Annotated in this window: 801 protein-coding genes, 2 tRNA genes and 6 pseudogenes (2 of these 809 running past the window's edge); 442 read left to right on the forward strand and 367 right to left on the reverse strand. The window is 62.3% G+C overall.

Translation table 11 applies throughout. From position 1 onward, the window contains the following. On the forward strand, positions 1-1,110 hold the 3' portion of the coding sequence (locus tag FFI89_RS08490; RefSeq protein WP_138834645.1) for an amidohydrolase family protein. 171 nt of this gene lie to the left of the window's left edge; only the last 1,110 of its 1,281 coding nucleotides appear in the window; the start codon falls outside the window, past its left edge; its stop codon occupies positions 1,108-1,110. A 4-nt stretch (positions 1,111-1,114) separates the two neighbouring features. Here FFI89_RS08490 and FFI89_RS08495 read toward each other — a convergent pair whose 3' ends face one another. The 3 genes from FFI89_RS08495 to FFI89_RS08505 all read right to left on the reverse strand — a co-directional run bounded on the left by FFI89_RS08495 (position 1,115) and on the right by FFI89_RS08505 (position 3,919). Next, positions 1,115-1,993 (reverse strand): DMT family transporter, encoded by an 879-nt coding sequence (locus tag FFI89_RS08495; protein ID WP_138834647.1) that lies wholly within the window; start codon positions 1,991-1,993, stop codon positions 1,115-1,117. A 58-nt stretch (positions 1,994-2,051) separates the two neighbouring features. Next, a complete protein-coding gene (locus FFI89_RS08500; protein ID WP_138834649.1) occupies positions 2,052-3,290 on the reverse strand; it encodes a PLP-dependent aminotransferase family protein in 1,239 nt (412 codons plus the stop codon). A gap of 86 nt (positions 3,291-3,376) precedes the next feature. Beyond that, positions 3,377-3,919: a DUF3124 domain-containing protein gene (locus FFI89_RS08505; protein ID WP_138834650.1), complete on the reverse strand. Its 543-nt coding sequence runs from the start codon at positions 3,917-3,919 to the stop codon at positions 3,377-3,379. A gap of 58 nt (positions 3,920-3,977) precedes the next feature. Between FFI89_RS08505 and FFI89_RS08510 the strand changes: the two genes are divergently transcribed. Next, a complete protein-coding gene (locus FFI89_RS08510; protein ID WP_138834652.1) occupies positions 3,978-5,705 on the forward strand; it encodes a cation:proton antiporter in 1,728 nt (575 codons plus the stop codon). 106 nt (positions 5,706-5,811) lie between these two features. Here the strand turns inward: FFI89_RS08510 and FFI89_RS08515 are convergent, their stop codons facing one another. The 3 genes from FFI89_RS08515 to FFI89_RS08525 are packed head-to-tail and all read right to left on the reverse strand — an operon-like array spanning position 5,812 to position 8,835. Beyond that, positions 5,812-7,329 (reverse strand): tripartite tricarboxylate transporter permease, encoded by a 1,518-nt coding sequence (locus FFI89_RS08515; protein WP_138834654.1) that lies wholly within the window; start codon positions 7,327-7,329, stop codon positions 5,812-5,814. Between the two features lie 10 nt (positions 7,330-7,339). Beyond that, positions 7,340-7,843, reverse strand: a complete 504-nt coding sequence (locus FFI89_RS08520; protein ID WP_138834656.1) for a tripartite tricarboxylate transporter TctB family protein — start codon at positions 7,841-7,843, stop codon at positions 7,340-7,342. Beyond that, positions 7,840-8,835, reverse strand: coding sequence for a tripartite tricarboxylate transporter substrate binding protein (locus tag FFI89_RS08525; RefSeq protein WP_138834658.1), 996 nt, complete (start codon positions 8,833-8,835; stop codon positions 7,840-7,842). Before FFI89_RS08525 ends, FFI89_RS08520 begins: the two co-directional genes overlap by 4 nt. A gap of 68 nt (positions 8,836-8,903) precedes the next feature. On the opposite strand from FFI89_RS08525, the gene FFI89_RS35155 reads away from it, so the two are divergent. The 4 genes from FFI89_RS35155 (at position 8,904) to FFI89_RS08540 (ending at position 12,557) form a co-directional block, all read left to right on the forward strand. Continuing rightward, the gene (locus FFI89_RS35155) at positions 8,904-9,032 is read left to right on the forward strand and encodes a hypothetical protein (RefSeq protein ID WP_256379174.1); all 129 of its coding nucleotides are present in this window, start codon (positions 8,904-8,906) and stop codon (positions 9,030-9,032) included. Positions 9,033-9,065: 33 nt separating this feature from the next. Then, positions 9,066-10,142 carry a 3,4-dihydroxy-2-butanone-4-phosphate synthase gene (gene ribB / locus FFI89_RS08530; RefSeq protein ID WP_138834660.1) on the forward strand — a complete coding sequence of 359 codons (1,077 nt, stop codon included), beginning with the start codon at positions 9,066-9,068 and terminating at the stop codon, positions 10,140-10,142. 141 nt (positions 10,143-10,283) lie between these two features. Further along, a complete protein-coding gene (locus FFI89_RS08535) occupies positions 10,284-11,498 on the forward strand; it encodes an acyl-CoA dehydrogenase (RefSeq protein ID WP_138834662.1) in 1,215 nt (404 codons plus the stop codon). A gap of 141 nt (positions 11,499-11,639) precedes the next feature. Next, a complete protein-coding gene (locus FFI89_RS08540) occupies positions 11,640-12,557 on the forward strand; it encodes an MBL fold metallo-hydrolase (protein ID WP_138834664.1) in 918 nt (305 codons plus the stop codon). Positions 12,558-12,633: 76 nt separating this feature from the next. Here FFI89_RS08540 and FFI89_RS08545 read toward each other — a convergent pair whose 3' ends face one another. After that, complete coding sequence (locus FFI89_RS08545) at positions 12,634-13,488, reverse strand: DUF1499 domain-containing protein (RefSeq protein ID WP_138834666.1); 855 nt, start codon at positions 13,486-13,488, stop codon at positions 12,634-12,636. A 207-nt stretch (positions 13,489-13,695) separates the two neighbouring features. Next, positions 13,696-15,324, reverse strand: a complete 1,629-nt coding sequence (locus tag FFI89_RS08550) for a fatty-acid--CoA ligase (RefSeq protein ID WP_138834668.1) — start codon at positions 15,322-15,324, stop codon at positions 13,696-13,698. A 529-nt stretch (positions 15,325-15,853) separates the two neighbouring features. Here FFI89_RS08550 and FFI89_RS08555 point away from each other — a divergent pair. After that, on the forward strand, positions 15,854-16,561 hold the full coding sequence (locus tag FFI89_RS08555; RefSeq protein WP_371722503.1) for an extensin family protein: 708 nt from the start codon (positions 15,854-15,856) through the stop codon (positions 16,559-16,561). 24 nt (positions 16,562-16,585) lie between these two features. On the opposite strand, the gene FFI89_RS08560 is transcribed toward FFI89_RS08555, so the two are convergent. Then, complete coding sequence (locus tag FFI89_RS08560; protein ID WP_138834670.1) at positions 16,586-17,263, reverse strand: L,D-transpeptidase; 678 nt, start codon at positions 17,261-17,263, stop codon at positions 16,586-16,588. Here FFI89_RS08560 and FFI89_RS08565 point away from each other — a divergent pair. From FFI89_RS08565 to FFI89_RS08575, 3 genes are all read left to right on the forward strand, one after another. Next, positions 17,244-17,444, forward strand: a complete 201-nt coding sequence (locus tag FFI89_RS08565; protein WP_138834672.1) for a hypothetical protein — start codon at positions 17,244-17,246, stop codon at positions 17,442-17,444. The genes FFI89_RS08560 and FFI89_RS08565 overlap by 20 nt on opposite strands. 159 nt (positions 17,445-17,603) lie before the next feature. Further along, positions 17,604-18,581 carry a magnesium transporter CorA family protein gene (locus FFI89_RS08570; RefSeq protein ID WP_138834674.1) on the forward strand — a complete coding sequence of 326 codons (978 nt, stop codon included), beginning with the start codon at positions 17,604-17,606 and terminating at the stop codon, positions 18,579-18,581. A gap of 128 nt (positions 18,582-18,709) precedes the next feature. Then, positions 18,710-18,934: a hypothetical protein gene (locus tag FFI89_RS08575; RefSeq protein WP_138834676.1), complete on the forward strand. Its 225-nt coding sequence runs from the start codon at positions 18,710-18,712 to the stop codon at positions 18,932-18,934. Between the two features lie 149 nt (positions 18,935-19,083). Here FFI89_RS08575 and FFI89_RS08580 read toward each other — a convergent pair whose 3' ends face one another. Together FFI89_RS08580 and pdxH are read right to left on the reverse strand one after the other, a co-directional pair. After that, entirely contained in the window at positions 19,084-19,839 is a 756-nt protein-coding gene (locus FFI89_RS08580; RefSeq protein ID WP_138834678.1) for an SDR family NAD(P)-dependent oxidoreductase, read from the reverse strand. 85 nt (positions 19,840-19,924) lie between these two features. Beyond that, positions 19,925-20,566 carry a pyridoxamine 5'-phosphate oxidase gene (gene pdxH / locus FFI89_RS08585; protein ID WP_138834680.1) on the reverse strand — a complete coding sequence of 214 codons (642 nt, stop codon included), beginning with the start codon at positions 20,564-20,566 and terminating at the stop codon, positions 19,925-19,927. Between the two features lie 119 nt (positions 20,567-20,685). On the opposite strand from pdxH, the gene FFI89_RS08590 reads away from it, so the two are divergent. Together FFI89_RS08590 and FFI89_RS08595 are read left to right on the forward strand one after the other, a co-directional pair. Then, positions 20,686-21,093 carry an RT0821/Lpp0805 family surface protein gene (locus FFI89_RS08590; RefSeq protein ID WP_138834682.1) on the forward strand — a complete coding sequence of 136 codons (408 nt, stop codon included), beginning with the start codon at positions 20,686-20,688 and terminating at the stop codon, positions 21,091-21,093. Positions 21,094-21,254: 161 nt separating this feature from the next. Continuing rightward, on the forward strand, positions 21,255-22,217 hold the full coding sequence (locus FFI89_RS08595; protein ID WP_138834683.1) for a DnaJ C-terminal domain-containing protein: 963 nt from the start codon (positions 21,255-21,257) through the stop codon (positions 22,215-22,217). A 407-nt stretch (positions 22,218-22,624) separates the two neighbouring features. On the opposite strand, the gene FFI89_RS08600 is transcribed toward FFI89_RS08595, so the two are convergent. Together FFI89_RS08600 and FFI89_RS08605 are read right to left on the reverse strand one after the other, a co-directional pair. After that, the gene (locus tag FFI89_RS08600; RefSeq protein ID WP_138834685.1) at positions 22,625-23,395 is read right to left on the reverse strand and encodes an anti-sigma factor; all 771 of its coding nucleotides are present in this window, start codon (positions 23,393-23,395) and stop codon (positions 22,625-22,627) included. 108 nt (positions 23,396-23,503) lie between these two features. Next, on the reverse strand, positions 23,504-23,992 hold the full coding sequence (locus FFI89_RS08605; protein WP_074280304.1) for an RNA polymerase sigma factor: 489 nt from the start codon (positions 23,990-23,992) through the stop codon (positions 23,504-23,506). A 223-nt stretch (positions 23,993-24,215) separates the two neighbouring features. On the opposite strand from FFI89_RS08605, the gene FFI89_RS08610 reads away from it, so the two are divergent. From FFI89_RS08610 to FFI89_RS08620, 3 genes are all read left to right on the forward strand, one after another. Beyond that, on the forward strand, positions 24,216-24,815 hold the full coding sequence (locus tag FFI89_RS08610) for a histidine phosphatase family protein (protein WP_138834687.1): 600 nt from the start codon (positions 24,216-24,218) through the stop codon (positions 24,813-24,815). A 215-nt stretch (positions 24,816-25,030) separates the two neighbouring features. After that, positions 25,031-26,116, forward strand: a complete 1,086-nt coding sequence (gene aroC, locus FFI89_RS08615) for a chorismate synthase (protein WP_138834689.1) — start codon at positions 25,031-25,033, stop codon at positions 26,114-26,116. 107 nt (positions 26,117-26,223) lie between these two features. Then, positions 26,224-27,408: an adenylate/guanylate cyclase domain-containing protein gene (locus FFI89_RS08620; protein WP_138834691.1), complete on the forward strand. Its 1,185-nt coding sequence runs from the start codon at positions 26,224-26,226 to the stop codon at positions 27,406-27,408. 12 nt (positions 27,409-27,420) lie between these two features. On the opposite strand, the gene FFI89_RS08625 is transcribed toward FFI89_RS08620, so the two are convergent. The 4 genes from FFI89_RS08625 to FFI89_RS08640 form a co-directional block, all read right to left on the reverse strand. Further along, positions 27,421-28,179 carry a hypothetical protein gene (locus FFI89_RS08625; protein ID WP_210249088.1) on the reverse strand — a complete coding sequence of 253 codons (759 nt, stop codon included), beginning with the start codon at positions 28,177-28,179 and terminating at the stop codon, positions 27,421-27,423. Between the two features lie 99 nt (positions 28,180-28,278). After that, entirely contained in the window at positions 28,279-28,584 is a 306-nt protein-coding gene (gene clpS / locus FFI89_RS08630) for an ATP-dependent Clp protease adapter ClpS (RefSeq protein ID WP_138834693.1), read from the reverse strand. Between the two features lie 39 nt (positions 28,585-28,623). Continuing rightward, entirely contained in the window at positions 28,624-29,949 is a 1,326-nt protein-coding gene (locus FFI89_RS08635; protein ID WP_138834695.1) for a tetratricopeptide repeat protein, read from the reverse strand. A gap of 206 nt (positions 29,950-30,155) precedes the next feature. Continuing rightward, a complete protein-coding gene (locus tag FFI89_RS08640; RefSeq protein ID WP_138834697.1) occupies positions 30,156-31,034 on the reverse strand; it encodes a c-type cytochrome in 879 nt (292 codons plus the stop codon). 252 nt (positions 31,035-31,286) lie between these two features. On the opposite strand from FFI89_RS08640, the gene FFI89_RS08645 reads away from it, so the two are divergent. Next, on the forward strand, positions 31,287-32,198 hold the full coding sequence (locus tag FFI89_RS08645) for a DUF1194 domain-containing protein (RefSeq protein WP_138834699.1): 912 nt from the start codon (positions 31,287-31,289) through the stop codon (positions 32,196-32,198). A 154-nt stretch (positions 32,199-32,352) separates the two neighbouring features. On the opposite strand, the gene FFI89_RS08650 is transcribed toward FFI89_RS08645, so the two are convergent. The 9 genes from FFI89_RS08650 to FFI89_RS08690 form a co-directional block, all read right to left on the reverse strand. Beyond that, on the reverse strand, positions 32,353-33,600 hold the full coding sequence (locus tag FFI89_RS08650; RefSeq protein WP_138834701.1) for a class I SAM-dependent RNA methyltransferase: 1,248 nt from the start codon (positions 33,598-33,600) through the stop codon (positions 32,353-32,355). Then, a complete protein-coding gene (locus tag FFI89_RS08655; protein ID WP_138834703.1) occupies positions 33,593-34,348 on the reverse strand; it encodes a TlyA family RNA methyltransferase in 756 nt (251 codons plus the stop codon). Before FFI89_RS08655 ends, FFI89_RS08650 begins: the two co-directional genes overlap by 8 nt. A gap of 2 nt (positions 34,349-34,350) precedes the next feature. Continuing rightward, complete coding sequence (locus FFI89_RS08660) at positions 34,351-34,914, reverse strand: nucleoside 2-deoxyribosyltransferase (RefSeq protein WP_138834705.1); 564 nt, start codon at positions 34,912-34,914, stop codon at positions 34,351-34,353. A gap of 92 nt (positions 34,915-35,006) precedes the next feature. Then, a complete protein-coding gene (dxs, locus tag FFI89_RS08665) occupies positions 35,007-36,953 on the reverse strand; it encodes a 1-deoxy-D-xylulose-5-phosphate synthase (RefSeq protein WP_210249089.1) in 1,947 nt (648 codons plus the stop codon). A 327-nt stretch (positions 36,954-37,280) separates the two neighbouring features. Continuing rightward, complete coding sequence (locus FFI89_RS08670; RefSeq protein WP_138834708.1) at positions 37,281-38,579, reverse strand: hypothetical protein; 1,299 nt, start codon at positions 38,577-38,579, stop codon at positions 37,281-37,283. A 273-nt stretch (positions 38,580-38,852) separates the two neighbouring features. Further along, the gene (locus FFI89_RS08675) at positions 38,853-39,104 is read right to left on the reverse strand and encodes an exodeoxyribonuclease VII small subunit (RefSeq protein WP_138834710.1); all 252 of its coding nucleotides are present in this window, start codon (positions 39,102-39,104) and stop codon (positions 38,853-38,855) included. A gap of 74 nt (positions 39,105-39,178) precedes the next feature. Further along, on the reverse strand, positions 39,179-40,105 hold the full coding sequence (locus FFI89_RS08680) for a histone deacetylase family protein (protein WP_138834712.1): 927 nt from the start codon (positions 40,103-40,105) through the stop codon (positions 39,179-39,181). 113 nt (positions 40,106-40,218) lie between these two features. Next, entirely contained in the window at positions 40,219-41,877 is a 1,659-nt protein-coding gene (locus FFI89_RS08685) for a bifunctional UDP-sugar hydrolase/5'-nucleotidase (protein WP_138834714.1), read from the reverse strand. 132 nt (positions 41,878-42,009) lie between these two features. Beyond that, positions 42,010-42,771: a crotonase/enoyl-CoA hydratase family protein gene (locus tag FFI89_RS08690; protein ID WP_138834716.1), complete on the reverse strand. Its 762-nt coding sequence runs from the start codon at positions 42,769-42,771 to the stop codon at positions 42,010-42,012. On the opposite strand from FFI89_RS08690, the gene FFI89_RS34280 reads away from it, so the two are divergent. The 6 genes and pseudogenes from FFI89_RS34280 (at position 42,770) to FFI89_RS08715 (ending at position 49,263) form a co-directional block, all read left to right on the forward strand. After that, entirely contained in the window at positions 42,770-42,916 is a 147-nt protein-coding gene (locus FFI89_RS34280; protein WP_168212836.1) for a hypothetical protein, read from the forward strand. The two genes, FFI89_RS08690 and FFI89_RS34280, sit on opposite strands and share 2 nt — an antisense overlap. Further along, positions 42,889-43,841, forward strand: a pseudogene (locus FFI89_RS08695) (ring-cleaving dioxygenase). Before FFI89_RS34280 ends, FFI89_RS08695 begins: the two are co-directional and overlap by 28 nt. A 278-nt stretch (positions 43,842-44,119) precedes the next feature. Then, entirely contained in the window at positions 44,120-46,063 is a 1,944-nt protein-coding gene (locus FFI89_RS08700; RefSeq protein ID WP_138834718.1) for a PrkA family serine protein kinase, read from the forward strand. Positions 46,064-46,076: 13 nt separating this feature from the next. Next, positions 46,077-47,354 (forward strand): YeaH/YhbH family protein, encoded by a 1,278-nt coding sequence (locus FFI89_RS08705; RefSeq protein ID WP_138834720.1) that lies wholly within the window; start codon positions 46,077-46,079, stop codon positions 47,352-47,354. Then, positions 47,351-48,895, forward strand: coding sequence for a SpoVR family protein (locus tag FFI89_RS08710; protein ID WP_138834722.1), 1,545 nt, complete (start codon positions 47,351-47,353; stop codon positions 48,893-48,895). The genes FFI89_RS08705 and FFI89_RS08710 overlap by 4 nt, the downstream gene beginning before the upstream one ends. Before the next feature lie 158 nt (positions 48,896-49,053). Continuing rightward, entirely contained in the window at positions 49,054-49,263 is a 210-nt protein-coding gene (locus FFI89_RS08715) for a hypothetical protein (protein ID WP_074825557.1), read from the forward strand. Between the two features lie 774 nt (positions 49,264-50,037). Here the strand turns inward: FFI89_RS08715 and FFI89_RS08730 are convergent. Continuing rightward, complete coding sequence (locus FFI89_RS08730; protein ID WP_138834724.1) at positions 50,038-51,216, reverse strand: MalY/PatB family protein; 1,179 nt, start codon at positions 51,214-51,216, stop codon at positions 50,038-50,040. A gap of 48 nt (positions 51,217-51,264) precedes the next feature. After that, on the reverse strand, positions 51,265-53,046 hold the full coding sequence (locus FFI89_RS08735; RefSeq protein WP_138834725.1) for an acyl-CoA dehydrogenase: 1,782 nt from the start codon (positions 53,044-53,046) through the stop codon (positions 51,265-51,267). A gap of 282 nt (positions 53,047-53,328) precedes the next feature. Here FFI89_RS08735 and FFI89_RS08740 point away from each other — a divergent pair. Then, positions 53,329-53,403: transfer RNA gene (locus tag FFI89_RS08740), tRNA-Gln, on the forward strand. Between the two features lie 289 nt (positions 53,404-53,692). On the opposite strand, the gene FFI89_RS08745 is transcribed toward FFI89_RS08740, so the two are convergent. Continuing rightward, on the reverse strand, positions 53,693-54,433 hold the full coding sequence (locus FFI89_RS08745) for an IclR family transcriptional regulator (RefSeq protein ID WP_138834727.1): 741 nt from the start codon (positions 54,431-54,433) through the stop codon (positions 53,693-53,695). A gap of 254 nt (positions 54,434-54,687) precedes the next feature. Between FFI89_RS08745 and FFI89_RS08750 the strand changes: the two genes are divergently transcribed. From FFI89_RS08750 to FFI89_RS08765, 4 genes are all read left to right on the forward strand, one after another. Next, positions 54,688-55,533, forward strand: coding sequence for an amidohydrolase (locus FFI89_RS08750; RefSeq protein WP_138834729.1), 846 nt, complete (start codon positions 54,688-54,690; stop codon positions 55,531-55,533). Between the two features lie 16 nt (positions 55,534-55,549). Then, entirely contained in the window at positions 55,550-56,761 is a 1,212-nt protein-coding gene (locus FFI89_RS08755) for a CaiB/BaiF CoA-transferase family protein (protein WP_138834731.1), read from the forward strand. 77 nt (positions 56,762-56,838) lie between these two features. Further along, positions 56,839-58,011 carry an NADH:flavin oxidoreductase/NADH oxidase gene (locus tag FFI89_RS08760; RefSeq protein WP_138834733.1) on the forward strand — a complete coding sequence of 391 codons (1,173 nt, stop codon included), beginning with the start codon at positions 56,839-56,841 and terminating at the stop codon, positions 58,009-58,011. A gap of 75 nt (positions 58,012-58,086) precedes the next feature. Further along, positions 58,087-59,298, forward strand: coding sequence for an ABC transporter substrate-binding protein (locus tag FFI89_RS08765; RefSeq protein ID WP_138834734.1), 1,212 nt, complete (start codon positions 58,087-58,089; stop codon positions 59,296-59,298). 804 nt (positions 59,299-60,102) lie between these two features. Here the strand turns inward: FFI89_RS08765 and FFI89_RS08770 are convergent. The 6 genes from FFI89_RS08770 to FFI89_RS08795 are packed head-to-tail and all read right to left on the reverse strand — an operon-like array spanning position 60,103 to position 66,210. Next, a complete protein-coding gene (locus FFI89_RS08770) occupies positions 60,103-61,386 on the reverse strand; it encodes a GlxA family transcriptional regulator (protein ID WP_210249090.1) in 1,284 nt (427 codons plus the stop codon). A gap of 36 nt (positions 61,387-61,422) precedes the next feature. Then, on the reverse strand, positions 61,423-62,142 hold the full coding sequence (locus tag FFI89_RS08775) for an ABC transporter ATP-binding protein (protein WP_138834736.1): 720 nt from the start codon (positions 62,140-62,142) through the stop codon (positions 61,423-61,425). After that, a complete protein-coding gene (locus tag FFI89_RS08780; RefSeq protein ID WP_138834738.1) occupies positions 62,139-62,930 on the reverse strand; it encodes an ABC transporter ATP-binding protein in 792 nt (263 codons plus the stop codon). The genes FFI89_RS08775 and FFI89_RS08780 overlap by 4 nt, the downstream gene beginning before the upstream one ends. Further along, positions 62,930-64,093, reverse strand: coding sequence for a branched-chain amino acid ABC transporter permease (locus FFI89_RS08785; protein ID WP_138834740.1), 1,164 nt, complete (start codon positions 64,091-64,093; stop codon positions 62,930-62,932). The genes FFI89_RS08780 and FFI89_RS08785 overlap by 1 nt, the downstream gene beginning before the upstream one ends. Then, entirely contained in the window at positions 64,090-65,001 is a 912-nt protein-coding gene (locus FFI89_RS08790; protein ID WP_138834742.1) for a branched-chain amino acid ABC transporter permease, read from the reverse strand. Before FFI89_RS08790 ends, FFI89_RS08785 begins: the two co-directional genes overlap by 4 nt. Before the next feature lie 24 nt (positions 65,002-65,025). Further along, positions 65,026-66,210 (reverse strand): branched-chain amino acid ABC transporter substrate-binding protein, encoded by a 1,185-nt coding sequence (locus tag FFI89_RS08795; protein WP_138834743.1) that lies wholly within the window; start codon positions 66,208-66,210, stop codon positions 65,026-65,028. 267 nt (positions 66,211-66,477) lie between these two features. On the opposite strand from FFI89_RS08795, the gene FFI89_RS08800 reads away from it, so the two are divergent. From FFI89_RS08800 to glyA, 8 genes are all read left to right on the forward strand, one after another. Then, positions 66,478-67,455: a dipeptidase gene (locus tag FFI89_RS08800; protein WP_138834745.1), complete on the forward strand. Its 978-nt coding sequence runs from the start codon at positions 66,478-66,480 to the stop codon at positions 67,453-67,455. A 2-nt stretch (positions 67,456-67,457) separates the two neighbouring features. After that, positions 67,458-67,985, forward strand: a complete 528-nt coding sequence (locus tag FFI89_RS08805) for a 4-vinyl reductase (RefSeq protein WP_138834747.1) — start codon at positions 67,458-67,460, stop codon at positions 67,983-67,985. A gap of 98 nt (positions 67,986-68,083) precedes the next feature. Next, positions 68,084-69,334, forward strand: a complete 1,251-nt coding sequence (locus tag FFI89_RS08810) for a sarcosine oxidase subunit beta family protein (protein WP_138834749.1) — start codon at positions 68,084-68,086, stop codon at positions 69,332-69,334. Positions 69,335-69,352: 18 nt separating this feature from the next. Beyond that, entirely contained in the window at positions 69,353-69,655 is a 303-nt protein-coding gene (locus tag FFI89_RS08815) for a sarcosine oxidase subunit delta (protein ID WP_138834751.1), read from the forward strand. Beyond that, complete coding sequence (locus FFI89_RS08820; RefSeq protein WP_138834753.1) at positions 69,652-72,657, forward strand: sarcosine oxidase subunit alpha; 3,006 nt, start codon at positions 69,652-69,654, stop codon at positions 72,655-72,657. The genes FFI89_RS08815 and FFI89_RS08820 overlap by 4 nt, the downstream gene beginning before the upstream one ends. Continuing rightward, on the forward strand, positions 72,650-73,216 hold the full coding sequence (locus FFI89_RS08825; protein ID WP_138834754.1) for a sarcosine oxidase subunit gamma: 567 nt from the start codon (positions 72,650-72,652) through the stop codon (positions 73,214-73,216). The genes FFI89_RS08820 and FFI89_RS08825 overlap by 8 nt, the downstream gene beginning before the upstream one ends. Before the next feature lie 29 nt (positions 73,217-73,245). Further along, positions 73,246-74,619, forward strand: coding sequence for an L-serine ammonia-lyase (locus FFI89_RS08830; protein WP_138834756.1), 1,374 nt, complete (start codon positions 73,246-73,248; stop codon positions 74,617-74,619). A 10-nt stretch (positions 74,620-74,629) separates the two neighbouring features. Beyond that, on the forward strand, positions 74,630-75,934 hold the full coding sequence (gene glyA / locus FFI89_RS08835; protein ID WP_138836200.1) for a serine hydroxymethyltransferase: 1,305 nt from the start codon (positions 74,630-74,632) through the stop codon (positions 75,932-75,934). Between the two features lie 7 nt (positions 75,935-75,941). On the opposite strand, the gene FFI89_RS08840 is transcribed toward glyA, so the two are convergent. From FFI89_RS08840 to FFI89_RS08890, 12 genes and pseudogenes are all read right to left on the reverse strand, one after another. Further along, positions 75,942-76,439 carry a prolyl-tRNA synthetase associated domain-containing protein gene (locus FFI89_RS08840; RefSeq protein ID WP_138834758.1) on the reverse strand — a complete coding sequence of 166 codons (498 nt, stop codon included), beginning with the start codon at positions 76,437-76,439 and terminating at the stop codon, positions 75,942-75,944. Between the two features lie 436 nt (positions 76,440-76,875). Continuing rightward, positions 76,876-77,841, reverse strand: a complete 966-nt coding sequence (locus tag FFI89_RS35335) for a recombinase family protein (protein ID WP_371722504.1) — start codon at positions 77,839-77,841, stop codon at positions 76,876-76,878. 105 nt (positions 77,842-77,946) lie between these two features. Beyond that, a pseudogene (locus FFI89_RS35340) lies at positions 77,947-78,388 on the reverse strand (recombinase family protein); the annotation flags it as partial. Further along, positions 78,366-78,695, reverse strand: a complete 330-nt coding sequence (locus FFI89_RS08850) for a DUF2924 domain-containing protein (RefSeq protein ID WP_138836202.1) — start codon at positions 78,693-78,695, stop codon at positions 78,366-78,368. The pseudogene FFI89_RS35340 and the gene FFI89_RS08850, both read right to left, overlap by 23 nt. A gap of 81 nt (positions 78,696-78,776) precedes the next feature. Then, positions 78,777-79,145 (reverse strand): VOC family protein, encoded by a 369-nt coding sequence (locus tag FFI89_RS08855; protein ID WP_138834760.1) that lies wholly within the window; start codon positions 79,143-79,145, stop codon positions 78,777-78,779. A gap of 1,527 nt (positions 79,146-80,672) precedes the next feature. Continuing rightward, a complete protein-coding gene (locus FFI89_RS08860) occupies positions 80,673-82,001 on the reverse strand; it encodes an ISNCY family transposase (RefSeq protein WP_168212837.1) in 1,329 nt (442 codons plus the stop codon). A gap of 56 nt (positions 82,002-82,057) precedes the next feature. Next, positions 82,058-82,825 carry an enoyl-CoA hydratase/isomerase family protein gene (locus tag FFI89_RS08865; RefSeq protein WP_246669391.1) on the reverse strand — a complete coding sequence of 256 codons (768 nt, stop codon included), beginning with the start codon at positions 82,823-82,825 and terminating at the stop codon, positions 82,058-82,060. 41 nt (positions 82,826-82,866) lie between these two features. Continuing rightward, on the reverse strand, positions 82,867-84,864 hold the full coding sequence (locus tag FFI89_RS08870; RefSeq protein WP_138834762.1) for a biotin carboxylase N-terminal domain-containing protein: 1,998 nt from the start codon (positions 84,862-84,864) through the stop codon (positions 82,867-82,869). 19 nt (positions 84,865-84,883) lie between these two features. Beyond that, positions 84,884-86,491: a carboxyl transferase domain-containing protein gene (locus FFI89_RS08875; RefSeq protein ID WP_138834763.1), complete on the reverse strand. Its 1,608-nt coding sequence runs from the start codon at positions 86,489-86,491 to the stop codon at positions 84,884-84,886. A 135-nt stretch (positions 86,492-86,626) separates the two neighbouring features. Continuing rightward, positions 86,627-87,046 carry a Zn-ribbon domain-containing OB-fold protein gene (locus FFI89_RS08880; RefSeq protein WP_210249091.1) on the reverse strand — a complete coding sequence of 140 codons (420 nt, stop codon included), beginning with the start codon at positions 87,044-87,046 and terminating at the stop codon, positions 86,627-86,629. Then, positions 87,043-88,221 (reverse strand): thiolase, encoded by a 1,179-nt coding sequence (locus tag FFI89_RS08885; protein WP_144596282.1) that lies wholly within the window; start codon positions 88,219-88,221, stop codon positions 87,043-87,045. The genes FFI89_RS08880 and FFI89_RS08885 overlap by 4 nt, the downstream gene beginning before the upstream one ends. Beyond that, entirely contained in the window at positions 88,218-89,762 is a 1,545-nt protein-coding gene (locus tag FFI89_RS08890) for a class I adenylate-forming enzyme family protein (RefSeq protein ID WP_138834767.1), read from the reverse strand. The genes FFI89_RS08885 and FFI89_RS08890 overlap by 4 nt, the downstream gene beginning before the upstream one ends. 157 nt (positions 89,763-89,919) lie before the next feature. Between FFI89_RS08890 and FFI89_RS08895 the strand changes: the two genes are divergently transcribed. After that, a complete protein-coding gene (locus FFI89_RS08895) occupies positions 89,920-90,729 on the forward strand; it encodes an enoyl-CoA hydratase/isomerase family protein (protein WP_138834769.1) in 810 nt (269 codons plus the stop codon). 16 nt (positions 90,730-90,745) lie between these two features. Here the strand turns inward: FFI89_RS08895 and FFI89_RS08900 are convergent, their stop codons facing one another. Next, the gene (locus FFI89_RS08900) at positions 90,746-92,698 is read right to left on the reverse strand and encodes an AMP-binding protein (RefSeq protein ID WP_138834771.1); all 1,953 of its coding nucleotides are present in this window, start codon (positions 92,696-92,698) and stop codon (positions 90,746-90,748) included. Between the two features lie 122 nt (positions 92,699-92,820). Between FFI89_RS08900 and FFI89_RS08905 the strand changes: the two genes are divergently transcribed. Beyond that, positions 92,821-93,606 carry an enoyl-CoA hydratase/isomerase family protein gene (locus tag FFI89_RS08905; protein WP_138834773.1) on the forward strand — a complete coding sequence of 262 codons (786 nt, stop codon included), beginning with the start codon at positions 92,821-92,823 and terminating at the stop codon, positions 93,604-93,606. Positions 93,607-93,665: 59 nt separating this feature from the next. Here the strand turns inward: FFI89_RS08905 and FFI89_RS08910 are convergent, their stop codons facing one another. The 8 genes from FFI89_RS08910 to FFI89_RS08945 form a co-directional block, all read right to left on the reverse strand. After that, entirely contained in the window at positions 93,666-94,406 is a 741-nt protein-coding gene (locus tag FFI89_RS08910; RefSeq protein ID WP_138834775.1) for a TetR/AcrR family transcriptional regulator, read from the reverse strand. Between the two features lie 102 nt (positions 94,407-94,508). Further along, the gene (locus tag FFI89_RS08915; RefSeq protein WP_210249092.1) at positions 94,509-95,252 is read right to left on the reverse strand and encodes a TetR/AcrR family transcriptional regulator; all 744 of its coding nucleotides are present in this window, start codon (positions 95,250-95,252) and stop codon (positions 94,509-94,511) included. Positions 95,253-95,449: 197 nt separating this feature from the next. Then, on the reverse strand, positions 95,450-96,667 hold the full coding sequence (locus FFI89_RS08920; protein ID WP_210249093.1) for an SRPBCC family protein: 1,218 nt from the start codon (positions 96,665-96,667) through the stop codon (positions 95,450-95,452). A gap of 46 nt (positions 96,668-96,713) precedes the next feature. Next, positions 96,714-97,901, reverse strand: coding sequence for an ABC transporter substrate-binding protein (locus FFI89_RS08925; RefSeq protein WP_138834777.1), 1,188 nt, complete (start codon positions 97,899-97,901; stop codon positions 96,714-96,716). 57 nt (positions 97,902-97,958) lie between these two features. Then, positions 97,959-99,788 (reverse strand): long-chain fatty acid--CoA ligase, encoded by a 1,830-nt coding sequence (locus FFI89_RS08930; RefSeq protein ID WP_138836214.1) that lies wholly within the window; start codon positions 99,786-99,788, stop codon positions 97,959-97,961. Between the two features lie 178 nt (positions 99,789-99,966). Then, complete coding sequence (locus FFI89_RS08935; RefSeq protein WP_246669393.1) at positions 99,967-101,247, reverse strand: acetyl-CoA hydrolase/transferase family protein; 1,281 nt, start codon at positions 101,245-101,247, stop codon at positions 99,967-99,969. Next, positions 101,232-102,746, reverse strand: a complete 1,515-nt coding sequence (locus tag FFI89_RS08940) for an aldehyde dehydrogenase family protein (protein ID WP_138834779.1) — start codon at positions 102,744-102,746, stop codon at positions 101,232-101,234. The genes FFI89_RS08935 and FFI89_RS08940 overlap by 16 nt, the downstream gene beginning before the upstream one ends. Before the next feature lie 27 nt (positions 102,747-102,773). After that, a complete protein-coding gene (locus FFI89_RS08945) occupies positions 102,774-103,532 on the reverse strand; it encodes an SDR family NAD(P)-dependent oxidoreductase (RefSeq protein ID WP_138834781.1) in 759 nt (252 codons plus the stop codon). Positions 103,533-104,023: 491 nt separating this feature from the next. On the opposite strand from FFI89_RS08945, the gene FFI89_RS08950 reads away from it, so the two are divergent. The 9 genes from FFI89_RS08950 (at position 104,024) to FFI89_RS08990 (ending at position 111,846) form a co-directional block, all read left to right on the forward strand. Beyond that, the gene (locus tag FFI89_RS08950; protein ID WP_138834783.1) at positions 104,024-104,896 is read left to right on the forward strand and encodes a branched-chain amino acid ABC transporter permease; all 873 of its coding nucleotides are present in this window, start codon (positions 104,024-104,026) and stop codon (positions 104,894-104,896) included. Positions 104,897-104,899: 3 nt separating this feature from the next. Beyond that, positions 104,900-105,976, forward strand: a complete 1,077-nt coding sequence (locus FFI89_RS08955) for a branched-chain amino acid ABC transporter permease (RefSeq protein WP_138834785.1) — start codon at positions 104,900-104,902, stop codon at positions 105,974-105,976. After that, positions 105,973-106,731, forward strand: coding sequence for an ABC transporter ATP-binding protein (locus FFI89_RS08960; protein WP_138834788.1), 759 nt, complete (start codon positions 105,973-105,975; stop codon positions 106,729-106,731). The genes FFI89_RS08955 and FFI89_RS08960 overlap by 4 nt, the downstream gene beginning before the upstream one ends. 5 nt (positions 106,732-106,736) lie before the next feature. Continuing rightward, positions 106,737-107,507, forward strand: a complete 771-nt coding sequence (locus tag FFI89_RS08965; protein ID WP_138834790.1) for an ABC transporter ATP-binding protein — start codon at positions 106,737-106,739, stop codon at positions 107,505-107,507. Between the two features lie 100 nt (positions 107,508-107,607). Next, entirely contained in the window at positions 107,608-108,342 is a 735-nt protein-coding gene (locus FFI89_RS08970; protein WP_168212839.1) for an enoyl-CoA hydratase/isomerase family protein, read from the forward strand. A 12-nt stretch (positions 108,343-108,354) separates the two neighbouring features. Then, positions 108,355-109,983: a methylmalonyl-CoA mutase gene (locus FFI89_RS08975; protein ID WP_138834793.1), complete on the forward strand. Its 1,629-nt coding sequence runs from the start codon at positions 108,355-108,357 to the stop codon at positions 109,981-109,983. After that, positions 109,980-110,393 carry a cobalamin B12-binding domain-containing protein gene (locus FFI89_RS08980; RefSeq protein WP_138834795.1) on the forward strand — a complete coding sequence of 138 codons (414 nt, stop codon included), beginning with the start codon at positions 109,980-109,982 and terminating at the stop codon, positions 110,391-110,393. Before FFI89_RS08975 ends, FFI89_RS08980 begins: the two co-directional genes overlap by 4 nt. A gap of 6 nt (positions 110,394-110,399) precedes the next feature. Further along, positions 110,400-111,311 (forward strand): methylmalonyl Co-A mutase-associated GTPase MeaB, encoded by a 912-nt coding sequence (meaB, locus tag FFI89_RS08985; RefSeq protein WP_138834797.1) that lies wholly within the window; start codon positions 110,400-110,402, stop codon positions 111,309-111,311. Positions 111,312-111,387: 76 nt separating this feature from the next. Continuing rightward, positions 111,388-111,846, forward strand: coding sequence for a PaaI family thioesterase (locus FFI89_RS08990; RefSeq protein ID WP_168212840.1), 459 nt, complete (start codon positions 111,388-111,390; stop codon positions 111,844-111,846). 165 nt (positions 111,847-112,011) lie between these two features. Here FFI89_RS08990 and FFI89_RS08995 read toward each other — a convergent pair whose 3' ends face one another. Next, entirely contained in the window at positions 112,012-112,647 is a 636-nt protein-coding gene (locus FFI89_RS08995; protein WP_138834801.1) for a TetR/AcrR family transcriptional regulator, read from the reverse strand. Positions 112,648-112,822: 175 nt separating this feature from the next. On the opposite strand from FFI89_RS08995, the gene FFI89_RS09000 reads away from it, so the two are divergent. The 3 genes and pseudogenes from FFI89_RS09000 (at position 112,823) to FFI89_RS09010 (ending at position 117,356) form a co-directional block, all read left to right on the forward strand. Next, a complete protein-coding gene (locus tag FFI89_RS09000) occupies positions 112,823-114,745 on the forward strand; it encodes a class I adenylate-forming enzyme family protein (protein WP_138834803.1) in 1,923 nt (640 codons plus the stop codon). 89 nt (positions 114,746-114,834) lie between these two features. Continuing rightward, a complete protein-coding gene (locus FFI89_RS09005; protein ID WP_138834805.1) occupies positions 114,835-116,058 on the forward strand; it encodes a cytochrome P450 in 1,224 nt (407 codons plus the stop codon). A 27-nt stretch (positions 116,059-116,085) separates the two neighbouring features. Continuing rightward, positions 116,086-117,356: pseudogene (locus tag FFI89_RS09010) on the forward strand (thiolase family protein). A 487-nt stretch (positions 117,357-117,843) separates the two neighbouring features. Here FFI89_RS09010 and FFI89_RS09015 read toward each other — a convergent pair. Further along, positions 117,844-118,767, reverse strand: coding sequence for a LysR family transcriptional regulator (locus FFI89_RS09015; protein ID WP_138834807.1), 924 nt, complete (start codon positions 118,765-118,767; stop codon positions 117,844-117,846). A gap of 106 nt (positions 118,768-118,873) precedes the next feature. Here FFI89_RS09015 and FFI89_RS09020 point away from each other — a divergent pair, with 106 nt between their 5' ends. The 14 genes from FFI89_RS09020 to FFI89_RS09085 all read left to right on the forward strand — a co-directional run bounded on the left by FFI89_RS09020 (position 118,874) and on the right by FFI89_RS09085 (position 134,380). Further along, positions 118,874-119,197, forward strand: coding sequence for a Dabb family protein (locus FFI89_RS09020; RefSeq protein ID WP_138834809.1), 324 nt, complete (start codon positions 118,874-118,876; stop codon positions 119,195-119,197). Next, positions 119,194-120,273: a maleylacetate reductase gene (locus FFI89_RS09025; protein WP_138834811.1), complete on the forward strand. Its 1,080-nt coding sequence runs from the start codon at positions 119,194-119,196 to the stop codon at positions 120,271-120,273. The genes FFI89_RS09020 and FFI89_RS09025 overlap by 4 nt, the downstream gene beginning before the upstream one ends. A gap of 5 nt (positions 120,274-120,278) precedes the next feature. Next, a complete protein-coding gene (locus tag FFI89_RS09030) occupies positions 120,279-121,652 on the forward strand; it encodes an amidohydrolase family protein (protein ID WP_138834813.1) in 1,374 nt (457 codons plus the stop codon). A 20-nt stretch (positions 121,653-121,672) separates the two neighbouring features. Continuing rightward, the gene (locus FFI89_RS09035; protein ID WP_138834815.1) at positions 121,673-122,575 is read left to right on the forward strand and encodes an NAD(P)-dependent oxidoreductase; all 903 of its coding nucleotides are present in this window, start codon (positions 121,673-121,675) and stop codon (positions 122,573-122,575) included. 15 nt (positions 122,576-122,590) lie between these two features. Continuing rightward, the gene (locus FFI89_RS09040; protein ID WP_138834817.1) at positions 122,591-123,466 is read left to right on the forward strand and encodes an intradiol ring-cleavage dioxygenase; all 876 of its coding nucleotides are present in this window, start codon (positions 122,591-122,593) and stop codon (positions 123,464-123,466) included. A 69-nt stretch (positions 123,467-123,535) separates the two neighbouring features. Beyond that, positions 123,536-124,927, forward strand: a complete 1,392-nt coding sequence (locus FFI89_RS09045) for an FAD-linked oxidase C-terminal domain-containing protein (RefSeq protein WP_138834819.1) — start codon at positions 123,536-123,538, stop codon at positions 124,925-124,927. Beyond that, positions 124,924-126,462 carry a sugar ABC transporter ATP-binding protein gene (locus FFI89_RS09050; protein ID WP_246669394.1) on the forward strand — a complete coding sequence of 513 codons (1,539 nt, stop codon included), beginning with the start codon at positions 124,924-124,926 and terminating at the stop codon, positions 126,460-126,462. Before FFI89_RS09045 ends, FFI89_RS09050 begins: the two co-directional genes overlap by 4 nt. After that, positions 126,455-127,405 (forward strand): ABC transporter permease, encoded by a 951-nt coding sequence (locus FFI89_RS09055; protein ID WP_138834821.1) that lies wholly within the window; start codon positions 126,455-126,457, stop codon positions 127,403-127,405. The genes FFI89_RS09050 and FFI89_RS09055 overlap by 8 nt, the downstream gene beginning before the upstream one ends. Further along, positions 127,402-128,379: an ABC transporter permease gene (locus FFI89_RS09060; RefSeq protein ID WP_138834823.1), complete on the forward strand. Its 978-nt coding sequence runs from the start codon at positions 127,402-127,404 to the stop codon at positions 128,377-128,379. The genes FFI89_RS09055 and FFI89_RS09060 overlap by 4 nt, the downstream gene beginning before the upstream one ends. 43 nt (positions 128,380-128,422) lie before the next feature. Further along, positions 128,423-129,397 carry a sugar ABC transporter substrate-binding protein gene (locus FFI89_RS09065; protein ID WP_138834825.1) on the forward strand — a complete coding sequence of 325 codons (975 nt, stop codon included), beginning with the start codon at positions 128,423-128,425 and terminating at the stop codon, positions 129,395-129,397. A gap of 69 nt (positions 129,398-129,466) precedes the next feature. After that, positions 129,467-129,754, forward strand: coding sequence for a YciI family protein (locus FFI89_RS09070; protein WP_138834826.1), 288 nt, complete (start codon positions 129,467-129,469; stop codon positions 129,752-129,754). Between the two features lie 227 nt (positions 129,755-129,981). Next, positions 129,982-130,896 carry a LysR family transcriptional regulator gene (locus FFI89_RS09075; RefSeq protein WP_168212841.1) on the forward strand — a complete coding sequence of 305 codons (915 nt, stop codon included), beginning with the start codon at positions 129,982-129,984 and terminating at the stop codon, positions 130,894-130,896. Between the two features lie 370 nt (positions 130,897-131,266). Further along, positions 131,267-133,018 (forward strand): CocE/NonD family hydrolase, encoded by a 1,752-nt coding sequence (locus tag FFI89_RS09080; RefSeq protein WP_246669395.1) that lies wholly within the window; start codon positions 131,267-131,269, stop codon positions 133,016-133,018. Positions 133,019-133,156: 138 nt separating this feature from the next. Beyond that, positions 133,157-134,380, forward strand: coding sequence for an ABC transporter substrate-binding protein (locus FFI89_RS09085; RefSeq protein ID WP_138834830.1), 1,224 nt, complete (start codon positions 133,157-133,159; stop codon positions 134,378-134,380). Between the two features lie 421 nt (positions 134,381-134,801). Here the strand turns inward: FFI89_RS09085 and FFI89_RS09090 are convergent, their stop codons facing one another. Both FFI89_RS09090 and FFI89_RS09095 read right to left on the reverse strand, forming a co-directional pair. Beyond that, the gene (locus tag FFI89_RS09090; RefSeq protein ID WP_246669396.1) at positions 134,802-136,124 is read right to left on the reverse strand and encodes a DHA2 family efflux MFS transporter permease subunit; all 1,323 of its coding nucleotides are present in this window, start codon (positions 136,122-136,124) and stop codon (positions 134,802-134,804) included. Positions 136,125-136,497: 373 nt separating this feature from the next. Next, positions 136,498-137,304, reverse strand: a complete 807-nt coding sequence (locus tag FFI89_RS09095) for a hypothetical protein (RefSeq protein ID WP_138834834.1) — start codon at positions 137,302-137,304, stop codon at positions 136,498-136,500. An 867-nt stretch (positions 137,305-138,171) separates the two neighbouring features. On the opposite strand from FFI89_RS09095, the gene FFI89_RS09100 reads away from it, so the two are divergent. Then, positions 138,172-139,140, forward strand: a complete 969-nt coding sequence (locus FFI89_RS09100; protein WP_138834836.1) for an AraC family transcriptional regulator — start codon at positions 138,172-138,174, stop codon at positions 139,138-139,140. Positions 139,141-139,169: 29 nt separating this feature from the next. After that, entirely contained in the window at positions 139,170-140,351 is a 1,182-nt protein-coding gene (locus FFI89_RS09105) for an AraC family transcriptional regulator (RefSeq protein ID WP_138834838.1), read from the forward strand. Between the two features lie 65 nt (positions 140,352-140,416). Here FFI89_RS09105 and FFI89_RS09110 read toward each other — a convergent pair whose 3' ends face one another. Together FFI89_RS09110 and FFI89_RS09115 are read right to left on the reverse strand one after the other, a co-directional pair. Next, entirely contained in the window at positions 140,417-141,427 is a 1,011-nt protein-coding gene (locus tag FFI89_RS09110) for an ABC transporter substrate-binding protein (protein WP_138834840.1), read from the reverse strand. A 169-nt stretch (positions 141,428-141,596) separates the two neighbouring features. Beyond that, entirely contained in the window at positions 141,597-141,869 is a 273-nt protein-coding gene (locus FFI89_RS09115; protein WP_138834842.1) for a hypothetical protein, read from the reverse strand. A 1,144-nt stretch (positions 141,870-143,013) separates the two neighbouring features. Here FFI89_RS09115 and FFI89_RS34695 point away from each other — a divergent pair. The 4 genes from FFI89_RS34695 to FFI89_RS09135 all read left to right on the forward strand — a co-directional run bounded on the left by FFI89_RS34695 (position 143,014) and on the right by FFI89_RS09135 (position 145,147). After that, the gene (locus FFI89_RS34695) at positions 143,014-143,178 is read left to right on the forward strand and encodes a hypothetical protein (protein WP_210249096.1); all 165 of its coding nucleotides are present in this window, start codon (positions 143,014-143,016) and stop codon (positions 143,176-143,178) included. Between the two features lie 448 nt (positions 143,179-143,626). Further along, positions 143,627-144,106 carry a DUF992 domain-containing protein gene (locus FFI89_RS09125; protein WP_138834845.1) on the forward strand — a complete coding sequence of 160 codons (480 nt, stop codon included), beginning with the start codon at positions 143,627-143,629 and terminating at the stop codon, positions 144,104-144,106. 87 nt (positions 144,107-144,193) lie between these two features. Next, positions 144,194-144,658, forward strand: coding sequence for a cysteine rich repeat-containing protein (locus FFI89_RS09130; protein ID WP_138834847.1), 465 nt, complete (start codon positions 144,194-144,196; stop codon positions 144,656-144,658). Between the two features lie 63 nt (positions 144,659-144,721). Next, positions 144,722-145,147, forward strand: a complete 426-nt coding sequence (locus FFI89_RS09135) for a hypothetical protein (RefSeq protein WP_138834849.1) — start codon at positions 144,722-144,724, stop codon at positions 145,145-145,147. Positions 145,148-145,553: 406 nt separating this feature from the next. Here FFI89_RS09135 and FFI89_RS09140 read toward each other — a convergent pair whose 3' ends face one another. Together FFI89_RS09140 and FFI89_RS09145 are read right to left on the reverse strand one after the other, a co-directional pair. Continuing rightward, positions 145,554-145,943 (reverse strand): response regulator, encoded by a 390-nt coding sequence (locus FFI89_RS09140; RefSeq protein WP_138834850.1) that lies wholly within the window; start codon positions 145,941-145,943, stop codon positions 145,554-145,556. After that, positions 145,940-149,545, reverse strand: a complete 3,606-nt coding sequence (locus tag FFI89_RS09145; RefSeq protein WP_168212842.1) for a GAF domain-containing protein — start codon at positions 149,543-149,545, stop codon at positions 145,940-145,942. Before FFI89_RS09145 ends, FFI89_RS09140 begins: the two co-directional genes overlap by 4 nt. A 1,506-nt stretch (positions 149,546-151,051) precedes the next feature. On the opposite strand from FFI89_RS09145, the gene FFI89_RS09150 reads away from it, so the two are divergent. Then, positions 151,052-152,644 (forward strand): gamma-glutamyltransferase family protein, encoded by a 1,593-nt coding sequence (locus FFI89_RS09150; protein WP_138834852.1) that lies wholly within the window; start codon positions 151,052-151,054, stop codon positions 152,642-152,644. Between the two features lie 22 nt (positions 152,645-152,666). On the opposite strand, the gene FFI89_RS09155 is transcribed toward FFI89_RS09150, so the two are convergent. From FFI89_RS09155 to FFI89_RS09165, 3 genes are all read right to left on the reverse strand, one after another. Continuing rightward, positions 152,667-153,401: a TetR family transcriptional regulator gene (locus FFI89_RS09155; protein WP_138834854.1), complete on the reverse strand. Its 735-nt coding sequence runs from the start codon at positions 153,399-153,401 to the stop codon at positions 152,667-152,669. Between the two features lie 154 nt (positions 153,402-153,555). Continuing rightward, the gene (locus FFI89_RS09160) at positions 153,556-154,767 is read right to left on the reverse strand and encodes an amidohydrolase family protein (protein WP_138834856.1); all 1,212 of its coding nucleotides are present in this window, start codon (positions 154,765-154,767) and stop codon (positions 153,556-153,558) included. 17 nt (positions 154,768-154,784) lie between these two features. After that, positions 154,785-155,618, reverse strand: coding sequence for a polysaccharide deacetylase family protein (locus FFI89_RS09165; protein ID WP_246669489.1), 834 nt, complete (start codon positions 155,616-155,618; stop codon positions 154,785-154,787). 384 nt (positions 155,619-156,002) lie between these two features. Here FFI89_RS09165 and FFI89_RS09170 point away from each other — a divergent pair, with 384 nt between their 5' ends. The 10 genes from FFI89_RS09170 to FFI89_RS34285 all read left to right on the forward strand — a co-directional run bounded on the left by FFI89_RS09170 (position 156,003) and on the right by FFI89_RS34285 (position 166,757). Beyond that, a complete protein-coding gene (locus FFI89_RS09170; protein ID WP_246669490.1) occupies positions 156,003-157,118 on the forward strand; it encodes an ABC transporter substrate-binding protein in 1,116 nt (371 codons plus the stop codon). A gap of 40 nt (positions 157,119-157,158) precedes the next feature. Continuing rightward, a complete protein-coding gene (locus FFI89_RS09175) occupies positions 157,159-158,034 on the forward strand; it encodes a branched-chain amino acid ABC transporter permease (RefSeq protein WP_138834862.1) in 876 nt (291 codons plus the stop codon). Then, positions 158,031-160,565 (forward strand): branched-chain amino acid ABC transporter ATP-binding protein/permease, encoded by a 2,535-nt coding sequence (locus FFI89_RS09180; protein ID WP_138834864.1) that lies wholly within the window; start codon positions 158,031-158,033, stop codon positions 160,563-160,565. The genes FFI89_RS09175 and FFI89_RS09180 overlap by 4 nt, the downstream gene beginning before the upstream one ends. Positions 160,566-160,582: 17 nt before the next feature. After that, on the forward strand, positions 160,583-161,521 hold the full coding sequence (locus FFI89_RS09185; RefSeq protein ID WP_138834866.1) for a DUF2877 domain-containing protein: 939 nt from the start codon (positions 160,583-160,585) through the stop codon (positions 161,519-161,521). A 214-nt stretch (positions 161,522-161,735) separates the two neighbouring features. Next, positions 161,736-161,924, forward strand: coding sequence for a hypothetical protein (locus FFI89_RS09190; RefSeq protein WP_138834868.1), 189 nt, complete (start codon positions 161,736-161,738; stop codon positions 161,922-161,924). 10 nt (positions 161,925-161,934) lie between these two features. Then, positions 161,935-163,185: a DUF1116 domain-containing protein gene (locus FFI89_RS09195; protein WP_138834870.1), complete on the forward strand. Its 1,251-nt coding sequence runs from the start codon at positions 161,935-161,937 to the stop codon at positions 163,183-163,185. Further along, entirely contained in the window at positions 163,182-164,693 is a 1,512-nt protein-coding gene (gene fdrA, locus FFI89_RS09200; protein ID WP_138834872.1) for an acyl-CoA synthetase FdrA, read from the forward strand. The genes FFI89_RS09195 and fdrA overlap by 4 nt, the downstream gene beginning before the upstream one ends. A gap of 5 nt (positions 164,694-164,698) precedes the next feature. Continuing rightward, a complete protein-coding gene (gene arcC / locus FFI89_RS09205) occupies positions 164,699-165,658 on the forward strand; it encodes a carbamate kinase (protein WP_138834874.1) in 960 nt (319 codons plus the stop codon). A 260-nt stretch (positions 165,659-165,918) separates the two neighbouring features. After that, a complete protein-coding gene (locus tag FFI89_RS09210; RefSeq protein ID WP_210249097.1) occupies positions 165,919-166,299 on the forward strand; it encodes a hypothetical protein in 381 nt (126 codons plus the stop codon). 320 nt (positions 166,300-166,619) lie between these two features. Next, positions 166,620-166,757 carry a hypothetical protein gene (locus FFI89_RS34285; protein WP_168212843.1) on the forward strand — a complete coding sequence of 46 codons (138 nt, stop codon included), beginning with the start codon at positions 166,620-166,622 and terminating at the stop codon, positions 166,755-166,757. Positions 166,758-166,778: 21 nt separating this feature from the next. On the opposite strand, the gene FFI89_RS09220 is transcribed toward FFI89_RS34285, so the two are convergent. The 4 genes from FFI89_RS09220 to FFI89_RS09235 form a co-directional block, all read right to left on the reverse strand. Further along, entirely contained in the window at positions 166,779-167,675 is an 897-nt protein-coding gene (locus tag FFI89_RS09220) for an HlyD family secretion protein (protein ID WP_138834878.1), read from the reverse strand. A 21-nt stretch (positions 167,676-167,696) separates the two neighbouring features. After that, a complete protein-coding gene (locus FFI89_RS09225) occupies positions 167,697-167,894 on the reverse strand; it encodes a DUF1656 domain-containing protein (protein ID WP_138834880.1) in 198 nt (65 codons plus the stop codon). Continuing rightward, on the reverse strand, positions 167,891-169,978 hold the full coding sequence (locus tag FFI89_RS09230; protein WP_138834882.1) for an FUSC family protein: 2,088 nt from the start codon (positions 169,976-169,978) through the stop codon (positions 167,891-167,893). The genes FFI89_RS09225 and FFI89_RS09230 overlap by 4 nt, the downstream gene beginning before the upstream one ends. A gap of 165 nt (positions 169,979-170,143) precedes the next feature. Continuing rightward, on the reverse strand, positions 170,144-171,064 hold the full coding sequence (locus FFI89_RS09235) for a LysR family transcriptional regulator (RefSeq protein WP_138834884.1): 921 nt from the start codon (positions 171,062-171,064) through the stop codon (positions 170,144-170,146). A 161-nt stretch (positions 171,065-171,225) separates the two neighbouring features. Here FFI89_RS09235 and FFI89_RS09240 point away from each other — a divergent pair, with 161 nt between their 5' ends. The 4 genes from FFI89_RS09240 to FFI89_RS09255 all read left to right on the forward strand — a co-directional run bounded on the left by FFI89_RS09240 (position 171,226) and on the right by FFI89_RS09255 (position 176,459). Next, a complete protein-coding gene (locus FFI89_RS09240; RefSeq protein WP_138834886.1) occupies positions 171,226-172,569 on the forward strand; it encodes a DUF3100 domain-containing protein in 1,344 nt (447 codons plus the stop codon). 22 nt (positions 172,570-172,591) lie between these two features. After that, on the forward strand, positions 172,592-173,761 hold the full coding sequence (locus FFI89_RS09245) for a M20 aminoacylase family protein (RefSeq protein WP_138834888.1): 1,170 nt from the start codon (positions 172,592-172,594) through the stop codon (positions 173,759-173,761). Next, on the forward strand, positions 173,758-175,158 hold the full coding sequence (locus FFI89_RS09250; RefSeq protein WP_168213151.1) for an L-serine ammonia-lyase: 1,401 nt from the start codon (positions 173,758-173,760) through the stop codon (positions 175,156-175,158). Before FFI89_RS09245 ends, FFI89_RS09250 begins: the two co-directional genes overlap by 4 nt. Before the next feature lie 170 nt (positions 175,159-175,328). Continuing rightward, complete coding sequence (locus tag FFI89_RS09255) at positions 175,329-176,459, forward strand: AraC family transcriptional regulator (RefSeq protein WP_246669397.1); 1,131 nt, start codon at positions 175,329-175,331, stop codon at positions 176,457-176,459. 472 nt (positions 176,460-176,931) lie between these two features. Here FFI89_RS09255 and FFI89_RS09260 read toward each other — a convergent pair whose 3' ends face one another. The 4 genes from FFI89_RS09260 to FFI89_RS09275 all read right to left on the reverse strand — a co-directional run bounded on the left by FFI89_RS09260 (position 176,932) and on the right by FFI89_RS09275 (position 180,769). Next, a complete protein-coding gene (locus tag FFI89_RS09260) occupies positions 176,932-178,134 on the reverse strand; it encodes a CaiB/BaiF CoA-transferase family protein (protein WP_138834892.1) in 1,203 nt (400 codons plus the stop codon). Positions 178,135-178,233: 99 nt separating this feature from the next. Beyond that, the gene (locus FFI89_RS09265; protein WP_138834894.1) at positions 178,234-179,010 is read right to left on the reverse strand and encodes an SDR family oxidoreductase; all 777 of its coding nucleotides are present in this window, start codon (positions 179,008-179,010) and stop codon (positions 178,234-178,236) included. Next, on the reverse strand, positions 179,007-179,990 hold the full coding sequence (locus FFI89_RS09270; RefSeq protein ID WP_138834896.1) for a 3-hydroxyacyl-CoA dehydrogenase NAD-binding domain-containing protein: 984 nt from the start codon (positions 179,988-179,990) through the stop codon (positions 179,007-179,009). The genes FFI89_RS09265 and FFI89_RS09270 overlap by 4 nt, the downstream gene beginning before the upstream one ends. A 20-nt stretch (positions 179,991-180,010) precedes the next feature. After that, the gene (locus FFI89_RS09275; RefSeq protein ID WP_138834898.1) at positions 180,011-180,769 is read right to left on the reverse strand and encodes an acetoacetate decarboxylase; all 759 of its coding nucleotides are present in this window, start codon (positions 180,767-180,769) and stop codon (positions 180,011-180,013) included. A gap of 300 nt (positions 180,770-181,069) precedes the next feature. Between FFI89_RS09275 and FFI89_RS09280 the strand changes: the two genes are divergently transcribed. The 15 genes from FFI89_RS09280 to FFI89_RS09350 all read left to right on the forward strand — a co-directional run bounded on the left by FFI89_RS09280 (position 181,070) and on the right by FFI89_RS09350 (position 197,883). Next, positions 181,070-182,143: an AraC family transcriptional regulator gene (locus tag FFI89_RS09280; RefSeq protein WP_138834899.1), complete on the forward strand. Its 1,074-nt coding sequence runs from the start codon at positions 181,070-181,072 to the stop codon at positions 182,141-182,143. A 370-nt stretch (positions 182,144-182,513) separates the two neighbouring features. Then, entirely contained in the window at positions 182,514-183,551 is a 1,038-nt protein-coding gene (locus tag FFI89_RS09285) for an AraC family transcriptional regulator (RefSeq protein WP_246669398.1), read from the forward strand. Between the two features lie 268 nt (positions 183,552-183,819). After that, positions 183,820-184,623, forward strand: coding sequence for a triacylglycerol lipase (locus tag FFI89_RS09290; protein WP_138834901.1), 804 nt, complete (start codon positions 183,820-183,822; stop codon positions 184,621-184,623). 57 nt (positions 184,624-184,680) lie between these two features. Then, entirely contained in the window at positions 184,681-185,121 is a 441-nt protein-coding gene (locus tag FFI89_RS09295) for a phasin family protein (protein ID WP_246669399.1), read from the forward strand. Positions 185,122-185,184: 63 nt separating this feature from the next. After that, positions 185,185-185,952: an SDR family oxidoreductase gene (locus FFI89_RS09300; RefSeq protein WP_138834903.1), complete on the forward strand. Its 768-nt coding sequence runs from the start codon at positions 185,185-185,187 to the stop codon at positions 185,950-185,952. A 43-nt stretch (positions 185,953-185,995) separates the two neighbouring features. Then, on the forward strand, positions 185,996-187,705 hold the full coding sequence (locus FFI89_RS09305; protein WP_138834905.1) for a long-chain fatty acid--CoA ligase: 1,710 nt from the start codon (positions 185,996-185,998) through the stop codon (positions 187,703-187,705). A 90-nt stretch (positions 187,706-187,795) separates the two neighbouring features. Then, a complete protein-coding gene (locus FFI89_RS09310; RefSeq protein ID WP_138834907.1) occupies positions 187,796-189,388 on the forward strand; it encodes a wax ester/triacylglycerol synthase family O-acyltransferase in 1,593 nt (530 codons plus the stop codon). 135 nt (positions 189,389-189,523) lie between these two features. Beyond that, positions 189,524-190,870 carry an MFS transporter gene (locus tag FFI89_RS09315; protein WP_138834909.1) on the forward strand — a complete coding sequence of 449 codons (1,347 nt, stop codon included), beginning with the start codon at positions 189,524-189,526 and terminating at the stop codon, positions 190,868-190,870. 27 nt (positions 190,871-190,897) lie between these two features. After that, complete coding sequence (locus tag FFI89_RS09320; protein ID WP_138834911.1) at positions 190,898-191,461, forward strand: GNAT family N-acetyltransferase; 564 nt, start codon at positions 190,898-190,900, stop codon at positions 191,459-191,461. Between the two features lie 95 nt (positions 191,462-191,556). Continuing rightward, positions 191,557-192,153 (forward strand): adenylate kinase, encoded by a 597-nt coding sequence (locus FFI89_RS09325; protein WP_138834913.1) that lies wholly within the window; start codon positions 191,557-191,559, stop codon positions 192,151-192,153. Between the two features lie 80 nt (positions 192,154-192,233). After that, positions 192,234-193,028: an SDR family oxidoreductase gene (locus tag FFI89_RS09330; RefSeq protein WP_138834915.1), complete on the forward strand. Its 795-nt coding sequence runs from the start codon at positions 192,234-192,236 to the stop codon at positions 193,026-193,028. Positions 193,029-193,078: 50 nt separating this feature from the next. Further along, entirely contained in the window at positions 193,079-193,858 is a 780-nt protein-coding gene (locus tag FFI89_RS09335; RefSeq protein WP_138834917.1) for a triacylglycerol lipase, read from the forward strand. A 312-nt stretch (positions 193,859-194,170) separates the two neighbouring features. Beyond that, entirely contained in the window at positions 194,171-195,613 is a 1,443-nt protein-coding gene (locus FFI89_RS09340) for a sulfatase-like hydrolase/transferase (RefSeq protein ID WP_138834919.1), read from the forward strand. 20 nt (positions 195,614-195,633) lie between these two features. Further along, positions 195,634-196,941, forward strand: a complete 1,308-nt coding sequence (locus tag FFI89_RS09345) for an MFS transporter (protein WP_168212844.1) — start codon at positions 195,634-195,636, stop codon at positions 196,939-196,941. A 42-nt stretch (positions 196,942-196,983) separates the two neighbouring features. Continuing rightward, the gene (locus tag FFI89_RS09350; RefSeq protein WP_138834923.1) at positions 196,984-197,883 is read left to right on the forward strand and encodes a LysR family transcriptional regulator; all 900 of its coding nucleotides are present in this window, start codon (positions 196,984-196,986) and stop codon (positions 197,881-197,883) included. A 144-nt stretch (positions 197,884-198,027) separates the two neighbouring features. On the opposite strand, the gene FFI89_RS09355 is transcribed toward FFI89_RS09350, so the two are convergent. Both FFI89_RS09355 and FFI89_RS09360 read right to left on the reverse strand, forming a co-directional pair. Continuing rightward, positions 198,028-198,873: an HD domain-containing protein gene (locus tag FFI89_RS09355; RefSeq protein ID WP_138834925.1), complete on the reverse strand. Its 846-nt coding sequence runs from the start codon at positions 198,871-198,873 to the stop codon at positions 198,028-198,030. Positions 198,874-198,984: 111 nt separating this feature from the next. After that, positions 198,985-199,236 (reverse strand): hypothetical protein, encoded by a 252-nt coding sequence (locus FFI89_RS09360; RefSeq protein ID WP_138834927.1) that lies wholly within the window; start codon positions 199,234-199,236, stop codon positions 198,985-198,987. A gap of 858 nt (positions 199,237-200,094) precedes the next feature. Here FFI89_RS09360 and FFI89_RS09365 point away from each other — a divergent pair. From FFI89_RS09365 to FFI89_RS09390, 6 genes are all read left to right on the forward strand, one after another. After that, entirely contained in the window at positions 200,095-201,354 is a 1,260-nt protein-coding gene (locus FFI89_RS09365; protein ID WP_138834929.1) for a Rieske 2Fe-2S domain-containing protein, read from the forward strand. Then, a complete protein-coding gene (locus tag FFI89_RS09370) occupies positions 201,354-201,848 on the forward strand; it encodes an aromatic-ring-hydroxylating dioxygenase subunit beta (RefSeq protein ID WP_138834931.1) in 495 nt (164 codons plus the stop codon). The genes FFI89_RS09365 and FFI89_RS09370 overlap by 1 nt, the downstream gene beginning before the upstream one ends. A 73-nt stretch (positions 201,849-201,921) precedes the next feature. Continuing rightward, the gene (locus FFI89_RS09375) at positions 201,922-202,716 is read left to right on the forward strand and encodes an enoyl-CoA hydratase/isomerase family protein (RefSeq protein ID WP_138834933.1); all 795 of its coding nucleotides are present in this window, start codon (positions 201,922-201,924) and stop codon (positions 202,714-202,716) included. Continuing rightward, positions 202,716-203,477: an SDR family NAD(P)-dependent oxidoreductase gene (locus FFI89_RS09380; protein WP_138834935.1), complete on the forward strand. Its 762-nt coding sequence runs from the start codon at positions 202,716-202,718 to the stop codon at positions 203,475-203,477. Before FFI89_RS09375 ends, FFI89_RS09380 begins: the two co-directional genes overlap by 1 nt. Before the next feature lies 1 nt (position 203,478). Next, on the forward strand, positions 203,479-204,417 hold the full coding sequence (locus FFI89_RS09385) for an alpha/beta hydrolase (RefSeq protein WP_138834937.1): 939 nt from the start codon (positions 203,479-203,481) through the stop codon (positions 204,415-204,417). Then, entirely contained in the window at positions 204,414-205,607 is a 1,194-nt protein-coding gene (locus tag FFI89_RS09390; RefSeq protein WP_138834939.1) for an acyl-CoA dehydrogenase family protein, read from the forward strand. Before FFI89_RS09385 ends, FFI89_RS09390 begins: the two co-directional genes overlap by 4 nt. Before the next feature lie 3 nt (positions 205,608-205,610). On the opposite strand, the gene FFI89_RS09395 is transcribed toward FFI89_RS09390, so the two are convergent. The 8 genes from FFI89_RS09395 to FFI89_RS09430 are packed head-to-tail and all read right to left on the reverse strand — an operon-like array spanning position 205,611 to position 214,368. Further along, positions 205,611-206,348: an NAD(P)H-dependent oxidoreductase gene (locus tag FFI89_RS09395; RefSeq protein WP_138834941.1), complete on the reverse strand. Its 738-nt coding sequence runs from the start codon at positions 206,346-206,348 to the stop codon at positions 205,611-205,613. A gap of 11 nt (positions 206,349-206,359) precedes the next feature. Next, on the reverse strand, positions 206,360-207,520 hold the full coding sequence (locus FFI89_RS09400; protein ID WP_138834943.1) for an ABC transporter substrate-binding protein: 1,161 nt from the start codon (positions 207,518-207,520) through the stop codon (positions 206,360-206,362). Positions 207,521-207,551: 31 nt separating this feature from the next. After that, complete coding sequence (locus FFI89_RS09405) at positions 207,552-208,598, reverse strand: branched-chain amino acid ABC transporter permease (protein ID WP_138834945.1); 1,047 nt, start codon at positions 208,596-208,598, stop codon at positions 207,552-207,554. 5 nt (positions 208,599-208,603) lie between these two features. After that, entirely contained in the window at positions 208,604-209,476 is an 873-nt protein-coding gene (locus FFI89_RS09410) for a branched-chain amino acid ABC transporter permease (RefSeq protein ID WP_138834946.1), read from the reverse strand. Continuing rightward, the gene (locus FFI89_RS09415; RefSeq protein WP_138834948.1) at positions 209,476-211,410 is read right to left on the reverse strand and encodes a long-chain fatty acid--CoA ligase; all 1,935 of its coding nucleotides are present in this window, start codon (positions 211,408-211,410) and stop codon (positions 209,476-209,478) included. Before FFI89_RS09415 ends, FFI89_RS09410 begins: the two co-directional genes overlap by 1 nt. Beyond that, the gene (locus FFI89_RS09420; protein WP_138834950.1) at positions 211,410-212,204 is read right to left on the reverse strand and encodes an ABC transporter ATP-binding protein; all 795 of its coding nucleotides are present in this window, start codon (positions 212,202-212,204) and stop codon (positions 211,410-211,412) included. Before FFI89_RS09420 ends, FFI89_RS09415 begins: the two co-directional genes overlap by 1 nt. Continuing rightward, complete coding sequence (locus FFI89_RS09425; RefSeq protein ID WP_210249098.1) at positions 212,201-213,055, reverse strand: ABC transporter ATP-binding protein; 855 nt, start codon at positions 213,053-213,055, stop codon at positions 212,201-212,203. The genes FFI89_RS09420 and FFI89_RS09425 overlap by 4 nt, the downstream gene beginning before the upstream one ends. Further along, positions 213,055-214,368 carry an NAD(P)/FAD-dependent oxidoreductase gene (locus FFI89_RS09430; protein WP_138834952.1) on the reverse strand — a complete coding sequence of 438 codons (1,314 nt, stop codon included), beginning with the start codon at positions 214,366-214,368 and terminating at the stop codon, positions 213,055-213,057. The genes FFI89_RS09425 and FFI89_RS09430 overlap by 1 nt, the downstream gene beginning before the upstream one ends. A 235-nt stretch (positions 214,369-214,603) precedes the next feature. Here FFI89_RS09430 and FFI89_RS09435 point away from each other — a divergent pair, with 235 nt between their 5' ends. After that, the gene (locus FFI89_RS09435) at positions 214,604-215,239 is read left to right on the forward strand and encodes a TetR/AcrR family transcriptional regulator (RefSeq protein ID WP_138834954.1); all 636 of its coding nucleotides are present in this window, start codon (positions 214,604-214,606) and stop codon (positions 215,237-215,239) included. A 352-nt stretch (positions 215,240-215,591) separates the two neighbouring features. Then, positions 215,592-215,990, forward strand: a complete 399-nt coding sequence (locus FFI89_RS09440; protein ID WP_138834956.1) for a hypothetical protein — start codon at positions 215,592-215,594, stop codon at positions 215,988-215,990. 26 nt (positions 215,991-216,016) lie between these two features. Here FFI89_RS09440 and FFI89_RS09445 read toward each other — a convergent pair whose 3' ends face one another. From FFI89_RS09445 to FFI89_RS09460, 4 genes are all read right to left on the reverse strand, one after another. Next, positions 216,017-216,262 carry a hypothetical protein gene (locus tag FFI89_RS09445; RefSeq protein WP_138834958.1) on the reverse strand — a complete coding sequence of 82 codons (246 nt, stop codon included), beginning with the start codon at positions 216,260-216,262 and terminating at the stop codon, positions 216,017-216,019. 101 nt (positions 216,263-216,363) lie between these two features. Beyond that, complete coding sequence (locus FFI89_RS09450; protein ID WP_138834960.1) at positions 216,364-216,978, reverse strand: hypothetical protein; 615 nt, start codon at positions 216,976-216,978, stop codon at positions 216,364-216,366. A 5-nt stretch (positions 216,979-216,983) separates the two neighbouring features. Next, positions 216,984-217,616, reverse strand: coding sequence for a hypothetical protein (locus FFI89_RS09455; RefSeq protein ID WP_138834961.1), 633 nt, complete (start codon positions 217,614-217,616; stop codon positions 216,984-216,986). Further along, entirely contained in the window at positions 217,613-218,383 is a 771-nt protein-coding gene (locus tag FFI89_RS09460) for a MotA/TolQ/ExbB proton channel family protein (protein WP_138834963.1), read from the reverse strand. The genes FFI89_RS09455 and FFI89_RS09460 overlap by 4 nt, the downstream gene beginning before the upstream one ends. 282 nt (positions 218,384-218,665) lie before the next feature. On the opposite strand from FFI89_RS09460, the gene pqqA reads away from it, so the two are divergent. From pqqA to FFI89_RS09475, 3 genes are all read left to right on the forward strand, one after another. Next, complete coding sequence (gene pqqA / locus FFI89_RS09465; protein WP_074817761.1) at positions 218,666-218,746, forward strand: pyrroloquinoline quinone precursor peptide PqqA; 81 nt, start codon at positions 218,666-218,668, stop codon at positions 218,744-218,746. A 407-nt stretch (positions 218,747-219,153) separates the two neighbouring features. Beyond that, entirely contained in the window at positions 219,154-219,912 is a 759-nt protein-coding gene (locus FFI89_RS09470; RefSeq protein WP_246669400.1) for a hypothetical protein, read from the forward strand. A 161-nt stretch (positions 219,913-220,073) separates the two neighbouring features. After that, the gene (locus FFI89_RS09475; RefSeq protein ID WP_138834967.1) at positions 220,074-220,310 is read left to right on the forward strand and encodes a hypothetical protein; all 237 of its coding nucleotides are present in this window, start codon (positions 220,074-220,076) and stop codon (positions 220,308-220,310) included. 37 nt (positions 220,311-220,347) lie between these two features. On the opposite strand, the gene FFI89_RS09480 is transcribed toward FFI89_RS09475, so the two are convergent. Then, positions 220,348-220,725, reverse strand: coding sequence for a hypothetical protein (locus FFI89_RS09480; RefSeq protein ID WP_168212845.1), 378 nt, complete (start codon positions 220,723-220,725; stop codon positions 220,348-220,350). A gap of 149 nt (positions 220,726-220,874) precedes the next feature. On the opposite strand from FFI89_RS09480, the gene FFI89_RS09485 reads away from it, so the two are divergent. Beyond that, positions 220,875-221,180, forward strand: a complete 306-nt coding sequence (locus tag FFI89_RS09485) for a hypothetical protein (RefSeq protein WP_246669491.1) — start codon at positions 220,875-220,877, stop codon at positions 221,178-221,180. A gap of 44 nt (positions 221,181-221,224) precedes the next feature. On the opposite strand, the gene FFI89_RS09490 is transcribed toward FFI89_RS09485, so the two are convergent. Together FFI89_RS09490 and FFI89_RS09495 are read right to left on the reverse strand one after the other, a co-directional pair. Further along, a complete protein-coding gene (locus FFI89_RS09490) occupies positions 221,225-222,049 on the reverse strand; it encodes a quinoprotein dehydrogenase-associated SoxYZ-like carrier (protein ID WP_138834971.1) in 825 nt (274 codons plus the stop codon). A 56-nt stretch (positions 222,050-222,105) separates the two neighbouring features. After that, complete coding sequence (locus FFI89_RS09495) at positions 222,106-223,032, reverse strand: quinoprotein relay system zinc metallohydrolase 2 (protein WP_138834973.1); 927 nt, start codon at positions 223,030-223,032, stop codon at positions 222,106-222,108. A gap of 235 nt (positions 223,033-223,267) precedes the next feature. Here FFI89_RS09495 and FFI89_RS09500 point away from each other — a divergent pair, with 235 nt between their 5' ends. Both FFI89_RS09500 and FFI89_RS09505 read left to right on the forward strand, forming a co-directional pair. Next, on the forward strand, positions 223,268-224,152 hold the full coding sequence (locus FFI89_RS09500; RefSeq protein ID WP_138834975.1) for a substrate-binding domain-containing protein: 885 nt from the start codon (positions 223,268-223,270) through the stop codon (positions 224,150-224,152). Next, entirely contained in the window at positions 224,152-224,724 is a 573-nt protein-coding gene (locus tag FFI89_RS09505) for a PQQ-dependent catabolism-associated CXXCW motif protein (RefSeq protein ID WP_371722505.1), read from the forward strand. Before FFI89_RS09500 ends, FFI89_RS09505 begins: the two co-directional genes overlap by 1 nt. A gap of 19 nt (positions 224,725-224,743) precedes the next feature. Here FFI89_RS09505 and FFI89_RS09510 read toward each other — a convergent pair whose 3' ends face one another. The 7 genes from FFI89_RS09510 to FFI89_RS09540 all read right to left on the reverse strand — a co-directional run bounded on the left by FFI89_RS09510 (position 224,744) and on the right by FFI89_RS09540 (position 230,904). Beyond that, positions 224,744-225,316, reverse strand: a complete 573-nt coding sequence (locus tag FFI89_RS09510; RefSeq protein ID WP_138836235.1) for a hypothetical protein — start codon at positions 225,314-225,316, stop codon at positions 224,744-224,746. A gap of 50 nt (positions 225,317-225,366) precedes the next feature. Further along, positions 225,367-226,215 (reverse strand): ABC transporter permease, encoded by an 849-nt coding sequence (locus tag FFI89_RS09515; RefSeq protein WP_138834978.1) that lies wholly within the window; start codon positions 226,213-226,215, stop codon positions 225,367-225,369. After that, on the reverse strand, positions 226,212-227,030 hold the full coding sequence (locus FFI89_RS09520; protein WP_138834980.1) for an ABC transporter ATP-binding protein: 819 nt from the start codon (positions 227,028-227,030) through the stop codon (positions 226,212-226,214). Before FFI89_RS09520 ends, FFI89_RS09515 begins: the two co-directional genes overlap by 4 nt. Continuing rightward, positions 227,027-227,998 (reverse strand): YVTN family beta-propeller repeat protein, encoded by a 972-nt coding sequence (locus tag FFI89_RS09525; RefSeq protein WP_246669401.1) that lies wholly within the window; start codon positions 227,996-227,998, stop codon positions 227,027-227,029. The genes FFI89_RS09520 and FFI89_RS09525 overlap by 4 nt, the downstream gene beginning before the upstream one ends. Positions 227,999-228,015: 17 nt before the next feature. Next, the gene (locus FFI89_RS09530; RefSeq protein WP_138834984.1) at positions 228,016-229,197 is read right to left on the reverse strand and encodes an ABC transporter substrate-binding protein; all 1,182 of its coding nucleotides are present in this window, start codon (positions 229,195-229,197) and stop codon (positions 228,016-228,018) included. 192 nt (positions 229,198-229,389) lie between these two features. Beyond that, on the reverse strand, positions 229,390-230,235 hold the full coding sequence (gene fghA / locus FFI89_RS09535; protein WP_138834986.1) for an S-formylglutathione hydrolase: 846 nt from the start codon (positions 230,233-230,235) through the stop codon (positions 229,390-229,392). 48 nt (positions 230,236-230,283) lie between these two features. Further along, positions 230,284-230,904 (reverse strand): response regulator transcription factor, encoded by a 621-nt coding sequence (locus tag FFI89_RS09540; protein WP_138834988.1) that lies wholly within the window; start codon positions 230,902-230,904, stop codon positions 230,284-230,286. A gap of 189 nt (positions 230,905-231,093) precedes the next feature. Here FFI89_RS09540 and FFI89_RS09545 point away from each other — a divergent pair, with 189 nt between their 5' ends. After that, positions 231,094-232,464, forward strand: a complete 1,371-nt coding sequence (locus FFI89_RS09545; protein ID WP_138834990.1) for a histidine kinase — start codon at positions 231,094-231,096, stop codon at positions 232,462-232,464. A 182-nt stretch (positions 232,465-232,646) separates the two neighbouring features. After that, the gene (locus tag FFI89_RS09550) at positions 232,647-235,076 is read left to right on the forward strand and encodes a TonB-dependent receptor (RefSeq protein WP_138834992.1); all 2,430 of its coding nucleotides are present in this window, start codon (positions 232,647-232,649) and stop codon (positions 235,074-235,076) included. A gap of 24 nt (positions 235,077-235,100) precedes the next feature. Here FFI89_RS09550 and FFI89_RS09555 read toward each other — a convergent pair whose 3' ends face one another. Next, positions 235,101-236,069 (reverse strand): helix-turn-helix domain-containing protein, encoded by a 969-nt coding sequence (locus FFI89_RS09555; protein ID WP_138834994.1) that lies wholly within the window; start codon positions 236,067-236,069, stop codon positions 235,101-235,103. A 438-nt stretch (positions 236,070-236,507) separates the two neighbouring features. Here FFI89_RS09555 and xoxF5 point away from each other — a divergent pair, with 438 nt between their 5' ends. The 8 genes from xoxF5 to FFI89_RS09595 all read left to right on the forward strand — a co-directional run bounded on the left by xoxF5 (position 236,508) and on the right by FFI89_RS09595 (position 246,402). Next, positions 236,508-238,313, forward strand: coding sequence for a lanthanide-dependent methanol dehydrogenase XoxF5 (xoxF5, locus tag FFI89_RS09560; RefSeq protein ID WP_138834996.1), 1,806 nt, complete (start codon positions 236,508-236,510; stop codon positions 238,311-238,313). Between the two features lie 118 nt (positions 238,314-238,431). After that, on the forward strand, positions 238,432-238,908 hold the full coding sequence (locus tag FFI89_RS09565; RefSeq protein ID WP_138836237.1) for a c-type cytochrome, methanol metabolism-related: 477 nt from the start codon (positions 238,432-238,434) through the stop codon (positions 238,906-238,908). A gap of 65 nt (positions 238,909-238,973) precedes the next feature. After that, complete coding sequence (locus FFI89_RS09570; RefSeq protein WP_138834998.1) at positions 238,974-240,083, forward strand: S-(hydroxymethyl)glutathione dehydrogenase/class III alcohol dehydrogenase; 1,110 nt, start codon at positions 238,974-238,976, stop codon at positions 240,081-240,083. A gap of 33 nt (positions 240,084-240,116) precedes the next feature. Continuing rightward, entirely contained in the window at positions 240,117-240,680 is a 564-nt protein-coding gene (gene gfa / locus FFI89_RS09575; RefSeq protein WP_138835000.1) for an S-(hydroxymethyl)glutathione synthase, read from the forward strand. A 311-nt stretch (positions 240,681-240,991) separates the two neighbouring features. Next, complete coding sequence (locus FFI89_RS09580; protein ID WP_138835002.1) at positions 240,992-242,146, forward strand: epoxide hydrolase family protein; 1,155 nt, start codon at positions 240,992-240,994, stop codon at positions 242,144-242,146. A gap of 469 nt (positions 242,147-242,615) precedes the next feature. Next, a complete protein-coding gene (locus FFI89_RS09585) occupies positions 242,616-243,410 on the forward strand; it encodes a gluconate 2-dehydrogenase subunit 3 family protein (protein ID WP_138835004.1) in 795 nt (264 codons plus the stop codon). Then, on the forward strand, positions 243,410-245,173 hold the full coding sequence (locus tag FFI89_RS09590; protein ID WP_138835006.1) for a GMC family oxidoreductase: 1,764 nt from the start codon (positions 243,410-243,412) through the stop codon (positions 245,171-245,173). The genes FFI89_RS09585 and FFI89_RS09590 overlap by 1 nt, the downstream gene beginning before the upstream one ends. An 8-nt stretch (positions 245,174-245,181) precedes the next feature. After that, positions 245,182-246,402 (forward strand): cytochrome c, encoded by a 1,221-nt coding sequence (locus FFI89_RS09595; protein WP_210249099.1) that lies wholly within the window; start codon positions 245,182-245,184, stop codon positions 246,400-246,402. 18 nt (positions 246,403-246,420) lie between these two features. Here FFI89_RS09595 and FFI89_RS09600 read toward each other — a convergent pair whose 3' ends face one another. Next, positions 246,421-247,359 carry a GAF domain-containing protein gene (locus FFI89_RS09600; RefSeq protein WP_138835010.1) on the reverse strand — a complete coding sequence of 313 codons (939 nt, stop codon included), beginning with the start codon at positions 247,357-247,359 and terminating at the stop codon, positions 246,421-246,423. Positions 247,360-247,573: 214 nt separating this feature from the next. Then, positions 247,574-248,368, reverse strand: a complete 795-nt coding sequence (locus FFI89_RS09605; protein WP_138835012.1) for a class II aldolase/adducin family protein — start codon at positions 248,366-248,368, stop codon at positions 247,574-247,576. A 204-nt stretch (positions 248,369-248,572) separates the two neighbouring features. On the opposite strand from FFI89_RS09605, the gene FFI89_RS09610 reads away from it, so the two are divergent. Then, positions 248,573-250,060, forward strand: coding sequence for a M81 family metallopeptidase (locus FFI89_RS09610; RefSeq protein WP_138835014.1), 1,488 nt, complete (start codon positions 248,573-248,575; stop codon positions 250,058-250,060). Positions 250,061-250,195: 135 nt separating this feature from the next. Here FFI89_RS09610 and FFI89_RS09615 read toward each other — a convergent pair whose 3' ends face one another. Further along, a complete protein-coding gene (locus FFI89_RS09615; protein WP_138835016.1) occupies positions 250,196-251,101 on the reverse strand; it encodes a LysR family transcriptional regulator in 906 nt (301 codons plus the stop codon). Positions 251,102-251,248: 147 nt separating this feature from the next. On the opposite strand from FFI89_RS09615, the gene FFI89_RS09620 reads away from it, so the two are divergent. From FFI89_RS09620 to pyk, 4 genes are all read left to right on the forward strand, one after another. After that, on the forward strand, positions 251,249-252,547 hold the full coding sequence (locus FFI89_RS09620) for an MFS transporter (protein WP_138836239.1): 1,299 nt from the start codon (positions 251,249-251,251) through the stop codon (positions 252,545-252,547). A 92-nt stretch (positions 252,548-252,639) separates the two neighbouring features. Beyond that, the gene (locus FFI89_RS09625) at positions 252,640-253,716 is read left to right on the forward strand and encodes a tartrate dehydrogenase (protein WP_138835018.1); all 1,077 of its coding nucleotides are present in this window, start codon (positions 252,640-252,642) and stop codon (positions 253,714-253,716) included. 117 nt (positions 253,717-253,833) lie between these two features. Continuing rightward, complete coding sequence (locus FFI89_RS09630) at positions 253,834-255,063, forward strand: glycerate kinase (protein WP_246669402.1); 1,230 nt, start codon at positions 253,834-253,836, stop codon at positions 255,061-255,063. 38 nt (positions 255,064-255,101) lie between these two features. After that, positions 255,102-256,517, forward strand: a complete 1,416-nt coding sequence (gene pyk, locus FFI89_RS09635; protein ID WP_138835022.1) for a pyruvate kinase — start codon at positions 255,102-255,104, stop codon at positions 256,515-256,517. Positions 256,518-256,567: 50 nt separating this feature from the next. Here pyk and FFI89_RS09640 read toward each other — a convergent pair whose 3' ends face one another. The 5 genes from FFI89_RS09640 to FFI89_RS09660 form a co-directional block, all read right to left on the reverse strand. Then, positions 256,568-256,864: a hypothetical protein gene (locus FFI89_RS09640; protein ID WP_138835024.1), complete on the reverse strand. Its 297-nt coding sequence runs from the start codon at positions 256,862-256,864 to the stop codon at positions 256,568-256,570. Positions 256,865-256,918: 54 nt separating this feature from the next. Beyond that, the gene (locus FFI89_RS09645; protein ID WP_138835026.1) at positions 256,919-257,548 is read right to left on the reverse strand and encodes a 2-hydroxychromene-2-carboxylate isomerase; all 630 of its coding nucleotides are present in this window, start codon (positions 257,546-257,548) and stop codon (positions 256,919-256,921) included. A gap of 620 nt (positions 257,549-258,168) precedes the next feature. Further along, positions 258,169-260,082 carry an NAD(P)/FAD-dependent oxidoreductase gene (locus tag FFI89_RS09650; protein WP_138835028.1) on the reverse strand — a complete coding sequence of 638 codons (1,914 nt, stop codon included), beginning with the start codon at positions 260,080-260,082 and terminating at the stop codon, positions 258,169-258,171. Beyond that, positions 260,079-260,858: an SDR family NAD(P)-dependent oxidoreductase gene (locus tag FFI89_RS09655; protein WP_138835030.1), complete on the reverse strand. Its 780-nt coding sequence runs from the start codon at positions 260,856-260,858 to the stop codon at positions 260,079-260,081. The genes FFI89_RS09650 and FFI89_RS09655 overlap by 4 nt, the downstream gene beginning before the upstream one ends. Then, a complete protein-coding gene (locus FFI89_RS09660; RefSeq protein WP_138835032.1) occupies positions 260,848-261,507 on the reverse strand; it encodes a TetR/AcrR family transcriptional regulator in 660 nt (219 codons plus the stop codon). Before FFI89_RS09660 ends, FFI89_RS09655 begins: the two co-directional genes overlap by 11 nt. Positions 261,508-261,917: 410 nt before the next feature. On the opposite strand from FFI89_RS09660, the gene FFI89_RS09665 reads away from it, so the two are divergent. The 5 genes from FFI89_RS09665 to FFI89_RS09685 all read left to right on the forward strand — a co-directional run bounded on the left by FFI89_RS09665 (position 261,918) and on the right by FFI89_RS09685 (position 265,913). After that, complete coding sequence (locus tag FFI89_RS09665; protein WP_168212846.1) at positions 261,918-263,132, forward strand: CaiB/BaiF CoA-transferase family protein; 1,215 nt, start codon at positions 261,918-261,920, stop codon at positions 263,130-263,132. Further along, entirely contained in the window at positions 263,129-263,905 is a 777-nt protein-coding gene (locus FFI89_RS09670; RefSeq protein WP_138835036.1) for an enoyl-CoA hydratase/isomerase family protein, read from the forward strand. The genes FFI89_RS09665 and FFI89_RS09670 overlap by 4 nt, the downstream gene beginning before the upstream one ends. Then, positions 263,905-264,366 carry a MaoC family dehydratase gene (locus FFI89_RS09675; protein ID WP_138835037.1) on the forward strand — a complete coding sequence of 154 codons (462 nt, stop codon included), beginning with the start codon at positions 263,905-263,907 and terminating at the stop codon, positions 264,364-264,366. The genes FFI89_RS09670 and FFI89_RS09675 overlap by 1 nt, the downstream gene beginning before the upstream one ends. Next, positions 264,366-265,223 (forward strand): CoA ester lyase, encoded by an 858-nt coding sequence (locus FFI89_RS09680; protein ID WP_138835039.1) that lies wholly within the window; start codon positions 264,366-264,368, stop codon positions 265,221-265,223. The genes FFI89_RS09675 and FFI89_RS09680 overlap by 1 nt, the downstream gene beginning before the upstream one ends. 120 nt (positions 265,224-265,343) lie before the next feature. Continuing rightward, positions 265,344-265,913, forward strand: a complete 570-nt coding sequence (locus tag FFI89_RS09685) for a carboxymuconolactone decarboxylase family protein (RefSeq protein ID WP_138835042.1) — start codon at positions 265,344-265,346, stop codon at positions 265,911-265,913. A gap of 628 nt (positions 265,914-266,541) precedes the next feature. On the opposite strand, the gene FFI89_RS09690 is transcribed toward FFI89_RS09685, so the two are convergent. Further along, entirely contained in the window at positions 266,542-268,146 is a 1,605-nt protein-coding gene (locus FFI89_RS09690) for an NAD(P)/FAD-dependent oxidoreductase (protein ID WP_246669403.1), read from the reverse strand. 200 nt (positions 268,147-268,346) lie between these two features. Between FFI89_RS09690 and FFI89_RS09695 the strand changes: the two genes are divergently transcribed. The 5 genes from FFI89_RS09695 (at position 268,347) to FFI89_RS34290 (ending at position 273,070) form a co-directional block, all read left to right on the forward strand. Beyond that, on the forward strand, positions 268,347-269,573 hold the full coding sequence (locus FFI89_RS09695; protein WP_138835044.1) for a cytochrome P450: 1,227 nt from the start codon (positions 268,347-268,349) through the stop codon (positions 269,571-269,573). Between the two features lie 100 nt (positions 269,574-269,673). After that, entirely contained in the window at positions 269,674-271,275 is a 1,602-nt protein-coding gene (locus tag FFI89_RS09700) for a GMC family oxidoreductase (protein WP_138835046.1), read from the forward strand. A gap of 7 nt (positions 271,276-271,282) precedes the next feature. Next, on the forward strand, positions 271,283-271,729 hold the full coding sequence (locus FFI89_RS09705) for a hypothetical protein (RefSeq protein WP_138835048.1): 447 nt from the start codon (positions 271,283-271,285) through the stop codon (positions 271,727-271,729). Between the two features lie 85 nt (positions 271,730-271,814). Then, on the forward strand, positions 271,815-272,840 hold the full coding sequence (locus FFI89_RS09710) for a S1C family serine protease (RefSeq protein WP_138835050.1): 1,026 nt from the start codon (positions 271,815-271,817) through the stop codon (positions 272,838-272,840). A 59-nt stretch (positions 272,841-272,899) separates the two neighbouring features. Then, positions 272,900-273,070 carry a hypothetical protein gene (locus FFI89_RS34290; protein WP_168212848.1) on the forward strand — a complete coding sequence of 57 codons (171 nt, stop codon included), beginning with the start codon at positions 272,900-272,902 and terminating at the stop codon, positions 273,068-273,070. 3 nt (positions 273,071-273,073) lie between these two features. Here FFI89_RS34290 and FFI89_RS09715 read toward each other — a convergent pair whose 3' ends face one another. The 6 genes from FFI89_RS09715 to FFI89_RS09740 all read right to left on the reverse strand — a co-directional run bounded on the left by FFI89_RS09715 (position 273,074) and on the right by FFI89_RS09740 (position 282,602). After that, the gene (locus FFI89_RS09715) at positions 273,074-274,765 is read right to left on the reverse strand and encodes an AIPR family protein (RefSeq protein WP_246669492.1); all 1,692 of its coding nucleotides are present in this window, start codon (positions 274,763-274,765) and stop codon (positions 273,074-273,076) included. Between the two features lie 304 nt (positions 274,766-275,069). Beyond that, positions 275,070-275,849: an alpha/beta fold hydrolase gene (locus FFI89_RS09720; protein WP_138835054.1), complete on the reverse strand. Its 780-nt coding sequence runs from the start codon at positions 275,847-275,849 to the stop codon at positions 275,070-275,072. Positions 275,850-275,852: 3 nt separating this feature from the next. Continuing rightward, positions 275,853-277,148, reverse strand: coding sequence for an O-acetylhomoserine aminocarboxypropyltransferase (locus FFI89_RS09725; RefSeq protein ID WP_138835055.1), 1,296 nt, complete (start codon positions 277,146-277,148; stop codon positions 275,853-275,855). A gap of 45 nt (positions 277,149-277,193) precedes the next feature. After that, entirely contained in the window at positions 277,194-278,498 is a 1,305-nt protein-coding gene (gene pncB / locus FFI89_RS09730; RefSeq protein ID WP_138835057.1) for a nicotinate phosphoribosyltransferase, read from the reverse strand. Positions 278,499-278,559: 61 nt separating this feature from the next. Next, positions 278,560-282,120 carry a molybdopterin cofactor-binding domain-containing protein gene (locus FFI89_RS09735; RefSeq protein WP_138835059.1) on the reverse strand — a complete coding sequence of 1,187 codons (3,561 nt, stop codon included), beginning with the start codon at positions 282,118-282,120 and terminating at the stop codon, positions 278,560-278,562. Then, positions 282,120-282,602: a (2Fe-2S)-binding protein gene (locus FFI89_RS09740; RefSeq protein WP_138835061.1), complete on the reverse strand. Its 483-nt coding sequence runs from the start codon at positions 282,600-282,602 to the stop codon at positions 282,120-282,122. Before FFI89_RS09740 ends, FFI89_RS09735 begins: the two co-directional genes overlap by 1 nt. A gap of 287 nt (positions 282,603-282,889) precedes the next feature. On the opposite strand from FFI89_RS09740, the gene FFI89_RS09745 reads away from it, so the two are divergent. From FFI89_RS09745 to FFI89_RS09780, 8 genes are all read left to right on the forward strand, one after another. Continuing rightward, positions 282,890-284,338: a 6-hydroxynicotinate reductase gene (locus FFI89_RS09745; RefSeq protein ID WP_138835063.1), complete on the forward strand. Its 1,449-nt coding sequence runs from the start codon at positions 282,890-282,892 to the stop codon at positions 284,336-284,338. Further along, complete coding sequence (locus FFI89_RS09750) at positions 284,335-285,243, forward strand: UPF0280 family protein (protein ID WP_138835065.1); 909 nt, start codon at positions 284,335-284,337, stop codon at positions 285,241-285,243. The genes FFI89_RS09745 and FFI89_RS09750 overlap by 4 nt, the downstream gene beginning before the upstream one ends. Before the next feature lie 19 nt (positions 285,244-285,262). After that, positions 285,263-285,847: an amino acid synthesis family protein gene (locus FFI89_RS09755; RefSeq protein WP_074826004.1), complete on the forward strand. Its 585-nt coding sequence runs from the start codon at positions 285,263-285,265 to the stop codon at positions 285,845-285,847. A 25-nt stretch (positions 285,848-285,872) separates the two neighbouring features. After that, positions 285,873-287,075, forward strand: coding sequence for an ABC transporter substrate-binding protein (locus FFI89_RS09760; RefSeq protein ID WP_138835067.1), 1,203 nt, complete (start codon positions 285,873-285,875; stop codon positions 287,073-287,075). Between the two features lie 162 nt (positions 287,076-287,237). Further along, positions 287,238-289,124, forward strand: a complete 1,887-nt coding sequence (locus FFI89_RS09765; RefSeq protein ID WP_138835069.1) for an ABC transporter permease — start codon at positions 287,238-287,240, stop codon at positions 289,122-289,124. Then, entirely contained in the window at positions 289,121-289,912 is a 792-nt protein-coding gene (locus FFI89_RS09770) for an ABC transporter ATP-binding protein (protein ID WP_138835071.1), read from the forward strand. The genes FFI89_RS09765 and FFI89_RS09770 overlap by 4 nt, the downstream gene beginning before the upstream one ends. Continuing rightward, a complete protein-coding gene (locus FFI89_RS09775) occupies positions 289,909-290,613 on the forward strand; it encodes an ABC transporter ATP-binding protein (protein WP_138835073.1) in 705 nt (234 codons plus the stop codon). The genes FFI89_RS09770 and FFI89_RS09775 overlap by 4 nt, the downstream gene beginning before the upstream one ends. 29 nt (positions 290,614-290,642) lie before the next feature. After that, on the forward strand, positions 290,643-291,098 hold the full coding sequence (locus FFI89_RS09780) for a MarR family winged helix-turn-helix transcriptional regulator (protein WP_074826019.1): 456 nt from the start codon (positions 290,643-290,645) through the stop codon (positions 291,096-291,098). A 64-nt stretch (positions 291,099-291,162) separates the two neighbouring features. On the opposite strand, the gene FFI89_RS09785 is transcribed toward FFI89_RS09780, so the two are convergent. Both FFI89_RS09785 and FFI89_RS09790 read right to left on the reverse strand, forming a co-directional pair. Next, complete coding sequence (locus FFI89_RS09785) at positions 291,163-291,831, reverse strand: hypothetical protein (protein ID WP_138835075.1); 669 nt, start codon at positions 291,829-291,831, stop codon at positions 291,163-291,165. A 2-nt stretch (positions 291,832-291,833) separates the two neighbouring features. Next, entirely contained in the window at positions 291,834-293,234 is a 1,401-nt protein-coding gene (locus tag FFI89_RS09790) for a selenium-binding protein SBP56-related protein (protein WP_138835076.1), read from the reverse strand. Positions 293,235-293,665: 431 nt separating this feature from the next. Between FFI89_RS09790 and FFI89_RS09800 the strand changes: the two genes are divergently transcribed. Both FFI89_RS09800 and FFI89_RS09805 read left to right on the forward strand, forming a co-directional pair. Continuing rightward, positions 293,666-294,040: a hypothetical protein gene (locus FFI89_RS09800; RefSeq protein WP_138835080.1), complete on the forward strand. Its 375-nt coding sequence runs from the start codon at positions 293,666-293,668 to the stop codon at positions 294,038-294,040. Positions 294,041-294,087: 47 nt separating this feature from the next. Next, positions 294,088-294,945 carry a crotonase/enoyl-CoA hydratase family protein gene (locus FFI89_RS09805; protein ID WP_138835082.1) on the forward strand — a complete coding sequence of 286 codons (858 nt, stop codon included), beginning with the start codon at positions 294,088-294,090 and terminating at the stop codon, positions 294,943-294,945. A 401-nt stretch (positions 294,946-295,346) separates the two neighbouring features. Here FFI89_RS09805 and FFI89_RS09810 read toward each other — a convergent pair whose 3' ends face one another. Continuing rightward, complete coding sequence (locus FFI89_RS09810) at positions 295,347-298,682, reverse strand: adenylate/guanylate cyclase domain-containing protein (RefSeq protein WP_168212849.1); 3,336 nt, start codon at positions 298,680-298,682, stop codon at positions 295,347-295,349. Positions 298,683-299,662: 980 nt separating this feature from the next. Here FFI89_RS09810 and FFI89_RS34845 point away from each other — a divergent pair. After that, positions 299,663-299,800: pseudogene (locus FFI89_RS34845) on the forward strand (transposase); the annotation flags it as partial. Positions 299,801-299,822: 22 nt separating this feature from the next. On the opposite strand, the gene FFI89_RS09820 reads toward FFI89_RS34845, so the two are convergent. After that, entirely contained in the window at positions 299,823-301,022 is a 1,200-nt protein-coding gene (locus FFI89_RS09820; protein WP_138835086.1) for an amidohydrolase family protein, read from the reverse strand. Between the two features lie 155 nt (positions 301,023-301,177). On the opposite strand from FFI89_RS09820, the gene FFI89_RS09825 reads away from it, so the two are divergent. After that, on the forward strand, positions 301,178-301,951 hold the full coding sequence (locus tag FFI89_RS09825; protein ID WP_138835087.1) for a ferredoxin--NADP reductase: 774 nt from the start codon (positions 301,178-301,180) through the stop codon (positions 301,949-301,951). Positions 301,952-302,019: 68 nt separating this feature from the next. Here FFI89_RS09825 and soxA read toward each other — a convergent pair whose 3' ends face one another. The 8 genes from soxA to FFI89_RS09865 all read right to left on the reverse strand — a co-directional run bounded on the left by soxA (position 302,020) and on the right by FFI89_RS09865 (position 309,572). Then, entirely contained in the window at positions 302,020-302,793 is a 774-nt protein-coding gene (gene soxA, locus FFI89_RS09830) for a sulfur oxidation c-type cytochrome SoxA (RefSeq protein WP_168212850.1), read from the reverse strand. Beyond that, positions 302,790-303,110: a thiosulfate oxidation carrier complex protein SoxZ gene (gene soxZ, locus FFI89_RS09835; protein WP_138835091.1), complete on the reverse strand. Its 321-nt coding sequence runs from the start codon at positions 303,108-303,110 to the stop codon at positions 302,790-302,792. Before soxZ ends, soxA begins: the two co-directional genes overlap by 4 nt. Next, on the reverse strand, positions 303,110-303,589 hold the full coding sequence (locus tag FFI89_RS09840; RefSeq protein WP_138835093.1) for a SoxY-related AACIE arm protein: 480 nt from the start codon (positions 303,587-303,589) through the stop codon (positions 303,110-303,112). Before FFI89_RS09840 ends, soxZ begins: the two co-directional genes overlap by 1 nt. Before the next feature lie 9 nt (positions 303,590-303,598). After that, complete coding sequence (gene soxX, locus FFI89_RS09845; protein WP_246669404.1) at positions 303,599-304,054, reverse strand: sulfur oxidation c-type cytochrome SoxX; 456 nt, start codon at positions 304,052-304,054, stop codon at positions 303,599-303,601. Continuing rightward, entirely contained in the window at positions 304,047-305,321 is a 1,275-nt protein-coding gene (locus FFI89_RS09850) for an NAD(P)/FAD-dependent oxidoreductase (RefSeq protein ID WP_138835097.1), read from the reverse strand. The genes soxX and FFI89_RS09850 overlap by 8 nt, the downstream gene beginning before the upstream one ends. Before the next feature lie 55 nt (positions 305,322-305,376). Beyond that, positions 305,377-307,569 carry a molybdopterin cofactor-binding domain-containing protein gene (locus FFI89_RS09855; protein ID WP_138835099.1) on the reverse strand — a complete coding sequence of 731 codons (2,193 nt, stop codon included), beginning with the start codon at positions 307,567-307,569 and terminating at the stop codon, positions 305,377-305,379. A 10-nt stretch (positions 307,570-307,579) separates the two neighbouring features. Further along, on the reverse strand, positions 307,580-308,029 hold the full coding sequence (locus tag FFI89_RS09860; RefSeq protein ID WP_138835101.1) for a (2Fe-2S)-binding protein: 450 nt from the start codon (positions 308,027-308,029) through the stop codon (positions 307,580-307,582). 148 nt (positions 308,030-308,177) lie between these two features. After that, positions 308,178-309,572: an MFS transporter gene (locus FFI89_RS09865; RefSeq protein WP_138835103.1), complete on the reverse strand. Its 1,395-nt coding sequence runs from the start codon at positions 309,570-309,572 to the stop codon at positions 308,178-308,180. A gap of 284 nt (positions 309,573-309,856) precedes the next feature. On the opposite strand from FFI89_RS09865, the gene FFI89_RS09870 reads away from it, so the two are divergent. The 4 genes from FFI89_RS09870 to FFI89_RS09885 all read left to right on the forward strand — a co-directional run bounded on the left by FFI89_RS09870 (position 309,857) and on the right by FFI89_RS09885 (position 315,114). Next, entirely contained in the window at positions 309,857-311,626 is a 1,770-nt protein-coding gene (locus tag FFI89_RS09870; RefSeq protein ID WP_246669405.1) for an iron ABC transporter permease, read from the forward strand. A 23-nt stretch (positions 311,627-311,649) separates the two neighbouring features. Continuing rightward, the gene (locus FFI89_RS09875; RefSeq protein WP_246669406.1) at positions 311,650-312,684 is read left to right on the forward strand and encodes an ABC transporter substrate-binding protein; all 1,035 of its coding nucleotides are present in this window, start codon (positions 311,650-311,652) and stop codon (positions 312,682-312,684) included. Between the two features lie 28 nt (positions 312,685-312,712). Continuing rightward, positions 312,713-313,816: an ABC transporter ATP-binding protein gene (locus FFI89_RS09880; protein WP_138835105.1), complete on the forward strand. Its 1,104-nt coding sequence runs from the start codon at positions 312,713-312,715 to the stop codon at positions 313,814-313,816. Between the two features lie 245 nt (positions 313,817-314,061). After that, a complete protein-coding gene (locus FFI89_RS09885) occupies positions 314,062-315,114 on the forward strand; it encodes a GGDEF domain-containing protein (RefSeq protein WP_246669407.1) in 1,053 nt (350 codons plus the stop codon). A gap of 16 nt (positions 315,115-315,130) precedes the next feature. On the opposite strand, the gene FFI89_RS09890 is transcribed toward FFI89_RS09885, so the two are convergent. Both FFI89_RS09890 and FFI89_RS09895 read right to left on the reverse strand, forming a co-directional pair. Then, complete coding sequence (locus FFI89_RS09890) at positions 315,131-316,105, reverse strand: tripartite tricarboxylate transporter substrate binding protein (RefSeq protein ID WP_168212851.1); 975 nt, start codon at positions 316,103-316,105, stop codon at positions 315,131-315,133. 60 nt (positions 316,106-316,165) lie between these two features. Next, positions 316,166-316,981 carry an IclR family transcriptional regulator gene (locus FFI89_RS09895; protein WP_168212852.1) on the reverse strand — a complete coding sequence of 272 codons (816 nt, stop codon included), beginning with the start codon at positions 316,979-316,981 and terminating at the stop codon, positions 316,166-316,168. A 102-nt stretch (positions 316,982-317,083) separates the two neighbouring features. On the opposite strand from FFI89_RS09895, the gene FFI89_RS09900 reads away from it, so the two are divergent. The 3 genes from FFI89_RS09900 to FFI89_RS09910 all read left to right on the forward strand — a co-directional run bounded on the left by FFI89_RS09900 (position 317,084) and on the right by FFI89_RS09910 (position 322,206). Further along, positions 317,084-318,328 (forward strand): acyl-CoA dehydrogenase family protein, encoded by a 1,245-nt coding sequence (locus FFI89_RS09900; RefSeq protein ID WP_138835119.1) that lies wholly within the window; start codon positions 317,084-317,086, stop codon positions 318,326-318,328. Positions 318,329-318,389: 61 nt separating this feature from the next. Then, on the forward strand, positions 318,390-320,210 hold the full coding sequence (locus tag FFI89_RS09905; RefSeq protein WP_138835121.1) for an NAD(P)/FAD-dependent oxidoreductase: 1,821 nt from the start codon (positions 318,390-318,392) through the stop codon (positions 320,208-320,210). A 49-nt stretch (positions 320,211-320,259) separates the two neighbouring features. After that, complete coding sequence (locus tag FFI89_RS09910) at positions 320,260-322,206, forward strand: alkyl/aryl-sulfatase (RefSeq protein ID WP_138835123.1); 1,947 nt, start codon at positions 320,260-320,262, stop codon at positions 322,204-322,206. A 149-nt stretch (positions 322,207-322,355) separates the two neighbouring features. Here the strand turns inward: FFI89_RS09910 and FFI89_RS09915 are convergent, their stop codons facing one another. The 6 genes from FFI89_RS09915 to FFI89_RS09940 form a co-directional block, all read right to left on the reverse strand. Continuing rightward, a complete protein-coding gene (locus tag FFI89_RS09915; protein ID WP_138835125.1) occupies positions 322,356-323,060 on the reverse strand; it encodes an ABC transporter ATP-binding protein in 705 nt (234 codons plus the stop codon). Then, positions 323,053-323,802, reverse strand: coding sequence for an ABC transporter ATP-binding protein (locus FFI89_RS09920; RefSeq protein ID WP_138835127.1), 750 nt, complete (start codon positions 323,800-323,802; stop codon positions 323,053-323,055). Before FFI89_RS09920 ends, FFI89_RS09915 begins: the two co-directional genes overlap by 8 nt. 10 nt (positions 323,803-323,812) lie before the next feature. Beyond that, on the reverse strand, positions 323,813-324,793 hold the full coding sequence (locus tag FFI89_RS09925; protein WP_138835129.1) for a branched-chain amino acid ABC transporter permease: 981 nt from the start codon (positions 324,791-324,793) through the stop codon (positions 323,813-323,815). Further along, complete coding sequence (locus FFI89_RS09930) at positions 324,790-325,659, reverse strand: branched-chain amino acid ABC transporter permease (RefSeq protein WP_138835131.1); 870 nt, start codon at positions 325,657-325,659, stop codon at positions 324,790-324,792. The genes FFI89_RS09925 and FFI89_RS09930 overlap by 4 nt, the downstream gene beginning before the upstream one ends. Positions 325,660-325,674: 15 nt before the next feature. Beyond that, positions 325,675-326,928, reverse strand: coding sequence for an ABC transporter substrate-binding protein (locus FFI89_RS09935; protein WP_138835133.1), 1,254 nt, complete (start codon positions 326,926-326,928; stop codon positions 325,675-325,677). A gap of 287 nt (positions 326,929-327,215) precedes the next feature. Further along, positions 327,216-328,286: a glycosyltransferase family 4 protein gene (locus FFI89_RS09940; protein ID WP_138835135.1), complete on the reverse strand. Its 1,071-nt coding sequence runs from the start codon at positions 328,284-328,286 to the stop codon at positions 327,216-327,218. A 305-nt stretch (positions 328,287-328,591) separates the two neighbouring features. Here FFI89_RS09940 and FFI89_RS09945 point away from each other — a divergent pair, with 305 nt between their 5' ends. The 5 genes from FFI89_RS09945 (at position 328,592) to FFI89_RS09965 (ending at position 335,817) form a co-directional block, all read left to right on the forward strand. Beyond that, positions 328,592-330,355, forward strand: a complete 1,764-nt coding sequence (locus FFI89_RS09945; RefSeq protein ID WP_138835137.1) for an ABC transporter ATP-binding protein — start codon at positions 328,592-328,594, stop codon at positions 330,353-330,355. A gap of 63 nt (positions 330,356-330,418) precedes the next feature. Beyond that, positions 330,419-332,611 carry an amylo-alpha-1,6-glucosidase gene (locus FFI89_RS09950; protein ID WP_246669408.1) on the forward strand — a complete coding sequence of 731 codons (2,193 nt, stop codon included), beginning with the start codon at positions 330,419-330,421 and terminating at the stop codon, positions 332,609-332,611. A 45-nt stretch (positions 332,612-332,656) separates the two neighbouring features. Beyond that, positions 332,657-333,145, forward strand: coding sequence for a PRC-barrel domain-containing protein (locus tag FFI89_RS09955; protein ID WP_138835142.1), 489 nt, complete (start codon positions 332,657-332,659; stop codon positions 333,143-333,145). 43 nt (positions 333,146-333,188) lie between these two features. Then, entirely contained in the window at positions 333,189-334,472 is a 1,284-nt protein-coding gene (locus FFI89_RS09960) for an MFS transporter (RefSeq protein ID WP_138835144.1), read from the forward strand. A gap of 193 nt (positions 334,473-334,665) precedes the next feature. Continuing rightward, positions 334,666-335,817 (forward strand): patatin-like phospholipase family protein, encoded by a 1,152-nt coding sequence (locus FFI89_RS09965; RefSeq protein ID WP_138835146.1) that lies wholly within the window; start codon positions 334,666-334,668, stop codon positions 335,815-335,817. Positions 335,818-335,834: 17 nt separating this feature from the next. Here FFI89_RS09965 and glgA read toward each other — a convergent pair whose 3' ends face one another. Next, positions 335,835-337,250, reverse strand: coding sequence for a glycogen synthase GlgA (glgA, locus tag FFI89_RS09970; protein ID WP_138835148.1), 1,416 nt, complete (start codon positions 337,248-337,250; stop codon positions 335,835-335,837). A 190-nt stretch (positions 337,251-337,440) separates the two neighbouring features. On the opposite strand from glgA, the gene FFI89_RS09975 reads away from it, so the two are divergent. From FFI89_RS09975 to FFI89_RS10010, 8 genes are all read left to right on the forward strand, one after another. Next, positions 337,441-338,646, forward strand: a complete 1,206-nt coding sequence (locus FFI89_RS09975; RefSeq protein ID WP_138835150.1) for a CaiB/BaiF CoA-transferase family protein — start codon at positions 337,441-337,443, stop codon at positions 338,644-338,646. A 218-nt stretch (positions 338,647-338,864) separates the two neighbouring features. Further along, on the forward strand, positions 338,865-340,340 hold the full coding sequence (locus FFI89_RS09980; protein ID WP_246669409.1) for an ABC transporter substrate-binding protein: 1,476 nt from the start codon (positions 338,865-338,867) through the stop codon (positions 340,338-340,340). A 6-nt stretch (positions 340,341-340,346) separates the two neighbouring features. Continuing rightward, a complete protein-coding gene (locus FFI89_RS09985; protein WP_138835154.1) occupies positions 340,347-341,297 on the forward strand; it encodes an ABC transporter permease in 951 nt (316 codons plus the stop codon). Then, positions 341,284-342,156 carry an ABC transporter permease gene (locus FFI89_RS09990; protein ID WP_138835156.1) on the forward strand — a complete coding sequence of 291 codons (873 nt, stop codon included), beginning with the start codon at positions 341,284-341,286 and terminating at the stop codon, positions 342,154-342,156. Before FFI89_RS09985 ends, FFI89_RS09990 begins: the two co-directional genes overlap by 14 nt. Beyond that, the gene (locus FFI89_RS09995) at positions 342,153-343,148 is read left to right on the forward strand and encodes an ABC transporter ATP-binding protein (protein ID WP_138835158.1); all 996 of its coding nucleotides are present in this window, start codon (positions 342,153-342,155) and stop codon (positions 343,146-343,148) included. Before FFI89_RS09990 ends, FFI89_RS09995 begins: the two co-directional genes overlap by 4 nt. After that, a complete protein-coding gene (locus FFI89_RS10000; protein ID WP_138835160.1) occupies positions 343,145-344,116 on the forward strand; it encodes an ABC transporter ATP-binding protein in 972 nt (323 codons plus the stop codon). Before FFI89_RS09995 ends, FFI89_RS10000 begins: the two co-directional genes overlap by 4 nt. Before the next feature lie 121 nt (positions 344,117-344,237). After that, entirely contained in the window at positions 344,238-345,308 is a 1,071-nt protein-coding gene (locus tag FFI89_RS10005) for an alcohol dehydrogenase (protein WP_138835162.1), read from the forward strand. Between the two features lie 82 nt (positions 345,309-345,390). Further along, on the forward strand, positions 345,391-346,473 hold the full coding sequence (locus FFI89_RS10010; protein ID WP_138835164.1) for an isocitrate/isopropylmalate dehydrogenase family protein: 1,083 nt from the start codon (positions 345,391-345,393) through the stop codon (positions 346,471-346,473). 106 nt (positions 346,474-346,579) lie between these two features. On the opposite strand, the gene FFI89_RS10015 is transcribed toward FFI89_RS10010, so the two are convergent. Genes FFI89_RS10015 through FFI89_RS10040 form a run of 6 tightly spaced genes read right to left on the reverse strand, consistent with a single transcriptional unit; the run spans position 346,580 to position 353,300 of the window. Further along, positions 346,580-347,809 carry a CaiB/BaiF CoA-transferase family protein gene (locus FFI89_RS10015; RefSeq protein WP_138835167.1) on the reverse strand — a complete coding sequence of 410 codons (1,230 nt, stop codon included), beginning with the start codon at positions 347,807-347,809 and terminating at the stop codon, positions 346,580-346,582. Then, on the reverse strand, positions 347,802-348,878 hold the full coding sequence (locus tag FFI89_RS10020) for an ABC transporter ATP-binding protein (RefSeq protein ID WP_138835169.1): 1,077 nt from the start codon (positions 348,876-348,878) through the stop codon (positions 347,802-347,804). Before FFI89_RS10020 ends, FFI89_RS10015 begins: the two co-directional genes overlap by 8 nt. Next, the gene (locus FFI89_RS10025; protein ID WP_138835171.1) at positions 348,878-350,617 is read right to left on the reverse strand and encodes an iron ABC transporter permease; all 1,740 of its coding nucleotides are present in this window, start codon (positions 350,615-350,617) and stop codon (positions 348,878-348,880) included. Before FFI89_RS10025 ends, FFI89_RS10020 begins: the two co-directional genes overlap by 1 nt. A 13-nt stretch (positions 350,618-350,630) precedes the next feature. Further along, the gene (locus FFI89_RS10030; protein ID WP_138835173.1) at positions 350,631-351,464 is read right to left on the reverse strand and encodes an enoyl-CoA hydratase; all 834 of its coding nucleotides are present in this window, start codon (positions 351,462-351,464) and stop codon (positions 350,631-350,633) included. A 41-nt stretch (positions 351,465-351,505) separates the two neighbouring features. Then, the gene (locus FFI89_RS10035; RefSeq protein WP_210249100.1) at positions 351,506-352,237 is read right to left on the reverse strand and encodes a glutathione S-transferase family protein; all 732 of its coding nucleotides are present in this window, start codon (positions 352,235-352,237) and stop codon (positions 351,506-351,508) included. Between the two features lie 28 nt (positions 352,238-352,265). Continuing rightward, positions 352,266-353,300 (reverse strand): ABC transporter substrate-binding protein, encoded by a 1,035-nt coding sequence (locus tag FFI89_RS10040; protein ID WP_138835175.1) that lies wholly within the window; start codon positions 353,298-353,300, stop codon positions 352,266-352,268. Positions 353,301-353,428: 128 nt separating this feature from the next. On the opposite strand from FFI89_RS10040, the gene FFI89_RS10045 reads away from it, so the two are divergent. Both FFI89_RS10045 and FFI89_RS10050 read left to right on the forward strand, forming a co-directional pair. Beyond that, entirely contained in the window at positions 353,429-354,085 is a 657-nt protein-coding gene (locus FFI89_RS10045; protein WP_138835177.1) for a GntR family transcriptional regulator, read from the forward strand. A gap of 4 nt (positions 354,086-354,089) precedes the next feature. After that, a complete protein-coding gene (locus tag FFI89_RS10050; protein WP_138835179.1) occupies positions 354,090-355,070 on the forward strand; it encodes a quinone oxidoreductase in 981 nt (326 codons plus the stop codon). A gap of 65 nt (positions 355,071-355,135) precedes the next feature. On the opposite strand, the gene FFI89_RS10055 is transcribed toward FFI89_RS10050, so the two are convergent. After that, positions 355,136-356,473, reverse strand: a complete 1,338-nt coding sequence (locus FFI89_RS10055) for a murein L,D-transpeptidase (RefSeq protein ID WP_246669410.1) — start codon at positions 356,471-356,473, stop codon at positions 355,136-355,138. Positions 356,474-356,806: 333 nt separating this feature from the next. On the opposite strand from FFI89_RS10055, the gene FFI89_RS10060 reads away from it, so the two are divergent. Then, on the forward strand, positions 356,807-357,790 hold the full coding sequence (locus tag FFI89_RS10060) for a tripartite tricarboxylate transporter substrate binding protein (protein WP_138835181.1): 984 nt from the start codon (positions 356,807-356,809) through the stop codon (positions 357,788-357,790). 71 nt (positions 357,791-357,861) lie between these two features. Next, a complete protein-coding gene (locus FFI89_RS10065; RefSeq protein WP_138836252.1) occupies positions 357,862-359,529 on the forward strand; it encodes an FAD-dependent oxidoreductase in 1,668 nt (555 codons plus the stop codon). A gap of 104 nt (positions 359,530-359,633) precedes the next feature. Here FFI89_RS10065 and FFI89_RS10070 read toward each other — a convergent pair whose 3' ends face one another. From FFI89_RS10070 to FFI89_RS10085, 4 genes are all read right to left on the reverse strand, one after another. After that, entirely contained in the window at positions 359,634-360,029 is a 396-nt protein-coding gene (locus tag FFI89_RS10070; RefSeq protein ID WP_138835183.1) for a helix-turn-helix domain-containing protein, read from the reverse strand. 427 nt (positions 360,030-360,456) lie between these two features. After that, positions 360,457-361,779 carry a dicarboxylate/amino acid:cation symporter gene (locus tag FFI89_RS10075; RefSeq protein ID WP_138835185.1) on the reverse strand — a complete coding sequence of 441 codons (1,323 nt, stop codon included), beginning with the start codon at positions 361,777-361,779 and terminating at the stop codon, positions 360,457-360,459. 154 nt (positions 361,780-361,933) lie between these two features. Continuing rightward, complete coding sequence (locus FFI89_RS10080) at positions 361,934-363,442, reverse strand: sensor histidine kinase (protein WP_138835187.1); 1,509 nt, start codon at positions 363,440-363,442, stop codon at positions 361,934-361,936. A 140-nt stretch (positions 363,443-363,582) separates the two neighbouring features. Further along, complete coding sequence (locus tag FFI89_RS10085; RefSeq protein WP_138835189.1) at positions 363,583-364,857, reverse strand: serine hydrolase; 1,275 nt, start codon at positions 364,855-364,857, stop codon at positions 363,583-363,585. A gap of 151 nt (positions 364,858-365,008) precedes the next feature. Here FFI89_RS10085 and FFI89_RS10090 point away from each other — a divergent pair, with 151 nt between their 5' ends. The 8 genes from FFI89_RS10090 (at position 365,009) to FFI89_RS10125 (ending at position 374,941) form a co-directional block, all read left to right on the forward strand. Beyond that, entirely contained in the window at positions 365,009-365,923 is a 915-nt protein-coding gene (locus FFI89_RS10090) for a dioxygenase (protein ID WP_138835191.1), read from the forward strand. 354 nt (positions 365,924-366,277) lie between these two features. Beyond that, on the forward strand, positions 366,278-367,594 hold the full coding sequence (locus FFI89_RS10095; RefSeq protein WP_138835193.1) for a CmpA/NrtA family ABC transporter substrate-binding protein: 1,317 nt from the start codon (positions 366,278-366,280) through the stop codon (positions 367,592-367,594). Positions 367,595-367,657: 63 nt separating this feature from the next. Further along, positions 367,658-368,563, forward strand: a complete 906-nt coding sequence (ntrB, locus tag FFI89_RS10100; RefSeq protein WP_138835195.1) for a nitrate ABC transporter permease — start codon at positions 367,658-367,660, stop codon at positions 368,561-368,563. Between the two features lie 11 nt (positions 368,564-368,574). Then, on the forward strand, positions 368,575-369,372 hold the full coding sequence (locus FFI89_RS10105) for an ABC transporter ATP-binding protein (protein WP_138835197.1): 798 nt from the start codon (positions 368,575-368,577) through the stop codon (positions 369,370-369,372). 88 nt (positions 369,373-369,460) lie between these two features. Further along, on the forward strand, positions 369,461-369,886 hold the full coding sequence (locus FFI89_RS10110; protein WP_138835199.1) for a globin family protein: 426 nt from the start codon (positions 369,461-369,463) through the stop codon (positions 369,884-369,886). Positions 369,887-369,903: 17 nt separating this feature from the next. Continuing rightward, on the forward strand, positions 369,904-371,121 hold the full coding sequence (locus FFI89_RS10115; protein ID WP_138835201.1) for an NAD(P)/FAD-dependent oxidoreductase: 1,218 nt from the start codon (positions 369,904-369,906) through the stop codon (positions 371,119-371,121). Positions 371,122-371,134: 13 nt separating this feature from the next. Continuing rightward, positions 371,135-373,840 (forward strand): nitrate reductase, encoded by a 2,706-nt coding sequence (locus tag FFI89_RS10120; protein ID WP_138835203.1) that lies wholly within the window; start codon positions 371,135-371,137, stop codon positions 373,838-373,840. 201 nt (positions 373,841-374,041) lie between these two features. Then, on the forward strand, positions 374,042-374,941 hold the full coding sequence (locus FFI89_RS10125) for an SMP-30/gluconolactonase/LRE family protein (protein WP_246669411.1): 900 nt from the start codon (positions 374,042-374,044) through the stop codon (positions 374,939-374,941). 58 nt (positions 374,942-374,999) lie between these two features. Here the strand turns inward: FFI89_RS10125 and FFI89_RS10130 are convergent, their stop codons facing one another. After that, on the reverse strand, positions 375,000-375,929 hold the full coding sequence (locus FFI89_RS10130; RefSeq protein ID WP_138835205.1) for a response regulator: 930 nt from the start codon (positions 375,927-375,929) through the stop codon (positions 375,000-375,002). After that, on the reverse strand, positions 375,919-379,284 hold the full coding sequence (locus FFI89_RS10135; protein ID WP_138835207.1) for an ATP-binding protein: 3,366 nt from the start codon (positions 379,282-379,284) through the stop codon (positions 375,919-375,921). Before FFI89_RS10135 ends, FFI89_RS10130 begins: the two co-directional genes overlap by 11 nt. A 172-nt stretch (positions 379,285-379,456) precedes the next feature. Between FFI89_RS10135 and urtA the strand changes: the two genes are divergently transcribed. The 8 genes from urtA (at position 379,457) to FFI89_RS10175 (ending at position 387,271) form a co-directional block, all read left to right on the forward strand. Beyond that, complete coding sequence (gene urtA / locus FFI89_RS10140) at positions 379,457-380,716, forward strand: urea ABC transporter substrate-binding protein (protein ID WP_138835210.1); 1,260 nt, start codon at positions 379,457-379,459, stop codon at positions 380,714-380,716. Between the two features lie 143 nt (positions 380,717-380,859). Beyond that, on the forward strand, positions 380,860-381,786 hold the full coding sequence (urtB, locus tag FFI89_RS10145) for an urea ABC transporter permease subunit UrtB (protein WP_138835212.1): 927 nt from the start codon (positions 380,860-380,862) through the stop codon (positions 381,784-381,786). A gap of 21 nt (positions 381,787-381,807) precedes the next feature. Further along, the gene (gene urtC, locus FFI89_RS10150) at positions 381,808-382,941 is read left to right on the forward strand and encodes an urea ABC transporter permease subunit UrtC (RefSeq protein WP_138835214.1); all 1,134 of its coding nucleotides are present in this window, start codon (positions 381,808-381,810) and stop codon (positions 382,939-382,941) included. Positions 382,942-383,009: 68 nt separating this feature from the next. After that, positions 383,010-383,765, forward strand: coding sequence for an urea ABC transporter ATP-binding protein UrtD (urtD, locus tag FFI89_RS10155; protein WP_138835216.1), 756 nt, complete (start codon positions 383,010-383,012; stop codon positions 383,763-383,765). A gap of 19 nt (positions 383,766-383,784) precedes the next feature. Continuing rightward, positions 383,785-384,474 (forward strand): urea ABC transporter ATP-binding subunit UrtE, encoded by a 690-nt coding sequence (gene urtE / locus FFI89_RS10160; RefSeq protein WP_079586619.1) that lies wholly within the window; start codon positions 383,785-383,787, stop codon positions 384,472-384,474. Positions 384,475-384,499: 25 nt separating this feature from the next. Next, positions 384,500-385,729: a formamidase gene (gene fmdA / locus FFI89_RS10165; protein ID WP_138835218.1), complete on the forward strand. Its 1,230-nt coding sequence runs from the start codon at positions 384,500-384,502 to the stop codon at positions 385,727-385,729. 91 nt (positions 385,730-385,820) lie between these two features. Continuing rightward, positions 385,821-386,162 (forward strand): zinc ribbon domain-containing protein, encoded by a 342-nt coding sequence (locus FFI89_RS10170; protein WP_138835221.1) that lies wholly within the window; start codon positions 385,821-385,823, stop codon positions 386,160-386,162. Between the two features lie 68 nt (positions 386,163-386,230). Further along, positions 386,231-387,271, forward strand: coding sequence for an aliphatic amidase (locus FFI89_RS10175; RefSeq protein WP_138835223.1), 1,041 nt, complete (start codon positions 386,231-386,233; stop codon positions 387,269-387,271). Between the two features lie 93 nt (positions 387,272-387,364). Here FFI89_RS10175 and FFI89_RS10180 read toward each other — a convergent pair whose 3' ends face one another. Further along, entirely contained in the window at positions 387,365-388,624 is a 1,260-nt protein-coding gene (locus FFI89_RS10180) for an MFS transporter (protein WP_138835225.1), read from the reverse strand. 280 nt (positions 388,625-388,904) lie between these two features. On the opposite strand from FFI89_RS10180, the gene FFI89_RS10185 reads away from it, so the two are divergent. The 5 genes from FFI89_RS10185 (at position 388,905) to FFI89_RS10205 (ending at position 394,731) form a co-directional block, all read left to right on the forward strand. Further along, positions 388,905-389,927, forward strand: coding sequence for an MBL fold metallo-hydrolase (locus FFI89_RS10185; RefSeq protein ID WP_138835227.1), 1,023 nt, complete (start codon positions 388,905-388,907; stop codon positions 389,925-389,927). Between the two features lie 86 nt (positions 389,928-390,013). Next, entirely contained in the window at positions 390,014-391,327 is a 1,314-nt protein-coding gene (locus FFI89_RS10190) for an MFS transporter (protein WP_138835229.1), read from the forward strand. A gap of 101 nt (positions 391,328-391,428) precedes the next feature. Further along, entirely contained in the window at positions 391,429-392,268 is an 840-nt protein-coding gene (locus FFI89_RS10195) for an aldo/keto reductase (RefSeq protein WP_371722477.1), read from the forward strand. Between the two features lie 389 nt (positions 392,269-392,657). Next, the gene (locus FFI89_RS10200) at positions 392,658-393,533 is read left to right on the forward strand and encodes a DMT family transporter (protein WP_371722506.1); all 876 of its coding nucleotides are present in this window, start codon (positions 392,658-392,660) and stop codon (positions 393,531-393,533) included. Positions 393,534-393,648: 115 nt separating this feature from the next. Then, complete coding sequence (locus FFI89_RS10205) at positions 393,649-394,731, forward strand: zinc-binding dehydrogenase (protein WP_138835236.1); 1,083 nt, start codon at positions 393,649-393,651, stop codon at positions 394,729-394,731. Positions 394,732-395,008: 277 nt separating this feature from the next. Here FFI89_RS10205 and FFI89_RS10210 read toward each other — a convergent pair whose 3' ends face one another. Continuing rightward, positions 395,009-395,470 (reverse strand): Lrp/AsnC family transcriptional regulator, encoded by a 462-nt coding sequence (locus FFI89_RS10210; RefSeq protein ID WP_027536530.1) that lies wholly within the window; start codon positions 395,468-395,470, stop codon positions 395,009-395,011. A gap of 137 nt (positions 395,471-395,607) precedes the next feature. Between FFI89_RS10210 and FFI89_RS10215 the strand changes: the two genes are divergently transcribed. Together FFI89_RS10215 and FFI89_RS10220 are read left to right on the forward strand one after the other, a co-directional pair. Next, complete coding sequence (locus FFI89_RS10215) at positions 395,608-397,974, forward strand: transketolase (protein ID WP_138835239.1); 2,367 nt, start codon at positions 395,608-395,610, stop codon at positions 397,972-397,974. 197 nt (positions 397,975-398,171) lie between these two features. Beyond that, positions 398,172-399,602 carry an aldehyde dehydrogenase family protein gene (locus FFI89_RS10220; protein WP_138835241.1) on the forward strand — a complete coding sequence of 477 codons (1,431 nt, stop codon included), beginning with the start codon at positions 398,172-398,174 and terminating at the stop codon, positions 399,600-399,602. A 58-nt stretch (positions 399,603-399,660) separates the two neighbouring features. Here FFI89_RS10220 and FFI89_RS10225 read toward each other — a convergent pair whose 3' ends face one another. Continuing rightward, positions 399,661-400,629 (reverse strand): SMP-30/gluconolactonase/LRE family protein, encoded by a 969-nt coding sequence (locus tag FFI89_RS10225; protein WP_138835243.1) that lies wholly within the window; start codon positions 400,627-400,629, stop codon positions 399,661-399,663. A gap of 112 nt (positions 400,630-400,741) precedes the next feature. Here FFI89_RS10225 and FFI89_RS10230 point away from each other — a divergent pair, with 112 nt between their 5' ends. Further along, the gene (locus FFI89_RS10230) at positions 400,742-401,563 is read left to right on the forward strand and encodes an NAD(P)-dependent oxidoreductase (RefSeq protein ID WP_138835245.1); all 822 of its coding nucleotides are present in this window, start codon (positions 400,742-400,744) and stop codon (positions 401,561-401,563) included. A gap of 67 nt (positions 401,564-401,630) precedes the next feature. Here the strand turns inward: FFI89_RS10230 and FFI89_RS10235 are convergent, their stop codons facing one another. Next, positions 401,631-402,314 carry a GntR family transcriptional regulator gene (locus tag FFI89_RS10235; RefSeq protein WP_138835247.1) on the reverse strand — a complete coding sequence of 228 codons (684 nt, stop codon included), beginning with the start codon at positions 402,312-402,314 and terminating at the stop codon, positions 401,631-401,633. 150 nt (positions 402,315-402,464) lie between these two features. Between FFI89_RS10235 and FFI89_RS10240 the strand changes: the two genes are divergently transcribed. The 5 genes from FFI89_RS10240 to FFI89_RS10260 all read left to right on the forward strand — a co-directional run bounded on the left by FFI89_RS10240 (position 402,465) and on the right by FFI89_RS10260 (position 408,497). Further along, complete coding sequence (locus FFI89_RS10240) at positions 402,465-404,171, forward strand: IlvD/Edd family dehydratase (protein ID WP_138835250.1); 1,707 nt, start codon at positions 402,465-402,467, stop codon at positions 404,169-404,171. Between the two features lie 217 nt (positions 404,172-404,388). Beyond that, positions 404,389-405,387 (forward strand): TRAP transporter substrate-binding protein, encoded by a 999-nt coding sequence (locus FFI89_RS10245; protein WP_138835252.1) that lies wholly within the window; start codon positions 404,389-404,391, stop codon positions 405,385-405,387. Positions 405,388-405,522: 135 nt separating this feature from the next. Then, positions 405,523-406,524 carry a TRAP transporter substrate-binding protein gene (locus tag FFI89_RS10250; RefSeq protein WP_138835255.1) on the forward strand — a complete coding sequence of 334 codons (1,002 nt, stop codon included), beginning with the start codon at positions 405,523-405,525 and terminating at the stop codon, positions 406,522-406,524. A gap of 51 nt (positions 406,525-406,575) precedes the next feature. Then, the gene (locus FFI89_RS10255; RefSeq protein WP_138835258.1) at positions 406,576-407,160 is read left to right on the forward strand and encodes a TRAP transporter small permease; all 585 of its coding nucleotides are present in this window, start codon (positions 406,576-406,578) and stop codon (positions 407,158-407,160) included. Beyond that, positions 407,157-408,497: a TRAP transporter large permease gene (locus tag FFI89_RS10260; RefSeq protein WP_138835262.1), complete on the forward strand. Its 1,341-nt coding sequence runs from the start codon at positions 407,157-407,159 to the stop codon at positions 408,495-408,497. Before FFI89_RS10255 ends, FFI89_RS10260 begins: the two co-directional genes overlap by 4 nt. Positions 408,498-408,641: 144 nt before the next feature. On the opposite strand, the gene FFI89_RS10265 is transcribed toward FFI89_RS10260, so the two are convergent. Further along, a complete protein-coding gene (locus FFI89_RS10265; RefSeq protein ID WP_138835264.1) occupies positions 408,642-409,424 on the reverse strand; it encodes an enoyl-CoA hydratase/isomerase family protein in 783 nt (260 codons plus the stop codon). Positions 409,425-409,687: 263 nt separating this feature from the next. On the opposite strand from FFI89_RS10265, the gene FFI89_RS10270 reads away from it, so the two are divergent. Further along, on the forward strand, positions 409,688-410,908 hold the full coding sequence (locus tag FFI89_RS10270) for an NAD(P)/FAD-dependent oxidoreductase (protein ID WP_138835267.1): 1,221 nt from the start codon (positions 409,688-409,690) through the stop codon (positions 410,906-410,908). A gap of 20 nt (positions 410,909-410,928) precedes the next feature. Here the strand turns inward: FFI89_RS10270 and FFI89_RS10275 are convergent, their stop codons facing one another. The 3 genes from FFI89_RS10275 to FFI89_RS10285 form a co-directional block, all read right to left on the reverse strand. Beyond that, positions 410,929-412,038 carry a mandelate racemase/muconate lactonizing enzyme family protein gene (locus tag FFI89_RS10275; protein WP_138835269.1) on the reverse strand — a complete coding sequence of 370 codons (1,110 nt, stop codon included), beginning with the start codon at positions 412,036-412,038 and terminating at the stop codon, positions 410,929-410,931. 75 nt (positions 412,039-412,113) lie between these two features. Continuing rightward, on the reverse strand, positions 412,114-413,031 hold the full coding sequence (gene rbsK, locus FFI89_RS10280) for a ribokinase (RefSeq protein WP_138835271.1): 918 nt from the start codon (positions 413,029-413,031) through the stop codon (positions 412,114-412,116). Positions 413,032-413,051: 20 nt separating this feature from the next. Then, positions 413,052-413,945, reverse strand: coding sequence for a sugar kinase (locus FFI89_RS10285; RefSeq protein WP_138835274.1), 894 nt, complete (start codon positions 413,943-413,945; stop codon positions 413,052-413,054). Positions 413,946-414,167: 222 nt separating this feature from the next. Between FFI89_RS10285 and FFI89_RS10290 the strand changes: the two genes are divergently transcribed. The 11 genes from FFI89_RS10290 to FFI89_RS10340 all read left to right on the forward strand — a co-directional run bounded on the left by FFI89_RS10290 (position 414,168) and on the right by FFI89_RS10340 (position 425,659). Further along, a complete protein-coding gene (locus tag FFI89_RS10290; RefSeq protein WP_138835276.1) occupies positions 414,168-415,028 on the forward strand; it encodes a VOC family protein in 861 nt (286 codons plus the stop codon). Positions 415,029-415,225: 197 nt separating this feature from the next. Next, the gene (locus tag FFI89_RS10295; RefSeq protein ID WP_210249101.1) at positions 415,226-415,933 is read left to right on the forward strand and encodes a TetR/AcrR family transcriptional regulator; all 708 of its coding nucleotides are present in this window, start codon (positions 415,226-415,228) and stop codon (positions 415,931-415,933) included. Positions 415,934-416,961: 1,028 nt separating this feature from the next. Continuing rightward, positions 416,962-417,771 (forward strand): ABC transporter permease, encoded by an 810-nt coding sequence (locus FFI89_RS10300; RefSeq protein WP_138835278.1) that lies wholly within the window; start codon positions 416,962-416,964, stop codon positions 417,769-417,771. 133 nt (positions 417,772-417,904) lie between these two features. Further along, a complete protein-coding gene (locus FFI89_RS10305) occupies positions 417,905-418,903 on the forward strand; it encodes an ABC transporter substrate-binding protein (protein WP_138835280.1) in 999 nt (332 codons plus the stop codon). 124 nt (positions 418,904-419,027) lie between these two features. Then, complete coding sequence (locus FFI89_RS10310) at positions 419,028-419,876, forward strand: ABC transporter ATP-binding protein (RefSeq protein WP_138835283.1); 849 nt, start codon at positions 419,028-419,030, stop codon at positions 419,874-419,876. A gap of 11 nt (positions 419,877-419,887) precedes the next feature. Continuing rightward, positions 419,888-421,291, forward strand: coding sequence for a hypothetical protein (locus tag FFI89_RS10315; protein ID WP_138835285.1), 1,404 nt, complete (start codon positions 419,888-419,890; stop codon positions 421,289-421,291). After that, positions 421,288-422,439 carry a Gfo/Idh/MocA family protein gene (locus FFI89_RS10320; RefSeq protein ID WP_138835287.1) on the forward strand — a complete coding sequence of 384 codons (1,152 nt, stop codon included), beginning with the start codon at positions 421,288-421,290 and terminating at the stop codon, positions 422,437-422,439. Before FFI89_RS10315 ends, FFI89_RS10320 begins: the two co-directional genes overlap by 4 nt. Positions 422,440-422,460: 21 nt before the next feature. Continuing rightward, a complete protein-coding gene (locus FFI89_RS10325; protein WP_138835289.1) occupies positions 422,461-423,654 on the forward strand; it encodes a dihydrodipicolinate synthase family protein in 1,194 nt (397 codons plus the stop codon). Further along, the gene (locus tag FFI89_RS10330) at positions 423,654-424,517 is read left to right on the forward strand and encodes a sugar phosphate isomerase/epimerase (RefSeq protein ID WP_138835291.1); all 864 of its coding nucleotides are present in this window, start codon (positions 423,654-423,656) and stop codon (positions 424,515-424,517) included. The genes FFI89_RS10325 and FFI89_RS10330 overlap by 1 nt, the downstream gene beginning before the upstream one ends. A gap of 253 nt (positions 424,518-424,770) precedes the next feature. After that, positions 424,771-425,067, forward strand: coding sequence for a hypothetical protein (locus FFI89_RS10335; RefSeq protein WP_138835293.1), 297 nt, complete (start codon positions 424,771-424,773; stop codon positions 425,065-425,067). 211 nt (positions 425,068-425,278) lie between these two features. Then, a complete protein-coding gene (locus tag FFI89_RS10340; RefSeq protein WP_138835295.1) occupies positions 425,279-425,659 on the forward strand; it encodes a hypothetical protein in 381 nt (126 codons plus the stop codon). 198 nt (positions 425,660-425,857) lie between these two features. Here FFI89_RS10340 and FFI89_RS35160 read toward each other — a convergent pair whose 3' ends face one another. Then, complete coding sequence (locus FFI89_RS35160; protein ID WP_256379176.1) at positions 425,858-425,989, reverse strand: hypothetical protein; 132 nt, start codon at positions 425,987-425,989, stop codon at positions 425,858-425,860. A gap of 251 nt (positions 425,990-426,240) precedes the next feature. Here FFI89_RS35160 and FFI89_RS10345 point away from each other — a divergent pair, with 251 nt between their 5' ends. Continuing rightward, positions 426,241-426,432 (forward strand): hypothetical protein, encoded by a 192-nt coding sequence (locus FFI89_RS10345; protein ID WP_138835297.1) that lies wholly within the window; start codon positions 426,241-426,243, stop codon positions 426,430-426,432. A 28-nt stretch (positions 426,433-426,460) separates the two neighbouring features. Here the strand turns inward: FFI89_RS10345 and FFI89_RS10350 are convergent, their stop codons facing one another. Continuing rightward, entirely contained in the window at positions 426,461-427,681 is a 1,221-nt protein-coding gene (locus tag FFI89_RS10350; RefSeq protein WP_138835299.1) for a cytochrome P450, read from the reverse strand. A gap of 203 nt (positions 427,682-427,884) precedes the next feature. Between FFI89_RS10350 and FFI89_RS10355 the strand changes: the two genes are divergently transcribed. The 7 genes from FFI89_RS10355 to FFI89_RS10385 all read left to right on the forward strand — a co-directional run bounded on the left by FFI89_RS10355 (position 427,885) and on the right by FFI89_RS10385 (position 438,205). Beyond that, positions 427,885-428,586 (forward strand): TetR/AcrR family transcriptional regulator, encoded by a 702-nt coding sequence (locus FFI89_RS10355; RefSeq protein WP_138836258.1) that lies wholly within the window; start codon positions 427,885-427,887, stop codon positions 428,584-428,586. A gap of 1 nt (position 428,587) precedes the next feature. Next, positions 428,588-429,781 carry an efflux RND transporter periplasmic adaptor subunit gene (locus FFI89_RS10360; RefSeq protein ID WP_138835302.1) on the forward strand — a complete coding sequence of 398 codons (1,194 nt, stop codon included), beginning with the start codon at positions 428,588-428,590 and terminating at the stop codon, positions 429,779-429,781. Positions 429,782-429,894: 113 nt separating this feature from the next. Continuing rightward, positions 429,895-432,993 carry a multidrug efflux RND transporter permease subunit gene (locus tag FFI89_RS10365; protein ID WP_138835304.1) on the forward strand — a complete coding sequence of 1,033 codons (3,099 nt, stop codon included), beginning with the start codon at positions 429,895-429,897 and terminating at the stop codon, positions 432,991-432,993. A gap of 115 nt (positions 432,994-433,108) precedes the next feature. Further along, positions 433,109-435,811, forward strand: coding sequence for an ATP-binding protein (locus FFI89_RS10370; protein WP_138835306.1), 2,703 nt, complete (start codon positions 433,109-433,111; stop codon positions 435,809-435,811). Further along, positions 435,808-436,197, forward strand: coding sequence for a response regulator (locus FFI89_RS10375; protein WP_138835307.1), 390 nt, complete (start codon positions 435,808-435,810; stop codon positions 436,195-436,197). The genes FFI89_RS10370 and FFI89_RS10375 overlap by 4 nt, the downstream gene beginning before the upstream one ends. Continuing rightward, the gene (locus FFI89_RS10380) at positions 436,194-437,444 is read left to right on the forward strand and encodes an adenylate/guanylate cyclase domain-containing protein (protein ID WP_138835310.1); all 1,251 of its coding nucleotides are present in this window, start codon (positions 436,194-436,196) and stop codon (positions 437,442-437,444) included. The genes FFI89_RS10375 and FFI89_RS10380 overlap by 4 nt, the downstream gene beginning before the upstream one ends. A 17-nt stretch (positions 437,445-437,461) precedes the next feature. Beyond that, a complete protein-coding gene (locus FFI89_RS10385) occupies positions 437,462-438,205 on the forward strand; it encodes a hypothetical protein (protein ID WP_138835312.1) in 744 nt (247 codons plus the stop codon). A gap of 66 nt (positions 438,206-438,271) precedes the next feature. On the opposite strand, the gene FFI89_RS10390 is transcribed toward FFI89_RS10385, so the two are convergent. The 11 genes from FFI89_RS10390 to FFI89_RS10440 all read right to left on the reverse strand — a co-directional run bounded on the left by FFI89_RS10390 (position 438,272) and on the right by FFI89_RS10440 (position 451,043). Further along, positions 438,272-439,159, reverse strand: coding sequence for an ABC transporter permease (locus FFI89_RS10390; protein ID WP_138835314.1), 888 nt, complete (start codon positions 439,157-439,159; stop codon positions 438,272-438,274). 2 nt (positions 439,160-439,161) lie between these two features. Further along, entirely contained in the window at positions 439,162-440,103 is a 942-nt protein-coding gene (locus FFI89_RS10395; RefSeq protein WP_138835317.1) for an ABC transporter permease, read from the reverse strand. Positions 440,104-440,200: 97 nt separating this feature from the next. Beyond that, entirely contained in the window at positions 440,201-441,712 is a 1,512-nt protein-coding gene (locus FFI89_RS10400) for an ABC transporter substrate-binding protein (protein WP_138836260.1), read from the reverse strand. Positions 441,713-441,735: 23 nt separating this feature from the next. Continuing rightward, complete coding sequence (locus FFI89_RS10405) at positions 441,736-442,845, reverse strand: ABC transporter ATP-binding protein (RefSeq protein WP_138835319.1); 1,110 nt, start codon at positions 442,843-442,845, stop codon at positions 441,736-441,738. Beyond that, entirely contained in the window at positions 442,842-443,831 is a 990-nt protein-coding gene (locus FFI89_RS10410; protein ID WP_138835321.1) for an ABC transporter ATP-binding protein, read from the reverse strand. Before FFI89_RS10410 ends, FFI89_RS10405 begins: the two co-directional genes overlap by 4 nt. Beyond that, on the reverse strand, positions 443,828-444,538 hold the full coding sequence (locus FFI89_RS10415) for a DUF1028 domain-containing protein (RefSeq protein WP_138835323.1): 711 nt from the start codon (positions 444,536-444,538) through the stop codon (positions 443,828-443,830). Before FFI89_RS10415 ends, FFI89_RS10410 begins: the two co-directional genes overlap by 4 nt. A gap of 32 nt (positions 444,539-444,570) precedes the next feature. Beyond that, entirely contained in the window at positions 444,571-446,376 is a 1,806-nt protein-coding gene (locus tag FFI89_RS10420) for a gamma-glutamyltransferase family protein (RefSeq protein WP_138835326.1), read from the reverse strand. 55 nt (positions 446,377-446,431) lie between these two features. Beyond that, positions 446,432-447,454, reverse strand: coding sequence for a 2Fe-2S iron-sulfur cluster-binding protein (locus FFI89_RS10425; protein WP_246669412.1), 1,023 nt, complete (start codon positions 447,452-447,454; stop codon positions 446,432-446,434). Then, entirely contained in the window at positions 447,454-447,933 is a 480-nt protein-coding gene (locus FFI89_RS10430) for a heme-binding protein (protein WP_138835328.1), read from the reverse strand. The genes FFI89_RS10425 and FFI89_RS10430 overlap by 1 nt, the downstream gene beginning before the upstream one ends. A gap of 59 nt (positions 447,934-447,992) precedes the next feature. After that, positions 447,993-449,489 carry an aldehyde dehydrogenase family protein gene (locus tag FFI89_RS10435; RefSeq protein ID WP_138835331.1) on the reverse strand — a complete coding sequence of 499 codons (1,497 nt, stop codon included), beginning with the start codon at positions 449,487-449,489 and terminating at the stop codon, positions 447,993-447,995. A gap of 15 nt (positions 449,490-449,504) precedes the next feature. Further along, entirely contained in the window at positions 449,505-451,043 is a 1,539-nt protein-coding gene (locus tag FFI89_RS10440) for a hypothetical protein (protein WP_138835333.1), read from the reverse strand. A gap of 349 nt (positions 451,044-451,392) precedes the next feature. Between FFI89_RS10440 and FFI89_RS10445 the strand changes: the two genes are divergently transcribed. From FFI89_RS10445 to FFI89_RS10465, 5 genes are all read left to right on the forward strand, one after another. Continuing rightward, entirely contained in the window at positions 451,393-452,163 is a 771-nt protein-coding gene (locus FFI89_RS10445) for a TenA family transcriptional regulator (protein ID WP_138835335.1), read from the forward strand. A gap of 4 nt (positions 452,164-452,167) precedes the next feature. Further along, a complete protein-coding gene (locus FFI89_RS10450) occupies positions 452,168-452,527 on the forward strand; it encodes a 2Fe-2S iron-sulfur cluster-binding protein (RefSeq protein WP_138835337.1) in 360 nt (119 codons plus the stop codon). Beyond that, complete coding sequence (locus tag FFI89_RS10455; protein WP_246669413.1) at positions 452,524-452,838, forward strand: ferredoxin; 315 nt, start codon at positions 452,524-452,526, stop codon at positions 452,836-452,838. Before FFI89_RS10450 ends, FFI89_RS10455 begins: the two co-directional genes overlap by 4 nt. A gap of 16 nt (positions 452,839-452,854) precedes the next feature. Continuing rightward, positions 452,855-453,220 (forward strand): 2Fe-2S iron-sulfur cluster-binding protein, encoded by a 366-nt coding sequence (locus tag FFI89_RS10460; protein ID WP_138835339.1) that lies wholly within the window; start codon positions 452,855-452,857, stop codon positions 453,218-453,220. A 164-nt stretch (positions 453,221-453,384) separates the two neighbouring features. Further along, a complete protein-coding gene (locus FFI89_RS10465) occupies positions 453,385-454,230 on the forward strand; it encodes a GntR family transcriptional regulator (protein ID WP_138835342.1) in 846 nt (281 codons plus the stop codon). Positions 454,231-454,362: 132 nt separating this feature from the next. Here FFI89_RS10465 and FFI89_RS10470 read toward each other — a convergent pair whose 3' ends face one another. From FFI89_RS10470 to FFI89_RS10490, 5 genes are all read right to left on the reverse strand, one after another. Beyond that, complete coding sequence (locus FFI89_RS10470) at positions 454,363-455,364, reverse strand: ABC transporter ATP-binding protein (protein ID WP_138835344.1); 1,002 nt, start codon at positions 455,362-455,364, stop codon at positions 454,363-454,365. Next, positions 455,361-456,359 carry an ABC transporter ATP-binding protein gene (locus FFI89_RS10475; protein WP_138835346.1) on the reverse strand — a complete coding sequence of 333 codons (999 nt, stop codon included), beginning with the start codon at positions 456,357-456,359 and terminating at the stop codon, positions 455,361-455,363. The genes FFI89_RS10470 and FFI89_RS10475 overlap by 4 nt, the downstream gene beginning before the upstream one ends. Beyond that, complete coding sequence (locus FFI89_RS10480; RefSeq protein WP_138835349.1) at positions 456,356-457,327, reverse strand: ABC transporter permease; 972 nt, start codon at positions 457,325-457,327, stop codon at positions 456,356-456,358. Before FFI89_RS10480 ends, FFI89_RS10475 begins: the two co-directional genes overlap by 4 nt. Positions 457,328-457,337: 10 nt before the next feature. Then, positions 457,338-458,318, reverse strand: a complete 981-nt coding sequence (locus tag FFI89_RS10485) for an ABC transporter permease (protein ID WP_138835351.1) — start codon at positions 458,316-458,318, stop codon at positions 457,338-457,340. Positions 458,319-458,421: 103 nt separating this feature from the next. Then, positions 458,422-460,029, reverse strand: a complete 1,608-nt coding sequence (locus FFI89_RS10490; RefSeq protein ID WP_138835354.1) for an ABC transporter substrate-binding protein — start codon at positions 460,027-460,029, stop codon at positions 458,422-458,424. Between the two features lie 195 nt (positions 460,030-460,224). Between FFI89_RS10490 and FFI89_RS10495 the strand changes: the two genes are divergently transcribed. The 7 genes from FFI89_RS10495 (at position 460,225) to FFI89_RS10525 (ending at position 469,494) form a co-directional block, all read left to right on the forward strand. Continuing rightward, positions 460,225-461,478 (forward strand): FAD-binding oxidoreductase, encoded by a 1,254-nt coding sequence (locus tag FFI89_RS10495; RefSeq protein WP_138835356.1) that lies wholly within the window; start codon positions 460,225-460,227, stop codon positions 461,476-461,478. Positions 461,479-461,576: 98 nt separating this feature from the next. Then, positions 461,577-461,831, forward strand: coding sequence for a DUF6489 family protein (locus tag FFI89_RS10500; protein ID WP_092515979.1), 255 nt, complete (start codon positions 461,577-461,579; stop codon positions 461,829-461,831). A 65-nt stretch (positions 461,832-461,896) separates the two neighbouring features. Continuing rightward, complete coding sequence (locus FFI89_RS10505) at positions 461,897-462,631, forward strand: triacylglycerol lipase (RefSeq protein ID WP_246669493.1); 735 nt, start codon at positions 461,897-461,899, stop codon at positions 462,629-462,631. 80 nt (positions 462,632-462,711) lie between these two features. After that, entirely contained in the window at positions 462,712-464,259 is a 1,548-nt protein-coding gene (locus FFI89_RS10510; protein WP_138835360.1) for a wax ester/triacylglycerol synthase family O-acyltransferase, read from the forward strand. 9 nt (positions 464,260-464,268) lie between these two features. Beyond that, on the forward strand, positions 464,269-465,264 hold the full coding sequence (locus FFI89_RS10515) for an alpha/beta fold hydrolase (RefSeq protein WP_138836266.1): 996 nt from the start codon (positions 464,269-464,271) through the stop codon (positions 465,262-465,264). 161 nt (positions 465,265-465,425) lie between these two features. Further along, positions 465,426-468,662, forward strand: coding sequence for a bifunctional cytochrome P450/NADPH--P450 reductase (locus FFI89_RS10520; protein WP_138835362.1), 3,237 nt, complete (start codon positions 465,426-465,428; stop codon positions 468,660-468,662). Positions 468,663-468,819: 157 nt separating this feature from the next. After that, entirely contained in the window at positions 468,820-469,494 is a 675-nt protein-coding gene (locus FFI89_RS10525; RefSeq protein WP_138835364.1) for a spermidine synthase, read from the forward strand. A gap of 8 nt (positions 469,495-469,502) precedes the next feature. Here the strand turns inward: FFI89_RS10525 and FFI89_RS10530 are convergent, their stop codons facing one another. Then, complete coding sequence (locus tag FFI89_RS10530; protein ID WP_138835366.1) at positions 469,503-470,423, reverse strand: alpha/beta fold hydrolase; 921 nt, start codon at positions 470,421-470,423, stop codon at positions 469,503-469,505. Between the two features lie 255 nt (positions 470,424-470,678). Between FFI89_RS10530 and FFI89_RS10535 the strand changes: the two genes are divergently transcribed. From FFI89_RS10535 to paaX, 7 genes are all read left to right on the forward strand, one after another. Continuing rightward, entirely contained in the window at positions 470,679-471,059 is a 381-nt protein-coding gene (locus tag FFI89_RS10535) for a hypothetical protein (RefSeq protein WP_138835369.1), read from the forward strand. Further along, positions 471,056-472,138: an alpha/beta hydrolase gene (locus FFI89_RS10540; protein ID WP_138835370.1), complete on the forward strand. Its 1,083-nt coding sequence runs from the start codon at positions 471,056-471,058 to the stop codon at positions 472,136-472,138. The genes FFI89_RS10535 and FFI89_RS10540 overlap by 4 nt, the downstream gene beginning before the upstream one ends. Beyond that, positions 472,135-472,728, forward strand: coding sequence for a GNAT family N-acetyltransferase (locus tag FFI89_RS10545; protein ID WP_138835373.1), 594 nt, complete (start codon positions 472,135-472,137; stop codon positions 472,726-472,728). The genes FFI89_RS10540 and FFI89_RS10545 overlap by 4 nt, the downstream gene beginning before the upstream one ends. Positions 472,729-473,087: 359 nt before the next feature. Continuing rightward, on the forward strand, positions 473,088-473,564 hold the full coding sequence (locus FFI89_RS10550) for a phasin (RefSeq protein ID WP_138835375.1): 477 nt from the start codon (positions 473,088-473,090) through the stop codon (positions 473,562-473,564). A 205-nt stretch (positions 473,565-473,769) separates the two neighbouring features. Continuing rightward, positions 473,770-475,056, forward strand: a complete 1,287-nt coding sequence (locus tag FFI89_RS10555; protein ID WP_138835377.1) for a DUF445 domain-containing protein — start codon at positions 473,770-473,772, stop codon at positions 475,054-475,056. Positions 475,057-475,243: 187 nt separating this feature from the next. Further along, positions 475,244-476,014 carry a triacylglycerol lipase gene (locus tag FFI89_RS10560; protein ID WP_138835379.1) on the forward strand — a complete coding sequence of 257 codons (771 nt, stop codon included), beginning with the start codon at positions 475,244-475,246 and terminating at the stop codon, positions 476,012-476,014. Between the two features lie 314 nt (positions 476,015-476,328). Continuing rightward, positions 476,329-477,192 carry a phenylacetic acid degradation operon negative regulatory protein PaaX gene (gene paaX, locus FFI89_RS10565; protein ID WP_138835381.1) on the forward strand — a complete coding sequence of 288 codons (864 nt, stop codon included), beginning with the start codon at positions 476,329-476,331 and terminating at the stop codon, positions 477,190-477,192. A 351-nt stretch (positions 477,193-477,543) separates the two neighbouring features. Here the strand turns inward: paaX and FFI89_RS10575 are convergent, their stop codons facing one another. Then, a complete protein-coding gene (locus FFI89_RS10575) occupies positions 477,544-478,824 on the reverse strand; it encodes a S1C family serine protease (protein WP_138835383.1) in 1,281 nt (426 codons plus the stop codon). A gap of 390 nt (positions 478,825-479,214) precedes the next feature. On the opposite strand from FFI89_RS10575, the gene FFI89_RS10580 reads away from it, so the two are divergent. The 10 genes from FFI89_RS10580 (at position 479,215) to FFI89_RS10625 (ending at position 487,885) form a co-directional block, all read left to right on the forward strand. After that, positions 479,215-479,655 carry an ester cyclase gene (locus FFI89_RS10580; RefSeq protein WP_210249102.1) on the forward strand — a complete coding sequence of 147 codons (441 nt, stop codon included), beginning with the start codon at positions 479,215-479,217 and terminating at the stop codon, positions 479,653-479,655. Positions 479,656-479,760: 105 nt separating this feature from the next. After that, entirely contained in the window at positions 479,761-480,753 is a 993-nt protein-coding gene (gene paaA, locus FFI89_RS10585; RefSeq protein ID WP_138835387.1) for a 1,2-phenylacetyl-CoA epoxidase subunit PaaA, read from the forward strand. 22 nt (positions 480,754-480,775) lie between these two features. Next, on the forward strand, positions 480,776-481,063 hold the full coding sequence (paaB, locus tag FFI89_RS10590) for a 1,2-phenylacetyl-CoA epoxidase subunit PaaB (RefSeq protein ID WP_138835389.1): 288 nt from the start codon (positions 480,776-480,778) through the stop codon (positions 481,061-481,063). Between the two features lie 119 nt (positions 481,064-481,182). After that, a complete protein-coding gene (gene paaC, locus FFI89_RS10595) occupies positions 481,183-481,959 on the forward strand; it encodes a 1,2-phenylacetyl-CoA epoxidase subunit PaaC (protein WP_138835391.1) in 777 nt (258 codons plus the stop codon). Further along, a complete protein-coding gene (gene paaD, locus FFI89_RS10600) occupies positions 481,953-482,456 on the forward strand; it encodes a 1,2-phenylacetyl-CoA epoxidase subunit PaaD (RefSeq protein ID WP_138835393.1) in 504 nt (167 codons plus the stop codon). Before paaC ends, paaD begins: the two co-directional genes overlap by 7 nt. Positions 482,457-482,458: 2 nt before the next feature. Then, positions 482,459-483,538, forward strand: a complete 1,080-nt coding sequence (gene paaE / locus FFI89_RS10605) for a 1,2-phenylacetyl-CoA epoxidase subunit PaaE (RefSeq protein ID WP_138835395.1) — start codon at positions 482,459-482,461, stop codon at positions 483,536-483,538. Positions 483,539-483,801: 263 nt separating this feature from the next. Further along, positions 483,802-484,254, forward strand: a complete 453-nt coding sequence (gene paaI, locus FFI89_RS10610; protein ID WP_138835397.1) for a hydroxyphenylacetyl-CoA thioesterase PaaI — start codon at positions 483,802-483,804, stop codon at positions 484,252-484,254. A gap of 20 nt (positions 484,255-484,274) precedes the next feature. Beyond that, positions 484,275-485,606: a phenylacetate--CoA ligase PaaK gene (paaK, locus tag FFI89_RS10615; protein WP_138835399.1), complete on the forward strand. Its 1,332-nt coding sequence runs from the start codon at positions 484,275-484,277 to the stop codon at positions 485,604-485,606. Positions 485,607-485,644: 38 nt separating this feature from the next. Continuing rightward, the gene (locus tag FFI89_RS10620; protein WP_138835401.1) at positions 485,645-486,664 is read left to right on the forward strand and encodes a zinc-binding alcohol dehydrogenase family protein; all 1,020 of its coding nucleotides are present in this window, start codon (positions 485,645-485,647) and stop codon (positions 486,662-486,664) included. 165 nt (positions 486,665-486,829) lie between these two features. Continuing rightward, positions 486,830-487,885, forward strand: coding sequence for a YeeE/YedE family protein (locus FFI89_RS10625; protein WP_138835403.1), 1,056 nt, complete (start codon positions 486,830-486,832; stop codon positions 487,883-487,885). On the opposite strand, the gene FFI89_RS10630 is transcribed toward FFI89_RS10625, so the two are convergent. From FFI89_RS10630 to FFI89_RS10645, 4 genes are all read right to left on the reverse strand, one after another. Beyond that, the gene (locus FFI89_RS10630) at positions 487,882-489,105 is read right to left on the reverse strand and encodes a bifunctional alpha/beta hydrolase/OsmC family protein (protein WP_138835405.1); all 1,224 of its coding nucleotides are present in this window, start codon (positions 489,103-489,105) and stop codon (positions 487,882-487,884) included. The genes FFI89_RS10625 and FFI89_RS10630 overlap by 4 nt on opposite strands. Before the next feature lie 51 nt (positions 489,106-489,156). Beyond that, positions 489,157-489,822, reverse strand: coding sequence for a sulfite oxidase-like oxidoreductase (locus FFI89_RS10635; RefSeq protein WP_138835407.1), 666 nt, complete (start codon positions 489,820-489,822; stop codon positions 489,157-489,159). A gap of 11 nt (positions 489,823-489,833) precedes the next feature. Next, on the reverse strand, positions 489,834-491,156 hold the full coding sequence (locus tag FFI89_RS10640) for an MFS transporter (protein ID WP_138835409.1): 1,323 nt from the start codon (positions 491,154-491,156) through the stop codon (positions 489,834-489,836). Positions 491,157-491,365: 209 nt separating this feature from the next. Further along, entirely contained in the window at positions 491,366-492,787 is a 1,422-nt protein-coding gene (locus FFI89_RS10645; protein ID WP_138835411.1) for an amidase, read from the reverse strand. A 101-nt stretch (positions 492,788-492,888) separates the two neighbouring features. On the opposite strand from FFI89_RS10645, the gene FFI89_RS10650 reads away from it, so the two are divergent. Continuing rightward, entirely contained in the window at positions 492,889-493,737 is an 849-nt protein-coding gene (locus tag FFI89_RS10650; RefSeq protein WP_138835413.1) for an alpha/beta hydrolase, read from the forward strand. Between the two features lie 248 nt (positions 493,738-493,985). Here FFI89_RS10650 and FFI89_RS10655 read toward each other — a convergent pair whose 3' ends face one another. Next, positions 493,986-494,762 carry an SDR family oxidoreductase gene (locus FFI89_RS10655; RefSeq protein ID WP_138835415.1) on the reverse strand — a complete coding sequence of 259 codons (777 nt, stop codon included), beginning with the start codon at positions 494,760-494,762 and terminating at the stop codon, positions 493,986-493,988. A gap of 207 nt (positions 494,763-494,969) precedes the next feature. Here FFI89_RS10655 and FFI89_RS10660 point away from each other — a divergent pair, with 207 nt between their 5' ends. Further along, entirely contained in the window at positions 494,970-496,043 is a 1,074-nt protein-coding gene (locus FFI89_RS10660) for a tartrate dehydrogenase (RefSeq protein ID WP_138835417.1), read from the forward strand. 159 nt (positions 496,044-496,202) lie between these two features. Here the strand turns inward: FFI89_RS10660 and FFI89_RS10665 are convergent, their stop codons facing one another. Genes FFI89_RS10665 through FFI89_RS10675 form a run of 3 tightly spaced genes read right to left on the reverse strand, consistent with a single transcriptional unit; the run spans position 496,203 to position 499,345 of the window. Beyond that, entirely contained in the window at positions 496,203-497,111 is a 909-nt protein-coding gene (locus FFI89_RS10665) for an NAD(P)-dependent oxidoreductase (protein WP_138835419.1), read from the reverse strand. A 23-nt stretch (positions 497,112-497,134) separates the two neighbouring features. Further along, positions 497,135-498,385, reverse strand: coding sequence for a Zn-dependent hydrolase (locus tag FFI89_RS10670; RefSeq protein WP_138835421.1), 1,251 nt, complete (start codon positions 498,383-498,385; stop codon positions 497,135-497,137). Between the two features lie 42 nt (positions 498,386-498,427). Beyond that, complete coding sequence (locus FFI89_RS10675) at positions 498,428-499,345, reverse strand: LysR family transcriptional regulator (protein ID WP_138835423.1); 918 nt, start codon at positions 499,343-499,345, stop codon at positions 498,428-498,430. Between the two features lie 119 nt (positions 499,346-499,464). Between FFI89_RS10675 and FFI89_RS10680 the strand changes: the two genes are divergently transcribed. The 6 genes from FFI89_RS10680 to FFI89_RS10705 all read left to right on the forward strand — a co-directional run bounded on the left by FFI89_RS10680 (position 499,465) and on the right by FFI89_RS10705 (position 505,070). Then, entirely contained in the window at positions 499,465-500,286 is an 822-nt protein-coding gene (locus tag FFI89_RS10680; RefSeq protein ID WP_138835426.1) for a putative hydro-lyase, read from the forward strand. Between the two features lie 82 nt (positions 500,287-500,368). Further along, on the forward strand, positions 500,369-501,613 hold the full coding sequence (locus tag FFI89_RS10685; protein WP_138835429.1) for an ABC transporter substrate-binding protein: 1,245 nt from the start codon (positions 500,369-500,371) through the stop codon (positions 501,611-501,613). Positions 501,614-501,837: 224 nt separating this feature from the next. Continuing rightward, positions 501,838-502,671 carry a branched-chain amino acid ABC transporter permease gene (locus FFI89_RS10690; RefSeq protein WP_246669494.1) on the forward strand — a complete coding sequence of 278 codons (834 nt, stop codon included), beginning with the start codon at positions 501,838-501,840 and terminating at the stop codon, positions 502,669-502,671. Further along, on the forward strand, positions 502,671-503,651 hold the full coding sequence (locus FFI89_RS10695) for a branched-chain amino acid ABC transporter permease (protein WP_138835432.1): 981 nt from the start codon (positions 502,671-502,673) through the stop codon (positions 503,649-503,651). The genes FFI89_RS10690 and FFI89_RS10695 overlap by 1 nt, the downstream gene beginning before the upstream one ends. After that, positions 503,648-504,382 (forward strand): ABC transporter ATP-binding protein, encoded by a 735-nt coding sequence (locus FFI89_RS10700; protein ID WP_138835434.1) that lies wholly within the window; start codon positions 503,648-503,650, stop codon positions 504,380-504,382. Before FFI89_RS10695 ends, FFI89_RS10700 begins: the two co-directional genes overlap by 4 nt. Then, entirely contained in the window at positions 504,366-505,070 is a 705-nt protein-coding gene (locus tag FFI89_RS10705; RefSeq protein WP_138835437.1) for an ABC transporter ATP-binding protein, read from the forward strand. Before FFI89_RS10700 ends, FFI89_RS10705 begins: the two co-directional genes overlap by 17 nt. A gap of 121 nt (positions 505,071-505,191) precedes the next feature. Here the strand turns inward: FFI89_RS10705 and FFI89_RS10710 are convergent, their stop codons facing one another. Further along, a complete protein-coding gene (locus FFI89_RS10710) occupies positions 505,192-505,851 on the reverse strand; it encodes an aldolase (protein WP_138835439.1) in 660 nt (219 codons plus the stop codon). 99 nt (positions 505,852-505,950) lie between these two features. On the opposite strand from FFI89_RS10710, the gene ltnD reads away from it, so the two are divergent. The 7 genes from ltnD (at position 505,951) to FFI89_RS10745 (ending at position 517,749) form a co-directional block, all read left to right on the forward strand. Then, positions 505,951-506,865, forward strand: a complete 915-nt coding sequence (gene ltnD, locus FFI89_RS10715; RefSeq protein WP_138835442.1) for an L-threonate dehydrogenase — start codon at positions 505,951-505,953, stop codon at positions 506,863-506,865. 24 nt (positions 506,866-506,889) lie between these two features. Further along, the gene (otnI, locus tag FFI89_RS10720) at positions 506,890-507,672 is read left to right on the forward strand and encodes a 2-oxo-tetronate isomerase (RefSeq protein WP_138835444.1); all 783 of its coding nucleotides are present in this window, start codon (positions 506,890-506,892) and stop codon (positions 507,670-507,672) included. Further along, entirely contained in the window at positions 507,669-508,958 is a 1,290-nt protein-coding gene (gene otnK / locus FFI89_RS10725; protein ID WP_138835447.1) for a 3-oxo-tetronate kinase, read from the forward strand. Before otnI ends, otnK begins: the two co-directional genes overlap by 4 nt. 182 nt (positions 508,959-509,140) lie before the next feature. After that, positions 509,141-510,832 carry a methyl-accepting chemotaxis protein gene (locus tag FFI89_RS10730; RefSeq protein ID WP_138835448.1) on the forward strand — a complete coding sequence of 564 codons (1,692 nt, stop codon included), beginning with the start codon at positions 509,141-509,143 and terminating at the stop codon, positions 510,830-510,832. 231 nt (positions 510,833-511,063) lie between these two features. Continuing rightward, on the forward strand, positions 511,064-513,091 hold the full coding sequence (locus tag FFI89_RS10735) for a methyl-accepting chemotaxis protein (protein ID WP_138836268.1): 2,028 nt from the start codon (positions 511,064-511,066) through the stop codon (positions 513,089-513,091). A 289-nt stretch (positions 513,092-513,380) separates the two neighbouring features. Beyond that, the gene (locus FFI89_RS10740) at positions 513,381-516,563 is read left to right on the forward strand and encodes an efflux RND transporter permease subunit (RefSeq protein ID WP_138835449.1); all 3,183 of its coding nucleotides are present in this window, start codon (positions 513,381-513,383) and stop codon (positions 516,561-516,563) included. Further along, the gene (locus tag FFI89_RS10745) at positions 516,550-517,749 is read left to right on the forward strand and encodes an efflux RND transporter periplasmic adaptor subunit (RefSeq protein WP_138835450.1); all 1,200 of its coding nucleotides are present in this window, start codon (positions 516,550-516,552) and stop codon (positions 517,747-517,749) included. Before FFI89_RS10740 ends, FFI89_RS10745 begins: the two co-directional genes overlap by 14 nt. A 119-nt stretch (positions 517,750-517,868) precedes the next feature. On the opposite strand, the gene FFI89_RS10750 is transcribed toward FFI89_RS10745, so the two are convergent. After that, on the reverse strand, positions 517,869-519,383 hold the full coding sequence (locus FFI89_RS10750; protein WP_138836300.1) for an acetyl-CoA acetyltransferase: 1,515 nt from the start codon (positions 519,381-519,383) through the stop codon (positions 517,869-517,871). 528 nt (positions 519,384-519,911) lie between these two features. Here FFI89_RS10750 and FFI89_RS10755 point away from each other — a divergent pair. Beyond that, positions 519,912-521,570 carry an NAD(P)/FAD-dependent oxidoreductase gene (locus FFI89_RS10755; RefSeq protein WP_138836302.1) on the forward strand — a complete coding sequence of 553 codons (1,659 nt, stop codon included), beginning with the start codon at positions 519,912-519,914 and terminating at the stop codon, positions 521,568-521,570. Positions 521,571-521,688: 118 nt separating this feature from the next. Here FFI89_RS10755 and FFI89_RS10760 read toward each other — a convergent pair whose 3' ends face one another. From FFI89_RS10760 to FFI89_RS10780, 5 genes are all read right to left on the reverse strand, one after another. Then, complete coding sequence (locus FFI89_RS10760) at positions 521,689-522,384, reverse strand: ABC transporter ATP-binding protein (protein WP_138839142.1); 696 nt, start codon at positions 522,382-522,384, stop codon at positions 521,689-521,691. Beyond that, positions 522,384-523,148, reverse strand: coding sequence for an ABC transporter ATP-binding protein (locus FFI89_RS10765; protein ID WP_246669414.1), 765 nt, complete (start codon positions 523,146-523,148; stop codon positions 522,384-522,386). The genes FFI89_RS10760 and FFI89_RS10765 overlap by 1 nt, the downstream gene beginning before the upstream one ends. After that, positions 523,145-524,422, reverse strand: a complete 1,278-nt coding sequence (locus FFI89_RS10770) for a branched-chain amino acid ABC transporter permease (RefSeq protein ID WP_138836306.1) — start codon at positions 524,420-524,422, stop codon at positions 523,145-523,147. The genes FFI89_RS10765 and FFI89_RS10770 overlap by 4 nt, the downstream gene beginning before the upstream one ends. Next, positions 524,419-525,369, reverse strand: coding sequence for a branched-chain amino acid ABC transporter permease (locus FFI89_RS10775; protein ID WP_210249144.1), 951 nt, complete (start codon positions 525,367-525,369; stop codon positions 524,419-524,421). Before FFI89_RS10775 ends, FFI89_RS10770 begins: the two co-directional genes overlap by 4 nt. A gap of 64 nt (positions 525,370-525,433) precedes the next feature. Further along, the gene (locus FFI89_RS10780; protein WP_168212853.1) at positions 525,434-526,681 is read right to left on the reverse strand and encodes a branched-chain amino acid ABC transporter substrate-binding protein; all 1,248 of its coding nucleotides are present in this window, start codon (positions 526,679-526,681) and stop codon (positions 525,434-525,436) included. 209 nt (positions 526,682-526,890) lie between these two features. On the opposite strand from FFI89_RS10780, the gene yghU reads away from it, so the two are divergent. Both yghU and FFI89_RS10790 read left to right on the forward strand, forming a co-directional pair. Beyond that, positions 526,891-527,784: a glutathione-dependent disulfide-bond oxidoreductase gene (gene yghU / locus FFI89_RS10785; RefSeq protein WP_138836312.1), complete on the forward strand. Its 894-nt coding sequence runs from the start codon at positions 526,891-526,893 to the stop codon at positions 527,782-527,784. A gap of 103 nt (positions 527,785-527,887) precedes the next feature. After that, positions 527,888-528,640 carry an alpha/beta fold hydrolase gene (locus tag FFI89_RS10790; protein WP_138836315.1) on the forward strand — a complete coding sequence of 251 codons (753 nt, stop codon included), beginning with the start codon at positions 527,888-527,890 and terminating at the stop codon, positions 528,638-528,640. Here the strand turns inward: FFI89_RS10790 and FFI89_RS10795 are convergent. Both FFI89_RS10795 and FFI89_RS10800 read right to left on the reverse strand, forming a co-directional pair. After that, positions 528,637-529,257: a flavin reductase family protein gene (locus FFI89_RS10795; RefSeq protein ID WP_138836317.1), complete on the reverse strand. Its 621-nt coding sequence runs from the start codon at positions 529,255-529,257 to the stop codon at positions 528,637-528,639. The genes FFI89_RS10790 and FFI89_RS10795 overlap by 4 nt on opposite strands. Before the next feature lie 146 nt (positions 529,258-529,403). Continuing rightward, the gene (locus FFI89_RS10800; RefSeq protein WP_138836320.1) at positions 529,404-530,678 is read right to left on the reverse strand and encodes an acyl-CoA dehydrogenase family protein; all 1,275 of its coding nucleotides are present in this window, start codon (positions 530,676-530,678) and stop codon (positions 529,404-529,406) included. A 299-nt stretch (positions 530,679-530,977) separates the two neighbouring features. On the opposite strand from FFI89_RS10800, the gene FFI89_RS10805 reads away from it, so the two are divergent. Further along, positions 530,978-531,979: a nitronate monooxygenase family protein gene (locus tag FFI89_RS10805; protein WP_138836322.1), complete on the forward strand. Its 1,002-nt coding sequence runs from the start codon at positions 530,978-530,980 to the stop codon at positions 531,977-531,979. A gap of 183 nt (positions 531,980-532,162) precedes the next feature. On the opposite strand, the gene FFI89_RS10810 is transcribed toward FFI89_RS10805, so the two are convergent. Together FFI89_RS10810 and FFI89_RS10815 are read right to left on the reverse strand one after the other, a co-directional pair. Continuing rightward, a complete protein-coding gene (locus FFI89_RS10810) occupies positions 532,163-532,999 on the reverse strand; it encodes an alpha/beta hydrolase (protein ID WP_138836324.1) in 837 nt (278 codons plus the stop codon). Between the two features lie 227 nt (positions 533,000-533,226). Further along, positions 533,227-533,604 (reverse strand): VOC family protein, encoded by a 378-nt coding sequence (locus FFI89_RS10815; RefSeq protein ID WP_138836326.1) that lies wholly within the window; start codon positions 533,602-533,604, stop codon positions 533,227-533,229. Positions 533,605-533,923: 319 nt separating this feature from the next. Between FFI89_RS10815 and FFI89_RS10820 the strand changes: the two genes are divergently transcribed. Beyond that, positions 533,924-535,174: a multidrug effflux MFS transporter gene (locus FFI89_RS10820; protein ID WP_138836328.1), complete on the forward strand. Its 1,251-nt coding sequence runs from the start codon at positions 533,924-533,926 to the stop codon at positions 535,172-535,174. Here the strand turns inward: FFI89_RS10820 and FFI89_RS35345 are convergent. Together FFI89_RS35345 and FFI89_RS10825 are read right to left on the reverse strand one after the other, a co-directional pair. Next, positions 535,171-535,428: a DUF6665 family protein gene (locus FFI89_RS35345; RefSeq protein WP_371722507.1), complete on the reverse strand. Its 258-nt coding sequence runs from the start codon at positions 535,426-535,428 to the stop codon at positions 535,171-535,173. The two genes, FFI89_RS10820 and FFI89_RS35345, sit on opposite strands and share 4 nt — an antisense overlap. Before the next feature lie 87 nt (positions 535,429-535,515). Then, on the reverse strand, positions 535,516-536,295 hold the full coding sequence (locus FFI89_RS10825) for an SDR family NAD(P)-dependent oxidoreductase (protein WP_138836330.1): 780 nt from the start codon (positions 536,293-536,295) through the stop codon (positions 535,516-535,518). A gap of 192 nt (positions 536,296-536,487) precedes the next feature. On the opposite strand from FFI89_RS10825, the gene FFI89_RS10830 reads away from it, so the two are divergent. From FFI89_RS10830 to FFI89_RS10840, 3 genes are read left to right on the forward strand one after another with little or no spacing between them, the layout of a single operon-like run. Then, complete coding sequence (locus FFI89_RS10830) at positions 536,488-537,279, forward strand: enoyl-CoA hydratase/isomerase (protein ID WP_138836332.1); 792 nt, start codon at positions 536,488-536,490, stop codon at positions 537,277-537,279. 24 nt (positions 537,280-537,303) lie between these two features. Then, the gene (locus tag FFI89_RS10835; protein WP_138836334.1) at positions 537,304-538,290 is read left to right on the forward strand and encodes a phosphotransferase family protein; all 987 of its coding nucleotides are present in this window, start codon (positions 537,304-537,306) and stop codon (positions 538,288-538,290) included. A gap of 2 nt (positions 538,291-538,292) precedes the next feature. After that, positions 538,293-538,667 carry a DUF6285 domain-containing protein gene (locus tag FFI89_RS10840; RefSeq protein WP_138836336.1) on the forward strand — a complete coding sequence of 125 codons (375 nt, stop codon included), beginning with the start codon at positions 538,293-538,295 and terminating at the stop codon, positions 538,665-538,667. Between the two features lie 98 nt (positions 538,668-538,765). Here FFI89_RS10840 and FFI89_RS10845 read toward each other — a convergent pair whose 3' ends face one another. Beyond that, entirely contained in the window at positions 538,766-539,545 is a 780-nt protein-coding gene (locus FFI89_RS10845) for an enoyl-CoA hydratase-related protein (RefSeq protein WP_138836338.1), read from the reverse strand. A 222-nt stretch (positions 539,546-539,767) separates the two neighbouring features. Here FFI89_RS10845 and FFI89_RS10850 point away from each other — a divergent pair, with 222 nt between their 5' ends. Then, complete coding sequence (locus FFI89_RS10850; protein WP_138836340.1) at positions 539,768-541,042, forward strand: acyl-CoA dehydrogenase family protein; 1,275 nt, start codon at positions 539,768-539,770, stop codon at positions 541,040-541,042. 145 nt (positions 541,043-541,187) lie between these two features. Here FFI89_RS10850 and FFI89_RS10855 read toward each other — a convergent pair whose 3' ends face one another. Both FFI89_RS10855 and FFI89_RS10860 read right to left on the reverse strand, forming a co-directional pair. Continuing rightward, positions 541,188-542,765, reverse strand: a complete 1,578-nt coding sequence (locus tag FFI89_RS10855) for a fatty acid--CoA ligase (protein ID WP_138836342.1) — start codon at positions 542,763-542,765, stop codon at positions 541,188-541,190. A gap of 75 nt (positions 542,766-542,840) precedes the next feature. Then, entirely contained in the window at positions 542,841-543,716 is an 876-nt protein-coding gene (locus FFI89_RS10860; RefSeq protein WP_138836343.1) for an SDR family oxidoreductase, read from the reverse strand. Positions 543,717-543,821: 105 nt separating this feature from the next. Here FFI89_RS10860 and FFI89_RS10865 point away from each other — a divergent pair, with 105 nt between their 5' ends. From FFI89_RS10865 to ppc, 3 genes are all read left to right on the forward strand, one after another. After that, a complete protein-coding gene (locus FFI89_RS10865; protein ID WP_138836346.1) occupies positions 543,822-544,637 on the forward strand; it encodes a crotonase/enoyl-CoA hydratase family protein in 816 nt (271 codons plus the stop codon). Between the two features lie 137 nt (positions 544,638-544,774). Next, positions 544,775-546,319 (forward strand): acyl-CoA synthetase, encoded by a 1,545-nt coding sequence (locus FFI89_RS10870; RefSeq protein WP_138836348.1) that lies wholly within the window; start codon positions 544,775-544,777, stop codon positions 546,317-546,319. A 127-nt stretch (positions 546,320-546,446) separates the two neighbouring features. Next, entirely contained in the window at positions 546,447-549,233 is a 2,787-nt protein-coding gene (gene ppc / locus FFI89_RS10875; RefSeq protein ID WP_138839144.1) for a phosphoenolpyruvate carboxylase, read from the forward strand. Positions 549,234-549,311: 78 nt separating this feature from the next. Here ppc and FFI89_RS10880 read toward each other — a convergent pair whose 3' ends face one another. The 3 genes from FFI89_RS10880 to FFI89_RS10890 form a co-directional block, all read right to left on the reverse strand. Further along, a complete protein-coding gene (locus FFI89_RS10880; RefSeq protein ID WP_138836350.1) occupies positions 549,312-550,226 on the reverse strand; it encodes an SDR family oxidoreductase in 915 nt (304 codons plus the stop codon). Positions 550,227-550,353: 127 nt separating this feature from the next. Continuing rightward, positions 550,354-551,493, reverse strand: coding sequence for a thiolase (locus tag FFI89_RS10885; RefSeq protein ID WP_138836352.1), 1,140 nt, complete (start codon positions 551,491-551,493; stop codon positions 550,354-550,356). Between the two features lie 5 nt (positions 551,494-551,498). After that, a complete protein-coding gene (locus tag FFI89_RS10890) occupies positions 551,499-551,912 on the reverse strand; it encodes a Zn-ribbon domain-containing OB-fold protein (RefSeq protein WP_027538065.1) in 414 nt (137 codons plus the stop codon). Between the two features lie 222 nt (positions 551,913-552,134). Between FFI89_RS10890 and FFI89_RS10895 the strand changes: the two genes are divergently transcribed. From FFI89_RS10895 to FFI89_RS10915, 5 genes are all read left to right on the forward strand, one after another. Beyond that, positions 552,135-553,484 (forward strand): amidase, encoded by a 1,350-nt coding sequence (locus tag FFI89_RS10895; protein WP_138836354.1) that lies wholly within the window; start codon positions 552,135-552,137, stop codon positions 553,482-553,484. Further along, on the forward strand, positions 553,477-554,163 hold the full coding sequence (locus tag FFI89_RS10900) for a DUF2848 domain-containing protein (RefSeq protein ID WP_138836356.1): 687 nt from the start codon (positions 553,477-553,479) through the stop codon (positions 554,161-554,163). Before FFI89_RS10895 ends, FFI89_RS10900 begins: the two co-directional genes overlap by 8 nt. 185 nt (positions 554,164-554,348) lie before the next feature. Next, positions 554,349-555,092: a 2OG-Fe(II) oxygenase gene (locus tag FFI89_RS10905; RefSeq protein WP_138836358.1), complete on the forward strand. Its 744-nt coding sequence runs from the start codon at positions 554,349-554,351 to the stop codon at positions 555,090-555,092. A 12-nt stretch (positions 555,093-555,104) separates the two neighbouring features. Then, on the forward strand, positions 555,105-555,758 hold the full coding sequence (gene alkB, locus FFI89_RS10910; RefSeq protein WP_138836360.1) for a DNA oxidative demethylase AlkB: 654 nt from the start codon (positions 555,105-555,107) through the stop codon (positions 555,756-555,758). 257 nt (positions 555,759-556,015) lie between these two features. After that, a complete protein-coding gene (locus FFI89_RS10915) occupies positions 556,016-557,263 on the forward strand; it encodes an MFS transporter (RefSeq protein WP_138836362.1) in 1,248 nt (415 codons plus the stop codon). 89 nt (positions 557,264-557,352) lie between these two features. Here FFI89_RS10915 and FFI89_RS10920 read toward each other — a convergent pair whose 3' ends face one another. The 6 genes from FFI89_RS10920 to hpaH form a co-directional block, all read right to left on the reverse strand. Next, positions 557,353-558,981: a thiamine pyrophosphate-dependent enzyme gene (locus FFI89_RS10920; RefSeq protein ID WP_138836364.1), complete on the reverse strand. Its 1,629-nt coding sequence runs from the start codon at positions 558,979-558,981 to the stop codon at positions 557,353-557,355. Positions 558,982-559,006: 25 nt separating this feature from the next. After that, the gene (locus tag FFI89_RS10925; RefSeq protein ID WP_138836366.1) at positions 559,007-559,879 is read right to left on the reverse strand and encodes a fumarylacetoacetate hydrolase family protein; all 873 of its coding nucleotides are present in this window, start codon (positions 559,877-559,879) and stop codon (positions 559,007-559,009) included. Positions 559,880-559,891: 12 nt separating this feature from the next. After that, positions 559,892-560,875, reverse strand: a complete 984-nt coding sequence (gene hpaD, locus FFI89_RS10930; RefSeq protein WP_138836368.1) for a 3,4-dihydroxyphenylacetate 2,3-dioxygenase — start codon at positions 560,873-560,875, stop codon at positions 559,892-559,894. Between the two features lie 104 nt (positions 560,876-560,979). Continuing rightward, positions 560,980-562,518, reverse strand: a complete 1,539-nt coding sequence (hpaE, locus tag FFI89_RS10935; RefSeq protein WP_138836370.1) for a 5-carboxymethyl-2-hydroxymuconate semialdehyde dehydrogenase — start codon at positions 562,516-562,518, stop codon at positions 560,980-560,982. Beyond that, positions 562,511-562,909: a 5-carboxymethyl-2-hydroxymuconate Delta-isomerase gene (locus tag FFI89_RS10940; RefSeq protein WP_138836372.1), complete on the reverse strand. Its 399-nt coding sequence runs from the start codon at positions 562,907-562,909 to the stop codon at positions 562,511-562,513. The genes hpaE and FFI89_RS10940 overlap by 8 nt, the downstream gene beginning before the upstream one ends. A gap of 27 nt (positions 562,910-562,936) precedes the next feature. Continuing rightward, the gene (gene hpaH, locus FFI89_RS10945) at positions 562,937-563,743 is read right to left on the reverse strand and encodes a 2-oxo-hept-4-ene-1,7-dioate hydratase (RefSeq protein WP_138836374.1); all 807 of its coding nucleotides are present in this window, start codon (positions 563,741-563,743) and stop codon (positions 562,937-562,939) included. Positions 563,744-563,959: 216 nt separating this feature from the next. Between hpaH and hpaR the strand changes: the two genes are divergently transcribed. The 10 genes from hpaR to FFI89_RS10995 all read left to right on the forward strand — a co-directional run bounded on the left by hpaR (position 563,960) and on the right by FFI89_RS10995 (position 578,980). Then, positions 563,960-564,421 (forward strand): homoprotocatechuate degradation operon regulator HpaR, encoded by a 462-nt coding sequence (gene hpaR / locus FFI89_RS10950; protein ID WP_246669415.1) that lies wholly within the window; start codon positions 563,960-563,962, stop codon positions 564,419-564,421. 273 nt (positions 564,422-564,694) lie between these two features. Beyond that, positions 564,695-565,840 (forward strand): ABC transporter substrate-binding protein, encoded by a 1,146-nt coding sequence (locus FFI89_RS10955; RefSeq protein WP_138836379.1) that lies wholly within the window; start codon positions 564,695-564,697, stop codon positions 565,838-565,840. A gap of 89 nt (positions 565,841-565,929) precedes the next feature. After that, positions 565,930-566,805, forward strand: a complete 876-nt coding sequence (locus FFI89_RS10960; RefSeq protein ID WP_138836381.1) for a branched-chain amino acid ABC transporter permease — start codon at positions 565,930-565,932, stop codon at positions 566,803-566,805. Beyond that, on the forward strand, positions 566,802-568,583 hold the full coding sequence (locus tag FFI89_RS10965; RefSeq protein WP_138836383.1) for an ATP-binding cassette domain-containing protein: 1,782 nt from the start codon (positions 566,802-566,804) through the stop codon (positions 568,581-568,583). Before FFI89_RS10960 ends, FFI89_RS10965 begins: the two co-directional genes overlap by 4 nt. After that, on the forward strand, positions 568,583-569,311 hold the full coding sequence (locus FFI89_RS10970) for an ABC transporter ATP-binding protein (protein WP_138836385.1): 729 nt from the start codon (positions 568,583-568,585) through the stop codon (positions 569,309-569,311). The genes FFI89_RS10965 and FFI89_RS10970 overlap by 1 nt, the downstream gene beginning before the upstream one ends. A 203-nt stretch (positions 569,312-569,514) precedes the next feature. Further along, entirely contained in the window at positions 569,515-570,294 is a 780-nt protein-coding gene (locus FFI89_RS10975) for an HpcH/HpaI aldolase/citrate lyase family protein (protein WP_138836387.1), read from the forward strand. A gap of 181 nt (positions 570,295-570,475) precedes the next feature. Further along, positions 570,476-571,999 (forward strand): UxaA family hydrolase, encoded by a 1,524-nt coding sequence (locus tag FFI89_RS10980; protein WP_138836389.1) that lies wholly within the window; start codon positions 570,476-570,478, stop codon positions 571,997-571,999. A 158-nt stretch (positions 572,000-572,157) separates the two neighbouring features. Next, positions 572,158-575,442, forward strand: coding sequence for a DUF2126 domain-containing protein (locus FFI89_RS10985; RefSeq protein ID WP_138836392.1), 3,285 nt, complete (start codon positions 572,158-572,160; stop codon positions 575,440-575,442). A gap of 128 nt (positions 575,443-575,570) precedes the next feature. After that, positions 575,571-578,105 (forward strand): circularly permuted type 2 ATP-grasp protein, encoded by a 2,535-nt coding sequence (locus tag FFI89_RS10990; protein WP_138836393.1) that lies wholly within the window; start codon positions 575,571-575,573, stop codon positions 578,103-578,105. After that, complete coding sequence (locus FFI89_RS10995) at positions 578,102-578,980, forward strand: transglutaminase family protein (RefSeq protein ID WP_138836395.1); 879 nt, start codon at positions 578,102-578,104, stop codon at positions 578,978-578,980. Before FFI89_RS10990 ends, FFI89_RS10995 begins: the two co-directional genes overlap by 4 nt. 965 nt (positions 578,981-579,945) lie before the next feature. On the opposite strand, the gene FFI89_RS11000 is transcribed toward FFI89_RS10995, so the two are convergent. Next, positions 579,946-580,371 (reverse strand): DUF4399 domain-containing protein, encoded by a 426-nt coding sequence (locus tag FFI89_RS11000; protein WP_138836397.1) that lies wholly within the window; start codon positions 580,369-580,371, stop codon positions 579,946-579,948. Positions 580,372-580,392: 21 nt separating this feature from the next. Then, positions 580,393-581,952 (reverse strand): SUMF1/EgtB/PvdO family nonheme iron enzyme, encoded by a 1,560-nt coding sequence (locus FFI89_RS11005; protein WP_138836399.1) that lies wholly within the window; start codon positions 581,950-581,952, stop codon positions 580,393-580,395. A gap of 416 nt (positions 581,953-582,368) precedes the next feature. Here FFI89_RS11005 and FFI89_RS11010 point away from each other — a divergent pair, with 416 nt between their 5' ends. Next, positions 582,369-582,587 carry a hypothetical protein gene (locus FFI89_RS11010; RefSeq protein ID WP_138836405.1) on the forward strand — a complete coding sequence of 73 codons (219 nt, stop codon included), beginning with the start codon at positions 582,369-582,371 and terminating at the stop codon, positions 582,585-582,587. A 309-nt stretch (positions 582,588-582,896) separates the two neighbouring features. Here FFI89_RS11010 and FFI89_RS11015 read toward each other — a convergent pair whose 3' ends face one another. Continuing rightward, entirely contained in the window at positions 582,897-584,603 is a 1,707-nt protein-coding gene (locus FFI89_RS11015; RefSeq protein WP_138836406.1) for a methyl-accepting chemotaxis protein, read from the reverse strand. 340 nt (positions 584,604-584,943) lie between these two features. Here FFI89_RS11015 and FFI89_RS11020 point away from each other — a divergent pair, with 340 nt between their 5' ends. The 4 genes from FFI89_RS11020 (at position 584,944) to FFI89_RS11035 (ending at position 591,471) form a co-directional block, all read left to right on the forward strand. Then, a complete protein-coding gene (locus FFI89_RS11020; RefSeq protein WP_138836408.1) occupies positions 584,944-586,326 on the forward strand; it encodes an ethanolamine ammonia-lyase subunit EutB in 1,383 nt (460 codons plus the stop codon). Between the two features lie 149 nt (positions 586,327-586,475). Next, positions 586,476-588,065, forward strand: coding sequence for a B12-binding domain-containing radical SAM protein (locus FFI89_RS11025; RefSeq protein WP_138836410.1), 1,590 nt, complete (start codon positions 586,476-586,478; stop codon positions 588,063-588,065). A gap of 18 nt (positions 588,066-588,083) precedes the next feature. Beyond that, positions 588,084-588,860, forward strand: coding sequence for an ethanolamine ammonia-lyase subunit EutC (gene eutC / locus FFI89_RS11030; RefSeq protein WP_138836412.1), 777 nt, complete (start codon positions 588,084-588,086; stop codon positions 588,858-588,860). A 232-nt stretch (positions 588,861-589,092) separates the two neighbouring features. Continuing rightward, positions 589,093-591,471, forward strand: a complete 2,379-nt coding sequence (locus FFI89_RS11035; protein ID WP_138836414.1) for an RND family transporter — start codon at positions 589,093-589,095, stop codon at positions 591,469-591,471. A gap of 106 nt (positions 591,472-591,577) precedes the next feature. Here FFI89_RS11035 and FFI89_RS11040 read toward each other — a convergent pair whose 3' ends face one another. Next, positions 591,578-592,081, reverse strand: a complete 504-nt coding sequence (locus FFI89_RS11040) for a hypothetical protein (protein ID WP_138836416.1) — start codon at positions 592,079-592,081, stop codon at positions 591,578-591,580. A gap of 428 nt (positions 592,082-592,509) precedes the next feature. Between FFI89_RS11040 and FFI89_RS11045 the strand changes: the two genes are divergently transcribed. From FFI89_RS11045 to FFI89_RS11070, 6 genes are all read left to right on the forward strand, one after another. Continuing rightward, complete coding sequence (locus FFI89_RS11045; RefSeq protein WP_138836418.1) at positions 592,510-592,746, forward strand: hypothetical protein; 237 nt, start codon at positions 592,510-592,512, stop codon at positions 592,744-592,746. Between the two features lie 190 nt (positions 592,747-592,936). Beyond that, positions 592,937-593,815 (forward strand): squalene synthase HpnC, encoded by an 879-nt coding sequence (gene hpnC, locus FFI89_RS11050; RefSeq protein WP_138836420.1) that lies wholly within the window; start codon positions 592,937-592,939, stop codon positions 593,813-593,815. After that, positions 593,812-594,651 (forward strand): presqualene diphosphate synthase HpnD, encoded by an 840-nt coding sequence (gene hpnD / locus FFI89_RS11055; protein WP_138836422.1) that lies wholly within the window; start codon positions 593,812-593,814, stop codon positions 594,649-594,651. The genes hpnC and hpnD overlap by 4 nt, the downstream gene beginning before the upstream one ends. Continuing rightward, entirely contained in the window at positions 594,651-595,910 is a 1,260-nt protein-coding gene (gene hpnE, locus FFI89_RS11060; protein WP_138836425.1) for a hydroxysqualene dehydroxylase HpnE, read from the forward strand. Before hpnD ends, hpnE begins: the two co-directional genes overlap by 1 nt. Positions 595,911-595,969: 59 nt before the next feature. Continuing rightward, positions 595,970-597,931 (forward strand): squalene--hopene cyclase, encoded by a 1,962-nt coding sequence (gene shc / locus FFI89_RS11065; protein WP_138836427.1) that lies wholly within the window; start codon positions 595,970-595,972, stop codon positions 597,929-597,931. Further along, a complete protein-coding gene (locus tag FFI89_RS11070; protein WP_371722478.1) occupies positions 597,928-598,677 on the forward strand; it encodes a phosphorylase in 750 nt (249 codons plus the stop codon). The genes shc and FFI89_RS11070 overlap by 4 nt, the downstream gene beginning before the upstream one ends. A gap of 106 nt (positions 598,678-598,783) precedes the next feature. On the opposite strand, the gene hpnH is transcribed toward FFI89_RS11070, so the two are convergent. Both hpnH and ispH read right to left on the reverse strand, forming a co-directional pair. Continuing rightward, on the reverse strand, positions 598,784-599,944 hold the full coding sequence (hpnH, locus tag FFI89_RS11075) for an adenosyl-hopene transferase HpnH (protein WP_138836431.1): 1,161 nt from the start codon (positions 599,942-599,944) through the stop codon (positions 598,784-598,786). 40 nt (positions 599,945-599,984) lie between these two features. Continuing rightward, positions 599,985-600,911, reverse strand: a complete 927-nt coding sequence (gene ispH, locus FFI89_RS11080; protein ID WP_138836433.1) for a 4-hydroxy-3-methylbut-2-enyl diphosphate reductase — start codon at positions 600,909-600,911, stop codon at positions 599,985-599,987. Positions 600,912-601,348: 437 nt separating this feature from the next. Between ispH and FFI89_RS11085 the strand changes: the two genes are divergently transcribed. Further along, the gene (locus FFI89_RS11085) at positions 601,349-603,937 is read left to right on the forward strand and encodes an MMPL family transporter (RefSeq protein WP_138836435.1); all 2,589 of its coding nucleotides are present in this window, start codon (positions 601,349-601,351) and stop codon (positions 603,935-603,937) included. Here FFI89_RS11085 and FFI89_RS11090 read toward each other — a convergent pair. Next, positions 603,905-604,591 carry a DUF2147 domain-containing protein gene (locus FFI89_RS11090; protein ID WP_138836437.1) on the reverse strand — a complete coding sequence of 229 codons (687 nt, stop codon included), beginning with the start codon at positions 604,589-604,591 and terminating at the stop codon, positions 603,905-603,907. The two genes, FFI89_RS11085 and FFI89_RS11090, sit on opposite strands and share 33 nt — an antisense overlap. Before the next feature lie 103 nt (positions 604,592-604,694). On the opposite strand from FFI89_RS11090, the gene hpnO reads away from it, so the two are divergent. Further along, positions 604,695-606,086, forward strand: coding sequence for an aminobacteriohopanetriol synthase HpnO (hpnO, locus tag FFI89_RS11095; protein WP_138836439.1), 1,392 nt, complete (start codon positions 604,695-604,697; stop codon positions 606,084-606,086). Positions 606,087-606,227: 141 nt separating this feature from the next. Here hpnO and FFI89_RS11100 read toward each other — a convergent pair whose 3' ends face one another. From FFI89_RS11100 to FFI89_RS11140, 9 genes and pseudogenes are all read right to left on the reverse strand, one after another. After that, entirely contained in the window at positions 606,228-606,992 is a 765-nt protein-coding gene (locus FFI89_RS11100; protein ID WP_138836441.1) for an anti-sigma factor, read from the reverse strand. Continuing rightward, on the reverse strand, positions 606,989-607,549 hold the full coding sequence (locus tag FFI89_RS11105; RefSeq protein ID WP_138836443.1) for a sigma-70 family RNA polymerase sigma factor: 561 nt from the start codon (positions 607,547-607,549) through the stop codon (positions 606,989-606,991). The genes FFI89_RS11100 and FFI89_RS11105 overlap by 4 nt, the downstream gene beginning before the upstream one ends. A gap of 91 nt (positions 607,550-607,640) precedes the next feature. Continuing rightward, entirely contained in the window at positions 607,641-607,976 is a 336-nt protein-coding gene (locus FFI89_RS11110; RefSeq protein ID WP_138836445.1) for a cupredoxin family copper-binding protein, read from the reverse strand. A 15-nt stretch (positions 607,977-607,991) separates the two neighbouring features. Further along, positions 607,992-608,936 (reverse strand): metallophosphoesterase, encoded by a 945-nt coding sequence (locus FFI89_RS11115; protein WP_138836447.1) that lies wholly within the window; start codon positions 608,934-608,936, stop codon positions 607,992-607,994. A 179-nt stretch (positions 608,937-609,115) separates the two neighbouring features. After that, a pseudogene (locus tag FFI89_RS11120) lies at positions 609,116-610,060 on the reverse strand (sensor histidine kinase); the annotation flags it as partial. Between the two features lie 430 nt (positions 610,061-610,490). After that, positions 610,491-611,183, reverse strand: coding sequence for a response regulator transcription factor (locus FFI89_RS11125; protein ID WP_138836449.1), 693 nt, complete (start codon positions 611,181-611,183; stop codon positions 610,491-610,493). A 200-nt stretch (positions 611,184-611,383) separates the two neighbouring features. Continuing rightward, on the reverse strand, positions 611,384-611,863 hold the full coding sequence (locus FFI89_RS11130; RefSeq protein ID WP_168212855.1) for a hypothetical protein: 480 nt from the start codon (positions 611,861-611,863) through the stop codon (positions 611,384-611,386). A gap of 258 nt (positions 611,864-612,121) precedes the next feature. Next, a complete protein-coding gene (locus FFI89_RS11135) occupies positions 612,122-613,024 on the reverse strand; it encodes an alpha/beta fold hydrolase (RefSeq protein ID WP_138839150.1) in 903 nt (300 codons plus the stop codon). 13 nt (positions 613,025-613,037) lie between these two features. Further along, positions 613,038-614,657: a GMC family oxidoreductase gene (locus FFI89_RS11140; protein WP_138836451.1), complete on the reverse strand. Its 1,620-nt coding sequence runs from the start codon at positions 614,655-614,657 to the stop codon at positions 613,038-613,040. A gap of 327 nt (positions 614,658-614,984) precedes the next feature. Here FFI89_RS11140 and FFI89_RS11145 point away from each other — a divergent pair, with 327 nt between their 5' ends. Then, on the forward strand, positions 614,985-616,157 hold the full coding sequence (locus tag FFI89_RS11145; RefSeq protein WP_138836454.1) for a M20 aminoacylase family protein: 1,173 nt from the start codon (positions 614,985-614,987) through the stop codon (positions 616,155-616,157). A 201-nt stretch (positions 616,158-616,358) separates the two neighbouring features. On the opposite strand, the gene FFI89_RS11150 is transcribed toward FFI89_RS11145, so the two are convergent. Both FFI89_RS11150 and FFI89_RS11155 read right to left on the reverse strand, forming a co-directional pair. After that, positions 616,359-617,987 (reverse strand): inorganic phosphate transporter, encoded by a 1,629-nt coding sequence (locus tag FFI89_RS11150; RefSeq protein WP_138836456.1) that lies wholly within the window; start codon positions 617,985-617,987, stop codon positions 616,359-616,361. 382 nt (positions 617,988-618,369) lie between these two features. Further along, positions 618,370-619,029 (reverse strand): annotated as a pseudogene (locus tag FFI89_RS11155) (TIGR03915 family putative DNA repair protein); the annotation flags it as partial. A gap of 229 nt (positions 619,030-619,258) precedes the next feature. Between FFI89_RS11155 and FFI89_RS11160 the strand changes: the two are divergent. The 3 genes from FFI89_RS11160 (at position 619,259) to FFI89_RS11170 (ending at position 625,204) form a co-directional block, all read left to right on the forward strand. After that, positions 619,259-620,056 carry an ImuA family protein gene (locus FFI89_RS11160; protein ID WP_138836460.1) on the forward strand — a complete coding sequence of 266 codons (798 nt, stop codon included), beginning with the start codon at positions 619,259-619,261 and terminating at the stop codon, positions 620,054-620,056. Positions 620,057-620,240: 184 nt separating this feature from the next. Beyond that, positions 620,241-621,734, forward strand: a complete 1,494-nt coding sequence (locus tag FFI89_RS11165) for a DNA polymerase Y family protein (protein ID WP_246669417.1) — start codon at positions 620,241-620,243, stop codon at positions 621,732-621,734. Continuing rightward, complete coding sequence (locus FFI89_RS11170; protein WP_138836462.1) at positions 621,731-625,204, forward strand: error-prone DNA polymerase; 3,474 nt, start codon at positions 621,731-621,733, stop codon at positions 625,202-625,204. The genes FFI89_RS11165 and FFI89_RS11170 overlap by 4 nt, the downstream gene beginning before the upstream one ends. Before the next feature lie 345 nt (positions 625,205-625,549). Here FFI89_RS11170 and FFI89_RS11180 read toward each other — a convergent pair whose 3' ends face one another. Further along, complete coding sequence (locus FFI89_RS11180; RefSeq protein ID WP_168212857.1) at positions 625,550-625,822, reverse strand: PilZ domain-containing protein; 273 nt, start codon at positions 625,820-625,822, stop codon at positions 625,550-625,552. Between the two features lie 306 nt (positions 625,823-626,128). Beyond that, positions 626,129-627,106 (reverse strand): AraC family transcriptional regulator, encoded by a 978-nt coding sequence (locus FFI89_RS11185; protein ID WP_138836468.1) that lies wholly within the window; start codon positions 627,104-627,106, stop codon positions 626,129-626,131. 238 nt (positions 627,107-627,344) lie between these two features. Between FFI89_RS11185 and FFI89_RS11190 the strand changes: the two genes are divergently transcribed. Further along, the gene (locus FFI89_RS11190) at positions 627,345-628,007 is read left to right on the forward strand and encodes a sigma-70 family RNA polymerase sigma factor (protein WP_138836470.1); all 663 of its coding nucleotides are present in this window, start codon (positions 627,345-627,347) and stop codon (positions 628,005-628,007) included. 4 nt (positions 628,008-628,011) lie between these two features. Here FFI89_RS11190 and FFI89_RS11195 read toward each other — a convergent pair whose 3' ends face one another. Both FFI89_RS11195 and FFI89_RS11200 read right to left on the reverse strand, forming a co-directional pair. After that, positions 628,012-628,782, reverse strand: coding sequence for an SDR family NAD(P)-dependent oxidoreductase (locus tag FFI89_RS11195; RefSeq protein ID WP_138836472.1), 771 nt, complete (start codon positions 628,780-628,782; stop codon positions 628,012-628,014). Positions 628,783-628,963: 181 nt separating this feature from the next. After that, positions 628,964-629,251 carry a hypothetical protein gene (locus FFI89_RS11200; RefSeq protein ID WP_074826823.1) on the reverse strand — a complete coding sequence of 96 codons (288 nt, stop codon included), beginning with the start codon at positions 629,249-629,251 and terminating at the stop codon, positions 628,964-628,966. 155 nt (positions 629,252-629,406) lie between these two features. Between FFI89_RS11200 and FFI89_RS11205 the strand changes: the two genes are divergently transcribed. The 3 genes from FFI89_RS11205 to FFI89_RS11215 all read left to right on the forward strand — a co-directional run bounded on the left by FFI89_RS11205 (position 629,407) and on the right by FFI89_RS11215 (position 635,464). Continuing rightward, positions 629,407-630,801, forward strand: coding sequence for a CoA transferase (locus FFI89_RS11205; RefSeq protein WP_138836474.1), 1,395 nt, complete (start codon positions 629,407-629,409; stop codon positions 630,799-630,801). 256 nt (positions 630,802-631,057) lie between these two features. Continuing rightward, entirely contained in the window at positions 631,058-632,302 is a 1,245-nt protein-coding gene (locus tag FFI89_RS11210) for an efflux RND transporter periplasmic adaptor subunit (RefSeq protein ID WP_138836476.1), read from the forward strand. Positions 632,303-632,332: 30 nt separating this feature from the next. Further along, positions 632,333-635,464 carry an efflux RND transporter permease subunit gene (locus tag FFI89_RS11215; protein ID WP_138836478.1) on the forward strand — a complete coding sequence of 1,044 codons (3,132 nt, stop codon included), beginning with the start codon at positions 632,333-632,335 and terminating at the stop codon, positions 635,462-635,464. Here the strand turns inward: FFI89_RS11215 and FFI89_RS11220 are convergent. Then, positions 635,452-636,366 carry an amidohydrolase family protein gene (locus FFI89_RS11220; RefSeq protein ID WP_138836480.1) on the reverse strand — a complete coding sequence of 305 codons (915 nt, stop codon included), beginning with the start codon at positions 636,364-636,366 and terminating at the stop codon, positions 635,452-635,454. The genes FFI89_RS11215 and FFI89_RS11220 overlap by 13 nt on opposite strands. 164 nt (positions 636,367-636,530) lie before the next feature. On the opposite strand from FFI89_RS11220, the gene FFI89_RS11225 reads away from it, so the two are divergent. Beyond that, on the forward strand, positions 636,531-638,129 hold the full coding sequence (locus FFI89_RS11225; protein ID WP_138836482.1) for an FAD-binding oxidoreductase: 1,599 nt from the start codon (positions 636,531-636,533) through the stop codon (positions 638,127-638,129). A 170-nt stretch (positions 638,130-638,299) separates the two neighbouring features. Here the strand turns inward: FFI89_RS11225 and FFI89_RS11230 are convergent, their stop codons facing one another. The 5 genes from FFI89_RS11230 to FFI89_RS11250 form a co-directional block, all read right to left on the reverse strand. Further along, positions 638,300-638,659, reverse strand: a complete 360-nt coding sequence (locus FFI89_RS11230; protein WP_138836484.1) for a hypothetical protein — start codon at positions 638,657-638,659, stop codon at positions 638,300-638,302. Next, entirely contained in the window at positions 638,637-639,737 is a 1,101-nt protein-coding gene (locus tag FFI89_RS11235) for a hypothetical protein (protein WP_138836486.1), read from the reverse strand. The genes FFI89_RS11230 and FFI89_RS11235 overlap by 23 nt, the downstream gene beginning before the upstream one ends. Beyond that, positions 639,730-640,152 (reverse strand): hypothetical protein, encoded by a 423-nt coding sequence (locus tag FFI89_RS11240; RefSeq protein ID WP_138836488.1) that lies wholly within the window; start codon positions 640,150-640,152, stop codon positions 639,730-639,732. The genes FFI89_RS11235 and FFI89_RS11240 overlap by 8 nt, the downstream gene beginning before the upstream one ends. A 48-nt stretch (positions 640,153-640,200) precedes the next feature. Beyond that, complete coding sequence (locus tag FFI89_RS11245; protein WP_168212858.1) at positions 640,201-641,136, reverse strand: alpha/beta fold hydrolase; 936 nt, start codon at positions 641,134-641,136, stop codon at positions 640,201-640,203. 173 nt (positions 641,137-641,309) lie between these two features. Further along, positions 641,310-642,728: a TolC family outer membrane protein gene (locus FFI89_RS11250; RefSeq protein WP_138836492.1), complete on the reverse strand. Its 1,419-nt coding sequence runs from the start codon at positions 642,726-642,728 to the stop codon at positions 641,310-641,312. A 494-nt stretch (positions 642,729-643,222) separates the two neighbouring features. Here FFI89_RS11250 and FFI89_RS11260 point away from each other — a divergent pair, with 494 nt between their 5' ends. Next, positions 643,223-645,085, forward strand: a complete 1,863-nt coding sequence (locus FFI89_RS11260; protein WP_138836494.1) for an acetyl-CoA hydrolase/transferase C-terminal domain-containing protein — start codon at positions 643,223-643,225, stop codon at positions 645,083-645,085. A 164-nt stretch (positions 645,086-645,249) separates the two neighbouring features. On the opposite strand, the gene FFI89_RS11265 is transcribed toward FFI89_RS11260, so the two are convergent. Then, positions 645,250-646,029, reverse strand: a complete 780-nt coding sequence (locus FFI89_RS11265) for an enoyl-CoA hydratase (protein ID WP_138836496.1) — start codon at positions 646,027-646,029, stop codon at positions 645,250-645,252. Between the two features lie 109 nt (positions 646,030-646,138). Continuing rightward, positions 646,139-646,783: a hypothetical protein gene (locus tag FFI89_RS11270; protein ID WP_371722479.1), complete on the reverse strand. Its 645-nt coding sequence runs from the start codon at positions 646,781-646,783 to the stop codon at positions 646,139-646,141. Positions 646,784-647,135: 352 nt separating this feature from the next. On the opposite strand from FFI89_RS11270, the gene FFI89_RS11275 reads away from it, so the two are divergent. Together FFI89_RS11275 and FFI89_RS11280 are read left to right on the forward strand one after the other, a co-directional pair. Continuing rightward, positions 647,136-647,681, forward strand: a complete 546-nt coding sequence (locus FFI89_RS11275; protein WP_168212859.1) for a sigma-70 family RNA polymerase sigma factor — start codon at positions 647,136-647,138, stop codon at positions 647,679-647,681. A 2-nt stretch (positions 647,682-647,683) separates the two neighbouring features. Beyond that, on the forward strand, positions 647,684-648,322 hold the full coding sequence (locus FFI89_RS11280; protein WP_138836500.1) for an NrsF family protein: 639 nt from the start codon (positions 647,684-647,686) through the stop codon (positions 648,320-648,322). Positions 648,323-648,357: 35 nt separating this feature from the next. Here FFI89_RS11280 and FFI89_RS11285 read toward each other — a convergent pair whose 3' ends face one another. Beyond that, a complete protein-coding gene (locus FFI89_RS11285) occupies positions 648,358-649,464 on the reverse strand; it encodes a DUF2336 domain-containing protein (RefSeq protein ID WP_138836502.1) in 1,107 nt (368 codons plus the stop codon). A 63-nt stretch (positions 649,465-649,527) separates the two neighbouring features. Next, entirely contained in the window at positions 649,528-650,670 is a 1,143-nt protein-coding gene (locus FFI89_RS11290; protein WP_138836503.1) for a GGDEF domain-containing protein, read from the reverse strand. Between the two features lie 415 nt (positions 650,671-651,085). On the opposite strand from FFI89_RS11290, the gene FFI89_RS11295 reads away from it, so the two are divergent. From FFI89_RS11295 to FFI89_RS11310, 4 genes are all read left to right on the forward strand, one after another. After that, positions 651,086-651,655 (forward strand): sigma-70 family RNA polymerase sigma factor, encoded by a 570-nt coding sequence (locus tag FFI89_RS11295; protein ID WP_138836505.1) that lies wholly within the window; start codon positions 651,086-651,088, stop codon positions 651,653-651,655. Beyond that, positions 651,652-652,365 (forward strand): hypothetical protein, encoded by a 714-nt coding sequence (locus FFI89_RS11300; protein WP_138836506.1) that lies wholly within the window; start codon positions 651,652-651,654, stop codon positions 652,363-652,365. The genes FFI89_RS11295 and FFI89_RS11300 overlap by 4 nt, the downstream gene beginning before the upstream one ends. A gap of 50 nt (positions 652,366-652,415) precedes the next feature. After that, positions 652,416-654,188, forward strand: coding sequence for a S8 family serine peptidase (locus FFI89_RS11305; RefSeq protein WP_138836507.1), 1,773 nt, complete (start codon positions 652,416-652,418; stop codon positions 654,186-654,188). A gap of 484 nt (positions 654,189-654,672) precedes the next feature. Then, entirely contained in the window at positions 654,673-655,146 is a 474-nt protein-coding gene (locus FFI89_RS11310) for a TIGR03809 family protein (protein ID WP_138836508.1), read from the forward strand. 69 nt (positions 655,147-655,215) lie between these two features. Here FFI89_RS11310 and FFI89_RS11315 read toward each other — a convergent pair whose 3' ends face one another. From FFI89_RS11315 to FFI89_RS11365, 11 genes are all read right to left on the reverse strand, one after another. Continuing rightward, a complete protein-coding gene (locus tag FFI89_RS11315) occupies positions 655,216-656,586 on the reverse strand; it encodes a TIGR03808 family TAT-translocated repetitive protein (RefSeq protein ID WP_138836510.1) in 1,371 nt (456 codons plus the stop codon). Positions 656,587-656,721: 135 nt separating this feature from the next. Continuing rightward, entirely contained in the window at positions 656,722-657,366 is a 645-nt protein-coding gene (locus tag FFI89_RS11320; RefSeq protein ID WP_138836512.1) for a pyroglutamyl-peptidase I, read from the reverse strand. Positions 657,367-657,517: 151 nt separating this feature from the next. Further along, positions 657,518-658,504 carry a methylmalonyl Co-A mutase-associated GTPase MeaB gene (meaB, locus tag FFI89_RS11325; protein ID WP_138836514.1) on the reverse strand — a complete coding sequence of 329 codons (987 nt, stop codon included), beginning with the start codon at positions 658,502-658,504 and terminating at the stop codon, positions 657,518-657,520. 266 nt (positions 658,505-658,770) lie between these two features. Then, the gene (scpA, locus tag FFI89_RS11330; protein ID WP_138836516.1) at positions 658,771-660,927 is read right to left on the reverse strand and encodes a methylmalonyl-CoA mutase; all 2,157 of its coding nucleotides are present in this window, start codon (positions 660,925-660,927) and stop codon (positions 658,771-658,773) included. Between the two features lie 130 nt (positions 660,928-661,057). Beyond that, complete coding sequence (locus FFI89_RS11335; RefSeq protein ID WP_138836518.1) at positions 661,058-661,522, reverse strand: GFA family protein; 465 nt, start codon at positions 661,520-661,522, stop codon at positions 661,058-661,060. A gap of 2 nt (positions 661,523-661,524) precedes the next feature. Then, on the reverse strand, positions 661,525-663,390 hold the full coding sequence (locus FFI89_RS11340) for a methylmalonyl-CoA mutase subunit beta (RefSeq protein WP_138836520.1): 1,866 nt from the start codon (positions 663,388-663,390) through the stop codon (positions 661,525-661,527). 84 nt (positions 663,391-663,474) lie between these two features. Next, on the reverse strand, positions 663,475-663,966 hold the full coding sequence (folK, locus tag FFI89_RS11345; RefSeq protein WP_138836522.1) for a 2-amino-4-hydroxy-6-hydroxymethyldihydropteridine diphosphokinase: 492 nt from the start codon (positions 663,964-663,966) through the stop codon (positions 663,475-663,477). Position 663,967: 1 nt separating this feature from the next. Next, positions 663,968-664,339, reverse strand: coding sequence for a dihydroneopterin aldolase (gene folB / locus FFI89_RS11350; protein ID WP_092516134.1), 372 nt, complete (start codon positions 664,337-664,339; stop codon positions 663,968-663,970). Continuing rightward, positions 664,336-665,214, reverse strand: a complete 879-nt coding sequence (gene folP, locus FFI89_RS11355; RefSeq protein WP_138836525.1) for a dihydropteroate synthase — start codon at positions 665,212-665,214, stop codon at positions 664,336-664,338. Before folP ends, folB begins: the two co-directional genes overlap by 4 nt. 274 nt (positions 665,215-665,488) lie before the next feature. After that, positions 665,489-666,361: a GNAT family N-acetyltransferase gene (locus FFI89_RS11360; protein WP_246669418.1), complete on the reverse strand. Its 873-nt coding sequence runs from the start codon at positions 666,359-666,361 to the stop codon at positions 665,489-665,491. Positions 666,362-666,499: 138 nt separating this feature from the next. Beyond that, positions 666,500-667,876: an FAD-binding oxidoreductase gene (locus tag FFI89_RS11365; protein ID WP_138836527.1), complete on the reverse strand. Its 1,377-nt coding sequence runs from the start codon at positions 667,874-667,876 to the stop codon at positions 666,500-666,502. A gap of 107 nt (positions 667,877-667,983) precedes the next feature. On the opposite strand from FFI89_RS11365, the gene FFI89_RS11370 reads away from it, so the two are divergent. Further along, on the forward strand, positions 667,984-668,892 hold the full coding sequence (locus FFI89_RS11370) for a LysR substrate-binding domain-containing protein (RefSeq protein ID WP_138836529.1): 909 nt from the start codon (positions 667,984-667,986) through the stop codon (positions 668,890-668,892). An 81-nt stretch (positions 668,893-668,973) separates the two neighbouring features. Here the strand turns inward: FFI89_RS11370 and FFI89_RS11375 are convergent, their stop codons facing one another. Then, positions 668,974-669,381 carry a DUF4332 domain-containing protein gene (locus FFI89_RS11375; protein WP_138836531.1) on the reverse strand — a complete coding sequence of 136 codons (408 nt, stop codon included), beginning with the start codon at positions 669,379-669,381 and terminating at the stop codon, positions 668,974-668,976. A gap of 54 nt (positions 669,382-669,435) precedes the next feature. Further along, positions 669,436-669,801, reverse strand: coding sequence for a DUF2267 domain-containing protein (locus tag FFI89_RS11380; protein WP_138836533.1), 366 nt, complete (start codon positions 669,799-669,801; stop codon positions 669,436-669,438). A gap of 343 nt (positions 669,802-670,144) precedes the next feature. On the opposite strand from FFI89_RS11380, the gene FFI89_RS11385 reads away from it, so the two are divergent. The 3 genes from FFI89_RS11385 to FFI89_RS11395 are packed head-to-tail and all read left to right on the forward strand — an operon-like array spanning position 670,145 to position 674,546. After that, the gene (locus FFI89_RS11385; protein WP_138836534.1) at positions 670,145-671,767 is read left to right on the forward strand and encodes a helicase HerA-like domain-containing protein; all 1,623 of its coding nucleotides are present in this window, start codon (positions 670,145-670,147) and stop codon (positions 671,765-671,767) included. After that, positions 671,767-673,104 carry a glycosyltransferase family 87 protein gene (locus FFI89_RS11390; RefSeq protein WP_138836536.1) on the forward strand — a complete coding sequence of 446 codons (1,338 nt, stop codon included), beginning with the start codon at positions 671,767-671,769 and terminating at the stop codon, positions 673,102-673,104. The genes FFI89_RS11385 and FFI89_RS11390 overlap by 1 nt, the downstream gene beginning before the upstream one ends. 38 nt (positions 673,105-673,142) lie before the next feature. Beyond that, positions 673,143-674,546: a M20/M25/M40 family metallo-hydrolase gene (locus FFI89_RS11395; protein ID WP_138836538.1), complete on the forward strand. Its 1,404-nt coding sequence runs from the start codon at positions 673,143-673,145 to the stop codon at positions 674,544-674,546. 25 nt (positions 674,547-674,571) lie between these two features. Here the strand turns inward: FFI89_RS11395 and FFI89_RS11400 are convergent, their stop codons facing one another. Further along, a complete protein-coding gene (locus FFI89_RS11400) occupies positions 674,572-675,540 on the reverse strand; it encodes a LysR family transcriptional regulator (RefSeq protein ID WP_138836540.1) in 969 nt (322 codons plus the stop codon). 128 nt (positions 675,541-675,668) lie between these two features. On the opposite strand from FFI89_RS11400, the gene FFI89_RS11405 reads away from it, so the two are divergent. Further along, complete coding sequence (locus FFI89_RS11405; protein ID WP_138836542.1) at positions 675,669-676,388, forward strand: alpha/beta hydrolase; 720 nt, start codon at positions 675,669-675,671, stop codon at positions 676,386-676,388. A 612-nt stretch (positions 676,389-677,000) separates the two neighbouring features. On the opposite strand, the gene FFI89_RS11415 is transcribed toward FFI89_RS11405, so the two are convergent. Further along, complete coding sequence (locus tag FFI89_RS11415) at positions 677,001-677,432, reverse strand: DUF1772 domain-containing protein (protein WP_138836546.1); 432 nt, start codon at positions 677,430-677,432, stop codon at positions 677,001-677,003. Positions 677,433-677,778: 346 nt separating this feature from the next. Between FFI89_RS11415 and FFI89_RS11420 the strand changes: the two genes are divergently transcribed. Next, positions 677,779-678,009 carry a cysteine rich repeat-containing protein gene (locus FFI89_RS11420; RefSeq protein ID WP_138836547.1) on the forward strand — a complete coding sequence of 77 codons (231 nt, stop codon included), beginning with the start codon at positions 677,779-677,781 and terminating at the stop codon, positions 678,007-678,009. Between the two features lie 115 nt (positions 678,010-678,124). On the opposite strand, the gene FFI89_RS11425 is transcribed toward FFI89_RS11420, so the two are convergent. The 4 genes from FFI89_RS11425 to FFI89_RS11440 form a co-directional block, all read right to left on the reverse strand. Further along, positions 678,125-679,360: an MFS transporter gene (locus FFI89_RS11425; protein ID WP_246669419.1), complete on the reverse strand. Its 1,236-nt coding sequence runs from the start codon at positions 679,358-679,360 to the stop codon at positions 678,125-678,127. Between the two features lie 266 nt (positions 679,361-679,626). Beyond that, positions 679,627-680,727: a calcium/proton exchanger gene (cax, locus tag FFI89_RS11430; protein ID WP_138836549.1), complete on the reverse strand. Its 1,101-nt coding sequence runs from the start codon at positions 680,725-680,727 to the stop codon at positions 679,627-679,629. 201 nt (positions 680,728-680,928) lie between these two features. Then, complete coding sequence (locus FFI89_RS11435) at positions 680,929-681,690, reverse strand: IS5 family transposase (protein WP_138836551.1); 762 nt, start codon at positions 681,688-681,690, stop codon at positions 680,929-680,931. Between the two features lie 182 nt (positions 681,691-681,872). After that, positions 681,873-682,259, reverse strand: coding sequence for a cupin domain-containing protein (locus FFI89_RS11440; protein ID WP_246669420.1), 387 nt, complete (start codon positions 682,257-682,259; stop codon positions 681,873-681,875). Positions 682,260-682,452: 193 nt separating this feature from the next. Between FFI89_RS11440 and FFI89_RS11445 the strand changes: the two genes are divergently transcribed. Beyond that, positions 682,453-683,958 (forward strand): winged helix-turn-helix domain-containing protein, encoded by a 1,506-nt coding sequence (locus FFI89_RS11445; RefSeq protein WP_138836555.1) that lies wholly within the window; start codon positions 682,453-682,455, stop codon positions 683,956-683,958. A gap of 175 nt (positions 683,959-684,133) precedes the next feature. On the opposite strand, the gene FFI89_RS11450 is transcribed toward FFI89_RS11445, so the two are convergent. The 4 genes from FFI89_RS11450 to FFI89_RS11465 all read right to left on the reverse strand — a co-directional run bounded on the left by FFI89_RS11450 (position 684,134) and on the right by FFI89_RS11465 (position 689,873). Then, the gene (locus FFI89_RS11450; RefSeq protein ID WP_371722480.1) at positions 684,134-685,267 is read right to left on the reverse strand and encodes an ABC transporter substrate-binding protein; all 1,134 of its coding nucleotides are present in this window, start codon (positions 685,265-685,267) and stop codon (positions 684,134-684,136) included. A 132-nt stretch (positions 685,268-685,399) separates the two neighbouring features. Continuing rightward, positions 685,400-685,996, reverse strand: coding sequence for a L,D-transpeptidase (locus FFI89_RS11455; RefSeq protein ID WP_371722508.1), 597 nt, complete (start codon positions 685,994-685,996; stop codon positions 685,400-685,402). 1,225 nt (positions 685,997-687,221) lie between these two features. After that, positions 687,222-688,001: a class II aldolase/adducin family protein gene (locus FFI89_RS11460; protein WP_138836561.1), complete on the reverse strand. Its 780-nt coding sequence runs from the start codon at positions 687,999-688,001 to the stop codon at positions 687,222-687,224. Between the two features lie 222 nt (positions 688,002-688,223). Continuing rightward, the gene (locus FFI89_RS11465; RefSeq protein WP_138836564.1) at positions 688,224-689,873 is read right to left on the reverse strand and encodes a glycosyltransferase family 39 protein; all 1,650 of its coding nucleotides are present in this window, start codon (positions 689,871-689,873) and stop codon (positions 688,224-688,226) included. 346 nt (positions 689,874-690,219) lie between these two features. Between FFI89_RS11465 and FFI89_RS11470 the strand changes: the two genes are divergently transcribed. Both FFI89_RS11470 and FFI89_RS11475 read left to right on the forward strand, forming a co-directional pair. Further along, positions 690,220-691,095 (forward strand): DUF308 domain-containing protein, encoded by an 876-nt coding sequence (locus FFI89_RS11470; RefSeq protein WP_138836566.1) that lies wholly within the window; start codon positions 690,220-690,222, stop codon positions 691,093-691,095. 181 nt (positions 691,096-691,276) lie between these two features. Next, the gene (locus FFI89_RS11475; RefSeq protein WP_138836568.1) at positions 691,277-691,690 is read left to right on the forward strand and encodes a MucR family transcriptional regulator; all 414 of its coding nucleotides are present in this window, start codon (positions 691,277-691,279) and stop codon (positions 691,688-691,690) included. A gap of 7 nt (positions 691,691-691,697) precedes the next feature. Here the strand turns inward: FFI89_RS11475 and FFI89_RS11480 are convergent, their stop codons facing one another. Both FFI89_RS11480 and FFI89_RS11485 read right to left on the reverse strand, forming a co-directional pair. Further along, positions 691,698-692,129 (reverse strand): SufE family protein, encoded by a 432-nt coding sequence (locus FFI89_RS11480; protein WP_138836570.1) that lies wholly within the window; start codon positions 692,127-692,129, stop codon positions 691,698-691,700. Between the two features lie 91 nt (positions 692,130-692,220). After that, positions 692,221-692,613, reverse strand: a complete 393-nt coding sequence (locus FFI89_RS11485) for a DUF5330 domain-containing protein (RefSeq protein WP_138836572.1) — start codon at positions 692,611-692,613, stop codon at positions 692,221-692,223. Positions 692,614-693,034: 421 nt separating this feature from the next. Here FFI89_RS11485 and FFI89_RS11490 point away from each other — a divergent pair, with 421 nt between their 5' ends. Next, on the forward strand, positions 693,035-694,849 hold the full coding sequence (locus FFI89_RS11490; protein ID WP_138836574.1) for an ATP-binding protein: 1,815 nt from the start codon (positions 693,035-693,037) through the stop codon (positions 694,847-694,849). Next, complete coding sequence (locus tag FFI89_RS11495) at positions 694,842-695,546, forward strand: peptidoglycan-binding domain-containing protein (RefSeq protein ID WP_138836575.1); 705 nt, start codon at positions 694,842-694,844, stop codon at positions 695,544-695,546. The genes FFI89_RS11490 and FFI89_RS11495 overlap by 8 nt, the downstream gene beginning before the upstream one ends. A 47-nt stretch (positions 695,547-695,593) precedes the next feature. On the opposite strand, the gene FFI89_RS11500 is transcribed toward FFI89_RS11495, so the two are convergent. The 4 genes from FFI89_RS11500 to FFI89_RS34855 all read right to left on the reverse strand — a co-directional run bounded on the left by FFI89_RS11500 (position 695,594) and on the right by FFI89_RS34855 (position 700,863). Next, entirely contained in the window at positions 695,594-696,904 is a 1,311-nt protein-coding gene (locus FFI89_RS11500) for an HlyD family type I secretion periplasmic adaptor subunit (RefSeq protein WP_138836577.1), read from the reverse strand. Continuing rightward, the gene (locus tag FFI89_RS11505) at positions 696,901-698,670 is read right to left on the reverse strand and encodes a type I secretion system permease/ATPase (protein WP_246669421.1); all 1,770 of its coding nucleotides are present in this window, start codon (positions 698,668-698,670) and stop codon (positions 696,901-696,903) included. Before FFI89_RS11505 ends, FFI89_RS11500 begins: the two co-directional genes overlap by 4 nt. Positions 698,671-698,899: 229 nt before the next feature. After that, on the reverse strand, positions 698,900-700,570 hold the full coding sequence (locus FFI89_RS11510) for an alkaline phosphatase PhoX (protein WP_138836579.1): 1,671 nt from the start codon (positions 700,568-700,570) through the stop codon (positions 698,900-698,902). Between the two features lie 104 nt (positions 700,571-700,674). Then, entirely contained in the window at positions 700,675-700,863 is a 189-nt protein-coding gene (locus tag FFI89_RS34855) for a hypothetical protein (RefSeq protein ID WP_168212861.1), read from the reverse strand. 379 nt (positions 700,864-701,242) lie between these two features. Here FFI89_RS34855 and FFI89_RS11520 point away from each other — a divergent pair, with 379 nt between their 5' ends. After that, positions 701,243-701,587, forward strand: a complete 345-nt coding sequence (locus FFI89_RS11520; protein WP_138836581.1) for a DUF1491 family protein — start codon at positions 701,243-701,245, stop codon at positions 701,585-701,587. Between the two features lie 12 nt (positions 701,588-701,599). Here the strand turns inward: FFI89_RS11520 and FFI89_RS11525 are convergent, their stop codons facing one another. Next, positions 701,600-702,538 (reverse strand): DUF2336 domain-containing protein, encoded by a 939-nt coding sequence (locus tag FFI89_RS11525; protein WP_371722481.1) that lies wholly within the window; start codon positions 702,536-702,538, stop codon positions 701,600-701,602. Between the two features lie 277 nt (positions 702,539-702,815). Here FFI89_RS11525 and FFI89_RS11530 point away from each other — a divergent pair, with 277 nt between their 5' ends. The 3 genes from FFI89_RS11530 (at position 702,816) to modA (ending at position 705,070) form a co-directional block, all read left to right on the forward strand. Beyond that, complete coding sequence (locus FFI89_RS11530; protein WP_138836585.1) at positions 702,816-703,016, forward strand: hypothetical protein; 201 nt, start codon at positions 702,816-702,818, stop codon at positions 703,014-703,016. Between the two features lie 15 nt (positions 703,017-703,031). Beyond that, the gene (locus FFI89_RS11535) at positions 703,032-703,817 is read left to right on the forward strand and encodes a hypothetical protein (protein WP_210249103.1); all 786 of its coding nucleotides are present in this window, start codon (positions 703,032-703,034) and stop codon (positions 703,815-703,817) included. 473 nt (positions 703,818-704,290) lie between these two features. After that, complete coding sequence (gene modA / locus FFI89_RS11545; RefSeq protein ID WP_168212863.1) at positions 704,291-705,070, forward strand: molybdate ABC transporter substrate-binding protein; 780 nt, start codon at positions 704,291-704,293, stop codon at positions 705,068-705,070. Between the two features lie 94 nt (positions 705,071-705,164). On the opposite strand, the gene FFI89_RS11550 is transcribed toward modA, so the two are convergent. The 3 genes from FFI89_RS11550 to FFI89_RS11560 all read right to left on the reverse strand — a co-directional run bounded on the left by FFI89_RS11550 (position 705,165) and on the right by FFI89_RS11560 (position 708,773). Then, on the reverse strand, positions 705,165-705,782 hold the full coding sequence (locus tag FFI89_RS11550) for a DUF1254 domain-containing protein (protein WP_138836589.1): 618 nt from the start codon (positions 705,780-705,782) through the stop codon (positions 705,165-705,167). Next, positions 705,779-706,357: a DUF1214 domain-containing protein gene (locus FFI89_RS11555; RefSeq protein WP_138836591.1), complete on the reverse strand. Its 579-nt coding sequence runs from the start codon at positions 706,355-706,357 to the stop codon at positions 705,779-705,781. The genes FFI89_RS11550 and FFI89_RS11555 overlap by 4 nt, the downstream gene beginning before the upstream one ends. Positions 706,358-706,484: 127 nt before the next feature. Further along, entirely contained in the window at positions 706,485-708,773 is a 2,289-nt protein-coding gene (locus tag FFI89_RS11560) for a transglycosylase domain-containing protein (protein ID WP_138836593.1), read from the reverse strand. Positions 708,774-709,060: 287 nt separating this feature from the next. Between FFI89_RS11560 and FFI89_RS11565 the strand changes: the two genes are divergently transcribed. Continuing rightward, positions 709,061-709,576: a YcgN family cysteine cluster protein gene (locus FFI89_RS11565; RefSeq protein WP_138836594.1), complete on the forward strand. Its 516-nt coding sequence runs from the start codon at positions 709,061-709,063 to the stop codon at positions 709,574-709,576. Positions 709,577-709,769: 193 nt separating this feature from the next. After that, entirely contained in the window at positions 709,770-711,347 is a 1,578-nt protein-coding gene (locus FFI89_RS11570; RefSeq protein ID WP_138836596.1) for an MDR family MFS transporter, read from the forward strand. Between the two features lie 24 nt (positions 711,348-711,371). On the opposite strand, the gene FFI89_RS11575 is transcribed toward FFI89_RS11570, so the two are convergent. The 3 genes from FFI89_RS11575 to FFI89_RS11585 all read right to left on the reverse strand — a co-directional run bounded on the left by FFI89_RS11575 (position 711,372) and on the right by FFI89_RS11585 (position 717,760). After that, entirely contained in the window at positions 711,372-711,761 is a 390-nt protein-coding gene (locus FFI89_RS11575; protein WP_138836598.1) for a response regulator, read from the reverse strand. Next, positions 711,758-715,951 carry a GAF domain-containing protein gene (locus tag FFI89_RS11580; RefSeq protein WP_168212864.1) on the reverse strand — a complete coding sequence of 1,398 codons (4,194 nt, stop codon included), beginning with the start codon at positions 715,949-715,951 and terminating at the stop codon, positions 711,758-711,760. Before FFI89_RS11580 ends, FFI89_RS11575 begins: the two co-directional genes overlap by 4 nt. A 174-nt stretch (positions 715,952-716,125) precedes the next feature. Next, positions 716,126-717,760 (reverse strand): thiamine pyrophosphate-requiring protein, encoded by a 1,635-nt coding sequence (locus tag FFI89_RS11585; protein ID WP_138836602.1) that lies wholly within the window; start codon positions 717,758-717,760, stop codon positions 716,126-716,128. Between the two features lie 656 nt (positions 717,761-718,416). On the opposite strand from FFI89_RS11585, the gene FFI89_RS11590 reads away from it, so the two are divergent. Beyond that, complete coding sequence (locus FFI89_RS11590; RefSeq protein ID WP_138836604.1) at positions 718,417-718,581, forward strand: Flp family type IVb pilin; 165 nt, start codon at positions 718,417-718,419, stop codon at positions 718,579-718,581. A gap of 45 nt (positions 718,582-718,626) precedes the next feature. Continuing rightward, the gene (locus FFI89_RS11595) at positions 718,627-718,815 is read left to right on the forward strand and encodes a hypothetical protein (RefSeq protein WP_138836605.1); all 189 of its coding nucleotides are present in this window, start codon (positions 718,627-718,629) and stop codon (positions 718,813-718,815) included. 40 nt (positions 718,816-718,855) lie between these two features. Here the strand turns inward: FFI89_RS11595 and FFI89_RS11600 are convergent, their stop codons facing one another. Beyond that, entirely contained in the window at positions 718,856-719,845 is a 990-nt protein-coding gene (locus tag FFI89_RS11600; RefSeq protein ID WP_138836607.1) for a Ku protein, read from the reverse strand. 263 nt (positions 719,846-720,108) lie between these two features. Between FFI89_RS11600 and FFI89_RS34305 the strand changes: the two genes are divergently transcribed. From FFI89_RS34305 to FFI89_RS11665, 14 genes are all read left to right on the forward strand, one after another. Next, positions 720,109-720,261, forward strand: coding sequence for a hypothetical protein (locus tag FFI89_RS34305; protein WP_168212865.1), 153 nt, complete (start codon positions 720,109-720,111; stop codon positions 720,259-720,261). Positions 720,262-720,361: 100 nt separating this feature from the next. Next, positions 720,362-721,030 (forward strand): metallophosphoesterase, encoded by a 669-nt coding sequence (locus tag FFI89_RS11605; protein ID WP_138836609.1) that lies wholly within the window; start codon positions 720,362-720,364, stop codon positions 721,028-721,030. A gap of 173 nt (positions 721,031-721,203) precedes the next feature. Beyond that, positions 721,204-721,875, forward strand: coding sequence for a response regulator transcription factor (locus tag FFI89_RS11610; protein ID WP_138836610.1), 672 nt, complete (start codon positions 721,204-721,206; stop codon positions 721,873-721,875). 93 nt (positions 721,876-721,968) lie between these two features. Continuing rightward, positions 721,969-723,345 (forward strand): sensor histidine kinase, encoded by a 1,377-nt coding sequence (locus FFI89_RS11615; RefSeq protein ID WP_138836612.1) that lies wholly within the window; start codon positions 721,969-721,971, stop codon positions 723,343-723,345. A gap of 154 nt (positions 723,346-723,499) precedes the next feature. Beyond that, positions 723,500-724,906, forward strand: a complete 1,407-nt coding sequence (locus FFI89_RS11620) for a hypothetical protein (RefSeq protein WP_138836614.1) — start codon at positions 723,500-723,502, stop codon at positions 724,904-724,906. A gap of 149 nt (positions 724,907-725,055) precedes the next feature. After that, on the forward strand, positions 725,056-726,159 hold the full coding sequence (gene ccmI, locus FFI89_RS11625; RefSeq protein ID WP_138836616.1) for a c-type cytochrome biogenesis protein CcmI: 1,104 nt from the start codon (positions 725,056-725,058) through the stop codon (positions 726,157-726,159). 120 nt (positions 726,160-726,279) lie between these two features. After that, positions 726,280-726,768 carry a cytochrome c maturation protein CcmE gene (ccmE, locus tag FFI89_RS11630; RefSeq protein WP_138836618.1) on the forward strand — a complete coding sequence of 163 codons (489 nt, stop codon included), beginning with the start codon at positions 726,280-726,282 and terminating at the stop codon, positions 726,766-726,768. Beyond that, positions 726,765-728,747 carry a heme lyase CcmF/NrfE family subunit gene (locus FFI89_RS11635; protein WP_138836620.1) on the forward strand — a complete coding sequence of 661 codons (1,983 nt, stop codon included), beginning with the start codon at positions 726,765-726,767 and terminating at the stop codon, positions 728,745-728,747. The genes ccmE and FFI89_RS11635 overlap by 4 nt, the downstream gene beginning before the upstream one ends. Positions 728,748-728,751: 4 nt before the next feature. After that, positions 728,752-729,252: a cytochrome c-type biogenesis protein gene (locus FFI89_RS11640; RefSeq protein ID WP_138836622.1), complete on the forward strand. Its 501-nt coding sequence runs from the start codon at positions 728,752-728,754 to the stop codon at positions 729,250-729,252. A gap of 78 nt (positions 729,253-729,330) precedes the next feature. Further along, positions 729,331-729,855 (forward strand): DUF1993 family protein, encoded by a 525-nt coding sequence (locus FFI89_RS11645; RefSeq protein WP_138836624.1) that lies wholly within the window; start codon positions 729,331-729,333, stop codon positions 729,853-729,855. A gap of 309 nt (positions 729,856-730,164) precedes the next feature. Beyond that, complete coding sequence (locus tag FFI89_RS11650) at positions 730,165-731,772, forward strand: Do family serine endopeptidase (RefSeq protein ID WP_138836627.1); 1,608 nt, start codon at positions 730,165-730,167, stop codon at positions 731,770-731,772. A 274-nt stretch (positions 731,773-732,046) separates the two neighbouring features. Further along, positions 732,047-732,727, forward strand: a complete 681-nt coding sequence (locus FFI89_RS11655; protein WP_138839166.1) for a response regulator transcription factor — start codon at positions 732,047-732,049, stop codon at positions 732,725-732,727. Then, positions 732,711-734,177 (forward strand): ATP-binding protein, encoded by a 1,467-nt coding sequence (locus tag FFI89_RS11660; RefSeq protein WP_138836629.1) that lies wholly within the window; start codon positions 732,711-732,713, stop codon positions 734,175-734,177. The genes FFI89_RS11655 and FFI89_RS11660 overlap by 17 nt, the downstream gene beginning before the upstream one ends. Then, positions 734,174-737,128: a bifunctional [glutamine synthetase] adenylyltransferase/[glutamine synthetase]-adenylyl-L-tyrosine phosphorylase gene (locus FFI89_RS11665; protein ID WP_138836631.1), complete on the forward strand. Its 2,955-nt coding sequence runs from the start codon at positions 734,174-734,176 to the stop codon at positions 737,126-737,128. The genes FFI89_RS11660 and FFI89_RS11665 overlap by 4 nt, the downstream gene beginning before the upstream one ends. Positions 737,129-737,296: 168 nt before the next feature. Here FFI89_RS11665 and FFI89_RS11670 read toward each other — a convergent pair whose 3' ends face one another. Genes FFI89_RS11670 through FFI89_RS11690 form a run of 5 tightly spaced genes read right to left on the reverse strand, consistent with a single transcriptional unit; the run spans position 737,297 to position 743,287 of the window. Next, positions 737,297-737,512 carry a formate dehydrogenase subunit delta gene (locus FFI89_RS11670; protein WP_138836633.1) on the reverse strand — a complete coding sequence of 72 codons (216 nt, stop codon included), beginning with the start codon at positions 737,510-737,512 and terminating at the stop codon, positions 737,297-737,299. Then, the gene (gene fdhD, locus FFI89_RS11675; protein ID WP_138836635.1) at positions 737,499-738,356 is read right to left on the reverse strand and encodes a formate dehydrogenase accessory sulfurtransferase FdhD; all 858 of its coding nucleotides are present in this window, start codon (positions 738,354-738,356) and stop codon (positions 737,499-737,501) included. Before fdhD ends, FFI89_RS11670 begins: the two co-directional genes overlap by 14 nt. Before the next feature lie 3 nt (positions 738,357-738,359). Next, positions 738,360-741,248, reverse strand: a complete 2,889-nt coding sequence (gene fdhF / locus FFI89_RS11680; RefSeq protein WP_138836637.1) for a formate dehydrogenase subunit alpha — start codon at positions 741,246-741,248, stop codon at positions 738,360-738,362. Between the two features lie 9 nt (positions 741,249-741,257). Then, entirely contained in the window at positions 741,258-742,814 is a 1,557-nt protein-coding gene (locus FFI89_RS11685; protein WP_138836639.1) for an NADH-quinone oxidoreductase subunit NuoF, read from the reverse strand. Further along, entirely contained in the window at positions 742,811-743,287 is a 477-nt protein-coding gene (locus FFI89_RS11690) for a formate dehydrogenase subunit gamma (protein ID WP_168212866.1), read from the reverse strand. The genes FFI89_RS11685 and FFI89_RS11690 overlap by 4 nt, the downstream gene beginning before the upstream one ends. A gap of 249 nt (positions 743,288-743,536) precedes the next feature. Here FFI89_RS11690 and FFI89_RS11695 point away from each other — a divergent pair, with 249 nt between their 5' ends. Then, positions 743,537-744,427 carry a LysR family transcriptional regulator gene (locus FFI89_RS11695; RefSeq protein WP_138836642.1) on the forward strand — a complete coding sequence of 297 codons (891 nt, stop codon included), beginning with the start codon at positions 743,537-743,539 and terminating at the stop codon, positions 744,425-744,427. A 9-nt stretch (positions 744,428-744,436) separates the two neighbouring features. Here the strand turns inward: FFI89_RS11695 and FFI89_RS11700 are convergent, their stop codons facing one another. Next, positions 744,437-746,734, reverse strand: coding sequence for a PAS domain-containing sensor histidine kinase (locus tag FFI89_RS11700; protein WP_138836644.1), 2,298 nt, complete (start codon positions 746,732-746,734; stop codon positions 744,437-744,439). Positions 746,735-746,935: 201 nt separating this feature from the next. After that, a complete protein-coding gene (locus FFI89_RS11705; protein WP_138836647.1) occupies positions 746,936-748,312 on the reverse strand; it encodes a cation-efflux pump in 1,377 nt (458 codons plus the stop codon). 987 nt (positions 748,313-749,299) lie between these two features. Here FFI89_RS11705 and FFI89_RS11710 point away from each other — a divergent pair. Next, positions 749,300-750,259, forward strand: coding sequence for an IS110 family transposase (locus tag FFI89_RS11710; protein WP_138831594.1), 960 nt, complete (start codon positions 749,300-749,302; stop codon positions 750,257-750,259). Positions 750,260-750,982: 723 nt separating this feature from the next. Here the strand turns inward: FFI89_RS11710 and FFI89_RS11715 are convergent. From FFI89_RS11715 to FFI89_RS11725, 3 genes are all read right to left on the reverse strand, one after another. Continuing rightward, positions 750,983-751,450, reverse strand: coding sequence for a hypothetical protein (locus FFI89_RS11715; RefSeq protein WP_138836649.1), 468 nt, complete (start codon positions 751,448-751,450; stop codon positions 750,983-750,985). Positions 751,451-751,571: 121 nt separating this feature from the next. Next, a complete protein-coding gene (locus FFI89_RS11720) occupies positions 751,572-756,509 on the reverse strand; it encodes a hypothetical protein (protein WP_138836651.1) in 4,938 nt (1,645 codons plus the stop codon). Between the two features lie 170 nt (positions 756,510-756,679). Beyond that, positions 756,680-758,437, reverse strand: a complete 1,758-nt coding sequence (locus FFI89_RS11725) for a TOPRIM nucleotidyl transferase/hydrolase domain-containing protein (RefSeq protein ID WP_138836653.1) — start codon at positions 758,435-758,437, stop codon at positions 756,680-756,682. A 396-nt stretch (positions 758,438-758,833) separates the two neighbouring features. Here FFI89_RS11725 and FFI89_RS11730 point away from each other — a divergent pair, with 396 nt between their 5' ends. Next, positions 758,834-759,769, forward strand: a complete 936-nt coding sequence (locus tag FFI89_RS11730) for a DUF4238 domain-containing protein (RefSeq protein ID WP_138836655.1) — start codon at positions 758,834-758,836, stop codon at positions 759,767-759,769. A gap of 70 nt (positions 759,770-759,839) precedes the next feature. On the opposite strand, the gene FFI89_RS34310 is transcribed toward FFI89_RS11730, so the two are convergent. The 4 genes from FFI89_RS34310 to FFI89_RS11745 form a co-directional block, all read right to left on the reverse strand. Then, positions 759,840-759,915, reverse strand: a tRNA-Arg gene (locus FFI89_RS34310). A 253-nt stretch (positions 759,916-760,168) separates the two neighbouring features. Next, a complete protein-coding gene (locus tag FFI89_RS11735) occupies positions 760,169-761,104 on the reverse strand; it encodes a plasmid partitioning protein RepB C-terminal domain-containing protein (RefSeq protein WP_138836657.1) in 936 nt (311 codons plus the stop codon). After that, complete coding sequence (locus FFI89_RS11740) at positions 761,097-761,996, reverse strand: plasmid partitioning protein RepB C-terminal domain-containing protein (protein WP_168212867.1); 900 nt, start codon at positions 761,994-761,996, stop codon at positions 761,097-761,099. The genes FFI89_RS11735 and FFI89_RS11740 overlap by 8 nt, the downstream gene beginning before the upstream one ends. Further along, positions 761,996-763,489, reverse strand: a complete 1,494-nt coding sequence (locus FFI89_RS11745; RefSeq protein ID WP_138839170.1) for a recombinase family protein — start codon at positions 763,487-763,489, stop codon at positions 761,996-761,998. Before FFI89_RS11745 ends, FFI89_RS11740 begins: the two co-directional genes overlap by 1 nt. 195 nt (positions 763,490-763,684) lie before the next feature. On the opposite strand from FFI89_RS11745, the gene FFI89_RS11750 reads away from it, so the two are divergent. Then, positions 763,685-764,335, forward strand: a complete 651-nt coding sequence (locus tag FFI89_RS11750; RefSeq protein ID WP_138836659.1) for a DeoR family transcriptional regulator — start codon at positions 763,685-763,687, stop codon at positions 764,333-764,335. A 519-nt stretch (positions 764,336-764,854) separates the two neighbouring features. Here FFI89_RS11750 and FFI89_RS11755 read toward each other — a convergent pair. The 5 genes from FFI89_RS11755 to FFI89_RS11775 form a co-directional block, all read right to left on the reverse strand. Further along, positions 764,855-766,375 (reverse strand): recombinase family protein, encoded by a 1,521-nt coding sequence (locus FFI89_RS11755; protein WP_138836661.1) that lies wholly within the window; start codon positions 766,373-766,375, stop codon positions 764,855-764,857. Then, complete coding sequence (locus FFI89_RS11760) at positions 766,365-766,859, reverse strand: DUF2924 domain-containing protein (protein WP_138836663.1); 495 nt, start codon at positions 766,857-766,859, stop codon at positions 766,365-766,367. The genes FFI89_RS11755 and FFI89_RS11760 overlap by 11 nt, the downstream gene beginning before the upstream one ends. After that, positions 766,856-767,200, reverse strand: coding sequence for a DUF3489 domain-containing protein (locus tag FFI89_RS11765; RefSeq protein WP_138836665.1), 345 nt, complete (start codon positions 767,198-767,200; stop codon positions 766,856-766,858). Before FFI89_RS11765 ends, FFI89_RS11760 begins: the two co-directional genes overlap by 4 nt. A 93-nt stretch (positions 767,201-767,293) precedes the next feature. Further along, positions 767,294-767,515 carry a hypothetical protein gene (locus tag FFI89_RS11770; RefSeq protein ID WP_138836667.1) on the reverse strand — a complete coding sequence of 74 codons (222 nt, stop codon included), beginning with the start codon at positions 767,513-767,515 and terminating at the stop codon, positions 767,294-767,296. A gap of 136 nt (positions 767,516-767,651) precedes the next feature. Beyond that, complete coding sequence (locus tag FFI89_RS11775; protein WP_138836669.1) at positions 767,652-767,936, reverse strand: helix-turn-helix domain-containing protein; 285 nt, start codon at positions 767,934-767,936, stop codon at positions 767,652-767,654. A 412-nt stretch (positions 767,937-768,348) separates the two neighbouring features. Between FFI89_RS11775 and FFI89_RS11780 the strand changes: the two genes are divergently transcribed. Then, complete coding sequence (locus tag FFI89_RS11780) at positions 768,349-768,831, forward strand: hypothetical protein (RefSeq protein WP_138836671.1); 483 nt, start codon at positions 768,349-768,351, stop codon at positions 768,829-768,831. A gap of 15 nt (positions 768,832-768,846) precedes the next feature. Here FFI89_RS11780 and terL read toward each other — a convergent pair whose 3' ends face one another. From terL to FFI89_RS11800, 4 genes are all read right to left on the reverse strand, one after another. Further along, the gene (gene terL / locus FFI89_RS11785; RefSeq protein ID WP_138836673.1) at positions 768,847-770,241 is read right to left on the reverse strand and encodes a phage terminase large subunit; all 1,395 of its coding nucleotides are present in this window, start codon (positions 770,239-770,241) and stop codon (positions 768,847-768,849) included. Next, the gene (locus FFI89_RS11790) at positions 770,238-770,675 is read right to left on the reverse strand and encodes a DUF5681 domain-containing protein (protein WP_138836675.1); all 438 of its coding nucleotides are present in this window, start codon (positions 770,673-770,675) and stop codon (positions 770,238-770,240) included. Before FFI89_RS11790 ends, terL begins: the two co-directional genes overlap by 4 nt. Next, positions 770,662-771,993 (reverse strand): DNA methyltransferase, encoded by a 1,332-nt coding sequence (locus FFI89_RS11795; protein WP_138836677.1) that lies wholly within the window; start codon positions 771,991-771,993, stop codon positions 770,662-770,664. The genes FFI89_RS11790 and FFI89_RS11795 overlap by 14 nt, the downstream gene beginning before the upstream one ends. Before the next feature lie 557 nt (positions 771,994-772,550). After that, complete coding sequence (locus tag FFI89_RS11800) at positions 772,551-773,246, reverse strand: hypothetical protein (RefSeq protein ID WP_138836679.1); 696 nt, start codon at positions 773,244-773,246, stop codon at positions 772,551-772,553. 222 nt (positions 773,247-773,468) lie between these two features. Here FFI89_RS11800 and FFI89_RS11805 point away from each other — a divergent pair, with 222 nt between their 5' ends. Beyond that, on the forward strand, positions 773,469-774,830 hold the full coding sequence (locus FFI89_RS11805) for an IS1182 family transposase (RefSeq protein ID WP_138836681.1): 1,362 nt from the start codon (positions 773,469-773,471) through the stop codon (positions 774,828-774,830). Between the two features lie 196 nt (positions 774,831-775,026). On the opposite strand, the gene FFI89_RS11810 is transcribed toward FFI89_RS11805, so the two are convergent. From FFI89_RS11810 to FFI89_RS11830, 4 genes are all read right to left on the reverse strand, one after another. Further along, a complete protein-coding gene (locus FFI89_RS11810; protein ID WP_138836683.1) occupies positions 775,027-775,428 on the reverse strand; it encodes a hypothetical protein in 402 nt (133 codons plus the stop codon). Positions 775,429-775,666: 238 nt separating this feature from the next. Beyond that, the gene (locus FFI89_RS11815) at positions 775,667-776,098 is read right to left on the reverse strand and encodes a hypothetical protein (RefSeq protein WP_138836685.1); all 432 of its coding nucleotides are present in this window, start codon (positions 776,096-776,098) and stop codon (positions 775,667-775,669) included. Positions 776,099-776,688: 590 nt separating this feature from the next. Beyond that, on the reverse strand, positions 776,689-777,045 hold the full coding sequence (locus FFI89_RS11825) for a hypothetical protein (RefSeq protein ID WP_138836689.1): 357 nt from the start codon (positions 777,043-777,045) through the stop codon (positions 776,689-776,691). 97 nt (positions 777,046-777,142) lie between these two features. Then, positions 777,143-777,964: an SDR family oxidoreductase gene (locus FFI89_RS11830; protein WP_138839171.1), complete on the reverse strand. Its 822-nt coding sequence runs from the start codon at positions 777,962-777,964 to the stop codon at positions 777,143-777,145. Between the two features lie 116 nt (positions 777,965-778,080). Here FFI89_RS11830 and FFI89_RS11835 point away from each other — a divergent pair, with 116 nt between their 5' ends. Then, positions 778,081-779,028 carry a LysR family transcriptional regulator gene (locus FFI89_RS11835; protein ID WP_138836691.1) on the forward strand — a complete coding sequence of 316 codons (948 nt, stop codon included), beginning with the start codon at positions 778,081-778,083 and terminating at the stop codon, positions 779,026-779,028. A gap of 549 nt (positions 779,029-779,577) precedes the next feature. Here FFI89_RS11835 and FFI89_RS34315 read toward each other — a convergent pair. The 3 genes from FFI89_RS34315 to FFI89_RS11845 form a co-directional block, all read right to left on the reverse strand. Beyond that, positions 779,578-779,751: a hypothetical protein gene (locus FFI89_RS34315; protein ID WP_168212868.1), complete on the reverse strand. Its 174-nt coding sequence runs from the start codon at positions 779,749-779,751 to the stop codon at positions 779,578-779,580. Then, positions 779,744-779,956 (reverse strand): hypothetical protein, encoded by a 213-nt coding sequence (locus FFI89_RS11840; protein ID WP_138836695.1) that lies wholly within the window; start codon positions 779,954-779,956, stop codon positions 779,744-779,746. The genes FFI89_RS34315 and FFI89_RS11840 overlap by 8 nt, the downstream gene beginning before the upstream one ends. Positions 779,957-780,055: 99 nt before the next feature. Then, positions 780,056-780,814 (reverse strand): sulfite exporter TauE/SafE family protein, encoded by a 759-nt coding sequence (locus FFI89_RS11845; protein WP_138839173.1) that lies wholly within the window; start codon positions 780,812-780,814, stop codon positions 780,056-780,058. Between the two features lie 224 nt (positions 780,815-781,038). Between FFI89_RS11845 and FFI89_RS11850 the strand changes: the two genes are divergently transcribed. From FFI89_RS11850 to FFI89_RS11860, 3 genes are all read left to right on the forward strand, one after another. After that, on the forward strand, positions 781,039-782,382 hold the full coding sequence (locus FFI89_RS11850; protein ID WP_138836697.1) for a PLP-dependent aminotransferase family protein: 1,344 nt from the start codon (positions 781,039-781,041) through the stop codon (positions 782,380-782,382). 139 nt (positions 782,383-782,521) lie between these two features. Then, positions 782,522-782,752 carry a DUF3237 family protein gene (locus FFI89_RS35350; RefSeq protein WP_371722509.1) on the forward strand — a complete coding sequence of 77 codons (231 nt, stop codon included), beginning with the start codon at positions 782,522-782,524 and terminating at the stop codon, positions 782,750-782,752. 343 nt (positions 782,753-783,095) lie between these two features. Continuing rightward, a complete protein-coding gene (locus FFI89_RS11860; protein WP_168212869.1) occupies positions 783,096-783,635 on the forward strand; it encodes a MarR family winged helix-turn-helix transcriptional regulator in 540 nt (179 codons plus the stop codon). Positions 783,636-783,688: 53 nt separating this feature from the next. On the opposite strand, the gene FFI89_RS11865 is transcribed toward FFI89_RS11860, so the two are convergent. Next, positions 783,689-784,219 carry a MarR family winged helix-turn-helix transcriptional regulator gene (locus FFI89_RS11865; protein ID WP_138836703.1) on the reverse strand — a complete coding sequence of 177 codons (531 nt, stop codon included), beginning with the start codon at positions 784,217-784,219 and terminating at the stop codon, positions 783,689-783,691. Between the two features lie 302 nt (positions 784,220-784,521). On the opposite strand from FFI89_RS11865, the gene FFI89_RS11870 reads away from it, so the two are divergent. Next, positions 784,522-786,183, forward strand: a complete 1,662-nt coding sequence (locus tag FFI89_RS11870; RefSeq protein WP_138836705.1) for a porin — start codon at positions 784,522-784,524, stop codon at positions 786,181-786,183. 365 nt (positions 786,184-786,548) lie between these two features. On the opposite strand, the gene FFI89_RS11875 is transcribed toward FFI89_RS11870, so the two are convergent. Further along, positions 786,549-787,100: a TetR family transcriptional regulator gene (locus tag FFI89_RS11875; RefSeq protein ID WP_138836707.1), complete on the reverse strand. Its 552-nt coding sequence runs from the start codon at positions 787,098-787,100 to the stop codon at positions 786,549-786,551. Positions 787,101-787,172: 72 nt separating this feature from the next. Here FFI89_RS11875 and FFI89_RS11880 point away from each other — a divergent pair, with 72 nt between their 5' ends. The 3 genes from FFI89_RS11880 (at position 787,173) to FFI89_RS11890 (ending at position 789,147) form a co-directional block, all read left to right on the forward strand. Next, positions 787,173-787,409, forward strand: a complete 237-nt coding sequence (locus FFI89_RS11880; protein ID WP_138836709.1) for a DUF2798 domain-containing protein — start codon at positions 787,173-787,175, stop codon at positions 787,407-787,409. Positions 787,410-787,523: 114 nt separating this feature from the next. Then, entirely contained in the window at positions 787,524-788,693 is a 1,170-nt protein-coding gene (locus tag FFI89_RS11885; protein WP_138836711.1) for a S9 family peptidase, read from the forward strand. Positions 788,694-788,703: 10 nt separating this feature from the next. Continuing rightward, positions 788,704-789,147, forward strand: coding sequence for a hypothetical protein (locus FFI89_RS11890; protein WP_138836713.1), 444 nt, complete (start codon positions 788,704-788,706; stop codon positions 789,145-789,147). 144 nt (positions 789,148-789,291) lie between these two features. Here the strand turns inward: FFI89_RS11890 and FFI89_RS11895 are convergent, their stop codons facing one another. Then, a complete protein-coding gene (locus FFI89_RS11895) occupies positions 789,292-790,230 on the reverse strand; it encodes an SDR family NAD(P)-dependent oxidoreductase (protein ID WP_138836715.1) in 939 nt (312 codons plus the stop codon). Positions 790,231-790,525: 295 nt separating this feature from the next. Between FFI89_RS11895 and FFI89_RS11900 the strand changes: the two genes are divergently transcribed. Both FFI89_RS11900 and FFI89_RS11905 read left to right on the forward strand, forming a co-directional pair. Further along, complete coding sequence (locus FFI89_RS11900) at positions 790,526-791,698, forward strand: efflux RND transporter periplasmic adaptor subunit (RefSeq protein ID WP_138836717.1); 1,173 nt, start codon at positions 790,526-790,528, stop codon at positions 791,696-791,698. An 11-nt stretch (positions 791,699-791,709) separates the two neighbouring features. Beyond that, on the forward strand, positions 791,710-794,820 hold the full coding sequence (locus FFI89_RS11905) for a multidrug efflux RND transporter permease subunit (protein ID WP_138836719.1): 3,111 nt from the start codon (positions 791,710-791,712) through the stop codon (positions 794,818-794,820). A 506-nt stretch (positions 794,821-795,326) separates the two neighbouring features. Here the strand turns inward: FFI89_RS11905 and FFI89_RS11910 are convergent. The 4 genes from FFI89_RS11910 to FFI89_RS11925 all read right to left on the reverse strand — a co-directional run bounded on the left by FFI89_RS11910 (position 795,327) and on the right by FFI89_RS11925 (position 798,459). Continuing rightward, entirely contained in the window at positions 795,327-795,614 is a 288-nt protein-coding gene (locus FFI89_RS11910; RefSeq protein ID WP_138836721.1) for a DUF1330 domain-containing protein, read from the reverse strand. 52 nt (positions 795,615-795,666) lie between these two features. Next, the gene (locus FFI89_RS11915; RefSeq protein ID WP_210249104.1) at positions 795,667-796,587 is read right to left on the reverse strand and encodes an SDR family oxidoreductase; all 921 of its coding nucleotides are present in this window, start codon (positions 796,585-796,587) and stop codon (positions 795,667-795,669) included. 69 nt (positions 796,588-796,656) lie between these two features. Then, positions 796,657-797,499 carry an MBL fold metallo-hydrolase gene (locus FFI89_RS11920; protein ID WP_138836723.1) on the reverse strand — a complete coding sequence of 281 codons (843 nt, stop codon included), beginning with the start codon at positions 797,497-797,499 and terminating at the stop codon, positions 796,657-796,659. Positions 797,500-797,541: 42 nt separating this feature from the next. After that, positions 797,542-798,459, reverse strand: coding sequence for an alpha/beta hydrolase (locus FFI89_RS11925; RefSeq protein WP_138836725.1), 918 nt, complete (start codon positions 798,457-798,459; stop codon positions 797,542-797,544). 103 nt (positions 798,460-798,562) lie between these two features. On the opposite strand from FFI89_RS11925, the gene FFI89_RS11930 reads away from it, so the two are divergent. Next, a complete protein-coding gene (locus tag FFI89_RS11930; protein WP_138836727.1) occupies positions 798,563-799,468 on the forward strand; it encodes a LysR family transcriptional regulator in 906 nt (301 codons plus the stop codon). Positions 799,469-799,665: 197 nt separating this feature from the next. On the opposite strand, the gene FFI89_RS11935 is transcribed toward FFI89_RS11930, so the two are convergent. From FFI89_RS11935 to FFI89_RS11945, 3 genes are read right to left on the reverse strand one after another with little or no spacing between them, the layout of a single operon-like run. Beyond that, on the reverse strand, positions 799,666-800,313 hold the full coding sequence (locus FFI89_RS11935) for a VOC family protein (RefSeq protein ID WP_246669496.1): 648 nt from the start codon (positions 800,311-800,313) through the stop codon (positions 799,666-799,668). Positions 800,314-800,362: 49 nt separating this feature from the next. Beyond that, the gene (locus tag FFI89_RS11940) at positions 800,363-800,896 is read right to left on the reverse strand and encodes a hypothetical protein (RefSeq protein WP_246669423.1); all 534 of its coding nucleotides are present in this window, start codon (positions 800,894-800,896) and stop codon (positions 800,363-800,365) included. Between the two features lie 42 nt (positions 800,897-800,938). Next, complete coding sequence (locus tag FFI89_RS11945; protein WP_138836730.1) at positions 800,939-801,265, reverse strand: hypothetical protein; 327 nt, start codon at positions 801,263-801,265, stop codon at positions 800,939-800,941. Positions 801,266-801,780: 515 nt separating this feature from the next. Between FFI89_RS11945 and FFI89_RS35165 the strand changes: the two genes are divergently transcribed. The 4 genes from FFI89_RS35165 to FFI89_RS11960 all read left to right on the forward strand — a co-directional run bounded on the left by FFI89_RS35165 (position 801,781) and on the right by FFI89_RS11960 (position 804,777). Then, positions 801,781-801,915 (forward strand): hypothetical protein, encoded by a 135-nt coding sequence (locus FFI89_RS35165; RefSeq protein WP_256379177.1) that lies wholly within the window; start codon positions 801,781-801,783, stop codon positions 801,913-801,915. Positions 801,916-802,277: 362 nt separating this feature from the next. Then, positions 802,278-803,606, forward strand: a complete 1,329-nt coding sequence (locus FFI89_RS11950) for an epoxide hydrolase family protein (RefSeq protein ID WP_138836732.1) — start codon at positions 802,278-802,280, stop codon at positions 803,604-803,606. Positions 803,607-803,756: 150 nt separating this feature from the next. Further along, positions 803,757-803,942, forward strand: coding sequence for a hypothetical protein (locus tag FFI89_RS11955; protein WP_138836733.1), 186 nt, complete (start codon positions 803,757-803,759; stop codon positions 803,940-803,942). Positions 803,943-804,003: 61 nt separating this feature from the next. Then, the gene (locus FFI89_RS11960; protein ID WP_138836735.1) at positions 804,004-804,777 is read left to right on the forward strand and encodes an enoyl-CoA hydratase-related protein; all 774 of its coding nucleotides are present in this window, start codon (positions 804,004-804,006) and stop codon (positions 804,775-804,777) included. 817 nt (positions 804,778-805,594) lie between these two features. Here the strand turns inward: FFI89_RS11960 and FFI89_RS11965 are convergent. Genes FFI89_RS11965 through FFI89_RS11975 form a run of 3 tightly spaced genes read right to left on the reverse strand, consistent with a single transcriptional unit; the run spans position 805,595 to position 807,922 of the window. Continuing rightward, positions 805,595-807,097: a recombinase family protein gene (locus tag FFI89_RS11965; RefSeq protein ID WP_138836737.1), complete on the reverse strand. Its 1,503-nt coding sequence runs from the start codon at positions 807,095-807,097 to the stop codon at positions 805,595-805,597. Continuing rightward, a complete protein-coding gene (locus tag FFI89_RS11970; RefSeq protein ID WP_138836739.1) occupies positions 807,087-807,575 on the reverse strand; it encodes a DUF2924 domain-containing protein in 489 nt (162 codons plus the stop codon). Before FFI89_RS11970 ends, FFI89_RS11965 begins: the two co-directional genes overlap by 11 nt. After that, positions 807,572-807,922, reverse strand: a complete 351-nt coding sequence (locus FFI89_RS11975; protein ID WP_246669424.1) for a DUF3489 domain-containing protein — start codon at positions 807,920-807,922, stop codon at positions 807,572-807,574. The genes FFI89_RS11970 and FFI89_RS11975 overlap by 4 nt, the downstream gene beginning before the upstream one ends. A 530-nt stretch (positions 807,923-808,452) precedes the next feature. Here FFI89_RS11975 and FFI89_RS11980 point away from each other — a divergent pair. The 4 genes from FFI89_RS11980 (at position 808,453) to FFI89_RS11995 (ending at position 811,573) form a co-directional block, all read left to right on the forward strand. Next, positions 808,453-809,811 carry a DNA methyltransferase gene (locus FFI89_RS11980; protein ID WP_246669425.1) on the forward strand — a complete coding sequence of 453 codons (1,359 nt, stop codon included), beginning with the start codon at positions 808,453-808,455 and terminating at the stop codon, positions 809,809-809,811. Continuing rightward, positions 809,804-810,178 (forward strand): DUF5681 domain-containing protein, encoded by a 375-nt coding sequence (locus tag FFI89_RS11985; protein ID WP_138836743.1) that lies wholly within the window; start codon positions 809,804-809,806, stop codon positions 810,176-810,178. Before FFI89_RS11980 ends, FFI89_RS11985 begins: the two co-directional genes overlap by 8 nt. A gap of 14 nt (positions 810,179-810,192) precedes the next feature. Then, complete coding sequence (locus FFI89_RS11990; protein WP_138836745.1) at positions 810,193-810,528, forward strand: DUF5681 domain-containing protein; 336 nt, start codon at positions 810,193-810,195, stop codon at positions 810,526-810,528. Between the two features lie 409 nt (positions 810,529-810,937). Continuing rightward, positions 810,938-811,573 carry a hypothetical protein gene (locus FFI89_RS11995; protein ID WP_138836747.1) on the forward strand — a complete coding sequence of 212 codons (636 nt, stop codon included), beginning with the start codon at positions 810,938-810,940 and terminating at the stop codon, positions 811,571-811,573. A gap of 45 nt (positions 811,574-811,618) precedes the next feature. On the opposite strand, the gene FFI89_RS12000 is transcribed toward FFI89_RS11995, so the two are convergent. Together FFI89_RS12000 and FFI89_RS12005 are read right to left on the reverse strand one after the other, a co-directional pair. Further along, positions 811,619-811,993 carry a hypothetical protein gene (locus FFI89_RS12000; RefSeq protein WP_138836749.1) on the reverse strand — a complete coding sequence of 125 codons (375 nt, stop codon included), beginning with the start codon at positions 811,991-811,993 and terminating at the stop codon, positions 811,619-811,621. Between the two features lie 510 nt (positions 811,994-812,503). Continuing rightward, the gene (locus FFI89_RS12005) at positions 812,504-812,731 is read right to left on the reverse strand and encodes a hypothetical protein (RefSeq protein ID WP_138836751.1); all 228 of its coding nucleotides are present in this window, start codon (positions 812,729-812,731) and stop codon (positions 812,504-812,506) included. 291 nt (positions 812,732-813,022) lie between these two features. Between FFI89_RS12005 and FFI89_RS12010 the strand changes: the two genes are divergently transcribed. Then, a complete protein-coding gene (locus FFI89_RS12010) occupies positions 813,023-813,382 on the forward strand; it encodes a hypothetical protein (RefSeq protein WP_138846634.1) in 360 nt (119 codons plus the stop codon). Between the two features lie 38 nt (positions 813,383-813,420). Here FFI89_RS12010 and FFI89_RS12015 read toward each other — a convergent pair whose 3' ends face one another. After that, positions 813,421-813,876 carry a hypothetical protein gene (locus FFI89_RS12015; protein WP_138836755.1) on the reverse strand — a complete coding sequence of 152 codons (456 nt, stop codon included), beginning with the start codon at positions 813,874-813,876 and terminating at the stop codon, positions 813,421-813,423. Between the two features lie 230 nt (positions 813,877-814,106). Between FFI89_RS12015 and FFI89_RS12020 the strand changes: the two genes are divergently transcribed. Then, positions 814,107-814,688: a methylated-DNA--[protein]-cysteine S-methyltransferase gene (locus tag FFI89_RS12020; RefSeq protein WP_168212870.1), complete on the forward strand. Its 582-nt coding sequence runs from the start codon at positions 814,107-814,109 to the stop codon at positions 814,686-814,688. Between the two features lie 120 nt (positions 814,689-814,808). Here FFI89_RS12020 and FFI89_RS12025 read toward each other — a convergent pair whose 3' ends face one another. From FFI89_RS12025 to ada, 6 genes are all read right to left on the reverse strand, one after another. After that, complete coding sequence (locus FFI89_RS12025) at positions 814,809-815,144, reverse strand: VOC family protein (protein WP_138836759.1); 336 nt, start codon at positions 815,142-815,144, stop codon at positions 814,809-814,811. Between the two features lie 288 nt (positions 815,145-815,432). Continuing rightward, entirely contained in the window at positions 815,433-816,023 is a 591-nt protein-coding gene (locus FFI89_RS12030) for a hypothetical protein (RefSeq protein WP_138836761.1), read from the reverse strand. Positions 816,024-816,127: 104 nt separating this feature from the next. Then, positions 816,128-816,379, reverse strand: a complete 252-nt coding sequence (locus FFI89_RS12035; protein ID WP_138836763.1) for a hypothetical protein — start codon at positions 816,377-816,379, stop codon at positions 816,128-816,130. 165 nt (positions 816,380-816,544) lie between these two features. Continuing rightward, on the reverse strand, positions 816,545-817,195 hold the full coding sequence (gene alkB / locus FFI89_RS12040) for a DNA oxidative demethylase AlkB (RefSeq protein ID WP_138836765.1): 651 nt from the start codon (positions 817,193-817,195) through the stop codon (positions 816,545-816,547). Between the two features lie 6 nt (positions 817,196-817,201). Then, positions 817,202-817,951 carry a DNA-3-methyladenine glycosylase gene (locus tag FFI89_RS12045; protein ID WP_210249105.1) on the reverse strand — a complete coding sequence of 250 codons (750 nt, stop codon included), beginning with the start codon at positions 817,949-817,951 and terminating at the stop codon, positions 817,202-817,204. 8 nt (positions 817,952-817,959) lie between these two features. After that, a complete protein-coding gene (gene ada / locus FFI89_RS12050) occupies positions 817,960-819,057 on the reverse strand; it encodes a bifunctional DNA-binding transcriptional regulator/O6-methylguanine-DNA methyltransferase Ada (protein ID WP_246669426.1) in 1,098 nt (365 codons plus the stop codon). 451 nt (positions 819,058-819,508) lie between these two features. Here ada and FFI89_RS12055 point away from each other — a divergent pair, with 451 nt between their 5' ends. Together FFI89_RS12055 and FFI89_RS12060 are read left to right on the forward strand one after the other, a co-directional pair. Next, positions 819,509-820,141: a gamma-glutamylcyclotransferase gene (locus tag FFI89_RS12055; protein ID WP_210249106.1), complete on the forward strand. Its 633-nt coding sequence runs from the start codon at positions 819,509-819,511 to the stop codon at positions 820,139-820,141. A 212-nt stretch (positions 820,142-820,353) separates the two neighbouring features. Next, positions 820,354-820,905 carry a methylated-DNA--[protein]-cysteine S-methyltransferase gene (locus FFI89_RS12060; RefSeq protein WP_138836771.1) on the forward strand — a complete coding sequence of 184 codons (552 nt, stop codon included), beginning with the start codon at positions 820,354-820,356 and terminating at the stop codon, positions 820,903-820,905. A 23-nt stretch (positions 820,906-820,928) separates the two neighbouring features. Here the strand turns inward: FFI89_RS12060 and FFI89_RS12065 are convergent, their stop codons facing one another. Continuing rightward, positions 820,929-821,417 (reverse strand): CDP-alcohol phosphatidyltransferase family protein, encoded by a 489-nt coding sequence (locus FFI89_RS12065; protein WP_138836773.1) that lies wholly within the window; start codon positions 821,415-821,417, stop codon positions 820,929-820,931. 188 nt (positions 821,418-821,605) lie between these two features. Beyond that, positions 821,606-822,076: an adenylyltransferase/cytidyltransferase family protein gene (locus tag FFI89_RS12070; RefSeq protein ID WP_138836775.1), complete on the reverse strand. Its 471-nt coding sequence runs from the start codon at positions 822,074-822,076 to the stop codon at positions 821,606-821,608. A gap of 239 nt (positions 822,077-822,315) precedes the next feature. On the opposite strand from FFI89_RS12070, the gene FFI89_RS12075 reads away from it, so the two are divergent. The 3 genes from FFI89_RS12075 to FFI89_RS12085 all read left to right on the forward strand — a co-directional run bounded on the left by FFI89_RS12075 (position 822,316) and on the right by FFI89_RS12085 (position 824,356). Next, on the forward strand, positions 822,316-822,765 hold the full coding sequence (locus FFI89_RS12075) for an ester cyclase (RefSeq protein ID WP_138839183.1): 450 nt from the start codon (positions 822,316-822,318) through the stop codon (positions 822,763-822,765). Between the two features lie 281 nt (positions 822,766-823,046). Next, positions 823,047-823,580, forward strand: a complete 534-nt coding sequence (locus tag FFI89_RS12080) for a methylated-DNA--[protein]-cysteine S-methyltransferase (protein ID WP_138836778.1) — start codon at positions 823,047-823,049, stop codon at positions 823,578-823,580. Positions 823,581-823,597: 17 nt separating this feature from the next. After that, positions 823,598-824,356 carry a 2OG-Fe(II) oxygenase gene (locus FFI89_RS12085; RefSeq protein ID WP_138839185.1) on the forward strand — a complete coding sequence of 253 codons (759 nt, stop codon included), beginning with the start codon at positions 823,598-823,600 and terminating at the stop codon, positions 824,354-824,356. Positions 824,357-824,657: 301 nt separating this feature from the next. On the opposite strand, the gene FFI89_RS12090 is transcribed toward FFI89_RS12085, so the two are convergent. Next, positions 824,658-824,966, reverse strand: a complete 309-nt coding sequence (locus FFI89_RS12090) for a hypothetical protein (RefSeq protein WP_138836780.1) — start codon at positions 824,964-824,966, stop codon at positions 824,658-824,660. A gap of 628 nt (positions 824,967-825,594) precedes the next feature. On the opposite strand from FFI89_RS12090, the gene FFI89_RS12095 reads away from it, so the two are divergent. From FFI89_RS12095 to FFI89_RS12110, 4 genes are all read left to right on the forward strand, one after another. Continuing rightward, positions 825,595-826,353 (forward strand): DUF2066 domain-containing protein, encoded by a 759-nt coding sequence (locus FFI89_RS12095; RefSeq protein ID WP_246669183.1) that lies wholly within the window; start codon positions 825,595-825,597, stop codon positions 826,351-826,353. Between the two features lie 298 nt (positions 826,354-826,651). Continuing rightward, positions 826,652-827,161 carry a PaaI family thioesterase gene (locus FFI89_RS12100; protein WP_168212871.1) on the forward strand — a complete coding sequence of 170 codons (510 nt, stop codon included), beginning with the start codon at positions 826,652-826,654 and terminating at the stop codon, positions 827,159-827,161. A gap of 60 nt (positions 827,162-827,221) precedes the next feature. After that, on the forward strand, positions 827,222-828,979 hold the full coding sequence (locus tag FFI89_RS12105; protein WP_138836784.1) for an adenylate/guanylate cyclase domain-containing protein: 1,758 nt from the start codon (positions 827,222-827,224) through the stop codon (positions 828,977-828,979). Positions 828,980-829,017: 38 nt separating this feature from the next. Next, positions 829,018-830,673: a carbohydrate porin gene (locus FFI89_RS12110; RefSeq protein ID WP_138836786.1), complete on the forward strand. Its 1,656-nt coding sequence runs from the start codon at positions 829,018-829,020 to the stop codon at positions 830,671-830,673. A 121-nt stretch (positions 830,674-830,794) separates the two neighbouring features. On the opposite strand, the gene FFI89_RS12115 is transcribed toward FFI89_RS12110, so the two are convergent. Both FFI89_RS12115 and FFI89_RS12120 read right to left on the reverse strand, forming a co-directional pair. Further along, on the reverse strand, positions 830,795-832,159 hold the full coding sequence (locus FFI89_RS12115; RefSeq protein ID WP_138836788.1) for an MFS transporter: 1,365 nt from the start codon (positions 832,157-832,159) through the stop codon (positions 830,795-830,797). 276 nt (positions 832,160-832,435) lie between these two features. Further along, positions 832,436-835,291, reverse strand: coding sequence for a winged helix-turn-helix domain-containing protein (locus FFI89_RS12120; RefSeq protein ID WP_138836790.1), 2,856 nt, complete (start codon positions 835,289-835,291; stop codon positions 832,436-832,438). Positions 835,292-835,680: 389 nt separating this feature from the next. Here FFI89_RS12120 and FFI89_RS12125 point away from each other — a divergent pair, with 389 nt between their 5' ends. Then, on the forward strand, positions 835,681-838,554 hold the full coding sequence (locus FFI89_RS12125) for a PAS domain-containing protein (RefSeq protein ID WP_138836792.1): 2,874 nt from the start codon (positions 835,681-835,683) through the stop codon (positions 838,552-838,554). On the opposite strand, the gene FFI89_RS12130 is transcribed toward FFI89_RS12125, so the two are convergent. Beyond that, positions 838,549-838,953 (reverse strand): response regulator transcription factor, encoded by a 405-nt coding sequence (locus tag FFI89_RS12130; protein WP_246669428.1) that lies wholly within the window; start codon positions 838,951-838,953, stop codon positions 838,549-838,551. The genes FFI89_RS12125 and FFI89_RS12130 overlap by 6 nt on opposite strands. Before the next feature lie 219 nt (positions 838,954-839,172). Here FFI89_RS12130 and FFI89_RS12135 point away from each other — a divergent pair, with 219 nt between their 5' ends. Continuing rightward, positions 839,173-839,808, forward strand: a complete 636-nt coding sequence (locus FFI89_RS12135) for a response regulator transcription factor (protein WP_138836794.1) — start codon at positions 839,173-839,175, stop codon at positions 839,806-839,808. A 290-nt stretch (positions 839,809-840,098) separates the two neighbouring features. Continuing rightward, positions 840,099-840,737 carry a helix-turn-helix domain-containing protein gene (locus tag FFI89_RS12140; RefSeq protein ID WP_138836796.1) on the forward strand — a complete coding sequence of 213 codons (639 nt, stop codon included), beginning with the start codon at positions 840,099-840,101 and terminating at the stop codon, positions 840,735-840,737. A gap of 431 nt (positions 840,738-841,168) precedes the next feature. Here the strand turns inward: FFI89_RS12140 and FFI89_RS12145 are convergent, their stop codons facing one another. Genes FFI89_RS12145 through FFI89_RS12155 form a run of 3 tightly spaced genes read right to left on the reverse strand, consistent with a single transcriptional unit; the run spans position 841,169 to position 845,509 of the window. Beyond that, positions 841,169-842,134 carry an HlyD family secretion protein gene (locus FFI89_RS12145; protein WP_138836797.1) on the reverse strand — a complete coding sequence of 322 codons (966 nt, stop codon included), beginning with the start codon at positions 842,132-842,134 and terminating at the stop codon, positions 841,169-841,171. Next, complete coding sequence (locus tag FFI89_RS12150; protein ID WP_138836799.1) at positions 842,121-844,451, reverse strand: ABC transporter permease; 2,331 nt, start codon at positions 844,449-844,451, stop codon at positions 842,121-842,123. The genes FFI89_RS12145 and FFI89_RS12150 overlap by 14 nt, the downstream gene beginning before the upstream one ends. Further along, the gene (locus FFI89_RS12155) at positions 844,448-845,509 is read right to left on the reverse strand and encodes an HlyD family secretion protein (RefSeq protein ID WP_138836801.1); all 1,062 of its coding nucleotides are present in this window, start codon (positions 845,507-845,509) and stop codon (positions 844,448-844,450) included. The genes FFI89_RS12150 and FFI89_RS12155 overlap by 4 nt, the downstream gene beginning before the upstream one ends. A 438-nt stretch (positions 845,510-845,947) precedes the next feature. Here FFI89_RS12155 and FFI89_RS12160 point away from each other — a divergent pair, with 438 nt between their 5' ends. From FFI89_RS12160 to FFI89_RS12190, 7 genes are all read left to right on the forward strand, one after another. Beyond that, positions 845,948-846,856 (forward strand): 3-hydroxyacyl-CoA dehydrogenase, encoded by a 909-nt coding sequence (locus tag FFI89_RS12160; RefSeq protein ID WP_138836803.1) that lies wholly within the window; start codon positions 845,948-845,950, stop codon positions 846,854-846,856. Positions 846,857-846,877: 21 nt separating this feature from the next. After that, on the forward strand, positions 846,878-847,855 hold the full coding sequence (locus FFI89_RS12165; protein ID WP_138836805.1) for a 3-hydroxyacyl-CoA dehydrogenase NAD-binding domain-containing protein: 978 nt from the start codon (positions 846,878-846,880) through the stop codon (positions 847,853-847,855). 77 nt (positions 847,856-847,932) lie between these two features. Beyond that, complete coding sequence (locus tag FFI89_RS12170) at positions 847,933-849,153, forward strand: acyl-CoA dehydrogenase family protein (RefSeq protein ID WP_138836807.1); 1,221 nt, start codon at positions 847,933-847,935, stop codon at positions 849,151-849,153. 59 nt (positions 849,154-849,212) lie between these two features. Next, the gene (locus FFI89_RS12175) at positions 849,213-850,064 is read left to right on the forward strand and encodes an enoyl-CoA hydratase-related protein (protein ID WP_138836809.1); all 852 of its coding nucleotides are present in this window, start codon (positions 849,213-849,215) and stop codon (positions 850,062-850,064) included. Between the two features lie 30 nt (positions 850,065-850,094). Beyond that, positions 850,095-851,321, forward strand: coding sequence for a CaiB/BaiF CoA-transferase family protein (locus FFI89_RS12180; protein ID WP_138836811.1), 1,227 nt, complete (start codon positions 850,095-850,097; stop codon positions 851,319-851,321). A 119-nt stretch (positions 851,322-851,440) separates the two neighbouring features. Then, the gene (locus FFI89_RS12185) at positions 851,441-852,226 is read left to right on the forward strand and encodes an enoyl-CoA hydratase (RefSeq protein WP_138836813.1); all 786 of its coding nucleotides are present in this window, start codon (positions 851,441-851,443) and stop codon (positions 852,224-852,226) included. Positions 852,227-852,228: 2 nt separating this feature from the next. Beyond that, positions 852,229-852,843, forward strand: a complete 615-nt coding sequence (locus tag FFI89_RS12190; protein ID WP_138839191.1) for an NADPH-dependent FMN reductase — start codon at positions 852,229-852,231, stop codon at positions 852,841-852,843. 40 nt (positions 852,844-852,883) lie between these two features. Here the strand turns inward: FFI89_RS12190 and FFI89_RS12195 are convergent, their stop codons facing one another. The 5 genes from FFI89_RS12195 to FFI89_RS12215 form a co-directional block, all read right to left on the reverse strand. Further along, positions 852,884-853,333, reverse strand: coding sequence for a hypothetical protein (locus FFI89_RS12195; protein ID WP_138836815.1), 450 nt, complete (start codon positions 853,331-853,333; stop codon positions 852,884-852,886). 56 nt (positions 853,334-853,389) lie between these two features. Beyond that, positions 853,390-854,721 carry an NAD(P)/FAD-dependent oxidoreductase gene (locus tag FFI89_RS12200; RefSeq protein WP_138836817.1) on the reverse strand — a complete coding sequence of 444 codons (1,332 nt, stop codon included), beginning with the start codon at positions 854,719-854,721 and terminating at the stop codon, positions 853,390-853,392. A gap of 106 nt (positions 854,722-854,827) precedes the next feature. Beyond that, on the reverse strand, positions 854,828-856,090 hold the full coding sequence (locus FFI89_RS12205) for a threonine/serine exporter ThrE family protein (protein ID WP_246669429.1): 1,263 nt from the start codon (positions 856,088-856,090) through the stop codon (positions 854,828-854,830). A gap of 5 nt (positions 856,091-856,095) precedes the next feature. After that, a complete protein-coding gene (locus FFI89_RS12210) occupies positions 856,096-856,455 on the reverse strand; it encodes a hypothetical protein (RefSeq protein WP_138836821.1) in 360 nt (119 codons plus the stop codon). Then, complete coding sequence (locus FFI89_RS12215; protein ID WP_138836822.1) at positions 856,452-856,766, reverse strand: hypothetical protein; 315 nt, start codon at positions 856,764-856,766, stop codon at positions 856,452-856,454. Before FFI89_RS12215 ends, FFI89_RS12210 begins: the two co-directional genes overlap by 4 nt. Before the next feature lie 35 nt (positions 856,767-856,801). On the opposite strand from FFI89_RS12215, the gene FFI89_RS12220 reads away from it, so the two are divergent. The 10 genes from FFI89_RS12220 (at position 856,802) to FFI89_RS12265 (ending at position 870,413) form a co-directional block, all read left to right on the forward strand. Continuing rightward, positions 856,802-857,863 carry a heme o synthase gene (locus FFI89_RS12220; protein WP_138836824.1) on the forward strand — a complete coding sequence of 354 codons (1,062 nt, stop codon included), beginning with the start codon at positions 856,802-856,804 and terminating at the stop codon, positions 857,861-857,863. 1 nt (position 857,864) lies between these two features. Further along, entirely contained in the window at positions 857,865-858,743 is an 879-nt protein-coding gene (gene cyoA / locus FFI89_RS12225; protein WP_138836826.1) for a ubiquinol oxidase subunit II, read from the forward strand. Further along, the gene (gene cyoB, locus FFI89_RS12230; RefSeq protein WP_138836828.1) at positions 858,740-860,728 is read left to right on the forward strand and encodes a cytochrome o ubiquinol oxidase subunit I; all 1,989 of its coding nucleotides are present in this window, start codon (positions 858,740-858,742) and stop codon (positions 860,726-860,728) included. The genes cyoA and cyoB overlap by 4 nt, the downstream gene beginning before the upstream one ends. Continuing rightward, entirely contained in the window at positions 860,725-861,357 is a 633-nt protein-coding gene (cyoC, locus tag FFI89_RS12235) for a cytochrome o ubiquinol oxidase subunit III (RefSeq protein WP_138836830.1), read from the forward strand. The genes cyoB and cyoC overlap by 4 nt, the downstream gene beginning before the upstream one ends. After that, positions 861,354-861,749: a cytochrome o ubiquinol oxidase subunit IV gene (cyoD, locus tag FFI89_RS12240; RefSeq protein ID WP_138836832.1), complete on the forward strand. Its 396-nt coding sequence runs from the start codon at positions 861,354-861,356 to the stop codon at positions 861,747-861,749. The genes cyoC and cyoD overlap by 4 nt, the downstream gene beginning before the upstream one ends. Before the next feature lie 179 nt (positions 861,750-861,928). After that, positions 861,929-862,696, forward strand: a complete 768-nt coding sequence (locus tag FFI89_RS12245) for an acetoacetate decarboxylase family protein (protein WP_210249107.1) — start codon at positions 861,929-861,931, stop codon at positions 862,694-862,696. A 126-nt stretch (positions 862,697-862,822) separates the two neighbouring features. Then, positions 862,823-863,623 (forward strand): acetoacetate decarboxylase family protein, encoded by an 801-nt coding sequence (locus FFI89_RS12250; RefSeq protein ID WP_138836836.1) that lies wholly within the window; start codon positions 862,823-862,825, stop codon positions 863,621-863,623. Positions 863,624-863,946: 323 nt separating this feature from the next. After that, positions 863,947-864,534 carry a helix-turn-helix domain-containing protein gene (locus tag FFI89_RS12255; protein WP_138836838.1) on the forward strand — a complete coding sequence of 196 codons (588 nt, stop codon included), beginning with the start codon at positions 863,947-863,949 and terminating at the stop codon, positions 864,532-864,534. Continuing rightward, positions 864,531-867,371, forward strand: a complete 2,841-nt coding sequence (locus FFI89_RS12260; RefSeq protein ID WP_138836840.1) for a winged helix-turn-helix domain-containing protein — start codon at positions 864,531-864,533, stop codon at positions 867,369-867,371. Before FFI89_RS12255 ends, FFI89_RS12260 begins: the two co-directional genes overlap by 4 nt. A 117-nt stretch (positions 867,372-867,488) precedes the next feature. Then, positions 867,489-870,413, forward strand: coding sequence for a winged helix-turn-helix domain-containing protein (locus tag FFI89_RS12265; protein ID WP_138836842.1), 2,925 nt, complete (start codon positions 867,489-867,491; stop codon positions 870,411-870,413). Positions 870,414-870,441: 28 nt separating this feature from the next. Here FFI89_RS12265 and FFI89_RS12270 read toward each other — a convergent pair whose 3' ends face one another. Further along, positions 870,442-873,192 carry a LuxR C-terminal-related transcriptional regulator gene (locus FFI89_RS12270; protein ID WP_168212872.1) on the reverse strand — a complete coding sequence of 917 codons (2,751 nt, stop codon included), beginning with the start codon at positions 873,190-873,192 and terminating at the stop codon, positions 870,442-870,444. Positions 873,193-873,410: 218 nt separating this feature from the next. On the opposite strand from FFI89_RS12270, the gene FFI89_RS12275 reads away from it, so the two are divergent. After that, positions 873,411-876,278, forward strand: coding sequence for a winged helix-turn-helix domain-containing protein (locus tag FFI89_RS12275; protein ID WP_168212873.1), 2,868 nt, complete (start codon positions 873,411-873,413; stop codon positions 876,276-876,278). A 129-nt stretch (positions 876,279-876,407) separates the two neighbouring features. Then, the gene (locus FFI89_RS12280) at positions 876,408-878,120 is read left to right on the forward strand and encodes a thiamine pyrophosphate-dependent enzyme (RefSeq protein ID WP_138836847.1); all 1,713 of its coding nucleotides are present in this window, start codon (positions 876,408-876,410) and stop codon (positions 878,118-878,120) included. 184 nt (positions 878,121-878,304) lie between these two features. Here FFI89_RS12280 and FFI89_RS12285 read toward each other — a convergent pair whose 3' ends face one another. Both FFI89_RS12285 and FFI89_RS12290 read right to left on the reverse strand, forming a co-directional pair. Then, positions 878,305-878,778 carry a DoxX family protein gene (locus tag FFI89_RS12285; protein WP_371722482.1) on the reverse strand — a complete coding sequence of 158 codons (474 nt, stop codon included), beginning with the start codon at positions 878,776-878,778 and terminating at the stop codon, positions 878,305-878,307. Between the two features lie 124 nt (positions 878,779-878,902). After that, a complete protein-coding gene (locus FFI89_RS12290) occupies positions 878,903-879,892 on the reverse strand; it encodes a LysR family transcriptional regulator (RefSeq protein WP_138836850.1) in 990 nt (329 codons plus the stop codon). 106 nt (positions 879,893-879,998) lie between these two features. Between FFI89_RS12290 and FFI89_RS12295 the strand changes: the two genes are divergently transcribed. From FFI89_RS12295 to FFI89_RS12305, 3 genes are all read left to right on the forward strand, one after another. After that, positions 879,999-880,910 carry a pirin family protein gene (locus tag FFI89_RS12295; protein ID WP_138836852.1) on the forward strand — a complete coding sequence of 304 codons (912 nt, stop codon included), beginning with the start codon at positions 879,999-880,001 and terminating at the stop codon, positions 880,908-880,910. A 72-nt stretch (positions 880,911-880,982) separates the two neighbouring features. Next, positions 880,983-881,576, forward strand: a complete 594-nt coding sequence (locus FFI89_RS12300) for an NADPH-dependent F420 reductase (RefSeq protein WP_246669430.1) — start codon at positions 880,983-880,985, stop codon at positions 881,574-881,576. Between the two features lie 200 nt (positions 881,577-881,776). Beyond that, positions 881,777-883,687, forward strand: coding sequence for a CocE/NonD family hydrolase (locus FFI89_RS12305; RefSeq protein WP_138836856.1), 1,911 nt, complete (start codon positions 881,777-881,779; stop codon positions 883,685-883,687). 99 nt (positions 883,688-883,786) lie between these two features. Here FFI89_RS12305 and FFI89_RS12310 read toward each other — a convergent pair whose 3' ends face one another. Then, entirely contained in the window at positions 883,787-884,578 is a 792-nt protein-coding gene (locus FFI89_RS12310; protein WP_138836858.1) for a GntR family transcriptional regulator, read from the reverse strand. A gap of 359 nt (positions 884,579-884,937) precedes the next feature. Between FFI89_RS12310 and FFI89_RS12315 the strand changes: the two genes are divergently transcribed. The 15 genes from FFI89_RS12315 to FFI89_RS12385 all read left to right on the forward strand — a co-directional run bounded on the left by FFI89_RS12315 (position 884,938) and on the right by FFI89_RS12385 (position 898,816). After that, positions 884,938-886,242, forward strand: a complete 1,305-nt coding sequence (locus FFI89_RS12315; protein WP_138836860.1) for an ABC transporter substrate-binding protein — start codon at positions 884,938-884,940, stop codon at positions 886,240-886,242. A gap of 72 nt (positions 886,243-886,314) precedes the next feature. Beyond that, the gene (locus tag FFI89_RS12320; RefSeq protein ID WP_138836862.1) at positions 886,315-887,202 is read left to right on the forward strand and encodes a branched-chain amino acid ABC transporter permease; all 888 of its coding nucleotides are present in this window, start codon (positions 886,315-886,317) and stop codon (positions 887,200-887,202) included. Positions 887,203-887,206: 4 nt separating this feature from the next. Continuing rightward, positions 887,207-888,160 carry a branched-chain amino acid ABC transporter permease gene (locus FFI89_RS12325; RefSeq protein ID WP_138836864.1) on the forward strand — a complete coding sequence of 318 codons (954 nt, stop codon included), beginning with the start codon at positions 887,207-887,209 and terminating at the stop codon, positions 888,158-888,160. Then, positions 888,157-888,921, forward strand: coding sequence for an ABC transporter ATP-binding protein (locus tag FFI89_RS12330; protein ID WP_138836866.1), 765 nt, complete (start codon positions 888,157-888,159; stop codon positions 888,919-888,921). The genes FFI89_RS12325 and FFI89_RS12330 overlap by 4 nt, the downstream gene beginning before the upstream one ends. 2 nt (positions 888,922-888,923) lie before the next feature. Then, entirely contained in the window at positions 888,924-889,658 is a 735-nt protein-coding gene (locus FFI89_RS12335) for an ABC transporter ATP-binding protein (protein ID WP_138836868.1), read from the forward strand. 185 nt (positions 889,659-889,843) lie between these two features. Then, positions 889,844-892,093: a xanthine dehydrogenase family protein molybdopterin-binding subunit gene (locus tag FFI89_RS12340; RefSeq protein ID WP_210249108.1), complete on the forward strand. Its 2,250-nt coding sequence runs from the start codon at positions 889,844-889,846 to the stop codon at positions 892,091-892,093. Continuing rightward, positions 892,090-892,977, forward strand: coding sequence for a fumarylacetoacetate hydrolase family protein (locus FFI89_RS12345; protein WP_138836871.1), 888 nt, complete (start codon positions 892,090-892,092; stop codon positions 892,975-892,977). Before FFI89_RS12340 ends, FFI89_RS12345 begins: the two co-directional genes overlap by 4 nt. Positions 892,978-892,980: 3 nt before the next feature. Beyond that, positions 892,981-893,760 carry an SDR family oxidoreductase gene (locus FFI89_RS12350; protein WP_138836873.1) on the forward strand — a complete coding sequence of 260 codons (780 nt, stop codon included), beginning with the start codon at positions 892,981-892,983 and terminating at the stop codon, positions 893,758-893,760. 11 nt (positions 893,761-893,771) lie between these two features. Then, positions 893,772-894,245: a (2Fe-2S)-binding protein gene (locus tag FFI89_RS12355; RefSeq protein ID WP_138836875.1), complete on the forward strand. Its 474-nt coding sequence runs from the start codon at positions 893,772-893,774 to the stop codon at positions 894,243-894,245. Between the two features lie 15 nt (positions 894,246-894,260). After that, on the forward strand, positions 894,261-895,076 hold the full coding sequence (locus tag FFI89_RS12360; RefSeq protein ID WP_138836876.1) for a xanthine dehydrogenase family protein subunit M: 816 nt from the start codon (positions 894,261-894,263) through the stop codon (positions 895,074-895,076). 94 nt (positions 895,077-895,170) lie between these two features. Beyond that, the gene (locus tag FFI89_RS12365) at positions 895,171-895,674 is read left to right on the forward strand and encodes a nuclear transport factor 2 family protein (RefSeq protein ID WP_138836878.1); all 504 of its coding nucleotides are present in this window, start codon (positions 895,171-895,173) and stop codon (positions 895,672-895,674) included. Between the two features lie 36 nt (positions 895,675-895,710). Beyond that, positions 895,711-896,298 carry a malonic semialdehyde reductase gene (locus FFI89_RS12370; RefSeq protein WP_138836880.1) on the forward strand — a complete coding sequence of 196 codons (588 nt, stop codon included), beginning with the start codon at positions 895,711-895,713 and terminating at the stop codon, positions 896,296-896,298. Between the two features lie 17 nt (positions 896,299-896,315). Continuing rightward, entirely contained in the window at positions 896,316-897,251 is a 936-nt protein-coding gene (locus FFI89_RS12375; RefSeq protein ID WP_138836882.1) for a fumarylacetoacetate hydrolase family protein, read from the forward strand. Between the two features lie 48 nt (positions 897,252-897,299). Further along, positions 897,300-897,755, forward strand: coding sequence for a carbon monoxide dehydrogenase subunit G (locus FFI89_RS12380; protein WP_138836884.1), 456 nt, complete (start codon positions 897,300-897,302; stop codon positions 897,753-897,755). Between the two features lie 101 nt (positions 897,756-897,856). Next, a complete protein-coding gene (locus FFI89_RS12385; protein ID WP_246669431.1) occupies positions 897,857-898,816 on the forward strand; it encodes a LysR family transcriptional regulator in 960 nt (319 codons plus the stop codon). Here the strand turns inward: FFI89_RS12385 and FFI89_RS12390 are convergent. Next, positions 898,813-899,724: an MBL fold metallo-hydrolase gene (locus FFI89_RS12390; protein WP_138836888.1), complete on the reverse strand. Its 912-nt coding sequence runs from the start codon at positions 899,722-899,724 to the stop codon at positions 898,813-898,815. The genes FFI89_RS12385 and FFI89_RS12390 overlap by 4 nt on opposite strands. A gap of 346 nt (positions 899,725-900,070) precedes the next feature. Here FFI89_RS12390 and FFI89_RS12395 point away from each other — a divergent pair, with 346 nt between their 5' ends. The 9 genes from FFI89_RS12395 (at position 900,071) to FFI89_RS12430 (ending at position 906,901) form a co-directional block, all read left to right on the forward strand. Further along, the gene (locus FFI89_RS12395; protein WP_138836890.1) at positions 900,071-900,733 is read left to right on the forward strand and encodes a hydrolase; all 663 of its coding nucleotides are present in this window, start codon (positions 900,071-900,073) and stop codon (positions 900,731-900,733) included. Positions 900,734-900,988: 255 nt separating this feature from the next. Next, positions 900,989-901,588, forward strand: a complete 600-nt coding sequence (wrbA, locus tag FFI89_RS12400; protein WP_138836892.1) for an NAD(P)H:quinone oxidoreductase — start codon at positions 900,989-900,991, stop codon at positions 901,586-901,588. An 82-nt stretch (positions 901,589-901,670) separates the two neighbouring features. After that, entirely contained in the window at positions 901,671-902,444 is a 774-nt protein-coding gene (locus FFI89_RS12405; protein ID WP_138839195.1) for an SDR family NAD(P)-dependent oxidoreductase, read from the forward strand. 52 nt (positions 902,445-902,496) lie between these two features. Next, complete coding sequence (locus tag FFI89_RS12410) at positions 902,497-902,937, forward strand: ester cyclase (RefSeq protein ID WP_138836894.1); 441 nt, start codon at positions 902,497-902,499, stop codon at positions 902,935-902,937. Positions 902,938-903,003: 66 nt separating this feature from the next. Continuing rightward, positions 903,004-903,774, forward strand: coding sequence for an SDR family NAD(P)-dependent oxidoreductase (locus FFI89_RS12415; RefSeq protein WP_138836896.1), 771 nt, complete (start codon positions 903,004-903,006; stop codon positions 903,772-903,774). Between the two features lie 66 nt (positions 903,775-903,840). After that, positions 903,841-904,809: a zinc-binding alcohol dehydrogenase family protein gene (locus FFI89_RS12420; RefSeq protein WP_138836897.1), complete on the forward strand. Its 969-nt coding sequence runs from the start codon at positions 903,841-903,843 to the stop codon at positions 904,807-904,809. Positions 904,810-904,931: 122 nt separating this feature from the next. After that, the gene (locus FFI89_RS34320; RefSeq protein ID WP_168212874.1) at positions 904,932-905,099 is read left to right on the forward strand and encodes a hypothetical protein; all 168 of its coding nucleotides are present in this window, start codon (positions 904,932-904,934) and stop codon (positions 905,097-905,099) included. 321 nt (positions 905,100-905,420) lie between these two features. Then, complete coding sequence (locus FFI89_RS35355) at positions 905,421-905,783, forward strand: MFS transporter (protein ID WP_371722510.1); 363 nt, start codon at positions 905,421-905,423, stop codon at positions 905,781-905,783. Further along, positions 905,744-906,901, forward strand: a complete 1,158-nt coding sequence (locus FFI89_RS12430; protein WP_246669433.1) for a Z1 domain-containing protein — start codon at positions 905,744-905,746, stop codon at positions 906,899-906,901. Before FFI89_RS35355 ends, FFI89_RS12430 begins: the two co-directional genes overlap by 40 nt. A 51-nt stretch (positions 906,902-906,952) precedes the next feature. On the opposite strand, the gene FFI89_RS12435 is transcribed toward FFI89_RS12430, so the two are convergent. The 17 genes from FFI89_RS12435 to FFI89_RS12510 form a co-directional block, all read right to left on the reverse strand. Continuing rightward, positions 906,953-907,195 (reverse strand): hypothetical protein, encoded by a 243-nt coding sequence (locus FFI89_RS12435; protein WP_138836899.1) that lies wholly within the window; start codon positions 907,193-907,195, stop codon positions 906,953-906,955. 141 nt (positions 907,196-907,336) lie between these two features. Continuing rightward, positions 907,337-908,548 carry an MFS transporter gene (locus FFI89_RS12440; RefSeq protein WP_138836900.1) on the reverse strand — a complete coding sequence of 404 codons (1,212 nt, stop codon included), beginning with the start codon at positions 908,546-908,548 and terminating at the stop codon, positions 907,337-907,339. Next, on the reverse strand, positions 908,545-908,874 hold the full coding sequence (locus FFI89_RS12445; protein ID WP_138836901.1) for a hypothetical protein: 330 nt from the start codon (positions 908,872-908,874) through the stop codon (positions 908,545-908,547). Before FFI89_RS12445 ends, FFI89_RS12440 begins: the two co-directional genes overlap by 4 nt. Further along, positions 908,861-909,436, reverse strand: coding sequence for an isochorismatase family protein (locus tag FFI89_RS12450; protein WP_138836902.1), 576 nt, complete (start codon positions 909,434-909,436; stop codon positions 908,861-908,863). The genes FFI89_RS12445 and FFI89_RS12450 overlap by 14 nt, the downstream gene beginning before the upstream one ends. A 47-nt stretch (positions 909,437-909,483) precedes the next feature. Further along, on the reverse strand, positions 909,484-909,936 hold the full coding sequence (locus tag FFI89_RS12455; RefSeq protein WP_138836903.1) for a MarR family winged helix-turn-helix transcriptional regulator: 453 nt from the start codon (positions 909,934-909,936) through the stop codon (positions 909,484-909,486). A 99-nt stretch (positions 909,937-910,035) separates the two neighbouring features. Continuing rightward, positions 910,036-910,263, reverse strand: a complete 228-nt coding sequence (locus tag FFI89_RS12460) for a hypothetical protein (RefSeq protein WP_138836904.1) — start codon at positions 910,261-910,263, stop codon at positions 910,036-910,038. 77 nt (positions 910,264-910,340) lie between these two features. Continuing rightward, complete coding sequence (locus FFI89_RS12465) at positions 910,341-910,544, reverse strand: hypothetical protein (protein WP_138836906.1); 204 nt, start codon at positions 910,542-910,544, stop codon at positions 910,341-910,343. 302 nt (positions 910,545-910,846) lie between these two features. Beyond that, positions 910,847-911,935: a TRAP transporter substrate-binding protein gene (locus FFI89_RS12470; RefSeq protein ID WP_138836908.1), complete on the reverse strand. Its 1,089-nt coding sequence runs from the start codon at positions 911,933-911,935 to the stop codon at positions 910,847-910,849. 35 nt (positions 911,936-911,970) lie between these two features. After that, positions 911,971-912,945, reverse strand: coding sequence for a zinc-binding dehydrogenase (locus tag FFI89_RS12475; protein ID WP_138836911.1), 975 nt, complete (start codon positions 912,943-912,945; stop codon positions 911,971-911,973). A 208-nt stretch (positions 912,946-913,153) separates the two neighbouring features. Beyond that, positions 913,154-914,149, reverse strand: coding sequence for a nitronate monooxygenase family protein (locus FFI89_RS12480; protein WP_138836912.1), 996 nt, complete (start codon positions 914,147-914,149; stop codon positions 913,154-913,156). Positions 914,150-914,362: 213 nt separating this feature from the next. Beyond that, positions 914,363-914,797, reverse strand: a complete 435-nt coding sequence (locus FFI89_RS12485; protein WP_138836914.1) for a CBS domain-containing protein — start codon at positions 914,795-914,797, stop codon at positions 914,363-914,365. A 257-nt stretch (positions 914,798-915,054) separates the two neighbouring features. Further along, positions 915,055-916,371 carry an oxalate/formate MFS antiporter gene (oxlT, locus tag FFI89_RS12490; RefSeq protein WP_138836916.1) on the reverse strand — a complete coding sequence of 439 codons (1,317 nt, stop codon included), beginning with the start codon at positions 916,369-916,371 and terminating at the stop codon, positions 915,055-915,057. A gap of 248 nt (positions 916,372-916,619) precedes the next feature. After that, complete coding sequence (gene oxlT / locus FFI89_RS12495) at positions 916,620-917,909, reverse strand: oxalate/formate MFS antiporter (RefSeq protein ID WP_138836918.1); 1,290 nt, start codon at positions 917,907-917,909, stop codon at positions 916,620-916,622. 267 nt (positions 917,910-918,176) lie between these two features. Then, positions 918,177-918,314: a hypothetical protein gene (locus FFI89_RS34325; protein ID WP_168212875.1), complete on the reverse strand. Its 138-nt coding sequence runs from the start codon at positions 918,312-918,314 to the stop codon at positions 918,177-918,179. A gap of 221 nt (positions 918,315-918,535) precedes the next feature. Then, the gene (gene frc, locus FFI89_RS12500) at positions 918,536-919,813 is read right to left on the reverse strand and encodes a formyl-CoA transferase (protein ID WP_138836920.1); all 1,278 of its coding nucleotides are present in this window, start codon (positions 919,811-919,813) and stop codon (positions 918,536-918,538) included. A gap of 60 nt (positions 919,814-919,873) precedes the next feature. After that, positions 919,874-921,616, reverse strand: coding sequence for an oxalyl-CoA decarboxylase (oxc, locus tag FFI89_RS12505; RefSeq protein WP_138836922.1), 1,743 nt, complete (start codon positions 921,614-921,616; stop codon positions 919,874-919,876). 60 nt (positions 921,617-921,676) lie between these two features. Further along, entirely contained in the window at positions 921,677-922,372 is a 696-nt protein-coding gene (locus tag FFI89_RS12510) for a GntR family transcriptional regulator (protein WP_168213155.1), read from the reverse strand. 218 nt (positions 922,373-922,590) lie between these two features. Between FFI89_RS12510 and FFI89_RS12515 the strand changes: the two genes are divergently transcribed. Further along, positions 922,591-922,746, forward strand: partial view of an acetate--CoA ligase family protein gene (locus FFI89_RS12515; RefSeq protein ID WP_138836924.1) — the 5' portion only. It continues 1,974 nt past the right edge of the window; only the first 156 of its 2,130 coding nucleotides appear in the window; the start codon lies at positions 922,591-922,593; its stop codon lies off the right edge, out of view.

Genomic DNA, 922,746 nt, shown 5'->3' on the forward strand with positions numbered 1-922,746 from the left:
GGCATTCGCTGGGGCGTGATCGAAGCGATCGAGAACGAGATTCCGGCCGCCCGCATTTCGAAGAGCATCGATGCCACGGGCAAGCTGGTGACGCCGGGACTGATCGACTTGCACTGCCATGTCTATCCCTACGGTTCGGCGATCGGCATTCCTGCCGACGAGCTGGTGCAGTTTCAGGGTACCACCACGGTGGTGTCGGCGGGCGACGCCGGCGTCAACAATCTCGCCGCGCTGCGCCGCTACATCGTGGCGCAATCGCGGGCGCGGATTTACGCCTTCGTCCACATCGCCAACAACGGATTGTCGGCGTTCCCGGTTGCCGAGCTCTACAACATCGACAATGCCCAGGTCGAAGCCTGCGCCATGGCGCTCGCCGAAAATCCGGACTTCCTGATCGGCGTCAAGGTGCGGATGTCGGAGAACGTGATCTTCAAGCACGGCCTCGAGCCGCTGAAGCGCGGCATCCAGGCCTGCGAGATGTGCGGCTGGCCGGCCAAGATGATGGTGCATATCGGCGGCGTCGAGACCAAGGAATTGATGTCGCAGATCCTCGATCTGTTGCGGCCCGGCGATGTGCTGACCCATGCCTATTCCGGTTTTCCCAACAATGCCGGTGTGTTCACCAACATCGTGCAGGACGGCAAGCTGTTGCCGGCGGCGCTCGCCGCCAAGCAGCGCGGCGTCATTTTCGACGTCGGCCATGGCGGCGGCAGTTTTGACTTCACGGTGGCGGAAGTGGCGATCCCCGGCGGCTGCACGCCTGACACGATCTCGTCCGACATCCACGTCTTCTCCGGCAATTCGCCCGGCGTGCCCTACCTGCCGAATGTGATGAGCAAATTCATGACGCTGGGCTTTTCGCTGGAGCAGGTGGTGACAATGGCGACCACGGCGCCAGCGAAGATCATCAACCGCGCGCCGAAAATCGGCACGCTGCAGGTCGGTGCCCCCGGCGATGTTGCGATCATGGATCTGGTGGAAGGGCCGGTTTCGTTCGTCGATACCCGCAACAACAAGCGCGACGGCAAGGCTCTATTGAAGCCGGTACAGACCGTGATCAACGGCGTTCCGTTTGGCCGGCCCTATCAGTCGCCGTTCGCGGTGCGGTAACGGCTCAGGCCGGTTGTTTCTGCTCGCGTTGATCGCCGACGATGTCGGCGATGACGGCGCCCATCACCAGTGCGCCACCGATAAGTGCACGGGAGGATGGCGCCTCCTGGAACGCCAGCCATACCCAGAACGGCATCAGCGGCGTCTCCAGCGTGGCGATCAAAGCGGCCTGGCTGGAGGGCAGCAGCCGCGAGCCGAGCATGTACAGAGAGAGGCCCAGCGCGACCTGGAAGAACCCGAACATCGCAAAAATAAACAGGTCGTGCGCGGTGACCCCCGGGATGCCCTGAGCAAAGGGAATGCTGACGACGCTGCCGAGGATATTCGACAGCGCCGCGGCGGCGACCATCGATGTGTTCCGGTGCTGGCGGACAATGACCGTCATTGCGGCAATCGCCACCGTCATGATGCAGGCCAGCGCGAGGCCAACAATGTCGGAGCCTGGGCGCGCGCCGCCGACGATGATCGCGATACCGCACAACGCCACGATGCTCGCCAGCGTAGTCCGCAGCCGCGGAACTTCGCGTAGCCAGACCCAGGCGAGCGCGGCCGTGACGAACGGTCCGGTTGCGATGATGATCGCGACATTGGATACGCTTGTCAGTTGCAGGGATGGGATGAAGCACACCATGCCCACCGTCGACAGCGCCGCGACCAGCCAGCCGGTCCTGTCCATCTGCGTGAAATCCCGCAGGCCATTCCAGCCCTGCAGCAGCACCAGAATGGCCGCGATCATGGCGGCGCCGAACAGGCCCCGCCAGAACAGGATGGTCCAGGAGTCGAACGGCAGCAGCCGCGTGAAAAACGGCGCGGTGCTCCACGCCACGGCAGCCGCGACGACCAGGGCGATCCCCGTGCGATGCTGCGATTGCGGCCCGGTCATTCCACTAATCCTGTTGATTGCCCGGGTCTGCTACCGCTGAAACCGCCTGAGGCTATGGCTACGCGCGCTTCTCCACATTGGCGCTGCGCGCCGGCACGCCGAACTCCCTACGGCAGACCTCGGCAAGCACGGCAACGCCCTCGCGGATCTGTTCGTGCGAGGGACTGGCGAAGCACAGCCGCAGCCGGCTGCCGGAATAGGCCTTGTCGGTCGACCATTCCGGCCCAGGATTGATGGCGACGCCGGCGGCCAGCGCCGCCTGATACAGTTTCAGCGTATCGACATTGTCGGGCAGTTTGACCCACAGGAAGATGCCGCCCTTGGGGTCCTCGAATTCCGCTGCGGTCCCGAACTGTTCGTTGAGCGCCTCCATCAGCGTGTCGAGCTTGGCGCGCAGGCCGCGCGTCAGCTTCGGCACATGGGTGGCGAAATGCGGTGCGCAATATTCCGCCAGCACCATCTGCTCCAGCGCGCCGGAGCCGGCGTCGGTCTTCAGCGCCAGCATCCGCGACATCATCGCCCAGGGCGCGACGATGAAGCCGACGCGGAGCGCTGGCGCGATCGATTTGGAAAACGAGCCGATGTGAATGACGCTGTCATTCTGGCTCATGGCATAGATCGCGGGCGGCCGCTCGCCGGTCCAGACCAGATCGGCGTAGCAATCGTCCTCGAAGATTGGCACGCCGTATTGCTGCGACAGTTTCAGCATCTCCGCGCGCCGCTTCTCCGGCATGATGGTGCCGGTCGGGTTCTGCACGGTCGGAATGGTGTAGATATATTTCGGCGTGATGCCGCGGGCCTTGTGGTCGGCCAGAACAGCCGCCAGCGCGTCCATCCGCATCCCGTCGTCGTCGAGGGGAATGCCGACCGCCTTGACGCCAAGCCGCGTCAGCCGGTTGATGGCGCCCTGATAGCTCTCCTGTTCGATCAGCACGGTGTCGCCGCGCGCCAGCAAGGTCTGATTGACGAGGTCGAGCGCCTGCAGCGAGCCCGACACGATCATGATGTCGTCGGCGGCACAGCTAATGCCGGCGTCGCGCTTGAGTTTCGTCGTGAGGAATTCGCGCAGCGGACGATAGCCCTGCGGGCCACTCGCCAGACCGTAGGTCGCCAGCGTCTTGCCCTCGCGGCGGAGCACGGCATTGACCGCATCGATCAGGCCCTCGACCGGCACCTGGTCGGGATCGTTGTTGCCGCCGACGAAGCTGTATTTGGCAAGGCCCGTCCACCGCGCCGCCGGTGCCGGCAATCCGGCTGGCAACAGGGCTGCAAAATCGAAAGGTGCCGCGGTCGACATGGATGTTCACTCCCGTTTGTTTTTCGTTGAGAAGGCTGGTTGCTCCGGCCTTCCGGCTCGTATTCGTTCAAGTTCGTTTTTGCAGGCTAGTTCTTGCCGATCACCTTGATCGGGCGCCCCTGGCTGATGAAGGCATAATGCCCGGGGCCAACGCTGCCAACCATCAGCGCCTCGACCGCGGGTTCGGCGATCTCGCTGGTGGCCGCCCAGTCGACCACGAAATTGGCCCCGGTGCCGCCGCGCACGTCGGTCGCGGCGACGAAGACCTCGATGGTCGAGAACGGTTTTAGCGCGACCGGCGTCTTGAGGTAGCTCTCCACCATTTTCCCGGACGTGTCGAAATAGGCCACTCGCTTCAGCACCAGCGGCCTGGTCTCCGAGGCGTTGTGAACGCAGAGCGTCACCGAAAAATCCGCCCGCAGCTTGCCCGCGCTCATCGAGACGCTGGAATAGACCGGTACATAAAATGCCCCGGAAACGGTGAGAGTTTCCGCCGGCATGGCGGTGAGGGAACCGGCGAAATTCTGCTCGATGCTTCCCGCGGTCTGGGCTTCGGCGTCAGCGCCGTGCAGGATCGACAGGACGGCCAGAATGGTGAGAAAAGAGCCCGCTGCGCGGATGTGACACATTGCTCGTATGATCCGAGCGCGGGCGCCACTAGGTTGCGGGGAGGAAAAGTCCGGAATCATGCACGAACTCATTGGCGATATCACTCTATGCATCCTGTTCGCCTGGGTGCTCGGCCTGCTGGCCCATTTCTCCCGGCAGCCGCTGATCCTGGCCTACCTTATCGCCGGCTTTTTCATAGGTCCATTCGGCATGGGCTGGGTCAAGTCCCAGGAATCGATCGCCGTCATCTCCGAGCTCGGCCTGATCTTCATGCTCTTCATGATCGGGCTCGAAATCGACCTCAAAAAGATCGTGCGCGCCGGCAAGGTCATCCTGTTTGCGGCGGGCGGGCAGTTGATCGGCGGCTGCCTGCTCGGGACCCTGTTCTTCCTGGGAATCGGGCTGTCGATTGGGGGCGGCCATTTCGACGCGCTGTATCTCTGCGTCGCCTGCGCGCTTTCCAGCACGGTCATCATCGTCAAGGTGTTGTACGAGAAGCGCGAGCTCGACACGCTGCCCGGGCGCATCACGCTCGGCGTACTGGTGCTGCAGGACATCTTCGCGATCCTGTTCCTGGCGGTGCAGCCGAGCCTCGACAATCTGCAGGTCAGCGTAATCCTGCTGTCGGTCGGCCGGGTCGGCGTGCTGGTGGCGACCGCGCTGGTGCTGAGCCGCTATGTGCTGCCGCGGCTGTTCCACCAGATCGCGCGGCGGCCGGAACTGATCCTGCTGGGCGCGCTGGCCTGGTGTTTCCTGATCGGCGAGATCGCCGAAAGACTGCATCTGTCGCGCGAAATGGGCTCGCTGGTGGCGGGGGTTTCGCTGTCGACCTTCCCCTATGCGCTCGACGTCACCGCCAAGGTGACGACGCTGCGCGATTTCTTCATCACGCTGTTCTTTGTCGCGCTTGGCATGACCATCCCGATTCCAGGGCTTTCGGTGATCGGACTGGCGCTACTGATCGCCGCCTTCACCGTGGTCAGCCGCGTGGTGACCACGTTCACGCCGCTGTACCTGATGAAGCAGGGTCTGCGCGCCAGCCTGCTGCCGGCAATCAACCTGGCACAGATATCCGAGTTCTCGCTGGTCGTGATCCAGACCGGCGTTTCCGCAGGCCATATCAGGACCGAGACATCGAGCGCCGCATCGTTTGCCTTCGTGATCCTGGCGGTGCTGAGCACGTTCGTAATGGCGCGCAGCGATCAGGTCACGCGGGGCCTGATCGGGCCGTTGAAGCGGATCGGGCTTCGCGATCTGGACGACGGCCACGACGCCGATGCCGGCCACGAGGGCGGGCACGGCGAAGCCCGCAAAATCGTCATCCTTGGCTTCTTCCGCGCCGCCAGCGCGCTGTTGAGCGAGATCGAAAGCCATACCCCTTCGGTCCTCGAACAGATCACGGTGATCGACTTCAATCCCGTCGTGTTCCGGACCCTGTCGGATCGCGGCATGCACGTAGTCTATGGCGATATCAGCAACGTGGACACGCTGTTGCATGCGGGGGTCGGCAAGTCGGAACTGATCATCCTGAGCATACCGAACTCGCTGTTGAAGGGCGCCGACAATGAAAAACTGGTCCGGCACGTCCGTACGCTCAACCCGACCGCCAAAATCGTCGCGACCGCGGAGCTGTTGTCCGACGTCAACGATCTGTACGAGGCTGGTGCCGATTACGTGACGGTGACAAGGCTGAGCGACGCCCACCAGTTGTACAAGGTGATCGAGGCCGCGCAGGCGGGGTTGCTGGAAGACAAGCGCGCGGAAACCGATGCGTTGCTCGCCGAACGCCGCGAAGTGCTGCCGTAGAGCCTTATCGGTTCTGATTGAATCAGAACCGGGCTTCTACCCTTTTGTTTTGACGCGTTTTCTTCACGCGAACCGGGCACCACTTCGCTCGAAAACGCTATAGCGTTTACAGGCTGCTCTCCTGCGCCATCGCGTCGGCAAACGCGGCGCGGCGGCGGGCGATGAAGCCGGCGACCAGGATCGCGGCCACCAATAGCCAGACCGTGATTGCGATCGGGCTTTGGACGTAGATCCAGGGATCGCCGTCGCTGAGAAACAGCGCCTCGCGAAAGTGCTTTTCGATATTGGGCCCGAGGATCAGGCCGACCACCAGCGGCGCAAGCTGGAATTTCATCTTGTTGAAGGCGTAGCCGACGATGCCGGCGGCGAGCAGCACCCAGACGTCGAAGATGCTGTTGCGGACGCTGTAGGTACCGATCACCGACAGCACCAGCAGCAGCGGAATGAACAGGTAATGCGGAATCCGCAGCAGGCTGACCCAGACCCCGACCATCGGGATGTTCAGCGCCAGCAGCATGATGTTGCCGATATAGGCGGAGGCGATCAGGCCCCAGAAGATTTCCGGGTGCTGGGTGATCAACAGCGGTCCGGGCTGGATGCCCTGCACCAGCATCGCCGAGATCATCAGCGCTGCGATCGGCGTGAAGGGGATGCCGAGCGCGAGCAGCGGCACCAGCGAGGCGGTGGCGGCGGAATTATTGGCGGCCTCGGGACCGGCGACGCCTTCGATCGCGCCGGAGCCGATTTCATTCGCATATTTCGAGGTTGCCTTCTCCAGCCGGTAGGAGGCGAACGACGCCAGCGTCGCCGCCGGTCCCGGCACCAGGCCGAACAGAAAGCCCAGGAACGTGCCGCGCAACCACGACGGCACCGCGCGCTTCCATTCGGTGCGGGTCGGCAGCAGGTCGCGCATCTTCACCGATTCCGGCCGGTTGGCGGCATGCGCCTTGTCCTCGACCAGCAGCATCAGTTCGGCGAATCCATAGAGCCCGACCACGACCGGCACCAGCGACACCCCTTCGGCGAGGTCGGGAAGGCCGAACGTAAACCGCGTCTCGCCGGTGACGGCTTCCTGGCCGATGGTCCCCAGCATCAGCCCGAGCGTCATCGGTAGCAATGCCGAGGCCAGCGTGCCGCCTGAAATCCGCGACATCACGATCAGGCCGCCGGCGGTGAGTGCGAAGAATTCCGCCGGCCCGAACAGGATCGCGAGATTGGCCAGCGACGCCGAGAACAGCATGACGCCGACGACCGCAAGCGTGCCGCCGACAAAGGAGCCGACCGCGACGATGGTCAGCGTCGCCCCGGCGCGGCCCTTCTTGGCAAGCTGGTAGCCGTCGATCGCGGTCACGACGGAGGCGGATTCACCGGGGATGTTGAGCAGGATCGCGGTGGTCGAGCCGCCATACATCGAGCCGTAGAAGATGCCGGCCATCATGATCAGGCCCGAGGTCGGATCGAGCGAGAACGTCAGCGGCAGTATCAGTGCCACGCCGGCAACCGGCCCAAGCCCCGGCAGCACGCCGATCGCCGTGCCCGCAAACGCGCCGACAAAGGCCGCAAGCAGGTTGGCGGGCGTTGCCGCGATGTGCAGTCCGTAGAGCAGGCCCTGGAGGGGGTTCATTGTTGCACCGTCAAAACAGCCATTGCTTGAACAGGCCTGCGGGCATCTGAACCTTCAGCAGCCGGACAAAGAACAATTCGAAACTGAGCGCGATCACCACCGCATAGATCGCAAGCCGCACGACCGATCGCTTGGGGTCATCCGACAGCAGCCACATGCTCGCCAGCAGAAACAGCGCCGACGCGATCATGTTGCCGATCAGGGGCATCGCCAGGAAGTAGATCGCGAACGCCGCCAGCACCTTTAGCAACCGGCGCAGGTCGGCGCCCGCCGGCAACGAAAAGGTCGCCGGCATCGAATCGTCGGCGCCGTGCTTTTCGAGCATGACCGAAATGGCCGAGATCGCGAGCAGGAGACCGACCGCGATCGGGAAAATCGCCGCCCCCGGCTTGTGCCAGCGCCCGACCGACAGCGTCTGCCAGGCGTCGGCGACGTAACCGGCGGCCAGCAGCAGCGCGAGCAGGCCGACGAGCCGCCGCGCCCGCGGCAGCCCGAAGCTGGTTGCCGGCGTCACCTGTCGTCATCCAGGAATTTGATGACGTCGCGGAACTTGGCGTCGTAGGCGGCCAGTTCCTGCTTCATATCGTCGCCGATCTTGGGATCGGAGGTGTAGCCGTTGGCTTTCAGGAAACTCTTGAACTCGTCGCTCTCGACGATGGTCTTCGAGACCGCCGTCAGCCTCTCGAGGATCGGCTTCGGCAGGCCGTTGGGCGCAATCACGTAGTAGCCGACCGGAAAGGTGTCTTTCCACGGCGTCTCGCCGATCGGCTTGGCGTCCGGCAGCAGATCGTATTTGCCCTGCTGGAACACCGCGATCGCGCGCAGCTTGCCGGCGTCGATCTGGCCCTTCATGCCGGGCGCAAAGCCCGAGGAGCCGTCGACACGGCCGCCGAGTGCGGCCAGCGTCGCTTCGCCGCCGCCGCCGGTGAACGGCACCGTGACGATGCGTAGCCCAGCCAGCTTGTTGAGCTGCTGAATGACGATGTCGTTGATCGAGCGCAAGCCGGATACCGACACTTTCAGCTTGCGCGGATTGGCCCGCGCCTCGGTGATGAAATCGTCGAGCGTCTTCCAGCGCGAGTCTGACGGCACCGCGAGGATGACCGGCAGATCGGACAATTTGGCGATCGACTGGTAGTCATCAGCCGATTTCCAGGCCAGCCCTTTCATCTCCAGCGGCTGGTAGGCCAGCGACGAACTGGAGCCGAGCCCGATGGTGTAGCCATCCGGGGTGGCGCGGATCACGGCGCCGGTGCCGATGGTCGCGGAAGCGCCCGGCTTGTTCTCGACGATCACCTTGACCTTGAGTTGCTTCTCCAGGAGCTCGGCATACTTGCGGCTGATCGGGTCGGTCGAGCCGCCCGGCGCGTAGGGGACGTAGAAGGTGATGTCCCGGGTTGGCCACGCATCAGCGGCGCGAGTGGTGGGCGAAAGTCCCGTGACGGCTGCCAGCAGGGCGATGCCGGCCCATGCCGCCTGACGGAAATTCGATTGAAAACGCACCATGTTTCTACCCAGCGCCTGCTTCTTGTTTTTATGGCTGCGACCATGGCGATCGGGACTGGACCCCGTCAATGATTTTTCCTGTTCCGGCCCTGTCGCAGCATGGCCTTTCCGCCAGCCCCTTCCGCGACTTCCTGCCCTGCGTATTGACGCTGGCGCAGGCCTTTTTGACGCTGGCGCCGGCCTTGGAGTCCGGCTAATGCACTCCCAGCAGCAAGCGAGACCGTGAGAAAATGCCCGATACAATCCAGGAAGTTCTGCAAGCCTTTGCCAAGGGCGAACTCGTCGTCGTCACCGATGACGAAGACCGGGAGGGTGAGGGCGACTTGATCGTCGCCGCCTCACTGTGCACCGCCGAGAAGATGGCATTCATCATCCGTCATACCTCGGGCATCGTCTGTGCGCCGATCACCCAGGACGACGCCCGCCGGCTGCGGCTCGATCCGATGGTGGCGCATAACGATTCAAGCCACACCACCGCCTTCACCGTCTCGGTCGACTACAAGCCGGACGGCGGCACCGGCATCTCCGCGGACGAACGCGCCTCGTGTTGCCGTGCACTCGCCAATCCCAATGCTGGCGCCAATGATTTTGCTCGGCCCGGCCATATCTTTCCGCTGATCGCCCGCGACGGCGGCGTGCTGCTGCGCTCGGGCCATACCGAGGCCGCGGTCGACCTCTGCAAGCTCTCCGGCCTGCCGCCGGTCGGCGTCATCAGCGAGTTGATGAACGACGACGGCACCGTGATGAAGGGCGAGCAGGTCGCCAGATTCGCCGCCGCCAACAAGCTCAAGCACGTCACGATCGCTGACATGATCGCCTACCGCCAGGCGCGCGAGAAGCTGATTGAACGCGTCGCGACCTTTACGACGGACAGCCCGATCGGACCGCTGCAGGGCTATGCCTACCGCTCGCCGTTCGACGAGATCGCGCACGCTGCGTTCGTCTACAACGGTATCGGCGACGGCAAGAACGTCCTGACGCGGCTTCACAAGCCCAACATCGTCAAGGATCTCTTCACCGGACAGGCGCGCATGCAGGTCGTGCTCAACCATTTCAAGCTGGCCGGTCGCGGCGTGCTGGTTTACCTGCGCGACGGCGCCGCCGGGGTTCCCGTCGAGCCGGTGGGCGAGCAGAAATCCGCCGAAGCCGATCGCAACCGGCAGTGGCGTGAAGTCGGCGTCGGCGCGCAGATCCTGCGCGATCTCGGCATTACCTCGATCCGGCATCTGACCTCGTCGGTCCACGACTACAAGGGACTGTCGGGTTTCGGGATCGAGATCGTCTCGAATGAGAAGCTGGAAGGTTAGCTTCCGTCATTCCGGGTTCGCTTTGCGCCCTCCGGTGCGCAATTGCGCACCGGGGAATGGCGCAGGGAAAGATTTGCGATTCCCCTCATAGACCTTTAGTTTAGTGCCCAATTCCGCAAGGACGATGCGAAAGGGATTTTCATGAGCGTGCGCCCTCAGACCAAGGACAAGCCGACTGCCGCCGGTTTCCAGTGGGACGATCCGTTCCTGCTCGACGAACAGCTCACCGAAGACGAGCGCATGATCCGCGACACCGCGCGCGCCTATGCGCAGGACAAGCTGCTGCCACGCGTCACCAAGGCCTACCTAGAAGAAAAGACCGATCGCGAGATCTTCAACGAGATGGGCGAGCTCGGCTTGATCGGCATCACGCTGCCGGAAGAATATGGCTGCGCCAATGCAAGCTATGTCGCCTATGGCCTGGTGGCACGCGAGATCGAGCGCGTCGATTCCGGCTATCGCTCGATGAATTCGGTGCAGTCGTCGCTGGTGATGCACCCGATCTACGCCTATGGCGACGAGAACCAGCGCAAGAAATACCTGCCGAAACTCGCGACCGGCGAGTGGGTCGGCTGCTTCGGCCTGACCGAGCCGGATGCCGGCTCCGATCCCGGCGGCATGAAGACCCGCGCCGAGAAGGTTTCCGACGGCTACCGGCTCACCGGCAGCAAGATGTGGATCTCCAACGCGCCGATCGCCGACGTTTTCGTGATCTGGGCGAAGTCGGCCGCGCACGACAACCAGATCCGCGGCTTCATCCTTGAGAAGGGCATGAAGGGCCTGTCGGCGCCGAAGATCGGCGGCAAGCTTTCGTTGCGCGCCTCGATCACCGGCGAGATCGTGATGGATGGCGTGGTGGTGCCGGAGAGCGCGCTGTTGCCCAACGTGTCCGGCCTGAAGGGCCCGTTCGGCTGCCTCAACCGCGCCCGCTACGGCATCTCCTGGGGCGTGCTCGGCGCCGCCGAGGACTGCATGCACCGCGCCCGGCAATACACGCTCGACCGCAAGCAGTTCGGCCGGCCGCTGGCGGCGACGCAACTGGTGCAGAAGAAGCTCGCCGACATGCAAACCGAGATCGCGCTCGGGCTGCAGGCCTCGCTCCGTGTCGGCCGGCTGATGGACGAGGGCAAGATGGCCCCGGAGATGATCTCGATCGTCAAGCGCAACAATTGCGGCAAGTCGCTCGACATCGCCCGCGTGTCGCGCGACATGCACGGCGGCAACGGCATCCAGATCGAATATCATGTGATGCGCCACGCCGCGAATTTGGAAACCGTCAACACCTATGAAGGCACCCACGACGTCCATGCCCTGATCCTGGGCCGGGCGATCACCGGCATTCAGGCGTTTTCGTAAGGGTCCCTTTTGTCATTCCGGGGCGCGCCGAAGGCGCGAACCCGGAATCTCGAGCCGCATTATTCCGTTCATTCCATCACATCGAGATTCCGGGTCTGGCCCTTCGGGCCATCCCGGAATGACGTTGAAGTGAAAAAGCCCATGGCCGACAACGACGACATCCCGTTCAACCGTGACTTCCCGCTGAAGCCGGGTGTCGTCGAAGAAGCACGCCCAGGCGTGCGGCGGGTGCTGTGCGACAACCCGAGCCCGTTCACCTTCACCGGTACGGTCAGTTACATCGTCGGCAAGGGCAAGGTCGCGATCATCGATCCCGGTCCCGACGACGAGGCGCACGCGAAGGCGCTGCTGGATGCCGTGCGCGGCGAGACCGTGACGCATATTCTGGTCACCCATACCCATCGCGACCACTCGCCGAACACCGCGCGGATCAAGGCCGCCACCGGCGCGCCGGTTTACGCCGAGGGGCCGCATCGCGCCTCGCGGCCGCGCTTCGAAAGCGAGAAGCACAATCCGGAATCCGGCGCCGACCGCGACTTCAGGCCGGACATCGAGGTCAAGAACGGCGACACCATCGAAGGCGCCGGCTGGGTGCTGGAGGCGGTGGCGACGCCCGGTCACACCGCCAACCATCTGGCGTTCGCCTGGCCCGAGCGGAAGTTCAATTTCGTCGGCGACCACGTCATGGGCTGGTCGACCTCGATCGTGGCGCCGCCGGACGGATCGATGATCGACTACATGGCCTCGCTGGAACGGCTGGAGCGGCGCGCGGAGGATTTGTATTTCTCTGGCCACGGACCGGAGATCCCGGAAGGGCCGCGCTACGTGCGCTTCCTGGCCCGGCACCGCAAGGCCCGCGAAGCCTCGATCCTGCACCGTCTCGGCAAGGGCGATGCCGACATTCCGACCATGGTGCGCGCGATCTATATCGGCCTCGATCCGCGGCTGACCACCGCGGCCGGCTATTCCGTGCTGGCGCATCTGGAAGGTCTGGTTGCCCGCGGCATCGTCGCCACCGACGGCGATCCGGTGATCGGCGGAACCTATCGGATGGCTTGACTGCTCCGTCATTCCGGGGCGATGCGAAATTGCGCATCGTAGTTCATCGCTGCGCGATGCCCCGGAATGACGGCTGCTACTTCTTCACGCTCTTGGCCTGTGCCTTCGGGGTCGGCGCCGGCGTCTTCTTCACCGGCTTCAGCGCAGCCGCCTCGGCCGCCGTGTTGATATCATCGATCAGCTTGCTCACGCGCGCGGCGTTGCTGCCGAGATCGCTTTCGAAATAGCGCGACGAGGAACGGATATCGACGCGCGAATCCTCGCCGTCGGGGGTGATGCGGATCGAGACGTCCTCGCGGAAGCCCATGATCGGCGTGCGCGCCACCGCCTCGATACGGCCGATGCGGCGCGGCGGCTGCGGCGGGCGCTCGTCGATGATGAGCCATTTGCGCTTGGTGACCAGCGCGAGCGTGACGTCATAGGCGCGTTGCGGCGGGACCTCGAGCTCCACGGTCTCGATATCGGGATAGGCCAGCCGCTGCTGCTCGGCCGAATAGAGGCCGGCATAAACCGCGGAATTGGCGCCTTCGCCGCTGCGCAGCCGCGCCAGCGCCTCGAAGCGCGGCGGATCGATCGGATCGGTGGTGATGTCGTGGATCGGCGGCAGCTTGCGGTATTGCAGACCGAGATAGGCCGGGTAGGCGAGGATGACCGCGTCGATCAGGAGCGCCAGCAGGATCCGGCTCATGCCGCGCGACCCGTTCTGCCAGATCGCGGCAAATGCGGCGAGGCCGACCAGGATCGACAGAACAGCCAGCGCCAGTGCGCCGAAGAACGTCGCCAGCGCCGGCTTCATTTCGAGGAAGCCGAAGCGGACGATCAGGATCGAGACCACGACCGCGATCACGGAGAAGATGGCGAGGTTGCGCGCCCATGTGGCGAGGCTGGACACGGGCTCCGACTGGTAGGGAGCGGAAAACCTGCGAGCCATAAACAAAATCTGCCGGGTTGGTGCGTCGCCGGGCAAATGGAACCGGCCGCCGATAAGCCCGCTTGAGACCACGGACCTGCGGCAATTTCAAGGGAGATTGGATCGTCACGGCCGGGCTTGACCCGGCCATCCACGTCTTGGTCAACCCAAGGAAGTCGTGGATGCCCGGGACAAGCCCGGGCATGACGACCAACAGCTCTCCCGTTCTTACGCCGCCGCGGTCGGGAAGCTGTAGGTCTTGAACTGGTCGCGCAGCGCGGTCTTCAGGATCTTGCCTGTCGCGGTGTGCGGAATGCCCTCGACGAAGGCGACGTCGTCGGGCATCCACCATTTCGCGATCTTGCCATCCATGTATTTCAGGATGTCCTCGCGGGTGGCCTTCTGGCCGGCCTTGAGCTGGACGATCAGAAGCGGCCGCTCGTCCCATTTCGGATGATGGATGCCGATCACCGCCGCTTCCGCCACCGCGGGGTGGCCGACCGCAAGGTTTTCCAGGTCAATCGACGAAATCCATTCGCCGCCGGACTTGATGACGTCCTTGGAGCGGTCGGTGATCCGCATGTAGCCGTGCGGGTCGATGGTCGCGACGTCGCCGGTGTCGAAATAGCCTTCATCGTCGAGGATCTCGGTATCGACGCGGAAATAGGCTTTGGCGATCGCGGGGCCGGAGACCTTGAGCCGGCCGAAGGTCTTGCCGTCCCACGGCAGCTCCTTGCCGGCATCGTCGGTGATCTTCATCTGGACGCCGTAGGGCGGATAGCCCTGCGTCTGCAGGATATCGAGCCGTGCTTCCCCCTCGAGCTGGTCGAACGGCGGCTTCAGCGTGGCGAGGGTGCCGAGCGGGCTCATCTCGGTCATGCCCCAGGCGTGGCGAACCTCGACGCCCATATCGACGAACGACTTGATCATCGAGCGCGGCATCGCCGAGCCGCCGCACACCACCATGCGCAGATGCGGCAGTTTAAGGTTGTTGGCCGCCATGTGGTTGAGCAGCATCAGCCAGACGGTCGGTACGCCTGCGGTATAGGTCACCTTCTCGGTGTCCATGAGTTCATAGACCGAGGCGCCGTCGAGCTTCGGGCCGGGCATCACCAGCTTGGTGCCCATCGAGGGCGCGGAGAACGCGATGCCCCATGAGTTGGCGTGGAACAGCGGAACCACCGGCAGCATGGTGTCGGCGGCCGAGGTGCCCAGCGCATCCTTCGAGTTGGCGAGCAGCGCGTGCAGCACGTTGGAGCGGTGCGAATACAGCACGCCCTTGGGATCGCCCGTGGTGCCGGAGGTGTAGCACATCGCGGCCGCGGTATTTTCGTCAAAGTTATCCCACTCGAACTTGCCGTCGGCTTCCGCGATCCAGTCCTCATAGGCGACCGCGTTCTTCAGCGTGGTCTGCGGCATATGGGCCTTGTCGGTGAGCACGATGTAGCGCTCGACGCTCGGCAGGCTGGCGGCGATCTTTTCCAGCACCGGCACGAAGGTGATATCGACCATCACCACGCGGTCCTGCGCATGGTTGATGATCCAGGCGATCTGTTCGGGGAACAGGCGGGGATTGACGGTATGGCAGATCGCGCCGATCCCCATGATCCCGTACCAAGCTTCGAGATGACGCCAGGTGTTCCAGGCGATGGTGGCGACGCGGTCCCCGAGCTTGATGCCGTCGCGTTCGAGCCGTTGCGAGACTTTCAGGGCGCGGGCATGAATTTCGGCGTAATTGGTGCGATGAATGGGACCTTCGACCGACCGCGTGACGACCTCTTGCGTGCCGTGATACTTCGCCGCGTGTTCGATAATCCGGTGGCAAAGCAAAGGCCAGTCTTGCATCAATCCGAGCATACGCACGTCCCTCCCGATGGTTATTCGCTCCCGTATGATCCCGCCAAAGTGCTGGTGATCTGGCGTGAGATCATGGAATTGACATGAACTGTAGCGCGGAGAAAGCAAGCCGAAAATGGGCTTCTGGCGCCTTTGGCCGCAACCAGGCGGCAATGGTTACCGTTGCCGTGGCGCTGCTGCTGCTCGGCGCGCAGGCAAAGCCGGTTCACGCCGCAAGGGGCGTCCGCCCGGCGCCATGGGGCGACCTGTTCGGGGGTCCACCAAGGGGAGAGCCTAGGCGGCATGGCAACGTCCACCGCGCGGCGGTGCCGCTGCCGAGGCCGCGTCCGGCCGATGCGCCGGCGGGGCCGAGACAGGGACAAGGACAGGCCCCGCGGCCGCCGAGCCGCAGCCGCCGGCCCCCCAGGCCGGCAAGCCCACCGAGCAGGCCGCACCCGCGTCGGCGCCTTCACAGCCGCCGGCGCCGCAAGCCTCGGCCTGCCGGCAGGCGCTGACGGAAGCGATCGCCATCGCTCCCAGCATTCCCGATATCCATGGCGCCGGCGGCTGCGGTGGCGAGGATCTGGTGCGGCTCGAGGCGATCGTGCTGCCGGACCAGCGGCTTGTATCGGTGAAGCCGGCCGCGATCCTGCGGTGCGCCATGGCCGCGGAGCTGGCCGACTGGATCCGCACCGACATCGCGCCGCTCGCGGTCAGCCTCGGCAGCACGATTTCCGATCTCGACAATTTCGACTCGTTCGAATGCCGCGGCCGCAACCGGATCGTCGGCGCCCGCCTCTCCGAACATGGCCGCGCCAATGCGCTCGACGTTCGCGCGCTCAAGCTCGCCAACGGCCGCTCGATTTCGCTGACCGATCGCACGGTGCCGCGCGACGTGCGCGAGACGGTGCTGCATTCGGTCTGTGCGCGGTTCTCGACCGTGCTCGGCCCCAGCTCGGACTGGTATCATGAAGATCACATCCATCTCGACCTGATGGAACGGCGCAGCAATTACCGGATCTGTCAGTGGGACGTGCTGGATCCGCTGCCGCGGGTCGCGCCATTGTTGCCGGCGGTACGTCCCGACGACGCGCCGCCGCGCGAGGTTGCCGCCAAACCTGACACGGCCAAACCTGACGCAGCCAGACAGGAGACCGCGCCGGCGGAGGCTGCTGACGAGACCGAACCGGAGCCTGCGGCCAAGCCGGAAACAAAAAAGCCGGCAACAAAAAAGCGCCGGCAAAACCGGCGCTTTTGATCTCGCTCGAAGGGTGCGAGGCGATTACTGGACGTTGTTGCCGCCGCCCTGCAGCGCCATTTGCGAATTGAACGGTGAGTCGCCGTGCTTCGGCTCCAGCACCACCACGACCGTATTGAGGCCGACGCGGTCATAGAGATCGATGACGTCCTCGTTGGTCATGCGGATGCAGCCCGACGAAATCGATGCGCCAATGTATTCCGGCTGGTTGGTGCCGTGAATACGGAACAGCGTGTCCTTGCCGCCCGAGTAGAGATAGAGCGCGCGCGAACCCATCGGATTGTCCGGTCCGGGTGCAACGAACTTCGGCACGCCGAGACGCGAAATCTCACCCGGCGTCGGATGCCACGGCGGCCACTCGGTTTTGCTGCCGATCTTGGCAATGCCGGACCACGCCATGGCTTCTTCGCCGACGGTGATGCCGTAGCGGATCGCCTTGCCGTTGGCCTGGACCAGATAGAGGTAGTGATTGTCGGAATCGACCACGATCGAGCCCGGCGCTTCCTTGCGGTGATAGTCGACGATCGCGCGGCGGAAGGCCTCCGGAACCGGGGTCTTCACATAGGAAACCTTGGACAGCAGTTCCTTGTCGCGCGGCTTGAAATTCTGGGTATTGGTCGCTTCGTAGGTGGTGCCCTGCATGCAGCCTGACAGCATGAAGCCGGCGGCCAGGATACCCAGTGTGACTTTCAGCGACGACATGGTTCAGTTCCAATCGAAAGCCTGGCGTTCGCGGCGGCAAATCCTGCGCCCCAAACGCGACGATTCCATTAATCTCATTATCGACAAAAACCGGCAATTATTCCAGTGCTTGCGCAGCAGTTCGGCACTGCGGGAGGCTGGCTGTGGCTTTTTTGCCGCAAGTTTTGCGGTTTCTGGTTGATTTCGGGGCAGTGGTGGTGCTGTTGCCGAATCCAGGCCGCGTCGCCGCCACTTCGTCGCCATAAATGTGGGCCGGCGGTTAATGCAGCGGTCATGAAGCGCTTGCCAGAATCGCGTTTAGTGCCGCTGGGTGCGGTTGGTGCCCGTTCCGGAGTTGCTCATGTTCTCGGTGTACGTTCCCTCCGAATCTGCCCTCAAGAAGCTGCCTGTGGTCGACCCGGCCGGATTGCCGGAAAACGCCGTCTGGATCGATCTGGTGAAACCGACCTCCGCGGAGGACCGCGCCGTTGAGCGGCTGGCCGGGATCGCGGTGCCGACCCGGGAGGACATGCAGGAAATCGAGATTTCCAGCCGGCTCTATATCGAGAGCGGCGCGCGCTACATGACCGCGACGCTGATGTGCCATTCCGACACCGATATGCCGCGCACCACGGCCGTCACCTTCATCCTCTCCGGCCACCGCCTGGTCACGGTGCGATACGACGAACCGCGGCCGTTTGCGCTGGTCGAGAACAAGCTGGGGCGATCATGCGTGGCGGGCATCACCGGTGAAATGGTGATGATGGAGCTGCTCGACGCCGTGATCGACCGGTGCGCCGACATTCTGGAGCGCGCCGGCGCCGACGTCGACCAGGTTTCCCATGACATCTTCGAACCCGAACAGGAGCGCCACGGCCACGCCAAGCAATATTCGCAGATCCTGCAGGCGATCGGACGCAAGGGCGATTTGACCTCAAAGGTCCGCGAGAGTCTGGTCTCGATCGGCCGTGTCGTCACCTTCCTGTCGGCGGTGATGGAGGGCGTCAAATGGTCCAAGGACATGCGCGAGCAGCTCAAGACCATGCAGCGCGACGTCGCTTCCCTGACCGACCACGCCTCCTACCTCTCCAACAAAATCACCTTCGTGCTCGATGCCATGCTCGGCGTCGTCAATCTCGAGCAGAACAACATCATCAAGCTGTTCTCGGTGATGGCAGTGGTCTTGATGCCGCCGACGCTGATCGCCTCGATCTACGGCATGAACTTCAAGATAATGCCGGAACTCGAATGGGTGCACGGCTATCCCTACGCGCTGGTGCTGATGGTCGCCGCAGCGATCGTGCCTTACTTCCTGTTCAAGTGGAAAAAGTGGCTGTAGGGCCGCGGTTCCCGCGCTTTTTCGACATCCGAAGTCTGCCTCAATTCCACTGCTAAAATTTGAGCGGTGCGCTGAACGATTGATCGAAACTTGTCTGCGATAAGAATGCCTCAGGCCGTGAGGATACAATGGTTGAGAAACGTATAACGTCCCCCCGCAACGTCATCGATTTCGCGCGCTATCAACAGGGTCGCGCCGCTGACAAGGCGCAGGCGATCTCTATGCGACTTTGCCGTCATTGCGGCGCGGCGCTGGCGGATGGCGAGAACGAGGACGAGTGTTCCAGCGCGTTCAGGGTCGACGACGCCAGCCTGCGCTGGCAGGCCGTCCAGATCCTGCGCGGATTGATCTGAATTTCTGGAACGCGGTCCGCGTGGCTATGGCGTTTTCGAGCGAAGCATGCCCTCGGACTTGATCCCTGGGTGGACGCCGGTTCGCGTAAGGAAAACGCGTCAAGACAAAACATAGAGCCCGGTTCTGCTTCCATCAGAACCGACAAGGTCTAGACGTGCTGACCGCCGTTGATGTGGATCTCGGCGCCGTTCACGTAGGAACTGGTTTCCGTACACAGTACATAGATGATCTTTGCTACTTCGTCGGGCGTGCCGAGCCGGTGCAGCGGAATCTGTTCCTCGACAATCTTCTCGGTGCCCGGTGACAGGATCGAGGTGTCGATCTCGCCCGGCGCGATCGAATTGACGCGGACGCCGACCCGCCCGAAATCCGACGCCATTTCCCGTGTCAGCGAAGCCAGTGCCGCCTTCGAGGTCGCATAGGCCGCGCCCGCGAACGGGTGGACGCGGGAGCCCGCGATCGAGGTGACGTTCACGACCGAGCCCCTGGCGGCCTTCAATTCCTCGATCAGCCCGCGCGCCATCATGATCGGTGCGAAGAAATTCACCCGGAACACATGGCTCCATGTGTCGATGTCGGTGTCCATGGTGCCCATGCGTCCGCCGCCCGGCGCCTTCGGCGAAATCGCGGCGTTGTTGACCAGCGCATGCAGCGCACCGCCTTCAAGGCGTTCGCGTATTTCCGAGATAGCCCGCGTGGTGTCGGCGTGGTCGGCGAGGTCGACCTGGACGTGATCCTCCGGGCCTGCGTCCCATGGGCAGTTTTCCGGGAAGGGATGCCGCGAGCAGGTGATGACGCGCCAGCCGGCGGAGGAGAAGCGGATCACGGTGGCATGGCCGATGCCGCGACTGGCCCCGGTCAGGAGCATCGTGCGTCGGGGGCCATGGTTGGATGCGGAAGGCATAAAAATTTCTCTCGTTTTCCGTCATGCCCGGCAGAGCAGAAGGACGTGGATGGCCGGGATGAGCCGGGCCATGGCGGCTCAATCTCTAGGGATACAACCGCACCTTGCTCCACGGCTGCCCCGGCGCATCACGGCGAAACTCGATGCGGTCGTGCAGGCGGAACGGGCGATCGTGCCAGAATTCGAAACGGGAAGGCGTGATGCGCCAGCCGCTCCAACCCGGCGGGCGCGGCACCTCGCCAATTATGTGCTTGGCGGCGACCAGCGCTATCGCCTGCTCGAACGCAAAGCGGCTTTCCAGCGGCTGCGACTGCTTGCTGGCCCAGGCCCCGATCTGCGCCTGCTTCGGCCGCGTCGCGAAATAAGCGTCGGCTTCTTCCGCGGTCACCGGCGTCACATTGCCGCGGATGCGGACCTGACGGCGCAGCGACTTCCAGTGAAAAAGTAAAGCGGCCTTAGGATTTGCGGCGAGTTCGCGGCCTTTCTGGCTGGCGATATGGCTGTAGAACACGAAACCATCCGCGTCATAGCCCTTCATCAGCACCATCCGCACGTCGGGCAGGCCGTCGGCGTCGACGGTTGCCAGCGACATCGCGTTGGGATCGTTCGGCTCGGACTTCACCGCTTCCGCAAACCATTCGCCGAACAGCGCAAACGGTTCCTCGGCCGCGGTAAAATCACCCGATGTTAACGGTGTCGGGTGTTTGATGGAGGTTGTGTCCGTCATGTCAGGAGTCCCAGTTGCGTCCGTTCGCGTCCCAGAGCGCGTTGCTGCCCCGATGTAGGTTCGCCCTATATAGGACATGGGGACGCGTTGGCCTATCGGCGATCAGCCCGGCGGGCGCGATGGCGACGCTGATTTTGGTTGGCCTCGGCTCGGGCGGCTGCAGCATGAACCGGTCGGACTCGGCGCTGGCCAAGATGGAAGAGGGCGACGTCACCGGGGCGATCGCATCCACCAGTCTGCCGGTCCCGACCGAGAGCGATCTGGCGTTTGCCCGCACCGCCGCCTCCGACGTCCTGACCAAGGGCGACAAGGATTCCAGCCAGCCTTGGGAAAATCCGGAAACCGGGGCGCGGGGTTCGGTGACGCCGCTGGCCCAGTCCTATGCCTCCGAGGACGGCCGGACCTGCCGGGATTTCCTGGCGAGTTATGTCAACGGCCGCACCGAAAGCTGGCTGCAGGGCGCCGCCTGCAAGGCCAGCCAGGGCCGGTGGGAAATTCATACGCTAAAGCCCTGGAAGCGAGGATGAGTTGGGGTTTTGGAGTGAAGTGGCGTTTTGCGTAAAGAAAACGCGTCAAAACATGGCCTGCGGGCCGTTGCAAAAATGCAACTGAACACCCAGATGAAGCCAAGGCGGGCGAATTGCCCTAAAATCCCGAGAACCGAATTCCCTTGAAGGAGACCTGACGTATGCGCGACCCCTATGAGGTCTTGGGGGTGCCGCGGGGCGCCAGCGCTGCTGCGATCAAGAGCGCCTATCGCAAGCTCGCCAAGAAGCATCACCCGGACAGCAACAAGAACGACCCGAAGGCCGCGGAGCGTTTTTCCGAATTGAATTCGGCCAACGAGATCATCGGCGACGAGGACAAGCGCAAGCAGTTCGATCGCGGCGAAATCGACGCCGAGGGCAAGCCGCGCTTTCAGGGCTTTCCCGGCGGCGACCCGCGCGGCCGCGCCGGCGGACCGGGCGGCTTTCAGTCCCATACCTTCCGGACCGGCGGCGGTGGCCCCGGTGGCATGGGCGGCGCAGGCTTCGAGGACATCCTCAACAGCATGTTCGGCGGCGCGGCGGCCCGGGGCGGGCGCGGCGGCGGCAGAACCTTTGAATTCGATACCGGCGGGATCGGCGTCGATCTCGATCTCAACGTCGCCATGTCGGTGTCGCTGGAAGAGTCGGTCAAGGGCGGCGACAAGCGCGTCCGCCTTCCGACCGGCAAGGAGCTCAATGTCCGGATTCCCGCGGGCGTCACCCCGGGTCAACAGATCCGGCTGAAGGGCCAGGGCGAAACCGCCCCCGGCCATCCGCCGGGCGATCTCCTGATCACGATCAGCATCGCGCCGCATCCGTTCTTCAAGGTCGATGGCAACGATCTGCGGGTCGATCTGCCGATCACGCTCTATGAAGCCGTTCTCGGCGGCAAGGTCCGCGTGCCGACGCTCGGCGGCGCGGTCGAACTGTCGATCCCGAAAAACACCTCGAGCGGCCGCACCTTCCGCCTTAAGGGCAAGGGCCTGCCGAAGGCGGGGGCGACCGGGGACCTGCTCGTCACCACCAAAATCATCCTCCCCGACGGGAACGATAGCGAGCTTGAGGCATTGATGCTGAAATGGCGCGACGGCCACCCCTATAATCCGCGCAGCGATCTCGGTTGAGCGGAAGCTGATTCGCGCCAAAAAAGAACGTTGATGGCGGAGTTTCCCCCGGCAGGTTTCCTTCCGACGAAGTCCTCGAAAAGTAAGGTCATTTCCTGAAACAAGGTGTTTCCAGGAAATGAGGGGCGGCCTCGAAAGGGGGACCAGCGCGGTACCAAACCCCGATCGAGGCCGCTTGCGCCGATCGGCGGATCGAGCGCTGCTCATTTTCTCGTGATTACCCGGTGCGATAATGAGACGCACCCATGACTTGATTCCAGATTTTAAGTGTTCGAATTGGGACGTAGCGAGCCCAGGCGAACTAGCCGCCGTTTTCTCTGTCCCGTAGCTTGGATGAAGCAAAGCGCAACCCGAGATAGGTTGGCGTCATAGTCCGCTACCAGTGCTACGCTTTGCATCAGGTCCGCTCAGCCGCCGCTTTTCTCCAACTGGTCGTAGACCGCTTGCGCGATTTGCGTCAGGCGTCCGCGGTCGGTGCCGCCGCTCACCACATAACCGACGCCGCGATCGGCCCAGAACAGCGCGCTCTCGCCGCCTTGCGCCGCATATCGCATCTGCGTCGCCTCGGCTTCCGATTTCGCGGTGTAGATCGTGAAGCGTTCGCCCGACGCGCTCTCATACATCAGGAAAGACGCCGGTCCGCTCGGACCGGGCAGCAGCCGACCGCCGACCAGTTTCAGCCCGGCAGCCGTCAGTTCGGGCGCGCGTACGTCCCAGCCGCAGCGCTTGGTCAGCCATTGCTGCAGATGGGCGCGTTCGCTGCCGGGCACTTCGACGGGATGGCGGACTTCCACCACATAGAGCCGGTGCGCATCGAGCGCATCCACAGTGAAATTCTGGAATGCCGAGGGCGCAGCGGTGGCGCCGCGCGCCACCCAGCCGGCGCCGCCGCCGGCGATGAAGGCCGCCAGGGTTGCTGCGACCGCGCCATACACCCATCGGCGCGGCTGTTGCACCAGTCGTTCGATCTCGAGCCGCTTCGGCACCGCCTCGTCGGCGACCGCGTCGTAACGCGCGTGCAGCGCTTCCGCCATCGCGCGCCACGACTGCACCCGCGTGGCATCGTCGGGATGCGCCGCGAGCCACGCCTCGACATCGCCGCGGCGTTCCGCCGGCAGCTCGTTGTCGACGTAAGCGTGCAGCTCGTCTTCGGTGACGGGAATGTGGGGCTCGGTCATTGTCGTCGTCTCTGTCTATTCCGGGGCCGGTCTATTCAAGTGTCTCTCGGGGCCGTCTATTCCAGGTCGAGATTTGTTTCGAACTCTGTCCATGCATAACGCTTGCCATCATTTCACCCGTCGCAACGCCGTGCGCTCGCCTTCGAGCGAAGCCTTCACATGCGCGCGCGCCCGCGCCAGCCGCGACATCACGGTGCCGATCGGAACGCCCTGGATGTCGGCGACCTCGCGGTAGCTCAATCCTTCCAGCATCACGAGCAGCAATACCGAGCGCTGCTCTTCCACCAGCGTCGCCAGCGCGCGGGCGATGTCGCGTCCTTCCGCCTCGGTGCCGCTGGCGTCCGGATTGTTGTCGAGCAGCGGCATGAATTGCGGGCGCCGCGCCAGCGACCGGCGCCGGTTCTTGTTGAGGTTGGTCAGGATCGTGTAGAGCCAGCTCCTGACGTCGCCGCCGAGAAACAGCCGTTCCGAACGCAACGCGCGCACCAGCGTATCCTGTACCAGATCGTCGGCGATGTCGGCATCGCGCGCGAGCGCGCGTGCATAGCGGCGGAGCGCCGGTATCATGGCTTCGACACTTTGGCGAAACGCGGTCATCGTTAGACGTCACCAGATCGTTAGCTTGGTCCGGCGCGAACGCCTTACCCAACATAACACCCAATGGCTTCGTCTATTCCGGTGATCGCAACCAGCGGAAAACAGCGTTAATCCGGGGCGGATTTGGGCTGTACCGCGCAAGAGTGCTGGTGTACCTCCAGAGCTGTCGGAGGCTCTCGGAAGCGCCGGACACTTTGCTGAATAGGGAATAGCTGCACGTCCGATGCCTGCGCCCGTCATCTACTACATTCGCCATGGCGAGACGTCGTGGAACGCGGAAGGCAGGCTGCAGGGCGTGCTGGACATTCCGCTCAACGATCTCGGCCGCAGGCAGGCCGCCCAGGCCGGCAACATCCTGCTTGACCTGTTCGCGCGCGACGGGCGTGAGCAATCTTCGCTGGCGTTCGTCGCCAGTCCGCTGATCCGCGCCCGCGCCACGATGGAGCTGGTGCGCGGCGAACTGAAACTGCCGCCGGCCGGATACGCGCTCGACGACCGGCTGCGCGAGATCGGCTACGGCCAGTGGGAGGGCTCGACGCTGCCCGAAATGCAGGTCGCCGATCCCGACCTCTATGCGAAGCGCCAGACCGAAAAATGGACGGTGTCGCCGCCCGGCGGCGAGAGCTATGTCGAGGTCCAGGCCCGGATGCAGGATTGGTATGCCTCGCTGCGGGAGGACACGGTGGCGGTGGCGCATGGCGGCACCGCGCGGGCGCTGATGGTGGTGCTCGGCATCGAAACGCCGGTCAGCGCCGCCGACCTCACCATCGAGCAGGGCGCCGTCTACGTGTTTCGCGACGGCGGCTTGCAGAAGTATAGTTAACCTAGGCGCCGTCATTCCGGGGCGCCCGAAGGGCGAACCTCAGATGCGCAATAGCGCATCGGGGAATCTCGAGATTCCGGGTATGGTCCTACGGACCATCCCGGAATGACGCCCTAGCGGTTTGACCGCGTCAGGCGCCCGCGTTACCACACACCGTTTTTGTTGTATGTCAGCAATAACGTTGATTGTTTTCACAAGCGAGCGCACCGAACACCATGTCCTTCAACACCTTCGGCCATATGTTCCGGGTCACCACCTTCGGCGAGAGCCACGGGATCGCGATCGGCTGCGTGGTCGACGGCTGCCCGCCGCTGATTCCGCTGACCAACGAGGACATCCAGCTCGATCTCGATCGCCGCCGTCCCGGCCAGTCGCGCTTCACCACCCAGCGCCAGGAGGCGGACCAGGTGAAGATCCTGTCCGGCGTGATGGCGCATCCCGAGACCGGCGTGCAGGTGACGACGGGAACGCCGATCGCGCTGCTGATCGAGAACACCGATCAGCGCTCCAAGGACTATTCCGAGATCAAGGACAAGTTTCGCCCCGGCCACGCCGACTTCACCTATGAAGCCAAATACGGCCTGCGCGATTATCGCGGCGGCGGCCGTTCGTCGGCGCGCGAGACCGCGACCCGGGTCGCGGCCGGCGCCATCGCACGCAAGGTCCTGCCCGAGGTCAAGGTGCGCGGCGCGCTGGTGCAGATGGGCCCGCACAAGATCGATCGCGAGAAGTGGGACTGGGACGAGATCGCGCGCAACCCGTTCTTCTGCCCCGACAAGGACAAGGCGGCGTTCTTCGAGCAGTATCTCGACGGCATCCGCAAGAGCGGCTCCTCGATCGGCGCGGTCGTCGAAGTGGTCGCCGAAGGCGTGCCGCCCGGATTGGGCGCGCCGATCTATGCCAAGCTCGACGGCGAACTGGCTGCGGCGATGATGAGCATCAATGCCGTGAAGGGCGTCGAGATCGGCGCCGGCTTCGGCGCTGCCGAATTGTCGGGCGAGGAAAACGCCGACGAGATGCGCACCGGCAACAACGGCACGCGATTTCTGTCCAACCACGCCGGCGGCGTGCTGGGCGGCATCTCGACCGGCCAGCCGGTGGTGGTGCGCTTCGCAGTGAAGCCGACCTCGTCGATCCTGTCGCCGCGCCAGACCGTCGATCGTTCGGGCCACGACACCGACATCATGACCAAGGGCCGCCACGATCCTTGTGTCGGCATTCGCGCGGTGCCGGTCGGCGAGGCCATGATGGCCTGCGTGCTGGCGGACCATTTCCTGCGGCATCGCGGCCAGGTGGGCTGAACAAGTCGGCTGATCCTGATCAGGTCGGCCGAGCGCGCATCGCGACGCAACGTCAGGCCTCGTGTCGCCTTGACGCGCGCTGAACTTGCGCGGCAAATGCTGTTGCCATGAATCCAACGGAACTGCAGAAACTCTCCGACTGGCTGATGGACGGCGCGCCGTCTGCCGCCGGCTCGCCACGCTTGCTGGCGGAAATCGGCGAACGCCTGATTCAGGCGGGCCTGCCGCTGTGGCGCGTTGGCGTATTCGTGCGCACGCTGCATCCCGATATCTACGGCCGCAATTTCGTGTGGAAGCCCGGGTCCGAGGTCGAGGTCGGCTCGGTCGATTTCCAGATTCTGGAATCGCCGGATTTCATCTCAAGTCCCCTGATCATCGTATTCCAGCAGGGACTGGAGGTTCGGGCTCGCACGGACGATCCCTCGAGCAACCGCTTTCCGATCATCGCGGATTTGCGCGCCGAAGGCGTCACCGATTACATCGCGTTGCCGCTGCCCTTCATCGACGGCACAATCAACGCATCGAGCTGGACCACCAAGCAGCCGGGAGGCTTTACCGAGCAACAGTTGGCGGCGCTACGGAAAATCGTCAAGCCGCTGGCGCGGGTGATCGAAATCATCAGCCTGGGCCGCACCGCCGCGAGCCTGCTCGACACCTATGTCGGCAACCGCGCCGGCGAACGGATTCTCGGCGGCCAGATTCGCCGTGGCCACACCGAAACCATGAATGCCGCGATCTGGCTGTCCGATCTGCGAGGCTTCACCTCGCTGTCGGATCGCGTTCCGGCGGAGACCGTGGTCGACATTCTCAATCAGTATTTCGATTGCCAGGTCGCCGCGATCCGGGCGCATGGCGGCGAAGTGCTGAAATATATGGGCGACGGGCTGCTCGCGGTTTTCCCGATCGATGAATATGTCGGCGATTCCCAGCAGGTTTGTTCGCAGGTGCTGGAAGCCGCCCACGAGTCCCGCGCCAGCGTCGCCGACATGCAATATCAGATCGGCGATGTCGTCGAGCGCTTTCGCTTCGGCGTCGCGCTGCATGTCGGGCGAATTCTCTACGGCAATATTGGCGGCGGCAACCGGCTCGACTTCACCTGCATCGGTCCCGCCGTGAATCTTGCGGCCCGGCTGGAGAAGATCGCAAGCAACCTCCGCCGCACGGTGGTGGCATCCGAGGGCTTTGCCGGCATCTGCAGCGGTGGCTGGAGCGATCTCGGCGAATTCCCGATCGCCGGCTTTTCAAAGGCCCAACGCGTCTACGGCCTGGTCGACGAAACCTCGGCGGCCTAGTCGTTGCTCAGGCTAGCCGTCGTGGATGTAGGACTGCTTCAGGCCGCAGGTCAAGATCAGCAGCGTCACCCACAAGCGCAGCATCGCGAAGCCGAACACGAACGTGAAATAGATCAGGTTCTTGATCGTTTGACTCGACGGCGAGTTCTGCCAGAAGCTGAAAACCACGTTGCGGACCAGGCCTTGGCCGAAACTGAAGCAGAGATTGACCAGACCCAGCACCACGACCGCGCCACCGAGCCAGAACCATCGTTTCCCAAATTCGCCAACGGCCTTAAAGAACGCTATGCGGCCGCCGCATTGCTCGGCACGGACGACGATCAGCAGTGTGAGCGCGCCGATGGCGGCACTCCAGAATTTTCCGATCGCGGTAAACTGGTCGAAGGCGAGGCCATCGATCCCGGACATCATGGAAGGCGCCGAACGTCCGGAGAATGTCACGTCCACGGCAATCGTGGCCAAGATCATCAAAAGCCCGATCCGCCACAGGATCGCCAGCGAAAATCGAAACTGTTCCCTCGGCTCGAGGTCGCCGATGCTGGTTTGACCGCCACTGATCTCGATCGAGCGCTGGGCGGTTACGAGAAAGGCGTAGAGGACGCAGAAATGCGCGATGATGGTCGCAGGCAGCGCTATTCCCCAGCCGTTTCCGGCCATGAATCGCATCGCCGCGGCCAGCATCAGCCATGGCAGCCCATGGAGAAAGCGGAACGGTCCGAATGAGATATGCGGCAGTGTGGCCAGCCGCTGCTTGCGAAGCGCGATCGTCATGGTGCGATCATGCCGGCAAAGGCTGAAGCATCGGTGGGACCGGTCGATAAAATTGAAGGGAAATCCGGTTCCGGGAGGTTGGCGGCTGGCGGGTTCCCGTCATTCCTCCGGTTCGGTGGTGAACAGCAACGGATAGCCCTTGGCGCGGCCGGCGTCGGTGGCGCGCGTCGCCTTGGTCTCGGCGACGTCCTTGGTAAAGACCGCGACCACGCAGACGCCGCGCTGGTGCGCGGTGATCATGACCTTGTGGGCCTGGTCCTCGGTCATGCGGAATTCGGCCTTCAACACCGTGACGACGAATTCGCGCGGCGTGAAGTCGTCGTTGACGAGGATGACCTTGTGCAGGCGTGGCCGCTCGGTCTTGGTCTTGACCTTCGTCTTTGGCTTGGCGACGGTATCGATCATTCCAGCGCTATGTCCCGAAACAGAAAACGCCAGCAGCAATCAGCCGGCGCGGCAGTCCGCCAGACGCTGCGCCATGGCTTGATCACCGCGGCTGACGGCTATCTCGATCAGTTTACAGGCTCCGGGCCGATCGTGAAACTGGGTGTTTGCCGAGAGTTTAAGCGCGATCAGGGCTTGTATCGCGCCGGGTTCGTCCAGTTCCGCGGCCTCCGCCGCATTGTAGAGCAGGGACTTGGGGTAATCGACGCGGACCGCGGGATTGGCCGCCAGCAACTGCAGGACCTGGATGCGGGCGTCGTAGTCGTAGCCGCTGGCGAGGTCGATCAGGCGTACCGCCTCCGGGACGTTGCGGGGCACCAGTTTACCCTCGAGCGCAAGCTGCCCGAGCATGCCCTTTGCCATCCAGCTATCCGAGACGCCTTTCAGTAGCGACAACGCGCGCCTGGGGTCGGCGGGGCCGCCTTCGCCTGATATCAGCATCTGCGCCAGCGGGACGATCGCGCCGCCGGGGTCGGAACGCCGGGAATCCTCCAGCAGTTGGCGCGCGCGCACCGGATCCTGCTTGCGGATGGCGGTCGCCAGTTCGCGCTTGGCGCCGAACACATAGGCGCCGTTTGCCAGCCGTTCGAGAATGTCGAGACCGCGGGCGCGTTCCTCCGGTCTGTCCGACGCCGCCAGCAGCCGCCCCAGCGTGACCAGCAGGTTCGCCCTGGTTGTCCCTTTCGCGGGGTTGGCGACAGCACGCTCGGCCCAGTATCGCGCGGCGACGGGATCGCGCTTGACGATGTCGCCATCTTCGAGCCGCCGCACCAGCATCTGCGTGGCAAAGGGATGACTGAGCTCGGCCGCCTTGCGCAGCGCTTCTGCGGCTTCGGCGCGCGTCACCAGTTGTACCTTGTCGAGGTCGCCGCGATCCCAGGATTTGTGATGTTCGTAGATTTCGTAATTGGCTTCCGCATTGCCCTGCGCCGCGGCCTCGCGCAACAGACGGAGGGCGTCGGCCTGTTGCTCATGCGACATGTTTCGCGCCACCTGGACCTTGAGTTGCAGGTCTTCAGGGTGAGCGGCGAATGCCATGTTGCAACTCAGCCGCCGCAATTCCCAGCGGCGGTGCAGCGCGGCGTCGCCGACATATTCGGTCGGACCTTCGGCAAGGCCGACGCAGAGTTCGGCCGCATTTTCCTGCGTCAGCACAGGCTCCGGCGGCTCTGGTACGTCTTGCGCGGGCGGCGCGGCGTCAGACCACATCGGCGGCAGCAACAGCGCCGTCACGATGCCGAGCGCGGCAAGCGGGATCAGCCACAGGACAATCGTGCGTTTCCGCCGGCGGCCGTCACGTTCGGGAAGCTTTGGAGGAATAGTCATTTCCGGACCGATAGCGGCCGGGTACTGGCCACGCCCCGTCTGTCGCGGCCAGCTCGCTTTTTGTTCAAGCCTTTTTGTTCAAGCCATGGCGTTTTCAAGCGAAGCAAGCCCTCGGACTTGATCCGTGGGTGGAAGCCGGTTCGTGCCAGGAAATCCCGCCAAAACGGAAGAATAGAACTCGATTCTGATGCAATTGGAATCGGGCGCTATGGCAGCGCCGGCACGGTTCGCAGATAGGCGACGATATCGGCCAGATCGGAGCTTTTGAGACTGGCATAGTAACCATAGGCCATCGGCGGCTTCAGCGGTCGTCCGTCGCGCGCCACGCCATGGGTGACGGCGTGGCCGATTTCCGTATCGGTCCAGCCGCCGATGCCGGAGGTTGGATGCGCGGTGATGTTGGGGACGATGGTTGCCGGCGTTCCCTCCGGCGATCCGTCGCGCGGCGGGAACAGGCGGCCACCGCCGCCGAGACCGCCTCTGAAATCGGATACGCCGCGCGACCATGCCGAGTGGCATTCCATGCAATGGCCGATGGTGACGAGATAGGCCCCACGCTTCACGGGATCGGCCAGGTCAGCCTTGCTGAATCCGGCATCGGCGTCGGGATAGGCATCGCGGCGCACCGGGGCCTTGTAGACGGGATCGGAAACCCGGTTCCTGATTGCCTTGACGCTGCGCAGATAGGCGACGACGGCGTCGAGATCGTCCGGCAGCAGGGCCTTGTAGAAATTCGCCGGCATGATTGCCGCCAGCGGCACGCCGGCGAGGTGGCCATGATCGGGTCGCATTCCCTCGATCAGCGCGCGCTTGATTTCGGCGTCGCTCCAGCTTCCGATTCCGGTCTCGGTGTCCTGGGTGATGTTCGGCGCGGTGGCGATGAAGGGCGGGGTGTTGAAGGTGAGGCCGCCGGACAGGGCTAGCGCTTCGATCGGCTTGCCGTCGGCGTCGCGCGGCGTGTGGCAGTTGCCGCAGGCCATGATCGACTTGACGAGATAGGCGCCGCGTTCGGCCGGCGTTTCCGCGTAGGCGCCATTCGAGGCCGCCAGCAGCCAGGCGGCGGCCACGATACCTGTTCGAAACATGATGCTCCTCCAGCCCACCGTAGCGTTTTCGAGCGAGGTGGGTGCCGGCTCGCCTCAAGAAAACGCGTCAAAACAAAAAACTGGCGCCGATAAGGCGGCAGGCGATCTATTGCAGGCGAATCGAAGCCGGGCAACTCGTGTTCAAATTCAGGCAGGGCCGGACTAACTGGATTGTGAAGGACTGATGATATCAACCCTTTGCGCGGGCGCTTTTGCATGTCACGATTGCCAGTATTCGACGGGAGGGCAGCGATGCGCTGGTATGTCTCGATCGGGGCCGTGCTTGTGGCAGGTGTGCTCGCCGGCGGCGACGTCGCGGGTGTCGCCGCGCCCGGCCCAAACAACCAACTCCGCAACCTCTCGAGTCCTGCGTCCGTGAGCGCCGCGCCAGTGAGCCCCGAGTCAGGCCGTCGATCGGCCGACAAGGAAGCCACGCCGTCGGTCGATATCGAATTGATTCTCGCCGTCGACGTCTCCTATTCGATGGACATGGACGAACTCGCGATCCAGCGCGAGGGCTACGCCCAGGCAATCGTCTCCAAGGAGTTTCTGCAGGCGCTGAAGAGCGGCCCGAACGGCAAGATCGCAGTGACCTATTTCGAGTGGGCTGCCTCCAGCGACCAGAAGATCATCATCCCGTGGCGGGTGATCGACGGCCCCGAAACCGCCGATGCCGTCGCCAACGAAATCATGAAGACCCCGATCCGGCGGGCATCGCGCACCTCGATATCCGGCGCGATCAATTTCGCGATGCCGCTGTTCGACGAGAACCCGCATCGCGGCCTGCGCCGCGTGATCGATATTTCCGGCGATGGCCCGAACAATAACGGCGGACCCGTCGTCGCCGCCCGCGATGCCGCGCTCGAAAAGGGCATCGTCATCAACGGCCTGCCGATCATGGTCAAGGAGCCGTCCTACTCGACGATGGATATCGACAACCTCGATTTCTACTACGAGGATTGCGTCATCGGCGGCCCCGGCGCGTTCGTGGTAGCGATCAAGGACCGCGAAAAATTCAAGGAAGCGATCCGCACCAAGCTGCTGCTCGAGGTTGCCGGTCGCACCCCGGAACGCCCGGTCGTCCCCGCCGCCGCCACAGCCAAGGAGCCGCGCGTCAGCTGCCTGATCGGCGAGAAGATCTGGCAGGACCGATGGGGGCGGTAATTTAGCTGCGTAGCAACCATTAACTCCTCATGGTGAGGAGGCGCGTAGCGCCGTCTCGAACCATGTGGCCCGTGGCCATCCTTCGAGATGCCGCTTCGCGGCTCCTCAGGATGAGGACCGGGTGGGCAAAGGCGCACTTCCCACCCTACGAGTTTCACCGCCTGAATCTTGCCACCAATTCCACATGCGGCGTGTAGCGAAACTGATCCACCGGCGTGACGCCGTCGATCTTGTAGCCGCCGTCGATCAGGATTTTGGCGTCGCGCGCAAAGGTCGCGACATTGCAGGACACCGCGACCACCGTCGGGACCTTGCTGGCGGCGAGCTGGGTCGCAACCGCCTGCGCGCCCTGCCGGGGCGGGTCGAATACAACAGTGTCGTAGTCGCGCAGCTCTTGCGGCACCAGCGGCCGCCGGAACAGGTCGCGCATCTCGGCCTTGAGCGGTTTCAACCCCGACGTCGATGTCGCCGCTTTCTGCAGCGCTGCGATCGAGCTAGCGTCGTTGTCGAACGCCGCCACCCGTGATTTCGCGGCCAGCCGCAGCGCAAACGGGCCGACGCCGCAGAAGAGGTCGGCGATGTGCTTGGCGCGCTTGCAATGATCGGCGACCAGCGCGGCCAGGGTTTCCTCGCCGGCCGCGGTGGCCTGCAGGAACGATCCCGGCGGCAGCGCGACCTGTGCGGCGCCGATCGGGATCACCGGCGGCGTTCGCATCAAGACCAGTTCGCCATGGCGCGTCAGCCGCGCCAGCCGGTGTTGCTTGGCGATCTCGGAAAGGGTGGCGATCAACTTGGTCGACACCGGCCCGGAGCCGCGGACGTCGACATCCAAACCGCTCGCGGTGGCCGTGACCTGAATGTCGAGCGGCTTGCCGACACCGATCAACGGTTCGGCGATGGCCCAGGCGGCCTCGATCGCGCCGTCGAGATGCGGGTCGAGGATCGGGCAGCGGTCGATCGGGATGATGTCGTGCGAACTGGCCGCGGCGAAACCGACCTTGAGCACGTCGTGGGTTCCCATCCGCGCGTGCAGGGTGATGCGGCGGCGGCCCGCGCCATGGGCATCGACGAGGGGGGCGACCTCGCACGCGATGCCGGATTGCGCCAATGTCGTCACCACGATGTCGCGCTTCCAGGCACGATAGGGCGCCGTCTCCCAGTGTTGGATCGCGCAGCCGCCGCAAACGCCGAAATGCGGACAGAACGGCGTCACGCGTTCGGGACTGGGGCGTTCGACCGCAATCAATTGGCGGCGGTCGGGATGGTGGCCGGGGACCGGCGCCACCTCGACGGTTTCGCCGCCGAGCGTATACGGCACGTAGACGCTTTCGCCGCCTCTGGCCGTGACGCCGTCGCCGCGGTGGCCGACATGGTCGATGACGAGCCGTTCGGTGTCAGCCACGGCGCGCCCCGATGAAGAACTCGATATTGCCGTCGCCGCCCGCGATTGACGACGGGAACACCTGGATATCGGTGCAGCCGAGCGACGCCGCGAACGCCGAGATGTCGTCGCAGATTTCCTGATGCACCATCGCGTTGCGGATGATGCCGTGCTTGGAGTGTTTTCGCTCGGCTTCGAATTGCGGCTTGATCAGCGCCAGCAGCTGCGTCGGCGCCGCCGCCAGCGACAGCGCCACCGGCAGCACGGCCTTCAGGGAAATGAAACTGACGTCGATGACGACGACGTCGGGGCGCGCCGGCAGCCGCTTGCCTTCGTAGGTGCGAATATCCGTTCCTTCCATCGACACGATGTGGGGATGGTTCTGCAGGGAGTGATGCAACTGGCCGTGGCCGACGTCGACGGCGAAGACGAGGCTGGCGCCGTTCGCCAGCAGCACCTCGGTGAAGCCGCCGGTGGAAGCGCCGACGTCGAGGCAGACATGGCCTTCGATATCGATTGGATACTGTTCCAGCGCGCCGGCCAGCTTGACGCCGCCGCGGGATACCCAGGGGTGGGCGGGTTGCGCGGAAATCTCCGCGTCCGCAGCGATCATCTCCGAGGCCTTCAGCACCTGCTTGCCGCCGGCGACCACGAAGCCCGCCTCGATCGCGGCGCGGGCGCGGGCGCGGCTTTCGAACAGGCCGCGCTCGACCAGCAGCACGTCCGCGCGCTTGCGGGGAGAGGTTTCGCTGTCGCTCTTGTTCGCCAAGTTCAACTCGTTTTGCCGGATGCGCGACCTGCCGCGAGAACCACACAGGCCTCGAACGAGGTGAGGTCGTGCCAGATATCCGAAGGCGCCTGCCGCGGCGTCACCAGTCCGGCGCCATGCAGGTCGAGCGCGTGAATCATCATGAGATTGTCGGACAGGCCGAAATCCTCGACCGCGAGCCCATTTCTGTCGATCAGATGGCCGTCGGCGGATTTCGTCACGGCGTCAAATCGCGCGACGCGCTCGACATAGAAGGCCGGATCGTTGCTGTAGGCGAGGCAGAACTTGCCGCGGCCGGCCATGTAGCCGAGCTCATAGACGGTGCCGGCATCCGCGCCTGGTCCGCGAAACGGCGTCAGGTTGGCAATGATCGCGTCGGCCATATCCATCATCGCTTCATTGCCCTTGAAGATAGTAAGCGAGGCGTCGCCGGCTGCGAGGTCAACCGCGCTGTCGAGCGGATAGAGTCCGCGCACGCCGTGGCGGGCGCAGATCGCAGCTTTTCGCTTTCCGATGTCGACGGCGTCCGGCAGGAACACATCGGGGCCAGCCAGATAGATCTTCATGGGGCACCGGCGGTCTTTTCCGACGGCGAAGCGGTTACCGCTTCGCCTGACAACGCTTACGCGCCGCGCACCGGGATCGGGCCGGCCTGCAATCAGGCCAGCTTAACTGTCTCGGCCTTGTAGTCCTTGCCGAGCGCGTCGAACACCTTGGCCACGATGCCCTTGGCGTCGAGGCCGGCGTGGGCATACATCGCATTCGGCGAGTCGTGGTCGATGAACTCGTCCGGCAGGATCATCGCGCGCATCTTCAGGCCGCCGTCGAGCATGCCGTGGTCGGACAGCGTCTGCAGGACATGCGAGCCGAAGCCGCCGATCGCGCCTTCCTCGATGGTCAGCAGCACCTCGTGGTCACGCGCCAGCTTCAGCACCAGATCGACATCCAGCGGCTTCATGAAGCGGGCGTCGGCAATGGTGGTGGACAGGCCGTGGGCGGCGAGCTCGTCAGCGGCCTTCTCGCATTCGGCGAGGCGGGTGCCGAACGACAGCAGCGCGACCTTGTTGCCCTGGCGGACCACGCGGCCCTTGCCGACTTCGAGGGGAATGCCGACTTCCGGCATATCGACGCCGCGGCCTTCGCCGCGCGGATAGCGCACCGCGCTCGGGCGGTCGTTGATCGCGACCTGGGTGGCGACCATGTGCACCAGTTCGGCCTCGTCGGAGGCCGCCATGATGACGAAGTTCGGCAGACAGCCGAGATAGGCGTTGTCGAACGAACCGGCATGGGTGGCGCCGTCAGCGCCGACCAGGCCGGCGCGGTCGATTGCGAAGCGGACCGGCAGGCTCTGGATCGCGACGTCGTGGACCACCTGGTCGTAGCCGCGCTGCAGGAAGGTCGAATAGATCGCGCAGAACGGCTTGTAACCTTCGGTGGCGAGGCCGGCCGCGAAGGTCACTGCATGCTGCTCGGCGATGCCGACGTCGAAGGTTCGGTTGGGGAAAGCCTTGTTGAAGATGTCGATGCCGGTGCCCGAGGGCATCGCGGCGGTGATGCCGACGATCTTGTCGTCCTTTTCGGCTTCCTTGACCAGGCTCTGGCCGAACACGTTCTGGTAGGACGGTGCATTCGGCTTGGACTTGGCCTGGGTGCCGGTAGCGACGTCGAACTTGGCGACGGCGTGGTATTTGTCGGCGGAGGCTTCCGCCGGGCCGTAGCCCTTGCCCTTTTGGGTCACGACGTGGACCAGGATCGGGCCGGTCTCCATGTCGCGGACGTTCTTCAGCACCGGCAGCAGATGGTCGAGGTTATGGCCGTCGATCGGACCGACATAGTAGAAGCCGAGCTCTTCGAACAGCGTGCCGCCGTCCATCATGAAGCCGCGGGAATATTCCTCGACGCGGTTGGCGCGGTTGGCGATGATCTTCGGCAGCCGCTTGTTGATCTGCTTGGCGGCCTCGCGCAGCGTGCGATAGGTCTTGCCGGAGTAAAGCCGCGACAGGTAGGCCGACATGGCGCCGACCGGCGGCGCAATCGACATGTCGTTGTCGTTGAGGATGACGATAAGGCGCGAATTCATCGCGCCGGCATTGTTCATGGCCTCGTAGGCCATGCCGGCGGACATCGCGCCGTCGCCGATCACGGCGATCACGTTGTTCTTGCCGCCGGACAGGTCGCGGGCCACCGCCATGCCGAGGCCGGCGGAAATCGAGGTCGAGGAGTGCGCGGCGCCAAACGGATCGTAGTCGCTCTCGGTGCGCTTGGTGAAGCCGGACAGGCCGCCGCCGGTGCGCAGCGTGCGGATTCGGTCGCGGCGTCCGGTCAGGATCTTGTGCGGGTAGGCCTGATGGCCGACGTCCCAGATCAGGCGATCGCGGGGCGTATCGAAGATGTAATGGATCGCGGTGGTCAGCTCGACCACGCCGAGGCCGGCGCCGAAATGGCCTCCGGTCACCGACACCGCGTCGATGGTTTCCTGTCGCAGCTCGTCGGCGACCTGCTGCACCTGCTCAATCTTGAGCTTGCGGAGATCATCGGGCGTGCGGATGGTGTCGAGAAGCGGCGTTTTACTAAATGTGGTCACAGCGATATTCCAATTTTGCATGTCGGGGCGAACGGCCCGACGCGAGATGGGGTGCGCGTTAACCGCGCAGTGAAAATCCGGGCGCCGGTGCCACTTCGGCAGGCCGGAACCCGATTTGAAAGCCTAGATGCACTCCGGATCAAACCATGTGATATGCATCACGTTGGTAGCTTCAACCCTTCCCGGTCAGTTTCTTCAGGTATTTGAAGTGCTTGTTGCCGCCGGAAATCGGCGGCAGGCTACTCTTCTCAGCCCATAGAAGTGCAAGCTTTACACCAAACCGGGCCCCAAAGCCAACCCGCCGAACGAGCCCGGTTCCCGGTCGAGGGACCGTGATATCGCCGGTTTTTAACCGCGGCGCCGCGCAGAAGGTTCCATTTCGCCCAAATCGGTGGCAGCGGAGGCGTCCGTTTCGGCGGTTTCGATCCTTTTCCAGGCCCATTCGCGGGTCGCCGGATCGCCGGTCGCGACCGCCAGCGCCGCGTCGGGAACAGCCATGCGTGCAGCGAGGGGGATCGGTCCGCAGACGATCATGAAGAAATCGTAGGCGTGGGGCCGCTCGTTGGCCATCACGAACTGGAAGTGGACCCGGAAGAACTTCCACCGGAACACGTTGTAATGCTCGGGGCTGATGATGTCGCGAAACCGCACCGACACGATTCTCGGATTGCGCCTGTTCGAACCGACGTCGATGTCGTGGCCGGCGATCGGATCGAACGGAAAGAAATTCATCACGTCCTTGCGCGACTGGCAGTCGATCCAGTCGATCGAGGGCTCGACCGCCAGCATCCGCAGATCGTCGCGGAACGGTTGCGACACCGCGTGGAAGCCGACGATCGGGAAGTTTCCGCCGATCGTCAAAAGCACGATGCGCGGGCCATGGCGCCCGAGGTCGGGATCGAGTTGTAGCGCGCGCGCCAGCATTTCGGTGCCCAGGAACGATCCCGAGCTATGGCCGACGACGACGATTTCATCGGCATCGCTCTCGCGCGCCGTCCTGACCAGGTGTTGCGCAAAGCGGTCGATGCGCTGGTCCCATTCGGGGCGGGCGCGATGCGAGAATTCCCAGGTCCAGATCGTGTCCGACAGCACATAGAGCAGGTAGGTCTGGTTTTCGGTGTATTTGAGCACGGTACCGAGCACGGCCACGAACGCCGCCAGTGCGGCCGCAATGCTGAAGGCATCCGGGATGCCGATCGCATCGAGCCCTTTCTCGAACGCATAAGCGAGGCCGGCGGCAACGATCGCCTCCAGCAGCAGCAGGAAATGCGGATAGGTGATGAAGGTCGCAAAGCGCCAATTCGCCCGCCAGAATCGCGCAATGGTGCCGGAGAACATCAACCGCCAGTAGATCCAGACCGCCTGCAGCACCGTGCGCCAGACCGGCTGCGCGAGGTCGCGCTGGATGAAATCCTCAAACCGCAGGAAGTCGTAACTGGTGCGGGTCTGCCAGTCGTCCGCCTTGGTCTCGATGGTCCAGGACGCGATCTCGCCGTCGGGCGACGCCTGCGGGCGGCCCAGGGTGGCGGAAAGCTGGTAGAGCCTGGAGAATTTCCGCAGTTCGGTCCTGAACATACGATAATACTGCGCCAGCCCGCGCGGGTCGTATCCCTGGATGTAGATGATATGGCGGTGCTGAACGCGCACGTACTGTCCCCGGACTACCATAGCGTTTTCGAGCGAAGTGGACACCGGTTCGCGTCAAGAAAACGCGTCAAAACAAAGAGTAGAGCCCGGATCTGCTTCAACCAGAACCGCTAGGGCTCTAGTGGGACTATATCAGGCCGTTCCACGCCCCAAGAGCTAATTCGATGACAAATTGGGCAGCCGTCATGTCACAGGCGGACACCGGGTGCTGATTTCGCATAATGTTCTCGAATATCGGCCGGGCCTGCGCGGATTCGACGCTCCGCTTGAGGCCTACTGCACGTCGAGCGGTTCGGTTCCGGTTACCTGGCCGGAGGCGTCGGTGGTGATCTTGTCGACCCGGGCCTCGGCCTGCCGCAGCAATTCCTCGCAGCGTCGTTTCAGCGCCTCGCCGCGCTCGTAGATGGCGACCGATTCCTCAAGCGGCACCTTGCCGTCCTCGAGCCGTCGCACGATCGATTCCAGTTCCTCGATCGCGCGCTCGAAGGAAAGCTTCTTGACGTCCGTCTGGGTATTTTCGGCCATTGTTGCGTTCCCGGTTGCGCCCCGTTGGAAGCGCAGAATCAAACAAATTTCTAGGGACGTATTGTGGCGGGGATCTAGCCGGCCATCAATGCGGTGACGTGCGCCGCCACCGACTCTTTCAGCCCCTGCAGGTCGTAGCCGCCCTCCAGCACCGAGACAACCCGTCCCCCCGCGCTGGCGTTGGCGGTGTCCATCAGCTTGCGCGTGACCCAGCCGAAATCCTCGGCCTTGACGTTGAGGGAAGCCAGCGGATCGCGGTAATGCGCGTCGAAGCCGGCCGAAATGATGATCAGTTCGGGGCTGAATTTCTGCAACTGCGGCAGGATCAGGTTTTCGAACGCGGCGCGGAATTTGACGCTGCCGTCCTCGGAGGCGAGCGGCGCATTGACGATGGTGTCGTGCTCGCCGCGCTCGCTGCTGGCGCCGGTGCCGGGAAACAGCGGCATCTGGTGCGTCGAGCAATACATCACGGTCGGATCGGCCCAGAAGATGTCCTGGGTGCCGTTGCCGTGATGGACGTCGAAATCGACGATGGCGGCGCGGCCGATGCCGTATTTGCGCTGGGCGTGACGGGCGGCGATCGCGACATTGTCGAAGAAGCAGAAACCCATCGGCTTGTTGATCTCGGCGTGATGGCCGGGCGGACGCACCGCGACGAAGGCGTTTTGATGCGTGCCGGCCATCACGGCGTCGGTCGCGGCGATCGCGCCGCCGACGCCGCGCATGACGGCTTCCCAGGTGCCGGGCGACATCGAGGTGTCGCCGTCGAGATAGATCATGCCGCTGGTGGGCGCGATGTGGCGGAGTTCGCCGATATAATGCTCGCCATGGCAGAGCGCGACGGAATCGAGGCTGCCTTCCGGCGCCTCGCCGCGAACCAGCGCCTTGAAGCGATCTTCGCCCAAAACCTCGCCGACCGCGCGCAGCCGGTCGGGGCGTTCGGGGTGCCCCGGGGGCGTCAAATGGTCGAGATAGGCGGAATGCGTCAGAAGCAGAGTCATGCAAAATCCTGGCGCATTTCGATTGCGCTTGGCGGGAAGGTTCCAATCTAAGCGGTCATCGCCCGCTCGGAAAGAGCCATCGCTGCGGGATAACGCGGGCCCTGGCCCCCGGTTCAGTTGATCCTGACGATGCGGCCGCCCGCGGTGGGGCCGATCGGGCTGTTCGTCCTGAAATAGGCATGCAAGGCGTCGCTGTCGTAGCTGCCGGTTTGCAGCTTGGTACCATCCCGAAGCACGGTAAAACCGTCGCCGCCGACGGCGAGGTAGTTGTTGACCGTGACGCGATAGGACGCGGCAGGCGCGATCGGTTGCCCGTTCAACGACATCCGCTCGGCGACGACGCGCTCGCCGTCGCCTTTGGTGCCGTCCCAGGCGTAGCTGAACCCCTTCGAGACCTGCAGGATGCGCGGCCGCTTCGGATCCAGCCATTGCTGTTCCAGCAGGTCCTTGATCTGCTTTCCGCTCAGCGTCAGCGTCACCAGCTGGTTGCGGAACGGCTGGCTGGCGAACAGGTCGGCAAACGTGACCGCGCCGTTGTCCTTGCGCGCAATGTCGGTGCGCACGCCGCCGGGATTGGTGAAGGCCATCACCGCACTGCCGCTCTCCGCGGTGCTGGTCGCGGCCAACTGGGCGTCGGCGATGATATCGCCGAGCGGGCTCTCGCCGGCATTGTTCGGCGTGCGCGACAGCGTCTCCGTCACCGAACCCGCCGGACGGTTGGCGATCGGGGCGGCGACCCGGTCATAGGCTTCGAGCAGCGCAGTCTGATCGGGATCCCGGGCCAGGTCGGGGATGCGGACGATGCTGTTGTTGGCCTTGGCGCTGACGACGTCGCGGGTGACGGGATCGAGCGTGAGGTCGATCGCGGTAACCAGCGTGCCGTATTTGTCGCCGCTGGTGACAAGCCTTCCGTCGATCTCGCAGATATAGGCCTGATGGGTGTGGCCGGAGACGACGACGTCGATCGCGTGATCGAACTTCTTGACGATATCGACGATCGGGCCTGCGATAGCAGGGCACTCGTTATAATCGCCTGCCGGCATGCCGCCCTGATGGATCAGCACCACGATCGCCTCGACGCCGCGCGCCTTCAATTCCGGGACCAGCGCGTTCACGGTCTCGACCTCGTCGCGGAACTCGAGACCGGTGGCACTCTGCGGCGAAATGATTTCAGGCGTGGCCTTCAGCGTCAGGCCGATGAAGGCCACCGGGATGCCGTCGAATGTGCGGATCTCGTAGGCGGGAAACACGGTCTTGCCGCTGCTCTTGTCGATCGTGCTGGCGGCGAGATAGCGGAACTTCGCGCCGCTAAACGGATGCGGCCCCTGGCAGGTATCGACCGGGTGGCAGCCGCCGTTCTGCATCCGCAGCAACTCGTCCTTGCCCTCGTCGAACTCGTGATTGCCAACGGCAGAAAGCGCCAGCCCCATCATCGACATCGACTCGATGGTCGGCTCGTCGTGGAACATCGCCGACAGAAACGGGCTGGCGCCGATCAGGTCGCCGGCGGCGACGAATATCGTGTTGTTGTGGCCGTCGCGAAGCTGGTTGACCAATGTTGCCATCCGCTCGGCGCCGCCGGCGTTGACCACGATCTTCCTGGTCTTGTCGGCGGGATCGGCGATCCGGATGCCGCCCGGCGGCGGGCGGAGGTTACCGTGAAAATCGTTGACGGCGAGAATGCGCAATTCCACCGGCGCTGCGGTTTGGGCGAGGGCCGGTGAGGCGAGCGTGGTGAGCAGCGCAAATGCTGCGGAGATATGATGTCTCATGGCGCCATAATAAATATCAGGCGCGACGCTTTTGCGAAAGCTTGTAGCCCGGATGAGCGTAGCGACATGCGGGATGAAAGCGAGGCGAAACTCCGGATGTCGCTACGCTCATCCGGGCTACGCCTAAAACGCCTACCCCCTCTTGCGCGAGAAGAACGCCTTGAAGGCGGCGATCGCTTCCCGGGAGCGCATCCGTTCGCCGAACAGATGGCCTTCCTGGTCGATCCGGCGCGTCATGTCCTCCGGCGGCAGCTTCAACAGCTTGCGCGAGATCGCGACCGCTTCCGCCGGCAGCGCGCAGATTTCGCGCGCGACCTTGCGCGCTTCGGCTTCGGTATGTCCCGGCGATACCACGACGTTGACGAACCCCGCGGTATGGGCGTCGTCGGCGGTGACGGTGCGTCCCATCACCAGCATCGCGAAGGCGCGCTGGTGGCCCATGGTGCGCGGCATCAAGAGGCTCGAGGCGCCCTCGGGCACCAGTCCGAGATTGATGAACGGCGTCGAGAACGTCGCGGTCTTGCTGGCGAGCACGTAATCGCAATGGAACAGCATGGTGGTGCCGATGCCGATCGCGATGCCGTCGACGGCGGCGATCAGCGGCTTGACGTTATGCGCCAGCGAATAGAGAAATTTTGCGGCGTTGGAGGCGCGCGGCGTGTCGGTATTCGAGGTGCCGTCTTTCAGGAAATCCTCGAGGTCGTTGCCGGCGGTGAACACGCCGGAGCCGCCGGTGATGACGATGCAGCGGATCTTCGGATTGTTCTGCGCCGTGTCGATGGCATCGCTCATCAGGCGATACATCTCCTGGGTGATCGCGTTCTTCTTCTCGGGCCGACGCAGCGTGATCACGCGCATCGCGTCTTCGTCGGTGACAATGAGGTGCCCGGTCATGAAGGTGTCCCTGAAGCAGGCGGCGACGGTGCCGCTGGCGAGTCATCAGCCTACATCCTACATGATCCCTGAAAAGGCCCAAATCGCCGCACCCGTTTTCCCCCAAAGGATGACGCAATGCAGCCAACCGGAATTCATCATCTGACCGCGATCTCGGCGAGGCCGCGGGAGAATCTGGCCTTCTATACCGGCCTGCTCGGCATGCGGCTGGTCAAGAAGACCGTCAATCAGGATGACGTCTCGGCCTACCATCTGTTCTACGCCGACGGCAAAGCCAATCCCGGCATCGATCTCACCTTCTTCGATTTCCCGGCGATGCCGGAGCAGCGTGGAACCAACGCGATTTCGCGCACCGGATTGCGCGTCGCCGGCGAAGCCAGTCTCGGTTACTGGCGCGACCGCCTGAAGAAGGCCGGCGGCGTCACCGGTGACGTGATCGAAGTCGATGGCCGGCTGACGCTGCGGTTCGAGGACGGCGAGGGACAGCGGCTGGTGCTGGTCGATGACGACGGTGCGGGTCCAGCCTCGCCGTGGGAGCGCAGCCCGGTGCCGGCCGAACACCAGATCCGCGGCCTCGGCCCGATCGTGCTGACCGTGCAGGAGATGTCGCGTACCGCCTTCGTGCTGACAGAGGTCATGAACATGCGCCGTGTGCGCGACTATGCCGCCCATGGCGCCGAGATTCATGTGTTCGCGATGGGCGGGCAAGCGACGAACATAACCCTGCCGCCGAACTGCATGTGATCGAAGACAAGGCGTCGCCGGTTGCGCGGCAGGGCGCCGGCGGCGTGCATCACGTCGCGTCCCGCACTCCGGACGAGACGCAGCATCACGCCTGGACGCAGCGGTTGAACGAGTTGCGCGTGCCCAACAGCGGCGAGGTCGATCGCTTTTATTTCCGCAGTCTCTACTTCCGCGAACCCAACGGCATCCTGTTCGAAATCGCGACCGACGGCCCGGGTTTTGCGACGGATGAGCCGATGGCCACGCTTGGCGAAAAGCTGGCACTGCCGCCGTTTCTCGAGCCGCGGCGCGCGGCAGTCGAGGCGGGGTTGAAGCCGATTGGCTAGAAACGCAACACCATCACCTACTTGGGTGGGTGTGCGGATCGGCAACAACCGCTCCAAATCATCGCGCAATTTGGTGATGGCTTCACCGTTTGCACAAGATTTAGGCAATTGCCTGTTCATAAGTCACCCGCTGCACATGCCGTGCATTGCGCACGGAAGGCCGTCGGATTCGAATAACGCATGTGCTGATGCCCGATTCGCGTGGGCGGAGAGAACTCCGTCTATCCAGTTGAGGCGCGCGCGTTGCGGCAGGCCAGCGACGAGATGAGGAGCGGATCATGTATAACGATTCTCTGTTCAATGCGTTTGCAAGGTCCTTCGAGGCCCGCAGCGAAGTCGATATGTCGATGGCGGAATATCTGGAATCGTGTCGAGGCGATCCGATGCGATATGCCAATGCAGCCGAGCGGTTACTCGCGGCGATCGGTGAACCCCAAATGATCGACACGGCCAAGGACCCCCGCCTTGGCCGTATTTTTTTGAACAGGACCATGCGCGCCTATCCGGCGTTCGCTGGCTTCCACGGCATGGAAGAGACAATCGAGCGCATTGTCGGTTTCTTCCGGCACGCGGCCCAGGGCCTGGAGGAACGTAAGCAAATTCTTTATTTGCTCGGCCCCGTCGGCGGCGGCAAATCGTCCCTTGCCGAGCGGCTCAAGTCGCTGATGGAGGTCCATCCGATCTATGTGCTCAAGGCGGGCGACGAACTCAGCCCCGTCTTCGAAAGCCCGCTCAGCCTGTTCGACCCCGAAACCCTGGGGCCGATGATCGAAGAGAAGTACGGCATCCCGCGTCGCCGCCTCAATGGATTGATGAGTCCATGGTGCTACAAGCGGCTGGAAGCCTTCGGCGGCGATATCTCGCGATTCCGTGTGGCCAGGATCCAGCCTTCGCGATTGCGCCAGATCGGAATCGCTAAGACCGAGCCCGGCGACGAAAATAATCAGGACATCTCGTCGCTGGTCGGCAAGGTCGATATCCGCAAGCTGGAGACTTTTGCGCAGAACGACCCCGACGCTTACAGCTATTCCGGCGGGCTCAACCGCGCCAATCAGGGTGTCCTCGAATTTGTCGAGATGTTCAAGGCGCCGATCAAGATGCTGCATCCGCTGCTGACGGCGACGCAGGAGGGTAACTATATCGGCACCGAGAATATCGGGGCCATACCCTTCACCGGTGTCATTCTCGCGCATTCCAACGAATCCGAATGGCAGAGCTTCAAGACCAACAAGAACAACGAAGCCTTCATCGACCGCATCTGCGTGATCAAGGTGCCGTATTGCCTGCGGGTCACGGAAGAGCAGAAGATCTACGAGAAGCTCATCTCCAGCTCCGAGCTTGCCTCCGCGCCGTGTGCGCCGTCGACACTGGAGACGTTGGCGCGCTTCTCGGTGATGTCGCGCCTGCGCCGGCACGAAAACTCGACGCTGTTTGCAAAAATGCGGGTCTATGACGGCGAAAGCCTGAAGGAATCCGATCCGAAGGCGCGCAGCGTTCAGGAATACAAGGATGCGGCGGGAGTCGACGAGGGCATGGACGGAATCTCGACGCGGTTTGCGTTCAAGGTTCTGGCGTCGACCTACAATCACGATACGACGGAAATCGGCGCCGACGCCGTCCATCTGATGTACACGCTGGAGCAGGCGATCCGCCGTGAGCAGCTTCCTGACGAAGTCGAAAAGCGATACCTTGAGTTCATCAAGGCCGATCTTGCGCCGCGCTACGCCGAGTTTATCGGGCACGAGATTCAAAAGGCCTATCTCGAATCCTATTCGGACTATGGGCAGAACCTGTTCGATCGCTACGTCGATTATGCCGATGCCTGGATCGAAGATCAGGACTTCAAGGATCCCGATACCGGACAATTGCTCGACCGGGAGCTTCTCAATCAGGAGCTGACAAAGATCGAGAAGCCTGCGGGCATTGCCAACCCGAAGGATTTCCGTAACGAGGTCGTCAAATTCTCGCTGCGGTCGCGGGCGCAGCACGGCGGCAAGAACCCCTCCTGGACCAGCTACGAGAAGATCCGGGAAGTGATCGAGAAGCGAATATTCTCACAGGTCGAAGACCTGCTTCCGGTCATTTCGTTCGGCTCGAAAAAGGACGGCGAAACCGAGCGCAAGCATGGCGAGTTTGTCGAGAGAATGGTCGAGCGAGGCTACACCGAGCGCCAGGTCCGCCGGCTGGTCGAGTGGTACATGCGCGTGAAGCAGGCCGGCTGAGGCGGATGAAAACGTGGCCATTCATATCGTCGACCGGCGGCTGAATCCGGGCAGCAAGAGTCTTGAAAATCGTCAGCGCTTCCTGCGCCGGGCCAAGGCCTTGGTTCAGGGGGCTGTCAAGAAGTCGTCGCAAGACCGGGACATCAAGGATGTCCTGGAAGGCGGTGAGATCAGTATCCCGCTCGACGGCATGAATGAGCCGCGCTTTCGCCGCGAGGGCGGTACGCGCGACATGGTGCTTCCCGGAAACAAGAAGTTCGTCGAAGGCGATCTCCTGCCGCGACAGGGGCAGGGTGGCGGGAAGTCGAGTGCTCCGGGCGAGGGCGACGGTGAGGACGGCTTCCGTTTCGTCCTCAGCCGCGACGAGTTTGTCGATCTGTTCCTCGACGATCTGGAATTGCCCGATCTCGCCAAGCGCAAGCTTGCCGAGGTCGAAAGCGAGGGCATTCATCGCGCCGGTTACGCGACCTCCGGCTCGCCCGCGAATATTTCGGTGAGCCGGACGGTCAGCCGCGCAATGGCGCGGCGGGTCGCTTTGCGCAGGCCGCGGCCCGAGGCGCTGGCGGCGCTCGAAGCCGAGCTTGCGGATTGCAGCGAGGCGCGGCGCGCCGAGATCGAGGCCGAACTCGAAGCCTTGAAAGCCAAGATACGTCGGATCCCGTTCATCGATCCGATCGATATCAGGTACCGGCGTTTTGAAACGACGCCGAAACCGGCGGCGCAGGCCGTGATGTTCTGTCTGATGGATGTGTCGGGCTCGATGACCGAGCACATGAAGGATCTCGCCAAGCGCTTCTACATGCTGCTCTACGTCTTTTTGAAACGGCGCTATCGCCACGTCGAGATCGTCTTCATCCGGCATACCGACAAGGCCGAAGAAGTCGACGAGGAAACCTTCTTTCGCGGGCCGGCGTCCGGCGGCACCCTGGTGTCGAGCGCACTTGAGGCGATGCACGATATCGTCAGGTCGCGGTTTCGTCCGGCGGACTGGAACATCTACGCCGCGCAGGCATCCGATGGCGACAATTCGAGTTCGGACAGCGAGGCCGTGGCTCGGCTGCTGACGGAGATGATCCTGCCGGCCAGCCAGTTCTTTGCCTATCTGGAAGTCGGTCAGGACAACGGCCTGACCTTCGATATGCCTGACTCGTCGCTATGGACGCTGTACCAGCGGTTGCGCATCGAAGGCGCGCCGCTGTCGGCGCGCAAAGTCTGCGAACGCAAGGAAATCTTCCCGGTGTTCCACGACCTGTTCAAGCGCCGCGGAAAACAGGAGAGGGTCGCCCGATGACCGCGACGGACCAATTGCTGTTTCAAGGTTCGGATTGGGATTTCCCGACACTGCAGCGTATCTCCAACGCCTGTGAGGATATTGCGTGCTCGGAACTGGGTCTCAGTATCTATCCCAACCAGATCGAAGTCATTACGGCCGAACAGATGCTGGACGCCTATTCGTCCGTCGGCATGCCGCTGTTCTACAAGCATTGGTCGTTCGGCAAGCACTTTGCCTATGAGGAGGCCTCCTACCGCAAGGGGCTGACGGGTCTGGCGTATGAGATCGTCATCAACAGTTCGCCATGTATTTCCTATCTGATGGAGGAAAACACCGCGACGATGCAGACACTGGTGATTGCGCATGCCGCGTTCGGACACAATCATTTCTTCAGGAACAATTACCTGTTCAAGCAGTGGACTGACGCCGAGGGTATCCTGGACTATCTCGAATTTGCCAAACGCTATGTGACGCAATGCGAGGAGCGCCATGGGCGTCAGGCGGTCGAACAGACGCTTGATGCGGCGCACGCCCTGCGGTCGCACGGCGTCGACCGGTATGCCGGCAAGAAGAAGCTCGACCTTCGCGCCGAGGAGGAGCGCGCCGGAAAGCGCCGTTTGTACGAACAAAGCGCTTTCAACGACCTCTGGCGAACCGTTCCGGTCGGACCCGTCAAGAGCGGGGCGGTGCTCAACGCCGAGCGCCGACGCAAGCTGCTCGGGCTACCGCAGGAAAACCTGCTGTACTTTCTCGAAAAATCGGCGCCACGCCTGCAGCCCTGGCAGCGTGAATTGCTGCGGATCGTGCGGCATATCGCGCAGTACTTCTACCCGCAAAGCCAGACCAAGGTCATGAACGAGGGAACTGCGACCTACGTTCACTACCGCATCATGAATCGGCTGCACAAGCTGGGCAAATTGTCTGACGGCAACTTTCTGGAATTCCTGAAGTCGCATACCAACGTCGTGTTCCAGCCTGAATTCGACGATCGAGGTTTTTCGGGCTTCAACCCTTACGCGCTTGGTTTTGCGATGATGCAGGACATCGAGCGCATCGTCACCGATCCGGAGCAGGAGGATCGTGAGTGGTTTCCGGACATTGCGGGCAGCGGCGATGCGATGGCGGTTCTGCGCGACGTTTGGGCCAATTATCGCGACGAAAGCTTCATCAGCCAGTTCCTCAGCCCGCGGCTGATGCGACACTATCGCATGTTCCATCTACACGACGATCCGGAGCAAAAGGAAGGCATCAGGGTCGACGCCATTCATGACGAGCGCGGCTATCGTCGTCTTCGCCGCGAACTGGCGCGGCAATATGACGTTGGTGTCATCGACGCCAATATCGAAGTCGTAGACGTCGATCTTGCCGGCGACCGCCGCCTGATGTTGCGTCACAACGTCGTGAAAGGTGCCAGACTGAACGAGACGGATGCGGCACATGTGCTGCAGCACCTCGCCAATCTCTGGAGCTATGATGTTTCGCTTGTGGAGGTCGACGAAGCAGATGTGGTCCTCAAGGAACACAAAATGACGCCCCGGCCGGTCGCGGCTGTCGCATAGTTGGCGAGCGTAGCGCCTTGAACGAAGAGTCCCGGAACCAAAGCATCGCAACTGTGCCCGCAATTCACTTTCGCGTTTATTTTTCGGCCTGCGGCCTCGTTTTTGAGCGCGGCGTTATCTAGATCGTACTTACTGATACGTCATCAGCGAGTCGCGAAATGGGTAAGGAAGAAAAAACCGACGCGGAACTCGAAGATATGATCCTTCAGCGCCTGGTGATTGGTGGTGTCTTTGTATCTGTGCGCAAGGATCCAATCCTCGGCTGGCGTCCCACGGTGGTCACCGCGCCGAAACACACTAAAAACGCGCAAGAACTTGCCGACAAGATAGCCGCGGAACTGCGCAAGAAATTCATCTTGAAGGAGTGATGCCGCGCGCCCGCAGCTCGCATAAGGCATTCAGGCGAGGCTGAAGCCGATTTCCTGGATTTCGCAGGGGTGACCGTCGGCAGACGAGTCGCCTTGCGCGCAATAGCGAAATCGTCTTGCGCGTGCGACAAATCAACCCGTCGGGCAAATCAGTACGAAAGTCTGTCCAGCCCTTCGCGCAAAAATATTCCGCTTCCGTCGTCAGGTAGAAACACTTTAAGGATTCCCGCCATCCTGTCCCACCAAAGGGGCGTTGGCCATCGTCGCAAACGAGGGGCAGGGAGCGATGGACGCGAAGGCTGCGACTGACGAGCGTGGTCATTGCGTACGGTGAAATCGTTTGGGTCCGACGCCCCGGTGCTGGCGTCAAGTTGGCGGAAGCGAAAGCCGACGTCGATGATGGTGGCAAGAAAGCCGGTCACCAGGACGAAATCGTATAAGCCGTAAAGCCATTGCGCAGGGAAGGCCGGAGGCTCTCCGCTGAACCTGTATGCTCGTGTGCAGTTTTGTTTTGTGCAATCGCACGCGAGACCGCGGGTGCAGCGCGCACCCGGTCTTCCCTGCGCCCTCTGATTTGGAGGGCAAGGTTTCTTGCAAAACTCCGGGCGCATCGCGCCGCGAGAATGCGAAGGTATGTCCACCGTCATTGCGAGCGCAGCGAAGCAATCCATCGCGTCACGCAAAGGAAGAATGGATTGCTTCGCTGCGCTCGCAATGACGTGGCGGCGTACTGGATCGCCCATGACCATCCTACGTCGTCGCATCCGCCCCTTACTATCGCAGATCTCGAAAAGCCTCATCCAGCCGGTCGAGCGCCTCGTTGAGAATCGGGCGCGGGGTGGCGAAGTTGAAGCGCAGCCAGGTTTCACCGCCCGGCCCGAATTGCTCGCCGGGGCTGGCAAAAATCCGCGCCCGGTCCTTGACCCGCGCGGCAACGTCCGCCGGCGCCAGTCCGGTTCCGGAGAAATCGACCCAGCCGAGATAGGTCGCATCGAGCCGCATCGAACGTGCGCCGGGCGCGGCGCGCTCGATGCGGGTGTCGAGCAGGTCGCGGTTGCCGGCCAGATAAGGCAGCAGCGCATCGAGCCAGGTTTCGCCGGTTCGCCAGGCCGCTTCGGTCGCGATCATGCCGAAGGCGTTGTAGGAAGCGAGTCCGCTGGCCGCGATGCGCGCGTCGAGCTTTGCCTTCAACACCGGATTGGACGTGAAGCATGCGCCGACATGGGCACCGGCGAGATTGAAGGTCTTGGTGGCGGCAACGCAGGTAATCAGGCGATCCGCGATCTCGGGCGCAGCCGACAGCGTCGGCGTGTGCTTGACGTCGCCCAGCAGCAGGTCGCAGTGGATCTCGTCGGACACCAGGATCAAATTGCGTTCGGCGCAGAAGGTGGCGAGCGCACGGATCTCCTCGACCGTCCAGACGGTGCCGCCCGGATTATGCGGGCTGCAGAAAAACACGATTCTGGTGCGCGGCGTGAGTTGTGCGCCGAGCGCTTCGAGATCCATCTCGTAGCGGCCCTGGCGCAGCACCAGTTGCGCGTCGTGGATGCGCCGCTCGTTGGCGAGGATGATCTTGCGAAAGGCGTGATAGGCCGGTGGAAACACCACGACCTCGTCGCCGGGCTCGGTGACGGCCTGAAGGATAAGACCCAGCCCGGAGACGACACCCGGCGTCTGGCTTATCCACGCCGGGTCGATCGACAGGCCGTGCCGTCGCGCCAGCCATTCGGACGCCGACGCCGCCCAGCTTCCGGTGTCGCCATAGTAGCCATGGACGGCACGGGTCACGTCAGCGGTCAGCGCTGCCGTCACGCCCGGAGGCGCTGCGAAATCCATGTCGGCGACCCACATCGGGATTCCGTCGGAAGCGGTGATCCCCGAGAGCTTTGCCATCATGTCCCACTTCGACGCGTGCGTGCCGCGGCGGTCAATAACGCGATCGAAATCAAACATCGGGACGGTGGCTCCTGCCTGAGAGATACTGTGGCGTCAGATGCGCCCTTACGCCAGCAGCACCGCGTCGGCGCCGTTCACGGCATCGGCGCTGTCGATCACGGTTTTCTCCAGCGAACCGGATTGAACCGTGACGTTCTCGGCAAAGAATCTCGCCAGCGTGACATAACGCTGCGGATCGCCGGCGTCGCCGTTGGCTTTGGCGGCGAGGGCTTCGCCGGCCAGCATGCAGCCGCCGAGCGTGGAGCCGAACAGCCGCAGATACGGCGTCGCACCCGCCAGCGCGTCGTTCGGCGCCGAGGCGACGCGCTCCAGCAGCCACTTGCTGGCGCGCTCAAGCGAGCCCAGCGCGTCGCGCAATTTTGCGCCGGTGGTGCCGAAGGCGGGGTCGTTCGAGGCTTCGACCTGCTTGACGATGCCGGAGAGCTCGTCGAGCAGCGCCGACACCGAGGCGCCGCCGTTGGCCGCGAGTTTGCGCGTGACCAGGTCGATCGACTGGATGCCGTTGGTGCCCTCGTAGATCGAGGTGATGCGCGCGTCGCGGTAGTGCTGCGCGGCGCCAGTCTCCTCGATGAAGCCCATGCCGCCGTGGATCTGGACGCCGAGATAGGTCACCTCGTTGCCGATGTCGGTGGAGAAGGCCTTTGCGATCGGCGTCAGCAACGCGCCGCGGGCCGCGGCGTCGCTGCGAACCTTGGCGTCCTTGGCGCGCACGGAGACGTCGAGCGCCACGGCGGTGGCGTAACAAATCGAGCGCGCGGCAGCGGTCATGGCGCGCATCTGCATCAGCATGCGCTTGACGTCGGGATGGACGATGATGGCTTCCATGCCGTCGCCCTTCGAGCCGATGGCGCGGCCCTGCTTGCGCTCCTGAGCGAACGCCAGCGCCTGCTGATAGGCGCGGTCGGCAATGCCGACACCTTCCAGGCCGACGCCGAGGCGGGCCTGGTTCATCATCGTGAACATGCAGAGCATGCCGCGATTTTCCTCGCCGATCAGGTATCCGATCGCGCCGCCCTGGTCGCCCATGGTCATGGTGCAGGTCGGCGAAGCATGCATGCCGAGCTTGTGCTCGACGCCGCTCGGATAGATATCGTTGCGGGCGCCCAGCGAGCCGTCGGCATTGACGAGGAATTTCGGAATCAGAAACAGCGAGATGCCCTTGGTGCCCGCGGGGGCATCGGGCAGGCGGGCCAGCACGAAATGCACGATGTTATCGGTCATGTCGTGGTCGCCATAGGTGATGAAGATCTTGGTGCCCTTGATGCGATAAGAGCCGTCGGGCGCACGCTCGGCGCGGGTGCGCAGGGCACCGACGTCGGAGCCGGCCTGCGGCTCGGTGAGCTGCATGGTGCCGGTCCATTCGCCGGTCACCAGCTTCTCCAGGTAGATCTTCTTCAACTCATCGCTGCCATGGGCGTCGAGCGCCTCGATGGCGCTGAGAGTCAGCAGCGGGCAGAGGCCGAACGCGATGTTGGAGGCGCTCCAGATTTCGGTGCAGGCGGCGTTGATCGCGAGCGGCAGGCCCTGGCCGCCGAAAGCCTCCGGACCCGACACCGCGTTCCAACCGGCCGCGGTCCAGCGCTGATAGGCGTCGGGCCAGCCGGGGGCGGTGGTCACCTTGTTGGCCTCGAGCTTGATGCCGTGTTCGTCGCCGACACGGTTGAGCGGCGCCAGCACGTCGCCGGCGAATTTGCCGGCTTCCTCCAGCACGGCGGCGGTGATGTCGCCGTCGAAATCGCCGTAATGGCCGGCCTTCACGGCGGCCTCGAGGCCGGCACCGTGATTGAGCGCGAGCAGGATGTCGGAGATCGGCGCGCGGTAGGTCATGACGGGCATCTCGCTTTGACGGAAACGGAGGCTGCCGTCTTCCCACGAAACCAGCCTTGTCTCAACTCTCCGATCGGCGGTATCGGGCCGCGCCGGGGGGAAAACGGGCTCGCGGAAGGGACCCCCAAATCACCCATTATAAAGGGTACCGTCGATGGGCCTGATTTCGGGTGAAATTGGCGCTTCCAGCCTGTTGAAATGGCCGAACTCCGTCTATAGACCGGCGTTGCCGGAAGGGGGATCGCGCCGGCGCGATCCCCGACTGTTCCAAGACCGGCCTGTTGGGGCGTAGCCAAGCGGTAAGGCAGGGGATTTTGATTCCCCCATTCGGAGGTTCGATCCCTCCCGCCCCAGCCAGCCAGTCTCTCAACTAGAGATAGTTGGCGCATTCTGGTGAGAAATACCGCATTTATTGGCATTTCGCGAGTTTTCGACCGGTCTCCAGTCTCCGGAAAGTGGCAACTCTAGCGAGAATTCACGGAAAGTCTCCAGCCAAAACCGCAAAAACTCCCGGTTTGTGGAGACTTTCAGCGGAGACAAATTTCGATCTGACTGAGCGGTAGGGATGGCAGGCGCATTCCGGTCATCTCTCGCTTGATTCACGGCTGTTTGCTGCCTCGGGCAGGCTGCCGAACAGCTGCTGGTGTCACTTCAGTAACCGCGCGATGCCTTCGCGAATACAAGCCAGGATTTCGTCCTGTCGCTCTTCGAGACGTGATACCGGCCCGCCGACGCCAAGAACCATGTCGCGTCCGAAATCGCGTTTCGGGAGCAGCACGGCAATCACGCCTGCGTCCTGGACGATGATGTGTTTGGAGAACATATAGCCATCGCGCCGGATGCCGTTGATGATCTTCATCAGCGCATTCAGTTCGAAGTGTTCTTCTGGAGGACAAACGGCATTTATGCGGCGCAGCAGCCGGGCAATCTCGACGTCAGAGTGGCCGCTGAGCAACGTGCGACCAATTCCACTGATCGCAAGTGGTCGAACCTCTCCCGGCTTCACTTCAAACCGCAGGCGCTTGCTGGTTTGCAGACAGTGGATGTACTGAGCATGCAAATCGGACTGCGTGCTGATATTGACGAGCTCGTCCAGTTCCTCGTGAACGAAGTCGACCAGCGCAAGGATGGCGCTGTCGCCGAATAGCCCGGCGTCAAGCCACCGGCCCATCTGGGCGATGCGCATCGTCGGCATGTAGGTGCGATTGTAACTGTCGTAGAACAGGTATCCCAGCATCGCCATGCTCTTCAGCAAGGCTGCGGCACTGGAAGTCGGATAGTCACACTTCGTCGCGACTTCCTTCAGCGAAATCGGTCGTTTCACTTCCTCGAAGTACTCGAGGACTTCGAAGATCCGCTTGGCTGATTTTATGCCGGAATTTATCATTTACACGTATATGGAAAGAATTCTGAGTGGGTGACGAGGAGTACTTTGATACGCTCGAATTTAGAACCAAAACGTACTGTAAAATAGCACCATACAGCTTTCGCCGCAATCATTTTCCACATATATAGAAATATAACTATGTACCTGTAATTTGTAGACTCTGACAAGCGCTGCCCTTAGTCTTCCCCGCGGCTGGCAAGGCCGCGGCGCAACAGCCGCTCAAAAAACAAGAAACGTCCCAGGGATTTGCTTGCATGGAATATCGATTGCCCGAAGGCAGCTGCGATTGTCATTTTCATATCTACGGCCCCTTCGATCGCTTTCCGGCTGGAAATGAAGGACGCTTTACTGCCGCGCAGCCGTTCACGATCGAAGACGCCTTTGCCATCTGGAACAAGCTCGGCATCACGCGCGGCGTCATCGTCCATGCGGTGGGGTCGGGAGAAGATAACGCCGTCACCTACGATGCACTACGCCGGCATCCTGACAGGCTTCGTGCCGTCGCGATCTTGCGGCCCGACGTCTCGGATCGCCGGCTTGATGAACTCACCGACGCCGGTTTCAAGGCGGTGCGCGTCACCATGATCCGGCAGGACGGCAAGCCGGTCTCGACGCTCGGCACCAGCTACGACGATCTGGTCAAGCTCGCCCCTCGTCTCGCGGAGCGAGGCTGGCACGCCCAGCTTTGGATCGAGAGTTCGGATCTGGCTGCCGCCGCAGCCGAGCTTGAAAAGCTGCCGCTCACTTACGTGATCGACCACATGTCGCGGACCATGGCCGACAAGGGGCACGAGCACCCCGACTTTCGCGCCTTCACCGAACGGCTGAAGACTGGCCGCTACTGGACCAAGATTTCAGGGGCAGACCGCAACACGCGCGTCGGCCGTCCCTATTCGGACACAGCTCCGTATATGCGCGCCATCGTTCAGGCTGCGCCCGATCAGGTCGTGTGGGGCAGCGATTGGCCCCATGTGGGCCACAGCGCCGAGACTGTTCCCGATCTTCAGGATCTGCTTCGTCTGCTGCACGAATCCGTCCCCGACGAAGCCACCCGTCGAAAGATCCTGATCGCCAATCCGGCGCGGCTCTACAATTTCTGACAAAACAGAGGAAGTCTTGGACAATAACAAAACGTTGCCGCTCGAAGGCGTGATCGTCATCGATCTCGGCCAGGTATATCAGGGTCCATATGCCGGCTTCCTGATGGCGCAGGCCGGAGCGACCGTCATCAAGGTCGAGCCGCCGAACGGCGAGCCGGTGCGTCATCGCGCCCGCATCAGCAAGGGCAACGCCGTCCCGTTCGCGATGCTCAATGCCAACAAGCGCAACATCAGTCTGAACCTGAAGTCGCCGGACGGCGTCAGGATCCTGAAAGAGCTCGCGGCAAAGGCCGACGTGCTGATCGAGAACTACGCGCCGGGGGTGCTCGATCGATTGGGCGTCGGCTATTCCGTTCTTAGCGCCATCAATCCGCGGCTCATTTACGGCTCGGCCACCGGCTACGGTCTGTCGGGTCCCGATCGGGATAATCTGGCGATGGACCTGACTGTCCAGGCGGCGTCAGGCATCATGAGCGTGACCGGCTTTGCCGATGGTCCCCCGGTCAAGGCGGGTCCGGCCATCACCGACTTCATCAGCGGCGTTCATCTGTACGCCGGCATCCTCACCGCGCTTTACGATCGGGAAAAAAGCGGCCGCGGTCGGCTGGTCGAGATCGCGATGGTCGAGACCGTCTATCCGGCAATGGCCTCGAATCTGGCCGATGTCTTCAACCGCAAGGCGGCGGGGCCTCGCACCGGCAACCGTCACGGCGGGCTCGCGGAGGCTCCTTATAATGTTTATCCCGCATCCGACGGGCATGTCGCCATCATCAGCGTCAACGAATCTCATTGGGCCGGGTTGACGCGCGCGATGGGGCGGCCGGAGCTGGCCGGCGATGCGCGTTTCAAGACCGTGCTCGACCGCCTGAAGCACATCGATCTTACGGACCAGATCGTGTCCGAGTGGTCCTCGCGGCTCACGCGCCATGAGATCACCGAGCTTTGCCGTGCCAACCGAGCGCCCTGCGCCGCGGTTCGCGACTTGCGCGAGGTGACCGAGGACAAGCACCTCCACGCCCGGGGCATGTTGCGCGAAATCCAGCATCCGGAATACGGCGACATTCTCGTTCACCGCAGTCCGCTGGTGCTCCACGATACCAAGGCGCCGGAATACATCCCGTCCGCGCGTCTCGGTCAGCACAACAGCGAAGTCCTGTCGGAATATCTCGGCCTGTCCGATGGCGAGATCGATGCGTTGCGCCACTCCGGCGCCATTGCGCAAGCGTGACGACGAGCACGCCATGCGCGGCCATCACGAACGTTGTTCGATAAATTTCCCGGTCCGCTAGTTCAAGGAAGATCCAGATGGTCAAGCTGTTTGAAAGCATCGCATTCCGTGGCGTCGAGCTCAGCAACCGGGTCGTCGTCTCGCCGATGGGGATGTATTCGGCCGAAAACGGCTACATCACGCCCTTCCATCTGGTTCACTATGGCAAGTTCGCCATGGGTGGGGCCGGGCTCGTCTTCGTCGAGCAGACGTCGGTCAGCCGGAAGGGGCGCATCACCAACGGTGATCCCGGGCTGTGGGAGGACGGCCAGATCGACGGCATGCGCCAGGTTGTTCATGTCATCAAATCGCATGGCGCAAAAGCAGCGATCCAGATCAATCACGGCGGCCGAAAATCCAGCCAGCAGCGCGCGTTCCGGGGCAACAGCCATTTGACGGATCGCGATGTCGAAATGGGAGAGGAAACCTGGGTGCCCACGGGCCCATCGGATGTCCCCTTCGCCGATGGCTTCCAGACCCCTGTTCCCCTCACCAGGGAAGGTCTCGTTGGCGTGCGCGATGCATTCGTCGCGACCGCGCGCCGGGCCGTACTGGCGGGCTTCGACGTCATCGAACTGCACATGGCGCACGGCTATCTGTTGCAATCCTTCCTGTCGCCGCTCGCCAATTTCCGCACCGACGACTATGGCGGCAGCCTGGAAAACCGGATGCGGTTTCCGCTCGAAGTGACGCGCGCCGTGAGAGCCGCCCTCCCCTCGGCCACACCTCTGTTCGTGCGTATCTCGGCCACCGACTGGATCGACGGTGGCTGGGAAATCGAAGACAGCGTTGTCTTCTCCCGCAAATTGAAGGAGCTGGGCGTCGATCTGGTCGACTGTTCGACGGGCGGCAATCTGCGTGCCGGATCGACCAATGCCAATCTCGGTCGCGGTCCAGGCTACCAGGTGCCGTTTGCGGAACGAATTCGCCACGAGGCCGGCATTGCGACTGGCGCGGTCGGCATGATCCGAACCCCTGATCTTGCGGAGAAAGTTCTGCAGGATGGCCGTGCCGACCTCATCTTCATCGCCCGCCAGATGCTCTTCAATCCGTTCTGGGCGCTCCACGCCGCAGAACATTTCGGGTTGACCGGCAATTTCGAACAATGGCCCGAACAATACGGGTGGTGGCTTGCCAAGTGGGGCGGCGCTCTTCGCGCCAGTGGAGAGAGCCTGGATGGGCTGGAGCGATATCGCGAAGCGGCCGAATAGAACTCTGCCGGGCGGATAGCGTCGCAAAATCAATCGTAACTTCGAGTGCAAAAAAATCCAAAGGGAGCGAAAAAAATGAGAAACGTGCTGGCATCGTTGGCGATCTTTTTAACTGTCGCCTCGGCTCATGCGCAGGCGCCTGCGTCGAAGCCGGTCAAGCTCGGCGTGCTCAACGATCAGTCGGGCCAATACGCGGACGCCGCGGGGCCTGCGGCCGTTGAAGTCGCCAAAATGGCGATCGCCGATTTCGGCGGCAAGTTGCTGGGACAGCCGATCGAACTCGTTTTCGCCGATCATCAGAACAAGACGGATATCGCGTCCGGCATCGCCAGGCGGTGGATGGATATCGAAAACGTCGACGTCCTTCTTGATATTGGAAACTCTGCGGTCGCGCTGGCCCTCGCCGATTTGGTCCGGGACAAGAACAAGATCATGATCGTGTCGTCGGCGGGAGCTTCGGCGATCACGAACGAGAAATGCTCCGCCAACAGCTTCCAATGGACCTACAATACCCACACGCTGGCGCGCAGCACCGCGAAAGCATTGATGGGGCAGGGCGGAAACGAATGGTTCTTTCTGACGGCCGACTATGCCTTCGGTCAGGCTTTCGAAGCCGATGCTTCTGCCGTGGTCAAGGAATCGGGTGGCAAGGTCGTCGGTTCGGTGCGGCACCCCTTCAACACCAGCGACTTCTCGTCGTTTCTGCTGCAGGCCCAGAACTCCAGCGCCAATGTGCTGGCTCTCGCCAACGCCAGCGGTGATACCACCAACTCGCTCATGCAGGCTCACGAGTTCGGCCTGCTCGGCCTGAAGAGCAAGATGCGGGTGGCAGCCTTGCTGTTCCAGATCACGGATGCCAAGGCGGTGGGTCTTCCCAACATGCAGGGTCTGTACACGTCGGAGGCATTCTACTGGAATCGAAATGACACGTCGCGCGCGTTCGGGAAACGGTTCTTCGACAAGGTTGGGCGTATGCCGACCATGGTTCAGGCCGGAATGTACTCGGCAACCATGCACTACCTGAAGGCCGTCGAAGCTGCCGGAACGCTCGATACCGGCGCCGTGCTTGCAAAATTCCGTTCGTTGCCGGTGAATGATTTCTTCTCGGAGAAGGGTTATGTCCGCGAAGACGGCATGCACGTCCATGATTACTATCTGCTGCGAGCAAAGACGGTGGAGCAATCCAAGGGGCCTTGGGATTTTTATGACGTCGTTGCAACGGTGCCGGCCGACGACGCCAACATTCCGCGCGAACAAAGCAAGTGTCCGCTCATGAAGAAGTCTTGATTTCTCAGTCGCCTCTGTAATGTCGGAGCGGCAGCCGCAGCGCTGCCGCTCGAGGCTTCCCCTGACGCTGAGAGTAGCTGGTTACTTCGTTCCGTTGTCTTCCATGCTTGAGTTCTTTGGACTCCGCGCAGTCTATTAGACCATCTGGAGCTTGGCGCGTTAGGCGCGCGCGTTCGAGGATTAGGGTTGGAAGCGTCGCTGTTTGGCCCCTTTGCAGACATCGCAATTTGGATAGAATACGTCTGGTCTGTAGGGCTAAAAGCCGACTGTCACGTGCCCTTCCAGTGTTCGAGAAATGGCTTACTCTCGGTATCGGGGGAACGTCTCTGGTCTCCACTTCGTCTACCAAGAAGCCGATAAGTCTCCGAGGTTGAAAACCGCGGTTTTCAGGCCAAATTCTCTTGAGATTTCAAAGGCCAAATTTCATTCGGGAATGTAGTTGTTCGATCCTTCCCAAGGAAGCCAAGCAGTCACTCAACTATAGATAGCTAGCACTTTTTGGGCGAATGCCCCTTATTTATAGGGGTTTTTAGACATTCGTCCCGCGTCTCCAGTCTCTGGAAAGTGGCAACTCTACCGAGAATCTATCGAAAGTCTCCAGCCAGCACCGCAGAAATTCCCGTTTTGAGGAGACTTTGGGCGGAGACAATTTTCGATCCCACTGCTTGGTAGCTTGGCAGTGCCCTTGCGGACGGGTTTGCGGCAGCGAGTTTGCGATTGCAGCGCCGCAAACCCATCCACATCCCGCGAGGCATTCAGCACGCAATAGCGCCGCCGACGCGAGATTCGATCCAGCAAAATCGATCAGAAATACGGACGTCGTTCGCGCTGGAGGAAGCCGAGCGTTTCAAGATCGATTTCCGGTACAGGTGGTCTGGCCAAGGCGATTGAAACATCCGCGATGTTTGGCTTGCCTGTCACGGCATTTCGATCGGCCAGTGTTTTAGCGGCCGCGATGTGCAGGTCGGACATTGTATTGGATTGTGCGGCCTGCCAGCGATGGATCGCTAGCTTCATCGCAACCGGTCCTTCCCGGCGCAAGGTGGAAGGCGCGCAACCGAACGTTGCCCGGAATAGCCGATTGAAATGCGAGATGTCCGAAAAACCGCTTTCGGTCGCGACGGCGGTGATCGTCTTGTCGGAACTGGCGAGCAACCAGAGGCCATAGAACACCCGCAGATCGCGCGAAAACTCCTGGATGCTCTTGCCGACCATCTTGCGGAAGATGCGTTCAAGCTGTCGCTTTGATAGGCCGACGCTGTGCGCGATATCGTCGACCTTTTGAGGCGTGCTGAGGTTCTGCTCGATCTGCAGCATTGCGCGGCGCACGCGGGGATCGTCGACCATGCCGACGCTCGGGGGCTGCGGCTGCGCGCCCGCGGCAGGGCGGGCAGTGTCGGTCACCATGATGTGCAGGCTTTTCTGCGCGTGGCCGGGCCCGAGATGGCGCTCGACCATCCATGCGCCGAGATCCAGCGCCGCAAGGCCGCCGGCGCAGGTAACGAACTTGCCGTCCTCGACAAACAACTGATCGGCAACCGGAATGATGTCGCCATAACGCTCGACCAGATCCTGGAAATGATACCAGCTGACACAGCATCTGCGCCCGCTCATCAGCTTGGCTTCGACCAGCGCAAAGCTGCCGGTGCAGACGCCGGCGATCGACACGCCCTTTGCCGCCGCGTCGCGGAGAAATTCCAGGGTCTTGGGGTGATAGGTTGTATTGCGATCGATGAGTCCACCGATCACCACGATGTAATCAAACCGTTCGGGTTTGCTGAAAGTCTCCCACGGCAACACTTGCAGACCGCAGCTCGCGGTGACGGGATTGAGATCAGGCGCCAATATGCTCCACGAACATCGTTCCGGCCGGCTTCGATCGCCCTCGTCGGCGGCCAGCCGCAGCAGATCCACAATCGCCGAAAATGCAATCAATGTGAAATTGGGGATGAGCACAAAGCCAACTGAAAGCTGCCGACGCGGGCCTTTTCCAGATGCGGAACTGTTGCTGGAGCGGAGATCTATCATGGGCCTCGCATCAACGCTTGATCTGGTCGGGCAGTAAAGCACAACGATCAGATGCGTCAAAGCAAAAACCGGGCCAGCAACACGGGGATGACGGGATTATTGGGCGCCGCCGAAATAGGCCCGCTGCACCTCTGCATCGGCAGCGAGCACCCCCGGCGTTCCGTGCACCACGATCTGTCCCTGAGAGAGCACATAACCGTAGTGCGAGATCGCCAGCGTCTGGTTGACGTTCTGCTCGACCAGCAGGACCGTCACTCCGGTGTCGTTGATGCGCCGGATGACGTTGAAATTCTCCTGCACGAACAGCGGCGAGAGGCCGAGCGAGGGCTCGTCGATGATCAGCAGCTTCGGCTCCGTCATCAGGCCGCGCCCGATCGAGACCATCGCCTGTTCGCCGCCAGACATCGTGCCGGCAAGTTGTTTGGCGCGCTCCTTCAGCCGCGGGAACGTCTCGTAGACCTTCTCCAGCTGCACCCGTGTCGCGTTTTCGGAACTGTTCAGATATCCGCCGACCCGCAGATTCTCTTCGACCGTCATCTTCGCAAAAATGCGCCGACCCTCGGGGATGCAGGCGATGCCGAGTCCGACAATCTCGTGGGTCTGCATGTGGTCGAGCGTGGCGCCCTCGAACGCAATGGAGCCCGCGCGCGGCGGCGTCAGCCGTAGGATCGAGCGGATCAGCGTCGATTTGCCGGCGCCGTTCGAGCCGAGGATGCAGGTGATGGTGCCGGGGACGACCTCGATCGACAGCCCCGACAGCACGTCGGCGCGGTCATAGGCAGTGTAGATGTCCTGAACGATCAGCCGGCCTGTCATGACTGCCCCAGATAGGCTTCGCGGACCACCGGGTCGGCGGCGACGTCGCGGAATTTGCCTTCGCATATTTTCTTGCCGTAGTTCAGCACCACGCAGCGATCAGTTACCCGTTCGATCAGGCCCATTTCGTGTTCGACAATGATGATGGCCAGGCCGCCGAGCGATTTTCGAATACCGAGGATCTCGTCGACGACCTGATCGGTTTCGTCATGGGTCATGCCGGCGGAGGGCTCGTCCAGCAGCACGAGTTTCGGCTTGCCGATCAGCGCCCGGCAAATCTCGACGCGGCGGCGGTCGATCATGCCAAGCGAAATCGCCGGTTCAAACAGCTTGTCGGCGAGCGCAGGATTGAACACGTGCAATAGCTCGCGGGCCTCTGCCGCGATCGCAAGCGCTTCGGCCGCGAATTCCTTGCGGCGGACCAGATTGTGCCACAACCCGTTACTGAGGCGTTTTTGCGCGCCGAGCGCGATGTTGTCGAACACCGACAAGGGAAGGCACAGGCGGGAGCGTTGAAACGTTCGCGCCAGCCCGTGGTTAGACAGGCTCTGCGCGCTGGCGGTGGTGATGTCGAGGCCTTCGAACCTGATGCTGCCCGCACTGGCGGAATAGACACCGCTGATGACATTCAGGAATGTGGTCTTGCCCGACCCGTTAGGGCCGATCAGGCCCAGTACTTCGCCATGACGAACGTCGATATCGAGTTCGTTCAGCGCCAGCAGGCCGCCGAAGCGCACCGTCAGTCCGCGGCTTTCGAGCAGGGTGTCGGGAGTGGAGGCTGCCGTCATCAGCGCGTCTCCATGCGCAGCGCACGCACGCGGCGCGCCACGAGGCCGTCGGGCCGCGCGATCAGGATGATGATCACGAGAATGGCGTATAGCAGCAAGCGATATTCCTGGATGAATTGCAGTTTCTCGGGCAGCAGCACCACGATCAGCGCGGCCGGCAGGACACCCCAGCGATTGCCGATGCCGCCGAGGATGACGATCGACACCATCACCAGCGAGTCACCGAACGTGAAATTGGCGGGGGCGATGAAGCCGGTCATCTTTGCGTAGACTGCGCCCATCAGGCCGGCGAGGAAATTGCCGAGCGTAAATGCAAGTATTTTCCAGGTGCCGATTCTGAGGCCGAAAACGGAGGCCGCGGTCTCGTCGAGGCGCACGACGTCGAGCCAGACGCCGATCCAGGATTTGTCGAGCAGGCCCGCCAGGATCATCGCCAATGCCGTCAGGACACCGGTCAGGATCACGTAGTTGACATAGAATGAGAAGGTGAAGCCCAGGATGTGAAGATCGTTGGAAAAATTCCAGCCGAACAAATTGATTCCCGGAATCTTCAAGCCCTGCGGGCCGCCCAGCAGCTCGTTGGCGTCGAGGAAGACGTTGAACAGCACGCCGAAAGCCAGCGTCGTTAGCGCTGCATAATGTCCACGGGTGCGCAGCACCGGCAGGATCAGCAGCGAGCCGATGAAGACCGCGACCAGTCCGCCGCCAAGGAGAACCAGCGCATCGGGCAGGCCGCCCTTCTGGCCAAGCATCGCCGCGGTATAGCCGCCAGTGCCGACGAAGGCTGCGGCGGCGAAATTGGTCAATCCCGCATAGCCCATCTGAATCGTCAGGCCGATACAGACGGTGGCATAGATCAGGACCGTGGCCACCATCAGCAGGCCGAAATTATCATCCCGCAGAACGAACAGCACCGCCACGGCGGCGATCAGGATCAGGCCGCGCAGCAGCCATGGGTTTTCCGACGCCGCGGCCTCGGTCGCGGCGACGCCGCCGAAGCGCGCCGCCGCAAGGCAGATCGCGGCAATACCGGCCAGCGCAAGACCAAGAATTTTCTGGTTGTCGATCAGCACCAGCGTGGCCAGCGCCGCGGCGGCAAACGCCACCGCGGTGATCAAGGGCCAGACGGCGACCGGCTTATTCTGAGGGGAAGGTGCGGTCATACTCGCTCGCTTCCCCGTTCGGCGAGCAGGCCGGTCGGCCGCCAGGTAATCAGCATGATGATCAGGACGAAAGCGAACACGTTCTTGTAGTCGCTCATCGACGGGATCGCCGCGACCACGAAGGTCTGCAGACCGGCAAACAGGTAGCCGCCGACGATGGCGCCCCAGATATTGCCGAGGCCGCCGACGATCGCTGCGGTGAAGCCGATGACCGCGAGCAGCAGCCCCATGCCGTAATTGATCTCGCTGTAATAGAGGCCATAGATCGTGCCGGCGAAACCCGCGGTGATCGATCCCAGCGCGAAGGTCAGCGGGATCACCCGCGCGAAATTGATGCCCATGGTGCGCGCGGTCTCGACGTCTTCGGCGACCGCGCGCATCGCCAGCCCGAATTTGGTCCGGTTGATGATCCAGTAGACCACGCCGATCGAGGCGATCCCGGCAACGATCAGGATCAGCGCGTCAGTGCGGAAGAACGAACTGCCGATATTGAAGCCGCCGGAGGGCAGCAATTCGGGAAAGCGCTGCGGGTTGGTGCCGTTGGGGAAGAACAGCCGGATTGCCTCGCGCAGCACGGTGCCGACCATCATCGTCATCAGCAGCATGTTGAGCGGCGGCGCGTTGCGCAGCGGCATGATGAGGAAGTGCGAAATACCGGCTCCGGCCACCGCCGACAGCAGCATGGCTGCGGCAAACGCTGCAACGAATTGCATTGGGACCGATAGCCCCAATGAGTGCGTCGCCCAGACGGCGACAAGTCCTCCGAAGGCGCCGAGCGTGAGCACGTCGCCGTGGGAGAACTTGATGACGTTCATGACGCCGAAGAAAATCGTGAAACCCATGGCCACGAGGCCATAGATTGTCCCCTGCATCATGCCGTTGAGCAGGTGTTGGCCAATCATGCCCATGGGATTCTTTCCTGCGTTGATGGCTCAGGGAAGGTTCTTGAGCTTACGCTTGCCTGCGGCGTATTCGCTGTCTTCCCAGACCACCCATTTGCCGTCCTGCACAACATATTTGGTGGTCAGCGGCGTGATATTCTGGCCGTGATCGTCGAAGGTGATCGGGCCGACGACGGACGGGCGGTCCTTCACATTGCCGAGGTCTTCGGTGATCTTGGCACGATCCGGACCGACCTTCTCGATCGTCTCCATCACCAGATTAGTGGCGATGAAGGCGAAGGGACCATAGGCTTCCGGCGGTTCGCTGTAACCGGCGGCCTTGTAGGCGTTGGTGAACATCTTGCCGCCCGGCATCTTCGTGATCGGCGGGCTGTCGAAGAAGGTCACGGTGCCTTCGGTAAGTTCAGGGCCGGCGGCGTTGATGAAGGCGTCGCCCATAATGCCGGAATTGCCCTCGAACTGCGCGTTGATGCCGAACTTCGCCATCTGCGTACGCAGGCGCGCGCCGAGTGGCGTCAGGCCGCCGAAATAAATGACTTCCGGATTGAGCTCCTTGATCTTGGTGAGTTCGGCGGAAAGGTCCTGCTGGTCCGGCGGCACGGAGAAGGTGCCGAGGATGTCATTGCCGTTTTCAAGCGTGAACTGGGTGAAATACTTGTTCATCGACTTGCCGTAGTCGGTGGAGTCCACGAAGGATACGAACTTCTTGTAGCCGCGGGCCTTCATGAATTCGGCGCCGATGCGGTTCTGGCCGATCAGAATGCCGCTGACGCGGTGAACTTCGGGAAATTTGTTGGCGTAGGTGATTTCCGGCAGCACCGCCGCCCACACCACCATCGGCAGCTTGAAGCGGTTGAAGATGTCGACCGTGGCGATCGCGGTCGCCGAGCAGTAATGCGGGACCGCGGCGACGATGGAGCGGTCCGAGGCGATCTTGGTGACGACCTGGACGCCGATGTTCGGCTTGCATTCGTCGTCGAGCACGACCAGTTCGTAGTCGTATTTGGTGTTCGGGTCGGCATTCATCAGTTTCACGGCCAGTTCGGCCGAATTGCGGCCGCCGATCCCGTGGGGGGACAGCGCGCCGGTGAGCGGTCCGACGAACGCGATCTTGACCTTGTCCTTGGCAAAAGCCGCGTCAAAGCCGCCAAAAGCGAGCGGTAACAAGCTCGCTGTGGCAAGTGCGGCGAAAGCTCGCTTGGTAATCGTCACCATTGCTGATCTCCAAGATTATTCGAAGACCGAACGCTAGGCGGTCCCGGAAATCCCGAGCTAGCACGCACGCGCGCTTGGACTTGGACGAATGCGCCATCCCGGGCCAATAGGCGCCGGGGGCGGCCCTGCGACGCTTCTGTCCCAGTCCGATGGCGCGAATGTCCTATCGGCTGGATCGGCGCCGGCCGAACAATCGCGGCATTGAATAGATGCGACAACTTGTACGCACAGCCGCGGGCGTCGCGCAAGCCGCCGAAAGGAAACCACATGGCCTCAAATCTGCATGAGACGTCGGTTGTCATTGACGGACTGATCATCTCCGATTTCGGGCGTTCTGTCTTCGAGGACATGCGGAAGGGCGGCCTGACCGCCGCCAACTGCACCTGCTGCGTCTGGGAAGGCTTTACCGAAACGATGCGCAATGTGATGCGCTGGAAGGCCTGGTTTCGCGAACACGGCGACATCCTGAAGCAGGTTTATACCACCGCCGACATTCTGAAGGCCAAGGAAGAGGGCAAGACCGGCATCATCCTCGGCTGGCAGAACGTTACGGGGATCGAGGACCAGATCGGCTATCTCGGCCTGTTCAAAGAACTCGGCGTCGGCATCATCCAGATGGCCTACAACACCCAGAACCTGGTCGGCACCGGCTGCTACGAGACCAAAGACGGCGGTCTGTCGGATTTCGGCCGCGAGGTCGTCGCCGAGATGAACCGGCTCGGCATCCTCTGCGACCTCTCCCATGTCGGCGCAAAGACCAGCGAGGATGTGATTCTCGCCTCCAAGCAGCCGGTGGCCTATTCGCACTGCCTGCCGGCCGGTCTGAAGGCGCATCCGCGCAACAAGAGCGACGAACAGTTGAAATTCATCGTCGACCACGGCGGCTTCGTCGGCGTCACCATGTTTCCGCCGTTCCTGAAGCGCGGCCCGGCCGCCAATGTCGATGATTACGTCGAGGCGATCGAATACGTGATCGACATCTGCGGCGAGGGCAATGTCGGCATCGGCACCGATTTCACGCAAGGGTACGGCCAGGAATTCTTCGACTGGATTACCCACGACAAAGGCTATGCCCGCCGCCTGACCAATTTCGGCGACGTCATCAATCCCGAAGGGCTGCGCACCATCGGCGAATGGCCGAACCTGACCGCGGCGATGGAAAAGCGCGGCTGGAAGGCCGCGCGCATCGAGGCGGTGATCGGCAAGAACTGGTTCAACCTGCTCCACACCGTGTGGGGAGCCTGATCATGGGCAAGCCGCAGGTCGATATCCAGGTCGACGACGCAACCGGCCGCTGGTCGGTCGATGCGCTGCCGATGATCCTGGTGCCGCAACACTTCTATCTCAACAACCACTATGCCGTCGAAGCGGCTTTGGGCGCGGAAAAGCTGGAAGCGGTGCTGCGGCCGGCCGGACATCGCTCGGCCTATTTCTGGTGCGAAAAGGAGGCCGCGCATCACGGCATGAGCGGTATCGAGGTGTTTCACCACTACATGCGGCGTATCACGCAGCGCGGCTGGGGCCAGTTCGAGGTGCTCGATGTCGCGCCGGAGGCCGGCACCGCGCATGTGCTGCTGGGCAACTCCGCCATGGTCGACGAGGCCCATCGCAACAGTGGCCGCAAGCTTTGCTACATGTTCGCGTCGTGGCTCGAAGGCTCGCTGGAATATGTCGCCGCGAGCGCCGGCCGGAAGCAGACCCTGACGGCCCGTGAAGTCTATTGCCAGGCCGAAGGCACCCACGACCACTGCCTGTTCGAGGTCACGCCGGTCTAGGGCCGGATGTCGCTTCTGTCCTACCCGCACGGCTGCCGCATGCTCGCCGAACCGGCGTCGAGGCGGCAGTATGGCCCTTCATGGTGAGAGCCGCCCCGATGCAAAACTATTCCGCGTTTTCATTGTTCAAACAGGCGCTTGGCGGTCATGCCGGGTGGCAGCGGCAGTGGCGTTCGCCGGAGCCCAAGGCAGAATACGACGTCATCATCGTCGGCGCAGGCGGCCATGGCCTCGCGACCGCGCATTATCTCGCCAAGGAACACGGCATCACCAATGTCGCGGTGCTCGAGAAGGGCTGGCTCGGCGGCGGCAACACCGGCCGCAACACCACGATCATCCGCTCCAACTACCTGTTCGACGAAAGCGCCGCGCTTTACGAACATGCGCTGAAGCTGTGGGAAGGCCTGTCGCAAGATCTCAACTACAACGTCATGTATTCGCCGCGCGGCGTGCTGATGCTGGCGCACAACATCTACGACGTGCAGAGCTTCAAGCGTCACGTTCACGCTAATCGCCTTAACGGCATCGACAATGAATGGCTGAGCGCGGAGGAGTGCAAGGAGTTCTGCCCGCCGCTGAACATCGGCGCGATGCGCTATCCGATTCTCGGCGGCGCCCTGCAGCGGCGCGGCGGTACCGCGCGCCACGACGCGGTGGCCTGGGGCTATGCCCGCGCCGCCGACGCCCGCGGTGTCGACATCATCGAGAATTGCGAGGTCACTGGGATTCGCCGCGGCGTCAACGGCGCGGTCGAAGGCGTCGAGACCTCCCGCGGTTTCATTCGTGCCAAAAAGGTTGGCGTTTCAGCCGCGGGCCATACCAGCGTTGTGCTCGGTATGGCCGGCGTTCGCCTGCCGCTGGAGAGCTATCCACTGCAGGCGCTGGTGTCCGAGCCGGTCAAGCCGGCGTTCCCCTGCGTGGTGATGTCCAACACCATCCATGCTTACATCTCGCAGTCGGACAAGGGCGAGATGGTGATCGGCGCCGGCACCGACGCCTACACCTCCTATTCGCAGCGCGGTGCGCTGCATATCGCCAGCCACACGCTGGATGCGATCTGCGAGCTGGTGCCGATGTTCCGTCGGCTGCGCATGCTGCGCAACTGGGGCGGCATCGTCGACGTGACGCCGGATCGTTCGCCGATCATCGCCAAGACGCTGGTCCCCGGGCTCTACGTGAATTGCGGCTGGGGTACCGGCGGATTCAAGGCGACACCGGGCTCCGGCAACGTGTTCGCCTGGACCATCGCCAGGGACGAGCCGCACCGGATCAATGCGCCCTTCACCATCGAACGTTTCCGCGACGGCATCCTCATCGACGAGGCCGCCGCCGCCGCCGTCGCCCATTAAGCGCAGGACTTCGCGATCATGCTTCTCATCACCTGTCCTCATTGCGGTCCGCGCGCCGAGCTGGAATTCAGCTATGGCGGCGAGGCGCATATCGCGCGCCCCGTCGATCCCTCCGGCCTCGACGACGAGGCCTGGGCGACCTTCCTGTACATGCGCTCCAATCCGAAGGGCATTCACGCTGAGCGCTGGCGGCATCTGCACGGCTGCGGCCGCTTCTTCAACGTGCTGCGCGACACCATCAGCGACACCATCGCGACCACCTATCCCGCCGGGCAGCCACGCCCCGAGCTATCGTCCGATGGCAAGGAGACCGCGCGATGAGCGGCCATTTCCGCATTCCGTCCGGAGGCCGCGTCGCGCGCGACCAACCCGTGCGCTTCAGCTTCGATGGCAGGAGCTACCAGGGTTTTGCCGGCGACACGCTGGCTTCGGCGCTGCTGGCCAATGGCGTGCATCTGGTCGGACGCTCGTTCAAATATCATCGCCCGCGCGGCATCGTCACCGCCGGTTCCGATGAGCCCAATGCCTTGGTTGGCGTCGGTGCCGACGATGCGCATTACACGCCGAACCTGCGGGCGACACAGGTCGAGATTTACGAAGGACTGGTGGCGGAAAGCCAGAACCGCTGGCCATCGCTGGGATTCGACGTCGGCGCCGTGAACGAAATGTTTGCGCCGTTCCTGACCGCGGGGTTTTACTACAAGACCTTCATGTGGCCGCCGGCTGCATGGAAGAAGATCTATGAACCGCTGATCCGCCGTGCCGCGGGCCTAGGGCGCGCGCCGGAAAAGCAGGACGCCGACCGCTACACCCAGATCTATGCGCATTGCGACGTGCTGATCGTCGGGGCAGGTCCCGCGGGTCTCGCAGCCGCGCTGGCAGCCGCCGCAACCGGCGCAAAGGTTTTCGTCTGCGACGAGCAGGCCGAGATGGGTGGCTCATTGCTTGCGGACACAAGCGCGACCATCAACGGCCTTCTGGCCGGCGACTGGATTGCCAGGGCGCTGGCCGATCTCGCTGCGCGCCCCAACGTCACGTTGATGCCGCGCACCACCGCGTTCGGCTGGTATCCGCACAATTTCCTCGGGCTCTGCGAACGCGTCACCGATCACGTGGCCAAGGCCGATCCGAAATTGCCGCGCGAGCGGCTGTGGCAGGTGCGCGCCAGGGAAGTTGTTCTGGCGACCGGCGCGCTCGAGCGGCCGCTGGTGTTTCCGGATAACGACCGGCCCGGCATCATGATGGCCGAAGCCGCGCGCATCTATGCCAACCGCTTCGGCGTCAAGCCGGGCAACAAGGCTGTCGTGTTCACGGCCTGCGACAGCGCCTATCGCGCTGCGCTCGACCTGAAGGCTGCCGGTGTTGCCATCGCGGCCATCGCCGATCTGCGCGCGACACCGAGCGGCCCGTGGATCGACCGCGCCCGCGACGCCGGGATCGATGTCCGCACCGCGACCGTCGTGACCGGGACGAGCGGACGTTTGCGTGTCGGTTCCGTCAGCCTTGGCAAGCAGGATGTGTATGGGCGGGGCGGTCGCTCCGAAACCATCGCCTGCGATCTGCTGTTGATGTCCGGCGGATTCACGCCGAGCGTCCATCTGTTTTCGCAATCGCGCGGCAAGCTGGTTTATGACGAAGCATTGCAGGCCTATCTGCCGGGCACGTCGGTCGAACGCGAGCGATCGGTCGGCGCCTGCCGCGGCGTCTATGATCTCGATGCCGTCCTGAACGATGGCGCGTCCGGTGGAATCAGCGCTGCGCAGGCGGCCGGCTTTGACGGTGCCGCCAGCCGCAGCATCACGGCCGAAGCTGATAGCGTCGGCACGAACGGCTTCATCGGCGTGACGCCGCATGGCGGTCATCCGTCGAAGACCCGCGCCTGGATCGATTTCCAGAACGACGTCACCGAGAAGGACGTCAGGCTCGCGATCCGCGAGGGGTTTCGCTCGATCGAGCACGTCAAGCGCTACACCACGACAGGCATGGCGACCGACCAGGGCAAAACCTCGAACATGAACGCACTCGGCCTGGTGTCGGAGACGCTGAAAATTCCGGTGCCCCAGGTTGGACTCACCACTTTCCGTCCACCCTACACGCCAACCACGTTCGGTATCTTCGCCGGCCAGTCGCGCGGCGATCTGTTCGATCCGCTGCGCAAGACGCCGATCCATGACTGGGCTGTGGCGCAGGGCGCTGTCTTCGAGGACGTCAGCTTGTGGAAGCGCGCGCATTATTTCCCGCAGCCTGGCGAAGACATGCATGCGGCGGTGGCGCGCGAATGCAAGGCGACGCGGCAGGCCGTCGGCATCTTCGATGCCACGACGCTCGGCAAGATTGAGGTGGTCGGCCGGGACGCCGCCGAACTGATGAACCGCATCTACACCAACGCCTGGACCAAGCTCGAGCCGGGCCGGCTGCGCTATGGCGTGATGCTGCGCGAGGACGGCTTTGTGATGGACGACGGCGTCGTCGGCCGCATGGCGCCGGACCGCTTTCACATCACCACCACGACCGGCGGCGCGCCGCGCGTGCTGGCGATGATGGAAGACTATATCCAGACCGAATGGCCCGATCTCGATGTCTGGCTGACCTCGACCACCGAGGAATGGGCCGTTATTGCCGTGCAGGGACCGCTGGCTCGCAAGGTGCTGGAGCCGCTCGTTGAAGGGATCGAAATGTCCCGCGAGGCGATGCCGCATATGAGCGTGCGCGAGGGCAAGATCTGCGGCGTGCCGACCCGGCTGTTCCGCGTCTCCTTCACCGGCGAGCTCGGTTTCGAGGTCAACGTGCCCGCCGGCTACGGTCGCGCGGTCTGGGAGGCGATCTTCGCCGCCGGCCAGCCCTACGGCATCACTCCGTACGGCACCGAAACCATGCATGTGCTGCGCGCCGAAAAGGGATTCATCATCGTCGGGCAGGAGACCGATGGCACGGTGACCCCGGACGACGTGGGCCTCGGCTGGGCGATCGGCAAGGCGAAGAAGGACTTCGTCGGCAAACGCTCGCTGGCGCGGCCGGCGATGGCGGCGATCGACCGCAAGCAGCTCGTCGGGTTGCTGACGGTCGATCCGAACACCGTGCTGGAGGAGGGCGCGCAGATCGTCGCCGATCCAAACCAGCCGATTCCGATGACCATGCTCGGCCACGTCACGTCGTCCTACTGGAGCGCGACGCTCGATCGCTCCATCGCGCTGGCGCTGGTGCGCGGCGGCCGCAGCCACATCGGCGAGCGTCTGTCGGTGCCGATGCCCGATGGGCCCGTGACCGTCGAACTGGTCGAGCCGATCTTCTACGATCCGAAGGGAGCGCGGCTCGATGCCTGATCTTGCCACACGCGAAAATTCGTTAGGCCGCCTTGCGTCTGCTACGCGCAACATTCCGTCAGCGACGCTCGCCGTGCTTCCCGATACCTCGAAACTGGTGTTCCGCGGCCGTCCGGCGGCGGTCGATGTTGCGGGCCGGGCTTTCGGTGTCCCGCTGCCGCGGAAAGCTTGCCGTTTTTCGGCGAAGAGCGACCGTGCCGCCTACTGGCTTGGCCCTGACGAGTGGCTGCTGCAAGCGGGTGGCGAAGCGCCCGAGGCTCTGTTTGCAAGCCTCGATGCCGCACTGGCCGGTCAATCCTGTTCGCTGGTTAACGTCAGTCATCGTTCAGAGGCCTTTGCGCTGTCGGGTCCTGAAGCTGCCTACATCCTCAATCACGGTTGCCCGCTCGATCTGTCGCTGGCGACCTTCCCGGTCGAAATGTGCACGCGCACGATCTTCGGCAAGGCCACGATAATGCTGTCGCGTCCCGCGCCGGATGTCTTCCACATCGACGTTTGGCGCTCGTTCGCGCCCTATGTCTGGCAGTTGCTCGACGAGGCCCGCCGCGAATTCGCTTAAGGGCGCTTCCCTACTCAGCAGGCAATGCGATGATCGGCGTCTTTGAGTTGTTCAAGATCGGCATCGGCCCGTCGTCCTCGCACACGATAGGGCCGATGAAGGCCGCGAATGCCTTCGCGGCGACGGTTGCCAAGCTGGATATCCTGGCCCGCGTTGACCGCGTGCGCGTCGATCTGTTCGGCTCTCTCGCCTGGACCGGCAAGGGCCACGGTACCGACAAAGCCGTGATGCTCGGACTTTCCGGCGAAAGTCCCGATACCATCGATCCGGATACGGCTGACAGCATTGTCGCCGGCGTTCGCGAGCGGAAAACACTGCGATTTTCCGGCCGTCGGACTATCGCATTCGATGCGGCGAAAGATATCGTCTTCGACGGCGTGGGGGCCACGCCGCATCATCCCAACACATTGGCCATGACGACGCTCGATGCGCACGGCAACGTGCTGCTGAGTGAACGCTGGTGTTCGATCGGCGGCGGCTTCGTGGTTCGTGAAGACGAGATCGGGTTGCCTCGGCCTGAAACCGAAGAGCCGCAGCCTTACCCGTTTCGCTCGGGCCGCGACCTGCTGGCACTCGGTGTCGCTTCGGGCCGCAGCATCGCCGAGATGATGATGGCCAATGAAGTCAGCCGACGTCCGGCCTCCGATGTTGAGGCCTACCTCGACCGCGTTGCCATGGTGATGATGACCTGCATCGACCGCGGCATGGTGACAGATGGCGAACTGCCTGGCGGTTTGAACGTCCGTCGGCGGGCCCCGGGGATGCGCCGCAAGCTCGGCGAGGCAACCGGCTTGAACAACCGGTCGTCACATGAAGTGATGGACTGGGTAAGTCTCTATGCCATCGCGGTGAACGAAGAGAACGCCGCCGGCAGTCGGGTCGTGACTGCGCCCACCAATGGCGCGGCCGGGATTGTTCCGGCAACGCTGCGCTACTATCGCGATCATTGCGCCGGAGCCGATGTCGAAGGTGAACGTTGCTTCTTGCTGACCGCATCCGCCATCGGCGCGCTGTTCAAAATGAACGCGTCCATCTCGGGTGCCGAAGTCGGCTGCCAGGGCGAGGTTGGCAGTGCCTGCTCGATGGCTGCGGCGGGCCTTGCGGCGGTTCTTGGCGGCACGAATGAGCAGATCGAGAATGCTGCCGAAATCGGTATGGAGCATCATCTCGGCATGACCTGCGATCCGATCGGCGGCCTGGTGCAGGTCCCCTGCATCGAGCGCAACGCGTTCGGAGCGATCAAGGCGATCAACGCCGCGTCTCTCGCGCTGAATGGTGACGGCGTGCATGTGGTGTCACTCGATAAGGTCATCGCGACCATGCGCGAGACCGGTCGGGACATGCAGTCGAAATACAAGGAGACCTCGCTCGGAGGTCTCGCCGTCAACCTTCCCGAATGCTGAAGGAGCCGCTATGACAAAATACGAGATCAACCAGTTTTTCAGCACCGATATTGCCGACGCCGATCCGGCGATCGCGGCCGTCATCGCCGGCGAACTGGGCCGCCAGCGCGATGAGATCGAGCTGATTGCATCGGAGAACATCGTGTCGCACGCTGTTCTGCAAGCGCAAGGCTCGGTGCTCACCAACAAATATGCCGAGGGCTATCCGGGCCGCCGCTACTACGGCGGTTGCCAGTTCGTCGATGTCGCCGAGGAGATCGCCATCGCGCGCGCCAGGGAATTGTTTGGCTGCGCCTTTGCCAATGTCCAACCAAACTCCGGCAGCCAAGCCAATCAAGCGGTGTTCATGGCACTCATGCGTCCGGGCGACACATTCATGGGCCTCGATTTGGCAGCCGGTGGCCACCTGACCCATGGCGCCAGGCCCAACATGTCCGGCAAATGGTTCAACGTGGTCAGCTATGGCGTGCGCCCGGAAGATCAACTCATCGACATGGAAGCGCTGGAGCGTCTGGCTCATGAGCACAAGCCGAAGGTCATCATCGCGGGCGGCTCCGCCTATTCGCGGTTCTGGGACTTCGCCCGCTTCCGCGCGATTGCCGATGCTGTCGGCGCCTATCTGTTCGTCGATATGGCCCATTTTGCCGGCCTCGTGGCCGGCGGCGTGCATCCCTCGCCGTTTCCGCATGCCCATGTGGTGACGACGACAACCCACAAGACATTGCGCGGCCCGCGTGGCGGCATGATTTTGACCAATGACGAAGCATTGGCGAAGAAGCTCAATTCGGCGATCTTTCCGGGACTTCAGGGCGGGCCGCTGATGCATGTGATTGCGGCCAAGGCTGTGGCCTTCGGTGAGGCTCTCACCCCGGAATTCCGAACCTACGCGCGGGATGTCGTGGACAATGCCAGGGCATTGGCTGAGACGCTGAAACGCATGGGCTACGCTATCGTCTCCGGGGGCACGGACAATCACCTCATGCTTGTCGATCTGCGGCAGAAAGGTTTAACCGGCAAGATCGCTGAAGAGGCCCTTGGCCGCGCCGGTATCACTTGCAACAAGAACGGTATTCCTTTTGATCCGGAAAAGCCGACCGTGACATCCGGAGTTCGGCTTGGAACCGCGGCGGCGACGTCGCGCGGTTTCGGCGTCGCGGAGTTTGAGGTCATTGGCCGCCTGATCGCAACAGTGTTGGATGCCGTCGCAATCTCGAACAGCGGCGCTGCGCCGGGCGTTGAGGAAGCTGCGAAAGGCGAGGTGGCCGCGCTCACGCAAGCCTTCCCGATCTACGGCTTGCGCCCGTCGGCCCGATAGCGAGCGCCTACCCGTCGTCTGGAAACGAAACGTGCAAGGGCGTGTGCGCCGTTGCGGACAAAAATGCAGCAACCCCTTCCGGCGAAAGCGAGGTTGTAAATTGATTGCTCAACGGATGACAGTTGATCAGTGAGGCCTTCAGCAGGGCTTCGTCGAGCACTATTGTCACCCGCTTCTCGGTGTCGTTGACGGCGGCGAGAAGGGACACCGACCCCGGAGTAACGCCAAGGTTCTGCATCAGCGCGTCCGGAGATCCAAAGGATAACCCTCCCTTGGCTCCAATCCGCGACCCAAGCGCCTTGAGATTGATCCGGGTCTCTTCACAGGTAACGACAAGGAAGAAATTTTTCTTGCTGTCCCGAAGAAACAAATTCTTGGTATGAACACCCGGGATATTTCCTCGAAGCTCGCGCGATTCATCGACCGTATGAACGGGGGCGTGCTCGTAGGTCTTGGCTGTGATGCCAAGCCGTTCGAGATAGCTCAGGACTTCTTCGCTTTGCATTATATCCGGGACGCAATTCTGGAAATGAACTGAAGTCCTCCTCCTGGCGTGAGCAATAGTCGTCCGTGATACTAACGTCAAACTGCTTGGTTGTTCAACACACCGCAAAGCAGACAACGGTCACTTCCAGAGACGCGATGGATGGACGCCACGATTGACGGCAAGCAGCTGGGGTTATGCGATATCCCTCCATTTTTTTGCAAGAGAGGCTTTTGCGGCAGCCTGCGACGTTCGACCGGGCCAAATCATTTCAGCTCTTGCAGCAACTTCCGCGCGTCAGCCAGCAACGCCTGAATCCGCTTTCGTTCGGCGATTGCGACCTTTGTGAACAGGCCGTGCTTGCGCGCGTTCTGGTTTCCCCTTGGTGCGCCGAAAAAGTTCCATGGGACAAGTAAGGCATCGCTTCATAAAATTCCATAACATTCGATAGCCGAATTCAGCCGACCGATCGACGCTGCTCCGACCATGACAGGGGCAGCAGTTTGGGGATGTGCTTCAGCTCGATAGTCGCTTCACCGTCAAGAACGGCTTTGGTTAGATCCGGTCTGACGAACGCCAACCGCAGTCCTTGCCGAATAACTTTAGGATGGAGGTCCGCTGCTGCGGCGAGATCCTCTATGGACGCATGACGCCCGCTAGATAGGTGGTCGAGCCAGGCATGGGCCCGGACAATTGACTTCAGGAGCTTTTGATCGACCTTGGCCTCCGACGGCGTAAGTACTTGCGCGGCGCCCTTCGGCTTTGGAGTCCACGGAATCTCAATCGAGCTTCGTTTTCCATTTGATTGTTTTAACGCCAACCGAATCCACCTGTCCGACACGGCGATCGTTTCGACGTGAGCAAGAACCTTGTCTTTGGGCAGTTGGAGCTTTTCGGCAAGCGCGGCCTCGACAAGACTTTCGATCTCCGGCGCCGAGACCCGGGTGACGGAACCGGCCGCATGCCTTCGACCACGGAGCGCGGTGCTCACGTAGAAACGGTAGCGAACGCCATTTTTGCTGGAAAAACTCGGCCCCATGCGGTTGTCCTTGTCGTCAAAGAGCTTGCCCTGGAGCAGAGCGCCACTTTCTGAGAATTTGACCTTGCGCTTCACGGTATTGGATTTCAGCAGTTCCTGCGCGCGGTCGAATGTAGAGCGGTCCATGATCGCTGGATGCTCTCCCTTGAACCATTTGCCGGCGTAATGGGTTTCTCCGATGTAAATACGATTCTTGAGGAAGTGGGCGAGGGGACCATAGGTGAATGGAATACCGCCGTTATATTTGGCGACTTTGGTGTTGCGGCGCTTGGTCACAATCTTCCGACGGTCAAGTTCGCCAACGAGCTTGCCGAATGACCCCAGCTCCAGATAAAGACGAAAAATCGTTCGGACGGTCTCGGCCTCGGATTTGCTGATGACCAGCTTCTTATCCTTGGCCTCGTAGCCGAGTGGGACGGTGCCACCGGTCCATTTGCCCTTACGGCGGCTCGCGGCGACTTTGTCTCGAACCCGCTCGGCTGAAAGCTCCCGCTCGAATTGGGCAAATGAGAGTAGGACGTTCAGGGTCAACCGACCCATTGATGTGGTGGTGTTGAACTGTTGGGTGACGGCGACAAACGAGACGGATTTGGCGTCAAAGGCCTCAACCAGCTTTGCAAAGTCAGCGAGCGAGCGGGTGAGGCGGTCGATCTTGTACCACGATCACGTCGACCTTGTCGGATTCGATGTCGGCTAGAAGCCTCTTCAAAGCGGGGCGGTCGAGGTTGCCGCCCGAGAATGCGGGGTCGTTGTATTGCTGGGGAAGGGCCTTCCATCCCTGAAAAGCCTGGCTCTTGATATAGGCCTCACAGGCCTCTCTCTGGGCGTCCAGCGAGTTGAACTCCTGGTCGAGACCATGTTCGGTAGATTTGCGGGTGTAGATGGCACACCGGAGTGTTTTGGAGGAGTCATTTGCCAAGGTCGTCTCCATTTTCAGACTGCGACGGCCTCAATCCAAAGAATCGAGGACCATTCCATCTCGTCCCGGTGATTTTGGTGGCGATCTCCGAGAGGGTATCGAAGGTTTTGCCGTCATAGCCGAACCCGCTTTGGAGCACCGCGACACGATAGGTCTTTCGATTCCAAGTCCGCACCAGCTCGGCACCGGGCTTGATGCGCCGGGGCGATTCTAGGCGCCCATTGGGTTTGGCTACTGCAGACTTCACAAGCTGCTCCAAAAGCCGCCGAGTGGCGGCCGGAAGGCCGCCATAGGCCTTTTCCTGGATGCGTTGGGCTATGCTGCGGCGGAGTTTCCGCGGATCATCGGAGCACCATACGCTCTCCCAGCGCCTCTTGGAATGGCAGGCCGCTTCGAGCTGCTATTGGAGGGAAACCGGGAGCAAAGGCCGAGCGAAACTGAGTTCGTGGCCATCGGGGTCAATTAGGTGGAAGAAGCGCTCACCCCATTCGGCATCGCGGGGCACGGAAGCTGGCTGGTATCCTGCTGCGAGCGCGCGGTCGTAAAGTGCGTCAACATCGGCAACGTAGAAGATTATCCGCCCCCACCAGGACCAGCGCCGCCCGGCAGGCTGGGCGATGAGATTGAGATAGCTCGTCCCTGCTCGAAAGCTGGTGAATGAAGACTCTTCGCCGCCATGCAGGACCTCAAACCCTAGCGCGCGGTAGAATCGGACGGCTCGTGGCATTTCGTGGGTGCCCAGTGTGACCGCGCTAATCCCCTCGATCATGGATGGAACGCTCCCGTTTGATTTCCCTGCGCCGTTGCCACCGGCCCCAGACTGGCAATTGGCGGCGGACGCTCACCGCATCGGGTGGGAGCTTCCGGTTTCGCAATTTCCGCGAGGCGCTTACCTTCCTTCCAAATATCTGCGAATTAACTCGTGTTTGAGACCCCTCGCGGCGCATAATCAAACAATCACCGCTCCGCCTCCTAGGCATTACCGGTGACAGAGAGTGTTGCGCTCCCGCCGGTTCGAGGGAAGCATCATGCCCCAATCTCAACGCTTGCCGTCCGTCATTCCATTCGCTGCAATTGAGCGCCCCGCCTGTCCAAACTGCAAGGCCCGTATGATGCTCGTCAGCATCGAGCCAGTACGCGTCCGGGGCGTCGACTTGCATACGTTTGAATGCGCTGTCTGCAATCAGGTACTTACGACCTTTGCCGCGTTTGAAGACCCCATGAAGTCCAAGTCCCTTGGACGCTGGCTTCAAGGCGATTTGCACCCACGGCAGTAAGGCCCGCCGGCGTGAACCGGCGGATCGGGACTAGCTCGCGCCCTTGTTGTCTCCGGCTGGCTACCGTAGGCGTCTCGGAGCCACAGGGCTCAAGGGGCCGTCCGCGCTAAACGCGCGCAAGCCGCCGGGCTTCCCCAGCGGCTCAAGCGTTGCGTAGCGATGTGGTGCGACGCGCAGCGTCGCGTGGCGGAACGTTGCGATGCGCCGAGGCGCATCGCGTTGCCTACCGTGATGTCGATAAGTCCTACGCGTCTCATCGACGACCCTAACGTGGTGCAGTCGCGAGGTGACTTCAAGACAGCGTTGCTGCCATAAAACGTGCGCCATCTGTTTATGATGCCATCTCTTTATGATCGTGCCTAAGAAGACCGCAACTGCCTGGTCCCCGTCGCTGCAATGCTCTGTAGGACCGATACGGCGGTCTGCGGTCGTTTCTGTGTGAAACGATGTGGTCCCTCACGTCGCCACATGAACGACGCAGCTAGCGGTCCCAAAAAAATCGTTCGTTAGTTAAAAAAGACTTTTCAACACTATCGGCACTTTTCGGAGTTGGTAACTGCGTCTCGCGATGTCCGTTCATCGGCCGATATTGTTGCAAAAGTCTTTTTGGGGTGGCGAACAAAAATCCTTAGAGCCACTGAGGCGTTTTACCCGCCGCGGCGTGAGGGACCATATCGTTTCATCCAGAATCGATCACGGGTCTCAGTAGTGGCGCTGAAGAACGATGCAGCAGCAGAGAAGTCCAAAGATCAGCTCTTGCGAGATTTTTGCGGTCATTCGATTTTCGACTTTTGCGACAAAATCGGCACAAAGCAGACTTTGCATTCGGTTTTTTGCCGTGTAATTGGGTGCTGTCGCCTGTCGCCGCCAATTAGGGAAGTCACGATTTGAGCCAGTTAGAAATGTCACTCGGGTGGGGGTAGGTTAGCCGCCTTTCCTTTGGTTGGGGTTGAGTTTTGTTGGCTCGAGAGGGCGCGCGTGAAGCCTTCAGATAGCGTAGCGCGCCGCCCGGGCGCTATCTATCCGACCTTGAACATGTGGTTCTTTTGACCTCGTCGCCGCGGCGCCTTGGCGGAACGGGACATGTCGAGTTCCTTCTGCTGCTCGGCGATATAGGCCAGGATCGGCCCTAGTCGTTTGTTCTCGACGAGGGCGGCCTGGTTGACCTGCGGGCGCTTGTCGAAAGTGCGGTAGGGTAGATCGACGCCGTTGTAGCGGATCGCCAGCCGCCCATCAGGGTAGTCAATCACGGTGACCCGCTTGCGCGCCAGCGACCGTGCGATCTTGGTTGGCTCGAGAATGAAGAGCACCTGGTCATACTGCAGCGTCAGGTTCACCGAGACCGAGCGCTCTTCCTTCCAGGCGAAAGCATCATCGATATCTTCATGACTGGCGAGCGGCCGATGCAGGTCGCGATCCTCTAACGGCGCTTTGCCAAAGCGCGCATTGTACTTCTCCATGAACGCCGGCAGGAATGCGTTGCCGGCCTCAATCGTATCGATGCCGCTTAATCGCATCTCCTTGACCAACCGGTCCTGCAGCGTGCCATTGGCCCGTTCGACACGGCCCTTGGCCTGCGAGGAGTTGGCGCAGATGATGTCGATATTGAGCGCATGCAAAGCCCGTCCGAACTGGGTCATGCCATCGCCGCGGACCGCATCCTTCTTGTTGACCCGGAACACGCCGTGCTTGTCCGAATAGAACGCCACCGGCTTGCCGTAACGTTCTAGATAGGCTCGGGTCGCCGCAAAATAGTCGAAGGTGTTCTCGCTCTCGACAAACTGCAGATGCATCAGTCGGCTGGTGGCGTCGTCAATGTAGACGAGCAGGGTGCATTGCGGTCCGCGGCCCTCGAACCACCAGTGCTCCGACCCGTCAATCTGGATCAGCTCGCCACAACAATCCCGCCGGTACCGCGGCTGGTGAACAGCCTTCAATCGCGCTCGGCGGTCCTTCCACAACGAGCTCGCGCCCGGGCCGGAGAGCAGGGCAATCTTGTTGCGTTCCTTGACCATGCTGTGGACCGCAATGGCAATGCCCGAATTCGGAATGTCGGCCACGGCGTCCACCTTGCCATTGTCGAACCAGTTCCGGGCGATCTGCACGCCGACGTCGGTCTTCATCTGGTGGTCGGCGCTGATGATCTGGATAGGCTTGCCGAGAACGGTGGGCCCGAATTCTTCCACCGCCATTTTCGCGGCTTCGACTGAACCCGGCCCGCTAGTGTCGCGACCCCAGCTCGAGAGATCGGTCAGGACGCCAATACGGACAACATCATCCGAGATCTGTGCCGAGGCGGCCGATATGCTCGTTGCAAGGATGGCGCCGGCCAGGATGTAGCTCTTCAAGTTTCTCTCCCCGCTTTTTGCTTTTTATTGCGGCTCGCAGCCGCTGTTGGTTACAGTTACTTCTCGCCGAACCGTGGTTTGCGTTTCTCGAGAAAGGCATTGATCCCCTCGCGCGCATCCGCGTGCATCAGCAGGAACGGAAAGCCGTCGATTGCATGACGCATCTCGTCGCTACCGAGCCCACGGTTGTAGAACGACTTCGCCATCTCCACCGCGAGGCGCGGTTGCGCGGATATGCGATCCGCAAATGCAAGCGCCTCCCGAATGAGGATGTCGTCGGACACCACGCGTAAGGCGATACCGAGGCGGCATGCTTCGGCGGCACTGAGGGGATCGCCGAGGATGCTCATTTCCTTGGCCTTCGCCCGTCCGACGATGTCCTGCAACCGCACGATGGCAAATCCGGGCAGCAGTCCCAGCTTGATCTCCGGCACCGCGAAACGCGCGCTCTCGGCAGCGATGATGAAATCAGATGCGATCGCGAGCTCAAACCCGCCGCCATAGGCAATCCCGTTGACGGCCGCGATCACGGGCTTGCGCGTCCGTTCCGGCGCCGACAGGACTTCCATCGCGGCTACAAAGAACGCGCGTGCCTTTTCCGGCTCGAAGTCGAAGTTGCCGATGTCGGCGCCGGCGCAGAACGCCTTTCCGCCGCTGCCTGTCAGGATAATGGCGCGAATGGCCTCGTCTTCATCGGCGCGCTTCAAGCCGTCGACGATTCCTGCGCGAATGCCGATCGTCAGGGCGTTCAGCTTGTCCGGCTCGTCGAGCGTCAGGATCGCAACGCTGCCCCGGACCTCGTAATTGACGCTTCCCAACCGCATGACTTACTCCCTTGCATCACCCGTCGTTCAAGGCGGCAGCCTTACGAAGGGCGCTCCGGCTCCACGATGGCGACGACGACGTTGCGTTCCACGGTATCGCCAGGCTGAAAATAAACTGCCGTAACGAAGCCATCCATCTCGCTGGCGATCCGCAACTCCATCTTCATCGATTCCATCGCGACAGCGACCTCACCCGCCTTGATCGGGTCACCGACGGCGACGTTGACTTTCGAGATCAGGCCCGTCATCGGCGCGCGCAGTTCGCCGCTGACCTCGGCGGTTGCGCTGATATAGGTCAGGTAGGGGATGGCCGTCAGCGTATGGGCTCGGCGGCGATCGTGCAGGAAGATGGTCTGGTCGTCTTGATGGATGCGCACCGTTTCGATACGCGAGCCTGCGATCGCGGTAAAGTTCTGGTCCTGTAGCGCGACAAGTTTGACCGGAACCTGCTCGTCGTTGACGCCGATCAGCATCGATCCATCGGACTTCAGGGGACCGAAGCGGATCTCCGCACTGGCGCCGGCGCTTTCCAGGTGCAGAATTGGGATCGGCGAAAGACCCGCATCGCCCGCGTCCATTCGCCAGCCGGTAATCTGGCGTGACCGCCACGGGTCAGGGCTCGCCGGCTGACGCTGCCGCATCATCCAGTAATAGGCACCGAACGCCAGTACCCCGGCATCGACGCTCACGGGTTTTTCAACAAGCCCACTTAGCTGTTCATCGATCAGGCGCGTGTGGAAGGTAGCCTTGCGCGTTGCGGGCAACGCGATCAGGCGCTTGAGAAAATCCTGATTGGTGACGATTCCAAAGATCGATGTCTCGTCCAGCGCGCGGCTGAGCTTATCCAGCGCTTCGTCGCGGGTGTCTGCATAAGCGATGAGCTTGGCAAGCATCGAGTCGTAATAAGGCGTAACCTCGGAGCCGCTTTCGATTCCGGTCTCGACCCGTATGTCGGCCGCCGGGAAACTGACATAGGGAAGGTGGCCGGTCGACGGCATGAAATTGTTGTCGGGATCTTCGGCGCAGATACGCGCTTCGACCGCATGGCCGCTGGTGCTGACTTCGCCTTGCGTAAACCTCAGTCCCTCACCGGACGCGATACGAAGCATCGTCTCCACGATGTCGATCCCGGTAATCATTTCCGTGACGGGATGCTCGACCTGAAGGCGAGGGTTGACCTCCAGAAAATAGTAGTCGCTGCCGCTGACGATAAACTCGACCGTGCCGACCCCGCGATAGTGGAGACGCTCGCCGATCCGGACGGCGTCGGCGAGGATCCGGTCGCGGAGGACGTCGGGAAGGTTCGCGGCGGGCGCTTCCTCAATCAGCTTCTGGTGGCGCCGCTGCAGCGAGCATTCGCGCTCGAACAGATGGACAACATGGCCTTTGCCGTCCCCTGCGATTTGCACCTCGATGTGCCGGCCGCGCTCGACCAGCTTCTCCACGATCAGCCCGCCATGGCCAAAGGCGTTCCGGGCCTCCCGCTTCGCTGATTCGATTTCGTCGCGGAGCCCGTCGAACGACGAGATGGCTCGCATGCCCTTGCCGCCGCCGCCGGCCGCGGCCTTCAGCATGACGGGAAGTTTGAGCCTGCGCACGATCCGCTCGATCTCAGCGGCATCTTCGCTTGGAACCTGGCTGCCGGGTACGGTAGGTACACCGGCGGCGATCGCTTCCTGCTTGGCGGAGGCCTTGTCGCCGAGGCGTTCGATCGTTTCCGGAGCGGGCCCGATAAACACCATGCCGGCGGCCTCCGCCGCGCGGGCGAAGGCGGCATTCTCGGCCAGGAATCCAAATCCCGGGTGGATGGCCTCGGCGCCTGTCGCCTTCGCTGCTTCAATGACGGCATCCATCCGCAGATAGCTTTCGGACGCAGCCGCGCCGCCGATCTCGACGGATTCGCCGATGGTCCTGACATGCAGGGCGCTTCTATCGGCGACCGAGTGAACGCCGGACACGGCAACGCCGAGGCGCTGGCAGGTGCGCGCGATCCGGCAGGCGATCTCACCTCGATTGGCGATTAGTATTTTTCTGAACACCGGACCAAAATCTCTGTTGTCACATTCGGAGGACGCCGAAATCGCTGCGCTGCGGAGGCAAGCGGCCGGCGAGATCGAGGAGCAGCGCCATGACGCTGCGCGTTTCAAGCGGATCGATCACCATGTCGCACCAGGTATTGCGTGCGAAATTATAGGCGCTGGCGAATTCCTCGAAGCTCTTGCGGGTCGGGGCCATGTAGGCTTCGCGCTCCGCGTCGCTCCATTTGGTGCCGTCGCGCTTGTGGGCTTCATCCTTGACCATGGCCAAGGTGTTGGCGGCCTGGTCGGGCCCCATGATCGCGGAGCGGCCGTGCGGCCACATCATCATCGCATTGGGCTTGAAGGCGCGACCGCACATCGCGAGATAGCCGGCGCCATAGGCATTGCCGACGATCAGGGTATATTTCGGCACGTTGGCGCTCGCCATCGCGGTAACCATCTTGGCGCCATCCTTTGAGATGCCGCCTTCCTCCGCCTCGCGGCCGACCATGAAGCCGGTGACGTCGGCCATGAACAGCAGCGGGATGTTGCGCTTGCAGCAGAGGTCGATGAAGTGCGTTGCCTTCAGCGCGCTTTCGGAAAACAGAACGCCGTTATTGCAGAGGATGCCGATCTCGAATCCCATGATGCGGGCAAAGCCGGTCAGCAGCGTGTCGCCATAAAGCGGCTTGAATTCGTGAAACTCACTGTTGTCGACGAGGCGGGCGATGATCTCGCGATTGTTGGTCGGTACCCGCGGATCCGAGCTGATCAGGCCGTAAATATCCGACGGGTCGAACCGCGGTTCGCGCGCTGGCGCCACCGTCCACCGCTGCGTCGGTATTTCGCCGAGGTTGGCGACGATATCGCGGGTGATGGCGATCGCGTGGCCGTCGCTCTCGGCGAGATGATCGGTGACGCCGCTGACGCGGCTGTGCATCTCGCCGCCGCCGAGCGCTTCCACGCCGACTTCCTCGCGGGTCGCTGCAAATACCAATTGCGGGCCGCCGAGGAACATCGCGCCTTGATTGCGTACGATCACGGTTTCATCGCACAGCGCCGGGATATAGGCGCCGCCGGCGGTCGAGGGACCGTGCACGATCGCGATTTGCGGAATGCCCTCGCCCGACATCCGGACCTGATTATAGAAGATCGATCCAAACTGGCCTTCGTCGGGAAAGATGTTGGGCTGGTCCGGCAGGTTGGCGCCGCCCGATTGCACCATCGTCACGCAAGGCAGCCGATGCTGCCAGGCAAAGCGCTGGGCGCGGACATGCTTCTTGCAGGTGATGCCGTAGTAGGTCCCGCCCTTCACGGTAGGTTCGTTGGCGATGATCATGCACGGCCGGTTTGAGATCATCCCGACGCCGGTGATAATGCTTCCGCCGGGCGGAACGCCTTCGTACATCGCTTCGCCGGCGAGCTGACAAAACTCCAGGAACGGCGAGCCGGGATCGATCAACGCCGCGATACGCTCGCGCGGCAGCAATTGATTGCGTTCCTTGTGCAACCGACGCGCCCGCTCGGGTCCGCCGAGCGCGGCGGCGGACCGGCGCTTGTGCAGATCGGCTATTCTTTCGACGTAAGCTTGCCGGTTGCGGCGATACTCCTCGCTCGCGGTGGCAACGTCGGACTTCATGGTGGCCATTACGATGATCCTGGTAGCTGCTCCACCTTTAAGCAGGTGCATTTGCGGATTTCAATCTAACAATTGTTCAAAATCTAACAAATGTTAGAAAACGGGATAGGCGTCGCGCGATGGACGTCTTGAAGGGAAGCCGGATTACGCTCTCCTGAAGCGCGGCAGCGTCACCTCAGGGGTGACGTTCTCGAGGGTCAGAGTGACCTTCATGTCGAAGGTCACGTCGTCCGGTTTGCCGCCGGTATAGGTGCTGATCATCCTGGGGCCTTCTTCCAGCTCCACCAGCAGCACCACGTAAGGGACGTCGGTTTTGAAAGCAGGGCCGGGCGCGCGGTGCACCACGCTGAAGGAATGCACCGTCCCACGGCCGCTTGCCGGACGATGGGTCAACGCCTCGCCGCCGCAGGCGCGGCACGTCGCCTGTTGATAATATTGGACGTGGCCGCAATCTGCGCAGTGCTGCAGCAGCAGGTGGCCTTCGCGCAGTCCCCGCCAGAAGATAGCGGTGTCGGCGTCGGGCGCCGGCAGCGGCTTTCGCGCGGCACCTTCGGGCGAGATCATAGCGTGTTCTCCGTACCCAGGATGGTGGTTGCGTTGGTGGCAAAGCCAGCGCCAAGACTGTGCACGAGCCCAAGCTGGGCGTTCGGCACCTGGCGTTCCCCGCACCCGCCGCGCAACTGCGCGATGACTTCGTGGAAATGAAACAGCGATCCGGGCATCCCGGAATGGGCGAATGACAGCAGGCCGCCATGGGTGTTGGAAGGAATCCGTCCGCCGTAGGTCATGTGCCCGTCGGCAACGAAGCGTCCGCCTTCGCCTTTCGGGCAAAAGCCGAGGTCCTCCAGCATCATGATGACGGTGCCGGTGAAGCAGTCGTATATGCCGGCGACGTCCATATCCGCAGCACGATAGCCAGCCATCGCGTAGGCTTTTCGGCTCGACTCGACGGCGCCGGTCGTCGTCAGCGACGGCATCAGGAAGATATGCTCATGGGTGTAGCACTCCCCGCCGCCGAGAATGTAGATCGGCGCTTCGATGCCGATCGCCTTGGCGTAGTCGGCCGAGGTCAGGATAAAGGCCGCGCCGCCGTCCGAGATCAGAGAGCAGTCGAGCTTGTGGTAGGGGGTCGTGACCATGCCGGAGTTCAAGACATCATCGACCGTGATCGGTGCGGTCTGCTGGGCGCCGGGGGTGCGTGAGGCATGCCGACGCTGGACCACGGCGACTTCGGCCAGTTGTTCAGGCGTGGTGCCGAATTCCTTCATGTGGCGGTGCGCGGTCATCGCAAAGGTGTTGGCGACCGGAATCCCGAACGGCATTTCATATTGCTGGTCCCGGCTTTCCGTCAGCGATCGCAGCGCCAGATCCGGCGTCAGCCCGGTCATCAGGCTGTCGGCGGCGACCACGAGAACGACCTTGGCAAGTCCACCATGAATGGCCGCGGCGCCGATGTTGAACATCGTCGATGCGGTTGCGCCTGAGACCTGCAGCGTGTTGGAGAACGTCGGCTGAATGCCGAAATACTCGCTGAACGCCACACTGAAGCGGTGGAACGGCGACGCAAAGGCATGGCTCGACAGCACACCGTCGATGTCGCCTTTCCGAATCCCGGCGTCCGCCAGAGCTTTCCTGGCGGCATCGGCGGCGAGCCATAGCGGGCTGCGGCCCGGCACCTTGCCGACCGGCGACATTCCGATGCCGATGACGGCGACCTTGCCACGCAGGGTCCCGCTCATGGCTGCGCCCTGACGAGACGGTTCTCGAGTTCGTGGCGTTGAACCTTGCCGCTGGTGGAGCGCGGAAATTCTGCGAAATCGATGAAATGGAACCGCCGCGGTCGTTTGTATCCGGCGAGGTCGCGTCGGCACAATTCGATCAACTCGGCCTCGGTCACGGCATCGCGGCATGACACAAAGGCGACCGGCACCTCGCCCCATTTGGCGTCCGCGGCGCGCACCACTGCGGCTTCCGTGATTCGCTTGTCGGACATCAGCACCCGCTCGATTTCGGCGGGATAGACATTCTCGCCGCCGGTCTTGATCATGTATTTGGCGCGATCAACGAAATCGAGCGAGCCGTCCTCGTTGCGCCGGAATACGTCGCCCATGTGGAACCAGCCGCCGCGAAAATCGCGGGCGTTGGTTTCCTCCGCTTGCCAGTAGCCCGAAAATAGCGTCGCGCTGCGAATGGCCAATTCACCGGGCGTGCCCGGCGCGACTTCATTGTCCGAGAGGTCGACGAGCTTCACTTCGCAGAACGCGTTCTGCCGTTTCGATAGCCGCGCCGGGGTCTCGCCGACGGCAATCAATCCACGCGTCGCCGGCGGCAAGCCGGTTTCGGTCGAGCCAAAGCTGTTCAGATAGGGCGCTCCCAGCAATTGGGTCACTTCGGCAATGGCATGTGGTGGCACCAGGTCCGCCATCGCGCCGCAGACGCGAACCCCTTTGACGATCGTTCGCTGCGCTTTCAGCCCGTCGACAAACGCTTCGACCATGCCTGGAATCAATACCAGCCAGCCGATCTGGTGCTGGGCGACCGCCGCTAGTAACGGCTCCAGCTGGAAGCCGTCGATGATGACGACCCTTCCGCCACGGAGCAGCGTGGCCAGGCCGTGATCGGTGGAGGCCATGTGGAACAATGGCGCCCACGCCACGAATGTGTCGGAGGGAGAAATGCCGAGTTCGGACGAAAATACCATCGCGCGCATGATCATCGCCCGATGCGAAATCACGGCTCCCTTGGGAAGTCCGGTGGTGCCGCTGGTGTAGAGGATCACGAGCCCGTCTTCCGGCGCGGCCGGATCCGAAGCGTTCAGGCTTTTCTGCCGAGCCATCGACTGCTCGTATTGCGAGCCGATCTCGATCGTCGGGCAGCCGGCCGCCGGTGTAGAGGCGAGATTGCCGGCGAGGTCCGGCTCGGCGATCAGAAGCGCCGGTGAAACCAGCTCGATGCAATAGGACAGTTCGCGAGGCGATAAACGCCAGTTCAGGCATGCGGTGATGACGCCGAGAGTTGCCGCCGCGAGCTCGATTTCGAAGTATTCCGGCCGATTGCGCGACAGCAGGGCGACACGATCGCCGCGCCGCAGTCCATGCCCCGCAAGCATCGCCGCAGCATGCCCGACCCGGTCGAGGAGTTCGCCATAGCTGATCAGCCGGCCACGATATTCGATAGCGATCGCGGTAGAATGAAGCGTGGCGGTATCACGAAACAGTTCGCCGACTGTCGAAACGGCGCCCGCCGCCATCACTTGAGCGCCGGAGTTCTGGCCTGCCATCGGACGTTTCCTGCATAGTTTTTACGGTTGATATTCTGTTCCTGAACAATGAGCTTGCGGGGTTCATCGATCAGACCTAAATTCTAACATCTGTTAGAAATAATTCATAGCGGCATGCTGGCTCGCAGTGCGGCAGGGTGAACATAGAGGGAATTCCATGTCCAATCGTTACGCCGCCTATACCAGGCTCAAGCTCGACTATCCGGCCGACCGTGTCCTGCGCCTGACTTTCGACCGGCCCGAGACCTATAATTCGGTCGATGCGGAAACGCATACGCAGCTCACCCATATCTGGCGCGACATCAACGACGACCCCGATATCAACGCGGTTATCGTGACCGGGGCTGGAAAGGCGTTTTCGGCCGGCGGCGATTTCGAGCTGATCAAGAGTCTTCTCGATAACCCGGTCGCGCGCATGTCGACCTGGAAGGAAGCCAAGGATCTCGTCTACAACGTCATCAACTGCAACAAGCCGATTATTTCGGCGATCAATGGCGTTGCGGTTGGTGCCGGGCTCGTCGTCGGCATTCTCGCCGACGTCTCGATCTGCGGTAAATCCGCGCGGATCGTCGATGGCCATACCCGGCTTGGTGTCGCGGCGGGCGACGTCGCCTGCATCATCTGGCCGCTGCTGTGTGGCCTCGCCAAGGCGAAGTATTATCTGCTCACCTGCAAGCCGCTGTCCGGCGAAGAGGCGGAGCGGATCGGGCTAGTTTCGCTCTGCGTCGAGGATGCCGAACTGCAGAAGATCGCGCTTGAAACGGCGCAGGATCTGGCCAACGGCGCGCAGAGCGCGATCCGCTGGACCAAATACGCGCTCAACAACTGGCTGCGCGTCAACGGTCCGCTGTTCGATACGTCAACGGCCCTGGAGATCCTCGGCTTCACCGGCGCGGAAGCCCGAGAGGGTCTGGCGTCTCATCTCGAAAAGCGCAAACCGTCGTTTCCGAAGGATTGCCCGATCTGATGTACCGGTCGCAAGGTCAGGGCGCCCCGAGTCTTTCCCGGAAGTGGTCGATGGCTTCCGGATTGGCCAGCGCCGAAAGATCGCCGGGATCACGATTTTCGAAGACCGCGCGAAGCACCCGCCGCATGATCTTCATGTTGCGGGTTCGCGGCAGGTCGTCGACCAGCAGGATCTTTTCCGGGCGATATGACGCGCCCATTCCCCGCACCAGCGCCGAGGACAACTCGTCGGCGAGGCCGTTCGCCGGATCCATACCCGGCATCGGCACGCAGGCGCAGACGATCGCCGAGCCTTTCACCGGGTGCGGAATACCGAATATCGCGGCTTCCGCGACTTTTCCCGTGGCGATCAGTATGCCCTCGAGTTCGGCCGGCCCGGTGCGCTTGCCGGAGATCTTGATGGTGTCGTCGGAACGGCCGAGAATGTAGTAGAGGCCATCGTGCCCGCGCATGGCGAAGTCGCCATGCACCCACAGATCCGGAATTGTATTCCAGTAGCTCTCGAGATAGCGCGCATCGGCTTTCCAGAGACTTTTGGTGAGGCCGATCGACGCATGGCGCAACACCAGTTCGCCGACCTCTCCGGTGGGCAGGCGTTTTCCGGTCATATCGACGATATCGGCGCCGACCCCGAGCGCGGGACGGGAGAACGAGCCGGGGTTCATCGGATGGTTGGGCGTTCCGGTGAAGATACAACCGCCGACCTCTGTGCCGCCGGAGATATTGATGATCGGTATTTTGCGTTTGCAGACATGGTCAAAGAACCATCGCCACGGCGTCTCGGTCCAGGCTTCTCCGCCTGACGCCGCGATCCGCAGGCTGGAAAGGTCGTAATTGTCGACCTCCTCGCCATACCGCATCAGCCCGCGGACGATGGTCGGCGACACCCCGAGATAGCTGACCCGGTGCTCGGCAATCAGGCGCCAGAATCGTCCGGTGTCCGGATAATCCGGCGTGCCTTCCGCGATCAGGAGGCTGGCGCCGGCAAAGCTCGGAATGCAGGCGCACATCGCGCCGACCATCCAGCCCATGTCGCTGAAAAAGAAAAAGCGGTCGGTCGGTTTGAAGTCACCGCAGATGATCATATCTCGCGTGACCATCGAGCCGATGAAGCCGATATGGGTCCATATGCAGCCTTTGGGTTCGCCGGTTGTGCCTGACGTGTAGAGCAGGATGGCCGGATCCTCGGCCTGCATTTCGACCGTGGCGACTTCTCCCTCCTTGCCGGCGACGATGTCGCTCCACCAATGGTCGCGCCCCGCGCGCATGGGTGTATCGACCTCGATGCCGCCGCGATCGACGACGATCACGTGCCGGACGGACGGAGCCGTCTGCAAAGCTTCGTCGAGCACCGATTTGAGCGGAGAGGGTACACCACGCCGCCATGTACCATTGGCGGTGATGACGGCCTTGGCCTCGCCATGGTTCAGCCTGGATCGGATCGGGTCCGGCCCGAACCCCGAAAACAGTGGCATGACGATAGCGCCGAGCTTCAGAATCGCGAAGAACGCCGCGAACGTCTCCGGCAGATTCGGCATGTAGATGGCGACAACGTCGCCTTTTTCGATGCCGAGGTGGCGCAGGCCACGGGCCAGCCGATCGACATCGCCGGCAAATTCGCCGTAGGTCAGCGAGCGCCGCTCGCGTCTGTCCTCGCCCTCCCAGACCAGAAAAGTCTGGTGCCAGACGGCGGTATCGCGGTGCTTGTCGATGCAGTTGAGGACGATATTGGTGGTGCCTCCGACACACCAGCGCGCCCATGGTTGGCCACGGGAAATATCCAGCATCCGGTCATAGCGGCGATAGAAACGAACGTCGCAAAACTTGAAAACTTCCTCCATCAGCCACGCGGGATCGGCCTCGGCCCGCGCGGCCAACGCATCGTAATCAGGCTGGTCGGTGGCGCCTAGGAACGCGGTCAGATTACTTTGTTTCACCAGCTCAGAAGGCGGCGTCCACGCATATTGCATTGTCGGTCTCGTCATAATTGGCTGTTTCATCGCATCGCGAGCGCGATTTGGCACGGAACAGAGTTGTGTTCGACTGATCTGGGAGTATTCTAACAGATGTTAGAATTTACGGAAGCATGGAAATGCCTGAAAAAGAACCTGTCCGTTATGCTGTCGTTGATGGTGTCGCGACCATCACCATCGACCGGCCGGAGCGAAAGAACGCACTGTCTGTCGAGGCGATGAACGGCCTGACCGACGCGTGGGCTCGCCTCGAGAAGGACCGGTCGGCGCGCGTCGTCGTTTTGACGTCGTCGGATTGCGGGGTATTTTCCGCGGGCCTCGACCTCAAGCAGGCCGCCGAGATCAGGGCGCGTGACGGCGTCGATATCCTGACACTGATGCGCGATCCCATGCAGACCGCCATGCGGTCGGTGTCGAAGCCGATCATCGCCGCAATGACGGGATCCCTGATGGCCGGCGGGATGTTGCTCGCGCTCAAATCCGATTTGCGGGTGGGATTGCGCGGGACGCGCGCCGGTATTACCGAAGTCAGAATGGGGCGCGGGACGCCCTGGGCGGTCCCGCTGTTGTGGATGCTGCCGCAGCCCTTGCTGATGGAATTGGTGCTCACGGGTGAGACCATGCCGATCGAGCGGCTGGCCGAACACGGTTTCGTCAATTATCTGGAAGACACGCCGGATTCGGTTCGGAGCCGAGCTCTTCAATTGGCCCGCAAGATCGTTGAGGGGGCGCCTTTGTCGGTGAAAGCGGCGAAGGGTAGCGTGCTCGCGGCAATGGACCTCGGTTATGAAAAAGGATTGATCGAGGCCGATCGCCTTCATGTCGAGACCTACGCCAGTCTCGATGCCATCGAGGGTCCGAGAGCCTTTGCGGAAAAGCGTAAGCCGGTGTGGCAGGGTAGATAGACGGCACGGCCTCAAGCAAACAAGGCTTCAAGCAAATACGCAGGTGGCCTGCGACTTCGCTAGGCTTTCCTGACGCCTTCGAAGATCAGTAGCTCCGTTCGGCGCGCCAGCTTGATCACGGCATCCTGGCTCCCCAGTCTGAACCACTCGATCGTCCAATTCAGCGCGCCGATGACAAACATGCGCAACGGAACGATTTCGATATCGGCTCGCAGCTCTCCCGCGCGACGGGCGTCCAGAAACAGCCGATCCCAATATTTCGCATAAGCGCGCCGCAGCGGCCGGTGCGGCTTCTTCAGGTGCTCCGGCAACTGGCCGTAAATGCGGATATTCGCCGACGTGAAATCGCTGGTTTCGAGTAACGCGACAAGATGTGCCTCGATGGCCAGTCCGATCCGACGCCGGTGAGAGGCCGTACCGGCCTGCTTCACCGCGGTTTTCACTGATTCGAAGACGTGACGCAGCCCTCGGTCGAGGACTTCATCGAGAATGGCTTCCTTCGAGTCGAAATAATAATAGATGCTGCCGGCCTTGATTTTGGCCACTGAAGCAATTTGGCGTAACGTCGTCGCGGAAAAGCCCTGCCGGCCAAACAACTTTGCCGCGGCCTCCAATATCGCATCGCGTGATTTTTCGGATTTTGACGCGGATATCGGCGGCGCGGGAGTCTGCTTCCGGCTCTTCACGTCAGCCCGCAAGCTTTGCTTCAACGCCCGCGAGGGCGCCTTGGAGCGCACAGCATTTGGTTTAGCGCGACGGCGATTGTCCAAGGCCAACGATGGCCGCTGTGTGATCTTCATTTTCAGGCCGACTCCGGTGCGAATTATTGGCGCAGGCCGATCACGCAGTCAATCAAGCAAAGGCTTATTCCGGGATGGCATATGTGCTTCGAAGGCGATCAATCAGGCTTTCTCGCTTCGCAGCAAGCGATCGGCGACCGACATCGCCTTCTTGGTCTGCTTTGCGGGCGAAGGGCTCGCGATGCTCGCGTGCTCGTCCCAGAAGCCGTTACAAACGAAGCGCATGTAGGCGTTCGTGACGAAATCCGGCAACTCCCGGATGGAGCCGTTCGATCGCGCGAAGCGACTCGAGAGATACTTTCGGGCTCCCATCAACATAAAGGCGAGAACTTCGTATTCGCGAGCATCTACCGCGCGCGCATCGCCGGCATCGGCGGCGCGTTGCAGTACGCGCTGGTAGCCGCGCGCGATAACGTCGATGTGCTGCTGAAACGCTTCCGGTGAGAACAGCTCGGACTCGTAGAGGATGCGGTAGAATTCGGGTCGCTTCAGCAGGTAGGCGAAGTAGGCTTCGAACCGCAGCTTCTCGCGCGCCGCATCGTTGGCTGCATGCGACGAGCGTCCGTTGATGAAGGCGAGCATCTCGTTGCTCATGCTCGGCAGCAACTGATCGAAAAGGTCCTGCCGCGAATCGAAATAGTTGTAGAATGTGCCCTGGGCAACGCCGGCCCGCCGCGTGATGGTCGATACCATGGCAGCTGAATAGCCGACTTCGCCGACCACCTTCGCAGCAGCCTCGAGCAGGGCCGTGCGGATCTGGCTCTGCTTCTGCGCGCGCGTCAGTTTCTGCGCTTTTCCCAGCTTCTTAACGAGGGTCAGCTTTCGTTTCCGCCGTTCAGGCTTCACCGTCGGAACTCCGAATTTGATATTGACTGTCTACAGCAAAATGGCTCGCCGGGCAAAAGCCCCGAACGCGGCCTTTTGTGGCTACGGCGGATGGCTCGGCTACGGTGGCCTTTGACACCTGTCTCAATGCCGTGTCGGCGCCGTCCGCCGGGCCGGAATGCCTGGCGACGGGGGCCGCAGAACCATGGCTTCGCAGGCTATCCAGGAGCGGCCGGGGCTTCCTTCAAACCCAGGTGCGATCGCATCTTGTGGTGGTAGTGCGTCAAGCCGGGTTCGTTGCGGCCGAACGTGATATAGCTTTGGGCGTTGGACCGGAAGCCGCGCTGCATGGCGATGCATACCGGAAAGTCCTCGTGTTCAACGGTCGCCAGCAGCAACTCCATGTTCTTGTCCCAATATCTTCTTGCCTTCTCGGTGGTCGCCGGCTCGGGCGAGTAGAGGGCTGCTTCTGCGATGCACTGCTCCGTCGAGAGGCCCTCGGGGAAGGATCGCCAGGTCTCGACATGGTCGCCTTGCCAGACGATCAGGGTATTTGGAAACAGCAGATAGATGATGGCCGAATGCTTCAGAAGATCCCATTCCGATTCGGGCTTGTCCCGCAGCTCGAGCAGGCTGCGGCGAGGCAGAATAAAGCGACCATTGCGCCCGAAGGCGTCGAAGACGTTGATATTGGGCTGGAAGATCGATGCCACGGTCTGACGGTGGAGGGTGCCGATGTGCCAGGTTTCGAGGAACGTATCGATCACGAGCTTCCAGTTCATCGGCTTGTGCAGGTCGGATGTCTGGTAGTGGGAGGAAGTCTCGAGCTTGTAGGAGGCGAGTTCGGGCCCGAGCCCCTGAAGGAGATCGTCCGCGTCGATGTCGGACCCGGGCGAGGTCTTGACCCAGATGATCCCGTGCTGCTCCGTGGCCGGGAGCGGCACCAGGCTGCCGTTGTCGGCCGAGATGTCCGGGAAAGCGTCAGAAGGCCCGCGGGAGCGTAGCCGCCCCTCCAGATCGTAGCTCCAGGCGTGATAGGGGCACACGAACATCTTCTTGCCCGACCCGCAGCCTTGGGCGACCTGTGAACCGCGATGCCGGCAGACGTTGAGAAAGGCCCGCACCTTTCCCTCGGCATTGCGCGTAACCAGGACCGGCACGCCGGAAAGTTCGTCGGTCACGTAGTCGCCCGGATTCGGTATGCGTGACGACAGACACATCACAAGCGGGTGGTCGCGGAACAGCTGTTGCTGCTCCAGCCGTGCCTGATCCATGCAGATGTAGTCGGAAATGGGATTGCGATAGATGTTGTCGCCCATCGAGGTGGACCTTTTATCGTACAAATCGAAGACACGTTTGATCAGCTCTACCTGCGTTGTATGTTGCATGGGTCCTCGCGCTATGCCGAGCGCCGCAAGCGGCGCCATTTCCTTCATTGATCCTGCCGCGGCGACGCTCTGAGGCGTCGTCGGGCAACTTTCTTCACTTCGCAACGGCCACGCTGTCGGGGAGCCGGGCCCAACGTCCCTTTTCGACCCGATAGATCACCGCCTCGTGCGACGAAACATGCTCTGTCGTGGAGAAGCCCTGCGGCGGACCGCCGAAGATGTCCTGGTAGTTGCGGATCTTCTCCATCCCTTCGACAAGTTTCTGCGTCGTGAGGTCCGGTCCGGCGTTCTCGATCGCCTTCACGGTCAGGTCGATGATGACCTGGCCAAGTGCCGCCTGAATGGTCGGGTCGATGTTGTAGCGGCTCTTGTATCGGGTGATCCACGCCGCTGCCGCCGGCCGTGCGCTTTCCGGGTAGGGGGCGTCGAAGAAGCCGGCGGTATAGTAGCCCTCGGTGGTGCCGCCCTGAACGCCCGAGATAGCGAGATCGTAGCTTGCGGAGGTTCCGATCATGTCGACGTCCCATCCCATCTTGCGGGCGGCAGAATACGGAATGACGGTATCCCGCACGATCGTGCCCATCGCGATCAGGTCGCAGTTGGCCGCACGCAACTTCGTCAGCTGCGCGGTAAAATCCTGATCGGTGGGCTTGTGCGTCGTGACCTCGGCGAATTTCATTCCCATCGCGTCGAGCTCGGCCTTGGCGCCGTTGAACACCTCGCTGCCGAAATCCGTGTCCTGGTGCATGGCGCACACGGTCTTCTTGCCCTTCTTCTCCACCATGTATTTGACAGCCACGCGGATCTGATCCGAGTACGGCGCGTAGATCGCGAATTTCAGCGGGTGGAAGGGTTTCGACATCGAATCCGCCCACGAAATCGGAAAGATGTTTGGAACGCCGGCCTTGAGTTGCTCGGGCAGAACAGCATTGTTCTGCGGCGTGCCGAGATTTCCGATCATCGCGAACACGCCGTCGCGGTTGATCAGCTTATTCGCCGCCTGGACCGCTTTCGGCACCTGGTAGCCGGTATCCTCGACCACCAGCCGCAGCTTTCGTCCGTTGATGCCGCCGGTTTCGTTGACTTCATCGATGCGCATCCGGATCGCGTTGACCACGCCGACGCTGAAGCTGGCAGCGACGCCGGACAGGTCGGCGTGCATTCCGAGCACGACTTCGTCCTTCGTGACACCTTGCGTTCTCCAGGTCACTTCCTGCGCATGGAGCGCGGTGGAAGCGTTCAGCGCGGTGACCAGGCCTAAGATCAAGGATGTTGTTCTCATCGCGGTTCCTCCCAGGGGTTTTTGTCAGTTTCGTTCGATTTTCTGTCCGTGTTTTGCCTAGTACATTGCGTCGATGAGCGTTCTGTACTTCTCATTGACGAATTTTCGCTTCAGCTTCATAGTCGGTGTCAGTTCGTCGTCCTCGGCCGTCAGCAGCTGGTCGATAAGAGCGAACCGCTTGATGGTTTCGACGCGCGCGAAGTTCTTGTTCACTTTGTCGATCTCGCTCTGGATCAGGCCTTGCACTTCCCTGGCCGCACACAGCGACGCGTAGTTGGTGAACGGCACGGCATGGTCCTGCGCGTATTTCACGACGTTGTCGTGATCGATCATGATGAGGCAGCTCAGATATTTTCGCTTGTCGCCGATGACGACCGCGTCCGCGATGAATGGTGAGAACTTCAGCTGGTTCTCGATCTCCGAGGGCGTGATGTTCTTGCCACCGGCGGTTACGATGATGTCCTTCATCCGGTCGGTGATCTTGACGTAACCGTCGTCATCGATCTCGCCGACGTCGCCGGTATGCAGCCAGCCATCCACGACCGTCTCGGCTGTCTTGGTGTCGTTGTTGAGATAGCCGAGGAATATGTGTGGACCTTGCACCAGTATCTCGTTCTGCGGGGACAGCATGACCTGAGTGCCGGGCAGGGCGGTGCCCACCGTGCCGAGCTTCTTGCGCTTAGGCATTACCGTGGAAATGCCGGTATTCTCGGTCTGGCCGTAGATCTCGCGCATTTCCAGTCCCAAAGCGAGATACCAGTTGATGAGATCGGGCGAGATTGGCGCCGCACCGGTCCCGAGGATGCGCGTGCGGCGCAAGCCGAGATAGACCTTGATGTTGTGCAGGACGAGCTTGTCGGCGACCCAGAACGCGGCGTTCAGGTGCCACGGGATTGCTTCTTCCGCCAGGCTGCGTCGCGCCCTCGCTTTGCCGACGGCGATCGCCGCATCGTACGCGGCCTTTCCGAAGATGGTTGCATCGGACATCCTGATGGTGACGTCGGAATAGAATTTTTCCCAGATCCGGGGCACCGCGAAGAACCATGTCGGGGAAACCTCGCGCGCATTCTCGGGGACGGCATCCAGGCTTTCGATGAAGTTGATCACGGCGCCGGTCCTGAGCGGATAGAACACACTGAACTTTCGCTCGGCGATGTGACAGAGCGGCAGGAAGGAAAGCAGTTCGTCTCCCGGTTCGCTCTCGCAGAAGACGTCGGCGCTCGCGATATGAAACATGATGTTGCGGTGGCAGATCATCGCGCCTTTCGGCGGTCCCGTCGTGCCGGATGTGTAAATAAGCACCGCGAGATCTTCCGGCCCCGCCAGCTCGAGTTCGCGCACCCATATCTCGGGATTGGATCTCTCGTATTCAGCACCAAGCTGCAGCAACCGGTCAAAGGAGATGACCTGGTCGTCGCTGAATCGGAGTAGCCCTTCCATGTCATAGACGATGATCTTGATGAGCGAGGGACAGTTCGCGCGGGCGACGAGTATCTTGTCGAGCTGTTCCTCGTTCTCGGCAAAGAAGAACCTGGTCCGGCTGTCATTGACGATATATTCGACCTGCTTGGTGGAGTCGGTGGTGTAGATGCCGTTGGTGACGCCGCCGACACCGAGCGTGCCCATGTCGGTATAGAGCCACTCCGGAATGTTCTCGGAAATGATCGAGACGACATCGCCGCGGTTCAGTCCGAGGCTCTTGAGGCCGAGGCCGGCGAGTTTGGATCGTTGTCCGTATTGCGACCACGTGATCGGGGTCCAGATGCCAAATTCCTTTTCACGCATCGCGACAGCATTGTCGCGCTGCTGCACCTTCGACCAGAACAGCTTCGGTACCGTGTCGCAGCCATCGACGTGAACTGAGGCGTCGTCGGCCGGGGAAGGCATTTGCTTGGGCGGCGCGAGCATCGGCTAGCCACCCTGCGCGACAAGCTGAAAGCGAAGATGTGGTGCCTTCATGTCAGCCTCCCAAATTTCGACCATTGGTCTTGTCGTTCCAATTATGATCGGTGGTTCACTAATCATTGTCAATCGGAGTAGTTGCGCTTTGCTGCTTCTCTGTCTGCTATTCGTGGACGGCTGCGAGACGATCGCGGAATTGGGGTGCGGCGATCGCGATCATGCGTCGGCGGCGCTCTTCGAGTGACAGCCCGCGAAGCTCGGCGATGCCGAATTCAGTCACGATCGCATCGACGTCTGAACGGGGACAGGTAACGGTCGTCATCGACGGAACGATCCGGCTCGCGGTGCCGTCGCGAGCCGTGGCTGGAAGCGCGATGATGGCGCGACCGCCGGCCGAAGCGTTGGCGCCTCGCATGAAGTCGAGCTGTCCGCCAAGCCCGCCGACATAGACCCCGTTGGCGACCTCGGCGTTTACCTGGCCGGTCAGATCGACTTCAATCGCCGAATTGACGGCAATGAACCGGTCGATCGCCGCCATGACGCGAAGGCTGTGCGTCTCCGGGGGCGGCCGGACGGCAATCGCGGGATTCAGGTGGGCAAAATCGTAGAGACGCCGCGTCCCGAAAAGCGATCCGCACACCGATACGCCGGGATGAATCGACTTTCTCGTATTGGTGATGACGCCATGCTCGATCAGCGGGACCACGCTGTCACCGATCTGTCCCGAGTGGAGTCCGATGTCGCGATGGGCGGAAAGTTGCGACAACACCGCGTCCGGAATGGTCCCGACCCCGAGCTGCAGCGTGGCGCCGTCGGGAATGAGGCTTACCGCGAGCCGGGCGATCGCGAGCTCCGTCGAACCGACTTGCGCCGGCGGCAGCTCGATCGGCTTGTGCCGGGCCTCGACAAAGAGGTGCGGCACAAGGTTGGACGGCAACTCGGCGCCGTGCGTCCAGGGAGCGTCTGGATTGACCTCCGCGATGATAACACGGGCGTGAAGAGCAGCTTGCGCGGCGATATCGTTCGCGAGGGAAAGGCTGTAGCCGCCGCCGCTCCCTGGCGGCGGCGCAAGCTGCAGCAGCGCGACATCGGCCCGTCGTTCGCCCCGGGCGTAGGCCTGCGACAGCCATCCGTAGTGCGACGGTATGACGTTGAGCCGGCCCGCTCTGGCCAGGGCCCCGGCCTTCCCGATGGCGCCATAACCCGAAAAGTTGATTCCGGCGCTGCGCTCGGGATGGAAGGTGTCCGAGAACTGGACGCCGAGAAAGACCTCAAACGGCGGCAACGCGTCCTTCTGCGCAACCAGACGCTCGGTCAGGGTGCGCGGCTCGCCGGTGCCTTGACTGAAGACAATGCTGTCCCCCGGGCGAATGACGCCCGCGAGATCGAGTTCGTCGATGGTCAGAAGGCGCTGCACGCCGCCGCCGATCAGACTGCCATGCACACGGACTTGTTCTCCGTGTAGAGGTCCAGCACCGAGCGGCCCATCTCCCGGCCGAGGCCGGACTGCTTGTAGCCGCCAAACGGAAGCGCCGGATCGATCAGGTTGTGGCAGTTGACCCATACCGTACCGGCCTTGATCTTCGGGATCAGGCGGTGAACCTTGCTAAGGTCGCGTGACCAGATACTGGCGCCGAGGCCGAACGGGGTATCGTTCGCCTTGCGGGCGATCTCATCGAGATCGTCAAATGGCATGGCAACCAGCACAGGTCCGAAAATCTCCTCCTGGACGATGCGCATGCTGTTGTCGGCGTCGACGAAGACGGTCGGCCTGACGAAGTAGCCGGGCTGATCGGGACGGGTAGCGCCGGCCACCGCGCGGGCACCTTGCGCCTTGCCGGCCTCGATGTAGCTCCAAACGCGATCGCGATGCCGTTCCGACACCAGCGGCGCAATCTGCGTCGCCGGATCAAGGCCGGAGCCGAGCTTCATCTTCTCGGCGCCGCCGGCGATGCCATCCACGACCTTGTCGAAGAGCTTCTTGTGCACGTAGAGGCGCGAGCCCGCGGTGCAGACCTGGCCCTGGTTGAAGAAGATGGCGCTGGCTGCGCCGCCAATCACGGCAGCGGGATCGGCGTCGTCGAGCACGATGACGGGGGACTTGCCGCCGAGTTCGAGCGACGCGCGCGTCATGTTGTCCATCGCGGCCTTGCCAACGAGCTTGCCGACCTCGGTCGATCCCGTGAACGCGACCTTGTCGATCCCGGGATGAGAAGCCAGCGCAGCACCGGCCTCGGGACCTTCACCCGTGACGATGTTCACGACGCCCTTCGGGCAGCCAACCTTCAACAGCAACTCTCCGAGGCGCAGCGCGGTGAGCGGCGTTTCCTCGGCGGGTTTGAGCACGACGGTGCAGCCGGTCGCCAGGGCGGGACCGATCTTCCATGCCGCCATCATCAGCGGAAAATTCCACGGGATGATCGCACCTACTACGCCAACCGGCTCCTTGCGCGTGTAGGCGAAGTACTCACCGTCGCGCGGCCGCGGGAACGAGACGTCGACCGTCGATCCCTCGATCTTAGTCGCCCAACCCGCGATATAGCGCAGGAAATCGACGGTGTTCTTCAGGTCGACGCGGCGCGCGAGCACGAGGCTCTTACCGTTGTCGAGGCATTCGAGTTCGGCAAGCTCGTCGCCGTGGGCCTCGACCTCATCGGCCAGGCGCAGCAGCAGCCGCTCGCGATCGACGGGGCGAAACTTCCGCCATTCGCCGCCCTCGAAGGCGCGACGCGCAGCGGCCACCGCATCGTCCACGTCGGCAGAGGAACCGGCGGGCACCGACGTCAGCAACCGGCCATTCGACGGATCCATCACGGGCAGCGTGCGCCCCGATCGGGCCGGCTTCCATTCGCCATCGATCAGCATCGTGCGAGGTGAGGCGATAAAGCCCCGCGTGGCTTGCGAAATAGTTGCGATCTTGGGTTCGGCGGCGGCTATCGACATGGCTGTTTCTCCAAAAGGACCGTTTGCTCAGTTCATCACCGTGCCGCCATCGACAGAAATCGTCTGTCCGGTGACGAATGCCGAGGTGTCGGCGACCAGCCAGAGAATCGTTCCTGAAAGGTCGCTGGGCTGAAGGTTTCGCTGGATCGCTTGTCCGGACTTCACCACGTCGAGCGCCTTGTCGAGCTTGTTGGCGAAGAACTCGCGGGTGCCTTCGGTAATCACGGCGCTGGGGGCGACGGCATTGACGCGAATATTGTCGCGACCGAGTTCGCGGGCGAGCCCCCGCGTCATGCCGATTACGGCGGCTTTCGAGGTTGTGTAGTGCAGAACGAACGGCGTCCCGAACGTCGCGGCCAATGATGCGATATTGATGATGCTGCCTCCGCCGGCCGCGCGCAGCGCCGGCACCGCCGACTTGCAGCAGTTCCAGATACCCTTGACGTTGATGGTCATCGCGGCGTCCCAGTCCGCCTCGGTGATTGTTTCAAAACGACCGCCGCGGAGGCCGCCGTAGAGCGCTGCGTTGTTGATCAGGGCGTCAACCCGGCCAAAGGCCTTTGACGCCGCGGCCACCGTGGCGTCGGTAGAGGATGCATCCGCGACGTCGCATTTGACGCCCAGGGCGTTGCCGCCGGCGGCTTTCGCGAGTTCGATCGTTTCGGAGCAATCGCTCACATCCGCCGCCACCGGCCGGGCGCCTGCTGCGGCAAGTGCGCGTACGTATTCCTGCCCGATGCCGCGTGCGGCTCCGGTGACGATGACAACCTTTCCTTCGACGCTCATGGCTTCTCTCCCTGTCCTGACTTTTGCCGGACGATACCAGCAGTCGACAAAAGAATCTACAAAAATGACTGAAGGATCATTTTTTTACGAAGCTCGATCAAGGTGAGTTGTCATCCCGAACTGTCTCCACCTGGATTCTTATCGAAGGCAATAGTTACGATATAATAGCGTTTTCATAGGACTAGATGAGTTCTTGCGGCGCAGCATCAGGCGTTCGATGACGCCGGCATAACGGGTGATGGCGCCTGAAATGTTGCGCGTCGCGCGACGCGGCGTCTGTCGTTTGCAATAAAAGTTGACTTGTCAGTCATAATCCAACTAGCATCATTGTACGTACCGTCCTTCTTCAGAAGGGGCGCGCAAGCGCAGCCTGCAAAAATAGGCGGACGTTGGGAGGCTCATGGGCGGACTTTATCTCCAGAGCATTCGGTTGCGGGCGGGTGCGGTCGTCCAGCCGTGCGCAAGGTCCGACTTTGCGCGGGGGCGGGGCGATGGCTGAGTTCTTGCAGCTCCTTGTCAACGGGCTGGCGGTCGGCTGCATCTACGGCCTGGTCGCGCTGGGATTCGTCCTGATTTACAAGGCCGGAGAGGTCGTGAACTTCGCGCAGGGCGAACTCGTCATGCTCGGCGCCTTCGTCGCGTTCACGTTCGTAGTTCAGCTTGGTCTGAACTACTGGGTCGGGCTCGCCCTTGCGATTGCGGCGATGGCCATCTTCGGCGGACTTCTCGACACGATCGTGGTGCGCCGGATCATTGGGCAGCCGCAATTCTCGACCGTGATGCTGACGATCGGAATCGGGGTCGTGATGCGCAGCGCTGCCGCCATGGTCTGGGGGCCGGAGACGCGCAGCCTGCCGACGCCATTCGACGCCGCGACGTTTCGCTTCGGCGGGGTGGTGCTGTCGGCGGTCTATCTGTCGATCCTGGCGACGACAGCTCTTCTTGGCCTGGTCCTGTTCGGCTTTTTCCGCTTCAGCCGCGCCGGCACGGCGATGCAGGCCGCTTCGCAGAACCAGCTCGCGGCCTACTGCATGGGGATTCCCGTCAAGCGGATGCTCTCCGGCGTCTGGGCGCTGTCTGCGGCGGTTGCGACCATCGCCGGCGTGCTGTTGGCCCCGATCAACCTGATCGACACCAATCTCGGGACGGTCGGTCTGAAAGCGTTCGCGGCCGCGGTGATCGGCGGATTCGGCTCGATACCGGGTGCGGTGCTCGGTGGAATCCTGATCGGTCTGATCGACCTGTTCTCGGGGGTCTACCTGCCGCAGGGATTCAAGGACATCGCCAGCTACATCGTGCTGCTCGTCGTGCTTGTCGTGTGCCCGCAGGGACTGTTCGGCGCCGTCGGACGCAAGAAAGTGTAAGAGATGCGCTTCATATTCAAAACGCGCTACGACCAGGACATCGGCCTGTTCCCTCACCGCGGGACCGTGTTCTGGTATTCGCTGCTGTCCGTCGCGCTTGTTGCCGCGCCGTTCCTGATCGCCCCGTATTATCTCGGCGAACTCAGTTTCCTGTTTATCTGGTCGCTTGCGGGCCTCTCGCTGATGGTGCTTGCGGGCTATGCCGGATTGATTTCGATCGGACACGCCGCCTTCCTCGGGATCGGCGCCTATGTGCATGTCTACCTCGTTCACCGAGGCGTGCCGTTCCTGCCGTCGATGCTCTCGGCGGGCGCCGCCGCCGCCGCCGCCGGCGTCGTCATCGGGGTGCCGGCGATCCGGATGCGCGGCATCTATCTCGCCATCGCGACGCTTGCCTTCAGCGCCATCGCGCAAGAAGTGTTCGTACGGTGGGAAGCGCTCACCGGAGGATCTCGCGGCGTTGCCGTGCCCAAGCCGCAGTTCTTCGGCTGGAGCCTCGAGGGTGAGGTCGGCTTCTACTATCTCTGCCTGTCGATCCTCGTGGTGTGCATTCTGGCGATCCTTAATCTGTTGCGCGCGCCGACCGGGCGGGCCTGGATTGCCATTCGTGACAGCGAGATTGCGGCGCAGAGCATGGGCGTCAACCTCGCCGGATACAAGACGCTGGCCTTTGCGGTCAGCGCCTTCCTGGCCGGAATGGCCGGCGCGCTGTTCGCCCACAAGGTCGGATATCTTTCGCCCGACATCTTTACGCCGGTCCTGTCCATCCAGCTTTTGATGCTCGTGATGGTCGGAGGGGTCGGGTCGATCCACGGCGCGATCTTCGGCGCAATCTTTCTGGTTCTGCTTCCGACGGTCATCGCGCTATTGCGGGACTACCTGCCGGCCGGGATTGCCCAGCAGCCTTCCCTGGAGCCCGGCATCTACGGCGTGATCCTCGTGCTGGTGGTGCTGCTCGAACCGCTCGGCCTCAACGGCCTGTGGCGCAAGATCAAGTTCTTCTTCTGGCAATTTCCGATGTACAAGAGTGCGACCTTCAAGCGACAAAAGACCTATATGCGGACGGAGCGCTTGCAGTGAGCATCCTCCAGGCACGCGACCTCGCGATCAGTTTCGGCGGCATCAAGGCGGTCGACGGCATTACGTTCGATGTGGCGCAAGGCGAGATCTTCACGATCATCGGGCCCAATGGCGCCGGCAAGACCACCATCTTCAACCTGATCAGCCGCATTTACCAAGCCTCCGGCGGCCGGCTGCTGTTCGAGGGCGGCGACATCACGCGCGTTCCGCCGCACGAGATCGCGGGTCGAGGCATTGCCCGGACCTTCCAGAATGTCGAGCTGTTCGAGCACGCGACGCTGTTGCAGAACCTACTGTTGGGCCAGCATGCGCACAGGCAGACCCGGTTTTGGGAGGAACTGCTGTTCCTGCCGAAGGTCCGCGCCTCGGAGCGGACAATTCGCCGCCGGGTCGAGGAAGTGATAGATTTCCTCGATCTGCAGCGCTACCGTGATGCCACGGTGCATGACTTGCCCTATGGCGTACGCAAAATCATCGAGCTCGCGCGCGCTTTGTGCACCCGGCCCAAGCTGATCCTTCTCGACGAGCCGTCATCCGGATTGAACGTCGAGGAGACCGAGGATCTGTCGTTTTGGATCCGCGACATCCGCGACGATCTCGGCATTACGGTCGTAATGGTCGAGCATGACCTTTCGCTGGTGAACGATGTGTCGGACCGCGTGATGGCGGTGAACTCCGGACGCTTGCTGACGATTGGATCGCCGGCCGCGGTACAGAGCCATCCCGATGTCGTCAAAGCGTATCTCGGAGGGTGACGTCGATGGGTCATTTGATGGAGGTGCGCAATATCGAGACCTATTACGGCCCGACGATGGCGATTCGAGGCGTCAGCTTCGATGTGCCCGAGGGCGAGATCGTGACGATCCTGGGGGCCAACGGCGCGGGAAAGACCACGATCCTGAAGACGATCAGCGGGATCATGGACCCGCAGAAGGGCTCGGTGTCGTACCAAGGCCGGGAAATCCAGAAGATGGATCCCGACCGCGTCGTCGGGCTCGGCATCAGCCTGGTACCGGAGGGCCGCGAGTTGTTTCCCTTCCTCAGCGTGAGGGACAACCTGAAGGTCGGCGCCTACACGCGGCGCGACCATGCGGCGGTCGCCTCCGATATCGAACGCATTTTCGAGTATTTCCCTTCGCTGAGGGTGCGGGCGGCGCGTCCGGCCGGCATGCTTTCGGGCGGCGAGCAGCAGATGGTGGCGATCGGGCGCGCGCTGATGGCGCGGCCGAAGATGATCCTGCTCGACGAGCCTTCGCTCGGATTGTCGCCGAAGCTCGTGAAGGAGATCTTCGAAATCGTCGTCCGGATCAACCGCGAGAACGGGACCACGATCGTCCTGGTCGAACAGAACGCCAACGTGGCGCTGCAGGTCGCGCACCACGGATACATTCTGGAACTCGGGCGCATCGTCATGGCGGATACCGGAGCGGCGTTGCTGCAGAAGGACGATGTCAGGGAGTTCTATCTCGGCATCAAGGACAAGGGTGTGCGCGGCGTCCGCCGCTGGAAGAAGCGAAAGACATGGCGATGAAGAAATGGCGGTAAAGATATGGCGATGACGAGGCTGACCGGTGAGCAGCCAGGAGGCTTGCATGACTAGTGCCGAGGTTCTGGTCGAGCTAAATGGCGACGTGCTGCGCGTCACCATCAACCGTCCGGAGAAACGCAATCCGCTGAGCCGGCCTGTTCTGGCGGCCATCGGCGAAGCATTTCGTGCCCACCGGGACCGTCAGGAGCTGCGACTTGCTGTTGTCACAGCTGCCGGCAGCAAGAGTTTTGCTGCGGGCGGCGACCTGCGCGAAGTCGAATCGATTCGCGAGATCGAGGCGTCGAGGCAGTTCTCCAACGAAGCCTACGCCGCGCTCGATGAGATCCGTCGCTTTCCGTTGCCGGTGGTCGCGGCGCTGAACGGCGATGCGCTCGGCGGCGGCGCGGAGCTCGCGGTTGCTTGCGACATTCGCCTGATGGCCGCGCATGCGCGCATCGGTTTCATCCAGGGGCGCATCAACATTTCGACGTCCTGGGGCGGCGGCGTGGACCTGATGCGCCTCGTCGGCCATGCGCGCGGGCTGTCGCTGCTGGGCCGGTCCGCCGTCATCGGTGGCGCCGAAGCGGTCTCGATCGGGCTTGCGGACGCGGTTGCCGATACCGATCAGGATTTCACGGCCTTCGTCGATGCGTTCGTGGCGCCGCTGCGCCGGCAGGCGCCGCGCGTGCTTCGTGGGTTCAAGGCGGTGGCGCTCGCGCAACGGCTCGGCCTGCCGCACGAACAGTGCCGTGCGGCTGAGCTCGAACATTTCGTTACCAGCTGGGTGCACGACGATCATTGGGTCGCCGCCGCAAAAGTGCTGGCACCTGCACGTTAGGGAGGAACTAGCATGACAACCGTCGCCAAATCAGCGGCTCTTGACGAGCTCGCCATTCCGCCGCCCGCGCCCCGCACGCCTTCGGGCATCGACGTGCCGTTGCTGGCGACGCCCGACATGGTGCGCGAGCCGGATCCGGGTCAGCCGGCGCAGTTCCCGTTCACCCGCGGGATTTTCCCCGACGGTTTCCGCGGGCGGTTGTGGACGATCCGGCAATATTCCGGCTTCGGCACCGCCGAGGACTCCAACGCCCGCTACCGGTTCCTGCTCGATCAGGGACAGACCGGACTTTCGGTCGCTTTGGATCTGCCCACCCAGTGCGGTTACGATCCCGATGACCCGATGGCGAGGGCCGAGGTCGGCAAGGTCGGCGTATCGATCTCGAATCTCTCCGAAATGGAGATCCTCTTCGACGGCATCGATCTTTCGAAGATTTCAACCTCTTTCACGATCAACGGTACAGCGGCCATCATCTTTGCGATGTATTGTGCCTGCGCCGACAAGAAGGGGGTGCCGCGCGCGAAGCTGACCGGCACCATCCAGAACGACATCCTGAAGGAATATGTCGCGCGCGGAACCTGGATCTTCCCGGTGCGCCCCTCGATGCGTCTGATTGCCGACACGATCCTGTTCTCCAACGACGCCACGCCCCGTTTCAATCCGATATCGATCGCAGGTGCGCATGTGCGCGATGCCGGATCGACCGCGGTCGAGGAGATGGCTTACACCCTTGCAAACGGTCTTGCCTATGTCGACGAACTGTTGCGTCGCGGCGGCGATGCCACCAAGTTCGCCAAGCGGCTAAGCTTCTTCTTCTACGTGCATATGGACTTCTTCGAGGAAGTCGCAAAGTTCCGCGCCGCGCGCCGCGTCTGGGCCAAGATGCTGCGGGACCGCTACGGCGTCGTCGACGACAAGGCGCTGCATTTCCGCTTCGGCGTCGTTTGCGGCGGCTCCTCGCTGAGCGCAGCGCAGCCCTACAACAACATCGTTCGCGTCGGAATCGAAACCATGGCCGCCGTACTCGGCGGCGCGCAATCGATCTTCACCTGCGCGTACGACGAAGCATTCCAGATCCCGACCGAATTCTCGGCCGAAATTGCCTTGCGAACGCAGCAGATCGTTGCGTACGAGAGCGGCATTTCGAAAACGGTCGACCCGCTCGGCGGCAGTTTCTATGTCGAGTACCTGACAGACCGCATGGAAGAGGAAATTCTGAAGGTGATGGACGACATCGACGGCTATGGCGGTGTCGTCAAGGCCATCGAGGACGGCTGGCTGCAGATGCGTCTTGCGGAAAGGGCGACGGAACGGCGTCGCAAGATCGACTCGCTCGATACGGTCATTGTCGGCCAGAACGCATTTCGCCGCGAAAACCAGACCGACGACTTTGGCGAGGTGTTCAAGCTCGATCCGAAGGGGGCCGCGCGCGTGCTTGAGAAGTTCGAGGCGATCCGCGCCCGTCGCGACAACGTGGCGGTCCGGAAGAGTCTCGACGCTCTGGCGGTGGCCGCGGCGAACGACCAGGAGAACCTGATGCCGTATCTGATCGATTGCTGCCACGCCTACGCGACGGTGGGAGAAATCGTCGCGCGCCTGAAGCAGGGTTGGGGTGAATTCCAGGAGCCTGTCCGGCTATGAGCAATCTCAAGGGAAAGAGAATTCTGATCGCAAAGCCCGGCCTGGACGGTCACGACATCGGCGCGAAGATCATCGCGCTGGCGCTGCGCGACGCCGGCGCCGAGGTCATCTATACCGGGCTGCGCAAGACCCCTGGCTTTATCGCGCGGGTCGCCGTCGACGAGGACGTCGATGCGGTCGGCCTGTCCCTGCTTTCCGGGAGCCACAACGAACTGGTCGCCGAAACGATGCGGGAGCTTCGGGCACTCGATGCCGGCGACATTCCCGTGTTTGTCGGCGGCACCATTCCGGCGGACGATCGGGCAGCGCTGATCGATGCGGGCGTGATGGCGATCTTCACCGCCGAAATGCGGCTTGACGATGTGATTGCCGAGGTCGCGCGTGCCTTGACGCCTGTGCAGGTTGCGTAGGTCGGCGTGGCAGCCCCTTCGCGTAAACCGGCGGAACGGCTCGATCGGCGCGCGCTCGGGCGGGCGCTTTCGCGTATCGCCAATGCTTCCGTGGCGGAAGCGCTGGCCGGCATGCGCGAAAATCCCAACGGCGCCCGGCGGATCGGGATAACCGGACCGCCCGGCGCCGGGAAGAGCACCCTCATCGGCCGTCTGGCGCGACAGCGACTCGACAATGGCGCCGCGGTGGCCGTCGTGGCGATCGATCCGACGAGCCCCCATACCCACGGCGCCATCCTTGGCGATCGCATCCGGATGGACGCCGTCGCTGACGACCCCCGGCTGTTCATTCGATCTCTCGCAAGCCGCGGCGCAAACGACGGCCTTGCCGACAATATCGCCGACGTGCTGGCGACGCTGGACGGCTATCCATTCGACGAGGTGATCCTGGAGACGGTTGGCGTAGGTCAGGCCGAATATGCCGTACGGGCGCTGGTCGACACGCTGGTCCTGGTGCTGGTCCCGGAGTCCGGCGACCAGATCCAGGCCATGAAGGCCGGGATGCTCGAGATGGCGGACATCTACGTCGTCAACAAGGCGGATCTCCCCGGGGCGCAGAAGGTGGCGAGCGAACTCAAGTCAGTCATCAAATTGCGCCAGCGGCTCGCCGCAGATTGGGAGCCGCCCGTGATCATGACGGGCTCGCAGGGATCCGATGATGTCGCGACCCTGAGCGAGGCGATCTCTCGCCATCTTGCCTTTGTGCAGAGGACGCGGAACGAAGACGATGTTCGTCGCATGCGCAGGGAGTATCACCTCAAGAGCCTCGTCACGCGGAGCGTCGCCGATATCCTGGCGAAAGATCCGAAAGGAATGGATTGCTCGCTGCGCGAGGCGTACGAGCACATTGTTGAGAGTTTGAAGGCGCGACGCCTTTAAGTCTCGCCGTATCGGCGCGGACGCCTGCCTTACTCTAAAGCCTTTCAGGGTCATGGTTGGCTCGACGATCCGGCAAATGTTCGAGACACAATCACGCGACGTGGAGGAATACACTGTGACGGTTTCACCTGAGACATCCGCATATCATCCGTTCGCCGAGATGATGAAGCTCCGCATTGACGAGCGAAGCCCGGGGCGTAGTACCTGTTCGATTGAGGTCGCCCCGGGTATTCACCACAATCCGCATCATGTCGCCCACGGTGCTGTACTTTACGCTCTGGCTGACACGGGCATGGGCGCGGCGCTCTACCCAGCCCTCAACGATGGTGAGATATGTGTCACCATCGAGATCAAGATCACCTATTTTCGTTCGGCTCCCGCGGGTATTGTCCGTTGCGAGACAGTTCTACTCAACCACGGGCGGACGATCGCAAATCTCGATTCCCGGCTCTATCTCGACGATACGCTGATCGCGCAGGCCAACGGCAACTTCGCAATCCTAAAGCGGAAGGGACATGCTGTCGCCGCTCCATGAGGCACGTGGACGGCGGATACGATGGCGGAATTCATCCGCTGCCGGAGTGCAGCAGGTCGCGGCGAAGCGACGCCGAAACGCGTCAGCACAGCTCCCATCATTGCCTGACCACAATGCCAACCTTGTTCTCGATTGCTTCGGAATGCGAAGACAGTGCTCGTCCGCCTATTCGTGACGGACGGCGCTCAGCAATTTCCGCGCGATGCTCGCCGGCGTCTCGCCGCCGGGGCGGTACCAGCTCATTGCCCAATTCATCGCTCCGAGCAGCCCAAGTCTGAAGATGCGCCGGTCGGTTCCTGCGGGCAGCGGAAGCTCTGCGATCAAATCCTTGAACACAGCTTCGTACTTGTCGCGGAGAGTGATCACCGCTTCCGGCAAGCGGTCGGCCAAAGGGTGCGAGACCAATACGGCTGCGAAGCGGTTCTTATCCAGCAAGCCTTGCATATGCGCAATACTGGCTGCTTCCAGGCGAGTCCACGGATCCATGCGACCTGCCAGAGCCGTTTCCACTGCGTCCAGCGACTGCGACACGGCAAAGGAGTACACGGCCGTGAACAATTCCTCTTTGGATGGAAAGTGATGATACAGAGACCCGGGCAGGATGCCGACAGCCGCGGCAATGTCGCGCATTGACGTGTTCTCGTAGCCCTTGTTGCCAAACAGCCGCGCTGCCTCGCCGATAAGCACCTGTCGACGATCCTCCGAAAGCTCGTGCCGCTTGCCATCAGTGAGCGGACGGCGTGCCGCTTTTGCACGTCGAGTTTGCGGAGCAGGGCGGGTGCGTCGGCTTTTTGCGATCATCGGTTTCGTTCGGGGTACGGACAGGGCATGTCTTACCCGACGCGTTCGGCCCCGTCGAGAATGATGAGGGCACATCACCAAACAAACACTTGTTTGGTTCTTGACTTGAGTTAAGTTCGGCTAGTAGTACGGCCGCAGCGGGCCGGATGACTGACCTGATCAACAAGGAGGAGCCATGGGAGCCTGGGAGGTCAAAGGACCAGCAAAGGGCGCATGCGGGTCGTGGCGCGACGTTTATCCCGAGCTTGCGGAAAAGGTCACCAAGATCAGGGCGCCGGCCGGGCGCGGCATCTGGTGGGAAGGCACAGAGATTTGGGCCTATCGAGATCGACCTGGCAATGTTTCGGAGTGTCTCGCTTCCAATATTGCGCGCTGGCCCGATCGCGAAGCTTATGTTTTCTATCCCGGCGGCCAGAGGATGACCTGGCGTGACGTCGGAGCACAGGTCGATCGCGTCGCCGCGCGGCTTCGGCATGACTTTGGCTTCAAAAAAGGCGACCGTCTCTGCCTGCTCATGGCAGGGTGCCCGGAATACGTCATCAGCTATCTCGCGATCATCCAGCTCGGCGGTGTCGCGGTGCCGGTCAATCTCGGGCTGACCGCGGAAGGGTTGGCGGCGCAGATCAACAAGGTCGGAGCCAAGGGGCTCATCGTCTCGCCGGACGTTTGGAGCACCAAGCTAAAGTCGGTGCGAGCCAGTCTCGACAGCGTTCAGGCGGTGTTCGCCACCGGCGAGGAAGTGCCGCCGGGTACGCTTGGCTATTCTGTGCTGACCCACGCCGGCGCCGAGCCGGCGCCGTTTGAGCCAGTCGATGAATGGGACCTGTGTGCGATCTCCTTCACTTCCGGCACAACCGGCGTGCCCAAGGGCACGATGGCCATGCACATTAATGCGCTTGGCTGCGCCCAGAACGTTGTGATTGCAGCCAAGGGGCTTGACGAAAGCGACGTCAATTTGTGCATGCCGCCGCTGTATCACAACACCGCCGTTTACGCGGACTTCCTGCCCGCGCTGCTCAGTGGTGGGAAATGCGTGATCATGGCGGCCTTCGCGCCGCTCGATGCGATCAAGCTCATAGAGGCCGAGCGGGCAACGTGGGCGGTGGCGGCGCCGATCATGCTTTGGATGATGATGAATCGTCCAGAGTTTCGAAGCCATGACTGTTCTACGCTCAAGAAGATCATTTTTGGAGGTCATGCGTCATCGGAGACGTTCATCAACCAGCTCAACAAGGAATTCGCGCCAATTGCCATGGTGAACGCTGGCTCCGTCTCGGAAAGCACCGCCGTCGGCTTTGCGCTGCCCACCGAAGACGCGATCCGTAAAATCACCAGTTGCGGCTTGGCTACTCCGAACACCGACATCGCGATCTTTGACGATTCCGGCAACGAAATCCTCGAACCCAATATCATCGGTGAAGTTGCGTACCGCGGCCAACAGACAAACGCGGGATATTGGGAGGAGCCGGGCAAGACTGCCGAGGTCTTCCGGCTCGATGGGTTTGTTCTGTCCGGTGACTGGGCCAAGATCGATGAGGAAGGCTACCTCTGGCTGCTGGACCGCAAGAAGGACATGGTCGTGCGAGGCGGCCAGAACGTCTACTGCATCGAGGTCGAGAACAAGCTGTACCTGCATCCGAAAGTGCTGCGGGCGGCTGTGGTTGGAGTGCCCGACCACCTCTTCTCGGAGCGCCTGAAAGCAGTGGTGGTGCTCAAACCCGGCCAGAGCGCGACGGAGGAAGAGATTCGCGGCCATTGTGCGCAACATCTCGCCAGGTACGAGACGCCCGAATATGTGGTCTTTGCGAACACCCTGCCGACGAATCCTGCAGGGAAGACGCTCAAGAAGGCTCTGGTCGATTTCTGGGGTGAGCCGGAAGGCGCCGCCCCCGCGCGTTTTGCCGCGTTCTGCGCAAGCATGCCGCCCGGGCTGATGGATATGCCGCATCTGCGAATCGACGGAAGGCCCGCCACACCTCGCGAGGTGCTCTCGGAATTGGAGCGGAGCACGGAGCAGGGACAACACATCGCCCAGATCCTGGAAGAGCAGGGCCTTTCTGCGCTGACAAGGCCAAGCGAAGCCAGATTCCAGAAATAGGCAAAGAACCAGGCCTGCTGAGCCAAGACGATACCGGCGCCGTCCGCATCGCAAGGCGCTGCGCCGACAGGATGTGGGAGTACTCTACGATGTTGAACCTTGACTTCGCCGATCCAACGACGAATGCCGACCCGTTCCCCCTCTTCGCGCAACTGCGGGAGAGCGATCCGATACACTGGTCGTCGGCCATGAAGGGATGGGTCATCACACGCTATGAGGACGTGAAGCATGTGGCGGTGACCCACTCCGATATGTCGGCGGACCGATTGTCCCCGTTCTTTGCGGCCGCGCCCGCTGACCGCCAGAGCAGCTACGTGCATCTGATGACCTATCTCGGAAAGTGGATGGTCTTCCGTGACCCGCCCGAGCACACGCGTCTGCGCCGACTGTTCACCAAAGCGTTCACATCGCGCTCGGTGAAGGCGCTCGAACCCAATGTGGAACAGATCGTCGGGCTGCTGTTCGACGAGATGGAGCAAAAGTCGCGCTCGACCGGAGTTGTCGACTGGATAGCCGACTTCGCCTATGCCTTGCCGGCAACCGTGATGATGGATCTGCTCGGTGTACCAAGGGAGGATTTGCGTCTCGTCAAGGAATGGTCCGATGACATCGCTCTCTTCATAGGGACTGCGCGTGCGACGGCCGACAAATATCTGCGCGCCGAAGCGGGCGCGAAAGCCATGGCGGACTACTTTCGCGGCATCATTGCGAAACGCGCAGCCGATCCGCGGGACGACATCATCAGCCAGCTCGTGGCGGCACGCGAGGAGCGCGACGCGCTGACGGACGACGAGGTGATTGCGACTTGCATACTTCTGTTGTTTGCCGGGCATGAAACCACGACCAATCTGCTAGGCAATGGCCTCTATTACACGATGAAATTCCCGGACCAGTGGAAGCGCATCAAGGACGATCCTTCACTGGTCGAATCGGCGGTTGAGGAATGGCTCCGATACGACGGCCCAAGCGGCGCGCTGGTGCGTGTCATGACGGCCGACGTCGAATTCGGCAACAAGCAGCTGTTGCAGGGTCAGCGCCTGTTTGCCTTCGTCAATGCGGCTAACCGCGATTCCGGGCAGTTTGCCAATTCGGACCGCTTCGACATCGGCCGGTCGCCAAACGCACACTTGACGTTCGGTCATGGCATTCACTTTTGCCTCGGCGCGCCACTCGCCAGACTTGAGGGACAGATCGCGCTGCGCTCCCTGATCGAACGGTTTCCGGACATCGCGCTGGCGAGCACAGTTGCTCCGGAGTGGAAGGACTCGCTCGTTCTCCGGGGCTTGCAGTCGCTCCCGGTGCGTTTGCGCTGATCCGCAGGAAGTGTGGGAACCGAACAGATGAAAGAAATTCCGGAAGTCTATGTGATCGGAACTGCCTGTACCGCATTTGGCAAGAAGTTCGAAACCGGGTTCAAGGCGCTGACGCGCGAGGCCTACCTTGCTGTCCTGGCGGATGCCGGGATCGAGGACGGACGCGACATTTCGATGGCATGGTTCGCCAATTGCGGGATGGGCTCGTTCGGGCAGCGCAATATCCGCGGACAGGTCTGTTTCTCTCCCCTGGTGCGGGAGGGTCTGTTTCCGGAGCGCGTTCCCACGATGAACGTCGAAGGTGGCTGCGCGACGGCCTCCCAGGCATTCCATGGCGCCTGGAAGGACATCGCGTCGGGCGATGCGCAGCTTTCGCTCGCCATCGGCGTCGAAAAGACGTTTGTTCCGGAAGACCCTGCACGAACCCAGGAGATTTTTGACGGCGGCATCGATCGCCTGGATCCGGACGAGTGGCTCGCCTATTATGGTGAAGCCGGAGCAATATGCGGAACGCCGTTCGCGCCCGGCGAAAAGCGCGGCACGATCTTCATGGATACCTACGCGATGCAGGCGGCGTATCACATGAAACGTTACGGGACGACGCAACGGCAGATCGCGGCCGGTGCAGCCAAAAACCACACCCACGGGAGCCTCAATCCGCTTGCGCAATACCGTTTCAAGATGACGGTCGATGAGGTGCTTGCTGACCGTGAGATCAGCTATCCGCTGACGCGAAGCATGTGCGCCCCGATCGGCGATGGTGCTGCAGCGGCGCTGCTTTGCACGAAGGATTACCTTGCTGGATTGCCGAGCCGAGTGCGGGAACGGGCGGTCAAGGTTCGCGCCAGCGCGATGTCGGGCGGCAAATACCGGTCGCTCGACGAACCGGGGCTTTCACGCGTTGCCGCCGACAGGGCCTACAAAATGGCTGGGCTCTCGCCGTCGGATATCGATATAGCCGAAGTTCACGATGCGACTTCGTTCTGCGAAATCTATCAGGTCGAGATGCTTCGGTTTTGCGCAGATGGGCAGGGCGGCGCCTATGTCGCATCTGGCGCAACCGCGCTCGGTGGGGAACGCCCCGTAAACCTATCCGGGGGCTGGTCTCCAAGGGGCATCCTATCGGAGCCACTGGCTTGTCGATGATCCACGAGCTTGTCCTGCAGTTGCTTGGAGAGGCAGGTGATCGGCAGGCGAAGAAGGCACGAACTGCACTTGCCGAAAATGGCGGCGGTGTCATCGGCTTTGACGAAGCGGCCTGTGCGATAACGATCCTGGAAAAGCTCCAATCCATCTGACCTGCCGGGGCCCGTGCGTTGCGGCGCTCTCCACGGCCGACCACTGCCAGATTCGGTACCTTTCGCCACGTTTCTTCCCTCTGCCTAATTCAATCAGGAAGTAGGACCTGCCTCGGTCGCTTCCGTCTTCAGGTGACGAAGACGCGGCGGCGGGTCCTGCTGCGGCGAAGCCAACGGCAGAAGCTGTCGTGGGAGCGGTTCAATGTAATCTTGAAGGTCTACCCGATACCGATCGAGCATGTACACGACTGACGTCACCAAATAGCGTGATCAAGTACTCGTCAGAGGAGCCGAATGCGGGAAAGCCGCACGTCCGGATCTATGAGGGGGCGTCGAGCGATCGGCGCCTCTACTCGACCCTACTTCGAAGAGTTTCAGAGACATTTCGGCGGCAGATCGGATGTCTGTTTGCCCAAGCTGCTGTGAGGCGTCAATTTCGACTGCCGCCTGACGAACGCAGTCGATTGGCTCACGCCGCTTGCGCCTTCTACTCTTTCGGCAAGATCCAAATTCCTGGATCCGAGTTCTTGCGGATGTGATTGAACAAGAAATCCACGAAGACCCTGATTTTGGCCGGCAGCCGGGCGCGGTTCTGGTAGGCGATGTTCATCGTGAGCAGCGGCAATTCCCAGTCCATCAAGACCGGCACGAGCCTGCCGGCCGAAATATCATTCTGTACGATGTAGAGCGGTTGGATCAGGACGCCGAGTCCTCCAAGCGCCGCGCCGCGGATCACTTGTCCGTCGTTGCTGTCGAGCGTCGGCGCGATACGGACAATCTGCGTCGCGTTGCCCTTGCTGAGCCGCAGCGAGTAGGGATCGTTTGCGAGGTTGTAGATCAGCATGTCGTGGCGCGCGAGGTCGGCCGGATGTTCTGGCCGATCATGACCCGCAAGATAGGACGGGGCTGCCGCCAGCACGCGCCGCATCTGACCGATGCGTCGGACGATGATGTTGGAGTCCGGCTCCTGCTCCCTTGTGCGGATCGCGACGTCGATGCCAGCCTCGATGAAATCGGGATAGCGGTTGGCGGCGATGATCTGAACGCCGAGGTTCGGATAGAGCGCACGGAATGCGCACAGCATCGGCGCCAGATAGATCATCGCGAACGACAGCGAGCTTGTGACGCGCAGCATGCCCTTCGGGGACACCGCGCGGTCGCTCACCGCGTCCTCTGCTTCGGCGAGTTCGTTCAGAAGTGTGCTGCAGCGTTGCAGGAACTCCTGGCCAGCCTCCGTCAGCCATTGTCGGCGTGTATTGCGCTCGATCAGCCGGACCGCGAGCCGGTCCTCAAGCGCGCTCAAGTGCCGGCTCGCGGCCGCGTTCGACATTCGCAACGTTTCGGCGGCCCTGGAGAGACTGCCCAGTTCGGCCGTCTTGGAGAAAACCTCAAGTTGCAGCAGGCGGTCCATTTTTGCTCAAATCGGAAAAGAGACTTCCAAAATCTGATCTTTATTTCCGCAATTCGCAAGGCAAAATACGCCCAACAAATAAGCGACAGGCGAGGAAATCAAGGAAATGTCGAGTCCGATCAAGCACATCGTGATGTGGCGGTTGCGCGGGGAAACGGCTGCGGAGCAAGCCGCGGCCCGGACGAAGGTCAAGAACCTCTTCGAAGGCCTCCGGGGCCAGATCGACGGCCTCACACACATCGAGGTCGGCGCCGACGTCAGCCAGGTCGATTACGCCTGCGACGTAGTCCTAGTCTCAGAATTCACCGACAGCGCGGCCCTGAAAGCCTATGCGACCCATCCAGAGCACCTGCGCGTGCGGGAGGAGCTTGGCGACCTGAGGATCGGCCGCTTTCAGGTCGATTATCCCGTCAAAGAGACCGGCGCATGATCGGTTCGTTTACCTTTGAAAATCTGCCTTGCCGCGTCGTGTTCGGCAGCGGGACTCTCAGTTCGGCCAAGGCAGAAATCGAACGGCTCGGCGGTGAGCGCGCGTTGGTGCTGACCACGCCACAACAGGAACCCGAGGGCGCCAAGCTCGGCGCCGCGTTGGGTCCGCTTTATGCGGGCATCTTCGCGGGCGCAACGATGCACACGCCGGTCGAGGTGACTGAGCAAGCGCTGGTGGCGATGAAGGCGTGCGATGCCGATTGTGTCGTCTCGCTCGGTGGCGGATCGACCACGGGCCTCGGCAAGGCGCTGGCCTTGCGCACCGGCGTCAACCAACTCTGCATTCCCACCACCTATGCCGGCTCAGAGATGACGCCGATCCTCGGCCAGACCGAGAAAGGCCTCAAGACCACGGTGCGCGACACGGCCGTGCTGCCGGAGACCGTGATCTACGACGTCGACCTGACGCTGACGCTGCCGGCCGGACTCGCCGCGACCTCCGGTATCAATGCGATCGCTCACGCGGTAGAAGCGCTCTATGCGCGCGATACCAATCCCGTGACGTCGCTGATGGCGGAGGAAGGCATCCGCGCGCTGGCGCGGGCACTACCCGTCATTGTCGCAAAGTCCGACGATCGCGCGGCCCGCAGCGAAGCGCTCTACGGCGCTTGGCTGTGCGGCGTATGCCTCGGGACCGTCGGCATGGCGCTGCATCACAAGCTCTGCCACACGCTCGGAGGCACGTTCGATCTCCCGCATGCCGAGACGCACACCATCGTGCTGCCGCATGCGCTTGCCTATAACGCGCCCGCGGTCCCTGAAGCGATGGCGCGGATATCGCGCGCGACCGGCGCCGCCGATGCGGCGCAAGGTCTCTATGACCTCGCCAAGCGGCTCGGCGCAAAACTGGCGCTGCGCGACATCGGTATGCCCGAAGCAGGCATTGACAAGGCGGCCGATCTCGCGGTGACCAATGCCTACTGGAATCCGCGTCCACTCGAGCGCAACGCCATTCGCGACCTGATCGCCCGCGCATGGGCGGGCGAGCCGCCGGTCACGATAAAAGCGGCGGCGTGATCGACATGCGACGAACCCTCATCAAATCCGCAACGATCATCAGCATGGATGATGCGCTCGGCGATTTCGTTGCCGGTGATCTGCTGGTGGAGGGTAATCGTATCGTCGACCTGCGCCCGGAAATTGACCTTGGCAGCGGCGCGATTGAGACCGAGATCCTAGACGGTGAGGGACGCATCGTCATACCCGGCTTGATCAACGCCCATATGCACACCTGGCAGACGGCGTTACGGGGTTTTGCGGCCAATTGGACGCTCCCAGAATATTTCCGCCGCATGCATGCGGGGCTCGCGACCGTTTTCCGGGCTGACGACATCTACATCGCGACGCTGGTCGGCGCGCTGAACCAGATCAATAGCGGCGCCACCACGCTGGTCGACTGGTGCCACAACAATCCGACACCTGATCATACCGACGCCGCGGTGCGCGGCCTGATCGAAAGCGGCATCCGCGCCGCCTTCTTCCACGGCTCGCCGAAGCCGGAGCCAAAGCCGGGCGAGCCGCACTTCTCAGAGATACCGCACCCCCGCCGCGAGGTGGAGCGATTGCTGGCAGGCCCCTTTGCCGACCAGAACGGTCTTGTCACGCTTGGGCTTGCGATTCTCGGCCCGCATTACTCGACGCTGGATGTCGCGATGCATGATTTCCGCCTGGCGCGGGAATTCAACCTGATCGCGTCGATGCATCAGGGCGGCGGGCCGGCCAAGACACCCGGCGGCTGGGAGAAGCTGATCGAGGCGGGTCTGGTCGGTCCTGGCGTCAACATCGTCCATGGCAATGATCTGCCCGACGATCTCCTGCAACGCCTCGTCGATCTCGGCGTGTCGTTCTCGGTAACGCCGGAGAACGAGATGATCCAGGGCCACGGCTTTCCGATCACCGGGCGGCTGCTCCAGCGCGGCGTCCGTCCCACGATCGGCATCGATCTCGAATCGGTGCTGGCCGGCGACCTCTTCTCGGCCGGACGCGTCGCGCTCTCGATGCAGCGCGCGCTCGACAATGCGGAGGTGCGCAAGACCGGCGGAACTATTCCGGCGACGACCACAATCCCTGTACGCGAGGCGCTGCGCTGGCTGACAACCGAGGGCGCGCGCATGCTCGGTCGCGAGGATCAGATCGGTTCGCTCACACCGGGGAAGCTGGCCGATCTCGTCATCATCAATGCGTCCGAGCTCAATCTCTTCCCGGTGCACGATCCCGTCGCCACCGTGGTGATGCAGACGAGCCTCGCCAATATCGAGGCTGTCATGATCGGCGGCACCTGGAAGAAGCGGAACGGCCGGCTGCTGGTTGACGGGCTGGATCACAAGAAGGAACTGCTGGCGCAATCCGGCCGGCGGCTGGTGCAGGACATCGAACGACAGGAACGCGCCGCCTGAGGCGCCAATGGACAACTTGAATGACAGAAGCTTCCAAAAACGTCGCCTTTATCGGAATCGGCAAGATGGGCCTGCCGATGGCAGTACTGGTTGCCAAGGCCGGCTTCGCCGTCACCGCCTTCGATCAGAGCGCCACGCGACTTGCTGAAGCGCGCGCGCAAGGTATTTCTAGTGCGGCCTCGCCTTTCGAAGCCGTGAGCGGCAAGGCCGCCGTGATTACGTCCTTGCCGGATGATGCGGCCTTGCGCACAGTCATGCTGGGCCCGACCGGCCTAATTGATGCGATGGCGCCGAAGGCCGTCCTGATTGAGACCAGTACCGTCAGCGCGGAGGCCTCTGCCGAGGTCGCCGCCGCCGCACAGGCGCGCGGTCTCGCTTACCTGCGTGCGCCAGTGTCCGGAAATGCCAGCATTGTCCACACTGGCGCGCTGTCCTGCTTCGTCTCCGGCCCGAAGGACGCCTTCGACAGCGCTAAGCCGCTATTGTCTGCCTTCACCCGCGCGCAGACCTATCTCGGGCCGAGCGAGGAAGCGCGCTATGCAAAACTCGCCGTCAATCTGATGATTGCGGTGTCGGCGGCGATGATGGCCGAGAGCCTGGCGCTGGCACGCAAGGGCGGAATTCCCTGGCAGGACATCCTGAATGTGCTGGACGACAGCGCGGTAGCGTCCCCGATGGTGAAATACAAGACTGCGCCGCTAAGGACCCGCGACTTCGAGTCGACCTTCTCCTGCAAGCAGATGGCGAAGGACCTCGACCTCATCCTCGGTGCCGGCCATGCCATCGGCGTACCGCTTCAGCTTGCTGCGCAGGTGCGCGAAACCTACGGCGCGCTGGTCGCGCAGGGCGACGGCGAGACCGACTTCATCGCCACCGTTAAGCACCTTGAACGGCTGTCCGGCCTTGGCGAGCCCAAACTCTGATCGAAGGAGGCGCAATTGCGTAACTTCAACGAAAACACGATTACCGATGCAGCGCTCGAACGCATCGCCGGCACAACCGATCCGCGCGTAAAGCAAGTCAGCGAGGCGCTGGTGCGCCATCTCCACGCCTTCGTGCGCGAGATCCGCCCGACGCAGAAGGAATGGGAATACGGCATCGACTTCCTGACCCGTACCGGACACATGTGCGACGACAAGCGCCAGGAGTTCATCCTGCTGTCGGATACGCTCGGCGTGTCCATGCTGGTCGACGCGATCAATCATCCGGTGCCGGAAGGCGCGACTGAAACGACTGTGCTCGGTCCGTTTTTCGTCCAGGCCGCCCCCGAAAAACAGAACGGCGATGACATTTCCGGCTCGATGGAGGGCGACCCCATGATCGTCACCGGCTCGGTTTCGACCGTCGATGGGCGGCCGCTCGCCGGCGCCGTGGTCGACGTCTGGCATTCCGACAATGACGGCTATTACGATGTTCAGCAGCTCGACGAGATCGGCGATCTCGCGATGCGTGCCAGGTTCCACGCCGACGCGAACGGCCGCTTCCATTTCTGGTCAATCAAGCCGGCCGCCTACCCGATCCCGCATGATGGACCGGTCGGCGATATGTTGGAAGCGCAGGGGCGTCATCCCTGGCGTCCCGCGCATGTGCACTTCATGATCTCGGCGCCCGGCTTCGAGCAGCTTGTGACGCATGTGTTCGTGGCCGGCGACAAATACCTCGACTCCGATGTGGTGTTTGGCGTCAAGGACAGCCTGATCCGCGACTTTATACGCTGCGCGCCCGGTCGCGCGCCGGATGGTCGCATCATGGACGCCGCATTCGTCCATCTCAACTATGATTTCGGCCTGAAGCAGGTCGCAAGCAGCGCGTAGGCGGCTTAAGCCGGAACAAACCTAACGGACCGACAAGAGTCCGCACGAGAACGCAGACGGGGAGAGACCATGGAACCACGGGTCAGCATAGCCGCATTGGCCGAACGTCTCGCAGGCGTGATCGGGCCGCGCGCGAGCGTGGCGCAGGGCGTGCTGGATCAGCACGGCCAGAGCGAATCCTATTACCGCGCGCTGCCGCCGGACATCGTCGTCTTTCCGGAGACGACGCACGAGGTCGCGGAGATCGTCAAGCTCTGCGCCAACGCGGGCATGCCGATCGTCCCGTTCGGCGCCGGCACCTCGCTGGAGGGTAACGCGGCTTCGGTCGCGGGTGGCGTCTGCTTCGACTTCGCGCGCATGAACAAGGTTCTGACGGTGCATGACAGCGACATGGATGTCGTGGTTCAGCCCGGCATTACCCGAAAACAGCTCAACGCAGAGCTCCGCGGCACCGGCCTGTTCTTCCCGATTGATCCCGGCGCGGATGCATCGATCGGTGGTATGAGCTCGACGCGAGCGTCCGGCACGATGGCAGTACGCTACGGCACCATGAAGGATAACGTCGTGGCGCTTGAGGTGGTGCTGGCGGACGGGCGCGTGATCCGCACCAGCAAGCGCGCACGCAAATCCTCTGCCGGCTATGACCTGACGCGGCTGTTCGTCGGCGCGGAAGGCACGCTCGGCCTCATCACCGAGATCACGCTGAAGCTGCATCCACTGCCCCAGGCGATCTCAGCCGCGGTCTGCAGTTTTGACACCTTGCACAACGCGGTCGATACGGCGATCGCCGTGATCCAGGCGGCCATTCCCGTGGCACGCGTCGAACTCCTCGACGACGTCATGATGCGCGGCATCAATGCCTACTCCAAGCTCGGCTATCGCGAGGCGCCGACGCTGTTCTTCGAATTCCACGGCTCGGAGACGTCCGTTGCGGAACAGGCCGAACTAGCACAGGCGATTGCCGCCGAATTTGGCGGCCGCGGCTTTGAATGGGCCAAGGCGCCGGAAGACCGCAGCCGGCTCTGGCATGCCCGCGATAACACGCTCTATGCGGGTCTCGGCCTGCGGCCCGGCGCGCGCGCCGTCATCACAGATGTCTGCGTCCCGATCTCGCGGCTCGCCGAATGCCTGACGGATACGCGTCGCGATGCGGACGAACACGGCTTTACAGCGCCAATTGTAGGCCATGTCGGCGATGGCAATTTTCATATGTTGATCCTTGTCGATCCCGCAAAGCCCGAGGAGATCGACGGCGCCAAAGCGCTCCAGGCCCGCATGGTCGCCCGCGCCATCGCGATGGACGGCACCTGCACTGGCGAGCATGGCATCGGGCTTGGGAAGATTGATTTTCTCGCCGACGAACTGGGCGGAGCCGTCGACGTGATGCGGTCGATCAAGACTGCGCTCGATCCGAACGGCCTCATGAATCCCGGAAAGATTTTTGCGGGAGTGCGCCAATGAGCACAGCGTTGAAGATGGCCGCTCAGACTGCCAGCGAGGAATCCGCAACGCCGCTGCTCGAGCTGCGCGGCATCAGCAAGGAATTTCCCGGCGTTAAGGCGCTAGACGACGTGTCCTTTGCGGTTTTCCCCGGCGAAGTCCATATGCTGCTCGGCGAGAACGGCGCGGGCAAATCGAGCCTGATGAAGGTGCTCTGCGGCGCCTACCGCGCCGACGCCGGCGAGTTCTTCTACAAGGGCGAGAAGGTCGCGATCACCTCGACCGCGGCCGCGCAGAAGCTCGGCATCGCCGTGATCTTCCAGGAGTTCTCGCTGGTTCCGTATCTGGATATTGCGCAGAACATTTTCCTCGGCCGCGAGCCGAAAGGCCTCATCCCCGGCACCATCGACCGCCGCAAGATCCTGGCCGAAGCGAAGCGCGTACTGGATGCGATCGGCTTCGACATCGATCCCTCCGTCACCGTGAACACGCTCGGCGTCGCGCAGCAGCAGATGGTCGAGATCGCTAAGGCCATTAGCCAGGACGCGCGCATCCTGGTCATGGATGAACCCACCGCAGCGCTGTCCGATCGCGAGACCGAGCTGCTGTTCACGCTGATCGCGCGGCTGAAGGCAGATGGTGTGTCCATCGTCTATATCTCGCATCGCATGGCCGAGGTATTTGCGCTCGGCGATCGCATCACGATCCTCCGCGACGGCCGCCGCATCGATGGCGTCCGCCCGGCCGACGTCACACCCGATCAGCTCGTTCGCATGATGGTCGGCCGCACCGTCGACATGACTTATCCGCGCAATTTTGCCGACCGACACGGCGAGGTGCTGCTGCAAGTCAAGGGATTAACCTCGCCGACGGGGATCTTCGACATCAACATCGAGGTGCGCCGGGGCGAGATCGTCGGCCTGTGCGGCCTGGTCGGTTCGGGCCGCAGCGAGGTCGCGCGCGCCATCTTCGGCGCTGATCCGACGACGTCTGGCGAGATCATCTTCGACGGTAAGCCGATCTCCGGCGAGCCGGACGTCGCCGCCCGGCGCGGCATTGCCTTGATCCCTGAAAGCCGCAAGAGCGAGGGCCTCGCGCTGCTTCGCTCCGTCGGCGACAATCTCGTGGTCTCGGCGCTCCGCAAATTATTCCCGAGAGGTCTATTCGATCCGCGAACCAGCCAGCGCACTGCCGACGATCTGATCCGGCAGCTCCGCATCGTAACCCCGAGCGCGCGTCAAACCGTTGGCCTGTTGTCCGGAGGCAACCAGCAGAAGGTCGTGATCGGCAAGTGGCTCGCGGCCGGAGCTAAGCTCTTCATCTTCGACGAACCGACGCGCGGCGTTGACGTCGGTGCCAAATCCGAAATCTTCGCGTTGATCGACCGCCTTGTCGGCGAAGGCGCTGCCGCGCTGATGATCTCATCGGAGCAGGTAGAGATCTGCCATGTCTGCGACCGCGCCTATGTGATGCGCGAAGGGCGAATCGCCGGCCATCTGTCACGAACCGAATTGACCGAGGAGAACATCGTGCGAATGGGGATGCATCATGCGTGAAGCCGCGGTCGTTTCACAATCCAATCCGTTACAGCGCATTCCTGGCGTCGCCTTTGTGCTGGTCGCGCTGATTGCCGTGTTCGGTGCTGTCGCGCCGGGCTTCCTTTCGGTTGCCAATCTTTCCAACGTGCTCGTGCAGTCGACCATCCTGACCATGCTCGCGCTGCCGATGACGCTGATCATCATGACCGAAGGGCTCGACCTCTCAATGGGCGCAGTCTTGACGCTCACCTCGCTCTGCGTCGCCATCGTATCAGTCGCGACCAAGTCAATGGTGCTCGGCCTTGGCGCCGGCGTTCTCGTGGGCGTCGCCTTCGGCACGGTCAATGGTTCGCTGGTCGCGATCCTCGGCATTCCGCCGTTCGTGGCAACGCTGGGCACCCTCGGCGTGGCACAAGGTCTGTCACTCATTGTCTCAGACGGCCAAAGCGTGGTCGGCATTCCCCACAGTGTGCGTGATATCTACTCGTCGAAACTCCTTAGCGTGCCAGTGCCGATCGTGATGGCGCTGGTAACCTACGCCGCATTTCACGCTCTGCTGTACCACACACGCTTTGGTACCTACATCTTCGCGCTCGGCGGAAATCGTGAAGCGCTGAGATTTGCCGGCCTTTCGCCCAACAAGCTCCTGATCGCGGTCTATGCGCTCGGCGGCATGATGGCCGGCGTCGCAGGGCTTCTCATGACCGCGCGCATGAACTCGGGGCACCCGACCGCAGGCCTTGGGCTGGAATTCGACGCGATCGCGGCCGTCGCGGTCGGCGGCACCTCGTTCGAGCGCGGCAATGGCTGGCTGCTCGGCACCGTGCTTGGCGTTATCGCCGTCGGCGTACTGCGTAACGGACTCAATCTCATCTCGCTGCCATCCTCGGTGCAGGTCGCGAGTGTCGGCATCCTCGTCATTGTCGCGCTGTTCCTGGATGGTCTACGGAGCCGGTCATGACCAACATCACCAAGGAGGCCATCGCGCCGCCGCGATCTTTCCTGTCGCAGGACGCAATCCAGCTGTTCTATCGGCTGCTGGCGGCACTCCTGATCTGCGCCGTGCTCGCCGCCGTCAGCGACTCCTTCCTGAGCCTTGGCAACATCCTTAACGTGCTGCGGCAAGCGAGCCTGACGTTCTTCATCGCCTCGGGCCTGACGCTGGTCGTGCTCACCGCCGGCCTCGACCTCTCGGTAGGCGCCAATGTCGCGCTCTCCGCCTGCATTGCCGGCACGGTGATCCACAAGACCGGCTCACCGGCCCTCGGCATTCTCACCGGACTTGCCTGCGGCGGCATCGTCGGGTTCCTCAATGGCGTCATGGTCACGGCGCTGCGTATCCCCTCGTTCATCGCCACCTACGGCATGCTCTGGGTGCTGAACGGACTAACGTACTGGTACATGGCCGGCGAAACCATCCATGGCTTCCCTGCAGGATTCCGCCAGATCGGCAGCGGCTACCTATTCGGCCTACCCATTCCGGTCTATCTGCTGCTGGTGTTCCTTGCGATCGGCACGCTATTCGCACAGCGGACGATATGGGGACAGCAAATTTACGCGATCGGCGCCAATCCCGTCGCCGCGCGTCTCTCTGGCATTCCGGTCGCACGGCTGCTGCTGCTCGTCTATGCCGTCTCCGGCACGATGGCGGGACTCGCCTCGATCATCTTCCTGTCGCGGTTGAATTCGGCCGAGGCCGATATCGGCGAGAGCCTGACTCTACCGGCGATTGCGGCCGTGCTGATCGGCGGCACCTCGCTGTTTGGCGGCGTCGGCACCATGTTCGGCACCTTCATCGGTGCGCTGATCCTGACATTGGTGTTGAACGGCATGAACCTCCTGTCGGTGAGTGCCAATTGGCAGCCGCTCGTTACAGGTATCATCGTCGTTCTCGCCGTTTGGCTGGACATGAAGACCGGCCGCCGGACGCAATGAGTTCTCGAGCAATCCAACAAACCAGACGAGGGATGGAGATAACATGAAACAGAAACTGAGCTACCTGGCACTGCCGCTGATCTTGGCGGCTGCATTCACGACGCAGGCGCGCGCCGACGGCGAGACCATCGCCGTCTTCACCAAGAACCAAACCAACCCGTTTTTCCAGACTGTACGCGTTGGCGCCGACAACATGGCGAAATCACTGAACGCCAAGACGCTGCAATACATCCCGACCAAGCCGGACTCGATCCCCGAGCAGCTCAGCCAGATCGAGGACGTCGTGGTGAAGAAACCGAGCGCCATCGTCTTCACGCCGGTCGACTACAAGGCGATGGTTCCGGGGGTCGAGAAGATCAACGACGCCAAGATCCCGGTCGTCAACATCACCGACCGTTCAGCCGGTGGCAACTTCGTCTCGTTCGTCGGCGCTGACGACTACAGCCTCGGGTTGGAGACGGCGCGCTATCTACTGAAGACGCTCGGCGGCAAGGGCAACATCGTTATCATCGAAGGCGTCAAGGGCTCGCTGACCAATATCGATCGCGTGCGCGGCTTCAATGATGCGCTGAAGGAAAATCCGGGCGCAAAGCTCTTGGCGTCACAGCCTGGCAATTACCAGCGGCTGCAGGCGCTCCAGGTGATGGAGAACCTGTCGCAGTCCAACTCACAGATCGACGGTGTGCTTGCCGCCAACGACGCCATGGCAATCGGTGCGATCGAGGCTCTCGATGGCGCCAATCGCAAGGCGCAGGTGATTGGTATCAACGGCACAAAGGAAGCGATCGACGCCATCAAGACCGGCAAGCTGCTCGCAAGCGGCGACTATAATGGCTTCACGCAAGGCTGCCTCGGCACCATGATGGCGATCCGAAACCTGCGCGACCAGCCCGTCATCAGGGAGATCGTGTTGAAACCGACCGTCATCACCAAGGACAATTTCCAGCCCTTCGATGTGCCGCTGGAACAGCGGTCCTGCCCGACCTTCGAGGAAGCCGGCAAGCTCGGTAGCAAGTAAGCCCCACATGCTGATCAAACCCCGGACGGCCGTTCGCGGCGGCCGTCTCATTTTCAGATTGGAGTTCTCATGCTGTTTGCCATTCACGCCCTCGATCGCGAGGGCGCGCTCCCGACCCGGCTCGCCAACTACGATGCGCATAAGGCATTCCTTAGCGACACTTCGCGCTTCGGCGTCAAGATCGTAATGTCCGGTCCGCTCGTCTCCGACGACGGCGAGGGGATGATCGGCAGCCTGTTCCTGATCGAGGCCCCCGGCCGCGCTGAAGTCGAAGCGTTCAACCGCGCGGATCCCTTTGCCGCGGCCGGCATCTGGGAGAAGGTAACGATCACCGGGTTTATACGTCGGCAGGGCTGAGGAGCTTTGAATGCACGGGCGAGGGTACTCGAGATCGTCAGGACGCCGAGTCGGCGTGGCACGCAGGCAAGGTCACGCTGAACTCTGGCCGTGCTGATTGACCGCATGTCGATGCCACGACTGATAGCCGGCAAGTCACACCAATCATGCCTTGGCGATTTGCGGCCATCTTGAATGACTGTGTCGTGGGGGCCTCGCCGGGGGTGTTTCCTAGGAATAGGGACGCAATGAATCAGAAGCAGCTCGACTATTTCATTCGCATCGCCGAGCTTGGCAGCTTTCGCAGGGCCTCTGAGGCGCTGAGGATCGCCCAGCCTGCCCTAACACGCCAAATCCAGCGGCTTGAGCAAGATCTGGGCGTGCAGCTCTTCTTCCGGGGAGGACGCGGAATCATCCTTACCAACGCCGGTGAGCTGTTGCTTGAGCGCGCCCAATTTATCCAGCGACAGACAGAGCAGGCCATCGCTGATGTCCGCTCCGAGGGCAGCGTTCCGCGTGGCTCGGTATCGGTAGGTGCTCCCGGATCGATCGCGAACGTTCTGTTCAAGCCGCTCGTTGAGACGTATCTGCGACTTTATCCTGGTGTGCGTCTGCGGCTTTACGATGGAGTCGCCTACCTTCGTGACCAACTCTTGTCCGGGGTGCTTGATCTCGCAATTCTGCCGACAGGCCGCGTGCTGACCGAGGCCGGCATCGGCAGCGTCACGCTGGTGCGCGAACCGGTCTACCTTGCGGGCCCCCCTGGTGAGTTCGCCTTTGGGTCGAATTGCATGCTGGCTGACGTGGTGCGGCTGCCACTGGTTGCGGCGGGCGGTGCAAGTTCGATGACCGCCAGGCTTGAGGCTAGTGCGCTCAGCGTTGGACAGGAGCTCGAGTTCAGAGTTGAAACTGAGAATCTCCCCGTCCTAAAAGAATTGATCCGCGCAGGCATCGGCTATTCGGTGTTACCCTATTGCGCCGTCTGCGGAGACGACGAGCGGGGTTACCTCTCTTTGTGCCGAGTCGAGGACTGTAGTCTGGATCGTGTACTCGGATGGCGAACCGACCGTCCGTTAACGCCGGCTGTTCGAGCCATGGTGACGCTGATCCGTGAGCAGGTCGAGAAGCTGAAGCAACAGGGCGCCTTCGGCCGGTGCGACTGAGCACTCTTGGCGATGCTCGCCATCAGCCTCTGATCCAAGGCGATGCCGAAGAGGCATCGGTCAAATAGTCATTAAGTATTGGATTACGACGCCAGACACCCATAGCGTCTCCTCGACAAGGCAAAGGGACTGCCCAGACCGTCTGAGGCAAGTCTAGAGCTGAAAACGCCAGAAATCTCCGAGCGTGTGGATGGAAAATGGCGAGCACAGGGCTGGAAAATGCTTGAAGCCGCCGCGTCCGATGGCGTAGCCGGACTGCTTCACTAAAACTCTGGTCCTGCGTCGGTACGCCGAGCCAACTCCAACAAATCGAGATCATCATCGTGCTTCCGCGGGAGTGCGACCGTAGAGATGCGGATGGGAGGCTGAAATGACGACGAAGAGCGAAGTCCGCGACGGCATGCGCGTTGACTGGGATGTCGAAATTAAGATGCCCGACGGCGTCATTTTGCGTTGCGACATCTTCAGGCCGCTGGGTGAGGAGCCTGTTCCGGCGCTGATGACCTATGGTCCATATGGCAAGGGTCTTGCCTGGCAGGACGGTTACCAGACGGCGTGGGAAATCCTCGAGAGAGACAATCCTGACGCGGTCGCTAATACGTCGAATCTCTATCAGTGTTGGGAGGTACCCGATCCGGAGAAATGGGTTCCCGATGGTTACGCGCTCGTCCGCGTCGACTCCCGCGGAGCGGGGCGATCTGAAGGTTTCCTCGCTGTCAGCAGTCCGCAGGAGACGCAAGACATTTACGACTGCATCGAGTGGCTCGCGCGCCAGCCCTGGTGCAGCGGCAAGATTGGAATGAACGGCATCTCGTACTACGGCGCTAACCAGTGGAGGGCTGCCGCCAAGCGCCCACCCCATCTTGCGGCAATCTGCATCTGGGAAGGTTATTCCGACAGCTATCGAGAAGCATCCCGTCACGGCGGCATATTCTGCACGTTCGGAAAGAACTGGTTCAATATCCAGGTTCTGACGCTCCAGCACGGGCTGGGCGATAGTGGCCGGCGCAGCCGCGTGACAGGTGAAACGGTTTGCGGGCCTGAAACTTTCACCGACGAAGAATTGGCACGCAATCGCGTTGTCAGTCGCGGCCTCCTCGCTCATCCACTCGAGGATGCCTCTCATCGCGCGGCAAACGGGGATCTATTGGCGGTGGAAATTCCGCTGCTTTCAGCCGCGAACTGGGGAGGTCAGGGCCTGCATCTGCGCGGCAATGTCGAAGGTTATCTCGGGGCAGCCTCAAAGCAGAAGTGGCTTGCGTTTCACGGTGGCGCGCATTGGGCAGAGTTCTATACCGACTATGGCGTTGCCATGCAGAAACGGTTTTTCGGCCACTTCCTCAAGGGCGAACGGACAGGCTGGGAGGATCAGCCTCCGATCCAGATGCAGATCAGGCGCCCCGGTGAAACGAAATTCGCCGTACGGCATGAAAACGAGTGGCCGCTGGCCCGGACCCAATGGACGGAATTTTACCTCGATTTCGAACGCATGTCGCTAACGACCGAACCTTCAAGCGCGCCGAGCAAGCTGGACTACCGGGCGATGGGCGAAGGACTGACCTTCAAGACGGCGCCGTTCGAGACCGAAACCGAGATCACGGGACCTGTTGCCAGCCGTCTACTGGTCTCCTCGAAAACCGTCGACGCCGATGTCTTCCTTGTCCTGCGGCTGTTCGATGCCGACGATCGCGAGGTAACGTTCTTCGGCGCGGTCGAGCCGCATGCACCGATAGGACAGGGCTGGCTGCGCGCATCGCATCGGAAACTCGATCAAGCGAAGACGACGCCTTATCGTCCATACCATAGCCATGACGAGCTGCAGCCGCTCATACCTGACGTTCCGGTTCGACTCGATGTCGAAATTTGGCCAACCTGCATCGTAGTTCCGAAAGGCTATCGCATCGGCCTGACTGTTTTGGGGCGCGACTATGAATGGGACGGCGCTGCCACGTTCCTATCAACCGCGAAAAACATGCTGAAAGGCTCCGGCCCCTTCCTTCACGATGATCCGGAAGATCGTCCGTCAGACATTTTTGGAGGAATCAATACGCTTCACTTCGATCCCGGAAATCCGCCATTCGTGCTGCTGCCGGTTATTCCTTCGTCCGATTCCGCTCGCTGATCCTGTTGGCGGTCTCCGGACGAGGATTCACTGAAAACGCTGAAGCAAACGCGTGATCGACGATCCGAACAAGACATCTAGTCAGACGACGTATGGTCGCTCCACCGCACCACCCGTATTGAATGGGAGAATAATTCGATGATCCGTTTTACGTCCAAACTCGCCGCAATTGCGGCCGCCATTGTGTTGCTTGCGGAAAGTAGTGCGCTTGCCCAGAAAAAATACGATGCCGGTGCGAACGACACCGAGATCAAGATTGGCAATACCGGCCCATACAGCGGCCCGGCTTCGGCTTATGGCATCGTCGGCAAGACCGAGGAAGCCTATTTCAGGATGATCAATGATCGGGGTGGCGTCAAAGGCCGCAAGATCAACTTCATTTCTTATGACGACACTTACAGCCCGCCCAAGACGGTGGAGCAGACCCGCAAGCTCGTAGAGAGCGATGAGGTGCTGTTGATCTTCAATCCGCTCGGCACGCCGACCCAGTCGGCGGTGCAGAAGTACATGAACGCGAAGAAGGTCCCGCAACTTTTCATCGCGTCCGGCGCCAGCAAGTGGGACGATGCCGGGCAATTTCCTTGGACTATGGGTTTTCAGCCGAGCTATCGTGCGGAGGCGCGGATTTTTGCCAAGTATATCCTGGCCAACAAGCCCGATGGCAAGGTCGCAGTGTTCTACGCGAATGACGATTTTGGCAAGGATTATGTCGCCGGGCTGAAGGATATCCTCGGCGACAACTCTTCAAGGATTATCATCGCCGAGGAAAGTTACGAGAACAGCGAGCCCAGCATCGACTCTCACATCGTCAAGCTGAGGGGCACCGGCGCCGACGTACTGGTCAACATCTCCACGCCGAAGTTCGTCGCGCAGGCCATCAAGAAGATGCATGAGATCGGCTGGAGGCCAATCCATTTGATGACTGACGCGTCAATTTCGATCGGTACGGTGATGCAGCCGGCCGGCCTCGATGCCTCTGAGGGTATCCTCTCGGCAGGCTTCCTGAAGGATGCGTCTGACCCGCAATGGAAAGATGATGCCGGCATGAAGAAGTTCATATCCTTCGTTGAAAAGTACATGCCGGGCGCCAATGTCGCCGACTCAAATCTGGCTTACGGTTACGCTGCCGCACAGACCATGGTGTATGTGCTCGAACAGTGCGGAGACGACCTTACCCGAGTCAACATCATGAAACAGGCGACCAGCATCAAGAAGTTTGTTCCGGATATGCTGATCACAGGCATTCACGTCAAGACTAGTGCGGCGGACTTCGCGCCGATCGAGCAACTCAAGATTATGAAATTTTCGAACGGCAAATGGGATCTTTTCGGGGACGTGATCAGCGTCGAGACGGAACGCTAGAGGACGATCGAATAGGAGAACCTTCGCTACGCCATGATTACGTCGCATGTACTGCCGCTCTGGGGTCTCTGATGATGGCAGGTTGAATGGATCGGATATGCCAGACGAACCTCTGCTCATGTAGCCCTCGGTGAAATGCGGGTGGCCTTCAGGCATGCTTTCGATGCTCAATTCGCGGTATCACCCCTGCATCGACCGGCCGATTAGGGCTGCCCCAAGGTCACACCGCCTATGCGCTTCAGTTTGAAGATGTTGGCCGCTTTAGGTCAAAGACTTCGTGCCAATGACCGCTCTTGGCGGACATTCGCTAAGACACCACTGTGTTGGCAGTGGAAGTAAGAGTCCAGGATGGCCCGAACATAGAATAAGTAGGATCGGCATTCTCGGGATTTGAGACGAGGAAGACGGTCGGCAACGGTCGTCATCGTTGTATCAATGGTTGGGCTTTCGCCATCGGGGCGATCAACAAAGCGGCACTCGCCGCCGCTAACGAGCAGATGACCGCGCCCATCGCTGCGGCGAGACCAAAAGCCGAAAGCAAAGCAGGTCCGGATGACGCTATCACAGGTCCAACAAGGGCTGTAGCAACCAATCCGCCGGTGCGCGCTACTGCGCTGTTCAACCCGGATGCTGCACCCGTGTGGCTGCTGTCGACGGACATCAGTACCGCTGTCGTGAGTGGGGCGACCGCGCAAGCCATTCCCAAAGCGATCACGACCATCGCGGGGAACACCCCCAGCCAATAGCTTGTGACGGACCCGATCCGCAGCGTCAGGAGAAAGCCAGCCGCGACGATGACCGGTCCTGTGGTCAACAGCCATCGTGGAGCGACCCTGGCCGCCAGCGCACCGGCGGCAGGTGATGCCATGGCGATTACCAGTGGCAAAGGCAGGAGCGCGGCGCCGGCCTGCGTCGCGGTGTACCCGCTCGCCTGGATCAACACATAGGGCACCAGTACGAACAAGCCGCCGAGAGAGCCGTACAGCAGGAGCGTCAAAAGCGTGAGGCCGACGAAGCTCGGAGATCCGAACAGCGAGAGCGGCATCATGGCGCTGTCGCCGAGCCGTCGCTCCGCAAACAGAAACAGCAGCGAGAAGATCAAGCCCGCTCCCAGCACGATGAGGGCGGAAGGCGACCAGGCCCGGCCGGATCCTTCGGTCAGGGCCCAGGTCGCCAAGCCCAAACCAGCTGTAGCCAGCGCTCCCCCTAACCAGTCGAGATTACCGGCCGCGTCGTCGACGTCCTTGTCGACGTAACGGGACGCCAGCACGATCGCAGCGGCAGACAGCGGAACGTTGATCAGAAAGGCGAGGCGCCAACTGCCGGCATCGATGAGCCACCCGCCAAGGACAGGTCCGATCGCGCCCGCGGCCGCTCCGGTCGCCGCCCATATGCCGATCGCGCGGCCTTTCGCCTCTCCCGAGAAACTCTGGCCCAGGACCGCGAGACTATTCGGCATCAGCATGGCCGCGCTTGCACCCTGCACGAAACGAGCAATCAGTAACAGGAAAAGAGTCGGCGCTGCCGCGCAAGCCAGAGAAGCAAGACCGAACAGCAGAACGCCCACGATCAAGAGACGGCGGCGGCCGTACCGGTCTCCCGCTGCGCCTCCCAGCAAAAGTAGCGCGCTCAAGGGAAGCAAATAGGCATTGACAACCCACTGCAGGCCGGTGGCATCCGCATGAAAACTCCGACCGATCGCCGGTAGTCCAACATTGACGACCGAACCATCGATGAACGCCAAGCTCGATGCCAGGATCGTCGTTGCGACAACGAGGCGAGGGTACGCAGGCGAACGCGTACCCTCGGCTGTTCGCACGGTCGCGGCGTCAAAGGGGACGTGAAGGGCGTTGCTCATTTGTAGTCAATGTAGGCCGCATACCGTGGGAGAACCAGCGGGAGCAGACGGAGCCGCTTTGGCACTGACGGTCGGATGCCTGGCAGTCCGATCGACCGGCGCTCACGCGGAACCTAAGAAAATGGCGTGCGGGCGACTGCTTTTGGCGGCAAAGCGGCCGTTCGACAAAGTTCCGACGTCAGCAAACCCGAAATCAGCCAAGGCTAAGCGCGTCGTGGGCTTTTCCGAGCCGAGCCTTTGATGGACGCTGCATCGCCGGCTACCAGTCGTCGTCGTAGATCCACTCTCTTCGGAATCGAGGCGGCGCTCTTGCGTGCGGCGACTGAAGTGTCCGCTCGGGCTTGCGCAAGGTCGGAGTCGGCTGCGCAGGAGGCGGTGACGTCTTGAGCGGATTCTGCTCGGAGACCCTCGCTAGTACGCGTTTCATCTCTTCCTGGTTCGCCTTTAGCTCCTCAATGGCCTTTGAACTGTCGCGGACCAGTTGTTGTTGGTTCGCCTTGAGCTCTTCGATGCTTCGCTCCAGATTCGCGAGATCGCGTGCCATCGTTTGCAGCAACTCTGTGTGATCAGGATGTGCAGCAGTAGTTGTCGGCGTGGCTTCTTGCAGTGCAATCTGAGGCAACGGCGTTGCTTGCTGTGGTGTTGCTTCTGCCGCGGCCACTTGAACGGTAGATGGCGCCGGCCGGGCGGATGCCGGCGGAGTTTCCGACGGCGATGTTGAAACGAGCTGCGGGGCCCAACGGGCGACAACCAGCTTGGCCCCGTCTCCATAGGTCGACTGCAAAACCAGGGTAGTGACAACGATGCACGCCGCCAGCACCAAGCCGACGAGCGCCCGGAGCGCCGGCCTTCCATGTGGTGATTGCGGGCGAGATCCAGCCGAAGGAGGTCCGGCCGAAGGTGGGCGCTCGGCGTCGTGCTCCATTTTTGCAACCTGTTCACTCACACGTGCAAGCTCTTCACCCGCGCGTGTGATCTGTCCGTAGGCGTGGGCGAGTCGTTCATCGGCGCGCGGGACCGGAGCATCGGGGGGCTGATTTGCCTTCGAAGTGGGTATGGAGTTCATTGGCGTTTCCTTTTCCGTCCAACGTCATCCCAAGGTAAGGTCGGCTGTTCGTCGGGTCGAACAGCCGCCAACACCGCGTTTAGTCTTGTTCAAAGAATGGCCGTATGATGGAGAGAACGCTCGTCTGATGTTCGGACATCAGCGGAGCTGCTGGTCCGTTTCGTGCCATCGTCCGTTTCTGGTGCAAAGCTGCTCTTCGATAGTCTTCGGACGACGCGTGTTTGGAGTACAGTTGCGAGAGGGAATGGCAATTTGGTCGATCACATTCCCTGTTCCTGCCAAGAAGTTCCCTGTTCTTCGAAATAGTTTCCCTGTTAATTTGCGCAGAGAATTGCGCGAAAAACCGATGTGGCACAGCCGCTTCCTGCCATAAAATCGATCCCGGGAACCTCGAAATCGCAGTTTTCCCTGTAAAATTCCCTGTTAGCAGGGAATTGGCTGGAGACGGGTGCGATCAGCACTGGCGCCCCAGCCAGTCAGTTATGGGTTCGGCCAGGCTCCCGAGGAAACGCGAGAATGCGCCGGAAATCCCGGCTTTTCGCGCATTCGATTTGGTCTCCAAGCTCCCAATTCGCCGGACTTGAGGTGGAAATCGCCGAAAGTCTCCGGCCCTGTCGGCGAATATTCCCGTTTTCGGGAGACTATGGGCGGAGACGGGTTTGATCAGGATGGCCGCCCGAGGAAAGCAGCGCGGGGTAAGGAAGGCGTCGTCGCCATGAATCGCGGCTGCGGATCGCGGGCTCAGAGGGGCGACGTGATTTCTCTTCCGGCTCCGAAGTCGCATAGCGATACCTGCGCCCGATCCTGCATGCTGCACGTTCAGCGATCGCGCTTCGCGGAAAATCGCGCGTTCAGCGGGGTGAGGGGATGACGGAAAGTGGCGCCGCCACGTTTACCGACCCGGACGGCTATCAGGCCGGTATTGGCAGTGTGAGCAGCAAGAGCGCGAGCGTCGATTTTATCGTCACTGGCGGCGGGGAGTTCAGGGCTCGCTTGACCTGGCTGAACCTGCACCGTCTTCGTGTGCTTCGCGGCTTCGAAAGCTTGCCGAGCATTGCCTTTGTGTCTCTACCGCCGGAGCGGGTCGTTGTTGTATTTCCAACGAGCGCGGCACCTCTGATATGGAGCGGGCTCAAATTGCGGTTTGGCGATATCGTTTTCCATAGCCGCGGCGAGCGAACGCACCAATGGACGCCCGGCGAAGGTAAGTGGGGTCTTATCTCATTGCCGCCCGATCAACTCTCAGCTTGTGGATCGGCGCTAACTGGCTCGGAATTGTCCGCGCCCGCACACCGTCGGGTGCTGAGGCCGCCAAAGGCGGCCGCATCGCACCTGCTGCGACTTCATTCGAGCGCTTGCCGTCTTGCTGAAACGCGGCGTGAACTGATTGCCAACCCGGAAGTCGTGCGATCTCTGGAGCAGGAATTGTTACATGCCCTGGTCAATTGCCTGACGGCCGACGGTGCAGAAGACCATTCAGAGACGCGCCGGCATCACGCCGAAATCATGGTGCGATTCGAGAATGCGTTAGCAGCGCATACCGATCGGCATCTCAACTTATCCGCGCTTTGTGCCGCAGTCGGCGTACCCGAGAGAACGTTGCGGATGTGCTGCAATGAATTTCTGGGTATAAGCCCTGGCCGCTATTTTTTACTGCGACGGTTGAACATGGCTCGCTCTGAATTACTGCGCGCCGATCCAGAGACAACAAGTGTCGCAAAGATAGCCAGAAACTATCAATTCGTCGAACTCGGTCGCTTCTCGGTAGCCTATCGCAACGTCTTCGGAGAGATGCCGTCGTCCACATTGCGTCGCCCGAGGGCGAAATCGGTTTAATCGAACTTTTGGCCGAAATCGCATAGCGCGTGCAGGGCAATCTGCGGAAACTTGACGGAGCAAAACGAACCGAGCCGCCTCGTCAAGAGCGACTTTCGGCATTGCTGCCGCATTTTGCATGGTGTCCTGCGGATTTTGTTTTCAAAATAGAGCATATTCTCGCGCGCGGCGCGCAAGGAAAACGCCGTCTTATGGAGCTGGAAGTGGCGTTCGTCAGAACTCTCACCTTCACCGACCCCTTTCCATTTCAGGAAGCAATTCGCGCCGCCGATATGGAAATAATTCCTACCGCGAAGGGGGAATTTCGGGCCGAACTCACGCAAGCCACATTGGACAAGCTATGGATGCAGCGCCTTAGCGAAAATTTGCCACGTGTCCACAAAGGCGCGATAAAACGCGGTCGCAGGGTATTCAGCTTCCTCACAGAGGATCAGCCCGAGGTGTACCACTGTGGAAGGCTGTTCGCGAAAGGTGAGCTAATCGCGGACGACTTCGACGTGCAGCACGCAATAACGGCTGGGAACTACCGCCTTGGATCGGTTTCTCTAAGCCCTGAGGATTTGGCTACGGCGTGCAACGCCATGGTCGGTTGCGGGTTTGATACAGAAAGCAGCAAGCACTTCATTCGGCCAAGCCCAGAACTCATGGAGCGATTTCAAAGGCTGCATGAGTTGACCGGAGCAATTGCCAAGACCACGCCCGAACTACTCGAAATGCCGGAAGTCGTGAGAGCACTTGAGCAGCAATTGATTCACGTGCTGGTCAGATGTTTGACGGAAGGCACCGTTTCAGCGATAGGCAAAGGCACTCTTAACCACGAGATTGTCGTCAGACGATTCGAAGATTTTTTGGAAGCAAATCCAAATACACCCCTGTATCTAACTGAAGTTTGCGCAGCCGTCGGCGCAGCCGAACGGACCCTGCGAGCTGCTTGCGAAGAGCATATTGGGCTAGGACCTATCCGTTATCTCAGCTTAAGAAGAATGCACTTGGCCCGCCGCGCGTTGGTGCGGGCGGCCCCTTCCACCGCAACGGTAACGCAAATAGCCACCGACTACGGTTTCTGGGAGTTGGGTCGCTTCTCAGTAGCTTATCGAACTTTGTTTGGTGAGACCCCCTCGGTCACATTGAATAGACGGCCCGATGATTGCCGAGGCCCTTCCAATCGCCCGTCATCACTTGAAGCCTTAGTTGAGGTGAGGGCGCGATAAGGCCCCAACTCTTCTTCACTGCTCCCCGACAATCAGGTTACGAAACGAGCGCATCCTGTTGTTTGTTAAGGCGCTTTTGCATGAACCAGCCGCGTCGTATCGAACGGGACATCAATCTGTTTCATTGCTAGCATATTATCAGCGATCTGCTTGAGCGCTGAACGACTGATGGGGGCACGGAGCGTCGGAAGTGTTCGCCTGAAAGACATCTCCATAATCTCACCCCCCTTGGGAAGATCAAAATTGAAAAAGGACTTTGCAATACGGAGCGCTTCGTCAAAATTAACGGGATCCTGCAGGAAGATTTCGGCATCTTTAGCCGCTGCGATCAGTGCGTCGACGACGTGCGGGTTTCTTTCAGCCATCTCCTGTGTCACTACCGAGTTCGTTACGCCGCCGTTGGTGTCGACAATCTCAGCCGGCTCGCTGGCTTCGCTTAGGTTGAATAACACCCTACAGGTCCGAAGCACATCACACATCGAGCCAGAGGGCTCATATGACATGCTGGCATCGATTTGTTTGGAGATTAGCGCGCCATAAGAGGTATTCGGCGCACCTACGGCTACGTATGTGAAATCCGTCGGCGCAAGGCCAGCCTTCTTCGCGAGCAGTCCAAATTGAAGTTCCGCGCTTCCTCCCCGCGCGGGGACGCCGATCCTTCGACCCTTGAGGTCAACCATAAAATCCGGAAATAGCTTGCCCGCAACTGGGACGTCGAGTTCGTTGCGAACAACAATCACGAACGGGTTAAGTCTCGCCCCGCTCAAGATAGCTTGGAGTTTTGCGCCTGCGATCATAGCGCTGATTTGCACTTCGGCTGGAAAGAAGCCGACATCGATACTTCTTGAGAGAAGGGCCTGCGCGCCGAGAGGGCCCGAAGCGATGATTTTCAGTTCGCAGGTTATTCCATTTTTTTCGCAAAAGCCTTTTGATGCGGCAATCCGAAACAGCATGTTGCCTGTACCAGGATAGTCCTGAATTCTAACTGTAGTCCGCTCTGCCTGGGCAAGGGTGGGAGTTGATAAAATCGCGCTCAATACGAGGGCAAGCACCCATGCAGTTCGCGTTCGCGCCATTGTGACGGGGCCTCCATTTTCGAAGCCGCGCTCGCAGCGAAGCAACGCGCAACACCCACGGCAGCCTTGTAGTCGAATGTCCGACGTGTAGCATAAAACCAGCAGCTGGGCATAGAGCGCAGAATAACTGCCGGTTACGATTTCTTCAGCTTGTGCCGGGATACCCTTCTTAATGTTCGCTCCAGGCTGTGTGAAAACGTTCCAGCGATATGGTTCTCCTTTGAATTGGCAGGCGCATTTGATGACGTGCTTTGTCGTTGGCGATGACCGCAGTCACGGCAAATTGCGGTAGCTGTTTTGGCTGTGGGGCAAGGACGATGAAAAATATATCGCTATAGGAACATCTGTTGCCACCACCGGCGTTTTCGCGGCGGACCTCCCAGCTCGACTGCCGCGAGTTGCGCCGGTTGTGCGTGGAGCCCTTCCAGAAAATTGAATCCATGACGGCCCAATAGCGACACTAAATTCGTTCGCATGACATGACCGCGGCCCTGAGCCCCTGGTTGCCGTGACGCCTCGGAGGCCAAAAACGCGATAGTGCCCACGCGCCACGGTGCAAGCCGACGCCAATTCGGTAAGCCATGGAAGGCGTGCGTTCGTTCACCTCACAGACGGTACATTCGGTTGGCTACGGACAGAGCGCCGCGGCCCCTTATTCGCTGTAGTGGAGTCTGGGACCTGGGAGAATGAATGGCCCGGAGCAGGGTTCTCATTTTGGAGATAGCCGCGCCGTCGCTGGTCGACGTTGATCTACAAATATGCCAAGTTGGTCCTGGCCTAGAAACGACGCTGGCCGATATTGCATAGCGGGAACTCATCGCGCTCGATTTAATCCGACCGTACATCGATGGAGCCCCAAATGAAACATATGACGCAGGCCGGTTCAGTACTGATCGCGGGTATGCTGGGATGGTTAGCAGCGGGGATGCCAGCACTTGCCCAAAATGCTCCTCAGTGCCCAATGTCGGGATCACCATCGGATTGGGGCATTAACTCGACCGGTTATATAATGATCAATTCCGGGGGGAGTTGCTTGTTTTCTCTCAGTGTGAGAGGCGAAATATTGAGTTCGAGCGTTTCACGAAGGCCGTCGCATGGGAGGCTGCAACGGATCGACAGGTCTTCTTTCGTCTACACATCACAGTCTGGATATCGAGGTAGCGATACTTTTTCCATTCGGGCGAGGGGCAATGGACCGAATGGTTCCGGAACGTCGATAATCACGATCAACGCAACCCTGCAATAGCAGTACGAAAGAGGCCATGTAGTTCTACACGGACACGGTTGATTGTTCGAGGATCGCAATCAAATCTGATGATAAGAAACGTACGGGTCTAGTGGAGCGCACCCTGCCATCGCCTTCTTAGCCAGTCTTCTGAATCAACTAAGAAAGGATATCAATCATGTCACGTCGAGCCATTCTCTCGCTTGCTGCATCCGCTATCATCGGTATCGGGTTCATTGCGACTGTTTCAACTGACGCATCCGCATATCGCGCTGGTGTCTATCGTGGCGGTGCTTACCGTGGCGGTGTCTATCGCGGTGGCGTTTACCGTGGTGGCTACTACCGCGGCGTGCGTCCGGGAGTGGCGGTCGGAATCGGTGCTGCCGCTGTCGGTGCTGCCGCGGTCGGCGCTGCGGCCGCAGGTGCCTACTATGGCCCCGGCTATTACGGCGCTCCCGCCCCGGTCGGTTGTCCGTACGGCTACTACTATTATGCCCCCTACGGCCGCTGCGTACCTACGCCATAATGGCCGCGATTGGGGTGGACATGGAAATAGCGGAGACAAATGGTTGCTGTTCCTTAGAAGTCTGAATGAATTGGCTCTTTACGAAGCTGTTGCCTGAAAAATAGAACACTGTTGCCACGAACGCTGTAGGAATGAAGGCGCGCGTATCAGCTCGATGATGCGTGTGCATGCTGGGTGTCAAGCCGCGCGGGCTGCCGAAGAACCACGCTGAGTGTCTATGGAATTTCCTGCTATTTCGGGACGATAGGCTGCTAGCCTGGCCTGTTGGGTGCCGATGCCAAGCTTCTGAACCGGGCCCGCGAAAAGCTGGTGCGGCTGGCGCAGCGCCACGGGGTGAATTTACGGCAGTCGTATGCACGGCATCGGCCGAAATTGCATAGTCGTTTCGAGACGAGATGATATAGTTTTTACCGCCAGCAAATAATTCCAGAAAGCGGGAAATATTGTCATGTTCAAATTCGTTGCGCTGGTATTTATTGCGCTCGCTACCGCGTTTGTCTCACCCGCAGTTGCCCAGCAATCGCCGGGAACCAGCGTCGGCACGCTCACTTGCAAGATGGCGCCTTCCATCGGCCTGATCTTTGGGTCCCGCCAGCGGATGGCCTGCCGTTTCACGCCCAATGGCCCTAATCCACCTGAAGCATATGTTGGTGTGATGGGCACAATAGGCCTCGATGTCGGCATCACGGCAGGCGGGGTCATGGCATGGGGCGTATTTGCACCCACCGCCGGTCCGAGGCGCGGGGCGCTAGCCGGCACCTATGTGGGGGCAAGTGGCGCGATCGGTGTTGGTGTCGGCGTTGGTGCCAACCTCCTGTTCGGCGGAACCGGACGTTCGATCGCCTTGCAACCGCTTTCGGTCGAAGGGTCAGTCGGGATAAACTTGTCTCTTGGAGTTTCAAGTCTCACGCTTGCCCTGGCGCAATGAGGTATGAGCAAAATGCGATCCTCAGCCTCCATCGCGACCAGGAGACAGAAGCCGGTCAGCTCGTAGCCAGACATCAGAGGACATTCGATGACAATCAAAACGCGTTTGCTGGCAAAGCTGGGATTACTGCCCTTCCTGGCCTTATTGTCGGCTGGTCCCGTCTTCGCGCAGGCGGATCTCGAAAAGACGATTCGGGAAAAATTGACAGCAAAAGTCGCAAAGCTCGAAAGCGTCTGCGCAAACGACATCAAGAAGTACTGTCGAACGGTGACGCCCGGAGAGGGGCGCATGATCTACTGCATGCAAGCGCATGAGGACAAAATAAGCGTCAAATGCGCGTTCGAACTGGGAGAGGCCGCGACCAACGTGCAAACTGCCGCTGACGCTCTGAAAGACGGCGTTATCGCATGCAAAGCCGAAATAACGGGCGTATGCGGAAAGACCGTGCCGGGCCAGGGTCGAATCGCCGCGTGTCTGTTAGCGAACAAATCGACGGCTTCGAGCGGTTGCGTAGAAGCTCTCAAGAAGATCGAAGCTATGGCAACTCAATGAAAGTGCAGCGTTCGTAGGCATTCCGTCATCATAGGGCCGATGGCTGCAAGCGTTGGAGAGACGATGGTGTTCAGACCGGCGTCGGCTTTTGTAAGCCTCATTATTTTTCTTGCCCTGCTTGTGCCCGATAGTTCCGGCTACGCCCAGCAAACGACAGGGCAGTTATTGATATCGTCAGGGTTCAATCCCATTGCCGCCACCACCCCCGAGATGGTGACACGTTTAATGTCGTTTCCTCCAAACCAATTCCTTTTGCGAAGGAAGGGTAACCGTCCGTACTACGTCTACGCGGACCCCTCAGGGTGCAGCTGCGCCTACGTCGGCAATGTGGCCGCGATGGATAAATATCGTGCCGCTTTTGGGGCGTTGCCTGCGGACACACTATCGTCTGGCGGCTTTACAAATCCCGAGCAGAACATGATCAACAGCATGGAGAACGATGACGCGGCAGCCCAGTTCAACAACGACGTATTTGGTCCGGATTTTTGATAGGTCGTCTCGTCGTGGCAATTTCGAGACATGAGATGATGTCTGGCATGCGTCCGTTATGCGCAGCAAAGTGGACGGCGCCTAACCGCTCTATAGGTGATTTTTTTCCAATCTCCTGGCGTCGTTGTACGGTGATCGTCGAATTTGTTATGGTGTCGCTCGATTGATCCAAAGTTGCCGATCAAAGTCTGAAACGCCGCGTTTTTCCCTGTAGAATTCCTGTTAGCAAGGAATTCGGCACTGTGTCGCCAGCCACGCCAGCCGGTCAACCGGAGATAGTGAGCGCCTTGCAGCCGAACGACCTGCAGTTTAAGGGCGTTTCACGCATCCGCGGCGTGTCTCCGGTTTCTGAAAAGCGGCAATTTTAACGAGAATCTACCGAAAGTCTTCGGCGGAAACCGCAGAATTACGGGGCCCTTGCGAGCCGACAGTCGATCTCGGTGCGAAGCGCCGCAAAATCGATAGGCTTGGTGAGAAGCGACTCTGCGCCGCCTTCCATGGCCTTCCTCCTGGTACTGTCGTCGCCGTAGGCCGTGATCATGATCACGGGAACGCTCGGCCGAGTGGCTTTCGCCATGGGTAACAGCTCAAGGCCGCTCATCCCGGGCATGTTGATGTCGGACAGGATCAGGATGAGCGATTCGCCGGCGGCGTCGCTGATGCGTTGCAGGGCGCTGGCCCCCGATTGTGCAAAATCCATCCTGAAGCGCTTGTCGCGGAGGTCGTGCCTGAACTGCTGGCGGAACAGCATTTCGACATCGGGCTCGTCGTCCACAACGAGAACAAGGAAGCTCATGAATCTACTCCGGCTTTGTGGAGGGCGGCCTTGCGCGGAAGTATGACCCTGAATTCGGCAAATTCGCCGGGTTGAGTATCGACCTCAATCAATCCGCCATGTTGCTTGACGACAATGTCGTAGCTCAATGAGAGGCCAAGACCCGTTCCTTCGCCGGCTGGCTTCGTCGTAAAAAAGGGATTGAATATCTTTTCCTTTACCTCGGGCGGAATGCCCGTGCCGCTGTCGCGGATCGTGATCTCCACGCGGTCGCCGAGGCTTTTGGTCGCAGCAGCAACGGTGGGCTCAAAACCATCGCGGTCGGCCCGGCCTTTGCGATTCGTCGCCGCGTAAAAGCCGTTGGAAATCAAGTTCAGAAGCACCCGCGTGATTTCCTGAGGAAACACTTCCACCTCACCGGCGTTCGGATCAAACGACCGCTCCAGGGTGATATTGAAGCCCGGTTTCTCGGCCCGCGCTCCGTGATAAGCGAGATTGAGGCTTTCTTCGACGAGGGCGTTGACATCGACGAGTCTCTGCTCGCCCGAGCCTTGGCGCGAGTGCAGCAACATGTTCTTGACGATCGCGTCCGCGCGTTTGCCGTGCTGGACGACCTTGTCGAGATTGCTTTTCAGCATCTGCGTCAGCTCGCTGGTTTCCTCCCGTATCTTGTTGTCAAGCGTCGCGGGCTTGAGCACGTCGTCAAGTTCCTCGACAAGTTCTATCGACAGAGCCGAGAAATTATTGACGAAATTGAGTGGATTCTTGATCTCATGCGCGATACCTGCGGTGAGCTGGCCGAGCGAGGCCAGCTTCTCGGTCTGTATCAATCGATCCTGCGCGGTGCGCAATTCGTCGAGCGATCGCGACAGTTCTTTGGTACGTTCCTGGACCTGTTCGAACAGCCGTACGTTTGAGAGAGCGATCACGGCCTGGTCGGCGAAGGTCTGCAGCAAAGCGATTTGCTTGTCGCTGAAGGGGTGCACGTCGGTGCGACGCAGCGCGATGGCTCCGATGCTCTTGCCCTCACGCAACAAGGGTACGCTCAGAATGCTGCGGGTGCCGGTGTGGGCCGTCCTCTGCCGGGTGCCGGGGAATTCGTCGCCTTCGGCCGAGAGCAGGTCGTGCAGGTGCACTGGTTTCCCGTCGAGGAATGCTCGTCCGGCAGTCCAGTTCCGGTCGATCGGCAATGTCGCTGAAGACATCGGTATCGGTCCGTGATGCGCGCTGGGATGCAGGTCGTTGCCATCCTTCAGGAGCACGACAGCATCATAGGCCTCGCAAAGCTCGCGGGCACTTTCGACAATGGCCTTGAGAACCGGTCCAACATCGGTCGGCGAGGACGCGATCACCCTCAGAATGTTGCCGCTGCCGGTCTGGTAGACCAGCGCCTCGGACAGGTCCCGGGTCTTTGCCTGCACCTCATCGAACAGCCGCGCGTTCTCGATAGCAATAGCCGCCTGATCCGCGAATGTTGTGGCCAGTTCGATCTGCTTGTCCGTGAACGGCCGAGCTTCGGCGCGAGCTAGTACAATGACGCCGACTGGTACACCTTCGCGCAACATCGGAACGCCAAGGACGCTTCGGAAATCGCCCAATCTCCGTGCATCGAAGGTGTAGTCCGGATCGACAGCCACGTCGGGAATATGAACTACTTCTCCTCCAAGGAGGGCGCGCCCTATCGCCGAAGCTCGATCTGGTTTGATCGGAACGTCTTTGACGTAATCCGTGAATTCGTCAGGAAAGCCGTAGTTTTCGGCGCGAAAGAACACGCCGTCCTTTTGGCGGGTAATTGTGGCCCTCTCGGCGTCGCAGAGCCGGGCCGCCGATTCAACCAGCGTTTGGAGCACGGCCTGTAGATCGAAGGTTGAACGACTGATGACTTTGAGGACATCGGCTGTCGCGGTCTGTTGTTGCAGAGAGTCGCGCAGTTCATTGAGCAGGCGGGTATTCTCGATAGCGATGACCGCCTGTGCGGCAAAGTTCCTGACCAAGTCGATCTGTTTGTCGGTGAACGGCCGCACTTCAGTGCGGTAGATAAAGATAGCGCCGACTAACGCTTCATCCTTGATCATTGGCACGCAGACGGTAGATCGCGCGCCCCCGAGTCTTGCTGCCGCGCCGACCACCGCTTCGGCAGTGTCGTCGGCAGTGTGGCTCACTTTTTTTGTCCGCATGACGCGATCCAGGTGGCTACCCGGGGTCGGCCGAAACGATCTTGATTGCGTAAAATACTGAGCAAGCTTGGGGGGCGTGCCCACGCCTGCCTCCCAGTGGGCGCTATCGCCGTCAATCAGGAACAGGTTTCCGAATTTGGCCTCGCAGATGCTTACGGCGTTTTCCAGCATTGATTTGAAAACAGGTTCCAGTTCGCCAGGTGAGCTGGAAATGACCTTCAATACCTCGGACGTCGCAGTTTGCCGCTGCAGCGACTCGGTGAGATCGCGGGTCTTGGCCTGGACCTCGTCGAAAAGGCGAACGTTCTCGATAGCGATCACGGCCTGGTCGGCGAACGTCGAAACGAGTTCGACCTGTTTCTCCGTGAAAGGTTCGACCGTCTTATGGCCAAGAAACAGGACGCCGATCGGCTCTTTCTCCCGCAGAAGGGGAACGCCGAGAAGTGTCCGATAGCCGGCGGCCTTCTGGATGTCGGGATACGCATATTCCGGATCGGCCAAGGCATCGGGAATCTGAACGGCCGCGCCGGTCAACAGCACTCTTCCGACGAGGCTGCCTCGCTCCGGTTGCAATCTGAGGGGCGCAGCCAGTCCGACCCAGTCGACGGAAAAATTGTAGTTCGTCGCATGATAGAAGCCTCTGGCGTCCTTCCGCGTTATCGCTGCCATATCGGCATTGCAGAGCCTCGCCGCGGATTCCGTCAGCGTGTTAAGTACCGTTTGCAGATCGAACGCCGAACGGCTGATCACCTTCAACACATCGGCGGTCGCGCTCTGCTGCTGCAGTGATTCGCGCAGTTCCCCGAGCAGGCGGGTGTTCTCGATCGCGATGACGGCCTGGTTGGCGAAGTTGCTGAGCAGCTCAATCTGCTTATCAGCGAACGGGCGGACCTCTTGTCGATAGACCGCGATTGTGCCGACTAGCTTGGCGTGCCTAAGCATAGGTACAATGAGGATGGTGCGGGCCCCCGCGACATCAGCGGTTTGGACAACAGCCGGGTCGCCCGCAAGGTAAGCCGGATTTTTCCGCACATCGTGAATGTGTGCGACCTGACCGGTTCTGGCGACGGTACCCTGAGCACTCTCCGGATGAGGACGAAACCGAGTGTTCCGCCGTGAAGCTGCGTAATTTGGCGGAACGTTGTGGAACGCAACGGATTCGAACTTGTCACCGTGACACAAACTCAAAACGCCGAATTTCGCCGCGCAGACACGTGTTGCGTTCTCGAGCATCTTCCGGAACACCGGCTCCAGCTCGCCGGGCGTACTGCTAATGACCTGAAGAACTTCCGACGCAGCGGTTTGCCTCCCCAGCGCTTCAGCCAATTCGAATCGGAGAGCGGCGTTTTCCTTCTTTAGATCAACATCCGCAGAAATGCGTTGACGCTTCGGTGGCGCCTTGCTTCTGGTTGGAGACCTACGCACCGCTTGTCCGCGCTTCGCCATTGGGTGGGCCCGGGATGGCTGCAACAACGTGGCACCAAACTACCCAATCCGGGGGCTGCCGCATAGGTCGATCAAGCGACCCCGACTTCCGGTTTTGGCAGCAGATAACGGACCAAAGCAGCCTGGCTGACGATATCTGTTCATCGGGGCAAAGCAGACCTCCGAGAACCGGGGGAAGACGTCTGCCGCGAACCTGAGAGCCGGCTAGCGAAGACCGACGCTGCGATCGGCATCTTTCGTTCCACGGGCGCGGACCGGTTAGTGACTGAGTTCGAACCGGCGCATCTCGACCAAGCGTGCCCGACAATATTCACGGTACAGAATGTTGATGAAATCCCACATGGCCTGACCCGTCTTTAAATGTCTTCGGATCGTAGCCCCGTCCTGTTTCGGGAGGTTTTCTCCGCTCGGGAAAATTGACTTCGTTCGCCAGTCCGATTGTTTCGTCGACTAAGCGGCAACGAAATACCTTCACAGAAATGCGAGGGAGGACTGAACGCCTAAATCATGGGACCGAAAAAAGAGGATCAATACGGGCGCTCCCGGACCGGCTACGGGCTTGGAACTCTCGGATGACATTTGGGTTTTGCCGCCGCGCCGATCCGCCTCCGGGACACAATCGATCGAAATTGAAACCCCAACGTTCCGCCGGCACAGGAAATTGCTTTGATCCTGTGCCAAACCAATACTGAACGCCTGGTATCGATCTTGCTCAGCTAGGAGTGCGCCGGGGGTATTTCAGAGGCCCTGGTAACTGACCAACGCCGCCGACCGATCATATTGCGGTTGGGCGGCGTTGCACTTTTCGGAAACCAGGGGTTCAATGACCTGCAAGCGTGTTTTTTGCGTGGGGTGGGCAACTATGACCAAGGCGATTGAACATATTGTAGCGGATACTCGACCCTCAAAAACCGAACGGCCCTGGAGGAGATCCGCGACCATCGTAGGCGGCTATTGAACGAACACCGCATGCGCAGCAATTCTGTACTGAATTTCAAGAGCGTAAGCGACGAACTTCAGGAAGAGATCAGCATTGTAGAGGACGCACTATCAAAATTGAACGGTGATGAAACGAGTACGACTAGCTGAAGCAGATTGCGCACGGTAACGGAGTTTCCCTAGGGAATTATCTGAGAAATCGCTGCGGCACTGCAGTTTCCGACTAGCTCTTGATGCCTTGAAATCGAGAATTTGCCTGCATGACTCCCGGCTCGCCGGACTTGAGGCGGAAATCGCCGAGAGCCGAGACTGGGTGCGATCACGAATGTCGTCCGAACGGATCCAGGAAACAGATATAAAGCACCCTTCCGCTTTTTGTCCTCCGAGGCATGTCAGCGATCGACGCGCAGCAGAAGTCAGCCAGATCCGGCGCGGGCCGCAGCGCAAAGGTAGTGGTGTCGAACCCGACGTTCGCCAGCAGGTAGCGTTCGCGTGGCACCAGCTGATCGCTTGACAGTGTAAGTAAAAATATTATTACAAAGGGAGGTTATTGAGGGGAAGTAACCCATGTTGCAGACGAAACGAAGCTATGGCGGAATGGTGACGGCGCCGCACCATCTTGCGGCGCAGGCTGGGCTCGCTGTCCTGTCGGGAGGCGGCAACGCCATCGAAGCAATGATCGCATCCGCCGCAACGATCGCGGTGGTCTATCCTCATATGAATGGCCTTGGCGGCGATAGCTTCTGGCTCGTCGGCCGCGCCGGTTCGACGCCGGTCGGAATTCAGGCCTGCGGACGCGCTGCGATGGCGGCCGATCGCGCCTGGTATCGCGAGCGGGGGTGCGCCAGCATTCCAAGCCGCGGCCCGCTGGCCGCACTCACGGTCGCGGGCACCGTCGACGGCTGGCAAAAGGCCTATGAGCTCAGCCGCGATCGTCATGGCGGGCGGCTGCCGCTTGCGCGGCTGCTCGAGCCCGCAATTCTGTACGCCGAGGAAGGCGCTGCCGTAACGAGGACGCTCCACGAAAACATAATCAAGAAGCGGCCTGAACTCGAGGATGTGCCCGGCTTTGCGGAGGTCTATCTGCCGCAAGGTGCCCCACCTGCGGTCGGCGCGCGGCTACGACAGCCGCGGGTTGCCGAGACGTTGCGGCGGCTGGCGAAAGCGGGCCTGTCCGATTTCTATCGCGGCGATCTGGCGCGCTCGATGGCTGATGATCTCGAGCGGCTGGGCAGTCCGCTTCGGCTTGCCGATCTGGAACGACATCAGGCATCGCTTGTGACGCCGCTCTCGGTCGAGGTAGCCGGACACAAGGTGTTCAACATGCCGCCGCCGACCCAGGGCCTGGCGTCGCTCCTGATTTTGGCGCTCTATGCCCGGCGTATGGCTGATAAGTCCGATAGCGTCGATCATTTGCACCGGTTGGTCGAATGCACGAAAGCAGCGTTCCGTGTTCGCAACCGCTACGTGACCGACCCTGACTACATGGAGCGGCCGGCGGCCGCGTTTCTGTCCGAAGAGTCACTGGCCGCGCTTCATGAGACAGTGTCGGATGCTCGTGCGATACCGTGGCCCGATCCGCCGCGGCAAGGCGATACGGTGTGGCTCGCCGCGACCGATCGCACCGGGCTCAGCGTCAGCTTCATCCAAAGCGTCTACTGGGAGTTCGGTTCCGGCGTCATTCTTCCGCAGAGCGGAGTCACCTGGCAGAATCGCGGAACGAGCTTCAGCCTCAAGGACACTGACATCAACAGGCTCGACCCCGGACGCTTGCCGTTCCATACCATCCAGCCGGCGATGGCCGAGCTTGGCGATGGGCGGCTGATCTCCTTCGGCACGATGGGCGGGGAGGGGCAGCCGCAGACTCAGGCCGCGATCTTCACGCGCTATGCGCTGCACGACCAGGAACTGCAAGCTGCGATCACGGCGCCGCGCTGGCTGCTCGGCCGCACCTGGGGAGAGGAAAACAACAACCTCAAGATCGAGTCCCGCTTCGATCCTGCCATCATCGACCGGCTGCGCGCGCTCGGTCACGATATCCAGGTAACAGGCCCGTTCGAGGAATTCATGGGGCACGCCGGTGCGATCGTCTGGCACCCGGATGGCCTGCTCGAGGGAGCCAGCGATCCGCGTAGCGATGGCGTCGTGGCCGCGCGCTAAAGCGCGATGAGACCGCCCGCCGCTAACGGGACGGCTTGCGGCCGCGGGTCGTCCTTGATCCGGAGGCCTTGTGCTTCCGTTCCCCGATCGGCGCCGTCAGCCAGGTCAGGATCATGTCCTGCGCGTGCTCGCGGCGCCGCACGAGCCAATCCGACGCGCCCAGATCCTTGTCGAACATCGCCGAGAGCGTGTAGCGATTGGAGACGTGGAAATAGCTCATGGCGGTGATGGAGACGTAGAGCTGGATCGGGTCGACGTCATCGCGAAACAGCCCTGCCGCCACGCCGCGGTGGAGAACATTTTCGATGCTCGCGACCAGCGGCAAGGTGAGTTCGGCGATCTTGCGCGACTTGCGCAGGTTACGCCCGCGCTGAAGGTTCTCATTGTTGATGAGAGCGATGTAGTTCTGGTGCTCCCCAAAGAACGTGAATGTGAAGTTGATCAACTCGCACATCGCGGCAACAGGCTCGCGGTCGTCGAGATTGAGCTGCTGCTCGGCCGCGCGGATCTCGGTGTAGACGTCCTCGAGGACCGCAATGTAGAGTCCGTTCTTGTCGCCGAAATAGGCGTACAACAGGCGCATGTTGGCCTTGGCGCGCTGCGCGATGGCCTCGACGCGGGCGCCGCCGAGGCCGTTGTGGCAGAACTCGAACGTTGCCGCGCGCAGGATCGCTTCCTTGGTGAGCGCGGAATCCCGCGGCCGTTTTCCGCGCGCTGAGCTGCGAGGAGGGCTGGTCTGTGCTGTCGTCTCGGTCACGGTGCCAACTTTGCTAGGGCTTCGGGGTGTCCGCGCAGACACATCCACATCCGGTTAACACGGCCCAGCGGACTGTTTCCTGCGCAAGTTGCCGGGATTGAGATCGTCATTACGGCTGTTCGTCAAGGGGGACGATCCTCCATGTTGGTTGGCATCAAGCGGCGGCCGCTACCACTGTGCCGCCGCACGCGACGAGGCGGCCGTTCTTGTAGACATCGCGCGGCTTCGGGCGGGCGACCACGGCTTCCTGGACATGCCTGGCATCGAGTACCACGAAATCCGCCGTCCCACCGACGGTCAGGCCATGGTTGGTGAGGCCAAGCGCGCTCGCCGCATTGGACGTCACCATGTCAAAGGCGGCGGCCAATTGATCATCGGTGTTGAAACCGGAGCGATAACCGACCAGCATCGCGCGTTCGAGCAGGTCGCCATCGCCGTAGGGCCACCAGGAATCGCGAATGTTGTCGTTACCGGAGAACACGTTGACCCCGGCGTCGCGAAGCAGCAGTACGGGCGGGAATGGACGGGCCCCCGGCGCGTTGGTCAGGATGGCAACGCCGGCCTCAGCAAGCCGCTGCGCGGTGCGCTGGACCAGATCATGGGAGACTTCGCCCAGCGCGTAGGCATGACTGATCGTCACCTTGCCGCCGAGGCCCGCCGCCTTGGTGCGCCGCGCGATTTCCTCGATCTCCGCGATGCCCTGCAGGCCGCCGTCATGCAGGTGGATGTCGATGCCGACGCCATGCCGTTCAGCGATGCCGAAGATGATATCGAGATGGCCGGCCGCGTCACCGTCGTGACCCGCGGGATCCAGTCCGCCGACCAGGTCGGCGCCGGCGCGAACGGCCTGTTCGAGCAGGTCGGCGGTTCCCGGCGACGTCAGGATGCCGCTCTGCGGGAACGCGACGATCTGGACCGAGACCTTTTCGCGGTGGGCGTCCCGCGCCGCGACGATCTGTTCGAAATGCTGCAGGCCGACCGCCGCATCAACGTCCACATGGCTGCGCATATGGGTTGTGCCGTGCGACACGCAAAGATCAATCAGGGCTGCCGCCCGTACCGCGATGGGCCTGGCGTTGGCAAGGTACTCCTTCTCGAACTTTACACGCTCGCGCACGCTGAAGCCGGCGGTGCAGGGGCGGTGCGGCTTCCAGTCATCGCCGATGAAGCACTTGTCCAGATGGATATGACCTTCGACCATGCCGGGCAGCACCAGGCGTCGGCCGAGATCGTGGATTGCGCCGACCGTGCCGTAGCGCTGCGAGATCGGCGCGATTGCCACGATCCTGCCACCGCTGACGGCGATTTCGACAATTCGGCCGTCTGCCAGCCGAGCGTTCTGAAAGAGTGTGTCGATAGCGGACAAGGCAGGTCTCCATTTGGCTAGGTTGGAACGATACCGTCGGGCAGAGCGCGCGAATACGCCGCGATCCCGCCGGCCGTCGTGATCCAGATATCGCTGCGCTTGGCAACGATCGCCTGCAGCGCACGTCGTAGCGGCCGCAAACGATGGGGCTGGCCGACCAGGTAGGGATGCAGTGCGATGCCCATCACGAGCGACTGCTTTCTGGATTGCGCCAGCATTTCCTCGAACGTGTCGGCGATCATGGTCGCAAACTGTTCGCCGCTGTCCTTTCGCCCGACGATCGAAGGGATGTCGTTCAGTTCCTGCGGGTAGGGGATGGACAGGATGCGTCCGCCATCTCGCGTCGAGAACCACACCGGCTGGTCGTCCATGCACCAGTCGAGCAGGTAGTGGTAGCCCGCTTCGACGAGAAGGTCGGGCGTGATTGCCGATTGAGATATCCACGGCCCGAGCCAGCCGAGCGGCCGCCGTCCTTCGGCGCGCGCGATGACGTCGGTGGCCTCTTCGATCAATCGCCGTTCTTCTGCCGGCGAAAGCACTCCCTGACGTTCGGAGTTGGTGCGTCCGTGGCCAACGATCTCGTCGCCACGGGCGCGAAAGGCGTCCATGACTTCCGGGCAGTAGTGATAAATGCTGCTATTCGCGAGCACGGAGAGCGGAAACTTCAAGTCGTCGAAAACGTCGATCAGTCGCCACACGCCGACGCGGTTGCCATAGTCGCGCCAGGCATAGTTGAGGACATCCGGCTGCGGACCGCCGGGGCAGAGCTCGGCGCCCAAGCCGTCGCCGAATGCGAAATGTTCGAGGTTGAGTCCGACATAGACGGCAAGCCGCTTTCCATCCGGCCACATGAAGTCAGGGCGGCGCGTGATCGCGCTATAGCGGTAGCGATCGTGGGAGGTCAGACCGCGAGCGGGATGTTCCGCTTGCGCGTATGTTGCACCGCCGAGAATGCCGCGCGGGATGGCCTGACCCGGTTCTGCCTCGATTTCCCGCTTCATCGGAATTTCCCCATCATCCGCGATCGCCGCTTGACATTCGTGGAAATGTGAAGAAAGTTTTTACTTCCGTCAAGACCGCGAAAACGGCGGCAGCGGACGAGAGGCGGCTGAGGAGCAGCCGTCAGGAGCGGGAGGATTGCAGAAATGAATTACGCAGGTATCGCTATGACCGGGTTCCGTCGCCGCGTTCTCTTGCAGGGCGCGCTTGCCATTCTCCTTGGCTCACTGCCGCTCATGGAGCACGCGCGTGCCGCTGAGCCGATCAAGATTGGGCTGGTCACTGCGCTGTCGGGTCAGTCGGCGCGTGCCGGCGAAGCGCTGACGCGCGGCGCCACGATCGCGATCGAGGACATTAACGCCAAGGGCGGCGTACTCGGCCGTCCGCTCGAGCTCGTTCGCCGCGATGATGAAAGCAATCCCGCGAAGGGACTGACTGCGGCGCGCGAACTGATTCAGCGCGAGAAGGTCGCGGTGCTGCTCGGCGGCCTGGATACGCCGGTCGAGCTGGCGATCGTGCCCTTCGTCAACAACGTGAAGGTACCGTTTGTCGTGCCGTGGGCGGCCGGAACCAACATCACCCAGAACGGCGCCGCATCGAACTACGTGTTCCGCGTCTCGGCCATGGACGACGAGGTCGACAAGGCGATCGTCGCGTTCGCGAGCAAGACCTATGGAGCGAAAAAGCCTGGCCTCATTCTCGTCAACAACCCCTGGGGTGAATCCAACGAGCACGGCCTGCGCGCCGCCATGAAGGCCGCCGGGATCGAGCCGGCCGGCGTGGAGAAGTTCGAGGCCAACGACGTCGACGTGGTCGCCCAGCTGTCGCGGCTCAAGCAGGGAGGCGCCGATGTTTTGTTCCTGGTCGGCAATGTCGGCCCATCGTCGCAGGTGGTGAAGTCGCTCGACCGCATGGGCTGGGCGCCGCCGATCGTATCGCATTGGGGACCCGCCGGCGGCCGCTTCACGGAGCTTGCCGGTCCGAATGCGAAGAACGTCGTCTTCGTGCAGACCTACAGCTTCTTCGGCGACCTCTCGCCGGTCGGCAAGCGCGTGATCGGCGAACTACAGGCGAAATATCCCGACATCAAGGGGCCTGCGGACGTGACCCCTGCGGTCGGCTTTGCCAACGCCTATGACAGCGTCATGGTGATCGCCAGCGCGATCCAGAAGGCCGGCAGCACCGATCCTACCGCCATTCGCGACGGCTTCTACGCCATCGATCGCGTGGAAGGGCTCATCAAGACTTACGAGAAGCCGTTTGCCCAGAACAAGCACGATGCACTGACCGCGCAGGACTACATTTGGGCTCGCTTCGAGGACAACCACATCCTGCCATTCACCAGGAACTGACGGATCCCGTCGTCCAGCAAGCAGATCGGGGTGGTCATCAATGTCATTTCTTTCGGCGATTATAACCGGAATGGCGCTGGGGAGCATGTACGGCTTGCTCGCGCTGGGCTTCCACGTCACCTACGCGGTATCCGGCACGGTCAACTTCTCACAGGGCAGTTCGATGACCCTGGGTGCCGTTGCCGGATACTTCTTCCTCGTCGTTTGGGGCTGGCCGGCCGCAATCGGCATCCCCGCCGTGTTGCTGGTCTGCGCGGTCTATGGCGTGCTCATCGAGCGTTTCGCGGTTCGTCCCTTCGTGGAGCGGGGATCGGACAACTGGCTGATGGCGACGGTTGCGGTCGGCATCATCGTCGACAATGTGATGCTGTTTGTGTTCGGCAAGGAACCGCGCAGCTTTCCGTCCGTGCTGGCGGCCAAGCCGATACAGATCGTGGAGGGAGCAGGGGTCTATCCCCTGCAGCTCCTGATTCCCGTCGTCGGGCTGCTGCTGGCGCTTGCGCTGCACCTCATCAGCCGCCGGACACGCCATGGCGTTGCCATGCTGGCAGTGGTGCAAAACCCGAACGCCGCGCGGTTGATGGGCATCAATGTCAGCGGTGCCATCGCCACGAGCTACGCGGTATCGGCCGTGTTGGCGGGCGTGGCCGCGCTCCTCATCGCGCCCTTGTTCAATGTGTCGTCCGAGATGGGCACACTGTTTGGCATCAAGGCGTTTGCGGCTGCGATCATCGGCGGCCTTGCCAGTTCCTGGGGCGTCATGCTGGCCGGGTTATGTCTCGGTCTGATCGAGGTGTTCGCGACGAACTATCTGGGTTCGGTCTACACCCAGATCATCACCTTTGCTTCCGTCATCGTCATTCTCGTCCTCATGCCGCACGGGTTGCTCGGCCGAGCCGGAGTTAAGAAGGTATGACCTCTCGCGCCTCCCTTCTCGTCGTAACTGCGGTGTTTGCGATTGCCATCGGCTATGCGGCCATCGCGGACAGCTATGCGGTCTTCCTGATCGCGACGATCTCGCTGACGGCGATCGCCTGTATCGGCCTCAACGTCCTGCTCGGCCTCGCGGGGCAGATATCGCTCGGGCATGTCGGCTTCATGGCCATCGGGGCGTACACGACCGTGCTGCTCATGGACAAAGCGGGCTGGCCCTATCTCGCAGCCACCGCGGGAGCGATCGTCCTGGTCGGTATCGTCGGCGGGCTGCTCGCGATGCCCGCTTTGCGCGTGCGGGGCCCGTATCTGGCGATGGTGACGATCGCCTTCGGATTCATCGTCGAGCACGTCACGATCGAATGGCGCGATCTCACCGGCGGCGGCAATGGCCTGGTGTTGAGCGCACCGCCGACCGTCTTCGGATATGCGCTCTCGGAGCGTTCCCTTGCCATTGCGGGCGTCGCACTTGTTTTCGCCTGCCTGATCCTGTTCGAAAAGTTGAAACGGAGCGGCTGGGGTTACGCGATGCGGGCGGCCCGCGATACGGAGGTCGCGACGCGCTCCCTCGGCATCGATCTGGTGCATGTCCGCGCGGTGGCGTTCGTCATCTCGGCGGCGGCGATGGCGTTGGCCGGCGCACTGTTTGCGCCGCTCCAAGGCTATATCAGCCCGAGCTCGTTTCCGTTCCTGCAATCGGTGCTGCTGCTGTTCGGCGTGATGGTCGGCGGCGCAGGTTCGACGCTCGGTCCGGTGATCGGCGCCGCGCTTGTCGTGCTGTTGCCGGAATTTCTGTCTGATCTCGCGGAGTATCGCCTGCTGGCCTTTGGCGTTCTGCTCTTCGTCGTGCTGAGGGCGGCGCCCTCCGGCATCATCGGACTGCTGGAGCAACTTGCTGCAAAATTCCTGCCGGCGCGGCAGTCGTCGGCTGAACCCGAAGTCGCCGCGGCGAATGTCGACGCGTCCAGCCTTGGGACGCGGAGCCGGGCAGGGCTCGATGTGACAAACCTCTCGATTTCGTTCGGCGGTGTCCGTGCAGTCCAGGACGTATCGTTCACGGCCCAGCCTGGTGCCGTCACCAGCATCATCGGCCCCAATGGCGCCGGGAAGACCAGCGCGCTGAACCTGCTCTGCGGCTTCTATCGACCAAAGTCCGGCACGGTAAGGCTCGGCGATCGCGATGTGACGGGCATGACGTCACATTTGCTTGCGCGCGTCGGCGTGGCGCGGACGTTTCAAACGACGCAACTATTCGGCTCCCTCACCATTCTGGAAAACATCCTGCTGGCCGAGAGGGTCGGCCGGCTTGGCGGCATCGTGTCCGCGCTTCGCAACGACACGACGGAAGGCTTTGCACGCTTCCTGCTGCGCTTTGCCGGCGTCGATGGCGACGTCGACCGGCTTGCCGATTCGCTGCCGCATGGCGAGAAACGGCTGGTCGAAATCGCCCGTGCGCTGGCGCTGCGACCCCGGATCCTGCTGCTCGATGAGCCTGCGGCGGGTCTCTCGAAGGGCGACAAGCAGCGCTTGACCGCGCTCCTGCGTCGTATCGCCGATCTCGGCATTGCCGTGATCATCGTTGAACACGACATGCCGATGATCATGTCGCTCAGCGATCTCATTGTCGTGCTTGATGCCGGCAAGCGTATCGCGATCGGCGACGCCGCGGCGATCCGCAACGATCCGCTTGTTCGCAAGGCCTATCTGGGGGACGCCACGCCGGGAGAGCGAAGCCGCGCGCCGCGCCCGGCGATGCAGGGCATCGCCCTCGAGGTCAGGGCGCTCGACTCGTTTTATGGCCTGTCGCGCGCGTTAAGCGGAATCGACCTCACCGTCGCGCCGGGCGAGGCCGTGGCCGTGCTCGGCGCGAACGGTGCCGGAAAGACCACCTTGATGCGATCGATTGCCGGCCTCGAGCCGCCCCGATCGACGGGTGAAGTCCGGCTCGCGGACAAGCGCATCGACAAGCTGCCCGCGCATATTCGCGCTCGCTCCGGCGTCGTGCTGGTGCCCGAAGGGCGGCAGGTGTTTCCCGAGCTGACGGTGAAGCAGAATCTCCGGCTCGGCGCCTTTGCGCGCAAGGGCGTCGATCTCGATGCTGAAATCGAGGCGATGTTCACGCGCTTCCCCCGATTGAAGGAGCGTATTGACCAGCGCGCCGGCCTGTTGTCCGGCGGCGAGCAGCAAATGCTCGCGGTTGCGCGCGGACTTCTGACGGCACCAAAGATATTCATGCTCGACGAGCCATCACTGGGCCTGGCACCGCTCGTCGTCGATGAACTGTTTGCCTCCTTTGAACGGTTGCGAAGCGAGGGGATGACCATCATCGTGGTCGATCAGATGGCAGGACATGCCCTTGCCTTGGCCGATCGCGCCTATTTGCTGGAAACCGGCGCGATCCTGAAGAGTGGCGTCGCCGGGATCATTGCCGAGGATCCGCTGCTCGAAGCCGCCTATCTCGGCGGGGAGGCCCAGGCCGGCGCCGCGCCGCGGTTCGCGGCCCAGGCATCCTGAGGGAGGAGAAACGGCGGATGTTCCTCGGGGACCACGATTCCAACGGCAAGCCGCGGGATGGCTCCGATTTGAGCGATTGGCGCGGAGATGCCGGGGCGGCGACGGTCTCTGCGGCCGTGGAAGTTGGGCTTCTCGCCAAGAAAGCGCTCTGCGATCGAGCTGCGGGCCATGTCGTGGCGGCCTTCGAGCGTTCGTTCTACGCGACGCTCGACGGAAATTGGATCTGCGTTGGACAGCTCGACATCGGCTCAGGACCGTTGCATCTGCTCGGCAGGGTCGATCTGTCACGGCTGGCAGTCGGCGACGCCGTGCGGGTCGCGGATTCCATTCTCTGGGTCGCCGGCGCGCCGTTCCTGAAACTGGCCTCGGCGTCCAGATGGGCGCCGCGTGCGGTGCCACACTGGTCGGAAAGCAGTCTGCGGCGCGGTCTGCATGCAGTCGACGAAGTCTGGAGAGGGGATCTGACGGCGGGTGGTCTGGCCTCCGCGGGATCCGGATGGATTCCGGTCGAAGCATCTGCGCTGGTTCAGGCCGCCAGGCCCGGACTTGTCGCCCTGGCGCGTATCCTTGCGGGTTCGGTCGGTGAGTCGGACGACATGTCGGGGCTTCGGAGCTTGATCGGACTCGGGCCCGGTCTTACGCCATCCGGCGACGACCTGATCGGCGGTGCGCTGATTGCGTTGGCCGCACTTGGCCGCATCGAATGTCGCGATGCGTTATGGGGCCGTTGTCGTGCGCTGATCGAGCGCACCAACGATGTCAGCGGAGTCCATCTGCAGGCTGCGGCGCAGGGTTACGGTGCGGCCGCATTGCATGACGCCATCCACGCGGTGATGGGTGGTACCGCGCGACTTCATCAAGCTCTCAACGCGTTGACTGCGGTCGGGCATACCTCCGGGCTGGACGCATTTGCGGGCAGCCTCATCGTTCTGCGCCACGCCATTCGAAAGCAGTGACGCGAGCGCTGCGGCCTCTCCTCAAGTTTCGGGTTCTCCCAGACTGCTCCGGACGAAGTTCGGAGCTCTTTTTTGCGATCGATATTCACCTGGAGAAAGTCCGGCAACGCGACAGGGCATCCAGATTCGCGTTCACGAGATTCCGCGCTTGACTAAGTAAGTATTCTCTTATTATCTCGACGAAACGAGAACAGGTTTATTAGGGCTGGAGACGATGACGGATCAGGAAGCACCGCAGTATCAGCTGTTGCTGGCGAGCAAGGTCGAAGTCGTAAATGTCGGGCTGGAGGGGTTCGTGAAGGACCTGCGCGACTGCGGCATCGACGTCGTCCATGTCGACTGGAAGCCGTCGGCGGGCGGGGATCCGCAGATGGCGGCCCTGCTTGCAAAGCTTGGTGTGTGAGGGCGCGCCGATGAAGTTGATTGATGACGCAAATGACCAGGCGCTGGCTCGCATCCTCGAAGGTGAGCCGCGGCTGATCGACATCGTTCCCGCGGGACAATTGATCAAGGACCTGCGTGACCGAATGATCCTTCACGCCGGCCCGCCGATCACCTGGGAGAGGATGTGCGGCCCGATGCGGGGTGCGGTGGCAGGCGCGATCGTCTTCGAGGGCTGGGCGCAGGATCTTCGTTCCGCGACCGAGCTCGCCGCCGATGGCGGAATCGAATTTCATCCGAACCATCATTTCGGGGCCGTTGGCCCGATGACCGGCATGACGACGAAGTCGATGCCGTTGTTCGTGGTCGAGAATGCGCGCTTCGCCAATCGCGCCTATTGCGCGATCAACGAGGGCCTCGGCAAGGTCATGCGCTTCGGCGGCAACGACGCGAGCGTATTGCAGCGGCTCGCCTGGTTGCGCGACGTTTTCGGGCCGGTTCTGGGCAAGGCGATCCGTGCCGCCGGCGGTGTAGACCTGAAGGCGATCGTTGCGCGGGGGCTGTCGATGGGCGACGAGCTGCATCAGCGCAATCTTGCCTGCTCGAGCATTTTCCTCCGTGAGATCGCGCCCTGGATGGCGCGAACGTCGACCGACAATGCGACTCTTGCCGAATGCCTGGCGTTCATCGGGCAGAACGATCAGTTCTTCCTGAACATTGCCATGGCGATGGGCAAGGTGATGACCGATCCCGCGAATGGCATCCGTGGCTCGACCGTCGTCACGACAATGTGCCGCAACGGGACCGACTTCGGAATCCGCGTCAGCGGGTTGGGCGAACAGTGGTTTACGGCTCCGGTCGAAATGCCGGAGGGGCTCTACTTTGCCGGCTATTCCGAGAAGGATGCCAATCCGGACATGGGCGATTCCGCAATCGTCGAAACGATCGGCTTGGGGGGATTTGCGATGGCGGCGGCGCCGGCGGTCGCAGGATTCGTGGGCGCCGGCGCACCGTCCGAGGCCGGTAACTTCACCCGCTCGATGGGCGAAATCACCATTGCGCAGAATCCGGAATGGACCATTGCCGCGCTGGACTTCGCCGGTGTGCCGACGGGCATCGACATCCGTTTGGTCGTCGATTCCGGCGTGGTGCCGGTCATCAACACCGGCATCGCCCATCGCGAGCCCGGCATAGGTCAGGTCGGGGCAGGTGTGGTCAAGGCGCCGTTGGCGTGTTTCGAGCAGGCAGTGCGCGCCATCGCCAGCGATTTGGGGGTGTCATGAACGCCATCGTCCTGAACGAAATCCGCCAGGGATTCTATCTCGATTCAGTAGCGTTGATGCGACTGTCCCGCGAGGTGGCCGCGTCTCCCGGCGTCATTGAGGCGGCGTTGATGATGGGGACGCCGTCCAATGCGGCGATCATGCGCAACGCAGGCTTGCTGGACGAGCGCGTCGCCGTGAAGGGCAACGATCTCGTGATCGCGGTAAAGGCCAAAACCGAACCTGCCGCACGTGATGCCCTCGACGGCGCGATCAAGTCGCTCGACAAGCCGAAAAGCCAGGGCGAAGCGCAGACCGCATGGCGACCGCACACGATCGCCGCGGCGGTGAAGCTCAGGCCCGAGATCAATCTTGCGCTGATCTCCGTCCCCGGCGATTTCGCGGCTGCCGAAGCCAGAAAGGCGCTCAATCGCGGCCTGCATGTCCTGATGTTCAGCGACAACGTGTCGCTCGAGGACGAACTGTCGCTCAAGCTGCAGGCGCGCAAAGCCGGCCTGCTGATGATGGGCCCTGATTGCGGAACGGCCGTCATCGGCGGAGCGCCGCTGGCGTTTGCCAACAAGCTCAGGCGCGGCAAGATCGGAATCATCGGCGCGTCGGGCACCGGAACGCAGGAGGTCTCATGCCTGATTTCGGAAGCCGGTGAAGGAATCTCTCATGCCATCGGGGTCGGCGGGCGCGATCTGAAGAAGGATATCGGCGGAATCACGACGCTGATGGCGATCGATGCGTTCGATTCCGATCCGGGCACGAGCCATGTCGTGCTGATCTCGAAGCCGCCGCATCCCGACGTCGCCAGGTCGGTTCTGGAGCGGATCGGGAGAAGCGGGAAGTCCTTTACGGTGTGCTTTATCGGGGCTTCGGAAGTTGCGCTGCCGCCGAATGCCCGCTTTTCGCCAACGCTCAAAGGCGCCGCCGAGTTGGCGCTGGGAGGCAAGAAGATCGGTGAAGAATTCGACGCGGGCGCCGTTGCCGCGCGGCTTCCGCGGAGGACCGGTCGGGGTGGGATCGAGGGGTTGTTCGCCGGCGGAACGCTTTGTGCCGAAGCTCAGGTGATCCTTGCGTCCGCAGGTCGCAAAGTGGCGTCGAACGCGGCGATTCCCGGCGTCCCCAAGCTCGACGCCGAGCCGGACGGCGGCCGGGACCGGCTGATCGACCTCGGCGATGACGAATATACACGTGGTCGACCGCATCCGATGATCGACCCTTCCGTGCGTGATGAAGCGTTGCGTGTCGCGCTCAAGAACCCAGATATCTCGGTGATCCTGCTCGATCTGGTGCTTGGCTATGGCGCGCATGCCGATCCCGCCGGGCATCTGGCGAGCATCGTTGCCGATCGCGGGCAGGATGCTCCGGCGCTGATCGCCTCCGTCGTCGGCACCGAGGCGGATCCGCAGGTTCGCTCGGCGCAGGTCAGGAAACTGGAGCGGGCCGGAATCGTCGTCGCGCCGTCGAACGCGCAGGCGTGCGAACTCGCAGTCGCCATCGCCAACAATGCCTGGAGGTAAAGGAAATGCGTACGCTCAATGATGTGCCGCGTCGCCTTGTGGTTGCAATTGGGGGCAATGCGGTTCATCCCGAAGACATCCGCGGCACCTCCCAGGAGCAGAAGTCCGTCGCGCAAAAGACCGCGGAAGCGCTGCTGCCGCTTGCGCAGCTCGACAATGAGCTGGTCATCACGCACGGTAACGGCCCGGTTGTCGGCAAGATCATGATGCGCCAGATGCTGACGATGAACCGTATTCCGCCGATGGACATGGACATCTGTGTCGCGCACAGCCAGGGCGGCATCGGCTATCTTTTGATGCAGGCGATCGAGAATGCCCTGCGTGAACAAGGCAACCAGAGGCATGTGGCAAGCCTGCTGACGCAGGTGGAGGTCGACAAGGACGATCCCGCGTTCACAAACCCCACGAAGTTCGTTGGGCCCTTCTTCGCCGAAGATGAAGCCAGGAAGATCAGCGTCGAACTCAACTGGGCGATGCGAGAGGACTCGGGGCGAGGCTGGCGTCATGTCGTGCCTTCGCCGAAGCCCAAGCATGTCTGTGACATCTCGCTGGTCGATGCATTGGTCAAGCGGGGAACGATCGTCATTGCCGGAGGCGGTGGCGGCGTTCCCGTTATTCGCGACGCCAGGGGCGTACGCACCGGTGTACCGGCGGTCATCGACAAGGATCTGACGTCGGCCCATATCGCGAATGTCCTTGGGATTGAAGAGTTGCTGATCCTGACGGCCGTGCCGCGCGTCGCGGTGAATTTCGGAAAGCCGAACAAGAAGGAGCTGGATCAGGTCGGCCTCGACGAAATCAAGGCCTATCACCGCGAAGGCCACTTTCCCCCAGGAAGCATGGGGCCCAAGGTCGATGCTGCCATCCGGTTTCTCGAGCGGGGCGGAAAGCGCGCGATCATCAGTCACCTCGATTGCGCAATGGCAGCGCTACGAGGCGAGACAGGGACGCACGTGGTTCAATAGCGGTCCGACCGACGCGGCTCGTTATCCGCCGACTTGGCGTGGTCACTTCCGGCACCACCGCGCTACTAACGATGAAGATCGTCTCCGCTTATCACTTCGGAGTTGTCGATTTCCGCGCGGTTTTCGTCGGACTTGAGATGGAGATCGCCGAGTCTCCAGCCTTGTCCGCGGGTTTTTGGCGTCGGGAAAATTTGGTAAAATGATGGAACCCGGAAGCCTCCACAAGCTTGAATCCTGGACCCCAAGTTAGGAGCCCGGCCATGCATGGAATGAGCGGATCGCCGTTTTTCGTGCCTTATGGCGCGGATGAAACAATCTACCGGGTCGTGGACAGCAGGGGCGCGGGAAGCGAAACGGAGGTCGAGCGAACCGATCTCAACGCTGTGATCGCCGATTTTCTCGCGGGCCAGTTTAACTGCCCCATCCGTGTCGTAGCCTTCAATACCCTGGAGCATTGGACCGAGGATGTGTCGCGAGAGGTTGCGGCAGAAATTCAGGCCCAATCCGATATGGATTCCGTACCGGTGCCCGAGCATCTGAAAGACTTCGTCGAAAAATATGCGGGTTCGACCGATCGACACGGTCCAATCACCTTGGCCTTGGCGGGAGGCTCAACTCATGGCCGATCAGCATCAAGTTAATGCGATAATGGCTAGCACTATTTGCGGTTGCCTCAAGGAGAACGCCGATCGGCGAATTGATCCTGAGGAAGCCAAGCACATTGCAAAGTGTATCGTTGCAGCCCTCACTGAAGCGGGTCTCGCGATTGTCGTGGCAGCCACGCCCGCATCGCAGGGCTCCCGCTAACCTCATAGCGGACGTGACGATCCCGTTCGCTGGGGTTGCAACGAGGCATTGCCTTAAGGGGATTGGCTCGACGACCGCGTTCTTGCGCGGCTGCAGATGGAGATCGAAAAGTCACAAAGCCGCCAGCCGTAGCACCAATACAGGAGGGAGCGCCATGATGCACAAAGCCTTTTCGGAGTTGGATGATCAGGAACGGCATGTTCTGCTGATAATGGCCGATTTCGCGATCGCGACGTTCTCGTCGGCGTTGGTTGTTGGGATAATACAGGGCGTTGTCGGTCTGCTGACTTGAGCGCCGGCGTTGGGAGTGTGATCACAGCGGAGGCTTGACCCGCCTTGGATTGCCGGGGTCCAGGACCGTCACGGTGGCAGTCATGCCTGCGCTTAGAGTGACGCCCTTGGGTACGTCGTCTATCGCGATACGGACGGGGATGCGCTGGGCCAGTCTCACCCAGCTGAACGTCGGGTTGACGTTGGCGATCAGCTCGCTGCCGACGACGTTGTCACGATCGGTGATCGCGTGCGCGATGCTCTGGACATGGCCGGACAACGGCTTGTTGAATCCCATCAGGCCGATCAAAGCCTTGTCGTCGATCTCGATGTGACGCAGCTTGGTTTCCTCGAAATAGCCGGCAACATAGTAGGAGTCGCTGTCAACGACGGCCACCATGGGCCGTCCGGCGGTCGCGTAGTCGCCGCGATCGACCAGCAGGTTTGTGACGTGGCCGTTGACCGGAGCGCGTACGACGGTGCGGGCCAGATTGAGCTTGGCCACGGCGGCGGCCGCAACGGCCTGATCATAGGCCGCTCGCGCCGACAATGCCGCGGTTCGAGCCTGATTGAGCGCTTCTTCCGATATCGCCGCGGAACTCAGTCGCTCCCGACGGTGAAGTTCCTCGTCACGCTGATCGAGGACGCTCTCTGCGCCGGACTGTGCTGCCTCCGCCGCCGACAGGGCGAGTTCGTAGCGCGCCGGATCGATGGTGAACAGGACGTCACCGATCCTGACGTCCTGATTGTCCTTGACGGAAATGTCGACGACCATGCCCGCGACGTCAGGGGCGACCATGACGACGTTGGCGCGCACGCGTCCATCGCGCGTCCAGGGGCTCTCCTCGTAGGTTCGCCACAGGTACCATCCGGCGATGGCAGCGATTGCCACGACCACCGCGGTGACGGAAATCCGAATCAGGGAGGTTACGTTTGGCATGACTGGACTGTCTCGCAAGAGCTAGAGCGTTACGGCGATGAAGGCGCCGAGCAGAATCACATACAGCGCGGCATTGAACAGAGGCGGATGCCAGACGAAACGATAGGCGCCGGTTTGTGCGAGCAGATGGCGCAGAATTGCCCACGCGATGGCGGTTCCCGCGAGATAGCCAAGCAGGGGCGGTAGATAGACGCCGTCCAGCGAAATTTCCTTGATCATGCCATCACCGGTTCGTTCGAGGTCAATTGAGTCACGGGCTTCGGCAAGCCGAAGAAGCCAGGATGCTGCTCGAGAGTCATTTCGATCGCATGCAAGGCTTCCGCCGTCCGAATGAGAAGCACGTCATCGTCGAGCGATAGAACGGCACGATATGCAGCCTCCAGCACCGGGAGCAAAGGCACGGTTCGCCAGTCGCGGCCCGCGCGGGCAAAGTGCTCGCGGATGGCGGCAAGCGCGTTCTCGACGATCACGGCGGCCGGTTCCGGCAGTTGTGGTCGATAGGTACGAAGCGCCAGGATGTTCAGCGCGATACGAAGGCTGGCGAGGCCACCCTGCATGACGGTTCGGTGTTCCGGATCCGTCGGATCCAGGCGCATCAGCAACGCGTTGATCCGGTCGAAGATCCGGCTTTCGAGCGCTGTACGCAGCTCGATGGTTGCGGTTTCCGTGGCGCGTGCGAGGTCCCCCATCATCCCGCGGATCAAACGCCGCACCATCCATTCGGTACCGAGCGGACGCAGCAGGGTCAGCGCCGTGGCGCCGATCCAGATGCCGACGACATAGCTCAAGCAGTTGTTCAGAAACGCCGGAAAATCGTAATGCATTTCGTTTGAAATGCCGATCAACCCGCCGCCTGTGAAGATCACCGGCATCACGAAGGGAGCTCTGGCCGGGATGGTCAGAAGCAGACCGCAGGTAAGGTAAAACGGCGCCAGCGCGATAACCAGGGCCGGAAAGGTGGTCAGTGGCGGCAGCACCAGGAAGAGATAGAGGCCTGCAATCACCGCGCCGACAATGCTCATCCTGAGAAAGATCGCCGCGGCTGCCGCGGGTTCGTCGCGACCGCCCATGATGGCGCACATGATCCCGGCGAAGGTGACGGCCGTGGGACCGTTGGGCCAGGCGGTCGCGATCCAGAAGGCGCTCGCGACCAGGACGGTGCCCGCCGATATGGCTCCGGCGATCGCCGCGAACGTCAGGTCGCGATAGGGCCGGAACGCAGGCGCGGCGTCGCCGTCCGGGAGCGGGAGTCCCGCACGGATATGCGTGCGTATCCGCACGGCTTCTCGCCACATGCTCAACACATCGAGCAGCCTCTGCAGGATGCTGCGAACCAGGAAGGCGTCGGGCCGGTCCCGCAATGCCTGACGCGGAGGCAGTTGCGTTTCGATGTAAGCCGCAAGCTCGATTTCCCGATCTTCGACTTGCCGGGACTGTTCCGGAGTTTCCGCCTTGGCCGAGCCGTCGATGTGAGCGACCACGCGTTCGATCGTCGGGCGCAGCATGTCGGCGGTCCCGGGCTGGCGCTGCCGCAGCAGGGCCAATCGGTCGCAGAGCGAGACGAGCAATGCCAGCAACGAGAGGAGCTTGCCTTCGAACTGGCGTATCACGGTGTCGATGGCCTTGATGGCCGGCGTATCGAGCGTGGCAAATACCCTGAGGGTGCCGAGCGAGACCACCGTTGCGATGATCTGCCGCCGATCCCCGAGTTCCTGGGCGTCGCCCTGCTGGCCGCGAAGCGCGTCGGCGGCCCAGCGCGCCATGTTCGGAAGCGTGGCGTCGAGGGTCTTGCGCAATGCGTCGCCGGCGCGCTGCGGAAGAACCAGGTTATGCATCAGGGTGCCGCAGACAATGCCAAGCATGATTTCGAGGCACCGCGCCACCGCGAAATCGAACGCGCCCTCCGGGGCGAGCGCGGCGGGAAGACCGATGATTGCGGCCGAATAGCCGGCCAGCATACCCGTATAGGCCTGCGGGGCGTCGCGTAAGTATACCGTGACGGAAGTGCCTGCGCCGATCCAGAGCGCAAGGACGAGGCAAAACAGCTCACGTGAGTTGGCGAACAGCGCCACAAATGCCAGCGACGCAACAACGCCGATGAGCGTGCCCAGGATACGGTAGAGGGATTTGGCCAGCACCATTCCGGCAAAGGGCTGCGAGACGACGTAAACCGTCGTCATGCTCCAGCTCGGTTGAGAGAGGTTCAGCCGAAACGCGATGTAAAGCGCCAGCATCGCCGCGACGAATGTCTTCAGCGCGAAGGAGACTTGGCGCCAGGTGAATTGTCGAGCTGCGTTGAGCATGGCCGGGGGTCAATCTACCGGCAGTATGTCCTGTTCAGGATTTCGTGGAAGGTTCAAAGTAGCCGGACGAAGGGTTAATTTGGGACAAGCCGCGCTTGGCGGCGGTCCGCCGCTGTCTCCAGGGGTGTCCCACCGTTGCTTCCTGCGATCTTCCGCGAAGGCAGGTCAGTGTGCCAGGCCCCTGGGGCCCTTCATGTCGGTCACGATCGTTTGCAGGAGCTCCGCCGCGGCGGGCGGCAGGGCGCGCCCCTTGCGCGAAATGACGTGGGTCTGGCCACGGTAGAGCAGCGCGTTTTTCATCGGCAGCGCGATAACCTTGGCGGCGTTCGCAGGCGTCATGACCAGGTGCGACGCGAGCGCGTAGCCCAATCCGGCGCTTACGAAATGACTTATCGCATCGAATGACGCGGCCGTTAGCGAGATGTTGAGGCGCACGCCCTCGCTGATTTCGGCGGCTTCGACGTGCTGTCGTATGCCGAAGCTGCGGTGTACCGCGGCGCCGGGGTAGGGGGCCAGGTCAGCCAGCCGGAGGGGCCGACCGAGCTGCGCGAGCGGATGCGACCGCAACAGCCAAGCCCGAATGGGGTGCGACTGCGAGTGGTGCGACTGCAGCCGTTCGTCTTTCGGCGGCCGGAACAGAATGCCGACATGCGCGCGCTCGTCGATGATGCGCTGCACGATTTGATCGGTGCTTCCGATGTCGATATCTACGGTAATCGAAGGATGGGCGCGCATGAAGCCGCTTATGCACTTCTGCATCAGCCAATCGACGTAACCTTCGCCGGTCACAATGTCGATGTGGCCGCTTTCGATCTTGCGAATGCTGTCCATCTGCGCGAGCAGACTTTGCTTTTCGCTATGCTGGCGGCGCAGATAAACTGCCAGCAACCGGCCTGCATCGGTCGGAGTCAGGCCGCGACCTCGACGCTCAAACAGCTGCGTGCCACACTCCTGTTCGAGCAAGCCCACAGCCCGGCTAACGGCCGAAGCATCCATGCCGAGCGCACCTGCGGCGCCGCGCACAGATCCGCTTTCCAGCACCTGCATGAAATAGCGCAGACGGCGTATCTCGAGCTTTTCGTCCATTGCGTCGTTCCACGGCATCGAGAATGTTGCATAAAATGCAACGATTATCTTGCTGAGATGTCATTGATGCAAGGTAATTCTTCGGTTTCAATCAAATCCCGGAAATTCACCGTTCACAGGCTTCATTTGTTGAGCCGACATTGCATTGGGGTGTTCCGATCATGACATCGACTTCCGCGTCCGTTGTTTTCGAGCCGCTTGAACAGGCCGGCTTGAGCAAGTTCAAGATTTTTCTCGGGGTATTGATTGTTGTGGCCATCGCCGAAACGATCGGAATCGTTCAGTTCCAGATCGGGCCGGGCAAGGTTCTGTTGCAGCCGATGATGTGGGCGCTGCTGATCGCGGCGGCGTGGGGCATCGCATCACCTTATCTTCCGAAGCCGGTGCGGGTCGGGCTGGGTTTGCAGGTTTATGCAGGGCAGTTGCTCAATGCCGGGCTGTTGCTGTTCATCATCAAGATGGGCTTCACCGTAGGCGGTGCTCTGCCGGAAGTGCAGAAGGCCGGTTGGGCGCTCATCTTTCAGGAGTTCGGCCACACCTTCGGGACGTTGGCTCTCGGTCTGCCGCTCGCTTTGCTGCTCGGTGTCAAACGGGAAGCAGTCGGCGCGACTTTCTCCATCGGCCGTGAAGGCAATCTTGTGATTATCGGTGAGAAATACGGCATGAACTCGCCGGAAGGCCGCGGCGTGCTTGCCGAATACATCACCGGCACCGTTCTCGGCGCGCTGTTCATTGCGTTACTGGCCGGCTTTGTCGCCAGCCTGCATATCTTCCACCCGAAGTCATTGGCGATGGGCGCCGGCGTTGGATCTGGCAGCATGATGGCCGCGGCGGTCGGCGCGATCAACGGCCAGAGCCCGCCCGAGATGGCGAAGGAGCTGATCGCGATCGCTTCGGCGGCGAACCTGATGACCGCAGTCCTGGGATTCTACTTCGCGCTGTTCTTCTCGCTGCCGGCTTGTTCGTGGCTCTATGACAAGCTGGAGCCTGTGCTTGGACGGTTCTCGAACTTCAAGTCAGGGGCGGATTCTGGCCCTTCGATTGCAAGCGCCAACGAAACGCAACATGGCCATTTCGGCTTCTTCGATTCGCTGTTGGGCTGGCTGATCGTCGGTTGCGGTGTGCTCATCGGTAATTCGCTCGCTTACAATGTTCCGCTGCAGTCGACATGTATCGGCGTCCTGATCGCCCTCGGGGTTGCACTGCTGGTTGATGTTCTCTCGCGCCTGTTGCGGAAAGTGCCGCATATCCTGATCCTGGTGGCCGTCACAACCGTGCTCGGCATTCCAGGCCTGCTGCCATTTTCCAACGCCATGATTGCGGCGGTGGACAAGCTGAACTTCCTCGCCTTCACGACGCCCGTCCTGGCGCTCGCGGGCTTCTCGGTCGCGAAGGATGTACCGATCTTCAAGCAGTTGAGTTGGCGGATCGTGGTCGTGTCTCTGACAGCCGCCGCCGGCACCTTCATTGGTGCGACCCTAATTGCAGAATTTTTCCATCGTTAACCAACGGATAGGCTGAACGAACATGTCCAGGGAATTTGGAATTGAAGACGACATTTGCGGCCGCATGGTGGGCTGGCGTCATGACCTCCACGCCAATCCGGAAACGGCGTTCGAAGAGCACCGGACCGCGCAGGTCGTGGCCGACGCTCTGACGGAGATGCAGATTTCCGTCCATCGCGGTCTCGGCGGGACCGGGGTGGTGGGGACCCTGAAGAACGGCGAGGGGCCGTCCATCGCGCTCCGGGCGGACATGGATGCGCTCGACATGCAGGAGCTCGGCACGACTGCGCACAAGTCAACGCGCGCGGGCAAGATGCACGGCTGCGGCCACGACGGACACACGGCGATGCTGCTCGGCGCCGCCGTTCACCTGGCGCGGCAGCGGCCGTTTCGCGGCACCGTGCACTTCATCTTCCAGCCTGCCGAGGAAAACGAAGGCGGCGGCAAGAAGATGGTCGATGAAGGGCTGTTCGAGAAGTTTCCCGCCGACGCCGTCTACGGCATGCACAACATTCCGGCGATGCCGCGCGGCAAGTTTGGAATCAGGACGGGTATCGCGACGGCATTCCTCGATACGTTCGAGATCGAGGTGACCGGCAAGGGCTGCCACGCGGCCGCACCCGAAACCGGAATCGATTCGATCGTGATCTCGGCGGGCCTCATCAACGCCCTGCAAAGCATTGTCAGCCGCCGGATCGGCGCGGTCGAGTCGGCCGTCGTGACCGTCACGCAGATTCATGGCGGCGACACCTGGAATGTCGTTCCCGAGAAGGTGATCCTGCGAGGCACGGTGCGCACGTTGGACGCTGGTGTGCAGGATCGGGTGGAAGCGGCGATGAAGGAAGTCTGCGTAGGCATCAGCCAGGCCCATGGCGCGAAAATCGATCTTCAATACATGCGCGGCTATCCAGGCGTCATTAACACCCCGGCCGAAACGGACGCCGCGGCGGCTGCCGCGAAGAGTCTCGTTGGGCCGGATCAAGTGATGACCGATGTAAAGCCCGCGATGGGTTCGGAGGATTTCGCCTTCATGCTGCAGAAGTGTCCCGGCGCCTATATCTGCATTGGGGCGGGCGAAAGCGCCAACGATCCACCACTCCACAACCCCTATTACGATTTCAACGACGCTATCCTGCCGCTGGGCGCCGCGTATTGGGTTGAACTGGTCAAGCAACAACTGCCGGCAAGCTGATGCTATCGGTCTTCGACATCTTCAAGATCGGCATCGGCCCGTCGAGTTCCCATACCGTGGGTCCGATGCGAGCTGCGGAACAGTTTGTGCGGCTGCTCGACCGCGAGGGGCTGTTGACCCGGACGGCGCAGGTGCGGACGGACCTTTACGGATCGTTGGGGGCGACCGGGCGCGGACATGCGACCGATCTTGGCGTGATCCTCGGCCTGCTCGGAGAAACCCCTGACGCGGTCGATCCGGCCGCCGTGATGCCCAAGCTCGCGGAAGTGCGGCGCTCGGGGCTATTGCGTCTGCTCGATCGTCATCCGGTCGCGTTTCGGCGCGGACGCGATATCGTATTTCGCGCGGAGGAGTCGTTACCGGAACATCCCAACGGCATGCGCTTTGTGGCGCTGGCGACCGATGGCTGGGTGCTGGCGGAGCGCGTTTTCTTCTCGGTTGGCGGTGGGTTTGTGGTCGAGCGCGGCGTCGGCGACGCCGCGGCAGATGTCGGCACCAACCATCCGGTCTGGCCGTACCCGTTCGGTACCGGCAGCGAACTGGTCGCGCAGGCGGAGTCGAGCGGTCGCTCGATTGCGGAAGTGGTGCTTGCCAACGAATGTGTATGGCGGCCGGAAGCCGATGTGCGTTCCGGCGTGCTGAAGATCTGGAACGCCATGCGGCAATGTGTGCAACGTGGGTTCGGCATCGACAACGACGGCGCAGCCGAACCGCTGCCGGGTCCTCTGAGCATACGCCGTCGCGCACCGGGCCTCTATCGTGAGCTGCTGACACGCAACGGAGGCATCGGCGGTGCCGATCCGCTCGCGGCTATGGATTGGGTGAACGCGTTTGCGATGGCCGTGAACGAGGAAAATGCGGCAAGGGGTCGCGTTGTCACGGCGCCTACCAATGGCGCCGCGGGCGTAATCCCGGCGGTGCTGCATTACTATTCGAGATTCGTTCCCGATGCGTCCGATGACGGCGTCGTGGCGTTCCTGCTGACGGCGGCCGCCATCGGCATGCTCTACAAGGCGAACGCGTCGATCTCGGGGGCCGAAGTGGGCTGCCAGGGAGAGGTCGGCGTGGCCTGCTCGATGGCCGCCGGCGGCCTGGCGGCGGTGCTTGGCGGCACGCCGGCGCAGATCGAGAATGCGGCCGAAATCGGCATGGAGCACAATCTTGGGCTCACCTGCGATCCGGTCGGAGGTCTGGTCCAGATCCCGTGCATCGAGCGCAACGCGATGGGAGCGATGAAGGCGATCAATGCGGCCCGCATGGCGCTGCATGGAGACGGCAAGCACTACGTTTCGCTCGACGCCGTCATCAAGACCATGTTGCAGACCGGCGAAGACATGAAGTCCAAGTACAAGGAGACGTCGCTTGGCGGTCTCGCCGTGAACGTCGTGGAGTGCTGACGCGGTCGGTGCACGTGGCCTGAAACGGGTCGTCCTGCAAGTCCGAGCTTCGCTGTGCAGGTGTCGCAACGCCATACGTGCCGCCTGCGGTCAGCCAAATGCGTGTTGGTTCCACGCCTGCGTCGCAGATGGTGGGACAGGGGGGATGAACCATTGAACGGAGAACGAACGTGACGATCAGCGCGGGGAGGAGACTGTACGAGCGAGACAATCCGCCGGCGTGCCGGCTGCCCCCGGATTTCGACCGGCCGATCTATCCTGCTCAGGCGATTGCCGCGATTGTTGCCGAACTCGGGCAGCAGGGCGTGCAGGCTTCCGTTGCGTTGGCCGGCACAGGCCTCGATGAAGCTCAGCTCAACGTCCACACGACCAGAATTTCCTATCGGCAGATCGACATAGTCGTTCGCAATACACTCCGCTTGTCGAGCGATCCAGCCATCGCGTTTCGCGCCGGCCAACGCATGCACGTGACCGCGTACGGGATGTACGGCTATGCGCTGCTGAGCAGTGCGACCTATGCCGAGGTCCGCGATTTCACCAATCGCTACATTCGGGTGGTCGGCCCGTTCTGCGATGCAAGGTATTCCAGCGATGGCGTGACGGCGGTCTGCGCATTCGAGCCGCTACATTGGCCGAATCCGAACGAGGATACCCATCGCTTCGCGGTGGAGTTCACCTTGTCGGCACATCTAACCACCATGAGGGACCTGGCCGGAGATGGCTTCGGGTTTTCCCGGGTGACGCTTGCCTATCCAGAGCCGGCCCAGGCGCGGCTCTACGAACACCTGTTGGGCTGCCCGGTTCGGTTCATGCAGCGCAGTACCGAATATCGCTACGAGCTGTCGCGCGCCGATGGCCCGATGATGCTTGCCGATCCGCGTTCCCACGGCATGGCGCGCGAAATGTGTGACCATCTTCTTGACGAGGTCAACCGGGCTGGAGGCGCCGCGGCGGACATCAGGCGGATCCTGATCGGGGAGCCCGGCAGACATCTCAGTATCGAATTGATCGCCGAGAAGCTCTCGATGCATCCGCGGGCGTTGCGGCGCAAGCTCGAGGCGGAGGATACGTCCTATCGCGAACTCCTGGCGGAAGTGCGGATGCGCCTGGCGATCGAATACCTGCGCAAAACCGCCATGACCAACGAAGAGATCGCCCGGCGGCTGGGGTATAGCGACGCGGCGAATTTCCGGCACGCGTTCATACGGTGGACCGGCAGAAGCCCATCCGATTTCCGGGTTTCGGGGAATTCCCATTCTGCGCTGCGTAGCCCGGCTAGCGCCGGCCCTGTCCAGAAGTAACCCGCTGGCTGGTCTGGCGGAACCTCCCCCCGGTATTGATCCGTACTTAGACTGGTTTGCGGTTTGGCAGGATATCGGGAGCGGAAGATTGCGGATATCGCTGATTTGAAGACGGCGGCGCGACATGGCGACCATATGTCGTCGGTGCCCAATGTCCCGTACAGCGCGCGACCGCGACACCGAGACCGACGTTCTGCCCCGAACTGAACCATCCACGAATGGTCGAATGTGGCGGTCGTGGTGGCTGTACAAGGCCCCGAGGTTCTCGCTCTGGGGCGCCTTCCGTACTCCAGCCGCGGCCGCACCGCTGCTGTGGTGCCCCCACGGGTTGGGCGTCTCCGGACTGGCCGCGCTTCACCGCTGGAGCGCGGCCAATTTTTTGGTGTGCACCAGGAGCAACGGCCATCAATTGGGCCGCCATGCCGTCACCAGGAATTCCCCTGAACTGAACTGGCTCGCACCGGACCGGCGCCTATCCGAAAATGTTTCTCTCGCGCATTTGTGCGATTGCCGCGTCGTCGTAGCCGGCCTCGCGCAGGATCTGTTCGCTATGCTGGCCGAGCGCGGGCGGCTTGCGCGGCGTCACCTTCCTCGAGCCGGTGACGAAGAACGGGCTGTTGACCGTCATCAGGGTATCTCCCTCGAACGGGATCAGGACTTCTGTGTCGAGGGCCTGCTTGTCGCTCGCGACCTGGTCCATGGTCGCCACTGCCTCGAACACCAGGCCGTTTTCCTTGAACAACGCCTGCCAGTCGCCGCTGTCGCGGGTGGCGAAGGCCGCGTCGAGGGCCGCGATCAGCTCCCGCGAGTTCTTGGAGCGCGAGGCCCGGTCCGCGAAGCGCGGGTCGATGACCAGTTCCTCGTGGCCGAGACATTTGGCGAGAACGGGAAAGTGCTTGTCCTCGTTCACCAGCGCCAAAAGCAGCCAGCCACCATCCCGGCACTGATAGTAGCAGGAAAGCGCGTTGAAGCTGTGGTCGCGCGGTGGACGCGGCTGGAAGGTCGCACCGCACAGCGCTGCCTGTGTCCATACGCCGTTTGCCCACATGCCGTTGGCGATCAGCGACGATCCGACATGCGCGCCGCGGCCGGTCTTCTCACGCTGATAGAGCGCCAGCATGATCGCCGCGAACAGCGAGATGCCGGAGGGGTGATCGCCCATACCGCTCAGCGCGCGCGCCGGAGTGGCGCCGGCATTCGGAACCACCTGATCCATCAGGCCGGAACGCGCCCAGTACGCGGTAAGGTCGAAACCGGGCTTATTCGCCTCGGCGCCGGTCTCGCCATAACCGGTGAAAGACGCGTAGATCAGCCGGTCGTTCAGCGCCGAGAGCCGTTCGTAGTCGATACCCAGCTTCTTGCGGATCGCGAGCGGCTGGTTGGTGATGAAAACGTCGGTATCCTTGACGAGTCTGTGTAAAACTTCCTGCCCTTCCGGCGAAGCCAGATTGAGGGCGAGGCCGCGCTTGTTGCGATTGTCCAGCAGCCATCCATAGTTGTGCTCGGACTTCGGCATGCCGGGATTCCTGGTCACATGCCGGTAGGCATCGCCGGTTCCCGGCGGTTCGACCTTGACGACATCGGCTCCAAAGTCCGCCAGCACGGTGCCCGCGATTGCCGCGGCAATGAAACTGCCGCAATCGATGACCTTCAAGCCTTCAAGAATGGTGGTCATGGCGTCTTCTTCCTGATCTGCAGCGTTTGTTGCGACTGGAGTCCGTTGTTCGATGCGGCTGTCTTGCGGTCGACCTGCGCGTGCCGCCACGGGCTGCCATCATCCGAGGCTGGTCTGGTCTCCGTCGACGGGGATCGCTTGCCCGGAAATATTTCGTCCGCTGTCGCCGACGAGAAAGAGAACAAGCCCCGCGATGTCTTCGGCCCTAACCCCGCGTCGCAGTGATATGCGCTGCAGCGCTCGTTCGTGCAGGGTATCGTAGGAGACGCCGATGGAATCGGCCTTCTCACGCATCACGCGCTCGACGCGCGGGCCTTCGACCATTCCCGGCTGAATGGCATTGACGCGGATGCCGAATGGCCCAAGCTCAATCGACAATGTCTTCGTGAACCCGATGATGCCCCATTTGGCCGCTGCATAGGCGGCCCGTTTCGGATAGCCGAGCCGGCCGCCGATCGACGACATGTTGACGATGCTGCCGCCGCCTGCGGCACGCAGCAACGGGATCGCGCGCCGCGAGCAGAGGAAATGGCCGTCGAGATTGACGGCGAGGGTTCGGCGCCAGTCGTCGAGCGACAGTTCTTCCGCCGGCAAGGTCGGGCCCGAGATGCCGGCATTGTTGACGAGGATGTCGAGGCCGCCGAGTTGTCGCTCGATCTGGCCGAATAGCGCATCAACCTGCGCTTCGTTAGCGACGTCGGCCTGAATCGCGAGATTGGCACCGAACGCCGCTGCATAGTCGGCGACCGCCACGGCGTCGACGTCGCAGACCATGCAGCGGGCGCCGGCTTCGGTCAGTTGCTCTGCGATGACGCGGCCGATTCCGGAAGCCCCCGCCGTCACCAATGCGGTTTGCCCTCCAAGCGAGCCGGTCATGACTGAGGTTCACCGTGGTGGGAGGCAACCGTTGCCAGCGCGTGCAGCAACGCAAGCTGGGCGTCGTCGCGCTGGCGCTCCATCTGCGGGATCGGCGTCTTGCCGAACGAGGCCGCGGCCTGGGCGACCACGCGTTGTTTGAGCCCGTCGTCGAGGTAAACCGGCGAAATCACCTGGAACGAAGCCGCCATGTTTTTTCCGAGGTGCTCGAAGAAGGACTCCAGCCCCTTCGGTCCGCCCCCCATGTGGAACGAGCTGAACGGCCCGTTCACGGCCCACCGCAGGCCGATCGAACTGGTGACGATGTCGTCCAGTTCATCGACGGTAACCACGCCTTCCTGCACGAGATAACACGCCTCGCGCATGATCGCGCGCTGCAGCCGGTTGGCGACGAAGCCCTGGATCTCCTTCTTGAGCACCCGGGGCACCTTGCCGAGCGCTTCGTAGAACGCGACCGCGTCGGCGGTAGCCTCCGGGGCAGTACGCTCGCCCGGAACGACCTCGACCAGCGGGATCAGATGCGGCGGGTTGAACGGATGGCCGACGAGCAGGCGGCTTGCGTCCTTCATCTTTTGTGACTGCTCGGTGGCCGGGCGGGCCGAACTCGACGATAGCAACAGTGCGTGCTTCGGGACGACCAACTCGATACGCGCCCACAACTGCTGCTTCCATTCGGCGCGTTCGGGACCATTCTCCTGCACGAGGTCGGCGCCGGCCATGGCGCGTTCCAGGTCGGGCTCGAAGCGCAGGTTCCTGTCCAGCGATTCGTGGGGTAGCCCGAGGGCGCGCAGGGTCGGCGCGATCTTGATCAAGCCGGCCTTGACCGTTGCCTCGATGTCGGGCTGCGGGTCGTTGACAACAACATTCAGCCCGTGGGCCAGGAATAGGGCGGTCCACGAAGTGCCGATCACGCCGGCCCCGATGACGCAGACGTTGCGATAGCGGCCGAGCACGGCCGCATGGTTCGCTGGTGTCGGCATGGCTTTCCCTCCGTACGCGCTCAGCGTGCCTTGTCGAGATAATCGTGGCAGCGCTTTGCGCGCGCCAGCGTCAGGTCGGTCAGGATGTGGCTGGCCGAGAGGACCTCTCGAACCGGAAAGTCGGCCATCGGTGCCAGGGCATGCGCGAACAACTGCAGCCGCGCCGGGCCGGTCCAAGCGCCCTTGACGGTGACGTCGGTGATCTCGGTGCGCAACAGTTCGCAGATCCGTGGCTCGCCGCTAGGCTTCGGGCTGTCGTAGTTCCACAGGATCTTCAGCATGAAGGTCGGCACGCAAATCTCGGCCTTCGCCTTCTCGAGGTCCACCTTGCGGTGTTTGTAGCCCATGGTTGCCGTGGCCACGCGCAGCGTGCCGTAGTCAAGCGTGCCGACTAGCGTATCGGAGTCGACGTAGAGCCGCGGCGCGCCGAGCCTCTTCGGGTAGGCGCTGACCTCACGACCCGCTGCCAGCGCCGGCAGGTTGTCGAGGTACATCGAGTGCAGATACTCGCCCTTTTCCTTGCCGAAGCGCACCTGGATCACCTGCCCGCACTCGGTGTAGTCGCCGTAGCCCTCGGTGTCGGGCATACGCATGATCTCCCAGCGCACCAGCGGATCATCGATTTCCAGCGGCTCGGGAACGACCGCGCGCAAAGCCTCGATGTCGGTCCGATACAGGATGTTGAGATACTCGCGATTGGTGAACCGGAACGGTCCGCGTGGATAGGCCGGCGCGCCGATGGGCGTCGTGAACTGCTTGAGGACATCTTCCTGCTTCATTGAAGCCTCCCTCCCTATGCCCTGCTGCGACCCGTTCGGGTTCATCGTGGGCTCGGTGGTTACCTGTCCACCGGGAGCGAGCGTACCGAGCTCGCATCGGCAAGAAAGGTGCGATCGGACCGCCGACCGGGTTAGTTCGGGACAGAAGCGCGCGGCCCGAATTCTCCGGATCGCGACGTTTCGACGTCCCGCATGTCCACAGCCGGACGATTGCATTGCGTACGCAACAGGGCTTACCTTCTTGGAAAAACCCGGCAGCAAATCGGGACTGAGGGAAGGAATACCGCATGGAGATCAGTGATGGTCGGGACCAGTAAGCAGCACCTGCCGGCCAGTGAGGAACCACTGCGATCGCCGCCCAGCTACGAGCAGCGCATTTTTTCGCCGCATTCTATTGCCGCGATCGTCGCCGAGCTCAGCAGGCAGGGCAAGGATGCATCGGTGTCGCTTGAAGGAACCGACCTTGCCGAATGGCAGCTCGGTGCCCACACGACGAAAGTCTCCTACCGGCAGCTCGACGTCATGATTCGCAACGCATTGCGCTTGTCGGACGATCCCGCCATCGCGTTGCGGGTCGGGCAGCGGATGCGGGTCACGGCGTACGGGATGTACGGATACGCGCTATTGAGCAGCGCGACCCAGGCGGAAGCGCGCGATTTCTCCGCCCGGTACATCCGCATCGTCGGGCCGTTCTGCGATTTCTCAATCGTGTACGAAGGCGCGTCCGTCATCGTCACGATCGAGCCGATGCACTGGCCGAACCCGGCGGAGGACGTCCATCGTTTCGCCATCGAGTTCGCTTTGTCCGCACATCTGACCGTGATCAGGGATCGTACCGGTCAGGCCTTCAGGTTCTCCCGCGTCTTGCTGGACTATGCTGCGCCGCCGCACGCGGCTGTCTACGAAAGCGTGTTCGAGTGCCCGGTCCTGTTCAAGCAGCGCAACTGCGGATATGAGCACGATCGCGACGACAGCCCATTGGCGCTCGCGGACCCCCGGACCCACGCGATGGCCCACGAGATGTGCGAGCAGCTCCTGAGCGAGGTCAACTACGCGGGCGGCGTTGCCGCCGACATCAGGCGAATCTTGATCGAGCAGCCTGGCCGATATCCCAGTATCGATGCCATAGCCGAGAAGCTGGCGATGTATCCGCGCGCGCTGCGGCGCAAGCTTGAAGCGGAAGGCACCTCGTATCGCGATCTGCTGGCTGAAATACGCATGCGTCTTGCCATCGAGTACCTGCGCAAGACGCAAATGACCAATGAAGAGATCGCCAGCCGGCTGGGCTACAGCGACGCTGCAAACTTCCGGCACGCATTCATGCGCTGGACCGGCAAGAGCCCGTCCGATTTCCGGGGCGGCGGGCGCGTATAGCGACTTCCGGGGTGGATCGGCGAGCGGCCTGTCCGAGATTCACCCTCAAATCGGATCGATCGCACCTTCCGCTGCAGGGCGTTACGGGTATGCTTGCCCTCACGCGTTAGTGTTACTCCCCGACTGGGCCGCCGGCAGGGCCGGCGGTCCTTCCTTTCCTGACGTTTTGGAAAGGCGCGAATTGCGCCCGCTTCCGGCTCGCAAGTCGGGTGCTGGCGCGACAGGCTGTCCGAAACTCACCCGCAGATGAGGCAAAGCGCACCTTCCGGTGCTGAATCAGTCCGACTAGCCTGCTGAAAATAGTCGCGCCGATCGCCAAGGGCCCAATTCTGTTTCGCCACCGGCGCCGTCGAAGAAAGACGAAAGCAGGATGGTGTATCGCCCATCCCCCAATCGCGTTCAACGCGTTCATACGGTTCAGCGAATCGCCGCGGTCGTCGATGTTCTCCGCGACGACGGTGTGTCGGTTTCGCGCGTGCTGGACGGCACCGGGCTCGGGGCCGCGGAACTCAAGTCACCTGAAACACGCGTGTCGTATCAGCAGGTGGAGACCGTGTTCCGGAATGCGAGCCGGCTGTCGAGGGACCCGGCCATCGCGTTCCGGGCCGGGCAGCGGATGCACATCATGGGCTATGGCATGTACGGCTATGCTCTGCTGAGTAGTCCGACCCGGGCGGAAGGGATCGACTTCGCCGCCAAATACAGCCGAATTCTCGGGACCGTCGCCGACGCGACATTTTCGCGCGATGAAGATACCGCAACCTACGTTGTGGAGCCGATCGTGTCGCGTAATCCCGTCGACGACGTCTATCGCTTCGCGCTGGAGTTCGCCTTCGCGACGTACCAGACGCTGAGCCGGGAGTTGTACGGAACCGCATTCAAATTCGCGGCCGTGCGCGCGACCTACGCGGCGCCGCCGCATGCGCGGGTCTACAGACGTATCTTCCAATGTCCGATCCTGTTCGCCCAGCCGGGAAACGCACTGGAGTTCGACGCGGCATGGATCGACCATCCGCTGGTTCGCCCCGATCCGATCATGAATGTGATTGCCGGCGAGATGTGTGAGCAGTTTCTCGAGGATGCGAACCGGGAAGGCGGCACAGCCGCCGATGTCCGCCGGATCCTTCTTGAACATCCGGGGCACTTTCCGCGCATTGAAGCGATTGCGACCGAATTGTCGATGCATCCGCGCACGCTCCGCCGCCGGCTCGATGCCGAGCAGGTAACGTATCGGGAGATCGTCGCCGAAGTGCGGCTGACGCTTGCGGTCGAGTATTTGCGCAATACGCAAATGACGAACGAAGAGATTGCGGTGAGACTCGACTATAGCGACGCGGCGAACTTCCGGCACGCGTTCGTACGCTGGACAGGCAAGAGCCCATCGGATTTTCGTGGCGGCTCGTCATAGCTGAGGTGGCGCGCGTGCATCTCAGATCGTTGCGTTTGTCGAAGAGATGCGGCGTTGGGAGCGTGAGATATCACGCGTTCGGCCATGTCCCAAACTAACCGGCTGAACGGGCCAATCGCACCTTTTATGCCGCAGGTGCGCTCGATAGCGTCCCGTTCATAAATCAAGCTACGCGACGGCGGCGGTGCAAGGCGTACCACCTCGATCGAAAAAGACTTGATCGTGTGGTGCGGGTCATGCCGCACCCTTCGGGAGGGAGCGTATTGGTATGGACACGGCCGTAAACCGTTCAAGACCGCCGTCACAGCTTTTGCTCGCGCTCGAAGCGCGGGGGATTTTCGAGCTGCACGCGTTCTTTGCTGCCTATCCGTTGCTGCGTCGCGCACCGCGAGGCGATGGGCATCCGGTGCTCGTGCTGCCGGGTCTTTCCGCGAGCGACATTTCAACTCGACCGCTGCGATCGTATCTCAAAGCCCAGGGGTATGCAGCCCATGGCTGGAAGCAGGGCCCGAACCACGGACCTCGTCCCGGCGTGGAGGCCGGCATCGACGCGCGGCTCGTGGAGCTCGCGGAACGCTATCAGCGCAAGGTCAGCCTGATCGGGTGGAGTCTTGGGGGAGTGTTCGCGCGTGAAGCGGCGCGCCGGGCGCCGGCGCTTGTGCGCCAGGTGATTACGCTCGGCAGTCCGTTCGCCAGCGAACCAAAGGCGAGCAATGCCTGGCGCCTTTACGAAGTCTTGAGCGAGCGCAAGGTCGACGACTGGCCCGATCGCGAAGCGATGAAGCTGCCGCCCCCGGTTCGGAGTACAGCGATCTATTCGCGTACCGACGGTATCGTTGCGTGGCAAGGCTGTCTCGAACAAGAAGGCGATACGACTGAGAACATCGAGGTCGAGGGCAGCCACTCCGGGTTGGGTCACAATCCCGCGGTGCTGTACGCCATCGCGGACCGGCTGGCGCTTTCCGAGGGGGAATGGTCTCCCTTCGACAGGAGCGGTCTCCGTGGCGCGATATATCCGGATCCGCATCGTCGAGACGACTGGGTCAGCAGGTTGCTGGCTATTCCCACGTAACGGTAGCGCGACGGATCAGCGTCGTCCCCTGCAGTGATCAACCAAGCGGAGGCAAACATGGAAACCGAGAACAAGCAGACGATTGGCGCGGACCTTGGCGGAATGCCGTGGTTGGACGACCTCAAGAAGGCGATGGAGAAATTCCAGCTGCCTAATGTCGATGTCGCCGCGCTCGTCGACTGGCAACGCAAGGATATGGAGGCGCTGGTCGAAGCAAATCGCCAGGCGTACGAGGGCATCAAGGCACTCGTCGAGCGGCGTAACGAGATACTACAGGAAACCCTCGCGCAGTGGCAGTCGGCGGTGAAGGATGTCGCCAGTGGCGACGCGATCTCGAAGCAGGCCGACACGGCCAAGCAGAGCGTCGAACGGGCGGTCGCGAATTTTCGTGAACTCTCCGAGATGGAGGCGCAGGCGCGAAACAACGCCTGGAAGATCGTGCAGGACCGCATGCAGGAAAATCTGGGCAACCTCCAGAAGCTGTTGCGGCCCAAATAGACGGCAAGGACGGGCAGCGACGGCTGCCGAACCGCGACAAGAGCAAGGCCGAGGAAGCAGTCGATGAGTCTGGCCAAGTTACAGGATCTGAAGGGCAGAGTGGCGCTCGTCACCGGGGGATCGCGAGGTTTGGGCCTCGAGATGGCCGAAGTGCTTGGCGAGCTCGGCGCCAAGGTCGCCATTACGGCGCGAAAGCCCGACGAGCTCGACACCGCCGCAGCGCACCTGAAGTCGCTTGGTATCGCGGCGCTGCCCGTGGTCTGTGACATGGGGAAGCTGGCCACGATTGCGCCGATGGTCGAGCAGGTCATTGCCGCGTTGGGGCCGATCGACATCCTCGTCAACAATGCCGGCACGTCGTGGGGCGCGCCGACGATCGAGCATAGCCTGGACGGCTGGAACAAGGTGATCGACTTGAACGTGACGGCGATCTTCGTCGTCACGCAGGAAGTCGGGCGCCGCTGCATGGTGCCGCGGAGGAGCGGCAAGGTGATCAACATCGCGTCGATCCAGGGGCTGACCGGCACCTATCCCGATGGCGTGCCGACGCTGGCCTACAACGCCAGCAAGGGCGCAGTCGTTAACATGACGCGCACACTCGCCAATGAATGGGCGCCGTTCGGCATCAACGTCAACGCGATCGCGCCGGGCTATTTCCCGACCAAGATGACAGCGCAGCTCGATCATGGCGCGACCGCGCAAATGACGCCGATGAGACGCTGCGGCGGTCCGGAGGAGCTGAAGGGCGTAACGGCGCTGTTCGCTACCGACGCGGGCGCCTTCATTACCGGCCAGACATTAGCGGTCGATGGCGGTCTTACCGCCGTCTGAAAGCCTGACCGAAAAACCGACGACCAGAAGGGAGCGAGACCTCATGAACGACATGCCCTGGATCAACTCCTATCCCGCCGGCGTGCGCTGGGACATCGACATCAGCCCCGGACCGGTGCAGAAGATCCTCGAAGACACCGTTGCCAAATACCCCGATCGCCCTGCGATCGACTTCATGGGCAAGCGGATCAGCTACCGCGTGCTCGACGATCTTGTGAACCGGGCGGCGTGCGGCCTGCAGAAGCTCGGCGTGAGGCCAGGCGTCCATGTCGGCCTGTTTCTGCCGAACTCGCCGCATTACATCATCTCGTTCTTTGGTGTGCTGAAAGCCGGCGGCACAGTCGTCAACTACTCGCCGCTGGACGCCGCAAAGGTGCTCGAGCACAAGATCGAGGATAGCCAGACCGATTTCCTGATTACGCTCGACATGGCGTCGCTCTATCCGCAGATGGCGGGCATGCTCGGCAAGACGCGGTTGAAGAAGCTGATCGTCGGCAGCCTGGCTGAAATGGCGGCCGACCCCGACGCCGTCGCGGCGGGATTGAAGGCCAGCAAGCAGCTCAGCGAGATTTCGTGGGACGATCGCCATGTCAGCTTCGTCCAATTACTGCACAATGACGGCACATATGTATCCTATCCGATCGCTGATCCGACCGAGACAATTGCGGTGCTGCAGTACACCGGTGGAACCACCGGCCTGCCGAAGGGCGCAATGCTCACGCACGCCAACCTCAATTGTGCAGCCCGTCAGTCATGGTCGACGGCGGGCGGCATTCCGCCGGTGCTGACCGAAGGCCAGGAGCGCCTGCTGGCGGTGTTGCCGCCGTTCCATATCTATGCGCTCACGGTGAACGTGCTGTTCGGTATCCTCAGCGGGTCGGAAATCATCCAGCATGTGCGTTTTGATGTCAGGGAGGTGCTGGCTGATATCACGAACAAGCAGGTAACGGTCTTTTGCGGTGTTCCGACGATGTTCACCGCGCTGATCCATCATCCGGACACGCCCAACCACAGCCTGCGTTCGCTCAAATTCTGCGGCTCAGGCGGAGCGCCGTTGCCGGTCGAGGTAGCCGAGCAGTTCACCGCGATCACCGGCGCTTACCCGTCGGAGGGGTGGGGCATGACCGAAACGTCGCCGACCGGCACCTTCACGCCGGGGCAGGTAGGAGCGAAGCGAAAGATCGGCTCCTGCGGAATGCCATCGCCGGGCATCGTGATCAAGTTTCTGAGTGTCGATGACCCCACCAAATATGTCCCACTTGGTGAGCGAGGCGAAATCTGCATCAAGGGCGCCAATGTCATGAAGGGATATTGGAACAAGCCGGACGCTACGGCAGACGTTACGACGTTCGATGGCTTCCTCCGCACCGGCGACGTTGGTTACATGGACGAGGACGGCTTCGTCTTCATCGTCGACCGTACCAAGGACATGCTGCTGTGCAGCGGCTACAACGTTTACCCCCGTGTTCTCGAGGAAGCGATCTACAAGCATCCCTCGGTCGAAGAGGTTGCGGTGATCGGCATCCACGACGAGTATCGCGGCCAGTCGCCGAAGGCCTTCGTCAAATTGAAGGCCGGCGCAGCGGAGTTCACCCTCAAGGAACTGCAGGCCTTTCTCGGCGACAAGCTCGGAAAGCACGAGATGATTCACGCGCTCGAATTCCGGCCCGAACTGCCGAGGACAGCGGTCGGCAAGATCTCGAAGAAGGAGCTTTACGATGAAGAAGATCGCAAGGCCAAGGCGCAAGCCTAGCGCGGCGGATCGAAGATCACATCAACGCACTTGCTGACGTGGCCGGCGGAGCGGGCCTGTCAACTAGCACAACGCATCGGAGTTATGACGATGGATCAACTCAGCAGCATGGACGCCTCGTTCCTGCACCTCGAAACGCCCGAGACGCCGATGCATGTCGGCAGTCTGATGCTGTTTGATCTTCCGAAGGGCTACCAGGGCGATTTCTATGAGGACGTGAAGTCGATCATAGGCAAGCGCATGCACCTTGCGTCTGTATTGGTACGCAAGCTGGCGCCGATGCCTTTCGAGCTGGCCGAACCGGTGTGGATCGAGGACGATGATATCGACCTCGACTACCACGTGCGCACCGTTACCGTGCGCCGGCCAGGCACAATGGCCCAGCTCGACCAGCTCATTGCGCGCCTTCACGCCTCTCTGCTCGATCGTAGCCGTCCGCTGTGGGAACTCTACGTTATCGAAGGACTCGAGAACGGACAGGTGGCTGTGTACACCAAGGCACATCACAGCGGTGTCGACGGCAAGGCCGGAGCCGAAATGGCGAAGGTCTTGTATGACATCTCACCACAGATTCGCGAAGTTCCGCCACCGCGCCGCAAACGCGGCAGCGGGGCCTATCAGCTGGGTGTTACCGAGCTGCTGCAGGCGGCGGCTACGAACGCCGCGCAGCAATACCGTAAGCTCGCAGAGCTGCTGCCGACGGCCGCCAAGGCACTCGGCACCGCCGCCACCGTTATTGCGAGCCAGCGCACCGCCAAAGGCGAACGCAGCCTGAACCTCGGTCTGGCGCCGAAGACGATCTTCAACGAATCGATCACCAATCAGCGTTCATTCACCACGATGTCGCTGCCGATGGCGGACGTGAAGGCGCTCGGCAAGCGCGTGGGAGGCACCGTCAACACCATCGTGATGGCGATGTGCAGCATCGCGCTGCATCGCTTTTTCAAGGAACGTGGCCTGCTGCCCAAGGAGGCATTGATCGCAATGGTGCCCGTGAGCCTGCGCACCGAAGGCGATAGCTCCATGAACAACCAGGTCTCGATGGTCCGCGTCGATTTGGCTACCGACATCGAGGACCTGTCGAAGCGGTTCAAGGCAATCCACGCCTCCTCGGAGGCAGCGAAGGCTGTGGTCAGGGAGCTCAAGCCCGTGCTGGGCGTGGACGTTCCGATCACAGGGTCGCCGTGGCTCATGACCGGACTTGCTTCGTTACTCGGCCGTTCCAACCTGGCGGGCCGCTTCCCGGCCGCCGGCAATGTCCTTATCTCCAACGTTCCGGGACCTCCGATGCCGCTCTACATGGCCGGCGCGCGGATGGTGCATTATTTTCCGGTATCGATCCCCTATCACGGCAGTGCACTGAACATCACCGTGCAAAGCTATGCCGGGCTGCTCGACTTCGGCCTGACCGCGTGCCGCCGCGCGCTGTCGCAGGAGGAGTCCATCGAACTCAACGGGTATTTGAAGGAAGCGTTGCGCGAGATTGAAGCGCTGCCGACAATCGGGGAGGCGCCCCGCAGCGGCGAAGTCACCACGCTGACCCTGAATGAACGAGGCAAGGTTTCCGCAAAGAAGAAGGCGGCTGTCGAGACGCCCGGGAACGCCACCAGTACGCCGAATGACGGTGCTGGGAAGGAGCACAGTAGCCGAAGCGAAGCAAGCGGGCACGACGGACCGGGCTGAATTGCGAAGCCGCCTGCCATCATGTGAGCAGGGCTATTGGAGACATCGACTGGGGAAGGGGTACGGGAGCCGATTATCCCGTTGGCGCCAGAGCGATAGGTCGCAGAATCAACAGACCAACTGGAGGGAACGAAAATGCATCCGCCTGCTGCAAACAGGTTACAGCCACAATCGCCGGAGAGTGCGGACGTTAAGGCGCTATTTTCGAAGATTGACTGGCGTATCATACCCCTGCTGCTGATCGCCTACATGGTTGCCTATCTCGATCGTATCAATATCGGGTACGCGCAGCTTCAGATGAAGCAGACCCTGCCGTTTGACGACGCCGTCTATGGGCTCGGCGCAGGCATCTTCTTCATCGGATATTTTCTGTTTGAGGTGCCCAGCAACCTGCTCCTGGAGAAGATAGGCGCACGCAAGACGTTGCTGCGCATTATGTTGCTATGGGGGGTGACTGCCGTAGCCATGATGTTCGTATCGACGCCTCTCCAATTCTACTTCGTGCGCTTCCTGCTCGGCGCATTCGAGGCGGGCTTCTTCCCGGGTGTTATCCTGTACTTCACGTACTGGTATCCGTCAGTGCGCCGCGGCCAGGTGATTGCCATCTTCATGTCGGCGACGACGATCGTTTCCGTCATCGCTGGACCGCTGTGCGGCGCGCTCCTGAAGTATTTCGACGGCATCAGTGGTCTCCATGGCTGGCAATGGCTGTTTCTTGTCCAGGGCTTGCCCGCGGTCATCCTCGGCTTCTTCGTCTATTTCCTTCTGGAGGACAGGCCGGCAGGCGCCGCGTGGCTCTCGCGCGAAGAGAAGACATTGCTGGACGACAGCTTTCGAAACGACGTGAAGGACGTGGTGAGTGAGCACGCAGGGACATTCGGGCAGATGCTGAAAGATCCGAAGGTCTACGTACTTTCGCTGGTGTATTTCCTGCTGCTCGGTGCGACCTACACGATGGTGTTCTGGATGCCGACGTTGATCCAGAGCTGGGGTGTCAAGGATCTCTTTCTTGTCGGAATATATGCGGCCATCCCCAATGCCGCCGGCGTCATCGGCATGATCCTGATCGGCCGGCATTCCGACAAGTGGCACGAGCGTCGGTGGCATTTCGCTGCCTGTGTCGCCATTGCCGCGCTGGGCCTGTTCGTGACCACGCTGTTCCAGGGCAATCTGGTCGGATCGCTTCTCGCGCTCTCCTTCGCTGTGATTGGAATTGCGTCGGCGACGCCGCTGTTCTTTGCGCTCACCAGTGAGTACCTGTCCTCAGGTGCCGCCGCCGGGGGGCTTGCGCTCATCAGCAGCCTCGGAAACCTTGGTCCCGCGATAAGCCCGTCGATCAACGGGCTCATCGTACGGAACACCGGCGATAACATCTACAGCATGTATTTCGTGATGGCGCTCTACCTTCTGTCCGGAGCGCTGCTGCTGCTGTCGATGCGGCCGGCGACATCGGTTGCGGCAATACCTGCGCCGGCGCATTGACGGCGCCGAGGTAGGTCCGGGACGCCCATGGCTCTCAAAGCACTGACGCGCGAGCTGCAGGCGGACGAGCGAAAACAACTGCTCGTGCACCTGCTCGCGCTCAGCGCGGAAGACCGTCGTCTGAGGTTCGAGCATGCTTTGTCGGACGACGGTTTACGCCACTACGTGGACGGTATCGACTTTTCGCGCGATGCCGTCTTCGTCGTCACGGGGGACAATCTCGCGGTCGTCGGCGCGGCGCATCTGGCCCGAAGCGATGGGCACGCCCATTTGGGCGTATCGGTCCTGCCGCCGGGGCGAGGTCAGGGGATCGGCGGTGCCTTGCTTGAGCGCAGCACCGCCCGGGCGCGGAACTGGGGTATTCGCGTGATGTTCATGAGTTGCCTGGTCGAGAATGCACCGATGATGCATCTGGCGCGCAGGCAGGGCCTCAATATCGCTGTGTCCGGTCCGGAGGCCGAGGCTTTCGTCAACCTGCCAAGAGCCGATCTGGGAAGCCTCGCCACCGAGGCTGTATCCGAGCATCTTGGCTTGTTCGACTACGCGCAGAAGGCCCATTGGCTGGCGCTCCAATCGCGGCTCCGGTCATGATGCTCGCCCGAGGCGGGCGACAGGGACGTTGACGCCGAGATCGCACAACGGGTGCGAGAGGCGTACTTTGTGACGAAAAGAGAAAGGGCAAGCTGATGAGGATCGTCTTGTTGGGTCCACCTGGAGCGGGAAAGGGTACGCAGGCCACGCGCATTGTTGACGAGGTAAGGGTCCCGCATCTCTCGACCGGAGACATGCTGCGCGCCGCGGCACTCGCGGATACCGAATTTGGCAGGGAAGTCAGGCAGACGATGGCGAGCGGTCAGCTTGTGCCCGATCAGATCATCGTCGCGGCCGTCATGGAGCGGATTTCGCAGCCGGATGCCAGGCGCGGATTCGTGCTTGACGGGTTTCCCAGAACAATGTCGCAGGCAGTCACATTCGATGACCATCTCGATAGGCAGGGTATGATGCTCGACCATGTCATCGAACTGCGTGCGGACGAAGAGATCTTGCTGGATCGGATCATGGCCAGGGCACAACTGGCAAGGGAGACGGGAAGTGCAGCGCGCGCCGACGACAACCGCGATACGCTGAAGGTGCGTCTCGATGCCTACAACGAGCTGACGGCGCCTCTCGTCGAGTACTATCGCGAGCGAAGTCTCCTTCGCAGTATCGACGGCTTGCAGGCGGTCGACGACGTGACGGCCGACCTGATCAAGGTGATCGGCGCGGGATCGTCAGTGGCATGATCGCTCGGGATTGAAAGCGTGTGCTGGTCCTGGCGCCTACGGCGATGCAATTGTTCTAAGGCAACAAAGGGAACGGTCCTATGGCAACGAAGGAAAATGAGCGCCAATGTGCGCTGGTGACCGGCGCCTCCGGTGGTATCGGCCTGGAGCTCGCGCGCGTCCTCGCAGCGCATCGGTTCGACCTCGTATTGCTTGCGCGCAGTCGGGACAAGCTGGAGCTCCTTGCGCGCGAGCTGAAAGCCGATCACGGTGCGAGGGTCACAGTTGTTCCTGCGGATCTGAGCGAACCGGGTGCGCCGCAGGCGGTATTCGACACCCTGAATGACGCGGGCATCCAGGTCGACCTTCTTGTGAACAACGCCGGTCTTTTGATCGAAGGCCGCTTCGGCGAACTCGACCTCGAGGATGAACTGCGCCTGTTGCAGGTCAACATCCTGGCCATGACGGCCCTTACCCGCCTCTTCCTTCCGCCGATGCTTGAAAGGAAACAAGGGAGAATTCTCAACGTCGCTTCGATTGCTGCGTTTGTGCCGGTCCCGAACCTTGCAGTCTACGCTGCGTCGAAGGCCTATGTGCTGTCCTTCGGAGAGGCGCTGTCGCAGGAATTGAGCGGCAGCAAGATTACCCTGACGACGTTGTGTCCGGGTGTGACCGAAACCGGAATGGTTCAGGGGACCAGCCTCGCGGGCATGCCGAGGATGATGATCATGGACGCAAAGTCGGTGGCGCAGGAGGGGTTTCGTGCCTGCATGGCGGGCAAACCGGTCCATGTTGCGGGAATTGCGAATGAGCTGGCTGTCCAATGGATCAAGTATCAGCCGAGCTGGCTGATGCGGGCGGTAGGCGGTTTTCTTGGCAAGGGCCGCGATGGGTGAGGCTACCGCTGACGAGCATCGGAGATGGGTCTGGCACAGGGAGCAGGGCAATGAGCCGGGATGATGATGAAGGGGTGAGTCCACCCTCGCTGGGCTTGTTGGCCGCCGAAGGGCGGGGATTGCTGGATATTCCGGCGCTGCTGGCTGCGGCGCCGCTGCTGGCGACCGCGCCACGGGGACAGCCGCATCCCGTGCTGGTTCTTCCCGGCCTGGGCGCCGACGATCGATCGACCATCGGCATTCGCAGCTTTCTCAAGCAACTCGGCCACGACGTTCATGGCTGGGGCCTTGGCCGCAATGTCCGTCCCCCGGACGCCGATCTTTCGGCGGTGGTCACACGGGTCACCGCGCTGAGCGAGGCATCCGGTTCGGCAGTCAGCCTGGTGGGGTGGAGCCGCGGCGGAATCCTGGCCCGCGAAGTCGCGCGTCAAGTCCCCGATGCCATCCGCATGGTGATCACGCTGGGGAGTCCATTCGCGGCACCGGGCGCGAGCAACGTTCGCGCCATCTGGAAGCTCCTCACGGGCGAGCAATATCAGCCTCCGACCGACGAACGGGTAAGCCGGCTGGCGCAACCGATCCCGGTCCCGTCAACGTCGATCTATACCCGCGACGACGGTGTGGTCGCGTGGCGCGCGTGCCTCGAGCCCGAAGGCGACCAGCGCGAGAATGTAGAGGTCAAAACCACCCACATTGGGCTCGGCTTCCATGCCCCGGCGCTGTGGGTGATTGCAGATCGTCTCGCCCAGCCGGTGGGGACGTGGAAACCGTTTCGTCCGAGCCCGATGGTGGCGCTGTGGTTTCCGCGCCCAAGCGGGGCGCGGCGATAAACAGGCTTCACGGTGTGAGGCGTTACTCCAGAGCGGGAGGATATAGCTCGGATTGTTGAATTCATCGCATTGTCATCCGAGGCCAGGCGAGGTCTTCGGTAAGAGAGGCGCCTGCCGGGAAGCGGTATTTGGTCGAATACCAATGCCGCCGAAGCACCGCGACGCCGGTCGGGCGGGTCATCGGCGGGTCATAGCCTTGGGCTATGACGGTTCGCATTTAATTTCTTAACTGGCCTCCACGGCGATGTGTCATCGATCGTCTGGGCGCATGTTTGCGCGTCCGGCAAAAAAATGACCACGGGAGGCCCCGCCATGACCCCTCAGAATCTTCTGATCCTGATGTCGGATGAGCACAACGCGACCATGCTGGGGTGCGCGGAACATCCGCTGGCGAAAACGCCCAACCTCGATGCGCTGGCGGTGCGCGGCACGCGCTTTGCGGACGCCTACACCACTTGTCCGATCTGCGTGCCGGCGCGCGCCAGCTTCGCGACCGGACGCTATATCCACGACATCGGATATTGGGACAACTCGATCGCCTATGACGGACGTGTCCCGAGTTGGGGACACCGGCTTCAGGAAGCCGGGGTACGCGTCGAATCGATCGGCAAGCTGCACTACCGCCGCGAGGAGGATCCCTGCGGATTCGACCGGCAGCACATCCCGATGCACATCACCGACGGCGTCGGGATGATTCAATTGTCGATCCGGAAGCAGTGGCCGGACTTTGTGCCGCCGGCGCGGAGACGGGCCGCGATCGCCGAAAGCGCCGGCCCCGGCGAGAGTGAATATACCAGCTACGACCGGCGCGTCGCCGACATCGCCGCGCAATGGCTGCGCGATGCGGCGGGGGAGAAATCACCATGGGTTCTGTTCGTCAGCTTCGTGACGCCGCATTATCCGCTGGTCGCGCCGAAGGAATTTTTTGACCTCTATCCCGTCGATCAGATGCCCGACGCGAAGTTCGGACCGGGTTCGGGATACCAGCCTCATCCGTGGCTTGCGGATTTGCTGGCGGGCGGCGCGCCGAGCCAGCACGACCAGCGTAGAGCCTTTGCCGCCTATCTCGGGCTGGTCAGCTTCATGGATGCACAAATCGGCCAGGTTCTCGGCGCACTCGATAGCGCCGGGCTGCGGGATAACACGCGGATCATCTACACCTCGGACCATGGCGAAAATGCCGGCGCGCGAGGATTTTGGGGCAAATCGAACCATTATCAGGAAGCCGTCGCAGTGCCGATGATAATCGCCGGACCGGGAGTGCCCACCGGCAAGCTTTGCGCCACGCCAGCTTCGTTGGCGGACGTTTATCCCTCGGTGCTCGATTGCGTCGGACTATCAGCCGATGGCGATGGCGTCCCCGGCCGGTCGCTGTTCGATCTCGCGAACGGGCCCGACGATCGCGAGCGGATCGCGTTCAGCGAATATCATGCCGCGGGTTCGCCATCGGCGTCCTACATGCTCCGCAAGGGACGTTTCAAATTCATCTATTATGTGCGGTTCGCGCCGGAACTGTTCGATCTCGAAGCAGATCCCGAGGAGGCAAACAACCTAGCGGTGCGCCCGGAATACGCGAGCACCCTGCGAGCGCTGGAAGCACTAATGCGTGGGATCGTCGATCCCGAGGAAGAAGATCGACGCGCCAACGAGGCGCAGCGTCAACTGATCGAAAGCCGGGGTGGCCCCGATGCTGTGATGGCGAATTTGCCAACAAAGAAGCTCTACACGCCGGTCCCGCCGGGATTGATTTCCTGATGTCGACTGAGGGCAGTGCGATGGCACAGGCTACCCCGTCCGTCGACGTCGATCAGGCGGGTGATCTGAATAGCGTCGTCGCACCGACGGCGCTGGTTCAGAACCGCTGGGTCCGCATCCTCGGTGTGGCTTTCGTGATGTACGTGCTGGCGCATGTCGACCGCGTCAACCTGTCGATGGCGGCGCCTTTCGTCCGTGAAGATCTCAATTTGACGCCGTCCGCACTCGGTTTTTCCACCGGGCTGTTTTTCTGGGGTTACATCATCCTGCAGATTCCGGCCGGCCGGCTGGCCTCGGTATGGAGCCCGAAGCGCGTGCTGTTGTGCCAGTTGCTGATGTGGAGTTTGGCTTCGCTGAGCACCGCTTTCGTCCATACGCCGCTCGAACTCGGCATCAACCGTTTTGCGTTGGGCCTGGCCGAGGGCGGTGTGCTTACCTGCACGCTGGTGCTGATCCGTAACTGGTTCACTCGCGCCGAGCGCGCCCGTGCCAATGCGCTGTTCCTGCTCAGCCTGCCGATTGGCCCGATGATCGCAGGCCCGATTTCGGGGCTGATCCTGTCCTATGCGAACTGGCGCTGGATGTTCGTCGTCGAGGCGATCCCCGGCTTCCTCTGGGCCATCGTCTGGTGGTGGGCGATCGACGACCGCCCGCAGGATGCCCGCTGGTTCCCCGAGGCGCAACGCGCCGATCTCATCAGACAACTGGCGGCCGAAGACCAGGCGACGCCGCAGATATCAGGCCATTGGCTCTCGACACTCTGGCATCCGAGCGTGTTGCTGCTCGCGCTCTATAACTTCTTTGCGCTGATGGCGGAGTGGGGCGTCAATTTCTGGCTCCCGACCGTGTTGAAGGAGACCGGCCTCTCGATCGGAATCGTCGGCCTTCTCTCGGCGTTACCGTCCGCGCTCGGTATCGCGCTGATGATCGCGGTCGCCTACAACTCCGACCGCACGCGCGAACGCAAATGGCACATGATAGCGGCCACGGCGCTCTCGGGCCTGCCGTTGCTGCTCGTCCCGGGCGCCGCTGGCAGCACGCTGACGATGGTTCTTTGCCTGTCGATCGCGATCGGCGCTTTTCTTGGACGCTTCGGCCCGTTCTGGACCTTGCCCGGCGAGGTGCTGCCGCCAAGCGTGGTGGGGGTGGGTATCGGACTGATCAACGGCGCCGGCAATCTGGGAGGTACGGTCGGGCCATACTTCTTCGGGGTCGTCAAGACGGAGACCGGCAGCTTCTCCATGGCGCTGACGGTGGCTGGCGTTTCGCTGATCCTGAGCGCGCTGATCGCGGTGCCGATTCGAACGAAGCGATCCGCTGCGGCCTAGTCGTAACTCGTTATGTGATGCAGGGTCTGTTAGGGTGGCCGCATGGAATTGCGTCACCTTGAACAGATCGTCGCCATCTGCCGTGAGGGCAGCTTTAGCGGGGCCGCGAAGATGCTCGGCATCTCCCAACCTACCTTGAGCAAGAGCATCGGCCGCCTGGAGGCCAGGATCGGTGTCAAATTGTTCGAGCGCAGCAATGCCAATGCCCGCGCCACGATCTACGGCCAGTTTGTGGCCGACCACGCTTCGGCGCTGTTGCAATCGGTGACGGCGCTCGGCCATGAGCTCGAGCAAATGGCGCGCGGCGAGGCTGGGTTGCTGCGGATCGCTGTCGGCCCCGCGACACGCCTGCATCCGCTGCCGCAGATCATTCCAAAGATAGCACAGGCGTTTCCACAGTTGCGGATCGTCACGCGATACGCCGGACCGAACCTGATGATGCGGGCCCTGCGAGCCGGAAAATTCGATCTCGTGTTCTGCAATCGCGAGATCGCGACCACGCAGGACGACCTGATCCGGGTCAAGATATTCGAGGACAGATACATCGTCGTCGCGCGTCCGGACCATCCGGCGTTGCGAGCCGCTCCGCTGTCGGCGTCCGAGTTTATGCGCCTGCGGCTGGCGAGCGCCGGCATCACGCCGGACTTCCGGATCTGGCTTGGGGGCGTAAGCGATCAACAGACGCGGCATCTCGAGGCCTTTCTGTCTGACGACTACGATCTCGTCAGGGGCATGGCCCTCGAATCCGAACTCGTTGCGCGAGGCCCCCGGTTTGTATTCAAGGCCGAGCTGGAGCGGGGCGAACTGGTCGAACTCGCGCTGGACTCCGATTTCCAGTACGAGTGCTGGATGCTGACGACCAACGCGCTGTGGCGCTCGCCGATCGTGAAGGCCGTTGCGGGATTTGCGAAGGAGAGGCTGGATGTGTATCAGCGGAAATGACCGCAATTGGCGGATATTGTTGCAAGAGTCGAAAATCGAGGCGTTTCGGATTCCGTAGGTGTCTTTGCCTGCACCAGATACACTGACCGTCCCGGGGCGCGGGGTTGAGCGATAAAGGCCAGTATGCTCGTACGACCAGTTTCGTCAGGGCTGAGGTCCCATCAAGCGCCGACCGTGTTCTGCACAGTAGACGTGGTGATGGAGATTGGCGATCCATTGGCGTCCGGAGGCTGTCAGGTTCAGATATTTGACGCCCTCGTCGAGGTGCTTGGAAACGCTGTTCCAATAGAACCCCGGATACTTGTCGATCAGGTCGGCCGGTGACGAATACCCGAGCTGCCGATTCATGCCGATCTCTTCGAATTCGCAATAGAGCGCGTTGGCTTTGCGCGAGTACATGGGGTCACCAAGTTGCCCAATGAGATCAGCCGCCTGCACCAGCCGCGGCTCCAGGTCGTCTTCCGTCGTGCCTCGATCGAGCTGGCAGGGAAAGCGCGTAGACTCGATCGCCTTGGCTACGCGTTCGGCGTCGATGACCGGTGAGCTTCCGAGCCGTTCAAAGGCGAATAGCTTCGAACGATCGACGTGGTAGGGGGTGAGCGCCGCGTCCGATGCGCCACGGGTGAGAGTGATCCGTTTTCCGCTTCGATCCACGACGAATTCGGTCTCCGAGTCGCCGCTCAGGATGCCGCGCACATAGCCGATGTCGTGCAGCAGGCAGGCGATGATGAGATGACTGTAGTCGGCAGGCTCGATGCGGCGGGACAGCGCCAGGCCGTGGAGAATATCGCGTCCCACCATCGTGACCAGCATGGTGTGCTCGAAATTGTGGTAGAGCGCATCGCTCCTTCCGAGACATTCGATCGTGCTTCGCGCCAGGGCGCCGAGGCGTTCAGCATGATCGTCATGGGCTCGGCCGAAGATCTGGCGGAAATCCCTAGCCAAAAACTGACCAAGTTTCTTGGCAGCCGATGCCGTAATCGGTTTCATGCATGACTCCAACCGTTGACAGGTCGGCGCATACGCGCTCCCTTTGCTTCGAATGGGCAGGGAAGCAGGTCGTTGAGAAAGTCGGCCCCGTAAGGTCGACCAATTTAGAATTCAATCGTACACCCTGTCTACATCGCAAACCATGAGGGCTGTTTCTGCCAGGCTGACAATATCCACGCGCAGATCGGTGGTGGTTCCCTGACCCAAAATGCCCTGCACTGTCAGCTCTGCCCTCAAAGCTTCGATCATGCGTCTGAGGCGCTGATGATGCATGGTTCTGTTATTACTACCGCCGTTGAACATAGTACGTCGCATGCCCTTCATTTGGCTGATTAAAGACATCAAGCTCTTGGTTATGGCCATCATCAATCGCACGATCATCGGCTTGCGTGGAGCCCCTGCGTGTCGGACGGATTTTCCAAGTTTCAAGTTCGAAGATGAGTTGGCTGGTGAGGAAGATGCTTGAGAGAAATTGTGTCGGACTTCTTCCGCAAGTGCAGAAAATTGGACTGGTGGGGCGTCGACTCAATCTCTCGCAAAGCCCGCTTTTTCATGCTGCTCTCCAAAATCGGAACGGCCGTTTTACAGCCAGAGGTACTGTCGTTCGTGCCGAGCGCATGAACCCGTGTTGCTATTGCCCTTGTACGCAGATGGCCGTCTAAGCACTTATTCTCCTTGCAGAATCCTCCCGTTTGCCAGGAGACGCGACAAGGTGCGATCAGACCGGATCAATAGTGAATTTCGGACAGTGCTTATCCCACCGTTGTCGCATCGAAGGATGCTGAACCTTCGGGCGCGTTGACGACGTCGGCGTGTTGCGGTCGTCGAGATGCGCCTTATAAGCAGCGCGTGCCCGCCAGCCTGATCTTCAGCATCGCTGATAGCTTCGAAGATCCGCGATATCGCGCGCGGGCCAACATCCGCATGACGGAATTGCGTTGCCGAGATCCCCATTGCCGGAGTTGTGCCGAGGTTGTCTGGGACGCCCGGAGAGATTCGCTGGCTCGGCGAGGGCCTGGGACACTGGTCGGGAGCGGGCCGGCGGCGCCATGCCAAGGCGCGGTGGAACGGCGTTCAGCCCGGCAACCCGGCCCGGATCGGAAAAAAGACCCTTGAAGGGCGAAAACGCCAGTGCTATTATTCGAACGGTCAGTCGGATTATTTTAGCCGCAACTCAGGTCTCCGAGAAGAGAGCCCGGGACAGCCATGGGAGATGCAGCGATGAACGTGGTGCCGCGCGCGTCACAGTGGGGCGAATTGATCCGGCCCGACCGGGTGCACGGCTCGCTCTACAGCGACCCCGCGATCTTCGAAGCCGAACTGCAGAACATCTGGTACCGGACCTGGGTCTATGTCGGGCACGAGAGCGAGGTGCCCAACGCCAACGACTACGTCGTCAAGTCGATCGGCCCGCAATCGGTGATCATGACTCGGGACGAGCAGGGCAAAGTTAACCTGCTGCTCAATCGTTGCTCGCATCGCGGCAACCAGGTCTGTTCCTACGATAAGGGTAATGCGCGTTCCTTCACATGCCCGTTTCACTCCTGGACGTTTGCCAACGACGGCCGCTTGGTAGGCTACGCGTTTCCCGACGGCTACGAAGGCCAGGACAAGTCGAAGCTTGCGCTCGGCCGTGTGACGCGGGTTCAGTCCTATCGCGGCTTTGTGTTCGGCTCGTTCGCAGCCGAAGGGCCGACTCTGGAAGAGCATCTCGGCGGCGCGGCCGAAACCATCGATCGTCTGGTTCGGTTCTCGCCCGAGGGCGAAGTCGAGGTGACGGCGGGCTTTCTCAAGCATCGCGTCAAGGCCAACTGGAAATTCATCATCGAGAACGAATGCGACGGCTATCACCCGGCCTTCGTGCATTCCTCGATCTTCGGCGTCGCCGATAGCGCGATCGGCAAGCTCTATGGCGGTGCGTCGACCGCGGTGACGCGCGACTACGGCAACGGCCATACCGAGATCGACCTGCGGCCCGAATTCCGCAAGCGCGACGCTCCGATGAGCTGGTTCGGCACCACGGAAGCGCGGTTGCCGGACTATACCGCGCGGATGAAGGCCGCCTATGGCGACCAGACCGCGCGCGAGATCATGATCGACGGCTCGCCGCATGTGATGATCTTTCCGAACCTGTTCATCGCCGAAATCCAGATGTTCGTGATCCAGCCGCTCGCGGTCGACGACAGCGTGCAGCATGTCACGGCGCTGCAGTTTAAAGGCGCGCCCGACATGAACCGGCGCCTGCGTCAGCAGACCATGGGCTCGGTCGGCCCGGCCGGATTGCTGCTGGCCGACGATTCGGAAATGTACGAGCGCTGCCATCGCGGTGTGCTGGCGCGCAATCCGGAATGGATATTCCTCGGCCGCGGCGAGAAGCGCGAGCGCCAGGACGAGCTCGGCTTCAAGGTCGGCCATGTCACCGACGAGATCCCGTCGCGCGGCATCTGGCGGCATTATCGCAGTTTGATGGAGACGCGCTAATGTTGTCGCGCGAAAGCAGCGCTACATTGATGAGCGCCGTGGCGGCCTTCATCTACAAGGAAGCGCGGTTCCAGGACGAGCATCAGTACGAGGCCTGGGAAGCGCTGTGGACCGATGACGGCGTCTATTGGGTACCGGCCAATGGCGACGATATCGATCCCGAAAAGCAGATGTCGATCATCTACGACAACCGTTCGCGGATTTCGCTTCGCATCAAGCAGTTGTTGACCGGCAAGCGCCACACCCAAACGCCACAATCGCGGCTGCGGCGCGTGGTCTCCAACATCGAGCTGATGGACGAACAGCCCGGCGGCGATATTTCGGTCGCGAGCAACTGCCTGGTGTTCGAATCCAGCCTGCGCGACGACACCGTCTGGGCCGCGCGCAACGAATACCGGCTGCGCTATGTCGATGGCGAACTGCGGATGGCGTACAAGAAGGTGATCTTGGTCAACAACGAGAAAGCGCTGTTTACACTCTCGTTCCTCATCTAGAGCGTTTTCAAGTGAAGTGGGTACCGGTTCACGTAAAGAAAATGTGTCAAAACAGAGAGAGCGGAAACAAGCCATGATCGACAAGGGACCTGTGCTGCTCGATATTGCCGACGGCATCGCGCGGCTGCGCCTCAACCGCCCGGACGCCGCCAACGGTATGAGCGCCGAACTCCTGAGCGCGCTGTGCGACGCCATCATGGTTTGCCACGGCCAACCGGACCTGCGCGTGCTGCTGCTGAGCGGCGAGGGCGCGAATTTCTGCGCGGGCGGCGACGTCAGGGCGTTTGCGTCGAAGGGCGAAAAACTGCCCGACTATATCCGGCAGGCCACCGCCTATCTGCAGAATGCGGTGACCGGGCTGTTGCGGCTGGAAGCACCGGTCATCACTTCGGTTCAGGGCTTTGCCGCCGGTGGCGGCGGTTTTGGTCTCGTCTGCGCCTCCGACATTGTTATCGCCGGTGAATCCGCAAAGTTCCTCGCAGGCGCGACGCGGGTTGCGATGGCGCCCGATGCCGGCGTGTCCGTCACGCTGTCGCGGCTGGTCGGCCTGCGCCGGGCGATGTCGATCCTGCTGACCAATCCGGTGATCTCGGCGCCCGAGGCGATGGCGATGGGCATCGTCACCAAAGTTGTTTCGGACGCAGACCTCGCCGAGGCGTCGCTCGCGATGGCGCAAGAACTGGCGGCCGGCGCGCCCAAGGCATTGGCGGCGACCAAGCGGCTGGTATGGGCCGGAACGGCGCTCAGCATCGAGCAGTGCCTGTCGGAAGAGGCGCGCACCGTGTCTGAACTATCCGGGATGGCCGACGCGCGCGAAGGTCTCGCCGCGGTGATCGAGCGGCGCAAACCGATCTTTACGGGGCGCTGATGGTGCCGGCTTCTGGCACCCGGCCTTTCGGGCGGCTCGATGGCCGCCGCGCCTTCGTCTCCGGTGGCGCGAAGGGCATCGGTGCGGCGATCGCGCGAAGCTTTGCCGAGGCGGGCGCCCATGTCGTGATTGCCGATCTCGATTTCGAAACGGCCTCCGGTCTTGCCGGGCAAATCGGTGCGACCGCTGTTCACCTCGATGTCGGCGACGCCGGCATGGTTCAGGCGGTCATGTCGCAGTACGGACCATTCGATATCGTCGTCAACAATGCCGGCGTCGACCAGCATGCGTTCTTCACCGACACAACGCCGGAAGATTGGGCGAGGCTACTCGCGGTCAACCTGGTCTCGGCCTTTGCCTGCACCCACGCCGCACTGCCTGCGATGCAGGCGGCCGGCTTCGGACGCATCATCAACATCACCTCGGAAGCGGCGCGGCTGGGCTCCAAAGGCGGCGCGGTCTATTCGGCCGCCAAGGGCGGCGTGATCGCCTTCACCAAGAGCATCGCGCGCGAAAACGCACGCTTCAGGATAACCGCCAATTCAATCGCGCCGGGGCCGATCCGCACGCCGATGCTGGAAGCGGCCGCAGCGAAAGGCGGCGAGAAGATTTTGCATGCCATGACCGATGCCACCCTGTTGCGGCGTCTCGGCGAGCCCGAGGAAGTCGCCGCCGCCGTATTGTTCCTGGCTTCCGACCAGGCGGCCTATATCACCGGCGAAACCATTGGCGTATCCGGCGGCATGGGAGTGGGCGGCTGAGATGGCAGAGGCCGGCGGCGATATCGCGCTAGCTCCGATCGATCGTGCGATCGCACGCATCCGCGCGGTCTATCGGAGCTGGAACCGCGAGACCACCGTAGCCCGGATGCGCAGCGACTGGGATACGGCCTTCGGCGGCACAACGGCGCTGGTGAGGTGCGAAGGCGTCTCGGCCGGTGGCGTCGACGGCGAATGGATTCAGCCTGCCAATGCGCCACGGGACAAGGCCGTTCTCTATTCCCATGGCGGCGGCTTTCGCATCGGCTCGGTCGCCTCGCACCGCGACCTGATCGCGCAGATCGCGGTTGCCAGCGGCTGCCGCGTGCTCGCCATCAATTATCGCCTGGCGCCGGAGCATCGTTTTCCAGCGGCGCTTGACGATGCGCTCGCGGCCTATGACTGGGTGCTCGGGCAAGGACTGAAGCCCGCCAATGTCGCCTTTGCCGGGGATTCCGCCGGCGGCAACCTTGTGCTCGCCGCGATGCTGGCCTTGCGCGAGCGTCGGCTCCCGCTGCCCGGCGCGGCCGTGCTGATGTCGCCATGGACCGATCTGGCGGCGACCGGCGCGAGCTATGTGAGCCGCGCCGAGGCGGACCCGATCCATCAGCGCCCCATGATCCTGGCGCTGGCCAAGAATTACCTGGGCGGGCAGGGTGATCCCTGCGATCCGCTGGCATCGCCTCTATACGCCGATCTCACGGGCTTGCCGCCGCTCTTGATCCAGGTCGGCGACTGCGAAACCGTATTGGACGATTCCGTCATGTTGGCCGATAAGGCGCGTGCCGCCGGCGTCGAGGTTGATCTGCAGGTCTGGGACGGCATGATCCACGTCTTCCAGATGTTCGGTGCGGAGCTTCCCGAGGCGCATCGGGCTATCGCAGAGATCGCCCGGTTTCTCGACCGGCACCTCCATCTCAAGGCCGAAAGGGCATCATCATGAACATCAGGCCCGCCGATCCCCGCGGTCAGTCCGACAGCGAATTCCATTTCTCCGAGCAGCCGCAGCTTTCCGAGGAGTTGCGGATGGTGCGCGAGCAGGTGCGCCGGTTTGTCGAGAAGGAAGTGGTGCCGCATGGCGAGCAGTGGGAGCGTGACGGCAAGATCCCGCGCGAGATCTACCGCCGCATGGGGGCGCTTGGATTCCTCGGCATGCGCCACGCCGCCGAATATGGCGGCACCGATATGGGGCCGCTGGCGTCGATGGTCTGGGCCGAAGAGCTCGGACGTTCGACCTTCGGCGGTTTCACCTCTTCGGTGCTGGTTCACACCGACATGTCGGCCGTTCACATCACCCTGCGCGGGACGCCGGAGCAAAAGCAGAAATACCTTCCCGCGATCATCCGCGGCGAGACCATCTGCTCGATCGCGGTCACCGAGCCCGATGCGGGCTCCGATGTCGCCGGGCTGAAGACGCGGGCCCGCCGCGACGGCGATGACTGGGTGATCAACGGCTCGAAGATGTTCATCACCAACGCCGTCTATGGCGACATCCTGATCGTTGCCGCGCGCACCGATCCCGCCGCCAAGGGCAGCCGCGGAATCTCGCTGTTCATCGTCGAGCGGACGACGCCCGGCATCTCCGTGACCAAGCTCGACAAGCACGGCTGGCTTTGCTCCGATACCGCCGAGATCGCGTTCCAGGATGTGCGGATCCCTGCCGGAAACCTGCTGGGCGAGGAGAACCGCGGCTTCTACGGCATTATGGAAACCTTCGAGAACGAGCGAATCTGCATCGGCGGCATCTGCGCCGGCGAATCCGCCAAGGCGATTGAGCTCACCACCAATTATGTGAAGACCCGCCAGGCGTTCGGCGGACCGTTGTGGAACCAGCAAGCTGTGCGGCTCAAGCTCGCCTCGCTCGCCACCAAGGCCGCGGCCGCCCGGGCGCTCGCTTATCATGCCGCCGAGCTTGTCGAAGCCGGCAAGCCGTGTCCGCGCGAAGTGTCGATGGTGAAGGCGCTGTCACCGGAAGTGCTGCACGAGGTCGTGCATGGCTGCCTGCAACTGCACGGCGGCACCGGCTTCATGCGGGGAACGCCGATCGAACGAATGGTGCGTGACGCGCGGGTATTGACCATCGGCGGCGGCGCCACCGAGGTCATGCTGGAAGAAGTCGCCAAGCGGATGTGAGGCTCAGGAGTTGCGCTGACCTGCAGCGCGCGGCTCGACACCAGGCTTGAGGCGCCAGTCCGCGCCGAAATCGCTCAAAGGATGAAAAAACAGCGGCGCGGTGGCCTCGAGCGTGCGCAGGCGTGCGGCATAACCGTCGAGATAGAAGCGGCGCGTGGCCTCGTCGACGAAATTGACATTCCACGACACGAAAGGCGGCAGCACATCGCAGCCCGCATAGGCCAGCGCCCCGTTCTGGATCGGCCACAGCACGACGTCGAGCGCGCCGACCAGTCCGTCAGGCGCGCACATGCCCTCGTAAGCGGCGGTGGAGGTAACCACCATGGCGCGGCGCCCCTTGAGGCCTCCGGTGTCGTAACGCCGGCCGGCGCCATAGACCGCGCCGTTGACGAACACGCGGTCGATCCAGCCTTTCATGATGGCGGGAACGGAGAACCACCACAGTGGAAACTGCAGGATCAGCATGTCGCACCAGAGCAGCTTCTCGATCTCGCCGGCGATGTCGTCGCTGAAGGACTGATGCTGGTGTGAATATTTCTGTTCCCGGTCGTACTGCAGCACGTCCGGGAAGCGCCGCTGGTGAAAGTCGGCTGCGGTTGCGACCGGATTGAAGTTCATGGCGTAGAGGTCGGATATCTGGACCTCATGCTGTTGCGCGGTCAGTTCCTCGACCGACCGCGCCAGCAGAGCTGCGTTGAAAGATTTCGCCTCATGATGGGCAAAGACGATCAGAACCTTCATCGGAGCTTATCCTAGTTCACCGGCTTAAAACTCAGCGTCGAGAACTCGGACTGCATGATCTGCAGCTTCTGGTTCGAGAACCGGACGCCAGGGCCGAAGCTGATAGGCGCCATCACGCCGGTTTGGACGTTTTTGGTCTTTTCCAGCTCCGCAATGGTGCAGGCCCAGCTCGGCTCCTTGCCGCATCGTCCGATCGCTTCGATCAGCACCTTGGCGGCGGCATAGCCGGTCATGCTGTAGCGGTTGATGCCCTTCATCTCGGCCTCCGGAAGCAGGCCCTTGGCCTTTTCCAGAAACGCCTTGCCGGTGGGACCAGCGAACGGTTCTACATAATCGACGGCATAGATGCCGTCGCCCGCCGGTCCCATCAGTTTCAGCACCGGCTCGACCCGTCCGGGCCAGAAGATGCCTACGACGGGCTTGATGTTGAGCTTCTCCAGCTCCTTCATCATCGCGATGTTCTCGCCGATGATACCGCCGGCCAAAAACACCTCGGCGCCGGAATCCTTGAGTTGCAGCATGTCGGACGAAAAGTCCTGTTGGCCCTTCTTGTAGTTGCCGCTGTAGACTACGTTGAGCTTCTTGGCCTTGACCACGGTGTCGAAGCCGTCGCGCACGGTGATGCCGTAATCGTCGTCCTGCGTGATCAGGCCCCATTTCTTGCCGGGGTTCTTGTCGGCGAGATAGTTGACGAGGTGGATGATACCTTCCTCGTAGGATTGCCCGACCACGAACACGTTCTTGCGCGGCGGTTCCCAGAGGAATTTGACCGGCGCCACGTCGATGACGGTGGGGATCCCGGCTTTTTCCAGCACCGGCATCACGGCGATGGATTGACCAGAGCCGGATATACCGAGCATCGCGAACACCTTGTCGACGTCAATCACCTTCTTGACGCCCTGGATAGTGCGGGCGGTGACGTAGCCGTCGTCTTCGAGCACATATTTGATCTTGCGGCCGTTGATGCCGCCGGCGTTGTTGGCTTCCGCGATCGCGATCTTGTGGCCGATCGATGCGGCCACGCCGAGCAGCGCCGGCGGGCCGGTCAGGGGTTCGACGTCGCCGATCAGGATTTCGGTGTCGGTGATCCCCGGATCGGCGGCCAGCACGGGGCCGGTCGTCAGATACGCGCCCGCGAGCAACAGCGACGCGGTCGCCAGATATTTGATCATTGTTTCCTCCTCCGGTTGGATTGCTTTTTTGTCAGTAACGCAGCGGCCAGTTCACCCACATTCGCCGGATGTCGTGCCAGGCGCCGACCAGCCCGCGCGGCTGGAAGCGCAGGAACAGGATGATGACGAGGCCGTAGAGCATGCTCTTGAGTTCCTGCGCGCCGGTCGTGAAGGTAGCGTCCATCTGCGTGCTGAACAGGCTGAACACCAGCCGCGTCGCTTCCGGCAGCAGCACGATCAGGATGGTGCCAAGCACGGCGCCGAGCGCCGAGCCGAGCCCGCCGACGATCAGGATCGCCAGCGCCTCGATCGAGAGCAGGAACGGAAAGCCCTCGACGCTGACGAAGGACAGGTAGATGCCGTACAGCGCGCCCGCCAGGCCGGTGATGAAGGCGGAGGTGACGAAGGCGAACAGCTTGTAGGCGTGCAGGTTAATGCCCATGACGCGAGCGGCGGTGTCGTTGTCGCGGATTGCGACAAACGCGCGGCCGACCCGGCTGCGGCGGATGTTGAGCGTGGCGAATAATGTGAGCACGGCAAAGCCGAGGCAGAGATAGGTGAAGGCGGCATCGCTGTCGAAACTGAGACCGAAAATCTCGGGCCGCTGCACCGATATGCCGCGGGCGCCGTTGGTCAGCCACCGCGCTTCCAGGATCACGGTGTTGATGATGAAGGAGAACGCCAGCGTGGTGATGGCGAGATAAAGCCCCTTCAGTCGCAACGACGGCGCGCCGACGATGAGGCTGGCCAGCGCCGGCACGACCCCGGCGCCGAGGAAGCCGATCAGCGGATGCATGTGGTATTTCGAAACCAGCACCGCATAGGCGTAGGCGCCGGTGACGAGGAAGCCGACATGGCCGAGCGAGATTAGGCCGGTGTAGCCGGTCAGGATATTCAGCCCCAACGCGCCGACCGCGGTGATCAGGATGATCATCAGGAACGACAGCGCATAGGAATTGAGCACGAATGGTGCCGCGATCAGCGCCGCCACCAGCACCGCCGACCACAGCCATACAGGCGGCGAATCCACCAGCGTGACGAGTTCGCCATAGGTCTGCTTGAAATCACCGGTGCGCATCGCTGCTAAACCCTTTCGATGTCGCGTTCGCCGAAGAGGCCGAATGGGCGGATCATCAGCACCACGATGATCATCGCAAAGCCCGCGACTTCCTTCATGCCGGAGCCGACATAACCGCCGGCGAGATTCTCGGTGATCCCGATCAGGAGCCCGCCGAGCCCGGAGCCGAGCACGGCGTCGAGGCCGCCCAGGATCGTGGCCGGAAACGCCTTCAGCCCGAGCTGGAACATCGCCGGCGAAAGATCATAGGACAGCGCAAAGAACACGCCGCCGATGCCGGCGATCACGGAGGAGGCAGCCCAGGCCAGCGCGTGCACCCGGGTGGCGCTGATGCCCATCAAGAGGGCGGTACGGTCGTCGGCGGCGACCGCGCGCATCGCGACGCCGATCTTGCTGTAGCGGAAGAACGCCCAGATCGCGGCGAGCAGCGCCAGAAGCGTGGCGATGACGGCGATCTGGCCGGTGCGCACGCCGACCCCGCCGATCCGCACGATGGTGCGGCCGACGCCGATATCCAGGTCGTGCGGGTAGGCATCCCAGATGAAATTGATCGACGAGCGCAGGATCACGGCTAGACCAATCGTCACCATGACGGTGGCAAAGACCGGCTCGCCCAGCATCGGCCGCATCACCAGCCGCTCGATCACGAGGCCGAGCACGACGGCGGCAAGGATGGCGCCGAGCGCTACCACGACCACGTTGCCGCTCACCGTGGTCGAGATGGTCCAGGCGATGTAGGCGGTGATCATGGTCATTTCGCCCTGTGCGAAATTGACGAGACCCGTCGATTTGTAGATCACCGCAAAGCCCATCGCGATCAGGCCGTAGATGGCGCCGATCGCAAGGCCGGATATCAGGAGCTGGGTCAGGTACTGCATCAGCCCTCCGCCTGGTAGATGATGGCGAGTTCGCGCGCGAACTTCTTCTCGATCAAGGCGCGGCGGACCTTCTGCGTGGCGGTCAGCTCGCCGTCGTCGTGATCGAGTTCCTTTTCCAGAATGGCGAAGCGGCGGATGTTCTCGACGCGCGCGAAACGCTTGTTGGTTTCGTTGACGACGCGCTCGACCAGTTCGTGCACCTCGGCAAGCTGCGACAGCGACTTGTAGTTGGTGTAGGGCAGGGCCTTGTCGCGGGCCCAGCGGCCGACATTGTCGAAGTCGACCTGGATGATCGCGCCGAGATATTTCTTGGCCTCGCCGACCACGATCGCTTCCTTGATGAATTCCGAGTCCTTGAGCGCGTTCTCGATCTCTGATGGTGCGACGTTCTTGCCGCCGGCCGTGATGATGATGGCCTTCTTGCGGTCGACCACCGTGATCTCGCCGTTATCCAGGACCTCGATGATATCGCCGGTGCGCAGCCATCCGCCGGGCTCCACCATGGCGGTCGAGGCCTTTTCATCGAGGAAATAGCCTTTGAAGACGCCGGGATTGCGCAGCAGGATCTCGCCGTCGCTGTCGAGCCTCCATTCGGTATCGGGCAGCGGCAGGCCGCAGCCGCCGAGCCGGTGATGGCTCCCGGTCTGGATGAAGGCGACGCCGCCGCTTTCGGTCAGTCCGTAGCCCTGCGAAACCCGGCGGCCGACGATGTCGAAGAAGCGCAGCGTCTCCGGCGAGATCGACGCGCCGGCGCAGAGACGGTGACGGCTGCGGGCAAAGCCGAGATGGCGCTGGATGTTGCGGAACAACACGAGATAAAGCAGTGCGTAGCTGAGGTGATCGAACCATGCCGCGGTTCCGGCCTGCCGCCGGTCCGACAGCTTGCGGCCCCAGGCAAGGCAGGCTTTGACAAAGCGCTGGCGCAGCCGGCCGCTTTCGCCGAGCCGGAACAGGAAGCCCTGCTGCAGTTTCTCGTAGATGCGGGGCACGCCGACGAAAAACGTCGGCGCAATCTCTCGAATGTTGAGCGCGACGGTGTCGATCGATTCCGCAAAACTGACGGTGCCGCCGAGCACCAGATGGGTGACCTCGCCATAACAGCGTTCGGCAACGTGGCACAGCGGCAGATAGCTCACGGCTTCGAACGGCTTGTCGGCGATCCCGACGGCTTCGGCGTAGATATAGGCGGCATAGACCAGGTTCCGGTGCGTCAGCATCGCGCCTTTGGGCGGACCCGTGGTGCCCGAGGTGTAGACCAGGATCGAGACATCGTCGGGCGAGGCTTGGGAAATCAGGCGGTCGAGGGTCGCGTTCGCCTCGGGGTTCTCGAGGGCGTAGGTTTGGCCGAGCTGGCACAGCTTCTCGAACGACATCAACTGCTGTTGCCGGTACTGCCGCAGGCCCTTGGTGTCGATGCACACGATGGCCTCGAGCGCCGGCAGGCCGTCATTGTTGGCGAGCGCGTCCAGCACCTTGTCGGTCTGTTCCTGATCGCCGGTGATCACGACCCGCGAGCCGGAGTGGCGGACGATGTATTGCAGTTCGACCCAGGGGTTGGTCGGATAGATACCGACCGCGACCGCGCCGATCATCTGGACGCCGAGATCGGCGTAAAACCATTCCGGCGTGTTCTCGCCGGCGATGGCGACGCGGTCACCCGGCTTGAGGCCGAGCGAAAGCAGGCCAAGCGCGACTGTGCGTGCGGTCTGGTAGTAATGGCTCCAGGAATAGGGATTCCAGATGCCGTAGTCCTTTTCGCGCAACGCCAGTTTGTCGCCGTGCATCAGAGCGCGCTGACGCAGCAGTTGTGGAATGGTGATCGCGGCGTTCTTCAGCGCCGTCTGCAGGGAATTAATGTCGGCCGCGGACGATGTCCGCGCCGAGCTGGATTGGAGCGGCGGATGTTCGGTGCGCGGGCTTTCGAGGACCGACATCACGCACCCACCTGGGTTGCGGATTCGGCGCGATGGCCGCCGAGATAGGCTTCGGCCACGGCCGGATCGCGCCGAACTTCGGCCGGCGCCCCCTCGGCGATCTTGCGGCCAAAATTCAGGACATGAACGCGGTCGGAGATGTCCATCACGATCCGCATCTCGTGCTCGATCATCAGGACGGTGATGCCGAGCTCGTCGCGGATATCGAGCACAAAGCGGGCGATGTCCTCGGTCTCCTCCTGGTTCATGCCCGAGACCATTTCATCGAGCAACAGCAGTTTCGGCTCGCAGGCCAGCGCCCGCGCCAGTTCGACGCGCTTTTGCTGGCCGTAGGACAGGGTGCCGACGATGGCGTCGCGGATATGCTCGATCTCGAGGAATTCGATGATCTCCTCGACCCGCTGCCGGGCTTCGATTTCCTCGCGCCGGGTGCGGCCGAAGAAGATCACGGCATCGAGCACGTTGGAGCGCAGATGGGTATGCCGGCCGGTCAGGATGTTCTCGACCACGGTGCTGTGCTTGAACAGCGCAAGATTCTGGAAAGTCCGCCCAATGCCCTTGGCGGCGAAGCGCGACGGCGAGACGGCGGCCATGTCGGTACCGTCGAACACGATGCGACCGCCGCTCGGCCGCAGCACGCCGGAGATCATGTTGAACAGAGTGGTCTTGCCGGCGCCGTTCGGGCCGATCACGCTGCAGATTTCGCCTGTATTCACCGCAAGGCTGACATCGGCGACCGCCTGCAGGCCGCCGAAACGCTTGCTGAGGTTCTCTATTCTGAGCAGGTCGGTCACGACAGCCACCGTTTGCGCCGCTTGTAATGCTTGACGTCGCGCAGGCTCTTGCGCCCGGAATTGGAGACGCCAAGATAGAATTCCTGCACGTCCTCATTGGCCGCGAGCTTCTTCGCGGAGCCGTCGAGGACGACGCGGCCGGTCTCCAGGATGTAGCCGTAGTCGACGATATCGAGCGCGCGCTGCGCGTTCTGCTCGACCAGCAGTACCGTCATCTTCATCTTGTCGCGCAGCTTGGCGATCACTTCATAGATGCGGTCGATGATCAGCGGCGCGAGGCCGAGCGACGGCTCGTCGAGCGCCAGCAGCACCGGATTGGTCATCAAGGCGCGCCCGATCGCCAGCATCTGCTGTTCGCCGCCGGACATGTAGCCCGCGATCTGGTCGCGGCGCTCGAACAGCCGTGGGAACAGTGCGAATACCTTTTCGCGGCGATCGCGCGCCTCGGCGGCGGTCCTGGTGTAGCCGCCCATCTGCAGGTTTTCGTCGATGGTCAGCGTCGGAAACACCCGGCGGCCCTCCGGCACCTGGACGATGCCGCGCCGTACCAGTTCATCGGGCGCGAGGTGATGCACGTCCTGGCCACGAAAACGGATCGCGCCGTTCTCGAGCACGCCTTCCTCGGTGTAGAGAATTCCCGACATCGCCTTCAAGAGCGTCGACTTGCCGGCGCCGTTGGAGCCGAGCAGGGCGACGATGCCGCCTTCGGGGACGGCTATGCTGACGTCGCGGATCGCCTCGATGGCGTTGTCATAGACGATGCGGATGTTGCGGAATTCGAGCAGGCACGACGGATCGGGCGCCGTCTTTGCGCCGCTGATTGTTGCCTGCGTCGGGATCGCTGTCGGCATCACGCGTGGCTCGACCGGGGCAGGCGCGGCCGCTGCGCAAGGATCGCATCGGTGACGATTTTCGCCGTTTCCGCGCAGGCCTGCGTGCCGCCATTGCCATATTGCTTCACGGCGTCGCCGACGCACCACAGTCCGTCAATGCCGGTCTCTCGCGGCAGGTCGTATCCGGCGCAGCTACGCTGGGCCGGCCAGTCGTCGCGCATCACCCGGATCGACAGGATTTTGGCCTGGGCAAAGTTCGGGAACTGCTCGCGCAGGTCCATTAGCGCCAGTTCGACCTCGGCATCGCCGTCGAAATCGCCGAGCGCCGGGATCGGCACCGCGTAAGCGACATAGAGATGCCAGCCTGGCGGCGCGAGCTCGGGGCAGGTCGCCGAGAGGTTTGCCATGTTGCAGAGCCGCCGCGTCTTGCCGAAGGTAACGATGCCGGGATGGGAGATCAGCGGCTCCCGGCTGGCGATATTGATAACGATGTTGGCCGCCGGCCGCAGGCCGGTCTGCACTTGCGCGACATAAGCGGGCGGGAAGGCGGCTTCGCCGCCGAGCGCCACGGTGGTCTTGGGGCCGGCATTGCTGATGACAAGGTTGGTCTCGATCCGCATCCTTTGGCCGTCGCGCAGGACGGTTACGCCATCGACGCGGCCATCGCTGCTGTGGATCTCGACCGCCGGTGTCGACAGCCAGACATCGCCGTTGCGCTTGATCGTGGTCGCTAGCGCGTTCCAGACGCCGATCGTGCCTTGCGGGCAAAAGCCGAAGCGTTTGAAGGCGCCTTTGCTGGTGAAGTAGGTCAGGAAGGCGCGCGCCGGCAGCTCGGCGGCGTTGCAGGCGAAGATCGCCGCGCACAGGTTGCGGAAGATCGCGTGCACGGACGCGTTGCTGGTGTAGGTCTTGAGCCAGTCCTCGGTCGATTGCCGACCATCGGGGAGGTTGCCGGAGCGGGCGTCGGCAAATTTCTCCAGGATGCGCGAGGCCTGTTTGGTCAGTTGTCCGAGCAGCAGCGACCAGCCGCCGCGGCCGACGTCGATCAGCTTGCCGTCGATGAAGAAGGAGCTGGCGGGTTCGGGCGTGCGGATATCGAGGGGAGCGCCGACGGTATTGAAGGTCTCCTCGAACACCCCGCCCAGTTCGATCGCGATGGCGCCGATATTGACGGTGAAACCGTCGATCTGCTCGGTCGAGGCGCGCCCGCCGATCCGGTCCTTGTCGTCGACAACGATGGTATGGAGCCCGGCATGGGCCAGCCGCGCGGCGGCGCAGAGCCCGCCGGCGCCGGCCCCGATCACGACAGCATCCGCTTGAACGACCGTCATTTCACCTCCCAAAGCGTGCTGCACGGTTGAGCCGGGCTGTCCTTGATTTAGATCATTGTATTATAATCCGACTGGCCGTTCAAACAATTTTTTGCGATAAGGGGAAGGTAGATTTCGACCCGGTGCGGCCGCCTTTTGGAAACGAAAGCTGCCCGGCCTGAATAAAGGCTGCTGAATCAGCTAAGCATGCCCTTGGGAACACGAGCTAAAGCTGAATTGAAGCGGACGACATGCCATGGCGCGAACACGCTCTGAGAATTACGACGGTATCCACCTGGGTATCCTGACCAATGCCGCCAGGCTGTTTTCGGCCCAGGGCTATATGCGAGCCTCGATCGCCGACCTTGCGGACGCCTGCAAGCTGTCGCGCGGCGCGCTCTATCACTACTTCGACTCCAAGGAAGCGATCCTGTTCGCAATCCTGGATGCGCATATTCGGGAAATGATCGAGCACGTCGAAACCGCCGTGGCCGCCGGCGGCCCGACGCTGACGCAGTTTCAGAACGTCATTCGCGCGATTGTCGAGGTCAATGCCAAATCGCCGCACGAACAGCGTGTTCTGATTCATGATTTGTCGTTTCTGAACGCGGACGAGCAGCAGACCATCAAGGATCTCGAACGGCAACTGGTCGATATCGTCACCGATCTTCTGCTGAGGCTCGACGCCGAAGGCCGGATCGTCAAGCGCACAAAGAAGATCTATACGATGATCCTGTTCGGTATCATCAACTTCACCTACACCTGGTACGATCCCAAGGGAGCGATCGGTCCGCAGGAATTCGCCGACACGGCGGTCGAATTGTTCCTGAACGGGTTCGCGCCGAGCGATGCCGCAAAGCCCATGGCGACGAACCGACGCGAGAAGGTTTAGCATCATAAGAAACTTCGCCGAAGGCTTCGATGGCGAAATGCTTTGCCGGCGACATGGCGATGAAGCGGACGAGCGACGCGGTCGGCGCCGCCGAATGCCCCGGGAACGAAGTCCAGAGGACGATCCATCGCACCTGTCGGCGCGGCCGCCATCTGACGTGCTAATTCCGGGCCGCTGCCGCAAACAGCAGCGCTTTCGCCAAGGCGGAAGGCGACCAATGCTTTCGCCGGGTGCGGTCGTCTCGCCGTTCCCACGGCAACCCATTCTCCAACCTCGATATTTCAGGGCCGCGAGATCCGCGGCACGAAGTTTGCTTTGTTGATCTTGCCGGAACAACTTGAGGAGCAGAGGGATGAGATGGATCGTCCTTTGCCTGGGTATTTTCGGTTACCTGGGCGCAGGTGCGAGTACGAGTGCGCGCGACTTGGGACAGTGGGACGCCGTCGATCCCGCGGTCAAGCAATGGTATCAGGCCCTGATGCAGCCCGACGTTCCCAACGCGTCATGCTGCGGCGAAGCCGATGCCTATTGGGCCGATGAAATCCATGTCAGGGACGGGAAGACCTACGCGATCGTGACCGACGATCGGCCGGATGAGCCGCGTGGCCGGCCCCACGTCGACATCGGAACGGAAATTGAAATTCCCGACAACAAGCTCAAATGGGACAAATCGAATCCGACCGGGCACGGCATCGTATTCCTGAGCCGTACCCGGTATGTGTTCTGTTACGTTCAGCCCGGTGGCGTCTGACGTCACGTCGCGACCGTCGTTGTGGATCATCCGGTCGGGATATGCGCGCAGGTGCTCGGCCGCGGCCGCGCGCCCCGCTTGTCGATCGGGACGTTGCAGTTGTCGATCCGTTGCTCGTCCATCCATTTTCGGCCGAGTCGCTCCTTGCCGGTCAGCGATGGCGACGTGCTGATCGGCGCGACCTGACCCGGACGCGTGTCTTGCGCAGCCGTTGCTGACGTCAAACCGACGACGACCAACGTGCCGAGTAATCCACCGTACAAAGCTCGCATGACGGCCTCGCAAACCATCGTTTAGAACACGGCTCCAATAGTAGCGTTTGATTAAACGACGGTGGGATTTGCGCGGCCACCCGAAACCTGGAATTTGCCGGTCAGGGCGGCGCGTCCTTTGGCGGAAGCACAGGCGGGGGCAACGCCGAAAATTCGATGTTGCCGGATTCGCCTGTCAGAAACGACAGATCGAGCGGCCCGCCGCCGGTCGGATCGCCGCCGGGCGCCGCTGCGGGGCGAAGCTTCGTGACATCGGATGGGCCTTCGGGCGCGGCCTGTCCGGTGCCGGTGCCGTAATCGGCCGCGCGACCGCCTTGCGGATGGCCCTTCAGGATTTCATCGCGCGCGGCCTCCACCCTGGCGGCCAGCGTCGGCGAATAGGGTAGCCGGTAGGCGCGCGGCTGACCGCTCGGAATATTGGCGGCGTCGAGTTCCTCGACCCAGACATGCACCGCGCCGGGATCCCGATCAAGCGGGTTCGGATCGACCACCCGCGCCCAGAGAAGTTGAAACTGCGGCGGCAAGGGAGCACCCGCCGACCATCCGGGCAGGCCCTCGATGCGGAAGAACGCCACGCAATAAAAAACGCTGGTGACGACAACGGCGGCGACCTTGAGCGGCCAGGGCGCGCGAACGCGCAGCACGACCACAAGCAGCAGCGCCGCCAGCACGACATAGGCGACCGACAGACCGACGATTTGCGACTGCAGTCCCATCCTCGTCAGCCCGCGTTGCGGCGTGGATTGCGCAATGTCTGCAGCAGTGATTTTTCGCGGCTGTTGACATCGGTAACCGTGCCGCTGCCATCGATCGCGAAGCGAACGGCGGTTCGCTCGGTCCCGGCGCTTTGCAGCATGATGGTGTCGTAGTAGACGACCTGAACGGTCGGATTGAGTTTCTCGACCTTCACCGAGACCGGGACGGGTTCATGGCCCATGGCGATGAAGTGGTAGACGTTGACGGTGTATTCGCCGGCGACGATACCGCGAATGCTGACCGTTTCCTGGCGGATCGGCGACAGCACCTTGCGCCCGTTGACCAGGATGAAGTCGTTGGCGCCGCCGCGATCGTCGCGGTCGAGCAGCATGAAACCGGCCTCGCGCCGGCGGTACCAGACCATATTGCCGATCGGATCCTGCACGAACATATCAAAATCGTCCGGGTGCTGGTCGGGCCAGCTCATCGTCACGAGGAATTCGGCCTTGCTGTCGACTTTGCCGTCCCGGGCCTCGGGCGCAATCGCCAGCAGCGCAATGAAAAACAGGAACGCCAGCACCTGCAGCGCCTTGAACAGCATGACCGCGAACGGGTCGAACGGCTCTTCCTGCGGCATCAGTCCGAATTCGTCGATCATTCCGCAGCCTCTGGCCGGTCTTCAAGCACTGAGACGACGCGGACTTCGGTCAGGCCGACGGCATAGGCGAACAACTTCGCGGTCGCGTCGTCGAGCATGTAGTACTGGATCCTGACCAGGATCGAGCCGACGAGGCCCGCAAGCGTGGTGTACATCGCGACCGCCATGCCGTCGCTCATCAGGTTCATCGATGATCTGATGGTGCTGCGATCGCCTGGGTCCATGCCGGCAATCGGCGCCAGCATCATGATGAATCCGATGATGGTGCCGAGCAGGCCGAGCTTCATCAGCGTATCGCTGGCGAAGGCGCCGAACTGGTTGGAGCCGCGCAGCCGTCCTGCAAGTCCGCGCAGCAGCAGGGTCTGATCGATGCGCCGCGGTCCCTGCAGCCGGGCCTTGACCGCCAGATCATGAATGTGTTCGGCGACAAGACCACGCGGGAGTTTGCCGGCGCCTTCGACGACAACGGCGTCGCCGTCGATATGAAGCGGACCTGATCCTGCCTCGATCAGGGCGCCACCGCGCCGTGCCGCGTCGCCCTCGCGCGAGATCGCGACCGTGCGCCACAGGCAGTGTAATGACGCCGCCACGTAGAGCAAGCCGATGATGGATGAGATGTAGGTGCGATCGCTCGCGACCATCTGCCGTATCAATCCGAAGCGCCACAGCAGAATGAACGCAAAAATGCAAAGGCCGGTAAACACCAGCCATCGCAGCAGCGGACTACGGTCACCGAAGGAATCAATATCCGCGTTCGTCGTTGGCATTCTTGCACCTCGACATCGGACAGGAGACCGAGCGTTCCACATACCGTTGAGGCAGGCAAACCGAATCCGTTGCAACATCCATTCAAAAATATGTCGAGTGCGAGCACTTCCACGCTCCGCGTGCCTTTGTCGCGCGCAACCTTGTCCAAGAGAGAACTAACTTTGTCCAAGAGAGAAATTTCGGTTGCCTTGCCTTCATCCGGCGTACTTGCGCAGCGTCTGGGGTGGCCCTACGTTCGACGCCGGTGCGGACCTCGCGCCAAACTACTTGGGAGACTCTCAATGACCTGGAAAACTCCGAAGGTTGTCGAAGTGCCGGTGGGCATGGAAATCAACATGTACGCCTGCGCAGCGCGCAAGTAGACAGCATCAAGGCGATCTGCCCGGCTCCGACAGCGGTCTGCTGCTCCGAGCCGGGCAGGCGTGCGCTTCGCCTTACGCGATGGCGCTGAGGCTACCGGAGTTGTTTCGAAGGCTTGCTACGAAGAAGCACTGTTCCGCGCCGCGGTCTGCAACGATCCCAGAAACCGCCACCGAATGTCTTCCGCCAGATCGGCTCCGATCAGCGGCTGCGATGGCTCGCGACCTTGCTCCGGATTGTGCTAGGCTGCCTTCCGGTCAGCGCTGCTGTCGCTTCTGTCCGCTGCTTGGCTCTGGTGTGAATGTCTATTTGCGCAAAAACGATCAGGGCCGCCATCCTGTGCTTCGCCGCGCTGGTTCCGGCCGGCGTTCGGGCCGAGGGCATCGATACCGAGCATATCTTCGGCTTCATGATCGGCACCGACGTCGGTAGTGTCGGCGAGCGCGAGTTTCAAACCGAGACGACCGGACGGTTCGGCAAAAACGGCGGAACTTACCGGGCGGGCGGCCAGCAAGTCGAACTGGAGTTCGTGCCCGTCAAGGATTTCCGTATCGAGCTGGGAAGCACGTTTTCCGCGCACGATATCAACGGCGTTCCGGGGTTTGACGATCGCCGCCAACTGGGATGGCAAGGAGTGTCGGTGGATTTTCGCTACCGGTTTCTCGACCGGGAAACGGCTCCGCTCGGCCTGACCGTGGCGGTCGAACCCCACGCCGATCGGCTCGATGAATCCACAGCCGCGGCGGTTCGCAAATATGGCACGGACCTCACCTTGGCCTTCGACCGGGAGATTGTTCCCAACGTCGTGGTCGCGGCGCTCAATCTGATCTATCAGCCGGAGTGGACCCGCTTTGTCGGGACGGGAGCCGCCGAGCAGGAATCCACAGTCGGCGCCTCGTTCGGCGTGATGGCGCAGTTGCGTCCGGGATTTCTCCTCGGTGGCGAGGCGCGATACTTACGGAAATATGAGGGAATAGGCCTGGAAGAATTTTCCGGCCAGGCGCTGTTCATAGGCCCGACAGCGTATTTCCAGTTGTCGGAACGCTCCCGGCTGACCGCAAGCTGGAGTGTCCAGGCATGGGGGCGTCCGGCCGGATCGGGAGCTTCCCTCGATCTCGTTAATTTCGAGCGGCATCAGGCCCGACTGGTGTTCGGGATCAACTTCTAAAGCCTTGTCGGCGCTGCCTGATTCAGGGGCGGGCGCACCCCGCATTTTCACGGTGGTGTGAAACCTCGACCTCTCGGCTACGTATTTGTGCGTGTTATGTTTTTGACGAATCAATCCGAGGCAAATCATTCCGAGGCAAATTGATCTGAAGGATGTCAGGCATGAATCCGATCGACCTGATTGTGACGGTATGTGCGGTGCTGTCTCCAACCACCTGCGAGGACACCCATCTGGTGTTTTCCTACAGTGGCTCATTGACGCAATGCGTCATCGCCGCGCCGCCCTACATCGCACAATGGGTCGGCGACCATCCGAAGTGGACCGCGGTCAAATGGCGTTGCGAATATCCGCACACCAATGACAAAGCGGATGCCGGATCGCGAACTCACGCAGGCTGAAGCGGGGTCGCTCCAGCCGGGCTATTTGTTCTACGGGTTATTTGTTGCAGTCCTTCAGGTCCTTGTCCGAAATCGAGAACACCGCATCTGCCTTGATTTCAATATCGCGCACCAGGCATTGCCGTGAGTCCCGGTAGCTGACCTTGGCATCGTAGCGGCCCGGTTCTACACCGGTGATGCGCAGCCGTTCGTCGTGGTCGACTTCCTTGTCCCTGTCATTCAGGGTCTGGTTGGGTCCCCAGTCGGTTTTTCCGGCGGGCGATAGCTGAAAACCTGAAATGGTCGCGGTGGTCAGGTTCCACAACCGGATGCCTTTTCCCTTGCCCTGCGCAGCGAGCTGGCCCGGCAAAGAAATCGCAAAGCAAATCGTGAAGCCAATCGACAAGACAGCGACGACGTTCCACGCGCGCGACATGGTAGCCTCCTCAGAGATCTGAACCGCTTCCGCGATCGTCTTCTTTTCAGAACGACGATCATAGCATAGCTTGCGGCTTTGGCAGTCGGAGAATGGCCATGACGTTTGCCGGATCGATCGGACGTAGTATCGGCGCGCTGGCTGCGCTGATGTCAGCGGTCGTCATGACGCGCGCCGACGACAACGACTATCCCACATCTGCTCGCTCCGAATATGTGTTCGGCTGCATGAAGGCGAATGGCGAAACACGACAGGCGATCGAGCAATGTTCTTGTTCGATCGATGTCGTCGCATCGCTCGTGCCCTATGAGCGCTACGTCACCGCGGAGACCGTCCTGAGCATGTCCCAGGTCAGGGGCAATCTTGGCGGCCAGTTCCGTACATCCGAGCAGGCGGCAAGCGCGCTCAATGATCTCAGGCGCGCCCAGGCCGAAGCCGAAGTCAGGTGCTTCTGAGGCGCGGCATCGCTGCAATCCGTCCTGCGTGGCGCCGATCGATGTCAGATGCCTGAAGCGTCGATATTCCATTCGCGCTGGAACACGTGGCCTTCGGTATCTCTGGCCTCGGCACGAAAGCGCTTGGCGCCGTTCGAAGCATAGGTGAAGCGGATATTGGGATCTTCCGAGATTGAAATCCCGCCTTCCATCGTCAGCACCGGGCTGTCGTCCTGCCAGAGCCGTAATTCGTTGACGAAGAACGCGGGGATATAAAGCTGCGTGACCTGGTCCATCTGCAGACCGGAATTGTTGGGATGGCCGATCATGATCTGGGCTTCGCGGGCGCCGCTGGTCGGACCTTCGCCGGGTTTTGCGAATTGCCGGTAGCGCATCTGGCCTAGCCGGCTGTTGGCTTCTTCGGCATTCTTGGCGGCAGGCGCGGAGCAGCCGCCGGACGCCTTGACGTAGGTCTTCGTCACATAGAGCTTGCCGTCGCTGAGCTCGGCCACCGCGTGAACGTCGCCATAATTGTTGACGCGCACGCGCGTCGATATTTCCGACACCCGGGCGCCGGGACCGAGCTCGAACTTCGCCGCCATCGGTGCAGGGTTCTGGTCGATGACCAGCGTAATGCTCACGATGCGGCGGCTATCGCCTGGCGAAAGCTTGGTTTTCAAGGTGACGGGAACGATCGCCGCATCCTCGGCGCGGTACGGCATCTCGATCGCAATCACGTCGTTGCCGTCGTTCATCAGGCGGTTGTTGAAGATATCCTGAACTAGGCCGGGCCACGGATCATAGGTTTCCGATGTTGCCGCGGGCGCCTGCTGCGCGCCGAACACAAGCAGGCCGGCGATGCAGAGCAGGCGCAAATGAGTTCCGGGCATGGTCGGACCCTTCGCGAATATGGAAGCAACAACGCCAATATACGGCATTGCGTTTCCTATTCCCATTCAATTTCGGAGAATGCTGCGGTTGCGTTGCGTGCGTTGTAGTCGTCGAACAGTTCCCATCGCGACCGCTCGGAAGCCGCCGCGCTATTGGCGGCAGCCGTAATCGGCTTGCCGCCGGCGACCAGCGCGCGAACGTCCGACGCCAGCGTCTGGAGATAACGGTGCTCGTCGGCAAGCGCCTTCGGCCATGCGCTCACAGCTCCGTGACCGGGAACCACGCGCTGCGCGGGCAGGGTGGCAAGTTCGTCGATGACGGCGAGATACCCGCGAATGCTGCCGTCCATCACGGGGATGTGGGTGAGAAACACCAGGTCGCCCGCGAACAGTGTTCCGGTCTGCTCGTCCAACAAAGTGAGATCGCTGTCGCTGTGCGCCGTCGGCCACGCCCGCAGCAGCAGGGTCCGCGAGCCGAGGTCGAGCTTGAGTGTGCCGTCGACCAGAAGCGTCGGAGGTACGATCCGCACCGGATCGATCAATTCGTCGCCCATGATGCGGCGGAAAGCGTCGATGTAAAACGACCCGCGCGTCGCCAGTGCCCGCGGCAGGTTCTTGTGGCCGACGAATGCGGTTCCATCGGCCACAAAGGCGGCGTTGCCGAAAACGTGGTCGGGATGGCCATGGGTATTGATAACGTACCGGATCGGCCTGTCGGTGCGCGCGCGAATGGCTGCGAGCAGCCGCTCGCCTTCGCGAACGCTGCCGCCGGTATCGATCACCGCGACCGCGTCGTTGCCGATGACAAATCCGATGTTGGCGATGTCGCCCTCGTTCTCGCGCGTCATCAGCGCGATCTCGCCGTCATGCACGAATACGCCGGGAGCGATCTCGCGGACCGGTAACGCGGCTTGCGGCGCCTGCGCCAACGTCGATGACCAAAGCATCGCCAGCGAAGCGAGGATCAACACGCAGCGAACCATGGTTTTGCCTCCGTGCCACCATGAAGCGATATCGACGTTCCGTGTTCCGTCGCCGTGATTGGTTTGCGTCGCAACAGACGATGCAAATTTTCGCGAGGATTATTCCTGTTGCACGCCCCAATTGGGAAGCATAGCATTTTGAGTGTCTGCGGCTCACCCGAACTTCGGTTCGTTGCGATCGCCGACGCCGATGGATGGTTCGCAACATGGTGGGCGTGACGTGCAACAGCTTTCGATGACAAATGCCGGACGACATCACTGGCTGTTGGTTTCACTGGTTGTCGCCGCCGCTATCCTCCTCGGTCGCGGTGCGGCGCTCGCGCAGATCAACGAAACCGGCGATCTGTCGATCGAGCTGGTCGATCCCAAGGTTCTGCGCGTCTGTGCCGATCCGCGCAATCTGCCGTTCTCGAACGAGAAGGGCGAGGGCTTCGAGAACAAGCTCGCCGAATTGTTTGCGGAGAAGCTGCAGAAGAAGCTCGACTACATGTACTTTCCGCAGGCGACCGGCTTCGTCCGGATGACGCTTGGCGCCCATCGTTGCGATGTCATCATGGGCTTTCCGCAGGGCGACGAACTGGTCCAGGGTACCAATCCCTATTACCGCACGGCCTATGCGCTGGTTGCCAAGCCGGGCAGCGGCCTCGTCGAAGTCAACACGCTGGATGACGAACGCCTCAAGGGCAAGCATATCGGGATCGTCGCCGGCACGCCGCCCGCCACCAACATGGCGGCCAACGGTTTGATGATGAATGCGAAACCCTATCCTCTGATGATAGATACGCGGTTCGACTCGTCGGCGGAGGCGATGATCGGCGATCTGGTGTCAGGTACGATCGATGCCGGGATTCTGTGGGGGCCGATGGCGGGCTTTTATGCCAAGCGGGCCAGCCCACCGCTGCACGTCACGCCGCTTGTCAAGGAAACGACGGGACCTCGATTGGCCTTTCGCATTGGCATGGGGGTGCGACCCGCCGACCAGAACTGGAAGCGGCTGCTCAATCGCCTGATCCAGGAAAATCAGCCGGCGATCAACAAGATACTGCTCGACTTCGGCGTTCCGCTGCTCGACGAGAACGACCGGCCGATCGGTTCGGAGACCGCTACAAAACTGCCATGATGAGGGTACTCGCAGGCCTGGTCCTCGCGACGGTCGGATCGACGGTTCCGGCCCGTGCGCAGGAGCGCGCTCCCGAACCCGAACAATACCGTACCGAGAACTACCGCGCGCCGGTGCCCGCGACGCTCGCCGGCGGGCGCGCTCTGACCACGGCCGAAGCCGAGACGATCTGGCGCGCAAAGACCGGCATCTTCATCGACGTGTTGCCGCGCGCGCCCAGGCCGCCAAATCTTCCCGAGGGCACGGTCTGGCGCGACAAGCCACGGCTCAGCATTCCCGGCAGTGTATGGCTGCCGGATACCGGTTACGGGAAGTTGTCGGTCGCGACCGAGGACTATCTGAAGCAGGGAATAAAACGCTCTTCCGGCGGCAACGACGCCGTGCTGCTCGTGATCTACTGCCAGGCCGATTGCTGGATGTCCTGGAATGCGGCCAAGCGAATCCTGTCGTACGGCTATCGCAATGTGGCATGGTACCCGGAAGGCACCGACGGCTGGGAATTCGCCGGCCTGCCGCTGGCGGAGTCGCAACCGGAGCCACGGGCGGCGGAGGACACGCCGGCGCCGCGGTGATCGTCGCGGCCGGGCTTCGCTATTCCATTTCTTGCTGAATCGTGCGGCCAAGCGCAAACAGCCGCTGGTCGATCGCCGTCGGTACCTCGCAGACGAATTTGACCACGCGCCGGCGATCCTCGAAAATTCGGGTCTCCCAGACCAATTGGTTGCCGAGCTCCTCGACCTTGGCCTGATCAGGCTTCGGCGTATCCTGCAGCGCCTGCAGTGCAAGTGTATCGGCGCGAATTTTGTCCGCGGCCTCGCGCTGCTTGCGCATCACCCGCTCGAGCCCGTTCATGACCGACGAGCGTTGCGCATTGAGGGTATCGAACAGGCCGGCGAACAGCAGTTTGCCCTGGGTCGCCTTGTCGGCCGCAGCAGCGGTCAGATATTCCGTGACGGCCTTTTGGGCCTCGTCGAGCGGCAGCCGCCGCGCGGCCAGTTTCGTCACCAGCGCACTCACCTTGGCATCGTCCTTCCATCTGTCCTGGACATCGTCGAGCGGCGCGCCAGCCCAGACCGCTGCGAGCGATATCTCCGGCACCTTGGCCTGGGCACACGGCCAATCCGGGTAACGCGGATCTGCGGCCATGCAGACGTCAGCCGACATCAACCTCGCAAGCAACGCGGCGATTGCGACACCGATTGGGATTCGCCGTCTCATGTCTCGCCTCCGGCAGGTCCGCGGCGCACCAGGCCGCGCGATGGATCGTAGGCGTAGATCGCCCCTAGCATGAAGGCCGCGCTGCAGCCGCCCACCACCGCCAGCGAAATCCAGTTGGTCTGTCCGTATAGCGCAAAGCGTATCAGTTCGACCGCATGGGTAAACGGGTTGAACAGGCAGACGTAGTAGAGCAGGGGGCTACCTTCCTGAACCCGCCACAGCGGATAAAGCGCGGAGGAAGCAAAGAACATCGGAAAGATCACGAAGTTCATCACCCCGGCAAAATTCTCCAATTGCTTGATGCCGGACGAGATCAGCATGCCGAGCGCGCCGAGCATCAGGCCCGACAGCACCAGCGCCGGCAGCACCGTGAGATAGCCTGTTGGCGGCGGGGCTATGTCCCAGAACCACGCAATCAGCAGGAAGGCGTAGACCTGGAGCAGCGAGACCGCGACACCGGCGAGCAGCTTGCAGAACAGCAGATAGCCGCGCGGCAGCGGGCTCACCAGCAAGGTGCGCATGTTGCCCATCTCGCGGTCATAGACCATCGAAAGCGAGGATTGCATGCCGTTGAACAGCTGGATCATCGCCATCAGTCCGGGCGCGATATAGACCTCGTAGAGGATGTAGGTCTCGTATGGCGGGATGATGGAGATGCCGAGCACCTGGCGAAAGCCGGCGGCAAAGATGAAAAGCCACACCAGTGGCCGCACCAGCGCCGAGATGAAGCGTTCGCGCTGGTGCAGGAAGCGCAGCGCTTCGCGCCACACGATGCCGTTCAGGCAGGTGAGATATTCCGCAAACGAGAAGCCACGTTCGACAGGGCGGACGGTCGTGGAGCTCATGGCGCCGGGCTCCCGGTTGACGCCGCGGCGCCGGTGAGGCGCATGAAAGCGGCGTTGACGTTATCGGCGCCGGTTTCGGCAATGACGCGCGCGACCGGACCTTGCGCAAGGATTCGTCCTTGATGGAGGACCACCAGGTCATCGCCGGCGGCAATCTCGTCGAACAGATGCGTGGCCCACAGCACGCCGATGCCTTGCTCGGTGACGAGTTGCCGGACGTGGCTGAGGATATCGGCCCGGGCCTTGACGTCGAGCCCGACGGTAGCTTCGTCGAGCAGCAGCAGGCGGGGCCGGTGCAGCAAGGCGCGGGCGATTTCCAGCCGCCGCATCTGGCCCCCGGAAAGGTCGCGCACCTTGCTGCCGGCGCGATCGGTCAGCCCGATGCGCGTCAGCACCTCGCCGCTGCGCGCGCGTGCGTCGCGCCGGCCGATGCCGTGCAACGCTGCGTGATAGAGCAGGTTTTGCATCACCGAGAGGTCGAGATCGAGCGTTCGTGGCTGGAATACGACGCCGAGCAGCCTCAGCGCTTCGCCTGGCGCCAGCCCGATGTCATGGCCGAAAATGCCGATGTGGCCCGCCTGAATTCCGAGCAACCGCGTCACCAAAGCGAACAGCGTGCTCTTGCCCGCGCCGTTGAGGCCGAGCAGTGCGGTGAAGCTCGCGGGCGCAACGGAAAAATCGATGTCGATGAGGGCGCGTCGGGATCCATAGCTGTGGTTGAGGCCGCTGATCGACAGCGCTTGTGTCCCGGCCGCGTGAGCGGGAGCTGGGATGTCCTGCACATTCTGACCAGTGGGTGCAACTGAGGTCGTCATGGCTGCGCCATCGTGATGCCCCAGGGCAGCTCGCCGACCTGAATGGTCTTGATGACCTTTTGCGCGGCAACGTCGATCACCGAGACGTCGTTCGATACGCCGTTGGTCACCAGCAAATATTTTTCCTCCGGCGTGAACGCCATGTGCCAGACCCGCTGGCCGACCAGGAGATATTTCTTCACCGCATGGCTGGCGCCGTCAACGACGGCGATGCGGTTGGCCGGGCCGAGCGCGATAAAGGCGGTTTTGCCGTCCTTGGTCATGCCGATGCCGACAGGCTGGATCGCCTCGCGCCGCAGGCCCGGAATCTCGAAGGTTATCTTCGCGGTCACCGCCTGTTTGGCGGGGTCGATCACCGACACGGTGCCGCCGATCTCCGACGACACCCACAGCTCGGAACCGTCACGCTTGAATTCGGCAAAGCGCGGCCGCGAATCGACCAGTACATTGGCGACGACCTGGCGCGTCGCGGTGTCGATGAAATGCGCCATGTTGGTGGTTTCCGACGTGTTGATCAGGGTTTTGCCGTCCGGGCTGATCGCCATCCCCTCGGGCTCGACGCCGACCTGGATGTCGCCGAGGCGCACGCGCTTCTCGAGATCGATGATCGTCACCGTATTGTCATTCTCGTTGGCGACATAGAGGGTTTTGCCGGTGGCATCCTGGGTGAACAGTTCGGGGTCGGGGCCGGAGGGCAAGGAGTCCACCACTTGCTGGGTCCTGGTGTCGATGACCTCGATCTTGTCGTCGTCGCCGACCGCGACCAGCACGAACTTGCCGTCCCGCGTGAACTCGATGCCGCGCGGCCGCTGGCCGACCTTGATGGTCTTGGTCACGGTCCAGCTATCGGTGTCGATGACCGAGACGGTATTGCTCTTCTCGTTCGACACATAGGCCATGAAGGCATGCGCGGGCGAGGCGGCCGCGAGCGCCGCCACCATTGCCGGGAGCAGACAACCACGCCACATGCGGAACCTCTCTGTTGTCAGTGCAGCTTGCATTTGGTTTCCGGGCGATCGACGCCGAGCGTATCCAGTTCCGAGACCTGATGCAGAAAACCTTCCTGCGGCGAAACCGAGACCACCATGCGACCATCGACCAGCAGGATCGGCTGGCGAAGCTGCAAATTCCAGTCGCGCAGCGTCAGCCGCTGTCCCTTGAAGGCCGCGACCGAAAAATCCGGTCCCTTCAGGAAGTCGAATACCGTTTTGGCGTCGCCGGAGTTGGTGCGCGACGTCGCCTCGCCGAGCATGCGCACCGCCGTCCACGCCTGCATGTCCAGCGCGGTCATATGTCGTGAATTCAGTTTCATGAACCGGTTTTGCATCTGCACCGCGCCCCATTGATCCTGCGCGGCATCCCAGCTGGCCGGCACCAGGCCCGCCGAGCCCGCGACCGGTCGCGGGTCCCAGGTGCGATAGGGCAGATAGGATGCGAACACTTCGCTTTCATCGGCGGCGACGAGAACGTCGTAGGCCGGCGCAGCTTGCGTGAACACCGGCATCTGACGCTGGATCAGGGTCACGCCGCTGTCGGTGCGGCGGGCGCCGCCAGTGTCCTCGAATATCCGCTCCTGGACGATCTTGGCGCCAAAGCGCGAGGCGGCGCGTCGCAGCGCGTCGGCATAGAGCTTGTCCTGGTCGTGTGAGCCCGCCACCAGCAACCAGCGCTTCCACTGCTTCCACACCAGATACTGGGCCAGTGCGTCCGCGAGCATCGAGCGCGTCGGCGCGACATGGACGATGTTGGCGCGGCAATCCGTTTCGCGCAGGCGATCGTCGATCGATCCGGCGTTCAAGAGCACGGTTCCGCGCTCGCGCACCGCATCGGCGGCTTTCAGCAGTTGGTCGGCGGGCAGGTCGGCAATGATGAAGCCGTTGCGGCCGGCAAGTGCCGTCGCTGCCTTGGCGGCGTCGTCGCCGTCCTTCAACCGAACCTCTTCCAGTGTAAAATGCTGATTGAGGAATTTGCCGGTGGTGTTGTTGTCCTCGATGGCGAGCCGCGCTCCCGCCACGCCGTCATTCTCGGCCAGCTGTTCGACCAGCGAGAGTTTTGCCTTGACGCCGGCGTGGCCGAGATAGCCGATGCCGATCTCGATGGGCTCAGCCCCGAGCACAGGAGTAGCCACGACGCAGAAGCCGATCGCAGCGACCAACCATCGGATCATGGTTCCTCCCGATACACCTCGTCGATTGACGGAGAGGCGCTTGACGGGAAACATGACCGAATTCTCGCAGCTTGCAACCCCACCTTGGTCGCCATGCGTCGTGAGTTCGAAAGATCACGCTTTCGAGAGCGCTGTCATCGTCGCGGAATTGAAGCGCGGTCGGTGCGCGCGCCGCGATCGCTTCAACCGAATTCAAGCCTTCAGGCGCGTGGCGTGCCAGCGCAGGTGATCGCCCATGAAGGTGGAGATGAAGTAGTAGCTGTGATCGTAACCGGCCTGGCGGCGCAAGGAGAGGGGGATGCTGGCTTTGTCGCAGGCGGCCTGCAGCAATTCGGGGCGAAGCTGTTCGGCGAGAAACGGATCGGCGTCGCCGTAATCCACCAGCAGATCCCCGAATCTGGCGCCGTCCTCGATCAGCGCCACCGCATCGTGCTGCCGCCATGCCTGCTTGTCGTTGCCGAGATAACCGCCCAGCGCTTTGATCCCCCAGGGTACACGCGACGGTGCCACGATCGGCGCAAAGGCGCTGGCGGCGCGGTAGTGGTCGGGATGGCGCAAGGCGGCGGTGAGCGCGCCGTGACCGCCCATGGAATGGCCGAGGATGGATTGCCGTTGGGTATCGACCGGGAAGTGCGCGGCAACCAGTTCCGGCAACTCCGCCGTGACGTAACTCCACATGCGATAATGGCGGTCAAAAGGCGCCTGCGTTGCATCGACATAGAAGCCGGCGCCGAGCCCGAAATCGTAGGCTTTGGCCGGATCGCCGGGCACGCCTTCACCGCGCGGGCTGGTGTCGGGCGCAACGAAGATCAAACCGAGATCTGCGCAGGCGCCGCGGAATTCGCCTTTTTCGGTGACGTTGGCGTGGGTGCAGGTCAGTCCCGACAGATACCAGACCACCGGAAGCTTCGCGCCGTCGGGGTGCGGCGGCACGTAAACCGAAAAAACCATGTCGGTCCCGGTCTCGCGACTGGCATGCTTGTAGACGCCTTGCGTGCCGCCATACGATCGGTTGAGCGAAACGGTCTGCATGGTCACGCCTTTGAGTTCAAGCCCTTGGGGTCCACGCTTTCGACGTCATGCGCTTCAGGCGACGCCGCTCTCGATCGCGAACCGGACCAGCTCGACCGAGGTCCGAACACCAAGCTTCTGGCGCATGATCGAGGATGTATTAGCGACCGTCTTGTAGGAGGAGTGAACGAGCCAGGCGACCTCGGAGAGACTTTTGCCGGCGCTGAGCAGGCGCAATATCTCCATTTCGCGCGTAGTCAGTTTCGAAAGCGGGCTTTGGGCAAAACCCGGACCGGCGAACGCAATGCTCCGTGCCATCGCGGGCGGCAGATATTCTCCGCCCTTTCCGACTTCATGGATGGCCTCGACGAGGTCGTGGGGATCGCCGGTCTTCGAAACGTAGCCCTTGGCGCCGATCTCGATCGCGCGGGCGGCGAATACCGGATCGTCGTTCATGCTGAACATGATGATGCGTGCGGAGGCATCGCGGACCAGAATGCGCCGCGCCAGCTCGAAGCCCGACACGGTCGGCAGGTTGATGTCGATCACGCAGATGTCGGGACGCTCCGTGTCGAAGACCCGCTCGCCGCTCTCGGCGTCGCAGGCTTCCAGCAACACGACGGCGGGTTCGTCGGCGAGAACGGCACGGCAGCCCGATGCGACGATCGGATGGTCATCTACGATCAGAATGCGCATGGCATTGCTCTCCGATGCATCCCGTTGCTGCACCGCATCAGTTGCACGAGCGCCGGTGTCAGGCTTGCCTTCAACCGATTGTGCAACCCAAGCGATGTTGCTGTACGCTTCCATTAGATGGCCGCCTCATCGTCTGTCAACGTTCCTCTTGGTGAGGAACCGGATGCAACGCGGCCGCGGACAAACGTCATGTGGCAGAAATTATCCCTGCGTGCCCGGATCAATTTGCTTCTTGCATTCGTCCTTGCGCTCGGTCTGGCCATCAACATTGCGCGGCTGGTGGTCGAGGCGACGCCCCGTGTGCAGGCCGAAGATCAAAGCGTGATCCGGCTGGCGCGCGAGTTTGTCGAAACGATCGTCGCCGGCCTGAATGAAGCGCCGGACCCTGAGGCGCGGCTGAACCAGATCGTGCGCGACCTGAGCCGGCTCCGTCATGTCAGCATTGCGCGGCAGGATGATGCGGCCGGGATCTCCGGGCCATCCGCCCGTTCCGATGACGATGCCGTTGCCCGCTCGCCGCCGGCGTGGTTCGTTGCCCTGGTTCACCCGGAGAAAACCTCCGTGAGCGTGCCGATCACGATCCGAGGCAAGCCGCAAGCGCTTGTAATCACCTCGCATCCCGATGACGAGATGGCCGAGATCTGGGATGGCATCGTGACCCAGCTTGAGGTCGGTTCCGCCATCGCCGCGGCGCTCTTTCTGATCACGATGGCGGTCGTCGGCCGTGCGTTGGCACCACTCAAGGCGCTTTTGCAAGCCATGACGGATATCGAAGCCGGGCGTTACGGCACCCGCGTGACGCCAGGAGGCGCACCCGAGTTGGCGGCGATCTGTACCAGGTTGAACCACCTTGCGGCAACTCTAGGCGATGCCGTCGAGGAAAAGCGGCGTCTCGCCGAGCGGACGGTCTCGCTCCAGGATGTCGAGCGCAAGGAGATTGCCCGCGAACTGCATGATGAGTTCGGGCCCTATCTTTTTGCGTTACGCGCGCATGCCGGCGCGCTGATGCGGCTATCAGAAGTCGGCGTGCCGGATGCGAACGCGCTACGAAAGCACGGCGCTGCGATCCTGGAGCAGGTCAATGCGCTTCAGCAGTTCAACCGCCGGATTTTGGAGCGGCTTCGGCCCGTGGGACTCGCGGAGCTGGGGCTTCGCGAGGCGCTTGGCGCCTTGCTGCGTCTTTGGGGTGAATCGCATCCCGACATGGACATCGAAACGACGATCTCGCCCGCGCTCGGCGAGACCGGAGAAACCGCGGAGTTGACCATCTACCGCGTCATTCAGGAAGCCTTGACCAACGTCTTCCGCCATGCCGGGGCGACCTCCGTCAATGTCAGCGTCGAGCCGGCCGAACAGCCGACGGGGTTGCGTGCAGATTGCGGCTTCGCGCGCGTGCGCATCTGCGACAACGGCAGCGGAATGAAGCCGGATCACAAGCTCGGCTTCGGCCTGACCGGGATGCGCGAGCGGATATTGGCGCTGGGGGGCACACTCACGATAGCGTCCGACGCGGGCGGCGTGACGGTGGAAGCGCTTGTTCCCAACGGTTCGCGCGCGTGAAACCGTCCTGCCAATCCCGCTTGCGCGGCAACGCTTCGGGAATTTTTCCCGCGACGCGTCGGGAAAGATGGTCGGCTCGAATCCGGACCTTTTGCAGGTAGCGCAATCCCGGCATCGCATTAGGATCATCGACAACCCGACCGGCGGTCACAACGGCCTGCGCGGGCGTGGGGATGACGCGGATGGGCACTCGGCCCCTTGTGATTGCTTCGATGTCGATATGCCTGCTTCCCGGCACCGAGCAGGCTTTTGCGCAAAGTGCGCCCGGCGAAGCTCAGACGTTGCCGCCGATCGTGGTGTCGGCACCGGCATCGAGCGCCAAACGGGGCCCCAGCCAGCAAGCCGCGCGCACGGCGCGGAAGCCCTCCCGCGTCGTCTATGTGTACTCGACCACGCCGGCCGCGGGCTCGGGCTCCAGCATTGACGTCGACAAGATTGCCGCAAGCGTCAATTTCGTCGACGCGACGCGCATTGCCCGCACCGGATCGCTGAATATCACCGACGCGCTGTTGCAACAGGTGCCGGGCGTCAGCATCAGCGAGGTGGCCGGCAATCCGTTTCAGCCCAACGTGGAATTCCGCGGCTTCGTTGCGTCACCGGTGGCCGGGACGCCGCAGGGGCTGGCGGTCTACCAGAACGGGGTGCGCGTCAACGAGGCGTTCGGCGACACCGTCAACTGGGACTTGATTCCGACTTCTGCGATCAGGTCGGTCAGCGTTGTGACCAATAATCCGGCCTTCGGGCTCAATGCCCTTGGCGGGGCGGTCAACGTGCAGATGAAGGACGGCTTCAACTATCATGGCGCCGAGGTCGACACGATGGGCGGCTCGTTCGGCCGGATCCAGAGTTCGGCGCAATGGGGCAAGCAGATAGACGACAATTTTGCCGTCTATGGCGCCCTCGAAGGATTGCACGATAACGGATTTCGAAATTTTTCGGGCTCTGACGTGCGCCGCTTCTACGGCGATGTCGGCTACAGGAACGAAAACAGCGAGTTTCATCTCAATTTGGGCGTCGCCGACAACAAGTTCGGCGCGGCCACCACCACGCCGGTTGAATTGCTGCAGCAATATTGGGGCGCCACCTACACCACGCCGCAGACCACCAATAACCGCGTCGGCTATGTCAATTTAACGGGAAAGGTCGAGGCCACGCCGACCTGGACCATCGAAGGCTCGGCCCATGTGCGGCAGTTCGACCAGAAGGCGGTCGATGGCAATCCGACCGGTACCCAGCCATGCGCGACTGACGCGACCCTGCTTTGCTTCGGCAATGACACGACGCCAGCGAACGGCCTGAACGGGGCTCAACTTGCCAATCCCTTCGATCCCACAGCCGTACTTGGCGAAATCGACCGAACGACGACCCGATCGACGACCGGCGGGTTCTCGCTGCAGGCCACCAACAACGATCAGCTGTTCGGGCACGACAATCATTTTGTGGTCGGAACCAGCTTCGACTACAGCGTGACCCGCTTTTCGGCCAGCGCCGAGATCGGCACGGTGGGCACTAACTACGTCGTCAGCGGCAGCGGAATCTTTCTCGGGCAGTCCGGCGATCCGGTGTCGATCGGCCCCGTCGCGCTGCGTACCACCAACCAGTACAGCGGGCTTTACGCGCTCGATACGTTCGACGTCACCAAAGCCTTCTCGGTCACGGCCGGCGGGCGGTTCAATAACGCGCAAATCGCGCTTGAAGATCAGATCGGCACTGCGTTGAACGGCAAGGAGACCTTCAACCGGTTCAATCCGATCATCGGCGCCACCTACAAGGTCACGCCTGACGTGACGGCCTATGCCGGTTATTCCGAGGCCAATCGCGCGCCGACGCCGCTGGAACTGGGCTGTGCCGATCCGGCCCACCCCTGCATCATCGCGGCGTTTCTGGTCTCCGATCCGCCGTTGAAGCAGGTGGTATCCCGCACGGTGGAGGCCGGCCTGCGGGGTTCGCATCAGCTCAACATCGGAACGCTTGGGTGGAAGCTCGGCGCCTTCCGCGCCACCAACACCGACGACATCCTGGCGATCCCGAGCCCAGCGCTGCAGGGATTCGGTTATTTCCAGAACGTCGGTTCGACCCGCCGCCAGGGCATCGAGGCCCAGGTCAATCTGCAATCGAAGGCGTTGCAGCTCTATGCCAGCTACGCCCTCGTGGACGCGCGCTTCCTCGATGCACTTGAGGTCGGCTCCAACAGCCCGTTTGCCGACGCCAACGGCAACGTCCAGATTCTGCCCGGCAACCGGATTCCGGCGATCCCGCGCAACCGCATCAAGGCCGGTTTCGACTATTCGATCACCGAGGCCCTCAAGGTCGGCGGCGACGCGCTGTTCGTCAGCGATCAGTATTTCGTCGGCGACGAGTCCAATCAGGCGCAGCGGCTGCCGTCCTACACGGTTTTCAATGCCCATGCCTCGTATCAGATCGACAAGACGTTCCAGATTTACGGGCGCGTCGACAATATTTTCGACAACCGATATGCGACCTACGGCACCTTCTTCGATACCGGAGCGGTTCCCAACTTTACCAACGGTGGCGCGCCGTTCGCGGATCCGCGTTCAGTGAGTCCGGCGCGGCCGCGCGCCTTCTATGCAGGGTTAAAGGCGACGTTCTAGCGCCGCTGCAAGCCGGAATTCGACTCAGGCGATGTCCGGGGAGGGGCCGCCGTGCTGCACCTTGTGGATCGCCGACGGGACGAACCCGAAATGCTTGCGGAATACGCGGCTGAAATGCGACGAACTCGAAAAGCCCCACGAGAATGCCACATCCGTGATGGTCTTGCCGGCCTGGGTCTCGAGCTCCTGGCGGCAGTGCAGCAGCCTGGTCCGCCAGATGTGGTCGCTGACGGTCATGCCCTTGTCGCTGAACAGCATGTGCAGATAGCGCTTGGTGCAGCCCAGTGCGGCGGAGATCTGGTCGATGCAAAGATCCGGGTCGCGCAAATGTTCGCGGATGAAGGCCTGGGCCCGTATGTACATCGCCTCGGGACCGATGCGATCGAACATCGTGTCGGCCTCGCGCAGCGGCAGTAGCAGCAGGTCGATCAGCGAATCGGCGACGCCGACCGCGTTGTTGGGTGACAGGCTGTTCGCTTCGTCGAATGCGGCGTGCACAAAGTCATGCGCGATGCGGCCGGTGCCGTTGCGCGCGGAAAGCTTGCACGGCGACATCTTCGTCGAATGGAAGCCGCGTTCGCGCAGCAGTTCCTTCGGCACGATCACGACCTCGTGCCGCGTCAGCGACGGGCTGACGATCGTGTGCGGACAGGATACGTCGTAGGCGAAGCAATCGCCAGGCATGATATCGATGCGGCGGCCGGCCTGCTCGAAATGAGAAATCCCGTAGGTCTGGAACAGGATCTTGACGAAGGGATGCTCGCTCAGTTTCGTGCGTGAAACCGTATGGGCAATTCGATGCTGGCTCGCCTCGATCTGACAGAGCTTCAACTGCGAGACCGTGGTGTAGTTGATCCTGGCCTCGAACGACGAAGCCGCCAGCGGGTCGATATCGAATTGTCCGCAGAGATCAGTCAGTGCATCTGACCAAATCTGGATCTGCTTCTTCGGCGACAATCCGATAGTGCTGAGTGAGCGGATTGTATCGGACATGATCCAGCCACCGTTTAGAGATCAGGACGCAACCTTCACCCCAAGCTCCGGTCGCGCAAAAGCACCATCGGTCCAGTTTAAGGTGGTCGTAGGGAAGCGCGCGCAGATTCTTCCCGATATCCCGTTGACAATCCTCCGACTTAGTGATGACCGCGTCAAGAGGAACCTCTAGCCGGGTCGCGCGTTTGCGGACGCCAGTAATCTGTTGTGACGCGCTCCGGCCGAATGATGCTCCGCAACATAAAACCATCGATGGCAAGCGTTGACCGGGCCGCGGAGCATGGTTCGAAAAAGTTTGTCGTGTTTCGCTTTTGAGCAAGCACCGGTTCGCTCTTGGGCAAGTTTCCCATTTCCGAACGGGATAGGGATAGGGATCAAGAAGGCAAGAATGGGCCGTTTCAACGGAAACCCAAAACTCGTATCTGGGAGGAAACCACTATGCGCAAGGTGCTATTCGCGACCTGGGTTGGCGCCATGGCGGCGTTCGCTGCAGGCCCCGCTACTGCCAATGACGAACTCAACAAGATGGCGCAAGATCCGAAGGGCTGGGTGATGCCCGCGGGCGACTACGCCAATACGCGCTATTCGAAGCTCAACCAGATCACCGCCGCCAATGTCGGCAAGCTGCAGGTCGCGTGGACGTTCTCGACCGGCGTGTTGCGCGGCCACGAGGGCGGACCGCTGATCATCGGCAACATGATGTACGTCCACACCCCGTTCCCGAACAAGGTCTATGCGCTCGACCTTTCCAAGGACAACCAGATCGTCTGGAAGTACGAACCCAAGCAGGATCCGAACGTCATTCCGGTGATGTGCTGCGATACGGTCAACCGCGGCGTGGCCTATGGCGACGGCAAGATATTCCTGCATCAGGCGGACACCACGCTGGTCGCGCTCGATGCCAAGACCGGACAGGTCGCCTGGACGGTGAAGAACGGCGACCCGAGCAAGGGATCCACCGGAACTTCCGCGCCGCTCGTGGTCAAGGACAAGGTGCTGATCGGCATCTCCGGCGGTGAGTTCGGCGTGCAATGCCACGTCACCGCCTACGACATGAAGACCGGCAAGCAGGTCTGGCGTGCGTTCTCCGAAGGCCCGGACGACCAGATCATGTTCGACCCGGACAAGACGATGGCGCTCGGCAAGCCGGTCGGCAAGGATTCGAGCCTGGTGACCTGGCAGGGTGACCAGTGGAAAATCGGTGGCGGCTGCACATGGGGCTGGATGTCCTATGATCCCGCGCTCAACATGCTCTATTACGGCTCGGGCAATCCCTCGACCTGGAATCCGAAGCAGCGTCCTGGCGACAATAAATGGTCGATGACCATTTTCGCGCGCGACGTCGACACCGGAAAGGCCAAGTGGGTCTACCAGATGACGCCCCATGACGAATGGGACTATGACGGCGTCAACGAAATGATCCTCAGCGACCAGACAGTCGGCGGCGCACCCCGCAAGCTGTTGACGCATTTCGACCGCAACGGCCTAGGCTATACGCTCGATCGCGTCACTGGCGAACTGCTGGTCGCCGAGAAGTTCGACCCGAAGGTCAACTGGACCAGTGGCGTCGACATGAACAAGAGTTCGCCGACCTACGGACGGCCGAAGGTTCTCGATCAGTATTCGACCGACAAACAGGGCGAAGACCATAACAACAAGGGTATCTGCCCGGCCGCGCTCGGCTCCAAGGACGAGCAGCCCGGTGCCTACTCACCGGATACGGAGTTGTTCTACGTGCCGACCAACCACGTCTGCATGGACTACGAGCCGTTCAAGGTAAGCTACACCGCGGGCCAGCCCTACGTCGGTGCGACGCTCTCGATGTATCCGCCTCCCGGCGAGACCAACATGGGCAACTTCATTGCCTGGGACGGCAAGACGGGCAAGATCGTCTGGTCGAACAAGGAGCAGTTCTCGGTCTGGTCGGGTGCGCTCGCCACCGCCGGCGGCGTGGTGTTCTACGGAACGCTCGAAGGCTACCTCAAGGCGGTCGATGCCAAGACGGGCAAGGAACTTTACAAGTTCAAGACCCCGTCCGGCATCATCGGCAACGTCACCACCTATGAGCAGGGCGGCAGGCAGTACATCGCCGTGCTGTCCGGCGTCGGTGGCTGGGCGGGTATCGGCCTTGCTGCAGGTTTGACGGATCCGACAGCCGGCCTCGGCGCCGTCGGTGGCTATGCCGCACTGAGCAACTACACCGCGCTCGGCGGAGCCCTGACGGTGTTCGCGTTACCGCAGTGAGCTGATGTCAACCTCGTTCCGGCGCGTGGCCTGGACCATGCGCCGGTTCGTCTGCCAACGAATGTCGAGGAACACGCTCTTGCGTAAAATCTGGCTTGTGGCTGCCGCGATCGTCTCTATGGCATCCGGGGGAATTGCTTGCGCCGAGGATGCGGCCGATCCCACGGCCGTCAAATCCGAGGATGGCAAGTATCTCGACAAGGAAGGCAGCCCGACCTTCAAGGTCGCGGCCGACGGAACGGTCGACTGGTACACCTACTCCGGATACCGCCGGTACCATTCCGAATGCCATGTCTGCCATGGCCCGGATGGAATGGGCTCGACCTACGCGCCGGCGCTGAAGGATTCGCTCAAGACGATGAGCTATCCCGACTTCCTCGGCGTGGTCGCCAGCGGCCGCAAGAACGTCTCCACGGCGCAGGAGAATGTGATGCCGGCTTTCGGCGATAACCCGAACGTCGGCTGTTACATGGACGACCTCTACGTCTATCTCCGTGCCCGCGCCAACGATGCGGTCGGACGCGTTCGGCCCGCAAAGCACGAAGACAAGACCGAGGCTTACACCAAGGCCGAAAGCAGTTGCATGGGAAAATGACGAACGCATGGATCCGCGGATGACAGCATGCCCGACGGTCGTGCGAAGCGAAACAGGAGTATGAAATGAAGACGCGCGCCGCTGTCGCTTTCGCAGCCAAGAAGCCGCTTGAAATCGTCGAAGTCGATCTGGAGGGGCCGAAGGCCGGTGAGGTCCTGGTCGAGATCAAGGCGACCGGAATCTGTCACACCGATGCCTACACGCTCGATGGCTTCGACAGCGAGGGAATCTTTCCGTCGATTCTCGGTCACGAGGGTGCCGGCGTGGTTCGCGAGGTCGGTCCGGGCGTGACGTCGGTCAAGCCGGGCGATCATGTGATTCCGCTCTACACGCCGGAATGCCGCCAGTGCAAAAGCTGCCTGAGCCAGAAGACCAACCTGTGCACCGCGATCCGTGCAACGCAAGGCAAGGGCGTCATGCCCGACGGGACATCGCGGTTCAGCTATCAGGGCAAGCCGATCTTCCACTACATGGGTTGCTCGACCTTTTCCAACTTCACCGTGCTGCCGGAAATCGCGGTGGCGAAGATCCGCGAGGACGCGCCGTTCGACAAGAGTTGCTATATCGGATGCGGCGTGACGACCGGCGTCGGCGCGGTGGTCAACACCGCGAAGGTAACCCCGGGCTCCAACGTGGTGGTGTTCGGGCTTGGCGGAATCGGTCTCAACGTCATCCAGGGCGCCAAGATGGTCGGCGCCGACAAGATCATCGGCGTCGACCTCAACGATTCCAAGGAAGACTGGGGCCGCCGTTTCGGCATGACCCACTTCGTCAACCCGTCCAAGGTCGGCGGCGACGTCGTCCAGCATCTGGTTGGACTGACCGACGGCGGCGCCGACTTCACCTTCGACTGCACCGGCAATACCAATGTGATGCGCCAGGCACTCGAAGCCTGTCATCGTGGTTGGGGTGTGTCCGTGGTTATCGGCGTCGCGGAAGCCGGCAAGGAAATCGCCACCCGGCCGTTTCAACTGGTGACTGGCCGGGTCTGGAAAGGCACGGCGTTCGGCGGTGCGCGAGGCCGTACCGATGTCCCCAAAATCGTCGACTGGTACATGAACGGAAAGATCGAGATCGATCCGATGATCACCCATGTCCTCAAGCTCGAGGAGATCAACAAGGGTTTCGATCTGATGCACGAAGGCAAGTCGATCCGTTCGGTCGTCGTGTTCTGAGTCAAAAACGGCAAACATCAGGAGGATAGACCCATGACTGTTCATATCCACCCATCGGTAGACAACGGCGTAAAGAAGGGTTCGGGGAATTTTGCCGGCGGCACCCTGGTCTGCAAATGCAAGGACAAGCCGGTCAAGGTGGTCATCAAGGGCGATGTCGCCCACAACCACGCCTGCGGCTGCACCAAATGCTGGAAGCCGGAGGGCGCGACCTTCTCCGTGGTCGCCGTGGTGCCGCGCGACAATGTCAAGGTGACCGAGAACGGCGACAAGCTTCAGATCGTCGATTCCTCGGCGACGATCCAGCGCTACGCCTGCAAGGTTTGCGGCACGCATATGTACGGCCGCATCGAGAACAAGGGGCACCCGTTCTATGGCCTTGACTTCATCCACCCCGAGCTGTTCCAGGAAGGCGGCTGGGCGGCCCCCGGGTTTGCGGCCTTCGTGTCGTCGGTACTGGAATCTGGGGTCAAGCCGGAGGAAATGAGCGGAATCAGGTCTCGGCTCAAGGAGCTTGGGCTAGAGCCCTATGATTGCCTGAACCCGCCATTGATGGATGCGATCGCCGCCCACGTAGCAAAATCCAAGGCGGCCTGATTAAGGCGGCCTGATCAAGGCGGCCTGATTTCGGCTCGTTCCGATCCGGTGCATTCATCCGATCCGCTGGCAGCCCATCGCTGCCGGCGGATTTGCTTTGGGCATCGGAGACGGCCCGTTCGGGTCCGGAGTTCGCGGGTTTTTTGTCGACCATGCCCGCAGCGAGGGCTATCCCGCGCATGGTCGTTTCCTGTTGGCTGGCGGGATTTTGCCTTTCCCGTGATATCAAGCTGGCGCGCCCCGATGATTTCACGCCCGTGAAGCCGGCGGGGCAAGGTGCAAATCCAGCCTGAACATCGAAAGAGTTTTTCATGACTGCAGCGATCAAGCCTTACTGCATTTCGGTTGGCGACGAGGTGCTCGACGACCTGAAGTCGCGGTTGCGCAACACGCGCTGGCCGGAGGCCGAACTGGTCGGCGACTGGAGCCAGGGCGCGCCCTTGAAGTGGATCAGGGACATCTGCCGTTACTGGGCCGAGGACTATGACTGGCGCCAGCGCGAGGCGCGGCTCAACCGTTTTGCGCAATTCACCACCGAGATCGACGGGCTTGGCATTCACTTCCTGCACGTTCGCTCAAAGCATCCCGACGCGATGCCGCTGATCATCACCCACGGCTGGCCCGGTTCGGTGGTCGAATTCCACAAGGTCATCGAGCCGTTGACCGATCCGACCGCGCATGGCGGCAACGCCGCCGATGCGTTTCACGTCGTCTGCCCGTCGCTGCCCGGCTTCGGCTTTTCCGAGAAGCCGGCGACCTCAGGCTGGGGCGTCGATCGGATCGCGTCGGCGTGGGCCGTGTTGATGGATCGGCTGGGATATGCGCGCTACGGCGCGCAAGGCGGCGACTGGGGATCGGCAGTGACGACTGCGCTCGGCGCGCAGGATCCCGATCACTGTGCCGGCATTCACATCACGCTGGCCATGGGGGCCCGGCCCAATGTCGAGGGGCAGCCGACGCCGGAGGAAGCGCGGGCGCTGCAGGGACTCACCTATTACGCCGACTGGGATTCCGGCTATTCCAAGCAGCAATCGACCCGGCCGCAAACGCTGGGATACGCACTGACGGACTCGCCGAGCGGGCAGGCCGCCTGGATCCTGGAAAAATTCTGGGCCTGGACCGATTGCGACGGACACCCCGAAAACATTCTCGGCCGTGACGAACTGCTCGACAATGTCATGCTGTACTGGGTCACGGCGACGGCCGCCTCGTCGGCCCGTCTGTATTGGGAGAGCTTTGGCCCGAAGCGCCGCACCGCCCACAAGGTCACAGTACCGACCGGCGTCGCCGTCTTCCCCAAGGAGATCGTGACACCGGTGCGCAAGTGGATGGAGCCGAACTTCACCAATATCCAGCATTGGCGCGAAATGCCGAAGGGCGGCCACTTCGCAGCCTTCGAGCAGCCTGAACTGTTCGTGCCTGAAGTGCGGGACTTCTTCCGGACCTTACGGCAGCCCTCCGCATAAAGTCGGCTACCCGAGTGTCCGACTCGCGGCTAGATTCGCAGCCATCAAGGCTCGCCCGGAGGGGGAACAAGAAGCCACACCAGCCATGGAGTGGATAGCTATGCTTGCTTTGATCGAAGGGCATCCGAACGTCGATGTCATTATTTTCTATATTCTCGCGACCGCGATACTGACAGTTTCCCTCTATCGCCATCATCGAAAGACAAGCTAGCCAGAGACGCCTGCGGTCTCGATTTCCGCGTCCGCTGGTGGCTCGTCGTGATGATCGCCTCGACCTGCAACCGCGGCAAGGCTATCATCGCCATGACGGATGCAAGCTGGTTCACGCTTCCTTCAGCTAAATGCACATCGCATGCTTGTGTGCCGCCGCATGCATGTGTGGTCCTCGCAAATCCCCCTGACAAGATCAGGCCAAACGTGCACACTGCGCCATAGGACATGCAATTGTCCGAGGCTGGGAGGTGCTCTGATGCGGACTGACCGTGAGTTGCCGGGAACCGGACGCACACCTCCGCAGGCTGCGAAATCGAAACATTCGGGCCATCTCACGCGCCGGAGTCTGCTTGCCAGCGCCGCGCTTTTGATCATGACCTCAGGCGTCAGCGCGCGGGCGGTGACGAAAGTGCTGCCCTGGCAGCCCAACGATGCCTATCCGGTGCCGCCGGTGATTCCCGGCGGCTATCTCTTCTTTACGCCTGCGGAAGCCGCCACCGTCGATGCCATCGTCGATCGCCTGATCCCGACCGACGATCTCGGCCCCGGTGCCAGGGACGCCGGTGTCACCACCTTCATCGACCGGCAACTGACCGGACCCTATGGCGGACACGACTGGCTCTATATGCAGGGGCCGTTTTCCTCGACGCCGTTGCCGACGCAAGGATTGCAGTCGCCGCTGGTGCCGCGCCAGCAATACCGGCTCGGGCTCGCGGCGCTCGAGAGCTACTGCAAGGCGAATTTCGGCGGCAAAAGTTTCGTCCAGCTCAGCGGCGACGAAAAGGACAAGCTGCTCGGCGGTATGGAGAAGGGCGACGTCAAGTTCGACAACTTCTCGAGCCGGATGCTGTTCAACGCCGTCTATGCCAACACCATGGAAGGCTTCTTCGCCGATCCGATCTACGGCGGCAATCGCGACATGGCCGGCTGGAAATTGATCGGCTTCCCCGGCGCTCGCTACGATTTCCGCGACGTGATGGCGAAACCGAACCAGGCCTACATGCTGCCGCCTGTCGGCCTGCAGGGTCGTCCGGCGTGGGGAGAAAACTGATGGCCCGTCGTCTTCCCCGCAAGGATGTCGTCGTCGTCGGTCTCGGCTGGACCGGATCGATCCTGGCTCTCGAACTCGCCAGCAGCGGCCTCGACGTCGTCGCGATCGAACGCGGCCCGTGGCGCGATACCGCATCCGATTTCAACATCGGCACCGCCCCCGACGAGCTGCGCTATGCCGTCCGCCATGACGTCTTCCTGCGCCCGAAGCAGGAAACGCTGACGATGCGGAACAACCCGTCGCAGGCCGCGCTGCCGATCCGAAAATGGGGCAGTTTTCTGCCCGGCAACGGCGTTGGGGGTGCCGGCGTGCACTGGAACGGCCAGACCTGGCGTTTCCTCCCCGATGATTTTCGCATCCGCACGCACATGATCGAGCGCTACGGCGAAGGCATCATGCCCGAGGGCAATCACATCCAGGATTGGCCCGTCAGTTACGAAGACCTCGAGCCGTATTACGACAGGTTCGAATATGTCGCGGGCATCTCCGGCAAGGCCGGCAACATCAAGGGCAGCAAGCAGCCCGGCGGCAATCCGTTCGAAGGCGCACGCGAGCGCGACTATCCGACGCCACCGATGACGCAAGGCTACGCGCAGACGCTGTTCACCAAGGCGGCCGGCGACCTCGGCCTGCATCCGTTTCCGCGTCCATCGGCCAACATCTCGGTTGCCTACACCAACCCTTACGGCTGCAGCATGGCGCCGTGCACCTATTGCGGCTTCTGCGAACGTTTCGGCTGCTCCAACTATTCGAAGGCCAGTCCGCAGACCTGCGTGCTGCCCGCGCTGATCCGCGAGCCGAGCTTCGAGGCGCGCACCGACAGCGAGGTGACAAAGGTCAATCTCGCCAAGGACGGCAAGACCGCGACAGGCGTCACCTACGTCGATCTTAACGGCGAGGAATGGGAGCAGCCGGCGGACCTCGTGCTGGTCTGCGCCTACAGCCTGTTTAACGTCCGGCTGCTGCTGCTGTCCGGCATCGGCAAGCCCTACGATCCCGCCACCGGGGAGGGCGTGGTCGGACGCAACTATGCCTACCAGACCGGCTCCGGTTCGACGGCGTTTTTCGAGGATGCAAAATTCAACCCGTTCGCGGCGGCAGGTTCCCTTGGGGTCGCGCTGGACGACTACAACAGCGACAATTTCGACCACGGGCCGCACGGCTTTGTCGGCGGCGCTTCGATCACCTCCGCCTACACCAACGGACGGCCGATCCAGTACCACCCGGTTCCGCGCGGCACGCCGACCTGGGGCAGCCAGTGGAAGAAGGCGGTCAAGGAAACCTACCAGCGCGTCACCAATGTCGGCGCGCAGGGCAGCGTGATGAGCTATCGCAACAACTATCTCGACCTCGACCCGACCTACAAGGATCCGCTCGGCCGCCCCCTGATGCGGATGACGTTCGACTATCAGGACAACGAGAAGAAAATGGCCAACTGGATGGCCGATCGCTGCGACGAGATCGCGAAAGCGATGGGCGCCAAGACGACGCAGGTCAATCGCCTCAACGTCCCGTGGAACGTGGTGCCGTACCAGACCACGCACAACACCGGCGGCGCGATCATGGGAAGCGATCCCAAAACCAGCGTGCTCAACCGTTACCTGCAATCGTGGGACGTCTCGAACGTGTTCGTGATGGGCGCTTCCGCATTTCCGCAAAATGCCGGCTACAACCCGACAGGCACGGTGGGCGCGCTGACCTACTGGTCGCTCGACGCCATCAAGAAATATCTGAAGTCGCCCGGACCGCTGGTGCAGACATGAGGCTGGCGATGCGAAGCGTCATTGCGTTGATGGCCTTGATCGCGGTCGGTCCGGCCCTGGCGGAGCAGGACAACTACATCGATGCGCAGCGCGGCAAGGCGCTGGCCACTGCCGGCGATTGCATCGCCTGTCACACCGCGCCCGGCGGCAAACCCTTTGCCGGCGGGTTTGCGCTGCAGACGCCGTTCGGGGCGATCATGACGCCGAACCTGACGCCTGACGATGCGACCGGAATCGGTCGCTGGTCAAAGGACAATTTCGCGCGCGCGATGCACGAGGGACGGCGTCCGGACGGAACCTATCTCTATCCGGCATTTCCGTATCCATATTACACCAAGGTGACGCGGCAGGACGCCGACGCGATCTACGATTATTTGCGGACGCTGGCGCCGGTGTCGAACGTGGTCAATCGCCGGACGCTGCCGTTTCCGTTCAGCATCCGGACCTCGATGTGGGGTTGGAACGCGCTGTTCTTCACGCCGGGATATTTCGCGCCCGAGCCTGCGCGCTCCGAGGAATTCAACCGCGGCGCCTATCTGGTCGAAGGTCTTGGCCATTGCGGCGCCTGCCACACGCCGCTCAATGCCTTTGGCGCCAACAAGGCCGATCGATACCTGCAGGGCAACGCGATCGACAACTGGATCGCGCCCAACATCACCAATGATTCCCAGGCCGGTCTCGGCAAATGGTCGGTTGAAGAGATCGTGCAATATCTCAAGAACGGCCAGACCCGCACCAGCCTTGCCAGCGGACCGATGAAGGACGTCATCGAGAACTCGACGTCGAAGATGCCGGATGCCGATTTGAAGGCGATCGCGGTCTACTTGAAGGAACGCGGCGCCGCCGGCTCGCCGGCGCCCGCGCCGCTGCCGGCAGGTGACCCGCAAATGCAGGTCGGGCAGGCCATCTTCACCGATACCTGTTCGGCCTGCCACGCGTCCAACGGTTCCGGCGTCGAACGGCTGTTTCCGCGTCTGGCGGGCAATGCCATTGTCAAACAGGACGATGCCTCGTCGCTGGTCCACATCATCCTGACCGGCGCGAGAGCGACCGGCACCGACGCGCGGCCGACGTCGCCCGCGATGCCGTCGCTCGGTTATCGGCTCAACGACAGCCAGGTCGCCGCCGTCGTCACTTACATTCGCAATAGCTGGGGCAACGCGGCAGCGCGGGTCGACGCGGATGTGGTCCGGACGCTGCGCGGACGTCTGTCGTCGGCGGGGAACTGACCGGCGTAGCGCTTTCGACTAAAAGTACCAGGCCAGCACGGCCTTGAGCAGGGCGTTCTCGATTACCGGCAGCACCACGACCTGGTTCATGCCGGCCGCGCGGGCCAGCTGCGATGCGATGCTTTCATCGAGCTTGAGGTGTTCGTTGATCGCGGGCATGCCGGTCGCCCAGGCGCCACCGATGCTGCCTTCGCCCTTGCGAATGGTCTTTGACGCATAGAACGTCGCCAGATCGGTGTTCTCAGAGCAATCGCCGGACTGAAACGTCAGCACCGATCGCGACGCATCCGGCACCCAGATTTCAAAACGCATTGCAATCGGTGTCGCCCGTGCCGACAGGAACGTCATCACCCAGGTCTGATCGCCGGTCGTGTAGGGAATGCCGACGCCGCAATTGATGCCGATTTCGGATGCTTCCTCCCAGCGCAGAAATCCCTTGGCGTCGTGCAGGTCCTTGATGATCAAGGGCATGTCTGCCTTCCAGGTGCGGCCGGGCAGGCCGAATCCGCGCGGAAATTTGGTGTGGCGGGAATTGAACTCGAACATGTCGGCGGTGCCGTAATAGCCGTCGACCAGCCCCATCTCGTGCGATGTCTCCGGATCGTTGTGCCAGAGCTCGATCGCGCCGACGTGCTTCGCGTCGTCGCCGCAGAACAGCACCATCACTGCCATCAAGAATTCGCCGGCAAAAACCGGCAGCGCCACGCCGCAGGTCAATCCGGCTTCGATCGCCTCGTCGGTACGCTTGAAATAGGAGCCGAGGAATTTCGTCAGGATGACCGGATGGCCGCTCGCCCATGCCTTGCCCGGCAGCCCCTCGTCATAGGCGAACAGGGCGTTTTCGCTCAGCGCCTTGAATTCCGAATACGCCTCGCCGCACAGACCGCCGCCGAATTCCAGCCGCGTACGGGTGCGGTCGGGTACCCACAGCTCAACCACGCGAATGAATGTCTTCATCGGGACGAACCTGATCGCTACGCCGGCTCCTGAGCATCGGCGATTTAACGATGGTACGTGCGATCAAATTACAGGCAGGCTGCGCCCAAAGTTCGTGCGGAGCAAGACTCCAGTTTTTTGTTTTGACGTTTTCTTCGCGCGAACTGCTCCCAGCCTCGGATCAAGTCCGAGGGCATGCCTCGCTCGAAACCGCTATACAGCGTCGCGCGGAACCTCAGTTCCGGTACGACGGATCGGTACGGTCGAGCTTGCGCAGCAGCGCCGGCCAGGCGAGGTCGCCGTTGCGGGCGGGCCGGTTCGGGTGCGGCCGCATCTTGTCGTAGGTCTCTTCCAGAATTTCCTTCGACGGATAGGTCAGCTTGGTGTTGCAGGACAACGCCATGATCTGCACCTGGCAGGCGCGTTCCAGACGGAACAGCACGTTGAAGGCCGCCGGCACGGTGCGGCCGACGACGAGCAATCCGTGATTGCGCAGGATCATCGCTTCGTGATCGCCGAGGTCCCGGACCAGCCGCGCCCGCTCGTCGACATCGTCGGCGATGCCTTCGAAGTCGTGATAGGCGATGTGGAGAAACCGCATCGAGGTCTGCGCCAGCGGCAACAGTCCGCATTCCATCGCCGAGACCGCCATGCCGGCCGGCGTGTGGGTGTGCGCCACGCAATCCATGTCGTGCTTGGCCATGTGGATGGCGCTATGAATCACGAAGCCGGCGACGTTGACGTCGTAGTCGGATTCGTTGAACAGCGTGTTGCCCTCGACATCGACCTTGATCAGGCACGACGCGTCGATTTCTTCATACAGCATGCCGTAGGGGTTGATCAGGAATTGATCGGTCGTGCCCGGCACCCGGCAGGAGATGTGGTTGGCGACCATCTCGGTCATGCCGTACATCGCGGTCAGGCGGTAGCAGGCCGCCAGATCGACCCGCGCTTGCCACTCCTCGGCGCTCACCTGTTCGCGGACCGACTTCACGACCTTGATGGCAGGCGAACTGACGGGAGGATTCATGGCGCTTCTCCGGGGATAGCGGCTATCGGGCCGGCGAGGGCCCGCTCATTTGCGCGCAGAATACAGGAAAAATTCGCTGCGCCGCAAGGCGAGCCAAGCAGGCGTTATTGCAGGTCTGGCGGGTGAAATCCGAATGCGCCGGTTGGCGCAAATCGGCTTCGGTGCCAGTATGAGGGCAAGAACAAAGACCGGGGACGAGCCGCAATGCACCATCCTGCGATCCGTATCGCCGTCCTGCATTTTTCCCACGAAACCGTCACCTTCCTCAACAACGACACCACGCTGGATGACTTCGTCTATCCGGGGTCGCCGGCCAAAGGCGAGGCGCTGCTGGGGTCGTATCCGAAATCCTACATGGGCGGCTTCGTGAAGATGGCGCGGGAGTTCGACGGCGTCGAACTGACCGGCATTGAATCGCCGCTATGGCCCAAAACCGGCATCGGATCGGGCTGGGTCACCGAACAAGCGTTCGAGACCTTCGTCGGCAAGATGATTTCCGGAATCGAGGCCGAGGCTCCATTCGACGGCGTCTATCTCTGCGTCCACGGCGCCATGGCGGTGCGCGGCGTGCCGCGGCCGGAAGCCGAGCTGGCGTGGCGGGTGCGGCAAGCGGTCGGGCCGAAGGCGTTCATCGCCGCGACCTTCGATCTGCACGGCAACGAGGACGAAGCGTTTCTGCAGCATGCCGACATGGCGTTCGCCGTCAAATACTTTCCGCATTACGACGAATACCTGCAAGGCGAGCGCGCGGCGCGAACCCTGGTGCGGGCAATCCGCGGCGACTACAAGCCTGTGCATGTCACGTTGCGCATTCCCGTGATCTCGCCGACAGTGCTGCAGTGGACCGGCGCCTCGCCGTGGATGGATCTGGTGCAGCGGGCGCTGACCTGGGAGGCGCGCGAGCCGGACACGTACGTCAACATCTTCTTCGGCTTCCCGTTTGCCGATGTGCCCGACGTCGGCATGACGGTGCAGGTGCTGACCAACAGCAATCCCGAACTGGCCGCGCGCGTCGGCCGCGATATCTCCAGCGCCATCTGGCGCGTGCGCGAGGCGCTGCTGAAGTCGACCAGCATCCACAGCATTGCGGCCGGCGTCGCGCTGGCCAAGCAGGCGGTCGTCAGCGGCGCCACGCCGGTGGTGCTGGCCGATCACTCCGACCGTTCCGGCTCGGCGACCTGGCTGCTCCGCGAGATCGTAACCCAAGGCCTGTCCAATACCTTGATCGCAACCATTGCGGATGCGGGAGTCACTGCCAAACTCAAGGCGGCGGGCGCCAAGGAGGGCGACAGCTTTGACATGGATGTCGGTGGGCTGGTGGATGAATCTGCCGGCGAGCCGGTGCGCATCCAGGGCACCATTCTGAAAGCGGTGGAAGGCCATGGCCAGTTCTGGGTCTGCATCGCCTTCGGCCGCAACAACGTGCTGATCCTCTCCACCTATCTGGTGCAGGTGATGGAGCCGTTTTCGTTGAAGGCGCTGGGGCTGGACATCGCCTCGTTCGATGTCATGGCGATCAAGTCGCGGGTGCATTTCCGGCGCGGTTTTGATGACAACGGATTTGCCAAGACGATCCTGCTGGTCGAGCCGGAGCAGCCGTTTCTCGGCACCACGCGTCTGGAAGGCTTGCCGTACCGGAACGTCGATCTCGGCGCGTATTATCCCTATGGCAATCCGGTGTTTCCGGTTTGATTCAGGCGAGATGATCAAGTGGGTGCCATGACGGAAGAACGCTACCGGCTGATCGGCTCGACCGCGTCGCCCTGCGCGCTGAAGCTGCGCTAGCAAAGCGTGGAGCGTTTTTCGCCGATGCTTCCAAATGCCTTTTCAGGCGTCGCGCTCATAGCGCGATAGATGAGCCTTGAGTATCTTCAGCATATCATCCCGGATTGGATCGCGCGTTCCGCGGGTCCAGGCAGCCGCCAGTGGCAACTTGTTCAAATTGGACGCCGCGAGTCGGACGTAGCGAACACCGCGCGCAGCCATCCGCGATGTCCATTTCGGAACAATCGCCACGCCGAGTTTGGCAGACACGAGATTGACGATGGTCTGCTTTTCATCCGCAATCTGGGCGATGCGCGCCTCAAGCCCGGCTTCTGCAAACAGTTTCATGGTGAGATCGTGGCTATGTGGTCTGGAGCGCCGCTCCGGCACGATCAGCGGTTGGTCGGCGAGGTCGGCAATCGTCACTCGCTTCTTTGCCGCAAGCGGATGATGGTCGGGGACTGCAACGACGGCGGTTTCATGAAAAAGAAACATGAATTCGAGCCGCTTGTCCGGGGTTTCGGAAGGGCGGATGAAAGCAAGGTCGATTCGGCCGGACAGCAGTCGAGGAACCAGGCGGATGGTTTTATCCTCGACCAATTGAACCGTGACCTCCGGCCGTTGCTCCCGGAAATCGTGAAGCAGCATCGGCAACAGTCCGGCGGCCGCGCTGTCGATCGCCCCGACGCGGACCATGGCGGCCTGATTTCGGCCACGGGTGCGGAATTTGGCGGCGAGCGCTTCGGCCTGCATGAGCAGAGCACGCGCTTCCTTGAGAAAAGCCGCGCCGTCATCGGTCAGCGTGACGCTGCGGGTGGTCCGGATCATCAGCCGTGTGCCCAGGTCCTCCTCGAGCAGCCTGACGAAGCGGCCGAGCGCCGATGGCAGCATTTCCAGCCGCTGTGCGGCCTTGCCGAAATGCAGTTCTTCGGCCGCTGCCACGAAGCATCGCAATTGATGAAGATCCATCGGCCCTCTCCTGGATCTCGATTATATCATTTTTTTGTATAAACGGCAGTCAATTGAGTCCTGACAGCTGCGGCCGCAGGGTGGCCTTCAACGCGCCGGGTGGCGCGGAAAATCAAAAGCAAAACAAATCAGGCGAGGACCCCCTCAATGAGTGCCGAGCTGGAAAAGCGCGTGCTGCGAAAGATCAGCTTTCGCATCGTTCCCTTCATTATGCTGCTGTATTTCATCGCATTCATCGACCGGGTGAACATCGGCTTTGCCGCGTTGACGATGAACAAGGACCTGGGGTTCTCGTCGTCGGTTTTCGGCGTCGGAGCCGGCATTTTCTTCCTCGGGTATTTTCTCTTTGAGGTGCCCTCCAACCTGATCCTCGAGAAGGTTGGAGCGCGGCTCTGGATTGCCCGGGTGATGATCACCTGGGGAATCGTTTCAGCGGCTTTCGCGTTTATTCGGGGGGAGACGAGCTTCCTCACCTTGCGCTTTTTGCTCGGCGCGGCGGAGGCCGGCTTCTTCCCCGGCATCATTCTTTATCTCAGCTTCTGGTTTCCGGCGCGCTACCGCGCTGGGGTGGTTTCGTTGTTCATGGCAGCGGCGCCGATCTCGGTGGTTCTCGGTTCGCCGGTTTCGAGCGCGTTGCTGGAGATGGACGGTCTGCTTGGCCTCAGGGGCTGGCAGTGGATGTTCATCATGGAGGCGATCCCGGCGATTCTTCTTGGCTTCGTCGTCCTCGGCTACCTGACCGACAAGCCGGCAAAGGCAAAATGGCTGAAGGACGATGAGCGCGCGTGGCTTGTCAATGAAATGGAGGCCGAGCATGCCGCGAAGGCCGCAACGGCCAGCCACAGCATCTGGCGCGGCTTGGCCGACATCCGTGTGCTTGCGCTGTCCCTGATCTATTTCGGTACCTCGGCCGGTCTCTATACGCTTGGCATCTGGGCGCCGCAGATCATCAAGGAGTTTGGCTTGTCGACCATGCAGGTCGGGCTGTTGAACGCTGTCCCGCCGACGGTTGCCGTGATCGCCATGGTGCTCTGGGCGCGCCATTCGGACAAGACCAACGAACGTACCTGGCACGTTGTCGGCGCTTGCGTCGCCGCGGCAGCGGGCCTCATGCTGGCAGGATCCGCCGGATCGGTCATTTCCGTCGTCGCCGCGCTCACGCTCGTCAATATCGGAATCAGCTCGGCAAAGCCGCCGCTTTGGGCGATGCCAACCATGTTCCTGTCCGGCTCCGCGGCCGCTGCGGGCATCGCGACGATCAACTCGATCGGCAACCTGGGTGGCTTTGCAGGACCCGCGATGATCGGCTGGATCAAGGATTCGACCGGCAGCTTCCTGGGCGGCCTGTACTTTGTCGCGGGCCTGCTCGTCCTGTCGGCGGTCCTCACGCTGGCTCTATCGCGCTCGAATCAGGCAACGGCGGCCCAACCCCACTTCGATCACTAGGCGTCCGGATTATTCCGGGAAGGTCAGCACAGTCACCCTCCCCATAAGGGTGAGCACATTCAAAACGATCAGAAAACACACGGAGCAGAAAAATGCGTACTCATCGGATCGCCGCCATGGGCGGAGATGGAATCGGTCCCGAGGTCGTCGCGGCCGGGGTGCAGGCCCTCAAGGTTTGTGCCGAGCGTGACGGTCAATTCAAGCTGGAGTTTCAGGATTTCGACTGGGGCTCGGACTACTACAAGAAGCATGGTGTCATGATGCCGGCCGATGGCGTCGATCAGCTCAGAAAGTTCGATGCCATCCTGTTTGGTTCCGTCGGCGCGCCCGACATCCCCGATCACATCACCCTGTGGGGATTGCGCCTCGCGATCTGCCAGCCGCTCGACCAATATGCCAATGTGCGTCCAACCCGGGTGCTGCCTGGCATCACCAGCCCGCTCCGTGATGTTTCCGGTCCGGAACTGGATTGGGTGATCGTGCGCGAAAATTCGGAAGGCGAATATTCCGGCGTGGGCGGCCGGGTGCATCGGGGTCTGCCTGAAGAAGTCGCCACCGACGTCTCCATCATGACGCGAACCGGGGTTGCCCGTATTATTCGCTACGCATTCAAACTGGCGCAGTCCCGCCCGCGCAAGTTGCTTACCGTGGTGACCAAGAGCAACGCGCAGCGTCATGCCATGGTGATGTGGGACGAGATTGCCGCCGAAGTCGCGAAGGAGTTTCCGGACGTCACATGGGACAAGATGCTGGTCGACGCCATGACGATGCGGATGACCATGAAGCCGCAGACCCTGGACACGATCGTGGCAACCAACCTGCATGCCGACATTCTTTCGGATCTCGCGGCGGCTCTCGCAGGCTCCCTCGGCATTGCGCCAACCGCCAACTTGAATCCCGAGCGGAACGCACCCTCGATGTTCGAACCGATCCACGGATCGGCCTTCGACATCACCGGCAAGGGCATCGCCAATCCGATCGGGACTTTCTGGACGGCGGTCATGATGCTCGAGCATCTGGGCGAGAAGCCAGCCGCCGACCGATTGATGAAAGCCATTGAGCGGGTCACCGCCGATCCGTCGCTGCACACCCCCGACCTCGGTGGCAAGGCAACCACGAAGCAGGTCACCGAAGCGGTGTGCGAAGAGTTGCGAAAGGCCAACGACTAAAAGCCGTGCTGCCGGCCCGTTTCCCGGGCCGGCAACCCCAGGGTTCAATGCGACAGCGCCTGGCCTTGCCACAGGAAACGTCCAATGCTTGGTGAGCCGCGACAACTGCTCAAGGCGATGTTCGAGGCGGCGATCGACGCGGCTTCACCCAGGCTTCGCATTCCGTCTTTTCTTCCGCCGCCTCCCAAGGGGCGCACCGTCGTCATCGGCGCCGGAAAGGCGTCGGCCGCGATGGCAAAGGCGGTCGAAGATCTGTGGCCTGGGCCGCTGACCGGACTTGTGGTGACGCGATACGGCCACGCCGTACCCTGCCAACGCATCGAAATTGTCGAGGCTTCGCACCCCGTTCCGGATGAAAACGGTCATCGGGCGGCCCGGCGCATCCTGGAGATGGTCCAGGGGCTTGGCCCCGACGACCTCGTTCTGGCGCTGATCTCGGGTGGCGGATCGTCGCTCCTGAGCCTGCCCGCGTTGGGCCTGACCCTGGAAGACAAGCAATCGGTCAACGCTGCGCTGCTCCGGTCCGGCGCATCGATTGGCGAGATGAATGTCGTGCGCAAGCACCTTTCGGCGATCAAGGGAGGTCGGCTCGCGGCAGCGGCCTATCCGGCCCGGCTCCTGACTCTCGTGATCTCGGACGTGCCCGGAGACGATCCGGCCGTGATTGCCTCCGGTCCGACCGTTCCCGACAGTTCGACGTTTGCCGAAGCCCGCGCCGTGATGGAGAAATACGGGCTCACCGAACCGCGTTCCGCCATTGATCACCTGATGCGTGCTGCGGACGAAACGCCAAAGCCGGGGGCCTCTCGGCTGGCCAATACCCGTACGGTCATCATCGCCACACCGCAGCTTTCGCTGGAGGCGGCGGCAGACCTGGCCCGAAAGAGCGGAGTGACTCCGCTCATTCTGGGTGACGCGCTTGAGGGGGAGGCGCGCGAGGTCGGCCGGGTCATGGCAGGGATCGCGCGGCAAGCAGCATTGCGGAGCCAGCCCGCGCCGCCGCCCGTCGTCCTGCTGTCGGGGGGCGAAACGACCGTCACGGTCAAGGGAAACGGCCGCGGCGGCCGCAACGTCGAATTTCTGCTTTCGCTGGCCGTCGAACTCGACGGCCTGCCGGGCGTGTTTGCACTGGCCGGCGATACCGATGGCGTGGACGGGGTTGAAGAGATCGCCGGCGCCATCGCAACTCCCGACACCCTCGCGCGCGCCGTCGACCATGGGATCAGCGCCAAGGAGCGGCTGGCCGACAATGACGGCCACTCTTTCTTCGAAGCGCTCGGCGACCAGATCGTCACCGGGCCCACGCTGACCAACGTCAACGATTTTCGCGCCATCCTCATCATCTAAGCCCAGGAAAGGCCGGCCGGTTCAGGCCGTGACACAACATGCGCCGCCACCGCAACGCCAGGATCATCGCTACCCTGGGTCCCGCAAGCTCTACTCCGGAAATTGTTCGCAGCCTCTTTGACGCTGGAGCGGACGTGTTCCGTTTGAACTTCAGCCACGGCACCCACGAGGATCACAAGAAGCGCTACGACATCATCCGCTCCATTGAGAAGGATGTAGGGCGGCCCATTGGCGTTCTCGTGGACCTGCAGGGGCCCAAGCTGAGAGTTGGCGCATTCACGGCGGGCCGGGTGCTTCTGAAAGCCGGCGCCAGGTTCGATTTCGACCTTGCTGGCGGACCGGGAGACGACGCCCGGGTAAGCCTGCCGCATCCGGAGATATTCCAGGCACTCGCCCCCGGCGTGCAACTCCTGCTTGACGACGGCAAGGTCCGTTTGGAAGTCGAGTCTTGCGGCCGGGCTCAAGCGACGACACGGGTTCTCGTGGGCGGGGCTTTGTCCGACCGCAAAGGGGTCAGCGTCGTCGGCGCGGTGTTGCCGCTTTCAGCTCTGACGCCCAAAGACCGAATTGACCTGGCCTACGGCCTGGAACTCGGCGCAGACTGGATCGCCTTGTCGTTCGTCCAACGGCCGGAGGACGTCGAAGAAGTCCGCAATATCGTCGCCGGGCGCGCCGGAGTGATGTCGAAGCTGGAAAAGCCATCCGCGGTCGAACACCTCGATGCCATTGTCGCGCTTTCGGATGCGGTCATGGTCGCGCGCGGCGACCTCGGAGTCGAAATGGCTCCCGAACAGGTGCCGCCGATCCAGCGGCAGATCGTTCGTGCATGTCGTCTTGCAGGAAAACCCAGCATCGTCGCAACGCAAATGCTGGAATCGATGATCGAAGTGCCGACGCCGACGCGCGCCGAAGCTTCCGATGTGGCCTCGGCGATCTATCACGGCGCCGATGCGGTGATGCTTTCGGCAGAATCGGCCTCCGGCAAGTTTCCGATTGAGGCGGTGGCGATGATGGACCGCATCATCAAGGCCGCGGAGAACGATCGGGCATATTACCGCCGGATGAGTGATGCGGCCCGTCCGGCGCCTGCCGCAACCATTCCGGACGCCATCACCGCCAGCATGCGGCTGGCAACCGATCTGCTGCCGATCGCCGCCGTCGTCACCTACACGACTTCGGGATCGAGCAGTTTGCGCGCATCGCGCGAACGGCCGGCGACTTCCATTCTCAGCATGGCCGCGAGTGTGGAGACGGCACGACGATTGACCGTTGCCTGGGGAATCCACTCGGTGGCAGTGCCTGCGATTGGCTCATTGGATGAAATGAGTTCGTTTGCCGGCGAGACAGCCCTCAAGGAAGGCTTTGCAAACAAGGGCGACACCATTGTCGTTGCGGCTGGAAGCCCGGTCGGGATCTCGGGAACGACCAACATGCTCAAGATTGTGCGGGTCTGAACAGTCGCGGTAATTTCAACTGCCGACATGTCGCCAGGCCGGACCGTGCCCTAGCCCCTCGGAAAATCCTTGCGCATCGCGATTTCGGCGGCGGCGCCGGGCGACAGGACGTTGCCGTTGAACGCCGGCTGGCGTTCAGTGACGATGTCGTAGAGTGAGATCTGCCTGATCGGCTTGGCCAGCAATTCGCGGATGCAGTCCGCCAGGGTGCCGTTATAGACCATATACGGCGTCTTGCTGGTGACCCGCTGGTTGTTCAGCGACGGCCACTTCTTCAGGTCGGCAGGTGCGTCGTAGGCAATCGGGATGTTTTCCGCGAACGTGCCCGGTTCCGGTATCTCAAACATCCCTTGAGGCTACCGAAGGTTGGTAAACAGATCCCAAACCGGAGGGGCTTGGCCTTACTTCCGGTGCCGGCTGCCCAGGGCCGCTGCGATCGATTCGGGGTTTTTGATGCGCTCGATCAGGAGGTCGATGCGGTCGCCGCCCCAGAACAGTTCGTCGTTGAAGACCATGGTCGGCACGCCGAAGACGCCGAGTGCTTCCGCCTCGTCGATGATGCGGTCATGCTCCGCGCGGGCAGGGCCGTGAACATAGGCTTCGAAGTCTTTCGCCGAACCGCCGACCGCGGCGATCACGCCCGCAATGTCCGACAGTTCGTCGATTTCAAGGTCGTGGTTCCAGAACCGCCGGAACACCGTGTCATGATAGGGCCGGAACAGGCCGTGACGTTGCGCGAACAGCATGCCGGCGCTGGAATGGAAGGCGTCGTAGATGCGCCGCGGGCCCTTCATGGTGAGGCCCTGCGCGTTGGCGTAGCGCCGCGCGTCCATATAGGCGTAGCGCACCTTGCGCCAGAAATGCGGCGTGCGCTCTTCCACCGTTCCCATGAATTCGGCGACGCGCAGCGTGTAGGGCAGCCATTCCAGCTCGACGCCGAACTGTTCCTCGAGTTCGAACAGCCGCTTGTTGGCGACGAAGGCGTAGGGGCTCTTGTAATCGGTGTAGACGCGTACGCGCGGCTTTTTCATCGCTGGTCCTTGTTCGGGCCCATTGTTTCGGGCCCATTGTCCCCAGCCGAATAGAGCACGGAACCATGCATTGGGTCACGTGCCCGAACCGGCAACGCCGGTCGCACGATGGAAATCCTGACGACTGAATTTAGGGTGATTCAAATTTGGGGTGATTCAAACGAGTGGGCCCCGGTGCCTAAAGCATCGCGGGGCCCTGCATCTTCGTTTTAGCGAAGGATAGCTGGTACACACCAGTTGGATCTAAGGATCCGGAAAACGCGTGGCCTTTGCGCTCCAGTCCCGCGTGTATGTTTGGATTTTTAGACGGTGCAACGAGGTTAGCAGCTGCTGTTCACCTCATCCGCGCCGGAACCTTGCAGTAAGCAAGGTCACAAACTGACCCGGTGGCATCGTGCTCCTCTCCAAGAGTTGCCCGACGGACCTGCGTCCGTTCCGCTGCGTGCCGTCACGACCATATGATCGGGCGTCAATTCCTGCGAAGCTTGGAGCCCGCGCGCTCCGTAACTTCGAAGGGTGCAGCCTTAAAATGCTGCGGCAGATATCGGCTGCTGTCAAGCTATCCCATGGGGGATGAGCACCGGTTCCATTCAATCACGTCGCTCGGGTTTTCGGTGATCTCACGCCCTGGTCTGGCGATAGCGGCTGAAATCCGGATCATGCGTCATCGACCAGTAATCGACGAAGCGCCACGGCATCGCCGAGAACACCCGGCCCTGGCGGTTGCGGTAGTAGGTGGTCATGCCGGGATGAGTCCAGATCAACTGCTCATGTTCGGCATCGACCTCTCGGATGTATTGATCGTGCGCGTCGGGATCGACATCGATCGCGGCGACGCCTTGCTCGATCATCTCGATCAGGCACGCCGAGATGTAGCGGCTCTGGCACTCGGACTGGAAGATCACGCTGCCGCCATGCGCCGGGCCGGAATTCGGCCCGAGCATGACGAAGAAATTCGGAAAGTCCGGCACGGTGAGTCCGAGATAGGCGGTGGGATTGTCGTTGGCCCAGGCGACTCTGAGATTCTTGCCGCCGCGTCCGCTGATGTTGAGGCGCGCCGCCATCTCCGTGACCTTGAATCCGGTGGAGATGACGATGATGTCGGCAGGTCGCGATTTGCCGTCTGTCGTGACGACGCCGTCGGACGCAAAGCGATCGATTCCTTCGGTCACCAGTTCGACATTCGGCCGGGTCAGCGTCCTGAACCAACCATTGTCGAGCAGGATGCGCTTGCCGTAGGGCGGATAGGTCGGCACGCATTTCTCGATCAGGTCGGGGCGGTCCTTCAGTTCGGAATGGATGAAGTTCGTCAATTCCTCGCGATGGCGGTCGTTGCCCTTGTTGACGGCGCGATCGGGATGCGGCCAGTCCGGATCCTTGCGCAGGAACGGCAGCAGGCCGTCGCCATAGCGCCAGAACATGTTGAAGCGATACCACTGCACGTAAAACGGCAGATGCGCGAGCAGCCATTGCGCGCCGTCGGTGATGGGGTCGTTCAGTCCTTCGACCGGCCGGGCCCATTGCGCGGTACGCTGATAGACGGTGACCGACGCGACGCGGTGGGCAATATCCGGCACCAGTTGCATCGCGGTGGCGCCGGTGCCGATCACGGCGACGTGCTTGCCGTCGAATTGGATGTCGTCGGACCACAACGCCGAGTGCAGCGTCTCACCCTCAAAGGTTTCTTCGCCGTTGAAATGCGCAGGCGAGGGGTCGTTGAGCTGGCCGATGGCGCTGACCAGCGTGGTCGATTCAAAGATCTCCTCGCCCTCAGCCGTTTTCAACGTCGATATCCAGCGGCGTTTACCCTCGTCCCAACGCGACGACGTCAGTTCGGTATTGAGGCGCAGATGCTTTCGGATGTCGTATTCGAGCGCGACGTTCTTGAGGTAGTCGAGCAACTCCTGGCGCTTGGCGAAATAGCGCGTCCACGGATTTCGCGCGCCGAACGAGAACGAATAGGAGTGGTTCGGCGTATCGACGCCGCAGCCGGGATAGCGGTTGACATACCAGGTGCCGCCGAGCTCGGCGTTCTTCTCGACGATGGTGTAGGGGATGCCGAGCCGGCCGAGCGCCACACCGAGCGCAATGGCGCAGACACCGGCGCCGACGATCAATACGTGCTGCTGCGCCAGCTTTTCGTTTCCCGGCGGTTTGGTCCAGCGCGCCTCGCGCGGAACAAACCCCATCTCCTCGCGCATCAGCGGTGCATATTCGGGCGCGACGTTCTCGCCGCCGAGCGTCGCGCGCATCATCCGCAGCATCAAGTCGTTGCCGGGGTCCGAAATGAACGGCTGGGGCGCGCCGTTCTCGAACAGCTTCAGCACCGCGGCGCGGATTTCGGCCTGGATTTCCGGCGGCACGCCGGCGTGCGGATCCGGGATCAGGCGCACGTCGCGCTTCGGTCGGTACGGCGGCTCCAGCCAGCGCTCGTCGCCGGTCATGTGCACCAGCACCATCAGCAGCACGCGGATATCGCCTTCGGCGATGGCGGAAGCGAGATCGAGTTTCCTGCGCGGCAGTTCGACGTTCATGCTGATGCTCCCGGCGCTTTCGGCAGGCCGCCATAGGCGGCCCAGGTCGTGCCCGCGATGTAGCCGGCATCGACCGGCAGGTTTACCCCAGTTACGCCGCTGCTCATCGGCGACAACAGCCACACGATCGCCTGCGCGACCTCCGATGGTTCGACCAGCCGGTTCATCGCCGTCGGGCTTTCGAGCAGTTGCTTGTCCAGCGCACCGGAGGCGATGCCGGCTTCGAGCGCGACCGTGCGGGTGAAGCCGGGCGAGACTGCATTGACGCGAACGCCGGCGCGGCCCCATTCGGCGGCGAGCGTCTGCGTGATCTGGATGACACCGGCCTTCGCCGCGGTATAGGCGTGGATCGGGCCGGAGCTCATGCCGGCCACGGAGGCGACGTTGACGATGGCGCCATGGCGGCGTTCGGCCATTTTGACGCCGACGCTGCGGGCGACCAGAAAGGTGCCGCGCAGGTCGATGTTGACCTCGCGGTCCCATTGATCCATCCGCACCTGCGTGATCGGGTGCATCTTGCCGAACACGCCGGCGGCGTTGACGAGGCCGGTGATCGGGCCGTGCGCGGCCTCGATATCGGCGACACCGTTCACGACGGCGCTTTCGCTGGCGACATCGAATGGCGCGGGCCACAGGATCGTCTTCGTTCCCGCCAGCGACTCCGGCTTGATATCCGTGATCACCACGCGGCGGCCCTGCTCGGCCAGCAGCGTCGCGGTCGCGGCACCAATGCCGCGGCTGCCGCCGGTGACGAGAACGATACCTTCAGCGGTCATGGCGGTTACCTCTAGCGGATGGATTGAAGAGCCCGCGCGTGATCAGCTTCCGATAGGCCGAGATGACGTGGTTGGGGACGGCGGTGACTTTGCCGCCGGAATAGGAATAACGCTGGCTCAGATAGCCGCGCGCGCCCATCAGAATGTAGACGATGGCCTCGAATTCCTCGTCGCTGAAATCCTCGATGGCGCCGGCGTCGCGCGCCCGCTGCAGAATTCGGATGTAGGCGGTGACGATATTATCGAGGTGCTTCTGGTAGCCGGTCGGCGCGAAGAACTCGGCTTCGTTGAGGATGCGCAGGAATTCCGGCACCTCGCCGATGAAATCGAAGAACGCGCCGAACCGCTCGATCTCCTGCCGCGCCGCCTCCGCCGTGCCGGTGCGCTCGTGGATGAAGCGTACCATGTCGATGCCGATGGTCGGCAGCAACTGATCAAGCAGCTCCTGGCGGTTTTCGAAGTGATTGTAGAATGTGCCCTGGGCGACGCCGGCTTCCTCGGTGATGCGGGCGACCGAGGCTTCGGCATAACCGTGCTTGCCGACGACCTTGGTGGCGGCGTCGAATATCTTGCGCTTGGTCCAGGCGTTGCGCTCGACGCGGTTGAGCTTTGTCACCTTGCCCGATGCGGCTTGCGAAGTTGGCGTCATGCGCGAGCCTCGGCATAGGAGATGTCCGCGTCGCGGTATTTCAGCGCAGCGTGACCCGGCGTCCGGCGGGCGTGAAAGGCGATGAAGCTGGTTAAGTTGATCATTATCCGCGCCAAGGGCCCATTTCGGCCTCGTTCCTCCATAACTGAACTATGAGTCGTAATTCATATTTGTCTTGACGTCACCCCCCTTGCTCTGAAATCTTGTGGACGCGGAGGCGCACGATCACCGGCGCCACGCTGTTGGTCGCCGGGCAGAACATGCATTTTTGCCTTGGCCTTGCGAGCCGCGCGACGGTTATCGACACGGGGCGGATCGTCTACACATCCGGGATCGAAGAGCTGAAGGCCGACGATAACATTCGTCAGCGCACCCCCGCGTTGTCGCTTTCAGCCCGCCCGGGAGAAGAAATGGTCAAGGAAACTAAGCTATCGCCGACGCATGAGGCGCCGTATCGCGGCCTGCGGGTGCTGGATTTCGGTCAGGGTATCGCCTCGCCCTATTGCGCGATGCTGCTCGGGGTCTATGGCGCCGACGTCATCAAGGTCGAGCCGCCGGAGGGCGACTGGTCGCGTTTCCTTGGTACGACCTACGGCAATCACACCACGCTTTCAGCGGTCTATAACCGCGGCAAGCGCAGCCTCTGCCTCGACATGAAGCATCAGGAAGGCATCGCCATCGCAAAACGGCTGGCGAAAGACTGCGACGTCCTGATCGAGGGTTTTCGGCCCGGCGTCGCCGCGCGGCTGGGGATCGGCTACGAGGAACTGGCGCGCGACAATCCCGGCCTGATCTATCTCTCGGTCAGCGCGTTCGGGCAGAGCGGCCCTTACTCCAAACGTCCGGGTTCGGATTCGGTGGCGCAGGCATTTTCCGGCCTGGTGTCGGTCAATGTCGGCAACGATGGCACGCCACACCGCGTCGGCACCACGATCTCCGACGTCGTCACCGGCGTCTATGCCTTCCAGGCCGTCGCCACCACGCTGTTCGCGCGCGCCACTGTCGGCACCGGGCGTTGGATCGACGTCAATCTCTGCGCGTCGACCTCGGCCTTGCTCGGCCACAAGGTTGCCGAACATATTCTGGAAGGCGGCGCGCCGCGCGCGCTCAACGTGCCCGCGGGTTCCTATCAGACCAGCGACGGCTGGATGATGGTCACGCTGGTCAACGAGCCGCAATACAAGCGGCTGTGCGCGGCGATCGAACGCGACGATCTCGCCAGCGATCCGCGCTTCGCCGATTTCGCCTCTCGCGCGGATTCCGCCGATACATTGATTTCGCAACTCCGCGAAGTGTTCCTGACCCAGCCGACGGATGCGTGGCTATCGCGGTTGCATGCGGCCGATCTCATCGCGGAGCGAATCCTCAATCCCGGCGAATGGCTGCGCAATGCCCATGTCGAAGCGACCAGGGCTGCGGTGTGCCAGGATACGCCGGGTGTCGGCCCGGTCTACACGCCGCGGACGCCGGGTATCGCTGGTCTCTCGGAGGACAATCTGCGGCCGTCGCCGGATATCGGCCAGGACAGTTACGAGGTACTGCTGCAGGCAGGCTTCGCGCGCGGCGCCATCGACGATCTCGTCAAGGCCGGTGCGGTACGTCAGGCAAAAGGAGCTGCGGCATGAGTGCTGATCTCGTTCGTTATTCGGTTTCAGGCAATATCGCGGAAATCATGCTGGACCGGCCGCCGGTCAATGCGCTGAGCATGGAACTGATCGATGCGCTGCTGGCGGCGCTGGCCAAAGCGAGGGATGACGACGCGGTGCGCGCCGTCGTGATCGGAAGCCTGCACAAGGTATTTTGCGCCGGGCTCGATCTCGACATCGTCAGGGGAAAGCCTGGGATCGAGACCAAGAAATTCCTGGAGCGGCTGTATTTCGCGCTCAACGATACCCAGTATCGCATGGGCAAGCCGACTATTGCCGCCATCGACGGCGCGGTGCGGGCCGGCGGCATGACGATTGCGATTTCCTGCGACATGATCATCGCCGGCGATGCCTCGACCTTCGGCTATCCCGAGATCGACGTCGGCCTGATTCCGGCGATCCACTTCGTGCAGCTGCCGCGGCTGGTCGGCAAGCATCAGGCCTTCGGCCCGCTGTTCCTCGGCGATCCCTTCGACGCCGCGACCGCGTTCCGGATGGGGCTGCTCAGCGAGGTCGTGCCGAAGGGGACGGCGCTGGAGCGCGCCCGCGAGATCGCGCGGCGGCTCGCCGCCAAATCTCCCATCGTGATGAAGATCGGGCGCGATGCCTTTATGCGCGCGGTTGACGCCGATTTCCGCAGGTCGGTCGAAAACACGGCCGAGAGCTTTGTGGTGGTCGCAACCACGGAAGATTGTCAGGAAGGCCTCAACGCGTTCGTCGAGAAGCGAACGCCCAACTACAAGGGACGGTGATGGCGGGATTATATTTCGAAGAGTTCGAGATCGGTCGGGAATTTCATCATGAATTCTCCCGGACGGTCACGGAAATGGACAACACCATGTTCAGCCTGCTGACGATGAATCCGCAGCCGCTGCATATCGACGCGCATTTTTCCGAGAACACCGAGTTCGGCCAGCGGCTATTCAACAGCCTCTATACGCTCGGCATCATGATCGGTATGAGCGTCTACGACACCACGCTGGGCACCACGATCGGCAATCTGGGCATGACCGACGTCAAGTTCCCGAAGCCGGTGTTTCACGGCGACACGCTGAAGGCGCATACCAAGATCATCTCCAAGCGCGCCAGCAAGTCGCGGCCGACGCAGGGTATCGTCGAGTTCGAGCACACCATGACCAATCAGCGCGGCGAGGTGGTGGCGAGCTGCCGTCGCACCGGGCTGATGCATTGCAAGCCGAAGGCACAAAGCTGATGCGTTCATTTTTGTTCGTCCCCGGCGACAGCCTGCGCAAGTTTGAAAACGCCAAGAAGACCGCGGCCGACGCACTGATCCTCGACCTCGAGGATTCGATTGCGCCGGACGAGAAGATCGGCGCGCGCAGCACGGTGCGCGAGATGCTTGCCGCGCGGAACCCGGGCCAGAAGATCTATATCCGCATCAACGCGCTGGATACCGGCATGACGCTCGGCGACCTCGCCGCCGTCATTCCCGGCCGGCCCGATGGCGTGGTGCTGCCGAAATGCGCGGGGGCCGCCGACGTCAACAAGCTGTCGCTGTATCTCGATGCATTCGAGGCCGCCGCCGGGATCGAGAACGGTGCCACGCGCATCGTCACCGTCGCGACCGAGACGGCGCGGGCGGTGCTCAAGCTGATGGATTTTGAGAACATGAGTCCGCGGCTGTGGGGCATGATGTGGGGCGCGGAAGATCTGGCGGCGTCGCTCGGCGCCTCCAAGAACCGAACCGGCCGCCGCTACCACGGGCCGTTTTTGCTGGCGCGCGATCTCTGCCTGATCGCCGCCGCTGCCGCCGGCGTCGTCGCCATCGATACCATCGCCACCGATATCAACGACCTCGAGGCGCTGCGTGAGGAGGCGATCGCCGCGCGGCAGGACGGTTTCCTCGCCAAGGCCGTGATCCATCCCAAGCACGTCGACGTCGTCAACGCCGCCTTCCTGCCGACGGACGAGGAAATCGCCTGGTCGGAGAAGGTGGTCAAGGCCTTCAACGACAATCCGGCGTCGGGGGTCGTGAAGATCGACGGCAAGATGATCGACAAGCCGCATCTGCGTGCGGCCGAGAAGATTCTGGCGCTGCGGGCGCGGTAGGACAATTGTAGCCCGGATGAGCGTAGCGATATCCGGGTCACCGTTGCGAAAGGCCCCGTATGTCGCTGCGCTCATCCGGGCTACGAGCTACGACGAAACTCATTTAGGAAAAGAACAACCATGCGACTGAAAGCACCACGCATACACCCCGTTGCCGCCGAAAACTGGACCGAGGAGCAGCGCGAGATCGTGGCGCCGATGCAGGCCCGCGGCCGGATCATCAACATCTTTCGCACCATGCTCACCCATCCGGGGGCGGCGAAAGCCTTCCTGACCTGGGGCGGCTATATCCTCAGCCGCAAGTCGACGCTGCCGCCGCGCGAGCGCGAGATCGTCATCCTGCGCACCGGCTTTCTCTGCCGCTCCGGCTATGAATGGACGCAGCACGTGCCAATCGGGCAAAAAGCCGGTTTGACCGATGCGGAGATCGCACGGATCAAGCTCGGCGCCGATGCGTCCGGCTGGAGTGCGCCCGACGCCGCGCTGCTGCGGGCCGCCGACGATCTGCATCGCGAGCAATTTGTCACCGAGCCGGTCTGGGCAGAACTGACGAAGCATTTCAACGAGCAACAGCGCATGGATATCGTTTTTACGGTCGGCCAGTACACCCAGGTCTCGATGCTGCTGAACAGCTTTGGCGTCCAGCTTGACGAAGGCCAGACGCTGGATCCCGATTTGAAGGGATTTTGACCGAGAAATCGCATTTGCCCGCCGGGCAAGTCACCCTGCGACAAATTGGCACGACGGGCAAAATTTCGCTTAACCCGTCGGGCAAATCAGTGGTTCAACTCCGCCCGTCTACCGCGACAAGAGGGGCGATCGCGATCGTCACGACCGTGCGGTGGGATGCGGTGGACGCGAAGGCTGCGACTGACGAGCGCGGCACTTGCGTACGGTGAAGTCGTGTGGGCCTGACGCCCCGGTGCTGGCGTCAAGCGAGCGGAGCAATCTGCAAGCGATGGTGGCAAGAAAGCCGGTCACCAAGGCGAACTCGTATAAGCCGTAAAGCCATTGCGTGGGGGAGGCCGGAGTGTTCTCCGCTGAACCTGTATGCTCGTGTGCGCATTTCTTGATGCACATTGCACGCGAGACCGCGGGTGCAGCGCGCACCCGGTCTTCCCCGCGCCCTCTATCTTCTCAGAGGGCAAGCGAAATGCAAAACTCCGGGCGCCTCGCGCCGCGAGGATGAGAGCGCATGTCTCACAACGTCATTGCGAGGAGCGTAGCGACGAAGCAATCCATCTATCCGTTATGCCGTGCGATGGATTGCTTCGCTTCGCTCGCAATGACGTTGATAGATTGCGGTGTACTGACGCGATCACCCCAGCCTCAATTCCCCATACCCTTTCGCCGCGACCTCGTCGCAGCGCGCGCGATACGCCGGCGCGCTGCCGCTGTAGCGGGCGACGATGCGGGTCTGTTTGCCTTCGACGTTGGAATTGATTCCGGTCATCCAGGAATTGACCTCGTTTGACAACAGCCCGACCCCGAGCGCCTTGACATGATCGGTCCAGGACTCAACGCCTTCCGGCGTCGCTTCCAGCCGCGTCAGTCTGTTTTCGGTCGCAAACCGCACCAGCCCGGTGACCCAGTCGACGCTGTATTCGATGCTGCGCGGGATATTGCCGAGCGCGGTGTGCGGCCCCATCAGCATCATCATGTTGGGGAATTCGTGCACCATGATGCCAAGATAGGTCTCCGGCCCTTTGCGCCATTTGTCCTTCAGCCGCGCGCCGCCGGCGCCTCGAAAATCGATCTTGTCGAACGCGCCGGTGAGAGCGTCGAAGCCGGTGGCGTAGATGATGATGTCGAACTCGAATTCCCTTGCGCTGGTCTTGATGCCCGCAGCCGTGATGCGCTCGATCGGTATTTCCGTAATGTCGATCAGCTCGACATTGTCGCGGTTGTAGACCTCGTAATAGAACGTCTCCAGCGGCAGCCGGCGCGTTCCAAAGCCGTGATTCCTGGGAATCAGCTTCTCAGCTACCGCCTGATCCTTCACCCGTTGCCGGATCTTCCGCGCCACGAAATCGGAGATCGTGGCATTGGCCCTGCGGTCGGTCAGGATGTCGCGGAAGTTACCCTGCCAGATGCCAAAACCGCGTTCGCCATACAGCTTCTCGTAAAACGCCTCGCGCTCCTCGTCGGTCACCTCGAATGCGCCGCGCGGGTCCGGCGTGTGCAGGAAACAGGCGAATGTTTCCTGGCAGCGCGCGAACATCTCGGGGTATCCGGCCTTGATCTGCTTCTGGGTCTCGGCGTCGATCTTGCCGTTGTGCAGCGGCGCACACCAGTTCGGCGTGCGCTGGAACACGGTGAGATGACCGACTTGCCCGGCAATGGTCTGGATGGTCTGCACGCCGGTGGCGCCGGTGCCGATCACGGCGACGCGCTTGCCGGTGAAATCCACCGGCTCATGCGGCCATCGCGCGGTGTGAAACGACTGCCCCTTGAAATCGTCGCGCCCCTCGATGCGCGGCAGCGTCGGCGTCGACAGCGGGCCGATCGCGGTGATCAGGAAGCGCGTATTGAAGCGGCTGCCGTCCTCCAGCGTGAGGGTCCAGCTTCGCGTCGTCTCATCGAAGGCCGCAGCGGCAACCCGGCTCCGGAACTGGATGTCGCGGCGCAGATCGAACTTGTCTGCGACGTGGTTGAGATAGCGCAGCGTTTCCGGCTGGCCCGCGAAATGCTCGGACCAGTCCCATTCCTCCAGCAATTCCTTGGAAAACGAGTAGCCGTAGGAATAGCTCTCGGAATCGAACCGCGCGCCGGGATAGCGGTTCCAGTACCAGGTGCCGCCGACGCCGGTGCCGGCCTCGAACACCCGCACGCGCAGGCCCTGTTCGCGCAGCCGGTAGAGCTGGTACAGGCCCGACATGCCCGCGCCGATGATGATGGCGTCGAAATCCGGAATTGGCGTCACTCCCGTGTCAACGACCAAGCATGTCGTTGGCGACAAAACTATCCGGTCTCGCGCCGGTGGACAAACCCCGCCGCGACGCGTGGCAGGGTTGCAGGTTTGCCGCCGGCCGGCCGCGTCGGCTTTACTCAGGGCGGCATCTGCCCCTATCGTCGGGAACCGGATCGCCCGGCAAGCGGCGACCGAAACAGGGGAGGGAAGCGATGGCCCAGGCGCAGCAGCGCAAGCTGACCTCGATCGACGTCAGCGATCCCCGGCTTTATCGGGACGATGCTTGGCGGCCACTGTTCGACCAACTGCGCCACGACGATCCCGTGCATTATTGCGAGGCCTCGCCTTTTGGGCCGTACTGGTCGGTGACGCGCTACGACGATATTTTCGCGGTCGAACTCGATCACGCCAATTATTCGTCGAGTTCCGAGTTCGGCGGTATCCAGATCACCGACCAGCCGCTGGGACAGGAGTTCGCCAATTTCATCCGGATGGACCCGCCGGGCCACACCGCGCATCGGCGTACCGTCGCCCCGATCGTGGCGCCGTCGCATCTCGCCAATTTCGAGCCGCTGATCCGCAAGCGTACGTCTGACGTGCTGGACGCGTTGCCGCGCAACGAGACGTTCGACTGGGTCGAGCGGGTCTCGACCGACCTCACCAACATGATGCTGGCGACCCTGTTCGATTTCCCCTGGGAAGATCGCATGAAGCTGACCTGGTGGTCGGACGTCGCGATCGCCAATGTCGATTCACCCGATGCGGTGGTGCATTCGTCGGAAGAACGCGTCGCCGAACTGACCAGGATGGGCGAATATTTCCGCAAATTGTGGGATGCGCGCGCCGGCGCCCCGCCGGCCTTCGACCTGATCTCGATGCTGTCGCATTCCGAAGCGACGCGAAACCTGCAGGCGCGGGAATTCATCGGCACCATCGCGCTGTTGATCGTGGGCGGCAACGACACCACCCGCAACTCCATGACCGGCGGGCTGATGGCGCTGGTGGAAAACCCCGAACAGTTCGAGCTGGTGCGCGCGAAGCGCGAACTGGTGCCGAACCTCGTCTCCGAGATCATCCGCTTTCACACGCCGGTGCTGCACATGCGCCGCACCGCGCGCGCCGACGTCGAACTTGCCGGCCGCAGCATCGCCAAGGGCGACAAGGTGGTGATGTGGTACATCTCCGGCAATCGCGACGAGAGCAAGATCGACCGGGCCGACCAGTTCATCGTCGACCGCGCCAAGCCGCGCCAGCACCTCGCCTTCGGCGCCGGCATCCACCGCTGCGTCGGCGACCGCCTCGCCGAACAGCAAATCCGCATCCTCTGGGAGGAAATCCTGCACCGCGACCTGCGCTTCGAAATCACCGCCCCGCCGCAGCGGCTCTATTCGAATTTCATCCGCGGCATCCGGTCGCTGCCGGTGAGGATTGTGAGTTAGTAAATGTGTCATTCCGGGGCGATGCGCGAGCATCGAACCCGGAATCTCGAGGTTCCGGGTTCGCTTCGCGCCCCGGAACGACGGAAGTAAGGAATTTGGAATGAAGCACGAACCCGTTGACGTCCTGATCATTGGTGCCGGTGCGTCCGGTGCGGCGGTGGCGTGGAGTCTGGCCGACACCAAGATGCACATCCTCTGTCTCGACCAGGGCGACTGGATGAAGCCGTCGGAATATCCGAGCACGGGGCGCGACTGGGAGGCGCGGTTCTATGGCGATTATTCGCCGAGCCCGAACATCCGCGCCCGGCCCGAAGATTATCCGATCAACGAAGACAATTCACCGATCAAGGTGGTGAACTTCAACGGCGTCGGTGGCTCGACGGTAATGTACACTGCGCACTGGCCGCGGCTGCATCCGTCCGACTTCCGGGTGAAGACGCTCGATGGCGTCGCCGACGACTGGCCGATCGACTACGACACGCTGGTGCCGTTTTTTGCCGAGAACGACCGCATGATGGGCACCTCGGGCCTGTCCGGCGATCCCGCGTCGCCCTTGACCGATCCGCCGATGCCGCCACAGCCGCTCGGCAAATCCGGTGCGATGATCGGCAAGGCGATGAACAAGCTCGGCTGGCACTGGTGGCCGTCGGACACGACGGTTGCGACCATGGATTACGAAGGCCGCGCCCGCTGCATCAATCTCGGCCATTGCACGCCGGCTTGCGCGCAGGGTGCGAAAGCCTCGACCGACATCACCTATTGGCCGGCGGCGTTGCGCGCCGGGGTCGAATTGCGCACGCATTGCCGGGTGCGCGAGATCACGACCAACGAGGACGGCATGGCCTCCGGCGTCATCTATTACGACAAGGACGGCGCCGAGCAGTTTCAGCCCGCCGAGGTCGTCATCGTCGCCTGCAACGGCGTCGGCACGCCGCGGCTGCTGTTGAATTCGAAGTCGGAACGCTTTCCGGACGGGCTTGCCAATTCCTCCGGCCTCGTCGGCAAGAACCTAATGTTTCATCCCTACGCGCAGGTCTACGGCTATGTCGAAGCTCCGACCGACAGCAACCGGGCGCCGCCGACCTGCCTGTGGAGCAAGGAATTTTACGAGACCGATCCCTCGCGCGATTTCGTACGCGGCTACGGCATCCAGTTCGGCCGCGGCGCCGGTCCGGTGTTCGAGGCGGTCGCCAGCGAGGCCAAGGGCATCCTGCCGTGGGGCGCCGATCACCACCGTGTCTTCCGCAAGCTCAACGGCCACCGGCTGGCGGCGTCGGCGATTTGCGAGGATCTGCCGGAGGAGCACAACCGCGTCACGCTCGATCCGGTCTTGAAGGATAGCCACGGCATCCCGGCGCCGCGCATCGACTACACCATCAGCGAGAACAGCCGCAAAATGATGGAGCACGGCATCGCGCGGGCTAGGGAAGTTCTCACCGCGGCGGGCGCCACCGATATCTGCGTCAACTCGCCGATCCTCTACGGCGGTTGGCATCTGCTCGGCACCGCGCGCATGGGCACCGATCCGGCCCGCTCGGTCGTGAACGAATGGGGCCGTTCGCACGATGTGAAAAACCTGTTCATCGTCGACGGCAGCGTGTTCGTCACGTCGGGCGGTGTCAACCCGACCTCCACCATTCAGGCCATCGCGCTCTACATCGCCGACCAGATGAAGCAGCGCCTCGCCAACTTGTTCGATTGAGGAAGTGATGTCCGAGCAGACTCTGACCCAGCGCCAGCGCGATGACCTACGCACCGTTGCCGGCATGATCATTCCCGCCAGCACGGAATATAAGGTGCCCGGCGCCGACGATGCGGCAGTCCAGGCCGATATCCTCAAAACTCTCGGCCGTGACACCGCGCCAGTTGCCGCGGCGCTCGATCATCTCGCGCGGCTCGCGGGCAAGCGGCTGGCCGATCTCGATGCCGCCGGGCGCGATGGGGTGGCCAAGGAGTTCCGCGCCACCGGCGGAGCCGCCGCCGCGACGCTCGTCCGCGTCGTGCTGCAATGCTATTACCGCGACGACCGGGTATTGCGCTCGCTCGGGCTGGAGCTGCGCGCGCCGTTTCCGCAAGGCTACACGCTGGAACAGGGCGATTGGTCGCTGCTCGATCCGGTCAAGGCCCGGCCGTCGACCTTGCGGCGGGCGCAATAGGGGGCCGAGCAGCCTTGCGCCCAGCGCGGAGGCACTTGCGTGAGCGAATTCCGGCCACCATCTGAGGTAACCAAAGGAATTCACCATGCTGGATTTTACCTCAGATATTGTCGATGACGGGCTGTCCCCGGACGCGACCGAACCGACGCCTGCTAACGATCAGGCGTTGCTGGATGCTTATTCCAACGCCGTGATCGGCGTGACCGAACGCGTCGGGCCGGCCGTGGTCCGCGTCGAGACCGGACCGAAGGTGCGTACCGCGCGCGAGCGCGGCGGACTTGGCTCGGGGATCGTGATCTCGCCGGATGGGCTGGTGCTGACCAATAGTCACGTGGTCGGCGCATCGAAAGAGATAAGGCTGCGCGACATCGAGGGTTTTGTCACCGACGCCCACGTGCTCGGCGTCGATCCCGACACCGACCTTGCTCTGCTGCGGGCCGATGGCGCACGCGATCTGCGCTATGCGTCGCTCGGCAACTCCAAGAGCCTGCGCCGCGGCCAGCTCGTGGTCGCGATCGGCAATCCCTTAGGATTTGAATCGACGGTAACTGCCGGCGTGGTCTCGGCGCTTGGCCGTTCGATCCGCTCGGTCAGCGGGCGAACCATCGAGGACGTGATCCAGACCGACGCCGCGCTCAACCCCGGCAATTCCGGCGGGCCGCTGGTGGCGTCGTCGTCGGAGGTGATCGGCATCAATACCGCGATCATCAACGGCGCGCAGGGGATATGTTTCGCGGTCGCCAGCAACACCGCGCAGTTCGTGCTGTCGGAGATCATCCGCCACGGTTATGTCCGGCGCGCCTATATCGGCGTCTCCGGCCAGACCGCGCCAGTCCCGCGGCGTCACGCGGTGGTCGCCGGCGTCGACAACAGCATGGGCGCGCTGCTGGCGCAGATCGAGCCGGATAGCCCGGCGGCGAAAGCTGGTCTGTTGCCCGGCGACGTCGTGATCAAACTCGACAGCGTCGAGATTAACGGTGTCGACGATCTGATCCGCGTGCTCGACCGCGACCGGATCGACCGCACGCTTGACATGGACGTGCTGCGCATGGGCCGCCTGCGCGCGATCGATATTCACCCGGTCGAGCGCAAGAAGGCGGCGCGGCAGTGATCGTCCTCATGTGAGGGGCCACACCCTCCTTCCCCTCTCCCCTTGTGGGATAGGGCGCCGTGGCGGTCGCCGCCGTCGCTCTCGCCGCTCTGGACCAGCCGCCCGGCGGCGTTTCTGGCCGACGCGAATCCGCCGAACTGAAAAAGCGTCTGGTCGACGCCAACTTGTCGATACTCGAATCTGATCCGCTTGTCGCGATCGAGCGTGTCGAGAGAAAGCGCGCTGTGTAGGAATCACAACGTGGCGCAATAAAGCATAAGCTCTTCGGTGAATTTGGCTTCGTGGAGTTTGTCGCGATCCAGACTCGCTCCAGCTACGGCATCGATTGCTTTAAGTGCCTTGTCGAACAGCGCGTCAGCTTTTGAGGAGTCCCAGAGGCTGTCGCAGATAGCTTCGCAGTACTTATCCATTGCATTCGCGTTCCATTTCGGAATTGGACTTTTGTTGCCCAGCAATCGAACAGCCAACAGAATTTGGAATCTTGCAACCTTGTATTTGCTGTCAACCTTCTGATTTCGGAAAAGAAACTCCAGCAAGTACAGCGCGTAAGCTGAGGTGTAATAGGGGTAGAGCTTGTGCTCGTGAATGAAGATGTCCTTGCCGACACGTTCCGAAAGACTCCTATAGCGGCGAACCGTGCTGTGAGGTTCAGCAAGAAACATCGCCGAAAAGGCTCGAACAGCATTCGTTTGAAGCACGACACGGGTTTTCTCTATCGGCAGGCCATCGTATTGGCGAGAGCGTCGCTCATAGTACAGTCTCTTTCCTTCCGGAAAATTCTTGAAGAATGCTTCAAGGTGTCGGGCGAATGTGGTGATAGCAAAGAACTGCTCGCTGGTGACCTCAGTCTGTTTGTTTGTTGCGTGGATAATGTCTTCGATCACTTCCTCGTCCTGCGTCCAGATCAGACGCAGCGGCACGAGGACGGATGCATCGAGATTCTCCCGGTTTTCAAACAGTACGTGGCTCGTCTGACAGCCGTTCACGATCTGAAAATCTTCAATGACGAACTTGCTGCCGGTGTGCGTCATATTCCTAGCAATGATCGTGATGCCGTTGTTCATCAACACAAACCGCTTTCGGCGATCCGATTGCAGAGTTGAACGAATTTCATCGTTTACGTCGTTGTATCCCTGCCAGTCCCGGACGTTGTCATAAAACACGCTTCGCACAATTTCGTCATTGTCGCAGACAATCGGAAGATAATGCTGAGCGGGTATGAAGCCGACAAACGCCTCCCTCACTCCCGGAATCTCAGGGATGTCCTGTCGGCTGGAGAATACAAACTCTCGCGAGATGGAATTCTTAGAGAATGTGTATAGCTTTAGGATGTCCGCAGCTCCGACGAGGCTCACTCCCACATCACTAAAGTACTCTAACGATGTAAGCTCCTCCGTCACCTTCGCGGACCGAGCTGCTAGGGACGCATCGCCAACCACCTTTCCCGTGGTCACGTAGTAAAGTAGACAAGCGGGATTGCCCCGTTTGAACTTGCTGCTCCTCGCGTAAATTGCGCGCATGATCTCAACAAATTCCATGATGCGTGCATTACGCGGTTCTTTGGTGCTGGGATCAAAAAACTCGCCTACCCCGTAACCAAAGCTTCCCAGCTTGGCGGCCTCGAAGTTGGACCCTCGGTCAGCTTGAACGAAGATGAACACGACATCCAAGTAATCGGGATTGTCGCCGAGCATATCCTCAAGCTGATCTTTGTCTGTAACGAGAATTCCATTCACGACAATTCCGATAGCGTCGATGCCGAGGTCCCCACCTGCGCCTACGACAATTTCTTTTGGGTCGAAGGTCTCCGAGTAATGTCGCTTTACAACGATGAACCCGCAGAGGTGCTCAAATCGCTTATCTTCCTGCAATGCTTCGATCTGGAATTCCTTGGAAAACTCGGCCAATAGACCTTCAGTGATCATATCCACGATGTACCCCCTCCGAATGGCTAACTGAAGCCGATTCGCGAGCAGTCACGATGGCACAATGCAGGGTAGCAATACGAGGATTCCGGCGTTCTCCCGGCTATTCACAGGGCTGCAAATCAAGGGTGATCGAGACCGGCAAGGCGCTGGTGATGGAAGCTAAAGGGGCTGGGCCGGGGACGCCAATTCGTACCCGTGCGCGCCGAGGCGCGAAAGCGCCGTCTCGAACCATGAAATCCCGTATGCGGCCATCCTTCGAGACGCAGGCTTCGCCTGCTCCTCAGGATGAGGAGAGACGCTGCTACCGCAACGCCGCCAGCAATTCGTCGGGCGCCTCGACCATCATCATGTGGCCGGCGCCCGGCAGCACCACGGTGCGGGCGTTCGGCGTCGCTGCAGCCAGAGTCTTGCCGGCCTTGGCTGGAGTCATCATGTCGCGTTCGCCGAGCACGAACGTCGTGGGCACCTTGACCTGCGCGGCCGCGGCGAGCGCGTTCTGGTAGGCGTTGCAGGCGTTGAGATCGCTGAACAACACGCCCGGGCGCGACTGCTGCAGCACGCGCTGGGCGCCCTGATGCATCCATAGGCCCGGTGCGAGACTGCCGCCGAGCTCCGCCTTGAAGCCGAGGCCCCAGATCGACACCATGTCGAAGGCATCAGGATCGTTGACCTCGGCGGCCTTGAGCAGATCGGGGCCGACGGCCATCGTGGCGGCGGTTCCGATCAGGCCCAGACCGGAAACCTTATCGGAGTGCCGCGCCGAGGTCTCAAGCGCAATCAGCGAGCCCATGGAGTGGCCGATCAACCTGGCTTTCGCCGCGCCGGCGGCGGCGAGCAAAGCCGCGGTCCAGTCGGCCATGTCGGCAATCGTTGGCAGTGCGTCGCCAGACGAACGGCCATGAGCCGGCAAGTCCGGCGCCAATACCGAGTAGCCGTGATGGGCGAACCACCGGCTGTGCAGCGCCCAAGTCGAATGATCGAAGCCGGCCCCGTGCAGCATCACGACCGCCGGCAGCGACGGATCGAACGGACGGCCGCCGGTGGCAGCAAACGTGTCAATTCCATTGACGGAAATCTGCATGGCTCACACCTTCTGCGATGCGCGGAGCGCCTGGCTGAGATCGTCGATGATGTCGGATACCGTCTCGATGCCGACCGACAGCCGCACCAGTTCCTCGCCGATCCCGGCAGCCTTCAGCTGCGCCGCGTCCATCTGTTGATGCGTGGTGCTGGCGGGGTGAATCACCAGCGTCTTGGCGTCGCCGACGTTGGCGAGATGGCTGATCATGCGCAGCGACTCGATGAATTTCTTGCCCGCCGGCCGGCCGCCCTTGATGCCGAACGAAACGATCGATCCCGCGCCACGCGGCAGCAGCGTCTTGGCGAGTTCGTGGTCGGGATGATTTGGAAGGGCGGGATGCAGCACCCACTCGACCGCCTTGTTGGCGGTGAGCGCTTCCAGCACCGCGAGCGTATTGGTCATGTGGCGCTCCATCCGAACGCCCAGCGTCTCGACGCCTTGCAGCAGCTGGAACGCATTGGTCGGTGACAGGCAGGCGCCGAAATCGCGCAGGCCTTCGGTGCGGGCGCGCATGATGAAGGCGGCCTGGCCGAACTGCTCGTCGAAGACGATGCCGTGATAGCCGGCATAGGGCTCGGTCAGGACGGGGAATTTGCCGCTAGCGTGCCAGTCGAAATGGCCGCCGTCGACGATGACGCCGCCGATCGCGATACCGTGGCCGCCGATCCATTTGGTCGCGGAGTTCATCACGATATCGGCGCCGAGCTCGATCGGCCGGCTGAGAAACGGCGTCGCAAAGGTGTTGTCGATCAGGAGCGGAATTTTGGCGTCGTGCGCGATCTGCGCGACGGCTGGAATATCCAGCACTTCCAGCCCAGGATTGCCGATGGTCTCGCCGATCACCAGCCGCGTATTCGGTTTGATCGCGGCGCGGAATTCGTCGAGCGCGCGAGGCTTGACGAAGGTAGTCGTGATCCCGAAGCGCGGCAGCGTGTGCGCCAAGAGATTGATGGTGCCGCCATAAAGTGAGGAGGAGGCGACGATGTGATCGCCGGCATTGAGCAGGGTCGCGATCGCCAGATGCAGCGCCGCCATGCCGCTCGCGGTGCAGATCGCGCCGACGCCGGCTTCCAGCGCCGCCAGCCGCTCTTCGAGCACCGCGGTCGTCGGGTTCGAAATGCGCGTATAGATGTGCCCGGCGCGTTCGAGGTTGAACAGCGCCGCGGCATGGTCGGAATCCTGAAACACATAGGATGTGGTCTGGTAGATCGGAACCGCGCGGGCGCCGGTGGTGGGATCCGGGCGCTGGCCGGCGTGCAGGCTCAACGTTTCAAAAGCAGGCGGCTTGGGTGCGGGCATGGAGAGCTCGTCAGGTCGTTGGGTCTTGGATGGATGTTTGGCCGTTCAGACGTGTACGGCGGTGCGGACGCGGCCGGCATTGCCGAACACGCGCAGATAACGCTCGACCTCGGAAGCCGATCCGGTGGCCTTCTCGGGATTGTCCGACAGTTTGACCGCAGGCCTTCCGTCGACCGATGTCACCTTGCAGACCAGCGAGATCGGATCGAGATCGGCCGATCCATCCGGCGCGCAGCCGACGAAATCATTGGTGAGATTGGTTCCCCAGCCGAAGGAGATGCGGACGCGGCCGGCAAAATGTCGATACGTCTCCTCGATCGAGCCGACATCCATGCCATCGGAGAACACCAGCAGCTTCTCCCTGGGATCGCGGCCCTTCTGCTTCCACCATTTGATGATGTCTTCGCCGGCCGTGATCGGCGGCGCACTGTCGGGACGAAACCCGGTCCAGTCGGCGACCCAGTCGGGCGCGTCGCGCAGGAACGGCTTGGTGCCGAAGGCGTCGGGCAGGGCGATCAGCAAGTTGCCGCCATAGGTGTGGCGCCATTGATCGAGAATGCGATAGGGCGCCCAGCGCAATTCGGTATCGTCGTTGGCAAGGGCCGCTGCGACCATCGGCAATTCATGCGCGTTGGTGCCGATCGCCTCGAGATCGTTGTCCATCGCCAGCAGCACGTTGGAGGTGCCGGTAAAGGAGGAGCCAAGCCCCTCCTTGACGGCCTCGACGCACCAGCGCTGCCACAGGAAACCGTGGCGGCGGCGGGTGCCGAAGTCGGACAGCCGCAGGCCGTCCAGCTTGCGCAGCCGCTCGACCTTGGACCAGAGCTTGGCCTTGGCGCGGGCATAGAGCACGTCGAGCACGAAGCGGCCTTGTCCCTTGGTCGAAGCCCGCGAACGCAGCTCGTTCATGATCGCAAGCGCCGGGATCTCCCACATCGTGGTGTGGGTCCACGGCCCATGGAAATGCAATTCGTACTGGCCGTCCACCTTGCGTAGTTCGTATTCGGGCAGGCGGAAATTGGCGAGCCAGTTGATGAAATCGGGCGAGAACATCTGGGTCTTGCCGTAGAACGTATTACCGGCGAGCCAGATCAGCTCCTTCTTGGCGAACCGGATGGTACGGGCGTGGTCGAGCTGGGCGCGCAACTCGCCCTCGTCGATCACCTCGGCGAGCCGCACGTGCTTGCTGCGGTTGATGACCGAGAAGGTCACCTGCTGTTCCGGGTAAAACTCCCGGATCATCTGCAGCATCAAGAGCTTGTAAAAATCGGTGTCGAGCAGGCTGCGCACGATCGGATCGAGCCGCCAGCCATGGTTGTAGGTCCGGGATGCGATATCGGTAACTGCCATGAGGGAACTCTACCGTGCCGGAGGCCGCTCAACCAGTGGGTTTTGGCCGCGACATGGCTGATCAGCGCGCGATATCCTGCCGGATACGGCCAATCGTCGCGTGGATATCGGTCCAGGCGGGCTTGTCCGGGGCAAATTGTCGCCGCAGATACGACGCCAGTTCAGCGACCTGGCCGTCGGTAAAACTGTCCTTGAAGGCCGGCATGTAGCCGAGGTCGGACGAGGCCGGCGCCGTGATGCCGTGGAGAATGACCTGAACCAGGTTATCCGGATGTGCGCTGTGCAGATTGCTGTTCAGCGCCAGCGACGGCCGGCTGCCGAACAACGGCGCGCCGCCGACCTCGTGGCATACCGCGCAGGCACCCTGGTAGAGCCGGGCGCCGACGCTGGCTGCCGGCATCGTCCTCGTGCCGGTCGCGGCTTCGAACTTAAGGGCGAGGGCATGCTGCGTCGGCTGGTCGACGGCGGTCTCGTTGAAGGAAGCGAGATAGACCGCCATGGCGCGAATATCCTGGTCGGGCAGCGCGCCCAGTTCCTTGACGACAGGCGCCATCGGTCCCGCCGCGACACCGTGGAGGCGGGATTCGCCCGAGCGCAAATAGGCGAACAGTTCGTCCTCGCTCCATGGGATCGGCGCCTGCGACAGCGATGTCAGCGGCGGCGCCTCCCAGCCTTCGGCAAATCCGCCGGCGAGATAGGCATTCGCCTGTTCCGCCCCGAGCGCGTTGCGCGGCGAATGGCAGGCGCTGCAATGGCCGAGGCCTTCGACCAGATAGGCGCCGCGATTCCAGATCTCGGATTTCGCGGGATCAGGCTGGAACGTCGTCGGCTTGTGGAACAGCGCGTTCCATCCCGCCATCAGCGGCCGCAAATTGAACGGGAACGTCAGCGCGGTTGGTGGCGTGTCGGATAGCACCGGCGCCTGCGCCATCAGATAGGCATAGAGCGCCTGCAGGTCGGCGTCGCTGGTCCTGGCGAAATGCGTGTAGGGAAAGGCTGGATAGAGATGCCTTCCGTCGCGATGAATGCCTTCGCGCATCGCGCGTTCGAAGGCGGGATAGGACCATGCGCCGATGCCGGTTGCGACGTCGGGCGTGATGTTGGTCGAATAGATGGTGCCGAACGGCGTTGGCAGTGGCCGGCCGCCGGCATTGAGAATGCCGTTTGTGGCAGTGTGGCACACGGCGCAATCGCCGAGCGCTGCGAGTTGCTGGCCGCGGGCGACGGTCGCCGCCGAATAGACCGAGGCATCCGGCCGCGCGATCGGCGCGATCGATCGCCACGGCAGTACGGCGGCGCCGATGCCTACCACGGCGGCGCACAGGGCGGCGGCGGTTGCGAGCGCGCCGCGCCGGATCGCAAACGGATTCTGCCATATCCGCGAAGGCGACGGCGCGGGGGCAGGCGCAGCCAACGCCGCTGGCGGCGCGGATTCTTCACCGCGCAATCCCTTCAAGATGCGTTCCGGCGTGAACGGCAATTCGCGAAACCGGACGCCGGTGGCATCGTAGATCGCATTGGCGATGGCGGCGGCGCTGGGGACGGACGCGGACTCACCGACGCCGAGCGGCGGCTGGTCCTGGCGCGGCAGCATTAACACGTCAATTTTGGGCACGTCAGGAAATTTGATGATGGGGTAGGCGCCCCATTCCCGCGCGGTCACCGACGAGCGATCGAACGAGACTTCCTCCATCAGCGCGCGGCTGGTCGACTGGATGACGTTGCCGTGGATCTGGTGACGAACACCGTCCGGATTGATCATCAAGCCGGAGTCTTGCCCCGCGACCACGCGGGTGACGCTGACGTCGCCGGTCGCCTTGTTGACGGCGACGTCCGCAATCCATGCCGACCACGCCGCGCCGTAGCCTGGAAACTTGCTGTGGACATAGAGCGCATAGGCGAAGCCGCGCCCGCGCACGATATCGCCCTCGGCTTCAGGCTCCTGCCAGACCGGCCGCGGCTTCCAGCCGGCGCGCTCGGCGACGGCGTTGACGAGATCGATTGCGCGCGAATCCTTGAGATAGCGCAGGCGATACTCGATCGGGTCGACGCCGGCCTCAGCCGCGACCTCGTCGATCCAGGATTCATGCGCGAACGTATTGGGCAACGCCGAGACGCCGCGCAGCCAGGAAGCACGCACGATCGGCGGCATGTCATGCGCGACCACGCGCAGGTTGTCGTAGTCATAGGGCGGGATCGCGGTGCGGTCGCCCATCTCGAACACGGCCGGCGTATTCGGGACTTCGCCAGTCAGCAACAGCGCCAGCGTCGGCGCGCCATTCGACGGATAGCGCGTCGCAAAGTCATAACCGGCGACGCTGCCATCGGCGTTCATCCCGCCATTGACATCCATCAACTGCGCCGTGCCCTTCGGCTCCCAGGCGTGTTCCTGCTCGCGGGTCAACTGAACGCGGACGGGGCGGCCGACGGCACGCGACAGCAGCACCGCATCGGCTGAAACGTCATCCGCACAGTTGCGGCCGTAGCATCCGGCGGCTTCCAGCCGCATCACCTCGATCTCGGCTTCGCGCCGGTGGATCAACCGCGCCAGCTCGGTGCGCAGATGGTGCGGATTCTGCGTGCCGGACCAGACCCGGGTCTGGTCGTCCTGATAATCGGCGACCGCGCAGGAGGGGCCGATCGAGGCATGCATCTGATACGGCCAGACATAGGTCCGCGGCATGGCCTTGGCGGCAGCGGCAATCGCCGCATCGACGTCGCCCTTGTCGATCAGCGTCCGCGGCTCCGAAGGATTGGCGCGCAGCGCGGTCGGGATGTCGCCGAGATCGGGCAGGACAGGCGTCGGCTTCCACGTAACCTTCAACTGCGCGGCCGCCTTGATCGCGTTCTCCTCGCGCTCGGCGACGACGCCAACGAAATCGCCGATCCTGACCACGGCGACCAGTCCGGGAATATCGCGGACCGAACTCTCGTCGACGGCGATCAGGCTGGTGCCGACGAAATCGCCGGCATCGACGCCGGCATAAGGCGGGCGCACGACCCTTCCATGCAGCATGCCGGGGACGCGGACGTCGTGGACGTAGACCAGTTCGCCGGTCGCCTTGGCCGGCAGATCGACGCGCGGCACCGATTGCCCGACGATGGAATAGGCGCCGACGTCCTTCACGGGGATATCGTCTGCCAATTCGAGGCGGATGGTTTCGCCCGAGATCAATTCGCCATAGCTGACGCTGCGGTTATCCCTGCCGCGGACCAATCCGTCTTCGACGGTGAGGTCTTCGACCGCAAGTTCCAGTCGTTCCGCCGCACGTGCGACCAGATACTGGCGTGCCTGCGCCGCGGCCTTGCGCAGCGGCACGGCCGTGATCTGAATGGTTTCGCTCGCGATTGTCGCGCCCTGGTTGGGGACGAGCGAGGTGTCGCCGAGCACGACCACGACGCGGGCAAAGGAGACATCGAGCTCTTCGGCGACGATCTGCCCGAGCGCGGTGCGAATGCCGGTGCCGAGATCGACATGGCCGTTATAGGCGGTGACCGATCCGTCGGCGGTGATCCTGATAAAGGTTTCGAATGTGACGGCCTCGACCGGCGACGCGGGACGAACAACCGTCAGTGTTCCCTGCGGTCGTTCGTTGGTCGCGGGAGAGTCCGGCGCGGCCATCAGGTCCGCGCCTCAACGGCATAACCGGCGGCGCGCATCGCCGCACGCATGATTTCGATATGCGCGCCGCAGCGACAGAGATGGTGGCGCAGCGCTTCCATCACCTCGGCTTCGGAAGGGCGAGCGCCGCGGTTCAGCAGTGCCTTGGTGCTGATGATCATGCCGTTCAGGCAATAGCCGCATTGCGCGGCCTGTTCACTGATGAAGGCCTGCTGCACCGGATCGGGATGTTCGCGCGAGCCGAGCCCTTCGAGCGTCACGATGTCGCGGCCAACACAGCCTTCGATCGGAATGACGCAGGAGCGCGCCGCGACGCCGTCGATCAGCACGGCGCAGGCGCCGCATTCGCCGAGCCCGCAGCCATATTTTGGTCCGTTCAAAGCGAGGTCGTTGCGCAGCACATAAAGCAACGCGGTGTCGGGAGCGGCATCGACGTCGCAGGTCTTGCCGTTCACGGTCAGGCGCATCTTGCTCTGCGTCATGCTCCCTATGCCTCTCGCTGCGCTGCAAAATCCCGCGCTGGATGCGAGGGAAAGATACCGTTTGTGTACAAACGTGCAAGCCGCGCGTTCCCGCGCCGCTGCGCACTGCCCGCTTTATGAACAAGGGGGCGAGGCAAATGAGTTTTTATGCGGCAATCCGGCATTTTCGCTTTCCATGCCGCTTGACAGGATTTCGGTCCACGCGCAACATCGTTCGTATACGAACAATTGATCGCGTCCGCGACGTCGCGGCTGCGATCGCGGCCTCCCGAACTGCAGGCTTGTTCATGACTGACGTTTCGACCGCCGCCATTGGCGACAAGATCCGCTGCGATGCCTGTCCGGTGATGTGCTACATCAAGCCGGGCGCGGCGGGCGCGTGCGATCGCTATGCAAATCACGACGGCGAACTGGTACGCGTCGATCCGCATATCGTGCTGGAGCGAACAGTATCGCACGGTGGACAGCTGGTACCGTTCCAGGCCGGCGGCGACTGGGATGGCAAGCTGGTTCACGAACCCAGTGTGTTCGTGACCGCGATCGGCGCCGGCACCACCTATCCCGATTACAAGCCGGCGCCCTTCATCGTCTCCTCGGAAGTCGATGGCGTCGACATGGTCACGGTCGTGACCGAAGGCATTTTCAGCTATTGCGGCGTCAAGGTGAAGATCGACACCGACCGCTATCTCGGCCCGGAGACGGCAACCGTCCGCGCCCAAGGCGAGGCGATCGGCCATGTCACGACCAGCGAATACGGCTCGCAGATGCTGTCGCTCGGCGGCGTGCACCATCTGACCGGCGGCTCCAAGAAGGAAGGCCGCGTCACCTGCGACGCGCTGATGGACCTTTCCAATTGCAAGCCGGTGGAACTGACCATCGATGGCGGCGCCACGGTGGTGGTGCAGGCGGGCTATCCGCCCATCGTCAACGGTGTGCCGGAAGAGCGGATGCGCGTCGGCTGCGGTTCGGCGACGATCGGCATGTTCGCCAAGCAATGGCACGGCAAGGTCGATGAGGTCGTGGTCGTCGACGACCACATCACCGGCGTGCTCTCGGAGCATCAGGCCGGCAAGCTGCTCGATATTCCCGATACCGGGATCAAGATGAAGGGGCGGCGCTCGACGCCGGGCCGTTACTTCCAGGTTGCTGAGCCCGGCACCGGCTGGGGCGGCACCAAAATTTCCGATCCGCTGTCGGTGCTGGGGCCGTTCGATCCCAAGGAGGCGCGGCCGGGCCTCACGATGTTGATGGTCTCGACCACCGGTGAGCATGCGGCCTATTATGAACTCGACGAGGCATTGCGTCCGGTCGAACGCGAGATGCCGCTCGATCTGAAACTTTCGGTCGAGCGTATTCAGGAAAATTGCGAACCGGCGCTGTGCACGGTGCTGTTCATGGGCGGCGCCGGCGGCTCGCTGCGCGCCGGCGTGACCGATAATCCGGTGCGGCTGACGCGATCGGTCAAGGACGCGCTGACGCGGGTCACCAGCGGCGGCGCGCCGGTTTACGTCTGGCCCGGCGGCGGCATCACCTTCATGGTTGATGTCACCCAGATGCCCGCCGGTGCCTTCGGCTATGTGCCGACGCCGGCGCTGGTCGCGCCGATCGAATTCACGCTCAAACTGTCTGACTATGCCGCCCTCGGCGGTCATATGGATCATGTCCGTCCGCTGGCATCGCTACGCGACAATACCGAAACCCGGCCGATGCCGCACATCCCGGGGCGGCGCGCATGACACGCCTCCCGCAAATGGCGCTTCTTCCTGACGGCAAGCGGCTGCATTTGCAGGATGGTCCGATCGACCTGATCATCGAGGCGAAAGGCCGCGACGCGGACGTGCGCGCTGCCTATGAGGCCGCGGCTCATCGCTTTACCGGCCTGCTCGATGAACTCTGCGCGGAACTGGCTGAATTGCGCCAGCCGGCCGATCCGGTTCGTTGCACACTGCAAGGCATCGTTGCGCGCCGCATGCATGCTGCCGTGGCGCCGTTTGCCGCCGATCACTTCATCACGCCGATGGCAGCAGTGGCGGGTTCCGTGGCGGAAGAAATTCTTGGCGCCATGCTGGGCGCGGCGCGGCTTGACCGTGCCTATGTCAACAATGGCGGCGACATCGCATTGCATCTGGCTGACGGCGAACATTTCACCGTCGGCCTGATGGACCGGCCGGACCGGCATGGCCTGCTGCGCGCGATGACGATCGACGCCGACGATCCGGTTCGGGGCGTTGCGACCAGCGGACGCCGTGGCCGCAGCTTTTCGCTCGGGATCGCCGACGCCGTCACCGTGCTGGCCCGAACGGCGTCGCAGGCCGATGCCGCTGCCACCATCATCGCCAATGCCGTCGATCTGCCCGGCCATCCCGCGGTCGTCCGTTGCCCCGCGAACGAATTGCAGCCCGACAGCGATCTCGGCGCGCGCCTTGTCACCCGCGACCTCGGCGCACTCGGGAAAAACGAGGTCGGGGCGGCGCTGAGGGCAGGGGCCAGCCGGGCGCAGCAATTGTTCGCGGCCGGATTGATCGAAGGCGCCGCCTTGCGTCTACTGGGCGAGACGGTTGTAGTGGGAACGACGGCAATCGGGACACGCGCGTTGTCGGCGCTTCGTAGAAGCGCGATACAGGGTACGATGCATGTCTGATCGGGAGCGAGGCGAATAAATGAGCGCGATCATTCGCAAAATCGTCACGGTGGTCGAGGAGACCCATCTGGAGATGGGGCAAAAGGTCGCGCCGCCGACACGGCGTGCGGCCGCGATCGCCGTGATCGAAAATCCGTTTGCCGGCCGCTATGTCGAGGACCTCTCGCCCTTGATCGCGATCGGCGAGGAACTCGGCGAGTTGCTGTCGAAAAAGGCGGTGGCGGCGCTCGGGATCGACGGCGCCAAGGCGCACAGCTACGGCAAGGCCGCTGCCGTCGGCGAAAACGGCGAGCTCGAACACGCGGCCGCGATCCTGCATCCGAAGATGGGCGCGCCGGTGCGCAAGGTGCTGGGCAAGGGGGCGGCGCTGATCCCGTCGTCGAAGAAGCGCAGTGGCCCTGGAACCACGCTGGACATTCCGCTCGGCCACAAGGACGCAGCGTTCGTGCGCAGCCATTTTGACGGCATGGAAGTGCAGATCAACGACGCGCCGCGCGCCAACGAGATCATGGTCGCGGTGGCGGTGACCGACAGCGGCAGGCCATTGCCGCGTGTCGGCGGATTGACGGTTTCTGAGGTCAAGGGCGAAGACGGATTAAGATAGTTCATCGGACACTGGAGGGTTGAGGATGCAGCGCAGACATTTGCTCGGAGCGGGATTGGCGATCGCGGTCGCAGGCTTTGCGAACAACGCGATGGCGCAGGCCGAAATCAAGATCGGCGAGATCAACAGCTATTCGCTGTTGCCCGCTTTCACCGAACCCTACCGCAAGGGCTGGCAGCTCGCGGTCGAGGAAATCAATGCCGCGGGCGGTATCGGCGGCAAGAAACTCGTCGTCGTCTCCAAGGATGACGGCGGCAAGCCGGCCGACGCGCAGACCGCAGCCAACGAGCTGGTGTCGAGCGAGAACGTCGCGATGCTCACGGGTACGTTCCTGTCCAACATCGGCCTTGCCGTCAGCGACTTCGCCAACCAGAAGAAGGTGTTCTTCCTGGCGGCGGAACCGCTGACCGACGCCGTCACCTGGTCGAAGGGCAACCGCTATACTTTCCGTCTGCGCCCCTCCAACTACATGCAGGCGGCGATGCTGGTGGAAGAAGCCGCCAAGCTGCCTGCCAAGCGCTGGGCGACGATCGCGCCGAACTATGAATACGGCCAGTCCGCGGTCGCGGTGTTCAAGAAGCTGATGTCGGAGAAGCGGCCCGATATCGTCTGGGTCGACGAGCAGTGGCCGCCGCAGGGCAAGATCGACGCGGGTCCGGTGGTGCAGGCGGTTGCCGCCGCCAATCCGGAAGCCATCCTCAACGTCACCTTCGGCGCGGATCTCGTCAAGCTGGTGCGTGAAGGCAATACCCGCGGTCTCTTCAAGGACCGCAAGGTGGTTTCGTTCCTGACCGGCGAGCCGGAATATCTCGATCCGCTGAAGGACGAGACGCCCGAGGGTTGGATCGTCACCGGTTATCCCTGGTACGACATCAAGACACCGGATCACGACAAGTTCCTGAAAGCCTATCAGGCCAAGTACAACGACTATCCGCGGCTCGGCTCGATCGTGGGCTACCAGACCATCAAGGCGGCCGCGGCGATCCTCGCCAAGGCCGGCTCGAGTGATTCCGAGAAGCTGATCGCCGCGGCTGAAGGCCTGTCGATGCCGTCGCCGTTCGGCGAGATCACCTTCCGCAAGATCGACCACCAGTCGACGCTTGGCGCCTATGTCGGCAAGACCGCGCAAAAGGACGGCAAAGGCGTGATGGTGGATTCAGTCTATCGCAAGGGCGGTGACTATCTTCCGAGCGACGCCGAAATCGAAAAGCTTCGCCCGAAGGAGTGAGGCGTCGAGATCACGGCTTTCATGGTTCGAGACGCGCGGCGATGCCGCGCTCCTCACCATGAGGGTCGGACTTGATGCAGAGTTGAGACCTCATCCTGAGGAGGCGCGCAGCGCCGTCTCGAAGGATGATGCCACCGCACTTTGTGCCCTAGCGGACCACCCATGGCCTTTTATGTCGTTCAGTTCCTGACCGGTCTTGCCAGCGCGGCGTCGCTGTTTCTGGTCGCGTCAGGGCTGTCGATCATTTTTGGCGTCACTCGAATCGTCAACTTCGCCCATGGCGCGTTCTATATGCTCGGCGCCTATGTCGCGTTCACGCTGACCGAGCGGTTTTCGGGCGCATTCGGCTTCTGGGGCGGCGTTATCGCCGCCGCGCTGATCGTCGCTGTCGTCGGCGTTCTCGTCGAGATGGTGTTGCTGCGGCGGATCTATCATGCGCCGGAACTGTTCCAGTTGCTGGCAACCTTCGGCCTGACCCTGATGGTCGAAGACCTGGTGGTGCTGATCTGGGGCCCCGACGATCTGCTCGGCCGCCGCGCGCCGGGCTTCAAGGGCGCGGTCGATTTCTTCGGCCAGAATATCCCGACCTACGATCTGTTCCTGATCGCGCTCAGCCCGGTCGTGCTCGGAATTCTGTGGCTATTGTTCCAGCGCACGCGCTGGGGCGTGCTGGTGCGCGCGGCGACGCAGGACCGCGACATGGTGGCGGCGCTCGGCGTCAATCAGAAATGGCTGTTCACCAGCGTGTTCGCGCTCGGGGTGTTTCTCGCCAGCCTCGGCGGCGCGCTGCAGATCCCGCGCGATGCCGTGCATCATGCGCTGGATCTGCGGATCATCGTCGACGTGTTCGTCGTGGTCGTGATCGGCGGGCTCGGCAGCATCATCGGCGCCTTTGTCGCGGCAGTGCTGGTGTCTGAACTCAACGCCTTCGGTATCCTGATTTTCCCGAAGATCTCCATCATCCTGGTGTTTCTGGTGATGGCGGTGGTTTTGATCGTGCGTCCCTGGGGCCTGTTCGGCAAGCCGGAAGCCGCGGCGCGGCGAACGCCGGGCCTGACCGTCAATCCGTGGCGGCCGCTGACCTCGGGTGAGCGGCTGGCTGCGCTCGGCGCGCTGATCGTGGCGGCGGCGCTGCCTCTCGTCGCCGGCAATTACGCGCTGACCGTCGGCTCCGAAATCGCGATCTTCGTGATCTTCGCCGCCAGTCTGCACTTCCTGATGTCGGTCGGCGGGCTCGCTTCGTTCGGCCACGCCGCCTATTTCGGGCTCGGTGCCTATGGCGTCGCGTTCCTCGCCAAGCTGGCGGGATTGCCGATGATCGTCTCGCTGCTGCTCGGGCCGCTGCTGGGCCTGCTGGGGGCGGCCGTGTTCGGCTTCTTCGCCGTGCAATTGTCCGGGGTCTATTTCGCGATGCTGACCTTGGCTTTTGCGCAGATCGTGTGGTCGATCGCATTCCAGTGGGTCGCGGTCACCGGCGGCGACAACGGCATCCTGGGGGTCTGGCCGGAGAAGTGGGCGGCGAGCCCTGCGAATTTCTACTGGCTGTCGCTTGGGATCGCGGCATCAGCGGTCGCAGCACTCAGGGTGATCGTGTTTTCGCCATTCGGCTTTGCGCTGCGGGCGACGCGGGACTCGCCGCTGCGCAGTGAGGCGATCGGCATCAACGGCAAGCGCGTGCAGTGGACCGCGTTTGTGATCGCGGGCACGGTTGCCGGCGTGGCCGGCGCTTTGTTCGCCTCCCTCAAGGGCAGCGTGTTTCCTGACAGCCTCGGTATTTCGCTGTCGGTCGATGCGCTGGTCATGGTGCTGCTCGGCGGCGTCGAGACGGTGTCCGGCGCGGTGGTCGGCGCCATCGTCTACAAGGCGCTCAACATCTGGCTCGTCAGCCAGACCGATTTGTCCAAGCTGGTGCTGGGCGGCTTCATCGTGCTGATCGTGGTCGTCTTCCCCAAGGGCATCGTCGGTATGCTGGAGACGATCAAAAATCGCCGGCAGTCGTCGGCGTCGAAGTCGGCCATCCTGACATCCCGGATAGAGACTGCCGAATGAGCATGGTCCCCACATTGCTGTCGGTCGAGAGCTTAAGCAAATCCTATGGCGGCGTTCATGCCGTGCGCGGCGTGTCGTTCGAACTGCGCGCCGGTGAAATCCTGGCGCTGATCGGGCCCAACGGCGCCGGAAAAAGCACCTGCTTCGATATGCTCAACGGCCAGAACATTCCCGACAGCGGCCGGATTAATCTGCTCGGCGAGGATACCGCGGGCCGAAAACCGCGCGCGATCTGGCGGCTCGGCGTCGGGCGCACCTTCCAGATTACGGCGACGTTCCCGACCATGACGGTGCGCGAAAACGTCCAGGTCGCGCTGGTGTCGTATGGCCGGCAATTGTTCAATCTGTGGACGTCGACGGCGGCGTACGCACGCGAGGAGGCCGGCCGGCTGCTCGATCTCGTCGGGATGGGCGCCTATGCCGAGCGTCCCTGCGGCGAGTTGGCTTACGGCGACCTCAAGCGGCTGGAGCTTGCGATCGCGCTCGCCAATCAGCCGAAACTGCTGTTGATGGACGAGCCGACCGCCGGCATGGCGCCGCGCGAGCGGATCGAACTGATGCGGCTGACCGCACGCATCGCCCGCGAACAGTCGATCGGCGTGCTCTTTACCGAGCATGACATGGACGTGGTGTTCGAGCATGCCGATCGGATTCTTGTCTTGAACCGCGGCACCCTGATCGCCGAGGGTTCGCCGGAGGAAGTCCGTAGCAATCCGCAGGTGCGCGCCATCTATCTCGGCGAAGGGCTGGTCTACGATGCGCGCCACCGCGAGGGAGCGGGCGCATGAAGCTCTCGGTCAAGGATCTCAACAGCTTCTATGGCCCGGCGCATATCCTGTTCGATATCGCGCTCGACGTCGGCGACGGCGAGGTGGTGGCACTGCTCGGCCGCAACGGCGCCGGCAAGTCGACCACGTTCCGCTCCATCGTTGGTCTGGTCCAGAACCGTTCCGGAAAAATCGTGTTCGAGGGCAAGGACGTGTCGGCCGAGCCGACGCATGCGATCGTGCGCGGCGGGCTCGGCTACGTGCCGGAGGAGCGGCGAATCTTCACGGATCTCACGGTCGAGGAAAACCTCGAGGTCGGCAAGCAGCCGAAGCGGCCGAATGCGCCATACTGGACGCGTGAAAAACTGTTCACGCTGTTTCCAAATCTCGGCGAAATGCGCAGCCGCCCGGGCGGGCGCATGAGCGGCGGCGAGCAGCAGATGCTGACGATCGCGCGCACGCTGATGGGCAATCCCTCGCTGGTGCTGCTGGACGAGCCTTCGGAAGGCCTGTCGCCCAAGATCGTCGAACAGATGGTCGATGCGATCCTGGCGATGAAGAAAGAGGGCGTTAGCATCGTGGTGTCCGAACAGAACCTGCATTTCGCGCGGTTGATCTCGGATCGCGCCTACATCATCGAACGCGGCAAGATCTGTTTCGGCGGCACGATGGCCGAACTCGACGCGCGGCCGGATATCCGGGACGCGCATTTGTCATTGTGACCGGCGAAAGCAAGAGGCGGGGAGCGCAGATGGGAAGGAGTGTTTTGCCGAAACGAAGCGTCAAGCCGTCGCGGCCGTCCTACATTCTCGACGAACAGATCGGCTTCATCCTGCGCCAGGTCTGGCAGCGCCATGCCACGATCTTCGCCCGCGAGATCGGCATCAACTTGACTTCGGCGCAGTGGGCGGCGCTGGCGAAATTGACCGAGACCGGACCGTGCTCGCAGAATTTGCTGGGCCGGCTGACCGCGATGGACGTCGCCACCATCAAGGGCGTGATCGATCGCCTGACCGCGCGCGGCCTGACCGAAACCAGTCCCGATCCCGAGGACGGCCGCCGCCTGCTGGTCAGCCTCACCCGCGCCGGCCAGCAACTGGCCGAAAAGGCCGCGCCGAACGCGCTGGCGATCACCAAGGAAACGCTGGCGCCGCTCGACGCCAAGGAGCGCGAGACGCTGATGGGGCTGTTGAACAAATTGCGGTGATTCGGCGCGCTTGCCCAATTTGAGTTGGATCGCGGTGGCATGGCGGTGCCGCGCGGCGTTCGCGCTACTCCGTGAGGCCGAGCACCAGTGCGACGGCCCCCACCAGGATGAGGCTAATGGCCCAGGACGTATTCAGATTGAACCAGCTCCGCGATATGAATTTGAGACCAAAAAAGCGGTAGACCAGCCATGCCAGGCATCCGCCGGCAGCGATCATCGCGGCGGCGTGGACGACGGAGACCAGCACGGCCATACCGAGATTGGCATTGATCAGGGTCCCAGCTGCTATGTGGCCTTGGTCGAGGTCGGCCTCCCGGCAGAGGCCGAGATAGATCGGCACCAGCATAAACCCCGCGCCATGGGCGATTGCCACGGCGAAGGACCAGAGCCCCAGTTGTGTCGGTCGTATCCGCGCCAACGCTCGTGGATGGTGCCGGTAGACGAGGCGGAAGATACCGAATCCGATGACAAGGAGGCTGGCGCCGATCTGTACCTGGCGCTGCCATTCGACGAGGGCGACCAGCAGCGCGAAGGGAAGGATCACCAGCAGCATCGCGAGCAGATGGCCGGCCGCTAGCGGCCCAAGCGCGGCCAGCATGGCACGCGAACTCCTTTCCATCAATCCAGCCGACACGGCGAGCGGCCACCCCATTCCCGGATTTACGCCGTGGTAGAGGCCGCTCGCGACGACAGCCAGCCAGAGCCAGGCGGGTGTCCAGTCGGCTGCGCTCACATTCAAACCGACGGATAGCAGAACGAATCGGTCGAACAGTCACCGCCGTCGAGCCGGATCTGATGCGCCCGGTAGCCGTCGGGGAAGCTGACCCAGTAGTCCTTTGCCAGCTCGAGGCCACCGCCCGGACTGGCATTGGCCATTACCTCGGCGCCGGGTATTCCGCTTGGATAGAATTGGTCGTCCCAGGTCGAGTAGAGTGAGTTGGTCCAGTAGACGCGTTTGCCGTCGCGGCTGATCTCTACCATCTGCGGACCGCCTGCAAAGGCCTTGCCGTTCGGATGAGGCGTACCGCGTGCGATGCCGCCGATGCGGACCGATCCGGCAAGCTTGGGCTTTCTCGGATCGCTGACGTCGTATTGACGCATTTCGCCGGTGCCCCAGCAGGACACGTAGAGAAACTTGTCGTCCATGGACAGGTCGATATCCGTTACCAGCGGCGGCACGGCCCCAAAGCCCTGCAGAAGCGGCGGCAACTGGTCCTTCGCCGCAGGCTCGGGCGGGATCGTCGCCGTCTTCTCGATGTGAAACTTGCCGCCCTCGCGCCACCAGGTCCAGATCGAGCCTTCGAGGTTTGTGGTGTCGACCACGACGCCCAGGAATCCGTACTCGCGAACGGGATCATGCGCCGGACGCACCTCCAGCGCCATTTGATGGTTGGCGCCGAGGTCGATGGTCTGGACATTCCGCCGCGCCCGCAGATCCCAGAAGTGGACCCGATGGCCGTATTTGTTCGAGAGAAGATCCTCGGGCACAATTCCGTTCTCGAACTGCGGTGGCAACGCCCACTCGCTGGTCACCATGTAATCGCGTGGCAGGTTCCACCAGAAGTCATAATGCAGCTTTTGAGAACCGCGATCGATCTCCCATCGTCCGAGGACATCGAATGTCTCGCAGTCCATGATGAAGACGCCGGGTGGTCCATCGGTGCCATCCTTGCCGCCGCCGCCGAGCGTGCTGACGTAAATGCCGTCCGGCCCGCAGTGGATCGTGTGCGGCCGCGAGTACCCGGTCTTCTTGAAGATTTCCTCAGGCTCGATGATTTTGTGAATCTTCGCCTGGGTGGGATCCGGCTTGGTATCGATGACGTAAATCCGGGAGGATCGGATCCCGGGGATGATGAGGTAACGGCGTTCGAGGAATGTGTGTGCGGTGAGCGGTGACAAGGCCGACGAGCAGGCGTTCCACCCGAAATGGTGAAACTCGTCCCCCTTGTTGGGCATCGTCACGGTGTGGACGACCTGACCGAAGCTCGAAGAGCCGGGCTTGACGTCGATCACCGCGAGCGCGTCGGGCTTTGAAAAGTCGGGGCTAAGCAGCAAGGTGTAGGCGAAACGCTCTGGCGGAGCTTCCATCGCAAGCTTCGGCGATGCGTGAAACGTCGGGTCTGGCCTGATCGTCATCGTACTGCCTCCCTGTTTGCCTTGGTGTGTACCAACCCGGCTCAGCGGCATGCAGCAGAACTAACCCGGCTCGTTGATTCCTCTTGCGAGTGCCGCCGGCTGGGTTCGCTTCTCGTGACCATACACCCCAATGCCGTCCGGTGAAAGAAACGATGCGGGCTCCAATCCCGCGGAGGCCGACAAGGCCGCACCAACAAATTGCGGTGATTTGTCCCTCATGGTGAGGAGGCGCGTAGCGCCGTCTCGAACCATGCGGCCCCGCTGGTGCCATTCATCCTTCGAGACGCCGCTTCGCGGCTCCTCAGGATGAGGTCTTGCGGTTGGTGTCCGCTCACAATCTCCGGCACCCATCCGACGGGCCGCGTGTCGTTGAACAAAGTTGCGCTGAGGCGCGACTAATTCAGACAAGCAATTTCTTCGGGATTCCTTCAATGAGAGTGTTGTCGTTGCTGACGGCGGGATTGGTCTTCATCGCCGGGTGCGGCGTGGCATCGGCGGCACAGCCCTACGAAGGGTTTTGGGCGTCGACCAAAACGGATTGCGCCGACCAGGACAGCGCCAACCGCATGAGCATCGAGGGCGGCAACCGCCTTTATTGGAACGAGATGCGGTGCCGCGCCGGCGAAATCAAGCCTGACGGCGATCGCGCCTGGAAGATGCGGCTGTCCTGCGAAGGCGAGGGCGAGAAATTCAAATCCAGCCCGCGGGTCTCGATCGCGACCGACGGCAAACTGGTGATCGACAACGGGCCGGTCGGGCAGGCCAGGCGCCAGACCTACGTGCGTTGCGTGCGAAGACCTGATTAACTCTCGTCTCGCTGACGTGGTTGTGCAGCGTTGATCGGAGGATTCCCATGCCCAAAGTCATCTACGAGCGCGACGGCCGCATTGCGCGCATTACGCTGAACCGGCCGGAAGTCATGAATGCGATCGATGACGAGTTGCCGGACGCGCTCGCCGATGCGGTCGCACGTGCCGACAACGATGCGGGAGCGCATGTGATCGTGCTCGCAGGCGCCGGCCGGGCATTCTGTGCCGGATACGACTTGAGCGCTTACGCCTCCGGAGATGCAGCCAACCGCTATACGCAGGAGATGCCGTGGGATCCGATGAAGGATTACGCCGGCATGGCCGACAACACCAACAAGTTCATGAGTCTGTTCCGCTCGAAGCGGCCGGTGATCTGCAAGGTTCAGGGTTTTGCGGTGGCCGGCGGCTCCGACATCGCGCTCTGTTCAGACATGATCGTCATGGCGGAAGATGCGCGCATCGGCTATCCGCCCGTACGCGTCTGGGGCTGTCCGACGACGGCGATGTGGGTCTATCGGCTGGGTGCCGAAAAAGCCAAGCGGATGTTGTTCACCGGCGACAAGATCACCGGGACAGAGGCGGCCGCGCTGGGTCTCGTGCTGAAGGCCGTTCCGGCCGATCGGCTGGACGACGAAGTCGACGCGCTCGCGCACCGGATCGCAACCGTGCCGCAGAACCAGCTCATGATGCAGAAGCTGATGGTCAACCAGGCGCTCTACAACATGGGTCTCATGGGCACGCAGATGGTCGCGACCCTGTTCGACGGCATCACCCGGCATTCCCCCGAGGGCTTGAACTTCAAGCGGCGGTCGGAGGAAATGGGCTGGAAGCACGCGGTGGACGAGCGCGATCAAGGCACTTTCGACTGGACCACCAATCAACCGATCACGCAAAACCGATAAGCGGGATTGGTAGCCCGCGAAAACCAGGATGCGGACTCATAAATCGTTCGCGATGTCCGCTTTGCTCCGGCCGCGACCGCCTTTGTGCAACCGCAGCAAATGTGGCGATGGGTCAACAAGAGACCCATGCACCGCAGCAAAAAGCGGTTGCTCAATCACATCGAGCGGCAGCCCGCGTCAGGCCGAGGCGTCAAGAAGTCGTGCGTGAGCGTTAAGCTGAAGTCAGGTTTCTCCGCTCGGGTACCATGATAGGCCAGGTTGAGGCCTTCCTTGACCAGCCTGGTGCGGAACTCGCCGAGCCTCTGTGGTCTCTCGGCGTGACATAGCTTGGGATAACGTCGAGGCGGGTCTGCGTTGGACTCCGATTGACCGTCAAACGGCTCGCCGATTTACTTGCCGATTTACTTAATGTGCCTGCGTCGAAGCAGCATCTCCGCCTCTTCCCTTTCTGGGAGATACTGCCCTGTTTCGAGATCGACTAGGATTGGCCCGAGCAGTTCGCATACGGGCGCCGCTCGACCATTCCTGACGTAGAGGCGCACCAGTCCAAGCGCGCTGCGCAATTCGAAAGTCTTCGTCTGCTGGACGCGCGCGATTTCAAGTGCCCTGTTGAAGGCATCTTCGATCATGGAATCGTTCGGTGGGTCGCAACGCATCAAGAGCTCTCCCTGGACACGATGCAGTTCGGCATCGAGCCAATGCTGGCCGGATTGTTTCGTCCAGGTGATCAACTCGCGCACAATTTCCAGCCCGGTCTCGAGTTGCCCTGCTTCTGCGTTCGCCAGGGCAACATGCATCCCCCAGAATGGCTCACAAAGGTAGCAATCATTTTCATTCAGCAAGGTCCAGCCGCGGCGCATTTCAATGAGTCCTTCCATCTGGCCGGCGCGCCACTTTGCAAGGCCGTTCAGGTAGGTCCCGGCGGCGACATACAACGGCATTGTATGTTCGCGGGCGAGAGCGAGGGCAAGGATTGTCTCCGTTTGCTGCAACATACCCCCGCATAGTCCGTCGAAGACGGCCTTATGAACGAGCGCATTGGCTTGCGACAGCGCTCGCTTTTCTCCCGAAACACTCACCGCTGCCGCGGCGAGCCGGCGCGCTCTATCGATCTTCCCGATCGGCCAAAGCACCAGGGCAAGAAACCTCATGATGACGAACGGGAGGTCCAGCGTAGACGCCCTGAAGGTCTCTGGATTCGGCTCGGCGCCGTAAATCTCGAGGGCCCGCTCAAGATGCACGTTCGCATTCAGGTAATCGCCGGCGAACCAACAGGTCACCCCGCTAGTCCAATGTGCGATGACTGCAGCCACCGGCGACTCCGGTCGCCGGTTGGCGGCGCTCACTATTGCGTCCACCAGTTCCCGCATCGGCGCGATCTCGCCGTGAGTCAAGCAAGCGTTGAACAAGCCCGAATGGATAGGCGCCAGTTCGACCGGATCATTGATGTCAGCTGCGAACTGTCGGGCGCGCGTCCATGCGGCCACCGTTTCAGTCGCGCTGTGCCCAAGGCTTCCCCGCAGCGCGCGGCTATATGCAATTTGGAGATTGAGCCGGCTCATGATGCGGCCAGGCTCATCAGGCAACCCGTCAGCGATCGCGACGGCCTTGGCAAGATGTGCGACTGCTTCGGAATATGCCGAGCGCTTAAGGGCTTGCTGGCCGGCCTTATGCCACCACCCGAGCGCTACCTCGCCCAACCCCGCTTCCGTGAAATGATAGGCCAGGATTTCCGGCTCGGTCTCGCCGATGTCCGGAAACTTGTCGCGCAGGACATCGCCAATTTGCTTATGGAGCCGTAGCCGCCGGCTCTTCAGCATGCTCTCGTAGGCCGCTTCCTGAACGAGCGCATGCTTAAAGCCATAGCGTGCTTCCGGCGGCGCGCCATGGCGCATGAGCAGCTCGGCTTCTTCGAGTTGTGCCAGCGCGGCGCGCAACGTCAAATCATCGCGTCCTGCTACACATCGCAGCAGCGTAAATGAGAACTCGCGGCCAATCGCAGCGCCTATCTGCGCCACCTCCTTGACAGGCGCCAGCCGGTCGAGCCGGGCCATCAGCGAGTCCTGCAGAGTCGCGGGAATGGCGAGCGGCGGGAGCGGACTATCGAGGCGATAGCGTCCGGCATCTTTCACTAGCAGCCCGGATTCCAATATCATCTTGGTCAATTCCTCGACGAACAGCGGGATACCATCAGTCCTCTCGATGATGTGCGTCATCATTTCGCCCGGGAGCTGTCGACCGACTGCCAGCTGCTCGACTAGAGCCCGCGCGTCCTGCCGGTCAAGCCGATCCAGCCGTAGCAGGCTGACGTTCGGAAGCCCCACCCAGGGCGGCTCGAACTCGGGCCGAAAGGTCATCAGCACGAGTATCGGCAGCCCCCTGATTCGCTCGACCGTGAGATCGAACAGCTCAAGCGTCGTGGCATCGGCCCAATGCATGTCCTCGCAGACAACCAGAACGGGTTGCCGCCGTGCCAACCCTTCGAGCTGATCGAGAAGGGTGACGAATGTCTGTCGCCGTTGCTGTACTGGATTCAAGCCGAGCGGCGGATAGCGTTCGCCGGTTGCGATCGAAAGCAGAGCGGCGATGAGCGGCGTCGCTTTGGCCACCTGCTGCGTTCCAAGCGCAAGCATTGCCTCAAGCTTGTCGAGCTTTTGCTCTTGCGTGTCCTGCGACCCGATGCCGGCCGCGCGTTCAAGTTGAGCGACAAAGGGATGAAGCGCACTGTTGGTATGGTAGGGTGAGCACTGATAACGCACCCGCCGGTGTGCCCCCAATGCAGGAGTCTCTGACAGCGTTGCAACAAGGCGCGACTTGCCGATTCCGGCCTCGCCGGAAATCAACACCACTTGGCCCTGGCCCTGCCACGCCAGTTGCTGGCGCGAGAGCGCTATTTCGATCTCTGCTCTGCGGCCGACAAAGCCGATCGAGCGCCCAGTTCGCACCGCCTCGAAGCGGCTTTCCGATGCGGCTCCGCCTTCTACCGCCCAGACTGCGATGGGCTCGGAGATGCCCTTGACCTCGCGGCGGCCGAGGCTGCGAAACGTGAACAGATCGCCAAGCAGTTGGCGTGTCGAATCCGCCACGACAAGCGCCCCCGGCTCCGCCAGGCTCTGGAGCCGCGCAGCGAGGTTCGGGGTGTCGCCGACCAGCGCTCGCTCTTCGGACGTCCCTTCGCTGATGAGGTCGCCCACAACCACAAGCCCACTTGCGATCGCGACCCGCACTTCGACCCGCTGTATCGCGCGCGTTTCAAGCGGGCCTATTGCGGTGATAATGTCGAGCCCCGCCCGCACGGCGCGCTCGGCGTCATCCTCGTGCGCGCTGGGATAGCCGAAGTAAGCCAGAATTCCGTCACCCACGAACCTAGCGATAATGCCGTCATAACTAGCAATGACCCTCGCGCAGGCGGCTCGATAGGCACGGATCACCTCCCACATCTCCTCGGGATCGAGACGCGCCGAGAGTGCAGTCGATCCGACCAGGTCGCAGAACATGATGGTGAGGTGGCGTCGCTCGGCATCGCGCCGGACAGCCGGCTCGGAGACCAGTTCGGCTTGCTTGAGTTCGGCTATCGCGCGCAGCATTTTACGACGATGACCAAGCAGGACGCCTAATCTGTCGTAGTCCTGATCCGTCAGTTCGGGAAGGACAGCAAGATCAATCCCGTTCTCGGCAAAACGCAGCGCGTATTGACCAAGGCCCAGCTTCTCAAGCCAGTCCGCAATCTGCTGCATTGGCACCACCCGCTGTCTGGTTGGCGGCCAGCCCCATATTTTGGACCACAGTAACGTAAAAATATCCCAATGTTTCCTCGATGGCACGCACTGTCTGCGGCAATTCCGACGGTCCTTGTCTTACGATTGTTCCGGATGGTTCCCAGTCAAAAAATCCGCTACTCAAGAGAGCAATGAAAGAATGCAAAATCTCTGGATTGCCGGACGCGCCGTTTCACCGCGGCGCGGAACCCACTCGAAGCGTTTAGATATTCTCACTGATGCGGACACGCGCCCGATCGAGTGGATCAATGAAAGTCTCCGCCATCTCCGCTATCGGGCAACAAATGATCAGTACCATGTTACTCAGACAAGCAATTTCGATTGAACCTTTGAGCGCCGGACGATGAACCTCCGATGGGGGTCTTAGCTGGGGGCGAGCGGCACGCGCCTCAGGATCATATTTCGAATCGGGAAAATGCGGCCCGGGGCCCATGTCGGTGCCGCGTTCCCAATGCCGATAAGGGGTTCCGTTTGGATGTTCTCTCGCGCACGCGTGAACCATTTCACACGCCAAGCCTGCGCGATTTGGTACCGTTCGTCGGCACGGAGGACGCAACTATGACCCGTCATAGAATCCCTAATTGGCTTCAGACCGACCTGTTGATCATCAGTCTCTCGCTTGCAATGATTGGCGTAGGGGTCTTCATCGCTCCCTGAGAGCGCGCGCAGCGAAGCACGTTCGAATTGACTATCGAAGCGCGTTGGGCTGGTCGGTGTAGAGGATCGAACGTTCTACAGCCCTCACGTCCGGTCTACCGTTGAACGGACATCGTCACACCTGCCCTGCTCGTCCGTTTCGTGCCAGCACCGGAAGTCAATGAGTTATTCAATCACCTCGTCGGCGCGCGTGAGCACGGTTAGCGGCACCGTGAAGAAGGGCGTGGGCCAACATCCTACCGAAAAGCGATCGCACCGATCCGATCTGCTTCAGCCCGTATCTCTACCGCGCTCGCAACCGGGTCGAGCGGTTCTTCGACAGGATCAAACGATGCCGTCGGGTGGCGACGCGCTATGATAGGCTTGCCGCCAACTATCTAACCCTCGTTCAACTCGCGTCAATCAGGCTATGGCTGCGCCTTGATGAGTCCGCTCCCCTAACTAATGTCCACTCACGATCTCCGGCACCCGTCCCGCCGGCGGGGTGTTGCGGCTGCGCTGGGTGCGGACGATGCCGTCGATGATGGTCATGCCGATGCCGGGGAGGTCGCCGAGCTGCACGCTGTGCAGGATGTTCCTGCCCGGCGAATGCTGCGCCATGTCCATGATGACGAAGTCCGCCGAGCGGCCGACCTCGATGATCCCGCAATCCAGCTCACGCATCCGGGCGGTGTTGCCGGTGGCGAGGCAGAACGCGATTTCCGCCGGCAGTTCGCCGAGCGACGACAATAGCGACACCATGCGCAGGATTCCGAGCGGCTGCACGCCGGAGCCGGCCGGCGCGTCGGTGCCGAGAATGACGCGATTAAGGTCGCCCATCTCGCGCGCGATCCGCAGGGTGAACAGTGCCGAGCGTTCGTTGCCGTTGTGAACCAGCTCGAGACCGCGTTTGCAGCCTTCACAGATGCAGCGGATCTGGTCGTCGGGGAGCGCGGTGTGGCCGCCATTGATGTGACCGACCACGTCGGTGTCGGCTTCCAGCACCACGTCCTTGTCGATCAGGCCGGAGCCGGGGATCGAAGGCCCGCCGGTATGGATGGTGCTCTGGATGCCGTATTTGCGCGCCCAGCCCACCATCTTGCGCGCGGTCGGTCCGTCCTTGACGCCGCCGAGGCCGACTTCGCCGAGCAGCTTGACGCCGGCGGCGGCCAATTCCTTGAAGTCGTCCTCGACCATCTCGCATTCGATCACCGGCGCGCCGGCATGCACCTTCACGCCGCCGGGCCGCAGCGTCCAGAACGAGCGCTGCGCGAAGATCGCCATCGCCTTCAGGCCGATGACATCGCGCGGACGGCCGGGCATGTGGACTTCGCCCGCGGAGATCATGGTGGTGACGCCGCCATGCAGATAGCTGTCGATCCAGTTGATCTGGTTCTGCCGTGGCGTCCAGTCGCCGGCGACGGGATGGACGTGGCTGTCGATCAGGCCGGGGGCAACCGTGGTGCAGTTGGCATTGACGACGGTGGTGGCGCCCTCGGTGTCGACGTCCTTCAGCCGGCCGATCGCCGATATCTTGCCGTTCTCGGCCACGATGGTGTCCGCATCCAGGATCGGCTTCTCCAGGGCCCCTGACAGCAACAACCCGATATTGCGGATCACCAGCTTGCTCGGGCCGGTAGCCTGGGGTGCGTCATGGGCCATGGTTTTGTCCTTGTTGTTCAATGCCTTCGGAGCGCCGGACGCCATCTTGCCCGCGGCTTGACGCCGGGATCAAGAAGGATTATTCATTCGTATACGAATGATCGTATACAAATGATTTTGCCGCCAAACCGGCCCGCACGTCAAGGAAACTGACGATGAGCAATTTCAACCAGGAAAGCGTTTTGAGCGTCCACCACTGGACCGACACGCTGTTCTCCTTCACCACCACGCGCGATCCCTCGTTTCGTTTCAGGAACGGCGAGTTCACCATGATCGGGTTGAAGGTCGGCGAGAAGCCGCTGCTGCGCGCCTACAGCGTCGCCAGCGCCAATTACGAGGACCGGCTGGAATTCTTCTCGATCAAGGTGCAGGACGGGCCGCTGACCTCGCGCCTGCAGCACCTGAAGCAGGGCGACGAGATCATCGTCAGCCGCAAGGCCACCGGCACCCTCGTCATCGACAACCTCGAAGACGGCCGAAACCTCTACCTGATCGGCACCGGCACCGGGCTGGCGCCGTTCCTGAGCGTGATCAAGGATCCCGAGACCTATGAGCGGTTCGAGAAGGTGGTGCTGCTGCATGGCTGCCGCCGCGTCGCCGAACTCGCCTATGGCGAAATGATCACCGAGAAGTTGCCGAACGACGAGTTGATCGGCGACTACATCCGCAACCAGTTGATCTATTACCCGACCGTTACGCGCGATCCCTTCCGCAACCGCGGCCGGATCACCGACCTGATCAATTCGGGCAAGCTGTTCGGCGATATCGGGCTGGCCTCGCTCGATCCCGTGCACGACCGCGTCATGATCTGCGGCAGCCCGGCGCTGGTGACGGACACCCGCACCCTGCTCAACGGCAAGGGGTTTGTCGAAGGCAATCACGGCCAGCCGGCGCAGTTCGTGGTCGAGAAGGCATTCGCGGAGCGGTAAGGCGCTCTTTTTGGCGTGCCATTCTACTTTGCATGGGGTTGTTTTCGCGATTTTGGGTTTGGGCCGTCCTAAGGCCTGACCGCCGGTGCCTCCATCGGCATGCCTCGCGCCCGCGACATCAGGTACAGTTCGAGTTCCACCAGCTCCGGTGTGCCATAGTCATACGCCTGCGCGCGCACCCCGGTGATGCAGGCGCGGAGGCGCCGCTGCAGCGATCCCAGCGATTGCCACTCCAGCCGGTAGAGCGGATATCCCGTCGGGTGGGCCTGCGTGATCGCCGATCCGGCCAGCCGCTTGTCCCAGTTGTCGTCATGGCAGTTGGCGCAGCCGAGATTGAGCTGGCCCTGGCGCTGCATGAACAGCTCGCGTCCTTTGGCGATGAACGGTTCGAGCTGCGGATCGCTGCCGGTTTCGATCGCTTTGCCCTGCGACTGCCGGGCGACGAAGGCGGTCAGCGCCAGCAGGTCGCGGCTCTCATAGGCCAGCGGTGACGCCTGCTGATGGTTGGTGCGGCACAGGTTGATGCGCTGTTCCAGATCGACGGGACGGCCAAGCGCCTTGTCGAAAGCGGGATAATGCGCGGCGACACCCTTCATGCTGGTGCCGGCGTCGCTGTGGCAATCGGCACAGGCCTTGTCGGCGGAACCGACTTTTCGCTTCCACAGTGCTTCGCCGTCGAGCACCCAGAGCATGCCGGGATTGGCGGACTCGTCGTCCTGCATCGCCTTGGTGTCATCAGTCATGAAGCTGTAGCCGGAGCGGCGTTCGGCTTGCGGGATATCGGCGGCGCCGGCGGAACCCGCCACCAGCAGCGCGGCGAGTATGGCCCCTAGCGGTCTCATTCGACCGTGATCGAGGCGGAGCCGGTTTCGGAAAAGCCGTTGTCGCCGATCCATTCGAACTCGAACTTGCCGCTTGCGGTCGCGGTGGTGAAGAAGCTGATGAACGGGTTGGCGGCGATCGCGGGAAACAGGTCGGCGCGGAAGATCTCGTTGCCGTTATAGCGGCACGTGAAGCTGGTGATGATATCGCGAGGCACGATTTCGCCTGACGCCGTATGGCGATAGCCGGTCTCCATGATGTGCGACATCAGCGTCTTGATCTCGATGATGTCGCCGCGCTTCGCTTTCGCTGGAACGTTGATCAAAGCGGAAGCCATCAGATCACCTCCTCGGTGCAGGCCGCCAGCGTCACGATGATGTCGGCGCTGGCGGACCAGAACGATCCGTCCGAAAGCTTTGCAATCGCTGTGATCTTCTGGCTGTCGGCGAGGCGAATCCGGGTCGAGACCTGCGCCCGGCCGGCATTTTGGTCGAGATAGAAATTGCCGACATTGGGTTGCGGGTTCTTCTCGTTGAAGACGTGGATGCTCTTGACGTGGTTCTCGGGTGTCATCGGGTTGTCGACACTGACCGTCAGCGGCACGGTATTGCCGTTCTCGACCAGCGGCGGCACCTCGAGCTTGACCTTGCCGGCGCGCACCACGGCTTCGCCCACGATCTGGCGGATCGCGGAAGCCAGCATCGCCGGCGTGGCTTCGGCGGGCCGCAGCGTAACGACCGGCGCCGCGCCAGCCACGGCGGCGGCGCCGGCGAGGCCGAGGAACTGGCGACGGGTCGAATGGGGCGGTCGGTGCATCGTCATGTCCTAGTCGCGCAGGCTTGCAAGATACGCCACGATATCCTCGATCTGTTCAGCCGACAGGATCGGCTTGCCGCGCCAGGAGGGTCCGACACGGTCGAGCCCGTCGGTGCGATAATAGGACGGCATGATTGTCGCGGCATTGAGATGCGAGGCGTCCACCAGCCTGAGCCGAAGCTGACCCTCCGACCAGCGGCTGCCGGAACCGGCGAGGCTGGGGGCCAGATCGCCCTGGAACTTCAGTTCCGGAAACGGGCCGCTATGACAGAGAATGCACGTGCTCGAGCGTTCGACCACCAGCACGCGCCCGCGCGCTGCGTCGCCCGGGGTGGCCGTGAGCCGCTCCGGAATGGCGTCGCCGACAATCTTGTAGGAGCGCAAGGCCTGTGCGCCGGCCGGCAACGGCAGCGCCAGCCACGCCGCCCCGAGCCATGCGCCCGCGATCTGGATTGCCCTAACCAAAGATATCCACCGTGATCGTCTTGAACCAGTTGTCCGCACGCTCCGCTTCACGCCGGCGCTCCTCGCGCGGCGCATCGACGGGGCTTGTCGCGCTCTCGACCTCGGCGAACTGCCCGTCTTTGGGCAGATAGATGCCCGACAGCGAGAACGCGTAGCCGGGTTCGACCGTATTGTAGCAGGCTCCGGTCAGCCGGGGCGTCTCCGGCGGCTTGCCGGACATCATGTTCACGATCGCAGCGGCGCAGGCCTTGCCTTGCGCCTGCGCGGCGGAGGCCGATTTCGGCAGTTGTCCAGCGATGCAGGCGTCGCCGATGACATGAATGTTGGGCACCAGTTTCGAGGCAAAGCTGACGGGATCGATCGGGCACCAGCCGGTGTTGTCGGCGGCGCCTGCGATTTCGGCGATGCGGCCCGCCTTCTGCGGCGGGATCACGCTGGCGACGTCGGCGGTGTAGTTGCCGAAATCGGTGACGATGGTGTTGGTCGTGGCATCGACCGACGTCACCCGGCCGCCTTGCGACAGCGCGATCCGTTCGATCATGCCGGGATACAATTCCTTCCAGGCGGCCTCGAACAGTTTTTGCTGCGAGAAGCCGTCCTTGGCGTCGAGAATCAAAACCTTCGAACGCGGCTTTTTGTTTTTCAGGTAGTGCGCAATCAGGCTGGCGCGCTCGTAAGGCGCCGGCGGACAGCGTAAAGGGGCCGCAGGCACCGCCAGCACCACGGTGCCGCCATCAGCCATGGCTTCGATCTGTTTGCGAAGAAGCATGGTCTGCTCGCCAGCCTTCCAGGCATGCGGCATCTTGGCGGCGGCGGTTTCGTCGTAGCCGGGCAGGGCGTCGAAGCGCAGGTCGATGCCGGGCGCCAGCACCAGGCGGTCGTAGGGGAGCGAAGCACCGTCGGCCAGGGTGACGGTGCGCGCCGAGGAATCGATCTTTGCCGCGGCTTGCGCAACGACGGTCACGCCGCTGGCGGCGACCCCGTCATAGGTGAACTGCTGCATCGGCAGTTCCCGCAATCCCGCGATCACTTCATTGCTGAAGGGGCAGGCGGTAAACACTTGATTTGGCTCGACCAGCGTCACCTGCAGTTTTGGATCAAGCTGCCGCAGCGCCCGCGCACAGCTCGCGCCGCCAAAGCCGCCGCCGATCACGACGATGCGCGCCGCGCCCTGCGCGAACAAAGGACGCGCCATTGCGGAAGCAGCGGCAGCCGAAGCGATGCCGCGAGCGACATCCCGGCGCGACAGCCGGCGCGTAACGTCCATGCGTTAAATCCGAAAATGAGCGAGCGGCGGCCGGCGCAGGCCGCCGCTCATGTTGTCAGGCGAAGCTGATATTCTGGTCCCGCAACGGCACCGAACGGATGCGCTTGCCGGTCGCCGCGAAGTAGGCGTTGAGCACCGCCGGTCCCGCCACGCAGATGGTGGGTTCGCCGACGCCGCCCCAGAAGCCGCCGCTCGGCATCACGATCGATTCCACCTTCGGCATTTCAGCGATCCGCATCGAGTTGTAGGTGTCGAAGTTGGTCTGCTCGATCGCGCCGTTCTTCACGGTGCAGCCGCCGTAGAACAGGCCGGACAGGCCGTAGACGAAGGAGCCCGCGATCTGCCGTTCGATCTGCGCCGGATTGACGGCATAGCCGGGATCGGTGGCGGCGACGATGCGATGCACCTTGATCTTGTTGCCGTTGGTCACCGAGATCTCGGCGGCACCGGCGACGTAGCTGCCATAGCCCATATGCTGGGCGATGCCGCGATAGACACCTTGCGGCGCCGGCGTGCCCCAGCCGATTTTCTCGGCCACCGCGTTGAGCACGGCCAGGTGCTTCGGGTGTTTCGACATCAGCTTGCGGCGGAACGCCAGCGGATCCTGGCCGACCGACTGCGCCAGTTCATCCATGAAGCATTCCAGATAGATCGCGTTGTGATTGACGTTGACGCCGCGCCAGAAGCCGGGCGGGACATGCGGATTTCGCATGGAATGCTCGACCAGCAAATTCGGCACGCTGTAACCGATGGCCGCCTCGCCGGACGCGTTGAGGCCCTGGAATGCCACCGGATCCTTGCCGTTCTCCAGAGCTGCCGGGCGCAACGTGAACAGGATGGACTGGCCGGACAGCCTGACATGCAACGCGATCAGGTTATTGTCGGCATCGAAGGCCCCGGTCAATTTGCACTGCGTGATCGGGTGATACATGCCGTGCTGCATGTCTTCTTCGCGCGACCACAGCAACTTGACCGGCGTGCCCGGCATTTGCCTGGCGATCAGCACCGCCTGCCGGACGTAGTCGGTCTGGCCGCGACGGCCGAAGCCGCCGCCGAGCATCTGCTTGTGCACGTCGCATTTGTCGGCCGAAAGCCCGGAAGCCTCCAGCGTCGCCGCAAAAGCGGCTTCGCCGTTCTGGGTGCCGCACCAGACCTCGCATTTGTCCGCGCTCCAAACGGCTGTCGCGTTGAGCGGCTCCATCGTGGCGTGGTTCTGGTAGGGATAGTTGTAGACCGCCTCGACCTTCTTGGCGGCGCTGGCAATCGCCGCCTTGGCGTCACCGTTGGTATTGCCGACATAGGCCGGCTGGGCATTGTCGAGGCCTTCGGCGAGCCATTTGGCGATCGATTCGCTGGAGACCTTGGCGTTGTCGCCTTCGTCCCAGACAACAGGCAGCGCTTCGAGCGCAGTCTTGGCGTGCCACCAGGTATCGGCGACGACGGCGACCGCGCTGTCGTCGACCTTCACCACCTTCTTGACGCCCTTCATGCCCATAACCTTGGCTTCGTCGTAGCTTTTCAGCTTGCCGCCGAAGACAGGGCAGGCCTTGACGGCGGCATTGAGCATCCCCGGCAGCTTGACGTCGATGCCGTAGATCATCTTGCCGGTGGTCTTGTCGACGGTATCGAGCCGCTTCAATCCCTTGCCGGCGATCTTCCAATCCTTGGGATCCTTCAGCTTGATATCGGCGTCCGCGGGCGGCGTCAGTTTCGCCGCGGCCTCCACCACCTTGCCATAGGTCGTGGTCTTGCCCGAGGCCGCATGCGTGATCACGCTGTTGGATGCCGTGCACTCCGAAGCCGGCACCTTCCACTCGTTGGCCGCGGCCTGGACCAGCATCATGCGCGCAGTGGCGCCGCCCTTGCGGACATAGTCCTGGCTGGAGCGGATGCCGCGACTGCCGCCGGTCGAGAAATCGCCCCAGGCGCGCTTGCGGGCGACATTTTGGCCGGGCGTCGGGTATTCGGTCGTGACCTTCGACCAGTCGCATTCGAGTTCTTCGGCGACGAGCTGGGCGAGGCCGGTCAGCGTGCCCTGACCCATCTCCGAACGGGCGATGCGGATCACGACGGTGTCGTCGGGGCGGATCACCACCCAGGCGTTGACCTCGGGGGAGCCATCGGCGGCGCGGACCACGGTCGGTCCGCCAAAGGGAATGTCGAGGCCGAGCGCAAGTCCGGCGCCGGCAGCAGCGGTGCCGATCACGAAGGCGCGGCGGTTGAGCTTGGGTGAGACGTGCTTGTTCATGACATCCTCCTCAGGCGTTCGCAGCGGCGTGAATGGCCTCGCGAACCTGCTGAAAGGTTCCACATCGGCAAATATTGGTGATGGCCTCGTCGATATCCTGGTCGGTCGGCTTCGGCTTTTCCTTGAGCAGGGCGGCGACCGCCATGATCATGCCGCTCTGGCAATAGCCACATTGCGGAACGTCGTTGGCCACCCAGGCCTGCTGCACCTTGTGCAGCGCGCCATTGCCGGCGAGGCCTTCAATGGTGGTGATCTGTTTGCCGACGGCTTCGCTGACCGCGATGCCGCAGGACCGCATCGCAACGCCGTCGATGTGGACTGTGCAGGCCCCGCATTGTGCAATGCCGCACCCGTATTTGGTCCCGGTCAGTCCGACATTCTCCCGAATAGCCCAAAGCAGCGGGGTGTCGTCTTCGACGTCCACCGTGATTAATTTACCGTTGATAGTGAGGTTTGCCATCGCGTATCCCCTGTTAGCTCAATCCATCGAGAGAGCCGCGAGGCGATGTTGGCCTGCAATCTGGAACAGTTCAAATCAAGAATACGCGCTTGCGAGATGGAAGAAAATTGATGGACCGGGGTTGCGCGGCGGCTTCATTACATGACCGTCATGTTCGCGATGGCGCGACCGCCAGGCGCAGGAAACTCATCAGGCTTCCGAGTCCGGCAAAGCCGGCGCCGAGCGCCAGCGCAATGGTCGCGCCATTGTGACCGCCGAGGGCAAAACACAGGGCGGCGAGCGCCGCACCGAGGGTTTGTCCGGTCAGGCGGGCGGTCGCGACAATGCTGCTCGCGCTGCCGCTGCGATGCGGCGGCGCGCTCGACATCAGTGCCCTCAAATTGGGCGTTTGAAAGAAGCCAAATCCGATACCGCACACCACCATGCGCCAAACGATGTTGGCGGTGCCGGGATCGGCGGGAAGCGTCGCCAGCAGCACCATTCCCACGCCCAGCAGCGCCAGACCGAGGCCGCCGAGAATGCCGACCGGAAAGCGGTCGGACAGCCGGCCACCGATCGGCGCCATCATGGCCACCACCAGCGGCCAGGGCGTCATGAAAAAACCGGTCTCGACCTGCGAGCGCATCAGCACGTCCTCGAAGTAGAACGGCAGCGCGACCATCGCGAGGCCCTGCACCGAGAAGGAGCAGACCGACGTGGCCGCCGAAAGCGCGAACATCGGCCGCTGGAACAGGTCGATTGGCAACATCGGCGCCGGGTGGTCGGCATTCCGGCGGGTCAGGAACCAACCGAGCATTAGTGCGCCGACGAGTTCGGCCACCACTAGCGCAGGCGGCGCTCCGTGCGCCGCGCTGCCGATCCCGATAATGAAGAGGCCGAGGCAGCTTGCGGTCAGGGTCGCGCTTAGAAAATCGAACGCGTGCACCGCGCGCGGTGTCTTCGGCAGCGTCTTCAGGCCGATCACGACGGCAATCACGCCGAACGGCAGGTTGATCGCGAACAGCCACGGCCAGTTTCCGACCGCCAGGATCGCGGATGCGATCGTCGGCCCGAGCGTCATGGCGGTTCCGACCACCAGCGCATTGTGGCCGAAGCCGCGGCCCATCATGCGGGTCGGATAGACGAAGCGGACCAGCGCCGCGTTCACGCTCATGATGCCGCTCGCACCGAGCCCTTGCAGCGCCCGCGCCGCGGTCAGGCTGGGCAATGACCAGGCAAAGGCGCAGCCGAGCGAGGCCAGCGTGAACAGCAACAGGCCGCCGAGATAGATCCGCTCATGGCCGACGATTTCGCCGAGTGCGCCGAGCGGCAGCAGGGTCGCGACCAGCGCAATCTGATAGACGTTGACAACCCAGACCACGTCGGCCGCGCTGACTTTGAGGTCGGCGGCAATGGCCGGGAGAGCGATGTTGGCAATCGCCGTATCCAGCGAGGCCAGCGCCAGCGTGGTAAAGATCGCCGCGACCGCCCAGCGCCTGAGTTCCGGGGGCAGGCCATCGCTGCCCGCCATGGGCGGCTTCGCTGCGGTCAGGTCAGTCGACATCTTGATCGGGCTCTCCACGCCGGCGCGGCCGCGCCCTCCGCGGCGTGTACTACGGACACGGGACGGTCCACAGGCACGCCGCTGCATGATGCGTATGCGAAGAGACGGCGTGGGCCCCGAAAAGGGGCAGGTTCGTCTCCAAGCGACACCGATTTCACGGCGTCCGCGCCATTTCGTCCCGCCGACTTTCGGATAGCTTTCGGCCCGGGTGCCGATCGACTAGGCTCCGGGCCAACGGCGGCCGCAAGACCGAAAAAAAGACGGCCGGCGGCGAGGGGAAGCGTTTGCACGGACCTGCGGGACGGCGCACCGAAATCACGCACAGCGCCAGTGAGGGCGTGCGTCGGCGCGTGTGGAGCGCGCTTTGGGTCACGCTGCTGCTGGCGATCCTCGGCTTTCTGGTGATCTATCCCGTCTTCATGCTGCTGTTGGGCGCGCTCACCGACACCAATCCGGTGGTCGATGGCTTCTCGCTCAGCCATCTTTCGATCACGAATTTCCTCACCGTGCTGGCGAACCCCAATGTCGCCGAGGCCTTGCGCAACACGCTGATCGCCTGCGGCGGCGGTACCCTGATCGCGGTCGTGATCGGGCTGTTGTTTTCCTGGATCGTGGTTCGCACCAATACGCCGTTCAAGGGTTTTATCGCCGCCGCCAGCATCCTGCCGCTGTTCGCGCCGCCGCTGGTTGCGGGCGTCGCCTGGGCCATCCTGGGTTCGCCCAAGACCGGCCTGATCAACACCATGTTCAAATGGATCGGGCTCGACTGGCGCGTCGATCTCTATTCGCTGACCGGGCTGGTGTTCGTGTTCGGCATCTACTACGCGCCCTACGTCTACATGTTCACCTCCTCGGCGCTGCGCAACATGGATCCGAGCCTGGAGGAGGCCGCCGAGATTTCCGGCGCCAGCGCCTTCGCAACGCTGTTCTCGGTGACATTTCCCCTGATCATGCCGGCGATCGTCTCGGGCATGCTACTGTCGTTCATCGTGATGCTCGGCATCTACGGTATTCCGGCGGTGCTGGGCGCGCCGACCAACCTTGCGGTGCTGACGACCTACATCTTCAAGCTCACCAACTGGTCGCCGCCGCTGTACAACACCGCGGCCGCGGTCGCGATCATCCTGATGGTCGTAACCGGCGGGCTGGTGTTCCTGCAGCAGAAGGTATTGAGCGGCCGCAGCTACACCACGGTGGCCGGCAAGGCGTTTCGCCCGCGCAGCCTCGACCTCGGCCGTTGGCGCTGGTTCACCTTCGGCCTCGGCATCGTCTACCTCGTGATCGTGGTGGTGCTGCCGTCGCTGGCGCTGATCGTGGCGGCGTTCCGCAAGTTCATGTTCATCCGCGACGCCGCCAGCCTGTTCGACATGCGGCAATATTCGTTGATGCATTTCAACAGCATCTTCGACAATCCGCTGACGATGCGGTCGATCTACAATGCGGTCGAGGTCGGCGTGATCACGGCGGTGGTCGGCGGTGCGCTCGCATTTGCCATCGGCTACACCATTCATCGCACGCAAGTAACCGGACGGCGCTGGATCGATCTGATCTCGACCGTGCCGGTTGCGATCCCCGGCCTCGTGGTCGGCGTCGCCTATCTCTGGGCGTGGATCGGGGTGCCCGGCGGGCTCTACGGCACGATCTGGATTCTCGCGCTGGCGTTCATCGCGCGCTTCATGCCGGATACGGTGAAGGCGCTGTCGACCTCGTTCCTGCAAATTCATCGCGAACTGGAGGAAGCCGCCTGGGTCTGCGGCAAGGGCATGCTCGGAACCATCAGGACCATCGTACTGCCACTGGCGCGGCCCGGCGTGATCGCCTCGATGACGCTATTGTTCGTGCTGGCGATCCGCGAACTCGGCTCGTCGCTGTTTCTCTACACCAGCAACACCATGGTGATGTCGGTGCTGCTGCTCGACTATTACGAAGGCGGCAATATCGGCAAGACCGCCGCGTTCAGCATCGTGCAGACGATTCTGCTCGGCGTTCTCATCGGGGGCGCCAACTGGCTGTCGCGCGGTGCCGCGCAGGGCAGCGTCGCGCGTACCGGATAACGAAATCAACGGGAGGATTGGCCGTGCACAGAAGGAACTTCGTTAACGCCATCGCGCTGGCCGGCATCGCCGGTTTCGGACTGGCATCGGGCGCCTTCGCGCAGGCGCAGCAATTCGGCTCGCCCGATTTGATCGCTGCCGCGAAGGCGGAGGGCAAGCTGGTGTTCTACACGGCGAATTTCGCCGAGGTCGAACAGCTCGTCATCAAGGAGTTCAACAAGCGTTTCCCCGAGATCAAGGTCGAGATGGTGCGTGCGCCCGGCGGCCAGCTGATCACGCGGGTCAAGACCGAAGCCGCGGCCGGCAAGTTGATCGCCGACGTCGTCGATCATTCCGACCGCGCCTTGATGAAACCGCTGGAAGACCTGTTCCAGGACTACGCGCCGCCAAACGCCGCCGACTACAATCCCGAGGCGTTGATTTCGCCGAAACTCTGGCCGCGCGCGACGCTGGTCTGGTCGATCGCCTACAACACTGAATTAGTGAAGGATGGTCCCAAAAGCTGGATGGATCTCACCAAGCCGCAATATGACAAGATGACCGGGCAGGTGTTCGCGCAGTCCGGCGGCACCACCTGGACCCGGATCATGTTCGAGCGCCAGGTGCTGGGCGAAGACTACTGGGCCAAACAGGCTTCGACCCACCCGATCCTGTATCCGTCGGGCGCACCGATGTCGGACTCGCTGGTGCGGGGCGAGGTGGCGATGGGTCCGTTGCTCTACAACGCAATTTATCCGAAGCAGAAGGACGGTGCGCCCATCAAGATATTCTTTCCGCCCGAGGGCGCTCCGGTCAATCCCTATGCCAGCGGCATTCCGAAGACCGCGACGCATCCCAATGCGGCAAAGCTGTTCCTGAACTGGTGCCTGTCGAAGGAGGGGCAGACCTTCATGATCAAGGAACTGGGCAATCTGACGTCGCTGAAGGAGCCGCCGGTCTATCCCGAAGGCTTCGATCCCAAGGTGGTCAAGGTCTGGTACCCCAAATTCGACGACTATGTGAAGCTGCACGGCCCTTGGGTCGCGGATTGGGACAAGATCTTCGGTTACCGGCAGTGAGTGTTGTGCGCATCAAGAAGGTTCGTTCATGACGGCGACGCTCGAAGTAACCGACCTGCGCAAGCAGTTTGCGATCGGCCGGCCCGCGATCGACGGCGTCAGCTTCTCGGTACCTGCGGGCGAAATCGTCGTCCTGCTCGGCCCTTCCGGCTGCGGCAAGACCACGACCTTGCGCTGCGTTGCCGGCCTCGAGCACCCGACGTCGGGTGAGATCAGCATCGCCGGCAAGATCGTGTCGTCACCCGAGCGCGGAATTCTGGTGCCGCCGCGCTCGCGCGAGCTCGGCATGGTGTTCCAGTCCTATGCGGTGTGGCCGCATATGACGGTGCGGCAGAACGTGGTCTATCCGCTCAAGCACCGAAAAATCTCCCGGGCGGAAGCCCGCCGCATGGTCGATGAAGCGCTCGCGCTGGTCGGACTGTCGGAATATGCCGACCGGCCGGTGGTGGCGCTGTCGGGCGGACAGATGCAGCGCGTGGCGCTGGCGCGCAGCATCGTCTACCGGCCGCAACTTCTGCTGCTCGACGAGCCGCTCTCAAATCTCGATGCCAAGCTGCGCCTGCGGTTGCGCGATGACCTGCGCGTGATCCTCAAGCAGACCGGCATGACCGCGCTCTACGTCACCCACGACCAGGCCGAGGCGGTGGTGCTCGGCGACCGCATCGGCGTGATGCGCAACGGCAAGCTGCTGCAAATGGATACGCCGGACGAGATCTACAACCGTCCCGCGGATTTGTTTGTCGCCAACTTCACCGGCGCGACCAACGAACTCGAGGGCAGATTGGTTTCGCGCGAGGGCGAATTCGGCATGGTCGATTTCGGCGAAGGAAGGCAGGGCGAGGTGGCGCTGCTGCATTCCTGCGGGCCGGACGACAAGGTAAGAATCGCGCTGCGGCCGGAAAACATCACGATCGGTCAGGGTAACGGCGCCAATAGTTTCCCCGCCCGCGTGCTCGATCGCCGTTACCAGGGCACGCAGACCGCCTACGGTATCGAACTGTTCGGCCGGCGGCTGGAGGTGGTCGAACTCGGCACCGCGGCCCGGCATCAGGTCGGCGTCGAGACGCAGGTCTCGCTGCCGCGCGAAAGCTGCTGGGCCTATCGCGACACCGGACCGGTGTCGCATGAGTAGCGGCAGCCGTCTTATGGTTAGCGATCAGCCAATCGCATAAATCGATTCAATTTTATCGATCGGAAGGTCCGTAACTTTACGGACGCCGCGTTAGCGTCGCCCCGGAATTGGGGATCGCCATGTTTATTTCAGACAAAGATCATTCTCGACCTGCGCTTATATCCGATGCCGTATATGCGGAAATTATCGCGACGCTCTATGGAACGTTGGTTCCTATTGTTCTTACCGGCTTTGGACTTGCCATCGTGGGTACCATCGCGGCCCGGCAGACGGGTGATACCCTTACGGCCTTGCTGACCGCGTTCGGTGTCGTGTTTTCGTTGATGCGGACGCTCGACGTATTTGCCTATCGGCGCCGGGTCGTCGGGACGCCGTTGGCCCGTGCCGAAGGTGTTATCTGGGAATGGCGTTACGCCAGCGGCAGCGTCATCATGGCTCTCATCATCGGCCTGTTTGCCGCGCGCAGCCTGATGCTCGAAGACGCGATCTGTTCGGTCATGGCGATTGGAGTTGGCTTCGGTTTCGGTGCCGGCGTCGTTTCGCGCCTCTCGCTCCGGCCGATCACCGCGATCATGGATCTGGGCATGATCGGCTTTCCCGTCATCGTGACGGCGTTCTTGCAGCGACTGGATGCGCCCCACGTCGGTCTTGGATTGCTGATGACGATCTTCATGATCGGCAGCTTCGAAATGGTGCGTTTGTCTTACAAGTCGACGCTCAACCAGATGACGCTGAAGCAGCAGTTCGAACAACTCTCGCGGACCGATCCGATGACCGGCCTGCTCAATCGTTCGGTGCTGGCGATCGATCTGGCGCGGATCGTCGCTGAGCGTGGCAACCGGCGCGTCGTGGTCCACGCCATCGATCTCGATCATTTCAAGGCGGCCAACGACCGCTTCGGCCATCCCGTCGGCGACGTCTTGCTCAGGCAGGTCGCGGCGAGGCTGCAATCGGTGGCGGGGCAGGGCGATCTGATCGTCCGGATGGGCGGTGACGAGTTCATCCTGGTGCAGAGGTCCGTCTCCAGCCGGGGCGAGGCGGAGCGGATGGTGCGACGGATATTCGAAGAGGTCAGCGCGCCCTATTGCATCGAAGGCCACGACATCGTCATCGGCGCCAGCATCGGGGTCGCGATGTCACCGGAAGACGGCGGATCAGTCGAGGCGTTACTGTCCCGGTCCGACAAGGCGCTCTACCAGGCCAAGACCCAGCGCGGCGGGTCTGTCTTCGCGCAGGATGTGGCTGTGGCGACGACTGCGTCATCAGGGGAAGTTCCGGTACAGCAGCGCGCGGCCTGATATTCAGCCGCTCGCATTACTGCGGCGTCATCCCCGACGCCTTGACCACCGCTGTCAGTCTGTCGTGGTCGGCTTTCATCAGCGCGGCCAGTTCGTCGAGTGACATCGGCTTGCCCGGGATGTCGGCGATCGAGAGCTGGCGCTGGACGTCGGGATTGAGCAGCGCCTTGTTGATGCCGTCGTTGATCTTTGCGGCGATCGCGTCGGGCGTCCCCGCCGGCACATAGATGCCGTACCAGGAGACATAGGACGCGCCGGGATATCCGGCCTCGGCGATGGTCGGCACGTCGGGAAGATCGGCAATACGATTCTCGGTGAAGACGGCCAGCGGCCTGATCTTGCCTTCCTTGATGTGCGGCAGTGCGAGCGCCAGCGAGACGATCTCGAAATTCATCAGGTCGGTGATCAGGTCGATCAGCGCCGGCGGCTGGCCCTTGTAGCCGACATTCGTCAACTTGATGTTGGCGGCCTGGAACAGCTTTTGCGCGGTCAGATCGAGCGATGAACCGGTGCCGGCATTGCCGAAGTTGAGCTGCCCCGGCTTGCTCCGCGCCAGTTCGACGAACTCAGCGAGCGTCTTGACCGGCAGCGCGGGGTTGACGACGGCGACGCTCTGATTCCAGATCGCCAGGCCGACGCATTTGAGGTCCTTCATGGCGTGCCAGCCGGCATCCCTGTACAGGGTCGGGTTGACCAGCGCCGCTGGTCCCGTCACCAGCCAGGTGTAGCCGTCGGGATCGCTGCGCGCGACCGCCGCGGTGCCGATATTGCCGTTGGCGCCGGGGCGCGCTTCGACCACGACGGTCTGCTTCCAGTCACGGCCGATCTGTTCGGTAACCGCGCGGGCGACGATGTCGACGATGCCGCCGGCGGGGTAGGGCACCACGATGTGGATCGCCCGGTTCGGGTAGTTGCTCTGCGCCTGTGCCGTGTGGCCGAGCAGCAAAGTGAGGCCCATGGCTATGCCGAGGGCGGATTTGAGTCCGCTCATTGATCTCTCCCCCATTCTCCGCATCGATCGAGCGATGCGTCTTGCCGGTCAACCGGGTCGTCAGCCGTTGGCGACCAGCGAGCGGATGCTGCGCGCGAGGCCGAGGATGCGTGGCCCGCATTCGCGCTCGATCTGCTCGGCGCTGAAGCGAAACGAGGGGATGCCGCAATTGACGGAAAGGCAATCGCCCGACGGCGTCCGGTACAGCGGCGCCGCGACGCCAAAGATTTCGCGCCGCCATTCGCCGAGCGAGACCGCAAAGCCACGTTCCTTGCAGAGTTCGATATCCGGCAGCATCCGCGTTTGCACGTAGTCGGCCTCTTCCGGACGCTCAGCCTTGACATTGGCGAGGTAGGCCGCGTGTTCCTCTGGCGTGAAGAGCGACAGCAGGGCACGGCCGACGGCGGAGGTCGCCAGCGTGCCGGTAAAGCCGACGTCGGGAAGGTGCGCGACGGCGTCGGTGGTGCGCACCGTCTCGACATAGATGAAGTCGAGCCCGAACGGCATCGCAATGGACACCGTGCCGCCGGCGTAAGCGGCGAAGTCGCGGATGAGCGGGCGCGCCAGTTGCCGGACTTTGAGCGCCGACAGCACCGGATAGGCGGCGGCCAGCACACCAAGCCCGAGTTCGAAACGGCCTTTGGCATCGCGCTTGAGGTAGCCGAGCTGCTCCAGCGTGTGGGTCAATCGCGACACCGTCGGTCGCGACAGGCCGGTATGCAGGGCCAGTTCGGCATTCGACAACGAGCCGCTGCGATTGCGGAAAGCGGCTAGCACGTCGAGCCCGTGCGCCAGCGTGGTCGCGAAAGCGGGATCGGCATGGTCCTCCGGGGTCTTGGCCCGGGACGAGGGATCGATGCTGGAGATCGCTGCCATGACGGAATATTGGTCAAAGTTTGATATTTTGTCAATATATCGAAATGAATTTGCATTTCGTGTCGTTATACGCTTAGGTCTGTCCCAAAAGCGGGAGGCGACATGGATTTCGATCTTTCCGGGCGATCGGAGCAATGGCGGGAGAAGTTGCAGGCGTTCTTCGATGCCGAGGTGCTGCCGCGCCATCGTGCCTGGCTCGAACACGTCGCCGGCCACGGCGAGGCCGCACCGTTCATGGGCGAGCTTCAGCAAAAGGCGCGCGCAGCGGGCTTGTGGAATCTCGGCCTGCCCGAATTGGCCGACGGCGAGCCCGGCACGCGTCTTTCCAATCTGGAATACGCGCCGCTGGCCGAAATCATGGGCCGGCTGTTCTGGGCGCCGGAAGTCTTCAACTGCCAGGCACCCGACGTCCCCAACATGATCGCGCTGCAGAATTGCGCGACACAAGAACAGAAGGTGCGCTGGCTGCAGCCGCTGCTGGAAGCAAAAACCCGTTCGGCGTTCGGCATGACCGAGCCCGATGTGGCTTCGTCTGACGCGACCAACGTTGCCACGCGCATGGTTCGCGACGGCGACGACTACGTCATCAACGGGCGCAAATGGTTCATTACCGGTGCCGCGCATCCGCAATGCAGTTTCCTGATCGTGATGGGCGTGACCGATCCGGACACGGACCGGACGCGCCGCCATTCCTGCATCATCGTGCCGATGAAAACACCGGGCGTTCGTCTGGTGCGGCGGCTGCGCTGGATGGGATGCGAGGATCACGTCGCGCCGATCGGCGAACTCGCCTTCGATAATGTCCGTGTGCCCGCGGCGAACCTGCTCGGCGCCGAGGGCGAAGGTTTCAAGGTCGCGCAAATTCGCCTTGGTCCGGCCCGCATTCATCACTGCATGCGCTCGATCGGGCTGTGCGAATTGCTGATCGAATTGATGATGGTGCGCGCGTCGGAGCGTTCGGCGTTCGGGCGGACGGTGATTCAATACGATACCATTCAGCGCTGGATCGCCGAATCCCGCGTCGAACTGGAGCAGGCGCGCTTGCTTGCCTATCGCTGCGCGTGGCGGCTCGACCAGGCCGGTCATCACGGCGCCTGGCGCGACGTCTCCCTGATCAAGGTCGCGGTGCCGGCGATGCTGCAGCGGATCGCCGACCGTGCCATGCAGGTGTTCGGCGCGATGGGCGGGTCCGACGACACGCCGATCCATCAGGCCCTGGCCTGGGGCCGCCTGCTGCGGATTGGCGACGGTCCGGACGAAGTGCATCTGCGACAGATCTTCCGGATGGAGCCGATGCCCGTCTGGTCGATCGCCAACTCGCCATATCTGTCTGCACACCCATCCTGAGCGGTGCTAATGACGGCTGACGATTGGATTTCTTGCCAGATTTCTCGAAAGGCGCCTTCGGATGACGATAGTAGACCAGCCTCAGGGCTTGCAGACCCCTTCGATCGACAAGGAGCGGCTGCGCCAAAAATATCTGGAGGAGCGCAACAAGCGGCTCCGTGCCGACGGTAACGACCAGTATCTGCAAGTCACCGGACATCTCGCCCGTTATCTCGACGACCCCTATACGCCGGTGACCCCGCGCGCGCCGAAGACCGACCATGTCACTTTCGCGTTCATCGGCGGTGGTTTTGCCGGGCTCGCCACCGCGGCGCGGCTGTCGGAAGCCGGCATCAAAGATGTCCGTATCATCGAGAAGGGCGGCGATTTCGGCGGCACCTGGTACTGGAACAGGTATCCCGGCGCGCAATGCGACACGGCTTCGCTAATCTATATGCCGATGCTCGAGGAAACCGGGCACATGCCGTCGGAGAAGTACGCGCATGCGCCGGAGATTCTTGCGCATTGCCAGCGTATCGGCAAACAGTTCGGTCTCTACGACCATGCGCTTTTTCACACGATCGTGGAAAGTCTCGAATGGGACGAAGCGAAATCGCGCTGGAATATCCGCACCAACCGCGGTGACGCCTTCACGGCACAATTCCTCGGCATGGGCACCGGGCCGCTGCACGTTCCCAAGCTGCCCGGCATTCCCGGCATCGACAGTTTCAAGGGACACTCGTTCCATACCAGCCGCTGGGACTACGACTACACCGGCGGTGATCCCCAGGGCGCGCTGATGACAAAACTGGCCGACAAGCGCGTCGGGATCATTGGCACCGGCGCGACCTCGGTGCAGTGCGTGCCGTATCTCGCGCGGGCCTGCAAGGAACTCTACGTATTCCAGCGCACGCCATCGTCGGTCGATGTGCGCGCCAACGCGCCGATCGATCCCGAATGGTTTTCGGAGATCGCGACGCCCGGCTGGCAGCAGCGCTGGCTCGAGAACTTTACTGCGAACCAGGCCGGAGGCGGCGCTGAGGAAGACCTGGTTCAGGACGGCTGGACCGACCTGTCCCGGCGCATCCGCGCCAGGATCATGCTGCTGCCGCGCGAGCAGCGGACCGTGCAGAACATGCGGGCGGCCTTTGAGGATTCCGACTTCGAGAAGATGGAGGAGATTCGCAACCGGGTCGACGCGCTGGTGAAAGATCGCGAAACCGCCGGCAAGCTCAAGGCCTGGTATGGCCAGCTCTGCAAACGGCCGTGCTTCCATGACGCCTATCTGCAGGCTTTCAACACGTCAGGTACGCATCTGGTCGACACCGACGGCAAGGGTGTCGAGCGGATCACCGAAAACGGTGTGGTCGTCGCGGGGAAAGAGTATCGGCTCGACTGCCTCATCTATGCCTCCGGCTTTGAGGTCGGCACCGAGTATCGACGGCGGTCCGGCTTCGACCTCACTGGGCGGGGCGGTGTCAAGCTGTCGGACTACTGGGCCGAGGGCATGCGCACCAAGCACGGCATTCACGTGCATGGTTTCCCGAACGCTTTCTTCGTGCAGCCGACGCAGGGCGCCAATCTGATCTCCAACGTGCCGCATAACCTGACCGAGGCGGCGCGCACCATTGCGATGATGGTCCGCCACGCGCAGGCGGGCGGCTTCAAGGAAATCGAGGTGACCAAAGAGGCCAAAGAGAAGTGGGTCGAGTTGCTGCTGACCGGCGTCGGCCGGATGATCGGCGGGCCCGACTGCACGCCCGGCTATTACAACAATGAGGGTCGCGAACCCGGTCCGGCGGCGCGGCTCAATGTCGGCCATCCCTCGGGTGCGATGGCCTATTTCAAGTACATCGACGAATGGCGCCAGAGCGGCCGATTCGAGGGGCTGCAGTTCCGCTGAACGCGAGATTTCAATTTCTGTTTTCTGTTGCATGAGGGAGCGCACGAGTATGAGCCAGACAGCCAGCGTTGAAACATCCAAGGAAATGCCGAAGGACGCCTCCGCTTCCGTGATCGCGCAGCACGCGGCGATGCTGAAGGCGCTGCCGTTCTCCGACACGCGTGACTTCGACGACGCCGCGCGCGGCTTTCTCGGCACGCTTGATAACGCAAAGGTCACCTCGCCGCAGGGCCGGGTGGTCTGGAGCCTGGAGCCCTATGGCTTCCTGTCGGCGGAACAGGCCCCCGCAACGGTCGATCCCAGCCTGTGGCGGCAATCGCGACTGAACATGCATCACGGCCTGTTCGAGGTGGTGCCCGGCGTCTATCAGGTGCGCGGGCTCGACATCGCCAACATGACGCTGATCGAGGGCGACAGCGGCGTCATCGTGGTGGATACGCTGACCTCTATCGAGGGCGCGCGGGCCGCGATGGAACTCTACTTCCAGCACCGCGGCAGGCGCCCGGTCGCGGCGGTCATTTTCACGCATACCCATACCGACCATTGGGGCGGCGCGCGCGGCGTTCTCGACGACGAAACGCTGGCTAGCGGCCACGTGCCGATCATTGCGCCCAACCTGTTCATGGAGCATGCGGTCTCCGAAAACATCATCGCGGGTCCGGCAATGCAGCGGCGCGCGCAATATCAGTTCGGGCCGTTCCTGGCCAAGGGCGTGCGCGGGCAGGTCGATTGCGGGCTTGGGAAGTCGATGGCGGCGGGCTCGGTCTCGCTGTTGCGTCCGACCGATCTGATCATTGCGACCGGCGACAAGCGCACCATCGACGGGCTCGAATTCGAATTCCAGATGGCGCCGAACTCGGAAGCGCCGGCGGAAATGCATTTCTACATTCCGCGCTACAAGCTTTTGAATCTCGCAGAAAACTGCACGCATAATTTTCACAACCTGCTGCCGTTCCGCGGCGCCGACGTCCGCGACGCGCTGGCGTGGTCGAAATATCTCGGCGAAGCGCTGCAGATGTGGGGCGGCAAGGCGGATGCGATGTGCGGCCAGCATCACTGGCCGGTATGGGGACATGAGCGGATCGACACCATGATCCGCCAGCAGCGCGATCTCTACAAATTCGCGCATGACCAGACCCTGCGGTTGATGAACCACGGCCTGACAGCAGCCGAAATCGCGGAAACCATCCGCCTGCCGGCAAGCCTCGACGGCGCCTGGCACGGGCGCGGTTATTACGGCCACATCCGGCATAATGTGAAGGCGATCTACCAGAAATATCTCGGCTGGTACGACGCCAACCCGGTCAATCTCGATCCGTTGCCGCCGGTGGAATCCGGCAAGAAGTATGTCGAGTATATGGGCGGGGCGGATGCGATTCTGGAACGGGCGCGAAAGGATTTTGCCAAGGGTGAATTCCGTTTCGTTGCCCAGGCCGTCAGCCATCTCGTCTTCGCCGATCCCGACAACCAGGCCGCGCGCGCGCTGCTGGCGGATACGTTCGAACAGCTCGGCTATGCCTCTGAAAGTTCGACCTGGCGCAACGCCTATCTGTTCGGCGCACAGGAATTGCGAAACGGCATGCCCAAGGCGCCGCCACGGCCGCCGATGCCGCGCGAGACGCTGGCCGCGTTGCGCACCGAGCAGCTCTGGGACGTGCTCGGCGTTCGCCTCAACGGCCCCAAGGCCGAGGGCAAGCGGATCGTGCTGAACTGGAATTTCACCGACACCAACGAAGGTTTTGTTCTCAACCTGGAGAACAGCGCGCTGACTTATACGGCCGGCGCGCAGGCGGCCGACGCCGACGCCTCGTTCACGCTGCCGCGCGGTGTGCTCGACGAAGTCATCGCCAAGCTGACGACGTTCCCGGAAGCCATCGGCGCCGGCAAGATCAAGGTTGCCGGCAATCCGATGCGGCTTGGCGAATTGATGGTGCTGATGGACGAATTCCCGCGGATGTTCGAGATTGTCGAGCCGAAGCGGACGGCGGTGAGCTGAGAACGCAGCTTCGACGTCATTGCGAGCCAACGGGTCGCGCGAATGCGCGCCCGATGACAGGCTCCGCGAAGCAATCCATCTCTCCGCTTAAAGGAAAGTGGATTGCTTCGTCGCTACGCTCCTCGCAATGACGGCGGAGAGTGTATTCGCTAAATCCCCAGATACGCCGCCTGCACCTGCTTGTTGTTGGCAAGCTCGGTGCTGGTGCCGTGCATGATCACGTTGCCGCTTTCCAGCACATAGGCGCGCTGCACCAGCGACAGCGCGCGGCTTACGTTCTGCTCGACCAGCAGGATCGCGGTGCCCATCTTGTGGATCTCGGCGATCTTCTCGAAGGTGACGTCGGTCATGACGGGTGCAAGCCCGAGCGAAGGCTCATCAAGCATCAAGAGGCGCGGCTTCAGCATCAACCCGCGGCCGACCGCCAGCATCTGCTGCTCGCCGCCGCTCATGGTTCCCGCGAGCTGCTTCTTGCGGTCGGCGAGCCTTGGAAAGATGCCGTAGACCAGATCGAGCGTGCGGGCGCGTTCAGCCTTGGCCTTGGGCACATAGGCGCCGATCTCGAGATTTTCCTGCACCGTCATTTCCGGAAATACCTGGCGGCCTTCCGGAACGTGGGCAATGCCCAACTCCGGAATCCGATGCGGCGGCAGCGACGCGAGATTGGTGCCGGCAAAGGTGATATTGCCCGCGGTGAGTTTTACGAGGCTCGAGATCGCCCGCAGCGTGGTGCTCTTGCCGGCGCCGTTGGCGCCGAGAAGACCGACCGCTTCGCCTTCGCCGATCGAGATGGTGACGTCGGTGATCGCGGGCACCGATCCGTAGCTGGCGCTGACGCCTGACAGCTCAAGCATGGGTGTCTCCCGCCGCGGGCGGATGGACGTAAGACCCGAGATAGGCGCGGATCACTTCCGGATTCTCCACGATTTCCTTGGGCACGCCCTCGGCGATCTTCTGGCCGTGGTCGAGCACCACGATATGACGCGCGACCGCCATGATTGCGCGCATCACGTGTTCGACGATCACGATGGTCAGTCCGCGGCTGGATAGTTTCTTGACCAGGGCTACCGCCTGGTCGATCTCGGCCGGGTTCAGCCCGGCCATCACCTCGTCCAGCAGCAGGATACGCGGCTGCGTCGCCAGCGCGCGCGCCATTTCCAGCCGGCGCTGGTCGATGGTGGTGAGGTCCTTGGCCGCGGTCTTTTCCCTGGCCGTGAGGCCGACGAAATCGATGGCCTCCAGCGCCTTTTCGCGCGCGGCGGCGACGTGGCGGTCGCGCAGGAACGCGCCGGTCATGACGTTGTCCAGCACGGTCATCGCACCAAAAGGTTTTGCGACCTGAAAGGTGCGCGCCATGCCGAGCGCGCAGACGTCGTGCGGCTTCATGCCGACGACTTCCTTGCCGAAGGCCATGACCGAGCCGCTGTCGGGCCGATGAAATCCGGTGATGAGATGGAAGCTCGTGGTCTTGCCGGCGCCGTTCGGCCCGATCAGCGCCACGGTCTCGTTCTCCTGCACCGAAAAGCTGACGTCCTGTACCGCGCGCAAGCCGCCGAAGCGCTTGCTGAGACCCTTGATGACCAGTGCTTCTGCCATCGTCCGATCCTTACGCGCGCGCCGGCTGGCGCCGGACGTAGCGCTGGTACATATCGGTCGCGAAGCCGATCAGCCCGGTTGGCCGCCACAGGATCACCGCCATCAGGATCAGGCTGTAGATGGTGAGCTGGATGCCGCCGACCCGGCCGCCGAGCCAGCTTTGCAGCAAGGCAGACGTCGTCTCCAGCAGCACGGTCCCGATCACCGGACCCCAAAGGGTGCCGATGCCGCCGACGATCGAAACCAGCGCGGCCTCGATCGAAATGCTGAAGCTGAACGCGGTCGCGGGGTCGATGAAGTAGATGTACTGGGTATAGAAGGTGCCGGCGAGCGCGGTCAGGAACGAGCTGATCATGTAGATGTCGCGCTTGATCTTCGGCGCGTTGACGCCGATCGCTTCGGCCGCATCTTCATCCTCGCCGATCGCGACCAGATAATATCCCATCCAGGAGCGCTCGATCAGCCAGGTGATGGTCAGTCCCAGCACAAGAAGCCCGAGCACCACATAATAGTAGGCCGCCTTGCCTTCGAACTGCATCATCAGCGGCGCGCTGCCGAGGTTGGGGATCGTGGTGCCTTCGGCGCCCCAGGCGAAATCGCGAAACTTCAGGAAGATCAGCATCAGCGCTTGCGCCGTTGCGATCGTCGCGATGGTGAAATAGGGGCCGCGCAGACGGAAGCACAGCCAGCCGATCGGCAGGCTTGCCAGCATCGCTACCACGCCGCCGGCTACCATGCCGATCCAGGGCGAGATGCCGAAATCGATCTGCAGGATGGTAGAGGTGTAGGCGCCGAGACCGAAATAGGCGGCGTGTCCGAGCGACAACTGCTTGGCGTAGCCGCCCATCAAGTTCCAGGCGACGCCGATGAAGGAGAACAGCAGGATGCGAATGAAGATGTCGATCGCAAACGAGCTCGTCACGAGATGCGGCAGGGCGATCAGCATCGCGAGGCCCAGCGCCAGCCAAAACCGGTTGATAGGGCGAATCATCGGGCGCGTCCTCCGCCGAGGCCGTTGGGCTTGAAGGCCAGCGTCAGCAGCAGCATCGCAAACACCACGATCAATCCGGAATCGGCGCCGACGAACTGGATCCCGAGCGATTCCGCGACCCCCATCATCAGGCTGGCGATCAGCGCGCCGATGACGTTGCCGAGCGTGCCGAGCACGACCGCGACGAACGCCATCAGCACGAACACCTGGCCGACGAACGGATAGGCCGAATAGAACGGCATCAATAGCGAGCCGGCGGCGCCGGCCAGCGCCAGCGCCACGCCGAGGGCTACACAGAACACGCGGTTCGGGTTGATTCCCATCAGTATCGCCACGTCGCGGTTCTGCGAGGCCGCGCGCATGGCCTTGCCGATGTCGGTCGCGTGCAGGAACACCCATAGTGCGCCGCTCAGCCCCATCGCGACCACGAAGGCGATCAGCTTTGCGACCGGGATATAAAGTCCGCCGATATGGTACGCTTCATCCGAATAGGAAGTGTGGACGGTGCGGTAGTTCGCCGAAAACAGCATCAGCGACAGATTGAGCAGCAACAGCGACAACGCAAAGGTCAGGAAGATCTGCGGCATGTCGTTCGGCCCCAGCACCCGGCGGATCAGGAAATGCTGGATCAGGACGCCGCAGACGAACAGAACCGGCATCGAGACCAGCAGCGAGACGATGGGGTCGATGCCGAATTGGCTGGAGAGAAAGAACGAGATGTACATTCCGATCATCACGAATTCGCCCTGGGCGAAATTGACGATCTTGACCACGCCGAAGATCAGCGTGACGCCGATGCTGACCAGCGCATAGATGCCGCCGATGAGCAGGCCGTTGATGACGGCCTGGGCCAGTGTCTCCCACATCGAATTGGTCCGGCGTCAGGTTTTCATCAGCGTCGCACGCTTGTCTTCATCGGGGAAGACGCTCGCGAGATCGCCGTTTTGCCACTGCACCCCGACGGGATGGCCGTAGATGTTCTTGCCGTCCGGGGCGAACTTGACCTTGCCGCCCGGTGCCATCGCTGCATAGCCCTTCGACACGTCGAGCGTCGCGAGAGCCTCGCGGACTTTCTGCGGATCGGCGGAACCCGCGCGTTCCAGCGCGTCGGCCAGCATGAAGGTCTGCGCGACCAGGCCGCCGGCATATTCGAACAGGAATTCGCCGGTGCGCTTCTTGTATTCGGCATTCACTTTCTGTGCGTCGTCGCTCATGTCATGGTTCCAGTGCGCTACACCCTGGAGACCTTCCGCGAGCTTGCCGACATTTTTGTAGAAGTCGGGAATGACGAAGCCGCCCGAGCCGCCGTTGATGGCGACGTTGAGGCCGACCTGCTTGACCGTTCGCACGATCAGGATGAGGTCGTTCAGGTAGGAGACCGAGAACAGAGCGTTGGCGCCGGAGGCCTTGACCTTGTTGATCAGCGGCGAGGCGTCGGTGAATCCCGCCGAATAAGGCTCGAACATCACGATCTCGACGCCTTCGGCAGGCGCAAGCTCCTTGAGGCCGTTCGAGGTCGAGGTGCCGAAGGCGGTGTTCTCGAAGATCACTGCGACCTTGGGCTTGTCGCCGACCAGTTTAGCCATCTGCAGCTGGGCCTTTGCGAATTGCGAAGCGCGGGCAAACGGCGTGAATGTGTAGGTGCGTCCCTTGTTGAGCTGGTCGGAACTCGAGCCGGTGATGATCGGCATCTTGGCCCGCTCGCAGACTTCGCTGGCGATCAGCGTGAGCGCACTGGCAAAGCAGCCATGGATCGCGGACAGCTTGTTGCCGGTGATCAGCCGGTCGGTTTCGGTGCGCGTTACGGTAGTGTCGCTCTGCACGTCGGAGACGATCAGATTGAGCTTGGCGCCGCCGAGCGATTTGATGCCGCCGGCTTCATTGACCATCTCGACCGCGAGCTTGGCGGCCGCGACGCAGCCGACGCCGATCTGCGCCATGCCGCCGGTGGTCGGGTAGAGCGCGCCGATATTGACGGCGTCGGCCGCCCAGCCGCGCAGCGGAACCGCGCCGAAAGCACCGGCGGCAAGCACGCCACCGGTCTTGACCAGGAACTGACGCCGGCTTTGCCGCTTCGAATGCGGCGAGCTTTGATCAGCATTATTAATGACAGAGCCCTTGCGATTCCTTCTCATGCCGTTTCTCCCCCTGCGACGGCGGTATAGATTTCCCGTCCGATCGCCTGTGTGGCTGTTAGCCTTGGGATGATAAGAGCACGTAGTTCCGCAATTTCAAAGGAGATATCCGCGCAGATCGCGACGCTTGGCCGAATGCTGGGTGCGTTGCAGCATGAGCGGATCGATTCCGAGGCGGCAGGTCGAGCGATCCGTATTCCGAGACGCTCAACCAGGCCCGCGGGATATTATTGACAATTAAGCGGTGGCCGGTGCGCTCGCGCGGCGAGAGGACCGGCCACCGCAAGTTATTCGGCGCTGCTCACCAGTTTGATGCGCGGTCGCGCGGCTTCCATGAGGCGCCGATAGGCGGCGAGATAGTCCAGCGCCATGCGGCGGGCCGTGAATCGTTCCTCGAACCGCTTTCGAATGGCCACTCTGTCGAGTGCGGCAAGACGATCGGCCACCGCGACGGCGCTGGTCTCATCCTCCACGATGAAGCCGGTGACATCCGGCTCGATGATCTCGGGTACCGACCCGCGGTTGAAGGCCAGGACAGGGGTGCCGCACGCCATGGCTTCGATCATGACGAGGCCGAAGGGTTCCGGCCAGTCGATCGGTAGCAACAGCCCGATGGCGCCTGAGAGGAAGTCCGATTTCTCCCTGTCGCTGATCTCGCCGATATATTCGACCAGCGGATTGCCGTTGATGAGCGGACAGATCAGCTCGTCGTAATATTCCTGGTCGACGCGGTCGACCTTGGCGGCGATCTTCAGCGGAATGCCGCAGCGGGTCGCGATCTTGATGGCGCGATCGACGCCCTTTTCCGGCGCGATCCGGCCGAGCACGGCGAGGTATGACGGCTTCACGGGCCGCGGGGTCAGCAGGTTTTCGGGTAGCCCATGATGGATGGTCCGCACCCAATTGGCCTGCGGCACGGGCCGCCGTTGCGCATCGGAAATCGAGATCACCGGAACTTTGGAGAATGCGCTGAACACCGGCTGGTGCTCCGGCAGGTCAAGCCTGCCGTGCAGGGTAGTCAGGAACGGCGTCGGCTGCCGGCAGAACAGCGAGAACGGATAGTAGTCGAGGTGAAAGTGCAGAAAATCGAACTCTTCATCGTCGCATTTTTGACGAACCCGCTCGAGCATCACCATGTGCAGCGCATTCGGATCGCGCACCGCGCCGTCAAGGCGCAGCGCCTTCGGCCAGGTGGCGTCGAGCTTCGCTGACGTCTGGGAATCACCGCTCGCAAAAAGAGTGACGTCGTGTCCCAACGCCACCAGTTCCTCGGTCAACCAGTGTACGACCCGTTCGGTCCCGCCGTACAGTTTGGGGGGAATGGCCTCCGTCAACGGGGCAACCTGCGCAATGCGCATCTTTCCGTCTCCTGTTTGTGATCGTGGATGAAAAAGCCCTCAGCCTGAATTCGGCACCGGCATGCCCAAGCGGGAACGTTCCCGCATCTGCGAAGTTCCCTTTGGTCAGCGTAACGACCTTCCTTCTTTCACAGTCTGGTCTTGCCGATGCCATGCGACACGAACAGATTTCTACTTGCCGTCATGCTGCATGATTGTTGCGCAGTCATGGCCGGGCGTTCCAAATCCAGCGCCGTTACATTCACGTAATCGTGGGCGAGATCGCGAAAAAATTCTCGTTCACCATCAACAGGTACGCAGACGTCATGGACCAGCTCTCAGGATATGCACATCGTCCCGTCGCCTTCGTGCTGCGATATCTGCGAAATCGTCTCACCTCCCATGTGGTGATCTTGTCCGCTGTCGTCTCGGCGGTTGCCTGCTCGGTGGGCACGCAATATGGCGTCAAGCATCTTGTCGACAGCCTGTCGGCCGGCCGCCCGCACGCGGGCGGCGTATGGCTGGCATTCGTTTTCCTCATGTCGCTGATCGCTGCCGACAATTTTCTTTGGCGGATCGCAAGCTGGACAGCGAGCTTTACCTTTGTCGGCGTCACCGGTGACCTCCGGCGCGACATGTTCCGCCATCTGACCGGCCACGCGCCGAGTTATTTCTCCGACCGGATGCCGGGCATGCTCACCAGCCGCATTACCGCCACATCGAATGCGGTGTTCACCGTCGAGAACATGTTCGTCTGGAATGTGTTGCCGCCGTGCATCGCGACGGTCGTGGCGATCGCCCTGATTGGAACCGTCAGCCTGCCAATGTCACTCGGCATGATCGTGATCGCGGGAACCATGGTGGTGGTGATGTTCCACCTGGCCGCCGCGGGCAAACCCCTGCATGACGACTTTGCCAACAAGGCCGCCGCAGTCGATGGCGAAATGGTCGATGTCATCAACAACATGCCGCTGGTGCGCGCATTTTGCGGCCTCGGCCATGAGCACGACCGGTTCGACGCCACCGTCAATCGGGAAATCGACGCGCGCGGGCGCAGCCTCCGTTATCTCGAGAAACTGCGTCTGGCTCACGCCGCGGTAACCGTGGTGCTCACCATCGGCATGCTGGCCTGGGCGGTCAACCTTTGGCAGCAGGGTACTGCGACCACCGGCGATGTCGTTCTGGTCTGCACGCTCGGCCTTGCGATCCTGAGTGCGACACGCGACCTGGCGGTGGCGCTGGTCGACGTTACCCAGCATGTCGCCCGGCTTACCGAGGCGATTGCGACTCTGCTGCAGCCACACGAATTGAACGATCACCCCGAGGCCGAGCCCCTGGTCAAGAGCGGTGCGGCGGTCGCTTTCAACAACGTCTCGTTCGGCTATCCGAGTGGGCTTCAGGTGTTCGACAAGTTCAACCTCCGCATTAAACCCGGCCAACGGGTCGGGCTGGTTGGGCAATCCGGCGGCGGAAAATCCAGCCTGTTCACGCTGCTGCAACGCTTTTATGACGTCCAGCACGGCACGATCACGATCGATGGCCAGGACATCTCGCGGGTGACGCAGCAAAGCCTGCGTGAAGCGATTTCCGTCGTGCCACAGGATATCTCGCTGTTCCATCGCTCGATCCTCGAAAATATCCGCTATGGACGGCCGAGCGCGACCGATAACGAGGTACTGCGCGCGGCAATCGCGGCACGCTGCGACTTCATCGAGAACCTGCCGGAGGGGATGGCGACCATCGTCGGCGATCGCGGCATCAAGGTTTCGGGCGGACAGCGGCAGCGTATCGCAATTGCGCGCGCCTTCTTGAAAGACGCTCCGATCCTGTTGCTGGATGAAGCCACCGCGGCCCTCGACAGCGAATCCGAAGAAGCCATCCGTGAAGCGCTGTCCCGGCTGATGCGCGGGCGCACCGTGATTGCCATTGCGCATCGTCTGGCCACACTGCGCAATTTCGATCGCGTGGTGATGTTGCAGGGTGGCCGGATCATCGACGATGGTCCGCCGGACGTTCTCGTGAAGGGAAAGGGCCCCTATCGCGAATTGGTCGCGCGCGAGATGGGGCACCTCGCAAGCCATGCGGCCTGATCTGCGTCGTTAGTGTTTGCGTCGAGGTCCATCGCAACGCCAGCAATGTCGCCTGAGGTTCACATGGCCGAAGTCACGCAACTGACAATCCGAACGGTCGAGCAGATCTCGGAATCGCCGTTCTACATTCCGATGACGGGACCCGCGGCAAGGCCGCGCCGCTCGCTCAAGCATGACGACACCTTCATCGTACTGGACAGCCATGGCGATATCGGCGCATCCGCCGGCGGACCCGACGGATTATTCAACGCCGACACGCGCTATCTCGCCCGGCTGGAAATGGTGCTGGACGATATGCAGCCGTTGCTGCTGGGCTCCAATTTGCGGGATGACAATTCGGCGCTGACCGTCGATCTCACCAATTCGGACGTCTACCGCAACGGCCGGCTAGCGTTGCAGAAAGACACGTTGCACATCGTGCGTTCGATCTTTCTGTGGCGCGGTTCGTTCTACCAGCGCATCGGCCTGCAAAACCATGGCGACCGCCCGGCGAGCTTCGACCTGTCGCTGCTGTTTGACAACGATTTTGCCGACTTGTTCGAGGTGCGCGGCGAACGGCGTGAGCGCAGGGGCGTCGGTTCGAGCAAGGTGCTGGGCCCCACCGATGTCGTGTTTGAGTATAAAGGGCTCGACGATCAGCCGCGCATCACCGCGCTGCATTTCGATCCCAAGCCGACCCGGCTTGCGATCAATTCGGCGAACTATCATTTCGAGCTGGCACCGGGGCAGGTGACTTCGCTGTTCATCGCGGTGTCTTGCAACAAGCCGATCATGCAGAAGCCGGCGCCGTTCTTCCGCGGGCTACTGGCGCACCGCCGCGAGATGCGGAAGTTGACGAAGGGGGCGGCCAGCATCGAGACCTCGAACAGCATCTTTAACGAGGTGTTGTGCCGGGCGATGGCCGATCTCAATATGCTGATGACGGAGACGCCGCAGGGCAGATACCCCTATGCCGGCATCCCCTGGTATTCGACGACGTTCGGCCGCGACGGATTGATCACGGCGTTGCAGATGCTGTGGGTCGATCCGCGCATCGCACAGGGCGTGTTGCGGCGGCTTGCTTTCTTCCAGGCGAAGGTGACCGATCCGCTGGCGGATGCCGAGCCCGGAAAAATCCTCCACGAGATGCGCGGCGGCGAGATGGCGGCGCTGCGCGAGGTGCCGTTCGCGCAGTATTACGGCAGCGTCGATTCGACTCCGCTATTCGTCCTGCTGGCCGGCCTTTATGTCGAACGCACCGCCGACGAGCAGACGCTTGTCGAATTGTGGCCCTCGATCGAGGCGGCGCTGCAATGGATCGACGGCCCCGGCGATCCCGATCGTGACGGTTTTATCGAATACCGGCGCGCGACGGAGCAGGGGCTCGCCAATCAGGGTTGGAAGGATTCGTTCGACGCCATCTTCCATGCCGATGGGCGGCTCGCCGAAGGCTATATCGCCTTGGCGGAAGTCCAGGGCTATGTGTTCGCCGGGAAGCGGCTGGCGGCGCGGTGTGCCCGCCGCCTCGGAAAGCTCGACCTCGCGGCCCGTCTCGAAACCGAAGCGTTGCTGCTGGCCGAACGTTTCGAAGATGCCTTCTGGTGCGAGGAACTCGGCACCTACGCGCTGGCGCTCGATGGCGCCAAGCAGCCCTGCAAGGTCCGAACCTCGAATGCCGGACAACTGCTCTTCACCGGCATCGTCCAGCCCGAGCGCGCGCGACGCGTCGCTGCCGATCTGATGAGCCAGAAGTTCTTTTCGGGATGGGGCATCCGCACCGTGGCGCGCGGTGAAGCCCGTTACAATCCGATGTCCTATCATGACGGATCGATCTGGCCGCACGACAATGCGTTGATTGCCCTCGGCCTGGCGCGCTATGGCCTGACGCATTCGGTGGCGCATCTGTTCAAGGGCCTGTTCGACGCCGCCAGCTACATGGATCTGCGACGGCTGCCCGAATTGTTCTGCGGGTTTCAGCGCGAACGACGGCGCGGACCGGTGCTCTATCCGGTGGCCTGCGCACCGCAGGCCTGGGCGAGCGCGACGCCGTTTAGCCTGCTGGAGGCCGCCCTCGGTCTGGAATTCGATGCCGCGCGCGGCGAGATTCGGCTCCGCAATCCGCGCCTGCCGGAGTTCCTCAATGAGGTGATATTACGCGACCTGCAGCTTGGCGCCTCGAGCGTCGACCTGCGGGTCCGTCGTCACGGCGAGGAAGTATCGCTCGAAGTGCTGCGAACACGTGGAGAGATTCAGGTGTCGATCGTGCTGACCCACTGACGGGGGCATCGGTCAACACCTCTTCAAAAGGCTCAGGAGGCGCACATGCGTGTGGGCATTCTCATCACGTTACTCGCTGTCGCGCTCGCGGCGGCCGCCGCCGTCAGGGCGGCCGACGACGCCGTCGCGCCACCTGCGGCCAGGACCACGCCGCAGGGGAGCGCTGCGAAGGAACCGGCACCGCCGCCGTCCGTGACGGTGATCGGCGCGAGAGACGCGCACGGCATCCTCGGCCGCGATGTTCGCAGCCCCGCTGACGAGGACATGGGACGTATCGTCGATGTGATCGTCGACCGCGAGGGCACAGTGCGTGCCGCGGTCATCGACTTCGGCGGCTTTCTGGGCGTCGGCAGCCGCAAGATCGTGGTCGACTGGAATGCACTGCGCTTTGGGCGCGTGGCCAACAAGAGCGACAGCATCACGCTCGAACTGACCAAGGATCAGGTGGTCGCCGCACCGGAATACAAGGAGGACACACCGCTGATCGTGCTCGGCGCGGCCGGCAGTCTCCGTCCGTTTGAATATGATCACTAGGGAGGGGAGACTGACTGCGCGGCTGTCCTCTTCGCTTGACCAGATGGATGACGATCGCCGTAAACGATCCGTCATCGGTGGCGACGTCGTGCCGTTGGTCCCCGAGCTGCCACCCGACCCGCGTCCTGCACCGTCTCCTGCGAGTCAGCGCGGCCTCGACTGGTTCATCTTTTTTCTGGCCGACGTGCAGACCGGCTTCGGGCCTTTCGTTGCAGTTTATCTGACGACGCAAAAGTGGACGCAGGTCGAGATTGGTTTCGTGCTTTCGATCGGCGGTGTTGTCGGCCTGCTTGGACAGATGCCGGGCGGGGCCATCGTCGACGCCGCCCGTTCCGAGCGGCTGGTGGCCGGCCTCGCGGTGGCAACGATCGGTTTCAGTGCGCTGGCCTATGCGGTGTGGCCGATTTTCCCGGTTGTGACCGCCGCTGCCACGCTCCATGCACTGGCGAGCTGCGTGCTCGGCCCGGCGATCGCTGCGATCAGTCTCGGTCTGGTCGGGCCGCTGGCGATCGGGGAACGGCTTGGGCGTAACGCCCGCTACGCGTCGCTGGGCAACGGTTCCGCGGCGGCCCTGATGGGGGCGTGCGGCTACCTGCTGTCGAGCCGGTCGGTATTCCTTGTCACCTTCATTCTGGCGATTCCGACGCTGTTGTCGCTGGCGCGAATTCGCGGGAAAGAGATCGACGTGGCGCAGTGCCACGGCGCCCTGGCGCGCGCGGCGCCCGACGTGGCGGATACCAACGTCATCCATTTGTTGCGGCAACGGCCGCTGCTGATTTTCGCAGGCAGCGTGTTGCTATTTCAATTGGCGAATGCGGCGATGTTGCCGTTGATGGCCGGCGTGGTGACGACCCGATCGAGCCAGTGGGCGCCGGTGCTGATCGCGGCTTGCATCATCGTGCCGCAGGCGATCGTGGCGCTCGCGTCGCCGTCGGTCGGACGCAAGGCGCAAGCCTGGGGCAGGCGGCCGCTGTTGCTGCTGGCCTTCGCCGCGCTCGCGATCCGCGGACTGTTGTTCGCCGTCGTGAAAGACCCCTACGTCTTGGTCATGGTGCAGGTGTTCGATGGCATCACCGCGGCCGTGCTCAGCGTGATGGTGCCGCTGATCGTGGCGGATGTCGCTTTCGGAAGCGGCCACTTCAATCTGGCGCAGGGCGTCGTCGGCACCGCGACCGGCATCGGCGCGTCGCTCAGCACCGTGCTGGCCGGCTATGTCAGCGACAGGTTCGGCAGCGGAATGGCCTTCACCGGATTGGCCGTCATTGCGGGCCTCGGCCTTGTGATGATCTGGTCATTCATGCCTGAGACGCGGCGGAGGGTGGCCTGATCACCATGCGCGCCGTGAGCAGCGCCGCCATAGCGTCAGCCTATGGTTTTGGCAGCCAAGCGGCATTTCTTGTACGATGCCCGGGCGCAGGTCGGGGTCGATGGCGGCTCGACCGCACACTGAAGCGTGAACGTAACAAAATTGCGCTGTTTGCGAACATCAGACAGCCGCGCCGCTATTAAGGGAACATCACATGGCCGAAGTTCAGGATGATCGTTCTTCATTTCCGGCTGAATCCGGGCCGGGACAGGTCGTGCTGGTGCTGCAGGGCGGTGGCGCGCTTGGTTCGTATCAGGCCGGCGTCTACCAGGCGCTGGACGAGGCCGGCATCGAGCCGGACTGGATCATCGGCACCTCGATCGGCGCCATTAATGCCGCCCTGATCGCGGGCAACACGCCGCAGAACCGGCTGTCGCGGTTGCACGAGTTCTGGAAGAAGATGGAACAGAATCCGGTCTGGAAGTTTCGTGCCGCCTTTCCGGATTTTACACAAAAGCTGTCCTATTGGTCGACTGTGATCAACGGCATTCCCGGCTTCTTCCAGCCGAATCCGTTGGCCCATGCCGGCGACTGCTATCCGCTGGGAGCTGACCATGCCGGTTATTATTCGACGTCGCCGCTGGAGCGGACGCTGACCGAACTGATCGATTTCAACCTGGTCAACCAGTGTACGCCGAGGCTGACGGTGGGCGCCGCCCATGTCCGCTCCAGTGAAATGCGCTACTTCGACAGCCGCGACGGCGAGATTGGGGTCAAGCACATCATGGCCTCAGGCGCGCTGCCACCGGCATTCCCAGCCGTGCGTATCGACGGCGAACTGTATTGGGACGGCGGCATTCTCTCGAACACGCCGACCGAGGCCGTGTTCGACGACAATCCGCGCAAGAACTCACTGATCTTCTCCGTACATTTGTGGAATTCGGCCGGCGCGGAGCCGACCACGATGGCGGAAGTGCTGAACCGGCACAAGGACGTACAGTATTCGAGCCGGATCGTCAGCCACATCGCCCGCCAGCAGCAGGCGCATCGTCTGCGTCACGTCATTAACCAGCTTGCGGCGCGATTGCCCGAGTCGGAGCGCAACAGCGAGGCGGTAAGAGAGCTTGCGAGCTATGGCTGTTCGACGCGGATGCATGTGGTGCGGCTGCAGGCGCCGCAGCTTACCCGCGAGGATCACACCAAGGATATCGACTTCAGTCCGTCCGGAATCATGCAGCGCTGGGACGCCGGCTATCGCCACACCAAGGCGGTGCTTGAGCGCAAGCCCTGGGTCGGCGAGTTCGATCCGCTCTCGGGGGTGGTGCTCCATGATCATGCGGAGATCATGCCGATGGCAGCGGAATAATAGCACCGCTGGAGAGGTTACAGCGACAGGGCCTTGCGATAGAGCGTGTTGTAGCACGCCGCAGAAAGATCCCAACTGAAGGATCGCGCCATGGCGCTACGGCGCATCGAGTCGAGGCGGTCTTTTGCCTTGAAGGCTTCGAAGGCGCGGCGGACGCCGCCGAGAAAGGATTCGGCCGACGGTTGCGCGAACAGGAAACCGGTTTCGCCATCCTTGATGGTCTCGGCCAGTCCGCCGGTCTGGTGACCGATCGGCAGCGATCCGAAGCGCTGCGCATACATCTGACTGAGCCCGCACGGTTCGAACCGCGACGGCATCAGCGTGAAGTCGCTGCCGGCAAAAATTCGCCGCGCCTGTCCGTCGTTGAAGCCGATGACGACGCCGATCGCGTCCGGTCTGCGCCGATGGGCGTCGACCAAGGCCTGTTCGATCGCGGGCTCGCCACTGCCGGTGACGACAATTTGCCCGCCGGCCTCGATGATCTCGTCGGCGGCTGATAACACGAGGTCGATGCCCTTCTGATGCACGAGACGGGCGACCAGACCGAAGATCGGACCGCGCGACACCGCCAGGCCAAACTGCTTGCGGACGTAGTCGGCGTTGGCCTGCTTGCCTTCCCAATCGCCGGGGGCAAATTGCTGGGCCAATTGCGCGCAGGCGCGGGGATCCCAGCTTTCGTCGATCCCGTTCAGGATACCGGTCAGCTCTGACGCGTCCGAGCGCCGGCGCAGCAGGCCTTCGAGGCCGCAGCCGAGTTCCGGCGTCGTGATCTCCCTGGCATAGGTCGCGCTGACGGTGGTGAGGTGCGAGGCGTAGACGAGGCCACCCTTGAGGAAGGACAGCTTGTCGTAGAATTCGAGCCCGTCGATGTGGAACGAGCTCTCCGGAGCCCCGATCCGGCGCAGCGACTCCCGCGGGAACAGCCCCTGATAGGCCAGGTTGTGAATGGTCAGGATCGAGGGAATTCTGGCGTTCTTCCAGGAGAGGTAGGCCGGTGCCAGCGCGGCCTGCCAGTCGTTGGCATGAACCAGGTCAGCTGCCCAATTCTTGTCCAGCGTGCCCAGCGCAAGCTCCGCCGCGGCGGATGCGAACCGGCCGAAACGCACGTCGTTGTCCGGCCAGTCGCGCCCCTGTTCGTCGCCGTAAGGGTTGCCCGGCCGGTCGTAGAGTTGCGGGCAGAGCAGGACGTAAATCGGCAGGCCGTCCCGGGTCGATGCCCGCCCCAGCGAACAGGCCGGCATCTCCGCGAGCGGGGCGCATTGCCCAACGATTTCAATGTGGGTGAACTGTTCGACGACGTCCCGGTAGCCGGGAAGCATGATCCGGACGTCGCTCCATGGACGCAGTGCCCGGGGAAGGGCCGCGGACACCGCAGCCAGGCCGCCGACCCGGACGAAATCATCCATTTCTGTGGTGACGAACAATACCTTCAAGCAACGCCCTCGCGCCCGTCCCTGCGTAAATCAATGCAAGAATGGGTCCAATTCTCCATCGGGAATTACAATGCGCCGTCGGGGCCGTCCGTTCCTGAATTCGGGAAACGCTTCCCAGCCGAGGCTGCACAATTTAGGGTCACGCCGAACCAGAAAATCAAGAGCCGTACGGCCGAGGGAGCTTTAGGGAATGACCATATCCGGTACCGATGAGAGGAATTTGACAGGCAGCTTCGCGGGCCTGCGCGTCCTCGATTTTTCGACGACGATTGCCGGACCTCACTGCACCCGGATGCTCGCCGACATGGGCGCGGAGGTCATCAAGATCGAAACCGAGGAAGGCGAGACGATGCGGACCCGCCCTCCGGTGCGGAACAACTGCTCGACCGCCTTTGGCCAGCTCAATGTCGGCAAGAACAGCCTGGTGCTGGATCTGAAATCGCCTGATGGCGTCGAGGCTGTCCGCCGGCTGGTCGCGACCACGGATGTTCTGGTCGAGAACTTTCGGCCGGGCGTGATGCGGCGGTTGAAACTCGATTACGGTTCATTGCACGAGCTCAACCCGAAACTGATCTATTGCTCGATCTCCGGATACGGCCAGACCGGGCCGTCGGCCGAATTGCCGGCCTATGCGCCGGTGATTCACGCCGCCTCCGGCTATGAGATGGCGCATCTCGCCTACCAGCCCGGACGAAGCCGGCCGGATTATTGCGGCATCTACCATGCCGACGTGCTCACCGGCGTCTATGCGTTCGGCGCCATCTCGGCCGCGCTGTATCAGCGCGCGACCGATCAGAAGGGACAGCACATCGACGTCTCGATGCTGGAATCGATGCTGAGTCTCACGTTGAATGAGTTGCAGTGGTCGCAATTCGAAGTGAAGGCGACGCAACGGCCGATGTTCGGCCCGATCGAGACGTCGGACGGCTATGTGATGGTCGCGATCGCCAGCGAGAAGACCTTCCAGAGCCTGATGAAGGTGATCGGCCATCCGGAATGGGTCAACGATCCGCGCTTTGCCAGGTATGCCGACCGCCGCGAAAACTGGGGAAGCCTGATGGACGGCGTGGAAGCGTGGTCGCGCGCGGTGACGACGGAAAAATGTCTCGCCGCACTCAATGACGACGGCGTTCCCTCATCGGCCTATCGCACCGTGGCCGAGGCGTTGCGCGATCCGCAGATTGCCCATCGCGGCGCGTTGGCCGAAGTCGAGGACGGCGGAGGAACCTTCAAGGTCCTCAACCTGCCGTTCCGCATGTCCGGCGCCAAGGTGTCGGCGGCAAAGCGGATGTCGACGCTCGGCGAACATACGCTTCGCCTGCTCAAGGAGACCGGTCTGTCGGAGGATGAAATAAAGGTTTTTTCCGGCAAGCGACCCGTGGCGGCGCGCGGCTGACCGCGCGCGTCGCAAAGCGGCAACATTAACGCCTGCGGCTTTTCATCCGCGGCATGTGAACGGACTTGCCCGCGACGGTGATTCCGGACAATCTCGCCCGATGTCATCGACGATCCGGAATACCGGACGACGAGTCTTCGGAGGGAACATCTATGAAAGCGGCGATCCGTTCGCGCGCGCTTGCGCGAATATTTCTTGTGGCGGGATTTGGTGTGGCGATGTCTGTGTCGCCAGCCAGCGCCCAGAAATCCGGCGGCAGCATCACCGTCGGTCTCGAACTCGATATTCCCGGTTTCGATCCCCTGAAAGTTGGCGTGTACGATACGTCGGCGGAAACCGCGGCGGCCGCGATTTTCGATACGCTCGTTGCCCTTGACGCCAAGGGCCAGCCGGTCCCGAAGCTGGCGCTGTCCTGGACCCATTCGGACGACTACAAAACATGGACGTTCAAGCTGCGGCCCGGTGTCAAATTCCACGACGGCACGCCGTTCAATGCCGAGGCGGTGAAGGCCAATTTCGATCGTCAGAAAGACCCGGCCAACAAGTGTCGCTGCGCCTTCTATATCGCCTACGTTCACGACGTTCAGGCACCCGACGAACTGACGGTGGTCTATAATCTGAACGATCCGGCGGTGAACCAGCCGGCGCTGATGACCATCCAGAGTTCCAACAACGTCATCCATTCACCGACGGCCTGGAAGACCAAGGGCGACGATTACAACCGCAATCCCGTCGGCACCGGGCCCTATGTCCTGAAATCATGGGCGGCGGGTGACCGCATGGTTCTGGAAATGAACCCGGACTACTGGAACAAGGGCCATCCCCATCTCGATCGCATCGTCTTGAAGCCGCTGCCGGACGCCCAGTCGCGTTTCGCCAGCCTGCAATCTGGCGAAGCGGATATCGTCTGGGACGATGAATACGACGCCGACAACATCCAGAAGGCGCAAAAAGATCCGAAGATGACGGTGCATACCTATGTCGGGTCAGGCGCTGCGGTCTACGCCTTCAACACCAAGACACCGCCGTTCGACGACGTTCGCGTGCGCCAGGCGCTGGTGATGGCGATCGACCGCAAGAAGATGTCGCAGGCCATCACCAACGGTCTGGCCAGACCGACTACCAATCCCTACGGCGACGGCTCGTGGGTCAAGTGCAAGGATGACGGCGCGCTGCCCGAGGATCTCGAAAAAGCCAAGGCCCTGCTCAAGGACTACGGCAAGCCGGTCGATTTCAAGATGCTGGTCACCGCGACGCCGCGCGGACGCAACGTAGGTCAGGTGCTGCAGCAGTTCTGGAAGCGGGCCGGCGCCAACATGGAGATCGAGCAGGTCGATCAGGCCACCATCGTGCCACGCGCCTTTATGCGTCAGTTCCAATTGACACCGTGGCGGATCGTCGATCTCGCCGACCCCGATCCGCAGATGTACGCCAACTTCCACACCGGCAGCCCGGTCGCGCTCGCCAATTATTCCAATCCTGAATTGGACCAATTGCTGGAGCATGCGCGAACCACCGCCGACCCCGCAAAACGCGCCGAGGACTACTGCGCGGTCAGCCGTCTCATCAACAAGGAAGCGATCTGGTTCTGGACCTTTCAGAATACCTATTACGCGATCTCGACCTCCAGGCTGAAAGGCTTGCCGAAGATCTATCACGGCGTGATCGACGTATCCGACACCTGGCTGGAATAATCCTCCATGCTGTTCTTTGTCGCGCGCCGGCTGCTGTATCTGATACCGGTGCTGATCGCCGTATCGCTGTTGACCTTCTTCATCGCGTCGCTGCTGCCGGGCGATCTCGCTTACGTGATCCTCGGCGATCAGGCGACGCCGGAGAAGGTGGCGGCGCTGCGCCATGACATGGGGCTCGATCAGCCGATCTGGATCCGCTATTTCGGCTGGCTCTGGAACATCCTGCAGGGCGATTTCGGCCGCTCGTTCCGCACCGGGCAGACTGTGCTGCAGGCGGTGTCCGAGCGGCTTCCGGTATCGTTCGAGCTGATGATCCTGGCCGAGATCATGGGCCTTGCCATCGGCGTTCCCCTGGCGATCGTCTGCGCGGCGCGCAGCGGCGGCGCGTTCGACCGCTTCATGACCGGCAGCGCCTTCGCCATGCTGTCGTTGCCGGCTTTTTTGTCGGCGATTCTGCTGATCTATTTCTTCGCGGTCGAGCTGCGCTGGTTGCCGGCGACCGGATACGTTCCCTTCGCCGAGGATCCGGCCGCGAATTTGCGCTTCATGGTCTTGCCTGCGCTCACGCTGGCGCTCGCCGAATGGCCGGGCATCATGCGCGTGCTGCGCTCGGACATGATCGCAACCCTGCAGGAAGATTATATCGCGCTCGCCAAGGCCAAGGGCTTGAAGGCGTCGCGTATCCTGTTCGTGCACGCACTGAAGCCGTCATCGTTGACGCTGGTGACGATTACCGGAATCAACATCGGGCGGTTGATCGGCGGCACGGTGATCGTCGAGACGATCTTCGCGCTGCCGGGGATCGGCCGCCTGCTGGTCGGCGCGATCTACACCCGCGACCTCATCATCCTGCAGGGCGTGGTGCTGCTGGTGGCCGCCGGCTTCGTGGTGATGAACTTCATTGTCGATCTGCTCTACGCCGTCCTCGATCCCAGGATTCGTCATGGCCACGCTTGAACTAACGATCGAGGAAGATGCCTCGGTGCTGCCGGCCCGGCGTGGACGGCGGCTGGGGCCGCTGTTCTGGTTCGCGATCGGCTGGGTGACCCTGATGTTCGCGGTCGCGATTTTTGCCAATGTGCTGCCGCTGCCGAGCCCGACCGACATGGACATGCTGGAGCGGCGGGCGCCGTTCTCGATGGAACATTGGCTAGGCACCGACGGCCTCGGCCGCGACGAACTGGCCCGCCTGATTTACGGCGCGCGGATCTCGCTGGTCGTCGGCCTCTGCGCGCCGATCATCGGGCTCACCATCGGCGGTGCGCTCGGCATGCTCGCCGGCTATTTCCGCGGAAGGTTCGAGTCGCTGGTGGTCGGCAGCATGGATGTGCTGCTGGCGTTTCCGCCACTGATCCTGGCGCTCGCCGTCACCGCCTATCTCGGCCAGTCGATCTTCAATCTGACCTGCATCCTCGGCGTGCTCGGCATTCCCGCTTTCATGCGGGTGGCGCGGGCGTCGACGCTGACGCTGGCGCGGCGCGAGTTCGTTATCGCGGCGCAAGCGCTCGGCGCCACCCACGCCCGCATCCTGCTGCGCGAATTGCTGCCCAACGTGTTGCTGCCGCTGCTCGCATTCTTCCTGCTCGGGGTCGCCGTCACCATCGTGGTCGAGGGCGCGTTGTCGTTCTTAGGGCTAGGCGTGCCGCCGCCGATCTCGAGCTGGGGCAGCATGATCGGGGAGGGACGCGAAAGCCTCGAAGTGGCGCCGCGGCTGGCTTTCCTGCCGGCCATTGCGATGTTCCTGACCGTGCTGTCCTTTAACCTGGTCGGCGACACGCTGCGGGCGCTCACCGATCCCAGGCAGGGCGCGCTGTGAGCGAGGCACCGCTGCTCTCCGTCGAGAATGTGGCCGTCGAGTTGCCGACGCCGCGCGGCAATCTGCGCGCGGTGGATCGTGTCAATCTCACCGTCGGCGCCGGACGGACGCTCGGCGTCGTCGGCGAATCCGGCTGCGGCAAGACCATGCTGTCGCGGGCGATCCTGCAATTGTTGCCGAAGAAAGCAAAACTCTCCGGCCGGGTCATGTTCGACGGCCAGGATCTGTTGCAACTCTCGCCCGAGAAGCTGCGCAAACTGCGCGGCCGCTCGCTCGCGGTGGTGTTCCAGGACCCGATGACCTCGCTCAATCCGGTGCTGACGATCGGCACGCAGTTGATCGAGACGTTGCAGGAGCACCTCGAACTCGACCTGGCCGCTGCCACCAAGCGCAGCGTCGAATTGCTCGCCGCCGTCGGCATTCCCGCGCCCGAGCAACGGCTGACGCAATACCCGCATCAGCTCTCCGGCGGCATGCGGCAGCGGGTGGCGATCGCGATCGCGCTGTCGTGCGAACCGAAACTGCTGATCGCGGATGAGCCGACCACCGCGCTCGACGTGACCATTCAGGCGCAGATTCTCGACCTGCTGGCACGGGAGCAGCGCCGCCGTCACATGGCGATGATCCTGATTACCCATGACCTCGGTGTCGTCGCCGGCCGTACCGACGAAGTCGCCGTGATGTATGCCGGCCGCGTGGTGGAACGCGCGCCGACGCCGGCTTTGTTCAAGAGGATGCGGATGCCCTACACCGAGGCGCTGCTGGCAGCGCTTCCGCGGATCGATGCCGCGCCCCATACGCCGCTGCCGGCGATTTCGGGACGGCCGCCCGATCCGACCCGGCCGCTGAAGGGCTGCTCGTTCTCGCCGCGCTGCCGTTATGCGGTTGCGCGCTGCCACAGCGAGAAGCCTGATCTTGCGGAAGCGGAGACACGTGAACATCAATACGCCTGCTTCCATCCGATCGAAAACCACGCGGTTTCAGACGCATGATGCAACAGACCGCTCCGCAAGAGGCGCTGCTCGAAGTCGACAATCTCGTCGTCGAATATCCCGTCGGCGCCAGGACCGTGCATGCGGTCTCCGGCGTCAGCCTGCAGATCGCGCGCGGCGAAACGCTCGGTCTGGTCGGCGAATCCGGTTGCGGCAAGTCGACGCTCGGCCGCGCGGTGTTGCAGTTGCGCCGGCCAACTTCCGGAAAAGTGTTGTTCGACGGCCAGGACCTCACGGCGATGCAGGGCGATACCTTACGGCTGATGCGCCGGCGCGTGCAACTGATCTTCCAGGATCCGATCGCCTCGTTGAATCCGCGGCGGCGGATCGGCGATATCGTTGCCGAGCCGCTGGTGATTTCAGGCGTCAAGGATCCGGAAAAGCGCAAGCAACTCGTCGATGAAGTGCTTGCCGCCGTTGGCCTCGACCCGGCGCTGGTGGTCGGACGTCTCCCGCACGAATTCTCCGGCGGGCAATGCCAGCGCATCTGCATCGCTCGCGCGCTGGTGCTCAACCCCGAATTCATCATCTGCGACGAGCCGGTTTCCGCGCTCGACGTATCTATTCGCGCCCAGATACTCAATCTGCTGGAGGAGATGAAAGCGCGGTACGGGCTGACGCTGTTGTTCATCGCGCACGATCTGGCGGTGGTGAAGGCGGTCAGCGACCGTGTCGCGGTGATGTATCTCGGCCGCCTCTGCGAAGTAGGTCCGTCCGCGCAGTTGTTCGCCAAACCAGCGCATCCCTATACCGCGCTTCTGATCGAAGCCATCCCGGTGCCCGATCCGGATGTCCGTCCCACCGAGACCGTGCCGGTGGGCGAACCGCCATCGCCGATCGCGCCGCCGTCCGGCTGCCGTTTTCGCACCCGCTGCCCGCGCGCGGATACGCGATGCAGCGCCGAGGTACCGGAACTGCGCCCGGTCGCGCCCGGCCAGCTCGTGGCTTGCCATCATCCCCTGATCTGAATATCGAAAAGCGCCCCTCCGCCGCGTTTGTCTCGCGTAGGCAGACGTGGCAATGTCCGGCCCCAGGAATGCCTTCAAGAACAAGAATGCCTTCAAGAACAAGATTTACGGGAGAGAAGCGATGAAAAGTTTCCAGGTCGCCGAGTTCAATGCCCCCCTGAAAGAGGTGGACCAGCCGACGCCGCAGCCCACGGGCACGCAGGTGCTGATCAAGGTGAAAGCCGCCGGCGTCTGCCATAGCGACCTTCACATATGGGAAGGCGGCTACGATCTCGGCCATGGCCGCAAGCCGCTGTCGCTGAAGGACCGTGGTGTGTCGCTGCCGCGCACGATGGGGCATGAGACGGTTGGCGAGATCCTGGCATTCGGACCTGATGTCAAGGAATCCGACAAAGGCGGGCTCAAGGCCGGCGACATCGCGCTGGCCTATCCATGGCTCGGCTGCGGCAAGTGCGAGACGTGTCTTGCCGGCGACGAGAACATGTGCGCGGTCAAACCGAATTCGCTCGGCGTCTATTGCGATGGCGGTTATGCCGATCACATGACGGTGCCGCATCCGAAATATCTGTTGAACCTGAACGGCCTCGATCCCGTCACCGCCGCGCCCTATGCCTGCTCCGGCGTCACCACCTATAGCGCGCTGAAGAAGGTTGAATTTGCCTTCAACTCGCCGATCGTCATCTTCGGCGCCGGCGGGCTCGGCCTGATGGCGCTGTCGCTGTTGAAGGCAATGGGCGGCAAGGGCGCCATCGTCGTCGATATCGACGCCCGCAAACGCGAGGCGGCCGAAGCCGCCGGCGCGCTCGCGACCGTCGACGGCAAGGCACCCGATGCGCTGGAGCAATTGGCGAAGAAGGCCGGTGGCCCGATCCGCGCCGTGATCGACCTGGTCGGCAACCCCGCCACCACGCAACTCGGCTTCGATTGCCTGACCAAGGGCGGCAAGCTCGTCATCGTCGGCCTGTTCGGCGGCGGCGCGACTTGGGCGTTGCCGCTGATCCCGATCAAGGCGATCACGATCCAGGGCAGCTATGTCGGCAATCTGCGCGAAACCCAGGAACTGCTCGATCTGGTGCGAACCAAGAAGATCGCGCCCATTCCGGTGACGACGATGCCGCTCGCGAAGGCCAATGAAGCGCTGAACGACCTGCACAAGGGCAAGCTGGTCGGCCGCGCGGTGCTGACGCCGTAGGAGGCTACGCCCGTCATTCCGGGTCTGGTGCTAACGCACCATCCCGGAATGACGGGCTTAATTGAAATGTAAGGAACTTCCTATGTCCGCCAACAACGCCCTCCACATCGCCGTCCTCGGTGGCGACGGCATTGGCCCGGAAGTGATGGCGCCGGCGCTGGAAGTCCTGCGCAAGATCGAGGCGACGACGGACCTGAAGTTTCGCTTCACCGACGCGCCCGCCGGCGCCGACAATTACCTGGCCACCGGCAAGTCGATGCCGGACAGCACGGTGAAGCTGTGCGACGAGGCGGATGCGATCCTGCTTGGTGCCTGCGGCCTGCCTTCGGTGCGCTATCCCGACAACACCGAGATTGCTCCGCAGATAGAACTGCGCTTTCATTTCGACCTCTATGCCGGCGTGCGTCCGGCGCGGCTGATCCCGGGGGTGCCGAGCCCGATCGTCGGCGCCGACCAGCGCGGCATCGATCTGGTTGTGATCCGCGAGTCCACCGAAGGCCTGTTCGCTTCGATGGGTAAGGGCGTGGTCACCGATACCGAGGCGCGCGAGACCCTCGTGATCACGCGAAAAACCTCGGAGCGGCTGTTCGAATTCTCGTTCCGGCTCGCCGAACGCCGCAAGGCGCGCGGGCGGGCCAATGGCGGGTTGACCTGCGTCGACAAGGCGAACGTGTTCAAGGCGTTCGCGTTCTTCCGCGAGATGTTCGACGACGCGGCCAAGCGCCATCCCGACGTCAAGGCCGACCGGCTCTATGTCGACGCCTGCTCGGCGCTTCTCGTCAAGCGTCCCTGGGATTTCGACGTCATGGTGATGGAGAACATGTTCGGCGACATTCTCTCCGACATGACCGCGGGCCTGATCGGCGGCATGGGCATGGCGCCGTCGGCCGACATCGGCGACCGCCACGCGGTGTTCCAGCCGTGCCACGGCACCGCGCCCGATATCATGGGGCAGGGCAAGGCCAATCCGACCGGCATGATCCTGTCGGCGGCGATGATGCTGGATTGGCTGGCCGACAAGCACGGCCTCGAGAGCGCCGCGGAAGCCAGCGTGCGCATCGAGCGGGCCGTCGACAAGGCCTATGCGGACGGCATCAAGCCGATGGAGTTCGGCGGCAGCAACGGCACCAATGATATCGCCAAGGCCGTGCTGGCGGCGCTGTAGAAGCCACTCCAGCCAAAATATCGAAAACAACCCCATGCAAAGTAGCTTCGCGCGCCCCCGGTGAGCCCGAGGCGCTCATCCCGAGGTAGCGAGATAGGGGTCGTCATCAAATCGCTTTTACCGCCTTCAGCTTCTCGATTCCCTCGGCGTCATAGCCCAGCGAGCGCAAGACCTCGTCATTGTGCTCGCCGAGATCGGGCGTGGCGGATCGAAGGTTGCGATCGAAGCCGGTGATCTCGCAGGGCTGAGCGATCAGGTCGAGTTCGCCGAGGCGCGGATGGGTGACGGAGCGCTTGATCCGCAACTGCTCGACCTGCGGGTCGGCAAAGACGTCCTTGACGTTGTAGACGGGGCCGCAGGGAAGACCCGCGGCGACCATGATCTCGAACCATTCGCGGGTCGACCGCGCGCGCAGGGCTGTGGTGATCAACTCATTCAGCGCCTCCCGGTTGCGCGAGCGCAAGCCTGCTGTGGCAAAGCGCGGATCGGCGCCCATCTTCTCCCGGCCGATCAGTTTGCAGAATTTCACAAAGTTCTTGTTGCCGGTGGCGGCGAGGTTGAGAAAGCCGTCGGCGGTCGGGAACAGTCCCATCGGCGTGTTGGTCGGATGGTTGTTGCCTTCCTGCGGCGGCACCTTCTTGTCCATGGTCCAGCGCGTCGCCTGGAAATCCATCAGCGTGATGCCGGCCTCCAGCAGCGAGGTCTGCACCCAGCGGCCTTGACCCGTAACTTCACGGTCGAGCAGCGCGATCAGCACGCCCTGCGCCAGGAAGGCGCCGGCCATGATGTCGGTGACGGCGACGCCGACGCGCAGCGGGCCCTGGCCTGGAAGGCCCGTGACCGACATGATGCCGGTCATGCCCTGCGCGATCTGGTCGATCGAGGGCCGCTCGGTGTAGGGGCCGTACTGGCCGAAGCCGGAAATGCTGCCATAGACGATCCGCGGATTGCGTTTCTTGACCGACTCGAAATCGACGCCGAGGCGCTTGGCGACGCTGGGGCGCATGTTCTCGACGATGACATCGGCCTGTTCGGCGAGCTGCATGAAGACCTCGCGGCCTTCGTCGGTCTTCAAGTTCAGCGTGATGGCGCGCTTGTTGCGGTGCAGGTTCTGGAAGTCCGAACCGTCGCGCCGGCCCACGACCTCGCTGGCTTCACCGGCTTCCGGCGGTGGTTCGACGCGGATCACGTCGGCGCCCCAGTCGGCCAGCGTACGGACGCAGGACGGGCCGGCGCGCGCCAGGGTCAGGTCGAGCACCTTGAACCGCGACAGCGGCAGACGGGGAGACTGGTCCTGCGGCGTGGCGTGGTCGGCTTTGTCGACGAGCTTATGCATGATGGTCGTCCTGAATCGGGATGATGTGCGAGGGATTGATTTCCAGCCAGACTTTCTGGCCGATATTGAACACACTGACCGGCGGCGACATCACGCGCAGTTTCAGGTCACAGGCATCGGCGCAGAACGCGTAGTCCCAGCTCTCGCCGAGGAAGGCGCGCTCGATAATGCTGCCGGGCAGGATGACGCAATCGCCGTTAGGGCAGGCAGCATGCAGCGCGAGGTTCTGCGAGCGCAGCGAGAATTCGCGGGTATTGATCGGCCCGCTTCTGCCGAGCCTTGCGGAGGCCACCTCAAAACCGTTGAAGGCGACGCTGGAGCCATTCGGCTTGCCGTCGAGAATGTTGGAGCGGCCGATGAACTCGGCGACGTAGCGCGTCTTCGGTCTTGTATAGAGTGTCAGGGGATCGTCGATCTGTTCGATGCGACCCTTGTTCATGACGGCGATACGGTCGGACGTCGTCATCGCTTCCGACTGGTCATGGGTGACATAGATCGAGGTGATGCCGAATTCGTTGTGCAGGCGCCGGATTTCGCTGCGCATCTCCTCGCGCAGGTTGGCGTCGAGGTTCGACAGCGGTTCATCCAGCAGCAGGATTTCCGGCTGCACCACCAGCGCCCGCGCCAGCGATACCCGCTGCTGCTGGCCGCCGGACAGTTCGTTGGGATAGCGGGCGGCGAGGTGGCCCAGCTGCACCACGTCGAGGATATGTCCGACCCGGCGTCTGGCTTCGTCTTTCGCGACCTTGCGCATCTTGAGGCCGAAGGCGACGTTCTGCTCCACCGTCATGTTCGGCCACAGCGCGTAGCTCTGAAAGATCATCGACATCCGCCGTTTTTCCGGCGGCAGCGAGGCGCTTGCGGACGACATCTGCTTGCCGTCCATTTCAACCGTGCCGGCGGTCGGCGTCACGAAGCCCGCGATCATCCGCAGGGTCGTGGTCTTGCCGCAGCCGGACGGGCCCAGCAGCGAAACGAACTCGCCCGCGCGCAGCGTTAGATTGAGGTCGTCGACGACGACGAGATCTCCGAATTTCTTGGTCAGATTCTTGAGCTGCAACTTGTCCATCAGTTCCGCCTCAGCATGAAGTCGCGACCGAGAACGGCTGCGCCGACGAGCGTCACCACGCCGGTGACGACGAGCAGCAGGACGGAAATCGCGGAAAGCATTTCGTATGAACCCTGTTCGCTCAGCTCCAGGGTCAGCACCGAGACCACCCGGGTTTGCGGCCCGGACAGGAACATCGCGGTCGACAATTCGCGGGTGCCGATGATGAAGATCAGAAGCCAGCTCCCGAACAGCGATTTCTTCAGGATCGGCAGCACCACCAGCCAGAGCGCGCGGGCCTGGTTACCGCCGGCGATCCGCACGGCCTCTTCCAGTTCGGGGTGCAGGCCCTGGATCGCGGAATTGGAATTGGTGAAGGCGATCGGCAGAAAGCGCGTGACAAAGGCGATCACGACCAGCGCGCCGAGGCCGTAGAGCGCAAACGGCGGCGGCGCGTAGGCAGCATAGAAGCAGATCGCGAGCACGATGCCGGGCACCGCAAACGGCGCCAGCGTGACGCTTGCCAGCAGGTGGGAGTAGGGCAGCAGCTTGCGCTGTGAGATATAGGCGACGGCGAAACCCAAAAAGGTACAAATGGTGGCGGTGATGATGGCGTATTGGAAGGTGTTGAACAACGCCTGCCGCACCGTCATCTGGTCGAACAGCACTTCCCGAAAATTATGAAAAGTGAAATTGGCCGCCGACATCGGTTGGGCCCAGGCCTTGCTGAGCGAGGTTTGCAGGATGATGAACAGCGGCATGAACACCGACAGGCCCGCGATCGCCATCGCATAGGCAAACAGCACCCAGCGGTAGGCCCCGAGGACCATCGGTTCGCGGTGGCCGCCCTTGCCGCCCACGGTGACATAGCTCTTGCGCGCCAAGAGGCGACGCTGCACCCACAACAATGCAATCGTGATGCCGACCATCGGCATCGAGAACGCCGCGGCGACCTCGACCCTGACGGGATTTTCGAAGAACGCCGCGAGTTGCGTCGTCACGACATTGAAGCCGGCCGGGATCGCGATCAGCGCCGGCGTGCCGTAGAGGCCGAGTACTTCGAGGAACACCAGGAAGACCGAACCGAGGATCGCCGGCAGCGCCAGCGGCAATGTGACACGAAAGGTGGTCTGCGCCGGGCCGGCGCCGAGGATTGCGGCGGCTTCCTCCATCTCGGTCGAGATCAGGTCGAGCGCGGATTTGGTGAAAACATAAATCAGCGGAAACGAATAGAGCGCGGTGACCAGCGCCAGGCCCCAGAAGGTGAAGATATTGAACGGGCCTGATGGTGCGCCGGTCAGCGCCATCCACGCCTTGTTGATCCAGCCGGCATTGGGGCCGCCGAGCAGGATCCAGCCGATGGCGCCGACAAAGGGCGGGATCAAAAACGACGCCAGCACCATCACATGCACGAAGCCGCGTCCGGGCATGTCGGTGCGCGAGACGCCCCAGGCCAGTGGCACCGCGATGAAGCTGGCGAACAGCGCGGCTACGGCGCCGAGTTCGACCGAATTGATCAGCGCCTGGACGTAGCGCGGCCGGCCGAAGGCGGTGACGTAATTGGCGAAGGTAAAGCTGTGGTCGCGGGCGTTGGTGAAGCTGTCCTTGACCAGTTGGAACAGCGGGTTGGCAACCAGAAACACCAGCACGCCCGCCAGCAGCAGCGCTACCAGCGTCGTCGGATTGAAAGCATTACGGAACGCTGCCGCAACTTTCGTTGCGCCAGTGCTGCGGTCACCCTCTATACCCAGTACGGCCATTTGCAAGACAGCTTTATTTGCCGGTGAACTTCGGCTTGCGCTTTTCCATGAACGCCTGGCGGCCCTCACGAAAATCCTGCGAGTCCATGCAGTCGGTGCCGACCTGCTTGATCGCGGCCATGTCGCGTTTGTCGGGATCCTTCAGCACCTGCGCGATGGTGATCTTGGCGGCCTTGATGGCGAGCGGCGCGTTGCCGGAGATCGTGCGCGCGATCTCCATGGTCGCATCCCACAGTTCGGTATCGGGTGAAACGCGATCGACAAGGCCGATCCGCAACGCTTCCGCGGAATCGATCTTCATACCCGTATACATGATCAGCCGCGCCCATGACGGCCCAACCAGCGAGACCAGATGGCGCAAGCCGTCATAGCCATAGGCGATGCCGAGCTTGGCTGCGGGAATGCCGAACTGGCTGTTGTCGCTGGCGATGCGAATATCGGCCGCCATCGCAACCTGCATGCCGCCGCCGAGGCAGAAACCCCTGATGCAGGCGATGATCGGCTTCGGATAATTCGCCAGCAATGCGCGCTGGGCTTCGCTCTTTTTCGAGTATTCTTCCGAGGCTGCCGCATTGTGGCGGACTTTTTCGAACTGGCTGATGTCCGCGCCCGAGACGAAGGCCTTGTCGCCGGCTCCGACCATGATCACGACGCGGACATCATCGTTGTCGCGCAGCTCGATCAGCGCATTGCCGAGCCCTTCCCACATGTCCAGCGACATCGCATTGCGCTTCGCGGGATTGTTGAAGGTGATGACCCCGACGCCGTCAGTGACGCTTTGGAGAATCTTGCCGTCGGCATAGGATTTTTCGGTGTTGTTTTCGTTGTTCTTGGGAACGTCAAGCATGGGTTCAGCTTTCGGAGTTGTAAGAGGATGCGGTCTGCGGTTCAGACGGTGGTGATGAAGGGGTCAAATTTCGCACGTGCGAAGGCGGGCCGGGCCTGTATTTTAGTCCACCATTCGCTGACGCGGGGATGTTTCTTGGGCGCGACTTCATCGGGCGCGATTTCCTCATCCAGCCGCTTCACGAACGGCACCGCGGCGATATCGGCGATCGAATAGGCCGTGCCAACCATCCAGCCGGACGGCTTCAGCGCTTCTTCCATCTTGTCCAGCAACTGCGTGACCAGTCTGGTCCGCGCGGCGTCGCGCTCTTCCTCGGTGTAGGGCTTGCGCGCCACCCGCAGCCAGGCTTCCTGGCGTTCCTTGCTCGGGATGTTCTTCAGCTTCTCGGCCAGTTCCGCATCGGTCCATTGCGACGCCGTCTTCTGCAGATGATGGCGCCAGTTGAAGATGATGAGATTGCCGATCAGGCCGTCGATATGCCGGATCCAGTTGCGCATCTCGGCGCGCAGGTAGGGCGTATCCGGCCGCAGCGGCGGATCGGGGTAGGTCTCGTCGAGATATTCGCAGATCGTGCCGCTTTCGTGCAGCGGCTTGCCGTCATGGATCATGGTCGGGATCACGCCGAGCGGATTGATCTTCAGGTATTCCGGCGAATGATGCTCCAGGTTCGCCATGTCGACCACATGGCCTTGATAGGCGAGGCCCTTTTCCTCAAGGCACAGCCGGACGCGGCGCGAAGCGCTCGAGCGCCAGCCGTGATGAAGAACGATCATGCGGAAACTCCGCGCAATTCGGGGAGGCTCAGACGCCAAACGTGTCGCGCCACTTTTCGGTGAGCTCGGGAATGCCCTTGATGATTTCAGCAATCGTCGGGCGGATGGTCTTCAATTCGTCGAGCTTCTTGAAACCGGCGGGTAGCACGGTGTCGCGCCGCAACGGGATGCCGAATTCCTCGATATCTTCGGCTGCGGTATCGCTGGAATAGAGAAATTCCATGAACAGTTTTGCGGCGTTGGGATGCTTGCTGTTCTTCAGGACCGCTGAACCGGAGATCATCAGCACCGAGCCTTCCTCAGGGTAGGATACCGCGATCGGATTGCCCTGCGCGGCATTGCGCAGCACCAGCGCGGACGGGCTGGCGCCAATGCTGCGCTCGCCCGACACTTGAACGGTTACCGTGTCGATGATGGAGCGGCCGACATGCGGCTTCAGCGCCGCCAGTTGCTCGAAGTAGTCCCAGCCGTAGAGTTTGTTCATCTGCACCACCCAGGTGCCGACGAAACCCGAGAAGCCGGGATGGCCGACCACCGACTGGCCCTTCCATTTCGGATCGATGAATTCCTTCCAGCTTTTCGGCGCCTGTTCCGGCTTCACCTTGTTGGTGTTGTAGGCAAGGCCGACAGTGGTGGCGTTGACGATCTGGTAGGCGTCATCGGGATCGACGCCGTGAAAGCGGCTGTCGATCTGGTCGATCGATCGCATCTTGTAGGGCATCAGGACGCCGCGGTCCTTCAATGCCACGAACTGTCCCATGTCGGTGGTGGAGAACACGTCACAATTGGCGGCGTTGGCCTGAAGGTCCTGGCTCAGCCGCTGATAGGCGACCTGCGCCGTCGACCGCACCACATTCACCTTCACGCCGGGGAAAGCCTTGGAGAAGATCGCCCCATGCTTCTCGGAACGGTCCGACGGCCAGTAGACGCTGTACCAGGTCAGTTCGCCTTCCTGCTTTGCCTTGGCGTAGAGTTCGGCGATGTAGTCGGCTTGCGCGGAAGCGGGCCGCAATCCCATCAGCGCAAGCGCGGTTCCGGTCAGAAAGTTTCTTCGGTTCAGCATGGCGTTCCCTGCAAGCTGACGCGCCCGGGCGTCTTCGTCTCGACGCTCTCGGGCGTCTTCGAAAGCCATTTCAGCATTGATTTAATGTGTGCGCAATGCTCTTGTATGTATACATAGAGGAACCCGCGATGCGCGCCAGAACCAGCGATGCCCTGCGTAAGGAGATCGAGGACGATATCGAGCACGGCCGGCTGTCGCCGGGCGACAAGCTCGACGAGCAGACGCTGGCGGAGCGGTTCGAGGTGTCACGCACGCCGGCGCGCGAAGCCCTGCTGCAACTGGCGGCGGCCGGCATCGTGCGGCTGGTGCCGCGACAGGGTGCTGTGGTCTGCAGCGTGTCGCCGCAACTCGCCATCGGGATGGTGGAAGTGCTGACCGCGCTGGAAGCGGAAGCGGCCGGGCTCGCGGCCCGGCGGATGTCGTCGACCGAGAAGGCGCAGCTCGCCAAATTGCACCTGGCGTCGCAGGCCGCGGTCAAGCGGCTGGACAGCCCCGCCTACATCAAGAACAACGCCGCCTTCCATGCTGCGATCTACGAGGGGGCGCGCAACGAATTCCTGGCCGAACAGATCCGGGCGACGCGGTTGCGGATGCGCTTCTATCATCGCTCCAGCCTCTATCAGCCGGCGCGTCTGAAGGCGTCGTTCCAGGAGCACGCGCGCGTCGTGGAAGCGATCAAGAGCGGCGACGACGCGCAGGCTCAGCAGCTGATGCGCGAGCACATCCTGTTCGGCGGCCGGGTGTTCGCCGACCTGATCGCCAATCTCACCAACCGAAAGCCCTGACATCATGAAGACTGCCGTCGTTCGCATTCACCGCCATGGCGGGCCCGAAGTGCTGCAATATGAAGTGGTCGACCTGCGCGATCCCGGTCCCGGCGAGGTGCTGCTGAAGCAAACCGCGATCGGGCTGAACTTCGCCGATACCTATCAGCGCGAAGGCGAGGCCGGGCCGCATGATGCCGGTAGCCTGCCGGTCGTGCTGGGCGGGCAGGGCGCCGGCGTGGTCGAGGCCACAGGCTCTGGCGTTTCCGGCTTCAAGGTGGGCGACAGGGTCGCCTATATCCATCCCGGCGCCTATGCCGAGCGCCGCGTCGTGCCCGCCGACAAGTTGTTGCATCTGCCGCCGGGGATTTCCGACCAGGTGGCGGCGGCGGCGCTGTTGCGCGGCCTGACGGCCGAATATCTGGTGCGGCGGCTCTACCGGATAAAGCCCGGCGATACCGCGCTGGTTCATGCGGCTGCGGGCGGCATGGGGCTGTTGCTGGGGCAATGGGCAAAAGCGCTCGGCGCGCGCGTGATCGGCACCGTCGGCGCCGATAGCAAGGTCGAGATCGCCAAGGCCCATGGCTGCAGCGACGTGATCGTCTATAGCCGTGAGGACTTCGCCGCCCGCACCATGGAACTGACGGATGGCGCAGGCGCCGACGTGATCTATGACGGCGTCGGCAAATCGGCGTTCCTGAAATCGCTCGATTGCGTGAGACCCATGGGCATGGTGATCAGCTATGGCACGGCGTCAGGCAATGTCGGCGCCTTCGACCTGCAGCTCCTGCATCGCAAGTCCATCATCGTGACGCGGCCGACGCTGCGCACCTGGATCGCCAAGCGCAGCGACTACGAGGCGGCCGCGGCTGCGTTCTTCGACGCGGTGATGTCAGGCAAGGTCCGCGTCGAGGTCAACCGCTCTTACGCGCTGCGCGACATCAAGCGGGCCCATCAGGAGCTGCACAGCCGGGCCACGGTCGGCCCGGCCATCATTATCCCATAACGGGGCTTTTATTTTTTGAGCATGATCTTTTCGAAAAACCGGTACCCACTTTTTCGGATCATGCTCTACTGCGTCATATGCGCCGTCAGCGGATGGGCGGCGGCCTTGTTGAAGAAGGCGGCTTCCTCCGCGGTCGCTTCCAGCAGCTGTTCGTCCTGCGCATAGATGTCGTTGCGGAACTGCACCGTCTGGTCCTTGGTCATCCACGCCGTCAGGTAGATCCAGGCCACCGGAATCTTTTTGGTGACGCGGATGTCATGGCGCTCGCCGGTCGCAATCGCCGCATCGATCGCGGCGCGGCTCCATTGCGGCTGATCCTTCAACAGCCATGCCGCGAGGTCGCGCACATTGTCGACGCGCGAGCAGCCGTGCGAATCGAAACGGTAGTCGTCGTTGAACAGGTTGCGCTGATTGGTGTCGTGCATGTAGACCGAATAGGAATTCGGCATGTCGATCTTGACGGCGCCGAGTGCGTTCCAGGTGCCGGACTGCTGGCGCACCGTGAAGTTCGGCGTGTGGGCGCCGGACCAGTCGACCGACTGCGGATCGATCGGCGCATCGTTGGCGCCGAGCACGTCCATGTGCATGCGGGACAGATAGGTCGGGTCCTTGCGCATATGCGCGGAAATCTCGCTCTTGGCGATCGACGACGGCACGGTCCAGGTCGGGTTGAGATTGACGCTGGTGATTTCGGCGGTCAGGGTCGGCGACGGTTTTTCGGTCTTGCCGACGATGACGCGATAGCGCCGCACCACCTTGTCGTCCTCGACGGCCTCGGCAAACGTCGCCGGGATATTCACGACCACATAGCGCTGGCCGAACGGAAAGTTGATGTTTTCGAGGCGCGTCAGCGAGGCTTCGAGCTGCTTGATGCGCTTCTGGATGGAAACGTTGAGCGCGGCCAGGGTGCGCGGAGTCACCGTTCCGGTCAGCGCCAAGCCGTGGCGGGCCTGGAAGCGCTTGACGGCTTCGGCGAGAGCATCGTCGTAGGCGCCGGAGGCCTTGTCGGCGGCAAGATCGCCGGTGACGATCAGTCGCTTGCGCAACAGGTCGTCATTCGGCCCCTGGACTCCCTGCGCGAATTTCGCGTCGGCGGGAATGGTCGGCCATCCGCCGCGTACCGCCAGATCCGAGTAACTGAGCGCGGCGTCGCGGATCCGCTGCGCGCTGCCTTCGTCGAAGGTCGGTTCGTGCGAAAGCGCCAGCGCTGCGGCCGAACGTGATTCCGGCGTCGATGTAGCGACGGCGGGCTTTGGCGGCGCCGTATGCGCGGCCGGCGCTGTGCCCGCCGCTGCGGCCGGGTGGGGCGCTGCCGGTGAACTCGCCGCAGATCCGGCGCCTTGGCCAAACGCCGGCCCGGCCACGAGCCATGCGGCCATGGCAACGATTGTCATTCTCTGCATGTCAGACTTCCCTATGTCAGGCTTGTTCGGAATGTGCGCGATGCGCGGGAGTTGAAATCAAATGCCCGGCCGCCCGGACTGAACGAATGAGCTAGGCTGCTCCACGACAGCGTTTGGCAAGGATTACCCCATGAGAGTTGCGGTAAGATTAAGTTGCCGTTGCGGCTGTTGCACTGCCGCAAATCCCCAGGCCTAAATCTGAAGCTCAAATTTGGAGCTTCGATCCAAAGCCGGCGGATCGCCGTGATTGGACTTTTGTCTCCTTTGATATGTCGCCGCGGCGGCTATGGTGGTTCGCAACAGAATCAAGAAAAGCGTGACTGGGAGAACGGCATGCCGTTGACGCGCCGGGAAGCGATTGCAGGGTGTGGCGGAGCGTTGGCTTGGCTCGCAGGTTCACCGTCGTCGGCGCAATCGGCCTATCCCGCCCGGACCATCAAGATGATCGTGCCTTATCCGGCCGGCGGCACCACCGATCTGCTCGGGCGGCTGGTTGCCGACCAGCTCAAGAGCGGCCTCGATGCAACCGTCATCGTCGAGAACAAGCCGGGAGCCGGCACGACGCTCGGCGCCGATCAGGTCGCCAAGTCCGACCCGGACGGTTACACGCTGTTGATGGCGACCTCGACCACGCTCGCCATCAACAAGACGCTCTACAAAAAACTGCCTTACGATCCCGCGAAGGATTTCGCGCCGATCGCGCTGGTCGCCGGCGTCCCCTTTGCGCTGATCATCAATCCCGCGATCCCGGCGAAGACGCTCGTCGAATTCATTGCCTACGCCAAATCAAAACCGGGACTGGCCTACGGCTCGGCCGGTAACGGCAGCCCGCAACATCTTGGCGCCGAGATGCTGAAGTCGGCGGCGGGTATCGATATCAGGCACGTGCCCTATCGCGGCAGCGTGCCGGCCATGCTCGACGTGATCGCGGGGCATATCCCGTTCATGGTGGTGGATCTGCAGCCGGCGCTGCCGCAGATCCGCGAAGGCAAGGTGAGGGTGCTCGGCGTGACCACGCCAAAGCGCGTCGCCGCGGCCCCCGACATTCCGACGCTTGCCGAAGCCGGGCTTCCCGGCTTTGAACTGGTCGCCTGGCAGGGCGTGGTGGCGCCGTCGGGCACGCCGCGCCCGATCGTCGATGCGCTGGCGGCGCAGATCGCCAAACTGATGGCCGATCCCGCGATGCGGCACAAGTTGACGGCGATGTCGCTGGAGCCGCTGCCGCCCTCGACACCGGATGGTTTTGCCGCTTACATCAAGACCGAAATCGAACGCTGGGCGGTGATCGTACAGAACTCCGGCGCCGAGTTCGAATGACGCGACGAAAGATCAAGAAAACAAAGAAGTCTTGAAATGACTCACCTGCAGGCGCACCGCCCGTGCCCGACATGAATGATCCCGATGTCCTGATCGTCGGCGCCGGACCGGTCGGGCTGACGCTTGCGATCGACCTCGCCTGGCGAGGTATCGCCGTGACCGTGGTGGAGACGCGCGCGGCTGCCGCGCCGCCCGAGCCGAAATGCAATCACGTCGCTGCCCGTACCATGGAGATCTTCCGGCGGCTTGGCCTCGCCGACAAGGTCCGCAATGCCGGATTGCCGGCGGATTATCCGCACGACATCAGCTACCGCACCTCGTTCACGGGCCAGGAGCTGACACGGATTCATATTCCCTGCCGGCGCGACCGTTTTACGGCGACCGAGGGCCCCGACTGCAACTGGCCGACGCCGGAGCCGCCGCACCGCATCAACCAGATCTTTCTGGAGCCGATCCTGTTTGCGCATGCAGCCGCGCAGTCGCGCATCCGCATCATCAGCCGCACCACGGTCGGAGATGTCGTGATCGCGGACGATGGCGCGCGCGCAGGCTTGCGTGACCTCGACACCGGCGCGGTTACGCCGGTGAACTGCCGCTACCTGATCGGTTGCGACGGCGCGCGCTCGATCGTTCGCAAGGCGATCGGCGCCGAACTGTCCGGCGATGCCGTGATCCAGCGCGTGCAGTCGACCTACATCCGCGCGCCCGGGCTGATCGATCGCCAGCACAGCGCGCCTGCCTGGGGTACCGGGTCGATCAATCCGCGCCGCTCGGGCATGGTCTATGCGATCGACGGCCGCGAGCGCTGGCTGGTGCACAATTACATGAAGCCGGGCGAGGGCGATTTCGACGAGGTCGATCGCGATGCCTGCCTGCGGACCATCCTCGGCGTGGAAGACGGTTTCAACTACGAGATCATCTCGAAGGAAGACTGGTATGGCCGCCGGCTGATTGCCGATAAATTTCGCGACCGCTGCGCCTTCATCGTCGGCGACGCCGCCCATATCTGGGTGCCCTATGCCGGCTACGGCATGAATGCCGGCATTGCGGATGCCATGAACCTTTCATGGCTGCTGGCGGCTCATCTTAATGGTTGGGCGCCGTCGGCCATCCTCGACGCCTATCAGGCGGAGCGGTGGCCGATCACCAGCCAGGTCTCACGGTTTGCGATGTCGCACGCGGAGGCCGAAATCCGCCGCCGCGGTTCGGTGCCCGACGAAATCGAGCAAGCGGGACCGGAAGGTGAGCGCGCGCGCCGCGAGGTCGGCCGTCTCACCTACGAAATTAATGTTCAGCAATATGCCTGCGCCGGGCTCAACTTCGGCACCTATTATGATCGTTCGCCGATCATCGCCTATGACGGCGCCACCCATCCGGCCTACACGATGGACAGCTACACGCCGTCGACGGTGCCGGGTTGTCGCACGCCGCATCTGTGGTGCACGGACGGCCGCTCGCTCTATGACGCGATGGGGCCGGAATTCACGCTGTTGCGGTTCGATCCCGCCGAAGACGTCGCGGCGCTCGAAGCCGCCGCACGGCTCAGAGGCGTACCGCTCAGGATTCTCGACGTCGAACGGCCGGACTCTGCCATCTCAGATGGCTCTGCCATCTACGATGGCGACAAACTGGTTTTGTCCAGGCCGGACCAACATGTGGCCTGGCGCAGCAACAGGCTACCCGCCGATTCTCTCGCAACGATCGATCGGGTCCGCGGTGCCGCGATCCAGGCGCGATAGCGCCCATAGCGTTTTCGAGCGAAGTGGGCGCCGGTTCGCGTAAAGAAAACGCGTCAAACAAAAGAGTAGAGCCCGGTTCTGATTCAATCAGAACCGATAAGGCTCTAGGCTTCGTTGGCGGCAATCGATTCCATCAGGGATACCAGCTGACGCTGAACGGTCTGGTCCTTGATCTTGCTGTAGGCGCGCAGCAACCGCAGGCTGAACGAGCTGTCGAGGAACAGCAGACTTTCGACTTCCCGCGCCTTGCCGTCGCCGTCGTAGAAGAACGTCACTGGCACGTCGAGCGCGGTGGCGATTTGCTGCAGACGGGCAGCGCCAACGCGGTTGACACCCTTTTCGTACTTCTGGACCTGCTGGAAGCTGACGCCGAGTTTGTCGCCGAGCTCTGCCTGCGAAATCTTCTGCTCTACGCGCCGCAAGCGAATCCGCTTGCCCAATTCAATGTCGGGTTTGCCGGCACTACGCTGCTTCATCTTCTTTGCTGCTGATCTGATCATTCTGGTTTTACCGTCCTTCGATCCGAAGCCCTGAAATAGATCAGGGGTTCATCCCTAGTTACTGCGTTAAGTCCGTATCGACCCGTGAATTCGCCGTAGGAAACCCAGGAGTCCTGAGAGCCGGATGGTAGCCAAAAACGCTCGCGCGCATTGGAGGCATCCTGATACCGGCGCTGTCAGCCAAACTCAACCGTTGGCGCCCGGGGCGTCATTGACGAAAACCCCGCATCCTACATGTGCCAAAATATCGGTCCGACCACAACCACCGCGAGTTAGATGGACACAGATTTTGAGAGCATACTTACTATCGGCAGGCTATCCTATCCTTCCACCGGGCCAACCAGCCGTCCAGCACCTCGATATCGGTACTACTACGGAGGTAGGCGGACCCGCATCGACCGGCCCGGCGCTCGCCCGTTGCGCCGTGTCAGCCCGCCGTGACGTCGACCACCTCGGCGCCGTCGAGCACGCGTCGCGCCTTGTCGCGGTCGAGATCGTTTTCCCATGCCGCGACGACGACGGTCGCCACGCAGTTGCCGATCAGGTTGCCGAGCGCACGGGCCATGCCGATGAACCAGTCGACCGACAGCACCAGCACGAGGCCGATGGCGGGAATGCTGGGCACCGCATTCAGCGTCGCCGCCAGAATGACGATCGCGGAACCGGGCACGCCATGCGCGCCCTTTGAGGTGATCAGCGAGACGCCGAGCACCAGCAGCAGGTCGCCGAACGACAGCGGCGTGTTGGTGGCTTGCGCGATGAACACGACCGCCAGCGTCAGATAGATCGAGAACGCATCGAGGTTGAACGAGTAGCCGGTGGGGATCACCAGGCCCACGACCGAGTCCTTGACGCCCATCCGTTCCAGCTTGCGCATGATCTGCGGGAGCACGGCGTCGGAGGAGGCGGTGGCGAGAACGATCGTCAGTTCCTCGCGCAAATAGGACAGGAATTTGAGAATATTCAGCCCGGCCAGCGCCATCACGCCGCCAAGCACGCCGAAAACGAAGATCGCCACCGAAACGTAGAACAACGCGACCAGCGACAGCAGTTGCTTGAGCGAGCCGACGCCGTATTTTCCGACCGTATAGGCCACGGCGCCAAGCACGCCAAGTGGCGCGACACGTACGATCAGGCCCATCGTGCGGAACAGGACGGTCGATACGGCGTCGATGAACGACGTGATTTTTTCGGCCTTTTCGCCGCCGACCAGCGCCAGGCTGGTGCCGAACAGGATCGCGAAGAACAGCACCTGCAGCACGTCGTTGCGGGACAGCGCGTCGAACGACGTGGTCGGGATGATGTTCATCAGGAAGCTGCCGATGCCGCCGCCCTGCAGCTTGTGGGCATTGTCGGCGTAGTTGCCGAGCGCCTTGGCGTCGAGCGTCGAGGTGTCGATGTTCATGCCGTGGCCGGGACCGAACAGGTAGGCCAGCAGCAGGCCGACGACGAGTGCAACCGTCGTCATGGTCTCGAAATAGACCAGCGCCTTGACGCCGACCCGTCCGACCTTCTTCAGGTCGCCGGCGCCGGCGATGCCGTGCACCACGACGCAGAACACGATCGGCGCCACGATCATCGAGATCAGCTTCAGGAAGGCGTCGCTGAAGATCTTGAGCGCAACGGCAAAATCGGGCGCGGCGATGCCGAGCACGATTCCGAGCAGGAGCGCCGCCAGCACCTGGACGAAAAGAGAGGTGTAGAGCGGCTTGCGCGCTTCTGTTGGTGCCGGTGCTGCGATCGTCGACATGGCCTGCTTCCCCGATTGGTTTCGGACCAAACACAGCAAACTATATGCCAAGAAGCGGGTAGCCCGCGTTATCGGGAAACGCGCGCGAAACCGCCGGCTCGACCGCACCATCGGCCGCTCAAGCCATTGCCTCGATTGCGGAATCCAGCCACCGTCAGCCCTCGTTTTCGAGCGCGCAGCTCACCGTGTAGACGACGCCATGGGGCAAAAAATCGACGGTGGCCTCGCCGCCGAGCTGGTCGCGGGCACTGCGCTCGATCAGCCGCGACCCGAAGCCGCGCTGCACCGGTGCCGTAACGTGGGGCCCCCCGGCCTCGGTCCAGATCATGCGCAGTTTGCGTCCGTCGCCTTCCCAAAGCACTTCCCAGTCCAGCGCGACGGTGCCGATATCGTTCGACAACGCGCCGTATTTGGCGGCATTGGTCGCGATCTCGTGCACGATCATCGACAGGATCACGGCTAGCCGTGGCGACAGCGGAACCGTCGGCCCGGACATCCGCATCCGTTCCGGATTGTTGAGCAGGTACGGCTGCAACACCCGCGCCACCACGTCCTGCAATTCGGAACCCTGCCATTTCTCCTGGCTCAGCAGATTATGCGCTTCCGCCAGTGCGCCGAGCCTCCCTTCGAATTTCTCGCGCTCGGCCCGGCTCGCGCTGCGGAAGGTTTGCGTCGCGATCGACTGCAGGATCGCAAGTGTGTTCTTGACCCGATGGTTGAGTTCGTCGATCAGCAGGTCGTGCAGCATCTCGCCGCGGGCGATCGCGGTGGCCATTCGCACCGCAAAGGCGAGGCCGACCATCAGCAGCACGCCGCCGATCACGCTGGTGATTGCGAGACTGCGCCATAGTGGGGCGACCAGCGAGCTTTCTGCAATGCCGGCGGCAACCGTCCAGCCGGTCAGCGAAGAGCGCGCCACGCTGGTGATCAGCGGGACGCCCTCGAGCGACACCGCCGAAAACGTCGCTTCGGGGTTGTGGAACATCTCTGCATAGAGCGAGGGCGAGGCGCGCTGTCCTATGGTTTCCAGCGAATTCGGCACGCGCGCAAGATTGATGCCTTCGCCGTCGAAGATCGAGATCGTCCAGTCCTTGCCCGGGCGCTGCTGCTCGATCATGGCCTGGAATATCTCGATCGGCGGGCTGAACGAGATGTCGTAGATCACTTCACCGTCGCGAATGACCGGAACTTCGACCGTCACGATCAGGCGCTTCTTGATCGCGCCGCTGAACAGGTTCGAGTAGGCCGGCCTCTTTTCCGCAAAGACCTTGTCCACCATCGCGCGGTTGTTGCGTAGCGGCAGGTCGGCGGTTTCAGACGTGACGGAAGAGAATACCAGGCGGCCTTCGCGATCCGCTACCAGCACGACGCCGCCTTCGGCATATTGCTCGAGAAAGCCTTGCGCCATCCGGCGGAAGCCGTTGAGATCACGATCACGCAGCGCATTGGTCAGCGACAGAACCTGCAGCGCCCCGGTCATGCGCAGCATTTCGGCATCCAGCACCAGGCGGATGCTGCGCACGGTTTCCCCGACGCGCTGCGTGGCGTCCCTGCGATCCTGCTCGTAATTATTGTAAACGATGCCGGCCGCGAAAATAATCAGCGGCAGTGTGGTTCCCGCGACCAGAAGTGCGAGACGCACTGGCAGTGAGAGTTTTGGCAATGCACGTCCCGGATCGGATCGGCCCAATAACGTCAAGCATAGGAGAAGCGGCCGAAATCCGCCAAGGATATTAATCAGTTCAGGACAGCGGGCGGGTTCCACGACGCCTGTCTTGGGCGTCGCGGAACCCGGATCTGCTTCTATAGATTGCTGTCGCTGATCGCGGCATACACCATCGTGCGCAGTTCGCGCCGCAGCGGATAGGCGCTCGATGGCAACACCTGCGTCATGAAGATGGTGATCAGCTCTTCCGCCGGATCGATAAAGAACGACGTGGTCGCAGCACCACCCCAGTTGAATTCGCCGGGACTGCCGGCGATCAGGGTCTGCGCCGGATTCATGGTGACGGCAAAGCCGAGACCGAATCCGATGCCGTTATAGGCCGCCTCCGAGAACATCGAGCGCGACATGGCCGGCAGGTCGACGCCGCCGGGCAGGTGGTTCGACGCCATCAATTTCAGCGTCTTCGGGCCCAACAATCTCACACCGCCGAGTTCGCCGCCATTGAGCAGCGCGCGGCAGAAGGTGAGATAGTCGGCCGCGGTCGAGCACAGGCCGCCGCCACCGGAAACAAGGGAGGGCGGTGAAAGGAACGAACTCGTGGCAGGGTCGTCCTGCAGCGTCAGCGTGCCCTTGCGATCGGCCGCGAGCGGATTGAAACCGCCTTGCGGGTCGGCCGAATAACAGGCCGCGAAGCGATGGGCCTTTTCCTTCGGCACGAAGAAGTCGGTATCGTTCATGCCGAGCGGGCCGAGGATCCGTTCCTTCAAAAACTGCTCGAACGGCATTCCGCTGATCTTGCCTACGAGATAGCCGATCACGTCGGTGGCGACCGAATAGTTCCAGGCCTCACCCGGCGAAAATTCCAGCGGAATCTTGGCGAGGTCCTCGATCATCGATTGCAGCGTGCCGGCCTTGATCACTTCGCCGATCTTGTTCTCGCGATAGGCGGCGTCGACATTGGAGCGTTGCTGGAAGCCGTACGTCAGACCAGAGGTGTGGCGCAGCAGGTCGACGATCAGCATCGGCCGCGACGGCGGCCGGGTCAGAAAGGCTGGGTAGGTGCCGGCCAGGAACACGCCGAGGTTCTTCCATTCCGGAATGTATTTATGGACGGGCTCGTCGAGCGCGACGCGGCCTTCCTCCACCAGCATCATGAAGGCCACCGACGTGATCGGCTTGGTCATGGAATAGATCCGGAAGATCGTGTCTTCCTTGACCGGAACCTTGCGCTCGACGTCGGCAAAGCCCTGCACCGTCGAGTGGACGATCTTGCCGCGCCGATAGACCAGCAACTGCGTTCCGGGGAAGCGGCCGGCATCGACATAGCGCTGCTTCAGGTGATTTTCGAGACGGTCGAGCGCCGGCTTGGACATTCCGGCGGATTCGGGCGAGGCGGGGGTGGGGGCTAACATCAGGGGCTGATCTCCTGCAGGCTGGGTACGGACCTAGATAGCCGAAAAGTGTAGCCTGTTCCAACGGCCTGAGCATACCCATGGGATACCCTTGGGCCGAACGGTGCTATAGGCTGGCAGAGCCATTCGCGCAGCCCGCAGGACAGCCAAAATGACCCAGTTCAACGAGACCGAACTCACCGCCGCCGTGATCCGCAGCTTCGACGATACCCCGGATCCGCGCGCCAAATTCCTGCTGCAGGAACTGGTGAAGTCGCTACACGACTATGTCAGCAAGACCGGTCTCACCTTCGAGGAATGGGAATACGCGATCGATTTCCTGACCCGGACCGGGCAGAAATGCACCCCGATCCGGCAGGAGTTCATTCTGCTCTCCGACGTGCTCGGCGTCTCGATGCTGGTCGACGCCGTCAACCACCGGGAGCGCGAAGGCGCCACCGAGACTACCGTGCTTGGCCCGTTCTATGTCGGCGAGCACAAGGTGATGCCGCACGGCACCGACGTCTCGGCCAATCTGCCGGGCGAGCGGATGTTCGTGCAGAGCCGCGTCACCGACCTCAACGGCAAGCCGTTGGCCAATGTGCCGGTCGACATCTGGCACGCCGATGACGAAGGCTATTACGATTCACAGCGGCCGACCTATGCGACCGAAGGCCCGTCGTCGCGGGCGCGCTTCGTCACCGACGCCGACGGCCGGTTCTTCTTCCGCACCATTCTGCCGTGCAGCTATCCGATTCCAACCGACGGTCCGGTCGGCGAGATGATCCTCCAGGTCCGCCGTCACCCGATGCGGCCGGCGCATGTGCATTTCCTGGTCAATGCGCCAGGCTACGAGCCTTTGATCACGCACGTCTTCATCGATGGCGACAAATATCTGGATTCCGACGTGGTGTTCGGGGTCAAGGACGAGCTGGTTGCGAAAATCGAAAAACGTACCGATGCGCTGATGCCGGACGGCAAGCCAGCGGAGGTTCCGTGGCACCTGATGACGTACGAATTCCACATGAAGCCCGGCCAGGGCGCCGCGCCGAAACCGATGGCGGCGAAGGCCCAAGAACACGCTTGAGAACACGCTTGAGAACACGCCTGAGAACACGCCTGAAGCCGCTTTGAAAGCACCTGCTCAATTCTTGTGCGCCGCACAAGAATTGAGCGAATCGCAAATTTTGGGTGCTGGCGCCGGTGTTTGCGAGCCGTTCAGCCTAACCCATACTTCGCTGAAATATATCAGTTTTTTGTAATGCGGGAGGCTTGGCACGAAGCTTGAATAGCTTGTGCTGACGCCATTGTAGCCGTCCCTCGAGACCAATCATCCGAATTGTAACGCCGCAACTCCGGGGCCTCCCCGGAACGCGCCCCTGTGCGCCCCGCGGCTTTGCCAAACGGACGGCCCGCTCAGATGCAAAGGACAGCGATACCCATGACGAAGCCCACACTTCCGACCTCCCGCGGCCTCAGCCGTCGTCAGCTCCTGAAAGCGACCGGTGGCACGGCCGCATTGCTCGCCGCTGCGAAGTTGAATTTCCCGGCCGGCGCCTTCGCGCAGGGCGCGGGTCCGGAAGTGACCAAGGCGACGCTCGGCTTCATCGCGTTGAGCGATGCCGGGCCGCTGTTCGTCGCCAAGGACAAGGGCCTGTTCGCCAAATACGGCATGCCCGACGTCGAGGTCGCCAAGCAGGCGTCGTGGGGAACGACCCGCGACAACCTCGTGCTCGGCGGTGAAGGCAACGGCATCGATGGCGCGCACATCCTGAGCCCGATGCCGTATCTGATTTCGGCCGGCAAGGTGACGCAGAACAACCAGCCGACGCCGATGTACATCCTGGCGCGGCTCAATCTCGATGCGCAGTGCATCTCGATCGCCAAGGAATATGCCGACCTCAAGATCGGAGCCGACTCGTCGCCACTGAAGGCGGTATTCGAACAGAAGAAGGCGGCCGGCAAATCGGCGAAGATCGCCATGACCTTCCCGGGCGGCACGCATGACCTGTGGATCCGTTATTGGCTGGCCGCCGGTGGCATCGATCCCGACAAGGACGTCGAGACCATCGTGGTGCCGCCGCCGCAGATGGTGGCCAACATGAAGGTCGGCACCATGGACGCCTTCTGCGTCGGCGAACCCTGGAATTTGCAGTTGATCCACCAGGGCATCGGCTACACCGCCGTCAATACCGGCGAGATCTGGAACAAGCATCCGGAGAAGTCGCTCGGCATGCGCGCGGCGTGGGTCGACAAGAATCCGAAGGCTGCCAAGGCCATTCTGATGGCGGTCATGGAAGCCCAGCAATGGGCCGACAAGATGGAGAACAAGGCTGAACTGGCGGCCATCATGGGCAAGCGGCAGTGGATGAACTGCCCGGTCGAGGACGTACTCGATCGCAGCGCCGGCAAGTTCGACTACGGCCTGCCTGGCAAGGTGGTCGAGAACTCGCCCCACATCATGAAGTACTGGCGCGACCATGCCTCCTATCCGTTCCAGAGCCATGACCTCTGGTTCATCACCGAGGATATCCGCTGGGGCAAGTATGAAGCCGGTTACGACGCCAAGGCGCTGATCGCCAAGGTCAACCGTGAAGATCTCTGGAAGGATGCCGCCAAGGAGCTCGGCGTTGCGGCCGCCGACATTCCGACCTCGACCTCGCGCGGCAAGGAGACCTTCTTCGACGGCAAGGTGTTCGACCCGGAGAATCCTGCGGCGTACCTCAAGTCCCTGTCCATCAAGCGTGTTGACGTCTGATCCAGGCAGGGCCGCGCGCTTCCCGTGTGCGGCCCGCCCCCTGAACACGGAGATACACTTTCAATGTCGATGCCTGCCATGAAAGCCGAAGCCTCTGCGGTGGCGATTCCGACGACGGTGGCCACCGCGGCGCCGGTTGTGACGATGACGCCGAAGCGGACGCCGCGCACTGAGAAATACGCCAAGATGGCGAAGGAGACCGCGGCGCACGTCGTGCCGCCGCTGATCGTTCTGGCGCTGTTGATGCTGTTCTGGGAGCTGGTTTGCCGCCGCACGGGATCAACCCTGCCGCCGCCGTCGAAGGTGTTCAAGGACACCAAGGAACTGATCCTCGATCCGTTCTTCGACCATGGCGGTATCGACAAGGGCCTGTTCTGGCATCTGTCCGCCAGCCTTCAGCGCGTCGCGCTCGGTTATTCGATCGCCGCCGTCGTCGGCATCGCGCTTGGCACACTGGTTGGACAATCGGTCTGGGCGATGCGCGGCCTCGATCCGCTGTTCCAGGTGCTGCGCACGATTCCGCCGCTGGCCTGGTTGCCGCTGGCGCTGGCAGCGTTCCGTGACGGCCAGCCCTCGGCGATCTTCGTAATCTTCATCACCTCGGTGTGGCCGATCATCATCAACACCGCCGTCGGTATCCGCAACATCCCGCAGGACTACCGCAACGTCGCCGCCGTGGTGCAGCTCAACCCGCTCGAGTTCTTTACCAAGGTGATGATCCCGGCCGCAGCCCCCTACATGTTCACAGGCCTGCGCATCGGCATTGGGCTGTCGTGGCTTGCCATCGTCGCCGCCGAAATGCTGATCGGCGGCGTCGGTATCGGCTTCTTCATCTGGGATGCTTGGAATTCCTCGCACATCAGCGAAATCATCCTGGCGCTGTTCTACGTCGGCATCATCGGCTTCGTGCTCGACCGACTGATCGCGGCGCTCGGCAAGTTCGTGACCCGCGGCACCGCCGCGAACTGAAGGAACATGTGATGCAGGCCTATCTGAAGCTCGACCACATCGACAAGTCCTTCACCCGCGGCAACGCCACGACCGAGGTGCTGAAGGAAATCAACCTGACGATCGACAAGGGCGAATACGTCTCGATCATCGGACATTCCGGCTGCGGCAAGTCGACGATGCTCAACATCGTCGCCGGCCTCACCGGCACCACCAACGGCTGCGTGCTGCTGGAGAATCGCGAGGTCAACGCGCCGGGGCCGGATCGCGCGGTGGTGTTCCAGAACCACAGCCTGCTGCCCTGGCTGACGGTCTATGAAAACGTCAAGCTCGGCGTCGACAAGGTGTTCGCCTCCAGCAAGAACAAGGCCGAGCGCGACGCCTGGGTGATGCACAATCTCAACCTGGTGCAGATGGCCCACGCCAAGGACAAGCGGCCGTCGGAAATTTCCGGCGGCATGAAGCAGCGCGTCGGCATCGCGCGCGCGCTCGCGATGGAGCCGAAGGTGCTTTTGCTCGACGAACCGTTCGGCGCGCTCGACGCGTTGACCCGCGCGCATCTGCAGGATTCGGTAATGGCGCTGCACCAGAAGCTCGGCAACACAATCCTGATGATCACGCATGATGTCGACGAGGCCGTGCTGCTGTCGGACCGCATCGTGATGATGACCAACGGCCCGAGTGCGCGGATCGGCGAAGTGCTGGAAGTGCCGCTGGCCCGTCCGCGCAAGCGGCTCGAGCTCGCGACCAATCCCGGCTACCTCAAGTGCCGCCAGCGCGTGCTCGAATTCCTCTACGAACGGCATCGCTTCGTCGAGGCGGCGGCGTAGGCCGCTTCTTTCCGGCCGTTGCACCTTGAACCAATATTGCGGACTTCACGACCAACCGGTTCACCTTTGAGACTTAAGGAGAATTGAGATGAATCCGACGCAGATAAAACTGGTTCAGGACAGCTTTGCCAAGGTCGCGCCGATCTCGGAACAGGCCGCGGTGCTGTTCTACGGCCGCCTGTTCGAAGTCGCGCCGTCGGTACGCGCGATGTTTCCCGATGACATGACCGAGCAGCGCAAGAAATTGATGGCGACGCTCGCGCTTGTCGTGGGCGGCCTGAGCAATCTCGAAGCCGTGCTGCCGGCCGCGAGCGCGCTCGCCAAACGTCACGTCAGCTATGGCGCGAAGCCCGAGCACTATCCGGTCGTCGGCGGCGCGCTGCTGTGGACGCTGGAAAAGGGATTGGGCGACGCCTGGACTCCCGATGTCGCCAACGCCTGGACCGCGGCCTATGGCACGTTGTCCGGTTACATGATTCAGGAAGCCTACGGCCGCGCTCAAGCCGCCGAGTAGGAATACGAGGATACGCCGTGAGCGAACCGCTTGTAATTGTCGGCAATGGCATGGCCGCCGCCCGTCTGGTCGATGAGCTGGCGAAGGTGGCGCTCGGTCGCTACGCCATCGCCGTGATCGGCGACGAGCCGCGGCTGGCCTATAACCGCGTGCTGCTGTCGTCGGTCCTTGCGGGCGAAACGACGACGCAGGATATCGAACTGCGGCCGGCGTCGTGGTGGAGCGCGCGTGGCGTCACGCTGAAATACGGTTGCCGCGCGACCGAGATCGATGTCGGCCGCCGCGAACTCAAGATCGCCGGCGACGAGAGCATCCCGTTCTCCAAGCTGGTGCTGACGACGGGCTCGTCCGCGCTGCGGCTGAACGTGCCCGGCGCCGATCTCGCCGGGGTACATACCTTTCGCGACAGCCGCGATGTCGATCTGCTGCTGACGCTGGCGGCGCAAAGGAAGCGCGTGGTGGTGGTCGGCGGCGGATTGCTCGGCCTCGAAGCGGCCTATGGGCTCGCCAAGGCAGGCGCGCCGGTGACGCTGATCCATCTGATGGACCGTTTGATGGAACGTCAGCTCGATGGGTCGGCGGCGGCGCTGCTGAAATCGCTCGTCGAACGCAAGGGCATCGAGATTCTGCTCAACGCCAACACGGCGCGGATCCATGGCGAGACGCGGGTCGAGGGCGTCGAACTGGTGGACGGCCGCCGGATCGATGCCGACGCCGTGATCTTCGCCGCCGGCATCCGGCCCAACATTGCGCTGGCCAAGGAAGCCGGCATCTCCGTCAACCGCGGCATCGTCGTCGACGATCATCTGCAAACCGGTGCTGCCGATATCTTTGCGATCGGCGAATGCGCCGAACATCGCGGCACCTGCTACGGGCTAGTCGAGCCGGCCTACGAGCAGGGGCGGGTGCTGGCGCAGCATCTCGCCGGCCGCGAAGCCTCTTATGGCGGCAGCATCGTCGCGACCAATCTGAAGGTCTCCGGCGTCAGCGTATTCTCGGCGGGCGACTTCATGGGCGGCGAGGGCAGCGAAGCCATCGTGCTTACCGACATCAACTACGGCACCTACAAGAAGCTTGTCATCACGGACGGACGATTGACCGGCGCGGTCCTGATCGGCGATGTCGGTGACGCGCTGTGGTATCTCGAATTGATCCGCACCCGGCAGCCGACGCAGAAAATTCGCGCCGACATGATGTTCGGCCGCTCGCTGGCGCTTCGTTCAGAGGCGGCATGACCGGATCAGCCCCATGAGCGTCGTCGATCCCGATCTCCGCGCCGTCAGCACCACCTGCGCCTATTGCGGCGTCGGCTGCGGCATCCTGGCGACGCCCGACGGCCGAGGCGGAGCGGCGATATCGGGCGATCCTGATCATCCCGCCAATTTCGGCCGGCTATGCTCGAAGGGCTCGGCGCTCGGCGAGACGCTCGGCCTGACCAATCGTCTGCTGTGCCCGATGATCCGCTGCGACAAGGGCAACATGGAGCGCGTGGCCTGGGGCGACGCGCTCGACCATGTCGCGCATCGGTTTCAGCACATCATTGCGCGCGACGGTCCGGGGGCGGTCGCGTTCTATCTGTCCGGCCAGTTGCTGACCGAGGACTATTACGTCGCCAACAAGCTGATGAAGGGCTTTCTCGGCAGCGCCAATGTCGATACCAATTCGCGGCTCTGCATGGCCTCGTCGGTGGCCGGCCACCGCCGTGCGTTCGGCGCCGACACCGTGCCCGGCTGCTATGAAGATCTCGACGAGGCCGATCTTTTGGTGCTGGTCGGCTCCAACGCGGCGTGGTGCCATCCGGTGCTGTACCAGCGCATGCTTGCCAACAAGCAGGGGCGCGGCGCCCGCATCGTGGTGATCGATCCGCGCCGGACCGATACCGTCGGCGATGACGATCTGTTTCTGGGATTGAAGCCGGGCACCGACACCGCGTTGTTCAGCGGCTTGCTGGTTTACCTCGCCGATCAGGGCAAGCTCGACCAGGGTTACATCGTGGCTTACACCTCCGGTTTCGACGATGCGCTTGCCCGCGCGCGCAGCATGGCCGGCAGCGTCGGCGCCACCGCGCTGGCGACCGGCCTCTCCGAGGCCGATGTCGCCGCCTTCTTCCAAATCTACGCCAACACGCCGCGCGTGGTGACGCTGTATTCGCAGGGCGTCAACCAGTCGGCGCAGGGCACCGACAAGGTCAACGCCATCGTCAACTGCCATCTCGCCACGGGGCGGATCGGCAAGGTCGGCGCGTCGCCGTTCTCGCTGACCGGTCAGCCCAATGCGATGGGCGGCCGCGAGGTCGGCGGGCTCGCCAACCAGTTGGCGGCCCATATGGCGTTCACGCCGCCCGATATCGATCGGGTGCGCCGGTTCTGGAAGGCGCCGCGCATCGCCACCCATGAAGGGCTAAAGGCCGTTCAGATGTTCGAGGCGATTGCGCGCGGCGAGATCAAGGCGCTGTGGGTGATGGGCACCAACCCGGCGGTGTCGCTGCCCAACGCCGACGTCGTCCGTGAGGCGCTGAAGAAGCTCGAACTGTTCGTCGTGTCCGAGAACGTGACGTCCAACGACACGGTCGATGCCGGGCCGCATGTGCTGCTGCCGGCGCAGGCCTGGGGCGAAAAATCCGGCACCGTGACCAATTCCGAGCGGCGGATCTCGCGGCAGCGCGCCTTCATGGATGCGCCGGGCGAGGCCAAACCTGACTGGTGGATCCTCGGCGAAGTCGCCAAGCGGCTCGGCTTCGGTGCCGCGTTCAACTTCAATTCGGCGGCGGATATTTTTCGCGAGCACGCCGCGCTCTCCGCCTTCGAGAACGAGGGCGAACGCGACTTCGACATCGGCGGGCTGAAGGCGCTGTCGGACGAGGCGTTCGACACGATGGCGCCGGTGCAATGGCCGATCCGGCTCGATGCGCAGCCGCAGGCTCGCTTCTTTGCCGAGGGCCGCTTCTTCGCCAACGACCACAAGGCCCGCTTCATCGCGCCGGAAGTCCCAGTGCTGCGGACCGAGACGACGGCGGCAAGGCCGCTGCGGCTCAACACCGGCCGGATCCGCGACCAGTGGCACACCATGACCCGCTCGGGCGAAAGCCCGCGGCTCGGCCAGCATCTGCCGGAACCGTTCGTCGAGGTTCATCCCGACGATGCCGCGCGGCACGGCGTTGCCGATGGCGATTTCGCGCGGGTGACGACCGACTATGGACAATGCACGCTTCGCGTCGTCGTCAGCGAGCGGCAGCAGCGCGGCATGCTGTTCGCGCCGATCCACTGGAGCGAAGCCAACGCGACCGGCGCGCGGGTCGGTTCGCTGGTGGCGCCCTACACCGATGCGTTCTCCGGCCAGCCCGAGAACAAGGCGACCCCGGCGTCGATCACGCCTTACGAATATGTCTTCCGCGGCTTTGCGTTGTCGCGCAAGCCGCTCGCATTGCCCGCGCATGCATGGGCGGTGCGCGTTGCGGTCAATGGTGGTTACGGCTATCTGTTCGCCGACAACGCCGACCTGAAGGGCTGGCAATCCTGGCTGAAATCGTTCACGCCGGACGATCTCGCCGAATACAAGGATTTCGGCGGCGGCGTCTATCGCGCCGCGGCGTTTGCCGGCGACCGCATCGAGACCTGCCTGTTCATCGGGCCGGCGCGCGATGCCGGCGACTGGAACGTCGTCAAGGGCCTGTTCGCGGCGGATGCACTCTCGAACGACCAGCGCCGCCTGCTGCTGTCGGGCAAATCGGCCGACGGCCTCGCGGATGCCGGCCCGATCGTCTGCGCCTGCTTCGGTGTCGGCCGCAACACCATCTGCGAAAGCATCGCCGGCGGCGCGCGCTCCGCCGCTGATATCGGGGCGAAGCTGAAGGCCGGCACCAACTGCGGCTCCTGCATTCCGGAACTGAAGCGGATCATCGCGCAAACCGGGGCGGCGGCTGTGCCGCAGCAACTGGTGGCTGCCGCCAATTGAGATATCTCAACCGTCATTGCGAGCCAACGGGTCGTGCGAATGCGCGCCCGATGACAGGCTCCGCGAAGCAATCCATACTTTCCTTGCTGCAAGATGGATTGCTTCGTCGCTTCGCTCCTCGCAATGACGGGGAGCAAGCAATCGACGGCCCCAAGAACGTCATCTATGGTGCGCCCGTTCCAACACGGGTGAACCAAGAAAATGATGTATCTGGAAACGCCGCCGAAACTGATCCCGACCGAAGTCTTCTCGGCGATGCCCGCCAAATTCCGCCGCCCGGTGCGCACCGAATGGGCAGACGCCAACCGGCCCGGCGCCACCACCGACTGCTTCATCGAGGGCCCGTCGTTCGATGCCGACGGCAATCTCTACATCGTCGACATTCCCTTCGGCCGTATTTTCAGGATCTCGCCTGACCGGAAATGGTCGCTGGTGGTCGAATATGACGGCTGGCCCAACGGGCTGAAGATCGGCCGCGACGGCCGCATCCTGGTCGCCGACTATCGCAACGGCATCATGGAGCTCGATGCGCGCGCCGGGCGAATGCAGAACGTGCTGCGGTCGCGCAACTCGGAATCCTTCAAGGGCTGCAACGACCTTCACATCGCCAGTAACGGCGACATCTACTTCACCGATCAGGGCCAGACCGGCCTGCACGATCCGACCGGCCGGGTCTACCGGCTCAAGACCGACGGCCGTCTCGATTGCCTGATCGATACCGGCGTCAGCCCGAACGGGCTGGTGCTCGATCCCCACGAGGCGGTGCTGTTCGTTGCGATGACCCGCGACAACGCGGTGTGGCGGATGCCGTTCATGAAAGACGGCAGCGTCTCCAAGGTCGGACGCTTCTGTTCGACCTTCGGCCCGAGCGGCCCCGACGGCATGACCATGGACAGAGCCGGCCGGCTGTTCGTCGCCCATGCGTCGCTGGGGCATGTCTTCGTGTTCGCGCCCAACGGCGAGCTGATCGCGCGCATCAAATCCTGCGCCGGCCAGAGCTGCACCAACGTCGCGATCGGTGGCAGCAACGGCGACCGGCTTTACATCACGGAATCGGTGACGGGCACGGTGCTGGTGGCGGATATTAGCGGGCTTGGGTAGTTGAAGCGACAGCCGCTGTTCTCCTTCTCCCCGTGAAGAACGGGGAGAAGGAGAAGAGTCACAACTTCCTGTTCTTCGCATTGACCGCGATCGCGGCCGCGGCGGTGCGGTTTTCCACGCCGAGCTTCGAGTAGATCTGCTCGAGGTGCTTGTCGACGGTGCGCGGGCTCAGGCCCAGGATCTGCGCGATGTCGCGGTTGGTCTTGCCCTTGGAGAGCCACTGCAGCACTTCGCCCTCGCGCGTGGTCAGGCCGAGTTCGCTGGAGAATTCCGCCGGCGTGTCGGCGCCGGAATCCTTGGCGAGCCGCAGCAAAAATTCGTTCGGGCCGAGCTTGCCCATATATTGCAGCCGGAGCTGCTCGTTGCCGGGAAACGCCGCCATCACGGCGGCCTTCGATCCGGCCTTGCTTTTCTGCGCCTGATCGAGCCATTGCGGCATCGGGTCGGGCAGCACGAAGTCGTCGTCCGCGTCGGCCGCCAGCGTGTCCGCCAGCAGTTTCTGCGCCTGCGGCGTCGCCCACATGATCTTGCCGGCGTCGTTCACCGCGAGCAGATAGCGGCCGGAGACGTCGAGCGCGGCGCGGGCGCTCTGCGTCAGCCGTGCGTTGGCAAGGTGGACGCGAATGCGCGCCAGCATTTCCTCGATCGCGATCGGCTTGGTGACATAGTCGACGCCGCCGGCCTCCAGACCGCGCACGATATGTTCGGTTTCGGCCAGGCCCGTCATGAAGATGATCGGCACGTTGTCGAGGCCGGCGTCGCGCTTCAGCCGCCGGCAGGTCTCGAAGCCGTCCATGCCGGGCATCACAGCGTCCATCAGCACGATATCGGGCGTGATCTGGTCGACGATCCGCATCGCGGAGGCGCCGTCGAGCGCGACCATGACCGTCATGCCGGCGCCGTCGAGCGCGTCGGTCAATAGCCGCAAGGTCTCCGGCGAATCGTCGACGACGAGGGCGACGTCGCGCTTTTTTGGATCAGTGATCATAGCTGTGCAGGGTTTTCAATGTGGCCATGTACTGGTCGAGGTCGAAGCGGTCGACCAGTGAGCGCATTTGCGAGACGAAGTCGGCGTGCTCGGGGTAATCGCTGCCGATCTCATCCAGTTTGACCTGGATGGCTTTGATATAGCCGAGTTGGCCGAGACCGATCAGTTCCTCGACATGCTTCACCGGCGGCCGCGAGCCGGTTTCCGGTTTCCAGTGCGGGAGGGGGATTTGATCGGCCTCATATTGCCATTGCAGCTTGAGCAACTGGCGGATGACTTCCAGCAGCCGGGGAATATCGATCGGCTTCATCATATAGCCGTCATGGAACGGCTGCGCCAGCGGCGCGCCGTGCGCTTCCAGCGCGCTCGCCGACACCATCAGGATGCGCGCCTGATGATGGCCGTTGGTGCGCAGCGTTTCCGCGACCGTCCATCCGTCCATGCCGGCCATCGAAATGTCGAGCAGGAACAGATCGGGTCGGCAGTGCTGCGCCAGCGCCAGACAGGCGGCGCCGTCGGGGGCGCTGAGCAGGATGAAGCCGAGCGGCGTCAGCACTTCGCGCAACAGATCGCGTTGGGTCGGATCGTCGTCGGTAATCATGATGGTCTTGCGCGGGCCGAGATAGCCATAGATCGGAGCTTCGACCGGCGCGATCCGGGTCGGATTAGTAACCTCCGACAGCAGCATCTTGACCTTGAAGGTGCTGCCGGCGCCCACCGTACTGGAAACCTTGATGTCGCCGCCCATCACACCGGCGAGCAGCCGGCTGATGGTGAGGCCCAGACCCGTACCGGTCTGCGGCTGCGAGATGCCGAGCGCGCCGCGCTCGAAGGGGGCGAAGATGCGCTCGAGATCGCCGGCCTGGATGCCGGGACCGGTATCGATGATTTCGAATTCCGCCACCGGGCTGCGGTAATGCACGACGAATTGCACGCTGCCGGCTTGCGTGAACTTCAGCGCATTCGACAGCAGGTTGATCAGCACCTGCCGCAGCCGCTTCTCGTCGGCATAGACGACGACCGGCAGCACCGAAGGCCGCTTGAAGACGAAGTCGATGCCCTTGGCGGCGGCCTGAACGCGGAACATGCCGACCAGCTGGTCGAGAAATTCGCTCAAGCGGACCTCGTCGCGCGACAAATACAGCCGGCCGGCCTCGATCTTGGAAATGTCGAGGATGCCGTCGATCAGTCCCGACAAATGGTCGGCGCTGCGCCGGACCACGCGCACCTGGTCGCGCGGCTTCGTGCTCAGGCTGGCGTCCTGTTCCAGCAATTGCGCGTAGCCGGAGATCGCGTTCAGCGGCGAGCGCAGTTCGTGGCTGAGACCAACAACGTAGCGGCTCTTGGCAAGATTCGCCGATTCCGCCACCTCCTTGGCGCGCTGCAGCTCGGCGTCGGTGCGTTTGTGGGCGTCGATTTCGTTGATCAGCAGCGCGGTCTGCCGCCGCGTCTCTTCTTCGGCGGCGCGGCGGCTTTGTTGCGCCAGCACGAACAGCCACGCCACGACGCCGATGATGATGGTGAGCGCGAAGAAGACTTTCCAGAGCACGTCGGAGAGCTGGTCGGCATGCACGGTTGCCGCGGTCTGCAGGTAGATCAGCCCGAGCGTCAGCCCGACCAGTCCCGCCGACACCGCGAACACGCCGAGATAATGCCCGAGCTGGGAGTTGACGCGGGCATAGATCGGCTTCGGCACCAGTTTGCCCACCACTTCGGACACCTGGGCGCCGATCCGCGCGTGCGGCTTGCACAAATCATGGCAGCGCGCGTCGAGCGAACAGCACAGCGAACAGATCGGGCCGGCATAGGCGGGGCAGGCGGCCATGTCCTCGGGCTCGAACGCGTGTTCGCAGATACAGCACTGGATCGATTCCAGGTTCTGCCAGCTGCGCTTGGGTTTGCGCGCGATGTAGTATTTTCCGTCGGTGGCCCATGCGATCAGCGGCGCGGTGACAAAGGCGACGGCGAGCGCCACGAAGGCGGACAGCCCTTTCGCCGTCGGCCCGAACAGGCCGTAGAACGCAGAGATCGAGACGATGGTCGCGATCAGCATCGCGCCGACGCCGACCGGGTTGATGTCGTAGAGATGGGCGCGCTTGAACTCGATATGCTGCGGGCGAAGGCGGAGCGGCTTGTTGACGACGAGATCGGCGACCAGCGCGCCGACCCAGGCGATGGCGACGTTGGAGTAGAGCGCCAGCGTCTGTTCCAGCGCCTTGTAGACGCCGATCTCCATCAGCAGCAGCGCCACCACCACGTTGAAGACCAGCCACACCACGCGGCCGGGATGGCTGTGGGTCAGGCGCGAAAAGAAGTTCGACCACGCGATCGAACCGGCGTAGGCGTTGGTGACGTTGATCTTGAGCTGCGAGAGGATGACGAAGGTGCCGGTCAGCGCCAGCGCGAGATCCGGCTGCGACAGCACGTAGCGGAACGCCTCGAGATACATGTGCGCGGGCTCGGCGGCGTGCTCCTCGGAGACGCCGTGGCTCAGCGCGAAGAAGGCGAGGAACGATCCCGCCAGCAATTTGAGCGCGCCCAGGACGATCCAGCCGGGACCTGCGCTGAGCAGCGCGATCCACCACGAGGTTCGCGAGGTGTGGCGGTCGCGTGGCAGAAACCGCAGGAAGTCGACCTGCTCGCCGATCTGCGCCACCAGCGAAAACACCACCGAGGCCGCGGTGCCGAACAACAGCAGGTCGAGATGGCCGCCGGCGTCGCCATGCTCGCCGGCGAACTTGCGCCACTCGGTGAACGAGTGCGGGTTGGCGTAGGCGATCGCCACGAACGGCATGATGTGCAGGATGATCCAGAGCGGCTGTGTCCACAGCTGGAAGCGGCTGATCAGCGTGATGCCGTAGGTCACCAGCGGAATGATGACGACGGCCGAGATCAGATAGCCGATCGGGCGCGGGATGCCGAAGCACATCTCCAGCGCGGTCGCGAGAATGACCGCCTCGATCGCGAAGAAGATAAAGGTAAAGGACGCGTAGATCAGCGAGGTGATGGTCGAGCCGATGTAGCCGAAGCCGGCGCCGCGGGTCAGCAGGTCGATATCGATGCCGCATTTTGCGGCATGGTAGGCAATCGGCAGTCCGCAGCAGAAGATGATGACACTGACCACCAGGATGGCAGCTGTGGCGTTGGTGGCGCCATAGTTAAGCGTGATGGTGCCGCCGATCGCTTCCAGCGCCAGAAAGGAAATCGCGCCCAGCGCGGTATTGGCGACGCGGGCGGCCGACCATCGCCGCGCGCTCTTGGCGGTGAAGCGCAGCGCGTAGTCTTCCAGCGTCTGGTTGGCAACCCATTGATTATATTGGCGCCTGACGCGGTCTATCCGCTGCCGCCCTGCCACTTCGTACTCCTCACTGCCGACCATCGACCCCTCGATCGTCAGCAAACCCCATACCAAAACCTACGTCGCTATTTTGCGGTGCAATATACGCGATCTTGCGTATCTGTGCACTGCACAATTCGAGCAATCCTTCCCCTGCCAATAACGCGTCCTCGAACAAACAGGGGTTGATATGTCAGACGAGAATAAACAGGGGCTGCAGTCGGCATTTCGCCGCAAGCTGCTGATGGGAATGGCGGCGATTCCTGCCCTGACGGTGCTGCCGCGGTCATCTTTTGCCCAAGCGCCGGCAACCTCCGCGGTCAACACCACCGGGTTAGCGGTTACCGATACTGAAGTCACCGTCGGCATCCTGCATTCGGCCACCGGCACGATGGCGATCTCGGAAACCGGCTCGATCGAGGCCGAAAAGCTCGCGATCGAACAGATCAACGCCATGGGCGGCGTGCTCGGCCGCAAGATCAAGTTCATCCAGGAAGACGGCGCCAGCGACTGGCCGACGTTCGCCGAAAAGGCCAAGAAGCTGCTCGTCAACGACAAGGTCGCGGCGATCATGGGCTGCTGGACCTCAGCCTCCCGCAAGGCGGTGCTGCCGGTCATGGAGCAGTACAACGGCATGCTCTACTACCCGACCTTCTATGAAGGCCTCGAGCAATCCAAGAACGTGATCTACACCGGCCAGGAAGCCACCCAGCAGATTCTCGCGGGTCTCAACTGGATCGCCAAGGAGAAGGGCGCAAAGTCGTTCTTCTTCGTCGGCTCGGACTACATCTGGCCGCGCACCTCGAACAAGATCGCGCGCAAGCACGTCGAGAACGTGCTGAAGGGCAAGGTCGTCGGCGAAGAGTATTACCCGCTCGGCAACACCCAGTTCAACTCGGTGATCAACAAGATCAAGCTGACCAAGCCCGACGTGATCTTCACCGACGTGGTCGGCGGTTCGAACGTCGCCTTCTACAAGCAGCTCAAGGCGGCCGGCATCGACCTGTCGAAGCAGGCGCTGCTGACGATCTCGGTGACCGAAGACGAAATCGACGGTATCGGCGGCGAGAACATCGCGGGCGCCTATGCCTGCATGAAGTACTTCCAGTCGCTCGACAATCCGAACAACAAGACCTTCGTGCCCGCCTTCAAGAAGATGTGGGGCGAGAAGACCGTGATCGGAGACGTCACCCAGGCTGCCTATCTCGGCCCGTGGCTGTGGAAATTGACGGTCGAGAAGGCCGGCAGCTTCGACATCGACAAGATCGCGGCGGCGTCACCCGGCGTCGAATTCAAGGGCGCGCCCGAAGGCTATGTGCGCATCCATGAAAACCATCATCTGTGGTCCAAGACTCGCGTCGGCCGCGCCAAGCTCGATGGCCAGTTCGAACTGATCTTCGAGACCGCCGATCTGGTCGAGCCCGATCCGTTCCCCAAAGGCTACCAGTAAGCGGGCTACCAGTAAGCGAGCGGACTCTCCGCAAGCTTCCTCGCGCAACCGCTCCCTGGCGTGGACCGTCAATCCACGCTTACGACCCCGCGTCGCGAATTCTTTCGCGGCGCGGGGACTTATCCCCTCGACGGAGAAGTCAGATGTTTGGCGACTATTCGATTGGCGACCTCGGCTCCATCTTCGTCATGCAGGGCTTTGCCGGCCTGATCCTGTTTTCCGTTTACGTGCTGATGGCGCTCGGTCTTGCGATCATCTTCGGCCAGATGGGCGTCATCAACATGGCGCATGGCGAGTTCATGATCCTCGGCGCCTACGTCACCTGGATGACGTCGAACTTCTTCCAGAACTATCTGCCGAGCCTGTTCAGCGGCTACTTCTTCCTCGCGATGATACTGGCTTTCCTGGCCTCCGGGGCGCTGGGGATGCTGGTGGAATGGGTGCTAATCCGCCATCTCTACAAGCGCCCGCTCGATACGCTGCTCGCCACCTGGGGCCTCAGCCTGATGCTGCAGCAGGCCTATCGCTCGATCTTCGGCGCGCGTGAAGTCGGCGTCGAACTGCCGCAGTGGATGCTGGGCTCGCTGCACGTCTCCGACAGCATCGAGGTGCCGATCAACGGCGTCTTCGTGATGGGACTGACGCTGCTGATCACGATCGCTGTCGCCTACGTCATGTACAAGTCGCGCTGGGGCCGCCAGGTCCGCGCCGTCGTGCAGAACCGCATCATGGCGGGCGCGGTCGGCATCAATACAGCGAAGGTCGACCGCTACACCTTCGCGCTCGGCTGCGGCATCGCCGGCGTCGCCGGCAGCGCCTTCACCATGATCGGCTCGACCGGTCCGACCTCCGGCCAGCTCTACATCGTCGACACCTTCCTGGTGGTCGTGTTCGGGGGCGCCGCCAGCCTGCTCGGCACCATCGCTTCGGCCTTCTCGATCTCGCAGACGCAATCGACGCTCGAATTCTTCATGTCGGGTTCGATGGCGAAGGTGCTGACGCTGCTTGCGGTGGTCGGAATCCTGATGCTGCGGCCGCAGGGGCTGTTCGCCCTCAAGGTGCGCAAATGACAACAAAGAGGGGCTGAAGTCATGAACGACAATCGCTACTTCAATCGTTCGGAGCTGATCGGCATCCTGGTGCTCGCCGTCTTCCTGGTGGTGATCCTGCCGCTCTGTCTCGACGTCTTTCGGCTCAACCTGGTCGCCAAATACCTGACCTACGCTTTCGTGGCGCTCGGGCTGGTGATCTGCTGGGGCTATGGCGGGATTCTGTCGCTGGGGCAGGGCGTGTTCTTCGGCCTCGGCGGCTACTGCATGGCGATGTTTCTCAAGTTGGAAGCATCGAGCGTCGAGAACACCAAGATCCAGTCGACCCCCGGTATTCCCGATTTCATGGACTGGAATCAGATCACCTCATTGCCGTTGTTCTGGCAGCCGTTCCACAGCCTGACCTTTACCGTTCTCGCTGTGATCCTGGTGCCCGGTATCTTCGCCCTCATCATCGGTGCCGCGATGTTCAAGCGCCGCGTCGGCGGCACCTACTTCGCCATCATCACGCAAGCGGTAGCGGCGATCCTGACCATCCTGATCGTCGGCCAGCAGGGCTACACCGGCGGCATCAACGGGATGACCGACCTGCGCACGCTGAAGGGATGGGACATCCGTCCCGACCACGCCAAGGTCGTGCTCTACTTCTTCGAGGTCGGCTGCCTGTTCGCCTGCATCTTCATCGCCTATTTCATCCGGCGCTCGAAGCTCGGCCGCATCCTGGTCGCGATGCGCGACCAGGAGGACCGGGTCCGGTTCTCCGGCTACAGCGTCGCCAACTTCAAGATCTTCGCCTTCTGCGTCGCCGCGATCTTCGCCGCGATCGGCGGCGCCATGTTCGCGCTGCAAGTAGGCTTCATGTCGCCCTCCTTTGTCGGCATCGTGCCGTCGATCGAGATGGTGATCTACACCGCGGTCGGTGGCCGGCTCTCGATCCTCGGCGCCGTCTACGGAACCATGCTGGTCAACTTCGCCAAGACCAGCCTTTCGGAATCCTTCCCCGAGCTCTGGCTGTTCGGCCTCGGCGGCTTGTTCATCGCCGTCGTTCTTGCCTTCCCCAATGGTCTCGCCGGCATCTGGCAGGATTACGTCCAGCCGCGGATCGATCGGCTGTTCGCGTCACGCAGCGCCAAACTGGACGACGACCTGGTTGCCGACGGCGCCCCGGCGGAATGAGGAGATAGATCATGCTTGTCGGTCATCTCGCGTGCCGATGCCACACTGGCGGAATGGGGAGTTAGGTCATGCTCATCGGTCATCAGCCCAAGGATTTCCTGCTCGCGGTGGAAGGGCTCACCGTTTCCTTTGACGGCTTCAAGGCGGTCAACGATCTCTCCTTCTATGTCGAGGAGAACGAGATCCGCGTCATCATCGGCCCCAACGGCGCCGGCAAGACCACGGTACTCGACCTGATCTGCGGCAAGACCAAGGCCACCTCAGGCTCGATCCAGTTTCGCGGCAAGGACCTGACGAAGCTGAAGGAGAACCAGATCGTCAAGGCCGGGGTGGGGCGAAAATTCCAGACGCCGTCGATCTACGACGATCTCACGGTGTTCGAGAACCTGGAAATCTCGTTCCCGCGCGGCCGCACCGTGTTCGGCGCGCTGACCTTCACCCGCGACGCCGCCGTGCGCGATCGGGTGCACGAAGTGGCCGAGATGATCTTCCTGAAAGACCGTCTGAACATGAGCGCGGCGCTGCTCAGTCACGGCCAGAAGCAATGGCTCGAGATCGGCATGCTGCTGATCCAGGACCCGGACCTGCTGATGCTCGACGAGCCCGTCGCCGGCATGAGCGTCAGCGAGCGCGCCAAGACCGCCGAATTGCTCAACCGCATCATCAAGGACCGCTCGGTGCTGGTCATCGAGCACGACATGAAGTTCGTCGAGGACATCGCCCACAAGGTCACCGTCCTGCACCAGGGCCAGATCCTGTCTGAAGGCACGATGGAAAAGGTCAAGAACGATCCCAAGGTCATCGAAGTTTATCTTGGCCACTAATCCAATCAGGAGCACGTCCATGCTGGCTATTTCGGATCTTCACGTCGCTTACGGCCAGAGCGAAGTGCTGCACGGCCTCAACGTGTCGGTGGCATCAAACGAGATCATCGCGATCATGGGCCGCAACGGCATGGGCAAGACCACGCTGATGAAGTCGCTGATGGGGATCGTGCCGACCAAGAGCGGTTCGGTCAGCATGGAAGGCGCCGAGCTCAGCGCGCTGCCGAGCTACGAGCGGGTCGCCAAGGGCCTCGCTTACGTGCCGCAGGGCCGCATGATCTTCTCGACCATGACGGTGCAGGAGAACATCGAGACCGGCCTCGTGGTGTCCGGCGGCTCCGAGGTGCCGGAAGACATCTACGAACTGTTTCCGGTGCTGCTGGAAATGAAAGGCCGTCGCGGCGGCAACCTCTCCGGCGGCCAGCAGCAGCAGTTGGCGATCGCGCGTGCGCTCGCGACCAAGCCGAAAGTGCTGCTGCTGGACGAGCCGACCGAAGGCATTCAGCCGTCGATCATCAAGGACATGGCGCGGACCCTGAAGCGGATTCGCGACGAGCGCGGTCTTTCCATCGTGGTGTCCGAGCAGGTGCTGAGTTTCGCGCTCGACATCGCCGACCGCGTGCTTGTGATCGAGAACGGCGAGATCGTCCGCGACGATCCGCGCGACAGCGTCGATGCCGCGCAGATTTCGAAATTCCTGTCCGTGTAACCGTACCTAAAAAGGGGAGCTATTGATGCCTGATACACTGATCAAGGTCGATCTCACGAAGTCGGCCTACGATAACGACAAGATCCACAATCGGTGGCATCCCGACATTCCGATGGTTTCCTGGGTCAGCCCGGGCGACGACTTCATCATCGAGACCTATGACTGGACCGGTGGCTTCATCAAGAACAACGATTCCGCCGACGACGTGCGCGACATCGACCTGTCGATCGTGCACTTCCTGTCCGGCCCGATTGGCGTCAAGGGAGCCGAGCCCGGCGACCTCTTGGTGGTCGACCTGCTCGACGTCGGCCCATTGAAGGAAAGCCTTTGGGGCTTTAACGGCTTTTTCTCCAAGCAGAATGGCGGCGGTTTTCTGACCGACCATTTCCCGCTGGCGCAAAAGTCGATCTGGGACATCAAGGGCCTCTACACCTCGTCGCGCCACATTCCCGGCGTCAACTTTGCCGGGCTGATCCATCCCGGCCTGATCGGCTGTCTGCCCGATCCGAAACTGCTGGCGAAATGGAACGAGCGCGAGAACGCGCTGATCGCGACCGATCCGACTCGCATACCCGGATTGGCCAACCCGCCGTTCGCCGCGACCGCGCATGCCGGCCAGGCCAAGGGCGACGTCAAGGCCAAGATCGGCGCCGAAGGTGCCCGCACCGTGCCGCCGCGCGAACATGGCGGCAACTGCGACATCAAGGATCTCTCGCGCGGCTCGAAGATCTACTTCCCGGTCTATGTTCCCGGCGGCGGCCTCTCGATGGGTGATCTGCACTTCAGCCAGGGCGACGGCGAGATCACCTTCTGCGGCGCGATCGAAATGGCCGGCTGGCTGCACATCAAGGTTGACGTCATCAAGGACGGCGTCGCCAAATACGGCATCAAGAACCCCGTGTTCAAGCCGTCGCCGATCACGCCGAACTACAAGGACTACCTGATCTTCGAGGGCATCTCGGTCGACGAGGCTGGCAAGCAGCATTACCTCGACGTTCACATCGCCTATCGCCAGGCCTGCCTGAACGCGATCGAATACCTGAAGAAGTTCGGCTATTCCGGCGCCCAGGCCTATTCGATCCTCGGCACCGCACCTTGCCAGGGCCACATATCAGGCGTGGTCGACGTGCCCAACGCCTGCGCCACGCTGTGGCTGCCGACGGAAATCTTCGACTTCGATATCATGCCGTCGTCGGCGGGTCCGATCAAACATATCGACGGTTCGATCCAGATGCCGCTCTCGCCGGACAAGTGATCCCTGCGCGACGGGGTGCGGGACGGTTGAGTATCATGCCGCCCCGCATCCGCCGTCGCTCTTATCGAGAGTCTCGCGCGAGGAAACACAAATGCCCGTCTATGAATATCTCTGCAACGATTGCGGCCCGTTCAAGGACATGCGGCCGATGGCGGAATGCGACGATCCGCAGGACTGTCCGCAGTGCGAAAGTGAATCGCCGCGCGTGATCCTGACCGCGCCGGCGTTCTTCTGCATGCCGTCCGACAAGCGCAAAGCAGCCGCCACCAACGAGCGCAGCTCCCATGCGCCGAAGACGCTGGCCGAATACAAGGCCTCGCACGGCCCCGGCTGCGGCTGCTGCTCGACCAAGAAACCGTCGCGGCTGGTGAAGCAGACCCGCAGCGGCGCCAAGAGCTTTCCGACCGCGCGGCCCTGGATGATCAGCCACTGACGCGCGATGGCGAATGATTTCGGTCTCATCGACGGCAAAATTCAAATCAAAACAGAAGGCAGATCCCCATGCTCCACGGTGACATTTCCTCGAGCAACGACACCGTCGGCGTGGCGGTCGTCAATTACAAGATGCCGCGCCTGCACACCAAGGCGGAGGTGCTCGACAACGCGCGCAAGATCGCCGACATGCTGGTGGGGATGAAGCTGGGGTTGCCGGGCATGGATCTGGTGATCTTCCCGGAATATTCCACCCAAGGCATCATGTACGACGAGAAGGAGATGTACGAGACCGCTTCGGCCGTGCCGGGTGAAGAGACCGCGATCTTCGCGGAAGCCTGCCGCAAGGCCAAGGTCTGGGGCGTGTTCTCGCTGACCGGCGAACGCCACGAGGAGCATCCGAACAAGGCGCCGTACAACACCCTGATCCTGATGAACGACAAGGGCGAGATCGTCCAGAAGTACCGCAAGATCATGCCGTGGGTGCCGATCGAAGGTTGGTATCCCGGCAACTGCACCTATGTTTCCGACGGCCCGAAGGGGATGAAGGTCAGCCTGATCATCTGCGACGACGGCAACTTTCCGGAAATCTGGCGCGACTGCGCCATGAAGGGCGCCGAGCTGATCGTGCGCTGCCAGGGCTACATGTATCCGGCCAAGGAACAGCAGATCCTGATCTCCAAGGCGATGGCCTGGGCCAACAACGTCTATGTTGCGGTCGCCAATGCCGCCGGCTTCGACGGCGTCTATTCCTACTTCGGTCACTCCGCGATCATCGGCTTCGACGGCCGCACCCTCGGCGAGACCGGCGAGGAGGAATACGGCATCCAGTATGCCCAGCTCTCGAAGAGCCTGATCCGCGACGCGCGCCGCACCGGCCAGTCGCAGAATCATCTCTACAAGCTGGTGCATCGCGGCTACACCGGCATGATCAATTCCGGCGAAAGCCCGCGCGGCGTCGCGGCCTGTCCCTACGATTTCTACAAGAAGTGGATCAATGATCCCGAAGGCACCCGCGAGATGGTCGAGGCCATGACCCGCCCGACCGCCGGCACCGAAGAGTGCCCGATCGACGGCATCCCGAACGAAAAGACAGGGACGAACTATTGAGGGCTTCGTAGGGTGGGTTAGCGAAGCGTAACCCACCGTCCGGACCATCCGCGCGGCACGAAGTTGGTGGGTTACGGCTTCGCCTAACCCACCCTACGCAGGGCTCAACATCGGACGTTGGTAGCGAAGCCATATCACGGCCAAGGCGGCGGCTCCGATCAGCAGCATCGAGAACCAGTTGAGCGGTTGCCAGCCCCAGCGGTCCTGCAGGAAGCCGGCCATGAAGCTCGACGTCGCGGTAGTGCTGAACACCAGCAGGTCGTTGAGCGCCTGCGCCTTGCCGCGCTCGTTCGGACGGTAGCAGGTCGTCACCAGCGTGGTGGCGCCGACGAACAGGAAATTCCAGCCGACGCCGTTGACGGCCAGCGCAATCCGGAAATTCCATTCGGCGGTGCCGCTGAGCGCCGCCGCGACGCCGGCCAGCATCAGCACGATGCCGATCGCCATCACCGTCGTCACGCCGAGCCGGTTGATCAGGTTGCCGGTGAAGAACGAGGGCACGAACATGCCGAGCACATGCATGAAGATGACCCAGTGGGCTTCCGAATGCGGAAAGCCGCAGCCGACGATGGCGAGCGGCGACGCGCTCATGATAAATGACATCGTTCCGAACGCCAGCATGCCGGCCATCGCCGAGGCGATAAAGCGCGGCTGACTGGCAATCTCCCACAGCGGGCGCGGAGGTGCGGCGATCTCGGCTGGGCTCGCGGTTGAAGCCGCCACCGCGACCGGCGGGAAGGTGATGAAGGACATGATCGTAAACACGATGGCGTGCAGGCCGAGAATGGCGGCATAGGTCGCCAGATAAAGCGGCATCGTCAGATCGTGGGTGACGCGCACCAGGCTCGGGCCGATCACGGCCGCGGCGACGCCACCGGCGGTGACCCATGAAATCGCCTTGGCGCGGTAGTGGATCGGCACCAGCTCCGCCGCGGCAAAGCGATACATCTGCAGGCAGGCTACCGCGTAGCCGAGGATCAGGCCGCCGCCGCACATGACGAGGAAGTTGCCGGTGTAGAGTCCGAGACACATGACGATGGCGCCGGCCATGCCGAACAAAGAGCCGACGCGAAAGCCGATGCTGCGGCCAACGCGTTGCATCAAGAGCGCCGCCGGGAACACCCAGATCATCACGCCGATATGCTGCATCGTGACCGGCAGATTGGCGAGGTCGGGACGATGATAGAAGGTGATGACCGACAGCCCGGTCGCCGCGAACATCATGGTGTTGCAGGATTGGCCGACGGCCTGGCAGCAGGCGAGCAGCAGGAGGTTGCGATGCGCGCGCCGGTCGAGGCTCTCGGCCAGATCGATTTCCGGCCTGAGCCCGGATCGGGGTGACATTGCGTCCATATTATTATTCTTGCCCAATTGATCTCGGGAACGCCGCGCAGCCGGGGCCGGCGCGGAAACGTTTTACGTTCTAGGAAAAATGACTTCTTCTCAAGGCTCGCGTCGGAGATTCCTGTGATCTCGCCGATCCGCCGAAATTCGAGGCGGCGTTGATGCGCTGAGGAAATCGCGTAAGCTGACGGAATAATCGCGCTGTCCCGTTCTCCAGGGACGTCCCGCATTGCACCATTCATTCGGGTGCAGGCTGGAAATAAGCGATAATGGGTGGGGCGGGTAACACATGTTCGACGATCTGCAATTCACCGTCCCGCGCCCGCCGGCCTATGGCGAACTGACGGACCTGCTGCCCGGGCTGTTCTGGGTGCGGCTACCGATGCCGACGCTGCCCAATCACGTCAATTGCTGGCTGCTCGACAACGGACCGGGGTGGACCCTGGTCGACTGCGGCTTTGACACCGACGAAATCTTTGAAATATGGGACAGGCTGTGGCGCGGCTTGCTGCGCAGCCGTCCGCTGCAGAATCTCACCTTCACCCATGCGCATCTCGATCACTTCGGTTTCGCCAGCTATCTGGTGAAGGAATCGAAATGCACGGTGCGCATGCCGCTGGCGGAATGGCTCAGCGGCTGGAAACTGTGGCACGAACGTGAGGACGGACCGGACGAGCAGCTCAAGTCCTTCATGACGCGCAACGGCGCCTCGGATGAGGAGGCCGCCGGCATCATCGGCTCGCTGCGCAAGTCAAAATATCTTGGCCTGCGGCCGCCGCGCGAGTTCATCCGCATCCGCGACGGCGATATGGTCGCGATGGGGCAGCGCGAGTGGCGGGTGATCACGACGGGCGGGCATTCGCCGGAGCACGCGTCGTTCTTTTGCGAAAACGACAATATCCTGATCTCAGGCGACCAGATCCTGTCGCATATGACCCCGTCGGTGATCGTGCCGTCGGCGCAGCCGGATGCCAACCCGATGCAGGAATATCTGGAGTCGCTGACGCGGTTCGAAGCGCTGCCGGCGGATACGCTGGTGCTGCCGTCGCACGGCCTGCCGTTCCGTGGGCTGCACACACGGCTCGCCCAGATGCGGGAACATCACACGGCCCGGCTCGACGACGTGGCCTCCGTCGTCACAGGCAAGACGACGGCGTTTATGATCGCGCAGGAGGTGTTCCCGCGGGTGCTGTACGCCAATCCGCGCCAGGCCTTTGGCGAGTCGCTGGCCCATCTGAACCTGCTGGCCTCGCTCGGCAGGCTGACGCGCGAGGTCGATGGCAACGGCGCGATCGCCTTCGCGCCGGCGTGAACCGGTTCAACGTGCCTTCAAACCCCGAACCCGGTTCCCCCGACGCTTCCGCCGGCCTGCTCCGTTCAAAGCGGTGGCAGGTCGCGATGATCGGGCTCGGCACGGCGACGGCGCAGCTCGATACCTCGGTCAATATTGCCTTTCCCGCCATCACCCGGGGATTCGATCTCGCGATCCCGGATATTCAGTGGGTGGTGATTTGCTACGTCCTGACCTATGCCAGTCTGCTGCTCGCGCTCGGGCGCATCGGCGACACCATCGGTCATGCCCTCGTCTACCGGACCGGCCTGATCTGGAGCGCGGTGGCGCTGCTGCTGGTCGGTTATGCGCCGAGCTACGGCGCGATGCTGTTGTTCCGCTGCCTGCAGGGCGTGGGCGCGGCGCTCGTCCTGAGCTGCGGCGTGGCGCTGGTGACATCGCTCTATGGCGAGGAGCGGCGCGGCCGGTCGCTCGGTATCTATACCATGATGATGGCGCTTGGCCTGATGCTCGGTCCTCTGCTCGGCGGCGCCTTGACGGCCGTGTGGGACTGGCCGGCGGTGTTCTGGTTCCGCATACCGATCGCGATTGCGGCACTGCTGCTGTTGCGTGGCATGCCCGCACCGCCACCGCGCCAAACGGGCGACCGCTTCGATAGTTTGGGCGGCATCGCGCTGATAGTCGGCCTGGTGACGATGCTGCTGGCGCTGAATCGATTGCGCGAGTTCTCCGCCGTCTGGCTCGGACTGCTGTCCGTCGTGGCTTTTGCAGGCTTTGGCTTCCGCCAGTCCCGCGCGGAACGCCCGATCATCGCGCCCGAAATTCTCAAGTCGCCGGGCTTTGCGCTGCTGAACCTCGTCAGCGTGACCGCCAATCTGGCCGCATTTTCGGTCTGGCTGCTGGTGCCCTATTATCTGGCACGAGTGCCCGGCCATACGCTTGCCGGGAGCGGCGCGATCCTGGCCGCGGGTGCGGCGGGTGCCGTGCTGGCTGCGCCAATCGGCGGTCGTCTGATCGAGCGGCTGGTCTCTGCCGAGCGGCTGGCGATCGCGAGCGCCGCCGTGATTGGCGCCGGTCTTCTGTTGCTGAGTGCTTGGACGGAGCAGACCGCGACGGCCCTGCTGGTCGCAGGCCTGATCGTGCAGGGCGTAGGTCTCGGCCTGTTCCAGTTGGCCTATTCGGACATCGTGACCGCCGCACTTCCACTCGGCGATCGCGGCGTCGCAGGCAGTCTTGCGCTACTGACGCGGACGCTGGGAACCGTAACCGCAGCCTCGGTTGTTCTGATGGTTTTTGAAATTCTGCAAATCAGGCACGGCTTCTTCGAAGCCTTCCGTCAGACCTTTCAGCTTGCTGCCTTGGTGGCGTTTGTCTCGACGGGACTATTGATATTCCTGCCGCGCAGGATCGGCACCCGTTAGGACGCCACCGCATTGTCGCCGCTGCGTTACTTTTCGCTCGATTTTATGAACGCCCGCCTTAGAGTCCCCTGCGAATGGGGCGCAGCGAACGTGAGGCGATCGTGCGAACACAGAAATTCGGCAACGGCGGTCCCGATGTGTCCGTGATCGGGCAGGGCACCTGGTATCTCGACCGCGGCGACCGCAAGGCTGCGGTGGCGGCGCTCCGGCGCGGCATCGATCTCGGCATGACCCACATCGACACCGCCGAGATGTATGGCGATGCGGAACTCGTGATCGCGGACGCGATCGAGGGAAAACGCGATGACCTGTTCCTGGTCTCAAAGGTATTGCCGAGCAACTCCTCGCGGCGCGGCACCATCGCAGCCTGCGAGCGCTCACTGAAGCGGTTGAAAACGGACAGGCTTGATTGCTACCTGCTGCACTGGCGCGGATCCTATCCGCTGGGAGACACCGTGGCGGCATTCGACGAACTGATCCGCGCCGGAAAAATCCGCTCCTGGGGTGTCAGCAATTTCGATACCGACGATCTCAGCCAGTTGCTGGCGGTTGCCGGCAGGGGCCGCATCGCCTGCAACCAGGTGCTCTATCATCTGCAGGAGCGCGCGATCGAGCACGCGGTGATTCCGTGGTGCGAGCAGCACGGTGTTGCCGTCGTCGCCTATTCGCCGTTCGGCCATGACGATTTCCCGTCGCCACGCAGCAAGCAAGGCGAGCTGTTGCAGGGCATTGCCGACGTGCACGAGGCCACCGCGCGTCAGGTCGCGCTCAGCTTTCTGACGCGCGCGCCTTCGGTGTTGGCGATTCCGAAAGCCGCGAGCGCGCAACACGCCGCCGACAATGCCGGTGCCGGCGATCTGAAGCTCAGCGACGATGAGATCGCAGCGCTCGACAAGGTATTCCCGCGCGGCCCGAAACCGCGCGCCCTGCCGATGCTGTAGGGAGGCTCCTCGCAAGCGGGGCGAGGTGAAGAAGAAATCGCACGGACCCGATGGGTACACAGTTCTTAACAAAATGTTGCAATCGCGGCGTGGCGCCGGCCGTGGCAGGCTGCCGCGCCTGGTACTGCATATCCGCATCCTGTTTTCGGGCCTAGTCGCATCGGTGCAATTGGTGTTTTTTATCACCTCGCCCGAGTCGACCATTTCTGTCTTTCGAGATTGCCGTGACACCGCCCCCCGCCGCAGCCGTCAGGCTGGACAGCGCCGAATTGGCGTTGCCCGAGAAAACGCCGCCCGAGAAGAAGTCCGCCGCGCCCAAGGCCCTTGTACCCGGGGCGCCCGCGCGCGTACCCGGGGCGCCCGCGCGCGCCGATCATCCGTTCAAGGGCATCGCGCTGATTCTGACCTCGACGATCTTTCTCGGCACCTCCGACGTGACCGCGAAATACCTGTCGGCGACGTTGCCCTCGATCGAGATCACCTGGATCCGGTTCCTGACGTTCGCCATGATCATGGTGCCGGCGATGGTGCCGGGTTCGCCGCTGTTTGCGCTGCAGACCAACCGGCTCAGCCTGCATCTGCTGCGCGGCCTGACGATCCTGGGCTCGTCGCTGTTCTTCATCTCCGGCCTGCGGTTTCTCCCGATCGCGGAGGCTTCCGCCACCGGCTTCGTCGCGCCGCTGCTCGTCACCGCGCTGTCGATCGTATTCCTTGGTGAAAAGGTCGGCCTGCGTCGCTGGATCGCGACCGGCGTCGGCCTGATCGGCGTCATCATCATCCTGCGCCCCGGCACCGGCGCGTTTCACCCCGCAGCGTTCTTTCCGCTGGTCTCGGCGCTGGCCTGGGCCTGCACGTTGATCATCACGCGGATGATGAGCGGCACCGAGCGCGCCATCACCGTGATGGCCTATTCGTCGATCGTCGGCGTGGTCCTGCTCTCGGGACTGGTTTCGTCGGTCTGGGTAGCGCCGACCTGGCACGATATCGCCTTCGGCATTTTCATCGGCGTTGCCTCGACGCTCGGTCAGTGGATCGTGGTGCTGGCGTTCCGCTACGCCGACGCCTCCGTGCTGGCGCCGTTTTCGTATACCCAGTTGCTCTGGGTCAGCATCCTCGGCTTCCTGATTTTCGGCGAGGTCCCTGACGTCTGGACCGTGACCGGCGCCGGCTTCATCGTCGCTAGCGGGCTCTATACCGCCCATCGCGAACGGGTGCGGCGCTCGCAATTGTTGGCGGTGCCGGCGGAGCCGTCGCCCAACGCCTGAGCGATTTCTCCCTCGCCGGCGTGTTCCTGCGCTGGTCTCCTACAACATTTCCTGCGTCGGCTATTCCCGGTCGGTCTCTGTGCTATGACAGGGAAAACCACAGGAGAGAACGCCGATGCGCGCAGCTATTTTTCGGAACGGCGAGATCGTCGTCGATGAGATGCCCGAGCCCAAGCCGGGTCCGGGCCAGGTGCTGGTCAAGTCGCTCGCCTGCGGCATTTGCGGTTCCGACCTGCACGCGCGCAAGCACGCCCACCGCATGGTCGACCTCGCTAAATTTCTTCCCGGCCGCAAGCCGATGGACCTTTCCCGCGACGTCGTGTTCGGCCATGAATTCTGCTGCGAGGTGCTTGACTACGGATCGGGCACGCAGCGCAAGTTCAAGCCCGGCGCGCATGTATGTTCGCTCCCTGCGCTGCTGACCCCGCGCGGCATCCAGGCCATCGGCTATTCCAACGAGAATATCGGCGCCTATGCCCAACGCATGGTGTTGAGCGAACCGCTGCTGCTCGAAGTTCCCAACGGGCTGGCGCCGGAGCATGCGGCGCTGACCGAACCATTGGCCGTCGGCATTCACGCCGTCGAAAAAGCCGGCATCCGCGGCGACGAGGTTCCGCTGGTGATCGGTTGCGGGCCGGTCGGGCTCGCCGTGATCGCGGCGCTTAAGATCAAGGGAGTGCACCCGATCGTTGCGGCGGACTATTCGCCGGCGCGGCGCGCGCTCGCCGCAAAACTCGGCGCCGATATCGTCGTCGATCCCGCGCGCTCGCAGCCTTACGCAACCTGGGCCGAACATGCGCAGATGTCTCCTGAACAGAAGGCCGCGCGGCCGCCGTTGCAGGCCATGCTGCCGGCGCTCAAGCCGGCTCTGATTTTCGAATGCGTCGGTATTCCCGGCCTGCTGCAACAGGTGTTCGAGGGTGCGCCGCGCGATGCACGCATCGTCGTGGTCGGCGTCTGCATGGAGACCGACCGCTCCGAGCCGTTCCTGGGCATCGTGAAGGAACTCAATGTCCAGTATGTGCTCGCCTATACGCCGGAAGAGTTCGCGTATTCGCTGCGCCTGATCGCGGAAGGCAAGGTCGACGCGGCTTCGATGGTGACGGCCAGCGTCGGCATCGATGGCGTTGCCAAAGCCTTCGCCGATCTCGCCAATCCGGAAGCGCACACCAAGATCATCGTCGAACCGTGGCGGTAGGGGCGCTGCTTGTGCAATCGCACGCGAGACCGCGGGTGCAGCGCGCACCCGGTCTTTCCCGCGCCCTCTGTATTTTGGGAGGGCAAGGTTTTCCTGCAAAACTCCGGGCGCATCGCGCCGCGAGAACGCGAACGTGTATCCGCCCTCATTGCGCCCGCAATGACGTTAAATTCGTAGCCCGGATGAGCGCAGCGAAATCCGAGACTCCTCTATCACCGCCCCGGATATCGCTGCACTCATCCGGGCTACAGGTTCAGATGACGTGGGGACGACGATCTCACACCGGCAACGCGATCGAGTACTTCACCTGGCTCAGCGCAAAGCTCGACTCGATCGAGGCGATGCCGTCGAGACGCGTCAGCTTGTTCTTCAGGAACGCCTCGTAGGACGACAGGTCGGCGGCGACGACGCGCAGCAGGTAGTCGCGGTTGCCGGTCATCAGATAGCACTCCAGCACTTCGTCCCATTTCGAAATCGCCTTGGCAAAGCGATTGAGATCCTCTTCCTTCTGCCGCGCCAGCTTGATCGAGATGAAGACGCTGACATGCAAGCCGAGCGATTTCTGGTCGACGGTCGCGATATAGCGGGTGATGACGCCGCGCTGTTCCAGCAGCTTGACCCGGCGATGGCAGGGCGACACCGACAGGCCGACCTTGTCGGCCAGTTCCTGCATGGTCATGCGGCTGTCGGACTGCAGCAGGCCGAGGATCTTGCGGTCGATGGCATCGAGGGCTTGCATTGGGATGAACCCGTGGTTTGAGGTCTGTTCTTGGGAATTTATCCCAATATTGGCAGGTATGTCGCGAAAATTTGAGATTTTTGACAGTGGCCGGCCCGCTAAAATCGGCCGATAATTGTGATGCCCGGAGCATTGCCATGGGAATCGAACCCGCACGCCTGGAACTGTTGTCCGCACTGGCCCGCAAGGTTCTCTGGCTGTCGTCGTGGACGATCCACAACGCCAACCATATCCGGCCCAATGTCGACGGCTTGAAGGTCGGCGGCCATCAGGCTTCGTCGGCGTCCCTCGCCAACATCATGTCGGCGCTATACTTCGCGGTGCTGCGTCCGCAGGACCGCGTCGCGGTGAAGCCGCATGCCAGCCCGGTATTTCATGCCATCCAGTATCTGTTCGGGCATCAGACCCGCGACAAACTGGAAAATTTCCGCGGCTACAAGGGCGCGCAGTCCTATCCGTCGCGCACCAAGGATGCCGACGACGTCGATTTCTCCACCGGCTCGGTCGGCCTCGGCGTCGCGCAAACCCTGTTCTCCTCCCTGGTGCAGGATTACGTCAGCGCGCACGGCTGGATGAAGGACCGGCCGGAGGGGCGGATGATCGCGCTGGTCGGCGATGCCGAGATGGACGAGGGCAATATCTTCGAGGCGTTGCTGGAAGGCTGGAAGCAGGGCCTGCGCAACACCTGGTGGGTCGTCGACTACAACCGCCAGAGCCTTGATGCCGTCGTGCGCGAAGGGCTGTGGGAAAAATTCGAATCCATGTTCCGCAACTTCGGCTGGGATGTGGTGATCGTGAAATACGGCCGGCTGATGCAGGCGGCGTTCGCCGAGCCCGGCGGCGTAGCGCTGAAGAACTGGATCGATAATTGCCCGAACCAGATGTATGCCGCGCTGTGTTTCCAGGGCGGCGCCGCCTTCCGCAAGCATCTGCAAGACGACATCGGCGACCAGGGCCAGGTGTCGCAACTGATCGACCGGCGCAGCGACGAGGAATTGCTGGCGCTGATGTCCAATCTCGGCGGACATGACATGGCCAGCATGATCGAGGCATTTGAAGCCATCGATCACGATCGCCCGGTCTGCTTCATCGCCTACACCATCAAGGGCGTCGGCCTGCCGTTTCAGGGCCACAAGGACAACCACGCCGGCTTGATGACGCCGACGCAGATGGAGAAGTGGCGCACCACGCAGAACATCCGGCCCGGCCATGAATGGGACAAGTTCGAGGGCCTGTCGAAGACGCAAGCCGAGCTCGAAGCGTTTCTGGCGGAGGCGCCGTTCAACCGCGACGGCCGCCGCCGCCTGACCGCGCCCGTGATCGAGGTGCCGCAGCAGCTGGCGTTCAAGCCGGCGGCACAGATGTCGACCCAGCAGGGCTTTGGGCTGGTGCTGAACGAACTCGCGCGCGGCGACACTGAACTGGCCTCGCGCATTGTCACCGCGTCGCCCGACGTCACCGTATCGACCAATCTCGGCGCCTGGGTCAACCGCCGCGGGCTGTTTGCCAAGGCCGAGAATGCCGACCTGTTCCGGCAGGAGAAAATCCCCTCGACCTTCAACTGGGATTATTCGCCGAAGGGCCAGCATATCGAGCTCGGCATCGCCGAGATGAACCTGTTCATCCTGCTGTCGGCCTTGGGCCTGTCGCATGCGATCAACGGCGCGCGGCTGCTGCCGGTCGGCACACTGTACGATCCCTTCATCCAGCGCGGCCTCGATGCGCTGAACTATGCCTGCTACCAGGACGCGCGCTTCATGGTGGCGGCGACGCCGTCGGGCATCACGCTGGCGCCGGAAGGCGGCGCGCACCAGTCGATCGCCACACCGCTGATCGGAATGGCGCAGGATGGGCTGGCCTCGTTCGAGCCGGCCTTTGTCGATGAACTGGCCGTGATCATGGGGTGGGGTTTTGCGCACATGCAGCGCGAAGCCGGCGAGGGCGGATCGGTCTATTTGCGGCTGTCGACCCGCAACCTGGACCAGCCGCAGCGGATCATGACGCCGGATCTGCAAAAGGACATCACCGAGGGCGCCTACTGGCTGCGCGAGCCCGGGCCGAACTGCGATCTCGTCATTGCCTATACCGGCGCGGTGGCGCCGGAGGCGATCGAGGCTACAGGCTTCATCGGCGAAAGCCATCGCGATGTCGGGCTGCTGGCGATCACGTCAGCGGACCGGTTGCATGGCGGGTGGACCGCCGCGCGGAAATTGCGCCGCGACCGCCGCGGCGTACAGTATCTCAGCCACATCGAAAAACTGCTGGCGCCGCTGTCGCGGGATTGCGGCATCGTCAGCGTGATCGACGGCCATCCGGCCGCGCTCGGCTGGCTCGGCAGCGTGCGCGGCCACCGGGTCGAGGCGCTCGGCGTCGAGACGTTCGGCCAGACCGGCACGATCGGCGACCTCTACCGCCACCACGGCATGGACGCCAACGCCATCATCGATGCGGCCGAAAGCCTCACCGTGGGCGCGCCGGTGCGGCACCGCAAAATGGCGGTGTAACTTCCACCCTCCCCTGGAGGGGGAGGGTACGAACAACACTACGCCTTGCATCCATCGCCGCGCTGACCTTATATCCAGCACCTGCCGCAACGCGGCATCCCGCATATGGCGGGTTCATTTTCGCAAGCTTTCGTGCAAGGATGCCTGCCGAACGCTTCCGTTCCCCTTACATTCGCCCCGAAATAAAGAGGTTTACGATGGTCAATCGCATGCAATTCTACATCGATGGCGCCTGGGTCGATCCCGCCGTCAAGAAGTCCACGCCCGTCGTCAATCCGGCGACCGAAGAGGCGATGTATGACATTGCGCTCGGCTCCAAGGCCGACGTCGACAAGGCGGTGGCCGCCGCCAAGCGCGCTTTCGTGACCTTTTCGCAGACCAGCCGCGAGGAACGCGTCGCTCTGCTCGAGAAGATCATCGAGATCTACAAGGGCCGCATGAAGGACATCGGCGCCGCCGTGTCCGACGAAATGGGCGCGCCATTGCCGATGGCCGAACGCCTGCAGGCCGGCGCCGGCCTCGGCCACATCGCCTCCACCCTGGAAGTGCTGAAGAACTATCATTTCGAAGAGACCCTTGGTTCGGCCGTCGTGGTGCGCGAGCCGGTCGGCGTCATCGGCATGATCACGCCCTGGAACTGGCCGCTGAACCAGATCGCCTGCAAGGTCGCGCCTGCGCTCGCCGCCGGCTGCACCATGATCCTGAAGCCGAGCGAATTCACGCCGTCCTCGGCGCTGATCTTCGCGGAAATCCTGCATGAAGCGGGCGTGCCGAAGGGCGTGTTCAACCTCGTCAATGGCCTCGGCCCGGAGGTCGGCGCCGCCATGAGCGAGCACCCGGACATCGACATGATCTCGTTCACCGGCTCGACCCGCGCCGGCGTCGACGTCGCCAAGCGCGCCGCGCCGACTGTGAAGCGCGTCAGCCAGGAGCTCGGCGGCAAGTCGCCGAACGTCATCCTCGAAGGCGCCGACCTCGCCAAGGCCGTCACCGGTGGCGTGATGCACATGTTCAACAACTCCGGACAGTCCTGCAACGCGCCGTCGCGGATGATCGTGCCGCTGTCGAAGATGAAGGAAGTCGCCGCGATTGCGAAGGCGGTTGCCGACAAGACCAAGGCCGGCGATCCCCGCGCCGAAGGCACCACCATCGGCCCGGTCGTCTCGCGCATCCAGTGGGACAAGATCCAGGCGCTGATCCACAAGGGCATCGAGGAAGGTGCAACGCTTGTGGCCGGCGGTCCCGGTTTGCCCGAGGGCGTCAACAAGGGCTTCTACGTTCGCCCGACCATCTTCGCCGACGTCACCAACGACATGACGATTGCGCGGGAAGAAATCTTCGGACCGGTGCTGACGATCCTCGGCGCCAAGGACGAAGCGGAAGCGGTGAAGATCGCCAACGACACGCCGTATGGTCTCGCCGGTTACGTCACCGGCGACACCGTGGAAAGCGCGCGCCGGGTCGGCCGCCAGATCCGCGCCGGCAACGTCAACCTGCAGGGCGTTCCGAACGACCGCACCGCGCCGTTCGGCGGCTACAAGCAGTCCGGCAACGGCCGCGAATGGGGCAAGTACGGTCTCGAGGAATATCTCGAGGTCAAGGCGGTCGCCGGCTACAACGCCGCGTAAATCGTCGAGACGAAAATGCAAACGCCGGGGCGGACCTTCCGCTCCGGCGTTTCGCGTTCTAGCCCCCGAACGCGCCTTGCGTGTTCACGTAGAGTGCGTAGATCGACTGGCTCGCGGCCATGAACAGGCGGTTGCGTTTGACGCCGCCGAAGCAGAGGTTGGCGCAGCGTTCGGGCAGCGCGATGCGGCCGATCATGACGCCGTCGGGCGCGTACACCACGACGCCGTCGAGCTCGGGATCGCCCATGCCCCAGCCGCACCACAGATTGCCGTCGATGTCGCAGCGCATGCCGTCCGGCGTGCCCGGGCCGGCGTCGATGAAGACGCGCTTGTTGGAGATCCTGTCGCCATCAGTCGAAACGTCATAGGCAAGAATCTTGCGGTTCGGCACGCCGCGGGATTCCACGACGTAGAGGATCTTCTCGTCCGGCGAGAAGCACAGCCCGTTCGGTCCGAGCACGCCTTCGGCGACGATGGTGGCTTTGCCGGTCACGCCGTCGAGCCGGTAGACATTGGCGTCGATCTCGGAACTGGCCTTGTAGCCCTCGTAGTTGCCGAGCAGGCCGAAGGTCGGATCGGTGAACCAGATCGAGCCGTCGGATTTCACCACGACGTCGTTGGGCGAATTCAGCCGCTTGCCGTCGTACGAGTCGATCAGCACCGTGATCGAGCCGTCGTATTCGGTGCGGGCGACGCGGCGGCCGCCGTGCTCGCAGGTGACGAGGCGTCCCTGCCGGTCGCGGGTGTTGCCGTTGGCGAAGTTCGACGGCTTGCGATAGATGCTGACGGCGCCGGTCTCCTCTTCCCACTTGAGGATACGCTGGTTCGGAATGTCGCTGCACAAAAGATAGCGCCCGTCGCCGAACCACACAGGGCCTTCGGCCCAGCGCAGGCCGGTGGTCAGCCGCTCCACGGCCGACAGCTTCAGCCAGTATTTCTCGAAGCGCGGATCGAGCGCATGGATCGCCGGATCGGGATAACAGGTCGCCGGATGCCAGCCGGCCGCATGAGATGATGCCTCGGACATTTGCTGTTCTCGTTGTTGTTGCGTTTCCTCGCAGTTTGGTTTGCTATCACTCCCGGCCAATGACCGCAAATCGGTCGCACAAACAAGCAAGAGAAAAGAGAAGAGGAAAGCAATGCCACGCATATTGATGACCGGCGCCGCCGGCGGAATCGGTACGTCCTTGCGCAAGCTGTTGCCGCCGATCTATCCGGACCTGCTGCTGAGCGACTTGAAGGCGCCGGCTGATCTCGGCAACAACGAGAAATTCATGGCGGCGGATCTCGCCGATCCGGCGCAGGTCGAGGCGATCTGCGACGGCATCGACGGCATCCTGCATTTCGGCGGCTTCTCGGTCGAAGGCCCCTGGGACGATATCCTGCAGTCCAACATCATCGGCGGCTACAATCTGTTCGAGGCCGCGCGCAAGAAGGGCGTCAAGCGCGTGGTGTTCGCCTCGTCGAACCATGCGGTCGGCTTCTATCCGCGCTATCACCGCATCGGCACCGATGTCACGGCGCGGCCGGACAGCCGCTATGGCGTCAGCAAGGTATTCGGCGAAGCCGTCGGTGCGCTCTATGCCGACAAATACGGGCTCGGCGTCACCTGTATCCGGATCGGCAATTTTGGTGAGGCGCCGCTCGACCATCGCCGGCTCGCGATCTGGCTGAAGCCGGAAGACCTGGTGCAACTCTGTCGGATCGGGCTCGATCATCCCGACATTCACTTCGAGGTGCTCTACGGCGCCTCCTACAACGAGCGCGCCTGGTGGGATAACCACCGCGCCTACGACCTCGGCTACCGGCCGACCGGCAGGGCTGAGGACTTTCGTGAGCATGCGATGGCCGAGCAGGCCAAGCTCAAGCCCGACCCGGTCGGCGATTTCTATCAGGGCGGTGCGTTCTGCAGTATCGAGTTCGCGGGCGACAAGAGCAAGGTCGTGGATTGGAAGAAGTAACTCCTCATTCCCCCAACACCGGCGCGCGTTTCATGAACGGGCTCTTCGGTTGGCCAATGTCGGCCACTTACGGATTGTTGTTGTCCGCGATGCGACCGAGATAGTCCGACTTGCTGAATTGCATGTGGTCGACGCAAAGCTGCGCCAGCGCCCAACTGTCGCGGCCCTTCAACAGCTCGATCATGAGTTCATGCTGGCGGCGCGACAGCGCGAGGCCTTCCTTGTCGGCGAGATTCTTGGCGCGCATCGGTAGCGTCAGGTTCATGTAGTCCTGCAGCGAGCGCACCAGATAGGGATTGCCGCAGGCCGAGAACAGCGCGACGTGGAAGGCGTCGTTGGTCTCGTGGATGCCGCGCAGATCCTGCGCATCGGCCCTGGCGCAATATTGCCGCTGCAATTCGCTTAATTGCTCGATCAGGCTTGGCGGCGCGGGCAACGCGATCATCAGCGCCGCCTGCCGCGTCAGCATCTCCCGCACCTCGTAGATCTGCCGCACTTCCTCGGCCGAATAAAACCGCACGGTGGCGCCGATGTTCTTCTCGCGCAGCACGATGCCCTGGCGTTCGAGCTGGAACAGGCCTTGGCGCACGAAATGCCGGCTGGCGCCGTAGCGCGTCATCAGCGTGTCCTCGACCAGCCGCGAACCCGGCGCGAAGCGGCCGAAGATGATGTCCTCCTCCAGGCGGCGAATGACTTCCGCCTGTTCCTCCTCGCGCGTCAGCGCGGAAGCTTCCTCGGCCTGAGCTTTCATTCCCCAGAGTCAGCACAGCAACCCCTTCATTGTCAATAATGATGCGATTTTGGCGTCGGCGAACTTAATATGACGGCAAAATTATCAAACATTGACAATAATTCCGCATGCCCCTTAAGTGCGAGGCCAACGACTACAGGAATTAAAGAGATGGCTGACGACGGACTTCGCAAGGGACTGGCGAGTTATGGCGACGCCGGGTTTTCACTGTTCCTGCGCAAGGCCTTCATCAAGGCAATGGGCTATTCCGACGACGCGCTCAACCGCCCGATCGTCGGCATCACCAATACCTACAGCGATTACAATCCCTGCCACGGCAACGTGCCGCAGATCATCGAAGCCGTGAAGCGCGGCGTGATGCTGTCAGGCGCGATGCCGATGGTGTTCCCGACCATCTCGATTGCGGAAAGCTTCTCGCATCCGACCTCGATGTATCTGCGCAATCTGATGGCGATGGATACCGAGGAGATGATCCGCGCCCAGCCGATGGACGCCATTGTGGTGATCGGCGGCTGCGACAAGACCTTGCCGGCGCAGATCATGGCGGCGGTCTCCGCCGATCTGCCGACGGTGGTCATTCCGGTTGGCCCAATGGTGGTCGGCCATCACAAGGGTGAAGTGCTCGGCGCCTGCACCGATTGCCGGCGGCTGTGGGCGAAATACCGCGCCGGTGAAATCGACGACGTCGAGATCGAGGCCGTCAACGGCCGGCTCGCGCCCTCGGTCGGCACCTGCATGGTGATGGGCACCGCGAGCACCATGGCGTGCATTACCGAAGCGCTCGGCCTGTCGCTGCCGATGAGTGCGACGATACCGGCGCCGCATGCCGAACGGTTTCGTTCCGCGGAAGCGAGCGGCAGGGTTGCCGCCGCGATGGCGATCGCGAAGGGGCCTCGCCCCAGCGAATTTCTCACCGCGTCGTCGTTCCGGAACGCGCAGGTGGTGCTGCAGGCGATCGGCGGCTCGACCAACGGCCTCATTCATCTGACCGCGATTGCCAACCGGACCAAAAATCGTATCGATCTCGAAGCCTTCGACAAGCTCGGCCGCGAAGTGCCCGTGCTGATCGACCTGAAACCGTCCGGTGAGCATTACATGGAACACTTCCATCATGCCGGCGGGGTGCCGAAGCTGATGGCGCAGCTTGGCGATCTCATCGACCTCGATGCCAGGACCATCACCGGCGCGACCTTGCGCGATGTCGTCGCCGGCGCCGAAGAGGTGCCGGGGCAGGACGCGATCCGGCCGCGCGACAATCCGATCAAGCCGGAAGGCGCGATGGCGGTGCTGCATGGCAATCTCGCGCCGCGCGGTGCTGTCATCAAGCATTCGGCGGCGAGCCCGAAATTGCTGCAGCATACCGGCCGGGCGGTGGTGTTCGAGTCGGTTGAAGACATGACGCTGCGGGTCGACGATCCCGCGCTCGATGTCACGGCCGACGACGTGCTGGTGCTGCGCAATGCGGGACCCAAGGGTGCGCCCGGCATGCCGGAAGCAGGATACCTGCCGATTCCGAAGAAGCTCGCGCGCACGGGCGTAAAGGACATGGTGCGGATATCGGACGCGCGCATGAGCGGCACGGCGTTCGGCACCATCGTGTTGCACATTACGCCGGAATCGGCTGTCGGCGGTCCGCTGGCGCTGGTCCGGAACGGCGACATGATCCGCCTCGATGTCGCCAGGCGCAGCATCGACTTGCTCGTTGACGATGCCGAACTTGAAAGGCGCCGCGCGGCGCTGGCGCCGCCAACGACGCCCGACTGGGCCAAACGCGGCTATGCGCATCTGTTCAACGAGACCATCCTGCAGGCCGACGAGGGCTGCGACTTCGATTTCATGCGCGGCGAAGGCAAGTAGCCGTCGTTTGGCGCCGAGAGGCTGCGGCTTACCGGATCGTCCGCCCAGTGCGTAATCGCGCACAAGGCGGACGATGATGGCTGTGTGAATGTGGCTACCGCGCCTCGCGACGATGATCGTCTCTCGCAGATGCGTTGCGCCTTGTTTGATTGACAATCGAACGATGCCGATGGGATGATCAAAAGAAAAATAGATCAAAAATCATCAGGGGGAGACGATGGACAGGCTGAGAAGCATTCTTGGTGCGGTCGCGACCGCACTCGTGATGACCACCGCAAGCGCCAGCGCACAGGAGGTGAAGCATTATCGCTTCGCCTACGATCAACCGAAGATCACCGGTTACGGAATTCTCGGCGATATCTTCAGCGACAAGTTGAAGGCGCTGAGCAAGGGCACCATGCTGATCGACCAGTATCCGGGCGCGCAACTCGGACAGGAGCCGCAGGTGCTGCAGCTGGTCAAGTCCGGCGACGTCGAGTTCTGCATCTCGTCATCAGCCAATGCCGCAACGCTGTCGCCGCAGGCCGGCGTGATGTCGATGCACTTCCTGTTCCGCTCGGAAGCGCATCTGATCAAGGCGATGGCGGACCCGGGCGTCTCCGGCGCCGTCAAGGCGATGATCGCGGAGACGGTACAGGGCGCCCACGTCATCGCGCTCGCGACGCTCGGTCTGCGCAGCATGTATGCCAAGCGCGAGATCAAGAAGATCGACGACATGAAGGGTCTCAAGGTGCGCGTGCAGGCGACGCCCACCGAGGACACCATGTTCCCGGCCTATGGTGCGCAGATCGTCCACATGCCGTTCGGCAGCGTCTACACTTCGCTGCAGACCGGGGTGGTCGACGTCGCGGAAAACGGCGTCAACGTCTATCTCGCCAACAAGCACTATGAAGTTGCGCCCGTGCTGTCGATGACCGAACACGAGGCCAACAACAGCCTGGTCTGGGTCAGCGACAAGCTCTGGAACAGCCTCTCGCCGGAACAGCAGGGCTGGGTGCAGGCCGCCGCCGACGAGGTCAATAAGACCCAGCCCACCAAGGCGATCGAGCTCGAGCATCAGTCGCAGGACAAGCTGAGGGCGATCGGCGTGAAAGTGGTCACCGATGTCGACAAATCGGGCTTCGTCGCAATAGCCGATCCCTATCTCGACAAGCTTGCCAAGGAACTCGGGCCCCACGCCGAGAAGGTCAAGGATCTGATCCGCGCGATCAAGTAGATCGCGGCGGAATTGTCGATAATCTGGCGTCATCGGAGCGGTTTATTGTAGTATCCGCTCGGGGCGCCGTTGTTTTATTGACAATCTCGCGACCTTGATGGGATGATCGGGAAAATCAAAACAGGGGAGAGCGGCATGGCCAATCGTAGGATGCTCTTGGGTGCGGCGGTCGCCGCGGCTTCGGTGATGTTTGCCGCAAGCGCCGGCGCCCAGGAAACGAAGCATTACCGCTTCGCCCACGATCAGCAGCTCAACACCGGCTACAGTGTCGCCTACGACATGTTTTCGGCCAAGCTCAAGGAACTGAGCAAGGGCACGATGCTGGTCGATCAGTATCCGGGCGCGCAACTCGGCCAGGAGCCGCAGCTTCTGCAACTGGTGAAGTCCGGCGACATCGATTTCGCCATCGTCTCGTCGGCGAATACCGCGACGATCTCGCCGCAGGCCGGGGTGATGTCGCTGCACTTCCTGTTCCGCAGCTCCGATCATCTGGTCAAGTCGCTGGCCAACCAACAGGTGATCGATGCGATCACGGCGATGATCGACGACACTACGCAGGGCCTGCACGTCATCGCCACCGGCTCGCAGGGCGTGCGGAGCGTCTACAGCAAGAAGGAAATCCATAACGCCGGCGACATGAAAGGACTGAAGATCCGGGTTCAGGCCACGGCGACCGAGGACGCGATCTTCCCGGCCTATGGCGCCCAGACCGTGCACATGCCGTTCGGAAGCGTCTACACCTCGCTGCAAACCGGCGTGATGGACGCCGCCGAGAACAGCGTCAACGTCTACCTCGTCAACAAGCATTACGAGGTGGCGCCGGTGCTCTCGATGACCGAGCATGAAGCCAACAACGCGCTGCTGTTCGTCAGCGACAAGCTGTGGCAGACGCTTTCCGCCGACCAGAAGCAGTGGGTCAAGACATCAGCGGCCGACGTCAGCGCCAAGGAACCGGCCAAGGCGTTCGAGCTCGAGAAGGCGGCGGCCACCAAGCTGAAGGGTTATGGCGTCAAGATCGTCGAGGACGTGGACAAGAAGAGCTTTGCGGCCATCTCGGATCCGTACCTCGACAAGCTCGCCAAGGAACTCGGCCCGCACGCGGAGAAGATCAAGAACCTGATCCGCGGGATTAATTAGGTGCTCTATCCGTTCGCCGGGACGACGAGAACGGGACAGAGAGTCTAACCGATGGCTATCGCCGACAAACTGGTGCTGCAGCGGCAGCGACATCTGAAATGGCAGTCGTTCGACCGGCTCGAACTGGTCCTGATGATCGTCTGCGGCGTGTTGTGCTTCGGGTTTTCCTTATCGGTGACGGCCGACATCGTCACGCGGACCATCGGTCATCCCTGGCTTTGGCTGCAGGAAGCCACCTCCACACTGTTCATCTACGCGATCTTCATTGGTGCTGCCGTGGCCACCCGGCGCAACGATCATCTGTATCTGACCGCGGTCTCTGAAGCGATGCATGGCACGCCGCGCATGATCGTCGAGGTTATTATTCGAATCGTGGTGCTCGGCGTCGCGTTCTGCCTGATCTGGTTCGGCTATATCAATTATCTCAGGGGATTCGGCAGCTTCCGGTTGCCGTCGGGCACACCGATCGCTTCGCTTTATGCGGCGATCCCGTTCGCCGGCGCGTTGATCGCCCTGTTCACGGTCGAGCAACTGGTCAACGGCCTTCGCAACGGCTTCGAGCATCCCGAGCCGCTGGAGGAGGACCGCGATATCCCGCCCGTCGACGTCAGGCCTGACATGAGGGCGCGCCCGTGAGTGCACCAGTCATTCTCGGTCTGATGACGTTCTGCTTCCTGTTTTTCGGCTATCTCGGCGTGCCGGTGCCGTTCTCGCTGCTGGCGGGTGTGTTCGTCGGCGCCATGCTGACGGACGTTTCGCTGGCGGCCATCATCCAGAAGGTTTTTGACGGCGTCGATTCCGAGGCGCTGCTGGCGATACCGTTCTTCCTCTTGGTCGGCGAACTCATGAGTTCGGCCAATGTCGTGGTGCGAATAGCCAATCTATCGCTGTCGCTGGTCGGCCACATCAGGGGCGGGCTGTCCCAGGTCGTCGTCGTGTTCTCGATGTTCTTCTCGGAAATGTCGGGATCGACCACCGCCGACGTCGCGGTCATGAGCCGCGCGCTGGGCGGCCCGATGAAGCGGGAAGGCTACAGCCCCGCCTTCATCGCCGCGATCATCGCATCAGCTTCCACCATCGCGGCCTTGGTGCCGCCGAGCATCACGGCCGTGGTCTATGGCGCGGTCGGCAACGTCTCGATTGCCGGGCTGTTCATGGCGGGCGTGGTGCCAGGCCTGATGATCGGCTTCGGCCTGATGATCTATTGCTACTTCTTCGGACCTTCCGGAATGCGCAAGCCGCGCGCGCCGTTGCGTCAGGTCGTGTTCGCGGCCGGCGACGCGGCGCTGCCACTGATGATCCCCGTAATCCTGCTCGGCGGCATCCTCACCGGTTATTTCACGCCGACGGAAGCTGGCGTCGTCGCTGTGATCTGGATCATCGCGGTGGTGATCCCGGCGCTCAATCGCAAGCACTTCAAGAACATCCCCTACGATTTCTGCCTCGCCGGGCTGATCTTCTCATTGCCGCTGATCACCATCGGCGCCGCCAATGCGTTCGGCTGGATGCTGGCCTATCTGCGCGGCGCCGCCGTGATCGCCGACTGGATCACCTCGCTCGCGGGCAACGACCCCCATCTGATGATGCTGCTGCTGGTGTTGCTGTTCACGGTGGTGGGCGATTTCATAGAACCGGTGCCGACCATCATCATCTTCATGCCGCTGGTGAATACGCTGACACAGGCGGGCGACATCAACGGCGTCCATATGGGCGTGGTGCTGATCGCGACTCTGGCGTTCGGCCTGATCACGCCGCCTTACGGGCTGGTATTGCTGATGGCGTCGAAATTCGTCGGCGTGCCATTTTCAAAGGCGTTACGCGCGGCGCTGCCGATCTATGTCGTGTTCCTGGTGACCATCATCTTCACGATCTATTTCCCGAAAGTGGTGCTGTGGCTGCCGAAGCAGGTGATCCCGGAGTCGGTCGGGTGCTTCAAGTCGCCGGCGGGGACAGGGTATATCTGCCCGAGCTGATGCAGCTACTGGCTCGGTGTCATGCCCCGCGCATGCGGGGCATCCAGTAACCGGCTGCGGAAAATTGAGCCGAGGGGTCGCGGCGTACTGGATCATCCGCCTTCGCGGATGATGACGGTCGCGTTGTGATGGCGATCGTCGATCCTATTTCCCCTTGCTGGTGAATTTCTTCACCGCAATGCGGAAGTCATCCGTGTGCATGGCGTCGATGATCTTGGCTTCCTCGGCGTCAAGTTGCTGTTTGGTCGGCGTGACCGCGGCCTGATAGACCAGCGATTTGGTGCCGGCGATCGCGGCCGGCGGGTTCTGCGCCAACCGTTCGGCAAATTTTCGCGTCTCGGCCTTCAGCTCCGCCGCCGGGACAACCCGGGCCACCAGGCCCCACGCGTGTGCCTGCTGCGCAGTAAAACTGTCTTCCGCCAGGAATATCTGCAGCGCGCGGCGGGTGCCGACCGTGCCGACCATGCCCACGGTACTGCCGCCATCGGGTGAGACGCCGATCTTGGCGTAGGCCGGGGTGAAGCGGGCATCGTCGGCGGCGATACAGAGGTCGGCGACAAAGGCCAGCCCCATGCCGGCGCCGGCCGCCGAGCCGTTGACGCTGGACAGCACGATCTTCGGCATCCGCCGCACCGTCTCGATGAAGGCGTGATAATGCTTCAGCAGTTCCCCGACCACGGGGGCGATATTGTCAGCCGCCGCCGCGGCGCCAATGGTCTGCAAATCGCCGCCGGCGGAGAAGGCGCGGCCTTCGCCCTCGATCACCAGCACCCTGATATCGTCGTTGCCCTCGACCTCGGCGCCGAGCTGCTCGAGCTTTTGCGCGATCGATAGATCAATCGAGTTGAAGGCCGCGGGCCGGTTGAGGGTGATGGTCGCGATCGGACCTTCGATCCGGAGCAGGGCAGGGTCGGGGGCTGCTGACATGGTGGAAGCCTCATGGACGCGAAAATGACCCGGCATTTAAATCGCAGAAGGGAACGGGTGACAATCCCGGCGAAGTCTGCAAGACTTCGGCTTCATCAGGGGTTTGGAGGTGCACGAGCCGCCTCAAGCCCCGAGACGAGGATGCTCCATCCTTCCGGATACGGCCACGAGCGCCGCGATCCAGGATGAGGCAGCAAGCACCGACATCAGTAGAGAGCAGACGACATGGGTATTTCCTGTGCCTTCGCAGTTGAGTTGTCCCGATGACACAGGGACCGGTCATCATCGCCGGCGCCGGCCATGCGGGCTTTCAGCTTGCGGCCTCGTTGCGCCAGAACGGCTTTTCCGAACGCATCGCGCTGGTGAATGACGAAGGCCATCTGCCGTACCAGCGGCCGCCGCTGTCCAAGGCCTATCTGAAGGGAACCGGCGGACCGGACACCCTGATGTTCCGGCCGGAAAAATTCTATCACGACCAGAACGTCGATCTGATCACGGACCGCGCCACCTCGATCGATCGCGGTGCGCGCAAATTGTCGTTGGCGTCCGGTGCGTCGCTGGATTACGGCCATCTGGTGCTGGCAACCGGGGCGCGCAACCGTTTGCTGGATATTCCCAACGCCAATCTCGACAGCGTGCGCTATTTGCGGACGCTCGACGAAAGCGAGGCGCTGCGGCACCGGATCGCCTCCGGCCAGCATGTCATCGTGATCGGCGCCGGCTTCATCGGGCTGGAATTCGCGGCAACGGCGCGGGCCAAGGGCCTCAAAGTCGACGTGATCGAACTTGCCGCGCGGGTGATGGCGCGTGCGGTGACCGCGGAAATTTCGGAATTTTCGCAATCGCAGCACGCCGCCGCCGGCATTCGGATTCATTTCGGCGTGCAGGTCACCAGCATCGAGAGCGACGGTGGCAGAGTGACCGGCGTCAGCCTCAGCGACGGCCGGCATCTGCCGGCGGATCTCGTGGTGGTCGGCGTCGGCGTGTTGCCCAATGTCGAATTGGCGGCGCAGGCGGGCCTTCCGGTAGCGGCCGGCATCATCGTCGACGATCATCTGCTGACCGCCGATCCGAACATATCTGCGGTCGGCGATTGCGCGCTATATGCGAGCCCGCGCTTCGGCGGTTCGTTGCGGCTGGAGTCGGTGCAGAACGCCACCGATCACGCGCGCTGCGTCGCGGCGCGGCTGACCGGCGACGCCAAATCCTATGACGGCCTGCCGTGGTTCTGGAGCGATCAGGGGCCCGACAAGCTGCAGATGGTGGGGCTGACCACCGGTTACGACCAGGTCGTGGTGCGCGGCGATCGCGGGGCGGGGGCGTTCTCCGCCTTCTGCTACAAGTCCGGGCGGCTGCTCGGCATCGAATCCGTCAACCGCGCCGGCGATCACATGTTCGGTCGGCGTCTGCTGGCGACCAATCGCTCGATCACCCCGGAGCAGGCGGCCGATGCCAGCTTCGATCTGAAGAGTGCGCTGACCTAAAGCCGAGTCTCAGGTCACCATCACGCGGTCAGGACGACCGGGGTGAACGCTTGCAGTTTGGCGATCGCCTGCGAGTCCCAGGCGATGCCCAGGCCGGGTTCGGAAGACGGTTTGGCTCGCCCCCCCTCGATCGTCAGACGGCTGGTGGTGACGTCGTCGAGCTGCGGGATCCATTCCACCCAGGCCGCGTTCGGCACGGCCGCGCACAGCGAGACGTGCAACTCCATCAGGAAATGCGGGCAGATCGGAACGTTGAAGGTTTCGGCGAGGTGCGCCACCTTGAGCCACGGCGTGATGCCGCCGATCCGGGCGACGTCGGCCTGCACGATCGCGCAGGCATCGCGCTGCAGATATTCCCTGAAATAGCTGGGATGATAGATGGACTCGCCGACCGCGATCGGCAGTGACGTCGATGCCGCCAGGCGAATATGTCCGCCGAGGTCTTCGGCCGGCAGCGGTTCCTCGAACCAGGCGAGGTCGAGCGGCTCGTACTGATGGGCGCGGCGGATGGCTTCACCGACTGTGAACGCCTGGTTGGCGTCGACCATGATCTCGAAACCGGGGCCGACCGCGTCGCGCACTGCCGTCAGGCGCGCGATGTCCTCGCTGACATGGGGACGGCCGACCTTGATCTTGGCGCCGCCAAAACCCTGCGCGCGCACCGACAGCGCGTCATCGACCAGCGCCTGCGGCTCGACATGCAGCCAACCGCCCTCGGTGGAATAGACCGGCACGGAAGCTTGCGCGCCGCCGGCTTCCTTCCACAGCGGGCGACCCGCGGCGAGGCATTTGACGTCCCACAGCGCGGTATCGATGGCAGCGAGCGCGAGGCTGGTGATGGCGCCGACCGCGGTCGCATGGGTTGCGAAGAACAGCGACTTCCAGATCGCCTCGATGTCGAGCGGGTCGCGGCCGAGCAGCCGCGGCGCCAGATGATCTCGCAGCAGCGCGACCACCGACGAGCCGCCGGTGCCGATCGTATAGGAATAGCCGGTGCCGACGATGCCGTCGCTGGTGTGGATGCGCACCATCGGCGTTTCCTGCGTGGCGAACGACTGGATCGCGTCGGTGCGGACCGCCTTTGGCACAAGATCGACCTGCAGGATTTCGACACGTACGATCTTGGCCATGGTTTTTCCTTGTTCGTTGGGGCGAGCGCCGCAGCCAGCATGTCGCCGGACGCGCCCGATATCAAGACGGTGCCATCAAGCCTGTGTGGACAGCAGCGCTGCGACTTCCGCGGCCGTCGGCATCGAGGGAGCGGCGCCCATCCGCTGCACGCAGATCGATGCTGCGGCATTGGCATAATCCAATGCGTTGCGGATGGCCGTGCCATTGGCAAGCCGGCTTGCGAGCGCGCCGACAAAACAGTCGCCGGCGCCGGTGGTGTCCACCGCCTTCACTGCGCGGCCGGCGATGACGGAGGCCTGACCGTCGATCAGCGCCAGCACGCCGCGCCGGCCCAGGGTGATGCAGATGATCCTGCCGCCGCCTTGCAAGGCGCCTGCTGCTTCCACGAAGCGGGCGGGATCGTCGCTGTCACGCAGCTCCGTGTTGGTGAGAAATCCCAGCTCGGTCTCGTTGAGGATCAGGATATCGACAAGATCGAGCAAATCCTTGTCGAACAGGATCGCCGGCGCGGGGTTAAGGATCGTGGTCGCACCTGCCGCCCGCGCGCGGCGGAAGAACGCAACGATCGTCGCTTGCGGAATTTCGAACTGGCTGACGGCGACGTCGCCTTTGGCCAGCACAACTGCGGTGACGTCTTCGGCACTGACGCGCGCATTGGCGCCGGGCACGACCACAATCGTATTGTCGGCATCGGCAACGGTGATGATGGCCGTTCCGGTATGGGCTTCGGCGGTGTCCTTGACGTGCGTGAGATCGACCGCCTGCGCAGCCAGGAATGTCCGCAATTGTTGGCCGAAAGCGTCGCTCCCCAGCCGGCCGATCAGCGTCGTCGGCGCGCCCAGCTTGGCCGATGCCACCGCCTGGTTGGCGCCCTTGCCGCCGGGAAAATAATGCACGGCTTGTCCGGCGACGGTCTCGCCGACCTTGGGATGCCGGTCGGCGGTCGCCACCACATCCATGTTGATGCTGCCGGCGACGAAGACCCGCCCCATGCTATCTCCGACTCATCCGGTCACGCGCCCGCTGGAAACGCCATCTTGACCACTTCGATGTCGGTCAACGTCGGCAATCCGGCCTCGTTGCCGAGGCGCTGGATCTTGAAGGTGGACGCGGCCCGCGCAAATTCGAAATGGTCGTGCCAGCTTTTGCTGGGATTGGCGAGGTAGGAATAGACATAGGCGCCGTGGAAGACGTCGCCGGCGCCGTTGGTGTCGATCACGCGCTCGCGTGGTATAGGAAGCGCCGGCAGGTTGTGGACCGTGCCGGTCTCGTCGTACCAGAGCAGGCCCTTTTCGCCGAGCGTGACGCCGCCGACCCGGCAGCCTCTGCACTTGAGATAATCCAGCATCTCCTCCGGCGTCTTGTCCATCTGCTCGCAGAGCCTTTCGGCGACGATGGCGACGTCGATGAATTCCAGAAGCTCATGGGTATTGGAGCGCAGGCCGCCGCCGTCGAGCGAGGTCAGGATGCCGTCCTCACGGCACAGCTTGGCATAGTGGATGGCGGCGTCCGGCTGGTGGCCGTCGATATGCAGTGCGCGGCAACCCCTCAGGTTGAGGATCGGAAAAGGATGGATGTGCTCGTCGTCGCGACAGCGGACGATGGCGCGCTTGCCATCCTTCGGCATGATGAAGGACAGCGAGGAAGTGTTGACCTTGCGCGGATGGATCGAGATTCCGTATTTCGCGCTCATGTCCTGGAACATGCGGCCGAGCCAGTCATTGGCGACGGTCGCGATCAGGTCGGGCACGATGCCCAGTTTCGCACAGCAGAACGCGGCCGTGACGGCGTTGCCGCCAAACGAAACCGCGTAGGCGGAGGCGACATGCTTTTCGTCGCCAGTCGGCATGTGGTCGGTGATGAAGGTGACGTCGATATAGGTTTGTCCGATGAAGAGGGCCTGCATTCGCTTTCCGTCATGGGCTGAAGGTTGATCCGGCCCGGCGCGGCTACATTAGCACCGGATATCGGATGGTTTCGCTGAAAATATTCGCATCGCTGCCGTCTTTGCAGCTTGAGATGCGAATATCAGGGGACTACGACCGTCCCACGGCGGCCGGCAGCATATAACGGCTGGGCACTGTGCAGGTTTCCCGGTCGGTGCGACAAAATGGGAGGGGACTTTTCCGTGATTACCGGTCTCGATCATGTCGTTGTCCTTGTCGAGGATATCGCGGCGGGCTCCGCGGCCTATCAGACGCTGTTTGCGCGGGCGCCGGCCTGGCAGAACAGCGGCGACGGCGCCGACCGCGTGCTGTTTACGCTCGACAATATGTCGCTGGAGTTGATGGCGCCCTCCGGCGCGGACGCCAATGCGGATCGAATCCGCAGCGTTCTGGCGGCCCAGGGCGAGGGGCTGGCGAGCCTGTGTTTCCGCACCAACGATATCGCCAAAATGCACCGCCGGCTCGATCGGCTCACCTTGAAACCGGAGCCGGTTGCCGAGGTCGAAAGCCGCGACGCGCTCTCCGGCGCCACGCTGTCGTGGAAGCGGACGCGCACCGCTTCGGACGCCACGCGCGGCATTCGGCTGTTCTATCTCGAACTGACCAACGAGCGTCCGCGCTCCGCGCCAACGGCGGCGGGGCCGATCACCGCGATGGACCACGTCGTGGTTTCGACGCCGGATCCCGAACGGGCCGCCGCGCTCTATGGCGCGCGGCTTGGGCTCGACATGGCGCTCGACCGTTCGCATCCGGAGTGGGGCCGGCTGATGTTCTTCCGCTGCGGCGACGTCGTCGTCGAGGTGACGCACCGGTTGGGCAAGCCCGTGGATGCGACGCGGGACATCCAGCACGACCGCCTCAGAGGTATCTGCTGGCGCGTCGCCGATATCGACGCCACCCATGCGCGGCTGGCCCAGGCCGGCGTCGACGTCTCCGAAGTCCGTACCGGCCGCAAGCCGGGCACGCGGGTGATGACCGTGCGCTCCGGCACCTGCGGGGTGCCGACACTTTTGGTGCAGCCATCGGCGGGGAAGGCGGAGTGAGTCACAACGACGTGCCACACCCGCTGACCTCATCCTGAGGAGCGCGAAGCGCGTCTCGAAGGATGGGCCACGGGCCTCATGGTTCGAGACGGCGCTGAAGTAGCGCCTCCTCACCATGAGGGTGAACAGCACCCCCGCATTCTCAAACGCTGCCCCGCGTGCTACAGCAGTCATCATGCGTCCATCGAGCGATTGATTTGGCAAAGGCAAAACGCGTTTTGAAGTGGCAGCGCGACCCCGAGGGCATGCGGATCCGCATTCTCGAGGCCGCCAAGCAGGAATTTGCTGCCCATGGCCTGGCCGGTGCGCGCGTCGACCGCATCGCGGCCAATGCCGACGCCAACAAGCGCATGCTGTATTACCATGTCGGCAACAAGGAAGACCTTTACCTCGCGGTGCTGGAGGCGGCCTACGACAAGATCCGTTCCGAGGAGCGCGGCCTCGATCTCGAACATCTCGATCCGCCCGAGGCGATCGAGCGGCTGATCGACTTCACTTGGAACTATTTTCTCCGCAACCCGGAATTTCTGGCGCTGCTCAACACCGAAAATCTCGCCAAAGCCCGCCATCTGAAGCGCTCGACCAAGGTCAAGTCGATGCACTCGCCGTTCGTCGAGATGATCCGCACCGTGGTGACGCGCGGCGTCGAAAGCGGCGATTTTCGCGTCGCCGTCGATCCGGTGCAGTTGTACATCTCGATCGCCGGGCTGTGTTTCTTCTATCTCTCGAACAGCGCCACGCTCTCGGTCATCTTCGGCCGCGACCTCCTGAAAAAGGAAGCGCGGGACGAGCGCCTCGGCCATATGGTGGCGCTGGTGCTGGCGGCGCTGACGGGAAAATCGACCGCGGATTTCGGCAAAGACAAAGTGCAGGGTTTGCGGGCTCCGGCGCATCAGCCGGTGTAGCTCCGGCGCAGCTTCGTCGTCATGGCCGGGCTTGTCCCGGCCATCCACGTCTTTCTTGGGGCGGGTCGCAGTCGTACATCCATCCACTTGTCAAACAGCCCAGCGTAAGAAGGCATAGCTTCGCGATCTCGCGGCCCGATATGCCCGAGTTTTGCGTATTTACTCCTGCCCTCTCCAAAGAGAGGGCGCGGGGAAGACCGGGTGCGCGCTGCACCCGCGGTCTCGCAGGCGTGTTGCAAAGAGATATGCTGCCTACGAGCATACAGGTTCAGCGGTGAACACACCGGCCTCCCCCACGCAACGGCTTTACGGCTTATACGAGTTCGCCCTGGTGACCGGCTTTCTTGCCACCATCGTCTGCTTCGGCTTTCGCCTCCGCCAACTTGACGTCAGCACCGGGACGTCAGGCCCACACGACTTCACCGTACGCTTTTGCCGCGCTCGTCAGTCGCAGCATCAGCGTCCATCGCATCCCACCGCACGTTCGTGACGATCGCGATCGCCCCTCTTGTCGCGGTAGACGGGCGGAGTTGAACCACTGATTTGCCCGACGGTAACAGCGGAATATTTTTTCGCGAGGGTCTGGACAGACTTTAGGTGATTTGCCCGTCGGGTTGATTTGTCGCAGGTCGACGAATGAATTCGTTATTGCGCGCACGGGCGACTCGGTCGCCAGAAGTTCTGGGAGCGAAGGCGGAAGCAGTCCATGGTGCGCCCACCGCAATTCGGGCCACCCAGCGTGGGGCAAATGTCTTGCCGCACAACCCTGCGGGAGCGGATGGCTGGGCTAAACACTTGTCCCCGCCATCCACGTCCTTTGCTGGCGCGGGACCCTCAAGTCGTGGATGCCCGGGTCATCTAGCGCGAAGACGCGCTTCGCGCTTTTGCCCGGGCATGACGGTGGAGAGTGCGATTCCGCATCCCCAAATCGTCAACAGGTCTCAAATTGTCACACCATTGGCCCTAGACAGTATTTATCCAACGGGTTAATTTCTCCTCCGAAAAGAAGGCGAGCCAGGGAGCGAGACGTGGCAGAGGCGAAGGGGCCCAGTGGTGTATCCAGAGCGCTGAACGCGGCGTGGCTGCGGCCGTTTTTGTTCCTGATCTTCATCGTGGTTGCCTGGGATCTGGCGATCCGGCTGTTCCACATCCCGGCCTATCAGATCCCGTCGCCCGGCGATGTGCTGGCGGTGCTGTGGACCGACTGGCCGGAACTGTTGCGGCAGGCCTGGCCGACCACCTACGCCACCATCTGCGGCTTTGCGCTGTCGGCGCTGTTCGGCATTCCCGTGGCGATGCTGATCGCGGGCTCGAAGACGGTGGAGAGCTACGTCTATCCGCTGCTGGTGTTCTCGCAATCGGTGCCGAAGATCGCGATCGCACCGCTGTTTGTGGTCTGGTTCGGCTTCGGCATCATTCCGAAAGTGATCTCGGCGTTCCTGTTGGGATTTTTCCCGGTCGTGGTATCGGCGGTGCAAGGCTTCAAGTCGGTCGACCCCGATATGGTCGATCTCGCGCGCGCCATGCAGGGCAGCCGCTTCCAGGTGTTCCGCGCCGTCAACCTGCCGCATGCGATGCCGGCGATCTTCTCCGGCCTCAAGGTCTCGGTGACGCTCGCGGTGGTCGGCGCCGTGGTCGGCGAGTTCGTCGGCTCCAATTCAGGGATCGGCTATGTGCTGCAACGTTCGATCGGCACCTTCGACCTGCCGACGATGTTTGCGGCACTCGTGATCCTGGCGCTGCTCGGCGTGGTGCTGTTCTGGATCGTCGATCGCATCGAAAAGCTCGTGATCCCCTGGCATGTCAGCCAGCGCGAGGACATCATTTTCGCTTCATAAGGTAAGCCGGACGGACAACAGACGATCAGATCGTCATTGCGAGCGCAGCGAAGCAATCCATGCTTGCCGCAAGTCGAAAGATGGATTGCTTCGTCGCTGACGCTCCTCGCAATGACGGGGAAAGGGAGAAAACATGATGCGGATGATAACAGCGGTTGCGACCGCCTTGATCTGGACCGCGCTTTCAGTGGTTCCCGCTTCCGCCGCCGACAAGGTCGTGCTGATGCTGAACTGGTACGTCTATGGCGAGCACGCGCCGTTCTATTACGGCAAGGCCAAGGGCATCTATGCCGCCGAGGGCATCGATCTCGAAATCCAGGAAGGCCGCGGTTCGGCGGCGACCACGCAGGCGGTCGCGGCCAAGACCGCCGACTTCGGCTATGTCGACGTACCCACCATGATGCGCGCGGCAGTGAAGGGCGCGCCGATCGTTGCCACCGGCGTGCTGCTGCAGACCAGCCCGATGTCGGCGATGGGTTTCGTCGAGAAGAACATCAGGAAGCCCGAGGACATCAAGGGCAAGACGGTCGCGATCACGCCCGCCGATTCCATGACGCAGATCTGGCCGCTTTTTTTGAAGAAGACCGGCTTGAAGGAAAGCGATTTTACCACGGTCGCCGGCGACGGCCAGACCAAGCTCAACGCGGTCATCAACGGCCAGGCTGATCTGCTGCTCGGTTACGTCATGGACCAGTCGATGAAGATCAAGGATGCCACCGGCAAGGACGTCTATCCGATCAAGTTCGCCGACTACGGCATCAACATGGTGTCGTCCGGCATCGTCGCCAACACCGATTACGTCAAGGCCAATGCCGACCTCGTCAAGCGCTTCATGTCGGCGACGACCAAGGCGGTCGAAGCCGCCGAGAAGGATCCGAAAGGCGCGGCGCAGTCGATCCTCGACGCCAACCCGAAGGGCGGCAAGATCGAGACCCTGACCCAGGGCTTCGAGCTGACGATCCCGCTGTACCGGACGCCGGAAACCAAGGCCAAGCGGCCGTTCGAGGTGACCGACCAGAACATGACCGACACGGTCAACCTCCTGGTCGAATATGGCGGGCTCGACGCCAAGGCCAAAGACAATCCGAAGGCGTTTTATACCAACGATTACCTGCCGAAGGGCGGCTCGTGAGGGTGATGCAATTGAGATGTCGTCATTCCGGGATGGTGCGTAGCACCAGACCCGGAATCTCGAGATTCCGGGTTCGATGCTTTCGCATCGCCCCGGAATGACGGCTTTTTCGAATGGACGTTGAATGAACCCCGCGACCAAACCTACCGAAACCCATCAACCCGCCGCGCATCTGCGCCTGGTGTCCGATCGCGCCGGGCAGGCGACGCCGGGAATCACGCTGTCAGGCGTGTCGAAAACCTATCGCTCGCGCGACGGCGACGTGCCGTCGCTAAAACCGCTGGATTTTCACATCAACGAGGGCGAGTTCTTTGTCGTGGTCGGCCCGTCCGGCTGCGGCAAGTCGACGCTGTTGAAGATGATCTCGGGGCTGCTCGCGCCCTCGACCGGTGAAATCCTGGTCGACGGCGAACAGGTGACGAAGCCGCACGGCAATGTCGGCATCGTGTTCCAGAACGCGCTGCTGCTGCCATGGCGCAACATCCTGTCGAACGTGATGCTGCCGATCGACATGAAGAAGCTGCCGCGCCAAGAGTACTTGCTGCGCGCCAAGGCGCTCTTGAAATTGGTCGGGCTCGAAGGGTTCGAGAAGAAGCTGCCCTGGCAGCTGTCCGGCGGCATGCAGCAGCGCGCCTCGATCTGCCGCGCGCTGGTGCACGATCCCAAGATCATGCTGATGGACGAGCCGTTCGGCGCGCTCGATGCCATGACGCGCGAGAAGATGAATGTCGAGCTGATGCGGATCCAGCGCGAGACTGGCAAGACCGTGCTGCTGATCACGCATTCGATACCGGAAGCCGTGTTCCTCGCCGACCGCGTGCTGGTCATGACCGAACGGCCAGGCGCGATCGCCGCGATCTACGACGTGCCGCTGCCGCGCCCGCGTTCGCTGGATTCGATGGCCGATCCCGCCTTCACCGAACTGGTGCAGCGCATCCGCAAGCACTTCTTCACCCAAAGCCCGCTGGACTGAAAGCTGGCCCGATGCCGTATCGCCTGACTGTGCGAGATATCTCGTTCTTTGAACGCCCGGTCGCGTTTGCGCGGCCGTTCCGGTTCGGCGCCGTCGTCATCAACGCGACGCCGCAGATGTTCGTGCGTGTCGAGATCGAGGTGGAAGGCAAAGGCAACGCTGTCGGCGCCAGTGCCGAATTTCTGGTGCCGAAATGGTTCGACAAGCGGCCGCATCTGTCGCCGGAAGAGACGGTTTCGGAGTTGCGACGCTCGCTGCTGATCGCGCGGGAACTTTATCTGGCTCATGCCGGCTACGAGACCGCGTTCGGCCTGCACGCGGCCTGCATCGCCGCACAGGCCGAGGCCTGCGCCAAGGAGGACATTCCTCCGCTGGCGGCGGGCTATGGTCCGGCCGAGATCGACAAGGCGATCCTTGATGCGTTGTTGCGCGCCGTCGGCACCAATTTTTTCGACGGCATGGCGGCGAATATCAGTGGCGTTGATGCGCGGCTGTCGCGCGATCTCAGTAACGACGATATCGCGCAGTTCCTGTCGGAACGAAAGCGACTCGAGCGCGTCGCGGTCCGGCACACTGTCGGCATGGACGACAAGGTCGAAGGCGAGGGTGGTGTTGCCGACGCAAAGGAAAACGCCGGCGCGCGCTATTTCAAGCTCAAGCTCAACGGCGATCCCGGGCATGATGCGGAACGGCTGACCCGCATCAGTGCGGAGCTGGCGACGCTGCCGCACGATTACCAGGTGACGCTGGACGCCAATGAGCAATATGCCGACCTCGGCGCGCTCGGTGCGTTGGTCGACCGGCTCGACCGCGACCCCGCGCTACGGCCGATCGCGGCCAAGCTGCTCTATATCGAGCAGCCGATGCCGCGCGATATCACCCGGGCCTCGCCGCTCGGCGCGCTCGCCCGCCGTGATTTCATCGTCGACGAGGCCGACGATTCCTATGATGCATTCCCGGTGGCGCGCGCGCTCGGCTATCGCGGCATCTCGTCGAAATCCTGCAAGGGCATCTACAAGTCGGTGATCAATGCCACGCGCGCGGCCAAATGGAGCGCGGCCGGCACGAAATGCTTCATCGCCGGCGAAGACCTGACCTGCCAGGCCGGACTGGCCGTGCAGCAGGATCTCGCGCTCGGCGCGCTGATCGGCGTTACCCATGCCGAGCGCAACGGTCACCATTATGTCGACGGCTTTGGCGATACGCCGGCCGCGGAGGCTAACGCCTTCCTGATCGCACATCCCGATCTTTATGCCCAGGACGGCCACAAGGTCCGTCTCGCCATCCATAACGGCCATCTCCTGACGGGATCGCTGACGACACCAGGCTTTGCCACCTCCGTGCATCCGGACTGGTCCGCGATGTCGCCGCTGGCGCAGCCAACAGCCAGAATATCCTTGGAGAACGCAGTATGACGACCAAACGCCTCGGCCTGATCATGAACGGTGTGACCGGCCGCATGGGGCTCAACCAGCATCTGATCCGCTCCATCATCGCGATCCGCGATTCCGGCGGCGTGCTGCTTGCGAATGGCGACCGCATGCTGCCCGATCCGATCCTGATCGGCCGCGACGCCGACAAGCTCGAGCGTCTGGCCAAGAGTTTCAATGTGACGCGATGGTCGACCGACCTCGACAAGGCGCTCGCCAACAAGGACGACACCATCTTCTTCGACGCCGCCACCACGCAGGCGCGCCCGACGCTGCTGACGAAAGCGATCGAGGCCGGCAAGCATGTCTATTGCGAAAAGCCGATCGCAACCAACCTGGACGAGGCCGTTGCGGTGCTGCGGCTCGCCAATGCCAAAGGCGTCAAGCACGGTACAGTGCAGGACAAGCTGTTCCTGCCCGGCCTGAAGAAGCTGGCGTTCCTGCGCGACTCCGGTTTCTTCGGCCGCATGCTCTCGGTGCGCGGCGAGTTCGGCTATTGGGTGTTCGAGGGCGGCTGGCAGGAGGCGCAGCGGCCGTCATGGAACTACCGCAGCGAGGACGGCGGCGGCATCATTCTCGACATGGTCTGCCACTGGCGCTACGTGCTCGACAACCTGTTCGGCGAAGTCGAGAGCGTGAGCTGCACCGGCACCACCGACATCCCGGAACGCTTCGACGAGAAAAACAAGAAGTACACCGCGACCGCCGACGACTCCGCCTATGTCACCTTCCGTCTCAAGGGCGGCGTGATTGCGCATATCAACATGAGCTGGGTGACGCGGGTCTACCGCGACGATCTCGTCACCTTCCAGGTCGACGGCACCCACGGCTCGGCGGTTGCCGGACTCACCGAGTGTATGATCCAGGCCCGGCAGGCGACGCCGCGACCAGTCTGGAACCCGGACGAGAAGCGCACCCACGATTTCTATGCCGACTGGCAGAAGCTGCCGGAGAACGTCACCTACGACAACGGTTTCAAGGAACAGTGGGAGATGTTCATCCGCCACGTCTGCGAAGACGCGCCGTATAAATATACGCTGCTGGAAGGCGCCAAGGGCGTTCAGCTCGCCGAATGCGCGCTGCAGAGCTGGCGCGAGCGGCGCTGGATCGACGTCGCCCCGATCAAGGTGTGAGGCAAGACAAGGACAAGCACCATGAACAAACCAGTCATGCCGCCATCGTCGCTGTCGCTGAAGCTGCCGACCGCCGGAGGCCTGATCGAGACCTACCGCCTGGCGGCGTCGCGGACGTTTCCGGCGAAACTCGAAGGCACGCTGAACCGCGTGGCGTTTTCCGCGGCCCACGTGGTGGCCGATCCGTTGGCCGATTGCGACCCGTGGCTGACATCGGCCGTCGACTGGGACCGGACCATTGCGTTCCGTGAGCACGTCTGGGACCTCGGCCTTGGCGTCGCCGAGGCGATGGACACTGCGCAGCGCGGCATGGGGCTGGACTGGCCGACCTCGCTGGAACTGATCCAGCGTTCGGTGCGGGCGGCGAAGGCGAGGGGCGGCGCGCTGGTGTTTTCCGGCGCCGGCACCGACCATCTCCCCGTCGAGGACGCAAAAAGCCTCGACGACGTGATCCGCGCCTATGAAGAGCAGATCGCGGCCGTTGAAAAGGCCGGCGGCCGGATCATCCTGATGGCCTCGCGGGCGCTGGCAAAACTCGGGCGCAGCGCCGACGATTACGCCAAGGTCTATAACCGCGTGCTCTCGCAGGTTCGCGAGCCCGTGATCATCCACTGGCTTGGCGACATGTTCGATCCGGCGCTGGCGAATTACTGGGGCACGGCGAACCTCGATACCGCGATGGATATCGCGGTCGGGATCATCAACGCCAGTGCCGCCAAGGTCGATGGCGTCAAGGTCTCGCTGCTCGACAAGCAGCGCGAGATCGACATGCGCCGGCGGCTCGACAAGAGCGTCAAGATGTATACCGGCGACGACTTCAACTATGCCGAACTGATCGCCGGCGACGACAAGGGTTTTTCGCACGCGCTGCTCGGTATCTTCGACGCCATCGCGCCGGCCGCCTCCTACGCGCTGTCGCGGCTCGCCGCCGGCGACGAAGCCGGCTTCCATGACGTGCTCGGGCCGACGGTGCCGCTGTCGCGCCATATCTTCAGGGCGCCGACGCGGTTCTACAAGACCGGCATCGTGTTCATGGCCTATCTCAACGGCCATCAGGATCACTTCACCATGGTGGGCGGGCAGGAGAGCACGCGCTCGACGCTGCATCTGGCCGAACTGTTCCGATTGGCGGACAAGGCCGGGCTGCTGTCCAATCCCGAACTGGCGACGCAGCGCATGAAGGCGGTGCTGGCGACGCGCGGCGTCGAGCCGTGATGCGGGATTTTTCGAACGATCATCGCTGGCTGTCGCTGAATACGGCGACCGTTCGCAAGCAGGGCGATCTGGTCGGCATCATCGAAGCCTGCGCGCGGCACGGCATCCGTGCCATCGATCCCTGGCGCGACCAGGTCGCCGCCGTCGGTCTCGACCGTGCGGTGCGGGCAGTGCGTGACGCCGGGCTCGAATTGTCGGGCTACTGCCGCGGCGGCATGTTCGTCGCCGATGCGGCGCACCGGATCGAGGCGCGCGACGATAACCGCCGCGCGATCGATGAGGCCAGCGCGCTGGGCGCGCCCTGCGTCGTGCTCGTCGTCGGCGGCCTGCCGCAATATTCGCGGCCGGGAAGCGTAGCCACCAAGGATATTGCCGGTGCGCGGGCGCAAGTCCACGATGGCCTTGGCGAAATGCTGGACTATGCGAGAGCGGCTGGCATGCCGCTCGCGATCGAACCGCTGCATCCGGCCTATGCCGCCGACCGCGCCTGCGTCAACACGACCAAACAGGCGCTGGATATTTGCGATGCGCTGGACCCTGCGCGCAGCGGCGCTCTCGGCGTCGCGCTCGATGTCTATCACGTCTGGTGGGATCCGGATGTGCTGCCGCAGATCGTGCGCGCCGGCAAGGAGCGCCTGCTGGCGTTTCACGTCTGCGACTGGCTTGTGCCCACCAAGGACATCCTCAACGACCGCGGCATGATGGGCGACGGCGTCATCGACATCAAATCGGTGCGCGCTGCGGTCGAGGCGCAGGGCTTTGCCGGCTATTCCGAGATCGAGATTTTCTCGAATGACTGGTGGAACAGGCCGATGGACGAGGTCTTGAAGACCTGCATCGAGCGGCACCGGACGGTGGTGTAGAGCTCGAAAACGAACGGCGGGCACGCCATCGAAGCGGTGTGCCAAGTTCGCTCAGCGCGGCGTATTCGCTGTGCCAATGATGGGCGATGTTGTCTCGCAATTGAACGGCGCAAGTGCGCGCCTTCGAGTTCCCGGTTCCAGATTTAACCTTTTTCGGCGCTATTCAGCTTAACAAAGGGTTATCATTGTGCCCGCGCCCGCTCCGGCGTTAGCTGTTTCGTAAGGATGTTTATCCGCAGCGACGAGCGACACCATGAAAATCTTCTACGCGATTGCAACTCTCGCCCTTTTGTCCACATCGGCCGCCGCCGAGGGATGGGACGTCGTTGAGCGATGTACCTACAGCAAGTTCTTCGGCAGAATGTGCACGACGTCCTACCGCGAGGCGCCGTCGCGCAGCCTCGCCCAGGAACAGGACGACGAAAAAGCAAGGCGCGCCTCGATCGAGAAATGGGAAGCGTTTTGCAAGCCGACGCGCACCTATGACAATGAAGGCGTCGGCCGCCTGGTCTACGCCAAGAAGGGCTGCGAATTCGGCCGCAGCGAGTAGTCGATACTTGTCGCGCCTGCGCCGTGTTGTGCGGCGTGCGTGAATGAGTTCCGTCATGCGTCGTGTGAGCTCGCACCGCATTTTTCGTGGCGGCGAGACGGCTAAAGTTTTAACGACAAAATTGCGAACCGGTTAGTTACGCTGCTTTACCGCGCCTCAATGCCTGTCCGTCATTGCTGACGGGTAGTGCTTATTTCGTGAGGCAACCAACATGCGTATCGTCTTCGCGGTCTCGATTGTCATCGCCTCGATCTCGTCGGCGTCAGCCCAGTTCGCGATGGATCACGGGCATGCCGCGGATGCGGTCCAGGCCACCCAAGCAAAACAGTCCGCGGCCGCGGCCAAAGCCCGGGCCATTGCCAACGGTGATCCGCTTCTGCCGAGCCAGTCGACCGACTTCGCCGTCGGCGGTCGCACGACGATCAAGGTAATTCCGCGAACGGAGGAAGAGCTCAAGGCCGACAGGTTGGCGGAAGCCGAATGGAGCGCGCGTTGCAAGCCGACCGTTGAGGAAGACCGCGACGGCATACGCCGAACCAAATATGCCGAGAAGGATTGCGACCTCTCGCGCTTCAACACCGCTGGGAACTAAAGCCTTATCGGTTCTGATTGAATCAGAACCGGGCTCTACTCTTTTGTTTTGACGCGTTTTCTTGACGCGAACCGGTTCCCACTTCGCTGGAAAACGCTCTAACCACAATCTATCCCGATCGGCCGCGCATCCGCGCGCCGTCTACGGATCAATCCAGCGATCCCGGCGGCGGTCGTCCGCCGGCTTCCCGGCATGACGTTATTTCTTGTTGCCGTAGCCCGACTGCAGGCCTCCGACGCCCTTCTGGCTCGGTGCCGCAGCGATCGTCTTGATCTTTTCCTTCTTCGGCTTCTTCTTTTCCCGATTACCCTTTTGCTCGCCCTTGGGCATACCGATCTCTCCCTGCGTTGATGTCGTCCGGTGTCTTGAAGGGGCATCGAACCATGCAAAGGTAGCGATCTGGCGCGCAATAGATAGAGCCGGTCGAGCAAAAGCGGATTTAATTTCAATCAGCCGGGCTTGCCATGTCGTAAGGTCGCGCGGCGATTCTCTTCGTACTGCGAGGCATGAAGGCCATCGGACCATGATGGCAGCGCGTTCGCGCGTTTCGATGGATCTGGAACAGGCAAAGTGAGCATTGTATGAGCGAACGGCTGGACACCCTGAAAAAGGCAAGGGAGCGCATGGTCGAGGAACGCGATGCGCATGCGAAGGTTCTCGCCGCCGCGTTCGATCGCGACAAGGCAGAGCGGGCGCGCGCCAAGTTCGTGGAGACGCAAACATTGATCGATGCGATCGACCGCGCCATCGCCGGCGACCAGCCCGGCGCTTAGTCTAATCCGCTGATTTAGGCCCGCGGCCTCAGCCGGCCTGACACGGCACGCTCGAAAATCCGCGAAACCGGACCCGGCCGCCGCGCACCGGTTCGCCGCGGAGCGTGTAGTTCGGGAACCGCGCCAGAAAGCGCGAGATCGCGATCGCGCCTTCGAGCCGCGCCAACGCCATCCCGGCGCATTGATGTGCGCCGGTGCCGAAGGCGAGATGCCGGTTCGGCGTGCGGCCGATGTCGAGGCGTTCGGGATCGGCGAACTGGGCAGGATCGCGATTGGCCGCGCCGATGCACAGCGTTACCGGCGTGCCCGCCGGCATCGCGATGCCGCCGAGTTCGACCGGCTCGACCGTCATGCGATTGCCGAGCTGGTTGGAGCTTTCGAACCGCAGCATCTCCTCGACGGCGGTCTTGATCAGCGCCGGGTTGTCGATCAGCCGCAGCTTTTCGGCCGGATAACCCAGCAGCGCGACCAGTCCGTTGCCGATCAGGTTGGTGGTGGTCTCATGGCCGGCGTTGAGCAGGAAAATGCAGTTGTGCAGCAGTTCCTTTTCCGTCAGCCGCTCGCCACTGTCTTCGCCCTGAATCAACCGCGTCAGCACGTCGCGGTCGGGATTGCCGGGCTTGGCGCGGCGGCGCGCCACCAGGCCTTCGAGATAGGCCAGGAAATCCTTCACCGCCTTGTTGCCGCGCGCAAAGACGTCCGGCGCGACGACAGGCTCCAGCGCCCCCAGAATGGCCAGCGACCAGTCACGCAGGGGCCCGCGTTCGTGCTGGGGCACGTCGAGCAGATTGCCGATCACCTCGATCGGGATCGCGGCGGCAAAGTCGTCGATCAGGTCGATCTTGCCCTTGGCGGCGATGGCATCGAGCAGCCGGTCCACCAGAACAACAAGGTCAGGTTCCATGCCGGATATCGCACGCGGCGACAGCGCACCCATGATCAGTCGTCGCACCCGGGTGTGGGCGGGGGGATCGTTGAAGACGAGGCTGGTGGTGTGGTGCTCGTAGAGCAGGGAGGCGCCATATTTGGGCGCAAACTCCTTCTTCTTGTCCGAGGAGAACACCTTGGTGTTCTTGTAGGCCGCGACCAGGTCGTCATAGCGGGTCAGGAACCAGGAGCCGTTCGGCAGCCGCTTGACCGGTTCGTGCTCCCGCAACGCGCGATAAGTCGGGTAGGGGTTGACGTAGAAATCCGGCGTCAGTTTCTCGAGGTCGAACGTGGCAGCCAGTTCGCGTGCATCCAGGTTCATGGCGCTTCATGCTCATTGTGAAGACAGAACGGTCGCGCGACGGTCTCGAATTAGTCGCATCTGCAACTATCTTAAATCGCGTGCCGAGGCCGGGGTCAAGGCATCCGCGGGCGCTGGGATTCAAGCCGATTTGGGCTGAAATTGCCGTTTGCACTGCAATAAAACCTTGACATCCTGGTGGGTGAGTGATTACTCACATGCCCATGTCTACCCTGCGGATGACCAGTGACCTGCGGCGTCAATTGATATTGAGCGCCGCCAAGCGATGCTTTGCCCGGAACGGCTTTGCCGGCACCACGACCAAGAGCGTGGCGGCGGCGGCGGCGATCTCGGAAGGCCTGCTGTTCAAGCACTTCCCCTCCAAGGCCGCGCTCTATGCGGAGATCCTGGCGGAGGAATGCGAGGCCGACCCGGATCTGGCGCATTTGCTCGGCCAGGAACCGTCGACTGGAACCCTGGTCGAACTCGTAAAAGGCATGATCGGTCACTTCATGCAGCTCCGCGACGCGCCGGACCAGGAAGAGGTGCAGCGGATGCGGCTGATGGTGACGAGCCATCTCGACGACGGCGAGTTCGCGCGGCTGTTGTACGGCAAGGTCGGCGACTTGATCGGGCCGGTGTTCGCCGCATCGCTCGAACGCGCGGTTGCGGCTGGCGACGCGGTGCGGATCGGCAGCGAACCGCTCAACCTGTTCTGGTTCGCCCACCACACCGTGTTGATGGCTGCGCTGACGCGGCTTCCGGCCGTTCCCTGTCTTTCCTATGGCAACCCCGCCGATGTCGAGCGGCAACTTTGCCAGTTCATTCTCCGCGGTATCGGACTTACCGAAGCCGCAATCGCTACACGTTTAGACCGCGAGCCGTCACCGTGGCAGGGACCATCGGTAACTGCAGAAAGTGCATGACATGAATATCCAGACCGAAGGCCATATCTCGGGGCAACCGCTCAGGGAAAAACCCGCCAAGCGCCCCGTCCGGATGGTGCGCTGGTTCATCATCGTTGGCGTCCTGCTGGCGGTGCTGGCCGGCGGGCTGGTCGGCTTCAACGCCTTCCGCAGCCACATGATCGCGCAGTTCTTTGCCAACAACAAACCGCCGGCGTCGAATGTGAGCGTGGCCGAGGCCAAGACCGAGGCGATCCCGAACCTGCTGACGGCGGTCGGCGATCTCGTCGCGGTGCATCAGGTCAACGTCACCTCCGATGTGTCCGGTCGCATCACCGAGATCCTGTTCACGGCTGGCAGCCACGTGAAGGCGGGTACGCCGCTGGTGCAGTTGTTTGACGGTCCCGACCAGGGCGATCTCGCCAACTACAAGGCGCAGGCGACGGTGGCGCAGCTCTCGCTCGATCGCGCCAAGCAGCTGGCCTCGCGCCAGTTCGGGCCGCAGTCGACCGTCGATTCGGCGCAAGCCGCGTTTGACCAGGCCAATGCAGGCATCGCCAAGACCGAAGCCATCATTTCGCAGAAGCTGGTGCGCGCGCCGTTCGAGGGCGATCTCGGCGTTCGTCAGGTCGAAGTCGGCCAGTACCTGACGGCAGGCACGCAGATCGTGTCGCTGACTGATCTGTCGGTGCTCTATGCGAACCTGACCGTGACCGAGAAGCAAAGCTCGCAGATCAAGGTTGGCCAGACCGTTCGGGTTTCGGTCGACGCCTATCCGGGACGCACCTTCGAAGGCAAGATCACGACCATCGAGCCGCAGATCGCGACCGATACCCGCAACATCCGCGTGCAGGCGACGATCAACAATCCGGACAACATCCTCAAGCCCGGCATGTTCGCGACCACCACGATCCTGCTGCCGGAGAAGCCGCCGGTCGTCACCGTTCCGGAAACGGCGGTCGACTACACGCTGTATGGCGACTCCGTGTTCCTGATCACCGAGAAGAAAAGCGACGACGGCAAGACCATCCTGACCGCGGTCCGCAGCTTCGTGAAAACCGGCAACCGGATTGAAGGCCGCGTCGAGATCCTCAAGGGCCTGAAGCCCGGCGACCGCGTCGTTGCCGTCGGGCAGATCAAGTTGCAATCGGGCATGCCGGTCGCGATCTCGACCGATCCGGCGCCGCCGATTCCGGCGACACCCCCACGCTACTAGGATTGCGCGTTACTGGGATTTACGGCCCGACGGGCCGCATGCAGACGAAAAGCGGGCAGCGGTTTCCGTCAGGAGACCGCGCCCAATTGGCGAACTTACCGGGATAAATTGCGATGGCCTTAACCGATATCTTCATCAAGCGCCCGGTTCTTTCGGTCGTGGTCAGCCTGTTGATCCTGCTGATCGGCCTGCGGGCGGCGACCACGCTGCCGATCCGGCAATATCCGAACCTGTCGAACACCGTCGTGACGATCACCACGTCATACCCCGGTGCCGCGCCGGAATTGATCCAGGGCTTCATCACCACGCCGATCGAGCAGGCCGTCGCCTCGGCCGAGGGCGTCGACTACATCACCTCGTCGTCGGTGCTCGGCACCTCGACGATCCAAGTCTACGTCAAGCTAAATTTCAATCCGAACCAGGCGCTGACCGAGGTGCTCGCCAAGGTCAACTCGGTCAAATACCTGATCCCGAAGGAATCCTACGACCCCGTCGTCAGCAAGGCGACCGGCGATACGATCGCGGTGATGTATCTCGGCTTCTCCAGTGAGGAGCTCACGGGATCGGCGATCTCGGACTATCTGACGCGCGTCGTGCAGCCGGTGCTGTCGACGGTCGACGGCGTCGCATCCGCCGACATCCTGGGCGGCCAGACCTTTGCGATGCGGCTCTGGCTCGATCCGATCCGCATGGCCGGACGCGGCGTGTCGTCAAACGACATCGCGGCCGCGATCGCCGCCAACAATTTCCAGGCCGCCGCCGGGCAGACCAAGGGCTATTTCATCGTCTCCAACGTCTCGGCCAATACCGACCTTCAGAGCATCGATCAGTTCAAACGGATGATCGTCAAGTCGAAGGACGGCGGCTTCGTCCGCGTCGAGGACGTCGCGACGGTGGAACTCGCGGCCCAGAGCTCGGACGCCAGCGTCGCCTTCAACGGCGAGCACGCGATCTTCATCGGCATCAAGGCGACGCCTCAGGGCAACCCGCTGACGCTCGTCAAGGGCGTGCGCGCGCTGTTCCCGGAGCTCGAGCGCAACCTGCCGCCGTCGATGAAGATGAAGGTGGCCTACGACTCGACCAAGTTCATCCAGTCGTCGATCGACGAGGTCCAGAAGACGCTGGGTGAAGCGGTGCTGATCGTCGTGGTTGTGATCTTCCTGTTCCTGGCCTCGATCCGGTCGGTGATCATTCCGGTCGTCACGATCCCGCTGTCGCTGATCGGCGTCTGCATCCTGATGCTGGCCGCGGGCTTCAGTTTCAACCTGCTGACGCTGCTCGCGATGGTGCTGGCGATCGGCCTCGTGGTCGACGACGCCATCGTGGTGGTGGAGAACATCCACCGCCATCTCGAGGAGGGCATGCCACCGGTGCAGGCGTCGCTAAAGGGCGCGCGCGAGATCGTGGGCCCCGTCATCTCGATGACGATCACGCTGGCTGCGGTGTACGCGCCGATCGGCTTCCTCGGCGGCGTGACCGGGACCTTGTTCCGCGAATTCGCCTTCACGCTCGCCGGTTCGGTGATCATGTCGGGCGTGATCGCACTGACGCTGTCGCCGATGATGTGCTCGGTGTTCCTCAAGAGCGCCGACGAAGGGCGCTTCGCCAAGCTCGTCAACCGCGTGTTCGGCGCAGTGACACGCGCCTATGGCCGCCAACTCGACCGCTCGCTCGATTATCGGCCGATCACCGCTCTGTTCGCGGTGACCATCCTCGGCCTCGTCGGCTTCCTCTACGTGCATACCTCGAAGGAGCTGGCGCCGCAGGAAGACCAGGGCATCGTGTTCGCGGTGACCAAGGCGCCGAAATACGCCAACATCGACTACATCGACTACTACGGCGACAAGATCGACAAGGAGTTCCAGAAGTTTCCCGAGACCGATCTGCGGTTCGTCCTGAACGGGATCACCGGTCCGCAGGGCGGCTTCGCCGGCATGCTGCTCAAGCCGTGGGATGAGCGCAAGCGCAGCGCGCAGCAGCTGCAGCCGCTGGTCCAGGCGGAGTTATCGAAGATCGAGGGTGTCAACGCGTTCGCGTTCAGCCTGCCGCCGCTGCCCGGCGGCCCCGGCGGTCTGCCGGTGCAGATGGTCATCAGCTCGACGGCCGGATTCCAGGCGGTGTTCGAACAGATGGACAAGCTCAAGGCCGCCGCGCGCAATAGCGGCCTGTTCATCGTCTCCGACAGCGACCTCGACTTCAATCAGCCGGTCGTCCGGCTGAAGGTCGACCGTTCCAAGGCGAGCGACCTCGGCATCACGATGCAGTCGATCGGCGGCGCGCTGGCGACGCTGCTCGGCGGCAACTATGTCAACCGCTTCAATCTGGAAGGCCGGTCCTACCAGGTGATCCCGCAGGTGCCGCGCGACAAGCGGCTCGCACCGGAGTCGTTCGACAACTACTACGTACCGAGCACGACCGGTCAGCTTGTGCGGCTGTCGACCGTGGTCTCGGTCGAGACCGCCACCGATCCGAACGCGCTGACCCACTACAACCAGCTCAACTCGTCGACCTTCCAAGCCGTGCCGATGCCCGGCGTTTCGATGGGACAGGCGGTGGAATTCCTGCAGGGTGAGGCCAAGAAGCTGCCGTCCGGCTTCAGCTACGACTTCCTGTCGGACTCCCGGCAATACGTCCATGAAGGCAGTCAGCTGCTGATCACGTTCGCGTTCGCTATCGTCATCATCTTCCTGGTGCTGGCGGCGCAGTTCGAGAGCCTGCGCGATCCGTTCGTGATCATGATCAGCGTGCCGATGGCGATCGTCGGCGCCCTGATCCCGCTGTTCTTCGGCGTTGCGACCATGAACATCTACACCCAGGTCGGGCTGTTGACGCTGGTCGGACTGATCACCAAGCACGGCATCCTGATGGTGGAGTTCGCCAACGAGCTGCAGCTCAACGAGGGGCTCGACCGCCGCTCAGCGATCGAGATGGCCGCCCGCATCCGGCTGCGTCCGATCCTGATGACGACGGCAGCCATGGTCACGGGCCTGTTGCCGCTCTTGACGGCTACGGGTGCCGGCGCGGCCAGCCGGTTCTCGATCGGCCTCGTCGTCGTGGCCGGCATGACGATCGGCACGCTGTTCACCCTGTTCGTGCTGCCGGCCGTCTACACGTTGATCGCGACCGACCACCAAGCCAACGCTAGCTCCGAGCGGGCCAAGCAGATCGCCGAATTCGATCTCGCCGGTCAGCAGGCGCTCAAGCCGACCTGAGCGCTTGAGCGGATAGACTTCGGAACGGCGGCTACCACCACGCCGCCGTTTGCCTTGCTATTCTCCCGCACTGCGGCAAGAGACAAGGCGAAGTCTTCTTGCTAACTTGGGCGGGATGAGCATTTCCCTGCATCCGGACACGTCGGAAGGACGAACGTTGGCGGCTTCGTCCGTGGCGGACGCACCGTCCGTGCAGGGAACTCCGGGGCCGAAAGTCCGTACCCGCCTGTTCGCCAAATATGTCGCGCTATTCGTCGCGGTGGTGGGCGTGGCGCTGCTTTCCAACGGGATTTTCGAGGTTTTCTTCTATTATCGCGAGCACAAGGCGGCGCTGATCCGGATTCAGCACGAGCAGGCCGAGGCCGCCGCCGCCAAAATCGGCCAGTTCATCAAGGAAATCGAAAGCCAGCTCGGCTGGACCACGCAACTGCCGTGGTCGGCAGGATCGCTGCAGGACCGCCGCTTTGACGCGCTCCGGCTGCTGCGGCAGGTGCCGGCCATCACCGAACTGTCGCAGATCGATTCGACCGGCAAGGAGCGCCTACGGGTATCGCGCCTCTCCATGGATGTCCTGGAGTCCGGCCTCGACCTCTCCAAGGACCCGAAATTCACCGAGGCCGTCGCCAACAAGGTCTATTACGGACCGGTCTATTTTCGCCGCGAATCCGAGCCCTATATGACGCTGTCGCTCGCCGGCACCCGCAAGGACGCCGGCGTCAGCATCGCCGAGGTCAATCTGAAGCTGATCTGGGACGTGGTCTCGCAGATCAAGGTCGGCGAGCGGGGCCATGCCTATGTGGTGGGTTCGCAGGGGCGGCTGATCGCCCATCCCGACATCAGCCTGGTGCTGCGCAACACCGACATGTCGAAGCTGGTGCAGGTGCAGGCCGCGTTGGCCGTGCAGGCGGCGCTCGCCGAGCAAGCTGCGGCAGCGGCGGTCGCACAAGCGGCGCAGTCCACACCTGGTGGGCGCGCAACTCCGCCGCCGGTGCCGCCCCCGCCAGCGCCGCGGATAGAGCCTGCGAATTCCGGCGATTCCTTGCAGGGTGCGCTGAATATTCAGGGACAGGAGGTGCTGACGGCATCTGCGCCGATTGCACCGCTGGGATGGATCATGTTCGTCGAGCTGCCGGTCAAGGAGGCCTATGCCTCGCTTTACGCGGCATTGCAGCGGCTCGCGATCGTGCTGCTGGGAGCGTCGATCTTTGCCGTGCTTGCCGGAATCTTCCTGGCCCGCCGCATGGTCGGTCCGATCAGGGCGCTGAGCGCCGGCGCGGAACGGATCGGCGGCGGCGATTTCGCCCAGCGCATCTCGATCAAGACCGGCGACGAACTGGAAGGTCTTGCCAATCAATTCAACGACATGGGCGCGCGGCTTCAGGAATCCTATACGGACCTTGAGAACAAGGTCGAGCAGCGCACGGCGGAACTGAGTGAATCGCTGCAGCAGCAAACCGCTACCGCCGACGTGCTCAAGGTCATCAGCCGTTCCGCGTTCGATCTGAAGTCGGTGCTGACGACGTTGACGGAATCCGCCAAGGCGTTGTGCGGCGCATCACTCGGGATCATCTGCCTGCGTGATGGCGAGGTGATGCGGCTGCAGGCCGAGTCGGGTTGCACCCAGGCGTTCGTCGATTTCATGCACGCCAATCCCATCAAACCCGGCCGTGACACCATCACCGGCCGGGTTTTTATGGATGGCAAGCCTGCCCACGTTCCTGACGTGAAAGGCGACACTGAATATGATTTCGGCCAGGCGCCGGTGCTCGGCAACTACCGGGCCGTGCTCGCCGTGCCGCTGATGCGTGATGGCGCAGTCGAGGGGGTGCTGTTGCTGGGGAGGCCGGAACCCGGACCCTTCAGCCAGCGTCAGATCGATCTGGTTCAGACCTTTGCCGACCAGGCCGTCATCGCCATCGAGAACGTCCGCTTGTTCGATCAGGTTCAGGCGCGCACCAAGGAGCTTTCCGCTTCGATCGACGAGTTGCGCACCGCGCAGGACCGCCTCGTGCAAACCGAGAAGCTGGCTTCGCTCGGCCAGCTCACCGCCGGCATCGCCCATGAGATCAAGAACCCGCTCAATTTCGTCAACAATTTCGCGGCGTTGTCGGGGGAATTGATCGACGAGCTGAACGACGTGCTGAAGCCGGCGGCGCTCGACGACAAGACGCGCGAGGAGATCGACGAGCTCACCCATATGCTGAAGGGCAACCTCGAAAAGGTCGTGCAGCACGGCAAGCGGGCGGATTCGATCGTTAAGAACATGCTGTTGCATTCGCGCGAGGGTTCGGGCGAGCACCGGCCCGCCGACATCAACGCGATCGTCGAGGAGAGCCTCAATCTCGCCTATCACGGCGCGCGCGCCGAAAAGTCCGGTTTCAACATCACGCTGAAGCGCGACTTCGATCCCGCCGCAGGCCAGATCGACCTGTATCCGCAGGAAATTACCCGCGTCTTCCTCAACCTGATCTCGAACGGGTTCTACGCCGCGACCAAGCGCAAGGAGGCCGGCGACGAGGGCTTTGAGCCCGCCTTGAGCGCGGCCACCAGGAGCCTGGGCAACAAGGTGGAAATCCGGATTCGCGACAACGGCACCGGCATTCCGCCCGAGGTGAAGGAGAAGATGTTCAATCCCTTCTTTACCACCAAGCCGGCGGGCGAGGGCACCGGCCTCGGCCTGTCGATGAGCCACGACATCATCGTGAAGCAGCACGGCGGTACGATCGATGTCGCGACCGAGCCCGGCGCATTTACCGAATTCATTATTACGCTGCCCAGAAGCGGGGCGGCACAGTCGATCACTGGAGGCAAGAATTGAGCGTTTACATACTCGTTGTCGATGACGAACCCGATGTCGAATCCTTGTTTCGTCAGCAATTCCGCCGCGATCTGAAATCCGGCCGTTTTACGATGGAATTCGCGCCGTCGGCGCCTGTGGCGCTGGCGCGTGCCGCCGATGTCACGGATCCCTCGCTGATCCTGATCCTGTCGGACATCAACATGCCCGGCATGAGCGGGCTCGAAATGCTGCCGAAGGTGCGTGCCGAGCGCCCCGACGTGCCCGTGATCATGATCACCGCCTATGGCGATGCCGAAACGCGCCGCAAGGCGATCGAGAACGGCGCCACCGGCCTTTTGACCAAGCCGATCGATTTTGCGCTGCTGCGCAACGAGATCGACACCAGGCTTGGACAAGCCGCATGACCGCGACCATCCTCGTCGTCGACGACGAGCCCGATCTCGAGGCGCTGGTATTGCAGAAGTTCCGCCGCCAGATCCGCGACGGCGCGATGACGTTCGTATTCGCCCATGACGGCATCGAGGCGCTGGCCTCGATCGAGCAGCATCCGCATGTCGACATGGTGGTATCCGACATCAACATGCCCAGGATGGACGGGCTGTCGCTGCTGGCGAAGCTGCAGGAGGCCGAGGACAAGACATCGACCATCATCGTTTCGGCTTACGGCGACATGAGCAACATCCGCACCGCGATGAATCGCGGTGCATTCGACTTCCTGACCAAGCCGATCGATTTCGGCGATCTCGAAATGACGATCGACAAGACCATCCGCCATGTCGAGATGATGCGGGAGGCCCGCCGCCGCCAGGCCGAAGCCGAGCGCGCGCACGCCTCGTTGTCGCGGTATTTCTCGCCGCAGATCGCGAGCCGTCTCGCAGCCGTCGGCGACAGCGACGGCATGGAAGTGCACTGGCGCGAGATTGCGACCATCTTCACCGACATCACCAGCTTTACCTCGCTGGTGGAGACCGCGGCGCCGGAAGTGCTGGGCGCGCTGCTCAACGAATATGTGGGCGGCATGACCGACGTCGTGTTCGCCCATGAGGGAACGGTCGCCAAGATCATCGGCGATGCGATCCAGGTGTTGTTCAATGCGCCCGGCGACCAGCCGGACTATGCCCGGCGCGCCATTGCCTGCGCCCATGACCTCGACATCTGGGCCCAGGCGTTCCGCGAACGGTGGAAAGACAAGGGCGTCAATTTCGGCGCCACGCGTATCGGCGTCCATGCCGGGTCGGCGCTGGTCGGCAATTTCGGCGGCAGTCGCTTTTTCGACTACACCGCCTATGGCGACACCATCAACACCGCGGCCCGGCTCGAGGCCGCCAACAAGCATCTCGGCACCCGTATTTGCGTCAGCGCGGCGGTCGCCGAGGCGGCCGGCAATTTTCAGGGGCGGCCGGTCGGCGATATCATGCTGCGCGGTCGGAGCGAGCCGCTTCGCGCCTTCGAACCACTGCAGGACGCGCTGTTCAAGGCGCCTGCCACCGCGCAATATTCCGAAGCCTTCGCCAAGCTCGAGGCCGGCGACGCCACGGCGATGCCGGCCTTTGCGGCGCTGGTCGGCCTTCATGCCGACGATGCGCTGGCCGGATTTCATCTGAAACGGCTGCTCAACGGCGCCAAGGGCGTCCGTATGCAACTGGAATAACAAAAAAAGGGAGCGACATGACCAGTGACTTCGCCGCCGGTAATTACCGGTACATTCCGGCCGTGTTCCAGTATTCGGCGGGCGCAGCAGCCAGTCCCGGATATGAAGTCGAGCGCGTCCGCTTCGACAAATGGGTGCCACTGGCGGAAGGTTTTGCGCGGATCGCACAATACATTCAGGCCGCGGGGCGGCCGTTGACCTCGTTCTGCGCCTGCGAGCTTCGCTCGCCCGCGGCGTTCACCGACGAAGGATTCCGGAACTTCAATCTGCACTACGTCAAGACGCTGGCCGAATGGGGTGTCTACGATGGCAAGGCCAATCCGGTGGCGCGCAGCAATGTCTGCCCCGAGATCGATCCGCCGGCCGAGCCGTCGTTCTATGCCTTCTCCTTTACGCGGCCGAGCGGCAATACCACGCCGAGCTTCGTGATCGCCGGCAGCGGCGAGTCGCAGGACGGGGCCGCGAGCTACGCCGAACGCACGGTCCGCTACCGGGATATCAGCCCCGACGGCATCAAGGAGAAAGTCCGTTACGTCGTTGGCGTGATGGAAAAGCGCATGGGCGAGTTCGGGCTCAGCTGGAAGGATGCGACCGCGACGCAGGCCTACACCATCCACGACTTTCATCCTGTCCTTGCCGAGGCGCTGGTAAGCCGCGGCGCCGCGCGCTCCGGCCTGACCTGGCATTTCGCCCGGCCGCCGGTGATCGACCTCGAATACGAAATGGATTGCCGAAGGGTGATGCGGGAGGTGGTGATTTGAGAGTTCGTCGCGGCGAGGGCAGTCAGCTCCCTCGCCCCGCTCTTGCGGGGAGAGGTGAAGAATAGCTCACCGCTCCCGCGGATCGAGCGCGTCGCGCAGGCCGTCGCCGACCAGGTTGAACGACAGCACCACCAGAAAAATCGCCAGTCCCGGCCAGATCGCCATCCACGGCGCGTTGGTCAGGAAGCGTTGTGCGGCGTTCAGCATGCTGCCCCAGGACGGCGCGGGCGGCTGCTGGCCGAGGCCGAGGAAGGAAAGCGCGGCTTCGGCGATGATGGCGGCCGCGATCGACAGCGTCGCCTGCACCAACAGCGCCGGCATGATGTTCGGCAGGATGTGAAACAGCGCGATGCGCCAGCGCGGATTGCCCATGGCGCGCGCGGCCTCGACATAATCCTCGACCTTGACGCTCATCACCTGTCCACGTGTCAGGCGCACGAAGATGGGCGTCGCGGAGACGCCGATGGCAATCATGGCATTGCCGAGGCTCGGGCCGAGAAACGCTGCCAGCGCGATGGCGAGGATCAGGAACGGACAGGCCAGCATCGCATCGGTGATGCGGCTGATCAGGGCGTCGATGAAGCCGCCGCGATAGCCCGACAACAGACCGAGCGGCACGCCGATGCCAAGCGCGATCCCGACCGAAATCGCGCCGGCCATCAGCGAGGCCCGCGCGCCATAGACGACGCGGCTGAGAATGTCGCGGCCGAGCTCGTCGGTGCCGAACCAATGCAGCGCGGAGGGCGGCTTGCGCACCAGCGACCAACTGGTCGCGATCGGGTCATAGGGCAGGATCAGCGGCGCGAACAAAGCGAGCAGCACAAACGTCGCGATCACGACAAGGCCTGCCACCGCACCCTTGCGCTGGAACAACCGGCGCAGCGCACGACGCGACGGGCTTTCCAGTTCGTCGGCGGCGGCCGCCGGGATCGCGGTGAGAGCTGCGTCGGTCATCGCTACGCCCTCAGCCGGGGATTGACCAGGATATAGGCGATGTCGGCAATCAGGTTCAGCGTGATGTAGATCGTCGCCGTCGTCAGCACGACGCCTTGCACGACGGCGTAATCGCGGTTGAACACGGCATCGACGATCAGCTTGCCGAAGCCTGGAATGGAGAAGATCTGTTCGGTCAGCACCGCGCCCGACAGCAGCGTTCCGAGTTCGAGCGCGCCGAGCGTGATGACCGGCGTCAGCGCGTTGCGCATGGCGTGCTTGAGGATCACCGAGCGTTCGGAAAGTCCCTTGGCGCGGGCGGTGCGGACGTAGTCGCTTTCCAGCACCTGCAGCATGGCGCTGCGGGTATGGCGCATCAGGACCGCAGCGATGGCATTGCCGAGCACGAAGGCGGGCATGATGGTGGAGGCGAGGCTGGCGCGCCAGTTTTCGGTGAGCGGCACATAACCCGATGCCGGCAGCCAGCCGAGTTCGATCGAGAACAGGAAGATCAACATGATGCCGAGCCAGAAGTTCGGCGTCGAGATGCCCCATAGCGCGAACAGGTTGGCGCCGTAGTCCCACGCCGTGCCCTTCTTGACCGCCGAGACGATGCCGGCGGGAATGCCGATCAGGAACGCGATCACGATCGCCATTCCGGCCAGTTGCATCGTCACCGGCAGTTTCTGCGCAATCAGGGTGAGCACCGGAACCTTGTTGCGCAGCGACTCGCCGAAATCGCCCGACAGCACGCCCTTCATCCAGAACACATATTGAATCGGGATCGGCTGATCGAGCCGGTATTGCCGGCGGATCTGCTCGATCACGGCAGGATCGCGTTCCTCGCCGGCCATGACCAGCGCAGGGTCGCCCGGCAGCAAATGCTGCAGCGAAAAGATCAGCACCGAGACGAAGAACAGTGTCGGAACGAGCTGGATGATGCGGCGCGCGAGAAAATTCAGCATGAGGCGAATCCGCTACGGCTTCCAACGCGCGAAAGCACGCGCTGCATCGTTCCCTTCCCCGGGGAGGGAGTTGAAGGGATGTTGGCGCTGACCGCGCTCACTTCAGCTTCAACCCGACGACGCGGACCAGCCCATCCGGCATCTGCGTGTAGCCCTCGAGCCTGGTGGTGTGGGCGATAATAATCCGGCGATGGTAGAGGTAGAGGATGGCTTCGTCGTCCAGTTCCAGTTTGGTCAGCTTTTCGTAGTGCGCCATGCGCTGCGCCATGTCGGTGACCAGCCGTGCGTCATCCAGCGCCTTGTCGGCGCCCGCATTGCTCCAGGCGCTGTAGTTCTGCGGCGCGTCCGTGTGCAGGAAGATGTAGGCATTGCCGTCCGGGTCGATCCGCCCGCTCCAGGCCAGCATGAAGGCCTGGTATTCGCCGGCCTCCGCCTGCTTCAGCGAGGTCGCGAATTCGGTGACCCTGATCTTCAGGTCGAAGCCGGTTTCCGCCGCCATCGACTGCATCACCTGGGCAACCGCTTCGGTCTCGGCGCCCTTCGGCACCATGAAATCGACGTTGACCGGTGGTGTGACGCCGGATTCCTTCAGCAGCGCCTTGGCTTTCGCAACGTCGCGCGGCCGAATTGGAAACGCCTTCTGGTAATAGGGGTGATCCGGGTTGACCCACTGATTGCCCGGCTTGAACTCGCCGTTGAACACGACCTGGTTGATGGCTTCCCGGTCGATCGACAGATCGAGCGCCTGCCGCACCTTGGCGGATTGGCTCAGCGGTCCCTTGGCCTTGTCCTTGCCGATGTTCAACGTGACGCCCTGATAGCCGAGCTCGATCGCGGTCGAAAGTTTCAGCCTTGTATCGGCGCGAACCTCCTTGAGGTCGGTCGCGAGCACGCGCTCGATCAGATCGAGCCCGCCGGACTTCAGATTGGCGAGCCGCACCGTGGCGTCGACGATCGGCAGGAACACGACCTTGTCGATGAAGATATTGTCCTTGTTCCAATAGTCGGCGAATTTTTCGAACACGATACGGTCCTGCTGGACGCGCTCGGCAAATTTGTAGGGTCCGGCGCAGACCGGACGCAGCCCGAACTTGTCGCCGGCCTCCTTGGCCGCCTTGGGCGACACCATCATGCCGGCGCGGTCGGTGAGTTGCGCGATCAGCGGCGAATAGGGCGCCTTCAGCACCAGTCTGATGGTGAGGGGATCGACCACCTCGACATGGTCGACGCTGGCGAGCTCCGGCTTGCGGAACGAGCCAGGCATGGTGATGTGGCGCTCGATGGAGAACTTGGCGGCTTCGGCGTCGAACGTTTCGCCGTCGTGGAACTTGACGCCGGGCCGAAGCTTGATCGTCACCGCCTTGCCGTCGGGCGAAGTCTCGTGGCTCAGGGCGAGCTGCGGCACGATGTTGAGTTTGTCGTCGATGTCGAACAGCTTGTCGCAGAACGCCGCGAACACGATGCGGCCGACATAGGTGCGCGCCATGGTCGGGTCGAGAATATCGGGATCCTCGGCCAGCCCGATCCGCAGCGTGGACTGGGCCTGAACGCTCGCCGCGAACGACAGCAGCAGCGCCGCCGCGGTGACTGCCAAACGCAAGATTTTCATCGCTGCCATCCCCATCTCCACGATTACACCACCGCCGGCCGTGTTCCGGATATACCAACCCCGGCCGGGGTCAGACCTTCCGTACCGCCGCTGAAGGCGGCGACCAATTTTTCCAGTGTCGGCGAAAAGCCGCCGTCGGCCGGCACGATGTTTTCGGCCGGCGGCAGCTCCGCCGTGCGGTGACAGGCGGTGGCGTGTCCGGCGGCATCGGCGAGCAGCGGCGGCACCTCGGTGCGGCAGCGCGCGATGACGTACGGGCAGCGGGTATGAAAGCGGCAGCCCGAAGGCGGATTGAGCGCGCTCGGCATCTCGCCCTCCAGCACGATGCGGCTGCGTTTGGCCTGCGGCCTCGGCACCGGGATGGCTGACAGCAGCGCGCGGCTATAGGGATGCTCTGGCGCGGCGAACAGCGCCTGCGCCTCCGCAGTCTCGACGATGGTGCCGAGGTTCATCACCGCGACCCGATCGGCGATGTGCTTCACCACGGCGAGATCGTGGCTGACGAAGATATAGGCGAGGCCAAGCCGGTCCTGCAGGTCGCGCAACAGGTTGAGGATTTGCGAGCGGATCGAAACATCCAGCGCCGACACCGGTTCGTCGCAGATGATCAGTTTCGGTTGCACCGCCAGCGCCCGGGCGATGGCGATACGCTGACGCTGGCCGCCGGAAAATTCATGCGGATAGCGGCGCGCGAATCGTGGCTCCAACCCGACCAGCCGCAACAATTCCTCGACCCGTTCGCGCCGGCGCGCCGACGGCACCAGATCGTGCAGCGCCAGCGGCTCGGTCAGGATCTGGCTGACCGTCATGCGCGGGTTGAGCGAAGCATACGGATCCTGGAAAATGATCTGCGCGTCGCGCCGGAAAGCCCGCAACGCGTTGGCGTCCAGCGCGCCGAGGTCGCGGCCCTCGAAGCGAACGCTGCCCGCATCCGCCTCGATCAGCCGCAGCACCAGCCGGCTCACGGTGGACTTGCCGCAGCCGGATTCGCCGACCAGCGCCAGCGTCTTGCCGGCCTCGACGGTGAAGCTGACGCCGTCGACCGCCCTGACGAAGGCGGTGGGCCGGCCGAACACCGAGCGGGCGGCGACGAAATGTTTGACCAAGCCTTCGACTTCCAGCAGTGCGGTCATGACACCAGCCTCTCCAGCGGCGCCCTGATGCAGCGCGAGGCGTGGCCGTCGCTCACCATGGCCAGCGGCGGCGGTGCGGCGATGCAGGCAGCGACGACGAAGGGACAGCGCGCGGCGAAGCGGCAACCGGTCGGCGGGTTGGCCATGTTCGGCACCATGCCCTCGATCGTCGCCAGATGCGAGGTGCGGCGGTCGAGCCGCGGGATCGAGCCGAGCAGGCCGACGGTATAGGGATGTTGCGGATTGGCGAACAGCTCGTTCACCGCGGCGCGCTCGACGATCTCGCCGGCATACATCACCGCCACCTCGTCGCAGACCTCGGCGACGACGCCGAGGTCGTGGGTGATCAGGATGATCGCAGCCCCGCTTGCCGCCTTCAGCTCGCGCATCAGGTCGAGGATCTGCGCCTGCAGGGTGACGTCGAGCGCGGTGGTCGGTTCGTCCGCGATCAGCAGGCGGGGGTCGCAGGCCAGCGCCATCGCGATCATCACCCGCTGGCGCATGCCGCCGGAAAGCTTGTGCGGATATTCGTCGATCCGCTTGTCGGGCGAGGGGATATGGACGCGGCGCAGCAGCTCGATCGCGCGCTCACGGGCTTGGCGCCGCGTGCCGCCGCGATGGCGCAGAATCGTCTCCATGATCTGGTCGCCGATGGTGAAGCTCGGATTGAGCGAGGTCATCGGCTCCTGGAAGATCATCGCCAGGCGATTTCCCCTGAGATCGCGCAGCGTCTGGTCGGGGACGTCGAGCAGGTCGAAGCCGTCGAAACGGATCGAGCCCGAGACCTCAGCGGAGTGTTTCGACAAAAGCCCCATGATGGCGAGCGAGGTCACGCTCTTGCCGCAGCCGGATTCGCCGACCAGTCCGAGCGTCGCGCCATTGGCGACGCTGAGGTCGACGCTGTCGACTGCATGGGTCGAACGGCCGTCGTCGCCATGAAAGACGACGCGCAGGCCCTCGATTTCGATCAGCGGGCTTGCCGTCATGCCTTGCCCGTGGTTGCCGCTTCGACGCTTGCGTCGATTTTCGCGCGGTCGGTGATCCCGGCCGGGTTCTTGCGCGTCGGCAGGAACGGACGGAAAGGCACCCAGCGCTCGCGGCTTACCTGCTCGAGCCGTTCGAGCTCGGCCAGCGGATCGGCGTGGTCATCGACGCGCAGGTCGAGATCGGACCATTCCTCCTCGCCATGGATCAGGAGCGCTGCCGACTGCCTGCCGCGCTTGTCGCCGCCCGCAGCCTCGCCGGCCTTCATGGCCGCGATCAGCCGCTGCGCAAAAGGAAGGTTGGCGTTGGCGACTAAGGCCTTCGCGGTGTCGTCGAGCACGGCCGCGCCGGCCAGCATGTTGCCGGCGATGGAGAAGCCGTCGCCCTGAACATGGCCGCACCAGTCGACGCATTCGCGGCCGGTGAAGGCTGCGATGCGGCCGTTGGCGTCCATGATGTGCAGTTGCCGGCTCTCGCGGCCACTGTCGGCCGCAGTCAGCGTATCGATGATGTCGCGGGGCGCGTGCCCCTCGCGCAGCAGTTTGACGCCGTCGATGCCGTAATAGGGATTGACCAGCGCCTGCGTCGCGACGCCGCCGATGCCGGCCGCGATATGCGGCACGCGGGCGCCGACCGCGAAAAACCTGGTTGCGACCGCGATGCCGATCTGGCCGGTCAGGGAATCGCGGGCGATGATCGACCAGGTCATGTTTGGCAAACCGTCTTCAAGCCGCCCTACCTTCAGCGTCCCGCCGCGTAGCCCTGCATGCCCCTGGGATTGGCGGCGGCGCGGCGGCGGCGGCCAACCTTGGAAGCGGCGGTGAGGCGGCCTTCCGACCAGTCGGGGCCGACCTCGACGACGTGGCCGCGGCCTTTCAGGGTATCGATAGTCGCCTTCGGCACACGGTTTTCAACCACGAGCACACCGGGGCGCGCGGTGCGCGGCCAGAACGAGATCGGGAAATGTTCGGAGTGCCAGGCCGGCGCGTCGATCGCTTCCTGCAGGTTCAGCTTGGCATGGACGTGGCGCAGGAAGAACTGCGTGGTCCATTGGTCTTGCTGATCGCCGCCGGGCGAGCCCCAGGCCATGTAGGGCTCGCCGTCGCGGTAGCACATGGTCGGCGAGAGCGTGGTGCGCGGACGCTTGCCCGGCGCCAGCGCCGCGGGGTGATCCTGCTCCAGCCAGAACATCTGGGCGCGGCTGCCGAGGCAGAAGCCGAGTTCCGGAATAACCGGCGACGACTGCAGCCAGCCGCCGGACGGCGTCGCTGAGATCATGTTGCCGGCCTGGTCGATGATGTCGAAATGCACAGTGTCGCCGCGCACTTCGCCGAAACGGCCGACGGTCGGCTCGCCCGCGCCCATCGCGCCGACCGCCTCGCGGTGGCCTTCCGCGCGGCGCATTTTGACGATCGAACCGAACCCTTCGACCGAGCCGGGCAGGAAATCGAGCGAGGCCTTGTCCCTGGAGATCAGCTTGCGGCGCTCGTCGTTATAGGCGTCCGACAGCAGCGTCGCGATCGGAATGTCGGTAAAGTCAGGATCGCCGTAGAATTTCTCGCGGTCGGCGAAAGCAAGCTTGGCGCATTCGATCTGCAGATGGATGAAGTCGGGGCCAGCGGGATCGAGCCCGTCGAGTTCGAACCCCTTCAACAGCGCGAGCTGTTGCAGCATGACCGGGCCCTGGCTCCAGACGCCGGGCTTGCAGACGGTGTAGCGGCCGTAGTCGTAGGTGAGGGGGGCTTCAATGGTGGGCTGCCAGCGCGCCATGTCGTCGGCCGTGAGCACGCCCTTATGCGGCGAACCGCTGACATCCATGACTTCCTGCGTGCGGCAGAACTTGTCGATGGCTTCAGCGACAAAGCCGTGCGACCAGGATTTCCGCGCGCGCTCGATCTGCGCCACGCGATCGGAGCCGACGCTCTCGGCTTCCTTCAGGATGCGGGCGTAGGTTTCCGAGAGCTGCTTGTTGGTGAAGAGCGTGCCGGGCTTCGGCACCTCATTGTTGGGCAGGTAGACCGCGGCCGAGGTCGGCCAATGCTTTTTGAACAGTTTCTCGACGATCTGGATGGTGGCCGCCGCGCGCTCGACCAGCGGGTAACCGTTGGCGGCGTAGGCGATGGCGGGTTCCAGCACGTCGCGCAAACGCATCGTGCCGTAATCGCGCAGCAGCAACATCCAGGATTCGAACGTGCCGGGCACGCAGGCCGCCAGAAGACCGGTGCCGGGCACCATCTCCAGCCCCTCGCTCTTGTAATGGGCGATGGTTGCCTTGGCCGGCGCCGGGCCCTGGCCGCAGATGACTTCGGTGCGGCCGCGTTTGGTATCATGCACAATGATCGGAACGTCGCCGCCGGGGCCGTTGAGATGCGGCTCGACCACCTGCAGCGTAAAGGCGGTGGCGACACCGGCGTCGAAGGCGTTGCCGCCCTTTTCCAGGATGCCCATGCCGACCGCGGTCGCGATCCAATGGGTCGAGGTGACTACGCCGAACGTGCCTTCGATTTCCGGACGGGTCGTGAACGGATCGGGATTGATGTTGCTCAACGGTTGGGTTCTTTCTCACTGGCCGGTTCCCCGGCCGTGCGCGACCACAACCTGGTCATGCCGGAACGGGTCGCGCGCGTTGGTGGCTGAAGCCTTCGCTGTAGATGTGCTCCATTGAGGCGCGCCGGTCGATGAAAGCCAGTTTGGCGTCGATGATCATCGCGGGCGACCCGCACAAATAGATAGCATGTTCCGAGAGGTCGTCAAAATCAGCGGTAACGGCATGCTGCACGTGACCCCTGCGCCCCTCCCAGGTTGCATCGGCGCGAGACAGCACCGGCACGAAATTGAACTCGAATAGCCGTCTGCCCCAGGTCCGGATGTCGTCGAGCAGGAACAGGTCGGCGGCCGTGCGCCCGCCCCAGTACAGGCTGGCCGGCGGACAATCCGGATGATCCATCAGCGATTCCAGGATCGCCTTGATAGGCGCGATCCCGGTGCCGGTGGCAACCATCAACAGCGGCCGGTCATCCTCGGCATGGAGGTGAAAAGCGCCAAGCGGCAGCTCGACCTCCAACTCGTCACCGGCCTGCATGCATCGCAGCATGCCGTGGGTGAAGGACCCACCCTCGATCTCCCGGATCTGAAAATCGACCCGATTGTCGCGCGGGATCGATGCCATCGAGAAACTGCGCGTGGTCCCGTCAGGCAATACGACGTTCATGTATTGCCCCGGCCGGTAGTCCAGGGAAGCGGCAGCCGGGACTTCCAGCGCCAGATGCGTGACCAGGGCGCTGACGGGTCGAACGGCCCTGACCACGGCGAGGTGGCGCGCCGGCGGCGGCATCTCGGCCAGACCGCGTGCCGGTTCGATGACCAGATCGCCGGCGGGCATCGCCTGACAGGCGAGGGCGTAACCCCGGCTTTCCTCATCCGGCGTCAGCGCCAGCGGGAACTCGGCGTAGCTGACCGAACCTTCAACCAGCTTGATGCGGCAGGTGCCGCAGCCACCGAGTTTGCAGTCGTGCGGCAGGTTGACATTGGCGCGAAGCGCCGCGGCGAGGATGGTTTCGTCCGGGGTCACCTCGAACGCCTGCTCTGTCTCGGCCACCTGCACCCGATAGACCATCTGGCCCATCACATCTTGATGTCGGCCAGGACCAGCACCCGATGCTTCTTCGGCGCCAGCAACTCCTGCAGGGCCTGCAGCGCCGCCAGCCCGCAGGCGGTATCCTGCTCGCCATTACCGCCGCTGAGGCCGATCCCGCCGACGACCTCGTCGTCGACCACAATCGGAAAGCCGCCGACGAAAACGGCGAACCTGCCCTCGAAGCTCCACTGGATTCCGAACGCTTCGTTACCGGGAAGCGCGGGCCCGTTCGGTGGCTGATTGAACAGATGGGTCGAACGCTTGTGACCGGCTGCCGTGAAGGCCTTGTTCCACGCGATCTGCGGACCCGTCACCCTGGCGCGGTCCATCCGCTCCAACGCCAGCGGATAGCCGCCGTCATCGGCGACGCAGACTGTTTCCAGCACGCCGATCTCCCTGGATTTGCGGATCGCCGCGGCAACCATATGACGCGCCTCCTCGAGTTCCAGCTTGAATGAAGCTCTCATGTGATTGTCCCGGTGTTCGAATTGCAGGTGTTGACGGATGGTTCAGGGCAGTCGTCGGATCAGCATCCGCGATACACCGTCTTGATCTGGGTGTAGAACTCCAGACCGGCGCGACCCGACTCGCGAAACGTCGACGTGCTGGAGCGCTTGAGCCCGCCGAACGGCGCATTGATCAGGTTGCCTGTCGTGGTGCGGTTGATCTTGACGGTTCCCGATTCGATGTCGTTCGCGAAGTCGTGGATGTAACGTTGATTGCGCGTCGCGATCGCAGCCGACAGGCCGTACTCGGTATCGTTGGCCTTCGCGATCGCATCTGCGTAGCTTGTAACCTCGATGATGGCGATGACCGGCCCGAATATCTCCTCGCGCGCGATCCGCATGTCCTGCGTGACATCGGTAAAGATCGCGGGCGATACGTAATAGCCGCGGTCGTAGGACGGCCCGCTCAGGCGTTCGCCGCCGCACAGCAACGTTGCCTCACGCTTGCCGATCTCAACGTAACGCAGGACGGTTTCCAGTTGGCGCGCGGTCGCCAGCGGACCGATATCGTTTCCGGCAACAAGGCCACTCCCGATCTTCAGCGCCTTCACTCTGGTTACGAGTTTGTCGGTGAATGCCGCCCTGATCTGTTTCATCACCAGCACACGGCTGGTCCCGGTGCAGGCCTGTCCGCTCAGCGACAGGCCGCCCTTGATGGTCAGATCGACGGCTTTGTCGAGGTCCGCATCCTCCATCACGATCAGCGGATTCTTGCCGCCGAGCTCCATCTGGGTGCGTGTGGTGAAGCCGACCGAGCGATGAATCTGCTCGCCGGCCGAGGTTGATCCTGTGAAGGAAATGGCGCGCACGACCGGCGGCACGCTGATCGCCGGGCCGACATCGGCGGCGCGGCCGGTGACGAAATTGAGCACGCCGTTTGGAATTCCCGCGGCGGCGAAGGCCTCCGTGAGACGATAGCCGCTCAGCGGCGCGTCCGACGACGGCTTGAATACCACGGTGTTGCCCGCGATCAGCGCCGGTGCAATTTTTCGCGCCGGTATCGATACCGGAAAGTTCCACGGCGTGATGACCGAGACCACACCCAGCGGCTCGCGCTGGGTGTAGACGACCATGTCGGCATCGTCATTGGGGAAGGTCTCGCCTGCAAACGACTGACCTTCGACGGCATAGAAGCGCAGCGTTTGCGCCGAGCGCAGGATCTCGTCCTTGCTCAGACCGAGCGCCTTGCCTTGCTCCCGCGTCAATTCCTCCGCAAATCGATCGACATGCGTCTCCAAATAGCTGGCGGCGCCGTTAAGAATCCGCGCCCGCGCGGTGACCGGGGTCTTCTTCCAGCTCGCGCAGGCCGCAGCCGCCGCGTGCACGGCCGCTTCGGCGTCTGCCGCCGAAGAGGCGGGGAACTGGCCGATGATGTCGGACGTATCGGCGGGATTGACGTCGTCGAAATACTCGCCGGTCCGACCCGCCACCCATGCGCCATCGATGTAGTTCTTGAACTTTTCGATTCCGGCGCGCGCCGGCTCAGCGCGCGTCACCGATACTGCAGCGTCCTTCATGGCCTTTACCCTTCGCTAGTTCCACAACATCACGGCGCACAACGTCGATACGCCAAGTCCGGTCAGCACCGGCACCAGCACCGAATTCACGATCTGGAACACCGGCACGCGCGCGAAGCCGGCTACCGCGATCAGCGACGACCACGCGATCAGCGTGCCGCCGCCGGTCCACACCGCGCCCATTTGACCGACCGCGGCCAATGTCGCGGGGTCGAGCCCGGCGCCCGGCGCCAGCGCGCCGGACAGCGAGCCGGTCAGCGGCAGGCCGGCGAAACCGGACCCGTCGATTCCCGTGATCATTCCGACCACCAGGACGCCGAAAGCTACCAGGATGTGGCTGTTGGGAATCCAGCCTTGCGCGCTCTGGATCAGTTCGAACAGAAGGCTCGGTGCTTGCGCGACCGGCACGTTGAGAATCGAGGCCGCGAGATCGCCACCGGCGCCGAGAAAGAAGAAGCCCGCTATCGGCAGCACCGACCCCATGGCACGGAAAGCAAAAACGAAACCCTCGGTGACGTGGTCGGCGCTGGAATCCAGCGCCTTGCGCAGCCCGTCGGTGGCGAATGCGGCGCACACCATCAGCAGTGCCGCGACACCGCCGACCAGGGCGGCAGCTTCGCCGCCCTTCAGATCGCGGCCGTAGCCGAGCTTGGACATCATCATCAGCACGATCACACAAAGGAAGGCGAGCGGCGTCGCGATGGCAAAGAACTTCGACCATCCGATCCGCTTCCGGCCGATCATCGACAGTTCCTTGGAAACCTGGGCGTCGCTGACCAGCGGCTCCTGGCTGGTGCCGCGCGCGATCTCGGCCTTGTCGAAGGTTCCCTCGGCTTCGATCCGGGCCAGGTCGCCGTTGCTCGATTGCGCCTGCCATCGCTCGAGCAGCGAATTGCTCGGCGGCACGATCGACTTGCGGATCGAGAAGTAGGCCAGCAACAGGGCGATCGAACCGGTGATCAACGACAGCACCAGGGCCCGATCGGCCACCATCGCCACGTTCACCGCCGCGCCGGCGGCCTTCGCGCTGATGCCCGGAGCGACGCCGATCACGTAGTCGGACGAGAGCGCCATGCCCTGGCCGGCAATGGCGATCGCCATTGCGCCGGCGAGCGGCGGCAGGCCGGCGGCAATCGCGGCCGGCAGCAGCACCGCCGATACCAGCGGCACCGCGGGCGTAGGCCAGAAGAACAGGGAAATCACATAGGTAATCGCGGCGAGCACAAAATATGCGGCATGACCGTTTTTCATGACCGCGCGAAACGGCTCGACCATCCTGATGTCCGAACGCAGCACCTTCAGGGCATTCAGCAGCGCCGTCATCAACGCGATCACGAGGAAGATATTGAAAAGCTCCTTCGCTGCCGTGAAGCTCGCATTGAAGACACTGCCGACGGCCGTCACCGGGCTTTGCGTCCAGGCCAGCGTCACCAGAAGGGTGGCGATGACGGACGGCACGACGACATTGGCGCGCAAAATCATGGTCACGACGATGACGGTGACCCCGGCGAGATAGACCCAGTGCGCCGCGCCGATGGTAATGTGACTTGTCATGGCTCCCCCCAGAGACCGGCAAAAAGCGGATTGTTTCCGCGATATCGTTTCAGCGGCAGAATTGTATACTGTATTCCAAAATGCAATAGAAAACTGCAACATTGGATCTGGATTGTGTGGCCGGGTGCTCGCCCCGGGACGGCGGTGTAGCGATTCAAGGCTGGCGCGAGGGCGGCTTTTTCAAGGAAAATTGCGCTATATTTTCGGCGGCGAGGTTTTTCTGCACAGGCAAAAGCGCAACCGTCGTCAACCGGGTTGACTCGGGCTTCGGATTGTATACAATATTCAATCATGAGCTTTGCAGCCGGACGAGGCGTAGCAGCCAATTCGCCATAAAGGGAGAGCGAAGATGCCCGAATTGATGAACCACGTGGAATTCCGCACCGCGCTTGAGAATGCGATCAAGGGCAAAAGCGCCAACAAGGCGCCGTTCAGCATTGCCTGGGCCAGCGGAAAGCTCAGCCGCGCCCATCTCGCGCGATGGGCCGAGAACCACTTCCACTATGTCGGACCGTTCGCGGACTACCTCGCTTATATCTATGCGCGGATGCCGGATCGTTACACCGAGGCGAAGGATTTCCTGCTCGCCAATATGTACGAGGAGGAGATTGGCGGCGACCGTCATACCGACCTGCTGATTCGTTTCGCCGAAGCCTGCGGCACCACACGCGAGCGGGTGACCGATCCCGACAATATGACCGCCACGACGCGCGGTCTGCAGAGCTGGTGCTATTCCGTCGCCATGCGTGAAGATCCGATCGTCGCGGTCGCCGGCCTGGTCGTCGGGCTGGAATCGCAGGTGCCATCGATCTATCGCAAGCAAACCCCGACGCTGCGCGAGAAGTACAAGTTCAGCGACGAGGAAGTCGAGTTCTTCGATCTCCACATCGTGTCCGACGAAATCCATGGCGAACGCGGCTATCAGATCGTTCTCGAACATGCCGACACCGTCGAGCTGCAGCAGCGCTGCCTGAAGATCTGCGAAGTCGGCGCGCAGATGCGGTTGCTCTACACCACGGCGCTGTACTGGGACTATGTCGCGCAGGAGGTGCCGATGAGCGAACTCGAGGCCGCCGAACGCAAGGTCCCGCAGGACGAGCGTCGATTGCTGCAGGCCTGATCAGGTGCCAACCGTCATTCTTCATCGCGACGGCCACGTCTACCAGGGCGAGATCGCCGAGAACACCAACCTGGTGGTCCGGGCCGGCATCAAGCAGTTTCCCTTTCCGCATCTGCGCTACGGATGCGGGATGGGAAAATGCGCAAAATGCGCCTGCCGTGTTCTCAACGGAGCAGGGCAGCTGCCGGAGCCGAACTGGAAGGAACGGAAGCAGCTCGGCCCCCGGCTGGACGACGGCTACCGCCTGATTTGCCAGTTGTGGCTCAGCCACGATGTCGAGCTGGCGCAGGACAAGAACCCGATCGAGCCCTGGTCGGCTGTGTCGGCCGTCGTTCCGCAAGGCGTAGGCAGCAAGGAGGAATGAGCATGTATGTCATCCTGACGAGCAAGCCTGGACAGTTCAGGACCGAAGCTGTCGACGGGCTGCGGCCTCTGGAGGCTTACGACTACAGGTTCTATGGGCATATCAAGGCGCATTTCGTGATCGCGGAGCTGGTTCAAGAGCGCGTCAAGATACGCGTGGTCGAGGACGATACTGCCATCGTCAACGAGGTGCCCTCAAAATTCCTCGAAAAATTCGAGACCACGGCGCAGGCGCTGAAGGAGCTCGAGCACCTGACGACGTTCGGTCACATGGATACCGAGCTGCGCAAGATGCCGCTGTCCGCAAGCTGAACCTTCCGGTCGCGACATGATTCAAGTCACATTCCTGACTAACGGCGGCAAAGTGGCCAGCGCTCCGGCCGACAGCAATCTGCTGCGGGTCTCGCTACGCGAGCAGGGCGGCATTCCCTTCAAGTGCGGCGGCGGCTTATGCGGCACGTGCAAATGCAGGATCGAGGCCGGGCTTGAGCATACCGATGCCGTCAAGCCCAAGGAACGCAAGCATCTGACCGAAGACCAGGTGAAGGCGGGATACCGAATGGCTTGCCAGACGTTCCTGCATGGCGACGTCAGCGTGTCCTGGGTACCGTTGGCGGAACGTCGCGCGCCTGTTCCGCGTACCGAGCCGGTGCCGGCGATGGCGATGCCGCCGCGGGACGAGCCGGAGCAGTAGCCAGGATGGGCTGGGCCGCAACGGGATGGCAAATCAACGCGACTCCGGTAGACTGGCCGCAAGCAGCCTGCGTTGGTGCAAGCACCAGGGCGATCGACATTTGAGCGCGTTGATCATCATGTTCCAGCAGGCTTGCCGTTCGGTTCTTGAGATAGGTTTACGATATGGTGCTTACCACCGGGGTTCCGAAGCGTCGGCTCGGCGAGGACCATTCCTCGCTGCATGACCGCGTCGTTACCGAGCTTCGTCAGGCGATTTTGTCCGGACGATTGAAGCCGGGCGAACGGCTGGTCGAGGGCCGGCTGGCCGACGAACTGGGCGTATCCCGTAACCCCGTGCGCGAGGCGATTCGTGCGTTGGCGTCCGAGGGGCTGATCGAAGTCACCGCGCGACGCGGGGCGGCGGTTGCGACGATGACGGAGCAGGAAGCGCGCGAGACCATCGAAGTGCGCGCGCTGCTGGAGGGGCACAACGCCAGACTGGCGGCGCGCCGTCAGGACAAGCAGATCATCAAGCGCATCGAGGCCGTTCTGAACAAGGGCACGGCGGCCGTCACCGCGAGGCGGTTTGAGCAATTGTTCGATCTGAACCAGCAGTTTCACCGCGAACTCGCGGCCGCAGGGCAGAACACCGTGCTTGGCGATATCATGCAGCGATTGCGGGAAAGGACCGCGATGCTGTTCTCGCCGATGAATCCGGCCCGGCAGGCGCGCAATTGGGACGAACACGCCGCGATCTTGCGGGCGATCATCGAAGGCGACGAGCGTGCGGCCGCCACGCTGGCCTCCGAACATGTAATGCGGGCCGGAATGGATTTTCTGGTCGGGCTCAATGAGGATGGAGAGATTCCGCTTTTTCCGCTGGTCGAAACAGCAAGCGGCAATAGCGAAGTGTCGCAAGCGTCTTTGCTCGCGATCCGCGCGCAAGAGCTTTCTGCTGAGCAGAAGCGTACCGTCGGCAAGGCGCGACCGGCGAGCCGCAAGCGCAATTCTGCCGTCAAGGCAAAGTGAAGACGGGGCGCATCGTGATCGCGCAAGGATTTGCGATCTGCTGGCCGCGACCGCTGCGCTGACGCCGCACGAACGATATCTCTGACCGCCGCCGGAGTGAACGGCCTGTCCAGCCGCGCGCCTGCGACGGGATCACGCCATGGCGGGGGCTGTGGCCGGGTTGTTGACGGCGTGGCAGGCAACGCCGTTGATCAGCGCGGGCGCCTGCCGGCGGCAGAGCTCGAAGGCCAGCGGGCAGCGCGGGTTGAACGCGCATCCGGGCGGCGGGTCGATCGGATTGGGGATCTCGCCCCGGACCGGAATCCGCTGGCGGCCGGACATCGCCAGATCCGGAACCGCGCCCAGCAGCATCCTGGTGTAGGGCATCCGCGGGTTGGCGAACAGTTCGCGCCCTTCCGCGATCTCGACGATACGGCCGAGATACATCACGCCGATCCGGGTCGCCATGTGGCGCACCACGGCGAGGTTATGGCTGATGAAGAGATAGGTCAGGCCGAACTTGTCCTGCAGGTCGCGCATCAGATTGAGGATCTGCGCCTGCACCGAAACATCCAGCGCCGAGGTCGGCTCGTCGCAAACGATGAACTCGGCCTCCGATGCCAATGCGCGCGCGATCGCGATCCGCTGGCGCTGGCCGCCGGAAAATTCATGTGGAAACTTCAGGCCGTCGTCGGGATGCAGGCCGACCAGGCCCAGCAATTCGCCGACGCGGGCGGCGATGTCGCGCTCGCCCTGGATCAGGTCGAAGGCACGGATCGGCTCGGATACGATGGCGTCGACCCGAAAGCGCGGATTGAGGCTTGCATAGGGATCTTGAAAGATCATCTGGATGCGGCGGCGCAGCCGCTGGCGCATCTGCGCCTGCCTGGTGTTGGTCATCGACACGCCGTCGATGACGACTTCGCCGGAGCTCGGCGGCAGCAGGCCGACGACCATCCGCGCCACCGTGGTCTTTCCGGAACCGGATTCGCCGACGAGGGCGAAGGTCTCGCCCTTCTTGATGTCGAAGGTGACGCCGTCGACGGCTTTGAGGAATTCGAGGTGGCCGCCTTCGAGCACACGGTTGAGCCACGGCTTCGAGACGTCGAACACGCGACGCAGGTTCTTCACGTCGACGAACGGCGCTGCACTCATGCCGCGGTCTCCTTCGCCGTCTCGTGGGGCGCAGTATCGTAGAGATGGCAGGCGACCGACTGCGTGCCGTGCACGAGCGGTTCCGGCCGGTCGACGCGGCAGCGGTCGAAGGCGAATGCGCAGCGCGGGTTGAACGAGCAGCCCGGCGGGATTGCCGACAGCCGCGGCATGGAGCCGGGAATCTGCACCAGCCGCTTGTCTTCGCCTGCCAGCGTCGGGATCGCGCCCATCAAGCCTTTGGCATAGGGATGCAGCGGGTTCTGCACGACATCCCTCACCGGGCCGATCTCGGCGATCCGGCCCGAATACATCACGGCGACCCGGTCGGAGGTCTCGGCGATCACACCCATGTCGTGGGTGACGAGCATCACGGCGGTGCCGTGATCGCGCCCCAGGCGCTTGATCAGCGAAATGATCTGGGCCTGAACGGAGACGTCGAGCGCGGTGGTAGGCTCGTCGGCGATGATCAGTTCCGGTTCGGCGCAGATCGCGAGCGCGATCACGACGCGCTGGCGCATGCCGCCGGAGAATTCGTGCGGGTAGGCGTCGATGCGCTTTTCGGGAGCGGGGATTCCGACCTCGGCCAACAAGTCGATGGCGCGCTTGCGTGCGGCGGTCTCGGTGAGATTGGTGTGGGTCCGGATCGTCTCAACGATCTGGTCGCCGATTCGATACAGCGGATTGAGGCTCGTCAGCGGATCCTGAAAGATCATGCCGATCCGTTTTCCCCGGATGCGGCGGATTTCTTCCGGAGGCAGATGATCGATCCGCATGCCCGACAGATAGATCTCGCCGCCGATGATCCGGCCCGGCGGATCGATCAGCCCGATGACGGCGAGGCCCGTGACCGATTTGCCGGCGCCGGATTCGCCGACCACGCCCAGCACTTCGCCCTTGGCGATATCGAAGGAAACGCCATCGATCGCGCGCAAGGTCGCGCGGCGGGTGAGGAATTCCACCTGGAGATCGCGCACGGAAAGAACAGGAGCTGTCATCGGAGTTTTGGATTGAGCGCGTCGCGCAGCCAGTCGCCCAGCAGGTTGATGGAAAGGATCAGCCCCGCCAGCGCAAGGCCGGGAAACGCCACGATCCACCATTCGCCCGCGAACAGATAATTGTTGCCGATCCGGATCAGGGTGCCGAGCGAGGGCATGGTGTCGGGCATGCCGGCGCCGAGGAACGACAGCGTCGCTTCGGTGATGATCGCGAGCCCGAGGTTGATGGTGGCGATCACCAGGATCGGCCCCATCGTGTTCGGCAGCACGTGCCGCAGCATGATCTTCGGCGCGGGAAGTCCGATCAATTGTGCGGCTGCAACATAGTCCTTGCTCTTCTCGACCATGACCGAGCCGCGCACGGTGCGGGCATATTGCACCCAGAAGCTCAGTCCGATCGCGACCACCAGCACCGCCAGCGTACTCAGGGCATCAAGCCGGTTGCCGAACACGGACTTGGCGACGCCATTGACGAGCAGCGCAATCAGGATCGCGGGAAAGGTCAACTGCACGTCGGCGATGCGCATGATCAGCCCATCGACCGCGCCGCCGACATAGCCCGCGACCAGCCCGAGGGTGACGCCGAGCGCTGCGGCGAACAGCATGCCGAGCACGCCGACCACCAGCGAGACCCGCAAGCCGTAGAGAATGGCCGAAAACACGTCGCGGCCCTGTTCGTCAGTGCCGAGCAGGAACGGCGACTGGCCGTCCGCGGTCCACAGCGGCGAGATCCGCGAATTCATCAGTTGCAGTTGCGCCGGGTCGAATGGGTTCTGCACCGAAAGCTGCGATGCAAAGATCGCCAGCAGGAAAAACAGTGCGGTTATGGCCGCCGCCACCATCGTCATCTTGGAGCGGCGGAACGAATAGAACATGTCGCTGTCGAGCGTGCGCTTCAGCCAGCCGGTGCCGAAACGTGCTCCTTGCACGTTCGGCTCGGCGGGGTGGGGGACCACGGCGTCGGACATGGTGTTCTCTCTATGCCGGACGGCTGAGGGTCGAGCGCAGGCGCGGATCGACGACGGTGTAGAGGATGTCGACCACCAGATTGATGGTGACGTAGATCAGGGAAACCATCAGCAGGTAGGCCGCCATGATCGGAATATCGACGTTTTGCACGGCCTGCACGAACAACAATCCCATACCGGGCCACTGGAACACGGTTTCGGTGATGATCGCAAAAGCAATAACCGAGCCAAACTGCAGTCCGGCGACGGTGATGACGGGAACCAATGTGTTCTTGAGCGCGTGGCCGAAATGGATGGCGCGTGTGGTCAGGCCACGGGCGCGGGCGAAACGGATATAATCGGTACGGAGCACTTCGAGCATTTCGGCGCGGACCAAACGCATGATCAGGGTCATCTGGAACAGGCCGAGCGTGATCGAGGGCAGGATCAGCGCCTTCAAACCAGACAGCGTGAGCAGGCCGGTGGTCCACCAGCCGATCCGCACCACGTCGCCGCGGCCGAACGACGGCAACCAGCCCAGCGTCACCGAGAATAGATAGATCAGCAAGATGCCGATCAGGAACGTCGGCAGCGATATTCCAATCAGCGAGACCGCCTGGAATATTTTGGTCAGCACGCTGTCGCGCCGCAGGGCGGAGTAGACCCCCATCAGGATGCCGAACACCATCGCGAGAACTGTGGCGCAGACCGCGAGTTCCAGCGTGGCCGGCATCCGTTCCATCAACAGGTTCGCCACCGGCTGGCGGAATTGATAGGAGACCCCGAACTTGAACTGCGCGGCATTGGCGAAATAGCGGACGAATTGCACCGGTACGGGATCGTCGAGGCCAAGCGACTGGCGCACCGCCGCGCGTTCCGCGGCCGACGTGTCGATCGACACGATCTGGTTGACCGGGTCGCCCGCGAACCGGAACATCGAGAACGAGATAATTCCCACCGCAATCATGACCCCGATGGCCTGTACGGCGCGGCGAAGAGTGAAAGCGAGCATGGTTTCCTTTCGCTTTTCTCTTTGGTGCGGCTGACGTCGTTGTCGCCCGGAAACGAAAAGCCCCGGAAGCCTGAAGCCGCCGGGACCCTAGGTTGAAGCCTGCTTATTCCTGTTTGGTGGCCCAGTACAGCAGCACCTGATTGTCGGCGCGCTGGGTCATCTTCACCTTTTTGGATACGCCCCACGCCAGCGCCTGCTGGTGCAGCGGGATATATGCGTAGTCCTTGGCGGCGATCTCGAAGGCTTCCTTGATCAGCAGGTCGCGCTTGACGGTGTCGGTCTCGAGCAGGACCTTGTCGGCGATGGCATCCAACTGCTTGTTGCAGTAGCCGCCGAGATTGGCTTCGCCGCGCGCCGACTTCGGATCGTCACGGCAGCCCAAGATGTCGTAAAGAACGTTTTGGGCGTCCGATGTCGCCGGCGTCCAGCCCAGCATGTAGAGCGAAGTCTGGAAGCCACCTGGCTTGAGCACCTTGGCGAAATACTGCGCCTTCGGTTGCGCCAGCAGGTTGATCTTGACGCCGATGCGAGCCAGCATGCCGACGACCGCCTGGCAGATCGCGGCGTCGTTGACGTAGCGATCGTTGGGGCAGTCCATCGTCACCTCGAAGCCGTCGGGATAGCCGGCCTCGGTCAGCAATTTCTTGGCGCCGTCGGGGTCGAACTTCGGACGGGTGAAGTCGCCGGACAGCTTGAAAAGCTGCGGGGCGATCATCAGCGCCGACGGGGTCGAAAGACCGCGCATGACGCGGGTCTTGATCAACTCGACGTCGATAGCCTTGTAGAAGGCCTCGCGCACCTTGATGTCCTTGAATGGATTCTTGCCCTTGACGCTGGAATAGAGCAGCTCGTCGCGGGTCTGATCCATGCCGATGAAGATGGTGCGCAGTTCCGGTCCCTTGAGCACCTGGGCGTTCGGCGATGAATCCACCCGGCCGATATCCTGGATCGGAACCGGCTCGATGACGTCGACTTCGCCGGACAGCAGCGCCGCGACGCGCGTGGCGTCCGAGCCGATCGGCGTGAAAATGATTTCCTTGAGGTTATGTTCCGGTTTCCGCCACCAGTTCGGGTTCACCTTGAATACGGTTTTCACGCCGGGTTGATGGCTCTCGATCATGAAGGGACCGGTGCCGTTGGCGTGGAGCGATGCATAGCTCGGCGTGGTCGCGGAGGCCGGCGTAGGTGCTACGGCGTTGTTATCCGTGCACCATTTCTTGTCCATGATGTACCAGCCGTCCCACTGCGAAATCAGAATAGGGTTCGGCGAGTCCAGCGTCACGTCGACGGTATAGTCGTCGATCTTCTTGAATTTGGCGTCGGCGGGAACGTTGGTGAGAAAGTTCGATCCGTTGCTGCGAATGCGCTCCGCCGAAAACAGCACGTCGTCAGCCGTGAAGGGATCGCCGTTGTGGAATTTGACGTCCTTGCGCAGGTGGAAACGCCAGCGGGTCGGCTCGACGATTTCCCAGCTTTCCGCCAGCGCCGGAATGATTTTGAGATCCTTGTCGCGCGTGACCAGGCCCTCATAGACGTGGCCGTGATGGGCGATCGTGGTGGTTTCCTTGAGCGTGTACGGATCGAGCGATTTGAGGTCGCCCTGGTTGGCGTAACGCAGGGTCTGGGCCGATGCCGGCACCGCCGCGAAAGCGAGGACCGAAGCCATGATCGCTGCCTTGGCCGCTGCAAACAAACTCTGACGTACCGACATGTGTTCGAATTCCCCGCTTTGATCCGTTTTTTTTCCACCAGGTTCCGGCGGATATTGCCGATCCATGTTGCCCAAGTCCAGCCGCCGCGCAAGCACGCCGATGGTTGTGGTCCGGTTTGCGCGGCGATGCGGCAATGACTAGCTTGATCTCGAGGCCGCGCGCGAGGGCATGGCATTGAACTTTCGGAGTGCCGGATGGCGGAACTGAAGGCCGACGTTTTGGTTCTGGGCGCAGGCATGGTCGGCGTTGGTGCCGCGCTGCACCTGCAGAAAAGGGGCAGGGACGTCGTCCTGATCGACCGGAACGAGCTTGCCGGCGAAGAGACCAGCTATGGCAATGGCGGACTGATCGAGTGCGCTTCGGTCTTTCCTTATATGTTCCCCCGGGATGCCGGCCAGATCCTGCGATACGCGCTGCTTCGCGCGCCTCAGGTGCGCTATCATTTCTCGGATTTGCCCGTCTTCCTGCCGTGGCTGCTGCGTTACTTCCTCGCTTCGTCCCCGGAGCGTGCGCTGCACAGCGCGATGGCCGAGCTGCCGCTGATCCAGCGCAGCCTGATCGAGCACGAGGCGCTGATCGAGGAAGCCAATGTTCCGGAGCTGTTGCGGCGGACCGGCTGGATCAAGCTGTTTCGGTCCGACGCGACGCTCGCGACGGCGGTGAGCGAGCTGGAGCGCGCCCGGCAGTATGGCGTCGCAGGCGAGGTTCTGAATGCAGCGGCAATTGCCGCGCGCGAGCCGCATTTGACCGGCGCGTTCAGCGGCGCCGTCTATTTTCCCGCACCGGGCTTCGTTCCGGACCCCGGAGGTCTCGCCAAGGCCTATGCAACCTTGTTCGGCCGCAAGGGCGGGCGATATCTGGTCGGCGATGCGCGAACCCTTGAACAATCCGGCACACGCTGGCGGCTGGCGACGCTGGAAGGCACCATCACGGCGCGCGAAGTCGTCGTGGCGATGGGGCCGTGGTCCGATCAGGTCTTCGGTCCGCTCGGCTATTCGATCCCGCTTGCCGTCAAGCGCGGCTACCATCTGCATCTCAATCCGCGCGGCAATGCTGTGCTGCATCATCCTGTGCTGGACGCCGACCTCGGTTTTCTGCTGGCGCCGATGAACCGCGGCATTCGCTTGACCACCGGCGCGGAGTTCGCCCGTCGCGATGCGTCGCCGACGCCGGTCCAGGTCGAGCGGGCCCTGCCTCGGGCGCATGCGCTGTTCCCGCTGGGTGAGCCGGTCGACGCCAAACCCTGGATGGGCGCGCGGCCCTGTCTGCCGGATATGCTGCCGGTGATCGGCAAGGCGCCCCGCCATAGCGGACTTTGGTTCAATTTCGGCCATCAGCACCACGGCCTGACGCTCGGACCCGCGACCGGCCGCCTGCTGGCCGAAATGATGACCGGGGAGAGCCCGTTTGCCGACGCCAGGCCGTTTGCCGTCGAACGCTTTGGTTGACCATATCCGACGATTGACGGGGGGCGGGGGTCAGTGTTGTCCTTGCGTGACTCGGGCTCTCGCGGCGATACTGCGGCAAGCCATCAAAAGGAGCGGTCATGAAGGTAAACGTCGAAATAGATTGCACGCCGCTCGAGGCCCGGCAGTTTATCGGCCTGCCGGACGTGCAGCCGATGCAGACGGCGGTGATGGACAAGATGCAACAGCAGATGATGGCGAACATCGAAAAGGTTTCGCCGGAATCGTTGATTCAAAGCTGGTTCACCTTCGATCCCAAGATCGCCGAACGTTTTCAGGACATGTTCGTGACCATGGCCGGCCTCGGCGGCATGGCCAAGAAGGACAAGAAATAGTGGTCGCGGCCGGTGGCGGCGAAACTGCAGGAGAGCACCGGCTTCGTCCGCCAGGCCTGTTCCTGATGCTGGCCGAGGCGCGGAGCCTATTCGAGTTCAATTCGAGCTTGCTGTTATCACCGCTGCTGTTGCGCGCCCCGAAGGGTGACGGGCATCCGGTGCTGGCGCTGCCGGGCTTTCTCGCCAGCGACCTGTCGATGGCGCCGATGCGGCGCTATCTGAAGGAGCTCGGCTATGACACCTACGCCTGGAACATGGGCCGCAACCTTGGGGGCGTCGCCTCCAAGCGCGGCGCGCTGCGTGACCTGTTGCAGCGAATTCATGAAACTGCGGGCCGCAAGGTCAGCGTCGTTGGCTGGAGTCTCGGCGGCGTCTACGCGCGTGATCTGGCGCTGCAGATGCCGGACATGGTCCGCTCCGTGATCACGCTGGGCAGCCCGTTTACCAGCGACATCAGGGCGACCAACGCTACGCGGCTCTATGAGGCGCTGTCGGGCGAGGGGATCGACGACAATCCGGAGATCCAGAAGGCCATTGCCGGCGACCTGCCGGTCCCGACCACCTCGATCTATTCCCGCACCGACGGCATCGTGAACTGGCATACCTGCCACTTGAACCCATCGAGCAGCGCCGAAAATATCGAGGTGTATCTGGCAAGCCACGTCGGGCTTGGCGTCAATCCGGCCGCGCTGTGGGCCGTGGCGGATCGCCTGGCGCAAGCCGAGGGCGAATTTAAGCAATTTGACCGATCCGGGCCATTTGCCATTGCATATGCGCCCTCGGAAAATGCACAATCCTGACTAGCGCCCTGAGATCAGGGACTGTCTGAACGCCCAGAAGCGCCACCAAAGGCGCCGCGTTTTTGTAGCCGGAGGAAAACATGGCGGACGCCAGGAAACTGTCATCGATGGACGCGTCGTTTCTGTATCTGGAAACGCCGGAGATGCCGATGCATGTCGGAAGCATGGCGATCTTCCGCCTGCCCGAGAACTACAACGGCAACTTCTTCGAGGAATTCAAGGCGATGATCGCCTCGCGGCTGCACATCGCGCCGATCCTGAAGAGCCGGCTGGAAAAGACGCCGCTCGACATCGATCATCCGTCCTGGGTCGAGGACGACCAGTTCGACATCGATCGCCATATTTTCCGCGGCAGCCTGCCGGCGCCGTATGACCGCGCGACGCTGGAGCGCATCGTCGGCTGGATGCATGCCAAGCTGCTCAACCGTGCCCGTCCGCTCTGGGAGTTCTATGTCTTCGAGGGCATGAAGGACAACGAGATCGGGCTCTATTCCAAGATGCACCACGCCTGTATCGACGGCGGCGCCGGTGCGGCGCTGACCAACATGATCTATGACGTCACGCCGGTGCCGCGCGAGGTCGAGAAGCCGATACCGCAGGCCAAGGGCGGCAATGAGGCGCGCGACATCGCCGCCAACCTGATCGACTCCTACCAGCAGCTTTGGCGACAGCCGTTCGAGGGTTCGTCGGCGCCCAAGAGCATCGACCTGCCGCGCTCGGGAAAAAGCGACCTCGGCTCGATCCTGTTCGACAACGCCATGTTCCAGATCGAGAGCGCGGTGAAATTCGCCGGCAGCATCCCGACGATGCTGAAAAGCGTGTCCGATGTGGTCGGCAAGATCTCCGATCCGAAATCGCGCGACAGCATCGCCAGCATGGCCTCGCCCTCGACGATCCTGAACAAGACGATCTCATCGGAACGCAGCTTTGCCGGCACCTCGATCTCGCTGTCGCGCGCCAAAGCGCTGGCCAAGCAGTCCGGCGGCAAGCTGAACGACGTCGTGCTGGCGCTGTCTTCCGGCGTGGTCCGGCGCTATCTGCTCGAGCGCGGCGCCCTGCCGGCCAAGTCGATGACCGCGGCGGTGCCGATCTCGCTGCGCGAGGAGGGCAACACCGACTCCAACAACCAGGTGTTCGGCATGATCTGCTCGATCGCCACCAACATCGAGAATCCCAAGGAACGGCTGGAGGCGATCATCGCGCAATCCACCAAGTCCAAGGAGATGTCGCACCCGCTACGGGCCCTGATGCCGCAGGTGTCGAACATATCGATGCTGGGTGCGCCGATCCTGGTCCAGATTCTGGCGCTGCTCTACAGCCGCTCCAATCTCTCCGACGTGCTGCCGCCGGCCGCCAACATTACGGTGTCCAACGTGCCGGGGCCGCGGCAGACGCTATATGCGGCCGGCGCGGAATTGCTGCACATCTTCCCGGTGTCGATATCGACCCACGGGCTCGCGCTCAACATCACCGTGCAGAGCTACCGCGATCAGCTCGATTTCGGCTTCATCGCCGGCGCCAACATTATTCCCCATGTCCAGATTTTGTGCGACATGCTTCCGCTCGAATTTGAAGCGCTGGAGGCGGCGTTCGCGCCGCCGCCCAACATCACCAGCGCGGCTGAATAGGGTTTGATGATGATTGAAATGCCGCCACTGCTGTTCGCCCAGGTGAACGGGATTCGCATGGGCTATTACGAGGCGGGACCGAAGACCGACAAGCCGCCGGTCGTGCTGTGTCATGGCTGGCCGGAAATGGCGTTTTCCTGGCGCCACCAGATCAAGGCATTGAGCGAGGCCGGCATTCGCGTGATTGCGCCGGATCAGCGCGGCTATGGCGCGACCGACCGGCCCGAGCCGGTCGAGGCCTACGACATGGAGCACCTGACCGGCGATCTCGTCGGCCTGCTCGATCATCTCAAGATCGACAAGGCGATCTTCGTCGGCCACGACTGGGGTGGCTTCATCGTCTGGCAGATGCCGCTACGGCACATCGACCGCGTCGCGGGCGTCGTCGGTGTCAATACACCGCATCTCGATCGCCCGCCGATGGATCCGATCGCTTTGTTCCGCAAGCGGTTCGGCGACAGTATGTATATCGTGCAGTTCCAGGATCCCGCCCGGGAGCCCGATCGGATCTTCGGCAGCCGGGTCGAGCAGACATTTGATGCCTTCATGCGCAAGCCGGCCGCGCGCCCGCCAGGCGCGCCGGAGGAAACGCCGATTGCCGGCGTCGGCGCTTCGGCGCGGCTCAACCTGGCGTTTCCGCAAATGATTGCGAACTACGACGCCAAGCATGATCCGCGGACGCCGATCCTGTCGGCGGAAGAGAAGAAGGTTTTCGTCGACACCTTCACCCGAACCGGCTTCACCGGCGGCATCAACTGGTACCGCAATTTTACCCGTAACTGGGAGCGGTCGGCCGGGCTCGACCAAACCGTCAGTGTGCCGTCGCTGATGATCATGGCCGAGAACGACGCGGTTCTGCCGCCGTCAGCCGCCGACGGCATGGAGCGGCTCGTTCCCGACCTGGAGAAATACCTGGTGCGGGACAGCGGCCATTGGACGCAGCAGGAAAAGCCGGAAGAGGTCAGCGCCAAGCTGATCGAATGGCGTAGAAAGCGGTTTGGGTGAGGAATTAGCTACCTGTCTCTCACGCGGTCATTCCGGGGCGATGCAAAGCATCGAACCCGGAATCTCGAGATTCCGGGTCTGGTCCTTCGGACCATCCCGGAATGACGGACTTACCGCAATGACGGGGCGAGTTTAGCACTACGGCAGGAGACAACTTCGCAATGGCTTCCCCGAACAAGCTCGATCCGATCCCGCATCCGCCGACCAAGCCGGTGGTTGGCAACATGCTGTCGCTGGACGCGACCGCGCCCATTCAGCACATGATGCGGTTGGCAAAGGAACTCGGGCCGATCTACTGGCTCGACATGATGGGTGCGCCACTCGTCGTTGTTTCGGGCGCCGATTTGGTCGATGAGATCAGCGATGAGAAACGCTTCGACAAATCCGTGCGCGGCTCCCTGCGCCGTGTTCGCGCGGTCGGCGGCGACGGCCTGTTTACGGCCCATACCAACGAACCGAACTGGAGCAAGGCCCACAACATTCTGATGACGCCGTTCGGTAACCGCGCGATGCAGTCCTATCATCCGAGCATGCTCGATATTGCCGAGCAGCTCGTCAAGAAATGGGAGCGGATGAACGCCGACGATGAAATCGACGTCGTTCACGACACGACCGCGCTGGCGCTCGATACTGTTGGATTGTGCGGGTTCGATTATCGGTTCAATTCATTCTATCGCGAAGACTATCATCCGTTCGTGGCGTCACTGGTGCGCTCGCTCGAGACCATCATGTTGACCCGCGGTCTTCCGCTCGAAGGGTTGTGGCTGCGTAACCGAAATCGCGACCTTGCCGGCGACGTCGCGTTCATGAATACGATGGTGGACGAGATCGTCGCTGAGCGCCGCAAGAACGCGGTAGGAGCCGATGACAAGAAGGACATGCTCGGCGCCATGATGACCGGCGTCGACCGCGCCACCGGCGAACAGCTCGACGACGTCAACATCCGCTACCAGATCAATACCTTCCTGATCGCCGGCCACGAGACCACCAGTGGAATGTTGTCCTGCGCGATCTATGCGTTGCTCAAACACCCCGAGGTGCTCAAGAAAGCCTACGAAGAAGTCGACCGGGTGCTTGGAGGCGACCTCAACGTCAAGCCGACTTATCAGCAGGTCACGCAGCTCACCTACATTACGCAGATCCTGAAGGAAGCCCTGCGGCTGTGGCCGCCCGCGCCGGCTTATGGCGTGGCGCCGATCAAGGATGAGGTCATCGGCGGAAAATACAAACTCAAGAAGGGTACGTTCGTCCTGGTTCATGTGCTGGCGTTGCACCGTGACCCCAGCGTGTGGGGACCGCATCCCGATGCCTTTGACCCGGAGAATTTCAGCCGGGAGGCGGAGGCGGCGCGCCCGGTCAATGCCTGGAAGCCGTTTGGCAACGGTCAGCGCGCCTGCATCGGCCGTGGCTTTGCGATGCACGAGTCCGCGCTCGCGCTCGGCATGATCCTGCAGCGCTTCAAGCTCATCGATCACCAGCGTTATCAGATGCACCTGAAAGAGACGCTGACGATCAAGCCCGAGGGTTTCAAGATCAAGGTGCGTCCGCGCAACGACAAGGAGCGGGGCGCGTTCGCCGGTCGCGCCGCCGTCGCGGCTGCGGCCTCGAATGCCGCGGCACCGCAAGCCCGCACGCGCCCGGGCCACAATACGCCGCTATTGGTGCTCTATGGCTCCAACCTCGGCACCGCGGAGGAGCTCGCGACGCGCGTCGCCGATCTCGCCGAGGTCAACGGTTTTGCCACCACGCTGGCGCCGCTCGACGAATATGCCGGCAAATTGCCGGAGCAGGGCGGCATGCTGATCTTCTGCGCCTCCTACAATGGCGCCCCCCCCGATAACGCCACCCAGTTCGTCAAATGGCTGGGGAGCGACTTGCCGAAGGATGCGTTCGGCAAGGTGCGCTACGCCGTGTTCGGCTGCGGCAACAGCGATTGGGCTGCGACGTACCAGTCGGTGCCGCGCCTGATCGACGAGCAACTGGCGGCGCGTGGCGGGCGCAGCGTCTATGGCCGCGGCGAGGGCGATGCCCGCAGCGATCTCGACGGCCAGTTCGAGAAATGGTTCGCGGCGCTCGGCCCGGCGGCGGCAAAGGAATTCGGCCTGGCGTCGAACATCACCCGCAGCGCCGACGATGCGCCGTTGTACGCGATCGAGCCGGTGGCGCCGTCGGCGGTCAACACCATCGTGGCCGCGGGCGGCGTTTCGCCGATGAAGGTGCAGCTCAATTCGGAATTGCAGAACAAGGCCGGCGCGCAACCTTCCGACCGCTCGACCCGGCATATCGAGGTGCAGTTGCCGGCCGGCGTCGCCTACCGCGTCGGCGACCATCTCAGCGTGGTGCCGCGCAACGATCCGGCGCTGGTCGACCAGGTCGCGCGCCGTTTCGGCTTTTTGCCGGCCGACCAGATCCGCCTGCAGGTCGCCGAAGGCCGCCGCGCGCAATTGCCGGTCGGCGACGCCGTATCGGTCGGGCGTCTGTTGACCGAGTTCGTCGAGTTGCAGCAGGTCGCGACCCGCAAGCAGATCCAGATCATGTCGGAGCACACGCGCTGCCCGATGACCAAGCCCAAACTTCTGGCCTATCTCGGTGACGACGAGGCATCCGCCGAGCGCTACCGCAGCGAGGTTTTGGGAAAACGCAAATCGGTGTTTGATCTGCTGGAGGAACATCCGGCCTGTGAACTGCCGTTCCACGCCTATCTCGAAATGCTGTCGCTGCTGGCGCCGCGTTATTATTCGATCTCGTCCTCGCCGTCGGGCGATGGCTCGCGCTGCAGCGTCACGGTCGGCGTCGTCGAGGCGCCCGCCAGTTCCGGTCGCGGCGTGTACAAGGGAGTCTGCTCCAACTATCTCGCCGGCCGCAGGGTCGGCGACACCGTCCACGCCACCATTCGCGAAACCAAGGCAGGCTTCCGCCTGCCGGATGACGCGGCCGTGCCCGTGATCATGATCGGCCCCGGCACCGGTCTGGCGCCGTTCCGCGGCTTCCTGCAGGAGCGAGCGCACCGCAAGGCGCAGGGCGCCAGTCTGGGCCCCGCGATGCTGTTCTTCGGCTGCCGGAATCCCGAACAGGATTTTCTCTATGCCGATGAGCTGAAGGGTTTTGCGGCCAGTGGGATCACCGAACTGCACACCGCGTTCTCGCGCGCCGATGGTCCCAAGACCTATGTGCAACACCAGGTCGCGGCGCAGAAAGACCGCGTCTGGAGCCTGATCGAGCAGGGCGCGATCATCTATGTCTGCGGCGACGGCGGCAAGATGGAGCCGGACGTCAAGGCAGCCCTGGTCGCGATCTATCGCGAACGCACCGGTGCTAACGCCGAAGCCGGCGCGCGCTGGATCGACGAGCTCGGGACCAAGAACCGCTACGTGCTCGACGTCTGGGCGGGCGGGTAGGCCTCCACTGTCGTCCTCCGCGAAAGCGGGGGACCCAGTACGCCATGCCATAGTTATTTTGCGCGGGAGTTGGCGGCCTTGCTTAACAATTGCCGCCGCGGAGTATGGGTCCCGGCTCGTTGGCCGGGACGACGGGGGTCATGCTAATACCCCTCCCATGATTCCATGGGAAAAACTCGACACCACACGCATTCCCGGTACTGACGGGGAACTGCGCCTGATGCGGCGCGGGACCGAGTTCTCGATCATGCTCGGCACCAATGAGCTGATGAACAGCCGCCTGTCGGGTTCCGAAGCGGCGCTGGCGACGCTTGCAGCGAAGAAAATCGAATCGGTCAAAAACCCGCATCTGCTGATCGGCGGATTGGGCATGGGCTTTACGCTGCGGGCTGCGCTCGGCGTGCTCGGCACCAAGGCGCGGATCGTGGTGGCGGAACTGGTGCCTGCCGTCGTCGCCTGGGCGCGGGGGCCGATGGCGGTGATTTTTGGCGACAGCCTGAACGATCCGCGTGTCAGCATTCGCGAGATGGATGTCACCGAAATCATCCGGTCGAGCCGCGGGACATTCGATGCGATCCTGCTCGACGTCGACAACGGGCCGGAAGGCCTGACGCGTCAGGCCAATGACGGGCTCTACGATTCCAGCGGATTGAGAGCGACGCACATGGCGCTACGGACGGGCGGCGTGCTGGCGGTCTGGTCTTCGGGACCGAACCCGGCATTCGCAAAACGGCTTCGCGGCGCAGGTTTCGACGTCAACGAAGTGAACGTGCGCGCCACCGGTAGAGGCGGCGGAGCGCGTCATATCATCTGGATCGCGGTGAAGGCGTAGACCAGCCGTCAGGCCGCCTTCTTTGCTGCCGCATGGGCGTGCTCGGCGATCGCGCCGATGATTTGCGGCCACATCGGAATCGGCAGCGCGTGGCCCATGCCTTCGATCATCAGGAGTTTTGCGCCGGGAATCGAGGCTGCGGTATCCTTGCCGCCTTCGGGACGCACCAGCGGATCGACCGTGCCGTGAATGACCAGCGTCGGCGCCGTCACCGAATGCAGCCGCTCCTTGCGGCTGCCGGAGGCGAGCACCGCCCGCAACTGGCGCCCGACGCCGGCCGGGTTGAGGCCGCGCTCAAAGGTGCGGGCGGCGCGCGCGGGATCCAGCGCTTCGTCTTCGGGGAACGAGCCGACGCGCAGCACTTTCCAGGTTTTGGCGAAGCGTTGGAAATATTCCTCCTTGGTGGCCGGCGGCGGCGCCATCAGCATGGCGGCGGCTTCCCGCGTCGGCGGCGGGATCTTCGGGTTACCCGTCGTCGACATGATCGAGGTCAGCGAGCGTACCCGCTGCGGAAACGAGATCGCGACTTCCTGGGCGATCATGCCGCCCATCGATGCGCCGACCAGATGCGCCGACTTGATGCCGAGTGCGTCCATCAGGCCGACCGTGTCTTTGGCCATGTCGATCAGCCGGTAGGGCGCGGCGACCGGGATTTTAAGGAACTTCAGCTTGAGCAGTTCGAGCGGGCTCAGGCGTTTGCCGCCGGAAAGCCTTGAGGACTTGCCGATGTCGCGGTTGTCGAAACGGATGACGCGAAACCCGCGCGCGGCCAGCCGGCGGCAGAACTCATCGTCCCAATGGATCATCTGGGCGCCGAGCCCCATGATCAGCAGCAACGGTTCCGCGGCGGGGTCGCCGAAAATCTCGTAGCAAAGGTCGATGCCGTTGGCGTGTGCGATCTGCGGCGGTTGGTGGGCGAGCGCGTTCACGTGCGTTGATCCCTTGGGTGGTACCGTGATGGGTGACCTGTATGACACGGTTTCCCGCACTGCAGAAGGCTTTGTGGTGTCGGCGGCGGTATTGGAGGAGCATGATCTCCGGGCAAACGCTTCGCGTTTGTCCCGAGGGAAATCGGTACCCACTTCCGGATCATGCGCCCTGTTGACCGGCTCGCTGCAACGGTGTGGTATGGCCGGCAATATCCGAGGCGTGGCAAAGCGCTCGTAATCACATGGAGGGCGCAGATGGCCGACAAGGGCAACGATCCTGCCGTGATCTGGCAGACCATGATCGGGGAGATGGAGAAGGGGTTCAACTCCTTCGCCAATCAGGCGATGGCGTCGCCTGAGTTTTCCAAAGTGATGAATCAGGTCGGCGGCGTCTCGGCGGGTGCGCAGAAACAACTCGGCGAACTGATGGAGAAATATCTCCTCGCCATGAACCTGCCGAGCCGGGCCCAGATGGTCGGCATGGCCGAACGCATCCAGTCGATCGAAGGCCAGCTCAACGAGATCAAGGCGCTGCTGCAGCAGGTGCACCATAATTCGCTGGCGCCCGAAGGCGGCTACGGCACGCCACGGCCGCCGCGCACCAAACGTCCACCGTCGGAGGGAGAGCAAAAATGAACGCTCCCGCAGGCCTCGATCTCGCTGACATCCCGGAGCGGATCCAGTCCGAGGTGCAACGCGCGATCCAGCGCAGCATCAAGGGTATCGAATATATTTCCTCGTCGGGCCCATCGCTCGGCTCGACGCCAAAGGACATATTGGCCGTTCGCGGCACCATGAACCTCTATCACTACCGCCCGATGGCGGACGAAATCTACCGCGTGCCGATCCTGATCGTGATGGCGACGACCAATCGCGGCTACATTCTCGACCTGGTGCCCGGCCAGAGCTTCGTCGAATTTCTCCTGAAGCGCGGCTACGACGTCTATATGCTGGACTGGACCGCGCCGAAGCCCGAGGAAAAACGCCTGGGGATGGAGGACTACGTTCTCGATTTCATTCCGGACTGCATCCGCCGCGTGCAGCAGGATTCCGGCGAGCAGGATGTCAGCGTAATCGGCTATTGCTTCGGCGGCGTGCTGTCGCTGCTCTACGGCTCGATCTTCCACGACGGGCCGATGAAGAACCTGATCTGCTTCACCACGCCGATCGATTTCCGCGAGATGAAGCTGTTCTCGAATTTCTCTGACCGGCGCTATTTCGACGTCGACAAGCTGGTGGACAGCGTTGGCAACGTGCCGGGCGACATGATCATGACGTCGTTCGACATGCTGCGGCCGGCGTCGCGCGTCGCAGGCCAGGTGCATTTGTGGGAGAACATCTGGAACGACGAATACGTCAAAGGTTACCGGATGATGGATCGCTGGGGCTCGGACACCTTGCCGTTGGCCGGCGAGTACTTCCGCACCATTACCAAGGACCTGATGTGGGACAACAAGCTCTATAACGACACCATGTCGGTCGGCGGGCGCGCGGCCGACATTTCAAAGATCAAGGTGCCGATCCTGCATGCGGTTGCCGAGCACGATCACATCGTGCCTTATGATGCGGCCAAACATCTGATCGCCAAGGTCGGCTCGTCCGACAAGGAAGAGGTGATGCTGAAGGGCGGTCACGTCAGCCTGGTCGCCGGCGCCAACGCCATCAAGCGGCTGTGGCCGAAACTGGATAAGTGGTTAGGTAAGAGATCGACATGAGTGAAACACGTTCCTATCCGCGCCACGTCAAGACCGACGGTGGCGACATCGAATTCCGCCTGATGTCGCGCAGCGACGAACCCGCGGTGCTGGCCTTCGCGCAGAAGCTGCCGACACATGATCTGCTGTTCCTGCCGCGCAACATCAGCCAGCCGAAAGTGCTGTCGGCCTGGATCAACGAGATCGAGCGTGGCGCCATCACCAGCCTGCTGGCGCTGAAGGCCGGTACGGTGGTCGGTTGCGGCACGCTGGTCTGCGATCCGCACTCCTGGTCGCCCCATGTCGGTGGACTCCGGATGGTGGTGTCGAAGGACGTCCGCGGGCAGGGCGTCGGCCGCGCGCTGTCGCAGGAGACCTTTGCGCTGGCGCTCGGCTCGGGCCTGGAAAAGCTCACCGTTCAGATGACGGTCGACCAGCAGGCGGCGATCGCGCTGTTCGAGAGCCTCGGCTTCAAGGCCGAGGCCCTGCTGCGGGACCACGTCCGCGATGTCGACGGCAAGAAGCACGATATCGTCGTCCTCGGGCACAATGTGGCGCACGTCCGGGCACAGATGGAAGCCTATGGGTTGCCGGGAGCGGTCCAGCACTAACGATCTCATGTCGAGGAAACAGCGCTTCTTCGGCGCGACGCAGCCGCGCCCGAATCCAAAATCGCGAAAACAACCCCATGCAAAGTAGCCCATAGCGTTTTCGAGCGAAGTGGGCCCCCGGTTCGCGTCAAGAAAACGCGTCAAAACAAGAAGCCCGGCCGGCCTCAGTATTAGCCTAAAGTCGAACTTTCGCCGGTTCGCGAGGCAGATCGCCCAACAATCAGCCTGATCACGTATTCGTGATATCGCGATGCAACATTGATGTTGCGGCGCACCATTAACCGTGGCACAAGGATCTCGCCCCGGGCCAAACCGGACGGGGTGAGCCCATAGCTCAAACCTGAGGATGGAGAAACCCCATGACCACCGAAACCAATTCCGTGCTGAACACCGTCAAGGAAGCCTTCGCGCCCGTCACCGAGGCGTTCACCAAGCTCCAGAACCTGGAAGTTCCGGAAGCTGCCCGTGAGTTCGTGAAGAAGCAGGCCGAGACCGCCAAGGTTCGCGCCGCCGACTTCCATGCCGGTTCCGAGAAGGTGACCGCCGCGATCGAAACCGCCGCTGCCGGTTCGGTCTCCGAAGTCGCCAAGATCAGCCGCAACATCCAGCAGGCGCTCTATCAGGACGCGGAAGCGTTCTTCGCCGGCATCGACAAGCTCGCTTCGGCCAAGTCGCTGAGCGAAGCCGCCCAGATCCAGTCGGACCTGGTCCGTGCACGTGGCGAAGTTCTCGTCTCGCGCGCCAAGGCCTCGACCGAGTATCTCGGCAAGCTCGTCGCCGACGGTGCCAAGACCGCGCAGGACAACTTCTCCAAGGTCTACACCAAGACCGCCTGATCGCGATCAGCCTGACAACTGCCGTTTTGGAAGGCCCGCTTAGGCGGGCCTTCTTTTTGTCCGGGCGTCTCCATAGATCAAATCAGATCCTCATGGTGAGGAGGCGCCCTTGCGCCGTCTCGAACCATGAGGCCACGATGGGGCCTACAATCCTTCGAGACGCCGCTTCGCGGCTCCTCAGGATGAGGAGCAGCCGAAAGCCGTCATGACCGTTCCCGCCACCTTCGTCATCGATGCCCCCGGCGATGCCGCACGCGCCGCCGAGTTGCGGCGCGTGAAGCTGCTGGCGACGCTGGTGCTGGCGGCGACGTTTGCGCTGTTCCTGGCGGCGAAGGCGCTCGTGCCTGTTCATCCCGCGTTCGGCTTCGTCGCGGCCTTCTGTGAAGCCGCCACCATCGGCGGCCTCGCCGACTGGTATGCTGTCGTGGCCTTGTTTCGCAGGCCTTTGGGGCTGCCGATCCCGCACACCGCGATCATCCAGGGCAACCAGCACCGCATCGCCGACAAGCTCGGCGAATTCATCGAGCAGCATTTTCTCGAGGCCGCCCCGGTCGACGCCAAGCTGCGCCAGATCGATTTCGGCTCGTTCATCGCCGACTGGCTGCGCGACCACAAGCGAAGCGAGGATCTGGCGCGTTTCGCATTGAAGCTGTTGCCGGAAGCGGTCGCCGCCACGGAAAATTCCGGCCTGATGACGTTCGTCAGCCGCCGCATCACCTCGCAACTGATGTCGATCGACCTCGCGCCGCTCGCCGCCGGAACGCTGCGCGCGTTCGTGAAGGAAGGCCGGCATCAGGGCCTGCTCGACGATATCCTGCGCGCGGTGCACGCGGCGCTGACCCAGGCCGAGACCATGGCCATGATCCGCGAAAAGATTCGCGATGAGTTGCCGACGCTGTTGAAACTCTATCGCGCCGACCGGTTCCTGGTGAACAAGATCGTGGCGTCGGCAACCGCCTTCTTCGAGGAAGTCCGCCGTGATCCCGCGCATCCGTTCCGTGGTGAGTTCGATCGCATGGTGCTGACATTCGTCGATCGCCTCGGCACCGATCCGGCCTACGCCGATCGCATCGACGGGCTGAAGCGCGACCTGCTGGCGCGGCCGGAACTGACCGATCTCGCGCGCCACATCTGGGCCAACGCGCGCTCGTTCTTCGAGCGCAGCGCCTCGGGCGAGAGCCAGGTGTTGCAGCAGCATCTGGTGCGCATGTTCATGGAGGCCGGCGAGGCGCTGGCCGGCGACGCCGAAATGCGCGCCGAGATCAACCAGGGTCTCGTCGCGGTACTGCGAACGGTGGTCGCCGAGCAGAAGAGCGGCGTCTCCACCTTCATCTCCGATCAGGTCAAGTCCTGGGACATGGGGCAATTGATCTCGCTGATCGAAATCAACATCGGGCGCGACCTGCAATACATCCGCTTCAACGGCTCGCTGATCGGTGGGCTTGCAGGACTGGCGCTGTACACGCTCGAATACCTGCTTCGGCTGCTGTGACTAATTCATCACGTCAACGGTTTTAGTTGTCCGTGGAGTGATGTGGCCCGCTTGTAAGAACAAAATCTGTTCCTTAGCTTTTCACGACACAATGTTGCGTTGCGGAACGATTCTATCAGATTTGCGTCTTCCTGATGAACCATTGGCGGCTGCCGCGACGTAAGGGGCCGACCTGAGAGGAGATACGATGTCCGTTGCTGCGCAAGCGCTTTCCCCGCCATCCAGAACCCTGATGTTTCTGGAGGGGCGAGCCATTTCCGAACTAGGTGCGTTTCTCGGCGCGTTGCCGCTGCTGAGCCTCGCCCCGCGAGGCGACGGCCATCCCGTATTGGTGTTGCCCGGACTGGTGGCGTCCGACGCCTCGACGCGTCCGCTGCGCAGCTTCCTGAAGAACCGTGGCTATGCCGTGAGTGGCTGGCGCCAGGGCCGCAATCTCGGACTGCGCCATGGCGTGCAGAACGCGATGGTCGATCTCGTGCAGGAATTGAACGACACCCATGGCCGCAAGGTCTCGCTGGTCGGCTGGAGCCTCGGTGGTCTCTACGCCCGCCAGCTCGCCAAGATGATGCCGGACCGCGTGCGTTCGGTGATCACGCTCGGCAGCCCGTTTGCCTCCGGCCCGAAGGCCACCAACGCCTGGCGCGTCTATGAGATGGCAAGTGGCCGCCGCGCGGACGAAGAGGACGCGCGGTTCGGCGGATCGCTGGCGGACGTGCCGCCGGTGCCGACCACCGCGATCTTCAGCCGCACCGACGGCGTCTGCGCTTGGCAAGGCTGCATGGAAAAAACGTCCGCGACCTCCGAAAGCATCGAGATCGAAAGCAGCCATTGCGGCATGGGTCATCATCCGGCCGCGGTCTATGCGGTGGCCGATCGGCTGGCGCAGGCGGAAGGCCAATGGTCGCCGTTCGACCGCTCCGGCTGGCGCAGCCTGGTGTATCCGAATCCGCATCGCTGATCACTTCACCTCGCCCCGCATGCGATCCGGGTGAGGGGACTCTCGGCGTACTCATATCTGTCGAATTTGAAGCGGCTCACCCCGCAAGAGCGGGGTGATCGCCTGTGAAGTCCAAGGTGCGGCGACATCGGTGCTCTGCTCCCTCTCCCGCTTGCGGGGGAGGGCTGGGGTGGGGGTGCCTCCGCATCGGCAGTCCCTGCGTTGAGAGAGCCCCCACCCGCCGCGCTCTTCGAGCGCGTCGGCCTCCCCCGCAAGCGGGAGAGGCGAAGCGCGGCCATTGTCGCCAATCCGAAAAACGCGGTATGCGTTGACGCATGGCGCAGCCGCTTGCCCGCATTGTCGAACAGTTGAAGCGCGAACCGTCGCGCACCGGCTCCATTGTCATCACCGTGTTCGGCGACGCCATCGTGCCGCGCGGCGGTTCGGTCTGGCTCGGCACGCTGCTGGAGTTTTTTAGGCAAATCGACATCGACGCCAGCGTGGTGCGCACCGCGATGTCGCGGCTGACCGCCCACGGTTGGTTCGAGCGCCATAAGGTTGGCCGCAACAGTTTTTATCGCCTGGTACAGAGCGGGCGGCAGACCTTCGATATCGCGACCAAGCATATCTATGGTCCGCCGGCGTCCGACTGGACCGGGCGGTTCGAACTGCTGCTGATCGGCAATGGCGGGGACCGCGATGCGTCGCGCGAGGCGCTGAAGAACGCGGGCTTCGGCAGTCCGTTGCCGGGCGTCTGGGTCGCGCCGTCGGGCGTGCCGGTGCCTGAGGAAGCCGCTGGCGCGATTCGTCTCGAAGTCTCCGCCGAGGACGACTCTGGCCGGCGTTTGCTCAGCGAAAGTTGGCCGCTCGAGCGCACCGCCGACGCCTATCAGAAGTTCATGAAAACCTTCCAGCCGTTGCACGGCTGGATCGGCCGCGGCGAGCGGCTGGCGGATGCCGACGCCTTCACCGCGCGGATCCTGCTGATCCACCATTACCGCCGGGTCGTGCTGCGCGACCCGCTGTTGCCGACCGCACTGCTGCCGGCGGATTGGCCGGGCAGGGCCGCCCGGACGCTGTGCGGCGAGATCTATCGCGCGCTGCTTCCTGCGTCCGAACAATGGCTTGACCGGCATGCCAGCAGCGAAAATGGACCGCTGCCGAAGGCGGGGGCGGAACTGGCAAGGCGGTTCGGCTAGCTAGGTGTGAATTCATAAGCGCATAGCGGGTCCGAGATGGGCCGGATAGCGGACATGCCTAGCTGTCGGGCCGAGGTCTCAGATTGACCCAGAACGGAAGTCGCACTTTCAATCAGCCACCGCTATTCTACAGCAAGATAGAGGTAAGTTGGTAACTCGAAGCCGCGCGGGTATAGTGATCGATTGAAGCCGGCTCATCGAGCGCAGGTTATTCACATAACCGAACATGCTCGCGAGCGGCACCATCGCGGTGTTGACGGTGGCATTGCCGCGCATGTCCTGGCCCCGGTAGGCCGCTCGGCGCGCTGAACGGACTGGATTTTTTTGTCGAGTGAGCCGAAAGCACACGCCCTACTCCCGAAGAATTTCACTAAATGCTCTAAGTCCAGATGTTCCCTTGCCGAGCGAGATAATCGCACGATGACCATCTTTATAAATGATAGGAAGGTTGATCCAAGCTCGCTCCTTGAGCAACTTGAGATTTTGTTGCTGGTAGTTCTCATCACACAAGAGCGCGAAACTCGCTGGACCTGATTGAGTCGACCGCACCACAACTGGAGCGCCTTTGGTCTCTTCACCAATCTTCATAAGAACCCCAGGTACGCTCACGATCTGACCCCGCGCGGATTGCGCTGTGTCGAAGGTGACTTCGATTTTGCAACTCGCCTGTCGGTTTTCGCCCAAGCTCTCGCTAACAATGAGCGTTATGTTGAGCTGGCCAAGAAAATGAATATCGCCTCGCAATGCGCGGGGCCCGTGTGCACCTTGCGCCGACAATGGTTCCATCCGCCAGGCAACTGAACCCTCAAAGCGTCTGCCGTGCCCATCCGCCAAATCCTCTTCATACAAAACAGCTCGCTCGCTTGTGTCATCACTTGGCGCATCAGCCCCGCTGGGCTTTGTGGAGCTCAACATTTGGTTGTTTGGTGCACAACGGACTGAATAAGAAAACAGTCTTGCTTCATCCCCAACATCGGCGACGCTGAGATCCTTGGAAGAGTCGCGCTCGGTCAAAGCTATCTGGTTCCTCTTTAGAAAAGTCCGCAGCACGTTCAGACTGACTGCAAAATTCACTAACTGAGCGGCATCCCCCTGGCTTGGAAATTTTTCTGGATTTATTCTTTTAGCTACAACTCCAATTACGTTCCCGCTGCTGTCCAGTAACGATCCGCCACTGCTGCCTGGCTGAATTGGTGTTGAGACCTGGAAGTAAGTTGGATTGTCAGAAACTCCCGCGAGAGACGATACATATCCGACTGTCAAGTTGCCGTCGTGCGAAAGCGCATTAGGTAATGGAAATCCGAACGTGATAGCGGTGTCACCCACCCGAACCTCGGGTCGCTTTCGCAAGAAGGCAAAATGCGTGCTTTTATTGCTCAGATGCACAAGCGCGAGATCATCGTTGTCATCGCGCACGACAACGTTGCCCTGGAATTCGGTGGCTCCGAGACGAGCACTTACGGCAGTGCAGCCAGCCACGACATGCGCGTTGGTAACGAGATCGCCATCTTTCGTCACGGCAAAAGCCGTGCCGTACGAGTTGGGCGGCGCACTTTGCGCTTCTACGCCCGAGCTGACCAAAGTAGCGGCGATGCCAATCGCCGGAGCGATTCTCCGAATTCCGACAATCATCTAGTAACTCCATCGCCCCGCCGAGATCGTCCTCGAAGGAAATAAACGATCTCAGGTTTTGCCGCTCGGCGCTGAGGCATCATCAAGTGCGCGAGTTAAGACTTCGTCACGCGTTTAGGTCGAACTGCCCGTCTAGCTTGGGTGTTTTCTTCCCCCGGGGCACCGACTCGGCGATATCGATTTGGCCCGACACTTCCGCCTTTGGCACTTTTGAGACATGCCGACCTGCGGTGACCAAGTCTGCTTTCGAGGGAAGACCGGAAGTCGCGCGCGGCAAGCCAAACCGACGCGATTGACCCGGAGCGGACCTCCGCAAGGGGGCTGAGTTGGGTGGTTTGTGAGTGGAACCAGCGCTAGAGTGTGCGTGAACAGGTCTAAAGGGAGATGACAGTGAATTTCTCACGCGACGAACTCGTTGCTCGGTTGGTCAAGGCGGGTGAACTCGAAGTCATCGGTGGGGATCAGTCAGAGACCGATAGCTACTTTGACACACAGCATTTCCGGTTTCACGGGCCTGGCGGCTTCGAGACGGACTACAGCGGGCTCACCAACTACTTCAAATCAGTGCGTGCAGCGTTTGATGATCGCTCAATCCGTCGCGGCATCATCCTCGTCGAAGGCAACTACGTAGCCTGCCAAACGTGGATTGAGGGAAGGTTTGTCCGTGACTTCACACATTCACCGGCCGGACCTCTACCACCGAACGGCGAACGGGTAGTTTGGGATCTGTCAAACATCTTCCGGTTTGACGATGAAGGTCGTCTCGCCGAAGAATGGGTGCGGACTGATTACCGCAGCTTCCTTCGCCAGCTTGGAGCGGAAGGCCGGTAGGTCCACCGGTGACGTGTAATATGTTACAGAAATATATTGCATATCGAAATTTATGTTATATATTGATCTCCAACAAAGACAGGCAGGAATACTGAGGAGGTCGGCATGTACACGCAGGCGCTCAATTCGTCCGACGGTGATGACCGCAACGTCGAGGACGCGACCAGGGCCGCGCCGTTTCAGGCGCGCATCGACGCCGACGAACGCATCGAACCCAACGACTGGATGCCGGCGGCCTACCGCAAGACGCTGACGCGCCAGATCTCGCAGCACGCCCATTCCGAAATCGTCGGCATGCTTCCCGAAGGCAACTGGATCACCCGCGCGCCGTCGCTGCGCCGCAAGGCCGCACTGCTGGCCAAGGTGCAGGACGAATGCGGCCACGGCCTCTATCTCTATGCCGCGGCCGAGACGCTCGGCACCTCGCGCGAAGAGCTGGTCGACCTGATGTTGGCCGGGAAGGCGAAGTATTCCTCGATCTTCAATTATCCGACGCTGACCTGGGCCGACATCGGCGCCATCGGCTGGCTGGTCGATGGCGCGGCCATCATGAACCAGATTCCGCTGTGCCGCTGTTCCTACGGCCCCTATGCGCGCGCGATGATCCGCGTCTGCAAGGAAGAGTCCTTTCACCAGCGCCAGGGTTTTGAGATCATGCTGACGCTGTGCCGCGGCAGCGAAGATCAGAAGGCGATGGCCCAGAACGCGCTCGATCGCTGGTGGTGGCCGGTGCTGATGATGTTCGGTCCGCCTGATAAGGCAAGCCAGCACAGCGACACCTCGACCAAGTGGAAGATCAAGCGCTTCTCCAACGACGAGCTGCGGCAGAAATTCGTCGACGCCACCGTGCCGCAGGCCCAGTTCCTCGGGCTTTCGATTCCCGATCCCGGCATGAAACAAAACGAAGCCGGCAACTGGGAATACAGCGCGATCGACTGGAGCGAGTTCAATGCCGTGCTGGCCGGCAATGGCCCCTGCAACCGCGACCGGCTGGAAGCGCGGCGCAAGGCGCACGAGGAAGGGGCCTGGGTACGTGAGGCCGCGCTGGCCTATGCCGAGAAACGTCGGCAGCGGTCAGTCTTGCAGGCCGCCGAATAGGGAGCAGAGTAAGGAGATCATCATGACCACGCCGAATATTCCGCTCTGGGAAGTCTTCATCCGCAGCCGCAACGGGCTGGCGCACAAGCATGTCGGCTCGCTGCACGCCACCGACGCTACGTTGGCGGTGCAGGCCGCGCGGGACATCTATACCCGCCGCGGCGAGGGGCTCTCGATCTGGGTGGTGCCGTCGAGCGCCATCACCGCGTCCGATCCGTCCGAGAAGGGCATGATGTTCGAGCCGGCGGAATCCAAGATCTACCGGCACCCGACCTTTTACGACGTGCCTGACGAAGTCGGGCATATGTGAGCAAGACCCTCATGGTGAGGAGGCGCGAAGCGCCGTCTCGAACCATGAGGCCCGCAGCCCATCCTTCGAGACGCGCGTTCCGCGCTCCTCAGGATGAGGATGAGCAAGTGGATAGCGATATGGCAACCGCATCGATCAAAGTCTCCGAAACCCCGCTGGTGCTGTACACGCTACGCCGCGCCGACGATGCCTTGATCCTGGGGCATCGTCTGTCGGAATGGTGCGGCCATGCGCCGATGCTGGAAGAGGACATGGCGCTTGCCAATATGGGCCTCGACCTGCTCGGCCAGGCCCGCGAACTCTACAGCTACGCTGCCAGGGTCGAGGGCAAAGGCAACGACGAGGACAAGTTCGCCTATCTGCGCGACGTCAGGCAATACCGTAACCTCTTGCTGCTGGAACAGCCGAACGGCGATTTCGCCCGCACCATGGTGCGGCAGTTCTTCTACTCGGTGTTCGCCGATCTCTATTGGCGCGCGATGATGAAATCCGCCGATCCGACGCTGGCGGCGATCGCGGCGAAGTCGGAAAAGGAAAGCGCCTATCATGTCCGGCATTGCTCGGAATGGATCGTCCGTCTCGGCGACGGCACCGAGGAAAGCCATCGCCGGGCGCAGACCGCCATCGACGATCTCTGGGCCTTTACCGGCGAGATGTTTGCCGTCGATGACAGCGAACGCGGCCTGATCGACGCCGGTATCGCGATTGATCCCGCGGGCTTGCGCGCTCAATGGTTGAAGACGGTCTCCAATGTCGTCAGCGAAGCAACCTTGGCGTTGCCGAAGAACGACTGGATGCAGCAGGGCGGTCGCAGCGGCCATCATAGCGAGCACCTCGGGCATCTCCTGAGCGAATTGCAATCGCTGCAGCGGACATTTCCGGGGGCGACATGGTAGCCGTGCTCGCCAGCGACAGCGACCTGCGCCGTCGCGCCTGGGATGCGGCTGCGCAGGTGGTCGATCCCGAAATCCCCGTGCTCACCATCGCCGATCTCGGCGTGCTGCGTGACGTTCAGGTCCGCGACGGCCGGATCGAGGTCGCGATCACGCCGACCTATTCCGGCTGCCCCGCGATGAACATGATCGCGCTCGAAATCGAGCTGGCGCTGGAGCGGGCCGGCTTCGCGCGGCCGACCGTCCGCACCGTGCTGTCGCCGGCCTGGACCACGGACTGGATGAGCGAAGACGGCCGCAACAGGCTTCGGGAATACGGCATCGCGCCGCCGCAGGCGTCCTCGTCGCGCCGTGCGCTGTTCGGCGAACAACAGGTGGCCTGTCCGCAATGCGGCTCGCAGAACACCGAGGTGCTGTCCGAATTCGGCTCGACCTCCTGCAAGGCGCTGTGGCGCTGCACGGACTGCCGCGAACCCTTCGATTATTTCAAGTGTCACTGACCATGTCCCACGCACCCCGCTTTCACCGTCTCGCCGTTAGCGATCTGCGCCGCGAATCCGCGGACGCAGTATCGATGACGTTTACGATTCCGCCGGATCTGGCTGACGACTACAGGTTCGCGCCGGGGCAATACCTCACGCTGCGCACTACCATGGACGGCGAGGAAGTCCGTCGCTCCTATTCGATCTGCTCGGGCCCCGACGACGGCGAACTCCGGATTGCCGTGAAGAAAGTCGATGGCGGCGCGTTTTCGAACTGGGCTGCGGATGAACTGAAGGCCGGCGACCAGCTCGATGTGATGACGCCGACCGGCCGCTTCGGCATCGCCCATGCGCCGGACCAGGCGCGGGTCTACGTCGGCTTTGCCGCGGGAAGCGGCATCACGCCGATCCTCTCGATCGCCAGAGGGGTGCTGGCGCGCGAGCCGGACAGCCGCTTCTTTTTATTTTACGGCAACCGCTCCACCGGCAGCATGCTGTTCCGCGAAGCGCTGGAAGAATTGAAGGACCGCTTCATGCAGCGGTTCTCGGTCTTCCACGTCATCTCGGGCGAGGAGCAGGACATCCCGATCCTGCATGGCCGGCTCGACGGTGAAAAGGTGAGGGTGTTGCTGCGCTCGCTGGTGCCGGCCGCAAGTGTCGATCACGTCTTCATCTGCGGCCCCACCGGCATGAGCGAGGACATCGAGACGACCTGCCGCGAGATCGGCATTGCCGAAGACCGCATTCATGTCGAGCGTTTCGTCTCGGAGTTCGGCGGCAAGCCGCGCGCCAGGAAAGTCATCGAAGCCTCCGCGCCGCCCAAGGCGATGGCCGCGCTGACCATCGACGGCAAGCGCCGCGAGGTGCCCGTCGCCGAGGACGAGTCCATCCTCGACGCTGCCTTGCGCGCCGGCATGGATCTGCCGTTCGCCTGCAAGGGCGGCATGTGCTCGACCTGCCGCGCCAAGCTGGTCGAGGGCGAGGCGCAGATGGAAGTGAATTATTCGCTCGAGCCGTGGGAGCTGAAGGCGGGCTTCATCCTGACCTGCCAGGCGCGGCCGGTGTCGGACAAGGTCGTGGTGGATTACGACCACGTGTGAAACTCTCGTCATTCCGGGATGGTCCGCAGGACCAGACCGCAGATGCGCAATTGCGCATCGGGGTATCTCGAGATTCCGGGTTCGATGCTTTGCATCGCCCCGGAATGACGGAAGTAAAAGCTGGGATCGTTGACACCTCTGGTGCTTCGCCCCAAGACTGATGGGCCGCAAAACTGACAGACTACCCATGAGGCTTGGTCAACAAGCCCGTGCACACAGGAGAGAAACGTCGTGGAATCGTCTCGCCGAGCGGGAAGACCGCAATGAACATCGCGCTTTCGCCCGACGACCTCGCGCGCGCCTGTGCGGACGCGATGTGGAAGGAAGACGACGCCAGCAAGGGCCTCGGCATGAAAATTGTCGAGATCAGGCCGGGACAGGCGACGATGTCGATGACGGTGTTGCCGCACATGGTCAACGGCCAGCGTATCGCCCATGGCGGCTTCATCTTCCTGCTGGCCGATTCCACCTTTGCCTTTGCCTGCAACTCCCGCAACGAACGCGCGGTGGCGGCGCAGTGCGACATCACCTTCATTCGGCCGGGCAAGCTCGGCGACGTATTGGTCGCCACCGCGCGGGAAATTTCGCGCAGCGGCCGCTCTGGAATTTACGACGTCCGCGTCACCGCCGGCGACGTGGTGATCGCCGAGTTCCGCGGCCATTCCCGCACCATCGCCGGCACCTGGCTGCCGGTTGCGGGCGTGGAAGCCAAATAGACCGAGACGGGAGACATGTGATGGCCGTGACGAATACCCTATCCAGGACGACCGGTTACGTCCCTGAACTGGACCAGGCCGAGCGCGCCTCGCGCGACGAGATCATGGCGTTGCAGACCAAACGCCTCGCCTGGTCGCTGCAGCACGCCTATGACAACGTCGCGCACTACAAGAAGGCGTTCGACGCGGCCGGCGTGCATCCCTACGATTTCAGGCAACTGTCCGACCTCGCCAAATTCCCGTTCACGGTCAAGACCGATCTGCGCGACAATTACCCCTTCAACATGTTCGCGGTGCCGCGCGAAAAACTGGTGCGGGTCCATGCTTCCTCGGGCACCACCGGCAAGCCGATCGTGGTCGGCTACACCCAGGGCGATATCGATATCTGGGCGGACGTGATGGCACGCTCGATCCGCGCCGCCGGCGGCCGCACCGGCATGCTGATGCATAACGCCTATGGCTACGGCCTGTTCACCGGCGGGCTCGGCGCGCATTACGGCGCCGAAAAACTCGGCTGCACGGTGGTGCCGATCTCCGGCGGCATGACCGAGCGGCAGGTGCAACTGATCAACGACTTCAAGCCCGACATCATCACGGTGACGCCGAGCTACATGCTGGCTATCCTCGATGAATTCAAGAAGCAGCGGCTCGATCCGCGCAAATCGTCGTTGAAGTTCGGCATCTTCGGCGCCGAGCCCTGGACCAATGCGATGCGCGTCGAGATCGAGCATGCCTTCGACATGGACGCGACCGATATTTACGGTCTCTCCGAGGTGATCGGGCCCGGCGTGGCGCAGGAATGCGTGGAGACCAAGGACGGCCTGCATATCTGGGAGGATCATTTCTATCCCGAGGTGATCGATCCCGAGACCGGCGCGGTGCTGCCTGACGGCGAAAAGGGCGAACTGGTGTTCACCTCGCTGACCAAGGAAGGCTTTCCGATCATCCGCTACCGCACCCGCGACCTGACGCGGCTGTTGCCGGGCACGGCGCGGCCGGGCATGCGGCGGATGGAGAAGGTCACCGGGCGTTCGGACGACATGATCATCCTGCGCGGCGTCAACGTGTTCCCGACCCAGATCGAGGAAGCGCTGCTGGCGACCGACTGGTGCGGCGGTCATTTCATCATTGAACTGACGCGGGAGGGGCGGATGGACGAGATGACCGTGCTCGCCGAAGCCCGCCACGAGCACTGGGACGGCAGTGGCCTCGAGGCGCAGGCCGAAAAGGTCGCGGTCTTCATCAAGAACACCATCGGGATCAGCACGCAGATCAAGGTGGTCGCTCCCGACACGCTGGAACGCTCGCTCGGCAAGGCGAAACGGGTTTACGACAAGCGGCCGAAAGGGTAACCGTTTCTCTCTCACGAACGAGAGGTCGGAAGTCCTTGATGCCGGTTGCCCAGAAGCCAGACTCTCAGTCAATCGCGGTCCAGGCGCGCTGCGTGCGCCTGTCCGCAAAAGTCGCCGATGCCGCGTCGCTGGCGCCCGTGATCGAAACCCGTGTGCTGTCGCGCGCCGGGAGCGAACTGCTGATCGAGGTCAAGGCCGCCGCCGTCAATCCGTCGGATGTGAAAGCGGCAACCGGCCTGATGCCCTATGCGGTGTTTCCGCGCACGCCGGGGCGCGACTATGCGGGTGTCGTGATCGATGGCCCCGAGGCGTGGATCGGGCGCGAGGTGTTCGGCTCGTCGGGTGATCTCGGCATCCGCCGCGACGGCACCCACGCCACGCATCTTGTGGTCGAAGCCGACGCCGTGGTGGAAAAGCCGAAGGCACTTTCGTGGGAGGAAGCCGCCGGCATCGGCGTGCCCTTCGTTACCGCGATGGAAGGTCTGCGCCGCGCCGGTATCCCCAAGGCCGGCGAGACCGTGCTGGTCATGGGCGTCAACGGCAAGGTCGGCCAGGCCGCGACACAGATCGCGAGCTGGCACGGCGCCCGCGTGATCGGCGTCGTCCGCAGGAACGAGCCGTATGAAGGCCACGCCAATTCACCGGTCGAGGTCATCGACGCCTCCGCGACCGATGTCGCCGCGCGCGTTCGCGAATTGACCGGCGGCAAGGGCGCCGATGTCGTGTTCAACACCGTGGGCGATCCCTATTTTCAGGCCGCGCACAAATCGCTGGCACTGCGCGGGCGGCAGATCCTGATCGCTGCGGTCGACCGGATCGTGCAGTTCGATATCCTTGAATTCTATCGCGGCCAGCACACCTATGTCGGCATCGATACGCTCGGCCTGTCGTCGATCGCGACCGGCGCGGTGCTGAGGGAGCTGGGTCCCGGCTTCGCCAGCGGGCATCTCAAGCCGTTTCCGATCAGGCCGAACGCGATCTACCCGCTGGAACAAGCCAAGGCAGCCTTCATCGCGGTCGCCGGTTCGTCGCGCGACCGCGTGATCCTGCGGCCGTAAGTTAACCGTCATGCGGGGACGAAACAATTTGAGCTGTCATTCCGGGATGGTCCGAAGGACCAGACCCGGAATCTCGAGATTCCGGGTTCGATGCTTCGCATCGCCCCGGAATGACGGTCTAAATGGCTTCGCTCACACTGACGGAAAATACTGAGGAAACCGTCCATGGACTCCGCCACCATCATCATTCTCTCCGGTCTCGTGATCGGCCTGATCTACGGCGTGGTCGGGCTGCTGTCGGGCTTCTGCATGATGTCGAGCCTGCGCGGCTGGTGGGCGGAGGGCGATGGCCGGCTGGTGCGCACCTATGCGCTGGCGATGGGCGTTGCGGTTGCAGCAACCCAGTTGCTGGCAGCGCGCGGCGTCGTCGATATCGGCAAGTCGGTCTACCTGCAGCCGTCGTTCTCGGTGCCGTTGATGTTTGTCGGCGGGCTGTTGTTCGGCTATGGCATGGTGCTGTCGAACGGCTGCGGCTCGCGCGCGCTGGTGCTGCTGGGACGCGGCAACCTGCGCTCCTTCGTGGTGGTGGTCGTGCTGGCGATTTTCGCCGAGATGACGCTGAGGGGCCTGATCGCGCCGGCGCGGATCGCCATGGTCGGAGTCTCGCAGACCACGGTAAAGGCCAACTCGGTACCGGCGCTGCTGGCGGCGGCCGGCTTGAGCGAGGCGACGGCACGCATGCTGGCGGCCTCGGTGATCTCAGCGGCGCTGATCATCTTCGCCTTTGCGTATCCGGCGTTCCGGCGGTCGCCGGGCCAGATCGCCGCGGGTCTCGTCGTCGGCCTGCTGGTCGCGGCGGGCTGGTTCGCGACCGGCTACCTCGGCGCCGACGATTTCAACCCGACCCCGGTGACGTCGCTGACCTTCATCGCGCCGATCGCGGATGCGCTGCAATACGTCATGCTGTCGACGGGATCGACGCTCAATTTCGGTATCGTCACGGTATTCGGCGTGTTTGCCGGCAGCCTGGTCACGGCGCTCCTGACCGGACGGTTTCACCTCGAGGGCTATCAATCGCCGCGCCACATGCTGCGCTCGGCCGGCGGTGCCGCGCTGATGGGAGCGGGCGGTGTGATGGCGTTCGGCTGCTCGGTCGGGCAGGGGCTGACAGGCTTTTCGACGCTGGCGCTGGCGTCGCTGGTCGCGGTCGCCGGCATTATGCTTGGAACGGCCGCCGGCCTGCGTGGTGCTCTGCGCGTGCGCCCGCTGGCGGCGGCCTAATCCGATTCCTTGGTCAAAATCCGCACCTCGGACGTCAGCGTGCGATGTACCGGACATTTGTCGGCGATTTCCATCAGCCGCTTGCGCTGATCGGCGTCGAGCGCGCCCTCGATGGTGATCACCCGGTCGATCTGGTCGAGCATGCCATCCTTGGTTTCGCATTCGGCGCAGTCTTCGGCGTGGATCTTGTTGTGCGCCAGCGTCACGGTGATGCGATCGAGCGGCAGCGATTTGCGGTCGGCATACATTCGCATCGTCATCGATGTGCAGGCGCCAAGTCCGGCGAGCAGAAAATCATACGGCCCCGGCCCGGTATCCTGACCGCCGGCGGCGACCGGCTCATCGGCCAGCATCTGGTGCGGACCTGATGTGACCGTCTGCTGGAACTTGCTGTTGCGGGTCTCGCGCACCACGACGTTGCGCGGCCCTTCGTTCGCAACGGCAACCGGAGCGGCGGCGACAAGGTCGACGTACCGCTCGACCCAGGCTGCGATGACGTCGGCGACATAGGCGCCGTCGCGCTTGCCGCTCAACAGATGGTCCGCACCCGACAGCGAGACGAAACTCTTGGGATGTTTGGCGGCCAGGAAAATATGGGTTGCGTTGTCGATCCCGACAGTCTCGTCGGTCGGCGAATGCATGATCAGCAGCGCTTTGTGCAGCTTGGCGACATGCGCCATCAGCCCGTGTTCGGCGATATCGTCGAGGAATGCGCTGCTGATGTGGAACGGCCGGCCGGCGAGCTGCACTTCGACCTTGCCGTGTTTACGGATGTCCCCGATGCGATCCTTGAAAAGATGGGTGACATGGGCGGGATCGGAAGGCGCGGCGACGGTGACCACCGCTTTCGCATCCGGAATGTGGCCGGCGGCGGCCAGGATCGCGGCGCCGCCGAGGCTGTGGCCGATCAGGATTGCGGGCACGCCGCGGGTTTCGCGCAAATGATCGGCGGCGCGGACGAGGTCGGCGACGTTCGACGAGAAGGTCGAGTTGGCAAAATCGCCTTCGCTGGAGCCTAAGCCGGTAAAGTCGAACCGCAACACCGCAATGCCTTTGGCGGCAAGCGCGGTCGCAATCCGTTTGGCCGCCAGCACGTCCTTGCCGCAGGTGAAGCAATGCGCAAACAGCGCATAGGCGTGCACCGGCCCGTCCGGCAGATCCAGCGCGGCGGCAAGTTGATGTCCACCTTCTCCCGTGAATTGAAAGCGTTCAGTCGGCACGGGCATTCTCCTTCGCGTTGTTCTTCACCTCTCCCGACGGGAGAGGTGAAATCAGTCGCCGGAATAGCGTTGCTCGGCCCAGGGATCGCCGCGGTTGTGATAGCCGCGGACTTCCCAATAGCCGGATACGTCGTGGTCGAGGAACTCGATGCTCTGCAGCCACTTTGCGCTCTTCCAGAAATAGAGATGCGGCACCACCAGCCGCACCGGGCCGCCGTGCTCCTGCTCCAGCGGCTGGCCGGACCAGCTATGGGCGAGCAGGGCGTCCTCGGCCGCAAAGTCTTCGAGCGCCAGGTTAGTGGTGTAGCCGTCATGGGAATGCAGCATCACGAAGCGCGCCTCGTCGCGCGGCCGGCACGCCGTCAGGAGATCGCGGGTCGCGAGCCCTTCCCACGCGTTGTCGTAGCGCGACCAGGTGGTGACGCAATGGATGTCGGACACGAATTGAGTTTGCGGCTGGGCGGTGAACTGGGTAAAATCCCAGAAGATCGGATTTTCCACCGCGCCATAGACGTCGAGCCGCCAACGCTGGCGCGATATGTCCGGCGTCAGCCCGAGGTCGAGCGTCGGCCAATCCTGGGTCAGGTGCTGTCCCGGCGGCAGGCGCTGGTCTTCGGGGCGCGAAATCTTTCCGGTGAGAAATTTCCCCTCGCGCGCCCAACGCGCCTTGCTGCGCGTCAGCTTGCTCTCCGGCGGCGGCTCGGGGGCGTCGGTCATGCCAGGGCCGTTCATTCGTGGCGATGCATCGCCGAGTCATGTTTGGTGTCGCGCATGGTCGAATAGATGATCAGCGACAGGAAGATCATGCCGCTGAGATAGTAGTAGAACCAGTCTTCATGCCCGAGGCTCTTGAAGTAGAGCGCGACCGCGGGCGCGGTGCCGCCGAACACGGAGACGGTGATGGCATAGGGCAGGCCGACGCCGAGCGCGCGGACGTTGGTCGGGAACAATTCCGCCTTCACGATCGCGTTGATCGAGGTGTAACCGGCGACGAAAATCCAGGCGGCGCAGATCAGCAGGAAAGCCGTGAAGGGCGACTTGGTTTCCTTGAGCATGGTCAGGATCGGAACCGTCGCCAGCGTGCCGGCGAGGCCGAAGAAGATCAGCAGCGGCTTGCGGCCGATACGGTCGGACAGCGCGCCGTAGAGCGGCTGCAGCACGGTCGCGAAGATCAGCGAGCCGAAGATCACGAACGTGGTCTGGTCCTCGGTGAGGCCGACTGACAATTTGACGAAGGTCTGCATGTAGGTCGTGAAGGTGTAGAACGCCGCGGTGCCGCCCGCGGTAAGGCCGACCACCAGCAGCAGCTCGCGTGGATATTTCAGCAGGCCGCGGATCGAGCCCGAGGGTTTTGCGACCTTCTTGGCTTCTTCGAACGCCTCGGTCTCGTGCAAATTGCGCCGCATCACGGCGGCGAAGATCGCGAGCAGGGCGCCGATCACGAACGGGATCCGCCAGCCCCAGGCTTTCAGTTCCTCCGGCGTCAGGAATACCTTCTGCAGCAGCAACAGCACGATGATCGCGGTCAGTTGGCCGCCGATCAGCGTGACATATTGAAAGCTGGAATAGAAACCGCGGTGCTTGGGGTCGGCGACCTCGCTGAGATAGGTAGCGCTGGCGCCGTATTCGCCGCCCAGGCTCAACCCCTCGATCATTCGCGCCAGAGCCAGGATCGCCGGTGCGGCGATGCCGATCGAGGCATAGGTCGGCGTCACCGCGATGATCAGCGAGCCGAAACACATGCAGACCACCGACAGCGTCAGCGACAGCCGCCTGCCGTAGCGGTCGGCGATGAAGCCGAACAGCCAGCCGCCGAGCGGCCGCATCAGGAAGGTCGCGGCGAACAGCACCGCGACGTTGAGCTGCTGTACCACCGGATCGCTGTGCGGGAAGAACGCCGGCGCGAAGTACAGCGCGAACGCGGTGTAGGCGTAGAAATCGTACCATTCGACCAGATTGCCGACCGAGCCGATGAAGATCGCCTTGATCCGGCGTTCGACATCGCCGATGTCGAGGTGATCGTCCGCGGGCTTGATGGCCTGATCCGTCATGTCCGTTCTCCGCGAATGATCTGTCTCGATGTTCTATTCCCCAGCCGCCCGGATCGCAATCTCAGGCCGCCTCTGTTCGCTGGTGCACAAACCTCATCCTGAGGAGCGGCCACTTGGTCGCGTCTCGAAGGATGCAGGCCCGACCGGGGGCTCATGGTTCGAGACGGCGCTACGCGCCTCCTCACCATGAGGAGTTGCTTTCGCGCGCTTTATTTTGGAGGTCTTGGATCGATCGGGGTCGTGCCGCGAACTCCCAAAATATCTTCCAGCACCTTCGCGCCTGCCAGCAGTTGCGCCTCGCCGCGGTTCGGCGCGACCACCTGCAACCCGACCGGCAGGCCGGAGGCGGTAAATCCGCACGGCAGCGACAGCGCCGGACAGCACACCAGCGTGATCGCGTAGACGATGCCGAGCCATTCGACATAATTGTCGAATTTCTTGCCGGCGCATTCGGCGACGTAGCGGTTTTCGACCGGGAACGGCGGCACGATGGTCGCGGGCGCCAGCAGCAGGTCGTATTTTTCGAAGAATTCCAGCGTGCGCGCCGTCATGGCGACGCGCTGCGCCTCGGCGCGTTCGAGTTTCTCGACCGTCAGCTTGAGGCCTTCCTCGATATTCCAGATCACTTCCGGCTTGAGCTGGTCGCGTTTGGAACGCAGCAGCGCCGCCTTGGAGAGTGCGAAATCGAAGGCGCGCAGCACATGGAAACACTCGTGGGCCTCGCGCAGGTCGGGATGGGCTTCCTCGACGATGACCCCGGCCTCCGCAAAGCGCTGCGCGGCCTTGCGGGTGATGGCGGCGACTTCCGGATCGACCGGCGTGATGCCGAGGTCGGGCGAATAGGCGACCCGCTTCGGCTTGTTGCCGGAGCGCGCGGCGGACAGAAACGAAGCCGGCAGCAGCGGTAGCGATAGCGGATCGGCGGGATGCTCGCCGCTCATGGCGTCGAGCAGCAGCGCGAGATCCTCGACATTGCGGGCCATCGGGCCCTGGACGCCAAGATTGCGGTCGACCGCGGCCACCGGCGTATGCGCGACGCGGCCGATGCTCGGACGAAGTCCAACGATGCCGCAGAAGCTCGCCGGGTTCCGCAGGCTGCCGCCCATGTCGGAACCATGTGCCAGCCACGCCGTGCCGGTGGCGAGCGCAACGGCGGCGCCGCCCGAAGAGCCGGCAGCCGAGCGGGACGTGTCCCATGGATTGCGGGTCGCGCCGAACACTTCGTTAAAAGTGTTGGCTCCGGCGCCGAATTCCGGGGTGTTCGATTTGGCGTAGATTACGCCGCCGTTGTTTTCGAGATGCTCAACCAGGATGTCGGATTTCGCGGGGATGTTGTCTTTGTAGATCGGCGAGCCCTGCGTCGTCAGCACGCCGGCCACATTGGTGAGGTCCTTGATCGGCACCGGCAGTCCGGCGAGCATGCCGCGCTCGGAGGCCGGCTTCTTCATCAGCGCCTTGGCATGGTTGCGCGCGCGATCGAAGCAGAGCGTCGGCAGCGCGTTGACCTTGCCGTCGACCTCGGCGATCCGTTGCTCCAGCACGTCGAGCAGATCGAGCGGGCTGACTTCACCCGACCTGAGCTTGCCGACCACGGCAACCGCTGTCTCTCGTACCAGACTTTGATCCGCCACTTGCGCTTCTCCCGTTCCGTTTCTTCGGTGTGCATGGTGCTGTAGAACATTTTCCGGCAAAGTGGAACGCACTCGGGTTGTGGCTGGACGGAGATATCTGCATGACGACACTGTTTTCGGCGCTGGACTGGCGTGCCATGAGCCAGGAGGACCGCGACCGCGGCCTCAACAACGGCGAGCATGTCCCCGGCAGCGTCGAGATGGTGGCCGGCTGGGAACAACGTTCCGCCGACCTGCGCAAGCGTTTTCCTGCGCATATCGACCTCCGCTACGGCCCGCGCGAGCGTAACCGGATCGATTTCCTCAAAGCCGCCGACACCGCGCCGACGCTGCTCTTTATTCACGGCGGCTATTGGCAAAACCGCGCCAAGGAAGTGTTCACGGTGGTGGCCGAGGGTCCGATGGCGCATGGCATCAATGTCGCGCTGATCGGTTACACGCTGGCGCCGGATGCGACGCTGGACGAGATCGTCGCCGAAATCCATGCCGGCATCGATTTCCTCGCCGGGCAATTGTCCGCGCTCGGCGCCGCGGATGAAGGCATCGTGGTCTCCGGCTGGTCCGCGGGCGGCCATCTGACCTCGATGGCGCTGTCGCATCCGAAGGTACGGGCAGGAATGGCGATCTCCGGCATCTACGACCTCGAACTGATCCGCCATTCCTATCTCAATGAAAAATTGAAGGCGGATGAAGCGACATCGCACCGCAACTCGCCGATGATGCTGGCGGGCGGTCCGCTGAAACCGCTGTCGCTGGTGGTCGGCAGCGCAGAACTGCCGTTGCTGCGCAAACAGACCGCGGACTTTGCCGGGCATCGCGCAAGATATGGCTTGCCGGTGACCTGTGAGGAAATCCCCAGCGCCAACCACTTCACCATCATGGATGAAATGATGTCGCCGCGCGGGAGGATTACGACATTGATCCGGCAGTTGTTCGAGAGGACGGCCTAAGCCGTCATTGCGAGCGAAGCGAAGCAATCCATGACGTCGCAGCGGAAGCGTGGATTGCTTCGTCGCGGAGCCTGTCATCGGGCGCGCATTCGCGCGACCCGTTGGCTCCTCGCAATGACGGGGAACTACTGCAATCCTCATGGTGAGGAGGCGCGTAGCGCCGTCTCGAACCACGAGGCCCGCGGCCCATCCTTCGAGACGCCGCGCAATTGCGCGGCTCCTCAGGATGAGGTTGAACGTGCGGCTACCTAACCCCACCCCGACGTATGCCCACCATCGACCGTCACGATCACCCCCGACGTATAGCCGGAGCGGTCCGACGCCAGGAACGCCATCAGGTCGCCGATCTCGCGCGCGTGGGCGGGGCGGCCGAGCGGCATGTTCTTCTGGAATTCCTTGTAGCGGTTCTCGTCGCCGAACTGGTTCTTGGCGCGGGTCTTCAAGAGCGTGACGTGTCGGTCGGTACCGACCGGGCCCGGATTGATGCCGACCACGCGGATATTGTCGGCGAGGCTCTTGCCGCCGAGCCCGCGGGTGAAGGCCATCAACGCAGCATTGCCGGCGCTGCCGCAGATATAGTTGGCGTCGAACTTTTCACCGGCGGCACCGATGTCGTTGACGATGACGCCGTGGCCGCGCGCCTTCATCTGGGCGTAGATCGCGCGGGTGAGGTTGATATAGCCGAACACTTTCAGTTCCCAGGCGTGCCGCCAGGTCGCCTCGTCGATCTTGTCGATCGAGCCGCCGGGGATGTCGCCGGCGTTGTTGACGAGAATGTCGATGTCGGCGGCGTCTTTCGCCAATTTGGCGATATCCTCCGGCTTGCGCAGGTCGACGACATGGGCTGACGCGCCGATCTGGTGCGCGGAACGCAGGCGCTCGCACAGGGCCTTCAACTGCTCGCCATTGCGCGCCGCGAGCATGACGTCGCAGCCTTCCTCGGCGAAGGCTTCGGCGGCGGCCGCGCCAATGCCCTTGGAGGCGCCGGTGATCAGGACGCGCTTGCCGCGCAAATGCAGATCCATGGGAATGCTCGCTTGCTGGGGAAGGGGTGGTTGAGGGCAAAGGAATTAGAAGGCTTGGAATTGGCAGGCTGGAAATTGGTAGGCGGTGGCAGCCATGCCGGTCAACATTGCACTGCAGCGTTGCGCCGTGGCGCAGTTTGGTCCATTGCAAGGCCATCAAAACAGGCTGTGTTCCCGGCACGGCAAGAGACGCAAGGAATCCCAAGGATGAGCAAGAAAACCTATCGGATCGCGGTCATTCCCGGCGACGGCATCGGCAAGGAAGTGGTGCCGGAAGGCCTCCGCGTGCTGGAGGTGGCGGCGAAAAAGCACGGCGTGGCCGTGCATTTCGATCATTTCGACTTTGCGTCCTGGGACTATTACGAAAAGCACGGCGAGATGATGCCGGAGGACTGGAAGGCCAAGATCGGCAAGCACGACGCGATCTATTTCGGCGCGGTGGGCTGGCCTGCGAAAATCCCCGATCACATTTCGTTGTGGGGATCGCTGATCAAGTTCCGCAGGGAGTTCGATCAGTACGTCAATCTGCGGCCGGTGCGGCTGATGCCCGGCGTGCCGTCGCCGCTCGCCAACCGCAAGCCCGGCGATATCGATTTTTGGGTGGTGCGCGAAAACACCGAGGGTGAATATTCCTCGGTCGGCGGCCGCATGTTCCCCGATACCGACCGCGAGTTCGTCACCCAGCAGACCGTGATGACGCGGACCGGCGTCGACCGTATTCTCAAGTTCGCGTTCGAACTGGCGCAGTCGCGGCCGAAGAAGCACCTGACCTCGGCGACCAAGTCCAACGGCATTTCGATCACGATGCCCTATTGGGACGAGCGCGTGGAGGCGATGGCGAAGAACTATCCCGGCGTGAAGTGGGACAAGTACCACATCGACATTCTCACCGCGAACTTCGTGCTGCATCCCGACTGGTTCGATGTCGTGGTCGGCTCGAACCTGTTCGGCGATATCCTGTCTGACCTGGGTCCGGCCTGCACCGGCACCATCGGCATCGCGCCGTCGGGCAACATCAATCCGCCCGGGCTGTTCCCGTCGGTGTTCGAGCCGGTGCACGGCTCGGCGCCCGACATCGCGGGCCAGGGCATCGCCAATCCGATCGGCATGATCTGGTCGGGCGCGATGATGCTGGAGCATCTCGGCGAGAAGCAGGCGGCGGATTCGATCGTCGCGGCGATCGAGCGCACGCTCGGCGAACGCACACTGCGCACGCGCGATCTCGGCGGCAATGCCGACACCACGGCGTGCGGCAAGGCGGTCGCTGACATGGTGGACTGATTTATTCCTTCTCCCCTTGTGGGAGAAGGTGGCGGGCAGCGCCGGATGAGGGGGCTCTATCCGCGGAGACAGACCCCTCATCCGTCTCAATCGCGCTTTGCGCGATTGATCCACCTTCTCCCACAAGGGGAGAAGGGAAGTAAGGGCGGCGCTACGATACTACTTCGCAATCCTTCGGCAATGCTCCCACGCCGCCCTGATCAAATTCTCGCTCGCCTCGGGCGTGCGAAATGCCGAATGCGCCGACAGCGTCACGTTGGGCAGCTTGGTCAAGGGATGACCGGCCGGCAGCGGCTCGATGTTGAAGACGTCGAGGCCGGCATGGCGGAGCTGGCCGGACTTCAGCGCGTCGATCATCGCTTCTTCGTCGACGATGGCGCCGCGCGCGGTGTTGACCAGGATCGCGCCTGTCTTCATCGCCTCGATGCAGGCACGCGAAACAAGTCCGCGGGTCTCGTCGTTCAGCAGCAGGTGGATCGAGACCACGTCGCTTTCCGTCAGCAGCTCCTCGAGTTCGACGAATTCAACCTTTGGAAATTTCTTCGGCGACCGGTTCCAGGCGATCACGCGCATGCCGCTGCCGAGCGCGATGCGCGCGACCTCGGCCGCAATGCCGCCAAAACCGATCAGGCCGAGCGTCTTGCCGGTCAATTGCATGCCGTCGTCGCGCAGCCAGTTGCCGGCGCGCATTTCGCGGTCCATCTGGGCGATGCCGCGCGCGGCCGACCACATCAGCGCGATCGCACATTCAGCCACGGCGGTATCGCCATAGCCCTTGATCAGGTGCACGGAAATCCCGAGTTCGGCGAGTTCTTCCGGATTCATGTAGCTGCGCGCGCCGGTGCCGAGAAACACGACGTGTTTCAGCCCGGTGCATTGTTTCGCAATGTCAGAGGGTAGCGCGGTGTGATCGACGATCGCGATCTCGGCGCCGTCGAGCAGCTTTGGATAGTCTTCCGGCTTGATATCGGGATCGCGATGGACCCGCACCTCCGGATCGCCTGATTTGTGCAGCCGTTCGAAAATCACGGCCAGCGATTCGTTGGCGTCGACAAAAACTCCACGCACGGCACTTCCCCTCTTGTTGTCGGTCAGGACGCGACGCCGGCCAGCGCCAGCACGGTATGCATCAACACGTTGGCGCCTGCCGCGCAATCGGCTTGCGTGGCGTCCTCGAGTTCGTTGTGGCTGATGCCGTCCTTGCAGGGCACGAACACCATCGCCGCCGGCATCACGGTGTTGAGGTTGCAGGCATCGTGTCCGGCGCCGGAGGTGATGCGGCGATGCGAGTAGCCGAGCATCTTTGCAGCACCCTCCACAGCATCCACCAGCTTGGGATCGAAATGCGTCGGCGGCTTGCGCCAGACCAGATCGAGCTTCACATCGACCTTGCGTCGCGCGGAGATCTCGGCAATCGCGGCGCGCAAATCCTTGTCCAGCGCGTCCATGATCGCGGCGTCGGCGCTGCGGCAGTCCACGGTAAAGGCGATTTCGCCGGGGATGACGTTGCGCGAGGGATTGGCGATCACGGCCTCGCCGATGGTGCCGACCGCCTTCGGTCCGTGCTTCTTGGCTACCGATTCCATCGCCAGCACGATCTCGGACAAGGTCGCCAGCGCATCGCGCCGCAGCGGCATCGGCGTCGAGCCGGCATGGCTTTCGAAGCCGGTGATCTGGCCGTCGTACCACAATACGCCCTGGCCGGAACCGACCACGCCGATGGTCTTGTTCTCGGCTTCGAGGATCGGGCCCTGTTCGATATGCAATTCGACGAACCCTGAGAATTTTTGGCGACCCACCGGGCTTTCGCCGCGATAGCCGATGCTGTCGAGCGCTTCCCCGACCGTGACGCCGTCAATATCCTTGCGCGACAGAATGTCGTCGGTGGTGAAGTCGCCGACATAGGCGGCCGACGCCATCATCGCCGGAGCGAAGCGCGAACCTTCCTCGTTGGTCCAGTTGCAGATGCAGATCGGCGTCTCGGTTTCGATGCCGGCATCGTTGAGGGTGCGGACCACTTCCAGCGCCGCCAGCGTGCCGAGCACGCCGTCGTATTTGCCCCCCGTCGGTTGGGTATCGAGATGCGAGCCGAGCCCGACCGGCGCCTTCGACATGTCGCGGCCCTTGCGCAGGCCGAACATCGAGCCGAGCGTATCGACATGCACTTCGAGCCCCGCGGCCTCGCAGGCTTTGCGGAACCAGTCGCGCACCTGCTTGTCCTCGGGCCCCAGCGTCAGCCGCCGCACGCCGCCTTTCGGCGTGGCGCCGAATTTCGCGGTTTCGTGAATGGTACCCCACAGCCGGGCTGAATCGATCTGCAGGTTGGAGGCGATTTTTGTCATGGGGTCATTCCGGGATCAGGCGATGCGCGCAGGCGAGCATTTTCAATGACGCGCCCGCCGCGGCGCGTCAACAATGACGCCGCCCCGCGCCAGGTTGGCGGCGAGTTCGGCCACGCGTTCCACCGCGACGGTGTCGGGGGAGGCGAGCCAGCTCGCCGAAAACGTCAGCAGCGGCATTGGCTGGTCGGTCGTCAGTAATTGCAGCCGGCCGTCGGCCAGTTCGTTTTCGACGATCGCGGTCGGAATCACGGCAATGCCCAGCCCTTCGATCGCCATGTGGATGACGGTCGCCAACGAGGCGCTGGCGTGAAGGCGCATTGGTGGCAGGTCCGGGCGGTTGAACAGCGCGCGCACCTGCTCGTAGGGCTGGGTCTTGCGCGGGAAGGTGATGATCGGGAATTTCGCCAGGTCGTGCACGGTCAGCCTGCGGTCGCCGAGTCCGAGCGCGGGGCTTGCCAGAAAACCCACGGGATAATCGCACAACACGCGGTTGCTGACCGTCGGCGCGGTCAGCGGCCCCAGCAGGAACGCGAGTTCGATTTCCTGCGCCAACAGCCGGGTCCGCAGGTTAGAGGTAATGTCGACCTCGATTTCGAGCGAAAGATTGGGGTAGGCGTGATTGACGCTCTTGATCAGTTGCGAGAGCCAGGTGTGCACGATGGTCTCGGCGACGCCGAGCCGCAGCACGCCGCGCATGGCCGAGCGGTCGCCGACCACGGCCAGCATTTCCGAACGCAACCCGATCAGCTTCTCGGCGTAGACCATCAGTTGCCGGCCGCTCGGCGTCGGCAGTACCATGCGGCGGTCGCGCTGCAGCAGCCGGACCCCCACCTCGCGCTCGAGTTGGGCGATCCGCTGCGAAATGGCCGGCTGGGTGGTGTTGAGCTTCTGGGCGGCGCCGCGGAAGCTGCCGAGCGTCACCACCCACATGAAGGTCTCAATTGCCTTGAAATCAGCCATGCATACTCTGCCTACAAGTCGATAAATCAGATTTATCGATCTTGATCAAAAAACAAGATTAGACATTATCATAGCCATATGCGGGAGTAGATGTCGACCCGATTGGAGCTGTTGCAACGATGACCAGCTTGGCGAGAACCGAACGACCCGCCGACGATACGTCCAATTTATCGCCGAGCGTTTTGGCCCGGCACGCCTGCCGCACCGGCATGGCCTCCAGCACGGCCGGCGTGGCCGACGGCTTCGTCCAGGGCAATCTCGCCATCATGCCCGAGAAACTCGCCAACGCTTTTCACCGGTTCTGCCAGCTCAATCCCAAACCGTGCCCGATCATCGGCATGTCCGACGTCGGCGATCCCCGCATTCCCGCGCTCGGCATCGACCTCGACATCCGCACCGACTTGCCGCGCTACCGGGTCTGGCGCGACGGCGCGGTGGTGGAAGAACCGACCGACATCATGGCGCATTGGCGCGACGATCTCGTGGCCTTCGTAATCGGCTGCTCGTTCTCGTTCGAAGAAGCGCTGCGGGCGGACGGCCTGCCGATCCGTCACACCGAGCGCAACGTCCGCGTTCCCATGTACCGCACCAATATCGCCTGCCAGCCGTCGGGACCGTTCGCGGGTCCGATGGTGGTGTCGATGCGGCCGTTCAAGCCGGCGGATGCGATCCGCGCGGTGCAGATCACCTCGCGCTTTCCTTCCGTGCACGGCGCGCCGGTGCATCTCGGCCATCCCTCATCGATCGGCATCGCCGACATTGCCAAGCCCGACTACGGCGATCCGGTTCCGGTAGCAGACGACGAGATCCCGGTGTTCTGGGCCTGCGGCGTGACGCCGCAATCGGTCATATCAGCCGCAAAGCTGCCGTTTGCGATCACGCATGCGCCCGGACTGATGCTGGTGACCGATCTCCTGAACAAGCATCTTGCCGTGCTTTGAAGCAGTCCATGCCGCGCATTGAGGCTTTACCGTAACCGTCAACCGTTTCATCGATAACTACTGGCCAACAGGGGATTTTGTTATGAACATCACGCGCCGTAACGTGTTGCTTGGAGCCACTGCCGCCGCCGCGCTGGCGCCGATCGCGAGCCGCGCGCAGACCTCCGAAGTGGTGATCGGCGTCATCTATCCGTTCTCCGGCGCCAGTGCCCAGCAGGGCGTCGATGCCCAGAAGGCCTACGAGACCGCGCTCGAAATCATCAACAAGGATTACGATTTCGATCTGCCGCTGGCCAAAGGCGAAGGTTTGCCCGGCCTCGGCGGCGCCAAGATCCGCCTCGTGTTTGCCGACCACCAGTCCGATCCGCAAAAGGGCCGCGCCGAGACCGAACGCCTGATCACGCAGGAAAAAGTCTGCGCTGTCATCGGTACCTATCAGAGCGCGGTCGCGGTGACCGTCAGCCAGGTTTGCGAGCGCTACCAGACCCCGTTCATCTCGGCCGACAACTCCTCGCCGAGCCTGCATCGCCGCGGCCTCAAATACTATTTCCGCGCCGCGCCGCATGACGAGATGTATTCGCAAGCGATGTTCGATTTCTTCGATGCCATGAAGAAGAAGGGCACCAAGATCGAAACGCTGGCGCTGTTCCACGAGGATACGATCTTCGGAACCGACTCCGCCAACGCGCAGACCAAGCTCGCCGGCGAGCGCGGCTACAAGATCGTCGCCGACATCAAATATCGTTCGAACTCGCCGTCGCTGTCATCAGAAGTGCAGCAGCTCAAGGCGGCGAATGCCGACGTGCTGATGCCCTCGAGCTACACCACCGACGGCATCCTGCTGGTCAAGACCATGGCCGAGCTTGGTTACAAGCCCAACGCCATCGTGGCCCAGGACGCGGGCTTCTCGGAAAAGGCGCTGTATGATGCCGTCGGCGACAAGCTCGGAGGCGTGATCTCGCGCGGCACCTTCTCGCTCGATCTCGCCGCCAAGCGGCCGATGGTCGGCAAGGTCAACGCCATGTTCAAGGAGAAGTCGGGCAAGGATTTCAACGATCTGACGTCGCGGCAGTTCATGGGCCTGATCGTGATGGCGGAAGCCATCAACCGCGCCAAGTCCACCGAGGGCGAGAAGATCCGCGACGCCCTGGCCGCGACCGACATTGCCGGCGAACAGACCATCATGCCGTGGAAGCGCATCAAGTTCGACGACCTGGGCCAGAACAACGACGCCGATCCGGTGCTGCTGCAGTATATCGGCGGCAAGTTCGTCACCATCTCCCCGCCGCAAGCCGCCGTCGCCGAAGCCACCTGGCCGATGACGTAATCGGCCGGCACGGGGGCGGGGGCCATGACAGTGGGGACGATTGATCAAAGTGACGCTCTCTCCGTCATTGCGAGGAGCGAAGCGACGAAGCAGTCCACTCTTTCTTTTTGTCGCGCGATGGATTGCTTCGCTTCGCTCGCAATGAAGGAAGATAATGCCTCCGACCTGGAGCGACGCCAGTGACAGCCGAAACAATCGTCCAAAGTCTGGCGAGCGGCCTGTTGATGGGGCTGCTCTACGGGCTGATTGCCGTGGGGCTCGCGCTGATCTTCGGCCTGATGGACGTCGTCAACTTCGCCCATGGCGAATTCCTGATGATCGCGATGTATGCGACGTTCTTCCTGTTCGCGTTCTTCGCGATCGATCCCTTGCTGGCGGCGCCGCTGGTCGCGGCGGCGCTGTTCGTATTCGGGGCGGTGATCTACCTGTTCATCGTGCGGTTTGCGGTCCGCGCCAAGGCCAATGCCGGCATGGTGCAGATATTCTCCACCTTCGGGCTCGCCATCGTCATGCGCGGGCTGGCGCAGTTCTTCTTCACGCCGGACTATCGCAGCGTCCCCCATTCATGGCTCGGCGGCAAGACCATCTCGATCGGCGGCATCTTCCTGCCCGAGCCGCAACTGGTCGGCGCGGCGCTGTCGATCGCGGCGTTCGGCGCGCTTTATTTCTTCATCAACCGCACCGACTTCGGCCGCGCGCTCGAAGCGACGCGAGAGGACGCCGGCGCGGTGGCGCTGGTCGGCATCGACAAGAACCGGGTGTTCGCGCTGGGCTGGGGTCTTGGGGCCGCCCTGGTCGGTCTCGCCGGCGCCATCATGGCGATCTTCTTCTACATTTACCCTGATGTCGGCGCGTCCTTTGCGCTGATCGCCTATGTCACGGTGGCGCTGGGTGGCTTCGGCAGCGTGTTCGGCGCCTTTGCCGGCGGCATCATTGTCGGCCTCGTCGAAGCCACCACTGCCATGATCCTGCCGCCGTCGCTGAAGTCGGTCGGTATCTACGCGGTCTATCTGCTGGTGGTCTTCGTCCGGCCGCGCGGCCTGTTCGGGTCGATGTGATGGACAGCGAATTCGCAAAACGCCGTCGCCGTGAACTGATCGTCGCCCTCTGTCTTGCCGCGATCGCAGCCACCGTGCCGTTGTTCGTCAAGGACGTCTACGTCCAGAACATCATGGTGCTGACGCTGATGTGGGGCGCGCTGTCGCAGAGCTGGAACATCCTGTCCGGCTATTGCGGACAGATATCGCTCGGTCACGCGCTCTATTTCGGCCTCGGCGCCTACACCACCACGCTGCTGTTCACCAAATTCGGCGTGCTGCCGTGGTTCGGCATGCTCGGCGGCGGATTGATTTCGGCCGTCATTGCCATGGCGCTCGGTTATCCCTGCTTCCGCCTCCGCGGGCATTACTTCGTCATCGCCACCATCGTGATCGCCGAGATCGGGCTGCTGCTGTTCCACAACTGGGACTGGGCGGGAGCCGCGCTCGGTATCGATATTCCCGTCCGCGGCGATAGCTGGATGAAATTCCAGTTCACCCGCAGCAAGCTGCCATACTTCTATTTCGCGCTGGGGCTGGCCTGCGTGGCCTGGTTCGTCACCTGGTGGCTGGAAGATTCCAAGTGGGGCTATTGGTGGCGCGCGGTGAAGGACAATCCGGAGGCTGCCGAAAGCCTCGGCGTGGTCGTGTTCAATTCCAAGATGGGCGCGGCGGCGGTGTCGGCCTTTCTGGTCGCGATCGGCGGCAGTTTCTACGCGCAGTTCGTCTCCTATATCGACCCTGAAAGCGTGATGGGCTTCCAGTTCTCGCTGCTGATGGCGCTGCCTGCGGTGCTTGGCGGCATCGGGACGCTGTGGGGACCGCTGCTGGGCGCCGTGATTCTGATTCCGCTGACGGAGCTGACGCGCTCCTTCATCGGCGGCTCCGGCCGCGGTGTCGACCTGATCGTCTATGGCGGGCTGATCGTCGCGATCTCGCTGGCGCGGCCGCAGGGGCTGATCGGGCTGTTCTCGCCCAAGCGCAAGGAGGCGGCGCGATGACGACGCCTCTTTTGGAAACCCGCGGCGTCTGGCAGCGGTTCGGCGGCCTCGTCGCCAACAGCGACGTCTCGATCTCGGTCGGCCGTGGCGAAATCGTCGGCCTGATCGGCCCCAACGGCGCCGGCAAATCGACGCTGTTCAACCTGATCGCGGGCGTGCTGCCGCCGACCCAGGGCTCGATCGTGTTCGACGGCGAGGATGTCACCGCTCTGCCGGCCGCCGTGCGCTGCCAGCGCGGCGTCGGGCGTACTTTTCAAGTCGTGAAAAGCTTCGAGACCATGACCGTCATCGACAACGTCATCGTCGGCGCGCTGATCCGCAACACGGTGATGCGCGATGCCCGGCGCAAGGCGCATGAGGTGCTGGAATTCTGCGGCCTTGGTCCGCGCGTCAACGTGCTGGCGAGCGACCTGGTGCCTTCCGAAAAGCGCCGGCTCGAGGTCGCGCGTGCGCTCGCGACCGAGCCGAAACTGCTGCTGCTCGACGAGGTGCTCACGGGTCTAACGCCGGTCGAAGCCAAGACCGGCGTCGAACTGGTGCGGCGGGTGCGGGAAACCGGCGTCACCGTGCTGATGGTGGAGCATGTGATGGAAATCGTGATGCCGCTGGTCGATCGCGCCGTCGTGCTCGATCTCGGCAAGGTGCTGGTCGAAGGCAAGCCCACCGACGTGGTTCGCGATCCGAAAGTCATCAGCGCCTATCTGGGGGACCGTCATGCTGTCGGTGCATGAAGTCACCACCGCCTATCAAGGCCTGGTCGCGATCTCGGCGATATCGATCGAGGTCGCCAAGGGCGAGATCGTCTGCGTCGCCGGCGCCAACGGGGCCGGCAAGTCGACGCTGCTGAAATCGATCGCCGGCGCCGAGCGCCCGCGCTCCGGCACCGTCAGTTTTGACGGCGCGCGTATCGACGGCATGGCGCAACACGTCATCACCTCACGCGGCATCGCCTATGTGCCGGAAAACCGCCGGCTGTTTCCTCGATTGTCGGTGCGTGACAATCTGCGGCTCGGCAGCTACCTCTACCGCGGCGAAGCCGATCGCGAGGCGCCGCTGGATCTGGTGTTCAATCTGTTTCCGCGCCTGTCGGAACGGCTGGAGCAGCGCGCCGAAACGCTTTCCGGCGGCGAGCAGCAGATGCTGGCGATCGGCCGCGCGCTGATGACCCGGCCGCGGCTGCTGATGCTCGACGAGCCGTCGCAGGGCATCATGCCGAAACTGGTCGACGAAATCTTCCAGGCGGTGAAACGCATCCGCGACGCCGGCATGACGGTGCTGATCGTCGAGCAGCGGATGTCCGAGTGTCTCGAAATCGCCGACCGCGCCTATATCCTGCAAACCGGCCGCGTGCTGATGCAGGGCAGCGCGGCGGAGATCAGTGCCAATCCCGACGTGCGCAAGGCGTATCTGGGGATGTGACGGTCGCGGAGAGGGCACAGCCCCTTCCGCGTCATTGCGAGGAGCGGAGGGGACGAAGCAATCCATTCTTGCTTCGTGGCGCTATGGATTGCTTCGCTTCGCTCGCAATGACGGGGAGGGACTAGTCGTGCCCATGCTCCGGCAACACCAGCCCAAACACATCAGTCAAATCCTTCACTTGCTCCGGCGACAAATACCGCGGGTTCAGCCCGCGCAGCAGCAGATACAGTTTTGCGGTCTCTTCCAGTTCCTCGATCGCGAACACCGCGGCTTCCAGCGTGTCGCCTGACACCACCGGGCCGTGATTGGCCAAAAGTACGGACGAGTATTTGCCGGCCAGCCCCTTGATGGCATCGGCCACCGCGGCGTCGCCGGGGCGATAATAGGGCACCAAAGCGGTCTGGCCGCATTTCATCAGGTAATAGGGCGTCATCGGCGGCAGTGCGGCGCGCGGATCGATCTCCGGCAGCATCGACAGCGCCACAGAGTGGGTGGAGTGCAGATGCACCACGGCGCGCGCGGCGCCGCGGGTCTGGTAGAGCGCGCTGTGCAGCGGCACTTCCTTGGTCGGGGCATCGCCGGTCAGGAGCTTGCCGTCGGCGCCGAGCCGGGACAGCCGCGCCGGATCGAGGAAACCCAGCGAGGCGTTGGTCGGCGTGACCATATAGCCGCCGTCGTCGAGTCTGACGCTGATATTGCCGGAGGAACCCGGCGTCAGCCCGCGCTCGAACAGCGAGCGGCCGAGACGGCAGATTTCCTCGCGCAGCCTGCTATCGCTCATTCCGGTTTCCCTGTTTTTCGGGTTGTCTCACGCTTTGGCAGCGCGGCCAAGCCGTGATACCCAGAGGCAACCAACCAGAAACTATTGAGGGATCGCCGCATGCCTGAAACTGCCAAACCGCGCGTCGCCGTAATCGGGCTGGGCTCGATGGGGTTCGGCATGGCGACCTCGCTGCGCCGCAGGGGGCTCGATGTCACCGGTTGCGACGTCTCGGCCGATTCCGTGGCGCGGTTCGTGGCCGACGGCGGCAAGGGCGCCAAAACACCGGCGGAAGCGGCAAAGGACGCCGACATCGTCGTCAGCGTGGTGGTCAATGCCGCCCAGACCGAGACCATTCTGTTCGGCGCCAACGGCGTTGCCGAAACCCTCGCCAGGGGCGCGGTATTTATCTCCTCCGCCACCATGGATCCTGACGTGGCGCGGCGGCTGGCGAAGCAACTGGAGGCGAGCGGCCGGCATTATCTGGACGCGCCGATCTCGGGCGGCGCCCAGCGCGCGGCGCAGGGCGAACTCACCATTCTGGCCTCGGGCAGTCCGGCTGCGTTCGCGAAAGCGCGGCCCGCGCTCGATGCGATGGCGGCAAAACTCTACGAGCTCGGCGATGCCGCGGGCCAGGGCGCCGCGTTCAAGATGATCAACCAGCTTCTGGCCGGCGTCCACATCGCCGCCGCTTCGGAAGCGATCACGTTCGCCGCCAGGCAGGGGCTCGACATCAGGAAGGTATATGAAGTGATCACGGCCTCCGCCGGCAATTCCTGGATGTTCGAGAACCGCATGCCGCACGTGCTCGACGGCGACTACACACCGCGCAGCGCGGTGGAGATTTTCGTCAAGGACCTCGGTATCATCCAGGACATGGCGCGCTCGGCGAAATTCCCGGTGCCGGTCGCCGCCGCGGCGCTGCAGATGTTCCTGATGACGGCCGGCGCCGGCATGGGCCGCGACGACGACGCCTCGGTGGCGCGGATGTATGCCCGTGTTACCGGCACCGATCTGCCGGGCGAGCCGAAGTAATCAAAACACACAAGAGGACATTCGATGCCCCGTTTTGCCGCCAACCTCTCCATGATGTTCAACGAGGTTCCGTTCCTCGACCGTTTCGACGCGGCGGCGAAGGCCGGCTTCACCGCGGTCGAATTCCTGTTTCCCTACGATCATCCGGCCGAAGCCGTCGGCGAACGCCTGCACAGGAACGGCCTGACGCAGGCGCTGTTCAACCTGCCGCCGGGTAACTGGGAGGCGGGCGAGAAAGGCTTTGCCGCGCTGCCGGCGCGCTTCGACGACCTGAAGAAGAGCCTCGAGACGGCGTTGCCTTACGCCAAGGCGACCGGCGTCAAGCGCGTGCATCTGATGGCGGGCATCGCTAATCGCAGCGATCCCAAAGCCGTCGAGGCGTTTTACAAATCGGTGGCGGTGGCAGCGGAGTTCTTCGCGCCCCACGGCCTCGACGTCGTGATCGAGCCGATCAACCCGCGTAACGTGCCCGGTTATTTTCTCAACGACTTTCTTTTCGCCCGCGACTTGATCGTTGAGTTGAAGATTCCAAACCTAAAACTGCAGTTCGACATCTATCACTGCCAGATCATCCATGGCGACGTCACCATGCGGCTGCGCGAGATGATGCCGATTATCGGTCACGTCCAGATCGCCAGCATTCCCTCGCGCAACGAGCCCGACGGCGAGGAGCTGAATTACCCCTTCCTGTTCGCCGAGCTCGACCGGCTCGGTTATGGCGGTTTCGTCGGCTGCGAATACAATCCGCGCGGAAAAACCATCGACGGCCTCGGCTGGTTCAAATCCTATGCGGGAGTAAAGCCGTGAAACTGGCAGCGAAGTTGTCTCTTGGCTGCATCGCCGACGACTACACCGGCGCCTCCGACCTCGCCAACACCCTGAGCCGTCAGGGGCTGCGCACGGTGCAGACCATCGGCGTGCCCGCGGACGATCTGGCGTTGCCCGAGGTCGATGCCGTCGTGGTGTCGCTCAAGAGCCGCTCGATCGAGGCAAATCTGGCGGTGACACGGTCGCGTGCCGCCGAAAAGTGGCTGCGCGGGCGCGGCGCTGGTCATGTGCTGTTCAAGATCTGCTCGACCTTCGATTCCACCGACGCCGGCAATATCGGTCCTGTGATGGATGCGCTGCGCGCCGATTCCGGCGACACGATCGTGCTGGTGACGCCGGCGTTCCCGGAAACCGGCCGCACCGTCTATATGGGCAACCTGTTCGTCGGCCCCGTGCCGCTGAACGAAAGCCCGCTGAAGGACCATCCGCTGAACCCGATGCACGACTCCAACCTCGTGCGGGTGCTGGCGCGCCAGAGCAAGACCAGGATCGGGCTGGTCGACCTGGCAACCCTGACGCGCGGTGCGGACGCCGTTCGCGGGCGCCTCGGCGATCTCGTGGCGAAGGGCTTTGGCGCCGCTGTTATCGACGCCGTGTTCGACCGCGATCTGGAAACCATCGGCGGAGTCGCGCTGGATCATCGTTTGTCGGTCGGCGCCTCCGGCATCGGACTCGGCCTTGCCCGGGCGCTGGTCGCCTCCGGCAAGGTCACATCGAACGCGACCGCAGCGGCATCAGAATCCGCGGTCGGCGGACCGGCGGCATGCCTCGCCGGCAGTTGTTCGCAGGCGACGCTGCAGCAGATTGCCAGTGCCGAAAAGACCATGGCCGTGCTGCATCTCGATCCCGAGCGGGTCATCGCGGGGCCCGACGAAGTGCGGCGCGCGCTGGCCTGGGCGAGCGAGCGAATCAGCGGCGGGCCTGTTCTGATCGCGAGCAGTTCGGCACCGGATCAGGTTCAAGCTCTGCAATCACGTCATGGCCGCGATGCAGCCGGACATGCCATCGAGCAGGCGATGGCCGATATCGCCGAAGGTCTGGTGCGATCCGGCGTGCGGCGACTGGTGGTCGCCGGCGGTGAAACGTCAGGCGCCGTCGTCGATCGCTTGCGCATTCCCGGATTCCTCGTTGGCGCAGAAATCGCTGCAGGCGTGCCGGTTTTGCGCGCGGTCGGCGCAAAAGACGGTGCGATGCTGCTTGCACTTAAATCGGGCAATTTCGGCGGCACGGAATTTTTCTCCGATGCGTTGAAGCTGATGCGCTGATCGCTTTACCGCATTCATTTGCTGGTGAGGTCTGTCGCGTACCGTAATTTTACGGAAGTACTTGTTAACTCAACTTGAGGAGGCGTCGGGTTTGATGCCGGCGGAGCTTCCTTGCGACTCATCAGCTTCACCGCCCCCCCGTCACAATCGGCCCGCCCGCCCAAGATCAAGAGATCCCCGCCATGTTCGCGAAGTACTCGATCCGGACCAAAATCGTCACCGTCGTCGGCTTCCTGCTGGTCGCAATAACCGGCATGGGCCTGCTCGCGGTCAAGAACATGCGGGCAATCAACGCCAACACCGTCGATATCGTCACCAACTGGATGCCGAGCGTCAAAGTGCTGGGCGAATTGCGCGCCGGCGTCATCACCTACCGCAACGTGATCCGCGAGCACATGCTCGCCGAGACGCTCGAGGAAAAGCAGGCTGCGGAAAAGACCCTCGCAACCGTCGTCGAGGCCAACACCAAGATCCGCGCGAACTACGAGACGATGATCACGTCTGCGGAAGAGCGCGCGCTGTATAACCAGTGGGTGCAGAAGTGGACCGAATACAAGCAGGGCACCGAGGACGTGATGGCGCTGTCGCGCAAGGAGGCCGGAAAGATCCCCCACGACGCCCATGAGCTCAACAGCAAGAAGGTGAACAAGATCGGGCTCGAAGCCGACGAGATCCTGAAGAAGGACATCGATCTCAACAACACCGGCGCCGACAAGGCAGCGCAGGATGCCGCCGACAATTACGCATCCGCCTTCATGATGCTCGCGGTCATTCTCGGTGCCGCCGTCATCATCGGTATCGGCGTGAGCTTCTACCTGGTTCGCGACGTCTCCACCGGCATTGCCTCGATCGTCACCCCGATGCAGGCACTGGGCAAGGGCGACCTGAGCGCGGAAGTGCCGCATCAGGGCGAGAAGACCGAAATCGGCGCCATGGCAGACGTGCTGCAGGTGTTCAAGGAAGCGCTGATTGCCAAGAAGGCCGCCGACGAGGCCGCCGCCGCGGATGCCGAAGCCAAGATCGAGCGCGGCCGCCGCGTCGACAGCATCACCCGTAACTTCGAATCCATGATCGGTGAGATCGTCCAGACCGTTTCGTCGGCTTCGACCCAGCTCGAAGCCTCGGCCGGCACGCTGTCGGCGACCGCCGAGCGCTCGCAGACGCTGACCACCGCGGTGGCCGCGGCTTCCGAGGAAGCCTCCACCAACGTGCAGTCGGTGGCGTCGGCGACCGAAGAACTGTCGTCCTCGGTCAACGAGATCAGCCGTCAGGTGCAGGAATCGGCGCGGATGGCCAGCGAGGCCGTTGGACAGGCCAAGGCCACCAACGATCGCGTCGGCGAATTGTCGAAGGCGGCGAGCCGCATCGGCGACGTCGTCGAACTGATCAACACCATTGCCGGCCAGACCAACCTGCTGGCGCTCAATGCTACCATCGAGGCGGCCCGTGCTGGCGAAGCCGGCCGCGGTTTCGCGGTCGTGGCATCCGAAGTAAAGGCGCTGGCCGAGCAGACGGCGAAAGCCACCGGCGAGATCGGCCAGCAGATTTCCGGCATCCAGGCGGCGACCCAGGAGTCGGTCGGCGCGATCAGGGAAATCAGCGGCACCATCGAGCGGCTGTCGGAGATTTCCTCGACCATCGCGGCCGCGGTGGAAGAGCAAGGTGCTGCCACCCAGGAGATTTCCCGCAACGTGCAGCAGGCCGCCCAAGGCACCCAGCAGGTCTCCGCCAACATCACCGACGTGCAGCGCGGCGCCTCGGAGACCGGCTCGGCCTCCTCGCAGGTGCTTTCGGCGGCGCAGTCGCTGTCGGGCGACTCTAACCGCCTCAAGCTCGAAGTCGGCAAGTTCCTCGATTCGGTCCGGGCAGCCTGACAACCCGGACGGCCAAGGATCAAGGCCCGGCTCCCCATGGGAGCCGGGCTTTTTCGCGCGCGACGCGAGTTTTCGACGCGGAATCGGAATGCGTGCTCCGTAGTTCAACTGAACCAAAATTAACCAGACCTAGTTCGATGCCCGATATCTTCTCAATTCGCGCGCTGGACGCCGGCATCCGCTTGCCGTCGCAAATCGCCGTTTTCCGGGGAAATGTGGGGCACCGACATGATCAAGCTCAATCGGATCGGATACAAACTGGGTCTGGCCGGCGCCGTCGGTATCGTGCTCGCGGTCGGCATGGCGGCCAACCAGATGATGACGGAAACAACCGTCAACAGCGCCAGCGATCGCGCCGGACGGTCGCAGCGGGTGGCCGATGCCGCGCTCTTGGCTCATCTTGACCTGCGCAAGATGCAGCTCTCGGCCCGCGAGGTCCGGCTCGCAAGGACGCCTGCCGAGGTCGAAAAGGCCGTTGCCGACCTGCAGCAGTTCAAGGCTTCCGAGGTCAAGGAGCTCGATGCGGCGGTGGCGAGCGCCCAGAAGCTGGAAACCAGGGAACGGTTGCAGCGGATCAAGTCGCTGATGGACAATTTTACGACCGGCGTGGAAGATCTGGGCAAGGCCCAGTCCACGCTGCTCGCGCAGATCGACAAGCGTTCGGCGATTTCGAACGAATGGACGAAGGCGATCGATACGGAATTGGCCGCGCCCGCGCTGGCCAAGCTCGACAATCGCGCCGAGATCGAAAAGCTGCTGCACCAGGCCGACGCCAAGGTGAACGCGCTGCGGGCGATGGTCTGGCGGCTCGGCGCCACCGGCGATGCCAGCATGATCGCGTCGATGGCCAAGACCCAGACCGCGCTCAAGACCATTTTCAATCTGTTGCGCGGCGAGGCCGACGATCGCGACTTGCTGACTGTGATCAGCTCGCTGGATTCAATCGTCAAGCGCTTCCTGGCCGCCAATGACGACGTGGTCAAGACCGAGCAGTTGAAGACCGACATCATCACCAATCGCACCACCAAGGTGGTTGCGGACGCCGCCGAGCTGATGGAATCGACCACGGACACCGCGCAGAAGAATTCGAAGGCCTCCAAGGAGGAGGTTGTGACCGAGACCGCGCAGGCCAACCGGATCAACCTGGTCATGACTGTCATCGTCATCGGCTCGCTAATCGCCTCGATGGTGTTTTCTTTCCTCGGCATTGCCCGTCCGATGACGCGGCTTAACGGCGCGCTGGGCGAGATGGCCGGCGGCAACCTCGATGTCGTCATTCCCGGCGCCAACCGCGGCGACGAGATCGGCGACCTCGCCAAGACGGTCGTCGTGATCCGGGAAAATGCCGAGCAGAAAGCCCGCGACGAGGCCGAAGCCAAGATCAGGCAGGACCGGATCGCGGCCGAGCAGCGCAAGACCGACATGATCAGGCTCGCCGATGATTTCGAAGGTGCGGTCGGCGAGATTGTCGAGACCGTGTCGTCGGCCTCGACCGAACTCGAAGCCTCCGCCGGCACGCTGACGTCGACCGCCGAACGGGCCCAGCAACTGACGACCATGGTGGCGGCGGCGTCCGAGGAAGCTTCCACCAACGTGCAGTCGGTGGCGTCGGCGACCGAGGAGATGGCGTCGTCCGTCAACGAGATCAGCCGCCAGGTGCAGGAATCGGCGCGGATGGCGAGCGAGGCCGTTGGACAGGCACGCGCCACCAACGACCGCGTCAGCGAACTGTCGAAGGCGGCGAGCCGCATCGGCGACGTCGTCGAGCTCATCAACACCATCGCCGAACAGACCAACCTGCTGGCGCTCAACGCCACCATCGAGGCGGCGCGCGCCGGCGAAGCCGGCCGCGGTTTCGCGGTGGTGGCGTCGGAAGTGAAGGCGCTCGCCGAGCAGACCTCGAAGGCGACCGGTGAAATCGGCCAGCAGATCACCGGCATCCAGGCCGCGACCCAGGACTCGGTGGCGGCGATCAAGGAAATCAGCGGCACCATCGAACGGCTGTCGGAGATTTCCTCGACCATTGCGGCTGCCGTGGAAGAGCAGGGCGCGGCGACGCAGGAGATTTCCCGCAACGTGCAGCAGGCCGCCCAGGGCACCCAGCAGGTCTCCTCCAACATCACCGACGTGCAGCGCGGCGCCACCGAGACCGGCTCGGCCTCCACCCAGGTGCTTTCGGCAGCGCAATCGCTGTCGGGCGACTCTAACCGCCTCAAGCTCGAAGTCGGCAAGTTCCTCAGTTCTGTACGGGCGGCCTGACGGCCGATCTCCCCCGTCGTTCCGGGTTCGGATCTTCGTTGCGCCCCGGAATGACTGCTTCGAACAAAAAGCCCGGCCCGCAAAGGAGCCGGGCTCTTTGCTGAGATGGAGTGCCGTCTTGCGACCCGCGGTCGGTCTGCCCCCCTGGAACAAGCTATGCCAGGGAAGTGAAGGGCGCCCGCGCCGCCGGCTCTTGGCCTTTTGGCCCCATTTCGGCTAAATCAGGCCGAACGAATTAGCCCCGCAGCGCCGATTCCTGTCCTGCGGCGGGCTCGGGAATACTTCTTCTATGATCGCACTGGTACGTATTGCGCTGAGCCGGCCCTATACCTTTGTCGTGCTGGCACTGCTTCTCCTGATCATCGGCCCGCTGGCCGCGCTGCGCACGCCCACCGACATCTTTCCCGACATCCGGATCCCCGTGATCGGGGTGGTCTGGCAGTATACCGGCCTGCCGCCCGACCAGATGTCGGGACGCATCACCACGCCGTTCCAGCGCGCGCTGACCACCACGGTCAACGACATCGAGCACATCGTCGCCAATTCCTATAACGGCTTCGGCATCATCAAGATCTTCTTTCAGCCGAATGTCGACATTCGCACCGCCAACGCCCAGGTGACGGCGATCTCGCAGACGCTGATCAAGCAGATGCCGCCAGGCGCCACGCCGCCGCTGATCCTCAATTACAGCGCGTCCACCGTGCCGATCATCCAGGTCGCGCTGTCGGGCGAGGGGCTCACCGAGCAGAATCTCGCCGACATCGGCATCAACCAGTTGCGCACGCCGCTCGTCACGGTGCCCGGCGCCGCCATTCCCTATCCGTTCGGCGGCAAGCAACGCCAGGTCCAGATCGACCTCGATTCGACCGCGCTGCAGGCCCGCGGATTGTCCGGGCAGGATGTCGCCAACGCGCTGGCCGCGCAGAACCTGATCACCCCGGTCGGCACCCAGAAGATCGGCCAGTTCGAATACAACATCCAGCTCAACAACTCGCCGCTGAAGATGGAAGACCTCGGCGGATTGCCGATCAAGGCCGTCAACGGCGCCATGGTCTATGTCCGCGACGTCGCCTCCGTGCGTGACGGCAACCCGCCGCAGACCAATATCGTGCATGTCGACGGCAACCGCTCGGTGCTGATGATGGTGCTGAAGGCGGGCGCGACCTCGACGCTCGATATCATTTCCGGCATCAAGCAGAAGGTGATCGACGTCAAGGATTCGCTGCCGGATGCCCTGAAGATCGGCTTTATCGGCGACCAGTCGGTGTTCGTTCGCGGCGCGATCGAGGGGGTCGCCACCGAAGGCGTTATCGCAGCGCTGCTGACCAGCGTGATGATCCTGCTGTTTCTCGGAAGCTGGCGTTCGACCGTCATCATTGCGGTCTCGATCCCGCTGTCGGTGCTCGGCGCGATCATCATGCTGTCGGCGATCGGCGAGACGCTCAACATCATGACGCTCGGCGGGCTGGCGCTCGCGGTCGGCATTCTCGTCGACGACGCCACCGTGACCATCGAGAACATCAACTACCATCTGGAGCAGGGCAAGCCGGTCGAGCAGTCGATCATGGACGGCGCCAACCAGATCGTGACGCCGGCTTTCGTGTCGCTATTGTGCATCTGTATCGTGTTCGTGCCGATGTTCTTCCTGACCGGCGTGGCGCGCTTCCTGTTCGTGCCGATGGCGGAAGCCGTGATGTTCGCGATGATCTGGTCGTTCATCCTGTCGCGAACGCTGGTGCCGACGATGGCGAAGTATCTGTTGCAGCCACACGTCCATCAAGAGGGTGGTCCGCCGCCGACACGCAATCCGCTGGTGCGTTTCCAGCGCGCCTTTGAAGCCCGGTTCGAGCGAATCCGCGCCGGCTATCGCGACCTGCTATCGATGGCGCTGGGACGGCGGCCGCTGTTCGTGACCGGCTTCCTTGCCGTAGTCGCGCTGTCGTTCCTGCTGGTGCCGTTTCTCGGCCGCAATTTCTTTCCCGCGGTCGATGCCGGCAACATCCTGATGCATGTCCGCACCCAGGTCGGCACCCGCGTCGAGGAAACCGCCAACCAGCTCGCCGACGTGCAGAAGGCGATCCGCAGGATCATTCCGCCCGGTGAGATCGAAACCCTCGCCGACAATATCGGCATGCCGATTTCCGGCATCAACATGACCTACAACAACACCGGCGTGATCGGCCCGCAGGATGCGGACGTCCAGGTCAAGCTCAGGGAAGGTCACAAGCCGACGGCGGAACATGTCCAGCTACTACGCGAGCAGTTGCCCCGGCTGTTTCCGGGATTGAGCTTTTCGTTCCTGCCGGCCGACATCGTCAGCCAGATCCTGAATTTTGGCGCGCCGGCGCCGATCGACCTGCAGATCCGCGGCGCCAACGTCGAGGCGAATTTCGCCTACGCCAACAAACTGCTGAGCCGCATCCGCCGCATTCCCGGCATCGCCGATGCGCGGCTCCAGCAGTCGCCCAACAACCCGACCTTCAACATCGACGTCGACCGGACGCGCGCGCAATATGTCGGGTTGACCGAGCGCGACGTCACCAACAGCCTCGTCGTCAACCTCGCCGGCAGTTCGCAGGTCGCGCCGACCTACTACCTCAACCCGGACAACGGCGTGTCCTATTCGATCGTGATGCAGACGCCGCAATACCAGATCGACTCGCTGAGCGCGCTGCAGGCGTTGCCGATCACTGCCGCCGGTAACCCGCAATCGCCGATCCTCGGCGGCATCGCCGACGTCAAGCGCGCAACCTCGAGCGCCGTCGTCTCGCAATACGACATCCAGTCGATGGTGCAGATCTACGCCACCCCGCAGGGGCGCGATCTCGGCGCGGTTGCCGCCGACGTCAGGGCGCTGATCGCGGATACCGTCAAGGATGTGCCGAAGGGCTCGTCGGTGGTGCTGCTCGGCCAGGTGCAGACCATGAACAGCGCGTTCTCCGGCCTGTTGTTCGGACTGCTCGGCGCTGTCGTGCTGATCTATTTCCTGATCGTGGTGAACTTCCAGTCCTGGTCCGATCCGTTCGTGATCATCACCGCGTTGCCGGCAGCGCTTGCCGGAATCGTCTGGATGCTGTTTACGACCCAGACCACGCTGTCGGTGCCGGCGCTGACCGGCGCCATCATGTGCATGGGCGTTGCGACCGCCAACAGCGTGCTTGTGATCAGCTTTGCCCGCGAGCGTTACGAGGAGCTCGGCGATCCCGTTGCGGCGGCGCTGGAAGCCGGTTTCGTCCGCTTCCGCCCGGTGCTGATGACCGCGCTGGCGATGATCATCGGCATGGCGCCGATGGCGCTGGGCTTGGGCGAGGGCGGCGAGCAGAACGCCCCGCTCGGACGCGCCGTGATCGGCGGATTGATCTTCGCGACGATCGCGACCCTGATGTTTGTTCCCGTGGTATTTAGTATGGTACACAAGAAGCAAGGCGCCAAAGCCGCCGCCTCACCGGAGATTCCGCATGTCGCCCACTGAACAGCGCCCCCCGGTCTCGCGCCGGAAACTGGGCATATTCGGCGTGGTGGTGGTGGTCGGGGCGGGGTTGATCGTCGCTACCGGTATTCGGGCGCGCGAGGATTCCAGTTCGAAGTTGAAGGAATGGACCGACAACCAGGCGGTTCCGACGGTCGCCGTCGCGCTGCCGAGCGGCCGGGCGCTTACTCCCACCATCGATCTGCCGGGCCGGCTGGAGGCCTATTCGCGTGCGCCGATCCTGGCCCGCGTCAGTGGCTACCTGAAAAGCTGGAACGCCGACATCGGCGCCAAGGTCAAGGCCGGCCAGGTGATCGCGGAGATCGAGGCGCCGGATCTGGACCAGCAATTGCTGCAGGCCCGCGCCGATCTCGTCAGCCAGCAATCGAGCGCAAGGCTGTCGGAAGCGACGTTGAACCGGCGCAAGACGCTGGTGGCCTCGAATTTCGTTTCGGCGCAGGAAATCGACGAGCGCAGCGCCGACCTCGCCAACAAGCTGGCCGCGGTCAATTCCGGCCAGGCCAATGTCGAACGGCTGGAAGCGCTCGCCGGCTACAAGAAGATCACCGCCCCCTTCGACGGCGTGGTGACCTCGCGCGATACCGACGTCGGCGCGCTGATCAATGCCGGTGGCGGCGCGGGACCGGCGATGTTCGTGGTCTCCGATATCACCAAGCTGCGCGTCTACGTCAACGTGCCGCAGAACTACGTGCCTGCGATCAAGATCGGCGCCAAGGCCGCGCTCGCCATGCCGGAATATCCGAACCGCACCTTTGCGGCGACCGTCGAGGCTTCCTCGCAATCGGTCGATATTTCCTCCGGCACCACGCGGATGCAGCTCGCGCTGGACAATTCGGCGGGCGAACTGATGCCCGGCGGTTACGCCAATGTCCGCCTTAACCTGCAGCGCGACGCGGTGCCGCTGCACATTCCCTCCAGCGCGCTCATTTTCAACCAGAACGGCCTGCGGGTCGCGACCGTCGGCCCCGACGACAAGGTGCTGTTCAAGGCGGTGACGATCGCCCGCGACCTCGGCAAGGAGATCGAACTGGCCTCAGGCGTTGCCGCCGACGACCGCATCATCACCGCGCCGCCGGACGGCCTCGCCGATGGCGATTCGGTCCGCGTGGTCGGCCCCGGCGCCAAGGGTAAGCCCACCGCGTCGGAAAAGCAGGACGTGAAGGGGTAGGGCTCGCTGCTTCTTTTTCGTCATGCCCGGGCTTGACCCGGGCATCCACGACTTACTTTCTTCCGCGCACAAACGACGTGGATGGCCGGGTCAAGCCCGGCCATGACGGCAAAATGATTCTACCCCACCCGCCATTCCAACACGCCGTCTTCCGCCGTCACGACATTGCCGAGCGTGCCGACTGGCGTGCGGTCCATGTTCAAGAGATGCGACAGCGTCGCGGCGTCATTGGCGGGGACCCGAGCCAGTGCGCGGGCATCTTGCTCCGTGCGCATCATCACCACGCCGTGCTCGACTTCGCCCTTGCCCTTGTAGATCACGGTGAAACTCTCGGCCTTACCCTTGCCCGAGGCTTCGGTGACGAACTCCGGCACGGCGCCCTTAGCCCGGTCGGCCTCCGTCTGCACGCTGGTGTCCTGCGATAGCGCTCCTTTCGGCGCCTCGCGCGACAGCACCACGCCGTGATGCTTGGTGACGAAACCGCCCTGGCCGTAGAGCAGGCCGAGCTTGCCGCCATCGCGCAGTTTCCGCACCATCGCGCAGGCCGCATGCGTCATGTAGGTGTTGAGCGGGGCACCGAAGAACGTCAGCCCGCCGGTCACGGTCGGCTGCACGTCGGGGCCGAGGCCGAGCGTCCGCCGCGCCATCTTCGGCACGCAGGGAAAGCAGCTATACAATTCGATCGCATCGAACTTCTTGCCGTCGCCTTCGACAAGATCCATCACGGCTTTCAGCACCGCGTTCTGCGGATGGCTTTCATAAAACTGGTCGCGCACCAGATAGTCGCGCGGCTCTTCCGCCGATGCGCCGCCCCAGACATAAACCAAACGATCCTCGGGCACGCCGGCCGCGCGGGCCTTTGCCAGCGAGGTCAGCAGCACCGCGCCGCCCATGTTGACGGTCGGGTTGGCTACCATCAGCTTGGTATAGGGCCAGGCGATCAGGCGATTGTCCGGCGTCGCCGTCGTGATCTCGTCCGGCGCGAGCGCCTTCTTCATCCAGGAGTTCGGATTCTTCGACGCCACCTTCGAGTAGGTCGACCACAGCTGGCCGGATTCCGCCAGTGCCTCGCGCGGGGTCTGGCCCCAATGCGCTGACGTGGCGGACTCATAAAGCGGATAGACGGTGATGGGGCGGAAGACGCCGAGCTTCACCGCCATCGGCTTCTGGAACACCGCGCCGCGCTTTGGCTCCTCGACGTCGTTGGCGAACGGCGTCCACGGCAGTGTGATACCGCCGCGCTCGGCCTTGGTCGCGGTCGATTGCGCTTCCGCGCCGCAGACCGCGGCCACGCTGCATTCGCCGCGCGCGATGCGCTGCGCCGCCTGGTGGATGTAGCGGATCGGGCTCTCGCCGCCGACCGGGCCGTAATAATTATGCGCCGGCGTGGCGCCGAGCCGCGCCGCAAGCAGCTTCTCGGGATCGCGGTAGCGCCAGCTCAGGAAGTTGACGACGTCGAGCGAGCCGAGCTCGCCGATCAGCTTGGCGCCACTGTCGGCTTCCGCGCGCCGCACCGCCTGTTCGAGCAGCGTCAGCGGCTCGAGGCCGGCGGCAATATCCGTCGGCCGGTCGACGATTTCGCCGACACCGACGATGACGGGAATGCGGTCTTCGGGAAGGGAGGTTTTTGACATTTTTTTGGTTCTCTTTCGGGACGTAAGTTCGGTGCTCTCTCATCCGTCATTGCGAGCGAAGCGAAGCAATCCATGGCGCGGCATAGCAAGTCCGGATTGCTTCGTCGCTGCGCTCCCTTGCACAAACGCTTCGCGTTTGTTGCAGGCAATGACGAGGCGAGGTTGTCACTCCTCCATCAACGCGTTCGTGTGCTCGACCGCCTCGACAAAGTCTTCCTTGAATTCTTGCACCACGGCACCGGCGGATTCGGGAACTCAATTCCCAGCATGTCGCAGATCGGCGATTTCATGGCGGTATCACTCCCCGTGGCGGCCTTTGGCTGCCGCTCATTTCCGGTTTTGACGTGCGGTGTTGGCCCGACGCTAGCCCATCAGGGGCGGGAAAGCCAAGCGGGTTTCCCTGCAGGTATTTCTACGCATTCCATGCCGCAAAATATGCAAGACGGCAGCGCCGATTTGCCACTTGCGCTTTGCCATCCCCCGGAGAATGCTGGCCGCGAAACCAACAAGAAATCTTGGGGAGTGTCCATGTCCGCCCAGCCATCCGCCGCCGCCAAAGCCGCCATGTCCTACGATGTCGTCGTCGTCGGAGCGGGCTTTGCCGGCATGTACATGCTGCACCGGCTGCGCAAGCAGGGAATGACGGCGCGGGTCTACGAGCAGGGAGATGGCGTCGGCGGCACCTGGTACTGGAATCGGTATCCCGGCGCCCGCTGCGACGTCGAGAGCATGCAATACTCCTATTCGTTTTCGGAAGAGCTGCAGCAGGAATGGGACTGGAGCGAGCACTACGCGCCGCAGCCCGAGATCCTGAAATACGCCAACCATGTCGCCGATCGTTTCAATCTGCGGCCGGACATCCAGTTCAACACAAGGGTCGAACGGGCCGTGTTCGACGAGGCGATCGGGCTGTGGTCGGTCGCGACGTCAGACGGCAACACCGTGACGGCAAAGTTCGTCGTCCTCGCCACCGGTTGTCTGTCGAACGCCAAGATGCCCGACATCAAGGGTCTCGATCGGTTCAAGGGCAAGGTCTATCACACCGGGCACTGGCCGCATGAAGAGGTCGATTTCACCGGCCTGCGCGTCGGTGTGATCGGAACGGGGTCGTCGGCGATCCAGTCGGTGCCGATCATTGCCGAGCAGGCGAGCCAGCTCACGGTGTTTCAGCGCACCGCCAATTTCTCGATTCCTGCCCGCAACGCGGCGCTCACCGAAGAGGAGCGGCAATCGTTTCGGTCGCGCTATCCCGAAATCCGGCAGTTTGCGCGCGAAGTCGCGCGTAACGGCATCTATACCGAGATGCCCGACCGCGGCGCGCTCGACGACGGCGACAATGAGCGCCGCTCGAAATACGAGGCGCGCTGGAGTCGCGGCGGGCTCACCTTCATGACGGTCTACAACAACCTCGCGCTGGAGCAGGCGGCCAACGACACCGCCGCCAATTTCGTCCGCGAGAAGATCGCCGAGATCGTCAAGGATCCGGAGACCGCGAAGCTGTTGCAGCCGAACAACCATCCGATCGGATCCAAGCGCATTTGCATCGACACCGACTATTTCAAGACCTTCAACCGTTCGAACGTGTCGTTGGTCGACATCAAGTCGAACCCGATCGATGAAATCACCGCAAACGCAGTGCGTACCGGCGGCAAGGACTACGAAGTCGATGCCCTGGTACTCGCCACCGGTTTCGACGCCATGACAGGTTCGGTGGCAAAGATCGACATTCACGGTCGCGGCGGCCAGACACTGAACGACAAATGGGCCGCGGGCCCGCGCACCTATCTGGGTCTGATGAGTTCAGGCTTTCCCAATCTCTTTGTCATCACCGGGCCCGGCAGCCCGTCGGTGCTGTCGAACATGATCGTCTCGATCGAGCAGCATGTCGACTGGATCGCCGATTGCGTTTCCTACATGCGCGATAACAGCCTCGACACCATGGAAGCGGCTGTGGACGCCGAAGACAAATGGGTCGCCCACGTCAACGAGGTCGCCTACGCCACGCTCTATCCGCAAGCCAATTCGTGGTACATGGGCGCCAACGTCCCCGGCAAGCCGCGGATCTTTATGCCCTATATCGGCGGCGTCGGGCCGTACCGGCAGATCTGCAACGACGTCGCGGCGAAGGGCTATGAGGGGTTTGTGATGGCAGGGGCAGAGCAGCCGCGCAAGATGGCAGCATCGTAAGCTCGGTCCCGTAGGGTGGGCAAAGCGAAAGCGTGCCCACCATTCCGCGTGAGCTGTTGAAGGATGGTGGGCACGGCGCAAGTGCGCCTTTGCCCACCCTACGAATTCACGACCAGCCCTAAACCTCCAGCCACTCCTTGCGCACGCCCGCGTTGGCGGCGAGCTCCGCCGGGGTGCCCTCGAATACGATGCGGCCGTGGCCCATGACGTAGAGGCGGCGGGAAATCCGCAGCGCGATGGTGAGTTTCTGCTCCACCAAAAGGATCGCGGTGCCGCGTTTGGCGATCTCATCAAGCAATGTGCCGACCTGTTCGACCAGTTTGGGCGCGAGGCCCTCGGTCGGCTCGTCGATGATGACGAGGTCCGGGTCGCCCATCAGGGTGCGGCACATGGTCAACATCTGTTGCTCGCCGCCCGACAGCACGCCGGCCGGATTGTCCTGCCGCGCGGCCAGATTGGGAAACAGCGCGAACACGTCGGCAAATTTCCAGCGCCCTTCGACGCCGGCGCGCTTCAGCCCGAGCTCGAGGTTCTGTTTGACGGTGAGGCCGGGAAACACCTGGCGGTCTTCCGGCACATAGCCGATCCCGAGATGGGCGATCTGGTCGGGCCTGAGCCCCGCGATCGAGCGGCCCTTGAAGGCAACATTTCCGACCGGCGCCAGCAGTCCCATGATGGTCTTGCACGCGGTCGAGCGGCCGACCCCGTTGCGGCCTAGCAGGCTGACGATCTCGCCCTGATCGACCGAGAGATCGACGCCCTGCAGGATGTGGCTCTTGCCGTAATAGGCGTGGAGATCGCGGACCTCGAGCATCATGCCGCCACCGTCCCGAGATAGGCTTCCTGCACGGCGGCGTTGCCGCGGATGGCGGCCGGCGCGTCGGACGCGATCACTTCGCCGTAGACCAGCACCGTAATGCGGTCGGCGAGGCCGAACACCACGCTCATGTCGTGCTCGACCATGATCAGCGTCTTGCCCTCCGACACCGAGCGGATCAGCGCCACCGCACTGTCGGTCTCGCTGTGGCTCATGCCGGCGGTCGGCTCGTCCAGCAGGATGATCTCGGCGCCGCCGGCGATGGTGATGCCGATTTCCAGCGCGCGCTGTTCGGCGTAGGACAACAGTCCGGCCTGAAGGTTGCGCCGGTCGGACAGTTTCAGCCGTTCCAGCAATTGGTCGGCGGCTTCGTTCAGCGCTTTCTGGCGACTCAGCAGGTTCCAGAACGAGTAGCGATAGCCTTTCGACCACAACAAGCCGCAGCGGATGTTCTCGAACACGGTCATGCGCGGGAAGATCGAGGTGATCTGGAAGCTGCGCGAAAGACCCAGACGGTTGATCTCCTGCGGCGCCAGGTTGGCGGTCGACTTGCCGTCGACCGTGATCGAGCCGGAACTGATCGGAAACCGCCCCGAGATCAGGTTGAACAGCGTGGTCTTGCCGGCGCCATTGGGGCCGATGATGGCGTGACGTTCGCCGCGCGGTATCGAGAGGTTGACGCCGCGGATGATCTCGGTGCGGCCGAAGCGCTTGCAGACGTCGCGCAGTTCGATGGCGGGGGGGAGGGCATCCGTGCTCACGACATCGCCCCCTTCAGCTTGATGCTTTCGGTCACGGCGTCCCAGCGCTCGCGGAAACCGCGGGCTTCGCGACGCAGCCATAGCGTGCCGAGCACCAGGGCGGCCAGCGCGATCACCCAGGGTAGCGGCGCCGTGGTATCGATGACGTTGCCGCCGATCGAGAACGTCTTGCCTTGCGCGGCGCCGATGGTGGTGAAGGAGGCGAGCTCCACCAGCAGCACGAAACCGAGCAGGACGATCAGCGCGGGTGGGAATGCCCGCGCATAGGGTAGCAGCAGCTCGCGCATCCGCCCGGCGCGCCAGATCGGCATATGCATGAAGATCAGCCCGATCAGCCCGCCCGGCGCGTACATCACCATGACGATGAAGAGAATGCCGACATAGAGCAGCCAGGCATTGCTGAGCAGGCTGACGCCGCTCTGCAGCAGCACCACCACGATGGTGCCGAGGATCGGCCCGAAGAATCCGCCGGCGCCGCCGATATAGACCGCCAGCAGCGCGTTGGCGGATTTTGCCGCCGACACGGTATCGAAGGTGACGATTTCGTAGATCAGCACATACAGGCCGCCGCCGATGCCGGCGAAAAATCCGGACAGCGCGAATTGATAGAGCCGGACCATGCGCGGATCGTAGCCGACGAACTGCGCGCGCTCGAAATTGTCGCGGGTGGCGTTGGCCATGCTGCCGAGCGGGGTCTGGGTCTGCAACTTCATCAGCACCGCGGCGATGAAGGCCCAGACCAGCACCAGGCAGTAGACCTGCCACGGCGACGAGTAGCGCACGCCGACCAGGCTGGTATCCATCACGCGATCGATGCTGATGCCGCCTTCGCCGCCGAAGAAGCCCATGAACATCAGGGCTGCGGCCGAAACCAGTTCGCCGAGCCCCATCGTGATCATCGCGAACGCCGTGGCGCGCTGCTTGGTCACCAGCCAGCCGAACACGAAGCCGAAGAGCAATCCGCCGAGCCCACCGGCCAGCGGCACCAGTTCGGTCGGCAGCCAGATCGTGCCGGCCTTGACGAGAAGCACGACATGCGCAGCGCAGTAGGCGCCCATCCCGAGCAGCACGGCGTGTCCGAACGACAGCAGGCCGGCCTGGCCCATCAGCATATTGTAGGACAGCGCGAAGATCGCCATCACGCCGATCTCGCTCATCAGGGTCAGCACGAAGCCGGAATGGCGGCCCTTGCCCCAGTCGTAGAACAGGAACGGGATCGCGAGCAGGATGACGAAGGCGAGTAGCCATGGCCAGTGGCGGCGCAGCATGGTCATGTATCGCGAGTCCCCATCAGCCCACGCGGCCGGAACACCAGGATCAGCACCATCATCATGAACGGCAGCAGCGCGCCGATCCGCGGCAGCGTCACGTTGAGAACCTCGGCGAACGGCGTGCTTGACGTCACTGTGACGCCGAATTTTGCCAGCAGATCCGCCAGCGAGACGTCGAACACGACGGCAAAGGTCTGGATCAGCCCCATCAAGATCGAAGCGATGAAGCAGCCGGCCAGCGAACCCAGCCCGCCGAACACCACCACAACGAACACGATCGGCCCCATGGTGAAGGCCATCGCCGGCTCGGTGACCTGGTAGTTTCCGCCGATCACGCCGGCGAGGCCGGCCAGCGCCGTACCGGCGGCAAACACCAGGGTAAAGATGCGCGGCACGTTATGGCCGAGCGCCGAGGCCATGTCGGGATGGGTGAGGGCGGCCTGGATCACGAGGCCGATGCGCGTGCGCGTGAGGCCAAGCCAGATCGCGCCGAACATCAGGCCGGAGATCACCAACATGAAGGCGCGGTAGGCCGGGAACTGCGTGCCGTAGACCTTGAACAGCGGAAAATCCAGCAGCTCCGGCACCCGGTAGGGCACCGGCAGCAGGCCCCAGGTCATCTGCACGCCCTTTTCGATCAGGAGCGCGAGGCCGAAGGTGAACAGCAATTCGGCGATGTGGCCGTTGCGGTGGACGCGCCGCAGCCCGAACATTTCGATCCCAGCACCGATCAGTCCGCAGAGCAGGGGCGCGATGACCAGCGCCGGCCAGAAGCCGATATAGACGCTGATCGTGTAGGCGAAATAGGCGCCCAGCATATAGGCGCTGGCATGCGCGAAGTTGAGCACGCCCATCATACTGAGGATGAGCGTCAGCCCGCTCGCCAGCATAAACAACAGCATGCCGTAAACGAGGCCATTCAGGAGCGAGACGACAAAGACTTCCATCAGACAGGGCCCATCCGCAAAGCGCGACGCCCGCTTCCATCATGGAAGCGGGCGGCTGGTATTTCGGTCAGGCTCCGCTCGGGCGCTTCATCTTGCAGCTGTTGGGTTGATCGACATCCTTGGCGAGGATGGTCGCCGTATTCTCCCAGCCGAGGCCGGTGCCTTCGGCGTCGTATTTGACGCCCTTCTTGAAGGTGCCGACGAAGTACTCGGTGATGATCTGGTGATCGTCCTTGCGCATCTTGGTGTCGAAGCCGAGGAAGTCCTTGAGCGATAGGTCTTCCATCGCGGTCGCGATCTTGGTCGCATCGACCGCGCCCGCCTTGTTCACCGCCGCCTGCAGATATTCGAAGATGGTGCGGAAGCCGGCGGCGGAGAAGTCGAACTTGTGCTTTTCGCGGAAACCTTCGGCAAAGGCTTCGGCTTCCTTGTTGCCGATAGCGGGTGCGACGTTCTCGCCGAACGACATCACTGCGAGCACGCGGTTATCGCCGCCGGCGCCGATCGCGGTCGGTCCGCCGGCGAGATGCGCATAGAAGGTGTAGTAGTGCAGGTCGGCGCCGGAATCGACGCCGGCCTTGATCAGGAGGTTCATGTCCGGACCCCAGTTGCCGGTCAGCAGCGCCTGCGCGCCCGAGGCCTTGATCTTGGTGAGATAGGGCGAGAAGTCCTTGATCTTGCCGAGCGGGATCAACTCGTCGCCCACCACCTGGACGTCGGGCCTGAGCTTGGCGAGATAGTTTTTGACCTCGCGCTGGACGGACTGGCCGAACAGATAGTCCTGGTTGATCAGGTAGACCTTGGTCACGGTCTTCGGCAGCGCGCGGACCATGACTTCGGCCTTCATGCCGACATGCAGGTCGAAGCGGAAATGCCAGAAGCTGCACTGCTCGTTGGTCAGTTCCGTCGCCACCGCGCCGCAGTTCAGGTAGATGATGCGGTTGTCGGGGTTGCGCTCGTTGTGCTTGTTGACCGCATCGATCAGGGCGGCGGCGATGTTGGAGCCGCTGCACTGCATGATGAAGGGCATGTTCTGGTCGGTGGCGCTCTTCAGCGCGATCAGCGCGTCCGAAGGCTGCGATTTGTTGTCGAACGGGACCAGCTCGAACTTCTTGCCGAGCGCGCCGCCCTTCGAATTGATGTAGTCGATGATGTATTGCATCTGCTTCAGGTTGGCGTCGCCGACTTGCGCGAACGGGCCTGAAAGCGGATCGGTATAGGCAACCTTGATGGTGGCTTGGGCGCTGGCATAACCGCAATTTGCGATCGCGAGCACGATTCCAGAGAACACGGCTAACCACTTGCCTCGCAGCATGGTGCATTTCTCCCCTGATGTTGCCCGCTTTATTGTTTTTGTTGCGGTGCTTGGACGAAACCGTAACATGGAGACTGCGCCGGCCGCCACAACGATTTGTCCGGCGACGGCGACCCCCTCTTGTGCGCCCCGCACACGCAGCATAATTCCGCCATGCGGCAGGATCGTCTATTCCCAGACACGGCCGAAAGAAGCCTGGAGCCAGAACAATGAGCGACGCCCCCGTCACCGACCCCACCGCCTATGTCCCGCCCAAAGTCTGGACCTGGAACAAGGGGAGTGGCGGCCGGTTCGCCAGCATCAACCGCCCGATCGCGGGTCCGACGCATGACAAGGAGCTGCCGGTCGGCAAGCATCCGTTCCAGCTCTATTCGCTGGCGACGCCGAACGGCGTCAAGGTAACCGTGATGTTCGAGGAACTGCTGGCGGCCGGATACAGCGGCGCGGAATACGATGCCTGGCTGATCCGGATCGACGGCAACCAGTTCGGCAGCGGGTTTGTGTCGGTCAATCCGAACTCCAAGATCCCGGCGCTGATGGACCGCAGCGGGCCCACCCCGATCAGGCTGTTCGAGTCCGGCGCGATCCTGGTGCATTTGGCCGAAAAGTTCGGCGCCTTCCTGCCGACCAGCGGCCAGGCGCGCGCCGAATGCCTGTCGTGGCTGTTCTGGCAGATGGGCAGCGCGCCATTTCTCGGCGGCGGCTTTGGACACTTCTACGCCTACGCGCCGACCAAGATCGAATACGCGATCGACCGCTACGCCATGGAGGTGAAGCGCCAGCTCGACGTGCTCGACCGCCATCTGGCCGGCAACGAATATCTGGCGGGCAGCGACTACACGATCGCCGACATGGCGACCTGGCCGTGGTACGGCAGCCTCGCCAAGGGACTGCTGTATGGCGCCGGCGAATTTCTCTCCGTCGACAGCTACAAGAACGTGCAGCGCTGGACCGACGCGATTGCCAAGCGCCCGGCAGTGCAACGCGGCCGCATGGTCAACCGTCCGTTCGGCGATCCCGCCAGCCAGTTGCACGAGCGCCACGACGCGTCCGATTTCGATACTAACACGCAGGACAAGATCGAGGCCGCCGCCAAGGCGTGAGTGGGAGAGGGACTCTTCGCCGATCGCATCCGCGGAGGCACCGCCACGGGGATTCAAAAATAGAGTCTTCAAAATAACAAAAACAGGCAGGGAAGAATCCGCCATGGGCTTTTTCGAAAAGGGCGCCATTCGCATTCATTATCTGGAGGCGGGCTCTGGCTTCCCGCTGCTCCTGATCGCGGGCGGCGGATTGAACTCGACGATTGAAGGTATCACCGGCGCCTATCCGCCGTTCAACGCCATGGAAGAGTTCAAGAGCGAACACCGCTGCGTTGCCTTCGACCTGCGCAACGCGCCACCCGGCAAATCAACTGGCCCGCTCGAGATCGACCGTCCCTGGGATTCCCATACCGATGACCAGTTGGCGCTGATGGATCACCTCGGCATCGACAGGTTCATGGTGCTGGGTTTTTGCATCGGCGGCCCGCTGATCTGGAATCTGCTCAAGCGCGCGCCGAACCGCGTCGTCGCCGGCGTGCTGGTGCAGCCGTCGGGCTCGCGCCCGGAAATGCGCGACCTGTTCTACCAGAACAACATCAAGGGCTGGGCGCCGCAGTTGCTCGCGCAGCGGCCCGACCTCACGATGGAGCAGGCCGAAAAATTCCTGACCAAAATGTACCGCACCGATCCCGACTTCGTGTTCACCGTGACACGGGATTTCGTCCGCAACTGCCAGACGCCGGTCTTGGTGCTGCCCGACGACGTCCCGGCGCATCCCTACGACGTCGCCATGGAAACCGCGATGCTGGCGCCGAACGCCGAAGTCAGCCTGTTTCCGTGGAAGGAGCCGAAAGAGCGGATTCCGCTCGCGGTGCGCCAGATCCGTTCATTCCTGCGCGCACACCGGCCGGCCTAGGCCGAGGTCTTCGCGCCGCCGGCGGGTGGAAACACCACGCGGTCATCGGTGCGGCAATAGCGGTCGGCGAACATGCGGCCGATCGGGTGATAGCGCTCCATGTGCACGCGCATGGCGTCACGGTCCCACAGATCGTCGCGGATATGGAACTGGATGCCTTCGCCCATGATCAGCATGCGGTCGCCGTTGACGTCGATGGTCTTCCAGGTCCTGCACTCCATCGCAAACGGCGCGTCGGCGAGCCGCGGCACCGCGATTTTGGTCGAGGGCGCCAGCTTCAATTTGAGATAATCCGGCTCGCCGATGTCGGGCGGAAAATCACCGCTGGATTCATGCATCGCCAGCGCCAGGGGCTCGTCGGTCAGATTGACCACGAATTCGCCTGACCGTTCGATGTTGATCTGGGTGTCCTTGGCGCGGCCGTCGGGGCGGCGGTTGGCGGCGAACATGCAGAGCGGCGGATCCTCGCAGAACACGTTGAAGAAACTGAACGGTGCGGCGTTGACCACACCGGATGGCCCCACCGTCGTCACCCACGCGATCGGCCGCGGCAGCACGAACGACGCCAGCACCTTGTAACGCTCGCGGGGCTTGAGGTCCGAGGGGGCGTATTGCATGGAGCTCTCGCGGTAGGGGCAAAGAGGGCCTGAGTTCTTCCGTCATTGCGAGCGAAGCAATCCATAGCGCCGCGTATGTAGGCATGGATTGCTTCGTCGCTTTGCTCCTCGCAATGACGGTTGTGTCGGCCTTTGCGAAACAAACCCTACGGCATGCTCAGTTCATGCCGGCCAACCACCATCCAGTGCACTTCATCCGGACCGTCGGCGAAGCGCAGATGGCGGACGTCCTGGTACATCTCGCCGAGCGGGCTCCACTGCGAAATGCCGGTGGCGCCGTGCATCTGGATCGCCTGGTCGATGATCTTGCAGGTGCGCTCCGGCACCATGGCTTTCACCATGCTGACCCAGATCCGCGCTTCCTTGTTGCCGAGCACGTCCATGGCTTTCGCCGCCTTCAGCACCATCAGCCGCATCGCCTCGATCTCGCAGCGCGCCTGCGCGATAATCTGCAGGTTGCCGCCGAGATGGGCGATCTTCTTGCCGAAGGCTTCGCGGGTGAGGCCGCGCGACACCATCAGGTCGAGCGCCTTCTCCGCCTTGCCGATCGTGCGCATGCAGTGATGAATGCGGCCCGGTCCGAGCCGGACCTGCGAAATTTCAAAGCCGCGGCCTTCGCCGAGCAGCATGTTTTCCTTCGGCACGCGGCAATTGTTGAAGCGCAGGTGCATGTGGCCGCGCGGCGCGTGGTCGTGGCCGAACACGTGCATCGGTCCGAGGATCTCGACGCCGGGGGTGTCGATCGGCACCAGGATCTGCGACTGCTGCTTGCTGGGCGGCGCATCGGGATTGGTCTTCACCATCACGATCATGATCTTGCAGCGCGGATCGCCGGCGCCGGAGATGTAATATTTCTCGCCGTTGATCACCCATTCGTCGCCGACGAGTTTGGCGGATGTCGAAATATTCTTGGCGTCGGAGGAGGCGACATTGGGCTCGGTCATCGCATAGGCCGAGCGGATCTCGCCGGCCAACAGCGGCTTCAGCCACTTTTCCTTCTGCGCCTTGGTGCCGACGCGCTCCAGCACTTCCATGTTGCCGGTGTCGGGCGCCGAGCAGTTCATGGTCTCCGAAGCCAGCGGGTTTTTCGCGAGCTCTACCGCGATATAGGCGTAGTCGAGATTCTTCAGGCCCTGGCCGGTCTCGTCGTCGGGCAGGAAGAAGTTCCAGAGGCCTTCTTCCTTGGCCTTGTCCTTGGCCTTCTGCAGCACTTCGAGCTGAGCCGGCGTGAAGCTCCAGCGATCGGTCTTTTTCTCGCCGTGCTTGAGGAACTCGACCGACATCGGGTCGACGGTTTCGCGGATGAACTTCTTGACGTGCTCGTACAGCGGACGAACCTCGTCCGACATCCGCAAATCGTTCAGTTCCTCGCCGGGATTGAGGTTGTAGGTCGTGGTTCGCGGGATATAGGCGTGTTTCATGGATTATTCCTCCCATTTGCGCAGATCGTTTGTCTGCGGGCGCGCGCTCGGCTCGTTGGCCGGCAATGTAGACGCCGGGGAGGGACTTGTACAAGCATGCGCCGTAGCGCATTTTTCTTCTGGGGGAATATGACCGCTGGTCCCGAATGCTGGGAATACAGGCCCGCCGAACGCATCGGGAACGATCCAAAAAAGATTGCGCACAACGTGCACACACCTAGCCCTCGCCGACCGGCTGGCGCATGAATGGCCGGCTGTGAGGCGATGCTGACAACAGATTGCAATGGGAGAGATTTCTGATGAAGACGGCCATCACCGAATTGTTCAACATCAAGCATCCGATCATTCAGGGTGGAATGCACTATGTCGGCTTCGCCGAGCTCGCCGCCGCGGTCTCCAATGCCGGCGGCCTCGGTATCATCACCGGACTGACGCAGCGCACCCCCGAATTGCTCGCCAAGGAAATTGCCAAGTGTCACGACATGACGGACAAGCCGTTCGGAGTGAACCTGACCTTTCTGCCTGCGTTCACCGCGCCGCCCTATCCGGAATATATCGCCGCGATCAAAGAGGGCGGTATCAAGGCGGTCGAAACCGCCGGCCGCAGCCCCGAGCAGTACATGCCGGCGCTGAAGGCCGCCGGCATCAAGGTCATTCACAAATGCACCTCGGTCCGTCACTCGCTCAAGGCCGAGCAGATCGGCTGTGACGCCGTCAGCGTCGACGGTTTCGAATGCGGCGGTCATCCCGGCGAGGACGACATCCCGAACATGATCCTGCTGCCGCGCGCCGCGGACGAGCTGAAGATCCCGTTCGTGGCGTCGGGCGGCATGGCCGACGCGCGCAGCCTGGTCGCCGTGCTCGCCATGGGCGCGCAGGGCATGAACATGGGCACGCGCTTCATGGCCACCAAAGAGGCGCCGATCCACGACAACGTCAAGAAGGCGCTGGTGGCGGCGTCCGAACTCGACACGCGGCTGGTGATGCGCGCCATCCGCAATACCGAGCGGGTGTTGAAGAATGCCGCCGTCGACCATCTGCTCGAGATCGAGCGCGAGAAGGGCGCCAAGCTGAAGATCGACGACATCCACGACCAGGTCGCGGGCGTCTATCCGAAGGTCATGATCGAGGGCCAGATGGATGCCGGCGCCTGGAGCTGCGGCCTGGTCGCGGGATTGATCCACGACATTCCGACCGTCAAGGAACTGATCGATCGCATCATGACGGAGGCCGAGCAGTTGATCCGGGGCCGGCTCACTGGCCTCCTCGACGACGACACGCTGTCGAAGAAAGTGGCTTGAGGGTTAGACCGAAAGCAATCTTTCCGTCATGGCCGGGCAGCAGCGCGAAGCGCGTCTTCGCGCTAGATGTCCCGGCCATCTACGTCTTCCTTGCTGCGCGAAGACGTGGATGCCCGGGACAAGCCCGGGCATGACGGAGTAGATGCGGCGTTCGCCAACCCATCGAGCTCGACGTGCGCCGAACTACGGCAGCGGCATTCCTCTATTGAAACCAATCAGGTTGCTGGTATCGACCGGCTGGAGATCGCTGACCGTGCTGTCGCCCAGAAACGCGTCGAGTGCGGACTGGATCGCTTCCTTGGCCTTCTCCGGGCCGCGATCGCTCATCCAGGTGTGCTGATATTTGGTATGCACGATGTCGATGCCGTCGGCCTTGGCCTGCGCAGGCGTCGGCAGCACGCCGGGATCGGTCTGGAAGTGCGGATCCTCCGAACGGAACGAAAGAATCTTCATCCTGTCGCTGAGCACGAAGGGCACGCGCAGATTGTCCAGGGTGACGACTTTTGCCGTCAGGTCCGGATGCTGTTTGGCGAAATACATCGCGGTGTCGCCGCCGTTGGAGTGGCCGACCAGCGTCAGGTGATCGAAATCCGCGTTCGGATGAAGTTTCTTCAACCGGTCGATCGCAAACAGGATGTTGGCTTCGCCTTTCTCGTAGACCTCGAGCCGGCCGACATAGGGCATGCCGATCTTGGTCACGAGCGGCGGGTCGCCCGGGATATCCTGCTGGATGCTGACAACCAAATATCCCCGCGCTGCGAAGACGTTGGCGAGAAATGAATACTCGGTGTTTCGCACGGTGTTGCCGTTGGAGATGATGGCCACCGGAAGCTTCCAGTAACCGGCATTGGCCTTCATCTCGTAATCGCTACGCACGGCGACATCGACCGGGACCGGCCGCTGTCGCGCCTGGTCGAACAGGTCGATGGTTTCGTGCCGGATGCCCCATTTGCTGATGGCATAGTATTGCGCGCCGACAACGGCACACAGACACGCCAGAACTGTTAGCCCGCGCCTCATCGTTTCCGTCCCAAATCAATCTACTTCAAGATGTGGTGACTTAACGCGCGGACGGCCATTCCGGATGCCCCTCGACGGACATTAAATTTAAGAAAGCGTGCGGGGGCAGGGGAACCTATCCGTGCTTCGTAGGGTAGGCGTAGCCGTAACCCACCATTTTCGCCGCGGGAGAGCCGCGGGAGAGAGGAGAGGTGGGTTACGCCTTGCGGCCAACCCACCCCACGAAGTCAGCTCATCCGGTGCATCGCGCAGATCTTGTTGCCGTCTGGATCGCGCAAGTAGGCCAAATACAGTTTGCCCGCGGCACCCTCGCGCACGCCGGGCGGATCTTCGCAAGGCGTCGCGCCATGGGCGATGCCCGCCGCGTGCCAGGCGTCGGCTTGCTCGGGCGAGTTGGCGGCAAAGCCGATGGTGCCGCCATTGGCAAAGGTCGCCGGCTCGCCGTTGATCGGTTTCGACACCGAAAACGTGCCTGTTTTGGTGAAGTAGAAAATACGGTGGCGGTCCACCTTGGCGGGCCGGACGTCGAGCGTGCCGAGCAGCGCGTCATAAAACGTCTTGGCCCTTTCCAGGTCGTTGGTGCCGATCATGACATGCGAAAACATTCTTCATTTCCTCTCGATTATTCCCGGACGTTTGATGTTGGCCGGGTAACGGCCCTGAGCGGCGCCGCAAATCGACGCTAGCAGCGCCGCTTCGATTACGGAAGCCGAGCGCGGTGCTCAAACGTGACATGCGAATGGGCAGATCGGCTCGGCACGCGACCCGCGCTGCCGCCAGGCAAGGCAGACCGCCTGCCGCAGCGGCAGTCCGGCGGTAACGCCTTGTTGACCAAGCGGTTTTCGTCGGGCTGCCATTCCCGAACGGCGCTTGTGCAATGCAGCAAAAATCGTACAAGGGACGCTGATCCGCAAAGGAATTTTAGTGTCCGATATCAATGCCGACGCCTGGGTGTCCTCAGGCCACCGCCCGATGGGCTTTCCCGAATTCGTCGTCGTGATCGCCTCGATCATGGCGCTCAATCCGCTGGCGATGGACATGATGCTGCCGGCGCTGCCGAACATCGGCTCGGCATTCCACATCACCGTCGCCAATCGCCCGCAAATGGTGCTGTCGACGTTCCTGCTCGGCTTCGGCGTCGGCCAGTTCGTGATGGGACCGCTATCCGACCGGTTCGGCCGCCGCCCGGTGCTGATCGGGGGCATGACGGTCTATTGTATTGCCAGCCTGCTCGCGATCGCGGCGCCCTCCTTCGAGACCTTGTTGCTGGCGCGTGCGCTGCAGGGGCTCGGTACCTCGGCCACCCGCGTCATCGCCGTTTCGATCGTTCGCGACTGCTATGCCGGCCGCCGGATGGCGAGCGTGATGTCGCTGGCGATGATGGTCTTCATCGCCGTTCCCGTCATTGCGCCTTCGTTCGGTCAGGCCGTGATGCTGCTGACGCAGTGGCGCGGCATCTTCATCGTGCTGATGCTCTACGGTGTGGCCGCCCTGATCTGGAGCGCGCTGCGGATGCCGGAGACGCTGCCGGTTTCCGAACGCAAGTCGATCGCGATCCCCGAGGTGCTCGGCGCGTTTCGCCAGACCGTGACCAACCGCCAGACCATCGGTTATGCGCTCGCGGCCGGATGTGTGCAGGGCTCGCTGTTCGCCTTCGTGTTCTCGTCGCAGCAGATATTCACCGAGATCTTTCACCTCGGGCACTATTTTCCGCTGGCATTCGCCGCGGTCGCGGTGGGCGTCGCCGTGGCGGGATTCCTCAATGCCAAGATCGTCGGCCGGGTCGGCATGCGCGTGATGTCGCATACCGCGCTGGTCACCTTCGTGGCCGTCGCGGGGATCATGTTTGTTACCGCCAGAATGCAGATGCTGTCGTTCGCGCCGTTCATGGTGCTGGCGGCCCTGATGATGTTCGCCTTCGGGCTGATGATGGCCAACTTCACCGCGCTGGCGATGGAGCCGCAGGGACATATCGCCGGCACCGCGTCGTCGCTCTACGGATCGATCACGACGCTGCTCGGCATCGGCATCGGCACGACGATCGGCCAACATTACGACGGCACGCTGCTGCCGTTCACGACCGGCTTCTTCCTCTGCACGCTTTCGGCGCTCGCCGTCGTGCTGGTGGTGGAAAAGGGCCGGCTGTTCAAGGCGCACAAGTTCGTCGTGAGCTAGGCCTCGGCGCGCTTCGATTTAGAGGCCTGCGGAGAGACCAATGGCCCCATGCGGGCATATACCTCTTTCGGCACGCCGTACTGCCGCATCATGCGTGCGCTGTCGTTGAAACCGCAGGCTTCGCGTTGCGCGACGAACAGCCAGAGCGCATAGCCGGCCTGTTCGACGAGCTTGCGGCGGGTTTCGCGATCGGAATCGGCCGTCCTCGGACAGGCGGCAAGCGCCGCCAGCGCGCGAAGGCGGAAGCAATCCAGCTATCTGTTATGCCGCGCGATGGATTGCTTCGCTGGCGCTCGCAATGACGTGGATAGAGTAGGCGCGTCGCCGCTACGACCGAATCCTCAAAACGCCGTATAGCCGCCGTCGATCACAAAAGTATCCGCCGTATGATACGACGATGCCTTGCTCATGATGTAGACCGCGATGCCGCCGAAATCCGTGGGTTCGCCGAAGCGGCGCACCGGAATGCGCGGCATCACGTTGGCGACGAACTTGTCGTTGGCCATGATGCCAGCGGTCATGTCGCTCTTGATCCAGCCCGGCAGAATGGCATTGGCGGTGACGCCGTAGCGCGCCAACTCGACGGCGAGCGCGCGGCACAGCGCATTCAGCGCGGCCTTGGTGCCGGCATAGTGCTCGTTGCGCGCGGTGCCGAACAGCGAAGCGAGGCTCGAGGTTGCGACCAGCCGGCCGAACTTGTCGCCGGCCTCGGCGCGCTCGGTCATGTGGCGGGCGGCGACCTGGAATACGTGAAAGACGCCGTCGAGATTGGTCGCGAACATCTTGCGCCACTCTTCCTCGGTGCGGTCGATGAAGGCACGCCGTCCGCCGCCGCCGATGCCGGCATTGGCAAAGCAGCCGTCGACCCGGCCAAATTTGTCGAGGGTGGCTTTCATCGCGGCCTTCACCGAAGCCGGATCGGAGACGTCGCAGATCTGCGTGTCGACCTTGCCGGTGCCGGAAGCCATGGTCGCCGCCGCGCTCTTGTTTTTGTCGGCGTTGCGGCCCCAGATCGAGACGTTGCAGCCTTCGGCGTGCAGCGCCTGCGCGATGCCGAGGCCGATGCCACCGTTTCCGCCGGTGATGACCGCCGTGCGGCCGGTGAGGTCGAAGATGCTCATATTGATATCCCTTCGGTATTCCCTTGGGTGTTTCCATTTGGTGCGGCGCGCGTTAGTCACTGCGTCCAGTGGCGGGCACGTGTTCAGGGGCAACCATGGACAAGGCCATCCAGAAAATCAAATATGGGCCGAGACATCAAATCTGCCTATCGCGCCCAAAAATAGCGCGTAAACGCAACTCACGAGGAAACAATGCAGTTCAAGCACGTCACGCTCGATTTCGATGGTTCGGTGGCCATCCTTAAACTCGACCATCAGGAAGTCATGAACGCGGTCTCGGTCGACATGCTGGGCGGCCTCGGCGAGGCGCTGGATGCGATCGAGGAGAAGCGTGCCGAGGTGCGCTGTCTCGTCATCACCGGCGCCGGTCGCGCGTTCTGCACCGGCGCCAACCTGCAGGGCCGCAACAACGCCAAGCCCGGCAAGGTCAATGCCGGCGCCGCGCTGGAAACCGCGTTCCATCCGTTCCTGCGCCGCCTGCGCAACCTGCATTGCCCGATCGTGACCGCGGTCAACGGTCCCGCCGCCGGCGCCGGCATGAGTTTCGCGCTGATGGGCGACATGATCCTGTGCGCGCGTTCGTCCTATTTCCTGCAAGCGTTCCGCCGTATCGGCCTGGTGCCGGATTGCGGCTCGACCTGGCTGCTGCCGCGCATGATCGGCAAGGCGCGTTCGGTCGAACTGTCCCTGATGGGCGAGCGGCTGCCGGCCGAAAAGGCACTGGAATGGGGTCTCGTCAACCGCGTCCACGACGACGCAGCCCTGATGGAAGAGACGATGAAGCTCGCGCATGATCTGGCCAACGGCCCGACCATCGCGCTGTCGCTGATCCGAAAACTCTATTGGGACAGCTCGGAAAATTCCTACGAGGAACAGCTCAACCTCGAATTCGAATCGCAGCGCATCGCGGGCTCCGCGGAAGACTTCAAGGAAGGCGTGACGGCCTTCCTCGAAAAGCGCCCCGCCAAGTTCCAGGGAAAATAATTCAAGGCAAATGATCCAGAGCAAATGATCGAACAGCAACTCGGACGCTGCGTCGCCTCCTGGTATCCGGGGGCGACCGGCGTCACTGGCGCCGCAAAACTCTCCGGCGGCGCCAGCCAGGAGACCTGGAGTTTTGACATCGTCCATGCCGGCGGCACGTCGGGGGCGATCCTGCGCCGCGCGCCGCCCGGCTATGGCGCCTCGCCGGGGCGCGCCGCCGGGCTCGATGCCGAGGCGACGCTGATGCAGCTCGCACATGATGCCGGCCTGCCGTCACCGCGCGTGATGCATGTGCTCAAGCCCGAGGACGAACTCGGCACCGGCTTCATCATGCAGCGGATCGAGGGCGAGACCATCGCGCGCAAGATTCTGCGCGATGAGGAATTTGCCAAGGCACGCCCGCTGCTGGCGCGGCAACTCGGCAAGGTCGTTGCCGGCATTCACGGTCTGCCGGCGGCGAAATTGCCGAAGCTGCGCGAGATGACGGCGACGAAAGAGATCGCCGATCTTGAACGGGAATACCGCAGCTTTGGCTGGCCGCGGCCGGTGTTCGAACTGGCGCTGCGCTGGCTGCGGGAACGCGATCCCGGACCTTCGAAAGAGGTGACGCTGGTGCATGGCGATTTCCGCCACGGCAACCTCATCATCGGCGCCGACGGCGTCCGTGCGGTGCTGGACTGGGAGCTCGCGCATTTCGGCGATCCGATGGAGGACCTGGGCTGGATCTGCGTCAACTCCTGGCGGTTCGGCGAGATCGACAAGCCGGTCGGCGGCTTCGGGTCGCGCGAGGATTTGTTCGCGGGCTACGAGGAAGCCGGCCGCAAGGTCGATCCCGATCGCGTGATGTTTTGGGAAGTGATGGGCACGCTGCGCTGGGGCATCATGTGCTGCGGCATGATGCAGCGGTTTCGTCAGGGACCCGATCATTCGATGGAGCGCGCCATGATCGGCCGGCGTTCGTCGGAGACGGAGATCGATTTGTTGCGGCTGTTAGCCCCACGGGGAAAATAAAGATGCAGGACGAACCGACACCCATCGAACTGATCAAGGCGGTCGCCGACTTCCTGCGCAACGAGATCACGCCCGCGATCAAGGGCCATAACGCCTTCAAGCTCCGCGTCGGCATCAACGCGCTCGATCTTGTCACCCGGCAACTGACGCTGGCTGATGATGGCGATGCGGCGGAGGCCGCTCGGCTGAAGCAGTTGCTGGGTGCCGACGGCTCGTTGATCGAACTCAATCGCGTGCTGTCGGACAAGATCGCCAAGGGCGAAGTCGATTTGCAGACGCCGGGGCTATCAGAGCATTTGTGGCAAACGACGATGGACAAGCTCGCCGTCGATCAGCCGAATTACGGGTCGTATAAAAGGGAGCTGGGGAATAAGTGACCAACTCCGTCATTCCGGGGCGATGCAAAGCATCGAACCCGGAATCTCGAGATTCCGGGTTCGCATCTTCGATGCGCCCCGGAATGACGACTACGTCGTCACTTCCCCAGCCACTTCGGCGGACGCTTCTCCGAAAACGCCTTCGGGCCCTCGATGTAGTCCTGCGAAGCCGCCATCGCCTTCACCGCGGGGTATTCGCGCTGCTCGGCAATCGCCTGCTCCAGCGAGACTTCGAGGCCCCTCTGGATCGCCTGCTTGGAAGCGCGGATCGACATCGGCGAGTTCTTGCAGATGGTCTCGGCCCAACGCTCGGCGGCCGCCATCAGCTCAGCCTGCGGAACCACTTCGTTGACGAAGCCGAGTTCGAGGCCTTCCTTGGCCGACACGTGGCGCGCGGTCAGGATCATGCCCATGGCACGCTTGAGGCCGATCTGGCGCGGCAGGCGGTGCACGCCGCCGGCCAGCGCAGCCAGGCCGACGCGCGGTTCGGGCAGCGCGAAGGTCGCGTTGTCGGAGGCGATGATGAGGTCGCAGGCCAGCGCGATTTCAAAACCGCCGCCCATCGCAACGCCGTTGACGGCGGCGATGATCGGCTTGTCGCAGTCGAAGCGCGAGGTGAGGCCGGCGAAGCCGCCCTTGTCCCAGCCGCGCTTGCCGCCCGCCGCCTGCCACTTCAGGTCATTGCCGGCGCAGAACGCCTTGTCGCCGGCGCCGGTGACGATCGCGACCCACTGGTCGGGGTCGGCACTGAAATCGTCGAACACCTTGTTGAGTTCGAAATGCGCGTCGGTATGCAGCGCGTTGTACACCTCGGGGCGCGACAGCGTGACGATCGTGATCGGTCCCTTGCGCGTGACCTTGGAGAATTTCAGATCCATGTTTGCTCCCGTGTTGATTTTCTGCTGCGAAGAATATTCGCCGCGATACTAGCGCCTGCGCGGCTGATGATACCATCCAATTACGCAACGCGCCCGCGCGTGCCAAGCGTTATTCCCTCGCTTGACTTGGGCGCGGTCTTCCAACCTTAATCGATCCGAGCAGGAGCGCTTCGCAGCGCCTAAACGCAAATCATAAAATCAACATTTCCGGGAGAGACCGCCTTGGATTTCGCCTTACCCGCCGACCTCGTCGCCTATCTCGACGAACTCGACCGCTTCATCGCGCGCGAGATCAAGCCGCTGGAAGAGGCCGATGACAACATCCGCTTCTTCGATCACCGCCGCGAATGGGCGCGCACCGATTTCGACAATGGCGGCCTGCCGCGGCACGAATGGGAAGTGCTGCTGCGCAAGGCCAAGAATCTCGCCGACGCCGCCGGCCATCTGCGCTTTGCGATTCCAAAGCGCTACGGCGGCAAGGACGGTTCCAACCTCTGGATGGCCGTGATCCGCGAGCATTTCGCGTCACAAGGTCTCGGCCTGCACAATGACCTGCAGAACGAGCATTCGATCGTCGGCAATCTGCCGATCGTGACCATGCTCGACCGTTACGGCACCGACGAGCAGAAGGCGATGATCGACGGCTCGATCACCGGCAAGTACCGCATCACTTTTGGTCTGACCGAACCCGAGCATGGCTCCGACGCGACACATATGGAAACCCGGGCGGTGCCGGCGACACGCGACAACGTCAAGGGCTGGCTCGTCAACGGCCAGAAGATGTGGACCACCGGGATGCATGTCGCGACGCATTGCGCGCTGTTTGCGCGCACGTCGGGCGAAGACGGCGACGCGCGCGGCATCACCTGTCTGCTGGTGCCGGCCAAAGCCGAGGGCGTGAAGGTCGAGGAGTACATGTGGACCTTCAACATGCCGACCGACCATCCGCGCGTCAGCTTCACCGACGTGTTCGTGCCCGATGATGCGCTGTTCGGCGAGGTCGGCCGGGGCTTGTCGCTGGCGCAGTGCTTCGTGCACGAGAATCGTATCCGGCAGGCGGCGAGCTCGCTGGGCGCCGCCGTCTACTGCATCAACGAGAGCGTCAAATATGCGCGCGAGCGCAAGCCGTTCGGCAAGGCGCTGGCCGAGAACCAGGCGATCCAGTGGCCGCTGGTGGAATTGGCGACCCAGGCCGAGATGCTGCGGCTGTTGATCCGCAAGACCGCGTGGGAGATGGACCAGCTTACCCAGGCGCAGGTCGAGCACACGCTGTCCGACAAGGTCTCGATGTGTAATTTCTGGGCCAACCGTCTGTGCTGCGAAGCCGCCGACCGCGCCATGCAGGTGCATGGTGGCATGGGCTATTCACGCCACAAGCCGTTCGAACACATCTACCGCCACCACCGCCGTTACCGCATCACCGAAGGCAGCGAGGAAATCCAGAAGCGGAAAGTGGCGGGATTCCTGTTCGGCTATATGGGGGCGGGGAAGCATTAAGGGATCACGCACGGTCGCCGTTCCGCGCTCCGCCGTCATACCCCGCGAAGGCGGGGTACCCAGTACGCCGCGGCCGTGCGGTTCAATCACAGGCGTCTCTGGAATACTGGATCACCCGCATTCGCGGGTGATGACAGCTAGAGGATCAATTCACTTGGCGATCCTTCCCCGCCCAATACGGATCACGCAAATTCCGCCGCAGGATCTTGCCGGAGGGATTGCGGGGCAGGGCTTCGAGGAAGTCGACCGACTTCGGCGTCTTGAAGCCGGCGATGCGCTCGCGGGTGAAGTTGATGATGTCGGTCGAGGTCGCCGCCTTGCCCGGCTTCATCACCACGACGGCCTTGACCGCCTCGCCCCATTTGTCGTCGGGGACACCGATCACGGCGGCTTCGGCGACATCCGGGTGGTCGCAGATCGCGCTCTCGACTTCGGCGGGGTAGATGTTCTCGCCGCCGGAGATGATCATGTCCTTGATGCGGTCGTGGATATAGAGGTAGCCGTCCTTGTCCATGTAGCCGGCATCGCCGGTGCGCAGCCAACCGTCGGCGCCAAGAGCCTTGGCCGTGGCCTCCGGCAAGTTCCAGTAGCCGGCCATGTTGGAGCCGGAGCGGGTAGCGATCTCGCCGACTTCGCCCGGCGGCAACGGCCTGCCGTCGGCGTCGAGGATGGCGAGTTCAATGCCGGGCAAGGCCTTGCCGGCCGAGCGCATGCGGTCCAGCCCCTCGACATGATCCTCGGGCGGAAGTGCTACGATGGTGCCGGTGGTCTCGGTCATGCCGTACATCTGCACGAAGCCGCATTTGAAGACCTCGATGCACTCCTTCAGCAGTGCCGCCGGGATCGGCGAAGCGCCGTACAGCATGTATTTCAGCCGCGAGAAATCCACCTGCCGCGCGCGGGGCTGCCGCACCACGAACTGCATCGCGGCCGGCACCATGAACAGTTTGGTGATTCCGGACTGTTCGAAGAAATCCAGCACCTTGGTCGGGTCGAACTCGCGCGCGATCACGCCCTTGGCGCCGTGATAGAGGCCCATCACGCCCCAGCCAGAGCCGCCGATGTGGAAGATCGGCATCGCCACCAGCGAGACGTCGTCGGTCGACCACCGGTTCCATTCGGGCTTCTCGGCCTCGTTGCCGGTCTGCACCAGGTTGAGGAAGTTGGCGTGCGACAGCATCGCGCCCTTGGGCTTGCCGGTCGTGCCGGAGGTATAGAGCTGGATCGCGATCTCCTTCGGGCTGATCGGCACGCTCGGATCGTCGCCGCTCGCGGCGTCACGCCAGGCTGTGAAATCCTGCCATTCCGGCGCGCCGCCTTCGGTGGTGATGATGTGCCGCACGTCGGGCAATTGCGGCTGGAGGTTGCGGGCCTGGGTGATGAATTCCGGTCCAACGAACAGCACCGGCGCCTTGCAGTCGCCGACGATGAAGGCGACCTCGGGGCCGGCGAGCCGCCAGTTCACCGGCGCCATCACCACATTGGCCTTCATGGCGCCGAGCAGCAGTTCGAAATAGATGTCGCTGTTCTTGCCGAGATAGGCGATGCGCTCGCGTGGGCGCACGCCGAGCGCGATCAGCGCATTGGCGACGCGGTTGGTCTTGATGTCGAATTCGGCGAAAGAGGTAGGGCGCCCCTCGAACTCATAGGCCAGCGCGTTGCCGCGGCTCCTGGCGCGCTCGCGCACCATGTCGGCAAGGTTGGTCAGTTGCTGTGTGGACATGTCTCTCCCGTGGCGTCTTATTTTCGTTGCGCGGAGTTTGGCGTCATCCGGCAACAAAGACAATACGGGAGCGACTCATCCCCGCGCGGCCCGATCCTTTTCGTTCTGCGCCTTGATGGTGTCGCGCGCCTTGGCCCAGTCGTCGTCGCTCCAGGCGCGCAATTCGTAGAAATTTCCGCCGGTGGCCAGCGCCTGCGCGCCGTCCATGGCGATGGTTTCGCCGTTGATCCAGTCGCAGCCGCCGGAAATCAGGAATACGGCAAGGTTCTGCAATTCCTCCATCGAACCGACCCGGCCCATCGGATTTCTGGCAATGGTGCGTGCGCCGGCTTCCTCGTTGGGATTGAGGCGCTTGCTCATGCCTTCGGTCGGGATTTCGCCGGGCGCGATGGTGTTGAGGCGGATGCCGTATTTGCCCCACTCCATCGCCAGCGACATGGTCATGGCGTGGATCGCCGACTTGCTCATCGCCGACGGCACCACATAGGGCGAACCGTTGCGGACCCATGTCACGGTGATCGACACCACGTTGCCAGGCACCTTGTCGGCGATCCAGCGCCGGCCGACGGCGTGGGTCACATAAAAAGTGCCGTGCATCACGATATTCGCGACCGCATCGAAGCCGCGCGGCGTCAGGTCCTGCGTGCGCGAGACGAAGTTGCCGGCTGCGTTGTTGATGAGATCGGTGAGGGGACCGGCGACGGTCCATATCTGCTCGATCATTTCATCGACCGCCATCGAATTGCGGATGTCGACGCCGTGGCTGACCACACGCCCGCCGTGCAGGTCCATCAATTCGGTTGCGGTCTCGTCGCAGACGCTCTTGCGGCGGCCGCAGATATGGACCTCGGCGCCGAGTTGGAGGAACCGCGCGGCCATAGACTTGCCGAGGCCGGTTCCGCCTCCGGTCACGAGAATGCGCCGCCCCGCGAGAAGCTGATCGTTGAACATCGTTTCCACCTAAAGGGATTGTTCTGTTAATTGGTCGATTGACTAAATCCGGACAACGCCGTTCTGTAAAGCGGCAACACAGAAAAACTGCGGAGGAAAATTCTAATGGAACAACGCGTCTCGATATCGATTTCGGACGGCATCGCCGACGTCCGACTGGTGCGGGCGGACAAGATGAACGCGCTCGATGCCGCGATGTTTGATGCGCTGGTGGCCGCTACCGCGCGGCTGGCGCATGAAAAAGGCGTGCGAGCGGTAGTATTGTCCGGCGAAGGGCGCGCGTTCTGCGCCGGTCTCGATATGGGACGCTTCGCCGCGATGAAGGAGAGTGGCGGTAACGGAGTAGCCGGCGGCGAGAAGCGCGACCTGTCGGTGCGCACCCACGGGCTGGCGAATTTTCCTCAGCAGGCGGTGTGGGGCTGGCGACAGCTCCCGGTACCGGTGATCGCCGCGATTCAGGGCGTGGCGTTCGGTGGCGGCTTCCAACTGGCGCTTGGCGCCGACATGCGTTTCCTGACGCCCGATGCGCGGATGTCGATCATGGAAATCAAATGGGGCCTGGTGCCCGACATGGCCGGCACGCCGATCCTCGCCAGCCTGGTACGCGACGATATCCTGCGTGAGCTGACTTATACGGGCCGGATCTTTTCCGCCCAGGAAGCGATGAGCTACGGACTCGCGACACGGATCTGCGACGATCCGCGCGCGGCGGCGCTCGAACTCGCACGCGAGATTGCCGGCAAGAGCCCCGATGCGATCCGCGCCGCCAAGCGCATGCTCAACAACCTGTCCGTCGATCCCGGTCCGGCGCTGCTGGCCGAGTCGGTGGAGCAGCAGAAGCTGCTGGGCAGTCCCAACCAGACCGAAGCCGTCCGCGCCAACATGGAAAAGCGCACGCCGCAGTTTGCGGAGGCGGGTTGAACGTTAGACCCTCATCCTGAGGAGCGCGTAGCGCGTCTCGAAGGATGAGGCCCGTGGCCCATGGTTCGAGACGCGCGAAGACGCGCTCCTCACCATGAGGTCCCACTTGAAGCCCGGCACGAGATCGGAATACGACAATGACAACCACCTCTCTCTTCCACGGCATCATCAGCGGCCAACGCCGGCGCAGCCACGACGAGGTCGCCGAGCGCGCCGACCGCATTGCCAGCGGCCTGCAGAAGCTCGGCGTCAAGCAGGGCGACAGCGTCTGCATGCTGATGCGCAACGACATCGCGTTCATCGAGGCGGCCTACGCCGCGATGCGGCTCGGCGCCTACGGCGTGCCGGTCAACTGGCACTTCAAGCCGGAAGAGATCAACTATGTGCTGAAGGATTCCGGCTCGTTGGTGCTGATCGCGCATGCCGACATGCTGCATCAGTTGCGCGATGCCATACCGCCCGGCGTCACCGTGCTCTCGGTGCCGACGCCGCCGGAAATTCTCGCCAACTACAAGATCAACCCCGATCATCTGGCGACGCCGGATTTCGCGGTCGATTTCGAATCCTGGCTCAAGCAATTCCCGCGCTATGACGGGCCGGCGGTGCCGCAGCCGCAGAACATGATCTACACCTCGGGCACCACGGGCCATCCCAAGGGGGTCCGTCGCTACGCGCCGACGCCGGAGCAGAGCGCCAACGCCGAAGGCATGCGCGCAATGATCTACGGCCTCAAGCCGAATGCCCGCGCGCTGCTGCCGGGACCGCTCTATCACTCCGCGCCGAACTCGTTCGGCCTGCGCGCCGGCCGTCTCGGCGGCGCGCTGGTGATCCTGCCGCGCTTCGAGCCGGAGGAGTTCCTGCGCATCGTCGAGAGCGAGAGGATCGACACCATCTTCATGGTGCCGACCATGTTCATCCGGCTGATGAAGCTGCCGGAGGAAGTGCGCAAGAAATACGACATGTCGTCGCTGCGCCACATCATCCACGCCGCGGCACCCTGTCCGGCCGACGTCAAGCGCGAGATGATCGAATGGTGGGGGCCGGTGATCTATGAATTCTACGGCTCGACCGAATCGGGCGCGGTCACCTTTGCCAGTTCCGAGGACGCGCTGAAGAAGCCCGGCACCGTCGGCAAGATATCGCCCGGCGCGGAACTGCGCTTCATCGGCGACGACGGACGCGAACTGCCGCAGGGCGAGATCGGCGAGATCTATTCGCGCATCGCCGGCAATCCGGACTTCACCTATCACAACAAGCCGGAGAAACGCTCCGAGATCGATCGCGAGGGGTTCATCACCTCGGGCGACGTCGGCTATATCGACGCCGACGGCTATGTCTTCATCTGCGACCGCAAGCGCGACATGGTGATTTCGGGCGGCGTCAACATCTACCCGGCCGAGATCGAGGCGGCGCTGCATGCGATTCCCGGGGTGCATGATTGCGCGGTGTTCGGCATTCCCGACGCCGAATTCGGCGAGGCGCTGATGGCGGTGGTCGAGCCGCAGCCCGGGGTGACACTCGATATCGCCGCGGTCCGGGCCCAGCTCAAGACGTCGCTGGCCGACTACAAGGTGCCCAAGCACATCGAAATCCAGGGCAACCTGCCGCGGGAAGACTCCGGCAAGATCTTCAAGCGCCGGCTGCGTGATCCCTATTGGGAGCGGGCAGGGCGGAGGATTTAGCACCCGTGCCCCGGCCTTGAGCCGGGACCGCCACCGCCTTCATCTTTATCTTGCGCTGCGGCAAAAAAATTGCACACTCGGAACCGCCGGGCAGTTTCTGAGGTAGCGAGCCATGTCTTCCCAGATATTGTCTTCCCAGACCATGCCTTCCGAGATCGAAGTCCGGCCGAATCGCGTCGAGGACGCGGAGGATGCCCGGCTGCGGACCGATATTCGCCTGCTTGGGCGTATTCTCGGCGATACCGTGCGCGACCAGGAAGGCGCCGACGTGTTCGACCTGGTCGAACGCATCCGGCAGACCTCGATCCGGTTCCATCGCGACGAGGACAAGCAGGCGCGGCGGGAACTAGAAGCCATCCTCGACAGCATGTCGACCGGCCAGACCGTGCGCATCGTCCGTGCCTTCAGCTATTTCTCGCATCTCGCCAACATCGCCGAGGACCAGAACAACATCCGGCAGATGCGGACGCGTTCGACCGCGGGCGGGGCGCCGCCGCAGGGAACACTGGCCGGGACGCTGGCGAATGCGCGAGCGGCCGGCCTGAAGGCCGCCGATCTCAGGAAATTCTTCGCCGAAGCGCTGGTCAGTCCGGTCCTGACTGCCCACCCGACCGAAGTTCGCCGCAAAAGCACCATCGATCGCGAAATGGAGATCGCGGCGCTGCTGGACCGGCGCGAGCGCGTCCAGCTCACGCCGCCGGAAATCGAGGCCGACGACGAGCAGTTGCGCCGCGCGGTGCTGACGCTGTGGAAAACAAACCTGCTGCGCCGTACCAAGCTCACCGTGCTCGACGAAGTGGCCAACGGCCTGTCGTTCTATGACTATACCTTCCTGCACGAGGTGCCGCGGCTGCATTGCGCGCTCGAGGATCGATTGAACGACGGTGACGGCGGGGCGCACGGCGACCTGACGTCGTTCCTGCGGATGGGAAGCTGGATCGGCGGCGACCGCGACGGCAACCCGTTCGTGACGGCCGACGTGATGCGTGGCACGCTCAAGCTGCAGTCGAGCCGCGTGCTGCGCTTCTATCTCGAGGAACTGCACCTGCTCGGCGCCGAACTGTCGATAGCGGCGCATCTTGCGGACGTTTCGAAGGATCTGCGGGCGTTGGCCGAGCGTTCGCCCGACACCTCGCCGCACCGGAGCGGTGAGCCCTATCGGCTGGCGGTATCCGGCATCTATGCGCGGCTGACGGCGACCGCTTGGAAGCTCGGTGTGGAAACCACCCGGCCGCCGGTCGGAGAGGCCGCGCCCTATGACAGCGCGAAGGACTTCAAGGCGGATCTCGATGTTCTCTATCGTTCGCTGATTTCAAACAATTCCGGCGTGATCGCGCGCGGCCGGCTGCGGCTGTTGCGCCGTGCGGTGGATTGCTTCGGCTTTCACCTCGCAAGCCTCGATATCAGGCAGAACTCCGAGGTGCACCAGCGCACGGTCGCAGAGCTGATCGACGCCGCCACGCCCGGCATGTCCTACCTGGCGCTGAACGAAGAGGCACGGGTGGCGCTGCTCACCAGCGAGCTGCGCAATTCGCGGCCGTTGACGTCGCCGTTCGTGAAATACAGCGAGGAGACGCTTGGCGAACTCGCGGTGTTCCATGCCGCCGCCGAGGCGCATGCGAAGTTTGGTACGGACTCGATTCCCCAATGCATCATTTCCATGTGCAAGGGGATGTCCGACATGCTGGAGGTGGCGCTGCTTCTGAAAGAGGCCGGCCTGATCCAGCCCTCCGGCCGCAGTTCGATCAACATCGTGCCGCTGTTCGAGACCATCGAGGATTTGCAGGCGTCGAGCGGCATCATGGACCGGATGCTGTCGATTCACGATTATCGAAAGCTGGTGGACAGCCGCGGCGCGGTGCAGGAGGTCATGCTCGGCTATTCCGACAGCAACAAGGATGGCGGCTTCGTTACGTCGGGCTGGGAACTCTATAAAGCGGAGATCGGCCTGATCGAGGTGTTCGAGCGCCACCATGTCCGCTTGCGGTTGTTCCATGGCCGCGGCGGTTCGGTCGGTCGCGGCGGCGGCCCGAGCTATGATGCCATCATCGCGCAGCCGGGCGGGGCTGTTGACGGCCAGATCCGCATCACCGAGCAGGGCGAAATCATCTCCAGCAAATATTCCAACAGCGAGGTCGGCCGCAGCAATCTGGAGATTCTCGCCGCCGCGACGCTGGAAGCAAGCCTGCTGCAACCGAAGCACAGCGCGCCGTCGGGGGAATATCTGAAGGCGATGGAGCAATTGTCGGCGCTGGCCTTCAAGGCCTATCGCGGCCTGGTCTACGAGACCGAGGGCTTTGCCGACTACTTCTGGGGCTCGACCGTCATCAACGAGATCGCGACGCTGAACATCGGCAGTCGGCCGGCTTCGCGCAAGAAAACCCGCGAGATCGAAGACCTCCGCGCCATTCCCTGGGTGTTCAGCTGGGCGCAATGCCGGTTGATGCTGCCGGGCTGGTACGGGTTTGCCAGCGCCGTCGAGGCCTGGATCAAGGAGCATCCCGACAAGGGCATGCCGTTCCTGCAGGAGCTTTACCGCGAATGGCCGTTCTTCCGCACCCTGTTGTCGAACATGGACATGGTGCTGGCCAAGAGTTCGATCGCGATCGCGTCGCGCTATGCGGAACTGGTACCTGACGTTGAACTGCGCGAGAAAATCTTCGGGCGTATCCGCCGCGAATGGCATGACTGCATCGATTTGCTGCTCAAGATCATGGGCCAGGACCGGCTGCTGCAGAGCAACCCGCTGCTGGAGCGTTCGATCCGTAACCGCTTCCCCTATCTCGATCCGCTCAACCATGTGCAGGTGGAGCTCTTGAAGGAGCATCGCGCGCAGAACCCGGACGAGCAGGTGCTGCGCGGGATTCAGATCACGATCAACGGCATTTCGGCGGGGTTGAGGAATAGCGGGTAGGAAGAGCGCGAATGGCGAATGGCGAGTAGCGAATGGGAGAAACCCTATTCGCCATTCGCCACTCCCTATTCGCCCTCTTCAGATCGGATCCCAGCTGAAGATATCCGCCGAACGGTCAAGCTTGTGGAACGACGATTTCAGCGCCGGGATAGCGTGGTCCGCGATGGTCTGCGGCGTCCAGCCGTCGCTCCGTTGGACCGAACGCAGCGGACGATTCTGGCCGAACAGGAAAATCTCGTTCATGCGGACGCCGAAGATTTGTCCGGTGACGTCCTTGGCGGCGTCGGAAAGCAGGAAGGCGCACATCGGGGCGATCTTTTCCGGGCCCATCTGCTTGATCTTCTCGACCCGCGCCTTCTCCGCGTCCGTCTCGGTCGGGATGGTGCCGATCATGCGGGTCCAGGCGAACGGTGAGACGCAGTTGGAGCGCACGTTGAAGCGGCCCATGTCGAGCGCGATCGACTTCGACAGCCCGACGATGCCGAGCTTGGCGGCGGCGTAGTTGGCCTGGCCGAAATTACCGATCAGGCCCGACGTCGAGGTGAAGTGCACGAAGGAGCCGCTCTCCTGTTCGCGGAACAGGCGGGCTGCGGCATGGCTGACGTAGAACGAGCCCATCAGATGAACCTTGATGACGGCTTCGAAGGCCTCGACGCTCATCTTGTGAAAGATCATGTCGCGCAAAATGCCGGCATTGTTGACGACGCCGTCGAGCCGCCCGAAGTGGTCGGTCGCGGTCTTGACGATCTTGCTCGCGGGGATCGCTTCCGCCACCGTCTCGAAATTGGGGACAGCGATGCCGCCGCGCTTCTTGATCTCCTCGACCACCTCCTCGGCCGGCGAAGCCGACGAGCCGGCGCCCTCGGCGGAGCCGCCGGGATCGTTGACCACGACCTTGGCGCCTTCGGCTGCGCAGAGCAGCGCGATCTCACGCCCGATGCCGCGGCCTGCGCCGGTAACGATGATGACTTTGTCTTGAAGTGATTTGGCCATTGGAGTCTCCTGTTGATGTCGTCGTTCCGGAGCGTGCGAAGCACGAACTATGATGCGCAATTGCGCATCTGAGAATCTCGAGATTCCGGGTCTGGTCCTGCGGACCATCCCGGAATGACGAAGCTGGTTACTTCTCGTTCGTAAAGATAATGGTGCCTGACGCGGCGAACATGCCGCCGACGCCGTGGCAGACCGAGACTTTTGCGCCCTGCACCTGTGCGGGTGCGATGCCGCGCATTTGCCGGACGCTCTCCTGCAGCGCGTACATGCCGTACATGCCGGAATGCATGTAGCTGAGACCGCCGCCATTGGTGTTGAGCGGCAGCTTGCCGCCGGGGCGGGTGTTGCCGTCGGCGATGAACTTGCCGGTTTCCTCGTGCGGCATGAAGTCGAGGTCGCCGAGCCCATAGAGCGGCAAATGCGCAAAGGCGTCGTAGATCATCAGGTGATCGACGTCCTTGTGCGTGATGCCGGCTTCGCGGAACGCGGTGGGACCCGCCACCTTGAAGGCGCGCGAACTATCGAACGTCTTCATCTGGCTGACCATCGGTGTTTCCACGCTCTCGCCGGTGCCCAGGATATAGACCGGCTTGTTCGGAAAATCCTTGGCGCGATCCGCCGACGTCAGGATCAGCGCGCCGCCGCCGTCGGTGACGAGGCAGCATTGCAAAATGCGGAACGGATAGGCGATCATCCGCGAGTTCAGGACATCGGCGACCGTGATCGGGGCCTTCATGGTGGCGCGCGGGTTCTTCGCCGCCCATTCCCGCTGCACCACCGCGACCGAGGCGATCTGCTCGTGGGTGATGCCGTGGGTCTTCATGTAGCGCAGCACCGGGATCGGGAACATGCTCGGCGGGCCGTAGACGCCGAACGGCGCTTCGAACTGGCCGTTGAGGCTGTCGGCCGGCGTCGAGCGCGGCAACTTGCCGATCATCGACTTGCCGCTTTCGGCGTGCGTAATCAGCACGGTCTTGCACAGGCCGGCCTCGATCGCGGCGGCGGCGTGGCGGACGTGCAGCATGAACGAACAGCCGCCGACCGAAGTGCCGTCGACCCAGGTCGGCGTAATGCCGAGATAATGCGCGATCTGCTGCGGGGTTTCCACGGCGGTCGCGATGCCGTCGATGTCGGACAGTTTCAGTCCGGCATCGGCAATGGCGTTGAGCGCCGCATCCGCATGGAGCTGGATCTGCGACATGTTGGGGATGACGCCGAGTTCGGTGGTTTCGGCGGCGCCGACGACGGCGACTGCGTTTCTGCGCATGGTGCTTAGCCCTTCGCCGGACGGAACTGAGGAAGGGTGATCTTGTCGTCGAGCTTCTCGAACGCGACTTCGAGTTTCATGTCGAGTTCGAGCGCCTCCGGCGTCTGCGGACAATCGATGATGTTGCTCATCAGGCGCGGGCCCTCGGCGAGCTCGACGATCGCGATCGCGTAAGGCGGGGTGAAGCCGGGTGCCGCCGGGCGATGGTTGATGACGTAGCTGTACAGCGTGCCCTTGCCGCTCGCCTTGAACACGCTGACCTTGCGCGAGGCGCAGGACGGACAGAACGGGCGCGGCGGGAAATAGACATTGGCGCAGGCGTCGCAGCGCTGCAGGCGCAACTCGCCGGCCGCAGTGCCGTCCCAGAAATGCTGGGTCTCAGGTGTCGGTTTTGGTTTAGCGCGCGCTGGCTCAGCCATATCAGGCATTCCTCCCGGTGGGATGAGGGCTTGCGCCCGATTGTTGCGATCTTGATGCGACATTTGACCATTCCGCGTCAACGGTCCAGCGTTGCCGCCGCATGGCCGCATTCCGGCAACGAGAGCGCTTGTATGCCAGCGATTTCCCGCGCTAGGGTATTTGCCATCAGCGTCACCGGATACGACACGTGATGCCCATAAACCTGACAACACCGGAATCACATGCCTGACATGCCGACACTTGCCGCCCTTGCCGCCGATCTCGACCGCGGCGCGACCTCCGCCCGCAAACTGGTCGAGCAATGCCTCGCCAAAATCGCCGACCCCGCGGGCGAAGGCCAGCGTGTCTTCATTCACGTCGACAAGGACGCAGCCCTCGACGCCGCCGACGCCATGGATCGGCTCCGCAAAGCCAAGGCAGCACCTTCGCCGTTTGCCGGCATTCCGGTCTCGATCAAGGATCTGTTTGATATCAAGGGGCAGGTGACCCGCGCCGGTTCTCGCGCGCTGGAGGATTCGGCGCCCGCGAAAACCGATGCAGCTGTGGTGGCACGGCTGCGCCGGGCCGGCTTCATCGTGATCGGCCGCACCAACATGACCGAGTTCGCCTATTCCGGCATCGGCATCAATCCGCATTTCGGCACGCCGAAAAGCGCCTGGAACCGCAGTGTCGGCCATGTGCCCGGCGGCTCGTCCTCCGGTGCTGCGGTCTCGATCGCCGATGGCATGGCGTTCGGCGCGCTCGGCACCGATACCGGCGGTTCGTGCCGGATTCCGGCGGCCTTCAACGGCATCGTCGGCTTCAAGCCGACGCAACGCCGCGTGCCGCTCGATGGCGGTGTGCCGCTGTCGTTCTCGCTCGACAGTTTTGGGCCGCTGGCGCGCACGGTAGCGTGCTGCGCGGCGCTGGATGCCGTGCTGGCCGATGAGCCGTTGCAGCCGTTGCAGCCGCGCTCCGTGAAGGGCATGCGGCTCGCGGTGCCCACGACCGTGGTGCTCGACGACCTCGACGCGGCGGTGGCGAAGACGTTCGAGCGGGCACTGGAAACCTTGTCACGCGCGGGCGCGCTGATCGAGCGGATCGAGGTGCCGGAATTCCACGATGTCGGCGTCATGAACGCCAAGGGCGGCTTGGCCGCGGCGGAAAGCTATGCCTGGCATCGTTACCTGATCACCAGCAAGGGCGACGTCTACGATCCCCGCGTGGCGACCCGCATCATGCGCGGCGCGGACATCAGTGCCGCCGATTACATCGACATCCTCAATGCGCGGAGGTCGTTCATTGCGCGGACGGAAGCGCGCATCGCGCCCTACGACGCGCTGGTGTTGCCGACCACCGCGAATACGCCGCCGAAAATCGCCGATCTCGCCGACGACAAGGCGTTCACCACGCAGAACCTGCGGGCCTTGCGCAACTGCACCCTGATCAACGTGCTCGACGGCTGCGCGATCTCGCTGCCGGCGCATCGCGAAGGCGAGGTGCCGGTCGGGCTGATGCTCGCGGCAGCCGGCGGATCGGACCGGCGTATTCTCGAACTCGCGGCCGGAATGGAGAACATCATCCGTGTTTGATTTGACCTTTACCGTCGAGGACAAAGGCGTCGGCACGCCGCTGACGCTTGCAATCGACCAGGCCGTCATCGCCGGCTGGACCGGCCGCGACCCGGTCGCGCGCGACAAGCATATTGCCGAACTCGAAGCCATCGGCATCGCACGCCCGGCCTCGACGCCGATCTATTATCGCGTCGCGGCGAGCCGGATCACGATGGCCGACCGCGTCGAGGTCTCGGGCGGCGAATCTTCGGGTGAAGTCGAGTTCGTGCTGATCGGCTGGCAGGGTCGCATCTTCGTTGGCTGCGGTTCCGACCATACCGACCGCAAGGTCGAGGCTTACAGCGTCACCGTTTCCAAGCAGATGTGCGACAAGCCTGTTGCGTCGGTGCTGTGGGAGTTGGAAGACGTCATCGATCACTGGGATCAGATGATCCTGCGCTCCTGGGCCGTCATCGATGGCGCGCGGGTTCTGTACCAGGAAGGCACGCTCGACGGCATGCTGCCGGTGAAGGACCTGATCGCGCGCGGTTTTGGCGGTAAAGGCCTGCCCGACGGCTGTGCGATGTTCGGCGGAACCTTTGCCGCCAAGGGCGGCATCCGCTCCGCCAGCCGGTTCGAGTTCGAACTGGAGGACCCGGTGCTGAAACGGAAGATCAGCCACGGCTACGATGTGATTGCGTTGCCGGTGTTGGGGTAATCGTCGTCCTTCGTCGTCATTGCGAGGAGCGCTTGCGACGAAGCAATCCATCCCTGCTTTGCGGCTCCATGGATTGCTTCGCGGAGCCTGTCATCGGGCGCGCATTCGCGCAACCCGTTGGCTCGCAATGACGGTAGACGGAAATCGGGTGGCGCCCGGCGGCGCGCTTTGCGAAACTCCCGCTCATGAAAGCCACCGCAAAAACCATCGATCGCCCCGCCACCGACATCGCCACCCGCGTCGATGCGCTGGATTGGACCGAGGCCGCCTCCGATCTCGACGCCCAGGGTTGCGCGGTCCTGAAGGGATTGCTGTCGCCGGAAGAATGCGCCGCCATGTCAGCGCTCTATCCCGACGACAAGAACTTCCGCAGCCGGATCGTGATGGGCCGCCACGGCTTTGGCCGCGGCGAGTACAAGTATTTCTCCTATCCGCTGCCGGAGCTGATCGCGGAATTACGGCCCTTGCTGTATGCGCGGTTGCGCGGCGTCGCCAATCGCTGGAACGAGACGATGGGGATCGACATCCGCTACCCCGATCGTCACGAGACGTTTTTGAAGCGCTGCCATGACGCCGGACAGACCCGGCCGACGCCGCTCCTGCTGCAATATGGCGCGGGCGACTACAATTGCCTGCATCAGGATCTCTATGGCGAGCATGTGTTTCCGCTGCAGGTTGCGATCCTGCTCTCGGAACCCGGGCGCGATTTTACGGGCGGCGAGTTCGTGCTGACCGAGCAGCGGCCGCGGATGCAGTCGCGGCCCGAGGTGGTTCCGCTGGCGGGGGGCGACGCGGTGGCCTTTGCTGTGCATCACCGGCCGGTGCAGGGGACGCGCGGGCCTTACCGGGTTAATCTGCGGCATGGCGTCAGCCGGATCCGCTCCGGCCATCGCCACACCGTCGGCGTGATCTTTCACGATGCAAAATGAGTGCGGGCTGAATTGACTACGGATTTGTTCGAGGCCGTTCCCGATGTGCGCCCGTCGCGTGAAGCGATGGCGGATGGCGCGGTGCTGCTGCGCGGATTCGTAAAACCCTTTGAGGGCGAATTGATCGCGAGCCTCCGCGAGATCGTCGCCCAGGCGCCGTTCCGGCGCATGTTCACGCCCGGCGGCCACCAGATGTCGGTGGCGATGACCAATTGCGGCCATGCCGGCTGGGTCACCGACCACAGCGGCTATCGCTATGACGGCATCGATCCCGTCTCCGGCAAACCCTGGCCGGCGATGCCGCCGGTGTTTCGCACGCTGGCCGAGACGGCGGCGAGCGAAGGCGGCTTCGGAGGATTTGTGCCCGATGCCTGCCTGATCAACCGCTACGCGCCCGGCGCGCGAATGTCGCTGCATCAGGACCGCAACGAAAACGATTTCGGCGCACCGATCGTGTCGGTGTCGCTGGGTCTGCCCGCGACCTTTCTGTTCGGCGGCCCCAAGCGCGCCGACAAGCCGCAGCGCTACCGGCTGGAGCATGGCGACGTCGTGGTCTGGGGCGGGCCGTCGCGGCTGTTCTTTCATGGCGTCGCGCCGCTCTCCGACGGCGATCACGCCGTGATGGGCCGCCAGCGGATCAATCTGACGTTTCGCAAGGCGCGGTGATTTTTCTTCCCTTCTCCCACCCCAACTCGGGTTTACCCGAGTTGGGCATTATATTTGTCGAAGTCGGATAGATCCGACTTCGATGGGAGAAGGTGGCGCGAAGCGCCGGATGAGGGGTCTCTCGCCGCGGACAATGACCCCTCATCCGTCTCAATCGAGCTGTGCGCGATTGATCCACCTTCTCCCACAAGGGGAGAAGGGAAGAGCGTTCCATCGTGGGTTCCCATGGTTTATGAATCATGGGCCGGGAGCCCGAAATGACCACCACCGACATCAACGCCGACACCAGCGTCAGTCCTAACCGCACCGGCGTCTATCTGGCCGTGCTGCAACTGGTGTTCACGCTGGGCTGGACCACTTATGTCATCTATCTGCCGAAGCTCGCGGCACAGGTCGGGATAGCGCCAACCGCTGTCATTCTGATCCTGATGCTGGATCAGGCGGTCTTCACCATCAGCGATACCGCGATGGGTATCGCCGCCGACAGGATCGCGGGACTGTTCGGCCGGATCGGCCTGTTCGTCGGCGTCCTGACCGCGGTCTCCTGCGCGGCGTTCGTCGCGCTGCCGCTTGTGGCCGGCGCCGGGCCGGGTGCACAGGTCTGGTTCATTGTTCTGATCCTGATCTGGGCTGTCACTTCGTCGGCGCTACGTGCGCCGCCGCTGACTCTGTTGGGCAAGCACCGCGCGCGGCCGAAAATTCCGTTTCTGGCGGCGCTGGCGATGCTGGGTTACGGGCTTGCCGGCGCGGTGTCGCCCTATCTCGGCGTCGTGCTGCGAGACCAGGATCCTCGGCTTCCGTTTCTGATCTCCGGCCTGGCGCTGCTGATCACGACTCTGGCGCTGTCGAAAGTCGAGCGCGGCGCGGCGCAGGACGCCGCAACGCCAGAACCGGCGACACCCGCAAAACCGCTCGGACGGATGCCGATCGTGTTCATCGCCTCGATGGTGATCCTGTCGCTCGGCTCCCAGCTGCATTTCAACATCAACAGCGCGCCGTTCTTCCTGCGATTTGCCAAGCCGGAGCAGTTGCAGTGGCTGCTGCCGGTGTTCTGGATCGGTTTCAATATCGCGATGTTTCCGGCCAGCGTCGTCGTCAAGCATCGCGGCGGGCTGTTCGTGATCGGCGTTGCGGGTTTGCTCGGCGCGCTGGCGGTGCTGGGCGCCGAGCTCGCGGGCAATCTGAACATGCTGATCGCCGCCCAGTTCGTTGCCGGCGCGGCATGGGGCTGCATGCTGATGGCCGCGGTCTCGGCGGCGCTGGCGATCGGCGAAACCGGCGCCGAAGGCAAGGTGGTAGGGCTGGTATTTTCCGCGCTGGCGCTTGCGACGTTTGCGCGGATGGCGGCGGTGGCCGGCGGCCTGCAGAAGCTGCCGGAATACGCGCCGCTATTGCAGTGGGCGCCGGTAGCGTGCTGGTCGGTCGCCGGCGCCGGGCTGCTGGTGATCGCAGCATCCCGGGCGCAGCGGAGGTTGCAGGTGAGGAACGTTAGCTCCTCATCCTGAGGAGCAGGCGAAGCCTGCGTCTCGAAGGATGGCCACGCGCGTCATGGTTCGAGACGGCGCTAGCGCGCCTCCTCACCATGAGGGAGAGCTTAGTTGTTCTTCGCCGGATGGATGAACGCCCACGGAGAGACTTCCGAATCCATCGGTACCTCGATTGCGATCACGTAAGGCCCGCCGTCGGCCAGCGCTTTTTCCAGCACGGGACGGAAATGATCGGGCGAGGTGACGCGCGCGGCGCCGACGCCGAAGGATTCAGCCAGCTTGACGAAATCCGGATTGACCAGGTCGGATGCTACCACGCGGCCATCGAAGCGCTCGCGCTGATCGCGGCGCACGTTGCCGTAGGCGTTGTTGTTGAAGATCAGCGTTACCACGCCGATCCCAAATTGCACGGCGGTCGCCAATTCCTGAACCGCGAACATGAAGCCGCCGTCGCCGGTGATCGCGACGACCGGGCGGTCCGGATTGGCGACCTTGGCGCCGAGCGCGGTGGGGAAGCCCGAGCCGAGCGTGCCCTGGTAACCCGAAGAGATGAAGGTGCGCGGCTCGTAGATCGGAAAGCCGTACCAGGAGGTGAAGCCGACCTGCGATAGTTCGTCGGTGACGATCGCATTCGCCGGCAGCACCTCGCGCAGGATGTTCAGATAGGCCATCTGCGGCTGGACCCTCTGGATTTCCTGATGGGCTGCTGCCGTCGCCTCACGGATCGTGGCGCGCCGGCCGCTGGTCTTGCTGTAGCCGGCCTTCTTCACGGCGGCGGCAAGGTCAGCCGTGCCGGCCTTGGCATCGGCGATTACGGCGCAATCCGAAGTGAACCGTCGCATCTCGACCGGATCAATATCGATACGGATCGATTTCAGTCCATCGGGACGATAGGGCCAGCGTGTCATCGTCGGCAGTTCCAGCCGTGTGCCGATGCCGATCATCAGGTCGGTATTCGGCCACAGTTTGTAGGCCGCCGCCATGGTCAACCCGAGTTCATGGGCATTGGAGACGATGCCGCGGCCGCTGCGGAACGCCACCACCGGCGCGTCGATCATTTCGGCGAGTTCGAGGATTTCCTCAGCCGCGTGAATGGCGCCGCTGCCGACAAAGATCATCGGCGCCTTGCTGCCCTTGACGAGCGCGGCGGCGGTCTTGATGCGATCAGGGTCGGGCTTTGGCGCCGGGAACAGATCGAACGGTTTTGCCGGGCCGACGTCCGCGCGCTGGGTGAACACGTCCCATGGCATTTCCAGCGACACCGGGCCGCGGCGTCCGGACAGCATCTCCTGGAAGGCGCGCGACACCATCGCGGGCGCGACATCCGGGTATTCGATCCGGTCGGCCCATTTCACAAAAGTCTTCAGCGTTGCCAGTTGATCCGGCATTTCGTGCAGATGGCCGCGGCCCTTGCCGAGGTATTGCGTCGGCACCTGGCCGGTCAGGCACAGCACCGGCTCGTTCGATCCGAACGCGGTCAACAGCGCCGCGCCGGCGTTGAGCACGCCGGGGCCGGGCACGACGCTGAACACGCCGGGGCGGCCGGTGGAGCGGGCGTAGCCATAGGCCATGTAGCCGCAGGCCTGCTCGTGCCGTGCGCCGATCACCTTGAGCTGCGCCTGATGGAAGGCGTCGAACAGGCCGTAGATCTGCGCGCCGGGGAGGCCGAACACGGTGTCGACGCCATGCGCGACGAGGCCATTGACGATTGCTTCGCCGCCGGAAGTTGAGGTCATTGCACTGTCCAATCGCTCACAGGATTTATAGGGCTTCGTCGATCACGCCGTTCTTCAGCACGCCGACGCCATCGGCTTCGACCTCGATGACGTCGCCGGGCTTGAGGTAGCGCGGCGGATCGAACCGAGCACCGGCCCCCGTTGGCGTGCCCGTGACGATGACGTCGCCAGGCACCAGCGTGGTGAAGGTCGAGATGTAGTTGAGGAGATAGCGGAAGCCGAAGATCAGGCGGCCGGTGCGGTCGTCCTGCCGGGTCTCGCCATTCACCTTGGTGGTCAGGTGAATGTCCGCGATCTGGCTTTCGTGTGTATAAGGCACCAGCCACGGGCCGAGGCTGCCGGTGGAGTCAAAATTCTTGCCCTGGGTGACGTTGAACTTGGCGTGCCGGACCCAGTCGCGGATGGTGCCTTCGTTGCACAGCGTGATGGCGGCGATGTGGTCCAGCGCCGCGCTCTCCTTGATGTGCCGGCCGGCCTTGCCGATCACGATCACCAGTTCGCCCTCGTAATCGAGCTGCGGCGAGGCGCGGGGCCGGACCAGCGGCGCGTTGTGGCCGACAAACGACCGCGGCGTGCGCATGAACATGCTCGGATATTTCGGCGCGTCCTGGCCGTCCTTGTACTCGGCGTTGCGGTCCGGGTAGTTCACGCCGATGCAGATGATCTTTTCCGGCGCGGGGATCGGTGGCTGCCAGACGATCGCATCGAGCGCATGATCGGGCGAACGGCGTGCCGCGTCCTCGGCAAGCTTCATCAGCGCGCCGGCCGCGATGGCTTCGCGCAGGGTCGGATACTCCTTCGCGAAACGCGCGGAGAGATCGACGACGCCGGCGTCGGTCACGGCGCCGTAGTGTGTGACGCCGCCGATCGAGTATGTCGCGAGAGGGTGTGAGGTCATTGGTCCTCTCGCTCAATCCGCAATCGTGACATCGGCGATAAATGCCGGCTCGCGCACCGCCTGTCCTGCGAAGGGCGACCCCTCCTCGAACCAGGAGCGTGGCGCCGGCGCGCCCCACAGCGTCTGCCGGCGCGGGTCCTTCAGCGACCAGCGCAACGGCTCGTGGTCGTGGTCGCCCGTAAAATAGTCGCTGGTGTAGAGCTCGAGGCGATGGCCGTCGGGATCGCGGACATAAAGAAAGAACGCGTTCGAAATGCCGTGGCGGCCGGGACCGCGCTCGATGTTCTTCAGAAAACCGCTGGAGGCCATGACGTCGCAAAGATGCAGGATGTTCATCGCCGTCGGCACCCAATAGGCAAAGTGGTGCAGGCGAGGGCCTTTTCCGTTGGTGATGGCGAAGTCGTGCACATTGCCCTTGCGGTGCATCCAGGCGGCGGCGATGCGGCCGTTCGGCCCGTCCTCTTCTCCGTATTCGGTCAGCCGGAAGCCGAGCCGCGCGTAGAAGTCGACGGTGTTCTGTACTTCAGGGGAAAATACGTTGAAATGGTCGAGCCGCTGCGGATGGCAGCCCTTGTAGAGGTCGTAGCGCCGCAACAGATGCTGGCGCTTCTCCATCGACGCATAGAGTTCGAGCTGGAAGCCGAGCGGATCGGTGAATTGCAGCGTGCGGCCCTGGAACGGCTGCTCGGTGAAGGCGTAGGTGATGCCGTTCTCGGAAAAGAAGCTGGCAGCCTTGTCGAGATCGCCGTCGTTGCCGACCTTGAAGCCAAGGCGGTTGCAGGCTGCGACGGGCGCTTTGCGCAACACCAGCGAGTGATGCTGATGCTCCTCGCTGCCGCGTAAGTACACTGCTCTGTGGTCGCGATCCTCGACATGGAGGCCGACGGTGGTCTCGTAGAACGCCCGGCTCTTGTCCAGATCGACCACGTCGAGCACGGCGTGGCTTGAGCGGATGATATTGAAGGGGGGATCGAAGATGTGCGTCGGTACCGGCATGCGTTTTCCCTGATTGAGTTCGTCATTCCGGGATGGTGCGCTAGCACCAGACCCGGAAGCTCGAGGTTCCGGGTTCGCTTCGCGTCCCGGAACGACGGTGAATATTAGATTCCCAGTTTCTGAATCTTGTGCGTCCCGCGCGCCAGCGAGACGTGCTTGGTTTCCATATAGAAGTCGAACGAGTAATCGCCGCCGTCGCGGCCGATGCCTGACGACTTCATGCCGCCGAAAGGCGTCGGCAGGTGGCGGACGTTTTCCGAGTTGAGCCAGATCATGCCGGCTTCCAGCGCATCGGCGACGCGAAGCGCGCGGCCCATGTCGCCGGTCCAGACATAGCCGGTGAGGCCGTACTGCACGCCATTGGCGATTTCGATCGCGTCCGTCTCATCCCTGAACGGAATGACGGTCAGGAACGGACCGAACACTTCTTCCTGCGCCACCCGCATGTTCGCGTGTGCGCCGGTGACCAGCGTCGGCTCTACGTAATGCCCGCCGCCGGGGCCGTCATGCGGCTTGCCGCCGACGGCGATGGTGGCGCCGTCCTTGCGGGCGACCTCGAAATAGCTGCAGACCTTGGCAAGGTGCCGCTCGTGGATCAGCGGCCCGATTTCGGTGGCGGGATCGAGCGGATGGCCGACCTTCAGCGCCTTGACGCGGGCGGTGAGCTTTTCGATGAATTTATCGGCGATGCCCTGCTGGACCAGCAACCGGCTGGATGAGGTGCAGCGCTCGCCGTTCAGCGAGTAGATCATGAAGACCACCGCATCGAGCGCGCGGTCGAGGTCGGCGTCGTCGAACACGATGACGGGGTTCTTGCCGCCGAGTTCGAAGTGCACCCGCTTCAGCGTCGGCGCGCCCTGCGCCATGATGGCCGAACCGGTCGAGCTCTCGCCGACGAAACCAATGGCCTTGATCGCGGGATGCTCGGTCAGCGCCTTGCCGGCTTCCTCGCCGATCCCGTGCACGGTGTTGAGCACGCCGTCGGGCAGGCCTGCCTGCCTGGCCAGCTTGGCCAGCAGGTCCGCGGTCACCGGCGACCATTCCGCCGGCTTGTGCACGACGGTGCAGCCGGCGGCCAGCGCCGGCGCGATCTTCCAGGTCGACAGCATGAACGGCGTGTTCCAGGGCGTGATCACGCCGACCGGGCCGATCGGTACCCGGGTCGAGATGTTCCAATGCTCGTCGCTTGGCGTGTTGAGGCCGTCGCGGGCCTCGGCGCATTTGTCGGCGAAGAAGCGGAAATTCTCGGCCGCCCGGATCGCGGCCTTGGCCATGAAGCGGTGGGCCTGGCCGGTATCGATGCATTCGAGCACGGCGATGTCGTCGGCATTGTCCTCGATCGCATCGGCGACGCGGTGCAGCAATTTCTTCCGCGCGGTCGCGGGCATGTCGCGCCAGGCCTTGAAGGCTCGGCTGGCCGCGGTCGCGGCGCGGTCGATGTCATCGGCGTTGCCGCGGGCGACGGACGCCAGCGCGGTGGTGCCGTCGACCGGGGATTTGGTCTCAAAAGTCTGTCCGGAGATCGACGGCACGCTCTTGCCGTCGATCAAGTGGTTGATGCCTTCGGCCTTTAGTTTGGCGAGCAGGGGGCCGACGCGGTCGCGGTTGGCCTTGAAGGCGTCCTTCGGTGTCACTTTATCCATGTGCCGTCTCCACTTTCAGAGCTTCGTGGATGTTGTTGCGTTTCCAACTGGTTTCCTCGTCGTTGATCTGCATGTCGAACGACAGCGCGAACTTCGAGTTCGCAAACACCGGATCAAGATAGGCCGACAAGGCCTTGAAAATATGTTCGCCGGCCTTTTGCCGGGTGGAGAGGTCGCGGCCCTCGCCGAGCCGCAGCACCATATCGAGAAAGCCGAAATTCCTGGCGCCGTCGGCGATCGCGTAGTGCTCGCATTTGATGGCGCGGACGCGGATGCCGCCGAGCGGGAAGATGCCGGTCTCGACCGCCGTCTTGCGAACCAGTTCCACCGCCGCGCCCATGTCGACGCGTCCATCGAGATTGGCTGAATATTCGATCGTGAAATGCGGCATGGGGTTACTCCCGCGATTGTTAAAGCATCAGGCGAAGTAGCAGCTCACCGAGCCGTAAGCGCCGTAGTCGGCCTGGATGGTATCACCCTTGCGGGTCTCGATCGGGCGAACGAACGATCCCGCCAGCACCACTTGGCCGGCTTCCAGCGCCAATCCATTGGGCGCGATCTTGTTGGCGAGCCATGCCACGGCTGTTGCCGGATGATTGAGCACGCCGGCTGCCAGCCCAGTTTCTTCCAACTGGCCGTTGCGATAGCAGAGCGCGCCGATCCAGCGCAGGTCGGCATCCATGGGGCGGATCGGGCGGCCGCCAAGCACGATGCCGGCATTGGCCGCATTGTCGGCGATGGTATCGAAGATCTTCCGGGTGGCCTTGGTCTGCGGATCGACCCGTTCAACCCTTGTGTCGAGGATCTCCAGCGCGGGGACTACGAAGTCGGTGGCGTTAAGGACGTCGAACATCGTGCAGTCGGGCCCGGACAACCGCGATTTCATCACGAAGGCCAGCTCGGCCTCGACGCGGGTGGCGATGAAGCGCTCGGTCGGCACCAGCCCGCCATCGGCAAAGAACATGTCGTCGAGCAGGATGCCGGAGTCCGGCTCATCGATATTGAGCGCGCTCTGCATCGCCTTCGAGGTCAGGCCGATCTTGTGGCCCTTCACCGTCCGGCCCTGGGCGATCTTCATCTCGACCCACGCCTTTTGAATGGCGTAGGAATCCCCGATCGTTATACCGGGGTGTTCGAGCGAAATCTGCCGGATCTGCTTGCGGGTCTTTTCGGCATGGTCGAGCCGCTCGGCGGCGCTGCGGATTTCGTCTTGGGAAAGGGCCATGAGGGTCCGCCGTCGTTCGGCAAAAATGAGGTGCTGGAATTTGATTAACATGTTAAGGGTATCCGGGCAAACTGATTTGATGCTTGCTGCACCGCAAAACTTTTTCTCTTTCGATCAACGGTTCCCGATGGTGGACGACTAGCGATGGCGGACAAGAAATCGCGGAACGGGTCGCGTTCGGATTCCGGTGAAACAGCGGAGAGCCGCCGCGCACCGATGCGGGAATTCTCCCGGTCGCTGCCGATGTCGTTGCTGCGCGCACGCGAAGCCGTGATGCGGCAGTTCCGGCCGTCGCTGCGCAACCACGGCTTGACCGAGCAGCAATGGCGGATCCTGCGTGCCTTGACCGCGGTGGAAACCATCGAGGTCACCGAACTCGCGCGCGTCGCGTTTCTGTTGGGGCCGAGCCTGTCGCGAATCCTGCGCGACCTCGAAGCGCGGCATCTGATCGAGCGCCGCACCGCGAAAGCCGATCTGCGCCGTGGCGTGGTGTCGATCTCGCCCAAGGGACTGAAACTGATCGAGGCGGTGGCGCCTAACTCCGAAGCGATCTACGCCGAAATCACCAGTCGTTTTGGAGCCCGCAAGCTTGCCGAATTGCAGGACATGCTGGGCGTGCTGGAACGCAGCCTCGCGGCGATGGAAGTGGCCGGCGAGGAAACCGCCGAGGACGAGTGAGCGCAAATTTGCATGATGACATGCCGAAAGCTGCATGGCTTCGGTGGCTGCACCTTATTCAGGCATCGCCATTGATCGGGAATAGAGCGGGCCGGCCGGCGTTAAACACATTGGCCGTCGCATTCCGCGACGTCTCGGCCGTTCGTCGAAGTTGCCGTGATATCAATTTACTCAAGACGCAATAGTCCGTAGATACGCATCGGTTGCGCGTCCCTTGAGGATCGCCAAAACCAAGAAAGGCCGACAAAGAAGCCCGGCCTCAGGGAGGAATGGATGAAGCTTACGAGACGCGATTTCGCGGCCGGTATCGCTGCCGGCATTGCGGCGCCCCACATTTTGACGAGCGCACGGGCGCAGGGCGCCACCATCAAGATCGGCATGTGCGCGCCGGTGACCGGCCCGGCGGCTGAATCCGGCGGATATGCCATCAAGGGCGCCAAGCTCGCGCTCGACGCCGTCAACAAAGCCGGCGGCGTTCTCGGCAAACAGCTCGAACTGATCGTCGAAGACGACCAGACCACCAATCCCGGCATCGTGCTGGCCTTCTCCAAGCTGGCGGCTCAGTCCGACATCGTCGCCTTCCTCGGTTCGATCCGTTCGACCCAGGTTCACGCCATGGCGCCCGACGTGATCAAGCTCGGCAAGCCGGTGATGATCGGCGGTACCGATCCGACCCTGACCCACATGGGTAATCAATGGCTGTTCCGCTTCCGTCCCAATGACAGCTATTCGGGTCGCGTGATTGCCGATTACGGCGTCAGCACGCTCGGCAAGAAGAAGTGGGCCGTGCTGCATTCGACCGATGCGTTCGGCACCGCCGGCGGCAAGGCGCTGACATCAGCACTTGAAAAGCTCGGGGCGCCTCCGGTTCTGGACCAGGGCTACGCCAACCAGAGCCAGGATTTCACACCGGTCGTGCTCGCGATCAAACAGTCCGGCGCCGACATTCTCGGTTCCTACTTCACGTTCGAAAACGATCTCGGCATCTTTGCCCGGCAGTTGCGCCAGCTCGGCGTCAACATTCCCTGGGTCGGCTCGCCCTCGATCGTGAACATTACGGCGTTGAAGCTGGCAGGTCCGGCGCTGCACAACACCTATGGCGTCGCCGACTACGCCGAGGATTCCAGCGAGGGATCGAAGACCTTCGGCAAGCTATATCGCGACACCGTCAAGGTGGCGCCCGACAACCAGAGCTCCTGGCCCTATGACGCGGTGAACGTGCTCGCCGCCGCGATCAACAAGGCCGGTTCCACCGATGCGACCAAGGTCCGCGAGGCGATCCTGGCCACCAGGAAGTTCCCCGGTGCCGAAGGCGAATACAATTTCGACCAGAACGGCGACGGGCTTCACGGCTACAACATCGTGAAGAACGACAAGGGCAACATCGTCTTCGACAAGCACATCGAGTTCAACGACTGACCCGCATTCGGCCTCTCCGGTTCCGCCGGGGAGGCCGACGCTTTTCGTCGCTGCAGCCCTGCGATGTTCCTCTCAAACGAACGCGTGTCATGGATCTCGTCCTTCAACTGCTCTTTACCGGCATCGGCATCGGCGCCGTCTATGCGCTGGTCGCGCTCGGCATCGTGCTGATCTTCCGCGCCACCAACGTGGTGAATTTCGCGCAAGGGGAATTCTCGATGGCCGCCGCCTATCTGATGGTGGTGTTCGCCGTCGACCTCGGCTGGCCCTACTGGCTGTCGTTCCTGATCGCGCTGGCCGGCATGGCGCTGCTCGGCGTGATCTTCAATCTCGGGGTCTATTACCCGCTGCGCCATCGCAGCTTTTTGCCCGTGATCATCGCAACCATCGGCGCCTCGATCCTTTTGGCCAACTCGGTGCTGGCGATCTACGGCCCACAGCCGCAGGTGCTGCCGGGCTGGTTCGAAACACCCGGCATTCAGCTCGGGCCGGTCTATCTCGACAGCCAGTATCTTCTGATCATCGCCGTGACGGTCGCACTGGTGATCTTCAATTACTGGTTCTTCGAGAAGACGCTGCTCGGAAAGAAGCTGCAGGCGACGTCGCAGGACAAGGAAATGGCCTCGCTGCTCGGCATTTCCGTCTCCGCCATGATCATGATCACCTTCATCTATTCGGCCGTGCTCGGCGGCCTTGCCGGCATCCTCGTGGCACCCGTGCTGTTCGTCTCGATCCAGATGGGTTCGACGATCGCGCTGAAGGCCTTTGCCGCCACCATCATCGGCGGCTTCGGTGACGTCGCCGGCGCCATCATCGGCGGACTGGCGCTCGGCATCATCGAGACCTTCGGCGCCGCCTATATCTCGGTGCCCTACAAGGACGCCTTCGCGTTCCTGGCGCTGGTGCTGTTCCTGATCATCCGGCCGCAGGGCATTTTCGGCGAACGTGTCGCGGAGAAAGCATGAGCGCCCCCAGCGAAAACATGCCGATCGCAGCGTCCGTGCCGCCTTCGAAGCCGCTGCTGTTGCGCCACTTGCCGTATTTCATCGGCGCGGCCGTCGCGGTGGCGCTTGCGGCCACGATCCAGTTCGACGGTTACGTCCACAATATCCTGATGCAGGCAACGACGTTCGCGATCGCGGTGTTCGGCCTCTCGGTCGTGCTCGGCCTGTGCGGGCAGATCAATCTCGCCCAAGCCGCGTTCTTCGGCTTTGGCGCCTACGCCGTCGGTATCGGAACCTCGGACTATCACATCAGCTATTGGCTCTGTCTGGTGGCGGGATGCCTGATCGCGCTGGTGGCAGGCGCGGTGCTGGGCATGTCGACGTTGCGGCTTGGCGGGCATTACCTCGCCATGGTGACGATCTCGTTCCAGCAGATCATCACGCTGGTCATGATCAATGCGATCTGGCTCACCCACGGTCCGGACGGCGTCTCGCGCATCGGCCGGCCCGATCTGTTTCAGTCGGCGCAGGGGTATCTCGCGTTCTGCGTCGCGGTGCTGGCGATCGTCGGCTATGCGGTCTGGCACCTGCCGGATACGCGGCTGGGGCGGGCGATGCGCGCGGTGCGCGATAACGAACTCGCGGCCGGCGTCGTCGGCGTCGACGTGTTTCGTACCAAGGTTTCCGCCTTTGCGCTGAGTGCCGTGCTGGGCGGATTGGCCGGCGGTCTTTTTGCCGGCGGTTTTGCCTATGTCAGCCCGGACCAGTTCTCGTTTGCCGAGTCGGTGGTGTTCCTGACCATGTCCTTGCTCGGCGGCGTGGCGTCGCCGATCGGTTCGGCCATCGGTACGGGTCTCTTGATCCTGATCCCGGAGTGGCTGCGGTTCCTCAAGAGCGTGCCCGGATTGTATCTCGCGATCTACGGGCTCGCCGTGATCCTGATCATCCGCTTCATGCCGGATGGTATCTGGGGCTTTTTCGCAACCGCGTTCGATCGTTGGCGCGCGCAGATCAAGGCACCGCCAGTGGCCGCCGCGTTGCAACTCAAGCCCGCGACGGTGGGCGGCGACATCGTGCTCGAAGTCACCGGGCTCTCGAAATATTTCGGCGGCCTCAAGGCGGTCGACGGCGTCGATATCGCGGTGAGGCGCGGCGGGGTTCACGCCCTGATCGGACCGAACGGCTCCGGCAAGACCACGACACTCAACGTGCTGTCCGGCCTCTACAAGGCGACCGCGGGCAAGATCCTGCTCGACGGCACCGACATCACCACCATGCCGCCGCATCAGCGCACCGCTGCCGGCTTGGGCCGGACGTTCCAGAACATTCGCCTGTTCCGCTCGATGACGGCGCTGGAGAATGTCGAGATCGGCGCCGAGCGGCCCGGCAATACCATGATCGGGCACGGCGGCGACGCCGCGCTGACCGAACGGGCGATGGAAGCGTTGACCTTTGTCGGTCTCGGCGCACGCGCCAACCAGTTGATCTCGAGCTTCTCCTATGGCCATCAGCGGCTGATCGAAATCGCCCGCGCGCTGGCGGCCAACCCGACCTTGCTGCTGCTCGATGAACCCGCCGCCGGTCTCAATTCGACCGAAAAGCTTGAGCTGCATGAATTGTTGAAACGGATCGCGGCGCAGGGGCTGACCATCCTGATCATCGATCACGACATGACGCTGGTTTCCGAAGCGGCACAGCACATCACCGTGCTCAACTTCGGACGCCGCATCGCGGACGGCGAATCCATGGCGGTGCTGCGCCATCCCGACGTCGTCTCCGCCTATCTCGGAACCGAATAATGGCGCTGCTCGAAATCCGCGATCTGGTCGTCCGCTACGGCGAAATCGAAGCGCTGCGCGGCATCTCCATCAATGTCGACGAGGGGCAGGTGGTAACCTTGCTCGGCGCCAACGGCGCCGGCAAATCGACCACGCTGCGCGCCATTTCAGGTCTCGCCAAACCGGCCGCCGGCGACATCCTGTTCGACGGCAAGTCGATCGCCGGCCTCGGACCGGAAGCCATCGTCCGCACGGGCATTTCGCATGTGCCGGAAGGACGGCGGGTATTTCCGGGCCTGACGGTGAAGGAAAACATCATGCTCGGCGCGTCGAACCGCAAGGTCGCGACGTCGCAATTGTCGCGCGAGGCGGACGCGATGTTCGACCTGTTCCCGGACATCCGCTCGTTTGCCAACGCGCTGGGCTGGACGCTCTCCGGCGGCCAGTTGCAGATGGTCGCGGTCGCGCGCGGCCTGATGGCGAAGCCGCGCCTGTTGCTGCTGGATGAGCCGTCGCTAGGCCTGGCGCCTGTTATCGTGCAAGCGGTGTTCCGGATCATTTCGCAGATCAGGAAGGACACCACGGTCTTGCTGGTCGAGCAGAATGCGCGCATGGGTCTTTCCGTCGCCGACCATGGATTCGTGCTTGAAACCGGACGGATCGTGCTGGGTGGCAAGCCCGACGAATTGTGGGGCAATGAGGCCATCGCCGCCGCTTATCTCGGCGGTCACGGCAAGGTCAGTGCCTGAGGCAGCTTCGATCGGGCGCCGATTCCGGGCGGTATCGTGCGGAAAATGCAGGTCGATGCAGCAAAAATGCTGTGCCCTTGCCTGACGATACCGGGGCGGCGATAGTGCGCCCGCACGCGAAGTCGGCGTCAGCGAAGTAAGCATCCAGCGGGCGGTCAGCTACCGGTCCGGCATCAAAAGAAACGACAGAGGAAACGCGATCCATGACTACCAACAACGTCAAGAAAGTATGGGCCTCGGGCAAGGCCGTGGTGAATGCCTGGCTCGCGATCCCGTCCGGCTTCTCGGCCGAAGTCATCGCGCAATGCGGCTTCGACAGCGTCACCGTCGATATGCAGCACGGCGTGCAGGATTACCTCTCGATGGTGCAGTGCTTCCAGGCGATGAACGGCCATCCCGTGACGCCGATGGTCCGCGTTCCCTGGAACGAGCCCGGCATCATCGGCAAGGTGCTCGACGGCGGCGCCTATGGCGTGATCTGCCCGATGATCAACACCAAGCAGGAAGCGGAAAACCTGGTGCAGTACGCCAAGTACCCGCCAAAGGGGACCCGCTCGAACGGCCCGATCCGCTCCGGCATGTACGGCTCGGCCGGCAGCTACCAGCAGACGGCGAATGACGAGATCGTGCTGCTGCCGATGATGGAGACCAAGACGGCGATCGAGAACATGGAATCGATCCTCGACGTCGAGGGCATCAACGGCGTTTACGTCGGCCCCTCGGACCTCGGCTTCTCCTACGGCCTGGTGCCGAAGCTCGATCGCGATGAGCCGGAAATCCTCAAGATCTACGAGAAGATCGTCAAGGAATGCGGTAAGCGCGGCCTTCACCCCGGCATCCATTGCTCGGGCGCCGAGGGCGCGGTGCGCGCGATCAACATGGGCTTCAAGCTCGTGACGCTGTCGAACGAGAGTGGCCTGATGCAGACCTACGCCAAGATGCAGGTCAATCAGACCCGCAAGGAATCGGCCGGCAAGGCGTAAGCCCTCTGCTCCCTCGCCCCGCTCTTGCGGGGAGAGGGTTGGGGTGAGGGGCGTCTATCAGCGAATGGTGTGCTAGTAATTGGCTCACTGCCTCGCCCCTCACCCGAATTCTCGCAACGCGAGAATTCGGCCTCTCCCCGTAAAGGACGGGGAGAGGTGAAGAAGAAAAAAGGAGACTCCCATGGCCCCGGCACCCGTCATTCGCCTTCATCCCGACGATGGCGTGCTGATTGCGCGCTCGAGCCTGCCGCCGGGCATGGTGGTGGCCGATGGCGTCACGACCGTCGAGCGGATTCCCGCGGGCCACAAGGTCGCGATCAAGCCGATTGCGGTGGGCGAGCCGGTGCGGCGCTATGGCCAGATCATCGGCTTTGCCACGGTGCCGATTTCGCCGGGCCAGCACGTGCATACGCAAAACTGCGGCATGGGCGACTTCGCCAAGGATTATGCATTCGGTGTCGACGTCACGCCGACGCCGAATTTCGATCTGCCCGCGACCTTCGACGGCATCCGCCGTTCCGACGGCCGCGTCGCGACCCGCAATTATATCGGCATCCTCACCTCGGTGAATTGCAGCGCGCACGTTGCCGGCATGGTCGCCGATATCTTCAAGAAGAACCCGTTCACCGGCGACAATCCGCTGGCGGATTTTCCGAACGTCGACGGCGTGGTGGCGCTGACGCACAAGACCGGCTGCGGCATGACGCAGGACGAGCCGCTGGCATTGCTTCGCCGCACGCTCGGCGGTTATGCCCGGCACGCCAACTTCTCCGCCGTCGTCGTGCTCGGGCTCGGCTGCGAGGTCAACCAGATCGGCGGCCTGATGCAGGAGCAGAAACTCGCTGGCCGCCTGCGCGCGATGGACATCCAGGAAGTCGGCGGCACCCGCAAGACCGTCGAAGCCGGCGTCGCCTTCGTGCGCGAGGCGCTGACGGATGCCAACAAGGTTAAGCGCGAACCTGTTCCGGCGAGCGAGTTGACCGTGGCTCTGCAATGCGGCGGCTCTGATGGCTATTCAGGCGTGTCGGCCAATCCGGCGCTGGGCGCGGCGAGCGATTTGCTGGTGCGCCATGGCGGCACGGTGATCCTGTCGGAAACGCCGGAGACCTACGGCGCCGAACATCTGTTGACGCGGCGTGCGGTCAGCCGCGAGGTCGGCGAAAAGCTGGTCGGGCTGATGCGCTGGTGGGAAGAATACACGGCGCGCGAAGGCGCCGAGATGAACGCCAATCCGAGTCCCGGCAACAAGGCCGGCGGCCTCACCACGATTCTCGAGAAATCATTGGGTGCGATGGCCAAGGCCGGCAGCACCAATCTGGTCGACGTGCTCAACTATGCCGAAGCCGTCACCAAGAAGGGTTTCGTGTTCATGGACACGCCCGGCTACGACCCGGTCGCTGCGACCGGGCAGGTGGCCGGCGGCGCCAACCTCGTCTGCTTCACCACCGGCCGCGGCTCTGTGTTCGGCTGCAAGCCGGCCCCCTCGATCAAGCTGGCGACCAACACGCCGATGTACAAGCGTATGGAAGACGACATGGACGTCAATTGCGGCACCATCCTCGACGGCGAGGAAAGCGTGCAGCAATGCGGCCAGCGCATTTTCGAACTGATGCTGAAAACCGCCTCGGGCCAGCCGACCAAGAGCGAGAGCTTCGATTTCGGCGGCGCCGAGTTTGCGCCATGGGTGCTTGGGGCGACGATGTAAGGAAGCGGCGAATGGCGAATAGGGAGTGGCGAGTGGAACCATTCTCCATTCGCTACTGGCCATTCGCCCTTACTTCAGGCAACTGCTGCCCGTTGTTAGTGCTTGATCCGTACCGGAACCAGTGTTCTGCTTAAAAAAGCTGCTGGAGTGTTCGGTCTGTGTCGATCTTCGTCGCGCTACATCACGTTACGCATTACAAATATGACCGTGCGATCGATCTCGGCCCGCAAACCGTTCGCCTGCGCCCGGCGCCGCATACACGGACACCGATCCTGAGCTATTCGCTCAAGGTGACGCCGACGAACCATTTCGTGAACTGGCAGCAGGACCCGCAGGGCAACTGGCTGGCGCGGTTCGTGTTTCCGGAGAAGGCCACCGAGCTCAAGATCGAGGTCGATTTCACGGCGCAGATGACGGTGGTCAATCCCTTCGATTTCTTCGTCGAGGGATATGCGTCCAGTTTTCCGTTCCAGTACACCAGCGATCTCAAGACGGAGCTTGCGCCCTATCTGGCGACGACGGAGCAGGGGCCGAAGTTTGCCGCCTATCTGAGCGAAATCCCGCGCGAGGCCGACAGCACCGTCGACTTCCTGGTCGCGCTCAACGCGCAACTGCAGAAGAGGGTCAGTTACGTCATCCGGATGGAGCCGGGCATTCAGACGCCGGAAGAGACGCTGGCCTGCGGCTCCGGGTCATGCCGCGACTCGGCGTGGCTGTTGATCCACATCTTCCGCCACCTCGGGCTCGCCGCGCGTTTCGTCTCCGGTTACCTCATCCAGTTGCGCCCCGATATCGATCCGGTCGAAGGTCCGCGCGAGGTCGAAAGCGATTTCACCGACCTGCATGCGTGGGCGGAAGTCTATCTTCCGGGCGCGGGCTGGATCGGGTTCGACGTCACCTCGGGTATGCTGACCGGCGAGGGACACATTCCCGTTGCCGCCACGCCGCATTACCGTTCGGCGGCGCCGATCTCGGGCACGGCCGGCTTCGCCAATGTCGAATTCGCGTTCGACATGAGCGTCAAACGCATCCGCGAGGCGCCGCGGATCACCCGGCCGTTCTCCGATGAGTCCTGGGCGCGCCTCGACGGTCTTGGCGAGCAGGTCGATGCCGATCTCACGGCCGAAGACGTGCGGCTGACCATGGGCGGCGAGCCGACTTTCGTTTCGATCGACGATCTGGAATCGCCGGAGTGGAATATCGCCGCTGTCGGTCCGACCAAGCGGGCTTTGGCCGACGAACTCATTCGCAAATTGCACGCGCGTTTTGCGCCGGGCGGACTGCTGCATTACGGCCAGGGCAAATGGTATCCAGGCGAGACGCTGCCGCGCTGGGCGTTTGGGCTCTACTGGCGCAAGGACGGCGTGCCGATATGGAAGAATTCCGACCTGATCGCCAAGGTCGATGCCAAGGGTGAGCGGTCCCGGGAGGCAGATGTCGACGACGCCGAGTGGCTGACCAAGGGCATCGCGAAGCGGCTTGGTCTCGGCGCCGAATACGTGATGCCGGCCTATGAAGATCCGGTGCATTGGCTGCAGAAAGAAGCAGCCTTGCCTATCAACGTCGATCCCAGCGATTCCAAGCTTTCCGATCCCGAAGAGCGCGCGCGCATGGCGCGGGAGTTCGATCTCGGGCTGACCACGCCGAGGGGCTTCGTGCTGCCGGTGCAGCGCGTCGACAGTGGCGACGCGGACTGGATGAGCGAGCGCTGGCCGTTGCGGCGCAGCCATTTGTTCCTGGTGCCCGGCGATTCCCCGCTCGGCCTGCGATTGCCGATCGGCTCGCTGCCGCATATTCCGCCCGAGGAATATCCCTACATTGTCGAACGCGATCCGATGGACGCGCGGCTTGAACTCGCGGTCGAGGACAATGAGGCGGAGATCGGTGACGCACCGCCCAAACGGCTGCAGCCGAAGCGCAGGGTCGCTCCGGTGCGCACGGCGGCGTCCGTCGAAATCCGCGACGGCGTGTTGTGCGTGTTCATGCCGCCGGTCGAGAAGGTCGAAGATTATTTGGCGCTGATCGCCGCGGTGGAAGCGACCGCGGAGGAAATGCAGATCGCGGTTCATATCGAGGGTTACGGGCCGCCTTACGATCCGCGCGTCGAGGTGATCAAGGTGACGCCAGATCCCGGCGTGATCGAAGTCAACGTCCAGCCGGCGCAGAGCTGGCGCGAGGCGGTCGATATCACCTTCGGCCTGTATGAAGATGCCGCGAAAATTCGCCTCGGCGCCAACCGCTTTCTGGTCGACGGCCGCCATACCGGCACCGGCGGCGGCAACCACGTCGTGGTCGGCGGCAGCACGCCGGAAGCTTCCCCGTTCCTGCGCCGTCCCGATTTGCTGAAAAGCCTCGTGCTGTACTGGCAGCGTCACCCGTCGCTGTCCTATCTGTTCTCCGGCATGTTCATCGGCCCCACCAGCCAGGCGCCGCGCATCGACGAGGCGCGGCATGACGGGCTCTATGAACTGGAAATCGCGCTCGCGCATGTGCCGCCGCCGGGGCTGCAGGCCCCGCTGTGGCTGGTCGACCGGCTGTTCCGCCACATCCTGGTCGACATAACAGGCAATACCCACCGCGCCGAAATCTGCATCGACAAGCTCTATTCGCCCGACGGCCCGACCGGCCGTCTCGGGCTGGTCGAATTCCGCGCCCTCGAAATGCCGCCCGATCCGCGCATGTCGCTGGCGCAGCAATTGCTGATCCGCGCGCTGATCGCAAAGCTCTGGCGCGAACCGCAGCAGGGCAAGTTCGTGCGCTGGGGCACCACGCTGCACGATCGCTTCATGCTGCCGCATTTCCTCTGGGAGGATTTTCTCGGCGTGCTCGCAGAACTCCGGCAATCCGGTTACGACTTCTCGCCGGAATGGTATGCGGCGCAGCTCGAGTTTCGCTTTCCGGTATTCGGTCGCGTCCACCATGGCGGCGTCGCGCTGGAGCTGCGTCAGGCGCTCGAGCCCTGGCATGTGCTCGGCGAAGAGGGCTCGGCGGGCGGCACCGTGCGCTATGTCGATTCCTCGGTAGAGCGGCTGCAGATCAAGGCGGAGGGTTTCGTCGAAGGCCGCCATGTCGTGACCTGCAACGGTAGGCGGATGCCGATGACCGCGACCGGGCGCTCCGGCGAGGCGGTCGCGGCCGTCCGGTTCAAGGCCTGGCAGCCGGCGTCGGGCCTGCACCCGACTATTCCGGTGCACGCGCCGCTGACGTTCGACCTGATTGATACCTGGAACGGCCGTTCGCTCGGCGGCTGCGTCTATCACGTCGCCCATCCCGGCGGCCGCAGCTACGATACCAAGCCGGTCAATTCCTACGAGGCGGAAGCACGGCGGTTGGCCCGTTTTCAGGACCACGGCCACACCCCGGGCCGGATCGATCCGCCTTTAGAAGAACGCACAATTGAATTCCCTTTGACCCTCGACTTGAGGACGCCGCTCCTGCATTGATTGGCTTGGCGTTTTTCGGATGAAGCATGCCCCGGAGCTGATCCGGGGAGGTGCAAGAAAAACGCGTCAAAAAATGCGAAATTGGAGCCTCGACTCTGATTTAATCAGGGGCGAGGGCAGGAATTGGAATGGCGGGACAGGCCGGCCAGGGCAACAGTCAGGAAAGCAAGGGCCGTCCAGGCCAGCGCCGGATGGCGCAGTGGATGCGCGACTATGCACGGCTGCCGGGCATTCCCGACGAATATATCGCCCAGGATGGCGCGCCGCGCGCCGTCTGGACCCGGTTCTTCGATGCTTTTGCCGCGATGGCGCCGGCTGACATCGAGAAGCGGTTTGCGTCCGCCGACCGGCATCTGCGCGAAGCAGGCGTCACCTACCGCGCACCCGGCGAGACCGCCGACCGGTTGTGGCCGCTCAGCCATCTGCCGCTGATCATCGACGAGACCGACTGGCAGCAATTGAGCGCGGGCATCGCGCAACGCGCGCAGCTTCTCGAAATGGTGTTGCGCGATCTCTACGGCGAGGGCCGCCTGGTCACGGAAGGCGCGATACCCGCCGCCGCCATCGCCGGCAGCAACGAATATCTGCGCGCGGTCTGCGGCGTCAAACCGCCGGGCGGGCGTTATCTCCATCTCTATGCTGCCGACGTCGGCCGCGGCCCCGACGGGCGCTGGTGGGTGCTGGGCGACCGCACGCAGGCGCCGTCGGGCGCAGGCTACGCGCTGGAAAATCGCCTGGTGCTGTCGCGCGCGTTTTCCAACCTCTACAAGTCGATGAACGTCGAACGCGTGGCGCCGTTCTTCGAGGCGTTTCGCGAGTCGCTTCGCGCCGGCGCCGATCGCGACGAGCCGCGGATCGGTTTGCTGACGCCGGGCGCCTTCAGCGAAACCTATTTCGAGCATGCCACGCTGGCGCGCTATCTCGGCTTCCTGCTGGTCGAAGGCGACGATCTCGCCGTCAGCGGCGACCGCATCCATATCCGCACCGTCGCCGGCCTGAAGCGGCTCGACGTGCTGCTGCGCCGGGTCGATTCCAATTTTCTCGATCCGCTCGAACTCGATGCGTCCTCGCATCTCGGCGTGCCCGGCCTGATCGACGTGCTGCGCAAGAACGGTGTCGTCGTCGCCAACATGCCGGGTTCGGGCGTGCTGGAGGCGCGGGCGCTGTTGGGCTTCCTGCCAAGCCTGAGCCGGCGTTTCCTCGGTGAAGACCTCAGCATGCCGCACATCGCGACGTGGTGGTGCGGCCAGAAATCCGCGCGCGAGGAAGTGCTGGACCGGCTCGACGATTTCGCGATCGAGGGCGCCTATAGCCGGTCCATTCCGGGCTTTCCGGGCCGGGGCCCCGTGCTCGCCGGCGAGTTGTCGCCGGCAGAGCGCGACCGGCTCAAAAGCGCGATCGCCGACCGCGGCATCGATTATGTCGGCCAGGAACTGGTGCGGCTGTCGACGACGCCGGTGTGGGAGGATGGGCGGATCACGCCACGCCCGTTCGTGCTCCGGGTGTTTGCCGCGGCAAGGCCCGATGGCGGCTGGACCATCCTGCCCGGTGGCTTCTGCCGGATCGCCGAGCAGGCGGATGCCCGCGCCGTGTCGATGGGCGACGGTGCGCGTTCGGCCGATGTCTGGGTCGTGTCCGACAAGGAGGTTTCGACCTCGACGCTGCTGCCGGCGGCCGACACCGTGCGGATCAAGCGGATCGCCGGCGTGGTCTCGAGCCGCGCCGCGGATAATCTGTTCTGGCTCGGTCGCTATCTCGAGCGCGCCGAGGCGACGTTGCGGCTGATCCGCGCGCTCGGCACGCCGACGCGCGATCCGGTCAAGGGAGCGTCGAACGGGCCGGCAACGGCGCTGCCGTCGGTCGAGCGCATTCATCGGCTTCTGGTGACCTGGGGCGCCACCACGCAGGCAAGCCGGGCGAACCCGGCCCGGGTTGCCGCCGAGGCGCTGCAGAACCCGGAGAAGTTCGGCTCGGCGCTGTCATTGGTGAAATCGGCACAGCGCACCGCGACCTCGTTGCGGGAGCGGCTTTCGCCCGACGCCTGGCAGGTCATCACCGAGATGACGGAACGGCTTGCTTTGCAGGTCGATGATGACGACGCCGTCGTCAGCGCCGCCGAACTGACGCTGCAGGAGCTGGCAAGCTTCGCAGGTCTTTCGCAGGAGAACATGAACCGTGCCGCCGGCTGGCGTTTCCTCGACATGGGCCGCCGGGTCGAGCGCGCCATCAACACCGCGCGGTTCGCGCGGCAGTTCGCCTATGACGAGGCCGGCGACGAGGACCTCGACCTGCTGCTGACGCTGGTGGATTGCCAGATCACCTATCGCTCGCGCTACCTGGTCGGCCCGGCGCTGGCGCCGGTACGCGATCTCGCCGTGCTCGATCCCTATAACCCGCGCTCGGTCGCGTTTCAGGTCGCGGTGCTCAACGAGCACATTGCCGGCCTGCCGAGCCTGAAGGAGCATGGTTTGATCGAGCGGCCGCAGCGGCTGGCAGTGGCGCTGCAGGCGATGCTGACGACCTCGGAGGCCACGGCGCTGGATGCCAAGACCCTGTTCGCGCTGGAGCAGGACCTGCTCAACCTCGCCGACGCCATCGGCCTGCATTATTTCCCGCACGGACCCAATGCGAGCCGGCCGGAGAAGCTCACGGGCCTGGCGTGATCTACGATATCCGTCACGTCACCACCTACGCCTACGAGAGCCCGGTCAGTTTCGCGCGCTGCTCGCTGCGGCTGGAGCCGCGATCGGGCGACGGCCAGCAACTGATCTCCCACAGCGTCGAGATCCGGCCGCGGCCGGCCGAACGCACGGTACGGCGGGATTTCTTCGGCACCCACACCGAGAGCGTCCTGATCGAGACCGCGCATCGTAACCTGCGGATCGATTCCCGCTCGCGGGTATCGGTGTCGCGGCAGGTGCTTGAACGCACCGCGCCAAGCCCGTCATGGGAGGACATCCGCGACGTGGCGTTCGAGGCCACCAGCCTCGCTCCGTCCTCGCCGGTCGGCTACGTCTTTGCCAGTTCGCTGGTGCCGGTGCAGGCGCCGGTTACCGCCTATGCCGCGGCAAGCTTTTTGCCAGGATGCGGGGTCGTCGCCGGCGCGGTCGACCTGATGCACCGGATCCGCGCCGAATTCAGGTACGACCCCAAGGCCACCGTGATCTCGACGCCGCTTGCGGAAGTGTTTGAGAAACGCCACGGCGTTTGCCAGGATTTCGCCCATGTGATGATCGCGGGCTTGCGCGGGCTCGGACTGCCGGCGGCCTATGTCAGCGGCTATTTGCGTACCATCCCGCCGCCGGGCCAGCCGCGTCTGCAGGGCGCCGACGCTACCCATGCCTGGGTGTCGGTGTGGTGCGGCGACGAACTCGGCTGGATCGGTTTCGATCCGACCAACGATCTCGTGGTCGGGAACGATCACATTATTCTGGCGATAGGGCGCGACTTTTCCGACGTCTCGCCGGTCGACGGCATCATCGTCGGCTCGCGCAAGCAGAAGCTCAGCGTCGCGGTCGACGTGCTGCTGGTGGAGTGACATCCGCAAAATCGCGAAAACAACCCCATGCAAAGTAGAATAAGCCCCGCTCGCAGCCCCCGCGCCGCGTAGCGTCCATGGGCACAGAATGAGATGATCCGTCGTCACGGCTCAACTCATCTCATCTCGCTCCAGCTAGGCCGGGAACCTATAAACGCGCCTGCCGGACGGCTTGCCAGCGTCCGCTATGCGCCCGTCAGCCGACGTATTGTTGCATAGCAGCGAAACGACGCGAAGTGCCATTTTCGGAAGTCAGGCGTCGCGGCAAGGACGTCCGCTCTACCCTCGATATTGTTGCAAAAGTCTCTTTGGGGTGGCGAAGGAAAATTTCTACAGCCGCTGATGCGCTTTACGCGCGGCGACGTGAGGGACGATATTGTTTCATTCAAAACGATCACGGACCTCCGTAGTGGCGTTGAAAAGCGACGCAGCAGCAGAGAAGTTCAAAGATCGACTTTCTCGAGATTTTGGTGTCGTTCGATTTTCGACTTTTGCAACAATATCGCCTCAGGAGCGGACATCCTCAGGCTACACGCTCAGGTCCGTTTCGTGCCGATACTGTTGCGAAAGTCGAAAATCGAACGACACCAAAATCTCGCGAAAGTTGATTTTTTGACTTCTCTACCGCTGCAGCCCTCTGTAGCGCCGTTACGAAGGTCCGTGATCGATTTTAGGCGAAATGATGTGGTCCCTCACGTCGCCATGCACGAACCGCATCAGCTGTCCTAAGAACTTTCGCTCGTCGGGCAAAGAAGACTTTTTCAACACTATCTGCCAGTAGCGGAAGTAGCCAAGCCATTCGATCAGCGGACGGGAGTTCGGCCTGGTCTTGACCGCAAGCGCGGTCCGGTCGGCAAGGGCGGGTCGAATTTGATGCAACGGCCGGTGAAGGCGCAGCCCAAAATTGCGCAAGACTTTACAGGTCGGTTCGAATCTAAAAAATGAGAACCGCAACCAAGCCAATTCTACCTGATCCTGATTGTAATTTTATCTGAAACGATCGGCGGGATGAACGGATAATGCTTGGCATCGCCCAACACCAGTTGGAGAGTGTGCTTGCCGGGCGGCAGCTCGATACGCGTCTCGGTTTGGCCTGCTCCGAAATGAAGATGGGACTTGTCTTGTGGGATCGGCTCGTTGGGATCGAGTGGTTCATTCACATCAATCAGCAAATGATGATGGCCGCTGTTCTGAAAATCGTCGCCCGCGTGGGTGACACCCATGTTCCGCAGACCGAAACGACACCAGAATCCACCTCTAATCGTAGTGCCGTCCTGCGGCCAAACGAAATACAGAACCGCATCCTTTGGCGCGGGCTTTCCTTGAGCGTGGGCAGCGCACGACACAGCCGCCAGCGCCGCCGACAGCACGATAAGCCGGGCGATCTTCATGGACGTTCTCCTCTGAAGCTTTTAAGGAGACAGAGCGACCCGCATTCCGTGTGTCTGATATCGAACGTTCGTGTCGTAACTATCGCGGTTCGCCGGCCGCGCATAGAGCGCGTCATTCTTCCAGGACCCGGACCGAATGACATGCGACGCGCAGTCGCCCTCGACCCACGCCGAACCGTCCGACGGAGCGCCCTGATAATTCTTATGCCAACAATCCTCTACCCACTGATCGACGCCGCCACCCATATCATACAGCCCAAACGGATTTGGCCTAAAACTCCCGACCTTGATGGGTTGCTCGGCGGCTGCGATGTCAGTGCAGTTCTTGCAATTGGCCATGCCAGATAGAAACTGGTCGCCCCACCAGTACTTTGTTTGCGTGCCGCCACGAGCGGCATATTCCCATTCGGCTTCACTTGGGAGCCGATATGCCCTTCGCGTTGCGCCTGCGAGCCAAGCAACAAATTGCTTGGCATCGCTCCAGCTTACGTTCGTGATGGGCGCGTCATCTTTGCCGGTTGCCACGAACGCACATGCCTTCGCTGCAGCGCATTCGTTCCATTCGCGAACGGTGATCGGATACTCACTGATCGCAAACGGCTTGATCGTGACCTGGTGGGGCGGCTTCTCCGTGACATCGTCATTGCTGCCCATTGTGAAGCTACCGCCACGAAGCATGTACATTTCGGGCTCTCGGACCGCCGAGCTCAGCTGTGTTGCAGGCTTGGCTGGAGACGCGAGCTGAGGTTGCGACGCTCCTTGTTTCACAGCTGGGGCCACCGAAGGAGCGGGCTGAGTTTGGGGTGCTGCTTGTTTCACGGTGGGCGGCGGTGACGAGAGCACCTTCGGTATCTCTGGCGAAACCGGCGCTGAAGCCTGACCTCCAACCTTGCCATGCGGTTGCCAAAACACATACCAAAGGACACCGCTTGCGATGACCAGCAAAAACAGGCTCAGCAAAAAAATCAGAATGTTCTCGCGTCGTTTTCGGGTCCTGTTGAAAGCGGCCGGATCCGGAAGCACACGGTAGACTCTTACTGGGTCTGTGATGTTCTTTACTTTGCGATCTCCGAGCGACTCATATCCGCAAACCAGTTTGTGCTTTATCTGCTCGTAGATGCCGCCTGAGATGTAAACTTGGCCAGGAACGGCAATACCCTCAAGGCGCGTAGCAATATTGACACCATCGCCGAAAACGTCGTCTACTTCGATGATAACGTCGCCAAGATTGACGCCAATCCGATATTCAATCCAATGATGCTTCGGCATAGATGTGTTGCGTCCAACCATGTTTTGCTGGATGACGATAGCGCACCGCACAGCTTCGACAGGACTGTCGAAAATCGCAATAAATCCGTCACCAGTGGTTTTGACGAGCCTTCCATGATGCCCCACAATGCTGGGCTCTATGAGGTCACGCTCGATCCGCTTCACGCGAAGATGCGTTCCTTCTTCATCGATTTGCATGAGGCGGCTGTAGCCCGCGATATCGCCGGCGACAATCGCAGCAAGACGACGCGGCGTTGACTCTCGCGGGGGATCGCCACTTCTGCTCGATTTCAATTTGCGAATTTCACCCATGACCTGGGTCTCCATACACCGCAAACGGCAGTGTTAGGGGCGGACAACTACGTTCCGCAGAAATTTGAACTCGCCAATAACAGGTTATCACACTGCCGGGTTGGGACAAGCCAAATGAAGCCTTCCTCAAACGGGTCTGCACCTAATAGCTCGAACCGCGATGTTCGAATGTGAACCGCCTCACATCTCCGAATTCAGCGCCTGTAGGATAGCTCGCCCGATGGCCGCTCTGGGGTCAAAAGCGTCGTTCTAGTCGCCGCGTAGTCACTTCCGGTCTGCCCCGATAGACGGACGATTGGGGGGCCGGCCCGCCCATGGGCGTGGGGTTGATCCTTAGGGCGGTCCAATCGCGTACCGCCCTATTTTCATGTGTGCTACGTAGTTGGGTGGCAAAATGGTAGCAGGAGAAGCCGATCATGACTGACGATCAGGTCAATCTCGTCGTTCAGCACCTTTGCGAGCAATTGCACTTGGCGCTCCGATTGAAGGACAGCGAGGCACATCCACCAAACGCCAAGGATATTGGATTTGATCCTGCCTCTGTAAGAACTGTATTGCTGACCGGGTTGCGTTCGGCGGGTGTCACGATCCACCACGAGGCAGCCGGGGCGAGCGAAGAGCCGCCGTGGTCCTAAACGCAAAACGCGGGACAGAAGCCCCGCGCCAATGTCTCAGGTGGGTCATTTGCGTCGATCTGGGCATGTCCCCAGCACGTCCGGTTAGGGGCTGATCTCGGAAATGCCGATTGTCCGGTTTTGCTGATTGAAGGCATCGGTTTGGACGTGATTCAAGCGCCCAAACTGGGCTTCGAATGATGCGGTATGAACTTACGGAGTGAATGGATTGCCATCCGGTCGTTCCTTCCGAACCAACCGCTTAGCATTCTACCTGTTGACGACCGGCGCGTCCGGAACGCTATGGCTGCGTGCTAATAAGTCCGCACCCTACGTCCCCGTTCGCCGCGGCTGTTCGGCTGAATCGGCGCGCAGGTCGCGGAAGAACTTTTCGACTTCGCGCGACAGCGTCTCTGCGGTCGCCGTGAGGTCGCTGGAGGCGGTGAGGACGGAGGCGGCCGCGGTGCTGGTGGTGCCGATGGCGTCGCTGAGCGAGCCGATATTGACGACCAGCGTGCCATTGCCCTGCGCTGCCAGTTGGGCGTTCGCGGAAATCTCGCGGGTCGCAGCATCCTGTTGTCCGATGGCGCTGGCGATGATCGACGTCACCTCGTTGATGTCGCGCACGGCGTTGCCGATTTCGCGGACCGCATCGACGGAATTTTTGGTGGAGGTCTGAATCAGGCCGACGTTCTGGCCGATTTCGGCGGTCGCCTTGGCGGTCTGCTCGGCCAGGGCCTTGACCTCGTGGGCGACGACCGCAAAGCCGCGGCCGGCGTCGCCGGCGCGCGCGGCCTCGATGGTCGCATTCAGCGCCAGCAGGTTGGTTTGTTCGGCGATGGCCTGGATCAGGCTGAGCACGCCGTCGATGCGTTGGGTCGCGGCGGCAAGTCCCTCGATCTCGGCAATCGATTTTTCGGTACGAAGGCCCGCCTGTTCGACCGCGCCGGCGGATTGCCGAACCTGCCGGCCGATTTCCTCCACCGAGGCGGAGAGCTCTTCGGCGGCACCCGCCACGGCGGAAACATTGTGGGAGGCCTGCTCGGTCGCGCCGGAGGCGGCGACCGCACGTCCGCGCGCATCCGACGAGACGGTGGCGATGGTCTCCGCGGTACCGCGCATCGAGGTCGCATTGTCGGTCACCGCGCGCAACACGCCGCCGATGGCTTCGCGGAAAGCATCGACCGAAGCTTCGATCTGGCGGGCGCGCTGGTCGCGCGCTTCGGAATCCCGCAGCACCTGCGAATTGAGGTTGCGGTTGCGGTCCATCGCCTGCTGGAAGATCTGGATCGCCCGCGCCAGCGCGCCGATCTCGTCGGTACGGCCGGTATGGGGAACCTCGACGCCCTGGGCGCCCTCGGCGACGCGCTTGATGGTATCGGTAATGGCCGAGAGCGGGCGCGCGATCGAACGGGCGATGATCAGTACGCCGATCACGACCACGACCAGCGCCAAACCACCGAGGCAGGTCAGCACAAAGGCCAGCGTGTGGCTCGCATCGGTCTGCTGCGCGAGCTTTCTGCTGCGTTCGGCATACACCTTGGAAAGCGCTTCGAGATCCTTGTTCAGCGCCGAGCGCACTTCGCGATTGGCGTCGTTGTCGCCCCACTCACGGCCTGCTGCCGCACTGATTTCGACGCCACGGCGTACCAGTTCCTTGCGGAAGTCGACGAACTGTTCGATGCGCTTCTTGAAGGTTGCGAATTGCGCGGCGTCGTCGGCCTGGACCAGCGCCTCCCAGTTCTTGACGACGGCCAGCAGGCGTTCGTTGAACTTCAGCAAACCTTCGCCGTATTTCTTCACCGTCGCAGCGTCCGTCGACATGTAGATGCCGCGGGATTCCATCACGACCGCATAGACCAGCGAATTGACCCGCTCGACGTTCAGCGCGGCGCGGCTCGCGGTTGCGACGGCTTCCGTGAGTTCGGTGTTGCCGCGGGTGTTGTATTCGGACAACGCGGTGATGGCGGCGGTGAGCACGGCGAATAGTACAAAGATCGCGTAGAGTTTGGCCGCGAGCGAAAGGCGGGATGACATGGCGCCACCAGAAAATGATTGAGGGGATTTTACAATTTCAGCCATACCGGCACTCCAGAACCGGGCCGGGGAGTACCGTCGGCCGTCAAAAATTATGCTAAACTTTGATGGAGAATTTCTTAATGCGGGAAATTCATGGAACTGCAACTATTTAGAAATATGTAGCAATTTCAACTGCTTGAATATTGACGGCAGGTTCCGTTGGTTGAATATACCGCAACCGCTGCGACCATAGCGCGCAGCCGGCATCCCCTTGAGCGCGATGCAGGCGCCCGGCATGTCACGACGAGATGCTAGGCTTCTATCGCCCCACGGACGCGCCGGTGGGTCTGGAGCCACCATGGTCTATCGCCAAGCCATCGATGCCACCTCTTATCTGTTCGATGATTTGCGCGACCTGCTTGCCAAGGCGACGCCGCCGCGCTCCGGCGATCGCCTTGCCGGCATCGCGGCCGACAGCGCGGAACGGATGATCGCGGCGCGGATGGCGCTCGCCGATGTTCCGCTCAAGCAGTTTCTGACTGAAGCCGTCATTCCCTACGAGGACGACGAGGTTACCCGCCTGATCCTGGATACCCATGATGCCGCGGGCTTTGCAGCGATATCGTCGCTGACCGTGGGCGGCTTCCGCGACTGGCTATTGTCCGATGCAGCGACCACCGAGACGTTGCAAAAGGTCGCCCGCGGGATCACGCCGGAAATGGCTGCAGCCGTCTCAAAGCTGATGCGCAACCAGGACCTGATCCTGGTAGCCAAAAAATGCACGGTGACATCAGCCTTTCGCAACACCATCGGCTTGCGTGGGCGGATGAGCGTGCGGCTGCAGCCCAATCACCCCTTCGACGACACCCGGGGCATTACTGCCTCGATCCTCGACGGCATCATGCTGGGATCGGGCGATGCCTGCATCGGGATCAATCCGGCGAGCGACGATCCGGCGGTGATCGGCGGCATGTTGCGGCTGCTGGACGGGATCATTTCGCGGCTGCGGATCCCGACGCAGGCTTGCGTTCTCACCCACGTCACCACCACGCTCGGATTGATCGGGCAGGGTTTTCCGGTCGATCTGGTATTCCAGTCGATTGCCGGAACGGAAGCGGCCAACCGCAGCTTTGGCGTCGACCTGGCGCTGTTGCGGGAGGCGCGGGAGGCCGGGCTGTCGCTCCGCCGCGGCAGCGTCGGCGACAATGTGATGTATTTCGAAACCGGGCAGGGTTCGGCGCTGTCGGCCAATGCCCATCACCATGTCGACCAGCAGACCTGCGAAGCGCGGGCCTATGCGGTGGCGCGCGCGTTCGATCCCTTGCTGGTTAACAGCGTCGTCGGCTTCATCGGACCCGAATATCTCTATGACGGCAAGGAGATCATCCGGGCCGGGCTGGAGGATCACTTTTGCGGCAAGCTGCTCGGGCTGCCGCTCGGCGTCGACGTCTGCTACACCAACCATGCCGAAGCCGACCAGGACGACATGGACAATCTGTTGACGCTGTTGGCCGCCGCCGGCGTGACCTTCATCATGGGGGTGCCGGGCGCCGACGACGTCATGCTGAACTACCAGTCTACCTCGTTTCACGACGCGCTCTATGTCCGCGACCTGTTCGGCCTGAAGCGGGCGCCCGAGTTCGACGACTGGCTGCATCAAACCGGCCTGGCCGGCGCCGACTTCCGGATTGCAGGCAATGCGGGCCTGCTCCCTGAATTTGCCTCGCGGCTGATCGCCTGACGGCCGGCTGGAGGCTGCGGACGGCGGTTTTTCGTGCAACCATTGAACCGCTGGGGCGTTTAAGCCGACTGCCACAATGTTGAGGAATTTCTGGCCCAACTTTCAATGTCGTGCTTAGATTTGCGAAGGCTTTGGCTGAGGAAGTTTGAATGAGAGCTGAAGGCATTGAAACGGTTCGGCGCATCCTGTGCGTCTTTCCGCGCTATACGTCTTCTTTTGGTACTTTCGAATACGCCTATCCCCTGACCGACGGCGTGCAGGCGTTCATGCCGCCGCAGGGGCTGCTGCTGATCGCGGCCTATCTGCCGGCCAACTGGCCGGTCCGGTTCATCGACGAGAACATCCGCCCCGCCACCACGGAAGACTTCGAATGGGCGGAAGCGGTGTTCGTCAGCGGCATGCATATCCAGCGCCAGCAGATGAACGACATCTGCCGCCGAGCGCATGGGTTCGATCTTTCGGTTGCGATCGGCGGGCCGTCGGTCAGCGCCTGCCCGGATTACTACCCCTCGTTCGACTATCTGCATGTCGGCGAACTCGGCGATGCCACCAATGATCTGATCGGACGGCTGGCGCACGATCCGTCGCGCCCTGAGCGGCAGGTGGTACTGAAAACGGTCGATCGCGTCGCCATGACGGATTTCCCGATCCCCGCTTACGAGCTCGCCGAGGTCAAGAAATACTTCCTCGGCAGCATCCAGTATTCGAGCGGCTGCCCCTACCAGTGCGAGTTCTGCGATATCCCCGGCCTCTATGGCCGCAACCCGCGGCTGAAATCGCCGGAACAGATCATTGCCGAGCTCGACAAATTGCGCGAATGCGGCGTCACCGGGTCGGTGTATTTCGTCGACGACAATTTCATCGGCAACCGCAAGGCCGCGCTGGACCTGCTGCCGCATCTGGTCGAATGGCAGAAGCGGACCGGTTACGTGATGCGGCTCGCCTGCGAGGCGACGCTGAACATCGCCAAGCGCCCCGAGATCCTGGAGAAGATGCGCGAGGCCTTCTTCGTCACGATCTTCTGCGGTATCGAGACGCCGGATCCCGACGCGCTGAAGGCGATGCACAAGGACCACAACATGATGGTCCCGATCCTGGAAGGCGTTCACACCATCAATTCCTACGGCATGGAAGTCGTCTCCGGCATCATCATGGGGCTCGACACCGACAAGCCGGAAACCGGCGACGCGCTGCTGGCATTCGTTGACGAGTCGCAGATTCCGCTGCTGACGATCAATCTGCTGCAGGCGCTGCCAAAGACGCCGCTGTGGGATCGGCTGGAGCGCGAAGGCCGTCTGCTCGAGGAAGACGAAAGCCGCGACTCCAATGTCGCGTTCCTGTTGCCCTATGATCAGGTGGTCGATTCGTGGCGCAAATGCATGGCAGTCGCCTATGCGCCGGAAAAGCTGTTCGCGCGCTACCAGTATCAGTGCGACTACACCTATGCGCGGCGGTTGAAGGTGCCGGTAACCCCCGAGCAGAAGAGCTGGGCCAACATCAAGCGCGCCTTGATCATGCTCCGGAACATTTTCTGGAAGGTCGGTGTGCTCGGCGATTACAGGAAGGTGTTCTGGAAATTCGCGCTGGGACGGCTGCGGCACGGCGACATCGAGGGGCTGATCGCTTCGTCCATGATCGCTCATCACCTGATCATGTTCGCGCGTGCGGCGTCGGTCGGTCAGCAGAGCGCATCGAACTATTCGATCCGGCTACGTGAAGCCTCGGTCCCTGCCGAGTAGCAAACCCTGGAAGTCGTCATGAAAACGCCGGCGCCGCCCGGTTCGATTGATCGCCTGCGCGAGCTGACACCGGCCCGCGTCGGGCTCGGCCGGGCGGGGGCCAGCATGCCGACCGAGGCGTTGCTCGCTTTCACGCTCGATCACGCACGCGCGCGCGACGCCGTCCATACCACCTTCGATGCCACGCGCCTGATGGCTGAATTGGCCGGGCTCGGCCTGAATGCGCTTGAGGTCGCCAGCCAGGCGCCCGACCGGCGCGACTATCTGCGCCGCCCCGATCTCGGCCGCATGCTCGATTCCAGTTCGCGGCGCTTGCTGGCCGACCGGAGCGGCGGTCGTTGCGAGCTTGCCGTCGTCGTCGGCGACGGCCTGTCGCCGGCCGCGGTCAACGTTCACGCGGTCGAACTGGTTCGCAACCTCGCCGCACGGCTCGCGCAGGCCGGCATCGGAATAGGCGCTGTCGTGGTCGCGTCGGGCGCGCGCGTGGCGCTGGGCGACGAGATCGGCGCTGCGCTGGGCGCGCGCATGGTGGTGATGTTGATAGGCGAGCGGCCGGGCCTGTCGGCGCCGGACAGTCTCGGGGCCTATCTGACGTTTGGACCGCGCATCGGTCTGACCGACGCCGAGCGCAATTGCATCTCCAACATCCATGGCGCGGGCCTGAGCTATGACGAAGCCGCGTTCAAGATTGCGTGGTTGGTTCGTGAAGGCCTTTCGAGGCAACTCACCGGCATAGCGTTGAAGGACGAAAGCGGAGCACCGCCGGTGCAGATCGCGGCCGATCCGGCCCTGTGAGCAGTCCGGGTGTGGCAAATCAGAGACTTAACGCGCATTTTCGTCATTTGCCTGCCGATTTGCCCCGCCGCGCGCGCTTGCCGGATCAGGTTCGGACCTGTAAAACGACGGCGTTAATTTACCGCGTGATTTCAAGGGCTAGCGCCGATCAGACAGGGCTGTAAGAGCCGCCATCGCGCAACCAACCCAAGCAAGCTTCACAACCGACACCGACGCGAGAACTGGACAGGGCATGCTCGACAAGAACTCCGAAAGTCAGGTCCACGTCGAAGCGATCGAGGAGCCGGTAACGGGTACGAGTATCGCCTTTGGGCTGGAGCGCCTCGGCCTCGTCGCGGTCAAGGCGCCGATCGTATCCTGCGTCATTCTCGTCGCGCTGATGATCGCCGCGTTCTTCGGGATCGAGCGGATCAAGATCGACGACTCGCTGAGCCAGCTTTTCCGCTCCAATTCCAAGGACTACAAGCAGTACGAGGCCGTGACCAAGCGCTTCCCGGCGACCGAATTCGACGTGCTCGTCGTGGTCGAGGGCAAGACGCTGCTGGCGCGCGAAAACCTCGAGAAGATCCGTGACATGGTCACCGACCTGCAACTGGTCGACGGCGTGCGCGGTCTGGTCTCGCTGTTCTCGGCGCGCCAGGCGCCGGAACCGGGCAAGCTGCCGGCGGCGCTGTTCCCGTCGGAACTGCCGCAAGGTGCCGCCTACGACAAGTTCGCCGAGACTGTTAAGTCGAACGAGATCATCCGCGGCAAGTTGTTGTCGGAGGATGGCACGCTGGCGCTGATCGTGCTGTCGCTGGAGCCGAACATTGTCGCCAGCAACGAACTCGGCAAGGCGGTCGGCGACATCAGGAAGATCATGGCGGAAGATCTCGCCGGCAGCGGGCTCAACGCCCAGCTCTCCGGTGTTCCCGTCATGCAGCTCGAAATCCGCAACGCCGTGAAGCGCGACGGGCTGACCTACAACATCCTCGGCATTCTGGCCGGCTGCATCATCGCCATCATCTTCTTCCGCAAGATATCGTTCATGATCGTCGCGGCCTTCCCGCCGATCATCGCGATCCTGCTCGCGCTCGGCGGCCTTGGCTGGGCCAACTTCAATCTCAACATGTTCCTGAACGTGATGACGCCGCTCATCATGGTGATCAGCTTCTCCGACTCGATGCAGCTGACCTTCGCCGCGCGCGACCGCCTCATCGCTGGCCAGGACAAGTACACCGCGTTCAAGAACGCGGTGTTGGTGGTCGGTCCCGCCTGCGTGCTCACCCACGGCACCGCCGGCATCTCGTTCATCGCCCTGCAATTCTCCGACTCCGAACTGATCCGCAAGTTCGGCGAGGCGGGCCTTGCCGCCACCATCATCGCGCTCATCGCGGTGCTGTCGCTGGTGCCGGTGTTCGGTGTGCTTTTTGTGCGCAACGAAAAAGTCATGGCGGTCAAGTTCCAGGGCGCCGACGCCGGCGTGCAGGCGTTGCGCAACTTCTGCTACTGGATCGCGGTGCGCATGGTCGGCCGCCCCGGGCTGTTCAGCCTGATCGCAGTGCTCGTCGTCGCCAGCATGGGCTATGTCTATGCCAACCTGCAGCCGCGCTACCGGCTGGCCGACCAGGTCCCGGACAAGCGCCAGGCCGTGGCGGCGTCGAGCCGTCTCGACGCCAAGCTCACCGGTGCCAATCCGGTCGACGTCCTGATCGAATTCCCCAAGGGCGCCTCGCTCTACGCGCCGGAGACGCTGAAGACGATCGCCGATGTCCACGCCATGGTCGAAACCGCGGCAGGCGTCGGCAACGTCTGGTCGCTGGAAACCCTGCGCCGCTGGCTTGCCGAGAAGGCGGGGAGCAACGACGTCGCGACGCTGAAGGAATATGTCAGCGTGATTCCGGAACATCTGGTGCGGCGCTTCATATCGGCCGACCAGGATGCGGTGGTGGTGTCGGGCCGCGTACCCGATATCGATTCAAGCGCGCTGCTTCCCGTGGTCAACAAGCTCGACAAGGGACTCGACAAGGTACGTGCGGAGCATCCGGGTTACGAAATTGCGGTCACCGGGCTTTCGGTGATTGCCGCGCGCAACAGCTCCAACATGATCGAGAAGCTCAACCGCGGGCTGACGGTGGAATTCCTGCTGGTCGCGGTCTTCATCGGGCTCGCGTTCCGCTCGGTCGTGGTGATGTTCTCCTGCATCCTGCCCGGCATTTTCCCGGTGGTGGCATCGGGGACGGTGCTGGCGATCATGGGCGAGGGGCTGCAATTCGCCAGTGTGGTGGCGCTGACGGTGTCGTTCGGCCTCGGCCTGAGCGCGACGATCCACTTCCTCAACCGGCTGCGGCTCGAGCGAAAGCCCGGCGTCAGTGCGGCTCTGGCGGTGGAACGGGCGACCGTGCTGGTCGGACCGGCGCTGATCCTGACCACGGTGGTGCTGGCCTGCGGCTTGGTCGTCACGGTGTTCTCCGACCTGCCGTCGCTGCGGCTGTTCGGCTGGCTCAGCGCGTTCTCGATGATCGCGGCGCTGGTCGCGGACCTCTTCATCCTGCGGCCGACATCGATGTTCCTGATCAACCTGTCGGAAAAGATTCGCGGCACCGCAGGCCGGGCGAAGCCGGCGGAGTAACGATCGAAATCCGGTCGCCAAACCCAAGCGCGCCCCAAAAGAAAGCGCCCCCGGAGCAGATCCGGGGGCGCTTTGCTTTGATGGACGAAGAGACGCGCGCGGTGCGTCAGGTCTTCGTCATCGTGATCTTGACGCCGCGGATTTCACCCTTGGAGTCGATCTGGACCACCTGCTTGTTGCCGGTGGTCCGCAAATTCAGGTTGGCGGCGAAGCCGGAAGCCTCGACGAAGACGTCGATCTGGCCGCCGCCCGCGGTGCCCTGCAGATTGCCGAAGATGTTGCGGCTCTTCTCGCTCCAATTGCCGGAGATACGGCCACCCTGGCTGGTGACGTCGCTGGAGAGATCGAATTTGTAGCTGTCGCTGGCGCAGTGCAGGTTCTGCTTCAGGCCGAGGCCGGACGCGTTGACCTTGTAATCGGCCTTGCAACGGATGTTCTCGGTGGTGCCGTTGGACAGCGCGACCGTGCCTGCGCCGCTCCATGATCCGTCAAAACCGGCAAAGGGACCCGCGGCCTGGGTGTGGCCTGCGGTGACCGACAACATGAGCGCGGCGCCGACGCCAGCAGCCGCGAGTGCCTGACCGAACAAGCTGGAACCGAACAGTTTCATCGTGAATTTCCCATCAAAATAGACGTTCCCCGGAGGATACGCCTCGCCGCATCGAAGGTTTAGTGTTCCCGCGGAATGTTAGGTTCAATTGATAAAACCGCCGCTACCGGCGATCACCGCAGGGCAATCGGCATTTTTATCGGACGGAATCGAAAACATCCCGGCCTCGCCGCGCCACCAACATCTAGCTATGCGCCGCATGTGTCCGCAACAGTCAATTGCAAAGAAAGCTAAGGCGGAAATACACATTAGATTTCAGTTGGTTATGAAAAGCGTAGACGTCGTCGTAAATTTGGCCGCATTTGCCAGCGCTTGTCCTTGGTTCGTTGCTGCGCTACGCGGCGCCTGTCATCCCAGAAAATCCACCCCCGCGATGCCAAAATGCAATTCGGGAACAGGATTTCTTGCTGCCGAAATGAAGGAATACGATGCGTAAATTTCTCCTGGCACTCTCCTTGTTCTCGATCACGGTTTCGTCGAACGCCTTCGCCCAGCAGCAACGCAGCGGAACGGCGGAGGAGCAGAAGGCGTGTGCCCGCGACGTGCAGCGTTTCTGCCGCCCGGTCATCGACCAGGGCGATTTCACCATTTTGGCGTGCCTGCAGCAGAATCGTCCGAAGATCACCCAGGCCTGCGATCAGGTGCTCAAGAACCACGGGCAATAAGCGGCGCCTGCACCCGTTAACCGTTGCGTCGGGCCAATTTTGGCCCGATTGCAGGCGTGGCGGGTAGGGCTGATCGGCCCAGATAGCATTGGTTTTGGCGGCGTATTCCCCTATATGGGGGCGCGATCCCATCGCATGCGCCAAGTGTCGGTGCATGCCGCCCAGCCAGACGAATGTAGCCAGTTTCTTGATGACCAGCGCGAGCGAACTGCGATCGGGAAAGACCCACCGCGACGAGAATTTTCCGGTCGCGTCGTGGATCATTCATCCGCGTCACCGGGCGCTTATTCTCAGCTTCTATAATTTCGTCCGGACCGCCGACGACATTGCCGACCACGCGACGTTGGCCGCGGACGAAAAGCTGCGCTATCTCGATTTGATGGAAGCGGAACTGCTCGGCAAGGGCGATACCCAGCCGGAGGCCGTCAACCTGCGCCGCGCGCTGGCCGAGCGGGCGATGCCGCCCCGCCACGCGCTCGATGTGCTGGTCGCGTTCCGGATGGACGTCACCAAGCTGCGCTACGAGAACTGGGACGACGTCATTCACTATTGCCGCTATTCGGCGATGCCGGTCGGCCGCTTCATGCTCGATGTGCACGGTGAAAGCACCTCGACCTGGGCCGCGTCCGATGCGTTGTGTGCCGGCCTGCAGATCAACAATCATCTGCAGGACTGCGCCAAGGACTACAAGAACCTGAACCGCGTCTACCTGCCGCGCGATGCGCTGGCGTCAGCCGGCGCCTCCGTCGAGATGCTGGGCGAGGCGAAGTCGCCGCCGGCGCTGCTGGCGTGCCTGCAGGCGCTCGCGGTGCGCACCGAAACCCTGCTCGATGAAAGCAAGTCGCTCGGCGCCGAAGTGCGGGATTTTCGGCTCGGGCTCGAGATTTCCGTGATCCAGGCCTTTGCCGACAAGATCGTCGGCCTGCTGAAGGTGCGTGATCCCCTCAGCGAGCGGGTGCATCTTTCCCCGCTCGAACTGCTGGGGCAAAGCTTCGCCGGTATGGCCGGCGAGATCGCACGCCGCGCGACGGGTCGCCGGCCGGTGTCGAACCCGGCGGCCGGCGCATGACGCTGGAGACGGCGGCGGCCAACGCAGATTACGGCACCACCGCGTCCGGTAGTTCGTTCTACGCGGCGATGCGTATCCTTCCGCGCGCGCAGCGCGAAGCGATGTTCCAGATCTACAGTTTCTGCCGACAGGTCGACGACATTGCAGACTCTGACGGACCGCGGCCCGAGCGGCTGGCGGCGCTCCAGCAATGGCGCGACGACATCGACGCGTTGTACCAGGGCCGTCCGCCGGAGCGGCTGAAGGATTACGTGTCGTCGGTGCGCACCTTCGGCCTCAAGCGCGAGGATTTCCTGGCCATCATCGACGGCATGGAGATGGACGTGCCGCAGGACATCCGGGCGCCTGATATGGCAACCCTCGATCTCTATTGCGACCGCGTCGCCAGCGCGGTGGGGCGGCTGTCGGTGCGCGTATTCGGCTTGCCCGAGAATGACGGCATCCTGCTCGCCCACCATCTCGGCCGCGCCCTGCAGTTGACCAACATCCTGCGCGACATCGACGAGGATGCCGGCCTCGGCCGTCTCTATTTGCCGCGCGAAGGCTTGCTGCATGCCGGCATCACCAGCGACGATCCGGTGAAGGTCTCAGCCGAACGGAGCTTGCCGAAAGTGTGCCTGCCGCTGGTCGAGCGGGCGAAATCGCATTTCGAGCAGGCCGACGCGATCATGAACCGCAATTCGCGGCGCGTCGTGCGCGCGCCCCGGATCATGTCGAAATATTATCGTGCGATACTGGAGCTGTTGATTGCCCGGGGCTTTGCCGTTCCGCGCGAGCCGGTTCGCGTCAACAAGATGGCGAAGATCGCCATCCTTCTCCGTTACGCGATCATCTGATGCAAAAAAACGCTCATATCATCGGCGCCGGCATTTCCGGCCTCTCGGCGGCTGTACGGCTGGCGAACGCGAATTACACCGTGCATGTCCACGAGGCCACGCAGCAGGCCGGCGGCCGCTGCCGGTCCTACTTCGACGCCGCCACCAACCTCACCATCGACAACGGCAATCACTTGCTGCTGTCGGGCAACCGTCATGCGCTGGCTTACGCGCGATCGATCGGCACCGAGGCGGGCCTGGTCGGACCGAAGAGCGCGCAGTTTCCCTTCGTCGACATGTCGACCGGCCAGCGCTGGCAGCTCGACCTCGGCGAGGGCCGCCTGCCGCTATGGGTATTCGACGAGACACGCCGCGTCCCTGACACGGGCCTGCTCGATTATCTGGCATTGATGCCTTTGATCTGGGCAGGGACCGACAAGCTTGTCGGCAAGGCGATCCCCTGCGAGGGCACGCTGTACCAGCGGCTGGTGCAGCCGCTGCTGCTGGCCGCGCTCAATGTCGATCCGCCCGAGGGCTCGGCGGGTCTTGCCGGCGCCATCGTGCGGGAGACGCTGCTGGCGGGTGGACAGGCCTGCCGGCCGTTGATCGCGCGCGATGGCCTCAGCGCGGTGCTGGTCGAGCCCGCGATCAAGCTGTTGCAGAACAACGGCGCCTCCATCCAGTTCGGACATGAGCTGCGCGAATTCGCGATCGCCGGTGACAAGGTCGGCGAATTGAAATTCGGCGGCGATACCGTCGCGGTCGGCGCCGGTGATGTCGTGGTGCTGGCGGTGCCGCCGCGCCCCGCCGCGTCGCTGCTGCCTGGGCTGAAGACGCCATCGAAATTCCGCGCCATCGTCAATGCGCATTTCCGCTTCGATCCGCCACGGGATGCGCCGCCGATCGTCGGCGTCGTCGGCGGTCTGGTGGAATGGCTGTTTGCGTTTCCGCAGCGCCTGTCGATCACCATCAGCAATGGCGACCGCTTGGTCGATATGCCGCGTGAGGAGCTGGCGCTGGCGATCTGGCGGGATGTCTGCAAGGCCGCCGGCCTGCCGGGGGAGCCGGCATTGCCGCCATGGCAGATCGTCCGCGAACGCCGTGCTACATTCGAGGCGACGCCGGAGCAGAATGCGCTGCGGCCGGGCCCGGTAACCGCTTACAAAAACCTGTTTCTCGCCGGGGACTGGACTGATACCGGGTTGCCGGCAACCATCGAGGGATCGGTGCGGTCCGGTGACCGCGCCGCCGATCTGGTTCTGTCGAGGCAGCACGCCTGACGGGACGTTGCGTGACCGGCTTCACGGAAGCCGTCGCAAAGAGAGGGATATCTAGCGAAATGCTGTCCGACGACCACACCGTTGCAGTCGACCCCGAAGCCCTGGAGAAGAGCATCTCCGCGGCGACGCAAGGGCTGCTCGGCTATCGTCAATCCGACGGACACTGGGTGTTCGAGCTGGAAGCCGACAGCACGATTCCGTCGGAATATGTGCTGCTGCGCCACTATCTCGCCGAGCCCGTCGACAGCGCGCTCGAAGCCAAGCTCGCGAACTATCTTCGCCGCACCCAGGGCGATCACGGCGGCTGGCCGCTGGTGCAGGACGGCCCGTTCGACATGAGCGCCAGCGTCAAATCCTATTTCGCGCTGAAGATGATCGGCGATTCCGTCGACGCGCCGCACATGGTACGGGCGCGCGAGGCGATCCGCTCGCGCGGCGGCGCCAGCGGCGTCAACGTTTTCACGCGGTTTCTGCTGGCGTTCTACGGCATATTGAGCTGGCGCGCCGTGCCGGTGCTGCCGGTCGAGATCATGCTGCTGCCGATGTGGTCGCCGTTCCATATCAACAAGATTTCCTATTGGGCGCGCACCACGATCGTGCCGCTGATGGTGATGGCCGCGCTGAAACCGCTGGCGAAGAATCCCAAGGGCGTCGGCATCGACGAATTGTTCCTGCAGGATCCCAAGTCGGTCGGCATGACGACGAAGGCGCCGCATCAAAGCTGGGGCTGGTTCACGCTCTTCAGCGCGCTCGACAAGATCCTGCGGGTGGTCGAACCGCTGTTCCCGAAGAAGCTGCGCCAGCGTGCGATCGATTCCGCGCTCGCTTTCACGGAAGAGCGGCTGAACGGCGAAGACGGCATGGGCGCGATCTATCCGCCAATGGCCAACATCGTCATGATGTACGCGGCGCTCGGCAAGGGGGAGGATTATCCGCCGCGCGCGGTTACCCGCAAGGGCATCGAAAACCTGCTCGTGATCGGCGAGCACGAGGCCTATTGCCAGCCCTGCGTCTCGCCGGTGTGGGACACCGCGCTCACCTGCCATGCGCTGGCAGAGGCCGGTAGCGAAGACATGCTGGCGAAGATGAAGCAGGGGCTCGACTGGCTGAAGCCCAAGCAGGTGCTCGACCTCAAGGGCGACTGGGCGGTGAAAGCTCCCAATGTCCGTCCGGGCGGCTGGGCCTTCCAGTACAACAACGCGTATTATCCCGATCTCGACGACACCGCTGTTGTGGTGATGGCGATGGATCGGGAGCGGCGGCAGTCCGGCAGCCAGGAATACGATACGGCGATCGCGCGGGGCCGCGAGTGGATCGAGGGCCTGCAGAGCCGCGACGGCGGCTGGGCCGCGTTCGACGTCAACAACCTCGAATATTACCTCAACAACATCCCGTTCTCTGACCACGGCGCGCTGCTCGATCCGCCGACCGAGGACGTCACCGCGCGCTGCATCTCGATGCTGGCACAGCTCGGCGAGACCGCCCAGACCAGCAGGCCGTTGGCGGACGGTGTTGCGTATCTTCGCCGCACCCAGCTCGCCGAAGGCTCGTGGTACGGTCGCTGGGGGCTGAACTACATCTATGGGACCTGGTCGGTGCTTTGCGCGCTGAATGCGGCCGGTATAGACCACCAGGACCCGATGATGCGAAAGGCGGTGGATTGGCTGGTTTCGGTCCAGAACCGGGATGGCGGCTGGGGCGAGGATGCGGTCAGCTACCGACTCGACTACAAGGGATATGAGGATGCGCCATCGACTTCCTCGCAAACGGCATGGGCCTTGCTTGGACTGATGGCGGCAGGCGAGGTCGAGCACCCGGCCGTTCTACGGGGGATTCAGTACCTAAAAGGCACACAGACCGAAAAAGGACTGTGGGACGAGGCGCGCTACACGGCAACGGGCTTCCCGCGGGTGTTTTACTTGCGGTATCATGGCTACTCGAAGTTCTTTCCGCTCTGGGCGTTGGCGCGGTATCGAAATTTGAGAAGCACCAACAGCAGGGTGGTAGGGGTCGGGATGTGATTTTGGGGGCGGGGGCCGCCGCGACCGTGGACAATTCGGTTGATCTCAATTCGACTGATCCACGTCCGGTTTTGATCGTAACCGGTCTGGTGCAGGAGGCCCGCATAGCGGCCGGGCCCGGCATGATCGTGATCTGCAGCAGTAGCGATCCGCAGCAATTGCGCGCGCTGCTTGCGACGCTTGATCCATCGTCATTCAGGGGGGTGATCTCGTTCGGCGTCGCCGGCGGGCTCGATCCGTCGTTGAAGTCGGGCGACGTGGTGGTGGCGACGGAGGTTCTGGCCGGCGATACCCGTTTTCTGGCTGGTCTGGCCCTGAACGAGGAAATGATCGCCAGCGCCGCGCTGAAGCGCCGGCGCGTGGTCCGCGGCGGCCTTGCCGGCGTGGAACAGGTGATCGCAGCGACCGCCTGCAAGGCCGCGCTGCATTCCGAGACCGGGGCTGCCGCTGTCGATATGGAAAGCCATATTGCGGCGGCATATGCCTCAGCGGCGGGCATTCCGTTCGCGGCGCTGCGCGTCATTTCGGATCCCGCCAGCCGCTCGCTTCCGGCGCTGGCGAAGAGCGCCATCAAGCCGAACGGCGATATCGACCTGCGCAAGGTGCTGCGCGGGGTCGCGCGCAATCCGAGGACGCTGCGCGCACTGGTCTCCACCGGAATCGATTTCAATCGGGCGCTGCGCAGCTTGCGCGGCTGCCGGAGCTTCCTGATCGGCGGCGAGGACCTCGCCACGGTGGATATCTAACGCCCGCCAGCGACCGCCTTAAGCAAGAAAAGCCCCGGTTCTGATTCGATCAGAACCGGGGCTTTTTTATCTGCGCGAGCTATAGCGTTTCGGGCGAAGCGCTGCTTTAGGCGGCCGTGGACGCCTTCTGCTGCTGCTTGGCAGCGGCGGCAGCCGCCTCGTCTCGGCGGATCTCCGAGAGGCGCTTCTGCACTTCCGACGAGAAGATGTACTGGGCCGGACGCTGGTTATCGAGATTGATCTCGGGCGCCATCGGACCGGTGGTCCGGATGCCGCGCAGCGCGACCCACATCGCCTTCAGCGGATTGAGCAGGGCGGCGTTGGCGGCCGTCGGCTCGTAGCCGCAATGCGCCATGCAGTCGGCGCACTTTTCGTACTTGCCGGTGCCGTAGGTCTCCCAGTCCGTCGTCTCCATCAATTCCTTGAAGGTCTTGGTGTAGCCTTCGCCGAGCAGGTAGCAGGGTTTCTGCCAGCCGAAGATGTTGCGCGCCGGCATGCCCCAGGGGGTGCATTCGTAGGACTGGTTGCCGGCGAGGAAGTCGAGGAACAGGCCGGAGTGCATGAAGTTCCACTTCTTGCCCTTGCCGAGCGCGAACACGTCGCGGAACAGCTTCTTGGTCTTGGTGCGGTTGAGGAAGTGCTCCTGGTCGGGGGCGCGCTCATAGGCGTAGCCAGGCGACATCGAGACGCCGACACCGAGTTCGGTGGTGAAGTCGAGGAACTTGGCGATCTCTTCGGCCGGATGGCCGTCGAAGATGGTGGCGTTGACGTTGACGGTGAAGCCGCGGGCTTTCGCGGCCTTGATCGCGGAAACCGCGCGATCGAACACGCCCTTCTGCGAGACCGCCTTGTCGTGGTGGTCCTTCAGGCCGTCGAGATGCACCGAGAAGAACAGATAGGGCGAGGGCTCGAACAGATCGAGCTTCTTTTCCAGCAGCAGCGCGTTGGTGCAGAGCGAGACGAACTTCTTGCGCGCCACGAGGCCGCGCACGATCTCGCCGATTTCCTTGTGGATCAGGGGCTCGCCGCCGGGGATCGCCACCATCGGCGCGCCGCACTCATCGGCCGCGTCCCAGCATTCCTGCGCCGACATGCGGCGATTGAGGATTGCATCGGGATAGTCGATCTTGCCGCAGCCGACGCAAGCGAGGTTGCAGCGGAACAATGGTTCCAGCATCAACACGAGCGGATAGCGCTTCCGGCCAAGCAGCTTCTGCTTGATGAGGTAGCCGCCGATACGGATTTCCTTGAAAAACGGTATTGCCATTGAGAAGATTCTTTCTGGACTCGAAAAGTAGTGAAGTGGATCAGCCCGCAGTCAGTTCGGCTGGAAGCCGGAATTCGATATTTTCTTCCCGGCCGGGAAGCACCGACACCTTGACGGGTCCGATGCGCCTCAAAGCCTCGATTACGTCGTCGACCAGAACTTCGGGCGCCGAGGCGCCCGCCGTGATGCCGACGGCCTTCGCATCCTTCAGCCAATCAGGGTTCAACTCCCTGCCATCGGCAATGAGATAACTCGCGACCCCGACCTCGGTGCCGATTTCGCGCAGCCTGTTTGAGTTGGAACTATTGGCGGCCCCCACCACCAAAATGACGTCCACCAGCTTGCTTAGGTCCCTTACCGCAGATTGGCGGTTCTGTGTCGCATAGCAGATATCCCGGATGTCGGGGCCTTGAATATCTGTAAATCGGGCCTGAAGGGCCGCAATAATGTCCTTTGTATCGTCCACGCTCAGGGTCGTCTGGGTGATATAGGCCACCGGGGTATGGGTCGGAAGGGTCAGGGCCGCCACGTCATCGACGCTCTGGACCAGGAGAACCGGCCCTGGAACCTGGCCCATGGTTCCCTCGACCTCGGGATGGCCGGCATGGCCGATCAGGATCAGCGCCCGGCCCTTCGACATATATCGCTTGCCCTGATTATGGACCTTGGTGACCAGCGGGCAGGTGGCGTTGAGCACCGGCAGGTCCCGGGCGGCCGCCTCTTCCTCGACGCTGCGGGCCACGCCGTGGGCGCTGAACACGGTCACCGCGCGGGGAGGCACCTCCGAAAGGTCCTCGACGAAGATCGCGCCCTTGTTCTGCAGGCTTTCGACCACGTATTTGTTGTGCACGATCTCGTGCCGCACGTAGACCGGCGGGCCGTATTTCTCCAGCGCGCGCTCGACGATCTCGATCGCACGCACGACGCCGGCGCAAAATCCGCGCGGCTGCGCAAGATAGACTTCCATGGGCTGCTCGTTACGCAAGGTGCACCAATTTTTTTCGCAAAATCACTCGAAGGCCTCCGAGCAACCGGACCTGCCGGATAGTTGCAATATCCGCACCACGACCGGGTTCCGCTGGTTTACCCCACCCAAGCACATGGAAGTACAGGGCTTTGTGTCAAAAAAAGAACGACTAGAAAAGATGCATCGATCTTGGTTACCGGCCATTCGGTATTATAATACAGTCGGCCGCCACCTGCCGTCCTCAGCCATCCTCACTTGTTCGTCACTTTATCGCCCCCAGCGGCGGTCTATACCGGCCGGCAACGCCGTTCCGGAGGGTTTGGGTGGCTTTCGTTGAACCCTGCGGAAAAGTAACCAAACAACGTTAGATCGGCCCATGGAACTCCGCTAGACAGCGGGCGTTTTCGGCAGGCTCTTGAGACTTAGAAAGAAACGATGTGCTGACCAATATTGTTGTCGCGATTGTCAGAACCTGTACCCGCTTTGCTATCCCTGTTGTCGTTTTGTCGCTGATGCTGGCAATCGGAGCCGGCTTCTATACTGCGCGCAATTTCTCCATCAACACCGACATCAACACGCTGATTTCGCCCGACCTGGATTGGCGCAAGCGCGACAACCAGTTCGAGCAGGCTTTTGACCGCGAAACGCTGATTCTGGCCGTCGTCGAAGCGCCGACGCCGGAGCTTGCCGGCTCCGCGGCAAAAGCGCTCACGGAAAAGCTTTCCGGCGACAAGAAGAACTTCGAGGCGGTCACGCCGCTCGGCTCGGGCGAGTTCTTTGAGAAGAACGGCCTGCTGTTCCTGCCGGTGGAAGAAGTCGGCAAGGTCACCGGCCAGCTCGAATCGGCAGCCCCGCTGGTCGAGATCATGGCCGGCGATCCGTCGATTCGTGGCCTGACCGGCGCGCTGGAGACCGGACTGGCCGGCATCAAACGCGGGCAAGTCAAGCTCGACCATGCGGAGCGGCCCTTCAACCTGATCGCGCAGACGATCGAGAACATCCTCTCCAAGGGAACGGCGACGTTTTCCTGGCGCGAACTGGTCAGCGACAAACCCCTGACCGATGCCGACAAGCGCGCCTTCATCGAGTTCAAGCCGATCCTCGATTTTCAGGCGCTGGAACCCGGCAAGACCGCAACCGACGCGATCCGGCAGGCGGCCACCGAGCTCAATTTCGCGGGCAACTATGGCGCGCGCGTCCGCTTGACCGGGCCGGTTCCGATGGCGAACGAGGAATACGCCACGGTTCAGGACGGCGCGATCCGGAATGGCATCGTTACCACCGTCATCGTGCTGATCATCCTCTGGCTGGCGTTGCATTCGGCGAAGATCATTTTTGCGGTGTTCGTCAATTTGTTCGTCGGTCTTTCGATCACGACCGCCGTCGGCCTCGCGATGGTGGGCTCGCTGAACCTGCTGTCGGTAGCCTTCGCCGTGCTGTTCATCGGCCTCGGTGTCGACTTCGGCATTCAGTTCAGCGTTCGCTACCGTTCCGAGCGTTTCAAGAACGACAACCTGACGATGGCGCTGGAAGAAGCGGCGCGCCGTGCAGCGGTTCCGCTTTCGCTGGCCGCGATGGCGACCGCCGCGGGCTTCCTCTGTTTCCTGCCGACCGACTACAAGGGCATTGCCGAACTCGGCAAGATTGCCGGCGCCGGCATGCTGGTCGCGTTCCTGACCAGCATCACGACGCTGCCGGCGCTGTTGGACCTGATCAATCCGCCCGGAGAAAGTGAGCCGGTCGGTTACGCCTTCCTGGCGCCGGTCGATCACTTCCTCGAAAAACACCGCGTCATCATAATCACCGGCACGCTACTGGTCGCCATCGCCGGCCTGCCGCTACTCTATTTCATGAAATTCGACTTCAACCCGATCAACCTGCGCAACAAGGACGCCGAGTCGATCGCGACCTTCCTCGATCTGCGCAAGGATCCGAACACCGGCGCCAACGCCATCAACGTGATGACGAATTCCGAAGCCGACGCCAAGAAGATCGAGGCGAAGCTTGAGAAAGTGCCGGAAGTGCTTCGGGTGATGTCGCTCGACAGTTTCGTGCCCCAGGATCAGCAGGCCAAACTCAAGCTGATCGCGCAGGCCGCCAAGGTATTGGGCCCGGCGCTCAATCCCGATCAGGTCGATGCCGCGCCCTCCGACGAGGAGAACGTGGAAGCGTTGAAGGGGACGGTCGAAAGCCTGCGCAAGACCGCGGGCGACGGCAAGGGGCCGGGCGCGGTCGCGTCACGCCGGCTGGCGGACGGGCTGTCGAAGCTCGCCGGTTCGAATCAGGCGACCCGCGACAAGGCGCAGAACATTTTCGTCAGTCCGCTCAAGGTGGTGTTCGACGAACTCAAGAACGCGCTGCAGGCCGCGCCGGTCACCCTGAGCACGCTGCCGCCGGAACTGGTCGCCGGTTGGAAGGCCAAGGACGGGCTGATGCGCGTCGAAGCGCTGCCGAAGGGCGATCCCAACGACAACGATAATCTCCGCAAGTTTGCAGATGCGGTGCTGGCCGCCGAGCCGACCGCGATCGGCGGACCGGTCTCGATCCTCAAATCCGGCGACACCGTTGTCAGGGCGTTCGTCCATGCCGGCATATGGGCGCTGCTGGTGATCAGCGCGCTGCTCTGGCTCGCGTTGCGGCGGGTCACCGACGTGCTGCTGACGCTGGTGCCGCTTTTGGTGGCGGGCGCGGTGACGCTGGAAATCTGCGTGCTGATCGGACTGCCGCTCAACTTCGCCAATATCGTAGCCCTGCCGCTGCTGCTCGGCATCGGCGTTGCCTTCAAGATCTACTACGTGACGGCGTGGCGGTCGGGCAGAACGAATCTGCTGCAGACCAGCCTGACGCGGGCGATATTTTTCTCGGCGCTGACGACCGCAACCGCGTTCGGCAGCCTCTGGCTATCCAGTCATCCCGGCACCGCCAGCATGGGTAAATTGCTGGCGCTGTCGCTTGTGACCACGCTCGCCGCGGTGCTGCTGTTCCAGCCGGCTTTAATGGGTAAACCGCGCGATATCGGGGAGTAGGCAGATATCGCCGATATCGCCCGGCGCGCCGGCCGCCTGCTTCTGACCGGGAACAGGCTTCGGCGCCGAGGTCACTGCGCCGGTGGTCTTCGGCGGAGCGGCCTGGGCCTGTGCAGGTGCTGCGATGGGCGAGCCGGTTGACGAGTTCTTGGGCAACGCACCGGCTGCGCTTTTGGGCGCGCCCTTGGCCATGCTGTTGGCGGGGCTTGAGGGAATTGGCGGCGCCACGCGGGTCCAGGTTTCGCCGCCGCAGAGAAAGCCCAGCACGCAGCCTTGAATCTCGAGCTGGTCGGTTCCGGTAGGCTTGATGGTCGAGCTGTAGAGCTGCCCGTCCTTGGCGTTATAGACTTGGCCTTCCCAGGTATCGGCTGCGCCGGCCTTTTTCGTCATGTCGATCAGGATCGGCATGCCCAGGGTAGGCCGGCTCTGCTTGGAGGCATCCGGATTGTGGGTATCGCGGCCGCCCGGTGTTTTCTCCCAGGCGACGACGCCCCACATGCTGCCGTTGCATTGGGCGACCCGGATATTGGCGACGCCGTCCGCCACCCGCCAGTCGCCGGTGACGTCAGCCGCCAGTGCGGCGTTAAGACCTGTGGCTAAAAAAAATGCGGAACAAACTATTTTGCGCGCGACAGTTTTTGGGCAGTGCAACATGGTCCGAACCTATGCTTATCTGGATGATCCCAAAGCGGGGGTCAAAAAGCCGCATTGAGTGTTTTCAGTTGACGAAATGCCCATCAACCGACGTATGTAACGAATGCTAAGTTCAAATCTAGACGTTTCCGAGATGTTTGTGGAGCGCCAGGCACAGCGCAGTTCCATGCACGCGCGCTATTTGAACGAGCAACTCGTTCGCGTGCTGAAGACCATCGGCTACGATGTCGGTTTTCAGAAGGGTCAAGGTCAATACCTGTTCGATCGTGACGGGGCGCGTTATCTCGATCTACTGAGCGGATTTGGCGTTTTTGCGATTGGCCGCAATCATCCGGCGCTGCGCGAGGCCCTCAAGAGCGTCCTCGACTGCGATCTGCCTAATCTGGTGCAACTGGATGTTTCCACGCTGGCCGGCGTGCTCGCGGAACGTCTGCTCGAGTATGTGCCATATCTGGACAAGGTGTTCTTCGCCAATTCCGGTGCGGAAACCGTCGAGGCCGCGATCAAGTTCGCGCGCGGCGCGACCGGCCGGCCGGGCATCGTGTCCTGTTCCCACTCTTTCCATGGCCTGTCCTACGGCGCGTTGTCGCTGATGGACGATCCAAACTTCCGCTCCGGTTTCGAGCCGCTGCTGCCCGGATGCACCCAGATTCCCTTCAACGACCTCGCAGCCCTCGAACAAGCGCTGTCGTCGCGTCAGGTGGCCGCCTTCATCGTCGAGCCTATTCAGGGCAAGGGCGTCAACATGCCCACCGATGAGTTCCTGCCCGGCGCCGCCGCGCTCTGCCGCAAATATGGCACGCTGTTCATCGCCGACGAAATCCAGACCGGCATCGGCCGTACCGGAAAATTCCTCGCGGTCGAGCACTGGAATGTCGAACCCGACATGGTGCTGCTGGCGAAGGCGCTGTCCGGCGGTCACGTGCCGGTCGGCGCGCTGCTGACGCGCAAGAGCATCTTCGACAAGATCTTCAATCAAATGGACCGTGCCGTCGTCCACGGCTCGACCTTTGCGAAGAACGATCTGGCGATGGCGGCCGGTATCGCAACGCTCGAGGTGATCAAGGCCGAGAAGCTGGTCGAGCAGGCCGCCAAGCGCGGCGCCGAGCTGCGGCTGGCGCTGACCCGCATGGTGCCCGGCTACGAATTGCTGAAGGAAGTGCGCGGCAAGGGATTGATGATCGGCATCGAGTTCGGTCCGCCGAAATCGCTGCGGCTCCGCGCCTCCTGGAACGTGCTGGAGGCCGCCAACAAGGGCCTGTTCTGTCAGCTCATCACGGTGCCGCTGTTCAAGGAACACAAGATCCTGACCCAGGTCTCCGGCCACGGCAGTCACACCATCAAGCTGCTGCCGCCGCTCGTCATTTCAGACGACGACTGCCGCTGGATCGAAAAATCGTTCGACGAAGTGATTGCCGGCAGCCACAAGGTCCCCGGCGCGATCTGGTCGCTCGGCAAGACCCTGGTCGACAACGCCGTGCGCAAGACGGCGTAAGCAGGCCTTTAGCTCCGTCATTGCGAGCGCAGCGAAGCAATCCATCTCGCCGCGCAACGAAAGAATGGATTGCTTCGCGATGCCTGTCATCGGGCGCGCATTCGCCAGACCCGTTGGCTCGCAATGACGATCTAGTTCTTCTTACCCCGTCGTCCCGCCCCGCATCGCGCTTTCGAACCTGTCGCCGAAATCCGCAAGCTCGTCCTTGGCGAGATCGCTGACCGCCCAGTAGTTCAGGCCGCGGTCGCTCCAGTGCCGGATGTTGAATCCCTGGATCGTCTCGATCTTGGCGGACCGGTGTTCGGTGCTCGCGGTCTGCGACACGAACAGGTTGATGATGTGCTGGCGGCGGCGATAGACCACCGCGCCGATGGCGCGCGCGTCGACATAATCGAGCCGGCCGCCGATCAGCGTAAAACCTTGCGCGGTGAGGTCGATCACCGGCGGCGAGACGTCGAGCCGGCCGTTGAACCACGGCTTGACCGTGTGCTGGTCGGTCGAGATGACGTCGGTGAGGTGGCCGGCCTGCAGCGAGCGCAGATGCGCCGAGACCACTTCGGACTGGATCCGCTCGATGTCGTCGTGGCGCAGCACGATGGCGACAAGGCCGGTTGCTGCCAGCGCCGACACCGCCGATCCCATCGCAAAGCCGCGCAGCACCGCGCGCCGGCTCTGTAGCTGGCGCGGTTGCGGCAATGCCGCCTCGATGCGCGCACGCAAAGCCGCAGGCGCGGTGTAACGCACGTCGGCGTCGGCCATCGCCTTGCTGATCTCGCGATAGTCTTTCAGCATTGCCGTGCAATGCGGGCAACCCTCGACATGGTTTTCGACGTCGCGGGCATGCCCGGCATCGAGCTCACCGTCGATCAGGGCTTGAAGGAGGATTTCTGCTTCGTCGCAGGTCATTTCGGTTGCTCCTGTTCCGCAAGCCATGCCGATCGCAGCATGGCGCGGGCGCGCGCGAGACGTGACATCACGGTACCGACGGGCACCTCGGCAACGTTGGCGATCTCGCGGTACGACAAGTTCTCAATTTCACGCAGGACGAAAGTCTCCCGGAATGGTTCGGTCAGCGCCGCCACCATCCGGCGGATGGTGTCGGAATCCTTGGCCCGCACCAGTTGTGCCTCCGGCGTTTCCTGGGCCTCGTGCCAGAGTGGTGCCTGCTCGGCGCTTTCCGGCACGTCCTCGATCGCGCTGGTCGGCGTCGTGGCGCGCCTTGCATATTCGGCGCGGCAGACATTGCGCAGGATCGCGAACAGCCACGGCTTCATCGCCGGTCCGCGATAACTGTCGAAATGCTTGAACGCGCGCAGGTAACACTCCTGCACCGCATCCTCGGCGTCGGTGGAGTCACGCAGCAGATAGCGCGCCAGCGTATAGGCGTCGTTCAGATAGGGCAGCGCCGCTTCGCGAAAGCGCCGCGCCTTTTCGGGATTATCGTCGGATGCTCGAAGTGGCATCGTCTCTGGTCCGGCTGCAGCAGAAAGCGCTTTGGCCCGGCCGGGGTCGATCCACCGGCCGGGCAGGGTTGTGATGCCTTGGTTGGGCGCGTTATTCAACCTTTACGATCCCTGTCATGTGCGGGTGCAGCGAACAAAAGTACTTGTATTCACCGGCCGCCGTGAACGTGAACGCGAAGGTGCCGTCGGTATCCATGGTTTTCGACCTGAACTTCCCCGCGCAGACCACCGTATGGGGAATGTCGTCGCGGTTGGTCCAGGTGACGGTCTGGCCGACCTTCACCGTGAGCTGGGCCGGCGCAAAGACGAAGTTGTCGATATGCACGGCCAACGGATCGGCCGCTTCCTCGGCGCGGACAGTGACGACAGGAAGCAGCATGGCTGCGACGGCGGCGATGCCGAAGTCGCGGCGGTTGATCGAAGTCATTTTGCGTATCCCTCTTTAACCCTGCAGCGGCGTGTCGATGATGGCGAGGGGCTGGTTGTTCTGCTTGAAGTTGATGCTGGCGACGCCGAGCATGCTGCGCAGTTTCGCATCCTCGACCTTCATCGGTCCGGGTGAGGGGGCAGCCCCCGGCGCCGGCTGCGGGAAGGCGGTCGAACGCGCGGTGTGGAAGGTGACGTTGCCTTCGACCTTCTGCATCACCTGGTGGATGTGGCCGTTCAGAACCGTGACCGAGCCGAAGCCCTTGACGTATTCCAGCGCACGGGCGCCGTCCTCGGTGCCCCAGCCCCATTGCGGATAGACCGTCCACAGCGGGATATGGGCGAACAGCACGACGGGGGTGGATTTCGAACGGCCCTTGAGGTCGTTCTCCAGCCATTCAAGCTGTTCGTTGCCGAGATTGCCGAGGCCGCCGGCCTTGAGGTCGACGACGTTGACAAGACCGACGAAATGAACGCCGCCGGCGTCGAAGGAATACCAGCCGGCGCCCTTGGTGCCCTTGCCATAGCGCTCCTTGTAGAGCTTGACCTCCTCGTCGATGAAATCGTGCTCGCCCGGCACGTAGTGCACGTCAAGTTTCGACTGCGAGATGATGCGGTCGGCGTCGTCGAATTCGGAGGCCTTCGAAAGATGCGTGATGTCGCCGGTATGGATCATGAACGACGGCTTGGCCGTTATCGCCTTGACCTTGTTGATGGCCTCCTCAAGGGTGCCGATCGCGTTCGGATTGGCCGGCTTGTCGAAGCCGACATGGCTGTCGCTGATCTGCAGGAAGGTCATGCCGGAGGCTTCGGCGGCGGCGGCGGATCCGACCAGGCCGAGCGAATGCGGCACGCCGCCGGTAACGGTCCAGAGTACGCCGGTGCCGGCCCAGGTCATGCATTCCAGCACCTTGCGGCGGCTGACGCCATTTCCTTCATCGTGATGGTCGTGATTGCTCATGACAGGTCTCCCTCGGCCCTTGATTGGGCTTTCGGGGACGTGATCGGGCGGAGCGGGGGTTTATTCCCGGGAGGCCTGCCCGGGCCGAGGCGGGCGATGACGATTTCGTGAGCGAACTGGCCCGCCCCCCGGGACGGGCGCGCCTCACGAATCCGGGACGCCCATGGGCTGCCGCTTCCTCATCGCTCGCCCCGCGTGGGTGGAAGGAAGCACAATCTGAGTTTGAGGCCTGGCGAGTTATCAAGCATTTCGATCCGCGCGCCGTGAAGTCGGGCGACGGCGGCGACCAGGCTGAGGCCGAGACCATTCCCCGGGGTGTAACGGTTCTGTTCGAGCCGGTAGAAGCGCTTGAAGACATGCTCATATTCTTCGGCGGGAATTCCGGGCCCGTCATCGGCAATCGAGATCACCGGCCGACCATCAGTGTTTTCGTTGCTGACGACGACCCGCCCCCCCGGGCGGCCATGCTTGATCGCATTGTCCACGAGATTGGCGACGGCATCAAAGATCAGGTCGCGATCGCCGGTCACCAGCACCTCGCGGTCGCCGATAACCGTCAGGCGGGTTCCGTCCTGTTCGGCGGCGGCATCGTACAATTCAACGACCTCACCGGCGACTTCGACGAGGTTCACGGTGCGGAACGCTCCCTTGCGGGCCTGGGTCTCGATTTGCGCGATTCGGATCAGTGACGAGAAGATCCGCAACACGGCGTCGAGGTCAGCGATCGTATCGCCGATCAGCGCCTGGTCGTCCTCACCGACGCGCTGGCTGTGATAGGCCTTCTCCAGCCGTCCGCGCATTCGCGTCAGCGGCGTCCGCAAATCATGCGCGACGTTGTCGCTCACCTGCTTGACCTCCGCCATCAAGGTTTCGATGCGCTCCAGCATCAGGTTGAGGTTTTCCGCCACGCGATCCCATTCGTCATGGGTACCGCGCAGCGGGATGCGCTTGTCGAGCCCGCTGAGCATGATGGCCCGGCTGGTTGCGTTGATCGATTCAATCCGCCCAACGGTCCGCCGCGTCACCAGGATGCTCGCGACCGCCGCGATCAGGAACATCAATGCAACGCTCAGGATCACGGCTGTCTCGATCCTGTCGGTGAAGCTGTCGATGTCGCTGATATCCTTTCCCACCAGCAGGCGATCGCCGTTTGCGAATGTCTCAAGCATCGCCCGCACCAGCGGAGGATTTTTCGTGCCGGGCAATAGCTCCGATCCGCGAAACTCCGTCCATCCGTTCGCAGCCGCGGCCGTCGACGGCCACGCCTTGAGGTTGCCGCCGAGCGGGGTCAAGGAACGATCGACCAGCAGATACGCATGGTCTGCAAAGCCCGCGTCGGCGATGCGTTGTCCAATCAGGCCGATCAGCCCGTCCCGCCCCGATCGCTGATAGGCGCCCTGCAGGGTCGAATACTCGGCCAGGATCGCACGATCCGACCGGCTGCGCACATAGGAGGAAGTGGACAAATAGACGTAGCCGAATACGGCCATCGCGATCACACCGAAGGTCGCGATCGCGATCAGCGCCTGCTTGAACGTCGATGACGTTAGGGTCTTAGCCAGGAGCACGGAGACAGTACCCGATGCCGCGAATCGTATGGATCAGCGGATAGGCCTGCTGGCCATCGACCTTGCGACGTACACGCCCGACATAGACGTCGATGATGTTCGTCGAAGGATCGAAATGAAGATCCCAGACGTGCTGTAGCAGCATTGCCCGGGATACGGCGCGGCCTTCGTTGCGCACCAGGTACTCCAGAAGCTGGAATTCCCGATGCAGCAGCGAAATGTCTTTGCCGCGGCGGCTCACGGTCCGCGATACCAGATCGATCGCGAGATCGCCGACACGCAGGATGGTCTCCTTGGCAATGGTGTCGCTGCGCCGTCCCAGCGCCTCGACACGCGCCAGCAATTCGACAAAGGAAAACGGCTTGACCAGATAGTCGTCGCCGCCGGCGCGCAGGCCGCGCACGCGATCGTCGACCTCCCCGAGCGCACTGATGATCAGGACGGGCGCGGCGATTCCGTCGTCGCGCAATTGGCGCATGACCGTGATGCCGTCGATGTCCGGAAGCATGCGGTCGATCGTGATGACCGCATAGTCGCCGGTGGCGCCGCGGTTCAGCGCCTCGTTGCCGTTGGTGGCCAAGTCCACCTGGTAACCGCTGGTCACGAACGAATCCACGAGCTGGCCGGCGGTTTCCGGGTCATCCTCAACGACCAGAATGCGGCGATGGCCTCCTGTCATGGCCTGCAGTCTCCGAACGGCCGGCCGACAGCCAATTAGCTGCGGCCTGCGCCAGGAATCAACGCAATTGCGATCCAAAGGTTGCGCGAAAGGCCGGCGCGTCGGGGTCTGCCACCAATTCCCGACGCGTCAGGTATCGCTTCAGCGCTCCGTCAGATCGACCGGAATATACCGCATCGATCGCATCTGTATCTGCGGCCTCAGTAATAGCCGTAGTCGCCGCAGACATTGATCCATCGCACGCCATATGGCGTCCACACCCTGCGCAAGCAAGTGTCGTAGGCGGCATAGGCAAAGGGCGCGCCGACGAACGCAAAGCGATTGAACCGGTGGTGGCGGAAGAAGCGATGGTCCCGGAACGCGAACCGCGAAAACCGGGGCGCGAAGCCGGGGTGCGCAAAGCGCGCGCCGGCGAAATGCGTTCCGCTGAATCGCATACCGCCGGTCATGGCTCCGAAGTGCGGGCCTCCGCCCATGGCGCCGAAGTGCGGGCCTCCGCCCATGCCGCCGAAGTGCATGCCGCCGCCCATGCCGCCGGCATGCATTCCGCCTCCCATGCCACCGCCGTGCATACCGCCTCCCATTCCGCCACCGCCGCCGCGAGCGAATGCCGGTGACGCCAAGGCAAGTGTCGTACTTAGCGCGCCGACGATGAGGCAACTAAGGATCTTGTTGGTCATCCCAATTCCTCCTCCGTGGTTGAATTGCAGCGACAGGGATTTGTCGCAGGAAATAAGACGACCAAGAGAGGCGAATGATCCAATGGTTTCAACTGAAAAAGGTGACAGATTCTGACATGGAAGTTAGGTTCTCAACCTGCGGCAAGCAATCGTTCGAGGACGAAGCGACCTGCAAAATGAAATCGCCGGCTGCGCAGCGAGTGAAAAATGTTCTTCCAAGAAAGCAAATCTGCCTTCGCCCGGTAAGACCCGTCCTGATCAACCGGCTTCGAACGCCGCAAGGGCTTCGAGCACCAAATGCGGGGCTTCCTGCCCGACACAGTGGCCGACACCTTCGAATGTCCACTGGCTGGCGCCGGGAATAAGCGCGGTGGCTCGCGATGCCATCTCCTTGTAGATCGCCCAGGACTTTTCCGTGGTGGCGACACACACCGGACATTCGATGTCGGTGAGCCATCCAAAGGGATTGCCGCGGGCATCGCCGCTGTAGACCTGCTCCATCGCCTCGAAGATCGGCTGCAGCAGCGCGGATTCGATTTCGGGCGTGCAGCGCAGCCGCACCCGGCCATCTTCCAGTGGAGCGAAGCCGTGGTTGATGTAAGCCCGGAGCGAGGGCTCGGTCCAGTCAGCGAAGGCGGGCGCTGCCCGATAGCGCGCAAACGCAGCCTCGGTGCTGTCGAATTCGGCCTGCCGGCGCAGCACGCCCTGCACGGCGCCGGTCGCAAAGTCGCTCAAGCCGGTAACGTCGGCGCGCACCGCGCGCGGATCCATGATCGTCGGCTCCATCACGAACAGGCGCGAGAAGCGTCGCGGCAGAAGTTTTGCCGCGAGCAAGAGATCGGTGGCGCCGGCCGAGTGGCCGATGCCGAAGATGTCGGACAGCTCGAGCGCCTCGATCACCCGGCACAGGTCCTCGGCAAAATCGTGGAAGTGATAGCGGTCGGCCGCCGGCTTGTGGCTGTCGCCATGGCCGCGGCGATCGAGCGCATAGACGGTGTAGCGGGAGGCGAGTCCGCTTGCGACCTGGTCCCAGACTTCGGCGACGAAGCCGGTGCCGTGCAACAGCAGTGCTGCCGGTTTGCCGGAATTCGCCTCGCCCCATCGCGCCAGTGCGATGTGCTGGCCGGCCGGTCCAATCGAAATGCGCTGCGGGCTGGTCATGAGGTCGGGCGTCTTACCGCGCATCCCCCAGGATCATGGTGGCGGCTTTTTCCGCGATCATTGCCGTCGGCGTGTTGGTGTTGCCCGACGTGATGGTCGGCATCACCGACGCATCGGCTACGCGCAGCCCCGCAATGCCATAGAAGCGCAGCCGCTCGTCGACGACGGCTGCGGGATCGGTGGCCGTGCCCATCTTCGCGGTGCCCACGGGATGGAAGATCGTGGTGCCGATATCGCCGGCGGCTTTCGCGAGCGAGGCGTCGTCGTCGCCGACGGAGGGGCCGGGCAGGTATTCCTGCGGGTGATACTGGGCCAGCCGTTGCTGTTTCATCAACCGCCGCGTGGTGCGGATGGCGTCGGCGGCGACCTGGCGGTCGTCATCGGTCGAAAGGTAATTCGGCGCAATCATCGGCGCCTGGTCGGCCACCGTGGATCGGATGCGCACTGTGCCGCGCGAGGTCGGCTGCAGGTTGCAGGCACTGACGGTGATGGCGGGGAAGCGATGCAGGGGATCGCCGAACTTGTCGAGCGACAGCGGCTGCACATGGAACTGGATATTGGCCCGCTCGCGATGCGGATCGGAGCGGGTGAAGATGCCGAGCTGTGACGGCGCCATGGTCAGGGGGCCTCGGCGGCGGAAGGCGTAGTCGAGCCCCATCAGGCCGCGGCGGACCAGCGAATAGTAGGTCTCGTTGAGCGTACGGACGCCCTCGACCTTGTAGATCGCGCGCTGCTGGAGATGGTCCTGCAAATTGCGTCCCACGCCCTGGCGGTCGAGCACGACATCGATGCCGAGCGGCGAGAGCCAGTCGGCCGGGCCGATGCCGGAGCGGTGCAGCACCTGCGTCGAGCCGATCGATCCCGCGCACAACACGACTTCGCCTTTGGCGCTGGCCTCGACCACCTCATCGCCCTGCATGAAGCGCACGCCGACGGCGCGGCCATTCTCGACGATGAGGCGGTCGACCAGCACGTTCTTTTGCAGCCGCAGGTTATGGCGGTTCAGCACCGGCTTGAGGAAGCCCCGCGCCGACGACCAGCGGCGGCCGCGCTTCTGGTTGACGTGGAAATAGCTGACGCCCTCATTGTCGCCGGTGTTGAAATCCGGAATGCGCCGGATGCCCATCTGCTCGGCGGCGTCGCCGACTGCATCGAGAATGTCCCAGGACAACCGCGGCGCCTCGATCCGCCAGCCGCCGCCGGCGCCGTGATGTTCGCTGGCGCCGAGAAAATGATCCTCGAGCCGGCGGAACAACGGCAGGACGTCGTCATAGCCCCAGCCGGTCAGGCCGAGCTGGCGCCAGTGATCGTAATCGGCGGCCTGTCCCCGCATCGAAATCATGGCGTTGATGGCGGACGAGCCGCCGATCACCTTGCCACGGGGGTAGGCCAGTGCCCGGCCGTTGAGGCCCGGTTCCGGCTCGGTCTTGAACATCCAGTCGGAACGGGGATTGCCGATCGCAAAGAGATAGCCGACCGGGATGTGAAACCAGATCCAGTTGTCGTTGCCGCCGGCCTCCAGGATCAGGACGCGGTTTTTGGGGTCGGCTGATAGCCGGTTGGCCATGATGCAGCCGGCCGTTCCCGCGCCGACGACGATATAGTCGAAATCACCTTCAAGCCTTTTCGGCATTGTCCGCCCATTCATGACCGTCGTCATGCCCGGCCTTAGCAGTCTGCTTTTACGCAGACTGCGTATACTTGTCTGCGCCGCCGGGCATCCACGTCTTGCTTTCGGCTCTCCATACCAGATGGCCGGGACCCGTCTACACCAAGAGGCTTCGCCGGGGCATAGGCGAGCGGAAGCGACGCCGTCCTTTGGACGGCTATGCCCGGCCATGACGGCGGGGAAGGGGCCGTCTGCAAAGGGGCTAGGACGGCCGTCCCGCAGGCTGTTGGGCGGATCGCCCCTTGCATGCTACAGAGGTAAAACCGTTCTAACCTGAGGTCCAGAATCCCCATGCCAATTGTCAACCGCGTCGCCGATCTGCAACCCGATATCCAGGCCTGGCGCCGCGATATCCATGAAAATCCCGAACTGCTGTACGAAGTACACCGCACCGCAGCATTCGTGGCGGACCGCTTGCGCGAATTCGGCTGCGACGAGGTCGCTACCGGCCTTGGCAAGACCGGCGTCGTCGGCGTCATCAAGGGCAAAAGGCCGGCCGGCAAGGGCGAAATCAAGGTGATCGGGCTGCGGGCCGACATGGACGCGCTGCCGATCGAGGAGGCGACCAGCCTTCCTTACGCCTCCAAGACGCCGGGCCTGATGCATGCCTGCGGCCATGACGGCCACACCGCGATGCTGCTGGGCGCGGCCCGCTATCTCGCCGAGACCCGGAATTTCGCCGGCGACGCGGTCGTGATTTTCCAGCCGGCCGAAGAGGGCGGTGCCGGCGCGGCGGCAATGATCAAGGACGGGCTGATGGACCGGTTCGGCATCGAGCAGGTCTACGGCATGCATAATGGCCCGGGACTCCCGGTAGGTTCCTTCGCTATCCGTCCCGGTCCGATCATGGCCGCGACCGCCTCGATCGACATCAAGATCGAAGGCCTCGGCGGTCATGCCGCGCGTCCGCATAAATGCATCGATTCCGTGCTGGTCGGCTCGCAGTTGATCACGGCGCTGCAATCGATCGTTTCGCGCTCCGTCGATCCGCTGGAGTCGGCGGTGATCTCGATCTGCGAATTCCACGCCGGCAACGCCCGCAACGTGATCCCGCAGACCGCCGAACTGCGCGGCACCGTCCGCACGCTGACCCCGGAAACCCGCGATCTGATCGAGAAGCGCGTGCACGAGGTGATCGCGGGCGTGGCGCAGATCACCGGCGCCAAGATCGATCTGGTGTATGAACACGGCTATCCCGTCACCCATAATCATCCGTCGCAAACCGAGTTCGCGACCCGGGTGGCGAAGGAAATCGCCGGCGAGGCCAACGTTCATGAATCGCCGCCGATGATGGGCGCGGAAGATTTCTCCTACATGCTGGAGGCGCGCCCGGGGGCGTTCATCTTCTGCGGCAACGGCGACAGCGCCGGCCTGCATCACCCCGCCTATAATTTCAACGACGAGGCGATCGTGTACGGCACCTCGTACTGGATCAAGCTGGTCGAGAATACGCTGGCGGCGTAATCGCCTGAACTTCGATCTCACGTGAAGGAAGGCCTGCATCTCCAATGCAGGCCTTCTTTATTTGCGCCTCACCTGGAGCCTTATCGGTTCTGATTCAATCAGAACCGGGCTCCAGCAATGGCGACATAAAAAGCCCGCGCCGTTGGCGCGGGCTTTTCTATCGCATTGCAGCGAGGAACGCTGCGTCAGTCTTCGCGGCGATCAGAACACGCGCGAGAAGATCAGGTAGAGCGTGCCGGACAGCAGGATTGCGGCCGGCAGGGTCAGGACCCACGCCATCACCATGTTGCGGATGGTGGCGATCTGCAGCCCCGAGCCGTTCGCCGCCATGGCACCGGCGACGCCGGACGACAGCACATGCGTCGTCGAGACCGGCAGGCCGAACATGTCGGCGGCGCCGATGGTGGCGGCGGCAACGAGCTCGGCGGAGGCGCCCTGCGCGTAGGTCAGGTGCGTCTTGCCGATCTTCTCGCCGACGGTGATGACGATGCGCTTCCAGCCGATCATGGTGCCGAGCCCAAGCGCGATCGCCACCGCGACCTTGACCCAAGTTGGAATGAACTTGGTGGCCTGGTCGAGCGAGCCTTTATAGGCGTTCAGGGTCGCGACCTCTTCCTTGTTGAGGTCGTTTTCCTTGTCCTTCATGAGGAAGCGGACGGCTTCCGAAGTCAGGTACATGTCGTTACGGGTGTTGCCGACGACTTCGGCCGGCACCTTGTTGAGCGAGCCGTATTTCGCGACCTGGTCGCCGACGTCTTTCACCAGCACGGCCAGCGAGGGGTAGGTGCCTTCGCTGATCTTGTGTTCGGCGACATACAGCGTCACCGCCGGGCGCGGATTGCCGATGATGCTGTGGCCGGCGCCCTTGGCGGCGACCACCCTGGAGGCGGCTTCCGAGGTCTTCTGGAACTGCGCCACCTGGGATTCCGGCAGCGCGCGGTTCAGCGCGTAGGCGGTCGGCACGGTGCCGATCAGGATCAGCATGATCAGGCCCATGCCCTTCTGGCCGTCGTTCGAACCATGCGCGAAGCTGACGCCGGTGCAGGTGGCGATCAACAGACCGCGGATCCAGAGCGGCGGCGCCTTGTTGCCTTCGGGCGCTGCGTACAGCGCCGGGTTGCGGACGATCGTCTTCAGGAGCAGCAGCAGGATGGCGGCGCAGACGAAGCCGACCAGCGGTGACAGCAACAGCGCGTAGCCGATCTCGGTGGCCTTGCCCCAGTCGACGCCAGAGGTGCCGTCACGGCCGCGCATCAGCGCATTGGCGACACCGACGCCAATGATCGAGCCGATCAGGGTGTGCGACGAGGAAGCCGGCAGGCCGAAATACCAGGTGCCGAGGTTCCACAGGATCGCGGCGATCAGCAGCGCGAACACCATCGCAAAGCCGGCGCTGCTTCCGACTTGTAGGATCAGTTCGACCGGCAGCAGCGAGACGATGCCGAAGGCGACCGCGCCCGAGGACAGCAGCACACCGAGGAAGTTGAAGAAGCCCGACCACATCACGGCGACTTCGGCCGGCAGCGAGTGGGTATAGATCACGGTAGCCACCGCGTTGGCGGTGTCGTGGAAGCCGTTGACGAACTCGAAGCCGAGCGCGATCAGCAGCGCCACGAACAGCAGGATATAGGGCAAATAGGACGTGACCCTGGTGCCGGTCGCGTCGACGTCGGCATAGATGCTGTAGGAGACGAACAACAATCCGGCGGCCAGAATGCCGAAGAAGATGATCATCGTCAGCGGATTAAAACCCTTGTCGAGATTGGGCCTGGAGGCCGGCTGGATGGGCGCTGGCTCGCCCATGGAAGAATTAATTGCAATATCGGTCATTCTGACGCCCTCAAATACATTGAGACGCTGTTTTGACCGATGGACTTGAAGGTTGGATGACAGTTGCGGCTATGCAGCGTGCTCGCTTGTATCCGCCGCGTTGCACAACTTTTCGCAGGGCTGGTCCCGTCTTCCCGGATCGACGCGCGGCCATGCCAATGCGGTGCGAACAGCGTGAGGCGGGGAAAAGGTAGGCCGCGCGCTGCGTGGCACCGGGGCTGGTGGCGCCGCGCAGCGCGTCGGCCTCAGGTGGAACGTCATGGCGTGAACAGGACGTTCTACGTTGCCGTCGAGAATGCGAATTCTCATTGATCAATTAAAGGTTGTACAGATGTTTGTCAAATTTTCCCACCGTTATATTTCATGGGAAATGGCGGTTCCGTCGCGTTTTGTGCCGCGCGGGATTGAAGATACTGGCGTAATAGCGCCGCCAGGTTTCCTCCAGGCGATCTTCCGTCGGCGCTTCGGCTTTGGCCACGCCCGGCGTGATCGAAACGGCGTGGCCGTCCCAATGCGCGCAGACATCAGGTGTCAGGATCGACCACGGCATGTCGGCGAAGCGTCGCGCGAAGAACGACGCGGCGAGTTCGACGATGTGATGTTCCGGTTCGAACCAGGCGACGTAATGCGCTTTCTGTTCGCGACCGACTTCGCGGAAGCGAACAAAGGCGTGCATCTTGTGCTCGTCGCGGCGCACGGCCTTTGCCATCGCCGCAACGTCAGAGACATCAGGGTCGGTCGCGATGTCGAGCAGATCGTGATGGTCGCGCAACCGCCACAGCAGGCGATAGAGCAGGGCAAACCGTTCGGGGTTGCGATGCAGGATCGCGGTCTGCGCCAGTTCGACGAACCTGCCCGATACGTTGAAGGTAGTGCCGTGCGTCGGCTCGGGCGGAGGTGACGTCGGTTCGAACAATTCCGGCGCGCTGCCGCGCACCCGCCACGTCACGTCGGCCGGCTTCACATCATTCAACGCCAGCGCCCGGGCGGCTTTGCGCCAGCCGTCGAAATCGGTTTCGCCGTCGAGGCTGATGAAGCGCATCGGCTAGTCCCTTTCGTCATTCCGAGCGAAACGGGTCGCGCGTCTACGCGCCCGATGGCAGATCCATCCTTGAATCCCTTTGATTCCACTCATGAATCGGTTCGACGCCGATCCCGATTGACTCTGCGGGTCCTGTTAGCTTTATATTAGAACATACCATGAACAAATGGGCCGGCCGCGGGTTCATTCGAAAGAACCGTTGAAGGCGAAATATCCAAAGGAGCGGGGCATGAGCACCGCACGCATCAACACGCTTGCGCGTTTGCGCGGCAGCATCGAGCGCATCGAAACGTCAGGTGATGCCTATGCGCATCCCAAGGCAGCGCTTGGCCACGCCGACGCCGACGCAACGTTGCGAGGCGGCCTCGTTTTGGCCGCGGTGCATGAGGTGTTTTCGGAAGGGCATCAAAGTGCGGCGGCCACCGGCTTCATCGCCGGCCTTGCCGGACGGCTGACGCCGCGCCGGCCGCTGGTCTGGGTGCGGCAGGATTTTTCCGAACTGGAATCCGGCGCGCTGTCGATGAGCGGGCTTTGCGAACTCGGCCTCGATCCGCGCCGGCTGGTGACCGTGCGTGCCGCGGACGCCGATGCCGCGCTGCGCACCGCCGCCGACGCGCTGGCCTGCGACGCGCTCGGCGCTGTCGTGCTGGAAGTCTGGGGCGAAGCGCGGCAGCTCGATCTCGTCGCCAGCCGCAAGCTTACATTGGCCGCGCAAGCCTCCGGCGTCACCGCCTTGCTGCTGCGGGTGGCGGCCACGCCGCAACCTTCGACCGCGGAAACAAGATGGATCGTGCGCGCGGCGCATTCGCCGCCGGCCTCGCCGTGGATCGGATGGGGCGCGCCGGTGTTCGATGCGCAACTCGTTCGTAACCGTCATGGCCCGGTCGGGCGGTGGATCATGGAATGGAAATGTGATGAGTGCCTTTTCAGCGAACCGGCGGCGTATCCTCAGCCTGTGGCTGCCACGCCTGCCCATCGACCGCATCAAGCGCAAGTTTACGCTCACGGTTTCAAGCAAACAGCGTGAGGCAAACTTTCACAATACAGGCAGTGCGCTCCCTCTCCCGCTTGCGGGGGAGGGTTGGGGTGGGGGTGTCTCCGCGAGTCATACTGCTCGTGTGGAGAGAGCTTCCCCCACCCGGATCGCATCTTTCGATGCGATCCGACCTAAGAGCGAGCTTCGCTCGTCTCGACCCCCGCAAGCGGGAGAGGTGAAGCAAGAAGCGCCCCACGTCGTCATCGCAAAGCAGAACAACGCGCTGGTGATCTATGCGCTCGACGATCTTGCCGCGCGCTCCGGTCTTTCGATCGGGCTGCCGCTCGCCAATGCCCGCGCGATCTGTCCGGAACTGACGGTGTTCGATGCCGACGAGGCCGCGGACGCCAAGACGCTGGAAGACATCGCCGACTGGTGCGACCGCTTCACGCCGCTGGTGGCGCTCGATCCGCCGCATGGCCTGTTCCTCGATATCACCGGCTGCGCCCATCTGTTCGGCGGCGAGGCCGCGCTGCTGCAGGCCGTCACCGGCGCGCTGACAAAGCGGGGCTTTGCCGTCAGCGCCGCGATCGCCTCGACCTCGGTTTGCGCGCGCACCATGACGCGGCATGTGTCGGGGAAAATCGTAGCCTGCGGCGAGGAGGCCATGGCCGTCGCGCCGCTGCTGGTCACAGCCCTCGGTACGGATGAGGCCATCGCCGGTGGGCTTCGCCGCGCCGGGCTGAAGACCATCGGCGACGTCGCCTCGCGCGCCCGCCACGAGATCGCAGCTAGGTTTGGCGCCGGCTTCACGGCCCACCTCGCGCATGCACTGGGGCAGGGCGATGCGCCGATCAGTCCGCGAAAGCCGCTGCCGGATTACATCGTCGAGAAACGCTTTCCCGAACCGGTCGCCACCGAAACCGTGATCGCGATGAACTTGTCCGCGCTCGCAGCCATGCTGGTTGCGGCGATGGACAAACAGGGAAAGGGTGCGCGGCGGCTGGAAGCGAGCTTCTTCCGCACCGACGGCGCGGTACGCACGATTGCGGTCGATACCGGGCGTCCGGTGACGAAGCGCGAGGTGATCGACCGCCTGTTTCGCGAGCGGCTCGATGCGCTCAACGATCCCCTCGATCCCGGCTTCGGCTTCGATCTCATTCGTCTGTCCGCCAGCCGCACCGAAATCATGGTGCAGCGGCAGCGCGACCTCGATGCGTCAGTCCATGACAATGACCAACTCGCCGCCCTGATCGACCGCATCGCCGCGCGCATCGGCGGAAAACGCGTCGTCGTGCATCTGCCGCAGGACACCCATATTCCGGAACGTGCTGTCCTGGCCGTGCCGGCGCAGCACCATCTGGCGGCCGCGGTTCAGGCCTTCTGGCCCGAGCGCGTTGCAAGCGAGCCGCCGCTGCGGCCGTTGCGGCTGTTCGACAAGCCCGAACCGATCAAGGTGCCGTTTGCGACCGTGCCTGACGGGCCGCCGCATCAATTCACCTGGCGCCGCGTCACCCACACGGTGGCGCGGGTGGAAGGGCCCGAACGTATCGCCATGGAATGGTGGAAGCAGAACGGCGCGCGGCTGACGCGGGATTATTTCCGTATCGAGGACGAAGCCGGTCTGCGTTTCTGGATCTTTCGCGACGGGCTTTATGAAGGCGAACTCGCAGACGAGGAGGGCGAGCCGGTTGAAGCAAAATGGTTCGTGCATGGGCTATTCGCATGAACGGACCTTTGCACATCCCATATGCCGAGATCGGCATCACCACGAATTTTTCGTTCCTGCGTGGCGGTTCGGACCCGCGCGCCTATGTCCACGAGGCGAGCCGGCTCGGTATTCCCGTGATCGGGATTGCCGATCACAACACGCTGTCCGGCGTGGTGCGCGCCTGGAAGGAGCTCGATCATCCCGACGTCATACACAAGCCAAAATTCCTGATCGGTGCGCGCCTCGTCTTCATCGACGGCACGCCGGACATTCTGGTCTATCCGCGTGATCGCGCCGCTTACGGCCGGCTGTGTCAGTTACTGACCCGCGGCAAGCGCGGCGATGACATCCAGCGGATCGAAAAGGGCGAATGCCATCTGAGGCTCGATGACCTCTTGGAATTTTCCGAGGGCCAGCTTCTGGTGCTGACGCTGCCGCATCGCTTCGAGACAGAGAAAGCCCTTGATGTCCTCCATCGATTGAAGCGAAGCAAAGCCGACGGCGTCTGGCTCGCCGCCAGCCTGCTCTATCGCGGCGACGACAAGCGTCGGCTGGTGCGGCTGCATCATCTCGCAAGCAAAGCAAATGTCCGGCTACTGGCCACCAACGAGGTGCTGTATCACCACCCCACGCGCCGGCCGCTGCAGGACGTGCTGACCTGCATTCGCGAGAAGACGACCATCGACGCGATTGGAAAACGGCTGGAGGCCAATGCCGAGCGCCATCTCAAGCCGGCGCATGAAATGGCGCGGCTGTTTCGCGAACTGCCGGAAGCGATCGCGGAAACCATGCGCTTTGCCGGCCGCATTTCGTTTTCGCTGGACCAGCTCAAATACCAGTATCCGGATGAACCGGTACCGCCGGGCAAGACCGCGCAGCAGCATCTGGAGGATCTGACCTGGGCCGGCGTCGACAAATATTTCGGCGGCAAGATCGACGAAAAGCTGCGCGCCACCTTGCGCAAGGAACTCGCGCTGATCGCCGAGCTGAAATACGCGCATTACTTTCTCACCGTGCACGACATCGTCCACTATGCGCGAGCTGAGAACATCCTCTGCCAGGGCAGGGGATCCGCGGCCAACTCCGCCGTCTGCTACGTGCTCGGCATCACTTCGGTCGACCCGACCAAGGTCGATCTTTTGTTCGAACGCTTCATTTCCAAGGAACGGCTGGAGCCGCCCGACATCGACGTCGATTTCGAACATTCGCGCCGCGAGGAGGTGATGCAATATGTCTACCGCCGCTATGGCCGCCACCGCGCCGCGATCATCGCCACCGTCATCCATTATCGCCCGCGCTCGGCAATCCGCGATGTCGGCAAGGCGCTGGGGCTGACGGAGGATGTCACCGCCGCGCTCGCCGACACCGTGTGGGGAAGCTGGGGCAAGGGCCTCAACGAGATGCAGGTCCGGCAGGCCGGGCTGGACCCGGCGAATGCAATGGTCGAGCTTGCGGTCGAACTCGCCTCCGAGCTGATCGAATTTCCCCGGCATTTGTCGCAGCATGTCGGCGGCTATGTGCTGACCCAGGACCGGCTCGATACCTATGTGCCGATCGGCAATGCCGCGATGGACGACCGCACCTTCATCGAATGGGACAAGGACGACGTCGACGCGCTCAACATGATGAAGGTCGACGTGCTGGCGCTGGGCATGCTGACCTGCATCCGCAAATGCTTTGATCTGATCGCCGATCATAAGGGTCAGCGTTACGAACTGGCCGACATCAAATCAGAGGATGACGACGAAGTTTATCAAATGCTGCAGCGGGGTGAATCGCTCGGCGTGTTCCAGGTCGAAAGCCGCGCCCAGATGAACATGCTGCCACGGCTGAAGCCGCGCACGTTCTACGATCTCGTCATTGAAGTTGCGATCGTGCGCCCCGGCCCGATCCAGGGCGACATGGTGCATCCGTATCTGCGGCGGCGAAACCGTGTCGACAAGGTGATCTATCCCGCGCCGTCGCCCGAACATGGCGACAAGGACGAATTGCGCCGGGTCCTGCACAAGACGCTCGGCGTGCCCCTGTTCCAGGAACAGGCGATGCGGATCGCGATCGAGGCGGCGAAGTTTACCTCGGAGGAAGCCAATGGCTTGCGTCGCTCGATGGCGACCTTCCGCAATGTCGGCACCATCGGAAAGTTCGAAGACAAGATGATCGGCAACATGATCGCGCGCGGCTATGCGCCGGAATTCGCCAAAAATTGTTTCGAGCAGATCAAGGGGTTCGGCTCCTACGGCTTTCCGGAAAGCCACGCCGCAAGTTTTGCCCAGCTGGTCTATATCTCGTCATGGCTGAAGCACTACCACCCCGACGCGTTCTGTTGCGGATTGCTGAATTCGCAGCCGATGGGCTTTTATGCACCGGCGCAGATCGTCGGCGACGCCCGCACCAACGGCGTCGAGGTGCGCGAGATCGATGTGTCCTTTAGCTTTGCGCAGAACACGCTGGAGCAGGGGAGTGGGAAGTATTGCGCGGTAAGGCTTGGCTTTCGGCAGATCGATGCGTTCAGGTGGATCGATCCGGATGAGGAAAGGTTGAAGCTAGTTCAGTCGTCGTTCCGGGGCGTCGCGATAGCGACGAACCCGGAACCTCGAGATTCCGGGTTCGATGCTGCCGCATCGCCCCGGAATGACAACCGTGACGACTGGGCCGACCGCATCATCGCGGCCCGTGCGCGCCGACCCTTCACCTCGCTGGAGGATTTCGCCCGCGATACGGCACTTCCGAAACGCGCGCTGATATTGCTGGCGGATGCCGATGCGTTTCGTTCCATCGGGCTCGATCGCCGCGCCGCATTGTGGGCGGTGCGCCGGCTGCCCGATGACGTGCCGTTGCCGCTGTTCGAAGTCGCTGTCGCGCGCGAGCAGCCGGACGAGAACGTGCAGCCATTACCGGAGATGCCGCTGCCGGAGCAGGTGGTCGCCGACTATCAGACGGTGCGGCTGTCGCTGAAGGGCCATCCGATGCAGTTCCTGCGGGCGATGTTTGCGAAAGAGCGCGTCGTCGCCTGCAACGAAATCAATCATCGCAACGACCGTCGCCGAGTCCGCTGCGCCGGCGTCGTGCTGGTGCGGCAGCGACCTGGCAGCGCCAAGGGCGTCGTCTTCATGACGCTGGAGGATGAAACCGGCATCGCCAATATCGTGGTGTGGCCCAAGGTGATGGAGCAATACCGCAAGGAGGTGATGGGCGCGCGGCTCATCCTGGTCGAGGGCTATATCCAGAGCAGTCCCGAACAGGTGACGCATCTGGTGGCGCAGCGGATGTTCGACCGTTCAGGCGATCTGATCGGGCTCGCCGACGGTGCCTTTGTCCGCAAGCATGTGGTGCCGGCCGGGCCTGCGCTGATCGAGCCGCTCAACGACGGGTCCGTCAACGACGGATTCCTCAACGACGATCGCCGCGACCATCCCGATGCGCCCGCGCAGAAAATCCGCCACCCGCGCAACGTTCGCATCCTGCCGCCATCCCGGGATTTTCATTGAGCTGATCTGCTTCGAGCCGTCGTTCAACCAGCCCTAGAGGCTGATGATGAACGCGCTTGCGGCCAGAAGAAATACGAGGCTGCCGGCCATGATGGCGAAGAATAATTTGTCCAAGCGATCAACTCCGCAAAGCGCACAACGTCGGAGTCGATTAGAAGGTTTTGGCTGTGTCGATTCTTTGGCACACGTCAGGCGAAGTTCCGGCAAGTCGGCCAGGCATCAAGGCAGCAAGACGACTTTTCTCGAAGTGTCATCGCGAAGCGACGGGCGCATCGAAATGCGCGGCGAAAAGCCGGTCCGGCGCGCAGATGATGCAGAGGATGAAGCGGGTGGGCGTCCGGCGTTTCAGCTCAGGAATTTCACGCCATAGGTCCGGCCGCGGCGCCAGACCACCTCGCAGGACTGGCGCTTCGGACGCTCCGGCATGACAGCCATCACGAAGTTGTCCCTGACATCGATCGGGGCATCGGTCATGATCTTGGCGCCGCCCGGCGAGACGTCCAGCACAAAGCATTCAATTCTCGTCAGGCCGTCGTCGCGCGTAAACCAGGCCGGCCGCTTGTTCATCTGGCGACGCGGCTCGCGCTGGGTCTTTGTCCGCAGTTCGTCAACAGCCATGATGATCATCCGTCGTTGGACCCAATCGCTATGGCGCTTTCGAGCGAAATGGGTGCCGGTTTGTGTCAAGCAAAACGCGTTGAAATAACAGACCTGAGCCCGCTGATTAAACCAGAACCGATCAGGCTTCAGGCGATCGTAACAAGCCTCAGATTGACGGTGATTTCGTAAAGTCGCCTTAGCGTATTGTTTTCAAATTTAGCGATTTGTGCCAGGAAGATGCTCTCATGGTTTATTTCAACGGGGCGGCACGAAGCAGGTTTCGACCCTATCAACGCACTCGAGCGATGCCGTGATGCAGCGATTTCAATGCTCTCGATCGAACTCCGTCCGCATGTCGGCTGGCGTAACGCCGAACCGCTTCCGGAACGATTTATGGAAATAGGATAGATCGTTGAAGCCGACCGTATAGGCGATATCGCTGACCTTGCGATGACGGCTCGCCTCATGCAGCAAAAGCCTGCGAGCCAGCAGCAGTCGTTGCTCGATAACAAACTCCGAAAACGTCGTCCCCGAGGAAGCGAACAGGCGTTGCGCTTGTCGCGCGCTGAGCGCGTTCGCCCTGGCGATGCTTTCGATCGTCAGATCGTTCTTGTCCAGATTTCTGAGAACGTCGGCCTTCATGAAGCTCAGCCGCCCCGCCGAAGATTCGCCTGGCCCGATCAAATCCTCCTCGCTGCGCGTTCCGAGCAAAAGACCGACGAGATCGGCCAGGTGCTGCGCCGCCGCCTTCTGAGCCGGCATATCCAGATCTCCGGCGACGTCGTTACAAAGCCGGAAATAGCGATCGATCATCGTGTTCAAGGCCCGATCATGTCCGAGCGGTCGCGCCAGTCGGGTCTCCGCCATTGGTGCGACCTGCAAAAGAAGACGCCTCGGGAATCGCGCGGTGGTAAAATCTCCGCTCCTGGTAAGGTCCGCCGCGCCGACGACATTCATTTCGGTCAGGCACATTTGCCCCACCGTCAAATCGATCGCCTTGCTTCCCTGGGTTACGTGCACGATGCCACGCGTGGCCGAAATCAAGACCAGGTCGTCGCAGCCGTCATCCAGAAGATCGCGCGTCCGGGCAAAGCGGGCCGAGCCGCCTTTCGGTGTCGCGACGACGATCGAATGCACCTGCGCAAACTCGTTGTGACAGTCGATGTAGTCCTGCTCTGCCGGTCCGACGTCCAGCCGGCAAAACCCGCGGCAAATACCCTCCCGCCAGGCTTCAAAGTCCGGTCCCTTGGAGGGACCCCGATGGAAGATCGAGAAGCGGTTCGGAACCTGTGTCTCGCGCATGAGTTCGACTTTCCGGAAGGTCGATCAAGCAAAAATGATTTGTCGGCAATCAATTCAGCGTCGTCGGGTTCATGTCGTCCGAGTCACATGTTGTCCCGGTCACATGTTGTCCCGGTCACGTGTCGTTCCAGTCCCTACGCTTGACGCGACAGCCCACGACCACGGTGACCCATATTCGTAGCATCTTCCTCGTAGCATTTTCCCGGTTGCAGCGAAAGGTATCTGTGGACGTGACGCGATGACATCCGATGCGCAAGCCGGAGAAGAGCGCACGCGGCGTTTTCGAGACGCCGTGTTTCCGCATATCGATGATGCCTATACGTTCGCGAACTTTCTGATGTGCAATCAGGTGGACGCGGAAGATGTCGTGCGGGAATGCTATTTGCGCGCGCTGCGCCACATCGACAGCTTTCGCGGCCGGGCCATGAAGCCATGGCTGTTCGCAATTCTCAGAAACGTCTGCCACGCGAGGCTCGCCCGATATGAGGCGTCGACCGATTTTGCCGATGGCGAACCTGTAATCGAAGCGCCCCTGTGCCGGCAGCCGGAAGCGTGTCAGCAGCCGGAAGTGCCGGGCGATTCCATCATGCCGGGTCGGCAGGATGGCGCGCTGCTCCGGCGGCTCGTCGCCACCTTGCCGACACCGTTACGTGAAGCCATCGTGCTGCGCGAACTGTGCGGAATGTCCTACGGCGAAATCGCCGAAGTGGCTGGTGTGCCGATTGGAACGGTTGTGTCGCGTCTCGCGGGGGCCCGCGCCATGCTGCTCGCGGCGTGGAAGGCAACGGACAGCTCGGCCCGACGGCGGCCAACAAGCCCCGCGCGTGGGGATGTTGACCGGCAGGCTGCTCTCCGCGTCATGGGCCGCCCGCGCAATTCCGCTTCCGGCACGAACCGATAGCGTTCTAGAAATTCACGCGGTTCGAGATAGCGCCGTCGACGATGAGGTTCGAACCCGTCGTGAACGCGGAGACCGGGCTTGCCAGGAACACGGCGGCGCTGGCGACCTCCTGCGGGGTAGCCATGCGGCCGGTCGGGTTGCGGGCCAGGGCTGCCTGATAGACATTCGGCGCGTTCTGTTCACGCATGTGCCAGACGCCGCCCTTGAAGTAGACCGTGCCGGGCGACACCACGTTGACGCGGATTTTCCTGGCCGCGTATTGCCGCGCAAATCCCTTGGCCATGTGGATCAGGGCGGCCTTGACCGGACCATACGAACTGGTGTTGTCGGCGACGGCAGCCGAAATCGATGAGATGATGACGACGGCGGCGTCGCCGGTCTTTGCGCCGCTTGCTTCGAGGAACGGACGCGCGGCCTCGAAGGCGTTGACGGCGCCGAGCACATCGAGCCGGAAATTCTGTTCCCATGAGGCGGGATCGCCGCCTTGCGCCATGGCGCCGGCATTGCAGAACAGCATGTCGACGCTGCCGAGTTCGGCGGCGACTCCTGATATCCATGATTTCAGCGCGGCGCCGTCGGTGATGTCGACGGAGGCGCCGGCGGCCTTCGCGCCTTTGGCTTTCAGCTCGGCAACCGTGCTTGCGACCACATCTGCATTGCGCGCGCAAATCGCGACGCCTGCGCCTTCACCGGCCAGTGTGTCCGCAATCGCCCGTCCAATGCCACGCGTGCCGCCGAGCACGACCGCGTTTCGTCCCTTCAATCCCAGATCCATTTTGTTTTCCTTTGTTGGCCGGCACAGTGTAGCGGCTATTGCGTCGCTGACGGAAGCGCTAACTGCCATGTCATTTCTATCACCGTCATTGCAAGGAGCGAAGCAACGAAGCAATCCATACTTGCTTATGTGGCGAAGATGGATTGCTTCGCTTCGCTCGCAATGACGGTTTGCATCTGATCTACTCAGGTGCCGCGCCCACCGGCGGGCCGCCGGGCGGGCGGTGCAGGAAGGTGATCGATGCGAATGCGCCAAGCCACGAACCGACGGCGGCAAAGGCGACGTAGACCCAGTTTTCGGTGTAGCTGATCACCGCATAGGAAGACAGCAGATACCAGACGCTGCTCCAGGTCGCCGCCGGCACGCGCTTGCGCGCCACCACCGCCGAGGTGAACATGACGTAGACCGCGTCGGTTGCGGCGGTTGCAAGCAGGACGGCCCCGGCCGTCACGGGATCGATGGCAGCCATTGCAGTTCCTTCCATGGTCGGGCACAGAGCTTCAGTTTTGTTTTGACGCGTTTTCTACCGCAGATAAGTCTACGCAATCTGCGCAAGCTTGATTGCCACGCGAACCGGCGTCCACTTCGCTCGAAAACGCTATAGCTTAGGAAAGCGGAACGGTGATGCAAAGCACAACAGAAATCCTCGCCGATATCTGGACGTCGGCCGGCGGCGATCCGGCCGCGCTAAACGCAATCAGGCTGACCGGAGACGAGGCGCAATTGCCGTCCTCGTTCCGCGTCGCCGCCGCAGCAGGGGCGAGTGTTGCCGCGACCGGCCTCGCGGCCGCCGAGATATGGAAACTGCGCAGCGGCGAGGTCCAGGACGTAGCGGTCGACATGCGTCATGCCGTGGTCGAGTGTCGGAGCGAGCGTTATCTGCGCGTCGACGGCAAGCCGCCGCCGCCGGCCTGGGATGCGATCGCGGGAGTCTATCAAGCGCGCGACGGCTTCGTGCGGCTGCACACCAATTTTCCCCATCACCGCGACGCCGTCTGCCAGGTGTTGAATTGCAAGCCGGAGCGCGACGAAGTGCAGGCCGCGCTGATGCAATGGGACGGCGAGGCGTTCGAGACGGCGGCCTACACCGCCGGCGCCGTCGTCGCCTTCATGCGCTCGCACGATGAATGGTCGGCGACAGCGCACGCGAAGGCGCTGGCGCCATTGCCGCTGATCTCTATCACCAAAATCGGCGAGGCGGCGCCAAAACCCTGGCCGGCGGGCGATCGGCCGCTGTCGGGCATCCGCGTACTCGACCTGTCGCGCGTGATCGCGGGACCGGTTGCGGGACGCACGCTCGCCGCCCATGGCGCCGATGTGCTGTTGATCTCAGGCCCTGATCTGCCCGCCATCCCCTGGCTCACCATCGACACCGGTCGCGGCAAGCTGACGAGTTTTGTCGAACTGAAGAGCGAGCAGGGCCGCGGCGTGTTGCGCGATCTGCTGAAGGATGCGGATATTTTTTCGCAAGGCTACCGGCCGCGCGCGATCGCCGGTCTTGGTTTTTCGCCGGAACAGGCCGCCAGCATCAATCCCGGCATCGTCTATGCGACGCTGTCGGCCTATGGCCATGCCGGTCCCTGGGCGGAGCGCCGCGGTTTCGACTCGCTGGTGCAGACCACGACCGGGTTGAACCATGCCGAAGGGCAGGCGGCAGGCGTCGACGGGCCGAAGGAACTGCCGGCGCAGATGCTCGACCATGCCACCGGCTACTTCATGGCGTTCGGCGCCATGATGGCGAAAGCACGCCAGGCGCGTGAAGGCGGAAGCTGGCACGTTCAGGTGTCACTGGCCGGGACCGGGCGATGGCTGTGGGATCTCGGCCGGGTCAACGACGGGTTGGCGATAGCCGATCTCAAGGCGGAGGCGGTGACGCGCTTTATCGAGCAGGTGCCTTCCGGTTTCGGTCCGCTGCAATCGGTCCGCCACGCGGCGCGGCTGTCGAAAACCCCGGCGTTTTGGGCTCGCCCGGCGATGCCGCTCGGTAGCCACCCGCCAAAATGGCCGGCGCGCGGCTAGAGCGTTTTCGAGCGAAGTGGATACCGGTTCGCGTGAAGAAAACGCGTCAAATATAAAGCTGGAGCCCGGTTCTGATGCCATCAGAACCATAAGGCTCCAGGCGTTCAGCCCGTGTTCAGACGGTCATATCCAAACTTTAACCTCAAACACCAGGCCCATCCGTGTTTTTTAGGTTGTTTGAAACATCAATTGGGCACTATTAGCGCACCGGTGAGGCAGTCTCCACCGGAATCATCGCTGACTTCATCCGGGTCGTATGCTTAACGATTTTCTCAAGAGATTGCAGACGCTTAGCCGACGGCAGCAGGTCGTGACGGTTGCCCTGCTGGCGCTTGCCGGCTCGGCCGTCTACGGCTTCACCCAAACCGGCAGCACAAAGTACGGGCATTCGGAGGTCTCCAGCCAGTCCCGCAAGGGATTGCAGCGCTACACCCCGACCCCGGCCGAATGGGCCAGCCTGACCATTCAGCCCGTCACCGAACGGGCCTTCCGGGCCGAATACGTCACCGAAGGCAAGATCGCGATCGATGAGGATCGCTCGACGCCGGTGTTCTCGCCCTATACCGGCCGGCTCACCAAATTGCTGGTGCGGCCGGGCGACAGCGTCACCAAGGGGCAGCCGCTGTTCGTGATCGAGGCCGCCGACACGGTGCAGGCGCAAAACGATTTCATCGCCGCGATGACCGGCATGAACAAGGCCCAGTCGGCGCTCGACCTTGCCAAGATCCAGGACACGCGCGCCAAGGACCTGTTCGAAGGCAAGGCCGTTCCGCTGAAGGACTATCAGCAGAGCCAGGCGACCCTGATTCAGGCCCAGAACGATCTGCGCTCCTCGCAGACGGCGCTGGAAGCGTCGCGCAACAAGCTGCGAATTCTCGGTTTCACCGACGACGAGATCGCTACCTTCCAGCAAAAAGGCCGGATCAATCCGGAGTCGACGGTCTTCTCGCCGATCGCGGGCACCGTGGTTCAGCGCAAGGCGGGCCCCGGCCAGTACGTCTCCACCGGCGCCAGCGATCCCGTCTATGTCATCGGCGATCTCTCCACGGTCTGGCTGACGGCGTTTGTCCGCGAGACCGATGCCGCCAACGTTTCGGTAGGACAGGATCTCAATTTCACCGTGATGGCGCTGCCGGGCCGGCCGCTGACGGCGCGCATCAATTACGTCGCCGCGGCGATCGATCCGGCGACCCGGCGGCTGCTGGTCCGCGCCACGATCGACAACAAGGACGGTGCGCTGAAGCCGGAGATGTTCGCCAATGTCACGCTGTTGTCGGCCAGCGATCATGCGGCGGTCGGGGTGCCGAAGCAGGCACTGATCTACGAAGGCGACCAGGTCCGGATCTGGGTCGCGCATGAGGACAAGTCGATTGAGCTGCGTCAGATCAAGCCCGGCCTCGTCAACGGCGATCTCGTCGAGGTGGTCGGCAATTTGAAGCCCGGCGAACAGATCGTTACAAAGGGCAGCCTGTTCATCGACCGGGCTGCGTCCGGCAGCTAACTCCCTCGCTCATTGAAAGCTCCGGTCTGAATGGATCGCCTTGTCGCCATAGCAGTCAGCCGCCGTTACCTGATGGTCGGCATGTTCGTCGCGGTGTTCGTCGGCGGACTGATTGCATTCAAGCAGCTCAACATCGAGGCCTATCCCGATCCGACGCCGCCGATGGTCGATATCGTGACGCAAAGCCCGGGATTGTCGTCGGAGGAGATCGAGCGCTACATCACGATCCCGATCGAGACCCAGGTCGCCGGCATCAAGAACCTGCGCACCATCCGCACCATCTCGCTGTACGGCCTGTCCGACGTCAAGCTGCAGTTCTCCTTCGATTACACCTATGACGAGGCGCTGCAGCAGGTGCTGAACCGCCTGTCGCAGCTCGCGCCGCTGCCGGGCAACGTGTTGCCGGGCATTTCGCCGCTCAGCGCGATCGGCGAAATCTATCGCTACCGGCTGAAGGGTCCGCCGAACTACAGCGTGCTCGATCTCAAGACGCTGCAGGACTGGGTGTTGCAGCGCCGCTTCCGCGCCGTGCCCGGCGTGATCGACGTCACCGGCTGGGGCGGCAAGACCAAGACCTATGAATTGCAGGTCGACTTCAACAAGCTGGTCGCCAACGGGCTGACGCTGCCGCAGGTGCTGCAGGCCGTCAGCAACGCCAACATCAATGTCGGCGGCAATACCGTCAATATCGGCGCGCAGTCCGCCGTGGTGCGCGGCGTCGGCCTGATCCGCTCGATCGACGACCTCAACAACACCATGGTGTCGCAATCGGGCGGCAATCCGGTGCTGGTCAAGGACATCGCCACGGTGACCGTCGGCGAGAAGCCGCGGCTCGGCATCGCCGGGCTCGACCAGGACGACGACATCGTCCAGGGCATCGTGCTGATGCGGCGCGGCGAGCAGAGTTCGCCCACCATTACCCGGGTCGAACAGCTCGTCGCCTCCATCAACAATTCGTCGATCCTGCCGCCCGGCGTGAAGATCGAACGCATCTACGACCGCAAGGACCTGATCGACCTCACCACCCATACCGTGCTGCACAACATGGTGGTCGGCATTCTCCTGATCGTGATGCTGCAATGGATCTTCCTCGGCGATCTCCGCAGCGCGCTGATCGTCGGCGCGACGATCCCGTTCGCGCTGTTCTTTGCGGTGATCATCCTGGTACTGCGCGGCGAGTCCGCCAATCTGCTGTCGGTCGGCGCCATCGACTTCGGACTGATCGTCGATGCCACCGTGATCATGGTGGAGGCGATCTTCCGCCGGCTGACACAAACTACCGCGCTGTCGGAAGCCGAGCGCAGCCATATTTCCTATGAGACGACCATGGGGATGAAGAACCACGCCATCCTCTCCGCCGCCGCTGATATGTCGCGCTCGATCTTCTTTGCCGCCGCGATCATCATTGCCGCGTTCCTGCCGCTGTTCACGCTGAGCGGCGTCGAGGGCAACATCTTCGGGCCGATGGCGCGGACTTACGCGTATGCCTTGGCCGGCGGCCTGCTGGCGACCTTTACGATCACGCCCGCATTGAGCGCGATCATCCTGCCCGCGCATCTGGACGAGACCGAAACCTGGATCGTGAAGAAGCTCGACGCGCTTTACGTACCGGTGCTGAACTGGGCGATATCCAACCGCAATATCGTGATGGCCGGCGCCGCCGTTCTTGTCGTCATGACCATCATGTTCGCGCGGCTGCTGGGACTGGAGTTCCTGCCCAAGCTGGAAGAGGGCAATCTGTGGATCAGGGCCACGCTGCCGCCGACCATCTCGCTGCAGGAGGGCAACACCTATGTCAACGAGATGCGCAAGCTGATCCGCGCTCGCCCCGAAGTGGAAGCTGTGGTGTCGCAGCACGGGCGACCGGACGACGGTACCGATGCCGCCGGTCTGTTCAACGCCGAGTTTTTCGCGCCGCTGAAGCCGGCCAGCGAATGGCCGGGCACCCATGACAAGGAAGAACTGACCGCCCAGTTGTTGAAGGAACTGCAGGACAAGTTCCCGGGCGTCGAATTCAACTTCTCGCAATATCTGCAGGACAACGTCTCGGAAGCGGTCTCCGGCGTCAAAGGTGAGAATTCGATCAAGCTGTACGGCAACGACCTGCAGGCGCTGACCGACACGGCCAACAAGATCAAGGCGCAGCTCGCCACGGTGCAGGGCATCACGGATCTCGCGGTGTTCACTTCGCTCGGCCAGCCGACGATCCAGATCGATGTCGATCGCGCGCGCGCGGCGCGCTATGGCCTGGCGCCGGGCGACATCAACGCCACGATCAAGGTCGCGGTCGGTGGCGACACCGCCGGCGATCTCTACGAGCCCGGCAGCGACCGGCATTTCCCGATCATCGTTCGCCTCGCGCCGGAATATCGCAAGAGCGCCGAGGCGATCCAGAACCTGCGCATCGGAGTTGCCGGCGCCAACGGTGCGATCACGCAAATCCCGCTGAGCGAGGTCGCCTCGATCAAGCTGATCTCGGGCGCGGCCTATATCTACCGCGAGCAGCAGGAGCGCTATCTGCCGATCAAGTTCTCGGTCCGCGAGCGCGATCTCGGCAGCGCGATCCGGGAAGCGCAGGACAAGGTCGAAAGCAACGTCCAGCTGCCGCCGGGATCGCGCGTCGAGTGGGTCGGCGAATTCGGCAACCTGCAGGACGCCATCAAGCGGCTGTCGATCGTGGTGCCGATCAGCCTGGCGCTGATCGCGGTGCTGCTGTTCTTTAATTTCGGCTCGATGGTCGATACGCTGCTCGTCATGACCGTGATCCCGATGGCGATCTTCGGCGGCGTGCTCGGGTTGTTGATCTCGGGGATTCCGTTCAGCGTATCGGCGGCGATCGGCTTCATCGCGCTGTTCGGCATCGCCGTGATGGACGGCATCATCATCCTGTCGCAGTACAATCAGCTGATCGACGAAGGCTACGAGCGGATACGGGCCGTCATTCGCACCGGCGAGTTGCAGTTGAGGCCGGTGCTGATGACCTGCGCCGTCGCCGGCATCGGGCTGTTGCCCGCGGCGATCTCGGAAGGCATAGGCTCGCAGGTGCAAAAGCCGCTGGCGATCGTGGTCGTCACCGGCATGATGCTGGCGCCGCTGGTGATCCTGGTGACGTTGCCGGTGCTGATTTCGGTATTCTCGCGCCGTGCGTCTCAGAACCGGTAAAGCCGGGCCGGATTGTCGACCAAAATCTTCTTGCGGATCGCGGCGTCCGGCGCCCACACCGGAAGCTGGTTCAATAGTCGGCCGTCGTCGATCTGGAACAGCGGCGTGACGTCGGTGATCTTCTTGTCCGCCGGCGTCACCGAATCCGGATGCGGCCAATCGGTGCCCCAGACGATGCGGTCGACGTTCGCTGCGATCAGCGCCTGGGCAAGCGGGGCGGCGTCGGCATAGTCAGGCCCGAGCTTCGATGCTCGGTAGGCGCCGGAGATCTTCACATAGGCCTTGCCGGATTTCACCAGTTCCAAGAGGTCCGCAAAGCCCGGCTGGCCCGTGCCAAGTGCCGCCTGCGCGCCGCCGAAATGATCGAACACGACAGGGACCGGCGAGGCCGCGACCAGGTCCTTGATCGCGGAGATCATCGAAAGGCTGGTGAAGAGCTGCACATGCCAGCCGCGCGCTTTCACGCGCTCGACTGCGGCCGAGAAGCGCGGCCGGCCGACGGTCGGATCGTTGACGCCGCCGGTTGCGAGGTTGAGGCGGATACCGCGAAAGCCCTGCTTCTGCATGGTGTCGAGATCGCTCTCCGGCGTCTTGTCGTCGATCACGGCGACGCCGCGTGCGGAAGCTCCGCGCGCCATCATGCCGTACAGGGTCGATGAATTGTCCGGCCCGTAGACGCTGGGCGTCACGATCACCACGCGCTCGATCTTCAGCGCCTTGTGCAGATCAGACATTTCCTCCGGCGAGGCCAGTTCCGGCGTGTAGACGCGGCCGGCAAAGAACGGAAACTTCGCGGGGTCACCGTGGATATGGGTGTGGCAGTCGCAGGCCCCGCCGGGGACTTCGAAATTCACCGGCGTCGATGGCTGCGCCGCTTTGGCGGATGCGGTCTTGCTGTTCATTGCACCAGACTACAGAGGGAAGCACAGCGCGGGAAGGGCGCCCCTCACCGATTCGCGCGGGCTTATCGCTTCGGTAACGCGCGGCGATCTATCGAACCGGAAGCCGCTTCGATTTGACTAACCATCCGCCCGCCCGGAATATCCGACATCATCTGGAATCAATTATGCAAAAATTGTCGCAAAAGTTCAAAACCGGCGTGTCCGTTGCCGCCGTGATCGTGGTGCTGTCCAGCATTTACGGCTACCGCAAGCTTCAGGCGCTGGCTGCCGATCCCACCGGCGAGAAGGATTGCGGCCCCGCGGTCGGCGGCGGCGACCAGGCGAAAATCGATCTAGAGCGGATCAGGGCGATTGCGCCGCTTAGGGACGTGAAATGGTCGCAGCTCGGCGGCAGCATCAACGATGCAAGTTGCCTTAACAAGACCGAAATCTACGGCGTGGTCGAGGTTCACAGTGTCGAGGATATCGAAAAAACGCTGGCCTTCGCGCGCGACAACAAATTGTCGGTCACGACTGCCGGCGTCCGCCACAGCATGGGCGGGCAGGCGTTTCGCAAGGGCGGCATCGTGCTGGACATGCGCGGCTTCAACAAAATCGTGCTGAACGAGCGCTCGCGATCGGTCACCGTGCAGCCGGGCGCAACCTGGCACGACATTCAGAACGTGCTGCATCCGCGGTTTGCGGTCCGTGCCATGCAGTCGACCGATATTTTCAGCGTCGGGGGTTCGATCTCGGTCAATGCCCACGGCATGGACCACCAGGCCGGTGCGCTCCGCAAGTCGATCAAGTCGATGCGCGTGATGCTGGCGGATGGCTCGCTAAAAACCGTGTCGGCGACCGAGAACGCGGACCTGTTCAACCTCGTGGTCGGCGGCTACGGCCTGTTCGGCGTCATCGTCGAGGCCGAACTCGATATATCGGACAATCTGGTCTACCAGACCGGGCGGCGCGTGATGGACTACACGGAGTTTCCGGCGTTGTTCGCGAACGAGATCGAGAAGGACGGTAATATCGGCCTGATGTATGGCCACCTCTCGACCGCGCCGAGTTCGTTCCTGAAGGAAATGCTGCTCTACACCTACACGAAAGTGGACGGCACCGACTTCAAGCGCGAACCGCTGGGTGAGGTCAACGGTACCAAATTGCGGCGGCTGACGATCAATCTGTCGAAACAGGGCCCGCTGTTCCAGGAAATGAAATGGCTGTCCGAAAAACACATCGAGCACCGGATGGAAACCTGCACAGTCACGCGCGCGCAGGCGATCGGTTCGGCGGAAGCATGCCTGGTCAGCCGCAACGATCCGATGCACGATTCCGTGCCGTATTTGCGCAACGCGCTGCCCAACGACACCGATATCCTGCACGAGTATTTCATCCCGCGCAGTCAGTTCGTCGCGTTTGTCGATGGTATGCGCAAAGTGCTGACCGACAACGGGACCAACCTCCTGAACGCGTCGGTGCGCATCGTGCATCAGGAAGACAATTTCCTGACCTATTCGCCGGAGCCGGCGTTCTCACTGGTGCTCTACATCAACCAGACCACCGACGATGAAGGCAACCGGCGGATGAAGAAGGCGACGGAGGAACTGATCGACCTCACCATCGCGCACAAGGGCCGATTTTTCCTGCCGTATCAGCTCTATTATTCGCGCGACCAGTTGCAGCGGTCGTATCCGCAGATCAACGATTTCTTTGCGGCGAAGAAGAAATACGATCCCGCGGAACTGTTCACCAACACGTTTTATCAGAAGTACGCTTCCTGACCGTCTTTGCGAGGTGTTTCTGCTCCCTCGCCCCGCGCTAGCGGGGAGAGGGCAGGGGTGAGGGGCTGTCGCCGCAAAAGAAGTCTATCGAGACACCGGTACCCCCTCACCCGGATCGCATCTGCGATGCGATCCGACCTCTCCCCGCAAGCGGGGCGAGGTAAGAGAAGTCAGAGCTGCGCGGTGAACCGCTTGGGCGGCAACCCGCTGCAGCCACCGGCCTGCTCGGCGTCCAATACCAATAGCGCCCCGGCGGCGTAGAGGCGGGCGACGAAGCCGGCCTCATCGGAACGCGCGATGGTGACATAGTCGCTCGCGGCGAGGATGCGGCCGTTGGCCTTGGCGATCACCGCCAGCGTTTGAGACGGGGAACCGATCACCGCCATCGATTTTCCGGGGGCTGATCCGAAGGTCAAGGCTATCACGACGACAAGCCAGCCGCAGACGACGAGCGCGATGGCGCCGGTGATGCGGCGCAACGGCGGCAGCCGGGGCTCGATGCGTTCGTCAGTAGTCGTAGAAGTGTTCAATGCTCACACCCCTGGCCTTGAGGTCGCGGTTGATGTCCACCAGACGGTCGATCCTCGCCTTGAGGCCGGCCCTGCGGAAGCCGGGTCGGGCATCAAGTTCCAGCGAGAACAGTTCCGTCGTGTCCTTGATATCGAGTTTGGCGGCATCCGGCGCGATGGCGGTGATCAGGATCTCGTGATTCCCGGCGATTTCCGCAAGGCCAAAGCCCTGGTCGAGCAGGCCCTGCAGGATTTCGGTCAGGTCCCTGTAGCGCGGCGCCTGCACCAGCTGCCATTGCGGCGAGAGCGTGCGGATCGGCTTGAGGCGCGGCTCTTTTGCCAGCACGTCTGGCGGCAAGGTCGCCACCGCGAACATGATGTCGCGCGGCTCGTCGTCACCGTTGGCATCGAGGGCTTGCTGGATCAGCCGGGCGTAGCCGACTTTCAGGAAATATTCAGTGCCGAGCGCGAAGTCGCGTTCCCAGGTCCGCAATCGGCTTGGCGTCGGCTTCGCAATCGCCAGCAGGCCGTCGAGCTTGTCGCGAAACGGATATTTGTACCAGGGGATGGTGTAGAGAAAACTTGCATAGTCCTGCAGCACAGCGCGGGCGTATTCGTCCTGCGGCGTGCGCGTCTCGCCCCTGATCCATTCGAAAACACGGCCAATGGTGTTTTCGTAAAATCCCTTGACCGCATATTCGGTCGAATAACTGATGCCGATCACGTAGATCATCGTCTTGACGTCGGCGAGCGACTCTCCCGTGGGTGGCACCGCGCGGTTGATGGTGCAGAAGCTTCGCCAGAATCCGAGTATATGGCCGAGGTAATTGAAATGGCTTTCGCTGGAGTGGTCGAGGAAGCGGCCGAAATCCTCGAAGGAATAGACGATGTACCATTCGGGAAATGTGAAGAACGTATTGTTCTCTTTGCGGCGGTAGCCTGTCTGGTCGATCGCGGGCAGCTTGACGGGTGGCGCGCCGGATGCCGCCGCAACCGAAGCCGGGCGGCACGTGCCCTCGATATAGGCCAGCGGTACAAGCACCGGCAGCGCGATCAGGATCGCGATGACGGCGAGGATACGCCGCAACCATTTAAGCATGGGCGGTGGCTCGCGTCCGCGGGGCCAGCAGGTAGCCGATCAGGATCGCAACGCCGCCGAGGCCGAGATGCGGCGCGTTGGTGAAGACCCGCGTCATCAGCGGCAAGTCGCGGATGCCGTTGATGAGGATGCCGAAGTCGAGATAGCCGCTGCCGGTCAAAAGGCCGAGCACGCCATCGGCGAAATAGAACACGCCGAACAGCTGGAAGAACAATTCCGAGGCCCGACGCGAGGTCAGGGCTGCTATCGCCGCCCACAGCGCCGACACCAGATGCAGGCCGTCGGCATACCAGGTCCGGCGGAACAGGCCGAAGATCATGTCGTTGGCGTCGATGAAGGCCGGAATATATCCGGTCAGGATCACAAAGCCGAGCAGGGCGGCATAGCCCCAGGCGCATAATCGGATGATGTCCATGATGTCTCCGGGGCTTGCCTGATCGGACTTGTTCGAATCTGTCCGAGCTTAGAGTTTTCCGAACGCCTTGAGCAGGGCGTCATTGAAGGCGTCGGGGTCTTCGATCTGCGGAATATGACCGAGCCCCGGCAGCAGTGTCAGGCTGGTCTGCGGCGGCAGCAGCGTTCGCAGATCGAGCGCCTGATCGACCGGGGTCACACTGTCCTTGTCGCCCCACAGGATCGCGACAGGAACCTTCATTTGCGCATAGGCATTGCGGTCGGCGCTGAGGGCATCGCGGTCGGCGCCGAGGAAATAGTACAGCCAGTCGGCGATGTCAGCGGTGCTGTCGCGCTGCGCGATCGGCCTTTGCAGGATGGCCACAAATTCCGGCAGCGCGCGCTCTTTCTTCGCGATCAACATTTTGAGCAGCGTTTTCGTCGCCACCGGATTGGTGATGGTCAGCGAGACCAGGATTTCGCGAATCCATTTTGGCTGGATCAGCCATGGCGCGTCTGTCGGCGCGGCAGTCAATCCGAGCGCCGCATCGACCAGCACCAAGGCGCGGACGCGGTCCGGATAGCGCATCACGAGTTCGGTCGCAGCACCCGCGCCAAAGGAATGGCCGACGATGATGGCGGGTGCGGCCTTGAGGGTATCCAGCACGTCGTTGATGCGCGCAGCCTGGTCAGCCCGCGTGTACGTGCCCGGACGATCGGAGAACCCGAACGGCGGCAGATCGACCGCGATGACATGAAAGCCGGCCGCGGCCACCACATCGCTGGTATGCCGCCATAGTTCGCTCCACGCCGCCGTCCCGTGAAACAGCACCACCGGGATCCCGTCGGCCGGTCCTTTTTCCTGCACGAACACGCCGCCGGAACGGGTCGGCACCAGATGGCCGGAACGCGGCGCCAAATCGGCACGCGCAGCGGTTTCGCGGATCGAGGCCGCCAACCGAAACGCGGTGATCGTCAGCACGAGCAACGCCAGAAGGACGAGCAAGCCTCTCACCGACCAGCGCAGAATCTTTGAAACCACAACGCCTCGCAAAATCGGTCAATCAAACCAGGATCGGCGTAAGCCCGGGGGCAAGTTTTAGGCGAACGCGGCTGGTTAGTCGCGAAACATGCCGGACATGTTCAGCGCGCGGTTAATGGCCGCCGAAAATATGCGGATCACTGCCCCGACGGCGTGCGCAGGCCGTGCCAGGCGTCGCGCACCTGATGGTAATGCACCTCCGGCAGGTAGTCCGGCGTATTGAGGCTGAGTGTCTTGACGTCGAGCCGGCCGATGGCGCTGAGCAGCGTGTAGGAGGCGATCACGCGGTCGCGCTGGGCGCCGATCAGGCGGGCCTTGGCCAGGATCAGATCCTGCTGCGAGTTCAGCACGTCGACGGTGGTGCGCTGGCCGCCGGCGGCCTCCTTCTGCACGCCTGCCAGCGCGACGGTGGCGGCGCGGACTTCGGATTCGGAGGCCGTCACCGCGACCTTGGCGCCTTCATTGGCGACCCAGGCTCCAACAGCGGCGGTGCGGGCCTGATTGCGGACCTGATCCAGCACCAGCCGGCTTTGGGCCGCGACTTCCTTGGCCTGCCGGGTCTGTGCGGCGGCAAGGCCGCCGTCATAAATCGGTTGCGTCAGCAGGCCGGTGATCGACGCCTGGTCGGTGCCAAAGGTGCTCAGCGAGGGATCCGCATCCCTGCTGCGACTGGCGCTGCCCTGCAGCGTGATCGTCGGCATCAGGCTGCTTTCGGCCACGTGAATCGAGGTCGAGGCGACATCGACATCGAAGCCTGCGGCCATTACCGCCGGGTGCTCCTTGAAGGCGAGGCCGGTCGCGTCGTCGCGGCTGCGCGGCAGGAAGCGGTCCACGGTTTCGGCGGGACGCAGCACGGTCGGCGCGTTGCCGATCACCTGCGTATAGGTCGCCTGACTGACGGCAAGACTGACCTCGGCGGCGTTGAGATCGGCCAGGCCGCGGCTGAGGCGTGCTTCGGCCTGCGCGGTATCGGTCGGCGTGACGTCGCCGGCATTGAGACGTTTCTGGGTGATGCCGAGCGTCTCGCGCAGGAATGCCACGTTGGCGCGCTGCGCTTCGACCAGCGACTGGTTGGCGAGCACATTGGTGTAGGCGGTGACGGCGTCGAGCAGCACGCCTTGCCCGACGTTGCGCAAGGCTTCGCGGCCGGAACGTACCTGCAGCTCGGCCACGCGTACGCTGTTGGCGGTCTTGAAGCCGTTGAACAGCGTTTGGGTCACGGTGACCCCGATGGTCCAGGGCTTCAGGCTCGCAGACTGGAAGGTATTGTCGGGCAGGAGGTTGCGGACCGCCTGCAGCCCGGCGGAGAGACTGGCGATGATTTGCGGCCGGTAACCCGACAGGGCCACCGGCACGTTTTCGTCGGTGGCGCGCTGGCGCGCCCGTTCGGCATTGAGTTGCGGATTGGTCTGGTAGGCCTTGGCGAGCGCCTCGGGGAGGCTCTCGCTACGGGCTGCAGGTGCTGCAAACGCGACGCACGTCACCACGCCAAGGCAAATGCCCGCTCGAAGCACGCGCCTTCCCACGTGGCCAACCCTAGCGGCACGCCCAACCATTTGATCCCGCAACCAACCTAGAGCGTGATGGCCTTTCAGCCATCCCGCTCTATCCTTCGTTTTTAGCGTGATCCCTTCGGAAAACCGGTATCCACTTTTCCGGATCACGCTCGGCCCGTCCGCCCCCGCCGGCGACCCTGACACACCCCTTGTTTAGGGCGCGCGGTGGCCGCAGGCAAACCATCCGGTGCATAACCGACGCACTTTCGGACCTTTCATGGCAGGGTGTTGCACGCAGGACCTATCGGCCCGGCTTTCAGGCGCCCGTTCCCACCGAATTCGGCGACGAATCGTCGCCCTTGGAAACCGGGAAGGGTCCGCGCCATCGCCCTCCAACCATTGCGCCATTCTGAACAAATAGGGGTCGCAGATCGAATAGGTCTGGCCCATCACCCATGGCCCTGCCGGCACATTTGATGTGTCATAACTTCGAACGCGGGACCCGATTCCTCGATCCCATCAGCCATTCGGCGCGTCCGCGCCAGGGAATACCGATGCCAAAACTGTTTTCCGACCCTGAGGCGATCGCGGAGGACATCATCCGTGACGTCGGGACCAACCTCGTGGTCGGATTGCCGCTTGGGCTCGGCAAGGCCAACCATGTCATCAACGCGCTCTACGCCCGCGCCGCCGTCGACCGCGCGATCAACCTCACCTTTTTTTCCGCGTTGACGCTGGAAAAGCCGAAGCCTGCCAGTCTGCTCGAGAAGCGCTTCATCGGCCCGGTGATCGACCGGCTGTTCGGCGGCTATCCGGACCTGACCTATGCCGGCGCGCTGCATGCGGGGATGCTGCCGCCGAATATCCAGGTGATCGAGTTTTTCTTCCTGGCCGGCAGGTGGCTGCACGTGCCGTTCGCGCAGCAGCATTATATCTCCGCGAACTACACCCATGCGTCCTCCTACTTGTTGTCGCGCGGACTCAATGTCGTCACCCAACTGGTGGCAAAGCGCGTCGTCGATGGGGTGACGCGCTACAGCCTGAGCTGCAACACCGACACCACGCTCGATATTTTGCGCGCCCGCGCGCAAGGGCAGGCGTCGTTCAAACTGATCGGCCAGGTCAATTCCGAACTGCCGTTCATGCCCGGCCTGGGCGATCTGCCGGGGGATGAATTTTCCGCGGTGCTCGACAGTCCCGCGACGGATTTTCCGCTATTCGCGCCGCCGGCCGAACTCATCAGCGACACCAAATACGCCATCGGGCTGCACGCGGCGGGACTGGTGCCCGATGGCGGCACGCTGCAGATCGGCATCGGGCAGGTCGGCGACGCGCTGGCGCAGGGCCTGATCGTCCGTCACCGCGACAATAGTCAATTCCACACCATCATGAAGCGGCTCGCGCCCGGGACCGAACAGCTCGCGGGCCTGCAGACCGGGCCGTTCGAGAAGGGTCTCTATGGCGTCAGCGAGATGCTGTTCGAGGCGTTTCTCGGCCTGATCGAGGCCGGCATTCTCAAGCGCGACGTCGATGGCGTGATACTGCACGGCGCGTTTTTCCTTGGGCCGAAATCGTTCTACCGCGCGCTGCGCGAGATGCCGCCGGAACAAATTGCGCGAATCCAGATGATGCCGGTGTCATTCACCAACGAGCTTTTCGGCGATGAGGTTGCAAAACGCCGTGCGCGGATCGATGCCCGTTTCGTCAACAACACGATGATGGCGACCTTGATGGGGGCTGCGGTTTCAGACGGTCTCGAGGACGGTCAGATCATCAGCGGCGTCGGCGGCCAGTACAATTTCGTGGCGCAGGCGTTCGCGCTGCAGGGCGCGCGCTCGATCCTGGCGCTCGAAGCGACGCGGCAGGCCGGCGAGGGTATGCAGTCCAACATCCGCTGGAATTACGGTCATGAGACCATTCCGCGGCATCTGCGCGATGTCTTCGTCACCGAATACGGTATCGCCGACACCAGGGGAAAGTCCGACGCCGAGACCATCGCGGCGATGCTGCAGGTTACGGATTCGCGCTTTCAGAACGAACTGGCAAAAATTGCCAAGGATGCCGGCAAGCTGCCGAAAGGTTTTGAAATTCCGCCGGAACATCGCGAGAATTTTCCGGACCGGATCACGGCGGCGCTAAAACCCGCGCGCGAGGCCGGTCTGCTGCCGTCGTTTCCGTTCGGCAGCGATTTTACCGACGTCGAGCAGCGGCTGATTCCGGCCTTGCAGCTGCTGCAGGAATTGCAGCGTACGCCGCTGAAATTGCCTGCTTTGCTGTGGCAGGGAATGTCGCAGCCACCTGATGCGGCGAACCGCGAATGCCTGGCGCGGCTCGGGCTCGATCGCCCGACCACGCTGGCGGAGCGCGCCTATCGCGCGCTGGTCAATGCAGCGCTGGTGAGGAGCAGAGCGGGGTAACGCTCCTTGCCGTCATTGCCTGCAACAAACGCGAAGCGTTTGTGCAAGGGAGCGAAGCGACGAAGCAATCCATTCTTTCTTCAAGCGGCAAGATGGATTGCTTCGCGGAGCCTGTCATCGGGCGCGCATTCGCGCGACCCGTTGGCTCGCAATGACGGAGAACCCTACCTGTTCCTGTTCACCGGCTTGCGCTTCTCGATGAATGCCGCCATGCCTTCGGAGCGGTCTTCCAGCGCGAAGGTCGAATGGAACAGGTTGCGCTCGACGCTCATGCCTTCCGACAACGGCGTCTCGAACGCGCGGTTGATGGCTTCCTTGGCCATCGCAGCCGCAGGGCGCGACATCGCGGCGATCTTTTCTGCCGCCGCCAGCGCCTCTTCCATCAACTTGTCCGCCGGCACGACGCGGCTGACCAGGCCCGAGCGCTCGGCTTCGGCAGCGTCCATCATGCGGCCGGTGAGACAAAGGTCCATCGCCTTGGATTTGCCGATCGCCCGCGTCAGCCGCTGGGTGCCGCCGATGCCGGGGATGGTGCCGAGCGTGATTTCGGGTTGGCCGAATTTCGCGGTGTCGGAGGCAATGATGATGTCGCACATCATGGCGAGTTCGCAGCCGCCACCGAGTGCGTAGCCGCTGACGGCCGCGATGGTCGGTTTCCGGCATCGGGCGATGCGGTCGCCGCCAATCGAGGCGAAGTCGCTGGAAAACATGTCGATGAAGGTTTTCGGCTGCATTTCCTTGATGTCGGCGCCGGCCGCAAAGGCCTTTTCGCTGCCGGTGACCAGGATGCAGCCGATCTTGTCGTCGGCCTCGAGGTCATCGACGGCCGCCGCGATCTCGCCAAACACGCCGAACGACAGCGCGTTGAGCATTTTGGGCCGGTTCAGCGTGATAACGCCGACCGCGCCCTTGCTCTCGATAATGATGTATTCGAACGTCGCCATGATCCACCCCAGGTAGCCGATTTCGCGGGCAATGTGCCCGCTGGCGGGATGGGCTTCAAGGGCTGAAAACCGGCTACCGGAATCGCATCGGCGTCCGGTAGCGTGCTACTTACGCCATGAACATGCGCGCGGCGGAAGCCATCGTCAGCAGGGCGCCGAAGGCAATGAAGATTTTGCCGATCAACGAGGTCTGATCCCAGGTGGAGCTGTCATTGGCTGCGGCCAGCGTGGGCGCAGCCGGCTTGGCCGAGGCCATGGCGACGGTTTGCCTGGCCGGCGTCTCCTGCAGGGCGCGGTCGACGTCGTTGAGCTGGTCGGAAGCGACCACCGCGGAGTCGGCCGGGGCCTGCGCGTCGGCCGGCTTGTCGGCGGACGCCAGCAGCATCGTATTGGCTTTGGCCGCCATCGCCCCGGCGGCGGTGTCAGCTGGTGAGTCCGACGTCATTTGCGCGTTGGCGTTGGCGACCGCGGCCGGGATTTTTGGCGTGGTGTCGCCACTGGCGTCGGCGACCTCCTTTTCGACGGCCTTTCTGGTCTCGTCGGACTTAGACGCCGTCCGGCTGTATTTGCGATGCGTGTAGCGCTTCCAGTGACGTGTGCCGTGCCGGTCGGACTTGCCGGGCGTCGCGCTTTCGGATTTCGACGCGGCAGCGCCATCGTCGCCGGCAGCCCGCGCCGGCAACGGGCCGGCGAAACAGACAAAAAGCCCGGCTGCTACTATCAACGCCGAGCGCGCACTGGCTTTGATCATCATTTGGCAATCTCCCCATTTGCCCGCTCCCAACGGGGAAATGAGACCCCGCCGCGTGTCCGCAGCGCGGCAGAAAAAGGGAATCTTCGGGCAAGACCGGGCAAAAGCTGGGCAACGCCGTCACGGCGCGCGGCATTTTTCGCCGGATGGATTTTCCGGGACAGGGCGAAGGCAGTGGCCACGGGTGCGAGCGGGGGCAATCGATGGTATGAGCCTGCCGGTCCCCGAGCCGGCCGCCCCGATTCCGGGAAAGCCACGCCCGGGTCTTCGACGGGGTCATGATCACGATTTCGTGATCTTTGACTCCCGACGTAACAATTTGAAAGATCGACCGAATTGCAGGGTAGGAGCGCGCGTGCGCGAACGGGATGACGAATGGACCGGCCTGATGCGGTCGGCCATCGCAGGCGACAGTGCGGCGTATCATCGCCTGCTCAAGGCCGTCACGCCGGTGCTCCGGGCGGCGGCGCGTCGCGGTTTGGCGCGGGCAGGACAACCGGTCGATCAATCCGAGGACATCGTGCAGGATATTTTGCTGGCGCTCCATTTGAAGCGGCACACCTGGGACGCCAGCGCCCCGTTTGCCCCGTGGCTGTTTGCGATCGCCCGCAACAAGCTGATCGACACGTTGCGCCGCCGCGGCCGGCGCATCTTCGTCGATATCGACGATTTCGCCGAAGTGCTTCCGGGCGAGACGCCGGTCGAGACCGCTTCGGCGAGCGAGGTCGCCGCGCAACTGCAGTCGCTGCCGGCGCGCCAGCGCGACGTATTGCAGTCGATCGCGGTCGACAGCGCCTCGATCAAGGATACGGCGGCGAAATTCTCCATGAGCGAGGGCGCGGTGCGGGTGGCGCTGCACCGCGGGCTGACCAGCCTGACGGCGAAGTTACGGGAACAATGAGAATGGATACCGATCAGCTCATTCGAACGCTAGCGGCCGACAACGCGCACCGTGCGCGCCCGGTCGGCTTTGCGCTGATGCTGGCGCTGCTGGCCGCGGCGCCGGTCTCGCTATTGATGTTCTTCACCGAACTCGGCATCCGGCCCGATGTGATGACCGCCATGCACAATCCGTTCTTCGACCTGAAATTCGCGGTGACGCTGGCGCTCGCGATCTCGGCGATGGCCGTGTGTCTGCATTTGTCGCGGCCCGAGGCGACGTTGCGGGGCTTTGGCTGGCTGTTGCTGATCCCGGCTGGAATTCTGACCGCCGGCATCGGCGGCGAAATGATGATGCCGCAGCGGCTGCCAATGATGACGCGGCTGGTCGGCAGCAATTCGCGGGTCTGCATGACGGCCATTCCGCTACTGTCGCTGCCGATCCTGGCCGGTGCGCTGATCGGCCTGCGCCAGGGTGCGACGGCACGGCCGGCCATTGCCGGCGCCATCGCCGGCCTCGCTTCGGCAGGCTTGGCGGCGACGCTCTATGCATCACACTGCACGGACGATTCACCGTTGTTCGTGGCAACCTGGTACACGATCTCAACCGCGCTGGTAACAGCGATCGGCGCGCTCGCCGGATCGAAGCTGCTGAAATATTGATTTTCGCTTTTACCCTCCCCGGGAGGGTAGGCAGTTCACGCTGCCGGCGCGCTCTGTTGCATGCGGTGGAAGCGCAGCACCTGCTGTGCGGTCGACGGCCGCAGCCGTTCGTAGGTATCCTTGCACGCCGGGATATCGGTCGGCTCGCCGCCGGATAGCTCGTCGCGCATGTTGATGATGGTCCGCACGGTCGACCACGAAAGTCCGGCGACCCTTGCCAGGATCATCACGCCTTCGGCCCGGCTCTCGATCATCATGTTCTCGGCCACCGCCACCGGCACGCTGGCAAGGGCCGCGATCGATGCATTGGCTTCGTCGAACTTGCCGGCCTCGGCGAACCTCGCGACCTGAAACTCGTCGAGCCGGCCGTCCTCGTGGAGCGACCTGACCAGCGCGTGCGCAATCTCGGTGTTCCTGGTGATCGCGGAAGACGCCGATCGCGCGCGCCGTGTCGCTTCCCTGACCGCGGTCGGCACCTGGTCCGCCAGCTGCGGATTGGCAGCTTCCAGCCGCTGTCGCACGGTGTCGGAGGCCTTCGCGAGCAGCTTCAGATAGAGATGGCGCGGAATGTTCGGCCGCAGGCCGATGCAGGTCGCGAGGTTGTCGTCACCCTCGGCGCGGTTGACCAGCCGGGTGAAGCCGCGCTCGGTGAATTCCGCGCCGGGATTGTTGACGGTGCTCTGGATCACCTCGTCATCGCCGCGTTGGACCAGCACGTCGGTGACCGCGCTGCTCAGAACCTTGCGGGTCGAGATCGCCATCAGATGCGCCTGGCTCTTGCTGCGCGCGTTTTCGATCAGGGTATTGTCGTCGAGCCGCGTCGACTGCGACAGCACCGGACCCGCGACCTCGATCACGTCGTCGAACGCCAGCGCTCGGATCGTCAGCGGCGGCGCGGTATCGATCGGGGCGAGGCGGTTGGCAAGCAGCGTCTTGGCGGACGTCTCGATATGGTCGATCAGGCACTGGAAGACGTCGTCGAACAATCCGACCTGTTCGTCGGAATAGTCCACCGCGCCGTTGATGAAGAGATCGGTTACCCGGCGCAGGGTCTCGACCCGGCGGGCAACGGTCCCGTGCGCGAGCGTGGTCTGCAGCTCATCGAGCAGATTGCCGGGGGAGATAGCGGACTTCGAACTCATGACTCTATCCTGGAGCAAAGGCCGGTGACGGATTCTCCATCGCCGGAACTGAAATCTATTAAATCAGGCGTGGGTGATACAGTTGCGTCCCCGTGCCTTGGCTGCATAAAGCGCGCCGTCGGCGCGCGCGAGGAATGTGTCGGGCATTTCGCTTTGCTTCAGCGTCGCGACGCCGGCGGAAATCGTCACCTTCATGCTGGGCGAGAATGCGCTCCAGTCGAGATCGGAAATAATCGCGCGCAGCCGGTCGAGGGCCCGCGTGGCGTCTGATGTGTCCATGTCGGGCAGCACCAGCAGGAATTCCTCACCGCCATAGCGGCCGAACCGGTCGTTGGCGCGGATATTGGCGAACATGGTAATGGCGAACGTTCTCAGCACCTCGTCGCCGGTCGGGTGGCCGAAAGCGTCGTTGATGCGCTTGAACCAGTCGAGGTCGATCAGCGCGATCGAGCAGGGCATCCCGTTGCGCGCCGCCCGTGCGATTTCCTCGTCCAGCATCCGCATGATGCAGCGGCGGTTGTACGCGCCGGTGAGTTCGTCGAGTTCGGCGAGCTCCTCGATCCGCTTGTAGGCTTCCTTGAGTTTCAGTCCGCTCTGATAGAGCGAGTTCTTCATCGAGCTGGCGAAGATCCCCAAGAACATGCAGCGCCCGATCGACAGCACCAGCACCAGCATGGTGCTGAAACGTTCGAGGTAGTTGCCGTGTGGGATCGAAATCGGCTTGTCGGTCAGAAGGAATAGCCCGGCCAGACCGATCGTCGCCATCGTCCAGATCACCATGGTCTGGCGCGGCGTCGAACGCAGCGACGAGAAGCCGAACACAATGAACAGCGTGCACAGGAACATCGCCCCGACTTCCGGCGCGATGTAGGTGAATGCCAGCGCGATCAGCATGCAGACGGTCGCCTGAGGCGCCACGAGGTAGTGATCGCTGAAGCGGTCGTTGAAGCCGAGTTCCGAAACGATGAGGAAGAGGGCGACCAGGACCAGGCCGCAGGCCGCATAGGCCGGGCCGATCGCCGCCGGGATCGTGCCGGCCTGCGCGTATAACAGCAGCACCCCGGCATCGATGACATAGCTGGCGCCGATCATCGCCAGAATCTGGCGGCGCTGCCTCGCGCGACGCAACCATGCCTTCGCCGTCGGCTGGGAACCGGCGCCTTCCAGTTCGGCCGGATTCACGAATGAGGACGCAGCGGTGCCCATGGTCTCGCCGTTGGTGGAACTGGCGAAAAATCTAAGTGGGAAAGCCTTTAGGTTTGGTATCTTTTGGGACGATTCTGATCCGTTAAACATCTGCCATTGCCCTGTTTCGCAACGGAAATCCGCCCGTTCAGGACCCTTCGGACCCTTACGCGGGGCCTCCGGCTGCAAGCAGATGCTGGCTTGTGAACCAAGCCTTGATAAGGTCGTGGCTGAAGGCGCCATCTTTAGGAAAGTATTTCCGTATTATGGTACCAATTTTGGGACATCGTCCGTTTGAGCCGGCGCCCATGCCGGTAAATCCGCTTATGTGGGGTAGATCACACATGCAATCGGGACATTGCCGTATTGTGAAGAATCTTGCTTTCCCCATCGAACCGCCGACCTCCCCAATCCGACCAATCCTGCGAGACGGCCATTGAGTGCGACACAGGCGGCTTCAGACGAAGTTCTGATCGCTCGGATCGCTCAAGGCGACCGGCTCGCCATGCAGGTGCTGTACGGAAGGCACCATGTCAGGGTGTTCCGTTTCGGGCTTCGGCTCGTCAGGGACGAACAGGTTGCGGAAGACCTCATCAGCGAGGTTTTTCTCGATGTATGGCGTCAGGCTGGCAAGTTTGAGGGCCGATCCGCCGTTACCACCTGGCTGCTGGCGATTACGCGGTTCAAGGCCCTGTCGGCGCTGCGGCGTCGCAAGGACGTTGGACTTGACGACGAGACCGCGAATGCAATCGAGGACACCTCCGACGATCCGGAAGTGGTGGCGCAGAAGAAAGACACGAGTGAAGCGTTGCGCAAGTGCATGACCGCGCTTTCGCGAGAGCACCGGGAGATCGTCGATCTCGTCTACTACCACGAGAAGTCCGTGGAAGAGGTGGCCGAGATCGTGGGTATTCCGGAGAACACCGTCAAGACGCGCCTGTTTTATGCGCGCAAGAAATTGGCCGAACTGCTCAAGGCAGCCGGCATAGAGCGAGGTTGGCCGTGATGGCAGCGAGCAAAAAAATGCTGGATCAAGAACCCGGCGAAATCGAGTTGCTGTTGCCGTTCCATGCGGCCGGCACCTTGAACGCACGCGATGCGCGCCGTGTCGATGAAGCGCTTGCCAGCGATCCCGAGCTTGCCCGGCAATACGCCGTGATCCGCGAGGAATACGCCGAGACCATTCACCTCAACGAGAGCCTTGGTGCGCCGTCCGTACGCGCCATGGCGAAGCTGTTCGCCGCGATCGACGCAGAGCCGGTGCGCAAGCCGGCGGTTTCGGTCAGTCTCGCCGCGCGGGTTTCCGAATTCTTTGCAAGCCTGTCGCCGCGGACGCTGGCCTGGTCGGCCAGTCTTGGCGCTTTGGCGCTGCTGTTGCAGGCCGGCCTGATCGGTGCGGTGCTGGTGAAGAACCAAACCGGCTCGTTCCAGACCGCATCGCTCAGCATGAACGAACCTTCGTCCGGCCCAATTACCCGCGATCTCGGTAGTTCGATCGCGCCGCCGCGCGCGCTGGTGCGGTTTGCGCCGGATGCACGCGTCGCCGACATCACGGCGCTGCTCGACACTTATCAGGCCTCGATCGTCGATGGCGCCAAGGGCGGTATGTTCCGGCTGCAATTCGGCAGCAAGGCGATGGGCAAGGACGAAATCGCAAGCCTGATGAACAGGCTGCAGAGTGAGAAGATCGTCAGTCTTGCGGTGGCGACACCGTAACGCCGGCGATCCCGAAAGCCGGATTGCGCGCCCGAGTAAGCCGAGGTCCCATGGTCCACGATGGCGTGAATTGGCGCAAGATGACGCGGCGCGCAGCGCTGCTTCTGGCCGCGGCCGTGTTGCCGTTCGCGCTTCCCGGCAACTCGGCGGTTCACGCGCAAAGCATCATGCGCACGCCGAGCCTCCACATCGACTCGCGGATCCCCTCGATCAATCCGACGGTGGCCCCGCGCATCAATCCGACGATTGCCGGCCGCACCGGCGTTGGCGTCAACGCCGTCGCCATCGCGCGCACGCCGCCACCCCGTGTCGGCGGCACGACCTCGATCATGCGGATCGACCGCCCTGTCGGCGTCGGCTCGGGCACGCCGTATCTACGCTATTCACCCAACCTCTATCCGGTCTGCGAATATGCCAATCGCGGCCCGGACGGCGAATGCTTCGACCGCCCGGTGAACCTTGTCGGGAGCGGTGGCGGCGGCGGCGTTGCAACCAAAAAAGGCGGCGGCGGACCGGCGGGTAATCCGGCGGCCACCGCGGCCAATCTGCGCACGGTGCAGAACGAATTCGTGGCCGAGATCGACGGCGCGATGTCGTTTGCGGACGCCGACGCACTGGCGCGCAGCCATGGGCTGGAGCGGATTGCGTCGCAGAATTTTCCGCTGGTCGGCGGCACCATCGGCCTGTTCCGCATCGTCGACCGCCGGCCGTCGGACACGGTGCGGGCGGAGTTCGCGGCTGATACCAGGGTGAAGTCGGTGCAGCCCAATTTCCGCTACGTGCTGCAGGAACAGAAGCTGCAGGACCAGAAGACGCTGACCGAGGGCGATCCCGGCCAATACGCGGTCGCCCAGTTGCGGTTGCCGCAGGCGCATACGCTCGCACGCGGCATGAACGTCACCATCGCGGTGATCGATTCCGGTATCGACGTCAAACATCCGGAACTCGCCAATTCGGTCGCCGACAGCTTTGATGCGCTCGGCAGCAAGGAAGGCCCGCACGTCCACGGCACCGGCATTGCCGGCGCGATCGTCGCCCATGCCAGGCTGATGGGAAGCGCGCCGGAGGCGCGGCTGCTGGCGATCCGCGCGTTCGGCAGCGCGTCGGGCGTGGCGGAAAGCAACTCCTATGTCATCCTCAAGGGCCTGGACTATGCGGTCGAGCACGGCGCGCAAATCGTCAACATGAGCTTTGCCGGCCCGAAGGATCCGATGATCGAGCGCGGCATTGCCGCGACCGCGGCTCGCGGCGTCCTGCTGGTCGCCGCCGCCGGCAATGCCGGGGCCAAGTCGCCGCCGCTCTATCCAGCCGCCAATCCGAACGTGATCGCGGTCAGCGGCACCGACGCGCAGGACAGGCTGTTTACGGCGTCGAACCGCGGCAACTACATCGCCATTGCTGCGCCCGGTGCCGATATTTTCCTGCCCGCACCCGACGAGAAATACCAGATCACGTCAGGCACCTCGTTTTCGGCCGCCTACGTCAGCGGCATTGCGGCCCTGATCATGGAGCGCAACCCGGCGTTGAAACCGAACGATGTTCGCGCCATCCTGACCAGGACCGCACGCGACCTCGGTGCCCCCGGGCGCGACGATCTGTTCGGGGCAGGCGAGGCCGACGCTTTCGCCGCGGTCACGGCCGCCGTCGATGCGCCGTTCGTTCCGGTGGCTGCGGCATCCCCCAAACCGGCCGGAGAGAAACCACCGGCGCCCGCAGCGCCTTCGGATAACGCTTCCGTGAGCAGGGCGCTGAAGGACTCCGCGCCATCGCTGTCATCGGACAAATCGGCCGCAAACGACGCAAATCGCGCTGCCGCGCAGTGATTTTCGGCCCATCACCCCCGTACGAAAAGTTAAAAAAATCGCGCGGCGTTTTGAACGTCCGCAGAGGGTGCCGCGACTAATGAATGTGGGAGCGGTTATCCCTCCCCATCGGCTGTAATGTGCGCGAGCGCCCATCCACCCCAAGCGCCTTTATGGCTTGACCCGTCCGGTTGTCCCCCCGGACGGGTCTTTCATTTTTAGCAAGCTTTTCGCGAAAAGCGGCCGCGGCGCGGCGGGTTAACACTTCCTTTACCTTGCTCAGGGAAGTTGCCGCAGCGCCTCGCGCAACGTCGTCATGCTGCTATGCGGCTTGACCGCGGCGAGTGCGAAAGACCCCGTACTAATGCGGGTTTCGTTGGTTGAATCGCGTTGACGATGCTCGCACTCTGGACAAGCGAGTAGTTTTCCACAGAATAACACTGTCACATTCAATTGATTCGTCCCGGTTGCGTCTGCGTCCGTCTTTCTTTCAACGGGCTGGTTCATGACACATCTTGGAGACGTGGCGCGCGGTCGCGGTACCGTAGCGCGGTGGTGCAATCTCGCTGAGCGGCGGCTCGAATACCTCACAGACCTGTTCGAGACCGGGCGCTGGCGCCGCTTTCACAGCGAACGGGCCTTCCTCGAAAATATCCAGGAAGCCAAGGCCGCCGTCGAAACCTGGCGCGATCTCATGGCGCGCGAAGCCTCACCCGACCATTTCGCGATCGGCAGGCGCCCGGCATTGCCGCGTCACGACGAGATCCGCGAGCCGGTGGCATTGCTGCCGCCCGAGCCAGCGCCGATCGTCGTCGAGCCGCGGCGCGAGATTCCCGATGATGTCCTGATGGCACTGGAGAGCCAGCTTCTCGACCGGGATGAGACGCTGTCCGCGCCCGATCTCGACGGCATGACGCTGCCGCCACTCGATCTCGACAGGATGCAGGAACGCTACCCGCTGCTGCGCAACGCGCTTTAGCATAGCGTTTTCAAGCGAAGTGGATGCCGGTTCGCGTAAAGAAAACGCGTCAAATCAAAAAAGTGCTGGCTAGCGCCTTACCGCGTTGGCGCTGACCACTACCTGCGCATAGCGCTGGGCGCCTTCGGCCGAGAGGTCGGTGGTCACGGCGCGGGCGTGGTCGAGCCCGACCACGGCGCCGCGCGGCGTTTCCGAAATCATGTTGTTGTTCACCAGCGCGGTGCCTGCGCCCGGCACCACCGAAACGCCGATGCCGACAAAGGCCTTGCGGATCACATTGCCGGTGATGGCGATGTCGCGGAGATACTTGCCCCAGCCGGCGACGATCCCGAACGACGGCGCGTTCTCGATCACGTTGCCGGTCACGGACGAATCCGCCTCGATATAGATGCCGATGCCGGCATCGTCGTCTGGCGCGGTGCCGATCGGCCGTTTCGGCAGCAGGTTGCGGATGATGTTGCCCTGCACGACCGCAATGCGACCGCCCTCGTTGAAATTGCAGACGGAGACGCCGACGGCGGCGCCATCGACCGTGTTGTTGGCGATAACCGCGCCCTCGAACGAGAATTCCGAATAGAGCGCGACTTCGCGGACGTCGCTGACGCTGTTGCCTGATATCTGGATGTTGGACGCCGAATTGCCGCGCACCGCGGAATAATCGCAATTCCGGATCCGGTTGCCGCGCACGATCACATTGCCGGCGCGGAACGCGTTGATGGCGTTGCCATACTGGCCGGAGCCGCCCGGGCCGGCCTTGATGTCCTCGATGCGGTTGTCCGCGACCAGCGTGCCGTCGTCACCGATGGCGGTGCGCAGGATTTCGATGCCGTTGTCGTTGGTGCCTGAAATGGTGTTGCGCGAGACGATCAGGCCAAGCGCATCGAACGACACTACCGCGGTGGTCGCGATCTTCGTGAAGATGTTGCCGGAGATATCGCCGGAGACCTGCTCGAACCAGATGCCGTTGCCGCCGCTGGCCGTGATCTCGCAATCGATGATGCGGAGGTCGCGGCCGCCGAGGCAATGCACGAGACCGCGCCGTGTCGGCAGCGGAATGCCAGAGCCGTCGAGCGTGAGGCCTGACAGGCCGATACTGCCGGCGCCTTCGCCTTGCAGCATCGAGGCGCCGCCGTTGAAGACGAGCTTGGTCGCGCCGCGCACGCCGACCAGTTGCGATCCGCTTTGCACGCGCAGCATTCCGGTGCGGTAGACGCCGGGGGGCAGCGCCAGCGGCACCTGCGCGCGCGCGGCTTCATCGATCGCGCGTTGCAGATTTTTGGTCTGGTCGTCGGGGCTGCCGGGACGTACGCCATATTGCGTCGCGTCGCGCCCGAGCGCGGACGTCAGCGGCGCTGCGCGCGCGGCATCCGGCGACACGGCCAGCGCGCCGGCAACGCCGGCGACGGATGCTCCAATCAGATGGCGGCGGTTGACGTCCATGACGAAGAGCCCTCGCGCAACGCAGGCCGTGGCGTTCGCGCACCCCTTAGGTATCGCGGAAATGCGGCGGAGCATGGTGAAGACGGCAGCGGAACAGGGCGATTGTTCGCGGTAGGGTTAATGTCGGGTGCGAAGCTACGAAGCCCGCCTTGCCAGCCGCACCATCTCCAGCAGCATCGCTTCGCCGGCATCAACCAGTTCTTCCAGCGTGATGCGCGGAAAACCCTTGCGGCGTGGAGAGCCATCACGCGCCAGCGGCGGGATGTGAACGAAGGCGGCAAGGCGGGGGCCGTTATCGGCGTCCACGGCTTCGATCGCGCGCCAACTCAGATAGTTGCAGAGATAGCTTCCGGCGTCGCGTGAGGCGCGGGCGTCGAGACCGGTGCTATCAGCCGCGTGCAGCAATTTTTGGGTATGCGGGCCGAACATTCTTGCGGCGGCGCCGTCGGATATCGAGCCCTTGCGCGCGCGGGCTTGTGAGGCGTCGGGCCACAGCATGGTGACGGCGTTGCGGGCGCGGGTTTCGATCCGGACATAGCCGGTGCGCGAGGCGAGGCCGAACATCAACAGCGCGTGCGGCTTGTATCTTGCGAGCGCGAGCGGCAATTCGCGATCGACCGCCTTGTAGGTCACCGGAAAAATGTGACTGGAGAATTCGACGTCGGCAAAGGCCGGACGCCGCAGTTTTGTCAGCCGCGCCACCAGCGGCTGCGTCGGGTTATAGGGCGCGCCGGGAAACGGACCGAAGCCGGTGACGAGAATGCGAAGTTTTTCGTTCACTTCAGGCAACTCCTCCCGCCGTCATGCCCGCGAAAGCGGGCATCCAGTAAACGCCGGTGCTTCTGTGATTTTCACTGGCGGCTCTGGAATACTGGATCGTCCGCTTTCGCGGACGATGACGCCGTCATTTGTAGTGCGTTTGTCGCTCGTTTCACCGCAGCATCTCCGCGATCTGTTCGGCGGCGAGCGCCGGCGTGATCCGGCCGTCGGCGACTTCGGCCTCGGTCTTTTTCACTTTGGCGCGGATCGCAGCATCCGAGCGCAGGCGGGCCATCATCCGCTGCTCCAGCATCGACCACATCCATTTCACCTGCTGCTCGCGCCGTCGTGCGGCGAATTCGCCGGAGGCGGACATGGCGGTGCGGTGATCGAGAATCTTCTGCCAGAGTTCGTCCATGCCGGTGCCGGTCAGCGCCGAATAGGTCAGGACCGGCGGATGCCAGTGTTCGGAGCGGGGGCTGAGAATATGCAGCGCGCCGCGATATTCGGCCGCCGCCAGGTTGGCGCGCTTGATGTTGTCGCCGTCGGCCTTGTTGATCGCAATCATGTCGGCGAGTTCGACCAGGCCCTTCTTGATGCCCTGCAGCTCGTCGCCGGCGCCCGGCAGCATCAAGGCCAGGAAGAAATCCGTCATGTCGCAGACCGCCGTCTCGGACTGGCCGATGCCGACGGTCTCCACCAGCACGACGTCGAAGCGGGCCGCCTCGCACAGCAGCATCGCCTCGCGGGTTTTCGCGGCCACGCCGCCGAGTGTGCCGGAGGAGGGCGAGGGGCGGATAAAGGCGTTCCCGGAATTCGCGAGCTGCGCCATCCGCGTCTTGTCGCCAAGGATCGAGCCACCGGTGCGGGCCGACGATGGATCGACCGCCAGCACCGCGACCTTGTGACCGTGCTCGATTAGGAACATGCCGAGCGCATCGATGGTGGTGGATTTGCCGGCGCCGGGCGAGCCGGTAATGCCGACGCGGATCGCCGTGCCGGTGTCGGGCAACAGCGCCTGCACCAGCTCGCGCGCGGCGGCCTGGTGATCGCCCCTGCGGCTCTCGATCAGCGTGATCGCACGCGCCAGTGCCGCACGGTGGCCGGCGCGGAGGTCTTTGGCGAGCTTGTCGATGTCGGGGGTCTTCGGCAGGGTCATGGCTTGGTTTACAACGGCGAGAGGTCGCAGGCGAGGGGCCGGCGCACCCCGGGGGGCGTCCCCATGCCCCGGCATCCCCATCGGTTTTGTACAGGCCTTACTGCTGTCCGTCGTCGTCGCCCTTGGGCCGCGCCCCGCCGAAGATCTTGGCGCCTTCCGGCGTCAGATAGGACTGCAGGCTCTCCTAGGGCACAAAGGCGATGTATTCGCCTTCGGCGCAGCGCAAGCTGCGCTCTTTGGAACGGAAAGCCGGCTCGGGCGGGGAATTACTCCGCCGCCTCGCTATGCCCCAACCGGGCGTTGAGCTTGTGGATCAGCTCTTCGGCGGCGTCCGAGATCACGGTGCCGGGCGGGAAGATCGCCTCGGCGCCGGCCTTGTAGAGCGCGTCGTAATCCTGCGGCGGCACCACGCCACCAATAATAATCATAATATCCTCGCGGCCGTGCTTCTTCAGCGCGGCCTTGAGCTCCGGCACCGCGGTCAGATGGGCGGCGGCCAGCGACGAGACGCCGAGGATATGCACGTCGTTCTCGACCGCCTGGCGCGCCGCCTCGTCGGCGGTGGCAAACAGCGGTCCGATATCGACGTCGAAGCCGACATCGGCGAAGGCGGACGCGATCACCTTCTGACCGCGGTCGTGGCCGTCCTGGCCGATCTTGGCGACCAGGATGCGGGGACGTCGGCCCTCGGCATTCTCGAACGCATCGATCAGGGTCTGCACTTTTTCGACCCGGTTGGACATGGTGGACGCCTCCCGCTTGTAGACGCCGGTGATGGATTTGATTTCGGCGCGGTGCCGCCCGAACACCTTCTCCATCGCGTCCGAAATTTCGCCGACGGTGGCCTTTGCCCGCGCCGCGTCGATGGCGAGCGCCAGCAAATTGCCGTTGCCTTCGCCGGCGCTGCGCGTCAGCGCCGCCAGCGCGGCGTCAACTTCCTTCTGGTCGCGCTCGCTGCGCAGCCGCTTCAGCTTGTCGATCTGCAGCCGCCGCACGGTGGAGTTTTCCACTTTCAGCACGTCGATCGCGGCCTCGTTGACCGGCTTGTACTTGTTGACGCCGATCACCGCCTGCCGTCCGGCGTCGATCCGCGCCTGGGTCTTGGCCGACGCTTCCTCGATCCGCAGTTTTGGCACGCCGGCCTCGATCGCCTTCGCCATGCCGCCGAGCGCCTCGACTTCCTGGATGTGGCCCCAGGCCTTGGCCGCGAGGTCGCGGGTCAGCCGTTCGACGTAGTAGGAACCGCCCCAGGGATCGATGATGCGGTTGGTGCCGCTTTCCTGCTGCAGGAACAGTTGCGTGTTGCGGGCAATCCGCGCCGAGAAGTCGGTCGGCAGCGCCAGCGCTTCGTCGAGCGCGTTGGTGTGCAGCGACTGGGTATGGCCCTGGGTTGCCGCCATCGCCTCGACGGTGGTGCGCGTCACGTTGTTGAAGATGTCCTGGGCGGTCAGCGACCAGCCGGAGGTCTGGCAATGCGTGCGCAGCGACAGCGAGCGCGGGTCCTTCGGGTTGAACGGCTTCAACAGCTTGGCCCAGAGCAGCCGGGCGGCGCGCATCTTGGCGACTTCCATGAAGAAGTTCATGCCGATCGCCCAGAAGAACGACAGCCGTGGCGCGAAGCGGTCGACGTCGAGGCCGGCCGCGAGCCCTGCGCGCAAATATTCGACGCCATCGGCCAGCGTATAGGCCAGCTCGAGGTCCTGCGTCGCACCGGCTTCCTGCATGTGATAGCCGGAGATCGAAATCGAATTATACTTCGGCATCCGCTGCGAGGTGTACGCAAAAATATCGGAGATGATCCGCATCGAGGGCGTCGGCGGATAGATGTAGGTGTTGCGCACCATAAACTCTTTCAGAATGTCGTTCTGAATGGTGCCCGACAGTTTCTCCGGCGGAACGCCCTGTTCCTCGGCGGCGGCGACGAACAGCGCGAGAATCGGCAGCACCGCGCCGTTCATCGTCATCGACACGCTCATCTGGTCGAGCGGAATGCCCGAGAACAGCGTGCGCATGTCGTAGATGGAATCGATGGCCACGCCGGCCATGCCGACATCGCCGGTGACGCGTGGATGATCCGAGTCGTAGCCGCGGTGGGTGGCGAGATCGAACGCGACCGAAAGACCCTTCTGGCCGGCCGCAAGGTTACGGCGGTAGAACGCGTTGGAATCTTCCGCTGTGGAGAACCCGGCATATTGCCGGATGGTCCAGGGCTGGTTGACATACATCGTCGGGTAGGGACCGCGCAGGTAGGGCGCGGTGCCCGGCCAGGTATCGAGGAAGTCGATGCCTTCGAGATCGGCTTCGCTGTAGCCGGGCTTTACCAGGATGCCCTCGGGCGTCAGCCACGGCTCGGCGTCGCCTGCGGGCGCAGCGGGGGCGATCGGTTCGAAGGCGAGTTCTGCAAAGTTCGGTATGCGGCTCATGGTACCCATTCTAACATATGTGGCGGTCGATGCTCACCATCTCAGCGTCTTGTTTGACGCGTTTTCTTCACGCGAACCGGTCTCCACCCAAGGATCAAGTCCGAGGGCATGCTTCGCTCGAAAACGCGCTCTAATCATGGTCCGGATGCTGGTGGCTGACGATGCCGCCGAGCTTTTCCGCGCCGTAATTCTGCAGCGTGGTCTGGCTCGGCAGGTTGGAGATGCCGACCACCCAGCCGAGCCGGGATTCGGTTCCATACTGCCGGGTCGGAACCAACTGGTCGGGGCGGTCGAAGGTGCCGGTCATGATTTCGATCCGGGGGCCGCCGATACGGCGGAAGCTCAGGGGCGTGCCGCAGGCGCCACAGAAATCTCGCTCGGCGATCGAGGAGGATTTGAACGCGGCCGGCTGGCCGCGGGTCCAGGCGAAATCGGTATGTTCGATATCGGCAAACGAAGCGAATGGCGCGCCCGAGGCTTTCTGGCACATCCGGCAATGGCAGATGCTGATCTTGGCCGGCAGGCCTGACACGGCAAAGCGGATCGCGCCGCACTGGCAGCCGCCGGTCAGAACGGTTTTGCTTGCCTCCGTCATGTTCACTCCATCCGCTGCCAGGCACCCTTCAGCATCGCCAGCGCATCGCCGCCGGCGAAGATGAAATCGCCGACGCCGGCGCCGCGCAGCGCGGCCTCCTGCTCGCCGGGGCGCCCTGCCAGATAGATATGCCTGGCGCCGGCCGCTTGAAGGGCCTTGGCGGCGGCGACAGCGTGCCCGGCGTAGACCTTGTCGGACGAACACAGGCACGCCGTGGTCGCACCGGAGGCCCTGAACGCCGCGGCGAGGGCCGCCGGATCGGCAAAGCCCTCGGTGTCGAGCGCCTCGATGCCGCCGGTCTCAAAAAAGCTCTTGGCAAAGGCGGCGCGCGCGGTGAAGTCGGCAGCCGTGCCGAGATTGGCGAGGAATATTTTGGGCCGTGCGCCGGTGGCCTTGAGCTTCGTGTCCGACTTGTCGCGCAAGGCTTCGAACGGCGCCGCCAGCCGCATCGGCGGCAGCCCGTCGAACTTGATTTTCGCCTCGCCATAGGGCGGCAGCACGATCGGCCTCGCCTCGAGCACCGCGACATCGGCTTCATGCAGGTTCGGGAATTCGCTAGCGCCGGTCAGCACGTCGCGTCGCTTGGCAATATTGGCCTCGCGCACCGTCCGCGTCGCGGCGACCTTGCGCTGGAGCAGGCCTTGTTCGAGCGACGCGAACAGGCCGCCGGCCTTTTCGATCTCCTGGAACAGCGACCAGGCGGCTTCGCAAAGCTGCTTCGTCAGCGTTTCGATGCCGCCGGAACCGGCGGCGGGATCGGAGACCTTGGCGAGGTTGGATTCCTCCAGCAGCACCAGTTGGGTGTTGCGCGCGGCGCGGCGGGCGAACGGGTCGGGCAGGCCGAGCGCCAGCGTATGCGGCAATACGGTGATGGCGTTGGCGCCGCCGAGCCCGGCGGAGAAGGTCGCCATCGTCGCGCGCAGCATGTTCACGTAGGGATCGCGTTGCGTCAGCATCCGCCATGCGGTGTCGGCGGCAACGAACAGCGGCTTGGGCGCAAGGCCGCAGGCCGCTTCGATCCGCGCCCACAGCAACCGCAGCGCGCGGAATTTCGCCAGCGTCAGGAATTGATCGGCGTCCGCGGCAAGCCGCGCATAGACCATGCCTTGCGCATCTTCCAGCGGCACGCCGGAGGCTTCGAGCGCGCGCAGATAGGCGACGCCGGACGCGAGCACGAAGGCCAGCTCCTGCACTTCCGATCCGCCGGCGTTGTGGATCACCCGCCCGTCGGCGACAACGAACGGACCCTTGAAGCCCATTGCGGCAAGGCCGCGGACGGCGTTCGTCAACGCCGGCACGATCTCGGCCCAGGTGAAGGGGCTGCGGCCCCATGCCGCGGCGGCCCCGAGCGGGTCGAGGCCGAAGCGGATATTGCAGGCCGCGGGATCGAGGCCCTTGCGCTTGATATATTCGGCGACGTGGATGGCCGCCATCCGCGACTGCGGACCGACCTGAAGTTCGATGCCGATGCCGGCATCAAGAAAGACGCCGTCGAGCACCTGTTCGACGGCTTCCGCCGTCGGCTCCAGTCCGAAGCCATGGGCGCCGTTGGAGCCGGCGAACACCAGCGCAAGCCCGGTGGCGCCGTTCTCCAGATCGTGCAGCGCCTGTGCATTGGCCGCCTTGGCATCGGGATGATCGATCCGCTGCAGGATCTGCCAGGGCGCGGCGGCTGCGCGGCCGGCGACCGGCGCGGCACCTTCCGCGCGGCGATAGATCGGATCGATCTTCAATCCGTCGGAGGTCTTGCTGACAAGTTTCTCGAACGGCGCGCCCTTCAGCACCCCGTCGACCAGCTTGCGCCAGTCGTCGTAGCTTGCCGGGGCAAAATCCGCGGCCAATTTCAGCTCATCTGTCGTGGTGGTCATTAGGCCCATCGTTCCCTGGATCGCTTCTTGTGTTGGGCCGGAAATTGCCACGGGGCGGTCGCCAAGCCAAACGGTTGTTTTGGGTCAATCGAGGTCCGGTAACCGCTGGATACCTTCGGTCGAAAGCCCCGCCAATGCCTCCGCCACGCGGCGTCCCGCAATGACACGGTCGGGCACAATCTCGGCGAGCGGCACCAGCACGAAGGCGCGCTCGAACAGCCGTGGATGCGGCAGTGTCAGCTCGGGTTTATCGATTTTGACATCGTCATAGGCGATCAGATCGAGGTCCAGGGTGCGCGGACCCCAATGCCGCTCATGGGCGCGGTCGCGGCCGAATTTCTTCTCGATCTTGTGCAGCGTGAACAGTAGCGCGTGCGGGTCGAGGCTGGTGTCGATCCGGATGCAGGCATTGACAAAGGGATCCTGCGCCTCGTCGCCCCAGGGCGGCGTGGTGTAGTCCGACGACCGCGCCAGCAGGGCTGCCTGTGTCATGCCGCAGATATTTGAAATCGCCTTGCCGAATGTCACGCGGACGTCGCCGACATTGCCGCCGAGCGCGATCAGCACATCCGCCATGTCAGGGCGCTTGCCGCGTGCGGGTCAGCACCACGCCGACATCCTCGAAGATCGCGGCGATCGGCGCGTGCGGCTTGTGCACGGTGACCTTGACTGCGCTGACGCGCGGAAATGCCGCCAGCACCGCTTCGGCGACGGCGCCGGCTGCGCGCTCCAAGAGCTTGTAGTTGGTATTCTTGAAGGCCGCCGTCGCGGTCGCGACCACGTTGGAATAGGACACGGTGTCGGCAAGGCGATCGGTGTGCGAAGACTCCGACAGATCGGCGGCGAGCTCGAGATCGATCACGAAGCGCTGGCCGACTTCAGTCTCATGTTCCATCACGCCATGGCGGGCATGAATCACGACGCCGGTGATGAAGATCGTATCGGTCATTTCGGCTTTCCGAGCTCCCTGATGGCCGCCGCGACGCGCAGCGCCTGGACGGTTTCCGCGACGTCATGGGCCCGGATGATCTGCGCCCCGTTCTGGGCCGCCACCAGATGCGCGGCAATCGAACCGCCGAGCCGCTGGTGCGGCTCCGATGGCGTCACGGTACTGATGAAGCGCTTGCGCGAAGCCCCGACCAGCAGCGGGCGACCCAGCGAAGCGAATTCATCGAGCCGCGCCAGCACCGTCATGCTCTGCTCCGGCGTCTTGCCGAAGCCGATGCCGGGGTCGAGCACGATGTTGTCAGGCGAAATCCCGGCCTTGGCGGCTGTCTCGAGCGAGCGGGCGAAGAAGTCCAGGACATCCTTCATGATGTCGATGGCGGGATCGGCGCGGTCGCGGTTGTGCATGATGATCACGGGCACCTGGCGCGCCGCGACCAGTGCGGCCATGCCAGGATCGCGCTGCAGGCCCCACACGTCGTTGGCAATGCGCGCGCCCTGGTCGAGCGCCCAGGCCACGACCGATGACTTCATGCTGTCGATCGATACGGGGACGCCGAGGGCAACGACCTCGGGCAGTACCTCGCGCAGGCGATCCAGCTCTTCCTCGGCGCTGATCGGCTCCGAGCCATAGGGCCTGGTGGATTCCGCGCCGATGTCGATGATGTCGGCGCCGTCGGCTGCCATCTTCCGGGCTTGCGCCAGCGCGCGCTCGGGGGCCGTGAACTGGCCGCCATCCGAGAACGAGTCCGGCGTCACATTCAATACGCCCATCACGGCCGGATATGACCGGGACGGCAGCGCCGCCAGCACGGAATGACTGGACGGGCCGGCCGCCGCGTTCGGCTCCCTGGCGGGTCTGGAAATGGTTGCGATCATGCGGTCGCTTTGCGCGGTCCGCGTGGGTGAGTCAAGGCAGAGAGGGGGCCGCAGGCGCGACTCGCGCGGCCGCGCAACATGTCGCGAAGGGCCAGAAGGCGCCTTTCGCGAGAGGGTGAGCCTGTTAAAAATTCTCAATTTTCACATTATTCGACTGAAACCCCGTTGTGACGCGTCAGACCGGGCATTCGATCAATGAACGAAGCGAGGCGCAGGAAACGTCGACCGCAATTTCGGTTCCACAAAGCGTTGCTTTCAATTCACTTGGGTTGAGTTACATGAAGCCCGGATTGCGCGGCAAATAGCTGGCCCAATCTCCGAATGCTTGCGTCGACATCAGCAACATTGGGTAGGTTATGCGCATCCCGTGGTCCATCGCCGTCTTAAGTGCCGGCTCGCTCGGGCCCGACACGAAAGCCGAAACGGTTGGAGAATTGCTCCGTGCCGCGAACGATAATGCCGTAGCAAACGCGGGGCCCACCAAGTCTGGCCGACGAACGGCAAGCGGGCCAATGTGTCCATTGGAAATATACGTATACCCTACGCACTCACTGCCGTCGTGGATGGTGAACCCGCTCGTTGCGCTGTCGCCCATGAGATATCGGTGGTGCTTCTCTCTGGATACGCTGAGAGCGCTCGCATCGATGACTGCCAGTTCATCGAACTTGGCGGCCTTGGCCGTCAGAGGTTCAAGATGAAGCCGCGGCTCAGCCACGCGGGACGCCAGACGGTCACGAACCACGCTGACCATGTAGATCGGACAGCGCGGGAATAGTCCACGGCTGATGTAGAGGCCCTGAGACACGTTGTTGAATGCAAATGTGATCAGCGCTTTGACGGATGCTCCGCGTATTTGCGCGTGAGCGAACGCCTTACCTAAAAGCTGATTGCCGATGCCATCGCTCTGGCGATCGGGCGACACGAACAGCTGCGCCAGGAACCAAAGTTCACCGCAAACCCAACTCCACGCGAAGCCGATGATTTCTCCGTCGTCATCGGCGACCCATAAACCCTCAGAATCGTCCCTTAGCGAGAATGCTTGAAAATTCGGGAGATGAGAAGATGCCATCTTTCCGAAGCCTCGCCGCGCGGTGAGCTCATTGATGCTGGCGACAACGATTTCGTCGGCTCGCTCCAAGTCATCCATGCCAGCGGGTCGGCACACGATAGGCATCTTCAAGTCCTCCAAATCTGCACGCCGACCAACAGATACGAGTGGCAGTGTTTGGGCCATCCGCTCACATCTGCATCGGCATGAAAAAGACAGAATAGCCTCTGTTCGTAATCAGGCCCGCGGTAGGATGTTTTGGTTCATTCGGAAGAAGTTCTTCGGATCGTATTTGGCCTTGATCCGCTGAAGACGCCGGTAGTTGGGACCATATGCGGCAGCGACGGAATCGCCCATCTCGTCATCGTCGAGATAGTTGACATACCGGCCGGCGGCGAAGAAGGGCCGCATTCTTTCGTAAGTTTCACGTGCCCAGGCGATGCAGCGGCTCGTGTCGCTCGGGTGCATCCATTGCGCGAGTATCAAGAAATTGTAGCCCTGTTGCCGATGCGGAAAAGCCGTATCAACTGCGGCGACACGGGTCGCGGCGCCGTGGATGTGTTCAAGGAGCAGCTGCCCCATGGGGGTCGGGCAGTGCGCGAAACATTCGATCATGGTCGCAATCGCAGCATCACTCAGCTCCATGAGGAAGTTCGATTTCCAATAGTTGAGGGCGCCTCTGGGGTAGTTGGCGTCAAGCATACTGTTGAGCTGGCAATAGAGCATCGGCCCGACTGCGTCCAAGATCGGAGCCCCGAACTTTTTCAGAGGCGACATGGCTCGTTCGGCATCCGCCGCCAGGCCGCAGTGGCAGGTGACCAAAACGGCCACCTCTGTGCCGGACCCGTCGGGGGCATGGGTCAGGGATGCAAAAAGCGTGTGTTCGTCCACCAGCGACTGCGTGCTGGCCCGGAAAAATTCGAGGACGTCACGGGAGCGTTCGATGGGGTGGATGATGGGGCCGCCGGTGACGATTGGCCCTACTGTATGAAGGTCGTATTCGAGAGTGGTGGCGATCCCGAAGTTTCCGCCGCCGCCGCGGATGGCCCAGAACAGATCGGGCTCCTCTTGCTTGCTGGCGCGCAAAACCTTGCCATCAGCGGTGACGAGTTCGACAGCCCGCAAATTATCCAGTGCTAGGCCGTACTTGCCCATCAGCCAGCCCAGTCCTCCGCCGAGGGTTAGTCCGGCAATCCCCGTGGTCGAGACCACACCACCGGTAACCGCGAGGCCGTGAAGTTGCGTCTCGCGATTGACCTCGCCCCAAGTGACCCCGCCCTGCGCCCGTACGATTTTGCCAACAGCATCGACGTGGACGCCCTTCATTGGGGACAGGTCGATCATTATCCCGCCGTCGATGGTCGCGCGTCCTGCCACATTATGGCCGCCGCCGCGAACCGCGACCTCGAGGCCGAGCTTGGTCGCAAGAGCGACGGCATCCACGACGTCGGCTACGCTGCGGCATCTGGCAATCAATGCTGGCCGTTTGTCGACCAGCCCGTTGTGGACCTTTCTCGCCTCCTCGTAGCCCTCGTCCGTTGGCTTGAGGAGTTGTCCTCCGAAGGAAGCGCTAAGGTCGGCGGCAGCGCCGGCGACAGATGCGATGGACGACATGACACGGTCTCCTCAATGCAACCCGCTATATCTTCAATCGGGCGCAGTCTCGGAGCAAACCTGAAGAATTCAGGTGACGATGAATTAATTTCATCTAGACTGGCCGCATGCACAAGCTGCCGCCCCTGATCGAGCTCCGCGCTTTTGAGGCTGCCGCTCGTCATCTGAGCTTCAAGAAGGCCGCGGCAGAACTCGGCGTGACGCCGACGGCGATCAGCCACCAGATAGGGTTGCTTGAACAGTATTGTGGCCGCGCCCTGTTCCGCCGCAGACCGCGGCCTCTTTCGCTGACAGATGCCGGAGCGCGGCTGTTCCCCGCCATTCGCGGTGGGCTTGAGGTGTTCGCCGCTGCAATCGCGGCGCTCAAGCAGGATAGCGACCAACAGCCTCTTCGGGTGACGACAACGAACGCTTTCGCCAGCCTCTGGCTCGTGCCCCGCCTGCCCGCGTGGCGGAAGTTGCATCCCGACGTGCCGCTGGAAGTCATTGGCACGGACACCGTGCTCGATCTGCAAGCCGGCGACGGCGATGTCGCCATTCGTTATGCGACCAGCCGAGTGGTGCCGACGGACGGGCTCGTCGATGATCTCTTCAGCGATACATTCTGGGCCGTCTGCAACCCGCGTTTGCTTTCAACAGGCCGCCTGAAGAAGCCGGTTGACCTCGTAAACCACGTTCTGATCCACTCCTATTGGTCGCCGGCCGATCATGAGCCGCCGACATGGCAGAGATGGCTTGCCGCGGCTCAGCGCAGGTGGCGCGAAGTGCCCCAATTCAAGGACATGCAGCACTTGAGTTTCCGGGAAGAACTGCACGCCATCGAGGCGGTGATCGCCGGGCAGGGAGTCGGGATTTTCAGTGATGTGCTCGTGGCACACGAACTCGCCGCCGGTACGCTCGTGAAAGCGTTCAAGCTGAGCTTGTCTGGCTATAGCTTCCATGTGGTCCGTAGGCTGAGCCATCCGCGCGCCAGGACCATCCGAGCCTTCTCGGAGTGGTTGCAGTCAGCTGCTTAATCTGTCTCTCTTGGGCGTTCGCAATATCCACCTGGGTCATTTTTGACGGATTGGCTGGCTGCGAGCTAAGGAGTCCGCGCTCTAGTAGCTGATTTTCGGTGCAAGCCTGCGCGCCTGCTCGATCAGCTGCTCGACTGATCTTTCCGAGGGCAGAACGCGGACCAGCCGGCGCTTGGTGTTGACGTCCTTGATGTTCTGGGCCAGTCGCGCCGGATTGCGGAGCGCGAGTTCACGCACGGTGGTGACGCCGGCCGCGCGCACCAGCCCGACCTTGGCCTTGCCCATCCCGGGAATGCGCATGTAGTCGGAGAAATTGGCCCATTCGAGCAGTTGCTGCTCGCTGATTCCGGTCTTGGTGGCGAGCGCCTTGCGTCCCTTGACGGTGCGGGCGGCCTCCAGCAGCGCCTCGGTGGTGCGAATGCCGAGCGATTTCAGCTTCGAAGCGGAGTAGGCGCTCAGGCCTTCGATCGCGGAGAGGGGATATGTCATGATACTCGATGCAATAGAATGTGCTGAGGCCGGACCTGCGTCAGGTGGTGTATTTCAAGCGAACTGGCTAAGGCCCGGCGTCCCCGAAATGATCTCGCCCATTTTATCCGCTCCGATTTTGTCGCGGCCAAACCGGAAAAGTTCACGCGCGACGTTCTGAATCTCGTTCATGCCGAGGCCGAGCGCCATCAACCTGGTACCGAGCGCCATCAGCCCGCCGCCCATCAACCTGGAGAGGCCGCTGTTGCTGCTTGAGGCCGCGATCGCAGCTTCGGCACCCGGGATCTGGTCAATCAGAGCCTGGACCTTGTCGGAAGGGCCCTCGTTGCGGAGGAAACCCAGAACGATGCCGATGGTTTTTTCCGCGACAGCGTTGTCAATGCCGGCCTTGGAGGCCAGCGTTCCGATCAATTCGTCCATAGTGCCCCGCCCTCAGCCGGTTTTACCGGGTCGTATACTTGTAAATTGATCTTGAGCGTCCACGATGTGAAATACAAGCGATCAGGACACACGAAGGCGACTTTCGTTCTAGATCGCGCCGCAGGTGTTGCAGCAATGCAAGAGTGAACGCCGGATTCACGCTATCTTGTCACACCACGCCCCCTCTATTTTCCGATCGGCGTCGGAAAAAAGTATGGGTGGCCGCCGTGTTCGGAACAGCCGACGCCGGATCCGGGCATGTCGATGGTTTCAATCGACGGGTGGGATGCGATATGATTGTGTCCGTTACCGTACCTCCCCCGATGCGCGAAGAGGCGATCTGATGGCGACCTCCGATACCCAGACTTCCGACACCGACGAGAAGATTTTCATCGGCAAGGGCGACGAGACAGCCTGGCTGACGCTCGCGCTCGCCAATCGGCATGGTCTTGTCACCGGCGCGACCGGAACCGGCAAGACGGTGACGCTGCAGGTGATGGCGGAAGGTTTTGCGCGTGCCGGCGTTCCCGTTTTCGCCGCCGACATCAAGGGCGACCTCTCCGGGATCTCCGAAGTCGGCGAGGCCAAGGACTTTATCGTCAAGCGGGCCGGCGATATGGGCCTGACCTTCCAGCCCGACCAGTTCTCGACCGTGTTTTGGGACGTGTTCGGCGAGCAGGGCCACCCGGTGCGCGCCACCGTCACCGAAATGGGGCCGCTATTGCTGTCCCGGATGCTCGATCTCAACGACGTGCAGGAAGGCGTGCTCAACGTCGCATTCCGCGTCGCGGACGAAAACGGCCTGACGCTGATCGACATGAAGGATCTGCGGGCGCTGCTGGACGCGATCGTGCCCGATACCAGCAAGAAAGGCCCCGATGCCGACGAGGACCCGCTGGCGTCGATCCGAAAGGCCGCGCAGGGCTATGGCAACGTCACCAAGGCGACTGTCGGCACCATTCAGCGCCAGCTTCTGGTGCTGGAAAACCAGGGCGGCGCGAAATTCTTCGGCGAGCCGGCGCTGACGCTGAAGGATTTCATGCGAACCGACAGCGACGGCCGGGGCATGGTCAATATCCTGGTCGCCGACAAGCTGATGCAGAGCCCGCGGCTCTACGCCACCTTCCTGTTGTGGATGCTGTCGGAGCTGTTCGAGGAATTGCCGGAGGCCGGCGACCTGCCCAAACCGAAACTGGTGTTCTTTTTCGACGAGGCGCATCTGTTGTTCACCGACGCTCCGAAGGCGCTGATGGACAAGATCGAGCAGGTGGTCCGCCTGATCCGCTCCAAGGGCGTCGGCGTCTATTTCGTCACCCAGAACCCGATCGACGTGCCCGATAAAGTGCTCGCCCAGTTGGGCAACCGCGTGCAGCATGCGTTGCGCGCCTTCACCCCCCGCGACCAGAAGGCGGTCCAGGCCGCGGCACAAACCTTTCGGCCCAACCCGAAGCTCGACACCGCCCGCGTCATCATGGAGCTGGCTAAGGGCGAGGCGCTGGTGTCGTTCCTGGAGGGCGGCGGCACGCCGGCGATGGTCGAGCGCATCATGGTCCGGCCGCCGACCGGACGGATCGGGCCGATCACGCCGGACGAACGCAAGGCGATCATGAACAACAGCCCGGTGAAGGGTAAATACGACACTGCGATCGACGCCGAATCCGCCTATGAGATGATCCAGAAGCGCATCGCGGGCACGGCGGCGCATCCGGACGGATCGGATGGCGGCGGTGGTGGCGGAATCCTGGGCCAGATCGGTTCGATCGTCGGCACGATTTTCGGCACCAATGTTTCGCGCGGCAGGATGTCGACCGGACAGGTCATCGCCAGAAGCGTGACGCGCACCGTCACCAACAAGGTGGTCGGCGGCGTCGTGGCCGATCTCGGCAAGTCGGTCGGCGGCGCGCTCGGCGGTTCGGTCGGGCGCGCGCTGGTGCGTGGCGCGCTCGGCGGGTTGCTGCGGCGCTGATGTCTGGCAAAAATTCCTCTGATATCCAGAACAAGCCCGTGCTGAGATATCCGTCGCTGCGGGCGCCGATCGATCTGCTGTTTCTGCTCTGTTGTATTGCGCTGACGGCCGACGTGCTGGTCCCGGAAATCTTCGGCCACGGCAAGAGCAAGGACTACCCCCTGTGGTTCTGGGCCGGGCAGCAGGTCTTGCAAGGCAACAATCTCTATCCGGATAACCCTGCCGATTATTTCGACTTCATCTATCCGCCGTTGTCGGCGGTGCTGCTGGCGATCCCGAGTTACTTCGGCAAGATCCCGCTCTATCTCTGCCTGTCGCTGCTCAATATCGTCGCGTGGTGGATGACGGCGCAATTCTCCAATGCGATGACGGGATCGGGGCGGACGCCGGGTCCCTGGCTGTTCGCGCTGCCGGGCTTCGTCACCGTCACCTTTGTCTTCGACATGTTCGACCTCGGGCAGCCGAATTTGGTTCTGCTGGCGCTGATGCTGTGCGGCTTCTGGCTGTTGCGGGACAGTCGCGGCTGGATGGCGGGATGCATGTTCGCGCTCGCCACCGCGATCAAGGTGTTTCCGGTCGCGGTGTTGCCTTATCTGGTCTGGCGCCGGCAATGGGCGGCGGCCGCGAGCATGCTGGTTTTCATCGGATTATTTCTATTCGTGCTGCCGGCGCCGTTTCGCGGCTTCGAGCGCAACGCCCATGAATTGAAGACCTGGTACCAGGGCATGGTGGGGTCGAGTTCGGAGAAGGGGTTCGGACAGCGCGACGAGCAGAACTGGTCGTGGGTCAACCAGTCGATCATCGCCATGACGCACCGACTGACGCGGCCGATCAACTACAACCAGGATAATCCGGCCAAACCCGTCCGCACCATGAACATCGTCAATCTCGATTTCAAGACCGCGAACCTCGTGGTGCTGGCGATCTCGCTCCTGATCGGGCTCGGCTACGTCGCTGTCATGCCGGGGGCTTCGCGCCGGACCGAGCGGTCGGATGCCGAGGAGATCGGCATATTGTTTTGCCTGATGACGGCTGCGACGCCGCTGGCGCGCCAGTATTATTTCATGTGGCTGTTCTTCCCGATGACGGTCCTGATCCATCGCGCGGCCTATGATCCGCGCGCCAATGTCAGGACCGGCACGTGGGTGTTGCTGGCCGTGGCGGGCTTGCTATTGTGCCTGTCGCTGCCGCTATTCCCGAATGACCTGCAGGCCTACGGCAACAATCTCGCCGCCACGGTCCTGCTGGTGGCGGGGCTGGTCTGGCACATCATGAATCCGCCGCCTGCGAACAATGCCCATGCTTTGCCTCCGGCCGCCGGGCAAGCTAAAACCTGACGCCAGAAAACCCGCGCCCGTAACCAGGGAAACCCGTCATGTCCAACGCGAAACTTCAATCGGTTCTCGACCGCATCGATGCCGATTTCGACAACAGCCTCGAACGTCTGTTCGCGCTGCTGCGGATCAAGTCGATCTCGGCCGATCCGGCCTTTGCCGCCGATTGCAAGACCGCCGCCGATCATCTGGCGAAGGACATCGCAACGCTCGGCTTTGCCGCGGAGGTGAGGCCGACGGCGGGACATCCGGCGATCGTTGCCAAAATGAACGGCTCGACCGATGGTCGGCCGCATGTGCTGTTCTACGGTCATTACGACGTGCAGCCGGTCGATCCGCTTAATCTGTGGCACCGTCCGCCGTTCGAGCCCGTCGTCACCGATCACGCCGACGGCCGCAAGATCATCGTCGCTCGCGGCGCAGAGGACGACAAGGGACAGTTGATGACCTTCGTCGAGGCCTGCCGTGCCTGGAAGTCGGTAACGGGATCGCTGCCGGTCGACATCACCATCGTCATCGAGGGCGAGGAGGAGGTCGGATCGAAGAATTTCGTGCCGTTCCTCGAAGCCAACAAGGGCGACCTCAAGGCCGACTTCGCGCTGGTGTGCGACACCGGCATGTGGGACCAGAACACCCCGGCGATCACCACCGCGTTGCGCGGGCTGGTCTATGACGAGGTCAAGATCAAGGCCGCCAACCGCGACCTGCATTCCGGCATCTTCGGCGGCGGCGCGCGTAACCCGATCCGGGTGCTGACCAATATCCTGGGTGGCCTGCACGACGACAACGGCCACATCACCATTCCCGGCTTCTACGACGGCGTGAAGGACCTGCCGCCGGATATTCTGGCGCAGTGGAAGAAGCTCAACCTGACGCCGGAGTCGTTCCTGAAGCCGATCGGCCTTTCGATCCCGGCCGGCGAGAAGGACCGCCTTCTGATCGAACAGGTGTCCTCGCGTCCGACCTGCGACATCAACGGCATCATCGGCGGCTATACCGGCGAGGGCTCCAAGACCGTGATCCCGGCCGAAGCTTCCGCAAAGGTTTCGTTCCGGCTGGTCGAGGGCCAAAACCCCGACCGGATCCGAAAAGCCTTCCGCGACTATGTCACGTCGCGGCTGCCCGGCGACTGCACGGCCGAGTTCATCGATCACTCCAATGCGCCGGCGATCGCGCTTGACTGGAACATGAAGCCTCTGGCCGCCGCCAAGCGCGCGCTGACGGACGAGTGGGGCAACGAAGCGCTGCTGATCGCCTCAGGTGCCTCGATCCCCATTGTGGCGGACTTCAAGCGTACGCTCGGCCTCGACACCGTGATGGTCGGCTTCGGTCTCGAGGACGACAACATCCATTCGCCGAACGAGAAGTACGACCTCAAGAGTTTTCACAAGGGCATCCGCTCCTGGGCGCGGATACTGGCCGCCTTCGCGGACGCGGGGAAGTAGGACGGATCGGCCAACTGAATTGGAATCAACGGCGCCGGGTCGACGCGCGCACGGTCTCCGAATTGGCCACCTTGCGGCTGCATTCAATAAAGCGTTCTGCCAGCGGAGTCAGTGTGCGTCCCTTGACGGTGATAAACCCGACCGGCGCCGGGGGCGACAGCACCTTGATAGGCAAAACCTTGATATGGATTCGCTTGCCGCCAAAACGCATGACGGAAGCGGGGATGAGACCGAGCCAACGCCCGGTTTCGATCAGGCGCAGATGAAGATGGAGCGATACGGTCAAGACCTTCGCGGACGGAACCTCAAGGCCGCTCCTCCGAAATACTTCTTCATGCAGCGACCGCGCCAGGCTGCCGGGCTCCGCCAACACCCATGGCTCTCCGATCAAATCGGCGAGCGCCAGTTTTCGCCGTCTGGCCCAACGGCTCTCCGATCCCGCAACGATCACATTCGGCTCGTCAAATAACGGTTCTGCCACCAGGTCAGGTTCGGTCATCGTCGCGGGAAGCCGCCCGAACACTAGCTCGGCCTTTCGATGGCGCAAATTGTGATATTGCTGAATCGCGATGTTTTCGTGCAGCACGTGCAGCGTCGCGCGCGGGAACTCTTGCGTGAATTGCTCGATGATCGCCGGCAGCAAACCGGCATCGGTAACGATCGACGACCCGATCCGCAGCTCGCCTGCATCCGGCTGCTTGATGGACTCGATCTGCTGCAATCCCTTGCGCATTTCGTCGAACACCGCGACTCCGGATTCGAGCAGCACGCGGCCGTAGTGGGTCGGCTCGACTCCTGAAACGCTCCGGTCAAACAGCTTGACTCCCAGCGTGTGCTCCAGATCCGAAACCGTCTTGGACACGACCGGATAGGACACGGCCAGCTCTTCCGCCGCCCGGGTCATGCTCCCGGCTTCTGCGACCACGAGCGCAATATGGAGGTCGCGCAGCTTGACGCGGCGACCGATCCGATCGGTCCATTTCATCTGAGGCATAGCTAAATACCTAGGGGTATGGCCAATAAATGGAACTAATCAGCTACATCGAAATCTGGCAAGTACAAACCCGCAAAATCCAAGTGCGGAAATCGATCGCACGCAACAACCTCGAAGGGAGAACTATCATGGCTGGACTTTTGGTATCGCCGGTAAGCATCGTCCTCGTTCACGGCGGCTTCGTTGACGGCGCAGGTTGGGAAGGCGTCTACAACGGCTTGAAGAAGGACGGTTACGACGTCAGCGTCGTCCAGAACCCGACGACATCCCTGGCCGACGACGTGGTCGCCACCCGGCTCGCGATCGCCCAGGCGCAAGGGCTGGTTGTCCTCGTCGGGCATTCCTACGGCGGCGTCGTCATCACCGAAGCCGGCACCGACCCGAAGGTCGCGGGGCTGGTCTACATCACGGCGTTCGCTCCGGATAAGGGCGAGTCCGTGGCGTCCCTGATCCAGAATCCGCCTCCCGGTGCACCGGTCCCGCCGATCTTGCCGCCAGTGAACGGCTACCTGTTCCTCGACAAGTCAAAATTCCGCGCTTCATTCGCAGCCGACGTCAGTGAAGCCAAAGCGGCGTTCCTGGCGGACTCTCAGGTGCCGTGGGGCGTCAACGCGCTCGCCGGTTCTATCACCGAGCCCGCCTGGCGGAGCAAGCCGAGCTGGTATCTGGTTGCGACCGAGGACAGGATGATCCCGCCGCCCGCTCAGCGCCAGATGGCTGCGCGCGCCGGCGCGACTGTCACGGAGGCGGCCGGCAGCCACGCCATCTACATTTCGAAGCCGGAGACCGTGGCGGCGCTCATTGCCGAAGCGGCGAGCAGCGTGACCACAAAAATGGCAGTCGCCTGACGCCGCCTGATTTCGCCGTCGGCTTTCACGTTGGAGGCCGGCGGCATTTCGGCCTTCAAGGCGTGTCGTGACGTCCGTCGATCAAATTATTGAGACACCTCATCGCGATCTAAACAACACTGCCGCCCGAAACGGGGTGGAATAGCTCCGCGCCTGGTGTTAATTTGAGGGGCATGAAGAAGTCCGACGTCACTTGTCCCGAGTGCCAGGCCGGCTATCGGCGCATCGAGTTGAACTCGAAGCCCGGGACCTTCGGGCAGTTTCGCTGCCTGACGTGCGACCATCTCCTTGAGACGTTCGATGGTTCTACGAATGTGGCACTTCGTCTGACGGTGCAGCCTGCAAAGAGGGCCAGGAACAGCACGCACAGGTCAAACGGAGCCGCCTGAAATAAATCTGTCAAAATTGGCGGCTAGCGTTTCCAACAGGCTTCGATGTGGTGACACCATCGTAGCTCTTCTCGACTGGTCCCCCGTGCCCGATCTCCGAGCGCGGGGGTTTTTTCTTCCGATATTCCGCCAGTCGAGGTTGAGGCTTATTTCACTTTTTCGAAGAGCCCATCAGTATTGATCCTTGCGCGGACTGGCGGCCAGTCTTGAAAGATGGGGCTACTCAGTTCATCGATGCCCAGAGAAAGGTCAGCATGGCGGTGAAGCCGAGCGCCGTGCGACCGGCATGCAGCGCGGCCCATTTCTCGATCAAGGCGCGGCTGTCCGGCCCGGCGCTCGCTGGTTCAGTTGCCATGAGTATTTTGTTCGTCGGCATGATGCCAAGGAGCGTGTAAGGCCAGTTGGTGATCAGGATCGCGGCGCCGAGCAGCCAGGCCCAGTGGCCGGTCTGCCACCATGCCGCTAGGCCCAACAGGAAACCGATGATGGCCAGCGGGGCCTGCATGGCGGTCCCGCGTTTGTAGGCTGGCTTCCATTGGGTGAGGAGCGCGCGATCGTCGAGGCTCAAACGTGCGGGCTGCTCGACGACACTGACATAGACTGCCGCTCCGGCGAAAAGCGCAGCGACGATCAGCGCGAGTTGTCCGGCAAGCATGGCCTCGTCTCCCGTTCTCGGAAACATCATTCAGGTGCAAACGAATTTTATAGCCGTTCGAGGTCAATACCAAGGCGGTGTAGCCGCTCGCTCGATGCCCGCTTCGGGCCATCGACGGGGACCTCGCATCGCGGGCGTGGCAAACGGGCTTCCTCACTGACGAAATCGCAACCGCGTTCAGAGAGCGCCGTGAATGCTGCCACGCTGGGTGACAGAGAGGCCATGTGCTCCTGATGGGTTGCAGATCGGGGAGCCCGACAATCTCGCTGCGGGAACCATGCCCCACGATCTCGAGTTATCGAGAACGCGCGGTGGCTGGCCACACACCAGTTAAAGAGGATTTCAGATGCGAAATGTGATCCTGATAGTGTCGTTGCTTCTTGCTGATACCTCTCTGAGTTTCGCCCAAGGCGGCCATTCGGGCACGCCCCAGGAGCAGAAGGCTTGCTCCCGGGACGCCTCCCGGTTTTGCAGAAAGCAGCTGGGCGATGATGCGGCGGTGCAGCAGTGCCTTCAGCAGAACCGGGCGAAGCTGAGCCCGGGATGTCAGAAAGTCTTTCAGGGCCACGGCATGTAAAAAACGACGGGGGAAGAAGACGGCCGTATCGAAGTGGATACGGCAGGGTGCGTAGCGCGCCACCCGTGCTTGGTTGGACAGGCGGCTTCACGAAGACCGCGTGACGGCGCCGCCGTCACTGTATCGCCAGTAGTCCGCCCGCCACGATCATCGTCGCCAGCGCGGACAGGGCCAGCGACCAGTGAATGCCGATCAGGCTGCCGAGCAGGCCGACCGAGATGCCGCTGAAGGCGCGCAAGCCGAGGCTCGCCATGTTGAACAGGCCGATAACGCGGCCGCGCATGTCGGGTGGTGCATTGATCTGGACCAGGCTCTGCGCCATCGCGTTGAACGACAGTTCGAGGAAGCCGGCGGCCAGCAGGAAGCACAGCGCCAGCGCGTAGCTGTGCGACAGCGCAAAAACCATCAGCGCAACACACCACAGCAGCGCGAGGATGATCGCGGTGCGCGGCCGCGGCTGCAAGATGTTGCGCCCCTCCAGCGCCAGTCCGGCCAGCAGGCCGCCGGCGGCGTCGGCCGCCAGCAGCATGCTGTAGGACACGCCGGGATCGCCATGGCCGAGTTCGGCGGCGAAGCCCGGCATCTGCGAGCTATAGGCATTGCCGACGAAGAAGGAGGCGGCCCCGGCCAGCACCGTCATCGCGACGATCACAGTATGCTTCCTGACGTCGCGCATGGTGTTGACGATGTCGGCCAGCCCCCGCACGGCCCGGCGCGGCGGCGGTGTGCCGGCGCGGAAGCGCGGACCATAGGGCGCCTTCACCAGCCACAGCACCAGCGGCAGGTAGAAGATCGTGTTCAGCATGATGCCATGCGCCGGTCCGAGCGCGAGCAGGATCACGCCGCCGACGGCGGGGCCGACCAGGATGCCCAGATAGCGCGCCATGGCGTTCAGCCGCACCGCGCTCGCCAGGTCCTGCGGGCCGACGATGTCGTAGATCAGCATCTGGTTGGGTGTCTGCCACAGCACCCCGGCGCAGCCATGGATCACCAGGATCAGCATCGCCTGCCACATCTGCAAGCTGTCGGTGATGAAGAAATAGCCCCAAGCCAGCGAGGCCAGAATGAACAGCCCCATGCCGGCCTGAATCACGCGGCGGGGATCGAAGCGTTCGGCCAGCGCGCCCGACGCCACCGAGAACAGCAGGAACGGCAGCCAGTGCGACAGCACGGCAAAGCCGCCAAGCGCCGGCGAGTGGAATTTCTGGAACACCACCCAGTAGCTGATCACATGCTCGATATTGTCGGCCATCATCGAGAGCACATAGGTGATGAACTGCGCGCGGAAGCCTGAGTGGCGCATTGCTGCAAAGGACCGGGCCGAGGGCGCGGAAGAAGGAGCTTCGGTCATGAGATCGGGAAATTCCTTGGGGCACTGAACATGCGCAGCGGCGAGCGCAACGTCTCCTTACAGCGCAGGCGACGCAGAGGCACAAGATGGCGCGCGAGCAGGTGACATGTGCGCTGCGCGCGTGTCCGCTCTGCCCTCAAGACCAGACATCGTCAGGCGACATGCTCAGGTCCGTTTGGCGCCATAAATGGACTCCACTCAGTTACCTCGCGCGAACGAGCAAACGGGGCAGGGCTGACGGACGGCAGGGGAAAGAGGTGTCGGCTTCACCCGGCCCCTTGCGTGGCCGGCGGGACTACGTAGAGCGTCAACGCGAAGACCGCGTAGATGAAGATGAGCAGCGCGCCGATAAACCATGCCGAGCGCCCGCTGCTCGTGATGAAGCTCGCTGTCACGGTCGCGATCATTACCATGGTCACCGCGCCCGGCCAGAACTGCAGGCTCATCGGCGACGGCCCGACGACATAGCTAAGCAGCACCAGAGCGGGCGCCACGAACAGCGCGATCTGGGAAGCGCTGCCGAGCGCGATGCTGACGCTCATGTCGAGGCGGTCCTTGCGCGCAGCGGAAAAGGCCACGGCAAACTCGGCGGCAGCGCCGACCAGTGAGACGATGATGAACCCGACAAAGGCCGGGCTCATCCCAAATGTTTCCGCCGCCTTCTGCACGGACTCCACAAAGATCTCGCTCACCAGCGCGACCAGCACGGTGACGACGAGCAGCGTCCCTACCGCAAGGCCAATTGGCCAGTGTGCCTCGCCCTCACTATGCTCCGCGCTTGCGAACAGCTCCTTGTGGGTCTTCAGCGAAAACAACAGGCCGAGGCCATAGGCGACGATGAGCAGGATGGCGAGGCCGACGCTGAGCTTCTTCATGATAGCCTCGCCCTGCGCGAGGTCGAGGTCGGCGACCGCCGACGGGGCGAGCAGTGCGACGGTCGCCATCAGCAACAGGCCGGAATAGAGCCGCCCGCCGGACCGGTTGAATTCCTGCACGTGGTAGCGCAACCCGCCGATCAGCAGGCAGGCGCCGAGCATGAACAGCGAGTTGGTGACGATTGCGCCCGCGATCGACGCTTTCACCAGCATGTACTGGCCGGCGCGCAGCGCCGTGATGGCGATGATCAACTCCGTCAAATTGCCTAGCGTTGCGTTGAGCAGCCCGCCGACCGCGTCGCCGGTTTTCGCTGCGACGGCTTCGGTGGCGTGGCTGAGCAGGGCGGCCAGCGGCACGATGGCAAGCACGGCCAGCACGAACAGCAACGTGTGGGAATGTGGCGCGGCCTTCTCGGCCACCAGCACGGCCGGCACGAAGACCAGCATCCAGAGCAACGGGGTGTGCCGAATTTCCTTGAGCAGGGGTTGCACGGCTGCCGTCTCCATACCTGGGTACGATGGCGGAACATTCGACCCCGTCACCGGACCGGCATTGATCTGGCTCAACGCGCATTCTTCGCCTTGTCCGTCAGAAAATGTCCGCTAAGGGTTGCCGTGAACAGACATGCCGGGCCTATTAAAAAGCCAAGGGATTTGGAATGGTATCGCCTTGCAGGGGGACATATGAAACGACTAGGACGCGGACTCATTAAGGCGCAGCCATAGCCTGATTGACGCGAGCTGAACGAAGGCAAGGTAGTTGGCGGCGAGCCTGTCGTAGCGCGTCGCCACCCGACGACATTGTTTGATCTTGTTGAAGAACCGCTCGACCTGGTTGCGAGCGCGGTAGAGATAGGGGCTGAAGCAGATCGGATCGCTGCGATTGCTTTTCGGCGGGATGTTGGCCCACGCGCCCTTCTTCATGGCAAGCTCTCTGATCCAGTCAGCGTCATAACCGCGGTCGGCAAGCAGCATTGACCCAGATTTGAGGCGAGACAGCAACTTTCCTGCAAGTCGAACGTCGTGGGCCTCGCCGGGGCTCAACGCTAGCCGTACTGGCAGACCATTGCTATCGACCACCGCATGGATTTTGCTGGTCAAGCCGCCGCGTGACCTTCCCATCGACTGCCGCTGGTTCCTGGTGATGCAGGCTCCATGCTGATGCACGCGGACAATCGAAGTGTCGATCATCTGGACAGCGGCATCGTGGGCAGCGGCAAGCGCGTCTATGATGCGGCCCCAGACACCGGCCCGCCGCCACCTAACGAAGCGGTTGTAGCACGTGGTGTACGGACCAAATGCCTCGGGCAGATCACGCCAAGGGGCTCCGGATCGCAATACCCAGAAAATTCCATCGAGAACGCGTCGGTCGTTTACCCGGGGAACGCCACGCGGCTTGTTCGGCAGCATCGGGTGGATGGCAGTCCATTCATAATCCGCGAGTTCGTAGCGCATGATTCGAGCCCCCAGTTCGGGAGTTTGAATCACGGGGTCTGGCAAAGCGCAACGCTTCTGGCCCGGCCCCGGTTCGGCGCTTACGGGTTGGAGCGGACATCGACCTGCCGACAATCCCCGATGAAACTGTCGAAAATGACGCTTAGCGGAGGCTGAAGCAGGCCGCAAGATCGATTGCAGAATCATGGTACCCGCGCGTCCATCTCAGGGCGCAACACCATACTCTCGCGCGCCGTCGCTTCGTTGCGCGAACCAATAAAGACGGCGGTCGTCGCGCCGCGGTTCACCGCGACATGCAAGACGTTTGCGGGGATGTAGACGAAGTCGCCCGGCCGTACCGCCTCGCAGTGCTCCAGCTCATCTCCAGTCCAAAGCTCCAGTGCGTCTCCGCTCGTCATGTACAGTGCGGTCTCGTGGTGTTCGTGCACGTGCGCTTTCGTGCGGCCGCCAGGCGGCAGCGCCATCAGACCGAGCCAGATTACCTGTGATCCGGTAGTTTCGGCGCTAACGCCAGCCCGGTAGTCCGAACCCTGCTGGACCCGATGCTCTGGCGCGGCCTTCACGACCATCCCCCGACGGCTCGTGGTGGCGGCAGACTTTACTACAGTTGCGCTTGAGTTGCTCATCGTTATCTCCGTGGTTTGGTCGGTGACAGGACGGTGTTGTTCGGCGACGAAAATGTCTTGAAATGCGCTCCGAAAAGTTCCGAATTATTGCAAATGGTGGCTACTCAGCAAGCGATCGCGCCGCTAGCTTCATCTGATGCAGCGGTTTGCCTTCGGCCCCTTTTTGTTCGACTCCGCGCGCGGCGTCCTGCTGCGTGATGGACGACCAATGCCGATCAATCAGAAAGGCGTTCTCCTGCTTAGTGCGCTACTCAGTGCGCGCAGCGAGACCGTCTCTAAAGCCGTGCTGATGGATGCGGCATGGCCCGGGATGGCCGTCGAAGAAAGCAATCTATCGGTCCAAATCGCTGCACTGCGCAAGCTTCTCGGCTCGGCCCATGATGGCGCGGAATGGATCGCGACAGTCCCGCGAGTGGGTTATCGCTTTGCCGGCGCCGTGTCGGGGGCGGATACACCGTCCGAAGGCGCTGATCCCTCAGATATACGGCCGCTGATCGCGGTGCTGCCGTTCGGCATGGTCAGCGAAGAGCCAGGCAAGGAGTACTTGGCCGACGGCATTACGGACGATATTATCACCGCGCTCGCGCGCTATCGCTGGTTCCGCGTTGTAGTCCGGGGCTCGGCGTTCGCGCTCCGAGATAAGGCGGTGGAGCAGCTCGGGGCGCGCTATGCTTTGCACGGCAACGTGCGCCATTCCGGTGAACGACTGCGCATCTCGGCACAACTGATTGATGCGAGCAATGGCGCTCACTTGTGGGCCGAGCGCTACAATCTGGTGATGGCCGACGCGTTCGCCATTCAAGACGAAATCGCCGAACGCGTTGTTGCAGCGATCGAGCCTGAGCTTCTCAAGAGCGAGTCGCGCCTGGCGTTGGTGCGGCACACCGGCAACGTGACGGCATGGGACTTGGTACGGCAGGGTATGTGGCATTTTCACAAGGTAACCCGAGAAGGACATCGCACCGCGCGCGACCTGTTCCGCCGCGCCTGCTCAGCCGATCCGGACCTTTCGGAGGCACATGCCTGGCTCGGCCGGGTCAGCGCCGGCATCATCGCGTATGGGTGGAGCGATGACATTATAGCCGACGGGAGCGAGGGCACGAAGGCGGCGACCCGCGCGGTCGCGCTCGACCCGCGGGATCCCTATGCGTACTACTCTTTTGCCATCGTAAGCTGCTACGCGGGCTCCGCCAACACCGGCGCACTCGCAGCGCAGAGCGCGATCGATCTCAATCCGAGCTTCGCGCTCGGCCATCTTGTGCTTGGTATGGCTCGGCTGTTCGATGGCGATGCGGATCGCGCTGTCGCTCCCTTACGGCACGGTCTCACGCTCAATCCAAATGATCCGCAGAACGTGGCGTGGCACATTCTGTTGTCGTACGCCGGACTGCTGAGCGGTTTGCTGGATGAGGCACTCGAAAGTGCAAACCGGGCGCTGATCCTGCGTCCCGTGTTTGGTCCGACATTCGAGGTGCTGTGCTGTTGCACTATGGCGCTTGGACGACGCGATGATGCTCGCCAATGGGCCGAACGCATGAAAGAAGTTCGCGGTCCAGAAGGCCACTTCATAGCGCCAATCAGGGCGGGTCCCCCTGGGTATGACAAGCGCATCGCTGAATTGTTAGGGAACGCAACCGCGTGAACCAACAGGTCCCGGTTCTGGTCCATCGCGATATTTGCTGCGGTTGCACAAGGGCGGTCGGTATCGGAGGAAAGCGGACATCGCCGGCGGTTTATGAGTACACGGCCTAGGTCGTCGATTTCTGCACGTGACGGTGCACCCTGACGGTCAGCAACAGTTGTTTCCCCGGGCACAGCTACCTGTCGACGTTGGAGAAAGCCGTTTCGAGAACATCGCCGATTGGTTGCCACGTGCGGCCGTCGAATTGAACTAGTCGCAGGTGTTCGATCGGCCGAAAGTTCCGAGGTCCAGTGCTGATTTTGATCCCAGGTAGCAAAACGGAGCCTTGGTATTCTTTGAGGGTCCTGGCCTGCTTCATGACGTTCGCGCGTGATAGGTCATTGCCGCACTGCTTGAGCACTTGTACCAGTGTCTCGGCGGCCGCGTAGCCGAAGACGGCGGCGCCGTCGTCTTTGCCTCCGGCCCGACTATATTTGTCAACAAACGACTGCCAGTCCTTGGTGGCTTTTTCGTCTTTCCAAGCTGGATCATTTGCATCCTTCAAGAAGGCGGCTGTAATCGCGCCCACAGCATTTTCCACGCCAGCGGGCTTTAGAGCTGTCGCAATCGACGAAGCCATATGGCTCAAAATGAACACAGGGTGCCAATTCAACTCCGCCGCTATTCGAACTACTTTCGCTGCGTTTGCAGGCGCTCCCGCAAACACAAAAATATCCGCTCCTGATTGCTTCAAGATCGATACGTGCGTGTCCAGATGCGCATCTGCAACATCGTACGCGATATCGACCCTGATCATACGGGCGACATTACCGAGCCCGTCTTCCAGGCCCTTGACTATTTCTCGACCAACTTGATCGTTTTGCCAAAGAGCTACAATCCTGCTTCCGGGGTAGAACGCCTGTATGTAGTTGCCGTAGATGCGCCCCTCTTCGCGAAACGAGGGCTGCCAACCCATTGTCCACGGAAACAACGATGGATCGCTCAGATGATCGTCTCCGGAGGCAATAAAAAGTTGAGGAATTTGCCTTTCATTCAAGTAACTGCGAACGGCAAAGTTGCCCGGAGTTCCGAACGAGCCGAACATCAACAAGACGTCGTCTTCCTCGATAAGACGGCGCGTAAGCTCTAGGGCGGTCACCGGATTGGATTTGTCATCATATGAGATAAAGCGTACCTTGCGGCCGCCAATCCCGCCGTGCTCGTTGATCATCTCAAAGTACGCTGCTTCGGCTTTCCCAATCGCCCCGAAGACCTCCAAATTTCCACTATAAGGCATGAGATTGCCGATACGAATTTCAGTGTCGGTCACGCCTGGTTCGCGCACTCGCTCGGAGATCGCGCTCAAAGCAGTGAGCGCTAAGCCAATCGCAACGAGCGTTCGGACCCACGTTTGCATCGGATTAACTCAATTACAAAAGCCCATCGCCTGCTGACGATTTGATCAGCTGCGGGGACCTGCGATGGGCCCCATCCATGCACTCCGACCCGGCGCGAGAACGACGACAGTCGCGCCTGGCCTCACCCGATCAAAGAGATCGATGACATCCTCGTTGGTCATGCGGATGCAGCCGGACGATATAGCCTTGCCGATATATTCCGGTTGGTTGGTGCCGTGGATGCGGTACAGGGTGTCCTTGTTGCCCTCGTAAAGATAGAGCGCCCGCGCGCCCAACGGATTAGCCGGACCTCCGGGAACGCGCGCCGGGTAAGGACCGAGCCGCGCCTGAATCTCCGGCGTCGGGATCCAATCAGGCCACTCAGCCATACGGCCAACCGCAGCGACGCCGGAGAAGGCCATCGCTTCCTCCCCCACCGCCACGCCGTAGCGGATCGCCTTGCCTTGCGGCAGGACGTAATAGAGATAGCGCGCGTCGGTATCGACCAGGATCGTACCCGGCGCCTCTCTGCGCGAATAGTCGACGATATGCCGACGATAGGACTCTGGGATGTCTACCTGCGCATAAGGCGGATGGGCCAGTAACTGCCGGTCCCTTGGAGTCAAACTGGCATCCGTAGAGGGTGCGAGTGTCGCTTGCATGCAACCGCCGAGCGCAAGCCCGAGCAGTCCAATCAGCAACAACGTGAGCCTGGACCTCGGCACCGCCGGCACCCTCCAAAGCGTTACGCTGCTCCATTTGCTTCTCGAATAGTGCAGAAATCAAGGCGTCATGGAGACAACCCTGCGATAACAGGGTTGGGCGCAGTTTGGTCTCCAGTTGCAGTGTGGGATCGAAGTCCATTCGGGTCAAACTCGGTCTTCGAGCCGCGACAGAGCTGGTTCTGTTGTTCCCCCAACAGCGGACAAACGGCGATTGCATCCGCACGTCGGTTTCGTGCCCGACAATGGACATCTGGCATCGGGCAGCGGTGGCAACGAGGCCAATTCTTGGCCGGACTTTTGAGCACGCATTCTGTTCGCCGGGGACCGTGTCGCTTCCCGTGCAGGCGGAAACTTCATGCCCGGCTGCGACAAAACAACCCGTCGGGCAAATCACCAAAAGTATGTCCAGCCCTTCGCGCAAAAATATTTCCGTTGTCGCGTCGGGCAAATCAGAAGTTTAACTCCCGCCATCCTGTCCCACCAAAGGGGCGTTGGCCATCGTCGCGAACGAGGGGCAGGGAGCGGTGGACGCGAAGGCTGCGACTGACGAGCGCGGCCACTAGCGTACGGCGAAATCGTTTGGGTCCGACGCCCCGGTGCTGGCGTCAAGTTGGCGGAAGCGAAAGCCGACGTCGATGATGGTGGCAAGAAAGCCGGTCACCAGGACGAAATCGTATAAGCCGTAAAGCCATTGCGCAGGGAAGGCCGGGTGTTCTCCGCTGAACCTGTATGCTCGTGTGCAGCATTTCTAATGCACATCGCACGCGAGACCGCGGGTGCAGCGCGCACCCGGTCTTCCCTGCGCCCTCTGATTTTCATGGGGCAAGGTTTCCAGCAAAACTCCGGGCGCATCGCGCCGCGAGAAGGCGAAGGCATGTTTGCATCCTCCGTCATTCCGGGGCGCCGCAACGCGGCGAACTAGGATGCGCAATTGCACCCCGGGTTCCGGGTTTGATGCTGCGCATCGCCGGGGAATGACGTTGATAGATGCCCGGATGAGCGAAGCGATATCCGGGACCACGCTATCACCGACCCGGATATCGCTTCGCTCATCCGGGCTACGGCGCTACCTCCAACAAAAACGCCGCCCGGAATTGGGCGGCGTTTGAATTCGATAGTGCAGAGGATGTTGGACGCTATTCTACACCAAATTCCCCAAAACTCAATTCCGGTAGCTCGGATCGAGCCGGTCGAGCTTGCGCAGCAGCGGCGGCCACACCAGGGTGGTCGAGCGCAATTCCATCCGATCGGGGTTCTCGAACAAAGCGGCGTTCTTGTCGACCACGGCCTGTTCGACCGGATAGGCGGTGGGTCCCAGCATGCGGGTGCGCACCTGCATCGTGCAGGCCCGCTCCAGATGATACATGCGCTCGAAGGCGGAGGCGACCGAGCGGCCGACCGTCAGCGTGCCGTGATTGCGCAACAGCATGTGGTTCTTGTTGCCGAGATCCCTCTGCAGCCGCGGGCGCTCGTCGTGATCGAGTGCGATGCCTTCGTAGTCGTGATAGGCGAGGTCGTGGGTGACGAGCTGCGCGGTCTGGTTCATCGGCAGCAGGCCTTCCATGCAGCTTGCGACCGCGGTGCCGTCGGGCGTGTGCAGATGGAGTACGCAGCCGGCGTCCTCGCGCACTTCGTGGATGGCCGAATGGATGGTGAAGCCAGCCGGGTTGATGCTGTAGTCGCTCTCGGTGAGCTGGTTACCGTCGAGATCGACCTTTACCAGGCTCGAGGCGGTGATTTCGTCGAACATCAGCCCGTAGGGGTTGATCAGGAAGTGATGCTCGGGACCGGGCACGCGCGCCGAGATGTGGGTGTCGACCAGGTCGTCCCAGCCATACAGCGCCACCAGGCGATAGGCGGCCGCAAGATTGACGCGCTGGTTCCACTCGGCGTCCGTCATGCCGGACGGGATTTCTCTCAGGCGTGCTTCGGCTGGCGACATGGCCGGTTTCTCCCGCAAATGTTTGGTGTCACGCGGGAGCCTAGCCCTGCGGCGGGGCGGCAGCAAGGCGGCGGCGACGAGGGGCTGTTATGCCGGCCAGAGCGTTTTCCAGCGAAAGCCTGCCCTGGACTTGATCCGGGGTGGACACCGGTTCGCGCCAAGAAAACGCGTCAAACCAAAAACCTGGAGCCCCGTTCCGATTCCATCGGAACGGCAAAGGCGCTACGGCGCCGGGATCGACAGCAGGGTCGAGATGGCGCGGCCGCGGATATCGTAGACCCGCGCGAACACCACGTCGTCGCGCTTGATTTCCACCAGCACCGGCGCGGTAAGGCCCTTGCAGTAGAACTCGCCCAGCGTCATCGCGAAGTCGGCGGAATGGCTGTCCCAGCCGATCGTGAAATCGGGGCCGAGCGCGACCTGCGCCGGACGCTGCGGGCCGCAGACCGCGACCTTCCATTTACGTCCGTGCGGCGGGGCTTCCTGACGCTCGTTGAGCTCTTCGCGCAGGCCGTCGGAAGCCTGCTTCAGCGCCAGGCCCCAATAATCCAGCATGAACAGATTGTCGGCGGTGCGCACCGTGCCGGCGATGTGGTTGAAGTGGGTATATTCGTACGGATGCAGCCGGATCATCTCGCTGAGCGGCAGCAGCAGGCCGAACGAGAAAACCGCCAAGGCCGCGGGCTGCCAGCTACGGGCGTGCTGCTTCAGCCAGGACATGCCCCAGCCGAACGCGACGCCGGCCAGCACCGTCATCGGCGGGATCACGAAAACGAAATGGCGGATGCCGTTGTAGAGCGCCGGCCGCTTCACCATCGCGACGACGAGCGGCAGCGTCGCTGCCAGCGTCAGCATCAACAGGATGGTCTTGCGGCGGGCCGGCACTTCGGCGCGCGACATCGACATCAAGGTGCCGACCACGCCCGCGGTCAAAAGCGCCAGCAGCACCTCGGGAAGCTGCAGCGCGAACAGCGTCGGCAGATACGACCAGGGCATGTCCGGCACCGACACCAAGGCGCCGTCGAACATTTCCTTCCAGGGCTTTTCGAAGAAGTGCGAGAAGTAGGTCAGCGCCTCGAACGGATGACCGGGTTCCATGATCGACCACGGCCAGATCAGGCCCATCACGAGGTAGCCGAATACGAGGCCGGGGATCAGCACGTAGACGACATGGGCGAAACGATGCGCGGCCTCGCGCGGCCCTTGCGTGCGTGCGTCGGCCACGAGCAGCGGCAGGAAGCCGATCACTGCGTAGACCAGCGCCAGCCCGCCGAGAATCCGGCAACCGATGGAGAGGCCGGCGCCGAAGCCGACGATCAGGATGGTGCGCGGCGAGGGCGCGGGATATTCCTCGGCGAGGCGCACCAGGCCCAGCAGCAGGATTATCATGGCGACCGCGAACGGCGCGTCCTTCGGGTTCATGAACATGTGGCCGTAGAAGGTCGGGCACAGCACCAGCAGCAGCAATGTCGCAAGGCCTGCCAACGGGCCGCCGACGCGGCGCGACAGCCGCCACGTTACCGCAAGCCCGATCACGCCGACGACGGCGCCGAGCAGACGGCGGGTTTCAAACAGTTCGAGCGGGATGACCTTGTGCAACAAGGCGGCCGCCATGTCGAAGCCGCCGCCATACATATAGAGATTGGCGAACGACAGCGCGCCGGTATCCTTGAACCCGGAGCCGTACATCTTCAGCAGCAGATCGGCATATTCAGCGTGGGTGTAATCGTCCCAGCCCAGTCCGTAGTCGCGGAACGTGAGGCTTGCGATCAATGCGACCACCGCCAGCATCAACATGGCAAGGTCGTCGCAGGTCCGCTCCACCGAGCGCCGTGTGGGCGTATCGAGGGCAGAAGTCGTGATGGATGACATGGCGATTGGTAACCCGGTGTCCCCTATGGCCCCGCTTTAACGCTTTTGGGCCTCATTCCCCGGGGATTCATATAGCGTAGTTCCCTTAGCAAGTAATTGGGAATTGTGGCCTAATTTCCCTGATGCAATGCAGCAAGGAGGCGGTAATTGGTAGACGGTAGAAATACGGCCGCGGGTCTGAACGCCAGCTGAATGATAAAACCGGCCGCGCCGAATATGCCGGAGCGGAAAGCGGCCTTTTGCGGAACCTTGGGCACAATTGCCGGTTGGCGATGCGCACAATATGACGGTATCGTGGCAATAGCGGACTGCGAGCATTTCGGGCGCAGCTGCGGGGGTGGGTTCGATGACGATTGGTGTGTTGGTTGTCGGAATAGGCCTTGTTTTGGCGGGCCTGCTGGCGATCGGCTTCGGAGTTCCGGTCAAGGAATTCAGCTTCGGCAACACGCTGATTCTCACCGGCGCGATGGCGGTTTGCTCCGGCGCGATCATGGTCGCGCTCTGGATGGCCGTGCGGGAGCTGAAAAATATCGGCCGCCGGCTCGGCGCCGGCTTGCCTGAGCCGCGCGGAGAAATCACGGTGCGTCCGGTGCTGCCTCCGGGTGCCACGCGGGATGCCGCAGCCGGCGAGGGCGGTACGCTGTTCAGCCGCGACGAGCCGGCCGCCGTGAGCGCGGGCGGCGCGGAACCACCGCCACCATGGCAGGACGAGGCCGGTTCGCGCGATCGTCCGCCGCCGCCTGAGCTCGAACCGGCCGCGGCCGCGCCGCCGGCACCCAAAGCCAAGCGCAATTTGTTGTTTTCGTCGACCTCGCGGAAAGAGCGCGAGCGCGCGCAGGCGCGAACCAGCGAGCCGTTGCCGCCGGATATGCTGTCGGCGGATATTCGTCCCAGCCCGTCAGCCTCGCCGCCACCGCCGCCGGTCGAACCGGCCGAGCCGCCGCCCGCGTCGTTCGACGATGCCTGGCCGAAGCCGGATCGAGGGCGGCCCGGCGACATTCCGCCGCAGCGGCGCAGCGGGCGGCCGCCTGAGCCTGAGACCAGCGGTGCCCCGGCGCGGAGTGGCGATCAGCCGGCGGTGACGGTGCTGAAATCGGGCGTCGTCGATGGCATGGCCTATTCGCTCTATTCGGACGGTTCGATCGAGGCCCAGATGCCGGAGGGCATGATGCGGTTCGCCTCGATCGACGAATTGCGCGCGCACCTCGACCAGCGGCCTTGAGCGGGCAATACTTCGGCGCCGATCCGTATTGAAAATAAAACGTCGTTGTTCTTGTCAGATTCCCGGCAATCCGCTCATATTCGCCAAGTCGTATCGGAATCCGCTGATGTATAGTCGCGGCCGGATACTGTCCGGCCCGCGCGCCCGAAACGCGTTGGCGATTCCCAAGGAAGGTTGAGCCATGACCGATGCATCAGGCAAAACGCCCGTCGAACTGACCGCCAGTATCGTATCGGCCTATCTCAGCAACAATCCGACCCAGGCCGCGGAAATTCCGAACCTTATCAGCCAGGTTCATGCTGCCCTGCTGCGGGTCTCGAGCGGTCGGCCCGATACGCCGCTCGAACCGGCGAAGCCCGCGGTGTCGGTCAAGAAGTCGATCAGTCCCGAATATCTGGTCTGTCTCGAGGACGGCAAGCGCTTCAAGTCGCTGAAGCGCCACCTGCGCACGCAGTACAACATGACGCCGGAGCAATACCGCGACAAATGGGGCCTGCCGCCGGACTATCCGATGGTCGCGCCGAATTACGCGGTGGCGCGCTCGCAGCTCGCCAAGAAGATGGGCCTCGGTCAGCAGGCGCGGAAGCGGAAGTAATCTCTATCTAGGACGCCGTGGCGAGCGCCTCGCGCGCGTCGGAGCGAATACGCTCGACCATCGACCGCAGGCCGTTGGAACGCTGCGGCGTCAGATGTTCCCGAAATCCGAACTCGTCGAACACGGAGATCGCATCCGTCGAGAGGATCTGTTGCGGGGAGCGGCCGGAATAAAGCGTCAGCAGGATCGCGATCAGGCCGCGCACGATATGCGCGTCGCTGTCGCCGAGATACTTCAGGTGCGGTTCGCTGCCGCCGCTGCGGTCGATCTGCTTGGAAAGCCAGACCTGGCTGGCGCAGCCGTTGACCTTGTTGGCGGCGGAGTGCTCGGCTTCCGGCATCGGATCGAGCGTGCGGCCGAGTTCGATGACGTACCGGTAGCGGTCGTCCCACTCGTCCAGCAGCGCAAAATTGTCCCTGATTTCGTCAATCGTCGTCATCGTGACCTGCATCCGTTCCTAAGGGCTTATATAGGATGCGCGGCAGTCGAAAGCGACGGAAATGGACCCGGTTCCGGGGCGTTATTTGCGGCTACAGACCGGGCGGCAGCCGCCATTCGACCGTCATGTCGTCCGGTGTCAGGGTGTCGCGGGCCGAGGCGTCGGCAGAAGCGGCTTCCGCCTGTTCGGCATTGCCGATCGAGCCGGTGTGATCCGGCGGCTTCTTGTCGGTGATGATCTTGTAGAGCTTGCGTGCGCCTTCCTGGGCGCGCTGGCCGATCACGGTTGCGGCCTGGCCGCCGACTTCGCAGGCCGTCGGCTGGCGCTTGCAGAACTGGCTCATGTCCGAGACGGCGGCGGTCGCAGCCGACACGGCCTCGGAAGCGCCGATCGGCGGCAGCTTGTCCGATTCGGGGGTCTTGTCCCTGGGCAGCAGCACGAGCACCAGCCCGAGCCAGAATGCCATGCGAAGCAGAAAGAACATCTCGCGATCCCGGTCGTCTCTTCTTGGTTCTGCTGCGGTGACGCCGCAGCTTGATTCCTGACTAACAGCGCTCGATAAACCGCAAGTGTTTGCATTGAGGTAAAGGCGCCGAAAATTCATTGAAAACTCGAATGATTCGATTCGGCGTAAATATTCGATTGATGGTGAAAAACACCCGAAGTTGGTCCGGCCGGCGCGTCCACCATTTCGAAACCATAGATCGATGCGGGTCTAAACCTGTCGTTCACCATCCGCGTCAAATGAGGGGCCCATCAGACGCGAAAGCGCCGCGAATGCATGGTGTTTTCCGCTCCGCCGCCGGGCCTTAGCGTTCGCTTAAGTTCGCTCTGACACGGTGACGCAAAGATAATGGGGGCGTTCCGGCGCGTCTGTCCGACGAACAAGCTGAAGCGCGAGTGCTGTGACTGTTTTGAGTATCATCCGCGATTGTCTCGATGCGCTGCTGCATCCCTCGGCACGATATGATGCGCTGACGCGCGCGCGTCATCGTGCGTTCATGGCGCCGCGGCTGCTCGGCAGCCTGGTCGCGCTGGCGGCGTTTCCGATCTATCTGGCGATGCGCGGCGCGCCGTCGGCGCTCGAGGTCGCGGCATTCGCCTGGCTGATCGCGCCGATCCTGCTGTCCTGGTTCCTGTCGCGCACCGGCCGCTACGAAGGCGCGCATATCCTGTCGTCGCTGGCGCTGGCGGGTCTGGTGATGATGGTCGCCATCACCACCGGCGGCATCGAGTCCTTTGCCGCGGTCTGGCTGGTCGTCATTCCGCTGGAAGCCGCGCTCTCGGCCTCGCGCCGCGTTGTCGCCTTTGCCTCGATGCTGGCGTTGTCCTGCGCCGCGCTGTTGATCGCGTTCGGGCATTTTGACCTGCTGCCGGCCGCCGAGCCGAACGCGGCGTTGCGTGGCGTTCTGATGGCTTCGGGCGTGGCTTCGGCCACGCTCTATGCCGCGGGCCTCGCCTTTGGCGCGGAATCGCTCGCGCGCACCAGCGTATCGCTGCTCTATGTCGAGGAAGACCGCTATCGCCTGTTGGCGCGCAACATGAGCGACGTGATTTCGCGCCACAGCCGCAACGGCGCGGTGCAGTTCGTCTCGCCGGCGGCCGAAGCCATGCTCGGCACGCCGGTGGCGCGGCTCGTCGGGCACGGCCTGTTCGACCGCGTCCATGTTGCCGACCGTCCGGCCTATCTCACGGCGTTGTCGGATGCCGCGCGTGGCGGCGAGGCGCGCAGCGTCGAGTTCCGTCTGCGCCGCGACGCGGTTCGCGGCCAGAACATTTCCGCCGATTTCATCTGGGTCGAGATGCGGTGCCGGCCGTTCGGGCAGGCTTCCGCGGAGACCGAGGTCGTCGCTGTCATGCGCGACGTCACCGACCGCAAGGTCCAGGAGCAGGCGCTCGAACTGGCGCGCACCGTCGCCGAACAGGCCGATGCCTCCAAGACGCGTTTTCTCGCCACTATGAGCCACGAATTGCGCACGCCGCTGAACGCCATCATCGGCTTCTCCGAGATGATCGTCCAGGAAGACGTGCTGATGATCGACGCCGCGCGCCGCAAGGAATATGCGCAGCTGATCAACGATTCCGGCCAGCATCTGCTGTCGGTGGTCAACGGCATCCTCGACATGTCCAAAATGGAATCCGGCAACTTCGAGATTTCGCCGGAGCCGTTCGCTCCCCGTGCCGCGCTGGTCAATTGCTGCAATTTGCTGTCGCTGAAGGCGCGGGAAAACGGCGTCGATCTCGTCACCCGCGCGCCGGAGGATCTCCCGGTCATGACCGGCGATCCCCGCGCGTTCAAGCAGATCGTGCTTAACCTCGTCGCCAACGCCATCAAGTTCACCGAGCGTGGCGGCAACGTGACGGTCTCGGCGGCGGTCGAGGGATCGCGGCTGTTGCTGCGCGTCACCGACACCGGGGTCGGCATCGCCGCCGACGACCTCAAGCGGATCGGCGATCCCTTCTTCCAGGCCGGCAAGACCTATCAGCGCAAGCACGAAGGCACCGGCCTCGGCCTGTCGATCGTGAAAGGCCTGGTCGGCCTGCACAATGGCGAGATGAAAGTGCAGAGCAAGGTCGGTGAGGGCACGACGGTGGCCGTGGTCCTGCCGCTGGCCTTCACGCCGCCGGCGGAGACGCCTTCCAGCAATATCGCGACGCTCAAGCCGGCGTTGCGATCCGGACACCAAGACGAAGCCCATCAGGTGAAGAAAAGTGCCTAGACGTATTGACGACGATGAAGACAGGCCGCGCCGCCGCCGCGGCGCCAAGGCGGTTGCGATCGAGGCGGAGGAGGAACGCGGCTTTGCCATGCGCGTGCTCCTGCACAGCCCGAAAGACATGGTCGCGGGTCTGCTCGCCGCTGCCGCCGTGTGCGCCATCTTCACCAACGCGTTGTTCCTGCAGGCCGGACGTCATCCGTCGCCGATGTTCGGCTCGGTCGTGACCTTGCCGGCGCCCGCACCGGCGGTTGTTAGCCCGCTGCCGCGCCCGCGCCCGGTCGAACTCGCAGTTCGCCCGGCGGAGCCTGCGCTGTTTGAACCGAAAGCGATTGAGATCAAAGGCGCCGAACCCAAGGCCGGCGATACCAAGACCAGCGATACCAGAACCGCCGATCCAATGACCAGTCTGGTGGTCAAATCGACCGCCGCGCCGGCCACGGCAGCTCCCTCGAACGTTATGCGGCCGCCGGCATCGATCCCGGCGGCGCAGAGCGCTGGCGCGCGTCGCGTCGCGGCCGTGCAGCGCGCGCTGACGGAATACGGCTACGGCCAGTTGAAGGCGACCGGCGCCATCGGTGCGGATACCCAGGCCGCGATCCTGAGATTCGAGCGCGACCGCAAGATGCCGGTGACCGGGCAGATGTCCGATCGTCTGGTGCGCGAACTCACCGCGGTCATCGGCCGGCCGATCGACTAGGGTTCCGAAACTCTGTCCGCCCGCACAGCCGTCACCGGGTCCGGCCGTCATCGCTCGCGAAAGGCGCGCACGATCTGGTCGGACAATGGCTTGGTGAAATAAGACAGCACGCTGCGATCATAGGTTTTCGCAAAAATCTCCGCCGGCATGCCGGGCAGCAGTTTTACGTTTCCCAGTCGCGCCAACTCCTCGGCGGTTATCGAAACCCGCGCCGTATAGAAATTCTGGCCGGTGCGCTGGTCCGACGTTACGTCGGCGGAAATGCGCCTGATGGCGCCCTGGATTTCCGGTGTGGTGCGCTGATTGAAAGCCGTGAACCTCAAACTCGCAGGCTGTCCCACGTATAGCTGGTCGATGTCCTGCGGCGAAACTTTGGCCTCCACGGTCAGTAAATCGGCTTCGGGGACGATCAACATCAAGGGATCGGCCGGGCTCACCACGCCGCCGACCGTGTGAACGTTGAGTTGGTGGACGACGCCGTTTTGCGGCGCGCGGATGTCGACCCGCTTGAGCTGGTCTTCCGCCGTCACCTTGCGTTCGATGAACTCGCCGATCTTGCCGTCGATCTCGCGCAGCTCCTTTGCGACCTCGCTGCTCAGATCCTGATTGATCTGAATGATCTGCAGTTCGATTTCCGAGACCTTGCCGCGTACCTGTGCGCTGGCCGCCATCGACTGGGCGAGTTCGCCCCGAAGGCGCGCCGCTTCGCGCTCCAAAACCGTAAGCCGGGTTATCTGGATGAGATTCTTCTCCCAGAGAATGCGCACACCCGTCAGTTCGCGTTCGATCAATTGGATTTCTTCCGCCTTCGCCCGCTGCAGAGCGGCGTAGCCGCTGACTTCATCGTCGAGCTGCGCGATCCGCTGACGTAGCTGCGACTTCTGACCCTCACGCGCGGTGCGCCGCAGGTCGAACAGTTTGCGTTCGCTGTCCAGGGCCGCCGCGAATTCCGGCGAGGGTGCCGCATCGATCAGTTCAGGCGGAACAACGATGCGTTCGACACCGTCGCGCTCGCTGGCAAGCCGGGCCTTGCGGGCCCGCATTTCATCGAGGCCCTTGGTGACGATCGCCAGGCCAGCGCGCAAGACCGTTTCGTCGAGCCGCACCAGCGTATCTCCGGTCCGGACGTGGTCGCCCTCCCGAACCAGCAGTTCTCCAACGATTCCGCCGGTAAGATGCTGAACCTTCTTGACGTTTGAATCGACAACGACCGATCCGGAGGCGGTGATCGCGCCAGATAATTCGGTGCTGGCGGCCCAGCCGCCGATTCCGACGGTCAGCGCCAAAGCAATGATCGTTCCACCGATCAGGTGATTGCGGAGGGTTCGGTCTTCGCCGTTTGGGGAATTGCGGGTCATGTCGATGTTGCGGTTTGAGGGACGACCTTCAATGGCGCCGCGGGCGCAGGCTCACGGCGGGCCGCCCGCGAAATCACTTCATCTTTCGGTCCAAAGGCCTGTTGCCTGCCATGGAACATCGTCAGCACGAAATCCACCGCAATCAAGGCACTCGAACGGTGGGCGACGATCACAACGATACCACCTCGCGCTCGAACCCCGAGGATCGCGCGTGTCAGTGCCTCCTCGCCCTCGGCGTCCAGATTCGAATTGGGTTCATCCAGAACGATCAGGAAGGGGTTGCCGTATAGCGCGCGGGCCAGCGCCACGCGCTGCTTTTGGCCGGCAGAGAGTGCCGCACCCTGTTCGCCGATCTCGGTGTTATATCCGTCCGGCAGGCTGACGATGAGTTGGTGTATGCCGGCTGCGTTCGCGGCGGCGAGCACGGCTTCCATCGGCGGGTCCGGGGTAAATCGCGAAATATTTTCCGCAATCGAGCCCTCGAACAGTTCGACGTCCTGCGGCAGGTATCCGATATGGCTCCCCAGCGCTTGTTGCGGCCATTGCTCGAGCGACGCGCCGTCCAGGCGAACAACGCCGCGCGATGGACGCCAGGCTCCGACGAGCGCGCGCACCAGCGAGGATTTTCCGGATCCACTGGCGCCGATGATGGCCAGCGCACTGCCGGCCTTCAGGAAAAAACTGACGTCGGCGACCAGAAGTTTTTCCGACGCGGGCGCCGTCACGGACAGTTTTTCCACCAAAAGCGTCTGGGCAGGCGCCGGCAGTGGAAGCTGAGCCGGGGAGCCCGGCAGCAGCGCCAGCAGCTCTGCGAGGCGTTGCCAGCTTTGCCGAGCCGCGACGAAATTCCTCCAGTTTCCGATTGCAAGGTCCACCGGCGCGAGAGCGCGGCCGGTCAGAATCGAGCTCGCGATAATGATGCCTCCGGAAGCCTCCTGGTGAATCACGAGATAGGCGCCGACGGCAAGCACGGCGGATTGCAGCATCATGCGTAGCACGCGCCCGGTCACGCCGAAGCCACCCGATATGTCATTGGCCGTCTTCTGTTGCTTTCGATAGGCGACGCCCAGCTGGCGCCATCGGGCCAGCAGTTGCGCCGACATTGCCATCGAAACCACGACTTCCGCGTTGCGTCGGCTGGCTTCCGCCAACCGGTTGCGGGCCGCCGCATACGTTGAGGCCTTTTGCACCGACTGTCGCGACAGGCGATCGGTGAGTAGCGTCAGTATCACCAGCACAAATGCCCCACCCAAGGCAGTCAGGCCAATCAGGGGGTGAAACGCAAAGCAGATCGCCAGATAGAACGGCAGCCATGGCAGGTCGAACAAGGCGGCCGGCCCGGAGCCTGACAGCACCGAGCGAACGGTGTCGAGGTCGCGTACCGGCTGCAGTCCGTCGCCGCTGCCGCGCGTGCGCAGCGGCAGGCGCACCACCAGATCATAAACACGGTCGCTGACGCGCCAGTCGATCTGGCTGCCGATTCGGACCAGCATACGTCCCCGGACAAGTTCCAGGATGCCTTGGAAGACGAACAGCAAGGCCGTGATGATAGCCAGTCCGACGAGCGTCGGCACGCTGCGGCTTGGCAACACCCGGTCGTAGACCTCCAGCATGAAAAGCGAACCGGTCAGGCCGAGCAGATTAATCAGTCCGCTGAAGAGGGCAATACCGACCAGCGCGGAGCGGCATGAAGCAAGCGCGGCGCGCAGCTCCGATCCTGCCGTGATGGTTGCGGCTACAGGACTTGCTTGCGGGGCAGTTGTCACGAACGATCGCTCCGTGGATTGAAGGCTATGGACGCCGCAGTGGCATGGAAGGGCCGGATGGCTCGTCGCTGGCTTGGCGCGCGAAGCTGCCGCCGCCGGTCAACCGCAACAGTTGTCTGCCGGCGCTCTGCAAGTACCCATGCAAAGGTGCCGGCTGAAAAGCCGGCACCTTCGAAACCCTTGCCTTTAAGACCGGCGGAGCAGGCGCTCCACCGGTCGTGATGTGAGGTCACACGAGATACTGATGAATCAGCTGGAGTTGACCGCCTTCGACCGGTTCGCCCGGGATCGCGTAATGAGCCTGTGTATCGACGAGGTACACGTTCTCGCCGGCACTGCCGAGGATGTGCGTTACGTCAATGACGCCGGACGACTCTTCGTCCTGAGTCAGGAAGTTCGCGCCGCCGGACAGGAAGCGGCTCGGATCGTGCTGTGCAAGCTGAGAGAGCGAGTCGGTCGACGGATCGTACTGCCAGACCTTGCCGAGGTGGGCGTTATTACCAACGTCCTCCTGCAAGATTACCTGGCCATGGGCATTGACCGTGATGTTGTCAAACATCTGCTGGCCTTCTGTTCCGTTGAGCAGGAGCTTGATGGTGCCTCCTGCGGCCGGGTTGCTGGCGTCGGTGAAGTCCATCGCCCACAGCCGGCTCGGCGCGTTGAAGGCATCGGTCGTCACGAAGTAGAAGCGGTTGGGATTGAGAGTGTCCCACGCGCCGTCTTCCGGACGCAGGAACGAGGTCACGCCCGCCGCTTCGCTCGCCGCATCGATCTGAGCACCAGTCATGCCGCTAACGTCGCCGAGGTCCACCATCGTGAAGGCAGATGATTCATCGGCGCCGAGCGGGGCAGGGGTGTTCGGTTCGTTGTTGTTCGTCGCCCCTTCCAGATCCTTGACGTGGACGCCAAACAGGTGACCGCCGGTCAGGCCCGCTTGTTCGATGGCGTTGCCGCCCGCCTTCTTGTCGCCGGCATAGAAGTAGACTTGGCCATTTTGACCATCGTCCGTCAGGGCGACGACCGTCCGGTCGCCGGTGTGGGCGTTGGCGACGAGATTCTCGTAAGCCATATTGCCGAGCCAGGCGAGTTCGTAGCTATTACCGTCCTGGGCGCCGCCGACAATGTGAGCGACTGCCCTGCCTTCGATGCTCGACTCCTCGCCGCCGAGGAAGAGCCGTCCGTTGAAACCAAGGCCGGAATCCGCATTATAAAACGCGCTCTGATCGGCCAAGTCTGCGGAGCAGAAGCGGCTGAACGACACCGGACTGTTGGCGGCGTTGTGGTCGACGTAAGTCTGGGTAGCCGTGTCGTACAGCCAGACATCGTGCATCAGGTCCTTGCCCGACAGCACCTGCAGCGTGGTCTTGTCGAACACCCATTCCGATACGAACGCACCGTTGCCGCCATGAGCACGTGCGATGCCCAAGCCTGCGCTAATTTCTTGATTCATCAGGACGGTGAAGGTGCCGTCGCCATTGTCGAACGCGCCGAGGCCGTCGGGGATGCCGGCCATCCTGTAGCCACCCACGCCGTCGCCCACGGTCAGCAATGATTCGGTGTAGACATGCGGATTGCTGCTGAGAAGATAAGGTGTCTGTGAACTCGACGGACCCTTGACCTCGTTTGAGATGATGAATTGTTCGGAATGAAGATTTGAGATGAGCGTGTCTTCGATGACGATTTTGTCACCACTGCCGAGATCGATCTGAACGTCCTGACCGACCTGCTGTGCGGAGTTGATGAGCGTCTGGAAAGACGCAACGTGGAAATCGCGGACGTCGACGCGGTCACCGGCGTCGAGATGCTTGATCGTGTCCACTCCCATGCCCTTGCGGAACAGGAATTTGTCGTTGCCTTCGCCGCCCTCGAGCGAGTCGCTGCCGGCGCCACCGAGCAGCAAATCCCTGCCTTGGCCACCGAATAGGGCGTCATCGCCTTCGCCGCCGACCAGTGCGTCGTTGCCGTTGCCGCCGAAGAGCCTGTCGTTTCCTTTTCCGCCGTCAATCAGATCGTCGCCGGGGGCGCCATGAACGGTGTCATTGCCAAGGCCGCGAAAATGGTGTCATCGCCGCGGAAGCCGAGGATCATGTCATTGTTGTCCGACCCTAAGATGTCATCGTCACCGATCGTTCCGAAGATTTTTTTGCCGTGCAGATTCACCTGCTGGTGCCGCGTTTCGTGACGTACCGACATTATGAAGCTCCTGGTTGGACAATTGATCGCAAGGCGTCCCGTTAACCAAACAGCCATGACGAGTATACGACGCGGGTACGAACAAACGACACGAGGGAACGAAGCAGTTCGCGTTATCACCGCAATTACAGCGGGTTAATCTACGACGGCTGAAGCGATGCGACAAAAAGCCCCGCGACAAATTTTCATCTGTGCGCGATGCGTAGCGGGTGGGCGCGTACCGAGGGGCGGAGCACGCCCATGGAGAAATCTCATAATCACAAAAATTCGATTGGGGCCGAGTCTACGATCGCAGGTCCGGCCGATCGCGGATGGAGTCGCGCCACGGGGCTTGCACTGGCACTGGCGCGGCACTTTGCGCTGGCCTATCGTCGTTGCCATGCGACTGAAATCCAGTATCTGGGTGGCGGCCTATCTGCGCCGTTGCCAGACCGAGGGAATCTTCGGCGCCGTGCGCAGGCGCGGCGCCGAAGAAGCCGGCGCGGTATTTGTCAAGGTGGCCCATCTCGACGGCAACGCCATGTTGTACGGGCCGGCGCCACAGACCGTCTATGACGAGAGCCGGCCGGCCGATCGACTGTTCGCGCCGGCTTCGCCCCAGCCGGTGCCGGAGCAATCCGTCGAAGATCGTCTCGCCAAGGAAATCCGCTTCGATCCCGATGTGTGGATCGTCGAGACCGAAGACCGCGCCGGGCGGCATTTTCTAGATCTGGCGAAGGGCTGACCCTTCTACCTTCTAGCGTTTCGAACCGTCGGTGCCGGTACGGATGCCCGGCGCGCTGCCGGGCTGCAGGGCGGGGCGCGTCTGGGGCGTAACGGTGCGGGCGCGGTTGCGCTCGTCGTCGTGCAGCGCCGGGCGGTATTTGGCGCGGGTCACCGCCATGGTCGAACCGCGCCACGCCGCCAGCATCACCAGCGCGGATCGTTCGGTCAGCCGGTCATAGAGCCGCGACAGCCGGTAGACGTTGGTCACGGACGAGCCGAATTCGGGATTGAGGAACATCAGCACGCGCTGGAATGCCGCGCTCGGCATGTCGAGTGCACGCGCCGCGCAAGCCAGTGGCTCGCCGCCGGGATCGTTGACCACCTGGGTTGCGATCCGCGCCGGCAGGATCAGCGCTTCGCCGATTTCGAGCGCGAAACTTTCGGTATCCTCGGCGAACGCGGCCATCTCCAGCGTCTGGATCGCGCGTGTCGCGCGGGCGGCGGGTATCCGCGCCGAGGCTTTCAGCGGCGTGTCGGCAAGATTGTGCAGGATCAGCGCGCGTTCGCTGGCGTTGGCGGCGAAGAACATGTCGCTGATTTCAGCGGCATCGTTGGGCCGCATCGACAGGTTGGAGGCCATCCGCAGTTGCGCCTCCGTCGGCGCCTTGACCGGCGCTGCTTCCGGCGGAGCCGTGGCAATGGTTGATGCGATCGGCACGATCTGGCCGGGATGCGAACGCCGCAGTCCGAGCTTGTTCATGACTTCGGGAGGCGTCGCGGGATAGACCGACAGCCGCGCCCGCACGGCCGCGCGCGTGGCGTCGTCGACCTGGTCGATCAGGCGGGAAGTCAGCTCGACGAACTGCCGTTCCTCGTCGGTGGAATGGGCGCTCGCCTGGACATAGAGGTCGGTCAGCACGCGCAGCAAGGTCGGGCGAATATCGACGCCCTCGCGACGGGAGAGCGTCATCAGCCCGTCGAAACCCGGAAATAATGGAGCTGCGGTCATGTCAGGTACGCGACTTCGGTCATCCTTCGCGACAGCCTACGCGCGGCGCTTTAAGAGCCGGTTAAGGAAAACAACCCGTGAAAATAATGCGTGGCTTTTGCGGGTGTCCCATGAGACACAGCGCCAGCCCGTCGTTGGGGCGCCATCGCAAATTAAGAAGCCATTAACCATACCTCGTTCTTAATGATGGCATGTCGCCGGTCAAATCATGTCCGCGCGGCAACCAGAGAGAACGAACATGGGTACCATCATTGAATTCCCGGCAGATGCGGCTACGCGGCGGCTGGGCTCAAGCATGGATGGCGCTCCACGCGATGGCCTGGGAACCGTACTGATCCTTCCCGTTGTCCGGATTGAACGCGACGCCGACGAGACCGGCGACGGACGCGGGCCGGAAGAAGGTACGGCACCCGGACGCCGCCGCCGCCGGCGCACCTGACAACGGACGTTTGAAATGCCGGAGATGCTCCATCCGACCCGGACCGCCGGGATTCGGTCACACCCGGCTCTCATGCTGCTGCTGGTGGGCGTGGCCCTTACCAGTCTTCTTGGCGGCTGCAGCGGCGGCGATTTCGGCCGCACCCGGAGCGATTTCCGCAACGACGACATGCATCGCTGGCTCGGGGCCGAGGCAACCGGAAGCGTCGGCTTGACGCCGTCGCAGTTCCAGCTCACCGAAAACGAACGCCAGCTCCGCGATCTCGCCTATCCCCTGATCGAGCCGCCGCATTCGCGCCCCGCCTGGAAGAGCGTGTTCGGCGATTACCAGCCGCTGCCCTCGCCCTGGCGGCAGAAGGTGGTGTTCGACCGCACCACCTACGGGCGCGCGCTGATCGACGAGCCGCATCGTTCGCACACCTCGCGTTATCAGCAATTGATCGAGGATGTTCGCAACGACATTACCCGGTTCGAACCGTTCTTCGCCTCCGCGGCCCGCGTCATCGACCTCGACCGCAAGCGCAATGCCAGTCTGAAACTGGTGTCGGAGCTGTCGGCGCGTGAACAGGCCGATGCGGTCGCTCGCATGGAAGAGAACGCGTTGATCGTGCAATGGGTCCAGCAGTGCCTGGAGCGGCGGATCTCATCCTATCGCTGGGCGCTGGAGCGGCTGGTGATCCAGGCACCGGACGGCATCGCAGCCGACGCCGACCGGCTGATCGGCGAACTTGCCGCCCAAACCGCCAATCCGCCGGTGGCATCTCAACCTGTCCTCGGACGCGCCGTGACGGTGAAAGGCTAACGCTCAGGCATCACGAACAACGCCGTTGTGATGTACCGCACTGGGCCGTGTGGATGGATTTGATCAAGATGATGCCGAGAGCAAGCGCGACGAACGAGCCGTAATTCTGCGCCGTCTTCTCGCATCGAAGTGCGATGCGCTTGAATCGTTTGAGCTTCCCGACTGCTTGCTCGATACGGGCGCGCCCCTTGTAGAGAACCGCGGGCAGTGGTGTACTGTGTCGAAAATCGCTCTCGAAATTAGACGTGCCGGGACTTCCGTCCGTGGGCACAGGCAGCGAGAGTGCCTCGTTCGCGCAAACAATTTAACGAAACGCCATGAAATTTCCCCGCCGCAGGCAATTTCTGCATCTGCATCTGCAGCGGGCGCGGCGGCGATGCCGCGGATCGCGAGGGCGCAAACCTACGACCGGATCGTTTGATGGTCGGCTATGCCGCTGACACCGATCGACATACATGTATGGAGAGATAACCATGAATCGACGCAGCATTCTGAGCGCCTGTGCGACAATCGCTTTGGGACTTGCCTTGTTTGGCATCACTGCCGGGACCATCGCCAGCGCCGCTGAGATTAAGCTCCTATGCGCCGTGGCTTTGCATCCGGCAATTGACGCACTGATACCGGATTTTGAAAAATCCTCGGGACACAAGGTAACGGTCGCCTACGGAAATGCGGGCGCTATCGCGGACCGTTTTCAAAAGGGTGAGGCCGCCGATCTTGTGATAAACGCTGCGTCACTGATGGACCAGCTTCGAACGGAAGGCAAAGTCGTGGCTAGCGACCGCATCATCATCGCGAAGGTCGGTGTTAGTGCCTTTGTGCGCAAGGGTGCCGCGAAGCCCGACATCAGTTCGGCCGACACCTTCAAACGCTCGATGTTGGCCGCAAGATCGATTACTTATCCTGATCCGGCCGGTGGGGGTGCCAGCGGCATCTACATGGCCAGCTTGCTCGAACGATTGGGCATTGCTGGGGAAATGAAGCCCAAGACCAAGCTATCTCCGTCTGCGAAAGTGCTGTACGCAAGCGTTGCCAGCGGCGACGTTGAGATCGGATTTAATCAAATCAGCGAAGTATTGGCTCAACCAACCGTCGAATTCGCTGGCCCGCTGCCGTCAGCGATTCAGAACTACACCCAGTTCGCCCCTGGCATTGTTACCGGCAGCAATCAGACTGACGCCGCAAGAGCGCTGGTCACGTTCCTTTCCTCGCCTGCCGCCCAGACCGTTCTAAAAGCAAAGGGGTTCGAATAAAGCGAGTGTGGCGTGCCACAAGGCTCGCCCCCGCTGGTGACGCTTCCATAAATCCCGATCGGCGAATCCGTCCACGCGGCCTAGCATCACCGCATTAGCGCCTGGACGGCGTGGTTTTTGCCGGCGGTGGTGGGGGAGGATCCGGTTGCTTGACCGGCGGCGGTGCGTCGGTCTGCACGGCGCAGCGCGATGCCGCGAGCGAGGCCTGCGCCTGCGGCATCAGGCCGGGCTCGGGTGCCAGCGCCTTCAGCAGGATCAGCCCGGTTGCGGTCGGCGAGTCGATGATCAGCCTGTCGGCGGCGGTGACTTCCTCGTCCTCGGGCAGATCGTTGTGCTGGGCTTCCGTCATCAGATCGAGTTCGATTACCTTGCGACCGGCCGAGCGATCGTTGATGGCGTAGTAGGCGACTTCGTTGCGGGTGTAGAACGACACCGACGTATAGGCCTGGCTGACCGGCACCGTGAGCTTGATCGGTCCGCCGGACAGATCGTAGCGGCAGATCGCCATGGCGAACGCCGGGTCCATGAACGGCATCGGCGAATTGGCGGGATCGGCGAGCGGCAGCTGGGTCACCGCATTGAGCTTGGTGGTCGGCGTCAGCCGCGAATAGGCGTCCTGGGAGGCGATGCGCGGCAGCGCCAGCACGCTGACGAGATGCACCACGCCGCCGAGCAGCACGCCTGCGATGATCGTGAACAGCAAGCGGATCATGGGCAGCCTACCGTGGAGATCGAGGGCATCGGCGCGTCGCGCTGCGTTCGCGTCGCAACGCCAACCGGCGTATCGTACAGCCGCAGCATCAGCGCGTAACGTTCGATGCCGCCGGTAGGCAGCCAGTTGCCTGAGCGCGAGCGCGCGGCGACGTGGATCTCGAAGGCGCCGTCGGAGCCGCGGACGATTTCCTGGCTGGTGAAGCCATAGCGCTGCAGCGAATTTGCGACCAGATGTCCCTTGCGGTCGAACAACGTCAGCGTCCAGAACCGCGCCGCCGGCGTCACGCCGCTGACGACGATGTCGCAGCGGCCGTCGAGCGGCTTCTTCTTGTCGTCTGACGTGGCCGAGAAGGCGATGCCGTCGCCGGTGCCGATCGGCAATTCGCCGCTGCGCGCAATCGAGGCGCGCGAATAGGGATCGACGTCGGCGGTGCCGCTCTTCGGCCGCGCCGTCCAGGCGCCGATCGTGAGCGTGCCCAGATCGGTGCCGCGCGTCGCCGTCATATAGGTCGAGCCGAGACCGACGACGGTGGCCAGAATCAGCGCCAGCAAGGTGATGAAGATCAGCCGCACAGGCCAGTGCTCCGCGATATCACTGCATCAGACTCCGGTCGAACCGGGTTCAACTGGAATCCGCTGCATATCTTGTTTGCGCATGATTTCGCCGGAAAACCGGCATCCACTTTTCCGGATCATGCGATCAGTTCTTCCGCGGCGCCGGCGGAGCCTGGTCGCCTGCCGCGGCGATATAGTTCTCCGGGAAGGCGAGCGCGCTTGAAGATGCCGGCTTGGTCAGCGCCGCCGGGTCGTTGGCCGAGGTCTTGCCCGCGGTCTTGCCGGCTTCGTCGAGCAGTTTCTCGACGCGCACCAGGATATCGGCGCCGCGCCGCGTCAGCACCGGCGGCGGTCCCGGCTTGGTTTCCAGTACCCTCGGCGGCGCGCCATTGGCTGCGACGTTGGCGGCAACGGGGGCAGGTGGCAGTTTCGTGCCCATGCCGATGCCGGCGATTTCCTTCACCTCGACGCCCTGATGGGCGATCACCATGATGTCGTGCCAAGTCTGCGCCGGCAGCGACCCGCCGGTCATGCGGTTGGTCGGCGAATAGTCGTCGTTGCCGTACCACACCGCGCAGGTGAAGTTGCCGGTGTAGCCGACGAACCAGGCGTCGCGATAGGCGTTGGTGGTGCCGGTCTTGCCGGCGGTCGGAATGCCGTCGAGCGCCGCGCGCCGCGCTGTGCCTTCGCTGACGACGTGGCTCATCATGCCCGCCATATCCGATGCAACCGAGGCGGGGATCGCTTGCAGCGGCTTCTTGCCGTCGCGGTCGAAGCGCCAGACCAGGTCGCCGGCGCCGGTGCGGACTTCCAGCACCGCATGCGGCGTGACCGACTTGCCCTTGTTCGGGAATGTCGCATAGGCGACCGCGTGTTCGAGCACGGTGACCTCGTCGGAGCCGATCGGCAGCGACGGCGTATCCGGCAGCGGCGCCTTGATGCCGAAGCGGCGCGCCACCTCGACGATCTTGGCGCGGCCGACCTTGGCCGGGTTCGGCGACTTGCCGCCGAGTGCGATCGACAGTTTTACCGGAACGACGTTGATCGAGCGGGTGATCGCCTGCGTCAGCGTCACCGATCCGGAATAGGAATGGCCATAGTTCTGCGGGCACCAGTTGCCGATGCAGACCGGGCCGTCGACGATGATCGAGGTCGGCTTGAAGCCGTTCAGCAGCGCCGTGGTGTAGACATACGGCTTGAACGACGAACCCGGCTGCCGGTAGGCGTCGGTGGCGCGGTTGAACTGGCTCGCGCCATAGTCGCGGCCGCCGACCATCGCGCGAACGCCGCCGTCGAGATCGCTGACGACGGTGGCGGCCTGGGTCGCGTGATAGTCGCGGCCGAACTGGCGTAACTGGTTTTCGATCGCCTCTTCGGCGGCGTGCTGCACGTTCATGTCGATCGAGGTGCGGACCACGAAGACGCGCTCGGTGTAGGATCTCGGGAAGGTGTCGACCAGCTTGCGCATCTCGTCGAAGGCGTAGTCGAGATAGTAGTTCGGCGAAGCCTCGTCGCGGCGGTCGACGGCGACGGCGGGATTGCGCCGGGCGCCGAACACCTGGCCTTCGGTCATGAAGCCGGCGTCGACGAGGTTGTCGAGCACCACGTTGGCGCGGGCGCGGGCGGCGGGCAGGTTGATGTGCGGGGCGTATTTGGTCGGCGCCTTGAACAGGCCGGCCAGCATCGCCGATTCCGCGAGATTGACGTCGCGCGCCGACTTGTTGAAGTAGAAATGCGCAGCGCCGTCGACGCCGAAGGTGCCGCCGCCCATATAGGCGCGGTCGAGGTAGAGTTTCAGGATTTCGTTCTTGGTCAGGCGGGTTTCCAGCCAGACCGCGAGGAAGGCTTCCTTCACCTTGCGCTCGATGGTGCGCTCGTTGTTCAGGAACAGGTTCTTGGCCAACTGCTGGGTGATCGACGAACCGCCCTGGCGGACGCCGCCGGCCTGCGCGTTGGTGACGAGCGCGCGCGCGGTACCGGCGATGTCGATGCCGAAATGGTCGTAGAAGCGGCGGTCTTCGGTCGCCAGCGTCGCCTTGATCAGGTTGTCCGGAAAATCTTCCAGCGGGATCGAGTCGTTGTGCTTGATGCCGCGGCTGCCGATCGGCGTGCCGTAGCGGTCGAGGAACGTCACCGCCAGATCGGACTTCTTCAGCCAGTCGTCATCAGCGGTTTCGCGAAACGCCGGGATCGCCAGCGCCAGCATCAGGATCAGCCCGCCGAGACCGATGGTGGCGGCCTCCGACAACGGTTCGATGAAGACCCAGCGCTTCCAGCGGCCGACATAGAAGCGGTCCATGAAGGTCGAGTAACGCTCGTAGAGTTCGCGCAGGCCCTTGCCCGACGAGAACAGCGTCGAGTCGATACGCGCATCGAGGTCCAGAAAGAAATTCCGGATCTTCTGCTTCCAGTGTGGAGGTACGATCTGGCGCACCGGGACCCTTGGTCATTTCGCAGGCGTTCCAGCGTCCGGCCGGGGGCGCTGTCGAGACGTCTTGCTTCGATGTTGCGGCAAACCCAAGGCGCTTTTACGTCCTTGGGGGACTCGCGGCTGTTCTATCCGAGCGGGGGCCATAAACCAATGCTCCCGCTCACGATTTTGGTGGTAAGCACTAACGCTGCCCCCGGCTTTTATGTAAGCGCAGGCCATCCCGCTTGCACCGGGGGACCGGTACCCCCTAGAAGGCTGAGGCCGAACCGACCCGGACAACATTCAGTTTCATGACCGCACCGCTCAAGCCACCCTCGGGCCAGGAGGGATTCTTCTGGAAAACCAAGACGTTGGAAGAGATGTCCAACGCCGAATGGGAAAGCCTGTGCGACGGCTGCGCGCGCTGCTGCCTGGAAAAGCTCGAGGACGAGGATACCGGCAAGATCTATTTCACCCACGTTTCCTGCAAGCTGCTCGATTCGGGGCTATGCGCCTGCAAGGACTACCCGAACCGCTCCGACAAGGTTCCGGATTGCGTCCGCCTGACGCCCGAAAACGTCCGCACCTTGAACTGGCTGCCGCCGAGCTGCGGCTACAAGCTCGTCGCTGAAGGGCGCGATCTCTATTGGTGGCACCCGCTGATCTCGGGTGACCCCAACACCGTGCACGAAGCCGGCGTCTCCGTGCGCGGCCGGGTGCAGGGCACGGAGAACGAGATCGCCGATGAGGATCTCGAGGATCACATCGTGCAGTGGCCGGCGCTATTGCCGCGGCGGGCCAAGCTGAAGAAGCGGCCCAAAGCCTGAGCGTGAAGGCTTTGAACGCAAAGCCAAAGCTCTGAGCGCCGCTGATCGATCACATAAACGCGAAGATACCCCCGCGGGATGCACCCATGCGCCCGAGGTGCTGCCTTGGGTGTGATTTCTGCCCTAAATAGAGCTGCAAGCAGCGATTCCATCCCGGCCGCTTTGGGCCGCGCAGAAGAATATTACGCCTGATATGAACAAATTCGAGAGGCCGAGCCGCGCGCCCGCCGTCCAGACGACATTGCCCGACGATTTGGCCCGCGAACTCTCGCACATCACGACCGAGGTCATCGAGGTCAGCGATGCGCCGTCGCTGGCGCCGCGCGCGCCGCTGACCCCGGACGAGGTCCGCACCATCCTGATGAGCCTGCTGCTGACGATGTTCCTGGCCGCGCTGGACCAGACCATCGTCGCCACCGCGCTGCCGACCATCGGCCGGCAGTTCAATGACGTCAGCAGCCTGTCCTGGGTGATCACGGCGTATCTTTTGGCCTCGACCGCGGTGGCGCCGGTGTTCGGCACGCTGAGCGACATTTACGGCCGCCGGCTCATGATCACCGTTTCGCTCACACTGTTCACGGTGGGCTCGATCCTCTGCGCGGTAGCGCCCAACATGCCGGTGCTGATCCTCGCGCGCGGCCTGCAGGGGCTCGGCGGCGGCGGCATCATGCCGGTCGTGCAGACCGTGATCTCCGACGTGGTCTCACCGCGCGAGCGCGGCCAGTACCAGGCCTATTTCTCCGGCGTGTGGATGGCGGCCGGATTGCTCGGGCCGGTGCTGGGCGGCGTGTTCGCCGAACACCTGCACTGGTCGATGATCTTCTGGATCAACGTGCCGCTGGCGCTCGGCGCGCTGGCGCTATTGCTGCCGAAGATGGGCAAGATTCCGGTATTCCATCGCAAGCGCAAGGTCGACTGGCTCGGCGGCGTCCTGCTGATGGGCTCTGCCGTCGTGATCATGTTGGTGCTGACCTGGGGCGGCAACCGCTATCTCTGGCTTTCGCCGGTGATCCTTTCCATGATCGGCGCTTCCGTCGCATTGGGGTTCGCCTTTGTCTGGCATGCGAACAATGCCGAAGAGCCGTTCCTGCCGCTGTCGCTGATGCGCGGGCCGATCGCGCCCTACGCCATGACCGCCGGCGGCTGCGCGCTCGGCGCCATTACCGGCCTTACCGTTCAACTGCCGCTCTATTACGAGGTGGTCTATCATCTCAGCGCCAGCGAGGCCGGCCTGGCGCTGATCCCGATTGCCGCGGTGTCGACCTGTGGCGCGGCAATCGCAGGAAAGACCATGTCGCGCGCCAGGCACTACAAGCGCGTCGCCGTCGTCGGAACTTCGATGGCGGTAGTTTTCGGAACCGTACTGACGGTGACGACGCTGCCGCTATGGGGATTCCTGATTATCCTGGCGCTGTTCGCGCTGGGCCTCGGCACCACCTTTCCCGTCAGCGTGGTCTCGCTGCAGAATTCGGTGGCGCGCGCGCAGATCGGCACCGTGACCGGCGCGATGAATTTCTTTCGCTCGCTGATGTCGTCGTTTACGGTTGCGGCCTTCACCGCGATCCTGCTGATGGCGCTGGGAGCGGATATTTCGCTGGCCGGCGAACACCGCGGCGCCGTTAGTTCGATCGCGGTCGCCGACATGATCGCGGCGTTCCGCTACGTGTTCGGCGCGGCCACCGCGCTGCTCGCTCTCGGCGCGATCTGCATGATCGCGATGGAGGAACGGCCGCTGGCTGGTCCCCCGACGCCGGCCGAGATGGCCGAGTAAGATCGGCGATCGGGCGCGGGACGCCTAGCCTACCTGCTGCAGGCGCGTATCGATTTCTTCCCGGAGCAGGGCGAAGTCGATCGGTTTGGTCAACAGCCCCGTTGCGCCGCCTTCGATCGCCTTGCGCCTGGTGTCGGGATCGCCATAGGCGGTGATCATGATGACGGGCACGTCGGGCCGCATCGCCTTGACCTTGGGCAGCATCTCGAGCCCGGTCATCCCGGGCATGTTGATGTCGGAGAGAATGAGGATCAGCGACTGCTTGATCGGAGAAGCGACGCGCGCGAGTGCGTCAGCAGCCGAACTGGCGAAATCCATCGTAAAGCGCTCCGCGCGCAAATCCTTGCGAAACTGCTGACGAAACAGCGCCTCGACATCGGGCTCGTCGTCGACCACCAGTACCAGAACGCTCACGTCTGACCTCTGTTCTTGTTTGGAGGCGTGCTCTTTCTCGGCAGCACGATCCGGAATTCGGTGAATTGCCCGGGCGCCGTCTCGACCTCGATGCTACCGCCGTGTTGTTTCACGATGATGTCGTGGCTCATCGACAGGCCGAGGCCGGTGCCTTCGCCGGCCGGCTTGGTCGTGAAGAACGGATTGAACATCTTGTCTTTGACTTCGGGTGGGATGCCGGTGCCGTTGTCGCGGATGCGTATCTCGACACTGTCGCCGAGGTCGCGCGTGGCGACCCTGAGCACCGGATCAAACGCGGCGTCGCCGGACTCGAGCCTGCGTTTGGTCACGGCATAGAAGCCGTTCGAAACCAGGTTGAGGAACACGCGGGTAATTTCCTGCGGAAACGCCTCGATCGTGCCGGCGCCGGAATCGAAATCGCGCTGCAGCGTGACATTGAAGTCGGGCTTCTCGGCACGCGCGCCGTGATAGGCGAGGTTGAGGCTTTCATCGACCAGGGCGTTGATGTCGGCCGGCCGGTGATCACCGGAGCCTTCGCGCGAATGCAGCAGCATGTTCTTGACGATGGAGTCGGCGCGCTTGCCGTGCTGCACCACCTTTTCCAGATTGTCCTTGAGCAGGCCGGTCAACTCGTCGACATCCTCGCGGATTTTATCGGCAAGCGCGGCCGGCTTCAGCACGTCATTCAATTCGTCGGTCAGTTCGGCAGACAATGCCGCAAAATTATTGACGAAATTGAGCGGGTTCTTGATCTCATGCGCGATACCGGCGGTGAGCTGGCCGAGCGAGGCGAGTTTTTCGGTTTGCACCAGGCGGTCCTGCGCCGTGCGGAGGTCATCAAGGGACTTCGACAGTTCGCGGGTGCGCTGTTGAACCTGCTCGAACAGCCGTACATTGGAGATGGCAATGACGGCCTGGTCGGCGAAGGTCCGGACAACGTCGATCTGTCGCTCGGTAAAGGGCGTCAGGTGAGACTGGCGCATGGTGATGACGCCAATCGCTGTGCCCTCGCGCATCAGCGGCACCGAAAGCAGCGCCCGGCGCTGCCCCACGGCCATCGGGCCCTGGCCGAATTCTGGATCGGCGCCGATATCAGGGATATGGACGGTGCGCTTCTCGCGTGCCGCTCTCGAGGTCGACGACCCCGGTTGATCGAGCGCGATTGGATTATTTCGCAAAAACTCCAGATATTCCGGCATTGCGCCCGATGCCGCCGCGATGTGGAAGCGTTCGTCCTGCAGCAGGAAAATCGTCGAGGTTTCGGTGCCGCACAACTGGCGGGATGTCTCGACGATGACGTCGAGCACCGGCTGCAGCGAATCCGGCGAGCTGCTGATGACCTTCAGCACGTCGGATGTCGCGGTCTGGAACTCCAGAGATTCCGACAGATCGCGCGTCCGCGCTTGCACCTCGTCGAACAGCCGCACATTGCCGATCGCAATCACGGCCTGATCTGCAAAGGTTTGCAGCAGGCTGATCTGCTTGTCGCTGAACGGATTTACTTCGGTGCGGCGAAGCAGGATTGATCCGATACTCTCGTTCTCGCGGAGCAAGGGCACGGACAGGACGGTGCGCATGCCGGAAGATGCGGTACGCCGCGATAGCTCATGGCTGTCGGGGAAATCGGCGCCTTCATCGGAGAGCATATCCCGCACATGAACCGGCCGCCCGTCGAGGAATGCCCGCCCTGCTGTCCAGTCGCGGCTGATTGGCCACGATTCGATATTAATTCCGATTGGACCATGATGGGCGCTGAATCGTAAATCGTTACCGTCCTTCAACAGCACGACAGCATCATAGGCGTCGCAAAGCTCGCAGGCGCTCTCGACGATGGCATTGAGCACCGGCCCGACTTCGGTGGGAGAAGACGCGATCACGCTCAAGATTTTGCCGCTACCGGTCTGGTAGGTCAGCGCTTCCGTGAGATCGCGCGTCTTCGCCTGCACCTCGTCAAACAGGCGGACGTTCTCGATGGCGATAACCGCCTGGTCGGCGAACGTCGAGATCAGCTCGATCTGCTTGTCGGTAAAAGGCTTGACCACCAATCGGGTCAACGTCAATGCGCCGATCGGAATGCCCTCACGCAGCAACGGCACACCGAGGAAGCTGCGCGGGTTGCCGCTCAGTTGTTGGCCTTCGAAATCATAGTCGGGATCGGCGAGTACGTCCTCGACATGGACGATGTGCCCTTCGAGCAGGGTCCTGCCGGTGATGGTTCGCCGGTCCGGCGTCACGGGAGTGGCTCGCACGTAGTCCTTGAATTCCTCCGGAAAGCCGTACGACCCAGCCCGATAGAAGACGTCGCCTATCCGTCGGGTGATGGCGGCCATGTCCGCATCGCACAGGCGAGCCGCCGACTCGACCAGCGTATCGAGTACGGTCTGCAGGTCGAACGCCGAACGGCTGATGACCTTGAGCACGTCGGCGGTCGCGGTCTGCTGCTGCAGCGACTCGCTGAGGTCGCGCGTCTTCGCCTGCACCTCGTCGAACAGCCGCACATTTTCGATCGCGATCACAGCCTGGTCGGCAAAGGTTTGCAGCAAATGGACGTGATGTGTGGCAAAGGCGCCAGGCTCCTTACGCGTGACGCTGATGATGCCGATCGGATCGTCGCCGTTCATCAGCGGCACGAACAGCATGCTGCGAAAGCCATGCACCCGCGCGATTTGCCTGATCGGGGCGTACGGTATCTGTTCGGTATCCGGGATCGGGAACGGCTTGGCTTGCTGGGCGAGCTGGAATGGCTCGAACTCATCGGCGGACTTGGGGAAATCCGCCCTGAGTGCCGCATCGGCAGCCGGATTGACCGGAGTGAAGGCGGCGAGATGGACGGTGCCGTCCAGGAATCGGAAGACGGCCGCGGAAAATCCGTCGAGCAGGCGGTGGGCGCTGGTCGCGATCGCTTCGAACACAGGCGTCGTGTCCGACGGCGAACTCGCGATGACCTTGAGGATGTCGGCGGTCGCGGTCTGCCGCTCCAGAGCTTGCTGTGTCTCGTTGAACAGCCGCGCGTTCTGGATCGCGATCACGGCCTGGTCGGCGAAAGTCTGGAGCAACTGAACGTGATGAGCGGCAAATGTGCCGGGCTCCGTCCGAGTCACATTGATCATGCCTATCGTGACCCGGTCGCGCACCAATGGGACCAAGAGAAGGCTACGGAAGCCGCGCATCCGCCACACGCTCCGAAAATTATCCGGTACGGCGGGGTCGGTCTCTATGTCGGCGACATGGATAATCTCGCCATTGCGGGTTTGTTCGGCCCATGGCCCAGTCGACAACGGTCTGGGGAACGACCCCTGGAGGGCCGCATCGGCTGCAGGATTGGTTGGCGTGAAAGCCGACAAGTGCAGCGTATCATCGACGATGCTGAACACCGCGGTGGAGTAACCGCTAACCAGCCGGTTGGCGCTGGCCGCAATCGCCTCGAATACCGGCTGCACGTCCGACGGCGAACTGGCGATGACCTTCAGAATTTCGGCCGTTGCGGTTTGTCGCTCCAGCGCTTCTCTCGTCTCGTTGAACAGCCGCGCGTTTTCGATGGCGATCGCCGCCTGGTCGGCGAAACTTTGTTGCACCGCCAGTTCCTCGACGGTGAAAGGTACCGGCCGATCGCGATGCACGATGAGAACGCCGATCGCGTTGCCCTCACGCCGCAGCGGTGTGCCCGACATGGCGCGGGTGCCTGCCGCGCGGGCGGGTGGAATACCGGGCCAGTCGGCGATCGTGGGATCGGGATTGTCAAGGTCGGGAATGTGGATCTGCCGGTTTTCGCCCAGCACCGTGCTCGGCAGGTTGCGGCCTCCAAGCCGCAGTCGTGCGGCCGACACTTCCGCAGCGATGCGTTCCGAACCGGCACCGACGTTGATAGACTGGCCCCATTCGCCATCCCGGGCGATGCGGATCGTGACGCTGGAAGCGCCGAACAGGCGCGCCGTCGTCTCTGCGACCCGTCGCAGCGCCTGTTCGGCATCACCCGAGGTGTTCGCGATGGATTGCAGGATCTCGGCGCTGGCATTCTGGCGCTCGCGTGCGATCGCCAGTTCGTTCTGCAGCCGGGCGTTTTCCTGCGCCGTTGTGGCCTGCTGGGCGATCGCGGCGTCATGCGCGGCGAAACTGGATTCGAGCCGCTGCTCCAGCTCGGCAACCAGCTTGCTGAGGTCGGCCACCACGTCCGGCGGAACCGCGGTCATTCGCTCAAATCCATTTCGCCCCGCAAGCCGAGAGAGGGGGCCAATTTGCAAGGAGACCCATGTGGGTCTTCGATCGGATCGATTATTCCATTCCAGACGCGGTCCGGCCAGCGCCATCGGGCCCTTTTCCAGAGCCGGCGCGCAAAAATGTCAGACAAGCCAAGCGATTAACGCTCAGGTCCCGGGTCGGGAAACCTCGGTTTCCTTGCTGGTGATGAATTCCAGCAGCACCGGGATGCCTTCCTTCGTCTTCGCGATGCCGCGCTTGATCGCCGGGATGATGTCTTCCGGCTTGGTCACGCGTTCGCCATAGCCGCCGAAGGCGCGCGCCATCGCGGCGTAGTCGCCGGAGATGTCGGTCGAGCGGTATTTCTCGGTCGAGATCGGCATCACCTTCAATTCGATTGCCATCGAGAAATTGTTCAACAGGATCGACATGATCGGAATCCGCTCGCGCACCGCGGTCTCGAAATCCATCCCGGTAAAACCGATCGCAGCGTCGCCCCAGACATTGATGCAGAGCTTGTCGGGCTTTGCCAGTTTGGCGCCCATGGCAAGGCCGAGGCCGTAACCGAGCTGGGTGGTCTTGCCCCAGCCGATATAGGACAGCGGCTCAACCGACTTCCAGAACGGCGAGAGCTGGTCGCGCGGGCTGCCGGCGTCGTGGGTGATGATGGTGTTGTTGATGTCGACGGTGTGCTGCAGGTCCCACAGCACGCGATAGGGGTTGAGCGGCGCATCATTGTGCGTGAGTTTCGGCATCCACTTCGCCAGCCACTCCTTGTGCGAGGCTGCAATCTCGGCGGCGACCGCGCTCGCGTCGCGATCCTTGGTAACGGTCTTGCCGATTTCCTCCAGCAGCGCATCGAGCACCAGGGCGGCATCGCCGACCAGGCCGATCTTGGCCTCGACATCCTTGTTGAGATGGTTGGGATCGAGCGTCGAATGAATGATGGTCTTGCCGTTCGGCATCGCGATGCCGAACGAGGTTTCCGTAAACGAGCAGCCGACGCCGAAGATCACGTCGGCTTCGCCAAGGAATTTCGGCACCGCGCGCGGCACGGCAAGGCCGCCCGAGCCGAGCGACAGCGGATGCGTCTCCGGAAACGACGATTTGCCGCCGAGGCTGGTGGTGACGGGAATGGCGAGACGCTCGGCCAGCCTTTTGAGCTGCGGCCAGGCCTTGGCGTAGTGCACGCCCTGGCCGGCATAGATCACCGGCCGCTTGGCGCCGACCAGCATCGCCGCGGCCTCTTTCACGTGGAAGGGGTCGGCGCCGTAACGGGTGCGCAGCACCGGCGTGTAGTTCAGCGGCTCCGGCACATCCTCGTTCCACATGTCGGCCGGAATTTCGACGATCACCGGCCCGCCGCGGCCGTTCTTCAGTTTGGTGAAGGCGCGGCGGAAGATGTTGCAGACTTCGGCCGCGATGTTGATCGGCTCGGACGATTTCGAGAACGCCTTCATCGCCTGGCTGGAGTTGAAGTTGGGGTCGATATTGGCGAGCCTGCGCGCATAGCCCATCGGCAGCACCAGCACCGGAACGGATTCGCCGTAGCATTGCGCCACGCCGCCCATGGCGTTTTCGGCGCCGGGTCCATGCTGCATGCAGAACGCGCCGATCGAATGGCCGGAGGTGACGCGGGAGATCGCGTCCGCCATGTGGATGCCGATGCGTTCCTGCCGCACCATCACCGGACGGATGTCGGCATTGGCGGCATATTCGATGAGATGGTTGACCGGGTAGCCGCAGAGGATCTCGATGCCCTCGCGCTTCATGATTTCCGCAATGGCGGTGCCGAGTTTCATGGCAGTCTCCCCCTTGGCTGACGTGCCGGTTTGCTCCGGCGCATTTCCGACAGTTGGAACAGGATTTGACCGCCCGGTAAAGCGCGGGCGGCGCGTGCCTTCGGAAGTGCAGATATGCGTTTTGCCGCCCGAAGGGCTTGACCCCTATCGATACCGGCGGCAACCACCCGAGATCAGCGCCCGACTAACGTCTGATTGGTGCCGTTCGGGATTGGGCAAAGGCCCGGTCCTGGTTCACGGCCGGTTAGGGGTCACGATCCGGCGAGGCGAGGACATTACCTCGCTTCGCCGCGGCGACTGAACAAATTGGCCATCAGGCCCAGAACATATTTCCTGATCGGGCGATCGGCAGCAGCCGGCAAGGCGGCAGCGTGCGGCGCTTCGAGCTCGTCGCTCAAAAGGCCGATATAGTTCTTTCTTGCCTCACGCTTCTGCATAGCTATTCGCGCTCACTCCGGACGATGCCGATCGGGCGACCATGCAAGGGCGAGGTACACCCCAAAGTAAATTTTCCTGCCCGTATGAATACCGGGCCGGCCCTTAATCAATTCTTCATCTTGTTCGTCAAGGCCTCGTCAACCGTCCGGGCTTAAAGTTTCAACCCAGCCCAGCACGGCGCGGGAGAATCTCGTAGAATTCGTCGACAGGAGTTCGGGATGCGCCAGTTAATCAAGAAATTTTTCGACGATGAATCCGGCTCGACCGCTATCGAATACTGCATCATTGCGGCAGGCCTCAGCATCGTGATCGTGACCGTCGTCAACAACATCGGCAGCGCTGTGAGCACCAAGTTCGCCGATGTCAGCACGTCGCTCAAGTAGCGGCGGATCGGCAGCGGCGTCATACAAGAGCTGCTGTTTGGCCCCTTGTTGCTGACCTGGGGTCCGCAAATCATCGACTACGTCAGGCAACATCCCTGGCGCGTTTTCGCCGCCGTGCTGGTCTTCGTCCTGCTGATGGATTTGATGTTCAGGAAGCGGTCGTCGCGCGGCGGCGACGGCGGCGATTTCAGTGGATTGGATTTCGGCGGGGACGGCGATTGCGGCGGCGGTTGAGGCCGCTTGGTCTATAAATCCCGCGCTGGCGGTCGCGTGATCATCCGGCCTTCTTCGCCCGGATGGCGCTGCGTGCCGGCTTCTCGGCCTTCTTCGGGGCTTCTTTGGCTGTTTCCTTCGTCGTTTCCTTGGCGGCGCGCTTGCCGCCGCCACTGATCGGCAGCAGCATTTCGCGCTGGCCTTCGACGCGCTTCTTCGGCTTCTTGCCCTTTGCCTTCTCTTGAGTCTTCGCAGCAGCCGGTGAAGCCTGCTTTTCGCCGGCAAGGCTGCGCTTGAGCGCGTCCATCAGGTTGATGACGTTGCCACCGGACTTGGGCGCCGCCTTGGCCGTGGTGCCGAGGCCGTTGCGCTTCTGGTTGATCAGGTCGATCAGGGCCTGTTCGTAGCGATCCTCAAACTGGTCCGGCTCGAACGAGCCGGATTTCTGCTCGACGATATGTTTGGCGAGATCCAGCATGTCCTTGGTGATTTTCACGTCCTGGATGTCGTCGAAATATTCCTTCTCGCTGCGGACCTCGTAGGGATAACGCAGCAGCGTTCCCATCAAACCGTTGTCGAGCGGCTCCAGCGCGATGATGTGCTCGCGATTGGTCAGCACCACGCGGCCGATCGCGACCTTGTTCATGCTGCGGATGGTTTCGCGGATCACCGCGAACGCGTCATGGCCGACCTTGCCGTCCGGCACGAGATAATAGGGGCGGATCACGTAGCGACTGTCGATATCGGTTCGCGGAACGAATTCGTCGATTTCGATGGTGCGGGTGGATTCCAGCGCGATGTCCTCAAGCTCGTCCTTCGACACCTCGATGTAGGTGTCGGTGTCGATCTTGTAGCCCTTCATGATGTCTTCGTTGGCGACTTCCTCGCCGGTATCGGCATCGACCTTGGCATATTTGATGCGGTGGCCGGTCTTGCGGTTGATCTGGTTGAAGGAGACCTTTTCGGTATCCGAGGTCGCCGGATACAAAGCGACCGGGCAGGTCACGAGCGAAAGGCGCAGAAAACCCTTCCAGTTGGCGCGGGGGGCCATGGGATACTCCGAAAACGCGGACACTCGACCCGTGAGAATACCACCGGAAGACCCGGTCTCAAACATGGCGGGGCGGGGAATCTGCCAACGGCGTTAACCGTCGCTGGACCGGGGGCGGGCTGTGCCGCCGGGCCGGCGGCTTCCCGGGGCTGCGACCTTTTGGACCGCCGGCCCGAATCCCGACCGCGGCAACGCCGGAACAGGATCTTGGATCATGCGTTGGCATACGTTGGCCGTACAGCCACTTAACCGAACAGGTTCCCATGGCGACGCAGCGACATGACCAGATTATCGAAACCGCGACCGAGGCCCGTCAGGCCGAACCCGGACCGTCGGTGCTGGCGCTTTTGACGGTTTCCACCGGGCTCGCGGTCCTGATCCTCGGCGTGGTCTGGTTCGTGCTCCTCCACACCTGAGATCGGCATTACACGATGCTCAAACCGACCGGCCGATTATTGACGGCGCGCGTTTGGAATAGGACCTTCGCGTCACCGCAGCCGGAACAGCATCCGCCGCATGAGCTTCACCTATGTCATTCCCGACATTCACGGCCGTGACGATCTGCTGCGCCGCGCGCTCGCGGACATCTCAGCCCATAACGGCGGCGAAGGCGGCGTCATCGTCGCGATCGGTGACTACGTCGACAAGGGGCCGCAGAGCAGAGAGGTCGTCGAGCGGCTGCGCCCCGGTATTGCCGGCTGGAACCTGGTGGCGCTGAAGGGCAATCACGATGCCATGATGGTGCAAGGCTTGCGCGATCCCGCGAAGTTCGCTTTCTGGATGGATAAAGGCGGTGACACGGCGCTCAAATCCTATGGCGGCGACCCGTCGGCGGTGCCGGAAGCCCACATCGCATGGCTTGACCAACTGAGGCTGATGCACGTCGATGCCTATCGCGTCTACGTCCATGCCGGTGTCGATCCCGAGCTGCCGCTGGCGCAGCAGAACGAAGCCACGCTGTTGTGGAAGCGCTATCCGAAGGGATACAGCGGCGGGTTCGGCGCCCGCCACGTCGTTCACGGCCACGACAATGATCCGGACGGCCCGCTGCTGCTCGAAGGCCGCACCAATCTCGACACGCTGGCCTGGCGCACGGGTCGGCTGACCGTCGGGGTTTTCGACGACGACAGGCCCGGCGGTCCGGTCGATTTGATCGTGGTCCGGGGACCACCGGCCGGGCCTTGACCGCCGCGGTGGCCTCGCCCGGTGGCCTCTTGGGGCCTACGATGAGGCATGTTAGGCGTTGAGCCGTATGACGAAAAAATAACATTGTCCCGTCTGCGCTGTTCATAGCCCGTTCACGCCGGTGAGCCTCATCTTGGGACCTGATATTGTGAAGCTCACCTTTGGAGGCCAGCTTGCGCCTGCTTGTTGTTGAGGATGATCCGGATCTGAACCGTCAGTTGACGACGGCGTTGACCGATGCCGGCTATGTGGTCGATCGCGCGTTCGACGGCGAGGAGGGGCACTTCCTCGGCGACAGCGAGCCCTACGACGCCGTCGTGCTCGACATCGGCCTGCCCAAGATGGACGGCATCTCGGTGCTGGAGGCATGGCGCCGCAACGGGCGCGCGATGCCGGTTTTGATCCTGACCGCGCGCGACCGCTGGAGCGACAAGGTGCAGGGCTTTGACGCCGGCGCGGACGACTATGTCGCCAAGCCGTTCCACCTCGAGGAAATCCTGGCGCGGATTCGCGCGCTGCTGCGCCGCTCCACCGGCCATGCCCAGTCCGAACTGACCTGCGGGCCGGTTTCGCTGGATACACGCACCGGCCGGGTCAGCGTGTCGGGCAATCCGGTCAAGATGACGTCGCACGAATACCGGTTGCTGGCTTATCTGATGCACCACACCGGGCGCGTGGTGTCGCGCACCGAGCTGGTCGAGCATCTCTACGACCAGGACTTCGACCGCGATTCCAACACCATTGAGGTGTTCGTCGGCCGCATCCGCAAGAAGCTCGATGTCGACATCATCCAGACCGTGCGCGGGCTCGGCTACCTGCTGACGCCGCCGTCGCCCGGCGCCTGATTTGCTCTTTTATGTGAGCATGATCTTATCCGAAAACCGGTGTCCATCCGCAGGCTCTCGGCCCATGGACATGCTTTTCGGGATCATGCTCTGATGCGCGGCAGCTCGCTCGCCACACGTCTGTTTCTGTCGGCGACCGCCTGGGTGGTCGTGATCCTGCTCATCACCGGCATCGTGCTGTCGTCGGTGTACCGCAACGCGGCCGAGCGGGCCTTCGACCGCCGTCTCAATCTCTATCTGCGCACCCTGATCGCCGAGGTCGCGACCCCGGACGAGCCGCCCGACCGTCAGTTCCAGTCGCTCGGCGAACCGCTGTTCGAACTGCCGTTGTCCGGCTGGTACTGGCAGATCGTCCGCACCGACACCGAGAAAAGCGAAACGCGGGCATCGCGCTCGCTGTGGGACAAGAAGCTGCCGAAGCTCGAGGACCACGGGGCGGAACTGACGGCTGCCGGCATCCGTCTCGGCTATGTCGACGGTCCCGAAGGCCAGAGTCTGAGAATGGTGGAGCGTCCGGTCGATCTCGGCGCCGACGGCAAATTCCTGGTCAGCGTGGCTGGCGACGCCACCGAAATCTTCGACGAGACCCGCAGCTTCGACTACTACCTCGGCGGCACCTTTGCCGCCCTCGGGATCGTGCTGCTTCTGACCACGATTTTCCAGGTGCGGTTTGGCCTCGCGCCGCTCAAGCGCATCTCGGAATCGATCGCCGATATCAGGTCCGGCCGCGCCGAACGGCTGGAGGGCGAGTTTCCGGTCGAAATCGCGCCGCTGGCGCGCGAGACCAATGCGCTGATCGATGCCAATCGCGAGATCGTCGAGCGCGCGCGTACCCATGTCGGCAATCTCGCCCACGCCATCAAGACGCCGCTGTCGGTGATCGTCAACGAGGCCGCCGCGCACCCGATCGATCCCTTCGCCAACAAGGTGCTGGAGCAGGCCGACGTGATGCGCGACCAGGTGGCACACCATCTGGAGCGGGCGCGCATCGCCGCGCGGGTCACCATCGTCGGCACCGTCACCGAGGTCGCGCCCGCGATCGAGGCGCTGCGCAGGACCATGGAGAAGATCCATCGCGACCGCGGCATCACGATCGAGGTCAAGGCCGATCCGCAAGCCCGGTTTCGCGGCGAGCGCCAGGATCTCGAGGAAATGGCCGGCAATCTCGTCGACAACGCCTGCAAATGGGCCGCGTCACAGGTCTTCATCGAGGTCCTGGTCGAACAGCCCTCGGCACCCGGCGCGGGGCCACGGCTGCGAATCATTGTCGACGACGACGGCCGCGGCCTGTCGGCCGCCGAACGCGCACAGGTGTCCCGGCGGGGCCAGCGGCTGGACGAATCCAAGCCGGGTTCCGGGCTTGGGTTGTCGATCGTGGTCGATCTCGCCGGGCTCTATGGCGGCAGCCTTGCCCTCGGCGACGCGCCGACCGGCGGCTTGCGGGCTGAACTGGTGCTGCCCGGGATCTAACGCCTATCCGGGCGAATAGGGTTGAGGAGGCGGGAACCAGCCAGGCTGTCGCCGATTTCATTATTCCTAAACGACTTCTTAACGCGCGCACTTTTAAGATCATCGTTGGACGCATTTTGCGCTCCAGGATGACACACGCATATTCGCCAGGCGCATGAGCCAGACATCGACCGAGCGGCTGAAGGACTATCTCGCCCAGCTCCCGCCGCAGGCGCAGGCGCTGCTGATGCGGGAGTTCGAGCGCGCCATCGAGCGGGGGGAGGATGTCGCCGTCGCCAACTTCGTGCTGGAGCAACTGCGCAAGGTCGTGCGCGGGGCCGAACAGGACGAAGAAGCCCGGCCGCGCAGTGACGATCCGGCGCGGCTGTTGTTTGAGCCGCTCGAACCGTTCCTGGTCGAAAGCAATTTTCCGACACGGCCGGGGCAGATCCGCCGGGCATCGCTGATGCCGGTCTGGCAATGGCTCGGGCGCGACGGCGCGACCGATGCCGCACGCGCGTTCGAAGCGTCGCTTGCCGAGATCAGGCGCAGCGGCTCGAACGCCGGCCTCGAAGCCGCGACCCGCAAATTTCAGGCCGCCGCAGCCGAGGCGATCGCAAAGATCGCAACCCCGGCGCCGGGCCACGATACGCAGCGCGCGTTATCGCGCATCGGGTCGCCCAATGTCGTCGAGGATTTGCTGTCGATCGGGGCCGTGTTGCGGGCACGCGAAGCGCTGGATGCGCTTGGTGGCCGGCTACCCAGCCAGCTCAGATCCTTTGGCGATCCCCAGATCGCGTCGGTGACCTCGGCGCTCAACGTGCCTTCCTTGCAGACGTCGCAACTGCTGCCGTTCGCGCTGTCGCTGATCATGCAGCGGCTGGTGGCGCCGTGGCAGATCATCCGCCTGGCGGTCAAGATGGCGGCGTCCGACGATGAAATTCGCGTTGCCGCCACGCCCTACGGCATCGCGGTCTCGATCGCGTTGCACGATCTGTCGTTCCTCGCGGCCTGCCTACGCACCGACATCCGGCGCGGCCAGCTCGACAATGTCGGCGAGCAACTGAAATCGCTGCATGACAGCGCGCGTGGGCTACGAACCGAACTCGATCTGCGCCAGGATTCGGCGTGGGGTCGCCAACTCGCGTCGATCCGCGCCGACATCTCCAACTCGCTGCAGTCGGAAATCGACAGCGTCCCGGGCCGGGTCCGCCGTATCCTGCGTCAGCGCGCCGACAAGGATATCGGCTCCGCCCCCAAGGTCGATGCCGCGGAGGTCGAGGAAACCGCCGCCCTGATCGATTTCGTCGCGGTGTGCCGCACCTATGCCAGCGAACTCGCGATCAACGAGGTGACGCTGAGGACCTATTCCGACCTGCAGCACTACGTCGAGCGATCCACCGAAAGCCTGGTGCAGTCGCTGCGGGGCGGCGACACCAAGGCGCGCAGCTACCGGCAGATGCAGGTCAAGGCCGCGATCCGCTTCTGCGAAGTGCTGTTCGGTCACGATTACGCGTCGCTGATGAGCCGGGCGGCGGAAAATGCCGTGGTCGTCGAGCGCAAGCCGCCGCGCGCCAGCTAGGGCCATCAGCCGCGCTTTTGCGCGGGATATCCGGGTTTTCCGCCCCGGTCTCGCTCCTGTAATTGTCAATTGCCGGGCTTGCCGCCAGTGGTGTAAAGCGGCGCATCGGCGCTTGCCAGGAAAGTGCCGTTCCGCCCGGGAACCGCTTGATGACACTGTGGTTTGTGTTCGCGCTGATGACGGTCGCGGCGATCTTTGCCGTGCTCTGGCCGTTGGGCCGCGGTGCGTCGGATGCCGGTGGCGGCACCGAGGCCGCGGTCTATACCGACCAGCTCGCCGAAATCGATCGCGATGTCGCCGCAGGGCTGATCGGCGCCCCCGAGGCCGAGGCCGCGCGGGTCGAAATCGGCCGCCGACTGCTCGCCGCCGTGGACAGCGGGCGCGCGGCTCCGGCGCGGTCGAACCTCCGTTTGCGCCGCGCCTCGGCCATTCTGGCGCTGGTCGCGCTGCCGATCGCGGCGGTGACGTTCTACCTGGCGTTCGGATCACCGCAGCTCGGCGATTTCCCACTTAGCCAGCGTACCCGCGTGGCGGACGCCAACCAGCCGCTCGACAATATGGTGGCGCAGGTGGAAGCGCATCTGGAGAAGAATCCGACCGACGGCCGTGGCTGGAACGTGCTGGCGCCGGTGCTGGCAAGGCTCGGCCGCTACGACGAGGCGATCCGGGCCTATCGCAATTCGATCACCTACAATGGCGACAGCGCCGAGCGCCGCTCCGACCTCGGCGAGGCCCTGATGGGCTCGGCGGGCGGCGTCGTTACGAGCGAGGCCAAGGCCGAATTCGAGCGTGCGGTCGCGCAAAAGGCCGATGAGCCCAAGGCGAACTATTTCCTGGGGCTGGCCGCCGAGCAGGATGGCCGCCAGGCCGAGGCCGCCGCGATCTGGCGTGCGATGCTCGAAAAGGCGCCGACCGAGGCGCCGTGGCGGCCGCTGGTCCAGGCCGCTTTGGTGCGGGTCGGCGGCCCCAATATGCCTGCGCTGTCGAACGACACGATGACCGCGGCCAAGGACATGAACGAGGCCGACCGCAGCACCATGATCCGCGGCATGGTCGATCGGCTCGCCACCCGGCTGAAGCAGAACGGCGACGACGTCGAGGGATGGTTGCGGCTGGTGCGTGCCTATATGGTGATGGGCGAACGGGACAAGGCGGTGAGCGCGCTCGCCGATGCCCGTCAGGCGGTTGCCAACGACGCCGAACGCTTGCGCCAGCTCAATGAAGGCCTGAAGAACATGGGGCTTGATGGCTGACATCGTGCACCCAAAGCGTTTTCGAGCGAAGTGGACACCGGTTCGCGTGAAGAAAACGCGTCAAGATATAGAGCTCGGTTCTGATTCAATCAGAACCGAGGATCAGGACAGAGGATATCGATGACGCGCAAGCAGCGGCGTTTGACCATGATCGGCGGTTCGCTCGCGGTGCTCGCGGTTGCGGCGGCGCTGGTGCTGAACGCGATGCGCGATTCCATCGTGTTCTTTTCCACGCCGACGATGGCAGCCGAGAAACATATTCCGCCCGGCAAGCGTTTCCGCCTCGGCGGACTGGTGCAGCCGGGATCGCTGGTGCGCGGCGACAATCTCGCGATCTCGTTTGCCGTCGCCGACGGCGACGCCACGCTGCCGGTTTCCTACAAGGGTATCCTGCCGGATTTGTTTCGCGAGGGGCAGGGCGTCGTCGCCGAAGGTGCGCTCGACGCATCGGGCGTCTTCAGGGCCGATACCGTATTGGCAAAACATGACGAGACCTACATGCCCAAGGACGTCGCCGACGCCCTGAAGAAGCAGGGGCACTGGAAGGACGATTACGGCGCCAAGCCGGGCGCTGCTGCCGCTGCGCCGACCCAGGGAGCCTCGCGGTGATCGCCGAAGCCGGACATTACGCGCTGGTGCTGGCCTTGGCGCTGGCGTTGATCCAGTCCACCGTGCCGATTGCCGGCGCGCGCTGGGGCGATGCCGCCCTGATGAACGTCGCGCGTTCCACCGCGCTTGCGCAATTGCTGTTCGCGGCGGCCTCGTTCGCGGCGCTGGTATGGCTTCACGTCACGTCGGATTTCTCCGTCGCCAACGTGTTCGAGAATTCGCATTCGTTGAAGCCGTTGATTTACAAGATCACCGGCGTCTGGGGCAATCACGAAGGCTCGATGCTGCTGTGGGTGTCGATCCTGGCGCTGTTCGGCGGCCTCGTCGCCGCCTTCGGCAACAATCTGCCGCTGTCGCTGCGCGCCTATGTGCTGGCGGTGCAGGCATGGATCGCCAGCGCGTTCTATCTGTTCATTCTGGTCACTTCGAACCCGTTCCTGCGCATCGCCAATCCCCCGATCGAGGGCCGCGACCTCAATCCGGTGCTGCAGGACATCGGCCTCGCCGTGCATCCGCCGATGCTCTATCTCGGCTATGTCGGGTTCTCGATTTCGTTTTCGTTCGCGATTGCCGCCTTGCTGGAGGGCCGGATCGATGCGGCCTGGGCGCGCTGGGTGCGGCCGTGGACGCTGGTGGCGTGGATATTTCTCACGCTCGGGATCGCGATGGGTTCGTACTGGGCCTACTACGAACTCGGCTGGGGCGGCTGGTGGTTCTGGGATCCGGTCGAGAACGCTTCGCTGATGCCATGGCTCGCCGGCACCGCGTTGCTGCATTCGGCGGTGGTGATGGAAAAGCGCAACGCGCTGAAGGTCTGGACCATCCTGCTGTCGATCCTGACGTTCTCGCTGTCGCTGCTCGGCACCTTCCTGGTGCGTTCGGGCGTGCTCACCTCGGTGCACGCGTTTGCGACCGATCCGGCACGCGGCGTTTTCATCCTGCTGATCCTCTGCCTGTTCATCGGCGGCGGCCTTTCGCTGTATGCCTGGCGCGCGTCGGCCCTGAAGCAGGGCGGGCTGTTCGCGCCGATCTCGCGTGAAGGCGCGCTGGTGCTCAACAACCTGTTCCTGACCACGGCCTGCGCCACCGTCTTCATCGGTACGCTGTACCCGCTGGCGCTGGAAGTTCTGACCGGCGACAAGATTTCGGTCGGCGCTCCCTTCTTCAACCTGACTTTTGCACCTTTGTTCGTGCCGCTGATGATCGCGGTGCCGTTCGGACCGTTATTGGCCTGGAAACGCGGCGACCTCATCGGTGCTGCGCAGCGGCTGATGGCCGCCGGCATCGCCGCGCTGATCGCAATGGCGGTGCTGTTTGCGTGGACCTATGGCGGCAGCACGTTCGCGCCGCTGGCGATCGGGTTGGCGGTGTGGGTCATTGCCGGCGCGCTGTGCGATCTTGCCGAGCGCACGGGATTGTTTCGCGTCGGCTTCGGGATTGCGATGCGGCGCGCGCGCGGTCTGCCGCGGTCGACCTGGGGCACGGCATTCGCGCATGCCGGCGTCGGCGTGGCGCTGATCGGGATCGTCTGCGAAACCACCTGGAACAGCGAATATATCGCCACCATGAAACCGGACGACGTCGCCAAAGTCGCCGGCTATGAGTTGAAGCTCGATGGGTTGACGCAGCGTCAGGGCCCGAATTTCCGCGAGATGATCGCGCAGTTCACCGTCAATCTCGACGGTGAGAGGCTCAGCGTCATGACGCCGTCGAAGCGCAGTTTCACCACGCGGGGATCCTCGACCACCGAAGCAGCATTGCTGACGCGCGGCGCCAGCCAGTTGTATATCTCGCTCGGCGACACCACGGCCGAGGGCGCGATCGCGGTGCGGATCTATCACAAGCCGATGGTGCTGCTGATCTGGTGGGGACCGGTGCTGATGGCGTTCGGCGGCATGCTGTCGCTGTCGGACCGACGCTTGCGCGTCGGCGCCCCGAAGCCCGCGAAGGCATCGCGCGCCCTGCAGCCAGCGGAGTGAACCCTTGAAGCAACTCCTCGCATGGGCATTTGTCGCCGCGGTGTTGATCGCGAGCCCGGCCGCGTTCGCCGTGCAGCCCGACGAGATCATGGGGGATCCGGCCAAGGAGGCGCGGGCGAGGGACCTGTCGCGCGAACTGCGCTGCATGGTGTGCCAGAATCAGTCGATCGACGATTCCGATGCGCCGCTGGCGCGCGACCTGCGGCTATTGGTGCGCGAGCGGATCGCGGCCGGCGACAGCGACAACCAGGTGATCGATTTTCTGGTGGCGCGCTACGGCGAGTTCGTGTTGCTGAAGCCGCGCGTCAATCAGCACACGCTGGTGCTGTGGCTGTTGCCGCCGTTGGCGCTCGCCGGCGGCGGGTTGGCGCTTTGGCTGCACAACCGGCGCCGCCAGAAATCCGCTGGCGCCGGAGATCCCGCCTTGCTTCATTTGACCGAGGAGGAAGAGGCCCGGATCGATCGTCTGATCGCGGCCGATTCCGCGCGGGACAAGCCGATCTAGCTCGCGGCGGCTTACAAGCGGACCGATTTTCGCTATGACATCGGGCTATCAAAAAAAGCATCACCGGGGGAATTGAACATGGCCTTTTCGCTCTACGACGCCACCGTGGCGAACTACCTTCAGATCCTGGGCGGTGTCAGCGGCGTTCTCGACCGCAGTCTCGCGCATTTTCGCGAAAAGAACGTCGATCCGGAATCGATCGTCGAGGCGCGGCTGGCGCCCGACATGCTGCCGTTTCGCTTTCAAATCATCTCGGTCGCGCAACATTCCCGCGGCGCCATCGAAGGCGTGCAGCAGGGCGTATTCAAGCCGCCGGCGTTCAAGACGCCGTATGATTATGCCGGGCTGCAGGGACTGGTGGCCGAGACCCAGAAAGCCTTGTCGGCCCTGACGCCGGAGGCGGTCAATGGGCTGGCTGGCCGTGACGTCATGTTCCATCTCGGCGAACGGCAATTGCCCTTCACGGCGGAGGGTTTTCTGATGTCGTTTTCGCTGCCCAATTTCTATTTCCACGCCGCCACCGCCTACGACATCCTGCGCACCAACGGCGTTCCCCTGGGCAAGCGGGATTTCATGGGCCGGCTGAACCTCAAGAAGGCCTGAGCGCGTTTTAGCCTCTTGCTCCGTCATGCCTAGGCATAGCGAGCGGAAGCGACGCCGTCCTTCGGACGGCTATGCCCGGCCATGACGGCGAGATCGGCCCAGAGGGCTCGTTTTGCCCTTAGAAAGCCGCTTTTCCGCCTGCGCTAAGCCATTGATTGCCTGCGCTAAACTGCCGCATCCGCAACCTCCTTCATTACAAAAGTTTAACTCCCTAGCCAGCGCGCGGTAAGGCGGCAAACCCCATCTTCACTCCTGTCAGGTGCCCGTGCCCCCCGCACCGTCGATTTCTGGATCTGGAGATTTCCAACAATGACCGAACGTCCCATCGATCTTTCCTCGCTTCCGTCCTATCAGGCGCCGCGGCGCACGCTGTTCTCGGCGCGCAAGTTCGCGCTGATGGCTTCCGTCGTCGCCGGCCTCGGCGCCGCCGTTTATGGCTTCTCGCCGTCACATGGTCCGGTGGATGTATTCACCACCGCAGCCCACGCGCAGGTCAACAATGAGGTGCGCAAGGTCGCGCAGCCGGTCGGCTTTGCCGATATCGTCGAGCGCGTGAAGCCGTCGGTGATTTCGGTCAAGGTCAACATCAACGAGAAGGTCGCGAGCAAGGACGACAGCGCCAACAAGGACGAGGACACGCCGTTCCAGCCGGGCTCGCCGATGGAGCGCTTCTTCCGCCGCTTCGGTGGACCGGATGGCTTGCCCCCGGGCCTGCGCGGTGGACCGGGTGGCGGCCGTGGTGGCCGTGGCGCCGTGACCGGCCAGGGTTCCGGCTTCTTCATCTCGGCTGACGGCTATGCCGTGACCAACAATCACGTGGTCGATGGCGCCGACAAGGTCGAGGTCACGACCGACGAAGGCAAGACCTATACTGCGAAGGTGATCGGCACCGATCCCCGCACCGACGTCGCGCTGATCAAGGTCGAGGGCGGCTCGAACTTCCCGTTCGCGAAACTTTCCGACACCAAGCCGCGGATCGGCGACTGGGTGCTCGCGGTCGGCAACCCGTTCGGCCTCGGCGGTACAGTGACGGCCGGCATCGTCTCGGCGTCGGGCCGCGACATCGGCAACGGTCCCTATGACGACTTCATCCAGATCGACGCGCCCGTGAACAAGGGCAACTCGGGTGGTCCGGCGTTCGACGTGTCGGGCGAGGTGATGGGCGTCAACACCGCGATCTATTCGCCGTCCGGCGGTAGCGTCGGCATCGCGTTCTCGATTCCCGCATCGACGGTGAAGAGCGTGATCGCCCAGCTCAAGGACAAGGGCACGGTCAGCCGCGGCTGGATCGGCGTCCAGATCCAGCCAGTGACGGCCGATATCGCCGACAGCCTCGGCCTGAAGAAGGCGGAAGGTGCGCTGGTGGCGGAACCGCAGGCCAACGGCCCGGCGGCCAAGGCCGGCATCGAATCCGGTGATGTCATCACCAGCGTCAACGGCGAGCCGGTCAAGGATGCCCGCGAACTCGCCCGCACCATTGGCGGCCTCGCGCCCGGCAATGCCGTCAAGCTCAACGTCGTGCACAAGGGCCAGGACAAGGTCATCAACCTGACGCTCGGCCAGTTGCCGAACACCGTCGAGGCCAAGGCCGACCTCGGCAAGGACGACGGTGGCAGCGTGACCAAGGGCGCCGACGTGCCGAAGCTCGGCATGACGGTGGCCCCCGCCAACAGCGTCGCCGGCGCCGGCAAGGATGGCGTCGTGGTGACCGAGGTCGACCCGAAGAGTGCGGCCGCTGAACGCGGCTTCAAGGAAGGCGACGTGATTCTCGAAGTTGCCGGCAAGAGCGTCACCAATGCCGGTGACGTCCGTGAGGCGATCAACGCCGCGCGCGCCGACAACAAGAACAGCGTGCTCATGCGCGTGAAGAGCGGCGGTTCGTCGCGGTTCGTGGCAGTGCCGCTCGCCAAGGGTTAAATACGAGATGGAAGGTTTCGCCGGCATTGTCGCCCCCGCCGACGGCTCCTTCCTGGGAGCGGGCGAAAAGCTCGCTCCCACTGGTTACCTTTCGATGGAATACGCCCCCCTCCGTCGGAAGGGCCTAAGGGCGGTGGAGTCCCCCAGCTCCGCCGCCCACTTTTTTCACTTATTTTTTTCACTTAATCGAGAGCGTTCCGGGTCGCCTTGCATCGCTGGGCTGCCCGCGCCATGGTGAGAGAAAGTCCATCCCGTGACCGCAACCGCCCCCGAAATGCGCCTGTTGATCATCGAAGACGACCGCGAGTCCGCCGACTATCTGGTCAAGGCGTTCCGTGAGGTCGGTCATGTCGCCGATCTCGCCAGCGACGGTGAGGAGGGCTTGTCGATGGCCGACGGCGGCGACTACGACGTGCTGGTGGTGGACCGGATGCTGCCCAAGCGCGACGGCCTGTCCGTCATCGGTACCCTACGCGACAAGGGCAACCACACGCCGGTCCTGATTCTGTCCGCGCTCGGCCAGGTCGACGACCGCATCAAGGGCCTGCGCGCCGGTGGCGACGATTATCTGCCAAAACCCTATTCATTCGCCGAACTGCTGGCCCGCGTCGAGGTGCTGTCGCGTCGTCACGGCGGTCCGGCCGAAGAGACCACCTATCGGGTCGGCGATCTCGAACTCGACCGGCTTTCCCACCGCGTGGCGCGCGGCAAGGACGAGCTGACGCTGCAGCCCCGCGAATTCCGTCTGCTCGAATATTTGATGAAGCATGCCGGGCAGGTGGTGACGCGCACCATGCTGCTGGAAAACGTCTGGGATTATCACTTCGATCCGCAGACCAACGTCATCGACGTCCATATCTCACGGTTGCGCTCCAAGATCGACAAGGGCTTTGAACGGCCCTTGCTGCACACGATTCGCGGCGCCGGATACATGATCCGTGACGGCATTCGGTAAGCTGATCCGCACCACGGCGTTCCGGCTGACGCTGGCCTATCTGTTTCTGTTCGCGCTGTTTGCCGCGTCGCTGCTCGGCTATTTTGCCTGGAACACGCGAAGGCTGATCACCGAGCAGATCACTACCACGGTGAACGGCGAAATCGCCGAGATCAACAACATCTACACGCGCCGCGGTCTGCGCGGCCTTGACTCCACCATCCGCAACCGCGCGCTGCGGCCCGGCGCCAATCTCTATCTCGTCACCACGCCGACCGGGACCGCGCTCGGCGGCAACGTTGCGTCGCTGGCCCCGGGCGTGATGGGCTCATCGGGCTGGTCGGAGACCGCCTACCGCCGGCTCGACGATCAAGACAATGGCGACCACCGCGCACTGGTCTACGTCACCCAGCTCGACAACGGATTCCGCCTTCTGGTCGGGCGCGATCTCGAAGAGCGACGGCGGCTGTTCGGGATCGTCGCCCATGCCGCGCAATGGTCGCTGCTGGTCGTCATCGTGCTCGGCATCGGCGGCGGCATCTTCGTGGCGCGGCGGGTGCTGCAGCGGATCGACGCCATGACCGGTACCGCCCAGCGCATCATGGCCGGCGATCTCTCCGACCGGCTGCCGGTCGGGCGCAGCGGCGACGAACTCGATCGGCTGGCGGAAAACCTCAACGCCATGCTGGAGCGGATCGAGGCCCTGATGGTGGGCCTGAAGGAGGTCTCCGACAACATCGCCCACGATCTGAAGACGCCGCTGACGCGCCTGCGCAACCGCGCCGAGGAAGCCCTGGCGAGCTCGGGCAGCGAGGCCGAGTATCGCGCGGCGCTGGAACGGACCATCGAGGAATCCGACGGCCTGATCCGCACCTTCAACGCGCTGTTGATGATCGCGCGGGCCGAGTCCGGACAGGCCCGTGGCAACATGGACGATTTCGACGCCGCCGACGTCGCCAACGGTATCCAGGAACTCTACGAGCCGCTGGCCGAGGACGACGGCATGTCCTTGCGGGTCAAGACCGCGCCTGTGCGGCTGCACGGCAACCGCGAGCTGATCGGGCAGGCGCTGGCCAACCTGGTCGAGAACGCGATCAAGTACGGCAAGCCGTCGCCGGTGGTGCAGCCGCTGGACGCTGCGGCCGCGGCACGCAGCCGGGAGATCCTGATCGAGGCGCGGCGCGAGGGCGATTCCGTTCTGCTCAGCGTCAGCGATCATGGACCTGGAATTCCGGAAGGCGATCGCAAGCACGCGGTGGAACGATTTGTGCGGCTGGAAGCCAGCCGGACGCAGCCTGGCTCCGGCCTCGGCCTCAGCCTGGCGTCGGCGGTGGCGACGCTGCATGGCGGTGAACTCAGGCTCGGCGATTCGCATCCCGGCTTGATCGCGACGCTGGTCATTCCGGCATTATCTGCCTCAAGCGACAGGCTTGCGGCTCAAACGCAGGATGTGCCACAGAAGGTGGCATGAATTCATCCGCGCCGGGCAACGCGGAAGGACATCGGTTAGCCGCGCGATTCGTGTGCGGGCCGCATGTCGCTGCCGCCAGCAATGCCGAACAACGCCTGGGAGACTGGCTCGCCGAACTCGAGCCGGCGCAGTCGGCCGCGATCGATGCGTGGCTGGACCATCCGCATGCGAAGCGCATCCTGCTCGGGATCGCGGAATTCTCCCCCTATCTGTTCGACCTGATCCGCGCTGACGCCGCGCGCCTGATCCGCGTGCTGGCATGCGACCCGGAGTCGCACCTCACGTCCCTGATCGAGAACACCTCGCGCGAGATGCTGGCAGCCAGCGGCGAGACCGACGTCATGCATCTACTTCGCCGGATGAAGGCGGAAGCAGCCCTCATGATCGCGCTGTGCGACATCGGCGGGGTCTGGCCGGTGATGCGGGTGACGGCGGCGCTGACCGATCTGGCGGTGAACTCCGTGCAGACGGCACTGCGCTTCCTGCTGCGCCAGGAGGTCGGGCGCGGCCGGATGACGGCAGCAAACCTCGATCGGCCCGAGGAAGGCAGTGGCCTGATCGTGCTCGCGATGGGCAAGATGGGCGCGGGCGAGCTGAACTATTCCAGCGATATCGACCTGATCGTGTTTTTCGATCCCGCCGCGACGTCGCTGGTTCCGGATATCGAACCGGCGCCGTTCTTCGTGCGCGTGACTCAGGCGATGGCACGGCTGCTGCAGCAACGCTCGGGCGACGGCTATGTGTTCCGGGTCGATCTGCGCCTGCGGCCCGATCCGGCTTCGACACAAGTGGCAATGTCGACCGAGGCGGCGTTGCATTATTACGAGCGGGAAGGGCGCACCTGGGAACGCGCCGCAATGATCAAGGCGCGGCCCTGTGCCGGCGATTCCAGAGCCGGCGAGACGCTGATGTCGGAACTGGCCCCGTTCGTCTGGCGCAAGCATCTGGATTTTGCGGCGCTCGCCGATGTTCACGACATGAAGCGGCAGATGCAGACCTATCGCGGCCAGAGCGAGATCGCGGTCGAGGGCCATAACGTCAAGGTCGGCCGTGGCGGCATCCGCGAGATCGAGTTTTTCGCGCAGACCCAGCAACTGATCGCCGGCGGCCGGCACGCGGAATTGCGGGTGCGGCCGACGCTGCTGGCATTGAACGTGCTGGCGAACAGCAACTGGATCACCTTCCAGGCATGCGACGAATTGACGGCGGCCTACGACTTCCTGCGCCGGGTCGAACATCGCCTGCAAATGATCGCGGACGAGCAGACCCATGCGCTGCCCGACGATGCCGAGGCGGTGGAACGCTTCGCGCACTTCTTCGGCTATGAGAGCCGCGCCGCCTTTGCCAGGGATTTGCTCGTCCATCTCAACATCGTGCAGGGGCATTACAGCAAGCTGTTCGAGGGTGATCCGACCGGCTCGGCAAAACTGCCGGAGGTCGATTACAGCGGTGGTCCCGACGATCCGCGGCTGCTCGCGCATCTGGCCACGATCGGCTTCAAGAAGCCGATCATGGTGGCCAAAACCGTCCAGCAATGGATGGCGGGCGATTATCGCGTGTTGCGCAACGAGGCCACCAAGAGCGCGTTCATCGAGTTCTTGCCGGACCTGATCGATGGCCTTGCCGATGCCGAGGATCCCGACGATGCCGTGACCTCATTCGATCGTTTCCTCGGCGCCCTGCAACGCGGCGGACGGCTGATCTCGCTGTTGAGCCAGAACAAGGATCTGGTGGCGCTGGTGGCGCTGATTTTGGGGACCGCGCCCCGGCTCGGCGACATGCTGGCGCGCCAGCCGCAGATCATGGACGGGCTGATCGACCCGCGGTTCTTCGGCGCGATGCCGGACCAGAAGGAATTGTCGGCGCGGCTGGCCGCGACCCTGAAGGACGCGGATTCCTACGAAGACTTTCTCGATCGCCTGCGGCTGTTCGGGCAGGAGAGCCTGTTCCTGATCGGCACCCGCATCCTGTCCGGCACCGTGTCCGCCCAGCAGGCCAGCGTCGCCTTTGCCGACGTCGCCGAGGGCATCGTCCACACCGTGCATGGCCTGGTTACCGACCGCTTCGCGGCCCAACATGGCCGGATCAAGGGGCAGGAGACCGCGATCCTCGCGATGGGCCGGCTCGGCAGCCGCGAGATGACGGCGTCCTCCGATCTCGATTTGATCCTGCTCTATGATTTCGACGAGGAGAATCCCGATTCCGACGGCGAACGATCGCTGCATGGCGCGCAGTATTTTGCCCGGTTTACCCAGCGGCTGATCTCGGCCTTCACGACGCGCACCAATTACGGCGCGCTCTATGACGTCGACATGCGGCTGCGGCCGTCGGGCCGCGCCGGGCCGGTGGCCTCACGGATCGATTCCTTTGCCGACTATCAGGAGCGCGAGGCCTGGACCTGGGAGCACATGGCGCTGACGCGGGCGCGGGTGATCTCGTCGTCGCCGGCCTTTCGCAGGAAGATCGAGAGCATCATTCGCGGTGTGCTGACCCGGCCGCGCGATGCCGCGAGCACGGCCGGCGACGTCGCCGACATGCGCCGGGCGATCGCGCTGGAGAAGGGCGAGGACGACGTCTGGGATTTGAAACTGGCCGCCGGCGGTCTCGTCGATATCGATTTCATCGCGCAGTACCTGCAGCTCGTTCATGCCGCGACGAAACCCGAAATCCTCAGCGTGTCGACGCTGCAGGTGCTCGACAACGCCGCGCGCCTCGGCGTGCTGCCGCAATCGGAGGCCGAGATCCTCCGCTCGGCGACGCGGCTCTATCACGACCTGACGCAGATCCTGCGGCTGTGCGTCACCGAAAAATTCAACCCGGAAACCGCGGGTGAAAACCTGCAGCGCGTGATGGCGCGCGCCGGCGACACCCCGGATTTCTCGACGCTGGAAGCGCGGGTGCGGGAAACCCAGGCCGAGGTGCGGCGGGTGTTTTTGGAAATTGTTGGTTGAGCGTGTAGCGAGTAGGGTGGGTTAGCCGCAGGCGTAACCCACCATCGTAACCGCGGGCCGAAACCTCTCGACGTCATTGCGAGGAGCGCATGCGACGAAGCAATCCATTCTTGCGTGTTGTGGCGCGATGGATTGCTTCGCTTCGCTCGCAATGACGGGGGTGGGTCCCTACGCCTGCTTCAGCGTCTCCAGCGCATCCCGCACGTTGGGATCGAGCCCGGCGCCGCCGCTGTCGAGATGCGCAAAGATCTGCTTGCGCATCCGTGGGTCCCAGAATTTCCTGATGTGTTCGGCGATACCCGGCACCGCCTTGCCGTGGCCCTGGCTCCGGAAGAATTGTCCGATCTGGTTGGCCATGTAGATCAATCGGTCAGGCGACGACATGAACTGCTCCGGTAGCGCCGGTTTTGAGCTTGGGCGCGTTTTCCTCGTTCCCCGTGATCCGCTCCGGGTGCGTGAAGATTTCAAAGCCATCTGCGCGCGCGATGGCGGCGAGCGTGATCCCGGCGGCTTCCGCCATCCGGACCGCCAGCGCCGTCGGCGCCGACACCGCGACCAGCAGCGGTGCGCCGATCGCGGCGGTCTTCTGCACCATCTCCACCGAGACCCGGCTGGTCAGCAGCACCATGCCTTCGCTGGTCACAACCTTGTCCTGCGCCAGCGCGCCGGCGAGCTTGTCGAGCGCGTTGTGGCGGCCGACGTCCTCGCGCAGCGCGACGATGCCGCGCGCCGGTGTCCAGAACGCGGCGGCATGCACCGCGCGGGTTTCGATGTTGATCGCCTGCAACGGCGCGATGCCGGCCATCGCGGTCATGATCTCGCGGGGCGAAAATGAGCGGCCTCCGGTAACCACCGCCGCAGGCCGAACCGCTTCGGCTATGGAATCGATGCCGCAGATGCCGCAACCGGTGGGGCCGGCGATATGCCGCCGTCGCTCGCTGATGCGTTCGGCCCGCGGCGGCGCCAGCCACATCCGCAGTTCGATGCCGTCATCGAGTTCGACGATATCGAGAGAGTCGATCTCGTCCGGGGACTGCACGATGCCTTCGCTGAGGCTGAAGCCGATCGCAAAATCCCGCAGGTTCTGCGGTGTGCCCATCATCACGGCGTAGGTGCCGCCGTTACAGGTCAGCGCCAGCGCCGTCTCCTCCGGGATCAGGCGGGCGCCTTCGCTAAAACCGCCGTCGCGCCAGATCTGCCGTTCAGCGATGTGAACCGGGCCGGGCATCCGTTACTCCGCGGCTTCCGCCGGTGCGATCCGGCGGGAGTGGCGGGCCTGCTCGTCATAGGCCTTCTGCCAATCGGACGGTCCGTTGGAGGGTGAGATCTCCACCGCGGTCACCTTGTATTCCGGACAGTTGGTCGCCCAGTCGGAATACTCCGTGGTGATGACATTGGCCTGCGTGTCCGGGTGGTGGAACGTGGTGTAGACCACGCCCGGCGCGACCCGGTCGGTGATCTCCGCACGCAGTGTAGTCTCGCCGGCACGGCTCTTGAGCCGCACCCAGTCGCCGTCGCGCACGCCGCGCTGCTCGGCATCGTGGGGATGGATTTCGAGCCGGTCCTCGGCATGCCAGACAACGTTCTCGGTGCGGCGGGTCTGCGCGCCGACATTGTACTGGCTGAGGATGCGCCCCGTCGTCAGCAGCAGCGGGTACCGTGGCCCGGTGCGCTCGTCGGTCGGGATATATTCGGTGATGACGAACTTGCCCTTGCCGCGGACGAAGCCTCCGATATGCATGATGGGCGTGCCTTCCGGGGCCTTCTCGTTGCAGGGCCATTGCACCGAGCCGAGTTCATCCAGCCGCCCGTAGGACACGCCGGCAAAGGTCGGCGTCAGCGCCGCGATTTCGTCCATGATCTGCGACGGGTGATCGTAGGACATGTCGTAGCCCATCGCCTTGGCAAGGCCGATAGTGACTTCCCAGTCGGCGAGGCCGTTGCGCGGGGTCATCACCTTGCGGACGCGCTGGATGCGGCGTTCGGCATTGGTGAAGGTGCCGTCCTTTTCCAGGAAGGTCGAACCCGGCAGGAAGACGTGGGCGTAGTTCGCGGTTTCGTTGAGGAAGAGGTCGTGGACGATGACGCATTCCATTGACGACAGCGCCGCCACCACATGCTTGGTGTTGGGATCGGACTGCAGGATATCCTCGCCCTGCACATAGAGCCCCATGAAGGTGCCTTCGATCGCGGCGTCGAACATGTTGGGAATGCGCAGGCCCGGCTCCGGGTTGAGTTTCACGTTCCACATCGCCTCGAACTGGTCGCGCACCGCATCGCCCGAGATATGGCGATAGCCGGGCAGTTCGTGTGGGAACGAGCCCATATCGCAGGAGCCCTGGACGTTGTTCTGGCCGCGCAGCGGGTTCACGCCGACGCCGGGACGGCCGATATTGCCGGTCGCCATCGCGAGGTTGGCGATGGCGATCACGGTGGTGGAGCCCTGGCTGTGCTCGGTGACGCCGAGCCCGTAATAGATCGCGCCGTTGCCGCCGGTCGCGAACAGCCGTGCGGCTTCGCGCATGTCCTTCGGATCGACGCCGGTCATGATCGCGGTAGCTTCGGGGCTGTTGTTCTCCTGGGCGACGAAGGCCGCCCATTCCTCGAACTCGCTCCAGTCGCAGCGCTCGCGCACGAAGGCTTCATCCACCAAACCTTCGGTGACGATGACATGGGCCAGCGCCGTTAGCACGGCAACGTTGGTGCCGGGCATCAGCGGCAGGTGCAGCGCCCTGACGTGCGGCGACTCCACCATCTCGGTGCGGCGGGGATCAAGCACGATCAGCTTGGCACCTTGGCGCAGCCGCTTCTTCAACCGCGAGGCGAACACCGGATGGGCGGACGCCGGATTGGCGCCGATGATCATCACGACGTCGGTATGCTCGACCGAGTCGAAATCCTGCGTGCCGGCAGAGGTGCCGAACGTGGTCGACAGGCCGTAGCCGGTCGGCGAATGGCAGACGCGGGCGCAGGTGTCGACGTTGTTGTTGCCGAAGCCGCCGCGGATCAGCTTTTGCACCAGATAGGTTTCTTCATTGGTGCAGCGGGACGAGGTGATGCCGCCGACGGCGTCGCGGCCGTACTTGGCCTGAATGCCTTTGAACTTGGCGGCGGCGAAGTTGAACGCTTCGTCCCACGGGACTTCGCGCCAGGGATCGGCGATGTCTTCGCGGATCATCGGCTTGAGAATGCGCTCCTTGTGGGTGGTGTAGCCCCACGCGAAGCGGCCTTTGACGCAGGAGTGGCCGCGGTTGGCCTTGCCGTCCTTGTACGGCACCATGCGCACGACTTCCTCGCCGCGCATCTCCGCCTTGAAGGTGCAGCCGACGCCGCAATAGGCACAGGTCGTCACCGCCGAATGTTCGGGCTGACCGATCTCGATCACGGATTTTTCGGTCAGGGTCGCGGTCGGGCAGGCCTGCACGCAGGCGCCGCAGGACACGCATTCGGAACCGAGAAAACTCTCGCTCATGCCGGGCGAGACGCGGCTGTCGAAGCCGCGGCCGGAAATGGTCAGCGCGAAGGTGCCTTGCACTTCCTCGCAGGCGCGGACGCAGCGCGAGCAGACAATGCATTTCGAGGGATCATAGGTGAAGTAGGGATTGGATTCGTCCTTCGGCATCCAGTTGTCGTTGCTGCAGCCATCGGCCTTGTTATTGAAGGTCTTGGCGAACACATGGTTCTCGCCCTCGTAGCCGTAACGCACGTCGCGCAGGCCGACGGCGCCGGCCATGTCCTGCAACTCGCAGTCGCCATTGGCTGCGCAAGTCAGGCAATCCAGCGGATGGTCGGAGATGTACAACTCCATCACGCCCTTGCGCAGCTTCTTCAGCCGTTCGGTCTGGGTGTGGACTACGAGGCCGCTCATGGCCGGCGTGGTGCAAGAGGCCGGCGTGCCAGCGCGGCCCTCGATCTCGATCAGGCACAGCCGGCAGGAGCCGAACGCATCAACCATGTCGGTGGCGCAGAGTTTCGGGATTTGCGTGCCGGCTTCCATCGCCGCGCGCATGATCGAGGTGCCCTCCGGCACGGTGATGCTCTGGCCGTCGATGGTGAGCGTCACCATCGCCTCGGACTTGGAGCGCGGGGTTCCGAAATCGGTTTCCTGGATCAGCGACATGGCGATCTCCTATTCCGCGGCCTGAAGTTTGGTAGGGGCCGGGCCAAAATCTTCCCGGAAGTGTTTCAGCGCGCTCGAGACGGGGTAGGGCGTGAAGCCGCCGAGTGCGCAGAGCGAACCGAATTTCATGGTGTTGCAGAGGTCTTCGACCACGGCGATGTTCTCAGCGACGCGTTCGCCGCGGCGGATCTTGTCGATAGTCTCGACGCCGCGGGTCGAACCGATCCGGCATGGTGTGCACTTGCCGCAGGATTCGACGGCGCAGAATTCCATCGCAAAGCGGGCTTGTTTGGCCATGTCGACGCTGTCGTCGAACACGACGATGCCGCCATGGCCGATCAGCCCGTCACGCGCGGCGAAGGCTTCATAGTCGAACGGCGTGTCGAACAGCGCACGGGGGAAATAGGCACCGAGCGGACCGCCGACCTGAACCGCGCGGACCTCGCGGCCGGTAAAGGTGCCGCCGCCGATATCGTCGATCAGTTCGCCGAGCGTGATACCGAAAGCCGTTTCGAACAGGCCGCCATATCTGATATTACCGGCGAGCTGGATCGGCATCGTGCCGCGTGAACGGCCCATGCCGAAATTAGCGTAGGCCTTGGCGCCGCCGGCGAGGATGAAGGGGATCGCCGCGAACGACAGCACGTTGTTGATCACGGTCGGCCGGCCGAACAGGCCCTTGTGCGCCGGCAGCGGCGGCTTGGCGCGGACGATGCCGCGGCGGCCTTCGAGGCTTTCCAAGAGCGAGGTCTCTTCGCCACAGACATAGGCGCCGGCGCCGACCCGGACTTCGAGATCGAAATGATGGCCGGAGCCGCCGATTTTCGCGCCGAGATAGCCGGCGCGCGTGGCTGCCGCGATCGCGGCGTTCATGGCGGTCACCGCATGGGGATATTCCGAGCGGATATAGATGTAACCCTTGGTGGCGCCGACGGTGATCCCGGCAATCGTCATGCCTTCGATCACGACGAAGGGATCGCCTTCCATGATCATGCGATCCGCAAAGGTGCCGCTGTCGCCTTCGTCGGCGTTGCAGACGATGTATTTGCGGTCGGCGCTGGCCTGCGCCACGGTGTTCCACTTGATGCCGGTGGGGAACCCGGCACCGCCGCGACCGCGCAATCCGGATGCGGTGACGTCGGTGAGGATCTCGCCCGGGGTCAGCCGCAGTGCTCGTTCCAAGCCCTTGTAGCCGTCATGGGCGCGGTAGTCCTCGACCGACCGGGGGTCGATCACGCCGCAGCGGGCGAAGGTCAGCCGGGTCTGGCGCTTGAGCCAGGGAATCTCGTCGGTGATACCCAGCCGCAGCGCGTGCGGGCCGTCGGCGGCCATGGCGTCGAGCACGGACAGCGCCTCAGCCGGGGTCACGGGGCCGAACGCGATCCGACCCTTGGGGGTGGCGACCTCGACCATCGGCTCCAGCCAATAGAGCCCGCGCGACCCGGTCCGGACGATCTCGACGGCGATGCCGCGCTTGCCCGCGGCCTGTTCCAGCGCGAGTGCCACTTCATCGGCGCCGACAGCAACCGCGCCGGCATCACGGGAAACGAAGAGACGCATCGTCATCGCTGCGCCTCCGCAACCAGCGCGTCGATCCGCGCTTCGTCGAGCCGTCCGATGACGCGGCCGTCCAGCATCGCCGACGGCGCGGTGGCGCAGAGGCCGAGGCAATAGATCGGTTCCAGCGTGACGCGCGCATCGGCGGTGGTATTGCCTAGGGAAATGCCGAGCTTGCTCTCCGCGCGCGCTGCAAGCGCATCGCCGCCGGCGGCCTGGCAGGCCTCGGCGCGGCAAAGTTTCAGCACATGGCGGCCGGCGGGCTGGTGACGGAAGTCGTGATAGAACGTGAACACGCCATGGACCTCGGCGCGTGACAAATTAAGTGCGGCGGCGATCATGGGAATGGCGGGCTGCGGGATGTAACCGAAGGCTTCCTGCAGCGCGTGCAGGATCACCAGCGTGGCCCCTTCGAGGTGATCGTGTTCGGCGATGATCTCGGCGCCGCGCGCCTCGTTCCAGGGTTCGTAGGCCGGTGTCATCCGCATTCTCGCTGAGAGGGTTATGGCCCGCGGATCAGAATTGGAATTGCTCCGGATATCAATAAAGCTGTCTCATGCTGCGATACGGAAACCCGATCAATTGGCTGTCGAAATCGAGCGATATGAAATCGCAATGATGACGAAACCGCGTGTTTGGACCGCGGCTTTGGCGTAGGGTCGGCGCGGCAGCCGTGCTATTTGTGACAGCGGAACAGCCGGATTCATGTTTAACTTTTTGGGGCTCACTTCTTGATCGACAAGCTTGAACTTCTGCTGGCGCTGGCAAAGGAGCGGCACTTCGGACGGGCTGCCGAGGCCTGCGGCGTCACCCAGCCGACGATGTCGACCAGCCTCAAGCAGCTCGAGGAAATCCTCGGCGTCATGCTGGTGCAGCGCGGCTCGCGCTTTCAGGGCTTTACGCCGGAAGGCGAACGCACGCTCGACTGGGCGCGGCGGATCGTCGGCGATGCCCGCGCGATGCGGCAGGAGATCAACGGCCTCAAGGACAAGCTCTCCGGCGAGATCAGGCTCGCCGCGATCCCGACCGTGCTCGGCATGGTGGCGTCGCTGACGACGCCGTTCCGCGCCAAGCATCCCGATGTGCAGTTTCAAATCCAGTCCTGCACCTCGGCCGACGTGCTGGGGTTGTTGGAAAATCTCGAGGTCGATGCCGGGCTGACCTATATCGAGAACGAGCCGATCGGCAAGGTTCGCACCATTCCGCTCTATAACGAAAGCTACCGCCTGCTGACGGCGCCCGATGCGATGTTCGGCGATCGCAAGCAGGTGACCTGGAAGGAGGTCGGGCAGGTGCCGCTGTGCCTGCTGACGCCGGACATGCAGAACCGCCGCATCATCGACCGCGCGCTGAAGTCGGTGGGCGCGGAAGCCGTTCCGACGCTGACGTCGAACTCGCTGCTGGTGCTCTACACCCACGTCAAGACCGGGCGCTGGGCCAGCGTGATGCCGGCGAAGCTCGCCGAGACGCTCGGACTTGCGGACGCCGTCCGCAGCATTCCGATCGTCGATCCCGTGGTCAATTACAGCATCGGCCTCGTGATCCCGCAGCGCGACCCGATGACGCCGTTGATCGCTGCATTGGTGCAGGTCGCGCGCGAGGTCGCGCCGACGCTGGAGTAAGCCGCCGGATCAGGCCGCCGCCGACAGCTTCGCCGCTTGCGGATCGCGCGGCAGGGTGACGCGCACGATGGTGCCGGTGCCGAGCTTGGAGCGCAGCTGCATATTTCCGCCATGCAGATTGGTCAGCGACCGGGCGATCGCAAGCCCCAATCCCGAGCCCTGATAGGTCTTGGTGAGCTGGCTCTCGACCTGTTCGAACGGCTTGCCCAGCCGCCGCAGCGATTCCGGCGCGATGCCGATGCCGGTGTCGGCGATGACAAGCACGATGGAGTCGGGCAGCACCCGGCTGCGGACGGTGACGCGGCCGTCGTCGGGGGTGAACTTCACCGCGTTCGACAAGAGGTTGACGAAGATCTGCTTGACCGCGCGGCGGTCGGCGACCAGCGAGATCGTGCTTTCGACCTCGGCGTCGAGCGTCAGATGCTTGTCCTCGGCGCGGCCGGAGACCACCCGCAGCGACTCCGCCACGATCTTCGACAGATCGAGCTGCTCCATGTCGAGCTTCATGCGGCCGGCCTCGATCTTCGACATGTCGAGGATGTCGTTGATGACCTCGAGCAGGTATTTTCCCGACGTCAGGATGTCGTGGCAGTACTCCTGATACTTGTCGGAGCCGAGTACGCCGAACATGCCGCTGCCCATGATCTCGGAGAAGCCGATGATGGCGTTGAGCGGGGTGCGCAGTTCGTGGCTCATATTGGCGAGGAATTTCGACTTGGCCTGGTTGGCTTCCTCGGCGCGGTTCTTCTCCTGCGAATATTTCTCGGCAAGATCGGCAAGCTCGGCCTGAGATTTCTTCAGGTCGAGCACGTTGGCGCGCAGCCGGCCGTCGTTTTCGATCAGCTTCTGTTCGTGTTCCTTGATGCGGGTGATGTCGGTGCCGACCGAGACGTAGCCGCCGTCCTTGGTGCGGCGTTCCGAGATGTGCAGCCAGCTGCCGTCGTCGAGCTGCGCCTCGAAGGTGCGCGCGCCGGGCGCCTGGGCGCCGGTCTCGTGCAGCCGGGTGCGGACTTCCGGCATACTGCCGACCTCGATCACGGTCTCGTAGGACGTGCCGGGGGTCACCGCCGAGTCCGGCAGCTTGTGCAGGCGCTGGAAATGCGAGTTGCAGAGCACCAGGCGGTCGTCCGCGTCCCATAGCACGAAGGCTTCCGGGATGGTCTCGATGGCGTCGCGCAGCCGCAGATCAGCTTCCACGGTCTTTTCGGCGAGGCTCTTCTGCTCGGTGATGTCGACGGCGATGCCGATCAAATGCAGTCCGCCGTCGGCCGCGGCCTGGCTGAGTTCGCAGCGGACGCGCAGCCAGATCCAGTGGCCGCCGGTGTGCTGCATGCGAAACGTCTGGTCGATGTGGTCGAGCTTGCCGGAGATCAGCTGATCGGCGATGTCGAACAGGTTGATGTCGTCGGATTTCACCAGCGCGTTGACTTCGCCGAAGGTGAGCAGGTCGTGGCGGGAGTCCAGCCCCAGCATGGTGAACATCGACTGCGACCAGAAGATCCTTCCGCGCGAGAGGTCCCAGTCCCACAGGCCGCAGCGGCCGCGGTTGAGCGCGGTGTCGATCCGGCCGCGCACGGCGTCGTTGATCAGGTCGCCCTCGCGGGCGCGGGTCGATTGCCAGTGGAAGGCGAAGCCGAGGATCAGCACGACGAATCCCGTGGTCGCGGACAGCGTGACCGAGAGCGCGGCATCGGATCCCCAGAGCGGATCGACACTCTCCTGGATGACGATGACCTGGCCGGGCAGTTGCTTGACCAGCTTTGAGATCGCCATGGCGCCGTTGCCGTTCGGCAGCGTCATGTCGTTGACGACGCCTTGCTGGCCGGGCGCGGCCAGCAACTGCGCCGTGCTGATGACGTCGAGCACGCGGTCGCTGCCGCCCATGCCGGCTTCGGCGGGAACGCGGGCCAGCACGCGGTGATCGGCGCCGGTGATGATGACGTGACGGCCGGCGGCGACCGCCCAGGCGGGGATGAGATCGGGCAACAGGGCTTGCAGCCGCTCGATGTTGGCGGGGCGGTCCTGCCGGATGGAGGCGAGGTGATCGAGGCGTTCGGCCAAGAGGTCGGTGAGGGCGGCGATGTCGCGCTTCATCGCGGCGCGTTTCTGCCGGCTCTGGTCGATGACCTGCACGAAGGCGCCGAGGCAGATGGTGATCAGGAAGGCGATGATCAGGGTGGGCACGGCGCGGCGCAATGCCGGCTCCGCGGTGAGCAGCCTGTGATAGGCCGGCTTCGCGATCGATTGCGCCAATCCCTTGATCGAGTCGGATTGGACACACGCGTTCGCCGCATGCGCACGCGCCATGCTGTAGACCCCCACCATATGTGTTTTTTAACACCGTCCGGAAGCACCCCACGTCGCTTCCGAATCACAGTGATTTGAATCCAGTTTTCCGGAGCTGTCGAGAGTCAACGATTCGTTAATTTGAAATAAATCTTGTCCAAAGCGAAATAGGGATTCCAAAAGTGAGTCCGAAACGGGAACGCTCCGCAGGACTACGTAAGACTACGTGCGCGGCGGCTCGGCGTGGCTGATGACGCGCTTGATGGAGGGGAAGGCGCGGCGCAGCGCGCGCTCGATCTCGTCGACGCTCTCGTGCACCTTGATGACGCTCATCGACGGCGCGGCGCGGCAGTGGAAGTTGACGATTTCGCCGGCGTCGGTGTCGCGGACCCGCACGTTATGGATGTCGTGGATGGCCCCATTGGCGGCAAAGCGCGTCAGCGCGGCCTTGACGGCCTCGACCCGCGCCGGCTGCGCGTCGGTGCCGTGCGGCAATTCCGGCTCCAGCGGCTCGATATGGGTGTCGACCTCGACATCCTCGCCAAATTCGTCGCGGATGCTGCGCTCCAGGTCATGGGCGATGTCGTGCGCCGCCAGAAGCTCCATCTCGCCGTCGACCTCGAGGTCGATCGAGACCGTCAGCCGGCCGCCGACGTCGTGCACGGTGACATGGTGGATGGCGAGGCCGGAATTGCGCGCGATCACCATGATGCGCTCGCGCACGCTCTCATTGTCGCGGGCGACCGGCACCGCCGTGAAGGTCAGGTCGGCGTCGCCGAGCGCGCTGGAGACGGCTGCCTGCGCGTTGCGCTTGATCGCCTCGACGCGGTCGATCGGGGTGGTGCGCGGCACCTTGACGATGGCGTCGATGAAATGGGTGGGGCCGACCATGCGGACCCGCAAACGTTCCACATCGACCACGCCCGGCACCGCGCGGATCGCGGCGGTGGCTTTTTCCGAGACGCCGTCCGGCGCGCGGTCGAGCAGGGTCTCGACGGTGGAGCGCGCCAGCCGCAGGCCGAGGATCGAAATCATCACGGCAACGCCGATCGCGGCCGCCGCATCGCCCCACCAGTAACCGAGGCCCGAGAGCGCGAGCCCGATGATGACGGCGAACGACCCGAACACGTCGGAGGCGAAATGCAGCGCGTCGGCGGCGAGCGCCTGGCTTTTGGTCGCGCGCGCCGCGCGGTGCAGCGCCCAGGCCCGCCAGAAATTCACTGATATGTCGGCCACCAGCACGACGAACGGGATCGCCGACAGCACCGGCGGCGGCGTTCCCTCATGCAGCCGGCCCCAGGCCGCCACCAGGATGCCGCCGGCCAGCACATAGAGCATCGCGATGACGCCGAGCGCCGACAGGCTCTCGATCTTGCCATGGCCATAATGGTGCTCGTCGTCGGCGGGCTTGTCGGACACCCGCACCACCAGCCAGGTGATGACGGTCGCCACCAGGTCGACGGACGAGTGCAGGGCCTCCGAGATCAGCGCCAGCGAGCCGATTGCGATGCCGACCACGAATTTTGCGGCGGCCATGCCGGCGCTGGCAAAAATCGAGATCGCGGCGACGGAGGTTTTGGTGGAATGCGTGCTGCTCATGCGCGGCGGTGTAGCAGGGCGATGTGCAAGATCAAAGCGCGGATAAATGTCGCAATCGCCACTCATTCGCAGGAGCGGTGTGTTGCGAATTGTTCTGAATTTAAACAGCGGCTGCATTGGGTAAAACACCATCATTGCGAGCGAAGCGACTTGTCCGCCGAAGCTCCGCGAGCGAAGGCGGAAGCAATCCATTTTTGGCGCCGTCATTCCGGGGCGATGCGCAGCATCGAACCTCAGATGCGCAATTGCGCATCTGAGGTCTGGTCCTTCGGACCATCCCGGAATGACAAATGATAGATACAGTTCTTCATCCTCGCGGCATGTTCCGCCTGAGCCTTGCAAATTCATTCGCCCAAATAAGAGGGCGCAGGGAATGCCGGGGCGCACGCTGCACCCGCGGTCTCGCGTGCAAAGGGTAGAAAGTGACGCACACGAGCATACAGGTCAGCGGAAACACTCCGACATTCCCTGCGCAATGGTTTTACGGCTTATGCCGTGCTCACCCCGGCGACGAATTCTGTTTTTGTCACCGTCGCTGGCGGATTAAGGCTGATCGAACCGGTTGGCTCGACTTCGCCTCCGCCAGCTTGACATCAGCAACGGATGCCAGGCCCACACGGTTTTGCCGTACGCGACACATCTGGTTTCGCCTCAACGACTCCACCAGGCACTACGCCGGTCGTCCGCACGCTGTGTCCGCTCACGAGCAAAGCCCGCCCTGCGACCACCACACGCGCCCGACGCTGCCGCGTCCACCGCAACCTGCCCCTCGTCGTGACGACGGCCGACGCCCCTTGTGTCCGCGAAATCTGCCAGAATGTGCGAACGGGCGGTTCTCGCAAAACCGCCCGTCGCTGGAACTGAGCCCGTGACGCCCCAAAGGCGGCAGAGCCTGAGATCAGAGCAAGGGACAGCTCCGGTGGTCTTCCTCAACCCGAATAGTTGCAAGGGCTTCGAGCCCGAACCGAGCAAGGAAGGGAGTAGAAGATGGCACAAAACGATCTCGTTGTCGTCGGTATTGACGTGGCCAAAGACAAGGTGGATGCCTGCATTCGCAGATTCACGTTGCGGCAAACGTTCCCGAACACCGCACAAGGTCATCGCAAGCTGGTTGCCTGGCTGAGAAGATACCAAGTGGGCAAGGCGGTGATGGAGGCAAGCGGCGGCTACGAGCTGGAATGGCGCAACGTGCTGCACAAAGCCGGCATCGAGGTGCGGATCGTCGATCCCAGGCGGGTCCGCAGCTTTGCGCAGTCGGCCGGACGCTTGGCGAAGAACGATCCGATCGACGCGGAGATGATCGCCTGGTTTGCCGAGACGTTCAGCCAGGCGCCGGGCCAGACCCCTGATGCCGCGCGTGAGGAACTCGCGGCGCTGGCGAAAGCGCGCACGGCCCTGGTCGACGTCAAGATCCGCCTGCAGGCTCAGGACGAGCATGCGGCCCCAGAACCGGCCCGGAAGGCTTATGCGCGTGTCTTGAAGAACCTCGCCGCCGAAATGGACAAGCTCGAGGCCGCAATCTCTGCCAAGGTCAAGGCCACACCGGAGTTTGCCGAGCGTGCCGAGATCATCGAGAGTGTTCCGGGCCTCGCGCACGTGACGTCCGCGATCCTCATTGCAGGAATGCCCGAGCTCGGACAGGTCAGCGACGAGGTCGCCGCCGCCCTGATCGGCGTTGCCCCTTACGACGATGATAGCGGCAAGCGGCGCGGCGAGCGCTACATCAAGGGCGGGCGCCGCTGGGTGCGAAACGCATTCTACATGCCCTGTCTCGGCGCAGCTACGCAGTGTAACCCGGTGCTCAAGGCCTTCTATCAGCGTCTGCTTGCCAAGGGAAAGGAGCCCAAGGTTGCGCTCGTCGCCTGCATGCGCAAGCTGATCATCATTCTCAACACGATGCTCGCACGCCGCCAGAAATGGAATCCCGGCCGTCACGCCACGGGTTGACTGCGCTCGGTCTCCGACCGTGCGCATGGAAAGCCAACAGACCGACGAGCGGGCGGGGTCAAGGCCGTAGCCGCCGAAGGCGGGGGCGCGTCAGCGCCAGCCTTGAGGCCGCCCGATCGCCGGGCTACTTCTCAGCATGGTTGCTCTGAGCGGGACAGGATGGCGGGAGTTGTAAGCGTGATTTGGGGTGCGGACGAAGCGGAATATTTTTGCAGGAGGGGACTGGACGGGTGGAATCGCGTTGATTTGGTTGAGGAAACTAAGCGGAGCGCGCAGGGCGGTTGTTCGGAGGTTTGACCGGTGTGGAGGCCCTTCAAGCTCATACCCTGAAGCTCATTTGTTCAAATTCAACCCAGCAAGCCGATAGCTACCACGCGCATCTGCCCAACTTCGATTCTACCATCCGGAAGTTCGATCCCTCCCACCGCAGCCAGGCAGTCATGGGTTCGGCCAGGCTCTTTCAGAAACACGAGAATAGGCCGGAAATCCGGGCTTTTCGCGCTTTCGCTTTCGTCTCTGGACTCCCGCTGCGCCGGACTTGAGCGGGAAATCGCCGAAAGTCTCCGGCCTTGTCCGCGAATATTCCCGTTTTGGGGAGGCTATCGGCGGAGACGAGTTCGATCAGGACTGCCGCCTGAGCCCGGCACTCGATTTCGCGCCATCCAGCACCCATGCGGTGATCCAACTCGGCGGCGGCGACCCGCGTCCGTGACGGACGAGGCCTCAGTCCCACACCTCAGGCGGCGCGTTGAACTTGCTGAACACGTTAGCGATCGTCGCAAAGAACCCCTCGGAGGGGATCGGCAAAGCATTGCCGCCCGCTGCCGCGACGACGGTCTTCACCGCCTCTGGCGTCTCGGTGACGTATTGGATCTTGTCGGTGATATAGAGCGCCGAGTGCGCTTCGGGTGGATGACCACTCACAAGGCGGACCGGCCCCCGCGAGACCGTGCCATTGAACCACACGGGCTTGCCGTTCGGCAGGGTTAGCTGGCCGATATTGGGGTTTTCGGACTTCACAGCAGGAACGACTGCGCTCGAGTCCTCGGTGACGAACTGCACGCCCGGGTGATCGATCCGGCATTTCGCATTGGTTTCGGTGGACTCCTCCGGATAGACGACGCGCATCCGCACAACGTCCGGCCCCGGAATACTGACCGTTGAGCCGTTGGGGGCCGTAAAACTCGGCATTAGAGGACTCCTGAATTGCCTTGGTGAAACGAACAGGGGACGCAATGAAGGCACTGTGCAACGCTGGGTAGCTTATAGGGCCGCGCGAATTTCGCAACAGCGGGCCGAGCTTCCAATTTTGTCAGAGAAGCTCGGGCAACCGATAGAGCAGGCGCCGCGCCGCCGGCCAACCCGCGTCCACGAAAAGGTCGAGGCAAGAGATAAGCTTTTCGCGACGTTCCGCGCTGGCGAAAATCCCACGGTGGTCGGCCAGATAGATGCCGACGATGGCAACAAACTTATTCGTCGCGAGAGACTCAAATTGGTAGCCATTCCGCGCGCCGCCCTTGAGAAGTGCATGCGCGATAAGATCGAAAACGGCCTCAGGATCGGCGGGCCGCAAGAAATCAAGCAGATCGACAAGGTAGTAGATGGTATGCGGTATGCCGACATCGCCGAGACGCCGAATCATCGGCGCCAGGTCGTCCAAGAACGCCCGCTTGCTCTCGATGCTGGCCAACGAAACATCCTCGCTCCCGTTCGCCGTTGCACCCGATGAAAAATAAAGCTGATCGCCGACGTGATCGATAACACGGGCGCACACGCGCACGCGCGCGCGCTCCGTCGCGTTGACGTTTGCTTCGCCTTTCGCATAATAATCTTCAAGACAGGCCGCCGCGTGTGTTACAATCTCGCTCGCGAGCTTCTGAACGCTTTTACGCAGCTTGATATCGGCGGCTTTGCCAGAGCGGTAACCATCGACGATGTGGCCGCGCATGGTTGAAACCACGCGGAGAAGCTCGCGCTCATATCCCTCCGGTTCGGACAGCCAAGTCTCGATCAGACTGTGAGCGCGCGGCCTCTCGTACCGCGTCCACAGGACGGCCACGATGGTCGCGATACCCTCGACAATGCGATCGCCGTGCGGATCCTTCTCGCGTGTCGCGCGGGGAAACAACTTCAGGGCCAGGTCCTCGGTCTTCTCCACGTCGTGATGCACCGCCCGGCAGAGAAAGTTGGTGATAGCGCGTAGGACATCATCGTTAGATTCCTCGCTAATGTAGGTCTCCGCAATCCGCCAGAAGTCGTCTCGCCGAAATTCCCAGAGGCAGCCGAGATGATCGGCGAAAATGAACCGGACTCCGGCGTTTGGATCGCTCTCTAGGTCGGCAACTTTCGGGAGATAGGTATCCGCCATCGACTGCGACAAAGTGCAGAGACGAAGCGCGGCTTCTACGGCCGACGCTCGGGGTCCCCGATCCGCAGCTTTTCCGGGCTGGTCAGCCGGACGCGCATGTCGGAAAAATGACGACACAAGCGACCACAGCCGCCCGGCTGCATCTGCGTCTTGCCTTAAGCCATCCTTTTGAGCCGCGAGTTTCTCGAAAGTGGCGCCAAGCTGATCCTCTGCATACTCCTTGATGCGCGAAGCGGCCGAAGCCGTAGCGTCCGCGGCGAGAGCGGCCGTCAGCACTTCGGCCGCCGCAAGACCGCGCATCAGATCGTTCGTTTCAGCTTCCAGCTGCTCCACGAGACGGAGCAAAGCGGCGTTGGCCGGAGACTCGATATCGATTTCCTTCGGGAGCCAAAAATAAGGCTCCGGCTGGTGGCTGCTCGTAGTGATTTGAAAGGGTCGACGATTTTCCGTCGAAACGGCCTTCGTGCCAGCCTCATCCACGATTGCGCGGGCCTGCTCTGTCACGAGCAGAGGCGCGCCGATTGTGCCAAATAGCGTACCCAGGAAGCGCAGCCGGGATCGCGCTGGATCGCTTGAGTCCGGGTACTCAATTGCCAATGCGCTTTCCTCAAATTGCCGCCGATCCGGTTCGTCGATTTGCGGATAGGCCGCGGCAACAAGATCGACGGCATCCTTTGTTGTATCGGACGCGCGCAAGAACCCCACGTCTCGGACGTAGGGCCACAGGAGCGTTTCAAGAACCTCCGCCCGCTTCGCGCCGACAAGGAACAGCCGGGCCCAGAGCACCAGGGGCTTGGCATGGCGAATAACATACTGCGCGAGGCTGCGCGCGTCGTTGTCGCTCGCTGTCTCAAGGCGATTCTTAAAAGCGAGAAGAATGGCGGCTGCATTATCGGCATGGGCGTGGCGGTCGTTCGGATCCGATGCCCAGATATGGCTGTGATCGGCCAGCAGCGTCAGCGTTCCGCCTGCGGCCGCGATGACGACCGTCTCCGCGTCTCCATACTTTCGGCGGACATAACCCTCTAATGCCGCACTAATGGCCTTGATTGCCTGTTCCGGTTCGGCTCCAAGAAAGCGCGGCACCATCTCCTTCAACGTCCATTTGGCGTGATCGTAGTCCTGCCGCTTGTTGCTCGTCAGCGAGAGGATCTGGCTCGGTCCCATCGACGTCTTGCTGTCGTCGCTGACATCGTAGCTAAAAACCACTCCGAAAATCTCGACAAGGAAGCCGGGATCAACCGTAAGAAGGGTCTCGGCTTGTCGTGTTAGGGCAGGGATATCTTCATGCGCGTGCGTGGCCAAGCGCTCCGCTGTGAGCGTCCTGGACAGTAGTGTGCGTGACGTCACGGAGTCCGAGCGGTAGCTATCGGCGACAAGTTCAATCGCAATGGGAGTCAATGAATCAGCGGCTGGCCGGTCGAAAGCATAGGAAAAAAGCGCGCGCGCCGCGATGCCGAGGTCGACCAGGACGGCCGGATCGGTGACGCGCTTGCTGAAGCGGGTCAGGAGCGTCCGAAGCGGCCAGGCAATCCCGTCAAGATCGGAGCTGATGCGTGCTGCGAAGTGACACCAGGCGGCATCGGCCACCGGAAGCCCGTCATCCACGCGCACCGTGATCGAGCCGACCACGTGCATGAACGCCACGGTCGCCGCCTTGCGGCGGGTGTCGTCCCGCATAAGTGACAGAAATCCCTTGATGTCGTCGTTATCTGCGGGCAGTTCGGATGCGACGCGGGCCGCGATGCTGCGCGCGACGGGGTCAACGCCCGTGCCTCCGGCGAAAAGACAGACCGCTTTCCAAAAAGCCTCGCGGTCGGATTCGCCATTCTCCCAAAGGGATTGCAAGGCGAAGCCAATCGCCGGGGCCAGCATCAGCGACAAGCCGCGGTCGTCCCGCAAGCGCTCGACGGTCGCTTCGATATTCAGCGGATCGATAAAGAGCCGGCTTGCCGCGTAGTCGAACAAAATGTGGTGCCGGAAGCCAATCAATCGATTGTCGGGTAACAACGTCACCACGCCGTCTTTCAGCACAGCATCGAACGCATCGGGATCCGGCGCTGCAGACGTGTTACGCCGTGCCCGCAGACTTCGATCGGCCACCATTTCCGTCACCGCCGCGCCAAGACAGAGTTCGGCGCCGCTGCCATGTTGCTCAACACGTTTGCGCCAATAAAGCGCCAGTAGCTCGACCTGAGAGGCGATGCTATTGAATGCATCCGGGGTCGCCCCGTTTGTGAGAAGCTCGGCCAGCAGCCGCGTATTAAAGGGAACGCGCGCCAGATCGCGGAGTTTCTCGCCGCCGCGCGTGATGGCCTGGTCCAGCGGCGGCGCGTTGACACGCAGCGCGGCAAACTCCGCAACACTCCACGGCGGCACCGTGATGTGGCGGATATCTGCAAAATCCTTGCTCGCGCGGTCAGCTGCTGGGGGAGTGCCTCTGAACAAGAGGCGGAACTGTTCGCCCATGCGGAGATCAAACGAGCGGATGGACGCAATCACCCGCCAGCGGGAGGCGGGACGCTTCACCACGGCGTCAATCAAGCCGCGAAAGACATGCTCGCCCGCGCCGCCGCGCGTGGCATCGAGTGCATCAATGAAGAGAAAAGCGGGTTTCACCCCCGGCCAGTTGTCCAGGACATCGATGACCCGGTGTTCGAGCCCAAGTTCGAGACGCATTCCCTCCGCCGACACGACCGGCAACTGGTCAACGGCCAACTCGATGACGTCGCATTTTTGCTCACGGAGAGCGGCCGCGGCGGCGCTGATGACCGCGCTTTTGCCAGCGCCCGGCTCGCCGATAACAAGGAAGGAGCCGCTTTTGGCAGCGTCCACCACCGACTGGGTGACGTCTCGTGCGATCGTGATGTCGGTACCCAACACGACGGTTTTCTCGAATTCCGCCAGCCGGCGGCCTGTCTCTTCGCTGTAGCGGACCAGTTGCGCGACATCCGCCTCGTAACGGGGCGGTGCTTTCAGGGGGATGCCGAGGGCAGATAGCGCGTTCCGGAATTGAGTGGCGTCACCACCCAAACGGCCTTCCATGAGATGTTGGCAATGGTTCTCCAATGCGACAAAGGCATTGGCGGCGGTACTCACTCGAGTGACGAGATGGCCCGCTCCCGCGATCGCGGCGGCGCGGTCGCCGCCAGCCATGTCGAACGAGATTACAACAACAAAAGGAAGAAGGGCACGAATGTCGCTCTCGCGCGCGGCCTCCTTCGTAAGCGCCTTCCACTCCGCCTTCAGCGCTTTGACGAAGGTATTCAGCGCGTCCTTCTGGGCGTTTGGCAATGGCGCGCTATATTTCGCCCGACGCGTGTTCAGCGCGCGCGCCAAGTCGCGTGTGACGCTGCCACTCGAATTGGGTCCTGCCGCGAGCAGCAACCGATCTTTCGCCAGGTCCAGCGGCCGGTCCCACCCTTTCTTGCCGCGGCCCTTGCGCGCGCTATGCCAGAGGCGGACCATTTGTCCTGCCGTTTTCCGTAGATCGCTTTCGGGCTGGGCAGAAAGACTGACGCCGGTTTTGGCTTGAATAAATATCCATCCGCCCGCATCGGTCTCGACCCCGCAGTCATCCACCGCGGCTTCACTCTCAAACCGGACGCCACGCGGCTTCGCGTCGCCCAATCCAAGACGGCTATCCATTGGTGCTTCTGCAAGCATCTGGACCGCGAAAACCGCGCCAACGGATGCCTGGAAGCTTACGCCCGCCGTCGTTGCACTGCCTCCAGCGCGCGCGAGTAAGTCGGCAGGCTTTTTCTTCAGAGGCGCCTTAGACACTGATTTCCCGCCCGGCGAGGTGCGTCCCTTGCCCGACTTTTTTGCCATCTTCTTGGCAGGGCCCTTGGGCGCCTTCTTTTTCTTGAGCCCTGTCCGCATACGCGGTGCGGCTCTGCTGCGCTTTGCCATAGGCCACGAACTTAGGTTGTAGGCCGCCACTCGCAAGCGAGCCAAAAATCCGAAGCGTTTTCAATGGCCTACCATTCCCGCTTGGCGTTGCCGCCGCCGGCTCATGGTCGATTCGCAACGAAGGCTTGCCTAGTTGAACTCTATTTGGGCTTTTTGGGTTTCCGGACTAGCGCTCCAAAAGGACTTTTACGTCGCCCGACCGCGCCGGGACGAAGCGTCCCGAAATAACCGGTGCGCTGGTTGTATTCCCACATCGCCTGGGTCAGCGGCTGATGATTGCGCCCGGCTCGCTCAGCCACCTTCTCAAGAAAGCGCACAATCGGGCGATGCTGAGGCTTTCGCTTGGTCGCGGTGTCGAACATGAGATCGATCAGCTCGCGCCCGAACTGAGGCTTGTTCAGATTCCGTCCTATGCGCTCCGTATAGAGGACGTCGAGGGTGCGGAGTTTGGCCTTCTTTTTCGGAAGGCTGGCACTCTCGCGGCACTCTTTAACGTCGGCGGCCGAAAACGCAGCCTGCCCCTCAGCGTAGCGCGTCAGCGCCTTCGCGAGTTCGGCGTCATTGAAGTTGTCCATCTCGAAGGACAGCTTCCATAACTTGACATAGTTCGGCCGCGTAACGCGTCGATCCGGAAAATGGATAGACGTCGCCCGCCGCAGGCCCTTACCGATATTCGTCGGGGCAAGGCCTTCATTGTCCAATAGGACAAAAGCGAACGTCTGGTGATGATGCAGATAATCAATCAGACGCCACAACGCGCTGTACGAGCTATCGGATCCACCGGTTGCGTTCGACACGCCTCTCACGTTGACCAATTCAATGCCAAGGACGCCAAGCGTTGTCGCGTACATTTTGTCGAAGAGCATTGGCACGACCGTAAGCTCGGTCGCGCCTTCCACGAAAAGCACAAGCTGCGGTTTTGGATTGACGCCAAAATCATTGGCGACAAGCTCCAGTGCCCGCAAGGGATCGTCCTCTGCCATGATGTCGGGCGTGCGTTCAATAACGGTCCGGCCGTACTCGCCGTGTGCATCAAGGGTCTCGCCGAACGCGTCCTGGTAGAACAACCGAAGCATTTTAGCCATCTCGCCGAACGCCTGCGCTCTCAAGGCCGCGTCCTTTAGCCGTTGGCGCTTCTCGACGCGGATAAAGCGCGCCAGCCCTCGCCAGTTCTCCAGCGGATCGATTAGTCGATACTGAAGAAACACACGCTCATAGATACGCTTGAGACCGGCTTTGTCGAGACCGAGCGCGCCAGCGACACCTGCCGCATCCCATTGGCGCGCGAAAGCATACCATTCCCAATTGGAAAAATGGGAGAGTCCCATCGGAATCGTGACGTGGCGTTCGTCGCCTTGTGTTTTTGGGTAATATCGGTCGGAGATAACTTGGCAGATGGCGCCTATCTCGACGCCCGAAACCAGCGTTTCCCGCGCGACGACGCGGGCAGCGTACTCAGAAAGGTTGGACTTGAGCTGATCCCCCCATTCAGGATCGATTGTTGCGTCGTCACTAAGCGCCCACTCGATTTCGACGGTCGCGGTCAGAGCCCGGAGCAGATGCTCGAGCTCAAAGATCTGAAATTGTGAATAGTAGCATTCGTGACGCCGGAGTTCCGTGTCGATCGTTGTTGAATGTGGCGATGTCTGAATCCGCGGGTCCCATGCATTTCCATGCTCCAACCAGCTCCGGATCACACGCTGACTGAAATCAAATCCTGCCAGCTCCGTTTGTATGGCGCCGTCCCAAGCTTCGTCTTCGCCTACTTGCCCAAGATCACGGTAACGGCGACCATCATCCAGGTATTCCACCTTGTGCGGCACGTCGATTCGGTAGATGCGTAGCATAGGTAGAAACAGGCCGAGCCGCTCCAGCCGACGCAGACGCTCAGCTCGCACATCCATCTTCCGAGCGCGGCAGAAGTCAACGAGACTGCCCAACGGCAATAACGGACAAACGCGATAGGCCTCCCGGTCAACGAGGGTATTGAGTATTCCGTGCGGCAAGCACCACCTAAACTTTGCGACAATAAGGCGACCGCGCTTGGGAGCTGCCGCAACACAACGAATCTAGTCCACAAATCATAGCAGATCTTTGTCAATCCCGCGGAGGAATGCAGCCGCCAGCTTCGCTGACCGGGCGCTCGTGCACCGAGCCGCACCAACCGGGCGGCCTCGGTCTCTTTTTGCAAAGGTTGAGAATTGTGGCGTCGGGTATGGTATGTTGCTGACCTCCGCACACCACCGACGTTCAACGGTGGCTGCTTTCGCCGTTGAACTGTCTCTCTTGGCATCATGAACACCCCGCGTAACCACCACTACGTGCCGCAGTTCTATCTGCGGAACTTTGCGTCTGATCCCGAGAAGAAAAAGGTTCGGACGCTCGCCAAAAGCGGCGAGTATGCCGTCTGGGCAGAGCGATCGATCGAAGGACTTGGCTTCGAACGCGACCTCTATGTGCATACCTATGCCGGTGTCCCGGTCTCGGTTGAGGACGAGATCAACCGCTCCATCGAGACGCCAATCTCAAAAAGCGACACCTGGGCCAAGATTCAAAGCGGTCGTGCGGACGCCCTTGATCGATCCGACAAGCCGATCCTGTATGCTCTGGTCCGGCATCTCGAAGCGCGTACGCCGCACTACCTTGCCACGCAGCTGGAGCTTGCGCAGCTCGCCGCGCAGCCCGAAGGCGATATACCCTTTACGGACGAGGAGCGCGCATACTATGCGGAACTCCGCGCGAACGCAGATCTCACCAAGGAAATGTTCAATTATATGTCGGCCGCAACCGACTGGAGCGAGGCGGCCTATCGCGGGGCTGGTGTGACCGTCGTTCGCACGGCCAGCGCGTTTCGGACGTCAACCATCCCCGTTTTGGCAACCCGGGCTCCGGAGCATCCTGCGTTGCGGCTGCCGCTCCCCGGGATGGTGCCGTTCGCATATAACCTCGCCCTCAATCCAACGACACTTGTGAACCTGGTCCTCGCGGATTTCGATGATGCGTTTCTCAATGTCGAGCAGGGTGAGGATTTCCGGCTAGGCATGAACCGGCAGTTCGCCGGGCAATTTGGCCACTTCCCGCATGTCCGCCATATGATCACGGACGCCAACGACGAACTGGTCCAGGACATGATGTGGGCTTATTATCGCCTCGAAAAGTCCGATGGCCTGCGCATGGTCTTTCACCGGTCGACCGACTGGGCTTCTTCAGTCTCGAAGTCTGGCGGCTAGCAAGCCTGCCGCATCCTCCAGCGTTTATGAAAGACAGTCTATGCTCACCGCGCTGAGAATTGTTTAGACTAGCAATCCAAGCAGGATTCGAACCTGCAACCGGCGGAGTAGAATTCCGTTAATCCATCCTGCTCCGTGGAAAGTGCCAATCTACAGATATTCCACAACATTCGATTGGCGAACGTTTGTTCCTGGTGCACTTTCCCCGCGGGGGAGCAGCCGGTCCATCTCATTAGCGGACGTCCATCGGCATATCGCCGAATTCGGCTTTCGCGTCCGCACGCGTCGATATTCCCGTTGCTCTCGGCGAGTCGCTGGCGAGGCGGACGGCACACTTGTCGAGGCGTACGAGCAAGAGATTTGCACGCTGATTGATAGGATGGATTAGATCCAGTCCCTTCAGGCGCTCGGTGCCTCGGCGATCGCGCCGAGTGTGTCGATCTCGGCGATCTTTTGAAACTCGATGAGATAATCCTGCTGGTGGTTCGTCAACCAACGAACAATTCGTTTGTTAGCAAGAAGCTTGGCTATATATCCGCGCGCCACCGTCAAATGTAGATTTTCGATACCGTAGCTATCCTCGACGGACTCGACTTGGGTTTGCAGCGCGGCTAGTTCCCGTTCCATGCGGGCAATCTGTTGACCCGAAGGTGTCGGGGTGCCGCCTCCCTTTCCCTTCTTGGTGACAACGAGCTGACTTTCTGGTGTGGCTGCCCGCAGCGCTCGGGCAAACATGACCGTAAAGTTGTTTTGACCAATCATGAGGTCGGCGGCTTCAATCTGACGAACAGCGGAGAGTTGACGTAGAATGTCAAACACCTTCATCGAACAAGGTGTATCTTTTAGCATTTCAGCGGCTTCGGAACTGATCCCTTCCAGTAGTCGGAATTTCCGCAGAACAGACAAGACCTGAAGGTTTAAGGCGTTTGCAATGTCAGCGGATGAGACACCGCGCTCCATGGCGCGTGCGATCATCCGATGCTCCTGGATCGGGGGTATGCGGTTGACACGTTTGTTATAGGTATAGGTGTCGTCGTCAGTGGCCAGCAAGCATTCGACCTCAGCGATGCCCAGTTCTTTGAGTACCTCTATCCGCAGATGGCCATCGAGAAGGAACCACGTTCCTAGATTCGTTGGGTCTGCCATGACGACTGGAGCTTCGATCAAGCCGATCGCCTTGATAGAACTCAAAATCTGCGCATAGGTCCGGCTCGCTCTGGCGCCATCCGGCAACGTTTTAAGCGAAACGATTGCTGACACAGGGATGGTCAGGAAGTTTCGCTCAAAAGCCAAACGAATATTGCCATCCTCCCGGCCTTCCGGTGCATCAGCCATGATCACCTCCCGATACGCGGGCGGCAAGCGCCCGAGGCATCGTCGATAGTCCTTCCGCTCGCAGCAGGTTTATGAAGCTGTCATCAGCGAGCAACTCCTTCAGCGCCTCAACAAGGAAGAGAAGCCGGGTCTGGGCGAAGTCCGATTTCTTGACCAGCAAGCGCTGTTTTTCGGCTTCACGTTGATAAACCTGCATAAGATCACTGGCCGTCATCCGTCGGCTGATAGTCTTTCGCCCCAGACGCCCAACCGGCAATCCCTTGCCCTGAGTCCGTAGCCGCATGTCGAGCATACGCCGAACGGCAGCAAGTTTCTTACCTCTTAGTTGACCGGTTTCATAAGCATCAAGGAGCAGATTTTGGGCAAGTTCCGTCTCCGCCTTGGAGATCTCCATCGCCAGTGTAATCGGTATGAGGCCAGTCTCGACCGCGGCGACCAAACGCTCCTCGCCGCGCTCGAGGAGCGAGGCAATCATATTGACCCAGGATGAACCAACTCCAATCTTTTCGGCGATAACCGTGTCGTTATAACCGCGCGATCGGAGAGCGCTGATCTCCCGCATGAGGTCAATCGGGCGCGGCGTGCGTCGTGCGATATTTTCGACGAGGCTCATCACCAGACATTCGCTCTCGCTGGCCTCGATCACGACGGCCGGGATCTCGGTCTGACCGAGCATTTGGAAGGCTTCTAGTCGACCTTCCCCGCAGACGAGATCATATCTGGGGCCACCGATCCCATCGCGGCGGCTCACCGTGATCGGGCGCTTCAGGCCAATCGCTTCGATGTTGTTCACGATCTCCCGATGCTGGCGCTTGTTGCGCGCGCGAGGATTTAGAACGGTAATCCGGGAGATGGGAATCATCTCAATCCGTTTTTGATGAACAGCGGGCATCAGGCCGCCTCCGAAAGCGCGATAGGCGTTGCGAGTTCATAAAGAAGAGCGAGATCATCGAAGCGGTAAGCGTCGAGACCAAAGGCATTGTCCTCGGTCAGTCGCAAATGTTTGGAGATCATATCGATGCGCGGGAAAAGGTAGTAGTCGAGCGGCGCACGATTGGTGCCGTTCATGCGGACGACGATCGTGACGTCAGGCGCAAGCGACGTGTCGAACCGTAGTTTCCAGCGCAAAAGCCCGGTCGCTGTCGCGCAACATCGAGCCACGACCACTGAGAGGCTGAACTCACCGTTGACGACCACACGGTCGGTCTGGAGATCTTGCCAGGCATTGCTGCCGGTGGTGCGCAATCCATCGAGCATCTCGCGCAGAATCGTGGGATAGAGTTTACGCAACTCACGATTGATTTCGACATAGCGATAATCGCGATCTGGTGTGAATCCAACCATGCGATAGGCCCGAAGCAGATTGCCGAATCGGGTACTATAAGCGCTGCTTGATGGTAGAGCGTCGCATTCGTCGATGATTATTCCCGAAAGCAAGCCCTTCTGTTGATAGAGCCCCCTCAACGATTGCAGCATCTCCTCGTCGCTCAAGCGGAATGAGCGTGCATTGATTATGGTTTTGGCCGCCTCGAACAGTTTGCGCTCGACGATGGCGTCGAACGCATCGTGCGCCTTGATCCACATCTCAGGTTCGTTCCGGACGCGCTTCTTTTTCAGCTTAAAGGAACGGCGGTTCCATACGTTGTCGCCGGCGTATTTCTCATTGATAAGAAGCTGATGGACTGTGCCCCGGGTCCAGGAGCGTCCAAGGTCGGTCTGAATGCCCTGTTCATTGAGTTCGGCCGCGATGTCAGCCTCGCTACTTCCTTGATTGACGAAGGCCTGATAGATTTTGCGGACTAGATGGACTTCTTCCACGGGACCAAGGGTCAGGATCACCCGGTCGGTCTGGATGCTCTTATGCTCGCCGCGTCCAAGAACTCCTTTGATCGCGCCGTGTTCGTCGATCAAGGTCCGCCGTAGGCCGAAGCCCGCTGGGCCTCCTTGCCGGTAGCCCTTTTCGATCAGTCGCCCCTGGCCAGCGAATACCTTAGTAGATAGCTCGCGGCTATATTCGCCGGCCATCGCGCGCTTGACGCCTTTGACGATGGTCGAGATCGGGCTGCCGTCGTTGTCGAACTGCTCGGCGCAATATTCGACGGCAATGCCCGCACGCCGGCAGATGTATTCATAGTAGGCGCTTTCGTCAGCATCCTGAAATCGACCCCAGCGGCTGATGTCGTAGACGAGAACCAATGTGAAGTTAATACTGCCGGCTTGGACATCCTCGATGAGCTGCCTCAGCGCATCACGTCCCTCGATCTTCAGGCCGCTTTTCCCAGCGTCAGTATAGGTTCGAACAATCTTGATTCCACGAGCTTCGGCATATTGCTTGATCGCGTCGGATTGATTTTCTGTCGAATACTTTTGATGGTCCGTCGACATGCGGACGTATTCAGCTGCCCGAATAAGATGCTCCGGTTGTTCCGACCGATTATCGTCGTAGAATATCCGGCTCGTCACATCTCGCGCTTCCTGATTCCCGACTGGGGTGCTCCGGGCGATTTTTCGCCGCAGCACATAACGGGCCTCTGCTGCCATTCCTTACAGAATCCAGTCTAACTGCGGAGGAAACGGAAGATGTTGCCGAAAAAGGGCAGGAAATTACCGCTATGGACGGGCGTTCTCGGTGGGCGCGCAACCTACGCTCGGACCATTGCTGACCTACTGCACAAGGAGCACGGCGATAGCCATCGCTCGATCAAACAGCTCATGCGTCAAACCGATGCGAGTGAAAGAACCGTTAAGCATTGGCTCTCCGCACAGCATGGCCCGGATACGGTATATTTCCTGCGTCTCGTAGTCTCGTCGCGCATCATCAGGGCTTTCGTACTCGGATTGATCGAAAGCCCTGCGGCGAACCCGTTATCCGATCCGGTGGATCGGTTCTCGCTCGCGGCAGCCAGGAAAGCATATGTCGCTGGCGAAGCCGCTGGCGGAAGGTCAGCAACAGATACACAAAAAAATGTCTCTGAAAATGTCTCCAAACATGTCCCTATAAATGTCCCTGATCCAGTCGAACTGAGTGAACGACAACGCTGGTTCCTGATCCGTGTCGCTGAGGGAGGTCGGTGCAGCGCTAAGGAGATTGTGGCGAAATGGGGGGTAAGCCTGAAAACTGCACGCCGGGATATTGGCGCTCTTCAGAAAGCGCAACTCCTTGAGTATGTCGGATCACGCAGAAAGGGGCGATATCGGCGGAAAATGACCACATACACGTCGTTACTGTGATGGCCTTGGGCTTCGTCGATGATGAGCCGGACTAAGGCATCGTTGGTCGTTGACCTTCGTCCAACGCTGAACGGATGCTCTCGCTCCGGTGAATTGCCTTCTTGCGGTCGGTAATATCTAACGAGCACTAAACTCTCTGGTGCTTGCCCCCGCCTGCCTATCAAAATTACATAGAAATTTCAATTGCGTAAGGTTCGCAGTTTTATTCTGAATGGCGCGCCATGTCGTACAAAACTCGTACAAAACGACGAATTTTTCCGTTCTCGGTCTGGTAGCAGGGATGTCGTGCCTGATTTTTGATCCGTTGGACCAGAAAGTCCAGGAAGACACGGATCCGGAGCGGCAGGAGCCCCCTTGCCCGAGATAGACAGCATGCAGTTCGTCGATGTTGTCGGGATTGAGAGCCTCAAGCGACAAGCCGATGCGCGGCGATAAACGTAGCGGAGCCGGTGGGCTCCGCTACGGTTACAAAAGAGCCGATCAGCGGATTAGCGGGGATAGATTCGACGACGCCTGAGCTCAACCGATCGATTGCCGCTGTTCTCGCCAGGACAGAGACATGGTCTTAGGGATCTGTTTGAGCCGAATAGGCGTATTGTCGTGCAAAGCGGCTCTCGCTATCTCGGGCGCGAGAAAAGCGAGCCTGAGGCCCTGCCGAATAACCTTTGGGTTATAACCTGCAGCAACAGCGAGACTTTCGATTGATGTGTGATGACCCCCGGCGAGCTGGCCGAGCCAAGCCCGAGCTCTGACAATTGCCTTTATCAGTTTCGGGTCGGCGTTTGTTTCGGATGAAACAAACTGGACATGCATTTCATCTTTTGGCTTGGACGCCCAAGGGATTTCAATCGGGCGTCTGTTGCCCCTCGTGTCTGTCAAAGTGATCTGAATTTTTCCGGCAGACACTGTGACGCGCTGGATACGTTCAAACATCTGGTCAACCGCAATATCGGTTTCTCCTGCATCGAGTCTCTTCCGAAGTTCCATTTCGACGAGATTTTCGATCTCCTGTGCCGAGATCCGCCTGACCGACCCCGCGGCGTGCTTTCGCCCCCGTAAGGCGGTGCTGATATAGAACCGGTATCGCACGCCATTCTTGTTCGAAAACGTCGGTCCCATCCGGTTGCCCTTATCGTCGAATAGCTTGCCCTTGAGAAGGGCGCCGCTCTCTGAGAATTTCGTACCGCGCCTGACGTTATTTTCCTTGAGCAGCCCCTGCACCTGGTCAAAGGTCTCGCGGTCCAGGATTGCGGCATGCTCCCCCTTGAACCATTTGCCGCCGTGATGGGTCTCGCCAAGATAAATGCGGTTCTTCAAGAAATGGGCGAGGGGACCATAGGTGAAGGGAATGCCTCCGTTATACTTGGCAACCCTGGTATTGCGCCGCTTGGTGACAATACGCCGCCGATCTAGTTCGGCGACGAGTTTGCCGAAGGACCGCAGTTCGAGATACTGCTGGAAAATGGTCCGGACGGTTTGAGCCTCGCCCTTGTTGATGACGAGCTTCTTGTCCCGGGCTTCGTAACCCAAAGGCACGGTGCCGCCCGTCCATTTGCCTTTTTTGCGGGACGCCGCCACCTTGTCTCTGACCCGTTCGGACGCCAGTTCTCGCTCAAACTGGGCAAAGGACAGCAGGACGTTGAGAGTCAAGCGGCCCATGGAGGTGGTCGTATTAAACTGCTGGGTCACCGCCACGAACGAAATCGAGCGGGCATCGAAGGTCTCCACCAGCTTTGCGAAATCCGCCAGTGACCGGGTCAGTCGATCGATCTTGTAGACCACCACGACATCGATTTTGCCGACCGTGATGTCAGCTAGCAGCCGCTTGAGGGCAGGGCGGTCGAGATTGCCGCCGGAATAGGCAGGATCGTCATAATGCTGCGGCAGGAGCCGCCAGCCTTGTGAAGCCTGGCTCTTGATATAGGCCTCGCAAGCCTCCCGTTGGGCGTCAAGGGAATTGAACTCCTGGTCCAGTCCGTGCTCGGTCGATTTGCGGGTATAGATGGCGCAGCGAAGCGGCCTGACTGAATCAGCCGGCATGGCCGTCGCCTCCATCACTGGAGCCAGCCGATCTCAGGCCAAAGAACCGGGGGCCATTCCATCTGGTCCCGGTGATTGAGGTCGCGATCTCAGACAGGCTGGCGAAGGTTTTGCCCTCATATGCAAATCCCTTCTCCAGTATCCGGACCCGGTAGGTCCGCCGATTCCAGGTCCGCACCAGTTCGGAGCCTGGCTTGATCCGGCGGGGTAATTCCAGGCGAGCGCCCGGCTTGGTCGCTGCGGCCTTGACCAGCTGGTCGAGCAGGCGCTGCGTTGCGGCGGGAAGGCCGCCATAGGCCCTTTCCTGGATGAGGTGGGCGATGCTACGCCTTAGCAAATCGGGGCCGAAGGCCTTGGGTGGTTCGGCCTTGAATAGCTCCCGGTAGCGTTTTCGAAGCTCGACGATAGGGGTGGCCGGCAGGCGCTCCAGTTCGGCCTCAACTGCAGGGTTCACCTTGGCGCCTGCCGGCCACAGCTCCTTCATGCCGCAGCTCCAGCCTTCGCGATGCGATAGAACCGCTGTTCGCCAAGCTTTTCGGACGTCAGCGCCAGCTTGAGCTTCTTCTTCACGACGGCTGAGAAGAAGCCGCGGACCGAGTGAGGCTGCCATCCGGTCGCCTTGACGATGGCGTCAATTGGCGCGCCTTTGGGCTGCCGAAGAAGGGTGAGCACGGTGTCCTGTTTGGACGATGACAACTGGGGGATGCGTGGAGCTAGACCTTTCTTCTTCTGCGACGTCAACGCTGGAGATGGACGCTTGGGGGTCGCAGCCTTCGCCGCTCCCTTGGCGGTTTTCGATTTCAATTTGGATTTGGCTTTAGCCATTTGGCTCTCCTGTTATCAACGACAGCATCATGTGCTGCCACTGAGACAGCCCTGCCGAATGACAGGGCGAGAGCGTAAAGAGGAGAAAGGCGACTAGCGTCCTTTGATTCGGTTCATCAAACAGATCGCATCGTGCAGGCGACCCGCATCGTAAAGCAGCTGGTCCATGTCCATGGAAATTTCCACACCTTGGTCGAGGCTACCGGCCTTGGCACAGGCCTCCGCCGCCTTTGCAACCTGCACCGCCTCCGTCAGCTTGGTGTGTATTTCGCCAAAGCAAATTTTTATGGTTTCGTTGAGGGCCGCTGTATCCATTGAATAACCTCCTTGACGGCGGTCAGTAGCGCTCCAACGCCGCGGGAAGTCGAGCGGAATGGTGGATAATCTTGTGGCGAAGATTCGGTCGTTCGGATCACGATATGATCGTGGGTAGGAAACCCTGCCACCTACCTTACGGAGTTTTTGCGGCCCTAGGCGGTGATTTGCCGGCCACCAAATCTCGCAGCAGCCTGACCGGATCGGCCCCGATGGCTCGAACCACCGCCACAAACTCGATGACGTCCAGCCGCCGCTCGCCGCCTTCATATTTGGCCACAAACGATTGCGGCCGCCCAAGCCGGCGGGCAAGCGCGTGTTGCGTCAGCCCGGCCGCCTTGCGTGCTGCAATCATCAGGGCGCAAAAAGCCGTCTGGTCGGCCGAATGAACGGTCTTGCCGATGCCGCGGGAAGGGGTCATTGCCCAGGCAGGCTGATCCCATCATCGGATTATCCCAAAACAGGATAATATTAACTCCGATCTGGTCTTCTGGCGCGGCTTTCGCGCTTTGCACTGGATGTCAGGGGCCCAGCCGAGCGAATGCTATCGGACGGGAACACCAAAGACGGCCAGCAAACAACTGGGCCTCACCTCAGCAAGGAGAGATACATGCTACCAGGACAGCGAATTTGGCGGATGCGCAGCCAGCCTAACGGCTCTACGGGTGCGCACGTTTCGGGCGAGTTGTCGAGAACAACGATCTCGTTCACTACCGACGCTAAATCATTCTTTGGCATGGCCTGACGAAATGGGAGAAATAGCGGGGACGTCTGCCAACAAGCAAACTGAGCACGAGGCCACTGTCTACGTTAGGGAGGTGCTCGCTTCTGCCTTGTCGAATGACTACCAAGTCCAGCAAGGCGCGAGCCTTCTGTACCGAATCGAAATCGACGGCACCGGAAAGATCAGCAACGATGGAGAGGGGGCGCCACGGCGCGGCCAGTACGCTTTTCAGACCGACGTCCTCGTTAGCAAGGCTGAAATTCCCCTCGTCGTGGTCGAGTTGAAGTCGGGAACCTTTTCGTCCCACGACGTCATCACCTACTCTTTTAAAGCGCAACGTCACAAGCAAGTATATCCCTATCTCCGTTACGGATTTGCGGTAGTTGGATTGGAAGCGCTTGGGCGACGTTTTGTGACACATAACGAGGGGTTCGACTTCGCCGTGGCACTCCCGACAGCTTCCTGTGTTGAAACCGAACTGGTTGCGATCGTCCGTCGTCAGGTCACGTACGCCGAACGGATGATCGCAATGATGGGATCCGGCCGGCTCAGGTTGCGTCGCTACGAGGAAACCGTCGAAATTGACCACTGACCGGATGGCTTCGCGCTAACCGACCCACGAAAGCGAGGCATCGTAGCCCGGCTTGTAGGCCAACGCCTGACTAATGCTATCGACCTGATCGTCGGTCTTGCCTTGCGGAAAAGTCAAAAGCTCGGTCTCCAGGTCTGCGAGAAACCGTGCAGCTTTGGGGAATAGTACAAGCCCCGCTTCGAATTTGGACTGCTGAACATACAGGCGGCCGATCTTGTCCCGCTCGACCGGGATCGGTCTGACTGCATAAGTTCCGGCCTGACGAAGTTCCTGCGCCAAGGCAATTCCGGTAGAGGCATCTTCGATCATAATCACACCGGGCTTGAAGCGTTCCGCTAGCGCCGCAGCGGTCTCTCGCAGCCGAGGGTATTCGTAGCGGCCTCGAGTGACATCGAGCAGGTAAAAGTGCTTTTCATGAATGAGCCACGTCGTGCAGACCGACCAATCGTTCTGGGCACCGTTCTTAGCCGCCGTGTCCCAACTCTGAATGACCTTGGTTCGGTAGGTGCGCTCCGGAGCGACCTCATAATAGCGTAACCACTGCTTCCGGATCATTGCCCCACCAGGAGGGACGGGCGCTTGCTGGTACTGTGCCGCAAAAACGTCCGATCCGACTTCGTTGCGCAGCTTCTCTAGCGTTGCGAGCGATTCATATTCCTGATGCAAGGCCGCACCGACGCGACGTAGATAGTATTTCTCCGGTCCAACCGCTATTTTCTCGTCGGCTTCCGCAATCGCCGGCACGCTGAGAACGGTCCATTCATCTGAGCTTTCCGTCAGGTATCCGGTCAGGTCAAGCAGATGCACCCGCTGCATCACAACGATGATGACGCCCGATTCCTTGTTATCGAGCCGCGATCTGAGAGTGTTTGAGAACCACTGAGTCACTCCGTTTCGAAGCACCTCAGACTGCGCATCCGCCGGCTTTTGCGGGTCGTCGATGATAAACATGTCGCCGCCCATGCCTGTCAAAGCCGCATTGACCGACGTTGATTTCCGATAACCTCTCTGAGTCGTTTTAACATCTGAGTCTGCGGCACGAGCAATGCGCATGTTGGGAAAGGCGCGCCGATACCATGAGGACTCGACGATGGCACGGAAGTCCGCGGCGTGCTTGCCCGACAGCTCGTTGCCATAAGAAATGCCAAATATCTTCAGCCGAGGATTGTGACCAAGCAGAAACGCTGGGAAGATTACTGAGACGGTGAGGGACTTGAGATAACGTGGCGGGAGATTGATAATCAGACGTGTAACCTCGCCCGCGCGGACGCGCTGCAGTTGGTAGGAGATCGCCTCGATATGCCAGTTGGCCATGAATTTGGCGCCGGGATTCAACGTCTGCATGCAGCGATGGAGAAAACTCTTAAAGTCGCTGCGCAAGACAGCGTTGAATAGATCTTGCTCTTTCATGGCTGACCTCCTCCATCCTCAGACGGTTTTTTGAAGTCGCGCAGATAGGCATCCAAAACTTCTTTGTCGTCTTCGCTGAGGTCTGCCTGTGCGGCGTTGCCTGCAGCGGCTGCGTAATAGCGGTTGAGTAGGAATCCCACGCTTTTGATGTTGCCGCGTAGGCAGTCCTCAGCGATTTTTCGCAAAATCGCTTCGAGAAGGATAATTTTGCGGGTCTTGCCGCGCTCATTCAGCACAACCTTGTGCTGAAGCAATTCTTGGAGGATTGTGATTTCGTTTTTGACGCCCTTCTTCCGGCCCTTAGGATTGCCGCTTTGTCCCGGTTTGAATTGGTGGCGGCGAGGGGGCTTCCCGTAACCGACGTCTTCGTCATCATCTTCAAGCCGAAGACGAACGACACGGCGGCGCTTTCGCTTACCGTTATCTGCGGCCATTTGATCCTCCCACTATTGCGAGGGCGCGCTCGGCAGCCACCTCGTCGAAGGTCTGGCCAGTCGCCTTCAAAATGGCGTCGCGTTTGGTAAAATCTTGCCACCGCTTGACGGCGACATCGACATACAGGGGATCAATTTCCAGGCCGTACGCGCGTCGGCCGACTTTTTCAGCGGCGAGGATCGATGTGCCTGACCCCATGAAAAGATCGAGGACGATGTCATTACGCCGCGAGCAATCGCGCATTGCGTCGGCAACAAGTGCGACCGGCTTGACAGTCGGATGAACGGACAGTTCATCGAGCCTTCCGGCCCGAAACGTGTTTACGCCTGAGTATGTCCAGACATTCGAGCGATTTCGACCATGCCGACCGAGCTCAATGTTATTTTGGTGCGGGCCATTCCCATTCTTGAACACGAATATCAGCTCGTGCTGCGAGCGATAGAAACTTCCCTGTCCGGCGTTGGTTTTTGCCCAGACGACAATATTTTTCAGTTCGGCAAAAACGTCTTCGCCCGCAGCGAGAAGTTCCGCAAGGTGACGCCAATCCATGCAAATGTAGTGGATTGATCCATCTTCAGAAAATTGAGCCGCAAGCCTCATCCATTTCTTCAGGAAGGCGACAAATTGAGACGGAGACATCTCGCCGGATGCTAGGGCAAATTCCCGATGCTTGATTTTGCCGCGGCCAACAATTGATTTAATTCGGATATTGTAGGGAGGATCGCTAAATGCCATGGCCGCAAGTCGGCGGCCCATCAAGGCGCGAACGTGTGCGGCCTCACAAGAGTCGCCGCAAAGAATTCGATGGCGGCCGGCTTGCCACAGGTCATCCAGCCGACTGGTTGATTTACTGGCAAGTTGCGGTAGTTCATCGGCAGGGTCGCGTTCGGTATCGACAAAATCGCCCATGAGACTGTCGATTTCACCGGTGTCAAAGCCGGTGATTTCCATCGTCAGCTCGATCTCGGGTAGAAGAATGGCGAGCTCACCAAGCTCGGCTGCTAGAATCTTCCGGTCCCAGGCCGCGTTTGCGGCGATCTTGTTGTCGGCGAGCATAAGCGCGCGTTTTTCGGCATCGCCTAGATGGGCTAACGAGATGACTGGTACCTTCGCCAACCCCAGTCTTTGCGCTGCCAGCCAGCGGCCGACGCCACAGAGGATATTGCCAAGCTCGTCGACTAGAATAGGATAGGTCCACCCGAATCGCCGGATACTGTTGACGATCTGCTCGACTTGCTTCTTAGAATGGGTTCGCGCGTTTCGTTTGCTTGGTCGGAGTTTGCCAGTTGGCATTTCGATGATGGGATGAAGGCACATACAAGCTCCATTCGATTGGAATGCAACTCGCTATATCCAGCATATCGAGATGAGTTGCACCTGCTCCTAGCCCAGTCGAAATGAGGCAACAGGCTGTTGCAGAACGGCCAGCTGTTCTCGGTATGGACGAACGCGTCCGGTCCAACCAGGCTACCGACCCCGATGCGCGATCCCTACGTCCTTAACGTTGGCGAGGCATCCGAGGGATGGGTTCGCGTTGGGTCTTTGTTGGCAGTGAGTCTTTATCTTCGCCGACGATGGGCCGGAGCGGTCGCAGGCTCTTGAAATCGAATGACGCTCATGCGTTGCCGTCCATCGACGATAGTCTCGTTGCGAATACGGATCGACTTGCTCCAACCGCGCTTGCCGGATTTGGCTCTCCGCTTCTTTGGCTTAGGCGAAGCGCGTTGCTTTGTAGCGTCGCGGTTCGGGGCGACTGCAGAAATGCTTTCGCGCGAGGGCACAGTGACGACCTCCACAAAATAGGGAGATGGCATATTAGGAATTGGTGACTGATTCGCGCTAAGGCTAGTCGCTTTATGGCAAAATTACGACCGTCACCCGTGAGACTGACTTACCGGAATACGTATTCCAAAGTTACAAAGCGCATCGGCGACCTTCTGGCGCGACAATCTCTTAAGTGAAGGCTCCCTTCGACCGATTTGCTGTGCGAGGTATTTGAGCGAAGGCAACTCAAGTCCCTCAAGTGCGCTGCAGTCAATAAACCTAACTTCAGGGATCATTTCTTGAGGTAGGTCCAAGCAATTTGGTGTCGCGTGTTCTCGCAGGGAGCGATAGCATTGGCCCTCGGCCTGCATGATCGAGATTACATGATGAACGATGCGCCAATCGAGGTCGCTCGGTTTCAGTGGTAGTTTGGCGGGAATAACTTCTACCGCGCGTAGGACCGTGCCATCTGAAAGTCGAACGATGTTGTCATTGCCCGCCTTGGCGCCGTCTAGCTCAAAAATGCTGAACTGGCGTGCGGCTTCCTCACCCTGACACCTAGCTGTAAACTCGGACGACGTAGCAAGCGATACGACAAAAGATTTCCCAAGTTTTTCGTTTTCGAAGAAAACGCTCAACAATCCGACTTGCTCTCGTGAAGGCAAGCGCAAAGTGCCGACTCGGACTTCGGCAACATCGGCGCCACCGAAGTTTGCATCCTGGGCCAAAACATCAATCGCGTGCGACACAGTTCGTCGTTGGTTCCGTTCACCCTCTCTTAGAAGTGGGTAATGTTGCACGGACAAGGAAGCCTCCCAGCGCTTTTGGCGATAGCCAAGACTCAGCGACGATTCCTGTCAACAAAACGGTCCCCGTCTCGTCTGTCAACGGAATTTTGAGGCTGATCGCTTCGCGTAATGAGCGGTTATGGAACGGTCGCTCCTGGCGGATATTGTTGAAAAACTCGACTGTTGAAGCCGAGGGAGATCGCTGATTCATTTCTCCTTAGTGGGTGGAGATTTGAATCGATGATGGGTCCTCGGCAGATCGATCAGGCGGCACTGTTTTACGAGTTCTCACTTGAGCGACATGTTCCGGCCGGCCACTTGCTGAGGTCAATTGATCGCTTTGTCGATTTGTCAGAGGTTCGGGGCCATCTGGCGCCGTTTTATAGCTCGATCGGCCGGCCTTCGATTGATCCTGAACTGCTCGTCCGGATGCTGCTGGTTGGCTACTGTTACGGCATTCGCTCCGAACGGCGGCTGTGCGAAGAGGTGCACCTGAACCTCGCCTACCGCTGGTTCTGCCGGCTCGGCCTCGATGGCGAGGTGCCGGACCACTCGACCTTCTCCAAGAATAGGCATGGCCGCTTCCGCGATTCTGATTTGCTGCGCAAGCTGTTCGAGGCCGTGGTGCGACGCTGCATGGCAGAAGGGTTGGTTGATGGGACGGCCTTTGCTGTCGATGCAAGCCTGATTGCTGCCGATGCCAACAAGCAGCGCTCTGCTGCCGGGTCTGATGATGTCGACTGGGAGGCCGTCGCCAAGACGCGCCGATCCGTCCGGGAATATCTCGATACCCTGGATGACGCTGCCTGGGGCGCAGCCAGCGAGACGGTACCGAAGTTCATCTCCAGGTCGGATCCGGCCGCGCAATGGACCGGCGCTCACAAAGGGCATGCCTTCTTTGCCTACGCCGACAACTACCTGATCGACCTGAAGGCAGCGATTATCGTCGATGTTGAGGCGGCGCGAGCCATCCGGCAGGCCGAGGTCGGTGCGGCACGCACAATGATTGAGCGCACCGAAGATTGCCTCGGGCTCTGTCCCGACCGCCTGGCTGCCGACAGTGCCTACGGGTCAGCCGAGATGCTGGGGTGGCTGGTCAACGAGCGCGCGATCGAGCCGCACATTCCGGTGTTTGACAAGTCGGCCCGCGACGATGGGACGTTTGTGCGCGGAGACTTCGACTACAATCAGGAAGCCGATATCTACGTCTGTCCAGCCGGCAAGGTGCTGACCTCTACCGGCACTCTGGTGAACGATGGAGCAACACTGCTCTATCGCGCCAGCAAGTATGACTGCGACGGCTGCGAGCTGAAGCCACAGTGTTGTCCGAAAATGCCTGCTCGCAAGGTCCCGCGTTCAATTTACGAGAACGCCCGAGACGTCGCGCGCGATATCGCCAAGACTGAGGCCTACGTGACGTCGCGGCGTGAACGGAAGAAGATCGAGATGCTGTTCGCACATCTCAAGCGCATCCTGCGCCTCGACAGGCTGAGGCTGAGAGGTCCGTTTGGTGCTCAAGACGAGTTCCTCCTCGCTGCCACCGTCCAGAACCTCCGAAAGCTGGCAAAGCTGATCCCGCTGCCCGCCCCAATGCCGGCCTGAGCGCAAACAAACCCACGCACGCCTAATCCCTTGCAACATCCCAATCAGTTGGGCCGCCGACTTCTTCAACACAATCGGCGCAAAGCGGACATTTGGTCAGACGCTCATGCCGGCTAAGTCCCAAAAACGGACATGCCGAAATCAGTGGCGAATGGCTTCCCAACCGATATCGCAGTGAACGCGATCGTCGATCCGCCTAATTTGAATATTCCCAGTAATCGTCTGGAATAGCGCTTCCCATGGCAGCGCGCATGGCATCCCGAAAAAGCTTCGCTGCGGGCATTGGACGAAAAGCTATTGTACGCTCGACAATCAGTCCCTCGTCGTTTTCTTCGATAAGATCGAAACTTTCCAGCTCGTGCCCCTGAATTTTTCCTTTCCACCTCAGTAAGGTTCTTCGGTCATCTAGCTTCCACTCGCCCGTATAGGCGCCTTCTCGCAGAGTGGTCGAGGTCGCGAAAATCTTAGCAACTACCGCGCGACCTTCTGCAGTCCGTATCAACACAGGACTGTGAAAAACAACATTCGGAGCGAGAAGTTTTTCGTAGTCAGCTACGGTAGCGTGACCTGACTCACGCAATTTTCGAATTGCATGCATGGTGAATGGCTCCTCGGACCGATTGAGACTGAACCCGCTTCTCGGTGATCTTTGCTGCGCAGCTCCGTCAGCTCGCCTCGTTTTATCCCTTGAGGCAGGGGAGGCACATGATAGCAGTTCAAACCAGCGAAGAGGATGCCCAATGTTCCCTTTGGGACTGACCGTCCCGGGGGGATGGCGGGCGGCACGCGCGAGAGGCGCGCCATCCACCATATAATTCGACCTCACTGTCATGGGATCATCCTTGCCCACGCTGCTCGGCTGTGTCTTTGCGCCAACCGAGGAGTGTCAGGATCCAGCCTGTTGTAACAACCGTACTCGTTGCCAGCAGTGCCGGGTCGCGATACTGGATGAAGAGCGTCAATAGCGCGGTAATGATGAAAGCGCGCACGAACAGTGTTATTACATAAGCGCGCGACACTTCTCGGATGATCATACCGGATACGATCAACCCGAGCGAGAAGAGAAATACTCCACCGATGCGGAGCCCGAGGTCATCATAGACGTGGTTGCTGAACAGCAGCTGCATCGTCAGCTGCGGCACGAACATCAGAGCCAGACCAACCGGAAGCGTATAGCCGGCGAGGTAATACAGGCTAAGACGTGTTCTTGGTAGTTCGTGGTGTTTGGCAGACGTAGCGGTCACAGAAGTGCTAGATAGCGCGGTCATGGCAGTTCTCCTTGTTGGATCACAGATGCTTGGACTTAAAATCCTGAATTGACACGACGGGCCCAATCGACGGTCGCCGGCGCATGAGACCAAGACTCTCGAGAGGTACTCGTACGGGCTTCGACGGCTTTGACTGAGTTGGTGAATGCCGTTTTCAAGACCCTCCTGCCGACCGTCCCGAGTACAAGACCCAGAAGCCATCCTTTCAAGTTCTTGCCGTCCCGTACGACAACAACATCAATGTCAGTGCTACCGTCTGGGCGGCGGGTGAAAGTGTAAGTGTGCCCCGAGGAACCGCCCCATACATTGGAGTCGGTGGTTGTAAGTACGACATGGTTGGGATCCGACCAGTCATAGTGCAGGCGTTCCCAGACGCCTCCCGAGCCTTCAGTGACGTCGGCCTCCGACAGGCCCCTCTGATGCACTTTGAGGTACTCGTCGGCACTGTTGCCAAAGAGTTTCGAACGGCCGGGTCCAAAGTAGGTGAGCGCAGCGATGTATTGCTCCGCTGTTATACTTGTCGTCCGATGGAGATGAATAGTTGCCATGAGAGCCTCCTGTTTCGTTTGTTTGAAACGATCCTGATCTCTTCAATTCGAGATAGGGTTGCTCCGGTGCACGAGGACGCGATCACCTTCGCGGCTGATTTCGATTCCGCTCGCTGGTGCCGGTGTCGAGAGAACCACCCGCTGCCCTGGTGAAAGGATAGACACGACTCGAATTGGCGTTCCGGCTTCGCCCTCTGCCAGCGTCGTGACGACGTGAAACCCGTCACGCTCGACCGTGTAGTAAGCGACGCCCGATACTCCGCCGAGATCGATGCTCTTGGCTTCGATCGGACGCAGACCATCGGCGTGGGCCGGCCCAACGAAAGCGAGCGCAACTGTGGTGGCGAAAAGTGCTCTGCGAATTTGGGTGGTTGTCTGATGAAGGCGGCTCGTAAACATTTGCGTTCTCCTCATTTCAGGTGATTGATCAAAATCGGTGGCTCAGGGTTTGGAGCTCGCCACCGTACATTCGCTGACGGCGGATCTCCGGTGATGGCTACGCGCTCAGGTGTCCGCTCTGACGGACGTTGTAGCGAGGCGCTGGAATGGAGTTTGAAAGTTTGCCGGACATCGTGCGGCGCGCCTCGTTGAACCGGTCCCACTCGGCCTGGCTCGGCAACGACGGAATGGTCACGGCTTCACCAATGTCGAGACCGGCCAATGCCGCGTCGACCATGTCGTCGGCAGACATCACGATCTCGCCCGGGAGCTGGTGGACGGGCTTGCCTGCAATGTCCCAAAACTCCGTGGCGGTGGCACCCGGCAGAACGGTTTGGATGCGGAGGCCTTTGTCAGCGAACTCGTGAACAAGCGACTGGCCAAGTGCCAGTACAAAAGCCTTGGTGCCACCATAGACGCCGTTCAACAGTTCCGGCGCGATCGCGACAATCGAGGATACGTTGATCAATGTGCCGCCACCGCGAGCGACAAATCCAGGGACCGCCGCATAGGTAAGGCGCGCGAGTGCGGTGACGTTCAGATGGATCATATCCTCCATCTTGTCGACGTTGGCATCGAGCAATGGTACCGCAGAGCCCACGCCCGCGTTATTGACCAGCGTGGTGATCCGGGCATCGCTGCGCAGGATGTCCTCGATGCGCCGCAGGTCAGCCGAAGAAGTGAGATCGGCCTCGACCGTTTCCACGCTTCGCCCGGTTACATTGCGGAGCCGACGCGCCAGCGTTGCGAGTCGCGTCTTGTTGCGCGCGACAAGAATGAGGTCGTAGCCTCTTTTCGCCAGCCGGTCGGCGTAGATCGCGCCGATGCCGCTTGATGCGCCAGTAACGAGGGCGGTGCCGTTGGCTTGGGTCGTAGTCATCTTCATCTCCTCTGGGTGGACCCTTTCCGTGGTCGCGCATCGGAGATAGACCCTTTCAAAACGGCCGGGTATCTGGCAAAATCGAGATATATCCTTCCAAAATATGGAAACGTGAAATGGATCGTTTCGAGGCCATGTCGATCGTTCTGGCGGTAGCCGAGGCCGGCAGCCTGTCGGCAGCGGCGCGCCATCAGAAGGCGCCACTTGCGACCGTGAGCCGAAAGGTGTCCGAGCTCGAAGCGCACCTGCAAACCAAACTGTTCAACCGATCGAGCCGCATGCTTGTGCCAACCGACGCGGGGCGTTCCTACATCGCCGCCGCGAAGCGCATCCTCGCAGATGTAGCCGAGGCCGAGCGCGCGGCCTCTGGCGAGTACACGACGCCTCGAGGTGATCTGGTCGTGTCGGCACCCGTCGCAATGGGCCGCTTGCATTTGCAGCCAGTCATTGTGGAGTTTCTGGCGAAATTCCCGGACGTCGATGTCCAGCTTGGTCTGCAGGATCGCCCGGTCAATTTCTGGGAAGAGCAAATCGATGTTGCCCTTCGGATTGGCGAACTTACCGACAGCAGCTTGATCGCGGTGAAGGCTGGAGAAATTCGTCGCGTGATGTGCGCGAGCCCGGACTATCTGAAATCGCGCGGAACGCCTCGATCGCCGGACGACCTCTCCATCCACGACTGCATCACCTATCCAGCGATGCATTCCCCCTCACTGTGGAGGCTCAAACGCGACAAGACGGAATACGCCGTGCCGATACGATCCCGGCTCGTTGTGAGCAACACGGAGTCGGCCTTTGATGCCGCTCGCGCGGGCCTGGGACTCACAGTTGTGTTTTCCTACCAGGTTTCCGAATTGATTAGATCGGGCGGGCTCATTCCGGTACTTCAGGACTTTCAGCCGCCGCCGCAACCCGTCAATTTTGTCTATTCTCCAAATCGCTTCATGCCGGTCAAATTGCGCGCATTTCTTGATTTGGTGGTACCGCGCTTCAAGGCTCGTCTCGGCAGCATGGCCAAACAGGTCGCGTTACGCGAGCGCCCGGACCGCACGTCGCCCAAATAAGACAAACGGTCAAGTACTCCACTCGACGGATGCCGTTGGCGTTTATCCGACGGCTTCAATTGACCCCCTCCAACGTGGGCAGCGCTACCTCGCGCGGCTGAAACGTGCACGGAAAAGCGGTGTGCAGGCTGAAAATGTCTAAGGGGTCAAAAGTTGATGTGGAGGGTATGTCCGCTTTGCTACGCAATACAGAGAGCCTGAGCAGGTGGCGGTCGGGCAACCAGTGACGCGCGCCGCCTCAGGTTCTGAGCGAAAGCAACCGGAACAAACGCGTCCTGGGCGCCTCGTGGACCACGCAATCGAAGTCGACCGAGCTTATTGACATCCGGGTTTGGCTCCACGGCGAAATTCCAGTCGAAATCTCCGCCTTGATTGAAGAACCACGTCTCGGTGATCAAAATGCGGGCCTCAGATCGTCGTCGCCCGCTTCGAGCAAGAGGACCTGTGCGTCGCGGTTTTCGGCGAGGCGGCCGCCACAACCGAACCGGATGCTCCGGAGCCGATGACGACATAGTCGTAGCTCGAGCGCAGCCCGGTACGGCGGGCAGTCTAATTGGCGGAAACGGGGAGCAACTTGTCTGCGGCTTTGGATACGATCTCCGTAGCCAAGCCAAGGCCAGATACACGCTGAATGAACGTCGATTGATCGAGTTCTCCTGTGAGAAGTTGCCCCTCCAGCAGAGCGAATTTCACGCCCCTCGAAGCGGAATCTGTCTCAAACATGGCGCTCCTCCTCCCCTTTGCCGTACCTTGTCTGGTACAGCATCCCAGAAGAGGTCGTCCAATGCGCACGTGAGATATTGAAATCCTTTACCGGCGAGTGCTCCTCTCGGAGCACATAACCCGCAAGGTAGTCGGCCAACGAGCCGATTGCGATAGACGCAATGCCGAAGAACGCCATCACGGCTTCAAAGTAAGTAATGTCCATTGGTGCTGTCCTTTCTCTATCTCTACAAAATGTACTCGATCAAATTCGAGTCATTCTCCAACGCTCGGTTTCATTGCGGTTCTTTGAGAACCGGCTCACTTAAGCGAGGTAGCCGGCGATGCCATCCCACAGTAATTTCAATGCCGTCACGACCAGCAATCCGTAGCAGGCGCGATAGATCTGACGTTGATCCAGAGAGCCGTGAAGTCGCCAGCCCATCCACACACCCGCTGGAATTGCCGGCAGGCAGATCGCCATCAGCATCCAGATGTCGGTGGTCGGTCTCACGATTAGCAGCCATGGCACTGCCTTGATTGCGTTGCCAACGGTGAAGAACAAACTCGTCGTTCCCGCATAGACGTCCTTGCCAAGGCCGAGTGGCAGGAGATACATCGCGAGTGGCGGGCCTCCCGAGTGCGCCACCATTGTGGTAACTCCCGAAGCGAGGCCGGCCGTGATCGCCTTTGGCGTTGAACGCGGACGGACGATCACTTCCGCGCCTGCAAAAAGCCAGAGGCCGACAAAGACCAGGGTCATCACCGCCATCACGATGGCAATGGCCCGGTGATCTAGAAAGCGAAACAGCAAATATCCGAGCCCTATGCCGGACACGAGCCCCGGCAGAAGGAGTGCGAGATCTGGCCGCGACCAAGTCGAAGGCCGCCAATAGCGCAGCGCGAACAGATCCATCGCGATGAACAGGGGCGCGAGCAAGCCACCCGCAGTGACCGGGTCCATCACCATCGACAGCAGTGGGATGCCGACGATGGAAAATCCGCCGCCGAACGCTCCCTTCATGAAGCAAATCAGAAACACGCCGGCAAAGGTGACCATGATCGTGCCGACTGTCAGTTGCATGTGCGTAGCAAGGACTGCAGACATTCCGACCTCCAATGGTTGCGTTAAGGCCAAAGGTCCTCCCTCGGCGCAGCGCTCGTTCGAGCGGGCCGTTGGTCCTTGACCGCAAAATCTCGTTTGATTCCGATATACTCGATGCTTGCTTGAGAGAATGATCCGATACATTTCTCGGTACAATGATAAAATTGAACTCAGTTAAATAAACATTGAACTCGGTACAATCCATGTCAAAGTCTGAATATCTGAAGTTAGCCGACACCGTTGCCTCGGAGATCGCGAACGGCGTTCTCAAGCCGGGCGAACGCCTGCCGCCACAACGTAATTTTGCCTACGACAGAGGAATCGCCGTTTCGACAGCGAGCCGCGTATACGCAGAGCTCATGCGCCGGGGCCTCGTTGTCGGTGAAGTGGGGCGGGGTACGTTCATCTCCGGTGATGCCAAGCGCGGCGTGGCGGCAGCAAGCGAGCCGCGCGGTATCCGGACGGACTTCGAGTTCAATTACCCGATGCTGCCCGAGCAAACCGGCCTCATTGCAAAAAGCTTGGACGGTCTTGAGAAGCCCGCTGCGCTCGATGCCGCACTGAGACAGGCTACCAGCATTGGCACGCCGACGATGCGACGCATTGCAGCCGAGTATTTGTCTCAAAGCGAATGGCTGCCAGCGCCCCAGCAACTGGTCTTCACCGGCAATGGACGGCAAAGCATTGCCGCGGCGCTTGCGGCTGTCGTTCCTATTGGCGGCCGCTGCGGCGTGGAGGCTTTGACCTATCCCTTCATTAAGGGCATCGCAGCCCGGCTGGGGATCTCGCTGGTCTCGCTGGCGATGGACGAAAACGGTGTACGGCCTGACTCCGTACAAAAAGCACATCGAGAGTCCCACCTCTCGGCCATTTACATTCAGCCTACGATCCAGAACCCGCTAGGCACGACAATGCCTCCAGCGCGCCGTGCAGATATCGTGCGGGTTGTGGAAAAGCTTGGCCTCCCGATCTTAGAGGACAATGTCTATGGTTTCCTCGGCGACGAACCACCCCTTGCTGCGATCGCACCGGATTCATGCATCGTCATTGATAGTCTTTCCAAAAAAGTTGCGCCGGGCCTGACGCTGGGCTTCATCTTGCCCCCCCAACGGCTGCGCGAAAGCATGATGGCTTCGGTGCGCTCGGGCGGATGGACTGCATCGGGTTTTGCGTTCGCGGCGGCAGAGCGGTTGATGGGTGACGGCACAGTTGCCGAGCTCACGAGACTTAAGCGCCTCGATGCGCGAGCGCGGCAAAAAATAGCAATCCGTCGTCTTTCCGACTTCGAAATTCAGACCAACGAGAAATGCTATCACTTGTGGTTGACGCTGCCGGCGCATTGGCGCTCGCAGACATTCGTTGCGGCCGCGGCCAAGCGCGACATTGCCTTGACACCCTCTACGACGTTTGCGGCCACTCCGGGACATGCCCCGAATGCAGTAAGACTGGCATTGGCGGCTCCAACCATGGATCAGTTGGATGCAGGATTGCTCACCCTCGTTGCTATGCTCAATGGCACCGAAGCCGATTTCGATTCGACGGAATGAACCAAGCGTTGGCCGTTAGGAGTACGACAATTCTTCGAGGTTACCGGCGGCGTTATGCGGGTAAGAAGCTCAATGGAAAGATTTTGACGGCGGCGGCGACTGGTTGCTCGTTGGAACTGACGGGTTTGCACGTCTCGACGTGCGTGCCCAGCTGCTTACCGACGATGGCGCTTCCATCTATCTGAATTATCCCGGCCTGCTCGAATTCAATGAGAATGTCGGTCAAGCACTGGCGACCGGCGGCAGCACCGACTTCGGCGACCATTATCTCCGAACCACGCCGCGATTTGAAACCGGCGATGGAAGATATGCCTGGCTCAAATCAGAGCCCTTGGGTGGCGGAAGGACGGCTAAGAGTCGGTATCCTTGAATACAAGATTTATCGTGTAGCTTAGCCGTGGTGCAAGACTCACCAACTTGTTCAACAACTCCTGCTTGGATGTAAGCGACCCGATCTGCTGCAACGCCTTGTCCGACAGAGACAGGAGTATGACGCGGGCGTCTTCGCTCGTCGGGCATATGGATTTTTCCTGTAATACCTCGAGCGGAAAAATCGGTGAGAGCCGGTTGCATTCCACTGCGTCCCAAAGTCATCGATCCAAACACGCGCTTCCACATTTCGCGCTGAACTTGAAATAATACATTGATTAAGTCAATTAACTAAGACATGAATGTGTGCGCATGACCCCTTTGTAAATTGCAGGGACTACGTGATGGCCGAGAAACAGAATGGAAGGGCTTCTTCAAATAAGAACTTGCTGAGCTCGAATCGGGCGTTTTCCCAGCTGCTATATGACCTTACTTACATTCGAGCGCTAAGCGATGCGGTTAGGCGGGAGCTGGCGGCGGAGTTAGATCTTACAGCACCTCAATTCAATGTACTTCTCGTCATAGCCGAAAGGACTGCGAGGGAAGGAATATCCGTAACGGACATTGCGGACTATCTTCACGTAACGGGACCATTTGTCACTCACGAGTGCAACAAACTTGAACTAATGAAAATGGTCGTAAAGACCTCCAATCCAGATGATGGGCGAAGCATACTTTTGAAGCTAAGCGCTGAAGGTGAGAATAAATTACGTGGCATCTCGGACAAGATGCAATCTTGTGCCGATTGGTTCCTCGATGGCGTTACGCGGGAGGAGCTCCGTAAGCTAAAGATGACGCTCGGAAAGCTTATTCGAGGCGGCCAAGAAGCGATGGTGGAAATCACCCGACCACGCAAGGCCCAGCGCTTTTGGCGTAACGGATGATCGAAAGCCAAGGTAGTTTGTGTCGGCTTCCCTGAAGCGGAGCAAGCCGAAACTCAGAATTCGGCCGCGATTTTGGACGTCGCCCTCTGCAACTTCTCCTTCAGGGATGCAATTTTCTCCACCATATCCGCAAGTGCGCGGCCGTCCATCTCTGCGAATATGAACTTGTTCAACAACTCCTGCTTCGACGCCAGCGAGCCGATCTGCCGCAGCGCCTTGTCCGACAGGGACAGCAGTACGACGCGGGCGTCTTCGCGCGATTCCAGCCTTCGAATCAATCCTGCCCGCTCCAACAGCTTGGTCTGCGTCGTAATGAAGGAAGGATCTATGTGAAGCAGCTTCGACACGTCCTTTCCAGATACGCCTTGCCCCCGGTCGAGTTCGGACAGCGCCATCATAATCATCCACTGCGGGCCGGTGACACCCAGGCTCTTCGCCCAGAATTGGCGGATTTCGTCTAAATGCACGTTGATTGAGGCCAAGTCCAACAGGAAGCGGCGGACGACATCCTCCTGTCGCCGGTTTTCCGGCTTTCCATCGGATACGACAGCCGTCCGGCGAGCCAACTTCGTACCTTTGCCCATTTCAAGTCTCTCCACTTTCCTGGTTCATTAATTATATCAATTGATTGCGTGCGTATAGGGCGCCGTTGTCCCGGGTGTGGCTTCAGAACCACAGCGAACGTTCAATAATTAGTTTAGTAACTCAATGGTGTTGATTATTGAAGTTGCTCCTGCATTGTGTGCGTGGCGTTGGTTACTCCAGCGCCCCGCACAAAGCGAGCAGTTCGGCCCACACAGGCTTAGCGGCGAGCAGGCGGTCAGGGGGAACGAACCGCGGAGATATTTCGGCGGATCTTGGGCCCTGTTTCCAACTGGAGGTTTGAATGAACTCTATCAAGAGCCTTGTTCTCGGCTCAGCGGCATGTCTGATGGTCGCGAGCGGAACTCAGGCGGCCGATCTTCCCGTAAAGGCCAAAGCGGTCGAATACGTGAGGGTTTGCTCGCTCTACGGTGCCGGCTTCTATTACATTCCGGGCACTGACACCTGCATCAAGTTCGGCGGATATCTGCGCGCTGACCTGACCGTCAACGGCGGAATTTACGACGGTCCGTTCTGGAACGGCGAGGGTGCAATTCGCGATCGTTATGCAAATTTCTATAACGATCGTTCGCGCCTGGCTCTGACCGTCGACACGCGGACCGCTACCGAATACGGCGTCGTTCGCACCTTCGGGCAGGCCGATTTCCAGTTCAGCACCTATGGCTCGACCAGCTCCCTTGGTGTTGCCGCGAGTGTCAATCCGGGAGCTACCGCGGGCCTGGTGAACAATGATCAAGCCGGCTCTGGATACACCGCCGTCGAGTTTGTTTTCATCCAGTTTGCAGGTTTTACATTCGGCAAATCCGCCTCGGCATACTCGTCGCCGTGGCATGGATATCCTGGCAACAACACTTCGTTCTTGATCGGCGGGTTCGATTCCGTGAGTGGTATCAACAACATTCAGTACACTTGGCAGTTTGGCAATGGTGTATCGGCTGCCTTCGGGATCGACGACAGCAGTGCAAACCAGTTCAACCGGACCCAAATCATCAACGCGATCGGCGGGGCGCCTGGCGGCAATATCGGATTCAATGGCGGCGCGAGCTCTTTCCAGACCGGTGTTGGCACCGCTTACGGCGGCACAAGCGTGCCGGACTTCGTAGGCAATGTCAGGGTAGACCAGGCATGGGGCGTGTTCCAACTGTCGGGCGCGATCCATGATAACCATGCCGGGTATTTTGCGAACGCCAACATTGTCGGAAGCACCTTCAACGGCGGTGTTTCGCAAGCGGGCGCGACTACGGGCGGTCACCCGGATGACAAGTTCGGCGGTGCTGTTTCGGCTGCGTTGAACATCAAGAACCTTCCGACTGGAGCGGGAGACGACATCAAGGTCGACGCGAGTTGGTCCTTGGGTGCGACAAAGTACGTCCTCGCAACCAGTGCGCCGACTCCCGCTTCGTTTGACATCTATGATGGCAACAAGTTTGCGATGGGCGTAACGACGGATTCCATTTATTCCGGCGCAAGCGCGGTGAACGGCAATGGTATCACGCAGTTGCAGTTGACGCGGGGTTGGGGCTTCCGCGGCGCGTTCAATCACAACTGGGATGCCAACTGGTCATCGAGCTTGTTCGGGGGCATCGCTGGAGTCAGCTACAATCAAACGGCAAAGCAACTCTACTGCAACACCTACGCGGCTAACGCCGGCGTCGCGATTCGCGGCGGCGGCCTGACCAGCGGGGGAGGCACCGGTGGTACCTTTGGCGCCGGTTCGGTTTGCGATCCCGGCTTTACTGTTTCGCAGATCGGCCTGGTCACGCGCTGGACGCCAGTCAAGAATCTGACGCTCAGTGCCGAAGCGCAGTACGCCTATCTGAAGACCAATATGGCGGGTAACATTACAGGTACGCCGTCGTCAGCTTTGCCGCTTCCCGCCGCAACATACGTGTTCGGAAACAACGGGACTGCATCGCTGAATCTTCGCGCTCAGCGCAGCTTCTGATCCAAAAATTAGAATGCCTAACAGACCCCCGGCAGCAAAGCCGGGGGTTTTTACATGACTAAATCAATTGTTGTACTAAAGTAAATTATCTGTAGAATGGCGATGCGCGACTTGGTCCAGACGGTAGGACGGAGCGTGACGCAAACAGAGGAGATCCATCCAAGAGCTACCTTCATTTTCTGCCTCCAAAACCTCCGGCAATGCCCTGCCGGAGGTTTTTCATCAGGAAGCGCCGCACTATCCTGGTGCCGATGCATTTTCGCCCAGCCGAATGCCGACATTGAAGTACCGTTCGCAGAATCGACCAGACCTCGCTCGCGATCCCGCAATTCGCTGCGAGGTGCCACGGTCGCCGATGGCAGGGGCTATTTCCCTCGGCGTGCGCTCTCGAGCAGCGTCATGCAAGCCTCGAGACAGGCTGTGGCGATCACCCGGCCGAGCGGACTCGGCTTCTTGTTCAACAGCCGATGCATCACTACGCCGTGCAGCATCATCATGACCGGATACGCGACGTGCGCGGCCCTGCTTTCATCGACACCGGCGCGCACGATATGGGTGGTGTATCGTTCGATCTCGCCCCTCCGCGCATCCCCTTTGACCCGCTCCATCCAGCCGCGCCCGTAGAGCAATTCATAATCGCGGGGGTGGTTGGTGCCGAACTCGAGATGTCGTGCGCAGGTGTCATGGAAGTCGCGCGATTTTGCGAGGTAGGCCGAGAAGCGCTGAAAGGCGAGCGCGCGCAACGCCGTCAACAGCGCTTCCCTGTCGGTGTAGTAGCTATAGACCGTCGGCGTCGTGGTGGCCGCTTCCGCCGCCACGCCGCGGATCGTTACGGCGTCCTCGCCACCCGACTGCCACAAGGCGTCGGCCGCCTTCAATATCCTGTGAGGTAGCTCCGGATCGGCGGTTCGCGGCATCGGATCTCTTGCTTTTACGTTGTATAAGTTTTACGTTGTAGAAATAATAACCCCGTTCTCAGGAGCAAGCAAATGGCCTTTTCCCCGAAATTCATCGGACCCGCTATCGCCATGATTACCGGCCTGATTACCTCGATCAGCATGTCTTTCGTCGGTCTCGCCATGAACTATGGCTTCCACCCGGATTTTGCCATGCGGTGGCTGAGGGCCGCGATAACGAGCTACGTCGTGGTTGTGCCGATGTTAGTGATCGTCGTACCGCGGATCCAGCGCTTCGTCATGCGGCAGGCCGGATTGCCGGCGCGCTAAGCACAAGTCGCCGAACAAAGAGAGGCCCCGGCGCGAGCCGGGGGCCGAATTGTCCGTGATCGCTCCGGGTTTTGTCCTGGATCGCTGCATACCCATTGAGCTCGTGTGAATCTGATGGATCCGTCCTTTCCCGAGATGCCGGAATGGGGGTGGCGCCCCTGGCCTGACAGCGAGGAGTATTCCTACTTCTTCCTGCGAGTGTTGACGACCGCACAAGGTGGCGCCGCGACGATCTCTGAATGTATTTCGGCTTCAAGGAATATCGTGCCCGGTGATAACGAGAGCTGGTTTCGTGCATGGAACAAACTAGCCGAGAGGAACCGAGCGCGCGCTGATCAGGCGTTCGAACGCAGAAGTCTTCAGGCCGCCGCCTCAAATTGGCTGAGGGCATCTAACTACTACAGGACTTCCGAACTGTTTCTGGCGGCGGACGACGGAAGGAGGCGAGCGGCAATCCTCAACATGCGCCAATGTGCGCAGTCATATCTGAGGAGTTCTTCTCCTAAAGGCGAGATACTGCGGATCCCTTTCGGGAAAAGCACGATGGAGGCGTATTATCTACGTGCAAACGGAATAGCGCGTCAGCCGGTCGTAGTTTGCCTGGGCGGCGGGGATGATCTCAAGGAAGACCTGCTATGTTCAATTCCACGAATTGCATCCGAGAACGGCTATTCTGTTCTTCTCGTGGACGTAATCGGCGCGGGAACAGGGATCCGGGATACCAACACGGTTGAGCCAGTCGTCGAGGTCGAGGATGTGATCGGCCACTGGATCGATCATCTTTGGGACCGATCCGACGTGGATGGTTCGAGATTGGCCATATACGGCATCGGATTAGGCGGAGCCTATGCAACCCGATATGCCGCGCGGGACCGCCGCATTGCTGCTGCGGTGTGTGATGGCGGTCTATGGGACTACCGCGAGCGTCTGTTCGTGGAGAGACGGCTGAGAAGAATCGACGATACGCTTTTTGATTCTCGGCTAGCTGCGCGACTTATGCTCGCTGGGCCGTTACAGACCATAGACTGCCCCTACCTCGTTACAATGGGAGCTCAAGACAGGCCAGGCGTCCTGGATACCCTGGCGCTGGTCGATGCCGCGCGTAGCGCAGGACTTGCTGCCCATTCGAAGGTGTTTACGCCGGAAGAAACGGGATCGTTTCCTGACCACGTCGATAACCCGGCTTTGGTTTACGAATACGTTTTTGACTGGTTGCGAGGAGCGATGCAGTTGACGAGGCCTCGAGACGTCAGGATCGACGGTCAGGCCGATGAGACATATTAGGGAAGGGCGAGTGCTGCCGGCATGGCTGGTTATGCTGCTCTTGTTAAGCGGATGTGGAGAGGCCGACCCACTGCCGGAACAGCAATGTCGTTCGCTGGATGCCCGCAACTCGGTGCTTAAGATATTTTCGGACGATGAGCATAATGCGCTCCTGAACTTCGCGCTCAAAAACTCCAACTTGTTTGGTGCGGCGATGGACGCTGAGAGCCCGGAAACTGAAAAATTTGCGATTTTCGACCGCGCCAGGAAAAGCGCGGTTTACAGTCTGGGTGGCACGATACTCCTGAAGTCAAGTGACAAGGCAACACGAGAAATAACGTGCGTTGCGGTACTGTCCGTTACCGTTCTGGATACGCGCGCGGAAAAGGAAATAGAATTTAGAGTGAAGCAAACAGCCGACAGCTTGCCGCTGGTTTCAGTCAACCCATTTCGTTTCAAGGTACAACCGTTCTAAAACCCTGAACTCTTCGGTCTCCCCGCTTACTACCGCTTCCAAAGCGTGGTGCCCGCATGTGTACGCGTGCCGGACTGACCTGCCGCAGCGTACCATCCGGGCACCTCAATGGTCGGAAACCGCTTCCTGGAGGTGCTGAGCGTCTCAGGATTGCGCCGGCTCACGCCGGGTGAACGCAGCGGCATGAAGCTTCACGAAATCGCGCAGGCTCGTCGGTTGCTTACCGGTTAGCTTGTACACCGTGTCTGTCATGCGGTCGTAACGTCCCTGCTTGTTCAACTCGGTCATGGCCGAGAGGTGGCTGACGACATGCTCAGGAAACCGCGCCCGTCGAAGGCCCTCGCTCCACGCCAGGAGCGGGATGTCGCGATATCGGATGGGCCTGCCGAGCGCCTCGGAGAAGGCACGCGCGTGGTGGTCCAGATCGGCCGATTCCGACCCCGTCAGATCGTAGATTTGTCCGATGTGGGGGGCGGGGTCGTCGAGGATCGCTGCTACTGCACGCGCTACGTCGACCGCCGAGATCGGCGAGGTCTTGCCGTTACCCATCGGCAGTGCCAATGCGTCGGACGCCCGCATGCCAGCGGCGGCCAAGGTAAGAAAGAAGCCCTCAAGGAAGACGGTCGGCCGCACCGTGACGACCGGCAGTCCCGACCACGACAGAGCCTGCTCCGCCAGCCAGTGCAGCTTGTGCTGCGGGCTGTTGGTGGTCTCGCGGATGCTCATCTGCGAGACCGTCATCTGCGACATGTTCACAAAGACCTCGACGCCGTGATGGCGCGCCACCGCAGCGGTGTTGACCGTGGCTTCCAGGTAGGCCGCAGAGACGGACATTCCGAAATAGATGCGTGCGCAGCCCTCGACGGCGCGATGCATCGACGCAAGGTCTGTGAGGTCACCTTGCATGACCTCCGCACCGAGCGATCGCAACGCTTCGGCGCGCGCGTCCTCGCGCCGAACGAGGGCGCGCACTTTGTGCCCGCTTTTGAGCAGGAATTCAGTGAGGTTGCGGCCGATGCCGCCCATGGCGCCAGCTGCTCCGGTCACGAGAATCGGGGCGTCGTGTTTGGGTTTCGTATTCATGTCGTTCACCTTGGTTGAGTTCAAAAAATAGCTGTCGGCGTTCGGCGTCGTGGTGCTTCCGCTGCCGCGTCGCGGATCGTCACATTCTCCTTGCTGCCCGGCCCCTTGGGCGCCGGCCTTCAATATCCCGTGAAGATCTGCAGAACGGTGGTTCGCGGCATGAGACCCCTTGCTTTTACGATGTATAAGTTTTACAGTGTGTAAGTAATAATTCCGTTCTCGGCGAAGTGCAAGCGAACGGCCGACAACTAAACGTTATCGAGAAGTCAGCCTCTCTCACGACAGGATCACTGGGATGAACCATCCTAAACCATTGATTGCGGGCCTGTTTGCCTCCTGGCTTGCCGCCGCCGGTATCTTTCTGTGGTACGAAGGCATTCCTTCCAGCATCGTCAAACCGACCTCGAGCGCCGTGCCTGCGCGGCCAGTGTCGGTCTCGGCTGACGTGGTGAAGGAGCATGAATTCGCGATTTCGCGCGTGGGTCTCGGCACGGTCCAGGCCTACAACACCGTGACCTTGAAAGTGCGCGTCGATGGAGAAGTGAAGAAGATCGCCTTTCGCGAAGGTCAGGATGTACAGGCCGGCGACGTGATGGCGCAGATCGATCCGCGCCCTTATGAGGCGCAACTGCACCAAGCCGAGGCCGACAAGGCGCGCGACGAAGCACTGCTCGCCAATGCCAAACTTGATCTGGATCGTTATAGCAAGCTCGCGGTCAAGGAGTTCGCCACCCGCCAGAGCGTCGACACCCAGGAAGCACTGGTCGCGCAGTATCAAGCTGCGGTCGCCCATGATCTCGCGGTGATCGACAATGCACGCGTGCAGCTGGGCTATACGACGATCGTCTCGCCGCTCGCCGGCCGCACCGGCATCCGCCTGATCGATCAGGGCAACATTGTTCACGCCTCCGATTCGGGCGGGCTTGTCGTCGTCACCCAAATGGCGCCGATCAGCGTGATTTTCGCTTTGCCGCAGAAATATCTCCCGGAGATCGCCGATGCGATGCGGAGCGGGACGCTTGTCGTATTGGCATATGATCAGGATGACCGCGTCAAGCTTGGCGAAGGCCGTCTCGAACTGATCGACAACCAAATCGATCAGGGCACAGGCTCGATCCGGCTCAAGGCGATCTTTCAAAATCTCAACGGGCAGCTTTGGCCCGGCCAATTCGTCAGCGCCCATTTGCTGCTCGGCGTCCGCCGCGGACCGATAGTGCCGGATTCCGCGCTGCAATCGGGACCGAACGGCAGCTACGCTTACGTTGTCCGGCAGGACTCCACGGTCGAGATCCGCCCCGTGCGGATCGCAGCCAGCCGCAACGGCGAGGCGCTGATCGAGAGCGGCCTCGCTGCGGGTGAAACCATCGTCATTGACGGCCACTACAGGCTCCGGCCCGGTGCGCGCGTCGTGACCACGGCCGCTCCGGCGAACGAACGCACTGCCTCCACGGCGCACGGCCCAAAATAAGGAAGTGCGTGATGAATATTTCCGAACCTTTTATCCGGCGGCCGATCGCTACCGCGCTGGTGATGTCCGGTCTCGCGATGGTCGGCCTCGTCGCCTATTTTCTTTTGCCGGTCGCGCCGCTGCCGCAGATCGACTTTCCCACGATCCAGGTGACGGCCCAGTTGCCAGGCACGAGCCCGGAGACAATGGCTTCCTCGGTCGCAAGCCCGCTGGAACGGCAGTTGGCGCAGATGCCGGGCGTAGCCCAGCTCACCTCTGTGAGCGGCATCGGAATATCGGTGATCTCGATCCAGTTCGACCTTGCCCGCAATATCGACGCCGCCGGGCAGGACGTGCAGGCCGCAATCAACGCTGCTGGCGGGCAATTGCCGAAGAATTTGCCATCACCGCCGACCTATCGGAAAGCCAATCCGTCGGACGCGCCTGTGATGGTGCTGGCAATGACCTCCGAAACGCTGCCGATGACGACGGTAAGCGACTTCGCCGACAATATCTTCGCCCAGCAACTCTCTCAGGTCGACGGGGTTGCCGCCGTGCTGATCGCCGGCGCGCAAAAGCCCGCGGTGCGCGTCGAAGCCAATCCGCTCGAACTCGCGGGCCGCGGCCTAAGTCTCGAAGATCTGCGGTCGGCGATCGCGGCGGCCACGCTCAACGCTCCCAAGGGTACGCTGAACGGACAGCGCCAGGGTATTACACTCGAGAACAACGATCAGCTGTTCAATGCCGCAGCCTATCGGCCGGTCATCGTGGCCTGGCGCAACGGCTCGCCCGTCCGGCTCGGCGACGTCACCACCGTGGTGGATGGTGCCGAAAATATTCGGGGGTCCGGCACCTATAACGGAGAGCCGTCGGCCATCGTCATCATTCAGCGGCAGCCCGGCGCCAACGTCATCGACACGGTCGAACACATCAAGGCGGCGTTGCCGAGGCTGAAGGCCTCGATCCCGGCCGCTATCGACGTCCACGTCGTGACCGACCGCACCCAGACCATCCGCGCCTCGGTCGAAGAGGTTCAGTTCACGCTGATGCTTACCATCGCGTTGGTGGTGATGGTGATCTTCCTGTTCCTGCGCAACGCCTGGGCGACGGTGATTCCCGGCATCACGGTTCCATTGTCGCTGATCGGGACTTTCGCGGTGATGTATGTGCTCGGCTACAGCCTCGACAACCTTTCACTGATGGCATTGACGATCGCGACGGGCTTCGTCGTCGACGACGCCATCGTGATGGTCGAGAATGTGGCGCGGTACCTGGAGCAGGGATACTCGCCGCTTGCGGCAGCGCTGAAGGGTTCGCGCGAGATCGGCTTCACGATCATCTCGATGAGCCTGTCGCTGATCGCGGTGTTCATTCCGGTACTGCTGATGGGTGGCATCATCGGCCGCCTGTTCCGTGAATTTGCCGTTACCGTGAGCGTTGCGATCCTGGTGTCGACCGTCATCTCGCTGACGCTGACGCCGATGATGTGCGCGCAGCTGCTGCGGGACGAAAAGCATGAGCGGCACGGCCGGCTCTATGTTCTCAGCGACAAGTTGTTCGATCGCATGCTTGCGGTCTACGAATCCGGTCTGCGCTGGGTACTGCGTCACCAGCGACTGACGTTGACGGTGACCATCGCGACCATCGTCCTGACCGGCTATCTCTATGTGGTGATTCCGAAGGGCTTCTTTCCGCAGCAGGATACTGGATTCATCGTCGCCGTATCGGAATCTTCGCAGGACGTTTCCTATCCGGCCATGCTCGAGCGGCAGTCGCAGTTGGTACGTATTCTGCTGGCGGATCCGGGCATCGATGGCGTGATGTCGGCAGTCGGCGTCGGCGCTGTCAACCAGACCACGAATAACGCCCGCATGTTTATCAATCTTAAGCCGCGCAACCAGCGCGATGCCAGCGCTAGCCAGATCATCGACCGGCTGCGGCCGAAACTTGCCGCCGTGCAAGGCATTGCACTGTTCATGCAGGCATCGCAGGACATCAATGTCGGCGGACGTGCGAGTCGCACGCAATATCAATTTACGCTCCAGGATAGCGACCTCGATGAGCTCGATCACTGGGCGCCGATCCTGCTTCGCACCTTGCAGGGAATTCCGTTGCTGCGCGACGTTGCGACCGACCAGCAGATCGCCGGTCCGACGTTGCGGCTCGAAATCAATCGAGATACGGCATCGCGGCTCGGGGTCGCCACGCAGGCGATCGACGACACCCTCTACGATGCGTTCGGACAGCGCAAGATCGCGCAATTCTTTACGCAGCAAAACAGTTATTGGGTGATCCTGGAAGTCGATCCTCAGTTCCAGCTCGACCCGAACGCGCTCGATCTGATCTACGTACCGTCCAGCAGTGGGCGGCAGGTGCCGCTGAGCGCGTTGGTCGAACAGAAGCGTACCGTGCGGTCGCTGTCGGTCAGCCATCAGGGCCAGTTCCCCGCAATCACTCTGTCGTTCAACCTGACAGCAGGTGCCGCGCTCGGCCAGGCGGTCGAGGCGATTGAGAAGGCGAAGCGGGACCTGAACGCCCCGGCCACCCTCATCACCACGTTCGAGGGGAACGCCCAGGCCTTTCAGGATTCGCTTAAGACCCAGCCTCTCCTGATTCTTGCGGCACTGATTGCGGTTTATATCATCCTGGGAGCGCTCTATGAGAGCCTGATCCATCCAATCACGATCCTTTCGACCATCCCCTCGGCGGGCGTCGGCGCGCTCCTGATCCTTATGGCATTTAACCTCGAGCTAAGCGTCATCGCGCTGATCGGCATCATCCTGTTGATCGGCATCGTCAAGAAGAACGCCATCATGATGATCGATTTTGCGATTCATGCCGAGCAGACTGAGGCCATGGATCCGAAGGATGCGATTTTCCAGGCCGCGCTGAAACGCTTCCGCCCGATCATGATGACGACGTTCGCGGCGTTGCTCGGCGCACTGCCACTTGCGCTCGGGCACGGGACCGGCGCGGAGATCCGCCAGCCCCTCGGATACGCAATCGTCGGCGGCCTGCTGGTTTCCCAATTCCTCACCCTCTACACGACGCCGGTGGTCTACCTCGCGCTGCACCGCTTCAGCCGCAAGCGAGACCGCAAGGTTGTTCCACGCTCGGTCGAAGCGGCGATTGCGGCTGAATAGGAACGTTGCGAACCGGCTTGGCGAGCCGAGGCGAACTAGGAGCGGACAGAAAGGGGGCGTGGGTTTGGAGCTCGGCAAGGGTGATGAAGACATCGTCGGTTCCGGCGTCCGGCGATTTAGTAAAGTGATCAGCGATTGACTTGTGAACCGCTCCTCGTTCTGTATGGCCTGGCCATATGATCTGGAGTAGGATTACTAGTTCGTCGTTCCGGTGGATGCCCACTTTGGTCAGATCGGACTGAAAATCGCTGTTTCGTATCCGCTCATGATCTGTGAGCGATCGGCTTGGAACGCGCCTTAGACGGCCGCGTTGCGGCAGGCCAGGTTCATGCCTTGATAGATAAAGAGGATCCTACTCCGGACTGCCGCTGGGGTGGCGCGTACATCGTCTACAGAGTGCTCTACGATTTCGCAGCTCCGCTTAGCACTCGGGGCCACCGAGTGGCATAATGGGAAGAATTCTTCGGTAGAGCTTTCGATGTCTCAACAATATCGTTGATGTGCTGTCAGATCCCATCCAGAATAGTAAGACAGCCCTTCGAACTCTTACGCCTGAGATCAATAATGTCTTGGTAGGCGGCAGATTCATACCAGCTCTCAGCGGACTCTCGCGAGGGAAATTCAACGATCACAGTGCTGGGATGCTCCCAGTGACCTTCGAGCACGGTCGCCTTGCCACCAGCGGCAAGGAACTCACCGCCAAATGGTTTGGCCGTGTCTCCAACTTTCTTTCGATATTCTACAAACATCGCGTCGTCATGAACAGTCAATGTTACAATCAGGTAAGCTTTCATTTGACACTCCCTATTTCGCCGACGCCCCTTTAGTCTGTTATCTGCTCCATTATTAGCTCGCCTTTGGCGCAGCCTGTGCCTGCTTCATTGAGTTTCGGAACATATCGATATTTTCAACAAGCCATTGAGGTAGTGCCCGCGGGGGCTGGCCGGTTAGCTCCTCGACTGTCGACGTTGTTTCGCCAAGGACAGATTCACTGAAGACCTGATCCAACCCGACCAGCAAATCGACGACGAATGGCGAAAGCCCGCCAGCTAACAGGGTGGCTCGCTGTTCTGCGATAGATTGATGGTGATAGACGACAGGATAATCGAGCAGAAGCGACAGTTGTTCAGCAATCTCCAACATGGTCCAAGCTCGTGGCCCTGTCAGATGATAGGCGCGTTGCGAGTCTTCGCTGAAGTCTTCAAGCAACGCAACGCGCGCTACGTCGGCAATATCGCGCGTATCAATAAAGTTCACGCGACCGCCGCCTGCTGCGCCCAGCCAAGAACCGGCGGCGATTTGGCTTGCCGAGCGCCGGAGAATGTCTATGTATGCGGAGGGCCGCAAGACGGTCGATGCAACCGCTTGCTTGGCCAAATGCGCCTCGATCTGCATGTGCCAGGCAAACGGATTTAGGCGAGATGCCGGTCCCAAGGCCGAAAGCTTGACAATATGGCGTACCCCCGCAGCAACGGCGGCGTCAATCAAGGCGAGTTCGTTGGCCACTTGCTGTGGCGACGTGCCATGCGAGATAAACAAGCGATCGGCACCACGAAGTGCGTCCTGAAGAGTGTGCGGCTGATCAAAGTCGACCGGGGCAACGCTGATGCTCCGGGCTGCTTGTACCGCATCGGGTCGGCGGGTGAGCACAGTTATATCGACCGGATCGGAAGCGAGGAGGCTGGTCAGGGCCGAACCGACGCGGCCCGTTGCACCTGCTACAGCAATGCGCTGCCTTCTTAATGTGGATTCGATGATGTTGGGCACGTCGAGTCTCCTTGTTGCAAATGCGTTCCTGAGGCTGTGCGAAAGCAGCTCGAGAAAATGCGAAACCGGCTATAGAGGCTTCGCTGCTTTCGCAGCTGCCCAAAGCGAACCGGGATTCACCCGATCCGGATAAATGGAGAGCATCTTTTCGTAGAGTTCTAGATGGGTAGACGATGCTTTGATGCTGGCGTTGAAGTCGAGGATGTAACGGCGCGTTTGCTCGATGTGGCGCGGGGAGCTATCTGGGTTCAGCACACCATGGCCGGCCACTACAGCTTGCGGATGCAACGCATCGATCGTGTCGAGCGCATGAAGCCATTCACTGCGAGCGTTCTCGTCGGACTCTGCAAGGTAAAGGTGGGTGTCATTGTAGACGCCGTCCCCAGATATCACCAGCGCGATAGAAGGGATATAGAGCGCAGTCGTGTTCGATGTGTCAGTATGGCCAAGCTGGATAACCTTCAGTTCCTTTCCTTCAAGGTAAAAGGTGTCACCTTCGAGGACTTGCGGTGCTGTCAGCTCCGTTGGGATCTGGCCAGGAAAGCGCGGCTCCCAGAAAGACTTCATGAACTCGGGCTTGATCTGGTCTTGAATGGCGGCGACGGCTGGGGCAGTAGCAATAGCTTTTGCGCTCGGAAACTTATCCAGTAGCATCTTCAGGCCGAAGAAGTGATCACCATGAGCATGGGTTACGTAAATTGTCGTGAGATTCTTGCCACTGGCGGCAATCCATTCCACGAGCTCCTTGGAATGTTGTTCGGAGAGAAACGTATCGACCAGGACGGCATCGTGTTCGCCATAGATAAGCGTGACGGTGTTGGTCACCCAGGTGAGAGCCTCTTTTCCAGCAGGCAATCCTTGAGTCGAGCTGTTACGTTTCTTGGTCAGCAGTTTCCAATTTAGCCTAGACATGGCGTATTCCTTCCTCTCTGATAAGCAGCTTTGTAAATTCGGTCATCCAAGATGCGTCTGGAACCAGTCAATTGCGGCCTGGGAGGCTGCTTTGAATTCGCGGACGTAAGGGTCGAAGTGTCCACCTTTGATTGTCACGAGCCGCTTCGGCTCCAGTGCGCGCTCATACGCTTTGAGCGCGAGGTCGGTGACTGCAATATGGTCGTGCGTTGCAATCACCATGAGAAGCGGTGTCGGCGACACACGCTCGACGAAATCGCCGGGAGCGTACATCCGCGCCCATCGTGTAGAGCGGATTGTCACAGTGTTCTCCCACGCGCCCTCTGGAACAGGCTGAAGGTAGAAGTCGACAGCGTCCGGCGCGTAATAGGCGGCAGGCCTAGTGGTATCCGCGCTGACGATCGTCTGTCTCGCGGGCGGCTCGCCTCGAAGCTGAGCGTGCTCGTCGGCCGCGAACCGAGCTTCGAGACCTGCGACGGCTTCCGGCGCGACACGCCGTAGTCCGTTGGCGTAGCCATCGATCGTTGGAACCTGCGCGGCTACGGCCTTGAGCCTTCTGTCGGTCGCTCCAAGAACAATGGCATGTCCTCCTGCATAACTCGTTCCCCAAAGTCCGATGCGATTCTCGTCAACCTCGGGCCGCTGTTGGAGATAGGAGATCGCGCGGCGCCAATCGCTGATTTGTTGCCAGGGATTGATGTCTTGTCTGGGTTCGCCAGCGCTGTCGCCAAAATTGCGATGGTCGTGCAGCAGCACCACAAAGCCGGCGCTGGCAAATGCCTCAGCAAGGCGCTCAAGGCCGTGATATTTCGTTCCGGCATAACCATGGGCCATCGTGATTGCTGGCAGCTGTGCGCTATGGCCCTCCGGCACGAAAAGCCATGCTGAAATCTCGATCCCCCCTTCAGCCGGGAAACGAACATCATGCTTATGAAACCCAGTCGTCTGGATAGCTTTCATCGTTGTGATCCTCATTGCGGCGTGTCGAGATTGATTTTGGCCCCTTTCAAATTTGAGCAATAGCTGGTAAATATGGGAGAGATCCTCTCACGTGTGGAAGGCTATGGACCGCATCGAGGCGATGACCATTCTGATAGCTGCGGTGGATACGGGCAGTCTCTCCGCTGCGAGCCGTCACCTCCGTGTCCCGCTCGCAACGGTTAGCCGACGAGTTTCGGAACTGGAGGAGCACCTGAATGTGCGCCTGCTTCACCGTGGCAACCGCAAACTAGTTTTGACCGATGCCGGGAGCGCCTACGTCACCTCGTGCCGTCGGATCATGGAGGAGATCTCTGAAGTCGAGCGTACGGCATCAGGGGAATATCGAGCACCTCAGGGCGAACTGATCGTCAGCACGCCGGCGGTGATGGGGCGAAGTCACGTTCTACCGGTCATAGCAGAATTTCTGAGCGCGTTTCCGGACGTTCGGATACGCCTGCAGCTCACCGATCGATACGTGAACCTGGTGGAAGAGCACATCGACCTCGCGGTCCGGGTGGGGGAACTGCCGGACAGTAGCATGATCGCTACGCGCGTCGGATCGATCGGTATGGTTCTGTGTGCCAGCCCGGCTTACCTTAAGAGGCGAGGCGTACCGCAGACGCCCGCTGATCTCGCAGCGCACGAGTGCGTTATCCACGAAGGTAGTGGACATTCAAACAATTGGGAGTTCGAAACCGGCAAAGCCAAGCAGACCATCCGAGTGAAATCTCGCCTGGCAGTGAATTTAGGCGAGGCGGAAGCCGCCGCAGCTGCCGAGGGAACGGGAATCGCTCGCGTATTGTCGTACCTGATCGAGGATCTGCTAAAATCACGCTCTGTAGTGAAGCTGCTCGAGTCATATGAACCGCTACCTATGCCGGTCAGCGTAGTTTATTCGAGCCAACGCCAACTCCCGTTGAAGTTACGCGCGTTCTTGGACTTTGCGATCCCGCGATTGAGGAAGCGGCTAGGTTACAAGCATACATAGTCCGCTGCCGACCAACCTATCAAAGTGCGTGGTCCGGATAGTTCCAGGTAGCGATGCTCGGAACGTCCCGGGCCGGGAAGCAGAAGAAGTGTCTGCTCGATCAACTCGAGAGCGTCGGCAAACCGGCGAAGCCGCGATGGCAATTATGGGGCCAATAAAATCGTGAAGCGAACTTCAATGGAAGACTGATTGCGGACCTATTTTGGCAGTTTATGCCCGGACTGCTCAGCCACCATATATTCAGCGTACCAAGCCGGCCAGTTATCGTCATGTGCTCCGGTTCGCTTCTCATGCTCGCCATGGGCGGCCGCCGCGCGGCGAAGCGCTCCGGCAAGGTCAGCCGGTGAGGAATATGTCGCATCTCCTGCTTCGACCCGTCCTGGCAATCGAGTGGTAACTTCCTGAAGCAGCCAGCCATTGCCGTCCGGGTCGCTGAACGAGGCGATGGATGCGTAGCTTCTTCCCGCAGGATCGCGCCCGCTGACAGGCGGCTGTCCCGGACCGGCACGATGAAATACGTCGCTTACGTTTGCGCCGCGCTCGATAAGTTCGGAGCGTGCGGCCTCAATGTCGTCAACAACCAAATAGAGCCCTTGTGCCGAGCCGGGGGCAGCGGCCGTGAGGCCTTTGCCAAAGTGGATCGAGGCCGATGAGCCAGTCGGTGTAAATTGTACGACTCGAAATGACTCTCCGACGACAAAATCCGCGTCGAGCCTCCAGCCGACGCCGCTATAGAAGGACTTTGCAGCATCGACATTCGACACCGGGATCACGGTGGCTTCCAATCTAAAATTGACGTTCTGCGCTCGCGGCCACTTTATTGCAACTCCGCCTTGTTCCATCATCGCCATGTTCAAATCCGCATTTCTTCTCACTTAGCATTATTTCTTTCGATCAGGATGCGCGCTTATCCCGGGGCACCACAGTTAAAGAAGGTCCCCGCTGAGCTGAAAACACGTCATCTCCATTCCGAACGGTTTTGACCGAACTGTCTCGTCCCTCGATCGCCTTCACTGATTTCTCAAACGCCGTTTCCAGCACGCGCCGACCGATGGTGCCTAGTACGAAGCCTAGGACCCAACCCTTGAGATTCTTGCCATCGCGCACGACTACGAGATCAATGTCGGTAGTGCCGTTTGGCTGGCGTGTGAAAGTGTACGTGTGACCTGATGCTCCTCCCCATACGTTGGAGTCAGTGGTCTTGAGTACGACCCGGCTGGAATCCGACCAATCGTAGTCCAAGCGCTCCCAAATTCCGGATGAGCCCTCGGTCACGTCTGCGTGCCATAGGCCCTTGTGATGCACTTTGAGATATTCGTCCGCGCTATTGCCGAAAAGCGTCGCGCGGCCAGGTCCGAAATCGATGAGTCCGGCGATGAACTGTTCGGGCGTCGCAGTGGTCGTTCGATGGAGATGGATCGTCGACATGGTTGGCTTCCTTATTTTCACAATTGATATTGGTTGAAAGAGTCAATCCGACGCACCGTTAGCCCTGCGGACGAATACTCTGTCACCCTGCCGGCTTATTTCCAGCCCGCTTGCTTGGTTTGTTGTCGAGAGAACAACTCGTTGGCGCCGCGCAAGAACAGACACGACGCGCAGAGGCGTTCCTGCCTCACCTTGCGCGAGGGTTGTGACGACATGAAATCCATCCGGCTCGACCGTGTAATAAGCAACGCCCGAGACGTCTCCGAGGACTATGCTCTTGGCTTCAATTTGACGCAGACCATCGGCACTGGCTACCCCCAGCGGGGCTACTGCTAGGGCAGTAGCGAAGAGAATGTTACGGATCGACATAGTGATCTCCTTTGGACTTGCGTTGAAACTTCGACGGCGCCTCGATTAGGGAAGAAGATCGGCACGAAGACCGTCAGCATCTGCGGCGTTGGGCGTACGCCCGAGCGCTTCGGCGACAGTGTCGGCGGGCGGAAAAACGCCCTCGTATATTGCCCGAGCGTCTCGGATCATTCGGAGTCGCTCGCGTTCGGCCTTCGAAATGAAACGGATAACTTCACCCATCGTCGCCTCCTGTGGCTTATGCCGCGCTCTGCGGCGTGTCGGATAGAGATAGAGCAGACCGCGCGCATCAACAGTCGCAATGATTGAAAGGCATCCTTCCAAAACGCGGAAACATTTAGCTACATTCCGGGGGCGGCAAGTTATCGCTGTCGGACACCGATCCGTGATGAGATCCGAGGACACCAAGGCTTTCAGAGTTCGGAAGGGTGGCTTCCAATATTCGTGAGGTGCAAACCGAAAAAGATTCTCCATCTCATTCGACGACGGTACGCCAACACATCGGGAGAAGTTCAATGAAAACGGAAATAAATTCTTATCGCCACACACTGGTGCTCGACGAAGACGCCGATTTTGTCGCTTATCAGCGCAACTCAGACGGTACGTGGCAGACGATTTCAGTCTGGATGATTCCGGAGCAGGTTTGCTGAAAAGGTTGTGCGCCTGAAGCAGAGTCGTCAGCTGCTTCCGATCACGTTGTAAAATCCTGTGAAAAGGGGAAGACGATGAATTTTACAGACCTTGAGAACGCTATGGAGTGCCTCGGCCTTTTATCGGTGCTGATCGGTTCGTTCGTCGACCAGATCAGGTCGCATACCACAACGTCGACCGATACCGATCAAGCGGGGCGGGAGTAATTTCCGAAGCAGCGACCTAAGCGGCAGGCGGCAATGTAGACGAACCCGGCTGCCGGGTACGATCTCCATCGAAATCGAGCATCGAACGCTAAGCGCATGCGCTCGGCTAGTTTGCAAATTAAAATTCACGCCCTCTAGAAAAATAGGAGCCTCTCATGACAAGCCCACTGACCACTGAAATAATCAACGAGGACCGGCGCAGGTTATTGAGTGCGGCTGCGCTCGGTGTTGTGGTGGGGGGTGTAGCAAGCCTGCTTCCGACACGCCTGACTGCCGCAACAATCGATGAAGGCATCCGTCCCTTCCGCGTCAGCGTTCCGGAGGAACAGCTTGCCGACTTACGCCAGCGTGTGCTGGCCACGCGGTGGCCGGACCGCGAAACGGTCTCCGATGCGTCCCAAGGCGTTCAGCTAGTGACAACGCAGAAGCTCGCGCAGTATTGGGCGACCGAGTACGACTGGCGCAAAGTTGAAGCACGGCTCAACGCTTTACCTCAGTTCATCACCAGCATAGACGGCCTGGACATTCATTTCATCCACGTTCGCTCGAAGCACGAATATGCCTTGCCGATCATCATCACGCATGGATGGCCAGGCTCGATCATTGAGCAGATGAAGATCATTGAACCCCTCACCAATCCAACCGCTCACGGCGGTAGCGCCGCCGACGCTTTCCACGTGGTGATTCCGTCTCTGCCGGGCCATGGCTTTTCGGGCAAGCCGACCGCGCCTGGCTGGACCCCCATTACCATCGGGCACGCGTGGGCGACATTGATGCACCGCCTCGGTTACAAGAATTACGTGGCGCAGGGCGGTGATTGGGGAAATGCCATCTCCGAAGTGATGGCGCTGCAGCAGCCGGAAGGATTGCTCGGCATCCACACCAACATGGCGGCGACGGTTCCTGCCGATATCTCTAAAGCCATTGCGTTTCACCAGGCGCCTCCCGCAAACTTGGGCGGTGAGGAAAGAAAGGCCTGGAATCAACTGGTCGAGTTCTACGGCAAGGGGGTAGCATACGCGCTCGAAATGTCGAATCGCCCCCAGACGCTGTACGGCATCGCCGACTCCCCCGTTGGGCTCGCCGCGTGGATGATCGACCATGACATTCGCAGTTACCAGCTCATTGCGCGCGTTTTCGACGGCAGCGCGGAGGGCCTGACGCGGGACGACATCCTGGACAATGTGACGCTCTACTGGCTGACGAATACCGCCGTCTCTTCGGCACGACTTTATTGGGACACATCGCAAATCTCGACCGGCGCAGGTTTCTTCGATGTCCGCGGTGTCAAGATCCCCGTAGCCGTAAGCGCGTTTCCGGACGAGATCTACCAAGCTCCGCGGAGTTGGGCGGAGAAGGCATATTCGAAGCTGATCCACTACAACAGGTTGGGAAAGGGTGGCCACTTCGCCGCTTGGGAGCAGCCGAAAGCATTCGCGGAAGAACTCCGCCTTGCTTTCAGGCCACTTCGGCAGGCCTATTGAAGTATCCAAGAAGAAGCCGCTCGACGCTTCCGCAGGATGCGTTGGCAGCTACTCCGCGAATATTCGCTTGAGCCTCGGAGCTGCGAAATCTAGGAAAGCGCACACCTTGATCGGAAGGCGCGCGGCGTGTTTGCGAGGAAGCTTGACGAAATGATCGGCGTGATCGCCGGGTTGTTGCCGGGGAAATCGCAAAAGCTGGCGCGCCAGATCGCAACAGGCGCGCTCACAACCTTGATGGGCTCGATCATGCTCGCACGGGCGGTCGGCGATAACAAGCTGTCCGATGAAATTCTTGGAGCCGGCCGGCAGGCTCTAAGCGGTCAATCCGCCAGGTGAAAGCCGTCGACGGCATCTGGAACCCGGCGACCGAACAAAAACTGTAAGGAGACGAGCGATCATGACTGAACATGTGAAAACCGAAATCGACGCCGGCATCATGACATTGACGCTGGCGCGCCCCGACAAGAAGAATGCCCTGAGCAACGCCATGTATAGCGCGATGTCGGATGGTTTGGAGCGCGCGGAGAAAGATCCGGCTGTCCGCGTCGTTCTGTTCCGGGGCGACGGTGACAGCTTTACGGCTGGAAATGACCTGGCCGATTTCTCTGCCCAGGCCAACGGCAAGGAGACCGGCGAGCCGCAGGCGCATCGGTTCATAAGCAATCTCGGCAAGGCCACCCGTCCGCTCATTGCCGCCGTGCAAGGCAACGCAGTCGGAGTCGGCACCACGATGCTGCTTCATTGCGATCTGGTGTTCCTGGCCGACACCGCCAAGCTGATGACGCCGTTCGTCAACCTGGCGCTGGTTCCGGAGGCCGCCTCGAGCTGGCTGCTGCCGGCGCGGATCGGACATGTCCGCGCCTACGCCATGTTTGCATTGGGAGAACCGCTCGATGCCGCTACCGCATTGGCCTGCGGTCTCGCCAACGCTGTGGTGCCGGTCGCAGATTTGCGCGCCAAGGCGCAGGCAGCGGCCGAAGCCCTCACCAAACGGCCGGCTGGCTCGCTAAACCACACCAAGGCATTGATGCGGGATATGGACAAGATCGCCGCCCAGATCAGCCGAGAAGGCGCATTGTTTCGCGAGCGCCTGCAGACCGGCGAAGCGCGCGAGGCCTTCGCGGCGTTTGCCGAACGCCGCAAGCCCGATTTCTCGAAGGTTGCGGGATAAGATCGCGAAATTACAGGGAAGGTTCTGGCCGCCACTTCGGGCCGACAACTGAAACGCAAGATCCCCAAACTGGCGGCCTAGATCGGTACCCGCTGGATTCCTACCGCCGGCTGCTGGTCGGCCTTCCCGTATGGGCAGTTTTTTTCTCCTGCGGTGGAAGCCCAATAGGCTGGCGCGTTCTGGAAGACCGGCGGCGATCCAATTGCCTGTTAACTCCCCGCAGATCCCTGCTCGTCCTGATAATTTCCCTGTTAAGCCGCTTAGGGAAATCGTCTGAACGTGGCTGCGGTGCAGCGGTTTTCTCAGTTTAAGGGTCGCAATCGAGCCTCAAAATTGTAATTTTCCCTGAAAAATTCCCTGTTAGCAGGGAATTAGCTGGGAGACCGGTGCGATCTGCACTGCGTCGCCAGCCAGCCATTCCGGCGTTAGGCCGGGCTCCCCAGGAAACGCGAGAATGCGCCGGAAATCCCGGCTTTTCGCGCATTCGACTTCGTCTCCGGACTCCGGATTCGCCGATCTTGAGGGGGAAATCGCCGAAAGTCTCCGGCCTTGTCCGGGAATATTCCCGTTTTGGGGAGACTATGGGCGGAGACCGGTTTGATCAGCACTGCCGCCCGACCATGGCACTCTGCCCAGGCCGGTTCTGTGGCCTCGAGTGGACGAAACTGGGAATCTGTCGCCTGCACTAGTGGCGAGTATGTTTCCGCGGGCGTTGGGCCCTCAAATTAAATGGCCGGAGGTGTTCAGCGTCAGGGCAATCCCACAAGCAGGGGCGCGAGCTTATCAGTCAGACGCATGTTCAAGTTGGGAGCGGAATTCAGCTGACTAATCGGTGCTGGTCCGACCATGACAGGGGAAGTAGTTTCGGGATCTGCTTCAGCTCGATAATCGCATCGCCGTCGAGGGCAGCTTTGGTCAGCGCTGGCGGCAGAAAAGCAAGCCGCAATCCTTTCCGGATGATCTTCGGATGGAGATCCGCCGCTGCGGCAAGAGCTTCGATCGAGGTATGACGTCCGCCGGACAAATCGTCGAGCCAGGCATGAGCCCGGACAATGGACCTAACTAGCTTCTCGTCCAATTTTGCCTCTGGCGCGGCAATCACATGCGCGCTGCCCTTTGCCTTTGGTGCCCAAGGGATCTCAATCGAACCCCGTTTCCCCTTCGAGGGTGCCAGGACCAACCGAATTCGTCCATCCGACACGGTGATCGTTTGGACATGTTCAAGGACTCTATCTTTGGGCAACTGAAGCTTTCCGTTAAGCGCGTCCTCGACAAGGCTTTCAATCTCCGGCGCCGAGATTCGTGTGACGGAGCCGGCCGTGTGCCTTCGACCACGCATTGCGGTGCTGACGTAGAAGCGATAGCGAACGCCGTTCTTGCAGGAGAAGCTCGGCCCCATGCGGTTGCCCTTGTCGTCGAACAGCTTGCCTTGCAACCAAGCACCGCTCGCCGAGAACTTGACCTTGCGTTTCACGGTGTTGGACTTGAGCAATTCCTGAACACGATCGAATGTAGGGCGGTCCATGATCGCTGGATGCTCTCCCTTGAACCATTTGCCGGCGTGATGAGTCTCCCCGACGTAGATACGGTTCTTGAGGAAGTGGGCGAGAGGACCATAAGTGAACGGAATGCCGCCTCGATATTTCGGAACTTTGGTATTGCGACGCTTGGTGACGATCTTTCGGCGGTCAAGTTCGCCGACGAGCCTGCTGAACGACCCTAGCTCCAGGTAAAGACGAAAAATCATCCGGACGGTCTCGGCCTCGGATTTGCTGATGACTAGCCTCTTATCCTTGGCCTCGTAACCAAGCGGCACGGTGCCGCCGGTCCATTTGCCTTTGCGGCGGCTGGCGGCGACCTTGTCTCGAACCCGCTCGGCTGACAACTCTCTCTCGAATTGGGCAAATGAGAGCAGGACGTTCAGAGTCAACCGACCCATCGATGTGGTGGTATTGAATTGTTGGGTGACGGCGACAAACGAGACGGATTTGGCGTCAAAGGCCTCGACCAGCTTTGCGAAGTCGGCGAGCGAGCGGGTGAGGCGGTCGATTTTGTAGACCACGATCACGTCGACCTTGCCGGATTCGATATCCGCCAGAAGCCTCTTCAAAGCAGGGCGGTCGAGATTACCGCCCGAGAATGCCGGGTCGTTGTATTGCTGGGGGAGGGCCTTCCAACTCTGAAAAGCCTGGCTCTTAATATAGGCCTCACAGGCCTCCCGCTGGGCGTCCAGCGAGTTGAACTCCTGGTCGAGTCCATGTTCGGTGGACTTGCGGGTGTAGATGGCACACCGGAGTGTTTTGGAGGCGTCATTTGCCAAGGTCGTCTCCATTGTCAGACTTCGACGGCCTCAATCCAAAGAACCGAGGACCATTCCATCTCGTCCCGGTGATTTTGGTGGCGATCTCTGAGAGGGTATCGAAGGTTTTACCGTCGTAGGCGAACCCGGTTTGGAGGACCGCGACACGATAGGTCTTTCGATTCCAAGTCCGCACCAACTCGGAACCGGGCTTGATACGCCGGGGCAATTCCAGACGCCCATTGGGTTTGGCGGCGGCAGCCTTCACAAGCTGGTCCAAAAGTCGCCGAGTGGCAGCCGGAAGGCCGCCATAGGCTTTTTCCTGGATACGTTGGGCGATGCTGCGGCGGAGCAAGTCCGGACCGAAGGCCTTGGGAGGCTCGGTCCGGAATATCTCCCGGTAGCGTGTGCGGAGCTGGGCGACGGGAAGGGCTACGAGCCGATCCAACTCCTCCTCAACCGATGGATCGGACTTGGACGGTTGCTGGCCAGACCTCACGCTGCCGCTCCCGGCTTGGCGATCCGGTAGACCCGGGTGCCGTCCACCTTCTCCGACACCAAATTCAGCTTCAGCTTTCTCTTAATCACGCCAGCAAAGAACCCTCGGACGGAGTGCTGCTGCCAGTTCGTCGCGCTCATGATCGCATCGATCGTCGCGCCTTTGGGCTGGCGGAGCAGGCCCAGCACCGTTTCCTGTTTGGAAGAGCGGGCAGGGGCCGCCGTAGCCTTTGAGGCAGCCGTCTTCGCCGGCTTCAGCCTCGCGGGTTGGTTCGTTTTTGCAGTGCCCGGTCGGCTCGTCGGGCGCTTTGCGAATTTCGATTTCAGCTTAGGTTTGCGGGTGGCCATCGGTCTCTCCATCGTTGCAACGACAGCAATGTGCTGCCACTGACACGAGCCCGGCTTTTTGGCCGGGCGAGACTGACCGAACGAGATTTTTTAGTCCTGCGAGAGCCTGTTCAGCAGCGAAGCGGCATCGTGAAGGCGGCCGGCTTCGCCGGCAGCGTCACCATCTTCCTCCAAAGTCTGGTCATCTCTTCCTCCAAAGTAACGAGGACAGTGACGCTCTGGTTGCCGCTGAAGTCGAGCGAATTCGGAGCAATCTTCTTGCTCTCTCGTTCAGCGTTCTCGGACCGGGCATTGTCCCGATAACAAGTGTTGATTTTTGATCTTGGACGGAACCCCGATGATTCGGGTTGCGCGCGCGATTTGGGGGCTCCTCAACGGGCGTAACAATCGGCCCGTCACGAAAAATTAACGAAATAAGCAATTGAAATCATTGAATAATACAGATTTCGCTTGAAGCGATAAAACCGAGTTTACCCGGCCAGCACAAGACTGAGTTTCCCGGCGAGCATGCCGGGGGTTCGCGAAACCAGATGAAAGGTACGGTGATGGCCAATGAATTGAATGCGGCGACAAACGCCGGTTTAGTCGAGATCCAAATTGAGTATCGGGCGGTGGCGGGTCTCGTCCTGGATGCCCGCAACCCGCGACAGCATTCCCAGCGTCAGATCAATCAGCTCGCTGACTCCATCCAGGAGTTCGGTTTCGTGATGCCAGTGGTGGTCGACGGAAAGGGCCATGTGGTTGTCGGTCATGGACGAGTTTTGGCAGCCAAAAAGCTCAGGATGCCGCGCATACCGGTTGTCGAGATTCGGCATCTGTCACAGGCTCAGCTGAAGGCACTTCGGCTTGCTGACAACCGGTTAGCGCAGCATGCTCATTGGGATGAGAGGCTGCTTGGTGAAAGTCTGCTCGAGTTGAAAGTACTCGACCCGGACTTTGATCTGTCGATCACCGGCTTCAGCTTGTCCGAGATCGACTTGTCGATCCAAAAATTGAGTGAGGTGACTGTCGAAGATAGCGGCGATGGCAGCTCGGAGACGGGGGTGCCGGTTTGCCAGGTCGGCGACGTCTGGGAACTCGGAGGCCATCACGTCCATTGCGGAGATGCTACATCTGAGGGTGCGTTTGAGAAACTGATGGAGGAAGAACGCGCTGACGTCGTGTTCATTGACCCGCCTTACAATGTTCGCATCGATGGCCACGTTTCCGGCAATGGAAAGATACGTCATCGCGAGTTTGCGCAAGGAGCCGGCGAGCTCAGCCGAGAAGAGTTTGTTCGCTTTCTGACCGGCAGTTGTAGTCTCCTCAAAAACTACAGCAAAAACGGCGCGATCCATTTCGTGTGCATGGATTGGAAGCACCTTGATGAACTTCTCGTCGCCGGTCGCGAAGTCTATACGGAACTGAAGAACATCGTGGCCTGGGTCAAGAGCGCGGCCGGTATGGGATCGCTCTATCGCTCTCAGCATGAACTGATCTGCGTCTTCAAGTCCGGTATTGGACCACACACCAACAATGTCGAACTCGGCAAGAACGGCCGCAACCGCACCAATGTCTGGCAGTATGACAGCGCCGGCACTGAGGCGCGCAAGGGCAACAATGTGCTGGAGCTGCACCCGACGGTCAAGCCTGTCCAGATGGTAATGGATGCGCTGCTTGATTGCTCGAACCGCGGCGATATCGTCATCGATAGCTTTCTTGGAAGCGGCACGACGTTGCTCGCAGCCGAACGCACGGGCCGCATCTGTCGCGGGATTGAGCTTGATCCGCTTTATGTAGATACGGCAATCCGCCGCTGGCAGAATTTGACTGGCCGCGATGCGGTCCGGGTGTCAGACGGCATGCTCTTTCGCGACATCGAAGCAAAAGCGGAGCGGGGCGATGAATGATCAAAAGAACGACTTCGAAGTCGGATACGGAAAGCCTCCCGTCGCGACCCGCTTCAAAAAGGGACAATCCGGAAATCCAAGCGGAAAGCCGAGAAAAATTGCCCAGAAGCTAGATCCCGGAAAAATTCTGCAGTCAATCGACAACGAAGAAATCACCGTCAAGATCGATGGCAAGGAAAAACGTATACAAAAAGGAGAGGTATACTTTCGGCAGTTGTTCAACAAAGCAATCAAAGGGAGTCTTTCTGACGCCAGACTCATCGCCAGCATGGCCAAGAAATATTTCGGACTGGAAAGCGAGTCTCCTGGCGAGACGAGATTCATCATTGTGCCAGACAAAAAACTGGCCAGTCGAAAATCAAGCTGAGGCTGAAGAAAAGCATGAACACGGGATACCGGAACCCTCCAAAAAGCACTCAGTTCAAAAAAGGAAACTCGGGTAATCGAAAGGGTCGACCAAGAAAAACCCTGCCGGAAGTTTCGATAGGATCTCAGTTCCGAAAAGTCGCCAACGAGCTGGTCACAATCGACGTCGGCGGTACTCAACGCAGAATGTCGCGTTGGGATGCTTTTGTACATCAGATCTACAACATGGCGCTTGGCAAGGACACTAGTGCTGCGCGCCTGCTCGACCAACTTCGAAGGCAATTTCCTGGCGACTTGCTTCCCGGTGATCCTATTACGTTTTACATCACCGAAGCCGATGCGAGGCTCTGAGCGATACCTGAATGGAACGCATTGGGAATGAGGCTATTCGGGTAATGAGCGGTTATGGAACGGCCGGTTCTGGCGCGCAAAGCGGACATTCAACCAACCCGCCACATCGGCTAAGTGCCCATTTGCAGACTTTCAGCGTCGTGGGCGATAAGGCCGATGGGGGAGGCATCCGAACTGGATTTCAGTTCCGAGATCAACGTGCGATCAGCGGCATCCAGTACAGTCCCCGATCCTCTGGAATTCAAGCCGCTCCGGCGGCTGCGCTCGGCAAACCGATTTGGAAGGCAAGAACCGGAGTGCGACGAGCCACGATTTCAGACCAAGTCGCTTCGCCCGCAGCGGCGCTTCGGGTCTGTTGCCATCCGGCGCAGCCAAGGTGCCAGGCTAATGACGCCGGAGACGAGAAGAGATGGCGCCCAACCGATCCGACGATTTCCCATCGTTGCTATTCGTGCACAACGACCACGAATTCATCATCACGGCGGTGCCCAATGGGGCCGATGTCTTGCTTCACATCGCCGATCAATATGGCCGGATGCTGCTACCTGTTTCGACGAGAGTGGTGGGCGCAAACGCGTGGCCAGGAGGTCGGCCAAACCATCGACTCATCGGCGTCGCAATGGCTGAACTGCGGAGATCGGTCGAGCGTCTCGCCGGTGAGAAATTCCTGAATTTCCTGGAGACGCCGCGAGCGGCGAGCGACTTTCGATGGACCCCGGCGGACCTGGAAGCGGCAAAGAAAATCAACTGGTCGAAACCCGCTGCGACGCTTGTTCACCAAGGATATTATTTCCTCATCGGCGCCTTCGTCACGCCGGAGCGGATGGTGATTCTGCTGAGAGATCCGGATGGGCCTTTCGATGCGCCGATGTCCATTCCGAAGGAGTCGATGATGCGCTCGGAAGCGAAGGGCGTGGATCCGCTCGACTTCGGCGTCAATATCATGGTCGACCGAATCCGCGGTTGGAATGCGCCGCGTACCGAAGCGTTCGTCAGGGACACGCCTCGGCTCGTCGTGGACACGCCTTTCCACCGGCAAAATTGATTCTACGTCAAGCGGACTGTTCTGAACCGATCGCCGATACTGCGATCAATGCCTTCGAGGGCGTTGACCGAAGCCTGACAGGTGGGCCTCACCGAGTTCGTAGGACAATTCCTCGGTGAGAGAGAAGGATACGTTGAACCCCTCCGGCGTGCCGATCGTTAGGATGCGGAGGTTGTCCGGCCCTTCCTCGATCTGAAACTCTTCCGCCGGATAGGTGATGCGCGTCCGCGGGTCGCCGTGCGCCCGTTTCACGGCCGACGACGCCATCGTCGGCATCGTCATCAACAGCGATGACAGCGTGTCGATGTTCATTATGATGCCCACGGTCTGACCGGCGGAATCCTTGATGATCAATCTGACCGCCGTACCGTCGGCCGCCGTCTCGAAATTGATCAATCTGTCGATCTGAATGTCGGTCATTGTGACGTCTTCTCTTTAAGCTACGGGGCGCCGTTCCGGCCATTGGCGCCAGCGTCGCCTGGCGCACTTGTGCGACCGATCTGCATTACGGCCTCGCAGCCTGCGCGCGCCCGGCCGATCTCGGCGCTGCGGATGTCAGTTTCGACCGCGCACCTCCCACAGTTCAGCGCGACCACCGACATGGGCGTTTCACTTCGCGCTCGCACAAGCGGCCTTGCAGGCGGATGCCGTCGCATTGCATTGCGCCACGCAAGCGCCGGACAATCCGCAGTTCTGTGAACATGAGAAATTAGCGGAATCGCAGTTCGTCACGCATTCCTTCGGCGCCTGAGCCTGCGCCAGGTTGAAGCGCGTCGCCCCATTCCCGGCATGGCAAGCAGTGACCGTCAAGAAGATCGTGCAGGTGAGAGCGACGTACTTCATTCGAGCTTTTCCATGGCTAAACGCACGTTCGGGTACCCAGAGTGGCGCGAAACTTTATTCGGAGCCGACTTGTGCTGCGGGTCTTTCCTATTTTTCGTCGTCGCTCGCCGGCAGCGGTCCGCGCTGCGGCAACGCCGCGTTTCGCGCGTGCTCGAACCCGTTGGGATGGGGGCCGGACTGAATCATGCCGTCAATTCGCGTCACCGTATCGCATTGCGGCGCGGATGCCGTGCCCTTGCACAACGCGAGCAGCTTGGGATGTAGTCCGTCACCGCGCGCAGCGGCGATCTCGAGCAGATCGAGGAATGACGTCATGTTCAGATGTCTCCAAAGTGGGCCACGATTCTCGGCGCGGCATTCGCGGACCGCACTCCGATTCGTGACGTCGAACTCGGAAGAGCCGCAGAGGGCGATCGGTTGTCGACACTTGTCGCTCTGCGACATGCTCCCGCGATTTGAAAGCAAGAAACGGAGCGTGGCGCGGGAATCCCGGCCTGTATTCTGACCATGAACATCGAGCGGCGGCCGCGAGCGCATCATCTGGGTTGCGTAAGGCCCGACTGCGGCCGGCCGTGCTGCCAGGCTCGCAACATCGGAATAATCGTCATGCGAGGGAATGTGGAGGTTCGCAGGTTGGTGGGCTTCAAAACCGCCTACGACGGGACAGCCGTCAAGTTGTTCGCCGAGGACGTCGCCGGCCGCGAGATGGCCATCAACATGAAGATCGAGACGTTGACCGCGTTGCTCGTCACGTTACCGAAGATGGCGTCCAAGGTCATCGAACGCTGGCAGAGCGATCCCAGAACGCGGATAGCTTATCCGCTGACCGACTTCCGCATGGAGCTGAGCGAGGGCGGCCGCCGAATCCTCACGTTCGGGACGCAGGAAGGCTTCACGATCTCGTTCAGCCTCGGCGAACAGTTGTCGGAGAAGATGGGCCACGCCCATCTGGAGAGCGACGGCTAGGGCGCGAAAACCGACCGGCCGGCGATCGCTTTCCCGTCTTAGGGGTTGGTCGTCTTGTAGGTATCGAGTACGACGACGCGATCATCCACGACGGACGACGCAACGGAGAATTGGTGAGTCATTGCCTCGCGACCGGTAGGATCGAGCTTGAGTCTGTTCGGGACCGTGATGTCGATCGCAACGATGGCGTTCGGATCTTCCGCCGGATCCGCGATCCGGGCCTCATCGGCGCGACGGATGACCAGCCGCTCTCCCTTAGAATCGGCTAGAGCCAGCAGACTGAGGCGCCGAAGCCCGACGCGCGCCAACGGCCAGTGTTCGATCAGAGCGGACCACTTTCCGTTGTCCTTCAAGATGCCGTTAAGAACGCCTTGGGAAATCGGATCGTCGGGAGCCAGGGCTCCGAGGCTGCCGATCACGTCCAACACATGTGGTCCGGACGGCAGCTCGACCATCAGACCCGTCTTGCCCCCATCGAATCGCACCAGCTTCATGTTTCCCTCCGCAACGGACCGTGACGGTCAGACCATAGTCGGCGGCGGGAGATCAGAACTTCGGTTCTTATCTTCAAACCGAAATCGGCGCGACCGCATGTCGCCGCCGGACGGTTTGAGGACATCAAACGGAGTGCGTATCGGGGCCGCGAGTCTAGCTTGCGCGACCATGTGTCTACCGTTTCCGACAGTGGGACCGGAGGATGTTTCGAAATGCGAGGAACAGGGTCATGGACAGCCGGATCGGTCTCGAAGCGAGCTCGAGCTACGAAAACGAATATTTCCAGTTCTTTTCGATGAAGGGAAAGCTCGGCATGGTTCTCGCCGCTGTCAGTCCGCGCGGCCTCTCGGCGTTGCTGCTCGGTGAAGATCGAGAAGAGCTCGAGCGGGATCTTCGACGCGAGTTTCCCGACGAGCAGCCGGTCAGCGGCGGTTACGGGCTTGAAGGCATCGGTTCGAGCATCGTCAGTTTTACCGAAGATCCTCGCATCGGCGTCAGTCTACCGCTGGACGTGAGGGGCACGGCCTTTCAGAAGCGCGTCTGGGAAGAACTTCGATCCATCCCTCCCGGCGAGCAACGCACGTATTCCGAAGTCGCCGGGCGGGTAGGTATTCCCGGCGATTCGTTTGCGATCGCTCAGACGTGCCTCGCCAATCGAATTGCGATTGCAATTCCATGCCACCGGGTCATCGCCGACGACGGCGAAATCGGCGTCTACCGGTGGGGGCGCGAGCGCAAGCGCGCCCTTCTTCGCGCCGAGGCCAACGCGCAGTTCGGCTCGAAATGCGCTCACTACGCGTCTCGCGTTTGAACGCGCGACGGGCGCGAGAGGCGCCGGCGGTCATGGTCGCGAGGGTATCGAAGGACGCGTTCCCTGAGGCATTAAGTTCTGCCTGCAGGCGCGCACCGAGTTGAAGTTTCGGCGTGACGGCTAGTTGACGCGCGAAGCTGGAAACGACGGCAGCTCGACCGACGTTCCATCAGGATCGGTCAGGAAAAGTGGCGGCGAGCCGGACGACGGTGCGGGCGGGCCTTCGAACACGAAACATAGCCGCTGCGGATCGGGTAGCTTTATAGGTCGTCCGGAGGCGAGCAACGTCACTCCGATCCCATTTCGACCCATTAGGACGACCTGGCTGTCCGATCTTGCGACGGTATTCCAATTCTCGTCGACGGCAAGACCGATATTCCTGCGGTACCAATGAATGGATTTCTCCATGTCCGACACGAACACCACCACATTGGGTGTCGTTGGAGCAGCCGTCATGCACGGACCTAATTCGGCCTCGGCATTTTGGGCGGACAAGCACCCGAGGACGGCGACCACAGTGCCCCAGATCGGCCGCAACGCACGTCGACTCATGTTTCATGCTTTTCGATATGGATCGGTGTATCAGCGTCGATCGAACGTCCGCCACGATCACTCCGTTTTTTGCTTTTGAATTGACAGATCGCCAGCGACCTACCTCGATGACCGAGGCGGACTTCACGCCCGCAAGCGAAAACGCGATGTCGTTCGGTAGTACAAAGGCTTGTTCTCGGTGGAGCTGCCTGTTCACCATCCGGGATAGAGCATCACCAGTCTTCCCCAACTCGCGAGCGCGCCTCGTCGACGCATTTCCTCGATCGCGTCAGCCGCATGCCAAGTGCATGGAACACGGCGGAGCCAGCAGTTGTCCTTCTTCCCCCGATAGAGCCAGATTATCGAAGCCGCGAACATCTGCTGCGCCGGCGTCATCACGCGGTAGTCGGCTCGCCATTGTTCCATGCCCGTCGGATCGACCGCGTCGGCGTAGTAGTCGTACCCGCGGGGGCGAATCGTATGATGATGTCTTCCGGGGCCGTCGCTTGCGAACAGCGGCGCAAGCGCGAACCGCTCTATCGAAGCGCGAAGATGATCGTAGAATGGTGCGAGGCCGAAGAAGTTGGGTCCCCACGGCATCGCGTCCGTAAAGTCCGCGAAAACCGTGGCTTCCGAGTCGGTCATATCGAGCCGAGCCAGAACCAGTTGCGTCAGCCGATATTCGGGAAATCGTTCCTTGGCGCGACGGCTATCGAACGCGGAAAGCGCGAGCAGTGGCAGGACGGTGCGATCTTTGGTTTGATTGAAATTTTCCAGCTCCATCGAGCTCGGCTTGTCGCACATCGGTTCGTCTTGTCGTTCGTGGAGAGACTGGGTGGGGTCCGGACTAGACGGGCTGCCTGACGCCCTCACTCCGATTTCTGTCGTCGAATCGCGAAATCGTCGCGTCAGGCGAGGCGCGTCATCGTAGTGTCGGCCATGAGAAAGATTTCGCCGGTAACGAAGCGCAGCTCGAAGTCGCCGTCGTCGCGCGCGTGCCATTCCGCGTATCCGTCGTTCACGAACTGGCTCAAGCACATCATGACCAGCGACTTCGCCGGATCGTCGCTGAAGCGCGCTACGACATCATCCACGCTCGCCAAGGTGCCGCAGGCTTCATTTCGACCTATTTTGCCGTTGACCCCGCCGATACGGAACATCGTCTGGAACTTCCTTGAGATGGGCCCCTGATGTCGGGATTACCCGGCAATTTGTGCGAGAGCATCCATTATGCGGCCGATTGCCGACTTCACCCTATGTCAAGCATGCATACCTGTTTGAGGCACTCCGGATATCATCTTCAAATTCCCGAAGTCGCAACCGGATTATAAAGCTTCGCGGAAGGTTAGATTGATGCGCATTCGGCCCAAGGTCGGATGCAAGCCCTCCTTCAGTTCCACTACGCCATGGTAGCAAAGACGCGCGGGCCCGCCCCAGACCGCGACGTCGCCATGGCGCAGCGCATACCTTCGGACGGGATCTTTTCGCCTCAGGCCACCGAACTGGAACGTCGCTGGAAGCCCGAGGGAGACGGATGCGATCGGTCTTTCGAAGTCCCTCTCGTTCTTGTCCTGGTGCAACGACAGGCGGGCGCCCGGTTCGTATCGGTTGATCAAACAGGCGTCCGGCATGAAGTCATGGTAGCCCGCGGCTTCTGCCGCTGCGGCGGCCAGGCTGCGGAAGCTTTCGGGGATCGGCGGCCACCGGTCGCCGCTCTCGGGATCCAGAGCGTCGTAACGATATCCGCTTCGGTCGGTGATCCAACCGGCCGCGCCGCAGTTGGTCATCGCGACTGACATCACAAACCCGCCGGGCGTCACCATATGCCGAAACGGCGAGCGGGCCGTGACGGCATCGAGGCCGATCAGAACGTCGCGTTCGAAAGCGAGGGCGGCGCCGCGCAACAGATACGCTCCCTCGGCGATGGTTTCCCGCGGCCGCTCCGAAGGGTCTATGGCATCGAACAGGTCATTCATCGGGTGTCATCGGCGCTTTGGTCCGACTTGCTTCGATTCTGCCGGCCGTTTCGAATCCGCGTCTCGATCGCGCGGGATGCGCCAGAGATACCAGGCCGCAATGGTGCGGTGCGGCGCCCACGCCTTGCCGATCTCGCGGAGCTTGTTGGGTTTCGGAAGTTCGGCCAGGTTCTTGAGTTTGCGGTAGCCGTCGCGCACGCCGAAATCGTCGACGGGCAGGATATCCATGCGCTCCAGCGAGTACATGAGCAGCATTTCGACGGTCCACCTCCCGATTCCCTTGATCTTCGTGATGCGCTCGACGAGCTCCTCGTCCTCCATTTCGACGGCGTTGCCTCGCGTCGGCACCAGTCCGGACAGCGCGCCGTCGGCGATCGCCTTGATCGTGGCGATCTTGGCCGCCGAGAAGCCGCAGGCGCGCAGCGCGTCGAAGTCGCTACGGAGGATGTTCTCCGGGGTCGGGAACGCGACGTCCGGATGCAGCGCCTTGAGCCGACCGATCATCGCGTCGCCCGCTTTGGCGGTGAGTTGCTGATATCCGATCGCCCGGACCAGCGCCTCATAGGGTTCGCGCGCGGCCTTGGGATCGTGGCGACACGGGCCGACCCGGGCGACCAGGTCGGCCCAGTCGGGATCGATCTTCCGGAGAAAGGCGACCGATTTGCTGTAGCGCGCGAAGGTGGCCATTGGTGCAGGGACGAGTGCTTTCGGGCGGTAGATAGTATTCTCGCCGATTTCGACGAGGTAGCGGGCCATCGAAACGATCAGCCCGCTGCGGCCGCGGTCTTGCGGGATTCTCGATCAAGCAGGACGCGCTTCCGCTCGACCCCCCAAGCGTATCCGGAGAGCGAGCCGTCGTCCCTTACGACCCGATGGCAGGGAATCGCCACGGCAAGGTTGTTGGCCGCGCATGCGCTGGCGATGGCACGGGCCGCTTTGGGTGCCCCGATCCGCCTGGCGACTTCCGCATAGGACACGGTCTGGCCGACGGGAATCTCCTGCAATGCCTGCCACACACGCTGCTGAAAGGCCGTTCCCCGGATATCCAAAGGAAGGCCGAGCCCGATCGCCGGCGCTTCGATGAAACCCACGACGCGCGCCACCAGCGCCTCATAGTTGGGATCGGCGCCGGCCAGCTCAGCCTTCGGGAAGCGATCTTGGAGATCGTGAACGAGTTTGTTCGGATCGTCGCCCAACAGGATGGCAGCGACGCCTTTTTCGCTCGAGGCGACCAGGATCGAGCCGAGCGACGTCTCGCCGACCGCGAAGCGAATTCTCTCGTTGACGCCACCCTCGCGATAACGGCTCGGCGTCATTCCCAGCATGTCGGTCGACTTGGCGTAGAAGCGGCCACTCGAATTGAAGCCGGCGTCGTACATGGCCCCGGTCACGCTGCTTCCCGTCTCAAGACACTGACGCACTTTTGCGGCCTGATGCGCCGCCGCGTAGTCCTTCGGCGTTAGTCCGGTGACGGCCTTGAAAACGCGGTGGAAATAGCTGGAGCTTCGCCCGACCTTGCCCGCAAGCTCGTCGAGCGAGGGTGGCTCCTCGTTCTCCTCGATGAGACGGCAGGCCTTGGCGACGAGCTTCGCGTTTTCGTCGTCGAGCGAAAGTCCGTCGGGATGGCACCGCTTGCATGAACGGAAGCCAGTGGCCTTGGCCGACGCCAGCGTGTCGTGTAGCGCGACGTTCTTGGGATTTGCGGTGCGAGAGGGGCACGACGGGCGGCAATAGACCCCCGTCGTCGTCACGGAATACCAGAATTGACCGTCGGCGGTCTTGTCTCGCGCCAAGACGCGCGCCCAGCGCGGGTCGTCGGCAACGCAAATCAATTTCAATTTGCTTCTGTCTGCGGTCGTCACGTTTCTCTCGGCTCTTTTTCGGGTCGATGGTCTGGACCAATTTGCCGGACGGCGCCGGGTTCGCACTCCGATCCTTGCTTTCAAATCTGGACCAGCCGTCAGCTCCGGGACTTTGGCGCTCAACGAGATCGCACCGCCACCCGATTTCCGAACGATCGAAGACAGCCCACTGTGTCGCTCGTCGCGCATCTACGGAGCGACCTCACGCAATCTCGAAGTCGAGTTCGCGAAAATCCGGAAGCAAGAATCGGAGTGTGCGCGGCCGACCTCGAATGTAGGTCGACGGTGCCTCCGTAACGGGCGATCGGAGCGAATTTGATGGGGACGCCCGACGAGCATCGATATGAAGTCGGCAACCGCGGACACGACCAGGGCGAATCGGAGATCGTTCGCATTCTCAACCGACGTAAAGCCTCCGGTAGTCAGCCGGTCCCTGCTGCAGGTCGGCGGCATGGCGGAGATCTACTTGAGGGACGCGCCATACCTCCGGCTTCTGAGCGAGGAAGAACGCGAAGCCTCCCTCGACGTGATGTTGGAGGCGAAGCCCGAAGGCAGCGTATGGATCTTCGGCTACGGCTCGTTGATCTGGAATCCGGCAGTCAAATTCGTCGAACGGCGCATCGCCAAAGTCGAGGGATGGCATCGCTCGTTCTGCATGTCCATCGTCGCGGGTCGAGCTTCTCCCGCCTCTCCGGGCTTGATGCTGGGCCTGGACGGCGGTGGGGAATGCCTTGGGAGCGCTTTCCGGCTCGACGACGCCGACGTCCGTTCGGAATTAACCCTGCTTTGGCGGCGCGAGATGCTGTGTCGCGGAGCCTATGTTCCAAAGTGGTTGGAGCTCCATGATGAAGACGGGGTGGGCTTCGGCCATGCCGTCGCCTTCACGATCGATCCGGAGGGCGAGAAATACGTCGGCAATATGCCCGCGGAGGTCGCGGTGCGACGCCTGGCCTCTGCGTCGGGCGGATTGGGGTCTTGCGCGGACTACCTCTTTCAGACGCGAGACGGACTGCGCGCTCACGGAATACCCGACCTTGCCCTCGAGCACCTTGCGAACCGCGTCGAAATCGCCCTGGCGGCGTAAGGAGGCGTGGGCCGCTGCGGGATCGATAACTCGGGGCCAAGAGCGGGGATCGAGTACCTGTCGGCGTCGCTTCCGGACGGAACGGCGGACGTGGTCGCGGAGCAGTTGTTCTCCGCAGTGCAAGCTTCCCTGATTTGAGAATAAGGACCGGAGTGTCCGTGGATCCGGAACGCGTAGCGTTAACTTCATGCTCAGCTAACGGGAGAAGGGCCATGAATTTCATCGCGACGCGCCTCGCCGGGGGGGAACTCGCCGACGCGGCCGACCTGATCGAATACGGAATCGACGGTTGCGATCTCGGGAAGGTGCTGGTCGCACGCAGCAAGATTGGTGTGTGCGCGATCTTGCTGGGGGCGAACCAGGACGAGATGGAGCGGAGCCTCGCTGCGATCTTTCCGATGAGCCTATTGGTCCTGAACAAGCCTCACGTTCGTGACGAGTTGGCTAAGGCGGTGCAGTTCATCGCGTCGCCGAAGGACGATCTTGATCTCGAGCTCGACGTGCGCGGGACACCTTTTCAGCATCGCGTCTGGGACGCATTGCGCACCGTGAAATCCGGCCGGCCGGTTACTTACGCGCAGCTTGCCTGTCGGGTACACGGACCGAAGTCTTTGCGCGCTATCGCGCAAGCCTGCTCGGAGAACCCAATCGCCCTCGCAATACCGTGCCATCGTGTCATGGGAAACAGCGGATCTACCTCTGGCTATCGCTGGGGCGTCGAGCGGAAGCGGGCGCTGGTGAATCGCGAAGTCGCCGCGGCGTAGTCGCTAGGCCGTCCCACGGCGCCCTAGTTTTTGACGACCATGCACAGCCGATTCCAGCCGGTGAGCGCGGCTCCGATGCAGAGAGCGAGCGAGGCCGGCCAGGTCGGGTTTGGTAAAAACCCCAGGAAGGCGGCGGCGCCGCCGATCGAAAGCACGAACGAGCGATCGGCCTTACCCAAGGGACCTTCAACGCGGCGCTGGTCGCCGAACGCGGGGCCGGCCAGGCCGACGAATTCGCTCAGCACAACGAGCGCGATCACGATCGAGCCTTTTGCGACGGTGCAAGACGAGATGAACATCAATGGAAGAAATAAAGCGATCTCGGAAAGGATGTCGCCAGTCTCGTTCAGCACGCCACCCAAGCGACTCTTTTGTCCGAACTCGACCGCCAACGTGCCGTCGAGCGAGGCGCAGGCGGTCCGGACGAGGACCCACGCCGGAAGAATCCCGAAAAGCGCGGGCCTGTCGGGAAACGCACAGAGGACGGAGCCGACCGCGATCGATCCGGCCAACGACGCCAACGTCACCTGATTCGCTGTGACCCCGGTCCGCGCCAGCAGCGCCGCGACAGGATACAGCAGTCTTTTCAGCCTGGGTTTGAGGAAAGTCAGCGTCGTTCCCGTCAGAAACGTAGGTAGTTCGCGATCTCGGCGCCCGCGACGAGAATCGTCGTTGCCGCAGGATTGTCCCATCGCTGAAGTCAGGCGGCGATCGCGGCTTCGAGCGCCGCGACGTTGCGGGTCCGGGTCGCGATAGCGTCGATATTCTGCAAAGTCCGGCGGAGAGCGCTGCTCGAGGTGGCTTGTGTGTAGTGAAAATAGATCACGTCGACACCTACTCTGGCGAAATCGCGCTCCAGCCTGTTGCCCTTTTCGGTTCCGCGCCAGTCGTCGCCCTTGAACAACACGTTGAAACGCAATTCCTTCCAGATCTCTATCTTGTCGTACGTCATCGCGGCGTGCGCCATGTTCACGTACCGGACATTGCGAACGATCTCGAGTCGCTCGAGCAGCGGTATCACGGGCGTCACGCCTTTGTGTCGGATCAGCACGTCGTCCGCGGCCACGCCGGCGATGAGATAGTCGCAGTTCTCCTTCGCCTGCCGTAGAATATTCAGGTGCCCGATATGGAAAAGATCGAAGGCGCCCGGCACGTACCCGATACGGATCATTGTAGTCGTCTCCCGATTTTCGCGTGATCTTGATGATGTCGGTCGACGGGCGTCGCAGCGCTCCGCTTCCTGCTCCCCAATTGAATTACTCCAATCGATCTGTGCCTCGTCGAAGCGGCGACGAGTCGGCGACATCGATATGGGGGCAAGAAACGGAGTTCGGGCGCACCCGCGCACGAATAGGCACGGGCGGCGTGATCACCTCTTCGGTGATCGCGGACAACCCGAAAGGCATTTACATGAGCTTGCAAGATGACAACAAGGCGATCGTCGGTCAGTGGTTCGATCGATTCTGGGGAAAGACCTTCGATGCGAGCGTGATCGAGCAGATCGCAGCGCCGGACATGCTGCTGAAGTATTCTCTGCACGAACCCCGCCGAGGGCGGGCGGATATCAAGAACTTCATCACCGATTTCCGCGCCGCATTCCGCGACCTGAACTTCTGGGGTACAGCCGATCTTCTCGCCGAGGGCGACTACGTCATCGGACAATGGGAAGGCGGCGGCACCCACACCGGACCGGCGTTCAAGGATTTCCTGGCTGGCAGCCTGTCTGCCAACACGGGCAAGACGATGCGCTTCACCGGCGTGACCATTCTCAAGCTGAAGGATGGCAAGATCGTCGAGGAAATCGGCCTCGATGACGGCGTCGCGTGTTTGACCCAGCTCGGCATCCTGAAGGCTGCCTAACTGCGTGAGGCCGTCGTTCGAAAGAACGGCGGCCTTTTGGCAAGCGTACGCTTGCCGACGATGAAATTCCGACCGAAATAGCTCGCTCCCTCGGATCCTGGTCGTTCGCTTCGGCGCCCGCGCCGCGCGCCTGGAGGTGAGATCGCGCTCAGCGTCGCGAAGCGACGGATATCCGGAGTGACCGTCGGGGCCATCGCAAAAAGCCAATTTGAAAGCAAGGCACGGAGTGGGGACGGGAGCAAAAGGGCAGATGCTCCGGATTGATACGGAGGAATACTGTCATGAATACGCCGGCCCCCAACACGACCGAGCCCGAGATCCTTCTTTTCGGCTATGGAGAAACCGAGCTCGGGCAGATCGTCGTGGCCGAAACCAGGCGCGGCGTTGCGGCGCTGTTCCTCGGCGAGGATCGAGCGAAGCTGTTTCGCGATCTGGAGCAGGCGTTTCCGTGCACGCGGCTCGTTCTCGATCAGGCCGCCCTTGAGACTACGATCAGCCGTGCCATCTCGATGATCGATACGCCGCGCGCCGCAGTCGAGTTGTCGCTCGATCTGCGTGGATCGCCCATCGAAATGGCGGTCTGGAAGGCGTTGATGTCCATCCCGATCGGGGAAACACGGACATATGGCCAAATCGCAAAGAATTTGCCGATCGCGGCGACGGCTAAAGAGGTCGGTGCGGCTTGCGCCGCAAATCGCATTGCCGTCGCCGTGCCGTGCCACCGCGTCGTGAAGGCCGACGGATCGGTTGCCGGTTATCGTTGGGGCGTGAAGCGCAAGCTTCGATTGATCAATAGAGAGGGTATCGACCTATGACCGCGAATGTGAGCCAAATGAAAAACGGGACTGAGAAGACCACCAAGGGAAACGGAGCCACGGTGACGGCGGCGATTCAGGCGCGCGTGGAGCGCGTCGACTGGGAACGGATCTACGCCGATCTCGACGCCCAAGGTTGGGCCATCGCGCCGAAGCTTCTGACCCACGCGGAAGCCGATGCGGTCGTCGGCCTCTACCATCGGGGTGACGGCTTCCGGAGCCACGTCATCATGGGCCGGCACGGTTTCGGTCGCGGTGAGTACAAATACTTCAGCTATCCGCTGCCGCCGATCATCCAGGCGCTGCGGGCGGCGGCCTATCCCCATCTGGTGCCGGTCGCAAACAAATGGCACGAGCGCATGAGCAAGGACGTGCGGTTCCCCGCGAATCATGCCGCATTCCTCGATCGCTGCCACAAGGCGGGCCAGGTCCGTCCTACGCCCCTTCTGCTGGAGTACGCGCCTGAAGACTACAACTGTCTTCACCGTGATCTGTACGGCGAGCACGTCTTTCCGATTCAGATCGCGATTCTGCTGGACCAGCCGGGCGAGGACTTTGAAGGGGGCGAGTTCGTCATGACCGAGCAACGCCCTCGCATGCAAACGCGCGCAATGGTTTTGCCCCTCAAGAAGGGGGACGCTGCCATCTTTGCCGTGAACAGTCGACCGATGAAGGGTGTTCGTGGCGACTACCAGGTGAAGCTGAATCACGGCGTCAGCAAACTCTACTCGGGGAGACGCCATACGGTCGGCGTGATCTTCCACGACGCGACCTGAGTGCGCATCAGAACGCCAGAATTATGATCGGATTAAAATTCGATCTTAGGCAAAGGACAACAGTCGTGTGTCGGTGACGTTATCGACGAGGTGATGATCGGGTTTGGCGATCGTCATCTTTTCTCCCGACGACCCAGGTGCAGTTAAAGGGAATTGCTCAAGCCGGACGACGGCCCGCCTATGGCCGGGAGCTGCGCGACGCATCCACATGCGCCTCGAGGGGCGAACGCAAGCCCCGAGGGCAAGCCTAGCCGAACGTGCTGTTCGACGATGGGCGGGCATCCCGCAACGACGGTGGTGGCTAGACCTGTCGGCCATATCTCTCGGTTACCGCCGCCGCGACGAATTTTCTGCGTCCGGCACTGCTTGGGCTTGTGCTATGAGCGGCGCACCAGTCCGGAAATGTGGCGGGGTCGATGTAAACACGTAGCACGACGTGTCCATAGGCCTTGAGCCCATGCTCCATTTCCTCGGCCATCTTCAGCCATTCTTTCCAGCTCCGTGGCATCTTGTCGCCATCGTCGAAAAGTTGCCGCAAGGTTGGATAATCTTCCTCCTTTATCCAATAGGCTCCGACAGCGGGAGGCGGTTTATCCTCGGAGTTCGTCATACCTGCTCTCCCTGCAGATGCTGCCTGTCACTGACACGTTCGAGGTGGGTCGCCCGCCTCGAATTGCCGCAAATCAGTGATTCGATCATTGATGAAATTATCTCGCGAACTGTCAGGGCCGCCGAACTTCCGCGATACTCCCGGGGCGCCGATGGCGGCGTAGGCATGACAGTTCCTCCGCCATCCCGTCCTCCGCGTATAGCGAGGCGAAGACCATAGCTTCTAACCGAATTGACCGTTGATCTCACCTAATCGGCCGTTTCTGGTCGGCCGCTTGTGGCGCGAAACGGTCATTCGTGCTCCCTGAATCCATCGCAAGCCCATGGTATCTTTGAGAACTACCAAATTAACACTCAGTAGCGAGTGATGAACGGCTTGAGTTGGTGTGGCGGGAGAGTAGGTGCTCGCAGGGCGAATTGCGGTAAACGGAATCTCACGAGATGGTCATTGCGGTAGCGAGCCTCGTTCAGCTCCCTCAGTTGCGACTCTGGCGTCGGAGTAGAAGCAGGAGATAATCGTGGTTACTCGGCATGCGACAAAACGCCAGCGGCACTTGATATGTCTTAGTGCGGTACGCGCCATAATCAAGATATCGCTTACAGCTGTGTTGATGTGTTGCACCGGCACAATGGCGACCGAAGCGGCTGACCTATATCGAGCGCAGGCAATCGTCACGGGCCAAGGCGAGGCAAACCGCATCATCGGCTTCGCCTCTTGTTTGGAGGACGTTCTCATAAAAGTATCCGGTGCGCAGAAGCTTGCGGGCGACCGTCGATTGGCAGCATACAAACCGAAGGCGAAAGGTTTCGTCAGGGCATTTAGCTATCACGACCAAATGTCGGGCACTCCAACTCGCGACGAGCAGGGCACCCGCGATCGACCATACGATCTGATCGTCGACTTTGATGAAAAGAAAATCGACGACGTTCTCAAGGCACTTGGCCTCAAGCCGTGGCTTTCACGCCGTCCGGTCCTTGGGGTCTTTGTCGAGATGCAACAAGACCTGAAAAAGTACATGGTCACAGCTGATGCAGACCAGTCCGAATTACAACGTGAATCACTGCTCGCAGCAGCCGGCAAGCGGGGGATGACTATTGCGTTGCCCGGCGTGGCAGCATTGGCGAAATTGAGCATCAATGGCGTGGGGCTCAGGACGATGACTTCCTCGACATTGGCTTCGGTCGCGGCCCAGCAGGGTGGGGAAATCGCTCTGGTCGGGCGATTGGTCTGGGTCGATCGGGAGCTCGGATGGGCCACGCAGTGGCAGATGGACTGGCAGAGCCGGACGCACCGATGGCAGGTTCGCGGAGTCACGTTTGATGAAGCTTTCCGACGCGGCATCGGCGGCGCTGCTCAGATTTTATCAAACAACGGCGATCCGGCATAGCCGGGCAGAACGCGACGTTGATAGAATTAGACCGTCATGAAGGCTGTCGAACGACCGCTCCTGGCGCAAAGCGGTCGTTCACGCGCTGGAGGCGTTTGCTTTTGAAGGCACACGGGCGCGTTTTCGGAACAAACACGGCAAGAACGTTCTAGACGCGATAACAGCCTTCAAGACGGTAGCTTGTTTGAACGTCACATTGGCCCATGCGAAAATTGGTTGCGCAGCTCCGCAATTCTCTCTGAATAATCATAAATGCCCGGATCCGGACCGGCCCGACGACGCGGTGTGTTGAGAGATCATGGACGACAAATCCGGCAAGCAGACTATCGAATACGGCATCGTACCCATCGACGTGATGGCATCGATGTCGGGGCTCGATTTTGTCCGCGCGATCTTCGCGAGACGATTGCCGGAGCCGCCGATCATGCAGACGGTCGAGCCGTTCGACTGCACGGTCGAACCCGGCGCCGTCGTGATTCACAGCGTGCCGGGTCTGCGCCATTACAATCCGATCGGCTCGGTGCATGGTGGCTATGCCGCGATCCTCCTGGATTCCGCGATGGGGATCGCGGTGCAGAGCACGCTGCCCGCGGGCAGTGGCTACGCCACGCTGGAGTTCAAGATCTCATTCGTGCGCGGCATCAGCGAGACGAGCGGCGTGATCCGCACCGAGGGCCGCGTGCTCAACGCCGGCCGCCGCGTCGCTACCGCCGAGGCGCGCATCACCGATGCAAAGGATCGGCTGCTTGCGCATGCGACGACGACGTGCCTTGTGTTCGAATTTCCGAAGGGGAGCGCGAAAGGCTGACGTTGAATTGGAGGTACCTTTGGGCTAGGCTTTCGCTACAGGTCAAGAGAGGGCTCCCCTGTGCCTCCCGAGCGGATCGAACGCAAGCTCGCCGCCATCCTGGCCGCCGATGTGGCTGGCTATAGCCGACTCATGGGAGCGGACGAGGAAGGCACTCTCGCACGTCTGAAGGCCTGCCGTCGCGAATTGATGGACCCGGAGATTGCGGAGCACCGTGGGCGCGTCGTCAAGACCACCGGAGACGGCATCCTCATCGAGTTTCCGAGCGTGGTGGACGCCGTGCGCTGCGCAATGGACGTTCAGCGCGGCATGGCCGAGCGCAACGCGAATGTTACAGATGAGCAGCGGATCGAGTTTCGCGTCGGGATCAACCTTGGCGATATCATGATCGAAGCCGAGGACATTCATGGCGACGGAGTGAATATCGCGGCGCGGTTAGAAAGTATAGCGGAGCCCGGCGGCATTTGCATCTCGGACTCGTCCTATCAGCAAGTGCGCGACAAGTTCACCATCCCCTTCGAGGATATGGGCTTGCAGCAGCTCAAGAACATCGCGCGTCCGGTGCGCGTCTATCGCGTACTGATTGGCCGGAGCGCGCCGAGGGAAAGGCCGGCGCTCGCCCTGCCGGACAAGCCCTCGATCGCAGTACTGCCATTTCAGAATATGAGTGGTGATCCCGAGCAGGAATATTTCGCCGATGGCATGGTTGAAGATATTATCACCGAAATGAGCCGCATTCGCTGGCTGTTTGTGATCGCTCGCAACTCGACCTTCACCTACAAGGGCCACGCGGTTGCTGTGAAGCAGGTGGCGCGCGAACTGGGTGTGCGCTATGTGCTCGAAGGATCGGTGCGCAAGGGCGGCAATCGGGTGCGCGTCACCGCGCAAATGATCGATGCGACCTCCGGCGCCCATATATGGGCCGAGCGATACGACCGCGACCTCAGCGATATCTTTGCCGTGCGGGACGAGATCACGGCGAGTGTTGCGGGAGATATCGAGCCGGCGCTGGCCGAGGCCGAGCAGCAGCGGGTGTTGCGCAAGCCGCCGGAGCGGCTCGATGCCTGGGAAGCCTACCAGCGAGGACTTTGGCATTTCAACAAATACCGACCGGAGGAAAACCAGACCGCACAGACCTTTTTTCGCCAAGCCATCGCGCTCGATCCGAATTTCGCTCCCGGCCACTACGGAAATGCGCTGGCTCTCCAGTGGGGCATCTGGCACTTCTCGAGTCGCCCTTTCCTGGAGGTTCAAGAAACCGCGCGTGAAGAAGCGCAAATCGCGGTATCGCTCGACGACAAGGATGCGATGGCGCATGCTGTGCTGGCACACATGATGATGTGGGGCGGCCAGTGGGAGGCGGCGATCGCCGAAGCGCGCACCGCGGTTGCCCTCAATCCAAACAGCGCCTTTGTCATCAGCATGCTTGGTTGTGTACTCGGGTTCGGCGGCTATCGAGAGGAAGCACTCGAGCGGTTGCAGCAGGCAATGCGTGCCAGCCCACACGATCCCCTGATTTGGCTTTGGTCGATCTGGCGTGCGCTCTTGCAGTTTTTTTCACGCGATTTCGTCGCTGCGCTGCAGACATTGCGCCAAGTTGTTCGCCTGCGCCCGAGCTATGCTCCCCCTTTCGAATACGTCGCCGCGTCGCTCGCTTATCTCGGGCAATTGGACGAGGCGCGCGAAGCACTGGAACGTGTTCCCCCGCAATCGGCGGAGCAACTTCGGCGTTGGCAGCAAAGGCCGCCCTGGATGCGGCCAGAGGATTATGCGCTACGGGTCGAAGGCGTCCACCTTGCAGCCGGAGTGCGGGGTTGAGTGCGGCGCCGCGATCAGCCGTTCCCTGGAAGACTCCTATGGATCAAGACGTTGTTGCAATCCTGCGGACTTTGAACTGCACATCTCCCAAACGACGCAAATGCGGCGATAAAGCGCGAATATTCATAGTCATAGGTGCTGCTTGTATGCTGGCGCAGCAACTCTCCGCTACACCTACCCGCGCTGAAACCCCCGATTCGAGTCGCTCATTAAGCGCGCCCGCGGCAAATACCAAACCGAAGTCATCTGAAACAAAGATCGTCGCAAAGAAAAAGGAAGCAAAACCCGTCGCAAAGAACACAGAAGATAACAACCGTCCGATTCTTCCGATCAATGACACCAACAACCGCTCTACCCTGGATAACCTTCGCGCCCTGGATAAGGTACTTGGTTACAAGGGATGGAATATTCCGTTTCCGTCGTTCACCGATACGCTTCTTCTCGACGATGGGGGCTTCCGCACAGCGTTGGCCTCTCAGGGAATCGGATTTCTGCACTTCGGGATAATGCTAAGCCAGGCAAATATGTTGGATACGCCTCGCAGCGTGCCAAATTCCTATCCACCGTGCACGTATCAGAACCATCTGGGAGGGATTTGTGCAGGCAACCAGGCCTATTTTGGCGAGTCGTTCGGCCTTGGTTATAACCATAATACATATCTAACTTATGATCTCGGACGAGTCGGCCTCGAGGGAGGGCAACTCCAGGCCCATATCGTGTCCCAGACATCAAATAATGAAGCCTTTTTGGTCAACGATGCCGGAGTTGTCGGTGTCTCTTGGTATCAACCGCTCTTTGACAACAAGGTTGAGTTCAAAGTCGGTTGGCTTGCTCCTATCGCAGAATTAATTGGGCTAGGCATTGGAGGGAATTACGCGCAACCCTTCGGCTCCGCGGCCTCGATTCCGGTCGAACTCGGCATGGCGATTGTACCCGCATTTGCACCGGGCCTGCGCGCGAAACTGAATATCACTGATACCGTATACGACCAGATTTATGTTCAACGGAGTCTCCCGGTAAGAGGCGTTACCGGCAACCCGATTTACGACGAGATCAGCCGCAGCAAGAATAATTTTTGGCCAAATTTCGGCTCTGACGTTGCGGGGACCGGAGTTTTTCTGCTGGATGAGCTTGGCTATCGGCAGCACGAAAAATCAGGCGTTCTGTCGACGTGGGTACGAGGCGGACTGATACTTAATACAACCGAGTTCACCGATTTTTCATCGGTGAGAAGTGCCGGCACAAAGTCCAACGTGCCTGGAGTTTACCTTTTGGCAGATCAACAGCTGTGGCAGCAGGCTCCGTCTTCGGATGCGTCGTCCTACCGCGGAATATATGCTGGGTTTACATATATGTATACGCCGCCGGAAACCGCGGCATTTTACCAGTATTACGAGGCGCGCGCATATTGGATTGGGCCATTTGATAGCCGTCCGCAAGACATGCTAACCTTTAGCTATACGCACAATGATATTAGCAAATATATTACCGCTCTAACAAATCGGAATTCCGCACTTACAAACGTATTTGCGAACAAGTACACCAACACATATAGCCTCACCTACTTTGCACGTTTGATGCCCGGCGTTTATGGAACGGTCGGCATCGCATATACGGATCATCCGAGTATTTCATACTTTCCCACAGAGGGGTCCTCATTGAATTTTCTAGGATCTCTGGTCTTCAATTTGTAGACCCTTGGGTGAGGCACAATTGCCGTCGCTGGATAGGTTTCCCGCTCTTCCTTCTCCCCTGTGGGAGTAGGAAAAAATGGACCGTCACCGCGGCATCAATTCAACCTGACTTCATCCGACCCTACACCACCGGCTTACCCGAGAGGCCGCGTTCGCCGAACGCAAGGAGAAGGGCCGCGCTGGCGCACATGGCTAAAGCGATCACCGCCGTCATTGCCAGCGGGCCGGCAGATTTGAGCAGCGGCAGCAGGACGAGCGGCGCCAGCGCGGAGGTGACGCGATTCACCGCCCAGGCGGTCGAAGAGACGGTTGCGCGCAGCGCGGTCGGAAACAGCTCCGCACCATAGACCGACAGCGCGCCTCCATAGATCGCAACCATCATATTGAATGCCGTGCCCGTCGCCATGAGCAGCACCGGCGCATTGCTGGTCGCGAACCACATACCCGTGGCCGCCATTGCGGCCGCGCATAGCGCCAGCGTCGTACGCCGTTCGATGCGATCGATGAAGGTTGCCGCCAGCAGCGCGCCGATCGAGGGACCGAACAGCGAGACGGCGAGATAGAGCAGCGAATCCGCAACGCGGAATCCCTTTTCGACCAGCACAGCGCCGCTGAGCAGCGGAAAGCTGTTCATCCCCCAAGAAGCGAGGAAATATAGCGCGCAGAGCAAAGCTGTTCGCGGCCGATACGCACGCGCTGCACCGAACCAGAAGCTCGCACGCTCGACACCGGCAACGGGCGCATGCAGCCGCGCGCCAGGCCGAACGGCCTCGTATCCGGCATGGCGGAAAAAGCGGTTGTACGCATCGATGGCGGCCTCGAAGCGCGCGGCGGCGGCCAGCCAGCGTGGCGACTCCGGCAGCGTGCGAAACGCCGCGCCGGTCGTGGCGGCGCCGACGGCCCCGATGATCAGAGCGCAGCGCCAGCCGTCGAGGCCGAATGGCTGCAGCGGCGTGAGGGTGCGGATCAAGAGCACGACGGCGGGCGCACCGAGAGCGCCGATCGCGCAGACCAGGAGGATCAGCATGCCGCGGCGCGCCGCCGGCAGCACGTCGGAAAGATAGGTGGCCATCAGCGGCGGATAGGCGCCGAGCGCCATCCCGGACAGCACACGGAAGAATGTCAACCAAGCGACATCCGGGCTCGCCGCAGCCAGCAGCGAGGTCACCGCCGACACGAGCAGGCTCAAGCTGAGCGCAAGGCGGCGCCCGCTGCGGTCCGCAAGCCACCCGAGCAGCGGGGCGCCGATCGCGCCGCCAGCGGCGATCGATCCGAGCAAGAGCGCGAGCTGATACGGCGCGACCTGATGCGGCGGACTCGAGAATGCCACCGAGAGCGCATAGCTGAGCGCCGACTCGATCACGTCGAAGGCGAGGCCAAGGGCGCACAGGACCAGGATCGCCCAGTGCAGCGGCGTGACCCGCAGGCTATCGAGTTGGTTTGCCGGGAGCTCTGTCGCTCCGGCCGTCGGGTGCGAAAGATCCATGCGTTGACCCTACCCCAGGCACCGTGACCGAACCAGCGCGCCTTTGGCAAAAAAAGAGAGCGTGCCCAGACGGTAGTTATTAGCCGATAAGGGCGGTTGGAGGTTCGAGCAACAAGTGCTGGGATTTCGTCAGAGCGCCTACCGGCGGCTTTGGTTAGCGAAGACTGCCACAACGCGACGGACGGCACACTCGGTGGTCAGCTCGCTACAGCTGGCAGTCGGCCAACTGGGTGTTCGACGCTGCGAGGCGAGTGCTGCAGCGCATTGCGAACTAGACTAGCCGGCAGCCGCGGTGCCGGATTGGAACCGGTCGAGGATTTGCAGGGCGCGCTCGAGAGCGGGGCATACAATTCCCTCCGGCATTCGACCAATAGCCGCGTTGAGATGTTTGTAACCCTCCGAGACGCGATCCTGCTTTAACAACAGCTCAGCAAGGTCCGTCGCAGCCATCAATTCAAACAGGGTGGCGGACTGGCGTTTCGCCCAGTCGATTGCCGAAAGCAAGCTGCTTTCCGCTTGGACATGGTCTACCTCCGATCGAGACGCGAGGATACCGCCCTTAACCCTGAACAAGGCGGGCATGTACACCAACTTCCCACCGCGCTGTTGCACCTCGATTGCGTTCAAGGTCAGCTCCAAGGCTTCCTCGTGTTCTCCTATGGCGGCTAGGCCCTCGGCCAGATCGCAAAGGATGTCTATGGTCTGGTTTTCGTTCCGTTGTGCCTGAAGCTCCTTAAAGGCTCGCCTCAGCAATGGAATTCCCTCATGAAAATTATTTTGACGGAGGTACCACTGACCTCGTAGGCCGGTCACCACAGGGCGAAAATCGATCAGGGAGTCGAGTGCACAGAGTTCGGTCAACTGCGCGAGGTGCAGCTCCGATCGCCTAAAGTCCGCCAGAGCCAAATAGACTGAAAATGTGACGCACAGAGCTCGACACAGCGTGTATGGGTGTCCGGATTTTTCTCCCTCGTCTATCGCGCGATTTGCGCACTTGAGTGACTGGTCAAGCGAACCTCTGTACAGCAGAGAACGAGCCATCCCGCCAAGCAAAAGACATCTCTGCCCATGGTCTTGCCCGGCACGGAAGGGCGAACCGGATGCCATGTAGCTGAGGCTGGCTTCAAGATGCTTGAGTGCGACGAGGTGATTGCCAACCAAATGGTTGGCGACCCCCAACATCCATTCAGCGAGCGCCACGTCGTCGGGATCATTGGTTTTGTTGGCAACTTCTTTGCTTCGGGAAGCGGCATCGAGCGCACTCTGAATGTCACTGTTCGAACAGTAATATGCGAAGAGCCCATTCAGAAGCCGCACCTCGCAGGCAAGGTCTCCTTGTACAGCCGCAATGGATAGCGCGCGAGAAAAAATCTCGCGAACGCGCTCGCTGTTGCTGCCAGCTGTATGCATCAGCGCGAATGACAATGACACACAGATCTGCATCTCCCGTCGAGAGTTCTTGTCTTGAGCTCCGAGGCGGTCTAACGCGCGCTCTGCCCAGCTTCGGCATTCGGTCAACAGGGAGAGTTCGAGAAAAACCTGCATTGAAGCAGCTGCAAGTCTCGTCGCAACCTCGTCGCTGCCATGCGATCCAAAGCTCCATTCCAGCGCCGCCCGAACATCGCTGAGTTGCCGGGAATAGGTCGTAACTCTATCGGCTCTTGGCAGAGCCGAAAGCGGCCCTTTTTGCGGTTCCAGCTGCCGGGTGACGTATTCCGCATGCCGCAAAGAAATTGAGTCGAACTCAGCATGCTCCTCCAGTTTCCCAAGGGCATAGGCGCCGGTCATATCCAGCAGTCGGAACCATGGCTCGATGCCACTGATATCAGCGACGACCAACGATTTGGCTACCAGATCGGCCAGGCGGTCTATCGCACTGACGCCCGTTGCATCCATCGCAACCGCTGCAGCTGCCTCCACGGTAAAACCGCCCGTGAAGATGCCCAGTGCACGAAAGAAGCCTTGCTCGGACTCGCCGAGGAGCTTGTAGCTCCAGTCCACAACAGCTTGCATCGTCTGGTGCCGCGGCGTGGCGCCACGGCGCCGTCCTCCGATCAGCCGCAAGCCGTCGTCGAGGCGGGAGGCAAGGCCTTCAAGTCCGAGGACCTCGACGCGCGGCGCGGCAAATTCGATCGCCAGTGGCAAGCCGTCCAGCTTCCTGCAAATCGCAACGACCAGAGGGGCGTTAGCATCGGTCAGAACGAAGTCTTGAACGATCGCTGTTACTCGCTCGACGAAAAGCTGCGGGGCAGGAAAAGCTGCAGCCTCCATTGCTGTCAGCTCAGACGAAAACTCGGGGCTGCTGAGGGGTTCCAGTCGGAGCACCCGTTCACCGGATACTCCCAGCGGTTCCCTACTGGTCGCCAGAATGGTAAGGCCCGCCACGCCGCTGAGTATCGTCACCGCCAGGTCAGCCGCCGCGCCAATGACATGCTCGCAGGTGTCGAGCAACAACAGCATACGGCGGTCTCTAAGGGCAGCGACGAGACCGGGAAGAGGATCCTCGGTGCGCGTTTCCAGGCCGAGCACGCTGGCAATCGTGCTCGGTACCAGGCGAGCGTCGTGGAGCGCCGCCAGATCAACCAGCCAGACACCATGCTCATAAGCACCGATCATCTGCTCCGCGACGGCCAGGGCGACCGTGGTCTTGCCGATTCCACCAGGCCCGACGATCGTGACGAGGCGTTGCTGCGACAGTTGTGAAACCACCGCTGCCTCGCTCTCTTCGCGGCCGATCACGCGGGTTGCAGCAAAGGGCAAATTGTGCGCCGGCATAGATGCTACTGTCGGCGGCAGCAGGGTTCGTGATGGCTCCTCACGACGCACCGGGGCGACGAAGCTGTAGCCTCGTCCTGGAACGGTAACGATGTAGCGATGGCCGCCATCGCCCTCACCGAGGGCGCGGCGCAGAGCGCTCATTTGAATCTTCAGGTTCGATTCTTCGACGTATGTTTGCGGCCAGGCCCGGGCGATCAGTTGCTCCTTGCCGACTACCTCTCCGGCACGCTCGACCAAAGAGGCAAGAATATCGAAGGCGCGGCCGCCGAGCCGCACCTGCCTGTCGCCCTCAAGCAGAAGCCGTTTCTCCGCGTGGAGCGAGAACGGACCAAACGAGATGACGCGTTCGTTCATTGAGACGCCTTGGGTGGGATCCCTTTCACGTCTTTTTACCAAATTTTACTTGTCGGAACACGCCGGCGGTACCAGAAATATCAATTCTGGGCGGATGCTGAAGTGATGAACGAATGCGGCCCGCTCGCCGGGATTCTCACCTCGAACGGGCAGGGGGGCAGTCCTTCTATTTGAGCGGGGCCAACGATGCCACCCGATCAACTTCGTACACCCATAGCAACCAAAAACCTGTTGCGGCCCTTAGAGATGACCGTCACCGAGCGCTCGCTCAAACGGGCGGGCGGGGTCGTTCCGCTCGGCCGAGGGGCCTCCGACATATCTTTGGCTCTCATTCAAGCGGCCTTGAAGCTGGCTTTATCGCCAAATTTTCCATGAACGGGGGCGGATGAATGTCCTTGCCCTTTTCTCAGCCTGCAACCGCCGTCCCGGCTGAGGGCGGAGTACGGCAGTTAACTTCCGCCAAGCTGTTCAGCGCGAATGAGACTATTGAGGTCGATGAAGCCAAGAAGGCCGAGGACCGGCTACGCCGCAGCGAAACCTGGCTCGCACAAGCACAGAGGCTAAGCCATACCGGTACTTGGGTTCTGGACGGGACAACGAGGCGTTTTCTGTATTGGTCGGACGAGAGTTACCGCATCTGGGGTTTTGATCCGCTGCAGGGGCTCCCAAGCCGAGACGACATGTGGGAACGCATTCACCCGGACGATCGAGAAAGGGTGTGGGGAGAAGTCCAGGAAGCATTGCGCGAGAAAAGAGATTTCCTTGCCGAGTTCAGAATCCTGCTGCCTGATGAAACAGTCAAATACCTGGAAACAAACAGCCATCATGAATTTTCCCCACTCGGCGCGCTACTCGAGGTCATTTGCACAAATGTCGACGTGACGGAGCGCAAGCACGCGGAGCAAGCCCTTCGCGAAAGTGAACGCAAGCACCGCCAATTGATCGAGAGCGTTCCATGTCACTTCTGGTCAGCGAACCCTAACGGCGAGCCGACCTATGCCAATCAGCGCCTTCTCGACTATTTTGGGATTCGATTTGAAGATCGAAAAGGGGACATGGAGGTCCTGCATCCGGACGACGTTGCAGAAACCGAAAGGGCTCTTAATCACGCACTTCGAACTGGAGAGTCCTTTGAGCGCGTGCACCGTTTACGCCGGGCGGACGGCGAGTATCGCTGGCATCGGGTACGCGCTGAGCCTCAGCGCGACCCAGAAGGGCAAATCGTCCAGTGGCACGGCCTGTCGGTCGACATCGATGAACGCAAGCGCTCAGCGGAACGCCTCCGCGTGCAGCACGCGGTCGCGCAGATTTTGGCGGAAGCGACCACGATCGAAGAGGCGACTCCGAGAATACTGCGGGCTATAGGCGAGTATCTGGGATGGGACGTGGGCGCGCTCTGGCGCGTGGACCGGGAGGCCGGGGTTTTGCGCTGTGTCGAGCTTTGGCACAAGGCGTCGATAGAAGTCCCCGAATTTGAAAGGGTTAGCCGGGAGTTCACTTTCGTTCCGGGCTTGGGACTGCCGGGCCGGATTTGGTCCAGCCGTGAGCCCGAATACGTTCCCGATGTCGTTTCTGATGAGAATTTTCCGCGGGCCTCGATCGCCGAACGCGAAGGACTACACACGGCCTTCGGCTTTCCCATCCTGCTTGGCAGCGAAGTCCTGGGCGTGATCGAGTGTTTCAGCCGCGAGATCAGGCAGCCCGATCAGGAACTGCTCAACATGCTGGCTACCATCGGAAGCCAGATCGGTCAGTTCATCGAGCGCAAGCGCGCCGAACAGGCATTGCGGGAGAGCGAGGCGAAGTTCCGCGACTTCGCTGAGACGGCCTCTGACTGGCTCTGCGAAATCGGCCCGGATTACAAATACACGCTGCTGAGCGATAATGCCTTTGGTTCAGGCGCGGCCGATCGAATCGGCACGGCGTGCTGGGATCACGCCCTCGATCTTCAAACCGAACCCGAGAAATGGCAGCGTCTCCGGGAAACCATCGATTCACGTAAACCGTTCCGGGACTTTGTGTATTGCGGGCTGAGCAGCGACGGCTCTCCGATGTATGTGAGGGCGAGTGGCAAGCCCTTGTTTGACGCCAACGGAGAATTTCAAGGCTATCGTGGCACATGTACAGATGTGACAGAGATCATGCACGCGCAGGAGGCGCTGCGTGAAAGCGAACGAAGTTTACGTTCGACAATTGACGGGATAGCCGGTCTCATTGCGATCATGACCCCGAACGGTGAGCTTGAGACCGTCAATCGTCAGGTCTTCGAGTATTTTGGCCGATCGCTGGAATGGCTGAAGAACTGGGGAACAAACGATGCGGTACATCCTGAAGACCTGCCCCATGTTGTTGAAATTTTTACGAGAGCGGTGGTCTCGGGAACTCCCTACCATTACGACCAACGCCTACGGCGCTTCGACGGTGAATATCGATGGTTTGACGTCCGCGGCCGCCCAATTCGCGATGACTCCGGGCGCATCGCGCGGTGGTACGTTCTACTGACGGACATTGATGATCGCACTCGAGCGCTGGCGCAATTGGAGCAAATGCAATCAGATTTTGCTCACATGAACCGCGTGAGCATGATGGGGGAGTTAGCTGCCTCGCTGTCTCACGAGATCCTGCATCCTATCGCGACCGCGCGCAACAACGCCCGTACAGGGATGCGCTTTTTGGAAATGAATCCGCCGAATCTGGATGAGGCCAGGGAAGCGCTCGGCTGTATTGTCAGGGATGCGGACCGAGCCAAGGATATCGTCGGACGGATTCGTAATCAGATCAAGAAGGCGTCGCCGCGAAAAGAGTGTTTTGGCCTCAATGAAGCGATCAACGAAATGATTGTCATGGTGCGAAGCGCAATCGCCGACAATCGAGTCTTGGTCCAGACTCGCCTCGCGGAGGGGGCGCTTGCCATCCATGGGGATCGCGTCCAACTGCAACAAGTCGTGCTGAACTTGATCCTCAACGCGGTTGAAGCAATGGGCTCGGTTGAGGCCGGAGCACGAGAGCTGTTGGTCAGCACAGAGCAAGACCACACAGGCGTTCTCGTGGCCGTGCGCGATTCTGGGCCGGGCATCGATGCCACGCGTTTGGAGCGCATCTTCGAGGCTTTCTATACTACCAAATTCGGCGGAACAGGCATGGGGTTGCCGATATGTCGGTCCATTATCGATGCTCATGGGGGCAAGCTATGGGCAGAGGCAAACGAGCCGGGTGGCGCAGTATTTCAGTTCACCTTGCCCGCGGCCCAAGAGGTCTCATGAATTGTCTTCGATGGGCATACCGGACTGCAGAGCCAAACGCAGGCATCGCTCGAGATCGTCGTCGTCCAATGGCTTGCTGAGGTAGCAAACGACTCCATCCTTTAAGGCCTGATCCCTGACGACTTCATCGGGGTATGCAGTCACCAGGATCGCTGGAATCGCGTGCCCTGTGTGGACCAGATGCGTGTGCAACTCGACTCCGGTCATTCCGGGCATGTGAACGTCGGCGACCAAGCAGTCGGTTTCAGGCAAGAGACGGGATGCCAGAAAATCTGCTGCTGACGGAAACGCTTCGACAGTGTAGCCAAGCAACGTTACGAGTTTTCGCATTGACTCGCGAAAGGGCTGGTCATCATCGACGATAGATATCAGTGCACGGTTCAACATTGCGGCTTCCATGCACCTTCCTCGCTCCACCATACCGGCGGCGGCTCGCGCTGCATGCAAGTTGTAATGTCAGTGACATTCCCCAATAATGCAATGCCGGCGCCCCTAAGCGATGGCTTAGGCCTTGGGTTACCGCTTAGGCGGCAGATACTGTTCATCTCGACAGATTGCGCGTAGAATAGCGTGGTTCCAGTAGAAAGAATGGGCTCCCTTTAACGCAGGGTACCGAGAATGGGTAACGCAGATCCCAGTGTCTCGGTCATCGATGACGATCCCGAGTTTCGCGCCTCGGTCGTGCGGCTGTTGCGGACAGTCGGTCTATATTCCCGACAATTTTCATCGGTTCACGATTTTCTCAAGGCCGATCGGCCGGAGGGCCCCACTTGCCTGGTGCTCGACGTGAGAATGCCGGGGCGAAGCGGTCTTGAGCTTCAGCGCGACCTTGCCGCCGCGAACAGGCAGGTGCCGATCATCTTCATTACAGCGCATGCCGACGTGCCGATGACCGTGCAAGCGATGAAAGGCGGCGCGATAGAGTTCCTCACAAAACCATTCCGTGATCAGGAACTGCTTGACGCTGTCGAGGCCGGCCTTGCACGCGACCGTGCTCGACAGGAGAGTGAACGGGCATTGGCTATGCTCAGGGAGCGTTTCGATTCGCTCAGCTCCCGCGAGCGGGAAATCATGCTCCATGTCGTGGCGGGTCGCCTCAACAAACAGATCGCCAACGATATCGGAATCGCCGAGTCTACGGTGAAGGTGCATCGCACCCACCTGATGCGGAAGATGAAGGCCCGTTCGCTTCCGGAGCTCAGCCGGATGGCGGACACCCTCAACGGGAGACTACATCAGCCGCAGAACTCCTGAGTCAGCCTAAGGGATATCGCCTCAAGCGTTTTCACGCGAGTGCAGTGTCCCTGCAAGCAAATTACCATCTGCTGCATTTGCTGCAAGGCTGATCATTGGGCATTACGTGCTCTTCGGCCAACAGATGCAGAAGCGTGAGGTTAGAGATTTCGCGCCCGCGTCGTCCCTAAGCCATAGCTTAGCACAAGCAACCACTAGCGAACTTCACACGACCACCGCGCAATCGACGTCGGCGCGCTAAGCCGTCAAAACGCAACTCAATAGCTCTGCCGCACGGACGCGAGGTTACAATGGGCGCATTGGCAACGACCGCAGTTTTCGAACGCGTGAAACCACTCGAGCCGGCCAGCTTCACGCCGCAAATGGAAGACTGTCAAACCACCGCGAGAGATTCTCCTCCAGCTTGCCTCGGGTTCGGCTATCTGGCAAATAGCCTCGTCCAACTTCTTGAGACAGCGACACGTGAGCTCGAGCGTGATCCTGACGTGGCGAAAGCATCGCTGGTCACCGCATCAACTCTTCTGCAAGCGGAAGTCGAGCGCTACTCGAGCGCTGGCGACGCCGCAAGGGGCGGGCTGGCGCGGTGGCAGATGTTGCGCGTGCGCGCCTTTATCGATAGCAATTTACACCGCTCCATTCACATTCGGGATCTCAGCGCGGTTGCGCAGCGTAGCCCGGCTCACTTCTGTCGAAAATTCAAACTCGTCGTTGGCGAGCCGCCGCATGCCTACGTGGTGAGAAGGCGTTTGGAGAGAGCTTGCCACCTCATGGTGACCAGCGCGTCATCCCTGAGTGAGATAGCGTTGAGTGTGGGTTTTTCGGATCAAGCGCATCTGTGTAGGCATTTCCGGGCGGCTCTTGGTCAAAGTCCGGCCAGTTGGCGCCGAGCGCGCGGAACTCTCGGGCGAGATAACCCGACACGAATGTAAATATCACATGAGCGATCGAGTTGGGCGGAGGGCACATCGTCCTGCATCACAAAGAGAAATTGGCGCGCCGATACGATTTCGGGTGAGTGACCTTTGCCTCTGGAGGGCAAGGCAAAACGCCATTCTCCGGCGGTAGCTCAAATGGTGGGTTTTGGTCCAGGAAGGTCGAAAATGCTTTACTTCCCAATGGGGATTAACTCGGCTTCAATCCGCTTCATCTTTTCCTCATGCGAACGAGATGCTGCGCGCGCATTGGTTCGCATAAGTCAATTGCACGCCCGTCGTAGAATTGGACAGTGCGGCGAAGAAATCGGATAGTCCTAATATCACGGGTATGTCGCGGAGCCGGCACAAGCCATTTCGGAAATTCGCGCGCGGTCATGGAGTTCCGGACGGGTGAGGCAGGGGCGATTTCTTCGCTTGTGTCTTCGTTAGCGCTCGATCCAAACAGTCATACCCGGCTCAAGGGCCGCCGGCTCCCCCGGGTCGAGGCGCAGGCGAAGGGTGTTGCGGTCGTGATCGCCAATGACCCGCTCGGCCTGCCAAGTGGCGAACGTTCCGATCGGCCGCAATTCGGTGATGACCGCTTTGGTCGCGCCATCCGTGCCGTGCCGCATCACGCTTGCCGTTTCTCCCATCGCGAGACGGTTGAGATGATCTTCGCGCACGTTGAACGAGAGCCATTGCCTGCCCGCCGCTTCGACCATCAGGATCGGTTGGCCCGCGCGAACATTTTCGCCCACCTCTGCGGCAATGACAGTGACGACGCCGTCGGCCGGAGCACGCAGGGCCATCTTGTCCAGCCGGCGCTCGAGCACGGTGACTGCGGCGGCGGCGGCCTGCACCTGCGCGTCGGCGATCGCGCGCTCTTCCCGGGTCGGGCCTGCGACTGCCGCGTCATAATTCGCCTGAGCCCCCGCGACGTCGGCACGGGCGCTGGCGACGTCGTTCTCGGCCTGGTCAAGCGACTGCTGGGACTCAAAACTCTGGCGTGCCAGCGTGCTGGTTCTCGTGAGCTGGGCCTGGACGTAGTCGAGGCGGGAGCTTGCCTTGGCGATCGCAGCCTTCAGCGAGTCGACCTGTTCGCGACGGATGCCAGCATAGACGTTGATGCGGTTCGCGGTTGCGGAGGCGAGGGCCGCACGCGCCTGGTCTGCCTGTGCCGTCAACTCGGTCGCGGAGAGCCGCGCCAGGATATCGCCGGCATGGACGAGCGCGCCTTTCCCGACGGCGATCGACACGAGTTGGCCATTCACCTCCGGCTCGACCCTGACTTCGGTCGCCCGCACCACGCCAACGATGGCGGTCGACGAATCCGGGCGACGTGCGGAATAGATCAGGACGCCCGTGACGAGCACGAGCACGGTCGCAACAATGGCGTACCTAGCTTGGCGCACGTTGCGCTCCTCTCTTGACGGCAAGTGCCGAGATCACCGCGAGCGCGAAATAGCCCAGCGCCAGACACCATAGCCAGAGCCAGTCATGCCCGACCTCCCAGATGCTGGCGCCAAGCTGGTTGATGCGCACGAGGCCGTCGATCGCGGAATCGGCGGGGAACATCTTGCCCAGCGCGATGGCCGCTTCGGGGATGGCTTCGCGCGGCCATGCGAAGCCGGCGGTGAAGAACTGCGGCAGGCTGGTCGCCAGCAGCAGCAGGGTAGCGTTTTCCGGCCGTGTGAACCAGGCCCCGATGGCCTGTCCCATAAAACTCGTCGCCAGCAAAAAGACAGTCGCGAGCGCGAAGATCTGTGGAAGGTGCCCGAGCGTCGAAAAGCCGTAGATCCGCGGCAGCACGATCAGATAGAGCGCGAGCGCTGGAAGGTAGATGGTCAGGTGGGCGACGCCGCGGCCGAGCACGCCGGCGAACGCGCCGCCGGCGCCTGCCAGCGCGGTGCCGGTCAGCATCGCGGCCCCGATCAGGAGCGTCTGCTGCAGGATCAGCATAAACGCCGCCGGAACGACGTAACTCGCATAGCCGCCCACCGGGTTGAAGATCGGCTGCAGCAGAACGTCGGCCGGGCTCGTGGTCGCCAGTTTCGCCTTGACGAGGCTGCCGTCCGAACGCGCGCCCCGCGAAACCAGCTCGGACGTCAATGCGCCGACCGCCGTGGCAACCCCCCTTGCGGTCGACCTGAAGATGAAGAGATAGGTGGCATCGGCGTAGACCGGGATGTGCGCAGTGATGCCCTTGAGCACGTCGCGCTCGGTGCCTTCAGGGATTTCGACGGCGGCAAACGCCTTCCCGCGATTGATGGCGGCGTGCGCCTCGGCAAGTGTGCGGACGCGAACCGCGACGTTCAATGTGCCGCTCGCGTCCAGCGTTTCGACGATCCGGCGGCTGAGGTCGCTGAGATCGTTGTCGACGACCGCGATCGGAAGCTTGCGAAGGATCTGGTTCAGATAGGGTTGCGGATAATAGATGCCGTACACCAGGGGAGCCAGGAACAGCACGCTGAAGGCGCTCCGGGTTCCGAGCACGCGCCGCCACTCCGCTGTAAAGGCGCCGCCAATGCCCCGCGGTGGGACGCGGATCTCCGGTTGCTCGGCGGGGCGCGCCGCCTCAAACCAACCCCTGCGCTTGAGGCTCGCCATGCGCAGCCATGCAAGGCCCCCAAAGAGCAGGGCCAGGCCGGCGAGTGCCGCAAAGGGAATGGCGGCTTCCGAGACCGGCAATCCGCGCGCGGCTTGTCCCAGCAAGACCGACATGTACCAGCGCAGCGGCAGAATCGTGCTCCAGACTTGCGCAAAGGTGTTCATGCCCACGGTGGGAAAGCCGACGCCGGCGTAGCCGAATGCCGGCGAGGCAAACAGGCCCGCAAGCCCGAGCCCGGTCGCGAGGTCGCCGGTCACGAGCTGCAACAGGGCGCCCACCGACAAATAAGCAATGATCAGCAAGGAGCCGGCGGCGAGCATCAACGGCAGGTCTCCCCGGAAGGAGATTTCCAGCACGCCTTCCAGGAACAGCGGCTCGGCCAGCATGATGAGGAGGAAGATGCAAAATAGCGGCGCCAGCTTGCCGGCCAGCGCTGCGACCGGATCGCCGCCGGCACTTTCCAGCCACTCCCGCGCGTTGCGACGGCGGAATTCGGAGCCGACGGAATAGCCGGCGGCGAGCGTGATCACGACATGGATGATCGTCGGCAGCAACGCACGGAGCAGGAACTGCGCATAGTTCTTTTGCGGATTGACCAGCGCGATGGTCTCCGCGGTCAGCGTTCCCATCGAAGCCGGAGCGGGTGCGGCGCGCCTGGCGGGAGCGGCCACCGCCGCCGCGGCGGACAGCGAATCGCTCAGGCCGGAGGACGCAATGCCGGCCGCTGTCAGGAACTGCTGATTATAGAAGCCGACGACCTGCGGGCGCCGTTCGGCCTTCAGGTCGCGCTCGAAATCCGGCGGGATATGGACGGCCGAGATCGCCTTGCCCGAGCGGATGTCCTGCACCGCCGTCGACAGCGTCCCGGAGCGGTCGACGATATTCAGGCTCGGCGAGGCCGCGACGTATTCGACCAGGGCATGCGAAGCGTCCGAGTTGTCTTCGTCGACGACGGTTACCCCGAGCCCCCGTATGACCGGATGGCTGAAGACGGTGGTGAGAACCACGAACGCGAACAGCGGCACGCCGAAGATCAAGAGCAGCGCGACACGATCGTGAAACAGCCAGTGGCACTCGCGTCGTGCGACCCGCCAGAAGCCGGGCTTCGACGCCGGCCTCATTGCCGTGTCCGCCAGTCGAGATAGGCGCTCATTCCGGGTCGCAACTCCGGCACCGGCTGGACCGGGTAGGCGCGGATCGAAAACGTCCGCAGATCGAAATCGCCGGTGGCGCGCGTGGCCCGCCAGCTCGCATATTCGCCCTTGGTTGCAACGAGCTTGACCTCGACCGTGACGCGGCGGTCGGCGAGAGCCGGGATGCGGACATCGAACCGATCACCGACCTTCAATCCCTTGACGAGATCCTCGCGAAGATCGAAATGAACCCAGACGTCGGCCAGATCGATCAAGGTGACGAGCGGTACGCCCGGCGAGACATACTCGCCCGGCTCGACGTTGCGCTGATAGACCTGCGAGGCGATGGGAGCGTAGACTTGGAGCTGGTCGATGATCGATTGAACGCTCTGGATATCGGCATTGGCCTTTTCGACGCTGGTCTTGGCAATCGCCCGCTCTTCCTTGGTGTAGCCGTTGACGGCCTGGTCGTAGGCCGATTGGGCCTGATCGACCGCGCGCTCGGTTTCATGCAGCGAATCGGTCACCTGGTCGAGGCGGGCCTGCGGTGCGTTGCCTTGCCCGGTCAACGTATTGGTTCGCTCGAAGGTCTTCTGGGCCAGCACCAGCGCCGCCTGCGCGCGCTCCAGCTCCGCCTTCCGCGCGGCGATGACTTCCGCCCGCGTTCCGACCAGCACATTGGCGAGCTGCGCCTCGGCCACCGCCATCGCGGCTTTCATTTGCTCGTGTTTGGCCAGCGTTTCGGGATTGTCGATCCGCACCAGCACCGCTCCGGCGGGCACGTTCTGGCCGCGGTTGACAGGAATTTCCTTGACCCGTCCGTCGACGCGCGCGGCGATGTCGAGACGCGTGGCATCGGCCTCACCCTGTACGAGCAGCGGTTCCGGCCGCAACAGATAGAAGACCGATAACGCCACGACAATGGCTGCAACGATGCCGACGATGATGGAGGGACCGCGCGTCGCCGCGCGCGCATTCCCGTCCCGTCCGTCAGGCGTTGCGGCGGACGTGCTTTGAATCTCTTCGCCAGAGGTCGGCGTGTCCATGTCTGACTCCACTTGGTTCGTGACCGTCTTGGTCGTCAGGCCTCGCCGGACCTCCGTTCGCCTCGTCTGACCTGGCGGCACCGCGACTTAGCCAGCACGAAAATGTCGTCGCTTGTCCGGTCGCGCTGCGACTTGCATGTTCGTGCGCTCAATTCAGCGCCAGCAAACAATTGGTACGGAGTATTCGGTAGGAGCGAGTCGAGCGTGGCTCGCATGTCGCAAAGCCCCTCCATGAACCGGTCAAGACCGGGAAAAGATATCCGCCGGATTCGCAATGTGCAAGCGCGCGGCAAGGCATGATCTGTGCCGAACGACCGCGAGGAAGCAGCACAACCATTCCAGCTGTGATCGTCTCATTCAATATTGCGGCGAGTATTCGCGGCACTGTTGCGGTCAAGCGCTGACCGATTTCGCGTCAGCCCGTCATACGGGTGCCACATGTCCGAAGCCGCCAAGAGCAGTCGAACCGCCAGCGCCGTCGCCGCTCGCCTGTTTGTCCTTGAGCTGAATGCCGGCCGCATTCACTCCATGAATACGGACGGTTCCGACCGCAAGACCATCGTGTCGGATTGCCATCTGCCCGATGGCATCGTCGTCGATGTCGAAGCGGGTCACATCTACTGGACCAACATGGGCATCCCAAATCTGGATGACGGATATATCGAGCGCGCCGATATCGACGGCAAGAATCGCAAGACCGTCGTCCCGCGGGGAAAAACCCACACTCCGAAGCAGATCATTCTCGATAAGAAGGGCGGCAAGCTCTATTGGTGCGACCGCGAGGGTATGCGCGTCATGCGCTGCAATCTCGACGGCTCGCAGCTGGAGACGCTGATCGAAGCCGGTCGCGGCGAAGCCGATAGCCGGGATCAGACCCGGTGGTGCGTCGGACTGACGATCGACCCGAAACTCGGACATCTCTACTGGACGCAAAAAGGTCCTGATAATGCCGGGCTCGGTCGCCTCTTCCGTGCCAATCTCGAAATTCCCGCCGGCCAGACGGCGGCGACCCGGACCGACATCGAGATCTTCTACGATCGCCTGCCGGAGCCGATCGATCTCGAGCTCGACCTCAAGAACCGTATTCTCTACTGGACCGATCGCGGCGACCCGCCGCGCGGCAACACGGTGAACCGGGCCTCCGTCGACAACAAACCCGCCGAGCCGGAGATCGTCGTCACCCATCTCATGGAGGGGATCGGCATCGCGCTCGACGTTCCAAACGATCGCATGTTCGTGACCGATTTCGCCGGCTCGGTCTATGTCGCACGGCTCGACGGATCCGGTGAACGGAATTTCCTGTTCGCCCAGGGCAATCTCACCGGCATCGCCTACGCCGAAATCTGACCAACGCTTCGGAGACATGACATGAACGACATCAAGCCCATTCGCCGCATCGCCATCATCGGCACAGGCGTGATCGGCGCGAGCTGGAGCTCGCTGTATCTGGCCAAGGGATTGCAGGTCGTCGCCACCGACCCTGCGCCGAACGCGGAAGCCGCGCTGAGGAAGTTCGTCGAGACTGCCTGGCCCGCGCTCAAGCGATTGGGCCTCTCGCCCGGAGCGTCGCAGTCGAACCTGACGTTCACGCCCGACCTCGCGAAGGCGCTCAACGGTGCCGACCTCGTCCAGGAGAACGGACCCGAGCGGATCGATTTCAAGCAGAAGCTCTATGGGCAGCTCGACGAACTGCTGCCGCCGGAGGTGATCATCGCGTCGAGTTCGTCGGGGCTCACCATGAGCGAAATCCAGAAGGGCGCCGCAACCCATCCCGAACGCTGCGTCATCGGTCATCCGTTCAATCCGCCCCACTTGATTCCGCTGGTCGAGATCGTCGGCGGGGCCAAGACCTCGGAGCCGACAATCCGGCGCGCCGATGAATTTTACACCTCGATCGGGCAACGGACGGTGCGCGTCAACAAGGAAATGCCGGGCCATGTCGCCAACCGTCTACAGGCGGCGCTCAGCCGCGAAATCTACTACCTCGTCGCCGAGGGCGTGGTGAGCGCCGCCGACGTTGACACCGCTCTCTCCTGGGGCCCAGGCCTGCGCTGGGGCGTCATGGGCGGCTTGATGCTCAACCATCTCGGCGGTGGTCCGGGCGGTATCGAGCACTTCTTCCAGCAATTCACCGGCCCGATGACGGCCTGGTGGAAGACCCTCGGTTCGCCGGTGCTGACACCGGAAGTGCAAAAGATACTCATCGACAGCGTTCATGCGGAGGCCGGATCGCGCACCATCATGGAGCTGGAGGCGGAGCGCGACGAAGTTTTGCTCGGCCTGATCGAGCTGCGCAACAAGGTTGCCAGATCGAGCCAGGCGAAATCGACGAAGTCGGTCGCCTGAGATCAATCGCTACCGACCACGTCCGACACGTCCTGCAAAATCGTCCGGCGCTGAAGCCGCAGCCAAAGGAGTTCCAAATGCCCACCGCAACCGCAGCCAGCAAGACCGCCGCGCCGAAGCCGGTGCCCGTCCCGAATGGCGACTTCTATCAGTTGGTGGACCTGCTCACCCCTGAGGAGAGAGCGCTCGTCAAGAAGGTGCGGACTTATATGGAGACCAAGGTCCAGCCGGTCATCAACAAGTATTGGTCCGATGACGCGTTTCCGTTCGAGCTGCTGCCGTCGTTCAAGGAGCTCGGCATCGGCGGGCTCGGCTTTGAGGGCTATGGCTGCGCCGGCGGTAGCCAGAAGCTGTTCGGTTTCGTCGCGATGGAGCTGGCGCGCACCGATGCGTCGTTCTGTACGTTTTTCGGCGTGCACAGCGGCCTCGCCATGGGATCGATCTATCTCGACGGGTCGGAGGAGCAGAAGCAGAAATGGCTGCCGCCGATGGCGCGTTGGGAAAAGATCGGCTGCTTCGGTCTGACCGAACCGCTGGTCGGTTCGGGAACCAGCGGCGGTCTGACCACGACGGCCAAGCGGGAAGGCGATACTTGGATTCTCAATGGCCAGAAGCGATGGATCGGTAATGCGCCATGGTGCGACATCTCCATCATCTGGGCGCGCGATCTCGCCGACAACCAGGTGAAGGGATTCATCGTCGAGAACAAGTCGACGCCCGGTTTCAGCGTCGAGAAGATCGAGCACAAGATTGCACTCAAGGTGGTCCAGAACGGCCAGATCACGCTGAAGGATGTACGGGTGCCCGAAGCCAATCGTCTGCAGGGCGGCAATTCGTTCCGCGATACCGCACGCGTGCTGCGGATGACGCGATACATGGTGGGATGGGCCTCGACCGGCATCCAGATGGGCGCGTTCGAAGCAACCGTCAAATACGCCCAGGAGCGGTTGCAATTCGGCAAGCCGATCGCTTCGTTCCAGCTGATCCAGGATCTGCTCGCCAAGATGCTGGCCAATCTGACCGCGTGCCAGTGCCTGATGCTCCGCCTGGCGACGCTCGACGACGAAGGCAAGCTCGGCGACCACCACGCGGCGCTGGCGAAGGCGTTCTGCACGGCGAAATCGCGCGAGACCGTCTCATGGGGACGCGAAGTCCTCGGCGGTAATGGCATCGTCGCCGACTACAACGTCGCGCGCTTCTTTGCCGACGCCGAGGCGCTGTACTCCTACGAAGGCACCTATCAGATGCAGAATCTGATCGTCGGCAAGGCCATCACCGGTCACGGCGCCTTCATCTGACATCCCGGCGGCGCCGGCGCTTCGGCGCCGGCTGCTCTCTCAATCCAGGAGATATGATTATGGCTTCGGGAACTGCACCGCTCACCCCTTCGCCTGCAACCGTGCCCGGCTCCTTTCCCGGGGCGGCATTGGCGCTCGCGAATGTCTTGTACGAGAAGAACGGTTCGATCGCCTATGTGACGATCAACCGGCCCAAGGTGCTCAACGCGCTCAATACTCCGACCTGGAGCGATTTGAAGGTCGCGTTCGAGGATGCCAAGGCCGACGCGTCGGTGCACGGCGTGATCCTTACCGGCGCGGGCGACAAGGCTTTCGTCGCCGGCGCAGATATCAGTGAACTCGCGCATGTCGATGCCTACGATGCGGAGGAGTCCAGCCGGTTCGGGCAGGGAGTACTGGACCTCATCGAAAATCTCGGCAAGCCGGTGATCGCGGCGATCAACGGCTTTGCGCTTGGCGGCGGTTGCGAGACGGCGATGGCCTGCACGATCAGAATCGCCGTCGAGCATGCCAAGTTCGGGCAACCCGAGGTAAAGCTCGGGTTGCTGCCAGGCGGTGGCGGTACGCAGCGGTTGCCGCGCCTGGTCGGCAAGGGCCGCGCTTTGCAGCTCATCCTCACCGGCGAAACGATCTCGGCCCAGGAAGCCTACCGCATCGGCCTCGTCAACGAAGTCGTCCCGGCGGCCAATCTGATAGATCGCGCCGAGACGATTCTGAAACAGATTATGGCCAATGCGCCGATCGCCGTAAAATTCTCGCTGGAGGCGGCCAACCGAGGAATGGACACCAGCCAGGCCGAGGGGTTCGCGCTCGAAGCGTCCTATTTCGGCATCTGCGCGGCGACGGAAGACAAGAAGGAAGGCACCGCTGCCTTCCTCGAGAAACGAGCACCGAAGTTCCGCGGTCGCTGAAACAGTCCGCACAGTTGGAAAGAGACAGCCATGGCTAGCGACAATATTTTCTCTGGATTGAAAGTGGTGGATCTGGCGAGCTTTATCGCAGGCCCGAGCGCCGCGGTGATCCTGTCGGACTTCGGCGCAGATGTCATCAAGGTCGAGCCGCCGAGCGGCGAGCTGTGGCGACACGCGCACAACATGCCGCCACAGCCGGTCGCCGAGGATCCCTATCCCTGGCACCTCGCCAACCGCAACAAGCGGGGCATCGCGCTCGATCTGAAATCGCCAAGCGCCCATGCGGTTCTCGAAAAGCTGGTCAAATGGGCCGACGTGCTCATCGTCAATACGCCGCATCCGGCGCGCGCGCGGCTAAAGCTCAATTACGAGGACGTGCTGCCGTGGAACAAGCGGCTGATCTATGCCGACATCACCGGCTTCGGCGACAAGGGACCCGATGCCGATCTGCCGGGTTTCGATATCACGTCCTACTGGGCACGCAGCGGCCTGCTGTCGATGACGCGCGATGCCGGCGCACCGCCGACCTGGCCGGTGGCCGGCAGCGGCGACAATGCCACGGCGGTCGGCCTTTATTCGGCGATCGTCACCGCGCTCTATCGGCGCGAGCGCACCGGGGAGGGAGCGCATGTTACGACCTCGCTGCTTGCCGAAGGCGTATGGTCCGCCAGCGTCTCGATCCAGGCGGCGCTGTGTGAGGCCAAATTCTTCGGGTTGCACGACCGCGTGCATCCCGCCAACGCGGCCATGAACGTCTATCGCGCCAAGGATGACACCTGGTTCGTCCTCATCATAACGCCAGACAAGGTTGCAGCCGTTGCAAAAGCCATCGGCCGGCCCGATCTTCTGACCGATCCGCGCTTTTCCGATCAGGCGAAGCTGATGGCGAATATGCCGGCGCTCACGGCGATTCTCGACGAGATATTCTGTGGCAAGCCGATGGCACATTGGTACGAGGTCTTCAACGGCGTCCACGTGACGTTCGGAGCCGTGCGCGGGCCGCAGGAAGTAATCAAGGATCCTCAGCTCCAGGCCAACGACATCATTGTTCCGCTCAATGGTGCCGGCGGCAAGCTGACGTCCACCATTTCCAGCCCGCTTCAGGTGCATGGCGTCGCCAAGGTGCCGGCGAAACGCGCCCCGAAAATCGGCGAACACAACGACGAGGTGCTGCGGCAGCTCGGATTCAGTGCGACCGAAATCGACGGTTTGCGTGCGAACGGTGCGATTCCGAAACCAAAGGAACATGCGGCCTGACGCATGATCCGGAAAAATGTGTAGCGGCAAACGGGAAGTGACGGCACTTTCGGGGCGTCGTGAGCCGCCCCGAACCACGACCTGCCGCGCAATTCACCAAACGGACCGGGAGTTCGACCATGGATGATATCGTTACCGAACAGGCGGGAAACATTCTGCGCGTCCAGTTCAACCGCCCGACCAAGCGGAATGCGATGACGTCGGCCATGTACGTGGCTCTCACCGGCATTTTCAACAAGGCGGCCAATGACGAGAACACGCGGGTCGTGCTGTGGCACAGCGCGGGAGATTCGTTCTGCGCGGGCAACGATATCGAGGACTTTCTGAAGAACCCTCCGGGGGCGGGCGAATCGCCACAGGCCGGGCTCATGCACGCCTTCGTCAATTTCGACAAACCGATCGTCGTGGCGGTCCAGGGCGCGGCGATCGGCGGCGGCACCACCATGCTGACGCACTGCGACTTCATCTACGCCGGCGAGGGCGCAAAATTCCAGATGCCCTTCATCAATCTCGGTCTCGTGCCGGAATTCGGATCGAGCTGCTCCGTGCCGGCGCGGATCGGTCACCTCCGCGCCGCGGAGCTGATTTTGTTGGGAGCGCCCTTCGATGCCAGGCGGGCCGCGGAGTTGGGTCTGGTTACCGAAGTCGTATCCGACAAGGACGTCCTGGTGTTGGCGACCGAAACGGCCAAGAAATTGGCAGCGAAGCCGGCTGCCGCGCTGCAGGCCAGCAAGAGGCTCATGAAGCGGCCATTTCGTGAGCAGATCAAGGCGGCGATGAAGGCCGAGAACGAAGAGTTCAGCGTGCAGGTCCGCTCCGAAGACGCAAAAGAGGCGTTCTCAGCGTTCCTGGAAAAGCGCAAGCCTGACTTCACGAGGACCGTCAAATCGAGGGCGACAGCATGACCATGGAAAAGCCGATGAATGTGTGCGTGCTGGTTGGAAGCCTGCGAAAGGCGTCGCTCAACGGGATGCTGGCGAATGCGCTGATCTCGCTCGCGCCGTCCTCGATGAAGCTCGAAAAGGTCGAGATTGGGCAATTGCCGTTGTTCAATCAGGATCTGGAGGCCGGTGCGTCGCCGGCGTCATGGACCGCGTTCCGCCAACGTATCAAGGCTGCCGACGCGGTGCTGTTCGTCACGCCCGAATATAACCGCTCGGTGCCGGCCGCTCTCAAGAATGCGCTGGATGTCGGCTCCAGGCCGTATGGCAGCAGTGTCTGGGACCGCAAGCCTGGTGCGATTGTCAGTGCGTCGCCGAGCGCGATCGGGGCCTTCGGTGCCAATCATCATCTGAGGCAGTCGCTGGTGTTTCTGAACGTGCCGACCATGCAGCAGCCCGAAGCCTATATCGGACATGCCGACAAGCTGTTCGACGAACAAGGCACGCTCGTCAACGATGGTACCCGCAAATTCCTGCAGGAGTTCATGCAGGCGTTCGCGAATTGGGTCGAGACAACCAGACCCCAGGACAGCGTACCTGACGACCTTCGGCAGGCGCGAGCGAGCGCGGCGTCCAGGTAAAGCTGCGATTGCTGATGCACAAGCGGCGAGGAGCTGACGCTCAAAATTGTATGGGTCGCATATCCTCGAATTCGTCATGGCAGGCGTCGCTGAATCCCCGCAATAGATCGATCGTGCCGTCGATGGCCATTTCGCGCAGTTCGACGAAGCTCTTGTCCGGTTCCAGATAGGCATCCAGAATTTTTCGGACAACGTCGTCGGCGTACTGGACCACCCTCTTCGAAGACACCGCCCGCATCGCGCTCAGCTTCGCATACAGGCTGACCAGGCCGGGAATGTCGGCTTTATCGTGCTGTAGCGCATCAATGTAGCATTTGGCGGCGTCCTCAATGAAATCCCTGTAAAGGGTCTGCCGGCGGCTCTTCTCGTGCAGAGCCCACTCGACGCGGACCTGGCTTCGGTGGTTCAGCCAGGCTGCCATTCCGCTAGTCAAGCCGCCGACGGCCGCACCGGTGAGGGCGGCGAGGGCGGAGATGATGGAGACGTCCACGGGTACGGTCCGCAATCTGCTGCTGGGAGTGACAATTACCGAGGCTAACTATTGCGCTATGACGCGGACGAGTGCGGCCCTTCGGAAATCAGCCGTGAGCTCCGTTGTCCGGACAGATAGGACCAGAACCATTGCGTTTGAACGCGGAACCGGTTCTGAAGCTGCGGCAGCGCGAGCACATGCAGTGCGGCCCATATCAACCACGTCATAAAGCCGCTGGTTCGCGCATGACCGGCCTCGAGGATGGCAAAATTCTTGCCGACCACCGCCATATTGCCCTTGTTGCGGTATCGAAACGGCCGACCGTCCTTGCGTCCCCTGACACGGTTGGCGATCACGCGTCCGACGAAGCGTCCCTGTTGAATGGCGGCCTGCGCCACGCCGGGGACGGGGTGACCATCCTGCGTGATCGTGGCTGCATCGCCGGCCACGAACACGTTGGGTGCGTCGGGAATGTCCATGAAGGCACCAACGAAAGCGCGCCCGGCGCGGTCTGTCTGCGTGCCCAGCATTTTCACTACCGGCGAGGCGCTGACACCTGCCGTCCATAGCACGGTGGCGCTGGGAATCCGGGCGCCGGCCGCGATCACGCCCTGGTCGTCGACTTTCTCGACCTTTACGCCCGCCGAAACCTCTACGCCGAGCTTCGTCAGCCGTTTTGCGGCCTTTTTCGACAGCGACTCCGCAAAGGTCGGAAGAATGCGAGCACCGCCGTCGAGCAGCAGAATTCGGCTCTTGGCAGCGTCGATCCTGCGAAAGTTGTTGCGCAGGGTCACGGAGACCAACTGAGCGATCGAGGCGGCGAGCTCGACGCCGGTCGGGCCACCGCCCACCAACACAAAGGTCATTTGGCGAGCGCGTTCTTTCGGGTCATCGGTCGATTCAGCCAGTTCGAACGCACTCAGGATTTTGGTTCGGATCGTTTCAGCGTCGTTGAGGCTCTTGAGGCCTGGCGCAAAGCGCGCGAACTCGTCATGACCGAAATAGCTCGGCCGCATTCCGGTCGCGATCACTAGGAAGTCGTAGTCAAGTTTTCGGTTGCCGACGCCTGGGCAAATGGTCTCGACGGTACGAGCACCGAGATCGACGCCCTTCACCTCGGCCAGCAACACGCTGAGGTTCTTCTGCTTCGCCTCGAGCTGACGGATCGGCGCCGCGATCTCGGCGGGTGACAAGACAGCCGTGGCGACCTGGTACAACAGAGGCTGAAAGATATGGTGATTGCGCCGGTCGATCAGCGTGATCTCGACGTCGGCGCGTTTTAGTGCGCGCGCCGCGGCGATGCCGGCGAAACCGCCGCCGATGATCAAGACGCGTTTTTTGCCCGGAACCGGCTTTGATGCCGGGGGCGCTTCTGACGGGAACGATTTGGTCAGAACTGTAGTCATGGATGCACCGACGCTCTCTGGGGCAAGCCGCCCGATCAACATTGGTACAGCGGGGCTTCAAGCTATTCTTGGACCGCGCTGCGGTGCGTTGAACGATCGTGCCTCATCATGCGGGGGGCATTGCGCGCTCGAACAGCATGCGCGGCAGGATCAACCCGAAGGTCATGGCCATGATGATCAGAAATGCGGTGGCGCCGCTCGTGACAATGCCTGTCAGGAGAGCCGGCGGCGCACTCGGACCGATCGAGACCAATTCGACGAGGCCGGTCGCGGCGTTGAACAGGAAAAAGCCCGGCATCAAGGAGACAACGGCGGAGAAGGCGACGGCGGCGAACGGCAGATGCAGGCGATCGACGACCGGCGTCGCAATAACGCTGACAAGCATGCAGGCGACGAGCGCTCCGGTTGGCGCACTTCCTTCGGCGAGGGAAATCAGCGCCCAGCGCGCGGCATGCGCGACCATGCCGATGGCGATCGGGAACGCCAGCAGGCGCCACGGCATCGAGAAGAAGGTGCCGAAGGCGGCGACGGCGCATCCTGCCGCAACCACGTCGACGAGCAGCGGCACGGGCGGAGAGGATTGGGCGATCGCGAGGTGCCTGCCGACCACCGTAAACCCGAACAGGCCGCCGGCGCAGATCAGTAGCACGATGACGCCGGCATAGGCCAGACGCGCAATTCCCAGCGCGATCCGCGTGCGAGCGAGGTCAATGGCGCCATTGAGGATATGCGGACCGGGGACCAGCACCATGCAGGGGCAGAACGCTACCAACGCAGTTGCTACCGATAGCTGGAATCGGCTCGCGGCAGCGGCCACAATACCCGCGATCAACGCAGCGCAAAGCGGCTGGATCAGCGGGTTGTTGCTGAGACCGGACAGCCAGCGGCGGACGAGTGCGCCGATGGCGGCGCTGGCGGCGATCAGCACCAGGCTCGCTGCATCGAGCGTACCGAAAATGACGCCAAGCGAAGCCGCGCCAATGGCGGCGAACAGGGCGAAGCGTGGCGTGGAAGCAGGCGGGTGCCGCCCGGCCTGTTCAAGTGCGGATTGCGCCGCCTCGACCGGCAATTTTCGGTCGCATATCCGATCGATCGCCGTCGTGACGGCCAGCACCCGGCCCATGTCGACGCCGAGCGGCTTGGCGGGAACAATTTGCGAGATCGGCGCGCCGTCGAGCTGGACGATGATTTCACCCCAGTAAGGTAGCACCTTGACCTTCACACCGAGCGCGCGCCCAAGCCGCTCGGCAGCGGTAACCGTCCGCTCTGTGGTCTGCCCATGAGCAAACAGGAGTGTGGCTGCCAGCGCGGTGATCTCTAATGCCGCCTCGCACGTCGGCGGCTCGGGACACGGTGCTTCCGTTTCCACACTTGTCAATTGCGTTGCGCGGTCCAGTAGCCAGAGCATCGCGTGCCTGCCGCGCTGCCGCTCCATCTTCCGCGACCCGAGGCTCCGGAAAGCCGGCCCGTGCCGGACGCAAATTTGTCATGAACCGTCACGGACGCACGGACGGAACCGGATCTGGCGACATATCCCCTGAATTTTACGAGATTGGGATGGGTCACAACGCCGTCGGAAATATTGACGGTGAAGTTATAGGCGGGATCGCAGGTGCCCATTTGCGTCACGAAGACGAGGTCCCAGGAGCCATCATAGGCGGAGCGCGCGTGCGCCACAGATGCCGGGGTGACGAAGCAGACGGCTGCAATCATCCAGAACGAAAATGTCTTCATTGATAGTTCTCCGTTGGGCAAGGCGGCCGCTTCCAAGGCCAACGCAACAGACGTCGTTGATCAGCGTTGGGAAGCGGCGCGTCGCGGATATCCAAAACAAGGATCTCCTTTAAAAAGAGCTTGCGCAGCGCGCTTGTTGAAACGTGCTCGAACGATCCCAAATCGTGCGATTGCGACGCTGTCGTTGGACCTGAACTCGTCAGCCGACGGTTTTGAGCATGATTGGCCCCAAACGAGCAGCCGCGTTCAATCGCGAGCGAGGGTGGGGATGCATATTCCGTATCCACACTGCGGCTGTTCGAATGGAACACGACGCTTTCATTTTAAAAGAACCCGGAGCGACGAGATGAACGTCAAATCCATTGCGGGCCAGCTTGGGGAAAGACGATCTCGCCTTGCGCTGTCGTCTGATTCCGTTCCTGCGCTGGCTCACCATTGGCGTGTGTCCGACTTCATCGCCCTCACAAAGCCGCGTGTGATGATGCTTGCCGTCTTCACTGCGCTTGTGGGATTGAGCAGCGCTCCGGTTCGGCTGGCTCCGCTGTCCACCTTTGTCGCGGTTCTTGCCATCGCGGCCGGGGCTGCGGCCGCCGGCGTGCTCAACATGTGGTACGACGCCGATATCGATGCGGTCATGACCCGCACTGCGATGCGACCAATTCCCCGCGGCAAAATCTCCCGGTTCGAGGCGCTGATCCTTGGCCTCTCGCTTGGCGGTTTAGCGGTGGTGGCTCTGGCCTTGGCGACGAATCTCACCGCGGCCGCACTGTTGGCCGGCACCATCCTGTTTTATGTTGTCGTGTACACGGCGTGGCTGAAGCGGTCGACGCCACAGAATATCGTCATCGGCGGCGCTGCAGGAGCGCTGCCGCCCGTGATCGGGTGGGCCGCGGCAACCGGAGGTGTCGGGCTCGAGCCGCTGGCGCTGTTTCTCATTATCTTCCTTTGGACGCCGCCGCATTTCTGGGCGCTCGCGCTCAATCGCACCGATGACTATGCGCGTGCGGGCGTGCCGATGTTGCCGGTTATCGCGGGACGCGCCGCAACGACGCGCCAGATCCTGATCTATAGCGGCCTGCTGGTTCTGGTCTCGGAGCTGCCTTGGGTACTGGGGTTCGCAGGCGCGATCTACGGTGTGATAGCCGCGATCTGCGGTGCGCTGTTCCTTCTACTTGCACGCCAGCTGAACGGTAGCATCGAGGCCGATCGCCGCGCGGCTCACAGGCTGTTCGTGTTCTCGATCGTCTATTTGTTCGCGCTGTTTGCCGGCCTCCTGATCGACCACGGAAATGGCTCGTTCTCGCCCATGCGATCATCGGATGGTGGCTGCGGCGTCCCGGTGCATGCCGTACGGCTTTCAGGCGCCGACCGCAGCGTGTGCCGCATCGTCAACTTCAGTGAGGTCTAACATGCGATACGGTTTGGTTGCCGCCGTCCTGATCGGAGTCGCGACACTCGGTGGCTGTACGGACGGCGTGCTCGACCCGAAAGGCCCGATTGCCTTCGCTGAGCGGCAAATTCTGCTCAACGCGCTTGGCATCATGCTGGCCATCGTGATCCCGGTGATCCTTGCCACGCTCGGCGTTGCCTTCTGGTTTCGTGCATCGAACGAGCGTGCGCGCTATCGGCCAAATTTCACATACTCCGGACGTCTTGAATTGCTGGTCTGGTCCGTCCCCGCGATGACGGTGCTCCTGGTCGGCGGCGTCGCCTGGGTCGGCTCACACGACCTCGATCCGGGCAAGCCGATTAGCTCAACGGTCAAGCCTGTCAATGTTCAGGTCGTCTCACTCGACTGGAAATGGCTGTTCATCTATCCCGAGCAGGGGATCGCGAGCGTCAACAAGCTGGTCGTGCCGGTTGGCACGCCGATCAGCTTCGAACTGACCTCATCGAGCGTCATGAACAGCTTCTTCGTGCCTCAGCTCGGCAGCCAGATCTACACCATGTCCGGAATGGCGACGCGCCTCCACCTGCAGGCGGACCATCTCGGAACCTATGCAGGGGTATCCGCCATGTTCAGCGGTGAAGGCTTTCCCGACATGCGCTTTACGGTCGATGCAGTAACGGACGACGGATTTGCGCAATGGGTTCGCCAGGCCCGCGAAACTGGTTCGGCACTCGATAAGCAGGCTTATGCCGACCTGGTCAAGCCGAGCAAGGCGGTCGTGCCGTTCACGTATCGCGTCGTCGCCCCCGATCTGTTCAGCAGCATCGTAAACGCCGGCTTGTGCACGCAAGACTCCTCTCTATCAACTTGTTCAACGTCGCAGAGGGCAGAGCGATGAATCTCCTTGGTAAGCTTGATTGGAACGCGATCCCCCTCCATGAGCCCATCATCATGGGCGCCACCGGCTTCATGGTGTTGGTCATTCTGGCTGTTCTCGGATTCGTCACGGCGAAGGGAGCCTGGCTCTATCTGTGGCGCGAATGGCTCACCTCGGTCGACCACAAGCGGATAGGCGCCATGTATTGCATACTGGCGCTCGTCATGATGCTGCGCGGCTTCAGTGACGCGATCATGATCCGCGCGCAGCAGGCGCTCGCAGCCGGCGGTGCGCAAGGATATCTGCCGCCCGAGCATTTCAATCAGATTTTCTCGGCGCACGGCACGATCATGATTTTGTTCATGGCGATGCCGTTCGTGGTAGGGCTCATGAACTTCGCAGTACCGTTGCAACTCGGTGTTCGCGATGTCGCATTCCCTACGCTCAACTCCGTCAGCTTCTGGCTCACTGCCTCGGGTGCGTTGCTGGTCAACATTTCGTTGGCCGTCGGCGAGTTCTCAAAAGCCACCTGGTGGGGTTATCCCCCACTGAGCGAAATGCAATACTCGCCCGGCGTCGGCGTCGACTACTATCTTTGGTCGCTGCAAATCTCCGGTATCGGCACCTTGCTGGCGGGCATCAACTTCGTCACAACAATCCTCAAAATGCGGGCACCAGGGATGAGCTATATGCGCATGCCGGTCTTCTGCTGGACCGCGCTTGCCGCCAACCTGCTCATTATCGCGGCGTTTCCGGTCCTGACCGCGACGCTCGCGATGCTGGCGCTCGATCGCTATCTCGGCTTTCACTTCTTCACGCTCGAAGGCCAGGGCAATCAGATGCTGTACTCCAACCTGTTCTGGGTATGGGGGCACCCTGAAGTCTACATCCTGATCCTGCCGGCGTTTGGCGTATTCTCGGAAGTGATGGCGACCTTCTCCGGCAAGCCGTTGTTCGGCTATCGCTCTATGGTAGCCGCGACGATGGCCATCTGTATCCTCTCCTTCCTGGTCTGGCTGCACCACTTTTTCACAATGGGTGCCAGCGCGAACGTCAACGGCTTCTTCGGTGTCATGAGCATGATCATCGCTTTGCCGACGGGCGCGAAAGTCTTCAACTGGCTGTTCACGATGTACGGCGGCCGGGTTCGGTTCTCGGTGCCGGTGCTGTGGTCGATTGGCTTCATGGTGACTTTCGTCATCGGCGGCATGACCGGCGTGCTCATGGCGGTGCCCCCGGCCGACTTCCAGCTGCACAACAGCGTGTTCCTGGTCGCCCACTTCCACAACGTCGCCATCGGCGGCGTCGTGTTCGGCGTGATGGCGGGGTACAATTATTGGTTCCCCAAGGTATTCGGGTTCAAGCTCGACGAACGCTGGGGCAAAGCCTCGTTCTGGTGCTGGTTCGTCGGCTTCTATGTCGCCTTCATGCCGCTCTACGTGCTGGGCCTGATGGGCATGACCCGGCGCATGCAACATTACGACAATTTGTCCTGGCAGCCGTGGTTGATAGCGGCGGCATTCGGCACCGCTATCATCCTTGTCGGCGTCGTTTGCCAGGTCGTGCAACTCGTTGTGTCGATCCGTAATCGCGAGGAGCTGCGCGACGTGACCGGTGATCCGTGGAACGGCCGCACGCTCGAATGGGCGACGGCCTCGCCGCCGCCGGCATGGAACTTTGCATTCCAGCCAAGGGTCGCCGGACTGGACGCGTTCTGGAGCAGCAAAAGCCGTGCGCAAGCGACAAAGGACGAGCCGACGCCGGCGCGCAAGTACGAGCCCGTCGAAATGCCGAGTAACAGCGCCGCCGGCTTCGTTACTGCTTTCTTCGCAGTCGTCATCGGCTTTGCACTGATCTGGCACATTTGGTGGCTGGCCGGCGTCGGAGTGTTCGGCGCATTCATGACGTTGCTTGCCTTCTCATTCCGCCGTCAGAGCGAATTCGAGGTGACAGCCGAGCAGATCGCCGGGTTCGAACGGGCTCACCAGGCAGGAGTTGCAGCATGAATGTAGCCGTCGCAATCGATCAGATCCCGCAAGACGCATTGCCAAGTGCGAGTGAAGCAGGACCTGCTCCAAAGAGGATCGTGGTCGCCTATGGCTTCTGGATCTTCCTGCTGAGTGACATCGTCATGTTTGCCGCGCTGTTCGCGAGCTACGCGGTCCTCGTGCGCTCCACGGCCGGCGGTCCAACCGGCGCCCAGCTGTTCAATCAGGCTGCGGTCGCGATCGAAACTGCCTGCCTTCTCGTTTCGAGCTACACCTGCGGATTGATGTCACTGGCCGTCAACTCGCGACGCCGTCTCGGGACTTATCTGGGGGCCCTGATCACATTCGCACTCGGAGCCACGTTTCTTAGTCTCGAGATCCGCGAATTCTCGAACATGATCGCCATCGGCGCGACGCCGCAGCGGAGCGCCTTTCTGTCCGCATTCTTCACGCTTGTCGGATGCCACGGGCTGCACGTCACGCTCGGCCTGATCTGGCTGATCGTGATGATGGTGCAGGTGGCGGTATTCGGATTCGCCGCGAGGGTGCAGCGCCGCCTGCTGTGCTTCTCTTTGTTCTGGCACGCGCTCGACATCGTTTGGGTCGGGGTATTCACGGTGGTTTATCTGATGGGAGTGAGCCCATGACCGACACTCAATACGAACGCGCACCCGGAGACAGGCCGAGCCGCGAGATGGAAGCGTCGGCTCCATCCGAGTTTCTTATCTACACGATTGGCCTATTTGTGGCGGTTGTTCTCACGGCCACGTCGTTCTGGGTTGCAAACACGACACTGATCTGGCCAGGGGGCGTATTTCTCGGGCTCGCTGTCCTCGCCATTGCCCAGATGGGCATTCACCTCGTGTTTTTCCTGCACATCTCCAGCGGGCCGGAAAGCACCAACAACGTGCTCGCGCTCGCCTTTGGCGTTCTCATCGTATTCGTCGTGGTCGCCGGCACCATGTGGATCGTGGCAGATATGAACGCGAACATGATGATGCCGTCGGGCGCGCCGATGAGCATGAGGATGCAACATTGAAGGGTAGCCGATTTCGCATCAACGACGGCTGCGCACGAACCACCAAACCGTCACACGTTCGTCCAAGCGTTGGCAACAACACCAACGATAGCATTTCATGTTGAGGTAATGCGCGGCGGATACGCCACTGGCGGTGGGGACGAAAAATGCTGAAGGGATTCACGGCGCCTCGATCTCCTTTGAGCGCGGCCGCCTTGGTCCCGTCGCCGCCCTGGCATTTCGCAGGTGATGTCCTGGCGGTGGAATTCTGGAACGATCCTGATGTATCGCTCCATATTCTTCCAGCCGGTGTCGAGCTTGACAGGGAACGTCCAGGTCACTCCGTCGCGCTGTTCACGGACTACCAGTTCACGGCGCAGAACGACGAGCACCTGGATCCTGCCAGGTACCAGTGTCGCGGCTTCAGTGTCCTGCTCGACGCGATATGGAAAGGGACACCAATAGCGTGGTGTCCCTATTGCTACGTCGACAACGATGCTGCGTTGATGAGGGGCTGGATTCAGGGCTATCCGAGAAAGCTCGGGACGATACACCAGACTCGTACGTTCGCCACCATGAGCGCTGCTTCGGCGCCACTCGTGCATGATGGCAGGTTCTCGGCCTGTATGTCGGCTCACGGCCGCTTGCTGGTGCAAGCCCGCGTTACCCTGCACGGAAAGGCCGATCGGCTGGTTGGCCTGCTCGATCGCCGGATTGTCGGACGGCGATATTTTCCGCGGCTCTCTGCCGGCATGCACGACAAGCCGGCCGTCGATGAACTCGTTCGATGTGTCTCGAACCATCTCCGGATTGCGAACATCTGGAGCGGCGCGGGCGAGCTCAATTTTCCGGAGGCCTATGGCGAAGAGCTGGAAATGCTGGGGCCGCTGAAGGTGGGGCGCGGATATCGCTTCTCGTTTTCCTATTCCGTCACCGATATCGAGATTCTGGCCGACCTTACCGCCTAGCCGTCGCGGCGGCTCCCAACGTTTTGGTTTCGCGGCAGGAATAAACAAGTCGACGCACTTCAAGCAAATCAATTGCGGCTGGTTTCGGTAGCATCTTCACCGATAGTGATGCATCGGAAAACGGGAATGCTCAGGGGTTTTACAGTTCCGAAATCGCCGTTCGGCCAGGCCGCTCTAACTCCACCGCCACCCTGGCACTATGCTGGCGACGTCGTCGGGATAGAGTTCTGGACCGACCCCGGCGCGACGGCGGCGACATTACCGAATGGTCTTTCTCCGGATTCGACCTCAAACGGTCATGCCGTCATGATGTTCCTGGATTGGCAATTCACGGCACAGGACGACGAATATCTCGAGCCGGCGCGTTATCAATATCGCGAGGCGTTTATTCTGGTCGATGCCATGTATCGCGACGAGCCGGTCATGTGGTGCCCCTACATTTACGTCGACAACGACGCTGCGCTGGCGCGCGGCTGGACGCAGGGGTTTCCCAAGAAAATGGGGAGCATTTTTCAGACCCGCTCCTTTGCGGCTTCAGGTCCTGCCGCGGCGCCGGTGGCGTCCGGCAGCCGGTTTGGCGCCAGTCTTTCGGCGCATGGCCAACGTCTTGCGGAAGCCTGCGTCACCTTGCACAGACCGGTCGAGAACGGACTGTCCCTCCTCAGCCGACCCACGGTTCTGTTGCGATACTTTCCGAGACTGGCGGCCGGATACCAGGACAAGCCAGCGGTCAACGAACTGGCGATGTCGATCACCGACAATCTCACGGTTACCGGCGCATGGATCGGGAAGGGCGAACTTAACTTTCCGGAAGCGAATGGCGAAGAACTCAACGCGCTCGCGCCGAAAAGGATCGAGTCCGGGTTTCGTTACTCACTTTCTTACTCAGTTAGCGATCTGAAGATCCTCGAGGACCAGGGCTCGTAGGTAACGGCGAAGCGTACAGTCCCTCGCTTCGCCGGGAGGGTCTTCGCGGCACTCCCCCCGTCCCGCGGAGACCCTCGGCCGGGGGCGTTCTTGCGACCTCGCGTCTCTCATCGCATTTTCGATGTGAGTGATTGCCAGGGTGTTCTGAATTGTTACATAGCCGCGTTATAAAACGCGCAACATATTGATATGTAATGTTAAAATCGTTCAGCGCGGTGCGGCAACATTAACCTTCCATAACGCTGATTAACGAGCCAAAGGGTCCGCCTTGCTGCACCCTCACTCCGATCCGAAGCCTCGGATAGTTCGTCGGAGGAGTGATCATGGAAGGACTTCAAACCATCGCACCCGAGTCTTCCCTTGCAGACGATCAACAGTTCCACCTGGTTGCGAACAGCGTGGCCCAGCTACTTGAAACGGCAAGGCGGGAGCTGGGGCATGATCAGGAAGCGGCCAAGGCGTCGCTGGCCACAGCATCGCACATTCTGCAAGCGGAGATCGAACGCTGTTCGGGCGCTAACGGTGCCACAAGGGGCGGTCTGGCAGCCTGGCAAATCCTTCGGGTGCGCGCTTACATTGACGGCAACCTGCACCGCACCATCCACATCCGGGATCTCAGTGCGGTCGCACGTCGAAGCCCGGCGCACTTCTCCCGGAAATTCAAGCTGGCTGTTGGCGAATCGCCACATGCCTATGTGGTGAGAAGGCGTCTGGAGAAAGCCTGCCACCTGATGATAACAGGTGCGGCATCACTGAGTGAAATCGCCTTGAGCGTAGGCTTTTCGGATCAGGCACATCTATGTAGGTTGTTCAGGCAGGCCTTTGGCCAAAGCCCGGCCAACTGGCGACGCGAGCGCGGAACGCCCGGCGAGGTCAGCTCAAGAACCGGCATGGACGAGAACATCCCATGAGCGATCAGCGCGGCAAAGTGCTGAGCTTCGGCCCTTTCGAACTGTCGATCGGAAACAGGCTTCTGACAAATGGCGCCAAGGTCGTGCCGCTCGGCGCGCGGGCCATGGATCTCCTCATCGCTCTGGTGGAGCAGGCAAACAAGGTCGTCGGCAGGAGAACCCTGATAGAGCGCGTTTGGCCAATGAGAGGAGCCGAACAAGTCAGCTTGCGCGTCCACATCTCGGCGCTACGGAAGGCCCTCGATCAAAGTGACCCTGGCAGGCGATACATCGCGAACGTGCCCGGACGGGGGTACAGCTTTGTCGTACCCGTAACGTCACTTTCCTCACCAACGTCGGGGGATCCCGCGAGGTCCCGACTGCCTGCGCGCTTGATGCGGATGCTCGGACGAAGGGACGCCTTGACCGCGATCCAGATGAAGCTGACCGAGCAGAGGTTTGTGACGATCGTCGGGCCCGGCGGCATCGGCAAGACCACCCTGGCGGTCGCTGCCGCCCACGAGATGAGCGCCGCTTTCAACGGCCATATTCATTTCGTCGACTTGGGTGCTCTCGGCACCGCTGCGCTGGTCGCCCCCGCCGTGGCCACCGCACTCGGCGTATCGGTACAAACCAGCAATGTCGTACCAGCCCTGATCGATCGCTTGGGGGAAAGGCCAGCGCTCATCGTGCTCGACTGTTGCGAGCACCTTGTTGATGGCGCGTCGGCTGTCGCGGAGGAACTGTTTCGGCATGTTCCGACACTGCATTTGCTCGCGACCAGCCGGGAGGCGATGCGGGTTGAAGGTGAACATGTCCATGAACTCTGCGCGCTTGCATGTCCCCCGGAAGATGGCAACCTGTCGGCGCAGGATGTCCTGCAATATCCCGCGGTTCAATTGCTCGTCGACCGCGTGCGGGCCGTGCGAAGTCATTTTGAGCTGGTCGATGCGGATGCGTCGATTGCCGCGGGAATCTGCCGGCGGCTGGATGGAATTCCGTTGGCAATCGAACTCGCCGCCGGCCGGGTTGACATATTTGGCCTCAGCAAGACGGCAACCTTGCTCGAGGAGCGGCTGAACCTGTCGTGGGTGGGGCGTAGAACGGCCCTGCCGAGACATCAGACCTTGAACGCGGCACTTGAGTGGAGCTATGACCTGCTAGGTAAGGCAGAGAAGCGTGTATTGAGCCGCCTCAGCGTTTTTGCCGGTGGGTTCACGTTCGAAGCGGCTGTCGCGGTTGCCGCCGACGACACGATAGATGAAGCGAATGTCTCCGATTGCCTTTGGGAGCTTCGTTCGAAATCGATGATTGCCGTTCGGGGGCAGGAGGGGCGGCTGCGTTTGCTCGACACCACTCTTGCCTTTGCTTCACAACGACTTGCCGAGAGCGATGAGGAGAACCGCTGTCGCCGGCGTCACGCGCTCTACTACTGCGACTTGTTCAAGCAAGGCGCTTCAACGGATGTGCATGAAAGGCTCAAGGAGCTTGAAGATGAGGTCGACAATCTCAGAGCTGCCCTGAATTGGAGTTTCTCAGTCGAAGGCGAGGCGAAAATTAGCGTTGAACTTGCGGCCGCCTCGGCAAGCATCTGGATGGCAATGGCTCTCCTTGCCGAATGCCGCGAGTGGATGACGAAAGCTGTCGGTCGTCTCAAAGGCGTGAATTCAGGCACGAGACAGGAAATGGTCATTCAATCGGCCCTTGCGAGTTCCATGATGTTCACAGGCGGGATGACCGAAGAGTCATACGCGACCTGGGCCAAGACGCGTCTTCTCGCCGAGGGACTTCGCGATATCGAATATCAGCTGGCTTCCCTGCTTGTTCTCTGGGCTCACAGGATTCGGCTTCCACGATACGCTGAAGCAATCGAACTGGCGGAACGTTGCGGTGAAGTCGCGCAAAAGATCGGCGATCGCGGGGCGATCGCAACGGCCAACTACATGCGTGGTATCAGCTACCACCACACCGGTCGACTATTGGAGGCCGAAAACTGCCTTGAGATGTCGCTCCATCGTGATGATGAGGCTTCGCGACAGGCGCTGATCAAGCGCTTCGGCTACGACCGCAAGGTGGATGCGCTGATGATCCTGTCAAGTGTGGCGTGGCTGCGCGGCTCTCCCGATCATGCGCGGCGACTTAATCAGATGTCTCTGGCCGAGGCGCGCCAACTCGATCACGCCGTCCCCCTGTGCGTGGCGCTCGCCGGGACAAGCTTCAATGCATATCTGGCAGATACGGATGACCGGACCGAAGCGCTTGCCAACGAACTCGTCGACCATGCCGGCAAGTACGGTGTGGAGAGTTATCACGGCTTCGGCCTTGCCATGCAGGCGCTCGGCAGGGTCAGGCAAGGAGATACCGAGGCGGCCACCGAGTTGCTTTATTCGGGACTGGAGAAGCTGTCAGCGGCGCGCTACGGTGTTTTCCATCCGATCCTGCAGGCGGAGTTTGCACGATGTGTAGCCGTTGCTGGTCACGCCCGGCAGGCCATGGCCGTTTTCGAACGGGCGAAAATCAACCTCGATGACGAAAATCAACTTCATGCCCCCGAATTGCTCCGCATCAGGGGCGAATTGGCCTTGAGCGGCAACGAAGGGCTGGCTGTTTGCAGAGCGTATTTTCTTCGTGCAATCGAGATGTCGGACAGGCAAGGAAGCTTGTCGTGGAGGTTGAGAGCCGCGACCAGCCTTGCCATTGCTGAGAAGTCGCTCGGGCGAAAGGAGGCCGCGTGGCGGACCCTTCAGGCCACCTACATGAAATTTCGAGAAGGCTTTGAGACCTCCGATCTTCGGTTGGCCAAGCAGGTGTTGAACGGCTCATACCGGCCCGACAGCGCCGTCAACTCGTACCACTGACCGCTTGTTGCTGCAGGTGGTTTCGGCTAACACTTGATCGGCTGGGAGTGTATTTCCACAGGTCCGACGACGAACGGCGCAACGACCGAATCGTCGGGGATCTTGGCGGACTAACTCATGTCGATTCAACAAATTAGCTTGCCGCAAATTGGCTCACCCGGTGCAATCCGGCTTCGGTTTGGCCCATTCGAGCTCAATGTCGCCGAGCGCTCCTTGAAGAAGGCGAACCAGGCCCTTCCACTTGGTGGCAGGGCTTACGACATTTTGATCGCGCTTCTCGAAAACGCCGGTGAGGTTGTCGGGAAAGCCGAGCTGATCGCGCGGGCATGGCCCGACGTAACGGTTGAAGAGGGCAGTCTTCGCGTCCACCTGTCGGCGCTGCGCAAGGCACTGGGCGACGGGCAGTTCGGTAACAAGTACATCGCGAACGTACAGGGCCAGGGCTACAGCTTCATCGCGCCGGTCGCTCGCCTTCCCGCGGACCACGACAGCGGTAGTGCATCCGCGGGAATGCCCAACCTGCCGCCCGCGCTGGGCCGCATGCTCGGTCGCAACAATGTTGTCCTTGAAATTCAAGGTTTGCTCCAGACCGGACAGCGCCTGATTACAATTCTGGGGGCTGGCGGTATCGGCAAGACAACGGTTGCCCTGTCGGTCGGACACCGGGCGCTGGCCGACTTCTCCGGCGCGGCATTCTTTGTCGATCTTTCAACCGTAAACGACCAGGTACATCTAATCGGCGCGATCGCTTCCGCGGTCGGGCTCGGCCCGCAGTTGGTAGATCCAAAGGCGGCGCTGCTTAATTTTCTGCGCCCTCGCAAGGCACTTATCATTCTCGATAGTTGCGAGCATCTCATCGAGAAAGCTGCCGACATCGCCGGCCATATTTTTCGAAATGCCCCCGACATCTACCTGCTTGCGACCAGCAGGGAGGCATTTCACGTCGCTGGTGAACGCGTGGTTGGTCTTTGTCCACTGGATTGCCCGCCGGAGCAGCCGGGGCTGACAGCGTCGGAGGCGATTGCCTATCCGGCGGTACGGTTGTTTGCCGAGCGCGTCAGTGCTCGCCGCGGCGAGTTTTCGCTTCGTGACGACGAAGCCCCCATGGTTGCCGAGATCTGCCGCAAGCTTGACGGCATTCCCCTCGCCATCGAACTCGCCGCCGGAAGGGCCGCTGTTCTTGGCGTTGGGAATACGGTGGCAAGACTGGGTTCTCGCCTCGATCTCCTGAAATTCGGCCGACGGACCGCAAATCCACGGCATCAAACGCTGATCGCAACGCTGGACTGGAGCCACGACCATCTTTCGGAGATCGAACGGGTCGTCTTGCGACGTGTCGCTATTTTTGTGGGGCGCTTCACGCTGGAGGCCGTGCTCGCAGTCGCGGAGGAAGTGGGGATAGACGAGTCCGAGATATCGGGTGCGTTGGGAAATCTCGTCAATAAATCCCTGATCGGGGTTTGGACCGAATCGCGGGGACGGTTCTACCGCTTGCTCGATACGACGCGTGCCTACGCTTTGGAGAAGTTGGCCACGAGCGGCGAGCGAGACTCTATTGCCGGGCGGCACGCGAGCTTCTCGATTCAAATGCTGGAAAGCAACCCGGTCAATCTCTTCGACTTGGAGTTCACGGAAGCTGCAGTCGACGCCGTTCGAGACTATCTTGGAAATGTCCGTGCCGCGCTTGAATGGAGCTTTGGTCCCAATGGAAACGACGCCGCAGCCATAAGATTGGCGGCCACAGCTTCGCAGCCGCTTCTAGCCATGTCGCTCCTTTTGGAATGCCGAACATGGATGGAGAAGGCGATCGATCGGATGCAGTCGGACTGCGATCCTCGGCATCAGATGAAGATTCACGCTGCGCTTGCTTTGTCGCTCATGTACACCGAAGGCAATAGTGACAGGGTTCGCGAGGCTTTCCACACAGCGCTGAACTTTGCGCAGCAGCACGAAGATACCCACCTGCACCTGTCTCTACTTAGCGGATTGTCGATGTATCTTCACGGGCTTGTCGACGCGGCAGGAACGTATGAACTCGCGCTTCGTAGCGTGGCCGCCGCAAGAAAAACCGGAAATCCAGACGATGCGGCCATCGCTGATGCCATGCTAGGGGCAGCATATTGTCTTCGTTCCGATCAACGGCGGGCGCAACAACATCTGAAACGCTCATTGCATGGCTCGCTTCGACGGTTCAATGCAAGCCAATACCTGTTCGATCTGCGGAGCTCTTCGCTTAGTGTTCTTACCCATTCATTTTTCTTCTCTGGTAATCTCGACCAAGCCGCCGACTGCACCAAAATGAACATTGAGGAGGCCGCAAGGTCAGGGCATCCAGTCGGACTGTGTCGCGCGCTCACCAACTCGATGCGGCTCTATTTTTGGATCGACGATTTGGAGCAGATCGAGCGTAGTCTTGCAGAACTCGAGCAGACCGCCGAGAGGCATTCGTTGGCACCAGCTCGTGCAGTCGCTTTAGGGTTTAGGGGGCGGTACTTGGTCCGCATCGGGCGAATGGCGGATGGCATACAATATCTGCAAGAGAGTTTGGAGAAACTGGCCATTCACCGGTACGACGTAGTGACGAGCGATCTTGTCTCTGAATTAACTGTTAGCTTGGCGAAGCAAAACGCGCGCTCGGAAGCGTTGGCGCTCATCGATCGATCGATTTCCGCCGTTATCGAGGCCAATAGGCTTCTTCGTCTGCCCGCATTTTTCCTGGCGAAAGGCTCGGCGTTCGCGTCCGGGGATGTGCCCGAGGGGCTCTTGGCAGAGGAGTTTTTCGCGAAGGCGATGAAGCAGGCCCGCCAAGAATCAGCGCTTCCGTTCGAACTGCGTGCTGGATTGGAGCTCGCGCGGATCTGGATCGGGCGCGGCGAGGTGCAGAGAGCCCGTGATCTGATCAGTCCGGTCTACAGTCGGTTCTCCGAAGGTCTCACGACACCCGATCTCATTTTGGCCAGGCGAATCCTCGAACAGGCAAGCGTTAGGGCCCTGCAAACCGGGCTAGGGATGGCGAAATCATCGGGCAGAGCGAAAGCTTGAATAGACTCATATGCGTCCAGGCTCAGCGTCACTGCGTAGTGACAAGACCCAGGGTCTGCGCGCGTGATACCGCTTGCGCGCGCCTCTCCACACCCAGCTTGGTGAAGACGCTCTTGAGGTGCGACTTCACGGTCTCAGGACCGATGTAAAGGCTCCGGGCGATTTCCTTGTTGGACAATCCTCCCGCAATCAGCGTGAGAATGTCGGTCTCGCGGGGACTCAATGCCTGCAGGGCCTGGACTCTGAAGGTCGGCGCAAGGCGATCTTGCCGGGCCCTTTGGGAATCGGCCACGAGCCGATCAACATAAGACGTCAAGTGCGCGCCAATACTGCCGCTCTGCTGGGCCATCTGGACGAGGTCGGAAGTGAACGAACCCTCGTCCAAAATGATCTGATAGAGACCCCCGCTGGCGCATGCGGCAAGGATACGGCGAAATCGACTTGTTGCTTCCGCGGCCTTGCCAAGGCGTAGCTGAAGGGCCGAGATTCGAATCTCGACCCGGATCAGGAAGTAGCGATGGTCGGCCGCTTCGGTCTCACGCTGAAGCTCCCGCAGGATAGACATCGCCTCCTCGGGGCGCTCCTGTTGTCCCAGCAAATGAGCTTGGGCCAGTTTGTGGTCCCATTGAATTTCCGACCATGCACAAAGTCGCGGCGCAGGGTACTTTCTCGTAAGCCGCTCCAGCCGATCGACGCACGCGGCGCCTTCATCGACGCGGCCTTCGTTGAGGTAAAGCCGCGCTTGTTCTGCTGTCGCGGCTGCCGTCAACCTTCCCCAATCCTGTGCGATGCCATGGTTTTCGGCCCGCTCCAGCAGCGTGTGGGCACGCTCGAGGTTCATTCGAGCAACTGCGACTCTAGCCATCACGAAATAGGCGCTGCGAACGCAGTCGAGCATCGTCCCGGAGTTGATCAGCGATGCGCGATCGATCACCAACGCTTCTGCCTCGTCGAGCTGGCCCTGCTCGTACAAAATCCGTGCAATCAGACTGATAGGCAAAGCCGCTGCCACCGAGTGCGGGCCAACATACTGCTCCGCAATGCGCAATCCCTCACGATAATGCCCCTCCGCCGTGGCGAGGCGTATCTGCCGCAGCTCGGCGACGCCTTGCAGGCAACGCCGATATACCGACGCGAATACGTTTCTCCGGTCTTCCTCCGGCGAATAGGGCATCCAGGGCGTCGCATAAAACTGCTTGAAGTCACCAGCATGCAGGTGGCCGTAACGAACGACGTTTGAGGCAACATTGGCAGTCCAGGGGTCGGACGAGCGGTTCACGCAATCCTGCGCCAGAGGCAGCGCTCTCTCACTGTCATCCTTCAGCGCGATGGCAACAGAGCGGATCGCCTGGCATTCGCACAGCAAATCGCTCTCCGGCAGCCGAGTAGCAGCGATATCGCTCTCTATTTCAGTTGCGAGCTGCAGGGCCTCATCAAAACGTAGCGCTAGCGCCAATCCCCAGGCGATTGCCAACCTGACCTCGGGCTGGCCCCGCATCAGTTCGTCGGGAAACTGGCGCTGCCATTCGAGCAAGGTGAAGAGATCGCCTCTCTTTATCAAGGCCATCGCGCAATTTTTGATCCAGCCGATCGCACGATCCGCAGCGCCGGCTGCAATCGCGTGCTGAACCGCGTCGGTCCATAATTCGTGCGAGGCATACCAAAGCGCGGCACGTCCGTGCAGTTCAGGAATTTCAATGCCGCGGTCCGTCTCCAGCCTCTGTTTCAAATATTCGGCAAGCAGCGTGTGATAGCGAAACCACACCCCGTCATTATCGAGCGGGGTGAGCAGCATTTGGCGTTCGGCAAGCGATGCCAGGATTGTGCGGCTCGAGCTCGAACCGGTTACGGCCTCGCATAGCGGACCGGAGAGCCGATCGAGAATGGCCGTTCGCAGCATGAAGTCGACCATTTCGACGGGAAGCGTATCCAGCATCTCCGACAAATAGGCTGCAATTGGACGCTGCGAACCTGAGAGGCTTTGTACATATTCCTTGAAGGCCAATCCGAACTGTGATGGCATCGACGCAACAATTCGCAGGGCGGCGGGCCACCCTTCGGTCTTGCGTTGCAACAGTTGGACGTCGGGGAGTTCCAGCATGCCAGGCTTGGCGTGGTCCAGAAACGCCTGTGTCTCCTGCATGTCGAATCGCAGGGCGGCGGAATCTATCTCGATCAACTGATTCTGGGCGCGCAGGGTCGCGAGTGGCAGGGGAGGTTCGGTGCGCGTCGTAAGTACCACATGACAATGAGACGGCGCGTGCTTCAGAAAGTACGCGACCGTCTGGTGGATGCGGGAAGCCCTGAGCCAATGATAGTCTTCGAGAAACAGATAAACATCATCGTCAATCTCTGCCAGATCGTTGATCAGGCTCGACAGGATCGCTGTCGGGTCGATCAGGTTGTTCTCGAGGATCAGCCCAATCGCGCCGGCGCCAACGTCCGGACAGGCATGGTGCAGGGCCTGTGATACGTAGAATAGAAACCGCGTGGCCTCGTCGTCGTCTGAATCGATAGTCAGCCAGGCAACGCAGTCGCCGCGTTGCTCGAGCTGCTCGGCGCAAGCGGCCGCCAGCGAGCTCTTGCCGAAGCCCGCCGGCGCCTTGATGACGGCAAGTCGCTTGGCGGGGAGTTCGGACAAGACCGCGACGAGCCGGGGACGTGCGACCAGCCCGCCGAAGCGTGCCGGTAAAATTTTGGTCGCGAGGAATGGCAGCTGTCCCCTGGCAGGCGAGGTAGCCGTCCTACTAGCAACATTGCTCGATCGCGGCTGGATCAAGGGCTCCCCCTTTATCGCCGTGAGTGCTCCCCCCATTCGGGGGGTACTCCCGGTGACGAAAGTGTACGATCTCTGTTAGCGAGAGGGAAGCGCCGGACATCATGGGACAAAGCTAACCGGAGAGGCGAAGCAAGCTCATGTCTAACAGGACCGCACGCTTGGGTTTCGCACGTATAGTTGAACACCCGGACAGGCAAACCAGGTCCAGGCCAAGAACCATGGTTGACAATGAAGCTCAAGGAAATCTGCAGTTTGGCCCCTTTGAGCTTTCGGGCAGGGAAAGGGTGCTGCGGCGCGCGGGTGAGGTGTTGCCCCTTGGCAGCAGGGCCCTTGACATTCTGATCTACCTGGCCGGGCGTCCGGGAGAGGTGATCGCAAAGCAGGAACTGATCGATCACGTCTGGCCGGACGTGACCGTCGAGGACGGGAGCATCCGGGTCCACGTCGCCGCGATCCGCAAGGCACTTGGTGACGGCCAATTCGGCACCCGATACATCACAAACATCAAGGGACGGGGCTACTCGTTCGTCGGCAACGTTGTCTCCCGCGCTGGCGGCACGGAAAGCGGGAACGCCAGGCTCCGGCCACAAGGCAGGCTCTCGCTGCGACCGATCACGATGATTGGGCGCGAACTGATCGTCAGCGAGGTCAGCGACAAGCTGCGGGAAGCGCGGTTCGTAACACTGCTCGGTCCTGGCGGCATTGGCAAGACGACCATCGCCCTGGCGGTTGGCCGCGCCGTTGCCGAAGATTTTGGCGGCAAAGTCCATTTTGTCGACCTGGAGAGCCTTACCGACCCGCGGCATGTTGCGGGAACCGTCGCGACAGCTCTGGGACTTGCGCTCAAATCGAAAGATCCCGGCCTGGAGCTGGTCGACCTCGTTCGCGCGCAGAAGCTTCTTATTATTCTCGATAGCTGCGAGCACATGATCGAGGCGGTCGCGTTGCTTGCCGAGCAACTGTACCAGGAAACGGAGCAGACCCATCTTCTGACCACGAGTCGCGAATTGCTGAAAGTAGAGGGCGAGCATTGCTGCCGGATTCTTCCCCTTGATGTTCCACCGGACGGGTCAGAGCAGACGGCAAATACCGTGCTTCGATATCCGGCAGTGCAATTGTTCGTACGGCGCGTGGCGGCGAGGGCGGGGGGCGTCGTTCTCACCGACGAGGAGGCACCGTTCGTTGCGGAAATGTGCCGGAAGCTGGATGGCATACCCTTGGCAATTGAACTCGCAGCGGGCCAGGTCGCCGTACTTGGCATCAAGAACACGGTAGCGCGCCTGGTGTCTCGGCTGGAATTGTTGAGACTAAGCCATCGGACGGCCGTCCCCAGGCACCGGACACTCAAGGCGACACTGGATTGGAGCTACGATCGGCTGTCCGACGCCGAGAGGATTGTTCTTCGGCGCATCGCTCCTTTCGTCGGTCATTTCACCCTCGAGGGCGCGCGGGATGTCGCGGGTGCACTCGACGTGGGCGCCGGAGAAATTTTTGACGCCATCGCCGGCCTGGTCGAGAAGTCGTTGATAACAACCCGGATCGACGAAACGCGGGCGCAGTATCGCCTGCTGGACACGACGCGGGCCTATGCGCTCGAAAAACTGGAGGAACATGGCGAGTTCGGTCCAATCTCCTTGCGGCATGCGGAATACGTCACCGAACAGCTCGAATCGCAAAAAGAAATGTTGTCGGCTTTGCCAAGGGCTGAAAGAGTTGCGGCCTATTCCCGGCAACTCAGCAATATCAGATCGGCGCTGGAATGGAGCTTTGGATCGCACGGCAACAACAGGATCGCGACAAGACTTGCGGTCGCTTCGACGCTGCCATTTATGGAACTGTCGCTATTGACCGAATGGCAGGGCTGGGCAGAACAGGCAATAGCCCGGCTGCAAGGTCGGTATGGGAACTCCCGCCACGAGATGGAGGTTTCCGCTTCGCTGCCCCTGGTATCGATGGACACTGAAAGCAGCAATCCAGACGTTCGCTCAGCTTCTTCCGGGGCGCTCGACCTTGCGCCCATGCGGCAGGACCTTGCGCGCGAGTTCAGGCTCCTGAGCGGACTGTTCCTGCATTCGAGCTGGACCACCGACATTCACCGCGCGCTCGATGTCGCCGCGCGAAGCCAAAAGGTGGCTTTGAAAATCGGAGATCCCGACGACATGGCGTTCGCTGAAACGATGTTGGGCGCTGCCAATCATTTGGCGGGAAATCATCTTGCTGCACAGAGGCATTTCGAAGCCAGCCTGCGCCACTCGGCATCGGGCTCGCGCCAGCGCGCTGGACACTATTTGTTTCACCACACCACCCTCTCGCTGGCCGGCATGGCGCGTTCTCTATTGTACAGGGGGGTGCTCGACCAATCATTGGACTACGCAAAGCTCGCGATAGAGGAGGGGGAAAAATCCGGCTATCCGGCGACATTGGGCCGGGCCCTGATTCTGATTCTTCCGGTCTATCTGGCGCTGGAGGATTGGCAGAGGTCAGAGCAGTACATCGTGCAATTGAGCGACCTCTCCGCAGCTCACGCCCTCAAGCCGCTCCAGGCCATCGCAACCGGGCTGCGAGGCCGGTGGCTTCTGCTTCAAGGCAACGTTCGCGACGGCGTTCCGTTGCTGAAGAGAGCGTCGGAAGAGCTTGAGGCCCAACGTCATGAAATGCTCAATATGGATTTTGTCAGCGATCTCGGCGCGGGTCTTGCGGCTTCTGGGCTTCACGAGGAGGCATTGACGCTGGTGGCGAATGCCCTTGATCTCCAGAAACGTGGGGGAAAATTTCTGTTCGTGCCCGCCTTGATGAGAGTGAAGGGCTTCATCCTGGCGTCACGATCGGCCGAGGACTATTCCGAAGCAGAAACATGCTTTCTGTCGGCAATCGACTGGGCCAAACGCCAGTCCGCCGGCTTGTTTGAATTGAAGGCTGCGACGGACCTGGCGGAGCTGCTGCTGAAGCAGGCCCGCGTGGCGGAAGCCTACCAACACCTCAGCGCGGCTCTTGATCGAATGCCGGTTGGGATAGTTTCGCCCGACCACAAGCGCGCCCTGAAAATCCTCGACCAGCTCCAGTCCGGCATCGAAGGCGTCCGCTAAAGCGGACACCTTCGATGGCTGTGCTCTGTCTGCGCAGTCGGGTTCAAGTCCTCGCATTGCGATACAAGCCCTACGCCCGCGGTTGGGCGCATGTTGTGGCAGGATTGGTCACAGCAGGGTTTGAGTGCGATGGGCAGACTGGTTGCGGACATCATTGTTGAAACCTTGCAGAGCGCGGGCGTCAAGCATTGTTACGGCGTGGTGGGCGACACGCTCAACCTGATCGCCCGCTCACTCGAAAAAAGCGAAATCGAGTGGGTGTCGATGCGACACGAAGAGGCCGGAGCGTTTGCTGCGCAGGCGGAGGCGCAGGTAGCCGATCGCCTGACGGCAGTTGCCGGGAGCTGCGGTCCCGGTAGCCTGCATTTCATCAACGGCATATTCGAGGCCAATCGCAATCGGGCGCCCGTCATCCTGATCGCAAGTCAAATCATTCGCGACGAATTGGGTTTCGATTTCATCCAGGAGGTCGACTTCAAGCAGGTCTACAGGGACTGCAGCGTCTTCTGCGACATGATCCATACGCCCGAGCAGGCGCGCCGGAAGACCGTGATCGCCTGCCAAACGGCCCTGGCGAAACGCGGTGTTGCCGTTCTGATCGTACCGGCGGATATCTCCGCGTCGGTCGTTAGTGATAGCATCCCTTACGCGGTGCATGTCGCCAGGCCGGTCACGCGGCCGAACGACGCCGATCTCGCCGAGATCGCCGAAATTCTCAACAAGAGCGAAAACGTCGTGCTGTACGGCGGATCGGGCTGCCAGGGGGCGCATCAGGAGATTCTCGCGGTCGCCAGCAAGCTGAAGGCGCCGATCGCGCATACGTCGCGGGCAAAGGACTTTCTCGAGTTCGACAATCCCTACAACATCGGAATGACCGGAATGCTCGGCAACGAGGCCGGTTATCACGCCTTGCTGGATTGCGATGCATTGCTGATGCTTGGCGCGGACTTTGCCTGGCGGCAATTCTACCCGGACAAGGCAAAGATCGTGCAGGTCGATATCGACCCGACTCACCTCGGACGACGGCATCCGATCACCAAGGGCGTGGTCGGCGACGTCAAGGCGACGATGGCGTCGTTGCTGCCGATGCTGGTCGAGCGCACCGATGCCTCGTTCCGAAGCGCATACGTCAAACGCTACGCGAAGTATCGGGAGCAGGAACGAGCCAAAGTCGCTGCCGGCCACGATGGCAGCATTCCCGGGAGCTATCTGACACAGGTGATCAACCGCCACGCGGCCAAGGATGCATTATTCACGGCCGACGACGGTACCCCGACCGCCTGGGCCTATCGCCATATCGACGCGAACGGCCAGCGTCGCATGTTCGCGAGCCTGCTTCACGGCACGATGGCCAACGGCATGCCGTCAGCCATCGGACTCCAGAAAGCCGAGCCCGGCCGACAAGTCGTGTGCATGGCAGGGGACGGCGGAATTTCCATGCTGTTCGGAGACCTGATGACGGTCGTCGCACAGGAGTTACCGATCAAGATTGCCGTCTACGACAACGGCAAGCTTGGCTTCGTGGAGATCGAGCAAAAGGCCGAGGGCATGCTCGATACCTTCACGAAGTTGAAGAATCCGAACTTTGCGGGGGTTGCGCGCGCGTTAGGTCTCTGGAGCGAAACGGTCTCGAACGCGGACCAGCTCGAGACCGCGGTGAAGGACTGGCTGGCGCAACCAGGGCCCGCGCTCCTGCACGTGCACGTCAACCCGATGCAACTCGTCATGCCGCCGTTCACGCAGGTAGAGCCGGCGATCGGAATGGCGCTGTATTCAACTCGCGCCATCCTGCATGGCCGGGGAGGCGATGTCTGGGAAATGGTGAAGGAGAATTTCCTCTAGCTGGGGCATCACCTTCCTTGGTGAGGCGCGACGTGGCAGTGCGTCACCCGGTATCGATTGCCGCATGTTCGAACTCCAGAGAGAAAGCTTCTGTTAGCTATGAAGCTGTGCTGATGGCGTGGCGATTTCGACCGGCGGGAATAGGCGGGAGGGAACGCGGTGCGCTCCGCTCCCACGTATCAGATCAAGTGCGGCGAGCGTCGAGGCCAAACCGACCGGCACCGAATGCGACGACCTGCAGGAGACCGCCGGTCATTGCGATATTCTTGAAGAAGTGGATGAACTGGCCTTGGTCCGCCAGGTTGCTGTGGAAGCCGAGTGCCGTCGCCACCGTGAAGACCGCCAGAACCGCGGCGACGAAGCGCGTACGATAACCGACGATCAGCGCTGCGCCGCCGAGAATTTCGACAACAACGGCAATGGCAAGTGCAAGTGGAGCGAAGGGAAGGCCGGCGGATGTGATGTAGCCGATCGTGGCGGCCGGCGCCGCGACCTTCGAGAATCCGGAAACCAGATAGATGGCGCTGAGCAGAACCCGCCCGACCAGCGATGCAACAGCGAGGGAGGTGCTTGAGTCAATCCGATCGGGGAGGTCGCTCTGTGAAACACCAGCGTATTGGGACATGATAGTTTTCCTTCCTGCAAGCAGGCCGTCCATGATGGAGGGCCTTGAATGCTGAAGGTTTGCCAGTCCCAGTCATCTCGGAATAGCCGAATAGTATCGAAGCATAGGTTCGAATTTTTAGAACGAAGAATGTTCGATGCCGGACGCCGCGCCTTGATCACGACTTGGTACGCCCACCTTTCTTTTTGGGCTTACCGGACTTCTTGGCGGGCTTTCGGTTTGGCTTTGCCGTTATCGTCGCATTCGGAACCTGGCTTTGGAATCGCGCGATGAGCCAGGCAGCGGCTGGCCCAGGGGGTGTATCGGCCCGATAGATGGCCTCGAGGCTATAGATGCCTCCCTTGGTGTCGGGCAAGTCGAGGTGAACCAATCGTCCTGAATCGATATCTTCCTGCACCATCGGTACCGGCATGTTGCCCCAGCCAATGCCCACCTTCAGCAGCATATGCTTGGATCCGAGGTCGGCGAGACGCCAGGTGCGCGGACTGGCCACGGCGAAGTCGGTCTTGCCTGTGAGGGGCGAACGGTCCGTCAATACGAGCTGAACATGATCCCGCCCTGCTCCAGGCTTGTTTTTGCCAGCGCGTGCCAGCGGGTGATCTGGCGAGGCGACGGGGATCAGAACGACGTTGCCGACGCCGATGCGCTCGATGCCGGCCACGCCCGCGTCGCCGGGCAGCGGTCCGCTGACGCCGATCGTCGCGACCCGATCGAGCAGCAGTTGAGTTACCCCGCCCAACGCCTCCATGTGCAGGCGTAGCGTGACAGTCGGAAACTCGGTACGGAACGCCTTCAATGCATCGACGATGCGCGCGGTTGGCAGCATCACATCAAGCGCGAGATGGACTTCGGGCTCGAGACCCTGAAGCAGGCCCTTCACCCTGGCCCGAAGCCCGTCAATTCCGTTGGAAACCGTTCGAGCCTCCGCAAGCACCGTGCGACCGGGCTCGGTCAATTGAGGCTTCCTGGTCGATTCGCGGTCGAACAGGGTGACGCCGAGTTGCGCCTCGAGATTGGAGATCGAGTAGCTGATCACCGAAGTCGCGCGGTTGAGCTTTCGAGCGGCTCCCGCGAAGCTGCCGACATCGACGACGGTCAGAAAAACTCTCAGCTGATCAAGTGTCGGCGTGCCCGGATCTGAAGCCATATCGATTTCCTAGAACATTTCTATCTAGATTATGCCAGTTTCGTCGATAAGCCAAATCGCCTTAGATCGTGGTCGTTGGAAGCGAGATGCTTTCGAGGAGGTGACCATGACCTTATTCAATTCAGCCGATGTCGAGCAAGTCTTGCTTCCGAACGTCCGGGATCTGGGCGACGGTTTTCAGGTGCGACGGGCGCTGCCCTCCGCGCATCGGCGGATGGTCGGTCCCTTTATCTTCCTCGACAGCTTCGGTCCGGTCACTTTCCGTGCGGGAGAAGGCCTGGACTCACGTCCCCATCCGCACATCGGCCTCTCGACGCTGACCTACCTGATCGATGGTGAGATCGTCCACCGCGACAGCGAAGGTTATGTCCAAACGATCAGCCCAGGTGAGGTCAATCTGATGACGGCCGGACGGGGCATTGTTCATTCGGAGCGAAGCGGCGATCTGGTGCGCGCAAGCGGCGGGACGGTGTTCGGCTTTCAGAGTTGGATTGCATTGCCGCTGCGGTACGAGGAGACAAAACCCGGTTTCCAGCACCTCGCCGCCGCCGATATCCCGGAGATGGAAGGTGAAGGCGCGACGCTCAGACTGATCGCGGGCTCACTGCACGGTCTCCGCTCGCCGACGCGCACGTTCTCCGATCTGTTCAATGCCGATGTCGCACTGAAAGATGGCGCGCGCTTTGCCATCAGCGCCGAGCACGTCGAGCGTGCGGTTTACGTCGTGAGCGGCGCAATCGAGATTGCAGGCCAGACCGGTCGCTTCGACAAGGATCAGTTGGTCGTGTTCAAGCCAGGCGCGGAGATCGTACTGCGCGCATCGGGGGCCGCCCGCCTCATGGTGCTCGGCGGAGAGCCGCTCGGCGAAAAGCGCCACATCTACTGGAATTTTGTCTCAAGCAACCAGGAACGCATCGCGCAGGCGGCGCTGGACTGGCGTGACCGCCGCTTTCCCGGCGTGCCGGGTGAGACCGAATTTACTCCTCTTCCCGACGCCCGCGTCTTCCGGGCGGCGTGATGTCCACCGAAGCGCCCATCGTCGGCGCGACCAGTCATTCGTCCACAGCATCCAGTAAAAAGGAAACGTATCATGACCTACGCAATCATCGGCTCCGGCGCCATCGGCACCGCGCTCGCCACTCAATTCGCCCGCAACAATATCGATGTTCTGGTTGCCAACAGCCGCGGGCCTGCATCGCTGGCCGATCTCGTCGGTCGGCTCGGCAACAATATCAAGGCCGCGTCGGTCCAGGAGGCCGTCAAGGCCGATATCGTCATCCTGGCCGTTCCGTTCGGAAGCGTGCCGGAGACCGTTCGCGACGCTGCGGCGTGGAACGGGCGCATCATCGTCGATGCGACCAATGCGATCGATTTTCCGGCCTTCACGCCGAAGGATCTCGGCGGGCGGTTGTCGACTGAAGTCGTAGCCGATGCTGTTGCCGGGGCTCGCGTCGTCAAGGCATTCAACACGCTGCCGGCCGCTGTTCTGGCCGGCGATCCGGCGAAGGACGGCGGACATCGGGTTGTGTTCGTTTCAGGTAACGATGTTGCGGCCAAAGCGGATGTCGCAACACTGATCAAAAAGCTGGGATTCGCTGCGATTGATCTCGGCAAGCTCGCAGAGGGACGGCTTGCCCAATTTGGTGGCCCGTTGATGGTCCACAATCTCATCAAGCATGACTGAATAACGAAGGCGGTGGCCGCCGATGCGGCCGCCGCCCGTTCTGCTGCAACTCCCCCAAGCGATTGGGCGAATGCCTATGTCATCATCTGGGACACGCCTCACACCTGGATGCGCGACCGCAGGCTAACGCGACGTCCTCACGTGGCGCTTCAACATTCCTATTTTGTTGAGCACGATCATCGAACAAATCGGACTTCCGCGTGCAGTTGCCCGTGATCATAATCGATAGAGGCGGTCCGTGCGCCGCGCGCGAGTTCACCCGATCTCGACGCGCGCCGGTTGAGGCCGGTCATGGAAAATTGCGCAACGACGCGAGAAACGCTGCTGCCGGGCAGCAGCGAGAACAAGGGATGAAAATGACCGAGCTTCCGACAGGCGTCGACATGATCGAGGAACGCGACGTGATGGTTGCGATGCGTGACGGCGTCCGGTTGGCCGTCGACGTCTATCGGCCGCGCGCTCAGGGAAAATTTCAGGTGCTGTATGCCTGCGCACTCCATAACAAGGACATGCAGGGTCCGGATATGTCGGATGTTCTGCCGCCGCAGCCGGCATATTCGCCGCTATGGTTCGGTCCGATCGAGGCCGGCGACACGCGGCGGTTCCTCGCGGCGGGTTATATCCATGTCATCGCGCAATCACGTGGTACCGCAAAGTCGGAGGGCCAGTTTCTCGACGAGCAGTGGGATCATTATGACTTGATTGAGTGGATTTCGAAGCAGGCCTGGTGCGACGGCAATGTCGGGATGGTCGGGATTTCCGCATACGCCGGCGAGCAATGGCGCGCGGCCGCGCAGCAGCATCCGGCCTTGAAGGCCATCTTCCCATACGACGCATGCGGCGCTTACGGTGGAATGTTCGGCTTCCGTGATTTTTATCCCGGAGGGCTGCTTCATGCGTTTCCCTACTTGCTGGACGTATTCAGTACGGTTCACGAACCGCGAGGCATTCCGGGAGAGCTTCCGCCCGAACAGGAAGAACTCTGGAAGCGGGCAATGCGGAATCCCGACTACAAGATGTATGCCAATCTCTACAACGTATTGACCCAAAAGGGGCAGCGTACCGGTCTCATGTATGGCGCGCTGGTGCAGCCGTGGGAGGAGGCCGGGGCAGTCGAGCGGTCGGAGGAAACCTTCAAGGATATAAAGGTGCCGTTCTACACAGGCTCCGGAGCCTATGCCTATACCTACAAGCTGCACTGGCTCGGCGCGCAGCACTACTTCCAGAACATCAAACAGCCGCGCAAGCTGCTATTTACCGGGCCGGCCCATCTCGAACGTCCCTTCAACGCGTTTCACGACGACATCATTCGTTGGTACGACCATTGGCTGAAGGGCAAAGACAACGGCATCATGGATGAGCCGCCGGTCCGGTATTGGGTGATGGGAGCCAATGAATGGCGAACCGGCGCGGACTGGCCGCTCCCGGAGACACGTTGGACCAAATACTATCTGTCGAGCTGGGAACGGCTGACGACGGAGGCTCCGCGCCCGAAGTCTGAAACCAACGCAAGCGCGCCTCAGCCCGACGTCTTCAGCCAGATGCCGCCGACCCAAACGATGAAGGTCGAAAGGCTGCGCTACATGACGGATCCTCTTCCGCATGATCTTCTGGTGGCCGGGCCGATCTCCCTGACGTTCTATGCATCCATCGACCAGTCCGACACAAACTGGATCGTCGTGCTCAAGGACGTCGGTCCCGACGTTTCCGTGCGGACGGCGCGCGAAGGCGAACGATTTGTGCCGAGCGACCTGCCTGAACGGGAGCTGACGCGGGGCTGGCTGAAGGCTTCCTATCGGGCGCTCGATCCGGTGCGGTCTAAACCATGGGAACCGTTCCACAAGCTCACGCGCGAGTCGATCGAGCCTATCGAGCCCGGAGCAATCGTCGAGTACCAGGTCCACATTCTGGCGACGGCCAACGAGTTCAAGGCCGGACACAGAATTTGCCTTGATATCAGCAGTATGGATATCCCAACCGGAACCGGCGCGATGACCAATGTCGAGTATCAGCCCTATCACGTTGCGGACAGCAGGGCGGTGACTCACAAGGTGTATCGCGACGGCGCCTATCCGTCGCACCTTCTCCTGCCGGTTATCCCGAAGTCTTGAAAGCCGAACCCGATCGGCAGAGTTGGCGGCGAGCCCTGCGGGCTGCGCCGGCAACGGACGCGCTGTTTGGCGGCCCGAGCGATCGGCGGGCAGGGCAATTTAGCCCGCCGCGCGCTGGGAGCGGGGCGCTTTGTCCTGCGACCTTTTCTTGCGGCTCAGCGCGGGCTTGGCCGAGCCTTGCTCAGGTGCGCCCCTGAGACGATTAATTTCCATGCGGCTGTACTTCAGCGTTCCCCGGAAATGATCCAGCAAAAGCTGGACAGCCTGATCGGCATCCCGGCGAAGCACTGCGTCCATGATATCCCGATGCTCGTTTTGCCGCTGGCTGCGGCCGCGAAATTGCTGGCGAGCCAGGAAACGATAGCGATCGGCGGCATCGAATAGCTGTTCGCAGAAGCCAATGAGCCATTTTGAACCGCAGGCGCTGATCAAGCTGGTGTGGAATATGCGATGGGCGCGCTCCCACGCCGCATCCACCGGGGCATCCGATTGTTCGGCTGGCCCGGGCAGACGTGCCATCCGGTGATAGGCGATCAAGACCGCTTCTTCCCACGCCTGATCGCCATTGGCGATCGACTCGCGCAACGCGCACTCGTTTGCCCAGCAGCGTGCCTTCGTGATGTCTTCGAGATCGGCCTCGGTGACCGGTGTTACGGTGAAGCCGCGCTGGTCGTGATGTTCGACCAAGCCGTCGCGCGAAACCCTGTTCAGTGCTTCGCGTATCGGGCTCAAGCCCATTTCATAACGGTCGCAGAGCTGTCGGATGAGCAGTTTTGCGTCGGGCGGAAACACGCCGCTGATGATGTCGAAGCGCAGCCGTTCATAGGCAGTCGACGCCAGGCTTTCGGTGCCGGTCCGTTCAAGTAAGGCCTTTTTCGACTTCGCCGCCACTTAGCTAATGCTCCAGGTTTGCGAACCGTACACGCTGGGCCTCTGTCATACGCCGAACGTGCAAACTGCCGCATCGAAAATCGATCAAGCCGTCGACCGACGGGGGCTCAGCCCGCTTGGAAGGCGCGGTCCTTGCCCCGAGAAACAAGCTACCCGATTCCAAGCGCGAGCGGAGAATAGGCCACAATCTCGATCAAATCCCTAAAATATGGCATCGCGGCCAATAAAATTTATTATATTCCATAAAAATAAATAAAATCGATTTTACAGTTGACGATGTCAATTTCGTATGCTTTTGCTGATCTACGAAATACAGAGACCACCGTCCGCGGGTGTCCAAGTCTAGGGAGAGAAATCTGGTGGCGCTTGTTACCCGGCGCTGGAACGAGGTGGGCCGCAGCGTGTCGCGGGCTGCGGTCAGGGCTCCGGCCCTCCAATTCCGCGAAGGCGCCGGCAAAATCGAATTGGACGAAGCGCCCGAGCGGCGACAACCGACACCAGGGGGAAGTGCGTTGACAGCAAAGAGAATGAACCGTCGCCTTCAAGCCGCGTTTGCGCTCATTGTTGCCGGCGGTAGCGTGCTGAGTGCCTCGGTCCACGCGCAGCAGCCTGGTGAACCTGTCAAGATCGGCGTGATCCTGGCGTTGACCGGGGCCGGCGCCGGGCTCGGCATTCCAGAGCGCAACGGCGCCGTCCTTGCCGAGAAGATCATCAATTCCAGCGGCGGCATCGATGGCCGGCCGATCCAGCTCATCATTGAAGACGATGGATCCAATCCGGACGGGGCAATCAGCAAGGCGAATAACCTGATCTACCGCGAAAAGGTATCTGCGTTGATTGGCTCGAGTCAGACGGCAAGCACGGTTGCGATCGGAGGGCTGTCGGATCCGTTGAAGATGCCCCAGATCGCGATGTCGGGGCTTGGACCGGCGATCGAGCGCGACCGAAAATGCGTGCTGCATATCGCTCCCTCGCAAGCCCTGAACGCGCGGGCGATACTGGAATATGCGAGTTCGATTGGAGCCAGGAAACTCGGAGCGATGTACGACTCCGGCTACGGGACCGTCGTCTACAATGAGCTGCGCCAGCTGTCGGACGCTTACGGAATCGCGTTTGTAGCAACTGAAAAGTTCGAGATTTCGGCCACTGACACGACGTCGCAGGCGGCAAAGATTCGCGCGGCGCAACCCGATGCGATCGTCGTCGTCGGCGTCACCGGGGTTCCGATCCGCAGCCTGCGGCAGCTGCAAATGAAGCAGACCATCATCGCGGCGAATGGCCTGGCCAGCTATGAAGCCGTCAAGAGCATGGGGGATGCGGCAGACAACGTCGTTTTCCCGGAGTTTCTCGTCGGCGAGGACCCTCTGCCGCATCAAGCGGAATTCGTGCGGCTGTTCCATAAGGAATACGGCCGCTTTCCCAAAATTCTCGAAGCGCTTGGATGGGATGCTGTCCACGTTATCCGTTCCGCCTTCAAAAAGGCCGGCGTCGGCGCAGCCAACGAGAAGCTGTGCGAGGCGATCCGAAGTCCCTTCAAGGGCGATATGACGAACTATGATTTCTCCTCCGACGATCTGAACGGCATCAAGCTTTCCAACGTGGTCTTTTCAAAGTTGGTGGGCGGACAGTTCACCCGACTTTCCTTTCAAGCAAAAGAACAATAGGGCGCACGCCGCGATCGTGAACCGCCTCGAACGATCGTTCCGTCGACGTGAAAAGTCCTGGTGGAGCCTGTGATGGATATCGGTCTTGTTGCGCAGTCTCTGCTGGCCGGCATCACGAACGGCTTGACCTATGCTCTGATTGGCATTGGCTTGGCCGCGATCTTCAAGGGAAGCCGGGTGCCGAACGCCATGCAGGGCGAGTTCAGCGTCGTCGGCGCTATCGTTGTCGTCCTGCTTCTGACGGGATACGGATGGCCGTACTGGCTTGCCATTCTGTGCGGTTGTCTGGCTGGCGCCGTACTCGGAGCGTTCATCGAGATCGCGTTCATCCGTTACATGATCCGCAATGCGGCGCCGGAGGACAGCTACCTGCTGCTTACGATCGGGATCGGGTTGTTTATCTCCGCTGCCGTTCTGTATTTCTTCGGGCGTGAGAGTCATCTCCTGCCCGGATTCGGCGGCGACAACGTCTACATCGTCCTGGATGCAGTGGTGCGCGAGCACGTGATCTGGCTCATCGCGATCAGTGTCCTGCTTACCATTGCGCTGCGACAATTCTATCGTCGCACCTCGGTTGGGTTGAAGATGATGGCCGCCTCGATCGACCCCGAAGGAGCAACCAGTATCGGTATCGACGTGGCGCTGATGCGCACGTTCACCTTCATGCTGGGTGGCGCTCTCGGTGCGGCGGCGGGTATTCTGATCACCCCGATCATTCCGGTCGATTATATGATCGGCCTGCAGCTGACATTGAAGGGCTTCGCCGCAGCCATTCTCGGCGGCCTAACGAACCCGCTCGGCGCCGCCATCGGCGGGCTGGCTCTCGGGATCATCGAAGCTATGGCGATCGTAGGGGGGTCCTCGAGCTACAAGGACGTGATCACCTTTGGTTTGCTTATCCTGATCATGATCGCAATGCCGCAGGGTCTGCTGGGGCGCGCGGGCCGGACCGGCGGGTGATGCGATGAAGGCTGCGCGCTTCTTACCGGTTCTTGTGGCAATCGTGATTTGTGTCGCATTGCCTCCTTGTCTGCCACGTTACGTCGTCGATCTGCTCGTTTTTGCCGGGATCTACACAATTGCCGGTCTCGGAGTAGGATTGCTGCTGGGACAGTGCGGCATCGCCAATCTCGGTCAAATCGTATTTTACGCCATCGGCGCCTACGCGACCGCCTATCTTACCGTCTATGTTCACGCGCCGGCGGCGGTCGGATTTTTCGTCGGGATAGCGATCTCCGCCGTGCTGGCACTGACGATAGGCTGGCCGATACTTCGTCTCAGCGGTTATTTCCTGGCACTGGCGACTCTCGCGATGGGGATTATCGCGAATGCCCTGTTTTTCGAATGGGATTGGCTAACCGGCGGAACGCTGGGGATCGGCGGCATTCCAAAGCTGCAACTGTTCGGATTCGTGCTGGATACACCCTTGCGCTTCTACTATCTGGTGCTCGCCGTAGCCGTGATCTGCATGCTGCTCGCGCAGAATCTCATTCGCAGCAGGACTGGACTGACGCTCCGGGCCATGCGGGATTCGCAGGATGCGGCCATCAGTCTGGCGGTAAATCCGCGCTGGTTGCGGACACGCGTCTTCATCCTCAGCGCCGTACTGGGGAGTGTTGCCGGCAGCCTGTTTGCGCACTATGGCGGGTTCGCCAACGTGCAGAGTTTCGGCATTGAGAAGACTATCAATTTTCTGTTGATCCCGGTGCTGGGCGGCGCGACGTCGCTGCTCGGTGTGGTCGTCGGCGCGCTATTCATCGCCTTCATGCCCGAGTTGCTCAGTCAATTCGGCGGCGTCCATCAGATTCTCTTCGGTGCCGCTTTGGTCGGAGTGGTCGTTCTGATGCCCGCCGGTTTGACGGGAGCCCTCGCCGGGGCCTGGCGTCGCGGCGTCGACAGGGCCGGGGCCAAGCCATGAGCGGCGATGCGGAGATTCTCAGTGTGCGCGGCGTCGGGCATAGCTTCGGCGGCTTTTCGGTCTTGAAGAATGTCAACTTTTCGGTGCCGCACGGATCAATCGTCGGACTGATCGGCCCCAATGGTTCGGGCAAGACAACGCTGTTCAATGTCATCAGCGGCTATATCCGGCACCAGCATGGCCTGGTGGCTTACGACGGCCGGGACATACGGACCGAGTCGACCCAGGCGCGCAGCATTGCCGGTCTGGTCCGCACGTTCCAGACGCCGAAAGTCTTCGAGCAGATGACGGTGTTGGAAAATATCATGGCGGGCGCTTGCAAGCTGACCCGAAGCGGCGTCATCGAAGATCTTCTCCGCCTGCCGCGCTCGCGCGCTGATATGCGCCGGATATCGGCGCTCGCCGAGGAAGTGTGCCTGAAGTTCGGGATGGAGAAGCTGCGGCACGATCTGGCTTTGCGACTTCCCGCCGGGCAGCGACGGGTGTTGGAAATAGCCCGCGCGGTCGTCGGGCGTCCGCGGCTGTTGATGTTGGATGAGCCGTCATCCGGTCTCAACACGAATGAAATTGCATTGCTGCGGCGCTGGATCGAGCAACTCAGGGGCGAGGGGATCGCAATTCTCCTGGTGTCTCATGACATGGAGCTCATGACCGTGGCGGATCGCGTGCACGTTCTCTACTTTGGCGAGATCATCGCCAGTGGAGGGATGGACGAGATCCAGAAGAATACGCAAGTACGCGAAGTTTACCTCGGAGCTTGACGGTGCTGACGATCAAGCAATTGACGGCGGGGTACGGGCAGTTGGCAGTTCTGCATGACGTGTCCATGCATGTAGGCCAGGGCGAAGCGGTCGCTATCGTCGGCGCCAATGGAGCGGGGAAGACAACCCTGGTCAATGCAATCTGTGGACTTGGCCCGGTCACGCAAGGCCGGATCATCAAGGACGCAGTAGACCTGACATCGGACGCCGCGCACCGTCGTGCGCGGCACGGCATAGCGGTCGTGCTCGAAAGCCGTCGACTGTTCGGTGAAATGACCGTGCAGGAGAACTTGCGGCTGGCGGAGGAGCACGGGCAAGCTCACCGTTCCGCCCATCTGCGGTTCACATGGCAGCGAATCTGCGATCTGTTCCCGCTGATCGCGGAGCGGAGACGGACGCGCGTTGAACTGCTCAGCGGCGGCCAGCAGCAGATGGTGGCAATTGCGCGAGCCCTGTTGCTGCAGCCTGATCTACTGATCCTTGACGAGCCCTCGACGGGCTTGGCGCCCAAGATCGTAAAGGACATCCTCCATGTGCTGCGCAGCCTGCGGTCGGAGGGAATGGGCCTTCTCCTCATCGAGCAGAACGTCAGCGTGGCGGTAGAGATCACCGATCGGGCCTACGTGATGGCCCTGGGGCGCATCGTCCATGAATCTGCCGGTGCAGAATGGCAGGCGTTTCTGAACGACGAACGCTTGGCAGCAGCCTATCTGGGCACAGCATCTGCAGTTCAGTAATAAAATCGATTTTATACACAACTATGTCATAAAACCGATTTTAGGTTGTCACGGTCTGATCGCCGTGATTTACTCCGTCTCCAATGGAGACTCGGATGAAGCAATATGGCATTGGGCAGTCTGTCGCCCGGTTTGAAGATTCCCGTTTGCTCCGGGGCCGCGGTCGATTCCAGGACGACCGCAACTTGCCAGGCCAGTCGTATGGCGTGGTGCTGCGGTCCCCGCACGCTCACGCGCGAATAATTTCGATCGACACGGCGGCGGCACGTGCCGCGCCAGGTGTTCTGGCCGTTTATACGGGGCAGGATTATGCGGCCGACGGCCTCGGAATGCCGAAGGCGACGCTACCGCGCAAGCGTCCGGACGGCTCGCCCATGTTCGCTCCGCAGCGGCCGGCTCTCGTTGCGGATCGGGTTCGCTATGTCGGAGATCCCGTCGCGTTCGTCGTTGCCGAGAGCCTTTCTCAAGCCAAGGACGCGGCAGAACTGATTGCGGTCGGTTACGAGCCGCTGCCGGCGGTGACGAATACCGCGGCGGCTGCCCAGCCCGATGCGGCGCCGGTTTGGGATGAATGCCCGGACAATATTTCCAATATTGTCGAGAAGGGAAACAAGTCCGCAACCGAGGCTGCGTTCGCGCGCGCCGTACGCACCGTCAAGCGGCGCTACGTGATCACTCGGGTCCACGCGCAGTACATGGAAACGCGCGGAGCGCTCGGCGTCTACGACGAAGGCGATGAGCGCTACACGCTTTACACCGACTGTCAGTATCCGCACCGGGTGCGAAACATGCTGTGCAGCTCCGTCTTCCGGATTCCCGAGAGCAAGATGCGGGTGGTCAGCGGCGACATCGGAGGTGCTTTCGGCAGCAAGGGATGGCAGTACGTCGAACACCGTCTGGTGCTTTGGGCGGCGCGCAAGTTGCGGCGGCCCGTCAAATGGACGTGCGAGCGTTCGGAGGCGGTGCTGGCCGACGAGCATGGCCGCGACAGTGTCGGCGAGATCGAGCTCGGGCTGGATGGCGACAACAAGTTCGTCGGATTGCGGCTGCATCTGATCGGCAACATCGGTGCATATGTCGGATCGGATCGCAATCTTCTGGTGCCGTCGATGATGATTGGCACTGCGGTCGGGGTCTACGATATTCCGGCCGCGTATGCGCTGGTGACGGGTGTTCTTTCCAACACCAGCCCGACCGCACCGTATCGCGGCGCCGGGCGGCCCGAAGCAATCTATCTGATCGAGCGCCTGATCGACGATGCTGCACGGGAGTTGAGCCTCGATCCGCTGGAGTTACGGCGCCGAAACATGATTCCAGCCGAGGCGATGCCGTATCAGAACGCGCTGGGTTGCTATTACGACTGCGGTGATTTTCCAGCGAACATGGATATGGCGCTTGCGGCCGCGGACTATGCCGGTTTTCACGCGCGGCGCGAGCAATCGAGCGCACGGGGGATGCTACGCGGTATCAGTGTGGCCAATGCGATCGAGCAGGCCGCAAGTCCCGCCCAATCTGAATTCGCCGAAATCCGCTTCGACACGAGCGGAAGTGCCCAGTTGTTGATCGGCACCAAGAATCAGGGCCAGGGGCACGAAACGACGTTCAAGCAGATTCTGCATGAACGCCTCGGCCTCGATCCGGCTGATGTGCACTTTTCCGATGGCGATACCGATCAGGTGGCGTTCGGCATGGGCACCAACGGCTCGCGTTCGACCGTTGTTGGCGGCTCCGCGATCTATCTGGCGGCGGACAAGATCATCGAGAAGGGCAAGCGCATCGCCGCCCATCTTCTCGAGGCTCAGGCGACAGATATCGAGTTCGCCGACGGTCGCTTCCTGGTGGCCGGCACCGACCGGGCCGTGCCGTTGAAACAGGTCGCCGCCGCAGCCTTCGTGCCTGCTCGGCTGCCCCCGGGATTCGATGGCGGACTGTATGAATCCGCGACCTATGCGCCCTCCAGGGATACCTATCCGAACGGATGCCACGTCTGCGAGGTGGAAGTTGATCCCGAGACCGGCGATGTCGCAGTCGTCAACTACGTGATCGTCGACGACGTCGGAACAGTCATCAATCCGCTGACGCTCAAAGGCCAGATCGTTGGCGGCATCGCACAGGGGCTCGGACAGATTCTCATGGAGCGCGTCGTCTACGACGATTCCGGTCAATTGGTCACAGCGAGCTTCATGGATTACGCGATGCCCCGGGCGGATGTCTTCAGCCACATCACGGTCAAGAGCAATCCGGTGCCGACAAAGCTGAACCCGCTGGGGGCAAAGGGGGCCGGCGAAGCCGGCTGCGTCGGATCGCTGCCGGCGATCATGAATGCCGTGATGAATGCCCTGGAGCCGGTTGGCGTGCGGCAACTCGATATGCCGGCGACAAGCGACCGGGTCTGGAAGGCCATCCGCAGCGTCGCGCAGGAGAACGGCAAATGAGTGTTCTCAAGGGTGGGCGGCGCGAACGACGGCGGGTGCTTCATGCCGGGAGCGCGCAATGGGCGACGCCGGTCGATGGCAAGCTGATGCTGGACGACGGACGCTCGGTCGGGCTTGAACAGGTTCAACATCTGGCGCCGTGCCGGCCCAGCAAGATCATCTGCGTCCATACCAACTACAGATCGCGAATCTACGAAATTTCGGGTGAGGCGGAGCCTCCCGCAGTGCCGACGTTCTTTCAAAAGCCGGTATCCGCTCTCAACCATCATGGCGGGGAGCTAGTCCTGCCGAAGGGCTGCAAGTTCCTGAACTATGAAGGCGAGCTGGCCGCGATTATCGGCTGCTCCATGCGCAACGTTACACCAGACGAGGTATGGCAGGGCCTGGCCGGCTTCTCCGTCGCAAACGATGTAAGCCTGCACGACCTGCGCGACGCGGATATGGGCGGCATGCTGCGGGTAAAGGGTGTTGACGGATTTTGCCCGGTAGGACCCGGTATCGTCTGGGGGCAGGACATCCGCACCGCCGTGTTGCGCAGCTATCTGAATGGTGCGCTGGTGCAGGAATGCGCGATCGAGGAGATGATCTTCGGCATAGATTATCTGATCGCCGATCTGGCCAGGCATATCACGCTCGAGCCGGGCGACATCATCCTCACCGGCACACCGGCGAACTCCCGTCCCATGGCTGATGGCGATGTCGTCGAGGTTGAGGTTACCGGAATTGGCCGCTTGCGGAACACGGTGCGCGCGGTGCCGGCGCCGCGGGCACTCATCGGCGATCAGCCGCATGACAATGCCGGGATTCGTCGCATTGCTCTTGGAAACGATGAGCGGCTTCCCGGGCATCTGACCCGTGTCGAACTCCAATCACAGGGTAGCTAGGTCATGGATCTTGGTATCAATCAGCGCTCCGCCATCGTCTGCGCCTCGTCGCGCGGCCTGGGAGAGGCGTGCGCCACGTCGCTTGCCCGGGAGGGCGTTCGGGTTTTCATCAATGGCCGCCACCAGGACGCCTTGGACGGCGCGGCGCTTCGAATTGAGAAAGTCACGGGCCAACGGCCGGTCACGGTGAAGGCGGACATTACAACGGAAGAAGGGCGTGAACGCCTGATAGCCGCATGTTCGAGTGCCGACATCCTCATCAACAATAACGCCGGTCCGGCGCCGGGCATTCTTGAAGACTGGGACCGCGCGGTATGGCTCGCGGCGCTGGACAGCAACATGCTGGCGCCAATTCTTCTGATCCGGGCGGTTCTGCCGGGCATGCGCAAACGTCGCTTCGGCCGTATCGTCAACATTACGTCGGCAATGGTCAAATCGCCGGCACCGGGTATGGGCCTGTCGACGGCAGCGCGAACTGGCCTCACGGCGCTGTGCAAGTCGATCTCCCACGAAGCCGCTGCGGACAACGTGACCATCAACAATCTTCTGCCGGAACGTATCGATACCGACCGGCAGCGCTTCATGGCCGAACGCATGATGCAGGAGCAGGGTATTACGCTCGACGAGGCACGCCGCCAGATCGCGGAGAGCCTGTCTGCGAAGCGCTTCGGATTGCCGGGCGAATTCGCCGATGCGTGTGCCTTCCTATGTTCGGCACAAGCGGGATTCATCTCCGGCCAGAATGTGCAGATCGATGGCGGAAGCTATCGCGGCCTAATCTGAGAGAACATTCGATGCCTGATGTGACCATCACCGTGAACGGGAAGCGCGAGGTTCGAACCGTGGAGGCACGCACCTTGCTGGTGCATTTCCTTCGGGAACAGCTGGGTCTCACCGGCACCCATGTCGGCTGCGATACCAGCCAATGCGGCGCCTGCGTGGTCCATCTCGACGGGCGCAGCGTGAAATCCTGCGCGATACTGGCCGTTCAGGCGAACGGCTCGGAGGTCGTCACGATCGAGGGTGTCGGGACGGAAGAGCAGTTGCATCCCATGCAGGAAGCATTTCGCGAACACCATGCGCTGCAGTGTGGGTTCTGCACGCCGGGCATGATCATGCGCGCAATCGATCTTGCCGGCCGTCATCCCGAAGCTGACGAGAAAACCGTTCGCCATGAGCTCGAAGGCAATCTCTGCCGTTGTACGGGATATCAGAACATCGTCGCCGCAATCCTGGCCGGAGCGGTTGCCATGCGGACCCAGGTTTGAACCAGCAGGCGCAGCATGTACAAGTTCGAATATCACAGGCCAAATACTCTCGTCGAAGCGCTGGACCTGCTTGCGCAGGATGACGACGCGAAGCTGTTGGCCGGTGGTCAAACCCTGCTTCCGACGCTACGTCAGCGTCTGGCGGCGCCGTCGGCGCTCGTTGACCTCGCAGGCGTATCCGAGCTCACCGGGATAGGTGCGAAGGAGGGGTTGCTCAGCATCGGAGCGATGACGCGCTACATCGAGATCATCGAGTCCCCGCTGGTTCAGGCGAAGCTTCCATCGCTGTCGCGCGCCGTGGCGCTGGTCGGCGATCCCCTGGTCCGCAACCGTGGCACAATCGGCGGGTCGCTCGCCAACAACGATCCAACCGCCGATCTGACGGCGGCTGTCCTTGCAATGAACGCGACCCTCGTGACCGATCGGCGGTCGATCACCGCCGATGAGTTCTTCGTCGATCTGTTCGAAACTGCTCTGGAGCAAGGTGAAATTCTTGTACGGATCGAGTTTCCGCTGCCGAGCAGGGCGGCCTACCTCAAATTCCGCAATCCGGCCTCGCGCTACGCGATCGTAGGCGTCTTCGTCGCGGAGACCTGTGGCGGTGTTCGGGTCGCGGTGACTGGAGCGCGAGCAAAGGTTTTTCGCGAGCATGCGTTCGAAGCCGCCCTGCAAGCAGAGTTTTCACCGCAAGCGGTGAAAGGCCTGGAGGTCGAGACGACCGGGCTTATCGATGATCTTCATGCATCCGCTGAGTATCGGGCCAATCTGATCTCAGTCCTTGCACGACGCGCGGTCTCGGCGGCGATGACCGAGCCCAATCAAGGGGCATAGAGTCGAAGCGCCGTCGAGTCGCGGCATGACAGCGGCAATGCCGCTCCCGGCGAGAAATGGTTCTCTCCGGGAAATCAAGTGAGGGAGAAGCAGGATGCATGACGGCGTAAAGGACAAAGACCTGACCAAAGAGCAGATCATCGCGAGAAATCTCAAGGTCGTCGACGCCCACTTTCACAATGAAACTCCCGAAAGCGTCGACAAGGCGATCGCCCTTTACGACGACGACATCGTCTGGGAAGCCCCAATGCGAGGGGTGGTCCTGACCGATCCGGTGGAGATCAGAAAATCCTATATGGGGATCTTCAGGACGGTCAAATACAACAAAGCCACGGCGCTACGTCGATTTGCGACCGAGGAATACGTGTTCGACGACCAGATTGCCGACGTTGAAATCGTTGGTGACGAGATGCCGAACCTAGGCTTCCCCATCGGTTCCCGCCTGAATGTCCGGATCACCCACATCTTCTATATGCGTGACGGAAAGATCCGGCGGGAGATCGCCTATGAGGGTTTCCGGAAATGGGGCGGTCCCACCGATGTGGATTCGATACCTGAGGAGGCCGAAGTAACCATCTATGACGCGGCCCGCGCCTAGCGTGGAAGGCGAGCAAGGAGCGGAATCGAGAGTGACATGATGCTGGATCAATCCGGGCTCGATCTGCTCTTCAACACGGCTCGCAGCCAGAATGGCTGGCAAGCCAGGAGCGTCAGCGAGTCGCAGCTCGCCCAGCTTTACAATCTGGTCAGAATGGGACCTACCAGCCTCAATAGTTCGCCGGCGCGGTTCGTATTCGTCGTCAGCGCCGAAGCGAAGCAGCGGCTCGTGGAGGCAGTGAGTGACGGGAACATGGAGAAGGCCCGCACCGCGCCGGTCGTCGTAATAATCGGATACAGCCTCGACTTTCCGAGCCATTTGCCAGTGCTGTTTCCTCATAACCCAGGGGTCGCAAAGTTGTTCGACGGCAAGCCCGATTTCGTCCGGGACACTGCCTATCGCAACAGCAGCCTCCAAGGTGGCTATTTGATGCTGGCCGCGCGCGCGATGGGGCTGGATTGCGGCCCGATGTCCGGGTTCAACCCCGAGAAGGTCGAGCGAGCTTTCTTTCCGGACGAGGGGGTGAGAGTCAATTTTCTTTGCGGGATCGGCTACGGCGATCCAGCAAAGGTGTTTCCGCGCAGTCCTCGACTTTCATTCGATGAAGCCTGCAAGGTCGTTTGAACGACCGAGGAGAGAGCATGAAGCTGGCATATTTCGACGACTACCGACTCGGCGTGATGACGGACCAGGGAATTGTCGACGTCGGCGCGGAGTTGACGGATCTTCCCCGGCGCACGCCCGAGGATCTGATGGCTACCTTGATTGAGCATTTTTCCGAATATCGCGGCCGTATTGAAGAGGCCGCGATCCGCGGCCGGCCGATACCGCTTGCCGACGTCAGGTTTCGCACGCCGTTGCCGAGGCCGCACACGATCGTCTGCATGGCCGTGAACTACGATGATGGTCTGCTCAAGTCCGCGCATACCAATGCCTTTCACAAATCGCCGAGTGCACTGATCGGCCACGATGAGACGATGGTGCTCCCGGACGTTCCGGCCAGTGTTTTCGAGGGCGAGGCGGAGATGGCCGTCGTCATCGGGCGGACGGCGAGTAACGTGGATGCCGAACATGCGATGAACCACGTGTTCGGCTACGTGAATTTCATCGACGGCTCGGCTCGAGGTCTTCAGCCGGCGACAAACTCGTTCTTCCAGATGAAATCGCGAGACACGTTTGCGCCAATCGGTCCGTACATTGTCACCCGTGACGAAATCGCGGATCCGCAGAATTTGCGGATTCGCCTGTGGGTCAATGGCGAGATCAAGCAAGACTTCAATACGCGCAAGATGATCACCAGCGTCAAGGACAGCATAGCCTGGGTCAGCGCCATCCAGACCTTGATGCCCGGAGACATCGTGGCCACAGGCACAGACCACTGCGGTCTGAATGCATTTCAGCACGGAGACACGGTCGAATTGGAGACCGAGGGCCTGGGACGTCTCCGTGTCAACGTTTCGGATGACCTGCGGCGCACCTGGTCGCGCGAGGTGAGACTCGATCGCCATAGCAGGGGTCTCGATCCGATTGCGCCGCAGCTAACCGGGAAATACGCCCCTGCGGGAAGCAAGCCGTAATAACCCCGCCCCGCAACCCGCGGAGCGTGATGTCGGGAGGTATCTTTCATGGCCATGACGATGAATGGCGAAGTTCATCTCGCAGCCTCGCGTGAGGTTGTGTGGGAGAAGCTCAACGATCCATCCGTTTTGAAGAGATGCATTCCGGGTTGCGAAGAGCTGACGAGGTCCGGTGAGAACGAGTTTCAGGCCGTTGCCAAGATGAAGGTCGGTCCGGTGTCCGCGCGCTTCGGTGGACGGGTTACTTTAAGCGACCTGGATCCGCCCAATGGGTACAGGATATCCGGCGAAGGCGAGGGAGGTGTGGCAGGATTCGCCAAGGGCGGCGCGACTGTGGCGCTGGCAGAGAAGGACGAAGGAACTCTGCTCACCTATAATGTCGAAGCGCAGATAGGAGGAAAGCTGGCGCAACTGGGGCAGCGTCTGATCAGCGGTTCTGCAAAGAAACTGGCAGATCAGTTCTTCGTGAATTTCGCCAATGAAGTGCGGTCCTCCGACGCCTGATGACAAAGCGAAGAAGAAAGGGCGGCGGCTCGAAGCCGGCCGGGACGATTGACGGCGTCGGCAGGTTTGAATCGCGGGCACCTTCGATCACGCAGATGAGAATGTTCCTGATGGTCGTAGACGAGGGCAGCTTTGCCGCCGCGGCTCGCAAGATCGGGCGCGCGACGTCGGTCGTCAGTTACTCGATCGCAAAACTGGAGGCGCAACTCGGGGTCTCGCTGTTCATGCGGGACAACACCAGAAAGCCGCAGTTGACGGAGGCCGGCTGGACAGTCCTCTCCAAGACGCGGACGATCATCTCCGACGTCGTTAGCCTGTCCGCGAGGGTGAGAGGTTTGGGCCGGGCGTTCGAGCCAGAGGTTCTCGTCGCATTGGATGGAATCCTTCCATCGCCGCGTGTCGTCGATGCGATTAAAGCGTTCCGGGTGGCTTTCCCGACCGTATCGATGCATGTCCGCGTTGAAGCGTCCAGCGCCGTCGCGCAGCTTGTACTCGCTCGGGCGGTTACGATCGGCGTTAGCGGATTGTTTCCGGGCGAAGCGCTGACCGACGATATCGAGGCGATCGTTATCGGCTCGATCGACCTTGTGCCGGTCTGCTCACCAAGTCATCTGCTGGCCAGGGGAGGCGCTCCCGCCAGCGAGGCCGAACACGTGCAACTTGTGCTGGCGAATCGGTCTGCCGTCGCACCTCTCGATCGCAGCGGGCTCGTACAGCCATGGCGCCTTACCGATCTGACGTCGATGCAGATGTTGCTGAAGGAGGGGGTCGGATGGGGCTATCTGCCCGAGCCCATGGTCAACGCGGATATCGAAAGCGGACAGCTCGTTGCTCTGGGCGGGCAGCCCCGGCGTAGTTGCGTGCTTCACGCCATCTACAGAAAAGACACTTCGCTGGGTCCCGCAGCGTCATTTCTTGTCTCCAGTCTTGTCGGTCAGGTCTCTGGCGAATATGGCCAGGGACCTCAGATCGTTCGTGCGACAAACAAGCGCGCCACAAATCTCCAGGTCGAACGCGGAGCCGCCGGGTCTGGCATTTCACGATCGGTCGGGAAGGCCTAGTCGCTCCATCTCACGTACAGCATCATTGCGCGGCAGTGGCCCTCGGTCCAAAGGTCAACCCCCTTCATGGGGCCGTGCAGCCAGCGGCTCTTCACGTCCTCGGTGGCCCTGGCCGTGACCATTTCGATCAGGTGCTTGATGCCGGCCTGTTCGTTATCGCGCTCTTCGGCCAACAGTTCAGCGACATTGATTTCGCCGTGGATACGCTTGACCGTCTCATAGACGTCGAACGTATATTTCCTGGTGATCTCAACATCGTTCCGATGCGCGAGGTCCGCAGTATGCCCCGATATGAATACGTTGAAGTCGTATGCGAGGATACGGTCGAACGCGCCGAGATACGCAAACATATTTCCGGTGATGTCGAAATCCAGAAGGGGTACCCAGCCTGGCGCGATCATGTCGACGGCCATCAGCACCTTTTCGTTGGGAAGATAGATGACGAGGTCGCCCTCGGGGGAGTGGAATTCGTCACGTTTGAGCGAAATGGTCCTCGATCCGATTTTGAGCGTCGTCTCATCCGTAAAGGTCCGGGTGGGAGGTAGCCTCCGTCCGTCATGTTTGTCGTTGACGAATTTTCCGACGCGATCCTCCGCTATGATTTCCAATCCCGGGCGGGCAAGCATATGGGCGCCGCCGATATGGTCGGAGTGACCGTGCGAATAGATCAGCGTCCTGACCGGCTCGTCCGTTACGTCACTGACCGCCGGTCCAATATATTGCACAAGTGGCTCCGGCGCATCGACAAGGACGACACCTTCTCCGGTAGTCATAAAGAGGCATTGATAGTTTCCATTCGTCAACATGAAGACGCCTGGGGCGGCCTCTCGAGTCAAGAAGCCACGCGAAAGATCGGTGACTCCCTCGGACTTCACGCTGATGCAGTGTTTGCAAACGTCGATTCTCATGACGGCTCTCCGGCAGGTATTCGGGTGAACGCGACGGAATCCAAGCCGTGGCCGACTTTTGCATCGTCTGCGCGAGAATGAGTAATAGTGGCCGCGATCGCACAGTCGCAGAAGTCAGAAAATTTTGGCAACTGGTTTCTATGAAGTTGTCAAGTGACGCCGGCTCTCGATCCTGACCATCATTGGCGTGAACGTCGTCGCGACGCACCGGTCGAACTTGCCAATTCCTTGGAATAGGCTTTCCAGAAAAATCGGACTTCTGCATCGGTGCATTCGTCACCATAGTGGGCGCGGCTAACAGCGGAACACCGCGAGCGCCCAAACACCAGAAACTCAAGGAAGTCTGATGAATACTTCTCCCTTCAAGAAAACGGGTCTTGATGCGATGCTGACGCCCGATAATTGCGCTTTGATATTGATCGATCATCAGCCCTTCCAGGCGGCGGCGGTAAAGAACATCGATGTTGCTCTGATGATCAACAATGCGGTCGCTCTCTCGAAGACAGCAAAGGTGTTTGGAGTCCCGACGCTGCTTACGACCGTCATCAAGGATCGCGGGGGAAATATCTTTAAGCAAATTCAGGACGTATTTCCGGAGCAGGTGCCGATCGACAGGACCTTCATCAATACGTGGGAGGACGAGCGCTGCGTCAAGTGGATGAAGAATACCGGTCGCAAGAAGATCGTGTTTGCCGCTCTGTGGACCGAAGTGTGTCTTGCATTCCCGGTCATTCACTCGCTCGACGAGGGGTATGACGTCTATTTCGTGACCGACGCCTCGGGCGGAACGAGCGTTGAGTCTCATGAAATGGGTATCCAGCGAATGATCCAGGCGGGAGCCGTTCCCCTGACCACCGTGGTTTTCCTGTCGGAGCTGCAGCGGGACTGGGCTCGCATGGAATCCGCCGGCAAGGTCGGGGAAATTCTGCTCGATCACGGCGGCGCCAGCGGGACCAGTCTGGCCTGGGAGCTGCAATTGCTCGCCGGCCGCGAGGGCGTCGGAGCCTGATATCGACCAAGTGGAGGTCGCGCGGAGGGGACAGTTGCACCCATCGGCGCGACTCCTGCGTGGTCGACCGCACCCTTGCCCATCGAGTTTCGGCGCGGAATTCGCGTCGGCTCGCGCCGAGTCCTCTCCTTCGGGCTATTCGAATTAATCGAACGTGACTGTCGATATTATTCGACTATTTAGCTGGTTCGGACGATAGCATGTTGCGTCGGTCGGCGCGGAAATGGACTGCGTCACAAAATTCAGGAGTTTCCGATGCCTAAAGTTCTCGTTCTCTATTACTCGTCTTACGGGCACATCGAAAAAATGGCCGAAGCCGTTGCGGAAGGCGCGCGCAGCGCCGGGGCACAGGTCGACATCAAGCGCGTGCCGGAAACGGTTCCGGAAGCGATCGCCAGGAGCGCCCACTTCAATCTCGATCAGGCTGCCCCGGTCGCAACCGTCTCCGAACTGGAAAATTACGATGCGATCGTCGTCGGGACTGGTACGCGGTTCGGGCGAATGTCGTCACAGATGGCCGCATTCCTCGATCAGGCCGGCGGTTTGTGGGCGAAGGGGGCGTTGCACGGCAAGGTCGGTGCTGCCTTCGCATCCAGTGCCACTCAGCATGGCGGCCAGGAAATGACGCTGTTCTCGATCATCACCAACCTGCTGCATTTTGGCATGACGATCGTGGGGTTGCCATACAGCCACCAAGGGCAGATGAGCGTCGAGGAGATCGTCGGTGGTGCGCCCTACGGTGCCACCACGGTTGCCGGTGGCGATGGATCGCGCCAGCCGAGCGAGATCGACCTCGCAGGTGCACGCCATCAAGGCGAACTGGTCGCAAAGACGGCAGCCAAGCTTTTCGGTTGATCAACAATGCGACGCGCGTGAAGCCCCGGCTTCACGCACACCGCCCACGTTTGTCGCCACGCGATCCGAAGAGGAGACCATCATGTCGGATGATTTTAAGGGAAAAGTCGTGCTGGTCACGGGCGCCGGCTCGGGCATCGGGAGGGAGGCGGCCCGTATCTTTGCGAGCCGCGGCGCCTTCGTCTTCGGCGCGGACCTGAACGAAACAGGTCTGGCCGAGACCGGGAAACTCATCTCCGAGTCCGGCGGCAGAATTGAGGTCATGCGCGTCAACGTCTCGGAGGAAAGTGAAGTCGCCGCTTTTCTTTCTCGGATCGACAAGACCGCAGGCCGTCTCGACGTCGCATTCAACAACGCCGGCATCACCGGTGGCACCCATCGTATTGAAGACTATCCGACCGATGACTTCGATCGGGTTCTCAGGGTCAACCTGCGCAGCGTCTTTCTCGGCATGAAGTACGAGTTGCCGCTGATGAAGCGCAGCGGTGGCGGAGCCATCGTCAATACGGCATCGGTGGCCGCCTTGACGGGGCCGGGTGGCATGAGCGCTTACGCCGCCTCCAAGCACGGCGTGCACGGATTGACGCGCGTGGCTGCAATGGAAAACGCGGCCCATAACATTCGCGCTAACACGCTGGCTCCCGGCTTCACTGAAACGCCAATGGTGGTTGCGAATAGCGCGCAGAACCCCGCATTTGCCGCCAATGCAAAGACCGCCATCCCGGCCAAGCGTGGAGGCGACCCTCGCGAACTGGCGGCCGCGGCCGTATGGCTGGCTTCTGGCGAGGCGAGTTACGTCGTCGGCCACATGCTCGTCGTCGACGGCGGGATGACGATCGGCGGTTTCGAACTCTAGCGCAGAGCGTATCCGCAAGTGAACGATTCATCAGACTGACAGGAGACCAATTATGACCAACGCAATCAGCGAAGCGGCGAAGGCTGTGGTTCGCCGCAACACCGAAGAAGTGCAGGGTGGCGGAAATTTCGAAGTCTTCGAGGAGCTTTTTGCCGACGACTTCCTCGACCATACGCCGCAGCCAAATGGAACGCCCGACAAGGCGGGAGCTCGCGCGCTCTATCACGCTTTGAGAGCCGCATTTCCCGATTTTCACGCCATCATTCACTGGCAGACGGCCGATGGCGAGATCGTGACCACGTTCAAGACCTATCACGGCACGCACAAAGGCGAGTTTCTGGGCGTCGCGCCGACAGGCCGGAAGATCCATTTCGATACGGTCGACGCCATGCGGGTGCACAATGGCAAGATCACCGAGCATTGGGGAGTAGCAAATCTCTTCTCGCTGATGCAGCAGCTCGGCGCCATCGCGCCTGACAGGAAGAAATCTTAACGCATCGGCTGTCGTACGAACGAGAGTCTCCGGCGAATAGTCGAGAGGCCACAACGGGAGCCTACAATGAGCGATATTCTGAACGGCAAGGTCGTCGTCGTGACCGGCGCCTCAAGTGGAATTGGTCGCGCCATCGCGATCGGCGCGGCGCGACATGGCGCGAAAGCCGTCATCGTTTCCGACGTAACCGAGACGCCGCGGGAAGGCGGTGGCCCCGCGGCCGCCGAAATCGGGAAACTCGGCGTCGCCGCGCGGTTTCACCGCACCGACGTGAGCAAACAGTCCGAAAACGATGCGCTGGTGGAAGCGGCGAGCGAGTTCGGTGGCGTCGACGTGTTCGTGGCCAATGCCGGTATCACGTTGCGTTCGGATGGCGCCGACGTTCCCGAGGCGGACTATCGCCGACTCATGTCGGTCAATCTCGACGGTGTCCTGTTCGGCGCGCAGGCCGCCGCCCGGCAAATGAAGAAGCTAGGAAAGGCCGGTAGCATCGTGCTGATGGCAAGTATGGGTGGAATCGCCGGCGCGGGGATCACCGTCGCATACTCGACCAGTAAGGGCGGTGTCGTGCTGATGGCGAAGGCGCTGGCCGACTCGCTCGGGCCCGATGGTATCCGCGTCAACTCCATAGCGCCTGGAACGATCGACACGCACTTATTGCGAACCACGCCGGATATCGCCGAAGCCTCCGAAGGCTTTCGTAAGCGCACGCCGCTACGCCGCCTCGGCAAGCCTTCCGAAGTTGCCGACGCCGTCGCCTACCTCGGCTCCGATCTGTCCAGCTACGTCACGGGGATTGCGCTTCTCGTCGATGGCGGGCTGCTGTCGGTGATCTAGCGCGGAGAGGATCTGTAAAATCTGAAGGTCGGCTGTGTGACGGCTAATCATGTCTGGAGTCTCGTCATGACCACGATGCGCGCTGTTCGATTCTCGACATATGGGCTGCCCTCAGTCCTGAGCGTCGGGGACATTCCAAAACCGATCCTGCAGCCGGGCGAGGCGTTGGTTCAGGTTGCCGCTTCGGCGATCAATCCCAGCGATGTGAAGTTCGTCTCCGGCCTGTTCAACCCGACTCTTCCGCGCACGCCAGGTCGCGACTACGCGGGAATAGTCGTCACCGGATCGCCGCGTTGGGCAGGAAAGGCCGTATGGGGCAACGGTGCCGGTTTCGGCATCAGTCGGGACGGCTCTCACGCCCAATTCTTCGCCGTTCCGGAGGATTGGCTGTCGGAAAAGCCGGCGAACCTTTCGATGGATCAGGCCGCAGCGGTGGGCGTGCCCTATATCGCCGCGTGGTCGGCACTTGTGGTAGCTGGCGAAATTCGAGCCGGCGAAACCGTCCTCGTGACTGGCGCGTCCGGCGCCGTCGGCCGCGCGGCGACGCAGATCGCGCACTGGAAGAAGGCGCGCGTTATCGGCGCCGACGTCAAGGAGAGTCAGGACTCTGGCGCGGACGTCTTCATCAACACCAAGACCAATGACCTGCCCACCATGGTGGCGGCGCTGAACGAGAACAAGGGTGTGAGCCTCGTGCTGGACGCCGTGGGCGGGCCGGTCTTCGAGCCAGCCCTGAAGTCGATGGGGCTGGACGGCCGCCAAGTCGTAATCACGAGCGTCGGCTCCCGTCGCGTCGAGTTCGATCTGGCGGATTTCTACCATAACCGCCAACGGTTGATTGGTGTCGACACCGCCAAGCTCACGGGCCAGGAGATTGCGGCAATCCTGAACGAGCTTCGGCCGGGCTTCGAGACCGGCGCGTTGAAGCCGTCAGCGGTGAAAACCTGGCAACTCAACGATGCGGTGGGGGCCTACGAAGCAGTCGCTGCCGGCGATAGCTCCGCCAAACATATTCTGAAGCCGAACGGCGCCTAGCCGCCCGGCTCGTACAAGGATCCTCCGGAGATGTCTGAATCGGAAATCATATAGTCGGGAGCAGAAACAACTGGAGAGAAAAGGGACTAATTCGCAAACAGTTCATCTGGAATGAGAGCGGGATGGCCGGCGGCGTCTATCAGTGGGAAACCATCGACGACGCCAAGCGGTTCTACCAAGGCCCTTGGCTTGCCGGCATTTTATCTCGCTACTCGATGTACCCCGACATCGAGTATTACTCGACCGTCGCTCTGACGGAAAATCCTGGAGGCGTCGTTACTGCGTTCTAGTCAATCGATATGCCGGGCGTAGTCGACACGAAGCGATGCAAAGAGGTGTTGAACGCGCTCGGGCGTTGGGCTGGTTTGTGACCTCCGGTGCGTATCAAGTCTTGGTACCTGAAGCAGCTGACTTTCGCCGAAAGCGTGGGTCTAATCCCGGTGAACAACCTGAGCGAGGCTATGGTGCACATGGTTAATTCGATCAATATCAGCGCGTTCATCAATAGCAGAGGCATCGGGCGCTTTCAGAAGTGGGTGCTCACGATTTGCTTTTTGATCTCGCTGGTTGACGGATTGGACGCACAAATTTCAAGTGTGACAGTACCCGCCATGGCACGAGATCTTGGTCTCGCACCGAACGAAATCGGGTTGATATTCTCTGCATCTCAGCTCGGAGCGCTTATTGGCGCCTTCGTTTTCGGCTTCTGCGCGGATCGATGGGGCCGGCGGCCAGTAATCATACTATGCGCAGCCATCTTCAGCCTCGGCACGCTCGCGACGATGTGGTGTGGCTCGTTTGCTACGGTTCTGTGTGTTCGTTTGTGCACTGGCATAGGTATTGGCGGGGCTCTGCCAAGCTATGTTGCTCTGGCCACCGAATATGCACCTCGGCGCAGACGCGGGGCCGTACGGGTCAGGATGTATTCTTTCCATTGGACCAAAAGAAAATCGAGTATCGCCTCAAGTTTCTGAATCAGTCAGGGAATGCCAAAGATGCGGAGCAGGCCCTCCTTCGATTCCTGGTGACTTCGGCGCACCTGAATTTGTCTGAAAACAAGACGGAGCAGAATTACTCCTTGCTGGTTCACACAAGTGGCAAGAAGCAAGATCATGAAACCGACCTTCAAACTATCGAAACGTTGGTAAATTCATTAAGTGATAGCAGTGACAAGGCCTTTGGCTATCTAGTAACTCAAGTACACAAGATTGCTGAAGGTCTGTATCCTCAAGCCGACGCCGATGAAATCACCAAGTATGTAGTTGAGAATATTTCTCGCGCGTCGACGGTCGTTCTGAACAGTGAACGCGATCGTGTGGCCGCCGGGGATTCCGCTACCGAGCCAACATCACCTTTCACCATTATCATCGGCGGTAACATCGTATCGAGAGGGGTAACTTTCCCAAACCTCTTGGCAATGTTCTTTACGCGAGATGTTGCCAATAAACTTCAACAAGATACTTACATTCAGCGCGCACGGATGTTCGGCGCGCGGGGTGAGTATCTAAAGCACTTTGAGCTAACGATACCCCAGCAGCTGTATGCCAATTGGCACAAATGCTTTGTTTTCCATAAGCTGGCGCTTGATACTATCGCCAACAACATTGGATCGCCGGTTTGGGTAGGCGACAGCCGCGTGTCCGTTGCCTCAAAAGCGAGCATCAACAACGCCACGGTTGCTCTGGATAAGGGCGAAATGTCGTTTCAGATGTTCGGCTATACTGCCGACCTCGACAACCTGATACTCACGGGCCAAACGAATGTTGACACGCTTAGGAAGCTTATGGCGAAGCTTGGAAAACAAGCGCTGCCGGAATTCTTGATAGATTATATTGAGACCGTACAGCCAAATGGCGACGGCTCTCTGGCCATTCATAAGTGCTCGCCGATCCCGAAAGGCAAGAGCTACGATCAAGCGGCAATCTCACGTGACAAAGGCGTCATGGGTACGTCTCAGCGTGAGCCCGATAAATTTCCAAAGGCGGTGCACCACATAAAGATCTTCTTCAACGAGTCGAAAAAGGCCCGCTTGTTTTACAAGCGCGAGGGCAGCGTCCAGTTTATCCAAAACCAAAAACCTGCTCAGGACTAGATAGATGCCGCAGTATTGGGTCGAAATCTCGACTTTGGCTCACGGTCATGGCTACGCACTACGCCCCGCGTACCGCTTCCCCGGAATAATCGCCTTCAACGCCTCATCCGCCGGCGTGATGCAATAGGCGCGGCCGTCCGCCTGCTTTTCGATCCAGCCTTTCGCCTGCACACCCGCGATGACCTGCTTGCCGGCCGGATGCAGCCGTTCCGGCGGAAGGCCCCGGGTGAGGCTCATCCGTTGTAGCGCGGTGCGCTCGGTGGCGTGCGGAATGTGACTGGGCCGTGCTGGCATTTGTGTCCTCTTCGCTTTCAGCCCGGGCCGTGATGAAAGCCCATCGGGGCCATTCGCCAACAGGTCGTCCGCCGTTGCGTCTCAACCAAGTTGGCGGATTACGCTTCCGCCTTCGCTCTCCGAGCTACGGCGGAGAAGTCGCTAATCCGCCCTACGGGCTGATCTGGACAGCGCCCCAATCGCAACAGCCGCCGCCGCAAACCCGGCGGCGGCGCCGACGCCGAGCGCCCATCTCGGCCCGAGATGATCCGCCACCCATCCGACAATCGGGGCGCCGACCGGCGTGCCGCCGAGGGCTACGCCGAGACGGAGCGCCATCACGCGTCCGCGCATCGCGGGCTCGGTCGAGAGCTGCATCAGCGCGTTCGACGTGTTGAGGATGGTCAGCGAGGCGACGCCGATCACGACCAGCGCGGCCGCGAACAGCCAGTAATTCGGCGCCAGCGCGGCGAGGGTGCAGCCAAGGCCAAAGATCGCGGCGCCGGCCAGCAGCGAGGTGAAGCGCGGCCGCTCGCGGCTTGCGGCCAATAGCGCGCCCGACATCGTGCCGATCGCCATCATCGAGGACAGCAGGCCAAAGCCGCGCGCATCGGTATGGAAGACGCCGACGGCCATGGTCGAGATGAAGATCGGGAAGTTGAGCCCGAACGTCCCGATCAGGAACAGCATGATCAGCGTCGCCCTGAGATCGGGGCGGGACCAGACATAGTGAAATCCCTGCAGCACGCTGCCCTTGGCGCGGATGGCGCGCGCGTTGGGGCGAAGCTCGGATGTGCGCAGCAGGCCCAGCGACGTCAGCACCGCCATGAACGACGCGCCGTTGAACAGGAACGCCCAGCCGGTGCCAACCGAAGCGATCAGGAGGCCGGCAGCCGCGGGTCCGATCATGCGCGCGGCGTTGAAGGAGGTCGAGTTCAGCCCGATAGCGTTCGATAGGTCTCTTTCGCCGACCAGTTCGGCCACGAAGGTCTGGCGCACCGGCGCATCGAGGGCCGCGCTGCAGCCGAACAGGAAGGCGAACACATAGACATGCCAGAGCTGCACCAGGCCGGTGACGGTGAGCAGGCCGAGAATCAGCGAGAGCGCGCCCATCGTGGCCTGCGTCGCCATCAACAGCTTGCGCTGGTTGAAATGATCGGCGGCATAGCCGGACCACGGCATCAGCAGCAATTGCGGCCCGAACTGCAAGGCCATCACGATGCCGACCGCCGACGCGCTTTGATGGGTGAGCTCGGTGAGAACGAGCCAGTCCTGGGCGGCGCGCTGCATCCAGGTGCCGATGTTCGACACCAGCGCTCCAGCCGCCCAGATCCGGTAGTTGTGATTCGCTAACGAGCGAAACGTGCGACTCATGTTGGCCGGGGCTGATTGCCGCCGTGAAACCGTCCGAACCGGCGCGCCAGAAACAGGCCGATCAGAAGTCCACCGAGACCGAGGGCTGCGACGTCGGCGGTCGCCCTCAAACCGAAATCGCCGACGCGGCAGACCAGCAGATATCCGATCATGAGGTTGAAGAAGCCCCAGAGGATGTTGACGGTCGAAGTCGACAGGCCTTCGCCCGGCGGTTTCGCGAACGGGCTCTGGAACGGCTCTCCCATCAGCCCGGCGACGACATGGGGGATCGCGTTGGTGAGGAAGGCGCCGCCGAAGAAGTAGGCTGTGAGGTCAAGCCAGGTCATGCGTGTGGGTCCTTTCGAGGAGATCGATGATGGCCTGCGTCGAGCCGGTCTCGCCGAGCCGCGGGAACACGCTGGCGATGCTATAGTCATGCGCGTCCGGCCGCGCATCCGTCATGGCGTCGACGGCGAGCGTGACGTTGAAGCCCGCCTCATAGGCCTGGCGCGCGGTCGATTCGACGCCGGTGCCGGTCGCGACGCCTGACACCACGACCTGCGTAACGCCGCGACGCCTGAGCTGGTTTTCGAGATCGGTGCTCGCGAACGCGCCCCATGTGCGCTTGGTGACCACGATGTCATCGGGTTGCCGGCCGAGTTCCGGGAGGAGGTCGGTCCAGCCGTCGGGAAGCTGTGTGATGTGGCGTGGCCGCTCGGTTCGTCCGGGTGCTGTGCCATCGACATTGACCAGCACGATCGGCAGCCGGTGCCGCCGAAACGCGGTGACGAGGTTTTGGGCGCGCGTCACGATATCGCCGATCGGATGGATGAACGTCGAGCCGACGACCCAGCGTTGCAGATCGACAATGATGAGGGCCGTGACCGGATCGAGCGTCGTGAGTGCCATGGTCGTCTTTCCGAATATTTTTCGCGAGCGATGCGGCGAGGCCGGCATCAATCCTCGACGAGTCGCTTCAACAACTTGGCGGCGGCGGCAAGTTCCTGCTGCTCGCGCGCGGACAACTTCGCTGCGATGGCGCGCGCCAGCCAATCCTGCCGCGCAGCCCGGCCGGTGCGCAGCCGCTCGCGGCAGGCCTCGGTGAGGGACATGATGGTTTGCCGGCCGTCATCGGGATCGGGGGCACCGCGGACCAGGCCGGCCGCCTCCAGCGCTGCGATCGCCGCGCTCATCGATTGCGGGCGCATCCCCTCCGATCGCGCCAGGCCGGATACGGTCGCAGGCCCATCCTTTTCAAGGCGAAGCAGGACGGCGACCTGGGACGGGGGCAGATCCGCCCGTTGACCCTGCTCGCGAAGCCGGCGCTTCAGCGTTCCAATCAGCAAACGAAGGTCTTCGGCGAGCGCGGATGTCCGCGCCGTCCCGGTACTGCTCGACGAATTGTTCATGCGTGTCGGATTAGCAGATATGAAGGTAAACTGTAAAGTCTATCTTCGCAGTCTATCTGTGGAACTCGGCCGTTGCGTTCTGCGCTGGATCGGGCCGGTCTATCGCTTCCCCGGAATAATCGCCTTCAACGCCTCGTCGCCCGCCGGCGTGATGCAATAGGTGCGGCCGTCAGCCTGCTTTTCGATCCAGCCTTTCGCCTGCATGCCCGCGATGACCTGCTTGCCGGCCGGATGCAGCCGTTCCGGCGGAAGGCCCCGCGTGAGGCTCATCCGCTGTAGCGCGGTGCGCTCGGTGGCATGCGGAATGTGACGAGGCCGCGCTGGCATTCATTTTCTCTTTCGTCTTCAGCCGGGGCCGCGGCGAAAGCCTGCCGGGCCAATTGGCAATTTTTGGGTATCGCGAGTCAGCCCTCCCATACCGTGTTTTGCCCGGCGACGGTCAGAAAAGGCCGGTCGTCTCTGATCTCGACCAGGCCCAGTTCGATCAGCTGCGAGACATGCGCCTGGTTCAGGATGAGCCAGCGCTTTGCTGCGATATCCTTCATCGTCCACCGCAGCTCGATCGCATCCAGACCAAACCGGGCCAGCGGGTCTTCGTTGTCTTCCATTGGGGTCATCGACCTCCCGGCAGATCGACTCCCGACGCGGGCACAAGTTCCACTGGAAGCTGCGGTGAGGGCCGGCTTGCGCGTTATCCGCCTTGGTGGTTGCGACGGCGGATGACGCCTTCGGCTAATCCGCCCTACAACCAGGACATATCCTGCAGAAGTCGCAGCGCCTCGTCGGCCCGGTGGCCGTGTGCCTTTCGAGCACGTAGCGAGGAGGGCGGATTAGCCCAAGGGATCCGACTATCCGCCTTCGCTCGCGGAGCAACGGGGACAAGTCGCTTCGCGCGCAATGACGATCCTGCTCAGGTCTTGCGCATCTTTCCGAGCAAATAGTTGTCGTAATAATTTTCCGCGATCTGGGTGTAGAACATCAGTTCCTTCATATAGGCGTCGTGGCTGTCCTTGGTCTTCTTGAACAGCGGGCTCTTTTCGGCAAGCTCGTTCAAATGGTCCTGCGTCGCCTTGTAGCTCGCTTCCATGACCGGTTGCGGGAACGCGCGCAGCTCGGCGCCGCCCGCGATCAGGCGCTTTAAGGCAGCCGGATTGACGCTGTCGTATTTCTCGAGCATCCACGCGCCGGCGGCGGAGCCGGCCTGGTTGAGGATCTCCTGGTATTGTTTGGGCAATGCTGCCCACTTCTCGTCGTTGACGACCATGTGCAGCATGGCGCCGCCTTCCCACCAGCCGGGGAAGTAGTAGTACTTCGCCACCTTGTAGAAACCGAGTTTTTCGTCGTCATAGGGACCGACGAACTCGGCGGCATCGAGCGAGCCTTTCTCCAGCGCCGGATAGACATCGCCGGCCGCGATCTGCTGCGGCACGATGCCGAGCCGCGCCAGCACGTGGCCGCCCAGCCCGGCGATGCGGAATTTCAGGCCGTTGAGATCCTCGACCGTCTTGATCTCCTTGCGGAACCAGCCGCCCATCTGCGTGCCGGAGTTGCCGCACAGGATGGCGTGAGCCTTGAACGGCTTCAGCGCCTCGTTGACCAGCGCATCGCCGCCGCCGAACGACCACCAGGATGCCTGATGGCGATGGTTCATGCCGAACGGCACGCCGGTCGCATAGGCCAGCGCCGGCTCCTTGCCGATGTAGAAATAAAGCGGGGTCTGCGCCATCTCGACGGTCGCGTTGCCGACCGCATCGAGCGCCTGCAGGCCGGGCACGATCTCGCCGGCCGAAAACGTCTGGATCTGGAACTTGTTGTCGGTGGCCTCAGCGACGTATTTCGCAAAGGTCTGCGCGGTGCCGTAGATGGTGTCGAGCGATTTCGGAAAGCTCGAGGTCAGGCGCCACTTGATCTCGGGCGAGCCTTGCGCGATCGCGGGCGCGGCCACCAGCGTCGTGGCGCCGGCCACGGCGCCGGCGGTGAGGAAGGTACGGCGTTTCATGATGTGTTCACTCCCTTGAAGTCTTGCTGTAGCGCCTAATGCCGCACCACGATCTTGCCGAGGTGCTTGTTGGCTTCCATGTGCTCGAACGCCTTGCCGATCTCGGCGAAGGAAAAGACCTTGTCGATCGGCAGTTGCAGTTTTCGGCTCTCCACCGCGGACCAGATGTCCTTGCGGACCTCGTCAAAAATTTCGCGGATTTCCTCGATGCTGCGGGTACGGAAGGTGACGCCGATATAGTTGATGCGGCGGGCGGCGTGCAGGTCGAAGTTGAAATCGGCATGGGTGCCGCCGAGCCGGCCGACATTGACGATGCGGCCCTTGATCTTGGTGGCCTTGAGGTTCTGGTTGGCAACCGGGCCCGAGATCTGGTCGACGATCAGGTCGACGCCTTCGCCATCGGTCGCTTTCAGCACCTGGTCGACCCAGCCGGGATCCTTCGAATCCACCGCGAGGTCGGCGCCGAAGTCCTTGAGCCGGCCGCGGCGCGCCTCGTCGGTCGAGGAGCCGATCACGAGTTTCGCGCCCTTGAACTTGGCGATCTGCATCGCCATCAGCCCGACGCCGGAGCTGGCGCCCTGGATCAGCACGGTCTGTCCGGCCTGCAGCGCGCCATTGGTGACGACGGCGTTGTGCATGGTCGCGAGCGCGACGGGCAGGGTGGCGGCTTCCTCAAAACTCATGTTGCCCTGCGCCGGCAGATGAAACAGCCGGCCGTGATCGGTCAGCGCGTATTCGGCGAACGCCGCACCGCCCGATCCCATCACGCGATCGCCGACCTTGACGCCCTTGGCATCCGGCCCGAGTTCGGCGACTTCGCCGGCCCATTCCATGCCCAGCACCGTGCCGACGCCGCCGGCAGCGCCATGGGCGTGGCCCTTGGTCATGCCGAGATCGGCGCGGTTGAGGCCGTTGGCGTGAACCTGCACCAGCACCTGCGTGCCCTTCGGCGACGGCTTGGCGACGTCGGTGATCTCGGCGCCGTTGGCGCCGTAAACATAGGCCTTCATGGGAACTACTTTCTGCTGTGGCCCCGATCCTGTTGATCGAAGCGGCTTAGCTCTTGCCTCTGTTTTCGTCATGGCCGGGCAGAAGTGCGAAGCACGTCTTCGCACTAGATGTCCCGGCCATCCACGACTTTCATGCTGCGAGACTGCAAGGACGTGGATGCCCGGCACAAGGCCGGGCATGACGGAGTATTTGTCTGCCTGCGCGGTACTATTCCGCGGCCTGACGGCTGGCGCCGGACATCATGCCATCGAGCCGGCTGCGGATGATGGCTTCGGCCTCGCGCATGATGCGCGACACCAGTTCGCCGCAGGTCGGGATGTCGTGGATCAGGCCCTGGACCTGGCCGGCCGACCAGATACCGTCATCGGCATCGCCGGAGGCGTAGACCATCTTGCCGCGGGCGCCGGCGACGAGTTCGCGGACGTCCTCGAATTTTGCGCCTTCCTTCTCCATCGCGACCACCTTGGTCGAGATCGCGTTCCTGGCGACGCGCGAGGTGTTGCGCATGGTGCGGAAGATCAGTTCGGTCTCGCGCTCGTCGTTGGCGACGATCTTTTCCTTCACCAGCTGATGGATCGGGCTTTCCTTGGTGCACATGAAGCGCGTGCCCATGTTGATGCCCTCGGCGCCGAGCGCCAGCGCGGCCACCAGCCCGCGGCCGTCGCCGAAGCCGCCGGAGGCAATCATCGGAATCTTGACCTTGTCGGCGGCGGCCGGGATCAGGATCAGGCCGGGGGTGTCGTCCTCGCCGGGATGGCCGGCGCATTCAAAGCCGTCGATCGAGATCGCGTCGGCGCCCATCCGCTCCGCCGACAGCGCGTGGCGAACGCTGGTGCATTTATGCAGGATCTTGATGCCGTGCTTCTTGAATTCGGTGACGTGCTCCTGCGGCTTGTTGCCGGCGGTCTCGACCACCTTGATGCCGGCCTCGATGATGGCCTGGCGATATTCGGCGTAGGGCGGCGGCTTGATGGTCGGCAGGATCGTCAGGTTCACGCCGAACGGCTTGTCGGTCAAGTCGCGGCAGCGCGCGATTTCCTTGGTCAGATCTTCCGGCGTCGGCTGCGTCAGCGCGGTGATCAGGCCGAGCGCGCCGGCATTGGCGACGGCAGCGACCAGCTCGGCGCGGCCGACCCACTGCATGCCGCCCTGGACGATCGGGTGCTCGACGCCGACGAGTTCGGTAAATCGCGTCTTGATCATGTTGGCCCTCTGTTTCCCGGCTTGTTTTATGGTGCGGAATATCGCGCACGCATTGTTTTCGGAAAACAGGATGCCGTCCGGCCCGGCAAAAGTCTACCGGGCAGGGGCGGTGGGCCCATGCGGAAATGCGGGGGAGATGGCAACCGCCGGCCTCATCGGGCCGGCGATTGGCGCAGGTTACAACCCAAAGCTTCGCGGATGCGAACCGCGCGCTCAGGCGGCGCTGGCGGCCGGTTTCGCGCGGGTGGCCTCGTCGTCGAACGCGCTCGAGATGTCGCGCATGCTGATGACGCCGATCAGGCTGTAATTGTCGATCACCGGCAGGTGGCGGATGTGCGCGCGGTTCATGACGTGGCGGACGTGCTCGAGCGTATCGGTCGAGTTGCACGACACCAGCTGCTGCACCGAGATCAGCTGCGAGACCTTCAGGTTGGCGCCGGCAGCGCCGTGTTCGGCAATGGCGCGAACCACGTCGCGCTCGGTGAACATGCCGACCGCGGTGTTGCCCTCGGTGCGGACGACGTCCTTGACGACCAGCGCGCTGATATTGCTGGAGCGCATCAGCTGGGCTGCAATGGCGACGGTCTCGTTCATGCGGACCGTGGCGACACGGGCGGCTTTCTTGCGCAGGACATCTCCGACTTGCATGGCAACCTCCTAGTGTGGGTCAGGTGAGAATTCTGGTATACATAATGCCAATTGTCAATCCGGAACGATCCAAGCATCCGCCCAATTCTTGCAAATAAACAGGCAGTATTGCTGACGTTTCAGGCTGTCGCCGGCGGTCTCTGTCGCGTTGCAGCGGCCACCAAAACAGGTTGCTTGCATTTTGCATTCCTGAAATACGGCGCGCAAAAAAAGCGGCGCACCGGAGTGCGCCGCTTTGGTTTGGGTGGCGGCCAGCCTCAGGCGATCTCGGCAGTCCCGGCGGCGGTCTCGTCGGCCGCGGTTTCGTTGCCGAGGATGAAGGCGCGCCGCAGCGGCTTGATCACGAACAGTGCCATCAGGGCCGCGGTCGCGTTGAGCGCGACGGCGATCACGAACACCGCCTGCCAGCCGTAGCTGGTGGCGACGATGCTGGCGAGCGGCACCAGCAGCGAGGCGGTGCCCTTGGCCGTGTAGAGCATGCCGTTGTTGGTGGTGGCGTATTTGGCGCCGAAGGTATCGCCGCAGGTGGCGGGGAACAGGCTGTAGATTTCACCGAACACGCCGAAATACACCGCGGTCGCCAGCACGAAGACGACAGGCACATGGCCGTAGGCCGACAGCGTCAGCAGCATCACCGCCGCGGTGCCGAACGCGATGAACATGGTGTGCTCGCGGCCGATCGTGTCGGAGACCCAGCCGAAGAACGGACGGCCGAAACCGTCAAAGATGCGGTCGAGCGAGATCGCAAAGGTCAGCGCCGCCATCTGGAAGCCGGCGAGGCTGACCGGCGTGTTGGCGATCTTGAAGTCGTGCGCGATCGGCGCGATCTGCGCCGCCGTCATCAGTCCGCCGGCCGCGACCATCACGAACACGGCGTACATCACCCAGAAGATCGGGCTGCGCAGCACCTGCGGCGGCGTGAAGTCGATCCTGGTCTGCGGCAGGTTGAGCTGCTTCTTCTTGACCGGCATCGCCACCGTCGGCCGGCGAATGAAGAAGGCGAGGATGAAAACGATCAGGCCCTGTCCGATGCCGAAATCGAGGAAAGCGGCCTGATAGCCGCTGGCGCTGATCATGTTGGCGATCGGCACGACCGTGATCGCTGCGCCCGCGCCGAAGCCGGCCGCGGTTGCGCCCGCGGCGAGGCCGCGGCGATCGGGAAACCATTTCAGCGCATTGCCGACGCAGGTGCCGTACACAGCACCTGCGCCGATGCCGCCGATCACGGCTGCGGTGTAGAGCAGCGTCAACGAGTCCGCGTAGGAATTCAGGATCCAGGCCAGCGCGATCATCATGCCGCCGAACATCACGACGATGCTCGGGCCGTATTTGTCGACGAACCAGGCTTCGACCGGCACCAGCCAGGTCTCCGTCACCACGAAGATCGTGAAGGCCAACTGGATCGCCGCGCGGCCCCAGTGGTTTTTCGCGTCGATCGGGTCGACGAACAGCGTCCAGCCGTATTGGAGGTTCGCAATCATCGCCATGCAGACGATGCCCATCACGAGCTGGAGCCAGCGGAAGCCGCTGGAAGAAGGCGCCGCCGGCGTGGCGGCGGTTGTGCTGGAAACCATGTGTCCTCCCAGGCGCGTTGCCGTTTGTGACTTAGTGTCGCAAAGGTTGTGACCGATCGTCGCACGCGTTGGTCGGATGCTGGTATATTATATTCCAAGATGCAAGCTAATCGTTGGTTGCGATGCAGCATACTCCCAAGGCAAATCGTATTGTTCCTGCGCGAGAAATCCGTGCCGGGCCGAGGCCGGGCGCAACAAAAAAGCGCCCGACCCTGGGTCGAGCGCTTCGCTTGCAACGGGCTGGTTGGTTAGGCGGCGACCGCCTTGGCCACCACGGTCTTGCGCCATGGCTTGAGCACCAGGATCGCCAGCAGCGACGCCAGGATATTGGCGCCCGCCGCGATGACGAACACCCTGTCCCAGGTCCCCGAGGTTTGCTGCATGTAGTTCGCGATCGGAACCAGCAGCGCGGCGGTGCCCTTTGCGGTGTAGAGCAGGCCCGCATTGGTGGTCGCGAACTTGGCGCCGAAGGTATCGGTGCAAGTCGAGGGGAACAGCGAATAGATCTCACCCCAGGCAAAGAACACGAAGCCCGACAGGATGACGAACCAGACCGGATCGTGACCGAGCATGTAGAGCGCCCAGATGCCGACGCCCTCCATGCCGAACGCGATGAACATGGTGTTCTCGCGGCCGATCATGTCGGAGATCCAGCCGAAGAACGGGCGCGTCAGGCCGTTGAGAACCCGGTCGATGGTGGCGGCGAATGTCACCGCCGTCATCGTCATTCCGATAAGGGTGACCGGGATCGCATCGACCTTCCAGTCGACCGCGATCGGCTTGAGGTTCGCCGTGACCATCAATCCGCCGGCGCCCACGATCACGAACATGAAATACATCAGCCAGAAGATCGGCTGGCGGATCACTTCGGTCGGCTGGTAGTTGCGGCGGGTCTGGATCACGTTGGCATTGGCGATCGCCGTCGGAACCTGTCCGGCCTTCGGTGCGAGCAGGAAGAAGGCGAGCAGCACGATGATGATGCCCTGGCCTAGCCCGAAATACAGGAAGGTGGTCTGGAAGCCGGAATCCTTGATCATGGCCTGGATCGGCGCCACCGTCAGCGCCGAGCCGGCGCCGAAACCGGCCGCGGTGATGCCGGCGGCGAGGCCGCGCTTGTCGGGAAACCATTTCAGCGCATTGCCGACGCAGGTGCCGTAGACGCCGCCGGCGCCGATGCCTGCCACGATCATCCCGAGATAATAGCCGTTCAGCGTGGTCGCCTCGGCGTTGATCGCCCAACCGATGGCGCACAGGATGCCGCCGACGAGGACGACGAGGCGGGGGCCGTATTTATCGACGAACCAGCCTTCGATCGGCACCAGCCAGGTTTCGAACAGCACAAACAGCGTGAACGCCCACTGGATCGAGGCGCGGTCCCAGCCGAATTTCTTCTGGATGTCGGGGACGAAGAAGGTCCAGCCGTATTGGTAATTGGCGATCATCACCATCGCGGCGACACCGATCGCAAGCTGCGTCCACCGATAGGTGTCGCTCACACGTGCGGCTGTGGGGGCCGTTGCCTGAACCATATCCGTCATAGCTCCTCCCGAAGCGCGCTTCTGTTGTTACGTGAGCGCTATGCCGGCATTTTGGTATTCGATATGCCAAGGTTCAAGCGAATTGGCGCGGCAGCACGGGGTGCGTGCTTATATGTCGCAGCACGCGTGCCCGGCGACGAAGGTGGCGCAATGGCGCCATAAAAAATGGCCCCGGTGATCGGGGCCATTGGTCAATAGTCGAAGGCGGGGGAGGAGCCGGGCGCAATTCACGAAAAACGTTGATCGCAGCCCGTGATTCGCAGGGTCTCAGAGACCGAAGCGGGGCAGGTCGCCGTTGCGGTTGGCGATGCGTGCGCTGGCCATCAACAGCCGGTCGATCGTGGCCATCAGGCGGCCGAACAGCGAGCTGGAGGGTACGAGGCCGATGGAAGCAGTCTTGGACATCTGGGTCCCCTTTTCTTGAAGTGCGGAGCGGTTCCGCTTCGTGATCTGGGGTCAATATATGTATACCAGATGCCAGCCACAACAGACTTGTTTGCATAGCAGCAATCGGCCGGTTGCAATGCAGCATATATGAGACGATTGGCATTCCAGATCATGAAAAGGCCGCCGGAAACCGGCGGCCTTGGCAGATCCTCTGGCAAATTCAGGCAGGTAAGGCGGGTCTATTCCGCTGCCTGCTTGCGCGGCGGGTCGAGCGCGCCGGAGTCGTGGATTTCAGCTACCTGGTGATCGGAGAAGCCGAGCACCTGGCGCAGGATTTCGTCGGTGTGCTCGCCGAGCAGCGGCGAGCGGGTGACGTCGCTCGGCGAGTCCGACAGCTTGATCGGGTTGCCGACCGAGATGTACTTGCCGCGCGTGGGATGATCGACCTCGACCACGGTGCCGGTCGCGCGCAGCGACTGGTCTTCCGCGATCTCCTTCATCGACAGGATCGGACCGCAGGGGATGTCGTCCTTGTTGAGGATGTCCATCGCCTCGAACTTGGTCTTGGTCATCGTCCACTGTTCGATGCGGGCGAAGATCTCGTTGAGCCGCGACAGTCGGGCAGGCGGCTTGGCGTAATCCGGATGGGTCTTCCAGCCGGGCTCGCCGATCACGTCGCAGATCTTCTCCCAGACCGGCGCCTGGGTGATGAAGTAGATGTAGGCGTTGGGATCCTGCTCCCAGCCCTTGCACTTCAGGATGCGGCCGGGCTGGCCGCCGCCGGAATCGTTGCCGGCGCGCGGCACCGCGTCGCCGAACGGAATGCCTTCGCCGAACTGGCTGTATTCCTTCAGCGGGCCATGGGCGAGGCGCTGCTGGTCGCGCAGCTTGACGCGCGCCAGGTTGAGCACGCCGTCCTGCATCGCGGCCGTGACCTTCTGGCCCTTGCCGGTGACGGTGCGCTGATAGAGCGCGGTGACGATGCCGAGCGCGAGATGCAGGCCGGTGCCGCTGTCGCCGATCTGCGCGCCGGTGACCAAGGGCAGGCCGTCGCGGAAGCCGGTAGTCGATGCCGCGCCGCCGGTGCACTGGGCGACGTTCTCATAGACCTTGCAGTCTTCGTAGGGTCCGGGACCAAAGCCCTTGATCGAGGCCACGATCAGCTTCGGGTTGATGCTCTGGATTTTCTCCCAGGGAAAACCCATGCGGTCGAGCACGCCGGGCCCGAAATTTTCCACCAGCACATCGCAAGTCTTCATTAGCGCCGTGAGGACTTCCTTACCCTTCGGGTTCTTGGTGTCGAGCGTGATCGAACGCTTGTTGTGGTTCAGCATGGTGAAATACAGGCTGTCCACGTTGGGGATGTCCTGCAACTGGCCGCGGGTGATGTCGCCGACGCCGGGACGCTCGACCTTGATCACGTCGGCGCCGAACCAGGCCAGCAACTGCGTGCAGGTCGGTCCCGACTGGACGTGGGTGAAATCGAGAATGCGAACGCCCGTGAGCGCCTTTGTCATCGTCTTGCTCCGTACTCTGTCTGCCCTGCAACGTGCAGGATGGATTGGGGTATGATCGAATTACTTCTTCTTCAGCACGCTTTGCGGATTGAGGTTGCCGATCCGGCCGCTCTCAGAGCCTGCCGCCGGATCGATCACCGCGTTGATCAGCGTCGGCTTGCCGGAATCCATCGCTTCGTTGACGGCGCGCTTCAGTTCGTCGGGCGAGGTCGCGTTGACGCCGACGCCGCCGAAGGCCTCCATCATCTTGTCGTAGCGCGAGCCCTTGACGAACACCGTCGTCGCCGGATCGGAGCCTGCCGAGTTGACGTCGGTGCCGCGATAGATGCCGTCATTGTTGAAGATGACGATGCAGATCGGCAGCTTGTAGCGGCAGATGGTCTCGACCTCCATGCCGGAGAAACCGAACGCCGAGTCGCCTTCGACCGCCAGCACCGGCTTGCCGGTCTCGATCGCCGCGGCAATCGAATAGCCCATGCCGATGCCCATCACGCCCCAGGTGCCGACGTCGAGCCGCTTGCGCGGCTTGTACATGTCAATGACGCCACGGGCGAGGTCGAGGGTGTTGGCGCCTTCGTTGACGAAGATCGCGTCGGGCCGTTCCTTGACGATGGTGCGCAGCGCGCCGAGCGCGCCGTGATAATCCATCGGCGAAGCGTTGCTCATCAGCTTCGGCGCCATCTTGGCGACGTTCTCGTCGCGCTTCTTGGCAACCGTCGCGAGCCAGTCGGCCGGGGCGGGCGACCAGTTGGCACCCATGGCTTCCAAGAATGCCGACGCGCAGGAGCCGATATCGCCGACCACCGGGGCCACGATCTCGACGTTGGAATCCATTTCCTTCGGCTCGATATCGATCTGGATGAACTTCTTCGGGGCTTCGCCCCAGGTCTTGCCCTTGCCGTGCGAGAGCAGCCAGTTGAGACGGGCGCCGATCAGCATGACGACGTCGGCGTCCTTCAGCACGGTGGAGCGTGCGGCACCCGCCGACTGCGCATGGGTGTCCGGCAGCAGGCCCTTGGCCATGCTCATCTGCAGGAACGGCACGCCGCTCTTTTCGACGAAGGCGCGGATGTCGTCATCGGCCTGCGCGTAGGCCGCACCCTTGCCGAGAATGATGAGGGGACGCTTGGCGCCCTTGAGCACATCAAGCGCGCGCTTGACGGCGGACGGAGCAGGAATCTGCGCCGGTGCGGCGTCGATTACCTTGACCAGCGACTTGGCGCCGGCGGCCGCATCCATCACCTGGCCGAACAGCTTTGCGGGCAGATCGAGATAGACGCCGCCCGGACGGCCCGACACCGCGGCGCGGATCGCACGCGCCAGACCGATGCCGATGTCGGCGGCATGGAGGACGCGGAACGCCGCTTTGCACAGCGGCTTGGCAACCGCGAGCTGGTCCATCTCTTCATAGTCGCCCTGCTGCAGGTCGACGATTTCGCGCTCGGAGGAACCCGAGATCAGAATCATCGGGAAGCAGTTGGTGGTGGCATGCGCCAGCGCGGTCAGGCCGTTGAGAAAGCCGGGCGCCGAGACGGTGAGGCAGACGCCGGGCTTCTTGGTCAGAAAGCCGGCGATCGACGCGGCATAGCCGGCGTTCTGCTCGTGACGGAACGACAGCACGCGGATGCCGGCCGACTGCATCATGCGGCCGAGGTCGGTGATCGGAATCCCCGGCACGCCATAGATGGTGTTGATGCCGTTGAGCTTCAGCGCGTCGATGACGAGATGAAAGCCGTCCGTTAGTTCCCCTTGCAGCTCTTGCTCGGAGCCCGGTGCTTCGGTCTTGGTCGCGGTGTTCAGCATCGGTTTCTCTCCCTGATCGCTTTGGTTCGGACGAGTTTGATCGTCTTCGAAGTTGCTTCTTTAGGTAAAAAGTTCTTGGCCGTGCGCCTCGACATAGGCGGCAAGGCCGAGCGTGTGATCGCGTGCGCGCTTCTCGGCGAGCTCGGTATCGCGCGCTTCCAGCGCCTCGATGATGCCCATATGCTCGGGCAGTGAAGTCGCGGTGCGATCCGTCCGTCCGATGGTCAATTGCCGGTAGCCGCGCACGTGCAGCAGGATGTCGTTGGTCATGTCGACCAGCACAGGCGATTCCGACAGCGAGATCAGCGCCTGATGGAAGGCGATATTGGCCTTGGAATATTCCTCGACGTGATCCTGCGGCAGGCGGTCCTTGCCGAAATCCTTGAAGAAGTCGCGCAGCGCCGTGATGTCCTTCTTGCGCGCGGTGGTCGTGATCAGGCGCGCGGCCATGCTCTCGAGGGCCGCCCAGGCGCGGATCATGTCGACGATCTCGGTCTTGGTGCGGCGGACCACCACGATGCCGCGGCGCGGCACGGTTTTGACGAAGCCGTCCTGCTCCAGCATCGCGATGGCTTCGCGAATGGGGGTGCGGCTGACGCCGAGGCGTTCCGACAAGGCGCGCTCGTCGAGCATCACCTGCTCGGGCGTCGTATAGATGTCCATCTTGAGAATAGCTTCCTTCAAGGCCTCATAGGCCTTGGTCTTGAAGCTGGTCTCAGGCGCAATCCGAACGATCGCGATATCTGCCTCGGGCATAACAGGCGAAGCCTTGGGTTGTTTGCGTGCGGGCACGATTCGTCTCCATCCATGGGAGACATCTTGTAGCAGAAGATTACCTTTAGATTTTTGGCATACCAAATACCAGAATGTCAAGTTGCCCGTGTTTTCAGCGTTTCCACAAGATCATGCGGCTTGACAATAGCTCCGCTGGCATACCAAATGCCATAAAATAGACGTCCCCCCGGAGGAAGCCAATGTCAAATTCCAAAGATGCCGTCCGCAAGGTTCTCGATGCGGTCAAAGCGGATAAGCGCACCAGCCTGACGGCGCCTGAAGGCAAACTGGTGTGCGACGCCTACGGAATCCCGGTGCCGAAGGAGGGCGTGGCCAAATCCGCCGCCGAGGCCGCC

It is taken from the genome of Bradyrhizobium sp. KBS0727 (assembly GCF_005937885.2).
Lineage (GTDB): Bacteria > Pseudomonadota > Alphaproteobacteria > Rhizobiales > Xanthobacteraceae > Bradyrhizobium.

Coding starts and splice junctions, on each gene's coding strand:
- FFI89_RS11815 (WP_138836685.1), bottom strand. CDS start 776,098: ATGACCGCGCTATCTAGCACTTCTGTGACCGCTACGTCTGCCAAACAC.
- FFI89_RS09480 (WP_168212845.1), bottom strand. CDS start 220,725: ATGTCGCGCGCGTGGAACGTCGTCGCTGTCTTGTCGATTGGCTTCACG.
- FFI89_RS10740 (WP_138835449.1), top strand. CDS start 513,381: ATGATCGCACTGGTACGTATTGCGCTGAGCCGGCCCTATACCTTTGTC.
- FFI89_RS11435 (WP_138836551.1), bottom strand. CDS start 681,690: ATGCGCTACGAACTCGCGGATTATGAATGGACTGCCATCCACCCGATG.
- FFI89_RS08635 (WP_138834695.1), bottom strand. CDS start 29,949: ATGACTATTCCTCCAAAGCTTCCCGAACGTGACGGCCGCCGGCGGAAA.
- FFI89_RS09045 (WP_138834819.1), top strand. CDS start 123,536: ATGGAACCACGGGTCAGCATAGCCGCATTGGCCGAACGTCTCGCAGGC.
- FFI89_RS10575 (WP_138835383.1), bottom strand. CDS start 478,824: ATGATTGTCGGAATTCGGAGAATCGCTCCGGCGATTGGCATCGCCGCT.
- FFI89_RS11755 (WP_138836661.1), bottom strand. CDS start 766,375: ATGCCGGCTGATTCAGTCAGGCCGCTTCGCTGCGCCATCTATACCCGC.
- FFI89_RS12060 (WP_138836771.1), top strand. CDS start 820,354: ATGAATTTCATCGCGACGCGCCTCGCCGGGGGGGAACTCGCCGACGCG.
- FFI89_RS11220 (WP_138836480.1), bottom strand. CDS start 636,366: ATGAACAGCAAGACCGCATCCGCCAAAGCGGCGCAGCCATCGACGCCG.
- urtB (WP_138835212.1), top strand. CDS start 380,860: ATGTTTGGCGACTATTCGATTGGCGACCTCGGCTCCATCTTCGTCATG.
- FFI89_RS10060 (WP_138835181.1), top strand. CDS start 356,807: ATGCCGTTGACGCGCCGGGAAGCGATTGCAGGGTGTGGCGGAGCGTTG.
- FFI89_RS11950 (WP_138836732.1), top strand. CDS start 802,278: ATGACAAGCCCACTGACCACTGAAATAATCAACGAGGACCGGCGCAGG.
- FFI89_RS12295 (WP_138836852.1), top strand. CDS start 879,999: ATGACCTTATTCAATTCAGCCGATGTCGAGCAAGTCTTGCTTCCGAAC.
- FFI89_RS08825 (WP_138834754.1), top strand. CDS start 72,650: ATGCCTGATCTTGCCACACGCGAAAATTCGTTAGGCCGCCTTGCGTCT.
- FFI89_RS11470 (WP_138836566.1), top strand. CDS start 690,220: ATGACGATTGGTGTGTTGGTTGTCGGAATAGGCCTTGTTTTGGCGGGC.
- FFI89_RS08810 (WP_138834749.1), top strand. CDS start 68,084: ATGCAAAACTATTCCGCGTTTTCATTGTTCAAACAGGCGCTTGGCGGT.
- FFI89_RS08795 (WP_138834743.1), bottom strand. CDS start 66,210: ATGGTGACGATTACCAAGCGAGCTTTCGCCGCACTTGCCACAGCGAGC.
- FFI89_RS09000 (WP_138834803.1), top strand. CDS start 112,823: ATGGGAGCCTGGGAGGTCAAAGGACCAGCAAAGGGCGCATGCGGGTCG.
- FFI89_RS09530 (WP_138834984.1), bottom strand. CDS start 229,197: ATGATCCGATGGTTGGTCGCTGCGATCGGCTTCTGCGTCGTGGCTACT.
- folP (WP_138836525.1), bottom strand. CDS start 665,214: ATGATCGCAACCATTTCCAGACCCGCCAGGGAGCCGAACGCGGCGGCC.
- FFI89_RS08550 (WP_138834668.1), bottom strand. CDS start 15,324: ATGCTCGGATTGATGCAAGACTGGCCTTTGCTTTGCCACCGGATTATC.
- FFI89_RS09955 (WP_138835142.1), top strand. CDS start 332,657: ATGCGTGTGGGCATTCTCATCACGTTACTCGCTGTCGCGCTCGCGGCG.
- FFI89_RS11370 (WP_138836529.1), top strand. CDS start 667,984: ATGCACAAGCTGCCGCCCCTGATCGAGCTCCGCGCTTTTGAGGCTGCC.
- FFI89_RS10545 (WP_138835373.1), top strand. CDS start 472,135: ATGAGTGAAACACGTTCCTATCCGCGCCACGTCAAGACCGACGGTGGC.
- FFI89_RS10040 (WP_138835175.1), bottom strand. CDS start 353,300: ATGCTGAACCGAAGAAACTTTCTGACCGGAACCGCGCTTGCGCTGATG.
- FFI89_RS11960 (WP_138836735.1), top strand. CDS start 804,004: ATGACTGAACATGTGAAAACCGAAATCGACGCCGGCATCATGACATTG.
- FFI89_RS09790 (WP_138835076.1), bottom strand. CDS start 293,234: ATGACGATCAGGCCAGACCCGACGTTTCACGCATCGCCGAAGCTTGCG.
- FFI89_RS09655 (WP_138835030.1), bottom strand. CDS start 260,858: ATGACCGCTGAAGGTATCGTTCTCGTCACCGGCGGCAGCCGCGGCATT.
- FFI89_RS34305 (WP_168212865.1), top strand. CDS start 720,109: ATGGCGACGCAGCGACATGACCAGATTATCGAAACCGCGACCGAGGCC.
- FFI89_RS11005 (WP_138836399.1), bottom strand. CDS start 581,952: ATGGGTGAAATTCGCAAATTGAAATCGAGCAGAAGTGGCGATCCCCCG.
- FFI89_RS09080 (WP_246669395.1), top strand. CDS start 131,267: ATGACGACGAAGAGCGAAGTCCGCGACGGCATGCGCGTTGACTGGGAT.
- FFI89_RS09075 (WP_168212841.1), top strand. CDS start 129,982: ATGAATCAGAAGCAGCTCGACTATTTCATTCGCATCGCCGAGCTTGGC.
- FFI89_RS08625 (WP_210249088.1), bottom strand. CDS start 28,179: ATGACGATCGCGCTTCGCAAGCAGCGGCTGGCCACACTGCCGCATATC.
- FFI89_RS12010 (WP_138846634.1), top strand. CDS start 813,023: ATGCGAGGGAATGTGGAGGTTCGCAGGTTGGTGGGCTTCAAAACCGCC.
- FFI89_RS10810 (WP_138836324.1), bottom strand. CDS start 532,999: ATGAGGCGCGGGCTAACAGTTCTGGCGTGTCTGTGTGCCGTTGTCGGC.
- FFI89_RS10500 (WP_092515979.1), top strand. CDS start 461,577: ATGAAGGTAAACGTCGAAATAGATTGCACGCCGCTCGAGGCCCGGCAG.
- FFI89_RS12175 (WP_138836809.1), top strand. CDS start 849,213: ATGGCTTCGGGAACTGCACCGCTCACCCCTTCGCCTGCAACCGTGCCC.
- FFI89_RS10270 (WP_138835267.1), top strand. CDS start 409,688: ATGACACAGGGACCGGTCATCATCGCCGGCGCCGGCCATGCGGGCTTT.
- FFI89_RS11615 (WP_138836612.1), top strand. CDS start 721,969: ATGCGCGGCAGCTCGCTCGCCACACGTCTGTTTCTGTCGGCGACCGCC.
- FFI89_RS10755 (WP_138836302.1), top strand. CDS start 519,912: ATGTCCGCCCAGCCATCCGCCGCCGCCAAAGCCGCCATGTCCTACGAT.
- FFI89_RS11360 (WP_246669418.1), bottom strand. CDS start 666,361: ATGGATGACTTGGAGCGAGCCGACGAAATCGTTGTCGCCAGCATCAAT.
- FFI89_RS11885 (WP_138836711.1), top strand. CDS start 787,524: ATGGATCCGTCCTTTCCCGAGATGCCGGAATGGGGGTGGCGCCCCTGG.
- FFI89_RS10415 (WP_138835323.1), bottom strand. CDS start 444,538: ATGACCTGGTCGATCATCGCCCGCGATTCCCTGACCGGCCAGATCGGC.
- FFI89_RS11650 (WP_138836627.1), top strand. CDS start 730,165: ATGACCGAACGTCCCATCGATCTTTCCTCGCTTCCGTCCTATCAGGCG.
- FFI89_RS08875 (WP_138834763.1), bottom strand. CDS start 86,491: ATGGCCACCATGAAGTCCGACGTTGCCACCGCGAGCGAGGAGTATCGC.
- FFI89_RS09235 (WP_138834884.1), bottom strand. CDS start 171,064: ATGGACGAAAAGCTCGAGATACGCCGTCTGCGCTATTTCATGCAGGTG.
- FFI89_RS10970 (WP_138836385.1), top strand. CDS start 568,583: ATGGCGCTGCTCGAAATCCGCGATCTGGTCGTCCGCTACGGCGAAATC.
- FFI89_RS08715 (WP_074825557.1), top strand. CDS start 49,054: ATGGGTAAGGAAGAAAAAACCGACGCGGAACTCGAAGATATGATCCTT.
- FFI89_RS08525 (WP_138834658.1), bottom strand. CDS start 8,835: ATGGTGCGTTTTCAATCGAATTTCCGTCAGGCGGCATGGGCCGGCATC.
- FFI89_RS11265 (WP_138836496.1), bottom strand. CDS start 646,029: ATGGCGACGTTCGAATACATCATTATCGAGAGCAAGGGCGCGGTCGGC.
- FFI89_RS11150 (WP_138836456.1), bottom strand. CDS start 617,987: ATGACCGATATTGCAATTAATTCTTCCATGGGCGAGCCAGCGCCCATC.
- FFI89_RS10325 (WP_138835289.1), top strand. CDS start 422,461: ATGAACAAACCAGTCATGCCGCCATCGTCGCTGTCGCTGAAGCTGCCG.
- FFI89_RS11805 (WP_138836681.1), top strand. CDS start 773,469: ATGATGGGTCCTCGGCAGATCGATCAGGCGGCACTGTTTTACGAGTTC.
- FFI89_RS11565 (WP_138836594.1), top strand. CDS start 709,061: ATGACCGCACCGCTCAAGCCACCCTCGGGCCAGGAGGGATTCTTCTGG.
- FFI89_RS09055 (WP_138834821.1), top strand. CDS start 126,455: ATGCGTGAAGCCGCGGTCGTTTCACAATCCAATCCGTTACAGCGCATT.
- FFI89_RS09015 (WP_138834807.1), bottom strand. CDS start 118,767: ATGGACCGCCTGCTGCAACTTGAGGTTTTCTCCAAGACGGCCGAACTG.
- FFI89_RS08840 (WP_138834758.1), bottom strand. CDS start 76,439: ATGCAAAGCGAAGAAGTCCTGAGCTATCTCGAACGGCTTGGCATCACA.
- FFI89_RS10625 (WP_138835403.1), top strand. CDS start 486,830: ATGGACTCCGCCACCATCATCATTCTCTCCGGTCTCGTGATCGGCCTG.
- FFI89_RS12210 (WP_138836821.1), bottom strand. CDS start 856,455: ATGAAGACATTTTCGTTCTGGATGATTGCAGCCGTCTGCTTCGTCACC.
- FFI89_RS08885 (WP_144596282.1), bottom strand. CDS start 88,221: ATGAGCGGGACCCTGCGTGGCAAGGTCGCCGTCATCGGCATCGGAATG.
- modA (WP_168212863.1), top strand. CDS start 704,291: ATGAATCGACGCAGCATTCTGAGCGCCTGTGCGACAATCGCTTTGGGA.
- FFI89_RS08620 (WP_138834691.1), top strand. CDS start 26,224: ATGAATCCAACGGAACTGCAGAAACTCTCCGACTGGCTGATGGACGGC.
- FFI89_RS08590 (WP_138834682.1), top strand. CDS start 20,686: ATGGCGACGCTGATTTTGGTTGGCCTCGGCTCGGGCGGCTGCAGCATG.
- FFI89_RS10085 (WP_138835189.1), bottom strand. CDS start 364,857: ATGTTAGCCCCCACCCCCGCCTCGCCCGAATCCGCCGGAATGTCCAAG.
- FFI89_RS10960 (WP_138836381.1), top strand. CDS start 565,930: ATGGATCTCGTCCTTCAACTGCTCTTTACCGGCATCGGCATCGGCGCC.
- FFI89_RS10710 (WP_138835439.1), bottom strand. CDS start 505,851: ATGAGCGATAGCAGGCTGCGCGAGGAAATCTGCCGTCTCGGCCGCTCG.
- FFI89_RS08580 (WP_138834678.1), bottom strand. CDS start 19,839: ATGCCTTCCGCATCCAACCATGGCCCCCGACGCACGATGCTCCTGACC.
- FFI89_RS09170 (WP_246669490.1), top strand. CDS start 156,003: ATGGAGCACGCGCGTGCCGCTGAGCCGATCAAGATTGGGCTGGTCACT.
- FFI89_RS11920 (WP_138836723.1), bottom strand. CDS start 797,499: ATGTCTAGGCTAAATTGGAAACTGCTGACCAAGAAACGTAACAGCTCG.
- FFI89_RS09890 (WP_168212851.1), bottom strand. CDS start 316,105: ATGAGCGGACTCAAATCCGCCCTCGGCATAGCCATGGGCCTCACTTTG.
- FFI89_RS08535 (WP_138834662.1), top strand. CDS start 10,284: ATGAGCGTGCGCCCTCAGACCAAGGACAAGCCGACTGCCGCCGGTTTC.
- FFI89_RS12410 (WP_138836894.1), top strand. CDS start 902,497: ATGACCAACGCAATCAGCGAAGCGGCGAAGGCTGTGGTTCGCCGCAAC.
- paaX (WP_138835381.1), top strand. CDS start 476,329: ATGGCGCAGCCGCTTGCCCGCATTGTCGAACAGTTGAAGCGCGAACCG.
- FFI89_RS10515 (WP_138836266.1), top strand. CDS start 464,269: ATGATTGAAATGCCGCCACTGCTGTTCGCCCAGGTGAACGGGATTCGC.
- FFI89_RS09135 (WP_138834849.1), top strand. CDS start 144,722: ATGGTGTTCAGACCGGCGTCGGCTTTTGTAAGCCTCATTATTTTTCTT.
- FFI89_RS10920 (WP_138836364.1), bottom strand. CDS start 558,981: ATGACCTCAACTTCCGGCGGCGAAGCAATCGTCAATGGCCTCGTCGCG.
- FFI89_RS10390 (WP_138835314.1), bottom strand. CDS start 439,159: ATGACCGACGCAGCTCTCACCGCGATCCCGGCGGCCGCCGCCGACGAA.
- FFI89_RS10510 (WP_138835360.1), top strand. CDS start 462,712: ATGGCGGACGCCAGGAAACTGTCATCGATGGACGCGTCGTTTCTGTAT.
- pyk (WP_138835022.1), top strand. CDS start 255,102: ATGCGCCGCCACCGCAACGCCAGGATCATCGCTACCCTGGGTCCCGCA.
- FFI89_RS08800 (WP_138834745.1), top strand. CDS start 66,478: ATGGCCTCAAATCTGCATGAGACGTCGGTTGTCATTGACGGACTGATC.
- FFI89_RS09630 (WP_246669402.1), top strand. CDS start 253,834: ATGTTCGAGGCGGCGATCGACGCGGCTTCACCCAGGCTTCGCATTCCG.
- FFI89_RS11530 (WP_138836585.1), top strand. CDS start 702,816: ATGGGTACCATCATTGAATTCCCGGCAGATGCGGCTACGCGGCGGCTG.
- FFI89_RS09800 (WP_138835080.1), top strand. CDS start 293,666: ATGAGAGTGTTGTCGTTGCTGACGGCGGGATTGGTCTTCATCGCCGGG.
- FFI89_RS09710 (WP_138835050.1), top strand. CDS start 271,815: ATGCTGGATTTTACCTCAGATATTGTCGATGACGGGCTGTCCCCGGAC.
- FFI89_RS09475 (WP_138834967.1), top strand. CDS start 220,074: ATGAATCCGATCGACCTGATTGTGACGGTATGTGCGGTGCTGTCTCCA.
- fdhF (WP_138836637.1), bottom strand. CDS start 741,248: ATGTCGCTGATCCAGGAAACCGATTTCGGAACCCCGCGCTCCAAGTCC.
- FFI89_RS11770 (WP_138836667.1), bottom strand. CDS start 767,515: ATGGATACAGCGGCCCTCAACGAAACCATAAAAATTTGCTTTGGCGAA.
- FFI89_RS08785 (WP_138834740.1), bottom strand. CDS start 64,093: ATGACCGCACCTTCCCCTCAGAATAAGCCGGTCGCCGTCTGGCCCTTG.
- FFI89_RS08805 (WP_138834747.1), top strand. CDS start 67,458: ATGGGCAAGCCGCAGGTCGATATCCAGGTCGACGACGCAACCGGCCGC.
- FFI89_RS10010 (WP_138835164.1), top strand. CDS start 345,391: ATGTCCGCCAACAACGCCCTCCACATCGCCGTCCTCGGTGGCGACGGC.
- FFI89_RS11810 (WP_138836683.1), bottom strand. CDS start 775,428: ATGCATGCAATTCGAAAATTGCGTGAGTCAGGTCACGCTACCGTAGCT.
- FFI89_RS12420 (WP_138836897.1), top strand. CDS start 903,841: ATGACCACGATGCGCGCTGTTCGATTCTCGACATATGGGCTGCCCTCA.
- FFI89_RS09005 (WP_138834805.1), top strand. CDS start 114,835: ATGTTGAACCTTGACTTCGCCGATCCAACGACGAATGCCGACCCGTTC.
- FFI89_RS12385 (WP_246669431.1), top strand. CDS start 897,857: ATGTTCCTGATGGTCGTAGACGAGGGCAGCTTTGCCGCCGCGGCTCGC.
- FFI89_RS09985 (WP_138835154.1), top strand. CDS start 340,347: ATGCTGTTCTTTGTCGCGCGCCGGCTGCTGTATCTGATACCGGTGCTG.
- FFI89_RS11870 (WP_138836705.1), top strand. CDS start 784,522: ATGAACTCTATCAAGAGCCTTGTTCTCGGCTCAGCGGCATGTCTGATG.
- FFI89_RS09695 (WP_138835044.1), top strand. CDS start 268,347: ATGGCCCAGGCGCAGCAGCGCAAGCTGACCTCGATCGACGTCAGCGAT.
- FFI89_RS09925 (WP_138835129.1), bottom strand. CDS start 324,793: ATGATTCGCCCTATCAACCGGTTTTGGCTGGCGCTGGGCCTCGCGATG.
- FFI89_RS11315 (WP_138836510.1), bottom strand. CDS start 656,586: ATGGACGTCAACCGCCGCCATCTGATTGGAGCATCCGTCGCCGGCGTT.
- FFI89_RS08920 (WP_210249093.1), bottom strand. CDS start 96,667: ATGAAGGAAATGGCGCCGCTTGCGGCGCTCGGCATAGCGCGAGGACCC.
- FFI89_RS11735 (WP_138836657.1), bottom strand. CDS start 761,104: ATGGCTGATGCACCGGAAGGCCGGGAGGATGGCAATATTCGTTTGGCT.
- FFI89_RS35355 (WP_371722510.1), top strand. CDS start 905,421: ATGGCACGAGATCTTGGTCTCGCACCGAACGAAATCGGGTTGATATTC.
- FFI89_RS09225 (WP_138834880.1), bottom strand. CDS start 167,894: ATGATCAAGGAAATTTCGCTGGACGGCGTCTATCTACCGCCCCTGCTT.
- FFI89_RS09165 (WP_246669489.1), bottom strand. CDS start 155,618: ATGTGGCCGGATGGAAAGCGGCTTGCCGTCTATGTCGGACTCAACCTC.
- FFI89_RS10380 (WP_138835310.1), top strand. CDS start 436,194: ATGACCGCGACCATCCTCGTCGTCGACGACGAGCCCGATCTCGAGGCG.
- FFI89_RS09555 (WP_138834994.1), bottom strand. CDS start 236,069: ATGTCCGATACAATCCGCTCACTCAGCACTATCGGATTGTCGCCGAAG.
- FFI89_RS09770 (WP_138835071.1), top strand. CDS start 289,121: ATGAGCATGGTCCCCACATTGCTGTCGGTCGAGAGCTTAAGCAAATCC.
- FFI89_RS11040 (WP_138836416.1), bottom strand. CDS start 592,081: ATGAAACTGTTCGGTTCCAGCTTGTTCGGTCAGGCACTCGCGGCTGCT.
- FFI89_RS35165 (WP_256379177.1), top strand. CDS start 801,781: ATGAAAACGGAAATAAATTCTTATCGCCACACACTGGTGCTCGACGAA.
- FFI89_RS11415 (WP_138836546.1), bottom strand. CDS start 677,432: ATGCTTGCCGGACAACTCGCGCTGATCGTCGCTGCGCTTTTCGCCGGA.
- hpaR (WP_246669415.1), top strand. CDS start 563,960: ATGCGGGAATTCTCCCGGTCGCTGCCGATGTCGTTGCTGCGCGCACGC.
- FFI89_RS11585 (WP_138836602.1), bottom strand. CDS start 717,760: ATGAAACTCGGCACCGCCATTGCGGAAATCATGAAGCGCGAGGGCATC.
- FFI89_RS09700 (WP_138835046.1), top strand. CDS start 269,674: ATGAAGCACGAACCCGTTGACGTCCTGATCATTGGTGCCGGTGCGTCC.
- FFI89_RS09545 (WP_138834990.1), top strand. CDS start 231,094: ATGTGGCAGAAATTATCCCTGCGTGCCCGGATCAATTTGCTTCTTGCA.
- FFI89_RS09085 (WP_138834830.1), top strand. CDS start 133,157: ATGATCCGTTTTACGTCCAAACTCGCCGCAATTGCGGCCGCCATTGTG.
- folB (WP_092516134.1), bottom strand. CDS start 664,339: ATGACCGATACGATCTTCATCACCGGCGTCGTGATTCATGCCCGCCAT.
- FFI89_RS10285 (WP_138835274.1), bottom strand. CDS start 413,945: ATGCAGGCCCTCTTCATCGGACAAACCTATATCGACGTCACCTTCATC.
- FFI89_RS10015 (WP_138835167.1), bottom strand. CDS start 347,809: ATGCATAAGCTCGTCGACAAAGCCGACCACGCCACGCCGCAGGACCAG.
- FFI89_RS10980 (WP_138836389.1), top strand. CDS start 570,476: ATGGCCCCGGCACCCGTCATTCGCCTTCATCCCGACGATGGCGTGCTG.
- oxlT (WP_138836918.1), bottom strand. CDS start 917,909: ATGACGGATATGGTTCAGGCAACGGCCCCCACAGCCGCACGTGTGAGC.
- FFI89_RS10190 (WP_138835229.1), top strand. CDS start 390,014: ATGATCGGGCTCGGCACGGCGACGGCGCAGCTCGATACCTCGGTCAAT.
- FFI89_RS11455 (WP_371722508.1), bottom strand. CDS start 685,996: ATGCAAGCGACACTCGCACCCTCTACGGATGCCAGTTTGACTCCAAGG.
- FFI89_RS12125 (WP_138836792.1), top strand. CDS start 835,681: ATGTCCTTGCCCTTTTCTCAGCCTGCAACCGCCGTCCCGGCTGAGGGC.
- FFI89_RS12320 (WP_138836862.1), top strand. CDS start 886,315: ATGGATATCGGTCTTGTTGCGCAGTCTCTGCTGGCCGGCATCACGAAC.
- cyoD (WP_138836832.1), top strand. CDS start 861,354: ATGACCGACACTCAATACGAACGCGCACCCGGAGACAGGCCGAGCCGC.
- FFI89_RS08570 (WP_138834674.1), top strand. CDS start 17,604: ATGTTCTCGGTGTACGTTCCCTCCGAATCTGCCCTCAAGAAGCTGCCT.
- FFI89_RS12115 (WP_138836788.1), bottom strand. CDS start 832,159: ATGGATCTTTCGCACCCGACGGCCGGAGCGACAGAGCTCCCGGCAAAC.
- FFI89_RS11705 (WP_138836647.1), bottom strand. CDS start 748,312: ATGAGCAGCACGCATTCCACCAAAACCTCCGTCGCCGCGATCTCGATT.
- FFI89_RS11195 (WP_138836472.1), bottom strand. CDS start 628,782: ATGGATCTGGGATTGAAGGGACGAAACGCGGTCGTGCTCGGCGGCACG.
- FFI89_RS08780 (WP_138834738.1), bottom strand. CDS start 62,930: ATGACGGCAGCCTCCACTCCCGACACCCTGCTCGAAAGCCGCGGACTG.
- FFI89_RS10815 (WP_138836326.1), bottom strand. CDS start 533,604: ATGTTTTCGCATGTCATGATCGGCACCAACGACCTGGAAAGGGCCAAG.
- FFI89_RS11210 (WP_138836476.1), top strand. CDS start 631,058: ATGCTTAACGATTTTCTCAAGAGATTGCAGACGCTTAGCCGACGGCAG.
- FFI89_RS11205 (WP_138836474.1), top strand. CDS start 629,407: ATGCAAAGCACAACAGAAATCCTCGCCGATATCTGGACGTCGGCCGGC.
- hpnD (WP_138836422.1), top strand. CDS start 593,812: ATGACGCTGGAGACGGCGGCGGCCAACGCAGATTACGGCACCACCGCG.
- FFI89_RS10525 (WP_138835364.1), top strand. CDS start 468,820: ATGATTCCATGGGAAAAACTCGACACCACACGCATTCCCGGTACTGAC.
- FFI89_RS10030 (WP_138835173.1), bottom strand. CDS start 351,464: ATGCTTGACGTTCCCAAGAACAACGAAAACAACACCGAAAAATCCTAT.
- FFI89_RS10410 (WP_138835321.1), bottom strand. CDS start 443,831: ATGACGGCAAGCCCGCTGATCGAAATCGAGGGCCTGCGCGTCGTCTTT.
- FFI89_RS08975 (WP_138834793.1), top strand. CDS start 108,355: ATGACAACCGTCGCCAAATCAGCGGCTCTTGACGAGCTCGCCATTCCG.
- FFI89_RS10020 (WP_138835169.1), bottom strand. CDS start 348,878: ATGGACAAGTTGCAGCTCAAGAATCTGACCAAGAAATTCGGAGATCTC.
- FFI89_RS10675 (WP_138835423.1), bottom strand. CDS start 499,345: ATGGCTGATTTCAAGGCAATTGAGACCTTCATGTGGGTGGTGACGCTC.
- FFI89_RS09275 (WP_138834898.1), bottom strand. CDS start 180,769: ATGAAGCAGGAAGATGTCCTCAAGCAGTTCACGACGCCCATCGGCGCG.
- FFI89_RS08640 (WP_138834697.1), bottom strand. CDS start 31,034: ATGTTTCGAACAGGTATCGTGGCCGCCGCCTGGCTGCTGGCGGCCTCG.
- FFI89_RS11790 (WP_138836675.1), bottom strand. CDS start 770,675: ATGGCCGCAGATAACGGTAAGCGAAAGCGCCGCCGTGTCGTTCGTCTT.
- FFI89_RS11690 (WP_168212866.1), bottom strand. CDS start 743,287: ATGACACCGGCCTACGAACCCTGGAACGAGGCGCGCGGCGCCGAGATC.
- FFI89_RS08930 (WP_138836214.1), bottom strand. CDS start 99,788: ATGCCTTCCCCGGCCGACGACGCCTCAGTTCACGTCGATGGCTGCGAC.
- FFI89_RS09365 (WP_138834929.1), top strand. CDS start 200,095: ATGAACGTGGTGCCGCGCGCGTCACAGTGGGGCGAATTGATCCGGCCC.
- FFI89_RS10430 (WP_138835328.1), bottom strand. CDS start 447,933: ATGAGAGCTTCATTCAAGCTGGAACTCGAGGAGGCGCGTCATATGGTT.
- otnI (WP_138835444.1), top strand. CDS start 506,890: ATGCCCCGTTTTGCCGCCAACCTCTCCATGATGTTCAACGAGGTTCCG.
- FFI89_RS12135 (WP_138836794.1), top strand. CDS start 839,173: ATGGGTAACGCAGATCCCAGTGTCTCGGTCATCGATGACGATCCCGAG.
- FFI89_RS08820 (WP_138834753.1), top strand. CDS start 69,652: ATGAGCGGCCATTTCCGCATTCCGTCCGGAGGCCGCGTCGCGCGCGAC.
- FFI89_RS10315 (WP_138835285.1), top strand. CDS start 419,888: ATGCCGTATCGCCTGACTGTGCGAGATATCTCGTTCTTTGAACGCCCG.
- FFI89_RS11380 (WP_138836533.1), bottom strand. CDS start 669,801: ATGGACGAATTGATCGGAACGCTGGCCTCCAAGGCCGGCATTGACAAC.
- FFI89_RS11795 (WP_138836677.1), bottom strand. CDS start 771,993: ATGTGCCTTCATCCCATCATCGAAATGCCAACTGGCAAACTCCGACCA.
- FFI89_RS11105 (WP_138836443.1), bottom strand. CDS start 607,549: ATGCCACTTCGAGCATCCGACGATAATCCCGAAAAGGCGCGGCGCTTT.
- FFI89_RS11145 (WP_138836454.1), top strand. CDS start 614,985: ATGCCAATTGTCAACCGCGTCGCCGATCTGCAACCCGATATCCAGGCC.
- FFI89_RS08510 (WP_138834652.1), top strand. CDS start 3,978: ATGCACGAACTCATTGGCGATATCACTCTATGCATCCTGTTCGCCTGG.
- FFI89_RS11910 (WP_138836721.1), bottom strand. CDS start 795,614: ATGAAAGCTTACCTGATTGTAACATTGACTGTTCATGACGACGCGATG.
- FFI89_RS10495 (WP_138835356.1), top strand. CDS start 460,225: ATGGCGGAACTGAAGGCCGACGTTTTGGTTCTGGGCGCAGGCATGGTC.
- FFI89_RS08965 (WP_138834790.1), top strand. CDS start 106,737: ATGGGTCATTTGATGGAGGTGCGCAATATCGAGACCTATTACGGCCCG.
- FFI89_RS09110 (WP_138834840.1), bottom strand. CDS start 141,427: ATGGCGCGAACGCGAACTGCATGGGTGCTTGCCCTCGTATTGAGCGCG.
- FFI89_RS12435 (WP_138836899.1), bottom strand. CDS start 907,195: ATGCCAGCACGGCCCAGTCACATTCCGCACGCCACCGAGCGCACCGCG.
- FFI89_RS10905 (WP_138836358.1), top strand. CDS start 554,349: ATGAAAGCCACCGCAAAAACCATCGATCGCCCCGCCACCGACATCGCC.
- FFI89_RS10250 (WP_138835255.1), top strand. CDS start 405,523: ATGGCCAATCGTAGGATGCTCTTGGGTGCGGCGGTCGCCGCGGCTTCG.
- FFI89_RS09310 (WP_138834907.1), top strand. CDS start 187,796: ATGGATCAACTCAGCAGCATGGACGCCTCGTTCCTGCACCTCGAAACG.
- FFI89_RS10650 (WP_138835413.1), top strand. CDS start 492,889: ATGACGACACTGTTTTCGGCGCTGGACTGGCGTGCCATGAGCCAGGAG.
- FFI89_RS09910 (WP_138835123.1), top strand. CDS start 320,260: ATGAGCCAGACAGCCAGCGTTGAAACATCCAAGGAAATGCCGAAGGAC.
- FFI89_RS09825 (WP_138835087.1), top strand. CDS start 301,178: ATGAGCAATTTCAACCAGGAAAGCGTTTTGAGCGTCCACCACTGGACC.
- pncB (WP_138835057.1), bottom strand. CDS start 278,498: ATGGCAGTTACCGATATCGCATCCCGGACCTACAACCATGGCTGGCGG.
- FFI89_RS08675 (WP_138834710.1), bottom strand. CDS start 39,104: ATGGCCGAAAATACCCAGACGGACGTCAAGAAGCTTTCCTTCGAGCGC.
- meaB (WP_138836514.1), bottom strand. CDS start 658,504: ATGACCCTGCCGAAGACCCCCGACATCGACAAGCTCGCCAAAGACCTC.
- FFI89_RS34315 (WP_168212868.1), bottom strand. CDS start 779,751: ATGTTTGAGACAGATTCCGCTTCGAGGGGCGTGAAATTCGCTCTGCTG.
- FFI89_RS08950 (WP_138834783.1), top strand. CDS start 104,024: ATGGCTGAGTTCTTGCAGCTCCTTGTCAACGGGCTGGCGGTCGGCTGC.
- FFI89_RS12405 (WP_138839195.1), top strand. CDS start 901,671: ATGTCGGATGATTTTAAGGGAAAAGTCGTGCTGGTCACGGGCGCCGGC.
- fdrA (WP_138834872.1), top strand. CDS start 163,182: ATGAACGCCATCGTCCTGAACGAAATCCGCCAGGGATTCTATCTCGAT.
- FFI89_RS12375 (WP_138836882.1), top strand. CDS start 896,316: ATGAAGCTGGCATATTTCGACGACTACCGACTCGGCGTGATGACGGAC.
- hpnO (WP_138836439.1), top strand. CDS start 604,695: ATGCTAAGTTCAAATCTAGACGTTTCCGAGATGTTTGTGGAGCGCCAG.
- paaK (WP_138835399.1), top strand. CDS start 484,275: ATGGCCGTGACGAATACCCTATCCAGGACGACCGGTTACGTCCCTGAA.
- FFI89_RS09585 (WP_138835004.1), top strand. CDS start 242,616: ATGCGGACTGACCGTGAGTTGCCGGGAACCGGACGCACACCTCCGCAG.
- FFI89_RS09295 (WP_246669399.1), top strand. CDS start 184,681: ATGGAAACCGAGAACAAGCAGACGATTGGCGCGGACCTTGGCGGAATG.
- FFI89_RS08760 (WP_138834733.1), top strand. CDS start 56,839: ATGGTCAAGCTGTTTGAAAGCATCGCATTCCGTGGCGTCGAGCTCAGC.
- FFI89_RS11670 (WP_138836633.1), bottom strand. CDS start 737,512: ATGTCGTCGCCTGACCGATTGATCTACATGGCCAACCAGATCGGACAA.
- FFI89_RS08815 (WP_138834751.1), top strand. CDS start 69,353: ATGCTTCTCATCACCTGTCCTCATTGCGGTCCGCGCGCCGAGCTGGAA.
- FFI89_RS09980 (WP_246669409.1), top strand. CDS start 338,865: ATGTCTGTGTCGCCAGCCAGCGCCCAGAAATCCGGCGGCAGCATCACC.
- FFI89_RS11730 (WP_138836655.1), top strand. CDS start 758,834: ATGAACACCCCGCGTAACCACCACTACGTGCCGCAGTTCTATCTGCGG.
- dxs (WP_210249089.1), bottom strand. CDS start 36,953: ATGCAAAATTGGAATATCGCTGTGACCACATTTAGTAAAACGCCGCTT.
- FFI89_RS10000 (WP_138835160.1), top strand. CDS start 343,145: ATGATGCAACAGACCGCTCCGCAAGAGGCGCTGCTCGAAGTCGACAAT.
- FFI89_RS10130 (WP_138835205.1), bottom strand. CDS start 375,929: ATGATCACTGATCCAAAAAAGCGCGACGTCGCCCTCGTCGTCGACGAT.
- FFI89_RS12165 (WP_138836805.1), top strand. CDS start 846,878: ATGAACGACATCAAGCCCATTCGCCGCATCGCCATCATCGGCACAGGC.
- FFI89_RS11200 (WP_074826823.1), bottom strand. CDS start 629,251: ATGGCTGCCATCGATCCCGTGACGGCCGGGGCCGTCCTGCTTGCAACC.
- FFI89_RS10355 (WP_138836258.1), top strand. CDS start 427,885: ATGTCTACCCTGCGGATGACCAGTGACCTGCGGCGTCAATTGATATTG.
- paaD (WP_138835393.1), top strand. CDS start 481,953: ATGGTAGCCGTGCTCGCCAGCGACAGCGACCTGCGCCGTCGCGCCTGG.
- FFI89_RS08745 (WP_138834727.1), bottom strand. CDS start 54,433: ATGATAAATTCCGGCATAAAATCAGCCAAGCGGATCTTCGAAGTCCTC.
- FFI89_RS11775 (WP_138836669.1), bottom strand. CDS start 767,936: ATGACCCCTTCCCGCGGCATCGGCAAGACCGTTCATTCGGCCGACCAG.
- FFI89_RS11535 (WP_210249103.1), top strand. CDS start 703,032: ATGCCGGAGATGCTCCATCCGACCCGGACCGCCGGGATTCGGTCACAC.
- FFI89_RS12370 (WP_138836880.1), top strand. CDS start 895,711: ATGATGCTGGATCAATCCGGGCTCGATCTGCTCTTCAACACGGCTCGC.
- FFI89_RS10730 (WP_138835448.1), top strand. CDS start 509,141: ATGTTCGCGAAGTACTCGATCCGGACCAAAATCGTCACCGTCGTCGGC.
- FFI89_RS10965 (WP_138836383.1), top strand. CDS start 566,802: ATGAGCGCCCCCAGCGAAAACATGCCGATCGCAGCGTCCGTGCCGCCT.
- FFI89_RS10440 (WP_138835333.1), bottom strand. CDS start 451,043: ATGACAAGTCACATTACCATCGGCGCGGCGCACTGGGTCTATCTCGCC.
- FFI89_RS11710 (WP_138831594.1), top strand. CDS start 749,300: ATGGCACAAAACGATCTCGTTGTCGTCGGTATTGACGTGGCCAAAGAC.
- FFI89_RS11655 (WP_138839166.1), top strand. CDS start 732,047: ATGCGCCTGTTGATCATCGAAGACGACCGCGAGTCCGCCGACTATCTG.
- FFI89_RS09745 (WP_138835063.1), top strand. CDS start 282,890: ATGACTGACGTTTCGACCGCCGCCATTGGCGACAAGATCCGCTGCGAT.
- FFI89_RS08865 (WP_246669391.1), bottom strand. CDS start 82,825: ATGCGGTTGGGAAGCGTCAATTACGAGGTCCGGGGCAGCGTTGCGATC.
- FFI89_RS09115 (WP_138834842.1), bottom strand. CDS start 141,869: ATGGATTCAATTTTCTGGAAGGGCTCCACGCACAACCGGCGCAACTCG.
- FFI89_RS09930 (WP_138835131.1), bottom strand. CDS start 325,659: ATGTGGGAGACACTGGCCCAGGCCGTCATCAACGGCCTGCTCATCGGC.
- FFI89_RS10535 (WP_138835369.1), top strand. CDS start 470,679: ATGGCCGACAAGGGCAACGATCCTGCCGTGATCTGGCAGACCATGATC.
- FFI89_RS12460 (WP_138836904.1), bottom strand. CDS start 910,263: ATGCCAGCGCGGCCTCGTCACATTCCGCATGCCACCGAGCGCACCGCG.
- FFI89_RS10635 (WP_138835407.1), bottom strand. CDS start 489,822: ATGACCGACGCCCCCGAGCCGCCGCCGGAGAGCAAGCTGACGCGCAGC.
- FFI89_RS12285 (WP_371722482.1), bottom strand. CDS start 878,778: ATGGACGGCCTGCTTGCAGGAAGGAAAACTATCATGTCCCAATACGCT.
- FFI89_RS12140 (WP_138836796.1), top strand. CDS start 840,099: ATGGGCGCATTGGCAACGACCGCAGTTTTCGAACGCGTGAAACCACTC.
- FFI89_RS11090 (WP_138836437.1), bottom strand. CDS start 604,591: ATGTTGCACTGCCCAAAAACTGTCGCGCGCAAAATAGTTTGTTCCGCA.
- FFI89_RS09950 (WP_246669408.1), top strand. CDS start 330,419: ATGGCCGAAGTCACGCAACTGACAATCCGAACGGTCGAGCAGATCTCG.
- FFI89_RS09895 (WP_168212852.1), bottom strand. CDS start 316,981: ATGGCAGCGATCTCCAGCATCGATCCCTCGTCCCGGGCCAAGACCCCG.
- FFI89_RS11600 (WP_138836607.1), bottom strand. CDS start 719,845: ATGGCCCCCCGCGCCAACTGGAAGGGTTTTCTGCGCCTTTCGCTCGTG.
- FFI89_RS11865 (WP_138836703.1), bottom strand. CDS start 784,219: ATGGGCAAAGGTACGAAGTTGGCTCGCCGGACGGCTGTCGTATCCGAT.
- FFI89_RS09375 (WP_138834933.1), top strand. CDS start 201,922: ATGATCGACAAGGGACCTGTGCTGCTCGATATTGCCGACGGCATCGCG.
- FFI89_RS11465 (WP_138836564.1), bottom strand. CDS start 689,873: ATGTCATCCATCACGACTTCTGCCCTCGATACGCCCACACGGCGCTCG.
- FFI89_RS10245 (WP_138835252.1), top strand. CDS start 404,389: ATGGACAGGCTGAGAAGCATTCTTGGTGCGGTCGCGACCGCACTCGTG.
- FFI89_RS09330 (WP_138834915.1), top strand. CDS start 192,234: ATGGCAACGAAGGAAAATGAGCGCCAATGTGCGCTGGTGACCGGCGCC.
- FFI89_RS10490 (WP_138835354.1), bottom strand. CDS start 460,029: ATGTCGGTACGTCAGAGTTTGTTTGCAGCGGCCAAGGCAGCGATCATG.
- FFI89_RS09410 (WP_138834946.1), bottom strand. CDS start 209,476: ATGCAGTACCTGACCCAGCTCCTGATATCCGGCCTTGCGATCGGCGCC.
- FFI89_RS10310 (WP_138835283.1), top strand. CDS start 419,028: ATGAACCCCGCGACCAAACCTACCGAAACCCATCAACCCGCCGCGCAT.
- FFI89_RS09670 (WP_138835036.1), top strand. CDS start 263,129: ATGAGTGCTGATCTCGTTCGTTATTCGGTTTCAGGCAATATCGCGGAA.
- FFI89_RS09175 (WP_138834862.1), top strand. CDS start 157,159: ATGTCATTTCTTTCGGCGATTATAACCGGAATGGCGCTGGGGAGCATG.
- FFI89_RS09490 (WP_138834971.1), bottom strand. CDS start 222,049: ATGCCCGGAACTCATTTGCGCCTGCTCTGCATCGCCGGCCTGCTTGTG.
- FFI89_RS11045 (WP_138836418.1), top strand. CDS start 592,510: ATGCGTAAATTTCTCCTGGCACTCTCCTTGTTCTCGATCACGGTTTCG.
- FFI89_RS10180 (WP_138835225.1), bottom strand. CDS start 388,624: ATGGACGCAATGTCACCCCGATCCGGGCTCAGGCCGGAAATCGATCTG.
- FFI89_RS12275 (WP_168212873.1), top strand. CDS start 873,411: ATGGTTGACAATGAAGCTCAAGGAAATCTGCAGTTTGGCCCCTTTGAG.
- FFI89_RS11140 (WP_138836451.1), bottom strand. CDS start 614,657: ATGCCGAAAAGGCTTGAAGGTGATTTCGACTATATCGTCGTCGGCGCG.
- FFI89_RS10895 (WP_138836354.1), top strand. CDS start 552,135: ATGCCTGACATGCCGACACTTGCCGCCCTTGCCGCCGATCTCGACCGC.
- glyA (WP_138836200.1), top strand. CDS start 74,630: ATGACAAAATACGAGATCAACCAGTTTTTCAGCACCGATATTGCCGAC.
- FFI89_RS10220 (WP_138835241.1), top strand. CDS start 398,172: ATGGTCAATCGCATGCAATTCTACATCGATGGCGCCTGGGTCGATCCC.
- FFI89_RS09360 (WP_138834927.1), bottom strand. CDS start 199,236: ATGGCCATAACCAAGAGCTTGATGTCTTTAATCAGCCAAATGAAGGGC.
- FFI89_RS10035 (WP_210249100.1), bottom strand. CDS start 352,237: ATGATCGTTCTTCATCACGGCTGGCGCTCGAGCGCTTCGCGCCGCGTC.
- FFI89_RS34325 (WP_168212875.1), bottom strand. CDS start 918,314: ATGTCCAAGACTGCTTCCATCGGCCTCGTACCCTCCAGCTCGCTGTTC.
- FFI89_RS08495 (WP_138834647.1), bottom strand. CDS start 1,993: ATGACCGGGCCGCAATCGCAGCATCGCACGGGGATCGCCCTGGTCGTC.
- FFI89_RS09095 (WP_138834834.1), bottom strand. CDS start 137,304: ATGAACTCCATACCCACTTCGAAGGCAAATCAGCCCCCCGATGCTCCG.
- FFI89_RS11260 (WP_138836494.1), top strand. CDS start 643,223: ATGCCAAAACTGTTTTCCGACCCTGAGGCGATCGCGGAGGACATCATC.
- FFI89_RS11715 (WP_138836649.1), bottom strand. CDS start 751,450: ATGCCGAGTTTTACGGCCCCCAACGGCTCAACGGTCAGTATTCCGGGG.
- FFI89_RS11745 (WP_138839170.1), bottom strand. CDS start 763,489: ATGTCGACGGACCATCAAAAGTATTCGACAGAAAATCAATCCGACGCG.
- terL (WP_138836673.1), bottom strand. CDS start 770,241: ATGAAAGAGCAAGATCTATTCAACGCTGTCTTGCGCAGCGACTTTAAG.
- FFI89_RS09905 (WP_138835121.1), top strand. CDS start 318,390: ATGACGATAGTAGACCAGCCTCAGGGCTTGCAGACCCCTTCGATCGAC.
- FFI89_RS10230 (WP_138835245.1), top strand. CDS start 400,742: ATGCCACGCATATTGATGACCGGCGCCGCCGGCGGAATCGGTACGTCC.
- FFI89_RS09760 (WP_138835067.1), top strand. CDS start 285,873: ATGCAGCGCAGACATTTGCTCGGAGCGGGATTGGCGATCGCGGTCGCA.
- FFI89_RS12030 (WP_138836761.1), bottom strand. CDS start 816,023: ATGTGCGACAAGCCGAGCTCGATGGAGCTGGAAAATTTCAATCAAACC.
- FFI89_RS12390 (WP_138836888.1), bottom strand. CDS start 899,724: ATGAGAATCGACGTTTGCAAACACTGCATCAGCGTGAAGTCCGAGGGA.
- FFI89_RS08710 (WP_138834722.1), top strand. CDS start 47,351: ATGACCGCGACGGACCAATTGCTGTTTCAAGGTTCGGATTGGGATTTC.
- FFI89_RS09240 (WP_138834886.1), top strand. CDS start 171,226: ATGACATCGACTTCCGCGTCCGTTGTTTTCGAGCCGCTTGAACAGGCC.
- FFI89_RS11750 (WP_138836659.1), top strand. CDS start 763,685: ATGTTGCCGAAAAAGGGCAGGAAATTACCGCTATGGACGGGCGTTCTC.
- FFI89_RS11975 (WP_246669424.1), bottom strand. CDS start 807,922: ATGGCCACCCGCAAACCTAAGCTGAAATCGAAATTCGCAAAGCGCCCG.
- FFI89_RS11840 (WP_138836695.1), bottom strand. CDS start 779,956: ATGGACATTACTTACTTTGAAGCCGTGATGGCGTTCTTCGGCATTGCG.
- FFI89_RS11475 (WP_138836568.1), top strand. CDS start 691,277: ATGACCGATGCATCAGGCAAAACGCCCGTCGAACTGACCGCCAGTATC.
- FFI89_RS09705 (WP_138835048.1), top strand. CDS start 271,283: ATGTCCGAGCAGACTCTGACCCAGCGCCAGCGCGATGACCTACGCACC.
- FFI89_RS10695 (WP_138835432.1), top strand. CDS start 502,671: ATGGACAGCGAATTCGCAAAACGCCGTCGCCGTGAACTGATCGTCGCC.
- FFI89_RS11860 (WP_168212869.1), top strand. CDS start 783,096: ATGGCCGAGAAACAGAATGGAAGGGCTTCTTCAAATAAGAACTTGCTG.
- FFI89_RS09840 (WP_138835093.1), bottom strand. CDS start 303,589: ATGCACCGACCGCCCCATTCGACCCGTCGCCAGTTCCTCGGCCTCGCC.
- FFI89_RS11025 (WP_138836410.1), top strand. CDS start 586,476: ATGAGAGCTGAAGGCATTGAAACGGTTCGGCGCATCCTGTGCGTCTTT.
- ltnD (WP_138835442.1), top strand. CDS start 505,951: ATGCCTGAAACTGCCAAACCGCGCGTCGCCGTAATCGGGCTGGGCTCG.
- FFI89_RS10955 (WP_138836379.1), top strand. CDS start 564,695: ATGAAGCTTACGAGACGCGATTTCGCGGCCGGTATCGCTGCCGGCATT.
- FFI89_RS11925 (WP_138836725.1), bottom strand. CDS start 798,459: ATGAAAGCTATCCAGACGACTGGGTTTCATAAGCATGATGTTCGTTTC.
- FFI89_RS09805 (WP_138835082.1), top strand. CDS start 294,088: ATGCCCAAAGTCATCTACGAGCGCGACGGCCGCATTGCGCGCATTACG.
- FFI89_RS11400 (WP_138836540.1), bottom strand. CDS start 675,540: ATGCCTCAGATGAAATGGACCGATCGGATCGGTCGCCGCGTCAAGCTG.
- FFI89_RS10305 (WP_138835280.1), top strand. CDS start 417,905: ATGATGCGGATGATAACAGCGGTTGCGACCGCCTTGATCTGGACCGCG.
- FFI89_RS10475 (WP_138835346.1), bottom strand. CDS start 456,359: ATGACAGCTCCTGTTCTTTCCGTGCGCGATCTCCAGGTGGAATTCCTC.
- FFI89_RS09020 (WP_138834809.1), top strand. CDS start 118,874: ATGTCGAGTCCGATCAAGCACATCGTGATGTGGCGGTTGCGCGGGGAA.
- FFI89_RS11280 (WP_138836500.1), top strand. CDS start 647,684: ATGGATACCGATCAGCTCATTCGAACGCTAGCGGCCGACAACGCGCAC.
- FFI89_RS08700 (WP_138834718.1), top strand. CDS start 44,120: ATGTATAACGATTCTCTGTTCAATGCGTTTGCAAGGTCCTTCGAGGCC.
- FFI89_RS09470 (WP_246669400.1), top strand. CDS start 219,154: ATGATCGGCACCGACGTCGGTAGTGTCGGCGAGCGCGAGTTTCAAACC.
- FFI89_RS09725 (WP_138835055.1), bottom strand. CDS start 277,148: ATGCCCGCACCCAAGCCGCCTGCTTTTGAAACGTTGAGCCTGCACGCC.
- FFI89_RS08685 (WP_138834714.1), bottom strand. CDS start 41,877: ATGAGACATCATATCTCCGCAGCATTTGCGCTGCTCACCACGCTCGCC.
- FFI89_RS09855 (WP_138835099.1), bottom strand. CDS start 307,569: ATGAACAAGCACGTCTCACCCAAGCTCAACCGCCGCGCCTTCGTGATC.
- FFI89_RS10700 (WP_138835434.1), top strand. CDS start 503,648: ATGACGACGCCTCTTTTGGAAACCCGCGGCGTCTGGCAGCGGTTCGGC.
- FFI89_RS10690 (WP_246669494.1), top strand. CDS start 501,838: ATGGGGCTGCTCTACGGGCTGATTGCCGTGGGGCTCGCGCTGATCTTC.
- hpnC (WP_138836420.1), top strand. CDS start 592,937: ATGACCAGCGCGAGCGAACTGCGATCGGGAAAGACCCACCGCGACGAG.
- ccmI (WP_138836616.1), top strand. CDS start 725,056: ATGACACTGTGGTTTGTGTTCGCGCTGATGACGGTCGCGGCGATCTTT.
- FFI89_RS10070 (WP_138835183.1), bottom strand. CDS start 360,029: ATGATCAGATCAGCAGCAAAGAAGATGAAGCAGCGTAGTGCCGGCAAA.
- FFI89_RS10065 (WP_138836252.1), top strand. CDS start 357,862: ATGAATGATCCCGATGTCCTGATCGTCGGCGCCGGACCGGTCGGGCTG.
- FFI89_RS09495 (WP_138834973.1), bottom strand. CDS start 223,032: ATGGTTCGCTGCGTGTTGATCCTCGCTTCGCTGGCGATGCTTTGGTCA.
- FFI89_RS10800 (WP_138836320.1), bottom strand. CDS start 530,678: ATGAAACACGCCTATATCCCGCGAACCACGACCTACAACCTCAATCCC.
- FFI89_RS11130 (WP_168212855.1), bottom strand. CDS start 611,863: ATGACCAACAAGATCCTTAGTTGCCTCATCGTCGGCGCGCTAAGTACG.
- FFI89_RS12095 (WP_246669183.1), top strand. CDS start 825,595: ATGGCGACCGAAGCGGCTGACCTATATCGAGCGCAGGCAATCGTCACG.
- FFI89_RS11000 (WP_138836397.1), bottom strand. CDS start 580,371: ATGAAGATCGCCCGGCTTATCGTGCTGTCGGCGGCGCTGGCGGCTGTG.
- FFI89_RS10465 (WP_138835342.1), top strand. CDS start 453,385: ATGGTGCTTACCACCGGGGTTCCGAAGCGTCGGCTCGGCGAGGACCAT.
- FFI89_RS10120 (WP_138835203.1), top strand. CDS start 371,135: ATGAGCGTCGTCGATCCCGATCTCCGCGCCGTCAGCACCACCTGCGCC.
- urtA (WP_138835210.1), top strand. CDS start 379,457: ATGTCAGACGAGAATAAACAGGGGCTGCAGTCGGCATTTCGCCGCAAG.
- FFI89_RS10090 (WP_138835191.1), top strand. CDS start 365,009: ATGACCCAGTTCAACGAGACCGAACTCACCGCCGCCGTGATCCGCAGC.
- FFI89_RS10185 (WP_138835227.1), top strand. CDS start 388,905: ATGTTCGACGATCTGCAATTCACCGTCCCGCGCCCGCCGGCCTATGGC.
- cyoB (WP_138836828.1), top strand. CDS start 858,740: ATGAATCTCCTTGGTAAGCTTGATTGGAACGCGATCCCCCTCCATGAG.
- FFI89_RS11170 (WP_138836462.1), top strand. CDS start 621,731: ATGAACGGACCTTTGCACATCCCATATGCCGAGATCGGCATCACCACG.
- FFI89_RS11995 (WP_138836747.1), top strand. CDS start 810,938: ATGGCGCCCAACCGATCCGACGATTTCCCATCGTTGCTATTCGTGCAC.
- FFI89_RS11880 (WP_138836709.1), top strand. CDS start 787,173: ATGGCCTTTTCCCCGAAATTCATCGGACCCGCTATCGCCATGATTACC.
- FFI89_RS09350 (WP_138834923.1), top strand. CDS start 196,984: ATGGAATTGCGTCACCTTGAACAGATCGTCGCCATCTGCCGTGAGGGC.
- paaB (WP_138835389.1), top strand. CDS start 480,776: ATGACCACGCCGAATATTCCGCTCTGGGAAGTCTTCATCCGCAGCCGC.
- FFI89_RS10890 (WP_027538065.1), bottom strand. CDS start 551,912: ATGGCTGAGCCAGCGCGCGCTAAACCAAAACCGACACCTGAGACCCAG.
- FFI89_RS11160 (WP_138836460.1), top strand. CDS start 619,259: ATGAGCACCGCACGCATCAACACGCTTGCGCGTTTGCGCGGCAGCATC.
- FFI89_RS12450 (WP_138836902.1), bottom strand. CDS start 909,436: ATGGCACTCACGACGCTCGATCCGGTCACGGCCCTCATCATTGTCGAT.
- pqqA (WP_074817761.1), top strand. CDS start 218,666: ATGACCTGGAAAACTCCGAAGGTTGTCGAAGTGCCGGTGGGCATGGAA.
- FFI89_RS09380 (WP_138834935.1), top strand. CDS start 202,716: ATGGTGCCGGCTTCTGGCACCCGGCCTTTCGGGCGGCTCGATGGCCGC.
- FFI89_RS09035 (WP_138834815.1), top strand. CDS start 121,673: ATGACAGAAGCTTCCAAAAACGTCGCCTTTATCGGAATCGGCAAGATG.
- FFI89_RS09715 (WP_246669492.1), bottom strand. CDS start 274,765: ATGATCACTGAAGGTCTATTGGCCGAGTTTTCCAAGGAATTCCAGATC.
- shc (WP_138836427.1), top strand. CDS start 595,970: ATGCTGTCCGACGACCACACCGTTGCAGTCGACCCCGAAGCCCTGGAG.
- FFI89_RS11500 (WP_138836577.1), bottom strand. CDS start 696,904: ATGACCCGCAATTCCCCAAACGGCGAAGACCGAACCCTCCGCAATCAC.
- urtC (WP_138835214.1), top strand. CDS start 381,808: ATGAACGACAATCGCTACTTCAATCGTTCGGAGCTGATCGGCATCCTG.
- FFI89_RS08945 (WP_138834781.1), bottom strand. CDS start 103,532: ATGAGCGTCGAAGGAAAGGTTGTCATCGTCACCGGAGCCGCACGCGGC.
- FFI89_RS09625 (WP_138835018.1), top strand. CDS start 252,640: ATGCGTACTCATCGGATCGCCGCCATGGGCGGAGATGGAATCGGTCCC.
- FFI89_RS09940 (WP_138835135.1), bottom strand. CDS start 328,286: ATGCGCATTGCGCAGGTTGCCCCGTTGACGGAGGCCATTCCCCCCAAA.
- FFI89_RS11340 (WP_138836520.1), bottom strand. CDS start 663,390: ATGACCACCACGACAGATGAGCTGAAATTGGCCGCGGATTTTGCCCCG.
- FFI89_RS09245 (WP_138834888.1), top strand. CDS start 172,592: ATGTCCAGGGAATTTGGAATTGAAGACGACATTTGCGGCCGCATGGTG.
- wrbA (WP_138836892.1), top strand. CDS start 900,989: ATGCCTAAAGTTCTCGTTCTCTATTACTCGTCTTACGGGCACATCGAA.
- FFI89_RS12085 (WP_138839185.1), top strand. CDS start 823,598: ATGAAAAACGGGACTGAGAAGACCACCAAGGGAAACGGAGCCACGGTG.
- FFI89_RS10075 (WP_138835185.1), bottom strand. CDS start 361,779: ATGTCGACGATCGCAGCACCGGCACCAACAGAAGCGCGCAAGCCGCTC.
- FFI89_RS12485 (WP_138836914.1), bottom strand. CDS start 914,797: ATGCAAGTCGGAGATGTCCTGCGCAAGAAAGCCGCCCGTGTCGCCACG.
- FFI89_RS12415 (WP_138836896.1), top strand. CDS start 903,004: ATGAGCGATATTCTGAACGGCAAGGTCGTCGTCGTGACCGGCGCCTCA.
- FFI89_RS10655 (WP_138835415.1), bottom strand. CDS start 494,762: ATGGATCTGCATTTGCGCGGCAAGCGCGTCCTGATCACCGGCGCCTCC.
- FFI89_RS08895 (WP_138834769.1), top strand. CDS start 89,920: ATGTCCAATCGTTACGCCGCCTATACCAGGCTCAAGCTCGACTATCCG.
- FFI89_RS08925 (WP_138834777.1), bottom strand. CDS start 97,901: ATGAGAACAACATCCTTGATCTTAGGCCTGGTCACCGCGCTGAACGCT.
- FFI89_RS09645 (WP_138835026.1), bottom strand. CDS start 257,548: ATGAAAAAGCCGCGCGTACGCGTCTACACCGATTACAAGAGCCCCTAC.
- FFI89_RS11590 (WP_138836604.1), top strand. CDS start 718,417: ATGCGCCAGTTAATCAAGAAATTTTTCGACGATGAATCCGGCTCGACC.
- pdxH (WP_138834680.1), bottom strand. CDS start 20,566: ATGACGGACACAACCTCCATCAAACACCCGACACCGTTAACATCGGGT.
- FFI89_RS10095 (WP_138835193.1), top strand. CDS start 366,278: ATGACGAAGCCCACACTTCCGACCTCCCGCGGCCTCAGCCGTCGTCAG.
- FFI89_RS10480 (WP_138835349.1), bottom strand. CDS start 457,327: ATGTCCGACGCCGTGGTCCCCCACCCCGCCGAGCCGAACGTGCAAGGA.
- FFI89_RS10125 (WP_246669411.1), top strand. CDS start 374,042: ATGATGTATCTGGAAACGCCGCCGAAACTGATCCCGACCGAAGTCTTC.
- FFI89_RS10680 (WP_138835426.1), top strand. CDS start 499,465: ATGACCAGCTTGGCGAGAACCGAACGACCCGCCGACGATACGTCCAAT.
- FFI89_RS09060 (WP_138834823.1), top strand. CDS start 127,402: ATGACCAACATCACCAAGGAGGCCATCGCGCCGCCGCGATCTTTCCTG.
- FFI89_RS09180 (WP_138834864.1), top strand. CDS start 158,031: ATGACCTCTCGCGCCTCCCTTCTCGTCGTAACTGCGGTGTTTGCGATT.
- FFI89_RS09305 (WP_138834905.1), top strand. CDS start 185,996: ATGAACGACATGCCCTGGATCAACTCCTATCCCGCCGGCGTGCGCTGG.
- FFI89_RS09065 (WP_138834825.1), top strand. CDS start 128,423: ATGAAACAGAAACTGAGCTACCTGGCACTGCCGCTGATCTTGGCGGCT.
- paaE (WP_138835395.1), top strand. CDS start 482,459: ATGTCCCACGCACCCCGCTTTCACCGTCTCGCCGTTAGCGATCTGCGC.
- FFI89_RS11985 (WP_138836743.1), top strand. CDS start 809,804: ATGAATGATCAAAAGAACGACTTCGAAGTCGGATACGGAAAGCCTCCC.
- FFI89_RS11305 (WP_138836507.1), top strand. CDS start 652,416: ATGGTCCACGATGGCGTGAATTGGCGCAAGATGACGCGGCGCGCAGCG.
- FFI89_RS10760 (WP_138839142.1), bottom strand. CDS start 522,384: ATGCTCGAGGTCCGCGATCTCCACGCCTATTACGGCAAGAGCCACATC.
- FFI89_RS09765 (WP_138835069.1), top strand. CDS start 287,238: ATGGCCTTTTATGTCGTTCAGTTCCTGACCGGTCTTGCCAGCGCGGCG.
- FFI89_RS12055 (WP_210249106.1), top strand. CDS start 819,509: ATGGCGGAGATCTACTTGAGGGACGCGCCATACCTCCGGCTTCTGAGC.
- FFI89_RS10210 (WP_027536530.1), bottom strand. CDS start 395,470: ATGCAAGCCCTCGATGCCATCGACCGCAAGATCCTCGGCCTGCTGCAG.
- FFI89_RS09685 (WP_138835042.1), top strand. CDS start 265,344: ATGCGACTGAAAGCACCACGCATACACCCCGTTGCCGCCGAAAACTGG.
- FFI89_RS09100 (WP_138834836.1), top strand. CDS start 138,172: ATGACGGAAAGTGGCGCCGCCACGTTTACCGACCCGGACGGCTATCAG.
- FFI89_RS09030 (WP_138834813.1), top strand. CDS start 120,279: ATGCGACGAACCCTCATCAAATCCGCAACGATCATCAGCATGGATGAT.
- FFI89_RS10330 (WP_138835291.1), top strand. CDS start 423,654: ATGCGGGATTTTTCGAACGATCATCGCTGGCTGTCGCTGAATACGGCG.
- FFI89_RS09735 (WP_138835059.1), bottom strand. CDS start 282,120: ATGGCCGCGCCGGACTCTCCCGCGACCAACGAACGACCGCAGGGAACA.
- FFI89_RS10225 (WP_138835243.1), bottom strand. CDS start 400,629: ATGTCCGAGGCATCATCTCATGCGGCCGGCTGGCATCCGGCGACCTGT.
- FFI89_RS12365 (WP_138836878.1), top strand. CDS start 895,171: ATGCATGACGGCGTAAAGGACAAAGACCTGACCAAAGAGCAGATCATC.
- FFI89_RS11580 (WP_168212864.1), bottom strand. CDS start 715,951: ATGACCGCGGTTCCGCCGGACGTGGTGGCCGACCTCAGCAAGCTGGTT.
- FFI89_RS11190 (WP_138836470.1), top strand. CDS start 627,345: ATGACATCCGATGCGCAAGCCGGAGAAGAGCGCACGCGGCGTTTTCGA.
- FFI89_RS11445 (WP_138836555.1), top strand. CDS start 682,453: ATGCAGCGGTTTGCCTTCGGCCCCTTTTTGTTCGACTCCGCGCGCGGC.
- FFI89_RS09920 (WP_138835127.1), bottom strand. CDS start 323,802: ATGGCAGAAGCACTGGTCATCAAGGGTCTCAGCAAGCGCTTCGGCGGC.
- FFI89_RS09395 (WP_138834941.1), bottom strand. CDS start 206,348: ATGAAGGTTCTGATCGTCTTTGCCCATCATGAGGCGAAATCTTTCAAC.
- FFI89_RS12445 (WP_138836901.1), bottom strand. CDS start 908,874: ATGACCTGGCTTGACCTCACAGCCTACTTCTTCGGCGGCGCCTTCCTC.
- FFI89_RS09435 (WP_138834954.1), top strand. CDS start 214,604: ATGGCGCGAACACGCTCTGAGAATTACGACGGTATCCACCTGGGTATC.
- FFI89_RS10670 (WP_138835421.1), bottom strand. CDS start 498,385: ATGACAAAAATCGCCTCCAACCTGCAGATCGATTCAGCCCGGCTGTGG.
- FFI89_RS12355 (WP_138836875.1), top strand. CDS start 893,772: ATGCCTGATGTGACCATCACCGTGAACGGGAAGCGCGAGGTTCGAACC.
- xoxF5 (WP_138834996.1), top strand. CDS start 236,508: ATGCGCAAGGTGCTATTCGCGACCTGGGTTGGCGCCATGGCGGCGTTC.
- FFI89_RS10750 (WP_138836300.1), bottom strand. CDS start 519,383: ATGTCAAAAACCTCCCTTCCCGAAGACCGCATTCCCGTCATCGTCGGT.
- FFI89_RS09150 (WP_138834852.1), top strand. CDS start 151,052: ATGTTGCAGACGAAACGAAGCTATGGCGGAATGGTGACGGCGCCGCAC.
- FFI89_RS12090 (WP_138836780.1), bottom strand. CDS start 824,966: ATGACGAACTCCGAGGATAAACCGCCTCCCGCTGTCGGAGCCTATTGG.
- FFI89_RS09600 (WP_138835010.1), bottom strand. CDS start 247,359: ATGAAGACATTCATTCGCGTGGTTGAGCTGTGGGTACCCGACCGCACC.
- FFI89_RS09900 (WP_138835119.1), top strand. CDS start 317,084: ATGGATTTCGATCTTTCCGGGCGATCGGAGCAATGGCGGGAGAAGTTG.
- cyoC (WP_138836830.1), top strand. CDS start 860,725: ATGAATGTAGCCGTCGCAATCGATCAGATCCCGCAAGACGCATTGCCA.
- FFI89_RS09660 (WP_138835032.1), bottom strand. CDS start 261,507: ATGACGCCAACTTCGCAAGCCGCATCGGGCAAGGTGACAAAGCTCAAC.
- FFI89_RS10350 (WP_138835299.1), bottom strand. CDS start 427,681: ATGAACCTGGATGCACGCGAACTGGCTGCCACGTTCGACCTCGAGAAA.
- FFI89_RS10045 (WP_138835177.1), top strand. CDS start 353,429: ATGCGCGCCAGAACCAGCGATGCCCTGCGTAAGGAGATCGAGGACGAT.
- FFI89_RS11990 (WP_138836745.1), top strand. CDS start 810,193: ATGAACACGGGATACCGGAACCCTCCAAAAAGCACTCAGTTCAAAAAA.
- FFI89_RS11980 (WP_246669425.1), top strand. CDS start 808,453: ATGAAAGGTACGGTGATGGCCAATGAATTGAATGCGGCGACAAACGCC.
- FFI89_RS12250 (WP_138836836.1), top strand. CDS start 862,823: ATGCTCAGGGGTTTTACAGTTCCGAAATCGCCGTTCGGCCAGGCCGCT.
- FFI89_RS11850 (WP_138836697.1), top strand. CDS start 781,039: ATGTCAAAGTCTGAATATCTGAAGTTAGCCGACACCGTTGCCTCGGAG.
- FFI89_RS08910 (WP_138834775.1), bottom strand. CDS start 94,406: ATGAAGATCACACAGCGGCCATCGTTGGCCTTGGACAATCGCCGTCGC.
- FFI89_RS08690 (WP_138834716.1), bottom strand. CDS start 42,771: ATGACCGGGCACCTCATTGTCACCGACGAAGACGCGATGCGCGTGATC.
- FFI89_RS12100 (WP_168212871.1), top strand. CDS start 826,652: ATGGACGACAAATCCGGCAAGCAGACTATCGAATACGGCATCGTACCC.
- FFI89_RS10320 (WP_138835287.1), top strand. CDS start 421,288: ATGACGACCAAACGCCTCGGCCTGATCATGAACGGTGTGACCGGCCGC.
- FFI89_RS09820 (WP_138835086.1), bottom strand. CDS start 301,022: ATGGCCCATGACGCACCCCAGGCTACCGGCCCGAGCAAGCTGGTGATC.
- gfa (WP_138835000.1), top strand. CDS start 240,117: ATGACTGTTCATATCCACCCATCGGTAGACAACGGCGTAAAGAAGGGT.
- FFI89_RS11845 (WP_138839173.1), bottom strand. CDS start 780,814: ATGCAACTGACAGTCGGCACGATCATGGTCACCTTTGCCGGCGTGTTT.
- FFI89_RS09860 (WP_138835101.1), bottom strand. CDS start 308,029: ATGGCAAACCTCACTATCAACGGTAAATTAATCACGGTGGACGTCGAA.
- FFI89_RS09370 (WP_138834931.1), top strand. CDS start 201,354: ATGTTGTCGCGCGAAAGCAGCGCTACATTGATGAGCGCCGTGGCGGCC.
- FFI89_RS08900 (WP_138834771.1), bottom strand. CDS start 92,698: ATGCAATATGCGTGGACGCCGCCTTCTGAGCTGGTGAAACAAAGTAAT.
- urtE (WP_079586619.1), top strand. CDS start 383,785: ATGCTGGCTATTTCGGATCTTCACGTCGCTTACGGCCAGAGCGAAGTG.
- FFI89_RS10445 (WP_138835335.1), top strand. CDS start 451,393: ATGCCCGAATTGATGAACCACGTGGAATTCCGCACCGCGCTTGAGAAT.
- FFI89_RS09385 (WP_138834937.1), top strand. CDS start 203,479: ATGGCAGAGGCCGGCGGCGATATCGCGCTAGCTCCGATCGATCGTGCG.
- FFI89_RS10050 (WP_138835179.1), top strand. CDS start 354,090: ATGAAGACTGCCGTCGTTCGCATTCACCGCCATGGCGGGCCCGAAGTG.
- FFI89_RS11905 (WP_138836719.1), top strand. CDS start 791,710: ATGAATATTTCCGAACCTTTTATCCGGCGGCCGATCGCTACCGCGCTG.
- FFI89_RS08990 (WP_168212840.1), top strand. CDS start 111,388: ATGTTCGAGACACAATCACGCGACGTGGAGGAATACACTGTGACGGTT.
- FFI89_RS08545 (WP_138834666.1), bottom strand. CDS start 13,488: ATGGCTCGCAGGTTTTCCGCTCCCTACCAGTCGGAGCCCGTGTCCAGC.
- FFI89_RS09550 (WP_138834992.1), top strand. CDS start 232,647: ATGGGCACTCGGCCCCTTGTGATTGCTTCGATGTCGATATGCCTGCTT.
- FFI89_RS10795 (WP_138836317.1), bottom strand. CDS start 529,257: ATGCAATACGCCCCCTCGGACCTCAAGCCCCGCGAGCGTTACAAGGTG.
- FFI89_RS09515 (WP_138834978.1), bottom strand. CDS start 226,215: ATGAGCTCCACGACCGTCCGCCCTGTCGAACGTGGCTTCTCGTTTGCG.
- FFI89_RS09195 (WP_138834870.1), top strand. CDS start 161,935: ATGAAGTTGATTGATGACGCAAATGACCAGGCGCTGGCTCGCATCCTC.
- FFI89_RS09415 (WP_138834948.1), bottom strand. CDS start 211,410: ATGTCGGTCCTCGAAAGCCCGCGCACCGAACATCCGCCGCTCCAATCC.
- FFI89_RS09665 (WP_168212846.1), top strand. CDS start 261,918: ATGGTCAAGGAAACTAAGCTATCGCCGACGCATGAGGCGCCGTATCGC.
- FFI89_RS10865 (WP_138836346.1), top strand. CDS start 543,822: ATGGAACAACGCGTCTCGATATCGATTTCGGACGGCATCGCCGACGTC.
- FFI89_RS09460 (WP_138834963.1), bottom strand. CDS start 218,383: ATGCCAACGACGAACGCGGATATTGATTCCTTCGGTGACCGTAGTCCG.
- clpS (WP_138834693.1), bottom strand. CDS start 28,584: ATGATCGATACCGTCGCCAAGCCAAAGACGAAGGTCAAGACCAAGACC.
- FFI89_RS09975 (WP_138835150.1), top strand. CDS start 337,441: ATGACCATATCCGGTACCGATGAGAGGAATTTGACAGGCAGCTTCGCG.
- FFI89_RS10265 (WP_138835264.1), bottom strand. CDS start 409,424: ATGTCAGCAGCCCCCGACCCTGCCCTGCTCCGGATCGAAGGTCCGATC.
- FFI89_RS10550 (WP_138835375.1), top strand. CDS start 473,088: ATGACCACCGAAACCAATTCCGTGCTGAACACCGTCAAGGAAGCCTTC.
- FFI89_RS12150 (WP_138836799.1), bottom strand. CDS start 844,451: ATGAGGCCGGCGTCGAAGCCCGGCTTCTGGCGGGTCGCACGACGCGAG.
- FFI89_RS09025 (WP_138834811.1), top strand. CDS start 119,194: ATGATCGGTTCGTTTACCTTTGAAAATCTGCCTTGCCGCGTCGTGTTC.
- FFI89_RS10975 (WP_138836387.1), top strand. CDS start 569,515: ATGACTACCAACAACGTCAAGAAAGTATGGGCCTCGGGCAAGGCCGTG.
- FFI89_RS12255 (WP_138836838.1), top strand. CDS start 863,947: ATGGAAGGACTTCAAACCATCGCACCCGAGTCTTCCCTTGCAGACGAT.
- FFI89_RS09990 (WP_138835156.1), top strand. CDS start 341,284: ATGGCCACGCTTGAACTAACGATCGAGGAAGATGCCTCGGTGCTGCCG.
- FFI89_RS12475 (WP_138836911.1), bottom strand. CDS start 912,945: ATGAAGGCCTATGTTTACGGCGCCAACGGCGCCGAGATCACCGACGTC.
- FFI89_RS10770 (WP_138836306.1), bottom strand. CDS start 524,422: ATGACCATGCTGCGCCGCCACTGGCCATGGCTACTCGCCTTCGTCATC.
- FFI89_RS10840 (WP_138836336.1), top strand. CDS start 538,293: ATGCAGGACGAACCGACACCCATCGAACTGATCAAGGCGGTCGCCGAC.
- FFI89_RS09070 (WP_138834826.1), top strand. CDS start 129,467: ATGCTGTTTGCCATTCACGCCCTCGATCGCGAGGGCGCGCTCCCGACC.
- FFI89_RS10540 (WP_138835370.1), top strand. CDS start 471,056: ATGAACGCTCCCGCAGGCCTCGATCTCGCTGACATCCCGGAGCGGATC.
- FFI89_RS10745 (WP_138835450.1), top strand. CDS start 516,550: ATGTCGCCCACTGAACAGCGCCCCCCGGTCTCGCGCCGGAAACTGGGC.
- FFI89_RS09455 (WP_138834961.1), bottom strand. CDS start 217,616: ATGATCGACGAATTCGGACTGATGCCGCAGGAAGAGCCGTTCGACCCG.
- FFI89_RS09960 (WP_138835144.1), top strand. CDS start 333,189: ATGGATGACGATCGCCGTAAACGATCCGTCATCGGTGGCGACGTCGTG.
- FFI89_RS12180 (WP_138836811.1), top strand. CDS start 850,095: ATGGCTAGCGACAATATTTTCTCTGGATTGAAAGTGGTGGATCTGGCG.
- FFI89_RS12280 (WP_138836847.1), top strand. CDS start 876,408: ATGGGCAGACTGGTTGCGGACATCATTGTTGAAACCTTGCAGAGCGCG.
- FFI89_RS12045 (WP_210249105.1), bottom strand. CDS start 817,951: ATGGCCCGCTACCTCGTCGAAATCGGCGAGAATACTATCTACCGCCCG.
- FFI89_RS10880 (WP_138836350.1), bottom strand. CDS start 550,226: ATGGCCAAATCACTTCAAGACAAAGTCATCATCGTTACCGGCGCAGGC.
- FFI89_RS09610 (WP_138835014.1), top strand. CDS start 248,573: ATGCACCATCCTGCGATCCGTATCGCCGTCCTGCATTTTTCCCACGAA.
- FFI89_RS09210 (WP_210249097.1), top strand. CDS start 165,919: ATGCATGGAATGAGCGGATCGCCGTTTTTCGTGCCTTATGGCGCGGAT.
- FFI89_RS12130 (WP_246669428.1), bottom strand. CDS start 838,953: ATGGAAGCCGCAATGTTGAACCGTGCACTGATATCTATCGTCGATGAT.
- FFI89_RS10235 (WP_138835247.1), bottom strand. CDS start 402,314: ATGAAAGCTCAGGCCGAGGAAGCTTCCGCGCTGACGCGCGAGGAGGAA.
- FFI89_RS12350 (WP_138836873.1), top strand. CDS start 892,981: ATGGATCTTGGTATCAATCAGCGCTCCGCCATCGTCTGCGCCTCGTCG.
- FFI89_RS10940 (WP_138836372.1), bottom strand. CDS start 562,909: ATGCCGCATTTCACGATCGAATATTCAGCCAATCTCGATGGACGCGTC.
- FFI89_RS08955 (WP_138834785.1), top strand. CDS start 104,900: ATGCGCTTCATATTCAAAACGCGCTACGACCAGGACATCGGCCTGTTC.
- urtD (WP_138835216.1), top strand. CDS start 383,010: ATGCTCATCGGTCATCAGCCCAAGGATTTCCTGCTCGCGGTGGAAGGG.
- FFI89_RS11100 (WP_138836441.1), bottom strand. CDS start 606,992: ATGACCTGCGACGAAGCAGAAATCCTCCTTCAAGCCCTGATCGACGGT.
- FFI89_RS12075 (WP_138839183.1), top strand. CDS start 822,316: ATGAGCTTGCAAGATGACAACAAGGCGATCGTCGGTCAGTGGTTCGAT.
- FFI89_RS10365 (WP_138835304.1), top strand. CDS start 429,895: ATGGCCTTAACCGATATCTTCATCAAGCGCCCGGTTCTTTCGGTCGTG.
- FFI89_RS10925 (WP_138836366.1), bottom strand. CDS start 559,879: ATGACCTCACACCCTCTCGCGACATACTCGATCGGCGGCGTCACACAC.
- FFI89_RS11110 (WP_138836445.1), bottom strand. CDS start 607,976: ATGACTTCGATCAACCGCCGCGACTTCGGCATCGCCGCCGTCGCAGCC.
- paaI (WP_138835397.1), top strand. CDS start 483,802: ATGAACATCGCGCTTTCGCCCGACGACCTCGCGCGCGCCTGTGCGGAC.
- FFI89_RS10660 (WP_138835417.1), top strand. CDS start 494,970: ATGAGCAAGAAAACCTATCGGATCGCGGTCATTCCCGGCGACGGCATC.
- FFI89_RS10340 (WP_138835295.1), top strand. CDS start 425,279: ATGCGTATCGTCTTCGCGGTCTCGATTGTCATCGCCTCGATCTCGTCG.
- FFI89_RS10990 (WP_138836393.1), top strand. CDS start 575,571: ATGGCGGGACAGGCCGGCCAGGGCAACAGTCAGGAAAGCAAGGGCCGT.
- FFI89_RS11235 (WP_138836486.1), bottom strand. CDS start 639,737: ATGCTTAAATGGTTGCGGCGTATCCTCGCCGTCATCGCGATCCTGATC.
- FFI89_RS11605 (WP_138836609.1), top strand. CDS start 720,362: ATGAGCTTCACCTATGTCATTCCCGACATTCACGGCCGTGACGATCTG.
- FFI89_RS12155 (WP_138836801.1), bottom strand. CDS start 845,509: ATGGACACGCCGACCTCTGGCGAAGAGATTCAAAGCACGTCCGCCGCA.
- FFI89_RS09185 (WP_138834866.1), top strand. CDS start 160,583: ATGTTCCTCGGGGACCACGATTCCAACGGCAAGCCGCGGGATGGCTCC.
- FFI89_RS10845 (WP_138836338.1), bottom strand. CDS start 539,545: ATGGATCTGAAATTCTCCAAGGTCACGCGCAAGGGACCGATCACGATC.
- FFI89_RS12220 (WP_138836824.1), top strand. CDS start 856,802: ATGAACGTCAAATCCATTGCGGGCCAGCTTGGGGAAAGACGATCTCGC.
- FFI89_RS09230 (WP_138834882.1), bottom strand. CDS start 169,978: ATGCTCAACGCAGCTCGACAATTCACCTGGCGCCAAGTCTCCTTCGCG.
- FFI89_RS11945 (WP_138836730.1), bottom strand. CDS start 801,265: ATGTCGATCCGTAACATTCTCTTCGCTACTGCCCTAGCAGTAGCCCCG.
- FFI89_RS09355 (WP_138834925.1), bottom strand. CDS start 198,873: ATGAAACCGATTACGGCATCGGCTGCCAAGAAACTTGGTCAGTTTTTG.
- FFI89_RS11875 (WP_138836707.1), bottom strand. CDS start 787,100: ATGCCGCGAACCGCCGATCCGGAGCTACCTCACAGGATATTGAAGGCG.
- rbsK (WP_138835271.1), bottom strand. CDS start 413,031: ATGGGGCGGGTCTTCGTCGCCGGCAGCATCAACATGGATGTGGTGGCG.
- FFI89_RS09140 (WP_138834850.1), bottom strand. CDS start 145,943: ATGAGCTTCCTTGTTCTCGTTGTGGACGACGAGCCCGATGTCGAAATG.
- ccmE (WP_138836618.1), top strand. CDS start 726,280: ATGACGCGCAAGCAGCGGCGTTTGACCATGATCGGCGGTTCGCTCGCG.
- FFI89_RS11645 (WP_138836624.1), top strand. CDS start 729,331: ATGGCCTTTTCGCTCTACGACGCCACCGTGGCGAACTACCTTCAGATC.
- FFI89_RS10215 (WP_138835239.1), top strand. CDS start 395,608: ATGGGAATCGAACCCGCACGCCTGGAACTGTTGTCCGCACTGGCCCGC.
- FFI89_RS10805 (WP_138836322.1), top strand. CDS start 530,978: ATGAAGACGGCCATCACCGAATTGTTCAACATCAAGCATCCGATCATT.
- FFI89_RS35160 (WP_256379176.1), bottom strand. CDS start 425,989: ATGCCCAAGGGCGAGCAAAAGGGTAATCGGGAAAAGAAGAAGCCGAAG.
- FFI89_RS11015 (WP_138836406.1), bottom strand. CDS start 584,603: ATGTCATCCCGCCTTTCGCTCGCGGCCAAACTCTACGCGATCTTTGTA.
- FFI89_RS08560 (WP_138834670.1), bottom strand. CDS start 17,263: ATGTCGTCGCTGAAAGTCACACTGGGTATCCTGGCCGCCGGCTTCATG.
- FFI89_RS09260 (WP_138834892.1), bottom strand. CDS start 178,134: ATGACCACCATTCTTGAAGGCTTGAAGGTCATCGATTGCGGCAGTTTC.
- FFI89_RS10345 (WP_138835297.1), top strand. CDS start 426,241: ATGAGCGAACGGCTGGACACCCTGAAAAAGGCAAGGGAGCGCATGGTC.
- FFI89_RS09290 (WP_138834901.1), top strand. CDS start 183,820: ATGGACACGGCCGTAAACCGTTCAAGACCGCCGTCACAGCTTTTGCTC.
- FFI89_RS10855 (WP_138836342.1), bottom strand. CDS start 542,765: ATGTCCACACAGCAACTGACCAACCTTGCCGACATGGTGCGCGAGCGC.
- soxZ (WP_138835091.1), bottom strand. CDS start 303,110: ATGGCTTCCGCTTTGATCAACGTTCCAGCGAAAGCGAAGCGCGGCGAC.
- FFI89_RS12160 (WP_138836803.1), top strand. CDS start 845,948: ATGTCCGAAGCCGCCAAGAGCAGTCGAACCGCCAGCGCCGTCGCCGCT.
- FFI89_RS12455 (WP_138836903.1), bottom strand. CDS start 909,936: ATGAACAATTCGTCGAGCAGTACCGGGACGGCGCGGACATCCGCGCTC.
- FFI89_RS12110 (WP_138836786.1), top strand. CDS start 829,018: ATGGATCAAGACGTTGTTGCAATCCTGCGGACTTTGAACTGCACATCT.
- paaA (WP_138835387.1), top strand. CDS start 479,761: ATGTACACGCAGGCGCTCAATTCGTCCGACGGTGATGACCGCAACGTC.
- FFI89_RS08500 (WP_138834649.1), bottom strand. CDS start 3,290: ATGTCGACCGCGGCACCTTTCGATTTTGCAGCCCTGTTGCCAGCCGGA.
- FFI89_RS09605 (WP_138835012.1), bottom strand. CDS start 248,368: ATGAATCCTCCCGTCAGTTCGCCTGCCATCAAGGTCGTGAAGTCGGTC.
- FFI89_RS11740 (WP_168212867.1), bottom strand. CDS start 761,996: ATGCCCGCTGTTCATCAAAAACGGATTGAGATGATTCCCATCTCCCGG.
- FFI89_RS12080 (WP_138836778.1), top strand. CDS start 823,047: ATGAATACGCCGGCCCCCAACACGACCGAGCCCGAGATCCTTCTTTTC.
- FFI89_RS10255 (WP_138835258.1), top strand. CDS start 406,576: ATGGCTATCGCCGACAAACTGGTGCTGCAGCGGCAGCGACATCTGAAA.
- FFI89_RS09590 (WP_138835006.1), top strand. CDS start 243,410: ATGGCCCGTCGTCTTCCCCGCAAGGATGTCGTCGTCGTCGGTCTCGGC.
- frc (WP_138836920.1), bottom strand. CDS start 919,813: ATGACAAAGGCGCTCACGGGCGTTCGCATTCTCGATTTCACCCACGTC.
- FFI89_RS09485 (WP_246669491.1), top strand. CDS start 220,875: ATGTCAGCGGTCGTCATGACGCGCGCCGACGACAACGACTATCCCACA.
- FFI89_RS11930 (WP_138836727.1), top strand. CDS start 798,563: ATGGACCGCATCGAGGCGATGACCATTCTGATAGCTGCGGTGGATACG.
- eutC (WP_138836412.1), top strand. CDS start 588,084: ATGAAAACGCCGGCGCCGCCCGGTTCGATTGATCGCCTGCGCGAGCTG.
- FFI89_RS10335 (WP_138835293.1), top strand. CDS start 424,771: ATGAAAATCTTCTACGCGATTGCAACTCTCGCCCTTTTGTCCACATCG.
- FFI89_RS11335 (WP_138836518.1), bottom strand. CDS start 661,522: ATGACGGAGGCAAGCAAAACCGTTCTGACCGGCGGCTGCCAGTGCGGC.
- FFI89_RS08645 (WP_138834699.1), top strand. CDS start 31,287: ATGCGCTGGTATGTCTCGATCGGGGCCGTGCTTGTGGCAGGTGTGCTC.
- FFI89_RS11955 (WP_138836733.1), top strand. CDS start 803,757: ATGATCGGCGTGATCGCCGGGTTGTTGCCGGGGAAATCGCAAAAGCTG.
- FFI89_RS11125 (WP_138836449.1), bottom strand. CDS start 611,183: ATGACAGGAGGCCATCGCCGCATTCTGGTCGTTGAGGATGACCCGGAA.
- FFI89_RS11375 (WP_138836531.1), bottom strand. CDS start 669,381: ATGACATATCCCCTCTCCGCGATCGAAGGCCTGAGCGCCTACTCCGCT.
- FFI89_RS09335 (WP_138834917.1), top strand. CDS start 193,079: ATGAGCCGGGATGATGATGAAGGGGTGAGTCCACCCTCGCTGGGCTTG.
- FFI89_RS11225 (WP_138836482.1), top strand. CDS start 636,531: ATGCAAAAATTGTCGCAAAAGTTCAAAACCGGCGTGTCCGTTGCCGCC.
- FFI89_RS09720 (WP_138835054.1), bottom strand. CDS start 275,849: ATGCAGATTTCCGTCAATGGAATTGACACGTTTGCTGCCACCGGCGGC.
- FFI89_RS12440 (WP_138836900.1), bottom strand. CDS start 908,548: ATGAGTCGCACGTTTCGCTCGTTAGCGAATCACAACTACCGGATCTGG.
- FFI89_RS08505 (WP_138834650.1), bottom strand. CDS start 3,919: ATGTGTCACATCCGCGCAGCGGGCTCTTTTCTCACCATTCTGGCCGTC.
- FFI89_RS12170 (WP_138836807.1), top strand. CDS start 847,933: ATGCCCACCGCAACCGCAGCCAGCAAGACCGCCGCGCCGAAGCCGGTG.
- FFI89_RS11760 (WP_138836663.1), bottom strand. CDS start 766,859: ATGAAGGAGCTGTGGCCGGCAGGCGCCAAGGTGAACCCTGCAGTTGAG.
- FFI89_RS09500 (WP_138834975.1), top strand. CDS start 223,268: ATGACAAATGCCGGACGACATCACTGGCTGTTGGTTTCACTGGTTGTC.
- FFI89_RS09190 (WP_138834868.1), top strand. CDS start 161,736: ATGACGGATCAGGAAGCACCGCAGTATCAGCTGTTGCTGGCGAGCAAG.
- FFI89_RS12200 (WP_138836817.1), bottom strand. CDS start 854,721: ATGACTACAGTTCTGACCAAATCGTTCCCGTCAGAAGCGCCCCCGGCA.
- FFI89_RS08610 (WP_138834687.1), top strand. CDS start 24,216: ATGCCTGCGCCCGTCATCTACTACATTCGCCATGGCGAGACGTCGTGG.
- FFI89_RS08595 (WP_138834683.1), top strand. CDS start 21,255: ATGCGCGACCCCTATGAGGTCTTGGGGGTGCCGCGGGGCGCCAGCGCT.
- yghU (WP_138836312.1), top strand. CDS start 526,891: ATGAGCGACGCCCCCGTCACCGACCCCACCGCCTATGTCCCGCCCAAA.
- paaC (WP_138835391.1), top strand. CDS start 481,183: ATGGCAACCGCATCGATCAAAGTCTCCGAAACCCCGCTGGTGCTGTAC.
- FFI89_RS10110 (WP_138835199.1), top strand. CDS start 369,461: ATGAATCCGACGCAGATAAAACTGGTTCAGGACAGCTTTGCCAAGGTC.
- FFI89_RS08680 (WP_138834712.1), bottom strand. CDS start 40,105: ATGACTCTGCTTCTGACGCATTCCGCCTATCTCGACCATTTGACGCCC.
- FFI89_RS09265 (WP_138834894.1), bottom strand. CDS start 179,010: ATGACCGGCTCGCTTGGAGGGCAAACCGCATTGGTGACGGCGGGGGCT.
- FFI89_RS12345 (WP_138836871.1), top strand. CDS start 892,090: ATGAGTGTTCTCAAGGGTGGGCGGCGCGAACGACGGCGGGTGCTTCAT.
- FFI89_RS12480 (WP_138836912.1), bottom strand. CDS start 914,149: ATGATCAAGACGCGATTTACCGAACTCGTCGGCGTCGAGCACCCGATC.
- FFI89_RS12190 (WP_138839191.1), top strand. CDS start 852,229: ATGGAAAAGCCGATGAATGTGTGCGTGCTGGTTGGAAGCCTGCGAAAG.
- FFI89_RS11285 (WP_138836502.1), bottom strand. CDS start 649,464: ATGAGTTCGAAGTCCGCTATCTCCCCCGGCAATCTGCTCGATGAGCTG.
- FFI89_RS09220 (WP_138834878.1), bottom strand. CDS start 167,675: ATGCCAAACGTAACCTCCCTGATTCGGATTTCCGTCACCGCGGTGGTC.
- FFI89_RS11180 (WP_168212857.1), bottom strand. CDS start 625,822: ATGGCTGTTGACGAACTGCGGACAAAGACCCAGCGCGAGCCGCGTCGC.
- FFI89_RS12265 (WP_138836842.1), top strand. CDS start 867,489: ATGTCGATTCAACAAATTAGCTTGCCGCAAATTGGCTCACCCGGTGCA.
- FFI89_RS08750 (WP_138834729.1), top strand. CDS start 54,688: ATGGAATATCGATTGCCCGAAGGCAGCTGCGATTGTCATTTTCATATC.
- FFI89_RS11185 (WP_138836468.1), bottom strand. CDS start 627,106: ATGCGCGAGACACAGGTTCCGAACCGCTTCTCGATCTTCCATCGGGGT.
- FFI89_RS10885 (WP_138836352.1), bottom strand. CDS start 551,493: ATGCGCAGAAACGCAGTCGCCGTCGTCGGCGCCGCCGAAACCACCGAA.
- FFI89_RS11525 (WP_371722481.1), bottom strand. CDS start 702,538: ATGACGCTCTCCCGTCGCGAGGGCGTCGATATTCGCCCGACCTTGCTG.
- aroC (WP_138834689.1), top strand. CDS start 25,031: ATGTCCTTCAACACCTTCGGCCATATGTTCCGGGTCACCACCTTCGGC.
- FFI89_RS09270 (WP_138834896.1), bottom strand. CDS start 179,990: ATGCCGACACCAGCGAACCATGCGGCCGTGCTCGGCCGCTATCGCAAC.
- FFI89_RS11135 (WP_138839150.1), bottom strand. CDS start 613,024: ATGACCAGCCCGCAGCGCATTTCGATTGGACCGGCCGGCCAGCACATC.
- FFI89_RS09400 (WP_138834943.1), bottom strand. CDS start 207,520: ATGATCAAATATCTGGCGACCGCGTCGCTGTTGCTCGCGGGCGCGTAT.
- FFI89_RS12300 (WP_246669430.1), top strand. CDS start 880,983: ATGACCTACGCAATCATCGGCTCCGGCGCCATCGGCACCGCGCTCGCC.
- FFI89_RS08940 (WP_138834779.1), bottom strand. CDS start 102,746: ATGTCGATAGCCGCCGCCGAACCCAAGATCGCAACTATTTCGCAAGCC.
- FFI89_RS11700 (WP_138836644.1), bottom strand. CDS start 746,734: ATGGCGCGTGCGCATGCGGCGAACGCGTGTGTCCAATCCGACTCGATC.
- FFI89_RS11310 (WP_138836508.1), top strand. CDS start 654,673: ATGACACATCTTGGAGACGTGGCGCGCGGTCGCGGTACCGTAGCGCGG.
- FFI89_RS10520 (WP_138835362.1), top strand. CDS start 465,426: ATGGCTTCCCCGAACAAGCTCGATCCGATCCCGCATCCGCCGACCAAG.
- FFI89_RS09510 (WP_138836235.1), bottom strand. CDS start 225,316: ATGTCGGCTGACGTCTGCATGGCCGCAGATCCGCGTTACCCGGATTGG.
- FFI89_RS12260 (WP_138836840.1), top strand. CDS start 864,531: ATGAGCGATCAGCGCGGCAAAGTGCTGAGCTTCGGCCCTTTCGAACTG.
- FFI89_RS11115 (WP_138836447.1), bottom strand. CDS start 608,936: ATGAGCAATCACGACCATCACGATGAAGGAAATGGCGTCAGCCGCCGC.
- FFI89_RS11720 (WP_138836651.1), bottom strand. CDS start 756,509: ATGCGGACAGGGCTCAAGAAAAAGAAGGCGCCCAAGGGCCCTGCCAAG.
- FFI89_RS08765 (WP_138834734.1), top strand. CDS start 58,087: ATGAGAAACGTGCTGGCATCGTTGGCGATCTTTTTAACTGTCGCCTCG.
- FFI89_RS10620 (WP_138835401.1), top strand. CDS start 485,645: ATGCCGGTTGCCCAGAAGCCAGACTCTCAGTCAATCGCGGTCCAGGCG.
- FFI89_RS09520 (WP_138834980.1), bottom strand. CDS start 227,030: ATGACGACCTCAGTTGCACCCACTGGTCAGAATGTGCAGGACATCCCA.
- FFI89_RS11425 (WP_246669419.1), bottom strand. CDS start 679,360: ATGACCGAAGCTCCTTCTTCCGCGCCCTCGGCCCGGTCCTTTGCAGCA.
- FFI89_RS09965 (WP_138835146.1), top strand. CDS start 334,666: ATGGCCGAAGTTCAGGATGATCGTTCTTCATTTCCGGCTGAATCCGGG.
- FFI89_RS09340 (WP_138834919.1), top strand. CDS start 194,171: ATGACCCCTCAGAATCTTCTGATCCTGATGTCGGATGAGCACAACGCG.
- FFI89_RS12330 (WP_138836866.1), top strand. CDS start 888,157: ATGAGCGGCGATGCGGAGATTCTCAGTGTGCGCGGCGTCGGGCATAGC.
- fmdA (WP_138835218.1), top strand. CDS start 384,500: ATGCCTGATACACTGATCAAGGTCGATCTCACGAAGTCGGCCTACGAT.
- FFI89_RS11935 (WP_246669496.1), bottom strand. CDS start 800,313: ATGATGGAACAAGGCGGAGTTGCAATAAAGTGGCCGCGAGCGCAGAAC.
- FFI89_RS12380 (WP_138836884.1), top strand. CDS start 897,300: ATGGCCATGACGATGAATGGCGAAGTTCATCTCGCAGCCTCGCGTGAG.
- hpnE (WP_138836425.1), top strand. CDS start 594,651: ATGCAAAAAAACGCTCATATCATCGGCGCCGGCATTTCCGGCCTCTCG.
- FFI89_RS11665 (WP_138836631.1), top strand. CDS start 734,174: ATGAATTCATCCGCGCCGGGCAACGCGGAAGGACATCGGTTAGCCGCG.
- FFI89_RS12290 (WP_138836850.1), bottom strand. CDS start 879,892: ATGGCTTCAGATCCGGGCACGCCGACACTTGATCAGCTGAGAGTTTTT.
- FFI89_RS11765 (WP_138836665.1), bottom strand. CDS start 767,200: ATGGCTAAAGCCAAATCCAAATTGAAATCGAAAACCGCCAAGGGAGCG.
- FFI89_RS11520 (WP_138836581.1), top strand. CDS start 701,243: ATGCGACTGAAATCCAGTATCTGGGTGGCGGCCTATCTGCGCCGTTGC.
- FFI89_RS08855 (WP_138834760.1), bottom strand. CDS start 79,145: ATGATCGAGGGGATTAGCGCGGTCACACTGGGCACCCACGAAATGCCA.
- FFI89_RS09430 (WP_138834952.1), bottom strand. CDS start 214,368: ATGACGGTCGTTCAAGCGGATGCTGTCGTGATCGGGGCCGGCGCCGGC.
- FFI89_RS09850 (WP_138835097.1), bottom strand. CDS start 305,321: ATGGACGTTACGCGCCGGCTGTCGCGCCGGGATGTCGCTCGCGGCATC.
- FFI89_RS08775 (WP_138834736.1), bottom strand. CDS start 62,142: ATGACAGGCCGGCTGATCGTTCAGGACATCTACACTGCCTATGACCGC.
- FFI89_RS10405 (WP_138835319.1), bottom strand. CDS start 442,845: ATGACCGCACTGCTGGAAGTCGAAGGCTTGGTCAAACATTTCGTCGCC.
- FFI89_RS08980 (WP_138834795.1), top strand. CDS start 109,980: ATGAGCAATCTCAAGGGAAAGAGAATTCTGATCGCAAAGCCCGGCCTG.
- FFI89_RS10105 (WP_138835197.1), top strand. CDS start 368,575: ATGCAGGCCTATCTGAAGCTCGACCACATCGACAAGTCCTTCACCCGC.
- FFI89_RS09320 (WP_138834911.1), top strand. CDS start 190,898: ATGGCTCTCAAAGCACTGACGCGCGAGCTGCAGGCGGACGAGCGAAAA.
- FFI89_RS08790 (WP_138834742.1), bottom strand. CDS start 65,001: ATGGGCATGATTGGCCAACACCTGCTCAACGGCATGATGCAGGGGACA.
- FFI89_RS10360 (WP_138835302.1), top strand. CDS start 428,588: ATGAATATCCAGACCGAAGGCCATATCTCGGGGCAACCGCTCAGGGAA.
- FFI89_RS12070 (WP_138836775.1), bottom strand. CDS start 822,076: ATGATCCGTATCGGGTACGTGCCGGGCGCCTTCGATCTTTTCCATATC.
- FFI89_RS11480 (WP_138836570.1), bottom strand. CDS start 692,129: ATGACGACGATTGACGAAATCAGGGACAATTTTGCGCTGCTGGACGAG.
- FFI89_RS11685 (WP_138836639.1), bottom strand. CDS start 742,814: ATGACGATGCGTCTCTTCGTTTCCCGTGATGCCGGCGCGGTTGCTGTC.
- FFI89_RS09300 (WP_138834903.1), top strand. CDS start 185,185: ATGAGTCTGGCCAAGTTACAGGATCTGAAGGGCAGAGTGGCGCTCGTC.
- FFI89_RS09595 (WP_210249099.1), top strand. CDS start 245,182: ATGCGAAGCGTCATTGCGTTGATGGCCTTGATCGCGGTCGGTCCGGCC.
- FFI89_RS10685 (WP_138835429.1), top strand. CDS start 500,369: ATGAACATCACGCGCCGTAACGTGTTGCTTGGAGCCACTGCCGCCGCC.
- soxA (WP_168212850.1), bottom strand. CDS start 302,793: ATGAGACCGCTAGGGGCCATACTCGCCGCGCTGCTGGTGGCGGGTTCC.
- FFI89_RS09650 (WP_138835028.1), bottom strand. CDS start 260,082: ATGAACGTCGAACTGCCGCGCAGGAAACTCGATCTCGCTTCCGCCATC.
- FFI89_RS09810 (WP_168212849.1), bottom strand. CDS start 298,682: ATGCAGCAGATTGCGGACTGGCTTGAGAAGCTGGGCCTTGGTCAATAC.
- FFI89_RS08600 (WP_138834685.1), bottom strand. CDS start 23,395: ATGACCGAGCCCCACATTCCCGTCACCGAAGACGAGCTGCACGCTTAC.
- FFI89_RS09130 (WP_138834847.1), top strand. CDS start 144,194: ATGACAATCAAAACGCGTTTGCTGGCAAAGCTGGGATTACTGCCCTTC.
- hpnH (WP_138836431.1), bottom strand. CDS start 599,944: ATGGCAATACCGTTTTTCAAGGAAATCCGTATCGGCGGCTACCTCATC.
- FFI89_RS10205 (WP_138835236.1), top strand. CDS start 393,649: ATGCGCGCAGCTATTTTTCGGAACGGCGAGATCGTCGTCGATGAGATG.
- FFI89_RS09620 (WP_138836239.1), top strand. CDS start 251,249: ATGAGTGCCGAGCTGGAAAAGCGCGTGCTGCGAAAGATCAGCTTTCGC.
- FFI89_RS11250 (WP_138836492.1), bottom strand. CDS start 642,728: ATGGTTGGGCGTGCCGCTAGGGTTGGCCACGTGGGAAGGCGCGTGCTT.
- FFI89_RS12510 (WP_168213155.1), bottom strand. CDS start 922,372: ATGCCCGAGGCAGATATCGCGATCGTTCGGATTGCGCCTGAGACCAGC.
- FFI89_RS10005 (WP_138835162.1), top strand. CDS start 344,238: ATGAAAAGTTTCCAGGTCGCCGAGTTCAATGCCCCCCTGAAAGAGGTG.
- FFI89_RS11020 (WP_138836408.1), top strand. CDS start 584,944: ATGGTCTATCGCCAAGCCATCGATGCCACCTCTTATCTGTTCGATGAT.
- FFI89_RS12035 (WP_138836763.1), bottom strand. CDS start 816,379: ATGTTCCGTATCGGCGGGGTCAACGGCAAAATAGGTCGAAATGAAGCC.
- FFI89_RS09125 (WP_138834845.1), top strand. CDS start 143,627: ATGTTCAAATTCGTTGCGCTGGTATTTATTGCGCTCGCTACCGCGTTT.
- FFI89_RS09750 (WP_138835065.1), top strand. CDS start 284,335: ATGACACGCCTCCCGCAAATGGCGCTTCTTCCTGACGGCAAGCGGCTG.
- FFI89_RS10560 (WP_138835379.1), top strand. CDS start 475,244: ATGTCCGTTGCTGCGCAAGCGCTTTCCCCGCCATCCAGAACCCTGATG.
- ntrB (WP_138835195.1), top strand. CDS start 367,658: ATGTCGATGCCTGCCATGAAAGCCGAAGCCTCTGCGGTGGCGATTCCG.
- FFI89_RS10395 (WP_138835317.1), bottom strand. CDS start 440,103: ATGCTGAATTTTCTCGCGCGCCGCATCATCCAGCTCGTTCCGACACTG.
- FFI89_RS08890 (WP_138834767.1), bottom strand. CDS start 89,762: ATGGCAGGCCAGAACTCCGGCGCTCAAGTGATGGCGGCGGGCGCCGTT.
- FFI89_RS10790 (WP_138836315.1), top strand. CDS start 527,888: ATGGGCTTTTTCGAAAAGGGCGCCATTCGCATTCATTATCTGGAGGCG.
- FFI89_RS12005 (WP_138836751.1), bottom strand. CDS start 812,731: ATGACGTCATTCCTCGATCTGCTCGAGATCGCCGCTGCGCGCGGTGAC.
- arcC (WP_138834874.1), top strand. CDS start 164,699: ATGCGTACGCTCAATGATGTGCCGCGTCGCCTTGTGGTTGCAATTGGG.
- FFI89_RS10470 (WP_138835344.1), bottom strand. CDS start 455,364: ATGAGTGCAGCGCCGTTCGTCGACGTGAAGAACCTGCGTCGCGTGTTC.
- FFI89_RS09580 (WP_138835002.1), top strand. CDS start 240,992: ATGACTGCAGCGATCAAGCCTTACTGCATTTCGGTTGGCGACGAGGTG.
- FFI89_RS11830 (WP_138839171.1), bottom strand. CDS start 777,964: ATGACTACGACCCAAGCCAACGGCACCGCCCTCGTTACTGGCGCATCA.
- fdhD (WP_138836635.1), bottom strand. CDS start 738,356: ATGCCCGGCCCGGTTCACATCGCTGAACGGCAGATCTGGCGCGACGGC.
- FFI89_RS08540 (WP_138834664.1), top strand. CDS start 11,640: ATGGCCGACAACGACGACATCCCGTTCAACCGTGACTTCCCGCTGAAG.
- FFI89_RS09945 (WP_138835137.1), top strand. CDS start 328,592: ATGGACCAGCTCTCAGGATATGCACATCGTCCCGTCGCCTTCGTGCTG.
- FFI89_RS08735 (WP_138834725.1), bottom strand. CDS start 53,046: ATGACCTACCGCGCGCCGATCTCCGACATCCTGCTCGCGCTCAATCAC.
- FFI89_RS11900 (WP_138836717.1), top strand. CDS start 790,526: ATGAACCATCCTAAACCATTGATTGCGGGCCTGTTTGCCTCCTGGCTT.
- FFI89_RS12360 (WP_138836876.1), top strand. CDS start 894,261: ATGTACAAGTTCGAATATCACAGGCCAAATACTCTCGTCGAAGCGCTG.
- FFI89_RS10825 (WP_138836330.1), bottom strand. CDS start 536,295: ATGAGCATCTTCGACCTCACCGGCCGCACGGCGGTCATCACCGGCGGA.
- FFI89_RS08575 (WP_138834676.1), top strand. CDS start 18,710: ATGGTTGAGAAACGTATAACGTCCCCCCGCAACGTCATCGATTTCGCG.
- FFI89_RS09615 (WP_138835016.1), bottom strand. CDS start 251,101: ATGGATCTTCATCAATTGCGATGCTTCGTGGCAGCGGCCGAAGAACTG.
- FFI89_RS09680 (WP_138835039.1), top strand. CDS start 264,366: ATGCGTTCATTTTTGTTCGTCCCCGGCGACAGCCTGCGCAAGTTTGAA.
- FFI89_RS10640 (WP_138835409.1), bottom strand. CDS start 491,156: ATGACGGATCAGGCCATCAAGCCCGCGGACGATCACCTCGACATCGGC.
- FFI89_RS09405 (WP_138834945.1), bottom strand. CDS start 208,598: ATGCGCACCGGTGATTTCAAGCAGACCTATGGCGAACTCGTCACGCTG.
- FFI89_RS10400 (WP_138836260.1), bottom strand. CDS start 441,712: ATGAAAATCTTGCGTTTGGCAGTCACCGCGGCGGCGCTGCTGCTGTCG.
- cyoA (WP_138836826.1), top strand. CDS start 857,865: ATGCGATACGGTTTGGTTGCCGCCGTCCTGATCGGAGTCGCGACACTC.
- FFI89_RS08995 (WP_138834801.1), bottom strand. CDS start 112,647: ATGATCGCAAAAAGCCGACGCACCCGCCCTGCTCCGCAAACTCGACGT.
- FFI89_RS08605 (WP_074280304.1), bottom strand. CDS start 23,992: ATGACCGCGTTTCGCCAAAGTGTCGAAGCCATGATACCGGCGCTCCGC.
- FFI89_RS34320 (WP_168212874.1), top strand. CDS start 904,932: ATGGCCGGCGGCGTCTATCAGTGGGAAACCATCGACGACGCCAAGCGG.
- oxlT (WP_138836916.1), bottom strand. CDS start 916,371: ATGGTTTCCAGCACAACCGCCGCCACGCCGGCGGCGCCTTCTTCCAGC.
- FFI89_RS11010 (WP_138836405.1), top strand. CDS start 582,369: ATGACTGACGATCAGGTCAATCTCGTCGTTCAGCACCTTTGCGAGCAA.
- hpaE (WP_138836370.1), bottom strand. CDS start 562,518: ATGGATAAAGTGACACCGAAGGACGCCTTCAAGGCCAACCGCGACCGC.
- FFI89_RS09740 (WP_138835061.1), bottom strand. CDS start 282,602: ATGACGCAGAGCAAGATGCGCCTGACCGTGAACGGCAAGACCTGCGAC.
- FFI89_RS09935 (WP_138835133.1), bottom strand. CDS start 326,928: ATGAGAAGGAATCGCAAGGGCTCTGTCATTAATAATGCTGATCAAAGC.
- hpaD (WP_138836368.1), bottom strand. CDS start 560,875: ATGCCGGTACCGACGCACATCTTCGATCCCCCCTTCAATATCATCCGC.
- FFI89_RS10870 (WP_138836348.1), top strand. CDS start 544,775: ATGACAACCACCTCTCTCTTCCACGGCATCATCAGCGGCCAACGCCGG.
- FFI89_RS10505 (WP_246669493.1), top strand. CDS start 461,897: ATGCTGGCCGAGGCGCGGAGCCTATTCGAGTTCAATTCGAGCTTGCTG.
- FFI89_RS10555 (WP_138835377.1), top strand. CDS start 473,770: ATGACCGTTCCCGCCACCTTCGTCATCGATGCCCCCGGCGATGCCGCA.
- FFI89_RS09450 (WP_138834960.1), bottom strand. CDS start 216,978: ATGGGACTGCAGTCGCAAATCGTCGGTCTGTCGGTCGCCTATGTCGTG.
- FFI89_RS34285 (WP_168212843.1), top strand. CDS start 166,620: ATGATGCACAAAGCCTTTTCGGAGTTGGATGATCAGGAACGGCATGTT.
- FFI89_RS10915 (WP_138836362.1), top strand. CDS start 556,016: ATGACCACCACCGACATCAACGCCGACACCAGCGTCAGTCCTAACCGC.
- FFI89_RS12185 (WP_138836813.1), top strand. CDS start 851,441: ATGGATGATATCGTTACCGAACAGGCGGGAAACATTCTGCGCGTCCAG.
- FFI89_RS11550 (WP_138836589.1), bottom strand. CDS start 705,782: ATGATCCGCTTGCTGTTCACGATCATCGCAGGCGTGCTGCTCGGCGGC.
- FFI89_RS09325 (WP_138834913.1), top strand. CDS start 191,557: ATGAGGATCGTCTTGTTGGGTCCACCTGGAGCGGGAAAGGGTACGCAG.
- FFI89_RS09390 (WP_138834939.1), top strand. CDS start 204,414: ATGAACATCAGGCCCGCCGATCCCCGCGGTCAGTCCGACAGCGAATTC.
- FFI89_RS08515 (WP_138834654.1), bottom strand. CDS start 7,329: ATGAACCCCCTCCAGGGCCTGCTCTACGGACTGCACATCGCGGCAACG.
- FFI89_RS11620 (WP_138836614.1), top strand. CDS start 723,500: ATGAGCCAGACATCGACCGAGCGGCTGAAGGACTATCTCGCCCAGCTC.
- FFI89_RS09445 (WP_138834958.1), bottom strand. CDS start 216,262: ATGCGAGCTTTGTACGGTGGATTACTCGGCACGTTGGTCGTCGTCGGT.
- FFI89_RS10175 (WP_138835223.1), top strand. CDS start 386,231: ATGCTCCACGGTGACATTTCCTCGAGCAACGACACCGTCGGCGTGGCG.
- FFI89_RS09285 (WP_246669398.1), top strand. CDS start 182,514: ATGGTGTATCGCCCATCCCCCAATCGCGTTCAACGCGTTCATACGGTT.
- FFI89_RS12470 (WP_138836908.1), bottom strand. CDS start 911,935: ATGAAACGCCGTACCTTCCTCACCGCCGGCGCCGTGGCCGGCGCCACG.
- FFI89_RS34280 (WP_168212836.1), top strand. CDS start 42,770: ATGAAGGTGTCCCTGAAGCAGGCGGCGACGGTGCCGCTGGCGAGTCAT.
- FFI89_RS10425 (WP_246669412.1), bottom strand. CDS start 447,454: ATGGGCCAGATGGTCTATCGGGTGCAGGTGGCCGAGACAGAGCAGGCG.
- FFI89_RS09440 (WP_138834956.1), top strand. CDS start 215,592: ATGAGATGGATCGTCCTTTGCCTGGGTATTTTCGGTTACCTGGGCGCA.
- FFI89_RS11390 (WP_138836536.1), top strand. CDS start 671,767: ATGTCTGGCAAAAATTCCTCTGATATCCAGAACAAGCCCGTGCTGAGA.
- FFI89_RS12120 (WP_138836790.1), bottom strand. CDS start 835,291: ATGAACGAACGCGTCATCTCGTTTGGTCCGTTCTCGCTCCACGCGGAG.
- FFI89_RS09915 (WP_138835125.1), bottom strand. CDS start 323,060: ATGCTTGAGCTGTCAGGCGTCAGCGCCAGCTACGGATCGGTGCCCGCG.
- FFI89_RS12325 (WP_138836864.1), top strand. CDS start 887,207: ATGAAGGCTGCGCGCTTCTTACCGGTTCTTGTGGCAATCGTGATTTGT.
- folK (WP_138836522.1), bottom strand. CDS start 663,966: ATGGCGGATGTGCTGATCGCGCTCGGCGGCAATGTCGGCGACGTCCGC.
- FFI89_RS12395 (WP_138836890.1), top strand. CDS start 900,071: ATGAATACTTCTCCCTTCAAGAAAACGGGTCTTGATGCGATGCTGACG.
- FFI89_RS11270 (WP_371722479.1), bottom strand. CDS start 646,783: ATGATGATCAAAGCCAGTGCGCGCTCGGCGTTGATAGTAGCAGCCGGG.
- FFI89_RS11035 (WP_138836414.1), top strand. CDS start 589,093: ATGCTCGACAAGAACTCCGAAAGTCAGGTCCACGTCGAAGCGATCGAG.
- FFI89_RS12025 (WP_138836759.1), bottom strand. CDS start 815,144: ATGACGGCTGCTCCAACGACACCCAATGTGGTGGTGTTCGTGTCGGAC.
- FFI89_RS09780 (WP_074826019.1), top strand. CDS start 290,643: ATGGGAAGGAGTGTTTTGCCGAAACGAAGCGTCAAGCCGTCGCGGCCG.
- FFI89_RS10025 (WP_138835171.1), bottom strand. CDS start 350,617: ATGGCCGTACTGGGTATAGAGGGTGACCGCAGCACTGGCGCAACGAAA.
- FFI89_RS11460 (WP_138836561.1), bottom strand. CDS start 688,001: ATGTCGCCAGCCGAAGCACGCCTGAGAGAAATCCCGTCCGGCATGACG.
- FFI89_RS09505 (WP_371722505.1), top strand. CDS start 224,152: ATGAGGGTACTCGCAGGCCTGGTCCTCGCGACGGTCGGATCGACGGTT.
- alkB (WP_138836765.1), bottom strand. CDS start 817,195: ATGAATGACCTGTTCGATGCCATAGACCCTTCGGAGCGGCCGCGGGAA.
- FFI89_RS11215 (WP_138836478.1), top strand. CDS start 632,333: ATGGATCGCCTTGTCGCCATAGCAGTCAGCCGCCGTTACCTGATGGTC.
- FFI89_RS09315 (WP_138834909.1), top strand. CDS start 189,524: ATGCATCCGCCTGCTGCAAACAGGTTACAGCCACAATCGCCGGAGAGT.
- ispH (WP_138836433.1), bottom strand. CDS start 600,911: ATGGAAGTCTATCTTGCGCAGCCGCGCGGATTTTGCGCCGGCGTCGTG.
- FFI89_RS11570 (WP_138836596.1), top strand. CDS start 709,770: ATGAACAAATTCGAGAGGCCGAGCCGCGCGCCCGCCGTCCAGACGACA.
- FFI89_RS10455 (WP_246669413.1), top strand. CDS start 452,524: ATGAGCATGTATGTCATCCTGACGAGCAAGCCTGGACAGTTCAGGACC.
- FFI89_RS35155 (WP_256379174.1), top strand. CDS start 8,904: ATGATTTTTCCTGTTCCGGCCCTGTCGCAGCATGGCCTTTCCGCCAGC.
- FFI89_RS11385 (WP_138836534.1), top strand. CDS start 670,145: ATGGCGACCTCCGATACCCAGACTTCCGACACCGACGAGAAGATTTTC.
- FFI89_RS11405 (WP_138836542.1), top strand. CDS start 675,669: ATGGCTGGACTTTTGGTATCGCCGGTAAGCATCGTCCTCGTTCACGGC.
- FFI89_RS10275 (WP_138835269.1), bottom strand. CDS start 412,038: ATGGCCAAGATCGTACGTGTCGAAATCCTGCAGGTCGATCTTGTGCCA.
- FFI89_RS09145 (WP_168212842.1), bottom strand. CDS start 149,545: ATGGCGAAGCGCGGACAAGCGGTGCGTAGGTCTCCAACCAGAAGCAAG.
- FFI89_RS10830 (WP_138836332.1), top strand. CDS start 536,488: ATGCAGTTCAAGCACGTCACGCTCGATTTCGATGGTTCGGTGGCCATC.
- FFI89_RS10170 (WP_138835221.1), top strand. CDS start 385,821: ATGCCCGTCTATGAATATCTCTGCAACGATTGCGGCCCGTTCAAGGAC.
- ribB (WP_138834660.1), top strand. CDS start 9,066: ATGCCCGATACAATCCAGGAAGTTCTGCAAGCCTTTGCCAAGGGCGAA.
- scpA (WP_138836516.1), bottom strand. CDS start 660,927: ATGAGCCGCATACCGAACTTTGCAGAACTCGCCTTCGAACCGATCGCC.
- FFI89_RS10780 (WP_168212853.1), bottom strand. CDS start 526,681: ATGCTGCGAGGCAAGTGGTTAGCCGTGTTCTCTGGAATCGTGCTCGCG.
- FFI89_RS34855 (WP_168212861.1), bottom strand. CDS start 700,863: ATGTCGGTACGTCACGAAACGCGGCACCAGCAGGTGAATCTGCACGGC.
- FFI89_RS12020 (WP_168212870.1), top strand. CDS start 814,107: ATGGACAGCCGGATCGGTCTCGAAGCGAGCTCGAGCTACGAAAACGAA.
- FFI89_RS10370 (WP_138835306.1), top strand. CDS start 433,109: ATGAGCATTTCCCTGCATCCGGACACGTCGGAAGGACGAACGTTGGCG.
- FFI89_RS11940 (WP_246669423.1), bottom strand. CDS start 800,896: ATGTCGACGATCCATCTCCATCGAACGACCACTGCGACGCCCGAACAG.
- FFI89_RS10435 (WP_138835331.1), bottom strand. CDS start 449,489: ATGAAGGACGCTGCAGTATCGGTGACGCGCGCTGAGCCGGCGCGCGCC.
- FFI89_RS10705 (WP_138835437.1), top strand. CDS start 504,366: ATGCTGTCGGTGCATGAAGTCACCACCGCCTATCAAGGCCTGGTCGCG.
- FFI89_RS11440 (WP_246669420.1), bottom strand. CDS start 682,259: ATGGTCGTGAAGGCCGCGCCAGAGCATCGGGTCCAGCAGGGTTCGGAC.
- FFI89_RS09775 (WP_138835073.1), top strand. CDS start 289,909: ATGAAGCTCTCGGTCAAGGATCTCAACAGCTTCTATGGCCCGGCGCAT.
- FFI89_RS09640 (WP_138835024.1), bottom strand. CDS start 256,864: ATGTTTGAGATACCGGAACCGGGCACGTTCGCGGAAAACATCCCGATT.
- FFI89_RS11395 (WP_138836538.1), top strand. CDS start 673,143: ATGTCCAACGCGAAACTTCAATCGGTTCTCGACCGCATCGATGCCGAT.
- FFI89_RS12000 (WP_138836749.1), bottom strand. CDS start 811,993: ATGACCGACATTCAGATCGACAGATTGATCAATTTCGAGACGGCGGCC.
- oxc (WP_138836922.1), bottom strand. CDS start 921,616: ATGCTGAACACCGCGACCAAGACCGAAGCACCGGGCTCCGAGCAAGAG.
- FFI89_RS11825 (WP_138836689.1), bottom strand. CDS start 777,045: ATGTTTACGAGCCGCCTTCATCAGACAACCACCCAAATTCGCAGAGCA.
- FFI89_RS08730 (WP_138834724.1), bottom strand. CDS start 51,216: ATGTTTGATTTCGATCGCGTTATTGACCGCCGCGGCACGCACGCGTCG.
- FFI89_RS10835 (WP_138836334.1), top strand. CDS start 537,304: ATGATCGAACAGCAACTCGGACGCTGCGTCGCCTCCTGGTATCCGGGG.
- FFI89_RS09865 (WP_138835103.1), bottom strand. CDS start 309,572: ATGTCGACTGACCTGACCGCAGCGAAGCCGCCCATGGCGGGCAGCGAT.
- FFI89_RS10485 (WP_138835351.1), bottom strand. CDS start 458,318: ATGCTCGCTTTCACTCTTCGCCGCGCCGTACAGGCCATCGGGGTCATG.
- FFI89_RS08830 (WP_138834756.1), top strand. CDS start 73,246: ATGATCGGCGTCTTTGAGTTGTTCAAGATCGGCATCGGCCCGTCGTCC.
- FFI89_RS11895 (WP_138836715.1), bottom strand. CDS start 790,230: ATGAATACGAAACCCAAACACGACGCCCCGATTCTCGTGACCGGAGCA.
- FFI89_RS09675 (WP_138835037.1), top strand. CDS start 263,905: ATGGCGGGATTATATTTCGAAGAGTTCGAGATCGGTCGGGAATTTCAT.
- FFI89_RS09525 (WP_246669401.1), bottom strand. CDS start 227,998: ATGTGGCGTGGTTGTCTGCTCCCGGCAATGGTGGCGGCGCTCGCGGCC.
- FFI89_RS11365 (WP_138836527.1), bottom strand. CDS start 667,876: ATGTCGTCCATCGCATCTGTCGCCGGCGCTGCCGCCGACCTTAGCGCT.
- FFI89_RS09425 (WP_210249098.1), bottom strand. CDS start 213,055: ATGCCGACAGCGATCCCGACGCAGGCAACAATCAGCGGCGCAAAGACG.
- FFI89_RS08660 (WP_138834705.1), bottom strand. CDS start 34,914: ATGAAGATCTATCTGGCTGGCCCCGATGTGTTCCTGCCGGACGCCGTC.
- FFI89_RS10055 (WP_246669410.1), bottom strand. CDS start 356,473: ATGCAGAGAATGACAATCGTTGCCATGGCCGCATGGCTCGTGGCCGGG.
- FFI89_RS12465 (WP_138836906.1), bottom strand. CDS start 910,544: ATGGAAGACAACGAAGACCCGCTGGCCCGGTTTGGTCTGGATGCGATC.
- FFI89_RS09565 (WP_138836237.1), top strand. CDS start 238,432: ATGGCATCCGGGGGAATTGCTTGCGCCGAGGATGCGGCCGATCCCACG.
- FFI89_RS09755 (WP_074826004.1), top strand. CDS start 285,263: ATGAGCGCGATCATTCGCAAAATCGTCACGGTGGTCGAGGAGACCCAT.
- FFI89_RS09880 (WP_138835105.1), top strand. CDS start 312,713: ATGACGGCGACGCTCGAAGTAACCGACCTGCGCAAGCAGTTTGCGATC.
- FFI89_RS11835 (WP_138836691.1), top strand. CDS start 778,081: ATGGATCGTTTCGAGGCCATGTCGATCGTTCTGGCGGTAGCCGAGGCC.
- FFI89_RS09345 (WP_168212844.1), top strand. CDS start 195,634: ATGGCACAGGCTACCCCGTCCGTCGACGTCGATCAGGCGGGTGATCTG.
- FFI89_RS10460 (WP_138835339.1), top strand. CDS start 452,855: ATGATTCAAGTCACATTCCTGACTAACGGCGGCAAAGTGGCCAGCGCT.
- FFI89_RS08905 (WP_138834773.1), top strand. CDS start 92,821: ATGCCTGAAAAAGAACCTGTCCGTTATGCTGTCGTTGATGGTGTCGCG.
- FFI89_RS11240 (WP_138836488.1), bottom strand. CDS start 640,152: ATGGACATCATCCGATTATGCGCCTGGGGCTATGCCGCCCTGCTCGGC.
- FFI89_RS10385 (WP_138835312.1), top strand. CDS start 437,462: ATGACCAGTGACTTCGCCGCCGGTAATTACCGGTACATTCCGGCCGTG.
- FFI89_RS09570 (WP_138834998.1), top strand. CDS start 238,974: ATGAAGACGCGCGCCGCTGTCGCTTTCGCAGCCAAGAAGCCGCTTGAA.
- FFI89_RS09540 (WP_138834988.1), bottom strand. CDS start 230,904: ATGCGCATTCTGATCGTAGATGACCATCCGATCGTCGCATCGGGCTGC.
- FFI89_RS11290 (WP_138836503.1), bottom strand. CDS start 650,670: ATGGGCACCGCTGCGTCCTCATTCGTGAATCCGGCCGAACTGGAAGGC.
- FFI89_RS10240 (WP_138835250.1), top strand. CDS start 402,465: ATGGCTGACGACGGACTTCGCAAGGGACTGGCGAGTTATGGCGACGCC.
- FFI89_RS11420 (WP_138836547.1), top strand. CDS start 677,779: ATGCGAAATGTGATCCTGATAGTGTCGTTGCTTCTTGCTGATACCTCT.
- FFI89_RS11485 (WP_138836572.1), bottom strand. CDS start 692,613: ATGTTCTTTCTGCTTCGCATGGCATTCTGGCTCGGGCTGGTGCTCGTG.
- FFI89_RS10860 (WP_138836343.1), bottom strand. CDS start 543,716: ATGTTCAACGATCAGCTTCTCGCGGGGCGGCGCATTCTCGTGACCGGA.
- FFI89_RS09050 (WP_246669394.1), top strand. CDS start 124,924: ATGAGCACAGCGTTGAAGATGGCCGCTCAGACTGCCAGCGAGGAATCC.
- FFI89_RS08880 (WP_210249091.1), bottom strand. CDS start 87,046: ATGATCTCGCCCGAAGGTGCCGCGCGAAAGCCGCTGCCGGCGCCCGAC.
- hpaH (WP_138836374.1), bottom strand. CDS start 563,743: ATGGCCCTTTCCCAAGACGAAATCCGCAGCGCCGCCGAGCGGCTCGAC.
- FFI89_RS12015 (WP_138836755.1), bottom strand. CDS start 813,876: ATGAAGCTGGTGCGATTCGATGGGGGCAAGACGGGTCTGATGGTCGAG.
- FFI89_RS09280 (WP_138834899.1), top strand. CDS start 181,070: ATGGTCGGGACCAGTAAGCAGCACCTGCCGGCCAGTGAGGAACCACTG.